Origin of the sequence: Polaribacter tangerinus, assembly GCF_038024095.1 — a bacterium.
Lineage (GTDB): Bacteria > Bacteroidota > Bacteroidia > Flavobacteriales > Flavobacteriaceae > Polaribacter > Polaribacter tangerinus.
On the sequence record NZ_CP150668.1, the window covers coordinates 1672471 to 2545000 of the forward strand.

The following is an 872530-nucleotide window of genomic DNA, read 5'->3' on the forward strand; positions in this document are numbered from 1 at the left end:
AACTGTTATTACACCTTATGGGCTCTATTGTTGCAGTAACTTTAGTAGTAATGTTAGCCATGGGCTGGAGAGGTGGATTGGTGGTGTTTTTATCGGTGCCAATTACTTTTGCTTTAACACTTTTAAGTTACTATTTAATGGATTATACCTTAAATAGAATTACGCTTTTTGCCCTTGTTTTTGTAACTGGTATTGTGGTAGACGACTCTATTATTATTGCAGAAAATATGCATAGGCATTTTAAAATGAAGCGACTACCGTTTAAGCAAGCTGCTTTGTATGCAATTAATGAGGTTGGAAATCCAACGATACTTGCCACATTTACAGTTATTGCATCGGTTTTACCAATGGCTTTTGTATCTGGATTGATGGGGCCATATATGGCGCCAATGCCAATAGGAGCGTCTATTGCCATGATATTATCTCTTTTTGTAGCTTTAACGATTACACCATATTTAGGCTTGATTTTTTTAAGAGAAAAAGATAAAAAGAAACAAGAAGAAAAAGAAGATAAGCCTATTGAAAATACATTTATCTACAAAATTTACAATAGGTTAGAAAGACCTTTATTAGAAAACAAAACCTACAGATGGCTGTTTTTAGGAGGAACTTTTGCGGTACTTTTAGCAACAATGTTATTGTTTTTTACAAACTCTGTTGCAGTAAAAATGTTGCCTTTCGATAACAAAAATGAGTTTCAGGTAGTTATCGATATGCCAGAAGGAACCACTTTAGAGAGAACTGCAGTGGTAGCGAAAGAAATATCGTTGTTTTTAGCAACCAGACCAGAAGTAGTAAATTTTCAAAACTATATTGGTACTTCTGCTCCAATTACGTTCAATGGCTTGGTGCGTCATTACGATTTACGTGGAGGGAGTAATATGGCAGATATTCAGGTAAATTTAATAGATAAATCTCAAAGAAGCATTCAAAGTCATGACATCGCAAAACTATTAAGGCCAGAAATTCAAAAAATTGCTCAGAAGTTTAATGCAAATGTAAAATTGGTAGAAGTGCCGCCAGGACCACCAGTTTTGTCTACTATTGTTGCAGAAGTTTACGGGCCAAATTATGATGAGCAAATAAATATTGCCAATCAAGTACAGCAAATATTGCAAAACACAAACGATGTGGTAGATATCGATTGGATGGTAGAAGCCGATAGAACAGAGTATGTATTTAACATAAACAAAGAAAAAGCAATGTTGTATGGTGTTGCCCCACAGCAAATTAGTTACACACTAAATATGGCTTTATCCAATACTGCAATAACTACTTTATATGACGAAAATGCTGTGCATCAGGTAGGTTTAATATTGTCTTTAGAGGAAAAAGAGAAAGCGTCAATTTCTGCTATTTCTCAATTAAAAGTTACATCAGAGTTAGGTATTATGGTACCTATTTCTGATTTAGTAACCATAGAAGAAGTACCATCGGCTAAAAGTATTTATCGTAAAAATCAGCAACGAGTAGTGTATGTATTGGCAGACATGGCTGGAGAGTTAGAGAGTCCGGCGTATGCTATTTTGGGTATGGATAAAAAGCTCAAAGAAGTAATTTTGCCAAAAGGATATACACTAAGTGAAATGTATATGGGACAGCCAGAGCAAGAAGATAACTATACTGTAAAATGGGACGGTGAATGGCAAATTACGCTAGAGGTTTTTAGAGATTTAGGAATTGCTTTTTTAGGAGCATTAATTTTAATTTATATTTTAATTGTAGGTTGGTTTCAAAATTTTAAAGCGCCAATAGTAATGATGGTTGCTGTGCCTTTGTCTTTAATAGGTATTGTGCTAGGACACTGGGTTATGGGAGCATTTTTTACGGCTACTTCTTTTATAGGTATGATTGCTTTAGCGGGTATTATGGTTAGAAACTCGGTGTTATTAATCGACTTTATAAATTTAAGAACCGCCGAAGGCATTCCTTTAAAGCAAGCGGCAATAGAGGCTGGAGCCGTTAGAACTACCCCAATTTTATTAACTGCAGGAACTGTAGTAATTGGAGCATTTGTAATTTTATTTGATCCAATTTTTCAGGGCTTAGCAATTTCATTAATGGGAGGTACTATAGTTTCTACTGTACTTACTTTACTAGTTGTTCCATTAGTGTATTATATGATAGAAAAGAAAAATTTTAAATAATTAATTTATGAAATTAGTAATCGTTACTTCGGTAGAAGAATATCAAAAAGAAGTTTTAGACTTTTTTAAAAGTGCTAATATCGAAAATTTAAGTACCTCTGATATTGATGGTTATAAAAATATAGCACCTGTTTTATTATCGTCAAATTGGTTTTCGGCAGAAAAAGCAGGCAATGAATCGCGTTTATTTTTCTCTTTTACAGATGATGAGCACATAGATTTGTTGTTTGGATTGATACAAGAGTTTAATAAAAATTTAGAGACATCAAATTTTGTTAAAGCAATAGTTGTTCCGGTAGAGCGCTATATTTAAGAGTTTTACGAATAGATGTTCTTAGAAATTTAAAAATAAATACAGTAAGATTTTAGCGGTCTTACTTTAAAAATTGAATAAAAATGTTACAAAAGTATTTTAGAGTAATTGTGGGTACAATGGTTTTATTAAGTGTAGTGCTTACCAACTATGTAAGTCAATATTTTATATGGTTTACAGTTTTTATTGGGGTAAATTTAATTCAGTCTGCTTTTACTAAATGGTGTCTGTTAGAAAAAATCCTTATTAAGTTAGGAGTTAAAGGCGAAGGAGCTAGTTGTAGTTCTTGTTAGGTTTTAAGAATTTTAAATTTTAAAAGCACTTGAAATTATCATTCAAGTGCTTTTTTTATGAGAAAAAATACAATCTATTTTTATTTATTCTAAATAAAGAATTATATTTGCATTATAATTGTTTATTATGCTTGTTTTTTACACTCAACAGATAGTCAAAAAAGATATTTTAGCAAGTAATAGTTGCCAAAGCGATTGTGCTATTAGTTGTTTAAAACCGAAAACTAGTTGTTGCAAAAAGTATAAAAAAAAGGGAATCAACTGCAAAAGGTGTCCTCATATATTGCTTAAAAAAGCATCTTAACATTTTTTTATTTAAAAGCATTTAAATTGGTAATATCTAAGCCTGTAATTAGTAAATGGATATCGTGTGTACCTTCGTAGGTAATTACACTTTCTAAATTCATCATGTGTCTCATGATAGAATATTCACCTGAAATACCCATTCCACCCAAAATTTGCCTTGCCTCTCTTGCAATATTTAAAGCCATTTCTACATTATTTCTTTTGGCCATTGAAATTTGTGCAGAGCTTGCTTTATTTTCATTTTTTAGAGTTCCTAAACGCCATGTTAGCAATTGAGCCTTTGTAATTTCGGTAATCATTTCTGCTAATTTTTTTTGTTGTAATTGAAACTGTGCAATTGGTTTGCCAAATTGCATGCGTTCTTTTGCATACCGTAAAGCAGTATCATAACAATCCATAGCGGCACCGATTGCTCCCCATGCAATGCCATATCTAGCAGAGTCTAAACAACCCAAAGGAGCACCAAGGCCAGATTTGTTTGGCAGTAAATTTTCTTTAGGCACTTTTACATTATCAAAAATTAACTCTCCGGTTGCAGAGGCTCTTAAAGACCATTTGTTGTGTGTTTCTGGAGTTGTAAATCCCTCCATTCCACGCTCTACTAGTAATCCATTAATTCTACCGTTTTCATCTTTTGCCCAAACCACAGCAATGTTGCAAAAGGGGGCATTAGAAATCCACATTTTTGCACCATTCAATAAATAATAATCGCCTTTATCTTTAAAATTTGTTTCCATTGCTCCCGGATTAGACCCGTGGTTTGGTTCTGTTAATCCGAAACTGCCAATCCATTCGCCCGAAGCTAGTTTTGGTAAATATTTTTTACGTTGTGCTTCATTTCCATAAGCAAAAATAGGGTACATTACTAACGAAGATTGCACAGAGGCAGTAGAGCGAATGCCAGAGTCGCCACGTTCTATTTCTTGCATTAATAGGCCATAAGAAATTTGATCTAGCCCAGCACCGCCGTATTCTTGGGGAATGTAAGAGCCAAACGCTCCAATTTCTGCCAATCCTTTTAAAAGATGTTTTGGAAAAGTAGCTTTTTGTGCATACGTTTCTATAATTGGAGAAATTTCTTTTTTAACCCAATCTCTAGCAGCAGTTCTAACGAGTTTATGCTCATCAGACAAAAGGGCATCAATATTGTAATAGTCAGGTGCTGTAAAAAGATCTGGCTTCATTTTTTTAAAGTTTTTTACTAAAGAATATTTCCATTTTGTAAAAGTGTATCTATAATTAATAGTTTACAAAAAGGTTATATTTGATACATCAGCATAAAAATACATAACTTTTAAAAAGTTAGCGAATAGAAATTGTTAAAAAGTAGTTCATTTCTATTAAGTTTGTAACAATGAAAAATACCTTAGGCAAGGAAGAGAGACTAAAGAGTAAAAAGCTCATAGAAAAACTTTATTTAGAAGGAGAGTCTATGAAGGCTTTTCCGCTTAGAATGATGTATGTAAAAACGACACATACCTCAAATTTCCCTTGTCAGGTTGGTGTATCTGTTTCCAAACGAAATTTTAAACACGCTGTAAAAAGAAACAGAATTAAAAGGCTACTCAGAGAAACTTACCGATTACAAAAAGAAATTGTTTACAACGCTCTAGAAGAACCTTATGTTTTTATGATTTCATATCTCGGTAAAGAAGAAATTTCTTACCAAGAAATGTATTTAAAAATGGAAAAACTTTTACGATTATTTATCAGTAAAACCCAAAATAAGAACAATGAGAAAAATAAAAATGAATAAAAAAGGAACAATTATTTTATTGTTGGTTACCGTATTTGTTACATTTTCATTTCAGTCTAAATTTTTTGAAATAGCCAAGCAAATAGAAATTTATACGACCTTGTTTAAGGAGCTAAATATGTATTATGTAGGAGAAATTAATCCTGCAGAAATAACCACAAAAGCCATTACAAATACATTAAAAGATTTAGATCCTTACACAAATTTTTATAACGAACAAGATGTAGAAACAGCCAAAATTAGAAGAGCAGGCGAGTATGGTGGTATTGGTGTAGCTGTTTTTTATGTTGATAAAGGAATACAAATTAAAGAAGTTTATAAGGGTTTTGCTGCAGATAAAGCGGGTTTAAAGCCAGGAGACATTATAACATTTGTAGATAATCAACCTTTACAGAACATGAATTCAGCGCAACTTTCTATGCTTTTAAAAGGAACTCCTAACAGTGTTTTTTCTGTAAAAATAGAAAGACAAGGACAAACGTTTGAAAAGGAAATTACCAGAGAAAAAGTGATTGTAAATCCGGTACCATTTGCAGAAATGGTTGACGAAAAAACAGGATATATAACCTTAACACGATTTAATGAAAAAGCCTCATTTGAAGTAGAAAAAGCGTATCATAAATTAAAGAAAGCAGGTATGAATCGATTGATTTTAGATTTGCGTTATAACCCTGGTGGCTCTTTACTAGAATCTATTCGGATTGCTAATTTTTTCTTACCAAAAGGAAAAACAGTAGTTACTACAAAAGCCAAAATTAAAAAATGGAGCAATACCTATAAAACTAAAAACGACCCTTTAGATTTAGAAATTCCTATAGTTGTATTGATAAATGAACGATCTGCTTCGGCATCTGAAATTGTTAGTGGTTCTTTACAAGACTACGATAGAGCAGTAATTATGGGAAATCGTTCTTTTGGTAAAGGACTAGTGCAGCGTTACAGACCTTTAGTTTATGGTACACAATTAAAGGTAACAATCTCTAAATATTATACTCCTAGCGGACGCTGCATACAAGAGTTAGATTATGAAAACAGAGACCCTAAAACCGGTAAGGTGCCAAAGTTTTCTGACCGAGGAAAAATGTCTTTTACAACCCAAAATGGAAGAACTGTTTATGATGGTGGTGGCGTAATGCCAGATGTAGTTATAGAAAATAATACAAAGAGTAAAACAACAAATGCACTTGTAAAAAGTAAGGCTATTTTTAATTATGCAACACACTATTATTATAAAAACCCAGTGTTATCATCTGTAGCATCCTTCACTTTTAAAAATGATGATTTTAGAGACTTTACTAGTTATTTAAAAACAGACACCACTTTTGTAACCTCAGAAGAATTATTATTTAAAAAAGCGTTTGTAAAAGCTTCAAAAAACAAGGAAATTATTAAATCTTACAATACTATTAAAGAAGCATTGTACAAAAACAAAATTGATAGTATTTCTAAAAATAAAGAGATAGTTTTAAGGCTATTAACCGAAGAAATTTTAGAAAGGTATGTGTATAAAGAGGGCGTGTACAAATATAATCTTACCAATGATAAAACTATTTCTAAAGCAGTAACGTTGTTAAAAGATCAAGAAAAATATCAAAATATACTATCGGGCAAATAATTTATATTTGTAACTTAAAATACGACATGTCAGAAATTAAAAAAATAGCCAGAACCAGAGCACAAGAATCTACCAATGCCATAGAAAAACTTTACATTTCTATGCGACATTTATTTAGCAGAGGTTTTTACAAGCCAATGGGAATTTCAGGAGAAACTTTGCGAAAATCCTTACTACTCTTAAGACCAGAAATTTACGGTTCAATTGCAGAAGATCGTGTAGAATTAAATGGTTTAATTTATGTAATAGAAAGACTTCCAGAAGGAATAGAAGAATGTCAGTTTATTAATTTAACGGCAGACGAAGGATATAAAAATTCTCATTTTAAGTCTATCATTCCGCCAAAAAGGCGAAGAAATTGTTATAGAATAGACAAAGATCAAATGAATATTGAAATTACCAGAGGAAGATCTGAAATTTATGATATTTTAACGCATCTTACTTTTTTATTTATAGAATCTCACAAAATACAGGCAAGAGTAACTTTAAATGATGGCGAAGATTTTACAAGAGAATGGAGGCATTTGCAAGATTTGGTAGTGCATCATAAAAAGTTATCCGACCAAGAAAGAGAAGTTGTAATTGTTCATTTAGGTAATATTTTAGGAAGAACTTTTGATGAAGTTTTAAGCATTTATAAAGCGTTATCTACAGAAAAAAATCCCGATAGATTTTTTCAACTCATTTATTGGTTAGGTCAATTAGCTATTAACGAAGTAGTAGAAAATAAAAAAAGAACCATTACATTTAGCTCTGTATTGGTGCAAGAAATAGGCCATCATATTTATGGAGAAATTTGGGCAAATACTATAAAAGGTGTTTTAAATGATAACGGATTATTAGATAGACCCATACATATTATTAGTGCAAATATGCACAGTGTTTTAAATTCTATATATGCTAAAAATGCATTGCCAACAGAAAGTAAAAATTTAAAAGGGTTTGAATTATATCAATTATTAAGTAATTCTAACAGCAAACCTTTACAAGCAAAAGTGAAAGATTTTGCCTCTAAAAATGGGTTGTACTATGTAAAAGATACTTCTGGCACAAATATAAATGTACAAATTATAGATATAGCTAAAATAAATTTTAATGTTTTAACGTTCTCTAAAAAGCAAGAAATAAAAGAAAATGCAGTAATCATTGTAATGGATTATGCATTCGGAGAGCAGGCTTATGAAACGATGGACGAGTTGCTAAAACCATATACTTGCAAAAAAGGAGTAAAAACTCACTTAAACGTAAAATCGGTTTCCATAATGGGAAAAGCGGGTATTTTAGAAGGAGGTAAAGGAGATATCATGATTCCTACGTCACATATTTTTGAAGGAACAGCAGATAATTATCCTTTTAAGAATGAATTAAAAAAAGAAGATTTAGAAGGTTTTGGTATACAAGTTTTTGATGGAGCCATGATTTCAGTATTAGGAACATCTTTGCAAAACAAAGATTTACTCAGCTTTTTTCATGATTCTACTTGGAGTGTAATTGGTTTAGAAATGGAAGGAGCACATTATCAAAAAGCCATACAGTCTGCCTCTAAAATTAGAGGAAACATTTCTGAAGACGTAAAAGTAAGATACGCTTATTACGCTTCAGATAACCCTCTAGAAACCGGAGCAACATTAGCATCTGGAGGTCTTGGAATGACGGGAGTTACGCCAACATATGCAATCACACAAAAAATATTAGAACAAATTTTTAATAGTTAGTCTCTTTTTAAAAAAATATAAAAAATGGCAACCCAACCTATACCAAAAAAGAACGAAGAAGAAGTAGATTTAGGCTCTTTATTTTTAATAATAGGTAAAGGAATTTCTAATTTCTTTACTTTTTTAGGATCTATTTTTAAAGGAATATTTCATGCAATAGTTACAGCACTAATTTTTATAAAAAGTAATCTTATAAAAATTGGCATTGCAACCGGAATAGGCTTAATAGTTGGTGTTCTTTTAGAGGTAAATGAAGGGAAGCGTTTTGGTTCAGATTTGTTAGTTTCTCCTAATTTTAAAAGTGCTAGTCAGTTGTATAACAATATTCATTTTTACAACGATTTGGTAAGACAAAAAGATACAGCTACTATTCAGAAAGTTTTTAATATAGACAAACAAACAGCGGCATCTTTAAAGAAATTTTCCATAACACCCATTGTAGATAAAAATGATATTATTAATGCCTACAATGATTTTGTATTAGAGGTAGATACGACTACCGTAAAAAGCTATAGTTTCGAAGATTTCGAAGCTTCTTTTAAAGTTACTGATTATAATGTTCATAAAATACAGGTAATATCAGAAAAAAATGATGTTTTTAGTAAGCTTCAAGAACCTATTTTAAATGCTGTCATTCAAAATAAGTATTTTAATAAAGTTAAGGAGTTAACAAATGAAAACTTAGACAGAACAGATGCCTTGTTAAGAGCAAACTTAATGCAAATAGATTCTTTACGACTGGTTTATATGAAAGTACTATTAGAAGAGGCAAAAAAACAAACAAGCGGAACAAGTATCGATTTAGGAGGTACAAAAAGAACAACCAAAGAGTTAGAACTGTTCGAAACTTCTACAAAATTAAATACCAAGCTAGAAGACGCTGTTAGCGAAAAATCAAAAAAATATGAAGTAGTAAACATTATTTCTAGTTTTCAACCTATTGGATATGAAATAAAAGGGATTTCTCAAAATAAGGGAGTTATATATGCCTTTTTTGGTTTTATTGGTATGGTAACTTTACTTTTATTGATTCAGTTAAATACTTTTTTAAACAATTATAAAAAGTAGCCATGCAAACAATTCTTGTTACAGGTGGTGCAGGTTTTATAGGTGCTAATTTTATAACTTATTTTTTAGATAGCAATAAAGAATATAATATTGTAAATTTAGATGCATTAACTTATGCAGGAAGTTTAAATAATTTAAAAGAAGTTGAGAATTCTGAGAGGTATATTTTTGTAAAAGGAGATATTTGTGATAAAAATTTAGTAGAAAAACTTTTTGATGAGTATCGTTTTTCTGCGGTTATTCATTTTGCAGCAGAATCTCATGTAGACAATTCTATTACAAACCCAGAAGCATTTGTAAGCACCAATGTTTTAGGAACATTCACTTTATTAGACGTCGCTAGAAATTTTTGGTTGGAGTCTCCGAATACTTTCAAAAACGGTTTTGAGAAAGCAAGATTTCATCATATATCTACAGATGAAGTTTATGGTACATTAGATGATACAGGTTTATTTACAGAAAAAACACCTTATGCTCCCAATAGCCCCTATAGTGCATCGAAAGCATCTTCAGATTTTTTGGTGAGAAGTTATTTTCATACCTATGGCATGAATGTAGTAACTACCAATTGCTCAAATAATTATGGTCCGAAACAACACGACGAAAAGTTGATTCCAACAATTATTAGAAATGCTATTTTAGGTAATGAAATTCCTATTTATGGAGATGGAAAAAACATAAGAGATTGGTTGTATGTTTTAGATCATTGTAAAGGTATCGAGTTGGTTTTTAAAACTGGTAAGTCTGGAGAAACTTATAATATTGGAGGAAATAATGAACGTAATAATTTATATATAGCAAACAGAATTTGTTCCATTCTAGATAAAATTCATCCAAAGTTAACATCATATAAAGAACAAATTACTTTTGTAGAAGACCGAGCAGGTCACGATTTTAGATACGCAATAGATGCATCAAAAATAACAAAAGAATTGGCTTGGAAAGCATCAGAAAATTTTGAGTCTGGCATTGAAAAAACAGTTCAATGGTATTTAAAAAAATATCAATAAAATGAAAGGAATAGTATTAGCAGGAGGTTCAGGAACAAGGTTACATCCATTAACATTGGCAGTTAGCAAACAGTTAATGCCAGTGTATGATAAACCGATGATTTATTATCCGATATCTACATTGATTTCTGCCGGCATAAAAGATATTTTAATCATTTCAACGCCACAAGATGTCCCTTTATTCAAAAAATTATTAGGTGATGGATCTAAAATTGGTTGTAATTTTAGATATGCAGAGCAAGAACATCCTAACGGATTGGCAGAAGCCTTTATAATAGGAGAGGAATTTATAGAAAATGATTCTGTTGCATTAATTTTAGGGGATAATATTTTTTATGGAACAGGATTGTCTGAATTATTAAAAAATAGTACAAACCCCGATGGAGGTATCGTGTATGCATATCATGTAAACGATCCGAAAAGATATGGTGTTATTGAGTTTGATGAGAATGAGAACGCAATTTCAATTGAAGAAAAACCAGCAATTCCAAAATCTAATTATGCAGTTCCAGGAATTTATTTTTATGATAATAAAGTGGTAGATATTGCCAAAAGTATTGTACCAAGTAAAAGAGGAGAATTGGAAATTACAGCCGTAAATAATGCCTATTTAAAACAAGGAAAACTTGCTGTAAAAATTTTAGATAACGGAACCGCTTGGTTAGATACAGGTACTTTTAATTCTTTAATGCAAGCTAGCCAATTTGTGCAAGTTATAGAGGAAAGGCAAGGTTTAAAAGTAGGGGCAATAGAAGAGGCTGCATACAAAGCTGGCTTTATTAACAAACAACAATTACTAGCCTTAACAAAACCTTATTTAAAAAGTGGCTATTCTAGTAATTTATTTAAGCTCTAATGAAAGTAACAGAAACTTTTTTAAAAGGTTGTTTTATTCTTGAACCTACTGTTTTTGGTGATAAAAGAGGTAGTTTTATAGAAGCTTTTAACAAGAAAACATTTCAAGAAAAAACAAGTTTAGAGGTAAATTTTGTACAAGACAATCAGTCTATTTCTCAAAAAGGTGTTTTAAGAGGTTTGCATATGCAAAAAGGAAAATATGCTCAAGCAAAATTAGTAAGAGTAATTCGTGGTAGCGTTTTAGATGTTGTGGTAGATGTTAGGCAAGATTCGCCAACTTTTGGTAAGCATTTTTCTATTGAATTATCAGGCGAGAATAACAAACAACTTTTTATTCCAAGAGGATTTTTACACGGTTTTGTAACTTTAGAAAACAATACTATTTTTTCTTATAAATGTGATAATTACTACAATAAAAATGAAGAAACTGGAGTTATATACAACGATAAAACTTTAAATATAGATTGGCGTTTAAAAGAAGAGGAAATTATTTTATCTGAAAAAGATAAAGAGTTAAAATTAGTTAAGGATTTTACCAGTAGTATTTTTAAAACTAATAAAACAGTATTAACATATGGTACCTTTGATTTGTTGCATTATGGCCATATTGAAATTCTAAAAAGAGCAAGTAAATTAGGTGATAAACTAGTAGTTGGTTTGTCAACAGATGAATTTAATATTATAAAAGGTAAAGAGTGTAAAATACCTTATTCAAAAAGAAAAGAATTTTTGGAATCATTAGAATTTGTTGATTTAGTAATACCAGAAGTCAGTTGGGAACAAAAAATTGAAGATGTAAAAAATACAAAAGCTGATATTTTTTTAATGGGAGATGATTGGGCTGGTAAATTTGATTTTTTACAAGAATACTGTGAAGTAATATATTTACCAAGAACAGTAGATATTTCTACAACAAAGCTTAAAAAATCATTTAATAACAAATAAATAAAAAAATGATTCATTTATTTATTATCATTATTCGATTTTTTTTTAAACCAAACAAAAAATTTATTATTTACCATAGTTTTCCTAATTTTTCAGATAATTGCTTTGCTTTTTTTTGTTATGTTATTAATAATCATAAGCAATATAAAAATATATGGTTTATAACAGGTAGTAATAGAGAAAAATACAATCAATTAATTACAAACTATACAACTTCTTCAAATTATGTAATTGTTAAAAAAAAATCGATACTTGGAGTTTATTACTTTTGTAAATCAAAATATATTTTTTTTACTCATGGTCTTTTTAATGAGATAAGCCTATCTACAAAACAAATAAATGTTAATTTATGGCATGGAATGCCACTAAAAAACATTGGGTATTTGGATCAAAATAATAGAGTTCCTAAATCTAATTTTGTAATTGCTACATCTAAGTTGTTTCAAAAAATAATGTCACAAGCTTTTTTAATAAAAAATGATAATGTATTGATTACAGGACAACCAAGAAATGATTTTATTTTAGAAAAAAATTTTAGTCTTTATAATTTAACAGGAGAAGAAAAAATCAATTTTAATAAAACCGTACTTTGGATGCCAACCTATAGAAAATCTAAGATTGGAGATTTAAGGAAAGATGGAGCAGAAGACCAAATGAATGATTTTTTTGAAGAAATTTTTTTAATCAAACTAAATGAATTTTTTAAATCTATAAATTCCAAATGCTTTATAAAAATCCATCCAATGGATTATTTAGGCATTACTGATTTTAAAACATTTTCTAACTTAACATTTTTAAATAATGATAGTTTTGAACAAAAAGGGATTTCTTTATATTCAGTTTTACAAAATACGGATTTATTATTGACAGATTTCTCATCAATTTATATAGACTACCTTTTACTAAATAAACCAATTGGTTTTATTATTTCAGATTTTGAACAATATTCAAATTCTAGGGGCTTTGTTTTTGATAATCCCAAAAAATATATGCCAGGAGAAATTATCTCCTCCAAAAAAGAGTTAATATTTTTTTTACAAAAAACATTATTAGAACAAGAAGATGATTTTTCAGAAATTAGAAAAAATATTAGAGATATTTTTCATTCATTTGAGAATAATTTTTCTGAAAAAGTTTTTAATACTATTTTTAAATAATGAATATTTTTAAATCTTTGAATACTAACAATCAAATTATATTAAAAAATTTCTCGTATTTAACATTAATGAAATTTTTTAATATAGGTGTTAAAATAGTTTTAGCCGCGTATTTAATTAGAATTCTTGGAAGTGAAAAATATGGATTAATTACATGGTTAGATTCTGTTATTCAATACTTTATAATGATTGTCAACTTTGGATTTAATATTTATGCAGCTAAATATATTGTAGAGAACAAAGATAAATCAATAAAAATTAACGAAATAGTTTCCTCAATTTTTATTATAAAGGGGGTATTATTTATAATGTCTTTATTAAGTATTTTTCTTTTAGTAAATTTTGAATCATTTTCAGCATATAAAACTTTTTTATTGTTATTAATGTTTGCAGGTATAGGAGAAGTGTTATTTCCGGTTTGGTATTTTCAAGGAATTGAAAATCTAAAACCAGCAGTATTTATTGTTTTTTTATCAAGAATATTTCTTCTTGTTGGAACTATAGTTTTTGTGAATTCAAAGTATAGCTTATTGTCTTATATAATTTTATTTGTTATATCTTCAATATTAATTGGGGTTTCAGGAGTGTTTTATCTTTTTAAATATCATAAAATAAAAATAGTATTACTACCAGCTAATAAATTAATCCGCTATTTTAAGGAATCATTACCTTTTTTTATTGGTAGGTTTTTATCTTTAGTTTTTAACTTCGGTACAATTTTTTTTATTGGTAAATTTTGCGAATTAGAACAAGTAGCTGGTTTTGATTCTAGTTTAAAAATAGTAATGTTAGGTGTTATTCCTTTTGAAATGTTACAACAAGCTGTTTTTCCAACAATATCTAGAACTAAAAATAAAAATATACTAAATAAGATAGTATATGCATCACTAATAATAGGCAGCTTTATTGGTTTAATAACATATATATTGTCTGATAGTTTAATGCTTTTATATGGAGGTAATGAAATGCTTGAGTATTCATCAGTTTTAAAGTTTCTGTCTATTCTATCACCATTTGTAGCATTAACATTTGTATTAGGTACTTGTTCATTAGTGGCGTTTGGTTACTATAAAGAATATAATTTTTCTTTAATTTTTACATCAGTAATTTATATAGTTATTTTACTACTATTATTTATGCTTGATAAGTTAAATTTTTGGAGTTTAATATACCTAAGAGTTTTTGGCGATGTATTAATGGTTCTAATTAGGTTTTATTTTTCAGTAAAAAGAAAAACTATAATACTATTTAAACATAATTAAATGGATTTATACCAATTAATAAAAAAAAGTAAAGTATTTTCTTTTATAATTTTATTTATAATTCTAAAAATAGTTTTGGATATTATTTCTTCCTTTTCTGATAGTGGAGGTTTTACTCTAACCCCTTATTTTAGGATAGTTTTATTACTATTTACTGCATGTTTTTTTATTTTAGATATTATTAACATTAGGTTTCCTCTTAGCTTTAAGAAAAATATATCTTATCAAAAATTATTTGTTTTTGGATGGTTATCTTTTGCTAGTGTATCAGTGATTATAGGTTTAGTCAATAAAAATCCTATTTTATATGTTGCTACAGATTTTATATATATAGCTTTTGGAGCAACTTTATTTTTTATAATAGACAGTAACAAAGCTAAGTTTATTTTAAATTATAGTAGATTTTATTTGTTTTCAATGCTTTTATTATCTCTAGGATATATATGTCTTTTTTTTAATATTAAAGCACCAGCTATATTACTAATATTAATGGCTATAGTTAGCTTTATTAAAATACTAAATGGTAAAACCATAAGTGCTATTTTTATACTAATACCTTATTTTCTATTAGTAGTTTCTACCAATAGAACTCAGATTATTATTTTTTTTTTATTGTTTTTTATTTTCTTGTTAAAGAAAATTAGAACCGTTTATACAAGTAGAGCTGTTATCTTTTTTGGTTTAATTTTTATGATTTTAATCTATCTGTTAAAAGAACAAATTTTGGAAATGGCATTACTCGTTATTAATCCTAAGGGTAATATTGGTTACAGAATAAATCAAATTGCTATTATATTTAATAAGGGTATAGATTATTCTAATCCCTTTTTCATTTCAATAGTACAGAGAATAACTGAAGCCAAAATAGTTGTAAAATATTGGACTAGTGATATTTTTACCTTTATATTTGGATTAGGTTCTGGTGGTACAATTGATGGTAGTATGTTTTATAGTGATAGTTCAGTATTAAATTCATCTTTATTAGGTGCAAAAAGAGTCCATAATATACATTTATTACCATTTTCATTAATATTTAGATATGGACTCATAGGATTGATATTCTTTTTTATTTTACTTAGAATAGTATATCAATCTTTTATAAAAGTATTAAATGAAGATAATAATATTGGAAAAATATTTTGGAACTTATTTTTAATATCTTGGCTAATATTTTCTATGCCTGCATCCTCTTATTTATGGAGTATGCCTGTCTTTTGGATTAGTCTAGCCTTTACGAATAAATAATTTAAAACGCTGCATAATTGAAGTTTTTACATAAGAAAGTTATTAGCAATACTAAACAGTACTTAAAAAATAAAAATCTTTCGGCAACTAATTTTGTGTTTGTTTTTTTTTCTTTTTTTCCTTTGTTACCTTTTAAAATTAAAGGACTACCTGTTTTTGTATTTGCTTGCTTTGCTTTTTTTGTTTTCAAAAAGAAAGAGAAAAAATTTGATTTTATTTATTTAATAAATTCATTGTTATTTATACTATATATTGGTAGTCTATTTTATTCTGAAAATATTCAATTAGGTTTATCATTATTAGAAACAACACTATCATTAATAATAATTCCCCTAATTTTTACCCTTTATTCTGGCTATAAAAAAACAGCTAAAACTATTCTAAGAGAAGAGTTTACATTTAAATATATATATATTATTTCTTCTTTTATTTTGTCAATTTTAATTTTTATTATTTCATTTCAGTATGGAAATTACATTTCAACAAAAATAGAATTAAGTAAATTTCTTTCAAGATTAAACACTGGTTTCTTTTGGATAAATGAGCACCCTATATATTTATCAATATATCTTTCGCTTTCATTATTAATTATTGTTAGTATTTTTAAAAATTCTAAAATAAAAGTTTTACTTCTTGTAATAGGTTTATTTCAATTTTTTATTCTATTACTTCTAAGTAGAAAAGGAGTAATTATATCATTTTTAATTTCTTCAATACTATTGTTTTTGATAACTCAAAAAAGAAAGAAAACAGGATTATTATTCATTATGTTTTTCTTTCTCATATCTAGTTTCTTCGTTTTTAAGTTTACACCAGATACAATTAAAAGGTTTAAAGAAGTTTTTGATATTAAGAGTTATAATAAAGTTGAAAAAAATTCTTCAACTAGTGTTCGATATGGTGTATATAATTGTGCATTAGAAAAAATTAGTGAATCATTGATGATTGGATATGGTATAGGTGATGTACAAAACGAGCTTCAAGATTGTTATAAGAGTAAATCTAAAGTTTTAGTAAGTGAAAATCTGAACAGTCATAATCAATATTTTGGAATCTTACTTTCAGTTGGCGTCTTAGGTTTAATAATTTTTATTATTCCACTAGTAATTAATTTAAAATTGTTTTTCATTCGTAAAGATTATTTAGCATTTAGTATACTTTTAATGTTTGTTATGTTTATGTTTTTTGAAAACATATTAGATAGACAAAGTGGTGTAATTTTATTTTCATTTTTATTTAATTTTTATACATTTAAAAATTATAGCTTAAAAAATAATGAATAAAGTATTAATCATAGGGCCATTTCCGAATCCTATTTCTGGAGTATCTTTAGCCAATAAAGTTGTCAAAGAGATACTAGAGCATTCAGGTGAATTTAATACAAGTATTGTAAATACCTCCTATCCTTTTTTTGAAGATTCTGTAGGTAGTTTCTCTGTTAGAAAGCTATTATTTTTCTTACGTTTAAACCTAGAGATTTTTAAAATTTTTAAAAGCAGTATTGTTTACATTACACCAGGTCAAACTTTTTTTGGAATTACCAAATACAGCCTTTTTATATTACTTTCATCCATTTTAAAAAAAGAATTAATAATTCATGTGCATGGTAATTTTTTAGGAACACAATACAAACAACTTACCGGACTTAAAAAAAAGATATTTTATTTTTTAGTCTCTAAATTTACAAAAGGAATAGTTTTATCAAATTCTCTTAAGCACAATTTATCTCCATTTTTAGAGAGTTCCAAAATTTTTGTTGTTTCAAATTTTGCTCAAGATTTTTTATTTGAGAGCAAGAAAGATTTAGATACTACAAAACTTAAAATAATTTTTTTAAGCAATTTAATGGAAGAAAAAGGAATTCTATTTTTATTAGATGCTTTGAAAGATTTAGAGGACAAAAACATACTTTTCGAAGCCAAAATTGCTGGTAACATAGATAAAAGTTTAGAAGAAATTATCTTTAGAAAAATAAAAAATTTGAGAAGTTCCTCCTATGTAGGTGTTGTTCATGATAAGGATAAGAGAAATTTGTTAGAATGGAGTAATATTTTTGTATTACCTACGTTTTACAAAATGGAAGGTCAACCAATTTCTATAATAGAAGCACTAGCAACACAAAATGTTATAATATCTACCAGTCATGCTGGTATAATTGATATTATCGAAGACGGTTTAAATGGTTACATTGTTGTTCCTAAAAGCACTAATAGTATTCTTGAAAAGTTATTGTATTTAGATCAAAATAAACATATAATAAAAGATATTTCTTTACATAATAAACATTATTTTGCTAATAATTATACAGTAGCTATTTTTAAAAAGAAAATTTTACACGTTTTAAATGCAAATACAAGAGTTAAATAAATTTAAATTACCTAAAAATTTTAGAGGTAGAAATGTATTTATAGTTCAGTTATGGTGGATTGTACAAGGAATATTTTTTAGAATGTCGCCACAATTTATGTATGGTTTCAGACGGTTTTTACTTCGTTTATTTGGAGCAAAAATCGGTAAAAAAGTCATAATTAGACCTACTGTAAGAATAACCTATCCCTGGAAAATAGTTATAGGAGATTACACTTGGATTGGAGATGATGTTGTTTTATACTCTTTGGGAGATTTAGAAATTGGTAATAATGTAGTTATTTCTCAAAAATCATATCTATGCACAGGTTCTCATAATTATCTACAATCAGATTTCCCTATTTTTGCAAAAAAAATAAATATTAAAGATGAATGTTGGTTGGCAACAGATGTATTTGTTGCTCCTGGTATTACCATCGAAAAAGGAACCGTAGTTGGTTCTAGAAGTAGTGTTTACAATAATTTGCCTGGCAATAAAATTTGCATTGGAAACCCTGCAAAAGAAATAAGAGATAGAATTAGTGAACAATAAAAAAAACATTTTAATAATTTCCCCGTTTTTTTATCCAGAACCCATATCTACTGGAAAATTTAACACAGATTTTGCTATTGCACTTAAAAATGAAGGTCATCATGTAAACGTACTATGTTATCATCCCTTTTATCCCAATTGGGTTATAAAAAAAAATAGCAAAAAACTTAAAGGTATTAAAATTATTAGAGGGGGAAAATTTTTATGGTTTTCTAAAAACACATTCGTAAGAAGGTTTATTTTAGAGCTTAGTTTTATGTTTTTTATTGTAAAGAACATAAAAAAATATAAAAATAACACAGATGTTATTATACCTGTTTTTCCACCTAGCTTTGCCTTTTTTGCAATTGTACCCTTTTTATCAAAAAAAATAAAAAAGGTAGGAATGGTTCATGATTTACAAGAAATTTATTCAGAGGATAAAAAAGGATTTTTGTATAAGATAATTCAATATTTTATACATAAAATTGAAAAGAGATGTTACAATAGTTGCCATAAACTAATTTTTCTTTCAAATGAAATGTGTAGTGAAGCAAAAAGACTCTATGGTTTAAAAAATACTATAATAGAAGTTCAATACCCTTTTATAACTCTTAAAAATAGTATTACAAACGATTTAGACGCAATATTTAACAAAAAGAATATCAATATTGTTTATTCGGGGGCTTTGGGTGAAAAACAAAACCCAGAAAAATTATATAATTTTTTTTTAGAAGCCTCATCAAAAATAGAAAACACTATTTTTCATTTCTTTTCTGAAGGAGAGGTGTTTAATTCATTAAAAAATTCTAACTCTAACTCAAAAATACAATTTCATAAATTGGTGGATATTAAAAATTTAGAAGAATTGTACCAAAAAAGTGATATACAAATTATACCGCAAAAGGAAAATACCTCAAAAGGTTCTTTGCCATCTAAACTACCCAATTTATTGAGTTCTCAATGTAAAATACTGTTAATTACTGATCAAGGTAGTGAGCTTGAACATTTTTTTAAAAATAATAAACTAGAAAAAGCAGTTACCACTTGGGAAACAAGTGTGTTAATTAATTCTTTGAAACATTTAATAGATTTAGACGTTAATTTTGGACATCAAAAAAGCATTGCTGAAAACTTTTTTACCTTAGATAAAATGATTTCAAAAGTTTTGCGTTAATAAAATGTATTTGATTTATACTTACTGTAAACAGCTTTGAAAAAAAGATATTCTTACTTAATTAAACCACTGCAAATATTAATAGATGTACTAACCATATGTTGTATTATTTATATTGTTAACGATTCTCAATTTTTTAACGAACATTTTATAGCTTTCATAATTATTTTTTGGCTTATATCTTCTTTATTAACAGGGTTTTATAAAGTGTATCGTTTTACAAAAAAACTTCGAATTTTATCACTTTTAGTAAAGCAGTTACTAATTTTTACGCTTGGTTTTTTCGCATATTTCGGCCTTTTTAAAGAAGGAGAAGTTGTTAATAATCAATTTCTAATTTTATTACTAATAACCATAAGTATTACAACCATAAAATATTTAGCTTTTTTTGTATTGAATAAATATCGAGCTCTTGGTAATAATTACAGAAATGTTGTAGTGGTTGGTTTAGATGGTTCTACTAAAAATATTATTAAACTTTTTACAAGCAAAGCGAACTTAGGATATAATTTTTTAGGATATTTTTCAGATACAAATACTCATTCGGGTAAAGATTTTTTAGGAACTACCAATTCTGTTTTTAAATTTATAAACGAAAATGATATTGACGAGGTTTATTGTTCTTTAACATTACTAAAAGAGGAACAAATAAAAACTATTAATAAGTTTTGTTTAGAAAAAAAAATAGGTTTAAAATTAATACCTAATTCTGTTGAATTATACAGTAAAAACCAGCGTACAGAATTTTATGATGATGATTTAATAGTTTTAAATGTACAAAAGTTACCTTTTGATTTTGCAGGAAATTTCTACCTAAAAAGAACTTTTGATGTGTTTTTTTCGTTATTTATTTGTTTCACATTACTTTCTTGGTTGTGGCCAATCCTATGGGTAATTGTAAAATTTGAGTCGAAAGGCCCACTATTATTTAAGCAAAAAAGAGAAGGTATAAACGGAAATAAATTTACATGTTATAAGTTTAGGTCTATGAAAATTAATAATTTTTCAGATAAAGTTCATACCACTAAAAATGATAATCGTGTAACAAAAATTGGTTCTTTTCTAAGAAAAACAAGTATAGATGAATTACCACAGTTTATAAATGTTTTGTTGGGAAATATGAGTGTGGTAGGACCTAGACCACATTTAGAAAGTCTTTCTATCGAATATCAAAAACAAGTAGATGATTATTTAAAGAGGCATATTGTAAAACCAGGAATAACGGGTTTGGCTCAAGTAAGTGGATATAGAGGAGAGATTAAAAAAAAATCCGATATTAAAAATAGAGTACGTTTAGATATTTTTTACATAGAAAATTGGTCCTTTTTCTTAGATATTAAAATCATCCTTAAAACTGTTATCAATATTTTAAAAGGGGAAGAAAAAGCCTATTAAATGCAAAAAAAAGTAACACTATCTGCTACCATAGTTCTGTACAAAGAGCCGTACTCAATTTTAAAAGAAACAATAACTTCTTTTTTAAATTTGCCGTTTTCAAAACAACTATATTTAGTAGATAATAGCCCTACAGATCAATTAAAAGAGTGTTTTAAACAACCAGATATTCGGTATTTTCATATGAATAAGAATGTTGGTTTTGGCAAAGGGCATAATTTTATGATTGATAAATTAGATGCCAATTATCATTTAATATTAAATCCAGATATTTCTTTTTCTACCGATATTATTTCTCCTTTAATTAATGCTTTAGAAGAAGATGTAGACCTTGCATTTATTACTCCCAAAGTATTATATCCCAATAAATCAGAACAAACTGTTTGTAGAAATCATCCCTCTTTTTGGAAATTAATTTTAAGAAAGTTTTCTAAAACCAAAAGCTCCAATCAGTATATTTCTGTAAATAATAAGTTATACCCTGAGTTTGTTCATGGCTGTTTCATGCTATTTAGAACAGAACATTTTATAAGGCTTAATGGTTTTGATGAACGATATTTCTTGTACATGGAAGATGCAGATATTTGTAGGAAAATAGATCGAGTTGGGTTAAAAAAAATGTATTATCCAGAGGTCGAAATTATTCATCATCATAAAAAAAGCTCCTCAAAAAATGTGAAACTTTTTTTCATTCACACATCTTCTGCAATAAAATATTTTTTGAAGTGGGGTTTTTAATATATCAAACATAAATTCTCCTTAATTGACAGAAGCAATCCAAACAAATTAAAATATATTTGCAGTACACAACAAAAAATCAATATCAACAAAAATGAATATTCTTATTTTAGGTTCTGGAGGTAGAGAACACGCTTTTGCATTAAAATTAGCCGAAAGTAAAAAAGTAAATCAACTTTTTGTAGCGCCAGGAAATGCTGGCACAGATAAAGTTGCTACAAATGTTGCAATTAGTCCTACAGATTTTGAAGCTGTAAAACAAACGGTTTTAGAAAACAACATTCAAATGGTGGTTGTAGGGCCTGAAGCACCTTTGGTAAAGGGTGTTCACGATTTTTTTCTTGCAGATAGCGATTTAAAAAATATTCCTGTAATCGGACCTAAAAAAGACGGAGCACTTTTAGAAGGAAGCAAAGAGTATTCGAAAAAATTTATGCAAAAACATGGCGTTCCAACTGCTAAATATAAATCTTTTACCGAAGATAATTTAGAGGAAGGTTATACTTTTCTGGCTACTTTAAAAGCTCCTTATGTATTAAAAGCAGATGGTTTAGCAGCAGGGAAAGGTGTATTAATTTTAAATTCTTTGGAAGAAGCTAAAAAAGAATTAAAAGAAATGGTTTCTAATAAAAAATTCGGCGAGGCCTCTACCACAGTAGTTATAGAAGAGTTCCTAAAAGGAATAGAATTGTCTGTTTTTGTATTAACAGATGGTAAAAACTATAAAATTTTACCTTCTGCAAAAGATTATAAAAGAATAGGAGAAGGCGATACAGGATTAAATACAGGTGGAATGGGAGCGATATCTCCAGTGCCTTTTGCAGACGAGGCATTTTTAGATAAAGTAGAAAAATTGGTTGTAAAACCAACCATAGCAGGACTTCAAAAAGAGGGTATAGATTATAGAGGTTTTATTTTTATAGGCTTAATGAACGATAATGGAAACCCTTCTGTAGTTGAGTATAATGTGCGAATGGGAGATCCAGAAACAGAGGTTGTATTGCCTAGAATAAAGTCCGATTTATTAGAATTGTTTGAAGGTGTAGCTCATAAAAATTTAGATACGAAGTCTTTTTCTGTTACCAGTAAAATAGCCACTACTGTCATGCTAGTTTCTGGTGGTTATCCCGAAAGTTATGAGAAAAATAAAGAAATTACAGGTTTAGAAAAGGTAGATGAATCTATTGTTTTTCATGCAGGTACTATTTTAAAAGATGCTAAAGTTGTTACTGCTGGTGGTAGAGTAATGGCAGTTACTTCGTTTGGAGATTCTATAGATGAAGCTTTACAGAAGTCTTACAATAGCATAGATAAAATTCATTTCGATAAAATCAATTATAGAAAAGATATTGGTTTCGATGTTAATTAATATCAATTATTAGCCAATTTTACAACTTATGAAAAAAATAATTGTTGCACCACTTAACTGGGGTTTAGGTCATGCCACCCGTTGTGTACCAATTATTAAATCTCTTATTTTACAAGGCTTTACACCAGTTTTGGCTTCAGACGGGAATGCATTATTATTTTTGCAAAATGAGTTTCCTAATTTAGAGATCTTGACTTTACCCTCCTACAGTATTAAGTACGGAAAAAATATAAAGTGGAACTTAGTCTTACAATCTCCAAAGATTTTAAACGCTATTAAAAAAGAGCGTAAAGTAATTAATAGTTACGTAAACAATAATACAGCAGTAGTTGGCATTATTTCAGATAACCGATTTGGTACGTACCACAAAAATATTCCCTCGGTTTATATTACTCATCAGCTAAAAGTTTTGGCAGGTTTTGCCACGTATTTTGCAAGTAAAGTTCATGAATTTTTTCTAGCTAAATTCGATGTTTGTTGGGTTCCTGATACTTTAGAAAGTACATTTTCTGGAAAACTTTCTATCTCAAAAAAAACACCAATTCCTACTTATTATATTGGCTTATTAAGCCGATTTACAAAGAAAGAAGTTGAAAAAAACATCGATGTTTTAATCCTTTTATCTGGTCCGGAGCCCAATAGAACGTTCATAGAAAAAAAGTTAGTAGACATCTTTAAAAACGATACTAGAAATATTGTTTTTGTATTAGGAAAAGTTTCTAATACTCAAGAGAAATGGACTAAAAACAACCAGATTTTCTATAATTTTTTAACTTCTAAGGAATTAGAATTAATAGTAAATTCCGCTAAAATTGTACTTTGTAGGTCTGGTTATTCTTCGATAATGGATTTGGCTATTTTACAAAAAAAAGCCTTTTTTATTCCTACCAAAAATCAACCTGAACAAGAATATTTAGCAGCATTTTTAGCAAAATCCCAAAAAGCACCTTTTTGTAAAATTGAAGATTTTACGATTAATAAGTTACATAATATTTCTAGTTATAGCGGTTTAGCTGCAGAAAGCAATCCTTTAGATAAAGATTTATTTAGCCTTTTCTATCGTAAATGAAAACTCAGAACCTTGTCTGTAAACGCTTTTTATAAACACTTTTTGTTGATGTGCCTCCACAATATGTTTTACAATTGATAATCCTAAACCAGAGCCACCTTGTTCTCTAGACCTACTTTGGTCTACCCTGTAAAAACGTTCAAACAAACGAGGTAAATGTTGTTGTTGAATTCCTTCTCCGTTATCAATCACTTTTACAGCAAATTTATTTTCGTTATAATTGTCTACACCTACAATGGTAGTACCACCTACGGTACCATATTTTATGGAGTTTACCACTAGGTTTATAAGCACTTGTTCAATTTTTTCGGAGTCACCAACAACAAAAACAGGAAATTCGTATATCTTATCAAATTTTAAGGTAATGTTTCTTTTTTTTGCTTTCATTTCAAACAAATCAAAAACATTTTGAATGACTTCTAAAATATTAAAAACTTCTTTTTGAATATGTAAGCCATCCGTTTCTAACTTAGCAATAAGGTCTAAATCTTTTGTTACTGCTACCAATCTTTCTACCCCTTTATTAGCTCTTTCTAAATATTTTAGCCTAATTTTTTTATCGTCAATATTTCCTTCTAATAAGGTGAGAATGTATCCTTGAACTGTAAAAAGTGGCGTTTTTAATTCATGGGCAACGTTTCCTAAAAAATCTCTTCTAAATGAATCTCGTTCTGTTAAACTTTTTATTTCTAAACGTTTTCCTTCTACATATTTTTGCATTCTTTTAGAGAGTTTATCAATATCTGTTGTTACAGAATCTCTTCTCAAATCTGCAACATTTAAAATAGATACTTCTTCATAAATTTTTTTTAAACGTCTGTAAATAAAGTGTTCAGCTCTATATTGAATAATAAAAAAAGAAATAATAAATAATACTATTATGGCTATTATTAATGTAGAAAGGCCCAAATAATCTAATAAAAAAAAGTAAGAAATTGTAGCAATTACAACAGATAGAACTGTAAGGTAAAGTGCAGACCAAAGTGCGTAAGAATATGTTTTTTTAAGTTTCAATAAAGCACTATTTAATTAGATGATTCTTCTTCTAAAACAAACTTATAACCTACACCTTTTACTGTTTTAAAATGATGGTCTCCTATTTTTTCTCTTAATTTTCGAATATGAACATCTATTGTTCTGCCACCAACTACCACTTCATTTCCCCATACGGTATCTAAAATAATTTCTCTTTTAAATACTTTACCCGGTTTAGAAGTTAGTAAAGAAAATAATTCAAACTCTTTTCTTGGCAAAGAAATTTTTACATCGGCTTTGTACACCACATATTTTTCTCTGTCAATAACAATATCTCCAATAGTAAAACTTTCTTCATTTTCTTTTTCGGTTTTTAAGCGTCTTAATAAAGATTTTACCTTGCTTATTAATACTTTTGGTTTTACAGGTTTTGTAATATAGTCATCTGCACCTGCTTCGAAACCAGCTACTTGAGAGTAGTCTTCACCTCTAGCTGTTAAAAATGCAATAATTACATTTTCTAGTGTGCTTATTTTTCTAATTTTTTCACAAGCTTCAATACCATCCATTTCTGGCATCATTATATCTAGTAAAATTAGATGTGGATGATTTTTTTTGGCAGATTTAATGGCCTCATTTCCATTACTAGCTGTAAATATTTGATATCCTTCATTTTTTAAATTGAAGCCAACAATTTCTAAAATATCTGGTTCATCATCTACCAATAAAATTTTAATAGTGCTTTTATTCATAATTTTTGAGAAATCTATATACCAAAAATAGCAATTAAAACTTAATTATATCTGGTTTATGCTTTTCGTTTACAATTGCTTAATGATTCCTTAACAAATACTACAGGAAGTATTAATTGTAAGTTAGCCTTTCTTTTATTTCTGAGGAGTCATTTTATTTTTACTACCTTTAAGTTTAGGAAATGATAAAGAATGAATTTAAAGACTAATTTAGAGAATATTTTGTTTTTAGACATAGAAACTGTTCCACAACAAGAGTCTTGGGAGCAAGTATCTGAAGAATTACAGTTGCTTTATGAGCAAAAAACCAAATATCAAAGAAAAGATAATTTCGTAGCGAAAGAGTTTTATGAAAAAGCGGGAATTTGGGCAGAATTCGGAAAAATTATCTGTATTTCCGTCGGTTTTTTTTCTGAAAATAATGGTACAAAAAAACTTAGGGTTCGTTCTTTTTACAGTGATGATGAGGTTGAAATATTACAAAATTTTAAAACAGTTTTAGAAACTTATTTTTCTAAACCGAACCATGTGTTGTGTGCGCACAATGGTAAAGAATTTGATTTTCCGTTTATAGCAAGAAGAATGATTGTTAATAACATTCCTTTACCAAATAAGCTTAATTTATTTGGTAAAAAGCCATGGGAAGTACCGCATTTAGATACCTTAGAGCTGTGGAAATTTGGAGACTACAAACATTATACATCGTTGAAATTATTAACTACTATTTTGGGTATATCATCTCCCAAAGATGATATAGATGGAAGTGAGGTTGCAAAAGTTTACTACAAAGAAAAAAACCTTTTACGCATTGTAAATTATTGCGAAAAAGATACGATTGCAGTAGCCCAAATTGTTTTGCGCCTTAACAATATGCCTTTATTGTTAGATAAAGATATTATACGGGTAAATGAGTAGTCTTTTTAGCTAAATTACATACAACAAAAGCCAAAAAAGCCGGAATTACCCAACCTAAATTAGCATTGGCTAGTGGTATTAAGTTTTTAAGTGTTGTAATTTCAATATTGCTAAAAACAACGCCAACAAAATCAGGAATACTAAAAACAAATGTTACGAATACTACAGTTTTAAAAACTAAATTAGAAGTATACTTTTCTGGAAGTACATTTAACAGAATTAATACAATTGTTATTGGATACAAAAAAAGTAGTGCAGGTACTGCTATTGTTATGATAAAATCTACCTGATAACTTCCTACAACAATACCAATACAAGAGGCAATAATGGCGGTAATTATATACGCTTTTTTAGAGTTGTTGCAAATTCCCTTTATATAGTCTGATGTGCCGGTAACAATACCAACTGCTGTAGTAAAACACGCCAAAGCTACTAATATGCTTAAAAATGTATTTCCTAAATTTCCTAAGGTTAAAGTACTTAAGCTAGCTAGTATTTCTGTTCTAGATGCCTCTGTAGAGAAACTTTTTGCATGTAATGCACCCGCTAATATTAACCCACCATAAATTAATAGCAGTCCGAAACCAGCAATAAACCCAGCTTTTCGAATCAATTTTCGTTTTTCAATAAAAGTTGTATGGCTACTGTAGTTCAAAGAAATAATAATTACTGCACCAACCACTACGCCAGCAATTGCATCAAAAGTTTGATACCCTTCTAAAATACTATCTGTAAAAGGGTTTGTAAAGTTAGATGTAGAGAAACCATCTGCAGAATTTAAAAAGGAAATTCCTATGATTATCAGTAAAATAATAACAATAATTGGAGTTAAAAACTGACCAATTAAACTGATGATTTTAGATCGGTTTACAGCAAATAAAAACACCAAAGAGAAATATAAAATACTGGTTAGTAGTGGCGAAGTATTAAAAAAAGGAGCCACGGCCATTTCATGAGTAACAGCTGCAGTTCTTGGAGCCGGAATAGCAACGGCAATACCATAAATTAAAAAACAAAATATCGTGCTAAAAATTGGCGATACTTTTTTACCAAAATCATACAAAGTACCTTGTAGTTTTGCATGAGCAAAAATAGCCAAAATCGGAATTGCAATAGCAGTAATTACAAACCCTAAAGTTACTAAAAGCCAATCTGAACCAGCTTTAAAACCTAACGTTGGAGGTAAAATTAAATTTCCTGCACCAAAAAATAATGAAAATAATGCAAAGCTGGCTATCCAAATTTCTTTTGTTTTATTCAAAGTATAACTATTTTAACTTTTTAAAGATGTATAATTGATTCTTTTTAACTTTATAGAGCTATTATTTTACTGAATTTAATCTCCTAATTTAATATCAAATATAGCAAATACTTTTTCTTTTTATTACCTAAAAGTTGATTCTAATACTATCTTTGCGAGTATGATTTTAGAGTATAAAAATGCACATATTTCATACAGCGACTATGGTAAAGGAACAGCTATCGTTTTGTTGCATGGTTTTTTAGAGAATTCAACTATGTGGAATGTTTTGGTGCCTCATTTTTCAAAAAAAAATAGAGTGGTTACTCTCGATTTTTTAGGTCACGGACTTTCCGATTGTATTGGGTACTCTCATTCTATGGAGTTATTAGCAGATACTGTTATGCAGGTTTTAAAAAAGTTAAAAATTCGCAAATCCATCTTTATTGGTCATTCTATGGGTGGTTATGTAGCCTTAGCTTTTGCAGAGAAATATCCTCAAAAAGTAAAAGGTATTTGCTTGCTAAACTCTACTTCAAATGCCGATAGTGAAGAACGAAAGGAAATAAGAGTAAGAGCCAATAAAATGGTGCAAAAAAATTACACGAATTTAGTGAGAATGTCTTTTTCAAATCTATTTGCAGTCGAAAGTAAAGAAAAATATCAATCAGAAATAACTCTTGCTTTACAAGAAGCACTAAAAACACCAAAGCAAGGCTATATTGCTGCACAAGAAGGCATGAGAACTCGTTCTAATAGAAATGATGTATTGGCAAAAAGTACCTTTCCAAAACTAATGATTATGGGACAAAACGATCCTGTATTAAATATAAACGATGCTACAAAAGAAGCACACAAAACAGCAACCGAACTTTTTGTTTTTCCTGGTGGTCATATGGCACATATAGAAAACACAGCATTATTGTTAAATACGTTAAAAGAGTTTGTAAAAAAATGCTAAGCCTTATTTTTGCAGTATACTTTTACCTTAAATTTTCATCCCTAAAAAGCACTTTGTAAATAGCGACTTATTATTTTAAAAATAAACATCTAAAAAATGGGACAAAATATTTTAATTAAAAACTCTACAATAGTAAATGAAGGTAATTCTTTTATTGGAGATGTTTTAATAGAAAACGGGTTGATTAAGGAAATAGGTACTATTAATGCTACTAAAAATTTACATGTAATAGACGGCACAGGCAAGCACCTTCTTCCTGGTGTTATTGATGGTCAAGTTCATTTTAGAGACCCTGGTTTAACTCATAAAGGAGATTTGTATACAGAAAGCAAAGCAGCCATAGCTGGTGGAGTTACTTCGTTTATAGATATGCCCAATACAGTACCAAATATTTTATCGGAAAAAGATTTACAAGAAAAATATACAATTGCAGCCAACAAATCTCTTGCAAATTTTGCTTTTGTTATGGGTGTTTCAGCTGATAATGTAGATGATGTAATTGCTAGTGATACTTCAAAATTTATAGGAGTTTCTGATGATGGATTGTATTTTACTAAAAAAGGGAACATTTTAGCAGATAGTCCAGAGATACTAGAAAAACTATTTGCAAACTGTAAGTCAATTATTACGATTCACTCCGAAAAAGAAGAAATTGTAACTAAGAATGAAGCTGCTTACAGAGCCAAATATGGCGATGATATACCTGCTAAATTTCACCCTTTAATAAGAAGTACAGAAGGCTGTTATGAAGCTACAAAGAGAGCGATAAACTTGGCAAAAAAGCATAATGCTCGTCTGCATATTTTGCATTTAACTACCGAGGCAGAAACCCATTTATTTGAGAATAAGTTGCCGCTAGCTCAAAAAAAAATAACAACAGAGGTTTCTGTTCATCACTTATGGTTTTCAGATAAAGATTATGAACGTTTGGGAATGCTTATAAAATGGAATCCCGCTATAAAAACAGCCAAAGATAAAGAAGGGCTTTTAAAGGCGTTGTTAGACGATAGAATAGATATTATTACCACAGACCACGCACCACATACTTTAGAAGAAAAACAACAACCTTATTTTAAATCTATGTCTGGTGCTCCAATGGTGCAACATACACTAAATTGCATGCTCGAATTTTATAATGAAAAGCGTATTTCTCTAGAAAAAATTGTAGAGAAAATGTGTCACAACCCAGCAATACTCTATAAAATTACAAAAAGAGGATTTATTAGAAAAGGGTATCATGCAGATTTGGTTTTGGTAGATTTAAATACAAAATGGACGGTTAGTAAAGATAATTTGTGGTATAAATGTGGTTGGTCTCCACTAGAAGGTACAACGTTTCACAATGCAATAACCCATACTTTTGTAAACGGTAATTTAGTGCTTAATAATGGTGTTTGGAATGAACAAGAAAAAGGAAGTTCCATTGCTTTTTCTCAAGAAAATGAGCATTAAAAGTATAAAATATGTTTGCAGGTAGAAAAATAGTTATAGCCACAAAGCATCAAAAAGAAAAAGTAATTGCTCCATTACTTACTAATAGCTTAGAGGTTTTATGTTTTGTTCCGGCATCTTTTGATAGTGATGTTTTAGGAACATTTTCTGGCGAAGTTGATAGAAAAAAAGATGCATTAGCCACCGCAAAAGAAAAATGTTTATTAGCAATGGAACAAACAAATACTACCCTCGGTATTGCTAGTGAAGGTTCTTTTGGTGCGCATCCTACTTTATTTTTTGCGGCGGCAGATGAAGAAACTTTAGTGTTTATAGATCAAAAGAATAATTTAGAAATATCAGTAAAGGAACTAAGTACCAATACAAACTTTAATGCTGCAGAGGTAACTTCAGAAAAAGAGCTAAGGGAGTTCGCTACATTGGCAAAATTTCCGTCACATGGCTTAATTTTACGTAAATCAAAAGATCATTTTAGTAACATTTATAAAGGAATAACATCAAAAGAAAAACTGCTAGAAGTATTTTATAAGTTGTTGCATAAATTCGGAAAAGTTTATGTCGAAACAGATATGAGGGCAATGTACAACCCAAGTAGAATGAAGGTGATAGAAAGTGCCACAAAAAAACTCATAAACAAAATAAAAACGTGTTGTCCAGCATGCAATACACCAGGTTTCGAAATTGTTGGATCAAAAAAAGGACTTCCCTGTAGTTGTTGTAACGCACCAACTCAAAGCACACTAAGTTATTTGTACAGTTGTAAAAAATGTAATTTTACAAAAGAAGAAATGTACCCACGCCAAAAAACTACAGAAGACCCTACATATTGTGAATATTGTAATCCATAATTTTTTTTAAAACATTAATTGTTTTTTAAAGCTTTCCAACCCTGTGCTTTCAGTTCAATTTCTTGCTGAGCTCTAGTTACTAAATTCATTCCTTGATTTTCTGCTGTAATATGACCAATTACAGAAAAATTCGGATTTGTTTTTATAGCATCAAATGCTGCAATAGGAACTGTAAAAAGTAGTTCATAATCTTCGCCTCCACTTAAAGCTACCATTGTAGAGTCTATATCAAACTCTTCGCATGTAGAAATTACTTGAGGGTCTAATGGTAGTTTATCCTCATAGATTTTACAACCAACTTTAGATTGTGAGCATATATGCATAATATCAGAAGCCAGTCCATCGGAAATATCTATCATGGACGTTGGTTTTACGTTCAATTCTTTTAAAATACCAGAAATATCTTTTCTAGCCTCGGGCTTTAGTTGTCGTTCTATCAAATAAGTGTAATTGTCTAAATCTGGCTGATTATTTGGGTCTACTTTAAATACTTGTTTTTCTCTTTCAAGTACTTGTAAGCCTAAATATGCCGCCCCTAAATCTCCAGAAACAACAATTAAATCTGTTTCTTTCGCTCCATTTCTATAAACTATTTCGTCTTTAGAAACTTTACCTATCGCGGTAATAGAAATTAGCATTCCTTTGGTAGAAGAGGTTGTGTCTCCACCAACTAAATCTATTTTATAGGTGTCGCAAGCAAGCTGAATTCCTGCATACAATTCTTCTATAGCAGCTAACGGAAATCTATTAGAAACTGCCAAAGATACTGTAATTTGTTCTGCAGTACCATTCATGGCATACACATCAGATAGGTTTACCATAACTGCTTTGTACCCTAAATGTTTTAGGGGCATATAGCTTAAATCGAAATGAATTCCTTCAATAAGTAAATCTGTAGTTACCAGAGTTTGTTGCTTAGAAGCTTCTAAAACTGCCGCATCATCTCCAACACCTTTTACAGTGCTTTTATTTTTTATTTTAAAATATTGGGTAATATGATTTATCAAACCAAATTCGCCCAAACTTGCTAAGTCTATTTTTTCTGTGTTTTTATCTTCTAACATATTGCAAAGATAATTACAATAAAAAAACTAATTAGAACAACTATCAATTATATGGTTACTTTTTTTAAAAAAATAATAGATAGTTATTAAAAGAGTGAAAAAAAATCTTTCGAATTTGTATATTTATAGAACATCACCACCAAAATAAAACAGTTTTTTTGCTTCTATACAATTGGTATTATTTGGCTACATATCAATTTTTACATAGCATCAATAAAACCAATAGTTTTATTGTTTTACTTAATGAAATTATACAGTTTTTGTTTGACAATAATTGTATATTTGCAAACAATTTAGACTTAATCTATATAAAGTAATGATAAAAATTTCAGACACAGCAAAGAAAAAAGTCATAGAGTTAATGAATGACGACGGCTTTGATGCAAGCAAAGATTTTGTGAGAGTTGGAGTTAAAAGTGGTGGTTGCTCTGGGTTGTCTTATGATTTAACTTTTGATAATAAAGCAAATGAAAACGATAAAGTTTTCGAAGAAAATGATGTTAGAATTATAGTTGATAAAAAAAGTTTTCTTTATCTAGTAGGAACTACTTTAGAGTATTCTGGTGGTTTAAACGGTAAAGGTTTTGTTTTTAACAATCCGAATGCCAATAGATCTTGTGGTTGTGGAGAGAGTTTCTCTTTGTAGTTTTAAGTCTATGTAAATTTTAATACTATAATTACATGTAAATGAAAACAAGATAAGTTGTTTGTTTACAGAATAATAAATTACTAAAAATAAAAGATAATTGTAAAAATCTTTTAATTTTTAAATCTTTTAACAATTATGAAGTATACTGAAGACGATTTAAGAGAAGAGTTAAAAACTAAAGAGTATGAATACGGTTTTTATACAGATATAGAGAGCGATACTTTTCCTGTGGGCTTAAATGAAGATGTGGTAAGAGCCATTTCTAAAAAGAAAAACGAGCCAGAATGGATGACCAATTGGCGAATAGAAGCTTTTAGAGTATGGGAACAAATGGAGGAGCCAGAATGGGCAAATGTAAATTATGAAAAACCAAAATTTCAAGATATTGCGTATTATTCTGCTCCAAAAAAGAAACCAAAATTAAACTCATTAGACGAGGTTGATCCTGAATTATTAGATACTTTTAAACGTTTAGGAATTTCTTTAGAGGAACAAAAAAAGTTAGCGAATGTTGCAGTAGATATTGTAATGGATTCTGTTTCTGTTGCTACAACTTTCAAAAAAACATTGGGTGAAAAAGGAATTATTTTTATGCCAATTTCAGAGGCTATACAAGAGCATCCAGACTTGGTAAAAAAATATTTAGGTACTGTTGTGCCTACTACAGATAATTTTTATGCAGCCTTAAATTCTGCTGTTTTTTCAGATGGTTCTTTTTGTTACATCCCTAAAGGGGTTAAATGTCCGATGGAGTTGTCTACCTATTTTAGAATTAATGAAGGTGGAACTGGTCAGTTTGAAAGAACATTGGTGGTTGCAGACAAAGGGAGTTTCGTTTCCTATTTAGAAGGATGTACTGCGCCAATGAGAGACGAAAATCAGTTACATGCTGCTGTAGTAGAGCTTATTGCCTTAGACGATGCAGAAATTAAATATTCAACTGTTCAAAATTGGTATCCAGGAAATTCAGAAGGAAAGGGCGGTGTTTATAATTTTGTTACCAAACGAGGCTTGTGTGAGAATAATGCCAAAATATCTTGGACACAAGTAGAAACTGGCTCTGCAATTACTTGGAAGTATCCTTCATGTATCTTAAAAGGTAATAACTCTGTAGGAGAATTTTATTCAATTGCAGTAACTAACAATCATCAGCAAGCCGACACAGGTACGAAAATGATTCATCTTGGTAAAAACACCAAATCTACTATTATTTCTAAAGGAATATCCGCAGGGAAATCTCAAAACTCTTACAGAGGTTTGGTGCAAGTAAATGCGCGTGCAGAAAATGCTAGAAATTTTTCTCAGTGCGATTCTTTACTAATGGGTAATGACTGTGGTGCACATACTTTTCCGTACATAGAAACCAAAAATAAAACAGCTCAAATAGAGCACGAGGCAACAACAAGTAAAATTGGCGAAGATCAGTTATTTTACTGTAATCAGAGAGGTATAGATACTGAAAAAGCCATTGCATTAATTGTAAACGGTTTTAGTAAAGAAGTTTTGAATAAGTTGCCAATGGAATTTGCTGTAGAAGCTCAAAAACTATTAGAAATTAGTTTAGAAGGTTCTGTAGGATAATATTCAGTAAAGAAAGAATAGAAAACTGCTTTTTTTTATGAATGGTAAATATAATAGCAGTTTTAAACAAAAAATATAGTAAACGCTAACGGTTTAATACCCGACAGCACATAGCAAAGAAACAATGTTAAAAATAGAAAATTTACAAGCAGCAATAGACGAAAAAGCAATCTTAAAAGGTTTAAATCTAGAGGTAAAAGCAGGCGAAGTTCATGCAATTATGGGACCTAACGGAGCAGGTAAAAGTACCTTGGCTAACATTATTGCTGGTAAAGAAGAATACGAGGTAACTGGCGGAACAATTGAGCTAGAAGGAGAGGATATTAGTGAGCTAGCGCCAGAAGAGAGAGCTCATAACGGTGTGTTTTTATCATTTCAATATCCTGTAGAAATTCCGGGTGTTTCTGTAACAAATTTCATAAAAACGGCTATTAATGAAACTCGCAAAGCAAAAGGTTTAGAGGATATGCCTGCTAAAGAGATGCTAAAAAAAATTAGAGAAAAATCTGAATTATTAGAAATAGATAGAAAGTTCTTGTCGAGGTCTTTAAATGAAGGGTTTTCTGGAGGAGAAAAAAAGCGAAATGAAATTTTTCAGATGGCAATGTTAGAGCCAAAATTAGCAATTTTAGATGAAACCGACTCTGGTTTAGATATCGATGCATTAAGAATTGTAGCAAACGGTGTAAATAAATTAAAATCTAAAGACAATGCAGTTATTGTAATTACACATTATCAAAGATTGTTAGATTATATTGTTCCAGATTTTGTACATGTGTTACACGATGGTAAAATTGTAAAAACAGGTGATGCTTCTTTAGCATTAGAATTAGAGGCAAAAGGATACGATTGGATTAAGCAAGAATTAGTTTAAACAAAGTAAATCTAAACCTTAAAAGTAAGTAGTTAGAACTACAAAACTTTAAATCTGAAACATATTAGAAAATGGAATTAAAAGACAAATTACTATCATCATATATCGCTTTTGAAGATAATGTAGACACCAATTCTGCGGTTCATGAAATCCGTTCAAAAGCATTTCAAAATTTTGAAGAATTAGGCTTTCCTTCTAAAAAATTAGAAGCTTGGAAATACACCTCTTTAAACGCAGTTTTAAAGGAAGATTATAGTTTGTTTCCAGACAGAGTAGAAGCAATAGAATTAGCAGATGTAAAAAAGTATTTTATTCATGAAATAGATACTTATAAAGTTGTTTTTATCAACGGAAAATACAGTTCTTTTTTATCGCAAACAACGCACGAAAAATATGACGTTTGCTTAATGTCTTCTGCTTTAAATAGCCCTAAATACAAGGCTGTAATAGACAAGTATTTTAATAAAGTTGCTAAAAAAGATAATTTAACTTCTTTAAATACTGCATTTGCCACAGAAGGTGCCTACATACACATTCCAAAAAATACTGAGGTTAAAAAGCCAATTCAAATAATAAATTTTGTTACAGGATCTCAGTCTGCAACAATGGTGCAGCCAAGAAATTTAATTGTTGTTGGAGAAAACTCTCAGGTACAAATTATTGAGCGTCATCAAAGTTTAACGAGCAATGCAGTATTAACCAATTCTGTAACAGAAATATTTGCAGATACTGCAGCAAATGTAGATTATTATAAAATTCAAGATGATGAAGTTACCGCTTCTTTAGTAGACAATTCTTATATAGAACAACAGTCTAAGAGTGTTGTTGCTGTGCATACTTTTTCTTTTGGTGGAAATATTACCAGAAATAATTTAAACTTCTATCAAAAAGGAGAGTATATAGATTCTATTTTAAAAGGGATAACTATCAGTGAAGGTAAACAGCACATAGATCATCATACATTGGTGCACCATATTACACCAAATTGCGAATCTCACCAAGACTATAAAGGAATTTATGACGAAAGATCTACTGCAGTTTTTAACGGTAAAGTAATTGTAGAAAAAGAAGCGCAGAAAACAAATGCTTATCAACAAAACAATAATATTTTATTAAGTGATAAGGCTACTATAAATGCAAAACCACAATTAGAAATTTTTGCAGACGATGTAAAATGTTCACATGGTTGTACTATTGGTCAATTAGACGAAGATGCTTTATTTTATATGCAGCAACGTGGTATACCTAAAAAAGAAGGGAAAGCATTGCTAATGTTTGCTTTTGCAAACACCGTTTTAGAAAGTGTAAAAATACCTGAAGTTAAACAGCGAATTACCAAAATTATAGCCCAAAAATTAGGGGTTAATATTGGTTTCGATTTATAAGAATTTATTCTTTAATATTTGTTTTATGACTTAGAATTTTATACTTTCTAAAATACCTTTTAAAAAGGTGTTTTCATCAAAGTTTTTCAATCCAAAGCGCACAATTACCATTTCTTGATCTGGTAAAATATAAACACGCTGTCCTTTATAACCATCGGCATAATACATGTTTTTAGGAACATCTTTAAATCCGCCATCTGCATTTAGCCAAAACTGAGCACCGTAGGTGTTTTTTGAGCCGGGAGTTGGTGTGGTAACATAAGTTGTCCAATCTTCACTAAAAATTCTTGTACCATTCCAATTTCCTTTTTTAAGATATAGAAGTCCAAATTTTCCCCAATCTCTTGTGGTTGCCCAAGCGTAGGAAGAGGCTACATAATTTCCGCTTAAATCTGCTTCTAAGACCATCGAATTCATTCCAATTTTATCTATAAAATCAGAATACCAAAAATCTAGATATTCCTGATGACTACCAAAGTGATTTCTTAAAATACCAGATAATAAATTACTAGTTCCAGACGAGTAGTTCCAAGTTTGATTAGGTTTACCTACTAAAGGTTTATGCTCTTGCGTTTTTGTCATATCTCTCTCTAAAAATAACATTGTTGTAGCATCAGATATTTTATCATAGTTTTCGTCCCATTCTAAACCAGAATTCATTTGTAGTAAATTATGAATGGTAATTTCTTTTCTGGCATCGTTTTGCCAAGATTCGATAGGTGCTTTTGCGTTTATCACCATGCGGTTTTGATAAGATAAAACTCCAAATACCGTGCTTAATAAACTTTTTGTCATAGACCAACCTAAAATTTTAGAAGACGCATTAAAACCTTTGCTATATTTTTCTGCTATAATTTTATCTTTGTAAATAACCAATACTGCTCGAGACTTATCGGTACCAAAAATACTACCCACAGCTTTGTTTAATTTCGGATAAGATATGTTTTCAAAAATTGTATCCTTCTGAGGAAAATCGCCATAAGGATAAGCCATTTCTGAGGAGCTTTTAGTTCTATTTGGGTATAAATATTTGGCTGTTTCATCTTTTTGGTTGAGTGTTAAAACACTTCCCAGTCCTTTTCTAAAAACAGCTTTTCTTGTTAGTAAACCAACCACAGAAGAGCGGGCTATTTTTAATGTGGTATCTATGGTATTTGATGCTAAGTGTATGGGTGTAAAACTATTGTCTGTACTATCTGTAAAGGCTAGCGTTCTATTTGCTAAGAATACAGAAGAGGCAGTACTTTTTGCAGCAAACCCAGCAACTATATTTAGTTTTTTGTAATTGTAAGCGCCAATTAAAAAGACAACAAAAGCTAAAAAAAGTAAAATTCTTTTAAATATTTTCATGTTAGTGAACATTTTATTGTAAAAGTAGCAAATTTAATGTCATAGTAGCCAAAGAATTATATTCGATTCATATTTACAAAAAAACCTTTCAGTTTCTTTATTCGTTTAAAAATACAACCTTTATCTTTGTAACTAAATATTATTTTGTATGATGAATGTTGATAAAATAAGAGAAGATTTTCCAATTTTAAAAAGAGAAGTGCATGGCAAGCCTTTGGTTTACTTTGATAATGCAGCAACCTCTCAAACACCTCAAATAGTTATAGATGCAATAGCAGATTATTACAGTAATTATAATTCAAATATTCATCGAGGAGTGCATAGTTTGAGCCAAGAGGCAACAGATAAGTATGAAGAGGCACGTATTAAAATTCAACATCATTTCAATGCAAAACATGCTTATGAAATTATCTTAACCTCAGGTACTACTGATAGTATAAATATGGTAGCTGCAGGATTTGCAGATATTTTACAAAAAGGAGATGAAATTATAGTATCGGCGCTAGAACATCACTCTAATATTGTTCCTTGGCAAATGTTATGTACAAAAACTGGGGCAATTTTAAAGGTAATACCTATGCTACAAGATGGTTCTTTAGATATGAAAGTATATGAGGAGTTGCTAAACAGTAATACCAAATTAGTTTTTTGTAATCATGTTTCTAATGCTTTGGGAACCATAAATCCTATAGAAGAAATTATTAAAAAAGCTCACGCTGTTAATGCGGCAGTTTTAATTGATGGAGCACAAGCAACACCACATATTAAACCAGATGTTCAAGCGTTAGATGTAGATTTTTATGTGGCTTCTGCTCATAAATTATGTGGTCCAACAGGAGTTGGTTTACTGTATGGAAAGCAAGAATGGTTAGAGAAACTGCCACCTTATCAGGGTGGTGGAGAAATGATAGCAACAGTTTCTTTCGAAAAAACTACCTATGCAGGTTTACCACATAAATTTGAAGCAGGTACCCCAAATATTTGCGGAGGTATTGCTTTTGGTGTTGCCTTAGATTATATGAATAGTATTGGTTTTAGCGAAATTGCAGCTTATGAAGCAACGCTTTTAGAGTATGCAACAACTGAACTTTTAAAGATTGATGGTGTAAAAATATTCGGAACAACTGCTCATAAAACTTCTGTAGTTTCTTTTAATGTTGCAGATATTCATCCTTATGATATTGGTACAATTTTAGATAAATTAGGTATTGCGGTAAGAACGGGGCATCATTGCGCACAACCTATTATGGATTTCTATAAAATACCAGGAACTATACGAGCTTCTTTTTCTTTTTATAATACCAAAGAAGAAATAGCTATTTTTATTACTGCGTTAAAAAGAGCCATCCAAATGTTTTCTTAATTTGAGTGTAACAGTACATTATTAATTTCAAAAAAAAAGGTTGAATAATGATATAACATTATTCAACCTTTACTTTTCGTTTAAGTAAAGTAATTGGAGGTTACTTTATGTTAAAACTTACTCTTGCAAATAAGAATCTACCACCAATACCAAACTGTTGAGATCTTCTAGACCAATCAAAACGGCCTCCACTTCTGTTAGCTTCTATTGCTCTGTCTGGGTAAACATCTAGCAAGTTATTAGCACCTATTGTAAGTGTTAAATCTTCAGTAGCTTTATATCCTAAAGATAAATCGGTAACTACTTTAGAGCTAAATTGTTGCTGATTTGCAATACTGTTTGTAGCTTCAGATACTTCACCAAAATATACGTTTCTTAAGAATACATTAAACTTACCACTTGTTAAGCTATTGGTTAAGTTTACTTTTGTTCTTGGTACAGCTTCCTCTAAAAATATTCTACTATCCTCAGGAAAATATGTTCCTTCCTGACCAGCATCTCTAAGAACTTGAGAGGATTTAATGTCGCCTTGTTGTCTAGTTTGAGAAAAAGTACCCGCTAAATCTGTCTTTAATCTAACATTATCACCAAAAGTAGCTTTGTGAGTAACCACAATATCTATACCTGTAGATCTTGTATCAATTGCATTGGCAAAGAAAGAGGCAGCATTTGCATTTGCTTGAACCAATAAATCTGAAAGTTCTTGGTTTGCAGCATCAATAGGAAAATCATCATTACTATTATTTGGAGTACCATTGTCGTTTAAAGTTGGTTTAAACTGACCGGTGTATACAACTCTATCATTTATATTTACAATGTAACCATCTACTGTAAATGTTAAGTTAGATTCTGGTAGTTTTGCTGTAAAACCAGCGCTAAAACTATTAGAAGTTTCTTCTTTCAGTTGAGGTATACCTAATAATTGTGCTGCTTTACTATCATTAGCAAAAGTACCAACCTCTACAGGAATTCCGTCTTGAAAAATTGTAGAAGTAGAATTGTAATTAAGTTGATGTAAAGAAGGAGCTCTAAAACCAGTGTTAAAAGAAGCTCTAAGTCTAAAATTGTCTGAAAACTTATAAATAGACGCAAGTTTAAAGTTTAACGTAGATCCGAAATCAGAATAATTTTCATATCTAGTAGCAAAAGTAGTTGATAATGCTTCTGTTAACGTTGCATCTAAATCTACATAAGCAGCTACACTACTACGTTGTCTATTAAGTTCGTTTTTTGGTCCGAAACCAGGAAAAACTTGAGAACCACCAGGTCTAGAATTACCAAAGAAATCTTTTAAAGGACTGGTGCCAGTAATACCAGTAAACGGTTGTCCGTCTGCTTGATATTGTGTGTAAGAATCTTCCTGACCAGCAATTATTTCATAATTTTCTACACGGTGTTCACCACCAAAAGCAACTCCTAAACCTTTAAAAGTATTTTCATAGAATTTAGAAAGATCTAGGTTTGTAGTATTTTGTGAAAAAGAAAATCCACCAGCATCAAATGTTGTTGGCGATGCGTTACCTTGAGAGGCGTTATAAGTGTTTCCGATTGTAAAATCAAATGCATTTTTACCGTATGTATTTGAGAAATCTACATTCCATTCACCTATTTTACCTTTTATACCAACAGCAAGAGACTGATCTGAAATGGTAGAATTTATTTCAGGTAAAAAACCATTAATGTAGGCAGGTGTGTATGTTCTACTTTGGTTAGGTAATCTGTAAAAACCTGCAGAATTACCCGTTCTAGAGCTCATTCCTGCAAAAGAATACACTTCTGTACCATTGTCGTCTAAAGGTAGTTTAAAATTTGCAAAGAATCTTCCACCACGAACTCTAGATTGTCCAACTCTCATGTTAAAATCTGTTCTTTGTAAGCCTCTTGCATTTAATTCGGATGTAGTAGCATCTCCTTTTAGTATGGTTCTCATTTCTGCCAAACCATCGGTAGGAGAAGTTGTAAAACCAGCAGCATTTGCAAACCCTTTAAGGTCTCCTAAAATGGTTGCATATTCTGCAGAAGCAGGATCTAATCCATTAGATAATGATAAAAACCTAGAAGTATCATAATTTGCATTATTCGCAAAGCGTTCAACGACATTGTACCCATTAAAAATACCGCCTTCCCATTCTTTCATTCTATTATAATCTTCACGAATATCAAAATCCCCAGAAAAATTAATAAAACCACCATTTTCGCCCAATGGTAAACCATAACTAGCGCTAATATTTGTAGTTTGTCCGTCTACTCCACCTGTTTGAGAATTAGCATTTTTACTAAAGTTTGCACCAGTAGTAACTGCCATAGAAAGCTCGTTTACAGATTCGTTTAAAACAATATTAATTACCCCAGCAATGGCATCAGAACCATATTGCGCAGCAGCACCATCTCTTAAAACTTCTAACCTTTTTATTGCAGAAGCAGGTATTGCATTTAGGTCGGTACCAACAGAACCTCTACCAAAAGTTCCGTTTACGTTAATTAAAGAAGAAGTATGTCTTCTTTTTCCGTTAATTAATACCAAAACTTGATCTGGTCCAAGACCTCTTAAAGAAGCAGGATCTACGTGATCGGTACCATCTGAAATTGTTTGTGTGTTTGATGTAAATGAAGGAGCTACAAAATTTAAAATCTGATTTAAATTTACTTGTGGCGCTGCATTTGTAAGTTCTTTAATATCAACAATATCTATTGGCACAGGAGAATCTACTGCAGTTCTGTTAGGATTTCTAGAGCCAATTACAACTATTTCTTCTAAAGATTCGCTGCTCTCTTCTATAACAATAGTTAAAAAAGAAGTATTACTTACTGTAATTGTTTTGGTTTTAAAACCAAGTGAAGAAACCGTAAGTTTTGTTGGTAATTGTAATACATTAATGGAGAACTCTCCATTATCATCGGTTGTTGTTCCGTTTTTTGTTCCGCTTTCTACAACATTCATAAAAGGAAGTACCTCACCAGAGGTGTCTGTAACTTTACCTTTAATGGTTTGTGCCACCATAAATAATGGAAAAATCATTAAAAATGAAAATAGTAGAATTTTTTTTGATTTTGTTTGAGTCATTTAAGTTATTTTTATGTTTCCTTGCAAATATTAAATTTTTTATATTAAAAAACTAAAAATAGTGTGTTTTATTTAAAAATTTAATTATTTTTTTAAACTTACATTATTTTTTTAACTCTTTTTAACTATTGATAATCAGTAGGTTCGGTGTATAATTTATCTTTAACCTACTTTTAACAAAAAGAAATATGTTAAAATTGTAGTTTTGTTTCACTTAATTAAAATCTAATACAATAAATAATGGATGTAGATGTAAGAGCTATCAATGAAAAAATAGAAAGAGAGAGTGCCTTTATAGACATTCTTACTTTAGAAATGAACAAAGTAATTGTAGGCCAAAAACAAATGGTAGAAAGTTTGTTAATTGGATTGCTAGGAAACGGACATATTTTATTAGAAGGTGTGCCAGGTTTGGCAAAAACCCTAGCTATTAATACGCTATCTAAAGCTGTACAAGCAAGTTTTAGTAGGGTTCAGTTTACACCAGATTTATTACCTGCCGATGTTGTAGGAACTATGATTTACAACATGAAGCAAAACGGATTTGAAATTAAAAAAGGACCTATTTTTGCAAATTTTGTGTTGGCAGATGAAATTAACCGAGCGCCTGCAAAAGTTCAGTCAGCTTTATTAGAAGCCATGCAAGAACGTCAAATAACTATTGGTGATACTACTTTTAAGTTAGAAGAACCTTTTTTAGTTATGGCAACACAAAACCCTGTAGAACAAGAAGGAACGTATCCTTTACCAGAGGCACAAGTAGACCGTTTTATGCTTAAAGTGGTAATTGATTATCCGAAATTACAAGACGAGCAACTTATTATGCGTCAGAACTTAACTGGCGGATTTTCTTCTGTAAATCCTGTTATTTCTGTTGATCAAATTTTAAAAGCAAGAGAGGTTGTAAATGAAGTATACATGGATGAAAAAATTGAAAAATATATTTTAGATATTATTTTTGCAACACGATATCCGGAAAAATACAACTTAGCAAATTTAAAAGACTTAATAAGTTTTGGTGCCTCGCCTCGTGGAAGTATTAATTTAGCAAAAGCTGCAAAATGTTATGCGTTTATAAAGCGAAGAGGGTATGTAATACCAGAAGATGTTAGAGCAGTTGTTATAGATGTTTTAAGACATAGAATAGGTATTACGTATGAAGCCGAGGCAGAAAATGTAACCTCTGTAGATATTATAAACTCTATTATTAATGAGGTAGAAGTTCCATAGAAACCCTTCACTATTTGCTTGTAACATTTTGTTAAAAGCAAAACTTAATTAAAGTAAAGAGCAATCAATGGATACAAAAGAGATACTTAAAAAAGTACGAAAAATTGAAATCAAGACAAAACGTTTGTCTAATGATATTTTTGGTGGCGAATATCACTCGTCTTTTAAAGGACGTGGTATGACTTTTTCTGAAGTAAGAAAATATCAGTTTGGCGATGATGTAAGAGCTATTGATTGGAATGTTACGGCTCGTTACAACGAACCATATATAAAAGTTTTTGAAGAAGAAAGAGAGCTAACCATGATGCTTTTAGTAGATGTATCTGGCTCCGAACTTTTTGGTACATCATCACAATTTAAAAAAGATACTGTTACAGAAATAGCGGCTACATTGGCTTTTTCCGCAACTCAAAATAACGATAAAGTTGGGTTGATACTTTTTTCTGATGCTATAGAATTATTTATTCCACCTAAAAAAGGTAAAAGTCATGTTTTAAGAATTATAAGAGAATTAATTGAGTTTAAACCGAAAAGCAAAAAAACAAATATAGCAGTTGCACTTAAATTTTTATCGAGTGTGTTAAAAAAGCGAGCTATTGTTTTTATGTTGTCAGATTTTATGGATGATGATTATGAAAAAACACTTAAAATTGCTGCCAATAAGCATGATTTAACAGGAATTCGTGTGTTCGATAAGTACGATGATGAAATTCCGAATTTAGGAATGGTACCAATGTTAGATGCAGAGTCTGGTGCCATACAATTAGTAAATACTGCTGCTGCATCGGTACGAAATAGTTATAAAGAGAATGCTTTACGACTGTCTAATTATTACAAAAGTATGTTTAAACGAAGTGGGGCAGGAGCTGTAAATGCAAGAGTAGATGAGAATTACGTAAAAATATTATTGGGTTATTTTAAAAATAAAGGAAGATAATTACACTTTCTTTTTTTAAAATGATTTCAATACAAATAAGAACATAAAAGTTGAAAAATAAATTTAGTAACATCAATTTTACAAAGAAGATTTCTTCTTTAAAAAAGCAATGGATTTTTGTTGCTTTTATTTTAACAGGATTTGTGAGTTTTGCCCAACAATCTTTGGTAAAAGCAGAAATTGATACCACTAATATCCGAATAGGAGAGCAGTTTCAATTAAAAATATCTGTTGCAGAAACACAAAATGTAATTATTCCAAAATTAAGCTTAAGTGGTCTAGAAATTGTAGATTCTACAAAAGTAGATACGCTAAAAAGTATGCTTGTAAGAAAGTATATTTTAACAGGTTTTGATAGTGGCTCATTTTACATACCACAACAACAAATTTTTGTTAAAAATCAAGCATATTTAACAGATTCACTTTTGGTAAATGTTGCTACAGTTGCTGTAGATACAACAAAAGTTAAAAAATTTCCTATCAAATCTATTAAGAGTGAACCTTTTACGTTCGATGATTTTAAAAATTATATATACATAGCACTTGCTATTTTGGCAATTATCATTTTTTGGATTTATTGGTTTGTGATTAGAAAGAAAAAAGAAGAGGAGGAATTACCAACATACAGAACATTACCACCTTACGAAGAAGCTATTTTAAGACTAACGGAACTAGATGAAAAGTTGCTGTGGCAAAATAATAAAGTTAAAGAATATTACTCTGAACTTACCGAAATTGTAAGAGGTTATATAGAAAGAGAGTTGCAAGTACCTGCTCTAGAAAATACTACAGATGAGGTGTTAGAAATGATTAAAAAGTTTAAAAAAGCGGCTACCATAGAAACCTCTGAAGAAACTATTATGAAGTTAAGAGATTTACTAAGAGAAGCAGATTTAGTAAAATTTGCAAAATCGAAACCTCTTGCTATCGAAATTGAAGATGATAGGAAAGATGCAGAATTTATTATTGGCCACTTAAAACCAAAAGAAACCGTAAAAGAAGATACAGATGGATTGGAGTAAGTTCGAGTTTTACAGTCCGGAGTTTTTATGGCTACTAATTTTGATACCATTATTAGGAGTTTGGCATTTTTTTATGCGAAAAAAAGATGTTGCACTATTAACAATGCCAAGTATAAAAGGTTTTAAATCGACCTCTTTACTACCAAAGCTAAAACCTGTTTTGTATTTGTTAAGGTTATTGGCATTGGCAGCAGTAATTATTGCATTGGCAAGACCCAGAAATGTATCTGTAAGTAAAAAAACAAAATCGAATAGAGGTATAGATATTGTTATGGCAATAGATGTTTCTGCAAGTATGTTGGCAAGAGATTTAAAGCCAAACAGATTAGAAGCATTAAAAAAAGTGGCTATAAATTTTGTAGATAGAAGGCCAAACGACAGAATCGGAATTGTGGTGTATGCAGGAGAAAGTTTTACACAAACACCAATAACTAGTGATAACGGAATTGTAAAAAATACAATTTCTGAATTAAAATGGGGGCAATTAGAAGGAGGAACAGCTATTGGTATGGGATTAGGTTCTGGTGTAAACAGATTAAAAGACAGTAAAGCAAAAAGCAAAGTAATTATTTTGTTGACCGATGGTGTAAATAATGCCGGTAATATAGATCCAAGAACAGCTACAGAATTAGCAAAAGAACTAGGTGTAAAAGTGTATACTATTGGTATTGGAACCAACGGTATGGCAGATACACCATGGAGTAGAGACCCTAGAACAGGAAAACTAAATTTTAGAAAACAACAAGTACAAATAGACGAGAAGTTGTTGCAAGAAATAGCAGAACAAACAGATGGGCAATACTTTAGAGCTACCGACAACGACTCTTTACAAGAAATTTATGACGAGATAGACAAGCTAGAAAAAACAAAAATAGAAGAGTTTAAGTATTATAATTATCAAGAAAAGTTTCGAATATTTGCTTTGTTAGGTTTGGTGCTTTTAGGAATAGAATTTATTCTAAAAAACACCATTTTTAAGAGTTTCATATAAGTAACTATTATAACAATAAAACAACCATACATTAAGAAATGTACAGAATAGAAGAACCAATTTATTTTTATTTATTAGCAATTATTCCAGTAATGATTGTGGTGTTTTTGTTGGTAATGTGGTGGAAAAGAAGTAAACAAAAAAAATTTTCAGATAGTGTTCTTTTAAAGAAATTAGCGCCCAATGTTTCCTCATTTAAAACGTCTTTAAAATTTGTTTTTCTATTATTAGGTATATCCTTTTTAGTGATTTCTTTAACCAATCCAAAAATGGGTACCAAGTTAAAAACAGTAAAAAGAGAAGGAGTCGATATTGTTTTTGCTTTAGATGTGTCTAGAAGTATGTTGGCAGAAGATATTGCACCAAATAGATTAGAAAAATCTAAACAGATTATTTCTAAAATTATAGACAAGTTGGGTTCAGATAGGGTAGGTATCATTATTTACGCAGGAAATTCATATCCTTTATTACCCATTACAACAGACCACGCAGCGGCCAATATGTTTTTACAGAATGCCAATCCCGATATGGTTTCTAGTCAAGGAACAGCAATAAATGAAGCATTAGAATTGGCAAAAACATATTACAATAACGATGATCAAACAAATCGATTTTTAATTATGATATCCGATGGAGAAGACCATCAAGAGGAAACCAAACAAGTAGCACAAAATTTAGCAAATGAAGGAGTAAAAATTTATACCATTGGAGTGGGTACAGAAAGAGGTGGCCCAATACCAATGCGTGTAAATAATAGTATGATTGGTTACAAGAAAGATAATAAAGGAACTACAGTAATTACTAAAAGAAAACCTACTATATTACAAGAAATTGCAGCTGTTTCAGAAGGTAGTTATATAGATGGTAATGTAACAGATACTCCTGTAAATGAAATAGCAGAAATTGTTGCAAATGCAGAAAAAAATGAGTTTGAGACCAAACAATTTTCAGATTATAAAGATCAGTTTCAGTGGTTTTTAGCGATTGCTTTATTCTTTTTGGTACTCGATATTTTCTTGTTTGATAAGAAAACAAAATGGCTAAGAAAAGTAGATTTATTTAATGAGGAAGACACCACTAAATAGTGCTTTTTTAAAATTACAAAAATGAAAAATGTTTACGATTTTAATTTCTTTATAAAGAAGCTTATGAAACACTTCATACACTTATTTATAGTTTTTTTAGTGCTTTTTTCAACAGAAGAAATAAAAGCCCAGAAAGATAGCATTACCCAACAAAGAACTGCAAGAAAAATGCTTAGACAAGGTAATGAATTGTATAAAAAAGAGCAATATACCGACGCCTCTGTAGCATATCAAAAGGCATTAGGTAGTAACTCAAACTACGATAAAGCAGCTTATAATTTAGGAAATGCTTTGTACCAAAGTAAAAACTTTAAAGAGGCAATTCCTCAATATGAGCTCACAGCAAAAACAGCTAAAGATAAATTTACAAAGGCAGAAGCATACCATAATTTAGGAAATGCTATGATGGAGTCTAAGAATTATCAAGCAGCGGTAGATGCGTTTAAAAATTCATTAAGAAACAACCCTAATGACGATGAAACACGATATAATTTGGCTGTTGCAAAGCAATTACTAGAAAAGGAAAAAAAAGAGAATAAAAACGATAAAAACAAAGACAACAAAGACGATAAAGACAACAAAGACGATAAAAACAAAGATAATAAAGATAATAAGGATAATAAGGACAACAAAGACAACAAAAATAAAGACAATAAAGACAAGGATAAAGACGGAAAAGGAGACAAAGATAAAGACAAAAAAGACCCTAAGAACGATGAGAAAAAGAATCCTAAAAAGCAGCAACCACAACAAGGTAAAATGTCTCCGCAGCAAGTAAAACAGCTGCTAGAAAGTCTTAATAACGAAGAGAAAAAGACACAGAAAAAGATGAATGCTAAAAAGGCAAGAGGTAAAAAAGTAAAACAAGAAAAAGACTGGTAATTCTCAAAAAAGTTCAATTAAAAATTTAAACACCGTCTTGTTGTAAGAAAGTTAAGAAGTATTTTTTATGAAATTTAAATTAGAGGTCATATTGTTATTTTGCCTGTTTTCTTTAGGGTTAACAGCACAAGAACCTACTATAAAAGCTAGTGTAAGTAAAAATAAACTAGGTGTAAATCAGCGTTTGCGAGTTCAATTTTCTATAGATACTCAAGGAGGTGAAAATTTTACACCACCCAACTTCGAAAACTTTAGAGTAGTAGGTGGTCCTAGTCAATCTGTTAGTCAGAGCATTAGCAGTACTCCACAGGGTAGACAAGTTGTTTTTTCTCAGTCTTACACTTATATTTTACAGCCAAAAAGAAAAGGTGAACTTACTATTGGTAAGGCAACTGTAAAAATCGGAGGCAAAACAATAGCTTCAGAACCCGTAAAAATTATTGTATTAGATGCTGTAGAAATTCCAAAAGATCCGAATGACCCAAATTATGTAGCACAGCAAAATATTCATTTAGTAGCAGAAATATCTGATGCAAGGCCCTACGTAGGAGAAGGCATTTATGTAGAGTACCGATTGTATGTGAGTGAAAATGTAAGTGTTTATGACACAAATGTAACAGAAGCACCCAAATACAATGGTTTTTGGAATCAAGATATAGAAATAACCTCTTTCCCTGTAAAAACAGGAAAATATAATGGAGAAGATTATAGATATATTGTTTTACAAAAAGCACTTTTAATACCTACTAAAACCGGAAAATTAAGTATCGATCCAATGAAGATGGATATTGTAATTGGTGTGCCATCTGGTCGTACCGATTTTTTCGGAAATGTAATAACTAGTAATGTTAGAAAAGAATTTGCTTCAACAAAAAAAATTGTACGTCCGAAAAGCCTTCCTTTAGAGGGTAAACCAGCCAATTTTAATGGTGCTGTTGGAGATTTTAATTTTAATGTTTCTTTAAGTAAAGAGGTTTTAAAAGCCAATGAAACTAGTGAGGTAACAGTAACTGTTGCTGGTAAAGGAAATCTAAAACTATTTGAATTACCTACTATTGTTACCCCGTCAGAATTAGAAATGTACCAACCAGAAAGAAAAGAGAAAGTACGAATAAATGCCAACGGAATTACTGGTACTGTTACAGATACTTACACGGTGGTTCCGCAATATAAAGGAAAATACAAGATTCCGAGTGTTGCATTTTCTTATTTTAATCCTAAAGAAAGAGCGTATAAAACAATTTCTACAGATGATTTTTATGTAGATGTTCTTCAAGGTAAAGAGTTGGTTGTTGCGAATAATAATGCGGTTCAAAAACAAACTGTAGTTACTACCGGAAATAATTTCCGTTTTATTGCTACAAAAACAATTTTTTCAGAAAATAGTTCTTCAAATTTTTACCTATCAAAACTTTTCTATTTTTTATTGATATTTCCTTTAGTGTTAATCCCTGTAGGAGTAATCATCAATAGAAAAAATGAAGAAAGGAGTAATGATATTGTTGGAAACAAAACAAGAAAAGCACAAAGACTTGCCAAAAAGTATCTATCAGAAGCGAAGAAACAATTAGGTAAAAAAGAGGCTTTTTACGAGGCTTTAGAAAGGGCGTTACATAATTATTTAAAAGCAAAATTAGGCATAGAAACTGCAGAGATAAGCAAAGAGAGAATTACCGAAATATTAGAGGATAAACAGGTGGCAAAAGAAGATATTCATCAATTTATTGAAGTATTAAAGAGTTCCGATTTTGCTCGATACACTCCTTTTACAGCTACTCAAATGCAAGAAGAGTTTGAGAGAGCTAGTAAAGTTATTGTTCTTTTAGACAAACAATTATAGGTTTAAACAATGATATTACATCAGATGAAAAAAATAGTTTTTTTATTAGGGTTGCTTACCACTAGTTTGTTTGCACAAACTACAGATAGTTTATTTTATGAGGCGAATGATTTGTATAAAAACGGAGCATTTGAAGATGCCATAAAGAAATACGAAGCAATTTTAGAAAAAGACCTTGTTTCTGCAGAATTATATTACAATTTAGGCAATTCTTACTACAAGCTAAATAAAGTTGGTCCTACAATTTATTATTATGAAAAAGCCTTAAAAATAGATCCTACAAATGCCGATGTAAAAAATAATTTAATTTTTGCAAAGCGCCTAGCATTAGATAATATAGAAGAGGTTCCTAAAACTGTTTTTCAAAAAATTAATAGTAACTTTTTACAAAAGTTAACTTTTAATGAATGGGCGGTTGTATCGGTAGTTTTATCATTTGTTGCTGTATTGCTGTTTTTTCTTTTTTATTTTGCCAACGCTACCACAAAAAAGCGACTTTTTTTTACGTGTAGCATGCTTTCTTTTTTGGCTTTAATTTTTACTTTGGTAATCACTTATCAGCAATATCAATTTTTTAATAAGAATAAAGAAGCCATTATTTTTGCAGAGGAAACAGTAATAAGAAATGCCCCAACAGTAAATTCAGAAGAGGTTTTTACGCTTCATGAAGGTACCAAAGTAATGGTTTTAGACGCTTTAGATAATTGGAAAAAAATTAAAATTGCAGACGGTAAATTAGGGTGGATTATATCGGACGAGTTAAAAATAATAGATTAACTATTTTCTAATCATTTTACCTTTCCAAGACCTACCGGCTAAAGTAGCAGTGTAATATACTTTTTTACCTTTTACTTTATCAACCACTATATTAATTACGGTGCCTTGTTTAAATGGGAAATTTGGTAAGGTAGATGTTGCAATAGTTAAGTTATATTCACAATCAGTAACCCATTCAATATCAGATTCTATAAAGTATTTTTTATTTTGATGATATTCAATATAGTTATTCTCTCCGAATACTATAAGCACTTCTTTTCCAGCAATTTTATAAGTAAAACTATTGTTTTTTAAGACGGTGCAATCTTTTGAAATTAAAGCTGTAGGTTGGAATGCGTTTACTAAAAAAAGTAATGTAATTAAATAATTCATAAAAGGGATTTGAACGCAAATTACAAAAAAATAGTTTTTAAGAACTAAGGTTTTTCCCTATTTATTCTCATTTACTATTGATGGAAATAGTGTAGGAACAATTTTTTTTACTGGTTCATACAAAATAGATTTTTCTAAAGTTTCTTTGTTTACAAAAGGAATTGTATTGTTTAATTTTCCAAAAAAAATAAAAACCACACTCAAAATTAGTCCAAATTTTAAAGCACCAAAAACACCGCCAAGAATTTTATTTATCAAACCTAAAGAGGCAAAATCTGCTAATTTGGTAAGGAGTTTTCCTAGTAAAGAAACGCTCACTATAATAGCTACAAAAGTAAGGGCAAAAGCAGCTAGAGAAATGTATTCTTCTTTCCAATCTATGTAGGTTTTTAAAAAGTTAGCCACAAAGTCAGAAAAATGAATAGCTCCATAAACACCCCCAATAAGAGCTACTAGTGAGGCTATTTCTACAAACAAACCTTTAAAAACACCTCTTACAAAGCCAAAAGCCAAAAAAACAGAGATAATAATATCGAATATATTCAACGAAAAATATTTTTATCAAACCTACATCTTTTTTTTAAATTTTAAAAATGCGGATTGTATCTTTACTGTTTTAAAACAATAAAAATGTCTAAAGAAATAGCGCTTAAAGAAAAATGGGATGTATTGGTGCAGAAGTTAACCAATCAATTTGCAGATGGTGATGAGTTAACTATAGATGGTATAATTTACCTAATAGGCGTGCAAGAGTTGGGGCAAGGACATCGGTCTTTTAAAAAGGATGAAAAGGTAAATTTAATGCATATAGCTATTTGTAAATTGCTAGAACCATATGGTTATTACGAGTTTGATTATTTTGATGACGATGGCTGGCCGCACTACAAAATAATTACAGAATTACCAAGTCTAAAACCTGGCGAGCAAACCGTTTTAATGAAAGAGGCTATTATAAATTACTTCGATGTTATTGGCTTTTAGTTAGTTGTTGGGTTACAGAAAATGAAAAAAAGCATCTTCTAAATGAACTATTTTTTGGGTGTTGTTTTTATAAATGATAGCAATAATATCAAATCGAACTTCAACATCCATACCCTTATCATTCACGTAAAAATCTATAGCCGATACTAAAAGTTTTATTTTTTTTGGCGTTACAAAGTCTTGCGGATTTCCAAAATAATCTGTGGTTCTGGTTTTTACTTCTATTACAACTAGCGTATTTTTTTTAATAGCTATAATATCTACTTCAGCCTTTAAATATCGGTAATTGCATTCTAAAATTTTATACCCTTTTTTTCGTAGAAATTCAATAGCTATTTTTTCTCCTTTTTTGCCAAGTTCATTATGTGATGCCATATTTTGAAGATACAACATTTTTAATTATTAACATTTTATATAAAAACATTAGGCATAGAATATTTTATATTTGTTATATGACACAAACTACACTACTTTGTCTTTTTGAATATGAAGGGTTTAAAAATAAATGGGCTGCGTTGGGTAGAATGGGTAGGCCCCCAATTTCTTTAGAAGCTATAAAAGGTTTAACCTTTTTTAAACCTTTTGGTACAGGAAGTGGCAACGGGTTTTCTATAAAGCCAGATTTTGCAACATATGGTTTTGTGGTGGTTTTTAATTCTGAAGAAAATGCAGATAACTTTGTAAATTCATCAATACTAAAAAAATATACTTCCTCAGCTAAAAAGCATAGTTTGGTGTACATGAAAACAATAAAAAGTCATGGTGCTTGGAGCAAAGAAAATCCGTTTATAAGTTCAGTACAATTCGATAAAAATAAACCATTGGCAGTTATTACCCGAGCTACTGTAAAACCAAAATTAGCCTATAAGTTTTGGAAAAATGTACCATCAGTATCAAACTCAATGAACAATTACAAAGAATTGGTATATTCTAAAGGTATTGGAGAATTTCCGGTATTAATGCAGGCTACTTTTTCTATTTGGACGTCTGCAGAGGCAATGTTAAACTATGCATACAGCAACCCAAGTCATGCAGAAATGGTAAAGAAAACAAGACAGTTAAATTGGTATTCCGAAGAGTTGTTTGCACGTTTTTTACCTTACAAAACCATTGGAAATCTTATTCCACACTTTCTGTAAATTTTACTATATAACGGTCTTTATCAATATCTATTAAAATTTTTCTCCCAAAAATTAGGGCATTATTTTCTGCTTCATGACCAGCTTTAAAATTAAAAAATACAGGAACATCTTCAGGAATTGCTTCTAGTATTAACTGTTCTATGCTACTGCCCCATTTTGTAGAATTTTTTTTAATAGCAGTCATATCACCAATAATTACACCTTTACAATTGTTAAAATAATTAGCTCTTTTTAAGCTTTGTAACATTCTGTCAATGGCATATTTATATTCGCCAATTTCTTCAATAAAAAGAATTTTATCGGTAGTGTTTAACTGGCCATTAGAGCCTAACATAGAGCTAAGTATCGCTAAATTTCCACCTACTAAAACACCTTCAATCGATGTTAAATTAAGAGCTCTAACAAACGACGATTTTTTAATAGTGTATTGTAAATCCTCTCCAAAAAGAGCTTTTTTAAATGATGAAATAGTATTTTTAATTTGCAAAGAATCTTCTTCTAAACTAGTAGGCATCATGGCGTGCAAACTTTCAAAACCAAGGTTGTGAATATGGTTGTGAAAAGCAGTAATATCTGAGTAACCAATTATCCATTTTGGGTGTTTTTTAAAAGTGCTAAAATCTAACATATCTAAAATTCTAACCGAACCGTAACCACCTCTAGCGGCCCAAATTGCTTTAATGTTTTTAGCATCTAATGCTGCCTGAAAATCTTTACAACGTTCTGCGTCTGTGCCTGCAAAATGATTATTTTGTTTAAAAAGATAATCTCCCAAAACAACTTTTAAGCCCCAACTTTCTGCTAATTTTTTCGCTTTTAAAATGGTTCCTTTTCTACTTTTTAAAATTCCGGCAGGAGCAACTATTGCAATAGTGTCTCCGATTTTTAGATAAGGCGGTTTTTTAAAATTTTCTTGTGCTTTTAAAGCACTGTTAATAAAGAGAACTAAAAGTAGTAAACGGAAATTTTTTTTCATGACTAATGCAATTTGCTAGCTTTTTAAAATAAGGATATCTATTCTTGTAAATGTATTAAAATAGCTTGAGTATTAAAAACTTGTTTTTCGTACTTTTGCAGCTTTACAAATAGTTTAAAATAATTAGAGATACACTATGAGTGCTCCAAAAAGATATACCATTACTGCAGCTTTACCCTATACGAATGGGCCAATTCACATTGGTCATTTGGCGGGTGTTTATGTTCCTTCCGATATTTATGCTCGATATTTGCGTTTAACAGGTAAAGATGTTGCCTTTATTTGTGGTTCAGATGAGCACGGTGTTGCCATTCCTATGCGTGCAAAAAAAGAGGGTGTTTCTCCAAAAGATATTATCGATAAATATCATCACATTATTAAAAAGTCTTTTATAGATTTCGGAATTTCTTTTGATAATTATTCTCGAACATCATCTCAAATTCATCACGACACTGCAGCAGATTTTTTTAAGAAACTTTACAATGATGGTCATTTTGTAGAAGAGGTTTCAGAGCAGTTGTTCGATGCAGAAGCCAATCAGTTTTTAGCAGATAGGTTTGTAATCGGAACTTGTCCTAAATGTGGGTTCGAAGAAAGTTATGGCGATCAATGCGAAAGTTGTGGAACTTCTCATAATGCAACAGATTTAATCAATCCAAAATCGGCAATTACAGGAAACACACCCTCATTAAAAGAAACAAAACATTGGTTTTTACCTCTTAATAAGCATGAAGAATTTTTAAGAGAGTGGATTTTAAAAGGGCATAAAAAGGATTGGAAACCAAATGTATACGGACAAGTAAAAAGTTGGATTGATGACGGTTTAAGACCCAGAGCAGTTACAAGAGATTTAGATTGGGGAATACCAGTTCCTATAGATGGTGCAGATGGCAAGGTGTTGTATGTTTGGTTCGATGCACCAATAGGTTACATTTCTGCCACTAAAGAATGGGCAGCCAAAAAAGGTAAAAATTGGGAAGATTACTGGAAAAAAGACGATACCAAACTAGTTCATTTTATAGGAAAAGATAATATTGTGTTTCATTGTATTATTTTTCCGAGTATGTTAAAAGCACACGGAGATTATATTTTACCAGACAATGTGCCTGCTAATGAATTTTTAAATTTAGAAGGAAATAAATTATCTACTTCAAAAAATTGGGCCGTTTGGTTGCACGAGTATCTAGAAGATTTTCCAGAAATGCAAGATGTGCTGCGTTACACACTTACTGCTAATGCACCAGAAAGTAAAGACAACGACTTTACATGGAAAGATTTTCAGGCAAAAAATAATAACGAATTAGTAGCAATTTTCGGTAACTTTATAAATAGAGTAGTGGTGTTAACCAACAAGTATTACAATGGTGTGGTGCCAACTCCTACTAATTTTTCTGAAGTAGATGAAGATGTTTTGGCGGCTTTAAAAGAGTTTCCTAACAGCATTTCTAAATCTATAGAAAGATATCGTTTTAGAGAAGCAAGTCAAGAATTAATGAATTTAGCAAGACTTGGTAACAAGTATTTGGCAGATGAAGAGCCTTGGAAAGTAATAAAAGTAGATGAACAACGTGTGCAAACAATAATGTTTGTTGCCTTACAAATATCTGCTGCTTTAGCTGTTTTATCGGAACCTTTTTTACCATTTACTGCTTCAAAGTTAAAAGGAATTTTAAATATTGCCACTACAGATACCCAACAAGCAAATACCGCTATTTCATGGCACACAATTCATCAGCAAGATGTTTTAATTGCCAACGGACATCAAATAAACAAAGCAACATTATTATTTTCTAAAATTGAAGACGCCACAATAGAAGCTCAAATAGCAAAGTTAGAAGCTACTAAAATTGCAAATGCACAAGAAAATAAAGTGGTTTCCCCTCAAAAAGATATGGCAAGTTTTGAAGATTTTACAAAGTTAGATATTAGAGTAGGAACTATTTTAGAGGCAGAAAAAGTAGCGAAAACCAAAAAATTACTAAAGTTAACAGTAGATGTTGGTTTAGATGTTAGAACTATTGTTTCTGGTATTGCAGAAAGTTTTAGTCCAGAAGCTATTATTGGTCAGCAAGTGGCTGTATTGGTAAATTTAGCACCTCGAAAAATTAAAGGCGTAGAAAGTAACGGTATGATTTTAATGGCAAGCACTCCCAACGGAAAACTCGCTTTTGTATCACCAGATGCAGCAGTAAAAAATGGGCAAGAAATAAGCTAATGCTTACAATTGCCTATCATCCTATTTATCAACATGAATTGCCAAAAGGGCATCGTTTTCCTATGGAAAAATACGACTTGTTACCTAAGCAATTACTGCATGAGGGAACCTGTGTTTTAGAAAACTTTTTTGAACCAGAAATTCCAAATAACAAGTACTTTTTTACGGTTCACGATCCGGAGTATTTTTTCGATTTATTAAATATTACTTTACCTCAAAAAGCAGCCAGAAAAATTGGGTTTCCACTATCTGAAGAGCTTATAAAAAGAGAAATGATTATTGCAGATGGTACTTTAAAAGCCTCTGAATTTGCTTTAAAATACGGAATATCCATGAATATTGCTGGTGGTACACATCATGCTTTTTCTAATCGAGGAGAAGCCTTTTGTATGTTAAACGACCAAGCAATAGGAGCCAAGTATTTGCAACAAAAAGAGTTGGTAAAAAAAGTGTTGATAGTAGATTTAGATGTTCATCAAGGCAACGGAACTGCAGAAATATTTAAGAATGATGCTTCGGTTTTTACATTTTCTATGCACGGAAAAAGTAATTACCCTTTCGTAAAAGAAAAAAGTGATTTAGATATTCCTCTAGAGAATGGTACAAGAGATGAAACGTATTTGTCAGCTTTAAAAGAAGTTCTTCCAAAGTTGATAAAAGAAGAAGCACCAGATTTTATGTATTATTTATGTGGAGTAGATGTTTTAGAAACTGATAAACTAGGTAAACTGGCATTGTCTGTAGCAGGTTGCAAAGAAAGAGATCGGTTTGTTTTACAAACTTGTTTCGATGCAAAAATACCTGTAATGTGTTCTATGGGAGGTGGTTATTCGCCAGACATAAATACAATTATAAATGCTCATGCCAATACTTTTAGATTGGCACAAGAAATTTATTTTTAAAGCATTGTTCTTTTTTTGTATTATTTAGTTGCCGATTTACGAAGCTAATTCTTTTACAAATGGCTGGGCATACATTCTTTTACCCAGAGCAGCATGTATTGCATTTGCCACAGCAGCGCCAGCTGGAGGTAAACCAGGCTCTCCCAAACCTGTCGGAGCTAATTTACTAGGCACAAAGTAAACTTCTACTTTGGGTGTTTCTTTCATTCTAATAAGTCGATAGGTATCAAAATTCTTATGAGTTGGTTTTCCGTTTTCAAAAGAAAAATCGCTAAACATTGCATGACCAATACCATCTAAAACGCCACCTTCAATCTGATTTTTTGCGCCAGTAGGGTTCACAACTACACCACAATCTACTGCTACCGTTACTTTTTTTATCACTGGAAAACCATTTTCTAATGCAATTTCTGCAATTTCTGCAACATGAGTATTATGACTGTAATAAGCGGCAAAACCTTGGTATGTGCCAGGGTTAGTGGTGCCCCAGTTGCCTTTTTCTCGAACTAATTGTATTGTTTTTTCCATTCGTTCTCCAGAATATTCTATTCTTTTGTCCGAAGTATTTTTTACTTTTTGTAAAAGCTCTAAACGCAGTTCAATAGCATCTTTTTTTAAGGTTTTGGCAAGTTCATCAAAAAAAGACTGCTCGGCAAATGCAAGAAAGTTGGTGTATGGTGCTCTCCATGCGCCAGTAGTTATATTACTAGTGTAGCTACCTGTTTCTACTTTGTAATTCGGAATGCATCCCGCAGGGAAAAAATTCGGAATTGTGCCATACATATTTCCGTTAATTGCTGCCTCTTTTAAGTGGTAACCAGTTATTTTACCATCTTTTAAAGCTGCTTTTATCCGGTACTTTGTAGCTGGTCTGTAGGTTCCTGCTGTCATATCATCTTCTCTAGAATAAAGTACTTGAACAGGTTTTTGTACAATATTGGCTATTTCTGCTGCTTCAAGTGCAAAATCGCCATACAATCTTCTTCCAAATCCACCGCCCATTCTTGTCATTTCTAGGTGAATATCCTCTAGTTTTCTGTCTAATAATTTGGCGACTCTGTTGGCTGTCCAAGCAGGTGTTTGTATAGGACCTACTAAGTGTATTTTTTGGTCGGTAACATGAGCAAAAAAGTTCATTGGTTCCATACAGTTATGAGGTAAAAATGGCGCGCTATATGTTCTTTCTACAACAATATCTGCATTTTTAAACGCTTTTTCAACATTGCCGTCTTCTCTTCTTACAGCCAACTTCTTACTATTTAAAATATCTGTAAGAACAGTGTGGTGTTTTTCTGTAGACTCTAATTTAGGGGATGTTTTCCATTTTGCAGCGAGCGCTTTTTTACCTTTCATGGCAATCCATGTAGAGGTAGCTAAAACTGCAATTTTATCTCCAAATGATATTACTTTTACAACTCCTTTTATTTTTTTTGTCTCTTCAGCATCATAAGAAATAAGAGAGTTTCCAAAAGCAGGTGGTCTTAAAACACTTGCATAAAGCATTTCAGGTGCTTTATAATCAATACCAAATAAATGCTTTCCGGTTACAATTTTATCGATATCAACATTAATTTTATCAGTACCAATAATGGTAAAATCTTCTTCATTTTTAAGCCTTACATTTTCAGGAATTTCTAATACAGAGGCTTCTTTTACAAGATTTCCATAATGAAAAGTATCGCCATTTTTATTGGTTATAATACCTTTAGAAACACTAAGCGTTTCTGCGGGAACTTGCCATTTTAAGGCAGCAGCATTTACTAACATTTGTTTGGCTGTGGCTCCTGTTTGCCTTAAAGCGGTGTAACTACTTCTAATAGATTGACTTCCACCAGCTACTTGCCTGGTATAGTTATTAGTATCTAAAATACCTTGTGCAACGGTTACTTTACTCCAATCTGCTTCTAGTTCTTCGGCAATAATCATAGGCATCGAAGTTTTAACACCTTGACCTATTTCTGGATTTGGAGAATAAATGGTAATATAACCTTCGTCTGAAATTTTAATAAAAGCATTAAAATCATTAAAATTTAGTTGAGAAATATCTACAGGCATTACAGCAGTATCTTTGCAAGCTGTTAAGAGATTAAAACCTATTAGAAGTCCACCACTTGCCAAAAACGATGTTTTTAAAAAGTTTCTACGACTAAAATTTGTTGTTGTTTGTAGTTTCATAGATTCGTTTTAAAAGGTGTTATATTTTTTCTGAAGCCAATTTTACTGCTTTTTCAATTCTATTATAAGAGGCACATCGACAAATATTTCCATGCATAGCTTCTCTTATTTCTTTTTCATTCGGATTTTTATTTTCTGATAAAAACGCAGCAGCTGTCATTATTTGACCAGATTGGCAATAACCACATTGTGCTACATCTAGTGTTTTCCATGCTTCTTGTACAGGATGATTTCCAGCTTCCGACAATCCTTCTATAGTCGTAATTTCTGCCCCTTCTAAAATACTAATTTGTAGCTGGCAGCTTCTAGCAGATTTACCATTTAAATGCACTGTACAAGCACCACATTGTGCAATACCACAACCAAATTTGGTACCTACTAAATCCAATTCATCTCTTAGTATCCATAATAAGGGAGTATCTGCATCGGCGTCTACTAATACTTTTTTTCCGTTGATGTTTAATGAGTATTTAGGCATAAAAAGTTATTTTTATTATCGAAAGATACAAAAATAAATGCTAAGATATTTACTCAGTGACTTTTATAAACGATACGCTATAGTAACTTTTTTATTTTTTTCTTGATATACCAATTTAAATTCCTCAGAAAATCAAAATTTTTTAACAATCTAGCCTTTTTTGTTTCTTTTTTGAGCAATGCAAAAAAGTTATAAAGCTTAAAAGCATTATTAATGAACTCTAAATCTTTTACCTTATTAACAAGCTAAAATCGGCATAGAAATTTTTTGCGTAAAATTTGCCATAAAAATGCGTCAGAATTTATAGGCTGTTTGAGCATTACGAAAATAAACTTACCAAATCAAAAAGTAGTGGTGCGAGTTCCTATAATTTATCGCATTGCATAAAAAATTTAGCAACAATTTTCAGGCCTAGCCTTTTTTGTTTCTTTTTTTGGCAATGCAAAAAAGATATAAAGCTTAGAAGCATTATTAATGAACTCTAAATCTTTTACCTTATTAAGAAGTTAACACTGGCATAGAAAATTTTTGCGTAAAATTTTAAAAAAAGTATGAATACACTTTTTAATCGTAATGAAATCTGCATTTCGCTATTAATATTTCTCCCTCTCTAAATTGATAAATAAGTCTGTGTTCACTGTCTATTCTTCGAGACCAAAATCCAGCATATTTATGTTTTAAGGGTTCTGGTTTTCCAAGTCCATCAAAAGGATTTCGTGCAATATCTTTTAGAAGTTCATTTATTTTTTTAACTTTCTTTTTATCAGTTTTTTGCCAAAATAAATAATCTTCCCAAGACTCGTCAACGAATATATACTTCATTTCAATTTTCGATTAAATCTTTGTTAAAACTAGTACCTTTTTTTAGTTTTTCAATCGCAGTATCTAATCTTAATTCATTTTTCCGAGAGGATAATTCGTGATTTGTTGCCATTAAGGAATTGTATTCTTGTAAAGACATTACTACGATTCCGGCATCTTTTCCACGATTGATTATTAAAGTTTCAAAGTTTTTTACTACTCGGTCTAAGTATGATTTAATGTCTTTTCTAAAATCAGAAACTGTAGTTATTAGCATATTAATGTTTTATATATGTACAAATATATGTACAAATTTTAAATTTTACAATCATTATCTATTAAATCAAAAAGTAGTAGTGCGAGTTCCTGTAATTTATCGCATTGCATAAAAAATTTAGCAACAATTTTCAGGCCTAGCCTTTTTTGTTTCTTTTTTGAGTAATGCAAAAAAGATATAAAGCCTAAAAGCGTCATTAATGAACCCCAAATCTTTTACATTATTAATAAGCCAAAACCGGCATAGAAACTTTTTGCGTAAAATTTGCCATAAAAATGCGTCAGAAATTATAGGCTGTTTGAGCATTACGAAAATAAGCTTACCAAATCAAAAAGTAGTAGTACGAGTTCCTATAATGTATCGCATTGCATAAAAAATTTAGCAACAATTTTCAAGCCTAGACTTTTTTGTTTCTTTTTTTGGCAATGCAAAAAAGATATAAAGTTTAAAAGCATTATTATTGAACTCTAAAATCTTATACATTATTAACAAGTTAACACCGGCATAGAAACTTTTTGCGTAAAATTTGCCATAAAAATGCGTCAGAAATTATAGGCTGTTTGAGCATTACGAAAATAAACTTACCAAATCAAAAAGTAGTAGTGCGAGTTCCTATAATGTATCGCATTGCATAAAAAATTTAGCAACAATTTTCAAGCCTAGCCTTTTTTGTTTCTTTTTTGAGCGATGCAAAAAAGATATAAAGCCCAAAAGTGTTATTAATGAACTCTAAATCTTTTACAATATTATAAAGCTAACGCCGGCATAGAAATTTTTTGCGTAAAATTTGCCATAAAAATACGTCAGAAATTATAGGCTGTTTGAGCATTAAGAGAATAAACCTACCAAATCAAAAAGTAGTGGTGCGAGTTCCTATAATGTATCGCATAGCATAAAAAATTTAGCAACAATTTTCAAGCCTAGCCTTTTTTGTTTCTTTTTGAGCGATGCAAAAAAGATATAAAGCCCAAAAGTGTTATTAATGAACTCTAAATCTTTTACCTTATTAACAAGCTAACACTGGCATAGAAATTTTTTGCGTAAAATTTGCCATAAAAATGCGTCAGAAATTATAGGCTGTTTGAGCATTACGAAAATAAACTGAGCATCTAAAAAGAAAAGAACTACAAAGTTGTTTTTCACAAAAAACACCTTAAATAACCCTATTTTAAAATACTATATGATAGCACTTTACCGAACTAAAAAGCACTTTTACCGATTTCAATCCGTAAATAACCTATATTTTAATAATTAAAAACTATGATTACTTTAATTTTGTATTTTATAAAATTTACTGTTATTAGTCGAAAATTATAGAAAATAAAGGAGTTGTGTAATTTTTTTTAAAAACAAAAGTTAAAATTAAATAGATATTTGCTTAATGTTTGTATTTGTAGGTATTTAATATTTTTTTAACTAAATTTGCGCACTTCCCCAAAAATTTAAATTTGTAAGGCTATTCAGCATAGTCAATTCACAATAAGTGATATCATATTAATGTTTGAAAAAAACAAAAATAAGTTTAAGATGAAACAAAAACTACTTTCTTTGGTTTTAATAATGTTGTGTATGCAGTTTTCTCAGAATTCTTTTGCAGTCACAAAATCAGCTACATCACCAGTACAAATCTCAAATTCTTTATTTCCAATAAATTATTTGGTAAAAATTCGTACATACTTTATAAGTTCAAATTCAAAGGAGGTGCAAGCGGTTGCTACTTCAAAAAAATCAACATTTGTTAATAGTAAAGTTACAAACCAAGCAGCAAAAAAAGCAACCTCATTCTCAAGTGCAGCACCTTTTGCTTGTGGAGGAACTGTTGGCGGAACAGAAGCGTTTGATGATTTCGATGGAGACGGTGTTTGTAATGGAGAAGATTTAGATGATGATAACGACGGAATACTAGATACAGATGAGTACGAAGCAAACAATCCAATAGCTCAAGGAGATTTTACCGCAACAACGCCTGCTACTGCAGCCAGTACTGTGCCAGGTTGGACTTTAGATGTAGGAACTGTAGATCTTACAGCAAGCAACGGAATAGAATTTGACAATGTAGGTACTAGTCAAACTATTTTACAGTCAGTTACAGGGGCAAACCAAACAGGTATCGGTTTTAAAATAGATGTTAAAGGACTTTTATTTCAGTAAACTCTACAGGAGGCACCAGCGAAGAAACAGAGGTGTTTTTTGCGTATGGTACAAGTAATACTGGTTCTAACGGATTATTTAGAGCTATTTTATCAAGCAGTTCAGGGCCATCTGTAGGTAGTGTAACAGTTACTGAATTTTCCAATGTAACTACAACTTTACCAGCTAGTTTTGCACATAATACAAAACAAGATTTTCAAATTTTTATTCCAGATGCTAGTTATCAGAACAATGCAACTTTATATATTAATATTATTAAAAGTGGTGCTAGTAATCCAGAAACAGTATCTATAGAGAGTGTTTCTATACTTCCTTACTTAGATACAGACGGAGATAATACACCAAACCATTTAGACAAAGACTCCGACAACGATAGCTGCCCAGATGCTTTAGAAGGAGGCGATACTTTATCGCTTACAACTTTAGATGCCGACAACGAATTACAAAACATAAATGCTACCACAGGACTATCTTCTGATGTAGGTGCAAGCGGTCAAACAATTGGAGCTTCTTTAGATAATACAACGTCTTCTTTACAATGTGCTATTGATGATGATGGCGATGGAGTTCCTAATGTAAACGATGTTTGTAATGGTTTCGATGATAATGATGACAACGACCTAGATGGCGTACCAGACGCCTGTGATGTAGATGATGATAATGATGGGATATTAGATGTAAATGAACAACAAATAATTCCAGTCGAAAATTTTGAGTCTCCATCTACAGCTACCAATAGTGGTTTCGATAATTTTGATGTTGCTTTTACACCTGCAACTTCTCAAGTAACTTCTTTAGGTCCACCTATAGGGTATTTTACTAGTTCACAAGGTACTCCTGTAAATGGGCAAATTGCTGCTTCACAAGGTAGTTCTTATGGAGGTTTGCATAGTAGTGGAACATACCCACAAGAAGGTCTTTTAATAACGCTAGATCCAAGTGAAATAATTAATGCGGGTCAACCATCCAAAATTTCTTTCTTAGCACATAAATTTAATTGGCCAAGTTTATTTCCGGGTTCAGGATATTTTGATGTTTTTGGAGTTACAACAGGGTCAACAACCCCAACACTTACAGCAAGTTCTGACTCTAATTCAATGGCAACTCAAACCGGAGTTGATTTCTTAGGGAGAACTTCATTAATTAGTAATACTTCTAGTTTTCAAGAGTTTAGTGTTCAGTTTACAACGGTTAATACATACGATAGACTAATTTTCTTACCAACCAATGAAACAGTAGCAGGAACTGGCTCTACTATAGATGTATTTTTAGGTATTGATAAAATAGAATACACACTTCTGTTAAATACAGATGGAGATGCACAACCAAATTATTTAGACAAAGACTCCGACAACGATGGTTGCCCGGATGCTTTAGAAGGAGGCGATAACATATTGTTAACAGCTTTAGATGCAGACAACGAATTACAAAATATAAATACGTCAACAGGCTTGTCTTCAGATGTAGGAACAAGCGGTCAAACTATAGGTACTTCTACAGATGATACCACTAAAGCAGACCAATGTGATGATGATGGCGATGGTGTACCAAATATAAGCGATGTTTGTAATGGTTTCGATGATAATGATGACAACGACCTAGATGGTGTACCCGATGGTTGTGATGTAGATGATGATAATGATGGCATTTTAGATGTAAATGAATGTGTAAACCAATTTTTAGATTTCAGTACTATTTCTGGAGCATCTAATGGTATAGGTGTAGGAGGCTCTGCGTTAACTTTCAATACCATATATAACGGAGGTACTGCAAATGCTACACTAACTTTAGAAGCACCCGTAGCTAAAAAATGCAACCCAACAGGTATGATTGTGTCTGCTAACGGTGCTTCAGATAGGTATTTAAGAATAGATGACGCCTCAGGCTCTGTTGCAAATACTTCTTACACAGTCGATATGCTTTTCGATACTCCTGTAAAACCGTTACTTACAACCTTAAGTGGCGAATTATCTTATTTAAGAGATGATGATTTGGTAACATTTACAGCTGTAGGAGTCTCTACAAGTTCAAATATATGGGTAGTAAATTCTTCAGCAGATGCAATAATTACTACTAATGGAAATAGTATTTCAATAACAGGAAGTAGTAACGCCTCTGCAGAATTTTCAATAACAACTTTGGTACCTATTGATGAAATTCAAGTAGAGCATGAGTCACTCTTAACTACAGGTTCTAATAATAGCTTTCGTTTTGCTGTAGGGTTGTGTGCAGACACTGATGGTGATACCATAATAGACTACTTCGACAAAGACTCCGACAACGATGGTTGCTTAGATGCACTAGAAGGTGGCGATAACTTACTGTTAACAGCTTTAGATGCAGACAACGAATTACAAAATATAAATACTACCACAGGTTTGTCTGGTGATGTTGGTGCAAGTGGTCAAACTATAGGTACTTCTGTAGATGCTACCCAAACTTCTGCACAATGTGATGATGATAATGATGGGGTATTAAACGGGGTAGATATTTGTAATGGTTTTGATGATACTGCAGACTTAGACCAAGATGGCGTACCAGATGAGTGTGATGTAGATGCCGATAACGATGGTATTTTAAACATTGATGAAGTAGATGCAATATATACCAATGAAGCTCTTTTCGGGCCCACCTTTTACATCAATCCAACAGAAAGTATAGCTCCTCACCCAACTAATGGTACTGGTGTTGCTGGTGTTTTTGATGGAGCTACAGTCTATAACTCTCCTTCAGATAGTTTTGGAGATTGGACTACAGGTAATGCTACAGGTGTTTTTACCACACCGTTAGTTTTTAATGTAGATTTAGTTCAGAATATAGACCGAGTTACTGGTTTTGCCATGCACAACGATGCAGGTTTAGATGGGCAAAGTGTTTTAGACTTTGATGTTTACATTACTGTAGATGGTGTGGAATATAAAGAAAGTTTAACGTCTAATGGTCAAGTTTCAGGAAATGCTGGTCAGTCTGCAGAAACCTTTACGTTTAGTAGGTCTTACTATAATGTAGAAGATTTAAGAGTAGAAATTATGACAGCAGATGATCCAAGAGTTCAAATTACCGAGCTAGGTTTTGTAGGTAGTGTACAAATAGATTTGGATACCGATAATGACAATATACCGAATCATCTAGACAAAGACTCCGACAACGATGGTTGCCCGGATGCTTTAGAAGGTGGCGATAACTTATTGTTAACAGCTTTAGATGCAAACAACGAATTACAAAATATAAATACGACAACAGGCTTGTCTTCAGATGTAGGAGCAAGTGGGCAAACGGTGGGTACTTCTACAGATGATACCACTAAAGCAGACCAATGTGATGATGATGGTGATGGAGTTCCTAATGTAGACGATATTTGTAATGGTTTCGATGATACCGCAGACAATGATAACGACGGCGTACCCGATGGTTGTGATATAGATGATGATAACGATGGGATATTAGATTTAGACGAGGGGTATGATTCTTTTAATTTTGTAAATCAAGGAGATTTATCAAGTACAACAACTGGTAATACTTCATCTGTACCAGGTTGGACCCTTTCTAATGGTGTAGTTTATAGATTACCAGCGGGTATAAGATTTCATGCAGAAAACACTACACAAACATTAACTCAGTCCCTTACCAATATCAACCCTTGTGGACAAAGTAATATTCAAGTTATTTTGGAAGATTTCAATGGCAGGAATAGTTCATCTGGCGCAGGTTTATCAAGCCAACTCTCAATATCTTACGGAGGTATTACGTATGTTACATTTACTACACAAAATGGAAGTAATACTGAAGTTGAAATAGAGTATTTTAACGGTGCAACTGGTAATACTGATCTTAATTTAATTTCTCATGTTGAACAAGATATTACTTTTAATCTACCAACAAATGTTTCAAATAATGGAGATTTAACATTTACATTGATAAGTGGTAATGATGATTTTGGTTTAAAAGCTATTTCTTTGATTAGTGATTTGGATACTGATAATGACTGCATTCCAGATTATTTCGACAAAGACTCCGATAACGATGGTTGCCCAGATGCTTTAGAAGGAGGCGATAACTTATTGCTAACCGCTTTAGATGCAGACAACGAATTACAAAATATAAATACTACCACAGGGTTATCTAGTGATGTTGGTGCCAGTGGTCAAACTACAGGTACTTCTACAGATGCTAGCACAACTTCAGCTCAATGTGACGATGACAATGATGGGGTATTAAATGGCGTAGACCAATGTTTAGGTTTCGATGATACTGCAGATAATGATAATGATGGCGTACCCGATGCCTGTGACCAAGATGATGATAATGATGGTATTTTAGACTCTGTAGAACACAATGGAGCAAGTGATATAACAGGATTTGATCGTAACACTTTTGGGTTATCTACTACTGATACCAATCAAACAATTACTAATTTTGATGTTAGTAGCGATTTAAACTTGCCTGCTGGTAGTGTGTTAGTTAGTATTACAGATGTTTCTGGAGGGCCTACTTATAATCAGTTAGGTCTTACTGCAGCCGATAATGTAATTATTACTTTCTCAGGTACAGTACCCGTATCTGCATGGGTTCGATTTGGATATGAAATTCCTGCAAATTCTAGAAGAGGTTTCCGATTGTTAGACGGAGAATCCTTTACTAGTTTTGCCTCACCACCAACTGGTTCTTCTTTTTATGAAAATGAAAATGAATATGGTGCCGAGAATACTTCTAATACCTTATCTCAAAGTGGTAGTGTAAGTTATTACTCTAACGGAGCAGTTAGACAATTACAAATTTTTACTACTGCAGCTGGTCCAGACCTTACAAGATTCGATTTCTTTTTGAAGCCGATGACAGATACCGATAATGATACCACACCAAATATTTTTGACAACGACTCCGACAACGACGGTTGTTTCGATGCCATAGAAGGTGCCGGTTCATTTACGTTAAGTGATGTAGATAGCAACGGACAATTAACGTATACAGCACCTATTGCTAGTACAGGAATACCAGCTGCTGCAGGCGCAGGCCAAGCAATAGGTACAAGTATCGATGCAACTCAAACGTCTGCACAATGTGACGATGATGGCGATGGCGTGTTAAATGGCGTAGACCAATGTTTAGGTTCTGATGATACGGTAGACAATGATAATGACGGCGTACCAGATGGTTGTGACCTAGATGATGATAATGATGGAATTTTAGATAGTGTAGAATGCCCACCATTATCAATGAATATTTTCGCACACAATTTAACAGTAGTTTCTGGTACTGCTAACGATTTAACAACAGGAGACGTGTTAAGAAGTGCCAATGCATTAACCTACTTAGGTAATTCTTACGATGTTTTGGTAACTATAGTTACAGAAAGTATTCCTACAGGTAATTTAGAAATTACCAGTATGGGCGAGTTAAGAATCAACAATTCGAATCCGCAAGAAAACCCATTTATCGAGTATTCGTTTAAAATTGTACCCTCAGGAGCAGGACCAACTTCTTCAGGAGTTGCCATACCTAATGTAATTTCTGTAATGAGAGATATTGATGGGGCAAATGCAGCATTTTACGAAGTACAAGGTAGTATAAGTACAGCCAACTACAACAATCAAATAATAGGTGCTTCTTTAAGAAAACTATCTAGTGTTAGTTTTTCACCAACAAATACCTATAATTATTTTGGTCCTAAAGACCCTACAAATAGTGCTTCAGATGCATTTCCTGGCAATTGGCTAGTACAGTATTATTCAACGTATACAACAAATACTTATGTTTTCGGATTAAATGGAAACAACACCACTTCTACAGTGTCAGGTAGATTATTATTTCACAATTTATCAATTGAATGTGATACCGATAGAGATGGTCTGCCAAATACCCAAGACAATGATTCCGACAACGATGGTTGTTTCGATGCCATAGAAGGTGCCGGTACATTTACCTTAAGCAATGTAGATAGCAACGGTCAATTAACCTACACTGCACCTATTGCTAGTACAGGAATACCAGCTGCTGCAGGAACAGGCCAAGCAATAGGTACAAGTACCGATGCTAGCACAACTTCAGCTCAATGTGACGATGACAATGATGGGGTATTAAATAACGTAGATGTTTGTAATGGTTTTGATGACACTGCAGACAATGATAATGATGGCGTACCCGATGGTTGTGATATAGATGATGATAACGACGGTATTTTAGATGCTGTAGAAACGGTAACGTATTATGCAAAAGAAAACGATTTTAATGCCACATTGGTTGCAAATGGAACCGCTACAGGATATGTACAAACGGTTGGTACAGGAGCAGATGCTATTGAAATTCGTTCAGAAGTAGTTTCTGGGGCAACAGCAAGTTTTGGTCCTATTACTATTACTTCAAACAGTTCTGCAGATGATTTGTATGCAGACGGTACCGTTATTACCTTACCGCGTACGAATAATGTTGTTTCTGTTTTAGAATATAGTTTTTCAAGACCTGCAAGCGGAGAACTTGTTATAGGAAATATTGATGTAGGTAATTTTCAGGTACAGTTTCTAGATGAAAATGACAATGTGTTACCATTAATAACCAACAGAGTATTAGATGCGTTTAACGGGTCATCAGGTGCCTCTTTTGCGGCACGTACAGATGCTGTTCATACCACTATTGGTTCTGATGTAACAGCGTTAATTAATGCCACAAACACAGTACTAACAGTTACTCCTGCTACAGCAACTTATACTACTAGGGCTTCAATTAGTACTTCGGTAGTATTGAGGTTTGATGAGCAAGTAAAAAAGATACAGATTACACAGAATTCAGGAACTCCATATGTTTTCTTTAATAAGTTAACTATTAGTAAAGACACCGATGGCGATACCATTCCAAATCATTTCGATAAAGACTCTGATGGTGATGGATGTTTCGATGCTATAGAAGGAGGGCAAGGTTTTGCCTTAACCGATTTAGATGCTGATAACGAATTACAGAATATCAATGCTACAACCGGATTGTCTGCTGATGTTACCAATCAAACCAACGGACAAGCCATTGGCACATCCTTAGACAATACCCTAACATCTGTTCAGTGTGATGACGATGGCGATGGTGTACCAAATATAACCGATGTTTGTAATGGTTTTGATGACACTGCAGATAATGATAATGATGGCGTACCAGATGGTTGTGATTTAGATGATGATAACGATGGTATTTTAGATGCTGTAGAAACGGTAACGTATTATGCAAAAGAAAACGATTTTAATGCCACATTGGTTGCAAATGGAACCGCTACAGGATATGTACAAACGGTTGGTACAGGAGCAGATGCTATTGAAATTCGTTCAGAAGTAGTTTCTGGGGTAACATCAAGTTTTGGTCCTATTACTATTACTTCAAACAGTTCTGCAGATGATTTGTATGCAGACGGTACCGTTATTACCTTACCGCGTACGAATAATGTTGTTTCTGTTTTAGAATATAGTTTTTCAAGACCTGCAAGCGGAGAACTTGTTATAGGAAATATTGATGTAGGTAATTTTCAGGTACAGTTTCTAGATGAAAATGACAATGTGTTACCATTAATAACCAACAGAGTATTAGATGCGTTTAACGGGTCATCAGGTGCCTCTTTTGCGGCACGTACAGATGCTGTTCATACGACTATTGGTTCTGATGTAACAGCGTCATTCAATGCCACAAACACAGTACTAACAGTTACTCCTGCTACAGCAACTTATACTACTAGGGCTTCAATTAGTACTTCTGTAGTATTAAGGTTTGATGAGCAAGTAAAAAAGATACAGATTACACAGAATTCAGGAACTCCATATGTTTTCTTTAATAAGTTAACTATTAGTAAAGACACCGATGGCGATACCATTCCAAATTATTTCGATAAAGACTCTGACAACGATGGATGTTTCGATGCTATAGAAGGAGGGCAAGGTTTTGCCTTAACCGATTTAGATGCTGATAACGAATTACAGAATATCAATGCTACTACCGGATTGTCTACTGATGTTACCAATCAAACCAACGGACAAGCCATTGGCACATCCTTAGACAATACCCTAACATCTGTTCAGTGTGATGACGATGGCGATGGTGTACCAAATATAACCGATGTTTGTAATGGTTTTGATGACACTGCAGATAATGATAATGATGGCGTACCAGATGGTTGTGATTTAGATGATGATAACGATGGTATTTTAGATACCCATGAAGGCAACACAAACTATGTAAACCAATTTTTGTTTGGTCCAGATTTTTACAGCAATCCAACGTCAAATATAACTCCTCACCCAACTAATGGTACTGGAGCTTCAGGTGTGTTCGACGGAAATACTGTATTTGATTCGCCAACAGGAAGCTTTGGACAATGGAACAATTCGGTACCAACAGGTATTTTTAATCCTGCGCTTATACTTAATGTAGATTTAGTTCAGAATATAGACCGAGTTACTGGTTTTGCCATGCACAACGATGCAGGTCCAAACGACAACCATAGTGTTTTAGACTTCGATGTTTACATTACTGTAGATGGTGTGGAATATAAAGAAAGTTTAACCTCTTCGGGTGCTATTTCAGGAAATGCTGGTCAGTCTGCAGAAACCTTTACGTTTAGCAGAGCTTATCATAATGTAGAAGATTTAAGAGTAGAAATTATGACAGCAGATAGCGATTTGGTTCAAATTACCGAGCTAGGTTTTATAGGAACAGTTAGTACTACTATAGATACCGATGGCGATACGATTCCAAACAGTCTCGATTTAGATTCTGATGGAGACGATTGTCCGGATGCCTTAGAGTCTGCAGTTCATGATGCATTAGTTGCTGGCGATGTAGATAATTTAGTATCTGGTACGTTAACAACCACAAGCATGCCAAATGCCAAGGTTTCTGGTGCGGTAGGAGACAACGGATACTTAAATGTTTTAGAAGATGTAGATACGGCTGCTGCTGTAGTTGTAGATACTTATTTTAATACCAATTACACAACGTATGCTTTAGATGGCAGTACAAGTGCTTGTGGAGTAGGTATGATTACTCAGGTGTTTGATGATCCAGCCTCAGATAGATGGATAGAGGTTACCAATACCCATGCTACCGATGTAATACCACCACATGGTGTAACGGCAGCAGTATTTGTAAATCCTAGTGGTAGTTTGTCAGGAGAAGATGCTGATGGATTTTTCCCTCAGCCAAATGCTTTACAACCAGGAGAAACGTTTATCATATCTACCAACGGAGCGGTAGCTAATATAGCTTCAGGAGTAACAGATACAGCTGCCCCAATGATGTCTCTTACAACTTCAGCAACTACTACCGATTACACCATTACGCTTATGAGAGGTAAATCAAGTACGTTGTATACTTACGATGGTAGTTATGAGGTGTTACCAAAAATACCAGCCAAGACAAGTTGGGTTCGAAAAGATGAAGTAACGCAACCTAATAGGGTGTATACTTCCGATGAGTGGGTAGCATTTATAGATGATGCGATCGTTGATTACACCGATAATCAAGATGATCCGTCTTTAGAGAGACATCCACATGCGCCTTTATTATCTGAAATTAATACCGCTTTGGCTACAGATAATATGCGACCAGGAGTTCATAAGGTAGGTCCTACGGTTTATCAGAGTGGAGCTTGGAGTAATGGTACACCAGACCGTTCTAGAAAGGTACGCGTTTTAGAAGATTATACTACCTCAAGCTTATTTGGTGTAAGAGCCTTAGAAGTAGATAACGGAAGTACCTTTAGTATTAGCGATAATGCATTGGTGGTTTCAGAGAGTGTAAATATTGTAGGAGCCAATGATGAGATTCGTTTGGTAAGTAGCGACGATACCAACAAAGCTCAGTTAGTACAAACGCACGAAGGTAGTAGTGGTACTTTAGGATTAGGAAAACTATTGGTAGACCAAAACTCTACAGTTCCAAGTACGTATCGTTACAACTATTTAAGTTCACCGGTAAACACTATCGGTCAGAATACATACAGGGTAGCTGATGTTTTAAAAGACGGAACTACTAAATTAGGAACAAACAATACCAATGGTGCGAAGGATATTAATTTTATAGGCGGCTATGACGGAGCAGCTACCGACCCAATTTCTATTGCTGAATATTGGATTTATACCTATGCAAGTGCTTCGGGGAATGTATCTAATTGGGCTTCGAAAGGGTCTACGGGTGTTATTCCAGCAACAGATGGGTTTATAATGAAAGGACCAGGCGTTGCTCAGAACTATACTTTTGAAGGAGCTCCTAAAGACGGAACATTAACGACTGCTATTGGTGCAGGAGAGTCTTATTTAGTAGGAAACCCTTATGCCTCTGCATTAAGTGTTCGAAAGTTTATTCAAGACAACCCATCTACCACAGGTACTTTGTATTTCTGGCAACATGTTGGCGAGACAGATACCTCTAGTACCAACACAAGCGGACATAATTATGGCGGCTATGTTGGAGGTTATGCAACGATTAACTTATCGGCAGCAGTAGCGGCGAACCAAACGTCTTTACCAACCGATGGCCGAGCAGGAGCTTTAGGCACAGGATATGTAGCTCCAGGAATGTTTGTGCCAATAGGTCAAGGTTTCTTTATAGAAGGAGCTGCAGGAGGTGCTGTATCGTTTAACAACTCACAACGTACCTATGTAACGGAGGGTAGTACGAGTGTTTTTTATAAAAGTGCAGACAAGACAAAGAAAACGAAAACGGCTAGTAAATCAAGTACATCTAGCAATGGATTGCCAGTATTAAAGTTAGGATTTGATTACTTGAGTGAAGACCAAGTGTCTTTTCACCGTCAGTTAGCCATTTCCTTTAAGCAAGGCAATAGTTTTGCTGTAGAGCGCGGGTATGATAGTGAGATCTATGATATTGGTGTAACAGATGCATATTGGAAATTCCCAACGCAAGATGAGAAGTTTGTAATTGCCGGAGTTCAGGCCATTACAAAAGACTTAGAGGTTCCGTTAGAAGTAGTGATGAATTATAACGGAGAGGTTCGATTTAGCATTGATGAGTTAGAAGGTATTGAAGAAGACTTGTTTATAGAAGATAAACTTACAGGGGTAAGTTATCCTTTAAGTAAACAAGGAGTTGCTATAACTTTAGCCAAAGGCGTGTATACAGATCGTTTCTTTGTAAGTTTCTCAAGCAATAGTTCATTATCTGTAGACAATCCTGAGAACAGTTTATTAGAAGAAGCTATACAAGTTTACAAGTCTAACGATGCATTGGTTATTGTAAATACGCAAAACAATGTTATAGACCATGTTTCTTTGTACACTGTTTTAGGACAATCTGTCCAAGAATGGAAACAAACAACTTCTGAGAGCGAAGTACGTTTACCATTAAGAAACGTTGCAGCCGGAGTGTACTTAGTGAATGTAAACACTGAAAACGGAGTGGCAATGAAAAAGATTGTAATCGAATAAAAGATTATAAAACAATAAGGTATTTAAGAGCTTAACAGCACATAAATATCATCAATTAAAAAAGAGCAACTGAACAGTTGCTCTTTTTTAATACCTTATTTATTTTTTTGAACTTGGCATTTCGAGTGAACTACATAATGTAAATAGTTACTAGTTCTGGAGAGCATATCGGTATTACAAGTGTAAATCTTTCGATAGTATTTTACGTACTCCAATACTACTTGAATTTACAAATGGGTAAATATTAGATGGTTTTTATTGATTGTAAATCCGAGTGAATTTAACGGTTGTAGTGAGAGAATTTATTATAGAGATTGTAGATAATTATTCTTTGTTTTTACGAATTACACTTGCGCTAGCTTGTGCGGTTGGGTACACTACTAAATCTTCAATATTTACATGAGAAGGTCTAGAAATAACAAAGTAAATAATGTCTGCAATATCTTTTGCTATCAGCGGATCGTATCCATCATAAACAGCCGCCGCTTTTTTGGTATCACCTTTAAAACGAACTTCAGAAAATTCAGTTTCTACAGCACCAGGATGAATGGCAGATACTCTAATATTATAATTATTTAAGTCGAGTCTCATACTTTTGTTTAAGGCATTTACAGCATGTTTAGAGGCGCAATAAACATTGCCATTGGCATATACTTCTTTGCCAGCAATGGAACCAATATTTACTATAAAACCGTTGTTTCTTTCAATCATTTGTGGAATTATCGCTTTAGAAACATATAGCAGTCCTTTTACATTAATGTCTAGCATGGCTTCCCAGTCATTTATATCGCCATTTTGTATAGAAGATAATCCGTGAGCGTTACCAGCATTGTTTATGAGAATATCTATCTGTTTAAAATTTTCCGGAATGCTTTTTATGGCATTTTCTACTTCTTTTCTATTAGAAACATCAAATGATAAGGTAGTGACCTCAGTAAGTTTACCAAGGGTAATTTGTAATTCTTCTAAACGGTCTTTTCTTCTACCACAAAGAATTAATCGAATATTATTTTGAGCAAATATTGATGCTGTGGCTCTACCAATTCCAGAGGTAGCACCAGTTATAAAAGCTGTTTTATTCATACTTATAAAAATAGTAAAAAAACAGTACAATGATTTTGAATCTACTACTTCATTTGTAAAATAAATATGAACAAAAAAACCGTTCTTTTACGAACGGTTTTCCTTTAATTGGCAACTTTAAAGCCAATTAAAAATCAACTAACCAAACTTTACTTTACTATCTTTTATGTAGTTGCTTTCTGTGTATTTTAGTACGTTTTCTATTAGAATTTCTTAGGCTATTAGACTGTTTTTTGCTGTTTTTTGAACTTTTTTTGTATTGTATAAACCCTAAACCTTCAAATTTGTAGGTGGTTTTTGAGTTTACGTTGTACAAAGAAATATAGTTATCATCAATAACGGTTAATTCAAATTCTTCGATATCTCCACTATCATAATTCAATGTTAAAAATTTAAGATTTTCAAATCCTATTATATCAAATATTTCATAGGTACCAATATAACTCCAATCAATAGCTGAAATTGGTGCACCAATAGCACTTTTAGAGCTATAAAAGGTTGTATTGTTTTCTGGAGTAAATTGCAAGTAGTTTTCTGCATCAAACGGATTTGATGATCCGCCTACCGTTTCTGTTTTTTCCCATGCTTGGTATTCTTGCAAAAGATATTCTATGTTTTCATAAAATAGTGTGTCGTAATCGAAATTATTAATTGCGTAACCTATTAAAAAGTAGCTTGTATTTCTTCTAAAATTATATAATTTTATTTCATTTGGAGAAATTACGGTTACCTCAAAATCATGAATACCATCTAAAATATGATTGGTTTCTAATACTCCGTTAAAAGTAGCGTAGTTTCCTACTTCAATTCCTAAACCGTTTCCTGTAATACCGATATCTGCAATATTATTGTTTGCATACAAAATGCCGTTTAAAAAAGACAATGTAAAAGCTTTTGAAACAAAAGGAACATCATTGTTACCAATAGTTCTATGATAATCTACATACCAAATATCGTATCCAGCAACAATTTCTTCTAAAGTTGGTGGTGTATTTCTAATACGAACATCTAGTGAGTTTCTACAAGCGCCTAAACTAATTATAATTAAAAATAATACGAAGTGTAGTTTTAAAGTTTTCATAAGCACTGTTTTAAAAGTTCTATTTAAAAGTTTTCAAAATGCGTGCCAAAAAATTTTAGTAGGTATTTTTATTGGTATCAATGAATAATGTGTGCTTTTCGAAATCTCTTTTTTACCGATTTTATTTTGAAGTATTTTTTCTTCTTTCCGACAAAGTAAGATATGATTGCTTCATTTTCTTTGAGTTTAAAAGGACTTTTTTCGATGGCGGGAATCGTATTTTTTAGTTCTTTAATTGAATTGGCATCCATTATCAAATTTTGTGTTTTTTTGGGATGCTTGAAATAACCAAGAAGTCTTGTAATTTTTCCGGTTTTAATAGTAAGTATTTTAGTTTTCTTATTTTTATAGAAAATAGAGTCAAAATACTGATTCGTATTTTGTGTTAGTTGTATTTCTAGCGTAAAATCTTTTGTATTTTCTTTAAAGCCTATTTCTTTGAAGTAAAAAGCATCGACTACTTTAAATGGAGTTTTGGTTTGAATACTGTGCGATTTACAATTTACAAAACCAATAATTGTAATGACAGCGAATAGGTATTTCATTTTAAACATTTTAATACCAACAATATACCAATTATTATACCAATTTAAAAAAGGCAAAAGTTACGTGTAAATTAACTTTTGCCTTTCATTTAATGAATTAAGATTGTTTAGCGCCTAAAAGTAGTAAGTCATGTACCATTATTTCAGTAATATATCTTTTTTCTCCTTCTTTGGTATCATATGATCTGTTTGTAAGTTTTCCTTCAACGGCTATTTCTTGCCCTTTTTTCACATAATTTTCTACAACAGATACCAATCCGCCAGTGATTACAATGTTGTGCCAATAAGCACGTTCTACTTTATGGCCTTCTTTGTTTTTGTAACTATCATCTGTTGCCAATGAAAATTTAGCCATTTTGTTACCGTCTTTAAAGGTTACTATTTCTGGTTCTTGACCTAGTCTACCAATTAATTGTACTTTGTTTCTTAACGTATTCATAAGATAAGTTTTTAAAAATTATTATTAGTTATTGTTGATTCGTTTCAACACTGCAAAGTTGCGATGCATCCCTTCTTTTATTCGGTTACAAAACAATTACTTTCGGTTGTAATTATTTGTAGTCGTTTGTAAACGGATAATTTTATGTATCTTTACCCAATGGAAACTAGAAAATGTTTAGAATGCAAAGAATCTGTTAAAGGTAGAATAGATAAGAAATTTTGTAGCGATTATTGTAGAAATACTTATAATAATCGAATACATAAAGACAGTAAAAATTTAATTAGAAACATAAATAATCGTCTTAGAAAAAATTATAAAATTTTAGCTGATGTAAATGTTTCTGGTAAAACAAAAGTTACCAGAAACAAATTATACGACAAAGGTTTCGATTTTCATTTTTTTACATCTATTTATACAACTAAAACTGGCAACACCTATTTTTATGTATATAACGAGGGGTATTTAGCATTAGAAAATGACACTTTTTTGTTAATTCGGAAAGAGGCGTAACATAGGGCTATTTCCAGGTATTCCCTTTTACTTTAATAGCTGCTTTTAATACGTCTTTCTGGCTCAGCTGACCAATTAATTTTCCGTTTTCTACAACAGGAAATCTTCTTCTATGTGATGAAATAAACTTAAAAGCAGCATCGAAAATATTCATATTTTTATCAATCGTATCAACCGCAGTTACCATATATTTTCCCACAGTATTATTGGTGTCTGAAGGCATATTATAATATTTGCTTTCAGAAATATGCTTAATACAATCGGTTTCAGAAATAATACCAATAAGTTCGTTTTTATCATTTACAACAGGTCCACCAGAAATTTTATAGGTAATAAGTTGTGCAATTACATGGTCTAAAGAATCGGTTGCTTTAAACGTAATTAAGTTGGTAGTCATATAATCTGACACTAAAATTAATTCATCATTTTTACGTTGACTGTTGTCTCGTTTTCCTTGAAAGCTTTTAATACCCATAATGTTAGTGTTTTAGTTTGTTCTAAAGTTAATCAAATTTCTGTTTTATTTTACTTTTTGATATATTTTTTTTTATTTCTTACATTTATAAAATTAATTAAAGAGCTATGAAAAAGAATTTTTCTGTAATTTCTATTCTAATTATTTTAGGGGTAGTATACCTTAGTTTTACAGATTTAAAACCATCTGTAATTACAAATAAGTATCTTAAAAGCAACACCGTTTTTTCTATAGATAAAGCGCTTTATCATCTTAAAAAGATAACAAAAAAACCACATTATGTGGGTACTAGTTATCATAAAGATGTACAGACCTATATAGTATCTGAATTAGAAAAATTGGGTTTCGAAGTAGAAACTCAAGTAGAAACGGTTGTTAACAGTAAAAATTCTGCTACCACTGCCGAAAATATTGTAGCAAAACTAAAAGGAACTAGTTCAAACAAGGCATTACTCTTACTTTCTCATTACGACTCGAATCCGCATTCTTCTTTGGGTGCTAGTGATGCTGGTTCTGGCGTAGTAACTATTTTAGAGGGGTTACGTGCTTTTTTAGCTACAAAACCTGTGCTAAAAAATGATCTTATTGTATTAATTTCTGATGCCGAAGAAATTGGATTGTTGGGAGCACAAGCTTTTGTAAATAGTCATCCTTTTATAAAAGATATCGGATTGGTATTAAATTTTGAGGCTAGGGGAAGTGGAGGACCAAGTTATATGTTAATGGAAACAAATGGCAAAAATGGTAAATTGTTACATCATTTTTTGGCTGCAAAACCTAATTTTCCGGCCGCAAATTCTTTAATGTATTCGGTATATAAGAAGCTACCAAATGATACAGATTTAACCGTTTTTAGAGAAGACGCGGCAATTAATGGTTTTAATTTTGCATTCATAGGAGATCATTTCGATTACCATAGTGCCCAAGATTCTTTTAGTCGATTAGACAAAGCCTCTCTACTACACCAAGCAGATTATTTAATGACCACCCTTTCTTACTTTTCGGGTTCTGATTTGTCTGATTTCGATGCAGATGAAGATTATGTATACGTTAATTTTCCTTTTGTAAAAATGATAACGTATCCTTTTTCATGGATTTATCCTTTATTAATTACTGCTTTTTTACTATTTCTGGTGATAGTTTTTCTAGGCATCTCTCTTAATAAATTAACAATTAAAGACCTTTTAAAAGGTTTTATTCCGTTTACAGTTTCTTTAGTTTTATGCAGCAGCATCACTTTTGGTTTGTGGCAGTTATTGCTTCAAATTCATACAGAGTACAATGATATTTTACATGGATTTACCTACAACGGTTATACCTATATTTTTGCATTTGTATTCTTAAATTTATTTTTAGTAACCACTATTTATACTAAAATTGCTTCTGTAGAAAAGCCTGTTAACTTACTCGTTGCTCCCTTATTTTTCTGGTTGTTATTAAATATACTTATTGCCCTTTATTTAAAAGGAGCTAGTTTTTTTATAATTCCTGTTTTTTGTGCTCTAATTGTTTTATTAATAGAAACCCTCTGTAAACTAAATTTTGCTTTTAAAACAATTTTATATACAATTATATCTATTCCTACGATATATATTTTTGCACCATTGATAAAAATGTTTCCAGTTGGTTTGGGTTTAAAAGTACTTTTTATATGTGCCCTATTTATGGTATTAGTATTCGGACTTTTAGTGCTTACTTTTCATAAAAAGAACGCAGTGTTTACCCAAAAAGCCTCTGGTTTTTTAATGATTATTTTCTTTGGTTTGGCCACTTACAATAGTAGTTTTTCTATTGATAATAAACAACCAAATAGTTTAGTTTACATTCAGAATTCCGATACACAAAAAGCCTATTTTGGTACTTACAATACTACTTTAGATGCTTATACAAAGCATGTTTTTGAAGGTGATTATGAAAAAGGAGGAATTAAAAATGCCGAAACAAGAAGTAAATACAATACACAATTTAAATACTATAAAAAAACTGTTTCTAGAAACATACCTCAAGCGACCATTATACATGAAATAGATACTATTATTGGTGCGAAAAGATTTTTAGAAATAAGTATTATACCTAACAGAAAAGTTCATAAAGTTGAACTTTCTACCAGAGAGCGTCTAAGTTTTTCTCAATTTAAAGTAAATGACGCTTTGGTACATAAAGGTAAAAAATTTACTATAAATAAGGGTACTTTTTTAACCTATCATATGGCAAATACAGATCAAGAAATTACACTTTCTTTTTCTGTAAATGCCAACGAAAAGTTCCGTTTTATTGTCAATGAAATTTCTTATGATTTATTAACACACCCTTCATTTAATGTCCAACAAAGATCGCCAGAAATGATGCCAATGCCATTTGTAACAAACGATGCCATAATTATTTCGAAAACTTTATCCTTTTAAATTCTTAGTTTACAATTACTAGTATTTTAAAATAGTTAAAGAAGTTATAATTCAATATTGCAAACTGTTTAGAACAATTCTAAATGATTATCTTTGTGTAAAATTTAATAAATTGAGCACAATTGCATCTTTACTTGTAGGTGAAATGGGGTATATTTCTGAGGAATCTTTAGAGGTTATTCCACTAAAATTATTAGAAATGGGGTGCTTGCCAGGAGCAGAAGTTACGCTAGTTCAAATAGCACCATTAAACGATCCGCTTTATATTTGTGTAAATGGAAGCCATTTAGCAATTCGTAAGGAAACAGCTGCACAAATTCAAATTCTAAAAGTAAATTTACAGGATGTCTAAAAACTTTATTAAAGTAGCACTTATTGGAAATCCAAATACTGGTAAAACCTCATTGTTTAATCAACTTACAGGTTTAAATCAAAAAGTAGGGAATTATCCGGGTGTAACGGTAGATAAAAAACAAGGAACGTGTAAATTAACGGAAACACACCAAGCACTTATTACAGATTTACCTGGCACATACAGCATAAATCCAACATCTATTGATGAAAGTATTGTTTTAAAAACCTTACTAAAAAAAGATATTAAAGAGTCTCCAGATGTAATTTTAGTAGTAGCAGATGTAGAAAACTTAAAGAGAAATTTATTATTATTCTCTCAAATAAAAGATTTAGAAATACCTACAGTATTGGCTATTAATATGGTAGACCAAATGGCAGCAAAAGGAATTTCTATAGATGTTTCTGCATTAGAAAAAGAGTTAAACTCTGAAGTTGTTTTAATAAGTGCCAGAAAAAATATTGGTATAAGAGCGGTTAAAGAAGCCATTATTAAGTGTCATGTTGCCGCTAAAGCATCTCCTTTATGTGGTATAAATTCTAAAATAGATCCTGATTATTTCGAGAAACTAAAAGAAATTAGTTCTTCTTATTCTTTGTATGAATTATGGCTAATGGTTACCCAAAATAATTATCCAGACTCCATAAGTAAGCAAGAAAAAGAAAAACTACAAGCTTTTAAAAAAGATAGTGCCAAATTAAAAAAGTATCAGCATAAAGAAACCATTTACAGATACCAAGAGATTAATAAAATTTTACAAAAAACCTATTTAGTAGACAAATCGAAAGCAACAGATATAAGAAGTAAATTAGATAAAATTTTTACACATAAGTTTTTTGGATATTTTATTTTCTTTTTCATCTTACTAATTATTTTTCAATCTATTTTCGATTTGGCTACCATTCCTATGGATTACATAGATGCTGTTTTTGCCAATTTATCGGACGTAACAAAAGAGAACTTGCCGCCAGGTGTTTTTACAGATTTATTGGCAGAAGGAATTATACCTGGTATTGGTGGTGTACTTATTTTTATTCCACAAATAGCTATTTTATTTTTATTTATTGCAGTGTTAGAAGAAACGGGTTATATGAGCCGAGTAGTTTTTTTAATGGACAAAATAATGCGTCGTTTTGGAATGAACGGTAAAAGTGTAATTCCTTTAATTTCGGGAACTGCGTGTGCTATTCCTGCAATTATGGCAACCAGAACAATAGCTACATGGAAAGAACGTTTAATTACCATTTTAGTTACACCATTTACTACTTGTTCGGCGCGTTTGCCAGTATATGCTATTTTAATTGCGTTGGTAATACCGAATAAAAAAGTAGCAGGTTTTTTAAATTTACAAGGGTTAGTACTATTGTTTATGTATATTTTGGGTTTTGCAACGGCAATTTTAGCCGCCTATATTTTACATAAAACCTTAAAAACTACTTCCAAGTCTTTTTTTGTAATTGAAATGCCAAATTATAAAGTTCCCTCAGTTAAAAATGTGTTTTTTGAAGTAGTAGAAAAAACAAAAGCATTTGTATTTGGGGCAGGAAAAATTATACTATCACTTTCAATTATACTTTGGTTTTTAGCTTCTAACGGACCAGCATCTTTTGATGATGCCGAAAAAAACACAATAGAAAACCAAGTAAATAAACAACTTTCATCAGAAGAATTGCAACAAAAAATAGCTGCTGCTAAACTACAAAATTCTTATATTGGTATTATGGGAAAAGCAATAGAACCTGCTATAAAACCATTAGGTTACGATTGGAAAATTGGTATTGCATTAATTACTTCTTTTGCGGCCAGAGAGGTTTTTGTAGGAACATTAGCTACTATTTATAGTGTAGGTTCAGACGATGAAGATACTGCAACTATTAAACAGAAAATGGCATCTGAAATAAATCCTGATACCGGAAAAAAGCGCTTTAATTTCCCTGTGGGCATGTCGTTAATGGTTTTTTACGCATTTGCAATGCAGTGTATGGCAACCTTAGCAATTGTAAAAAGAGAAACAAAGTCATGGAAATGGCCATTAATTCAGCTTTTTGGTATGGGATTATTGGCGTATATATCATCCTTTTTAGTGTATCAAATTTTAAGTTAATGCAAGCAATTATAGCCTATTTACTATTAGTAGTTTCTATTGTTTTTTTGTTGAAAAAGTTTGTTTTTCCAACAAAAAAGAAAGGGAATTGTAGTTCGAGTTGCGATTGTCATTAAAAAAACTATAATTTTCTGTTGGTTTTAATTAACACAAAATTAGTAGGGTTTTTTTAGAATGATTTTTATTTTTGAGTCAATACTAACGTACTTAATATATTATACAAATGAAAAAAAATATTTTAACACTAGTTATTTTAACCTGTCTTTTTGTGGTTTCAACTACACAAGCACAAAAATTTAAGCCATTAGATAAAAGTCCTATGGATGCTGCTACTTTTCCTGATAGTTGGAGAGTTTCTAATAAAGAATTAAAAGTGGTGTATGGCCGTCCTCAGTTAAAAGGAAGAAGCTTAGAAATGTTAGCGCCACCTAATAAGGTTTGGCGAACAGGTGCTAATGAAGCAGCAGAAATTACATTTTATAAAGATGTAATTTTTGGAGGAGAAAAAGTAGCATCGGGCACGTATTCTTTATTTACAATACCATCTAAAACAGGAGATTGGACTGTTATTTTAAATAAAGCTAAAAATGTTTGGGGTCATTATACCTACAAAAAAGAAGAGGACGTTGTAAGAGTAAAGGGATACGTTTCGAAAACAACAGATACTATAGAAGCTTTTTCTATGATTTTTGATACCGACAAAACATTAAAAATGGGTTGGGAAAATACTGTAATTTCTGTTCCAATTTCTACCGATGTTTCTGAAGCCTCAGAAAAGTAAAAGAAATACAACTATTTATTTACAGAAAGCCATCCTACTAGATGGCTTTTTTCTGCTCAAAATAAAGGTTTTAATCATTTTATTGTACATTTATCAAATAATGTGGCTTACTTCAGCTAAGTTAAATACGTACATCAAATGAAAATTTTAATTATTAATTTTAGATTTTTACTATTATTATTTCTTTCAATCGCTTTTGTTAATTGCAAAAGCTCAGAGGATGATTCTCCATTATCAATATCAGAAAAAGTGGTGCTTTTAGAAAATAGCGAATGGCTGTTAAAAGGTTTTGAAGATCGTGTAAAACACACTTTTTCAAACGGAGTAAAATATACTTTTTACGGACAAAACAATCAGTTTTCAGAAACACCAATTCCTGGAACCCAAAGTTATAGCATTGCAAATAATCGTTTAATTATTAGTGTAAATAATACTAATTATGAGTATGAATTAGTGTTTTCATGCAACAATACCATTGTTTCACTTTTTAGAGATAATGAACTGCATAGTGTTCTTTATGAAAATTATAGTAATTATAAAGAGTGTTTGTAAGCATAAAGTTAAGATACTAAAAGCGACTTTCAATTCATTTTGAAAGTCGCTTTTAATTTAAAGGAAATCTGTTTTTTGCTTACAAAGATTAAATGTAAATTTGCAGCTTAATTAAGCAATTACTCATGCAATATAATCATAAAGAAATAGAGAAAAAATGGCAAAAATTTTGGTCAGAAAATCAGACTTTTAGGGCAACAACAAATTCTGAAAAACCAAAATATTATGTATTAGATATGTTTCCTTATCCTAGTGGAGCCGGTCTTCATGTTGGGCATCCTTTAGGTTATATTGCTAGTGATATTTATGCACGTTACAAACGTCATAAAGGGTTTAATGTTTTGCATCCGCAAGGCTATGATTCTTTTGGTTTACCAGCAGAACAGTACGCTATACAAACTGGACAACACCCGGCAAAAACTACAGAACAAAATATAAAAACATATCGTAGGCAATTAGACCAGATTGGTTTTTCTTTTGATTGGAGTAGAGAAGTAAGAACCTCTAGTCCAGAATATTACAAATGGACACAATGGATTTTTATTCAGTTCTACAATTCGTGGTACAATAAAGGTACAGACAAAGCAGAAGATATTTCTACCTTAGAAAAAATATTTAATACTGCTGGCAATAAAAACGTAAACGCAGTTTGCGATGAAGATGTTCAGTCTTTTACAGCCAAAGAATGGAAAGCATTTTCTAGCAAAGAAAAGCAAACGATTCTTTTACAATACCGTCTTACTTTTTTATCCGATACAGAAGTTAATTGGTGCCCGGCACTAGGAACAGTTTTGGCTAATGATGAAATTGTAAACGGGGTTTCTGAACGTGGAGGGCATGAAGTAGTTCGAAAAAAAATGACCCAATGGTCTATGAGAATTTCTGCCTATGCACAAAGATTGTTAGACGGATTAGAACACATAGATTGGCCACAGCCACTAAAAGATGCGCAAACAAATTGGATTGGTAGAAGTGAAGGAGCCATGGTTACTTTTAAGGTAGCATCACAATTGCAAAAAGAAACCACCGCAATAAAACTATCTTACAAAGAATTAGAAGATTTAAAAGAAATTAGAAAAAATGCTACCAAAGCAGAAGCGGCTCTTTGGCAAGTAATAAAAGATAAAAAAGGAGCGTCAAAATTTAGAAAAAAGTACACAATTGGTTCTTTTTTAGTCGATTTTGTGTGTGTTTCAAAAAATTTAATAGTAGAAATTTCTGGGAAAGAAGATGAACAAGCAAGAACCACTTATTTTAATAAAGAAGGTTTTAATATAATTCGTTTTACAGAAAAAGAGGTTTTAGAAAATGTAGAAAAAGTAGTAGCGCAAATAAATACTGCCGTTCAGTTTCCTAAAAAACTAGATCATCAGCCAACAAAACAAACCAATCTTTCGGGGAGTAGTTCTTATGAAATAGCGGTATTTACCACTAGGCCAGATACAATTTACGGAGTTAGTTTTATGACGTTAGCACCAGAACATGAGTTGGTTTCTAAAATAACTACACCAGCACAAAAATCTGCAGTAGATGCTTATATTAAAGCAACTGCAAAACGTTCTGAAAGAGATAGAATGGCAGATGTTAAAACAATATCTGGCGTTTTTACAGGCGCGTATGCTATTCACCCTTTTTCGGGAGAAAAAGTTCAAATTTGGATTGGCGATTATGTATTGGCAAATTATGGTACCGGAGCCGTAATGGCAGTGCCATGTGGAGATCAACGAGATTATGATTTTGCCAAACATTTTGGTATTCCAGTTCCCAATATTTTTAAAGGAGTAGATGTTTCAAAAGAAGCACACACCGAAAAAGAAGGAACGATAATTGCTAATTCAGATTTTTTATCAGATTTACCTTATAAAAAGGCTTTAAAATTAGCTATATCCGAAATTGAAAAGCGTGGTTTTGGTTACGGAAAAGTTAATTACAGACTTAGAGATGCTGTTTTTAGTAGGCAACGATATTGGGGAGAGCCATTTCCTGTTTATTATAAAAACGGAATGCCTCAAATGATAGCACCAGAAAAACTCCCTATAATTTTACCAGAAGTAGAAAAATATTTGCCTACAGAAGCTGGAGATCCACCATTAGGAAACGCTACAAATTGGGCATGGAACACAAAAACAGCAAAAGTTGTTAGTAATAATCTAATAGATAATAAAACAGTTTTTCCTCTAGAATTAAATACAATGCCAGGTTGGGCAGGAAGTTCATGGTATTTTAATAGGTACATGGATGCTACGAATACCGAAGAATTTGCAAGTGATAAATCTTTAAATTATTGGCGGGAAGTAGACTTGTACATTGGTGGTTCAGAGCATGCAACAGGACATTTATTATATGCCCGTTTTTGGCAAAAATTCCTTTTTGATAAAGGGCTCGTTCCAGTAGATGAGTTTGCTAAGAAATTAATAAATCAAGGGATGATTTTAGGAACTTCTGCCTTTGTATATAGAGCCACACCTTTTGTAAAAAATGGTTGTAATATAGATTCCTCTAATGCAGATGTTTTAGAGAAAATACCTACGGTTTTTGTTTCTAAAAATTTGTTTTCTTCTGAGGATGAATTTGAGACTGTTGTTAAAAATTACCTTTTAGATAAAGGATATTTACATCAAAATTTTGCAGATTTAGTTCTAATAGTAAAAACCCCTATTCATGCAGATGTGTCTCTGGTAAATGCCTCTGACGAGATGGATGTTGAAGGTTTTAAAAATCATCCTTTAAATACCGACTACAAAAATGCTGAATTTCTTTTAGAAGATGAGGTATATAAAGTTGGTAGAGAGGTAGAAAAAATGTCTAAATCTAAATACAATGTTGTAAATCCAGATGATATTGTTACAGAATATGGTGCCGATGCCTTGCGTTTATTCGAAATGTTTTTAGGGCCTTTAGAGCAAACTAAACCATGGAAAACTTCAGGAATTTCGGGGGTATCTTCTTTCTTAAAAAAACTATGGAAACTCTATTTTAAAGAAGATGTATTTTTAGTTTCAGAAGAAAAGGCCGGTAAAGAAGAGCTTAAAGTTTTACATAAAACAATAAAAAAAGTAGCCGATGATATTGAGAATTTCTCTTTCAATACTTCAGTAGCTACTTTTATGATTGCTGTAAACGATTTAACTGCATTAAAATGTAATAAAAGAGAAATTTTAGAACCTCTATTAATATTATTATCGCCATATGCGCCTCATATTACTGAAGAATTATGGCGTTTATTAGGGCACGAAACTTCCATTTCTACAGCAGCATTTCCTGTTTTTAACGAACAGCATTTAGTAGAAAGTGTTAAAAATTATCCTATTTCTTTTAATGGAAAAATGAGGTTTACTTTAGAATTACCACTAGATTTATCAAAAGAAGAAATTGAAAAAATAGTGCTTTCTCATGAAAAAACAATAGCACAATTGGCAGGAAACACTCCCAAAAAAGTAATTATAGTGCCCGGTAAAATTGTAAATATAGTAGGCTAAATGTTATTGTAAGAAATAACTCATATTTCCTTAAAAAATATACAACTGCAAAAACCTACTCATTATAATTAAATATAGTAGCAAAACCTATCTGTAATTTTATACAGTTAACGGCTATTTTTTATATTTTTTGGTTTGTTTTTTAAGTACTTAAAAAACAACAGTTTTTAATGTAAATCGTTGTTATACTTTTCTATCGTAAGTAAAAAAGTCGATATATAAAGTTAAAAGTTAGTATTCAATTTGTATCGACTTTTTTATTTGATTACCTTGGTACTTTGTAAGTTAATTAATACCTTTTTATTAAAAAATTATAGAGTTTGATTCGTTTTAAAAACATTTCTTTACGAATTCGTATCTTCTTATCGATGATATTTTTGGTGTTATTAGCTTCTATTTTAATTTTAGGAGTTACAGTATATCAATACGACGAACAAACACAAGATTACAACATACAACGCTTTGAAAGAAAAGAGACTACAGCAAAGCAAATAATAGAACTCGAATTAAAAAACAAAACGAGCTATGCTGTAAATACCGAGAATATAGAAAAAATTTTTAAGGAACGTATCTATGAAATATCCTCTATAAATAGGTTAAATATTGCTTTTTTTGATTTAAACGGAAAGTTATTAAAATCTTCTATTGCCAATGCTTTTGAAGAAGTTACGGTAAAAAACTTACCAAAAGATATTATAAATGAACTATCCTTAAATTCGAATCATAGAATTTTAAAAAATAACGAGATAGAGGGCACTAGTTATCAAACCTCCTACACGTATATAAGTGACGCCAAATTCAAAAGAATTGCCATATTAGAACTGCAATTTACACAAGATAATTCTGAGATAGAATATGAGTTAAGAGAGTTTATAACACGTCTTATTTTGGTGTATATTTTTATGTTTGTTATTGCTATTGTAATTGCTTACTTCTTATCGAGTTATATTACAAGGTCTATTAAAACTATTTCCGACAAAATGCAACAGACACGTTTGCATCAAAGAAATGAAAAAATTATTTTAAATAAAGCTAGTTCAGAAATAGAGGTTTTAGTAGATGCTTATAATAGCATGATTGATGAGTTGGAAATTAGTGCTGCAAAATTAGCTAAAAGCGAACGAGAACAAGCCTGGAGAGAAATGGCAAAACAGGTAGCCCATGAAATTAAAAATCCGCTAACACCTATGCGTTTAACAGTTCAAAGTTTCGAGAGAAAATTTGATGAAAACGATCCTAATATTAAAATAAAATTAAAAGAATACAGCCAATCGTTAATTCAGCAAATTGATGTAATGAGTGCCATTGCTGTAGCTTTCTCTGATTTTGAAAAAATGCCTACTCAACATAAAGAGCAAATAGAAGTTATTAGTGTGGTAAAATTTGCGTTAGATATTTTTAACGAAAAATCGATTACCTATCAACCCAAAGAAAAAGAGTTATATGCTTTTTTAGATAAAACTCAGTTGATACGTATTGTAACAAATTTGGTAAAAAATGCTATACAAGCAACAGAATATGAAGAGAATCCTTATATAACGGTAAAGGTACAACAAGACAAAGAAAATTTAATTATTGTAGTTTCAGATAATGGAAAAGGAATTTCTGATGATGTAAAAGATTTTATTTTTGAGCCAAAATTTACAACAAAAAATAGTGGAATGGGCTTAGGATTAGCAATGATAAAAAATATTATTGAAGCCTATGACGGTCGAATATCTTTTACCTCTAAACTTGGAGAAGGAACCGTTTTTAAGGTCGTTTTACCCAAAAGTATAACCTAAGATAACAGCAAAAAAATATAACAATGGACTTTGAAAATTTAATAGTAGAGCAAGATGGTTTTTTAGGATTTGTAACAATTAACAGACCTAAAAAATTAAATGCGTTAAATAAAGAAACTTTGCAAGAGCTTCACGAGGCTTTTACTATTTTAAATGCCACTACTTCTGTAAAGGTAATTATACTAACAGGAACTGGTGAAAAAGCTTTTGTAGCCGGTGCAGATATCGCAGAATTTGCAAACTTTTCGGAAGAAGAAGGTGCAAATTTAGCAAGATCTGGTCAAGAGCGTGTTTTTAATTTAATTGAAAATTTATCAACACCTGTTATTGCCGCAATTAATGGTTTCGCACTTGGCGGAGGTTTAGAATTAGCTATGGCTTGCCATTTTAGAATTGCATCAGAAAACGCTAAAATGGGCTTACCAGAAGTGTCTTTAGGAGTTATTCCGGGTTATGGTGGCACTCAGCGTTTGCCACAATTAATTGGTAAAGGAAAGGCTATGGAGCTAATCATGACGGCCGGTATGTTGGGTGCAGAAGAAGCAAAAAGTGTTGGTTTGGTAAACTATGTAGTACCACAAGAAGAGTTGTTGGCATTGGCGGAAAAGTTGGGAAACAAAATAGTCTCAAACTCTGCAGTGGCAATTGCAGCCGCTATAAAGGCAGTAAATGCTAATTTTGAATTTGGTGTAAACGGTTACGAAAAAGAAATTGTTTCTTTTGGCGCTTGTTTTGGAACAGATGATTTTAAAGAAGGAACCACCGCTTTTTTAGAAAAAAGAAAACCAAATTTTTAGGAAAATAAAAAAAGCGCAATATTAATATTGCGCTTTTTATCAAACTACAGTTAAAAATAAGTTATATCTTAAATTCTTTAGTATATAACCTATTGTTGCTATTTAAAACAACTCTATAACTTCCTTTTTTATCTTTAGATACTTGATAAATTCTATTTAAAATATCTTCAGAATCAATTATTTTTTCTGAGTAAATAGTATCATCATTGTAATAGATGGTTAAGCTAATAGGTGTTTTATGAAAGTCTATTTTAGAAATTAAAATTAAGTTGTTTTCTGTTCTAATTACTGGCTTAAAAGTTACTGTATCTTCTTCTAAGCTTACAATAGCATTGCTTTTAATTGCAAAATTTTTAGTAATTATTTCATAGTCTTTTTCTAATTCTGTGTAATATTTACCATCGTTTAAACTAGAAAAATCATAAATTTTAGAAAACACTCCAGTTTTTTTAATCTCTAACTTGTACAAAGTTGTACCATTTTCATTTTTAATAGAAAGTGTGTTCCCTGCCTTTACATATTTATAGGTAATTTTTATTTTTTTACCTTCTAAAATAGAGGTGCTCTTTTCATTGGCGTAGTTTACTAATGTTCCCAACATTAAAACAACAATTGCTAATTTTTTTAAAGAATTTTTCATTTTTTTTATTTTTTATCATTTATTGACACTGCAAATTTAGAGCAGGTTTAAAAGGTAAAAAACAATAGAATTGGCAAATATATATGCTAAATTATCATTTTTAAGAATGTTAATTTAATGTAAAGTTAATATTGTATATAATTATGGTAATTTTATACATTATATTCCTTTTTTCTGTCGTAATTTTGTTCAGTAATTATAGCACTATGAAAACAAAACCTACTTTAGAAAAAATTACCCCCAGTTTTGGAAGTTCTTTGTTGGTAAAAAAGCACGTACAATTTTTAAAACAGCACAAAGCATTTTGGCATTTTCATCCAGAAATAGAGTTGGTGTATGTAAATAAAGGAAAAGGAAAGCGTCATATTGGAAATCATATTAGTTACTTTAATAATAGTCAATTGGTGTTAATTGGTTCTAATTTACCACACATGGGATTTATGGACCGTTTAACAACCAATGGTTCTGAAACTTTAATTCAGTTTAAGCCCGATTTTTTAGGAGCCTCTTTTTTTAAGATACCCGAAATGGCTTTGATAGACCAATTGTTTGAGCGAGCAAAAAAGGGAATTCGTTTTAATATTGAAATAAAAAAACGAATTGGTGCTAAAATAGAAGATTTAGTAAATGTAGAAGGAGCCACAAGAATTATATCTTTTTTAGATATTTTAAAAGAGTTGGCACAAACCGACGACTATACTATTTTAAATGCAGATGGTTTTGCTTTTGAAACGCAACCACAAGACAACGAAAAAATCGATTTGGTTTTTAAGCATATAAATGAAAATTTTAATCGCTCAATTCCCTTAGAAGAGGTTGCTAATTTGGTAAGTATGACAGTTCCTGCTTTTTGTCGATTTTTTAAAAAGACAACGACCAAAACTTTTACTAAATTAGTAAATGAATATAGAGTTGTTCATGCAACAAAATTATTGTCGGAAAGCACCATGAGTATTGCCGAAGTAAGTTTTGAATGCGGTTTTAATAACTTTTCTCACTTTAATAAATTATTTAAAGAATTTACCGGAAAGCCGGCATCTAAATACAGAAGTGAAATGCTTAATTTAATACAATAAATAGTGTTGTTAGATTGAAGAGCCTATTTTAAACCATTCCATTCATTATAAAATTGCTCTAAAAAATGACACATAAACAGGTGCCTGTTTTCAGCAATTTTTTTTCCGGTTTTGGTATTCATCTTATCTTTTAACAGTAACAATTTTTCGTAAAAATGATTAATTGTAGGAGCCTCAGAATTCTTATATTCTTCTTTGGTCATTTTTAAATTAGGACGAATTTCTGGGTTGTACAAAGGCCTGTTTTTGTATCCACCATAATTAAAACATCGTGCAATGCCAATGGCGCCAATTGCATCTAACCGGTCTGCATCTTGTACAACTTCTAATTCTTTAGAGCTAAAAACTGTTTTCGTACTATCTAGAGAATTTTTAAAAGAAAGGTGTTTAATAATATTGGTTACGTGAGTAATAATTGATTCTTCGACGCCTTGTTTTTTTAAAAAATTTTCGGCTTTTTTGGGACCAATAGTTTCATCACCATCATAAAATTTTGCATCGGCAATATCATGCAAAAGAGCGGCTAATGAAACCGTAAAAATATGAACATTTTCATCTTTAGAAATTAACAAAGCATTTTTAAAAACGCGCTCTATGTGAAACCAATCATGACCACCCTCGGCATTTTTAAGCGTTTTTTTTACAAAACTGATGGTGTTTTCAATTACTGTTTCTTGGTTCATATTATTTTCTAGACTTTAATTCTTTAGCAATTTTTTTCATTTCTAAGTACATGTAAATTGTCATAGGAATGAAAAATAAAGGTAAGAATGTGTAAAAAGAAATGTTATTTTCTAATGTGTAAAAGATAGAAAAAGCAATCATTAATATTACAATGATAACTTTTAAATAAAACATCTTTTTTTGAGATTTTAATTTCTTTTGAAGCGCTTCTTTTGAATAGTTAGAAAATAAGGATGCCATATAAAATTGTTTTAGTAAAAGTAAAAAATCCACGTTTTTTACGTGGATTTATTAAAGGTTAAAAATTGTTTATCTAATAATTTAGATTAACAAAACTCGTCGTAAGCTTGTGCTAGGTTCTGAGCAATCATTTGTGCAGAACGACCCTCTATATGATGACGCTCTAGCATGTGTACTAAATTACCATCTTTAAATAATGCAATAGCTGGAGATGATGGAGGAAAAGGAACCATATATTCTCTTGCTTTTTGTGTAGACTCTTTTTCTACACCTGCAAAAACTGTGGTTAAGTTGGTAGGTGTTTTTTCTGCACCTAAAGAGGCAATAGCTCCGGGTCTTGCTGTACCTGCAGCACAACCACAAACAGAGTTTACCATTACTAATGTTGTTCCTTCTTTTGATAATGCTTTTTCTACATCTTCGCTGGTATATAATGCTTCAAAACCTGCGTTTATTAGCTCGTCGCGCATTGGTTTTACTAATTCTTCTGGATACATAATACTTATAAATTTAGGTTGCAAAGATATGGCTTTGAGATGGAAAATTCAATACTTATATAAAAGCTAGTATCAATAGAAATATCAATAAAATTGATATTGTTTGTTTTCATTTAAAAATCCTATTTTTGAGCTAAATTAAAATCATAAAAATAATTTAATGGGAAGTTTTACCAAGTGGTTAGGTGCCGGTTTAGGTTTTACTTTTGGTGGGCCAATAGGTGCAGCAATTGGGTTTGCAGTGGGTAGTTTTGTAGATGGGTTTTCGAAAGAAGATTTAATTAGAGAGCAAGAAGAATACCAACAAAGAAGAAATCAAAGCAAAACCGCAAACACACATTCGGGTGATTTTGAAATGAGTTTGCTAGTGTTGGCTTCTATCGTAATAAAATCCGACGGAAAAATAGACCAAAGAGAACTCGATTTTGTAAGAACTCAGTTTGTAGGAATGTATGGAAAAGAACGAGCAAACAGTGCCTTTAAATTGTTTAAAGGTGTTGTTAAAAAAGACATATCTGCAAGGCAAGTATGCCTTCAAATTAGAGCTCATATGCCACATGCTTCTCGCCTGCAATTAGTGCATTTTTTATTTGGTATTGCAAAGGCAGATGGTTTTGTAACAGCAAGTGAAACAGAGGAAATTAGAAAAATTGCAGGGTATCTTTATATCAATAATAACGATTATACATCGATAAAAGCAATGTTTTATAATGATGCAGATGCTCCTTATAAGATATTAGAAATAGATAAGTCTGCTTCGGATAATGCTGTAAAAACAGCCTACAGAAAAATGGTAAAAAAATATCACCCAGATAAATTACAAGGGTATGGTGAAGAGCATTTAAAAGGAGCTAAAGAAAAGTTTCAAAGCATACAAAATGCTTATGAAAAAATTAAAAAAGAAAGAGGAATCTAATAATTCAATGTTAAAAAATTACACGTATTTAAATAGATAAAATATCTAAAATTGATATAAAAACAGTAAAAAGAGTTCTTACAAACTCTTTTTTTTTTTGTGCTATAAAACAAAGAATTACTAGAAAATGATTAATTTCGCAAACTTATAAGAAAAGATACAAAATGAGCGCGAAATTTCCTGAATATAAAGGTCTTGACTTACCAAAAGTAGCAGATGAAATTCTAAACTATTGGCAAGAAAATAACATATTTGAAAAAAGTGTAACCTCTAGAGAAGGAGCTACTCCTTATGTTTTTTTTGAAGGACCGCCTTCTGCCAATGGATTGCCAGGAGTGCATCATGTTTTGGCACGTGCTATAAAAGATATTTTTCCGCGTTACAAAACAATGAAAGGTTTTCAAGTAAAACGAAAAGCAGGGTGGGACACGCATGGTTTACCTATCGAATTGGGTGTAGAAAAGGAGCTCGGAATTACAAAAGAAGATATTGGTACCAAAATTTCTGTAGAAGATTATAATGCTGCTTGTAGAAAAGCAGTAATGAGATACACAGATATTTGGAACGATTTAACCAATAAAATGGGGTATTGGGTAGATATGGATAATCCGTATATTACTTATGAACCTAAATATATGGAATCTGTGTGGTGGTTGTTAAAAGAAATCTATTCTAAAAACCTTATTTACAAAGGGTATACTATTCAGCCATATTCGCCAAAAGCAGGAACAGGTTTAAGCTCGCATGAATTAAATCAGCCTGGTACTTACCAAGATGTTACCGATACAACAGTGGTAGCACAATTTAAAGCGGTTACTTCTTCTTTGCCAGAATTTTTAAAAAATGAAGGAACCGTTTATTTTATTGCTTGGACAACCACTCCTTGGACTTTACCAAGTAATACAGCATTAACGGTTGGTCCGAAAATTGAGTATGTTTTGGTAGAAACATACAATCAATATACTTTTAAACCTATCAAGGTAATATTAGCAAAGAATTTAATATCAAAACAGTTCGATAAAAAATTTGAAGAGGTAACCACATCCGAAGAAATAGAAAAATACCATTCTTCTGATAAAAAAATACCATTCAGAATAGTTTCTGAATTTGTTGGAAACGACTTAGTAGGTATAAAATATGAACAATTATTAGATTATGTGTTACCAAACGACAATTCAGAAAATGCTTTTAGAGTAATTGCTGGAGACTTTGTTACTACAGAAGATGGAACCGGAATTGTACATACTGCACCTACTTTTGGAGCAGATGATGCTATTGTATGTAAGCAAGCAGTACCAGAAATACCACCTATGTTGGTAAAAGATGAAAACGATAATCTGGTACCTTTAGTAGATTTGCAAGGAAGGTTTAGAAAAGAAGTTAAAGACAGTATTTATGGTTTTGCAGGAGAATATGTAAAGGCAGAATATTTGAATGAAAAAGATGTTGAAAACGAACTAAAAATACAGCAAAGCAACTTAAAAGAAGTCTTAAAAAACCAGGACAAATACCTATCGGTAGATGAACGATTAGGATTAAAATTAAAGAATGAAAATAAGGCTTTTAAAGTAGAAAAATACAAGCACAGTTATCCCAATTGTTGGCGAACAGACAAGCCAATTTTATACTATCCTTTAGATTCTTGGTTTGTAAAAGTAACCGACGTGAAAGATAGAATGCATGGTTTAAATAAATCGATTAACTGGAAACCAGCTTCTACCGGAACTGGGCGTTTTGGAAATTGGTTAGCGAATGCGAACGATTGGAATTTATCTCGTTCTCGTTACTGGGGAATTCCATTACCAATTTGGAGAACAGAAGACGGAAAAGAAGAAATTTGTATAGGTTCTGTTGCAGAATTAAAAGAAGAAATGCAGCGAGCTGTAAAAGCAGGATTTTTAGCGAAAGATATTTTCGAAGATTTTGAGGTAGGAAATAATACAGAACAGAATTATGCTAAAATAGATTTGCATAAAAATATTGTAGATGAGATTGTACTGGTTTCTGCAAGTGGTAAGCCAATGAAACGAGAAAGCGATTTAATAGATGTTTGGTTCGATTCTGGCTCTATGCCTTATGCACAATGGCATTATCCCTTCGAAAATAAAGAAAAAATTGATAAAAATGAAGCTTTTCCAGCCGATTTTATTGCAGAAGGAGTAGACCAAACTAGAGGTTGGTTTTACACATTACATGCTATTGCAACAATGGTTTTCGATTCTGTTGCCTATAAAAACGTAGTATCTAATGGATTGGTATTAGATAAAAACGGACACAAAATGTCGAAACGTTTAGGAAATGCGGTAGATCCTTTTACCACTTTAAAAACTTACGGAGCAGATGCCACCCGTTGGTATATGATTTCGAACGCCAATCCTTGGGACAATCTAAAATTCGATTTAGAAGGAATTGAAGAGGTTAAAAGAAAGTTTTTTGGTACACTTTATAACACCTATTCTTTCTTTACCTTGTATACAAATATTGATGGATTTTCTTACAAAGAGGAAGACATTACGTTGTATGAAAGACCAGAATTAGACCGTTGGATTTTGTCGGAATTACATACGTTGATAGAAAAAGTAGACAAATTTTACGAAGCGTATGAGCCCACAAGAGCTGCCAGAGCAATATCCGATTTTACACAAGATTATTTAAGTAATTGGTACGTTCGTTTAAGTAGAAGGCGTTTTTGGAAAGGAGATTATCAAACAGATAAAATATCGGCATATCAAACTTTATACACTTGCATGATTGCTATTGCAAAATTGGCGGCCCCAATTGCCCCATTTTTTATGGATAGGTTGTATCAAGATTTAAATTCGGTAACAGCAAAAGAAAGTTCAGAAAGTATCCATTTGGCTAAATTTCCAACATACAACGCAAGTTTTGTAGATGCTAGTTTAGAGCGTAAAATGGAAAATGCGCAAACAATATCTTCATTGGTTTTATCTTTAAGAGCTAAAGAAAAAATTAAAGTAAGACAACCACTACAAAAAATTATGATACCGGTAGAATCGGCGCAACAAAAAGAAGAAATTTTAGCAGTTGCAAACCTGATAAAAAATGAGGTTAACATAAAAGAAATTCAAATTTTAGAGGATGCCTCAGATATTTTAATTAAACAGATAAAACCAAACTTTAAGGCTTTAGGCCCTAAATTCGGAAAAGACATGCGTTTTATTGCAGCTGCAATTCAGCAGTTTTCAAAAGAAGATATTAACAAAATAGAGAAAGATAAAAACATTTCTATAGAAGTTAATGGAAAAAATATAAATTTGGAACTCTCAGATGTAGAAATATCATCAAAAGATATTGCTGGCTGGTTGGTTGCAAATGAAGGCGCGTTAACAGTTGCGTTAGATGTTACAATTACCGATGAACTAGAAAAAGAAGGTGTGGCTAGAGAATTGGTAAACAGAATACAGAATGCCCGAAAAGACTCAGGCTTAGAAGTAACAGATAAAATACAGTTAACAGTTTTAAAAGATGCCAATTTAGAAAAAGCAATTTTAGATAACAAAGCCTACATAATGAGTGAAACATTAACAGAAAAATTAGTTTTTGTTGATGCGTTAAACAACGGTACTCAAATTGAATTTGATACCATAAAAAGTAGCATATTAATTGAAAAAATTTAACAACATGGCAGAATCTAAATTAAGATATTCAGACGAAGAATTACAAGAATTTAAAGAAATTATAGAGCAAAAAATTGCCAGAGCACAAGAAGATTTAGAGTTATTAGAAAGCTCTTACAAGAATGATGCAAATAATGGTACAGATGATACTTCTCCATCTTTTAAATCTTTTGATGAGGGTTCTGATGTAATGAGTAAAGAGGCAAATGTTCAGTTGGCAATTCGTCAAGAAAAGTTTATAAGAGACCTTAAAAACGCGCTGTTACGAATAGAAAATAAAACCTACGGAATATGTAGAGTTACTAAAAAGTTAATTCAGAAAGAACGTTTAAAATTAGTGCCACATGCAACTTTAAGTATTGAGGCAAAAAGAAAACAATAATTTTAAAAAAAGCTTCCTGTTATTAGGAAGCTTTTTTAGTTTGTAATTGGTCTTTTTTCTTAGCATATTATCATATGAATAAATGGTTGTTTTTAACGTGTTGCTTTTTTTATATGTCTTTTTATTCCCAAAAAAAAGCAATTAAAACATTTGAAATAACTACCGATAATATAGAAATTTCTACCAAAGGGTTAGACAATTTAACGATAGAAAACTCTCCCTCTAATTTTGTTGAAATTACATTATTTGCTGCTTCTCCTTTAAAGCAGCATATTGTTACACAGGAAAACAAAGGCTTATTAAATATAAACTTTAATATTGAAGAGCTTCCATCGGAGAAACCAATTTTTAGAAAATATATTACCGAAAGACTGCAAAGAGCCTATGCAGTTATAAAAATACCCATAGGTAAAAAAGTAATTTTTTTTGGAAATTCTGTAAATATTGAGTCTAAAAGTTTAGAAAGTAATTTAGATATTTACATAGAAAAAGGCATCTTAAAATTGCATACCGTAAAAGCAAATTCAATAATTAAATTATTTGAAGGCACTGTTTTTGCCACTCTTAAAAATACAAATACAGCAATAGTTACAAGAAACGGAATTATAACAATTGATAAAAAAAGAGAGCAAGACAATTTTTATAAAAATCAAATAAATTCTCACAACCATTTTAAGGTAACTTCTATAAATGCTAATATTTATTTAACTACCCAATAAACACAATTAAATTCTTATTTTTGTTTGCACAAAATTTTAAGCAAATGTCTAAAAAAAACCTTGCAATTTTTACGATTTTTATTGCCATTATTATAGACCAACTTACCAAAATATATATTAAAACGAATTTTGTTTTAGGAGAAGAGGTTGTTATTTTCGATTGGTTTCGAATTCATTTTACCGAAAATAATGGTATGGCAATGGGTATTGAATTTGGAGGAAAAGCAGGTAAATTATTTTTAACTTTGTTTAGGCTATTGGCCGTATCGGGTATTATGTATTGGCTAATTACTACTATTAAAGCAAAAGTTCATAACGCAGTAATAGTTGCTATTTCATTAATTTTTTCGGGAGCAATAGGCAATATTATAGATTCTGTTTTTTATGGTGTTATTTTTAACACTCCTACAAATGGTGTTGCAACCCTTTTTGCAGACAACCCTTACGGAAACCTTTTTTATGGAAAAGTTGTAGATATGTTTTATTTTCCAATATGGCAAGGAACATTACCAGAATGGCTGCCATTTATTGGAGGAGATTTTTTTACATTTTTTCAATATATTTTTAACCCTGCAGATGCTTTTATAAGTATAGGAGTGGCACTATTATTTATTTTTAGTAAACAAGCTTTTCCTAAAGAGGAAGACAAAGTGGCTTAATTAATATTTTCTTTTTTTGTAGAACGCTAATCAATTTAAAAATGCGTACCATAAAGTATTTTGTCCTTTTTATAGTTGGTTTTTTAGCAGCTAGTTTTTGGTATGCACCAAAAATAAAAAAAGAGCAAAAAGAAGAAATACAAGTAGTGGTAAATTCTATAAAAAACCTAAAAAAGTTGGTAGTAGCTAGCGGAAGTTTTTCAGAAATTTACAATTACTCCGATTCTAAAAAGTATTTTTACGATTATCTTTCTTTCGATAAAAAAGCAATAATTTCTGTAAATGCAACTGTAGAGGTTGGGTATGATTTGTCTAAGTTAGAAATAAAAATAGACAGTTTACACAATAAAATATACATTCTAAAATTACCAAAAGAAGAGGTTACCATTTCTCCCGAAATTAAATATTTCGACTTGCAGCAAAGTCAGTTTAATACTTTTTCGAAAGACGAACTAAATAAGCTACATCAAAAAAGTATTCAAAAAATAAAAGAAACAATGCAGCTTTCGAGCTTAAAAAATGAGGCAAAAGAGCGATTTTTTGAAGAAATTAAAACTATTTATCAACTTTCTAGTATTTTCAATTGGCAAGTTGTAGACAATACCAATTCAGGTTTGTTGGTCAATTTTAAAGATTAAAATTAGTTTTATTGAAAATAATCTACTTTTAATTTTTTCAAATTTTCTTTAATTTTTCAACTTCAAATTATGTAAATTCGTACTATGTCTGCATCTTTAGAACTTCAGTTACAAACCTTACCAAGCACGCCAGGTGTGTATCAGTTTTTTGATAAAAATGAAGTAATTATTTATGTAGGAAAAGCTAAAAACTTAAAAAAAAGGGTTAGTTCTTATTTTACTAAAAATCACGATAGTGGAAAAACTAGAGTATTAGTAAAAAATATAGCAAATATTAAGCACATTGTTGTAAACACCGAAACTGATGCTTTATTATTAGAAAACAATCTCATAAAAAAACACCGTCCGCGATACAATGTTTTATTAAAAGATGATAAAACCTATCCTTGGTTGTGTATAAAAAACGAACGCTTTCCTAGAGTTTTTATGACGCGTAGAGTTGTAAAAGATGGCTCTGAATATTTTGGTCCTTATACCTCTTTAAAAACAGTAAAAATTTTATTAAGTCTTATAAAAGAATTATACCCACTTCGAACTTGCAATTTCGACTTAAGTCATCAAAATATTAATGAAGGTAAATACAAAGTATGTTTAGAGTATCATTTAAAAAACTGTAAGGGAGCTTGCGAAAACTTAGAAACAGAAGCTCATTATAACAACTCTATTAAGGCAATTCGAAATATTATAAAAGGTAATTTTAAAGAAAGTTTAGACAAGTTTCAGGAAATGATGCATACATATGCTCAAAACATGGAGTTTGAAGAGGCACAAAAAATTAAAGAAAAACTAGATTTATTAAGTAACTATCAATCGAAATCTACCATTGTAAATCCAGCAATTAATAATGTTGATGTTTTTTCAATAATTTCAGATGAAACTCATGCATATGCTAATTTTTTAAAAATATCTAACGGAGCAATTATTCAGTCTCATACTACAGATATTAAGAAAAAATTAGATGAGACCGACAAAGAGCTTTTGGCACTTTTTATAGTTGAAATTAGACAACGTTTTAACTCTATTTCTCCTGAAATATATGTTCCATTTAAGGTAAATATTGGAGAAAACATAAAAGTAACTGTTCCTGTTTTGGGCGATAAAAAACGAATTGTAGAACTTTCGGAAAGAAATGCACGTTATTATAAAGTAGAACAATTAAAACAAGTACAAATTGTAGATCCAGAAAGGCACGTAAAGCGTATAATGGCTCAGATGAAAAAAGATTTACGTTTATCTGTAGAGCCCAGACATATTGAGTGTTTTGATAACTCAAACATACAAGGTACTAACCCAGTTGCTGCTTGTGTAGTTTTTAGAGATGGAAAGCCAAGCAAAAAAGAATACCGACATTTTAATATAAAAACTGTAGTTGGTCCAGATGATTTTGGCTCTATGGAAGAGGTTGTTTTTAGAAGATATAAACGTTTGTTAGAAGAAAAAATGCCATTACCACAACTTATAATTGTTGATGGTGGAAAAGGACAATTATCTTCTGGGTTGAAAGCTTTAGAAAGACTAGGCTTGCGAGGTAAAATTGCTATTATTGGTATAGCAAAGCGTTTAGAGGAGATTTATTATCCAGGAGATCCAGTGCCGTTATATTTAGATAAAAAGTCTGAGACACTTAAAATTACTCAATATTTAAGAAATGAAGCGCACAGATTTGGTATTACTTTTCATAGAAATAAAAGAAGTAAAAGTGCTATTAAGTCGGAGTTAGAGCAAATACCTGATGTTGGTAAACAAACTATTACAACTTTATTACGTACTTTTAAATCTGCAAAGCGAGTAAAAGAAGCTACTTTAGAGGAGTTAAAAGCAAGTATTGGTCATTCAAGAGCACTTAAAATTTACGCTTTTTATCACCCAAAAAAGCAAGAATAATAAAAAAATTAAAATAGTATGAAATTAAAATGTGTTATTTTTTTACTGCTATTTGCACTCAGCGTATCATCCCAAGAAAAGCAACCAAAAGTAGGATTAGTATTAAGTGGCGGTGGAGCCAAAGGATTTGCTCACGTAGGGGTTTTAAAAGAAATAGACAAAGCTGGGTTGCAAATAGACTATATAGGAGGCACCAGTATGGGCGCAATTATTGGTGCATTATACGCGGTTGGTTACTCTGGAGAACAAATAGAGCAAATAGTTAAGGAAACCGACTTTATGGCTGTTTTAAGAGATGTTTTACCAAGAAACTCTGAAACTTTTTTTGAAAAAGAATATGGAGAAAAAACAGTCATTACCTTTCCTGTTAAAAATGGAAAAATAGGCTTGCCAAAAGGAATTTCTAAAGGGCAAAATGTTCTCAATTTATTATTAGAATTGTTTTATGATATAAATAATCCTCAAGATTTTTCTAAGTTACCAATTCCTTTTTTTTGTATCGCTACGGATGTAGAAAATGGCGCACCTGTAATTCTAGAAAAGGGTTCTTTGCCTTTAGCTTTAAGAGCTAGTGGCTCAATTCCTTCTCTTTTAAACCCAATAGAAATTGATGGTAAATTGTTAATTGATGGTGGGTTGGCAAATAATTTTCCGGTTAGTATTTTAAAGGAAAAAGGAATTGATATTGTAATTGGCGTAGATGTAGAAGGAAAACTCTTTAAAAAAGAAAAAATAAATTCTATTGTTTCTCTTTTAAATCAGGTGGTTAGTTATAAAATGTATCAAAAAACAGACCAAGAAAGGAAAAAAATTGATGTTTATATACAACCAGAAATTTCCAATTATGGAATGGTTGATTTTAATGACAAAGCAAAAATATTAACAATTGGTGAAGAAAAGGCAAAAGAATATAGTGTTATTTTTAGAGAGATAGCTACTAAGCAAGCTAATAAAAAGGAAAAAATTAAACGTGCATTTCATGCCGAAAAATTATTAATTTCAGATATAGAAATAGTTGGTGCAAATAATTATACAAGGGCATATATACTAGGTAAACTAAACTTAAAAGAAGGAGATAGCTTATCTAGGCAAGATATTACAAAGAAAATATATTTATTATCTGCAACCAGAAATTACAATCGAATTACGTATCATTTAGAAGAAAATAAAAAAGGAGGCTACCGCTTAGATTTTAATATAAGAGAATCTAATGAAAGAGCAAATTTAAAGCTGGGTGTACATTATGATGAACTCTATAAAACGAGTGCTATTGCTACTTTTAATAAAAAAAATCTAATTTCTAACAACGATTTATTTTCTATTGATATGATTTTAGGAGATAATTTAAGGTATAATTTAAATTATTTTGTAGATAATGGATTTTATATTAGTTATGGTTTTCGCTCTAGATACAATCATTTTAACAGTAATTCTAAATTTAATCAAGTAGTTAATTTTCCAAATGTAAGTCGCATCGATTTAAGTTTTACAGATTTTACTAATCAACTATTTTTTCAAACTACTTTTAGTAGAAAATTTGCGTTAGGTCTGGGTTTAGAGCACAAATGGTTAAAAGCATCTACAGAAACATTAAGCTCGGTAACTAATCAGGAAACTATTATTGATAAAAGTAATTATTACAGTGGTTTCGGCTACTTAAAATTAGATACCTACAATAAAAAATATTTTGCCACAAAAGGAGTTTTTGCCGACCTTAATTTTAAATGGTTTTTGAGTTCTTCGGATTATAATAATAATTTTAGAATGTTTTCTCAAGCAAAAGGAACTGTAGGCTTTGCAAAGACTTTTTTTGAAAGAGTTACCTTTCAAAACACACATGATGCAGGGTTTACCATTGGCAACCCAACTGCCACAATTTTCGATTTCTATTTGGGTGGTTATAACCAAAATTACATTAATAATTTTGTAACGTTTTATGGGTATGAATTTGCAGAGTTATCCAATACCTCTTTTATAAAATCTCAATTCGACATTCGTTATAATTTCAAAGACAAACACTACTTGTCTTTTATTGCAAATTATGCAAGGTTAGATGACAATGTTTTTAAAGATATAGATGTATTTAAAGATATTAGATCTGGGTACGCGCTTGGGTATAGTTACAATTCTTTTTTAGGTCCTATAGAAATAAAATACAGTTGGTCTCCAGACATTAACCAAAGTCAGTTTTTATTTAACTTAGGTTTTTGGTTTTAACAAAAAAAGCCATAAATCAGTGATAATTTATGGCTTGTTTATACGTTAATTTGTATTAATTATTTACTTGTTTTGTTGTTAAATGAAACTCTTCATAGGTATTTAAAAGATTCATTAATGCCGATATTAAATCTTTAGTTTCTAATAGTAAACTAAAGTACAAAGTTGTGTTTTTAGGACTTGTTTCATCGGTTCTAATTCTGGCAACTTGTTTTTCTATAGAGTCAGAAACATTATTTAATAACTCTTGTTTTTCTACAAGAATATCACTCAAGTTATCGAAAGTTCTGTTTTCAAATATTTTAGAAACTTTAGTTAACAATGCAGATAATTCAATGTCTATTTGTTTTAAATCTTTGAGTTGTCCTTTTTTAAGATTTTTATGATTGTTATTAACGTGCTTGTAGCTTGCTCTAGAGATGTAGCTAATAGATTGTGCTGCATCTTGTAAATATCCTAAAACCATTATATAAAATCTACTAGCTTGTACCGAAGTTTCATCTAAAGATTTTATAAAGTAGAAAACACCATCTTTTAATTCATCTATTTCATCATTTAACTTATTTACGTGCTTGTCTGTTTTACGCAATTTGTTTAAATCATGATTCGATAAATCATTAACAACATTGGTGTATAGTTTGTTTACGCGAGTAGCAACTTCTGCAATATGGTCTGCACTTTCTTCAATAACACCATTTATAGTAATTAGTTCTGCTCTTTCTATATATTCTTGTTTTTTAACTTCTTTTTTCTTGTTTCTGTGAATAAGTGTATTTCTTCCAATTAATAAAGTTACGACAACCAATAAAATAGGAATCATTACCATATCAAAACTAATTAAAAAAGCAACCACTGCAGCAGCTAAAAAGGCTGTTATTGCTGTTAAAAACCAACCACCAATAACGTTAATTACACCAGCAACTCTATAAACAGCACTTTCTCTACCCCAAGCTCTATCGGCAAGAGAGGTTCCCATGGCCACCATAAATGTAACATAAGTAGTAGATAATGGTAATTTCATAGACGTAGCAATAGATATTAAAATACCAGCTACTATTAAGTTTACAGAAGCTCTTATTAGGTCGAAAGCAGGCAGTTCGTAAGTTTTGTCTTTAGGTAAAGAAATTACAGGTTTTTGAAATTTAGAATCTACATATTCTAATGTTTTTTTAGGAACTATATAACTAATACCTACGTTTAAAGCCATAGCAGTTCTTACAACAACTCTCGAAAGCGGATTGGGTTGAAACTTTTCATGACCTTCACCTTGTCTAGATAAGTCGATACCAGTTTTTATTACATTTTGCGCTTTGCTAGAAGTCCATAGTGTTATTACCATAATTGCACCGGCAATTAAAAGCAACCAAACGTTAGACGGTACTTTTTTGGCTAAAATTCCCATTGAAAAAGCATCTGCAGCAACCCCCGAAATTTCCCAAGCTTGGTAAGAGTTCCAAGCGGCAATTGGTACTCCAACAAAGTTTACCAAATCGTTTCCAGAAAAGGCCATAGCCAATGAAAATGTACCAATTCCAATAATTAGTTTTAAAATATTTATTTTAAAAATTTTAATCAATAATTGAGAAATTACAGACCACGCTACAAAACTACCAGTTATAATGGCTATGGTATTTCCTTCAATTAAAAATTTAACATCCTTATAAAAAGGCGTTCCTTTTAATCCTTTTATAATAATAAAGTAGGTAATTGCAGTTATAGCAAAACCACCAAAAAGGGCATTTATATAGGTAGCTCTTTTCTCGAAATTAAAAGAGTAAATTAACCTAGAAAAAAACTGTACAATGGCACCAACAGAAAAAGCTACAACTACAGATAGCAAAATTCCATTAATAATTTCAAGAGCTTTTTTATGATTGATATAGTTCCAAATATCTGATATTGAATGCGCATCGTTAGCAGAAATTTTTAAAAGAGAAATACATACGGCAGCTCCTAAAAGTTCGAATACAATAGAAACGGTTGTAGAGGTTGGCATTCCTAGAGAGTTAAAGATATCTAATAAAAGAATATCTGTAATCATTACTGCCATAAATATAAACATGATGTCTTGAAACATAAACATGTTCGGATTAAAAATTCCTTTTCTGGCAACTTCCATCATTCCGCTAGAAGTTATGGCTCCAAAAAACACACCAATACTAGCAATAATCATAATATTTCTTACGCTAATTGCCTTAGAGCCAATGGCAGAATTTAAAAAGTTTACGGCGTCATTACTAACACCAACAACCAAATCTACGATGGCTAAAACAGCTAATGCTACAAGCATTAAAATATAAGGATCCCCCATTTTTTTTAAAAAATTAAGTATTACAAAATTAAGCACACTCTTTTTTCTGAATGTTACCTTTATGTTATTATTATTGTTTTTTTAAAAATGAATATCTAATTGTACTCGCCATAATAATTGATTGGTTTTAAACCCAATATCTGTATAGCTTACATCTGTTTGAATTTTCAGTTTATGACCAGATATGTATTTAGAAAGGCCAAGTGTATATTGGTTTTCTGCACCTTTATTTGTAATACTTTTGTCTAAACTAATGTTGGTATATCTGGCAGAGATTTCTATTTTTTTGGTAAGCAAGTATCCTGTTTGTAGGTTTAAACCGTTACCGACTTGTACGACATCTCCTGTTAATGTGCCATCAGAGTTTTTTGCAAAAGGGTCATCTGCGGTTCTTTGGGCGTACTCTCCCATAAAAGAGAACCCTTTGTATTTGTACATAGCATCAATAAATACGGTACCAATATTGGTTTGAAAAAAACCAACATCGTTGGTCATATAACTACCTTGATTACTTCTGTTTTTTACAGCATTATTATTAAAGTCATATCCGAAAGCAAATGATAATTTTTGGTGTTTTTCAAAAGACAAATCACTTCCTTTATAATCTCCTTTTTTTGCAAAGTCTCCAAACGGAAAAAGCTCAATTCTTCCGGTGTATTGATAACCTCCAAGATTTCCTGTAGTTATATTTCTTCCTTCACCTTGTGCGAGAGAAAAAATTTCTTTTACTAAAAATATCTCCGAAATATAAAAATGATGTCTTAATTGAAAACCGATATCTCTATCAATTGTAAACCTACTGTTTAACAAAGAACGATCTACCATTTGCATATCTCCAGAAGAAATTACACGCTCTCTGTTTCCTGGTAATTTTGTTTGTCCGAACCACAAAACAAAGTTTTTAGAGAAATTCCATTTTACAACTGCATCAAAAATATATCCTGGGGAATTACTTGTAAATGCAGATGCAGCAGATAAATCTCTATCAGACAAACCAAGTTCTACTTTATATTTTAATTTTGGAGTAAGCGCATATCCATCAAATTTTAAACGAGACCTTCTAATAAGCATAGAAGATTCTGAGTTTGAAATACCATTGCTTGCGTTCCAAGAATTGGTAGCTAAAGATTGAAAACGCATACCAATTTTCATTGTCCAGCTACTGTCTTTAGCTTTTAAATTGAACAGTCCTTTACCAAATTTACCTGCTTTGAAGTCTTGAGAATATATATTGGTTATTAAGCATATAGCTGGTATTAATACTACAATATGTAGTTTGTGGTATGTCATACTTTATAATATTTGACGGTAAAAATAACATAAAAATAGGATACGTAATTTTTGAATCAATATTAGTGAAAATAACTGCTTCAGCCAAAGTTAGCAGTCTAAAAATAATGTTGCCAAAAACTTTATTTTACTACAAAAATTGAAACCAATAATGTTATTGTAAAAATGTTTTTGAATGCAAAAAATTATGTAGATTAAAATTATTTTAAGGTTACCAATTTATATCGTGTTAACATTTAGGTAATGTTATTCTAATGTAAACATAATTTACAAGTAACATATAATTTACAAAAGCACATCAATTTTGCAGTTGTTAAATATACACTAATGAAGAAAATTTTATTTACTGCTTTTATTATTATTAGTCATTTTTTAGTAGCACAAGAAAAGGGAGTTTTAAAAGGTTTACTAACAGATAAAGAAACCAACAACGACCCATTACCATTTGCTAATGTTATAGTTAAAGGTACTACTATTGGTACAACTACAGATTTTGATGGTTTATATACATTAAATGTTCCTGCAGGAACACAAATAATATCTTTTAGTTTTTTAGGATATAAAACAATAGAAAAAACGGTTGTTATAAAAGCAGGGCAAACCCTTACATTAAATGTAGTTATGTCTGCAGAGGAAGGAGTAGGATTGGATGAGATTGTTATAAAGTCTTCTGTAAGTAAAGAGAAAGAATCAGCATTACTTTTAGAACAGAAAAAAGCTGTTATTATAAAGGAAAGTATTGGGTCAGAACGATTATCTAAAATTGGTGTTTCTAATGCATCTGCGGCAACAACAAAAATATCGGGTGTTACCAAAAGTGAAGGTTCTGGAGATATTTATATTAGAGGATTGGGAGATAGATATTTATCTACAACTATGAATGGTTTACCAATACCCTCTGATAATGTTGCAAATAAAAATATAGATTTATCATTGTTCTCAACCAATGTAATCAATAATATTGCTATTTCTAAAACATATAATACTAGTGGTTATTCAGATCAAGCATCAGGAAATGTAGATATATCCTCAAAAAAATACACTAAAAAGGAATTTGGAGTAAGTGTTTCTGGTGGGTATAATTCTAATGTAATAGGTTTAGATTCTGATTTTAGAAGCACACTAAACATGAATGATGTTACTTTTGGGTATCATAAAAAACCTTATTTATTAACCGATGCAATTAAGTATCAAGGTTGGGACCCAATAAAAGTTAATAATGATGCTAATTATAGTATTTCTCTAAATGGTGCTTACAAGCTGGAAATTTTTAAAAAAGAATTGACTTTGTTTGCAACTGCATCTCATAGTAAGTCTTTCGAATATCAAGAAGGAGAGTTTAGAACCTACAGAGCGAATGTATTAGATAATGCGTTCCCTAATTTAGATTATGATAAAGAAACAGCTTTAAATGATTCACCTTCTGTAGAGCAGTTTATTACAAGAATTAATACTACAGGTTATATACGAGGAGATTTTAAGATAAACGACAATCACAAAGTAAGTTATAATACCTTGTTTGTTAATACAGGAACTGATAATTTATATGAACAAGGAAGAGATGGTTTAGGTTATGTATTCGATCAACAACCACAGGAAAGAGGTGCGTTTGTAAGAGATCAAAACTATAAACAAACCATCATGTTTGTAAACCAACTAATGGGCGAACATAAAATTTCTGAAAACAACAAGCTTTCATGGGCTTCCGGGTATAATTTTATTTTAGCAGAAGAACCAAATCGTATAAGGAATGAAGGTGTAATTTTAAATAACTCTCAGGTAACTTATGCAGATGTTTCAGACTTTTCTCAAAGAAAATCTTCTCAAAGAATTGAAGATAACGAATTTAACGGATTTGTCTTAAACGAATACTCTTTTGGAAAAACTAAAGATGAGTTTGAAGGCAAGCCAATGAAATTAAATGTAGGAGCTAATTTTAGATATAAAGAAAGAGCATTTAGATCTCAATTTATTGGAGTTTCTACCCCGGGTTTTACACCAGGCTTTTCAGACTCAGGTTTTTTAGTTCCAACTATGGATAATATTACTAATACATTTTCTGATTTATCAAACTATAGCACTGTTGCAAACCCAAAGTTGAGAGTTATAGAACAATTAGCTGATTTATATTCTGCAGATATGATTAACATTGCTGGATTTGCAAATTTAGACTTTGGATTGAATGCTAATTTTTCTGGAAATTTAGGGTTAAGATTTGAAAGAAACGAAATTAATGTTAATTGGAATGTTAAAAACTATCAAGGCCCAGATGGACGAGCTAGGGTTGGAGTATTACGTAAAGTATACAATTCTATTTACCCAAGTTTAAATTTAAAATATCAGCTTAATGATAGTAATAGTATAAGATTTGCTTCAAGTCTAACACAAACTTTACCTGAGTTTAAAGAGTTTGCCCCTTTTCAGTATGAAGAGCCAACTGGACGTGTAATTCAAGGTAATCCAAACATAGAAAGATCTAAAGTTATAAATTTAGATGCAAAATGGGAATTTTTTCCAAGTAGAGAAGAGTTAATATCAGGGACATTATTTTATAAAAATATTAAAGATCCCATTAACTTAGCTTTGTCAAGAGGATCATCTGGTAACTTCGAGTATCATAATACTGGAGAAACTGCAACTGTTTACGGTTTTGAGCTTGAGAGCAGATTAAATATTATAGAAAACCAAGATGAAGAAAGTGTTTTAAGTACAAACTTGAACTTGACTAAAATGTGGTTTACTCAAGATTTATATACTAATTTTCAATACTCAAACATAACTGAATCAGGTTTACAAGGTGCTTCTGATTTTATCACAAATGCTTCAATAAGTTTTAATAGTAGAACAGATAAAGAGTTTGTAGCTACTTTAAGTGGTAATTACGCATCAGACAAAATATTTGCACTTGGTAGTCCAGAAGATTTAGTTAATAGCGCAACATTATTTAATGGTGAAATTATAGAAAAAGGCTTTGTAACTTTAGATTTTGTTATGAGTAAAGAAATTTCTAAAAACTTATCTGTAAAATTAGTTGGAAGAAATCTATTAAATCCAGATATTCAACAGACGCAAAAAGTTACACAATTCGAAAATACTGGTTCAGGCAGAATTATAGAGGTAGAAGATCAATTAGTACAAACTTATAAAAGTGGTAGCCAGATAAGCTTAAATTTTTCCTATAAATTCTAATTAACAATTTCGTAACAAATCGTAATTTTTTATTATAATTAATAACATTTCATTAATATTTACTTAATAAAAGTAAAAGTTTTCTCTACTTTCTTTGTGGAAAATTAATAAATAAAACAAATTTAAAAAATCAAAAAAATGAAAAGTTTATTCGGGAAAATATCTGCTATAATGTTTATAGCAATTTCTTTAACATTAGTTAGTTGTGGTGATGATGAACCAGCACCTGTAATTCCAGAAGCTAGTGATGTAATCCAAAATTTGGAAAATGGTGTAATGAATGGTACACTAGAAGAAAGTTATACTTTAAATGCATCAACACAGTATAGTTTAACAGGGCAATTTGTTGTTGCTGAGGGAGCCTCTTTAACTATACCTGCAGGAACAAATATAATGGCAGATGCAGGTGGAACTGAAGTTTACATTGCAGTACTTAAAGGTGCTCAAATATTTATTAATGGTAATCCTTCTAGTCCTGTTGTAATGACATCAACAGGTGGAAATGCTGGAGAATGGGGAGGTTTAACTATTTGTGGAAACGCAACAACTACTGCAGGTATAGATGCTGTTGCAGAAGTAGGTGGTTTCATTTATGGAGGTACATCAGATAATGATAGTTCTGGAAATATTTCTTATTTACAGATAGAGGGTACAGGTGCTCAAATTAATTCAGAGTCTCAGTACAATGGAGTTTCTTTCTATGCAGTCGGTTCTGGAACGGTTGTAAATAATATTGCTGTAATAAACGGTGCAGATGATGGAGTTGAATTTTTTGGAGGAACTGTATCTGTTTCTAATTTATATCTAGAAAATAATGATGATGATTCTATAGATTGGACAGAAGGTTGGAATGGAACTGTAAACAATGCATACATATCACATACTATTCCTGGTTTCTCTACTGCTTTTGAAGGAGATAAAGATAACAACAATCCAACATTTAATAATATTACTGCAGTTTCTACTGTTGGGGGTACTGCATTACAGTTTAAGAAACAATCAGGAGGTACTATAACAGGTTTATCTTTATCAGGATATGATATTGATTTAGATATGAAAGATGGTGGAGCTACTTCAAATGTAATTTTTGAATCTGGTGTAGAGCCTGTTGCAATTACAGATCCTACTGCAGCTTCAACTGCAAATGAATATTTTTACACTTTAAACGGAGCTAATGTTTCTCCTTCTGTTTCTAAAGATGATTTTCCTTGGGTAAATACTAATTTATCTTTTGAGTCTTCTGTTTTACAAGGTACTATATCTGGAACTGTTACATTAGATGCTTCAATATCATACTCTTTAAATTCAGCCTATATTGTTCCTTCTGGAGCTAAGTTAGTTATACCTTCAGGAACTAAAATAACTGCTAGAGCTGGTGGTACAGGTGTTTATATTGCTGTTTTAAAAGGTGGTCAAATAGAAATTAATGGTACTTCAAGTAGCCCAGTTGTAATTGCTTCTGCTAGTGGAGAGGCTGCTGATTGGGGAGGTTTAACAATTTGTGGGGATGCAACTACTTCTGCTGGTGTAGACGCTGTAGCTGAAGTTGGAGGCTTTATTTATGGAGGCTCTAATGACACTGATGATTCTGGTCATGTGAAGTATTTAGTACTTAGAGGGACCGGAGCACAAATTAACTCAGAGTCTCAATATAATGGGCTTTCTTTGTACGCAGTAGGTTCTGGAACTGAAATAGAAAATATTGCAGTAATTGATGGTGCTGATGATGGTGTAGAGTTTTTTGGAGGAACTGTTTCTGCTAAAAATGTTTATGTAGAAAATTCTGATGATGATGCTATTGATTGGACTGAATCTTGGAATGGTTCTTTAACAAATGCATATATATCAAATACAAAACCAGGATTTTCAACTGTTTTTGAAGGTGATAAAGTAAACGCTAACCCAACGTTTACAAATATAACAGCAGTCTCTACAGTAGGCGGTACTGCTCTTCAATTTAAGCAAACTTCCGGAGGATCTATTACTGGTTTACATTTAAGTGGTTATGATATTGATTTAGATATGAAGAACAGTGGAGCAATAAGTAATGTTCAAATTGATGGAGCAGATGCTGATGCTACACTAATTTCTGGAGAAACAAATAAGTACAAACTTAATTCAGGTAAAAGCGCATCTCCTTTAGATATCTCATCATGGACATGGAGAAACTCAGGATTATAGAATTATTGAAGTTTTATTAATAAAAAAAGCAGGCTAATGCCTGCTTTTTTTATGTTTATATCTTTATTTAAGAAGCTTTTTTATCGGCACAACATGCCATTTTACAATCCTCTTTGCATTCTTTTTTTGTGTTTTTTGTAGCACATTTTTCTTCACAAGAAGCAGTGCATTCATGAGAATTAGTTGTATTTATTGAGCTACTTTCTGTAGCTTTGTATAAATTGCCGCCGGCAATACCTTCAACAAAAGCTATTAATTCTTTTTTAGAAGTTTTATTTGCGTCATATTCTATGGTTGCAATACTATCTTTAAAAATAACTTGAGCATCAAAAACACCCTCTTTTTTTGAAAGTTTAGACGCTATTGTTTTAGCACAACCTATTTCACAAGTCATTCCAGAAATTGCCAAAGAAACGGCTTCTTTTTTTGCAGGGATATTTTCTTTACAACCTGCAATAGTAAAACAAACAAGTACAAGCGAAAAAAGTATTCTTTTTAAATTCATAATAATAAGTGATTAAATTATTTTACAAATTTATTAATATTTAGGTTGATATTTCAATAATTGTAAGACTTTTGCATTTTAAAACGATAGTATGAATAATCAGCAAAAAAAATGGTTGTATTTACTACTTCTTTCTTTAGTTTGGGGAAGTTCTTTTATACTAATGAAAAAAGCTTTATTAGGAGTAACACCCATACAACTTGGTGCTTTAAGAATGATTTTTACAGCTGTTTTTTTACTAACGGTTGCCTTTCCATCATTAAAAAAAATTAAAAAGAAACATTATAAATACATTTTTTATACTGCATTATTGGGCACTTTTATTCCTGGGTTTTTATTTGCTTTCGCAATCACTAGAATAGATAGTGCGGTAGTGGCAATATTAAACTCGTTAACCCCTTTTAACACCTTAGTTTTCGGTGCTCTTGTTTTTGGTTTTTCATTTAAAAAGCGTCAGTTGTATGGCATTTTAATTGGGTTGGTAGGTACTTTACTTCTTATTTTAAATGGTGTTGTTTTTAGTCCGAATCAAAACTATTGGTTTGTTTTTTTAATTATTTTTGGTTCTGTTGGCTATGCTTTTAACGCAAATATTGTAAAAAAATATCTGAATGATTTAAATGCACTTTCTATTGTTACGGGAAACTTTTTATTACTAATTATACCTGCAATAGTGGTATTGTGTTTTACAGATTTTTTTAAAACTTTTAGCTTAAAAAATGAGGTAGTATTACATTCTTTAGGTTATTTGGCTATCTTATCTATAATTGGAACAGCAGTAGCAAAAACAATATACAATAAGTTAGTGCATATTTCTGGCCCTGTATTTTCTTCATCAGTTACTTATTTAATTCCACTTGTGGCAGTTTTTTGGGGTGTTTTAGATGGTGAAAAATTTAGCTTATTGCAATTTTTTGGTGGAGTTATAATTTTAGTAGGAGTATATTTAGTAAATAAAAAAAAGTAGGTAAAATTATCTTAAATATTCTGAGTCTAATTTTTAATAAAAAAAAGAGTCTAAACCATGGTTTAGACTCTTAAATATTATATTGTAAGAAGTTAATTATTCGAAATCGGCATCGGTTACACCTTCATTCACTTTAATTTCTTTAATTTCAAATTCTAAATTCATTGGTCCCATTTTCTGACCAATAGCATGCGGAAACTTAATTCCGTTTACTTCTTTATAATCTGAAAAAGTAGTTGGTAATTTTACTTCTTTACCATCAGGTGTTTTACTTGTTTTAACTTCTTTAATTTTTAACCAAGACGTCATGTCGTAATACACTTCTTTGTCGTTGCTTTTTAATACAATTGCATTTTTACCATCTACAGGTTCAATTCTTAAAAGTTCTCCAGAAGCATAGTTTAGGTCACTAAATAAAGCATTTCCGTTTTTAGCCTCCTCTATTTGGGCAGGTTGCATTTCCATTTTTTGTCCTCTAGCCTCAGAGTATCCTGTAGTTCCGTTAAAAACACTTTTTTGCATTACATTCCCCATAACAGCAATTTCTTGTGATGTTTTATTTGGGGCAGCAGCTTTCATTGTCATTACTAGAGGAGTTCCTTGTATAGTTGCATTTGCCACCATCATAGTAGTTTTTACTGCAAGTACTTTATCTTTACCTCCAATAGCATTTAAGTATTTGTCTACCACAGAGGCAGCTGTCATGCCAGTAGGAATTGGCATTGTCATTGCTGGCTTTTCTGTAGGATTTCCTTCTTTGTCAAAATATTTAATTACATAGTCGGTTTTTTCAAGATTTTTAAGCACTTCAATACCTTTTCCGGTAATTACAATTCTTGCTTTGTCACCTCTAAAATATTTGATAGCTGCATTTTGAACATCATCTAAAGTTACTGCTTTGATATTTTTAATGTAGTTTTCGTAAAAATCTTCTGGTAAATTGTAACGTTCTATGTTAAGAGCAAAGTTTGCTATAGTTCTTGGTTTTTGAACATCCATTACAAAACTACCGATGTAAGCTTCTTTTGAGTTGTTAAGTTCCTCTTCAGTAACTTTCTGATAGCGAATTCTGTTTATTTCTCTTTGCAGTTCTACAACAGAACTATCTGTAACCATGTTTCTAACACTGGCTGTAGCTCTAAAAGTACCGGTGTATTTACTTTGTCTTAAGCTAGAATACGAGCCATAAGTGTAACCTTTATCTTCTCTTAAGTTCATAAACAAACGAGCCGTTCCACCACCACCAAGTATGTTGTTTGCAAGCAATGCTGCGTAGTAGTCTTTATCACCTAAAGTTAAATCTACAGTATTTATTACTGCTATTTCAGATTGTACAGCATTGTCCATATTTACAAAATTAATTTCTGTAGTAGGTACTTTTTTGATTTCTGGCATTGTGTATGCAGGAATTTCTCCTTTTTGCCAGTCTGAAAATAATGAAGTAACTAGTTTTTTAGTTTCTTTAATATCAATATCTCCCTCTATAACCAAGTAAGCATTGTTTGGTTTGTAGTAGGTGTTGTAATTGTTTTTAATATCATCTAGAGTAATTCTCTTAATGCTTTCTTTTGATGTAAACTCTCCAGAAGGATGATTTCTCCCATATGTTAATACGTTTTCTACACGTCTTGCAACACTTGTTACACTTTTTTCGTTCGATTTTAAACCGTCTAATGTAAGCTGAACTTCTTTTTCAAATTCTTCTTGTGTAAATTCAGAGTTTTTTACTCCATCTGCCATCAATTCTAGAATTTCTGGGAAGTATTTTTTCAAAGACGATGCAAAACCTCCAGAACTAAAGAAGGAAACATTAGCACCTAAAAAATCTACCTTTTCATTAAACTCATCTTTTGTAATATTGGCAGTTCCTCTACCAAGCAAGCTTCCCATCATAGAAGAAACCCCTGCAATATCTCCTTCTAGGTAAGGTTTATTGTCTATCGATAAATTTGCAGCCACTCTTGGTAACTTGTTGTTTTCTACGAGTATAACTTTAAGGCCATTTTTTAATGTAAACTTTACTGGTTTCCCAAGTTTTACTACCGGATCTGGACCCGGTTTTGGCATTTTACTTCTATCTATTTGTGCATTTATACTTAATGTAGCTACAAAAAGTACCACCAATGCTAAAATTTTTGTTTTCATATTTTGTGTCTTAGTATTCATATAATCTTAGATTATATTTTCTTATTTTTTTTCTGGTAAATATTCTAAAATCAATCTCTGATTTGGATTTAGGTACTTTTTAGCCACTTCTTTAATTTCTTCTCTAGTAATAGATCTGTAAATTTCTATTTCTGTGTTTATTAAATTAGTATCTCCATAAAGCACATTATATCTTGCTAAAGAGTTTGCAATTCCCTCTACACTAGAGTTAGAATTTACATAATTATTTTCAAACTGATTTTGTAGCTTTTGGTATGCTTTTTCTGAGATTAATTCTGTTTGAATTTTAGCTATTTCCTCGTCTATTTCATTTACAATATCCATTAATTTGGTGTCTCCTTGTGGGAGTCCGAATAAAATGTAGGTACCATAATCTTCCTGACTTGCGTTAATTGCACCAGCTTGAAGTGCCATTTTCTTTTCGTCAACTAATTTTTTGTACAATACAGAACTTTTTCCAGTACTTAAATATGATGAAATCATATCTAAAACTCTAGAATCTCTAGTTTTCATAGAAGGAGTTCTGTAGGCAGCCATTACAGCAGGAATTTGAATATTTGGGTCATATCCTTTAGCAGTAATTGTTTCGGTAATAGGATCTTCTTTTGGGAAGTTTTTAGTAATTTCTTCACCTCTAGGAATATGACCAAAATAGTCTTGAATCATTTTTTTTGCAGTTGGTACATCAATATCACCAGCTACTACTAAGGTTGCATTGTTAGGAACATAAAATTTCTTGTTAAATGCTAAAAACTCCTCAAGAGTTGCAGCATCTAAGTGTTCCATTTTACCAATAGTGGTTCCTTTGTATGGGTGTTTTTTAAAAATATTTTGTTTTACATATTCTAAAAAACGAGAATACGGTTGATTGTCTACTCGCAACCTTTTCTCTTCTTTAACAACTTCGTTTTGTGTATCTACACCTTCCTGACCAATAATTGGATGTAACAAACGCTCAGACTCCATCCAAAGGCCTAATTCCAATTTATTTGATGGAAAAATTTCGTAATAATAAGTTCTATCATCTGTAGTGTTAGCGTTGTTTCTACCTCCATTAGATGACACTAATTTAAACCATTCTCCTTTCTTAATATTTTTGGTACCTTCAAAAAGCAGGTGCTCAAAAAAATGTGCCATTCCAGTTCTATCAGGCTGTTCATCTTTTGCTCCTACATGGTACATAACAGAAGTTACTACTACTGGAGCAGAGGTGTCTTTGTGTAAAATAACGTGCATTCCGTTATCTAGATTATACTCTTCAAATTCAACCTTTTGTGCATTTGCAGAAAACGCAACTAACACTGCTGAGGCAAGAGTTAAAATACTTTTTTTCATTTATTTTTGTTTAGTTAATAATTAGGTAAAAGTTGGACGCAACTTTTGTAAAGATGTTACATTAAATTTCTTTATAAATGATGTAACGTTCAAATTTAAAATAAAAAAATAAATAATCTACTTGTTAGGCACTTTAATTCTATTGATTTTAGTAGAATTGGTTTAATTTTAACATTATTTGTAGAGTTGCAAAAAAGATGTATATTTGCATCCGCATTTTAAAGAATAAAAGTGCATTAATAAGTAGAAATACGTAAAACAAAAAGTATGTACGCAATCGTAGAGATAGCAGGGCAGCAATTTAAAGTTGCAAAAGACCAAAAAGTATACGTACACCGTTTACAAGGTGAAGAGGGTTCAAAAGTTACTTTTGATAACGTTCTTTTATTAGATGAAAATGGTAGTGTAACAATTGGCGCCCCAGCTATAAATGGAGCCGCAGTAACGGCAACAATTTTAGGTCACCTTAAAGGTGATAAAGTAATCGTTTTTAAGAAAAAAAGAAGAAAAGGTTACCAAAAGAAAAATGGACACAGACAGTATTTAAGTGAAATTCAAATTGAATCAATTACTGCATCTGGTGCAAAAAAATCAACCAAAAAAGAAGCTGCTCCAAAAAAGGAGGCTGCTGCTAAAAAAGTTGAGGTAAAAGAAGCTGCTACAACAGATTATAGTTCTATGACTGTTGCAGAATTAAAAGCTGTAGCTAAAGAAAAAGGTATCACTGGATATACTTCTTTAAAGAAAGCAGAATTAATTGAAGCGCTAAGCAAATAAAAATTTCAATTTTAAAACCATAATATCATGGCACATAAAAAAGGAGTAGGTAGTTCGAAGAATGGTAGAGAATCAGAATCGAAACGTCTAGGAGTAAAAATATTTGGAGGACAAGCTGCAATTGCAGGAAATATTATTGTTCGTCAGAGAGGTACAACTCACAACCCAGGTGAAAATGTTTACATGGGTAAAGATCATACTTTGCATGCAAAAGTTGATGGTGTTGTTGAATTCAGAAAGAAAAAAGACAACAGGTCTTACGTTTCTGTTACACCTTTTGAAGCTTAATAGTAAGTTTTAAAACACATAAAAAAAAGCTCAAACATTGTTTGAGCTTTTTTTTGCTTTTTATTTATTTAAATTTTAAGCATTCTATTTTGTACTTTTACGAGCATGAATTTTGTATATAACGTTGTTGTTTTTATAGCAAGTCTTTTATTGCCAATTTTAGCACTTTTTAATAAGAAAATAAACCTTTTTGTTACAGGAAGAAATGAAACTTTTACAAAGATAAAGGCAGTAAAAGGAGAAAAAAATATTTGGTTTCACGTAGCCTCTTTGGGCGAATTTGAACAGGCAAGACCATTAATAGAACAACTTAAAACATCACATTCATCGTATAAAATTGTTGTTACTTTTTTCTCTCCTTCCGGATACGAAATTCGTAAAAATTATAGCCTTGCCGATGTTGTTTGTTATTTGCCTTTAGATACTAAAAGGAATGTTTACAAGTTTGTAAAAGAACTACAGCCAACAATGGCTCTTTTTGTAAAATATGAATTTTGGCCCAATTTATTAATTGAGTTGAAAAAGCAAAAAGTACCTACAGTATTGGTATCAGGAATTTTGAGAAAAAATCAACTTTTTTTTAAAAGTTATGGAGGTTTTATGAAAAAGTCCTTAGAAGCCTTTCACCATTTTTTTGTACAAGATACCAATTCCCTAAATTTATTAGCTTCTATAGGATTCACAAACGTTACTGTGGCAGGAGATACTCGTTTTGATAGAGTGTCGAAACTTTTAAAGCAAGATAATTCATTAGATTTTATAAGCGAATTTAAAGAAGATAAATTTACCCTAATCGCAGGAAGTACTTGGCAAGAAGATGAATCTTTATTGGTAACATATATTAATAAGTATGCTTCAAAAACAGACAAATTTATTATAGCACCGCATACCATACAATCTTCGGCCATAAAAGTTTTAAAAAATAGTATTCAAAGTAAAACGGTATTATTTTCAGAAAAAGGAGGTGTAAACCTTGCTAATTATCAAGTTTTAATTGTAGATGCTATAGGTCTTCTCACAAAAATTTATGCAGCTGCCGATGTTGCTTATGTTGGTGGTGGTCTAAAAACTGGCTTACACAATATTTTGGAGCCTGCAACATTTGGTGTGCCCGTAATTATTGGTAACAAATACATAAAGTTTAAAGAGGCAGTAGATTTGGTAAAAATAGGAGGATGTATTTCTATTAGTAACCAGGAAGAATTTACCAACAATTTACAAATTTTAAAAAAAGACGAAGGTTTTAGAAACCTAACAGGTGTAATTAATAAAAGGTATATTGAAGACCATATAGGTGCAACAGAAACCATTATGAATTACATTACTCATAAAATTTAAAATATTTTAATATTAACCAATGATAGAAACTATTTTACAACCTTGGCCTTGGTATGTTGGAGGTCCCTTAATTGCCATTACATTATTTTTGTACTTTTATTTTGGAAAAAATTTTGGAGCCTCGACAAATTTCGAAACTTTATGTACTATGAGTGGTGCTGGTAAAGTTTCGGACTACTTTAAAAAAGACTGGAAAGAAAGAGATTTTGCAATTTTTTTTGTAGTAGGATTAGTAATTGGCGGTTTTATAGCCTCTAATTTTCTAATACCTAATCAAGAAATTACTTTAGATTCAAATACCATCAGCGAGTTAAATGAACTTGGTTTTACCAGGGTTGCTCAGCAATATTTTCCCACAGAAATTTTTGGTTACCAAGCAATCACTTCCGTTAAAGGTTTTTTAATATTGATTATTTCTGGTATTTTAATAGGATTTGGAACCCGATACGCAGGCGGTTGTACATCTGGCCATGCTATTACAGGTTTAAGTAGTTTGCAGTGGCCTTCTTTATTGGCTGTAATAGGTTTTTTTATAGGTGGTATTTTAGCAACTTGGTTTGTAATACCCCTTTTATTCTCATAAAATAATACAATGAAAAATAGTAGATTTTTATTTTTAGGTATCTTTTTTGCCATAGTTTTAAGTAAGTCACAAGCCATTTCTTGGTATCGATTTTATGAAATGTTTACTTTTCAATCTTTTCATATGTTTGGTATTATTGGAAGTGCTGTTGTTATATCAGCTATTTTTATGCAATTGTTTAAGAGAGAAATTGTAAAAGATATAAACGGAAAAGTTATCTCTCCCAAAAAGAAGAAAAAAGGCATTTTTAGCACTCTTTTTGGAGGTACTTTATTTGGTTTAGGTTGGGGAGTTTCGGGTGCTTGTGCAGCACCGATTTTTGTAATTTTAGGTTTTCAACCAATTGCAGCTTTACTCTTGTTATTAGGCGCGCTTTTAGGGGCATTCTTATACGGAATTATAAGTAAAAAATTACCGCAATAAATGAGCAACTTAATAGACAGTTTTGGCAGACAAATAACCTATGTAAGATTGGCGGTTACAGATAGGTGTAACCTACGCTGCCAATATTGTATGCCTGCTCAGGGTATAGATATTGTGCCAAAACAAGAGTTATTAACCTTTAAAGAAATGTACCGTTTAATTCGTGTTTTAACTGAGTTAGGTGTAAAAAAAGTTCGTTTAACAGGAGGAGAGCCCTTTGTACGTAAAGATTTTGTTGGTTTTTTAGAAATGTTATCTCATAACGATTTGTTAGATGCTATAAACATTACTACAAATGGCGCTTTAATTTCTAAACACATAAATACCATTGAAAAGTTAGAAAAAGTAAAAAATATCAACTTAAGTATTGATAGTTTACAGAGAGAAAAATTTACTAAAATTACACGAAGAGATGTATTTCCTGAAGTATATAAAACATTCGAATTATTAGAAAAAAGTAGCTTAAATTTAAAGCTAAATGTGGTGGTTCAAGCCGGTTTTAATACTGATGAAATTTTAGATTTTGTAAAATTAACAGAGCATAAAAATGTTGCTATTCGGTTTATAGAGGAAATGCCTTTTAATGGAAAAGGACAACGAGAAATACAAGAAAATTGGACTTATAAAAAAATTTTAGAAGAAATTCAAACTCAATTTAATGTTGTAAAAATTAAATCAGAAAAATCATCTACTTCTCAAAATTTTTCTATAGAAAATCATTTAGGTACCGTAGGTATTATCCCTGCTTTTACCAGAACTATTTGTAGCGATTGTAATAGAATACGAATTACATCAACAGGAACTTTTAAAAATTGTTTGTTTGATGATGGCGTTTTTAATCTACGAGACTTTATTAGAAAAGGAGCTTCTAATGAAGATTTAAAAGAACTTTTTTTATCTTTAGTGAAGCAAAAACCAGCAAATGGTTTTATTGCAGAAGGGAACAGAAAAAAAGGAGACGTAACTGAAAGTATGAGCACAATAGGAGGGTAGTTTATGATGATTTCAGTAGACAAAGCAACACAAATAGTAATAAGCAACTCTCAGTATTTTGGAGAAGAAGTCATTCCGTTTTTAAAATCTACACAAAGAGTTTTAAAAGAGCCAATTACTGCAGATAGAGATTTTCCTCCTTTCGATAGGGTTTCTATGGATGGAATTGCAATTAGCTATAATGCTTTTAAAAAAGGACAAAGAGCTTTTGAAATAGAAGGAATTCAGGCCGCTGGAAGTACACAAATCTCCATGACAAATTCTGCACATTGTATTGAAGTAATGACGGGAGCTATTTTACCAAAAAATACAGACACCGTAATTCGTTACGAAGATATTTCTATTCAAAATAATACAGCTACAGTATTAATTGCGAATGTAAATAAATGTCAGAATGTTCATAGTAAAGGAAAAGATGGTAAAAAGCACACACAATTAGTAGCTCCTAATACCATTATTTCTGCTGCAGAAATAGGAGTGTTAGCCACCGTTGGTAAAGTATTAGTAAAAGTTGCAAAACAACCAAAAGTAATGGTAATTTCTACAGGAGACGAGCTGGTTTCTGTAGCAGACTCTCCTTTAAAACACCAAATTAGAAGATCTAATGTTTTTACCATTGTTTCGTTGCTAGAAAGAATAAAAATTCCGGTAGAAACTGCACATATTAAAGATGATAAATTACTTTTAAAAGAAGCTGTTAAAAACTATCTAAAACAATACGATGTATTGCTTTTTAGTGGAGCTGTTAGTAAAGGTAAGTTTGATTTTTTACCAGAGATTTTAGAAGAATTAGGTGTCGAAAAAAAGTTTCATAGAGTAGCACAAAGACCAGGAAAACCATTTTGGTTTGGCGTTTCTGATAGTAATAAACACCCAAACAACAACAATAATACTGTTGTATTTGGGTTTCCGGGTAACCCAGTTTCTACTTTTGTGAATTGTTTGGTGTATTTTTATCCTTGGTATTACAAATCTTTAGGATTAGAATTAAAGGAGGAAACTGCAATTTTAGCAAAAGATGTAACTTTTAAACCAACATTAACTTATTTTTTACAAGTAACCTTAACGAGTAAGTTTGGACATTTAGTAGCTACTCCAATTGACGGAAATGGCTCAGGAGATTTGGTAAGTTTGGTACATGCAAATGCTTTTATAGAGCTACCAGCCAATAAAGTTGAATTTAAATCTGGCGAGGTTTTTAAAATATTTAGATATAGATAATGAGTAATTTTACACACATCGATAAAAACGGAAACCCTAAAATGGTAGATGTTTCGGTAAAAAAGACAACTAAAAGAACTGCTATTGCTAAGGCTTCTATGTTTTTAGGGGAAGAGATTATTTCTAATTTCTCAGAAAATGAACTCTACACCAAAAAAGGTCCTGTTTTTCAGACTGCAATTATTGCAGGAATTCAGGCTGTAAAAAAAACATCGTCTTTAATTCCGATGTGCCACCCATTATTAATAAATGGAGTAAATGTGCAAATTGAGGTAGTTGACAGTGAGAATATTAATGTTTTTTGTAAAGTAACTATCGAAGGAAAAACAGGAGTAGAAATGGAAGCCTTAACGGGTGTAAATATTGCTTGTTTAACCATTTATGATATGTGTAAAAGTAGGAGTCAAAAAATGATAATTAAAGAAATTAAGTTGGTGGAAAAAACAGGAGGAAAATCAGATTTTAAAAGCAATTAAATTTCGTTTTAAATTTATATTCACAATAAGTTACTTATATGAAAAAGCATCAAAAACACACTAATTTAGAAAAAAGGCATATCGATAATTTTGCTCCAAATGAATTTGCTTTTTTAGGTGCTAATTGCAGTGTTATTTCCGATGTAGTTTCGCAAATCTCTCAAACATTATCTTCCTATAAATTAGCTTATTTCGATGCATCTCATGCAACTGAAGTAGAAAAAAATTATTTTTCTAAATATGTGTATCATCACCAAGGAAACGTCGAAATTCAAACAACTGGTGCTGTAAATAAATTTGAACAGCGTTTGCAATTTGCACAATATGATGCTGTTTTTATCAATGGAAATCATTACGAAGGTGCTAAGCAAATTTTAATTTTAGATGCTAAAAAAGAAGCCTCTGTTTTAAAACGAATATCGCAATTAAGTAACATTCAGTTTATAATAAAGTTAGAAGAAAAAACTCCTATTTTCGATTTTTTATTAGAAAAGTATCCGAATTTAAAAAACAAAAATTGTTATTCTATTCATGATATAGATAAAATTTCGACTCATATAAACACATTGATTAAAGAAAAAACACCCAATACAAAAGGGTTGGTTTTAGTGGGTGGTAAAAGTACAAGAATGGGAACTGATAAGGCTTTATTAGATTATTACGGAGTTTCTCAAAAAGAATTTGCGAGTAAATTATTAGAAAAAAATGGAGTTCCAACTTTTTATGGTGTTAGTGCAAAAACAACTGAGGCAAAAGAAATACCAGATGTTTTCTTAAACTTAGGTCCGTTTGGTAGTATTTGCTCAGCTTTTCAGAAAGACCCAAATTCTGCTTGGTTGGTGCTCGCAACAGATGTACCTTTTGTAGATGATTTGCTGATAAAAAAATTATTACATCATAGAAACAGTAGCAAAGTAGCAACAGCAATTAAAGGAATAGATAATCAATTTCCAGAGCCATTAATTACTATTTACGAACCCAAAGCCTATCCAATTTTACTTCAATATTTGGCAATGGGATATTCTTGTCCGAGAAAAATGCTTATCAACTCTGATGTAGAAATTGTAGAAGTAGCAAACCATTTTATAAGAAATATAAATACCCCCGAAGAGTTTGAGAAAGCAAAAAAGGAAATTAAAGGAAAGTAATATTTCTTTTTAAAGAGTAACTTCTTTTTTATGAAGAAAACGAGTTAATTTCATAGAGGCATCTAATAAAATTACTTTTGCATTTCCGTTTCTTTCTATATGATAAATTGCAGTATTTAACTCTTTTTCTATGTCTATAATATTACCACCATGAATAAAAGGAGCAAATTTAGAAAGTTCGAACTTAGTTTTCGTTTCCATAAATACTAGTTGCTCGCTTTTGTAGTTTAGTAGCATTGCTTGTCTAAAAAATTGCAAACAATATTCTAAAAAACGTTTTTGAGTTTCTCTACCAGATTTCGCAATAGTGTCTGACCACGCAATTAATTGCTGAACAACAGAAGCATCAACTTTGGCCTTAAAGGCGGTTCTTACCCAAGTAACAAACCATTCTTCAAAAATTATATCTGCAGTATCATTTTTGTACAAATGCAGCGCTTTATTATAATTGCCTTCTGCTTGGTGAGTAATTTTAGCGGCATCGTTTGTGGTACAATTTTCCTTTTCTATTAGTGCATTGGCAATATCACTTTCACTTAATACAGGAAAATGGAGTGCTTGGCATCTCGATTTTATGGTATTTATAATTTGCTCTTCATTTTCTGAAATAAGAATAAAAACAGTTTTACTTGGTGGCTCTTCAATAAGTTTTAATAATTTATTTGAGGCTGCAGTATTCATTTTTTCTGCCATCCAAATAATCATCACTTTAAAACCACCTTCATAAGATTTTAGTTGTAATCTTTTTACAATATCTTCAGCCTCATCAACCCCAATAGTACCTTGTTTGTTTTCTACACCAATAAATTGAAGCCAATTAAACAAGCTACCATATGGCTGAGTTTTTATAAATTCTCGCCAATCTTCTAAAAAAAGACTACTAATAGCGTGTTTTTTTACACTATCGTTTGTGGTTACAGGAAACGCAAAATGCAAATCTGGATGCTGTAATTTTTCACACTTTAAAAGAGCGGCCTCTTTATTGTCGGAAAAATTAGCAATTAAAAACTGAGCGTAGGCAATAGCCATTGGCAAAGTTCCGCTACCTTCTTTACCAATAAAAAGTTGTGCATGTGGTATTCTACCATTTTCTGCAGAAACTTGCAAATGAGTTTTTATGTGATCTTGACCTATAATTTGGTTAAAAAGCATTTACAAATATAAAATTTGTTCTTTAGAAAATGATATATTTTAGGATTCAAAAAAAAGTTTTTAAACGAATTATCTGCAATGGGTGTGTAACGTATTTTAAGTAGTTAAAAAACCACTTAAATTGAGTACTATTTTTTGTAATTTCTATTACGCAATCGTTAACTTAACTTTTCTTGTTTCAGTTTTTAAAAAACTAAAGAATTCGGTATTTTTGTGAAAACAACCCAAAAATGAAAACACTAAAAGATTTTAATTTCGAAAATAAAAAGGCCATTATTCGTGTAGATTTTAATGTACCCTTAAATGCAGCATTTCAAGTAACAGACAGTACTAGAATTCAGGCTGCAAAAGCAACTATTATAGATATTTTAGAACAAGGAGGAAGCTGTGTTTTAATGTCTCATTTAGGAAGACCTAAAGGATTTCAATCAGAATTTTCATTGCAGCATATTGTAAAGTCAGTAGCTACTATTATTGGGTGTAACGTTAAATTCGTACCAGATTGTGTAGGGGAAAAAGTAGAGGAAGCTGTAGCAAATTTAGAACCTGGTGAAGTACTACTATTAGAAAACTTGCGTTTTTATGAAGAGGAAACTAAAGGAGATATTGCATTTGCTCAAAAATTAGCTAATTTAGGAGATATATACGTAAATGATGCCTTCGGAACTGTACACAGAGCACACGCATCTACCACTATTATTGCACAGTTTTTTGAGAACAACAAATGTTTTGGAAATTTATTGGCAAGAGAAATAGAAAGTATAGATAAAGTATTAAATAATTCGGAAAAGCCCGTACTAGCTATTTTAGGAGGTGCAAAAGTATCTTCTAAAATAACGGTTATAGAAAATATTTTAGATAAAGTAGACCATCTTATTATTGGTGGTGGAATGAGTTTTACTTTTGTTAAAGCCCAAGGTGGTAGCATAGGAAACTCTATTTGTGAAGATGATAAAATGGAGCTAGCATTAGCTATTTTAAAACAAGCAAAAGAAAAAGGAGTAGAGGTTCATATTCCTGTAGATGTTGTTGCAGCAGATAATTTTTCGAATGATGCAAACACTCAGGTTTGCGACATTAATGCCATTCCTGATGGTTGGGAAGGAGTAGATGCAGGACCAAAATCTAGCGCTATTTTCGATGCCGTTGTAAACCAATGTAAAACCATTTTATGGAACGGACCTTTGGGAGTTTTTGAAATGGAATCTTTTTCTGCAGGAACCAAAGCACTTGGAAATTCTATAGATAAAGCAACTAAAAATGGTGCTTTTTCTTTAGTTGGAGGTGGAGATTCTGTTGCAGCAGTTAAACAGTTTGGTTTTGCAAGTAAAGTAAGTTATGTTTCTACTGGCGGTGGTGCTATGTTAGAAATGTTAGAAGGAAAATCTTTACCAGGTATCGATGCAATTTTAAAAGAATCATAAACAACATATATCTGTTACACCTTTAATAGCAGTTGTTAATTGGTTATAATTTATTTTTATAAGCGTATAATTTTAAAATTATACGCTTTTTGTTTTACGTATATTTAAGTTTTAACTTCGCATTTTACAGTACTACATTTTAATAAGAAAAAATTCAGTTATATAGTAAGTTATGAAATATACTACATTACCAAATACCAATATTAAAGTTTCTAAAATTTGTTTGGGAACGATGACATGGGGAAATCAAAATACAGAAGAAGAAGCTTTTGAGCAAATGAACTATGCACTAGAGCAAGGAGTCAATTTTTTTGATACTGCAGAGCTGTATCCTGTTCCTGCAACTGCAGAAAGATATGCAGATACAGAACGTATAATTGGCAATTGGTTTCAAAAATATGGAAATCGTAAAAATGTGGTTTTAGCTAGTAAAATTGCTGGTGGTGGCGATTATACAAAGCACATTCGAACAGGAGGTTTTACGAAAGAAAATTTAACAGATGCTATAGAAAAAAGTCTCGAGCGTTTGCAAACTGATTATTTAGACTTGTACCAGCTTCATTGGCCATCGAGAGGTGTTAATTGTTTTGGTACTAGAGATTATCCATATAAAACAAGTACTAAAGAAGCAGAAAATCATTTAGAAATTTTAGAAACGCTTCATAAATTTGTGTCATCAGGAGTTATAAAAGCTATCGGTCTTTCTAATGAAACTCCTTGGGGAACGATGAAGTATTTAGAAACAGCAAAAGCAAATAATTTACCCAAAATGGCTACCATTCAAAATTCGTACTCTTTAATACATAGGGCTTATGAATACGGAATGTCGGAAGTTTCTTTAAGAGAAAATATTGGTTTACTGGCTTATTCACCGTTGGCACAAGGTGTATTGTCTGGTAAATATTTAAACGGAAATAGTCCCGAAGGGTCAAGAGGAAACTTATTTCCAAGATTTATAGCACGTTATATGGGAAATGGCTCTTTGGAGGCTGTTAAGAGATATGAAGAATTGGCTGTTAAAAACGGAATTACATTATCGGAAATGTCGTTGGCATTTATCAACCAATTACCTTTCGTAACAAGCACTATTATTGGAGCAACAAAAATGACTCAACTAAAAGAGAATATTGGTAGTATTAATATTGATTTATCGGAAGAAATACTAAAAGAAATTGAAGCTATTCATGCAGATTTTCCGAATCCGGCACCATAATTTATTACAACTTACAATAAAAAAACCGAAGTAAGTTTGTATAAACTTACTTCGGTTTTTTTTACGCTATTGTATTCTTATTCTAAAGGGATTAATTTCAATTTAGTAGCTAAAAAACGTCCATTTTCAATAGTTCCCTCTATACTTCCTTTTCTTATTACATTGCAAAAGCCAGTATTTTCATCGTGGGCATCACCAAAATCATCAATAGAAAATCCGTCAATAAAATAAGCTTCATCAAATACTTTTACAGCCAAACTACAGCCAGCCTCAGAATCTAACTCAAAGTTACATTGTCCACAAGAAATTTCTGCGGATGCAATTGTTATTTTTGCTTCTTTCTTGCATGCTACAAAGGCTAGTAAACATACAATTATAATTTTTTTAAACAACATATTTTTAGATTATTACTTAGACCAATTATCTCTTAAACCAACTGTTTTATTAAATACAAGTTTATTTTCTGTAGTATCGTCATCAACACTAAAGTATCCTAAACGTTGAAACTGAAAGCGATCGCCAATATTGGCAGATTTTAAACTAGGCTCTACAAAAGCATTGATTATCTCTAAAGAATTCGGATTTAAAAATTCCATAAAATCCTTGTCTTTGTGTGCATCTGGTGCAGGATCTAAAAATAACCTGTCATAAGCTCGAACTTCTGCTTTTAAGGCATGTTTTGCCGAAACCCAATGCAAAGTACCTTTTACTTTACGCATACTTTCTTCGGTACCACTTCCCGATTTTGTAAGTGGGTCATAAGTACACTGAATTTCTGTTATGTGCCCGTTTTCATCTTTTGTACAACTATTAGCAGTAATAAAGTAAGCATTTTTTAAACGCACTTCTTTGCCAAGTTTTAAACGGAAAAATTTTTTATTTGCCTCTTCTCTAAAATCTTCTCTTTCAATGTAAATTTCTCTAGAGAAAGGAACTTCTCTAAACCCAGCAGTTTCATCTTCTTGATTGTTTTCTGCTTGTAAGAATTCCTCTTTTCCTTCAGGATAATTTGTAATAACAACTTTTACAGGGTCTAATACTGCCATAACTCTGTTGGCAGTTTTATTTAGGTCTTCTCTAATTTTAAACTCTAAAAGAGCCACATCAATTACATTTTCTCTTTTAGAAACACCTACAGTTTCAATAAATTTTCGAATTGAGTTGGGTGTATAACCACGTCTTCTTAAACCAGATATTGTTGGCATTCTTGGGTCGTCCCAACCTGCTACAATTTCTTTTTCAACTAAAGTTAGTAATTTTCTTTTGCTCATTACCGTATAACTTAAGTTTAATCTAGAAAACTCTCTTTGCTTTGGAGGCAATGGAAGGGTGTTTTTACTATATTCAAACACATTGTCTCGAAACCAATTGTACAATTCTCGGTGCGGTTTAAACTCTAAAGAACATAACGAATGTGATATTTGCTCTATATAATCACTTTCTCCATGTGTCCAATCATACATTGGGTAAATGCACCATTCGTTACCAGTTCTATGATGTGATTTATATAATATTCGATACATTAATGGATCTCTCATTAACATATTCGGACTTTCCATATCTATTTTTGCACGCAGTGTATGCTCTCCTTCTTTAAATTTTCCCTCTTTCATGCCCAGAAACAATTCTAAATTTTCCTCTACAGAACGGTTTCTATATGGGCTTTCTGTACCCACAGAAGTTGGGGTTCCTTTCTGAACTCTCATTTCTTCTGAAGTTTGAGAATCTACATACGCTTTGCCATCTTTTATTAATAATACAGCCCAATCGTATAGTTGTTGAAAATAATCAGAAGAATAACACTCGTTAGCCCAAGTATATCCTAGCCAAGAAATATCCTTTTTTATAGCATCTACATATTCTTGCTCTTCTTTTGCTGGGTTTGTATCGTCGAAACGTAAATTTACAGGAGCTTTATAAGTTTCGCCCAATCCAAAGCTAATTCCAATTGCTTTGGTGTGCCCAATATGTAAATAACCGTTTGGTTCTGGCGGAAAACGAAAACGTAAATTACTCTTTGGCATTCCGTTTGCCAAATCTTCTTCTATAATGTGCTCTAAAAAATTGAGCGGTTTTTTATTTTCAGACATTTTCTAATAGGAAATATTTAAGTCACAAAATTACATAAAATAAGTTGTTTATTTTTATTTTAGACGTTCCTTTATACTGAAGGCATTCAGTAATAAAGTCGGGCTTTACACGCTATCTTTTTTAGTATTATTTTTTTAAAATGACCTTTGTATTCCGCTTTCCTTTATACAGTTTAAAACCAATAGCATCGTTCCATGCTATTTTGCTTATTTTCAACTTTTTAAAAAAGGATGTTGTTCCAATCCCTAACGCGCAGTTCAACCTCTAAAGTTTTCATAAAATAATTTTGTCTATTCTTTTTTATTGTAATTTTGCATTATGAAAAAAGATGGAGAAAAAAAGCCAGATTTAGTTGTTTTTAATGAAAAAACACAACAATATGATGCTGCTTTAAAACCTTACGGAACTTCTGCTAGCTCGCCTGTTATCAAACCATTAAATACTGCTACATGGCGTAACGATGGTGTACAACGTGTAAATAAACAATTTAAATCTAAGTTTGACGAGGTTAGAAAAGAGTATGAAGAGTTGCTCGAGAAATTTCAATACAACGATTTAATTTATAATGCTAAATTTAGTTTTGAACCAAATATTGGAGAAGTATATCATTTGTATAATAATAGAAATGATGAGCCTTTTTTATCTATTATTTCACCCAATCAATGTAGTTTTAAACACTTAGGTTCCTTTCGTTTAAATACAGACAAAATGTGGGAAAAAGTTACTTAATTTTAAAAAGGAGGTATTATTTAATATAATTTTATGGGTATAATAAAGGTTAATAATATTAGGGTATTTGCATATCACGGCTGTTTAGAAGAAGAAGCTAAAATAGGAAGCGAGTACAGGGTAGATGTAACGGTAAAAGCAAACTTAAAAAAATCGGCAAAGACAGATGAGTTAGCAGATACTATAGATTATGTTCATTTAAATTATATAGTTAAAGAAGAAATGGCCATTCGTTCTAAACTTTTAGAAGAAGTAGCACAAAGAATTTTAGACCGTTTTTTTAGAGAGTTAAGAACACTAAAAAAAGCCACTGTTTCTGTAGCAAAGATCAATCCACCAATTGGTGGAAATGTAGAAGAAGTGGTGGTAATTTTAACAAAAAAGCGATAATTAAAAAAAAATCTTGTAAGACTTCTAAATTTGCGTAAATTTGCAGTCCCTAAAATAATTTAAGAAATAGTATTTAAATACATAAGGTGTCTTGGCCGAGTGGCTAGGCAATGGTTTGCAAAACCATGTACAGCGGTTCGAATCCGCTAGACACCTCTAAAAGCGTTTCAAAAAATATTTTTTGAAACGCTTTTTATTTAAATGCAAATTATCGACTTTATTTTTCGTTCTATCGAAAAATTAAAATTTAAAATATAAAGGGTATTTATGTTTGTACTAACAAAATAATAAAACACTTTATGATGTTACAAATTTTACCACCAGATAATTCCGCTCTAGAAGAATCTTCAGCTTTAGACGGACAATTGTTTTTAGTGATTTTTGCAATGGCAATGGCTGTTTTTTTAGTTCTTAAAATTGCCAAAAAAATAAGTACTATTAAAGTATTTAAATCATCAGAAAACAAAAAATACTCGTCTCAATAATTAGACTTTTCTTAACAATATAACCGCTCATTTTTCTTCATCTTTGATATCTTTAAGATAATATTTAAATAACGGACTCAAATATTCTTTAAAAATTGATAATTTTAAGGAATATTTACACCCAGTTTAAAAAGTTAAGATGAAGATTTATCCAATAGAAACAGGCAATTTTAAGCTAGATGGTGGTGCAATGTTTGGCGTAGTACCAAAAACCATTTGGCAAAAAACAAATCCTGCAGATGCCAACAATTTAATTGATATGAGTATGCGTTGTATGCTCATAGAAAACGGTCAACAACTCATTTTAATAGACACAGGTTTAGGCGCTAAACAATCTGAAAAATTTTTTAGCTATTATTATTTATATGGCGACTTTTCTCTAAACTCATCTCTTAAAAAATTAGGATATCATAGAGATGATATTACAGATGTTTTTTTAACACACTTGCATTTCGACCATTGTGGTGGTGTTATAGAATGGAATACATCAAAGTCAATGTTACAACCTGCATTTAAAAATGCAAAAATTTGGTCTAATAACGCTCATTGGAAATGGGCAACTGAGCCAAATCCAAGAGAAAAAGCTTCCTTTTTAAAAGAAAATATTTTTCCTATTGAAGAAAATGGTCAGTTAAATTTTATCGACAATAATGGTCAAAATTCATTAGGTTTCGATATCTTATTTATGGATGGTCATACAGAAAAACAAATGTTACCAAAAATTACTTATCAAGGTAAAACAATTGTTTTTATGGCAGATTTATTACCAACAATTGGTCATATACCTTTACCATATGTTATGGGGTATGACACAAGACCACTATTAACTATTAAAGAGAAAGATAATTTTTTAAAAGAGGCTGCCGACAATAATTATTACCTTTTTTTAGAGCATGATGCTCATCATGAACTCTGTACAGTAATGCACACAGAAAAAGGAGTACGATTAAAAAACACACATAAATTTATAGATATATTTAATTAGAAACAGAAATGAACGTATTAAAACCAATTATGTATTCAGCTTTTGCTGGTCTTTTATTTGCAAGTTGTAAATCTTCAATAACTACAATACCAGTTCCGGCTGGCGCAAATACAGTTTTAAATATCCCAGCCAAAAAAGCAGGTTTATCTGAAATAGAAACAAAAACTTGGAGTCATTTAGACCTCGAAACCGATACCATACCAGGAATGAGTATTGAAAAAGCATACCAGTTTTTAGATGGTAAAAAAGGAGTTTCGGTAGTTGTTGCTATTGCAGACTCTGGAGTAGATGTATCGCACGAAGATTTAAAAGATGTAGTTTGGGTAAATGAAGATGAGGTTGCAGGAAATAATAAGGATGATGACAATAATGGATATATAGACGATATAAATGGTTGGAATTTTTTAGGAAATGCTGCCGGAGATTTGGTAAATGCAGATCAGTTAGAAATTACAAGGCTTGTTAAAAAAGGAATGGATAAGTTCGGAGATAAAAAAGCAAGTGAAATAACAGCAGAAAATAAAACTGAATTTGAAGAGTTTTTAAAATTAAAAGAAAAATTTGAAGCATCTGTTACTGCCCACGAACAAGAATTAAAAAATTTAAACCAAACAGCTACTAGAATTAATCAAATAGAGGATAATTTTAATGCCGTTAAAAAGTTTTTAGGTAAAGACTCCTTTACCATTGATGATTTAAAAAGTGCCAAACCAGAAAAACCTGTTTTAGCAGCACAAATTGCCGATATTACAAATATGTTAAGCCGAGGAATGACTGAAGAGGCTTTGTTAGATTACAAGAAGCAATTAATGGATTACAAAACGTCTAAGGAATCTGGTAAAAGTTACGACTTAAACTTTAATAAAAGACAAACTTTAGGAGACGATTTATACGACATTACAGATACCAACTATGGGAACAATAATGTTATTGGTTCTAAAGATTTAGAAAGTCACGGTACACACGTTGCGGGTATTGTAGCCGCATCTAGAAACAATAATAAAGGTGTAAACGGTGTAGCGCATAATGTAAAAATTATGGCAGTAAGAGTTGTGCCTGATGGAGATGAGCACGACAAAGATGTAGCTTTAGGTATTCGATATGCAGTAGATAATGGTGCAAAAATAATAAATACAAGTTTTGGAAAAGCCTATTCACCAAACAAGCAGTGGGTGTATGATGCAATAAAATATGCAGCAAAAAAAGATGTTTTAATAGTAAATGCAGCCGGTAACGATGGTAAAAATATAGATGTTGAAAAAACATATCCTAACGACTCCAAAGACTTGTTAACAGAAATAACAGATAACGTAATAACAATTGGTGCAATGAGTGCCTCTTATAATGAAAACTTACCTGCGTCATTTTCTAATTACGGAAAAATAAATGTAGATGTTTTTGCGCCAGGAGTAGCTATATACGCTACGATGCCTAAAGATGAATATGCACAAAATAGTGGAACTTCTATGGCAGCACCTTCTGTGGCAGGTATTGCAGCCTTAGTACGTTCATATTATCCGCAATTATCTGCAAGTCAGGTGAAACATATTTTAATGAATTCTGGTTTTAAAATACCTTTTGAAGTAATAAAACCTGGATCTAAAAACGAGAAAGTTCCCTTTTCTGATTTATCAGTATCTGGTAGAGTTGTAAATGCTTACAATGCTTTAAAAATGGCAGATAGAATTGTAAACGGAAAAAAATAATTTAAAAAACAGCGGTATAATTATCGCTGTTTTTTTACTTTTATATCAAACTAAATTAATAAAATAATGAAAAAAATATTTTTATTTGTTTGTTCAGTAGTACTTTTTACTGCTTGTACTCAAACAAAAAATAGCGTTTACAATCAGGTAACTAGTACTGTAAACCCAGGTTACTGGCAGCAGTATATTTCTTATAAAATGGATATTGATGTAGATGCAGAGAAACATCAATACAAAGGAAAACAAGAAGCAGTTTACACCAATAATTCGCCAGATGAGCTTACAAAAGTATACTACCATTTATACTTTAATGCTTTTCAGCCGGGTTCTCAAATGGATGTTAGGTCTTTAAATATCAAAGACCCAGACGGTAGAGTTAGAGATAGAATTAGTAAACTTACCCAAGATGAAATAGGTTATATTAAAGTAAATACTTTGAAGCAAAATGGAGTTCCGGTGTCTTTTGAAACAGTAGGAACTATTTTAGAAGTAACCTTAAATACGCCAATAAAATCTGGAGAAAGTGTAAAATTTGATATGGATTTTGATGCTCAAGTACCATTACAAATTCGAAGATCTGGAAGAGATAGTAAAGAAAACGTAGCGCTTTCTATGGCGCAATGGTATCCGAAAATGGCAGAATATGATTTTGAAGGCTGGCATACACCACCTTATATTGCTAGAGAATTTCATGGTGTTTGGGGAGATTTTGATGTAAAAATTACTATCGATAGAGAGTATACAGTAGGTGGAACAGGTTATTTACAAAATCCGCAAGAAATTGGGCATGGTTATGAAGATGCTTCAAAACCTTTAAATATTCCAAATACCGAAAAATTAACTTGGCATTTTGTAGCTCCTCGTGTGCATGATTTTATGTGGGCAGCAGACCCAGCATATACTCATGATGTATTAACAATGGATAATGGCATTGATTTGCACTTTTTATATAAGAATGATTTATCTGAAGAGTATACACAAAACTGGAAAGACTTACAGCCTAAAACAGCAGAATTAATGACTTATTTCTCTGAAAATATAGGACAATATCCTTACAAACAGTATTCTGTAATACAAGGAGGAGATGGAGGTATGGAGTATGCAATGTCTACTTTAATTACCGGTCAGCGTAGGTTTGGAAGCTTGTTTGGCGTAACGGCACATGAATTGGCACATACTTGGTTTCAGTTTTTATTAGCAACCAACGAAAGTAAACATCCTTGGATGGATGAAGGTTTTACCTCTTATATTTCTAGCAAGGCCACTGCAGCAATTTTAAAAAATACAGATAAAAATCCAAATGCTGGTCCTTATAGAGGATATAATTTTATGGTAAGTTCGGGGTCTGAAGAGGTGCTAACCACACATGCTGATAGATATAATACCAATAGAGGATATAGTTTTGGGAGTTATGGAAAAGGGAGTATGTTTCTGGCACAATTAGAGTATATTATTGGAGCTGAAAATACAGCAAAAGGGTTAAAAAAATATTTCGAAGATTTTAGTTTTAAGCATCCAACGCCAAACGATGTAAAACGCTCTATGGAAAAGGTTTCTGGTATTCATTTAGACTGGTATTTAAATGAGTGGACACAAACATTACATACTATAGATTATGGGGTAAAAAGTGTTGTTGGAAATGAAATAACATTACAGCGTATTGGTCAAATGCCAATGCCAATAGATTTAGAAGTTGTGTATGCAGATGGTTCTGTAGAAAACTTTAATATTCCACTGAGAATAATGAGAGGTAATAAGCCTACCACTGCAACAGTTATTGAAGATTGGGCATGGGCAAATCCTATATATACTTTTAAGACCTCAAAAAATATAAAATCTGTTACTATAGATAAAAGTAAGTTAATGGCAGATATTAATGATGATAATAATGTTTTTGAGGTAGAGTAATTTTAAAAACATCATTTTAATTTTAAAAGAACCTGTTAAGCAATTAACAGGTTTTTTTATTTAGAATACATTCAAAGGGGTTTTTACTGAATAAATTCCTCAATTTTTTCGTTAGGGATAAATCCTTTAAGCATTAGAAATACGCCACAAATAATTAAAATAATTCCCATTATTTTTTTTACACGAAGAATAACATTGGGAGTCATTTTATTTTTTAGCTGTTTTGCTAGAAATATTTTTCCTAAGTCAGTTATAAAATAGCCCAATAAAATAGCTCCGAAATACCAAAAAATTGCATCCTGATTCATTTTTAATGTAGGACCAATAACTAACACTGTTCCAAACCAAAATGCCAATACACCCACATTTATAAAGTTTAAAAAAAAGCCTTTTAAAAGCAGTTTTAAATAGTTGTTCTTTACGGGAACATTTACAATTTCTGCGGCGGCTAATGCCTCTTTTTTGTTTTCTTTTTCGAGGTAAGTAATGAGGCCATAAATAATTAAAACCAACCCACCTAAAAAGAATAATCTGGGGTCGTCTTTTATTTTCTCTAGAACAGATCTACTTCCGTAGTAGGCAATTAATATAAAAGATAAATCGCCTAAAATTACCCCAATATTAAACATTACTGCTGCCCTGGCACCTTTTAGAATACTAATTTGAATGAGCATAAAAAATACTGGCCCTATCATAAAAGCCATAAAGAAACCAATTAAAAGTGCGTTTTTTAGGTCGTAAATATCCATTCTATAAAAGTAGGAATAAAAATTATATCTCTAAATTTAGTATCGTTAAAACCTAAAAAACTTTTTATACGTCGTCAAAATCTATAGTAACTTTTTCTGTTGTAGGATATGCTTGACAAGTAAGAACAAGGCCTTCTTCAATTTCGCTATCTGTTAAAATTGAGTTTTTTACCATTACTGCTTTTCCTTCTGTTACTTTTCCAAGACAAGAGCTACACACACCTCCCTGACAAGAATAGGGTGGGTCTAATTCGTTACGTAAACTTGCTGCTAATATATCATCTGTTTGCGCCATTACAAAAGTAGTTTCCTCATCGTCTAATAACACGGTAATTTCTGTGGTTCCTTCTTTTACAGCAGCACTTGCTTCTTTGTTTTCAGAAACTGTAAATAGTTCAAAGTGAATATTATTTTTTGAAATATTATTATTTTCTAAGGTGCTAGAAACTTCATGTATCATTTCTTCTGGGCCACATAAAAAAGCAGCATCAAAAATAGTTTCCTTATACATGTTTTTAACAAAGTAGTTGGTTACATTTTGGTCAATTCTTCCACGAAGTTCATTTTTAACTTCCTCTCTACTAAAAATAAAATGTAATTTAAATTGCGAAGAATACGTTTCTTTAAGCTGTTTTAATTCCTCAAAAAATAAGGTATCATTTATGGTTTTGTTACCATAAACTAGGGTAAAAGTAGCTGTTTTTTCTGATGATAAAACTGTTTTTAACATCGATAATATAGGGGTAATTCCAGATCCGGCAGCAATACCTATATAGTTTTTGTTTGCAGACGGTTCCAGTAAAAATCGGCCTTCTGGTGCTGTAATTTCTATGGCATCTCCAGCTTTTAACAGGGTAGTTGCGTAGGTAGAAAACAAACCATTCTCAACTTTTTTAATAGCCACTCTAACCTCTCCACTTTCGGGAGTGGAACATACAGAATATGCTCTTCTTACTTCTTGATTATTAATGGTTTTTTTAAGCGTAATGTATTGTCCTGCTTTAAATTGAAATTTCGATTTTAAATTTTCGGGAATGGTAAATGCCACAGAAACCGCATTTGCGGTTTCTGATTTTACTTCTTGTATGTGTACGTTATAAAATTCTGCCATAGGTATATTAAACTAAACGATGCTGAACTAAATACTCAGCAATTTGAACGGTATTAGTAGCAGCACCTTTTCTAAGGTTATCTGCAACAATCCACAAATTTAAGGTATTTTCTTGAGATTCGTCTCTTCTAATTCTACCTACAAAAACTTCGTCTTTGTTATGTGCATTTACAGGCATTGGATATACATTATTTTTTAGATCATCTTGAACAATTACACCAGGAGTATTGTTAAGAATTTCTCGAACTTCTTGCAAATCGAAATCATTTTCGAACTGAACATTTACGGCTTCTGAATGACCACCAGCAGTAGGAATTCTAACTGCAGTAGCAGTTACAGAAAAAGAAGAATCGTTTAAAATTTTCTTAGGTTCTTTAACCAATTTCATTTCTTCTTTCGTGTATCCATTGTCTAAAAAAACATCGCAATGTGGCAAGGCATTTCTACCAATTTTGTGAGGATAAGCCATTTCTCCTTCAATGCCAGCTTCTTCATTAACTAATTGTTTTACCGCTTTAACACCAGTACCAGAAACCGATTGGTAGGTAGAAATTACCACACGCTTCATTTTGTACCTTTTATGCAAAGGTGCAAGTGCCATGACCAATTGTATAGTAGAGCAATTCGGATTTGCAATAATTTTATCATCAGCCGATAAAACATCTCCATTAATTTCTGGGACTACTAATTTTTTATCAACATCCATTCTCCAAGCCGAAGAATTATCTATAACTGTTGTGCCAACAGCAGCAAATTTTGGTGCCCATTCTAAAGATGTATCACCACCAGCAGAAAACAATGCAATTTCTGGACTCATTTTTACTGCCTCAGCTAACGTTACAATAGTATATTGTTTGCCTTTAAAGTTTATTTTTTTACCAGCAGATTTTTCTGAGGCTACCGGTATAAGCTCTGTTATTGGTAAATTACGCTCCTCTAATACTTGCAACATTACTGTGCCTACCATTCCGGTGGCACCTACTACAGCTACTTTCATTTTTTTGGTTTTTACTTTAAATCTTAATCTTAATTGTAAGAATTACAACAATTCTTTAGCAATGCAAAGATGCTAAAAAAATGCGCTATTTAATTCTATATTATGCCTATAAGTTTGCTAAAGTTTAAAATTAAAGCAAGAAATTTTCTGATGTTTAATTTTAAACTTTATGATATATCCGAATTTAATTCGTTGAAACAAATATGTGTTTAAAAGATATAGATAAATAAAGGATTACAATTTTCTTTTTAAATAATATTTGTAGTTTTGTAGCACTTTTAAAAAAACTGGAATGAGTTCAGTTTATAATTTAACCTAATTCGTATAGCATGCAACTGTACAATAAGTTAAGTGCCAAAGAGCGCGCTGCATTAATAGATGAGGCTGGCAAAGACCGCCTAACAATTTCTTTTTATCAATATTATAAAATAGAAAACCCACAATTATTTAGAGATAAATTGTTTTTAGAGTGGAACGCTTTAGAGGTACTTGGGCGAATTTATGTTTCTTCTGAAGGTATAAATGCACAACTCTCTGTGCCATCAGAAAATTTATATGCTTTAAAAGATCAATTAGATAGTATTTCTTTTTTAAAAGATATTCGATTAAACATTGCTATAGAGCAACACAACAAGTCTTTTTTAAAATTAAAAGTAAAAGTACGCGATAAAATTGTTGCAGATGGTTTAAATGATGATACGTTTGACGTAACCAATAAGGGAGTGCATTTAAATGCTAAGGAATTTAACGAAATGCTCGTAAATCCTGATACCATTTGTGTAGATATGCGAAACCATTATGAGAGTGAAATAGGGCATTTTGATGGCGCAATTACTCCAGATGTAGATACGTTTAGAGATTCTTTAGATATTATCGAAGAAGATTTAAAAGACAATAAAGAAGATAAAAATTTATTGATGTATTGTACTGGCGGTATTCGTTGCGAAAAAGCATCTGCCTATTATAAACACAAGGGTTTTAAGAATGTTTTTCAGTTAGAAGGTGGTATTATAGAATATACAAGACAGGTAAAAGAACAAGGAATTGAAAATAAATTTATTGGTAAAAATTTTGTGTTTGATCATCGAAGGGCAGAAAAAATTACAGAAGATGTAATTGCAAATTGTCACCAATGTGGTGCTCCCTGTGATACTCATACAAATTGTGCTAACGAGGGCTGCCATTTGCTTTTTATACAATGTGATGCTTGTTCAGAGAAAATGGAAAATACATGTTCTACAGATTGTCAAGAAATTATTCATTTGCCTTATGACGCTCAAAAAGAACTTAGAAAAGGCAAACACGCCAGCAATAAAATCTTTAAAAAAGGTAGAAGTGAGGTGTTGAAGTTTAAGAGATAGTTAATCTAATTTATAACTTACCTTAAACATTATAATTCTTGGAAGTATAAAAGTTCTATTGTCTGAAACTAGAAAATCTGTAAAAGAACTATTTCTTCTAAACTTATTATTTAAAATATTATTTGCTGAAACTTCAAAACCCCAAAGACTATTTTCTTTTTGATAATATAAAGAAGCGTTCAAAAAATAGTTTTGATTGCCAGAATTTTGGGATATGTTTTTAAATTTTTGAAGAGAATAATTCGAATTAAAGATAAAATCTTTTAAAAAATCATACTCAATATTTATATCTAGATTATCATTTTCAAAATTTGTTTCATTTAATTCTGTAAGGTAATTATCAAAACTCTTCTCATATGAAATTTCTAAATTTGGTAACTTATAAAAATTCGTTTTTATGTTACCTCCTAAAGAATAGCTTTTAGAGGTGTTTGTTTGTAAAACGGTATTTAAAACTTGTAGAAATTTCGAATAAGAGTTGCTACCATTTAAAGAAAGTTTAAAATCGCCATAATTTTTACTAACCCTTCCATTAAAAGAAATGTTTTCATCTGCATTTCTAATTAAGATAGGTTCAGAAATAAAATTAATACCTTCTAAAGTATTTGTATTTCTAATGCCATTATTTGTTTTTTTGTAAGATAACGAAAGGTTATAATTTAGCTTTTTAGACATGCTAAATTTATAATAATACAATGAAAATTGATGATACAATTCATTCTCCAAATCAGAATTACCTCTGTAAATACTATTAAAATTGGTTAAAGTATAATTTTCTATCAATTTTGTTACAGACGGAAATCTAACTTTTAAATTGTATCTAAAATTTATTTTTTCACTTCTTTTAATATTATATTTTAATGTTATTTCTGGTAAAATATATTTTTTATCTAAAGATTGTTTTGTGTTAAATTGTTTTGTATTTCTTATATAATTATGATAAAATAAACCCGCATTAAAAATCAATTTATCTTTTTGGAATTTTATATTGCTACCTACATATGTATTTGCAAATTTGAAATTTATATCATTACCAAAACCAGCGTCTGCAAAATTATTTAAAGAACTATCTGTAAGCTGTTGATATTCATCTGTAAAATAATTGTCATTATAATAATCTGCACCTAAAGTAGTATAAAGGTGCAAAAAATTACCTAAAACCCAATAATGTTTTAATAAAGAAGAAACGCTTTGTGAGTTTGTGTTTTTATCTTTAAAAATAGAAAAATTATCTTCATTAATTATAGGGATAAGGTTTTGAAAAACATTATTATTAGTATTCCAATTAATATTGGTTGTACCTTTTGCGTAATTAAAATTAGATAAAAAAGTAATGGTTTGTTTTTCTGTTATAGATTTATAGAATTCTAAATCTTGTCTAAAACTTATACTTTCTGCATTTAAATTTGTAAAAATATTATTTTGTATGGTGTTAAAAGTTGTTTCTATTTCGTTTAAGGTACTATTTTTAGAATATTTTAAAAAAGAAGTAGCTTTAAATTTTGTACCATCTTCTTGGGTGTTGTCTAATGTAATTTTATTAATAACAAACTCATTATTTGGGTTTTGTCTTTGAACTCTAAATTCATTTAAACTCCCATTATTATTTAGGTAAATGTTATTATTCTGATTTTCTAATTCATTATCACTTTTAGAATAAATAGTATAACCAATTAAATCTGTATGATCATTTAGTGTATAGTTTATATTAAAACCACCAAATGTATGGTTGCTGTCTTTAAAATTATCATTGTTTAAAAATTGAGAAAAATCATCATTTAGTTTAGAGAAATATGCTTTAGGATTTAGTAATATTTTACTGTAACCACCTTCAAAATCTAAATAATCTTTAAAAGTAAAAGATTTTTTACCTGTATTGTTTAAGTCTCCAATAAAATTGATGCTTTTTTTTGGGCTATAATAAAATAAACTTGGGTGTAATACCTTTCTATCTGTAATACCTAAACCTACTTCTACATCTCCAAACCAAAACTTTTTTTTATCTTCTTTTAATTTTATATTCATTGCTAATTCATTAGAATCTTCCAATCCTTTTAAAATAGCAACTTCATTGTAATTGTCTAAAATTTCAATTTCATTTACAGCATTTGCTGGTATGTTATTTACAGCTAATTTGCTATCTCCTGTAAAAAATTGTTTATTTTCTACCAATACTTTTGTCACTCTTTTTCCTTGGGAAAACACATTTCCTTTTCTATCTACTTCAATACCAGGTAGTTTTTTTAAAACATCTCTAAGTTTACGTTCTTCACCAGTTATAAATTTATCTGTTTGGTAGGTAACAGTGTCTTTTTTTATGCTGACAGCTAATTTTGCGTTTACTTTAATTTCATTTAGAAGTTCTTTTTTTTTTTTCAAGAATATAATTTTTTGAAAAGTTTTTATTTGCGGTAAATTTTATTTTTTTTTTCTTAAAACCTAAACAAGTAATACTTATGTTGTAAGTTATACCTTTCATTAAAGATAATTCAAAGTTTCCATTTTCATCAGAAAAAGTATATTTAATATTTGTGTTTCCTTTTGGTTCTGCAATTATATTTGCATAGCTTATAGGTTGATTTAAGTTGTCTAAAATTTTGCCTTTATATTTGATTAGAGATTGCGTGAATAAGTTTTGGGTTATAAAAAGAGAATAAAAAAAAATCTTATAAAATTTATTATTTAATATTATCATTTTCAATTTATTTCTGTCTTTTTTTCGAATTACCTCTTATTTTTTCTAAAGTTTTTTTTCCATATTTCTTTAGAAAGTCTTTAATAATAATTGAATCAAATTTTTTGTCTGAAACTTCTAAACCTACTTTAGGCTTATTGATTAACACTTTTTCAGGAGTATTAATATATTTAATATTGTCAGCAATAAAATAGTACCCATCTCTTTGTGCTATTATGACTAAACCAGGTAAACCATCTATACCCGCAGGTCCAAATTGAAATGGAATATCTAAAGTATACCAAACTGTGTAATTTTGAACTATATTAATACCTCTAGCCTCATCATATTTCTTATATATACAAAAAGCTTTATAACATAAATATTTACCAATTTGTTTTCTTTCGTTCGTAAGTTTCCAATCATATTTAATATCTTCTTTTAAATATAGATTATTTTGAAATTCTATTTGATTTATTTTTTCTTTATTAATCAAATTTTTGTAAAAAACACCACCACCACCACCTTGTCCAATAAATCTTCTGTTTTCTCTATCAATATCGGATAGCATTTTTTTGTCTAACTTGAAAATACTTTCAGTTTTACTACATTTTAGAGTGTAGCTTAATCCTTTTAAAATGGTTGGGGGGGTGTTAGATTTATCTTTAATCATTTTTAGTCCTTTTAAATAAGTGACTTCAATTCCTATTGTATTTTGGGAGTTTATTGTACTAATTAGACATATAAAAATAAAGGTAAGTATCTGTTTCATCTTGGTAAATTTTAAAAGAGGTTATAATTAATTTACAACCTCTTTTGTGTTTATGGTAAATATACAAATTGTGGCGTCTCGATATTTCCATTTACTGACTCACAAGCATCTTGATACCAATCAAAAGCTTCTCTCCATTCATTAAAATTCATAGCTCCAAAAGCAGCTTCCTCTGCATTTGCAGCTGCTTTTGCATAATCTGCACAATCTTTTACGTATGCAGTTGTTACTGCATTCATTGTTAGTGATGTACAAACAAATAATAAACCTAATATTACTTTTTTCATTATATTATTTTTTAAAATTATTAAATTAATTGTTAGAACGCAAGTATTGCGTTCGGTATAGCATACAAGAATATCTTCTTGTTAAAGTTCTTAATAAAATTTAAAAAAGAATGTGCGCAATTTTTAAAACATTCTTTTTCTTTTTTGCTAGCAAGTTTTTAGAAAGTAAAATGATCAGTTTTCTATCCAAAAACATTCAAACCTAAAAAAAAAAAATAGAACTACACAAGAAAATAGCATATTTTTTTGATTTATAGGCAAATATCCCTGAATTCAGGGATTAGAATTATAACAAAATGTTTAAAATAAAACTTTTAGTATGTTTTTAAACAGAAATTTGTAATTACAAATTCTAATTCAATACCAACAAATTCTAAAAACTAGCATAATTCTTAAAATTACTCAATTACATTTATACAATAATTTACTAAAAAAACAATCTTAATTACTTTAAAAAACCTATTTTTTCATTCTTAGAGATTGTGTATATTTACAGATTAGTGAATACGAGATAGTGTTATTATACACATCTGATAATCAAAATTATGAACATACTTGGTTGTTTGTTTTAGTTGCTGGTTTTTGGTTTTAGTCTATCAACCAAAAACTATTAACCAACAACCAACCAAATAAAATATAAAATTACATGGCATGTGGAAGTTGCGGTACAACAGAAAATGGCGTACCAAGAGGATGTAAAAGTAATGGAAATTGTGGTACAGGAACTTGTGGAAGTGGTAGTAAATTAGCCGTTTTCGATTGGTTGGCAAACATGACATTGCCTTCTGGTGAAGAGCGTTTTAATATTTTTGAAGTCCGTTTTAAAAACGGAAGAAAACATTTTTATAAAAATCCAGACAATTTACCCATAACCATGGGAGATATTGTGGCTGTAGAAGGCAACCCTGGGCACGATATTGGTACAGTTTCTTTGGCAGGAGAATTGGTAAAAGTGCAAATGAAAAAGCGCAAAATTACTGAAGACCATGAAGATGTAAAGAAAATTTACAGAAAAGCAAGCCAAAGAGACATAGATATTTGGCAACAGGCAAGAGCCAAAGAAGAAGAAACCCAAAGAAGAGGAAGAGAAATTTTAGGCCGTTTAGGCTTGCAGATGAAATTGTCTGACGTAGAGTATCAAGGAGATGGTAATAAAGCAACCTTTTATTACACTGCAGAATCGCGTGTAGATTTTAGGCAATTAATTAGAGATTTAGCGAGTGCATTTTCTATTCGTGTAGAAATGAAACAAGTTGGTGCAAGACAAGAAGCAGCACGTTTAGGTGGTGTAGGGTCTTGTGGTAGAGAGCTTTGCTGTTCTACTTGGCTTACAGATTTTAGAAAAGTAACCACTTCTGCGGCACGTTACCAGCAATTGTCTTTAAATCCTTTAAAGTTAGCAGGGCAATGTGGAAAATTAAAGTGTTGTTTAAATTTTGAATTAGATACCTATTTAGATGCTTTAAAAACTTTCCCGAAACAAGATGTGGTACTAAAAACAGAAAAAGGAGAAGCTGTTTTTGTAAAAATGGATATTTTTAAAAAGCAGTTATGGTATACTTACAAAGAAGAACGTTTTAAATGGTTTCAGTTAACTTTAGACCAGGTTTTAGAAATTATAGCTTTAAATAAGAAAAACGAAAAATCAATGTCTTTAGAAGAATATGAATCTGACATTGAAATTCCGGTAAAAGTCGATTTTGAAGATGCAGTTGGTCAAGATAGTTTAACGCGTTTCGATGCGCCAAAAAAGAGTAAGAGACGAAAAAATAATAGAAATAAAAATAAGAAAAAGCCGGTAATAGCAGCCACTACAAAAACAGCGCCTGCAAACAACACAAAAAAAAGACCACAACGAAAGCCTCAGGTAAAAGCAGCAGCAAAATCATTAGACAAAACAGCTACCAATAAACCGCTAGAAAAATCGAACAAACAAAAACACAAGCCAAGACCAAGACCAAAGGCAAAGGCTTCTAACAACAATAATTCTTCTAAACCTTCGGCAGATAATGCAGAAGTAAAGAAACCTAATAAACCTAGAAATAGCAATAATAAAAACCGTAAAAATTCGAGCTCGAAAGATGCAAATAATTCAGAAAAATAATATAATCTTTCTTATTATGGCCTTTTTTTTAATGTCTAGCTGTACAGATAATATTGTATTTAATCAATACAAAAGTATAGAAGATGCCTCTTGGAGCGCAACTAAAAATATCGATTTCGAATTTTCGGTATCAGATACCACATCGGCAAATAACCTATTTATAAATTTAAGAAATAACAGTAACTATTCATTTAGTAATTTATATTTAATAACCACACTCAAATTTCCTAACAGTACGAGCGTAATAGACACCCTTCAGTATGAAATGACAACACCATCAGGAGCTTTTTTAGGAACCGGTTTTTCAGAAATTAAAGACAACAAACTTTTTTACAGGCAACAAAAAGTTTTTCCTTTTTCTGGAAATTACATTTTTTCTGTAAGGCATGCCATGAGAAAAAATGGAGAAATCCATCCTATAAAAAAATTAGAAGGTATACAAGAAGTTGGGTTTAGCATCGAGAAAACGAAGTAACAATGACAAAAAAAGAGACAGTAAGTTTTAAAAAATATCTAAAATGGTTTTGGGGGATTATTTTAGGGGGTTTTACTATTATTCTAGTATTATTTTTATATACCGCTTGGGATCCTTTTAACGTTTTGCCCTCTTTTGAAGAATTAGAAAATCCGCAAACTAATTTAGCTACAGAAGTTATATCTATAGATGGTAAAACAATCGGTAAATATGCTACAGAAAACAGAACACCTATCCATTTTAGAGAGTTACCAGACAACTTAGTAAATGCATTGGTGGCAACAGAAGACGAGCGTTTTTATGAGCACTCCGGCATCGACTTTAGAGGTACTGCAAGAGCTGTTTTAAAGCCAGGAAGTGGTGGTGCAAGTACTATTACACAACAATTGGCCAAAAATTTATTTACCAAACAACGGTCTAGCAATAAAATAAAAAGAGTATTGCAGAAAATGAAAGAGTGGGTGGTTGCTACAAAACTAGAAAAGCAATATACAAAGCAAGAAATTATTGCAATGTATTTAAACACGCAAGGTTTTTTGTTTAATGCCTCCGGAATTCGCTCTGCTGCAAGAATTTATTTTGGTAAAGAAGCAAAAGATTTAGATTTGCAAGAATCTGCTATTTTAGTAGCCATGCTAAAAAATCCAAGACAATACAATCCGAATAGAGAGGTATCTAAGAAAAAATCTTTACAGCGTAGAAATGTTGTTTTTGCACAAATGTTCAAAAACGGATTTTTATCAGAAAAAGAAAAAGATTCTTTACAAAAGTTGCCTTTAAAAATTAACTACACACCAGAAAATCATAACGAAGGGTATGCCACGTATTTTAGAGGACACTTGCAAAAAGTTATGAGAAGTTGGGTAAAAACTCATCCGAAGCCCAATGGAGAGGAATATGATATTTTTAGAGACGGACTAAAAATTTATGTAACTTTAGATTCTAGAATGCAACAATATGCAGAAGAAGCAGTAACCGAGCATATGCAAAACTTGCAGCATTATTTTTTTAAAGAGCAAAAAAGAAATAGAACAGCTCCTTTTTATGATATTGAAAAAAGCGATATTGATAGAATTCTAGAACGTGCCAAGAAAAATTCCGATAGATATAAAAGGCTAAAACAAGCAGGTAAATCCTCTAAATATATAGATGAGGTTTTTAAGAAAAAAACTGCTATGAAAGTGTTTTCTTATAAGGGAGATTTAGATACAATTATGTCTCCTTTAGACTCTATCAAATACTATAAATATTTTTTGCGTTCTGGGTTGTTATCAATAGAACCACAAACAGGTCATATAAAAGCTTGGGTGGGTGGTGTTAACTACAAACATTTTAAATATGATGCTGTAGAGCAGCAAAAAAGACAAGTAGGATCTACTTTTAAACCATTTGTGTATGCAACGGCAATTAATCAATTAAAAATGTCTCCCTGTGATGAATTTCCGAATGTTCATTATACAATACCAAAAGGTAAATACGGAATTCCTGAAGAATGGATGCCCGATAATTCGAATAATAAGTATGGCGGAATGTTAACATTAAAAGCAGGTTTGGCAGGCTCTGTAAACACCATGTCGGCAAGACTTGTAGATAAAGTAACTCCCGAAAATGTTGTTCGACTCGCAAAATCTGCAGGTATCGAAAGCGATATTCCTGCAAACCCATCTATTGCGCTAGGTGCTGTAGAGCTTTCTTTAATAGAAATGGTTAGCGCCTATGCTACTTTTGCCAATAAAGGTTTGCGCGTAAGCCCAATGATTATTACACGAATAGAAGATAAAAACGGAACAGTTTTAGAAGAATTTACACCTCAAACTCAAGAGGTTTTAAGTGAAGAATCGGCCTATGTAGTGCTAAATTTACTAGAGGGCGTTACCGAATCTGGTTCTGGTGTTCGCTTACGGACTTCTCACACTTCTGGTGGTAAGGCTGTTACAGGTTTTCCATATTACTTTAAAAACCCTATTGCAGGAAAAACAGGTACGACACAAAACCAGTCCGATGGTTGGTTTATGGGAATAGTGCCAAATTTAGCAACTGGTGTTTGGACAGGTGGCGAAGATAGATCTACTCATTTTGCTGGAATTACAAAAGGTCAAGGAGCCACAATGTCTTTGCCATCTTGGGCATTATTTATGCGTAAATGTTATGCGGATACGAGTTTAAATATTAGTATGGAAGAGTTTGAAAAACCAGAAAATTTATCGATTAGAGTAGATTGTGGTGAATTAGCTGATGCCGATAAAAATAAAGAAAAAGACAATCAAATAATTGAAGAAGACACCGATTTTTAACCCTTAAAATAAGTACAAATGATTCAAAAAAAAGTAGCAAATGTGCAAGAGGCATTAAAAGGAGTTCAAGATAATATGACTTTTATGTTGGGCGGTTTTGGTTTGTGTGGAATTCCAGAAAATGCCATTGCAGAGTTAGTTCGGTTAAATGTTAAAAATGTTACTTGTATTTCTAACAACGCTGGGGTTGATGATTTTGGATTGGGACTCCTTTTAAAAGGAAAACAAGTTAAAAAAATGATATCCTCTTATGTTGGTGAAAACGACGAATTTGAAAGACAAATGCTATCTGGAGAGTTAGAAGTAGAATTGACACCACAAGGCACTTTGGCAGAAAAATGCAGAGCAGCACAAGCAGGTTTTCCTGCTTTTTATACACCAGCCGGGTTTGGAACAGAAGTAGCCGAAGGAAAAGAAACGAGAGAGTTTGATGGTAAAATGTATGTTTTAGAACATGCGTTTAAAGCAGATTTTTCATTTGTAAAAGCATGGAAAGGAGACGTTGCTGGGAATTTAATTTTTAAAGGAACTTCTAGAAATTTTAATCCAAATATGTGTGGCGCCGCAACTATAACTGTTGCAGAGGTAGAAGAATTAGTACCCGTTGGTGAATTGGACCCTAATAACATTCACATACCTGGTATTTTTGTGCAACGCATTTTTGAAGGAAAAGAGTACGAAAAAAGGATAGAGCAGCGAACTGTGCGTAAACGTAATTAGTTAGATTACTAATGTAGCAATTCTGAAAATAAAGAATTTCTGTTGTAGATAATACAACGAAGTTACATTATAAAGTATAACGAGCATTTAAAAGCTAAAAAAAGGCTTGTAATTTCTCGTTAATTTTTAAAATCTATTGCAAGAATTAGTACACATATGTGTATGGTACAAAACGCTAAAGTTTAAGGTGATTTTATTTAAAAATAAAATTCCAAAAAAGAATTTGAAGAAACCAAATATTGGTTATCTCTATGTTAAAAATCTCTACTCATGCTCAATCTATAGAATTTGAAAATCTATGAGTAAGTAGTAAGATTAATTATTTATAAAATAGTAAATACAAGTATTGAGTTTTTATAGCAGAATTGATACATTGTTAAATTATTTAATTGATACAATAATATTATGTTAGATAAAAATGGAATTGCAAAAAGAATTGCACAGGAAGTTAAAAATGGTTTTTATGTAAATTTAGGAATAGGAATACCTACGTTGGTAGCAAACTATGTTCGTGATGATATAGAGGTAGAATTTCAATCTGAAAATGGTGTTCTAGGAATGGGGCCTTTTCCGTTTGAAGGTGAAGAGGATGCAGATATTATTAATGCAGGAAAGCAAACAATAACCACGCTGCCTGGAGCTAGTTTTTTCGACTCTTCGATGAGTTTTTCGATGATTCGTGGCAAACATGTACATTTAACCATTTTAGGAGCTATGGAAGTTGCTGAAAATGGTGATATTGCCAACTGGAAAATACCAGGTAAGATGGTAAAAGGAATGGGTGGTGCCATGGATTTAGTAGCGTCGGCAGAAAATATTATTGTAGCAATGATGCATACAAATAAACGCGGAGAATCTAAAGTTTTAAAACGCTGTTCATTACCACTAACAGGTGTTGGTTGTGTTACAAAAATTGTAACAAATTTAGCTGTTTTAGAAGTTAAAAATAATCAATTTCATTTATTAGAAAGAGCACCCGGTGTAACTGTAGAAGAAATTAAAAAAGCTACAGAAGGAACTTTAATTGTGACGGGAGAAGTGCCTGAAATGAACTTAATATAAATAGACTATGGAGCTTTTTAAAAAATTTTATTGGCTGATTACGCCATTTTTAATAGTTCTTTTTATGTATGTAATAGAACATTTTTTTCATATGAAAGAAATAGGAATAAATACCGCTATTGCTGTTTCTTTAGCTTATTTATTATCGCCAAGAGTAAAAATTGTTCAAAAGCAGCATGGAGAGGAAGAACAGATAAAATGGCTATTTTTTAAAAAGGTAATCAATAAAAAAATATAAATTTTTAGCAACTTTAAAGAACTTATGAAAATAATATCCTATAATGTAAACGGAATTCGTGCAGCTCTAAAAAAAGGTTTTTTAGTATGGTTACAAGCGGCAAAACCAGATGTTATTTGTATACAAGAAACCAAAGCTCATAAAGATCAACTAGATCTAACTGCATTTGAAAATGCAGGATATCCTTTTCACTATTGGTTTTCTGCACAAAAAAAAGGATATTCATCTGTTGCAATTTTATGCAAAGAAAAACCCAAAAATGTGGTGTATGGAACAGGTATCGAAACCATGGATTTTGAAGGTAGAAACATTAGGGTAGATTTTGATGAGGTTTCTATAATGAGTATGTATTTGCCTTCTGGTACAAATTTAGATCGCCTAAATTTTAAACTGAATTATATGGATGAATTTCAAGACTATATGAACAACTTGAGGTTAGAAATTCCGAATTTAGTAATCTGCGGAGATTATAATATTTGCCATGAAGAAATAGACATCCACAATCCAAAAATGAAAGGAGTTTCTGGATTTTTACCAGAAGAAAGAACTTGGATTGGTAACTTTATAAAAAGTGGGTTTATAGACAGTTTTCGTTACTTAAACCCTACAAGACAAGAATATTCTTGGTGGAGCTACAGAGCCAATGCCAGAGCCAATAACAAAGGTTGGAGATTAGATTACGCAATGGTGTCTGCTCCTTTAAAAGAAAAAATTTCTAGGGCATATATTTTACCAGAAGCAAAGCACTCAGACCACTGCCCAATTGCGGTTGAGTTGAATGTTTAATTGAATAGAAACAAAATAATAGTATTTTGAAAAAATTTATAGTACTTCTCTTAGCAAGTTCGTTTAGTATGTTTTCACAAGCAATAACGGATTCTATCCCAAAACAAATTACCACAGAAGATTTATTTTCTGATTTCGATATTGCCTTGATAGATAGTTTGTTAATGGACTCTAAATACAAATCTCCATTATACCAGCGTTTTTCATATGTATTAGAAGATAGCGATACAATTAATGATAATGAAGTGGTATTGTCTACAGAAATTTTAAAAGAAAGATTGCAACATATAAATGCAAAAACTCCTTTTCATATTGCGTATAACCCAGCGTTAGAAAAAGTTATTAAATCGTATTTAAAATATCGTAAAAGATATTATCCTGCATTAATGGCTAAAGCAGCTTATTATTTTCCAATGTTCGAAAAATATTTAGATCAATACGATATTCCTTTAGAAATGAAGTATTTGGCAATTGTAGAGTCTGCGTTAGATCCTACAGCAAAATCTAGAGTTGGAGCTACTGGGCTGTGGCAATTTATGTATGCTACAGGTGTGCAGTATAATTTAAAAGTTAGTTCTTATGTAGATGAACGTCAGGACCCAGTTTTAGCTACGATTGCCGCGTGTAAATATTTGTCTAATTTATATGATATTTTTGGAGATTGGGATTTGGCATTAGCGGCTTATAACTCTGGCCCAGGTAACGTTTCTAAAGCCATAAAACGTTCTGGTGGTTACAGAAACTATTGGAATATTCGCCCTTTTTTACCTACTGAAACAGCAGGATACGTTCCTGCATTTTATGCAACTATGTATCTTTTCGAGTATCAAAAAGAACATCAGTTAGTTGCCAATACTCCTCAAATTCGTGCTTTTGAAACTGATACAATTCAAGTTAAAGAAACGATAAGTTTTGAACAGATTTCAGAAATTACCGGAATGAATTTAGAACTTATTCAGTTTTTAAATCCGAGTTATAAACTAGATATTATCCCTTATCTTCCAGAAAAAAAGTATGTACTTACACTGCCTCGAAAAAATAGCTTCCAATTTATAGAAAACGAACAAGCAATATATGCCTTGGCACTTGAAGATGCTGCAAAAAGAGAAAAGCCATTACCTAAATATTTTGAAATGGATAAACGCATTCGTTACAAAGTAAAAAGTGGTGATTTTTTAGGCAAAATTGCCAATAAGTTTGGAGTACGAGTGTCTGATATAAAACGATGGAATCGGTTAAAGAATAGTCGATTAAAAATAGGACAAAGGCTTAGTATTTATCCAAAAAAATTGGCTTTTACCAAACAAGAAAATCAAAAGTTAACCAAAAAAAGAAGTGTAAAAAACGCAAAAAAAGCTGCATTTAAAACTTATATTGTTCAGAAAGGAGACTCTCTTTGGAAAATTTCTAAGAAGTTTAAGAATGTTTCTACGGAAGAAATAAAAAAGTGGAACAATATTTGGGGTGTTAAAATTTTAAAACCAGGAACTAAACTAAAAATATACAAAAGCTAATTTTATGAAAAAAATATTTTCAATAGTTGTAGTAATTATTTTATTTGCAGCATGTAAAGGAAATGATAAGTTTGTTTTAAGACAATCTTTAGGGAAATTAAATAAAGTAATGGTTGTTTCCGATGCCAATGATTGGAACGGAGATTTGGGTTCAGAAATTAGAAACTCATTTGGTGAGCTTGTGGTGGGTTTACCACAGCCAGAACCTACATTGTCTGTTTCTCAAATACCGCCAAATGCTTTTAGTGGTATGATGAAAGCCTCTAGAAATATTTTAATTATTGGGGTAGGAGAGAAAGAACAGTTTTATATTAAAAAAGATATTTATGCGCAGCCTCAAACTCTTGTATACGTATATGGTACTAGTGATGCAAGTGTTTTAGGAATGTTTAAAAAGCATAAAAAGGAAATTATAGATACTTTTATTGCTGGTGAAATAGCCATGACACAAGCTGTTTTTTCTGAAAGATTACAAGGAGTTCCTGAGTTTAAAACCTTAAAAAAATTAGGTGTTTCTTTTATCATACCAAATAATTATAATGTAGTAGATGATACTGGAGATTTTTTATGGTTAAGACATCATTTAACCAGTGGTATTGCAAAAACTGGTAGCAACAACATTTTAGTATATTCAATTCCATTAGAAGATGAAACTAAAGTGGCAGATAGTATTGTAAGTGTTCGCAACAGATTTGGTAAAAAATACATACCAGGTACCGATGAAGAAACTATGTACATGATAACCGAAGAAGCCTATACGCCTTTTACCTATGAAACCACACTAGATGGTAAAAAGGCTTATGAAACCCGTGGTAAGTGGGAAGTGAAAAACGATTTTATGGCAGGGCCATTTTTAAACTATTCTGTTATAGATGCCAAAAATAATAGAGTGGTTGTTTTTGAAGGTTTTACCTATGCCCCTTCTGTAAATAAGAGAGCTTTTCTTTTTGAACTAGAAGCAATTGGTAAATCTATGAAGATTAACTAACAGCATTGCTAACTAATATTTTACAAGCTACCTGAAAATATATTTTTCAGGTAGTTTTTTTTAATGAGAATGATTATATTTGAGAATCAACCTTAAAACTTTTAATTATGGACATGAATTTTTCAGTGTTATTTATTAGCGCAATTATACCAATGTTTATTGGTTTTATTTGGTATGGCCCTCTTTTTGGGAATGCTTGGATGAACCAAATGGGGTTTACAAAAGAGTCTTTGGAAGGAACAAATATGGTAAAAGTACTTATTATTTGTTATGTGGTTAGTATATTAATTGCATCTGCATTAATGCAAATGGTAATTCACCAAATGGGCGTATATTCTACCTTAGCAGGAGAACCAGGTTTTAGCGAAGGTACCGGAAGTACTTTTAGTTATTTTCAGGATTTTTTAGCTCAGTACGGAGATCGCTTTAGAACATTTAAACATGGTGCATTTCATGGTATTTTGTATGGTTTATTTTTAGTTACACCTATATTAAGTATACAAGCAATGTTTGAAAGGAAAGGGTTTAAATATATTGCCTTAAATGCTGGTTATTGGATAGTAACATTAGCTATAATGGCAGGCGTTATTGCACAATGGGTGTAAATATAAGTTTTTGCCATAAAAAAAATCCCTTTTTAAAAAGGGATTTTTTTATACTGCTAATTCAATTTAATAGCCTATTTTTTCTCGTAACCTTTTTAAAACGCTATTGGCAGTAATTGTTGCTTTTTTCGCTCCAATTTCTAGTGCAGCATCAATTTCGTGTTTATTTTCCATAAAGTGATGGTATTTTACGCGAATGGAGGCAAACTTCTCTAAAATTAATTCATATAATGCTTGCTTTGCGTGTCCATAACCATAATTTCCACCTTCGTAGTTTTTACGCATTGCTGCAATTTGAGTGTCTGTAGCAATTAATTTATAAAGAGCAAAAATAGCATCAGTATCTGGGTTTTTAGGTTCCTCTAAGCTTAAGCTGTCTGTCTTAATACTCATAATTTGCTTCCGAAGTTGTTTATCTGTTAAAAAAATATTGATGGTATTATTCCTAGATTTACTCATTTTTTCGCCATCTGTACCAGGAACTAATTTTGTAGTTTCTGCAATTTTAGCTTTCGGCAACACAAATGTTTCTCCGATACTATTATTTATTCTGCTAGCAACATCTCTTGTTATTTCTAGGTGTTGCAATTGGTCTTTACCAACAGGTACTATTTCTGCATCGTATAATAAAATATCTGCAGCCATTAACATTGGATATGTAAATAACCCTGCATTTACATCTTCTAAACGGTCCGATTTATCTTTAAAACTATGAGCTAGCGTAAGTCTTTGGTATGGAAAAAAACAGCTTAAATACCAAGTAAGTTCTGTGGTTTGCGGTATATCACTTTGTCTGTAAAATACTGTTTTTTTTATATCTAAGCCACAGGCAAGCCACGTAGCAGCAGTACTATAGGTGTTTTCTTTTAATATTTTTCCATCTTTAATTTGAGTTAAAGAGTGCATATCTGCAATAAATAGATATGCATCATTTTCTGGATTATTGGCCATTTCTACCGCAGGTAAAATAGCTCCTAACAAGTTTCCTAAATGTGGCGTTCCTGTACTTTGTACACCTGTTAATATTCTAGACATTACTATTGTTTTATTATTGATATATAAAAAAGTATCTTTTTTTGTAAAATAGTAGATAACTGTTTTAGGCGGTAAAAATAAGGTTTTGATTAGTAAAATCCATAAACAAAAAGAATATTCCTATTTTTGTTTTTCTAAAATTAGAACGAGTGTTATATTTTAGAGAAATATCACTTTTTACAAAAAAAACAAAAGCCATTATTTGTAATGATTTTTTTAAAAATTTTTAAAATTCCTTTTCTTTTACTGTGGCGATTTTGGTTTTATCTTTTATTATTTATTACCATATTAATTTTTTTTCCATTTTTATTGCTTTTTACAATCAATAAAAAACACTATCATATATTCTGGAAATTTGCTAGAATTTTATCTAAAATTCTTATTTACGGAATGGGTTTTAGAATTCATTTAGATAAAAAACAATCGTTAGAAAAAAATAAAAGCTACATGATTTGTGCAAATCATGCCTCTTTATTAGATCCTTTTGTTTTAATTGCTATTAGTAAAAACCCTATAGTTTTTGTTGGTAAAAAAGAGTTGGCAAATATTCCGGTTTTTGGTTTTTTCTACAAAAGAACCGTAATTATGGTCGATAGAAGTAGTGCCGAAAGTAGAAAAAGAGTTTTTAAAATGGCAAAAGAACGACTTAAAAATGGTGTTAGTATGGCTATTTTTCCAGAAGGTTTGGTGCCAACTGAAGAGGTTGTTTTAGCGCCTTTTAAAAAAGGAGCTTTTAGTTTGGCTATAGAATTTAAGATACCTATTGTTACACAAGTTTATTTTGATTGTAAGCGATTTTTTTCATGGAATATCTATAAAGGAAGACCTGGTGTACTTCGTGTTAAGCAACATAAATTTATTTCAACAGATACCTTAAAAGCAACACAAGTAAACGATTTAAAAGAGCAAACCTTTCAATTAATTTTTAATGATTTGTTAGCAGATAAGAAATATATGAAAGATACCAATAGAAAAAAATGAGCGAAAAATTAAATTACTATTACGAAGCATTGGAAGAAAAACTAAATGTGATATCTCACGCAATTGGTTTTATACTAAGTGCTGTGGCATTTCCTTCTTTGGTATATAAAGCTTTAGATTATGATGGTTTTTTAAAACCGATTAGCTTCCTAATTTATGGAGCTAGTTTGTTATTGCTCTACGCAGCTTCTACACTTTATCATGCGGCTAAGAATCCTAAAAAAAGAAGAAAACTAAATATTTTAGACCATGCAGCTATTTATGTTTTAATAGCAGGAAGTTTTACGCCATTTTGTTTGGTAACTTTAGGTAATAAACCTATTGGCTTTTATCTTTTTATTTTTATTTGGATTTTTGCTTTGATAGGTGTTATTCTGAAACTTTTTTTTACAGGTAAATTCCAAAAATTATCAACTGCAATGTATCTTTTAATGGGGTGGCAAGTAGTATTTTTTATAAAGCCCTTAATAGAAAACCTGTCTACTTTCAATTTAAATTTATTATTTGCAGGAGGTTTTTTTTATAGTATTGGTGCCGTTTTGTATGCTATTAAAAAAATTCCTTACAATCATGCTATTTTTCATGTTTTTGTACTTTTAGGCAGTATATGTCACTTTATTGCTATTTTTAATTTATAGGTTCCAATAGCAAGTTTTTAGTTTAGTTTGTAAATAGTAAAAGGCTAACCTTTACCTACCTTTTAATTATATAGGCCATTTTGTATACGGATTTTTGCTTAGTACGGCATTGTAGTATTTTAAATCTCCAGTTACTTCTTTACCAAGCCACACAGGTTTTTCGAAATATTCATCTGCTTTGTTTAATTCGACTTCTGCAACAATTAGTCCTTTATTTTCTCCTAAAAATTCATCAATTTCGAAGGTATGATTCCCTTTTTTTACCAAATACCTATTCTTTTCTATAATAGTTGGTTCACATAATAGTAAAAGTTGTGTAGCTTCTTTAAGTAAAATTTCTTTTTCCCATTCAAACCTTGTAGTTCCCTCGGCGTTTGTTTTCCCTTTTACGGTAATGTACGCTTTTGTATTACAAGTTCTAATACGAACCACTCTGTTTTTATCGGTATTTAAAAAACCTTGTTTTATTGTTTGAATATAAATGCTTTCTTCTTTAAAATTTAAACTAGTTACTAAAAACTTTCTTTCTATTTCTAAACTCATAAAACCAATATTTTAGTGCACTAATGTAGTTACTTTTAGCGTTGTTATCACAAAAATAAATATCTTTGAGGCATAAATGATTATAATGAAAAAAATCTTTTCAGTTTATTTCCTTTTTTTAGTTTCTATGGTTTTTTCCCAAACAGACTATAGCGACTCGTGGGAAGATTTTTACGCCTACAACAATGTTAAAGATTTTGTAATAGCCGATCAAACTATATTTGCTTTGGTAGACAATGCTGTTTTTACATACCATTTAGAATCAGGTGAAACAAACAAGATTTCCTCTATTCAGGGACTTTCTGGAGAAAATACCACTGCAATTTATTACAATACTACTTTTAAAAGATTAGTTATTGGTTACGAAACTGGTTTAATAGAAGTTTTAGACAATAATGGGACAATTACTATTTCTTCAGATATTGTAAATTTTAATCAATCAGGAGAAAAAAGTATCAATCATATATCTGAATATGGGAATACGTTATATTTATCTACTCCTTTTGCTATTGTAGAATACAATATCGAAAAGTTAGAGTTCGGAGATACTTTTTTTATAGGAAATGGCTCTAGCGCAGTAAAAGTTAATCAAACGTTAGTTTCTAATAACCAATTGTTTGCTGCCACAGAACAGGGTGTTTTTAAAGCAGATTTAACAAGTAGTTTGTTAATCGATTTTAAAAATTGGCAACCATTATTTGATGGTAGAAATATTCGAGGAATTCAAGAATTTCAAAATGATGTATATGTCATTGAAAATAACTCTTTATTAAAAATAACTTCTTCAAATTTAACGAGTGTTAAAAGTTTTACAGAAAAAATTGTCGCCATAAAAACATCGGCATCAAACCTAACAGTATCACTCAAAAATACTGCCATTGTTCTAAATACAATATTAGCGGAAGAGGTAAGGTTTACCACAAATAGCGAAACTAACTTTACTTTAAACACTGCTTTTTTTGAAAATGGTACCGTTTTTTTAGCTACAAAAGAGTTGGGAGTTTTATCAGCATCAGCAATAGATACAGGTAGTTATTTAGAAATTCATCCACAAGGTCCTTTGTCAAATAAAGTGTTTTCTATAGACGTGCATAATAAGAATCTTTGGGTAGTTTATGGCGGATATAATTCCGTTTATGGTCCTGTTTTTAATCGCCAAGGTTTTTCACATTACAACGGAGAAACTTGGTTAAACACACCATTTAATCCTAATTTTCCGATAACAGATCTAAGCTACATCACTATAGATACCAATGCCGAAAACAAAGTTTATATAAGTTCTTTAGGAGATACTAGAGATGTAAATAGTTCGTTAAGTGGCGGACTTCTAGTAGTAGAAAACGACGAGATTGTTCAGTTTTATAACCACTTGAATAGTCCGTTAGAAGATATAGAATCTTTAGATGCTAGTCGTGTTACTATCCGAATTACAGGAACAGCATTAGATAGAGACGGTAATTTATGGGTTGCCAATATAGGGGTGCCTAATGAGCTAAAAAAGTTATCTACAAATGGGCAATGGACAAGTGTTAATATGAGTTCGGTAAAAACAAATCCATCCTTTGGTTTAAGTGAAATGGCTATTGATAGAAATAATAGCGTGTGGTATGGATCTAGAAATAATGGCGTTTTTGTTTATAATGAAAACGGTAACAGAAAGAAGTCTTTAATAGCGACTCCCAATTTAGGTAATTTACCAAATGCAACGGTTAAGTCTGTAATTGTAGACAAAAATAATAATGTTTGGATGGGTACCAATTCTGGGTTGGTAGTTTACAATAATACTTCGGGAGTTTTCGAAGAAACAGTAACGAATGCCAATCCTATTATTATTTTAGATGATGGAATTCCTAAAAAACTTGCTGGAGATCAATCTATTAGTTCAATTGCTGTAGATGGAGCAAACAATAAATGGATTGGCACCGATAATGGTGGCGTTTTGTACACCAACCCAAACGGACAAAATACTTTGGCTAATTTTAGTAAAAAAAATTCGCCGTTACCTTCTAATCGAATATTAAAAATTAAAGTAGAAAATACATCCGGCAAGGTATATTTTGCTACAGATAAAGGGATTGTAGCCTACAATAGTAATGTGGCTCCTTTTTCAGATACGTTAACAGCGGTGTATGCGTATCCAAATCCTGTATTAAAAAGTCATGAGTTTGTTACCATAGCTGGTAGAAATGGTACGACCTTACCCAAAGGTACTAATGTAAAAATTTTAGATATTGCAGGAAATTTAGTGCATGAAACGAATGTAGTTGAAGGTCAGGAATTACAAGGAGGAAAAGTGGTTTGGAACAAAAGAAATTTAGCAGGAAATAAAGTTGCTTCTGGAGTATATATAGTGCTTTTATCTACAGATGATGCCTCAGAAACAGCTATGACTAAAATAGCAATTGTAAACTAAAATGGCAATTATACAAACAAAAGCAATTGTTTTAAGTAGTTTAAAATATAGCGACACAAGTTTAATTGTAAAATGTTTTACCGAAGAAGAAGGTGTTAAGTCTTATTTAATAAGAGGGGTGTTAAAAGCAAAAAAAGGAGGCTTAAAAATTGCTTATTTTCAACCGTTAACACAATTAAACTTAATTGCAAAACATAGCAATAAAAGTACTTTACACACTATAAAAGAAGTACAAATTTTAAATCCATATAAAACCATTTATAAAGATATTGTAAAACAATCTGTAGTATTGTTTTTATCTGAAGTTTTAGCCAACAGTATTCAAGAAGAAGAAGCGAATAGGAACTTTTATAATTATATTACTACCGCACTTTTATGGTTAGATTTACACGATAAAATTACTAATTTTCACTTGTTATTTTTATTAAATGCCACTAGGTATTTAGGTTTTTATCCCGATATAGATGAAAATGATACCAGTTTCGATTTGTTATCAGGAAATTTTACTGCAAGTGTTTATGAGAAAAATACCATTTCTGGAAATGAATTTTATCATTTTAAAAAGCTATTAGGCATGAATTTTGATACAATTAATATGGTTTCTTTCAGTAAAAATGAAAGACAATTGGTATTAAAAACTATAATAAAATATTACGAATTGCACTTAGATGGTTTTAGAAAACCAAAATCTTTAGAAGTGCTTGAAACCGTTTTTAGTTGATGAAAAATTTTTTAATAACAATCGCTTTATTTTTAAGTGGTTTTTCTTTTTCTCAAAGCGTTAAAGTTGTAGATAAGAAAACAGGAAAAGTAGTTAAAAATGTTAGTATTTTTAATATTTCAGAAACAATAAGTATAACCACTGATGATAAAGGATTTGCAGATATTTCTGGGTTTACGAATAAAGAGACAATTATTTTTTCGCATCTTTCGTATGCGGTTTTGTCAACTACAAAAAGTAAGATTGTAAGTACTAATAATATTGTTTATTTGGCAAAACAATCCGAGCAATTAGATGAAATTGTAATATCATTGTTTAAAAGTGATGAAAAAGCAAAAAGAATTGCAGAGCAAATAGCTGTAGTAAATGCCAGAGAAATTCAACAATTATCTCCCCAAACATCTGCAGATTTATTAGCATCGATACCAGGTATTAAAGTTCAGAAATCTCAATTTGGTGGCGGTAGTCCGGTTATTAGAGGGATGGAGTCTAATCGGGTTTTGCTGGTGGTTGATGGTGTGCGAATGAATAACGCTATATATAGAAAAGGGCATTTACATAACGCAATTTCTGTAACACCAAATATGCTAGATAAAACAGAAGTGGTTTTTGGTCCTTCCTCTGTTTTGTATGGCTCCGATGCTCTTGGAGGAGTTATTCATTATTACACAAAAACGCCAAAACTATCTGAAACAAACGAAGTGAAAAGTCAGTTTTTTTCAAGATTCTCTACCGTGAATCAAGAAATAACTTCAAATTATTTGGCCGAAGTTAGAAGAAAAAAGTGGGCCTCTTTAACCAGTGTTTCTTTTAGTGATTTTGGCGATTTAATGGCAGGCAAAAACCGAGCTCATGGATTTAAAGATTGGGGAAAAGTATTTTATTACTCCGAGAATGTAAATGGAAATTACAACCAAAATCCTACGGCAAATACCAATCCTAATTTACAACGAAACACAGGATATCATCAAACAGATATTCTTCAAAAGTTTTTTATAACTCTAACCAAAAACACCGATTTAAAGGTAAATATTCAATATTCCACAAGTTCAAACATACCAAGATTCGATAGATTAACAGAATTAAGTAATGGGAATTTAAAATTTGCAGAGTGGAATTATGGTCCGCAAAATAGATTTTTAGCAGCTACTCAATTCCTTATCAATCCGGGGAAAAAATGGTTAGATAAAGGCACAATTACCGCAGCATATCAACATATAGAAGAAAGCAGGATTCAGCGTAAATTTAATAGTTTAAAAAGGTCTTATAGAGAAGAAGAAGTGGCTGTTTATAGTTTAAATGGTGATTTTTCTGTGCCGCTTACTTCTGACAAAAGTAGAATTTTTTCCTATGGTTTCGAGCTTGCTTATAATGATGTTAACTCAAAATCTTACGGCAAAGAATTGGCAATTTCTAACGGAGAAATTAACGGTTTTTCAAATACATTTAACGTACAATCGAGGTATCCAGACGATGGAAGTTCTTACATGAGTTCTGCCTTATATTTAGATTACAGACAAGATTTAAGCAGTAAAGCTACTTTAAATTCGGGCATACGTTTTACTAAAACACATCTTGAAGCCAATTGGCTAGATCAAACATTTATTCAGTTAGAAAATACCAATATTAGAACAGACAACTCTGCAATAACCGCAACTTTAGGCTATGTATACAAACCAAATAAAAACTGGCAAATTAATAGTGTTTTATCCTCTGGTTTTAGGTCTCCAAATATTGATGATGTTGGTAGGGTGAGAGAAAAGGCAGGTAATGTTACCATACCTAATATAAATGTAACACCCGAATTTGCCTATAGTGCAGAAATAGGAGTTTTAAAGTATTTTAATGATAAAAAATTTCGTTTGGGAGCTAATGTTTACTACACATTATTAGATAATTATATTCAGAGAGACTTTGTTTACAATACAAGCGGAACCATAAAACAAGTGTTATTTGATGGAGAATATGGAAATGCTGTTTCAAATCAGAATAAAGGAACTGCTTATATTACTGGTTTTACAGCAAATTATTTGGGAAAACTTTCTAACTCCTGGAATACCTCTGGTTTCTTAACATTTACCGAAGGGCGAACGTATGATACGAATTTACCAATGTCTTCAATTCCGCCCTTATTTGGTCAGTTCGATGTTAGTTATACCTTAAATAAATTGGCCTTAGGAGCAAATGTACGTTTCAATGCTAAAAAGGATATTAAAGATTTTAACATCGTTGAAGGCATCGATAACCATGATTTAACACCAGTTGTGAATGCAAATGCAACAGAAGATATACTAAAGTATTATGGTACGCCAAGTTGGGTTACCGTTGGTTTTAACGGAAGTTATGAGTTTAGTACTAATTTTTCTTTACAAGCACGCTTAGATAATTTATTAGATCAACATTATATAGAATTTGCTTCTGGTGTTGCTGCACCCGGAAGAAATTTATCGTTGTCTTTTGTTGCTGTATTTTAAAAGTTTAGCACATTAGTTTCGCTTTCTTTTTCCTTCTTCTGTAAAATGGTCAGAAAGTGCTTTTTCTGTTTTTATAATACTTACAATTAGAGCCATAAATACAAAAGCCATAGGTTGCCATGTTAAATTTGTATTTATAAAAGTAGCAAAAACGAGTCCTGCTAAAAATGAAATACCAGAATAAAAAAGTAAACTTTTATTAAAAGTGGTGTTTGCAAAGTCCCAAATTTCTTTATTTTGCATAGCTTTTGGCGTTTTATAACCATAAATATTGTTTATCTTTTTTGGCGGGAATCTCCAAAATATAATACTTATTAAAAAAAGAAGTCCGTTGGTTGTAAAAACGTATAATAAAGCGTCGTTCATGTTTTTTTATTTAATAAAATATAAAATTAATTAAAAATACTTATTTCTTTTTGGGTCTTAATAAACCTTCTTGTGCAAAAGAAGCAATTAAAGAACCATTTCTTGTAAAAATATTTCCTTTAGCTAGGCCTCTTGCGCCGAACGCATTTGGCGATTCTGCCGAAAAAAGCATCCAATCGTTAAAGTCAAAATCTCTAAAAAACCACATAGAATGGTCTAAGCTTGCGGTTTGGGTATTGCCAAAATTATAGGTACTTCCGTTCGGATTAAAAGCAGCATTCAGTACATTATAATCAGAAATATAAGTAAGAATTTCTTGTTTAGTTCGGTGGTTTAAATTCTGATGATTTTCTCCTTTTAAACGAAACCATACCTGTTCTGTTGGTGGTAAATCTTTTGGTTCTAGTGGGTTTGGTACTCGAACGGGTTTAAATTCTATAGGTCTTTCTACACTCAAAAAACTTTTTGTGGCTTTCGGTAAAAAATCTCCAAATTTATCTAACATATCTGTCCAGCTAAGCAATTCTTCTGGTTGTTTAATTGCCTTGTTAAAAGTGGCTTGATGCTCAAAACCATCCTCTTTAATTTGAAATGAAGCTGCTAAAATAAAAATAGATTTTTGATGTTGAATGGCTGTTACCCTTCGGGTAGAAAAACTACCACCATTTCTCATTTCCTCCACTTTATACTCTATAGGTGTAGTTAAATCTCCAGCCTCTAAAAAGTAGCCATGTAAAGAGTGTAAAAACCTGTTTTCTGGAATTGTTTTATAAGCAGCATTTACAGATTGTGCTAGTACTTGACCACCAAAAACTTGTGGACTCCCGATTGTGTAACTATTTCCTAAAAATCGGTTATTACCTATGTTATCTAATTCTAATAAAGCTATTAATTCTTTACTCGTTTGCATTGTTTATTTTTTTTTGAATGGAAACTTTTGCTGAAAAGGAGTAGGTTGAATCCTTTGTAAAAAAAGTTTTAATATTTTGTTAGTGATGGTTTTTTTATGTCTTACATATACCGTTAGTTCTTGTGGTGTGGCACCTACCGAACTCTTAATTTCGCTGGCGGTTCTTCCAAAATTAATAATGTTAACTTTTTTAGCAATAGCAATTTCAATGTAAGTATATAGCATTCTTTGGTAAATGGCATACTTTCTATTTAAATCGTAATTTATACCTACAAAATGAGCATCTAAAGTTTTATTGTTTATTACTCCAGTCATAAAACCTACAAGTTTTTCATTTAAATAGAATCCTTTTACCATAAAAGTATCTCCAAAATGTTTTTTTAAATCAACATAAGTGTGTACATTTAAATTTGTAAGATTAAATTTTGCATTGGTAGCCACATTCTTGTAAAGGTTGCTTATTTCTGGCATTAGGGCAGCCAATTTATCTACAGAAATATCTTCTATTTTTATGTTTTTACTTTGAGAAAATGCTTTTTTTGCTTTTACTCTAAACTTTGTTTTCATGGCAGCCAAATAGTCTTCAAAACTTTGCCAATGTTTTGGAACCGTTAAAACCATATTAGGTTCCACAGAAAAAGGGTGGTATTTATAATTTTTTAAGGTATCTGTTAGGTGTAAAGATTCGTTTATAAAGTCTTTAAGTAAAAAGGCATCTATAGTTTTTTTGAGCTCTTTATTTGTTTGTATTAAGTTGTAAATTGCTTTTGCTAAATGATCAATTACCTCTTTTTTATGTTCATTTTTTTTTATGAAAAGTCCGTGTTCACCGCTTACAAAAGTATTGCCTGAAATTAGTAATTTTAGAGGGCTGCACTCTTTTAAAAGCCCTATTTTTTTTCCAATATTTTTTAGAAGGTTAAAATTATTTTCTAAGATTGTTCCATTAAAATCTATTATTTTAATTGTAGAAAAAGCAATAGGAAGCTGATTGTTATTTAAAATTACAATATATGTAAACTGAATTTCTGGGTGATTTTTTTCAATAGAACTTAAAAAATTTCTATGATAGTAGATTGAGTTTTCACACTCTAATTGTTGCCAAATAGTATCTGTAATTTTATTTACAGAAGAGAAGTATAAAGCGTTAGAAGTGTTTTTTTTGAGCATCAAATAAGTGTAAATAAATACGTTATTTTTTGTAATTATTATTAAGGCAAAGTTCCGTTTTCTAAAGTAATAAATAGCCTTTTTTAATAATTTTCTTTTTAATTTGTTGTGGCGAACTTTTCTGCAAAAAGTTAGAAAATGTAATGTAACTTTAATTATAACGTTTTTTTAACAAACATGTTTCTATTTGATACAAAATGAGTTCTGTGTAAAAAAGTATATTTGCAACAAAATTAATTAATTTTTATAGATTGTTCGTTTTTAAGATTACTCAAAAATAAACAAACATTAATTTTAGTTATTTAAAGAAATCAACCAACTAATTATGAGGAAAATAATTCTTGCAGTTTTAGGAATTCTGTGTATTGTAGGAGCAGTATTTTTAGGTAACTTTTTAATAGAAAAGAACCAAAAACCAAGGCCAACTTATCAAAAAACAATTAAAACGGTTTTTGTAGATAACGTAAAAAACAAAGAAATTCCTATTGTAATTTCTGCAAATGGTAATTTAGTTGCAAAGAACAAGATTGCTCTTTTTTCTGAGGTGCAAGGAGTTTTAAAAAGCACTCAAAAACCATTTAAACCAGGTACAAATTATCGAAAATTTGAAACTCTATTAAGTATTAATAGCGAGGAGTTTGAAGCAAGTTTACTAGCTCAAAGAAGTAATTTATTTAATTTGATAACTGCGATTATGCCTGATATTCGATTAGATTATCCTTCAGAATTTGAAAAATGGGAAAAATATTTACAACGGTTTAACATTCAGGGTAATATTCCTGAATTACCTAAATTTAGTAGCCAGAAAGAAAAATATTTTATTTCAGGGAGGCAAATTCTAACCACTTATTATGCGGTAAAAAATTTAGAAGTTCGCTATGAAAAACATCAATTAAAAGCACCATTTTCTGGTATTTTAACTGAAGCTACAGTAACGCCAGGATCTTTGGTAAGAGTTGGGCAAAAATTAGGCGAATTTATAGATACGAGTGCTTATGAACTTCAAGTTTCAATAAATGCAACTTTTGCAAATTTATTAAAAGTTGGCAATTCAGTAACGCTTTTTAATGCAGATAAATCTGCTCAGTATACAGGTAAAGTAGTTCGTGTAAACGGTAAAGTAGATCAGGTTTCTCAAACTATTATGGCTTTTATCGAGGTTAAAGGAGTAGGTTTAAAAGAAGGCTTATTTTTAGAAGCTAATTTAATTGCTAAATCTGTATCAAATGCCATTGAGATGCCAAGAAAATTATTAGTTGATAATTCTGCCGTGTATACCGTTGAAAAAGACACAATTTTAACCCTAAAAAAAATACATGTAGCCTATTTTGGTGCAGAGAATGTAGTAATTCAGGGCCTAACAAACAATGATCGAATTTTAACTCAAATGCTACCTGGTGCTTTCGACGGAATGGTGGTTAAAGTAAATAAGAAGTAGTAGCAAGTGCTTAATAGTTACTAGCTTTTAGAAACCAATATTCATGAAAAAAATAATTACCTATTTTATAAAATATCCAGTAGCTGTAAATGTAATGATTATAGCCTTTGTGGTATTAGGAACTGTTGGGGTTTTAAATATGAAATCTTCCTTTTTTCCATTGGTAGATTCGCAATTAATTAGAATTACATTGGCATATCCTGGTGCATCACCAGCGGAAATGGAAGAAGGTGTTGTTTTAAAAATTGAAGATAATTTAAAAGGAATTGTAGGTGTAGAAAGAGTAACTTCTGTATCTCGAGAAAATTCTGCCAATGTAAATGTAGAGGTTGAAAAAGGTAAAAATATAGATGTTGTTTTATCTGATGTTAAGAACGCTGTAGATAGAGTGCCTTCTTTTCCTTCTGGTTTGGAACCGCCTGTTATTGCCAAAGTAGAAAATATAAGACCTACAATTAGTTTTACAATTAGTGGAGAAAATGTATCATTAAAAACCTTAAAGCAATATGCTAGAGGTGTAGAAAATGATATAAGAGGAATTGAAGGTATTTCTCAAGTGGTTATTTCTGGTTTTCCAGATGAAGAGATAGAAATAGCGCTACGAGAAAACGATTTACGTGCATACAATTTATCGTTTACCGAAGTAGCAAATGCAATAAGAAATACCAATCTTTTAATTACTGGTGGTAATATAAAAACTGCAGAAGAAGACTATTTAATTAGAGCTAATAACAGGTCTTATTATGGTGTAGAACTTCAAAATTTAATTGTAAGATCTCAGCAAAACGGAAATATAATTCGCCTAAAAGATATTGCAGAAATTAGAGACACTTGGTCGGAAAATCCCGATAGGTTATTTTACAATGGCAATTTAGCTATCGATATTACAGTAAGTAATACCAATAATGAAGATTTAATTTCTTCTGCAGATAAAATTAAAGAATACATTTATAAGTACAACCAAAAGCAACAAAACGTTCAGCTACATGTTACCAGCGATAGAAGTATTACTTTAAACGGAAGAACGCAATTATTAATTGAAAACGGTATTGTAGGTATTTTATTAGTATTGTTTTTTTTAGCATTATTTTTAAATTTAAGATTGGCAATTTGGGTAGCATTTGGTTTACCAGTTGCATTTTTCGGAATGTTTATTTTTGCTGCCCAGTTCGATGTTACCATAAATGTTTTGTCTCTTTTTGGGATGATTATAGTAATTGGTATTTTAGTTGATGACGGTATTGTTATTGGAGAAAATATATATCATCATTATTACGATTTAGGAAAATCAAAAATAAATGCAGCTATAGATGGTACCATGGAAGTAATTCCACCTATAATTTCTGCTATTTTAACTACTATTATCGCGTTCTCTACTTTTTTCTTTGTAGATGGAAGGTTAGGAAGTTTTTTTGGAGAAGTATCTACAGTAGTATTGCTTACATTAACCGTTTCTTTAGTAGAAGCTTTGGTAATTTTACCCGCGCACATTGCACACTCAAAAGCTTTGGATAGAAAACGATTAGAAAATGGAGAGGTAAAGAATAAAGGAAAAATAGATGCTTTTTTCAGCAAAATTAATTCAGCTGCAGATGCATGGCTTACCAAAGTTAGAGACACGTATTATATCCCTTTTTTAAAATTTAGTTTAAAAAACAAAGTCTTTGCCTTTGCAATTCCTATTGCTATTATGGTTTTTAGTAAATTAGCCATGGATGCAGGAATTGTAAAAAGTGCTTTTTTTCCAAGAATTGCTAGTGATCAAATTCAGATTACTTTAAATATGCCCCAAGGGACAAATGAAAAAATTACCGATTCTTTAATATCATTTATAGAAGAAAAAGTTTGGATTGCTAATGATACCTTTACCAAAAAACAAACTGGAAACATACCGGTTATAGAAAATTTAATTAAAAGAATTGGGCCTGGAAGTGCAAATGCAAGTTTAACAGTAAACTTACTACCAGGTGAGTCTAGAGATTTTTCATCGCCAGAAATAACTAATTTTATTAGTAATAAGGTTGGCAAAGTATATGGGGTAGAAAGTTTAATTTTTGGTTCTGGAGGTAATTTTGGTGGGAGTCCAATTGCTGTTTCTTTACTCGGAAACAATATAAAAGAATTAAAAGCGGTTAAACAAGAATTAAAACAAGAATTAGAAAATAATCCGTTACTTAAAGATGTGGTAGATAATGACCCTGCCGGAATTAAAGAAGTAAAAATTACATTAAAAGACAAAGCTTATGTATTGGGCTTAAACCTACAGACAATTATGTCTCAAATTCGCTATGGCTTTTTTGGATTTCAAGCACAACGTTTTCAGCGTGGTCAAGACGAAATAAAAGTTTGGGTTCGTTACGACAAAAAAGATAGGTCTTCTATAAATGATTTAGATGATATGCGAATAATTGCACCGAACGGCGCACGGGTTCCATTTTCTGAAATAGCAAGCTATACCATTGCTAGGGGAGACATAGCAATTAATCACCTAGAAGGAAAAAGAGAAATTCAAATATCTGCAGATTTAAAAGATGCTAAAGAAAGTAATACAGAAATTTTAGACGATATAAAAACTAGGATTTTACCAGAAATTTTATCGAAGTATCCAACGGTAAAACCAATATATGAAGGTCAGAATAGAGAGCGTAATAAAACTACAGAATCGGTAAATTTAGTGGGGCCTATAATTTTATTACTCATTTACATTGTTATTGCCTTTACTTTCCGTTCATACAGTCAGCCAATTTTATTAATTATCATGATTCCTTTTAGTATGATTGGTGTAATATGGGGGCATTATTTTCATAGTTTTCCAATTGGTATATTATCATTTTTAGGAATCATAGCATTAATTGGTATTATGGTAAACGATGGTTTGGTGTTAATTGGTAAGTTTAACAGTTATTTAAAAGAAGGAATGAAATTTAATGTAGCATTAATAGCGGCAGGACAATCTCGTTTTAGAGCTATTTTCTTAACCTCGTTAACTACTATTGCAGGGTTGGCTCCGTTAATGTTAGAAAAAAGTAGGCAAGCACAATTTTTAAAACCGATGGCTATTTCCATAGCATACGGTATAGGAATTGCAACGATTTTAACGTTGGTAATGTTACCACTATTATTGGCTGTTTCTAATAGTATTAAAGTAAAAGTTAAATGGTTAAAAACGGGCAATGCAGTTACTAAAGAAGAGGTGGAAAGAGCCATTATAGAATCTAAATTCAATGAAGATGAAATATAATAATCAACTACTATTATTTTTACTGATTTTTACTTTTTTTTACGGATATTCTCAGCAAATTCTAACGAAAAAGGAAGCGTTAGAAATAGCTTTAGAAAATAACTTCGGAATAAAAATTGCTAATAATAATTTGGAAACTGCAAAAAATAATGCAAGTATCCTTAATGGAGGTTTTTTGCCAACGGCTACAATAAATTCTGGAGCAGATTATAGAACTAATAATCAAAAAATTGTATTTACAGATCCGCAAACAGGTAGCGATGCCGAAAGAGTGGGTAATGGGGTAATCACCAAAAATTACAACACCTCTGTAGCTTTAAATTACACTATTTTTGATGGAATGGGGAGAAAATATAATTATAAACAATTAAAAGAAACGTATAATTTAACAGCTATACAAGCTAGGCAAACAATAGAAAATACTTATTTACAACTTTTTACACTTTATTTTCAAATAGCACGACTTTCAGAGAATAAGTTAAATTTAGAACAAGCATTGGCTATTTCTAAAAGTAGGTTTAAAAGAGCAAAATATCAGTATGAATATGGACAAACCAATAAGTTAGAAATGTTAAATGCTGCAGTAGATGTTAATAATGATAGCATAACTTTAATAGCTGCATCACAGCAATTAAGCAATGCAAAAAGAGGTTTAAATGTTGTTTTAGGAGTTGAAAAACCTGTTACTTATGAGGTAGAAACACAAGTTGATTTTAACGAGATGTTGGTGTTGCAAGACTTAGAAGAAAAAACAATGAAAAATAATAGTTTGTTAAAGCAAAATGAAAAAAATATTGCAATTAGCGAATTTAATATTAAAATTAACAAAGCAAACTATTTTCCAAGACTTAATTTTAATGCTTCTTATGGTTTAAATAGAACAGAAAATGAGAATTTGGTAAACCCTTTTGGGGCTCGATTAATTACCTCAAATGGTATCAACGCAGGTGTGTCTCTCTCTTGGAGTATTTTTGATGGTGGCGGAACAAAAACAAGAGTAAAAAATGCAAAAATAGCCCTCGAAAATCAAGAGATTTTACTAGAACAGCAAAAGTTAACCATCAAAAATAGCGTAAAAAATACCTGGAATAATTATAAAAATCAGCTATTTATTTTAAAAGCTCAAGAAACAAATGTAGCTACCGCAGCAAATAATTTTAAAAGAACTGAAGATCGTTATAACCTTGGCCAAGTTACTTCTATAGAGTTTAGGCAAGCACAAATTAATTTTATAAATGCTAAAACAGCGTTGAACAATGCTAAATTTGATGCAAAACTTATAGAATTACAATTGTTGCAGTTAAGTGGAGATATTTTAAATGTTTCTTTTTAATTAGTCGAATCTAATTTTTTTCTAATAGTAAAATGAAAAGTTGTTCCTTTTCCTAGGTCGCTTTTTAACCAAATGGAGCCACCATAATGAGTAACAATTTTTTTAACTATAGATAAGCCGATTCCAGAAGAAGAACTTGTATTTTCTAATTTGTTGAAAATTTTAAAAATATGTTCGAAATAATTGGTTTTTATACCAATACCATTATCTTTTATATAAAATTCGTAAAAATTTTCTTTTTCAATACAGCCAATACTAATTTCTCCTACTTTCTTGTCGATACTTTTAATGGCATTGCTCAGTAAATTTTGAAAAAGCTGTTTAAAGCGCCAGCTATTTCCATACAAGTTAGGCAGTTCTTTTTGTATTTTTAAATTGATGTGATCTGGAACTAAAATGGTTTGTAAAATTTCTTCTAGTAAAGAATTGATGTCTATAAATTGGTCTTGAATATTTAATTTATCTAAAGTAGAATAATCTAAAATTCCTTTAATTAAATAATCCATTTTTTCAACATTAAATAGTACAGAGTTTAAAGCATCAGTATCTTTTTTTGTTAAAGAATCCTTTCTGTCTTCTATGTACCAATGTATTAAAGTGTGAACATTTGTTAAAGGAGATCTTAAATCATGCGATACCACATGTGCATAATCATTTAGTTGTTCATTTTGTTGCGATAAATCTAATAAAAGCTTTTCTTGCTCCTTTTGTTGTTGTTGTATCTTGTCTTCATATTCTTTTCTCTGCCTAATATTTACCAACATATTAGCATAAACAGAAAGAATTTCTTGTTCGTTTTCGGTGTATTTATTTATTTTTTTTACAGAATCAAAACCAATAAAACCTATTAATTCATTGTTTTTAATTTTAGGAATTGTTATCAAACTTTTTACACCTTGTGGCTCTAATAATCCTCGTAGCCCTAATTCGCCGTCGTAAGGCAACTTGCTAACATCTTCTATATACAATGGCAAACCTTTTTGGTGTCTTTCTAGCCATTGCGGAATAAAATCGATCGGTATATTTTGTAAATTTTGAATTTCTGGCTCAATTCCTTCTACACACCATTCATAGGTGTTAGAAGTCGTATTGTCTTTAAAATTATATCTAAAAATGTAACTTCTGTCAGATTCAACAAATCGTCCAATTTGTTCTAAAGATTCGTTAATTAATTTATCAATGTCAGACAAATCTGAATTAATATATTTAGTAGATATGTTAATTAATAGTTCTTGAAATCGTAACTGCCTTTGTATAATTTTATCCTTATCATGCTGTTGCATGTTATTTGTTAAAATAATTTCTTTAGGATTGTAAATACTGCCTTTATTCTTTTTTTTCATTATTTTAATGGAAAATTATACTTTATAGCTCTAGTTGAAATGCAATTTAAGAAAATTTATGTAGATTGATAAAATCCAATCAATCTACAATACACTTCAAGATTACAAATTTAGTGTAAAATAAAATTAAAATAATAGTTTAGTTTTGTTACAGATATTCTAACATCCCATAATTATGAACGAATGGTACATTCCTATAACCATACTACCAGGCATTTGCCTACTTATTTTATCAACTTCTAATATCATGATCGATTTGAGTAGGGAAATAAAATCGCTAATCAACGAAAAAGAAAACACCTCGGTATTAATAGAGCGTAAATTAAAACAACTAAAATTAGTAAATAGAGCCATGGCATTTTTGTATTTATCTGTGGCGTTTTTTGTTATTTCTGCGCTAATTTCTGGTATAAGTAATCATGTAGATGCTCATTTTACAGGAAGTATTTACACCTTATTTAGCGGAATTCTAATGGCATTTTTAGCCATTATTAGTTTGATGCTGTACTCGTTTAGAGCCGTAAAACTTAGGCAAGACCAATATCATAATATCTGCTAAATTTAAGTCTAAAAACTCCGCATGAAATACAGTTACACTGGTAATGATAATTCAACATTTGAACTAGTAGATACCTCAAGTATTCAGTATGCAACTGAGAGCAAAAAAGATGGTTTGTACAAAATTGTATGGACCATGAACGATGAAATATCACTTGGGCTAGATGGTTACCGAGTGATGCTTAAAAAAAATCAACTGCTATTTGCCACACCACTCAACCACTTACAGTTACAACTCGAGCATAAAAACGTGGTGGTGTATAGTTTCAATAGAGAGTTTTATTGTATTCGCGACCACGATGCCGAAGTAGCCTGCAACGGATTTTTATTTTTGGGTTCTTCAACTCCTATTGTGGTTACACTAACGCCCAACGAGCAGCAAAGTTTTGAATTATTGTACCAGTTTTTTATTGAAGAATTTGAAACGGTAGACCATATTCAAGGCGAAATGTTGCTAGTATTGCTAAAACGATTGCTTATAAAGTCGGTTCGCATTGCTCGTAAAACACTACCAGTTGAAGATATGCCGCAACAAAAGTTGGACATCATTCGTAAATTCAACTTATTAGTAGAAATGCATTTTAGAGAAAAGCACAAAGTAAGCGATTATGCAAACTTGTTGCACCTAACGGCAAAATCTATCTCCAACCTTTTTTCGCGCTATTACAATACAACGCCACTAAAAATTATAAACGAACGTTTAATTTTAGAAAGTAAACGACTACTCGATTTTTCCGACAAAAATATCAATGAAATAGGGATTACTTTGGGCTTTGAGGAACTGTCTCATTTTTCTAAGTTTTTTAAAAAACACGTAGGAGTTTCTCCCTCAGAATACAGATTGAAGTAAAAACTCATTTTGAGTAAAATATATAAACACAAAGGTAAATTAAACAATAAAATACAATAGTATTTACTCTAATTTTGCATTACAAAAAGATACCAAATATCTATTTGTTTAAAATATATGAATAATATTTATTTAAAATGAATTGAGTAAAATATATAAATAGTTAGGATGAATTGATAATACATAAACAACCCTCTTGAAGTATCTTTGTAATATATAAAATAAGTTATAAACCCTAAAAAATAAAAGAGATGTTAACCTGGAAAGATGTAATACGTTTTAGTGTAAATGGTAATCCAACTCCCGATCGAAGAGTTGAAAAAACCGAAGCAGAATGGAAAGAATTATTAACTCCAGAGCAGTTTCGAATTACGCGAAATAAAGGCACCGAAGCTGCCCACACAGGTGAGTTATGTAGCATTTACGAAGCTGGCAAATACAATTGTATTTGCTGCGATACGCCTTTGTTCGATTCTACGATTAAATTTAACTCTGGTACCGGATGGCCAAGTTTTACGCAACCTATCAAAGAAAACGCTATTAAATACGAAAAAGATACTTCGTACGGAATGGTACGCGTAGAAGTGATGTGCAATACATGCGATGCTCATTTAGGACACGTTTTTCCTGACGGCCCAGAGCCAAGCGGATTGCGATACTGTATTAACTCCGCTTCTATGCAACTCGAAACTAAATAAAAATCATAATTTATATACTTTAAAAGTATATTATAAAGAAAGAAAGGAATTGCCATGACTGCAATTACAAAAACAAAAGAAGAAAAAGTGTTTAAAGCACCTGAGTTTAATGTAAAAAATTGGGTAGATGCCCACGGAAACAAAACCGAACAAATACAATTGGCCGATTTTACAGGTAAATTTAAAGTGATCTATTGTTTTCAAAGTTGGTGCCCAGGTTGCCACAGCGCAGGTTTGCCCAGCTTACAAAAAATGGTACATGCACTTGGAGGAAACGACAAGGTTGTTTTTTTAGCGATACAAACGGTGTTTGAAGGACATGAAGCAAATACCTACGATAAAATGTTAGAAACACAAAAAAAATACGACTTAAAAATACCTTTTGGGCACGATGCTGGCGATGATGGAAAATCTCGATCTAATATCATGACCAACTACCAAACCGGAGGTACGCCATGGTTTATTTTTATTGATCAGTATGATAATGTAGTTTTTGCAGATTTTCATTTAAATGTAGATGCAGCCATTGAGGTATTAAAAAGTATTTAAATAATGGAAAATACAATACCCACAATAAAACTATACGGTGCAGATGGTTGCCATAAAACCCACTACTATAAGTTGGTATTGGACGATATTGGATTACCATATACATTTTTAGATGTAGAAGCAAACCAAGACCACGCAGAAGAGCTGCGTGGTTTATACGAAAACCGTAAACTTAATTTCCCTACCATTACAATAGGTGAAAAAAAGTTGCGCAACCCGTACAAAGAAGAAATAATTAAATGGATGAATAAATTAATACCTAGCAGATTGGAAATACAACACGAAAAAGAAAATAGCCGTTTTACATTAGATATCAACGGAGAAATAGCTAAAATTGACTACCGCCTACGCGATGGGAAAATGTACTTGGAACACTCCGAAGTTCCACGAAATTTAAGAGGACAAGGCATAGGAAAAGTATTGGTAGAAAAAACTTTTGAAAAATTAACCGAAGAAAACTATAAAGCAGTCGCAGTTTGCTCCTACATAAGAGCTGTAAAAAACCGAAGCGAGCATTGGAAATCAATTATTGAATAAGTACTTTATTTGTTGTTGCTTTACAGCTGTTTTGATGTAAAAATTACTTTAAATTTGTGGTATAATTGAAAGGGAAAATATAATGGAACAACAAAATAACACAGCTAAAACTACTGGCAATAGTATAAGCACATATGTAAACAAAATTCCTACAGGCTATTCGGTAGGAAATTACCAAGGCAAAAAATATGGTATTAGTAAAACCATATTTAACAAAGGAAAATCAGTAAAATTGTATGGTGAAGAACTAGGCGGAAATAACTTTGTAAGTCTAAATTATTACCTTACCACAACAAAAGAACTGTTGAAACCCTGTGAAATGCCTGCTCAAAAAGTAGTACATTTTTTAAAAAATGTGCAGTTATAAATTAAATTAATAACCTTTTAAAAAAAATAAAAATGACGAATTATAAAAAAGCGTATATCGCTGGCGGATGTTTCTGGGGAATGGAAGATTTGTTTAGAACTCGCCCAGGAATTATAGATACCGAAGTAGGATATATTGGTGGTGAAAACGAAAATCCTACCTACCGCAATCATCCTGGTCATGCCGAAGGAATTGAACTTGTTTACGACCCAAGTGTAACTTCTTTTAAAGAAATATTGGATTACTTTTTTAGAATCCATAATCCTACAACTGTAGACCGACAAGGAAACGACCGAGGATCTAGCTATCGTTCGGCTATATTTTTCCAAAATGAGGAAGAAAAAGCAATTGCCGAAGAGGTAATAAAAATTGTAGACGATTCTAAAAAATGGGACGGAAAAGTAGTAACCACCTTAGAGCCTTTTACTCCATTTTGGCCAGCAGAGCCAGAGCACCAAGATTATTTGGTACGCATACCTAATGGCTACACGTGCCATTTCGAAAGATTTGAAGAACCTTTTATATCATAACTATGACCGAAGTACAATTTAAAGACTTACGATTTAACCCAGATAGCACGCCATTTCATGATTTGGCAAAACAAATGGCGAAAGCTTTTGGTTATACGGCAAATTTAGATATAGACAAGCAATTAGCGCAACTACTAAGGTTGCGCGTTGCTCAAAAAAGCGAGTGTGCATATTGCATAATATTACACGCGGAAGCGAGCAGAAATGCAGGAATATCGGCAGCTAAAACCGATAATATATCCTCTTGGTGGAATAGCGAATTATTTACAGCTAAAGAAAAAGTAGCCTTAGCCTATTGTGATGTGTTGACAGATGGAACACACAAAAATTTTCAGCAATACCACGATAATATGTTGTCTTTTTTTACTGAAAAAGAAATTGCCGAAACAGCTGCTATCGTAATTAATATGAACCTGTGGACTCGACTAAAATTAGCACAAGGTGCTACGCCATTTTTAGGATAATTGTATAGTTTATATTCAATTTTAAGACATCCTAATGTGTGATAAATTTCTTATATAAAAGAGATTTTCACATATAAATTTAATTAAAACTACCCAAGTAATTTTGGTTGATTTCATAAGTAGCGTAGTATCCTATTTCTGTTAACTCCTAAAATTATTTGGGAGTTTTTTCATCAGTTTGTTTGTCAGCGTAGTTGGCCTTATAAAAATCTTGCTGGTCTTTATTATATATTTTTTTGAGATGCCGTGTATAGTAAATAACAAGTACAAAAAGTGCTATAAAGGCAAGAATAAGTAATATCCATTGTGTCATTTTTTATTCCTTTTTATGTTCTTCTTTTGTACTTTTTTATTTTAGATACTTTCTAAAACGTACTTTTCGTTAAATAGTAAACGCTCACCTTCTGGCTTTGCCTTTTATGTAGAGCTTTTCAGCAACTTTTTTAATCTGGTTTTACCATAAAAGTATATTATTACACAAATACCACATTGTTATGCACTACAGAGTAGTAGTATTTATTACAATGCTAAAACTTTAATGCTATTTCTGTAGAGTTTAATTTTCGACTCATTTTCTAGTTTTTTTAACAGCCGAGATATTACGACTCTAGAGGTATGTAAATCCTCAGAAATTTCTTTGTGTGTAGTAGTAAGAATATCGTTGTTGTTAACCATAGCCTTATCTTTTAAATATTTAAAAAGACGTTCGTCCATTTTTAAAAAAGCAATTGTATCTACGGCTTCTAAAAGTTCATCCATTCTGAAATGGTAACTTTGTAAAATATAAGATTGCCAGCTTTTATAGGTTCCCAGCCACTCTGCCATTTTTTCTTTAGGTAAAAGTATGAGCTCTGTATCTGTTTCTGCTACTGCTCTAATTTTACTTTTAGTTTGCCCCATACAGCACGATAATGTCATTGCACAAGTATCTCCTTTCTCTAAGTAGTACAGCACCAATTCTTCTCCTTTTTCATCTTCTCTTAGAATTTTTACAGCACCAGAAAGAAGAAGTGGCATCGACTTTATATAATCATCAATTTCTATAATAATTTCATTTGAAGAAAATAGTTTTAAAGTACCAATTTTTGAAATTTCATTAATAAGCTCATCTTCAAAAAGATAGCCAAAGTTATCTGAAAGTTTGTTCGACATCTCAATTTATATTTTCAATTTTTAAAAATAATGAAAATAGTTTTGAGCTATCAGCTTAAATAGAAATAATTATCAAGTTATTTTTAATAAATACTGCTATTATGCTTTTTTATCTGTTGTCATTAATAAGTAAACTGCAATAACAAGGCCAATAACCACCAGTGCAAAAATGCCAATCATTACGGTGCCATTTACCCATGAAACTAAAGGTATATTTGTGTAATTCATTTTGTTCTATTTTATATTTCAAAAATACAGTATGTTTATTTTATAAATTATGATAAAAATCAGGTTCTATAATTGATGTAAAAAATATTAAAATAGGCTTTTAAATTGAATAGTAATTAGTTATTTCGTTTTTTGTTTAGTTTAGAAATGGTTTTACCTGCTTAATTTTAATATTCGAAAAGCTCCTTGAATTACCAGTACAAAAACAATTGTTCCTATTATTAAATCAGGTTTATTTGAACTTAGCCAATGTACTAGAATTCCTGCAGTTATTACTCCTAAATTTATAATTACATCATTCGAGGTAAAAATCATACTAGCTTTCATATGAGCCTCTTCTTTGTTTTTTGATTTTTGCAAAATGTAAAGACAAATTCCGTTTGCAATAAGTGCAAAAATCGATACGATAATCATTATAGAAAAATCGGGAAGTTTTTCGTTTCCTAAAAATCTTCTTACAGCTTCTACAAACCCAATAACCGCTAGTATTATTTGAAAATATCCGGCAATTTTGGCAATCTGCTTTTTCTTAATTAATGTTCCACCCACGGCAAATAAGCTAATACCGTATACAAAACTGTCTGCAAGCATATCTAAACTATCGGCAACCAATCCCATCGATTTCGAGATAATTCCTGTAGTCATTTCGATTATGAAAAACGCAAAATTTACAGCAAGTACCGACCAAAGTAGTTTTTTTTGATTTTCGTTATCTCTAAATTCAGTTTGGTCGGTTTGTTCTGTCGAGATTTTCTTTCCGCCTAAATTCAGTTCGATAACGCACTTTTCGATTTGGTCAATTTCTCCGCTGTGAAAAACAGTTAATTTTCGGTTTGGAATATCAAAGTCCAAATTTGCAATACTCGAAATCCCGTCCAATTTCATTCGGATTAGATTTTCCTCTGAGGGACAATCCATTTTCGTTATTTCAAATATTGTTTTTTCCAATTTTACATAGTTTTTGTATGAAGATTAGTTGCGATTTTTAAGCACTAAATTTAGCAAATAAATCCAGATAGAAAATCTGCGAGGATTTTTGTATGTAGGCGAGAACAAGTAATTACTTATAGTCATTGTTGTGTGCAGTTTTTATTCGGTTATCTTTTTCTTTAAATCCATTCTTTCGTGCAGTATTCTCGTGATTTCTATATAACTTTTATCCAATGTTCTGTAAAATATTATGTGTCGGTTTGCTTTAACTCCGAGAAGTTGCTTTGATATTCCTTTGTATTTTTTTCCTAAATCTGGATTTTCCGCAATTTCCTCACAATTGGTAATTAGTTCCTCGTAATATTTCTCAGCCTGTTTTTCAGACCAAGTCTCAAATGTGTAATCCCAAATTTTCGATAAATCCTCGACAGCTTTGTTTGTCAGTTTATATTCAGCCATTCGAGTGCTTATTGGCTTTCAAAGATTCTAAATGTTTTTTTGGGTCGAAATCGTGAGCAATTCCGCTATCGATTCCTTCTTGTATTGCGTTTTTTAAAGCAATCACTTTACTTTCTTCTTCCTCTAAAAGTCTTAATCCAGCACGAATTACTTCACTCACGTTTTTAAACCTGCCTTCGCTTATTCGGTTTTGAACGAATTGGTCAAAATAACTTCCGAGCGATATTGATGTGTTTTTGTTCATTTGATGTATATTTATTCAAATATACCAAAAATTGGTATGAAGGCAAAATTTTTCTCAAATTACACACAACGTGCTTGTGTATGATTTCGTTGCGTGTTTAAGCACTAAAGTTAGCAAATAAAAACCGAATAGAAAATCCGCGAGGACTTTCGTAAGTTGGCTTTTACTAGTAATTTTTTTTACACGTCTTAAGTTTGTAATTCACTACATTTAAGTACTAATTCAGAAAGAACAAAAGAGTGTATTAAGGTTAGTTTATACGGTGAAGCTTTTTAGACTTCGACAACATTGATAATCCACACTCTTTTACTACTTCGACTTCGATCAGTTCTTTGAGACCTAGATCTCGTTTTTAAGTTGTTGAAATGCGAGTAGCCTTTGTTCTTTCCAAAATCCATTTCTTATGAATAAAGATAAAAAAATTTATGGTATTGACATCAGTAAAGACGTATTTGATGTTTACAATGATTCCACAGGACACTATCAACTATCCAATGATGCATCAGGCTTTAAAGCGCTATTAAAGGACTTACCAGCAAGCGCATTAGTTGTTATGGAAGCTACCGGCTATTACCATTACCGATTAGCTCAGTTTTTACATAAACACGGCGTCTTTGTTTCTGTGGTAAATCCGCTATCTGTAAAGCGTTTTATTCAAATGAAGTTAGCAAAAGTAAAAACAGATAAGAGCGATGCGAAGTCTATTTATGAGTATGGGACCTCTACAGATGTTCCTTTGTATAATGCTTTAACAGATGTTCAAAGCGAGTGCTTACAACTCTTTAGACTGTTGGATAGTTATACTAAAAAGCGTACGGCCACAAAAAATAAACTTCATGGAGAAGCTACCTTAGGGGTTCCGTCTAAAACGGTTTATAGCTCGTTAAAACGCGATTTAAAACATTTGAGTAAAGAGATAACAATGTTAGAAAACAGACTTTTAGAGTTAGTAAAACAAGACCAACAACACCAACTCACCTTATTGCAAACTATACCAGGAATAGGGTTAAAAACGGCATTGTTTTTAATGGTAGTAACCGATGGTTTTAAGAAGTTTGAGACGGCCTCACAATTATGTAGTTATGTAGGAATAACACCTACGATACGAGAATCAGGTAGTAGTGTAAGAGGAAGAAGTAGGATTAGTAAAATAGGCAATAAGAAATTACCGAATCTGGTATTTTTAGCAGCGTTTTCAGCTTATAAATATAACAAAGCATGTAAGGCACTTTTTGATCGAATAGTAGCCAAAGGAAAGAGTAAAAAACTAGCATTAATAGCAGTGTATTATACTGATATAGGTTGACTTTTTTTTTACACGTTCAAACAATTTTTTTCAGCCTTTAAAGAGGTAAAAAAATAATTTGAACTAATTAAGTTATTAGATCTTTATTTCAGGTAAATTTACATTATTTTTTCGATATGATTTGTATTTGATATTAGGGTTGAGATGCACTTCTGCCGGATTTCTTAACGCTAGACTATAATGCAACCTTAAATTGTTGTAGATGTGTACAGCTTGTTTAGTCATTTTTTGGGCTAAATGGGTGTTTTTAATGGTTTGTTTTAACCCATATTCATATTTAAGAGTTCTATTGATACGTTCGGCAACTGCATTTTCATACGGATCGTATTGCTCAGTCATACTCATGGTGATTCCATTGCTTTCAGCAAATTCTGTATATTTAGGATTACAGTATTGAAACCCTCTATCGGAATGATGAATAAGCTTTTGATTAGGGTATTTACGATTTTTAATAGCCATAGCAAGTGCCTCTGTGCAAAGCGATGTTCTCATATGGTTGTCGATTTTATAGCCCATAATTTGCTTAGAATAAGCATCTGTAACTAAGGCTAAATAGTTGTGCCCGTTTTCGGTTTTAATGTATGTGATATCGCTTACCCAAAGTTGTTCTGGTCGAGTAGGAACGTGGTCTTTCACTAGGTTTTTATATTTTTTGTACATATGATTAGAGTTTGTTGTTGTGATGTAATTTTTTGTTTTAGGAACAAGTAGCTTATTAAGTCTTAAGAAGCGATAGAACTTATCTCTACCAATTTTAATGTCAGCGTTAATAAAGTCTTGTTTAAGTTCGGTGTGAAGTTTTATTCCACCAGTTTTGGAGCCTACTTTTTTACGGTAGTCTTTAACCATTTTAATAAGTTTTTGATGATCTATTTGTTGTTTTTGTTGGGCTTTGAGTCTTTTGTAGAAGGCTTGTTTAGATATCCCAAAACATCCATAGAACCACATTCTTTTAAACGGTTTTTCTTTTTTAGTTCTATCTCTTTTGCTAATGTTTTGGGCAACGACTTTTTTGACATATCGACTCCTGTAATAAGTTCCATATCAGCAATGATATCTTGCTGAAAGTCTTTTTGAAACTCTAGTTCTTCAATCTTTCCCTTAAGTTTTTTAATTTCCTTGTCTTTACTCATACCGTTGTTTTGTTGTACTAAGGTACTGTATTTTCTCAACCAATAGGTAATGGTTGTTCTGGGAACATCATACTTTTTAGAGGCAAAGTTTGTAGATATCTGACCGTTTAAGATTTGGTCAACGACTAAAAGTTTGGTCTCTAATGTTGCTTTTTGGTAGCTTTTTTTTAGCCAGTGTTCTTTTTGTGGTTTCATAAGTGACTGTAATTAAATAATTAATTTTTAGTCAACCTATTTCAGGAAAGTACATTTTTTTAATTACCTACAACGGTGTTGTATAAGATTAGTTGCGTGGTTTAAGCACTAAAGTTAGCAAATAAATCACAGATAGAAAGTCCGCGAGGACTTTCGTAAATTGGCTAAAACCAGCAATTAATTTTATACGGTGTTGGCAACAGTTTTTGTTTTTAATTTCCTTCTCCAATATACAATATAAATTGTTCCTAAAATTGATGGTAAAGTCCAAGCAATCAGATTTCCAATTCCTAATCCAGCAACTATAAATGCGGTAATTGAGGCAATAAATACTCCAATCATTTTTCCGATATGATTTGACAGCCATCCATTTTTTGTTTTCTCAACATTTTTATAAAAAATAAAATCCCTAATTGTCAATGAAAGTCCAAAGCCACCAAAGAAAACAAATAATAGATATGTCGAATTTCCTTTAATCATACCATAAGTGCCAAATAAAATCATAAGTATTGATAGTGTTAACATACTTCCAGATATGATTTTATCAATCGGTTTTGCAAGTTTCTTGCTTTTTGATTTAAAAGTCAAAATTTGATTTCCAGAAATAACTAAATAAATAGTGAATAATCCAATTAGAAAAAGAAATATATTTTCGTGATTAGGTAGCCAAGAAATTGGCATTGAGATTAGAGAACTTATTATCATTCCGATTGAAAATAATTTTCCCATTTTTTTATGAGGTTTACTTCCTTTTTTCACAATTATACTTCCAATTCCTGTCACTAATCCAAGTCCACCAAAAAATGCGTGGATATAAATCAAAATTTTTATCGTTTCTTCCATCTGTTTTTTATTGAGTTTAGCGATTCAAAATTCAGATTATAGTTTTGGTTTAGAAAGTTTAAAATTCCGAATTGTTGTTTTTTAGCGATGAGTTGTTCAAATTGTTGCCAACTGGTTATATGAAGCACAAAGTTCCTGTTTATAGTTTTCTGTTACCGGATAACAGGAACTTTTGTTTTTCTTTACGGTTTTGCTCTAAAGATAATAAAATTGAATCTAAAGGACTCTGAATTTCTAATAAATCTTTTTTAGCAACATGGGTGTATATCATTGTTGTCTCAGGTCTCGAATGACCTAAAAGCTCTTGTATATGTCTTATTCCAACTCCGTTTTCTAATAAATGGGTAGCATAACTATGCCGTAATGTATGGGGTGATACATTTTTTGTAATTCCTGCAAGAGCAACATTTTTACTTAAAAATTTTCGAATGCTACTCTCAGAATATTTTTTTCCAGCCAACCCTTCAATGAAATAAAAATTTGGTTTGTAGCTTAATAAATAATTATTTAGGAGTGGTAAAAATGATTTTGCTAAGACCACAAACCTATCTTTTCTACCTTTGCCAGATACTACTTTTACTAAATTTCTTTCTATATCTATTTCACTTAATTTTAAATTTGTTATTTCTCCAACACGCAACCCAGATGAATATAAAAGAGCTATAATGGCACGGTGTTTTAAGTTTTTTGTAACCTGTAAAATAGATATTACTTCTTCGGCCGACAATATATTAGGTAACTTTTTAGATCTTTTAGGACGTGTTAACACAACCGGATTAATCTTTATTTCTGGGCAATAACTCAAAAAAAGTTTCAGGGCACTTGTAAATTGTCTTTGTGTACTAATGGAATAACTTCTTCGAATAAAAACGTCTTCAATAAAAACTTCTACATCTCTATCACTAATATTTTGTAGTTCTTTATCTCTGTAAAAATTAATAAAATCAGCCATAAAAAAAGTATACGTATCTATGCTACTCTTGCTATACCTTTTACCTCTTAAATATTTAAAAAATCCATTTAGTAGTTCTTTTTGCCCTTTTTTAAGTTTCGCTCATATGTATGTTTTCCGTAAAGCCTATCAGAATTAATATGAGCTTTGTTTTTGAAAGCAGTAAAAATTAAGGCTAAATTTTCTTCGGTGTCCTTTGTGTACCAAGTTTTTAAAGAACTACTCCAATATACATTTTGTAAAGACCTTAAAACAGATAAAAGATACTTGTTATAGGTAAAACGAATTAAAAGTTGAGCCTGCTGTCGATGTAACTTTTGTTCTAAAATGATGGTTGGTAGAGTTGTCATTTTTTTTCTTTTTTAAGCAAGTTCAATATAAGAAAAAAAATATAAGTTATTGTTACCAAAAAACGCTATAGTAGTAATTGCTTAATAGCGGCCTTAGAAAAAGTATACATTGGCATGCTACTCATAATACTTATATCGTCTAAAAAAGTGCTTTCGTTGGCAAGAAAAGCCATTACCTTTTCTGAATTATTTTTTTTAAAAATTTTGGTAAAAACTTCTTTGCCACTCATTTTTTCCGATAATAAAACATCCAATAAGGTTGCGTCATACCAACTATAGGTTGCATCTCTAAAACTTTTTTTATAAATAGGAGTGTTGTTTTTTTCTAATTCCGATACAATGTTAGTTGCATCTTTTTGAATAAATTGAAATGTATATCCACTACTAGCTTTGGTAAAACCGCCAGCTGTACCAATATTAATAATGTTTTTCTCTGGATGTTTTTTAAACTTTGCTAAAGACATCGGAATTACGCCAAACTCTTCATGAGAAATTTTATAATTAGTTATTTTTAAAACCTCTTTAATGTATTTTTTTAAAGCTACCGAATAGGTTTCTTTTTCTAATACCTCTCTACTAAACAATGTGTACTCTACAAGCGCCTCTTTTTTCGATATAGGTAAAACATACATAAAAGTGGCACCGTTTTTTTGAGAAACTCTAAAATCCATTAGCGTACCAATTTTGCTATTAAAACAGTTTTCTTCAGTTTGTATAACCCAGCCTTTAAAATGTTGAAGTAAAGAGTTTTTTTTGTTGATTTTAGGATGATATAAAGTAGTGCTGTTAAAAATAAAATTTCCAGAATATTTTCCTTTATCTGTACTGATAATACCACCTTCTAAATTTCCAGAAATATTGGTAATGGTTTCTTGTAAAAAAGTAACATTTTTAAAATTTTTGGCAAAACCAAACACATACTTGTAAAAGTCTATTCCTAAAATCATTTTATAAGTGTAATTGCCAAGATTAATTATTTCTGAATAATCGGTAGATAAAAATTCTAAATGTTGCCATTTTGCATGTACAATATCCTCGAAAATTCCGGGTTTTTTTTCCCAGTAACACCATGTTCTATCATTATTCGTTTTTGCATCTTTGTCTACAACCAATATTTTCTTATCACGTAAAAGAGGCGATTTTAAGATGTTGTATAATAAACTAAGTCCAGCACATCCAGCACCTGCAATAATATAATCGTACTTCATAATATTACTTTAAAAATCTATTATACCAGCTATGCTCTATGGGAACTTCCCAATAATTTTCAAAATCATGTTTGGTAGTAACTAAATTGTCAAAAATGATACTTTTCTCAGTAATAGCTTTATTTTTTAATAATTTTTTAAAGTCTTTTAGCTCTTTGTATTGCACATACTCACCTTGTTTAAAACAAACGTTCATTCTGTCTAATAAAGATACATTATAGGTTTCTTGAAGTTCTAAAATAAATGAAACAGCAGTATCCATATCGGTGTTTGTAAGCTTGGTGGTAATATCATCGGCAGTTAACACTATAAAACGCTGGTGTAAAAGTAGATAGGATGCTGTAAAGTTTTCAACATCTGGCTTCCAACTACAAATAAAACCCTTTATTTTTTCTTCTATAGTAGCTATTTCATTAGTATAAAACTTTCTGCTAGACGGATAAATCCAAATTTTAGCATCATCCGGAATATGGTCAAAAGGAACAAGCATTGGTTATATTTTAACTACAAATATAAATAAAACATTTGCCAAAAAGGATATTTTATACCGATCAGATTTAGTAAATAAAAAGCACCTTATTAAAGGTGCTTGAAGTACTATTTTGTAATAGCAAACTATTAAATAATTGCTTTAGACGCCTATTAGCGTTATCTTTTTTAGGCTTTTTTAAGAATATCAATAAAATCTTCTTGTATACTTTTCCCTTTATTTTTATTATACCAAACTTGTAAATCTTGTTTAAATGCTGCATCTATACTTCCATTTTTTTCTTTATAGTCTGCTACCATTTTAGTTGCTACAGAAGGTCTTGGTCCCCACGTGTCTATTATATTATTATGCTCGTCTAGCGCAATCAATTTTGGTATACTTCTGCCTCCGTTTGTTAAAAATAAATCCATTAGAGCTATATTTTCATCTCTCAAAACAATCTTTAGTTCAATATGTTCACTTAAAGAAGCCATTTTATCTATAACTGGTAAATTTTGCGCAGCATCGCCACACCATCCTTCTGAGAGTACCAGCCATGTTTGTGGCTTATTTAACGATTTAATAGTTGCGGTAGTTTCTTCAGAAATTTTAATTGTTTTGTCTAAACGTTGCATGCGCTTATGGTTTAGTAAACTATATTGAGTTAAATCTTCCGATTGTGTTGGTCCTGTTGCTTTTCCTTCTTCTAACAAATTGCCTATTAGGCTTCTATATGCCAAATAACTATAACTATTTTCTAGACTTTTTTTTATAATATCTTTCATTCTTATATTGCTTTTTTACGAATTGTAACTATTAAAATTGTTTACAATAGTTAAGACGTTATATTTTAATTTTCTTACAAAGAACGCTCGCCTTTTTTTATGTTTTTTAACATGGTTTCTGTCATACTTTGTAAGGTGTATTTTGGTTGCCAGTTCCAATCTTTTTTTGCGGCAGTATCATCTATAGAACTAGGCCAACTATCTGCAATTTTTTGCCTAAAGTCTGGAGAATAGGTGATGGTAAAACCAGGAATATGTTTTTTTATTTCAGATGCAATTTCTTCGGGAGAAAAATCCATACTAGCTAAATTATAGGCAGTTCTTATTTTTATGTCCGATGGTTTTGCTTGCATTAATTGAATAGTAGCCTCTACAGCATCGTTCATATACATCATTGGCAAGCGAGTTTCTTTAGATAAAAAACAATTATAATGGCCACTTTCTATAGCTTTAAAGTAAATATCTACAGCATAATCTGTAGTACCACCACCAGGTTTTGTTTTCCAAGAAATAATACCCGGATATCTTAAACTTCTTACATCAACACCATATTTTTCGTGGTAGTAATTACACCAAAATTCTCCCGAAAGTTTACTAATTCCGTATACAGTACTTGGCTCCATAATGGTTTTTTGTGGAGTTTTTTCTTTAGGAGTAGTTGGACCGAAAACTGCAATAGAACTTGGCCAATACACTTGTTTTATATGTTTTTCTTTGGCTAAGTCTAAGACAGCTAAAAGAGAATTCATATTTAAACTCCATGCTTTTTCGGGGTATTGCTCTGCAGTTGCAGATAACATTGCGGCCAACAAATAAACTTGCGTAACATGGTATTTTTTTATCATTTTTAAAATAGTATCCTTGTCTGTTGCATCAATAATTTCAAAAGGACCGGCATTCATCATCATCGAATTTCCTGTTCTAATATCTGAAGCAATTACTTGGTTGTTTCCATAAACCTCTCGTAATTTTTCTGTAAGCTCGTTGCCAATTTGTCCGCTAGCTCCTAAAATTAAAATAACTTCACTCATTTTTTTAAATTCAATTAAAATCAGTTACAAAGGTACTTAATTTAAATATTCGTAATAAAATTTTAAATAGTTAATTATTCAATAATTTTATCTTCATTATAAGTTTGTTTATAGAGAATTTTTAAATTGTAAGTATGTTTTTAAATTGTGTATTTTTACCATTTAAAAATAGTAATAAGTGAAGTTAGTTTATACCTTTTTATGCCTTCTTTTATTTTTTTCTTGCAATACCTCTCAAAAAGAAAAGGAAATTGCCAGTAAGCCAAAACCATTAATGAGTGTTTTTGAGTCTTATCAAAAAACAATACCTGTTAAAAAAAAGTATGCAGCAGAAGTTGCTAATTGGCATCACTTAAAACAAGTAGATTCATTTTTGGTAAAATATACTAAAATTTCGCCTAACGAAGCGTTAAGAAATGCCGAAGAATTAAAAGATTTAGTTAAGCAGTTAAAAGATAGTGTGAAACCTATTATTTTTGAAACTCCGTCTTTAAACGCTCGTGTAAATATATTATACAACGAGGCGTTGCGTTTAGAAGATATAAGTACAATTTCTGTAATAGAGCCAAAAGCAGTAAACGAACAGGTTAATAAGGTGTTACAATCTTACTCTGCTCTTACTGTTAAAATTAACAGTTTACTCTCTAAATTAAAATTTGAAGAAGAAATTACAATCAATGTGAAATATATTGGTTTAGACTCTACACAAATAGATAGCATTTCTAGAAGTACTATTTTAAAACGCGATTCAAAAATATTACCTAGTAATAAACGGCCTATAAAAATTAAGTAACAATTTAAACTGTTTATAATGACAAAAAGTAGTGTTCTAATTATTGCCATTTTTTTACTATTGGCATGTAAAAAATCGGATAAAAATATTGTAAATAAACAGCAAGAAAAAACAACTATAGATAGTTTGCTAACTGCTTTTCATAAAGGAGCCACAGATGCCGACTATCATAGTTTTTTTAATAAGTTAGATAAAGAGGCAGTTTATATAGGAACAGCAGCAGAAGAAGTTTGGTCTAAAAAAGCATTTGAGCAGTTTAGTAAACCATATTTTGATGCTGGTAAGGCTTGGGATTTTAAAACTTTAGAGCGAACAGTTTACATAAGTAAAGAGGGTAATTTTGCTTGGTTTAACGAACTATTAAATACTTGGATGGGAACTTGTAGAGGTTCTGGTGTTTTAGAAAAAAAACAAAACACATGGCAAATTAAGCAATACGTACTTTCTGTTGCCATACCAAATAACGACATACAAAAGGTAATTGCTGTTAAAAAAGAAAACGATGCCCTTTTCTTAGAGAAATACAATAATGAATAATTGAAGTACTTTTTTATTTAAAGAAACTTATGTTACTACTTCTTCTACTACTTTGTAAATTAAGTCGTTTTCAAACCCTTTTCTTAGTAAGAAATCTATGAGTTTTTTCTTTCTTTTGTAGTGGTTACTTTCTGTAATTACACTATTTCTATTTTGGGTAATTCTGTATATAGTTTCGATATAGGCTGTTTCGTCTATTTCTTTTAAAGCTGTTTTTATGTTGTATGCAGAGATATCTTTAAATTTTAGTTCTCTTATAATTCGCTGTTTTCCCCAATTTTTAATTCTAAATTTTCCGCGAGCAAAACTTTTAGCAAACCGTTCTTCATTTAAAAAATTATCTTGCAACAAGCTTAATAAAATTTGTTCTCTTGCTTCGGGTATTAGTTGGTAATCGCGCATTTTTTGTTCTACCTCTTTATGGCATCTGTCTTGGTATACGCAGTATTGTTCTAATTTACGTTTTATTTCTTGTACCGTATACGATTTTTTTTGCTGTTCAAACATAATTTAAAAATACAAAAAGAGGAGGAAAGTATATAAAACTTCCTCCTCTTTTTTATGGTTAGTTTCTAAGAATTATTTAGGCCGTTTTTAACTGTCCTTTTATTCTCATTTTAAATTTACTTATTAAAAAGAATAAAATAGGCACTACTATTAGAGTTAAAAAGGTAGCTATAAAAAGTCCGTAAATAACCGTCCAAGCCAAAGGTCCCCAAAAAATAACGTTGTCTCCACCCATATAAATATTAGCATCAAACTCGCTAAAAAGGGTAAAAAAGTTAATGTTTAAACCAATTGCTAACGGAATAAGTCCTAAAATAGTAGTTATTGCAGTTAATAGAACAGGTCTTAAACGCGCTTTACCAGCTTTTACAATGCTTGTAAATAAATCTTCCATAGGTAAAACTTCTTCCTCTTCTAAGCCTAAATCTTCTCGTTTTCTATCAATTAAAAGTTGTGTATAATCTAGTAGAACAACCCCATTATTTACTACAATACCCGCCAAAGATATAATTCCCATCATGGTCATCATAATAACAAAAGAACTACCAGTTAAAACGATTCCGCCAAACACACCAATAAAGCTTAAAAAGATAGCAATCATTATAATGGTAGGTTTAGAAACAGAGTTAAACTGAAAAATTAAGATAAAGAAAATAAGACCTAGTCCTTTAAAAAACGCACTTCCTAAAAATGCTTGTTGCTTATTTTGTTCCTCTATTTGACCAGTATAATCAATGCGAATATCGTTAGAGATACCGGTATAATTTTTCATTTCTTCCTTTATCTGATTTACTACTGCAGCAGCATCTACATAACCCGGTGCTAATTGAGAGTATACGGTAACGACTCTTTTAGTATCTCGGTGTTTAATTGCACTAAAACCAGAAGTGTTACTTTGTTTGGCTATTGCCGAAACAGGAATTGCTTTTACTTTTCCGGTATTATCTCTAAAAGTAATTTTCTGATTAAATAAAGCACTTTTATTGTATCGAATATCTTCATTAAAACGAACATTAATATCATAATCATCGCCACCTTCTTTATAAATACCTGCTTTAGCACCAAAAATAGCATTTCTTAATTGTTGGCCTACCTGACCGGTAGAAACTCCTAATTCTCCTGCTTTTTGCCTGTCTACCAGCACCTTCATAGAAGGCTTATCTTTATTTACATCTATCTTTAGCTCATCAATACCTGGTACATTTCTAGAGTTTACATATAGGCGCATTTTTTCTGCAGCAACTATCAACCCCTCATAATCGTCTCCTTCTAACTCTATATTAATTGGTGCTCCAGCAGGCGGACCATTAGCATCTTTTTCTACAGAAATTAAAACACCAGGGTAAATGCCAGTTAAAGCTTCTTGTACTTTTTGCCTTAGCGCCTCACTATCTTGTCCGCGTCTGTATTTATACTCTCGCATAGACGCTGTAATTTTACCTTTATGTGGCATTTCTGCAGAGGAACCGCCATCTGTTTGAGGGTTTCCGGCTCCTTCACCAACCTGAGAAACAGCACTTTCTACCATGTAATTGTAGCCATTGTCTAGGTATACATCTTCATTTAAAATACCATAAACACGTTGTTCTATTTCTTTCGTTATTTTATTGGTTCTTTCTATATCCGTTCCTTGCGGATACTCTATGTATACGACAACCTGATTTGGTTTATTGTCTGGAAAGAATTCAATTTTTGTTCTTTGCGAACCAACAGACCATCCAAAACCGGCAAAAGCTATAAATAATAATACAAATGTGCCTATAGTTATGGCATATGGTCTCCAGCCTTTTAAAGCTCCTTTTAAGGCTCTTTCATAAAAGTTTTCTAGAGATACTAATGTGTTATTCTGAAAATAGTTTGCGGCTTTTCTTAAAATTAGTCTGTATACCCAAAGCATTATTGCTGTAAAAACCATTACAGAACCTAAACCTCTATATTCGCCACCAAATAGTAAAATTAAAAGGCCAAAACCGCCAATAATTAAAGAAATATAGATAATCTTTTTTAGCGGCATGTCTTTATCCTCTACAGTCATAAATTGAGATACTAATACAGAATTAAAGAAAATGGCAACGACTAAAGAAGATCCTAAAACCACCGATAGGGTAATTGGAAAATATTTCATAAACTGACCAAAAAGTCCTGGCCACAATCCTAAAGGAACAAATGCCGCAACAGTAGTTATGGTAGATATTATGATAGGAAAAGCAATTTCTCCAATTCCTTTTTTAGCTGCTTCTACACGAGTTAATCCTTCTTCGTCCATTAAACGATATACATTTTCTACCACCACAATACCGTTGTCTACCAACATACCGAGCCCCATAATTAAACCAAAAAGAATCATTGTATTTAGGGTGTATCCCATCAAGCCTAAAATCATTAAAGACATAAACATAGACATTGGTATGGCAAAACCAACAAACAGCGCATTTTTAAAACCTAAAAAGAACATTAAAACGGTAACTACCAGTATAATTCCGAAAATAATATTATTTACCAAATCATCTACCTGACCAATGGTTTTGTCCGACAAATCGTTGGTAATGGTAACTTCTAGGTTAGACGGAAAGTAGTTTTTTATAGCATTATTTACTATCACTTTTACTTCATCTGCTGCTGCCACCATATTTTTACCGGCACGTTTTTTTACATCGAGCATTACCACTTGTTTGCCATCTTTTCTGGCATAGGTAGTTTTATCTTTTTCTCTAAAACTAACCGTTGCCACGTCTTTAAGGTAAATGGCATTGCCGTTTTCTGTTTTTATAACAAAGTTTTCTAAGTCTTTAGGTTTGTCAATCTCACCCAATATACGAATGGTTCTTCGTTGCCCACTAGCAATTAAGTTTCCTGCAGATGAGGTAACATTTCCTCTTTGTATGGCACCTGTAATATCGTCAAAACTTACTTGCATTGCCATCATTTTATAAATGTCTACAGCAACTTCAACTTCTTTGTCCTGAACACCTCTAATATCTGCTTGTTTTACTTCTGGTAAATCTTCAATATCATCTTGTAAATACTCTGCAAATTGTTTTAATTTTTGCAATGTATAGTCGCCAGAAATATTAATGTTTAAAAACGGAACTTCTTCAGAAATACTTAAGTCAAAAGCATTCGGATCTACTTTTGCGCCATTAAAAGTAGGCCAATCTTCAGAAGCTTTTTCTGTATCTAATTTGTCTTTTACTCTTTGTTTGGCTACTTCTACATCCATATCATCATCAAATTCTACAATAATCATAGAGTAGTCTTCTTGAGAAGTAGAGGTAATTTCTACCACACCGCTTAAACCTTTTAGTTGGTCTTCTAACGGATCTGTAATTAGTTTTTCTATATCTTCGGCAGTATTACCTGGGTATAATGTACTAATGTAAATTTTAGTTTCTTTAATTTCTGGAAAATCTTCTCTAGGCATGCTAAAATATGCAGAGATTCCTAAAATTAAAATTAAGAATATAACAACATACATGGTAGTTTTGTTGGCAATAGCCCATGATGATAGTTTAAATTCTTTATCGGTTTTTTTGTTGATTTTACTCATCTTATGTTCTTTAGAATATTAAAGATTGATTTGTTTGTGATAGCAAGGTTGTTTGGTGTTAAAGACTAATTTTAACCTCTTGATTATCTTTTACACTTCTAGCACCAGCGTTTATTAACAAATCTCCTGCATGAATACCTTCTAAGATTTCAATTACATCGTCTTGTGTTTTTCCTGTTTTAATAACCACTTGTTTTGCGGTTCCAATATTATTTTTTACCTCTTTTACAACATATACATATTGCTCTCCAGCAGCATTTTCAGAAATAATACTTTGCGGAATTAAAATGGCATTTGTGTTTGTATAATCGTTAATTTTAAGCTTTGCCGTTAGGTTGGGCTTTATTTCTTTATTTACATTTGGTACACTTACTTCAATTTTAAAAGTTCTATTAGTTGGGTTTATAAAGTTACCAGTTTGTCTAACATTTGTAGCAATTGTTTTGTTTAAAACAGGAAAATATACCGATACCTTTTTTCCTTTAGTTACTTCAGTTATGTATGTTTCTGGAATATCGGCTTCTATAAACATATTCGATAAATTTACAATTCTAAAAATTTCTGCTCCAGGACCAGGAGAAACTACGATACCTTGGTCTTTTATTACAGCATCTATAACTCCAGTAAAAGGAGCTCTTATGGTAGCTTTATCTAATTGTTTTTTGAGTTGTTCTAGGGTGTTTTTTTGAGCTGTATATTGTGTTTCTGCTTGTAAATATTGTATTTCGGAACCAATTTTTTGCGCCCACAATCTTTTCTGACGTTCAAAAGTTGTTTTTGCTAATGCAGTTGTAGCCTCTAATTGTGCCACTTGTTGTGCCATACCACCATCGTCTATTTTTGCTAAAATTTGTCCTTTGGTCACTTTCTGTCCTTCTTTTACCAACACTTCTCTTAAAATACCCGGCATTTCAGGATAAATAAGTACATTCTGTTTTGTTTTAACATTTCCCTGAATTTCTAAAAAATGTGTAAATACTTCGTTTTTAACACTAAAAGCTGTTACTAACGGAGTTCTTTTTAAAGTGTCTAATTGGTCTATAGCTTCTATAAGTAACTTTACTTGTTCAGAAGTTTGTTGTAATTTTTTGTCTAAATCGGCCTTTTTAAGTCGAATTTCTTGCAGGTTTTTAGAAGCAATTATTTCTTCCAAACTAGGTTGTTTTTTATCTCCACAAGAAATTAAAAATAAAGTAGCGAATGCGAATATATAAGTTGTTTTCATTTTATTATTGTTTGATTGGTAAGTTTAATGCGTTTTCTAATGCTGCTTTTTTAGCAATTACGTTCAGCATAGATTGTAAGTAATTTTGTTGTTGTGTATACAATTGATTTTGTGCTTGAAGCAAATCGAAGCTAGAAGAAATTCCTTCGAAGAATTTTATACGTTGTTTTTTTTCTATTCGTTCTGCTAATGCTACATTTTTTTTAGCGTTTTCGTAATTTCCAATACTAAGTTGGTATTCGCTTTTTGCTCTTTTCGACTGTAAGTGTAAACGTTGTTTTGTTTCCTCTAATTTAATATCTGCATTTTCTAAAGCTATTTTTGCTTGTGCCGTTTTTGCCTTTCTACTAAAACTACTAAATATTGGCACGTTTAAACTGATGCCTAATAAAGATGATTGAAACCAGCGCTGATCGTTATTAAAAAAGCTAAAAGTATCAGAAAATCCTTGAGTTCCGTAGTTTACAAAAGCACTTAAACTTGGTAGTGCTTTACTTTGCTCTAGTCGCATCATCAGTCTTTTTGTTTCTCTGTCATTTTCAGAAATTTTAAAATCGATATGTTCTTTAAAGTCAAACTCTTTAGATACCAAGGCTAAATCGATATTAGAAAGCGCAAGATCTTCTAAAGTATCTGTTAAAATCACTTCTTTTTCTATGTCATTACCTAACGAAAGATTTAACATTTGATAGGCAATTTCTTTCAACCTTTTTACACTGTTTAGTTGGTTTTTCAAATTACCGAGGGTAATTTCTAATTGCTCAACATCTTCCTCTTCATTAAACCCATTGGCATAAATTTTTTGAGCATCGTTGTAGTTTTTCTCTAATATTTTTAAGTTTTTTTCAAGAATTTCGATACTTTTTTCTGTAACCAATACATTGCCGTACGCATTAATTACAGCCTCTCTAGTAACCAAGGCAGTTTTCTCTTCTGCCTGTTTCGATATTTTTAAAAATGTTTTAGAAGCTTGTAAGCCAACTAAATAAGAACCGTCAAAAAGTAATTGTGTTGCTGTTGCAGAAATATTTACATTTTGGGGTGTGCCAAAAACAACAGGTATAAAACCATCTGGTGGAGTAGGTTGTTTGTTCGGTTGAATATTAAAGTAATCTTCTACTGTTTCTACGACCGATGTTGTATTGTCAAATGCAGCAGCAGGTAATAGCGATACAGGTTGTTTTAAAAACTTCTGATAATCTACCGTTGCATTTATTTGTGGTAACCCAATAGCAGTGGTTTCCCAAACTTTTTCTTTTGCAGCTTCTCTATCATTTTTTGCAATTTTAGCGTTATAACTATTTTCTATAGCATAGTTTATCGCTTCTTTTAGGGATAGCCGTACTCCTTTTTCTTGAGCAATTGCTTGCTGAAGAAAAAATAATGTACAAATAGCCAATAGTGTTTTTTTCATCCTTTTTATGATTGTTTTAATTGATTTTCTAATTCTTGTATTCCTTTTTCTGTGGCAATTCCTCTTAAATGATATTCTAAATAATTGAGCATTAATTCGTTTTTAGAGAAGTTGGTAAGCGGAAAAACTGTTTGGTCTTTTATTCCGTTCATTCCGTAAAAATAAATTCGAGCTACAAAGTCTACATTTATATTTTCTCTAAAGAGATTTAATTCAATACCTCTGCTTAAATTATCTTTAATAGTGGTTTGCATTACCTGAAATTGTTTCTGCTTTAAAGAAGCATAAATTTTAGGGTAGTATTTTTGCAATTGATATTGCGGAGAAGATTTTTCGTCTTTTAAATGCTCCATAACCATTTTTTTTATTGAAAATAATTCTTCAATCGGATTTTGCTTTTTTTCGCAAATTCTATCAATTCCAAAGCAAATAGTATGAAACATGTAGTCGGTTACAGCACCCACCAATTCGGTTTTGTTTTTAAAGTATTTGTAAATGGTTTTTTTAGAAACGCCTAATTTACTAGCAATTTCATCCATTGTTACACTTTTAAAACCAAGATTTAAAAATAAATCTTTCGATATTTCTAGTATTTTATCTGTCATAATCAAAGAGCAAAGGTACGAACGGAAACTTTAGAAACAAATTAAGTTTCCAAAGTTTTAAATATTTTTTAACATTTCAATGATGAAGAAGCGTTTCTTTGCATTATTTTTACAAAAAAAAATACAGATTTGGATATTTTACATTATCAAAAAGACTTTCTTGAGTTTTTAAACAATAAAGAATGGGTAAGAGAGCCTAAAAATCTTTACGAACCTATCGATTATATTTTGCAGTTAGGCGGAAAAAGAATTCGTCCTATATTAACTTTAATGGCGGCAGATATTTTTTCTGATGATTATAAAAAAGCCCTGCCAGCAGCACTTGCTATAGAGGTTTTTCATAATTTCACATTGGTGCATGACGATATTATGGATGCGGCTCCCTTGCGTAGAGGAAAAGCTACCGTACATGAAAAATGGGATGTAAATACGGGTATTCTTTCTGGTGATGCAATGCTGATTCTTGCGTATCAATATTTCGAAAATTATAATCCTGAAGTTTTCCACCAATTAGCCAAACTATTCAGTAAAACTGCTTTAGAGGTTTGCGACGGACAGCAGTTAGATGTCGATTTCGAAACTAGAAACGACGTTACAATACCCGAGTATATAAACATGATTCGTTTAAAAACATCTGTTTTAGTTGCCGCAGCCCTAAAAATGGGAGCAATTGTTGCAGAAACTAATACCGAAAATGCCAATTTAATTTACGATTTTGGTTTAAATTTAGGTCTGGCTTTTCAGCTACAAGATGATTTTTTAGACACTTTCGGAAATCCTGAAACTTTTGGAAAGCAAGTAGGAGGAGATATTATAGAAAATAAAAAAACATACTTGTACTTAAAAGCATTAGAAGTAGCTAATGAGGAGGATAAAGGAAAATTGAGCTATTATTACCGAAGAAAACTAAAGGAAAATACCGTTAAAATAGCTGATGTTCGCAGAATTTTTGAGCAAAACAATATTCCTAAGTTAATTAAAGTTGCTATTGAACAATATACCAACAACGCTTTTGATACGCTTACAAAAATGGATATTTCGGACAGCTCAAAAACGAATTTAAAAAACTTTGGTTTGTGGTTAATGAACAGATCTGTTTAAGATTTTAAATTTTTATTGTCAGATTTTAAAATAAGTATTACATTTGCACCCAATAATTTTGGTCCCATAGCTCAGTTGGTTAGAGCACCTGACTCATAATCAGGTGGTCCTTGGTTCGAGCCCAAGTGGGACCACAAAAAACCATCCTCTTCAGGATGGTTTTTTGTTGCTTGTAATTCTCTTAAGATCAATGGTTTTAAGACGTTAGTTTTTTGCTTTCTTTATTAGCTTAAATAGTTTCACTTTTTCTGATTATAAGCTGTGACTTTTCGCCTCCTAATTTAGCAAATAAATACCAAATAGAAAATATGAGAGTGGTAGTTGGGCAAGAAAGAAATAAGAAATATTTTTACCTATTCTAACTATCCGTTATTATCTTTCTGTTATTTTTATAACAGTAGTTTTTCCATAAAAGCCTTTATAAGAAAATAATTTATCTTTTTGGTACTTTGTAAAATTTATACCTTGATTGTTTAATGTCATTTTTTCTTTGTTAAATATTTCAGGTTTATTTATTACATCGCTATATATTTCGTTATTAACTTTTATTAACTCATTTAATGTATCTTCATTTATCTTATGAAGTTGAAATATATTTTTAGGATTATCTATACCTGTTTTATAAAAATATTGCGTAATAGTTGTGTGGTTTTTAACAATAAACGTTTTCTCTTTATTTTTAATCATGTAATCAACTAACGCTGTATCGTTATAATAATTATACTTATAATTTGGAAAAATACCGAAAGAGAAATTCCAAATAAACAGCAACCATACTATTTTCTGAGAGACTTTATAATTTATGTCATATGTAATTGCAATGTAAAGAATTAATAGAAAAGGTAGCATCACCATAAATTCTATATTTCCAGCATTATAAAAAGCGAATAGGTAGTTTGCTATAAAAATAAATATATGAACCTTAACATATATCTTTAAATCATTTTCTTTTTTTGTAATTAGTTTTTTATCTGTTTTAAAATCTTTTAAAAGTGAATAAGAAATAACTATACATAAGATTAGAGGAATAAGATACACCCAGTTATTTTTTATCAAAACATACATGTTTGCATGTATTTGAAAATAGGTTCTAATAGTATTAATTGCTTGAAAGAATAAACCTTTCCAGCCAAAATTTGTCATTACACTACCTTGATAAAAATCATTAAAAACAAAATGTTGTAAATTAAATAATGTTAGCTCTTGTTTTTCATAAAGTGTAAGCACTAAAATATAACATATAGGTACTAATAAAGCTGGAGTTAGATACCAATATATAAGCTTACTATTTCTTTTGTAAAAAGAAAAACCAAACATTATGCCCAACCACCAAAAGAAATGTATTTGATGAAATAAACAAGCTACAACACCAAAAAGACTACTTAAAATAATATAGAAAGTTTTACCTTTTTTTATATTTTTTAGAAAATAATAACTTCCCAGTAACGAAAAACCAATCGGAATAATATAAGTTTCATTTTCTGTTCCGTACCTCCATAAACTAAAGCTAAAAGCAAGAATTAGAATATATAATAATTTTGTTTTCTCTTTAATTTTTAAAAAAGTTACTATTTTATAGAAAATAATGAGATTTACAAGTTGAAAAACACTGTTGATGAGTTTGCTAAAAAGGAGAATATCTACACTAATACCCAAATATTTGATTGGGAGTAATAAAACGTATATTATAACATTACTAAAAAGATGATGAGGTGTAAATAAATAATAATTATATTTTACATATCCTGCGTATGCATATGAATCTAAAGAAGAATTGTTGGTAGGGAATAAAATATAGGATAGGAAGATTAGAGTAAATACTAGTCTTTTGTCAAAAATAACAGATTTATTAAAAATAGTAGTACGCATCTTTTATAGAATTTTTACGCTATTTACTCGGTGCGATTGGTTACGATAACTTAGTGTAAAAAAAGTAGTGTGTTTTGTGCGATAAAGTTAGCAAATATATTACATATTTTATTTTTTTGGTTGTTGCTATTATGTTAGAAATAGCAAATGTGCTATTTATGCGACAGTCTTTTCTAATTCAAACGTTTAATTTTAGCTCAATTTTCAAACTACTTACAACCTACAAAAGGCAAAATTCTAGTGTTTATGGTCATTTATTAATTGATATCAAAACGTTTTTTATATATCATAATAATTCAAATATGATAAAATTAAATGCTTCTCTTGGTCAAACACTACTTAAATAATAGAAAACCGAATTAAAAACACTAATAAAAAAAACACGCTTATTTGAATCTTTAGGTTAAAGCTTTAAAATAGCGTAAGTACTAGAACTTTAATTGCTTTCGAAAAATTATAATCGAAAGAGTATTTATATAGTAAGAATACTAAAAATGGCTTATAATAATCGTTTTAAAATCATGTCCCAATTTTTATATTCATTCCAAACTTCTTTTTCGTAGTTCCACCCAAAATGTAGAAGCTCACCTTTAAAATCGATAGCACCATTTGCGTGTCTATCATCAATTAAAAAATCGCCAATTAGCAAATCTTTTCTGTGGGTAGTAAAAAGTTTCTTTTTAAAAATATCCTCAAAATACTTTTCCAACCATATTCTTTTATGTGTTAAACTTTCCGGATTCTCCCACGGTGCTGTAGTAGCAATAAATAGGTTGTATTTATTAGATTGATATAGCTTTTTTATGGCATCTATTGCTCCTTGTATTGGAGGAGGATCTTTGAATACATCCTTTACTAAATCCGGATTTTTTTTAAGCTCTGGAGCAATAGTTTCATCGGCATTTATTTTTTTAACCTGATAACCAAAATCAACAATAACCCCATCCATATCTATAAAAACAGTTTTTTTCATATCATTTTCATTTAATGTTATCAAAATAGTGAAATTTTAATCAAACACTAGTCATTTATTGAAATAAAAAAAGCATTGTAGTAAATACAATGCTTTTTAAATAGTTGTTAAATATATTATTGTTTCTTTTTTTTACGTTGTAAATATTTACTAAATACTAAAAATAGCACACCGCTTAAAAGCCAAGAAGGTAGCGTAACAAAAGATAAAAAAACATCAAACTGTAAGTGGATAAAATAAAAGAGACCAAAACTAATTAACCAAGCAAATAACACAGCTTTGTTAATTTGTATGCCGGCAACAGCTGCGTAATTTTTTTGAATTCCGAATTTTTCAGCAAAGAAATGTTCAAATGCAATTACAGCACCCACAGGAGCTAAAATAAAACCATATAAGGCAACAAAGCCAAGTAGTTTCATGGCAAAAGCAGGAAACAGCCCTGCAATGGTAGCTACAGTCCCTGCAATAATAGTTACTTTGGCGGTAGAAAGTTTAGGTAAAATTGCCTGAAAAGCCAATCCTGCTCGGTATATTGTAGGGTTAGCGGTTGTCCAACCAGCCAAAACAACAGCAATAATACCAAATACACCAATAGCATTATTTGCTAATGGACCAGGAGCAACGGGTGGTGCTTCTCCGTTACTTAAAAATGCCAATGCCTCTGGCGATTTTAAATAAACGGCGTATAATAAAGCAGCAGCAATCCATGCCATATAATGTCCAACATACATTCCGGCAGCAGTTGCCCAGCCGGCTTTTGCCTCTTTTGCAAACCTAAATACCGACAAGTCAGACATGCCAATATGCATGGCACCATTGGCAAACCAAGACCAAATTACAACGTGCCAAAAAGTAAATTTTATTTGTCCTGGAAAAGGAGTGGAGCCTTCACCCCAAATATTCCAAAAATCTGAAAAACTAGTTACATGTAACTGGTTTAAAGCTACAATACCGCAGGCAATAAAAGCCAAAACTATTATTGGCGACATCCAATTAGCTGCTTTCGTTACGGTGTCATATCCTCTTGCAGCAATTACAGAAATTACGGCGCCAATTGCAATAACAATAAGTATCCAAGTAGTTCCGTTTGGTAATGTATCGGTTAATGTTGGCATTGACATATTAAAAGGAATACCAACGGCAGTTGCAGAAACAGTAATCATTGAGCCAGCCAAAAAGCAAAACAAAATACCGTTTGCCAAATTATAACCCGTTACGAGTTTTTTACCGCAAATTTTTTCTAATTGATAATACAATGTCAATCGATTTTTTACAGCAATTTCTGCCGTTAAAAATCGCCAACTTACTACAGCAAGTAAGTTACCAAGAAGCAACCCAATAATTAAATCAAAGGCGCTTACACCAGCTGTTAAAAACAAAGGCCCAATCATAAACTCTGTACCTGCTGCATGCTCACCAGCATACATGCCAATAAAACTTTTCCAACCTTTTAATTTCGATTTTGGTACTGGTTCTCTCTCAAACTCTCCGCCAGCAATATCTTCTATTTGTTCAGATTCTATACTAACTTGACTCATATAAATTGGTTTTTTAGATTGATTTTTAAATTAAGTGATTCGGAAAATCTTTTACTTTTTCACAGCAAACTTGCTCCATTACTTGTTGCAGTTCTGCTTTAATTAAAGAAATTGTATGGTCGCCACCTTTGTTGCCTAAGGCAGCAACTCCGTACATAAAAGAACGTCCCATAAAAGTAAATTTTGCACCAGATGCCAAAGACCTTGCTACATCGACACCAGACCGTATTCCACTATCCATCATTACTTCTATTTGATCTCCATATTTTGCAGCAATAGACGCTAGAGGTTTTATGGTAGATTCACCAGCATCTAATTGACGACCGCCATGGTTGGAAACAATAATTCCGTCTAAACCCAATCGAATAGCTTGCTCTGCATCATAGTGTGATGCAACTCCTTTTAGAACAATTTTTCCTTTCCACATATCACGAATTGGCTTTATTTTTTCTTCGTTTAACCTCCCAGAAAAAGTTTCATCCATAAATTTACCTAACTGTTTTAAATCTAAATTTTTAGGCATATAAGGCAGTAAATTAGCAAAATTCGGAATTCCGTGTTTTAAGGTTTCTAGGCTCCAGTGTGGCCTACCTAAAGCTTGTAAAATATTACTGACATTCATTTTTGGTGGCATTGCCAATCCGTTTCTTATATCTCTGGGTCTAAAACCAAAGCTAGGTACATCACAAAGAATTACTAAAACGGGGCAGCCTGCCGATTCAGCTCTTTTTAATAGGTCGTTTCGTAAACTGTCTTTTGTTGGATGATATAGTTGAAACCAAGCTTTTCCTTCTGTAAGCTCGGCAGCTCTTTCTATACTTGTAGTAGTAACGGTGCTTAAAATAAACGGAATGTTATGGTTAAAAGCAGCTTTTGCAAGTATTTCTGGAGAATTTGGCCACATTAATCCTTGTAAACCAACAGGGGCAATACCAAAAGGAGCGTCATATTCTACTCCAAATAATGTTGTTTTTGTTGATGAGCCGCCATGATTTTTCAAATAGTTTGGCTTTAACTGAACTTCTCTTAATTCGGATGTATTTCTATGTAAATTTACATCTTCGTTACAACCACCATCTAAATATTCGAAAGCAAATTTCGGAATTTTTTTCTTTGCTCTATTTCTTAAGTCGTCGACAGACGGATACTTAGTATTTATGTTTAGTGCCATTGTTTGTTATTTTATAATAAAAGGAACATGCTTTTTTAAAGAATAGTTCTTTTTTAAAAATTTAGAATTTAATTTCGAATCTGAAATTGCTATTGCCGCACCTAATGCAGAACCTAAAGAGGCTTTTGTAGTTCGTAACTTCATGCCTCTTAAATAATGAGATAGTAATTTTATATACACATCGTTATCAGAAAAACCACCATCTACATAAAGCCTATCAATATCTTGAGTTTTAGAAATTCGTTGAATACTTTGTACTTGTAACTGCACCAATTCTATCATTAAATGATGATATGCATGTTCAAAAGAATGGTAAGAGTAGTTTGTTTTCGAAGGCATATTTTTATCAGAAAAAGAAACCCATTTAAAAGCATATTCAAAATCTTTTATAATTTCTGAATATGCTTCATAATTAAATGTTACGCTTTTATGATAGTCTTTAGAAACTCCAAATTTTGCGGCCATTTTTTGTACTTGAATTTTATATTCATTGCCTAAAAATAAGCGAGAAGACTTTACAGGTTTCCCATTTATACGCATGTAATTGATACAACCCTCTGTTGTTTCTTTAGTCGATAATGGAACCGCAGAAAAAGGATTTAGGGCAATAGACCAAGTACCTGTAGACACCAAAACGAAAGGCTTTTTAATACTTCTAACATACGGAAGTAGGGCAGAGGAACTATCATGAATGCCAACTCCAATTTTAATTCTTGTGCCATTATAGTTCATATTTACACTTGTTTCGGTAGAGACTATTGGTGGTAATATTTTATGAATTTCTTCTTTATAAACCCAATCGTGATAATCTTTAATTTCGTAATTCCACAAAGAAGTATGACAGCCAATACTTGTATATTCACTAAACGGAATTCCGGTAAAAATATAGCTTAAATACTGAGGCAAATGCAATGAGTATTTTATTTTTTTAAAAATTTCTGGCTTTGTATGTTTCAACCAATATAGTTGCATTCCAGAATTTAAAAGTCCCGATTTTGGGGAGCCTGTAATTCTAGTAAATTCTAATTCTGGACCGTATTTTTTATAAAAATCATCAATTAAATTACTATCAATTTCTTTAGTATAGTTGTATAAAGGAGTTAATACCTCTCCGTTTTCATCTAAATGTACAAAGCTTGCACCGTATGTAGAAAAATTAATAGCTTTAATAGTGTATTCTTCACTTTTTAAAATGCTATCAAAAATATCTTTTAACCAAGTTTGTAAAGCAGCAAGATTTTCTGTTGGATAACCATCTTCGTCTTTAATTTCTTCAAAGGAAGAGTACTCTCTATATACTTCTTTAAAGTTTTTATCAAAAAGAAAGAATTTCTTGTTTGTTTTTCCAATATCGAAAACGGCAGTAACTTTTTGTTTCATGGTATTTTATTTTACAAGCCTGTTGCGATGGTGTTTTTACCTCTTTCTTTAATTAAACCTTCTCTAACTTTTAAACTTCGGTAGCTTAAAATTGGATTTATTGCTCCTCCTGTTTTTAATCTAGCTGATGACAATAATGGTCTTACGTCTGTTCTAAAAGCACCTTGTAAAATTTCTTGACATTTAACAACATCATTTTCTAATTGTGCGTTTTTTAGTGCTTTTTGGTCTACCAATAAAGCTTTTGCATATGCCTCTTGTATGGCTTCTAAAGATTGAATTAAATCTTCTAAAGGATCTTTTACATTATGGCTTGCGTCTATCATCCATGCCAAATCTGGATTTTGAGGATTGTTTTCCATACCGTAAACCAACTCATTAAAAATTAAGAAAAGTGCGTAAGGTTTTATACTTCCAACAGTTACATCATCATCACCATATTTGCTATCATTAAAATGAAAACCACCTAGTTTTCCTTTTAACATTAAAATAGAAACAATTTGTTCTATATTCGAATTTGGTAAATGATGACCTAAATCTACCAAAGAAAAAGCTTTTTCTCCGCACTCATTAGCCAACATAAAAGAAGTTCCCCAATCTTGTATTACAGTACTGTAAAAATTTGGTTCGTAAGGTTTGTACTCAATTAAAAGCTTCCAATCATCTGGTAATCCATGGTAAATATCTTGTAAGCTATTCTGTGTGTGTTGTAATGCGGTTTGAAAGTTATTTTGTCCAGGAAAACAAGAACCATCTGCCAGCCAAACGGTTAAACTTTTAGAACCAAGTTTATTTCCAATATTTATAACTTCTAAATTATGGGCAATTGCTTGTTCTCTTACAGCTTTGCTAGTATTGCTTAAAGAGCCATATTTGTAACTTTCTTTTGCGTTTTTTTGATCTTGAAAAGTATTTGAATTAACGGCATCGAATTTAATATTTAAAGTATCTGCTTGTTCTTTTATTGCTGCATAATCAGAAGGAATATCCCATGGAATATGTAAAGAAACAGCACCAGCAGTTTGTGTTAATTGGTGTAAAATACCAATATCATCTATTTTTTGTGCTAAGGTAGAGGGTTCTCCGTAAAAAGAAAATCTTCCAAATCTTGTTCCTCCGGCACCCAATGCCCAACTAGGAACTGCTACTTGAAAATTAGAGAGTTTAGATACTATTGTAGCAACATCTTTACCTTGTTTTGTTAATATATCTGCTAAGAAATTATAACTATTATTGTGAGTAGCTAATTCACTTTTATTAGCGTCTTCTATTTGTTGTTGAGTTAGTCTCATAAAAATTGGTTTTTAACTAAAAAACTTCCATAAAATTTCTAGTCTCTATGGAAGTTCTAAAATACTATAATTTATATACCTTATTATCTTACAAAAGCATTTGCCATTCCTCCATCTACATTTATAATGTTTCCGGTAGATTTGTCTAGAATTCCTACTAAAGAGAATACACCATTTGCAATATCTTCGGGTCTAATAATTTCGTTTAACAGGTTTCTTTTTGCATAAAAGGCAGGAAGTTCTTCAACAGTAATTCCGTTTGCTTTTGCTCTACCCTCTGCCCAAGTACCTTCCCAAATTTTACTTCCAACGATTACTCCATCAGGATTTACGGTATTTACTCTAATTTTGTCTTTACCTAGTTCTGCAGCCAACAAACGAACCATGTGTTGTTGTGCAGCTTTTGCAGTTCCGTAAGCAACATTATTTGGTCCTGCAACCAATCCGTTTTTACTAGCTATAGAAATATAATCTCCCCCAAGGGCTTGTTTTCTCATGATATTTACAGCTTGTTGAGCAAGCTCAAACTGACCTTTAACCAGAATATTTTGTAGAATATTCCAATCTTTGTTTGTTGTTTCTTCTAATGATTTAGAAATTGCCAATCCGGCACTGTGTACAATAATATCTACGCCACCAAATTCTAAACAAGCCTTTTTATAGGCGTTTGCAATAGACTCTGTATCTGTAACATCGCAAACAGCATAGGTAGCAACATCTCTTTTGTAAGTAGCATTTGCCTCTATTAAACTATTCTCGTTAATATCTGTAAGCACAATATTTGCGCCTTCTGCAGCTAATTTATCTGCAATAGCTTTTCCAATTCCACCACCAGCACCAGTGACAAGAGCAACCTTTCTAGATAATGGTTTTTCTTTTGGCATGCGTTGAAGTTTTGCTTCTTCTAGAAGCCAATATTCAATATCAAAGGCTTCTTGTCTTGGCAACGAAGTATAAGCAGAAATAGCTTCTGCACCTCGCATTACATTTATTGCATTAATGTAAAATTCGTTGGCAACTCGGGTAGTTTGTTTGTTTTTAGCAAAACTAAACATTCCTACACCTGGGTAAATAATTATTACCGGATTTGCATCTCTTATTGCCGGACTATTATCTTTCTTACACGTGTTGTAATAATCTTCATATTCTTTTCGGTAAGCTTCAAATGCTGGTGTTAGTTTTTTGCGAATTGCATCAGCATCAGAAAGATCTTCATTCTTATCTAATGTTAAAACTAAAGGTTGAATTTTTGTTCTTAAAAAGTGGTCTGGACAAGAAGTTCCCATAGGTGCCAAACGCTCTAGATCGTTACTATTTATGAATTCTAAAACTACATCTGTATCTGAGAAATGACCAATCATTCTGTTTTCAGATGAACACAATCCTCTTAATAGCGGCATTAATTGTGCCGCTTTTTCTTTCCTTTCTTCTGCCGGTAAACTTATTACTTTTTGTCCACCAAAAACACTGCCTTTTTCTTTAATTTTTTTATCAATATATTCAGAGGCCATCTCTATTACCTCTAAACTATTTATATACGATTCATAAGAGGTGTTTCCCCATGTAAATAAGCCATGAGAACCCAATACAATTCCTCTAATTCTAGGATTGTCTGCTAAACATTTTTCTAATTGAAGACCAAGGTCAAAACCAGGTTTTTGCCAAGGCACCCATCCCATAGTATCTCCCCAGATTTCTTTAGTTACTTTTTCACTGTCTTTTGCGGCAGCTACAGCAATTAAAGCATCCGGATGTAAATGATCGATATGTGCAAAAGGTAATAAACCGTGTAAAGGAGTATCTATAGATGGTGCTTTACTGTTTAAATCATAAATACAATGATTAAAAAGCCCTACCATTCTATCTTCGTCATGCAAACCTTGGTAAACGTTTTTTAAATCTCGCAATCGACTTGTATACAAACCTGCAATTCCTGCTCTATCTAAAGTACCAATATCTCCACCAGAACCTTTTACCCACATCACCTCTACGTCTTGGTTTGTAAGCGGATCTTTTTCTATCGTTTTACAACTTGTGTTTCCACCTCCATAATTGGTTATTCTTAAATCTGCACCTAAAATATTAGAACGATATAAAAATAACGCCACCTGATCGTTACCTAATGAGGCTGCCTTTTCATCATCCCACAAGTAGTCTACGTACTTAAATGTTTTTGTATTGGTTTTCATAAAAATTGTTAAAAAATTATTATTCCAAAATTACAGTCATGATAATCTAATTGTATCCTGTACTATGTGGTTATTAATTACTTTTTTTAATAAAGATTAATTTTAAAAATTATATTCTTATTTTTAAACAAAAAGCAACAAATTAATCATTATAATATATATTTTTGTCAAAAATTAATCATTTAATTAAAGTTTATGTTCAATTTTATTACTATTGATGAAAATTCTAGAATTCCAAAATATCAGCAAATTGTAAACGAAATTATAGCAAATATATCAAATGGTAATTTGGTAATAGACCAAAGAATTCCCTCGATAAATAAATTTAGTGAAGAGTTTTATTTATCGAGAGATACCGTCGAAAAAGCATATAATATTTTAAAAAAAAGAAATATTATTTCATCAATAAAAGGAAAAGGGTATTACATTACCAGAACAAAATTGATTTCTAAGGTTAATATTTTGTTTTTGATTAATAAGTTAAGCTCTTATAAGTTAAGAGTTTATAATTCATTTATTGATAGTATAGGTCCTAATACGCATACAGATCTTCACATATATCATTGTGATGAATCGTTGTTTTTAAATTTGATAGCAAAGAATAAGTCTGCCTATGACTATTTTATTATTATGCCTCATTTTAAAACAGAGTCTTTAAACCACACTAGTTATACAGATAAAGTTATTCAAGCTCTGAAAGATATTTCAAAAGAGAAACTTGTAATTTTAGATAATTTAAAAGAGGGAATGCAAGGTGGATCTGTAGAAATTTTTCAAGATTTTGAAAATGATATTTATGATGCGTTGAGTGAAGCTCATGTTAAGTTAAAAAAGTATAAAAATTTAATTTTATTTTATCCGACTAAAACAGTATATCCTTATCCTAAGAGAATTCTGAATGGTTTTAGAAAATTTTGTTTTGAGCACAATATTGATTTTCAATATTTGGAAGAGGTCTATGAGGATATTATTATTAAAAAAGGAGATTTATTTGTAACAATAGAAGAGTCTGACTTAGTTAATCTGGTGAAACAAATAAGAGAAGATGAATTTATTTTAGGAGAAGAGGTTGGTATTATTTCCTACAATGATACTCCTTTAAAAGAGCTTTTAGGTATTACAGTGGTGTCTACAGATTTTAAAATTATGGGACATACAGCAGCAAAAATGATATTAGAAAAGGAGAAAGGACAGTTTAAAGTTCCATTCAATTTTATTGATAGAAATTCTCTTTAATTTGTTTTTGAGGGAAAATAATATTCAAACCATTTTTTTTCATTTCCTACAGTGTGTAAATTGATCCCTTTTTTCTGAAGTGTATAGGACCATTTTATAAGTCGCTTTTTCATTTTTTTGGCCAATTTCGGAAAACTTTTAATCAAGTTTCTGTTTTCATGCTCTTTAGTGGAAAGGTCAAAAAGAAACTCTCTTTCTCCAAATTTTAAAAATTTATAATTTCCTTTTCTAACAGCAGATTGTGACCAAAATCTCCAAAACAAGTATTTATGTGGTTCACCTTTTTTTGTGTCAGTTAAAAAAGGTATTAAATCTACACCATCTAAATCTTTGTTCTTAGGTAAACCAGCTAATGAAATTACTGTTGCTGCAACATCTAAAGAAATTACAGGTTTTTTGTATACTTTCCCTTTTGGTAAAATTGCAGGCCAATTCATAATAAAAGGTACTCTAATTCCTCCTTCAGAAAGCATCCCTTTTTCCCCTAAATAAGGTGTGTTTAAAGAACCGTTCCAAGCACCGCCTTTAAAAGAAATAGGTTTGTCCTCTTTATATATTTTTAAAGGTGCGCCATTATCACTTATAAAAAAGATAAGTGTGTTTTTTTCAATTTGTAATTTTTTTAATACTTCTTTTATTTTTCCTACACCATCATCAATCGCAGAAATCATAGCTAATGCATATCTTCTTCTTTCAGGCATATCCTCTGGAAATCTGTCTAAATATTTATTAGTTGCCTCTAAAGGAACATGTGGCGCAAAATAAGAAAGGTAAAAGAAAAATGGCTTTTCTGCATTTTTTTTGATAAAACTCAAAGCAGCTTTTGTTTGAATTTCTAAACGATAGCCTTTTTCTTTCAACATCTGTGGTTTTATTTTCTTTCCATCAGATATATTATAATTGCTAAAATAATTATTTAAATGTCCTTCAAAAACATAATCGAAACCTCTATTTAAACTTTTGTAAGGAAGAATTAATTTTTTTGGAATATTATTTTTATCTTTTGTAGTATTTGGTATGTTTTCTTTGATCCATTCTTTTGAACCATGATTTGGATCTAAATGCCACTTACCTGACATTCCAGTTACATAACCAGCTTTTTTTAATCTTTCTGGAATTAAATTTTCGTCTAAAGGAAGTGGAATTGTTCCGTTTTGGTCTAAACCAAATTTTTGTTGATATCTACCTGTAAGAATTCCTGCTCTTGAAGGGATACATTGTGGCGCCGTAATATAGCCAGATGTCATCCTAACACCATTTTCAGCTAATAAATCTATATGAGGTGTTTTTACATCTGTAGTTACATTATTTACTCCAATATCAGCATAGCCAAGATCATCTGTAAAAATTACAATAATATTAGGTTTTTTTTGACTATTGATTTTCAAACTCAAAAAAATAATAATATAAAGTGATATTTTTTTCATCCTGTAAGGATTAAAAAAAAATGCCTTGAAATTTTACAAGGCATTTTAAATTATTAATAATTTAGAATCCTGTCCCAGGATCTTCTGGGCTTTGAGCCTGTGCTTTTTGAGGATTTAAAATCATGTATGTTCCTAATGCAGTTAAGGCTGCATATTTACCATAATTACCTATTTTTTTTATGGCTTCTTTACGAGAAATGTCTTGGTTATTTTCTATTGTTTTTTTCATGATGTAATTGTTTTATTTTTCTCGTTACTATTCTAAAACTATTTTCTTATTCAAGTTTCCATATTCTGTTTCAAGTTTTACAATATAAATACCTGTTGCAAGATTTGGTAACATAATTTCTTTATTGCCTCTTTCTTTAAAAGCTTTTTTTGCTACTTCTTTTCCTAAGATGTTATAAAGTGTTATGGAAGAAGTACCGCCTTTTAAACCTGAAATTCTTAAACTAGAATTACTAGTTTTAAATACATTAATACTATTTAACAAATCATTCTTTGCACTTAAAGTCTCAGATGGACTTGTATGTATAAAAAACCTTCCCACGCCATCTAAGTTGTTATCCAAGGTTAGTGAATAAGTTTCAGACGTACCCTCTAGTTTTGTATATGTATTTTTAACTCTATCTTCCAAATAAACATTGATACCTGATGGTAAGTTTTGAGACTCAGCAGAAATTACAAGTTGTTTACCTACTTTACTAGTAATGCCAATAGGTACTATCATCTTTTCAAACTCTGAATTTGGTAACATTTGTTTTTCAAAAGCAATCCCTTTATCATCAGCAACTAAATGTGTATATATGTTGAAATCTGATGGTTGTCCTGTAAACAGACCTATGTCTTTTCCAGGGTCTAAGCCTAAACTACTATTACTTGAGTAAGTAATTTCTGAAGTTCTAGTTCTATTTCCATCGCTAACCGTTAGGTTAATTTTTGGTATTTTATTTTTGTAAAAAGTAATAGGTGTTGTTGGTACATCACTTCTCATAGAAGTTTCAATTACAAAATTATTTGCTGTAGAATTCTCCGATATAACAAAAAAACCTTGACCAGGTGAAATGTAATCTGGTGCTGATAAACTAGTATATATTTCTGTTGTAGGATTCCAAACATAAACAGTTTCATGGGTATCTGGTATACTAGCTTTATTAAATGTTGACATTAAATCAGATACTTGCATATATGCTGGATAAGGATTTCCTATTAAATTCCAATCATTTGCTGGGTCTGTAATTGATAAAGTTACATCTGTGTTTGGATAAGTACCTGTAAACGAATATTGTTCTTCCTCACCTGCAGAGTTTACAGATGTTTTTCTAGCGGAAATTCCAATACCTAGGTCAAAAGTTGCAGTTGTATTTTTTTGATGATAAATCCAATCTCCATCTGCGTCTGTTGTATTGTCAAATATCGCTATAGCCCTATTATTAGCAGTTCCTGTACCTATAAAATTTTCTGACACCCAAGTATCATCATATGTTTCACCAGAAACAGGAGATGACAACAAATGCCATTCTAAAGGAGCACCAATAGGATCATTAGTGATTACATTATAAGTTAAAGAACCAGAAACAGCACCTGTAGTAATAAAACTTGCACCACTGTAAACGATTGTAGAATTTGCAGTTACAGCACCTGTAATATTTAAAGAAGCATTTTCTTGTATAATCATATTTCTTACTGAAATTGCACCTCCATTAACTATTGCACCACTTGGAATAATTACATCGTTTGAAGAGCTTGGAACACCATTTGGTGTCCAATTAGTAGATTCTCCCCAGGTATTGTCTGTTGATCCATTCCATACATAAGTTGTAGCAGCACTTCTTGCAGCCTCTACTCCTAAGTTCATAACAGCTCTAACTTGGTCTTGTGTCCAAACTTCAGATGAAATTACTAAATCATCCATATGACCCCAAAAGTTTGTGTTGGCTGCTTGGAATTTCTGTGATCCAATAATAATATCATTCATTACATTTCTTGGAGCTATAGAGGTATCACTTTTATCTAAAAAACCATTAATGTATAGTTTCTGAGTTCCTGCTGTTGCATCCATTACAACAGCAAAGTGATACCAGTTGTTTATAACTGTTCTGTTATTGGTGTCATTGAGTCCTCCTGATTCGCTTGACGATAAACTATTGTTATTCCTGAATCTCATTGGAACCTGCCCATCGTTTGTTCCACCACCATTATTACCAATATCTAAAATAAACCTTTCAGTACTTACCCTAGAAGTAGCTCTAACCCACACCGATATGCTGTGTGATGCGGAGGAATTGTAAACGCTATTGGTAGATCTTATGGATGATTTTCGGAATCTAGCATATTTACCAGAATTAAAAGTAAGACCACTCAAACCAACTGGAAAGTCTACAGGATCATTCATTGGAGAACCTACTGCTCCGGCATTAGAACTTACTGTATTCTGAGTAAAAGTAAAATTACCCTTGGCATCTACAACATCACCTTCAAAATCAAGATACAATAGAATTTGAGAATCATCAATAGCTTGTGCATTTACGAACTGAAAGCTCAATGCCAACGCCGTCATTAAAAGTATTTTTTTTATCATAATTGTGTGTTATTTTAATGAATAAATTATTTTATTCTAAAAAAAAAATAGGATTTTTCCAAATATAAAGTTTTTTTGAAGTAACAGCTATCCTGTACTACCGGGTTGTATTTGATAATATTTTACATTTAAATCTAAATAACCAACAAGCACAGGATAGTTTTTTTATTTATTTGAAGTATAATTACTATTATATTATATAAAATTTCTAACCTCATGCAAAAATCGCTCACACTAATAATGTTTTTTCTTTTTTTTATTTCTTGCAAAGAAAATAAAAATCACCAGCCTAACATCATATTCATTTTAGCAGACGATTATGGTATTGTAGATACACAAGCCTATGCTGCAAAATTTTTAAATACTTCTATTGATAGTACTTTTTATGAAACACCTAATATTAACAAATTAATGAGTGAAGGTGTTTCTTTCTCACAAGCGTATACAAATCAATTATGCTCACCAACAAGAGCTAGTATTTTAACAGGTAAGTTTGCTTCAAGATTGGGTTTTACTACAGCAATGCCACATAGAAATACCTACTATAACCAAAATTTAACAGTACCTAAAGGATATTATGCCAATGACGTTTTAGAGCATAAAGACAATATTTTAATAGAACAAGCTCTTATTAATGGTACTTCAAATTCAGCAGTTCCGACAGGTAAAAACATGCAAACTAATTTAGATGAGCTTTCTATTGCAGAAGCTTTGAAAGATTATGAATCTGCCTTTATTGGAAAATGGCATATAGGTGGTTTTGGAGCTAAAGGTTTTCAGCCTAGAGATAACGGATTTAAAACCCTTGCATATTTTGATGGTGGAGGCTCTACCTATTTTAATTGGGTTAATGGTTGGAATCAGAAAACAAAAATTCGTTTCCCAAAAATGCCTCAAGAAGAATGGGAAATTGGCGATGCAGGAAAAATTAGTGGCGAAAAATATTTAACAGATGATTTAACAACACAGGCTTTAAATTATATTGATGAAAAAGCGAAAGATAAGGAAAAACCTTTCTTTTTATATTTTTCTCATTTCGCAGTTCATTCTCCTTATCAAGGTAAAAAAGGCGAAGTAGATTATTTCAACACAAAAAAAACGAAAGGCTTTAACGGACAAGACAATGCTATTTATGCTTCTATGATAAAAAGTATGGACAGATCTGTTGGAAAAATTTTAGATAAATTAAAAGAAATTGGAATTGAAGAAAATACTTTAGTAGTTTTTATGTCTGATAATGGCGGAATTGATGGAGAAATAACGCCTGATGGAAACGGAACTGAAAATTATCCTTTTTTAGGAGGAAAAGCCTGTTTAACAGAAGGTGGGATTAGAGTTCCTTTAATTTTTAGATGGAAAGGTAAAATTAAAGAGGGTAAGTGGGTTGATACTGCTGTAGATTGTACAGATATTTTTCCAACTATTTTAGAAGCTGCAGGTTACAATGCTAAACAGGTTGTAGAAAAAAATAAATTGGATGGTGAGAGTGTAATTGGTTTACTTAACGATATTAAAAATGAAACTAAATCTTATAAGAAAGACACACATTACTGGCATTATCCTTTTAATGTAATTTATAAAAGTCCTTACGATGGATATCCTTTAACACCTCATTCGGCTATTAGAAAAGGCGATTTTAAATTGATCTTTGACTGGTATGGACGTTTGCATTTGTACAATATCAAAAAAGACCCTTTTGAAAAAGAAGATTTATATACATTGCAAAAAGAAAAAGGAGACGCACTTTTTAAAGACTTAATTTCTTGGTTAGAAAAAAATGTAGACAAGCGTTATTGGCCGAAAAAAAATCCAGATTATAATTCTAAAAAGGAAGTTAGAGAAATACCTTTTATAGATTTGGTAGGTAAAATTTAATAAAAAAAGAGAAGTATTCACTTCTCTTTTTTTTTATTCTTTTCTTTTTCAATAATTAGTTAATTTCTATTTTTTTTCCTTTTAAACCACCAATTTGTTTACCCACATTTTCTGGTTTGTATTTAGTTGGATCGAATTTAGGATTGGGTATAGGAACAATTGCTTTTGTGTCTTTAATATGTTTTTCAATTAGTTTGTCTAATTCAACAACTTTTTTAGGATATGTTTTTGCTAAATTGTTATGTTCACTAATGTCCCATTTAAGGTTGTATAATAAATAATCGTGTTTAAAATTTTTTCCTTGATAGAATAAGCGAATCAATTTCCAATCACCTGAATGTACTGAAATAGAGGTTGGTAACCAATCTGGCACTCCTGGTTGATGAGGAAAATACGTAAATATTCCATCTCTTTTTATATTTTTACCTTTTAAAGTTTCAGAAATGTCAAGACCATCTAAAGCATAATTTTTTGGCACTTTTAAGTTTGCTAAATTTAATAACGTTGGATAAAAATCTGTAGATTGAATTAGAGCGTCATTTGTAGTACCTGGTTTTGTAATTTTTGGGTAGGAGATAATTGTTGGTACTCTAACTCCACCTTCAAACATGGTTGCTTTTCCACCACGTAAAGGCCTGTTGCTGGTTGGTGATGCTAAATACTTTTCTCCGTTAGGTAAAATATCTGTAACAGCATTATACATATTACCTCCATTATCACTTGTAAAAACAATAATTGTGTTTTCACTTAAATTTAATCTGTCTAATTCATCTAATAAGCGTCCAATTGCGTCGTCCATAGAATGAACCATTGCTGCATAAGTTGCAGAATGTTGTGCATCCGACAAATCTACTTTTGTACTGTAATATTTTTTTAAAGTTTCTTTTGCATCAAAAGGAGCATGTACAGAAAATTGCCAATAGTTCATAAAAAATGGCTTGGTTTTATCAATTTTTTGCAACCAAGAAACAGCTTCATCAGCCATTCTATCTTCTATATGTTCTTTTGCTATCTTTTCTTTAAAGTTTTTGTAACGCCATGGAGCAACAAAACTTCCTGCTGGTCCTGGACCAGGCCAATGTGGTATATCTATATCAAACCCATGTTGTAATGGCGAATATGGGTCTGAACCTAAATGCCATTTTCCAAAATGCGCAGTTTGGTAACCTGCGTTTTTAAACTGTTTTCCTAAAGTTGGTAATTTGGTATCTAATCTTGTTACAGATTCTAAAATTATGGCTTTGTTTGCTGGCCCAGTTCCTCTATTTAAAGACGCTTTTAATTTTACTTTGCCTAAATGTGCAGTTGGTGCAGTAATACCCGTTCTTGCTGGTGTTTGTCCTGTAAGTATACTTGCTCTTGTTGGAGAGCAAAGTGGGCTTGCAGCATACGCTCTTGTATAAGTAATACCTCTTGCAGCTAAACGTTCTAAATTAGGTGTTTCATATAATTTTGTTTTGCCATAAAGTGTAACATCACTCCAACCTAAATCATCAGCTAAAATAAAAACTACGTTTGGTTGTTTTTTTTGTGCTGAAATGCTAATTATTATAAAAAATAATATTAAAATTGATATTTTTTTCATACTATTTTATTTGTTAACTGCTTTAAATTGATCTTCGAGGGAAACACCGTAAATAGACTCTAATTCTTTAACAGATTTTTTATAAAATTTAGTTTCTGGTGGTAAAGATATTTTTTTCCAAAACTCTGCATTGTATTTTATTTCATAATCACCCATATCTTTTTTTTCATAGATAGTATTTTTAATATCAATTTTATTTTTATTAGTTTCTCTTCCTAGAACAATTGCCTCATGTCTGTAAGAACTCACAACATTTTTATTATTTAGTTTTAAAAGTTTTTGCTTTTGAATACTAATTGGTGTTGTAAAATTAGCTTGTCTGTTGTGGTAACTTAGTACTAATTTTTTATCATAATTTTTTTTGTAAATATAAAACGCCTTTAAATTAGAAAATTTTGAAGCATATCTAGAAACATCTATTTTATATATACTGTACGTGTCCATACCTATGTAAAATTTAATCCAATTTTTCTCTTTAAATTTTTTTTGGTCCTTTTTTACACCTTTAATTACCAAAACGTCTTCGCCATCATAAGATGTATCATCTTCACGTATCCAATTATAATCAGACTCATAAATACGTTGCCTTAGTGGATTTATTTGTAACATTACGTTTACGGCATGTGCAGGTTGCTTCTTAAAAGCAAATCTATAGTCAGCAGATTTTCTTGCTTCAGCAATACCTAATTTATCATATCTTGTGTCTGATGGACCATAGTCTATTGCGTTTAAGTAGTGCTCTACTAAAAAACGAGTTTTTCCATTCTCCACAGAAGACCTTCTATACAACATATTTACTTGATGTTTGGTACTAAGTGTATTTTTTTTTAATTTTTTTAACGCCTTTTTTACGTACATATTTGGTTTCTCTAGGGTTATTGTAGCTAACATAACTGCATCTTCAATTAGTACGATAGAAAACATTTTTTTTTCAATATAATCTTTAATTTTTATTTTAAATGTTTTGAAGCCTATGGTAGAAACTTCTAAAATATCGTTTAAATTATCTGATGTAATAAGTACATTAAATACACCATCATCATTTGTAGCAGTACCTATTTTCTTTGAGAGAATTCCTACAGCTGCGTAGGGAATTGGATTTTTCTGTTCATCATAAACAGTTCCTTTTAATTCAATTTTTTTTTGCGCAAAAATAATACCTACATTTAACAAGCTAAATACTATTAAAAATAGTGTTTTAATTAATTTTTTGTTCAAATAGTTGTTAATTAACATGCAATAATTATTTATTTTAGTAGTTCTAATGGTGTATATTTATAGTTATAAGTCCATTTACTTTTGGGTTGCACAGCATTAAATTCTTCTGCTCCATAGAATTCATCATTATACTTTTTCATCCATTCTTTTGTGTATCCTTCTAGCTTTTCTTGAATATTTTTGAAACTTGGTTTACCATATAAATTATTTAGTTGATATGGATCTTTTTTATTATCAAAAAGCACATTTATAAGTGTGTTATTACTTTCTTTGGAAGTAGAAAAAGTGTACCTTTCAGTTACTACACCACGCCAATTAGAATTTCTTGCTCTACCTATTCTGTAGTTCCAGATAGGTACATAATCATTATTATTTAGTTTACCATTTACAATTTTTTTGGACAAATCTTTTCCGTCAAATTTTTGTTTTATTTCAATATCCATAAAACTTAAGATAGTAGGTAAAATATCCATAGTACCTAAAAGTGTTTTAGTTTTTATCCCTGCTTTTATTTTTTTGGGATACTTTATAATAAATGGTATTTTGTTAGAGTAATTATGAGGGTACTGTTTTGGTAATTTTGCGTTATGTGACTCTAACATATCTCCATGGTCTGCACTAAAAGCTACTAGCGTATTTTTTTCTACATTCATTAGCTTTAGTTGCCTTAACATGTTTCCCAAGGCAATGTCAATACCAGTAACTTGTGCCATGTGGCCATGATACATTCTTCTTCTGTCTGGAGTATCTGTTAAACCAGGTCTTAATTCAATTTCATTTCTTTTGTAAAGTTTCATTAACTCCTCTAAAGTATCATACCTGTAGTGCATTTTACCATCTACACCTTTAAATTTCCCCCAATCATGAGGTGGATGTAAAGAAACCACAATAGCAAAAGGTTTACTTTTGTCTATGTTTTTTAAATAATCTATGGCCTGATTTGTTTGTGCATAAGGTTCCCATTCATCAAAATATTCTTTTTCTCCATTTTTATTCCAGAAAAAAGCTTTACCTGCTCTAAAATCTACGTGGCAATTGTTGGTTAAAACTGTATCAAAACCATACGTCATTTCCTTAGGAATTGGTCTATCTCGATTACCACCTAATAAATGCCATTTACCAAAATAAGCTGTTTGATATCCTTTTTCCTTTAAAATTTCTGCCATTAATTTTGTTTTATTTGGAAGTAATGGAACATCATTTACAAAAGCACCGTTTTTTAAGGGGTGCATACCACTCATTAACATACCTCTAAAAGGTGTACAAACTGGCTGGCTAGAATACGCATTTTCTAAAATAACTCCTTCACTTGCTAATTTATCTAGGTTGGGTGTAATAAGTTGTTTGTTTCCATATACACCAACCATATCTACAGAGTGTTGGTCTGACAGAAAAATGACAAGATTTGGTAGCCTTTTTTTTACTTTTTTACTGTTATCAATTTTATTATACTTGCATGATAATAGTATTAAAAGTAAAGCTATAAGTGGTTTTATTCTAATCATTTTATACCATTCTATTATAAAATTTTTTTACCAACCTGGGTTTTGTTCTAAATTCGGATTTTTCCCAAGCTCAACAATAGGTATTGGACTTAACTTAAATTTTTCATCCCAACTTTGGTTAGGATTTCTCCATTGTCTTAAATAACTATTATTATATTCTTCCTCTACAATATCCCATCTCCTTGCATCAAACAATTCTCCCATTTCTGCATATAATTCTCTTATTCTTTCTTCTCTTATAATTTTTCTTAACTCGTTTTGATCTGTAGTTGTAATGACACTCGCTTTTACACGGTCTCTTGCAATTTTTAAATAAGGCAATGCTTTTGCAGATTCATTATTTTCGTTATAAGCCTCTGCTAGCATTAAAAATGCATCAACATACCTGTAAACAATATGATCTTTTGAATGAATAACATTCCCAATAGCTCCTCCGTCTTGATATTTTGTACCTGAAATTCCATTCCTTCCTCCATAGGTTAATCCTGTTACATTAAGTGGAGTTGGTTTGTAGTTTACTACGGCATTATTATTTATTCTTCTGTAAGAATATGTAAAACCATCTTTTAATCTATCGTCTCCTGCTTCATACAAATCTAACAAAGCTGGATGCCAAGCTATTTGATATCCACTTCCTGCTCTAGATTGTATTCCACCAAATTCACTAAATTGCGGGTTTGTCCAGAATGGTAGAACAGATCCTAATAGGTTTTCGTATATATTACCATGAGCAAAAATTATTTCTTTATTACCTTCATTACTCATACTAAATACATTTTTCCAATCTGCTAGAAGGCTAACATCATAATCTGTTGGATTGTCTGCAAGGGGTTTTAAAGCTTCTATTGCCTTTTGGTAATTTGCACTTATTTTTAGAGGAGCTCCTGCAGAGGTTAAGTAGACTTTACCTAATAAAAAAGCACCACCAGCTTTTGTTACCCTACCAGAACCGGTACTAGTCCATTTTACAGGTAAGTTTGCATTGGCAAACTCTAAATCTTCAATAATTAAATTATATACATCTTGCACAGCACTTCTTGATTTAAAAAGAATTTCTGGGTCTGCAGATGATACAGGTTCTGTGTACAAAGGTAGGTCTCCAAACAATTGGGTTAGCTGAAAATAGGTATAAGCTCTCATCCATCTTGCTTCTGCAATGTATTGTTTTGCAATTTCGGGCTTCTCAGTGTAAAATTCACCAAGTGGTACATTTTGTATTACCGTGTTAGCTCTAGAAATTGCGTTATAGCCAATATTCCATAGTCTTTCGTACCTAAAAGGTTGCCTATCTGCTGTTTGGTATGCAGCATGCCATGCAAATTGAGGAACTCTACTTGTAGCATATCTACTGGTCATACTTACCAACATATACATATCTTGTTCCCAGACTACATGTCTAAAAGCTTCATAAATACCTATATTTTGAGCCTGTAGTTGTTCTTCATTTTTAAAGAAGTTATTTGCACTGTAGTTAGAGAATACTTCCTCTTCTAACTCACCTGTACAAGATAGTATACTAGTAAATATCGTAGTTAGAATTAATATTTTTTTAAATTTCATGATTTATCTTTTTTGTTCTAAAATGTTAAGTTTACACCTAATGAAAAAACCTTAGGCCTTGGAAAAGCAGAATAATCTATACCTCTATTTAATGCACCATTTCCATTCGTGCTTACCTCTGGATCTGGCCCTGTATAGTTGGTTAGTGTAACAAGATTTGTACCTGTTAACACTACTGCAATATTAGAAAAGTATTTGAGTTTTTTAAAGTTGTAACGAACACTTAAATTCTTTAATCGAACATAAGATCCATCTTCTATAAAAACTGAATTTGGTACAGTAACTCCTGTAGGTCCATTAAAACTTGGGTATCTAATATTATTATGTTGGTTATTTATTGTCCATCTATTGTTAAAGTAATCTTGAGTACCGTTAGATCCTTGCCATCCAGAACCAATAAATGCTCTATTAAGATTTAGTATATCATTCCCTACGGTTCCTTGAATGAACATTGAAATATTAAAATTACCTATTCTGAATTGGTTGTTCCATCCAAAGAAGAAATCTGGATTTGGATTTCCAATAGTTTGTCTATCTTCTTGGTTTATAATACCATTCCCATCAACATCTTCAAACTTCCATAAACCAGGAGCATTTGCATTTGGATTTCCTGTACCATTATTATTTCGAGATGTAGTTGCAAATATTTGTTGTTGTGAAATATTGCCATTACCGTCATTTACAGGTACTGTTTTAATGTTAAAGTTTCCATTAGCATAATCTACCAAGTCTTCTGGCTGAATTAATCCGGTAACTTTATAACCATAAAATAAACCAATTTGTTCACCAGGGAAAGATCTTGTGGCATTAATTTGAAAAAAGTTAGCAGCAATACCAGGACCATCAACAAAATCATTAGTACCATATTCAATTAGTTTAGTTCTGTTGTGTGTGATGTTTAGTTTAGATGTCCATGAAAAGTTTTCTCTTTTTGATATATCATAGGCTATATCTAATTCCACACCTCTATTTTCTAGAATCCCATCATTAATTGGAATGGAGTTAAATCCGTTTTGTCTCGGTATTCTTAAATTATTTAATAAGTTTTCTGTTTTTCTTTCATATACATCGACGCTAGTTCTAAGTCTGTTTCTGAAAAAATTTGCGTTTAAACCAAGGTTTAAAGTAGTACTAGTTTCCCAGGTTAAATTTTTATTAGCAATTCTTGCTGGAAAAGTACCTGTGTATAGTTTTTCGTCCGTTAAACCAATTGTACTAATATTGTAAGTGTCTAATGTAGAATAAGGACCAACTCCCCTTGAGCTACCTACTTGTCCGTATGAAACTCTAACTTTCATCAGAGAAATTGCTCTTACATTTCTAATGAATTTTTCTTTATGAGCATCCCAAGAAAGGGCTGCAGAAGGAAAAAAGCCCCACGGTTTTCCTTGACTAAACTTCGAATCTCCATCATATCGTCCAGTGGTTGTTAAGGTATATTTTTCTCTAAATGTGTAATTAAATCGGTATAATAAAGATTTAATATAATTGTTTGTTCTAACAGATACATTATTTTGTGCTGTTGTAGCTAACTGTAAGGCATCAATTCCTAAATCATCAAAGGTAAAGTCTGTATAAATTTCTCTTTTTCTAAAGGCTGTAATGTCTGTGTAACTAGCTCCAGCTGTTGCATTTATCTTATGGTCATTAAATCTTTTATTAAAGTTTAAGAATGATTCTACCGTAAACCTATTACTTTCTGCCTCTGCTAAAAATAACCTTCCACTAGAATTGGCACCAACTAGTGTTTTTTTGTTATTAAATACTTGATTAGTATTAATACCTGCGTTGTAACCAATTCTATTAGTCCAGTTTAATGAATTATTAAACTTATAGATTCCGTTTGAAGAAAAAATTAACCTTTTATCTTTTTGAACGTTATCAGATTCTCTGGCTTCAATAACAGGGTTTGTAATCACATTATCATTTTCGTCAAACTGATTAAAATCTCCAGTATCAGGGTCTAGTAAAGGAATAAGTGGATTAATTCTCATAGCGGTAAAAACCACACCAGTTTGGCCAGTTCTTGCACTGGTTTGTACTCTTTGGTTTCTTGAGTAGTTTAATTGAAGATTTGTATTTAGAGTAAATTTTTCACCAACCTTCATTTTGGTATTATATCTAAGATTTACTCTTTTAAAGTTTGAGTTGATAATATTCCCCTCATTTTCGTTAAAATTAATTGCTAAAAGTTGCGATAAATTTTCATTACCTCCAGATATTGTGAAATTTCCAACTCTATTAAATCCATTTCTAAAGATAGCATCCATAAATTTCGTTCCATCAGGAGCATTTTCCGGTAAAGGTCTTAGTATTGTTAAGCCATCAAACGGCAAACGGTTTTGTGCTAGTAAATCTTCAAATGGTGTTTGTGGATTTAATAGTGTTACCATGTCATTTCTAAATTGTGCATACTGACTTCCAATCATTAAATTATAGGGAGTTCCAATAAAAGAGACTGCAGTTCTTAAATTAGTTGTAATTTTAGTCTTTCCTGCTTTCGCTTCTTTAGTGGTTATTAAAACCACACCATTACCTGCTCTTGCCCCATAAATTGCTGTTGCCGAAGCATCTTTTAATATTTCAATATTTTGAATATCGTCGGGGTTTAAAGAAGCTAATGGGTTGGTTGCTGTAAAATATTGGTCGCCTTCAGCTTGCGTATTTAGCCCTAATGGAATTCCGTTTAACACGTACAAAGGTTGTGAGCTACCAGATATACTATTTATTCCTCTAATGTTTATAGATATTCCTGCGCCTGGCTCACCGGAGTCGGAATTTACAAATACACCAGATGCTTGTCCTTGTAATGTTTCATTTATACTAGTGTATACTTGGTCTTCTAAATCTTTTGCATTAACAGAACTTATTGATCCCGTTATGTCTTTTCGTTTTTTTTGTCCGTAACCTACAACCACAATTTCATCTAAGCTCTGAGATTCTTGAACTAGCTTTGCATTTATTATTGTTAAGTTACTTATTTCTTTTTCTAAGCTTTTGTAGCCTAAATAAGAAAATACTAGAATTTTACTTTCTTTTTCTAAAAGTTTCAATTCATATTTTCCATCAAAATCTGTAGAAGTTCCATTTTTTGTTCCTTTTTGAAGAATGAAGGCACCTAGTAATGGATCCCCTTCAACAGAAGTAACCTCACCTTTAACTATAGTTTGGGCTTGTATACAAAAAGAAAAAAATAGTAATGATAAAAGTAATGTTTTTCTTAATATATTGTCAAATAGACAAGTGTGTATAAAATTCATATTAATTTATTAATTGTGGTTAAAATCTTTGTTCAATGTTAGGTATAATTTAAATTTTTTCCATCCTGTTCTTTCTTGTAAAATATATTTTTAAGAATGTTTTTTAAAATTACTAATTTATTGTTCGAATAAAAAAGTAAAAATTATAAACTATTAACTTGCACATAAATTATATTTATTTCGAAAAAGGAGCTTTAATTTTATAAATACCAGAGCCTACTTCTATAATAGTTTCATTTTTACTTACGGTAACTATTTTTACAGTGGTATCCTTCTTTAATAAATTGTCATTTATCTTTATTTTTGATATATTTTCGCTAGGAATATGAACTTTTGCAACTGTATTTACAGGAATTTTCAGCTCCATGAATAGGTTATTCCTTTCTATTTTCCAATTAGAGGTAATAGTACCATTAATTGTTTTGGTTGTTCCGTTAATAAACTCAACCTCATCTGAAATTGCGGGTTTTATTAGTATTTTTCTATATCCATTTTTGTTTGTATCTATACCTGTGGCATGTTGAAACATCCACTCAGCTACTGAGCCAAAAGCATAATGACTAAAAGAGTTCATTGCAGCATTCAAATCTGAATTTTTAGAATTATCTTTTGTAAAACTATTCCATCTTTCCCATATGGATGTACTCCCATTTTCTATAGAATATCCCCAGCTTGGATATTCTTTTTGTTGGAATAGTTTGTAAGAGACTTCATGAAAGCCATATTTAGATAAGGCTAGCATTACGTGTTTTGTGCCTAAAAATCCGGTAGCAAATTTATAATCATTTTCTTTAATTTTTTCTGCCAACCTTGCAGCTCCTTCATATGCAATTTCTTCTGGGTATAAGTCAAAGTGTAATGCTAATGCATAAGTAGTCATTGAGTCTTCTTTAGTGTGTCCATTAGATAATATATATTTGTTCGAAAATGCTTTTTTTATGTTGTTAAAATCTTTTAAATATTTAATAGCATCTTCAGTTTTACCTATTGCTTTTGCCATTTCGCTCATTAATTTTGCGTCGTAACCATAGTATGCGGCGGCTATAAAATCATGACTAGTTGTTTCGTTTACAGACAACCAGTCTCCCCAATTTTTACCTTCTCCTGGTCTTAAATAATTAATGCTAGCTTTTTCTTGAAACTCCATAAATTTTTGCATTCCCTCATACATATATTCTACTATTCTTGTATCGTTATATACTTGCATCATTGTGTAGGGAATGATAATACCTGCATCCATCCAAGCCGGTGAATATTGTCCTGGTCTAGAAAATGGAAAAGGGGCAAAGTTAGGATAAGCACCATACCAACGTTGCGCATCGTTTAAATCTACACAAAACTTAGTAAAAAAAGATGCTACATCAGCATTGTATGTTGCAGATCGTGCAAAAACTTGAGCATCACCTGTCCAACCTAATCGTTCATCACGCTGAGGACAATCTGTAGGAATGTCTATGAAATTTGCAGCTTGTGTAGTTTTAATATTTTCAAACAATATATTATTCATTGGGTTAGATGAGTTAAATGAACTGATATCTGTTTTGATAGAGCTTAACTTAAGACCTGTAATAGTCTCTAAATTTGGTTTTTCTGTTAAACCTGTAACTTCTACAAATTGAAACCCATGATATGTGAATTTTGGTTCCCAAACTTCAATACCTTTACCTTTTAAAATATAGGTATCAGTAGCTCTTGCACGTCTTAAATTTTCAGTTAATAATGTTCCATCACTTTTTAGAATTTCTCCAAATCTTAGGGTTATTTTAGTGCCAGCATTTCCTTGAGTTTTAAGTCTTGCAATTCCAGCAATATTTTTACCTAAATCAAAAATATAAGTACCTGGCTTAGGATTTGTAATTTTAACAGTTTTAATAGTTTCTTGGTTTTTAACAGCGTTAGTTGGAGATGCCATTAGTTTTCCATTTGGTAATGTATATCTTTTAGGCTTACTCCATTTGCTATCATCAAAGCCCGGTTTATCCCAATTAACGTGTTCCAAACGTGCATCATAAGTTTCACCCATAATTATGTCTGCCTCTAAAATTGGACCTATATTTGCTTTCCAAGTATTTTCATTTGAGGCAATTATTTCTGATGTTCCATCTTCATATTCAATTTTAACTTGCCCCATAAAAGAAGGATTTACTCCATAAAACTCTCTTACTTTGTCTAATCTAACTAATAATGCATATCCAATATAACCGGCATACCAACCGTCTGAAATTATAGCTCCAATTACATTTTCACCGGATGAAAGTTTATCAGTAATATCAAAAGTTTGATAATATAAGCGCTTATTGTAATCTGTCCAGCCGGGTAGTAAATAATCGTCTCCAACTTTAGTTCCATTAATACGTAACTCATACAAACCTAATGCTGTTGTATATGCTGTTGCTCTTTTTATTTTTTTTCTGATGTTAAATGAATGTCTTAAATAACGTGCTGGTGGTAGGTACAATTCATTGTATTTATCTTTTTTATTATAACCAACGTTGTGTCCAATATATTGTCCTTTCCAATCAGAAAAGTCTAGATTTCCCATAGACCAAAAGCTAATCTTACTAAGAGATGATATGCCTTTTTCATCCCAAACTTTAACTTGCCAAAAATACTTTTTACCAGAAATTAATTTTTTACCATTGTATACAATTTGGTTTGTTTTATAAGTAGAGATTTTTCCACTATTCCAAATGTTGGCGTTAGCAATTTTGTTAACTGATGTACTTACAAATATTTGATATGCTGTTTGTTTTCTATTAAATCCATCACCAGACAAAATCCAACTTAATCTTGGTTTTTCTACATCTATTCCTTCCGGGTTTTCTAAATACTCAACTCTTAATTGATTAATTTTTAATGGAGAGTTTCTATCTGTTGTATTAGCAAATATTGTGAAAGTTATACACGTAAGTAGGAATAATACAATAGGTTTTTTGTTTAAAACAATATTCATTTTATTATAATTTAATTTTTTGTTAAACAAATACCCGATCGAAATCGGGTATTTGTTTAACAATAATAACCATAAATGGTTAAATTTCTGTCCTGTACTATCCTTTTTTTAGAAACCTTCTTTATAAATAAAAGAGTGTTTTAAAACACTCTTTTATTTATAAAGAACTAATTTAATTTTTAGATTTTTAATTTACTATTATTTTATAAGTCTTTAAATTTTTGTTATTTTTTATGGTAATTAAATAAATACCAGTTTTAAGTTTTTCTGTAGAAATTGTTTCAGATTCTCCACCAACTACTTCTTTCTGGTATACTATTTTTCCAGTAATATCATTAACTAACAATTTTATCTTATCATCTTTTGTAAACTTTTCTAGGTTTATGAATAAATCTCCACCTTGATTTACAGGATTTGGATATGCAAATGTAGCATCTAGCATTTTTTGTGAGGCTACTGAGGCTGTATTATCTTGGTTTGTAATTCTGATGTAATCAAAAGAAACTAATCCAGCAGAACCATCAGCATTAGCGTCAAGCCTGACGTCAATAAAATTATCAGTAACGGACCAATTAGCTACCTTGGTTGGTAAATTAATAACTATAGTTTCAAATTCTGTGCTATTTGGTGTCATATTAAACACTACTGACCTGGGAGCTGCATTGTTTGGTCTAAAAAACACAAGCTGGCCATTATCACTTGCGGTTTCATTTTTTACTCTAATAGTTAAAAAATTAGCGCCAGCTGCACTAAAAGGTTGTTGATTAGTATTTCTAACATTTGGATCATTTTCTCCTATAGTAGTAACTTCTAAATACCCAGCATTGTTCCATGCTGTTGAACATCTTACCGGATTTTTATTCCAACCTTCGTCGTCAGAATTGAACTCCCAACCAATAATATCATTTGGCCCTTGAGTTATTTCTATTTGTTTGTTGTCGCTGCTATTAGAACCATCTTTAGTTGTTGCTGTAACTGTAACAGTCCCAACTGATTTTGGTATTAAAAGCCCAGAAGAAGTTATTGTCGCAATACTTGTGTCATTTACGGTATAATTTACAGATTTGTATGTTGCGTTATTAGGTGTAATTGTTGTAGTAAACTGAGCAATTTGGTTTGTAGTAATTGTACTAGGACCATCAATTGATAATGACGTTGATGGTATTGTAGTAGTTGGATTTTCTAAAAATTTAATGTAGTCATATGACACAGTTCCTGTGGCACCAGTTAAATTAGGATCTAATCTTACATCTGTAACAATCGAGTTTTCCGATAAATTAGTTGTTCCTAAATCAATGACTACTGTTTCGAAAGTTGAGCTATTAGCCGTCATAGGTACAGGAACATTAACATTACCAGCACCAGTAAATAAAAGAATACTTCCTTCGGTTTCTGCAGTGCTATTTTTCACACTCAATTCTATAAATTTGAAATTTTTAGAATTAAATTCAACTTTGGGGTTTCTATAGAAGAAAGGATCGCTAGCACCAGTAGTAGTAACATCTAAATATCCAGCAATATTCCACGCTGTAGAACATCTTGTTTGTGCACGATTCCAACCCTCATCATCGCTATTAAAGTCCCAACTTAAAATAGTATTTGACCCCTGAGTAATTGTTACTTGTTTGGAGACACTAACATTAGAACCATCTTTAGCTGTAGCTGATATAGTTACAGTACCTGTAGTTTTTGGCACTAAAACTCCAGTAGGATTAATTCTTGCAATATCTGTATTGTCTACAGAAAATTCTATATCATTAAATGTCGTATTGTTAGGTATAATTGTTGCTGTATACTTAGGTGTTTGGTTTGTGTCTATGGTACTCGGACCATCAAGTGTTAAAGAAGTTGCTAAAATGGTATTTGTAGGGTTTTCTAAGAATCTTATGTAATCAAAAGAAATAACTCCAATTGCACCACCATTATTTGGGTCTATTCTAACTTTATCTATCTGTAGGTTGTTTGAGAAATTGGCAACTTTAGATAAATCTATCACTATGGTTTCAAACTCAGTGCTATTTGGAGTCATAGAAAACGGTATGTTAACGTTTGTATCATTCGTTCTCAATAAAAGTATACTTCCACCTCCATTCGCAGTTCCGTTTTTTATATTTAATTCTAAAAAATTCACATTAGTTGTAGCAAAGGCGACATCTGTAGTATTGAAAAAGAAAGGGTCTGCTTTATTCTCTGTAGTAACATCTAAATATCCAGCGCTATTCCATGCAGTAGTACATCTTGTTGGAGATTTATTCCAACCCTCGTCGTCATTTGTAAACTCCCAACCTACAATAGTTTGTGCATTAAAACTTTGTAAAACTGCTGCTATTACAAAAAATATAAAAAGTAATTTTTTCATCATATTAATCATTTTAATTATTAATTTAACAATAATATCAAAAAAAATATGGAATACTATCCTGTTCTATCCGTATTTGGTAAAAAAGTTTTATTTTATTGTAAAAGAAAAAATCATATCTACATCTTTATTTTGTCTTTTTCCTCCTGGAATTTTAGAATTTGCCACTAAGGATCCCTCTTTAAAAGAATTGGTATTATCTGATTTGAATCTTAAAAGTTGTTTTTCAGAAGATTTCGTCTTAAAAAAACCTATCGTATATGTTTTTCCTTCTTCTAATTGAAAATTAGATTTTTCAATATTAATAATAATATCTTCGTAATTTGAAACTGGTAAAGACGGCATTGGTAACTTTACAGGCTTTTTATATAATGGTTTTTGTGCTATTTTTTTGTCCTCAAAAATTCTTAATTCAACATTTTCAACTTCGTTTCCACCACCAATTCTAAAGGAAATTGTGGTTAACGCTCCTGTTTTACAAGCAATAAAAGATTGCCCAATAAAAACCGCTTTATCGGTTTTTTTACCCATGGTGCCTTTTACAACATCTTGTTGTTTTACTACGCAAGTTTGTGCATTTATTGTGAATCTACATATTACTAATAAAAAAACTAATACTAATTTTTTTAAGCTACTTTTCATTTTTTATTTTATTTAGATAATTGCCTTGTTTTAATGTTTTTTGGATTATTTACTAAATCTCCTGTTTCTTTTCGCCATATGTTTAAAGCTTTTCTTAGTTCAATTTTTTTGTCTTTATATGCTAATTTATTTGCCAAATTTACTAATTGATAAGTATCATTTTGCATATCATACAATTCTTCTGCAGGTCTTCCTTTTTCTAAAGTACGTAATAAATTATATTGCATTGGATGGGTTTCCTTTGCTAAAACAGTGGCGTCATAACTTTTATTACTCCAGCCTTTATATTCCCTTAAGTCTGCAGGTAATAAATACGTTTTTTTCGGCATTAAATTTTTAATAAAATAAAAACGCCCATCAAAAACAACTCGACTGGGATAATGCTCTCTTGGATCTGGACCATGAGAATTGTGCTCTGCAAATATGTATTTCCTGCCAGCTACTTTTTCTTGTTTTCCATTTAAAACAGGTAGCAGAGATTTTCCTTGCACAGTTTCTGGAATTGGTAAGTTTAAAAAACTTAAAATTGTAGGCATAATATCTACATGAGAAATTAATGCCTCAGAAACTTTTCCTTTTAAAATATTTGGTCCAAAAACTACGTAAGGTACATGCAAACCTTCTGAATAAGCAGAAGCTTTGGCTCTGTGATAAGGTTGCCCTTGATCTGATGTAAAAATAATCAAAGTATTTTCAAATTCTCCTTTCTCTTTTAGCGTTTCAATAACTGCACCTGCGCATGCATCTGCTAATTGAATACAACCGTAATACTTACTCAAATCCTCTCTCATCATTGGTGTATCTGGTAAATAATCTGGCACAATAATTTTGTCTGGGTCAACCATATATTCTGGAAATTTTTTCATGTGGGCATCAAAATTTCTATGTGGAGGGGAAATATTTACCTGAAAAAAGAATGGTTTATTTCCCGATTTTTTTATAAATTCTGTAATTACTTTCTTGTATTCAGCAGGGTTGTTATGTACAGGGTCTCTATCTGAATAAGGGAATTTCCAAGGTGGACTCATGTGGAACTTTTGAGTTATAGCAGTAAAAAAACCATTTTCTTTTAATATTTCTGGTAATGTTTTTATGTATTCATGTATACCAACCTTATCTACTCTTTTTGCCTGTCTACTAAAAGCCTCGTCTCCATCTTGTAAACTTGGTGTTATGGTATTTCTCCAATGTCCGTTTGAGTGCGGAAACATACCGGTGTTTATTGAGCTTCTGCTGGGAGAGCAAGAGGGTACAGAGGCATATGCATTTGTAAAACGTATACCTTGTTTAGAAAAAGAATCAAAGTTAGGTGTTTCAAATCCTTTCATACCATCTACAGAGGTATCATAACCTTGGTCATCCATTAAAATTAAAACAACATTTAATGGTTTTTTAGTTTCTTTTTTTACTGACGAAGATTCTTTTGAAGATTTACAATTCAGTATTAAAATTGAAAAAAATAAGACTGTAAAAAAACGAATTTGTAAAGATTTCATAAATTGAAATTAATAATTTTAATATAATTTAAAGATATTGTAGCAAAATTTATAGAGCATCCTGCACTTGCAGGCAATTTTGCAGGTTGGCACAGGATATGATAAGTAATGTTAATAATCAATTTTGACTTTCAATAAATTTTAAATAAAATATTTCATATGAAACTAAACATAAAATTGTTATTCCTTTTTATTTTAGTCACTTTAACTGGGTTTGCTCAAAATAAAAAACCTAATATTATTTTAATTGTTGCAGACGATTTAGGATATAGTGATGTAAGTTCTTTTGGAGGAGAAATACCAACACCAAATATTGATAATTTAGCAGAAAATGGTACACGTTTTACAAAGTTTTATGTTTCGCCAATGTGTGTTACCAGTAGAGTTGCCATTATTGCTGGTTTAGAATTTCAAGCAGCTGGTAGAAATAATTTTCCAAAAGGAGAAAGCATAGCAAAATTAATGCGAGCAGAAGGTTACACAACTAACTTAGTAGGAAAAAACCATGGAATGGATAAACTTAAAATTGGTACAGAAAATGATTTTGGTTTTGATCATTTTTATGGCTTTACAGGCGGACAAATAAATAGTTTTACAGGAAAAGGAAATGCAAAATGGCAAGACGATGGTAAAATATTTTCACATATAGAATTACCCAAAGATTTTTACGCTACCAAAAACTTTACCGATTATGCCATAAAATATATGGTTGAAGCCATAAAAAAAGACAAACCTTTTTTTAGCATGATTTCTTATAATGCACCACATAGCCCATTAGATGCACCAGAAAAAAATGTGCGTAAATTTTACGATCCAGAAAACGGTGTAAATGTTTATAAAAAAGGTTGGAACAAATTGCGTGAAGAACGGTTAGAAAGAATGATAAAAATGGGAATTGTAGCTAAAGACACTAAACTCCCAAAATTGGGTGTAGAAATTCCTGATTGGGATTTATTACCAGAAACATCAAACAAACATTGGGAAATTCAGAAAAATTTTGAAGCTTTATCAAGAAGTGCTTATGCTGGTATGGTAGATAATATGGACGAAAATATTGGTAGAATTACTGCCTTTTTAAAAGACCCGAATAATGATGGAAATACAAAAGACAGTCAATTAGAAAACACGCTAATTATTTTTATTTCAGACAATGGTGGTTGTTATGCAGGTTTGCACACCAACAGAAAAGCATTGCCTTGGAGTGAGCAAAACAGAGGCGCAGGTTTTACTACCAATTATGGTTGGGCAGCTTTAAGTAACACACCTTTTACTTCATATAAACATGGTAGTAAAGAGGGTGCAATTCGTTCTCCAATGATTATGCATTGGCCAAAAGGTTTAAAATTGAAGAAGAATTCTATCAATAAAAAAATGATTAGAATTTGGGATTTATATCCAACTTTTTTAGAATTATCTGGCGCAAAATATTCAAACGAGAAAAAAGAATTGCAAGGAAAAAGTATTTTACCTTTAATTAAAAACGAAAAATTTGAGGAAGAAAAATTTTTTGTTTCTACTTTCTATCGCTCTAAAGGAATCATAAAAGGAGATTGGAAGTTGGTTAGTTTTTATGATAGTCCGTTTGAGTTATATAATTTAAAAAACGACCCAACAGAAACAGAAAACATTCGTGCAAAACATCAATTTAAGTATAAAGAATTACTAAAAGCATGGAATAATTACACCCAAAAACATGGTTTTGCAAACAATAAACAGTGGAATATGCCAACAGGCAATAAAAAACGTGGTTTTGGTTTTGATAGAGTAAAAAATATGATGGTAAAAGCTTCTCCAGAATTTATGGAAGATAATGTTTCTATCAACCAAAAATTAAGTTTTACCTTTCAGGGAGAGATAAGTTTTGTAAATACTAAAGGCAGAAAAATAAGACTTCAGAAATACGGATGCTCAGAAATTATTTGGTCTAATGATTTGGATACAAACTCTAATTATGAAGGGAAAAATGAGATTGTTTTTAAGGACTTCCCTATTCTAGAACCCAATACTCATTACTATATAACTTGGGATGCTGGTTGGGTAAAAATTAAACAGAACGGAAAATTAAGACCAATTCAAGCTGTTAAAGAAAGTGCGTATGCATATCGATTTAGAACCTCTGCAAATTGAGGTTTTGTAAATATTTAACATTTTTATAAATATCTTCACAGGTTGCTACAGGACGCTAAAAATGATCTCAAAAATTATTTTTACTATACATTATAATATAATTTATCAATAATAAAATGAAAAAAGCATATTTAATTTCGCTGTTATTATTATTTCTAGGACAGACTTTAATTTATTCACAATTACCACCTGTTTTCAATGCTGAAGATGAAGCAAGTGCAAACCATTCAGAGATGGTAAGAACTTATTTAATACCAAAAAGAATTGTATGGAAATCTGATGAAACTGGCAGTTATATTAAAAATGAAGAAACTCTTTTACAAAAAGGTAATGGTCAAGTAGCTGTTAATGATCAGAATTTATTTAGATTGATCAGTAGTAAAGAGCATAAACCAGGTATTTTATTAGATTTCGGTAAAGAATTAAACGGAGGTGTTAAAATTTCTATGGGTATCAGGCCATCAAAAACGCCACTAAAGTTAAGAGTTCGCTTTGGCGAGTCTGTTTCTGAGGCAATGTCAGATATTGGAGGTAAATCAAATGCGACAAATGAGCATTCATTAAGAGATTTTATAGTAGAAGTGCCTTGGCTAGGTTCTATAGAAATTGGTGAAACAGGATTTAGGTTTTTAAGAATTGATGTTGTTGAAGCTAATGAAAATGCACCCATAAAATCTGTTGAAGCTGCTTTTGTTTACAGAGATTTAGATTATTTAGGTTCTTTTGAAAGTAATAACAAACGTTTAAATGATATTTGGATGACTGGTGCATACACAGTGCACTTAAACATGCAAAACTATCTTTGGGATGGAATTAAAAGAGACAGATTAGTTTGGGTTGGAGACATGCATCCAGAAGTTATGACAATTAATACCGTTTTTGGAAAAAACAGTATTGTTTCAAAAAGTTTAGACTTGGCAAGAGACCAACACCCTTTGCCACAGTGGATGAACACAATCAGTTCTTATTCTATGTGGTGGCTAATTATTCATAAAAATTGGTTCGATTATCATGGGGATTTAGATTATTTAAAAGAGCAAGAAACTTATATGATTGCTTTATTAGATCAATTAAGTACGTTTATAGATAAAGATAATAAAGAGATTTTAAATGGTGGTCGTTTTTTAGATTGGCCAACAAGCACAGATCCAAAAGCTGTGCATGCAGGTTTGCAAGCAATGATGATTATGACTTTTGAAGCCGGTTCTGAAATGATGGAAACGTTAGGTAGAAATGATTTGAAAAAGAAATATCAAAAAATATCTAAACGCTTAAAAAAGCATATCCCAGAAGGCAATACCTCTAAACAAGCAGCATCTTTAATGGTGTTAGCAGATTTAGTAAAAGCTAAAAAAATTAATACCGAAATTTTAAAGAAAAATGGCGTAGAAAATATGTCTACTTTCTACGGTTATTATATTTTGGAGGCTATGGCTAAAGCCGGAGATTATCAAGGTGCAATAGATGTGATTAGTGAATATTGGGGAGGAATGTTAGATTTAGGAGCCACTACTTTTTGGGAAGATTTTAATATAGCAGAAGGTAAGATAAGTGGTAGAATAGATGAGCTTTCAGAAACAGATAAAAGTGATATTCATTCTGATTTTGGAGATTTTTGTTATGTAGGTTTACGCCATAGTTTAGCTCATGGCTGGGCTAGTGGGCCTACCGCATGGCTAACTCAATACGTATTGGGTGTTAATGTTGAAAATGGAGGGAATACTATTACAGTAAAACCACATTTGGGAGATTTAGAATTTGTAAAAGGAACCTTTCCAACAAAATTTGGTATATTAAAAGTTAGTCATACCAGACAGCCTAACGGAAAAATAGTTACTAAAATTGATGCTCCTGAGGGACTAAAAGTGAAGCAATAGATTTTCGATAGTTTTAAAAAATTTTATAATGAAACCATTAGAGAAAGTTTTCTTTTTTTATCTTTTAATTAATTCTTTTAGTATTCTGAGTCAGGTTTCAGAAACAAATCAGCATAAAAATTACAATACAGATAATTGGTTTGCTACTGATGCTTTAGGTAGAGAAACGGTAACCTATGATATTGCTGGACCAGTAAAGAAAAATAAAAAAGTTGGTGTGTTTTATTATATTTGGCATGGATACCATAGTAAAAAAGTCTATGATATTACTGAGATTTTAAAAGAACCTAAAGGCAAAAGAAAATGGGGTCCAAAAGGTAAGTTTCATTTTTGGGGAGAACCAGAGCAAGGTTATTATAGATCAGAAGACCCTTGGGTGTTACGCAGAGATTTACAAATGCTAACTAACGCAAAAGTAGATTTTCTCTATTTAGATGTTACCAATCATTTTATTTACCCAGAAACAGTTCATGCTTTATTTCAAATGGGTGCACAAATGCGTAAAGAAGGCATCCCAACACCAGATATTACTTTTACGACCAACTCAAAAAGTGGACTAACGGTTACCAAAATTTACAACGAATTTTATAAAAAAGGATTATACAAAGACCAGTGGTTTATGTGGGACGGAAAACCCGTAATCATGGCAAATCCAAAAGATCCAAAACTTACAAAAAAAGCGAGAGATTTTTTTACAATTAAATACAGTTGGGCTTGGACAAAGACTAAAGATAACCCAAATCATTGGCAATGGATAGATACAACTCCTCAAGATTATGGTTGGAGTTCAGATCCATCTATACCAGAGCAAATACCAGTCTCGGTTGCAGGTCATCCCGTTCAACTTGGCCACGGTTTGTATGGTGCAAGCAGATCTAACGGCACACAACCTAAGGTTAATGAATATTATGTTACAAAGACTACAGGATATGGTGACCATTTTCAAGAACAATGGGATAGAGCTTTAGAGGTAAATCCACAAATAGTAATGGTAACGCAGTGGAATGAGTGGTTAGCACAACGGTTTATTTGGGATGGTAAATTAAAACATTCGGGTTATGCAGGTCGCCCAATTGCTATTGGAGATTCTTATTTTGTAGATGCTTTTTCAGAAGAATTTAACAGAGATATGGCACCAATGAAAGGAGGTCATACCGATAATTATTATTATCAGTTAATGTCTAACATTCGTAGATATAAAGGTATGACTAAGCCTATAAAATTTTCACAAGCTTCTAAGATTAAAATTGATGGTAATTTTGAAGATTGGACTACAGTGCAACCAAAATTTTATGATCCAACAGGTGATACCATGCATAGAAATTTTGCAGGTTACGACCCAACAACCACTTACACCAATAAAACAGGAAGAAACGATATCATGTTATCTAAGGTTGGTTTAAGTGAAACGGATGTTTTCTTTTATGCTAAAACACAAAACCCACTCACAAGTTATAAAGACGATAAGTGGATGTTGCTCTTCATTGACAGTGATAAAGATATCACCACAGGTTGGGAAGGTTATGATTATGTAATCAATTACCAAGTGTTATCATCTGAAGCCTCAACGTTAAAAAAATGGAATGGCACCACTTGGGTAAATACAGGGAAAGTCGTATACAAAACAGGTAAAAACGAATTAGAATTACGTCTATCTAAGAAAGATTTGGGTATTAAAGAAAATGCTGATTTCTATTTTAAATGGGCTGATAATCCAATTGAGTTAACAGATGAAACCACTTTTTTTATGAATGGTGATACGGCACCTGATAGGCGTTTTAAGTATCATTTCTGCAAATAAGCTTTCAGAATTTAAAGTACATAATGATGAAAAGAACAAAAATATACTTCAAATTTAAATTAAGCACTATTGTTAATGCTTCAATGCTGTTATTTCTTTTGTTTGTTATGTTGAGTTGTGCTCAAACCAAAAAAGATGAAGTTCTTTGGGTACATTTATTAGACGGAAATAGTTTGGCTGGCTGGACAGCTCTTAGCGGAAATGCAACATATGATATTAAAAACGTTGTCATAACTGGCACCACAGTAATACACACGATAAACACGTATTTATCTAGTGATGTAAATTACGACAATCTTATATTAGAATCAGAATTTAAAGTACATCCAGAGATGAATTCCGGTATTCAAATTAGAAGTAATAGTTTTCCTTATTATCAAGGCGGAAATGTTCACGGTTATCAATTTGAAATTGATCCTTCAAAACGAACCTGGAGTGCAGGAATTTTTGATCAAAGTAAAAGAGGTTGGTTACATCCTGTAACTAAAAATATAGAGGTGCAGAATGCGTTTAAACAAAATGATTGGAATCACTATAGAATTGAAACCATAAATGATAGCATTAAAACATGGATAAATGGTGTACCTGCGTCTTTTTTAATAGACGATAAAACGGCTTCAGGTTTTATTTCATTACAAGTCCATTCTATTGCTCCAAATCAAAAGGAAGGCACAGAAAAACAGTGGAGAAACACAAACATTTTAACCGAAAACTTAGAAAAACACCTTTTAAAAACACCACTTACACCTATTGTAACCAAAAATAAACTAACCAAAAGAGAAAAAGAAACAGGTTGGAAAATGTTAAGGGATGGTCTATCTACAAAGTGTTGGCGAGACGCAAAATTAGATCACTTTCCAAAACAAGCACTTATAGATTTTAGAGATAGAATTCTAGAAGATGCAGAACCAGAACCTAACATGGTCCGTAGTACTAAGGCAGCTATTAGTGTATAAATGGAATTAGACGCAATGCACAATAATGACATTGTTTTTTGGGTTTCTAAATTTAAGATATAATCCAAAATAGTAAAAAAATAGTTCACATAATTTAGAAGAAATATTTCACATTAATTTATAGTTTCACATGAAATCATTATCACAATTATTTATAATTTTATTTGTTTTAATACTCAGTTCTTGTCAACAAAAAAACGAGAGCAAAGAAACAAAATCTAAGCTAGAAAAACGACCAAATATCATTTTCTTAATGGATGATCAACACCGATATGACGCTTTAGGAATGTTAAATCCACAAGTGATTACGCCAACATTAGACCGTTTGGCTAAAGAAGGCGTGTTCTATAGTCAGGCAGTTTGCCAAGCACCAATGTGTGTGCCAAGTAGAAACTCTATGATGTTAGGTTTGTATCCAAATCAAACGGGTGTGTATCGTAATAGCGATGGTATAAAAGACGAAGATTTGCCAGTTAAAACTATGGCAGAGTATTTTAGAGATGCAGGTTATGAAACCGCAGGTTTTGGAAAAACACATTGGGGGAAATTTAAAACTAGCACTAGAGGTTTTGAGACGCGTTACGTTTCTGAAATAAAAGAAGATGGAGCCATTAGTATGGCAGAAATGAATCCTGAAGCCAAACAAAAATACGATGCTGAAATCGCTAATATGGGACCTGGTGAAGAAAATAATTTAGGCTATTTAGGCTTTACGAGTAAACTCGAAGAAGAAGAACACAGAGATGGCTGGATTACAAAACAAGTATTGAATTACATAAATAAAAGAAATGATGAAAGACCTTTGTTTTTGTATTTATCATACATGAAGCCTCATGCAGGGCACAATGTACCAAAAGGTTATGAAGATTTGTATAATGTAGATGCTATTAGCTATGCTACGCAACCTAATTGGAATAAAGATAAATCACCACACTCTAAAGGTGTGAACAGACGTGATATGTATGAGAGTTATTGGAAAAACGCCTCTAAAGAAGATTGGCAATTAATGACTATGCGTTATTATGCTAATGTTACTTGGATTGATGATATGATGGGGAGAACTCTAGACGCTCTAAAAGAAAAAGGTCTACTAGAAAATACACTAATCGTGTATACATCAGATCATGGTGAGATGTTAGGTGAACGTTACTATAAATTCAATAAGTATAATTTATACGAGGCAAGTGTTAGAGTGCCAATGATTTTATCAGGTACTGCTTTACCGGCTAAAGTTAAGAGAAACTCAATAGATAGTCTTTCTGCAGAAAATATAGACTTGCTGCCTACGTTATTAAGTTTTGTAAATATTAAACAAGACAATTTACTGTTAGGAGAAAACTTACTCTCAAACAATAGAAATGAAGCATCTTTTTCAGCACTTCATGAGAGGTCTGGTGAAGCTGCTTTTATGTGGAGAACAAAAAAACATAAACTTATATTAGTTTTTAATAGAAAAGAAAATGCGGGTAATTATACTGTTGAAGATATTATTAATGGAGAGTTTTATGATTTAAGACAGGATAACAAAGAATGGAATAATAAATACAATACCAGTAAATACTTGAAATATCAGAAAAAATATACTAATCAATTAATATCTCATCTAAATAAAATGGTTCAAAATTAGTTTTTTATTTACGTGTTAGAACAGGACACTTTTAATGTATAAATTCATTATTTTTGATGAAATTTAGCTTACTATTTTCAGTTATTTGATTATTTAATTAGTAGAATATGAAAAAAAATATAGTTTTTATAAGTTTTATAGCAATAACTTTTTTGATATCTTCATTTACTAAAGTAAATAGTAAGACAAACCTTATTGGCTTCAAATATTATTGTGAAACTAATATAACAGTTAACGCAAAAGCTCTTTCAAGTGGAGACTGGAGTAATTCTTCTATATGGAGTAGTGGTAAAGTACCTTCAATAAATGATGTTGTGCATATTCCATCTGGTTTACGTGTGACTATGTCAGGCTCGATAGAAGCATATTCTGTAAGAGTAGATGGTGTTTTAAGTCCAAAGACATTGATGACAGACTTCACTTTAACTACAAAGGGTGTAATGATTCATTCAGGAGGCTTATTTCAGGTTGGTAGTGAAACTAACCCTTACAAAGGAAAAGGATTAATTACTTTAATTGGTTCAAATTCAAGTGAGTTATTAATGCCTAGTTCACCAATCATGGGGTCTAAAATTATAGGAGTAATGGATGGAGGAAGACTAGAGTTACATGGTAATAAAAGAAAAACTTGGACACAACTCAATGCTACGGCATTAAAAGGAGTTTCAACAATAACTTTAAAAGAGGAAATTAATTGGCGAGTAGGTGATGAGATTGTAATAGCATCAACTGATTTTGATCCCCATCAAGCAGAAAAAAGGACTATTACTTCAGTAAATGGATTGAATTTAACATTAGATGCACCTTTAAACTATATGCATTTTGGTGTCGAGCAGGTTTACAATAATGGAACTAGAGATATTGTGCTTGACGAAAGAGCAGAGGTAGGATTGTTAACGCATAATTTAAAAATTCAAGGAGATTCAAATAGTGAAATCAATGGTTTTGGAGGACATATAATGTCTATGCCAAACTCTGTCTCCAAAGCCTCCAATATTGAATTATACAGAATGGGTCAAAAATCTAAAGTTGGAAAGTACCCATGGCATTGGCATTTATTAGGAGACCAAGGAAGTGGTCAGTATATTAAAAATGCAGGAATTCATAGATCTTACAATAGAATTATCACAGTTCACGGAACAAATAATACTTTAGTTGAAGGAAATGTTGGATATGATTTCTTAGGACATGGATATTTTTTAGAAAATGGAAGTGAGACAGGAAATCTGTTTAAAAATAATTTAGGTGTTTTGTGTAAAAGACCAAAAGAAGGTGAGGAGACTACGCCACACGATATTGGAAAAGGAGCTGGTAGAGGAGCACATCCTGAGGCTTTTCCTGCAACTTTTTGGATTACAAATCCAGATAATGATTTTATAGGAAACGTATCTGCAGGTTCTGATGGATCAGGTTTTTGGCATTTAATACTAAAAAAGGTTTTAGACGGGCCAGATTCTTCCTATGAACCGGGTATTCAGCCAATGGGTATTTTTGATGATAATAAAGCACATTCTAACTTATTTAGTTGGGGTGTAGATGGAGGAGTAGACAGAGATACTGACGAGATTGTTAATGGTCATTACAGGCCAAGAAATGCTGATGGATCAAACTTTATTCCTGTAATAAATAGATTTGATGGTTATAAATCCGTCGATAGAAATGTATGGATTCGTGCGAATACCATGAATTTTTATGATTGTGATTTCGGTGACAATGGAAGAGCAGATTTCTTTTCTTACAATCAAACTCTTTATAACTCTCTAATAGTCGGTAAGTCTGCAAATATTGGTAACCCTGAATCAGATAGTGAAATTGAGGCGGGAAGAACACTTCCTTACCCTGAGAAATCTTTAGATGATTTTCATAATGGTTTTCGAGGACATAGTATTTATGACGGTCCTTCCGGAATTGTAAACACACATTTTGATGGATTCAATCAAGAAGGTGCAAAATCTTATTGTTTTCAAATTAACGGGGCTTCTAGGAAGTCTACAAATCATTTTGCAAGAGGTATTACATACGGATCAGATGTAACAGATGATGCAAAATTTGATTTTGATCATAATTCTTATTTTAGCTATATGTATCTAAGTGGTTTAATTGATGAGGATGGGAGTTTAACTGGCGAAGCAGGTACAAATGTTAGGCCAATCATAGTTTCAAACCCAAGAGAGAACCATTTATACGAAAAAGGTGCTAATACACAAATGACAGATGCAATAGAAAAAGTAAATTGGGGTGCTTGGTTAACAAAAGGTAAGACTTACAATTATTACAAAGATACAGACTTTACAGAAAAAAATAATGGTGCATTTACCCCCCGTTATTTTATTACAGAATATCCAGATAAAACCTCTCATGCAGTATATAGTGAGCAAACTCAACAGTTATACTTTGATGCTCCAGTTATTACTAATGATTTAAATTACACATACTACATGCAATATCATAAACTTCCAACATATATGGTGGGTCAGGTGAATGGAGCGAAAACAATTACAGAAAACGTTATTATAGCATATCCAAACATACCTTCAATAGCATACGGAGGAAATGCTAAACGAGTTTTTAATATGGCAGAACTAAAGCAAAGTAAAGAAAATGCTTATCTTATTAAAGATAACACTATTTATTTTAAGCATATAACCAATAAAACTCAAAACACTTTTTTTCAAAGACAGTTCGGTTCAGATTTTAAGTATGAAAGCAATAGTATTTTTATTTGTAATGCTGGTAATTGTTTTGATAGTAACAGCTGGGGGAATGTTTTAGATAAAGTAACTTTAATAGATTATGGTGTGCGTTCAGAAAATTTAAGAACCATAGAAACGAATAATGATTCTCGAGATAGTGCTTCTAGTACTGATGGACTTAATGTTCCTGAATTTAAATATGTAGATAGGCGTGTTAATTTTACTATAGAAAACAATGGAAATGGAATATCAGGTTACACAGATTATATTATAACTCTTACAAGCAGACAAGTTTGGGAATTTTTTAATACACTTACATTAAATTATTCTGGACCTGATGTGAATGTAATAGTTGAAAGTGAAAATGGTAAGCAGTTTAGTTTAGGAACATATTCGGATAGTGATTCCCAAAATATAAGAATAGGTCAAGATAGTCAGTTTAATCAATTTACAAATGTAAAAAAAATAATTCTACGTTTTCATGAAGAAGCCATAGGTAACATCAATACAAGTTCAGTTACACAGGTCTCAATAAATAATATCCTTTTAGGTATAGATGTGCCAGATAAATATAGTTTATCGTCTTCATTTGTAGATCAAGATACAGATGGAGATGGTGTTTTAGATTCTTTAGAGGCTCAAACATGTAGAAATGGGAACTCAGCTTCTGATTTTGCTATTGAATTTGATAGTAATGACCGTTTTTTTGACAATTATAAAATAGATTTTGTTGCGGATGAAAAAAATGAAAACGGTACATATCAGGGAAGAAGTTTAAGTAGAGATCCGAAAATTATTGTCAGTGACTTTGTTTCTATTAATTCAGATGACATTAAAGAAATTACTTTAAGATATAAAGCAAATATTAGTAGTACAAGAGTTCAATTGTTTTGGTCTACAGCACAAAATTCTAGTTTTGGAGCAGCACGATCAATTTTTACAAACTATACAGGAAACGGGGAATGGCAAGAGTTAAAGTTAGATGTTTCTAAAATATTAGAATGGAAAAATAAAATAATTACAGGTTTTAGATTGGATCCAACAAATTCTAATAATATTACTTTTGAAATAGATTGGTTGCGTGCTCAAGAGGCTGAAGATCCAATAAATAATTGTAAAACAGCTTCTACTAACGATAACTATTTGGTAGGTAATAAGCTAGTAATTTTTCCGAACCCAGTCTTAAAAAATAATTTAATTAATTTTGAGGGTATAGAAAATGATAAATTAGATATTCAAGTTTTTGATATTAATGGAAAAAAAGTAAGAATATTAAAAGCCAACAACTCTTTTAAATTGATAAACGCATCTTCGGGAATTTATTTTGTTAAATTTGTAATTAATTCAAAAACAATAATTAACAAAAAAATTATTGTAAAATAACGTTTACCAACAAATCTTTAGTGTAATTTATTCATTTTCGTTTCTTTACTTAAAAAGTGTAAGAAAAAAGTTTATATTTGCACTTTAATTTTAATAGAGTATTTCAAAACTATAATCGGGGGATATAAGATGAGAAAAAAATTACTTTTAACTTTTGCGCTAAGTCTGTGCTTCATATTATTTAATGAATTGCATGTTCAAATTCCGAATCCTCCTCCATCAGGGCCTCCAGGACCTCCAGGATTACCTATCGATTTTGGTGTTGCTTTTTTGTTTGTAGCTGGTTTGTTTTACGGTACAAAAAGTTTAAAGAAATAATCTATTTTAAAGAGTTAAGTCTAGTTACATATTTCCCAATTACATCAAATTCTAAGTTAACAAAATCACCAACCTCCATTTTACAAAATGAAGTGTTTTCAAGCGTGTAAGGAATTATAGCTACACTGAAAGAACTTTTTTTAGAGTTTACCACTGTTAAACTTACCCCATTTACTGTTATAGACCCTTTTTCTATTGTGATGTTTTTATTCTTAGAAATATATGAAAAGGTAAATAAAGTACTTCCGTTTTGGTCTTCTATACGTTCACATACTCCCGTTTCATCTACATGTCCCTGAACAATATGCCCATCCAAACGATCGCCCAATTTCATTCCTCGTTCTAAGTTGATACTATCTCCTAGCTTAAAACTTTTTAAAGTTGTTTTTTGAAGTGTTTCTTTAATTGCGGTTACAGTATATTCATCATTATTAATAGCAACAACAGTTAAACAAACTCCGTTATGAGCAACACTTTGATCAATTTTAAGTTCATTGGTAAAATCAGATTTTACCGTAATATGAAGGTTTTCATTTTCTTTAACTAAATTTGTTATAATTCCTTGCGTTTCTATAATTCCTGTAAACATTTCTATAAATTTTGGTTACTTTTGTAGGGAAATCAAAAATAGTAATTAAACAAAAGATATGGTTGGAAAATCTGATAAAATAATTGTTGGAATATCATTAGGAGATTTAAACGGAATTGGTATTGAAGTTATTTTAAAGACTTTTGAAGACAAAAGAATGTTAGATTTTTGTACTCCTGTACTTTTTGGAGCTACCAAAGTTATTTCTTATCATAAAAAGGCATTGGGTTTAGAAGTATCTGTTCATGGAATTACAGAAGTAAGTCAAATTCACCCTACTAAAATTAATGTTTTAAACTGTTGGAAAGAAGAGGTGAATATAGAACTAGGTAAAGCCACTAAAGTTTCAGGAGAATATGCTGCAAAATCATTATCAGAAGCAGTTTCTCATTTAAAAGAACACAAAATAGATGTTTTAGTCACAGCGCCTATAAATAAAGAAACTATACAGTCCGAAGAATTTAATTTTCCGGGACATACAGAGTATTTAGAAGCAAATTTAGAAGGAAAAAGCTTAATGATTCTTATGACCGATTCTTTAAAGATAGGTCTTTTAACAGGTCACATTCCTGTATCAGAAGTTTCAAATGCTATTACACCTTCTTTAATAAAAGAAAAAGTAGCCACTTTGCATGCTACTTTAAAAAATGATTTTGCAATTTCGAAACCTAAAATTGCAGTTTTAGGTTTAAATCCTCATTGTGGAGATAACGGACTTATTGGTTCAGAAGATCAAGAAATAATTGCACCAACCATTGCAGAAATTAGAGATACAGGTATATTAGTTTTTGGTCCTTATGCAGCCGACGGCTTTTTTGGTTCTGAAACATACCTGCAATTCGATGCTGTATTGGCAACGTATCACGACCAAGGTTTGGCACCATTTAAAGCGTTATCTTTTGGTAATGGAGTAAATTTTACAGCAGGTTTAAGTGAAATTAGAACATCACCAGATCATGGTACAGGTTTTGATATAGCAGGCAAAAACCTAGCAAATGCTACCTCTTTTAAAGAGGCTTTATTTACTGCAATTACTATTTTTAATACAAGAAAAAGTTATAAAGAACTTTCAAAAAACCCTTTAGAAATAAAATAAATTATTTTTTTAAAGAAAAAGAGTTAATCAATACAAAATTTTATATCTTTGCACGCTCAATTGATGTTTGATAATGAAAGACTTGAAAGAATTCAACATACCGTTTGTAGGATTAAAAGAAGGTAAGCATTTATTCGAATATAATATTGATAATACGTTCTTTGAGATTTATAATTACAGTGAGTTTAACAATTCTAATGTACACGTTGCCTTAGAATTCGTTAAAAAAAGCACTTTGTTTGAACTTGTGTTTAAGGCCTCTGGTACTGTTAATGTACCTTGTGATGTTTCTAATGAAGATTTTGATTTAGAAATTAAATCAGAATTGCCATTATTGGTTAAATTTGGGCCAGAATACAATGATGAAAACGAAGAGATTTTAATATTACCTCACGAAGCTTATCAGTTTAGTGTAGCGCAGTTTATTTATGAAATGATTGTGCTAGCGGTGCCTTTTAAAAGAGTGCATCCAAAAGTTTTAGACGGCACTTTACAATCTGAAGCGTTAAATAAATTACAAGAACTTACAATAGTAAAAGAAACAACTGTTCAAAAAGAAGCAACAGACCCAAGGTGGGATAAATTAAAGAATTTAATAACAGACAAAAAGACATAAAATGGCACATCCTAAGAGAAAAATATCCAAAACAAGAAGAGATAAAAGGAGAACACATTACAAAGCATCTGCACAACAGATTGCTACAGATCCAACAACTGGTGAGGCACACTTATATCACAGAGCTCACTGGCATGAAGGAAAATTATACTACAGAGGTCAAGTAGTATTAGAAAGTGCATCTGCAGAAGCTTAAAAAAAGTATTTTTTAGAAAAAAAACCCTCATTTTTGAGGGTTTTTTTGCGTTTTTAAGATAAATTACTATGGTTTTGATGATTTTTACTTTAAAAAGTGAAATAAAATTCATTACTTTTGAAATTCCTTATAATAGGAACAATAAAATATAATTATGACAAAAATAACTGCAGCAATTTCAGCAGTAGGGAAATATGTTCCTGAATATGTTCTTACCAATAAAGAGTTAGAAACCTACGTAGACACAAATGATGAGTGGATTACCTCTAGAACAGGAATTAAAGAAAGAAGAATTTTAAAAGGTGAAGGTTTAGGAACTTCATATATGGCTATAAAAGCTTGTGAAGATTTAATTAAAAAATCAAATTTAGATCCTAAAGAAATAGATTTGGTTATAGTAGGTACAGCTACACCAGATTTACCAGTTGCTTCTACAGCTGCATATGTAGCCTCAGAAATTGGAGCCATTAATGCTTTTGGTTTCGATTTACAAGCAGCATGTTCCAGTTTTTTATACGGAATGTCTACAGCAGCTACTTATATAGAGTCTGGGAGGTATAAAAAAGTACTTCTAGTAGGTGCAGATAAAATGTCTTCTATAATTGATTATCAAGATAGGGCAACCTGTATTATTTTTGGTGATGGAGCAGGAGCTGCTTTATTTGAGCCAAATTTAGATGGTTTCGGGTTGCAAGATGAGTACTTAAGAAGCGATGGTGTAGGAAGAGATTTTTTAAGGATAGAAGCAGGAGGTTCTCAAATGCCTACTACTATAGATACTGTTACTGCAAAGAAGCACTTTGTATATCAAGAAGGAAAAACAGTGTTTAAATATGCTGTTTCTAACATGGCTGATGTAGCAGAGAAGATGCTAACAAGAAATAGCCTTACAGAAAAAGACATTCAATGGTTAGTTGCACATCAAGCAAATAAGAGAATTATTGAAGCAACGGCTAAAAGAGTGGGAGTATCTGAAGAAAAAGTAATGATGAACATCCATAGATATGGAAATACAACATCTGCAACATTGCCTTTACTTTTGGCAGATTATGAAGATCAATTAAAAAAAGGAGATAATTTAATATTTGCTGCATTTGGCGGTGGCTTTACATGGGGAGCTGCATATTTAAAATGGGCATACAACACAAAAAAATAAATAACTAAATAATAAGAAACATGGATATTAAAGAAATTCAAAATCTTATAAAATTTGTAGCTAAATCTGGCGCTAGCGAGGTAAAGTTAGAAATGGAAGATATTAAACTTACTATTAAAACAGGTTCAGAAAAAACTGAAACTACTATTGTGCAAGCAGCACCAATGCAAGGCTTGCAACAAGTAGCAGCACCAGTTCAGGCTGCACCAGTAGCAGAGGCAACAGCTGCATCTACTTCTGAGGTTTCTGAAGACTCTAAATATGTAACCATTAAGTCTCCTATAATTGGTACTTTTTATAGAAAACCAGCACCAGATAAACCAAGTTTTGTTGAGGTTGGAAGCGAAGTTGCTGTAGGAGATACTGTGTGTGTTATTGAGGCAATGAAGCTTTTCAACGAAATTGAATCAGAAATTTCTGGAAAAATAGTTAAAGTTTTAGTAGATGATTCTTCTCCGGTAGAATTCGATCAGCCTTTATTTTTAGTAGATCCATCTTAATGTAAAATCACAATTTTTAAATTTCAAATTCCAATTTTATTTGGAATCTGTTTTTTGAATTTTGAAAATTTGAAGAATTTATGTTTAAAAAAATATTAATTGCCAATCGTGGTGAGATAGCTTTACGTGTTATAAGAACTTGTAGAGAAATGGGTATTAAAACGGTGGCCGTTTACTCTACTGCAGATGCAGAAAGTTTACATGTTCGATTTGCAGATGAAGCAGTATGTATTGGACCTGCACCAAGTGCAAATTCCTATTTAAAAATGTCTAATATTATTGCCGCAGCAGAAATTACCAATGCAGATGCCATACATCCTGGATATGGTTTTTTATCTGAAAATGCAAAATTTTCTAGATTGTGTGAAGAACATCATATTAAATTTATTGGCGCTACAGGCGATATGATTGATAGAATGGGAGACAAGGCAAATGCTAAGGCAACAATGAAAGCTGCTGGCGTGCCATGTGTTCCTGGAAGTGAAGGTGTAATTTCAGATTTTGAAGACTGTCAAAAAGTTGCCAAAGAAACAGGATATCCTGTTATGTTAAAAGCATCTGCAGGAGGTGGAGGTAAAGGAATGAGAGCAGTTTGGAAACCAGAAGACTTAAAAGACGCTTGGGATTCTGCAAGACAAGAATCTAAAGCCGCTTTTGGAAATGATGATATGTACATGGAAAAACTTATAGAAGAACCAAGACATATAGAAATTCAAATAGTAGGAGATTCTTTTGGCAAAGCTTGTCATTTATCCGAAAGAGATTGTTCTGTACAAAGACGTCATCAAAAATTAACTGAAGAAACTCCTTCTCCTTTTATGACAGATAAGTTAAGAGAAGACATGGGAAATGCAGCTGTAAAAGCAGCCGAGTTCATAAAGTATGAAGGAGCAGGTACCGTAGAGTTTTTAGTAGATAAGCACAGAAACTTCTATTTCATGGAAATGAATACGCGTATACAGGTAGAGCACCCAATTACAGAAGAAGTTGTTAATTACGATTTAATTAGAGAACAAATTTTAGTTGCAGCAGGAGTTCCTATTTCTGGTGTAAACTACTATCCAAAAATGCATTCTATAGAATGTAGAATTAATGCAGAAGACCCACATAACAATTTTAGACCAGCACCTGGTAAAATAACTACATTTCATGCGCCAGGAGGACACGGAATAAGAATAGATACTCATGTATATGCAGGTTATATGATACCTTCTAACTACGACTCTATGATTGCTAAATTAATTACCACAGCTCAAACAAGAGAAGAGGCAATTAATAAAATGAAGAGAGCTTTAGATGAATTTGTTATAGAAGGTGTTAAAACTACAATACCGTTTCATAGACAATTAATGGATCATCCAGATTATGTAGCAGGTAATTATACTACTAAATTTATGGAAGATTTTAAAATGGAATAACTTCCAATACCGAATTAAAATCAATAAAAAGAGAGGACACAATTTGTGTTCTCTTTTTTTTATATTTGCATAGCTATTTTAATACGCTATTATAACTAACTCCCTAACCAAAAAATAATTGGAACTACCAAACTTAGAATATATTAAAGAAACTTCTGGTGGAGATAAGGATTTCGAAAATAGCTTATTAGCTATTTTAAAGGAAGAATTACCAAAAGAAATAGACTCCTTTAAAAAGCATATTACTGATGAGTTATATTTAGAGGCATCATTAGACGTTCACAAGATTAAGCATAAACTAGGTTTGCTAAATATGACTAAAACCTTAGAATTAGCCTCTGAGTTTGAGTTAGATTTAAAAAACAATGATTTAAAACAATATAAAAATTTTATATCCATTTTTGATAGAATTCTTGTATATTTAGACAATAATTAAGCCCCAACAGAATTATGAATTGCATTATTATAGATGATGATGCTGCTGCAAGACTAGTAATTAAGCAGTTGTGTATAGGTACCCAGTTTAATGTGAAAGAAGAATTTTCATCTGCAATTGAAGGAATAAAGTTCTTAAACGAGACAGAGGTAGATTTAATTTTTTTAGATATTCATATGCCATCTTTTAATGGTTTCGATTTTTTGAATACTATTAAAAATCCACCAAAAGTTGTATTAACCACTTCAGATAAAAACTTTGCATTAAAAGCTTTTGAATTTGAGTCTGTAATAGACTATCTAACAAAACCAATTCAAAAAGAACGTTTTAATCTATTAGTAAAGAAAATTGAAAAGCAAGAAAATGGACAAAACGGTATTTTAGAAAATGCAGTCTCTTCGGAAACAAAAGATTATATTTTTGTAAATGTAGATAAAAGGTTGGTAAAAATTAATGTACCAGAAATTCTTATTATAGAAGCAAAAGGAGATTATATTAATATAAAAACAACCGGTAAGAATTTTATTGTTCACTCTACACTAAAAAAGATAGAAGATAAATTACCATCCGACATATTTTTAAAAATACATAGGTCTTATATTATCAATATTCATAAAATAATAGATATTGAAGATAATACAGTACTTATAGAAAAGCATGTAATTCCTATTAGTAGGTCTCATAAGCCAACACTTATAAAAAAATTAAACCTACTGTAATTGAGTATTCTTAAAATTTATATTAAAACATATAGCTATTTCATATATTTTATGTATATTTGTAGCTGTATTTAGTAATAAATATATTATTATAATACAATACATAGGTTGGGGGATTTATGAATTGTTTATAACACAAACCGAAAAAAATTTTTTTCGGTTTTTTTTTGTCTTATACAAAAGAGCTTCATTCTTTTTGTACTTACAAAGTCTAAAGAATTGTTCCTTCTAGCCTTAGGTTTCTTACATTGGTCGAAATTTAATAATACTAAACTTAATGTATGGTTTCTTTGTAGTGTACTTATCATTAAGTATATATCAATCATAGGTTGGGGGATTTATAGATTGTTTATTTGAAAAATACCGAAAATTATATTTTCGGTATTTTTTTGTTTAGAATGAAATCAAAAATTGTTTTTGTTGGTATTTTATTTTGAATTCTGTTGAGATGCAAATAGAATATTAACAAACCACCTGGTCTTTATAAACTTGTAATTCAACTTATTTATTCTCTCACTTATCGAAATTAATTGTAATTAATGTTAGTATAGTTGTTTCTTTGTAGCGTACTTATCAATAAGTATATATCAATCATAGGTTGGGGGATTTATAGATTGTTTATTTAAAAAATACCGAAAATTATATTTTCGGTATTTTTTTTGTGTAAGTAAATTAAAGTGATTTATAGGCGTTTTTTTCTGTTATATTAATTATTAAACGTTAGCAACTCTTCTGGTCTTTTTAAACTTGTAATTCAACTTATTTATTATCTCACTTATCGAAATTAACTGTAATTAATGTTAGTATAGTTGTTTCTTTGTAGTGTACTTATCATTAAGTATATATCAATCATAGGTTGGGGGATTTATAGATTGTTTATTAAATGGAACCGGAATTTATTTCCGGTTTTTTTTGTATTTTATTTTCTTTTGTGGCAACTATCCTAACCAACCATCTCTATCTAAGCTTCTGTATTGTATTGATTCGGCAATATGATTCGGAGAAATATTTTCTGAGTTATCTAAATCTGCAATTGTTCTTGATACTTTTAATATTCTGTCATATGCTCTTGCAGAGAGGTTTAATTTTTCCATAGCATTTTTTAAAAGAGTTTTACTTTCGTTAGATAGTTTACAATAATTACGTATGTGTTTAACAGACATTTGCGCGTTGTAGTGTACGTTATCTATTTCACGAAATCGTTTAGATTGAATATCTCTAGATGCAATTACTCTTTTTCTTATCGATACACTAGATTCTCCTTTTCGTTCTTCTGATAATTTTGCAAAAGGTACAGGGGTTACTTCAATATGAATATCTATTCGATCTAATAATGGACCAGATATTTTACTCAAATACCTTTGCATCTCTTGAGGAGAAGAGGTCATTGGTGAGTTTGGATCATTAAAAAAACCACTCGGACTCGGGTTCATACTAGCTACTAGCATAAAACTACACGGATAAGTTACTGTAAATTTAGCTCTAGAAATTGTTACATCTCTATCTTCTAGTGGCTGTCTCATTACTTCTAACACGTCTCTTTTAAATTCTGGTAACTCATCTAAAAATAGCACACCGTTATGCGATAGAGAAATTTCTCCTGGTCTTGGGTATTGTCCACCTCCCACCAAAGCAACATTAGAAATAGTATGATGCGGACTTCTAAACGGTCTTTGATATAAGAGTCCTTCGTTTTTCGTTTTCCCGACTACCGAATGAATTTTTGTTGTTTCTAAAGCTTCATGAAGTGTCATAGGAGGTAGAATAGAGGGTAATCTTTTAGCTAACATGGTTTTACCACTTCCTGGAGGACCAATTAAAATAATATTATGACCACCAGCTGCAGCAATTTCCATACAACGCTTTATAGATTCTTGCCCTTTTACATCCGAAAAATCAAACTCAGGGAAATCAATATTTTTATCAAATTCTGCTCTTGTATCTACAATGGTAGGAATTATTTTTTCATTAGTATTAAAATGATTGATGACTTCCAAAATATTATCAACTCCTAAAACTTCTAAATTATCTACAATTGCCGCTTCTTTAGCATTTTCTTTTGGCAGAATTAAATATTTAAAACCTTCTTCTCTGGCTTTTATGGCAATTGGTAACGCTCCTCTTATGGGTTGTAAACTTCCGTCTAAAGAAAGTTCTCCCATAATAATATAATCATCAATAGTAGTAGATTTAATTTGATTTGATGCAGCCAGAATTCCGACAGCCAACGTTAAATCATAGGCAGCACCTTCTTTTCGAATATCAGCAGGTGCCATGTTTATGATGATTTTTTTACCAGGAAGTTTGTAATTGTTGTTGTTAAGTGCAGCTGAAATACGATAAGAACTCTCGCTTACTGCTTTGTCTGGTAAACCCACTAAGTGGTAACCAATTCCTTTATCAATATTTACTTCAACGGTAATGGTGGTGGCTTCTATGCCAAAAACAGCAGAACCATAGACTTTAACTAGCATTTTTTCTTTTTGTTAAATATAGGGAAAAACATTTAACTTTAAAGCAAGGTTATTTATTAAAGGAACTTTTTAGTTTTTTTTATTTCTAGTTCTTTTAAATTTATTTTATGTAATTGACTAGCTTTATAATATAAATGAGTTTGCAGTTTTCTAATTTTTTTAGTTTTAAATAATTTCTTTTAACCTACTAATTTTCATTTTCTTAAACTCAGATATATCAACTTTATATATTCCAGATGAAGGCTTTTTAGAATACTTATCTTCTCTATATCCCCCAATAATGTACAAAGCATTTTTGTAAAAATGTATATTTGAATTTTTTAAATGAAGATTTATATTATATTCTGCTCTTGTATTTAATGGTAGGAATTATTTTTTCATTAGCATTAAAATGATTGATGACTTTCAAAATATTATCAACTCCTTAAACTTTTAAATTATTTACAATAGCCGCTTCTTTAGCATTTTTTAAAAATAGAATCTGTAAATTTATGCCGAGTTTCTACTAGCATTAATGTTACCAAATAAAGAACGCATTACCATTTTTTCATAAATTTCTAATTCGTTAGAGTGATCTTTTTGGGTTTGTAGTTCTTGAATCTTTTTTAAAGCATATTGCTGTATGGTTAAAAGAGGTAGTACAATTTGTTCTCTAATTTCTATAGATGCTTTTCCTACAGGAAAATTTTCCATAAGCTCTTTATGACCTGCTAATTTTAAAAGTAATCTTTTAGTGGTTTTATATTCTTCAAAAATTAATTTCCAAAAGTTTCCAAACTCTTCATCTTGCTCCATATAGGCGGTTAACTCAAAAAATGATTTTGTTAAACTCATCATACTATTTTCTAGCAATGTTTTAAAAAAGTCTGATGCGTTGTAAAACTCAACTATCTCATCAAACCTATTGGCATCCTCGTATTTTTTTAAAGCAGTTCCTACTCCAAAAAAGCCTGGCACATTTTGTTTTAGCTGGCTCCAGCTACCAACAAAAGGAATAGCTCTAAGTGCAGAAAAATCTAGGGTTTTAGAACTAGCTCTTTTACTTGGTCTACTACCAATATTTGTTTTGGCATAGTATTTAAGCGTGCTCATTTTTTCTAAATAAGGTAAAAACTTTGGATGATTTTTAAAATCTACATAGGTTTTGTAGCTTGTTTCTGCTAAATCTTCTATAAGTTTTCTATGTGCATCGTTCAGTTGATCTTTAGTAAAAATATCGTTTTTGATTCCTGAGCTTAGCAACTGTTCTAAATTATATTGAGACGATTTTTCTGTGCCAAAGTTCGAACTAATGGTTTGTCCTTGAACAGTTAATTGAATTTCTTTGTCTTCTATGGTTGGTCCTAGAGAAGCATAAAATTGGTGTGTTTTACCACCACCTCTTGCTGGAGGTCCACCACGACCATCAAAGAAAATTACCTCAATATCAAATTCTCTAGAAACTTTTGTAAGCGCTTCTTTTGCTTTAAAAATTCCCCAATTTGCCATTAAATACCCTCCATCTTTAGTTCCATCAGAAAAACCTAACATTATGGTTTGCTTATTTTTTCTGTTAGAAAGGTGCTCTCGATAATTCTTATTTGTATAAAGAGTTCTCATTACTGTTTCTGCATTTTGTAAATCGTCTACAGTTTCAAAAAGAGGAATAATATCTACAGATAGTTCTTTTTTAAAATTACAAAGATTAAGCATAGCAAAGGTTTCCATAACATTTAGTGCTGTTTGGTTATTGCTAATTATATACCTGTTAGCACCTCTTTCTCCATTTCTTTGCTGAATTTTTTTCATCGCATACATAGACTCTAATGTTTTAACAGCTATTTTATCTGTCAAAATTTCGGGATTAACTGCACCTTTTATTTGCGACAAAACTTTTATTTGTTCGTTTTCGTTTAGGGTTAGATAGTTTTTAGGAAATGTAGTATCTCCTATTCTATTTAAATCTTTTATTATTTGCAAAAATGCTTCATGATGAACTCTGCTATCTTGCCTAATGTCTAGTGTAGCAAAATGAAAGCCAAAAATTCTAACTTTATTTATAAAGTCATCTAATTCTTCTAAAAATAAAGATTGATGTTTTTCTTCAATTATTGTTCTTGCTTTAGAGAGTTCTTCAAGTAATATTTTTTGAGAAAAGTTTACTTTAGCATAGCTTTTTACAACGTGTTTGTAAAGTCTTTTTTCTATTCCTGCTAAAATTTCTTGAACACCATCAAATGTAAATCGTCTTTTTAAGCGTCTTACATCTCTGTAGTAATTTCTTAAAATTGTTTGTCGAAGTCTTTCAGCTACATTTAATGTTATTTCTGTAGTTACAAAAGGATTACCGTCTCTATCTCCGCCAGGCCAAAAACCAAGATCTATAATTTCATTATTCATTAAGCCACCATCATAAATATTGTTTTGAATATAGTTGTAAATTTTTGGAACTGAGTGATAAAATACATGCTCTAAATACCAAATTAAACTAATAGCTTCATCAAACGGAGTAGGCTTTTCTTTTTTGTAGAAAGGTGTTTTACCTAATTGTGCCAGTAGTTTTTTTATTAAAATTAAATCGTCATTTTGTATGGCTCTGTCTAAGTCTGTTATAATTCCTAAAACCGCACCTGGGTAAAATTGTGTAGGGTGTGCAGTTAAAACAATTCTCACTTTAAACTCTTCTAAATAGGTTTTTAGTGCTTCTTTTTTGTTGTTCATTAAAGCAATTTCCTTAGAGTTTTCTAGTGTACCAATTCCATCCATATTGTTAACTTCTGCAAAAGCAGCATCTTCAATAGCGTCAAACAAAACTACCTGTCTTTCGATATATTGAATAAAACGAAAAAGTAAATCCTTTTTTTCTTTTTCTGATGGATTTTCTTGATATTTATCAAAAAAGGTTGTTATAATTTCTGTAGGATTTTTGCCTTCTTCAAAACCTTTTTTACAGACTTCATGAAACAAAGGAAGTAACACTCCTGTATTGTTTATAGAGTCGAAAGGAAGTGTCATAAATACACTGTTGTAAATTTGATATTTAGACAATACATTTTCGTTAAATCGTGAAAGTTTTGGTAACGCTGCCATGGATGTAATTTTAGTGTGAAATTACAATTTTTTCAACTTTTTAAAAGCACGTTTTTACAAATAATAGGGTGTTTTTTTACGAAAACGATATAAATTTAAATTAAAATTTAACAAATTATTATAGTTAGTTAAATTTTGTTGATTATTTAATTTTAAAGACAAATTTTAAGAATTCCATAATGCCAAAATATACCCTTAAATTTTGTTGTTAAGGCTTTCTGAAATATAAAAAAGGTTATTATATGGCTGGTGGAATGCATTGCAAGTTCCAACGAGTAGGATCGTATTTTACCAAGAAATCTTTTAGAAAATTATTGTTTTGATAACTATTGTAATCATCGTAAATAAATTTAGAGGGAGTTTTATGTATATCTGATATATTAAAAGAGGCCCTGTTTAGGGCAATATCAATTTGATTAACATAAACAAAATCAATTTTTTTTAGCTTCTGTATATTTTTAATCACCGGAAAATCATAATAATTTTGACTTAAAGAAAAAGTGTAAATACTTATTGGTTTTATGGCATTTCTTTTTTGAGCGTTTATAGAAAAGCTTATCATAAATAGTAACAAAATACGTAGGGTTTTTACAATCATTTCCTCTAAATTATTTGTTTAAAGTTACTTAATTATCGTAAGATTTACAAGCAAAATATACAAAATTTATTTTTTAAAATTATTGTAACTCTCTATAAGCCAGTTTAAATAGGTTTCTTTATCTGTATATTGTTGTGGTATATTTAAAATTTCTAAATTGCTAGTAAGTGTTATATAGTAGGGCTGAGAGGCGTTCTTAAAATTTATAACCTGAAAAGTAGACCATTTATCTCCATATGTTATAATTTTTTTGAGATTTCCATTGGCTTTCTTAAAGTGAAACTGCTCTGCAGCTGGAAGTTCTTTTTCGTTATCATCTACATATAAAGAAATTAAGATATAGTTATTTTTTAAAATAGTATATACCTCAGGATCACTCCATACATTTTCTTCCATTTTTCTACAGTTTACACATGCCCAGCCAGTAAAGTCTAATAAAATTGGTTTTTTTGCTTTTTTGGCTGCTTGTATTCCTTTTTCAAAATCTTTATAACAGTCTAACCCTAACGGGCAATCAGATTTTGTTTCGTATATACTATAAAATTGTGGCGGTGGAAATCCGCTTAATAAACTTAAATTCCAGGTAGGTGTTTTAAATGTTCCTGGAATTAAATAAACAACAAAAGCAATAACCATTACACCAAATGAAATTCTAAAAAACGATAGTTTTTTTATGGGTGAATCGTGCGGAAATTTTAGTTTTCCGAAAATATAGAGAGCTAAAGCTGCAAAAATGACTATCCAAATTCCAATAAAAATTTCTCTTTTAAAAATACCCCAATGACCAACTAAGTCTGAATTAGATAGAAATTTAAATGCAAAAGCCAATTCTAAGAAGCCTAAAATTACTTTTGTAGTGTTTAACCAACCGCCAGATTTCGGTAAAGAATTTAGCCAACTAGGAAATAAAGCAAACAAAGCAAATGGTAATGCAAGTGCTACCCCAAAGCCAGTCATACCGGCGGTTAATTGATTTGCAGTGTCTCCACTTGCAGACAAAGATCCAGCTAATAAAGAACCTAAAATAGGGCCTGTACAAGAAAAAGAAACGATGGCCAACGTTAGTGCCATAAAAAAGGTTCCGGCTATTCCTCCAATATTAGAAGCATTATCCATTTTATTACCCCAAGAACTCGGTAATGTTATTTCATAAAAGCCAAAAAAGGAACCAGCAAAAAATACCAATATCACAAAAAAGAACCCATTTAGCCATACATTTGTAGAAATTGCATTTAAAATACTAGGGTCTAAACCATCTATTAAATGAAAAGGAACACTTAGTAATATATAGGTTATTACTATAAAAACTCCGTAAAGTATTGCATTAAAAATTCCGCTACGCCTATTTTTAGATTGTTTGGTAAAAAATGAAACCGTTAGTGGTATCATAGGAAAAACACAAGGAGTTAAAAGAGCTAGGAGTCCGCCAATAAATCCTAAAATAAAAATATTAAAAAGAGTACTTTCAGAATCCTTTTCTGCTTTTTTATCAATATTTAAAAGGGCTGTATTTTGAAGTTTAAGTATAAGCTGCTCCGTTAATTTTTTACTTTTTTCATCTAAAGTAACTTCCTCTTTTTTAATAGATGTTCCGTTTAAAGAAAAAGAGTAAATATCGTCGAATTGTATGCAGGCTGTTTCACAAACTTGACCAAATAAATTTAATTTAACTTGCGTAATACGCTTGTTTGTTAGCTTTATTTCTTGAACAAGGGTAGCGGTTTCTTTAAAAATTATTTCTTCCTTTTCCCAAACATCAGAATATTTTTTAACGGTTTTACTTTCTTTAGCTTTGCCTATAAGTTCAAAGCCAGTTTCACCCTCTGGTATAGAAATTACCAATGGTAACGATGCATTTTCTGGGTTATACTGAGAAAAAACATACCAATTTTCTAATATTTTACCTTTAAAAATTAATTGGAATGTAGAGTCGGTTATTTTTTCGACACTAGTTTTCCAAACTACAGGGTTTTTTGGTGTTTGAGAAAATGAACAAAGCACTACAAAAAATAATAAGATAGGAAGTAATTTTTTCATTAAATCTTTGGTTTGATGTAAAGATATTATTTATCAATTTATTTTGTAACTATTTGTAAGATATTAGTACTTTTTTTAACACTAAATCTTTTGTCTTGCCTTTTTCCAATTACCCAAATAATATCGTTGTTATTTGAACATAATAACCACAATTGTTGTTTTTCTATCAGAGACATTTTTTCGTCTTTAAAATATTTACTTAGTTTCTTTTTTCCTTGCATTCCTTCTGGGAAAAAAAAGTCGCCATTTTTCCATTTTCTAATAATTAAAGGATATTTTAGAGATGTTTTATCTACAAATATAGTATGTACATTTTTTTTAGAAGTATTGGTTACTTCCTTAAAATTTAGATGAATTGGTAATGTAATTTCTGCAATATTATTAGGAATGTAATACGAGGTTTCTTGGGTTGTTTTAAAGTTTCTGCTGGTTAATAATAAAAAATCTCTGTCTTTTAAGAGTTGGTGACTTTCAGACAAAACGTGTTTTCCTGACTGTGCAGTTAGTAATTCATATACATCATTCCATGCTGTAAAATGATATTTTTTTAACAACTCAAATAAATACGATTTCGGATTTTCTAGTTTTTTAATTTTAGCAATATTTAATTTTAAAATCCCTTCTTTTTCACTAATTACTTCTTTTGAAATATCACTTATTTTATCTTCTACAATTTGTTTACTTTCCTTTAAATTTGAGATAGTTTTTGCAAAAGATGTAAGTAAATTCGGGTTTATTTCCTTTAACGTTGGTACCACTTTATGCCTTATTTTATTACGCACATATTTGGTTGTTGCATTGCTTTTATCTTCACGCCAAGTGATATGGTTTTTTGTTGCAAATGCAGTGATTTCTTCTCGAGAAAATGGTAATAACGGACGGATAATAGATCCGTTTTTTTCTGGTATTCCTGTAAATCCATCCAAACCAGAACCACGTGTTAAGTTGATTAAAAAGGTTTCTAAATTGTCATCTGCGTGATGAGCGGTAATTAAATAATCGAAATGATTTGCAGTTATTAATTCTTTAAACCATCTATATCTTAGCTCTCTTGCTGCCAACTGAATAGAGCCTTTAGCGTTAATTTTTATAGAAGTTGCATGAGTTTTTAGATTTAGTTTTTTGCCTAATTTTTTTACAAATTCTTCATCTAAATCACTTTCTTTATCTCGTAAATGAAAGTTGCAATGTGCCAATAATATGGTGTATTCTTTTAGTAAAAAAAACAGGTGAGTAAGTACAACAGAGTCTATGCCTCCCGAAATAGCAATTCCTATCTTTTTTCCTTTCAAATACGGAAAATTGTTATCAATATGTTTTTTAAATTCAGACAACATCATTCTTCAAAAATAAGGAATTAACTAGAATTAAGCATTAGTTTTTTGGTAGCTGTACCTTCTATTAATTTATTGTTATTGGCTATTTTTTTGAAGCCAAGTTTTTATTTCTTTTCGTAAAGACACTTCTGGTTTTGGCATCGGAATGGTGTTGCCAAATTGTTTACTTCTATTAAATTTAGAGTATATTATTTTTAATTGTTTCCATTCTGTTGGATATAATTTTAAAAACGAATTAAAAATACGCTGCTCTGTTGGTTTTTCCGATAAATTTTCTGCTATTTTTTTAAAGCATTCTTGTCTGTCGATAATCATATGATAATCATATTTTTATTTGTTCTTGCTATTTAGCAGAGCGTTTTTCATTGCTTTTGCTTTTAGTAAACATTCTTCAAATTCTTTATTTCCACTCGATTTTATTGTAATGGCGCTGCCTACAGAAAAAGAAGTATATTTTTTTTCTTCATTATAAAGAATACTTCTTATTACAACATTAAAATCGAAATCGCCGTTCGGTAAAAAATACCCGATAGCACCAGAATATAAACCTCGCTTTGTTTCTTCTATGTTTTCTATTATTTTCATAGCAGATATTTTAGGAGCACCAGTCATACTGCCCATCGGAAAAGTATCTTTTAGAATTGTAATTGGATGCGTATCTTTTTCAATTTCCGAAACTACGGTAGAAATCATTTGATGCACCTGTTTAAAGGCATATACTTTACATAATTCTTCTACTTTTACAGAACCCTTTTTAGCAGTTTTAGAGAGGTCGTTTCTTACTAAATCTACAATCATTACATTTTCTGCACGTTCTTTTATATCGGTAGACAGATCAACAGCAATCTTTGCATCTTCTACAGCAGTTATTTGTCTTTTTGCAGTTCCTTTAATTGGCTGAGAAATTATTTTTGTTCCTTCTTTTTTAAGGTATCTTTCTGGAGATGCACACAAAGCATACTGATGTTCTATTTTTAAAAATGATGCAAATGGAGGCTCAGAAATTTCATTTAAATGTTGATACACATCTACAGGATTTATAGTGGTATTTTCGATATAAAACTCCTGACAAAAATTGGCTTCATAAATATCGCCTCTTTGAATGTGTTTTAAAATATCTGTAACTTTACGATAGTATTGTTTTTTGTTAATACGAGCCTTAATCTCGATATCATTTTTTAACTTTTTGTCGTTTTGCAAAGAACCTACTATATGAAGCGAGCAAATTTCATTAAAGTCATGTTCAATTTCATCTGCTACCATCTGTAAATAATGAAACTCTAGGGTATTGTCTTTTATGAAAATTATTTTTTGAGGTTGAAAAAAGTATAAATCGGCAAATTGAAGGCCATCAAAATTATTAGAAGTTAATTTTTCTGAATCATTTTTAACATCATAAGAAATGTACCCAAAAATATAGTCTTTTGTAATGGTTTGATATTCTTCTAACTTGGCAAATGCCTTCGAAAAATCTGTTTTTATTGCTGTAAATTCCTCTACTGCTAGTCCGCAATTAAAATTACTATATTTTTGTTGGTAGTTGTTACTATCTAACCAAATAGCAGTATCAAATTGCTGCCCCCAACGAAGAAGCTGTTCTTTAAAATTTGGTAAATTACCTATAGAAAAAGTACGAATTGTTCTTTGCATATCTTTCGCAAAAATACAATACTTCTTGTATAGATATTATTATTTTATAAATTAAAATGTTTTGTAAAAAGGAAGTCGATTATGCGTTTTAAAACATATATTTTTAATACATTGTTTCACAAAAAAAAATAGCAACCTAATTAAGATTGCTATTTATAAATTGTCTTTTTATTTTAATCGAAAAAATAATTTAAGCGTTTAAAGGTTGTCCGTCCCAAGCAGCTTTTGCAGCTTCTTTTACAGCCTCTGAGTAGGTTGGATGACCATGGCAAATTCTTGCAAGATCTTCTGCAGAAGCTCTAAACTCCATGGCAACAGCAGCTTCCATAATTAAATCTGCTACACGTGCTCCTACCATATGAACACCTAAAATTTCATCGGTATTTTTGTCTGCTAAAACTTTTACAAAACCATCTATATCTCCACTTGCTCTAGATCTGCCTAATGCTCTCATAGGAAATTTACCAGCTTTATAGTCTATTTTTGCAGCTTTTAATTCGTCTTCTGTTTTACCAACAGCTGCAGCTTCTGGCCATGTGTATACAATACCCGGAATTAAGTTGTAGTCGATATGTGGTTTTTGACCAGCAATAAATTCTGCTACAACAACACCTTCTTCTTCTGCTTTATGCGCCAACATTGCTCCTTTTACCACATCTCCAATAGCATAAATGTTACTTATGTTAGTTTGTAAATGATCATTTATTGTTATTTGACCGCGTTCGTTTACCTCTATTCCTACTTTTTCTAATCCTAATCCTTCGGTATATGCCTTTCTTCCAACAGAAACCAAGCAGTAATCACCAGAAAATTCAATTTCTCTATCTTTTTTATCGGTTGCTTTTACCGTAACTGAATCGCCATTTCTAACTACAGAGGTAACTTTATGACTTGTGGCAAATTTTATTCCTTGCTTTTTAAATACCTTTTGTAATTCTTTAGAAACATCTGTATCCATGCCAGGTACAATTTTATCCATATACTCTACAACGGTAACTTCTGCGCCCAATCTTTTATATACAGAACCAAGTTCTAAACCAATTACACCGCCACCAATTACTATTAAGTGCTTGGGAACTTCAGGAAGTTTTAATGCCTCGGTAGAAGTTATTATTCGTTCTTTATCTAACTCTATAAATGGTAAGTTTGCAGGTTTAGAGCCAGTTGCAATAATAATATTTGTACCTTCTATAACTTCAGATGAACCATCGTTTTTTGCAATATTAACGTGTGTATTATCAACAAATGAACCTAAGCCTTCGTAAACATCAATATTGTTTTTGTCCATTAAATATTTAATTCCACCTGTAGTTGTTTCTACAACTTTGGCTTTTCTGTCTACCATTTTGCCAAAATCGAAGGTTGGCTTTTCTACAGATATACCATGTTCTTCAAAATGATTTACAGCATCATAATAATGATGTGAAGAGTCTAACAAAGCTTTCGATGGAATACATCCAACATTTAAACATGTTCCACCAAGTGTGGCATATTTTTCTATTAAAGCAACTTTTTTACCTAATTGAGATGCTCTAACTGCAGAAATATATCCACCAGGACCAGAACCAATAACAATAATGTCGTATTTCATGAGTACGTTTTTTCGTATTACGTGTAATTATTAAATTACTATTTTACTAAATGTTCTACAAAAATACGTATATTTTCATAAAATAAAGTGAGAATTTAGTAGTTTTACACGATAAAAATATTTGAAAATTATACCATGAAAGTTGTAAAAAAAAGTTTGTTTGTTGTAGCCGTAATTTTTGTAGTTACACAGTTTTTTAGACCACAAAAAAATACTGGCAATATTGCTACAGTAACAGCTTTTGAAGCCGAAACAAAACCGCCAGCTTCTGTAAAAAATATACTGAGAACTTCTTGTTACGACTGTCATTCGAGCTCTACTAATTATCCTTGGTACAATGTAATTACACCTGTTAATTATTGGTTAGAAAGTCATATTAAAGACGGTAAAAAGCACTTAAACTTTTCGAAGTGGAACACGTATTCTTTGAAAAGAAAGGAGCATAAAATGGACGAGCTTCATGAGGAAGTAGCGGAAGGCAAAATGCCATTAGATTCTTATACATGGACGCATGCCGACGCAAATTTAACGCCAAACCAAATTGCAGAAATTGTTACTTGGGCTAAAAATATTCAACAAAATTACAAACAACAGTTATCTTCTAAATAGGTGCAAAAAAAAACAGTTTTAATTATTGGTACTGTTTGGGTAGAACCAACATCATCTGCAGCCGGAAAAAGAATGTTGCAACTAATTTACCAGTTTTTAGAGCAGCAATATTCAGTTGTTTTTGCAACAACTAGTATAAAAACAGACAATGCTTTTTCATTATCATCAATTGGTGTAAAAGAGGTTGTTATTCAGTTAAATAATGCCTCTTTTGATGATTTTATTTGCCAATTAAAGCCACAAATTGTGTTATTCGATCGTTTTATGACAGAGGAACAATTTGGTTGGCGTGTTTCAGAACAATGTCCGAATGCAATTCGTGTTTTAGATACCGAAGATTTGCATTGTCTTCGAATTACAAGAGCACTTTGTCATAAAAAAAAGTATAAATTTTCTTTAGAATATCTATTAAGTCAAGAAATTACTAAAAGAGAAATTGCTGCTATTTTAAGATGCGATTTGTCTTTAATCATTTCTACTTTTGAAATGGAATTACTTAAAAATACGTTTAAAATTGACGAACGTATTTTGCTATACTTGCCTTTTTTGTTCGATAAAATATCTATTGAACAGCAGCAAAGCTGGAAAAAATTCGAAGAAAGGGCACATTTCATTTTTATAGGTAATTATTTGCATAAGCCCAATGTAGACGCAGTTTTAACATTAAAAAATGAAGTTTGGCCTTTGATAAGAAAGCAATTGCGAGAAGCAGTTTTGCATGTTTATGGCGCATATGTAAGTCAGCAAATAAAACAACTGCACAACGAAAAAGAAGGTTTTATTGTTAAAGGGTATGCAACCGATGCAAATTTAGTTGTAGGGCAAGCTAAAGTAGTTTTAGCGCCTTTAAATTTTGGAGCAGGTATAAAAGGAAAATTAACAGAGGCAATGTGCTGCGGTACTCCCAGTGTAACTACTTCTATAGGAGTAGAGGGGATGTCTTTGGAACTACCATGGAATGGTTTTGTAACAGATAATTATTCAGAATTTTCTAAAAAAGCTATTTCTCTATTTACTCATAAAAGTAGTTGGAATATTGCACAACAAAACGGAGTTGAAATTATAAATACGCTTTATAACAAAGACGAAAAAGGAATATTATTTTTTGAAAAATTAGCTACAATTATTCAGCATTTAGAGAAGCACAGAGCATATAATTTTTTGGGCAGTTTACTTCAGCATCAAACTATGCAAGCTACAAAGTATATGAGCAAGTGGATTGAAGAAAAAAACAATAAAAATTTAAAATAAGTTATTGGTTAGGTTCATAGTCTAGTGGTAATGAATTGCCAAATTTTTCGAAAGACCAATATCCCTCATAAAACACATCTAAAGGATACATTAGTTCTCCGTTTTTATCGATTGGAGTTGCTTTTTTCATCGGAATAAGGTTGGAAGATTGCGGATAAGCAGCTCTTGTTTTACCAAACATATTTCTTAAAATATATCCTTTCTCTTCTAGTTCTTTGGTGTAAATAACCATAAGATAGTAATCGAAGTTTATATATGTTAAACCGTTTTTAATAAAAGTAAAATCGGTAATTGGTGCTTTTGTTTTATGAATTTTATCTACAAACTTGGGAAATTGTACTTTATTTAAAATATACAAAGCACTATCTAAAGCTGTTTTTGGGTTTTCAATTTTACTTGAAAAGAGTATTCTTTTGTTTTGTAATTTTATCAATTCTCTGGCCCTTTTAATTTCCTGTTCACTAGGTCTTTCAGGATTGGGAACACGTTTAAAAAGATGTACTAAAAAACCTTCTTCATAGGTATTTTTTCTCAATAAAGTTTGGTAAAAATGATTGTAAGAACCATTGTAAGCATTTTGTCTATTTTTTTTCCATTTGCGCTGTTTTCTCTTACCGCCTTTTAAGTTTTTGTATCTAGAGTATCCTAAATAGGTAACTCTATTATTATGTATGGTAAATTCTTCTAATTCAAAAATTACTTCATATCCTAAACTTTTATTTTTTATTTTTAATGGTTTTCTGGCAATTGCTGTTAGTATATTATTTTTTGCATCATAGTTAAAGTGTAATACCTTCGGATTTAGAATATGGCAATCTTTAGCGAATTCTGTGGCACCAATAAACTCTCTTTTAAACGTTGCTAAGTTGTATTTCCAAGCATCATCATATATAGTTTTTTTAATAATTATCTCGTCTAGTGTGTTTTGTGTTTCTTCTAAAACAATTACCAATGGCTCTTTATAGGTTTCTGTATTTATGGGATATACTACCTTTTTGTAGCCTAAAAATGATACAATTAATTCAAAATTACCTTTTTTAGTTGGTATTTTAAATGAGCCGTCATTGGTGGTTGTAGTACCAATTTTTGTATTGTTAAAATAGACAGCAGCACCTTCTAAAGGACCAGATTTTTCATACACTGTTCCGCTTATTATAATTTGTGCACACAAATTACAGTGAACAAATAATACCCAAATTAATAGTAATTTTTTCATTATGAAATAAATAATATACGTTTTTAAAACAGTGTTGCTTATACTAGTTAAATAAGTCCTGCTCTTCTAAGTAAGGCTTCTGGTTTTGGTTCCTGACCTCTAAACTGTTGGTATAGTTTCATAGGTTTTTGCGTGCCGCCCTTAGAAAGTACATATTCTTTGAACTTTGCAGCAATTTCTTTGTTAAATATTCCATGTTCTAAAAAATATTCAAAAGCATCTGCATCTAGTACTTCTGCCCACTTATAAGAATAATACCCTGCAGAATATCCACCCTGAAAAATATGTGAAAAAGCTGTACTCATTGCGTTTTCTGCAACTTCAGGGTATAGTTTCGTGTTTTTAAAAGCGTTGTTTTCAAACTCCTTAATAGAACTAACATGCAGCGAATCTTCTGTGTGCCACTTCATATCTAATAGTCCAAAACTTAACTGACGTAAAGTTTGCATTCCTTGATGGAAACTAGCAGATTCTTTAATTTTTTCGATATACTTCATCGGAATAATTTCTCCGGTTTCGTAATGCTTCGCAAATAACTCTAGCGCCTCTTTTTGGTAACACCAATTTTCTAAAATCTGACTTGGTAACTCTACAAAATCCCAAGAAACAGAGGTTCCAGAAAGACTTTGGTAGGTTGTGTTTGCGAACATACCATGTAAGGCATGGCCAAATTCGTGAAATAAAGTGGTTACCTCGTTAAATGTAAGTAACGAAGGTTTGGTTTCTGTAGGTTTTGTGAAATTACAAACAATAGATACATGTGGTCTTTCATTAATACCAGATTTTATTTTTTGACCTTTATAAGATGTCATCCAAGCTCCATTTCTTTTCCCTTTTCTTGGATGAAAATCAGCATAAAATAATGCTAATAGTTTACCATTAATATCTTTTGCTTCATACGTTTTTACGTCTTCATGATAGGTGTCAATATTAAAAACTTCTTCAAAAGTGATGTCAAACAGTTTGTTGGCAATTGTAAAAACACCATTAATTACATTTTCTAATTTAAAATAAGGCTTTAACGCCTCTTGGTCTAAGTCGAAAATTTCTTTTTTAAGTTTTTCAGAATAGTAAGCTCCATCCCATTTCTCTATGTGTTCTATTCCGTCTATTTTTTTTGCAAAAGCAGTTAAATGCGCAAATTCTTTTTCAGCAGCAGGTTTTGCCTTTTCTAATAACTCGTTAGAAAATGAAATTACTTTTTCTGGAGTTTCTGCCATTCTTTCTTCTAAAACGAAATGAGCATGTGTTTTGTAGCCTAGCAAATTGGCTCTTTTTTGTCTTAATCTTACAATGTCTAAAACAATTTGTTCGTTATTGTTTTTATTCTTTTGAAATCCTTTTTTGCCAGCGGCAATCGCCATTTCTTTTCGAAGTTCTCTATTTTCTGCATAAGTTAAAAAAGGGCCATAGCTTGGGTAGTCTAATGTAAAAATATACCCTTCCTTATTTTTTTCTTTTGCCAATTCTTTGGCAGCTTCTTTGGCAGATTCTGGCAATCCTGCAACATCTTTTTCTTGCATCAAATGCATTTGATAAGCGTTTGTTTCTGCCAAAACATTTTCTCCAAACTTTAATGATAATTGAGAAAGTTGACTATCTATTTTTCTAAGTGTTTCTTTTTTGTCTTCAGATAAATTAGCACCATTTCTTGAAAAACTCTTATATTGCTTTTCTAAAAGCATTTTTTCTTCTTCATTTAAGGCTAGTTTATCTTTGTTGTCAAAAACCTGCTTTACTTTTTTAAAAAGGGAAGTATTTAAAGTAATATCATTTTTAAATTCACTTAAAAGAGGAGCAACTTCTTGAGCTATTTTTTGAATGCCTTCAGTTGTTTCTGCCGCATTTAAATTAAAAAAAATACTTGTTATTCTGTTTAGTTTTTCTCCACTAGCTTCTAAAGCCTCTGTAGTATTTTTAAAGCTTGGCTTTGCGGTATTTGTAACAATGGCATTCACTTCTTGTTTTGCAAGTGAAATTGCTTTTTGTATGGCTGGTAAATAATGTTCTTCTTTAATTTCAGAAAAAGGGGCTGTAACAAAGTCTTTTAATAGTGGATTCATATTCGATTTCTTATTTCTACAAATTTAAATATTTTATTTTCCTTGAGGTTTCTTTGCCTTTATTTTGTGAACTTTTTGATGATAAAGATTTTTAAGTTTAGCAAAAAAAAAGAGCGCTTAATTTGGTATAAACGCTCTGATAAAGATTTTGAAAGAAAATTATTTTCTTACTCTCTTAGAGGCTTCTTCTACTTTTAATTTTAAACCTTCTTTGTACGTAATTATTTTATCTAATACACATTTATCAGACGCACCTATAATTTGAGCTGCTAAAATTCCTGCATTTTTAGCACCGTCGAGAGCAACTGTAGCAACGGGTACACCGCCAGGCATTTGTAAAATAGAAAGCACAGAGTCCCAGCCATCTATAGAATTTCTACTTTTTACGGGCACACCAATTACGGGTAGCGGACTCATGCTAGCTACCATACCTGGTAAGTGAGCGGCACCACCAGCACCTGCAATGATTACTTTTATACCTCGTAAGTGAGCATTTTTCGAATAATCTACTAATTTTTCTGGTGTTCTGTGTGCCGATACAATATCTACTTCGATTTGAATGTCGAAATTTTCTAAAATATCGATTGCTTCTTGCATTATTGGAAGGTCTGAATCGCTTCCCATTATTATTCCTACCATTGGTTTGGATTATTTTTTAAGTTATTTAGAAATTACGCGAATTGTTTCTTTTACTTTTTGTGCTATTTCTCTTGCTTTATCTATTTCTGAATGAACAATAGTTACATGGCCCATTTTACGAAAAGGACGTGTTTCTTTTTTACCATAAATGTGTGGTGTAACACCCTCAATTTTTAATATTTCTTCAATGTTTTCGTAAACAACATCACCCGAAAAACCTTCCTCGCCAACCAAATTTACCATAATACCAGCTACTTTACTATCTGTGTTTCCTAGTGGTAAGTTTAAAATACTTCTTAAATGTTGTTCAAACTGATTGGTGTAACTTGCCTCTATAGAATAATGCCCAGAGTTGTGTGGTCTTGGAGCGACTTCGTTTACTAAAATAGTATTGTCTTCAGTTAAAAACATTTCTACCGCCAATAACCCAACAAAGTCTAAATCGGTTACTACTTTTAAGGCAATTTCTTTGGCTTTTTTAGCTATATCTGTTGTTACTCTGGCCGGACAAATAACGTATTCTACTTGGTTTGCTTCAGGATGAAATTCCATTTCTACTACTGGGTAAGTGGTGGTTTCTCCATTTAAGTTTCTTGCAACAATTACTGCTAGTTCATTTTTAAAAGGGATTAACTTTTCGGTAATACACGCTACATTTGGTAAACTTTCTAAATCGTTAATATTTCGAACTATTTTTACGCCATTTCCATCATAACCAAATTTGGTAGCTTTCCAAACAAAAGGAAAGTTGATAATATTGTTGTGATAAGAATGTTTGAGTTCTTCTAAATAAGCGTAGTGAGAGAAAGGAGCAGTAGGAATTTGGTTGTCTACATAAAAATGTTTTTGCCTAGCTTTACTTTGAATAATGCGTAAATCTTTGGGTTTAGGATAAATTTCTAAACCTTCTTCCTCTAATTTATCTAATGCATCTATATTTACATTTTCTATTTCTATGGTTAATAAATTTACCGTTTTGCCAAAATTATAAACGGCATCGAAATCGAGTAAATTTCCAACTACAAAAGTATTGCAGTAGGCTGCACAAGGGGCGTTTTTGTTATTGTCTAAAATACTGGTGTGGATATCTAATTTTTGAGTTTCTGTAAGCAACATTCTGCCTAACTGACCGCCACCAAGAATGCCGAGTTTAAAATCTGAAGAGAAATAATTTTTCACGATTATTGTTGTTGTGTTTCAGCAAAAATACACAACTAAATGCATTTTCACTAAAAATTACTAATTCTAATTGACGTTCCGTTTTTTGTAACCCTGTATTCTCTGGCCGGACAATTAAATCCGGCTGTTTGTGGAGCGCCCCCAATAGCTTTACCAACTCCGTATTCACTATTATCGCAACTACATTTTAGTACAATTCCTCTTTCAAACGTCATGGGTGACTCACAATCATTACTAGGGCAAATTCTGTCGTAAGCAATAAAATCGGTTCCGTTTACATTCACTAACAAAATACCTTTGGCACCTCCGTTTAAGTAACTAAAACCGCCAGGAACCAATGCGTTTATTAACTGCGGATTGTTTAAATCACTTGTAATATTAACAGGTAAGGCCCGTACGCAATTTTCTGGTAAATCATTTCCTGAACAAGCTGTAAGAAAACTAAATACAAATAAGAAACTAACTTTTTTTAACATATAAATAAGAATTACTAGCTGTAATTAAAGATAGCAAGTTACAAATAATTTGTATATTTGTTATTCAATCTCATTCCTGAAAAGGCAATGAGATTTTTTAAATTAAAGAAACTATGAGCAACATATCTTATTATTCAGAAGAAGGATTAAAGAAATTGAAAGATGAACTGGTTCATTTAGAACAAGTAGAGAGACCTAGAGTAACCACTGAAATTGCAGAGGCAAGAGACAAAGGAGATTTAAGTGAAAATGCCGAATATCATGCAGCGAAAGAAGAACAATCTCACTTAGAGTTTAAAATTGCGAAACTTAAAAACGTTATTGCAAATGCTCGTATTTTAGATGAGTCGCAACTAGATGTGTCTAAAATTCTTATTCATTCGAATGTGGTTATTAAAAATATAACAAACAATGCAACCTTTAAATACCGTTTAGTGGCAGATTCAGAAACCGATGTTCGAAACGGCAAACTATCTGTAAATTCACCAATTGGGAAGGGTTTATTAGGTAAAAAGGTAGGAGATATTGCAGAGATTGAAGTGCCAAGTGGTATTATGAAATTTGAAATAATGGAAGTATCAAGATAATCAATTTCATATTTTACTTTTTTTAAAATCCGAATTTTAAGACTTTAAAATTCGGATTTTTTTTATCTTTACTATCAAAATAAAGAAACTATGAGCATTTTTACAAAAATTATTTCGGGAGAGTTGCCAAGTTATAAAGTAGCTGAAAGTGAAGAGTTTTTTGCCTTTTTAGACATCAACCCGAATGCATACGGACATACTTTAGTAGTGCCAAAAGAAGAAGAAGATAGAATTTTCGATCTTTCAAACGATGCTTATTTACGTCTTATGGATTTTACCTATAAAGTTGCCAAAGCCATAGAAAGAGCTGTTCCGTGTAAAAGAGTAGGCATGAGCGTTATTGGTTTAGAGGTGCCGCATGTACATGTACATCTAGTACCTTTACAAGAAATGGCTGACATTCAGTTTACAAAAAAAGTAACATTAACGAAACAAGAGTTTGCTACCCTTGCAGCCAAAATTGATAGTGAGTTTAAAGTTTTAAATTAGTTTTTTTTGAAAGGTTGGATTAAAATAGGGTTCGGTTGGGCTATTTGGATGTTTGTTACAAATGCACTGTTATTTCCGTTGTTTTTTTAAGAAGGTTTTAGCCTAAAAATTATTGTAGTTCAGTTTTTTTATTGGTTACTTTTAGGTTTAATTTTAGGGTATGCAATAGAAAAGTATAAACAATACAAACGTATTAATTTAAAAGAATAATCATTTAATTAATAGTAAAAAATTAAATCTTATTTAATGTAATTTTAAAGGTAGTTCCTTTATTTAGTTCAGATGACTGTACATTTATTTTCCCTTTATGGTAATCTTCTATAATTCTTTTAGATAGTGATAAACCAAGGCCCCAGCCTCTTTTTTTTGTGGTAAAACCAGGTTTAAATATTTGTTTGTGTAGATTTTTAGAAATTCCTTTACCAGAATCACTAACTAAAATAATAACTTTCTTATCCTTGTTGCTTATAGCTACTTTTATGTTTCCTTTTCCTTGAATGGCATCAATTGCGTTTTTCAGTAAATTTTCTATTACCCAACCAAACAGCTCCGTATTTATATTGGTTTTTATTTCATTTGCCGAGGTGGTAAAATCAAATTTTACTTGTTTAGAACTTCTAGAAACTAAGTAATCGAGGGCTTGTTTTGTAATAGTTACAATATTTTCTTCCTTTAAAATTGGTTTAGAGCCTATTTTAGAAAACCTATTGGCAATAGTATTTAACCTTTGTACATCCTTTTCTATTTCAGCAACATAGCTATCGTTCATCTTTTCCATTTTTAAAATAGCAATCCAGCCTAAAAGAGAAGATAAAGGAGTACCAATTTGATGTGCTGTTTCTTTGGCCATACCTGTCCATAGTTTATTAGTTTCAGCTATTTTATTAGAATTATAAAACAGATAAATAACACTTAAAAAAAGAATTAATATTAAAATAAGTGCTAGCGGATAGTAAGTAAGTTTGTTTAATAAATTAGAATCTCTGTAGTAAATTAGCTTTTTATTTTTGCCTTTATAACTAATTTCTATAGGATTGTTTTCGGCTTTCATCTTTTCTAATTCTTGAGCAAGGTAGCTAGGGTTTAATAGCTTTACAGAATCTAAATTTTGATGCTCAATTTCGCCGTTTTCACTTACCATTATCATTGGAATATTGTTAATGGTTTCGATAATTTTTAGCGGTAAATCTACATTTGCATCTAGGTTTGTATTGGTAGCTAATTCTCTTTGTGCACTTGCCAATATTTCCATTTTTGCTCTTTCATCAATTTTAAATTTTTGAAAAAATATATAAGTATTCCAAAGAATTAAAGAAACAATAATCAGTGAAATAAAAACAGCAATTCTTTTAAATAAAGTAGTGTTTGACAGAAAATTCATAAAAACAAATATAAAGATTTACTTACGATAACTCATTTATCAATTAGATAGTATCTTTGTATTTATAAAGATATAAATTTATGAGAAGCAATGTTTAAAAAGATGTTTAAACAGTGTTTTTGTCAAAAAAAACTAAATTATGATGCTAAGTATCGATCCAAAAGAAATATCAACAGGAAAATTACACGGTTATTTATTGGGAGCCATTGCACCGCGGCCAATTGCATTTGCAAGTACTATTGATAAAAATGGCACTGCAAATTTATCTCCGTTTAGTTTCTTTAATGTTTTTGGTTCCAATCCGCCAACTTTAGTTTTTTCGCCGGCCAGAAGAGTTCGAGACAACACTACAAAGCACACTTTAAACAATGCCATAGCTACAAAAGAAGTAGTTATAAATGTTGTAAATTTTGCCATTGTACAACAAATGTCTTTAAGTTCTTCCGAGTATCCTGCAGGTGTTAATGAGTTTGAAAAAGCAGGTTTTACTATGTTAAAATCAGAATTAGTAAAACCATACAGAGTAGCAGAATCTCCAGTCCAATTCGAGTGCCTAGTAAAAGATATTATTTTTACAGGTGATGATGGAGGTGCTGGAAATTTAATAATTTGTGAAGTAGTAAAAATGCATATTTCAGAGGCTATTTTAGATGAAAATGGTGCTATAGATCAACATAAAATAGATTTGGTAGCAAGAGCAGGCGGAAATTATTACACACGAGCAAAAGATGGTTTTTTTGAAATTCCGAAACCCTTAACCACTTTAGGTATTGGAGTAGATTCACTTTCTAAGGAAATTAGAAATAGTACTGTTTTAACGGGTAACAATTTAGGGATGCTAGGTAATGTTTCGAAGTTGCCAACAGTAGATGATGTTGATAACTTTGCGAAAGAACATCCACATTTTATTGGGTTAGAAACCGTAAAAAAACATACATTTGCCAAAGAGTTTTTACATAAAAATGATGTAGAAAGCGCATGGAAAGTGCTTTTAGTTAAATAGTTAAGAAAAATATTATGGAAGTTATTGGTAAAATTAAACTTATTGGAGACGTACAAACATTTGGCGCCAATGGTTTTAGAAAAAGAGAATTAGTAGTTACTACAGATGATCAGTATCCTCAAATGATTATGATTGAATTTGTACAAGACAAATGCGATTTGTTAAACAACTATTCTGTTGGTCAGGATGTTAAAGTAGCTATCAACTTAAGAGGAAGAGAATGGATTAATCCACAAGGAGAAGCTAAATACTTTAATTCTATACAAGGTTGGAGAATAGAAAACCTTTCTCAGGCAGGAGCTCAAAACCAAAACTTACCTCCGGTAGATCAGTTTCAGCCAGCAACAAATGTTTCAGACGAAGAACCAGATGATTTACCATTTTAATAAATGGAATTTTTTCATACAAAAGAGCATTGGTGATTATCAATGCTCTTTTTTTTTATGCTTAAAAAGTATAGTTTTATACTAAATTTAAAAATTAATAAAGCAGTAAAGCATAAATTAGTATATTTAAAGTGATTCATTTTTTTAAATAAAAGAACATTATCTTTTGAATAATGTTTGTTATTTTACAAAAACATACATTTTACTTTTATCATATAAATAATCATCTAAAACACAACTATTAAATTTATCGATACAATAATATGAAGTTATTAAACCAACAACATTCTACCGTAACCAATTTAGATGTTCTTGCAAAGCAGGTGGTAGAGGGGTTTATAACCGGAATGCATAAAAGTCCGTTTCATGGTTTTTCTGTTGAATTTTCTGAACATAAATTATATAACAAAGGAGAGAGCACACGACATATAGATTGGAAAATGTTTGCCAAAACAGAAAAATTATACACAAAAAAGTATGAAGAGGAAACCAATTTAAGATGCCATATTATTATAGATAACTCGGCGTCTATGCAATATCCGAAGATTAAAAACAATAGTCTTACGCAGTTAAACAAAATAGGTTTTTCTGCAGTTGCTTCAGCCTCGCTAATGGAAATTTTAAGAAGACAAAGAGATGCTGTAGGATTAAGTATTTATTCAGATTCTTACGAATATTATGCACCCGAAAAAGGGAGTGACAGGCACCGTAAAATGTTACTCCACCAACTAGAGCAACTATTGGTTTCTAGTACAAAAACTACTACAAATACGTATCAATATTTACATGAAATAGCAGAAAAGTTACACAGAAGATCTTTGTTATTTCTTTTTACAGATATGTTTCAAACCACTACAGATAAGGCATTGCTTTTTGAAGCATTAAGGCATCTTAAATACAACAAACACGAAGTAGTTTTATTTCATACTTATGATGAAAAAACAGAATTGGAATTCAATTTCGATAAAACTCCTAAGAAATTTGTGGATATAGAAACAAGAGAAGAAATAAATATCTATCCAGAAAACATACAACAAAACTATAAAGAAGCCGTAAGTGATTATTTTAATGATTTGAAAAACAATTGTTTGCAATATAAAATTGACTATGTGCCAGTTTCTATAAGCAAAGGATTTGACACAATTTTAACTACTTATTTAAATAGTAGAAAAAAAAGTAAATAAATTTTGCTTTTTATTTGTAGATGTCAAAATTGGTGTTATATTTGCAACCGCTAAAAGCATCGGTCTGGTAGTTCAGCTGGTTAGAATACCTGCCTGTCACGCAGGGGGTCGCGGGTTCGAGTCCCGTCCAGACCGCAAAAAGCATCTCATTTATGAGATGCTTTTTTTGTTTTATGTCAATTTAACTTGTTGTTTTTCAATTGTTTACAGGGTAAAATTTCACTATCTTCTCACAATCTCAAAAACCGCTCGGGGACTAAACCGGGGACTCTTTTTTTCTTGTAACCTAAAATAATTTTTATTTTTTTAAATAAAGCGATGTTGACAGTATTTAGGCTGCGTTTTGATTTTTTGTTCTAAAAAAAAACAATAGATATCTCGGTTTTTAAAAGAGTTAAAAAATAACTTATTGTAAAGGATGTATTCTAAAGTAAATACATATTGATTTTCATTGTTTTTTATTTTATTTCAAAACCTCTTCAGCAATTGGTTTTACTGGGATTTTCCTTTGGTTGTTTTTCTTTATTATTTTTGATGATTTTTAATAAAATTAAAGTTTCAAATCCATTAAAAGTTCCATTGAAAACAATGACAATCATGGTCAAAAAAGGAATTGAATATTTTAAAATTATTCTAGGAGATAATATTTAAGTTTTTATTACCTTTTTAACTTCTTTTTTACAAGGTAAATAATATTTTTTTCATTGTGAATTTCAATATCTTTAAAATCAATTAATTTTAAGCATTGGTTTCATTAAGAACCTTATATTTTATCGTCAATTGGACTATTGATTTTATGGGGGTTTTGCTTTGTTAGTTTGTGCTTGTTATTTTTGATGATATTTTAATAAAATTAAAGTATCAAACCTATTAAGAGTTCCATTTAAAATAATGAAAATGTAGCTTAAAAATTTATACCAAATTTATTAGGTAGTCCATTATTCTCTATGGCTTTGATTAAAAATTTCTGTGCAGATATACGTTGTCTTTTTTTAGTTAACAAAAAGTCTACAGTATTCACTTCTTTATCAACGGCTCTGTGTAAATATCTCCACTCACCCTTTACCTTAATATTGGTTTCATCTAATCTCCACCTTTTTCCAACTAATTTTTTTCTTCTTCTGAATTGTTGTTCTACAAGTGGTGTGAATTTGAATACCCAGCGTTTAATATTAGCATGATTCACTTTGCTTCCTCTGATAGATAAAAGTTCTTCTACATATCTGTAGCTAAGACTAAACCTTAATTTGAAGTAAACAGCTTGTAATATAATTGCTTTAGGAAAACAGTGACCTTTGAACATCTTTTTTATTGTAAATATAAAAAATTGATTTTTTCTTACATTAGATGCGACAGAAACGTATTTATTGATGGTAATAAAGATTCTAAGTTTTGTCCTAGAATGGTTTTGAAACAATTATTAAAATCAATTAATAGGTAAGTAACTACTGATCTCTATAGCTTAATTTTCAGTTTAAATGAAAGAGAAAGTATTTTTTACTGAAATAGAACTGAATTTATTTTCTTTGACATTGCTTATAATTTCTGGGAGATTTTCCCATATAATTCTTAAAAGTTCTGGAGAAATATAGCGGGTCGTCAAAACCAATTTTATAGCTAATTTGTTTTATGCTCAAATCTGTATAGCTAAGGTATTCGCAAGCTTTTTGAACCTTTTTTAATTTAAAAAATACAAGTATAGGGTAACCGGTTTCTAATTTAAATTTTGTGTGTAGGTAAGATTTTGAGTAATTGAACTTAGATGCGATATTATCGAGTGTAAAATTCTTATCTAGATTATTCATTAAAAATTCTTTGACAGAGTTAATTAGATTCTCTTTTGGGTGTGTTGTATTAATCGAATTAAGTTTATGGTAAACAAATGAGCTTATAAAATTCAGACCTAATAAATTTGCATATTCAATACTATTTAATAAATAATTGTTATTTAATAAATCGAAAATTTTATTAAATTTGTCTATAGTGCTTTTTGAGAAAGGGATATTTTTATAGTTATTAATATTGCTTTTTGAGTATCGATTATATATATTTTCACTAAAAGAACCCTGAAAATGAATCCAATAAATACTCCATGGATCATTATCATCAGCCCTGTATTCGTGTCTAGTGTTTTTTGGTATTATGCAAAAATGATTCGGTGAGATTAAAGTTTTTTGATCCTCAATAGTAACTATTCCTTTTCCTTTGGTACAGTATATAAAAATATATTCTTTAGCCCCTTTTTTTCTTAATCTATAATGATGGCTTGCAACAGGGTAATATCCCAAATCACTAATGTAAAAATTTCTTGAAATAGGATTGTTTTTTATATCCACTAAAAATGATTTTGGAAAAGCTATCATTTTTTGTCCAAGAAACCCTTCTTTTAAAGTGTTTTCATCCATTTAATTGCTATTAATGTGTTTTTTAGATTTTAATAAAGTTAATATTACATAGGATAAAGATAACAAAATATATTACATTTTTTTATTTTTTATTTAATTGACTGTTTTTACTTCGTGTTAATTTTTTTTTATTCAATTTTATATTGTGTTTATTGAGGATATTTAATAGATTCCTTTTTTATTAGTAATTCATAAATTTCTAGTCTCTTCAATTCTCCTTTTGGAGTGATATACAACTATTAAAAGTGATATTATCCATATTTGTGCTTTTTTTGTCTATTGTTTGAGTGCTTGTAAGTTGTACTTTTGTAAGATATTCTCAATTTATTTATAATATAATAATCATTTTAATAAAGAAGAGATTTGGTCATTGTAATTAATTAGGTATTTTATGGAGTTAGTTTATAGCTTCTTTTTCTATGCCGATATTAAAAAGAGTAGAACTTAAATTTAAATTAAAAAATGAAAACAGTTAAAACAAAATTACTTTGCATATTCTGCTTAATAGTAGTTATAGTAAGTTGTAATGATGATTCTTTAAGGATTGATTCTGAACCAGAATTTAATTCGTTTCTAGAAGATATTTCTTCTTTGCCTGGTGAAGTAATTACTTTAGAAGCAGTAATTTCTGACCCAGCAGGTGTAAAATCTATTAATATTAATTATGATAAATGGTTTTTAGATAAAACAATTGTTAAAGATTCTTTGCCGGATATTTATAATTTGTCTTATCGTTTTAAAGTTCCTGATGCCGAAGATGAATTTAGTGTTCATAAAATTTCTGTTACCGTAACTAACGCAGGTGATGTAGCTACTATAAAAGATGTGGTGGTGACTTTAGATAAAGATATAGCTGCACCAGTAATAATGGTTAATAGTCCTTTAGATGCGTCTACCGTGTTAATAGGTAATGGTGATGAAATAAGTTTTGATGTTGATTTAACTGATAGGGAGTTGTCTGAGTTTAAGATTGAAAGTGATATTTTAAATGAAACAATAGCTTTAAATGGTTCGGCTACTTATAAATACAGCAAATCTTTAGATGTATTAACACCTGGTAGTTATACTTTTAATATTACTGCTAAAGATGTTTCAGGCAATGATACACAAGCTTCGGTAACTGTAAATGTTGTTACAGATTTGCAGTTTCCTGCAATGTATTTAACAGATGAGACAAGTGATGCTGCGTTAAATCAAGATTTATTTGGTATTCCTTTTAGTACAACAGCGAGTCAAGCTACAGGAGAGAATGGGTATGTTTTTACAGCGCTATATTATTCTAAAAGTGCAAATTCTGAGGTGAGATTTATTCCTCAGAAAGAATCATTTTCGCCATTTGCATTTGGTGCAAATGCGAACAATGCAGGTAAATTAACATTAGGAAGCGATGCTACCGTTAATCCAATTGTTGTGCCTGGTGTTGGTTATTATGAAATATCAATTGATGTGAGAGACTTATCATATACAGTTACACCCTATACACCAACAGATGCAACTTTTAATCAAGTATATGTTTTGGGAAGAGGGATATTTGTAGATGCAACTACTTCTACTTGTACAAATAACGCAGATGGTTCTACTCAATGTTGGCATTTTAATTCTGGTAAGCCTCTTGTTCAAGACTCTGATAATCAGTACTTGTGGTCATTAGATGTTACTGTAAAAGATCAACCAGATGATAATGGTGCTAATGGATTTATATTAAATGCTAATCCAAATGGATGGGCTCCTTTTTGGAGAACTAATACCGAAGATCGTTCTATTGCAGTTCCTGGTGGTGGTGGTAATTATGTCTTTGAAGATAGTGCTTTAGATAAAGATTATACCTTCATATTTGATACTCATCTAAATAGGGTGATAATTAAAAATAGATAATCAAATATTGACACAAAAATAATATCAATTAAAAAATATATAAATGAAGCAATTAATTATAATTATAATAAGTGTTCTTTGTTTTAGTTTTTCGGCTACAGCTCAGAAAACTGTTAAAGGAACAATTACAGATGAATTGGGAGAGCCAATACCAGGTGTTAATATTTTAGAAAAAAACACATCAAAGGGTACTTTCTCTGATTTTGATGGTAAATTCACCATCTCTGTTGATGAAAAAGCTACCTTGGTATTTAGTTATTTGGGGTTCAAAACACAAGAAGTAAGTGTTAATGATAGGTCTCAAATTACGGTTAAAATGATATCTGATGAAACTCAATTAGATGAAATAGTTGTAATTGGGTACGGTTCCGTGAAAAAAGACAAAATAGCTACATCTATAGCAACTGTAGATGGATCAGAAATTTCAAAACAAGTTGCAAGTAATCCTGCAGAAGCGTTACAAGGTAAAGCAGCAGGTGTTCAGGTTTTGTCTTCTGGAGGTTCTCCAGGTGCATCTCCTAGAATTGTGATACGTGGTATTACTACAGCTAATGGTAGTACAAATCCACTTATTGTAATTGATGGTATTTTGCAACCAGATGGAACATCTTTAAATTCTGTAAACTCTCAAGATATAGATAGCTTTCAAATTTTAAAAGATGCAGCTGCATCTGCAATCTATGGTTCAAGAGCATCAAATGGTGTTGTTCTTATTACAACTAAAAGAGGTAAGGCAGGTAAAACCGTAGTTGGTGTAGATTTAAGTTATGGTGTGCAATATTGGCAAAAAATAGAAAGTGCAGATGCGCAAGAGTATATGAGAATAATGAATACCAGAAGAACAAATGATGGTAATGCACCATTGTTTGATCCTAATAATTTTCAAGGTGAAGGTACAGATTGGTGGAATGAAGTTGTTCAGAACTTTGCTCCAGTTTTAAATGCTAACGTAAGGGTTTCTGGAGGTTCAGAAGATTTAAAATATTCTGGAAGTGTTAGTGTTTTTGACCAGCAAGCAAATTACTCTAAGGGATTTTATCAAAGGATTACTGGAAGGTTTAATGTAGACTATAAGATTTCTGATAAAGTAACTCTTAAGCAGGATCTTAGTCCAAGAATTGAAAAATGGGAGAATACACCAAATTTGTTATTCAATTCAATGAGAATTGATCCTTTAACACCGGTATTTATTCCTCAAAGTGAGCGAGTGGGTAGAAATCAATATAGTATCTATGGTTTATCTCAAAATTTGGTACCAAATCCCGTGGCTCAATTGGCAAGACAGTTTAATGAAAATGATTTTTTTGGTTTTTTCTCTAATACACAATTAGATTATAAAATAGCACCAAGTTTAACATTTAGGTCTCAACTTGGTTTAAATATTTCTAGACAAACCTCACAAACATTTAATCCTGAGTATTTTATTGGTCCAAACCGACAGTTAGAAATTAATAATTTAACCAAAACAGTTACCAATAATTTTGACTATGTGTTAAATAATACAATAACTTTTGATAAAACCCTTAATGATAAGCACTATTTAAATATCACTGGTGGTATTGTGTTTGATTCAGAAAATTGGGATTATTTAAGAGGATATAGTGATGGTATTCCTAGCAATACAAATATGAATCTGTGGCAATTAGATGCAGCTGAAGGGGAGACTATTAGAGCAAATGCTAATAAGGCTACAGATAATATTTTGTCTGGTGTTTTTAGAACTATTTATAGTTATGATAATAGATACTTTTTCAATGGATCTGTAAGAGTTGATAAATCTTCAAGATTCCCAAAAAATGGAAGAACAGGAGTTTTCTCTAGTGTGTCTTTTGCTTGGGATATAGATTCAGAAGATTTTTTCAAAAGTGAGACTATTAATAACTTAAGAGTTAAAGTTGGTGCTGGTGAAGTAGGTAATCAAAATATAAGTCGTAACGGTCAGTTTTTCTCAATTGGTTCTGGCGATTTTGTATTTGGAGGTGATCGTGTTGTAGCTAACTTTTTGTCGCAATTTGGTAACCCTAATCTAAGATGGGAAACTGTGAGAGATAAGAATTTTGGAATTTCAATGGGTTTATTTAATAATGAAATTACTATTGAAGCAGAGTATTATGAGAAAACTTCAGAAGATTTATTATTTAGTGTAGAAACACCAAATTATACAGGTATACCTGGTACTGTGGCTCAAAATGTAGGTAGTTTTCAATCTAAAGGTTTTGATCTAACTTTAGGGTATAATAAGAGTTGGAATGATTTTAAATTAAATGCAAATTTAACATTCTCTACCAATGAAAGTAAAGCAATAGAATTAGCTCCTGGAAACGAAGTGATTTTGGGGCAAAGAAGACCTCGATTAGGAAATAGATTTGTGAAAATTACCGAATTAGGGGAAACTGTAGGTTTGTTTCAGGGTTACCAAACTGCAGGGATTTTTCAAAACCAAACCCAGTTAAATTCTCATACCTCAGAAGATGGTACTATAATTCAGCCTAATGCTCAAGTAGGTGATTTGATATTTGTAGATCAGAATGGAGATGGGGTTTTAAATGATGATGATTTAACCACAATTGGTAATCCATTTCCAGATTTTTATGGTGGTTTAAATCTTAATATGAGTTATAAGAATTTTGACTTTTCTATGCAATGGTATGGAACTTTTGGAAATGATGTATTTAATATAAATACAGAATATATACGTGCTGGTACTCAAAATCTAAATGTGTTAGCTGGTTTAGAAAATCTGGTATGGTCCCCAACAAATACAGGTGCACAATACCCAAGATTAACAGAGCTTGATAGAAATGGTAATTATCAAAACCCATCAGACATTTTTATAGAAGATGGCTCTTATTTAAGATTGCGTAACATTCAATTAGGTTATAATTTTAAATTAAAAGGTGTTAATAAATTTAGATTATACATAGCAGGGCAAAATTTACTAACATTTACGAAATATTCTGGTTTTGACCCTGAGGTAAGTAGTGGTGGTATTATTAATGGTCTAGGAGTTGATGCTTCAAGGAACCCTGTGGCAAAAACATTTTTATTAGGATTAAATTTAACATTATAAAATTATGAAAAAACTTATTTTATTTTTAGGATTTTGTATTGCTTTTCTTAACGTAAGTTGCGATGCAGACAAAATATTAGATCAACCTTTACAAGGTAGACAGCAATTAGATGATTTTTTCTCATCATCAGAAAATGCGGAGTTATTTGTCAATAGTATTTACCAAATGGTTAATGGGACAAATTGGAATCAAGTAAATTTTCAGCGTCAAATTAACGAAATGGCTTCTGATGATAATTGGGCAGGAAATACAAGGCAACCAAGACCAGATATTACTGGTATAGCACAATATAACGTATTTCCTGGTTCTACTTACTTCAATTTATTTTGGGAAAACCATTACATAGGTATAACAAGGGCTAATATAGCTCTAGATAGAGTTCCTGAGGTAGAAATTGATGATGAAACAAAAGCTAGATTAATTGCGGAAGCAAAGTTTTTAAGAGCGTTCTTTTATTTTGATTTAGTTAGAAACTTTGGAGGCGTGCCTATTGTAACTACGTACAATGAGATTTTAGAACCAACAATTAATGATAAAGTTAGATCTTCTGTAGCAGAAGTTTATGATTTTATTGAGTCAGATTTAAAAGATGCCATGAATTCATTGCCATTAAGAAGTCAGCAAACTCTTGGGCAATCAGGAAGAGCAACTAAAGGTGCGGTACAATCTTTATTGGCAAAGGTGTATCTCTTTGAAGAAAAATGGGCAGAAGCTCAAGCTATGGCAAAAACCGTTATGGATTCAGGGGAGTATAGTTTAGAGGCAGATTTTGCTGATGTTTATAAAGTAGGTAATTTAAATGGTGTTGAAACTATTTTTGAAATTCAATATATTAATAACCCAACATTTAATGGTGTTGGTGGTCAGTTTTCCATTACTAATGGAAGTCGTGGAGATCGTGGTTGGGGATGGGCATCACCTTCAAGTGACTTGGAAAATGCTTTTTTAAGTGAAGGTGATAATATTAGGTTAAGATCTACGATTATAAAACACGGAGAACCTGTTTTTGGTGATCCTGCAGTAACTTCATTTGATGGAAAGCCAAGTGAAAATAAATCTGGTCGTACAAACAGAAAGTATTACATTCCAACAGATGAAAGACCAGATCCATATCAAAGAGGTCAATTGCCATTACATTACATTCATTTAAGGTTAGCAGATGTTATTTTAATTCATGCAGAAGCTGCTTATTTTAATGGAGATGAGGCAGCTGCTAAAAGCTCTTTGCAATTGGTTAGAGATCGAGTTCAATTGCCTTCTAAAAATAATTTATCTGGAGACGCTTTAAGAGATGCAATATGGAAAGAAAGAAGATTAGAGTTGGCTTTAGAACAGCATAGGCTTTATGATCTTAGAAGACAAAAAATAAATGGAGTTCCTAGAATTGCTTTAATACTGGGGCCAAATGGTTCTTTTGTAAAGTACAATACAGAGGTAAGTACAGATCCTTTTGAGACAACTAATTTATTGGAACCTCAAAATAGTGGAGCATTATTTGATCCTAATATTCACTTATTATGGCCAATACCACCAGAAGAGATTCAATTGTCTAGAGGTAATATCGTGCAGAATCCTGGATATTAATTCGGTTTTAATAAATACAATATGTTAAATAAGTATTTTAATTATTTTTTTGGAGTAGTTTTTAGTTTGGTTTTTGTGGGCTGTAGTCAAGATATGGCTACAGATCCAAATGACCCAAAATTTGATGTTCCTGAAGAAGGTATAATACTTAATATTAATAACACATTTCAAGTTATAGATCATTTTGGTGCTTCAGGTGGTTTTCAAGATCAATGGGTCGGAAAATGGCCTGATGCATCCAAAAATAAAGTGGCTGAATTGCTTTTTAGTTCAGATACTGATGTGCAAGGTAATCCTAAAGGAATTGGTTTGTCTTTATGGAGAACAATTATAGGTGATGGAGCAGCTGATCAAGTTAATAGTGGTTTTTCTGCATCCAATTGGTTTAGAGAAACAGAGTGTTATTTAGATACTTCCGGAAATTATAATTGGTCAAAACAGCAGGGAGAGCAGTGGTTTATGAATAAAGCAAGAGAATTTGGAGTTTCTAAATTTACTACATGGGCAACAGCACCTCCTTATTTTATGTCTAAAAATGGTTATGTTTTTAGTACTTCAGATGTGAGTAATTTTAATTGTAAGCCAGAAAATTATGCTAAATATGCAGATTTTTTAGCAACTGTAGTGAAGTATTATGAAGATCAAGGTTTTAATATTACAACTGTATGTCCTTTTAATGAAACTCAATATCAATGGAATGCAGCTGCAGGTTCTGCTCAGCAATCAGGAACAAGGGCAACAAATGCAGAAATAGCTCAAGTAACTAAAATTATCGATAACGCATTTACTCAAAAAGGTGTAAAAGCAAAAATTATGCTTCCAGAAGCAGCGCAACTAAAATATTTGTTTGAAGGTGGTAATAACACTAGTAATCAGGTTAATGATTTTTTTAGTGAGTCTAGTTCAAATTATATTGGAAATTTAAAAAACTTATCTAAATACATAGCGGGTCACAGTTATTTTAGTAACGGTACTACTCAAGAGTCTTTAAGACAAAGAAAAACGTTAAAAACAACTTTAGCAAATTACAACTTAGATTATTGGCAGACAGAATATAGTCTATTAGGTACTGGTTATCAACAAGGTTTAGATGTTTCAACTTTTTCAGAAATTGATTATGCATTATGGATGGCTAGAATCATTCATACTGATTTAGCTTTTGGAAATGCTACAGGTTGGAGTTTTTGGACGGCTTTAAATCAATCGACTTTTGGAGATCATCCTTTCCGCTTTAATTTAATTCTATATCAACCAAATTCAAACAGTCCTGCACATACCGATGGTACTTTTACTCCTAATAAACTTCTTTGGGCGTTAGGTAATTATAGTAGGTTTGTTAAACCAGGAATGGAAAGGTTTGAGGTTGTTGATGCAGATTACAATGATGAAACATCGGTTGAAAACTTTATGATTTCAGGTTACAAAAATCAAAATACAAAAGAAATTGTATTGGTATGTGTTAATAACACCGATACAAACAGAGATTTAAAATTAGAAAATTATAGTACAGATTTTGAAGTTAAGGGAGATGCTTTTGAGGTATATACAACTTCAAATTCAAGTAATCTGAGAAAATCTACATCCTCTGTAGAGTCTGTTAGTATTCCAAAGAAATCTATAGTAACATTAAAAGCAGTCTTAAAGTAAGTCTCGCTGAAAAAAATTAATTAAAATAAAATTAGTACAACATGAAAAAGCATATCGAATTGAGATCTTTTTTTTTAGTTATAATATTTGGCCTTTTTGTTTTCGCTTGTTCAAGTGAGGGAGGTACAGATCCCAACGATCCTATTTTTGATGATATTGGTGATGGAGGTGGTGTTTCAGGTGATATAGCTTTTGATATAACACTTAAAGTTGATGCAACTGATGGTGTAAATATAAATCCAGATATATTTGGAGTAAATAATGATTGGAGGAGAGTGCCGAATACGGGTTTTTCTACTTTTACAAATACGCTTGAAGATATGGGGTTAAATTCTAAAGTTTTTAGATTTCCTGGTGGTTGGGAGTCAGAATTTTATGCTTGGACAAGTAATACAACTCCTAATTGGAACGACGCTCCAGCAGAACCTGGGGCTTCTGTATCTGCACTAAAAGAGAACTTCAATAATTACAGTATAGTAATTCCTACTGTAGATGCTATGAATGCAAACCCTGGTTCTTCTCAATGGAACAATGCAGTACGAAAGTTAGAGCAAGTTGCAGAAAATGCGATTGAAGCATCAGGTATTGATAATGGTATTGTAGAGATTGGTAATGAGTGGTGGTTACAATGGGCAGGAGGTGTCTCTAGGGCTCAGAAGTTAGATAAATATGTAAAAGTTGCTATGGAAATTGCAGAGCATTTAGATGAAAAATTCCCAAATCACACCTTTAAGCTTTTAGTGAATGGTGATTATACTTTTCCTGATGAGTTTACAACGATGAAGCAGAAATTTACAAAAGCATACGATGTTATAGATGGTGTGGCTTTACATACTTATACAGGGTATACAACAAATACACACAATATAAAAGACTTAGAAAAAAGAATAATAGATTGTGCTAATAACTTCAACCCAAACAAAAATTTCAAGTATTTGTCAGAGTGGATGCCCTCTAGAGACTATAATGAAAGAGCGCTTTATATGGAGGCAGCTAATATTATTCCAGATATAATTCATATTTACGCAAGATCTGGTTCTGAAGCAGCAGCTTATTGGCCACCAGTAAACACTCCTGTTCCAGGTTTAGGTTTAACGAATTGGAATTTTTCTAAAATTTTCCCAACAGGTCAGATTTTAGGTGAAATGGCAAGTGAATATAAAGGTAAGGCATTAAAAACAACATCTAATACATTTCATATTGCAGCAGCTTTACAAGATGCAAGCACTATGGTTTTATATGTTACAGGAGCTAAAGAAAGTAGTAAAAAAGTTGGAGTCAAAGTAGATGGATTTACCATAACTTCTATAGAAAGCGTTCATCGTTTTGTTCCTTTTGATTATAATGATACAGCCAAAGCAGAACCATATATAACAGAAGTAGCTTCTGCAAAATTATCTTCAAATAATGAAGTAGTTTTTGATATAAATAAAGAGGGTTTACATCAAATATATAAAATTATTTTAAAGGGTAACTAGTTCTTTAATATAAGTGTTTTTGTCCATATTTGTGCTCTTGATGTCTATTTTTATTAATTGATGTTTTGTTAATTTTGTTAATGAAATACCCTGGTAAATTAGGTTTCTAGTAATTTTTTACAATAAATGAATAAGAGTAGTATTTTATATGTTTTTATAATTTTTATTTTTCTGATAAATTGTGAGTCTAAAGCTCAACAACAAGTTTCAAAAATAAATATTAATTCTAAAGAAATATATCAAACAATTGAAGGTTTTGGTGCGTCTGATGCATGGAGATGTCAATTTGTTGGTAAAAATTGGCCTGAACAAAAAAGAAAAAAAATAGCCAGGTTACTTTTTAGTCAAGAAGTTGACAAACAAGGAAACCCAGAAGGAATTGGATTATCAATTTGGAGATTTTATATAGGTGCAGGAACAACCGAACAAAAAGATAGTTCTTATATAGAAAATGAATGGAGAAGAAGTGAATCTTTTTTAGATGTTAAAGGAAATTATGATTGGACAAAACAGAAAGGGCAACAATGGTTTTTAAATTCAGCTAAAAAATATGGAGTAGATCAATTTTTAGCATTTTCTATTTCAGCTCCCGTTCAATGGACAAAAAACGGAAAAGGTTTTAATGGCGATAATAAAGATGGAGAGATAAATTTAAAACCAGAGCATTTTGATGATTACGCTCAGTTTATGGTTGAGTTTTTAAAACACTTCAAATCTAAAGGAATTGCTTTTGATTATTTAAGTCCAATTAACGAACCACAATGGGATTGGGAAAAAAAATCGCAAGAAGGAACACCAGCAACCAATGCTAATATTTTAAAAATTTCAAAATCATTAAATCAGAAAATAGAAGAAAATAATCTATCAACAAAGATTGTATTAGGAGAAGCTGCAGATTTACGTTGGTTGTATTCAGATTTTGGTAAACCAGAAAGAGGAAATCAAATAGAGTACTTTTTCAATCCCAATAATAAAATAGAAAATGTAAAACAAACCATTTCAGGACACAGTTATTTTACAACCTGGCCAGTAGATAGTTTAATATCGATCAGAAAAAAATTAAATACTAAACTAAAAGCGTACAACCTAAATTATTGGCAAAGTGAGTTTTGTATCCTTGAAAATACAGATGACATTGGAGGAGGATGGAAAAGAGATTTAGGTATAAATACGGCACTTTATGTAGCACGTGTAATTCATGCAGATTTAACTATTGCAAATGCAAGTTCTTGGCAGTGGTGGACAGCCTTAACAAATGCCAACTTTAAAGACGGTTTAATTTATTTAGATACAGGAGATCAAAAAGATTTATACAATTTGAATAAAATGAAATCGGATGGAAATTTCCATGATTCTAAATTATTATGGGCTTTTGGTAATTTTTCAAGATTTATTAGGCCTAACATGCAACGTATAAAGATTCAATTAAATGAAAAGAAAACATTAAAAAAACAATATAAAGATTTAATGTTGTCTGCTTATATAGATAAGAAGACGTCAAAATTAGTAATCGTTGCCATAAATTACAGTGATACTGATAAAACTATTGATTTTTCAGGTTATAACATTCAAGCTAAATACGAAACATCAAAAGATAAAAATTTAGAACATCAAAAAGTAACGAAACAAATAATAACAGTAAGTGGACGTTCAGTAAATACATTAATAGGTAGTACATCCAAATAAAAATACATCAGTAAATGAAATTTAAAAATAATTTTTTAGAATCAGTTTTAAGCCTTTGTTTAGTTGCCATTTTATTAAATGGCTGTAAGGATAAAGAGGGGAAAAGTAATAATAGTACTCAAAAAAAACCGAATATCGTTTTTATTTTGGCAGATGATCTTGGTGCTCATGATTTAAGCTATTCAGGTAGTAAATATTATGAAACTCCAAATATTGATGCTATTGCCAATGAAGGAGTACAATTTACCCAAGGATATGCTGCAGCTCAAGTATGTAGCCCATCTAGAGCAAGTTTAATGACAGGGCAATACACTGCTCGTCATGGAGTAACAGATTGGATTGGTGCCGCAACTGGAAAAAAATGGGGAGATTATTACAACACTAAAGTGATGCCACCAGAGTATGCTCATGCTTTGCCAGAAGAGAGTATTACAATTGCGGAAGCTTTAAAACAAAACGGATACAAAACTTTTTTTGCAGGAAAATGGCATATAGGTGATGAACCTTATTCACCAGAAAATAATGGATTTGATATTAATATTGGTGGATGGGAAGTAGGTGGACCAAAAGGAGGATATTATGCTCCTTGGAGAAATCCAAAGTTAGATTACAAATACGAAGGAGAGAATTTAACTAAGCGATTGGCTTTAGAAACTGCAGATTTTATTTCAACTAATAAAGACGAACCATTTTTTGCTTTCTTGTCCTTTTACGCAGTTCATGGTCCTATTCAAACTACACAAGAAAAATGGAGTAAATATAGAAATAAAGCAGAAGCTCAAGGTATACCTGAGTCTGGTTTTGAAATGGAGGCAAGATTACCTATCAGAAATGTACAAGATAATCCTATTTACGCAGGTTTAGTAGAATCTATGGATGATGCTGTTGGTGTTGTTTTAAAAAGATTAAAAGAATTAGGAATTGATGATAATACAATAATAGTCTTTACTTCTGATAATGGAGGGGTTGCTAGTGGAGATGCATTTTCTACGACTAATTTTCCATTAAGAGGAGGAAAAGGATATCAATGGGAAGGTGGTATTAGAGAGCCTTATTTGATCAAAGCACCAATGTTAAAAAACACACCTAAATCTATTGGTTATCCTGTTTCAGGTATCGATTTTTATCCTACACTTTTAGATTTAGTTGGTGCTAAGAAAGATCCTAAACAGATTATAGATGGAGTAAGTTTAGTGCCATTATTAAAAGGAAAACCTCTAGATACAAGACCATTATTTTGGCATTATCCTCATTATGGTAATCAAGGAGGTGACCCTGTAAGTATCATCAGAAAAGAAGAGTATAAATTGATTCACTATTGGGAAGATGGGCATGATGAGTTATATGATTTATCAAATGATCCAGGAGAGAAAAATGATATTTCTAAAAAAGAAGAAGTAATTGCTAAAAGTTTAAGAGTAGAGTTAGATACATATTTAGAAAATATGAATGCTAAAATACCTGAAGTTTATGCCGATTATGATGCAGCTAAAGCAGCAAAAAAACAAGAGGAAAGAAGAACAAAAATGCTACAACGTTTAGAAAAACAGCGTAAAAACTTTTTGAGTAAAGATTTTGATCCTAAGAATAACTGGTACGACAGTAGCTTAAATACAAAAGATTAAGAAATAAACAATACCAGACAATTACAATTAATCGACCAAAATCACAATTTATGTCTAAAACTAAATTTAACTTTACCTACCTTCTTTTTTTAGCACTAGTTTCTGCTATGGGAGGGTTTCTCTTTGGCTACGATTGGGTAGTTATAGGAGGAGCAAAACCATTTTACGAACTCTTTTTTGATATTAGTTCACAACCAACATTACAAGGTTGGGCAATGAGTAGTGCGTTAATTGGCTGTATTTTTGGGGCAGTTATCTCTGGTTTTGTCGCGGATAAATTTGGTAGAAAACAACCTTTAATTTTAGCTGCAGCTTTGTTTACGTTATCTGCATTTGGTACAGGTTATGTAAATGAATTTACTCCCTTTATAATTTATCGTCTTATAGGTGGTTTAGGTATTGGCTTAGCGTCTACTTTATCGCCAATGTATATTGCAGAAATAGCACCAGCAAAATATAGAGGACAATTTGTGGCAATTAATCAATTAACACTAGTAATAGGAATTTTAGCTGCACAGGTTGCTAACCTTTTTATTGCAGAAGCTATACCAGATGGTTTTTCGCCTGAAATGATTTTAGGTTCGTGGAACGGTCAAACCGGATGGCGTTGGATGTTTTGGGCAGAATTGATTCCTGCAGTTTTATTTTTTGGTTTGTTGTTTATTGTACCTAAAAGTCCAAGATTTTTAGTAAAAATAAACAATAATGATACTGCCAAATTGGTTTTATCTAGAATAGGTGGAACTAGTTATGCAGAAGAAGAGTTAGCTAATATTAAGCAAACACTTCAAGAAGGAAGTACTTCAAAAATTAGTTTTTCTGATTTTAAAAGTCCAAAGATTAAACCGATTCTAATTATAGGTGTTGTTTTGGCAATATTCCAACAGTGGTGTGGTATCAATATTATTTTCAATTATGCTGAAGAAATTTTTACAGCAGCAGGTTATAGTGTTGGAGATATGTTATTTAACATTGTTATTACTGGTAGTGTAAACCTGATATTTACACTTGTTGCAATGCGAACTGTAGATAGTTGGGGTCGTAGAAAATTAATGCTATTAGGTTCTATTGGTTTAGGTGTTGTATACATCATTTTAGGAGGAGCTTATTATATGGAGTTTACTGGGTTACCTGTTTTAATTTTAGTGATTACTGCAATTGCAATTTATTCGATGTCTCTAGCACCAATTACTTGGGTAGTTTTATCTGAAATCTTTCCAAATAAAATAAGAGGTGTAGCAATGTCTATCGCAACATTTTCACTATGGGTAGCTTCATTTATATTAACCTTCACTTTTCCAATTTTAAATGATGCTTTAGGAGCTTCAGGTACATTTTGGGTATATGGATTCATCTGTATTGCAGGGTTTTTATTTATAAAAAATAAATTACCAGAAACAAAAGGAAAAAGCTTAGAAGAAATAGAGTTAGAACTAACAAAAGATAAAGAGTAAATGATAAAATTAAAAAATTATATAACTCTGATTGCTATATTTTCAATGAGTTTAAACTTTGTTTGTGCGCAAGAATTTTCTAATTCAAATAAGGATATTGTAAAGCATTATTTAGATTCACTAAAAAAAGAATTAAAAGTAAAGTGGCCAAAAAATAGAACTATTAATCTAGTTTTTCACGGGCATTCTGTTCCTACAGGTTATACTACAAGAGGTGTTATAGATCGCTCAAATTCTTATCCATACAGAACCTTAAAAAAGGTCAACGACTTTTATCCGTATTCTGTGGTAAATACCATCACAACTTCAATTGGTGGAGAACAAGCAGAACAAGGAGCAAAACGTTTTAAAGCTGAGGTGTTAAATCATAGGCCAGATGTACTTTTTATTGATTACGGATTAAATGATAGAAGTATTGGTTTAGAACGAGCAAAAATTGCTTGGGAGCAAATGATAAAAGAAGCCTTGCATTATGGAACAAAAGTAATTTTGCTAACTCCTACACCAGATTTAAAAGAAGATATTTCTTCAAACGAGACTCCTTTAGCGAAACATAGTGAACAAATTAGGGCTTTGGCAAAAAAATATAAAGTGGGTTTGGTTGATAGTTACAAGTTATTTAAAGACTTAGCAGTAATTCAACCATTAAGAGGGTATATGTCTCAAAACAATCATATCAATCAAAAAGGACATCAATTTGTTGCTGATGCTATTTTCGAATATTTCAAAATACACTAATACAAGAAAGAAGATAAACTAAATGAAGTTATTAAAAACCATAAAAATTATTACTATTTGCTCATTTTTATTAGCACTCAATGCTTGTAAAGATAAAGAGCAAATACAAATAGATTTATCTGGTAATTGGAGTTTTAAAATTGATTCTTTAAATGTTGGTGAAAAGCAAAACTGGTTTTTAGATAATCTATCAGATACTATCAAGTTGCCAGGTTCTATGGCAGAAAATGGTAAAGGAAATGATATTACTGTAAACACGAATTATACAGGTAATATGTGGAATGATAGTTTGTGGTATACAGACCCAAAAATGGCAAAGTATAGAGAAGAAGGAAATATTAAAATTCCTTTTTGGTTGCAACCTGTTAAAGATTATAAAGGAGCTGCTTGGTATCAAAAAACAGTAACTATTCCAGAAAATTGGAATGGTAAAACCATCAAGCTGCATTTAGAACGTGTGCACTGGGAGTCTACAGTTTGGATAGATAACAAAAAAGTAGGCATGCAAAATAGTCTAGCCACAGCACATAATTATGATTTAAGTGATTTCTTAACTTCAGGAGTTCATACTATTTCTATTCGAGTTGATAATAGCATTAAAAACATTAATGTTGGTAAAGATGCCCATAGTATTTCTGATAACACACAGACAAACTGGAATGGTATTGTTGGTGGTATTAAGCTTAACGTTTCTCCTAAATTGTCATTAGGGGTAGTAAAATTGTATCCAAATGTTTCTGCTAATTCAGTGAAAGTAGTTGCCCAAATACAAGGTAACACAGAAAATGTTAAACCAGAATTAACGCTTCAAGTTAGTGAAAAATCAAATAAAAAAAATACTATAAAAGCAGTTATAAAAGATATACAACTAGATGTTGATAATAAAGTTGTTGTAAATTTTGATATGGGAGAGAACCCTAAGCTTTGGGATGAATTCAACCCAAATCTTTATGAGATGCAGCTTGTTTTAAAATCTAATAAAACTGTTGATGCAAAACGTATAGATTTTGGTATGCGAGAGTTTAAAGCTGATGGAACTATTTTTAAAATAAATAACCGCCCTATATATTTAAGAGGAACTCTAGAGTGTGCAATTTTTCCAAAAACGGGCTATCCTCCAACAGATGTAGATTCGTGGAAACGAATTCTAAAAATTATTAAATCACATGGATTAAATCATGTTCGTTTTCACTCTTGGTGTCCACCTGAAGCAGCATTTATAGCAGCTGATGAAATGGGCGTGTATATTCAAGCAGAAGCATCTGCTTGGTTAGCTAATTTAGGAGATGGAACACCAGTTGATAAATGGTTGTATAAAGAAGGTGAAGCGATTATTGATGCTTATGGAAATCATCCTTCTTTTGTTTTAATGACTTATGGAAATGAGCCTAGTGGAAAATATCACAAAGAATATTTAACCAAATACGTAAATCATTTTAAAAATTTAGATAACAGACGTTTGTATACAAGTGGTGCAGGGTATCCGTATTTGCCAAATATGGATTATTATAATCATAGAGGTCCTAGAATTCAAGGTTGGAATGAAAATTTAAAAAGCGTAATTAATGCCAAAGCTCCTCAAACAGTATTTGATTGGAGCAAGTTTATAGATAAAACCCCAATGCCTTATGTAAGCCATGAAATGGGGCAATGGTGTGTGTATCCTAACTTTAAAGAAATGTCTAAGTACACTGGTGTTTTAAAACCTAAAAACTTTGAAATTTTTAAAGAAAATTTAGAAGAAAATGGGATGAGTGAATTGGCAGAGGATTTTTTGATGGCTTCAGGAAAATTGCAAACCCTTTGTTATAAAGCAGATATTGAAGCGGCTTTAAGAACCAAAGGAATGGCTGGTTTTCAATTACTAGATTTACATGATTTTCCTGGACAAGGGACAGCTTTAGTGGGGGTTTTAGATGCTTTTTGGGATGAAAAAGGATACGTAACTCCAGAAGAATTTAAACAGTTTAGTGGAAAAACAGTTCCGTTAGCGCGTTTAGAAAAAAGAACTTTTGAAAATAAAGAAACTTTATCGGCAACCATTGAAATTGCTCATTTTGGAGAAAAAGCATTGCAAAATGTAACTCCAAAATGGACATTCACAAAGCCTGATGGGAGTATTTTTTCTAAGGGAGAATTAAAAACAACCAACATCCCGTTAGGAAATGGAACTCAATTAGGTGTAATAAATCAATCCTTTAAGAAAATTACTAAAGCCCAAAAATTAACATTAAGTATTGCTGTTAATGAATTTAAAAACAGCTGGGATGTTTGGGTGTATCCTACTGAAAAACCAACAATAGAAACTACAAAAAACTATAAAATAACCAGTAAGTTAGACGAGAAAACATTAGCCTATTTAAAAAATGGTGGAAGTGTTTTGTTAAACATAACCAAAGGAGACATTACTTCAGAATATGGTGGAGAAATTGGAATTGGGTTCTCAAGTATTTTCTGGAATACCTCTTGGACTAAAGAACAGAAACCACATACATTAGGAATCCTTTGTGATCCTAAGCACCCTGCTCTGGCTCATTTTCCAACAGAATACCACTCTAATTGGCAATGGTGGGATGCTATGAGTCATTCTAACGCTATCATTTTTGATGAAATTCCAGAAATTAATCCAATAGTTAGAGTAATTGACGATTGGTTTAAAAACAGAAAAACAGCACTACTTTTTGAAGCTAAAGTAGGTAAAGGAAAACTTCTGTTTTCTGGAATAGACTTACACACAAATTTAGAAGAAAGATTAGAAGCAAAACAGTTATTGTATAGTTTAGAAAACTATGTGTCAAGTGATGCTTTTAATCCTAAAATAGACCTAAAAGAGAAACAATTAAAACAAATGTTAAAGTATTAATACTCACTTTTTTGAGTGTTATGTAAAACAAAGTCATATGAGAACTGTAAAAGCCTGGGAGGAGAAAGTGATGATTCCTACTTATGAAGTTGGAACTCCAGAAAAATATCCTGTTTTTTTAGAAAAACGAGTATATCAAGCAAGTAGTGGAGCAGTATATCCACATCCTGTAATAGAAAAGATTAGCGATACAAAAGTAGATAAAGAATGGGATGCTATTTTTATAGAAAATGATTATATAAAATTAATGATTTTACCTGCTTTAGGTGGAAGAATTCAAAGAGCTTATGATAAAATTCGTAAACGTGACTTTGTATATTATAATCATGTAATAAAACCAGCACTAGTAGGTTTAACTGGTCCTTGGATTTCTGGAGGAATAGAATTCAACTGGCCACAACACCATAGACCAAGTACTTACGACCCAACAGATTTTTATATAGAAGACAATGAAGATGGTAGTAAAACTATTTGGGTAAGCGAATTAGAACGTATGTTCCGTACAAAAGGTATGGCAGGTTTTACCTTACATCCGGATAAAGCTTACATAGAAATTAAAGCGCATTTGTACAACAGAACACCTCATCCACAGACTTTTTTGTGGTGGGCAAATCCTGCTGTAGCAGTTAACGATCATTATCAATCTGTATTTCCTCCTGATGTAAATGCCGTTTTTGACCACGGAAAACGTGATGTTTCTGAATTTCCAATTGCAAAAGGAGAATACTACAAAGTAGATTACGCACCAGGTACAGATATTTCTAGATATAAGAACATTCCAGTGCCAACAAGTTACATGGCAATTACGTCTAAATATGATTTTGTGGGTGGTTATGAAAATGATTCAAAAGGAGGATTATTACACGTAGCAGACCATAATGTTTCACCAGGTAAAAAACAATGGACTTGGGGTAATGGAGAATTTGGAAAAGCTTGGGATCGAAATTTAACAGATGCAGATGGACCATATATCGAATTAATGTGTGGTGTGTACACAGACAATCAACCAGATTTCTCTTGGATGCATCCTTACGAAGAAAAAAGCTTTAAGCAGTATTTTATGCCTTATTATAATGTTGGTGTAGTAAAAAATGCAACAAAAGAGGCTTTAGTAAACCTAGAAATGGTTGATGGTAAAGCTTTAGTAAAAGTTCATGTTACGTCGACTTATAATAACTGTGTAATTACTTTAAAAGCAAATGATACAGTATTGCACGAAGAAGTTTTAAACCTTTCTCCAGAAGTAGGTTTCGAACAATCTGTAGAAATAGGAAGTAATACGTTTGATAATTTACAAATATCAGTAAATGATGCTGCTGGTAAAGTATTGGTTTCTTGGGAACCAGACAAAGATTTATCTGAAGAAATTCCTGAGCCAGCAAAAGCTGCAAAAGATCCTAAAGATATAGATACTGTAGAAGGTTTGTATTTAAGAGGTTTACATTTAGAGCAGTACAGACATGCCACTTTTAATGCCACAGATTATTACGAAGAAGCGTTAAGAAGAGCACCAAAAGATGTGCGTTGTAATAATGCAATGGGGCTTTGGTTTATGCGCAAAGGGCAATTAGAAAAATCTATCAAATATTTTAATACTGCTATTGAAACTTTAACAAGTCATAATCCAAATCCGTATGATGGAGAACCTTATTTTAATAAAGGATTGGCTTTAAATTTCTTAGGTAAAAAAGAAGAAGCCTATGCTAGTTTCTTTAAAGCATGTTGGAATGCACAATGGCAAGATGCAGGTTACTTTAATTTGGCTCAAATAGATTGCTCTAAAGGCGATTTAGAAAAAGCGTTAGACCTTGTAGATAGAGCATTAATTAAAAACTGGCACAATCATAAAGCAAGACATTTAAAAGTTATTATTTTAAGAAAGCAGGGTAAAATTGAAGCAGCTAATAAATTAATAGAAGAATCTTTAGCTATCGATAAGTTCAATTTTGGTATTTTATATGAACGTTATATTTTATCAGAAAAAAAAGAAGATTTAGAGGTTCTTAAACATATTTTAAGAAATAATGCGCATAATTATATTGAGTTTTCTTTAGATTATGCTTCTGCAGGTCAGTTTGATGAAGCTGTTGCTTTATTAAAAGTACATACAGAAGAGAATACTAAGGTTTATCCTATGGTATATTATTTTATGGGATGGTTTTATGACCAAAAAGGGGATCATACAAATGCATTAGAAGCTTATAAAAAAGCATCTCAAATGCCAGATAAATATTGTTTCCCAAATAAAATAGAAGAAGTTTTAGCGTTACAGGCTGCATGTAAAGCAAACCCATCTGATGCTAAAGCATTTTACTATGTAGGTAATTTTTGGTTTGCAAATAGACAATATGTAGAAGCGCAAGAATGTTGGGAAACATCTGTGAAGTTAGATGACCGTTTTGCAATCATTCATCGTAATTTGGCACTGTTGTACTACAACAAAACCAATCAAAAAGAGTTGGCCGTAAAACATCTAGAAAGAGCCTTTAAGATAGATAATTCAGATGCTAGATTGTTAATGGAACTTGATCAATTGTATAAGAAAATAAATGTTTCTATAGACAAGCGTTTATCTCTCTTAGAGCAATATATAGAGTTAACCAATTCTAGAGATGATTTATATTTAGAGCGTATTTCTCTGTATAATTTAAAAGGCGACTTTGAAAAAGCAAAAGAATTGATAGAAAATCGTCAGTTTCATCCTTGGGAAGGAGGAGAAGGTAAAGTGCCATTTCAATATTTAACTTGTTATACAGAACTAGCTAAGAAAAACATCAACCTTAAGAATTTTGATTACGCAATAGAGTTATTAATAGCAGCAAAAACGTATCCTCATAATTTGGGAGAAGGTAAATTACATGGTACAGTTGAAAATGATATTGATTATTGGTTGGGTTGCGCCTATGAAGGTTTAGGAGATAAAGAAACAGCAAAAACTTATTTTGAAATGGCTTCAGAAGGGTTAAGTGATCCTAGTCCTGCAATATTTTATAACGATCAGCAACCAGATAAAATTTTCTACCAAGGTTTAGCTTTACAAAAATTAGGAAAATCTAAAAAAGCAGAAAAGAGATTTGATAATCTCTTAAACTATGGTATAGAGCATATGAACGATAATGTAAAATTAGATTACTTTGCAATTTCACTACCAGATTTATTAATTTGGGAAGAGGATTTAAACGTTATCAACAAAATACATTGTAACTATTTAATTGGTCTTGGTCAATTAGGTAAAGGTAATGATGCTGAGGCTATTGAAGCTTTTGATAAAGTAAAACATACGAACCTATCTCACATACCAGCTAATATTCATGCACAATTGGTTGGTGTTTCATAATATTACTAAACTTCATGAACTTTAAATATTTAATATATTACAGTATTATTTTCTTCCTTATGGGAGTAAATAGTACTGTTTTTTCTCAAAAGAATAAACCCAATATTGTCATCATTTATGTAGACGATTTAGGTTTTGGTGATATTGGAGTAAATGGAGCAATTGGGGTAAAAACACCTTATATAGATACTTTAGCAAAAAATGGTTTAAATCTTACTGATGCACACTGTTCTGCTGCAACTTGTACACCATCTCGTTATTCGTTATTAACAGGTAGTTACGCTTTTAGAAGTAATGCTGCTATTTTAGAGGGTGATGCTCCCTTAATAATAGATCCCCAAAAAGAGACGTTACCAAAAATGTTGCAAAAAGCAGGATATACAACAGGCGTAGTTGGTAAATGGCACTTAGGTTTGGGTAAAGGAAAAATAAACTGGAACAAGCGTATTCCCTTAGGTCCAAAAGAAGTTGGTTTTGATTATAGTTTTTTAATTCCTGCAACTGGAGATAGAGTTCCTACTGTATTTTTGGAAAACCAAGAAGTTGTTGGTTTAGATATTAATGATCCAATAACTGTAAGTTATGGTACTAGAATTGAAGGTTATCCTTGGGGATTTAAACATCCAGAATTATTAAAACAACATACAGATCCTTATCATCAAGGAGCTGTAATTAATGGAATTAGTAGAATTGGTTATATGAAAGGCGGAAAAGATGCGCTTTGGGTTGATGAAGATTTTCCTTTTGTATTAACCAAAACCGCTAAAGGTTTTATAGAAAATCATAAAGAAAAACCATTCTTTTTATATTTTTCTTTGCATGATATTCATCAACCAAGAGTAGCCAATAAAAAATTTGTAGAAAGCAGTACCATGGGGCCTCGTGGAGATGTTATTGCTCAAATGGATTGGTGCGTGGGACAAATTACAGAGAGCTTAAAAGAGCAAAATATTTTAGAGAATACGTTAATCATTTTTACAAGTGATAACGGACCTATTTTAGATGATGGATATGTAGATTATGCTAGAGAATTAGTTGGAGACCATAAACCAGGAGGTATTTTTAGAGGGAGTAAATATTCTGTTTATGAAGCAGGAACAAGAATGCCAACTATAGTACATTGGCCAAAAGAAGTAAAACCAGGTACGAGTTCTGCATTGTTATCTCAAGTAGATTTGTACAAATCTCTGGCTTGTTTAGTAAAGCAAGATGTTGAAAAAGGTGCTGCACCAGATAGTCAAGATTTTTTAAAGTCGTGGTTAGGGAAATCGAATAAAGGGCGTAAATTTTTATTAGAAGAAGCGTATACTTACGGTTTAAGAATGGGAAAGTGGAAATACATACAACCTAAAAAGAAACCTGTACCTAATTGGATTGTTCAAAAATTTGTAGATCCAGGATTTAGAGAAGAAGTGCAATTATTTAATTTGGATGATGATCCATCAGAAAAAAATAATGTAGCTTTAAATTACCCAGAAGTTGTTGCTAAAATGAAGGAAAAATTGAGTAAAATTTTAGGGGAATAGATTTTTATGAAATACGTATTCTACATATTATGCTGTTTAACAATTTTATCTTGTAAAGATAAAGATAAACCAAATGTTTTATGGATAACCATTGAGGATACTTCTCCACAATTTATCGGGTCTTTTGGTAATGAGAACGCTAGTACACCTGTAATAGATAAATTGGCAAAAGAAGGTGTTCGTTTCACCAATGCATTTTCAACAGGTACAGTATGTTCAGCAAGTAGATCTACCATAATTACAGGAGCTAGAACTTTTAGAACAGGTACAGGGCACCAAAGAAGTCAATATCCAATTCCAAATTATATAAAAGGATTTTCTTATTATTTAAAACAACTAGGATATTATACTACTAATAATTCAAAAACAGATTATAATATTGCTAACGAAAGAGAGTTCATAAAAGAAGCTTGGGACGAAAGTTCTAATAAAGCAACTTGGAAAGATAGACAAGAAGGGCAACCTTTTTTTTCAGTATTTAATTTTGCTGAGTCACATCAATCAAGAACCATGTCTTGGTCTTTTAAGCAATATGTAAAGCATGTTTGGAATCATCTACCAGAAGAAGATAGAATAGCCGATAATGCTTTTGAAATGCCTCCTTTTTATAATGACACTCCAGAAATGCGTAAGCAATTTGCAAGAGTTTATAATTCTATTAAATTAACTGATAATAGAATTGGTGAATTACTACAAAAGCTAAAGGATGATGGCTTAAAAGATGATACTATTATTTTCTTTTATGGAGATCATGGAGAAGGAATTCCAAGAGGAAAAACTAATGGAATAAATTTAGGATATAGAGTACCATTTATAGTTTGGTTTCCAGAAAAATACAAGCATTTATCACCTTGGAAAACAGGAGAGGTTTCTGAAGAACTTATTAGTTTTGAAGATTTAGGGCCAAGTATGATAGATTTATTAGGAGGAGAAGTGCCAGAACACATGAAAGGAAAAAAACTTTTCAGTGGTAATTCAAATGATAAGAATGAGTTGTTATTGCTTTCTACAGATCGAGTAGATAATGGCTTAGATTTAGTAAGAAGTGTAACAGATGGAAAGTATATTTATTCAAGAAACTATATGCCATTTATACCAGAAGTGCGTTATATCAATTATTTAGAAATAGCAGATATAACCAAACACATGCGAAAAGACTTAAAAGACGGTAAACTTAATGCATTACAGTCTGGTATTTTTAATGAACGACCATACGAAGTATTATATGATATTGAAAATGATATTTGGGAAGCCAATAATTTAGCTGGTAATCCAAAGTATAAGTCTATTGTTGATAATATGAGGCAATTTATGGATGCTGAGCTTTTAAAGGCGAAAGACATCATGTTTATGCCAGAATATGAAATGGCTAAAATTTCAGAAAAACAAACACCTTACGAATACCGTTTAAAAACATCCGAATATAATTTTGATGAGATTTACAAAGTAGCATCTTTGTCTGGTAAAAAAGGAAAAGATATTACTAAAGCTCAAATAGCCTACTTAAAGCATAAAAATGCTATGGTACGTTATTGGGCAAGTATTGGATTAATGTCTCAAGACAAAGCTTCTTTACAATCTTATCAAAAGCAATTAAATAAATCGCTTTTAGATAATTACCCTCCAGTTTCTATAACGATTTCTGCTTTATTATATCAAAAATTTGATAAAAATAATAAGGCAATAGAAGTTTTAAACAAATATTGTAAGAGTAGCAATCAAGATTGGCAGTTATCCTTAATGAGTATAAATTATATGCTTTATTTTAAAGATAGAAAACCATTTGAAACAGCAGTTGTAGAGCTATTAGAAAGACCTAATCTTAAAGGGCATGTTAAGAGTGCATGCCATGATTTTATCAATAGTCAAAAAATAAAAAACACGATTTAAGCAGTACATAAAAAAACTGAAAAACATATGAGAAAAATACTCCACATTACAATTATAATAGCGCTTTTAATTTTAAGTTCTTGTACTTCCAAGATTCATAAGATAGATATTTCTGGTCAATGGCAAGTAAAATTAGATTCAACAAATATTGGTAATTCACAAGGTTGGGCCAACAATAAATTTACAGGAACTTCTATAAACTTACCAAACACTTTAGATGGTGCAGAAATAGGAACACCAGATACGCTAAAGCCTGCTATTAACAACTATGTAATGTCTAATTTAACCAGAAAGTATCAATATATTGGTAAAGCTTGGTATCAAAAAGAAATAGAAATTCCAACTTCTTGGAAAGATAAAAATATTCAATTAGGCTTAGAACGTATCATCTGGGAATCAATAGTTTACATAGATGGGAAATTAATAGGAAGCGCAAATAGTCTTGTTGGTAGTCATAATTATGATCTAACCAATAACCTAACTCCAGGAAAACATTTGCTTACAATTTGTATAGATAATTCGAATAAGTTTCCACTGATTAATGTTGCAGGAACAATGTATCCAATTAAGGTTAATCAAGATATGGCTCATGCTTACACTAATCATACTCAAATAAAATGGAATGGTATTTTAGGCGATATGCAGTTAGTTGCTCACGATAAAAACAAACCAGAAAACATTCAAATCTACCCAAATGCAGCGCTGAATAAATTGAAAGTAACATTTACGCAACCTAGTCAAGTTGGAGAGTCTGTAAGCCTTATTATAAAATCTACTGATGGTGTTGAGGTGTATAACAATAAAGTGAAGACCTCTAAAACTGAAGGAAATGAGTTTGTATTAGAAATAAATAAACCTAACGATTTAGAGTTATGGGACGAATTTAATCCTAAATTATATGATGTTGAGGTAGTTACCAATACAGGTACAACTAGTGCAAGATTTGGTTATAAGTATGTGAGCAGTAAGGGTGGAGATTTGTTATTAAATGACAAACGAATTTTCTTAAGAGGAAATTTAGAATGTGTAATTTTTCCATTAACAGGACATCCCCCAACAAAAAAAGAAGATTGGGCTACATTGATAAAGCAAGCTAAAGATTATGGATTAAATCACTTACGTTTTCATTCATGGTGCCCACCAAAAACTGCATTTGAAGCAGCAGATGAAGCAGGTTTTTATGTGCAAGTAGAATTGCCTCATTGGAGTTTAAAAGTTGGTGAAGACAAAAAAACAACCAAGTTTTTAAAACAAGAAGCAGATAAAATAATTAAAGATTACGGAAATCATCCATCGTTTATTTTTATGGCTTTAGGTAACGAATTACAGGGAGACATAAGTGTTTTAAATGATATGGTTGCAGATTTAAAACCTAAAGATAATAGACATTTGTATGCAACTACTGCATTTTCATTTCAACAACCAACTGGTACAAGGCCAGAAAAAGAAGATGAGTTTTTTATTGCACAATGGACAGATAAAGGTTGGATTCGTGGTCAAGGTATTTTTAATGCAAAAGCACCTCACTTTAATGCAGATTACACATCAGGAGCAGGTCATATAAATGTACCTTTAGTATCCCATGAAATAGGACAATATTCTGTATATCCTGATATGAGTGAAATCGAAAAATATACAGGGGTATTAAAACCATTAAATTTTATTGCTGTAAAAAATGATTTAAAGAAAAAAGGACTTATCGATTTAGCGCCAGATTTTACGTATGCTTCAGGAAAATTAGCAGCACTATTATACAAAGAAGAAATAGAACGCGCATTAAAAACACCAAGTTTTGATGGTTTTCAATTATTACAATTGCAAGATTTTCCGGGTCAAGGTACAGCTTTAGTTGGTTTGTTAAATGCATTCTGGGAATCTAAAGGTGTAATTTCTGCAGAAGAATTTAGTCAATTTAATAGTGAGTTAGTTCCGCTAATTCGATTTGAAAAAGCAGTTTATGAAAATGGAGAAACATTTGAAGCTTCTATAGAAATTGCTAATTTTTATAAAGAGTTAAAAAATAAAACTATAGATTGGGTTATTACTGATGAAGCAAAAAATGTAGTAAAAAAAGGATCTTTAACAGGTGTAAACTTAATGATAGGCAACAATACCGATTTAGGTGAAATTGTCCATACTATTAAAATTAATCAGGCTAAAAAATTAACCATAACAGTTAGTGTAAACAATACGAAATATAAGAATAGTTGGAATATTTGGGTGTATCCTAAAAATATTTCTATTACAGATGATGATATAATTTTTACTGCATCAATAACAGAAGCCGAAAAAGCATTGCAAAAAGGGAAAAAGGTATTTTTAAACCCAAACCCAAAATCATTAAAAGGAATTACAGGTCGTTTTGTTCCTGTATTTTGGAGTCCTGTTCACTTTCCAAATCAACCAGCAACAATGGGAGTATTGTTAGATGAAAAACATCCAGCATTTAATAAATTCCCAACAGATTCTTACAGTAACTGGCAATGGTGGGATTTATGTATCAATTCAAAATCAATTGTTGTAGATGCTATTAATGCTAAACCATTGGTTAGAGTAATCGATAATTTTGTAACCAATCATCATTTAACCAATTTATTCGAAGCTAAAGTTGGTAAAGGTCAATTGGTGTTTTCATCTATAGACTTAACTTCAAATTTAAATAAAAGACCTGTTGCTAGACAGTTAAAACATAGTATTGTCAATTACATGAAAAGCAGCTCTTTTAATCCTTTAAACTTAATAAATATAGAAGATATAAAGTCTTTAAAATTAAAGGGAAAACAATCTAATTTCTCTGCAAAAGATATTTATCAATAATAATATATCACCTAAAAAAATTAAAAATGTACATCAAATTTAATATTCAAAGCAGTCAGTTTTTATTTAGTCTTATTTTATTCGCATTTGTGTTTGTTTCCTGTACAGAGGGTAATTCTACATCACCTGATGACGAACAATTTAATGATTTAGATGATGATACAGTTGCAGCCGCAAAACCATTGCTTAATTCAGAAAATACAAGCAATTGGATTTTAATGTTCGAAGATAATTTTGATAAATTCGAACCTACTAAATGGACTAAAAATAACTCTGCAAAAAGTAGAGCAGCTCGTCCAGGAGTTGGTATAAATCAATGGTTTTGGAAACCAGAAAATGTAAGTTATAAAGAGGGAAACTTAGTTCTTAAAAGCGAAAAAGTAGCTAATGATGTACTGCATTGTGGAGGTGTTTTCACAAATAATTTATTCGAATTTAAGTACGGTTATATAGAAGCTAAAATAAAAATTGCAGAAACTTTTTTTGGCACTCATACCGCTCTTTGGTTGCAAGGAGATAATATGGGGAATATAGATGGTACAGGTAATGACGGCGCAGAAATAGATGTTTTTGAATCTGCTTGGATTGGTGATTACACAAAAAGTGTAGTACATATAGATGGCTATGGACAAAGCCATAAAGCAAATACAAGACGCTATGAAACTCCTGGTCTTCATTCTGGTTATCATACTTTTGGGTTACTTTGGAATGAAGATAAGTTAGAGGTTTATTATGATGGGCAATTTAAAACACGTTACCAAGGTATATGGGTTCCAAAAGTTGAAGAATTCTTATGGTTATCTACAGGTGCAAGTTTTGGAGGCGCTGCAAATACTAATTTTTCAGAAAGAAATATAGGAGAGTTTACAGAAGCTAAAGTAGATTATATTAGAGTATGGAAAATGAAGTAAGTTAAAAAGTAATTATGTCTATGTTTTACTAATATAAGTCCATTTTTTAGTTAGTTTAATTGGGTAGTTTTATATCAAACAATTTTAACTAAATACTTTATTATGAAACTAAAAATTACTTATTTATTCATTTTATTAATTGGCTCAACAAACTTAATGTTTGGGCAGACTATGATTAATGACTTTGAAAATGGAACAGCAGAGGATGCACTAACAAATGTAGGTGGTGGTATTACCGCCGAAATTGTAGATAACCCCAATGCTAGTGGAGATAATACCACAGCAAAAGTTTTAAAAATTGGTAGAAACGCTACACAGTGGTGGATTTTTGCAGGTATCGATGTTGCAGATATTGCCATTTCAGATTCTGAAACAAAATTTTTAAGTTTTATGGTTTATGGCCCTAAAACTGATCTAGCTGTAAGATTTAACGCAACAGCTGATGATAATAACGGAACTAATGGAGGTATTATAAGACCTGCAACTTTACATTCTGGAGAAGCTCAATGGGAACAAATTGTAATTCCAATTGTCGATAGTCAAACAGCTACAAGTTTTACAGGCAGTACACTTTTTAAATTAGTATTTCACCCAGATATAGCTGATGCAACTATCGTTGAAGGAGGTCAGATACTAAATGATTCAGACTCTTTTTTGTATATAGATCAAATACAAATTTTAGATAGTAATCCATTAAGTATATCAAACTTTGAGTTGAATAATACTATTTCTTTATCTCCTAATCCTGCAAGCAACATTTTTAAAGTAAATACTTTAAACAATACTATTATAAAAGAGATTTCTATTTATAATATTTTAGGTAAAAAAGTAAATGCTCTTAACATTGGTGTAAATCAGTTCGATATTTCTTCTTTATCTACAGGAATGTATATGGTAAAAATTAAAGATAGTAAAGGGAGTATAGCTTCTAAAAAACTATTTGTAAAATAAATATTGTTTACTAACTATCTATTTGATTAGATAAAGTTTAACTAGAAAAACAGACGTATTTATATGTCTGTTTTTTTATTTTTTAATTCACGATTATAATGTTCATGTCATGAAGTTTTTCTTAAGAATATTCTTGTTCGCCTTTTTAATGATCTCTTGTAAACAACAAATAAAATTAAGGCCTAAATATACCGCGAAATTGTGGGAGAATCCAGAATGGGAAAATCCAGAAATATTTCAAATAAATAGAGAATCTCCAAAAGCTACTTTTTATAATTACGACAATTTAGATAATGCAATTCTTGGTAAAGATTGGAAATCATCTTCAAATTATAAGTTGTTAAACGGCACTTGGAATTTTTATTACTCAGATAGCGTTCAAGGAAGACCAGAGATTTTTTACAAAGAAGACTTCAATTTAGATGGTTGGGATACTATTTCAGTACCTTCTAACTGGGAGATGAAAGGGTTTGGATTGCCTATTTATACAAATGTTGTTTATGTTTTTCCCAAAAACCCACCATTTATTCCTCATAATATAAACAACGTAGGAAGTTATAAACGTGATTTTAAAATCCCCACGAAGTGGAAAAATAAAGACATTTATTTGCATTTTGCTGGTGTAAGTGGAGCCATGTACGTATATATAAATGGAAAAAAAGTAGGTTACTCAGAAGGTAGTAAAACACCAGCTGAGTTTAATATTACTGAATATATTAAGTCAGGAAAAAATCAGATTGCAGTACAGGTTTTACGTTGGTCTGATGCGAGTTATATTGAAGATCAAGATTTTTGGAGACTAAGTGGTATAGAAAGGGATGTATATTTAAGAGCAGACAACCCAATTGCAATCAATGATTTTAAGGTAGGCAGTGATTTGGTAAACAACTATAAAGATGGGGCATTTAGTATAGATATAGAACTTAAAAACACAAAACTATCTGTTGAAAAAAGAAAACTAGAAGTCACACTTTTTGATGATGACAAAAAACAAATTTTTTCTACAACTAAAATAGTTGATATTTCAGAAGCCAAATCAAACATAACCTTTAAAGAAAATATTAAAAATGTAAAACCCTGGACAGCAGAGACTCCCAACTTATATCCAGCAGTTTTATCATTAAGTAATCCTGATGGGGAGCTTTTACAAACTACTTCAGTAAAAGTAGGTTTTAGAAATATAAAAATTAAGAATAGCCAATTTTTAGTAAACGGAAAACCTATTTTAATTAAGGGAGTTAACCTTCACGATCATGACGAAACTACAGGGCACGTGGTAGATGAAGCATTAACTATTAAAGACCTTAGGCTAATGAAACAAAATAATGTAAATGCCATTCGTTGTAGTCATTATCCTAAAAACCCATTTTTTTACGATTTATGCGATAAATATGGATTTTATGTAATTGATGAAGCCAATATAGAAACGCATGGAATGGGCACAACGAACCAAGGTTTAGACAAAAAACCTGAGATAAAAAAAATACATCCAGCTTATAGAAAAGATTGGAAAGCTGCACATTTAGATAGAACAATTCGAATGTTTGAACGTGATAAGAATCATCCTTCAATTGTAACTTGGTCTTTAGGGAATGAAGCAGGAAATGGAGATAACTTTTTTGCAACTTATCATTGGTTAAAAGAAAACGATGCAACACGTCCTACTCAATACGAAGGCGCAACCAAATACGAGAATACAGACATTCAAGCACCAATGTACGATCGTATTCCTCAATTAATTAAATACGCAGAAAACAACCCAAAACGACCTCTAATTTTATGTGAATATTCTCATGCTATGGGAAATAGTTTGGGGAATTTTAAAGATTATTGGGACGTTATTCGAAAATACGATGTGTTACAAGGAGGTTTTATTTGGGATTGGGTAGACCAAGGTCTTTTGACTGAAACAGAAGACGGACAAAAATATTGGGGTTATGGAGGTGATTTTAAAGCTGCTCACTTGCAACATGATGCTAATTTTTGTTTAAACGGAATTGTAAATCCAGACAGAACACCACATCCTGGTTTAGAAGAATTGAAAAAAGTATATCAAAACATTCAATTTTCGGATGTTAACTTTAAGACGGGTCAGATAAAAATTTTTAATGAATATTTCTTTACCAATTTAAATAATTTTAAAATAGACTGGGAGCTTTTTAAAGAAGGCGAAAAAGTAACTTCTGGGAGTCTAGGAGTTTTAGATGTCGCTCCTCAAAAATCAAAAATGGTACAATTGGACTTGCCTGAATTAGATGATGAAAAGCATGAATACCAACTTAATTTTTTAGCAACTACCCATAAAGATTTACCATTACTTTCTAAAGGATTTCCTTTAGCAAAAGCGCAATTTGTAACAGGTACTTTTATACCTAATTTCAAAGAAAAATCTACAGAGCATTTAATGCTTTCTTCCACAGAAAAGGAAGTTGTTTTAAAATCAGAAAATTTTACAGCTAGTTTTAATAAGAAAACAGGAGCACTATCAAAGTTAGATTACGGAAACGGAAATATTATCCAAAAAGGAATATCTGCCAATTTCTGGAGAGCAACAACAGATAACGATTACGGATTTAACATGCCCAAACATTTTGGAGTTTGGAAAAAAGCAACTGAAAATCAAGAGTTAACCTCTATGCTTTTAAATGATGAAAAATCATCTCTTGATTTATTATCAGCAGATAAAATAAGTTTTAATGGAAATGCTGTACATCTAGAAATGACTTATAAACTGCCTGAAGACATTGCAACAATAAAGATGGAGTATGTAATTGATGCATCTGGGCAAATAACAATTAAAAGCGCTTTACAAAACCTAAAAAAAGCGTTGCCTAATTTACCTCGTTTTGGAACTAATTTTACTATAAATAAAGACTTAAATCAAGTAAATTGGTATGGTAGAGGGCCTTTAGAAAATTATCAAGATAGAAAAACATCGCAATTTGTTGGTAATTATAAAGCTTCTGTTTCAGAATTGTATTTTCCGTATATCAGGCCCCAAGAAAATGGCTATAGAACTGATGTGCGTTGGGTAACATTTACAAATAGTTTAGGGCAAGGTATTAAAGTGTTAGGTCCAGAAAATATTGGTTTTAGTGCGCATCATCAATACAATTCAGATTTTGATGCTGGCGAAACTAAACAACAACGCCATACTATAGATATTAAAAAAAGAGACTTTGTAAATATTAATATAGATAATGAACAAATGGGTGTTGGAGGAGACACAAGTTGGTGGACAAGGCCTTTAGAGCAATACCAAATTAAAGCAAAAAATCAATCGTTTTCTTACAGTATCATTCCCATTCAATAACTATAGTTAATTATTTTTATAAATGAATCGTTTTTTCTCACTATTTCTTTTCTCACTCATTGTTAGCTTTGGATGTAAATCAAAATTAGAGACTCCAAAAGACAAGTTACCTAACGTAATCATTATTTTAGTTGATGATGCAGGTTATGTAGATTTTGGTTTTATGGGAAGTAAAGATTTGCAAACGCCTCATATTGATGACTTAGCTAAAAGTGGTGTAATTTTTACTGATGCGCATGTTAGTGCTACTGTTTGTGCGCCATCACGAGCTGGATTAATCACAGGAAAATACCAACAGCGTTTTGGTTTTGAAGCCAATGGAACAGGAGGAATTGGTTTAAGTGATGACGTAACCACCATTGCAGATGTATTTCAAAACAATGGTTACAATACCTATGCTTTAGGAAAATGGCATTTAGGAGAAGAAACTTCCGATCATCCAAACCAAAGAGGGTTTGATGAGTTTTATGGATTTCTAGCAGGAAGTCGTTCTTATTTCTCATTAGAAAATCCATCAAAAGAAAAAATGCTACAACACAATGGAAAACGCGTAGTTTTTGATGGCTATATGACTGATGTTTTAGGTGACCAGTCTGTTCAATTTGTTGCAGATTCAAAAGAGAAACCGTTTTTTATGTACTTGTCTTACAATGCGGTTCACACTCCAATGCACGCTAAAAAAGAAGATTTAGAAAAATTTAAAGATCATCCAAGACAAAAGTTAGCAGCCATGACTTGGAATTTAGATAAGAACATAGGTAAATTATTAACAAAGCTTGATGATTTAGGAATAAGAGAAAACACATTAATTTATTTTTTAAGTGATAATGGTGGGGCTCATAATAATCAATCTTCTACAGGAGTTCTAAAAGGGTGGAAAGGAAATAAATTTGAAGGTGGTCATAGAGTTCCATTTGTAATCAGTTGGCCAAAAATGGTTAATGGAAATCAAAAATTTGAAGGATTATCATCTTCATTAGATATTTTTACCACCTCTTTAAGTGCCGCTAAAATTAATAAACCCAAAGCATTACAATTAGATGGCAAAAATTTGTTGCCTTATGTAAAAGGCGAAAAAAAATGCAATCCACATGAAACATTGTTTTGGAGAAAATTGGAAGAATCTGCGGTTAGAAAGGGTAATTTTAAAATGATTCATTTACAGAACTATGGAGCTGTAATGTATAATTTAAACAAAGATTTAGGTGAAATAAATGATATTTCTAAACAAAATAAATCTCAGTTAGATAGTATGTTTCTTTCTTATCACATTTGGCAACAAGAAATGAAAACTCCACTTTGGGTAGAAGGAAAAGATTGGATGAATGTTACTTATCATATTCATCAAAAGCTTATGCAAAATAAGATTCCAGAATACAAAGATATTTGGAGTCCTGCTTTTAAGGAAAAAAAATATAAATAATACAACATGAAAAACACCCTTACTTCAGTCTGAAATGATAAAGTAAGGATATTTAATTAACAAAAAATACAAATAATAAAAATCTAAAAACTATTTACTTTAAAATTCCATATAGGTCCATTGGTCTCCGCACCTTTATCATCTTTAACAGTTATTTGCCAGTAATAAGTGGTTTCAGGAGAATCAGCAGTTACTTGTAACGTTGTTTGTTCTGTGTCTTCTACCATTAGGGTAAGCGCATCTTTGTCTTTACCAAAATAGACATCGTACTTTAAAGGATCTTTATCTACATCAGAGGCTGTCCATTGCAGATCTATAGTATTTACTCCGTCAAAATTTTGTCCAACAAAAGGAGCAACATTATCAGGAGAAAAAGGTAAGTTGTTACTGTTGGGGATTTCTTCTGTGTAGAATTGAGAAGTAGGAGAATAATCACTTTCTATACCTTTACTACTTTTTGCTTTTACTCTCCAGTAATAAGCAACTCCTTTCTCGAGTGTTACAATTTTTGACAAAGAAGTTTGTATTTCAGATGTAATTATAGTAGAGAATTGATTGTCTGTTGCGATTTCAAAGATATACACTACAGAACTTCCATCATCATTTGTTGATGTATTCCATTTAAACTCAAGAGTATTATCTATACACAATTGATTTTGAGCAGGATATACTAAAGAAGGAGCAGAAGGAATACTATCTGTACTTTGACTTAAACCACCGTCGTCACTTTTAGAACATGATGAATATATAATGCTACAAATAAAAATATATAATAGTTTTCTCATATTTATTTTTTTATAATTTTAATTGTTTTCGGCTTTTCTAAATTTAATCTTGCAAAATAAACTCCAGAAGCTATGTTTTTAACGTCAACCCTTACTTTATTGTTAATTACTGGATATTGTTTTTTGGATATTAGACCAGATTCTAGAGAATATAACTCTATAGTTATTTGCTTATCATTTGCAGGAATTCGAACTTCAAAAAAGTTGTCAGTAGGGTTTGGAAATGCCTTTAGTTTAATCGTTTCTCCTATTGTTTTTGTGATTTTTCCTTCGCAAGATGCTTTTGATGCTACTTGAACAAAATCGCCTTCTTTTACAGGTAAACTAAAAGATGTACTATGCGTTTCTAATACTTTAATTGTGTTTATATACACTGTATATGGTGCAGTTCCAGATTTTAGATCAATATTAATTTTATTAGATTTCACAGAGGTTTTACCTGATAAAAGTTCAGATTCTTTAATTTCTAAAGTAGCACAATAATTATATGTTGTATTATCTATACCAATGCAAATGTTGTAAGATCCAGGTTCTAAGTTTGGTACATTTAAAGTGTTGTCAAAATCATATTTTACACCAGAAATGGTTACATTATAATTATGTCTAAATTTTGTTTCAATTTTTAATTTCCCGTTTTTACCTACACAGGTTTCATCTACAACTTCAATTTTAAAATTATCTGGAGCTAAATAAATAGTAGAAAAATCTTCATTAATTCTAAAATCTAAAATACCACTTCCATAGGTTCCATACCTTACTAAATTTTCATCCTCTATAAACTGTACTGCAGAGTATCTAATTTCTTTTGGAAGTTTGTTGCTTTCCATTTTAAACCATTTGTCTTGTTGTACAGAAAAGACCCAAGCACCATCAAAAACACAGGCTGCAAAAATAAATTGGCCATTTGGTGAGGCAGCTAAACCAACTATTCTATCTACGTCTAATCCATTATTGTGATTTGTAAATGTTTTTCCACCATCAGTAGAAATTAAAAAATTATTACCTGCTCCTGCGTAGTATACTGTTGCTTCATCTATAGGGCTTGTTGCAATTGCAGGTGATCTTTTTCTAGAAGTGCTGACACTACCTTTTGGCCAAGTACCAGGGTAATTGGATGGTGAGAATGAGTTTCCACCATCGATTGAATACATAACTTTACCAGAGGCTAATCCTACATACCATCTATTTGTGTTTATTTTAGAATATGAAAAGCTGAGTACTGTTTCTGGAAAAGTATAGGAATGTATAGTTCTACTAATTTCACTCCCGTTATAAGATATTTTTTGTAATTCATTGCTCCAGGGAATATAGACAGCATCCTCCGAAATGTTTGGAGAGGCAACCATCATGGTTGCTTGCCAATTTCCATAAAAATCTTTTTTTGTTACAGCGCCAAAGTTACCACCACCAACTACAGGACTTCTTCCAATTGAACCATAATAATACCAATACCATGCAGATTCTCCACCCTTTGCTGTAGCTACTCTTAAAACATCAGTATTTGCTTCTCTTAATGCTGGTGAAACAAAACCTTCTTCTCCTTTGTCATCTCCTAATATACTTTGAGAGCCTCTATCTTGATTTCCACTATATATTCTATTGTGTTTTTCACTAGTTGCTGAATCATAACTCATCATTGCAGGTGTCCCTTTGTTAATTGGAATCCATGAATCCCATTGTTCTGGAGTCGAAGAGTAAAAAGAACCAAAATCAAATCCACCAAATGTAAAGAAAGTTCCATCTTCTTTTTCGTAAGACCTCATGTGTTGTAGATCCCAAACATGATCTATTGGTGGTAGTTTATTGCCGTTATTAACCCAAGTATTACCATAGTCAAATGAAATATTTAACCTTGTAAAGCCAGAAAAACAAATGTTTGGCTTAGTAGGATGTATGTCTATAATATCTCTATCTTGAGGAGTGCTTCCTGTTTTTGTCCAAGAACCACCCTCATTGGTAGAGTAATAAATTGTGTTATTGGTATAACTAACATAAATAGTAGTGGTGCCATTAACAGTTGCGCCTTTTAAAGAGGTTACAGCGTCTATACCAGGATAAGTTTCGCTCAATAAAGTAAAATCTGAGTCGTTTTCCTCCATTTTATAAATTGATAACCTTTTATCGCTAGTTCTTAGGGCGAAATAATATATGGTGTTACTACCATAAGGTTTAAGTATGTTAGTATCGTAAGCAGGAGAGTATACAACAACATTAGATTCACGATAATTTAACCCATAATCATCAGATATATATACTACATCTTTCCAACCTGTTGTGTTTTTTTGATTTCCAAAAGCAACAATTTTTTTGCCAGTTGCTGTTTCTGTTACTAGAGTTTTGTAGTTATTACCATTTGTGAAAAATGCTCCATTTGCAGTTATCCATGTTCTTCCCTCATCATCAGAAAACTCCATACCACCGTTTTTCTGTTGATGTAGTAATCTAAACGAACCATCTGGTAAATTAACGCCATTAAAATGTAAACCTGAAAGTCTAAAATTATTATTTGAAAAACTTTTTTGATCATTTCTTAAAAGCCACTGATTTTCGGCGTCTTCATCTATTTTATAGAGATGACCAGCAAATGAAACAATATAAAAATCTTTATTTACGGGGTCATAAACAGAACCATCTGCTCTAAAACCACTCTTATCAAATAAGGTAAATTCTTTTTGATCCCAAAAACCAGATAAGGTATTGTTAGCATAAGAATCTTCTGTAGCTAAAGAAGATGTTTGCATATTTTTTGCAGCTTTTTTTCTATAAGCGGCAAAATCTTGTTCACTATTAAACTTAAAACCTGAAGCATTTAGTTTCGTAAACCGTTTATTATAGTCTTCTAATTCTTTACCTTGAAGTTTAGAAGGATCAAAAACTTCTGGGTGACCATCTTTTTCCATTGCCATTTCAAAAGCAATTTCTTCCTCAGTTTCTTCGTAGTCTTCACCATATTCTTCATAATATTCATCAGCCTTATGGGTTTTATTTAAACCTAATATGTTCTTGTTTATAAGAATTAGTATTAAGAAAGTTGAAATAGAAATAAAGCTTAGAATCTTAAAAGTATTTTTTTTCATACATTAGAATTTATTTAAAAATGTAAACTTATCATAAAATATATCTGTAAATATTAAGAAAATTACTTTTTTTATGGATATTAGTGCAGAGTAAAACTTATATTCCTTTTACTAATTACCAAACCAAAAGATATAGCTGTTGTTAATAAGGTGAATTTATTTTTTTTGAATTCGTCTTAAGCTTTTACCTTGTACTTCTTAAAATCTAAATCATCTTTATAATGTAAAGACTTAGAGCCTTAATAAGGTTTTATGAGAACATTAAAGTTGGTTCTGTCGCATCTGCTAAAATTAAGCATCAAGTTTTAAAATAATTTATTTTTTAAGAAGCTAATGATATAAATAATTTGTAGGTTGAACTTTCAGCGTTTACCAGTTGATTTTTCTTTATCATTCTAACAACTTCTATTCCTGATATGGTACCCTTTGCTGATTCAAATTCTTTAAAACATATGTTGTTGGCATTAGTTATTTTATTATTAATTTCAAAGGTTTCGACTTATAATGTCCAGCTATTATTGAATAAATATATGTTCCAGAACTTAAATTTTAATTATTAAGTTTCAAAGAATTGACGTGATTATCTACTTTATATTCCTTAACTTTTATTCCATTTAAGTTATAGAACCCGTTGTGCATTTTAAATAATGCTAATTTTAATATTATTAATATTCCTATCGAATATAAATTTATAGATGTACTGAACCGTTGTTAACGCTGTAATTTTTGATAATATTCTAGTTTTAAAGCCTTGAAAAGTCTTTGCGCAATTTCGTCTTATCATAAACTGATCGCAAAGTTGAGAAAATAATGTCTCTATCCTTTTTCTTTTTTTTCTAAAAACATAAGGCTGTTTTTTGTACTCTTTTTGATTACTTCTCATTGGTATATTTAACTTTATATTGCAGGATTCAAACAAGTTAAGTTGAATCTCTGATGATAAGTAACCTCTATCTCCAATTAATGTACAATCACTTATTTGCAGTTTAATGTCTTTTAGATAATTGATATCATGTACCGAAGCTGGGCTCAAATCTATACTTTGAAAAACACCATTTACAGAGCAAACAGCATGTAACTTATATCCATAATAATTAGAACTTTGCGCAGCGCAATAACCCTTGTCTGGAAAAACATAAGTATCTTCTTTACAGATTTTTGAACGGGAACTCCTTGATAATTTACAAACTTCTAAAGGCATACTATCTACTACAAAATAATTTTCAAACTCATTGAAAGCTGATGCTAATTTTAATCGAATATCATTCAGCGAATTAGTGAGTCTTCTTCGTCTTCTATTGTAAACACTGCGTTCAATTTTTGATAAAATATGTTTTGGAAGTTTTCTAAACAAGTCATTTTCACTATCAATTCCCATAAATTCAGCAGTTAAACTCAAACTAATAAGTTCTAAATCACTAAATTTTGGTTAACGCCTTTGATAACTTAAAAGTTGTTCTTTTGATATTTTTCTTAATACTTCCAAAATTCTTTCGTAATTTGCATTTAAGTTGTTCATATTTAATGATTTGGGTTTAAATCAATTTACTGATTTTCAGTAATATGAGCAACTTTTTTATCTTAAATCATAATGCACAACGGGTTTATAGACTAAAACTTTTCCATTTTCAATATTTTCAGGAAGTTTATAATCTAAATTAATAAAACCATTACTCGGGTTTGGATAAGCTTTTACTTTTATATTATTCAAATTAGCTTTTGCTCAAGAAAGAGTAGCTTTTCCTGGTGATGAGTAAATATATTTTTTATTTTCTGAAGAGTTAACATCACTTAAAATCATTTTAATTCTAGAATCTGTATTCTTTATCCAAGTAGGATTTTGTGTATCAATATCACTTTTATAAAGTCCAACTTTATAAGCAATACTTGATATAATAGTTCCATTCTCATTCACAACTAATGTTTTTGTATTGGAGTTATTTCCGTATAAAGTGAATAAAAACTCAATTTCAGAATCTGTATCAAAAATATTTTTACTCAAACTGATTATTGGAAAATATTCGGAAAAGTAATAGTCATAAATATTATTTTTTTTAAATAAGATTCCATATTTGGTTTGCTTTTTTACTATTATTTTTAAATGATAAAAACAAAAATAATATCATTGAAAAATAGGATATCAATAATTTATTGAGTGGAAAATAGTGTTTATTTTAAAAAAAAACAGATTTGTCCATATATAGCAAAAGTGAGTCTATCTTTTAAATAATGATAAATAGTAATTTTAACAAAAATTTAAAAGTTTATTATTATGATAAAAAAGATTACATTAACGCTACTATTTTTTACTTCAGCTTTTATTTATGGGCAAACCACCATATCTAATTTTGAAACAGGAGAACCGGGGGTAGATGCTTTAGCTGGTGGTATAGTTGCCTCTGTTGAAACAAACCCAGTAATGTCAGGGTTAAATACATCTGCTAATAGTTTAAGAGTAAGTAGATCTGATACAGGTTGGTGGGGATTTGTAAATGTAGATGTTACTCCTGATATTGCTATAGCTGCTGCACCTAATGACGTTAAATTTTTAAGTATGTTGGTAAATTTCCCAGCTCAGCCAGATTTAGGTGTTCGATTTTCTGCTGCTGCAGGGGATAATGGCACTAACGATATGATTATAAGAGGTTTTAATAAATATGATGCTTCTGCTGCAAATACTTGGCAAGAAATAGTATTTGAGATTAGAACATCAAAGACTGGTACACATACTTTTACTACAGAAACATTGTTTAAACTTGTAATTCATCCTGATCAGGGTTATGAGAATAGCCCTTCTGGTCAAGTATTAGATGCAACAACGTTTGGTTATATAGACAATATAAGAATATTAGATACTAATCCCTTAGAAAATACTTGGTTAGGTGGTACGTCTTCAGATTGGTCTACAGCAAGTAATTGGTCTAAAGGAGCTATCCCTATTTCTACAGATTTTGTAGAAATACCAACAGGTACTACTTTTACTCCGGTAATAAGTAATACTACTGGAGCAAGCATTCAAAATTTAACAGTCGCTACTGGTGTTAATGTAACAGTAGAAAATGGAGGTTCTTTACTTATCAGTGGAACTGCACCTGAAGTTACTGGTTCTATAATATATAAAAGAACATTAACAGCAGATGCAGATCCTTCAAAAGCATGGCATTTAGTTACTTCTCCATTAGCTGGTGTGAGTATTATTAATTTTATGGCTGCTAATACTTTGGCATCAGGAACTACAAATACAAATTTTAGAGGAGTAGGTAATTATGTTAATGACGGATCTGGATTTAATTATTATTCAAGTAATTATTCTGGTTCAGATGCTTTTAATGTAGGTAAAGGTTTTGCTATAAAAAATGCTGCTGCTGGAGACGTCGAATTTTCAGGTTTTTTTAGAAAAGGAGATAAGCATTTTAGTATATCTCAAGGAACAGACAACTTTAACCTAGTAGGAAATGCATTTTTAGCATATATGAATTTAGGTACTTTCTTTACAAATAACAATGCTACAGATAGATTATCAGAAGCTACAATTTGGTTATGGGATCCTAGTGCAAATAGTGGTAATGGAGGTTATGTTACAAAAATGGCAGGAACAGATGCTGCTTTTGAAGTTGCTCCTGGTCAAGCCTTTTTTGTTAGTGCAGGCCCTGTTGCTTCTAATGTAGTTTCTTTTTCAGAAGCTAATCAAAGTCATCAAATAGATACGTTCTTAAAAAAGAATTCTACTAGAACCGAAATTGAATTAAAGATAACTCAAGGTGGTTTAATAAATAACACAAAGTTATACTATATTGAAGGTACTTCAACTGGTTTTGATAATGGTTTTGATGGTTCTCTATTTACTGGTACTGTAAGCGATTTATCTATTTATACAGAGTTAGTTGCTGATAATAATGGAAAGAAGATTGCTGTACAATCCTTACCAAATTCAGATTATGAAAGCATGATTATTCCTATTGGTGTTAAAGCAACAAAAGGTAAAGAAATTACAATATCTTCATCAACACTAAATTTACCAAAAGAAATTAGTGTGTTTTTAGAAGATAGAGAAAACAATACGTTTACAGACTTAACTCAGTCTGATTTCAGTGTAGTATTAGAAGAAGATTTAGATGGATCAGGAAGATTCTTTTTAAGAACGTCTTCTCAAGTACTTTCTACTAACTCTTCAGAACTAAAAGATATTAGTATTTATCAAAGTAATAATAATCTTAAAATTATTGGGTTACAACAAGAAGATGGTAGTATTTCTATATTTAATATATTAGGTAAACAAATAATGCTTAATAAATTTGAAACAAGTAATACCTTAAATGTAGGGTTATCTAGTTTAGCTACTGGTATTTATATTGTAAGGTTACAAACCGCTAAAGGAACTTTAAATAAGAAAATAATAATAGAATAAATTACGAGTATTTAAAACAATAAAATTATGAATAAAACAATAAAGACAAATAAAGATATTTCTCGTAAAGAAGCTATTAAAAAAATAGGGAATTACGGTAAATATGCCGCACTAACTGCATTAGGAACTTATATGATTTTAAACCCACGAAAGTCTCAGGCTCAAAGTCCTGAGGCACCAGGAACTGGGTTTTGATAATTATTTAGTTTTGATTTCAAAAAGGCTATCATTTAAAATAAATGGTGGCCTTTTTATATTTATTTAAAATTGATAACGAACCGAAAAAGCAACTATGGAACGCAAACCAGAATTTTCTATAATACCAATTTCTGGTCTATAATCTAAAGAAAGTAAAATAGGAGCATCAAAATTATATTCAATTCCAATATTTCCTGAACCAAAAATAGAAGTACTACTAGTTGTAGCTAAACCACCACCAAAGCCAGCATACCAATTAAAATTTTCTTCTGAATTCCAAACCCATTGGTATAAACCTACTGCTTTAAAGTTTCCGAAATTATCCCCTAAACCTAATCCAATTTCTAAACGATTAATATCAGACAATGCTTTTTGGTAAGAAATTTCTGCACCAAAATCTTCTCCACCACTTAAACGAAGTCCAATGGTATTTTCAGAAATTTCTTGTGCTTTAGTAGTCAAAGTAAAAGCTAATAAACAAGTTATAATTAAAAATATTTTCTTCATTTTTTCTTTTTTATATCAAACAAAAATAATTTCTATAAATGTGGCTGTAAAAAGTTGAGTTGTAATTTTTTGTTAAACAAAAACTAGAAAACAGAGATCTAATATACTTTTTACTTCTATTTTGCTTTTGTACATTTACTTTAAAATAAAACAAATTAACATTCATTTTATTGCAATTGGGGAAGTGCAATGCACAATTTAGCCATTGCTTTGCGTCAAAAAGGATATACTATCTCTGGTAGTGATGATGCTATTTTTGAACCATCAAAAAGTCGTTTAGGAAATTATGGATTACTTCCAACAGCTTTCCTGATAAAATTACAGAAAATCTAGATGCTATTATTTTAGGAATGCAAGCAAAAGAAGATAATCCTGAATTGTTGAAAGCACAAGAATTAGGTTTTAAAATTTACTCTTATCCAGAATTTTTATACGAGCAATCTAAAGATAAAGCTAGAGTGGTTATTGGTGGTTCTCATGGTAAAACAACCATTACTTCTATGATTTTGCACGTGTTGAATTATCATGAAAAAGAGGTAGATTATGTGGTAGGTGCACAGTTAGAAGGTTTTGAAACGATGGTGCATTTAATAAAAGATAACGTATTTATTGTTTTAGAAGGCGATGAATACTTGAGTTCACCAATAGATATACGTCCTAAATTTCATTTATATATACCAAATATAGCTTTGTTAAGTGGTATAGCTTGGGATCATATTAACGTTTTTCCAACCTTTGATAATTATACTGAACAGTTTCGAATATTTACAGAACCTATGGTAAATGGTGGGAGTATGCTTTATAACGAAGAAGATGTAATTGTAAAAGAAGTAGTAGAATCATCAAACAATCATATTGAAAAATACCCATACCAAATACCAGCGCATTTTATAAAAGACGGAATCACCTTTTTAGAAACCGAAGAAGATGATTTACCTTTAGAAATTTTTGGAAATCATAATTTACAAAACTTAGCTGGGGCTTGTAATATGATTGCTTTAGGAAAACAGTGACCTTTTAACATCTTTTTTATTGTAAATAAAAAAAAATGATTTTTTCTTACATTAGATGCGACAGAAGATTGTTTTATATTCATAAAACCATATTTAATCAATTAAAAAAATGCTTTATATTTTTTGGCGACTACTTCAGCATCTAATTTTAGATATTTAAGAAACGAGCGTTCACTGCTATGACCAGAGAATTTCATAATTACAGAAGCGGGGAGTCCCTTTAGAAATTTATTAGTACAAAAAGAACGACGGGCCGTATGTGAACTTACCAACTCATATTTTTTAGAAACCAGCTCACGAGTTCCGTATTTACTTACTTTCTGTACTAAAACCTCTTGGTCTATGCCCGCCTCTTCGCATAACGAACGCAGGGTTTTATTGAAAACAAACGTATTATAATTCAGTTTAGGGAGTTCGTAATTGTAAGAGCTGGCAATTTCTCGATGTAAATCGCTTAAAGGAATGATTAGTTTTGCTTTGATTCCCGAAGATTTTACTTGAAAGAAAATTAATTGGTCGTCTTGGTAGTTTATTTTTTTAATCTGAGTTAAATTTTTAAAACGCATTCCGGTTTCACAAGCAATTAAAAACAAATCACGCGTTTCCTTTTCTTTAGTTGATAAATCTTTAAGTTCATATAGTTTCTGTATTTCATCTTGGGTTAAATAAACTTTATCAGACTCTACTTGTTCTACAACCATATGTTTTAAAGGAAATCGCGTACATATCTCTTTGTCAAAACACCAATGTAAAAATGCTTTTAAGTTTTTTACATTTTTTCCTACGGTATTTACAGAAAGTCCTTTATTGCCTTCTTGGTTAATGGCTTCGTAACTTAGGTATTCATAAAACAGGTCATAAAAACTATCACTTTCTTGTTTTAAGCTAGAAAACCCTGTTATACGTCCATGCATTGACTCTGTTGCTTTTAAATGCTTACGGAGTGAATAATGATAATCTCTATAAACATAACTAGATTGAGTCTTTTTTTTAAAGGCTACAAATTCATCAAAATAATACCAAAAAGATTTTCCGTCTTTCACGTAAGAGGGAAGTTGTGCTTCTTTTTTAATACGTTCTTTAAATTCTTTTGCACTAATTGTTGTCTTTTTATCAATTAGCTCATAAGTGATTTTCTGAAAGGAAGTTTCAAAGTTCTGGAGTCGCTCATTTATTTTTTTTGCTTCGGGAAATGAGCTATGGACTCGCGCTCTCATTTGCTTTTGAATCCACATACTAGGTTTAACTGAAAGACCAGTTGACATCTTAATACGCAGGTTGTTAAATCGACAAACTAATTGTATGCTCGTAGCATAATTAGCATGTGGGTCTCTAAGATAGAAGCTCGTTTTCCGCATATCATAGGGTTTTATAGGGACAAATGTACAAAAAAATGGGGGACTAAACCGGGGACTTTTTTTACTTATCAACTTTTTAAAAAATATTATTTTTAAAAATAAATAATTGTATTTCAAGTATTTAAGTCTTATTATTGGAGATAATATTTTATTTTAAAAAATAATATTTAAAAAACATATTTAACTTATAATCAATATTTTAAGTTAATTTATAAGTCCCGCCCAGACCGCTTTTTAAAACCTTAAATATCTATTAATTGATATTTAAGGTTTTTATATTTAATATATATCCCTACATTATTTCCACAACTTTTGGTATTGTTCCTAATTGATCTACATTAAATATTTAATAAGAATTTTGATTTTATATTTTTTTATCTCTTGATAAGAAATTTACACAAAAAAAATATTTATCGTACTATTATTTTTTCTATTAATATCTTTTAGACAAGATGGAAAAACAGTGAACCTTAATGTTAAAAGTGAAAAAATTAACAATAATAGGGGTTATAATTATTTAGGAAATGGTATTTATTAAGCTGAAATCTCTCAGGGTTTATGGGCAAGTACAAAATCAACTGAAAAAAGTTGAAAGTATTGCAAATAACCTTGATGCTAATTTTAAGAGAATAAATACTAATACTATAAAAAAGGAATACAGTGATTATAAGAGTGATGTGGTAACATTTGAATTAAGAGATAAAATTGGAAATAATCTAATTACTAATAAAAATGAAGTAAAAAAAGAGTTTTTAGATTTAGGTATTATTACTCAAGATGAATTTGATAAAAAAGCAATTTATTTAAAGAAAATCTTATTAGGACACTAAACTTAATATATTGGAAGTATTAACAAGAACAAAAGTTCCTATTAAAAGGAAATAAGAGTTTATAAACATTATATTTATTCTAGATAAAAGGAGTTGTGTGCAAACAAAAAAAGCGATAAAATTGGAAAATCAAGGAAAAACAGAAACTTGGAAACCTGATGAAACCACTTTCAACAAAATACAAGAAATAAAAAAGTTCGTTGATTTTGCAGCTAATCTTGACTTTGTAAATGACGAGAACAAATTAGAAGGAAAAGAAATAAAATATCTGATTGAAAACATTAATAATCCAGAAACTCATAAAAATTGGAATGTTTGTTTAGACATTTTTGACCCTGAAATTCAGAAAGGAATTGAAAAAGAGGGTTTTTATTGGAGAAAATGGTCTGTCTATTTTGAAATAGAAAAATTGGAAATAGAAGCTGAATCAAATCACACAGCTGATGCTTTAGGACATCATGGAGATGACTTCTGCTATTATGGAGCGATTTACTTTGGCAAAGACACAAAAGGACAAAGGATTTATATGGATGTTGACATTAAAAAATTTATTAAAGATGCGATGAATTATAAAAATTATATTACTGAACCTCTAACTGACATAGAAGTTGATATTGACATTTGGGAAAATAAGAAACATGAATAAAGTACGATTCCCCAACACCATATAAAATTAATTGCTTGGTTTTAGCCAATTTACGAAAGTCCTCGCGGACTTTCTATTTGTGATTTATTTGCTAACTTTAATGCTTAAAACACGCAACTAATCTTATACATTAAAATAAGATTACACTTATCTTTAAAATTTAAAACACCAAATATGGTATATAAATTATCAGCGTAAATTCAATTTTAACCTGTAGTCATATTTTAGGACAAGACATTTTAAAAAAAAAACCAAATTACATCAATTTACGTATTTTTAAAGTATGAAAACTGAAATAATAAAGTCATTATCTAATAATTTTGAAGATCATTCTAAAACAACTGAAAGCGGAATAGAATTTTGGTTTGCGCGAGATTTGCAACAACTTTTAGGTTATTCAAAATGGGATAATTTTAAGAAAGTAATACACAAATCAAAAATATCTTGTGAAGCCACTGGAAATGAAACGTTAGACCATTTTGCTGATGTCGGGAAAATGGTTAAGATTGGCTCTGGAACAGAAAGAGAAATTGATGATATAATGCTAACAAGATACGCTTGTTATTTAATTGCTCAAAATGGTGACCCAAGAAAGGAACAAATTGCTTTTGCTCAAAATTATTTTGCTATACAAGCAAGAAAATTTGAAGTAATTGAAAAACGAATTAAAGATTGGGAAAGGTTACAAGCTCGACAAAAACTTACGCTATCAGAAAAAGAACTATCTGAACTTATTTTTGAACAGACAGGAAATGACAGAAACTTTGGAATAATTCGGAGTAAAGGAGACCAAGCTTTGTTTGGAAAAACAACTCAACAAATGAAGAATAAGCTTGGAGTACCAAAAGATAGAGCATTAGCTGACTTTCTTCCAACTATTACAATAAAAGCGAAAGATTTCGCAACAGAAATTACAGTTTTTAATGCAAAAGAAAAAGGTTATAAAAATGAAAGATAAATTTCTGCAGAACACATCACAAATAATCGTGGAGTTAGAGGTATTTTACTAAAAAGAGGAATAAAACCAGAAGAACTTCCTCCTGAAGAAGACATAAAGAAACTTGAAAGAAGAGTAGATTCTGAACCAAATAAACTTGGAAAAAATCCAGATAAATTGAAATAACAAACACTAAACATAACAAAGAACTGAGTTTAAAAACATAGCTATTATAGTTTTCCGGTAGATTGTTGCTTATTTAAAAAGTACGCCAAATTTTTTAATTGGTTATATTTACAAAAAAAAATTAAACATAAAAATAAAAAATTCGGCTCGTGTTAAATCCGAAAAGTTAGCGATAATTTATACGCTACGTTTCATACACAAGATTTTGTGGTGCATTTTAGAGTAACTTTTCGTTTGAACGACATACGATTTCAGAAATCCCAAAACAATGTTTATTTTTTATATAATCAATAATAAGTATTTAATTTTTCAGAAAACGTATTAATTTATTTGTACTCCTCAATTTCTATTATTTACCCCGTTCTCCTAATTCAATAATTTCCAAGTCTTTTATAGCATCTTTATCTATAGAAAAACGCAACATTGTTCTAATTTTATGAAAACCATAAATTCCTGCGGCACCAGGGTTAAGATGTAAGAGATTCAATTTTTTATCATATTGAACTTTTAAAATATGAGAATGACCAGAAATAAAAATTTTCGGTGTATTTTTAGTAAGCTCTTCGCGTATTCTTTGATTGTATTTAGTAGGATACCCACCAATATGAGTCATCCAAACTGTCGTGTTTTCAATATTAAATTTTGCGTCTAACGGAAATTCTAAGCGGGCCTCTTTATGGTCTATATTTCCGTATACAGCCCGTAATGGTTTTAATTTTTTTATGGTATCCGTAACATTTAAATCACCAATATCTCCAGCATGCCAAACCTCATCTGCTTGTTTTACAAATTTTAATATTTGAGCATCAATATAACTATGCGTATCGGAAATCAATAAGATTTTCTTCATTCTACAAAAATACCAATAACAAAATAAATTCCGTAATTTTGAATTCTTAAAAACAGACACCTTTGAGGTATTTTATAGCACTTTCTTACAACGGAAAAAACTATCATGGTTGGCAAGTTCAACCAGATGTTGTTTCTGTACAAGAAAAAATAAATAGTGCCATTAGTACTATTTTTCAAGAGCAAATAGAAGTAGTGGGAGCAGGAAGAACAGATACTGGTGTGCATGCTTCTGAAATGTTTGCTCATTTCGAGGTTGATTATGAAATAACTGGTGATATTGCTCACAAGCTAAATGCTATTTTACCAAATGACATTGTGGTGTCTAAAGTTTTTTTAGTTGCAGAAGATATGCACGCAAGATTTAGCGCTGTGAGTAGAAGTTACGAATATAGAATTTGGTTGGGTAGGAATCCGTTTTTATTAGATTTTAGCTGGCAAATTCACTCTCAGGATTTAGATATTGCGTTAATGAACGAGGCAGCAAGTGTGTTATTAGAATATGAAAATTTTCAAACATTTTCGAAAGTAAAAACAGAGGTTTATACCTTTAATTGCGATGTTACAGAAGCTGTTTGGAGGAAAGAAGGAAATTTATTAACCTTTTACATAACGGCAAATCGTTTTTTAAGAAATATGGTAAGAGCTATTGTAGGAACACTGGTAGATGTAGGTTTGGGGAAAATAACAGTGTTAGAATTTAGAAGTATCATTGAAAGTAAAAATAGAAGCAATGCAGGACTTTCTGTACCCGCAAAAGGCTTATTTTTAACAAAAATAAAATATTAGATTTTGGCAAATAAAACAGGAAATGCTTTTGATATGGACATTTTTTTGCGACTTATGAGTTTCGCAAAAAAATACAAAGTCAATTTTTTTATTGCAGCGAGTGCAACCATTCTTTTAGCAGGAGTGGCCTTGTTAACACCACTTATTTTAAAAGAAACGGTAGATTTATATATTACCAACAAAGATGCCGATGGTTTATTGCGCAATATACTTTTAATGCTCGGTATTTTAATGGGAGAAGTGTTGTTAAGATTTGTGTTTATTTATTACGCAAATTGGGTTGGTCAGCATATAATTCGAGATATTAGAGCAAAAATATTTAGGCATATTTTGCAATTCCGCATGTCTTATTTTGATAAGAACTCTGTAGGGAAATTAGTTACTAGAGTTGTTTCAGATATAGAAACTATTGCTGCTTTTTTTAGTAGTGGTGTATTTACAATTGTAAGTGATGTATTGCAAATGATTGCTGTAATAGTGGTAATGTTTGTACTAAACTGGGAGTTGGCACTAATAGCAATTGCTGTTTTACCAATACTTTTGTACGCAACAAAAGTTTTTCAAAAAGCTATTAAAGCCACGTTTCAGGAGGTAAGAAATCAAGTAGCTAATTTAAATGGTTTTGTACAAGAGCGAGTTACAGGAATGAAAATTGTACAATTATTTAATAGAGAAAATATTGAGTATAGTAATTTTAAAGAAATAAACAACAAGCATAAAAAAGCACACATAAAAACTATTTGGTATTTCTCTATTTTTTTTCCTATTGCAGAAATTTTATCATCAATAGGTATTGGTTTAATAGTATGGTTTGGTAGCAAGCAAGTAGTTTCGGGCAGTGTTCCTGGCCCAGGTACGGTAATGGCTTATGTACAAATGGCACAAATGCTATTTAGACCCTTAAGGCAAATTGCCGATAAGTTTAACCAATTACAAATGGGAATTGTCTCAGGAGAGCGTGTTTTTAAAATTATTGATACCGATAGTGCAATTTCTAAAAACGGAACATTGAAAGCAGAAAACTTAAAAGGAGCGATTTCTTTTAAAGAGGTTCATTTTAGTTATGTAGAAAATGAACCAGTTTTAAAAGGCATTAACCTAGAGGTAAAAGCTGGGCAAACTATTGCAATTGTTGGTGCTACGGGAGCAGGAAAATCTACCATTATCAACTTAATAAATCGTTTTTACGAGATTGACGGTGGTGTTATTAAAGTTGATGATGTGGCTATAGACAAGTATCAATTAGAAAGTTTAAGAGAACAAGTAGCAGTTGTGCTACAAGATGTTTTTTTATTCTCAGATTCTATTCTAAATAATATAACTTTAAAAGATGCTACTATTTCTAAAGAGACAGTAATAGCAGCTGCTAAACAAATAGGAATCCATAAATTTATTATGTCTTTGCCAAACGGTTATGACTATAATGTTAAAGAACGAGGTGCCATGTTGTCTTCTGGCCAACGCCAACTTATTGCCTTTTTACGTGCTTATGTAAGTAAACCGAGTATTTTAATTTTAGATGAAGCTACTTCTTCTGTAGATGCGCACTCAGAGCAAATGATTCAGTTTGCTACCGAAACAATTACAAAAGGCAGAACATCTATAGTAATTGCACACAGATTGGCAACTATAAAGCAGGCAGATAAAATTATTGTTATGGACAAAGGTTTGATTGTAGAGCAAGGAACACACCAAGAACTCATAGAGAGAGAAAAGGGATATTATAAAAACTTATATGACAAGCAGTTTAGTTTAGAGGTTGCCTCATAATTACATCACGTCTTTTTTTAGTTTTTCATTCAAATCAATAAGGTTTTCATAAAGTTCAAAACCACCATCTTTAATGTAAGATATCTCTCCAGTTTCTTCTGAAACAAGCAAACAAATAGCATCCGTTTTTTCAGACACTCCTATAGCTGCTCTGTGTCTAAGACCAAAACGAGCAGGTATTTTTATACTATCGGAAATAGGTAGCACAACTCTTGTAGCAACAATATAATTGTCTCTTATAATTAAGGCGCCGTCGTGTAATGGACTGTTCTTGTAAAAAATACTTTGTAAAATTGCCTCATTTAATTGCGCATTCATTTTATCGCCAGTATTAATTAAGAAATCTAAATTATTGGTTCTTTCTATTACAATTAGTGCCCCAGTTTTAGAGCTACTCATTTTAGAGCAAGCCTCTATAATAGTTTCGGTATCTATTTCTGAACTAATTTCTGTTTGTAAAAATTTTAATTGTTTAAGAAAACTTCTCTTGTTGGTAAAATTAGTAGTTCCAATCATTAACAAAAACTTGCGAATTTCTTGCTGAAAAACAATAATTAACGCAATTACTCCACCAGAGAGTAAATAGCCTAAAATACCACTTAGCATTTCCATTTTTAATGCTTGTGTAATTTGCCAAATAAGAAAGATAAAAGCAATACCAACAACTATATTAATGGCAACAGTGCTCTTTAAAAGTTTGTAAATATAGTAGAGTAGTGTAGCCACTAATAAAATGTCTAAAACATCTAATAAAGAAAATTCAATAAAATCGAACATGTTTTTTAAATAATGTGTAGGCTAAAATACTAATAATTAATCGGAGTATTATAGGGCTTTTTAAACAAATAGATTTTTAGAACTTTAAGTATTTATTTGTGCTACAATTTTTATGGCTTCTGCAGCTTCTTTTACATCGTGCACACGTAAAATATTTGCACCATTTAAAAGAGCGATAGTATTTGCCGAAGTAGTAGCGTTTAGTGCTTCTTTGGCAGTAATGTTTAATGTTTTATATAGCATCGACTTTCTTGAAATACCAGCCAAAACTGGTGTTTCTAAACTTTTAAATAATGATAAGTTTTTTAAAAGCTCAAAATTATGAGATGTCGTTTTACCAAATCCAAAGCCAACATCAATAATAATGTCATTTAATTTTAGAGCACGTAATTGATAAATTTGCTCTGAAAAAAAGCAAATAATGTCTGTTGTTACATTTGAATAATTCGGATTATTTTGCATGTTTTGAGGTGTTCCTAACATGTGCATCAAAATATAAGGTACTTGAAAATGAGCAACGGTTTCAAACATTTTAGCATCCATTTTTCCGCCAGAAATATCGTTTATTATAGCAGCACCTGCCTCTATAGTTTTCGAGGCAACACTACTTCTAAATGTGTCTATAGAAAGAATAATATTGTTAAAATTTTTTATTAAAAGTTCTACAACAGGTATTATTCTTCGCATTTCCTCTTGTTCAGAAATATGAGCAGCACCTGGTCGAGAAGAATAGGCGCCAACATCAATAAAAGTAGCTCCTTCTTTTAGCATCTTTTCTGCTTGTGTAAGAATTGCTTTTTCGTCTTTGTATTTACCACCATCAAAAAAAGAATCGGGAGTAATGTTTAAAATACCCATAACTTTTGGTGATGATACATCTATTAAAGTTCCTTTACAATTAATCGTCATTTTTTGATACTACTTTATTTATTACGGCTTCTTTTTGGGGAGCTTTATAAGCAGCCATTTGCTGCATTAGCTCAGGTACTGAATTTGCAACCAACAACATTTCTCTATTTTCTTTTTTTAGAAAACCCTCTGTTACCATTTTATCTAGCTGAACTAAAGTGGCATCGAAATAACTATTTGTATTTAAAATACCTATCGGTTTTTGTTCTATGTGTAGTTGCCCTAAGGTAAGCGCTTCAAAAAGTTCATCTAAGGTACCAAAACCGCCAGGAAGTGCCAAATAACCGTCTGCCAATTTACTCATGATTACTTTTCTATCACTCATTTTTTTGCATAAAATCATTTCTTCTACTCCTTTATGTACTACTTCTTCTTTTTCTAATAAGTAAGGAATAACCCCAATTACTTCGCCTTTTTTAGCAAGAATAGTATCGGCAATTGCCCCCATCATTCCAATTTTTCCACCACCGTAAACAAGGCCAATTTTGTGTTTTGCAAAGTAGTTTCCTAAAGAAACCGCTGCTTCTTTATACACAGAATGAAACCCAATACTCGCACCACAAAAAACAACAATTCTCTTTAACATATCTCCTTTTAAAAATCTTTTGTAAAAATAAAAGAAAAGCTTGTAGGATTTACTATTTTTGAACAATTACTTTTTGAATCATAAAAAATGCAAGAAACCTCTAAACAATACGATGCTGTAGTTAAAGAATGTAGAAGTTTATTTATAAAAAAAATGGCGGATTATGGAAGTGCATGGCGAATTTTAAGATTGCCATCGCTAACCGATCAAATTTTTATTAAAGCACAAAGAATAAGGCAGTTACAAGAAAATGATGTGCGTAAAGTAGATGAAGGTGAAAAATCTGAATTTATTGGCATTATCAATTATTCGATAATGGCCTTAATTCAATTAGAAAATGGTGTTGCAGAAAATCCAGATTTAAGTACCGAAGAGGCTACTATTTTATATGACAAACATAGCAAAATTACGAAAGAGTTAATGCTTAATAAAAATCATGATTACGGAGAAGTATGGAGAGAAATGCGCGTTTCTAGTCTTACCGATTTAATTTTACAGAAACTACTAAGAGTTAAAACCATAGAAGATAATAAAGGTAAAACTATTGTTTCTGAAGGTTTAGACGCCAATTATCAAGACATGATTAATTATGCCATTTTTGCTATGATTCATCTTTCGTAAAAAACAATACAACCTTTTAAAAAGCCAATTTTATGTTTACAAAAATAGCCGTTCAAATTTCTAGACTTTTAGTAGGTGTTTTATTTGTATTTTCTGGTTTTGTAAAATTGGTAGATCCCATTGGGTCTCAATATAAATTTGAAGAATATTTTTCTGTAGATGTCTTAAACTTAGAATTTTTAATTCCGTATGCACTTCCTTTTGCGGTAGTACTTATAGTTGCTGAAATTCTTTTAGGAGTAATGGTGCTAATTGGTTACAAATCTAAGTTTACTGTTTTTAGCCTTGGTCTTTTAACGGTATTGTTTTTATTTTTAACCTGGTATTCTGCATATTACAATAAAGTTACAGATTGTGGTTGTTTTGGAGATGCCATTAAGCTTTCTACCTGGCAAACATTTTATAAAAATATTATTTTACTGGTGTTGGTACTTATTTTGATATTCAATATAAAGCATATTAAACCTGTTTTTTCTGGAAAAATTCCAAAAATTATTACCTTTTTATCATTAGCTGTTTTCTTATTTATAGTGCAACATGTTCTAACACATTTGCCGTTAATCGACTTTAGAGCTTATGCAATAGGTAAAAACTTACCTGCTGGCATGCAATATCCGGCAGATGGTTCTATACCACCTGTTCACGATTTTATGTTAGAAGATCAACAACAAGACTTGGCGCCGATACTTTTAGCTAAAGAAAAAGTAGCACTTATTATTATGTATGATATTAATAAGTCGGATAAGAATGGGTTTGTTGCTGTAAAAGATTTTTCTGAAAAAGCCTTAAAAGCTGGGTATACAGTATACGGTGTTTCTGCTTCTTTTTTTGATGACATTCAAAAAGTAACCGAGACCTATAATTTGCCTTTCGAGTTTCTGTTTTGCGATGCAACAACGCTAAAAACAATGATTAGAGCTAATCCTGGAGTTGTAATTTTAGAAAAAGGAACCGTAACCCAAAAGAAAAATTTTGTAGATTTAGCAGAGATTACATTATAATGAAACAACTTTTATTTGTATTTGTTGGTGGTGGTTTTGGAAGTGTTTTACGATATCTTATCAATAAGTGGTTAGGTACTACAGAAACCGGTTTTCCTATCGGTACTTTAACAGTAAATATATTAGGCAGTTTATTTATGGGAATTATTTTAGGTTATGTAGCAAAATCAAATGTGTTTACTCCCAATCAAACATTACTATTAGCAACAGGTTTTTGCGGAGGTTTTACAACTTTTTCGACTTTTGCCTACGAAAATCAAGGTTTTTTAAAAACTGGAGATTTTACAAATTTTGTATTGTATACCATAGCAAGTTTTGTACTTGGTTTTTTAGCAGTTTTTGCAGGTATCTTTTTGTCTAAGAGTTTTTAACGTACACAAATTATAATTTTATCATTTTTTAAAAGTCTTAATTCCTGCTGTTACAGCAATGTCTAAATGATTATTTCTTGGGGTTATCGGACAAGAAAAATTGTCGTTGTAAGCACAATATGGGTTGTAAGTATTGTTAAAGTTTAATTCAACAGTATTATTTTCTCGAATGTCTGTGGTTTGCAAATCCATATATCTTCCAGCAACATAAGATTCATTTCCGGTTGTTAAATCGGTAAAGGGTAAGTACAATTCATTTTTATATTTTTCAATCTTTATGGTTTCTAACCCTTGGTAAACAGTTAATTGAAATTGCTTTCCCTGTAATGTAAAAGTTAGTTTGCCAAATTCTTTATAAGGTTTTTTAATATCTGTACTTGTAGGTAGTAAAAAAGTTGGTGCATTTTCTATTTTCGAAAACTTTGCAATGGTAATAAAGCTACTATCTACCGGAAAAAAATCTAGCCCTTTAAAGTTTTTTAAATCCTTTTTTTTCAAAGGAGAAACTGAGGCATCTTTAAACTGTGCATTTAATTCTTGCTGATAGGTGGTTTTTCCTACTAAAGCTCTTTTTTTATTACTATTACAAGAAATGCTTATTAGTATTAAAAATACAAATACTATTTTTTTCATCTATAACTATTTTTTTAAGAGAATGACAATTATGCCTTGATATTTTTTTTCTGTAAACTTTTTCATCTTTTCAGAGTCTTTAACAACGGTAAGAGATTTTATTTTTTCTGGAGCTAGCGTTCTTAAGTAATTTGAGTTTACTTTTTTCCCATCTACTATGTATAAAATATTTTCAGGAGCTTTTTTTTGATAGGCTGCTGCTTCTTGTACAAATAGATAGTTAGAACTGATATTTTTTTTCGAACTACAACCCAAAATAGCAATAAATAATACTGAAATAGCTAGTATAAAAAAGTTGTTATTCTTGTAACTTTGCATCTTGTTTGTTTTTATTGTAAAGATACAACATTCTATAATTTTTAATTAGCTTTGATATTTCGTTACGGTTCGTATTTTCCTCTTTTTTATATTATTTAAAAAAGAATAAATCATAGTCAATAAAATGTATGAGTCAATTTTACAAAAATTATATAGCTTCTTTTAGTGGACTTTCTAAAGAGGTTTGGTGGCTATCTTTAATTACTTTTATAAATAGAGCCGGTACAATGGTTATTCCGTTTTTGTCGCTATATTTAAAAGAAAGTTTAAGCTTTTCTTTCGCTCAAGTAGGCTGGATAATGTCCTTTTTTGGTTTAGGTTCTCTTGTTGGTACTTGGCTGGGAGGCAAATTAACAGATATTATTGGCTATTATAAAGTTATGTTTTCTAGCCTTTTACTTACCGGTTTGTTTTTTGTACTCCTTCAGTTTGTAACTACTTTTAGTGGTTTTTGTGTAGGTATTTTTTTGGTGATGCTTGTGGCAGATGCTTTTAGGCCCGCTATGTTTGTGGCATTAAGTGCATATAGTAAACTAGAAAATAAAACGAGGTCGGTAACTTTAATTAGATTGGCAATAAATTTGGGGTTTTCTTTAGGTCCGGCAATTGGTGGAATTATAATTACGGGTGTTGGATATTTTGGTTTGTTTTGGCTAGATGGTATTACTTGTGCATTGGCAAGCATATTGTTGCTAAAAGTACTACATCCAAAGAAAACAAAAGTACTAGATAGCACCAAGCCAAAAAGCGTAATTTCTGTATACAAAGACAATGCATTTTGGGTGTTTTTTGTAGCGATGTTTATTTTCGGATTCACTTTTTTACAATATTTTTCTACCATTCCTTTATATTTTAAAGAAGTTAGATTGTTATCAGAATTAGAAATCGGACTTATAATGGGGTTTAGTGGTCTTTTTGTGTTTTTGTTTGAAATGCCACTAATTCATTGGTTAGAGCAACAAAAATATTCTAAGATTAGGCTAATGGCATTTGGTTTATTTCTTGTTGCTATAAGTTACTTAATTTTAAATATTACCAATTGGGGTGGTGTTTTAATTATAGGAGTTATTTTAATAACTGTTGGAGAAATGATTACGTTTCCGTTTTCTAATTCATTTGCGTTAGAAAGGGCTAAAAAGGGAAATCAAGGCGAATATATGGCAATGTATAGCATGGCATTTTCTTTGTCGCATATTTTTAGTCACAATGCGGGTATGCAATTAATTCATATTTTTGGATACGAATTTACTTGGTACTTTGTAACTCTTTTTGCTTTTTTAGGGGTAGCCATTTTAATATATTTATTTAAAATAATCTCTAAAGAAAAAACCAACGTTGTATTAGATGGATAGCTAAAAATAGTTACAACGGAATTTTCATCCCCTCATAAGCAAATTGAAAACCCAACTTTTCGAGTGCCTTTTTCTCTTCCGAAACATTTTGTAGCGCAGGATTAGTATGGTTAAAATGAATAAATATTACTTTATTTTTTATGGTAAACGACTCATTTTTAAAAATGTTTATAGTTTCACTAATAAACGGATGTGGTATTTCTGCCATTGGTCTATTTACTTCACCTTCTTTAAAAAAGGTAGCGTCTAAAAAAGCATAATCTACTTTTTTAACCTCTTCTACAATATCTTTATTCCATTTTTGCCATTTATTAATATCGGGAATAAACAATATGGTTTTCTGTTTACTTTCAATTTTATAGCCTACAGTTTCTGAATATTCATCTCTGTGAGGTACTAAAAAAGGTGTTACTTTTAATGTGTTATTTACTTGAATCGTACTGTCTTTATTTATATCAATAAGCTCGATATTTCGGAGATTTATTAACTGATTCCAAGGGCCATTATTGCGTAAAAAAGTTTTCATCTTAGGCATTACATATACTTTTGTACCTTTTTGGCCTAATGCCTCTCTACCAAAATACATTAAGCCACTGTAATGGCCAATGTGCGCGTGTGTTAAAAATATGCCATCTATTAAAGAAGAAGTTTTTAAATGGTTTTGAGATAAATTTGCCAACTGTGTAGTAATATCTGGTGTTGCTTCAAAAAGCCATTTTTGATTATTTTCTTTATCTACCAAACCCAAAGAAACTACTTTTTGCTTTCTAAATTTACCTTGATAGTAGTTTAAACAACACTCTTTTTTACACCCAATATGAGGATATCCTGCATCTTGAGCAATACCTAAAACCGTTACATATTGCTGCATTTTATTTTTTTGCTGAGTATTGTTTTTATCTGAGGTTTGGCAAGAGATAAGAAGTGCACAACCAATAATTTTAAGAATTCGCATTTTAATTTTTTCTATAAAGATAAAAAAAGCATCAACTTTATGTTAATGCTTTTATTTTTTTAATAAATATTTGAAGTAAAACTATTTTACAACAACTCTCCAACCATGTTTGTCTGGAGCTTTATTTGTTTGTATGTCTGTAATAGCTTTTTTTAGAGTACTTGCGTAAGGTTGGCTTAATTCGGGTAATTCGTATTCTTTTTCTTGATATCCAAAACCAGCAATAGGTGAAATTACAGCTGCCGTTCCTGCTCCAAACATTTCTTTTAAACTACCAGATTGTGCTGCTGCAATTACCTCTGAAACAGTAATTTTTCTGACTTCAACATCAATATCTAAATCTTTTGCAATTTGAATAATGCTTTTTCTAGTAATTCCATCTAATATTCTATCACTTACCGGACTTGTAATTAGTGTGTCATTAATTCGAACAAATATATTCATGGCACCCGCTTCTTCTATGTATTCGTGCGTATTATCATCAGTCCAAATTACCTGATTAAAGCCTTTTTCTATAGCTAGCTGAGTTGGATAAAATTGAGCAGCATAATTACCACCAGCTTTAGCAAAACCAACACCACCATTAGCAGCACGCGCATATTTTTCTTCTATTAAAACTTTTACTTTTCCTGCAAAATAAGCTCCAGAGGGAGCTGTACAGATCATTAATTTATACTCATCTGCTGGTGAGGCATGAAATCCTTTTCCAGAGGCGAACATAAAAGGTCTTATGTATAATGAACTTCCTTCGTTAGTAGGAATCCAATTAGCATCTACTTTTAGTAACTCTTTTAACCCGTTCATAAAGACATCTTCAGGAATTTGAGGAATTACCAATCGTTCTGCAGATTTGTTTAAACGTTTACAGTTTTCTGTAGGTCTAAACAAAAGAATATTTTCGTCGGCATCTTTATAAGCTTTCATTCCTTCGAAAATAGATTGACCATAATGAAAAATTTTTGCTGAAGGATCTAACGAAATTGGTGCATACGGCTCTATAATTGGTGTTCCCCATTGACCATTTTTGTAAGTGCAAGTAAGCATATGGTCTGAATATACACTTCCAAAAGGTAAATTATTAAAGTCTACACTGTCTATTCTAGACTTTTCTATATGTTTGATTTCTATAGTAGAATTCATGTTTTAAATCGATTAATTTTAGTGCAAATGTACATAATTTATTTATCTGAAGTAATATAAAAATAAGGCAGATACTGTTAAAATCATTACCTTTGTAATAGATACTTAAAAATAATAACATGAAATCAATTTTAAAAATTTTTATGGTTGCACTATTAGTGTTAACTGCGTGTAAACAAGAAAAATCAGAAGTTAAAACTCAACAAACCAACACACAAGAGGCTTCTTATGCTTCTTTTGGAGACAAGATAACTGAAGATAATTTTTTAACTTCTAAGGAAATGTTGGCAAAATTTGAAAACCTACAAGTTGGTGATACGATTTCAGTAAAATTTGCCTCTAATATAAAAGAGGTGTGTTCTAAAAAGGGATGCTGGATGAAATTACCATTATCAGAAACAACTGAAACAATGGTTCGTTTTAAAGATTACGGCTTTTTTATGCCTTTAGATGCCAATGGCAAAGAGGTTATTGTAGAGGGTAAAGCTTTTGTTCAAATAACACCGGTAGAAGAATTAAAGCATTATGCACAAGATGCTGGTAAAAGTGAAGAAGAAATTGCACTAATTACAGCACCAAAAAGAGAATTTGCTTTTGAGGCAAATGGTGTTTTAATGAAGTAGTTTACAATGATAAAAAATACCCTAATATTCGTTTTTTCTTTTTTAATTTTAGCTTGCTCACCAAAAACTGAAACTAAAGAAACAGAACGTAAGAGTACTATTTACAAGCAGTCAGAAATGGCTGCTTTAATGTTACAAATGTATGCAGTTAACTTAGAAAATAAAGAGTTGATTTTAAAAGGTGAAAAACCTAAAGATTTTCCAAAAGAATTTTTAGCTATTCATACGGCAAATTTAACAGATTCAACAGATAGAAACGCTACGTTTAATGCTTTTTCAGATATTTATTTAGCAAATTTGAAGGCTGTTTTTAATAGCTCAAAAGACTCGCTAATTTTGCAACACAATACAACTATAAATAGCTGTATTGCATGCCACAAAACCACTTGTATTGGTCCTATACCAAAGATTAAGAAACTATTAATTCCATCACCTTGAAACGAGAAATTTTAATAACATCCGACGGCTCATCTACCATACATTTGCCAGACTGGAATGAACAATATCATTCTAAAAATGGCTCTATTAATGAAACCTATCATGTATTTATAGAAAGCGGTTTAAAACAGTTAGCCAAAAATAAAGTTGCTATTTTAGAAATTGGTTTTGGTACGGGATTAAATTGTTTTATAACCTATTTAGAGGCTCAAAAAGAAATAGATTATGTTGGGGTAGAAGCCTATCCAGTTACACCAGAAGAGGTTGAAAAAATGAATTTTATTGATGTTTTAAATGCTGGTGATAAAAAGGATGTTTTTGATAAAATGCATGCAACTACTTGGGAAGAAAAACACAAAATTTCCTCGAATTTCTCACTTACAAAAAGAAAGCAGTTTTTTGAAGATATAGAAGACATAAATAATTTTGATTTGATTTATTTTGATGCTTTTGGCGCGAGAGTTCAGCCTCAATTATGGACAGAAGATATCTTTGCAAAAATGTTTACCTCATTAAAAGAAAACGGAATTTTAGTTACCTATTCTGCCAAAGGTAGCGTAAGAAGAGCTATGCAGGCCGTAGGTTTTTTGGTAGAGCGATTACCTGGTCCTCCAGGAAAAAGAGAAATGCTAAGAGCAATAAAAAAAGCTACTTAATAGTTTTATAAGTAAATAAATAATAAAGAGTAAAAATGGAATTTAGAAGAAAATTTGGAAGCAGAAAAAGAATAAAACCCAAAAAAGGTCTCTTTTTGGTACTATTGTTGGCCATTGTAATAATTTTATGGTACAAGGCAGAAGCAATTATGAACGCACTGTTTTAAGGTTATTTTTTAAACTCTCTCCCTTTCCATTGGTAATTGCTAACCAAAGATTTTATTACAATAAACACATTAAAAAACGGATATGCTATTGTGCATAAAAGATACCATTTTAAAAATGATTGTACATGCTTGTAAAAGCGTATTGTAGGTATTAATAATATTAAATCGATACACATTTTAGCTGCAATAATTCTTCCAAAATAAACCCTGTTTTCTGGTATAAAAAAAGCAATTACAATACTTAAATTTGTTAGAAATACAACGCTACCAATAATCTTGGCAGTTTTCGATTTTAACTTACTTGTTTTTGAAGCCCATCGTACTCTTTGATGCATAAGCTTTGTAAAATTTTTAACAGGAAAAGTAGTAACCGTAGCCTCTAAAGTTTTAATAAAATGAACGTTTTTTTTATCTTTTTCTATAAATTTTTCAAAAAGAAAAATGTCGTCTCCGCTTGCAATATTATCGTTTCCCTCAAAACCATTTAGAGCAATAAATTCACTTTTTTTATAAGCTAAATTTGCCCCATTGCATAAAAAAGGTACTTTCAAACCAAAACCACCAATAGTGCTTCCTTTTAAGCTCATAAAATCTAATAATTGAAATTGAGCTAAAAATGTATTTTCTGCAGCGTAATTTACAGGGCCAATCAACATTTTTGGATTGTTTTTTACAATAAAATTCTCAAAACTTTTTAACCATTTTTTGGGTACAAAGCAGTCTGCATCTGTAGTTACTATCCAAGTATTTTTTGCATGGTGGATAGCAGTGGAAATGGCATCCTTTTTTGGAGAATTTGAGCGTCTTTTATTTTTAATTATCTGAGTATTTATTTCGTTACTTTTTAATAGTTGTTTTAAAATAGCAACGGAATCATCAGTAGAGTTATCATCAACAAAAATATATTCTACCAACTCATTAGGGTAGGATATTTCTTTAAAAGATGAAACAAGGTTTGGTAGATTTTTAACTTCATTTCTAAATGGAATTATAACAGAAAATGATATTCCTTTAGTTTTTTTATGGTCAATTATACGTGTAGATGAGTCTAAATTATTTGATTCTTTTACGTTGAAAAAACCAATAGTTAACAACACTATTAATATTCCATAACAAGTAAATAAAAAAATGAGAGATAAAATCATTTTACAAATTTAGGTTTAAATGTAAGTACAAAATAGCTACCCAAAATTGCAGGTATTGCAAAGTTTAAAAACCACATGATGGTAGCAATACTTAAAATGGAAACGGTATCTGTGGTTATTTTAGAGAACAATAAAACTGCTACAGCTCCTTTTACTACTACATCTAGTAATGTTAACATAGGAATAAATGAGCTAATCAAATACATAGTAAAAATAGTGCTAATGGCTGTAATATATGAAACATCAATGTTAAAAATAATAACCAATAAGTACCATTGATGAGAAAAAACAAGATATCTTAAAAAAGATAAAACACCTATTTTAACGTGCTTTTTTTTAGATATTTGAACTGCGTATTTTCGAAAAATGTTCTTTACAGACTCTTTGTATTTTAAAATTAAAACAATACAAATACTGCACATAATAACAACAAAAAACCAGTTTATGACACTAGTAAAGTTAAATGTGATGATTTTTTTTCGAATATTTTTATCAAAAAAAAGCATTTTTGCACCATACTCTCCAATTCTATTAGGTGTAATAATACTGGTAGTAAGCGATGCTAAAGATTGAATGCTAGCGTTCTTATAGCTTATCATTTTGTAGTTAGAAACAAGTATTTGCCATTTTTTAATTTCAAGCAACCAATTGATAATACTTAAAGATAATAATGGCAATAAATTATTTAAAGAAAATACTTTTAGTTCAATTACTGAAAAACGTAATTGATTGTTTACAATTAATTTTTGTGAAATAATATAACAACAACCAAATACAATGGTAAGTTTTATGAGCAACCAAAAGAAATGCCTAAATTTGTTTGTTTGTAAATATTTCATGATTTGCAAAGTAACAAATAATCATCAATAGTTATGGTGGCAAAATTCTAAAAGAATTGATGTTTTGGCAATAGAGAAAATTATTTTAGGGATAGATCCCGGAACTACTATTATGGGCTTTGGAGTTATAAAAGTGGTTGGTAAAAAAATGGAGTTTATTCAAATGAATGAATTACTACTTACCAAATACGATGATCATTATTTAAAGTTGAAACTAATTTTTGAGAGAACAATAGAGTTAATAGATACTTATAACCCAGATGAAATAGCTATTGAAGCTCCTTTTTTTGGTAAAAATGTACAATCTATGTTAAAACTAGGAAGAGCGCAGGGTGTAGCTATGGCTGCAGGTTTGTCTCGAGAAATTCCAATTACAGAGTACTTACCCAAAAAAATAAAAATGGCTGTTACAGGAAACGGTAGCGCAAGTAAAGAGCAAGTAGCTATGATGTTAAAATCGCTTTTAAATTTAAAAACGTTACCAAAGAACTTAGATGCAACCGACGGTTTAGCAGCTGCTGTTTGTCATTTTTACAATTCAGGAAAAGTAATAGGTGGAAAAAACTACACCGGTTGGGCAAGTTTTGTAAAGCAAAACCCCAAAAAAGTTACCTAATTTTAATAGAAAATAGCTGTTTTTATGCCGGGAATTTATATTCATATTCCATTTTGTAAACAAGCATGTTTTTACTGCGACTTCCATTTTTCTACTTCTACAAAGAAAAAAGATGCAATGATACTTTCTCTTATTAAAGAGATGTCTTTGAGAAAACAAGAACTTTTAAAAGAAAAAGTAACCACTATTTATTTTGGCGGTGGAACTCCTTCTATTTTATCAACCTCAGAAATTAATAGCCTCATAGAGGCAGTTTATACAAATTTTGAGGTGGTAGAAGAGGTAGAAATTACGTTAGAGGCCAATCCGGATGATTTATCCGAAGAGAAAATTAAAGCACTTTCTAAGAGCAGAGTAAATAGGTTAAGTATTGGTATTCAATCTTTCGATGAGAATGATTTACAGTTAATGAATCGTGCTCATAATGCTGGTGAAGCAAAAAAATCTTTGGAGTTGGCTACCCAATATTTCGAAAACATTTCTCTAGATTTAATATATGGAATTCCTGGAAGTACAACTGCTACATGGTTAGAAAATATTAATACTGCCTTACGTTTTAATGTTCCTCATATTTCTAGCTATGCGCTTGTTGTAGAACCCAAAACAGCGCTCGAACATTTTATAGCAACTGGTAAAATTAAAACAGTAGAAGATGTAGTTGTTCAAAAGCAATTTTTACAACTCACAGAAATGTTAGAAGCAGCAGGTTACATACATTACGAATTGTCTAGTTTTAGCAAACCAGCTTTTTTTAGTAAAAATAATACAGCTTACTGGATGGGCAAATCTTACCTTGGTATTGGTCCTTCTGCCCATTCTTTTAATGGCAAAGAAAGAAGTTGGAACGTAAAAAATAATTCGAAGTACATAAAAGATATTGCCCAAAATATATTGCCACTAGAAAAAGAAATTTTGTCTATAGAAGATAGGTATAATGAGTATGTTATGACAGGTTTACGAACTATGTGGGGTGTTTCGATTGATAAAATTAATTCGGATTATGGCTTAAAGTTTGCACAATATATTTTACAACGCTCACAAAAATATAGAGCTCAAAAGTTATTGTCTCTTCATAACAATACTCTTAAAACAACCAAAAAAGGTAGTTTTTTAGTAGACGGAATTATTACCGATTTTTTTATGGTTTCTTGATTTTTTAGTTGTATTCATTTTAATTTTCGATTATTTTTTATTTTAAAAACCTATATTTGAAAAACGTCAATTAGAAAGAATAAATGAAGGCAATTATAGAATATAACTCAAGAAAAATTGAAATAAATGTATCGAAACCAATAGATATTTCTATAGCAATAGATGTACAAAAACCAGCAATAAATGCTTGGTATATTGACGATCCAATAATTGTTCCTGAAAAATTTGAGAATAAAGAAGTGACTGTAAAAAATGGTGCAGTGGTTAATTTTAACCGCATACATTTTAATCCGCATTCTCATATTACTCATACAGAATGTGTAGGTCATATAACAGAAAAAATACATTCTGTAAACTCTAATTTAAAACATTATTTTTTTGTTGCCGAGGTGGTAACAGTTGCACCAGAAGAAAGAGGAGAAGACTTTGTTATATCTGCAAAACAATTAAAAACAGCGTTGCGTAACAAAAAAAGAGATGCTATTGTAATTCGTACCATACCTAATTTACTAGAAAAAAAATCGATGCGATATTCCAATACAAATCCGCCCTATTTACTAGAGGAAGCAGCTATCTACTTAAAAGAAAAAGGGATTAAACATTTGCTTATAGATGTGCCTTCGGTAGATAAAGAAAAAGATGAAGGCAAACTATTGGCTCATAACGCTTTTTGGAATACAAATGGTAACCTTCGTTTAGATGCAACTATTACAGAGTTTATTTATGTACCAAACACGGTAAAAGACGGAGAATATCTGTTAAATTTAATGATTGCTCCTTTCGAAAATGATGCGACACCGAGTAAGCCAATTTTGTACAAAATATTAAAATAGACATCCTAAAAAAAGGTTTTTTTTACAATAAAAGTAAATTTAAATAGTGTAAGAACACTCTGCAATTACAATTTAAAACCATTTCTTACGTCTAAAATACCAAACAGCACCAATGGTTACTAATACCATAATGCCTAATAATATAAAATAACCATATTTAAATTTTAATTCAGGTATATTTTCGAAATTCATACCATAAATACCTGCTAAAAATGTAAGCGGAATAAATATTACAGATAATATAGTTAAGGTTTTCATAACTTCATTTAATCGATGTCCTTGAATACTAAAAATTAAGTTTATTTTACTTTCTAACTCTTGTAATTCAAAATCGATATTAGAAATTAAATTATTGGTCTGTTCTTTAAGTTCACTAAAATATTTTACGTTAAAACCTGGTATTTGAGATTTTTCTAATTTAATAACAGTATCTTTTAGGCTAATTGTTGCCTTTTTAAAATTGAACAATTCTTGTTTTCTTTTTTCTACCAATGATGTAAATTCTGGAGTTGGATTAATGTTAGAAGCATTTAATTTATTGGCGTTTAAATCGGCATTCAATTGATACGTTTCTTGATAGTTATCTATCAAAGACTCTAAAATTAGAAACAATAAATAGTCCGCTTTTTTCTTTCTGATAATTCCTTTATTTCCTTGTAAACGTTCACGAATCCAAGCAAAATAATCTCCAGGTTTTTCTTGTATAGACCAAAGAAAATCTTTGGAAACAATAAAAATCATTTGTTCAGAATTTAACTTGTTATTGGTAGTAATTAATACTCGAGTGGTTATAAATAGTAAGTTTTCTAAAATAATTACTTTATTAGAATGTTCTTCATCTCCTAGAAGTTTTATTAAAAAATCGTCTAATTTATTTTGATGAACTACCTTTTTATAATCGTCATAAAATTTAATTCCGTATGTATTTAGCCATGAAACACCCTCTAAATTTTCAGAGAAATTTATGGAAGTAATATCGGTAAAACTTTTTTTCTCGTGATTGTTAACAGAATAGCTTATTAGTGAGGTGTTCTTTAAAAAATTATTTTCCATTTAAATAATAATTGTAGATTTGGTATTATAAAGGTAGTTTTTTTTGATGATATTTTAGTTTAAAAAGAAGAGCTGTTAAAATATGAGCTACCCTAAACAAAAATGGTTAGTTACTAAAAGCAATGGATATAGAACAATTTAGAGATTTTTGTTTGTCTAAAAAAGGAGTAACAGAACACTTTCCTTTCGATGAAGTTACGCTGGTTTTTAAAGTAATGGGTAAAATGTTTGCTTTGGCAAGTCTTGACAAGTGGGAGAAGAATGAGCAAACAATTAATTTAAAATGCAACCCAGAAAGGGCAATTGCTTTAAGAGAAAATTATGAAGGTATAATTCCAGGCTGGCATTCGAACAAAAAACATTGGAATACGGTAACTGTAAATTTTAGTGATGTTTCAGATAGCTTAGTAAAAGAGTTAATTTCCCATTCTTATGATATGGTAGTAAAGGGTCTTACTAAAAAGGCACAATTAGAATTGAAAAATTTGTAAGATGCAAAAGCAAACTTTAAGGACTTTATACAAGCAAAAAAGAGAAAATTTATCTGCTGTTCAAATTAAAGAGCTTGAAAATAATATTTATAAGCAACTCTTTACGTTAGATATTTCTGCTGTTAAAACAGCACATATTTTTTTAACGTTAGAAAAATTTAAAGAAATTAACACAACACCAATCATTAATTATTTAAGAAAAAAAGGAATTCGAATTGCCGTTTCTAAATGTAATTTTAAAAACAACACATTATCTCATTATTATTACGAAGAAAATACAGCATTAATTTTGAATAGATTTGGGGTTCCAGAACCAGTAAATGCAGAGAAAGCAGAGGAATCTGATTTTGATTTAATTTTTGTTCCGTTGTTAATTTCAGATACGGCTAATTATCGTGTTGGCTATGGAAAAGGCTTTTACGATCGTTTTTTAGCTAAATGCAGACCAGATGCAAGGTGTATTGGAATTAATTTTTTCGAGCCAATCTCTAAAATTGACGATCTTAATGAGTTTGATTTCCCTTTGCACACTGTTATTTATCCAATTTAAATTATAAGTTAGGAAGTTTAAAAAGTAAATTCGGATTAGGGCAAATACTTTTCCAGATTTCCAATTCACTTTCAAAAGTTACTCCAGGAAAATCGTTGGTATAATCTAAAAGCGTTAGCATTACTTGAAAATGGAGATGCGGAACCCAATCACCATTTTCTGTTGCATTTGCCAATACAGCAATTTCATCGCCTTTTTTTACAAAACTACCAATTCTATGTTTCAAAACACTTTTTATTGTATTGTGCCCATATAAAGTATAAAAGTGAAAATGCTTAAGCTGATGTTTTAAAATTAACAAACCACCATAACCTTTGTGGTAAGAATCATCTGAAGTACAAACAACTTCACCATCTAAAATTGCGTGTACAGGTGTGTTTTCTGGTAACCAAAAATCCAATCCTAAATGAGTGTTTCTTTTTTCAGTTCCTTCGGTTGTTTTTCTTTCATAAATAGAAGAGGTATAAAGAGCTCTTTTTTCTAAGTAACCACCTGCAATAATTTTATTAGGTATTGTTTTTTGTAAGTCCATAATTTTACCTTCAAAAAAAGTAAGATTGTTAAAATCGTCTTTTCCGTTAATAAAATTGCTATGAACACTTAAATCTAAATGATGAGCTTCGGTTTTGTTTATTGTTGGAAACAATGTTTTTAAAGAGAATTTTTCTTTTTGAGCCCAGCTTTTAAATAAGTCAATATTTGGGTGTTCTGTATAACCAAACCTTTTTTTAAAGAGGTGATGTACTTCTGTTGTTTTCATAAAATAAAAATAGCATAAAGTTTTAAAAAACGGGCTATAAACATTTCTTAATATTTGTAGATTTGTTCACAATCTTAAAATTTAGAAATGGTAGTTCAAGGAAATATTGTAGATATTATTAACAAACGAATTTTTAAAGGAGAAATAGCGATTGAAAACGGACAGATTTCTAATATTAGAGAGGCAAATCATACCAAAGAGAACTTTATTTTACCAGGTTTTGTAGATGCCCATATTCACATAGAAAGTGCCATGCTAGTTCCTTCGGAATTCGCTAAAATTGCAGTTGTTCACGGAACTGTTGCCACTGTTTCAGACCCTCATGAAATTGCCAATGTTCTTGGAGTTGAGGGTGTGAATTTTATGATAGATAATGGAAAAAAAGTTCCTTTAAAGTTCAATTTTGGAGCTCCAAGTTGTGTGCCTGCTACGTCTTTTGAAAGTGCAGGAGCAGTAATTAATGCAGATGATGTTAAAGAGTTGATGGAAAATCCGGATATTAAATATCTTGCAGAGATGATGAATTACCCGGGTGTTTTGCATAACGATGATGAAGTTTTTAAAAAAATTGAACATGCAAAAAGTAATAATAAACCAATAGATGGGCACGCACCAGGTTTGCGCGGAAAAGATATTTCTACCTACATAAATGCAGGAATTTCCACAGATCACGAATGTTTTTCTTATGATGAAGCGTTAGAAAAACTTCAAAAAGGAATGAAGGTAATTATACGAGAAGGCTCTGCAGCAAAAAATTTTGAAGCTTTAATAGATTTAGTACCCGATTATTATGAAAATATGATGTTTTGTTCAGACGACAAACATCCCGATGATTTGTTACTAGGTCATATCAATCAGTTATGTGAAAGAGCAGTAGCTAAAGGAATTGATATTTATAAAGTTTTACAAGTTGCTTGTGTAAACCCTGTAAAACACTACAAATTAGACGTAGGTTTGTTACAGAAAGGAGATGCTGCCGATTTTATTATTGTTGATAATTTAAAGCATTTTAATGTTTTAGAAACCTATATTAATGGCACAATAGTAGCAAAAAATGGGGTGTCTTTTGTAGAGCATGTCGATTTTGAGCTCTTAAACAATTTTAATGCTCATAAAAAGATTGAAAAAGATTTTAGCTTTCAATCTTCTGTAAATAAAATAAGGGTGATTGAAGCGCTAGATGGTGAATTAGTAACCAATCAAATTGAAGCCTCAACCTTAATAAAAGAAGGAAATTTAGTTTCAAATACCTCAACCGATATTTTAAAAATGACGGTTGTAAACCGTTATAAGAATGAGAAGCCAGCTATTGCATTTATAAAAAACTTTGGTATTAAAGAAGGTGCTATTGCAAGTTCTGTTGGCCACGATTCTCACAATATTATTGCCATTGGAGCTTCTGATAAAGCAATTTGTGATGCTGTTAATTTAATAATTGATAATAAAGGTGGTATTTGTGCCGTTACAGAAACAAAAACCAAAGTAGTTCCATTGCCAGTTGCAGGTATCATGTCTAACAAATCTGCACAAGAAATTGGTAAATCTTATGCCGAGTTAGATAAAATGGCCAAGTTAATGGGAAGTACGTTACGAGCGCCTTATATGAGTTTATCGTTTATGGCGTTACTGGTAATTCCATCCTTAAAATTATCTGATAAAGGTTTGTTTGATGGAAATACTTTTAAATTCACTTCTTTAGAGATTAAATAACAAATTGTTTATTACGGTGTTTAAATTTATGGGAAAGTGGGGTTTTACAAGTTAGATTTCTCCAAAAGTTCGAATTAGTTTTTAGTTTTTAAATGAAGGCAAGCAAAACAGTTTAGCCACGATTGCAGCATTTGTTTGAGCTCTTTTTTAGGCTAGTTTGAGTGCCACGCTTTTTGGCGTGGTAATCTCGAAAACAGCTTCAAAAAAGCGAGTGCGAAAAGCGTGAAATAGCTTCAAAAAAGAGTTATTTTAAAATATTACTTTTGTTGGCGTCAACCAAAATAAATAAAATGAAATAATGAGTTTACAGCAAGATTTAGAGAGTAGAAGTGGTAATAAATGCGAATTATGCGCTTCGGAAAATAGTTTAAGTATTTATGAGGTGAAACCAAGCCAAACTGGGGGAGGAGGTATAGATGGTAGCTTGTTGGCTTGTGAAACATGTGTTTCTCAAATAGAAAATCCGGAAACTACAGACCCAAATCATTGGCGTTGTTTAAATGATGCTATGTGGAGTGAATTTAGGGCAGTAAAAGTGGTTACATGGAGAATGCTTTCTCGACTAAAAAATGAAGGATGGCCAAAAGATTTATTGGATATGATGTATTTGGAAGATGACGATTTGCGTTTTGCTAAGGAATCTAATGATCATTTAGATGAAAGTGAAAAAATTATTCATAGAGATGCAAATGGAGCTATTTTACAGGCAGGAGATTCGGTAGTTTTAATAAAAGATTTAAAAGTAAAAGGTTCTAGTATGGTTGCTAAGCAAGGAACAGCAGTTCGTAGAATTTCTTTAGATTACGAAAATTCTAAATATATTGAAGGAAAAGTGGGAGCAACTCAAATTGTTATTGTTACCGATTATGTAAAAAAAATGGCTGAAAAGGATTAAATTTTATAATTAATGTTTTAAAAAAGAAAAAATGAAAAGTAAGATTTTAATAATACTTAGTTTGTTTGTTTTGGTTTGTTGTGCTCCTAAAAAGTTCAAGTCTAAATGGCTAGATAAAAAAGCACCACAAACTTTTAAGGCACGGTTTGAAACCACACAAGGAAATGTTGATATTGAGGCAGTAAGAGAATGGTCTCCAAAGGGAGTAGATAGGTTATATCAACTTATAAAATATGGATATTATAATGATGTTGCTATTTTTAGAGTAGTTCCTGATTTTGTTGCGCAATTCGGTATTCACAATGATTCTATTATTAATAAAAGTTGGCAAATTGGTATAGAAGATGAACCTGTTGTACAGAAAAACGATTCTATGACACTGGCTTTTGCAAGAGGTGGCGTAAACTCAAGATCTAACCAAGTATTTATAAATTTAAAAAATAATTATCGTTTAGATACGCTTACTTATGCTGGGGTGAGAGGTTTTCCGGTAATTGCGAAAGTGATAAAAGGAAGTGAAAATGTGTTGAAGTTTTACAATGGTTACGGTGATAAATTAGGAAGGAAACAAGATTCTATAACTCGGTTTGGGAATAAATTTTTAAAAGAAAAGTTTCCGAAGGTAGATTTTATTAAAAAGGCTTATTTGATTAAATAAGCCTTTTTAAAAATTTTAGAGTTGAGAGTTATTTTTTACTAAAGATGTAAAAGTTCTCGTCTATAGTTACTGTAGTATTTTTATCAGAGAGTGTTTTGCTTTGCACTTTAGTGGTTGGGTACAACCACGTTTCCTCTTTATTAATAAAAACTTTTACAGGCATATTAAATCCTTCTACAACGTTTGTCCATTTATAAGTTAAAACATTATTTTGAATCGTATAATCTAAAGTAGGAATACTTGTATTTCTTAAATATTGATCAAATACTTTGCTTAAATCTATTCCAATTTCAGTACTTAAAAAGGTTTCAATTTGGGCAGTATTAACTGTTTTGTGACGAAATACTTTATTCATTTTTCGAAGAATCATTCGCCATTTTTCATCGTTATTAGTTATTTGTCTTAAGGTGTGTAGCAAGTTTCCACCTTTGTTATACATATCGCTAGAACCTTCACTGTTTACATTATATTCTCCAATAATAGGTGATAGATTTGCAATATAATTTCTGAGTCCGATTACGTATTCAGAAGCAGCTTTTTTTCCGTAGTAATAGTCTAAAAAAAGACTTTCAGAATAGTTGGTAAAACTTTCATGTATCCACATATCTGCAATGTCTATATTGGTAATATTATTGGCAAACCATTCGTGGCCCGCTTCGTGAATAATAATAAAGTCGAACTTTAAGCCCCAGCCAGAGCCAGATAAATCTCTCCCTAAATATCCTTTTTTATATTGATTACCATACGTTACAGAGCTTTGATGTTCCATGCCCAAATACGGAACTTCTACTAGTTTAAAACCATCTTCGTAAAAAGGATATGGACCAAACCAATGCTCGAAAGCTTTCATCATTTTTGGTGCATCTTTAAAATGTTCTTTGGCTTTTTTTAAATTGTCTTTTAAAACAAAGTAATCCATATCTAATGGGCCGTTCTCTCCATAGTATACTTCAGAGAAATGAGCATAATCTCCAATATTTACATTTACACCGTAATTATTTATAGGGTTATCTACATACCAATTGTATGTTTTTGTTGTACCATTATCTTCAATACTTTCTAGCCTTCCGTTAGAAACATCTGCTAAATTTTTTGGTACTGTAACGCTTATACGCATATTCTCTACTTCGTCATACATATGGTCTTTACAAGGCCACCAAACACTTGCACCTAAACCTTGGCAAGAGGTGGCAACAAAATGATTTCCATTTTGATCTTTTTTCCAAGAAAAACCACCATCCCAAGGAGCTCTTACCGCCTCTTTAGGATTTCCTTGATAATAAACAACTATACTTTCGGTACGACCTATTTTTTGTGGTTTTATCAATTGAATGAAGTGTGCATTTCCATTATGAATTACCTCTAATTCTTTTCCGTCTTGTGTAACTTTTGTAATTTTTAGAGGTGCTTGCAAATCTATCTGCAAAGACTGATATTCATTTAAAACTGTGTACTTAATGGTATTTTTACCTGATATAAATTTGGTGTCTGGAAAAACTTCAATATCTAAATGATAATATGTTAAATCCCACCAGATTCTCTCTGGAGTAATACTTCCTCGAAGGGTATCTTGTTGTGAAAAATTATTTTTCTTTACCAATAAACCTTGGGCTTTAATGTTGCAAAAGCTAAGGCTTGCGATGTAAAATAATAGAAGAAAACGAAATTTCATAATTAGTTGTAGGGTTTTAATGAATATAGTTTTACTTTAGTTGAAAACCTTCTGCTGGTTTAGCATTTAAAAGGTGAGTTACAAAATAATCCCAACGTTTTCTTGTCATATAATTGGTCATTTTTCCGTAACCATGTCTTTGATTTGGAAAAATTATCATGTCAAAATCTTTATTGGCATTAATAAGCGCTTCTACTACTAGCATTGTGTTAGAAGGAGGTACATTATCATCCATAGAACCATGAGTAATTAATAATTTTCCTTTTAAATCTTTTGCAATTAATTGATTTGCTTGATTGTCGTAATTTGTAGTTCCGTCTGCTTTTCCTTCTATATTTCCTTTTTCTAGAAGTCCTTGCCACTTTTCTCCCCAATCAGCTTCATAATTTCGGTTGTCATGATTTCCAGCCCCAGAAACAGCAACATCATAAAAATCTGGATAAGCAAAAACAGCTCTGGTAGAGGCGAAACCACCACCTGAATGCCCCCAAATTCCTACTCTATCTATGTCCATACCTTTGTACTTTTTTGCCAATTGTTTAATTGCAGTAATATTGTCTGGTAAGCCATTGTCTCCCATATTTCCATAATAGAAATCGTGAAACGATTTAGACCTCATAGGAGTTCCCATAGCATCTACAGCAACTACTACAAAACCTAATTCGGCAACTGCTTGAAAATCTCTCCAGACAGGTCTAAAGCTGTAGTTACCAACAGAGCCAGATTGAGGTCCTGGATAAATGTAATTTAATACCGGATATTTGTTGTTTTCGTTGTAGTGAGATGGTAAAAATAAGACACCGTATAAATCTGTTTTTTCATCTCTTGCCTTTACAGAAAATTCGTTAGGAGCTTGCCAATTATTTTTTATCAATTCAGAAATATCGGCAGTTTCTAATTCCATTATTTTTTCTCCAATACTATTTCTTAATACAGTAGTGGGAGGTATACTAGTTGTAGAATAGGTATCTATAATTAAATTGTTATTATTTGAAAAAATGGCTTTATGTGTTCCTTTATCAGGTGTTAAATTTGTAAAGTTACTCCCATCAAAATTTACTTTATAATAATAATTATGGTAGGGATTTCCTTCTTCTTTGCATCCTGCAGTGAAATAAATTTGTCTATTTTTTTCATCAACATTCACAACTTGTTTTACAATGAAATTACCACTTGTTATTTGATTTTTAAGCTTTTTTGTAGTTAAATCGTACAGGTATATATGTCCCCAGTCTGTTTTTTCTGAGTACCATATAAACTCGTTAGAGTCGAATAAAACTCGCCAATTTTCTGCATTTACACCAGACTCGTAGTAGGTTTCAACCTCTTCTTTATGAATAGATGTAACCCCCCCTGTTTGGGCGTCTGCTATTTGTAAATGTGCTATTTTATGATCTCTAGAGCCAGAAACAAATGCAAATTTTGTTCCCTCTTTGTTCCATTGTGCATCTAAAAGTTCGTTATTCCAGTCTGCAATATGATCTGTTGTAGTGCCTCGCTGAAAATCGGGTTTCATTTTTAAACGAACTGTTTTAGGGGTATTTCCTAAATGAATGATTACCCTTTCTATGGTAAATATTTTTTCATCGCCAGGCAATGGATGTTTCCAAGCTTCTAATTTCGGATGACCAACATTTGTAGCGGTAAGATACATCATTCCAACACCTCTTGCATCTTGTTGAAAAGTTGCAATTTTATCTGAATTTGGAGACCACTTTAAAACTGCTCCATCACTTTTTGTCCAACCGGCATTGTTCGTTGCGTAACCATAGTCTTTTTTTCCATCAAAAGTAAGCTGAGTCTTTTTATTGGTGGTTAAATCTCTAATCCAAAGGTTATAGTTGTATATATATGCAGCCAGTTTTCCATTCGGAGAAACATGTTCTTTTCTACTTGTTTTTTGTAATGAGTTGCTTTTTTTCGTTAAAGAGTTTTCTTTAATGTTGTAACTATATTTTTCTCTATTAATTGAAAAGTAAAGGGTTTCTAAATCTTCAGAAAGTGTAACATCATATATAGGTAATTCTGATGCCTTAAAAGTGTCATTTTTTTCTTCGGATAATTTTTTTGCTAATTTTTCTTGATCAAAAGCATCATTTTTTGTTTTAGAATCTGTGTTTACTAAAATAAACTTTTTGCCATCTTTTGTGTTAGTGGTATATAAGAGGTGGTTACTGTTTATAAAAGTACTGCCAGAAACTTGGTGCAATACTTTGCTATATAAACCTCTATCCATATGTTTTGCTGCAGCTTCATATTCTGCTACAGTAAACTGTTTCTGTTTATTTGCGCTGGTGCATCCAACTAAAACAAGAAGTAAGGAGCAACTTGTAAAAAAATTGAAAATAGGTGTTTTCATAGTAAATTCGTTTATTTATTGATTGTTAATTCTGTAAAATATTTATAAAAATACGGAATAGTTTCTATTCCTTTTAAATAATTCCAAATTCCAAAATGTTCGTCGGGTGAGTGAATTGCATCTGAATTTAAGCCAAAGCCCATTAAAATTGTTTTACTTTTTAATTCTTTTTCAAATAGTGATACTATTGGAATGCTACCACCACTTCTTTGCGGAATAGGAGTTTTACCAAAAGTAGTTTCATACGCTTTACTAGCAGCTTTATATGCAATTGTATCTATTGGGGTTACATAACCTTGGCCTCCATGGTGAGGTTTAACAACCACTTTAACAGATTTCGGAGCAATGTTTTCGAAATGATTTTTAAATAGTTGCGTAATATCTTTCCAATCTTGATTGGGAACCAAACGCATAGAAATTTTTGCATAAGCCTTACTAGAAATAACGGTTTTAGCACCTTCACCAGTGTAGCCACCCCAAATTCCATTCACATCTAAAGTTGGCCTTATCGAATTTCTTTCGTTTGTTGTATAGTTTTCCTCGCCATGAACATCTCCTATACCAATAGCACTTTTGTAATTTTCAATAGAAAAAGGGGCTTTTGCCATTTCAGTTCTTTCTTCTTTAGATAGTTCTTCTACTTTATCGTAAAAGCCAGGAATTGTTATGCGGTTATTTTCATCGTGTAAAGAAGCAATCATTTTCGATAAAATATTAATAGGATTTGCTACGGCACCGCCATAAAGTCCTGAGTGTAAATCTCTGTTCGGACCTGTAACTTCTACCTCAACATAACTCAAACCACGTAAACCAGTGGTTATTGAAGGAATATCGTTTGCAATCATACCAGTGTCGGAAATTAAGATAACATCATTAGCTAATTTTTCTTTATTTCTTGGAACAAACCACGCCAAACTTTCTGAGCCAACTTCTTCTTCGCCTTCAATCATAAACTTTACATTACAAGGCAAATTACCAGTATTTGTCATGTATTCTAGTGCTTTTACATGCATATACATTTGGCCTTTATCATCACATGCACCTCTTGCAAAAATGGCTCCTTCGGGATGATTTTTTGTATTTTTAATAACGGGTTCAAAAGGAGGAGAAGACCATAGTTCTATGGGGTCTGGCGGTTGAACATCATAATGGCCATATACTAAAACAGTAGGTAGATTTTTGTCTATTATTTTTTCTCCATAAATGATAGGATATCCAGGAGTTTCGCAAGTTTCAACCCTATCACAACCAGCTTTCTTTAAACTTTCTAAAACAAAATCTGCAGTATTTAATACCTCTTTTTTGTATGCTTTGTCTGCACTTACAGAGGGTATTTTTAACATCGAGATAAGTTCGTTTATAAACCTTTCTTTATGTTCTTTGATATATGATTGAATTGTACTCATTGATATTAAAAGTTTTATTTCTTTCAAAAATAGAAAAATAATTAGGAACAAGTTTGTAGTTTGTTTATTTCATAGTCTTTTATTTATTTTTTATATTTAAAGTCTTTAATTTGAAGTAAAATTAGATCTAAATGAGAAAATCTTTATTTTTCTTTTTAACAATAAGTTTGTTTTTTCTGAATTCAAATTGTTACGGACAATATATTCCATATTTTCAAAATTATTCTCTTACGCAATATAGTGCAGGAAATCAAAATTGGGGAATTTCAAAAGCAAGCGATGGCAAACTCTACGTTGCAAATCATAGAGGTTTACTTGTTTTTAATGGTATAAATTGGAAACTATATCAGTTGCCAAATAAAACAACTATTCGTTCGGTATACGCTTACAAAGATGTTGTTTATACAGGCTCTTATGAAGAGTTTGGATTTTGGAAAAAGGATCGAAAAGGTGTTTTAACCTATACTTCACTAACTAATAATTTAGATAGAAACTTTTTAAATGAAGAAATTTGGCAAATTTCTTCATTTGGAGGAGCTATTGTTTTTAGATCATTTTTAAACGTTTATGTTTTTAAAAACAATGAAATTATAAAAATTAAGCCAACCTCAACGGTTATTTCTACTGATGTCGTTGGAGATAACTTTTATGTATCTACGCTTAAAGATGGAATTTTTTTATTAAAAGGAACTCAATTAATTCCCTTTCTAGCTAATAAGCAATTAATTAATACAAAGGTTATTTCCATCAATCAATTTAACAAAAATTTATTGATTACTACCGCTTTAAATGGCTGTTTTATTTTTGATGGAAAAAAGTTAAAGCCTTGGAATACTAATGTTAATGATTTTTTAAAAGCTTATCAGTTAAATAGTTATTCTCAAGTAAGTTCAAATTTACATGTTTTCGGAACTATTCAAAACGGTCTTTATTTTGCAGATTACAATGGTACTATTTTGTATCATTTAAATAAAGAAAACGGATTAGCAAATAACACTACACTATATCAATTTTTAGATAAAAGCAGACTATGGGTTGGTTTAGATAACGGTTTGGCTTCAGTAGAGGTGTTGTCAGATCATTTTTTTTATAAAGATTATTCAGGTAAGTTAGGAGCTGTATATGATGTTGTTTCATACAATGGAGTAACTTTTATAGGAAGTAATACAGGGCTTTATTATTTAGATGAAACAAATAAAATTCAGTTTATAGAAGGATCTCAAGGTCAGGTTTGGGATTTAAAAGTTATTGAGGGAGAACTGTTTTGTGGTCATAATAATGGTACATATGTGATAAAAAATAAAGAATTTATTCAAATATCTCCTTATACTGGTGGATGGGTTATTAAGAAAGTTCCTGGTAAAGATAATTTATATGTTCAAGGAACATATGCAGGTTTGGTAAAATTTCATAAAGAAAATGATTCATGGGTTTCTACTCACCTAGGTAAAACAACTAGCCCATTAAAATTTTTGGTTTTTCAAGATACACATACTGCTTGGGCTACACATGCAAGTAAAGGTGTTTTTAGGGTTAATTTTAATCGAAATTATGATAGTATTTTAGATGTTGTAGACTATAAAAACAAAGGATTGAAATCAGATTTTAATACCCGAGTTTACAAAATTAAGAACGAAATTTGTTTCAAAGCAAATGATGGTTGGTACCGATATGAACCAATTTTAGATAGTATTGTGTCCTATGATCTTTTAAATGAAAAGTTTGGTAGAGATGCATATGTTATTTCCGAAAGTGATGCTGATATTTTAGCTTTTAAAAATCACAAATTTGTGTATTTTACCTCATTATCAGATTTTAAAGAGCAATCCATTATACCTCAAAAGTATATTAACAATAAGTTGATTATTGGTCACGAGAATATCTCAAAACTATCAAACAACAAAATGGTTTTAAACCTTAATGACGGTTTTATGGTACTAGGAACTAATGGTAACAGAGATCCAATAGAGGTGTATCCACCCGTTTTAGAAAGTGTTAAGGTAAATGATTATTTTTTAGATTTAGATTCTATTGAAGATGCATCAATACCATACCAAAATCAGGTTGCAATTGCTTTGTCTTCCTCTAACTCTAAAGATTTTTATTTTGAATATTCTGTTGGAAACAACTCGGTTGATGTATGGAATAAAATTGAAGGAGACTCATTAAAATTAACAAATATTGGCTACGGACAACAAAAAATTAACCTGAGAACTAGTCATAATTTAGGAAATAAATCTGAAGTTCTTGCAGTAACACTTAATGTGCTTTCGCCATGGTATAAAGGAATTTCTGGGTTTTTGTTCTACATTGTCTTAGTATTCATTTTAAGTCTTTTGTTTTTTTATCTTCACAAAAGAAAAATAGCCAAAGAACAACGACTTATAAAACTTAAACATGATTTAGAGCAGAAAGCATTAATTAAAGAACAAACAGCAGAAAATACAAAGAAAATTATTCAACTTAAAAACGATTCTTTGGAAAGAGAATTAAAGTTAAAAAGTAAACAATTGGCCAATACTGCAATGGCTATTATTAAGAAAAATGAATCTATGCTAGGTATAAAAGCAGAGTTAATTCAGAATAAAAATAATTTTGAAAACTTATATGCTTATAAAAAGTTGTTGAAAAAAATTGATAGCTCCATTGGTCACGAAGATGAATGGCAAGTTTTTGAGTATAACTTTAATCAGGTTCATGCAGAGTTTTTTGATAGTTTATCTAAAGAGTTTCCAAATTTATCTCGAAAAGATTTAAAAATCTGTGCATACATCAAAATGAATTTAACATCAAAAGAAATTGCACCTTTGATGAATATTTCTGTAAGAGGCGTAGAAACAATAAGATACAGGCTAAAAAAGAAGATGAATTTAGATAATGATAATTCTCTAGTTGATTTTTTATTAAATTACAACAAATAGTGTTATAGAATTGTTTTTTCTGTTTATTTAGCATACGTCATAACTACGTCAATTTTAAAAAATAAATTGATTTCTCCCAATATATGCTTGCTGTAATCTACGTCAATTCCAATTTTTTTACTCTTTTTGGTTTTTGACGTAATTAAAAAGTATGTTAATTTATTTTTCAATAAAAAATGTATTGTAGTTTTATATCGAACTTAAATTTTACAATCAAAATATGAAAACTAAAATTATTTTACTAATGTTTTTTCTTGTGTCAATATCTATTTCGGCACAAAACATAACCATTACCGGTGTGGTATCCGATGCAGTAACCAAAGAGCCTGTGCCAGGTGCTGGAATACTAGTGAAAGGAACTACTAAAGGTTTTAGTGCAGATTTTGATGGGAAGTATGCCATCAAGGTTAATAAAGGTGACGTTTTACAGTTTAGTTCTATTGGTTATAAAACCAAAGAAATTACTGTTCAGAACCAAACAACAATTAATGTATATTTAGAGGAAGATGTAGAGTCTTTAGATGAAATCGTTATCGTAGGGTACGGTACTCAGAAAAAGGCAGATTTAACTAGCGCTATTTCAACTATTGAAACCTCAGAAATAGCAAAAGTTCAAACCTCTCAGGTTGTTCAGGGTTTTCAGGGGCAAGTTGCAGGTGTTCAAATTAGTAGTAAAGGATCTCCAGGAGATACTCCAGAGGTAAATATTAGAGGTATAAACTCTTTGTATGGTAATTCTGCACCATTATATGTTGTAGATGGAATGTTTTACAATAGTATAGATTTTTTAAATGCTTCTGAAATTAGCGATATTTCAATTCTTAAAGATGCTTCTGCCTCAGCAATCTATGGTGTTCGTGCAGCAAACGGAGTTGTTTTAGTAACTACTAAGGGAGGGAGATTTAATAAAAAAGCTCAAATTGAATATACTTCTAGTTATGGTATTCAGAGAGCTCAAAATGTATTAAAAATGGCTAATGCAGAGCAATTTACAACCTTTGCTTTAGAGTCTGGATCTGCCTCTGAAATAGCAAGCATAGATATGGCTATGCAGCGTTTTGGAAGAAGTAGAATTAACCCTAATATTCCTGATGTTAATACAGATTGGTATAAAGAAACTCTACGTGTTGCAGAAATATCTAATCACGATATTCAAGTAAATGGAGGTACCGATAAAGTTGCATACTCTGTTGGTGGAAATTTCTTATTTCAAGAAGGAATTTTAAAAATGAAAAATAGCTTTGAAAGATTTAACTTAAGAGCTAAGGTAGATGCAAAAGTGAGAGATTGGCTTACTGTTGGAGCTAATTTTTTAAACAGTAGAGCAGTAAAGTATGCAGATGAAGGTTCTGCCTGGCAACTTACTTATTATGCAGTGCCAATTTTGCCAGTTACAGATCAAAACTTTACAGATGCAACTTCTACACCATATGCAGATGCAAGAGAAATTGGCTATAGAGGAAGTCAAAATCCTTTTCCACTTTTAAATAACTCAGATAGAAGAGGAGAAAGAAGAAGAACAACAGCAAATATTTACACCGACTTTACCATTATACCAAATAAGTTAAAGTTTAAATCGACGTTATCATATAATTACAGAGCAACGAATGATAGAAATGTTTTGTTGCCTTATTATATTTCCGATAACTTTCAAAGACAAACAGAGCAGTCTTCTATTACAAGAAATAACAGTGTACAAGAAAATTACATTATTGATAATGTATTAACTTACACAAATTCTTTTGGAGATCATGACTTAACCTTTCTTGCAGGAACCTCTTTTAGAGATGATTATTTTAGAAGCTTTGGAGCAAATGGTAATTTCGACCCAAGTGGCGCTTTTTTAAGAGATAATGAGAAAACATGGTATATTAATAATACAGCTCCTGATAGTAGAATTGCTTATGATGGTGGAAGTAGATTTTACGGATTTTCTTATTTTGGAAGAGCTTCTTATAAGTATTTAGACAAATATATTGCTTATGCCACATACAGAGCAGAAGGAAGTAATAAATACGATCAAACTTATGTGCATTTACCTGCAGTAGGTTTGGCATGGGTAGTTTCTAGAGAAGACTTTTTTGGAGCACCAAAAAACTTTAATTTTTTAAAGTTAAGAGCTGGTTGGGGTAGATTAGCAAATGATGCTGTACCTGCAAGTATACCTCAGAGTGCAAATACCACATCTACTGTTTTTAACGACAATCAATATACAGGTTTTCAATTTTCTACAGCAGCAGATGATTTAGGTTGGGAGTTTACAGAAGAGCTGAACGTTGGAGCAACGGCAAATTTATTCGATAATAGGCTGTCTTTAGAGTTAGACTATTTTATTAAAGACACAAAAAATTTAGCGATACCAGTACTACCTCTTGTTGGTACAGATGTAAGTTTTCAAAATGTAGGAAGTGTTCGTAACAAAGGTTTCGAACTTACGGCAGGTTGGAATCAAAAGCTTACCGATGATTTAAGCTTATCTTTATCTGGTAACTTTAGCTCTATTAAAAATGAAATTACAGATCTAGAAGGTCAACCTCATTTAGATAGAGGAAGTGCAGAGTTTAGACAACGATTAGAAGTAGGACAACCGATTAATGTATTTTACGGTTGGGTATTAGATGGTGTTTATCAAAACAATGCAGAAATAGCAGCAGACCCTACAGCACAAGCTGCAATTAATGATGGAGTAGTTGTAAAGCCAGGTTACTTTAGATATAAAGATTTAAATAACGATGGTGTTTTAGATGCTCAGGATAGAACTCATTTAGGCTCTCCGGTTCCAACATATTATTATGGTGCAAATTTAGGTTTAAACTATAAAGATTTCGAACTATCTGTTCAAGTTTATGGTCAAGGAGGAAATGTTATTCTGAACAGAAACCGTGCAGAAGTTATAAGAACTCAAGGTAGAAATGTAGATGCGCAACTTGCCATTAATAGATGGAGAGGAGAAGGAACATCAAATTCATATCCATCTTCAGAAGGATACAGACAACTATGGAACCAAAGAATGTCTGGTTTTTGGTTAGATGAAGGAGATTTCTTCAGAGTACAAAATATTCAATTAGCGTACAATTTAAGTGTTCAAAACTTACCAGATATTAGACTATCATTTACTGCGGATAGACCATTTATTTCTACAAAAAGCTTTAATGGTTTTAACCCAGAAGTTGGTTTTGATGGTGTAGATTTACAAACATACCCAGTTCCATCAGTATATAGTTTAGGTGTAAAAATAAAATTTTAAAAAAGAGTAATCATGAAAAAAAATATGATATTAAGAGTAGTTTTTCTACTAACTTCATCCGTATTATTTCTTAATTGTAGCGACAAGTTAAATGAAGAACAAGAGCTAGTTGTAATTCAAGGAGATATAGATTACACTAGTGCAGAAGGTGCACAAGGAGCATTAATTGGTGCTTACAGAGCTTTTCAAAGTGTAGGTTGGGAGCAAATTCCACTAATTTCTGTTCGTGGAGACGATGTAAATTCAGGAGGAAAAGGAGATCAACAAGGTTTTGCAGATACAGATAGTTTTATTTACGATAACAACTACTGGATGTATAATAGTTTATGGCAAAGTTGGTTTCAAGACGTACTTCAAATTACAGTACAAATAGATCAGTTAAAGGCTTTTAAAGAAAATGGTGTAGATGCAAAGTTGATCGATCAATATATTGCAGAATGTAAAACATTAAGGGCTTTTGTAACGCTTCAACTTTCTAAGGTTTTTGGAGACGTATACAAGATAGACACTCCAGATCAAACACAAATTGAAGTGTTACCAAAGGATGAGATTATGCAATGGATTTCTGAACAAATGGATGAAGCTGTGCCAAATCTCTTAGATGTAAACCCAGCTTTAAGAGGAGACATTCCAGGAGGTATAACTAAGTATACAGCATACACAGTAAAAGCTATGGCAAATTTAGAACTTAAAAACTATCAAGCGGTAGCAGACGCAGCTGGTGAAGTTATAAAGTCGAATAAATTTGAGCTATACAACGATTTTTATAACTTATTTAAAATTCCAGGTAAACTTGCTAAAGAGAATATTTTAGAAATTCAATATTCAGATTTTGGTCAGTCATCTGGTGAAAACGTTGGGCACTTATATGCTTTTTATGGTTCTCAGAATTGGACACCAGCAGTAGCAGGTGCTACTAGCGGATGGGGCTTTTATGAGCCAAGTAAAAAGTTTATAAAATTTATGCTCGATAGAAATGAAACTGTTCGTTTAGAAACAAGTGTACTATTTACTGATGCAGGTATAGATGAATTGATTGCAGATGGTTACACTAGTCTACCATCTTTTGTATCGAATACAACTAGAGATGGAGATAGAATAAATAATTATTCCAGAGCCTTGTTTGCTAGTGGTAAACATTATTTACCTTCTGTTCAACTAACGCCTGGTAGAACTAGCTACGGAACTAATAAAAACTATACAGTTATAAGGTATTCGGAAGTATTATTAATGTACGCAGAAGCATTAACACGTGGTGCTAATGGTACTGCTGGTACTGCAGATCAAGCTGTTAATACAGTAAGATTAAGAGCCAAAATGGGTACATTAAGTGGTGTAACTACACAAGATGTGTTAGATGAGAAATTTGCAGAGCTAGCAATGGAATGGGGAATTAGGTATTATGATATGGTGCGTTTAGAAAAGGTAAATGAACTTAATTATGAAGGTAGAAGTTTTACAATGGAAAAAAGATTTTTGCCATATCCTCAAGCTCAAATAGATCAAAGTTTTATTTTAAGAGACTACATAAACAACAATTAAAATTATGAAAACAAAAATATCAATCATAATATCATTTTGTGTGCTATTTTTCTTAGCATGTACCAATGATAACATCGACCCAATAACAGCCGTAAGTCCTAATGCAGACGAAACAGCCCCTGTTGTTAAAATTATATTTCCTGCAGATGGTTTTAAACTAAAGGTAAATGAAAAAGTAGTGCCAATAGATATAAAGTTTGAAGTAACAGACGATATTGAAGTAGGGAATATTGCAGTAAAAGTGAACAATACACAAATTGGTACTTTTTCTAACTTTAAAGATTATAGAAAAGTAATAGATGAAATTACTTTTGATAACGTTACCACGGGTGTTCATGTAGTAGAAGTGGTAGCAACAGATTTAGATGGTAAAACAACAACTTCTTCTGTTACTTTCGAAAAAGAACCACCATATGTACCATTATTTCCAAACGAAGTTGCTTTTTGGGCTTTTGATGGAGATTATACAGAATTAATATCAGTAACTCCAACACCACAAATAGGAACACCTGGTTTTGCAGGTGAAGCAGTTGTAGGTACCAATGCTTATGCAGGTGCAGAAAATTCATACCTTTCTTTTCCAACATCTAATTTAAGTTTAGGAAGTGAGTTTAGTGCCTCTTTTTGGTATAAAGTTAATGCAACACCAGACAGAGCAGGCTTATTAGTAGTAGGTCCTGTTGATGAAGGTAAAGCTGATGATAGTCAAAATAATAGGAAAAACGGATTTAGACTGTTTAGAGAAAATGCAGGAGGAAAACAACGAATTAAGTTAAACGTAGGTAATGGTACAAGAGACACTTGGGTAGATGGAGGTGCTGCTGCAGATATAGATCCTAATTCAAATGATTGGGTACATATTTCTTTTACAATTTCTGCTACCGAAGCAAATGTGTATATTAACGGTAACTTAGCGAAACAATCAACACTAACAGGTGGTGTAGATTGGACAGGTTGTGATATTTTATCAATTATGTCTGGTGAGCCAAGATTTAATGGGTGGAATCATAAGTATGACGGAAGTTATATGGATGATTTAAGGATATTTAATAAAGCATTAACTCGCGCTGAAGTCCAAAACATTATAGGTGTAACAAATCCTTATAAACCAGCAGATGGAGAGACATTATACATGCCTTTCAACGATAATTATTCAAATATTGTTACTGGTGCATTAGCAACTGAAGTAGGTACACCTACTTTTGCAGGTGAAGCAAAAAAAGGAAGTAATGCGTATGCAGGTGCTGTTGGGTCTTATTTAACAATGCCAACAGATGGCTTGCAAGGAGAGTCTTTTACAGCAACAATGTGGCATAAACTAAATGCAACCCCAGATAGAGCAGGAGTTTTAGTGATGGGGCCAGTAGACGATGGTAAAGCTGCAGATAAGCAAAACAATAGAAAATTTGGATTTAGGTTTTTCCGTGAAAATGCTGGAGGAAATCAACGTTTTAAACTTAATGTCGGAAACGGTACGGCAGATACTTGGGTAGATGGAGGTACTGCAGCAGATGTAGATCCTACCGCAAATGAATGGGTACACCTTGCCTTTACAATTTCGCCAACAAAAGCTATTGTATATATCAACGGAGAAATTGTTAAAGAAAGTGATATAACAGGTGTCGATTTTACAGGCTGTGATATTTTATCAATTATGTCTGGTTCTCCTCGTTTTAATGGTTGGAATCATAATGAAGACCTGAGCTTTTTAGACGAATTACATTTGTTTAATAAAGCCTTAACCCAACAAGAAATAAAAGACATCATGTAGTTGTGTATAACAACATACGTTTATTTTTCATGTTTAATTTTTTTTATTAATGAGTTTAAGCTGTATTTGAAAAAATACAGCTTAAACAAATAAATACATCTCTAATGCATTTTTACATTTAAAAAGGTGCAATTACATCACTTTAATTTTATAAAATGTATAGATATTTCTTCAACAAAAAAATATAAACTAAAACAATATTTATGGCAAAGTATTTTACAGTTATATCGTTATTTTTAGTGTTATTCCTTGGGTGTTCAAGTAATGGTCCTGGGTATCAAGAACCATATATACCGCCTACTGACGATCCTGTAGTAGAAAAACTATCTGATAATGAAATGTTGGATTTAGTTCAAAGGGAAACTTTTAAATATTTTTGGGATTTTGCAAATTCAGATTCTGGTGCTGCAAAAGAAAGATACCACCCTAACGATCCTAACTTAAATAGTAATGTAGTTACTTCTGGTGGTACAGGTTTTGGTTTGATGAGTATAATTGTTGCCATAGAAAGGGGCTTTGTTACCAGAAATGAAGGAGTAGAAAGATTACAAAAAATTGTCAATTTTTTAGAGAATGCAGATCGATTTCACGGAGCTTGGTCTCATTGGATAAATGGTAGTGATGGTAAAGCAATTCCTTTTAGTTCAAAAGATGATGGAGGCGATTTAGTAGAAACAGCTTTTTTAGCACAAGGATTAATTTGTGTTAAAGAATATTTAAAAAATGGCTCGGTATTAGAAAAGGAGATAGCTACTAAAGCAGATGCGCTTTGGAAAGGAGTAGAGTGGTCTTGGTATACTCAAAATAAAGAGGCACTTTATTGGCATTGGAGTCCGAACTTTGGTTTTGATATTAATTTAAAACTCACCGGTTATAACGAAGTTATGATAACCTATGTTTTAGGTGCAGCTTCACCAGACTTTGCTATTTCTAAAGAGGTTTATGAAACTGGTTGGGCAAGTAATGGTGCCATAAAAAATACAGCAACTAAATACGGATTACCCTTAGTTCTTAGACACTCTGGAGGATCTAATTTCGGTGGCCCATTATTTTTTAGTCACTATTCTTTTTTAGGATTAGATCCAAGAAATTTAACAGATCAATATGGCAGTTATTGGGATACTGCAGTAAATCACTCTAAAATCAATCGTCAGTATTGTATTGATAATCCAAAAAACTATCTTGGTTACGGAGAAGATTTGTGGGGTTTAACAGCTAGTTATTCGAGAAATCCTGATGGTTCCAGAGGTTATTCAGCACACAGTCCTTCAAATGACAAAGGAGTAATTTCTCCTACAGCAGCCATAAGTTCTACGCCCTTTACACCGTCGGAATCATTAAAAGTAATGCATTATTTATATCAGAAGAAAGACAAAGTACTAGGTCCTGCAGGTTTTTACGATGCATTAAGTCCACATTATAACTTTTGGGTAACAAACACATACTTAGCCATAGATCAAGGGCCGCAAATTGTGATGATAGAAAATTACAGAACTGGGTTGTTGTGGAATTTATTCATGCAAAATACCGATGTTAAAAGAGGTTTAGATAAGTTGGGTTTTAACTATTAAACTTTTAAAAATGCAAAAAAATAGTAGTAAACTATTAATGATATTCTTTTTTGTTTGCACCTCTCACTTTGTTTTAGGACAGCATTCAAATTTTTATGAGGCGAAAATTAAAGTTTCTAAAAATGATACTTTAAGATATCGAATTATGATGCCTGTAAACTTTGATTCATCAAAGAAATATCCATTAGTATTATTCATGCATGGAGCAGGAGAAAGAGGTAATGACAATAAAAGACAGTTGGTACATGGAAGTAGTTTGTTTGCAAGTGAAATGGTTAGAGACTGGTATTCTTCTATTGTAATTTTTCCTCAATGTCCTAAAAACTCATATTGGTCTAATGCAGTTGTAAACAGAGATAAAAGACCAATTGGTTTAGACTTTCCTTTAGACAAAGCTCCTACAAAACCATTACAACTTGTAATTGAGTTATTAGAAGAATATCTCCAAAAACCTTTTGTTAATACCTATCAAATTTATGTGGGTGGTTTGTCTATGGGCGGAATGGGAACTTTTGAAATTGTGTATAGAAAACCAACCATTTTTGCTGCTGCTTTTGCTATATGTGGTGCAGGAAACCCTTTGGCTACAGAAAAATTTGCAAAAAAGGTGCCTTTTTGGATTTTTCATGGTGCTAAAGATGATGTAGTAAGTCCTGAGGAATCTATAAAAATGGTGAGCGGGATTATAAAAAATGGTGGAAATCCAAATTTCACATTATTTGCAAATGCCAACCATAATAGTTGGGATGCTGCTTTTGCAGAACCAAAGTTATTACCATGGCTATTTTCTAACATAAAAAAAACAAACTAAGTACCAATTAGTCAACTTTACACTATGAAACAATTTAAATTTAACGTTCTATTTTTATCATTTTTCCTTTTTTTATTTTTTGCATGTAATGTAAAAGAAAAGTCTGTAAACACTAAAAATCCTTTCAAGCACAAAGTAGATTCTTTATTGTCTTTAATGACTATAGAAGAAAAGCTGGGTCAGTTAAATTTACCGTCTTCGGGAGATATCACAACAGGCTCCTCTAAAAGTTCTAATGTAGCCAAGAATATTGAAGAAGGAAAAGTTGGAGGTTTGTTTAATATTAAGTCTGCAGAAAAAATTAGAGAAGTTCAAAGAATAGCCGTAGAAAAGAGCAGACTAAAAATACCATTAATTTTTGCAATGGATGTAATTCATGGATATCAGACTACATTTCCAATACCGCTAGGCCTTTCTTCCTCTTGGGATTTAGATTTGATTGAAAAAACAGCAAGAGTAGCAGCTCAAGAAGCCTCTGCAGATGGTATAAGTTGGACTTTTTCTCCTATGGTAGATATTTCTAGAGACCCAAGATGGGGTAGAGTTTCTGAAGGTTCTGGAGAAGATGCTTTTTTAGGAAGTAGAATTGCAGAAGCAATGGTGAGAGGATATCAGGGAGATGATTTATCTAAGAATAATACCCTACTAGCCTGTGTAAAGCATTTTGCTCTTTATGGCGCTCCTGAAGCTGGGAGAGATTATAATACTGTAGATATGAGCCGTGTGAGAATGTACAATGAATATTTACCTCCTTACAAAGCAGCTGTAGATGCTGGTGTTGGAACTGTAATGGCAGCATTTAATGAAATTGATGGGATACCAGCAACCGGAAATAAATGGCTTTTAACAGAGTTGTTGAGAGAAAAATGGGGATTTAACGGTTTTGTTGTAACCGATTATACAGGTATAGAAGAAATGATATATCATGGTGTTGGTAATATGCAAGAAGTTTCGGCACAAGCATTAAAAGCTGGTTCTGAAATGGATATGGTTTCTGGAGGTTTTCTAAATACACTAAAAAAATCTTTAGATGAAAATAAAATATCAATGTCTGAAATAGACAACGCTGTTGCTAAAATTTTAACAGCAAAATATCAGTTAGGCTTATTCGAAGATCCTTATAGGTACTGCGATTTAGACAGAGCTAAAAACGAAGTTTATACTACAGAAAACAGAAATTTTGCAAGAAAAGCTTCTGCAGAATCAATGGTATTATTAAAAAATGATAATAATGTTTTACCACTAAAAAAATCGGGAACAATTGCATTAATTGGTCCATTAGCTAACAATGCTGTAAATATGGCAGGGACTTGGAGTGTTGCCACAGTTCAAAAAAATTCTATACCTCTCCTAGAAGGGCTTCAAAAAGTCGCTGGTAAAAATGTAAAAATTTTACATGCTAAAGGGAGTAATGTAGAGTACGACTTAGATTTAGAAAAAAGAATTACCATGTTTGGTAAAACTATTCCTAGAGACCAAAGAACAGATGCTCAATTACTAAATGAAGCGGTTAAAATTGCTAATAAATCGGATGTTATTGTTGCAGCTTTAGGAGAATCAGCCGAAAGAAGCGGTGAAAGCAGTAGTATTACCAATTTACAAATACCCCAAGTTCAAAAAGATTTACTTACAGCATTATTAAAAACAGGTAAACCAGTTGTTTTAGTTCTTTTTACAGGTAGACCACTAGCTATAGTTGAAGAAGATAAAAACGTTCCAGCTATTTTAAATGCTTGGTTTCCTGGCAGTGAAGCTGGTTTAGCTATTGCAGATGTTTTATTTGGAGATGTAAATCCTTCAGGGAAACTTACTGCTACATTTCCGATGAACGTTGGTCAGGTTCCAATTTTTTACAATCATAAAAATACAGGAAGGCCTATTGGAAATAAACAAGGAAAATTTGAAAAATTTAAAAGTAATTATTTAGATGTTCGAAACGAACCTTTATATCCTTTTGGGTATGGCTTAAGTTATACCAATTTTACCTACAATAACTTAAAATTAAACAGTAAAGACTTAAGTGCTAATAGTGAAATTAAGGTTTCTGTAGAGGTTACAAATACCGGAAATTTTGATGGTAAAGAAGTAGTACAAATGTATATTAGAGATATAGTAGGCTCTGTTACCAGACCTGTAAAAGAGCTAAAAGGGTTTAAAAAAGTTTTTCTAGCAAAGGGAGAAACAAAAACGGTAACGTTTAAAATTTCGCAAGAAGACTTAAAGTTTTATAATTATGATTTAGAGTTTGTGGCAGAGCCAGGAGAGTTTGACGTATTTATTGGAACAGATTCAACCACAGAGCTTAAAACTACTTTTACATATTTAAATTAAACTACAATATGAAAATTATCAAGGCCTCTTTTCTAACAGTACTTATTTTTTTTGTGATTTCTTGCCAACCTAAAAAAGTAGGTTTACAAGATAACGATTATTATAAAAAAGTAGACTCTTTAATGAAGTTGATGACATTACAAGAAAAAATAGGTCAAACGGTAATGTATAGTGGTGGTTGGTCTGTAACAGGCCCTATTATTAGCGATAACAATATTAGTTATATTAAAAATGGAGATGTTGGTGCAATGCTTAATGTTTATACAGCAGAGGGTACTAGAAAACTTCAAGAAATAGCGGTAAATGAAACGAGACTTGGAATACCTCTTTTGTTTGGGTATGATGTAATACACGGGTTTAAAACTATCTTTCCAATCAATCTTGCTGCAGCATCTAGTTGGGATTTAGACGATATTGAAAAAACATCTAGGATTGCTGCAGATGAAGCATCATCTTCTGGTATCCATTGGACTTTTGCTCCGATGTTAGATGTTGCAAGAGATCCCAGATGGGGAAGAATTTCTGAAGGAGCTGGAGAAGATGTTTTTCTTACCAGTAAAACTGCTGAAGCTTATGTAAAGGGTTTTCAAGGAGATAATTTGTACGATAAAACTACCATTTTAGCATGTGCTAAGCATTTTGTTGGTTATGGTGCAGCACAAGCAGGCAGAGATTATCATACTGTAAACATGGGAGAAGGAGAGTTAAGAAATGTTTATTTACCGCCTTTTAAAGCAGCAATAGATGCCGGTGTAGAAACTTTTATGACCGCTTTTAATGAGTTAAACGGTGTGCCAGCAACGGCAAATAAATTTCTATATAAAGAAATCTTACGAAATGAGTGGAAGTTTAATGGTTTTGTAGTTACAGATTATACAGCTATTAACGAATTAATTAAACACGGGTTTGCCAAAGATGCTAAAGAGGCTACTAAACTTGCAATGAATGCAGGTATAGACATGGATATGATGAGCAGTGCTAATCGAAAATATTTAAGTAGTTTAGTAAAAGAAGGTAGCTTGCAAGAAAATCAAGTTAATGAAGCCTGTAGAAGAGTTTTACTCGCTAAATATAAATTAGGTCTATTTGATAATCCATATAAATACATCGATAAGGATAGAGAAAAAAATACAATTTACAAGAGAGAGTATTTAAATGCAGCAAGACATTCTGCTGCTATATCATCGGTATTATTAAAAAATGATGCTCGAACATTGCCATTAAATAAAACTCAAAAAATAGCACTTATTGGTCCGTTAGCTAATGATAAAAGGCATATATTAGGTAATTGGGCAGCAGCAGGTGATAGGAAAGGAAAAGCAGCATCAGTGTATGATGGTTTTAAAGAGTATTTACCTAAGAATAGAATTTTTTATGCCAAAGGATGTGAAATTGACAGCAAAGAAAAAGAAAACTTTACAAAAGCAATAAGCACTGCCAACAAAGCAGATATGATTGTTTTAGTTCTTGGAGAAGATTACAATATGAGTGGCGAAGCAGCTTCTAGAAGTTCTATAAAATTACCCGGTAACCAAACTTCACTTTTAAAGGCACTTAGAAATAAGTTTCCAAAAAAGAAGATAGTATTGGTTTTAATGAATGGAAGGCCCTTAGATTTATCAGAAGAAGAGTTGCTAACTGATGCCATTTTAGAGGCTTGGTTTCCAGGTACTATGGGTGGTTTGGGAATTGCAGATGTACTTTTTGGAACTTACAATCCGTCGGGCAAGTTACCAGTAACTTTTCCTAGAAACGTTGGTCAAATTCCAATTTATTATAATATGAAAAATACAGGAAGACCAATTCCAGAGAATAATCCAAAACAAGATTACAAATCGAATTATTTAGATATACCAAACACTCCTTTATATCCTTTTGGACATGGTTTAAGCTATACAAAATTTACCTACTCTAACGTAACATTATCTTCAAAAAGCAATACATATTCAAGTTCATTAGAGGCCACTGTTGATATAAAAAATGATGGTGATTATGATGGTTTTGAAATAGCTCAATTGTATATTCATGATAAAGTAGGTAGTGTTACTCGACCCGTAAAAGAATTAAAGGGATTTAAAAAAATATTTCTAAAAAAGGGAGAAACTAAAACCATTACTTTTACTATAAATGCAGAAAACTTAAAATTTTACAATAGTAATATGGAATATACAGTAGAGCCAGGAGAGTTTGAAATAGCCATACAAGGAAGTTCTGATTTTAAGTTTAAAAATACATTTGTATTAGAAGATATTTAAAATTATTCAATGAAACAATAACCTCAAAAAACTACAGAAATGCAAAAATTATTTTTCAAGAATTTTTTATGGTGGTTGTGTTTCTTCTGTGCAATTCAATTTGTTTCTCAAGAAAAAATAATTAACTCAGGATGGCAATTTCAGCTAGATAAAGATAAGCAATGGCAAACAGTTAACCTTCCTCATACATGGAATTTAGAGGACGCATTTGATGATGATTTCGGATATTACAGAGGGGTAGGAACTTACAAGAAACAACTTTTTTTTACAAAAAAAGACGCTAACTTAATTCATTACATACATTTTAATGCAGCATATCAAGATACAGATGTGTATGTAAATGGTCTTTTTGTAGGTAATCATAAGGGCGGCTTTACAGCATTTAATTTTAATATATCAGCATATTTAAAATTTGGGACATACAATTTAATAGAAGTTAAGGTAAACAGTTCTCATAATGATAATATTCCTCCTTTAGATGCAGATTTTACTTTTTATGGCGGAATTTACAGAGATGTTACGCTTATTTCAAAACCAAAACAGCACATTTCTTTAGATGATTTTGCATCTGATGGTTTTTATATTGATTTTCCTGATATTTCTGAAGAAAAGACAACTATAAAGGTAAGTGTTTTGCTTTCTAATTTTTCAAAAAAATACTCAAAAGCAAAACTAAAAATTACTCTTTTTAATGCAGAAGGTGAGCAGGTTAGTAATTTAGAAAATAATACCCTTTTAAAGAGTAATAGTACAAGTGAGAAATTTGTAAATATTCAGCATATTTTAAAACCTATATTATGGTCTCCATCAAATCCTTATCTATATAAAATTAACATTTCACTTGTATCTGAAAACGATATTCTTTTAGATGAAAGAACACAGAAAATAGCCTTCAGGTTTTTTAATGTAGATGCAAAAAAAGGCTTCTTTCTAAATGGAAAACCACTGAAACTAATAGGAGTTAACAGACATCAAGACTTTGAAGGTTATGGAAATTCTGTACCTTTAGAGTTGCATAAAAAGGATATTTATTTGATAAAAAACATGGGAGCTAATATGCTTAGAACAGCTCATTATCCGCAGGATAGAGCTATTTATAAGCTATGTGACGAGTTGGGTATTTTAATTTGGTCTGAAATACCAGTAGTTAATTTAGTAACCGATTCTGATGCGTTTTTTAAAAATAGCTTAACAATGCAAGAAGAGCATATTAAGCAATATTACAATCATCCCTCTTTAGCTATGATTGGTTACATGAATGAGATTTTTATAAAATTAATTTTTGATAGAAAAATACCAGAAGAAAATAAAGAAAACCTAAAAAAGATATCTGTAAAACTAGCCAAAGAGTTAGAACAATTAACAAGAAAACTTGCCCCAAATCATATTACAGTTATGGCAGGTCATTTAAACGATATTTATAACGAGACTAAAATTGCAGATATTCCAATGCTTTTTGGGTGGAATTTGTATTTTGGGTGGTACGATAAAAATATAGAAGATTTAGGTCCTTTTTTAGATAATCAACATAAAAAGTTTCCGAATAGAGCATTGTTCTTGTCTGAATATGGACCAGGAGCAGATGTCAGAATTTTTACTCAATCACCTAAAAAATTTGATTTTTCATTAAACTATCAATCAACATTGCACCAATCATACTACCAACAAATTATAGACAGATCCTATATGGCAGGAATGACAGCATGGAATTTTGCAGATTTTGGTTCAGAATTTAGAGGAGACGCCATACCTCATATTAATCAAAAAGGCTTGGTGCAATACAATAGAGTTCCAAAAGATATATATTTTTGGTATAAAGCAGTATTAGATAAAAAAAATCCTTTTGTTTATATCGCCTCAAGTTTCTTAAAAGAGATAAAGATTATTGGAGAAACTTCTTATCCAATAGAAATTTTTACCAATCAGAAAAAAGTAACTGTTTTTTTAAATGACCAGAAGTTTGCAGAAGAGAACAGAGTAACTAATGGTGTTGTGCGATTATTTATGCCTTTTAAAAATGGGGAAAATAAAATTAAAGTTGTTGCGGATAATATTCTTGAAGAAAAAACAATAAAAGTAGCTACTGTTAAAAAGTTAGATTTTAAAAATTACTCAAAATTTGGAATAAATATTGGAGCTCATTTTTATTTTCATGATGAAAAGTTTCAAACCACCTTTGTGCCAGATCAAGCATATAAAAAGGGATTGTTTGGTTATAAGGATGGATATGCATATGGTATAACTGATTACAAACACCAAGGATTACCTCATAACATTAAAAACTCAAACTCAGAACCTTTATTTCAGACTTTATTAGAAGGGTGTTCAAATTATAAATTAGACATTCCAAACGGAACTTATAAAGTTCATTTGTTTTTTGTAGAACCTAATGTTAAAGCAACCGAAAATATTTATAATTTATCAACTATAGAAACTAAAAACAGTAAAAAAGAAGAGCGTATTTTTAGCGTTTTTTTAAATGATATTCAATTAGAAAAGCAGTTAAATTTAGCGAATGAATATCCACAGAAATATGGTGTAGAGTCTGTTTCAGTTCTTGAAGTTAGAGATAATAAAGGATTGAATATTATTTTTAAACCTATAAAAGGAAAGCCTGTAATTAGTGGTGTTTTAGTTGAAAAATTAAATTAATAATACATGAAATTTAAAATTTTAATATTGTTTTTTAGCCTAAGTATCTCTTCTTTTTGTCAGAAGAAAGAAACATTTATTTATGCAATAAAAGGTATAGACACACTAAAATTAGATGTTCATACGCCAATAAATAGTAACAGTAAAAATGGTTTACCTGTTTTATTATGGATGCATGGAGGTGGTTTTTCAGGAGGATCTAGAGACCATATAAATCATGAAGAAAAATTAGTAAAATATGTTACCACTAAAGGTTTTATAGGTGTTTCTATTTCATACAGATTGCTAAGAAAAGGGAAAAAAACAGGTTTTGGATGCAATTGTAGTAAGCAAGAAAAAATAGCCACTTTCAAAGAAGCTGTTATTGATTATTTAGATGCTGCAAAGTATATTATAAATCATAAAGATGAACTAAATATAGATATTACTAAGATTGTTGCAGGAGGAAGTAGTGCAGGTGCCGAAGGTGTATTAAATGCAGTTTTTATGCGTTCTTATTTTGTAGATGATTTACAAAAATATGAGAGTGTATATTTTGCAGGAGTATTTTCTTTAGCTGGTGCAATGGTAAACGCAAACTATATTACTACAAAAAATGCTGTTCCATCTGTGTTTTTTCATGGCACGGAAGATAATTTGGTGCCATTTGCAACTGCACCACACCATTATTGTGATGAAGATAAAGTAGGCTACTTAATGTTAGATGGTTCAGAAACGATAGTTAAAAAATTAGACTCTTTACAAATGCCCTTTTATTTTTATAAGGTAATTGGAGGAAAACACGAATTGTCTTCAATTCCTTTTGAACACTTAGATGAGGTTATGGATTTTTTTAATAAAACAGTGTTGAAAAATAATCATATACAAACTAAAATCACAATCAACAAAAAATAGTTAATAAATGAAAAAAATAGTTTATTTAATAGTGCTTACAGTAGTAATTATCTCCTGTAAAAATAAAAAGAATTCAAGTTTAGCTAAGAATATAAATAAGCCAAATATTATATTTATTATGGCAGATGATCATGCAACACAAGCTATCAGCGCTTATGGTCATCCGATAAGTAAATTAGCACCAACGCCTAACATCGATAGAATTGCGAATGAAGGGGCAATTTTTAAAAATAATTTTTGTACAAATTCAATTTGTGGGCCAAGTAGAGCTGTAATTTTAACAGGTAAACACAGTCATATAAACGGATTTAAGATGAACGGTAATCGTTTTGACGGAAGTCAGCAAACATACCCAAAACTTTTACAAGAGGCAGGATATACCACAGCAGTTTTCGGAAAATGGCATTTACACGGAGAGCCCGAAGGATTTGATTATTGGAATATTCTCCAAGATCAAGGAAATTATTACAATCCTAATTTTATAAAATTGAATGTTAAAACTCAAAAGCCAGACACTACAATGGTTTATGGATATGCGACAGATATTGTAACTGAAGACGCTATAAATTATTTAGAAAAAATAAAAAATAATAACAAACCCTTTATGTTAATGGTTCAGCACAAGGCGCCTCACAGAAATTGGATGCCGGCCTTACGCCATTTAAATAAATATGATACTATTCAATTTCCTGTACCAGATACTTATTTTACTAATCACAAGGGTTCTACAGCTTCAAAAGAACAGTCACAAACCATTTATGTAGATATGTATGAAGGTCATGATTTAAAAATGACCAAAAAGAACGGAAGTCCTGAATTAGCTCACAATCCATGGAAGACGGATTTTAATAGAATGACGCCGGAACAAAGAGCTAGTTGGAATAAAGCTTATCAACCCAAAAATGATGCATTTCATAAAGCAAACTTGTCGGGTAAAGAACTGCATTTATGGAAACTACAAAGGTATCTTCAGGATTATTTAGCTACTGTTGCAGCTGTTGATGAAGGTGTTGGGACAATTTTAGATTATTTAAAAGCTAATAATTTAGAAGAAAATACCATAGTTGTTTACACTACAGACCAAGGCTTTTATTTAGGAGAAAAAGGCTGGTTCGATAAACGATTTATGTATGAACAGTCTTTAGCAATGCCTATGCTAATGAAGTATCCTAAAGCGATTAAACCTGGAACAGAGGTAACAGCACTAACTCAAAATTTAGATTTTGCACAAACATTTTTAGACTTTGCAGGATTCGAAATTCCAAATGACATGCAAGGAAAATCTTTAAAACCATTAGTTACAAACACATCACAAGAAAAAGAGTTTAGAGAAGCAATTTATTACCATTATTATGATTTTCCTGCTTTTCATATGGTGAAAAAAATGTATGGTGTCAGAACAAAAAGATATAAACTTATTCATGTTTATGATGATATAGACGAGTGGGAAATGTACGATTTGAAAGAAGACCCATCTGAAATGAATAATTTAATTGGTAATGTTGCTTATCAGCAAATAGAAAAAGAGTTAAGGTTAAAATTAAAAGAATTGCAATTAGAATACGCTGTTACAGAAAATGATTTTAGCCGAGCTCCCAAGAAAAGAGTTAAAAATGCTTACAAGAATTTCGAGAGATTACGTGGAAAGCCAATGAAATCTTACGAACATTAAATTACAAATATTAAAATATATTTTATGAAAATTAATATGAAAGATACTGTCTTATTTTGTATTTCACTTTGTTTTGTGGTTTTTCAATCATGTACAACCAAAGAATCTTTAAAAAAGGTATCTAAAGAAAAACCTTTATTAGATACATACTGCAATCCCTTAGATATAGATTATACCTACATGGTTTATAACTCTAGCAAGAATAAATCATATAGGTCCGGTGCAGACCCAGCAGTTATTGAGTTTAAGGGAGAATATTATATGTTTGTAACTCGTTCTTTCGGTTACTGGCACTCTAAAGATCTTACTAATTGGAAGTTTATAAAACCGAAACAATGGTTTTTTGAAGGCAGTAATGCACCAACTGCTTTTAATTATAAAGACTCTTTGGTTTATTTTGCTGGCGATCCTGCAGGATACGGAAGTATACTTTATTCCGACAATCCTAAAGAAGGAATGTGGACACCAACAGCCTCAATTTCTAAAAATATACAAGATTCAGAATTATTTATAGATGATGATGGTAAAACTTACCTTTATTGGGGGTCTTCAAATTTACACCCAATTAGAGTGAAAATGTTAAATAAAGACGATCGTTTTTTAGAAATAGGTGTAAAAAAAGAGTTGATTAATTTAAAGGAAGATGAGCATGGATGGGAAAGATTTGGAGAAAATAATTTTCATCCAACATTAAAAGAAGGTTATATGGAAGGTGCTTCTATGACAAAGCACAACGGAAAATATTACTTACAATACGCAGCCCCAGGAACTCAGTTTAACGTGTATGCAGACGGAGTATATATTGGCGATTCTCCTTTAGGGCCTTTTAGATATATGAAAAGTAATCCCATGAGTTTTAAGCCAGGTGGTTTTACAAATGGCGCAGGACACGGAATAACAGTAAAACAAACAAACGGTCAGTACTGGCATTTTGCAACGATGGCTCTTGCTTCAAATGCTCAATGGGAACGTCGTTTGTGTATGTTTCCAACATATTTTGATGAAGATGGTTTAATGTACACAAATACAGAGTATGGAGATTATCCACGGTTTGGTGCTAACCACCCAACAAAAGCAGGAGAACATAATGGATGGATGTTACTTTCATACAAAGGAGACGTAAAAGTATCTTCATCTTTAAAGCAAGTAGAAAAATTTACTTCTAATGATGATGATGTTCAAATTAATGAACTTCCTATACAAAAAGATGCAGATGGTTCAATTTTATCGAGCGTTTTAACAGATGAAAATCCGAAAACTTTCTGGGTAGCCGAAGCAAATAATGATAAGCAATGGATACAAATAGAGTTGAAAAATAAAGGGAATATACATGCTATTCAATTAAATTTTCATGATCATGAATCTGGTATTTATACTCGTGTAGAAGGTTTAAAACACCAGTTTTTAATAGAATCGTCCTTAGATGGTAAAGTTTGGGAAACTATTGTAGATAGAAGTAAAAGTAATATTGATGCACCAAACGCATATATAGTTTTAGACAAACCGGTTTCTGCAAACTATGTAAGGTATACCAACGTTTCTGTACCAGGTGCTAACTTTGCCATGTCGGAATTTAGAGTATTTGGTCTTGGGTTTGGTGAAAAACCAACTAAAGTTAGCAATTTTATTATTAAAAGAGCACAAGATAGAAGGGATGTTTCACTTTCTTGGAATGTAACCCCAAATGCACAAGGTTATAATATTAGATGGGGCATTTCACCAGACAAATTATATCATTCTTGGCTAATATACGATGTTAATTCTCATTTTATGCGCTCTTTAGATAGAGATACTTCTTATTACTTTACCATAGAATCATTTAACGAAAACGGTATTTCTGAAAAAAGTGAAGTGTTATATGTCGAGTAAAAATTTTTTGAAATAAAATATATTCAACAAGTTTGTAGTTTCCAAGGAATGTTTATATTTGCATCCCGAAATCTTCGGAAAAAGTTGCAGGCGTGGTGGAATTGGTAGACACGCTAGACTTAGGATCTAGTGCCGCGAGGTGTGAGAGTTCGAGTCTCTCCGCCTGTACAAGCAAAAAAGCTGAAGTATTAACTTCAGCTTTTTTTTTCTTAAATTACTAGCTATGCAATTGTATCCTTTAAAATTTACACCACTTTTTAAATATAGGCTTTGGGGTGGAAACAAATTAAAAAATCTCTTAAACAAAGAATATTCACAAGATAACATTGGAGAATCTTGGGAAATTTCTACTGTTAAAGATGATAAAACTTTGGTGTCTAACGGTGTTTATAAAGGAGAAAATCTAACAAATTTAATATCAGAATTTAAGTCGGCAATTGTAGGAAAAGCAGTGTATAAAAAATTTGGTAATGAGTTTCCGTTGCTTATTAAATTTATAGATGCAAAAACACCTCTTTCTATTCAGGTTCATCCGAATGATGAGGTAGCTAAGCAAAGGCATCACTCATTTGGTAAAAATGAGATGTGGTATATTATGGAAGCTGATGACAATGCCGAATTAATAGTTGGTTTCGATAAAGAACTACAAAAAGAAGAATATCAATCTATTATAAAAAATGACGATATTTTAGATGTTTTACACCATGATAAAGTTTCTGAGGGAGATACTTATTTTATACCTGCAGGTAGGGTTCATGCCATAGGAGCAGGTGTTTTATTAGCTGAAATACAGCAAACATCTGATGTAACTTATCGCATATACGATTATAACAGGATAGATGCTAAAACTGGTAAGTTAAGAGATCTGCATAACGATTTAGCAACAGATGTAATAGATTTTAAAACACAATCAAGCTATAAGACAAGCTATAATAAATTTGAAAATATATCTAATAAATTAGTGCATTCGCCTTATTTTAAGACCAACTTTATAAAGCTACATAATTCAGTTCAAAAGGATTATTCAAGTTTAGATTCATTTGTAATCTACATATGTGTTTCTGGAGAAGTGGTTTTGAATCACAATAACAATAATTTTGATGTAAAAAGAGGTGAAACAATATTGTTACCTGCAGCAATTAACAGTGTTAAATTAACATCTAAAACTCCGCAAAGTAAAATTATAGAAGTTTATTTATAAAATAATTTCTGAATAACTTCTTGTTTTTTCTGCAAATTTAAAAAGTTCATTAGTTTTTTCTGGTGGCGTTGTTAGTTTTCTTTTAGTTAGGTCTATCCAAGCTCCATACACTTTTATAATTGCAGATAATTGCCCTTTTTCATTAAAAACTTCATGAATAATTTTCCAACGTTCGTTGTTTTTTGAAAGTCCTTCTAATTTTAAGTTTACCGAAATATTTTCTCCCATATGAATTTCTTTCTTATAGGTGGTTTCTTCCTTAAAAAGAATTGGGCCTATGTTATGTTTGGTAAACTCTTCAATAGAAAAATTATATTCAGCAAAATATCGAACTCTAACTTCTGCCGCATAATCATTATAAGCGGTATGTCTCATATGTCTGTTAGGGTCAAAATCCGACCATTTGGTAGTAAAAGTTACAGCAAAGCTCATAGAAAATATTTTAAAAAAAATAACCTTATTGTTTATAAGGTTATTATAGGTTTATTAGTTTTTAACTATTTGAGAAGTATTTCTAAGTTGAAGTTCACTTAACACATTTAAAGCTTCTGCAACATAAATATCTTTAGAAAGGTTTTTATGCCAAATACTTCTTTTTTCAGCTAAAATAGTATCTTTTTTAATTAAAGGAAGCTCATATTTTGGTGAGTTAAAGGTAAGATTTGATTCGTATTTAAAAGCGTCCGTATATTTTTTTGCAGCCGATTCTTGTTTTTCATTTTCTTTTTTAAATTCCTTTAAATTTAGTGAAACAGTTGTGTTTTCTTGATTTTTTCTTAGCCATTTTGCGTAATCATTTATCAAGCTAAATTTTTTATCAGTAGAAATTCTTTGTTTACTATTATTAATCACTTCCGAAAAATTAGTGTAAGAATCAGTTCGTTTATACTTTGCTTGAGCTACTTTATCCCAAGAAAGTGCTCCTTCTAAATCTCTTTCACCAAAGTCCATATAACTAAATCTGCTAGGCATAGCAATATCAGAATAAACACCTTCCACCTGGGTAGAACCACCATTAACTCTATAAAATTTTTGTATTGTCATTTTAATAGCACCAAGGTCTTTATCGTAATCTGGATAAAAATTATTAATAGGAATAACACTTTGCACAGTTCCTTTACCATATGTTTGATTTCCTCCGAGTACAACCGCTCTGCCATAATCTTGCATTGCTGCTGCAAAAATTTCTGAGGCTGATGCAGAAAATTCGTTTACTAAAATAACCACAGCGCCATCCCATTGCATATCTGCATCAATATCATTTTTTATTATTGGTGCTTTGCCACGGTATTTTACTTGTACAATTGGGCCTTCAGTAATAAATAAACCTGCAATTTCGATAGCTGTTTTAAGAGAGCCACCACCGTTGTTTCTAAGATCAATTAAAAGTCCTTTTACATTTTCACTTTTTAATCTTTCAATTTCTTTTTCCATATCTTTTGCAGAGTCTCTAGAAGTAGTATCAGAAAAATCTATATAAAATCTTGGTAAGTCAATTACACCATATTTCTTTCCTTCTTTTTCTACAATCGTCGATTTTACAAATGTTTCTTCAAGTTCTACAACATCTCTAATAATAGATATTATTTTGGTAGAGCCATCAAGTTTTTTCTTGACAGTAAGTTTAACTTCAGTTCCTTTTTTACCTTTAATAAACTTAATAGCATCATCTAAACGCATTCCAACAATGTCTAGTGGTTCTTCATCACCTTGTGCAACTTCTAAAATAATATCTCCTGCTTCTAGCTCTCCTTGTTTCCATGCCGGTCCGCCAGATACAAGTTCAGATACTTCTGTGTAAATGCCTTTTTTAAACAAACGTGCACCAATTCCCTCTAATTTACCAGACATATCTTGGTCGAAACGTTCTTTAATTCTTGGTGCCATGTATGTGGTATGTGGGTCGAAAGCTCCAACAACACTATTTAAAAAAGTAGAAAACCAGTCATCTCTTTCTAGTTCTTCAATTCTTAAATAAAGCTCTTTCATATTTTTTAATACTTCTTCACGAGCTTCCTTTTCTATCTCTTTAAAAGAGGTTTTCTTGAAGTTTTTATCCTTTTTAGATTTCTCTTCTTCCTTGTCTAACTTGTCTTGAATTCTACCAAGTGTATTAAGTTTTAACTGTTTTCTCCAATAATCTATTAGTTCATTTTCATTTTTTGCAAATGGTAAATTAGCATAATCTAAATCTATAACTTCATCTTTTTTAAAGTTAAAAGGTTTTGCTAGTAATTCTTCGTAATAGTTTGCTGTTTTCTTTATTTTATTTAAAAAATTACTGTAAACTAAATTATAAAAAGACACATCGTCATTTATTAATTGATTGTCTATTTGATATTTAAATTTAGAAAATTCTTTTAAATCCTTTTGAGTAAAGTACCTTTTATTTGGGTCTAATCCCTCTATAAAAGATATGTAAACCTGTTCCGAAAAATCATCATTCATATCTTTAACCACAAAATGACCTCTCGTTAAAATATTTTTTAAAACGTACACTAATATCTTATCCTTTTCTGGATCAGTTTTAACATTGCTTACAGTTGAAGAAAAAGATAAACTTGTTGTTGTAAATAATAAAAATGATAAAATTGTAATGCCTACTTTTTTGATATTTGTCATAAATTTATGCTACTAAGTTGAATATTTGTGCCTTTGTATGAAATCTAAAATTAGTTTTAAAATTAACAAAGAAATATGGTTTAATTTAGAGTGTTTAGTTATAAACAATCAGTTTTAAAATAATTTACACAATAATAGTAAAAAATACAACGCAACATTCTTTACGAATTGTTAAAAAGAAACTGTACTAAAACAATTATATTTGTTGATGAATAGAGAGTCTTAATATTTAAAAAAGACTTTTTAGGAAAAAGTTATATTTGATAATTATGCAAGAAAAACCTTTAATTTTAGTAACCAATGATGATGGTATTACAGCTCCAGGATTACGGGCTCTAATTAAGATAATGAATAAAATTGGAGACGTAGTTGTGGTTGCTCCTGATAGCCCACAAAGTGGCATGGGACACGCAATAACTGTAGATAATGTGCTAACCTGCAATCCAATAAGTATTGATGATGGACCTCAATTAGAGTATACTTGTTCTGGCACACCAGCAGATTGTGTAAAAATGGCAATTAATCAAATATTAAATAGAAAACCTGACTTGTGTGTATCAGGAATTAATCATGGTTCTAACTCTTCTATAAGCGTTATTTATTCTGGTACTATGAGTGCAGCAATCGAAGCAGGAATAGAAGGTGTACCTGCCATCGGTTTTTCTTTATTAGATTTAAAATGGCATGCCGACTTTAAACCTTCGGAAGAGTATATAAAAAAAATTACTTTAAACGCATTGCTTAATGGTTTGCCAGAAGGAATTGTTTTAAATGTAAATATTCCGAAGCTAGAAAAAAATGAAATTAAAGGAATTAAAATATGCAGACAAGCAAATGGTGTTTGGAAAGAAGATTTCGATAAAAGAAAAAGTCCTTCTGGTAAAGAATACTACTGGTTGTCTGGTAAGTTTATTAATAAAGACAAAGGGCAAGATACCGACGAGTTTGCTTTAGAAAATGGATATATTTCTGTTGTTCCAGTACAGTTTGATATGACAGCGCACCATATGATTCAAAAAATTAACTCTTGGGAACTGTAAAAAAAGACATATTTATTGGATTGTTGGTAGCGATTTTTGCAACCTTTGGAGGGGTGTTTTTATATTTAGAGTATTTTACCAATCAAAGTTTAGAGGTATCTCTTTCGATAATTAGAGAAGAAAATTTATACGGAAAAATACTTTCTTTAGCAGCTGTTCCCAATCTTTTTGTTTTTTTTATTTTTCTAAAAAAGAAACAAGATAATAAGGCAAAAGGGGTATTATTGGCAACTTTCTTAATAGCATTTATAACATTAATTTTAAAGTTTTTTTAAAATGAAATATTACATACTTGTAGGAGAGGCTTCGGGAGATTTACATGGTGCCAACCTAATGAAAGAAATTTATAAACAAGACAAGAAAGCAGTAATACGTTTTTGGGGCGGAGATTTAATGCAATCTGTTGGTGGAACCCTAGTTAAGCATTACAAAGAGAGAGCATTTATGGGTTTTTTAGAAGTTTTAAAAAATCTTTTTAAAATACTTGGTTTTATAAAATTTTGTAAAGTTGATATTGCTCAATTTAATCCGGATGTGATTATTTTTATAGATAATTCTGGTTTTAATTTACGGATTGCAAAATGGGCAAAGCAACAAAATTTTAGAACAAATTATTATATTTCTCCACAAGTTTGGGCAAGCAGAGCAAAAAGAGTGCATGACATAAAAAGAGATGTTGACAAAATGTTTGTAATTCTGCCTTTTGAGGAAGAATTTTATAAAAAGTACAATTATAAAGTATCTTTTGTTGGGCATCCCTTAATAGATGCTATCGCAAACAGAACACAAGTAGACGAAAAGGTATTTAGAGCAAAACATCAACTTACAAACAAACCGATTGTAGCATTATTGCCTGGTAGTAGAAAACAAGAAATTGTAAAAATGTTATCTGTAATGCTTTCATTGGTAGATGATTTTAACGAATATCAGTTTGTTATTGCGGGAGCACCAAGTCAAGATTTTTCTTTTTACAAGAAAATAATTGGTACCAAAGAAGTAGCTTTTATCAATAATAAAACCTACGACTTGCTAAGTATTTCTTTTGCTGCTTTGGTAGCCTCAGGCACAGCTACTTTAGAAACAGCTCTTTTTAAGGTTCCCCAAGTGGTGTGTTACAAAGGAAGTGTAATTTCTTATTACATTGCCAAAAGAATTATTACTTTAAAGTTTATTTCATTAGTAAACCTTATTATGAATAAAGAAGTTGTTACAGAGTTAATACAAGACAATTTTACAACCCAAAATTTAAAAAAAGCATTAGGTAATATTTTAGATGTAACGCATCGAGAAACCATGTTTTTAATGTATTATGATTTAGAAAAAAAATTAGGCGGTAAAGGTGCTTCAAGAAAAGTGGCTACTTCAATTATAAAAGATTTACAAACTATTAATTCTTAATTTTTTAAAATGACTTCAAAAAAATCTTGGGTAGAAAAGAGAAATTGTGATACATCTTTTAAAATAAAAAAGATTGATAAAAAATTTGCAGATATACCTGCTCATAGCAAAATGCTTATAGTTTCTCCGCCAATTATAGATAATTATGTTAAAAATATACCTTCTTCAAAGAGTGTTTCCTTAAAAGAATTAAGAGATGATTTGGCAAAGAAATATGAAGCAGACAAAACATGTCCTGTTACCACAGGAATATTTTTAAGAATTGTTGCTGAAGCTGCTTATGAGGAGTTGGAAAGTGGTAAAACGATAACACAAATTACACCTTTTTGGAGAGTGATTAATTCAAAAATAAAAATAGCATCTAAATTAGCGTGTGGACTCAATTTTATTAATTTTCAGAGAGAAAAAGAAGGGCTAGAGGTTTAGATAAAACAAGTATATATAATTCACATCCCTTGAGATTTGCAAAATAAGAAGACGAAAATGAAACATTACTTAGTTTTAATAGCAGTGTGTTTTTGCTTTTACTCTTGTGGAACAACAAAAAGTTCAAAACCTACATCATCTACTCATCTATCTAACAAAATAGTAGCCAATGCCATGTCTTATATAGGAACTCCTTATGTATATGTTGGTATTAGTGAAAGTGGTATGGATTGCTCAGGCATAATTTACACCTCATTTTTAAAAGAAAAAATTTTATTGCCAAGAGTTTCTACAGAAATGGCAAAACAAGCAAAAAATATTTCGCTAAAGAAAGTGAAAATTGGTGATGTTTTATTTTTTAAAACAACTAAAAGTTTTCGAAAAATTAATCATGTAGGTTTGGTGGTTTCTTTAAATAATAACAGTATTAAATTTATTCATGCCACTACTTCAAAAGGGGTAATTGTTTCTTCATTACAAGAAAAATACTGGAAAAAGGCTTTTGTAAAAGCGGCTACTTTTTTTAAATAAAAAAGTAGTAACTTCTACTCGCTATGAGTAAGTTAATAAAGTATGTGCCTTTTCATGTTTTAATAGGTGTAATTGTCGGTATTTTAATTGCATATTATTTTAAGGTTTGGTCCTTTGGTTTTAGAACTTTGTTTCTAATTTTTCTTCTTTTTTTGGTGTTGTTACGTATTCTGAAAAATAAATTATTACACCAAATTCTCGCTTTTTCATTTTATATTTATATCGGAGTTTCTTCTGTATTTGTTCATAATTCACAGAATTATCGAAACTATTTTTACAAGGTTTCTGAGGGGTCAAATTATATGACCTTAAAAATTGTAAAGGTTTTAAAAAATAATATATACAACCACAAATACAAAGCAGAAGTTGTAAATGTAGCAAACAAGCCTACTTCAGGATTTGTACTTTTACATCTTAATAAAGATAGTATAAATTCAGCTTTATTAATTGACGATAGAATAGTATTAAAAACTGAATTCTTAGAGATTTTACCTCCTCTTAATTTACATCAATTCCATTACAAAAATTACCTTCAAAAGCAAGATGTTTTTTATCAGGTTTCTGTAAAAAGCAATCAATTTAATAAACTACCGAATACCTCAGTTTCTTTATTAGGCTATTCATCAAAAATTAGAAATTATATACTTCTAGCTCTTAAAAAGCAAGAATTTAAAGAAGATGTACTAGCAGTAATTAGTGCATTGCTATTGGGACAAAGGCAAGATATATCTGCAGATTTATTAAACGATTATGCCAATGCAGGTGCTATTCACATTCTTGCGGTTTCAGGTTTACATGTTGGAGTTATTTTACTTATTTTATCTTATCTGCTTTCATTTCTAAAGACTATTAAACACGGTAAATATTTAAAAGCGATTCTACTTATTTTGTTTTTATGGAGTTTTGCTTTTATTGCTGGTCTATCCGCTTCGGTGGTTAGAGCAGTAACAATGTTTACATTTTTAACCGTTGGTAGTACTTTTAATAAGAAAAGTGTTGTAGCATTTTCTTTAATAGCCTCTATGTTATTTTTGTTAATTATAAAACCACTATTTCTTTTTGATGTAGGTTTTCAATTAAGTTATTTGGCTGTTTTCGGAATTATTTGGGTACAACCAGCCCTATACAATGTTTTTAAGTTTAAATATTTTTTGTTAGATAAAGCATGGCTTCTTCTTTCTGTTTCAGTAGCAGCTCAAGTTGGCATTTTACCCTTAAGCATTTATTACTTTAAGCAGTTTCCTGGTTTATTTATGTTTTCAAATTTAATTATAATACCTTTTTTAAGTATTATTCTATTGGGTGGAATATTGATTATTATACTATCATTAATTAGTATTTTACCTCATTTTTTAAAGGTTGCCTATGAAATGATAATTACTTCTATGAATACCGTTGTACACTTTATTTCTATGCAAGAAAAATTTTTACTAAAGGATATTTTTTTATCAACTAACTTACTTTTTAGTAGTTATTTTTTAGTGTTTATGACAGTGTTTTTTTTAATGAAGCCCAAACCTAAAAAGGCTGTTTATTTCTTTTGTTCATTACTAGTTTTTCAAACTGTTTATTTTTATGAGTTGAAAGTCAATCAAAGTAAAAAAGAGTTTGTAATTTTTCACAAATACAAGCATAGTCTAATTGCGAATAGAGAAGGAGCGTATTTAAATATTTTAAAATCGTCTCTTTCGTCATTGTCAGAAAGTACTTCTTTTATAAAGAACTATTTGGTTTCAGAAAAAATTAAAAAAATACAATTTGGCAATTCATACAATTACTATCACTTTCAAAATAAAGATATTATGCTAGTTGATAGTTTGGGTATTTATAAGGTAGATTTTTTAAAAAAGCCAATAGTTGTGCTCCAAAATTCTCCTAAAATAAATTTAGAAAGGCTTATTATAGTGTTGCAACCGTCTCAAATAGTTGTAGACGGATCTAATTTTAAGACAGATGCTGTTAGGTGGCAAAAAATTGCTGAACAAAAAAACATTCCTTTTTTTAATACTGCTAAAAAAGGAGCATTTGTATTACGAAACTAACAAAGCTTATAATTTACCCTTATACATTTTTTCGAAAACCTTCCACTTGGTATTTTTGTAGGCATCTTCAGCAAAATAAGCCAGTACTTTTTCGAACTTTTGTTTTTTTAAATACCCAGAAACACTCTGAATTTTGGTGCCTTCTTTAGAAAAAAACACCGTAGTGGGGTAAGATAATTTACCATTCATTAGTGCTACAGGTAATTCATGAAAGCCTTTTTTACCTTTTTTTTGGTATTTAAAAGTATGGTTTTTGTATACAATATCTTTTTTCTCTTCTCCATTCAATTTTACTGCATAGTAATTATCGTTTATAGCTTTTATTATGGTTTTATCAGCGTAGGTTTGTAAATCCATTTTTTTACAAAACCCACACCACTCAGCATAAATTCCGACTAGTATTGGTTTCGGATTTTTTTTGTTTAGCGCAATTGCCTTTTCAAAAGAAATCCAATTAATTTTATCTTGTGCATGTGTATTGTAAAATACAAATGTTATAGTAAGTATTGTGAGTATTTTTTTCATAAATATATTGGTACATTTTACTTTCAAAATTACAAATAAACTGCCTTAAGGAATAAAAAAACCTCATAATTTTAAGTTATGAGGTTGTTAAATATTTTTTTTAAAAGTTTAATGTACACTTCCCATTAGTCTTTTCATAAGAGGAGAAAAAATGATAACTATTGCTCCTGCACCAATTGCGTAAGTGGCTATTAGTTCGAAACCATCCGTATAAATTGTTAAGGTCTCTAATCCACCAACATTAGCATCTGTACTTTCTACTGCCAATTGTTTAGAAATAAAACCTACAATTTGAAAAGCGTATGCAGACGATAAAAACCAAATTCCCATCATAAAAGCAACAATTCTTTTAGGTGATAAATCTGTAATTTTAGACAAACCAACAGGCGACATAAATAACTCTCCAATAGAAATAATTAAATACATTACCAGTAAATAAGCAAAAGGTACCATTCCGTTGTCATCTGCACTTCCTTTACTTAAGGCTAAGATATAAAAACTTAAACCTGCTAATATTAAACCGAATCCAAATTTGTATGGTGTTCTTGGATTGATATTTTTCTTTGATAAATACGCCCATAATAAAGAAACAGGAATTGCCAAAATAATAATAAACATAGAGTTTAAAGAGTTTGTTTGGCTTGCAGACATAATGCCTTCTAAGGCAACATTTCTAGATGCGAAAAGCGTAATAACACTTCCTGAAAGCTCATGAAATCCCCAAAAAAGTGTCATGAAAAAAGTAATTAATATGGCCATAAATAATTTCTTTCTTTGCTCAAATTCTACACTTGCTAGAATTTTAATTAGATAGACAGCAATACCAATACCAATTACCAAAAATATAAGGCCTACTAAATTTTTCTCTCCAATTAAAAAAGTATCTTGTGCGGTTATAGACTTGTAAGAAGCTAGTATAAAAGCAATTAAAGGAACACATAGTGTTGCAATAATCGGAATAAAAGTTTTTTGCGGAATTCCAATAATTCTTTTTTCATAAGTTTCTATACTTGGCGGCATTCCTTTGTCTCCAAAAACTTTTTTCCTTATTCCGCTCCAAAAGAAAATTAAACCTGCCATCATACCAATACCAGCTAATCCGAAGCCGTAGTGGTAACCATATTCTACAGCTAACCACCCACAAAGTAATGGAGCAATCCAACCACCAATGTTTATTCCCATATAAAAAATGGTAAAACCAGAGTCTTTTCGAACGTCTCCATCTTTGTATAATGCACCCACAAAAGTTGATATGTTTGGTTTAAAAAAGCCATTTCCAACAATAATAAAAGCAAGCGCTAGAAAGAATGCGATATCATTTTCTATAGCAAGTACAAAATGACCGAGCGCCATTAATATTCCTCCTAAAAAAATTGAGCTTCTCATTCCGAGGATTTTATCTGAAATTTGACCCCCAATTACCGTAGATGCATAAACTAATGAGCCATAAGATGCATATACCGCAGCGGTAGCATAATCTCTATTAGTAAGTGATTTAAAAATTTCTTCTACCATGTAAAGCGTAAGTAACGCTCTCATTCCGTAAAAACTAAAACGTTCCCAAAGTTCTGCAAAAAACAAGTAAAATAGGCCCTTTGGATGCCCAAATAATTGTGGATCTTCTACTGTTGTGCTAGCTCCTTTATCTATCATAATATTCAATTATTTTGTTAATGATTGTGATTTATTAATTAAGTGTTTTTCTACAAAATTAGTCATTTTTGTGTATAGGTTTAGTCGCATATTTTTTCCTCTATAAATGCTGTGAGTTCTATCTGGTACAATAAACATATCAAATTGTTTATTGGCATCTATAAGTGCATTTATCATTCTGTAACTATTTTGAACATGTACATTATCATCTCCAGTTCCGTGAACTAACAGGTAGTTTCCTTTTAATTTTTCTGCGTAATTAATGGGAGAGTTATCATCGTAGCCTCCAGGGTTTTCTTGTGGTGTTCTTAAAAAACGTTCCGTATAAACGGTATCGTAAAAACGCCAAGAGGTTACAGGGGCAACAGCAATTGCAGTTGTAAAAATATCACTTCCTTTAAGCAATGCATTTGTACTCATGTGGCCTCCAAAAGACCATCCCCATATACCTATATTTTTTGCATCTACAAAAGGTAATTTTGCTATTTTTTTTGCAGCAGCTATCTGATCTTCAGTTTCATATTTTACAAGATTTAAATAGGTAGATTTTTTAAAATCTCTTCCTTTAAAACCTGTTCCACGACCATCTATACAAACAATAATCATCCCTTTTTGAGACAGCATATTATGCCAATAATCGTTACTATTGTTCCATGTGTTAGCTACTTGTTGTGATCCAGGTCCAGAATATTGAAACATTAATACAGGATACTTTTTATTTGCATCAAAATTACTAGGTTTTAACATCCACATGTTAAGTTCGTTACCATTTATTTTTATGGTAGAAAATTCTTTTGGACTAATTATGTAGTCGTTTAAAGCTTCTTTTAAAGATGAATTGTCTTTAATGGTTTTTAATAATTTTCCGTTTTTGTTATGTAATGAATATATATATGGGGTTGTTGCAGAAGAGTAGTTATTGATAAAGTATTGTAGGTTTTTACTAAAAGAGGCTTTATTTGTACCTATTTTTGAAGTAATTTTTCGCTTATTCCTACCATCAATTTTAATAGCATACACGTCTCTATTGATAGATCCATTTTCTACAGATTGATAATATATAGTTGCTGTTTTTTCTTCGTATCCATAATAGTCTGTAACTTCCCATTTTCCTTTGGTAATTTGATGAATTAAATTACCATTAAAATCATAATGATATAAATGATTGTAACCATCTTTTTCACTGGTCCAAATAAAACTATTATCTGTTAAAAAAGTAAGATGATTGTTAATTTTTATGTAAGCTTCATCGGTTTCATTTAAAAGTGTTCGTACACTTTTGTTAGCGGTGTTTACAGCATGTAGTTTTAAATTATTTTGATGACGATTTAGTGTTGTAGCCACCAACACATCTGTATTATTAGTCCATTTTATTCTAGGAATGTATTCATAGTCACCAAGCAAAATTTTTGAAGTTTTTTGAGAGGTAAAATCATAAACGTGTAAAGTTACTTTTGCATTAGTCTCACCCGCTTTTGGGTATTTAAATACCTGTTGAGTTGGATAATTTTGGGTTCCAACAAGGTCCATAGAAAAAGTAGGCACTTTAGTTTCATTAAATTTTAAGAAAGCTAAATAGTTACTATTTTTACTCCATTCAAAGGCTTTAACAATGGCAAATTCTTCTTCATAAACCCAGTCTGAAATACCATTTATTATTTCGTTTTTATTGCCATCATTTGTTATTTGTAAAATGGTATTATTTGTTAAATTTTTTATATATAGATTATTATTTTTAGCAAAAGCTACTTTTTTGTTATCTGGAGAAAATGTTGGTTCTTGTATATTTTTACCAATTAAAGTTACTACTTTAGAAGTTAAGTCGTAAACATAAAAAGTACCTTTAAAAGAACGTCTGTATATTTTTTCAAAATTAGTTCCTAAAATGAGTTTGGTTTCATCTAAGTTAAAACTGTAAGAAGAAATACTATTAATTTCTTTTAAGTCAGACGAATTTACAATAGTAGCTACCTTTTCTAAGGTTTTATAACTGTATTTATCTACAGAAAAATTTTTAGAGTTTTTATCATAATTTAAAAGAGTGTAATAATCTCCATTCATTGGATTAAGTGCATTCATTCTATCAATAGAAAATGTACCATTCCATATTTCTTTTAGTGTGATTTCTTTTTTCTGGGCAAAATTTGCACTCCAAATAATTAAAGTTAAGCAAGTTAAAAAGAGTTTTTTTCTCATTTTAAATATTAATTTAATAAAAGTTTGTCAAGTTTACGGAAAAATCATCAAAAAACAGTTAAAATAAGATTGACAATTTAAATTTTATTATTTTTTTTTAAGTGATTAGGGTAAAAAAAAAGCCACTACAATTTTATAGACTGTAATGGCTTTTTAAAGAATAATATAAAACTGTTATTTCTCTTTCTTTTGAGTCTCTTCTTTATCATTTCCAACAATTAATGGAGTTTTACCATCAGTAATAATTGTTTTAGCATTGTTAGATTTTGCTAATTCTTTAAAAGCTTCTATTGCTTTCAAACGAATAATGCCCGGTGTAAGTCCTTCGGCAATTATTAATTGTGCATCTCTTTCTCCTTTTGCGCTTATAATTTTTCTTTCTGCTTCTAATTTTTCTTGATCGATTACAAATTTTAAACGCATAGCATCTTGTTCTGCTTGTAGTTTTCTTTCAATAGAACTTGCCAAGCCTCTTGGAAGTTGAATTCTTTTCATTAAAACAGCTATTAAATCTATACCGTCTGCTTGTTTTTCGAGATTAACTTTCATTTTATTTAAAATTTCTTTTTCAATATCTGCTCTCATACCAGAGTGCATATCTTTTGCAAAAAATTGTGCACAAACATCAGAAGCCGCAGACCTGAAAACACTCGTAATTACAGATTCGTAATTCTGACCGAGGTTTTCTAGTACAGAGGTAACTTTGTTTGCTTCTAAGCGATAAAGAATAGAAATTTCTGAGTTTACACTTAATCCTTCTTTACTAGGCAAACTTAATAATAGCTTAATATTGCTAGTTTGTGTCGATTCTTTAATAATTCTACTAATTAGTGGATTGTAAACAATTGTTCCTTGTGTTTTTATGTCTTCAGAAAATTTACCCAATGTTTGCTTTATACCTACTTCTCCTGGTCTTACTACCGCACAACTTGTAAAAAGACTTAATACCATAACTAATATTCCAAAATTTTTCATACCCATGTGTTTAAATTAATATTACACACAAATTTAATAGTAAAGCTTTTATTTTAGCGATTGTTATAATTGATAATACTTATTGAATAATCATTAAACCTTATAAAATATTCGTTATGTGTTAATTTTTGTTAATAAATTATTGGTTTTTATGATTTTTTAATAATTAAACGTTAATTTTTTAAAAGATGTAAAAAAGTAAGGTGTAACATTTTAAAAATAAAGACTTTTAATAATTAGTTAATGGGTTAAATTAGATTCATTTATATTTGTCACTTATATTTTACAAAGCGTTTTATGAGTAAAAAAGTAGGTGGTTTTTCAAAATTTACAAAAGATGAAAAAATTAATTGGTTGGTATCCAATTATTTAGATAATAATAAAGAGGCGCTTAAAACTATAAAGCAATATTGGAATAGCGATGAAAAGTTACAACAATTACACGATGATTTTATAGAGAACACCGTTTCTAATTTTTATTTGCCAATGGGTATTGCTCCCAACTTTTTAATAAATCAAAAAGAATATGCTATTCCTATGGTTATAGAAGAAAGTTCGGTGGTTGCAGCTGCTTCTTTAGTTGCAAAATTTTGGAGTACCAGAGGTGGTTTTAAAACAACAGTTTTAGGAACTACAAAAATAGGACAAGTTCATTTTATGTTTGCCGGTAATAAAGAGAGCTTACAAGACTATTTTAACTTAAATAAAACAGCACTTTTTGCAGCTACTGCGCCCATAACCAAAAATATGGAAAAAAGAGGTGGTGGAATTTTAGATATTGAGTTGGTCGATAAAACCAATAAGTTAGATAACTATTATCAGCTCCATGTTACTTTTGAAACGAGAGATTCTATGGGGGCAAACTTTATCAATTCGTGTCTCGAAGCAATAGCTAATACATTTAGAAATGAACAGATAGAAATAGTAATGAGTATCTTATCTAACTTTGTACCAAGTTGTTTGGTTAGAGCAGAAGTAAGTTGTAAGATTGAAGATTTAGGTGGCGATAACCCTCAAAAGTTTGCCGAAAAATTTTATCAAGCAGTAAAAATTGCTAATGTAGAACCTTACAGAGCGGTAACTCATAATAAAGGTATTATGAATGGTATAGATGCTGTGGTTTTGGCAACAGGAAACGACTTTAGAGCTATAGAAGCAGGAGCACATGCCTATGCTTCTAAAAGTGGTTATTATACTAGTTTGTCTGATTGTTCTATAGACAACGGCGAGTTTAAGTTTTGGTTAGAAATACCTTTAGCATTGGGAACTGTAGGTGGTTTAACAGCATTACATCCAATGGCAAAATTATCTTTAGAAATGTTGCAAAAACCCTCTGCAGAGGAGCTTATGCAAATTATAGCCGCTGCTGGCTTAGCGCAAAATTTTGCTGCGTTAAGAGCATTAACTACCAAGGGAATACAGCATGGACATATGAAAATGCATCTGCAAAATATATTAAATCAGTTAGGAGCTAACACGAAAGAGAAAAAAGAAATTGCTAATTTTTTTGAAGGAAAAACAGTTAGTCATGCTGCAGTTGTAGCGCATTATAAGAATCTACAAAAAACTATAAATTGGGTAGATTTTAGTTCTGTAGATACTGTTAAAAAGTTGTTATCTTCCTTACAAATAGAAACACAGCCAATTTTTGGTAAAATGAATGCGCAACAAATGATAGAGCATTTAAGTTTATTATTAAAAATATCGAACGGAAAAATGCCAGTAAACGTTTTTGTTGAAGACGAAAAATCTACCCGAAGAAAAGCATTTTTGGATACAGATAAAGAACTGCAAATTGGTTTTAAAGCGCCTTTATTGTCTGAAGAACCAACCCCAGTAAAATTTAATTCTTTGCAAGAAGCAATAAACGACCTTGTAATTCAAATTAAAGATTTTAACAGCTTTTATGAAACTGAAAAAACGGCTACGCATCCTTTTTTTGGTGAGTTAGATGCAGCTTATTGGCATAAGTTTCATACCAAACATTTTACCCATCACTTTAAACAATTTCAAATTGTATAAATGAATTTTTACTCTAACGGAAAATTATTATTAACTGGAGAATACCTTGTTTTAGACGGAGCTAAATCGTTAGCATTGCCTACAAAATTCGGACAAAATTTAGAGGTTCAACAAATTGAATCTCCAGAAATTGTTTGGGCAAGTTTTACAGACAAAGGAGATTGCTGGTTCGAAACTACCATAGACATTAAAAAGTTACGTTTAATATCTGCATCTTTTTATTCGGATAACAAAGGGAATGCCGATTTTATTGCCGAAACGCTATTGTCTATTTTAATAGAGGCAAAGAAAATGAATACCAGTTTTTTAGAGACCAACAAAGGTTTTTTAGTAAAAACAACATTAAATTTTCCAAGAAATTGGGGTTTAGGAACCTCATCTACCTTAATCAATTCAATAGCAAATTGGGCAAAAGTAGACGCTTTTAAACTGTTATGGAATTCCTTTAAAGGAAGTGGTTATGACATTGCTTGTGCACAAAATAATCAGCCAATTTTTTATTCGATAAATAATCATTTGCCAGTTGTAGAACCAATTCATTTTGATCCTGATTTTAAAGAGGATTTATTTTTTATTCATTTGAATCAAAAACAAGATTCTAAAGAAGGAATTGCCAAGTTTAGAGAAAATAAAACTAATTTTGATAATGAAGTACAACGTGTTTCTGCAATATCTTTAGCATGTGCAAAAGCTACATCTAGTTCTGAATTTTCGAATTTAATAACTGAGCACGAGCAAATTATAAGTTCAATTATTAAAATGAAGCCTGTTAAAGAAAAGCTTTTTCCAGATTATTTTGGTGCTATAAAAAGTTTAGGAGCTTGGGGTGGCGACTTTATTTTAGCAGCCGGAAATAAAACTACACCCGAATATTTTAAAAAGAAAGGATATCAAACGGTTCTTAGTTATGCTGAGATGATTTTAGATACTAAATAATGAAAAAAGTTGTAATTATTGGAGGTGGCGCAGCAGGTTTTTTTACAGCTATTAATGCAAAAGAAAAAAATGCATTGCTAGACATAACCATTCTCGAAAAAGGAAAAGAAGTGTTGCAAAAAGTAAAAATTTCTGGCGGTGGACGCTGTAATGTTACTCATGCTTGTTTTGAACCCAAAGAATTGGTAAAATTTTATCCTAGAGGTGAAAAAGAATTACTAGGGCCTTTTCATCAATTTATGACAGGAGATACTTTTGAATGGTTCGATTTTAGAGGAGTTTCCTTAAAGATTGAAGAAGATAATAGAGTATTTCCAGAAGCAAACACTAGTGAAGCAATTATAAATTGTTTTCAAGAAAAAGTTAGTGATTTAGGAATTAAAGTACTTAAAAATCAAGGAGTAATTTCTGTTGATAAAGAACAAGATTTATGGAAAATTTCTACTAAAAGCAACATTTTTTATGCTCATAAACTGGTAGTTGCCGCAGGAAGCTCAAAGAAAATTTGGGATATTTGTTCTAGTTTACAACATACTATAATACCTCCAGTTCCCTCTTTATTTACGTTTAATATAAAAGATAAAAGATTAACAGATTTATTAGGTATTTCTGTTTCAAATGCGACTGTAAATATTGTAGGTACAAAGTTAGAGGCTTCGGGTCCGTTGTTAATTACACATTGGGGTATGAGTGGACCAGCTGTTTTAAAACTCTCTGCTTTTGGTGCAAGAATTTTGGCAGATAGAAACTACCAATATAATGTTGAAGTAAATTGGCTTTCAAGGCCTACTGATAAAATTTTAAATGTTTTATTGAATTTAAAGAAGAAAGAGCCCAGAAAGACAGTAATATTGAAATCGCCATTTGCCGAAATTCCAAAAAGATTATGGGAGCGTTTTGTAAAATTTTCAAATATTGATGCTAACCAGAATTGGGCAGATTTAAATTCTTACCAATTAGATAATTTGGCAAACCAGCTTACAAAAGGAGTTTACAATGCAAATGGAAGAACTACGTTTAAAGAAGAGTTTGTAACTGCTGGCGGTGCAGATTTGAAAGAAATAAATTTTAAAAGATTTGAAAGTAAATTACATAAAAATTTATTTTTTGTTGGTGAAGTTTTAAACATCGATGCGGTAACAGGTGGTTTTAATTTTCAAAACGCATGGACGAGTGGTTATATCTGCGCAAATTCATTGGCAGAGTAGATACTAAAAAAACCTATATTTTTGTAAAAAAAATAATTAATGTATGGCTAGAACTTTATCAAATCATTTACCGCTACAAACAAAGGCTCCAGATTTTACACTTTTAAATTCTGTAGACAATAAGCTAGTTTCTTTACAACAATTAAAGGGAGAAAAAGGAACTGTTATTATGTTTATTTGTAATCATTGTCCGTTTGTAATTCATGTAAATGAGCAATTAGTTTTATTGGCAAATGAATATCAACAAAAAGGAATTCAGTTTGTTGCAATTAGTGCCAACGATATAGAAAAATATCCTGAAGATGGGCCAAATCTAATGAAAAAAATGGCAGAAAAAATGTCATATCCTTTTCCTTATTTATTCGATGAAACACAAGAGGTAGCTAAGGCTTATGATGCTGCTTGCACTCCAGACTTTTATATTTTTGATGCAAACTTACAATCTGTTTATCATGGACAATTGGATGATTCTAGACCGGGAAATGGTAAGACTGTAACAGGAAATGATATGAGATTGGCGCTGCAAAATTTATTAACAAATAAGCCTGCGTTAGAAGATCAAAAACCTAGTGTTGGTTGTGGTATAAAATGGAAATAATCTTAAAAAATAATTTTTACTAAAAGTTTTCTTATGAATATAGAAGATGCGCAAAAACAAGTAGATAATTGGATTCAAAAACATGGAGTCCGTTATTTTAATGAGCTTACAAATATGGCTCAACTTACAGAAGAGGTAGGAGAAGTAGCCCGAATTATTGCTAGAAGGTATGGCGAACAAAGTGAAAAAGAATCGGATAAAAATAAAGATTTAGGAGAGGAACTTGCCGATGTTTTGTTTGTAGTTTTATGTTTAGCAAACCAAACAGGAGTTGATTTAAAAGAGGCATTCGATAAAAAATTGGCTATAAAAACAGATAGAGACCATGATAGACATCACAATAATAAAAAATTAAAATAAGATGAGTTTTATAAAGAATTTTATTGAAGGTGCAAAAATTGTTTTTGCTAGAATGCAGACAAAAGTATTTTGGAGCAATTTTACCAAGGTAGCCATTCCGTTTTTTATTATCGTTACTCTAATAAGTTTATTTTTAAATAGTTGGAGAGATATTTTTGCAGGTGATTTTTTAAAAGTTAATGAAGCTAATTTTACCAATGGAAAGTGGAAAAACTTCTGGGGAATGAAACTTTTTATCAGCTTTTTTTATGGCTTATATGTTACTCATAAAAAAATGTAGCCCATTTAAAACCAATTATTTTGTTCAATTAAAAAAGGATTACTATACAGTAATCCTTTTTTAATTTTAAGAACAATAATCCTATTAATCTAATTGAATTAAATCGATGTTACTTTCACTTACTTTTTTATTCAATTCTTTAACATCATTTTTAAACAATCGGTTCAACTTTGCCAATTCAGCATCAATTTTAATTGTTATTTCATTTTTAAAATCAATTGCTTGTTGTGTAGGAGCATAGTTTCCAACTCTTGTTAAAGAATTTAAATGCGCTAATTTATTGTTCAGACGAATTGGATAATTTAATGGATCCTGACCACTTTTCGATTTTGTTTGATATAGCGTTTCCTCGATAATTGTCATGTTTTTTACTAGGCTATCAGCAAATTTTATCAAACTTTTATGAGCTTCTTTATCTTTAATATATTTTTTTAGGAGTCCTACCTGATTTCTAACTTTTTTAACGTTTTTAAGCGCTTTGTGAATTTCAGTCATTTTAGCGTTAATATCATTTATAAAGTCAAATTGCGCTTTCATATCTTCTGTAGTAGCTTCTGAAGTAGGATTTCTCAAAATTTTAAATGGTTCGCTAACCTCTTTATCATTAACTTTAAGACTTACTTTATAGTTTCCTGGTAAAGCCATTGGCCCGTTTAAAGATGCCCACCATAAAATCATACCTTTTACAGATTCGGCTCCTGTGTACATCATGTTCCAGTAAAAAGTATTGTTACCATCCTTTACTTTTAACAATTCTTCTTTCTCCTCTTTATTGGGTTTTGTAGAATACTTTTTAATTAAGTTATTATTAGTATCATAAAAACTGAGAGAAACCTCATCATTTTCTGAAGTGTTTTTTATAAAGTAGTGAACAGCTACACCACCCGGATGATTGGTTCCTGCAGTTCTAGAAACTCTTCCGTTACCTCCGCTCATATTGTAAGCATCTTTTGGCTTGTAAAGAAAAACTTCATTGTTCGATTTTTTATGAAGTTGATGAATAGGAGTTAAATCATCGATAATCCAAAGAGATCTACCTTGGGTAGCGGCAATTAAATTATCGTTTTTTATAGCCAAGTCTGTAATAGGAACTATTGGAAGATTACTCTGAAAAGATTCCCAATTTTCCCCATCATCAAAAGAAATATACATACCTTTTTCTGTGCCGGCATATAAAAGTCCTTCTCTTTTTGGATCTGCTCTTAATGCTCTTGTAAAACTTTCTTCTTCAATTCCAGAAACAATTAATTTCCAAGATTTTCCGTAATTATCAGTTTTATAAATGTATGGTTTATAGTTTCCTGTTTTATATTTTGTACCAACAATATAAGCACCTCCTTTTTTAAATGGGTGTATTTCAATTGCATTAATCATCATCCATTCTGGCATTTTTTTAGGAGTAACATTTGTCCATGTTGTTCCGTTATTTCTAGAAATATGTACTAAGCCATCGTCTGATCCAGTCCATATTACTCCGGGTTCAAGTGAAGATTCTGTTGCAGCAAATATAGTTCCGTAATATTCTACACCTGTGTTGTCTTTTGTTATAGGACCACCAGATGGCCCTAAAGTTGTAGGATCGTTTCTTGTTAAATCTGGGCTAATTTTAGTCCAAGATTGTCCTTCATTTTCTGTTACATGTAAATGGTTAGAAGCGGCATACAATCTTTTTTTGTTATTAGGAGAAAAGAAAATTGGAAAATTCCATTGAAAACGATATTTAAAATCTTCAGCACCATGGCCCATAGGATCATCTGGCCAAACATTTATTGCGCGAGTTTCGCCAGTTTTATGATTTTTTCTGGTAAGCAAACCTCCGTAGCTACCACCGTAAACAATATCATTATTTAAAGGGTCTACAGCTATGTGCGCACTTTCTCCGCCAGCAGTTGCCTCCCAATCAGACTCGGTAATAAAACTACCAGCTGTTCTATGAGAAATTCTAACGGTAGAGTTGTCTTGTTGTGCAGCTAAAATTCTGTATGGGAAGTGATTATCTGTGGTAACTCTATAAAATTGTGCAGTTGGTTGATTCATGTAAGTACTCCAATTTTCTCCTGCATCATAAGAAACTTGAGCGCCACCATCGTCTCCAATAATCATTCTTTGGTTATTTTCTGGTGCTATCCATAAATCGTGATGATCACCGTGAGGAGCATTATATGTTTTGTAAGTTTTTCCACCATCGGTAGATTTGTGATAGCGAACATTTAGCACATATAATATATTTTCATCTTGGGTATCTGCATACAAACGCGTGTAATACCATGCTCTTTGACGAAGTTTTCTTTCAGAATTAATTAATTTCCAAGTTTTACCGGCATCTAAAGATTTGTAAACACCTCCTTTTTTATTCTCGATTAAAGCCCAAACAATATCAGAATTTACAGGAGAAACGGTTACTCCGCTAATTCCCCAAATTCCGTCTGGCAAACCTTTATTATCAGAAATATTTGTCCACGTTTCTCCTTCATCAGTACTTTTCCATAGAGCTGAGCCCTCGCCACCAGAGGATAAACTGTAAGGTGTTCTCCTCACATTCCAGGTAGTTGCATATAAAATTCTTGGATTGTTGGGGTCTATTATTAAGTCAACCACACCAGCATTTTCATTAGAAAAAAGTACTTTTTTCCAATTTTCGCCACCATCTATAGATTTGTATACGCCTCTTTCTTTGGTTGGTTTGTACAAATCTCCCATAACACCAGCAAAAACAATATTCGAATTTTTTGGATGAATTCTTACTCTTGGTATATGTCTCGATTGTTTCAGACCAATATGTTTCCAAGTTTTTCCTGCATTTTCAGATTTCCACATTCCGTCTCCAGAAGATACATTACCACGAACTGTTTTTTCTCCCATGCCAACATAAATAACATTATTGTCAGATTCTGAAACAGCAACAGCACCAACAGAACCGCCAAAATATCCGTCGGAAATATTCTGCCAAGTATTACCTCCATCGGTTGTTTTCCAGACACCTCCGCCGGTTGCGCCCATGTAAAATAATGTTGGTTTACCCGAAACACCTGTTACAGCGGCGCTTCTACCACCTCTAAACGGGCCAATATTTCGCCATTTTACAGGACTAAAATATTCGGCTGAAAATTTGGTAGATTTTTTTTGTGCATTAACTTTGGCATTTGCAGAGAAAAAGATGCAAATTGCGAGAAATAGAAATTTTTTCATGATATTTCGATGTAATTATAAAGTTTAAAAGTAAGAATTAAAAATCAAATTTTAGAATGGACTTATTGTTAAATGTTGTAACAGGAAAAAAAATAAATGAAGAGATAACAATATCTGGTTCTAAAAGTGAATCGAATAGATTGTTGATTTTACAAAATCTATATCCAGAATTGACTATCAAAAACTTGTCAGATTCTGATGATTCTGTTCATATGCAACATGCTTTATCATCAACAGATGGTATTATTAATATTGGTCATGCTGGAACAGCCATGCGCTTCTTAACATCTTATTTTGCAATTAAAAATAATAGTGAGGTGGTTTTAACCGGTTCTCAGAGAATGCAAGAAAGGCCCATAGGTATTTTAGTTGATGCACTTAAAGAACTTGGAGCAACAATTTCTTATCAATCGCAAGTAGGGTACCCACCCATTAGGATTAAAGGAACCAATAGTTTAAAAAAATCTGTAAAAATTAATGGAAATGTTAGTAGCCAATATATTTCATCTTTATTATTAATTGCACCTAAATTACAAGATGGATTAGAAATTGAATTGGTTGGTGATGTAACTTCTATTCCTTACATAAAAATGACGCTTAGTTTGTTATCTCAATTGGGTATTAAAGCAGTTTTTAAGGATAATTTCATAAAAGTTTATCCGCAGAAAAACATCGAAAAGCAAACGATTGTAGTAGAATCTGACTGGTCTTCTGCGAGTTATTTTTATGCTATTATTGCAAGTTCATCACTTGGTTCTCAAGTTCAATTGTCTGCATATAAAAAAGAAAGTTTGCAAGGAGATGCTTGTTTGTCTGACATTTATACACATTTCGGAGTAGAAACTGTTTTTAATAATGATAGTATTCTATTAAAAAAAGTAGCAACAACGAATAACGAAATATTAGAAATTGATTTAAAAAATGCACCAGACATTGCACAAACTATTGCTGTAAGTTGTTTTTTAGAAGGAATTTCTTGTAATTTAACTGGCTTACATACTTTAAAAATTAAAGAAACCGATCGTTTAGAAGCTTTAAAAGAAGAACTTACAAAATTAGGGGCAAGTATTTCGGTTACCAATAATAGTTTGCACTTAAAAGCTAGTGCAAATATTAACAGTAATGTAGAAATTAAAACCTACAACGATCATCGTATGGCAATGGCATTTGCACCAGTTGCTCTAAAAACACCAATTAAAATTTTAAATGCAGAGGTTGTAACCAAATCATATCAAAAATTTTGGGAAGATATGCAGCAAATTGGTATAGAAACTGCACAATTGTAAATATATATTCGCAAACACTTGACAACGCCTATACTGATATCGTATATTTGCGCCTTTAGAAGAAAAACTTATGAAATTATCGCATTTTGAATTTGACCTGCCAGAAGACTTATTAGCTATCTATCCGGCAGAACACAGAGATGAATCTCGCTTAATGGTTTTAAACAGAAAAGAGCAAACTATAGAGCACAAACAATTTAAAGACATTATAAATTACTTCGATGAAGGAGATGTTATGATGTTAAATAATACCAAAGTTTTTCCTGCAAGAATGTATGGTAATAAAGAAAAAACAGGTGCTAGAATAGAGGTTTTCTTATTAAGAGAGTTAAATGCAGAAAATAGATTGTGGGATGTTTTAGTTGATCCGGCAAGAAAAATAAGAATAGGAAATAAATTATTTTTTGGTGAAGACGATAGCTTAGTGGCAGAGGTTATAGACAATACAACTTCTAGAGGTAGAACATTACGTTTTTTATTTGATGGTTCTTATGAAGAGTTTAGAGCAAAATTACTAGAACTTGGAGAAACGCCATTACCAAAAGAAATAAATAGAGAAGTAGAGCCTTTAGATGAAGAAAGGTATCAAACTATTTTTGCTAAAAATGAAGGAGCTGTAGCAGCACCAACTGCAGGATTACATTTTTCTAAACATTTGTTAAAACGATTAGAAATTAAAGGAATAGATTTTGCAGAAATGACTTTGCACGTTGGTCTTGGTACATTTAGCCCTGTAGAGGTTGAAGATTTATCGAAGCATAAAATGGACTCGGAGCAAATTATTATACCAGAAAGTAGCACAAAAATAATTAATAAAGCGAAAAAAGAAAAGAGAAGAGTTTGTGCTGTAGGAACTACTGTAATGAGAACAGTAGAGTCTTCGGTTTCTTCCAAACAAGAGTTGAATGCATTTGAAGGTTGGACAAATAAATTTATTTTTCCTCCATACGATTTTAGTATTGCAAATAGTATGATAACCAATTTTCATCCGCCAAAATCTACCTTAATGATGCAAACTGCTGCATTTGCAGGATATGATTTTTTAATGGAAGCATATAAACAAGCCGTAAAAGAAGGTTACAAATTTTCTACTTATGGTGATGCAATGTTAATTATATAATTAGTTATTATTGAATAATACAAAGACTGACAGTTGCTAATTGTCAGTCTTTTTTTTAGAGTTTTGTCATTATTATAAACTGTTTTATTTTGGATAAGAAAAAAGATATAAGAGCGCTATCAAAAGAGCAATTAAGAGATTTTTTTGTAAAAAACGGCGATAAAGCATTTCGAGGAAATCAAGTATATGAATGGCTTTGGAGTAAGTCTTTACATACTTTTGATGCCATGACAAACATTTCTAAACAAACCAGAGAAATGTTAGAAGAACACTTTGTAATCAATCACATTAAAGTAGATTCGATGCAAAAAAGTAATGATGGCACTATAAAAAATGGTATAAAATTACATGATGGTTTGGTGGTAGAATCTGTGTTAATTCCCACAGAAAAAAGAACAACGGCCTGTGTTTCTAGTCAGGTTGGTTGTAGTTTAGACTGTCTTTTTTGTGCTACTTCTCGTTTAAAGAGAATGCGCAACTTAAATCCGGATGAAATTTACGACCAAGTAGTTGTGATAGATAAACAGAGCAAATTATATTTCAATAGAAAATTAACAAATATTGTTTTTATGGGAATGGGAGAACCCTTAATGAATTATAAAAACGTAATGAAATCTATTGCTATGATTACATCACCAGAGGGTTTAGGAATGTCTTCTAAAAGAATAACAGTATCTACTTCTGGCGTACCTAAAATGATAAGAATGATGGCAGATGAAGAAGCAAAATTTAATTTAGCAGTTTCTCTTCATTCTGCAATAGATGAAGTGCGAACCAAAATAATGCCTTTTAACAAAACATTTCCGTTAAAAGATTTAAAAGAATCTTTAGAGTATTGGTACGAAAAAACTGGCAGAGCTATTACTTATGAATATGTTGTTTGGGACGGAATAAATGATAGTAAAGAAGATATTAAAGCATTGGTAGCCTATTGCAAATATGTACCTTGTAAGGTAAATTTAATTGAATACAACCCTATAGACGATGGGCAGTTTCAACAAGCTCATTCAAGTGCAATTAATAATTATATTTCAAATTTAGAAATGAATGATATTACTGTAAACGTTCGAAGAAGTAGAGGGAAAGATATAGATGCAGCTTGTGGTCAATTGGCAAATAAATCATAATAAAAATTACGTATATAAATAGCGAAAAGCTTGCCATTATTATTCGTATTTTTGTAGATAATGAAACCCGTAGAACTTATTAAACTTCCCATTAAGCATGAAATGGAGCTTTTCGAAGAAAAGTTCAAAGAATCTATGCATTCGAAAGTACCACTTTTAAACAGAATTACCTATTATATTGTAAGAAGAAAAGGAAAGCAAATGCGACCAATGTTTGTTTTTTTAGTAGCTAAAATGGTTTCTAATGGTGGTTTTGACGAAAGAACTTACAGAGGTGCATCGGTAGTAGAACTCATACATACAGCCACTTTAGTTCATGATGATGTGGTAGATGATAGTAATATGCGAAGAGGCTTTTTTTCTATTAATGCTTTATGGAAAAATAAAATTGCAGTTCTTGTGGGAGATTTTATGTTGTCTAAAGGATTATTACTTTCTATAGACAACAATGATTTTGATTTATTAAAACTGATTTCTATTGCAGTTCGAGAGATGAGTGAAGGAGAGCTACTTCAAATAGAAAAAGCTAGAAAATTAGATATTACAGAAGCTGTTTATTTTGATATAATTCGTAAAAAGACAGCTACTTTAGTTGCTGCTTGCTGTGGTATTGGAGCTGCTTCTGTGGGTGCCAATCAAGATACAGTAATGCAAATGCGAAAGTTTGGAGAATATATAGGAATAGCATTTCAAATAAAAGATGATTTATTTGATTATTCAGAAGCTAAAATTGGAAAACCAACAGGAATAGATATTAAAGAGCAAAAAATGACTTTGCCATTAATTTACACACTAAATAATTGTACAAAAAAGGAAAAAGCTTGGTTAATAAATTCCATTAAAAAACATAACAAAGATAAAAAGCGCGTAAAAGAGGTAATAGCTTTTGTAAAAGAAAATAACGGTATTACATACACCACACAGAAAATGCATGATTACAAAAATAAAGCTATCACTATTTTAGATAATTATCCTGCATCAGAATACAAACAATCTTTACTTACAATGATAGATTACGTGGTAGAACGTAAGATTTAAGTTGCGTTGAAACTAATTTAAAAAGATGATTTTTAGGTACTTATTGTAAATTAATCAACCAGAAAAAACTTTATGATTTCTATGTTTACCTCTTACATTTTGGGTAGCACCAAACCACCTTTAAAAAAACTATACTAAATTACTTTATAAAGCTAATAACTCTTCTATAAACTCTCTAGAGTTTGAGAGTCTTGGTACTTTATGTTGGCCTCCCAATTTATTTTTTTTCTTTAGCCAGCTATAAAATAATCCTTTTTTTGCTTCGTGTATTTTTGGAGCCATTAAAGTTATGTTTAAGTATCTTTTTGCTTCATAATCTGAATTGATAGATTTTAACGCAGTGTCTAAAACTTCAGAAAAGTAGCCAATTGAGCTTGGTTTCGTTTTAAACTCTATAATCCATTCATGACCCCCCTTTTCTTTACCTTGCATAAAAATTGGCGCAACAGTGTAGTCTAAAATTGTAGCAGAAGTTTTTTCGCAAGCAAGTTTCAAAGCATCTTCTACATTTTCTATATTTAGTTCTTCTCCAAAAACATTAATATAGTGCTTTGTTCTGCCAGTAATTTTAATTCGGTAAGGATTTAAAGAGGTAAAACGAATAGTGTCTCCAATTAAATAACGCCATAAACCTCCGTTAGTGGTAATTATTAATGCATAATCTACGCCAATTTGTACTTGTTCTAGTGTTTTAGTTTTAGAATTTTCTCCTTGGTATTCAGTCATTGGAATAAACTCATAAAATATTCCGTAATCTAACATTAGAAGTAGCTCTTTAGAATTATTTCTGTCTTGTATGGCAAAAAAACCTTCAGAGGCATTGTAAATTTCGTAGTATTTAAAATCTGCATTCGGAATCATTTTTTTGTATTGTTCTCGGTAAGGATTAAAGTTTACACCACCATGAAAGTATACTTCTAAATTTGGCCAAACTTCTAGTATATTTTTTTTCCCTGTACGTTCTAAAACTCTGTTTAATAACACGAGCATCCAACTTGGTACACCCGCTAAACTGGTAATATTTTCATCAATCGTTTCATCTATTATTGCATCCATTTTAGTTTCCCAATCGCTCATTAAAGCGACTTCTTGACTTGGAGCAGAGCTAAAATCTGCCCAAAAAGGCATGTTTTCTATAATTATTGCTGAAAGATCACCAAAATAAGAGCCATTGTCTTTATATACTTCCGAACTACCACCCAATCGCAAGCCTTTGCCTGTAAACAATTGTGTTTTCGGATTGTTATTAATATACCAACACAACATATCTTTACCGGATTTTAAGTGACAATACTCTAGTGCATCGTCGCTTACAGGAATAAATTTACTTTTTGCATTCGTAGTTCCACTAGATTTTGCAAACCATTTTATATCGGAAGGCCAAAAAATATTTTGCTCACCTTTTCTACACCTTTCTATAAAAGGAGCAAAAGTTTCATATTTATGGATAGGTACATTTTTTGCAAAGTCAGCATGGTTTTTAATGCTAGAAAATTCATATTTTTTACCTAATTCGGTGTTTTTTGCAGTTTGTAATAGCTTTAAAAGTAGTTCGTTTTGTACATCATTTGGGTATTTTAAAAAGAGTTCTATTTGGTGTTTTCGCTTTTTTAAAAACCAAGAAATTATAGAGTTAATAATCTGAAAAGCCATAGAAATTTGTAAGTTTGTGTTTGGTTGATTTTAGAACAATATATGTTTTAAAATTGAAATCTAAAAATACTAAAATTTGCACCATGATTTACCAAGGAGTTTTAAAAAAAATGCTAACAGAAAATGCTACTGAAATTCAGTATTATTTAGATATGGATTCAGATTTTCTTAATATGAACCAACTTCTTAGTAAACATTTTTCTATAAAATTCGAAGGACATCAATGTTTACATTGTAATTTAGAAAGAAAAATTTATCGAACAGGATTTTGTAAATCCTGTTTTTTCGATACACCCTCTGCAGGAGATTGGATTATGAAACCAGAGTTAAGTAAAGCACATTTAAATATAGAAGATAGAGATTTAACCTACGAAAAGCAGGTGCAATTGAAACCTCATATTGTATACTTAGCAAACTCTAGTAATGTTAAAGTTGGGGTTACAAGAAAAAGTCAGGTACCAACACGATGGATTGATCAGGGAGCACACGAAGCATTAGAAATAGTTGAAGCGCCAAATAGATATTTGGCAGGAATTACCGAAGTTGCTTTAAAAGCTTTTGTAGCCGATAAAACCAATTGGCGAAAAATGTTAAAAAATGATATTGAAGAGGTAAATTTAATTACTGTTCGCGAGCAATTAAAACAGCACATTCCAGATGAGGTAGTTCCTTATTTTTTAGATAATAGTAAAGAAGTTCATTTGAATTTTCCGGTGTTACAATACCCAGAAAAGCCCAAAAGTTTACAACTTGAAAAAACACTAAGTTATCAGGGTAAATTGGTTGGTATAAAAGGACAATATTTAATCTTTGAAGATGACACGGTGTTTAATGTTAGAAGTAACGAAGGTTTAGTAGTTTCTATTGAAATTTAGCAAATAGCTAAAAAATATTTTACAAGAATGTTTTTTATTTTTTTTCTGATAATAGTTTCTCTAAAATTATTTCTACTCCAAAATCATCATTACTTTTTGTGGTAAAATTAGCCACTTTTTTAAGCTCTTTATGTGCATTCTGCATAGCAAAACTTAAAGATGCGGCTTCAAACATTTCTAAATCGTTAAGGTAATCTCCAAAAACAAGAGTTTCGTTTTTGTGAATTTTTAATTTTTGCTGAATCAATTTTAATGCATTGCCTTTATTTGCTTTTTCTGTAGAAATATCTAGCCAGTTTTTACCAGAAATTTTTATGAGAAATTCTTTTTCTAAATACTTAATTGCAGGATACACAAATTTTTCTGTACTGTTATAATGATGAATCGCAATTTTTAAAATTGGTGTTTTGGAAACTATGTCTATTAAATTATCTACAATTTTATAACTGTGGTAATATTTTTGAAATGTCGCTATAAATTTTTCATCTTTACTTGTTATGTATGCAGTTTCTTCTGTACATAAAACAATATTTATGTTATCTATATTTATTAACATGGGTATAATTGCCATTGCTTTTTCTATGGGAATTGCATTACATAAGAGAAGTTTATTCTTATTTTTAGCAATTGCACCATTTTCTGCAATAACATAAATATCATTTTTTATGGGATACAGTTTGTCTAGGATACTATTGTATTGTCTACCGCTAACTGCACAAAAAATAATATTTTTATTTTGAAGTTGTTTAAAAAGTTTAAAGAAACGTTGGCTTACTTCATTATTTGAGTTTAGAAGTGTCCCATCCATATCAGAAACAACTAACTTTATCTTTTCAAAACTCATTTATTAAGCTCTTTTAGTAGAATTTCTCTCTACTAAATCTGTTTTTATAATTACGGTTTTAGGTTCGTATTTTTCCTCGGAAGTACTCTCTAATCTGTTTATTAAAAGTTTAGCTGCGGTTTCTCCCATTTTTTCTCCATGTTGGCTAACTGTTGTCATTTTCGGACTAGAATGTCTTGCTAATATTCCGTTTGAGAAACATACTACCGAAAAATTTTCAGGAACTTTATATCCTTTTCTTTGTCCAACTTTCATGGCTGCAATAGCAGAAGACTCGTCTGTGGCAATTACTGCGTCTATTTTATGGGCGTCGAAAATTGGCGTTAAAATATTTTCATAATTTTTATAATCTTCGTCTAAAATATTTATAATTAAGTTGTTGTTTACCGCGATTCCTGCTTTTTCTAGCCCTTTTAAATATCCTTGATGTCTCTTTTTACCAACCTTTAAATTGCTTATTGTAGAAACAAATGCAATGTTTTTACTACCAGATTTAGTTAAATATTTAACCGCTTTAGAGGCGCCTTTAAAATCATCTGTTATAACTTTATCGCAGTTAATAGATTCTGCAACTCTGTCGAACATTACAATTGGCGTTCCATTATTCATAACTTCTTCAAAATGGCTAAAGTCATTTTTTAAAACACTTTCTTCTGCAAGAGAAAGGATAAAGCCGTCAATACTACCATTAGATAACATTTCTATAGTTTCGACTTCTTTTTCAAAAGATTCATTAGATATACAAGATATAATTTTATACCCTCTTTCATTTGCAACTTTTTCAACTCCGTTAAATACTTGAGCAAAAAAATAGTTTAGCATGTTAGGTATGATGATACCAATGGTTTTTGTTTTTCTGTTTTTTAGACTAAGCGCATTGAAATTAGGCTTGTAGTTATTTTCTTTAGCATATTTTTGAATTTTTTCTTTTGTACTTACGCTAATTTCATAACTATCGTTTAAAGCTTTAGAAACTGTAGAGATAGAAACATTAAATTCTTGAGCTATATCTTTTATTGTAAGTCTTTTCATATAGGATAAAATAATTGAGACTAAAATACAAAAATCTTACTAGATAGAAACTGTAATCTTATTATTTTATAGATTCTTTAGCGTGTCGATTTTTGTTAATTTCATAAAATAAAAAAGAGAACAAAAGCACATATTCTGTTAAGACAATCCATATATTTTCTTTCCAAGGCAAATTTGCATATGCTTGGTAAGATAAAATAATTAAGAAACTCCAAAAAACCGGAAACTTATATCGTGTAAAAATACTTAATATTAACGGTGTGGCAGTATACCAAGGGTGAACGGTAGTAGAGGTAAAGTAGTAAAAAGATATTCCAAACAACATGGCTGTTAATAAAGAAATGTAATGTTTTTTTACTTTAAAAAAAGTGAGATATATTAAAAAAATAATTGTTAATATGGGAGTTATTTTACCAATAATAGCTATTTCGTTATATCCTCTAAAAAGGTAACCAACTTCTCTAAAAATATAATAAAAACTTGCATTAAACTCGAAGTTTTTAAACCATAAACCCACAGAGTTTGTGTAATTGCTAATTAGGTTTTGATGGTAAAAAGGTATAAATAATATAATATTACTGATGACTATTATAGTGTAAAATGTAGCTAGTTTATAATAATTATTCGCTTTTTTAAAAGTTTTCTTTTTTATAAATACATTAAAAAATAATGGAAGAAATAAAAGAGGTATTAATTTAATAGATATAGAAAATGAAAATAGAATTGCAGCGGATATCCATTTTTTTTGATACAATTTGTAAAGTGCTGCAAGTAAAAAAAATAGCATTACAGATTCGAAATGTAAATTTCCTGTCATTTCAATAATTACAAACGGATTTAGAATATACCAAAATATATTTTTTGTTGGCAGTTGAAGTTTTTCTAATAGTTTTTTACCGAAATATAAGATACCGATATCTGCCAATATAGTTATAGACCTTAGAACTATTATTGCACCAAAAATACTTTTTTCAGAAAATAGCGCCGCAATAAAAAAGCATAATTGATTTAAAGGAGGGTAATTGGTATAATGGCTACCGTTTAAAGTTCCCATTCCTTCGTACAACAAAACGCTTTCTGGAATAGGGTATATTCCTTGTTTTATAAAACTTTCGGGTAAAGATAAGTATGGGTTGTATCCGTTAAAAAGCATACGTCCATCCCAAATAAAGCGATAAAAATCTTGTGATAGATTTGGGGTTGAAAAAAGAAAAATTAATCTGAAAAGAAATGCAATAAGTACAAAACTAGCAAAAGATATGTGATTGTTTTTTAAAAGTATATAAACACCTCCGAAGAGAATAATCCATATTGTAATTAAAAGATTAAAGTTTGTTCTATCTAAAAAATAAGCAACATATGTATAACAAATTACACTAAGAAAAATAATTATAAAACTGCTATACTTTTTAAGGAAAGACATTAAGCTTTAGAGAAAATAGATTTAAAAAATACGTAACCAAAGCCAATAAATAACATTAAATGAAATGGAAACAACCCAAAGTCTCCGCCTTGGTTTCCTACGATGAAAGCGCTATACATGCCAAAAATAAAGTAGACTGCTAATAGTCCTTCTAAAATTACATGAACTGAGGGTTTCTTAGAAATATACTTGTTACTTTTCCAACTATCTTTTAAATTTTTTATATTGAATTTTGGCGTTCTAATAAATTCACTTTTCTTGCCCCAATGACCTTCTAAAACAGCAATACTATTGTGAAGTGAAAAGCCCATTGCTATTGCAAAAAAGGTAAAAAAAGCACCAATATATTTTATAAAATTTTTAATGCCACCGCCATAAATATTTTTATACATAAACCAATAACATATAAAGAAAATAAGAGAGCTTATTACAAAAAAACTCATCACAAAAAAGTACATTTTTAAATGTTCATGTTCATTTTTAATGTATAGCATAGGTACACTTAATACAGCTACCAAAAAAATACAGGTAAACATAGAGCTATTTAAAAGGTGTAATAAACTATGAATTTTTGTTTTTAAAGGAATGTTTTTATTCTTTAAAATTCGTTTCATCATTTTTTGAAAGTTTTCTGCACCTCCTTTGTTCCACCTAAACTGTTGAGACCTTGCAGCACTAATAATTACTGGTAATTCTGCTGGAGTTTCTACATGTTCTAAATACTTGAATTTCCAATTTTTTAATTGTGCTCTGTAGCTTAAGTCTAAATCTTCTGTAAGAGTATCACCTTCCCAATTACCAGCATCATAAATACACTCTTTTCTCCAAATACCTGCAGTTCCATTAAAATTAATAAAGTGACCTTGACTATTTCTACCAACTTGCTCTAACGTAAAATGAGCATCTAATGCAAAAGCTTGTATTTTAGTAAGGGTAGAATAATTTCTGTTAATGTGTCCCCAACGAGTTTGCACAACTCCAATTTCAGGATCTTTGAAATAGCCAACAGTTTGTAGTAACCAATCTTTTTTAGGAAGAAAATCTGCGTCAAAAATGGCAATAAACTCTCCTTTTGCTGTTTTTAATCCTTCTTTTAAGGCACCAGCTTTAAAACCTTTTCTATTGGTTCTTTGAATGTGCTTTATATCAATGCCTTTTTCTTTAATTATTGCAATTTGCTTGGCAGTAGTAGCGATAGATTCATCTGTAGAATCATCTAAAACCTGAATCTCAAGTTTTTCTGTTGGGTACTTAATTTTTGCAATGTTTTTTAACAAACGTTTCATTACATACAGCTCATTATACACTGGTAATTGTATGGTAATAAAGGGTATTTCTGAAGGGTTGTTAACGTTAAGCGTAATTGCTTTGTCTTTCAATTTCCTTGCTTTTAGGTAGTTAAAAAGCAGGTTTAATTGTGCAATAGCGTACATAAAAATAAGCAGCAAAGCAATAGAATAAATGATAATGATAATGTATTTGATAACCATTATTTAAAACTGTATTTAAAAATCCAACTTAAAATTTTTACGCCAGCAAATATACTTCCTTTTACGGTACCAGAAACTTTAGAAACACCAATTCTGTTTCTGTATTTCATGGCAACCTCAGTATAAGTAAGTTTTTGTTTTAGCGCTTTTAATTGCATTTCAACGGTCCAACCATAGGTTTTATCTTGCATATTTAAGGCTAAAAGTTTTTGATATTTGATGGCTCTAAACGGACCTAAATCTGTAAATTTTGCATTAAAAAAGAGTTTCATTAAAAAGGTTGCTAGCCAATTTCCGAAAATTTGTTGCGGTGTCATAGCTCCTTTTTCTCTGAATTCTTTTACTCTAGCACCAATAACTAAATCTATATTTTTTTCTGTAATTGGTTTTATAAGCTCTAAAAGTTGCGCTGGATAATCTGAGTAATCACCATCTAAAAAAACAATAATATCTGGCTTAATACTTTTATTTGCAATATAATCCATGCCTTTTAAACAAGCATGTCCATATCCTTTTTGTTTTTCTATTAAAACGGTTGCACCTGCGTTTTTAGCATTTTTTGATGTATTATCATTTGAGTTATTGTCTACTAATATAATTTCAGATACTATTTTAGGAATATCATTAATTACATTTACAATTGCATCTTCTTCGTTATGTGCTGGAATAATTACGTTTATAATTGGTGTCATTCTCTTAAATCATTGAGATTGTTTTCGGATTTAAATACCGAAAAGTCTGTCCATTCTTTTATTTTTTTACCCTCTTTATATTTAGAGGCTTTTATAAGTTCTCTTTTATTGTAAATTAGGCAATATCCATTTTTTTTATTGTTCAGTAATTGACATTTATGATTGATATTACCTTCTTTGTCGTAAAAAATCCACCAATTATTTTGGTTTCCTTTTTTATAATGTCCCTCTTTTTCTAAATGATTATTTTGGTCGTAAAAGTACCAATATTTAGTTTCTAAATTGTTTTTAAAATGACCTTCTTTTTTAAGTGCTCCATTTTTGTAGTAGAATTTCCAATAATCAACTTTAGAGTCATTTATCAACCACCCCGCTGTTTTTAGGCGTCCATTTTTATAAAATGTTTTCACATACTTTTTTTGAGCACACAAAGCTACAGTAAAGAATAGTAAAAAAAGTGATAAACACCTCTCTTTTAGTAACTTATTTGAAAACATACAATGCTCTTATTTTAAAGTAAGTGTTACGAAATTGATTATTTTTTATTCATTAAATCTAATAAGTCTACATCGTTTCCAAGCAGAATTTCTGTAGGATTAATTCTTCCTTTTTCTGGGCCATTTTCTAATTTTAAAACGCCTCTTGGGCATACAGCAGAACAAATTCCGCAGCCCACACAACTAGAACGTACAATGTTTTCTCCTTTTTGAGCATAGGCTCTAACATCTATACCTTGCTCACAGTAAGTAGAGCAATTACCACAAGAAATACATTGCCCGCCATTAGTGGTTATTCTAAATCTCGATTTAAAACGCTGCACAAAACCTAAATAAGCAGCTAAAGGACAACCAAATCTACACCATACCCTGTTTCCAAAAATAGGATAAAAACCTGTTCCTATTACTCCTGCAAAAATGGCACCGATTAAAAAGCCATAAATATCTTGTATTGTTTGTGTTTTAATTCCCAAAACTTGGTCTGCACCATAAAAAAAAGTATAAAGAGCAAAGCCTGTCATCACTAAAACAAAAATTAGTACACTATGAATAATTATTCTCTCTAGCCTCCAAGAAAAAAGAGTTTTACTAGAAAGCTGTCTGTAAGGGTCTCCAAGTGTTTCTGCAAGTCCGCCACATCCACAAACCCAAGAACAATACCATCTTTTACCGAAGAAATACACCATTAAGGGTACAATTACAATGGTTAGTATAATGCCCCAAACTAAAATAAAAAGTCCAAAACCACCACTATTTATTAATTCTTTCAAGTTCCATTGAAAGAAAAAATCGTAATCTAATGGAAACGCATTTTTAAAATCGTACCAAGGTTTTTCAAATCTTACCAGTATTTCCGGAATTAGAAAAGCAAAAACAATTTGAAAAAATAATACAGAGGTAGTTCTTAAAATTTGATATTTGTTATGACGATATTTAATGTACATTCTAACGGCCATAACCACCATAACAACACAATACAAAAAGCCGTACAAAAACCATTGACTTGCTGGATTTCCACTTATAAATTTACTTATAGGATCTACTAAAAACACCCAGTTAACAATATAATCTGGATAGAAATATAGTAAGATGTAAAACGTAACTAAAAATACAAATGCAAACCAGCCAATCCAACCTCTATTAGTGGCAGAGCTTAAAAAAATTCCATCGTTTTTTATACCTGGTTTTCCTAATAAAATTACATCAGGAATAATAAATAAAAGGGCTCCTATAATTCCCAAACCAAAACTAAAAAACCATGCTAGTAAAGTGTTGTTAACAGCAAAACCCTTACCAGCTTTTTTAGCAATATTGAAGCTTACACTGTGTGGTTTGCCAAATATTAAGTATTGATATTGTGCTCCTTTTTTATCCCATTGTTTTTCAGAATCATATTTTTCTATTAGTTGGTAATAATGGTTATTTGCGCTTTTGTAAGCTTCTCTGACGCGACTAGAAAATTGAAAAATAGTTAACTTTTTATCTGTAACAATAGCTTTTTCTAAAGCACCTTTTATGTGCTCATTTTTATAATTTTGTGCTTCTAGAAAGTTGTCTAACTCTTTTTGATTTAGAGAGAAATTACCAGTAAAAGTAGTAGCAATAAATGCTGTTAATCCTACAAGGAACAGGAGTAATCCGAATTGTTTTATACGTTTCAAAATAATAAGTTTATGTTAGGTTTGATGGTTGTAAATAATTAAAAAATAATTGTCGTTTTATACTTTAGAAAAAATTCTTTGCCAGCTTTTTTTTCGGTATAAAATATTGGTTTTATTTTCTAAGTTGAACTTTTTAATGATTTCTGGTTCATGAAGTTTATAAAACTCAGGATCGAAATTTGCATCAGCTAAATATTCTATAACATGCTCTATACTTTTATTTTCTGTAAGCCATCTATCAAATATTTGATGTCTCATTCGAATACCAAAAGTATTAATACCTAAAAACTTTCTAGTGTCTTTATCGAAAGAAATTGTAATACAAATATTTTCTGTTGGATGTTTCCACTGAAAATAAACTTCATTATCTTTTTTATTTCGTTCGCTAAATACCCATCCATAAGTTTGATATTCGATATCTAAAAATTTTGCAGAATTAAACCAATGGCCAGGTTTGTATGCAGTTTTATTACCGCAAATTGTTTGTGCTAATGCCTCTCCCATCATTCTGCCAGTATACCAAACGGCTTCAATATTTCTTCGTTTACCTATTGCTTCATGCTGCTCTGCACAATCTCCAATGGCGTATATATCTTGTATGTTTGTTTCTAAAAAACGATTGACTTTAACACCACGACCAATTTCGATGTCCGAATCTTTCAAAAAATCGATATTAGGAGTTACACCTGCGGTTAAACCAACTACATTACAAAAAATCTCTTCTCCGGTTTCTTCTATAATTACAGATGAAACGCGTCCGTTTTTATCTTCTTTTATTTCTCTTAAATTTGTGCTTAGTCTCAAATCTATATGATGGTCTAGAATATGCTTGTTTATCATTTCCGACTCTTGAGCAGGTAAAACACCATTCCAGAAACTCGCCTCACGAACCAAAAAAGTTACTGGTATTTTTCTGCTTCTTAACATCTCTGCCAATTCTATTCCAATAAGTCCACCACCTACAATTACAGCTCTGTTACACGCTTTGTTATCGGGTGCTAAGGTTTCTAAATTTTCTAGATCTTGTTTATGATACATCCCTAAAACACCTTTTAAATCTTGTCCTTTCCATCCAAATTTATTTGGTTTAGAACCAGTAGCTATAATTAATTTATCGAAGGTAAATACTTCTTCATTTTTAAGAAATATGCGTTTGTTTTTAGTGTCTATTTTTTCAACAAATGCCTGTTTTAGTTCAATATTATTTTTTTCCCAAAACCAATTTTCATAAGGTTGAGTGTGTTCAAACTTCATATGCCCCATGTATACATACATAAGCGCGGTTCTGGAGAAAAAGTAAGGAGTTTCGGAAGAAATAATGGTAATTTTTTTGTCGGAGTTTTTTCTGATATGCCTTGCTGCAGTTACACCAGAAATTCCGTTACCAATAATAACAATGTGTTCCATAATAATTAGTTGATTGGTTATTTAAGTCGAAGCGAAAGTTAAGAACTTAATATTGAAATATAATTTAGAATTATTATAAATAATAGGCAGCTCCTAAATTTTGTAAGAAAATCATCCTACATTAGACTTATGTAACATCAACAAATTAATTTAAATATTATGAGAAATCGCATCCCTATTTTTACACTTATCTTACTTTTTTTAGTCAAATTTTCTATCTATTCTCAAGAAGATTCTTCTTCAAGGAGCAATATACAAACGTATACTCCATCTAAACTATTAAGTAAAGGGCAATGGGATATTAAGTTTTTTAACAACTTGTATACTCAAAATAAAGAGGCCGATGCTAATGGCACTTCTGCTAAAATACCAAGAGCTAACTTTTTTACAAGTACCCTAGATATTTTTACAGGAGTTTCTGAAAACAATCGTTTAAATATTGGATTATTGTTAGAATATAGGTCTAATACAATTAATGATAGAGCAGCTACAACAGTTTTTGGATTTAAAAATGATGTTAATTCAAGGCATGGACTATCTTCTTTTGCTCCTGCCATAAAGTGGCAACCATTAGAAAATGTTGGAAATTTTTCTTTACAGTCTGCATTTCATATTCCTGTTAACAATTCTGAAGTAAATTCCGACGGTGTTTTCTTAGATCAAACCGCTTATATGTTTCAAAATCGTTTTTTTTATGATTATACTTTTCCGAGTGGAGATTGGCAGTTGTTTACCGAGTTAGCTACCGAATATAATTTTGGAGATAAAGATAGTTTTGCCAATAATACCTTTGTTTTAGCACCAGGTGTTTTTATGAGTTATTTTCCATCTAGCGAAGCTACAGTTCTTGGTTTTTTACAACATTACCAACGTTTTGGAGATTTTACACAAGATTTTACTGCGGTAGGTTTTGGTGGTAAATATCAATTAAACTCCGTTTTTAATCTAGAAGTATTATACAGTAAGTTCGTAAGAGGAAACTCAAATGGCCTTGGACAAAGTTTTAACATTGGTTTAAGAGCATTGTTCTAGTAATTCACTATTTTAGAAGGATATTTTATGAAAACATACAATCTTCTTTTAGTGGCACTATTTGTTATTTACAGTTCTTGTATTAGTCAAAATAACAAAATAAATGGCGTTAGTTTTGTAGCTGCCAGAGATAGTATAACAAAGCAGCATATTAGCCCTGTAATAAATTTTAATAGCAATTTTGTGGCTTTAATGCCCTACGGTTTTGTTAGAGAATTATCATCGCCAACTATTATTCATAATACAGAAAGGCAGTGGTTTGGTGAAACCGAAAACGGACTTTTACAGTATGCAAAAGAATTTAAGAAAGCCAAAATTGGTATCATGGTAAAGCCACATATTTGGATTTGGAAAGGAGAATTTACCGGAAACATGAAAATGTCTTCTGAAGAAAATTGGCAAAAATTAGAAAAATCATATACTAGTTTTATATTAACATACGCCAAAGCAGCAGAAAAAATAGGAGCAGCGGTTTTTTGTATTGGTACAGAATTAGAACAATTTGTCTTGAATAGACCACAGTTTTGGAAAAAATTAATTGCCAATATTAAAGAGGTTTATAAAGGGAAACTAACCTATGCCGCAAATTGGGATGAGTTTAAGAGAGTAACTTTTTGGGAAGAATTAGATTACATCGGTATCGATGCTTATTTTCCTTTAAGCGATAAAGAAAAACCTACTGTAATAGATTTAGAAAATGGTTGGCAAAAACACAAAACTGAAATTATTCGAGTGCAACAAAAATATCAGAAGAAAATAATATTTACAGAATTTGGTTATAGAAGTGTAAACTACACGGCAAAAGAACCTTGGAATTCGGGTAGGATAGAGGGGAATGTAAATTTACAGGCTCAATCGAACGGTTTACAAGCCATTTACAATCAGTTTTGGGATGAAGAATGGTTTGCTGGGGGTTTTGTATGGAAATGGTTTCATAAACATGAAAAAGTTGGAGGCGATAGTAACAACCGATTTACACCTCAAAATAAGCCCGCACAAAAATTATTAAAAGAACTCTACAAAAACTAAAATAAAAACATGATAAATGTCTTTTATTTGAATCAATTTTTAGGTTAATTTTGAGGAAGATTAAAACTATTTTCAATGAAAAAAATTATTGTTCCAATAGATTTTTCTGAACATTCAGAAAATGCATTAAAAGCAGCAGCACTTATAGCAAAAAAAACAAATGCTACTCTTGTAGCACTTCATATGTTAGATATACAAGAGTTTAATTTATCTGAAAGTGCTAGTTATCAGCAAGAAAAGATGGTCTTTTTTTTAAAGTTAGCAGAGAAAAAAATTAAAACTTTTTTAGAAAAAGATTATCTCAAAGAAATAAAAACAGTGCCTATTATTAAGCATTACAAGATTTTTAGTGAAATTAATGATATTGCAAAAGAAATAGAGGCAGACCTTATCGTTATGGCTTCGCATGGCGCAAGTGGTTTAAAAGAGTTTTTTATGGGGTCTAATACCGAAAAAGTTATTCGATATGCAGAGATTCCTGTTTTAATTATTAAAAATGAATTAAAAGATATTGAGTTAAATAATCTTGTTTATGCTACAGATTTTTCAGAAAAATCGATACCAGCTTATCAGAAAATGCTAGAAACTCTCGATTTTTTAGAAGCTAAAAAGCATCTTTTGTATGTAAATCTACCAAGTGAAAATTTTAAAACAAGTCCAGAAATGGATACCTTAGCGCATCAATTTTTAATGAAGGCAGAAGGAAATACAGACCGCTTAATTAACGTGAATTTTGTATGTGCAAGAACAATTGAGTCGGGCATTATTAATTTTTCTAATTCCATTGGTGCAGATGTAATTGCTATTGCTACCAATGGCAGAAAAGGATTGGCACATATTTTTTCAGGAAGTATTTCAGAAGATTTATCAAACCATGCAGCATTGCCAATTATTACTTTTAAAATATAAAAAACTATTTATGTGGTTTAAAAAGTTATTTTTTAGTTTCATACTATCAATTTTATTTTTCTCTTGTTCAGAGGATACAGAAAATTTTTTTCCAAGAAATTTAAAAGATTACATAGAAATAAATAAAAATAGAGAGTTAGCAACAGTTACTGCATTTGCAGCAAATACATCTGGTAATGTGGGTGTATGTTCTGTTTTTTATTATCTGGAGGAAGGAGCTACCGATATTCGTTATTATGAAACTGAAAACATAACTGTAAATGAAAATGATTTTTCGAATTACAGAAGGCAAAGTTTTACAAGTTCAGATGCTTTTGGTAGTGCTATTAAGCATTTTGTTAGACAAGGAACAACAGAGGCTTGGTGTTTGGTTACTTATAAGACCAACGGAAAATTACATATTTCTAACCCAATAAAACTTAAAAATAATACTGCTCCAACAGAATATACCTCAAAAGTTTCTATAACGTATCCAGAAACTTTACAGCCAGTTTTTACATGGACTGACGGAATAGTTACAAATAATAAACGCTATTTACAAGTTATTTTAGATGCTGAAAATAACCTTATTTCAGGTACTTTTACCAATGATACTTATTTTAAATTTTACGATGAAACCAATGTTATTGAACCTAAAATAGCTAGTAACACCAGTAAAAAGTTAGTAGCCGATAACGTGTATTCTTTTACTGTGTTGGGCATAGATAAAGATAATTGGGTAAGCTTAAGAATTGATGAAGATTTTATACCCAGAAACTTATCGGAATATATTGCCGTTAACCCACAAAAAGAACAACAAAATATGTTTGCTTTTGCTGCAACTGCAAACAATAATAAAGAAGTAACTTACATCTATTACCAACCTGCAGATGGTGTTTTCGATTTTAGATATTATGAAACTGAAAATACATCGGTAGATCAAACAGATTTTAGCAATTACAGACGTAAAAACATTTCTAGTACAGCAGTTTTTGATGGTGCATTCAGACGTTTTACTCATAATTCTTCAAAAGAAGTTTGGTGTTTAATAACCTATACATCTGAAGATAAAATTTACATTTCTAAGCCAATAAGAACAAAAAATTTAACCAGGCAAACCGAATGGCTAACCGAGGTAACCATTGAATACCCAGAAACATTAAAGCCAAAATTTACTTGGCAGGACGGTGTTTATGCAGAAAACGATATATATCTTCAAATTATTTCTTTAGATGACGATACGGTATTATCTGCAACCATTACAAAAGAAAAACAATTTCAGTATTACAACGATACCAATGTTTTAGATGAAATTCACACGGTTACACCCCCAAGTATGGCAATAGACCAAGAAAACAAGTTTTTCTTATTTGGTATTAGTAAAGATTATTGGGTAAATTTAATACTTCAAAAAACGTTTATTGTTGAATAATTATGACTCTCAAATTTCGATCCCTAATACTGATAATTTTTATCCATAATTTGACATTTAGTCAAATTAAAAATATTTCTGAAGTTACTTTTACAGGCAATACAAAGTTAAAAGTATCTTACTTAAAGCGATTAATTTCCGTAAAAGAAAGCACTACTTTAGATTCTTTATTGCTTCAAGAAGACATCCTTTTTTTAAAAAGAATTCCAGCTGTTAGAAATGCAAATTTTACAACAATTTTAAATGAAGATAGTAGTTACAATGTTGTATACACTATTGAAGAGAATACCACTATAATACCAGATGTTAATATTTGGACAGCCACAAATAGACAATTTTCATACAAAGTTGGTGTGTATGATTATAACTTTTTGGGCAGCAATATTACTTTTGGTGGTTTTTACCAAAACAATGGTTTTAATTCCTATGCTATTAATTTTAGAGCTCCTAATTTATTTTCTAAAAGTTGGGGATTGGCCATGCATCATTTAAATTGGAAAAGTGAAGAACCTCTATTTTTTGAAAACAATGCTGCCAACTATCTTTACAATAATATTTCATTTGAAGTATTGGCATTATTACAATTAAACTCAAGAAATAATATAGATTTTGGTATTAATTTTTTTTCAGAGAAATATCAGTTTTTATCTGGTGATGTTCCCACATCTGTTCCAAGAAACTTAAACTTAAACAAAGCCCTTTTAAAGTTGATGTATCAATACAACAACTTAGCCTATGATTATTTTTATGTGAATGGTTTTAAAAATATTCTTTACGCCCAGTATGTTGTAACAGAAAATAATTTTCAGAATAACTTTCTAATTGCTTGGAACGATTTCTTTTATTACAAAACTATTGGCGTTAGAGGAAATTGGGCAAGTAGATTGCGGTTTGGTTTGTCTTCAAATGAAGCATCACCTTTTGCCCCTTTTGCTTTAGACAATAATGTAAACTTAAGAGGTGTAGGTATTTTGGTGGATAGAGGTACAGGAAGTTTTGTATTAAATACCGAATACAGACATACAGTTTACGATAAAAAATGGCTAGCTATTCAAACAACTATTTTCTCAGATTTTGGTTCTTGGAGAAATCCTGGAGGTAGTTTAAACGATTTTTTTGAGCGCGAAAACCTTCGAATTTTCTCTGGTATTGGTCTGCGCTTTATCAGTAAAAAAATATACAATGCTACATTTAGGGTAGATTATGGTTTTAAGGTTTTTGATGGTAAAAACAATTCTAACGGAGGATTAGTTTTTGGTATTGGGCAGTATTTTTAGGTTACTTTTTTACAAAAGGATACAACTCTTGTTTTACAAATGTTTTTGGAAATTCCTCATCTCCATCAAAACCTATTTCTATATCTCTACCAGAATGAGGGATATAATTTGTTTTAAAAATATAATCCCAAATACTTAATGTAATTCCAAAATTAACGCCTTTTTTTCTGTCTTCAGGTAATTCTTTTACATGATGCCAAATGTGCATTTTCGGATTATTTAACACGTATTTAAACCAACCATAATCCCAATTAATATTTGCATGGTTTAAATGACCAACTGTAATGTTAAAAAAATGAACTATAGCTACATCTTGTGCAGAAAAACCACCAATAATTGCTAGCGGAATATATTTTAAAGAATTGTAAATTACAGGTTCCATCCAATGATAACGCAAATGAGCCGCAAACCCCATTTGTTTTACGGAATGATGTACCTTATGAAAATTCCATAAAAATTCATAAGTATGTAATAATCTATGAGTACACCACTGCACAAAGTCTACTACTACAAAAAAGATTGCAATACGAGCAAAATATGATAGTTCGTTTAAATTAAGTAACTGTAAACTGCTAATTGATAAACCAATAACTTCTAAACCATCATTTAATAATGCAGCTGCTGTGTTAGAAAGTGCAATTAATACTATAAGGTTTAATAAAAAGAAGTTAAAGAACATATAAAATGTATCTAACCAAAAATCTTTTCGAAATAAAGATTGGTTTTTTCTCCAAGGGAAAACAGCTTCAAGTCCCCACACAATAAGAGAAATTAAAATAAGTCCGTAAAAATAATTTTCCCACTGCAACTCCATTAAAACACTTTGTTTTAAATAGTTCCAGTAATCAGAATAGGCACTTTTAAAAATGTCTAAGTATTTATTCATGCGGATTTTTCTACTTTTCTATTGCTAATTTACTGAATTTAGTCAAAAATAGAAAGTTAAATTTTTGCATTTATAATATAGTAATCACTTCTTTAAAAAGTGTAATCATTTTAGGTTCTGCTTCACCAGCAATAGCAATAATTTCTGCAATATTTACAGGTTGCAAATTTTTTGGGTCGCATTCATCTGTTAATACAGAAATGGCTGCACAAGGTAATTGTAATTGTTTGGCAACTATAACTTCTGGCACAGTGCTCATTCCAACAGCATCGGTTTCTAGAATTTGTAACATTCTGTATTCTGCTCTTGTTTCTAGTTGAGGTCCTAAAACACTTGCATAAACTCCTTTGTGTAATTCAATATTTTGCGATGCAGCTATTTGCATAATTTTATCATTTATTTCTTTTGAGTAAGGAGCTAGCATATCTGCAAAAATGTTTCCAAAACTCTTGGCTTCTTTAAACGCTAAAGGAGAACTGCCTTGTAAATTTATATGGTCTTCGATTAACATTAAATCTCCCTTTTTGTATTGAAGGTTTATGGCACCAGCCGCATTAGAAATTAGTAGATTTTTAATACCTAAACCATGCATAGTTCTTATGCCAAAGGTAACTTCCCACGGGGTGTAGCCTTCGTATAAGTGAAAGCGTCCGGCCATTACAACTACTTTTTTATTAGACAATGAACCATAAATTAATTTGCCAGAATGAAACTCTACCGTTGCAACTGGAAAATTCGGAATTTCTGAGTAAAAAATTTCTTTTTCTATATTTATTTCTTCCAATAGTTTTCCAAGACCTGTACCCAAAACTATACCTACTTCTGGTTTTGTAATACCATTGGCTTTTAAAAAATCTATTGCTTTTAGTAGTTGTTCTTTTTTCATCTATTTATTTTAAAAAGTGTTTAAATGCTTCGTGATGCTCTATGTCTTCGAAAATATCAATATCATTTAGTATTGGTAACAAAAATACTTTTTTATCTGCTAAGTCATTTAAGGAATCTTGTATAACTGTTGGGCCACCCCATTTTTTGTTTACAAATAAGTTTTTATGAATAGTTTTCATCCCTAAAAGGTAATATCCACCATCTTTTGCTGGCCCCAAAACCACCTCATTTTTTTCTAGGCTTTTAAAGGCATTGTCTATTTTTTCTGAAGTTAAATCATATAAATCGCTCCCAATAATAAGTATCTTTTTATAACCATCATTAAATCCATTTTCGAAAGCATTATACATTCGTTCACCTAAATCGGTTCCTTTTTGTTGTTTTTTTTGAAAAACGGCATTTGGCCAAATATCATTATCACGAACTTTAACCGAATAATAAACAACTTTACTTGCAGTTACTTTCGAGGTTACTTCTTTAGTTTTTTGAAGCAAAAATTTGTAAATCTCTAAAGCTTTTTCAGCACCAATTTTCTTAGCTAACCTTGTTTTAACTTTTCCCAATTCGGGGTTTCGAGTAAATATTATAAGTAAATTTTCTTCCATTTTAAATTTTAAAATTGATGTTGATTATAAACTGTTATTTATGATAAATTTTTTCTCCCTTCAATAACCATTCTCCCCAATTTTTATCAAAAGCATGGATTTTTTCTGTTGAATTTCCAGTGCTATCTATCACTTTTAAGTTATTATTTTTCCACTCAAAAATACCTCCGTAGAGGTTGTACACATTTGTAAATCCTGCCTGTATAAGTTCATAAGCAATCTTTTCTGAACGTATACCTAGAGAGCAATACACTACAATTTTAGTTTTATAATTAGGAGGTAATTTAGATACTGTATTTTTTAAATTAAAGTTTTCAAAGCCAACATGTATCGCATTTTTAATATGACTAACGCGGTATTCTTTTTCTTCTCTTGCATCTAAAATTACAATGTTAGCAGCCGATTTGGCAAGGTTTTTAACATCTATGTAAGGAACCTTATTTTTGTTCCATTTATTTAAAAGTTTATCAAGTTCACTCTGTGCACTCAAAGAAGTACTTGTTATCAATAAAAATAGTATAGTTAGTCTTTTCATAGTATTTAAAAAGAGATTTTTTTACCTTGATTAGCACTTTCTGTTGGAGGTAAAATTTCGGTATTTTCCCAAATTCCAGTAAGTATGGTTTTTGCATATTCTTTAGGTAATTGTTTTGTAAGCATTAGCTGATTTGTCAATTTATAGTCATAAGCTAACTTTTTGTGAGTAATTGTTATTTCTCTATTTTTTGTTTCTAAAATAGCATACCAGACAGTTGGTTTTCCGTTGTTTGCAGGCATTCCTATAACACCAGGATTAAGCCATGTTTTATTATTTTTTGTATCAATAAAAGGCAAACCACAATGACCAGCAATTATTAAATCACTATTTGACTCTTTAAAATTTCGTTCTTTAATAGACCAATCTGTCGACTTAAATATAAATTCAGAAACATTAAATAATGAGCCATGAACTACTAATACTTTTTTATTAGCGTAAGTAAATCTTATAAAATTGGGCATCTCTTTTATAAAATCTAAAGAATGTGAGCTTAGTTTACTTTTTGCAAAAGGATACCAAAGTTGCGATAAATTATCACATTTCGATCCTGCCCTAAAGTCGCAACCGCAATCGTTGGCATTTTCCCTCAATTGAATTTCTACGTTGCCTACAATACTTTTGGCACCCCATTCTTTAAAAAACTGCACTGTTTCTTCCGGTTGAGCACAATAACCAACAATATCTCCGGTACAAATGCAGTTCTTTGCAGGAATTCCTTCTTTTTCTGAGACTTTCTTGAGAGCTTCTAAGGCTTGTAAGTTGCTATATACGCCACCAAAAAGTAGTGTTTTACCAGAGATGTGCCCTAAATCTATTTTTTTGTTATCCATTTTGGAATAAAATATAATAAAATACAACTAATTATTCCCCAGATATTTATCCAGAGTAAGTTGGCGTATTTTCCGCTTGTAAAAATTAATTCTTCAGGAAAATGATTAAAAAGTAATAAAACCCCAAATATCAATCCACATAAAATACTTACGTAAAAACTAATTTTTGGTACTTTAATTTTCCAAAATATAAAAACAGGCGTTAACCCAATAACCATGGTTCCAGAAATTGTGGTTGCTGTTAGAATTTCTGCATCTAAAAATACAGGAATTGTTCCTAAAAAGGCAATAATTATCATACTTACTCTACCATAAGAAATTGATTTTCCTAATTTTAAATCAATAGAAATTAATTTAGAAAATGATGTAAAAGTAGAGTCTAGAGTAGAGGCTGCAGAGGTAATCATTATAAAGTTAATGATTAATAAAATAAATACACCTAAGGTCTTACCAACTTCTACTGCTGCTTGGCCTTGAATACCTTTTGTTTGTGCGTATATGCCCACAAAACTGAATAAAACTATACAGATACCTCCTAAAATACTTGCCCAAAAAAAACTTTTACGTGTTATTTTTGGTGATGAAATAAAGCCTCTATCTGTTAATACAGGGTCGTGAAACGGATAACTAAAAGACTGAATAATTGCTGCTAAAAAGAGATTTACGCCAAGGTCGAAGCTCCATGTTCCTGAACTTATTATCTCTTTAGTAGAGAAGTGGTCGGAGCTAAAAATGGTTGTTAAAATAACGAGTAGCAAAATTGTAAAAAGTACCATTTGTATGCTATCTGTAAAAATAGCACTACTTAAACCTCCTTTAATAGCATAAACAAGTGTTAAAATAGTAAAAAGAATAATTGCCCAGTAATATCCATCACTTCCTTTATCTCCGAAATAGCTTCCGATAACCATAGTATTGCTCCAAACCTCATTGAAAAGCCGAAAAGCTATTAATATAGAGAAAAGAGCCATCGCATTTTTACCAAATTTAGTAGTTAAAAAGTGATGTATGCTTTTAAAGTTACCGAAAACCCGTAGTTGATATATAATTACACCAGCCACAGCAAATGAAAGGTAATAAGCAGCATAGGCAATACCACCAACAATACCAAACTCTAAACCAAGGTTAGCAGCGTTTGTAATACTTTTAGCAAAAATCCAAGAAATAATTAAACTTCCGGTGAGTACAAGAGTATTTGGTTTCTTTTTTTTGGTAATTGCTTTAAAAAATTGGTCTGTTGTTTTTGCGTAAGGCGATAAAAAAAACAATAGTAAACTAGAAGATATTAATAAAAGCCATTGCCAACTAATTACAGAAAAATTACTCATCCCACCAAACTTTTATGTTTATACTATTGCCATTTGTTGCTTTTTCTGCAGTCGAATAGTTTGCAGAATTTAAAGTTGCTGCTTCTGCAGGATAAGGCATTCGATTAGGAATTTTATCATTATTTAAACTTGCTGCAATTTTTGGTAATTCAGGAAACCCTGTTCTTCTATATTCTATCCAAGCCTCATAACCTTGTGTTACTGAGGCAATCCATTTCTGTGTACCTATTTGTGCTAAAGGAGTTGTGTGCGTAGCATTAAAATTAGCTTTTTCAACTAAATAATTTGCGGGTATTTGGGTGTTCCAATATGTAAATGCTTGTCGAACACCTAGGTTGTATAAATTTTCTGAATTGGCTGTTATCAACCCTTTTTCTGCTGCTTCAGCTAACAAAAAATTCGTTTCCCAAGAGGTGCTAAAATTTGCTTGTAAATTGCCTGTATTTTCTCTAAACAAGTTTCCTGCCAACGAATAATCTGAGAGTGCTATAGAGGTTTGTGCAGCATTTATACCGTTTTGCAAACCATTAAAAGCTGTAAAGTTCGAATTTGCGTAGGGTCTAAAAAAAGTAGTAATTCTATTGTCGTTTAAAGACTTTAGTACATTTTCCATAGTTTTTGATAATACAAAATTGTTAAAATCGCCAATTCTTAATTGTGCCATTCTAAAACTATTGGGTGCTGAATTAGAAAAATTAAAAACAGCATTTTCTGTAGGGTTTATAATAAAATTTTGGTCATCATAAAGTTTTTGAAGTTGACTACTTACCGATACTTTGTTTGAAATTCTAAGCAAATATTTTATTTTTAATGAATTGGCAAAACGAATCCAACTCTTTAAGTTTCCATTATACAAAATATCTCCCTCTAGTGGTGCAGCGCTTTGATAAGAATTTATAGCAATAATAGCTTTTTCTAAATTATCTAAAATTCCACCTTCGCTTAGATAAATATCTTTTTGAAAATCGTATGTTGGTTTTACAACACCTTCTGTTCCTTTAAAAGCATCGAAATAAGGAACATTTCCAAACAGGTCTGTAAGACCAGCACTCATATAAGATTTTAAAATTAATGCCGGACCTTCATACACTTTATAAGCGGTATTTTGTCTGGCTAATTTTAGTAGGATTTCGTTGTCGCGAAGATTGGTATAAAAAATGGGCCAAGGGTTTCCACCCAATTGCGGACTTTTTAAATCGTGCCTGTCAAATAAATTAAAATCTATAGCTGTTCTGTGCTGCGCTAGCAAATCTCCAGCAACAAAGCCTTCGTAACTCATTTCGTTACCAAAGTTATAAATTACTTGTCGTAATAAAGCACTGGGTATAACAGTGCCAGGTGCATTTGGGTTTGTATTGATGTCTTCAAAGTTTTTAGTACATCCTAGTAAAATTATTACTGATATAAATACTAACTGAAATAATATTCTTTTTTTCATTATTTGATGCATTTCTTTAAAAATTTAATCCAATTTTAAAACCTAAACTTCTTGTAGTTGCATAACTCATGTCTTCTACACCACTTACAAAACCATTTCCTTGAACAGCCAATTGTTCAGGATCGAAATGCGGATTTTCTGTAATTACAAAAATGTTATTTCCAATAAAAGAAAAATTGATATTAGTAGACTTATGAAGTCCAAATAATCCTTTTTTTAATGGAAAGTTGTAACCAATTGCAAATTGTCTTAATTTTACAAAAGAAGCGTCATACACATTATTTTCTTCATGATTTCTGTCATAAAATTGCCTGTAATAGCTTTCTGCACTTACAGCAATGGTATTTTGTAAGCCAGTATTTACATGAACTCCATCTGCAATAATTCCTTCAGTTGGTCTATTAGAAGTTTCTGCAAGCTGACCTCCAACATTTCCCAAGGCTCTGGTTCTAGAAACAATTTCACCACCATTTCTCCAATCTAAAAGAAAACTAGCACTCCAGTTTTTATAGGTAAATCGGTTGTTCCATCCTAAGGTAAAATCAGGATTATAATTACCTATTTTTTTTAAGTTATTGTCTGCAATAAAGCGTCCTTCATCATCAATTAAAAATACGCCATTTTCATTTTTTTTATAACCTGTGCCATACATATCACCAATTCTACCACCTTCTTCTACCTGAAACCATACGGTTTGATTTGCACTGTTATAAATACTACTATATGCTAACGTTAAACGACCATTTTCTTGAGGTAATTTTTTAATAATTGCCCTATTAGTGTCAAAATTAAAGGTGGTGTTCCAATTAAAATTGGGTGTTTTTAGTAGTTCACTATTAAGTATTATTTCAAGTCCTGTATTTACAACTTTTCCTCCGTTTACAACTTGTTGTTGATATCCGGATGAAACAGGAATTGGTAAAGAAATTATTTGATTTTTAGTAATAGACTTATAGTAGGTAAAATCTAAGAATAGTCGATTGTTAAAAAAGCGTATATCAGTTCCAACTTCATAAGAGGTCGTAGCTTCTGGTAGTAAGTTTTTATTTGATATAAAATTTTGATTGCTAAAAGTTGGCGCTCCATTAAAAGGAGTTTGAGACACAAATGCCGTAGATGTTTGATATGGATTTGTATCGTTCCCAACTTTTGCAATACTTGCTCTAATTTTTGCAAAAGAAAGCTTGGTTGGTAATTTTACAAGGTTAGAGAGAATAAGACTAGTAGAAAATGATGGGTAAAAAAAGGAGGTGTTGGCCGTAGAAACAGGAGTGGCAAGCGCGCTAGACCAATCGTTTCTACCTGTAATATCCGCAAAAAGATAATTCTTAAAAGAAAATTTTGCTATGCCAAACAACGAATTTATTCTCTTTTTTGTATTCAATTGAAATGCTTCAATAGGAGAAGCTGCATTGTTTAAACTAAAAATACCAGGTTGTGCTAAGTTTAAAGTTTGTAATTGTTTATTGGCGGTATTTTGGTCAAATCTATTTCCCCCAAAAGAGGTTTTTAGAGAAAAATGACTCATTTTAATAGCGTAATTAATTAGAAAATCGGTATTTATTTCTTTGTAAAACACATCATGTTCTGCATAAGCACCGTTTTTAAACCTATTAGTGCTAAAGTTTCTTTTAAAAACTCTTTTTTCCGAAGAGTAATCGATACCTGTTCTTATCGTTACATCTAAATTAGTTGTAAAATTATGTTTAAAAGAAACATTTCCAAAAACCCTATCTCTACCAAAACTATTGGTGTTTTCATGTAAGATAAAAAATGGATTATCAAAAAAAGTGTAGTTAAATGAATATTGTTGTTTTCCTTCTAAACCCGGTTGCCAATAATTTCTAAGACTTTCTATATTTAAAGATCTTGGTCCCCAAGCAACAAGAGAATAGTTTACGTTTTCGCTGCCATATCCATTCGAAGGTCTATTTCTACTATAGGTATTTATGTAGTTAATGCTGCTTCTTACTGCTGTTTTTTCTGATGGATAAAAGTTCATTTTTAGTGCAGCTGTTTTTCGCTCTAAATTTACACCAGGAATAATTGATTCATTGTTAAGTTTGGTTAAAGACAATCTGTAATTTCCGTTATTAAAGGCGTTACTAATGGCAATATTATGAGTTGTAGAAATACCTGTTTTATAAAATTTTTTTAGATTATTTGGATGCGATTTAAACAATGTAGGTGTTGCCAATAAATTGCTATACAAAGAAGTGTCTCCTGCTCTAACTTCGGTTCCGTTTGCTAAAATAACAGGACTGTCGAACTGAGTAATATAGTTTTCTGCATCCAATTCTGGCCCCCAAGAATAAGTTATGTTATCGTTAATTCCGCCTCCTAAACCATCTACAAATTCAAAACTACCAGAGTTTCCTTGTCCGTATTTATTTTGAAACTTTGGTAAGCGAAATGCATTTTCAAAAGTAATACCGCTATTAATTTCAATTCCTAAACCTTCATTTTCAGTACCATTTTTTGTGTTAATTACCACTACACCATTGGCTGCTCGGGCTCCATATATTGCTGCGGCACTTTGCCCTTTTAGCACAGAAATAGTAGCAATATCATCTGTATTTATTTCCATAGCACCATTTCCAAAATCAATTTCTTGAAAACCAGCTGCAGCATCATTAGTAAAATTAAAAACGGTATTATTATTTATAGGAGTTCCATCTACAATAAAAAGAGGATTGTTGTTAGAAAAGGAAGCTTCTCCTCGAATGGTTATTTTAGAAGAAGAACCCACGCCAGTTGCTCCTTGAACAACTGTAACACCCGCAAGTTTACCAGTTAAATTATCTGAAAAATTTGGTGTTTTTATTGTGTTTATATCCGAAGAATTTAGTGCTTGTACTGCATAACCTAATTCTTTTGTTCTTCTATTTACACCAAGAGCTGTAACTATGATTTCCTCTAAATTGGTTTCAACTTCTTCTAAGGATACATCAATTATTGTTTTATTTTTTACCGGTATTTTAACCGTTTTATATCCTAGATAAGAAAAAGTTAAGTAGCTATTTTTGTTAGTTACAACAATACTATATTCTCCGTTTAGATTTGAGGTTGTGCCATTTTTTTCTGAAGTTAAGATACCAACAGAGGGGAGTTTTTCTCCTGTTTTTTTATCTGAAATTGTTCCAGTTATTTTTATTTGTGATAAACCAATGCTAGAAACAAGTAATAGTAGTAACACGATGTGTTTTTTCATGTATCATAATTTTATATAAATAACTATTTTTAGCCATATTTACTGTAAACTATAAAAGTTGCTAAAAAACGTTTGCTGCTATCTTAACCAATTTTATTGATAGCATTTTGTATGTATTTTTTATATAAAATTGGGTGATCCTTTATTAAAAATAAAGGAATTATAACGGTGAATTAAAGTATGTTGTAATTTGGTGCAAAAGCCTTTAGAGATAAAGGTTAGCGTTAAAAAAAGCGTATGTAATTTTTTAGAAATTGACTTTTTACAATTTAAAAATAATTTTAAATCATGCTTAGAATCTAAATCATTTAACGATTTTAAGCGTGTAAAAGACAACTGGTTTTTTTTAAAAAAGGATATGAGGCTTTTTTGAAGCTGGGAAGTTTGCCATAAAAAGCCTAAAAACTCCTCTTTATTAAAATCTTTTTGATGAATTCCTAATAAATAAAAACCACCGTCATTTGAGGGGCCGATTACATTTTTATGAGCCTCTAATTCTTTTTTCGAAGCTGTAAGATGTTTGGTTTTTAATTGTGGAGAATCATTTCCAATGGTTATAATATGTTTGTACCCTTTATTAAAAACTGTACTTATAGCATTGCAAAATCGCTCTGCAAAATTAGCACCAACTTGATTGTTTTCGCTAAAATGAAAGTAGTCTATTCCTGCTTTTTGAACTGTTTTAATAGTCTGATTATTCAACTCGGCAAGAACGTCGTACGAGAGAAACGATTTTCTCTCTACTTCTTTTTGAGCAGAATTAGCAAATATTAATATGGCAGTTTTATTTTTCAATTTTTGTAAGTAATTGCATTTAAATTTTAGTTAAGCAACAACTCCTTGGCAGCTACTTCCTGCACCTGCAGTACAGCCATAGCAATGTTGATTTATAATAATATTTCTATTCTGTAACAATTCTTCATTATAATCTGCCACATGTTTTACTTTACTAGCTACTTTTAAGTTTAGCATTTGATTAAAATCGCAGTCATACAACCACCCATCCCAACTTATAGAAATAGTATTTGTACACATTACATTAGCAACTGCAGCTGGGTTGTATGCATCTAAAAGTGAGTGCATGTAATCTTCGTAGTTGTCTGAGGCAATTAAATAATCTAAAAAACGACTAATTGGTAAGTTGGTAATTGCAAAAAGTTGATGAAAATTTATAGAAAAGTCTGCTAAAAGTGCTTTTTTAAAATCGTTTTCTAACGCCTTTTGATCGCCAGGTAAAAAGGCCCCTGAAGGATTGTAAACCAAATCTAATTTTAAGTTAGAATTTGGCATTCCGTAACCAACCGCATTTAATTCTTGCAGTGCTTTTATCGATTTGTCAAAAACTCCATCTCCACGTTGTTTGTCTGTTTTTCCTCGAGTCCAATGAGGCATCGAAGAAACTACATGAACATTATGTTTTTTAAAAAACGCAGGTAAATCGTAGTATTTTTTATTCGCTCTAATTATGGTAAGGTTAGAACGCACTATAAAATCTTTTATTCCTGCTTTAGCTGCCTCTTCTACAAACCATCTAAAATTCGGATTCATTTCTGGCGCTCCACCCGTTAAATCTAAAGTATGAGCAGCTGTTTTTTTTATAATATTTAAACATTGCTGCATAGTTTCTTTAGTCATTATTTCTTTCCTATCCGGTCCTGCATCAACGTGGCAATGTTCACAAACCTGATTGCACATATAACCAAGGTTTATTTGAAGAATTTCTAGTTTTTTTGGACGTAGCGGAAACTGATTAGTTTCCTTTATTTTTTCTGCAAATGTTGGTAATTCTCCATTTGCAAAAATACCATTAGAGAGTATTTCTAGTTGTTTAGAAGTATTGGCAATATCGTTATTTCTTGCTTTTAAAGATTTTTTCATAAATGTAAAACTTGTCTCGGTAATTATTTGCCTTTATAAAGTAAATGATACCAGTAATTTACGGTCTAGTTGTCTGGTTTTTGTGTTTTCGTAAAACTGATGATAATTTATCGCTAGATTTTTTCGAAAACTATAAAAGGTGGGTTACATTTCTAGCTTATTCACTTTGTTCATCATTTGAACTCCGTGTACTAATGTAGCGCCACTTTTTATGGCGGCACCCACATGAATTGCTTCCATCATTTCTTCTTTCGTAACCCCACGTTGCAAACCATCTTTTGTGTAGGCATCAATACAATAGGGGCATTGCTCTGTATGAGCAACTGCCAAAGCTATTAAAGATTTTTCTCTAGCTGTTAAAGCACCTTCTTCGAATACTTTACCGTAGTAATCAAAAAATTTAGACCCTAATTCTTCACTCCATTCTGTTATTTTTCCGAACTTTCTTAAGTCGGCTGCATCGTAATAATTTTTAGACATTCTTTATGATATAAATTTTAAGGGTGGAAGGTAGTAAAATTATTTATTGTTTAAAGACCAGTCGTATTTTAAAAAGCTAATTTTTGCATTCGATTTTATAGGAGTGTTAGAATACTTGTTTAAGTAGTCTATTACAGAGCCTTGTTTTGTAAAATCTTCTTTAAACCAATCGAAAATAGAGGATATGACCACCTTCTTTTTGTCAATTTTATTTCTTGAACTATCATTCACAAAAATTTTCATTAATTTTTCTAGTTCTTCATCAATGTTTTCCTCTGTAAATGCTTTATTTAATAATTTAGGACACGAACCAGATGCACAATTAACTCCTACATGAATTCTTGGGTCAAATAATTTTTTTCGTAAAATTTCGTGTTCAATTGCATCTAAGGTAAAACTTTTACCACCTACTTTTGCGAATGGAATTTTCCAAGCAGTTTTTCCTTGTTTCTTTATATCGGTAATGGATTTTAAGGGGTAATTGTCTAAAATTATTTTTAGTGTATATGCATTGTAAGCATTTATCCAAAAAGCTTTTTGTTTGTTGGTAGACCAAGTTTTTTCTGGAGATGTTTCTGCTAAAAATTGAAGGTATTTATCTAATGAATGCGTTTCATTTTTTAACTCTTTGTAATTTACAGCACCACTTTCAGAAACGTATTTTTGTAATAATGTATCAAAAATTTCGGTTTGGGCACTTAGCTGATTAATAACTAGAAAGACAAAAATTAGTAATATTTTTTTCATATTAGGTGTTTTTAATAATTTTTTAGACGTAATTTTTATTAGTGATTACAATTTAAGTCATTTTTTTTAGTTTTTTAAATAAATTAAACTTTTTAGCCTTGATTGTAATGGCATCCTTTTTTGCAGCCGATAAAAGAGGGCAAAAAAGATATAATGAAAAGCAAGAAATAGCTTCCAATAAAAAAGAGTATTTTTGCCGACGATTAATCAATAAATAGTATAAAATTATAATTTTATGAAAGCGTATATTTTTCCGGGTCAAGGAGCTCAGTATCCAGGAATGGGTTTAGATTTGTATGAAAAATCGCCTTTGGCGCAAGAATATTTTGAAAAAGCAAATTCTATTTTAGGGTTTTCTATTACCGATATTATGTTTGAGGGAACTGCAGAGCAGTTAAAAGAAACGAAAGTTACTCAACCAGCAATATTTTTACATTCGGTAATTTTAGCAAAAGTTTTAGGAGACAGTTTTAAACCAGAAATGGTAGCTGGTCACTCTCTCGGAGAACTTTCTGCATTAGTAGCAAATGGTGTTTTATCTTTTGAAGATGGATTAACATTAGTATCTAAGCGAGCATTAGCCATGCAAAAAGCGTGTGAAATTGCGCCTTCTACGATGGCTGCAGTATTGGGTTTAGAAGATGAAATAGTAGAGCAAACTTGTGCTGATGTAGAGGGAGTAGTTGTGGCTGCAAATTATAATTGTCCCGGTCAGTTGGTTATTTCAGGCGAAATTAAAGCTGTAGAAAGCGCCTGTGCTGCTTTAACTGAAAAAGGTGCAAAAAGAGCTATTTTATTGCCAGTTGGCGGTGCTTTTCACTCTCCAATGATGGAACCTGCAAGGGCGGAGTTAGCAGCTGCAATTGAGGCAACAGAATTTAAAGAACCAATTTGCCCTGTTTATCAAAACGTAACAGCAAGTGCAGTAACCAGCGCTAGTGAAATAAAAAAGAATTTAATGATTCAATTGACAGCACCCGTAAAATGGACCCAGTCTGTACAGGCAATGGTAGCCGATGGAGGTACCGAATTTATAGAGGTTGGACCTGGTAAAGTTTTGCAGGGATTAATGAGAAAAATTGATAGAACCGTTACAGCCGGAGCAGCAGAAATGCCTGCATAGTATTTTACTTTCCTCTCTTACAGTAAAAACAGTAAAACCCTAAATTTTTAGGGTTTTACTGTTTTTTGGTTTTTTATCTTTTAAAAAAATAGGGTTTTACCTGAGTTAACTAGTTTCTGTTGCTCATAGTTTTGTAGGAAATATTTATATTATGAAAACAAAACTACTTTTACTTACAGCTATTAGTATTATCAACTTTGGTGTTACAGCTCAAACTTCTGTGCCAGATGATGCTTTTGAAACTTATTTAGAAACTCATGATGCCGCTGGTAACGTTGTATCTGTTGGAGATGCCAATAGTTTGGGAGACGGTACAGATGGTAATAATTTGGTTACAACCTCTAAAATTAATGTGATTACTAATTTGTATTTAGGGTTTTTAAATATTGAAGATTTAACAGGTTTAGAGGATTTTACAGCTTTAGAAGATTTTGCCTTTTATGGTAATAATGTTAACGTTGTTTCTGTAAATTTACCAGCTTTAGCTAATTTGAAAATAATCTACTTAGAAAGTTTTCCTAATTTGAGCTCAATAGATGTTTCTAACTTGAGTAATTTAGAAGATGTAACTTTTCAAAATCTTAGCGCATTATCTTCTTTAGATTTAAGTTCTAATACTAATTTGGTAAAATTAAGGGTAAGTGGTTCTTCAGTTTTGGCTAATTTAAATATTTCAAACCTTATAAGTTTAGAGGATGTCTTTCTAGCAAGTTCTACAATGATTACAAGTTTAGATTTTACTTCATTAACAGGATTAAAGAAATTACAAATACAACAATTTACAGCTTTATCAACTTTAAATATAACTGGTTTAAGTACTTTAGAAGAGCTTTCTGTTTTGAGTATGAGTTCAACATCTTTAGATTTATCAACATTAACAGGTTTAAAAAATCTAGTTCTCTCTAATAATACTTTATTATCGACTTTAAACATAAAAACGGGTACAACTACTACCATAGATTATGTGCAATTAAATGGTAATCAATTATTAACTTGTGTAGAAGTAGATGCAGGAATACCAATTAATGGAATGTCGACATGGAACCAATCTAATGGAGCAATTTTTAATGAAGATTGTGCAAATCCGTCTACTTATGTGCCAGATGATAATTTTGAAGCTTTTTTAGAAGCTAATAGCATGGGAAATGGAATTGCAAATGATGATAAAGTAACAACTTCGAATATAAATACGGTTACTACGTTAGATGTATCAAATCAATCAATTTCAGATTTAACAGGAATTCAAGATTTTGATGCCTTAAAAGATTTAAAAGCTATTGCAAATGCTCTTTCTGAGGTAAATCTTGAGCTGAATATAAACTTGGAGAAAGTTTATTTAAATGATAATACTTTAACTGATATTAATGTTTCGAAAAATGTGGCGTTAAAACAATTATGGGTAAGAAATAATGCTATTAAAATTTTAGATGTAAGTAAAAATGTTGCTTTAGAATGGTTAGTTTGTAGCCAAAATAACATAGAGAATTTAGATTTAAGTTTAAATACAAATTTAACTGCCATAGAAATACATACCAATGATTTAAAAACATTAAACTTAAAAAATGTATCATCAAGTTTAATTTTTTTAGCTCAAGGAAATCCAAGTTTATCCTGTATTCAAGTTGATAATCCGAGTGTTTGGTCAACTAACTTTTCTAATCAATTAAATAATAGTGCAAGTTTTAGTTCAGATTGTTTTTACCCAACTACAAATATACCAGATGCAGTATTCGAAAATTATTTAGAAACACATGATAGAGATAATAATGTAGTTGTCTTGGGAGACATAAATAGTATGGGAAATGGCGTTGCAAACGACCAAACAGTTTTTACGCATAGAATTAATACTGTAACAAGGTTAGATATATCTAATTTAGGTTTAGCTAGTATAACTGGTTTAGAAGATTTTAGAGATTTAGAAATTTTTGGAGCTTTTGGTGGAAACCCTGGTCTAACATCCGCAGATTTTTCTAGTAATTTAAAATTAAAAAGAATAACTTTCTCTTTTAATAGTGCCGCAACAAATGTAACTTTTGGAAATTTACCAGATGTTACCTACGTTCAATTAGGATATAATAATATTAGCTCTCTAGATATTTCTGGTTTACCAAGCCTAGAGGAGTTCAAAGAATTTAATGGATTATACACCAACTTAAATACTTCTGTAAACACAAACCTTAAAATTTTAAGTTTAATTTCAACTCCAATAGCAGCATTAAACTTAACTTTAAATAGTAAATTAGAAAATTTAACAGTTGCACAAGGAATGCTAACTTCTTTAAATCTATCTAACAATCTAGATTTAAAAACACTAAGTGTTACAGGTAATAAAATTGTAAATTTAGATGTTTCGAATAACACAAAACTAACTTCTTTAGTTGCTAAGGACAATCTTTTAGAAAGTTTAAATATTAACAATGGAAATAATACCATTTTACCTGGTAGCTATGGTGTTGGTATTTCCAATTATCCGTTTGATATTAGAAACAACCCAAGTTTAACATGTGTAGAGGTTAGTGATTTAGCTTATGCAAATGCTAATTGGACAGCAAAAGATCCAGGTCATACTTTTAGTACAGATTGTTCTACAAGTTGGTCTGTAATGACAACTCCATTAACCACAGCAGCATTATTAGCAATTTCGGGTTTAGATGCAGATAATAATGGTATAATTTCACTAGCCGAGGCAGCTGCCTACTCAGGAATTTTAGATTTAAGTAATTCTGGAATTACAGATGTTGAAGGTTTGTTGGCGTTTTCTGCTATTACTACTTTAAATATTTCAGGAAATGGTGTTACAGATTTAAGCCCTTTAACAGGTTCTACTTTTACGGTAGTTTCGAAGTATTCTGGCCTCTTTAAAACAGCAAAAAAGTCGAATTCTTATGCGTTGCAATCAATTATTATGAATGATAATAATTTTGAGGTTTTAGATTTAAATTCTTTTACGAACCTTTTAAATATTAATATTAGTAATAATCCAAATTTAAAAACAGTTAGCATTCAGAATGCAAATAATGCAAATATGGTTTCTTTTACAGCAACAAATACTCCCAATCTTTCTTGTATTTTAGTTGATGATTCAAATGCAAGTTATTTGTCTTCTTGGATAAAAGATGCCAAAACTAAGTTTGTGGCAAGTGCTGCAGATTGTCGCTCTAAAGTATTATCAACAGAAGAGGTGTTATTGTTTGAGCAAGTAAACACATATCCTAATCCGGTAGAAAATATCTTAAATATTGAAATAAACAGTCCTATAAAATTAAATGAAATAGCTGTTATTTCTTTGCAAGGTAGTATATTAAAAGTGTCAAAAGAAACTCGTTTAGATATCTCGGCGCTATCTCCAGGAATATATATAGTAAAGATTTCTACTGATAAAGCTACCGTTACCAAAAAGATTATAAAAAAATAGTAATTTGATTTTTTGTTGAGTTGAAGTCCCAATTTCATTAATCTGAATTGGGACTTTTAACTATTACAGTTATTGCAATATTTATAATTATTTTTTTATAGTTTGTTGCCTCTCATTTAGCAGAATTGGGTCTCCATAACCTAGTTCTTTCATTCTTTCTAATTGTGTTTCTGCATCGCCAACAATTAGCCAAATCATTTTATTCGGATTCACATATTTCTTGGCAAGCTCTTTAATTTCTTCTTTAGTAATATTTGTTACCGTATTTTCTCTAGATTTAATATAATCTGGTTTTAAGTTATAACTACTAATATTAGATAACATTCTAAGTTTTGCACCAGCTGTTTCAAAAGCCCTGGCATTACTTTTAATTAAAAAACTTTTAGTAGTTTCTAAATCTTTGTCTGAAAACGTTGAAGGATATTCTTCTAGAATTTTTTTAATTAATAAAGAAGATTCTAGCGTAACATTAGAACGAACTCCACTAGAAATAGTAAAAGTACCCGTTGCTTTTGTACCAGAAAATCCAGACCTAATTCCGTATGTATAGCCTTTTCCTTCTCTAAGTTCTTGCGTTAAGCGAGATGCAAAACCACCACCGCCTAGAATATAATTCATTACCGTAGCTGCATAAAAATCGTTGTCTGTGGCAGCTAGCGCCGGTGCACCAAATTGTAATACAGATTGTTTTGCATTGGGTACATCGTAAAAGTAAACTGCTGGTTTAGTAGGTGCAGATATCGATTTATCTACTGGTATTAAAACCTCTTTCGAAGTCCACTTTTTACTTAAACGCTCTAACGAGCTTGTTAATTTATCTTTTGAAATTGCTCCAACTACCAATAGTTTTGCGACAGATGGAGAAATATTTTTTTCATAAAACAACTTTAGATCTTCTAGCGTAATTGATTCTACAGTTTCTAATGAACCTAATGTATTTTTTGACCTAATATTGTTTTTACCATATATAAGTTCATTGTATGTATTTGAAGCAATTGCATTCGGATTCGCTTCTTGTTGTCTAAGATTGCTAATTGTTGCTTTTTTTAAGAGTTCAAACTCATTGCTGTCAAAGCGTGGTTCAAGTAAAATTTCTTCAACTAGTGCCAAGGTTTCATTATAGTTTTTGGCTAGGGTAGTGGCACTTAAAGTAATATTTTCTTTGCTACCAAATACCCTAATATTTGCACCTAACTCTTGTACTGCTTCTTCTAATTCTTGTGCTGTTTTATTTTTTGTGCCTTTGTTTAAAAGAGCAGCTGTTAAATTTGCAACTCCGAGTTTGTCTAGAGACTCTAATAATTGTCCGCCTTCTATGGTAATATTGAATCGAATTAATGGCACCTCATCATTTTCTATTCCATATATTTTTAAACCATTTTCTAGATTTGTTTGATATACTTCTGGAACAGCCAAAGTAGGTTTTTTACCATAAGGTGGTTCTATGCCTCTATTAAAAGAAGAAGGAGTTTTTGTATATGTTGCCCCATTTTTTGTTTGTACATCTTCTTCTGCACCAATCACTATTTTTTCTTCCACAACATCAGCTAAAACAGCACCATCTAAAGCCAATTCTTTTGAGTTTTTTGGAACAAAACTTGTCGCTACATAGTTTTTGTTTTTTAAATATGTGTTGTACACTCGCATTACATCTTTTGTAGTTACAGAAAGCGTATTTTTAATGTCTTCAGATACAAAACCAGGATTTCCTGTGTAGGTGTTATAAGACGCTAAATTAGTTCCTTTGCCGAGTACACTAGATAGACTTTCGTAAAATCGTGTTTCCTGACCAGCTTTTATTCTTTTTAAATCTTTTTCTGAAATACCCTCTTTTTCAAATAGCTCAAAGGCTTTTTCGATTCCGGTTTTTATGGCGTCTAGTTTTTGATTATTAAATGCTCTTACAGATAATTGCAGTTCTCCCGCCAACTCAGAGTTCCAACTAAACATACTTACATAAGAAGTTAATTTTAATTGGTCGATAAGTACTTTATTCATTGGTGCAGATTTCCCTTCAGATAAATATGTGCTTAAAACATCTAAAGCATAAGAGTCTGGATGATACGACTCTACAGTAGGCCAAACCATAGTAAGTTGAGGTACTCTTGCAAAATTATCCTCATAGTACAAAGATTTTATTTCACTAACCTTGCCAGCTCTTTTTTCTAGAGGAGAAATTTCTTCGCCACGAGGAATTTCATCAAAATATTTATGCACCCATTTTGTAGCTTGTTCTATATCTATATCACCAGATAATACAAGAGTTGCATTATTGGGAACATACCATTTTTTATAAAAGTCTTTTACGTCTTGTAAAGTAGCATTTTGTAAATCTTCAAGAGAGCCAATTACTTGCCAGTTGTATGGATGGTTTTTAGGATATAAGTTCTTTCCTATTACATATTGGTTATGTCCGTAAGGACGATTATCTACACTTTGTCTTTTTTCGTTTTTAACAACTTGTTTCTCTTTAGCTAATACTGGTTCTGTTACGGTATTGATAAAGTAACCTAGTTTATCTGCTTCAGCCCAAATCATTTTTTCTAAAGCATCTTTAGGAACTGTTTGTAAGTAGTTTGTTCTGTCTCTCGAGGTTGAGCCATTGGCGCCAGAACCTCCAATTCTCGCACTCATTTTGTCTAAACCTCCTTTTCCTAAATTTTCTGATTCTAAAAATAATAAGTGTTCAAATAAATGTGCAAAACCTGTTCTGCCTTCTTTTTCTCTCGCAGAACCCACATGAACCATTAGTTCTACAGCAACTACAGGATCAGATTTATCTACATGAAAAATTACATCTAAACCATTATCAAGTTCAATTTTTGTATAATTTATACTTAAAGTAGGGGTTTCTTCTACGGATGTATTTTGACAACCTATAAAAGTGGCTAATGCCAAAATAATGATACTTATTTTTTTCATTGTTCTAAAATTTAGTTTCGCTTGGAAAAATACTAAATAGAAATGATAAAAAAACAGGAATCTTGTTAAATAAAAAATCTCAAAACTTACATTTTGAGATTTTTACATTTATTTTGCTAATATACAGTCTTCGTAATCTTTTACTTTTCCGTAATATGTTTTACGATATTTATGCAGCGTTTTCAATGGAATTACATTTAATAGTGTTTTTTTTACACAGGTTACTTTGGTGTGTAAAATACCCATTTTTGGGGTATATAATTTTTCTAGCTTTGTTTTTCTTTTAATTTTAATCAGTCTCATTGGTATCTTTTATCATTAATAAATATGCTACAAAGTTAAGGGTGTTATTAGTTTTAATCAAGTTTTAGGAGGTAAAACCTTGAAAATGAAGCAAGAAATGCAAGACTAAGAATCGAGAGGGTGTATTGCTAACAATATGATAATTGAAATCGGGTTCTGTTAACAGATACAAAACTGAAAAACGGTTATTTTTAATAAAAAAACCAAAAAAAAGCTCATTTTTAATTGAAATTAATCAAAAAACGAGCTTTTTTTTCTAAAAATAAACTTTTTTAAGATTGTTTTAATTGCCATTTCCATGCCGAAGATAAAGCTTCATCTAACGTTTTTTCTGTTTTCCAGTTTAGTTCTTTGTTGGCAATAGTGGTATCTGCAAAAGCGGCGGTTATATCTCCTTCTCGTCTGCCAACTATTTTATAGTTTAATGGTTTTTTCGAGGCCTTTTCGAAGGCTTTAATTACTTCTAAAACAGAACTTCCTTTTCCAGAACCAACATTAAAGAATTCGAAGTTTTGTTTATTATTTTTATTAAGTAGTCTTTTAAGGGCAGCTATATGTGCTTTTGCAAGGTCAACTACATGTATATAGTCTCTGATTGCGGTTCCATCTGGAGTTGGATAATCATCACCAAAAACCGACAATTCCTTACGAATACCGGCAGCAGTTTGGGTAACAAACGGAATTAAGTTTTGAGGAACCCCCAATGGTAATTCTCCTATTTTTATACTATCATGTGCACCAATGGGATTAAAGTACCTTAATGCAATGGCGTTTAAATGGTGAGCTTTGCAGGTTTCTTCTATAATTTCTTCTCCAATTTGTTTGGTATTTCCGTAGGTAGATTCCGCTTTTTTTACAGGGGCATTTTCTGTAATAGGCAATTCGTCTGCTTGTCCATATACGGTGCAAGAAGAAGAAAATATAAAATTATCTAATTTTCTATTTCTCATTTCTTGTAAAATGTATACCAAGCTACCAATATTGTTTTCGTAGTAATCTAGCGGATTTTGTACACTTTCTCCTACAGCTTTAAAAGCTGCAAAATGAATAATACCATCAATTTTATTGTTGTCAAAGAACGTAGTAACCTCCTTTTTTTTGCGTAGATCTATTTGATGAAAATCTGGCTTTTTGCCTGTTATTTCTGTAATATTGTCTAAAACACCAATAGTGGTATTCGATAAATCATCAATAATAATAACTTCAAATCCTTCATGCTGAAGTTCTACTACTGTATGTGAACCTATAAAGCCTAAACCACCAGTTACAAGTATTTTTTTCATAGTATTAGTTAATAAAATTATTTACGGTTTCTGTAATGTATGTTAATTGCTCTGTGTCTAATTCGGTATGCATTGGCAAAGAAATAACTGTTTTAATTAATGTATTTGTTACCGGAAAATCACTTTCATTATATCGAGTATCTTTATACGCTTTTTGTGTATGCAAAGGCACCGGATAATAAATGGCATTTGGTATATTATTTGCTAACAAATGCTTGTGTAATTCGTCTCTTTTACCATTGGTAATTTGCAAAGTGTACTGATGAAAAACATGGCAATCGCATACATCGCATATTTCATTGCAGTTATTTGTTGCGTTAGATTTTGCAGTAGGGGTAATTATATGAGGATTATTGGCAAACGCATTATTGTAAAATCGTGCCGCATTTCTGCGGGCATTACAGTAAGTATCTAAATGAGGCAATTTTGTTTTTAAAACACCAGCTTGTATCGAATCTAATCGAGAGTTTACACCAACAACATCATGGTAATACCTTGTGTACATTCCATGGTTTACTATGCCTCTTATGGTATGTGCTAAATCATCATCATTTGTAAAAATGGCACCGCCATCACCATAACATCCTAAGTTTTTTGAAGGGAAAAAAGAGGTGGTACCAACGTTTCCTATAGTTCCTGCTTTTTGTTTTCTGCCATCTTTAAAAGTATAATTTGCACCGATAGCTTGTGCATTGTCTTCGATAACAAAAAGATTGTGTGTTTTTGCAATTTCCATTACAGCATCCATATTGGCAACTTGCCCGAATAAGTGAACAGGAACAATAGCTTTTGTTTTTGGTGTGATGGATTTTTTTAGTGCCTCAATATTTATGTTAAAAGTGTCTTTTTCTACATCTACCAGAACAGGTGTGAGTTTTAACAATGCAATAACTTCTACGGTTGCTGCAAAGGTAAAATCTACTGTTATTACTTCATCACCTTGTTCTAAACCAAGCGCCATCATGGCTATTTGTAAAGCATCTGTTCCGTTGGCACATGGTATAACGTGTTTTACTTGTAAATATTTTTCTAAATCAGCCTGAAACTCATGCACTAGAGGCCCGTTTATATAGGAAGAGGTCTCTAAAACACTATCTATTGCTTTATGAACATCTGTTTTTATTTTTGAATATTGACCTTGTAGGTCTACCATTTGAATTTTTTTCATGAAGTAATGTTTAATAAACAAAGTCAAAAATACAATTTAATTCTTTTATCTTTGAAGTAATCAAACACATTTACATGAAAATCCTAAAAAAAATATTAAAATATCTGGTTATAATTTTAGTTCTTTTATTTGTGGGAATTTGGCTTTATACCAAATCTCAAAAACCAATTTATAATGGTGAAGTTTCTATTAAAAATATAACTGATGAGGTAACTGTTTATTTTGATGATATTGGTGTGCCACATATTTATGCAACGAATAATCAAGATGCATATACCGCATTGGGGTATGTTCATGCTCAGGATCGTTTGTGGCAAATGGAATTAATAAGACGGATTGCAGCAGGCAGACTTTCAGAAATTTTTGGAGAAAAATTAATCGCAACGGATAAACTTTTTTCTGGTTTAGGAATTGAAGAGGCAGCAGCAAAAACAATAGAAAATTTAGATAAAAATTCGGAACCTTATAAAATGGCGATGGCATATTTAAAAGGTGTGAATCAATATATAAAAGAGGGGAAAACACCTATAGAATATACGTTAGTTGGTGTAAAAAAAGAACCATTTCAATTAAAAGATATGTACAATGTTTTTGGGTATATGGCATTTAGTTTCGCTATTGCACACAAAACAGATCCGATGTTAAATGAGGTGAAAGAGAAATTAGGTATTGCTTATTTTAATGAGTTGATTGATGTAGAAACTAAAAATTTAACAACCATAGAAACCGATAAAAATGCCATTATTACCAGCACTTTTTCAGAAGCTATGCACAATCTTACAGAGGTGTTACCAATTTCGCCATTTATAGGAAGTAATGCCTGGGTTTTAGGAGCAGACAAAACTAAAAACGGTAAAGTTATTTTTTCTAACGACCCTCACATTGGTTATTCACAACCTTCAGTTTGGTATCAGGCACATATAAAAACACCAAGTTATGAAATGTATGGATTTCATTTAGCATTGGTGCCATTTCCATTGTTAGGGCACAATAAAACGTATGCATATGGTTTAACAATGTTCGAGAATGATGATGTTGATTTTTACATTGAAAAAAACAACCCAAACAATGCCAGCCAATATCAGTTTGAAGGCGATTTTTTAGCTTACAAACAGGTAGATAAAATTCTTAAAATAAAAGATAGTAAAGATTCTTTGTATACTATTAAAGTTAGTAAACATGGACCTTTAATGAACGGGATTATTGATCATTTAGAAGATGAAAGACCTATTGCAATGCAATGGATTTACACAAAACTAGAAAATAAAATATTGGATGTTGCCTATGAAATTTCTCACTCAAAAAATTTAGAGGATTTTAAAAAAGGGGCAAAAAAATTGCATGCACCAGGTTTAAATATGATGTATGGAGATGCAAAAAATAACATTGCATGGTTTGCTTCTGGTAAATTGTATAACTATAGAGATTCTCTTTATACAAAAGCATTTTTAAATGGTAGTTCAGGTAAAGATGAAATTATTTCTTACATAGACTTTGAAGAGAATCCTCAAGCAATAAATCCTGAAAACGGATATGTGTATTCTGCAAATAATCAGCCAGATAGTATTGCTAATAAATTGTACCCTGGTTACTATTTGGTAGGAGATAGAGCAGAAAGAATTGTAAGTCTGTTAGAAAAAAAGAACGATTGGACAAAACAAGAAGTAGCTAAAATGATGTTGGATGTAACTTCTTTAATGGCACCCAAAATAGCTCAAAATTTTGTAGATGAAATAGAAAAAAACAAACTTTCGGTAAGTGAAAAAACAGCTATCTCTATTTTAAAAAAATGGAAAGGAAATTTCGATTTAGAAGAAGTAGCTCCTGTTATATATAATAGGCTTGTATATGAATTTCAGAAAAATACTTTTGCAGATGAATTGGGTAACGGTTTTTTTCAGTTTGTAAATACTCCTTTTGTAGAAAAAGTGTTACCAGTTCAATTAAAAAGAGAACACTCCGTTTGGTGGGATAACATACATACCAAAAATAAGGTAGAAACTAAAAAAGATGTTATAAATACGTCATTTAAAAACGCTTTTAATTTTTTGCAAAATCAGCTAGGAGAAAATGTTCATGATTGGAAATGGAAAAGAGTTATTTCAGTAGAGCACAAACATGCTGTTGGCGAAGTTGCCTTACTAAGAAAATACTTTAACGTAGGGCCTTTTAAAACAAATGGAGGAGACCAGGTAATTAATAATCAGATATATAATGTAGACTCTACAGGCTTTTATAAAGTAACTGCTGGGCCATCTACTAGAAGGGTAGTCGATTTTTCTGATGTAGAAAATAGCATAGCAATTATTCCGACAGGGCAATCCGGACGCATTTTTAGCAGCTACTACAAAGATCAGGCACAGAAATATTTGAAAGGAGAATATGTAAAAATGAAGTTAAATACTAGAGAAATAAAGCAAAGCAAGCAAATTTTATTGCTAAAGCCTTTAAAGTAAATACTATGTAACACAAAAAAGTATTATGAGAACCTAAAAACCTTGAGCTATTTTTATGAGCTCTTGTTCTTTTAATATTTTTATTTCTTTACCATGAAACTCAATAATATTTTGTTTTTTAAAATCAGATAACAATCGAATGGCAGACTCGGTTGCAGTACCAATTATATTTGCAATATCTTCTCTAGAAAGTTGAATATTAATTACATTATCTTCGTTAATATCGAAACTCTTTTTTAGGTTTATAAGTGTTTCTGCTAAACGTTGTTTAACAGTTTTTTGAGCCATATCTACAATTATGTTATCTGCTTTTTTTAAAGTGTTTGCCATGTCCTTTAAAATACCCATAGTAAATTCAGTATTTTTCTCTAAATCTCTAATTATTTCTTCTTTAGGAACAAAACAAACTTCCATATCATTTAGTGCTACAGCTTTAAGGTTAGATGCTTCATCAGAAATTAAACTTCTTTCACCAATTAAATCGCCTTTTTTTATGAGGCTAATTATTTGGTTTCTACCGTTTTCACTCATTTTAGAGACTTTACAAACACCATCTCTTATACAAAAAACACCATTTATGTATTCGCCTTCATCAAAAAGGATTTCTCCTTTCTTAACAAACTTTGAAGTTTTACATGCAGATATTCGTACCAATTCCTCTTTTTTTAAATGTTTAAAGGAATTAAATTGCCTAACAATACATTGCTCACACTTGCTCATGCCTATTTTTTTTCTATTTCAAAGATACCAAAAAGCTGACAATTATCATATTTTAAAATTAATAGTTGTTAGAAATTTGCATAGGCAAAAGAGTAAATATGAAAGCTACACAATGTTATCACTGTGGCGATTCTTGTACAAACACAATTATTCATTTCGATGATAAAAAGTTTTGTTGTAATGGTTGTAAAACTGTCTATGAAATTTTTTCTGAAAACGACTTAACGTGTTACTACAATTTTCAAGACAATCCTGGGGCAATACCGAATGAGATTCAAGGCAAATACGATTTTCTTGATAATAATGAAATTGTAGAAAAACTCTTAGAATTCTCCGACGGAGATTCCCAAGTTATAACACTCTATATTCCACATATACATTGTAGTTCTTGTATTTGGGTTTTAGAAAACTTACACAAACTAAATAAAAATATTGCAAGTTCTCAAGTAGATTTTCCTAAAAAGACGGTTCGTATAACTTATAATGCAACAAAAACTTCACTTAAAGAAGTTGTTTTGTTATCAAGTTCTATAGGTTATGAACCCTATATAAGTTTAGACGATTATACTTCTGGGAAGAAAAAAGTAGATAGAAGCTTACTCTATAAGCTTGGTATAGCAGGTTTTGCCTTCGGAAATGTAATGTTTTTATCTTTTCCGGAATACTTTGAGGTTTCTGAGTTTTGGCTTGAAGAATACAAAAACGTTTTTCGAGGGTTAATGTTTGTATTTTCTCTACCAGTGGTTTTTTATGCTTCAAACACTTATTTTATATCGGCATTTAAAGGTTTACGGTCAAAAATTTTAAATATTGATGTACCAATAGCACTCGGTATTTTGGTACTTTTTGTAAGAAGTACTATAGAAATTGTTTTCGATTTAGGTACCGGTTTTTTCGATAGTTTAACAGGACTTGTTTTCTTTTTACTGTTAGGAAAATTTTTTCAACAGAAAACCTATAACTTTTTATCGTTTGAACGAGACTATAAGTCATATTTTCCAATTGCAGTGACTAGAATTAGTGCCAATAAAGAAGAAAATGTACAAATTTACGAGGTTAAAAAAGGAGATAGACTACTAATTCGCAATCAAGAACTTATTCCAGTAGACGGAATTTTAATAAACGGAAATGCACAAATAGATTACAGTTTTGTAACAGGAGAAGCTGCTCCAATAAGTAAAAAATCTGGTGACAAATTATTTGCTGGTGGTAAACAATTGTCGGGTGTTATAGAAATGGAAGTATTAGCCACCGTTTCTCAAAGTTATCTTACACAATTATGGAGTAATGATGTTTTTAAAACAGAGGGTAGATCTCAATTTAAAACAATTACAGACACAATTAGTAAAAACTTTACAATTGCTGTTTTATCAATTGCTTTTTTGGCAACAACTTTTTGGTTGTTTGTAGATGTACATATAGCTATTAATGTTTTTACAGCAGTTTTAATTATTGCTTGTCCTTGTGCAATAGCACTTGCGGCACCTTTTACATTAGGAAACATGTTGCGCATTTTTGGACGTAATAAGTTTTATTTAAAAAATGCAACAGTAGTAGAACAATTGGCAAAAATAGATACACTTATTTTTGATAAAACAGGTACACTTACCACCAATAAAGAAAACAATATAACTTACAATGGAAGTGCTTTTTCTGCTTCAGAAAAAATACTTATTAAAAGTAGTTTAAGAGCTTCTAACCATCCGTTAAGTAGAACGTTATACGAAACTTTTACAGAGGTTACACCAGTAGAAATTACAAACTTTAAAGAATTTATAGGCAAAGGAATTGAGGTTTCTTACAATAAAAATACACTAAGATTAGGTGCTGCCTCTTTTGTGAAAAATACCTTAGAAGAAAATACACTAGATACAGCAGTTCATGTAAGTTTTAATTCTATTTATAAAGGAAAATTTACTTTTAAAAACTCCTACAGAAACGGGGTAAAAACCTTGTTTAATACTTTAAAAGAAAATTATGAGTTAGCGGTTGTTTCTGGAGACAATCAAGGAGAAAAAGAGTATTTGCAACAAAGTTTGCCAAAAGACACCACACTGTTATTCAATCAAAAACCAGCAGATAAACTAGAGGTAGTTGCAACTCTACAAAAACAAGCTAAAAAAGTAGCCATGATTGGCGATGGCTTAAATGATGCAGGTGCATTGGCACAAAGTGAGGTAGGTATTGCATTGTCAGAAAATATTAATGTTTTTTCACCAGCATGTGATGCTATTTTAGATGCTTCTAAATTTGTTCATATAGATACTTTTTTAAAGGCTTCTAAAAAAGCCATCCAAATAATAAAATACAGCTTCATACTCTCTTTGTGCTACAACATTGTAGGACTGTATTTTGCTGTTACCGGACAATTAATGCCAGTAATAGCTGCAATACTAATGCCTTTAAGTTCTATTAGTATAGTAGTATTTACAACAGTAGCTACCAACTTTTTAGGAAGAAAATTACACAAATAAAATTATGAAAACAGCCTCATTTTTAAACAACATTACTTTTAATAATACAAAGCCTGCAATTAATATGCTTTTAGAAACTTCATTTTCGAAAGAAATTAGAATAGCATTTAAAGAGGGGCAGGTAATGACAGCGCATAAGGCTCCTTTAGCAATTGTAGTTCAGGTGCTTAAAGGTGCTATTGATTTTGGAGTATATGATGAAATTATACCATTAAAATCAGGAGATTTAATTTCGTTAGAACCTAATGTTATTCATCATCTTTCAGCAATAAAAGAGAGTGTAGTAAGACTAACCTTATTAAAATTAGATAATATAGAACGCCTAGAAAAAGTATTAAAATAATGAAATCACTTTTACAGAAATATAATATTCCTGGCCCCAGATATACCAGTTACCCTACTGTTCCGTATTGGAATAAAGAGGGGATAACTAAAACTGATTGGATATCGTCCTTTAAAAAATCGTTCAAAGAAAGCAATCAAAAAGAAGGAATTAGTATATATATTCATCTGCCATTTTGCGAAAGTTTGTGCACTTTTTGCGCTTGTCATAAACATATTACCAAGCGTCATCAAGTAGAAGAGAACTATATAAATACTGTTTTAAAAGAATGGATTTTGTATGTAGGTTTAGTTGATGAAACACCAATTATTAAAGAGTTGCATTTAGGTGGCGGAACACCTACTTTTTTTTCAAAAGAAAATTTAAAGTTTTTGGTTGATGGAATTTTTAAAAATGCAAAAAAGCACCATAATGCATCTTTCAGTTTCGAGGGGCATCCCAATAATACTACAAGAGAACAATTACAAACACTTTACGATTGTGGTTTTAGACGGGTAAGTTTTGGTGTGCAAGATTACAATCTAAAAGTACAAAGGGCCATTCGTAGAGTACAACCTTTTGAACAGGTAAAAAAAGTTACAGAATGGAGTCGGGAAATCGGATATACTTCTGTGAGTCACGATTTAATTTTTGGTTTACCTCATCAAACAAAAGAAAATATACTAGCAACTATTCACAAAACAAATAAGTTGCTTCCAGACAGAATTTCCTTTTACAGTTACGCCCATGTTCCTTGGGTTAAAGGAGTGGGACAAAGAGGTTTTAGCGAAGCCGATTTACCAAAAGCAGATGTTAAAAGAGCCTTGTATGAAAGTGGAAAAAATCTTTTTTCTGAGTTAGGATATCAAGAAATTGGTATGGATCATTTTGCTCTGAAAACAGATAGCCTATTTAAGGCTACTAAGCAAAAAACATTGCACCGAAACTTTATGGGATATTCCGACAATAAAACGCAATTAATGTTGGGTTTAGGAATGTCTGCAATTTCAGATTCTTGGCATGCTTTTGCACAAAACGTAAAAACTGTAAAAGAGTATGAGAGACTAGTAGATATGGGAGAAATACCAATTTTTAGAGGTCATTTACTAAGCGAAAAAGATATAGTAATAAGAAAGCATATTTTAAATATGATGTGTCATTTTGCTACTTCGTGGAATACAAAAGAGTTAGAAATAGAAGAAATAGACACACATTTAGCGCTATTAGAAGAGATGCAAATAGATGGTTTAGTTTTAGTTGATAAAGAGGCTAAAACACTAAAAATACCAGAAAAAGCAAGACCATATGTTCGTAATATTTGTATGGCTTTCGATGCTCATTTACTTAAAAATAAACCGAAAACACAATTATTTTCGATGACCATTTAATTTTATTTTAACAATATGACATTTGTCATATTTTAACAATACTATCAATATTATTTTTGATATATCAAATTTATCAGGCAAGATATGAGCGTAATATACCTACTTCTAACACTAAGTATTATAGTGGCAATTATATTTCTTATTGCATTTATTTATTCAGTAAAAAGTGGTCAGTACGATGATTCATATACACCATCTGTTCGTATGCTTTTTGATGATGAACTTGTAAAAACAAACAAAAAAAAATAAAGACTAAATTATAGATTATGGAAATGCAACAATTTTATTACGATAATAAAATCGTAAAAAAATTTATCTACGCTACTTTACTTTGGGGAATAGTAGGTTTTACAGTTGGTTTAATGCTGGCTTTTATGTTTATTTTTCCCAATTATACAGAAGGTATTTCATGGTTAAGTTTTGGTCGTCTTAGACCTTTACATACCAATGCGGTAATTTTTGCTTTTGTAGGAAACGCAATTTTTGCTGGAGTTTATTATTCGTTACAACGACTATTAAAGGCTAGAATGGCTAGTAATTTTTTAAGTAACTTTAATTTTTGGGGTTGGCAAGCTATTATTGTTGCAGCAGCTATTACGCTTCCTTTAGGGTATACATCTTCTAAAGAATATGCAGAGTTAGAATGGCCTATAGATATTGCCATTGCATTAGTTTGGGTAGCCTTTGGAGCCAATATGATCTGGACAATCTTGCAAAGAAGACAACGTCATTTGTATGTTGCAATATGGTTTTATTTAGCAACTTTTGTAACAGTTGCAGTATTGCATATTTTTAATAGTTTGGCACTTCCGGTTGGTTTCCTAAAATCATATTCTGTGTATGCTGGGGTTCAAGATGCACTTGTACAGTGGTGGTATGGCCATAATGCTGTAGCTTTTTTCTTAACTACTCCATTTTTAGGCTTAATGTATTATTTTGTACCAAAAGCTGCTAATCGACCAGTATATTCGTATAGATTATCTATTGTTCACTTTTGGTCTTTGATATTTTTGTATATATGGGCTGGTCCTCACCATCTATTATATACTTCGTTACCAGAGTGGGCTCAGAATTTAGGAGTTGCATTTTCTGTAATGTTAATTGCTCCTTCTTGGGGAGGAATGATAAATGGTTTACTAACTCTACGTGGTGCATGGGATAAAGTAAGAACAGATCCTGTATTAAAGTTTATGGTAGTAGCAATTACAGGATATGGTATGGCAACTTTTGAAGGGCCAATGTTGTCTTTAAAAAATGTTAATGCGATAGCACATTTCTCAGATTGGATTATTGCTCACGTACATGTTGGTGCATTAGCATGGAATGGTTTTCTTGCCTTTGGTATGCTATATTGGTTAATTCCAAGATTGTTTAAAACAAAATTATACTCTTTGGCATTGGCAAATGTTCACTTCTGGATTGGTACCTTAGGAATTATTCTGTATGCTTTACCAATGTATGTTGCAGGTTTTGTTCAGGCATCTATGTGGAAACAGTTTAATCCAGATGGTTCATTAGCCTACGGTAACTTTTTAGAGACCGTAAATGAAATTATTCCCATGTATTGGATGCGAGCAATTGGTGGTACTCTTTATATTATTGGTGCTATTGTAATGTTGTACAATGTAGTGTTAACAGTAAAATCTGGTGCTAAAGTAACAGACGAATTAGCAGAAGCTGCACCATTAACAAAAGTGCCAAAACACAGAACCAAAGGAGAAGGTTGGCACACTTGGATTGAAAGAAAGCCAATAAAACTTACCATTTATGCAACCATAGCTATACTAATTGGAGGTGCAGTACAAATAATACCTACGTTATTAGTGAAGTCTAATATTCCTACTATTAGTAGTGTAAAACCTTATACGCCACTAGAATTGGAAGGTAGAGATATATATATAAGAGAAGGTTGTGTAGGTTGTCATTCTCAAATGATTAGACCTTTTAGAAGCGAGGTAGAAAGATATGGAGAGTATTCTAAAGCAGGAGAATTTGTTTACGATCATCCATTTCTTTGGGGTTCAAAAAGAACCGGACCCGATTTACATAGAGTCGGACAAAAGTATAATGATAGCTGGCACTTAAACCACATGTACGACCCTCAAAGTACTTCGCCGGGTTCTATTATGCCCTCTTATAAATGGCTAATAACAGATCCGCTAGACAAAACAAATACAGAAAATAAAATGAGGGCAATGGTCTCTTTAGGAGTTCCTTATTCGGAAGAAGAAATTGCCAATGCTCAAGAGCACATGTTAGTACAAGGAGCAAAAATTGAGCAGAATTTATATGCCGATCCAGATTTTGCAAAGAATTACGATGCAGACAAAGCGTATGCAGAAGAAAATGGAGAAGCTTTTATAGAGATGAAAAATAGAGAAATAGTAGCTGTAATTGCATATATACAACGATTAGGAACCGATATAAAAGTAAAAGAAGAACAAAAAATATCCAAAAAATAAGACAATGTTAAAATTTATAAAAGGTCATATGGAAAGTATTATAGGGGTAGAAGTATATCCTTTAATATCACTACTTATTTTTTTTACCTTTTTTGTAGCACTTTTTTGGTGGGTGATAACTGCAAAAAAAGAACACATTAAAGAAGTAAGCAACATACCATTAGACTCATAAAAGTTAAAAAAATGAAAAGAACCTTTCAATCTACAGTTTATGTAATCTTTGTAATTGTTACGTTTATAGCACTTGCCAAAGCGTTTATGGTGTACGAAAACCCATTTGATATTTATGAAAACCCATTGGTTTGGCTGGCCTTAATAGGGTTTGTTATAGTAGTAACTCTTAAAGAAGTGGTTAGTTTTTTGGCAACAAAAAAAGTAACTGAATTACAGAACGAAAAAGAAGGTATAGTTCCAGAACCAGCAAATGCATGGATAAAAAGACTGTTAAAAAGTTGGACAAAATCTAAGGATATTTCTCAAGAAGAGGAAATAGTTTTAGATCATAATTATGATGGAATTAGAGAGTTAGACAATACTTTACCACCTTGGTGGGTGTACATGTTTTATGCAACCATTGTTTTTGCACTTGTATATATGGTTCGTTTTCATGTTTTAGACGGCGATTCTCAAATTGTTGAATACGATAAAGCTGTAGCAGAGGCAAAAGCAGCATTACAAAAATACAAGTCTGCTGCACCAGCAACCGATTTTATTACAGCTGAAACAGTTACTTTATTAACAGATACTAAAGATTTAAATAGAGGAAAAGCTGTATTTAATTTAAACTGTGCTTCGTGTCATTTGTCTGATGGAGGAGGAGCAATAGGACCTAATTTAACTGACGAATACTGGATTTTAGGTGGTGGAATTAAAAACGTTTTTAACACGGTTGCAAAAGGAGGTAGAGATGGAAAAGGAATGATAGCTTGGGATAAAACACTAAAAGCAGCTGATATTGCAAAGGTTTCTAGCTATGTTATTTCATTACAAGGAACTACACCGGCAACTGCAAAAGCACCAGAGGGAGAAAAGTGGGAAAGTGCTAAAGAAGAAGAAAGTAAATAGTTTAAAACTTACTAAACAATGGAAACACCCAACAACGAACAATTTAGAGATAGTATAGGTACTATAGATTCTGAAGGAAAACGTTCTTGGGTTTTTCCTAAAAAACCTAGCGGAAAATTTTATAAGTACAGAACGTATGTTAGCTATCTTTTATTAAGCTTTTTACTCACTGCTCCCTTCATAAAAGTAAACGGAAACCAGTTTTTATTATTTAATGTTTTAAAGCGTAAGTTTAGTATTTTCGGTTTTCCTTTTTGGCCTCAAGATTTTCATTTACTTGTAATTTCTATGATTGTTGGGGTTGTATTTGTAATTTTATTTACCGTAATTTTTGGACGAATTTTTTGCGGATGGATTTGTCCTCAAACCATTTTTTTAGAAATGGTTTTTAGAAAAATTGAGTACCTGATTGACGGAGATAGAGGTAAACAAATTCGGTTAGACAAGCAGCCTTGGAATGCAGAAAAGATAAAAAAGAGACTTTTAAAATGGACTATCTTTTTTATAATTTCTTTTATAATAGCCAATGTTTTTCTTGCTTATTTAATTGGTGGCGATGTTGTAATAAGTTACATCACCGGTAATCCGTTAGAAAATATAAATACCCTTATTTCACTCATAATTTTTACAAGTATTTTCTATTTTGTATTTGCATGGTTTCGAGAACAAGTATGCATTATTGCTTGTCCTTATGGTAGGTTGCAAGGTGTTTTATTAGATAACAAAACAATAAATGTTGCTTACGACTATAAACGTGGCGAACGTGAAAAAGGGCGGTCAAAATTTAAGAAAAACGAAGACAGAGAATCTTTAGGAAAAGGAGATTGTATAGATTGTAAACAATGTGTTGTTGTTTGTCCTACAGGTATAGATATTAGAAATGGTACACAGTTAGAGTGTGTAAATTGTACAGCTTGTATTGATGAGTGCGATCATATAATGGAAAATATTGGCTTACCAAAGGGATTAATTAGATACGCAAGTGAAGATAATATAGCTAAGAAAAAACCTTTTAAATTTTCTGCAAGAATGAAAGGGTATTCTGCTGTTTTACTAATATTAATAGGTATTTTAATTGGGATGCTTTTTTTAAGAAATGATGTAGAAGCATCAATTTTAAGATTACCAGGACAGTTATATCAACACAAAGAGAATAATATTATAAGCAACGTATACACTTACAAAGTAATTAATAAAACAACAGAAAAAATTACCGATGTTAGTTATAAAATTTTATCGCATAAAGGAGAAATAAAGATAGTTGCTAATGAAAAATTTACTATTCCAAAGCAAGGTTTAGCAGAGGGAACATTGTTTATAGAGCTAAATGCTGCTTCACTAAAAAGTGATAAAGAGAAACTAGAAATAGGAGTTTTTAGTGGAGATAAATTAATAGAAACAACCATTACCAATTTCTTGGGGCCAAGAAGTTATAAATAAAAGAAAAACATGAAATTTAATTGGGGAACAGGAATTGTGGTAGCTATTATCGCTTTTATGAGTTTTATACTTTATTTGGTTATAACCATGAGCACAGGTGCTGCTTACAAACACGATTTGGTTACAGAAAAGTATTATCAGAAAGAAATTGGTTTTCAGAACGAAATTACTGCTCAGGAAAATGCCTTTGCGTTAGAAGAAAAAATAATTATTGGAAGAGAAAATGATGGAATACGAATTACATTTCCGTCATTTTTTAATCCAAATGAAATTAAAGGAAAAGTGTTCCTATACAGACCATCCAATAAACAATTAGATTTTGAAATTCCTATTTCAATTTCTAAAACATATTTGCTCGTGCCTGACAATAGTTTGTTAGATGGTCGTTGGAACATGAATATTGCCTTTACCTACAAAGAAAAAGAATACCTTGTTAAAAAAGAAATAGACTATTAATGTTTTTATCTGCAATTTTATTGGGCTTATTAGGTAGTTTGCATTGTGTTGGAATGTGTGGTCCTATAGCTTTTATGTTGCCAATTGATAGAAAGAATAGACTAAAAGGTTTTTTACAATTGTTAAGTTATCATTTAGGTAGGTTATTTACCTATAGCCTAATCGGATTATTGTTTGGTTTTTTAGGAAAAGGATTTTATTTATTCGGGTTTCAGCAACAAATATCTATTATTGCTGGGGTTAGTATGATTTTAATTATTGTATTTCCTAAATTTTTTAATAAAATTAATTTTTCTAAAAGTATAAATTCTTTCATTTTTAGAGTTAAAAATGCGTTGGGTGAGGCTTTAAAGAAAAAGGGGAATGATACTTTTTTTACCATTGGTTTTTTAAACGGATTTTTACCTTGTGGTTTAGTTTATATGGCGGTTTTTGGCGCTGTAGCTACAGCAACACCATTAGAAGGAAGTTTGTATATGTTTTTATTTGGTTTCGGTACAATTCCTTTAATGACTTCTGTTGTTTATTTGGGAAATTTTACCAAAGGTACTCTAAGGGTTAAAATTCAACATGCCATTCCTTATCTAGTAATTTTAGTAGGAGTTCTTTTTGTTTTAAGAGGTTTAGGCTTAGGAATTCCCTATGTTTCTCCTAAACCGATAGTAGAGTTGGTTAGCTCAACTAATGCCTGTCATTAATCTTATTTTTTCGGCCTTTTATTTTAGGAAACTATGTTAAATATTTTCTTTAAAAAGTATTCCTAACAATAAAAATAATATATTTGATTCTCTAATAAATAATTTTAGGCTGAATGAAGTTTATGTATGTAAGAATTTCCTTTTTACTTGTGTCCATTTTTATGCTAAAAGTAAATGCACAAGAAACTTTACCAATATATACAGATTATTTGTCGGACAATGTTTTTTTAGTGCATCCATCTGCTGCAGGTATTGGAAATTCTAGTAAGCTTAGACTTACAGCAAGGCAACAATGGTTTGACGTGCCTAATGCTCCATCATTACAAACTATGAGTTTTCATAGTAAATTTAGTGAGTATTCAAATGCAGCTTACGGTGTTGTTTTATTTAATGATAAAAATGGATTTCACTCACAAAAAGGTATTCAAGGAACTTATGCTTACCATTTGCCCATGGGAAACTCCAGTGTTTTTGAGCAACTTTCTTTTGGTTTGGCATTTACTTTTGTTCAAAATCAGTCAGACCAAAGGTCTTTTACAGGAGACCCTGCCGTTGCAGCAATAGTAGAGAGTACTAGTTACTATAATGCAGATTTTAGTGTTGCTTACCACAGAGGTGGATTTTCATCTTATTTTACGGTCAAAAATTTATTTCTAACAGCCAAGAATAATTTAAATGTTTTAGAACCTTTAGATTTAAGAAATTTTGTAGTTTCTGCTGGATATTATTTCGGCTTAGAAAACTTTGTGCAATTTGAACCTTCTGTAATGCTTCAGTTTAGAGAAGGTACCGGAGAGCGAATTGCAGATGTAAACTTAAAAGCATACAAGAACCTTTCTAAAACTCAACTATGGGCAGCGCTTTCTTATCGAAGAAATTTTGATGCAGATAGTTTAGAAGATGCTTCTTACATTACCCCAATTTTGGGCGTAAATTATAAAAACTTCATGTTTTCATACGCTTATACTAGGCAATTGAACGAAATATTATTTGCCGATTCGGGCTTTCATCAAATTTCTGTAGGTATTAATCTATGGACAAAAGAACCAAGAGCTGCGGCGTGTCCGAATATAAATGGAAATTTTGGAAGTTTTTAGAAGTCCAATTTTTTAACCGTTACATTTTCTATTTCTTTAGCTAATAAATTTTTTAAGGTATTTGTATTTTTATTGCTAAATAGTAAATGAGTTCCCTTTGTTTTACTCGAGTTTTCTATATTGTTTTTATAAAGTACATTTTTTGTTTGTCTAGCAACCGCCTCACCAGAATCTATAATTCGTATGGTATTTCCAACAATTTTTCTAATTTGAGGAATTAAATACGGATAATGTGTACAGCCTAAAACTAAAGAATCTATATTTTCTGATAACATTGGTTGTAAATAGGAGGCCAGTAATGTATTCATTTCTGGGGTATCTAATTTTCCGTTTTCTATAAGCTCTACAAGTCCTTTTCCAATAGTTTCTTTAAGTGTAATACTTTTAGGAATACTGTTAGCTGTTTTTTCAAAAAGCGCACTATTTAGGGTTCCTTTGGTAGCCAATATACCAATAGTATTTGTGCTGGTAGTTAGCGCTGCCGGTTTTATAGCTGGCTCTATACCAATAAACGGAACACTATATTCATTTCGTAAAAAAGAAATTGTATTGGTGGTAGCTGTATTACAAGCTACAACAATTAATTTACACTTCTTTTTAAGAAGATACGCTGTGTTTTTTCGACATAAATTAATTATTTCTTCTTTTGATTTTTCTCCGTACGGTGCATTTTTACTATCCGAAAGGTATATTGTATTTTCATTTGGCAATAAGGTAACTACTTCTTTCCATATCGAAGTACCACCTACACCAGAATCGAAAAAGCCAATAGGATTATTAGTAAACATCATAAAGTAAAAATAAAAAAAAACCTACTTTCAAAGTAGGTTTTTTAGTTTTTATTGGTAAATGATTACTGTCCTTGTTGTGGTAAAGGCTTATCTTTTAATAAACCTAATTTAACTTTTACTGCTTCGTATAAGTCTTCTCCTTTTTTTACAATTAAAGATTTAGCATCAAATACGTACAAAATACCTTTCGCAGCGGCAACCTCTTCAATAGCTTTTTCTGCTTTTTTTACAATTGGTGCAATACCTTCGTTTTGCTTCGCTTGCATTTCTTGGTAAGCAGCTTGTTGCGCTTGCTCTAATCTTGCTCTATCTACCTGAACTTCTTCTGCTCTTTTTTTATTGTTTTCTGGAGTTTGAGTTGCTTGTTCTGCAGTATACTTTTGGTATTTTTCTTCTAATTTTTTCTTCATTCCTTCGATATCATCTTGGTATGTTTTACCAATTTTTTCTAAGGTAACTCCCAAAGCTCTCGTTTCTGGCATATTATCTACAACTCTTTGATAGTCTATATGACCTATTTTTTGTGCATTCGCAACACCAGCCACTCCTAAAGTAAATACAGCAATTAATAGTAACGTTTTTAAATTTTTCATTCTTGTTTTAATTTAATTATTTATTGTTTTTGATCTTTGTTTACTTTCTTTTTTAAGTCTTCTTTTTTCTTTCTTAGCGCTTCTTTCTTTTTTCTTAATAGTTCTCTTTTTTCTTCTCTCTTTTTAAGCAATTCCGCTCTTTTTTGTTCTATTGCCTTTTTTCTAGCTTCTTTTTTAGATAGTGCTGCTTCTACAGCTTTTTCTTTTTTTGCTAACACCTCTTTTTGCTTATTGGTTAGCTCTTTAGGAGCGTTTTTTGCCGCTTCTTTTTGTTCCTTTTTTTCTTCTATCAATCGTGTTCTGTCAATAGAAGCTAAAACGAGCTCGCTAATATCGTATTTTTTATTGGAATATAGCATTACTAATTCACTAGATTTATCAAAAACAAAATCAAATTTTTTTCTTGCTGCTATATTTTGCACAGCATTGTAAACTTGGTCTTGTATTGGCTTTACTAGTTGTTTTCTTAAAGAAAACAAATCTCCGTTTGGACCAAAATATAGCGATTCTAACCTTCTTAACTCGTTTTGTTTTAAGCTGATTTCTTCTTCCTTTTCTTCAATTAAATCGGTAGTTAAAATAGCTTTTTCATTTGCTAAGTCCTCTTTTAAAATTTCTATATTTCTAGCTTCTTTATCTAATTTTTGTCTCCATTTTACAACCTTTTCATCTAAAGTATTCTGTGCTTCTAGATATTCTGGTACATTTTCTAGAATATATTCCATATCGATGTATGCAATAATTTGGTTTCTTTGAGATCTAATAATACTACTTGAAACTAGAAGAATGGTTAGTAAAATTATTTTTTTCATATCTATAAGGTATTTAGAAAAAACCATGCCAAAAAAACTTTCGACATTACAAATGTACAGTTTTTCTAGAATTGTCTTCCGATAATAAAATGTGTTTGCCAACCAGATTTTTCTATTTGACCAGGTAATGGATCGAAACCATGTGCGAAATCAATACCCAGTAAACCAAATGCAGGCATAAAAATACGTATACCTAAACCAGCTGATCTTTTTACTTCAAACGGATTAAATTCATTAAAATTGTTATAAGAGTTTCCTGCTTCTAAAAATCCTAAAGTATAAATAGAGGCAGAGGGCGCATCTGTTATAGAATACCTTAATTCTAATTGAAACTTATTGTAAATAGTTCCTCCATCGATAGAAGATAATCTATTATTTTCATATCCTCTTAATCCTACAACTTCTCTACCGTCTAATTGAAAAACAGCAATTCCATCTCCACCTACAAAATAACGTTCAAAAGGTGTTTGCCCGAGTTCATCGTTATAAAAACCTAAATATCCTATTTCTGCATTAGACATTAATACTAATTTATCTGTAAAAGAAGTATACCATTTCCCTTTTACGTTTAGTTTGTAATATTCTAACCATTTGTATTTATCTGCAAGAAAGTCATTTTGTTCTTCTGCTGTTAAACCTGTTGGCTCGGTATAATCTTTATTATTAAAAAGAGAATATGGCAATGTTGCTTTAACGCCAAAAGAAAATTCAGAACCATAAGTAGGAAAAATTAAACTTGGTCCGGCAGAATTTCTACTTAAATTTAAATTATAGGCAAGGTTGTTTAATGTTCCGTTATTTAAAATATTAGAACCAACTCTAAAACCATAGTTTTTAAGTTGAAAACTTTGGTAAGACACTGTTTGAGAGAGCTGGAAAAAATCATCTGGCCATTTTAAACGTTGTCCTAAACCTATAGAGGCTCCGGTTATACCCAATCTTCTATCTCTATCTACATCAAAAGTTTGTGGGTTTATTTGAAACTGATTTGATTGATAAATTGAAAATGATAGTGATTTTGGAGTTCTACCTCCAAACCAAGGTTCTGTAAAAGAAAAGCTATATGTACTAAAAGTTCTACTAGATTGTAGTCTTAAAGATAAACTTTGTCCATCTCCCATTGGTAAAGGCTTGTAGGCTTTTTTATTAAAAATATCTTTGATAGAAAAATTGTTAAAAGACAAACCTAGGGTACCAATAAATGAGCCACCTCCGTAACCTCCTTGTAGTTCTATTTGGCTACCTCCTTTTTCGATAACATTAAAGTTGATATCGGTTGTTTTATTTTGATAATCTGGTACAACATCGGGAGTAACATTTTGATCGAAAAAACCTAACTGACCAATTTCTCTAATAGATCTAATGATGGCGCTTCGGCTAAATAAATCTCCTGGTTTTACTCTTATTTCTCTAAAAAGGACATGGTCATTAGTTTTGTCATTCCCAGAAACTGTTACTCTTTTTATTCGAGCCTTTTCATCTTCTCTTATTCTTATTTCTACAGAAATAGAATCATTTTTTACTTTTGTTTCCACAGCATTTACTTGCGAGAACAGAAAACCGTTATCTTGGTATAAGGTAGAAATGTCTGAAGAGGTTGGGGTACCATCTCCTTTAACTCGTTCTTTTAGTACGGCTCCATTATATACATCTCCTTTATCAATTTTTAAAATACTATTTAACTGCTCGTCGGTATATTCTTTGTTTCCAACAAATAGTATTTCAGCAAATCGATATTGTCTTCCTTCTTCCAGTTCTATATTTATATTTATGGTATTATCGTCGTTCCAAGTAATTCCTTCGCTTAAAATACGAGCATCTCTATATCCTAAACGGCTGTATTTTTCTAAAATACTTTCTAAATCTTCTTGGTACTCTTCTTCTATATATTTTGAGCCTTTCCAAAATCTACCAAAAAATTTCTTTTTAGTATTTTTCATTGCTTTTCTAAGCCCTCTCTCAGAAACAGCTTCATTTCCAGTAAAATTAATATTCTTAATTTTAATTTTTTTTCCTTTATCAATAAATATAGACATGTTTACTACGTTAATATCTGTAGTATCTTTTGTTACATCAATTGAAACTTTTGTTTTTAAGAACCCTTTGTCTGTATATTTTTTTGCGAAGTAATTTTTAGAGGTTACTAATAAGTTATCGGTAACCATTTTACCAATTTTAAGTTCTGTGTCTTTTAATAATTCTTTGGCTTTAGATTTCTTAATTCCGTTAATTTTTACTTTGTTTATTTGTGGAAGTTCTTGCACATCGAATTGCAAATACACGTTTTCTCCATCTAACCTTGCCAAGTAAACATCTACATTACTAAATTGATTACTTTCATATAGTTTTTTTATGGCACTAGTAAGTTTGTCTCCGGGTAATTTTATTCCTTGTCCGTATCTTAAGCCGGTAAAAACTCTTACGGTTTCTTCGCTAAACTTTTTAAGTCCGGTAACAGAAATACCGCCCAAAATATACTCTTTACCTTCTTCGAAAGAGGTAGTTTTGTTGGCAAGTGTATCTTTTTTTACTACAGATAAACTATCTTGTTTTGTTTGTGCATTGATATTTACATTATAGATTAATGCTATACATACTAAGGTTGCAGAAAATAATTTCATATAAAATTTATTCTGTAATTTGTTCGCTTGTTTTTCCAAATCTTCGTTCTCTATTCTGATAATCTATTATAGCATCAAAAAAATGCTCTTTTCTAAAATCGGGCCATAATACCTCTGTAAAATATAATTCGGCGTAGGCCATTTGCCAAAGTAAGAAATTACTAATGCGATATTCTCCACTAGTTCTTATCATTAAATCTACATCGGGCAAATTAAATGTATATAAATGGTTATTAATAGTATTTTCGTTTATTTCTTCGATAGAAAGTTCTTTATTAACAACTTTTTTAGATATGTTTTTGATTGTATTAACAATTTCTTCTCTTGCTCCATAGCTTAGAGCAAGTGTTAGAGTAATTTTATCGTTATTTTTTGTAATGTCAATTACTTCTTTTAAAACTTTTTGGGCTTTTGTTGGTAGACTTTCTATATTACCAATGGCATTTACAACAACTCCGTTTTTTTGAAATGTGTTCAGTTCTTTTTTAAGAGAGCTTACCAATAAACTCATTAATGCATCTACTTCTAATTTTGGTCTTTTCCAGTTTTCGGTAGAAAATGCATAAAGGGTAATTGCTTTTACTCCTATTTCTGCGGCACTTTCTACAGATTCTCTTACTGCAGTTAATGCATTTTTATGTCCAAAAACTCTATTCATTCCTTTACCTTTTGCCCAACGTCCGTTTCCGTCCATAATTATGGCTACGTGTTGTGGTACTCTTTGTAAGTTAATGTGTACTTTTTTATCCATATAAATTTTATAATCCTTTGGTATAACAGGCAGGTCTACCAAAAGTGTAAATTAATGAAAATCCTGTAAATACATACCAATCATTTCCAGTGCCACCAAAATTTAAAGAGGGAATTTTATCAGTAGAAAAATCAAGGTCGTCTTCGAAAGTATATCTAAATTTAGTTTCTATGGCAAATGCAAAATCACCAATTAATTTCGATTTAAACCCTAGTCCGAAAGGAACAGCAAAAGAAGTTTTGTTAGTGTAAATATAGTTGTTAGGACTAACTTCTCTTTGTGTTGTTGTGTAATTAAAAGCAGCTAACTCTATTAAGATATAGGGAGTCCAGCTTTTGTTACTAGAAGAAATATCGTATTCATAAAAGTTAAATTCCATACCCAAAGCTACTTCGTTTATTGTGTTTTTAAAACTATAATCAGCTACATTTATGCCATTTATTGGAGGTAAAACTCTGTCTGAATTTTTATTATTTCCTCTTATTGGTAAAAAACTATAGGTACCTTTAAAAGCAATTCTTGGGTTCCAATTGTATTTAAAGAACACAGCTCCGGCTGCTGTATTTGGGTTTAAGTACTGCGTACTTCCTACGTCTCCAATAAAATTTGTTCCTCCAAAAGTAACTCCTATTTCATACACTTGTGCTTGTAAAACATATGAGAAACTAATAAATATAATCGCTAATATTGTGTTTTTCATCCTTAAAAATGGCGAGCAAATATAGAAAAATCAATTTGCTTTGTAAAGTTATTATTCAGTCTTTTTTGAATAACACTTTAAAAGTAAATATATTGTATTTGTTTGTGTTAAAGATTGGTTTCGTTTCTGGTATCTTCTCCCCATAATAATTTGCTTCTAAGAGTTTGAAGAAATGACTGATTATTGGGTATCATACTTTTTATGGTAAAAGTTGCTTTTTCTATAAAAACTGTAGTGTTTTCAGGTATAGAAGTTATTCTAGAGTCTAACGAAACTAAAAATTCTTTTTCTCTGGAAGCTACCTCGAGTTTTATAGCAGTTTTATCTGAAATTACCATAGGCCTTGCGTTTAAGTTATGTGGCGCAATAGGAGTAATTACTAAACTTTTAGAGTCGGGAGAGATTACCGGACCATTGCAACTTAAAGAGTATCCTGTAGAGCCTGTTGGTGTAGCAATAATTAATCCGTCTGCCCAATAATTTGTTAAATATTCATTGTCTAATGTGGTGGTTACACCTATCATCGAAGTAGTGTTTTTTCTAGCTATTGTAACTTCATTTAAAGCAAAATTTAAGCTAGATAACGCCGTAGTTTCCGGTACTGTTTTTACACTAAGTAAGCTTCTTTTTTGTATAATATATTCTCCTTTTAAAATAAGAGAAACACTTTCTTTGATTGTTTTTTTGTTGATAGTCGCTAGAAAACCTAACCGACCAGTATTAATTCCTAAAATGGGAATTCCTAAGTTTCTAATGTAGGTAACAGCTCTAAGAATAGTACCATCGCCACCAAGAGTAAACATAACGTCGAAAGAATTATTTAAATCTTTAAAATCGGCAAAAGTTGGATATTTTTTTGTTAAAATGCTTTCCGATACTAGTAATTCGTAAAACTTTTTTTCTATAAAGCAGACAATGTTATTTTCTTCTAGCACTTCTAGTAGAATTTGTATTTCTTTCTCTGCAGAAATAGAGTACGATTGTCCGTAAACGGCTACTTTTTTCAAATTTGATTCTTTTTTAATTTTCTAAGGTAGAAAAATTTTACATTTCTAAATACTTTTGTAAATATTGAGACCTGTTTTTTAAGTCTTCTAGGTATACATCATCTTCATGAGACGATATTATTTTGTAATCATATCTTCTAAAAGAATGTACTATTTCTTGTACATCTTTTGTAATTGTTTTAATAGTAATTTGAACGGTGTTTTCTTTTTTTTCTGAGACATAAATACCCAATACTTTACTATTGTTAGATTCTATAATTTGAGCAATTTCACTCATCGAAAAATCAGTTTCTAGTTTTTCTACTAAAATAGTTTCGCTGTTTTCTGCTAAAAACGGACTCGTGGCAAAAAGGTCTAAAATATCATTTAAATCGTAATAACCTTTGTAGTTCTTAGTTGCATCAAGCACCGGTAAAATATTGGTATCATTGTCTGCAAAAATTTTTAAAACTTCTAAAATGCTTGCCTTTTCATCAGTAAAAAATACATTTAAAAGATGATTGTAATTTGTAATTAGACTATTACTTTCCTCTAATGTTTGAATATCTTGTTCTGCAAAACACCCCAAAAAACGATGATTTTCTACCATCGGAAAATGAGTAATTGGGTAATTAGCAAACAGTTCTTTTGCGTCCTCTAAAGAATTTGATTGTTTTAAAGGTTTAATTTCATTTAGTATTTGAGCTGTTATTTCCATTCTGTACGAATATATAATAATTTCATTTAAAAACCTTGATTAGTCTTGAAAGTGTACCTCTTATAATTTATCTTTGTACTCTAATTTTTTATGATGACAAAGTTAAGTGTAAATATTAATAAAATAGCAACTTTAAGAAATTCTCGTGGTGGAAATGTGCCAAATTTGTTAAAAGTAGCAGCTGATATTCAAAGTTTTGGTGCGCAAGGTATTACCATTCATCCAAGACCCGATGAAAGACACATTAAATACCAAGATGCCAGAGATTTGGTTTCTGTAGTTACTTCAGAGTATAACATCGAGGGAAATCCAATTCAATCTTTTATAGATTTAGTTTTAGAAACAAAGCCAACACAGGTAACGTTGGTACCAGATGCTATAGATGCTATTACTTCAAATGCAGGTTGGAACACTATAGATAATCAGTCTTTTTTAAGTGAAGTGATTCAGGAGTTTTCTAACAATGGAATTCGCACTTCAATTTTTATAGATACCGATTTTAAAATGATTGAAGCCGCAGCAAAAACTGGCACAGACAGAGTAGAGTTATATACCGAGGCTTTTGCCGATGCATATCAAAAAGGTAATAAAAACGGCATAAAACCATATATAGATTCCGCTGTATTGGCTCACAAACTGGGCTTAGGAATTAATGCTGGGCATGATTTAAGTTTAGATAATATTAAATATTTCAAAGAAAATATACCCAATTTAGCAGAAGTTTCTATTGGCCATGCTCTTATTTCAGAAAGTTTATACTTAGGTCTAGAAAATGTAGTAAATATGTATTTACATCGACTAAAGTAATTTTAGAAGTTTACTTAATTACTGTTTACAAAAAAAATAATACCCAATTAAAATGAATAGCCATACTATCTTGCACTCAACTGTTTTAGGGAAAGGGAGTCCTTTATTAATACTACATGGTTATTTCGGAATGTCGGATAATTGGAAAACTCTAGGAAATCGATTTTCAGATACTTTCGAGGTTCATTTAATAGACCAAAGAAACCACGGAAGAAGTTTTCATGAATCAGTTTTTAACTATGATGTTTTAGTAGAAGATTTAAAAAGATACATAGCGCATTATAACTTAGAAAAATGCTCTTTAATTGGACATTCTATGGGAGGGAAAACTGCTATGTTATTTGCTGTAAAATATCCTGAACTTTTACATAATTTAGTAGTTGTAGATATTTCACCCAGATTTTATGAGCCTCATCATAATGCTATCTTAGCAGCGTTAAATTCGGTTGATTTCTCTATTGATACCTCTAGAAAATTGGTAGAAAATAAGTTAGAAAAACTGATACCTGAAATTGGAGTTAGACAATTTTTATTAAAAAATGTATACTGGAAAGAAAAAGGGCAATTAGCTTATCGTTTTAATTTGGATAGTTTAACTTTTAATAATAAAGAAGTTGGAGCTGCTTTACCACCTCATACAGTTTTTAATAAAGAAACTTTGTTTTTAAAAGGAGAAAACTCAAATTATATTACCGAAAAAGAAGAGGCTACAATTTATACTCATTTTCCTGAAGCTATTATAAAAGAAATTAAAAATGCTGGGCATTGGTTGCATGCCGAGAATCCAACACAATTTTATGACGAAGTAATTCATTTCTTACAGTAAAAGAAACTCCCCTTTACATTTAAAGGCGCTTGGTTATTACCTTAACGCCTTTAAATTGGGGGATTTTTAATTCTAGTATCTTTATAATAATACCAAATTAATAACGAACTATTTATAGTACAAATTTACAACCAAAGTTGTTGTAAAAAGTTGATGTATGTTAATTAATTTTTAGAAGTTAAACTTTTTCTAATTCTACTTAAACTTTCACTGGTAATACCTAAATAAGAGGCAATATGGTAATTTTTTACACATTGCTCTATGTTAGGATATGTCTCTTGAAAAAGTAAATATTTTTCTTTGGCAGTTTTAGAAAGATCTGCTAAAATTCTTTTTTGAAAACTAGCAAAAGCATGTTCTAGTTTTTGTCTAAAAAAAGTTTCTAATCTGGGGTATTTGACATACAATTTTTCTATGTCTTTTCTGGAGATTTGATAAAGTACAGCATTTTCTAATACCTCAATTGTCATAATTGATTTTTTACCAGTAAAAAGAGCTGTAAAATCGCTAATCCACCAATCTTTTATAGCAAATTGCAAGGTGTATTCTTTCCCTTTTTGGTCGGTAAAGTAAGATCTTAAACAGCCTTCTGCAACAAAATATTGGTGCGTAACTTTCTTATTATTTTCTATTAGAATGGCTCCTTTTTTAAATTCAATTTTTTTTATTTTTTTACCAATAAAAGAAAGTTCTTCATCAGAAAAGAGCACCCCTTTATAAATCTCTTGAATTTCTGAATTGCTCATGTTAGTAATGCTTAGGAATATGAGCTTAAGATACTAATATTTATAGCATTATCAAAAAATAAAATAGGCAATTTTAGTTTACGAAGTAATTTCTCCTCTGTGAGGTTTTAGGGCATCTCTGAAGGTTTTTAGGTTGTTTTCATCAACACTAATAAAAGCACATACGAGCATTGGGTTTTTTTCTAAAATATCAATTTCATAAAAAGACAAATTTTCTAACTCAGCAAATTCTTTTAGATGTTTAGTGTGGTGAATGGCAGTTTCTTTGGCATCTTCACCCCTAAAATCCCATAAAAGTTTAATTTTTCTATTCATTTTTTTTAGTCATTTACAAACACAAATAAATTTCCGTTTGTGTGGTTTATAGAGATGTTATTTTTTATGGCTTTATTACGTGTACCAATTTTTTTCCCCATTTCTAAATGTTCATTAACAAGTTCATACTCTAAACCTTCTGTATAAACTTCAGAAACAAAAGACATCGGAATTAAAGAAATAGTTTTGTGAAGACAATTGGTGATATTTACTTTTTGTTCTGCTAAAAAATAATATCCATGTGCGTCATAAAAAGTCATTTTTAACCTGTTTTTGTAATGTATGGCAGTACTTAGATTACCAATAAAATGATCTTGCTCTTTTCCGCTTGCGCCAAATACATCAATTTCTGTACACCCTTTTTGTATTAAAATTTCAACTATTTTATCAAAATCGGTAAAGTTTTGATTGGGCGTGTGAAAGGTTTCGATATTTTGAGCCAAACTTTTTATGGAGTCAAAATCGCCTGCAATAAAATCCGGAACAATATTATTTTCTTTCAAATAATTATAAGCACCATCAGTTGCACAAATAATATCATAACCAGAAAGGTTGGGTATTTTTTGAGGAAGTTTACCATTTAATAATAAAAAAACTCGTGTTGTTTTCATCATTACAAAAATACCATAAAAAGTCGATTCTTATTTTATTGAAATAGTTTTATCTTTACTGCAAATTAGAAACTCTTGAATACAGCACAATTTATTCCAAAATCAACAACCTCAAATATTAAGGAAGCTACTTTTACCTGGAAAACGCCAAGTAATATTGCGTTGGTAAAATATTGGGGAAAGTCCAACTCTCAAATCCCTAAAAATACTTCTATTAGCTTTACTTTAAACAACTGCCATACAATTACATCTGTTAAGTTTAGTAAAATTGATACTGTAGCAACAGTAAATTTCGATTTGTTTTTTGAAGGAAAACCCAAAGAGGAATTTACGCCAAAAATTGCTGAATTTTTTAAACGAATTGCAAATTATTGTCCGTATATTTTTGATTATAAAATGGTTATTGATTCAGAGAATTCTTTTCCGCACTCCAGCGGAATTGCTTCTTCTGCTAGCGGATTAAGTGCTATTGCCATGTGTTTAATGAGTTTAGAAAAAGAGTTGTATCCAGAAATTACATCAGATTTTATTAATAAAAAAGCCTCTTTTTTAGCTCGCTTGGGCTCTGGTAGTGCAAGTAGAAGTATAGAAGGTCCTTTAGTTGTTTGGGGAAATCATAAGGATATTCCTGAGAGTTCCGATTTATACGGAGTACGTTTTCCGTTTAAAATACATACTATTTTTAAGAATTATCAGGATGCAATTTTGTTGGTAGACAAAGGAGAAAAGCAGGTTTCTAGTACTGTGGGGCATAATTTGATGCATCAACACCCATATGCATCAAACCGTTTTTTGCAAGCCAATCAAAATATATCTAAAATAACTAAAATATTATCAGAAGGAGATATCAAAGCTTTTGTAAATTTAGTAGAAAGTGAGGCATTAACATTGCATGCAATGATGCTTATGAGCAATCCTTATTTTATTTTAATGAAGCCAAATACACTAGAAATTATTAATAAAATTTGGGAGTATAGAGCTCAACACAACAGTAATGTTTGTTTTACTTTAGATGCAGGAGCTAATGTTCATGTATTATTTCCTGAAAGTGAAAAAAAGGCAATTCATAAATTTATAGATAGTGAATTGGCTGTTTTTTGCCAACATAAACAATACATTTTAGACGAGGTCGGTTTGGGGGCTGAAAGTTTATAAATACAATGAAATCAATTTTTCTTTTTTTAGCGTTCAGTTTGTTGTTTTTTTCAGCATTAGTTGGTCAAGAAAAAACATGGTTAGATGCTCAAGGAAATACTGTGTTTGAAGAAGATGCCGTTTATTTTACTTTTGATAAAGTAAAAGATTCCGAAAAATATGCCATAGTTCATTATTATAAAATAGGAGCCATAGCGGAAGAATTTACCATGTCTTTTAAAAATAAAGAAGGTAAGTTTATTGCTTATTATGTAACAGGAGAAGTAAAAACTACAGGAAAATATACAAATAATTTAAAAGATGGAGTTTGGAAATCCTACTATAGAACTGGCAAAATCAAAGAAAAAGGGCGCTATAAGAATGGCGAAAAAGTAGGTGTTTGGAAAACTTTTTATTGATATTTTCTTAACATAAAAATTTGTATTTTTGTAACCTTAATATAAAACACTATGAAAGGACCATTATTTTATGCCAAAATATTATTGTTTGGCGAATATGGAATAATAAAAGATTCTAAAGGATTGGCAATACCTTTTAATGCCTACAGAGGTGCATTAAAAACCTCAAAAAATCTTTTAGGAAAATCTCTTATCTCAAACCAAAATTTACAAAAACTACACCAATATTTAGCCAATTTAAATACCGAGCTGGTGCAGTTTAATTTAGAAGAGTTCCAGCAAGATATCGCAAACGGAATGTATTTCGATTCTTCTATACCACAAGGTTACGGAGTTGGTAGTTCAGGTGCTTTAGTAGCCTCTATTTACGATAAATATGCCACCAACAAAATAACTGTATTAGAGAATTTAACCCGAGACAAACTCTTAAATTTAAAAGAAATTTTCGGTTTAATGGAATCTTTTTTTCATGGCAAAAGTTCTGGTTTAGACCCTTTAAATAGTTACTTAAGTTTACCAATATTAATCAACTCTAAAGACAATGTCGAGCCAGCCGGAATTCCGTCTCAAAAAGAAGGTAAAGGAGCTGTTTTTTTATTGGACTCTGAGCAAATAGGAGAAACTGCACCTATGGTAAATATTTTTATGAATAAGATGAAAAATGAAGGTTTTAGAAAAATGATTAGCGAAGAATTTTCTACAACTACAGATGCTTGTATAGAAGATTTCTTGCAAGGCAACGTAAAATCTTTATTTGGTAATGTTAAATTACTCTCTAAAATAGTTCTAAAGAATTTTAAACCAATGATACCGAAAGCGTTTCATAAAATTTGGGAACAAGGTATAGCTACCAACGATTATTACTTAAAATTATGTGGTTCTGGTGGTGGCGGTTATATTTTAGGTTTTACAGAAGATTTTACCAAGGCTCAAAAAAGTTTAAAAGATTATAAGCTAGAATTAGTTTATAGATTTTAGGCAATCATGAAAACCCCCAAATTCAAAAGAATAATACTAAAATTTTTAAGTTTATTCTCTGTAGTACGAGGATACAATATTCTTGTTTTGGTGGTTGCTCAATATTTAGCAGCAATTTTTATTTTCTCGCCTTCAACTACTTTAAAAGATGTTGTTTTAGATGTACACCTTTTTTATTTAGTTGCTGCCTCTGTTTTTGTAATAGCTGGTGGCTATATAATTAATGCTTTTTATGATGTTCAGATAGACAAAATAAACAAACCAGTAAAAGTTGGTTTAGATAGTTATGTACGCCAGTCTACAAAATTGAAACTCTATTTTACACTTAATTTTATTGGTTTTTTCTTTGGTATATTGGTTTCTTGGAGGGCGGCCTTGTTTTTTGCAGTGTACATATTTGCAATATGGCTATATTCTCATAAGCTAAAAAAGAACCCGTTATTTGGTGTTTTTTCTGCAGCTATTCTTACCATTTTGCCTTTCTTTGCTGTTTTTGTACACTACAATAATTATTCAAAAATTATTTTTGTTCATGCAGCCTTTCTTTTTTTAGTAGTTTTAGTAAGAGAATTATTAAAAGATTTAGAAAACATTAAGGGAGCCATTGCAAACAATTATAATACTTTTTCGGTAGTTTATGGAGAGAGTAAGACCAAAAAAGTCATTCTTTTTTTATTGATACTAACACTTATACCTGTCTTTATTTTATTTAATTACGCTGCTCTAAGTTCTATGGTTTATTACTTTTATTTTGCGCTTGCTGTACTAATTTTTGTAGGAATATATCTATGGAAATCTGTTTCAAAAGACCAATTTAGACTATTGCATAACATTCTTAAAATACTTTTATTTATAGGTGTTTTGTGTTTAATTTTTATTGATACTTCTCTGTTGTTAGAGAAAGTAATTGACAGATTGAATTAAACTTCATTTTTATAACTACCTTTGCAAAAATTTTAATAAATGAAATCACATAAAAACTCGTCGAGAGGACGACAAGAAGGTAAAAGTAAATCTCCTCTTAGCAGAAAAAGTAACACCACTAAAAAAAGCTCTCCTCTAGGAAGAAAGCCTGTTCAAAAAAGTACAAATAAAGTATCTGCTACCAAAAAAGTAAGTGAATCCGAAGGAATTCGTTTAAATAAATATATTGCAAACTCTGGTATTTGTTCTCGTAGAGAGGCAGATACTTATATAGAGCATGGTAGTGTTGAGGTAAATGGAAAATTAGTTACAGAAATGGGCTATAAAGTTCAGCCAGATGATGTAGTACGATTTGACGGAACCACCATTTCACCAGAGCAAAAAAGATATATATTGTTGAATAAGCCTAAAAATTATATTACCACTATGGATGATGATAGGGGTAGAAAAACGGTTATGGAATTGGTAGCAAATGCTTCTAAAGAAAGAATATATCCGGTGGGTCGTTTAGATAGAAATACCACTGGTTTACTATTGTTTACCAACGATGGTGAGTTGGCAAAAAAATTAACACATCCAAAACACAACGTACGTAAATTATACCATGCGTCTTTAGACAGAAAATTAGAGCTAAAGGATTTAGAAAAGTTGAGGGGAGAAGTAATCATAGAAGGTAAAAAGGTTTTTATTGATGCTGTTTCTTATGTAGAAGGACAGTCAAAAACAGAAGTAGGTATAGAAATACATTCTGGTAGAAATAGAATTGTACGTAAAATATTCGAACACGTTGGTTATAAAGTGACTAAACTAGACAGAGTAATTTTTGCAGAACTTACAAAAAAGAACTTGCCAAGAGGCAGATGGAGATCACTAACAAATCAAGAGGTTAATAATCTTCAAATGCTGAAGTAAAACCTTGCTATATTGATGTTTAAAAAAAAATGCAGCTATTTCTTATATAGCTGCTTTTTTTATTTTCTAAGATTTTACATATTCTCTAGGAGAACATTTTTCGTATTTCTTAAAGATTGTAAAAAAGTTAGACCGTGTAGCAAAGCCAGATTTTTCTGCAATATGATCTAAGCTATATGTTAATTTGGTTTCTGCAAGTAAGTTTTTTGCAATGTTTAACCGAACTTTATTTTTCAAATCGATGTAGCTAGTGTTTTCAGATTTTAAATACAAGCGAACCTTATATTCTGGCACACCAATATAGTTGCTAAATTCTTTAAAATTATTTTTTTGATTTGTAAAAAAAAAGCTCATTTTGTAATAGTTCATTTAGCTTTTCCGTTATTTTATTTATTTCCGACTCCGTTAATTCTTGTATTATTTTCGATTTCTTTTTTCTAAAAAAGGGAGAATTGTCTAAATAGCTATTATTTATTTTTTTAGAATTGATATATAACTCCGGATGATTCACAAACTGTATGGCTAAAAGAGCTAATAATAAAACATCTAAATAAATAATAATGTCTATAAATAAACTGGAGTAAATACTTGTTATAATGATAAATGTAATGTGCAACGCGTACAATATAACACTGCACAAAAATAAATAAGAGATGAGTAGTAAGGTTCTAATTTTTTTGCGCTCTGTTGCAACACTTGTTTTTTTATATTTTAAAAGTACATAAATAGCAGCACTAACATAAAAAATTACATGAGCTAACCTGAAGCCATGGTTAAATTGGGGAGTAAAAAAACTGTTTACCCCTTCATGAGCTTGGTTTGCAGGAGTTGTATAAATAGCGTTAACCAGCTCATATTTTTCCTCCCAAGGCCAAAACATATAAGCACCTATAGCAAATGTTTGTATAATAGCAGGTAATAGGTGTAGTAGGTGTATCTTTTTTAATCGCTTTTTATTGAATAAAGTAAGCTTGATAAAAAAATAAAAGCTAGGTCCAATAATTAAGTAAAAAGGTGTAAAATGGTTGTAAAGTATTACTTTAATAATTTCATAACCACTATGATTTACAGTGTAATGACTAATTGCATAGATAGATACGATTACAAGAGAGGTGCCTAGAAGAATTAATCTAGGTTTTTGAATGTTTTTTATTAAGATGTAACAACTAAAAAGAAAAAACGCAACTAATAGAAACATTAAAAAATTTATTTCAAAAGTAGTCCTTTTTTTTAAAATAGCAAGTCCTTTTTTTTAAAATAAGTACAACTAACTAGTCTATGTATTCAATTAAGTCTTACAACTAAACTAGTTTTGCAAACTAATAAGTTATTATTAGAATTTATCTTAATCCCCCAAAACTATGAATACATTTTTATGTGTTAAGCACAAAAATAGGCTTTTCACTTTCCTAGCAACTCTATTTATCTTTTTATTTTTTACTCCTTTAACTGTTAGAAGTAACAGTAAAGAGTTATCTGATTATTCTTTAACAACAAAGAATAATTATAAATTGAGTACTCTCAAAAACAACTTTCACTCAATATATCATGAGAGTATTCTGTTAGATATTTTAGATTACAATTCTTCTTTAATTAAAGAAAAAATACAAAATAATCTTCAATTATCAGTATCAAATGGCGTAACTAAGTCTACCGTTGAATATAAGATAACTATAAATAAAGTATCTGGCTTTTATGGAGGCATTTCTTTTGTTGATGAGCCACTTACACTTACCTTCCAAAATGTAAATCCAGAGAATGTAAGTTTGTTACGTACAAATATTCATCAAATTGTTTTTCCTAATGGTAATAATGTTCGGGTAACTTTGGGTACCATAATAGATAATCTTCCCTTAGATGATTTAACAAGTAATAGTTTAGGTATTGCATCAGCCCCAGCTGGTATATTTGTTGGAACTGCAACTCAAACAAGTTATACTTGTGATGGGTTTTTCATTAATAGTTTTAGTGGAACACCTCCCACAGACTCTAAAGATAGACTAACAACAACTTGGAGCTCATTAGCTACCGGAGGCTCCACATCTCAATGTATATCACAAATGTTTACAATTTCTAATAAGAAATTAAACATAACACCTCAAAGAGCCACTTCAGGTGGAGTTTGGGGTTCAATCGAAACTCAAAACTCTTTAAATATTACCTCAACTCCTGTAACAACTGCGTATGTAGGTCAAGAATATGTGTCGCCAATAATAGCTACATCTAGCACCAACAATCCAATACAATTTACTACAAATGGTACGTTACCGAACTTTTTATCTTTAAGTACAGAAGGTTCAACTAAAGGTGTTCAAATCGGTAGCTCTCCAATAGCAAATGCTTCAGCTGTAGCTTCAGATTCTAATGGTAACTATTATGTTGCTCAATTTAGCTCAGATGGAATATTTAAAATAACCCCAGATGGTACAGTAACAAATTGGGCAACTAAAACTCAATTGAATGCAACTGTTTATGGTGGTGCAGTAGTGGTAGACAATTATTTATATGTTGGTTACAGAAATAACTCGCTAAGAAAAGGAGGGTTAATGAGATATGATATTACATCAGCAAACCCTACAGGTGAGGATGTTGTTCCTTTAGGCGATGCCGTTTTTTTTAACTTAACGTATAACAATGGCTTTATATATGTTGGCGATTATAACAGAGGTAAAATCTTAAAAGTAGATATAAATAATAATTTCACTATTTCTGATGTGGTAGATGTAAGAAATGCATCTGGTTGTGCTTTTGATAGTTCAGGTACAATGTATATTACCTCTCCAGATGGGAAAAAGGTATGGAAATACACTACAAGTGGTCAGTTGATAGATGTTGGTATTACATTTACAAATTTTGTTTTTGATGTTGAAATTGATGCTTTTGACAATATTTATTTAGGTTTTAGAGATTTAGGTATAAGAAAGTATACGCCCGATTTTAGTTCTTATGAGACGATTGATAACAGTACATTTAGGTCTATTTGGGGAATATCTTTAAGTAGTACAGGTGTTTTATCCTGGGCGCCAACATCAGCTAACAAAGCTTTTCAGTTACAAACGGGTATTACAATAAAAGGAACCCCTTCTTTGGAAGATATAGGTACATATACAATATCAACAAAAGTTGCAGACGGTGTTTTAAGTTTAGATGATGTGTATACTTTAAACGTTTACGGGCCTGCAACAATAACTGGTTTTTCTGATATAAATAAAACCGTAACTGACTCAAATTTTAATTTAACAGCACCAACTTCAAATAGTGCAGGAGCTTTTACTTACACTAGTAGCGATGAAAATGTGGTGAAAATTTCAGGTGATGAAGTTACTATAATTGGTGAGGGTGTTGCAACAATAACTGCAAAACAAGAAGCTAACGGTTTATATTTAGAAACTGAGACTACTGCAACAATAACAGTTATTTCTACATTTGTTAACGTATCAAATACCGAATTACCAACCTTTACCTCATGTTTTGGCTCTAATTCAACAGAACAAACAATATCTGTGTCAGGAGGATCATTAACTACTGATGTGTTAGTTAATGCACCAACAGGTTTTGAGGTAAGTTTAACTTCTGGCTCAGATTTTAGTAGTTCTTTAAATATTTCGCCTACAAGCGGAACTTTATCAGCAACTACCGTGTATGTAAGAACCAATGATGCGGCTGCATCAGGGAGTATTTCAGGTAATTTAACAATATCTTCAACAGGTGTTACTTCTAAGACAGTAGCATTATCTGCTACCATTAATATAGTACCGCAACCTTTATCAATTAGCAATTCATTATGTGATGCTGCTGGTTTAGAGTGGGTAGATTGGAAGTCTGTATCTGCATCTACTGGTCGAGGGGTATTGTTTGGAGATGTAGATGTTACCGTAACACATTCTAACAGTGGTTTAAAAACTACTCCTAGAATGTATGGTCATACAACCTTTCCATCAGAATACAATGTACCGAATACAACTACCATAAGAAATGATTTTGCAGGTACTTTTACCATAGGTTTTAGCAAACCAGTTACCAATCCTCAAGTAGCCTTTTCAAGTATTGGAAACCCTGCAACACCAGTTGGTATTTCAACCTCAGTTCCTTACCAGCAAATATGGAGTAATGCAGCTATGACTTTTACAGACAGTTCTAACATGACTGGTAGAGAGGGTTTTACAATTGTAAGTTTTCCAGGAACACATAGTTCATTGACTTTTAATTATTTAGCAGATGAAATTTATTGTAATATGGCATTTGGTGCAGAGAACCCATCTTGCTCAAATATTCAAATATGTGAGGGAGAAAGTGTTACACTTACTGCAAGTGGAGGTAGTTCTTATTTATGGAGTCCTGCAACAGGTTTAGACACTACAACAGGTAATAAGGTAGTAGCTTCTCCAACTGTAACCACCACATATTCAGTAATTGATACCAGCAATTCATGTGCAGAGCCAACCACAGTATTGGTTACTGTAAATTCTGCTGCAACTGCACCTACAGTAGTTTCTACTCAATCATTGTGTGCAAGTAATACGGTTTCAGATTTACAAGCTACACTAGCAAATGATCATACATTAGAATGGTATGCTAGTGCTTCGGGTGGCTCTCCTCTACAAAACTCATTACCCTTAACTCTTGGAAGTACTTACTATGCTCAAGCAGTAAATGCTAGCGGCTGTGAAAGTAGTAGGGTGGCGGTAAAGGTTATTGACGATATTTCTCCAACTATAATTACTAAAGACATAACCGTTGAATTAGATAGCTTAGGAAAAGCAACTATTAGTGCTGATCAAATTGACAACGGATCATCAGATAATTGTAAAATTGTTAGCAGAACTGTTACTCCAAATTCATTTACAAGGTCAGAAATTGGAGCAAATACTGTTACTTTAACAGTTACTGATGGATATGGAAATGTATCTACACAGACTGCCACAGTTACTATTAAAGAAACATTACCACCCCTGGTTAAAACCAAAGATATTACAGTTCAGTTAAATATCTCTGGCAATATCACTATACAGCCTTCAGATGTAGATAATGGTTCTTCAGATTTATATGGAATTAGTGATATTTCGGTGACTCCAAGCTCGTTTAATTGTTCAAACGTCGGTAATAATACAGTAGTTTTAAGTGTTACTAGTATTTCTGGAATTACGGCTACAAAAACAGCCATCGTTAAAGTTGAAGATAAAATGGCTCCGATAATAGCAACTAAAGATATAGTAGTTCAGTTAGATATAAACGGAAACGCTACAATACAAGCTTCAGATGTCAATAATAATTCAAGCGATAATTGTACAATAGCAACTACTGTTGTTAGTCCAAATTCATTTACATCAACAGATGTAGGTGTTAATACTGTTATTTTAACAGTTACAGATAGTCAAGGAAATAAAGCTACCAAAACAGCTATGGTTACGGTAGAAGATAAGTTAAAGCCTTTGGTTGTTACTAAAAATATTAATGTTGAATTAGATGCCGATGGAAAAGCGGTTATAAAAGCTTCAGATATAGATAATGGTTCATCAGATAATTCAGCAATACAAAGTATTACGGTTAGCCCAAGTTCATTTGATTGTTCAAATATCGGTGTAAATACAGTTACTTTAACCGTTACAGACGTTCATGGAAATGTTGCTACCAAAACAGCAATAGTAGAGGTAACTTCTAACGGAGTTGATACAGATAACGATGGGGTAAAAGATAATTGTGACCCAGACGATGATAACGATGGAACGCCCGATACAGATGATGCTTTTCCTTTAGATGATAAAGAAGACAAGGACACCGACAACGATGGTATTGGTGATAATTCTGACTCAGACATTGATGGTGATGGTATTAACAACGATAAAGATGCCGATGTTGATGGCGATGGAATTTTAGACAACGGAGAAGATACTGATGGCGATGGCGTTAATGATGATAATGACCCAGACATTGATGGTGATGGTATTAACAACGATGAAGATGTTGATGTAAATGGTGATGGAATTTTAGACAACGGAACAGATAATGATGGCGATGGTATTAATGATGCCGGTGATACAGATGATGATAATGACGGAGTGTTAGATAGTACAGACAATTGTCAGTTTGTATACAATCCTGGTCAAGAAGATCGAGACTATGATGGTAAGGGCGATGTTTGCGATACCCAAGAGATTAACATTTCAGAAGCCTTTACACCAAATGGAGATGGCAAAAATGATAGGTGGATGATTTACAACATCGAGAATTATCCGAACAATATGGTAAAAGTATTCAACCGTTGGGGACAACAAATTTATGCCAAGAAAGGATATCAAAACACTTGGGATGGTTCTCATAAAGGCAACGGAGCTACCGCAGTAGTTAATGGTGCTTCGTACTACTATCAAATAGATTTAGATGGCGATGGTATGGTAGATTATCAAGGTTGGATATACATTACACAATAAACATTCATGCATAGTTATAAAAGTAAAGAAATGAAAAAAATATATACAGTTGTTGTGCTATTAATGATAGTAATTAGTAGTAATTTACAGGCGCAACAAGAGAGTTTAATCTCACAGTACACAGAGCAAATGTCGTTGTTTAACCCTGCTGCGGTAAGTATCGGCGAGAGCTCAAAGTTATCGATACTTCACAGAAGACAATGGCAAGGAGTTGCAGATGCACCAACCACCACTAGTTTAACTTATGGTTTTTATGCAGGCAAGAATGTTGGATTGGGTTTGTCTGTAATAACAGATAAAGTATTTATCGAACAATCTACCTTTGTAGGAATCGATTATTCTTACCGATTGCAGTTAGATGAGCAATCTACCTTATATTTAGGTTTAAAAGGAGGAGGGAATTTTTACAGCGTAAATACGTTTAATTTGCGTACGTATGGCTATGTGGTAGATCCTTCGTTGAATTCAATTGCAAATTTTACGCCCAATATTGGTTTTGGAGCGTATTACACGCGAGGCAATTTTTACCTTTCTTTGGGAAGTCCACGTTTGTTAAGCACAGAGCGAGCTACAGAGAATAATGGTAGAGTAGCAAGCTCTCGAGATAGGATGCATTATTACAGTTCGGTGGGCTATGATTTTATAGTAAACGAAGCGTATAATTTACGATTACGACCAAGCATTTTTGCAAGAAGTGTAATAGGTTCACCTAGTAGTGTAGATTTTAATACGATGTTGAGTTTAGATGATAAGTTTACTTTAGGAGCCACGTATAGAACTAGCACAAGTTTTGCAGGAATTGTACAATTGGCTATCAATCCTAATTTGATGTTGGGTTGGACCTATGAGGTATATTCAGAGCCAGAGTTAACCAATACTGGCGATACAATGGAGTTTTTACTTTCTTATAAATTTTAAATCAACAGTAAAAAAGTAACCATACACCCTTTTAAAAGAAATTTTAAAAGGGTGTTTTTTTGGAATTAGAAACGATACAATCTATTATTCTAGCAGCAAGAGTAGCGGTGTGGTTATCGATGTCGTATTTAGGATTTAATTCTGCAATATCACAAGATACAACTTTATGAGTTTTTAATATAAAAGGAATAATATCATACATAAACTTTGGGGAGAAACCCAGTGGAGAAGGAGCACTAACACCAGGTGCATAGGCAGATGAAAAGCCGTCCAAATCTATTGTAAGATATAGATAATCAATATTATCTATAAAAGATTGTAGCTTGTCTTTTAGTTGATTTGTGAGTTCGCTACAATCAAAGTTTGAAATAAATTCTACCGAATTGTTAGCTGCAATTTCATAGAGTTCTTTTGTATTAGATTGTTGTTGAATTCCAATAGGCAAGTAGTAAACGTTATTGTTTTCTGATAAAATTTGATAAAATGGTGTTCCAGAATTAGAAAGATTTGTTGTTTTTCTTAAATCGAAATGTGCATCAAAATTTAAAATACCGATTTTATGATTTTTAAAATCTTTAATACCTTTTTTAATTCCATTAAAATTTGCGTAGGCAATATCATGTCCACCTCCCAAACCAATGGGTATTATTTTTTGAGAAATAAGTTTACCAATTACTTCAGAAAAAGAACGCTGACAATTTTCTAGTTTATCGTCATTACAGGTAATATCACCAAAATCTATGATTTTTTTATCCTGAAAGTGAAAAGGAATTTTAGCTAATTTAGTACGAATATTTTTGGGGCCATTTTTTGCACCCACTCTCCCCAAGTTTCTTCGAACTCCTTCATCACAAGCATAACCAATAAGTCCGAAATTTGCTTTAGAAAATTTTTTCGTTACATTTTCGGTTTCAATAATTTGATACCAATACTGCAAACTATTCTCGGTGTGCCTACCTGTCCAATTTTTTTGGTTACCAGGAATATAATTTTCAATGAGTTCTTTGTTAAAATCCATTTATTAAGGTGTTAATATTTCTTTTCCTTTTACAAATACTTTTTCTATACAATTATTACCAAAAGAATAGGGAATAAATGCATAGGATTGAATTGGTTTTGTAAGCATTATATTTGCTAGTTTTCCTTTTGTAATACTTCCTATTTTGTTGCTTAAATTCATTGCATAAGCACCATTAATAGTAGCAGCATTAATAGCTTCTTCGGGAGTCATTTTCATTTTTATACAAGCAGTTGCTACTACAAAATTCATGTTTCCGGATGGAGATGAGCCAGGGTTGTAATCAGAAGCTAAGGCAATTGGTAAATGGGCATTTATAATTTTTCGTGCAGGAGTATATGGTAGTCCTAAAAAAAAGGAGCAGCTAGGCAAAGCTACAGGCATAGTTTTGGTGTTCTTTAAAGAATTGATATCTGCATCGGTAAGTATTTCTAAATGATCTAGAGAAAGAACGTTGTTTTCTACTCCTGCAGCAACGCCGCCAATAGAATGAAATTGATTTACATGAATTTTACCTTGTAACCCTATATCTTTGCCAGCTTTTAAAATAGTGTGAGTATCGGAGACAGAAAAGTATCCTTCTTCACAAAAAACATCAATAAAATCGGCAAGCTTTTCTTTTTTTATAATTGGTAAAACATCATCAATAAGCATTTTTAAATACTCATTTTTTTTGTTTTTGTAGGATGATGGAACTGCATGAGCACCCAAAAAGGTAACTTTTATTTCTATGGGATAATTTTTTTGAAGCTTTTTTATTACTCGCAACATTTTTAACTCAGCATCTTTCGTTAAGCCATAACCCGATTTAATTTCTATAGCACCAGTACCAAGTTTTATAACCTCGTCTAATCGTAATTTACTTTCTGTATATAAATCTTGCGCTGTTGTTCGTTCAAGCCTTTTTGCAGAATTTAAAATTCCTCCTCCGTTTTTGGCTATATCTTCGTAGGTTTTACCTTTTAACCGATCTACAAATTCAGTTTCTCGAGAACCTGCATACACAATATGCGTATGAGAATCGCACCATGTAGGCATTAATATTTTACCTGTAGCATCTATTGTTTGGGTAAAAGAATCATTAGGACAATCATTCATTTTCCCAAAATCAGCAATCACTCCATCTTCAACTATTAAAAAAGCATTTTTTAAGCTTGGTAAATTCCCCATTTCTTTACCAGCAACAAAAGTGGTATTGCTGTCTCGTATTTGAATGAGTTCTTTAATGTTTTTGAATAGTAGTTTCATCAGAATAGGTCTTTTAGAATAGTTTCCTCTACAAGGTTTGGTATGGTAATTTTTAAATTTGGTGTTCTTTCCATTTCTCTTTTAATAGCAAAAAGTGCTTCTTTATTTCTAGCCCAACTTCTTCTTGCAATTCCATTATTAACGTCGTAAAAAAGCATGTTTTTTAGTTTTTTTTCGGCTTCTTTAGAACCATCTAACAACAAACCAAAGCCACCATTAATTACTTCTCCCCAGCCTACACCACCGCCATTGTGAATAGAAACCCATGTAGCACCTCTAAAACTATCTCCAATAACATTATGAATAGCCATGTCTGCAGTAAATTTACTACCATCGTAAATGTTTGAAGTTTCTCTAAAAGGAGAGTCTGTTCCGCTTACATCGTGATGATCTCTGCCCAAAATAACAGGACCGATTTCTCCTTTTGCGATTGCATTATTAAAAGCAGTAGCAATTTTTATCCTTCCAATAGCATCTGCATACAATATTCTTGCTTGCGACCCAACAACTAGTTTGTTCTTTTTGGCATTTTTAATCCATGTAATATTGTCTTGCATTTGCAGTTTTATTTCTTCTGGAGATTCATCCATTAGCTTTTGTAGAACCTCTGCAGCAATAGTGTCTGTTTTATCTAAATCTTTATGGTCTCCAGAGGCACAAACCCATCTAAAAGGGCCAAAGCCATAATCGAAACACATAGGACCTAAAATGTCTTGAACATAAGAAGGATATTTAAAATCTATATTATTAGAAGCCATAACATCTGCGCCAGCTCTAGAAGCTTCTAATAAAAATGCATTTCCATAATCGAAAAAATAAGTACCTTTTTTAGCGTGTTTATTTATCGCTTTTGCGTGTCTTCTTAAGGATATTTGTACCTTTTCTTTAAATAATGTTGGATTTTCTCTTAACATTAAATTAGATTCTTCGTAAGATAAATCTGCAGGATAATATCCGCCTGTCCAAGGAATATGCAATGATGTTTGGTCGGAGCCAAGATGAATACGTATATTTTCTTCATCAAAGCGTTCCCAAACATCAATAATATTTCCAATATAGGCAATGGAAACAATTTCATTGTTTTTTTGAGCTGCCAACGTCCGGTCTACTAACACATCAATATTGTCAATTAAAACGTCTACCCAACCTTGCTGATGTCTTTTAGTAGCAGCTTTTTTATTAATTTCTGCACAAATAGTTATGCAGCCGGCAATAGTTCCTGCCTTTGGTTGCGCACCACTCATACCACCCAAACCAGCAGTTAAAAATATTTTTCCGTTGGGAGTATCTCCTTTTTTTAATATTTTTCTAAATGCATTCATAACGGTAATTGTGGTTCCATGAACAATACCTTGCGGACCGATATACATAAAAGAGCCAGCGGTCATTTGACCATATTGAGAAACACCCAACGCATTCATTTTCTCCCAATCATTTGGTTTTGAGTAATTAGGAACTACCATTCCGTTTGTTATTACAACTCTTGGGGCATTTTTAGAAGATGGAAACAAACCCATCGGATGGCCAGAGTACAAATGTAGGGTTTGCTGGTCTGTCATATGCGCTAAATATTGCATTACCAATAAATACTGAGCCCAGTTTTGAAAAACTGCACCATTTCCTCCGTAGGTAATTAATTCTTCTGGATGTTGAGCAACTGCAGGATTCAGGTTGTTTTGAATCATTAACATAATAGCAGCAGCAGCCTCTGTTTTAGCTGGATACTCCGATATTGGCCTTGCATATATTTCATAATCGGGTTTAAATCGATGCATATATATTCGTCCAAATTCCTTTAATTCCTCAGCAAATTCAATAGCTAATTCTTTATGCCATTTTTTTGGAAAATAACGTAAAGCATTTTTAATAGCCAACTGCTTTTCTTCAATTGTTAAACAATCTGTTCTTTTTGGAGCACTATTAGCTTCTGTTGGATACGATTTTTTTTGAGGCAGAACTGCTGGGATACCTTGTAAAATTTGTTTCTTAAATGACATGTTCTTTTGCGTTTATTTTACAATTATTTGTTTATTTTTTACTAAGGATAATAGTTCTTGAATATCATCTTTTAGAATTCTATCATTTTCTAGTTTTTTTACTTTTTCTCTTATAATAGCGTGGTTTTGTTCTATTATTTTAGAAAATGTATTGGGGCGTCTAAATTCTAATGCTTGTGCGGCATACATTAATTCTATGGCCAATATTTTTTCTAAATTACCAAGTATTTCATTAAACTGTCTTCCAGAAATACTCCCCATAGATACATGGTCTTCTTGTCCTAAAGAAGTAGGGATACTATCTGCAGAAGGAGGAAAACACAACGATTTATTCTCAGTAACCAAAGCTGCAGTGGTATATTGCGGAATCATAAAACCAGAGTTTAAACCACCACTTTCGGTAAGCAATCTTGGTAAACCATATTTACCCTCCAAAAGTAAATAACAACGCCTGTCTGCTATATTACCAAGTTCTGAAGCAGCGATAGAGCAATAGTCTAGTGCCATTGCAAGTGGTTGACCATGAAAATTACCGCCAGAAATAGCTTCGGTTTCACTTAAAATAATTGGATTATCAGTAACAGAATTCATTTCTATTTCTGCCAATTCCTTTAAATGATAAAACGCATTTCTAGAGGCACCATGAACTTGCGGTATGCAACGCATAGAATATGGGTCTTGTACTCTTTCGCAATTTTCATGAGAACTAGTGTTTTGAGAATCTTGCAAGAGAAATCGCATTCTTTCGGCCACTTTTATAGTTCCTTTATAAGGTCTAATTTTATGCAATTCTTCTTTAAATGGAGATTGACTGCCTTTATAGCCCTCTATGCTCATCGCACCGCAAACATCTACCAAATCAAGCAAATATTCCATTTTTATTAACCCACTAATGGTATGGGCTAAAATAAACTGCGTTCCGTTAATTAGTCCCAAACCCTCTTTGGCTTTGAGTTCTAAAGGAGCTAAATTATGCATTTTTAAAACTTCTTTAGCCGGTAAAATTTTATCATCTACCCAAAAATCACCCTCTCCAATAAGTGGTAGGAAAAGATGAGAAAGTGGAGCTAAATCTCCTGATGCACCAACAGAACCTTGTTTGGGTACTGTTGGTAGAAGGTTATTTTCTATAAAATAAATAATTCTTTCAATTAAAGACAAACGCACACCAGAATATCCTTGGCAAAGCGCATGTACTTTGCAAATCATCATCAATTTCGAAAGGTTTTTGTCTATGTTTTCACCAATACCAACTGCATGAGTCACTAATAAGTTCGTCTGCAGTTGGTTGGTTTCTTTGGGGGATATTTGAACATCACACAATGGTCCAAAACCTGTATTTATACCGTATACAGCTTTTTTGTTTTGTGTAATTATACTCACTTTTTGCCTACTGGCAATTATTTTTTGTGTTGCTTCTTTATCTATATATGCTTTTAAATTTCCCGACGCAATTTCTGCTACTTTGTGTAAAGTAAGCCTGTCTATTCCATATTTAAACATACTTTGTGTAGATTATTGTTTTTACAAATTTATGATTACTTTTGATACATAATAATACTAATTTTATCAATAATTAATAACTATGAGTTATCAAATTGAAATACGCCATATAAATTATTTTCTGGCAGTAGCAGAGGAGCTGCATTTTAGAAAGGCTGCAGAAAAGTTATTTATATCTCAGCCAGGCTTAAGTAGGCAGATAAAATTATTAGAAGAATCGTTGGGTGTAGTGCTTTTTGAGAGGCATAATAGGAAAGTTGAGTTAACAAAAGTTGGAGAGTATTTAAAAAGCGAATTTTCGTCTCAATTAAAAGTGCTTTCACATACTTTAGAAATGGCAAAATTATTGTCGGATGGTAAAAAAGGGGAATTAAAAATAGGCTATGTTGGCTCTGCAATGCAGCAGGTAATTCCCGATTTATTACTCAATTTTAAACATAAAAATCCTGATATATTGTTCAACTTAAAAGAATTGAATAATAAGCAACAACTAGAAGATTTGGTATCCTTTACCATTGATATTGGTTTTGTTCGCTTAGAAAGGATACCAAGATATTTAGAATCTAAAATTATTATAAAGGAAAATTTTTGTTTGGTTTTACCCAAAGAGCATCCCATAAACTCGGCTACTTTTAAAAGTATGGCTCAATTTAAGGAAGAGTCATTTGTACTTTTCGACGCTCATTATAGTGTTTCTTATTACGAAAAAGTAATGCAAATATTTGACGATTGTGGTTTTACTCCTGTAATTTCTCACAATACCATTCATGCAAGTTCTATTTTTAAGTTGGTAGAAAACAATTTTGGAATATCTATAGTTCCAAAATCACTCGCAAAAAAAAGAGGACATAAAGTAAAATTTATAGAGTTAGAAAATATACCTCAAAAAACCACTCTTTCGGTTGTTTGGAATCCTAAAAATAAAAATACCGTTTTAGAGGAAGTGCTTGGTTATGTGTAATAATTACTTTTTAATTCCTAGTTTACGCTTTCCAAGTACCTCCATACCTATATTGGGGGTTGTCTTTTTTTACCTTTAGTAAGCAATCTTTACATACAAATACCCATTCTTTTTTTGTTTCGTATTGTATACGATACATCGTAGAAAAATCTTTTTTACATATTTTACAGTACTTAATTCGCTGTTTCATCTTGCTTTTTTTTGTTGAGTAAATAAACAAACATCGAATTTAGTAAGTTTTATTGAACTTTTAGTACTGCAAAACAAAAAACCCTGTAAACAAATGTTTACAGGGTTTTTAAGTGGTACCTCCAGGAAGAATTTACTTTATTTCATTTAATCTTAAAAACACCTAAATCATTAAAAATTAATGATATAACATCATTTTTATTATAGAGACATAAAATGAAATAAAGAGAAATAAACTACAAATAACTAAACTGCGCACACCTTTGAGCACACCCTTTATGCGCTGTATATTAGCTGTATGAAGAAAATAATTAAACCACAATTAGGAACTGTAAGGTACAATTTGAAGGAATCCAAAGAGTCATTAAGACAAAGTAGAAAAGAAAGTCCAATTTCATTATGGTTTTCTTATGGTAAACGACAAAGATTAAGATATTCAATTGGAATATCAGTAGGTTATGCAGATTGGGATTTTGAAAGACAAAGAGTTAGAAGAAATCGAAGTCTTATAATTAATTCAGCAACAGTTAATAGATACCTTGACAAGTTACAGAATGAACTCATTCATGATCATTCGGAATTAGTATTGGAGGGAAAAGAAGTTAACAATGAAGTTTTAAGATCTATTCTCGATAGGTTGACAAATCGAAATATTGAATCAGAAGTAAAAGTAATTCAAGATGATTTTTTTGTTTTTGCAGATGAGTTCATCGAGGAGAAGAGGGGTAGTATTGAAAATGTTACTTTACTACTATATAAACAGTCCTTAAAGAAACTTAAATTGTTTTCAGATTCCACAACATCAATTGATTTCACATCTTTCACAAGACCTATTTTAAACGACTTTAAGAGGTTTTTGGAGGTTGAACAAGGGTTTAAATTAAACACCATTTCAAAACATTTCAAATCAATAAAAACGATTGTTTTGGAAGGGAAGAGGAGAGGTTTAATTGGAGATGTAGATCTCAGGTTGTTTTCAATCCCAACGGAGGAGCCAACAAAGATTTATTTAAGTGAGAATGAAATACGTAAGATTAAGGATTTAGATCTTTCAAATGACAAGACTATGGAGTTAGCAAGAGATATTTTTTTAATGGGTTGTTATACAGGACAACGTATTAGTGACTACAATAGATTATCTGGTATTGATATTGTAGAAAAGGATGGGGTCCATTTTTTTGAAATTCTTCAAAAGAAAAGTGGTGTTAAGGTTAACTGTCCAATCACACAGGAACTAAAAGAAATAATGCACAGATATAATAACCAACCCCCTCCAAAACTATCAGACCAAAAGATAAACAAGTATCTCAAGTTGATTGGTAGAAGATTAGATATGAATGAAGATGTTTTATGTCATGATACAAAGGGAGGAGTAAAAAGAACCTATATTCGTCCAAAGTGGGAAATGTTGGAGTCACATACTGCACGTAGAAGTTTCTGTACCAATATGTACTTAAAAGGAATGTCAATTCAAGATATCATGCATTTTTCGGGTCATAAAACTGAAAAGGAATTTCTTAAGTATATTAGAATCACATCAGATGAGCGTACTAAATACATATTGGGACAAGGATTTTTTAACATGTAAACTATAAAAGTTATAAGGCACTTTAGTTACCAGTGACTTTAGTTAACTTCTCTAACACCTTTGAAAAATCCAATTGTAAAATCTACAATTCATTTTATAGTTAAAAAATCAAACCACAAAATAGAGATGAAAATGTGCCAAATTACTTTAATGAAATTAACAAAGAGAATGATCAACATGTAGATCATTTGAAACGTAGCAGCGTTTTTCCTTCTAACTTGAACACCTCCTAATTTGAAACTGGAATAATTGGGTTTAAAGATGTTATAGGAACCTCGTTTGTTTTTGAGGGATGTACTAAATCCGTTTTTTGAAACATTGAAATTGAATGGACCACTGTTGTATCTTCCAATAAATTGAAAGTTACCGTTTTGAAACCCCATTCTTGCCCCCTTAAATAATCGTTTATGAAGACGAAGTCCGTGTTTTGTATTAATGGTTGCACCAACTCCATCACCCTTAAATGTTTTCGTTGCAGAAACACCTCCCGTTCTTGAAACTCGGACAGTTTCCCCTCTATATTCTATTCTTTTCTGAGGTTTGTTTCTTGGGTGTTTTCATAAGATTTCAAATTTAATGATTTTGAAAACACTCTCTTAGTTTTTGTCTAAATCAGTACACTTTTTGCTGACGATTTACAGTTTTAGAGAGAATAATATTTGATAAGTCAAAAAAATTATATAAAATATTTTTAAAATTTAAAATTAGCTCTAATAAAAAATTAAAATTTTTTTATTTTTTGAAAATACATCAAGATGCAAGTTTCATTTTATTGATTCAGTATTTTTTTTATGAAAAATAAATCATAGTCATATTTTTTTTTGTTTATTAATCCTAACTCTAGTAATTCTTTATTTTCCTTAGCCCTTGAAATAGCCTCAGTTCGACTTAAATAAGGGAAGGAAATATTGTAGCCATCAATTAATAAACGAAATACATATTTAAAAAACTTTTTTTCCCCAACATAAATATAGTTACCAGCAATTGAATTACTGCCAGTCTTTATCATACTGCTAAAATTAATAGATAAATTATCCGAATTAATACTATTAATATAATCTTCCGCTTGATGTAATGCACTAATTCGAGGGTTAAAACGACCATAAGTAGCCCCTGATGTAGAAACATAATAACCATTACCAATGTAGTGAACACCTATTTGATTATATAATGAGTTCATATTTGTAATTTCTAACGCACCATTAATATCAATTTCTTGTTCAATTTTGTATGTCTGGGCTGATAATGGAACATACATAATTATTAATAATAAAATAGTTAATTTTTTTTTCATTTTTATTTAAATTCTAGTAACGTTTTTAACAAATTTAATTTAAAAAAGCTTTTAGGGTTTTGATTTATTTAAGTAATTTTTTAATGGCTTTTTTGTTTTATTGTAACTATCGAAGCACTTTGTTAATCATAGTAAAACTTAAGTAAGATTATGATTAATAATAAATTAATGGTTACTTAACTTTGATAAAAACTGTTTGCTTAGCTAATCGGTCTACCAATTCTGGTAAATCATCTCGACTATTAACCTCTCCTGGTAATTGAATATCAAATGGCAGAACCTCAATCAAGTCTAACATATTGGATATTTTTATAGAATAAGAAACATTTTCAGCCACTTTTTTATTTAAGACTGATGTAGTTATACCTAAAAGATTACCTTGGTGATCTATCATTGGACCACCGCTATTACCTGGCTGAATTGGTATTGTAGTTTGAAAAGACTTAATATCTCCCTGGAAACCTGTTAATGAACTTATACGACCATCAGTGAACTTTACTTCTTCACCCATAATAAAAGTAAGCGGATATCCTAATGCAAATACTTCTTCACCAGCCCTAACTCCAGACCTTCTTATTCCGTTTGCTATTTTAACATTTGACAGAAATTTTTTATCATTAATCTTTAAAATCGCAAGATCAATTGACTCGTCACTTTTGATTAACTCAGCAGAATAGTCTTTTATGCCTTCATCATTTGTAATAGTAACCTCAATTGATTTTGACTTATCTATTACGTGATGGTTAGTTACAATATATCCATCGCTTGATAGTATAAATCCAGAACCAGAACCTTTCCAAGTTTCATTACCCTCACCTAAATCATTAGGTTCAGATTGGGTTGATTGGTCTTGATTTTTGATGAATTCTTTTACTTCAAAATATTTTATAGTTGTCTTGTCTCCCCAGGATGAAAATCCAATGTATTTACTATCAACACTGAAATTGTCAAAAGTTCGTACTTTTTCTCCATTTATACTCAATAAAATCTTATCAGAAAGCTTAATTACTTTATAGTCATTAAATCCACTTCGTTTCAAAGATGAATGTTTTACCCATTTTGTTTCATAGATATTGACACCTTCAAATCTTCTTTCTAATTTATACGACCCTTCATTAAAAATAAATTCTGTATTTGTATTTTTATCTTGGCCCCAATTAAGAATTATTCGATTGTCATGACTTTCCTTAGCCCGGTAATTAATTATTAAATCATTATTTAGATTAATGTCAAACGGCCAGACATGTCTGAAGTTAATATCATAGTTTGTTGTTAAGTTATTAATTTTAACCCCAAGTTTAATTTTGTCATAGACTTTAAAATCTTCAGAGTCTTTTGGCCAATTTAAATGTTCAAAATTAATATGATGGGTTCTTTCAATAATACCATCAGTTTTGTATTTGTCTACATATGAAATTGGCAATAAATAATTTTCACTATCTATCTTAAAATCTCCCTTTTCCATCAAACGACCATTATTGTCATACTCAAACCTTGTGCGAATATTACTTATAGCCTTTGACTCGGTAACAATCTTGTTTCCATTTTGAAAAGCTACCCATTTCTGATTTCCTTCTACGTCTATTTCATAATTTTTATTGTCGTTTGTTTTCCTCCAAATCACTAAATCATTGATATAATTAGCATCTACAGTTAACTGACCTTTTTTGTTAAATGTTTTATTACTGCCTTGGTAATGAGTCATTATATCGTTTGAAAGATCTATATAATCTGCATAAAATAGGTTTTGCTTCGTCCCGTCAATGTAATAATCTTGGACATAATTATTCTTAGATTTATATTTACTGGTCATTTCAATTAACCTATAATATTTTGCATCTTTTTTTTTCGTTAAATTCCATTCAGAGTCATAGTAATAAACTAAAGGGGTATTTAATTCTGGCCATTTGAACTGATTTATCTTATTTTGATATTTCAAGTAATACTGTTTGGAAACACTCTCACTTTTTACATAATATATTGAGTCGCCATTAACTTTGGTTAACAGACCGATAACAAGATCACCTCCATCAATTTGGCCATTTAGTTTTTCTCCATTTGATTTGGTTATTTCTCCCTCTCCAAATATCCAGTTTCCTTGAAAATTCCCCTTATAATTATACTCTCCCAAAATTTTAGAGTTAACCTCTACTTCACCAAAACCTTCAATTATTCCATCTTTTGCTGTTCCTCTTAATGTATAATGGCCTTCAGCGGTTAAAACCCCTTCCCCGTTAATTTTAAAATTATTACAACCCCCTGTCCATTTGTAGGGAGCTATATATCGATTTGTTAAGAAATAGCAATCCATGTTTTCAACCTTTACCCAGAAGTCATTTTCAGTAATTTCTTTAGGAGGTTTAATGTCTAATGTGCTTAAAATTAAAGAGTTATCGGTTACTTTATTCTCAGGAGTTTTATTACAAGAAAATAGAACTGTAAAAGTTATAAATATTAAGTATTTAAAAATTCTCATGTAGTAATGAGATAAATTTGTAAACATAAATTCTTTATTCATTAATATTTTTTTAAAAATATTTTATAAAAATAAAATTTATAATTAAAATAAAAAAAAATTGTGTGTAAACTTTATCCTTTTTTAATTAAAATTACGAATAGTTTATTTAATAAAGTTTAAACTAGAAAAAAACGAGGAGAATTAACTGCAAAAATTCAAACTCCAGCTAGAACAAATGCTTTATTGAAAAAACAAGGTATTGTAAATAATTAACTATTTATAGTGCTTTTAATGTTGTTAAATTTGCCTTAAACCCCTTTTATACTTGAGTTTAAAGCAAAAAAAAGAGTAACCATTTCTGATTACTCTTGTAGTAGATAACTCATTGGAAATATCGAACATTAGTTTTACAACAAGAGATTTAATTGATACTCATAATTTGATGACTCTTGTTATGAAAGGTTCAGGTGTTTGAATTTTAACTCCTCTTCACCCAAGATAAAATTACTTTGAAACTTTCATGGTTACTTTTGAAGAGTTAAAATCGGTTTCATCGATATGACCTAACACTTCAAGATCATCGGAAATAAAGTGTGCATGAAAGAAACTGTCGTCGTGCGTAAAAACGGCCTTATGATTTCGAGAAAAAAAGCCTATCAAAGATCCACTAATATTTTTGAAATCATATTGAGTCAATCCTTGGTGCGCTTCTTCTGGCGATGATACTTTCTTACCCTCTGGAAGATTCACACTGTGAACTTTTATGTTATCAAATAAACCATCGATACGTATTAATATTGGTTGGTCATAATTTTTATAAACTGAATCAATGTGTTCTTCTATTTCTTTTAGCGAGTAATTATCAAGAGTAAGTTCAACAACTTTTAAATCACTATTTGTGCTGTATACAAAAAAGGGAGCCCTGACTGAGGGGATTTTAGTTACCTGATGAGAAACACTGTCAATAACCTTCGATACAAATGTTTGTCCTTCAAACAATACTATTTCTCCTTTCAAAAACTCAATAGGTCCTATTCCATAGGTTTCTTTGTTATTTAATGAATCTGTTGCAATCTTACCTTTCAAATCTCCTTTCCACATCACATCTCTCATTTCACCAACAACCTTGATAGAAGAAGTGTTTGTTGATTTGGTACATGAGGCTAACAAAAGCAGGGAAAAGATGTAAATAATATTTTTTAACATGCTGTAAAAATAAAAAAACGGTTACACTTTATAATAGTATAACCGTTTTATTGTTATAGTAGATAACTCTTATGAAATATCGAACATTATTTTTACTCCAAGAGATTTAATAGACACTCATAATTTGGTGACTCTTATAATGAATGATTAAACCATTTTTTTGATTTTTCCAACCCTATTAATCAATTTTACAGCGCAACTTCGCACTTTGAAGGACTATTTATAGTTAAACAATTGATATGAAATCAAAGAAAAAAGTTGTGATCTTAACAGAGAGTCAAGTTAAGTCATTAATGAATAAACTCAGAGAGGAAAGAGATCAAAGGAGTCTTTTAGAAATTAGATCTAGGGAAAATAGGCCCCAGTAAATCTTTAATTAATAATCTTCTTAAATGAATTTTGTAGTTTTTCACTGGTATCAATTAACCATTGATAATACTCATCATGCCTGCTAGTGTCATCAGGATTGCAGTGATAAATACACCTAATCCTTGATGCTTTCTTGTTTTCGAGTTCATTCCATTGAACATCAATTCCCATTGTAGATTCAAATAAATCCTTATTCTCAAACAATTTATTATAAATATTTTGACTATCCCCTATCCAAATTTCAGCGCCTACATTTTTGTCTCTTGTATTTCTTGTTAATGATAGATTTACCCCACTTTTTCCAATAGATATATCGTACCAATGCTGCGATCTTGGAGTTCTTGTTATTCTGAGTTTGGTATTAGTTTTCGATGAATAGTCCTTGAATCCTTCCCAAAAATTCAAGTGATTAATCATGGTTTCTGTAACCCTTTTATCTGTTGTCCCTTTCATTCTCAGAATCTTAGACCACGTATTGGGCTCAACAACGACATTAAATTTAACAGCTGGTTCAGAGTTTCCTATTCGATATACTTCAGTTCGAACAAGAAAAAAGGAAATCTCCTCACGCATATGCTCGTTAAACCATTCGATTGCACGTTTATGCTCCTCACGAACCTCTGCAACTACCCAAACAATAATACATGCATCAAAACTGGATGCATAAGTTAATAATTGACCTAAATGAGAGTGATCAGTTTTCTCAAGTTGATTTTCGATAACTATTTTCTTTCCAGTTCCTACTTCATCAGCTGTGATGTCAACATTGAACTTGCCCGCACTATCCTCTGTAACTATATTTTCTGCTGTTACACCAATTTCGTCCAATAGAAGACTAATATTATCTTCTAATGCTAACCATTGTGTAAAATTATGAGCTTCATGTTTCCATATTTCTCTCAAGTTTACTTTTTCAAGTGTATGTAATTTTTTCATCATATTATTTTTTTAATTCCAAGACTAATATCCTTCGGGTAATTCTATTTTTTCACCTCTAATTCTTTTCTCCAATAATTCTATCAATTTCTTTTCAGACATTCTATAGTCAGTCCACCCGCACTGAACTATATCCATTTCTCCTCCCTCAAGAACATTAAGGTACCGTTTGTAGACTTCCTTAAGTTTCGAATTTTCGGACTCAATTAACCCTTCTTTCTGATTTTTATATTCAAATTCTGAATATTCGCCATACCACTCTTCCAAAGTCCACTTCCCTTTTTTAAAATTGAATGTATATCCATCATCTTCTCCATAATTCAATTCCAATTGATCATTCTCAGATGGTGCATATTCAAAGTCAAAGACATTAACTGTATTGAGTCTCCTTAGAATCTTTCTTCTTTCAATCTTATTGATTAGATTTAGTGGCATCATCATACCAATTCTCACCATTGTCTCCTCACTATCATTAGTACTATTCATTCGTAGTATCCAATGTGGTTTTGTGTAGTCTATATCAGAACTACAGGTACATAATCGGAATGGTCCATTGAAATCACACATAAATCATATTCTAATTGGTCATAAAGATAATAATTTATATCTTTCGGAAGTAAAACTTTAATTTTTATTAAAAGTATAATGCTAAAAGAAGTATTCAAATCTAAAGGAATTAAACAGAAATTTTTAGCTTCAAAAATGGGAGTTTCTGAGGTTACGCTTTCAAATTGGGTAACCGGAAAAACTTCACCCTCTAAAAAAAATCTCGAAAAATTGAGTGATATTTTAGATGTTTCAATTAATGAATTCACTCAATGATAGAATCTAATTTAAAATATGAGTTTTCCTTTACCGCATCGTCTTTGAGGGTTAACGATATGGTTCTATTTGCCACAAAGTATCTGAATGAGGGGGTTATGGAATTTAACTCAGATAAGGGAACTACAAATAAAAGGATGGTTTCTGAGTTCAAGAAAAGAATTGATAATTTGACAGTAAATCAGCAGGAATTGTTGTTGAACTCTAATTTTTCTAACCAAAAACAACTTGCCTTTCTATCGGCTTGTAAAACCTATAGTTTGCTTAGAGATTTTGTGATAGAGGTGGTTCGTGAAAAATTCTTAATAATGGATTATAATCTAACTGAAACAGACTACATTTCATTTATTAGAAGAAAAGAAATTAATCATGATGAATTGGCAAATCTAACCGATCAGACTCAAGCAAAAGTAAAACAAGTTATTTTTAAAATTTTAGAACAGGCGGGCATCATAGATAATGTTAGGAATAAAGAAATACAACTACAGATATTAGGAGCATCAACCAAAAAGTCTATTATTGAAGATAATCCAGAATGGTTGAAAGTCTTTCTTTTATCCGATATGGATATCCAAAACGAATTGAATTAATATGGAAAATATAAGTAGAAAATTTGATCACTTATTCAAGGTAATCTCAAAAAAAGGATTTCTCAATAAAGAGTCACTTGGTGGTGAAATTCCTTTTTTTATTTCCCCATATAATGCAAAACAAGAAATTCAAATTCGTGAATCAATAGGACTTCTTAAAAACAAATTAAGTAACCACGGTATCGAAGTATTAGAAATCAATCTATTTGATCTTATCTGTGAATTATTAGAATCCTCAGGAGGTTTAGAGAGAATGTATATGGTAGAGCGTAAAAAGGGTTCTCAAAAGTTTCTTCGTGCACTTCAATCATCTCTTAATATTCATGAGGTATTGGTTCCAAAAATTAAAGAAATAATAGATTCTTCCAATTCAAAAGTATATTTTTTGACTGGAATTGGTCTTGTATTTCCCTTTATAAGATCTCACAACATTTTAAATAATTTACAATCTGTTGCCAAAGAATCTCCTACAGTTGCATTTTTTCCAGGTGATTACAACGGTCATACACTAAATCTATTTGGCTTACTTAAAGACGACAATTACTATAGAGCATTCAACATTGAAAAAATAGAAGCATGAAAATAAACTCCATCTTTCAAAAAAATATCAATAGAAATATTGAAACGGTCATCAAAGCTGATGACAGAGATCATATCTCAGACGAAGTTGCTGAATATGTAATCACCAACGAAATTTCTAAAAAAATTAGAGAATTCTTTTCTGCATATAACTCATATGCAGGCGCCAACGGTGTTTGGATATCGGGGTTCTTTGGTAGTGGTAAATCTCACCTACTAAAAATATTATCTTATGTTTTGGAAAATAAAGAGTTTGATGGGTATTCAAGCGGAGATTTATTTGCCGAGAAAATTGAAAATGATGAAATGCTAAAGGGAGATGTCCTTGCAGCGTGTAAAGTCCCTTCAGAGTCTGTACTTTTTAACATTGACCAACAGGCTCAAATCACAAGCAAAGAAGATGCTAATGCAATTCTTGAAGTATTTTATAAAGTATTCTATGATCATTTAGGACACTATGGGTTCATTCCTCATGTTGCCGAATTTGAAATGTGGTTAGATGAAGAGGGTATTTTAAAAGATTTTAAAGAAAAATTCAAAACAAAAAATGGAAATCAATGGGAAGATGTTCGTAAAAATTATTTTGACATAAAACTTCAACAGGATCTTAGTGCAGTTTTGGGGGAACTGAAAAACGTTGGACCTGAGGATTACATAGATGTTTTGGATAAACTTGAAGAAAACCACAAGCAATCTATTGAAGATTTTTGTAATAGAGTTCAACAATACATATCCAAACAAGAAAAAGGTTTTAGACTGAATTTCTTTGTTGACGAAGTTGGACAATACATCAGTGACAACACCAAATTGATGTTAAATCTCCAAACCATTGCAGAATCTCTTGCTACCAAAACAAAAGGAAATTCTTGGATTTTGGTGACCTCTCAAGAAGATATGGAGGCCATTGTAGGGGATATGAATAAATCACAACAAAATGACTTTTCAAGAATACAGGCACGCTTTAAAATCAAAATTCCACTCACATCGGCTAACGTAGACGAAGTGATAGAAAAAAGACTTTTAAAGAAGAATGAAGATGCGCAATCTCAATTGAAAAAAGTATATACAAAGGAGAGAGATCATCTAAGAACTATATACTCATTCTCTGACGCAGGTGTTCAATTTAAGGGTTACAAAGATGATGGTGATTTCGTAAACAAGTTCCCTTTTCTTCCATATCAATTTGATTTATTTCAGCAATGTAGAAGAGCATTATCTACGCACAATGCATTTCAAGGGAAGCACTCATCTGTTGGTGAAAGGTCTATGCTTGGAGTATTTCAACAGGTCACTCAAAAGTTAGGAACGTCAGGGTTAACTGAACTTGTAAGTTTTGATCAAATGTTTGAGGGGATTCGAAATGAACTTAAAGGAGAAATTCAATCTTCGATTTTAGTTGCAGAGAATAACTTAGATAATTCTTTTGCTATACAAGTTCTTAAGACATTGTTCTTAGTTAAGTACTATAATAGTTTCAAGACTACAAAAAGAAATGTTTCTGTTTTATTAATTGATAGTTATTCTGTTGATCTGAAAGAACATGATAAAAAAATAGATGAATCACTCAACCTACTTGAGAATCAGAGCTACATCCAAAGAAATGGTGACTTATATGAATTTTTGACAGATGATGAGAAAGACGTAGAGCAAGAAATCAAAGAAGTAGATGCAGACGACCAAGCAGTAAATCAACTGCTAAAAGAAATTTTGTTTGATGAAATCATCCGCGACAATAAAATCAAGTTTGATGAAAACAAACAAGACTATAAGTTTACCAGTAAAATTGATGGAGCTGCTCTTGGAAGAGAAGAAGAATTGGGGATTGAAATTATCACTCCCAACTATCATTACTATGATGAAATAAACGAAATGGCTACTCAAACAATGGGACTTTCTATGATGCGTCTTCGCATGCCCGAAGATGGGGTATTTATCAAAGATGCTAAGATGTACATCAGAACCAATAAGTACATCAAGCAAAATCAATCTACATCATTAAAAACAGAAAGAAAAAGAATACTACATGATAAAGCGGTCCAGAACAACGAACGCAAATCAAATCTGGTAAAAATGGCAAATAATTTGTTGTCAAAATCTGATGTATTCATTAATGGTACTTCTCAAGAATTAGGCGCCACTTCTGACGGTAAAACCAAAGTGATTAAAGCCTTTCAAATTCTTGTAAAAACAGTGTATCCAAATCTAAAGATGTTGGGTAATCATCAATACACTGAAGACACAATTAGAAGAATTGTACTGTCTACTCAAGATGATCTTTTTGGTGCTGATGATACAACTATTTCAGAGGCTGAAAATGAAATTCTAATTTTAATTAATAGAAGAAAAGGACAATCGGATAGAACTTCATTAAATGATTTAAAAAATCATTTTGGACTAAAACCTTTTGGATGGTATCCAAATGCGGTGTGGTCTATGATTGCTCGCTTATACAAACGGGGTAAAATTGAAATGAAACAAGATTCTAATCTCTTGGAAGATCAACAGGTGGTTAATGCACTTCTTGTGAGTTCAAATTATGGCAATACCTTGATTGAGGTGCAAAAAGATGTAGACCCAAAACTTGTTAGAGAACTAAAGTCTCTCTATTCAGAGGCATTTGACGAATCTTGTCCTCATCAAGAAGCAAAAGATATTGCAATAGGTTTTAAAGAAAAACTCTCTGCTGTACTTCAGGAAGTAAATGGTCTTGTTCAAAATTCTAATAATTATCCTTTTTTGAATTTATTAGAATCTATTCAAGATAAACTTAAACTATGGGCTGGGAAGGATTATAGTTATTTCTTGTTAAGTAGACCTGAATACGAAGATTTATTGTTGGATGCCAAAGAAGACCTATTGGATCCGATAAGAAAATTCATTAACGGAGATCAAAGAAAAATCTATGATGAAATTCGTCAAATTGTAAATAGTGATACCACAAACCTGTCTTTTGTTCAGGGTAATGAAATGGACCAATTAAGGAGTGTGTTAGTAAGTGAGAAACCTTTCTTAGGAACATTGATTCGAGATGCAAAGGGAACAATGGATAGTCTTAAGAGTAAGATCCTTTCTAAAATTAAAGAAGAAAAGGAGTCTGCCATTGAAAAAGTGAATTCAATTGTGACGCATTTTAAGAAAAAAGATGAGTTTTCAAAATTGAGTGACTCTCAAAAAGAAGAGATTTTATGTCCTTTTAATGAAGCTACAAAAGAATTAAAAGATGAACGTTTTATTTCAAACATCAAAAATATCACTCAAAATGTTCAAAACAGAATAGAACCTCAACAACTCACCAAGCTTCAGAGGTTAACATCAGAAGGTGCTGAACAATTCGAGTACATCAAAGCGAGTGGAATTCATGTTTCTTATGACAAACGAGAGTTGAAAACGAATGAGGATGTAGACGATTATATCGAAACTTTAAGAGAAAAGTACAAAGAACAAATAAGTAAGAACCGTAGAATTTCACTTTAATCAATGAATACAAACCAATTAAAAAAGTTTGCTCAAGAGGCCAGAAGAAAATTAATCGATCAAGTATCGGCTAAACTCAACTATGTTTTAACCTCAGATACTGCTGAACTTCGTGAGAAGAGTTCATCAATTAATAAACTTAAAGAGGCGCTAAAAGAAACCTCCAAAGAACAGTTGATTGACAAGGTAGCCTATACTTGGTTCAACAGGTTTGTTGCGCTTCGATTTATGGATGTTAACGACTATCAACCTATTGGTGTTCGAGTAGTATCTACCTTAGAAGGGTTTACTACCCCTGAGATTTTGGATGAGGCTAAAAGAGGTCATATTCATGATGAAATCCAAGTGGATAGAAGAAAAATCGGAGATTTATTGGATGGACGTATACCCAGTTCTAATGCGCAAAATGAGGTATACAAACTTCTTTTAACAGGTGTTTGTAATCACCTGCATAAGACCTTTCCGTTTCTTTTTGAGCGTATTGATGATTTTACAGAACTATTACTACCAGATGATCTAACCTCTGAATTCTCAATCATTCAAGATATCCGTAATGGGATGTCTAAAGGGGACTGTGAAGAAGTTGAGATTATAGGGTGGTTGTACCAGTTTTATATTTCTGAGAAGAAAGACGAAGTGTTCGCTTCAAAGGATAAGGTTAAGAAAGAAGATATTCCTGCAGCTACTCAGTTATTCACTCCAAGATGGATTGTTGAATACATGGTTCAAAATACCGTTGGGAAATTGTGGTTACTAAATAACCCAACCTCAAGATTAAAGGACCACATGCCTTATTATATTGAGTCTACTGAGAAGGATGATGACTTTTTAAAGATAGATTCTGTTGAAGAAATCACTTTATTAGATCAAGCCTGTGGTAGTGGACACATCTTAGTTTATGGATTTGAGTTATTGACCAAGATTTACGAGGAAGAAGGATATAACACCTCAGAAATACCACAACTAATTATCAATAAAAACTTATTTGGTTTTGAGATTGATGAACGTGCTGCTCAACTATCGGGATTTGCATTACTAATGAAGGCTCGAGAATATAATAGACGAGTTTTTAGAAAAGAATTAAAACCCAATATTCTTTGTTACAAAGACCTTAAACTTACAGAGGAAGAGATCAAAGAGACATTTACACAACTTAAGGTTAAACTGACAGATGAGATGTTATTTGATCTTAAAAATATTCAACAAGCAACGAATTTAGGGTCCCTTATAAGTCCTCATTCAGAGGCTACATCTATAAAAGAAGTAATTGATAAAGTGATTTATTCTAAATCTTCTTCTGATGTGTTTTTAAGGTATCGATTAGAGGAGTTGGAATTATCATTAGAACATCTCCTCTTGTTATCAAGAAAGTACCATTGTGTAGTAGACAACCCGCCTTATATGGGAGGTGGGAAGATGAATAAAATTTTGGGAAATTATGTTAAATCCAATTATCCAAATAGTAAGTCTGATTTAATGACTTGTTTCATGGAGTCTGGATGGAACACTCTTCACAATAATGGTTATTTAGGAATGATTAACCTTCCATCATGGTTATTCCTTTCTTCTTTTGAAAAACTCAGGAATATTCTCGTTAATGAGAAACATATTGACTCATTACTTCACATGGGACGTGGAATATTTGGTGTAGATTGGGGATCAACAGCATTCATAGTAAAAAATGGAGTTTCTAATTCAAATGGATCATACTTCAAACTTCATAAACGAAACTTTCAACACCTTTATCCAGAAGATATTCGAGATATTTTTCTAAAATCATTAGAGGATACTTCAGTAAAGATTGATTATGATAAGTATCGTGAAGGAGAAGGGGTGTCGTCTGTAGAGAATCTCATTTCTGCTAAAGGCATAACAGTATCTTACAACACCAACCAAAAAGACTTTTCGAAAATTCCTGGCAGTCCAATAGGATATTGGGTTAATGAAAAAATTTATGAGGCATTCGAGAGGCATCCCTCTTTAGAAAATATTTCAAAATCCCGTATTGGCATGATGACTTCAGATAACATTCGATTTACAAGATCATGGGAGGAATCATCTTTTGAAAATATTGCTTTTAATATTGGAGACATTGAAACTTCTATTAGTGTTGATAAAAAATGGTTTCCCTATAATAAAGGGGGTGATTATAGAAAATGGTATGGTAATAATGATTTAATAGTAAACTGGAAAAATGGTGGAGAAGAAATAGTAAGTAATGGTATGACAAGCTTCAGGGGTAAGTCTTTTTATTTTAAACAAGGCATCACCTGGTCTTTTATTAGTTCTCGAAATTTTTGCGTGCGACAAAAGAAAAATGGATTCATATTTGATATTGGAGGTAGCTCAGCATTTCCTGATGATAAAAATCTTAATCTTGTAACGTCTTTCCTTAGTGGTAAAGTTGCCAATTATTTATTGAAAATATTGAATCCTACTTTTAACATACAAGCGAATAATTTAAATTCTCTTCCTTTCTGTAACGCTGAAAATATTGAGGATAGAATTTTAAATTCAGTTAATGTATTAACAAATAGTTGTGTTGGAATTTCAGAAAAAGAATGGAATTCGAGGGAAACCTCTTGGGACTTTAATCAAAACGAGCTAATCTTACACAAATCTCAAGATCTCGAAGAAACCTACGATTTATACCAACAATACTGGAAACAAAAATTCTTCCAAATTCATAAAAATGAAGAAGAACTCAATCGTCAATTTATTGAAATCTACGCCCTTCAAGAGGAACTGACACCAGATGTCCCTTTAAAGGATATAACCATTCTAAAAGAAGAAACATCTATTGTTAATGGTGAATTAGTATTTGATCAAAACGAGATTTTCTCTCAATTTATTAGTTATGCCGTTGGTTGTATGTTCGGAAGGTATTCCTTAGATAAAGAGGGACTTGTTCTTGCCAATCAAGGAGAAACACTTCAAGATTATCTATTAAAAGTTGAGAAACAAGAATTAGAACTATCCTTTGTTCCTGATGATGATAATATCATTCCAATATTAGATGATGAATGGTTTGAAGATGATATTGTGGGCAGGTTCTATGCATTTTTGAAAGCAAGTTTTGGAGAACAAAATTTTGAAAAGAACCTTTCTTTCATTGAAGATTCTTTAGGGAAAGACATACGTAAATATTTTGTAAAAGACTTTTATAAAGATCATATAAAGAGATATAAGAAAAGACCAATCTATTGGATGTTCTCTTCTCCAAAAGGATCGTTTAACGTATTGGTGTATATGCACCGTTACACTCCAGATACGTTAAACCAAGTTCTAAATGGATACTTAAATGAATACCGAGAAAAACTAAAAACAAGAATTGAAACCTTAGATCATTTAATGGTTTCTGGGAGTCCTTCAGAGCAGAACAAAGCGTCCAAAGAAAAGGATAAAATTCAGTTGGTTCTTTTGGAGTTGCAGGAGTATGAAAGAGAAATTTTATATCCATTGGCCACAGAACGTATCTCAATTGATTTAGATGATGGTGTACTGGTAAACTATAATAAATTTGGAAAGGCCATAGCATCAGTTGCAGGGCTCAATGATAAGAAGGCTAAAGAAAAGGTTAAGAAATTTGATTGGATTGATACCACAACAATACGATGAGTAAGATAACAGAAAGTTTAACGAAATTATTTAATCAACATAGAGTTGTGTTTTGGTATGATGCCAAGCAAGAGCTTCGTGAAGAATATGAAAACATTTCTATTGAAGGTATTAAAAAAATAGAAGGAGAGAAAAATCCATTTGAAATCAAAGTTTCTATTTATCAAGATTCAAATCAGAAATTTCTTTTTTACTTCCCCTATGAAAAACCATCTAATGAGTCTAATTGGTTATTAGATATGGAATTGGCATATCATGTTTTCCAAACAGATCAAGAGGCGCTTTACCTTCAGGAATTAGAATTGGACTATGCATACAAGTCATTGATTTCAGAAAATATTCAATTCTTTTCAGCAAAAGAGAGACGTGAAAAGTTGAAGGAATTGTTAGGTAAAGGAGATGAGCACTTAGAAATTAGATATAAGATGCTGTCAGTTGTCTTCGGTTCTGATCAATTGAATATCTATTCATTCTTGTTGGCTCATCTGAACGCACTGGCCAATGACAACTCTAAGTTTGATAGAGATTTAGAAAGATATGATTTATTAGAGTTCTACTGGTCTCAAATTAAAAAGGCATTTCACTTTAGTGGTGACAATTTAAATATCCTTGAGTTTATTATTGATGTGTTTCATTCTACCTCATCAATTGGAGTTGAATCTCGACACACTAAAGAAGGAAGAGTTTTATTATCTCAGTGGAAGGACTCAATCACCTATAAAGATGCCTACAGAATCTTGTCTAAACAAATTGCTGAAGCATTAGATATTCAGGAAAAACTTGATAAAATTCCTTATGATAAAATTCTTAATGATGATCATTATGAACTTCTTGAGAAGAAGGTGGTTTCAAGTCTAAATGAGGAAGTCGTTAATCAAAGAATTAAGTTTGAAACTGTTCTTTCTCAAGTAAAAAAACGAAAAAGTAGTTTTTGGTTTAATGATTATAGATTTTACTACGATTGCCTTGTCTACGCTTCTCAATTATTAGAATTGGTCCCGAAATATACCCAGAAAGACTTTATCAGTATTGAATCGGGCATTAAAGAATATGAATCCACTTTATTTAAAGTTGATCAACTTTACCGAAAGTTTATTTGGTCCTATCGAGAGACTAACCAAAACAGAGTTTTAAATCAACTTTACCTAAAAATTGAGAAGGTATATTCAAATGATTGGTTACTCACTATTAATAATTCATGGCAACAAATAATTGATAGTAATACGAAGTGGCCAATTAAAGGAATTAATTCTCAACAATTGTTCTTTAAAACTCACGTAAAACCTTTAGTCGACAAAAAACAAAAGGTTTTTGTAGTGATCTCTGATGCGATGCGCTATGAGTGTGGTGAGGAATTAGCAACTATGATTCAAAATGAAAATCGTTACCAAGCATCTGTAGAATCTATGATAGGTTCACTACCATCATATACTCAATTAGGGATGGCTTCACTGCTTCCTCGTAAAGATAAAATCACAATCAAACAAGGTTCAGATTTAATATTGGTTGATGGTATCTCCTCTTTAGGGGTGGATGGAAGAACAAGGATTCTTAAGGCTAATTCTGGTTGTAGAGCTACTGCAATTCATTCTGAAAAATTTATGAGGATGAATTCCTCTACAGAAGGAAGATCATTTGCTAAATCCTATGATGTAATATATATCTACTCAAATTTAATTGATAAAACAGGAGATGATAAAACTTCAGAAGATAGAGTTTTTGACGCTGCAAATGAAGAACTTGAAAATTTGATTGACTTAATAAAGAAAATTGCTGCTGTAAATGGTAATAAAATTTTAATTACTTCAGATCACGGATTCATTTACCAACACCATAAAATTGATGAGAGTGATTTTAGTAGAACTAATATTAGTGGAGATGTATGGAAATCTAATAGGAGATTTGTAATTGGCAGTAAATTGAAAACCGATGAAACTTGTAAGGCATTCAAAGGTGACGATTTGGGCCTACAGTCTGATGTAGATTTTCTTATTCCTAAATCAATAAATAGGTTGCTTGCAAAGAGTGCTGGGTCTCGTTTTGTACATGGCGGATCTACTCTTCAGGAAATAACTATCCCATTGATAACAGTTTCTAAAAAACGAGAAGACACAACTCGACAGGTAGAAGTGGACATAATTCAAACCACTGACCGAATCACCTCTAACCTACTTGTTGTATCCTTCATTCAATCTGAAATGATTTCTGAGGTTGTATTATCCAGATCAATACGTGCAGAACTTATTGCAGAGGATGGGACATCTCTGAGTGATTCATTTAATTATGATTTTGATTTTACAGAAGGATCAGAAAGACAAAGAGAGGTTCGCAAAAAATTTACCCTTAATTATAAAGCGAGCGGAAAATATAAGAATCAACGTGTTAAACTTCTATTGGAAGAACCAGTTAACGGAACCTCTAAATGGAAGAAATATAAGGAGTTTTTCTTCTCTTTAAATATCTCATTTACTAATGACTTTGACGACTTTTAATTATGAAACCATTAGATAAAAAAATTAATGATTACTTCCCTGGTAAAGTAGTTCGAAAGGACTTAACTAAACTGGTTAAAGGGAACGCTATTGTACCAACTTATGTGTTGGAGTATCTTCTTGGGCAGTACTGTGCTACAGACGATGAAAATACCATCAAAGAAGGTATTGATACAGTTAAACGAATTATAACCAATCATTTTGTTCATAGAGATGAAGCACAGATTGTAAAATCAACAATTAAGGAAAGAGGCTCGCATCGAATTATAGATAAAGTATCTATTAGACTCAATGATCGTGAGGATAGATATGAAGCATTCTTTGCGAATATTGGATTGAGTAAAATTCCAATTTCTGATGAAGTTGTAAAAGAACATCCTAAATTGTTATCAGGAGGTGTATGGTGTATCCTAACCATGGGATATGTATCAACTGATGAGAAGAAGGCAACACCATGGGTTGTGGAACAGATTAAACCGATACAAATCTCAAATATCGACATCGAAGAATTCAAATCAATGAGGGAGAAATTCACCACGGATGAGTGGTTGGATTTACTTCTTCAAACAATGGGTTTAAATCCTGATGAGTTCACCAAGAGATCAAAGCTGCTTCAAATTACACGTCTTGTTCCATTTGTCGAAAACAATTACAACCTTATTGAATTAGGTCCCAAGGGAACTGGTAAATCCCATGTTTTTTCAGAATTATCTCCCCATGGAATTTTGATTTCAGGTGGTGAAGTATCAAAGGCAAAGTTGTTTGTTAATAATAGTTCAGGGGAAATTGGACTGGTTGGATATTGGGATGTAGTTGCATATGATGAATTTGCAGGAAAAACTAAAAGAACAGATAGAGGACTTGTTGATATCATGAAAAACTATATGGCCAATAAATCATTCTCTCGTGGAACTGAGGTTTATGGTGCATCTGCATCTATGGTTTTTGTAGGAAACACAGATCATTCTGTTCCTTATATGATGAAACACAGTGATTTATTTGATGCTCTACCAAAAGATTATTACGATACTGCATTTTTAGACCGTATGCATGCGTATATACCCGGTTGGGAAGTTCAAAAACTCAGAAACGATATGTTTACCTCAGATTATGGTTTTATAGTCGATTATTTGGCTGAAGTTTTAAAAGAATTGAGGAAAGAGGACAGAACTAATGATTTTAATGAATTTTATCAACTCTCAGATTCTATTACAACAAGAGATAAAACTTCTATATCAAAAACATATGCAGGTCTATCTAAAGTATTATATCCTGACGGAAACCCTGATGTACTAGAGATGAAAGAACTTTTAGACTTTTCAATTGAATGTAGAAAAAGAGTAAAGGATCAATTGAGAAAAATGGATGAAACTTTTGAAGAAGTTGATTTTAGTTACACAATAAGGGGTTTAGAAGATCGCTACGAGGTAAAAACTCTTGAGGAAATCGATTATGGAGAGTTACAAGACTTACGAGAAGTTAGAGAAATAGATCACGAAACAGAAGATATAGTTGAAAATCCTACTAACCCAATACCTTTATCAGAATTACTTACAGAAGGGCAAAAAATCATAAGAGATAATCAATCAGGAATTTCATATGATAATTTATTTGGATCTTATCTATTAGATGCAACTAAGATAAAACTCATAGATCCATATATTCGACTACCATATCAACTTCGAAACTTTATGGAATTTGTTCGTCTTATTAATGATAAAAAAGACCCATTAAGTGAATTAGATCTCCATATAGTTACCACAAATAGTGAAGAATATATAGAAGGAATAAAGGAGAAGTTTGATTTGATGACTTATTCTTTAGAATCAATGGGAATTAATTTTACTTATGAGTTTGATGAGTATATCCACGACCGATCAATTGAAATGGATAATGGTTGGAAGATAGTTCTCGGCAGAGGATTAGATATATGGCAAAAGACAGGAGGTTATGCTGATATTACTGATTACATTCAAGAACGTAGATTATGTAAAGCTTGTGAAATAACTTTTGTGAAAGTATAATTTATGAGATGTAAGTTATGTGATATTAAAACTCAATTGGTTAAAAAGAGTCATATAATACCACAATTTATGTACAAAGGTATGTTTGATGAAAAAGGAAGAATTTCTCAACTTAATCTAAACAATCCTAAAAGTGAAGTCTATTTTCAAAGTGGTATTTGGCAAAAAAATATTTTATGTTTTAAATGTGAAAATGAATTTTTAAGTAAACTAGAAGGGTATGCGAGAGTTATCCTGTTTGGAGGAAAATATCACTGGGGTAACTTACCAAATTATAATCATTTAAATAAAAATCTCACAATTGCCAACGGTATTGATTATACCAGAATGAAATTATTCTTTTTATCCATTTTGTGGAGAGTCCATATTTCAGATAGAAAAGAATTTTCAAAAGTAAATATAGGAAAGAGAAGTATTGTCTTAAAACAAATGTTAAGGAATTATGATCCTGGTAAAGAGGATGATTTTAAAGTAATACCTTTAATATATAGGGTTAATTCAATTCCTGTTAAATCGATGGTACCTCCAAAACATATTCCACTTGGTGATCATGAATATGTTTTAGTTCATATAAATACATTAAGTATATTTTTTAAAATATCAGAAAAAAATGACCCTGATTATTTCAAATCAGGGGGTTTATTTGAAGATGGTTCAATGAACGTTATAATTGGAGATACTGATCCTAAGGTTATTGAATTATTTCAAAAAACTACAGGTGTTAATTTTAGTTTCTAATTTATAAAACACTTCCTTTTTTTTTAAACTAAGTTTCCAATTTTTTCAAAAAAAGTGTATTTCAGGTAAAAAAATTGGCAAAATTTTTCACGCGACTCTGAGAGGGTATTTTTATTCATATATATGTATATATTAAGGACGGGTACGGCAGGGAGTCCGGCAGGAAGTACCCCCGGGGGACCTGATCTTCCGATAATACTAATCGGCAAACTGAAATTTCAATAACTTCGGAGATTTACCATCAGGTCCCTTCAATAATTCTAATCGGCACCTCCATTATCAATGACGCCTGAAGATAACCCGTGGTGATCCATCTGAGATTTTAATCGGCAAAGAAAAGTGTATCAAAACAATTACTGTAGCAGAACTTTAGCATTTATTATTCCGGAACCTCATTAATCCGCTGTATCATAGCCTCACAGAAACCCAAAGGATTAAAATGATACACTATGATAAACTCAATAATTTATTCAAGAGTAAGTTCCGAATCTGAAAGACAAGATACCCAGAGACAAACATCAGAATTAAAAGAATATGCCAATAGAATGGGATATAATGTAATTAAAGTCTATGAAGAGAAGGTCAGTGGATTTAAAAAGAATGAACAAAGACCTATTTTCTCTAAAATGTTAGAAGATATTAAAACGAATGAAATTGACAAGGTTTTAGTTTGGGAACTAAGTAGGATTGGAAGAAGTGTTCTTCAATCATTGCAAAATATTCAAACACTTCATGATTTAAAAGTTGGAATCTATATTAAGAACTTTAATCTTGAAACTCTTAACGATGACAAAACACCAAATAGTCTGTCTATGTTCATGGTTCAGATACTGTTTAGTGTTGCAAGTATGGAATCTCAAATGACTCTTAGTCGTTTAAAATCTGGTTATAAAAACCATATCAAGAAACACGGATCCAAAAGTGTTGGAAGAAAAAAAGGAAATATTGATAGTGATGAAACAATATTAAATAGACACTCAGATATAGTAAAATTATTAAAAAGAAAGATTTCTATTAGGAATGTAGCCGCAATAACGAATAAGTCTACTAACACTGTTCTGAAAGTAAAAAGACTTCTTTAATGGACACTTTTTTCACTATTTACTTTTCTGTTTTAGGACTAATATTCATTGTAAATCTGATTTATAGACTAATTTTTTTTTTAAGAATTAGATCTGAAGACTGGCAATTTCAATCGGCACATGAGGTATTAGAGTGGTGTCTAGAGATGTATCCAATTCGAAAACAAAAACCACTACTGACTTTAGTTGAAGGTAAATCTGATTTAGGGGGAGAATACTGTTTTGAAACCAACACGATCATTATATACCGATCAAACAATGTATTACTTCGGGATGTTGTAAAAACATGTATACACGAGTATTTTCACTATTATTTAATCACTTCCCAAACTAAAAACAACTTGTATAAAAGACAGTTAGAAGTCTATGGATATGAGAATCACCCGCAGGAAATACTTTGCAATTCACTCTCTAAAACTCTAACAAAACGGTACCTCAATAAATAATTAAAACTTCCTTTTATTTCACAGGAAGGTCGATATCCCAACAAATATTTTGCCGATTAAAATTAACTGAAACACCGGTAATAGCATTGCACCAACCCATTAAATTTATTTTTAATTAAATGGACGCTATCCATGAGTCAATGATTTACGACAATTTTTTGGGTTTATTTTAATGATTTTCTCAGAGATACTTTCTCTAATAAATTCTGATTTTGTTTTCTTCTCTCTTATCAAGTTTTCCAATAGTGATAGGTATTGATCTGGTGATATTCTCAAGGAAACCATAATATCTTTGTTTGTTTTCATATTGTTGTTTTAATATAAATATGTAATACATTGGAAAAGATTGATTTTATGTTTTAAAAGGATTTATTATTTTAGACAAATTAAATTCCCCACTATGAAAGTATTCATTACCTGTACTCCAGAGTTTTCAGAAGAAATATTAGATAATGTTGTAGAGACATTAAACCAAACTTCGGGTGTTATTGAGTTTATTAAATCACCAGTGAAGAGTAAGGAAGTATTTCAGGATTATTATGATAAATTTAATGACAACCAAGTATTATCTAACAACGAATTTTTTGAAATTTGTGAAATATTTAGAAGAAATAATGAATTTGATAAAGAAGATTACTTTGTTATTATTTCTGATAGAACTCATTCCTCAAATTGGTTTAGTGCATTTAGAGGGAAAAACATTTTCATTATAGGTAGTGATTGGGATCATTATACCAAAAAAGATTATCGTTATCCTATTTCATTTCAAGTGGTAGAGAATTTATTTCAAACCCTTTGTAATATTAAAATTGAAGAATTTAGAGATGGAAAATGGGTTGGACTTGATTTTGAACACCTTGATAAAAACATTCATTTTGATAAGCACACGTGCGTGAATTCAATGTGTGCTGATAAAAAGAAAATATCTGATAAGTTTATATCTGGTTACATATGTGATGATTGTTACCAGAGAGCTCAAGAAAAGATTAAAAACCCTTTGGTTCTATCCCATATAGAGAGTTTATTAAGTGACTTAAGGAATAGATATGTTTTAAGGGGTGATTCTCCTGAAAAGGTAATATTACCTATTCAAGTTACTCTAGACGGTAGGATACAGATTGGTGATGTTGATATAAATTTAACCCAACAACCAAAATCCTTTTACATTCATTTTTTGATAACACAAGATAAAGTAAAAACGACGGATATTTCGAAAAAAGGGTTTGTGTTAGATGTCTATTCAATATATAATAAGTTAAAAAACTTTAAAGGTAAACTTCATGTAATTGCATCAAAAGTAGGTTGGAAGAAATTTGATGAAAACAATCAGGAGTTTGATGATATTAACTTTAATAATAAAGAAAACCTAATAAGAGAAAATGTTATTAAAGATTTTGAAAAAGTCAGAAACATAATTAAGAAATCAATTATTGAAAATGTAGGAGAAAATTTCTCAAAATATTATGAGGTTTCAAGAACAATAGATGGTGGTATTCATTATTATAAGGTACAATTAGATTATGAAAAACGAGACGTTCAATTTAAAATATGATATCATATTTTAAAAACATGATATCGTAAACAAACAAAACAGACTTTAATAAAAGAGTTCTTTGTGGTATAAATAATTAAAAACTTTATATCATGAAAAATTTAAAAGAACAATTCGAAGTTGTAAAAATCGATCAAATCGTAAAAGTTGAAGAATTCAAAAACTTCTATGAGTCACAATCAAAAGATTCAGAAAATCAGTTAAAATCTTCTTTAGAACAGGAAGGACAGTTATTACCTTTAATCATTTCAAGAGATTTTCAATTAATCGATGGATATCGTCGACTTAAGTTACTATGTGCTTTAAGTAGAACAGAAGTAAAAGTTCAATTTGTAGATTCGGACCCTTCAATAGATTTTCGATTGTCATTAAACATGTACCGAGTAAAGACCGCTAAAGATCTTACCAAAGAGGTTTTACAAGTTTTTAAATCGGTTGAGAAACGTCAAGGTCAAGGGAACAATGGAAAGTCTTACGATCGTTACACGATTATTAAAGAAAAACTTGATTACCGATGGAAATCTCCCAAGGCAATCCGTCAGTTAGATAAAATTATCGAAAATGACTTTAAGGAAAATCTATTATTAAATGGAGTTGTAACCAAAGGGTGGAACTTATCAGATTGTGAAAAGTATTTAAGTGAATTAAAAAATATTGATTTAACCAAAAATCATGGATTCACAGAACAGTTAACAAAAGGAGAACTTACCATTAAACAAGTCAATAAATTTATTGAAGAGAAAGAAGATCTTCAAAATAATTACAAAGACACTTTTGTAATTCCTGAAAAGGCAACCACTTTTAAGATGAATTGTGTTGATATTAAAGATATTTCTTCATTCTTAGAAAAGATTGCTACACTATTTACTTCCATCCCATATTATATGTTGCGTGGTTACGATAAGAAAAATTTAAGCTTTGAATTGGGTCATGAAAAGACTCCGGAAGAGTTTGCTGATAATGTTGGAAAGATTTTTGGGGAAGTTGAAGGAGTTCTTAATGAAACGTCAAACGTATTTGTAAATATTGGTGACACCTATGATAAAGGTTGTGCGATGGATATACCGGGTTTGGTGAAAGCAGCGATATTAAAACACACAAAACTAAAATACAAAGAGTGTTTAATTTGGTCCAAACCCAATCCTAAACCTCAGAACGAGACTGTAAAAAGACCTGTAAACCAGATTGAGTACATATTATGGTTTGTTGTGAACCCTGAAAAGGCGAAGTATAACTTATTAAAATATATGGATGGAGAAAAAGAAATCAGAGTTACCTCAGGAGCTAAAGATGTTGATGAAAACGGAACAGTTTGGAAGAAAGTAAAATCCTTAACAAAGCCATATAAAAAGATCTACAATCATATTGCAGCACAAGATGTTGATCATATGATTAAGTGTACCACCGGTAAAAACAAACCTGCATACGATGCCTTCCCAACAGGTCATCCGGCATTGATGGCGGAACTACTTCCAGTAATCCCAATTCTAATGACTACAGACGAGACAGACTGGGTATACGATCCTTTTGGGGGTGCCAACACCACTGGTAGAATTTCATTACTACTCAACAGACAATACTTAGGAACTGAACTATCTACACACTACCATAGAGTGGGTTGTAAGGTTCTTGAGAACTCTGTCAAAGAGATTAACCATCAAGATTTAGAGTTCATTCATAGCGAGTTCACTGAACCCAAAGAATTACAAATAGCAGCATAATTTTATTAATCATCACCAACCTCCTTCAAAAATATAGGAGGTTCATAACCGGGGACAGGGAGATAATTCTGAACGCCATATAGTATGAATACGATAGAAAACCAAATAGTAAAACTATTAAACGGTCACCCAATGAATGAGGATGTTAAGTCAGATACACTGTATCGATCATTAAAATTCATTCACATAATCCAGAGTGGTAAGGAGATGTCATTTAGCCACATAACCCTTATAAGAATCCTAGGGAGAGATTATCAATACATTTTGGGAGTTTTGATGGATTTGGAAGATCCAATCTTGTATCAAACCTATGACAATTACTCAAATTTATTAAACTTTAAAATAAATAGAAAATACTCTAAAACCATAACATCTGTTGCATAATCTAAAATTAAAACCGGGGACAGGGAGACAATTCTGAACATTATATATAATGAAAGTTTTAGTACCAACTAATTTAAACGTCTCTGAATTGATTGAAGAACTGAATCTCTCTAATCGAAGACAGAAATATGTTAAAGAGAAAATATATCATTTAATTTCCAGGGTTGTGGCAACACATAAAAATATTAAAAAGTTTGATAAAAATGGATACACCGGATTGTGTTCAAAAGAACTCAATAAGATACTAAACAGAGACTATAAATTGATTTTAAACCTATTAAAAGGTAAAAATGTGATTGAGTTAGATATCAATTATTTAAAAGGTGTGAGGTGTAATAAAATCAAGTTAAATGATCAATATCAAAAAACAGATAAGGTGATTAAAACGATAAAAAGAGAACAGAAAACTATACCCTATAAACCCCAGTTATTAGACAGTTACTTTAATGATAAATTAGAAATAAAAAAAGGGTACAAGAATCATATAAAATACATATACGATATGGTACATAAAGACCTAGTAAACGACAATCAGTTACTGGTTCTTAAAAATAAAATTGGAATCTGGTTATTGACAATAAATGATATTGAAACCAATCAGTATTGGTATAATAAATCTACAACCAATTGGAGGTATAATTCAACCATAACAAATAATCCTAAAATATTTAAAAAATATTTAAAATATAATAATGAATCATTGGTTCAAGTAGATCTTAAATGCAGTCAGGTATATCTATTATCAAGTATCTTAAACTATGATTTCTTTAAATCTAATGATCAATTATCATTTCATCAAATAATGAACTCTTTATTAAATGATAAATTCATAAAAGATATTAAATCACACCTCTTTTCTCCCTTAATGTTTGCGCACTTTGAGCAAAGAAAGTATTTGGGGAAAGATGAGATAACAATTAGAGATCATCACGAATTTCAAAAATTTAGAGACGCACCATTTCAAGAAGATTTCTATTCACATTTATTTGAATTGGAACATGGAGTTTCTCCCACGGGTGCTCAACGTAAATCAATCAAAAAGGATATCATGTATGTATTGTTTCAAAACAATAGAAAACATCGAGAATTGTTGGAAGGAGTTCGGTTATTAGAGAAGTTTTATCCTTTCGTAAATCAATTTATTCTCAAGATTATGGACAAAGTAGGGAAGAGGAATTTCTCCTTATTACTGCAGCGGGTGGAGAGTTACCTAATATTGGATTGTGTGGTTCCAGAATTCCATAGACGATGTCTTGCAGCTCCAATTTTCACAATCCATGATTGTATCATTACAACGGAACAACATAAGTTAGAACTAACGAATGTGATGTTTGAAGTACTTCACGAAAAAACAGGTATTAAACCCGGTTTATCGGTTGAAAAGTTAGATTCCTCAGATCCACTTGATGATAATTTTATAAAGGAAATAAGAGATGATATCTATAAGAAATCAACGAAGAGTAGATTTAAAAAAATGAGTTGGTCAATACTGGACAAACATATTGAGACAACAAATGAATTTCTAAAAAACAACTAAAAAATGAAAATCATGAGAGAAGAAATGATCCAAATATTGAATGTAACAAAAGACGAACTAATCCAAATCGTTAAAGAAGGTGTCAAATTAGAATTGAACCGACAGAAGGCAATAGGTCAGACTACTTTTAATAACTCAGATGAAAAGTATTTAAGTAGAAGTGAAACTGCAAAATTACTTCATGTAACAGAAGTAACTCTTAATAACTGGGAGAAGAAAAATATACTTGTTCCGAGTAGAATAGGTAGACGTGTCTTATATAAAGAGGCTGAAGTTTTGGATAGATTGGACCATGCTGCATAATTAAGGTATAACAGTATAAATGTTATGTAATGTTACAAACTGCGCACACCTTTGAGCACACCCCAAAAACCAAAAAACCCGTAAATCATTGTTTATAAATGAGTTACGGGATAATTTTGTGGTACCTCCAGGAATCGAACCAGGGACACAAGGATTTTCAGTCCTTTGCTCTACCAACTGAGCTAAGGTACCATTGCCTTAGCGGATGCAAATATAATATGTTTTTTTACATTTGCTAAAGAAATATTGAAAAAAAACTTTTTGAGCTTAATTTTTTTCTAAATTTGATTTATGAAATTAGCAGTAGATATAGGGAATACAAGAGGTAAAGCAGCTGTTTTTGAGGGCGATAACTTGTTGGAGTTGGTGGTTTTTGACAAGCGAAAAATAATTTCAGAAATAAAAAAAATTGTCAAAAAATTTTCAGTTTCTAGCGGAATTTTATCTAATGTGGCTACAATATCTACTTTAAAAAGAAAAAAGTTACAAGAAATTTTGCCATTTGTAATACTAAGTTCTACTAGCAAGCTACCTTTTACTAATTTATACAAAACACCAAAAACTTTGGGGGTAGATAGAATAGCTTTGGTGGCATCTGCGGTAAAACAATTTCCAAAAAAAAACGTTTTAATTATAGATGCGGGTACTTGCATTACCTACGATTTTGTAAATGACAAAGCAGCCTATTTGGGTGGTGCAATATCTTTGGGTATTCAATTAAGATTTAAGGCTTTACATGCATTTACAGCGAACTTACCGTTGGTGGAACTAACAGATAATAATGCACTTATCGGTAAAAACACCACAGAAAGTATAGCTTCGGGTGTTGTAAATGGGGTTGCTAAGGAGATAGATGGAATTATCGATATGTACAAAAAAGAAAATTTACATTTAACAGTAGTTTTAACAGGAGGAGACACAATTTTTTTGTCAAAACAATTAAAAAGTAGCATATTTGCCACTCAAAATTTTCTCCTCCAAGGATTAAATGAAATATTGAAACTTAACGAACACAAATGATTAGAAAGATTTTAGTAGTTGTTTTACTGATTACTTCTATGGCGCAATTTGCGCAAAGAACAAGTTCATCTCCTTATTCCTTTTTTGGAATCGGGCAAGAATATGATACAAAAACGGTAGAGCAGAATAGTATGGGAGGAATTGGGGTAGCTTTCAATCATTATAAATACCTAAACTTTACCAATCCAGCAGCCAATGCTTTTCTTAGAAATACCACCTACACTTTTGGCGTTTTAAATAACGATTTAACAGTAAAAAATGAAACTACTTCGCAAAGCTCAACATCGACAAGTTTAAGCTATTTAGCACTTGGTTTCCCTATTGGAAACAAAGCAGGTTTTTCATTAGGTCTTCAGCCGGTTTCCTCGGTTGGTTATTCTTTGTCTAATTCTGAGTTTGATGCAGACGATAATATTACTGCTATTTCTTTATTCAATGGCCAAGGAGGAGTGAATAGAATTTATGGTAGTTTTGGTTTAATGTTGTCAAAAAATATTGCGTTAGGTATAGAGTTAGATTACATGTTTGGATCAACAGAAAATAACATTACTAGGCAAATTGCTGGAGTTAGTTTGGCGACCAGACACAAAGAAGAAAATATTATAAGAGGTGGTGCAGTAACCATTGGTGCTCAATATCAAAAAGTATTAAAAGACAATCTTTACATCAATGCAGGTGCAACTGTAAAGTTGGGTAATGAGTTAAATATTACTGGAAACGAATACTTGTATTCAGTGTCTTTTTCTGGCGGAGGCTCTGAGGTGCCTCGAGATACTATATCTAGTGATGGCATTAACGGAAAATACGAACTTCCATTAAAGTCTATTTTAGGAGTTGGTGTAGGAAAATACAATAAGTGGTATGTAGGTTTAGAGTACGAAATGCAGGATGCCTACACAACATCGGGTATTTTAAATAGTAATAACAACACGTACAGATACGAAAACTCTAACCGAGTTTCTTTAGGAGGTTTTTATCTTCCAAAAATAAATTCTTTATCAAGCTATTGGAACAGAGTTACATATAGAGCAGGATTGCGTTACGAAAAAGTAGGATTGGGCGTAGATGGCTTAGCTACAGGATCAAATTTTACACAGATTAACGACTTTGGCATGTCTTTTGGTTTAGGATTACCATTAAAGAAGTTGTCGAATGTAAATTTAGGCTTTGAATACGGACAAAGAGGAACCACAGAAAATAATTTACTAAAAGAAAATTACTTTAACGTTAGATTAAGTTTATCTTTGAGTGATACTTGGTTTATAAAAAGAAAAATTGATTAACAAATAATACATTACAAAATGAAGAAAATTACGTTTTTATTAGCAGCAACGCTATTTTTAACAACAGTAACATCGAATGCTCAGGAAGTAACAAAAAGAGATTGTGAGATAAAATACAATCTTTTTTCAGGAGATTTTAAATCTAAGAAGTATGAGGATGCTTATACAAATTGGATTTTCTTATTAGATAATTGTAAAGATTTATCTGTTAATATCTATAAATACGGAGCTACTTTGGCTGAAGATATTAGAAAAGAACCTGCCTTAGCAAAAAGAGTTTACGAGCAGCGTTTAGAGATGTTTCCATCAGAAAACCCTGCAAAAGTTCATAGTGATTATGCTACTTATTTACACGAAAATAAATTAGCTTCAGATGATGAGGTTTTTGCTATTTTAGAGAAAAGTTATAGCATTGATCCTACAAAAATGAGTGTAAAAAATTTATACATTTATTTTCAAAATGTAACAGACAAAAATAAAGATACGAATCCTCAAAAAGTTTTTGATACGTATGATGATGTTATAGAATCTGTTGGTAAAAAGTTAGAAGGATATGCAGAAAGACTAAATGAATTAACCAAAGATTCTACAAAAGTATTAAGTAAAAGAGAGAAATCTTTAGTTAGAGCATATACTGTAAACTCAAGGGCTTTAGGAGCTGTAGAGGTTCAGTTCGATAGAATTATTACAGAAATTGCAACTTGTGAGCGTTTAATTCCTTTATACCAGAGAGATTTTGAAGCAAACAAATCAAATGCAACATGGTTAAAAAGATCAGTTTCTAGAATGTTTAACAAAGGATGTCAAACAGATCCGTTATTTGAAAAATTAGTAAGGGCTTATGCAGAAGCTTCACCATCACCAGAAGCATACGCATTTTTAGCAAATGTTTTAGAAGATAATGGAGATAGTGCAGGAGCAAATTCAATGAGACAAAAATCATTCGATTTAGAAACAGATCCGTTAAAAAAGGCATCTTATAAGTTAAAGTTTGCGCAAGCAGCAAAAGACAGAGGTCAATTAAGTAAGGCAAGAAGTTTAGCAAGAGAAGCCATTAATTTTAACCCTAACTCAGGAAGAGCTTATTTGTTTATTGCAAGGTTATACCAATCGAGTGTAAATTCTTGTGGTTCTGATGAGTTTGAGAAAAGAATGGTATATGTAGCAGCTTTAAGAATGGCGCAAAGAGCATCAAATGTAGATCCGAGTATTTCTGCAACTGCTAGAAAATATATTAAAAGTTATGCGGCAAATGTACCAAGTCAGAAAGTAATTTTTACGGCTGGTAAAGCGCCAGGAAGCTCCTATAAAATAGATTGTTGGATTGGTGAGACAGTTACCATACCTACAAAGTAAGTTTGTGAAATTTCCTTTAAAAATAATAACAAAAAGCATTGCTGTAATTGTAATTACGGTAATGCTTTTTTCTTGTGTTAATAATTCTGAAGAAGTGCGTAACTTTTTAGAAGAAAAGAATTTACCAATTGGAACTGCAAAAAATGCGTACCATATATACAAAGATTCGGGCAGAATTACTTCTAAGTTAATAACACCTCTTTTGCTAGATTTTAGCAATCGTAAAAAACACCCTTACAACGAGTTTCCAAAAGGAGTTACGATTATTAATTTTAGTAATAAAAGTAAAGATTCTGTAACGGTAACAGGAGATTATGCCCTGTCTTACACTAAAACAGAAGTTTCAGAAATTAGAGGAAATGTAATAGTTGTAAACCATACAGATGCCTCTCGTTTAGAAACCTCTCAATTATTTTGGGATCAAAAAACAGGATATTTTGTTTCAGAAAAAAGTTTTACATTGTATAAAGAAAAAGATACCGTTATAGGAGTTGGTTTTGAGTGCAAAGAAGATTTAAGCAAGCACTTAGCCAAAAAGACAATCGGTAAAATAGAATCTAAAGAATAAGTAATAATGATAAATAAAGTTTGGCAGTTTTTTCAGTATGGATATTTATTAGTCGCTATAATTTGCCTTATAGAAGGAGCCTTAATGTTTAATACCAATAAAAATACAGCTATTATACTATTGTTTTTTGCAGTGGTTATGATAGTTGTTTTTCTAATTAAAAGAAAGTTTAGAAAAAAAGTGATTGAGAGAAACAATCAAAATAAGAAATAGAGATGGAGGTTGAGCTGGTAATTATTTTGGTGTCCATCATTCTTTCTGCATTTTTTTCTGGAATGGAGATTGCCTATGTATCAGCAAATAAATTACATATAGAATTAGAGAAAAAAAGAGAGGGTTTTATCGCGAAAGTTTTAAATAAAATTACGCAAAAATCATCTAAATTTATCACTACTATGTTGGTGGGTAATAACATTTCTTTGGTTGTATATAGTTATTACATGGGTGCTTTTTTAATACGATTTTTACCTGTACATACCTTTAATGAATTTACAGTTTTACTGCTTCAAACAGTTATATCTACCCTCATTATTTTAATAACTGCAGAGTTTTTACCAAAAGCTATTTTTAGAATTTATGCAAATGAAGTTTTAAAAATTTTTGCAGTTCCTGCCTATGTTTTCTATGTTTTATTTCATTTCTTTTCTGAATTTATAACTATAATTTCAGATTTCTGTTTACGTGTTTTTTTTAAAACGAGTGCAGATGAGCAGCAAGTAGAATTTAGCAAAGAAGAATTAGGTAATTATATTAACGAGCAGTTAGAAACAGGAAATGAAGACGAAGAGTTGGATTCTGAAATTCAAATTTTTCAAAATGCACTAGAATTTCACAATGTAAAAGCAAGAGAAGTAATGGTTCCTAGAACCGAAATTATTGCCATCGAAATTCATGAAAAAGTAAAGAACTTAAAAAATATTTTTATAGAAACGGGCTTGTCTAAAGTGTTGGTTTACAAAACCTCTTTAGATGATGTAATTGGATATGTAAACGCTTTTGAACTGTTTAAAAAACCAAAAAGTATTAAGTCTATTTTGTTGCCCGTAGAGATTGTGCCAGAATCTATGATGATTAACGATATTTTAAATATGTTAATGAAAAAAAGAAAAAGTGTGGCTATTGTTGTAGATGAGTATGGTGGAACCTCTGGGATGATTACGGTAGAAGATATTGTGGAAGAATTGTTTGGAGAAATTGAAGATGAACACGATTCGCAAGAGTTTTTAGAAGAAATAATAAATACCAATACTTTTCATTTTTCTGCCAGATTAGAGGTAGATTACTTAAATGAAGAGTATCATTTAAATATTCCGAAATCTGAGGCTTATGAAACCCTAGGTGGTTTTATTATAGAGCAAACAGAAAGTATACCATCTGTTGATGAGATGGTAGAAATTGAAGGTTTTCAAATTAAAATTCTAAAAACAAGCGGTGCTAAAATAGACCATGTAAGCCTAAAGGTTATAGAAGCAGACAGTTAATTGTATAATTTACTAACTGTTTTTTGCTTATTACCTTGCTTTTTTAATTATTAAATAGTTAAAAATGGGTTGCAATATTAAAACCCAAATCGTATATTCGCCCACTGAAAATAAATTAAAACGTATGGCAATTTTATCAAAAATTAGAGAACGCTCAATGTTCTTAATTATTATAATTGGTTTAGCACTTTTTGCTTTTGTGTTAGACCCTTCTACACTTGGAGATTTCTTTAATTCTAGCAAAGTAAATGAAGTAGGTGAAGTAAACGGAGAAACTATTTCTAGACAAGAATTTGCAGCTGCACTAGAACAATACAGGCAGCAAAGTGGTGCAAACGTTTCTGAAATGCAAGCAGCAAAAGCTGTTTGGAACAATATTCTTAGACAAAAAATATATGAAAATCAGTTAGAAAAAGCTGGTATTTCTGTTGGTGAAGAAGATGTTTGGAATGAAGTAATAAACGCCCCATCAGTTCAAAATAATCCACAATTTCAAAACGAAGGAGGTTTGTTTGATGAAGGAAAGTTCAAGACATTTTTGGCAACCACGAAACAAGAAAATCCTGCTATGTGGTCGGCTTGGTCTAACTACATGAATCAAATAAAAAATAATGCTGCTACAAATACCTACAATAAATTGGTGTCTGCAGGTTTAGGTGCTTCTCTAAAGGAAGGAGAGAACGCTTATAAAATAGAAAACACAAAAATAGATGCTTCATTTGTATACGTTCCTTACTCTAGCATTGCAGATAGTTTGGTAAGCATTAAAAAGTCTGAAGTTGCTAGTTATATTAAAGAACATGCATCAGATTTTCAAACAGAAGCAACAAGAGATTTGTCTTACGTTCAGTTTAATATTACAGCAACACCACAAGATGAAGAAGTTATTAAACAAGAAGTTGCAGATTTAATTGAAGACTCTCTAGATAGAAACAAAGACAAAGTATTAGGTTTTAAAAACGCAACTGATTACGAAGCGTTTTTAAGTGCCAACGGTTCTGATACAAATTTAGACGCTGAGTTTAAGTTTAATGTTGATATCAATCAAACCGTGGCCAACGAAATTTTTGAAGGAAATGTTGGCGACGTTTTTGGGCCATACAAAGACCAAGGATATTTTAAATTATCAAAAATTACAGAAGTTTCTAAAATGCCAGATTCTGTAAAAGCTAGTCATATTCTAATTCCTTTTGTGGGAGCACAAAGAGTTTCTCCAGAAATTGAGAGAACCGAAGAAGAGGCAAAGCAATTGGCAGATAGCATTTTAAAAGTTGTAAAACGAAGAAAAAGTAAATTTGCAGACTTAGCAAAAGAATTTTCTTCAGACAAATCGAATGCAGATAAAGGTGGCGAGTTAGAGTGGTTTAACTACAAAAGGATGACTCCTGCTTTTAGAGATTTTAGTTTTACCAACAAAACAGGAGCTTTAGATGTTGTAAAAACACCATTTGGTTACCATGTTATTAAAATTGACGACCAAAAGAACTATCAGAAAGTACTAAAATTAGCTACTTTTTCTAGAAGAATTTTTGCTTCTGAAGCAACAGAAAGTGCTGTATTTCAGGAAGCAGAGCAATTTGCATTGGCAATATCAAACAATTCTGATTATTACGAGGTTGGAAAAGAAAAAAATTACAGCTTAAAACCAGCAGTGGGTTTAAAAGTATTAGACGAAAACGTACCTGGTTTAGGAAACCAAAGAAACATTGTGTCTTGGGCTTTTGGAAGTGATGTAAAAGAAGGTTCTTTTAAAAGATTTGATTTAGAAGGAAGTCATGTTGTAGTGGTAGTTACAAATGCTACTGAAGAGGGCTTGTTGCCAGTAGAAAAAGCAATTAATAGGGTAAGACCAATATTGATAAATCAAAAAAAGGCTGCAATGCTTAATGGAAAGTTAGAAGGAATTTCTTTAGAAGAAATTGCGAAGGCGAACAATACTTCTGTAAGAAATTCAAACGGTGTAAAATTACAAAGTCCGTCTTTAGCAGGTGTTGGTTTAGAGCCAAAAGTGGTGGGAGCCATGTATTATGCAGCAACAGACAAAGTATATCCTAACATTGTAGGAGACAAAGGTGTTTTTGCTTTTAAAGTTATTAAAAAAGAAGCTCCAACAGCATTACCTAATTACGAAACGAACAGAAAGAGAATTGCTGAAACAAGAAAGAGAGCCACTTACAAAATTTATGAAGCTGTAAAAGAGGCTTCTGATGTAGAAGATAATAGAGCTAACATGTATGTAGCCAACTAGTAAATTTCTTTACATATCATTTAAAAAATCCGTTTAATTTAAATTAAACGGATTTTTTTATCATTTTAACTCATACTAGCATCACTATTAACATTCATCATATTCTTATAATTATGTTATAAGGTTTTTTAAAAGTTTATAAGTTGCTTTTAATAGGTAAGAGAAAATTATTTAGGAACACAAAAAAAAGCCTTTTTGACTCGTCAAAAAGGCTTTTTAATATGGGTAATTCAGAACGTTTATCCGTTCATTGATATTAAGAATTCTTCGTTATTTCTAGAAAACTTCACTTTATCGTTTATAAATTCCATTGCTTCAATAGGGTTCATGTCTGCTAAGTATTTTCTTAACACCCACATTCTTTGAACAGTTTTAGCATCTAATAGTAAATCATCTCTTCTTGTAGAAGATTTAATAAGGTCTATAGCAGGATAAATTCTTCTATTAGCAATGTTTCTATCTAATTGAAGTTCCATGTTACCAGTACCTTTAAACTCTTCAAAGATTACTTCATCCATTTTAGAGCCAGTTTCGGTAAGTGCAGTAGCAATAATAGTTAAAGAACCACCATTTTCTATGTTTCTTGCAGCACCAAAAAAGCGTTTAGGTTTGTGTAAAGCGTTTGCGTCGATACCACCAGAAAGTATTTTTCCAGAAGCAGGAGCTACGGTGTTGTAGGCTCTTGCTAAACGCGTAATAGAATCAAGAAGAATTACCACGTCGTGTCCGCATTCAACCAATCTTTTTGCTTTTTCTAATACAATATTAGCCACTTTTACGTGTTTGTCTGCAGGTTCATCAAAAGTAGATGCAACTACTTCCCCACGAACATTTCGTTTCATATCTGTAACCTCTTCAGGTCTTTCATCTATAAGCAAAACAATTTGATATACCTCTGGATGATTAGCAGCAATAGCATTCGCAACATCTTTTAACAACATTGTTTTACCTGTTTTTGGTTGCGCTACAATCATACCACGCTGCCCTTTTCCTATAGGAGAAAATAAGTCGATAATTCTGGTAGATAATGAATTTCCTTTTTCGGCAAGATTAAATTTCTCTTGCGGAAACAAGGGTGTTAAGTGTTCGAAAGAAACTCTGTCTCTAACAATATTAGGATTTAAACCATTAATTTTCGATACTCTAATTAACGGAAAGTATTTTTCACCCTCTTTAGGTGGTCTTACATTACCACGAACTGTATCACCTGTTTTTAATCCGAATAATTTAATTTGCGATTGCGAAACATAAATATCATCAGGAGACGAAAGGTAGTTGTAATCCGAAGAACGCAAAAACCCGTAACCATCAGGCATCATTTCTAAAACACCTTCACTTTCAATAATTCCATCAAATTCAAAATCAGGGTCTTTATATCTGTTAGAAGATTTGTTGCCATTATTTTTATTCTTGTCTCTGTGTGGCGCTTTTTGCTTATTCTGTTGCGCGTTTTTCTGATTAGGATTCGCTGCTTTTTTAGGTTGATTGGTGTTTTTTACTTCTTTATTAGCTTCCTTTTTGGTTGTTAAGTTTTCTGGAGCTACTTCTAATGTTGAGTTATTCGTAGTAGGTTCCTTTTTATCAACCTCTTTTTTAGGTGCTTTTTTGACTTCCGTTTTGGTAGAAGTCGTTTTTTCTACACCTCTTTTTTCTGAAGTATTTTCAGTAACCTCCCTATTAGAATCGTTAGTTGTTTTTTTAACAACACGTTTTCTTTTTGGCTTATCTGCCCTTGGAGTTTCCGATTTTGTGGTTGTTTTTACTGTTTTAGAAGGGTTTGCTGCTTGCGTATCTAAAATCTGATACACTAAATCTAGTTTTTTTAATTGGCTTGTTTTGTTAAGACCAATAGATTTTGCAATAGTTTGCAGTTCAGCAAGAGTTTTTGCTTTCAGTTCTGAAATTTCGAACATTTATAAAGTTATTATGTTAATTTAAATCTTAGTTATAATTAAGATGTGTGTTTGTTGAATTTTGCTATTTGTATAGTACTACTAAATAGCCTTTGTGTAGTTAATTATGATACAAATATATACTTTTTTTTTAAGTTATCGGTTTTCTTATTAAAAAGAATGTGCTATTTTTGTGTTCGAAGAAAAATAAATATGATTCAAAGAGTACAAACCATTTATTTATTGTTGGCTACCGCTTTCTCTGGCGGATTAATTTTTGTTTTTGATTTGTGGAAGTCAGTAAAAAAAAATATCTTTGTAATGGATTTATTAAGTAGTGATTTTTTGCAGTTAAAAGCAATACCTATTTTATTTCTCCTAACAGCATTAGTTTCTTTGGTAGCTATTTTTTTATACAAAAACAGACAGCTACAATTTGTAATTGTGCGAATTTCAATTTTGATAAACCTTATTTTATTAGGATTATTGATATATGTATCTCTAAGTTTACCTGGAGAAACGCAAGTTTCTGAGAAAGGTATTTCGATGTTCATACCAATTTTAGCTATTTTGCTTCTTGTTTTGGCAAATAGAGCGATTAAAAAGGATGAAGATCTTGTAAAATCTGTAGATAGATTGCGATAAAACTAACATCTTAGTATATAGTGCGAAGAAAAACCGAGATATTCTCGGTTTTTTTTGTGCTTTATAATTACCGATATATCTAAAGATTCCCATCATCAGAAAACAACTACTTATCGAAACATCTTTGGTATTGTGCCTATATTTTGTACATTCGCTATCTTATGTAAATAACTTTTTTTAATGAATGAGATCATTTCTGGAGAAAAAATTTTAGTTACAGGTGGCGCTGGTTTTATAGGCTCAAATTTGTGCGAGGTACTATTAGATAGTAATAATACTGTTGTTTGCCTAGATAACTTTGCAACCGGAAAGCAAGAAAATATTGCTCCTTTTTTAAAACATCCTAAGTTTTCATTCATACAAGGTGATATTCGAAATTTAGAAGACTGTTTATTGGCAACAAAAAATGTAGACTATGTGTTGCATCAAGCAGCATTAGGCTCTGTACCAAGATCTATTAAAAATCCTATTACTACCAACGAAGTAAATATTAGCGGTTTTTTAAACATGTTAGTAGCTTCTAGAGATCATCATATAAAAAGATTTGTGTATGCAGCAAGTTCTTCTACCTACGGAGATTCTCAAGCGCTGCCAAAAGTAGAAGAAAATATAGGGAAACCTCTTTCTCCGTATGCAGTTACCAAATTAGTAAATGAATTGTATGCCGATGTTTTTTTCAAAACTTACGGTCTAGAAACTATAGGTTTGCGTTATTTTAATGTATTTGGTAAAAGGCAAGACCCAAACGGAGCATATGCAGCAGTAATTCCTAAGTTTGTAAAACAATTTATGCAATTAGAATCTCCTATTATTAACGGTGATGGTACTTTTTCTAGAGATTTTACCTATATAGATAATGTGGTGCAAGCCAATTTAAAAAGTCTGGTTGCAAGCTCTACATCGGTTAATAATGTGTATAATATAGCTTTCGGAGATCGAAATACGCTGAACGATTTAGTTGTTTATTTAAAAGAATACCTCGCTATTTATAAACCATCAATAGAAAAAGTGCCCGTTATTTACGGAAGCGAGAGAGTAGGAGATATTCCGCATTCACACGCAAGCATACAAAAAGCAAAAAAGTATCTAAATTATCAACCTGAATTCTCTTTACAAAAAGGATTACAAGAAGCAGTAGATTGGTATTGGAAAAACTTATAAAATGGAAAATATTAAAATAGCTGTTATCGGTTTAGGTTATGTTGGGTTGCCGTTGGCAAGACTTTTTGCCACAAAATATGCGGTAGTGGGTTTCGATATAAATAATGAGCGAGTTGCTGCGTTAAAAGAAGGAGACGATGCTACTTTAGAAGTTTCTAAGTCCGATTTAGAAAAAGTATTAACAACAGCGATACCAACCAAAAAGGGACTTTTTATAACAAGTCTTACAAAAGATATTCAAAATTGTAACTATTATATTGTTACGGTTCCAACTCCAGTAGACAAAAATAACCGTCCTGTTTTAACACCTCTGCTAAAAGCTAGTGAAACTGTTGGATCGGTATTAAAAAAGAATGATATCGTAATATATGAATCTACAGTATATCCGGGTGCTACCGAAGAAGATTGCATACCAGTTTTAGAACAACAATCAAACTTAAGATACAATAAAGATTTTTTTGCCGGATACTCACCAGAACGAATCAATCCCGGAGATAAAAAACATACTGTAGATAAGATTTTAAAAGTAACCTCTGGTTCTACAAAAGCGGTCGGAAAAAAGGTAGATGCCTTGTATAAATCGGTAATTTCTGCTGGCACTCATTTGGCACCAAGTATAAAAGTAGCAGAAGCTGCAAAAGTGATAGAAAATTCGCAGCGAGATATAAATATTGCTTTTGTAAATGAGTTGGCAAAAATTTTTAATTTAATGGATATCAATACACAAGATGTATTGGAGGCAGCGGCCACAAAATGGAACTTTTTACCTTTTAAACCAGGTTTGGTTGGTGGGCATTGTATAGGTGTAGATCCTTATTATTTGGCTCAGAAGGCAATGGAATTCGATTATCATCCCGAGATTATTTTAGCAGGAAGAAGAGTAAATGATAGTATGGGTAAATATGTGGCTTCAGAAGTTGCAAAACTTATGATTCAGCATGATATCAATCTAAAAAAAGCAGATATATTAGTTTTAGGTATCACCTTTAAAGAAGATTGTCCTGATGTTAGAAATACCAAGGCAGTAGATGTTGTTAGAGAGTTAGAAGAGTATGGTGCTCGTGTAACCATTTACGATCCGAATGCAAATACAGTACAGGTAAAAAAAGAATACAACTTACAATCTACCACAAAACTTCCTGTAAAAAAGTTCGATGCTTTGGTGTTAACAGTAGCTCATAAAGAGTTTAAAAAAATAGATTTTAAAAAGATAAAGAAAGAAAAAGCCATTGTATACGATGTAAAAAATTTTCTTTCTATTAAAGATATAGATAAAGCGTTATAGTTATGAAGAATTTTGCCTTAATTGGTGCCGCTGGATATATTGCGCCCCGACATTTAAAAGCAATAAAAGATACGAATAATAATTTAATTGCAGCTTTAGACAAATTTGATTCTGTTGGCATAATGGATAGTTATTTTCCGAGTGCAGATTTTTTTGTTGAATTTGAACGTTTCGACAGGCATATCGAAAAAATTAAACGTCAGCATAACCAAACATTAGACTATGTAAGTATTTGTACCCCAAATTATCTGCACGATGCACATATAAGAATGGCGTTGCGTAGAGGTGCCGATGCCATTTGCGAAAAACCACTGGTGTTAAATCCTTGGAATGTAGATGCTTTAGCGGAAATAGAAAGAGAATCTGGACAAAAAATCAATGCTATTTTACAATTGAGGCTCCACGAGTCTATTATTCAATTAAAAAAGAAAGTAACAGCTTCTAAAACCTCAGAAAAATATGATATCGATTTAACCTACATTACATCTCGTGGGAATTGGTATGATATTTCTTGGAAGGGCAGTGATGAAAAATCGGGAGGAATTGCCACCAATATAGGAGTCCATTTTTATGATATGTTAACTTGGATTTTTGGAAATATTCAAGAAAGTAATGTGCATCTGCGAGAAAAAAATAAAGCAGCAGGGTATTTAGAATTTGAAAATGCCAGAGTTCGCTGGTTTTTATCCATTGATGAAAATGATCTTCCTAATGAAATAAAAGCAATTGGTCAGCGAACTTTTAGGTCTATCACCATCGATAATGAAGAACTAGAGTTTAGTAAAGGCTTTACCGAGTTGCATACCAAAAGTTACGAGCAAATTTTAAAAGGAAATGGATTTGGCTTGCAGGAAGCAAAAAAGTCGATAGAGATTGTACATGCAATTAGAAATAATGCACTTAACAATTTAGGAGAAAAGCACCCTTTTGTAATGTAATTTAATAGTGTATATTTGCATTTGTTAAAATTAGTAATAGTTTTTTAACAAAATTGCATCCTCCAAAAAAAGAAATTTATATAAGTATCTATACTATATGAAAAAAAAAGCAGTAATTGTTTCTGGTTATTTTAATCCAATACACAAAGGTCATTTAGAGTATTTTAACAATGCAAAATCGATAGCAGATGCACTTTTTGTAATTGTAAATAGCGATTTTCAAAGAGCTTTAAAAGGGTCAAAAGAATTTCAAAATGAAGAGGAGCGCTTGTTTATTGTAATGAATATAAAAGCAGTAGACAAAGCAATGATTTCTATAGATAAAGACAGAACTGTTATCAATTCTATTAAAAGTATTCACGAAAAATACCATAACGAGTATAATATTGCTTTTGCCAATGGAGGCGATCAAAATAACCAGTCTATCCCAGAGGCTACTATTTGTAACGAATTGGGTATAGAGTTAATAGACGGTTTGGGAGACAAAATACAGTCTTCTTCACATTTGCTTAATAAACTATAAAACAATGAAAGTAGGAATTACATTTAGTGCTTTTGATTTATTGCACGCTGGTCATATAAAAATGTTGGAAGATGCAAAGAGGCAATGCGACTATTTAATTTGTGCATTGCAAACAGATCCAACAATAGACAGGCCAGAGAAAAACAAACCTGTGCAATCGGTGGTAGAAAGATATATTCAGCTCAAAGGATGTAAATATGTAGATGAAATAGTGCCCTATGCAACAGAACAAGATTTAGAAGATGTATTGCGTTCTTTTAAAATTGATGTACGTATTATAGGAGACGAATATGCTAGCAAGCAGTTTACAGGCAGGCAATATTGCGAAGAAAAAGGAATAGAACTATATTTTAATAAAAGAGAACATCGCTTTTCTAGTAGTGGATTGAGAAGAGAGGTTCAAGCAAAAGAAAATTTAAAATCTAAAGACAAGTAGTTGGAAATAGCTGTTATTGGTTCTGGTTATGTAGGTTTGGTATCTGGTGCTTGTTTTGCAGAGATGGGAAACAACGTTACTTGTGTAGACATTGACGAACAAAAAATTGCAAACTTAAAGGAGGGAGTTGTACCAATTTTTGAGCGTGGTTTAGAACAATTGGTTAAAAAAAATGTAAAAAATCAATCGCTTTTTTTTACAACCAACCTGGCAAAAGCCATCCAAAAAGCTGAGATTGTTTTTATAGCGGTAGCTACTCCTATGGGAGCCGATGGTGCCGCAGATTTAAAGTATGTGTTGGCAGTAGCCAAGTCTATTGGCAAATCTATGCAGCATAATGTAATTGTTGTAGACAAATCTACGGTTCCAGTAGGAACTGCAGATAAGGTTAAAGCTATAATTCAAGACCAATTAGCTAAGAGAAATTCAACCTTAACATTTGAGATAGTATCCAACCCAGAGTTTTTGAAAGAAGGAACTGCTATTGATGATTTTTTAAAGCCAGACCGTGTTGTTATTGGTGCAGAGAGTTCGTTAGCATTTGAGAAAATGAAGCAATTATATTCTCCTTTTTTTAGAACTCATGACCGTTTTATAACGATGGATATTCGTTCAGCAGAAATGACCAAGTATGCTGCTAATGCCATGTTAGCTACTAAGATTTCTTTTATGAATGAGATTGCTAATATTTGTGAACATGTGGGTGCAGATGTTAATCAAGTTCGAATTGGCATTGGTTCAGATAAACGTATTGGGTATGGCTTTATTTATCCTGGTGTGGGTTATGGTGGTTCTTGTTTTCCAAAGGATGTGAAAGCTTTGCAAAAAATAGCCAATGAAAATGGATATACACCTCAATTAATAACAGCTGTAGAAAAAGTGAATAACCGGCAAAAATTAGTTATTGCCCAAAAAATTGTTCAACGATTTGGTGAAGATTTAACGGGACTTACTTTTGCTTTATGGGGCTTGGCCTTTAAACCTGGCACCGATGATATGCGAGAGGCACCGGCTATTTATATTGTAAAAGAATTGATAAAGCGAGGAGGTCTTATAAACGCTTACGATCCCAAAGCAATGTTAGAAGCCAAAGAGTTTTATTTAAAAGATATTGAAAATATCCATTATTTCGATAGTAAATATGAAGTATTAAAAGAATCACATGCCTTAATTTTATTAACAGAGTGGAAAGAATTTCGCTCACCAGATTTTGAAGAATTGAAAGCCCAGCTATTACATCCAATTATTTTTGATGGAAGAAACCAATACAATGCTTTCAATCTAGAGGAAAAAGGATTTGAATATTATCAAATTGGAAAAAATTACACAGCGGTTTCTAATGAATAAAAAAGCGAAAATATATATTGCAGGACACCGAGGTATGGTGGGTGCTGCCATCTGGAGAGCGCTAGAGAAAAAAGGATATAGCAACCTTATCGGAAAAACAAGCAAAGAATTAGATTTAAGAAATCAAGCAGCCGTTAATTCATTTTACCAAAAAGAACAACCAGCAGTAGTTATCGATGCAGCGGCAAGAGTAGGTGGTATTTTAGCAAATAACAACTTCCCGTATCCATTTTTAATGGAGAATTTACAAATTCAAAACCATCTAATTGATGGTGCTTTAAAAACTGGTGTCGAAAAATTTATTTTCTTAGGAAGTTCTTGTATTTATCCGAAGTTAGCCAACCAACCACTCAAAGAAGCATATTTGTTAACAAATAGTTTAGAACCTACTAACCAGTGGTACGCCATTGCAAAAATAGCAGGTGTTAAAGCATGTGAAGCAATTAGAAAGCAGTACGGAAAGGAATATGTAAGTTTAATGCCCACCAATTTGTATGGTTATTTCGATAATTTCGATTTAGAAACTTCCCATGTTTTGCCTGCAATGATACGTAAGTTTCATGAAGCAAAAATAAATAACACATCACAAGTTACTCTATGGGGAAGTGGTAGTCCCATGCGTGAGTTTTTATTTGTAGACGATATGGCGCAAGCAGTTGTATATGCCTTAGAAAATAATTTGCCAGAGCATTTATACAATGTAGGTTCTGGAAGAGATGTAACCATTAAAAAATTGGCAGAAACCGTACAAAAAATTGTTGGATTTGAAGGAAAGATAGTTTGGGACCGAACAAAACCTGATGGCACTCCAAGAAAATTGATGGACGTCTCTAAATTAAAAGAGATTGGTTGGGAGTATTCAACAGAATTAGAAGAAGGTATTCAAAAAACATATGATTGGTTTTTAGAGAATATTGATAGTATAAAAAAAGTGAAGTTGGAGTAGACGCAGATGATTAACTAAGACGATGACGAAGACTTAGACGATGACTCAGACGAAAACTAAAACAAAGGCCAAGACAAAGATATTGAGAGATTTTAGAAAATATGATATTTGGATAGATAGCATGGAGCTTGTTGATGATATTTATACCTTTGTAAAAGTTTTTCCTAGTAACGAAAAATATGGATTGTGTTCTCAGATAACACAATCTGCAGTTTCAATTCCTTCAAATATAGCTGAAGGAGCATCTAGAAATTCAGAAAAGGATTTTGCTCGATTTTTAGAAATAGCATTGGGTTCAACTTTTGAATTAGAAACACAGATAATCATTGCAAGCAAAAGAAAATATATTCCTGAAGGGAGTTTAGAGGTAACTGTTCAAAAACTTTCGAGTTTACTGAAAAGAATATACGGACTAAGAAGAAAAATTATAAACTAAATGACTAAAGCTAAGACAAAGACTGGCCAAGCTCTCAGTCAAAGTTTAGGTCAACGTCATAATAAAAATATGAAAACAGCATTAATCACAGGAATTACAGGGCAAGACGGCTCGTATCTAGCAGAGTTACTCCTCGAAAAAGGATATATGGTGCATGGTATTAAAAGAAGAGCATCGTCTTTTAATACTGATAGAATAGACCATCTGTATCAAGATCCTCATCATCCAAATCAACGGTTAAAATTACATTATGGCGATTTAACAGATGCTCTAAATTTAACCCGAATTATTCAAGAAACACAACCCGATGAAATTTATAATTTAGGAGCCATGTCTCATGTAAAGGTTTCTTTTGATACTCCAGAGTACGTAGGTAACGTAGATGGATTGGGTACTTTGCGTATTTTAGAAGCGGTTCGTTTGTTGGGTTTAGAAAAGAAAACAAGAATTTATCAAGCTTCTACTTCTGAGTTGTATGGCGGAATGCTAGAAAACAAAAATGAGAAAGGTTTTTATGATGAAAACTCACCATTTTACCCACGTTCTCCCTACGGAGTAGCCAAAATATATGGTTTTTGGATTACAAAAAATTATCGTGAAGCTTACGGTATGTTTGCGTGTAACGGAATTTTATTCAACCATGAGTCTCCAAGAAGAGGAGAAACATTTGTAACACGTAAAATTACGAGAGCAGTAGCAAGAATTGCACTTGGTTTGCAAGAAAAGTTCTATTTAGGAAATTTAGATGCCAGGCGAGATTGGGGGCATGCCAAAGATTACGTGCGTATGATGTGGATGATCTTACAAGCAGAGCACCCAGAGGACTGGGTAATAGCTACAGGAAAAACCACAACGGTCAGAGAATTTGTACGGTTGAGTTTTGCTGAGCTTGGTGTTGAACTAGAGTTTACAGGAACTGGTGTTGATGAAAAAGCTTTTGTGAAAAATATCAATCAAAAAAAATATGCTGCTACCGTTTCGACTGAATTAGGAAAATCCAATACAATTTATGTGGGGCAAGAAATACTTTCTATTGACTCTAACTACTTTAGACCCACAGAGGTAGATTTGTTACTTGGAGATCCTTCAAAAGCAAAAGATAAACTAGGTTGGGTACCTGAATATGATTTAGAAAATCTAGTAAAAGATATGGTGCTTAGTGATGTTACTTTAATGAAAAAAGAACAGTATCTTAAACAAGGAGGTTATACTGCACTAGACGGATTTGAATAGAAATATAAAAACACTTGTATGATTAGTTAAAATCATTACTTTTGTAATAGGAAAAATTAAAAATGAAAAAAACAGTACAGTTACTCTTCGTAATTTTTATAGCACTTCAAACTTCAGTTGTGTTTGCTCAAGACATCAAACAACTAAATTCAGTTGATGTGAATGGCCTAACAGACGCTCAAATTGAAACCTATTGGCAGCAAATTAAAAAAAGAGGGTATTCTTTAGAGCAGTTAGACGTGCTGGGGAAAGCTCAAGGTATTTCACCGTCTAAAATTGCAGCCTTTAAAAGAAGGGTGAATAACTTGTCATTCTCATCTACAAATCAAGATGCAGATACTACTCAGTTAAACGAGATGAGTGCAAAAGAAAATGATGCTTATGGCTTATCAGGAGATAAAACTGAATTACTAAAGGCGCCAAAAGATAAAGAGTTATTATTTGGATATGATTTTTTTAGCAATTCAAAAATATCATTCACTCCTAGTGTAAATTTAGCAGTTCCAGAAAATTATCAAATAGGTCCTGGAGATGAGTTAATGATAGACCTTTGGGGAGCCTCAGAAGTTACCTATAAGTCGCTTGTAAATACGAACGGTAATATTAAAATAAGTGGTATCGGTTTTATTTATGTGAACGGTTTTTCATTAGAGGATGCTACCAAAAAAATTATTACAAAATTAAAAAAGAAACATGCAGGTATTGCCGCTAGTAATTCTAGCTATAATAAGGTATATACCAATATTACAGTTTCTAAAATTAGAACGGTACAAGTAAATATTATCGGAGAAGTAAAAACGCCTGGCACGTATTCTTTAAACTCATTGGCTACAGTTTTAAATGCTTTATACGTAGCTGGTGGACCAACCAAAATGGGAACTTTTAGAGACGTGCAACTAATAAGAGGGAATACAAAGATTGCTTCGTTAGACATTTACGAGTATATGATTTCGGGAATGCAACAAGGAAATTTAAAGCTGCAAGATCAAGATGTATTGTTGGTAAAGCCCTATAAAAATAGAGTTACTGTAGAAGGGGCAGTAAAAAGACCCGGAATATACGAATTAAAAGACCATGAAACTTTAGCGGATTTGGTGAATTATTTTGGTGGTTTTAAGCCAGAAGCTTACACAAATTTATTTGTTATAGAGCGTTTAAATGGAACTCAAAAAGAAGTTCGTGAAGTTGCTTTGTCTGCTATTTCAGATTTTAAAATGCAGTCTGGAGACAAACTCGTTGTGAATGAAGTATTAGATCGTTTCCAAAATAAAATTACTATAGAAGGAGAAGTGTACAGGCCAGGAAATTATGAGCTGTTCGAAAATATGACCTTACAAAATTTACTTCAAAAAGCAGAAGGTGTTACGCCAGAAGCATTTCTGCAAAGAGGGTTATTAGTGCGAACTTTCGATGCTAGTAAAAAGCAGAACATACCATTTTCTATTGCTTCAGTATTAGAAGGTAAATCGCCCATTCTATTAAGAGCCAAAGATTCAATTAAAATTTTTAATAAAAATGAGTTGAGAGAAAAGCGAACCATTACGGTAAATGGTGAAGTTAACAATCCAGGTACTTTTAATTATATTGATGATTTACAAATAGAAGACGTCATTGCGATGTCTGGAGGTTTAAAGGAAGGAGCAGATGAAGAGGTTATTAGTGTTTCTAGACGATTAAAAGATGGAAGTTTTGTAACCTTAAGTGAAATTTATGCGGTGTCTTCCGATAAAAACCTAGCTATTAATAAAGGAACCCCTTTTTATTTACAACCATATGATGTAATAACCGTTAGAACAGCCAAAGGGTATATTTCCCAAAAAAATGTAAAAATTACAGGAGAAGTAAAATACCAAGGAACCTATACCTTAAAAAATAAAAATGAACGGATATCAGATTTAATTGAACGAGCCGGTGGGTTTACCGAGTTTGCTTATGTAGAGGGAGCTGTGTTAATAAGAAAGACCGAAACAGATGTAGCAAAAGATATTAAAGATGTCATTAAAAAAAATGAGGGAGAGGTAAGTGATTTAGAAATTTTAGAGGAAGAAGAGAGTACTTTAGATGAATACAAAGTAGCTATAGACCTTGGAGCTATTTTAAAAAATAAAAACTCCGACATCGACATGTTTTTAAGAGAAAATGACGAGCTTATTATTCCTTCAGAAAGACAAACAGTAAAAGTGTCTGGCATGGTTATTAAACCTTCTTTAGTGCAATACAAAAAAGGTAGGCGGTTAAAAGAGTATATTACCAAGTCTGGAGGTTTTGCAGACATGTCTAAGCGTTCTAAAGTATATGTATCCTACGCAAACGGAGATGTAGAAACGGTAAAAAACTTTTTATTTTTTAGATGGTATCCAAAACTATCTCCGGGAGCTACTATATATGTACCTGCAAAACCAGAACGCAAAAAAATGTCGGCAGGAGAAATCATGGGAATTACCTCTTCGATTGCTACTTTGGGGATTTTGATACAAACATTATTGCGATAATTGCTAATTGAGCATAAAAAGATATGAATCAAGAATTGAATAAAAATAGAACTCCAGAGGAAGATGCCATAGATATTATTGCTTTGTTAAAGCAATTGTGGGTTGCGCGTAAATTAATTTTAAAAATAACCACTATTTTCTTTTGCATTGGGTTGTTTGTAGCTGTTTTTTCAAAAAATGAGTATACAGCCTCTACAACTTTTGTGCCCTTGGCACAAGGGAAGTCTGCTGCCAGTGGTTTAGGAGGCTTGGCCTCTTTAGCAGGAATAAATTTAGGGGGAGCAATTAATAATACAGAAATTTCACCAGAGTTATATCCAAAAATCATCAATAGTGTTCCTTTTCAACTAGAAATGTTGCACACTCCGATAAGTATAGAAAGTAATAGTAAAAAAGTATCTTACAAAGAATTTTATAAAACCATTTATCGTCCGGGTGTACTAGCAACCTTAAAAAAATATACCATTGGTTTACCTGGTTTGTTATTGTCTTCGTTAAAAAAGGATGAACAAGAATTACAAGCAATTACTAATGCTATTTCTAAAGATCAAATAGTAGTCATTTCGAATGAAGATTATAAACTAATTAAAGTGCTGGAGAAGCAATTAAATTTAGAAGTAAATGCTAAAGAAGGTTTTGTGGCGGTGTCTTTTACATTTTCTGAACCAAAAGCAAGTGCTGAGTTGGCACTAAAGGCGCAACAACTATTACAAAAATATGCACTAAAATTTAAAACGCAAAAAGCAACAGAGCAGTTAAATTATATTACCCAAAGATATACCGAAAAACAACAAGAGTTTGAACAAGCTAAATTACAACTAGCTCAATTTCAAGACCGTAATTCTGGATTAAATACAGCCTTGGGTAGAACAAAATTAATGCAATTGCAAGCAGAGTACGACCTCATATTCTCGGTGTATTCAGAGCTGGCTAAACAGCAAGAAACACAGCAGTTGCAAGTAAAGCAAGACACTCCTTTATTTACAGTATTAAAACCTGTAACGATACCAAAAGAAAAATCAGCACCCAAAAAAACTCTTATCATAATTATATACATATTTCTAGGGCTAGTAATGAGTGTTGGCTACTCATTGATAAAAGAACCACTAAAAAATATTTTACAAGAAATAAGAAATGCCAATTAATTTATCTTACACAAACATTACTCGTATTAACGAAAAATACTTTTTTTAACACAGGAATTTCCCCTATATTTTTTTATCTTTATTTTGATTGATTAAGATAGCTTTATTGCGCAAGTAATTAATTTTCAGTATTTTATTTTTTTTAATGATACTTTGCAACCAAAGTTTTAGTGAAGTTTTAGTTTAATTATTATATTTGTGAACGTTAATCAGTATTTATGCTATGAATACTATAGAAGAAAAAAATATGGAATTATTAACATCCCTAAACGCAAGTAACTTTCCCTTTAAGTTTCTGTTTATATTTATGGTGGTTTTTTTGGTGTCGTTTTTTATCATTCCAAAAATACGATCCATTTCTTTGTACTTAAACCTTACAGATCAACCGAATAATAGGAGCTCTCACACCCATGTAGTTCCCTCTTTCGGCGGAGTGTCCTTTTACATTAGTTATTTACTGGTATTGTTTTTTTCACAATCTTTAGATGATAATCATGTTTCATTAACCCTTATAGTATCCATTTCTATTCTTTTTTTTACGGGTTTTTTAGACGATCTTAAAAATCTTTCCCCAAAATTTAAGTTGATTGGGCAAATACTTGGTGTGGCAGTATTAATGTTTCAACCAGATTTTAGAATTCTTTCATTGCATGGATTTTTGGGAGTGTATGAATTGCCTTTTTTACTATCAATATCTATAAGTATGTTGTTTTTATTAAGCCTTATAAATGCTTTTAACTTGATAGACGGAATAGATGGTTTAACAGGAATTACCGGTATTATAGTAGCCTCCTTTTATAGTTTTATGTTTTTTAAACTAGACTTTTTTTTCTATTTTTCTATCTGTTTGGCAACGATTGCTACCTTATTAGCTTTTTTAAGGTTTAATTTTTCTAAAACTAAAAAAATTTTTATGGGAGATACCGGAAGCTTGGTTGTTGGGCTGGTTTTAGGCTTACTTACATTAAAGTTATTGTCTCTGGGGAATCAGAGCTATCAAGTACTTTCGTTTAATAGAGAGCAATTGCCTTTGTTTTTAGGAGCAGTCTTATTTGTTCCTTTGCTAGATATGTTTAGAGTGATGCTTTTGCGTGCTATTAGAGGGGTGTCTATGTTTAAGCCCGATAGAAATCACATTCACCATATTATTACTGACTTTGGTTTTTCTCACAGAAAAGCTTCCTTTTCTATTGGTGTTTTTAATTTTATCATTGCTTTTACGATGTTTTTAGTCATACGAAAGTATACCTCCTTGCAATCTACCTTAATTTTAGTCTCTTTATTTGTGATTGCTATTTTATTAATTTTTCTAATGAATAAAAATAAGAAAGCTTTGCAACTAAAGTTAAAAATTAAAAAGTCGATGTTGCGATTATTTTTTTAATTCTTTTCAAATTTAAGTATTAGATTCTTTTTTTGTTTTATATTTTTGTGCAGTGCAATCTATGGAAAATAAAGACAAATACTGGTTTGTAGTTTTTACGAAGCCAAAACAAGAGCTAAAGGTATTAGAAAGATTAGATGCTTTAGGAATAGTTGCTTATACGCCTGTGAAGACAGAAGTAAGACAGTGGTCTGATAGAAAGAAGAAGGTAAAAGTACCATTATTACCATCTATGGTATTGGTATATTTAAGTGAGCGAGATACAGCTACTGTTTTTAATGTAGCAGGTGTTGTGCGGTATTTATTTGATAATGGCGTGCGCGCAAAAGTGACAGAGTTAGAAGTAGTAGCATTAAAAAAATATGTGGCAGCTACCTATAGTGGGAAAGTAGAAAAGTTACACATTGGGGCTAGTATAAAAACACCAGCTTTCAACGAAGATGCTATCATCATTTCTGTAAAAGGGAATAAGTGTTTTGCCAAATTAAAAAAAATCGGAGCAACCATCTCTTTTAAGTTATAGTAGTTGGTTGTTTTTTTTGGTAAAAAATTCATTACTGTGAGTGATGTGGGCGAAGCCGTATCTATTATTAAAGTTTTAATTGTTTGTAAAAGGAAATAATGTAACTACCGGTGGTAGTCGAGAAAAAATAAATTATGAAAGTAGGAATCACCTTTTCAACCTTTGATCTTTTTCATGCAGGGCATGTAAAGATGCTGGAAGAAGCAAAGCGTCAGTGCAACTATTTAATTGTAGGCTTGCAGTTAGACCCTTCGTTGGATCGCCCAGAGAAAAATGGGCCTTCACAGTCTATTATAGAACGTTATATTCAACTCAAAGGATCCAAGCATATCGATGAAATTGTGCCCTATGTCTCGGAGCAAGATTTAGAAGATATTTTGCGATCATTTAAGATTGATGTAAGAATCATTGGCGATGAGTATAAGGAAAAAAACTTTACGGGTAGAAGCTACTGTGAAGAAAAGGGAATCGAGATTTATTATAATTCAAGAGATCACAGATTCTCTTCGAGTGGACTTAGAAAACAAGTGAAATCAGTAGAAGATAAATAAGAAATGAATATCACAGTTATAGGATCAGGATATGTTGGGCTCGTCTCAGGAACTTGTTTTGCAGAGATGGGAAACAGGGTTACTTGCGTAGACATAGATCCGGTCAAGATTGAAAAATTAAATCAAGGGATCATTCCTATTTTTGAACCTGGTTTAGAGACGATGGTTTTAAAAAATGTAAAGAATAAGAACCTGTTTTTTACTACGGAATTAAATGAAGCTTTACAGAATTCTGAAATTGCATTTATAGCGGTTGGAACCCCTATGGGAGATGATGGTTCTGCTGATTTACAATATGTATTGGCTGTAGCGAAATCTATAGGCCAGTCGATGCAAAAAAGATTGATTGTGGTCGATAAGTCTACTGTGCCAATAGGGACTGCAGATAAGGTTAAGGCGACCATTCAAAAAGAGTTAGATGAAAGAGGTTCTGATTTACAGTTTGATGTGGTTTCTAATCCTGAATTTTTAAAAGAGGGAGCTGCTATTGCAGATTTCATGAAGCCAGATCGAGTAGTGATAGGAACTGATTCTGATTATGCTACAGAGAAAATGAAACAGTTATATCATCCTTTCTGTATGTCCAGAGATCGTTTCATTTCCATGGACATTCGTTCTGCTGAAATGACAAAATATGCTGCCAATGCAATGTTGGCTACAAAAATATCTTTTATGAATGAAATTGCCAATATCTGTGAAAAAGTAGGGGCAGATGCCAATCAAGTACGAATTGGAATTGGCTCAGATCAGCGTATAGGATATAGTTTTATATACCCAGGTGCAGGCTATGGTGGTTCTTGTTTTCCAAAAGATGTAAAAGCACTCACAAAAATAGCCAAAGAAAATGGCTATACTGCGCAATTGATCACCGCAGTAGAAGAAGTAAATGATGCCCAGAAATTAGTAATAGCACAAAAAATTATAACTCGTTTTGGAGAAGACCTGACTGGATTTACTTTTGGTATTTGGGGCTTGGCCTTTAAACCAGGAACTGATGACATGCGTGAAGCACCAGCTATTTATGTAATTAAAGAATTGGTAAGTAGAGGAGCTAAAATTAAGGCCTATGATCCGAAGGCGATTGATGAAGCAAAGGCCCATTATTTAAAAGGAATTCAAAATATAACGTATATGTCCTCTAAATATGATGTTTTAAAAGATTCAGATGCACTCGTATTACTTACTGAGTGGAAAGAATTTCGTTCACCTGATTTTGAAGAAATAAAAGTACAATTAAAAAATCCTGTTATTTTTGATGGTCGAAATCAATATGTTTCAATTAACTTAGATTTAAAAGGAATAGAATATCACTCTATAGGTAAGAAAAACGCAACATGCTAGGTATAATTATTCAAGCTAGATTGGGATCAACGAGGTTACCTGGTAAAGTTACATTACCTTTTTATAATGGTAAAGGAATATTAGAGTTAATTATTGATAACTTAAGTTCTAATTTTAAAAACACTCCAATCATTATCGCAACAACCAATAGCCAAAAAGATGATGAAATTTTTAAATTAGCTAATGATAAAAATATAAAATGTTTTCGTGGTAGTGAGAACAATGTTTTAGATAGGTTTATTAAAGCAGCAGAATATTTCGGACTTACTGAAATTATTAGAGTATGTTCAGATAATCCTTTTTTAAATATCAGTAGTTTAAAATTTTTGATTAACAATTTTAACAATTCAGAATATGACTACGTGTCTTTTAAAACTTCTAATAATATACCAATCATAAAAACACATTATGGTTTATGGGCTGAAGGAGTAAAACTCAATTCTATTAAAAAAATTATAACAGAAAATAAGATATATTTAGAGCATGTAACCAACTATATTTATGAACATCCAAATGATTTTAAAATAAAACTTTTTCAAATTGAAAAAGAAAATGATAGTATTAGACTAACTACTGATACAAAAGAAGATTTTTTATTAAATAAAGAAATTTTTTCTGAGATAGTAAAAATTGATAATATGGATATAAAAGATTTTATTAAATATATTTCTAACAATAATATTTGGCTAAAAAAAATGCGAGAACAAATAAAAAATAATTTAAAATAATGAAAAATAAAACATATGTAATTGGTGAAATTGGACAAAATCATAATGGTTCTGTAGATATAGCTAAATTGTTAGTAGATGTTGTTTCTAGACCAATACATGATAAACTATTTGGCCAAGAATTAAAAATAATGGATGCTGTTAAGTTAACTAAGAGAGATTTAAAGCAAGAATTATCAGCTTCTCAAATGAATCGTCCGTATGCAAATAATAATTCTTTCGGAGCTACATATGGAGAACATCGAGAATTTTTAGAATTGAATGATGAAGAGCATTTTGAAGTTTATAAATATGCAAAAGAAAAAGGACTTGATTTTATAGAAACTTTATGTGCTAAGGGATGTTTAAGTATATTAAAATTATTTACTCCAGACAAACTTAAAGTGGCTTCTAGAGATTTAACAAATTTGCCGTTGCTAGATGCATTAGCTGAAACAAAAATTCCTATTATTTTTTCTACCGGTATGGGAGGTAAAAAAGAAATTGATGATGCTATAGGTGTAATTTCAAAACATCATAATAATATTTCTATATTACATTGTGTTTCTGAATATCCTACTAGATATGAAAATGTAAATTTAAAAACAATTTCATACCTCCAAAAAAATTATTCACAATACACAATAGGTTATTCAGATCATACTATTGGTATAGCTACTCCTTTAGCAGCAATAGCTATGGGAGCTAAAATAATAGAAAAACATATTACATTAGATAGACAAATGAAAGGTACCGACCAAATAGGTTCTTTAGCTATTGATGGTATTTACAGAATGATGCGTGATATACGTAATCTGGATAAATCAATTGGTAACGAAGAAATTTATATTGAAGATTCGGTTGCTATTGCAAAAGAGAAATTAGAAAGATCTATAGCTACAAATAAGGATATTGTATCAGGTAGCGTCATAACTGCTGATGATATTCACATGTTGAGTCCAGGAGATGGTTTTAAATGGACTGAAAGAAGTAAAATAATAGGAAAGGAAGTTATTAATGATATTTCTAAAGACGAAATTATTTACCGTTCTAACATAAAAGATTTTGAATAAACTACCAAAACTTGTAATTACAGATATTGATGGTGTTTGGACAGATGGAGGAATGTTTTATGATAACCATCAAGGTGAATGGAAAAAGTTTAATACCGCAGATAGTGTGGGAGTATTGTATTTAAAATTATTAAATATTCCTATTGCAATTATAACAGGGGAAGATACTCAGATTGTTAAACGAAGAGCTGAAAAGCTAAAAATAGAATATACCTATTTGGGAGTGTCAGATAAAGTAAAATTAGCAAAAGATTTAATAGAAAATTTAAATATTAGTTTCGAAGATGTTGCCTTTATAGGGGACGAAATTAATGATTTAGAATTATTAAAATTAGTTGGTATTAGTGCTGCTCCAAAAAATGCTGCAAGTATTGTGAAAAAATCAGTGAAAATTAATTTAGAAACAAATGGTGGTGATGGTGCATTTAGAGATTTTGTTGTTCAAATGTTATCCAAGTATGGAATAAATGAAATAGATATTTACAATAAATATTTGGAAAACAAAAAACTAACTCAATAATTAAAATATTGTTTACTGTGATTTTGAAATATATACTTAACCTATTAATTAATGTTTAATAATAATTTTTTCTTATTGTGAATAAAATCAACATATTTAAAGGAGGCTTTAAAAAAGATTTATCAATTTATTTTGTAGGAAATCTTGTGAATGCCTCTATTCCATTTCTTCTTCTTCCAATATTAACACGTATACTTTCACAAGAGGAATATGGAGAAGTTACTATGTTTTTATTATTAGTTAGTTTATTAAATGGTTTTCTAGGTTTTAACACCCACTCATACTTGTTAAGGAAATACTATGATTTAGATTCAGAAAAAAATAAAAAAGATGCAAATAATTCATCTATATTAATATTAATACTATCATTTATATCTGTTACTATAATCATATTTTTTTTTGGTCCTGAACTATCTAATATTTTTGGGCTGAATAATATGCAATTATATTTAGCTGCTTTGGCTAGCGCTTTTATTTTTCTAATAAACTTTAGATTAGTTCATTGGCAAGTTAGAAGAAAAGTTTTTAAATATACTTTTCTCCAATTCTTTCTTGCAATATCTAATCTTTTAATTACATCAATATTTTTATATTTTTTCTTTAATGGTTCTCAAACTAGAATAGATGCATATGTTTTAAGTGCAATTTTAACTGGTTTAATCGCATTTATATTGATTTTAAAGGATAATCTTTTGACATTTGAGATTCCTTCCAAGGATATTTTTTTTGATGCTTTAAAATTTGGAGTACCTTTAATATTTCATGTAACAGGTTCTTTTTTATTAATATCAGCTGATAGATTAGTGATAAAAGAGGTTTTATCTCTTTCTGATGTAGGTGTTTACATGGTGGCAATTCAGGTATCTTTAGTGTTAAATATTACTTTTTCAGCAATAAATAAAGCTTATATTCCCTGGTTATTTGAGCTTTTACCAAAGAAAAACAATCAGATTAATTTAAAAATTGTTAGATTGACTTTAATATATTTCGGTATCCTAATAGTAATTGTTTTTTTAGGTTTTTTTTTAGCTCCAATAATTTTAAAATTTATAGTTGGAAGCTGTTTTAAAGCTGCTGCAAGTCTAGTTGGTTATATTGTGCTTGGACAGTGTTTTTTTGGTGCTTATTTGATGGTAACAAATTATATATTTTATGTTAAAAAAACACATTATTTGGCATTAATTACGATTTCTTGCGGCATATTCAACTTGTTAATACTTTATTTTATGACAACTAATTATGGGTTACTAGGGACAGCTTATTCATTTATTATTTCCATGATGATCAGATTTGTAGCCACGGCTATAGTTAGTAATAGATTGTACCCTATGCCATGGAAGAATGGAATATTATCTTTAATTACAAGAAACTAATACTTGTAAGTATATTTATTATCAGATTCTTGTTTATGTTTAATGATTACTTCTTTATATAACAATGAAAAATACTATTATCGTTGAGTCACCCTTTCAAATGCTATGCGCAATTAGTTTTATTAATCAGAATCTTAAAAATGAAATTAATCAAATTTATTTTATAAATGATAAAGTTTCAAAAAATATTAAGATGACAAAAGAAATAATTAAACTTTTGTCTTTTAAAAGTTCACTTTTTAACATCATAGATATAAGAAATACTTTCATATTTAAAAGATATATGGTTTTTTTTAGATTACTTTTAATTGTCAGAAAAAATAATGGGACTCTGATAGTTGGTGATTTAAATCAATCTTATCTTAGATTTATATGTAATAAATTTTACGGAAAGAAAATTGCTATTGATGATGGTTTTGGGTCTATTGTTGCTCACGACAGAATTATTAATGGTTTTAACTCAACCACAGAAGTTATAAAAAATATATTATCTTTTGGTTATTACAAATCTATATATCCTAAAGATATTGAGTTTCATACTATTTATAGTAATTATCTAAAGGGGGGGAACACCTTTGAACATAATTTAATTTTAGGGATTGAAAAAAATAAATTAATCAAGATAGAGAGAAAATTATTTTTTATAGGACAACCATTAATTAATGATGGTATAGTTGAAGAATCTATATATCTTGATTATTTATGTAATGCAGCAATGATTTTTCAAGAACATGAGTTATTTTATTTACCTCACAGAAGAGAAAGCCAGGAGATATTAGAAAAAATTAAAGAGCAAAACTTTTCTCTTATTAATACTAAACTCATAGCCGAATTAGAATTTTTAACAAAACAAGAATTGCCCTCAGTTTTTTTGGGTTTTTATTCTACTGCTTTACTTAATATTAAAAAGGTTTTAAATAATAAAGATATTTCTTTCTATTATAAGGAATTAGATAATAAAATTTTGAAAAGGCCTATTGAAAATCTAAAAAAAGTTTATGAAATTTTTGAAACAGAGGGGATTAAAAATTTTGATATCTATGATTTACCCAAAAATAAGTCATTTTTAAATATTAATTGATCATGTCAAATAAACCATTGATAAGTGTTCTAATAACAACATTTAATGCGGAATCAACAATACAAAAAACTTTAGATTCTATAAAGAATCAATCTTTTCAAGATTTTGAAATTGTATTAATAGATGATGGTTCCAATGATCAAACAATATCAATAACTAAGAACTGGAGAAAAATAAATAATATTTCTTGTGATTTTCATTACAAAAGTAAAATAGGAAGGGCTAACGCTTTAAATTTTGGAATAAAGAACTCTTCAGGTGAATTCATTAGCATTTGTGATGGAGACGATTTATGGCATCGTGATAAATTAAAAATTCAATGTGATCAATTAAAACAGGGTATAGATTTTATATTTTCTAGTTATTCAGATTTCACTAATTTAAAACCAATAGAAGAAAGAAATGACGATATTATTTTTTTTAAGATAGATGAATCTTATTTTTTGAAAAATTTAAACAAGTTTTGTCATAGTTCTCTTTTAATTAAAAAAAATAATATTGAATATAAAATAATTAAATCTCAGTTAGATATAGAATTATACATTAGATTATTTCAACAAAACCTTAAAGGAATATTTATTGAAAATACATTAGTTTACAAAAGAATTCATAAAGATCAAAAATTCGAATCTAAAAATAATTTTAAATATCGATTAAACGGCATTAATATTATTAAAAATAGTTTAATTAAAAATAGACTCATATATAAGTTGCTAATTGAATATCTTAAACTTATTCTTTCTCTATTGCCAATGAATTTCAGGATATTCATTAAAAAATTAAAAAAAACTAATGTTTAGTTTAAATTCATATTATATTTTTTATTTGTTTCTGTGTTACATTACTTTTATTTTAGAAATTAGTAAAGGAACTGTTTTTACAAAATTTAAAGACTCTAATTATAAAATTTTTATATGGATAATTATTGGTTTTTTAGGTTTGATTTTTGGTCTTAGAGATATTAACTTTGGGACTGATACATACAAATATCTTAATTTCATTAAATTTCCAATTGATATAACTAGTTTTATTATTTATGATGATATAGGAATTTTTATTCTGATAAAATATTTAAAATTATTTTTTTCTTCAAATATAACCTCAATTATAATTTCAATCTTATCAGTTTATCTTTACATTAGTAGCTATAGAAAGATAATTGGAGATAATTCTATTTATTTTATACCTTTAATTCTAAGTTTTTTTTGGTTTATTGATTTAAATTCAAATTTATTAAAAGCAGGTTTAGCTTACGGATTTATATTGTGTGCATTAGCTCATTCAAAGCGAAAGAACATACTTTTCACAATTGCATTTTTGTTTCATTCAAGTAGTATTATTTTTTTTGTGGCCTACAGAATTAGAAATTTTATAAGAACAAAGACGTTATTATTATTATGGTTTATTTGTAATATTTTTTCATATTTTGAATTTGGGTTATACAATGCCATATTGTATTTAATCAATTATATAAATCCAAATTTAGCTGATATTTTAAATATCAAAAATATTTTATTGTCAGAATCTTATAAAACAGGTTTTAGAATTGATTTTTCAATTTATAGTTTCCTTGCAATTGCACCATTTATTTTAAAAATTTTTAAAGGAAAAAATTTTGATTTATTAAATTTATACATCATCTTAAATTCATTATTTGTTTTATCTTATAATGTTCCGTATTCAAATAGACTTGGTTTATTATCTTTTATATTAATGCCTATAATTCTTTATCAATCTTTCGACCAAAATAATTACAAGCGCCAGTTCTATTTTCCAATTTATATTTTAGTTTCATCAATATTTACTTATTTAATTTTATAATAAATTATGATTAAATTCCTAAGAAATTTATTTTATTTTTTTCATCATCTAACTTATTTGAGGTTTCTCAGAAATGATATTGTACTCGTAGATCTAGATTTTACATTATTTGACAATTATAAACTAAAAAAAAAATTCCCAAATGAAAATTTTTATTCACTTGATATTGAATTAAACGATGTTGTTAAAAAAGAATTAGGTCAGTACAATAAAGAAAATATTTACATATTCACTGCAAGAGGTTCAATAAATTCTCAAAAGACAATAAGACAATTAAAAATCCTTGATTTTAAAAATTTCAATAGAATACTTTTTATTGGAAAAACTGAATACAAATTTTTCTTTCTTAAAATGAATGATTTATTCTTCAAAAAAAACATTATACTCTATGATGATTTTCAAGATTATAATTTTAAAACTGCAAAATTAATTCCTAAATCACCTCCAGAATTTATTTATACAAATCATATAAATCCTATTAATCTTAAGTAAAATGTTTAAATACATAATATATCAGTTCTCAGCAATTTTTTCAGCTTTTAAAAAAATAGGCTTTCAAAATTTTATAAAAAAATATGATAGTAAATCTGACAATGTAGTTTTATTTTTTCCACGTAATTTTAAAGACACTATAAACTATTTTATGAGAGCTTGGATTCTTCATGATTTGAGTATTGTGTTTTATTTAGTCAAATCTGGAAAGACTTTTTGTTTTGAATTTTCCAGTGACTTTGGGAAAATTCGTAATAAAAATGTTTTTTATCAATTTACTTATTTTACAAACACCTATGGTTTTGAAGACCACAGTAATTATTCATACTATTTACTTAAAAAAATAGAGGAGAATAGCTGTATTCTTTACCCAAAACCGCACGAAATCCTTTATTGGGAAAATAAAGTTTTTATGCACAAGGAATTTGAGAGACTAAATATAAATTGTCCTAAAACTACTATTGTAAATTTCAAATCAAATCTCTTAAAAATTGATAACAGTTTTCCGTTATTAATAAAAGAGCCATATGCTAATCATAGTAAAGGAATCTATTTTGTAAATAACCTTGAAGAATTAATTTCTCTTTCAAAAATTATTTTCTCTTATTCTAATTATTTCTTAGTTCAAGACCTAGTTAATATGACAAAGGATTCAAGGACGGTTGTTGTAAATGGTGAAATAGTTTACCACTACTGGAGGTCAAAAGAAAAATCCACAAATTTTAAAACAACATCAACGAGTAATGGGTCAAAGCTTGATTTTAAAGAACATTCAGAAAAAAATAAAGAAATAATTTTAGAATACACTAAAAAATTAGGTTTATCTCAAGCTGCTTATGATATAACTTTTGAAAATGATGATGAAAATAATCCACCAATTGTTCTTGAAGTTTCTTCCTCTTTTTTATTGAATCCATTACCTGATAAGAAATTTATAAACTTACCTTATAAAATTTATAAAAATTCACCTATAAAGTTTGGTTCAGAAAGAGCTAAACAAATGCTAGATTTTAAATTTAATAAATTAAACAATGAAAAAAATAAAACCATATAGTTTAGTTTCACAAAAAACTTGGGAATTACTTCCAGAAAAATCACATAAATTAGATTGGAATGAAGGTGATTTTAATTTGATTGAAGAAGTTAAAAATGATTTAGTGAATTTCATTAAAGATAAACCACTTAATTGGTATCCAAATTTACTCGATCATTCAGTGATTTCTGGGCTTCTATTACTTGAAAATAACAAGATAAACAGAGATATGATTCAGTATTTTGCGGGATCTGATTCAATTCATAGAACTATTGTAAATTGTTTTTTAAAAGAAAATGATAAAGTTTTAATTATTAAACCATCTTATGATAATTTTAGATATTTATGTGAAGTAAATGGAGTCCAGGTTGAGTATTTTAAATTAAAGGATGATGGTCTTATTAATTTTGAATTATTAGGCAAAGCTATTTCTAACGATATTAAACTTGTTTATTTTGTGAATCCTAATAATCCAACAGGAATAGCTTATCCTATTGATGACCTTAATGAGATCATTAAAAAGAAATTAGATACATATTTTTTAATAGATGAAGCGTATTCAGATTTTTGGGGACATACAATGGTTGATTCTATAAATGAACACATAAATGTTATTGTAACCAAAACAATGTCTAAGTCTTTTGGTCTTGCTGGCTTCAGATTTGGTTATTGTGTAGCATCTAAAGATTTAATAGATTTAATTAACTATTTCAGAAATCCAAAGGATATAAATACTCTTTCTTTAGTTGCTGTAAAATCTACTATCAAGCATATTGATAAAGTTCGCGAATATATCACTGAAGTTAGACTAGAAAGAGAGAAGTTACGAAAATTGATAGAAAATTTTTCTTGGATAACTAGCCCTTTTGATTCAAAAACAAATTTTTTGTTGATGAAATTAGAGACTAAAAAATTAAAAATTAAATTTATTAATCACCTAACTGTTGATAATATTTTTGTTAGAGATTTTAATGATCTCTTTGAATCAGATTCTTATTTAAGGATCTCAATAGGTAATTCTATTACAATGAAGCGATTATCAGAATCTATAATTAAATTTTCTAATTCTTTATGAAAAAAACACCTACTATATTAATTACAGGAGTAGCTGGATTTATAGGCATGCATTCAGCTATACGTTATCTTAAAGAGGGTTTTGATGTTATTGGCATAGATAATATTAATAATTATTACTCTATTAAATTAAAAAACGATAGGATAGATAATATTTTACAATCTTCCAATAATTTGAAAAACACTTTTGAATTTATTAGGGCAGATTTAAATTCTGATGTTTGGATTGATCTAAGTAAAAAAAGTATAGATATCGTCTTGCATCTTGCTGCTCAGGCAGGCGTAAGATATAGTATTGAAAATCCAACTGCGTATTTAGAGTCGAATATCTTAGGTTTTCAAAAAGTTCTTGATTTTGTCACAAGTAATTCAATAAGCAAATTCCTCTATGCAAGTAGTAGTTCTGTATATGGAAAAGACTCTCCACAACCTTTTAATGAATCTTCGGTTTGTTCTTCACCTGAGAGTTATTATGCAGCGACTAAAAGATCTAATGAGTTAATGGCATATACGTATTGGAAAACTAGAGGCTTAAAATCTTTAGGAATGCGATTTTTTACAGTTTACGGTTCTTGGGGGAGACCAGATATGGCTCCAATGTTATTTGCTAAAGCAGCAATTAACAATGACAACATTCAAGTATTTAATCATGGTAATCAAAAAAGAGATTTCACACATGTAAGTGATATTGTAGATAGTGTTTTTTTACTATCGAATTGTTTTAATGAGAAAATTCATAAAGCTGAACTAGTAAATATAGGCAATGGTAGTCCAACTAAGTTACTTGATTTCATATCAACTATAGAAAAACAGATTAGTCTAAAACTTAGAAAAGATTTTATTGATGCACAATTGGGAGATGTAGAAGAAACATATGCAGACGATACTAAACTTAAATTATTAACTGGTGAAAGACCTAAGAAAGGTTTAGATGAAGGTATTTCCGAATTTTTAATATGGTACAAAAAATATTATGAGAATTTTAATAATTGAAAATGGTTACAAGGATCTAGTTAATTCTAGATTTCCTTTAGGTAGTTACTTAGAACAAAATGGTAACACAGTCATTTATGCATGTCCAAATCCGGAAAAAGATTCTGAAGTATTGAGTCTTAATGTAAGTCGTAATAAAACTTCATTTTTTTTATTAGTTAGTAGTATTCTAAAGTTAATTAGAATTGAAAAAAATAAGAAGGTTGATACTGTTGTATCTTTTAGATTTACATCTAATTTATTAAATTACTTTTCTTCTTTCTTTGGGATAAAAAAAAAGAGAATTGGGGTAATTACTGGTTTAGGCATAGCTTTTGTTTCTAACACCACAAAAAATAAAATTCTTCAAACTATAATAACCCTTTTTTATAATTTAGCTAAAAAAAGGTTAATTATTGTAGCGCAAAACCCTGATGATTTGTTAGATTTGGGTATTTCTAGAGGCCATGTTATTCTTGGTAGTGGTATAAGTGGTCCGAAATATCAAAATTTATTAGCTAAGGATTCACAAACTTTAAATTTGCTTTTTGTTGGTAGATTATTGAAATCGAAAGGAATTGTATCTGCAGTAGATGTTATTAAAAAACTACAATTAAGAAATAATAAAATTAAACTAATTATTGCAGGATATATAGACCCTAATAATCCTGACTCTGTATCTAATGATTATCTTGAAGAAATAAAAACAAGTCAAGGTGTTGAATATTTAAGTTATGTAGAAAACATGAATGAAGTGTATTCAAGATCTGATATTTTATTATTTCCTAGTGTTTATAGAGAAGGAGTTCCAAGAACGATTATTGAGTCATTGAGTTATGGACTTACCATAATTACCAAGGACATGCCAGGTTGCAGGGAGACTGTTTTAAATAATGGAATTATAACAAAAAATAATTTCACTGAAGAAGCTGTAAATTATATTGAAACTCTAACAGACATGAAAATATCATCAAATAAACAAGAATCAATAAGTCTTTTTAAAACTAAGTTTTCAGAGAAAGTAATATTTCCAAAATATTCAAAAATAATAATAGATAAATAATTATTAACTTTAAATTAGTTTTTAATTACAATTCAAAACTTAGTAGACATGCCATTCGATCAAAATTCAGCAAAGAAAGCAGGAAAAAAATCTAAAAGAGGCCCTGCTAGAAAAGAAGGACCTTCCATTAAGGAAAAGATGGAGTTATTGTATGAAAAAGTATTAGATGATTTGTTGGTAAACCAAGATAAACTTACCAAAACAGAACGCGTAAAACTTTTTGTGACGCTATCTAATTATATTTTTCCTAAGACCAAGTCTGTACGAGATAAATTTACTTTAGATAAATTGAAAGAAGATAAAGATGATTGGCATGCTATTGATCCTACCAAATAACTCCCGCCTGCTGCATAAATAAATCTGCCAATGCATCTTTGTTTTGATGCGTTCCAATATAGGTCAGAAAAGTACTCTCCTTAGAATGCCCTGTAATATTCATAAGTAGTGGTGTTTCAATTTTACCATAATAGTTAGATGCAAAAGAACGCCTCATAATATGTGAGGTTACAAATTCATACTTCGGCGCATCTACAATTTCCTTCCGTCTTGTCTTCGGGTTGTTCTTAAACCCACTTACCAAATCTTCTATTCCTGCCAACTTACAAAGTGCTTTAATCTGTTTATTAAATACCACTTGTGAAACTCTTCTCGGGAATTCATTCTCTAATAGTTTAATAACCAAAGAATCTGCCACACCAACTGTCACCGCCTTTTTAGTCTTTTGTTGTATAATATCTATATACAAGCCAGTAGGTGCTTTTCTAAGATTATCCGGGCTCAACTTTAATAGATCTGAGACTCGCTGCCCTATGCACAAACCAATCAATAACCAATTATAACTATCTGTATATTCTTCTGGGATATGCTGTAATCCCTTTAATCCCTTTATCTCTGATGGATTTAAAATATGAAGAATTCGATCGGAATTTTTCTGTTTAAAAGATTCTATATAATTAGAGTAGGGGTGCACTTCTAAACCACTTTTCTCAGCATCTCTCAAAATAATCTTCAATAATTTTAAGAGCTGGCCGCAGTAATTATCGCTATACTGCTGTTCAATTTTCAGAAAACGGGTAAAAGATTCGGCAGTATATTTATCTATAGAGTTCAAATACAGTTTCTCAGATTTCTCAAATTCATACTTTTTTACAATCCGAAACAAAGATTTATAAGTCCGAATTGTATTGTGTGCCAAACCCACCGTTCCATATCCTTGAACTCTTTTTGTGGCTGAATTGGAAATAAAATGATCTAAATAGTCTAAAAATAAGACAGATTTTTCTACTTTTATGGGTGTCTTATGTGTCTTTATTTGTGGTTTTTATAGAAATTAACGTGCATATAACGTATGTTATTTTAATTATTTAACATGAATATAACTTGTGTATATTTATAATTTAACAAAATATGAGCTAAATTATAACAAATTGTACTACTTAAATATACGTTATTTATTTAAAATATAAAAGTTAAACATCACATTATAAAGGAGTTATAGTTATTTATTTTTGAAAAGACTACGGACTGTAGTCTCAATTAATTTATAACTAACTGATATTCAGTAATTAAATTTTTTAAAACTCTTAAATTGCCATGAAACGGCCATGAGATTTTGAAATTTTCAGGTTTTTTGCGGGTTGTGATCACCTTTATCCTCCATTCCCCAATCTCCTCAATCGTTCCATAAACACATCAGCAACAGCGTCTTTATTTGGGTTCTCCCCAATATAACTTAAAAAGGTGCTTTCCCTTGAGTGCCCTGTGATTTCCATTAAAATAGGAGTTTCAATCTTTCCAAAATAATTGGTTGCAAAAGATCTTCTCATGGTGTGTGATGTAATTAATTCATATTTTGGATACATCCCAAATACTATCCTTTTTGTTACTGAACTCATCTTATTTCCTTTGATGACTTGATTAATACCAGCCAATCGACACAACTCCTTAATTTTTTTATTAAAAACGGATGCATTGGTTTTTTGTGGAAAATCTCTTCTTAGAAATTCCAGGACTGTAGGATCAATAATACCAACAGTGATTGACTTTTTTGTTTTGATTTGAATAAGATCTAAATACATTCCTCCTCTAGGTGCTTGTCTTAAATTTTGAGGGGTTATTTTTAGTACATCTGAGATTCTTTGTCCAATATTCAAGCCCAATAAAAACCACTTTCTAATATTTTCCAATTCACATGGAAGGTCTACTAATTCTTTTAGTTTGTTTATTTCATTTAGATTGAGCGTCACAATAATCCTGTCAATTTTTCTTTGACGATAACTTTCTATATAGTGACAATAATCATGAATTTGTTCGCCACCCCTTTCTGCCTCTTTACAAATTGATTTTAGTAGTTTCAATAATTGACCTTGATAATTCACAGAGTATTTTTGAAGCTGTATCATCCAATGGATAAACTGTTGCAGAATGTCTTTGTTCAATTCAGTTAAATGAACCGTTCCCCCAATATGATTTTCGAAGTCATCCCAAATTCTCCTCAGTGATTTATAACTTCTGACAGAGTTGTCGGAGAGACCAATATTGCCTGATCCTTTCACTTTTTTATAGGGTGAATTTCGTATGAAATAATCGATTTGAAATAAGACACTATTTGAATTCATTACAATTCTATTTGTATAAATTTTGCTACCACCGGTAGTAAACATCAATACTAAATGTTGGTTTTATTGATTATTGTTGTTGGAAAGCACCACCTTTAATTCCTCATTGTTTAAAAATGGAATAACAGGTCCCCAAACTCCATTTTTTCTGTATCCAACTTCTCGTACAATTTTACTGGGTATAATTAACCCTTGGTAAGTGAATTCATCTGAAATTTCAGCAAAAGTATAGTCAATATGAGTATGGTTCTTATTTATATTCCAAGCGTGATATACTTGATGTAGTGTTTTTTTGTTTGTAGCTATTCCTTCAACATACAGGTGATTTTCATTTAATCGATTAGATGAGTTGCCGAAGCAGTTCCCAAATTTTATTTTTCTTCGGTCAACCTTGCAGGTATTGATTTCTATTTCATTGAGGTTAATTGGATTGATTAGGTTGAAATAAAAACAGGTCAAGGAATTAATTCCTAAAATTTCATCTTCAACACCTCTGTTAAATCCACTAATTATTTCACTTTTAATATGTTTCAAATTCTCCATTATCTTGTTTATTATTAATATTTATTCAAAATCTCATTTATAATGATTTCATCATCAGTAGAAATTATGTATCTAATACGCTGTAGTTTCTTAATTTTTTCTTCCCAATCGAGATCTAAAAGTGATTTTGGTTTAGGCTTGCATCCAAATTCCTGCTCGTAACGTTCTTCGTATTCTTTTTCAAACTTTTCTTCGAGATCACTTTTTATTGATTTCATCAATTCTGCATCCCTCGATGCTTGTTCTTGCCTTAAGATTAATTCTTTCTCTTGATCCAATTCAAGACGTCTATTGTATTTTCTATCTCTTGACTCTTTGGTTTCAATTGCGGTTTGATAGACAGGGAGAATTCCTTTTCCAGATTCTAAAAGATCAAATAATTTTAACTTGGAACCCTCTGAAGTCTCATCGACCTCATGTATTTTAAGCAGCCGTTTAAGAGAGGAAACTGAAAGATTGAAATGTAGAACAGTTCTTGCCAGATCGTATCGATCTTTTGCTACTTCATCAAAATTATCGATATCGTTTTTGATTGGTGATTCTGTTCGTTTTTTGCCTTGTGAATTTCCAATCCGATCCAAAATGTAACTGGCTGCTACAGCAACTTCTTTATAAGATCTTTTAATTGTAGTGTTTCGGATTATTGAATCCAGAAAAATGTCAGATTCAATAGGTGAGGTTTCAATGACTGGAACTGATATAATACCGATATCACATGCAGCTTTATAGCGAGAATGCCCATGAATGATGTACAATCTATTATTTTCTTTTACAATTCTTATCGGATCCAAAACTCCAAATTCCTTTATTGAAGGAATAAGTTTTTTGTAAGCCTCTTCATTTTTTATCCCATTTTTTTCTAAAATGGGATGTATTGATAATGAGCTAATTTTTTTATGCTCTATTTTATAGTTCATAGTTAAACGAATTAACTATATCGAGTCGATCAAATCGACAAGTTTATTTTCCCAAAATGGGAACATTAAAAACATAAAGAAAAAAAAATTAAGAATCAAGGGGGGTGAACTTTAGGTCTCACGACCTGAAGTTTAGTAAGGGTTTACATATCCAAAATATTTCGATATATTTTCTAATATGATAGACAAAACATATCCAATTACCATAGACTCCACAACTTTAACAGAGAAACCAGGGTGGTCGATCCGTTCTCACATAAATAAAAGACTCAACAAAAACACAGATGTAACAATAGATCAGTTTTCTAATGTAGTTGCACCTCCTAATTCGTTTACGTGGTCACCAGGTATCTTTAATGGCACTCCCTCAAATGATAATTGGAGTAGTCAATCAATATTTGCATTAGATTTTGATGATGGAGAGTTATCAATAAAAGAAGTTTATCATCGTCTACATTCCTATGAAATTAAACCACAGCTATGGTATGAGACGTTTTCATCTTCTGAAACTTTAATTAAGTTTAGAGTAGTACTCTTTTTAGATTATCCTGTAACTAATCCCAAAATCCACAAGTTAATTTCATTGGGTTTACTAAAGTTGTTTCCTGAAGCAGACCAAAGTTGCAAGGATCAGGCACGATATTATTTTGGGGGAAGTTTAGCTACTGTTACCTCTCACTCTCCAATTAGGTTGTCTCATTTAATTTTTATTAGTTCAACAATTCTATGTGCTGGAGATAGTATGAGGACTAGATCCCTACCAATAAAGGATATCAACTCTACTATAGTAGAAACTGCACCAAAATGGGAACTCTTATATAATAACTATAAGAACTACCATTCTGGAGCACAGTTTAACACTAGTAATAATTATCCCCCCTCCTACGACTATAATAGGGGCGAACTTCAAAAAGTCGATTTTGACAAATCGTCTCGAAACATTAGAATATTTAGAGAGTTTTTAAAAGGAAAATGGTTAACACACATGGAACTATTTGGATTGGCACGAAATCTACATTACGTAAATGGTGGGTTTAAACTGATGAATAAGATGATGATTAAATTTAATTCAAAGGGTGTTACTGATTACACTCCAAATAACTTTGCCATTTTAACTTATATAAAAAAGGTTCAATATCCTCCTCAACCCATTGGTGAGTTTTCTCCATACCCTGAAGATTCTGATCTTCAAGATTTCATCTCTGAGTCAATCGATAAGCGAGGTAAAATAAAAGTGATTGAGTCCTCAAATCCTATTCCATTAGTAGATGCAGAAGAGAAGTTTGAAAAAGAGTTTGATCGTGTAGTTAACGACGATAAAGTCGATAGTGTTTATCTATTTAGAGTCCCTACATCATTAGGAAAAACAGAAATAATAACAAGTGTTCATGCTACTATTGCAGCACCTACAAATGACCTTAAAAACGAAATCGGTGGTAGAATGAAAGTTAATTACAAGACTACTCCTGACTCTATTATATTTGAGAATTCATCGATTAATAATCAAATGAATTATTACTATTCGATTGGTCTCCCTAACAAATCAATTGAGGTTCTTTATTCAATTGTTAACCCCAAAAATAAGGATCAATATTCTAAGAAAGATATAGAGAATGCAAACTCATATATTAATGTGATGAGGGACTGTTATACAACAACTTCATCACTTCTCACTACACATAAAAGAGCAATTCATTCTACATTTTCTAATGACACTATCGTGTTTGACGAAGATCCACTTAAATCTCTTATTGATATCAAATCATTTAAAATATCTGATCTGTTTTCTATTAATATAATTGTAAAAAGTAAAGAATTAGAATTTATTATCAAGTCACTCATGGATACTCCCATTATGGAAATTCGTTCTACGCCGATCTTTAATCTCGACCTTGATCAACTTATTAAAGAGGTTTCACAATTATCCCATGAAACTCTAAAATCTAATCTATTTGACTTTTTTAGTAGTTCATTCTATGTTCGTGATACACATAAACCAGATATTGTCCATTATGTTGTTAAAAGGGATCTCCTACGAGATAAAAAAACAATCATTCTCTCTGCCACAGCACCTATCAATTTATATAAACGTCTCTTTGGTGATCGTCTTGAAGTCATTGATATATCAGAAGTTCAACAAAAAGGAAGGATAATTCAATATACCACTAAATCTTACTCCAGAAACTCCTTAAATAAAAACACAAAAGATATTGTAAGTAGAGTAGGTGACACTCCTGTAATCACATTTAAATCGTATCAAAACCACTTTTCAAACCCAACAAATATGTGGTTTGGAAACTGTAGTGGTTACGATGAATTAAAGGGAAAAGACATTGCGGTGGTGGGAACCCCACATATAAATAATGTGGTGTATTTTTTAACAGCAAAGGTTTTAGGCATAGAGTTTAAAACTTCGGATCTGACTATGTCATATCAAAAGGTAATCTATAATGGATTTGAATTTAAGTTCAATTGTTTTGATAATGAAAGTTTAAGAATGATTCAATTTTCATACATTGAATCTGATCTAATTCAGGCGGTGGGCAGAGCACGTACTCTTAGAACTGATGCAAAGGTAGACTTATATTCAAATTACCCTTTGATAATAAGTTCAAAGTTTATGTTCTAATAAAAATCATCAACTGTCTGACATATTTTGAATTTCATGATATTTATAGAGAAACACAGTTATGAAAGAGAAAAAGTCAAAAAGAGTAATCGTTCGAATAACCGAGAGACAATTCAATAATTTGATGGAGTGCGTTATAGATGAACAAATAAAAATTTCAGATATTCTAAGAGAATCTATAGTAGATAAACTTCAAAAACTAAGGAAAGATGATAAAAGGAAAAAATAATTTAAACTATGAGTATTATAACCAATACCTGATCAATTGTGGGTCTAATAATCCACCTAATATGGAGTTATTAAATGATTTTTTAAAAGAAAAATTAAATATGTTGTCCGAACACGAAATAGAACCATCTAATGTGATTTTACTGAATGAATTGGTAGTTTTTTGTCGTAATAAATTTGACAGTTAAAAGACACAAAGCACCCACAGGAATAATTATTAATTCTCGATTGTATCTGCTGAGTAATTGATTTTGAATAACGTAGTAAATTAAATCTAATTGGCACGATTGGTTGGGGTATTGTACTATTTGTCAAATAAGAACCATTTTTAATTGTTTTTCAAATAGACCTTTGTGAGAGTTTCTCCCATAGTGTTGCAAAGAATTTCCTGCGGGTGTTGCGCCAATGAGAATTGTTCCAATTGATCATGGTAGAGTTTAGACTTAGATTCTGATGTAATTAAATAGTAATGGAAATACTCATGGATAACGGTATTGATGAGTTCTCGTCGTATTACATTGTTATCCCTATAAATTGTAATTGAATTGTTATAGAAACAATACTCCCCCGCTAAATGAGATTTACCCTCAACTAAAGTCAGTAGTGGTTTTTGTTTACGAATTGGGTATAGATCAAGGCACCAGTCCAACACATGGTCTGCCAAATGCAATTGCCAGTCTTCACCGTCACCTGTCAAGAATTTAATTAGCACAGATATCAAGTTTAAAATGAACAACCCTCCAACAACAATAAAATAAATTGTGAAAAAGGTATCCATTACATCAACTTTTTAACTTTCATTATTGTCTTTGGTGACGCATTTATTTGCTTTGCTACTTCTCGGATAGATAATCCCATTTCTAAATAGTGGACAATCCTCTTCGACTTCGATTTAGCCATGAATTTACTCATTGACTCGTTACTGTTTTTGGGACGGCCGAGAGTTCCCCCGTTCTGTAGATAGATCATTCGGCCTGTGGATGTGCGCTCCTTTATATTTTCCAACTCCATCTCATAAAGCGAGCTCATCGTTGCAGATAAAATCTTCCACACAGGATTCCTTTTACCATTTGGTCTCGATTCAACTCCAAGGTTTCTAATTCTAACATTCACCTCGTACTGATCCAACCAATCGAGTGTAGAAATTACGTCGCCAGTATTTCTTCCAAGACGCGAGAACTCCTCTACTACTAATTCAGTTACTTTTCCGTCTTCGACAAGTTTAACTAATTTTTTAGCTTCAACTCGATCTCTAAAACTCACCGAGCCTGATACTTTGTCGAGAAGTGTGATATCATATCTATCGGTATCCGCTTCAAATCGATTACCTGTTTGAAGAATGGTACTCACTCTATTATACTTTACTTTCATAATCGTAGGATTTTAAATCACACATTAAAATTACCGAGAAAGTGCCGTATTGCCTAAGAGTCAGACAAACTTTAGCGCAACTTTAGCGCTTCCTTTTTTATCTTGATATAATTTCCTTGTGCGAATAACAATTAGCGAAGGATCAACGTCACGGGAGAGTTCCCTGTCTTGAGAACGGATTATTATCTGCACGAGATAATCAGTAATTATTGAAGGGCAGGTGACACTGTGGATTATTATCCACACACCCATGGGGGGCTTCCTCCACCATCTCCCCTGGGAAGCCCCCTCTTATATAAGATAAAATCGACTTTCTTAGATGGGGGTCAGACCTGTAATTCAGATTTTTACCAATTTTTACCTAAAATCGACTTTTTTAAAAAATAAATTTTTACAGTTTTTTTGGTAAAAAGGATCTTTTTTTTTGTGGGGGTAATAACTAAAATGAAAATTTTGGCATTTTTTCACCAGAAATTCAAATTTTTATGCCTCAAGTATGATAATATTACTTTTTAAAACTCAACTGAACCAGTTTTTCTTTGTACCAGTTTTTATCTGTTACCCTTTTGAACAACCAAACTCGATACTCTTTATATTTGAGGGACTTATAAATAATGCCTAATCTACTTTTTAAGAATAAATAAGTCTTAATGCGTTTGTGTCGTCTTTTTGTTGTTTTACTGTTGGTAAACTGATTATTAAAAACACTTAAATAGGAAGCTGTCATTTTTGTGTTATTGTGTTCTAAACTATCTACCTTGTTAAAAATCTCATAGCAAGCTGCTAAAAAACAATTTAAAGGATTGGTTAGTTCATCTAATGTATTAACTGAAATTTTTGCATTCGTTTTTTTAGATAATAAAAAAACATCATAAGCATTTCTTAAAGCCATCGTCTTATAATCAAAACCATGGTCGTTTATCTGATTCGCTATGATAGATAAATTTAATTTGTTTGCATAACTCAAAACTCTAACTTCATTGATTACTTGGGAATCTTTTTCCACAACACTGTAATTAAATTCTTTTCTGTATTTTTCTATTCCTAATATTTCTGAGTGAATTTCTATAGCAGCAATGTTATTTTCTTTTTGAAGTCTTCCGTAGTGTTTATCATATGGAAAGTAGTACTCATATTTAGTCACTTCAGAATAACCAAAATCTCTTAAAATAGTAATTGCTATGGGATAGTCTTCTTTTGAGAAAATAAAATCAATATCTCCAACCATACGCTCAGCAACATCATCATAGATTCCTGCTAATAGATTCCCCGTTCCTTTTAAAAATATTGGTGTAATGTTGTTAGCTAACAACAGGATATTTAATTCTTTGGCTTGAGTGATGATTTCCTCGTTACGCTCTCTATTTAATTTGGTAATATGTTCCATGTAAGTAACTAACTCTTCAGGTAAATAGTGTAAAAAGTTAGCCCTTTGCAAATTACAATACAATGCAGGAAACACATAATGAGTAGTACTTACTTTTACAACCGCATCCCAATCTATATTATTTGATTGCAACTGTTTTTCAATTGCTTCCTTATTCCTGTCCTCCACAGAAATAGTCAAACATTTGGCAATAAAAAATAGCGTTTCTTTATAATTCAATGATATTAGTTTTTGTTAAATGTTTTTTACTTTCTTAAGATTGGTCTATTATTAAAAAAACCTCACTAGAATCTTGGGGGAATATATAAAATTTAAATGAATTACTATTTTGACAAAATATCAAATAATTCGTGATTACTATAGTAATTCGTAACGCCTAATTTTTTTATGATCTGTTTATTGAACGTAATAATTACATCCATTAGTATAATAAAGGTAAATTTTTAGTATATTTACCCTCGTTAAGATTACGTGAGTAATATGTACCCTTATTTAAAATGACAAAATTTAATAGAAAAATACCTTACAATAGTTTACCAATATTACCTCCTAGAACAAATTTAGAAACTACTAAAGTGTTACGCAAGACTATTGATGCTAGTAGAGCGCTAGCAAAACTTAATGGTATGCTTACCAATTTACCAAATCCAACGTTGTTTTTGGATACGATTCATTTACAAGAGGCGAAAGCAAGTTCAGAAATAGAGAATATCATCACAACAAATGATGATTTATATAGATCTTTAGTAGCAGACAAAAAGTTTGATAATCCAGCTACAAAAGAAGTCATAAGCTATAAAGAAGCACTTTGGAATGGTTTACAACAAATAGAAACTCGACCTTTTATAAGTACAAACTTATGTGTTGAAATTGTACAAAGCATTAAAAAAAATACTGCAGGTATTAGAACAACGCCAGGAACTGCTTTGAAAAATACGAATGGTGAAACCATTTACACACCACCTTCAGGGGAAGCTATTATAAGAGAAAAGTTACATAATCTCGAAACTTTTATAAATGATGACGATGCTATTGATCCATTAATTAAAATGGCTTTAATGCATTATCAATTTGAAGCGATACACCCTTTTAGTGATGGTAATGGTAGAACAGGACGCATATTGTTGTTATTATATCTAAAACTCGAAAAACTGTTGGATACACCTGCTATTTATTTAAGTGAATATATCATTAAAAATAAGATGGATTATTATACGAAACTGAGAAAGGTAACTGAAAATAATGATTGGGAAGGGTGGATACTTTACATGCTTGAAATGGTTGAATATACAGCTAATAAAGGACTAGAACGCTTAAAAAATGTTACTTCATTAATGGATCAAATGGCAACAGAGATTAAGGAAACAATCCCTAAAGTATATACTAAAGAATTGGTTGAAATACTATTTAGATTGCCTTACACGAAACGACAGTTTTTAATTGATGCTAAATTAGGAACACCAAAAACCGTAGGTAATTATTTAATGGAATTAGAAAAATATGGTTTTTTGATAGCTGAAAAAGTGGGTAAAGAAAAATTATATCTCAATCATAAATTAATGAGTATACTGGAAACCTCTTAACTATATTAGGTCGCCACTTTTTCAAAAAAGAATTGAAATAGTATGTAATTATTTCCTGTACTAGTCTACTATTAAAAAATCCTGTAAAAGTCTTTTAGAACCTTTAGTAAATATGTGAAATTTATCTGAATTATCATTATGTATAGAGAAATCAATTTTCTTTACAAAATAAAGGTGATATGATCAAATAACTCAGTAAGCTTATCAATTCGAAAACTCATGTAATGTTTTAAGGAGTATTTATATGGATGAAATACATTTTTGTTTTAGTTCTCTAAAATTTTAATACATTAGTAGTACATCTAAAACCTTTTTTAGAAAAATACTATTCTATGAACTACTTACTGCTTTTAGCCATATTAATTTTGAGTTCTTACATGTATTATACACTAGCAGAAAAATACAATTTGAAGGCAACTTTAACTACTAGAAGCCTTCATAAGAAACCAACAGTAGTTGGTATCGGTATTCTTTTTGTGATAGCAATTTTCTACTTTTTTTTTACCAATAGTTACCAATTCCCATATTTAACTGGTGCTATTGCATTGATAGCTTCCATTAGTCTATTGGATGATTTTTTTAAACTTTCTGCCTTTTTCAGAATTTTTATCCATGTAATTGTTACTGTGCTAGTTTTTTATCAGCTATTTAATGGTATTCACCTAAACGCTTTGTTTATAGTGTTTTTACTATTAGGAATTGGTAGTGTAAATACGTATAATTTTATGGATGGCGTAAACGGTATGTTGGGTTTTAATGCAATTATTACCATTGCTACCTTTCTTACAATCAATTATTTTGAAACACTAGTTCCTCAAAATTTATTAGTTTATGTGTTAGTAGCATTGCTAGTATTTGGTTTTTTTAATTTTAGAAAACATGCCCTCGCTTTTTCTGGAGATGTTGGTAGTACCGTAATGGGTATTTTTGTCTTTTTTTTAATGTTACTTTTTTCTTTCAAACTAAACGCACTGATTTTTTTAGCAATGATATTGGTTTTTTTCATAGATACTTTTTGTACTTTTTGTTACCGACTTTTTGTTACCAAAGAAAATTTATTTTTGGCTCATAAACATCATTTGTACGAAAAATCAGTGGAAACCTTAGGAGTATCTCATTTAAAAATAGCATTTATATATGCATTTTTACAGTTGGTAATTAACTGCATTGTTTACTATTCTTACAAGCTTTCAACTGAGTATCAAGTTTTAATACTCTTAGGAATTTCCTCTCTCGGCGTTCTTGGCTATTTCTATTTTTTTCAAAAACTAAAAAAGCTACATTTGTAAAATGTCTAAAAGAATAGCACTTTCTAATTTTTCTACTGAGAATACAAGTTTACAAGTAAGTCTCTCCCAAAACGCAATTTCTTTGTTTGAAGATGAACTAGAAAATTATTTAGGAGAAAATGTATTGGTAACGGCCTTAAACTCTGGCACTGCAGCTATTCATATTGCATTACAATTATTAGATGTATGTAAAGGAGACCCTATTATATGTCAATCATTTACCTATATAGCTACTGTAAACCCGGTGATGTATTTGAACGCTACACCAATTTTTGTCGATAGTGAAAAAGATACTTGGAATATGTGTCCTGTTCGTTTAGAGGAAGCTATTTGTAGTAGTATAAAGTCTGGTAACAAGCCAAAAGCAATTTTATTTGTTCATACATACGGAATGCCTGCAAAAATGAATGAAATAATTCAAGTAGCAAAAAAGTACTCCATTCCCTTAGTAGAAGATGCTGCAGAAGCTTTAGGATCTGAATATGATGGACAGAAATGTGGAACTTTCGGAGATTTTGGTATTTTATCTTTTAACAATAATAAAATAATAACCACTTTTGGAGGTGGTGCGCTTGTGTGTAAAAGTAAAAAAAATGAAAGAAAAAGCAATTTTTTTAGCAACACAAGCAAGAAACAATAAAACATTTTACGAGCATTCCAAGGTGGGCTACAACTATAGAATGAATTCTTTAGCCGCCAGTTTTGGGCTGAATCAGTTTCCGTTTTTACAAAAGTATATTTCTGGAAGAAGGAAAATGAATCAATTTTATAAGAATATTTTTGATGATAAACCAGGAGTTTCAGTATTTACAGAAAGTACAGATTTAGCATTTTCAAACCATTGGCTAACTTGTATTTTAATAGACGAAAATACATCAAAAGTAAACTGTAATGACATCAAAGAGGCTTTTGTGAAAAATAACATAGAATATAGGCCATTATGGAACCCCATGCATTTACAACCATTATTTAAAACAAACACTTTTTTTGGAGAAGAAGTATCGAAACAACTTTTTAAATATGGTCTTTGCTTGCCATCTAATGTAAATTATTCTACTTTAGAGTTAGCAAAAATTAAAAAAGTAATAAATGATTTATTTTTATAAGTAATCGATTTAATTACTAACTAAGTTCAATGCGGATGTTAAAAAAAAGAAATGTTTTAATTTATGGAGATGTAACTTCTCCCGATATTATTTGCGAGCAGTTACGTCTAATAGATGATGCCAAATATGTTGTTGTCGGAGTTGTTTTTGATACTTTCAATATCAAAACTGGTCCAAATAATTTTAAAACCTTTTCAATAGAAAGTATAAATTTAGATTTTGTTCATAGATTTTCAATAGAACAATTTATCTATAACGAAGAAATAACTTCTAGTCAGCTAATTAAAATTGCTCATAAATGCAATCAGTTGCATATCGAGTTAAGACTATTACCTAATAATAAAAGCACAATAGCAGACAATATTTTATCGGAACTACTACTAGAACGTAAAGAATCTATTTCTGATAGTCTGGTAATTGAAGATGTTTTTATCAACAAAACCATCTTAGTAACTGGTGCTGCAGGTTCTATAGAAAGCGAAATTTCTAGGCAATTATCAGTATATCAATTAACACAGTTGGTCTTGGTAGATCAAGCAGAGTCTGCGCTCTATGACTTACAACAAGAGTTGGTACAAAACGGAATTACAAACTTTATAACTTTGGTAGCAGATGTTAGAGATGAAAAACGAATGGAAGAAATTTTTACAACGTACCAACCTAATAGAGTATTTCATGCTGCAGCATACAAACATGTGCCATTAATGGAGCAAAGTCCTTATGAAGCACTTAAAATAAATATTTTAGGCACAAAGTTAGTGGCAGATTTATCTGTTAAATGCAAGGTAGAAGGCTTTGTTATGGTTTCTACCGACAAAGCAGTGAATCCTACCAATGTAATGGGAGCAACCAAAAGAGTAGCAGAAATGTATATTGGTTGTTTAAGTAAACAGCATAAAGCAACAAAATTTACTATTACCCGTTTCGGAAATGTGTTGGGTTCTAATGGTTCTGTAATTCCATTGTTTAAAAAGCAAATAGAAAACGGTGGCCCTTTAACAGTAACACACAAAGATATTACACGCTATTTTATGACCATACCCGAAGCTTGTAGACTCGTTTTAGAAGCAGGAACTATGGGTGTAGGTGGAGAGATTTATATTTTTGATATGGGAAAATCTGTTAAGATTTTTGATATGGCCAAGCGTATGATTTCTCTTTCTGGACTCAAATATCCAGATGATATAGATATTGAAATTACAGGGCTAAGACCTGGCGAAAAGCTATTTGAAGAGCTTTTAGCAGACGGAGAAAATACCACTAAAACATACCACGAAAAGATTTTAATTGCAAAATCTGAAGAAATAAATGAGACTTTCGTTATTTCTAAGATAAACACCCTATACAAGCAGTGTAAAACACTAACCAATCTAGAAATTGTAAAAAATATAAAAGAATTGGTGCCAGAATACCTTTCTCAGAATTCTGAATACGAGAATTTAGACGTTTAACACGTATTTTTTTTTACGCAAACGATTGAAGTTTCACAAGCTGTTGCTTGTTCTTTTTTCTTATGCTATATTTGATTAAAATAACATTAGTATTATGATTTTAATTGCAGACGGTGGTTCTACAAAAGCAGATTGGATAGCCATTCATAAAAATAAAGAAGAAGCCTTTAGAGTTCGAACTTTAGGGCTAAACCCAGCTGTTGTAGAAGAAGAATTGTACAACAGAATAATTAACATGTTTCAGTTAATTAGTATTAAAGAAGAGGTTACAGAAATTCATTTTTATGGTGCTGGTTGTGGCACTCCAAAACCTGTAGAATTACTTCATAAAATTTTAGCTTCTATTTTTGTAAATGCAAAAATTTACATTGCAGAAGATATGTTGGCAGCTGTATATGCGGCAACAGGTAAAAAGCCCGCAATGGTTTGTATATTGGGTACAGGTTCTAATAGTTGTTATTTCGATGGAAAAGAGATGCAAATGTTGGTTCCATCTTTAGGATATATTTTAATGGATGAAGCGAGTGGAAACTATTTTGGTAAAAAACTGATTAAAGATTTTTACTACAAAAAAATGCCCAAAGCCATGGCAGCTTCTTTTGAAAAAGAGTTTAATGTAGAGGCAGATTATATCAAAAGAAATATTTATAAAGAAGCCAACCCGAATATGTATTTGGCATCTTTTGCAAAATTTATGTTTGAATTTAAAGAAGAAAAGTACATTAAGAAACTCATTAAAAAAGGGTTTCAAGAGTTTTTTAAATATCGAATTTTACCGTACAAAATTACCTCAGAAACTCCTATTTATTTTATAGGTTCTATAGCACATTATTTTAGGGATGTTCTCGAAAAAGTAGCAGCAAAAAATAACCTACAAATTACCGGAGTAATTCAAAGGCCTATCGATAATTTATTGGCGTATCATAAAGAAAACATTAACGTATAAGAGATTGAACTCTTTCTAATTTCATGCCTCTAGAGCCTTTTATTAAAATGTATTGGTTTTCTAGAGGCTTTTTTTGTAAATACTCCTTAAAATCCTCGAAATCTTTAAACTTATAATCGGTTGTTTTTGTTTGGTAAAAATGATTTCCTATATAAAAAACGTTTAAAAATTGCTGCTTTGTTACCAAGTCTACTATTGCTTGGTGTTCTACTTCACTTTCTGTGCCTAACTCGAACATATCGCCAAGAATAACGGTTTTTCTAGGAGCTGTATTTTTAGAAAACTGTAAAATAGCAGCTTTCATACTCGAAGGATTGGCGTTATAGGCATCTAAAATTAAGGTGTTTTTGTCAGTTTTTACAAGCTGAGACCGATTGTTGGTAGGTACATAATTTTCTATGGCACTTACCATTGCTTCTGCAACAACACCAAAGTGATTTCCTATAGTAATGGCTGCAGCAATATTGGTATAATTATAATCGCCAATTAAATGACTTTGTATTTCAATATTTTTAAAAGATAACGCAACAAACGGATGGGCACTTATAAATTGTAAACTATCGTGAAAAGGAATGGTAATAGTATTGTTGGTTTTTGCTACCTGTAGCGGGTCTGCTGTATTTATAAATACGGTCCCTTTTTGTTCCGTTAAAAAATCGTACAGTTCGCTTTTTCCTTTTATAACTCCCTCATAACCCCCGAAACCCTCTAAATGTGCTTTTCCGAAATTAGTAATGTATCCAAAATTTGGAAGGCAAATAGTACTTAAAAAGGCAATTTCCTTCTGATGATTAGCACCCATCTCTACAATTCCAATTTCTGTTTTCTTCGTAAAAGAGAGCAACGTTAAGGGAACTCCTATATGGTTATTTAAGTTTCCATGTGTAGCAGCTGCTTTATATTTTTTAGAGAGCACTGCATGTATAAGTTCTTTAGTAGTTGTTTTTCCATTACTTCCTGTTAGTCCTATGATAGGAATATTCAGTTGTTTTCTGTGATGTTTTGCCAACGCTTGTAATGTTGCTAAAACTTCGTGCACTAAAATTGTATTTTTTGTATGATACTTTGCTTCGTCTATAACTGCATAACTTGCTCCTTTTTCAAGTGCTTCTATGGCATATTCATTCCCATTAAAATGGTCTCCTTTTAAGGCAAAGAAAATGGCTCCTTTTTTAATATTTCTGGTATCTGTGGTTACTAAATAGTTTTTAGTATATAGTTTGTATAGTTCTTCTAGTTGCATTTTCTTTAAAATAAAAAACCTCATTGTAAAGATAACAATGAGGTAGTAAATATGGTTAAAAAAAATAAGTTATCTTACTTTACTTCTTGCTTTTCTTTTGTTAAAAGTCATTGGGCCTAGTTGGTCCGAAACACATCTAAAGCCAATATAGTTGGTAGCCATATATTCTGGTAAATACCTTCTTTGTGCAGGATCTAGCCAGTATTCTCTATCTGCCCAAGAACCTCCTTTGTATACTCTAGTTTGATCGCTAATTAAAGTTCTACGTTTTTTAGCATCATTTTTAAGAATTTCTCTACCCGTTTCTGGGTCAATTTCTCTAGAAGGTTTTTTAGGCGAGTTATACATGCTTGGTCGCGATGCAAAACGCTCAGCGTCATCCTGATAAAAACGTGTCGAATTTAAATCTCCATCGCCAATATTAGCGTTTTCTGCTCTAGAAAAATTGGTTCTAAAGACAGCATCACTTTTAGTAATAGGTACATATTTTATAGAACCAGGTAGTTGTTTCGGAATAATACTTCCGTTTGGTAACGTATCATACTCTACAGAAGCTTCATCTCCAACAATAACTACTTTTCCTTCTTCATTAATCATTTTTTTAGTAAATAAATTACCTCTAAAGTAATTAAAATCGTTGGCTTCATTGTCTATAATTGGTCGGTATACATCGGCAACCCACTCGGCAACATTACCAGACATGTCATACAAGCCAAAAGCATTTGGCGGATACGACTTTATACGAATTGGAATATCAGATCCATCTGAACTCCAACCAGGTAAACCACTGTAGTCTCCTTCTCCTTGTTTAAAGTTAGCAAGTTGGTTTCCACGATTTCTTTTGTCTTTCTCACGCGTATATTTACCATCCCAAGCATATTTTTTTCTACCACGAATATTGTTGTATTCACGATTTTCTATAATGGCTTTGGCTGCAAATTCCCATTCTGCTTCTGTAGGTAGTCTAAATTTTTGTTGTAAAATACCGTCCGCTTGCGTTATTTTTCTTCCTTGAAAAGCATCTTTAGCAGGTTTTGGTTCTCCTTTTTTTCTGATAGACCTAGTTTTAACACCTTTTTTGTATACAGTGGTATCTCCATCAAAAAGTTTATCAGAATCTGCTAAGAAAACATCTGTGTCAAAAAAGTTACGTAAGGTGTCATTTTCAAAAATATTTTTGATGTGTCCTTTGTCTATAAGTTTTTTTAAATTGACTGCATTTGTTCTCCATTTACAATATTCGTTGGCTTGTAACCATGTTACACCTACAACCGGATAATCTGCATACGCAGGATGACGAAAATAATTTTCAGACAAAATATCTGTATTTCCTAAGCTTTTTCTCCAAACAAGTGTATCTGGTAATACCGAAGTATAAATGTGTTTGTATTCTTCTTCTGAAGGAGGAAAAACATCTTTAATATACTGTACAAACAAAAAATATTCTGAGTTGGTAACCTCTGCTTCATCCATAAAAAAAGAACGAACATGAATTTTCTTTGGCGTGGTATTCCAATCGAACATTACATCATCTTGTACTTGCCCCATGGTAAAAGAACCTCCTTCTATAGCAACCATTCCCATAGGTGGTTCTTGCCCTTCAAAAGAGCTGTTTCTGATGTAATTACCATTTTTAGGATCGTTAAAAGACAAGCCTGTTAAACGAGAAGTATTAGAACCAATACTATTGCGATTACAGTTGGTTAAAAGTAGGGTGGTAAGTACAACTAATGATAGTTTAAATATGTTTTTCATTTCCTGATAGAAAATTATTAAATTTATTTTATAGCGATGCAATTTACGATAAATATAATTTAGTACAAGAAAAATGTAAATTTTAACGCATCCTTATTTACTGTTTGTATTGCTAAGAACGAAGCCTTTTTATTTTTAGTATAATTTATCTTTGTTTCTGCTAAAATATCTCTAATAAATTTGCGTTATTTGAATATTATTTATGAAAAAAATAGTACCAACCTTTTTTACGTTATTTATAGCATTAGCAGTATTTGCACAAACCTCTAATAGTGTTTTAGCTACTGGAGATTGGTATAAATTTTCTGTAGATACCACCGGTGTTTTTAAAATTGATAAAAATTTTTTAGAAAAAATTGGTGTTGCTACCAAAGGTTTGAATCCTAGAAATATAAAAATATACGGAAATGGCGGACAGTTGTTACCAGAGTTAAATAGCGATTTTAGATACAACGATTTACAAGAAAATGCCATTGCTGTAATTGGAGAGGAAGACGGAGAATTTAATAACAACGATTTTATATTGTTTTATGCTAAAGGACCTCATGATTGGGTAATTGATACGAACTCAAAAACAGCTAAACATCAGCAAAATATATATTCAGATAACGCCTATTATTTTATTACTGTGGGTAATACACCTGGTAAAAGAATTACGAACCAAAAAGAAAATACTAGTTTAGCGACCACCAATATTACGTCATTTAACGATTTTGTTTTTTACGAAAAAGAGGAACTAAATTTATTTGGCGCAGGTACTCAATGGTTTTTTAAACACGATTTTAATATAGAAAACTCCAAAACGTTTCGTATTCCTTTTAAAAATGCTGTTCCCAATCAGCCAGTTTCCATTACTACTCGAGCTGTTTGTAATTCTGTAGTACCTTCTACGATGGTAGTAAAAGCAAATAATACCGATGTGTACACCTTAACATTTCCTGCTGTAAGTGCTGGTGGATTAACCAAAGCAGTAGCGGCAGAAAAGTCGGATTCTTTTTTAAATACAGCCGAGTCTATACAAGTAACCTTAACATACAATAATAACGGAAATCCTTCTGCCAATACATTTTTAGATTATATAGAAATTGTAGGGAAGAAGAATTTAGCGGCATCAGATTTTCAGTTTTCGTTTCGCAGTTTCGAGCAATTTGACTCCACCGGAACCGTCCGTTTTCAAATTTCTAACGCAACTTCAGTATATCAAATTTGGGATGTTACAGATTTTATCAACCCTAAAAATATACCAAATCAAAGCACCGATGCTGATTTTATTTTTAATGATGATGGTGGCGTATTAAAGGAATATATTGTTTTAAATGAAACAGATTTTTACATTCCAGAAATACTCGATAATGCTAAAATTGCCAATCAGAATTTACATAGTCTTTCTGAAATTAATTACTTAATAATTACAAACAATCTTTTATTTACCGAAGCTCAGCGACTAGCAAAGTATCACCAAGAGAACAACAATCTTTCTACAAAAGTGGTGCTTTTAGACGATATTTATAACGAGTTTTCTTCTGGTTCTAAAGATATTACCGGAATTAGAGACTTTATAAAAATGCTCTATTCAAGCAGTTCAACGCCCGATAAAAAATTAAAATATGTCTGTTTTTTTGGCGATGCATCATATGATTATAAAGACAGAATTTCAAACAATAACAACATTGTTCCTGTAAAACTGTCTGACGAAAGTTTTAATTTGGCAAATTCATATGTTACCGATGATTATTTTGTAATGCTAGAGCCCAATGAAGGTACCATGCAAGTTTCTCATACGGTAGATGTTGTTTCTGCAAGAATTCCTGTATCGGATAGGGTACAAGCCAAAAATGTAGTTGATAAAATTTTAAGTTATTATGATAGAAGTGCTTTAGGAGATTGGCGAAATACCATTACATTGTTAGCCGATGATATCGATGCTACCGGAGAGGAAGTAATACAGGGCGGCGTAGAGTCTATTGCTGATGAGATTAAAAACAACAAGCCCATTTTTAATGTGCAAAAAATATATGCAGATGCTTATTTGCAAGAAAACTCGTCGGGAGGAGAGCGATACCCAGAAGTAAAAACAGCTATTACAAACGCAATTGAAAAAGGAACACTTGTGTTTGATTATTTTGGACATGGCGGGGAAGATGGTTTTGCTTCTGAGCGAATTTTAGAAAAACCACAAATTCAAGATTTTAATAATAGTAAAAATTTACCTTTACTAATTACCGTTACCTGCGATTTTTCTCGTTTCGATAATCCAAATAGAACAACTGCAGGAGAGCTTACTTTATGGAATGCCAATGGAGGTGCAGCGAGTATGATAACCACTACCAGAGAGGTTTTTATTTCTGTAGGCCAACGTTTTAACGAGTCTTTAATACGCCTTTTATTAGAGTTTAATGCAGAAGATTATACCATAGCAGAGGCTTTAAAAGAGGCGAAAAATAACTTTACGAATGCACAAAAATTCTTTATTTATGCCTTCGGAGATCCGGCGATGAAATTAGCAGTTCCCACCCCAAACGTGCGAATTACAAAATTGAATGAAGTACCAATTTCTCAGGCCATAGATACTTTAAAGGCATTGTCTAAAGTGCGTTTTGAAGGCGAGGTTTTAGATGAAAACAATATTCTTTTAAATGATTTTAACGGTACATTGTTTACTACTGTTTTCGACAAGCCAATTGATAAAACAACTCTAGACAATGATAATTTTGGTATAAAATTAACTTTCGACACTCAAGATAGTAAATTGTTTAGAGGAAAATCTACCGTAGAAAACGGTGTTTTTAAGTTCGATTTTATCGTTCCGAAAGATGTAAAAATTGCATACGGAAAGGGAAAATTGAGTTTTTACGCAGAAAATGGCGTGCTAGAAAAAGCTGGTTATAATTTTGATGTGGTTGTAGGAGGTATTAATGAAGATGCGCCAGAGGATACTGTTGGGCCAGAAATACAGCTTTACATGAACGATGAGTCTTTTATGGATGGTGGAAATACCAACGCCTCTCCAAATTTAATTGCTGTGTTGCGTGATACTAGTGGTATAAATACTTCTATAACAGCTGTAGACCACGATATAGTAGGTATTTTAGATGGAGACACAACCAACCCAATAGTTTTAAATGATTTTTATCAGACAGAGTTAAATGATTTTACCAAAGGAAAAGTTACCTATCGATTTAGAGATTTGGCGGTTGGGCCACATACTTTAAAAATAAAAGCGTGGGATACTTATAATAATTCTTCAGAAACTACGTTGAACTTTGTGGTAGTAAGTGATGCTATTTTAAATTTAGAAAATGTTTTAAATTATCCGAATCCTTTTGTAAATTACACAGAGTTTTGGTTTCATCACAACAAACCAAATGAACTGTTAGAGGTTCAAGTACAAATTTTTACAATTGCTGGTAAATTAGTCAAAACAATACATCAGCAAGTTCAAACTAACGGAAATTTATCACGAAATATAAGCTGGAACGGGCGTGATGATTTTGGCAACAAAATAGCCAAAGGAGTCTATATATACAAGTTAAGAGTAAAGGCAACAACAAGTAATTTGGTGTCTGAAAAATATGAGAAATTAGTAATTCTCTGATAAAAAAAAGATATTTGTAAATTAATGAGAAAAAATACATCAATGAAAAAAATAAGTTTTTACTTTCTAGTTGCTTTATTAACAATTACTAAAGTTTCTGCACAAACAAATACTCCGGTAACAGGTGGAATTACAACTGCAACTCCGTTTTTACTAATTGTGCCAGATGCAAGAGCAGGAGGTATGGGAGATATTGGGGTAGCAACTACTGCAGATGGATTTTCACTATTTCATAATCCCGCTAAAATAGCTTTTAGCGACCGTCAAATAAAAACAGGAATTACTTACTCGCCATGGTTACGAAATTTAACAGATGATATTTTTATAGGAAGTGGTTCTTACATCAATCGTTTTAGTGAAAATGCCGCTTGGGGTGCAGATTTTAAATATTTTTCTCTCGGTCAAATAGACCTAACAGATAGTCAGGGAAACAACAATGGTTCTATAAACCCGAATGAATTGGTTTTTACGGGTTCTTATTCGTTACGTTTAAGTGAAACCTATGCTATGGGAGTTTCTTTAAAATACATTCGTTCTAACTTGGCATTTAACGGTACTGCAGGAAACGCGCTGCAGCCTATCAATTCTTTTGCAGTAGACGTTTCGGGTTATTATCAATCTACAGAAGAGAATTATGGAAATTTTAACGGACGTTACAGGCTCGGTTTTAACATCGCTAACATTGGTCCGAAAGTTTCTTATGTTCCTGGTGAAGAAGATTTTATTCCAACAAATTTAAAATTAGGTGGAGGTTTCGACTTTATTCTAGACGATTACAACACCATATCTACTACAGTAGAATTTACAAAACTATTAGTGCCAACACCACAACCAGATGGTTCGGAGCAAGATACTGGTTTTGTAAATGGTATTTTTAGCTCTTTTGGTGATGCACCGGGCGGATTTAGTGAAGAGTTAAAAGAAATTACTTATGCATTGGGAGCTGAGTATTTATACAACCAAGCATTTGCTTTAAGAGCAGGTTATTTTCATGAAAGCGAAGAAAAAGGAAACAGACAATATTTTACATTAGGTGGTGGTTTTAGAACCAATGCTTTAAATATCGATTTGTCGTATTTGGTAAATTCATCTGATGTTAATAACCCATTAGAAAATTCTTTGAGATTTTCACTTTCTTTCGATTTAGGAGAAATTTATGATGTTTTCTAAATAGAAGCATATTTTTCAGTAAATTTATAATCCATACAAAAAGCAGTCGTTAAAGGCTGCTTTTTTTGACACTCTCATACATGAAAGATATTACGATAACGGCAAAAGCAACCTTGTTTTCAACAATGTCAGAATTACCATTAGCCGATAAAGAGTTGATGCAAAGAGCCGTAAAAGCTAGAAAAAATGCCTACGCTCCATATTCTAAATTTAGTGTTGGCGCTGCATTATTATTAGAAAATGGAAATATAGTAATAGGTAACAACCAAGAAAATGCCGCATATCCGTCGGGCATGTGTGCCGAACGAGTAGCTATTTGGCAAGCGGGAGCACTGTTTCCGGGGGTTAAAATTTTAAAAATAGCTATTTCTGCAAGTTCTTCTATAACGTTAGTAGATAAGCCAGTTGGGCCATGTGGTGCGTGTAGGCAAACACTCTCAGAGTACGAAATAAATCAACAACAACCTTTCGAAGTAATTTTTATGGGTGAAGTAGGAGAAGTTATAAAAACAACTTCCTTACTTTCTTTATTACCCTTTTCTTTCGATAAGTCTTATTTATAAACTCATGAAAAAAGATATAGCAACAAGAGCAGACATAAAAATGATTTTGCAACAGTTTTACGATAGTTTGTTGTTGGATGAAAAAATGATTCCTTTTTTCGAAGACATATTAAAAGAAAACAGTTTAGAGCAACATTTGGAAGTAATTACAGATTTTTGGAGCGATATTTTATTAGGTACAAAGCTGTATAAAAATAATACGATGCAAAAACACCTTGACAAAAATAGGTCTGTAAAATTTGAAAAGGAACATTTTAAAATCTGGACATCGTATTTACACAAAACTATTGAAAAAAGTTTCGAAGGAAATTTAGCAGAAAGAATGAAGCAGAGTGCAACTTCTATAGCATCAGTTATGCAAATTAAAATGAATTTATTTGCCAAATAGGGCTATGAATTTGTGTTTATAACCTGTTGAATGTCATACTTTTTAGAACATTTTTTCGTTCTTTTCATTGGTTTTTTTTAACTTTCAAAAATCAATAAATATCAAAAAGTATTTACACATATGATTTGTTCAAAAATTACGGGTACAGGTACTTTCATCCCCTCTATAAATACTAAAAATGAGTCTTTTTTAAACGCTAATTTTTTAGATAATAATGGTGATGACTTTGCCTCAGAAAATTCGGTTATTATCGACAAGTTTAAGGCAATTACTGGTATCGAAGAAAGACGGTATGCAAAAGACACCTGTAAAACTTCAGACCTAGCTTTTTTCGCAGCCCAAAAAGCCATAGAAAATGCTGCAATTCAGCCAGAGGATTTAGACTATATTATTTTGGCACATAATTTTGGTGATGTTAAAAAAGGCGCAATTCAAAGTGATATTTTACCAAGTTTAGCCTCGAGAGTAAAATACAGATTGGGTATCGAAAATCCGAATTGTGTTGCCTATGATATTTTGTTTGGCTGCCCAGGTTGGGTAGAAGGTGTTATACAAGCAAATGCATTTATTAAAGCCGGTATTGCTTCTAAATGCTTGGTAATTGGTGCAGAAACATTATCTAGAGTTGTAGATAAACACGATAGAGATTCAATGATTTTTAGCGATGGAGCAGGTGCATGCATTGTTGAAAAAACAACTACAGATTCGCTTGAATCTGGTATTTTAAGTCATGCAACTCAAACTTTTTCTAAAGACGAAGCGTATTTTTTGCATTTCGGAAACTCTTTTAATACACTCGAAGATAAAAATGTTCGTTATATAAAGATGGAAGGCAGAAAAATATATGAATTTGCCATAACCAAAGTTCCTGCAGCAATGAAAGTTGCTTTAGATAAAAGTGGTGTAGATATTGATGATGTCAAAAAAGTTTTTATACATCAGGCGAACGAAAAAATGGATGAAGCAATTATAAAACGATTTTATAGATTGTATAAAAAGCAACCTCCTGTAGCAATAATGCCTATGAGTATACATAAGTTAGGAAACAGTTCTGTGGCAACAATTCCTACATTATTAGATTTGGTACTAAAAGGTAACATAGAAAATCAAGAAGTTAAAAAAGGAGATGTGGTAATTTTTGCTTCTGTAGGTGCAGGAATGAATATTAATGCCATTGTTTACCGATTTTAATCATTTTTAAGTTTTATTTTGAACTTAATTGTTTACAATATTTGATAGCTTTTTGGCCATCTAGTGAACATAAATTTATTTAAAAGTTTGTGTTTAAATTAAAATCAAAATATTATTTTTGCGCATGCAAGAACACAACGTACTTATTTTAGATTTCGGATCGCAATACACTCAATTAATTGCGAGAAGAGTAAGGGAATTAAACATTTACTGTGAAATTCATCCATACAACAAATTACCAGAAAATTACACAAACTTTAAAGCAGTAATTCTTTCTGGGAGCCCCAACTCTGTTAGAGGTGAAAATGTTTTACATCCAGATTTATCCGATATTAGAGGTAAAAAACCGCTGTTAGCTGTATGTTACGGCGCACAATATTTGGCACATTTTTCGGGAGGTGAGGTAGCTCCATCTAATACCAGAGAATATGGTAGAGCAAACTTATCTTTTGTAAAGAATAACGAACTATTTTTAGACGGTATTGAGGCAGGTAGTCAGGTTTGGATGAGTCATTCAGATACGATTAAAGCTCTTCCCGAAAACGGAATTTTATTAGCGAGTACGACAGATGTAATAAATGCAGCCTACAAAATTGAAGGAGAAGAAACCTACGGAATACAATTTCATCCAGAAGTGTATCACTCTACTGATGGAAAAAAACTATTAGAAAATTTTTTGGTTAAAATAGCACAAGTTGCTCAAACTTGGACACCCGATTCTTTTGTAGATAGTACCGTTGCAGAAATTAGAGAAAAAGTAGGAAGTGATAAAGTTGTTTTAGGACTTTCTGGTGGTGTAGATTCTACGGTGGCTGCTGTTATTTTAAATAAAGCCATAGGAAAAAACTTATATTGTATTTTTGTAAATAACGGTTTGTTGCGTAAAAATGAGTTTGAAAGTGTGTTAGCGCAGTATGAAGGAATGGGTTTAAACGTTAAAGGAGTAGATGCTTCTAAACGTTTTTTAAAGGCATTAGAAGGCATAACAGATCCGGAGCAGAAAAGAAAAGCCATTGGAAACGCATTTATAGAAGTTTTTGACGATGAGGCGCATCAAATTACAGACGTAACTTGGTTGGCACAAGGTACAATTTACCCAGACGTTATTGAATCTGTTTCTGTAAACGGAGGTCCATCTGCAACCATAAAAAGTCACCATAATGTTGGCGGCTTGCCAGATTTTATGAAACTAAAAATAGTAGAGCCTTTGCGAATGATTTTTAAAGATGAGGTAAGAAGAGTAGGCGCTTCTATGGGAATAGATAAAGAACTTTTGGGTCGTCATCCTTTTCCTGGCCCTGGTTTGGGAATTCGAATTTTAGGAGATATTACCGCAGAAAAAGTTCGTATTTTACAGGAAGTAGATGCTGTATTTATCAATGGTTTAAAAGAGGCAGGTTTGTATGACAAAGTTTGGCAAGCCGGTGCTATGTTACTGCCTGTAAACTCTGTAGGAGTAATGGGAGATGAACGTACTTATGAAAAGGTAGTTGCGCTTAGAGCAGTAGAAAGTACAGATGGAATGACGGCAGATTGGGTAAATTTACCCTATGAGTTTTTGCAAAAAACATCGAATAAAATAATTAATCAAGTAAAAGGGGTAAATAGAGTAGTATATGATATTAGTTCTAAACCACCGGCAACTATAGAATGGGAATAAAATATATGAAAAATCTCAAGCTTTTTGTATTTCTGTGCATATTAACATTTACTGTTTCTTGTGGTCAGCAAAATAAGTACATCGAATACAAAGTAAAAGAAGGGGAAACCATGCGTGGTATTGCTAAGAGGTTACACATGAAAACCAAAGACTTACTTCGTTTAAATCCGGATATTACAAAAAAACCATCGGCGAATACAGTAATTATTATCCCTAGAAAAAAATCACAAAAAGGATTTAAAATTTCACCCAAGGCAAAGAAAGATAGTCTTGTAAAACAACGGGAAACAGTACAAAGTCTAGATACTACTAATATTGATTTAATTTCAGATAAAGAACTTCAAAAAAAAGCCTACATAGCTGAATTAGAAAAGGAATTTAAAGTACATGAAGTAAAGAAAGGAGATACTTTTATTGGTCTAACAAGGTACTACAATGTAAGTAAAGAGGCTATTATTGCTCTAAACCCAATACTAAAAGACGGTTTAAAGTTGGGGCAGATTATTAAAATTTTGCCAATTGAAGAGGTGTATGAGGAAGAAGAATTGCTTTATAAAGATACCATTGCAGAAAATATTTCTTTAAAAGTAGCATTTATGTTGCCTTTTAGAGCAAAGGAGTTAGACACCTTAACTGAAACTGAAATTTTTAGCAATAGTAAACTAGCCAATATTGTTACAGATTTGTATTTAGGAGCAGAAATTGCTATCGATTCGCTTAGAAATCAAGGTGTTTCAGTAGCTGTAGAACTCTATGATACTGAGAGCAATAGTACAAATATTAAAAATATTGTCTCTAATTACGACCTAAATTCAAATCATGTAATTTTCGGTCCTTTGTATTCGGAGGAAGTTGATTTTATTGCAGATAAAGTAAAGGTTCCAATCGTTTTTCCTGTTTTTTCAAAAAAACAAACTCAATTTACAGACAGTAAAGTAGTAAAAACCTATCCCAATAAGTTGTTGTTTAGAGCAAAGTTACTCAACTATATTTCCGAAAATTTTCAAGATGGGAATATTGTCGTGGTTACCGATAATACCTCTGAATCGAATTTTAACGCCTCTCAAATATCAGCGGTATTGGAACAAAATGACTCTATTTTTAAGGTTTCTACCATTGTATCGAACGATGGATATATTAAAAAAGAGAAATTTACCGATGTGTTACAGCCCAATATGAATAATTTTGTGGTACTAACAACTAATGATGCTGTAATTGTGGCAAGTACTATAAATAGTTTAATCAGTTTACCAGAAGAAGTAAAGGCAAGAGTTTTTTCTTTTGATAAGTTAAATACCTACAATAAAATTGACAACAAGAAATTGGCACAGTTGCAGTTTACTTATGTTAGCAACGATTATTTGAGAGAAGATTCTTTTTATGCCAAAGATTTTGATGCCACTTATAAGAGAGTTAATGGTGCATTACCTTCCTATTATGCCACCAAAGGGTTTGATATTACCTATGATATTTTAATAAGGTTAGCATCCGGAAAAAAGTTAAAGAACACTTTTAAAGAAGGCTTTTCTTATAGAATTGAGAGCAAGTTCGATTATACAGACCAAAGCTTTAAAGTGCCAGAAAATAAAGGGTTATTCATTTTAAAGTACAATGAAGATTTAACTCTAACAAGGTTAGAGTAATTTGCACAAATCTTAGCATGAGAAAATATACATAACAAAAAACTCCGATAATTATATTATCGGAGTTTTTTGTTATTTGTAAGAAATACTTCTTAAATTTTTTTCATTTGTTGTTTCATCATTTGCATTTGTTCTTTCAACATGCCTTGCTTATCTAATTTTTTAGCTTCTGCCATTAAGTTAGTAGCCTCTCTTTTTCTTCTTTTTGTCATTGCAATTCCAGCTAACTGTAATTTAGCCATCGCCAAATCATGGTTCATCGAAAGACCTAATTTAACTGCTTTTCTTAAAAATTTTTCTGCTTGTGTAATGTTTGTTTGACTTAACATTATACCATGTAAATAATTGTAATAACCTTGCTGCTTAACAGTTAGAGCAGTTTCTGGCTTTTTAATATATCCCAACCACTTTTTAGTACCTTCGAAATTTTGTTTTCTAAGTTGTAAAAAGGCAAGTAAGATAAATTCATTTTTGAAGTAAAAAAGAATAAATATACCTGCTAAAAAAAGTATAGAAATACCATTCATAATATTTCCTTGGCTAAATTGATAAATAGACCAAACAGTAATTAATCCGGCTAAAAGTAACTTTATATTTTTATGATACATTTTTATAATTTTTCGTCTCGAATATTTTCAAGAGATTAGTTTTATTTTAAAAGCAAAAATACATTTTCTTATGAATAATCATAAGTATTAAGTACAAATTTTAATCACAGAATAGAAACTTATATGATATGTATGTATCTATTTTTATAGTTATTTATCTTTTAAAATACTTTTTATATTTAAAATGAGCAGCAGTAGTTAATAGTGTTAAAAAGGCAATATACATATATGCTTCGGTTGGTGTAACTGCTCTGTCTCCACTAGCATAAGAATGCAAACCAGATAAGTAAAAATTAACCCCAAAATACGTCATCATAATAGACATATAAGCAAAAGCTGAAGCAAAATTAAAGGCCAATCTGCTTCTTAAGCCTGGTATAAGTCTCATATGTAGTACAAAAGCATAAACCATTATAGATATTAATGCCCATGTTTCTTTTGGGTCCCAACCCCAATAACGGCCCCAACTTTCATTAGCCCACATACCTCCTAAAAAGTTTCCAATAGTGAGCATAATTAAACCAATGGTTATGGCCATTTCATTAATAATAGTTAGCTCTTTTATATTTAAATCCATTCTTTTTTTATTCTTTTTGGTTGTAAATACCATCAAGAATAATGCGATAATACCTAAAATCATACCTAGAGAAAGTGGTCCGTAACTTGCAACAATAATAGAGGTATGAACTAACAACCACCAAGAATTTAATACTGGTTGTAAATTAGCAATTTCTGGGTCTAGCCAATTTTGGTGAGCAAATGCTAACGTTATTGCAGCTAAGAATGCAGTAGCGGTAATTGTTAAAGCAGATTTTCTACCCATAAATAGACCGAATAAAACAGTTGCCCAAGCTACAAAAATGATAGATTCATAGGCATTACTCCAGGGTGCATAACCGCTAATGTACCATCTAGCAAGAAGCCCTAGAGTGTGTAATACAAATAATATGGCGACACCAATAGATAGTCCTTTTACTGTAATATTTATCCATTTTCTAGTAACAAATATTTGCCAAACAACAAAAACAATTAAAAATAAACTAGCAATACCATAATACATTGCTAAAGTAAGAAATGGCTGAGCTTTATTGTAGGCAATTTCTAAATCAATTTTATCTTGACTTAAGTTTACTTCTGCACCAAATTTTTGTTGAAATGTTTTAATTCCTTCTAGTACTTTATTAGACTCTGTATAGTTTCCTGTTTTCTTTGCTTTTTGAAGAAACTGTATATAAACAGGTAAAGACTGTCTTACAAATACAGAATCTGTTCCTTTAAAATTAGCTTCTGATGTTTCTGGTTGAGAAACCCACTTGTTATTTTCGTCTCCAGGAATTGGGTAAATTTTTAAAATACCACCTCCAATAGCACTGTACAATAAGCCAATTCTTTTGTCTATATTAATTAAATCTTTCTCATATTTATTTCTAACATTCTTTTTTTGTGCTTCCGCAACTTTTTCTCTTATTTTGTACTCTCCTTGTGGTGTTATAAAATCTGCTAAACTTGCAAATTCTGCAGTAGCATCAATACCAATATATTCTCTTATTTTAAGATTTTTCTCTTCGAGATATATCACCGGAACTTCAAACCAAAATCGTGGATTTTCTATAATAGATAGTAAAACTTGACTAGCATTCATCCCTTTAAAAGTATCAGAATGACTTACTTTTCTTACCAGTTCAGAGGCAAATGTATGTGCTGGCTTCATTCTACCACCTGCATCTTGTATTACCAATTTACTAAAAAGTTCGGCATGTGAAGCCTCTACTATATTTGCTTGTAAAATGGAATCTATTTTGGTAGTGTTAATTCTCTCTGTAGTATGGTTTTTACTGTCATGTTGGCTATACATTATTGTACTGGCCAGTAAAAACCCAATTAAAGAAAGCGTCATTTTCTTTTTTCTAATTTTTTTCAATCCACTTTTTAAATCATCAAAACGGGTGTATTTGGCAAAAAGTATGGTAATCATTCCAGTGTATAAAAGTGAATATCCTAAATAGGTAATAAAAGTTCCTAAAAAATCATGATTTACAGAAAGGTGAGTTTCCTCTTTACCACCAGATAAATCATAACTAGCCTGAAAAAATTTGTAGCCTCTGTGGTCTAATATATGATTCATATATATTCTGTAATCAAAGGTTTCTTTGGGGTCTATAACTGTTACTTCACTTGCATATGAAGCTGCACTTTCTGACCCTGGATATTTTTCTAATTGAAAATCGTTTAGTTTTATACTAAAGGGAGTTTCTAAAATTTTAGCACCGTACAACAATCTAAAATTAAGCCCAGCAATTTTCATTTCTTTAGAACCAGTACTATTAAACTTACTACCAAAAAGTTCTATTCTTTTTGTTTCATCTCCTGCAGTTACATCAATTATAATAGCATCTTTTTTAGCATCATCTTTTTTGCCTCTTACAGTTTTCATAATTCCTTTTTCTACTGGTTTAGGAATTACAAATTGCATGTCTGCAATAGTATGAAGAGTTAAATATTTAAAGATTTCTATACTGTCTTTGGTAATTTTCCCTTTTACTTGATCTGCCATACGAAACCAATCTCCGTCAGATTTTGATGTCATTTTTAGTACTCCATCTTTGTTGGTAAAACTAAGGGTAGCATTATCACCGGGAGCATCAAAACCTACTAAAACTCCGTGAATATTCTGAATAGTCCCTTTTTCAATCCAATGTTCATGTCTTGTTCCTTCAGACGATTCTACAAAAAACAAATGTTCTTTACCATTTTCATCTTCAATAAGTTTTTTTTCTGCCCAAGGGATATAATCAACCAATTCAAATTTAAAATCTATTTCTGTTGTTTCAGTTTTAAAATTATCGGAGTAAGACCAGTTGTTTTCTCCTAGTGCCGATAGTAAAATTGGTGCGTTAATTTCTGGTTTTTGAACATTGCCATCATCTACAATAGCATTTAAATAAGTAGTTTCTGATAAAAACTTATTAGTTGTTTCTCCCTCTTCTATAAGCATAATTCCTTCATAGCCCACATAGCGAGTTATTCCTGCACCTAGCAGAATTAGAATGAAGGAGGCATGAAACATTAATACGGGCCATTTTTCTTTTTTAAAAAGTCGATATCTAAATATATTTCCGAAGAAATTTATTACGAAAAACACCATAATAAGCTCAAACCACCAAGCGTTGTAAATTAGTGCTTTAGAGGTTTGTGTGCCAAAATCATTTTCTATAAATGTTGCGATACCCATAGCAACAGCAAACACAAAAAATAAAACAGCCATTAATCGGGTAGAGTAGAGGAAATTCAGAATTTTTTTCATCCTTAGTAGAAGTTCTTTTTTAGAATCACAAATTTAAGGATAAAAGCCCAAAAACACTTGTAGAAATCTTATATTTAAGTGTTAAATATTATTAAAAACAAAGCCAGCATTTGCAAGCTTTATTCTATTCATTTAATAATTTTTCAATTTCATTTTCTAAGTTATGAACATAGACATCATCTTCTAGAACTGGATAACCATTGTATCTTACTTTCTTGTCTTTAAGTATTATTACATGAGGATATCTATTAAAACCTAATAATTTAGGAACTGTATCTGTTTCAGAATATAAAACTGGAAACTGATAATTATATTTTTCAATCATTTTTTTTGCATGCCCAATAGTATCTCTCCTTTCAGGAATATTCACAGCATACAAGTTTATATTAGGATTGTTTTTATATTTCATAAATAACTCTTCATACTTGGGGAATTTTTGAAAACAAACCCCGCAGCTGGTAGTCCAATAATCCAAAACGATAATTTTATTTTGAATCGTATCTAATCTAATTTGATTACCATTTTCAGATATGAACTCCATTTTTGGAGCATCTTTTTTTTGACGAGCATTATAATTTTCGATTATCATCCAAAAATTTGAAAACCCATATATACCCACTAAAATTAGTATGATTAAATAAAGTATTTTTAAAAAATAAAATTTATTTCTCAAGTAATAACCTAGTAAAAAAGTTAGAGGTGTAAAAACAATATATATAATTACATTATTAAGTTTTGAATCGGGTAAAAACAAATGAATTAACCATATTAATAATAGTGGAATAAATGATGCTGTGACATTTTTATAAGACATAAACATACTTACAATAAATGCTAATATCATAAATACAGGAAATATTATTTTTTGCGTACCAGCAATAAAAACAATTAATATGTATACTAATATTACTAAACCACCATTAAAAACTATTTTTTTAAACATTTTATATTAGTTAGTAGTTAAGGTACCTGCAGAACAGTAACCTGTACAATTAGAAGAACCAAAGACACCACAATTAACATTATAGGTCTTACATTCGTCAGGTTTTTTGATTTTTAATACTAATCAGTTAAATGAACACTATCAATCAAAATTTCTAGCAATTCAATAGCAGCTTGTGCAATTTTTGTACCAGGGCCAAAAACACCCACTGCACCAGCGTCAAATAAAAACTGATAATCTTGTGCTGGAATAACCCCACCAACAATTACCATAATATCTTCTCTGTTGTATTTTTTTAACTCTTTAATTACTTGTGGAACAAGGGTTTTATGACCTGCTGCAAGAGAAGAAATTCCTAAAATATGCACATCATTTTCTACGGCTTGTTTGGTTGCTTCTTTTGGCGTTTGAAATAATGGTCCCATATCTACATCAAAACCTAAATCGGCATATCCTGTGGCTACAACTTTTGCGCCTCTATCATGACCGTCTTGCCCTAATTTAGAAATCATTATGCGAGGTCTACGTCCTTCTAATTTTGCAAATTTATCTGCCAAATTGCGTGCTTTTTCAAAAAGCTTATCGTCTTTTATTTCTTTACTATACACTCCAGATATCGTTTTGTTAATTGCTTTGTGTCTTCCAAAAGTAATTTCTAAGGCATCAGAAATTTCTCCTAAAGTAGCTCTTTCTCTAGCTGCAATTATAGTGGCTGCTAAAAGATTTTGTTTACCAGTTTTTGCAGCATTTGTAAGTTCTTGTAGTGCGTTTGTTACTTTTTCTTGGTTTCTATTTAATTTTAAATGGTTTAGACGCTTTATTTGAGATTTTCTAACCGCTTGGTTGTCTACTTCTAAGATATGTAAAGGGTCTTCTTGCTCTAATTCATATTTGTTAACTCCAACAATTATTTCTTGTCCGCTATCTATATTTGCTTGTTTTATAGCCGCAGCTTCCTCAATTCTCATTTTTGGAATCCCTTTTTCAATAGCTTTTGTCATGCCCCCAAACTTTTCTATTTCGTTCATGAGTTCCCATGCTTTTTCTGCTATATTTTGAGTTAGTTCTTCTATGTAATAACTTCCAGCCCAAGGATCTACAGTTTTTGTAATGTCAGTTTCTTGTTGAAGAAAAAGTTGGGTGTTTCGGGCTATTCTGGCAGAAAAGTCTGTGGGAAGTGCAATTGCTTCGTCCAATGCGTTGGTGTGTAAACTTTGTGTACCGCCAAAAACAGCTGCCATAGCTTCTATAGTTGTTCTTGCAACATTGTTAAAAGGGTCTTGAGCGGTTAAACTCCAACCGCTAGTTTGGCAGTGAGTTCTTAACGATAGTGATTTTGGGTTTTTAGGATTGAACTGCTTCACAATTTTTGCCCACAACATTCTTGCGGCTCTTAGTTTTGCAATTTCTGTAAAGTGATCCATACCAATAGCCCAGAAAAAAGAAAGTCTCGGAGCAAAGGCATCGATATCCATACCTGCTTCAAGTCCTTTTTTTAAATATTCTAGGCCATCTGCTAACGTGTAAGCTAATTCAATTTCTGCAGTAGCACCTGCTTCTTGCATGTGATAACCAGAGATAGAAATAGAATTAAATTTTGGCATATTCTTAGTAGTATACTCAAAAATATCTGCAATAATTTTCATAGAAGGTGAAGGTGGATAGATATATGTATTTCTAACCATAAACTCCTTTAAAATATCGTTTTGTATTGTGCCAGAGAGTTCTTCTGGTAATACTCCTTGTTCTTCTGCAGCAACTATGTAAAATGCTAAAATGGGTAATACTGCACCATTCATAGTCATGGATACAGACATTTTATCTAACGGAATTTCGTTAAATAAAATTTTCATGTCTTCTACCGAGTCAATGGCTACGCCAGCCTTACCAACATCTCCTTGAACTCTCTCATGATCTGAGTCATAGCCTCTGTGTGTGGCTAAATCAAAAGCTACCGAAAGTCCTTTTTGTCCTGCAGCTAGGTTTCTCTTATAAAAAGCATTGCTTTCTTCGGCAGTAGAAAATCCGGCATATTGTCTTATAGTCCATGGTTTTCTTACATACATTGTACTGTAAGGGCCTCTAAGATATGGTGGGATGCCAGCTACAAAATCTTCGTGGTGAAAAGATTTTTTAGCTTTGGCGCTCTTTTTTTTTAAGCGTATATTTTCTACTGATTTTCTTGGCATACTAATTATTGTTCTCTAGTCTCGTTATATCGTATAGTTGTAAACCAATATTTTTGATTTTTCTTTCTTTTTTTACAATCTTTTGGGTAAAATAAAGATATGTGCATACAATCATTAAAACTGTTAAAGAAATTCCTATGATTACAAAGTTAGTAGCATTCCCGAAAAGAGGATATAATTTATGCTCTAAAATAAATATTAAAACAGCCATTACAAAAGTAACTTTTGTAATGTTTTTGGGTCTTGCTTTTCTAATTCTTTGTATTTCTTTCTTTAGGTGATTTTGTTTTTTTTGTATTTCTATAATTTCATTTTTAATACTCACAATTCCTATTATTATTCATTAAACTTTAACCTCTCTTTTTCTAGGTCTTCAGCAATTCTTTTTTTAATAATAGGGATGATTATTGTTTTGAGATTTCGTTTTGTAACAAACGGATTTTTTTCAAATTCGTTGGTTACTTTTTCATTCTTGTTTTGTTGTAAGTTGGTACCTACTAATACAAGTTTTTTAGTGTTAAAATTATAAGCTTCTTTTGCAGCACTTTCTTTAATTTTTCGTTGAATATTTCCTTCTTTCAATTGTTTTAAAAGGCCCCCACCTTTTTCAATTTGTTTAAAAATATCTAGTGCTTTTTCTGCAAACTGTGCTATAATTGTTTCTAAGTAATAAGAGCCCTCCGTTATTTTTTGAGCACTTTTAAATCCGCTTTCTTCTTTTAAAATTAATAATTGATTTCTAGAAATTCGTTCGCCAAAGTTATTAGAATCAGCATAAATGGCATCATACGAATTATTTGCAACTGTGTTTGAGCCACCTAAAATAGCACTCATACATTCAGTAGTAGTTCTTAACATATTTACATTATAATCGTAAATTGTTTTATTTCTTTGAGTTGGTTCTGTAAAAATATTTGTAGATATTTTATGAGAGGATACTTGGTAGTTTTCTAACAAAGACTCCCATAATAACCGAAATGCTTTTAGTTTTGCTATTTCATGAAAATAATTACTTCCTACAGAAAATTTAAAGTGTATTTTATTTGCTATCTCTATGCCATAATAGTTAATGTACTCGTTTGCTTGTGCTAATGTATATGCTAATTGTTGTACAATAGTTGCACCTGCATTGTCATACAAATCTGCAGAAATACTAATTGGATTTTTACAAATTTTTATTATTTTATCTAGCTTGTTGTGGTCTATTTTTAAGCTAGTAAACCAATTACCGGTAGCAGCTAAATTGCCAATAATATCTATTTGAAAAAAGGTATTGTTTTTGCTAGTAAGTTTTTCAATTTCCTCTACAAAGCGCTCATCTAAAAAATTAAATAAAAAGTAAAGAGTACTGTAGTTTTTATCTAATCCTTTAAGAACTACCTCTGGATTAAATTTTTTATTAGCAATAAACTGAATAGAATTTGCACCTTTTTTAATGGCATCTAGGGCGTTTCTATTTGCTTCGATATCATTTGTAATTACTATTTTTTGGCAAATATTAAAACTGTTTTCTGGTGCTGTAATCTCTATATTGGTCCTATCTTCTTTAGTATAAAACGGTTTTACTACAATTCCCTCTTTCGTTTTCCATAATAAGTTGTCATTAAAATCATCGCCCCGTAAATCTACCTGAATTTTTTGTTTCCAGGCTGCGGGGGGTGTTCCTATAAACTCATCAAATAAAAAACTACTCATTATTTTTTTAAGGTATCAAATTCTATTATGTAAATGTCTTCGTTTTCTTTTTTAAGTAGGTACTTTTCTCTAGCAAACCTTTCTAATTGAAGTGAATCTTCTAATTTTTTTATAGTTGCTTTATCTTCTTCAATTTTATTTTTATAAAAGTGTATGGTATTTTCCAAATCTTTTATCTCTAGGTCAAATTTTCTATGCACAAGATAAGAATTTTCATCAAAAAACAACATCCAAATTATAAAAGGAATGGAAATTAAAACAAAACTATTTGTTAAAATTTTTATTATTTTTTTATTTTTAAATTCTTTGAAAGACATTTTATAAACGTTCGTTAATAAAAGTTCTTAGTACATTAATGGCAACATTATTGTAGCGGTCGTTCGGTATAATTAAATCAGCAAAATTTTTTGTTGGCTCTATAAATTGCTGATGCATAGGTTTAAGTGTTGTTTGATACCTTGTTAGCACCTCGTCTATATCTCTACCTCTTTCTGTAATATCTCTTTTTAATCTTCTAATTAAACGTTCGTCTGTTTCTGCATGTACAAAAATTTTAATATCGAATAAATCTCTCAGCTCTTTGTTATTAAATATTAAAATACCCTCAACAATAATTACTTTTCTTGGATGAGTCTTTATGGTGTCTTTAGTTCTGTTATGCGTTACAAAAGAATAAATTGGTTGGTTTATAGTTTTTCCAGATTTTAAGGCTTTCAAATGTTTTATAATTAAGTCGAAATCGATAGCTCTCGGATGGTCAAAGTTAATCTTTGTTCTTTCTTCGTAAGAAAGTGAGTCGGTTTCGTTGTAATAAGAATCTTGAGAAATTACACAAACTTCATCGGTAGGAAGTTGTTTAATTATCTGATTTACTACTGTTGTTTTACCACTTCCTGTACCACCAGCTATCCCTATTATAAGCATCTGTAATTATTATTTTATCAAAATTATAATTCTGATGTAAAGATATTATAAAATTCTAAATCGGACTAGTTTAGCATCCGTTTTCTGTTGCTTGAAAAGTAATTTTAAACTTTGTAATAGTTACAAAAAAAAAGCCTCATATAAATGAGACTTATTTTGAGCCGATGGAGGGACTCGAACCCACGACCTGCTGATTACAAATCAGCTGCTCTAGCCAGCTGAGCTACATCGGCTTTTAATTTGAGTGCGCAAATAAAATATAAAATTTTAAATCTGCCTAACTAAAAATCATTTTTTTTATTCTGTTAACGCCTCTTTGTAGGTTTTTAAACAGCGCTCTCTGGCAAATTTATGAGCTACCATTTCTTTTGCGTAAGTAAGTTCTTGAAATTCTGGCACCCATTTTTTTATGTACGCCAGGTCTTTGTCGAATTTTTTTATTTGAGTCGTAGGATTAAATATTCTAAAATAAGGTGCTGCATCTACACCAGAACCAGCAACCCATTGCCAGTTGCCAACATTACTTGCCATTTCATAGTCGTGTAGTTTTTCTGCAAAATAGGCTTCGCCCCATCTCCAATCTATAAGTAGGTGCTTACACAAAAAGCTACCTACCAACATTCTTATTCTATTATGCATAAAACCGGTAGCATTTAACTGTCGCATACCTGCGTCTACTAGTGGGTATCCTGTTTCTCCTTTACACCATTTCTTAAACTCTTCTTCATTATTTCTCCAAACAATTCTATCGTATTTAGATTTAAAAGATTGGTCTTTAGTAGAAGGAAAATGCCATAAAATTTGCATAAAAAACTCTCTCCAGATTAGTTCTTTCCAAAAAACTTCGTTTTCTTCTGCAATTGCTTTCGCTACCATTTTTCGAACACTTACAGTTCCAAAACGCAAGTGAGGCCCTAGTTTAGAGGTAGCATCTAAAGCCGGATAGTTTCTGGTTTCTTCGTATTGTTGTATCAGCTTAGGAGTTACCGTATAGGCTGCTATTTCTTGTGTTGATTTTTCGAATCCAATTTCCTCTAAACTTAAATTTGGTAAACGAGTATTTTGATATAAGTTTACTAAATATGAGCTTGTATAATAATGGTCTAAATTGTAGGTTTTAAATTTTTCTCGCCACATTTTCATGTATGGAGTATATACTACATAAGGTGTCCCATCTTTTTTTACGATTTCATCTTTTTCAAATATTACTTGGTCTTTGAATGTTTTAAAATGAACACCATTTTTTGCTAGTAAGTTTGTAATCTTTTGATCTCTTTCGGTGGCGTATGGTTCGTAATCATGGTTTGTAAATACCGTATCTATTGAGTAGTCATTCAATAGCTTTTCAAAAATATTGGCAGGGCTCCCAAAATACATAGCGATGCTACTGTTGTGTTCTTCTTTTAGTTTAGAACGCATTTTTTGCAATGTGTTGTAAATAAAAGTAATACGAGCATCATTTTTTGGTAACTTTTTTAAAATTTCATCATCAAAAATAAAAATAGGAAGTACCGGATTGTCACTTTTTAAGGCGTTGTAAAACCCAATATTATCATCTAATCTTAAATCTCTTCTAAACCAGAATATGTTTACCTTATTATTCATTTTTTACGATTTATGGAGACCAAAAAGGGCAACTAATTTTTGTTGTCTGTAACCAAAAATTTCTTCTAGTTTTGGCTTTACTAAAAAGGGATGTATCATTCTACCAAAAATACCAAAAGGAACTTTATAGTCTATAATATCTTCTAGCTCTACACCGCCATCAATTTCTTTAATAAAATGTTTGTGATGCCAAAGCGCATAGGGTCCAAACATTTGTACATCGACAAAGTATTTTTTTTCTTCGATATGTGTTATTTCAGAAACCCATTTGGTTTTAATGCCTAAAAGAGGTGTTACAATATATTGTATAATCTGACCCGTATATAAAGGTCTGTCTATTTTAGAAATGATATTAAAACTCATGTAATCTGGGGTGATTACTTTTAAGTTCTTCGGATTTGATAAAAATGCCCAAGCTTCGTCTAGAGAAATGGGTAATTTTTGTTTTTTATGCAGCGTGTATATTTTCATTTAGTTGTGTATTAAGACATATAAATTTAAAGAAGTAGCTATACATAGCCATAAAACATAAGGGATTAGTAATACCTTATACTTACCCGCTTGATTACTAAGTTTTAATAAATATACAAAAAGTAGTGCTGTTAAAAGTATTAAATTAATAAGAGCGAAAGCTACCAAATGTTGATTGAAAAACAGGTAGTTCCAACTTACATTTAGTAAAAATTGTAAGAGAAAGTAACGTTGTTGTTTTTTGGAGTTTTCGATGGTAAATATTTTTCCTAGATATATCGAAAAGCAAATCATAATAGTAGTCCAAGCAACGCCAAAAACCCACCCTGGTGGTGTCCAAGGTGCTTTGTTTAAGTTTTCGTACCAATCAGTTGACGGACCGTTATTCATTAGCCAACTTCCTATGGCTAAACCACCGAAATTGATTATTAAAAATAGAAAAGTACGCTGTAATTGTTTCATTTCTATTTTGCCTGTAAAGCTTCAATTTTTTTTAGGATGTTGTCTGCCTCAAGGTATTTTTGATCGCTATCGCTTCTGTTTATAGATTGTAACTTGTAAGCTTCTTCCATTAATTTTTTATAAGTAGCTTGAAGCTTTTCAACTTCAGACTTTTTTTTAAACAATCCGAACATCGCTATTATTTTAAATGTTTTGTTATTTTAGAACTTTTTGGTTTTGTAATTGAGAAAAAGTAATCTATGAGTTCACCTTCTCTAGATACTAAATATTTCTGAAAATTCCATTTTACAGAAGTGCTTTTGGTATTGTTTAGAGTTTTACTTGTAAGCCACGCGTATAAAGGATGTTGCTTACTTCCTTTTACTTCAATTTTTTCTGTCATTAAAAAACTGACTCCAAAATTAACTTTACAGAAAGCGCTAATATCTTCTGCTGTTCCTGGTTCTTGACTACCAAATTGATTACAAGGCGAGCCAATAATCATTAAATCGTTTTTATATTCCTTGTAAAGTTCTTCAAGTTCTTTGTACTGAGAGGTAAAACCGCATTTAGAAGCAACATTTACAAAAAGCAAGAATTTACCTTTATAGTCTGCTAAATTAATTTCTTTGTTTTGTAAACTATTTATTTTGATATCGTAAATACTAGCCATTTTTTAAAGTTTAAAGTTAACAATTCCACAATCTAACTCGAATATTTGACCAGATATAGAAGCAGCTTTATCAGAAATAAGAAAGCTTGCTAAATCTGCAACTTCGTTTGGTTTTAAAAACTTTTTTAAAGGATGACGTTCTGTAATATTTTCAATCATTCTTTCATTTCTTAGAAGTTTTGAGGCTAAATCTGTATCTGTTACTGTTGGTGCAATGGCATTTACGCGTATGGTTGGTGCTAATTCGGCACCTAATGATTTTGTTATTCCCTCTACACCAGATTTTGCTGCGGCAACACTAGCGTGAAAGGGCATACCTAGTTTTGTTGCTACGGTACTAAATAGTAATACTGATGGTTGGTTACCATTTTTAAGTTTTGGTAAATACTTTTGAATTGTTTTTACAGCACCAACAACATTTATTTCGAAGTCTTCTCTAAATTCTTCTAATTTTAATCTAGATATTGGTTTTAGGTTGATGCTTCCAGGGCAGTAGATTAGGGTGTCTACTGCATCTATTTCTGGTAAGTTTTCTGTAAGAACATCACATGTATAATGTGTTAAGTTTGCATGAGGCTGCAAAGGAGCTGTTCTACTAATGTTTATAACGTTGTTGTTTTCTACTAAAGAATTTACAATTGCTTGTCCTATTCCTTTACTTCCACCTACTACTATAATGTTTTTCATGTGCTTTTAAGGTCTTCCTTTCAAGCGCTTTTCAATTTTTTGTTTTACAACTGTTAAGCGCTTCATTAAATCCATAATGGCTGGATCTTTTTCTGTTTTGTAAACTTCATTTAGCTCCAAAATAAGTGCTTTTACTTCTCTGGAGGCTAAAATTCTGTCACTTGTTGTTTTAAAAGAGAACTTTCTATTCTCAAATTCTACGGCTCTTTCTGTTAAATTCATTCTGTATTAACTTATCATTTTAAATAATTTTTCCAATATAATTATAAAAGTTAGATAAGCAATAAAAATCTTTCTTATTTATTAAGAAGTTAACGGTTTGCCTTTTAATCTTTTTTCTATCCGTTGTTTAATAACAGTTAGTCTTTTCATAACATCCATAATTTTGGTGTCTTTATTTTTCTTGTAAATTTCGTTTAAGCTTAAAATTAATTCTTTAGCTTCTCTAGCAGCCATAATTCGGTCGCTAGTGGTTGGGAACCTCATTTTTCTATTCTCAAAGGCTATTGCTTTTTCTATTAATTCCATATCTAATAGTTTAATGTATTTTGTAATTCTGCTATTTTTTCTGGGCTGTTAAATTGTCCTCCAAAAAAAGAAGTTACTGTGGCAGATGTATCATCTTTTATACCTCTAGAAGAAACGCATAAATGTTTGGCGTCTATAATTACAGCCACATCTTCTGTTTGTAAAATACTTTTAAGTTCTTCTGCAATTTGATTGGTAAGTCTTTCTTGAACTTGGGGTCTTTTGGCATAATATTGTACAATTCTATTGAGTTTAGAAAGTCCGATTACTTTTCCGGATGAGATATAGGCAACATGTGCTTTTCCAATAATTGGTACAAAATGATGTTCACAGTTCGAATAAAAAGTAATATTCTTTTCAACCAACATCTGTTGGTATTTGTACTTATTATCAAACAAAGCAACTTTTGGTTTGTTTGCTGGGTTTAATCCAGAAAATATTTCGTCGATGTACATTTTTGCAACTCTTTTAGGAGTTCCCTTAAGAGAATCGTCTGTTAAATCTAAGCCCATAACATCCATAATTTCACCAAATAAAGAGGCTATTTTTTCTTTTTTTTCATCATCAGATTGTAAGAAAGCATCTTTTTTCATTGGAGTTTCTAAACCAGTAAATAGGTGGTCATCGCCAATTTCATCAGTAGAAAAGTAGCTAAGTTCGTCAGTAATTGAGGTGTCTTTTAGTTGGGGTTCTTTTAACATGTGTTCTTTTTTATGTGCTGTCTTTAAAATTTCATAATTTTAAAAAGCAAAGCACTGGTTTTTATCTTTTGGATATTGAGTTGTTCGAAATACTTCTTTGTCTCGAACATTTAAACCTTCCTTTTTCGAAGGTTCTTAACTTTTGATGTTTTGTTTTTCTTCCTTGAACTCTTTGGCGCCACATTTTAAAACTTTTAGGTTTCATTTCTCTGCGCATGAGCTCAATTACTTCTTGCTCTTTTAAACCAAATTGAAATTCTATAGATTCGAAAGTTGTTCTGTCTTCCCAAGCCATTTCAATTATTCTGTCTATTGCTATGTTATTTAATTTTTCCATTTAATAAAATTCGAACTGTTTGTCGTAATCTATTTTTAGGGTTAAAAGTTTGTCTATAAATTTTTTATTTTCTTGCAATAATTTATTGTTTTTAAAACGTACAAAGTTGCCTTGTGCATGAATACTAAAACCACTTGTTTTATAGGTGTGAAGTTGGTAAAAAGGAATGGCCCAACTATAATTTTTTAATCCTTTATTTATGTATACTAGTATTCCTTTTTCTCTAATTTCTATATTGCCATAATTGACATCAGAAACAGTATTGGTGAATTTTTTAAAATTCGGACTCACTTCTTCAATAATCATTCTTTTCGAACCAACACCACCTATTTTTAAAGATGATAGAAGGGAATAAGAGTTGCCCAAAAGTTTTGTAATGGCAATTTTCGCATCATCATTTCTGTGTGTAGTATCGAATATCATACATCAAATCTACAAAAAAAATAATTATGTTTAACTTATTTTATGTATTGTTAAACAAAATTAACAAAACATTATGTTTATAATTAACTTGTTGTAAATAAGTTTTTTGAAAAAATAATACTGAATATATATGATGGTGGCACGGGTGTAGAAATGAGACTTTACTTTTAAAGTAATTTTACTCTGTTTTAAACATTCTATTTCTATTAGAAAGCGTATGTTTTTTTAGAATCCGTAAACTTTCTCTGGCTACTTCTTTATCATTTCTCATATTCCATAGAGTATCGCTGGCTTTTTTACGTGCTTTTTTTAGCGTTACAATTGGTTTCGGATAATCTTCACCAAGTTTAAAGTTGCAAAACTGTTCATCTAAAGGCGTCATTAAATAAGGTTCGTGAACAAATGGTAAAGGTAAATTTGCTAGTTCTGGACACCACTTTTTTATAAAAGTAGCCTCTTCATCATGTTCTAAACTATTTTTTACAGGATTGTAAATCCGTAAGGCATTGATGCCAGTTTCTCCTGCGTTCATTTGTAATTGAGGAAAATGAATACCTGGTTCAAAATCTAAAAATAAATGAGATAAATGTTGAGATGCATCTTGCCAAGGTTGCCATAAAATATGAGTAAAAAAGGAAACCAGCATGGCACGCATTCTAAAATTTACATAGCCTGTTTCTGCCAAACATCTCATGCTAGCATCTATTAAAGGAAAACCTGTTTTGCCTTCTTTCCATGCTTTTTGGTACTCTTCTGAAATACTTTTTTTTAATTTATGAAACCCTTTGTTTACGCTAGCGTTTTCCATGGTGTATTCCATTTCAAACTTCTGAATAAAATGAGCTTGCCATCGGAGTCTTGAAACAAAAGCGCCTAAATGTCTTTTGTTTTTTTCATTTTTATACTTGTGAGCTTCTTGAAAAATTTGACGAATAGATACATTTCCCCAAGCTATGTATGGCGATAATCTACTGCAACTTTCTCTCGCCAAAGCGGGTTTAGAAATATGATACATGTACTTTTCGTGCCTGTTTTCGAAAAATGTTTTGGCATATCTCCAAGCTAATGTACTGCCTCCTTTTTGAAACGGACTATCTAGAGGAGTTTCTAAAGAAACTACTTTAAAAAAACGTTCTAAATTTTCAATTTCTGAAATAGATAAAAATTTATCTTTATGTAGGTTGTTTTTAATTGGGCTTGCCATCATATAATCTTCCCATTTATCAAACCAATCTTCTCTATTTAACAGTCCTCTTAAAACTCCATTATTGGTATTTTCTACCCAATTAATTTCATTGTTTCTGGTATATCGTTTAAATTCTTTATCTCTATTGAAAGTTATTAATAGACCTGTTTCTTGATGAGAAAAAACGTTATGAATCTTATAATTATTTAACAGTTGATTGAACGCAGTAACAACCTCTGTTTGAACACAAAGTATCTTTGTATTAAAAGAAGCCAGTTCTTTATTTAAGTCTACAATAGATTGTTTTATAAAATTCCAATGGCGTTCGCTGTAATGCGGATCTTTGATAAGGGAGTTCTCGAATACATATAAAAAAAGCACTTTGTTATTTGTTTGTAAAGCGTTAAAAATAGCCTCGTTGTCTTGCAAACGAAGGTCTCTCTTTAACCAAATTACATCTATTTCATCTTTTTTAGTACGCATCTATGTTTTCTAATATATGTGCCGCTTTTTCTTTAATTTTAATTCTATCGGTGCTAGACATTTTGTGTAGCACACTGTACATCATTTTCATTCTAAAGTTAGAGGAGAGTTGTGCCTGTTTTTCTTCTAAAAAGTTCCAATAAAGTGCATTAAACGGACACGCATCTTCTTCAAATTTTTTCGCTTTTTTGTAGGCGCAACTATCACAATAATTACTCATTTTCGAAATATAACTTCCGCTCGATACATAAGGTTTCGTGGCTATTTTACCACCATCTGCAAACTGACTCATACCACGAGTATTTGGCAATTGAACCCATTCTAGTGCATCAACATAAATGCCCAAATACCAAGCATCAATTTCGTCGGGATTTACCTGAGCTAGCAATGCAAAATTACCTGTAACCATTAGTCGTTGTATGTGGTGAGCATACCCATTGTCTAATGAATTGTGAATAGCATTTTTTAAACAGTTCATTTTGGTGTTTCCTGTCCAGAAAAAATCGGGTAATTTATTTGTGTTAGATAAGAAGTTTTCCTTTTTGTAAGTTGGCATTAAATGCCAATACATGCCTCTCATATATTCTCTCCATCCTAAAATTTGACGAATAAACCCCTCTACTTGAGAAATATCTATTTCTGATTCTCTTTGTCGGTAAGTTTCTAAAACGTACGCTACAATTTCTTTTGGGGAAATCATCTTTGTGTTCATAGCAAAAGAAATTCTACTATGAAAAAGGTAAATTTTGTCGGTGTGCATGGCGTCTTGATAATCGCCAAAATGAATTAATAAATGCTTACAAAAGTAATGTAGTTGTGCTACAGATTGTTTTCGAGAAATTGGGTATTCGAAATATTTTGCATTTATTTTTCCTATATATTTTACACCTGCTTTTTTTACGTCGTCCAATATGTCACTTACATCATTGTCAAAATTTATTTCTGTAGGAATTAAAACATCGCCTTTCCATTTTTTTCTATTGCTGGCATCATAATTCCATTTTCCACCCTCAGGTTGTTCATTTACCATTAAAATTTGATGTTTTTTTCGCATATTGCGATAAAAATTTTCCATCAAAAATTGCTTTTTACCTTTAAAAAAATTAGCTAACTCTTCTCTTTCTGTATAAAAATGTTCTGTAGAATAAACATGAGTAGGAATTGATAAAGTGTTGGCAAAATCGTTTAATTGTTTGTCTAGTCTATACTCATCAGGAGCCAAATATTCTAGTTCTTCAATTTGTTGTTCTTTAATTAGCAGCAATAAATTGTCCGTTAAACTTTGCGTGTTTTTTGTGTCGTTTATTGTAAAGTAAATAACTTGATGATTTTCTTTTTCTAGCTCATTTGCAAAGTTTCTCATAGCTGCAAAAAAGCCAACAATTTTCTGAATATGATGTGTTACATAGTCAGTTTCTTGTCTCATTTCGAAAATACAGTATATAGTATTTTTATCGGTTTTTGAAAACCAAGAGTGTTTACTATTCAGCTGATCTCCTAAAATTAGACGAAGTTTTTTCATTTTTATTTATAATAATGTTGGTTGTAACCAGCGTTTTCTGTATTTGTAGTTACCATCGTAACGTTCTGCCTGTAGTTGAGTGTTAAATTTTCTATCTCTTGGGTCGTTTCCAACACCAGCAACATACATCCAATTTCCGTAATTGCTGTGTACGTCATAATCGATTAAAAGAGATTCAAAATAAGCGGCGCCAATTCTCCAATCTAGTAATAATTCTTTTGCGAAGTATGAGGCAACATTTTGCCTGCCTCGATTGCTCATAAAACCAGTTTTTTTTAACTCGATCATGTTGGCGTTTACAAAATCATCTTTTGTTGTTCCGTTTATCCAAGATTCTATAGCAATTTTATTGTTGTTCCAATGATAATCTTTCTCTAAAATACCACCAATTTTAAAAATTTTATTTTGATATTTTAACGATATATACTTAAAATAGTCTCTCCAAATTAACTCAAAAATAACCCAATAAGTAGAGTCGTTAGCACCATGTTTTGCCTCATATTCTTTTATTTTCCAATAAATGGTTTTTGCAGAAATACTTCCATTTGCAAGCCACGAAGAAAATTTAGTACTGTAATCTGTGCCCAAAAGTCCGTTTCTAGTTTTTTTATAAAAACCAACTTTTTTTGAGGTAAAAAAATATGCATTTAATCTTTCGAGGGCAGCATCTTCACCACCAGAAAATGGAAAAGCACTGTTCGGATGTTTTTCGATATTCTTAAAACCTAATATTTTTAAATTCGGAACTTCTGTAGGGTTGTTAATAGTGTTATTTTCGTTTTGATTTGCAATATTTATTTCTGCATCAATTTTTACTGTTTTTTCAAGTTTTTTTCTAAAAGCTGTAAAAACGTTAGGAATATTGGTAAAGTCTGTAGCTACTTTTTCTGGTGTATATAAAAATTGGTCATACACTTCTACAAAAGAAACACTTTTAGATAAAGTAAGTTGTATTAAATTATTGGTTTTTACCTCTTCACTTGTCCATTCTTTTTGAGTGTAAATACTCGTAATTTTAAGCAAATCGCAGAGTTGATGCATTTCATCTTCAGGACTTTTAAAATAACTGAGTAGTGTAATGTTTTTTTTGGCAAGATTTTTTTTAAGGTTTGCAACAGTTTCCAATAAAAATTGTGCTCTAAATCTTTCTATTTTTTTAAATCCGAAGTTGTTAGATGTGAATAATTTTGGGTCAAAAAAGTAGACTGCAATTGTTTGATGGTTATTTTGTAAAGATGTTGCTAATGCTTTATTATCGTGAACACGTAAATTGTTACGAAACCAAACCAAGCCTATTTTTTTCTGTTGCTGCTGCATTTTTTACTACAATATTTAACGTTTTCCCAATTTTTCTCCCATTTTTTTCTCCACGAAAAAGGCCTGTTGCAAACCACACAAGTTTTAATTGGAAGATGCTCTTTTTTCAAATTTCACACACTTTATATCAGTAAAAAAAACTAATTATTTTTTGGTCTTTGATACGATAATTGTTTCTTAAATTTCGGAATTGCATAGGTGTCCAATCCGTTTATAGTGGCTATTTTTCCGTTCGAAAGATTAATAAGTCCATCTTTTTGGAGTAATTGGTCATTTACATATAACTCTTCGATTTGAGACACAATAAGCATAACATCATTAGAAGGAACATATATCTCTTCTATAAACTTCATGCTCATTTGAACCGGAGCATTTTTTACAAACGGAGCTTTAAAGGCGCCTTTGTATTCCTCTTCTAAATTGGTTACATCAAATTCAGAAATTTCTTCGGCATATTTCGCAGAAGTATGATGTGCGTCATCAATAATATCTTCATAAATATGATTGATAGTAAAAGTACCCAGTTCTTGTATGTTTTTGTAAGTATTTCTTGGCACTGTAGTGGGCCTTAATATAAAACCTAAGGTTGGCGGATTTGAGCCCAAGTGAATTACAGAGCTAAACACGGCAACATTGGTAATTCCTTCTTTCGAAATAGAACCTAATAAATTTGCAGATTTAAAGCCAGAGCAACTATTTATAAGGTTTATCTTATATATTTTTTCTAGCTTGTCGATGTCTTTTCTTGTAAAAAATGCCATTACAAATCTTTAAAGTTATTTATTTTAATGTTTTTAGCTTTTAAATCGTGCATTAAATTATACAAGCCAAAAAACGTTCTATTTATGTATATAAAATGTTTAGAACCTCTATTACCATTCATGTTTTTAAGCTCTGTACTTTTGGCATATTTCTGACCAAGTTCTGCTATTTTACCAAAGAAAACTTCATCAGAAAAATCAAATATTTCGTTGTTTAAAGGTTGTGTAAAAAGAGATAGCATTTCATGAAACATTGCTCTAAAAAAGTCTAATTCTTCTTTAGAATCATCTTTTCTCAAAATTTCTAATTCATATAGCTTCTCCTCAAAAATTTCGGCATTATTAATACTTTCCGGTTTTGCCAATTCAAAATAAGGTGTGTAAAACTCTAATGGAATTGTTTTCATACAACCAAAATCAATCACTATCAATTCATTTTCTGGTGATATTAGAAAATTACCAGGATGAGGATCGGCATGTACTTTTTTAAGAATGTGCATTTGGTACATGTAAAAATCCCAAAGCGCCTGACCTATTTTTTGAGATATTTCTTGGTTTTGAGGGATGTATTCAGACAAATGGATACCGTTCATCCAATCCATAGTGATTATTCTGTCTGAAGATAAATCAGAATAATAGTTGGGAAATTTTAAATTCGGAATATGTTTACAAGCGGCAACAATATCCTTACTTTGTGCTACTTCCAAAATATAATTAGTTTCCTCTACCAATTTATTTTCTACCTCTTTAAAATATTTATCGGAATCTTTACCTCTAATATTAAACATTTTTACGGCTATCGGTTTTACCAAAGATAAATCTGAAGCAATACTTTCTGCCACTCCCGGATATTGAATTTTAACCGCTAATTTTTTACCTGCTTTTTCTGCTTTATGAACTTGGCCAATACTTGCAGCGTTTACAGATACTAAATCGAATTTATCGTATATATCTTCTGGGTTTTTACCAAAATATTTTTTAAAAGTTTTAGAAACAAGAGCAGGAGATAAAGGTGGGACAGAAAATTGCGATAACGAAAATTTTTCTACATAGGCTTTTGGTAAAATGCTTTTTTCCATACTTAGCATTTGCGCCACTTTTAAGGCACTTCCTTTAAGCTGTTTTAAACCATCATATATATCATCGGCATTATTTTCATTTAATCTTGCTTTGGCTTCATCTTCTGTTTTGGTAATTTTATCGCCATAATATTTTAGGTAGTTTACACCAATTTTTGCTCCTGTAGAAACTAATTTAGAAGCACGTTGTATTTTAGAGGTAGGTATAGAATCTATGGTTTTCATAGGCTTAGGAAAGTATGTGGTTAGTGTTTTTAGTTAAAGTTTACTTTTTCTTTTAAAATAAACTTTCCAAAGTCTATAATGCTTTTAAGCGGTTTAATATCCATTAAATCGAAACGAGCGTTGATAGATTTTTCTATAAAAATATCTGTTTTTTCAAAGGATGCAGAAGTGTCATCTAACCAAAACTTCATGGTAATTAATAAGTGAACCCACGATGATTCTTGTAGTGTTTTGTCTTGTATTTTTTCTAATCGTTCTTCCTTTAAATCTATTTTTTCTATACCGATATTGCTTATATATGTCTTGTAGTCCTCTTTTAAATTTTTTAAAGATTTTAGGTTTTTTAAATCACCATTTTTTTCAATCGCATATACAACATAACTTCTGTTTGCGGTTAAAATTTCGAAAAAGGTAAAGTAAAAACTTAATAGTTTGTTTTTGGCGTCATAGTTTTCATATGCATCGCTTTTTGCCAAAACTTTTATGGTATTATTAAAAAATTCGCTAAAAATTGATTGCTCAATCGCTTCAAAATTTCCGTAGTATTTGTAAAATTCTGCTTCCTCAAAATTATTTTCTTTGGCAAAACTAAATACCGATTTTGGTGCATGGTTATTTTCTAAAACAAAATCCATGTACCATGAAATTAATTGATCTTTTGTAATATTTTTCTTACGAGCCATAATGATTAAATTTTATGTAAAGATACGAATGTTTAATAAAATAAATAAAATGTTAAACAATAATCTTTTGTTAAAAACGGTAAATATTTCACTGTTAGTAAAACCAATTTATTGGAATTGTTATCTTTGATTTTTTTAAAAAAAAGAAAATTATATGATCAGGTTTACAACTGCCAAAAGGGTACTGTCATTTTTTTTATTAATTGCAGTCTTACTTTCTTGTAAAAAAAAGGAATTATCAAATACGAATGTAGATAATACAAGCGTTAAAAGCCTCATAAAAAGTGCACCAAAGGGGATGGTTTGGGTAGCGCCCAAAACTTTTTTGATGGGAGCAAAGGCAGATGATAATTATGCGATGGATAGAGAAAAACCGTCCCATGAAGTTTATGTAGATGGTTTTTTTATTGATGTAAATGAAGTAACTAATAAGCAATTTAGTGATTTTGTTGCGGCAACAAACTACATTACAACTGCAGAAAAACCAATAGATTGGGATGAAATAAAAAAAGATTTACCTGCAAATACGCCAAGACCAGCCGATTCTATTTTACAACCAGGTAGTTTAATTTTTAATAAGAATGCTGGTAAAGTGGTTTCTATGAATAATTACCAGCAATGGTGGACATGGAAAATTGGTGCTAATTGGCGACAGCCAGAAGGGCCTGGTAGTTCTATAAAAGGCAAAGAAAATTACCCAGTTGTTCATGTAAGTTATGCCGATGCTTTGGCTTATTGTAATTGGGCAAACAGACGATTACCAACCGAGGCAGAGTGGGAGTCTGCAGCCCAAGCAAACAACAAAAATAATATTTTTGTTTGGGGAAATGATGCCAATGCTTTAAATAAAAATGCCAATACTTGGCAAGGTGTTTTTCCAACAAAAAATATTTCTGAAGACGGTTTTGAATATATATCACCTATTAAATCCTATCCACCAAACAGTTTGGGTATTTATGATATGGCAGGAAATGTTTGGGAAATGACTTCCGATTTATTCAATGTAAACTATTATGCATCTTTAGATAAGAGCAAAGTATTAAGAAATCCGACAGGTGCAAAAACTCCTTTTTCACCTTCTAACCCAAGACAGTTAGAATATGTTATGAAAGGTGGTTCTTTTCTTTGTCATGCCTCATATTGTGCTAGTTTTAGAATATCTGCTAGAATGGGTATGGAGCCAAGTTCTAGTTCAGATCATATCGGTTTTAGAACCGTAGCAACCCCAGAAATGTTGGAGATTGATTTGAATTAAATAGTTGTTAATGACTAAAAAGCAAGTTTTTTTGGGCTAGCAGAAGTAATTACGTTTAAATATTTCTAAATGGAAATTATCAAAAAAAATCCCAATCAATTGTACTTTAAAAATATAGTTGATTGGGATTTTAAGTGTGGAGATCGTTGAACTCGTAACCTAACCACTCTCTCAACTGTTATTAGATATTGAATATCAATTAATTGAGTGTCAATTTTAATGTTTCAAAAAACCTCTCAAATTCGTTCATGTCGCAATTATTCCAACGTTATCGAGTTTTGAGTACTGATTTACCACAAATTTAATGGTATTGGGTTACGGTTCCTATTTATCACATCAGTATTCCCGCCAACTACAATTGAAGAGGATCTGTGATAGGTGATACTTGTTGTTATAACAGTTGGACTAATACTAATGGTATTGTTAGTTCCCCCGCGGATTCACTTATTTACCTATAACCGTTATATCGTTATACCTGTGGAGGGTTACGCCAACTACATTCTCTGATCAGGACCGTGGTGATTAGGATCTCCCTTCTCAATTCTAATCCGCAGAGATAATCCATCAATAACTGTGGTGGTTGTATCAATAGATATATATTGACCTCCCCCCGCGGGAGGAACTCCTCCTGTATCAGACCTTAAATGGTGAAAAAACGGTTATGGTAACAGGGGGTCAGTACCGTCAAAAAAATATTTTCAGAAAAATGGATGGGATGTGGGACTATACTGCGACACCAGTAATATAAGTCTCTACAAAGTCTACAATCTTATTTTTTAGTCTCTCTGAGGTAGATGATCTTTCTTTCAGTGATGGTCTTTTATCCAACATGTCAATTAGATCATCTCTCAATGGTTCCTTTTCGGTAAAGAGGTAATCACCTATCACTTTTTCAAGTTTACCCTTATCTAACTTCTCTTCATCAACCAATCTATCGATGTATTCCGATCGTTCTTTATCCCAAAACTTTTCGAATTCCTCAGGGATGTTGTCACTGTCCTCAATGTGAGGTAGATTTTCATCAATGAACTTCTCGATTAATTCTCTTTTACTTCTAAGATCGGATTGACCTGAGATGATTTCAATTATTTTCTTTCTCTGTGTATCTTGTTCCTCAATTGGACTATTCTTAAGTGTTGAAAGGAGATTAAGTATGTAGGAGACATTGATTTCATCTCTATGAATAAGTTCTAACTCAAAGTCAATATCATTAATAATGGATACCTTTTCTTTAGAATCACCCTTATGTCTATCATAAAGATCTAAGTACTTACTCTTGTAGTCTTCAAACTCTTGATCCTCCATTTCAGTTTCTTCCATTTCAAACTGAGTAAAGGTGTTAAGAACGTTTTTTACTCGCATTAGATCTCTGAAGAGTTTAATAAACTCGAATTGATCATCCTCACTAATTAAGTCGTTGACACTGTCAACGCTGGGGGTAAGTTTTGTTAGGTTGTTATACGCATCATTAAATCTTTCTAAATAAACCTCGTAAGGTTCCATAACAATGAGATCCTTATTGTCTAAATTAGAGAACAATCGAATTGCATCGTCAGTTTGTTTCTTTAGATTTCTAAAAGAGACAATATTTCCTTGAGATTTCAACTCCCCAAAAATCCTGTTGGTTCTCGAGTACGCCTGAATAAGACCATGAAATTTCAAGTTTTTATCTACGTAAAGAGTATTTAATAATTTACTATCAAATCCAGTAAGGAACATGTTAACTACCAATAGAACATCGATTTGTTTCTCCTTTACTTTCCTTGCAATGTCATTGTAATAATTGTAATAGGATTGACTATCCTTAGTAGTGTAATTAGTTCCAAAAGTTTTGTTGTAATCCCCAATAAAGTCCTCTAAATAATCTCTTGAGTGTTGGGTTACATATTCAGATTCAGGTTCTGCTGCAGTAGAAAACTCCTCTCCAAAATTTCCAAGGGTGTCTTTGTCCTCTTCGTTGGATTGGTAGGAGAAAATAGTTGCAATTTTTAGTTTCTTATCATTATCTAAGTCTTTTTGTTTCTCCCTGAAGATCTTATAGTACTCTACCAATACCGATACACTCGAAACACAAAAGATAGAGGTGAATTTTCTGTTATGGGTTTTACGGTCATGGTTGTTAATGATATAATCAACTACACCTTCTAACCGTGCGGGAGAATTCATCACTTCTGTCTCATCAATATCTTCAACATTTATATCTACAATACTTTCCTTCTTCTTAAAAGTACTAATGTACTCTACAGAAAATTTTAGTACGTTTTCATCTCTGATTGCATCAGTAATAACATACTTGTGTAGACACTTATTAAACAACATGGTTGTTGTTCGTTTTCCAAATTCGTTTGACCCTGCGTTTTCCTCAAAGATCGGTGTTCCTGTAAATCCAAACATCTGAGAACTTGGGAAGAATTTTCTAATTTCTTCATGTGTCTTTCCAAATTGACTACGGTGACATTCATCAAAAATGAACACCACTTTTTTATCTGCAAGACCTTCAACTCTTGATTGATACCTATTTTTGGTGATCGCAGTGTTTAGTTTCTGAATTGTTGTAATGATCAGTTTGGTATCTCCCGCCAATTGATTCGCAAGAGTGTTTGTGTTGTTTGTTCCGTCTATACTTCCCTTAGAGAAAGAATTAAACTCTTTAGTTGTTTGATAATCCAAGTCCTTTCTATCTACTACAAACACTACTTTATGGACATTTGATAGTTGCGTCAGGATTTGCGCAGTTTTAAATGAGGTAAGGGTTTTTCCACTTCCTGTAGTGTGCCAGATGTATCCAAATTTATCAGTCGATTTAACACGTTCTACGATGTTTTCTGTTGCGTAGTACTGATATGGTCGCAACACCATTAAAACTCTATGAGTCTCGTTTAAAACGATGTATTTGGTGATCATTTTGGAAAGGTGACAAGGTTCCAAAAAGATGTCCGTGAATTTTGATAATTGGGTGATGAGTTTGTTGTTTTCATCACTCCAATAAAAGGTCTGTTTAAAAGATCTTTCTTTGATCGGATTGTTTGCGAAGTACTTAGTGTTTACTCCATTAGAAATCACAAATAGTTGAATGAATTGAAAGAGTCCGTGACCTGAACCATAGGAATGTCTCTCGTAACGATTAGTTTGATTAAACGCCTCTTTGAGCTCTAACCCTCTACGTTTCAATTCTATTTGAACAAGAGGTAAACCATTTACTAAAATAGTTACATCGTAACGGTTCTCGTATTGTCCCTTTATGGTGATTTGGTTGGTTACCTGAAACTCATTCTGACACCAAAACTGTTGATTAATCAGTTCTATGGTCTTAGTCTCGTTCTTATCGTTAATGTAAGGAACACGATCTCTTAGAGTCTTGGATCTTTCAAAGATATTTCCCTTACTTATGTAGTTTAGAATCTGTTTGAACTCGTTATCATTGAACTTAGTTTTATTATGTTTCTCCAATTGAGATTTTAGGTTCAATACCAAATCCCCCTCGTCTTTAATTGAGACTGGAGAATACCCTAAACCAACTAATTGGTCTACCAAGTTATTTTCTAATATTAGTTCAGGTTGTTTAGTCATCTATACAAACATTTTTTGAAGGAGTCCTTTTTTCCAAGTTTTTGATTTATCGATTTGGGTTTCTAATAATTCAATTTGAGTATCTAATTGATTTGAGAAGTTTGAAATTTTAGTCTGTTCTTCATTTGAAGGAATTGAAATGAACATTTGAGAATATTCAGAAATCCAATACCTTTTATGTTCGGAAAGAACAAATCTCAAATTTTTCATAATTTCAAAAACAAGTTTGAGGTTATAATTATTTGACTTTACTGTCAACATCTTCATTGCAGATGACTTCATCTTGAACTCAAAATCTACATAATGAAAAGATGTTGTAAAGTCATCAAAAATTATTGTAGGAAGATTAGAATATACACCTGTAGTCTCATTAGTATAACCTAAAATAAAGGATTTACCTGCAGTGAGAACAGGAAGGTCGTAACTGTCAGAATAATCGGTTGAATCAACCAAATATTTCGTTGGTTGTTCATAATTTAAAACATCTTCTAACCTCTTCTCCTCCCAATCAGGAAATTCGTTACCGTTGTCGTCTTTAAATCGAATCTCTTGGTTGAAGATCTTTTTCATCACACCCTTTTTATAGGTTTCCAAAAGGGTCTTTTTCTTCTCTAAAAGTTCAATTCGTTTGTCTACCGCAGTTAGGAAGTCTGCAATTTTTTGTTGTTCAGGGAGGGATGGGAATTTTATTGGACAATTTAGTACCTCAGACTTTCTAAGATTTGTCTGCCCAACTCCATTATCAAACTTTAAATAATATTTATGTCTGTTAATTCGGTAAAATAAAAATTTATTCACCTCTGTTTCTGATTTTATCGAACAGATTCTCTGATTGAGAGAGAAATAGTCACCCTTTTCAAAATAGTAACACTTTGCAATCGCCTTACCATTAGGTATATCACTCATAACCATACATAGACTGTCATCAGGAATAATGGAAAGTACTTTATCCGTATATTTTCGAACAGTACCCTCAGTAGAAATAAATTTAGAATTTACTACTACCACATTTCCATTCTCATCTATTGATCTTTCATGTCCTACACCATTCTGAAAATTAATTACCTTCTTCAATTTGTCCTGTTTCTATTCATTAAAAAATGAAGGAAACCTTAATCTCGGTATGTTTTTTACCTCACTCATATTAAAATGGGGTTGAGATATTAAGTTCTTTACAGAAAGATTGAATGATTTGATTCGTTTCTGATAGATCCTTTTCTAAAGATTGAATCTCACCTGAAACTTCTTCCAAGTCTACATCCTTTTCCTCTTCAAAAGTGTCTACATATCGAGGGATATTAAGGTTGTAGTCGTTTTCTGCAATTTCTTGAAGGGTCACCACAGAACTGTACTTATCGATAGATTCTCGGTTGCGGTAGGTATTAACCAATAATTCCACATCTTCATCTCTAAGTTCATTTTGTTTACCAACCTTTATAAAATGATCATCTCCACTTGCATCAATAAAAATAATGTCTTCGTCTTGTTCTCTACATTTTTTTAATACAAGAATACATGTAGGAATACCAGTACCAAAGAAGATGTTTGAGGGTAATCCGATTACTGCATCCAAATAGTTGAGATCTTTGATTAGATATTTTCTAATGACTTCCTCACTTGACCCTCTGAACAAAACTCCGTGCGGTAAAACGCACGCCATGGTTCCATTATCCGCTAACTGATACACCATGTGTTGCACAAACGCAAAGTCTGCTTTAGATTTTGGTGCAAGTCTACCATATTGAGAGAATCTCTCATCTGATGCGTACAATGGATTTGCATCACTCTTCCAGTTTAAGGAGAAAGGTGGATTTGCAACAATACCTTCAAATCGTTTATCAAGGTGTTGTGGATCCTCCAAAGTATCTTCTTGACGAATATCAAAATCACGATAATGAACATCGTGAAGAATCATATTCATTCGTGCAAGGTTAAAGGTTGTTCGATTGAGTTCTTGTCCGTAGAACTCACCAACCTCTACTTCTCTTGCAACACGAAGTAATAACGATCCTGAACCACAGGTTGGATCGTATACGCTCTTGAGTTTAGTTTTACCAGTAGTAATAATTTTAGATAGAATCTTAGATACCTGTTGAGGGGTATAGAATTCACCCGCAGATTTTCCTGCACCAGACGCAAACTTTGCAATTAGGTATTCATACGCATCACCTATTACATCACTCTCAACTTCATCCAATCGAAAGTCAATTTCATCTAAGTAGGTTAGGATATTGACAATGATCTCATTTCGTGCATTGGGAGTTCTTCCCAACTTGGTTGAGTTGAGATCCAAATCCTCAAAGAGTGCGTTGAAGTCATCTTCACTTTCAGTACCTGAAGTAGATTGTTCAATATGGTTGAGAACAGATTGAAGATCATCCAAAATATAGGAATTGGAATTACCTCTTTTTGTGATTGAAGAGAAGAGTTCCTCTGGTTTTAAAAAGTACCCTATTGAAATAAGACTTTCCTCTTGAATTGCATCCAAAGTCTCTTGATCTTTTACCAGTTCAAAATCTGTTACAGATTCTCCCTTGAGTAGTTCATCTGCATACAAATGTTGTTTCTCACTCAGGTACTTGTAAAATATAAATCCAAGAATGTAGTCGCGGTAGTCATCGGGATCTACTTTCCCTCTTAGGAGGTTTGCGATCCCCCACAATTGCGCATCAAGTTGGCGTCTCTGTTCTTCTGACATAGATTTTTATAATTTATTACCCGATTTTGTTATTTACTAACTTATCAGGTGTAGTTTTTAAAATTTTTGAAATTTCAAATAGGGTACGAATAGAGGGTTGAGATTTTTGGTTACACCAAGAATTGATGGTAACAACGGATACTCCCATTAGATCAGATAATTTCTTTTGAGAAATTTCTTTTTCTTCCAACACCGATTTAATTCTATTGTACTGCATACTCATTTGAGTTTTAACAAATATAAAAATATTAAGGTAATTCTTATATAAGTTTTACCTTAATTTTACTACAGGTTACTTGTAACCTGAAAGGATTGAGATTTTAATGAGATCCTCTTCAACCTTGTTCCAAACGTAATCAGGTGTTCTTTCCCTGCAGGAGAGAATTTCTTCAGGAGAAGTGATCGTTTGAAAATCAGAATAGTTTGGAAACTGTTTTCTAATCCCCTCTCTCAATTCCTGTTTCAATTCATTATTTTTCAATTCTCCGTAGTCGATTTCCTTTTTTCCAATTTGATTTATCAATTCTCTATCATCAATAATCTCTTCTGTTTTTACTTTTTCCTGTTTTCTATTAACAATTATCTTTTTACTGTTGTCTGGTTTTTTGGGTTTATCAAATAAACCATTCGGTTTTTTGGGTTTGTCAAATAAACCATTTGGTTCTTCTTTTTTCGCATTGATTTTACGCGGTCTACCACCCTTTTTTCCATTTTCTCGATTTTTTTCAATTCTTTCATTGTATTTTAAATTATTCAACTCTAACGCAGGTAAGACACCATTCCACAGTAGGTTATCCTCAACTGATTCTAAAACCAATTCTGCACCTTCGTGATATGAGATTAAATTGTTAACAAATTTTCTGAGGGTAGAATCGTCAATTAAATCAATTGACGATTTCCAAGAATGATAGAATAAGAATGATTTTTTTTCTGTTTTCATATTTTAAAAAATGAATCCTCAATCGAAAAAGTGAACCTTACAACACTTAATCAAATGAGGATTTTTTAGTTTTTATTATTTGATTGTAAGGTTATATAACCTATACACATTTAAATTTTAAAAGTCAACCCCCTTTTGTATGACTTTTTTCAATTACCCAAGTACTTATAGTTAAGAACTATATTAAATGAAGAAATCACTAAACAGAAAACTTGTAGTGCGCATCACAGAGGATCAGTACTGTAGACTTCAAAAAAACATCCTTGAAGACAAGGTTTCAATGTCGCAGGTCATCCGTGAGGCGTTGCAAAATAAATTGAACAAAATTGTAATCGATGATACGTGGAAAAGGAAATTTAGGGTGTAACTACTGGTGCAATCACCTTCCTACTGAATTTGAAATCACCCCGTGGGAGAGAGAACTGTTGCGTGAATACTATTTAAAGGATCTTGGAATGATATCTGAACAAGAGTTGGACTACCAATCAAAAGAACTTAAATTAATGATCGATTTTGGTCGTAGGATGAATTATTTTTTGTCGGAATAATACAGACTTCCAATCCAATTGAAATTATTCTAAAACCCCCTTAAAATGGGTTTAAATAATTATTTGAAGAAACTATTCAACTGTAGGGTTCTATACCTTATAACGAATGAGACCTCTTTTTTTTAAAACTCTGTGAATTGATTTGAAATTATTGAGTGCATATACTTTAGCAGCGTATTCAAGAGGGTTGTTATCGTATCCTACTTTCCTATCGTATAACTCATAAATTTTTATACCTGATTTCGTTGATACAAATATGGAGTGATGGATCTCCTCAATAAGAGTAAGTATAAATGAATGAACATTATCTAAATTTTTAAGACACAGGGTTATGGAGTGATCCTCCTGTTGATAGAACCCTTTAAATTCATCATTGGGGGAATAATCATAAATGACTCTCAAGTCCTTGATTTGGACACCCAAATCGACTTGAATCATCTCTAATACACAATTATAAACCTCACTTTTTCTTTCAGTGACTTCATCAATGGTAAAGATGTATTGAGGAAATAATAGTTTTATAATCACCATAATTAAAGTAGCACCAGTTACAACCCAGTACCCAATTACCAATAGATCCCATAACTCACTCATTTTTTTTAAAATATTTTTTAGACGGTATTGACCCCCATTATAATATCACCGTTTTACCACCATTTAAGGGGGGGTACCGGGGGGAACCCATCCCGGGGGGATAATATATATACATCAATTCATTCACCATAGAAGAATCATATAATTCTATGCAAATTAAAATTGAACTACTCAGTAAGATCACCTTCAGTCTTCAATTGTTATTGGCACAGTAAACAATACCTCAATTAGGACCATTAATGTAGTTGCATTAAATTTGAAGTAAATCAGTACTCAAAACTCGATTTGGTTGGAATATATGCACCTAACACGAATTTGAGGAGTTATTTTGAACTTAGATATTGACACTCAAACAAATGATATTCAATATCTTATAGTGTTGAGTGGGTAGTAGAAGTTAGTGGTCCTTTCGACTCCACTATTTACCCACAAACACTGAGGATTTAGTCCATTAATTTGGCACTATTCTCGGTGTTTTTTCTTCCTATCAAACAACTCCCAAACTAAGTGTCTACAGATCATTAGACTTAATTTAATGAGTTCTTTAATAGATTCTGTAGGGTGTTTAGATTTATAGGTCCATCCTTAGGGATCTCTACTCTTTGATTTAGTTTTTCATCCAATAACTTCATACCTTCTTTCACATGAGAATCTTCTACATGGGTGTAATACATAAGAGATGTTGAAAGTGATTTGTGAGATAACACCTTTTGAAGAATTTGTAATGGAATTCCAACTTTCATCATGATCGAACTTGTAGATCTCCTGGCACTGTGCCAGGTCACTTTTTCATAATCTTTAATTCTTGACATTGAACATATCTGTTTGATTTCATAATTGAGTCTTACGTTAGATTTCATTGGAAGTAGTTTACCCTTTTGAATCTGAAAATCCCCATTAGTTAAAATTTGTAATGATTTTACTGCGTTAGAGATCAGAGGAACTGACACTCTTGATTTTGACTTTTGTCTATAGGTCTTAATCCACATCATTCCTTCGTCATCGGTATAAAGATCTTTTTTAGATAATTTATTCATGTCTGCGTACGCAAGACCTGTATAAACAGAGAATAAAAAAAGGTGTTTGACATGATAGAGTCTTGGAAGGTCAACCACCAAGTTTTCTAATTTTTCAATGTCTTCAAAACTCAGGTAGTGACCTTGTTTTTGAATCATCTTTATGGAGTAATTAGGGAAGGGGTAACGGTCCAAATTTCCATTGGATACTTCTAATCGAATAAATCTTGTAAATCTCTGATAGGTCTTATAAACCGTATTGTGTGCAACCTTATATTTATCTCGTAACCACAGATCAAAATTCTCCATAAATTCCGAATCTAACTCATAAAGAAAGATGTCATTTCTCTTGGTGTAGTGTTTGATAAATTCCTCGACTCTGAGTTTGGTGTTTAAGTATTTTACGTAAGTGGATCTTGTGTACTTGGATGGAATTTTTCTTTCCATCCTCTCTAAAAATAGATCGTAAGACTCTATAGTTTTTAGATTTTTAGAGAATCCGTTCTTTAGTTTGTCTTTGACAGTATTTGGATTAAATGGTTTACCTGAAACTACCAGTTCATTTACAACCCTTCGTCCTCTTGAAATAAAAGAGAGTAGGGTATCATTAATTGATTTTGAATCGGGATCAGTTCCGATCACTTTAGAATATTTTTGATTCCATTTCGATTTCACAGTCCATAGACCGGTGAACATTTGTGTTCGTTCCCCCGACATCACTATAGTCATCACAATTGGGAGTTCTCTTTTGTTGTTTGGGTTGTTTTTTAAAAAGTAGTTGAACTTGACATTACTCATAATTTCCTGTTTTTTAATAAGTTAATAACTAATTGATATACAGTACTCTATGACCTTAAAAATCGATTTCTGTGACCTAAATGCACCTAAATTGGATGTGATAGGTTTAGTTAGGTGCAAATATTCCAACAGAAAATCGGTTTAAAGAGACAAAAACAGGATGTGTTTAAAGATCTACGGACACCCTACAGAATCTATTAAAGAACTCATTAAATTAAGTCTAATGATCTGTAGACACTTAGTTTGGGAGTTGTTTGATAGGAAGAAAAAACACCGAGAATAGTGCCAAATTAATGGACTAAATCCTCAGTGTTTGTGGGTAAATAGTGGAGACGCCGAGAATCGAACTCGGGTCCAAACAAGCAGCCAAAAAGCTTTCTACATACATAGTTCTTATTCGATTTTCGACTAAAGACTGATTAAGAACAACCTACCATTAGCTTAACTTCTTTAGTTTCGAAAACCTGCCGAAGTTTCAGGTTTTCTATGTTTATTTTTACGATGCCCAAAAGTGAAACGCCATAAACCAGGGCTTTTCGTGGACATAAAGCTTTCCCGCCTTGCGGGACTAGGCTAATCTTACTATTAATTCAGATTATGCAGCTAAAGCGTAGTTATCTTCGCCGTTTAAAAAGTTGAAATTAGGTTTTACGAGTGTTATTTCATAACTCGGTATGCTTACAAATTCACTGACCTTGCTGTCAAAACCAGTCGTCCCCTTAATGGAATGGTAGCCAATACCTGCTCCATTTTATTTTTTCAAAGAACACCAAATACACTACAAAAATAATACCATTTTTTACATTAAACACTATTTATTAAAGTACGTATTTTGTTAAATTCTACAGAACAATGTGTAAAAAAGAAATTGTTCTTATAGGCAAGCAAAAGTATGAAAAATACAGTTGCCCATCTGTATAAAATCTAATATCTTCGAGCAAATATTAAAGAACCTTTGCTACACCACAATTTAGCACTTTTTAAACCCTAAGTAATATGAAATTTGGAATTATTAAAGAGCGTAAAAATCCACCAGATAAAAGAGTAGTTTTCTCACCCCAAAAATTAGTTGAGTTACAAAACCAATTTTCTGATGCAAACGTTGTTGTAGAAAGTTCAGATATTCGAGTTTTTACAGATGATCAGTACAAATGTAATGGAATACAAGTTGCAGAAAATTTAACAGATTGCGATGTGCTTTTGGGTGTAAAAGAAGTGCCAATTGATGCTTTAATAGCCCGTAAAAAATATTTTTTCTTTAGTCATACCATCAAAAAACAACCTTACAACAGAAACTTGCTAAAGGCAGTCTTACAAAAAAAAATTACCCTCTACGACCACGAAACTATAGTTTCTGAAAACGGAGCTAGATTAATTGGCTTTGGTCGTTATGCAGGTATTGTTGGCGCTTACAATGGTTTTAGGGCAATAGGTTTAGCCAAAGAGTTGTATCATTTACCAAAAGCAGCAACTTTGTTAGACCAAAAAGAACTTGTTAATGAGCTTAATTCTATAGCAATACCGAATATGAAAATACTTTTAACAGGTAATGGAAAAGTGGCATATGGCGCTAAAGAAATGTTAGATGCAATGAATATTCCTGCTGTTTCTGTTGATGAATATTTACATAATAATTACAACCATGCAGTATATTGTTTGGCAGATGTGTTAGATTACAACCAACGTTTAGACGGAAAAGTAATTGATAATTTAGATTTTTATAATCATCCAGAAGCTTATAAAGCCAATTTTATGCGTTTTGCAAACGTTACAGACTTTTTTATTGCTGGTCATTTTTTTGGTGATGGAGCTCCTTATTTATTTTCAAGAGAAGATGCCAAATCACCAGCGTTTAAAATAAAATACATTGCAGATATTTCTTGTGATATTGATGGCCCAGTTGCTTCTACAATTCGAGCATCAACTATAAAAAATCCTATTTATGGCTATCATCCGCAGAAAGAAAAGGAGGTAGATTTTAAGGATGAAGAAGCCATTGTTGTAATGGCAGTAGATAATTTACCCTGTGAATTACCAAAAGATGCCAGTGAAGGCTTTGGTGACATGTTTTTAAAAAATGTAATTCCTGCTTTTTTTAACAATGATGAAAATGGCATTTTAGAGCGTGCAAAAATTACAGAAAATGGTAAATTAACAGAAAGGTTTTCTTATTTACAAGATTATGTAGATGGCAAAGAATAGCACTTATTTAAGTAAACATTACTTATGTTGAATTATAACCAACAGTTTTTAATAGATTTGGCAAAAATGAAAATGCCTTTCGGAAAGTACAAAGGGTATTTTTTAATAGATTTACCAGAACAATATCTTGTTTGGTACCGAACAAAAGGTTTTCCGAAGGGAAAGTTAGGGCAACAAATGCAACTTATTTACGAACTTCAACTAAATGGTTTAGAGGATATTGTTCGAAAGATTAAACAAAATTATTTGTAGTTTATTTTTGAATAATTCCGTAACAAATATGTGCAATTCCTAAAATATTTATGGCAGGATTCCAGTAACTAGGAATGTTAAAACAAACTATAGCTAGTAAGATTGAGATTCCTGATAAAACAAGAATGTTTTTTCGTTGTTTATTCTTAAAAAGAACCAATAGTAGTGCGTAAAAAACCAAGAAAGTAGAGGTTAGGTAGTCTTCATAACCGTTTTCTAATAAAAGAAAACCCGCTATAGTAACTGTAATAAGACCAAGTATAAACTGAAAAACTGCAATTTTAGTTTTACGATTCCATAGTAAAAATTGAAAAGTTTTTGCATTTCTTCTAGCAGCAAAAAAAAGTGCCAAACAGCTTAATAAAATAAAAGAAGCAATACAAGAGATTACAACTACCTCTAAAATTTCTGGAGACAGCATACCAATGGTATGGTCATCTATTAAAAAGCTATCCAAAATATATTTTAAAATAAAGGCCAATCCTAAAAAATAAATACCAATTACAATACTAGTTATTCCTTTTAGAGTAAAATTAATTTCAAAATTATCGTGGAGTGTACTTTTTTTATTCATAAATAGCTATATCTTTCGTAAAGATACAAAAAAAGAGTACGTAACATAATTCAAATGAAGCCTGCAGAAAATTACTTTTTAAGTCAGCCAGAACCATATAATCAGCTGCTTTTAAACTTAAAAATGATTATAGAAACCAATTTTTCTGATTTAAATTTACATTTTAAATGGCACCTTCCTTTTTATTATGTAAACAATGTGCCTTTTTGCTATTTAAATTATGTAGCGAAAAAGGATATGTAGATTTGAGATTTTATGTGTGTGATGCGCTTTATCCATATGTTGGCAACAAGCTGTGAAATTCGTCAATTAAAGAAAAATAGATGATTAAATTGATAATTTTGTATCTCTGATAAAAAGCTGAATAAAATGAATTTAGAAGCTCTAAAAATAGAATTTGTTCAAGAATTTTTAAAACTTCAAAGTGAAGAAGCGGTTTCACGTCTTGAAAAAATATTGAGAAAAGAAAAAAATGCTTCAGACGAGCGGATATTTGAACCTATGACTAAAGAGGAACTGAATAAAAGAATTGACAAATCGGAATCTGATTTCCGAAACAATCGATTTAAAAACAGTTCTGAACTTTTAGCAAAATACGAATAATGAAATAATCACAGATTTTATATTCGGTTTTTATTAGCTAAATTAGTTGCTTAAACACGCCACTAGTCATACACAAAACCGATCAATTTTTGGTGATTGAAAATAGAAAGAAAGTTGCTTCTCTAAGATATTTTTCTATAGATGATATTGATGACCGTCTTTTAATAGAGGTTTTAACGATCATATATCATCATAAAATTAATGAATTGAAAGAATAAAGGGAAAAAAAATCTCCACTAATTATAGGGTTATTAGTGGAGATTTTTTTTGTAAAACTAAATTATAGTTTATTAATTGTTTTTCTAATAGTTACTAGGTTGGTCAACAATTTTTCTAAACCATTTAGATGTAACATATTTGCTCCGTCAGATTTAGCATTTTTAGGGTCGAAATGAGTTTCTATAAATAAGCCATCAACATTATTTACAATACCAGCTCTAGCAATGGTTTCTATCATTTCTGGTCTTCCGCCAGTAACACCAGCAGTTTGGTTTGGTTGTTGTAAAGAATGAGTTACATCTAAAATTGTTGGTGCAAACTGTCGCATTTCTGGAATACCTCTAAAATCTACAATCATATCTTGGTATCCAAACATGGTACCTCTATCGGTAATCCAAGCTTTATTTGAACCAGCATCTTTTACTTTTTGAACGGCATGTTTCATTGCACCCGGACTCATAAATTGACCTTTTTTTAAGTTTACTACCTTTCCTGTTTTTGCTGCCGCAACTACCAGGTCTGTTTGTCTTACTAAAAAAGCAGGAATTTGCAATACATCTACATAAGCTGCAGCCATTTCTGCATCAGAAACTTCATGGATGTCGGTAACTGTTGGAACCCGAAAAGTTTCAGATACTTTTCTTAATATTTTTAGCGCCTTTTCATCACCAATACCAGTAAAACTGTCTATTCTACTTCTATTTGCTTTTTTAAAACTTCCTTTAAAAATATACGGAATTTCTAATTTATCGGTTATAGAAACTACTTTTTCGGCAATTCTTAATGCCATATCCTCACTTTCTATTGCGCATGGTCCTGCTAGTAAGAAGAAGTTATTTGCATCTGTATGTTTTATATTCGGAATTTCAGATAAAATCATTGTTGTATTTTTTTACAAAAGTACACAAAATTAATAGTGTTTTAAATGCCAATTTCTACCTTTTTGTTCCTATAAAATTAGTTATATTTATACTTTTAAAATTTAATATAATGAAAAAAATAGTTGGTTTATTAGTAGTATTGGTATTCGTAATAGGTTGTGTTTCTATAACAATTGGTAGTAAAGGTGTAGCTGGTAAAAATGGTTTAAGTGCATCAAGCAAAAAGGCAGACAATAATGTGTTTATCGATTCTAATAAAGTTAGAAAACATCTGTATACGTTGGCATCAGATGAAATGGAAGGAAGAAAATCTGGGACGCCAGGTATAGAAAAAGCGGCTGTTTATATAGAAAACGAATATAAAAAAATAGGCTTATCTACTTTTGAAGGACTAGATAGTTACCGACAAACATTTACCTTTAACACAAGAAGGTCTAAAACGGCTATTACCTCTAGTAATATTATTGGTGTTTTAGAAGGAAAAAGTAGGAAGGACGAGTACGTAATTATTTCTGCTCATTACGACCATTTAGGAATGTCAGAAAGTGGAGAAGGAGACCGTATTTTTAATGGGGCAAATGACGACGCATCTGGTGTAACCGGATTATTGGTTTTGGCAGATTATTTTAAGAAAGTAGGTAACGAAAGAACGTTAGTCTTTGCTGCTTTTACTGCAGAAGAAGTGGGGTTAATTGGTTCTAAACATTTTGGTAAAAGTATCGATGCAAGTAAGTTTGTAGCTGGTATTAATTTAGAAATGATAGGGAAAACACCAAGTTTTGGTCCAAATACAGCTTGGTTAACCGGTTTTGAGAGATCCGATTTCGGGAAAATTATTCAAGAGAATTTAGAAGGAACAGGGTATCAGTTATTTCCAGATCCGTATAAAAAGTTTAATTTATTTTTTAGATCAGACAATGCTTCATTGGCAAGATTGGGGGTTCCTTCTCATACGTTTTCTACAACTCCTATAGATGTAGATGCGGATTATCATCAGGTTTCAGATGAAGCCGAAACTCTTAATATGACCGTAATAACTCAAACAATTCAAGCGGTTGCGAAGGGTACAGAAAGTATAATTAATGGAAAAGATACCCCCACTAGAGTTGAGATAAAAGAGTAATAAAAGTGCTAATTTCAATTAAAAAACCTGCTTAAATATTTTTTAAGCAGGTTTTTTAAGGTTGTTTATATTAAAATTGATACCTTATAGCAAAGGCAAAACTATTTCCTATTCCATCATAATTTCCAGTTATTCCTACTTCTGGTCTATAGTCTAATGAAATTAAAATTGGTGCGTTAAAGTTATATTCAATACCAACAATTCCTGCACCATAAAGGGCAGAAAAACCAGAATCGAAACCACCACCAAAACCAGCGTACCAATTAAATTGGTTTTCTAAGTTCCAAACCCATTGATACAAACCTGTTCCTTTAAAACTACTAAATTCGTTTCTTAGTCCAAGGTTTATCTCTAATCTGTTCAAATCGGTCATTTTTTTCTGATACAAAATAGAAGCGCCTAGTCCATCTTTATTGTTAAAGCGCAATCCTATAGCATTATCAGACATTTCTTGTGCGTTAATAACGGTAATTGTAGTTAATAATAAGCCTAAAATTAGAAATGATTTTTTCATTCTGATATTTTTTGAATTTATAATTGCGAATATAATAAACTTGCTCAATTTTAGAACTGAAGTCCCAAAATTTAAGTATTTCATTCACAAAAATAAAAGCCTTAAGTTGTGTGTAAATGATGCAAATTGTCGAATGATAGATTCCCATAAAAACTAAATCATATTTTACAAAGCTTTTGTATTTTTGTTGTTTAATATATTTTTCATGAACATTCATTTTATAGCAATTGGTGGTAGTGCAATGCACAATTTAGCAATTGCGCTACACAAAAAAGGATACCAAGTTACTGGTAGCGATGATATTATTCATAACCCTTCTAAAGCTCGTTTAGAAAAATATGGATTATTACCAGAAAAATTTGGCTGGTTTCCAGAAAAAATATCTTCAGATATATCGGTAGTTATTCTAGGAATGCATGCTAAAGAACACAATACAGAATTATTAAAAGCTCAAGAATTAGGACTAAAAATATATTCTTATCCAGAGTTTTTATATGAACAATCTAAAAATAAAACACGTGTAGTTATTGGGGGTTCTCACGGAAAAACAACAATTACCTCCATGATTTTACATGTACTAAATTATCATGAAACACCTGTAGATTATATGGTGGGTGCTCAATTAGAGGGTTTTGAAACAATGGTACACTTAACAGAAGAAAATGATTTTATTGTTTTAGAAGGAGATGAGTATTTAAGTTCTCCGATAGATAGAAGACCTAAATTTCATTTGTATAAACCCAATATTGCACTTTTAAGTGGTATTGCATGGGATCATATAAACGTATTTCCTACATTCGAAAACTACACAGAACAGTTTCGAATTTTTACAGACTCTATGGTAAATGGCGGGAGTATGGTGTATAACGAAGAGGATAGTATTGTTAAAGAGGTTGTGGAGTCATCTACAAATCACATAAAAAAATACCCGTATCAAACACCTGAGCATTATATAGAGAACGGAATAACTTATATAGAAACGCAAGAGGGAGATTTACCTCTAGAAATTTTCGGAACACATAATTTACAAAATTTAGCTGGTGCAAAGTGGATTTGCCAACATATGGGTATTGATGAAGACGATTTTTATGAGGCAATAGCGAGTTTTAAAGGTGCTAATAAGCGTTTAGAAAAAGTTGCAGAAAATAATAATACCGTTATTTTTAAAGATTTTGCACACAGTCCTAGTAAAGTTTCTGCAACTACAAAGGCATTAAAAGAACAGTATGCAAAAAGAAAAATAGTAGCATGCTTAGAATTGCATACTTATTCTAGTTTAAATGCAAATTTCCTATCTGAGTACAAAGGTGCTTTAGATAATGCTGATAAAGCAGTGGTTTTTTACTCGCCAGAAGCTGTTAAAATAAAGGAATTAGAAGCCGTAACAGCAGCACAAATTGCTGCTGCTTTTGATAGAGAGGACTTGGTTATTTATACCGATTCTGTTGCTTTTAAAGAGTTTCTTTTTAAAGAAAACCTAGAAGATACCGCACTAATTTTAATGAGTTCTGGAAATTATGGTGGTTTAGATTTTAATGATTTAAAAGCTATGAACTCCTCTTTTTAAGTCCGAGTTGTATTCGTTTTTCTTGTTGCCATTCCTTATCTAAAACTCTAGAAAAAAGAAATTTACGATACGATTTTTCGAATAATGATTTGTAAATAATTAACCATCTAGCTTTTAAAAATAGTTTGTTCTTTATTCTTTTATGTTTTTTGCTTGTAAGTGAATTATTGTTTAATTGTTTGTAAAATTCTAATACATATTTTTTTGTGGCGTCAGTTTCTGTATATTCTAAGGAGTCAACTTTATCAAATACCTCGTAACATATTGCCAAAAAATTATGTAAATGATTTGCCAGATCTTGCAATCCTTCAAAAGCATTTTTTGCACTTGTCTTTTGTGAAAGCAAGTAAACATCGTATGCATTTCTTAAAGCCATGTTTTTAAATAAATTACCATGATCGTTAATTTGTTTGGCAATTACCGATAAGCATAGCTGGTGTTTGTAACTTAAAAAACTAATATTATTACTAGTTTGAATTGATTCTTTTACAGTTTCAAAATTAAAATCTTCAGAATACTTCTCTTTTAAAAATTCTTTATGCACTTCTAAAGCAGCAATTTTATCATTTTTTATTAACCTTGGCTTATGCTTAAATTGCGGAAACTCATAATCTTTATTGTGAAATTTGGTGTATTTATGTTGTAAAAGTATTTCAAATGCCTTGTTGTAAGAATCTTTTGGTACTATAAAATCGATATCTCCCACCATTCTTTCTGCAATATCTTGGTATAAGCCTTCTAATAAATTTCCTGTTCCTTTTAAAAAAATGGGACGAATATTATGAGCTAACAACAATTCATTTACTTCTTTTGCTTGTGCAATTATCTGTGCATTTCTGTCTCTGTTAAGAGTTGTTAATTCTTTCATATAATTTACCAAATCTTTGGGCAGATAATGTAAAAAATGTGCATTTTTAAAATGTATGTACAACGCAGGAAAAACATAATGATTTGTGCTAACTGCTACCACAGAATTCCAATTAACCCTATTTTTTTTAAGCGCTATTTCAACAGCGTTTTTATGAGTTTGATTGGTAGATATTGTTAAACATTTAGCAATAAAAAAAAGGGTTTCTTTATAGCTCATTATCGAAAATTTTAGAGACAGCAGCAATCATTTCGTTGTTATTAGAATAGGTAATGGTGTAACAATTAATGGTATCAAACCACTCTAAAAAGATGCTGGCATTTTTTTTTATTGGAGAAAGCCAAGAGTCCGGAACTAGCTCTTGAAAAGCGTTAATTTTAGAAATTTTAGTAAAGTGTAAGCTACTATCTTTTTTATATTTTATAAATACAATGTCATTACAAGGTAAACTTTCTAAAAAATTTGTATTGTTTGGTTTTAGATAGCGAACTATTTTATTCAATCGTTTGAAATGATATTCTGCAGATGTTTTTAGCTCAGGAAACAATGGAAGTAAAGTATCCAAGCTATTTTTTTTGATAGAAATAGCAGCAGGAAAACTATGAACCATTTTTTTATGAACATCTATTGGCACAAAATCATCTGCCAAACAAGTAAAACCGTTCGATTGTAGCAATGCCAAAGATGTACTTTTTCCGTTGCCAGAATCGCCTAAAAATAAGATACTTTTTTTATTGTTTGCAACTGCAGAGGCATGAAACACACCCAGCCATTCATCTTCTTCTTTTTGATGAATTTTTTGAATAAGTTCCATAGAAAACTTTCCCTGAAAAAAATGAACTTCTGTTAAATCCCAACTTCCAATAAACTTGGTATCTACATAAAAATAGATTTTTTTATCGATAGTAAATACATAAAATTGCGTGGTGGTAACTTCACTTTCTTTTATTTCTAAATGTGCAAACTTTGGATGTACTAGAAATAGCTCATATTCAGAAAAAAAATGTACCTTAAAAACTATAGTGTTTACTTTATAAAGCTTAGTAAATTCGAAAGTGTTCGGTTTTTTTTGCTGTTTTTTTGTGTTTTTTTGTGTACTTTTTTTATCAGTATTAGCACCAATTAATTGTTCTTTTACATCTTTTACAAATAGAAAAGTATCTTCTTCAGGAAGCGATAATTTTAAAGCTAACTCTTCAGCAATTTTTTTAAGAGAAACATTGTTACTTATTTTTTGCAAAATAGCTGCTGTAGCATTTTCTAAAACAATGTATTTGTTACTTTCTTCTTTCCAATAGATGGTTTTATTTTCTATTGATTTGTATAAAATAGGAGGTTTACTGTTCATTAGAAATAAAAATACTTATTTTTAATTCAACCCACAAAAAAAACGTTTCAAAATAAATTGAAACGTTTTTTTAAAGTGTTTAATTACTATTCTAAAAGCCAGTGCCTGGTGCATTCGGACTTTGCGCTTGTGCCGCTTTCGGATTTAAAATTAAATAAGTACTAATAGCAGTTAATGCTGCATATTTAGAGTAGTTACCAATTTTTTTTAATGCAGTTTTTCGAGAAATATTAGGGTTCTTTTTCATCTTATAGCTTTATTTAATAATAATTTTTTTGTTTAAAACATATTTTTCAGTGGTCACATTTATGAGGTAAATACCATTCTTTAAGAATGATATGTCTACATCATATTGTTTGGTTTTTTTATTCTTTACTATTTCTTTACCCAAAATGGTGTAAATTGAAAGTGAATACGAATTGTTATTTAATCCGTTAACGATAAGGTAATTATTTGGTGTGTTGTAAATATCTGGTTTAGAAACCTCATTATTCTTTACACTCAAAGAGCTTGAAGGCTTGGTATGAATATGAAACCTATCTTCAGAAGAATTCTTAAAAACAGTGGTAGTGTATGTTATACTATCGTCATAAATTTCGTGCATTGTATTGTGTAACTTATCTTCTAGATATAGTTTATAAGAATCGGGTAACAGCACATTTTCTGCAGAAAAAGTAATCTGCTTAGTAGTTTTAGTATTTACAACAATTGGTATAACTAAGTTTTCTATGTTTGCGTTGGGAAGTGTTTGAATTGCTAATTTATATTTATTGTTATCAGAAATAAGCTTGCTGTATAACGTTAATGAGTCTTTTATCCCCTCAAAGAGTGAGCTGTCATAGCCATTATCAAAGTTGATAGTTTTAGTGGCTCTGTAATAAATTTGTGTTTTTTTTAATTTAGATTTGTCACTTATTACAAGGGTAACTGATGGTTGTTGATTATTATTTTTGTAATAAACACCATTAGAAATGTGCGATTGCATATTTTTTTTAAATTTAAATATCGTTCCATCATTTTTAGCTTTTACAAAAAAACCTTGTCCTGGTGCAATAAAATGAGCATTATTTACTTGGTTAACTGTTGTATAATCTCCCAAACCATTGTTAGCCTCTTTGTCCCAAAACCAAGCGGTTTCCTCCGCTAAAACATCATCTCCATTAGCACCATTTTGTATTAAAAGATTATTGGTTAAATCTGCAGAGTTGTTTAAAGGTAGAAATGAAGGATATGGATTGCCTAATAAGTTGTAGTTATTATTTGAGTTGGTGTTCATGATTACATGAAAGTCTGTATCTGGTATATCCCCCTGAAAGCCAATATTACCTTTATTTGTGTCAGAAATATTTCCAATGTTTGAATTCGGAGAGATAGTATATCCTTTTCCACTTTCAAAATTTCCTGCATTTGCTAAAGTAGTTTCCGCTGGGTTAGCAGTTATAGGTTCAGTAATTTTATAGTATTTCCAATTGTTATTTGCATTATTGTAACGAGCAATAGCATAATTATTTCCATTGGTTCGAAGGCCTACAAAATTTGTAAAATTTTCTATACTTTCGCCAATAACGGGTGCAGAAATTAGAGACCATTTGTTCGTATTATCTTTATTTGTCTCTAAAAAGTACAGAAACTGATTACTAGTGTTTTTTATATAAGTTCCTTTTACAATTAAAGAGCTGGCATTTATTGTGTTGGGAGCAATTATTTTTGATTTCATATTAATTTCTGCAGTTGCAGCTACCAACACGTTTCCATTTACAGTAAGAGAACCACCTTCTTTAATGCTAACCATAGCGTTTATTTGTAGTTGAAAATTACCAGTTTCAGCAGAATTTGTTGCTATTATTTCTAAATTATTTGGCGTTGAATTAGCATCGGGAATTATAGTTAATGAATTTGAATTTGGAATGCCATTCGACCAATTTAAACTATCGTTCCACTCATTTGAAATTCCGATCCATGAGGTAGTGTTAATTGTAAAATTCTCTTGAGAAAACGGAAGTAAGTTTTCCCCATTCTCTGTGTTTCTTGTCCAATTTGTAGCCGCATCATTCATAAGGTCACTAAAATACTCTGAATAGAGTAATTTGTTTGATCTAGAGCCGGTAAATACTCCGCCATCGGGACTATTAGTAGGGTTGAACTCCAGGAAATCTATAGCTACAGATAAATCACTGCCACCAAGTCCAGTGCCTATTAACTCTGTTGTAATTGTTCCATTTTTTATTCCAGTTAAAAATAATGTAGGGGTAAACCTATCTGTGCCAAGGTATGCAAACAATGTTTCTCCACTAGCTATTAAGCCGATGTTTTCATTGTTAGAAATTTGTCCAACAGAAACATCATAATGAGTATTGGCTTCATTATCTATATCTGTAAAAGTTATTATTCTACCAGCTTTTATAGTTTTATCTCCTGTGTTCCAGGTTAAAAAACCATCAGAACCTGTTTCTGTAAATGAAGAGGTAGTTTCATTCCATTCATAATCAGTAAAATAAATTGTTGTATTTGGTGAGATATCTGCAAGTATTGCAATTGCAAAATCATCGTCTCCATCTGTGTTTATTGCAGTAAATGCAATACTTCCTCTAGTTTGAGATTGAATGTTTGTAGGAGCGAAATTTAGGCATAGGAGTATAAGCCCAACTTTTAATAGGTTTTCTTTTTTCATAGTTATTTTTGTTAGAGACTCAATATACAACAAAAATATTTGATAGTATTTATAAAGGGTTAATTGCTAGTAAAATACTAATTAGTTTTTACGCCAAAAGAAAGGAGTAAATAAAATAAGTACCGTAAATAATTCGAGTCTACCAATTAGCATTAAAAAAGAGCAAAACCACTTTGCAGCAGTACTTAAATGCGCAAAACTATCTACAGGACTAACCGAACCAATAGCAGGCCCAATATTTCCTAAAGAGGAAGCAGCAGCACCAAGTGCAGACATAAAGTCGAGACCGAATAATGTTAATATTACAGAAGATATTATAAATATTAACATATAAATTACAAAGAAGGATAAAATGTTAAATACAATATTTTGGTGTACTGTTTTGCCATCATATCTTACCGGAATTATGGCATTAGGGTGCAAAGCTTTTTTAAACTCTAAAAAGCTATTTTTTAGCATTACAATATGTCTTACTACTTTTATTCCTCCACTTGTAGAGCCTGCTGAACCTCCAGTAAAAAAAAGGGCAAAAAATATTCCTGTAGCAAAGAAATTCCACATAGTAAAGTCAGCAGAAACAAAACCAGTGGTGGTAATTACAGAGGTTACCATAAACAAGGCATGCCTAATGGCACTTTCTGTGGCGCCAAATACTTTTGGGTGGCTAATGGTAGTTTGTAAATTTGGGTCTTGAAAAAAGATAATAATTAATGATATTACTGCTGCAACTCCTAGAGTTACAAAGAAGTAGTATTTAAACTCTTCACTGTTAAATACTTTTTGAATTTTACCTTTTAAGGCAAAATAGGTAAGTACAAAATTAGTACCGGCAATAAACATAAAGGCAATAATTATATATTGAATTATTGGTTTGTTATTGTAAAATGCCACGCTGCTACCTTTGGTAGAAAATCCACCGGTACTCATTGTAGACATAGCATGGTTTATGGCGTCGAACCATGTCATTCCTGCTACTTTTAAAAGTAAAAACTGAACAGCTGTAAGAGTTACATATATTAAATAGAGTCTTTTTGCTGTATCTGTAATTCTGGGGTGTAATTTATCTGCAGATGGCCCTGGAGCTTCCGCCATAAAAAGTTGCATTCCTCCAATACCTAAAAGTGGTAAAATAGCAATTGTTAGTACAATTATACCCATACCACCAATCCAATGTGTGGCACTTCGCCAAAATAATATTCCTTTTGGCATTTCATCAATATTAGTTAATATCGAAGATCCGGTGGTTGAATATCCAGAAATAGTTTCAAAAAAAGCATCTGTCATATTGGGGATAGCTCCCGATAATATAAAAGGCAACATTCCTGTAAAAGAAAGAGTTAGCCAACCGAGTGTAACTATTAAGTATCCTTCTTTTTTGTGAATATTAACATCGTTAGGTTTGTTTAAAATAAAAAGTAAAAGCCCTACAAAAACGGTTATAATTCCTGCGCTTAAAATACCCCATTTTTCTGGCTCGTTATGATACATACTAAAAGGAACGGCAAGGAACATAAAAAAGCCATTTAGCATAGCCGTTATTCCTAAAAAGCGATAAATTATTTTTGTGTTTAGAGTTCTCATGTTATCTAAATAGGCTTTCTACCGTCTGTATGGCTTCTGGCAAGCAAAACACAATTACTTTGTCTCCGCTTTGAATTTTCATTTTTCCAAAAGACATAAAAGGTTTACCATCTCTAATAATTCCTCCAAAAACTGCTTCTCTAGGAAAATGTAAGTCCTCTATTGCTTTTTCTGTAACCTTAGCATCTGGTCTAACTTCAAATTCAAAAACTTCTGCATCTATATTATGAAGGTTTGCAAGTGCTAGAATTTCACCTTTTCTAATATGTCTAAAAATATTACTTGCAGCAATTAACTTTTTGTTAATTAAGGATTCTATACCTATAGTTTGAGAAATATCGATATAATCCATATTTTCTACCAAAGCAATTGTTTTTTTTACGCCTTTAGATTTTGCTACTAAACAAGACATAATGTTGGTCTCAGAATTTCCTGTAACAGCAATAAAAGCATCTGTTTCTCTTATATTTTCTTCTTCCAGTAATTCTAGGTCTCTACCATCGCCATTTATTACAAGCGTATTGCAAAGGTCTTCTGCTAACAATTCTGCTTTTTCTCTATTTTTTTCGATGAGTTTAACATTAAAATTGTCTTCACAAAGGTTTCTGGCTGTCTTTTCACCAATACTACTTCCACCTAAAATAATAACATTTTTAATATTAAATTGCTTTCTTCCAATAATAGGGTAGAGGTCTTTCATGCTGTAATTTGGTACAGAAAAATAAACCTGATCGTTAATTTGGTAGGTAGTATCTCCTCTCGGAATAATTGTTTGACTTACGTTTTCTCTTTTAATAGCAATTGCAATAAAATCGATATTTTTAAACTTGTGTTTGGCCTCTTTTACGGTTAAATCTACTAGTGGAGATTTGTATGTTAAAGAGGTTCCCATCACATTAAAAACTCCGCTTTCAAATTCTACAGTATCATTAAAAGAAGATTGATTTAATAGCATTTTTATTTCATTTGCAGCGAGTTCTTGTGGCGAAATCATAAAGTCTAAACCAAATTTCTCAAAGTCGACCTCACAATTGTTTAAAAATTCTGGATTGTCTATTCTTGCAATGGTTTTTTTTGCACCTAGAGATTTACCAATTACCGAAATGGTAAAGTTAGTATTCTGACTTTCTGTAACAGCAATTAATAAATCTGCAGAATCAATACCTATTTCTTTTAAGAGTTTAATAGAAGTAGCATCTCCTTTTTTGGTAATTACATCTAAATGGTTATTTAGGTAATTTAATTTTTCTGCATCAAAGTCTATAATATATGTATCTTGAGACTCGTAAGAAAGTAGCTTTGCTAAATGAAAACCTACATCTCCAGCACCAGCTATAATAATCTTCATATTTTAAAATATAGAATATAATGCAAAGATATAAAGAGTTGTGCAGGTAAAATATAAAATTTCAAAATTTATGATAGGTACTATTGTTTTTTGTACATTTAGCAATGCATGAGAAAGAAAAGCTGACTATTAAATCTTGGGCTTTAGACGATAGGCCAAGAGAAAAATTATTGTCTAAAGGAATTTTGGCACTATCCGATGCCGAGTTAATAGCTATTTTAATTGGTTCGGGAAATAAAAGTGAGAGTGCGGTTGCATTGTCTAAAAGAATTTTAAAAGAGAGCAATGCTAGTATAAATGAGCTAGCTAAATTATCTGTAGAAAAATTAATGCTTTTTAAGGGAATTGGAGAAGCAAAAGCGATTACTATAATTACTGCCCTTGAGCTCGGTAAAAGAAGACGATTAGAGACAGCTTTAGAAAAAAGTAACATTCATTCGAGTAAAGATGCCGCTAATATTATGCAACCCATTATAGGCGATTTACAGCACGAGGAGTTCTGGGTTTTATTTCTGAATAATTCTAATAAGGTGGTGGCACAGCATCAAATTAGTAAAGGCGGCTTAACAGCTACAGTTGTAGATGTTCGTTTGCTTTTTAAAAGGGCATTAGAGCTTGCATCTGTAGCTATTATTATTTGTCACAATCACCCTTCTGGTAAGTTGCAGCCCAGTACATCCGATAAAAATATAACTCAAAAAATTAAAGAGGCAAGCATTACTTTAGATATAAAACTACTAGATCATATAATAATTACTGAAAAAACGTATTTTAGCTTTGCAGATGAAGGAATTTTGTAGAATGTAACAGTAAAAAGTAGTTATTTTAATTAATGATATTAGTTTATACACATAAAATTACACCCAGAGTTCGCTATATTTTTAAGCATATTTTTAGTAGAATTTTGTTGGTTTCAATAGATTTTACAACAAAAGTAGAAGAGTTTGTGGCTTATAACGGTCCTAAATTAAGTTATACCAAAGCTCCTTTAGGAAATGAATTTTTCATAAAAAGCAATTCTTTATTGTTTGAGCAAGGCGTAAATGATATTGAAATTAATGTTCAGAAATGGGAAGAAATTCCGTGTTTTTTTTCTGTCGGAAAAAAATCTATCATTCCTTTCGATATTTTTGCGGCAAGTTTTTATTTGATTTCTCGCTACGAAGAATATTTACCACATGTTAAAGATGAGCATGGTAGGTATACAGCTACACAAAGTTTGGCTTTTAGAAAAAAGTTTTTAAAAAAGCCAGTAGTAGATATTTGGGCGTTTAAATTATTAGAAAAATTAAAAGATAAATTTCCAGATTATACCTATCCTAAAAGAACCTATAAATTTATTTCTACTGTAGACATAGATAATGCTTTTGCCTACAAGCATAAAAGTTTTATTAGAACAATTGGTGGTTTTGCCACCGATGTATTTAAATTTCGACTTTTAGATGTTTGGTATAGACTTTCGGTACGATTAAATATAAAAAGAGACCCTTTTGATAATTTTCAGAAAATTATAAATATTAAAAAGGCTAAAAATATAAAAACTATTTTCTTTTGTTCCGTTGGCAATTACTCTACCTACGATACCAATGTTTCTGTTTCTAAAAATAAATATAAGCTACTACTAAAAGATTTAGTAGACTATGCTCGTGTTGGTTTGCATCCTTCTTATCATACCATGCAAAATGCTTCGTTGTTAAAAACAGAAAAACAACGTTTAGAAACAATTACACACATGCCCGTAAAAAGGTCGAGACAACACTATTTAAGATTTAATTTACCAGAAACATATCAGCAATTAATAGACCTAGAAATTGAAGAAGATTACTCTATGGGATACGCTAGCGATGTAGGTTTTAGAGCTAGTACTTGCACACCATTTTATTTCTACGATTTAGATTTTGAAATACAAACACCTCTTAAAATTTTCCCTTTCGCATTGATGGATACCACCTTAAACGACTACCTTAAAAGTACACCAAAACAATCTTTAGGAATAATTAGAGATTTAAAAAATGAGGTAAAAGCTGTAAATGGTACTTTCATTACCCTTTTTCATAACGAAAGTTTAAGCAATCATTTACGCTGGAAAGGTTGGAAACGATTATACGAATCCATGATTAAAATTGCTATTTCTTAAGATGATTAAATACATTAAAAGAAAAGATTTAGATACTAAAAAATATGACGATTGCATACAGAAATCTATACAATCGAGACTTTATGCTTTTTCTTGGTATTTAGATATTGTTGCAGATAATTGGGATGTTTTGGTTTTGGATGATTACAAAGCAGTTATGCCAATTCCTTGGAAGAGAAAATTTGGTGTTAAATATGTTACACAGCCTTATTTTTGTCAGCAATTAGGAGTTTTTTCAGTCGATGAAATTAAAGATGATTTTGTAGATGAGTTTATCAATAAAATTCCAAATTCTTTTAAATTGATTGCTTATCAGTTCAACTCTCAAAATAGATTTTCAAAAAAATCTTTTACCAGAAAAAATTATTTATTAAACCTTCAAAATGATTATTCATCAATAAAAACCAATTATAGAAAAGATAGAAAATATCGTATAAATCAAGCTAGTAAACTAGGAGTAGTGTTTGTACCAACATCTTCAGCATCTTTAATAAAACTCTTCAAAAAGTATTATTCTTTTTTAAATTTAACTTCTCGTCAATACAAAATAATCACGCTACTTATTAATACAAGTATCAAACAAAAAAAAGGTTTTGTAATAGGAGCAAAGCATAAAAACAATGTTCTTGGGGCTAGTTTTTTTATTAAAGAAGGAAATAGAATTTACTATTTATTTTCTGCAGTTTCCACAGAAGGGAAGGAAAAGAATGTTGCTAGTTTATTAATTAATTATACAATTAAACAGTTTTGTAATACCAACATAATATTAGATTTTGAAGGTTCTATGATTCCAGGAATTGCCTCATTTTATAAAAGTTTTGGTGCAGAGCTAGAAGAATATCAATATATTAAAGTAAATAAGCTATACCCTTTTATTTAAGCTGTTTTTGAAGTAGTGTTTTGTATAAATTTAAAAACCAAATACAAGATAAAATACCCGTAAACCACATTAAAAAAGCAGAGGTTATTGCTGCACCTTTTATGCCCAATTCTGGTATTAAAAAATAATTGCTTACTACGTTTAAAAGTAAAGCAATAGTAGCTATGTAGTAGTTTATGTGTGCTTTGCCAATAGAAGATAGTAAATTGCCAAAAAGACCTCTAAAAATAAAAACACCTGTAACACCAACCATTAAAATTAAAAAAGTGTCTGTATAATTAGTAAAATTAACATCTAAAAGTGTTATTATTTTATTTCCAAAAAAATATGACAAACCAACCATAAAAATACTTATTACTGTAAATAGTAGCATGTAGCTTTTTATGTAATTATAAATGTATTTTTTATCGAAAATTTTCTCCGTAAACGCAACAAAATCTGTAGCCATAAATACGCGTGGTAAAAAAAGCATACTAAACGGAATTAAAGATATGTATCTGTAATTGGTTACCATTTCTGTATTTGCTAATAGATATCCAATTAATAAAATATCAATCACAAACAGTAATTGTGATGCTACATTAGATAAACTGGCAAAAAAACCATATTTCCAAAATTTAAAATTTGTAATATTTATAGTTTCTTTCAGCTTAAAATTAATATTTATTTTATTTAAAAATAAAAAAGAGGTTAGCATTGGCGCTAAGACTAATGCAATTGCATATCCTAATTCTTTTAAAAAATAACTAAAACAAATTACAGAAATTACTAGTATTAAGCTTTGAATAATCTCTACAAAAGCGAAACGTTTGTTGTTATGTTGTAGGCGTAATTGAGCTTTTATAATTTCTAATAAAAAAGAGGGGATAATAATAAAAGAGAGTAAAATTACATATTTTTTTGTTTCTAGAAATTGAAAATGTATGATACATGTAGTTATAAAGATAGTTGTAATAAGTAAAAACGAAACTCCGAGTCCTTTTTTAAAAACATATAAGAATAAGCTGTTTTTTTCTTTATTTGTTTTTAGTAAAGCACCATATCTTATAAGGCTTTGGTGTAATCCTAAACCACTTACAGGCAGGATAAAAAGTATAATATTATATGCAAAAAGAACAATACCTAATTCTTTGTTTGGAATTAATTTAAGAGCAAACCAAGCAGCTAAAAAAGAAAAAAATCGGCTAAATAAGGTAGCAGAAAGCACATAGCTTCCAGAGCGTTTTAAAAAATTTAATATGTAGTTTTTAATTAGTTTCAGAGCTTATGTTTAAGGTTTTTAAGTATAGTTTTTCAAAATCTGAAGTTATTTTCTCTTCAGAAAAATTATCAATGGTATATTGGTGCATTTTTGTTTTATTAGGAACAAAATTATTATAAAATAAAAGAATTTGTTTTGCTAATTCATCTTCATCTTTAATGGAAATTAATTTACCAAAATCTTTAGGAAAATACTCTTTTATACCTCCAACGTTTGTAGAAATAACGGGTATACCACAAGAAAAAGCCTCTAAAATTACACAAGGTAAATTTTCATAATTACTAAAAAGCACAAACAAGTTGCTAGTTCTAATTTCTTTGGCAACTTTATAATGCTCTATTTGACTAATAAATTTAATTTTACTAAAATCTAAGTTTAGTTCTTTAGCATAATTTATATATTCTTCAGAATTATTTCCAATCATCATAAATTCTAAATTAGATATTTCATCTTGTATTTGTTTTACAACCCTTAAAATCCCTTTAATATTTTTGTGTTTATTTATCATATTAGAAATATGCACTATTTTAAAGGCATTACTGGTATTTTCTATAGGATAAAATATTTTGGTATCTACTACATTTGGTACTATTTTGTAATTACCTTTAAAACCTAGATTTAATAAAGAGTTTTTTAAATCTTCAGATACAGGGCATATAAAAGCTGCGTTTTTAGTAATGATTTTAGAAATTAGCTTTCTATTAATTGATATATTTTTAGCAAAAGGGTGGTGGTAGCCAGTAAAATGTTCTGAAATTATAAAGGGTTTTTTATAAAACCATTTCAAATACACACTAAAAATACCAAAAGGATAGATTTCATTTAAATGGATGATATCAAAAGCATCTATTTTATGAAGTATTTTTATAAAGGATTTTAAAAATAAATATGCTTTTTTTACAGGATTTTTGGTCTGTGTAACATAAGCTATATATTCATGTACATGTTCTTTTTTTCGAATAACAAGCTCTATATTTTTTTTACTGTTTTTATCAGTGATAATGTGTAAAGTACTTACTTTATGTTGTTTAGAAACGGCATTTGCATGTCTTTGAATAAAATCTCCATTATTTGGTAAAACCCTTGAAGGATACCAACCGCAAATAAAAAGTATGTGAAGTTTGTTTTTCAAAAAAATAAATTTATGCAAACAAATATAACAACTAAATGTGCTTTTTTATTGTGAATAATCTTTACTTTTAAGCCATGGAAATTAAACATGTATTTTTTGATTTAGATCATACCCTTTGGGATTTTGAAAAAAACTCCGATTTAACCTTTCAACAAATTTTTAGAAATCACCAATTAAATATTGAATTAGATTCTTTTCTAACCGTATACAAACCATTAAATTTAGAGTATTGGAGGTTGTATAGAGAGGAAAAAATTTCTAAGGAAGCGCTAAGATATGGTAGATTAAAAAATACTTTCGATGCCATAAATTATACCATTCCAGATGCATTAATCCATACTATTGCTACTGATTATATTAATAATTTGGCAAATTTTAATAATCTTTTTGAAGGTGCTTTTGAATTATTAGATTATCTGAAAGATAAATATTCGCTCCATATTATAACAAATGGATTTGAAGAAATTCAAGAAAAAAAGATGGCAAATGCTAGTATTTTGCACTATTTTGAACAAATTATCACCTCCGAATCTGTAGGGGTTAAAAAACCTAATCCTAGAGTTTTTGAGCATGCCATGCAAATTTCAAATGCCACACCAGATAACTCAATAATGATAGGCGATAGTTTAGAAGCAGATATAATTGGAGCACAAAATGTAGGTATGAAAACCATTCATTGTGTGTTTGATAATATTACAAAAACTGATAAAAACTTCATATCAGTAACAAATTTAACAGACATTAAAAACTATTTATAATTACTTAAAATACAAATTATCATGAAAAAACAGCTTTTCTTTTTATTAGCTTTTGCTTTGGCTAGTACTACTTTCTTTTCTCAAGAAAAGAAAATTTCTGATTATGAATTTATTATAGTTCCTCAAAAATTTGGGTTTCTTAAAAAGGTAGACCAGTATCAAACAAGTTCATTAACTAAATTTTTACTTAAAAAAAATGGATTTACAGTTATATTAGATTCTGAGCAATACCCAGAGGCACTAAAGAAAGACCGTTGTAAAGCACTGTTAGCTAGTGTTGTGGAGGAGTCTTCAATGTTTAAAACAAAAGTATCGATAACGTTTAAAGACTGTTTCAATAAAGTGGTTTATACCTCAAAAGTGGGTACAAGTAAGTTAAAAGATTTTAAAGGTTCTTACCAGGAAGCTATTAGAAATGCACATCAAAGCATGGAAGAGGTTGTATCTAACCCATTAAAAAATAGCAATACTATTGTCCAAGCACAAAAAACAAGTATTCCTAAAGAAAGTGTCTCGATACATCAAGTAAAAGAAAATGTATCTTTAAGTACAACCGATAAAAACATTTTATTATATGCGCAGCCTATAAAAAACGGCTATCAGTTAATCGATAAAAAACCTGCAGTGTTATTTATTGCACTTAAAACAAGTGTACCAAATTATTATATTTTAAAAGATAAAGCTGGAGTATTATTTAAAAAGGATGAGTTATGGTTTGTAGAATATTACAATAATGATACTTTAATATCTAAAGAATATCAAATTAAATTTTAATATTCGTACTTATTTTTCCACCAATTTTTTAAAGTTTCTCTAAACTGATTTTCTCGTTGGTTATTACCTGGTTCGTAAAGTTTTGTTCCTGAAATTTCTTTGGGTAAAAACTCTTGTTCTTTAAAATTATTACTATAATTATGTGAGTATTTATACTCTTTTCCGTAGTCTAAATCTTTCATTAATTTTGTTGGAGCATTTCTTAATGCCAAAGGAACAGACAAGTCTCCTGTTTCCTTAACAAGTTTCTGTGCAGCTCCAATTGCTACATAAGAAGCATTACTTTTAGGAGAATTCGCTAAATATATTGCACATTGACTCAGTATAATTCTAGATTCAGGATTGCCAATTACGGCAACAGATTGAAAAGTTGTATTCGCTAAAATTAAAGCTGTCGGGTTTGCATTACCTATATCTTCTGATGCTAAAATTAACATTCGTCTAGCAATAAATTTTACATCCTCGCCACCTTCTATCATTCTTGCCAACCAGTAAACTGCTGCATTTGGGTCGCTACCTCGTATCGATTTGATAAATGCAGAAACAATATCATAATGCTGTTCACCAGTTTTATCATAGTGAGAAGTATTTTTTTGTATTTTATTTAGTACTAAATCATTCGTAATTACAATATTATCTTCAGAAGAAACTAAAAGTTCAAATATATTTAACAATTTCCTTGCATCACCACCAGAAACTTGTAAAAGCGCAGCAGTTTCCTTAAGCTGTATTTTTTTTCTTGATAAGATTTCATCCTTTTCAATAGCTCTTTTTAATAAAGAAATTAAGTCCTCTTTATCAAAAGCATTTAAAATGTATACCTGACATCTCGAAAGCAAAGCAGGGATAACCTCAAAACTGGGGTTCTCTGTTGTGGCACCGATAAGAGTTATCCATCCTTTTTCTACCGCACCAAGAAGAGAGTCTTGTTGAGATTTACTAAACCTATGGATTTCATCTATAAATAAAATAGGATTTTTTGCAGTAAATAAACCGCCTCCTTTTTTAGCCTTTTCAATAATTTCTCTAACCTCTTTAACTCCAGAACTTATGGCGCTTAAAGTATAAAATGGCCTTTTACTTTCTGTTGCAATTATATTGGCTAGTGTTGTTTTTCCTATTCCTGGAGGTCCCCACAAAATTAATGAGGGTATAATACCTTTAGTTATAAGACTTGTAAGTACCCCATTTTTACCAACCAAATGTTGCTGACTAATATAATCTTCGAGTTTTTTAGGTCTTATTCTTTCTGCCAAAGGTTCATTCATATGGTAAAAATACTAAAGATTTATGACAGATTTTACACTTTTTATTTTTGGTTGTATTTTTGTTATCATAATTATTATGAACGAAGAACAGCAACTTAAATTACATAGTAAAGTTTTTATACTGCCTCTATTGGGTGTTTTTTTTATTTGGTTTATTTATTGGGTAGAAATACAATTTGATCTTAACTTTAATAAATATGGTATTTTTCCAAGGACAATTGTTGGGCTGAGAGGAGTATTATTTTCACATTTTATTCATAGCAACACTAGCCATCTCTTTAACAACTCTATTCCTCTTTTTGTTTTACTTTTATGTGTAAGGTTTTTTTATAAAGAAGTTTCTTATAAAGTTTTATTGTACGGCGGTTTTTTTACAGGTTTTTTCACTTGGCTTATTGCAAGAGAATCTTACCATATTGGTGCCAGTGGTATGGTATATTTGCTCTTTAGTTTTGTTTTTTTTAGTGGAATATTAAAAAGACATTACCGTTTAGTAGCCTTGTCTTTAATGATTATTTTCTTATATGGTAGCATGATATGGTATATTATGCCCGTAAAAGAGGGCATGTCTTGGGAAGGTCACTTATCGGGCTTTTTGGTAGGAATAATTTTCTCTTTTGTTTTTAAAAATACCGGTATTGTTAGAGAAAACTACGAATTTACACCTACAGATTTTGACTTATTATTTGATGAGAACGGTAATTTTTCTCCACCAGGTGATGAAGAAGTTAAAGAGTCAAATTCAGACTAACTTTACCTAATAATAATTTATAACTATTTAGTTTTAGTTCTTTGTCTTACAGTTTCGTATAAGAAGGCACCACATGCTACCGAAACATTTAAGGAAGCAATTTCTCCAAGTAATGGAAGTTTTGCTTTAGAATCTACCATTTTTAATATTGAAGGGTTTACACCTCTATGTTCAGATCCCATAATGATAGCTGTAGGTTGTTTAAAATTGATGTCAAATATAGAGTCTTCTGTTTTTTCTGTAGCTGCAACAGTTTTAATTTCTGATGCTTGTAGCATAAATACGGCGTCTTTTATATGATCTACTTTACAAATAGGAACTTTAAAAGCTGCACCAGCAGATGTTTTTATGGTTTCTGCATTTACAGGAGCACTTCCATTTTTTTGAATAATTATACCGTTTACACCAGTGCATTCGGCAGTTCTTATGATAGCTCCAAAATTACGAACATCAGAGATTTGATCTAGTAAAAGAAATAGGGGAGAATCACTTTTTTGTAAGGTGTTTTCTATTAATATTTCTAAGTCGACGAATTCAACGGGAGATATTTGAGCAACAGCACCTTGATGGTTACTGTTTTTAGATAATCTATTTAACTTTTCTACTGGAACCATACTAGTAGTTAGTTTTTTTTCTTTAATCAGCTTGTCTAATTTATAAAAAAGTTCTCCTCTTAGTCCTTTTTGTAAGTATATTTTATTGATAGTTGAGCCACTTTCTATAGCTTCTATAATCGCTCTAATACCGAAGATATTTGTCATGTCTGTATCCATGCTGCAAAGGTACTTTTTAATTTGTTATGAAAAATTATTTTTTTAAGGTTTCATATCATTATTAGTTTTATTTCAAAAAAAAAACTGCCTCAATATTGAGGCAGTTTTAAAAATTTTATAATACAAATATTATCTACTTATATTAATGTTATTTTGAATTTCAGACTGAGGAATTTCAAAAGTTAATTCATCAGCATTGTACATAAACGACTTTCCTGTTTCAAACAAGTGGTTAGCACCACGAGTAACAGTAGCTTTATTACGTTTCATTGCTAAATAACTTTTACCTTCACCCCATAATTCAATACGAGTCTGTAAGTATACTTCATCAATTAAAGCCTGACCAGATAAACCATCTATATATGCGTAATCAGCTGCAGAATCTAATCTTAAGCTTAAAAGGTCTTTCAACCTTTTTCTAGCATCAACTGGCATATTTTCTTTTGCAGACATTTCAGCAGACAGTAAATACATTTCATCAACTCTTAAGTATAAATAATCTTCGTTTGTGTATAAACCAGTACCTCTTAAAATTCTGTCTGGGTGATAGAATTTTTTAAATGGAGCTAAGTTCCAACCACTGTTAGGGTTGTTTAAAAACTGAGATTTTCTTACATCATTTGATGGTATCGCATCATATAAACCTTTGTCTATAGATTTAGTATCACCGAAGTAAGCATAACTATAAGAGTAAATATCCATTTGTCCCCACCAAGAGTGTAAGTGTTTTCCTGTGTTTGGATCTATATCTACACCCCAAATCCAACTTGGAGTAGTGTAGTCGTTAAATCCACCAACAGCTTGCTCTTTTGTAGTTAAAGGATAACCAGATGCAATTACTTGTTCTGCTAATCTTTTTGCTTTTATATTAGCATCACTAGTTCCCATAGATGCATAAACATAAGCTAATAATGCTTTTGCAACATCTTTGTTTACTTCGTACTTAACACCTCTGTTATAATCTTCTAATAAAGTTATAGCCTGAGTTAAATCACCAATCATTAAGTCATATACTTCTTTAGTAGTACTTTGAGCTTGATTTTCTGGATTTTCAGAATCTATATAAATTGGTAATATTTTAGAATCTTCAGTATACTCAGGTATGTATAATTGAGATAAATAGAAGTATGCATAAGCTCTTAATGCTTTTGCTTGTCCCATTGTATATTTATTATCTCCACTTACAGTTGCATCGTTACCACCAAGAGAAGAAATTACTAAGTTACAAGATCTAATTACTCTGTAGTAGTATCTCCAGTGCATGTAGTTTCCTGTTGTGTAAGTGTAATCTGTTGTTGGTATTAATTGTGCTATCAATCTAAATCTACTGTAGGTATTTTTAGATAAAGCCATGTCTGCAGATAATAAATCTGTATGAATATCGGTTGCTTTTTGTCCGAAATCATTGTGTCCACCAATTCCACCTGTTCCTGGGTCATACATCATTGTGTAAATACCAGTTAAGGTAGATTCTAGTATTGCTGGGTTAATTCCAGCTGTCTCTTTTAAGTCAGAGATAGAAATTTGGTTTGTAGGAGTTTTTTCTAAAAAATCATCACTACAACTACTAAACGATAATACTACTGTTAACAGCAATACTAATCTTACAATCATTTTTTTCATAATTAATAGATTTAGTTATTAAAATTTAACTCTTACACCGAGAGTAACGGTACTTAAAAGCGAATAGTTGTAAACGCTGTTTCCTCCTGTTTGAGAAAGTCTTGGGTCAAAACCTGTTCTTTTTGATAATAAGAATAAGTTATCTCCTGAAAGCCATAAGTTAAAACTTGACATTCCTGTATTTTCTAAAAATCTACGTGGTATTTGATATCCAACTCTAAAGTTATTTAACGCTAAGTGGTCAGATGATGTAATAAAACGAGATGATGCACTGTTTACTTGTGGGTTTAAACCATTTTGTAATTTTGGTACATTTGTGATGTCTCCTGGAGCTTTCCAGCTATTTCTTACATCTACGTGGTAGTTAGTATTACCAACTTGTGAGTTAGATAATAATCCTGCATATCTAGAATCATATGAATGACCACCTAAACTGTACACAAACTGAGTACTGATGTCAAAATTATGAATCTTTGCATTTAGTTTAAATGCACCTCTAATTGCAGGAATTGTAGATTTGTCAATATACTTTTCTGTTGCATCAGAATATACTTCTGTGGTAGTTTTGCTAATTGCATTGTCTGGATTTTCGTTTTGGTACTCAAATAAACTCTGAATTTCTTCTCCTGAGTCTAAACTTCCATTTCCATCTGCATCATGGTAGTAGATATTCCACTGACCATTACCATTAGCAGGATTTACACCAGCCCATTCTCTCATATAGAAATCGAATATACTGTATCCTTTAGCTCTACCAAAGTTACCACTTTGATCTAATATTTTAGGTAAACCTGTAGAAGGTTCAATTGGCATTGTAATTAACTCATTGTTTAACATTTCTCCGTTAATAGAAAAGTCTAACTTAAAGTTTTGCTTTTTAACTAAGTGAGAAGTTAATTCGAACTCTAAACCAGAGTTTCTTAATACACCATCATTAGTTCTAATTAAAGCGTCACCAATAGAAGGTCCTATTCTTCTGTCGAAAATTAAGTCTTCAGTATCTTTAATATAGTAATCAACAGAACCATCTAAGAATTTATTAAATAAAGTAAATTCTGTACCTACTTGGAATACTTTAGATGTTTCCCAAGTTAAGTTAGGATCTTGAATAGCGTTAACACCTAAAGAAATTTGACCTCCTAAGTTGTTTATAGAATATGTGTTTTGTCCTGAGAAGATAGAAACACCAGCTTGATCTCCAATTAAACCATAACTTGCTTTTAATTTCAAGAAGTTTACATTGTCGTTGTTATCTAAGAAATTTTCTTTTGTCAATACCCAAGATCCACCAATTGAACCAAATGTACCCCATTTGTTGTTAGCAAATCTAGATGAACCATCTCTTCTTATAGAAGCTGTGAAGAAATACTTGTTAGCATACCCATAGTTAAACTGACTGAAGTAACTTTCTAATGCAAATTCTTGTGTGTTACCAGATGGTGGGTTAGGACCAATAATGTAATTGTCTAAACTTGTTAAACCATTAGCTAAGTTTACAACTTTTTCTTTAGAAACAGAAGAAAACTCGTAAGCACTTTGATTAGTTTCTTGTGCTAAAAGTAAGTTTAAATTATGATCTCCAAAGTCTTTAGTATAGCTTAATAAATTTAATAAGTTTTGAGTAAGCCTTGTATCTTTAACTTGGTTTAATCTACCCTCACTAGTAGATAACGCTCCATAGAATGGGTTATTAACGCTATTATCTACTCTACTATAGTGCATTACACCATATTTCGTTTCAAATGTTAACCCTTCTGTTAAATTTAATTTTACAGAGAAGTTACCATTAAAGGTATGTCTAACGTTTTGATCTAAGTTATAAATTGCATCTGCAATTGCATTTGTTCCTAAACCAAATCCTCTACTGTAAGTATCACCGTAATCATATACATTCCCACCGTATCTTGTTTCTGGAATAAAGTCTCCATTCGCATCTCTTAAGAATAATGGATATATTGATGGAATACTGTTAACAAACCAGAATACGCTGTTAGAACTTTCTCCTTGACCATTTTGAGTTGTTTTACCGTAAGTGTAAGAAATGTTAGAATTAGCAGTTACCCAATCTACTGGTTTGTGTGTAACATTTAACCTGGTAGAAATACGCTTAAAGTCTGAGTTAGAAATATAACCTACATCATTTAAGTAACCAAATGAAGAGAAATATCTCGTCTTATCATTACCACCAGACATTTTTAAGTTTGCTTCTGTTCTAATTGATGATTGGAATGCAAAGTCTCTCCAATTTTCAGGAGTATATCTTCTTGCAATACCACTTCTAACTTTTCCTGTAGAAGGATCTATTATTTGAGAAACATCATTTGTTGCATAATAGTTGTAATTAGGGTCAATTGATGCAGCACCAAATAGGTTCGCATTTGCATAATCAGCATCGCTTAACGATGAAGAAGCTGGCTTTGAGTTCTTTAATGCTAACCAAGATAACTCTAAATACTCATCTGGATTTGTAATTACCTGATAATCATTAATACTCTGGAAGTTAACCCCCGTTTTAAAATCTACTTCAATGTTACTAACTCCAGTTTTACCAGATTTAGTAGTAATTAAAATTACACCATTTGCACCACGAGCACCATAAATAGCTGTTGCAGTTGCATCTTTTAATACTGTTGTAGACTCAACATCTGCAGGGTTAATTGCATTTATTGTACCAGATAAAGGTACACCATCAACTACATATAAAGGAGCTCTGTTTCCATTTACAGAACCAAATCCTCTAATACGAACGGTTGCTACAGTACCTGGTTGACCAGACGTATTGATAACATTAACACCCGCAATTTCACCAGTTAACGCTTGCGTTACGTTGGCAAAGTTTTTCTTTTCTAATTCTTCAGCTTTTACAACTTTTACAGTACCTGTAAAAGATTGTTTTGTTGAGTTGCTATATCCTGTAACAACAATCTCATCTAATACGTTGGCGTCTTCTTGTAGCTTTACATTTATGCTATTAGAAGCCCCAACTGTTCTTTCAACTACCTTGTAACCAAGATATCTAAAAACTAAAACATCTCCAGAATTAGCTTTGATAGTATATTTACCATCAAAATCAGTTTCTGTTCCTGTTGTAGTTCCTTTAATTAGAACACTAACTCCTGGTAAACTTCCTGATTCATCAGTAACTGTACCGGAAATAGTCTTCGACTGTGCAAATGTTATTTGCACAACAAACGCTAGTAAAAGCGTTAAAACACCATTAAACTTTGTCTTCATTGTATAATTATTTGAATTAATTAACCCCAAAAGTCTTAAATTAAACTTAATAAAACAATTTTTTAACATAAAATGTTTTAAAATATTTATAATTGTTTAGACAAAAAAAATCATCTAACCTTACAAAAGATTAGATGATTTTATAAAAATAATTTTAAAATCTTAGTATTTACTAAGGTTTTACTATTTGTAAGACTTTGTTTTAGCGTGTTCTAATTCAAAGTTTTACAGTTTTGTTTAGTTTACATCCCACCAAACTTTAGTTGTCATGTCTCCTGGATCAGTTGTCACTTTGTTTAACTCTGCAGAGTTAGTTTGTGTTTCTGTTAAAGGATATGGCATACGAACTGGTATTGTATTTATAGATGCATCTGCTGGAGCACTTAATTGTGGGTAGTCTAATCTTCTCCACTCGTTCCATGCCTGAAAACCATTCATGTAAAGTGCAATCCATTTTTGTACACCTACAGATTCTTTCCAGTTTGATGCATTGTAAGGATTTGCAGTAATATAATTAGAGATAGCTGTTGCGTCTGTGATACCCCAATAGTTCATCGAAGCAGTTATTGCATTTCCGTATGCATCACTCGCATTACCTGTTAATATATTTCTTTGGTATGCTTCTGCTAATAATAATTGAACCTCTGCATAAGACATAATTACATGTGGAGTTGTTGCTGCTCTTACATTGTCATTAGGTCTAGAAGTGCTAGGTTTCAAAGCTGTAGCAGCGTTATCTAACAAACCGTAAGGCATACCAACAATTGTACCTGTTGGTGTTTTCTTTGCAAACTTTTCTAACCTTGGGTCACCTAGGTTGTTTAAAGTGGTTACTAAGTATTCAGATACTGCAAAATCATCTCTATTTCCCAAAAGAGGACTATTGTTTATGAATAATGGATTTGCTCTTGCTGGGTTAGAATCGAATACAAACAATGCGCTTTCTGCATTACTTGAAATTAAATTTGTACCAGCCATTTTTACATACTTATCTGCAGTTACAGGATCTTTGTCAACAATTCTCATTGCATATCTTAACATAAGAGAGTTTGTTAATTTAATCCAACTTGAAATATCACCGTTGTAAATAATTTCTCCGCTCGAAAATGACGAAGAGGATGCATTAAAAGAATTCTTTGCGTCTTCTAATGTTTTTAGTATTCCTTTATATATTACTTCTTGTGAATCATAAACAGGATTACTAACATCTGTAAGTGCTTCTGTGTAAGGTACACTTCCAAAACCATCCGTTAAAAAGGCATAAACTTGAGTAGACATTACATCTAATATGGCTTTTTTATTATTTTTAATAGCGGCTGTTATATCTTCACCCTCTACTAATTCTTTAGCTGCGTCAAGTTCTTTTAAAACACTAGCATACATGCCATTCCATGTACCACTGAAAAAAGTAATATCTTGATTGTATCTACTATCTTCTGTGTACTCGTTCTCTGCCCATTGTTGGGTCATTAATAATCCCCATCCTGCATTAATTCCTACACCTGCAACTGTGTTGTAGTAGGTGTATTGTGCGGTGGTTAATAGTGTAGAAGGTGATACCTTTACAGCACTGTTAGGATCTATGTTTAACTCTGTTAATCCATCATCACATTTTGAAAATAATGCGATTGTTAACATCAATAGAGTGTATGTTTTTATTTTTTTCATTTCTTGTTATTTTTAAAATTTAGCGGATATGTTAAAACCAAATGTACTTGTTGGTGGTACTTGAGCATTTTCAAGTCCTTGTGCATTACCAGATCCAGTAATAACTTGAGGATCTATGTATGGTACTTCTGAATATAAAATACCTAAATTTCTACCAAATGCGCTTAAAGTTAAACTTGTAAATGGAGATTTATCTATAATGTTTTTTGGAACATTGTAGCTTAATCTTACATCTCTAAACTTTATAAAACTTGCGTCATATACGTTAGGTGCTGCAACTCTCCATGTATTACCGTAGTAAGTTTGTGGATCTACTCTAACATCGTTTGGAGAACCATCAGCCTTTACACCTGGTAGCAATAATCCGTTTGCTCTAACATCGCTTTCTCCGTTAAAAGATACTGTTTCTGGGTGCATACCTGAATATTTAGACCACTGTAATGAAGTTGAGTGAATAATTCCTCCAACTTGAAAATCAAACAACGCAGATAAAGTAAAGTTTTTATAGTTAAAAGCAGTACTAAAACCACCTGTCCAATCTGCAATAGCAGAACCTAAAAATACTCTTTCGTCTGTAAATTCATAATAACCGTTTGCATCCACTAGTTTATTACCGTTAGAATCATATTTAAAGTCCTGACCAAATAAAGCCATATATGGTAAACCTTCCTGTATTCTTAGGTCGGCAGCCCATGTACTTCCTTGTGCAATACTTTCTACTAAAGTTTCGCCATTTTCATCTTTAAGTAATTCTACAACTTCGTTGTTTTGGCTTGTAAGGTTAAGTGCTAAATCCCAAGAAAAATCAGCAGTTTTAATAGGTGTACCACTTATTTGTAATTCAAGCCCCGAGTTCTTCATAATACCAGCATTTAGTAATCTAGAAGTATAACCTGTAGCAGCAGATACTGGTACATTAAAAATTTGGTCTTCTGTAGTTCTAGAGTAATATGCAGCATCTATGTTTAATCTGTTTTGCAAAAGTTTCACCATAAAACCAAATTCCATTTCTGTTGTTAACTCATTTACCAAGTTTGGATTTTGTTGAGAGTTAGGAACATTGTAAAGCGTGTTTCCACCAAAATTAGGATTTATTGGATTGTATACATCTGCAATACGGTATGGATCAGAGTCATTACCAGCTTGTGCTATACTAGCTCTTACTTTAGCAAAGTTTATAAAGTCGCTTTCCTTTACTGCATCAAGTTCAGAAATTGCGAAACTTAATGAAGCAGATGGATAAAAGTAACTATTGTTTTCTTCTGGTAAAGTTGATGACCAGTCGTTTCTTGCAGATAAGTCTAAGAATAACATGTCCTTCCATCCAAAAGAAGCACTAGCAAAAATACTGTTAATTCCTCTTTGGCTCTCGAAAGTGTTAGCTGTTGGGTCTACGGCAGAGTTTCCGATGTTAAAGAATTTATCTACTACAATACCACCCGAAGTAGCAATTGTAGTTCTCTTAGCAAAATTTCTCATTCTGTTAGCTCCAATAAAACCATTAAAAGTTAAATTTTCACCAAAGTCAGACGAATAGTTTAACCTAGCCTCTATATTAGTTTCTTGAAATCTTCTTTCCGTTTCAGAATAAGTAGAACCGTTTACAGATCTTAAAGGAATTCCTTCTCTGATACTAAATTGGAATAAGTCTGTACCAAACTGAGTTGTAAAAGACAACTTATCATTAATTTGGTATGTTATGTTTGCGTTACCAAATACTCTGTTTCTTACATCTTCTTGTAAATAGTTTTCTCTAACCCAAGATGGATTATCGAAAAAGTTTGGATTGCTGTTAAATGATAATAAATTTCCGTTAGCATCCTCTGAAATTCCTTTAGGGTTCCAAGTTGCCTGACCTCCTAAAGAATTGTTTTGATTATTTTTAAGTCTTTTTACATCTAATTGAGATTGCCACCATTGTGTAAAACCTTGTAATGGGTTAGCATTGTCATACCCTGTAGCATTTCTGTTTTCAGCCTCTGTCTTTACATAAGTAAATGCAACGCTAGACTTTAATTTGTCTGTTAGGTTGTATTCAGAATTTAATGTTACAGTATTTCTTTGAAGTTTACCTTCTGGCATAACTCCTGTTTGATCTAAATTAGTATAACCAGCTCTAAAACTTCCTTTTTCATTACCACCAGATAATGCAAGTGTGTTAATAAGAGTTACCCCAGTATTAAAGAATGTTTCGTAAGAATTCTTAGGTGCAACCCAAGGTCTTGTTTCTTTGTAGTTTGGTGATCCTGGATCCCAAGAGTCCCAATGTCTTACTAGAACATTTGGGTCAAATTTTGGACCCCAAGAACCATCTTTACCATAGTTAGGAGCTAAATAAGCAACACCATCTTGAGTAAATTCATTAAAACCACTTGGTGTGTTGTAAGTAGAACCACCACCATAAGTTGTTTGAATTGGAATTAAATTTCTAACTTGGTCAAATGCAACACTAGAATCAAAAGAAACTCCTAATCCTTTTTGACTTTTACCAGATTTAGTGGTAATCAAAATAACACCATTTGCACCTCTAGAACCGTAAATAGCAGTTGCAGCTGCACCTTTTAATACAGACATACTTTCAACATTTGAAGGATCTATATCCGAGGCAGCATTACCATAGTCGTAGCTACCACCACCAAAACCATTTTGTTGACTTTGGCTAGAGTAACTAGCATTGCTAATTGGCACACCATCGATAATAAATAATGGCTGGTTGTTTCCTAAGAAAGAGTTAGAACCACGAATAGTAATTCTAGTTGAACCCCCTAAAGAAGATGGACTACCTTGTATTTGAACCCCTGCAATTCTACCCTGTAAAGAGTTTACAATGTTTGGTTCCTTTGCTTTGTCTACATTTTCTCCAGAAACTTTTTGCACCGCATAACCAATTGCTTTTTCTTGTTTAGAAATACCTAGTCCAGTAACAATAATTTCATCTAAAACATTTGCGCCTTCTTGAAGGGTAATGTTTATAATAGTTTGATTTCCTACTGTTTTTTCTACTGTTTCATACCCTAAGTACCTGTAAACAAGTATGTCGCCAGCTGAGGCTTTAATGGAGTACTTTCCATCAAAATCGGTATCTGTTCCTTTTGTCGTTCCTTTAATCAAGATACTTACGCCTGGTAATGGACCCGATGCATCGGATACAGTTCCGGAGACTGTTTTTTCTTGTGCAAAACTAATTTGCACAACAAACGCTAGTAGTAGCGTTAAAATTCCTTTAAACTTTGTTTTCATTTTTTAGTAAATTTGAATTAATTAGTTCAAATATGCGTATTTTGAACATACCTACCAAAAAAATCTGTTAATTTTTGTTAAAATAATTTTTACAATTTACTTTACAGGTTAATTACTTGAATTTTTATTTATAATTTAACTTAAAAAATGTTAATCCATCGAATGATTAATTGCGGTGGATTGAGTTGAAAAGATTCATTTAAATTGTTTCCTAATACTGTAGAAAGGTTAATTATTGAGTTTTTTGTGTTAAATAAATAACCAATACCAAGACCTAATAAAGTTTCTTTTTTTTGTAATGTAGAAATTAAGCCTAAATCAGTTACGCTGTAAAAGTAAGATTTGTTTGAAGTAGCGAATCGATACTCAATATTCTGAATAACATAGCTTTTTGCGAATATGCTTTGTTCGTTAAAACCTCTTAAGCTATTTGCGCCGCCAATCCTAAAAATTTCGTTAGCTAAATATTCTTCAGAATTAAGATAGCCAATAGTGTTTTTTAAAAAGATGCTGTTTTTTTTGTTGATATCTATAATATAGGATGCTTCTGTATTAATTTGAATTTGTTGAATTGTTTTATCACTTGTAAAACGTTTTCCCAATTTAGGCGATATATTTAAGTAAAACCTGTCAGCATTAAAATAGCCATTCTTCTTTATGCGAATTTCATAACCAATACCAAATTGCTGATTTCTGTATGTTACTATATTGTTGATATTACTATTTATGCTGTTAGAGTTTTCTGAGCTAAAACTAACGTATAAATTACTATTTGGTTTTAGTTGATGATGTAGCGATGTGGTAAATTGGTTATTTACAAATGTAGAGTCTTGTTTGTAGATGGAAAACGAGACTTTCGAAGATATTTTTGTGTTAAAAATATAAGGAAAATAACTCTTTACTGTAAACTCTTGCTGTTCTTTACCAATGCTATTCCAAAATAAACTTACCTCTTCGCCAGTGTTAAAGGTGTTTTTTAAAGTAAGGTCTATAGTACCGTTAAATAATACTTTACCATCATCTTCAGATGCAAAATTAACGATACCATCAAAACTATTGTTTTTCATTTTTTCAACATATATATATAGGTAGGTACTATCTTTTGTAAAAAGGCTTTCAGGAGGTTTAACTTCGGTAACAAAATCTAATTGTTTCGTGAGTTTTGAAATTTCTGTAAGGTTATTTTCTGAAAATATTTTCTTATCACCAAACCTAAAATAATATCTCTTAAAGTTTTTAGGGAAATTTTTGTATCCTTTAAACACAACTTTATTGATGTTTCTTTGTGTGTATGAATTAATTTTCAAGTTTGCAAAAAGTGTTTTCTTAAAAAAATTAAAATTTGTTAGTTTACTTTCTGAAAAAACGAACCCTTTATCATTTTTTAATTTATTAAGTTGTTTTAAAAAATCATTAAGCTCATTAATAGGTAAAAAAATACTGTCTTTCTTTATTGATAGTTTTTCTTTTAAAGTTTTATCAATGTGAGTAGTTATTATTGATATAGAGTCAGTTTTTTCGTTTAGTGTAAAATACACTATATACGAGTTATTATTTTTACTAATTTTAGATACTGAATTTAAAAAGTAGCCCTCATTAGAGAGTTGAGTTGATATTTTATTTATTTCCTTAAATAAGGTTATAGTATCTTGATGTGTTTTCTTATAATTTATTTTACGCAGTAACTCTTCTTCCTTTTTTTCTGTTGATGTTGCTTTCAGTGATAGTTTTTGGGAAAAGGTTCTAAAACTATAAAAGCACAGAAAGATTACTACAATAAGAAATTTGATTTGTGAGTTCAATTAGTTTTAATTTGATAGTCAAAAGTATAAGAAATCTTCTTTATTTAAACTTTAGAAGTTCTTTTTTTAAAAAATAACTTACTGATATTTGATTAATTAGAATTTAATTGTACATTTGCGCACTCTTAAAAAAGAGGGAAAGTTTAATTATAAACGAAAAACAGTAATAATTTAGTATGCCAACTATTCAACAATTAGTTCGTAAAGGAAGAACCAAAATAACTAAGAAGAGTAAATCGGCTGCTTTGTCGTCTTGTCCTCAAAGACGTGGAGTATGTACACGTGTTTATACTACAACACCAAAAAAACCAAACTCAGCTATGCGTAAAGTAGCCAGAGTTAGGTTAACAAATGGTAACGAGATAAACGCATACATACCAGGTGAAGGACATAACTTACAAGAGCACTCGATAGTATTAGTTAGAGGTGGAAGGGTAAAAGATTTGCCAGGAGTTAAGTATCACGTAGTACGTGGTGCATTAGATACAGCGGGAGTTGAGGGAAGAACTCAACGAAGATCAAAGTATGGAGCAAAACGCCCAAAGAAGTAAGCGGTTATTAGTTTAATTAGTTGAATTTTGTGTAAATTAAAAAGATTTTTCTTTTCATTTTGTACAATTTTAGCTCTTAGATGAATACCTAAATCAATTAACTTTTTTAATGTAAAGACATGAGAAAAAGAGCAGCGAAAAAAAGAGTCTTATTACCAGATCCAAAATTTAACGATCAGTTAGTAACACGTTTTGTAAACAACTTAATGTGGAGTGGTAAGAAGTCGGTAGCGTTCAAAGTATTTTACGATGCAATAGACATTGTAGAACAGAAAAAAGGAGAAGGCGAAGAAAAATCAGCCTTAGAAATTTGGAAAGAAGGTTTGTCAAACGTAATGCCTCACGTAGAAGTAAGATCTCGTCGTGTTGGTGGTGCAACTTTTCAAATACCAATGCAAATTAGACCAGACCGTAAAGTGTCTATGGCTATTAAATGGATGATTTTGTATACTCGTAAGAGAAACGAAAAAACAATGGCACAGCGTTTAGCGGCTGAAATTTTAGCAGCTGCAAAAGAAGAAGGTGCTGCAGTTAAAAAACGTACAGATACTCACAAAATGGCAGAAGCAAACAAAGCATTCTCTCACTTTAGATTTTAATAGAAATGGCTAGAGATTTAACATTAACAAGAAATATAGGTATTGCAGCACATATTGATGCTGGAAAAACTACAACAACAGAGCGTATTCTATTTTATACGGGAGTTTCACACAAAATTGGAGAAGTGCACGATGGTGCCTCTACAATGGATTGGATGGAGCAAGAAGCAGAAAGAGGTATTACAATTACTTCTGCTGCAACTACTTGTGACTGGAAGTTTCCTATGGAAAATGGAGAGCCTACAGCAGATGCTCAGGATTATCACTTTAACATTATTGATACTCCGGGTCACGTAGATTTTACCGTAGAGGTAAACAGATCTTTACGTGTATTAGATGGTTTAGTTTTCTTATTTAGTGCAGTAGATGGTGTAGAGCCACAATCTGAAACTAACTGGAGACTTGCAGACAACTATAAAGTTCCAAGAATTGGATTTGTCAACAAAATGGACCGTCAGGGTTCTGACTTTTTAGGTGTTTGTCAGCAAGTTAAAGACATGCTAAAATCGAACGCAGTTCCAATCGTTTTAAATATCGGAGATGAAGACGAGTTTAAAGGTATTGTCGATTTAGTAAAGAACAGAGCTATTGTATGGCATGACGATAATTTCGGATCTACTTTCGATGTTGTTGATATACCAGAAGATATGAAAGATGAAGTACGCAAATATCGTGCTTTATTAATCGAAGAAGTAGCAAGTTACGATGAAAACTTGTTAGAGAAATTCATGGAAGATGAAAACTCTATTACAGAAGAAGAAGTGCACGCTGCATTAAGAGCTGCTGTAATGGATATGGCTATCATACCAATGGTATGTGGTTCATCATTTAAAAATAAAGGTGTTCAGTTTTTATTAGATGCTGTTTGTCGTTATTTACCATCTCCAATGGATAGAGAGAGTGTAATAGGAGTAGATCCTAACACTAATGAGGAAGTAAGACGTACACCAAGTGTAAAAGAACCTTTTGCAGCTTTAGCATTTAAAATTGCAACAGATCCTTTTGTTGGTCGTTTAGCTTTCTTTAGAGCATATTCTGGTCGTTTAGACGCCGGTTCTTATGTTTTAAATAATACTTCTGGTAAAAAAGAACGTATTTCTCGAATCTACCAAATGCACGCTAACAAGCAAAATGCTATCGATTTTATTGAAGCAGGAGACATTGGTGCAGCAGTAGGTTTTAAATCTATAAAAACAGGAGACACTTTATCAGATGAAAAGCACCCTATCGTTTTAGAATCTATGGACTTTCCAGATCCAGTAATTGGTATCGCAGTAGAGCCGAAGACTAAAGCAGATGTTGATAAGTTAGGGATGTCATTAGGTAAATTGGCGGAAGAAGATCCTACTTTTACAGTAAGAACAGATGAAGCTTCTGGTCAAACAATTATATCAGGTATGGGTGAGTTACACCTAGATATTATTGTAGATAGATTAAAACGTGAGTTTAAAGTAGAAGTAAACGTAGGTCAGCCTCAAGTAGAGTACAAAGAAGCAATTACTGCCTCTGCAGATCATAGAGAAGTTTATAAGAAACAATCTGGGGGTCGTGGTAAATTTGCAGATATTGTATTTACTATGGAACCTGCAGATGAAGGTGTTCAAGGTTTAGTATTTGAATCTGTAATTAAAGGTGGTAACGTTCCTAAAGAATTTATCCCATCAATTGAAAAAGGATTTAAAGAAGCCATGAAAAACGGACCTTTAGCTGGTTACGAGATGGATTCAATGAAAATTACACTAAAAGATGGTTCTTTCCACCCAGTGGATTCAGATCAGCTATCTTTCGAATTGGCTGCAAAAATGGGTTATAAAGCTGCTGCAAAATCTGCACAAGCAAAAATTATGGAACCATTAATGAAAGTCGAAGTATTAACTCCTGAAGAAAACATGGGAGATATTGTAGGAGATTTAAACAGAAGAAGAGGCCAGGTATCTGACATGTCAGATAGAGCAGGTTCTAAAGTTGTAAAAGCTTTAGTGCCATTATCGGAAATGTTTGGATATGTTACTGCTTTAAGAACTATGTCTTCTGGTAGAGCTACTTCTACAATGGAATTTTCACATTACGCCGAAACTCCTTCAAATGTTTCTGAAGAAGTAATCGCAGCGTCTAAAGGTTAATCTACTAAATTAAAAAAGATGAGTCAAAAAATAAGAATAAAATTAAAATCTTACGATTACAACTTAGTAGATAAATCTGCTGAAAAAATCGTAAAGACGGTAAAAAGCACTGGTGCTGTTGTTAACGGACCAATTCCTTTACCTACACACAAAAAGATTTTTACTGTGTTGCGTTCGCCACACGTAAATAAGAAGTCTAGAGAACAGTTTCAATTAGCTGCATACAAAAGATTATTAGATATTTATAGTTCTTCTTCGAAAACTATTGATGCCTTAATGAAGCTTGAATTACCAAGTGGTGTAGAAGTTGAAATTAAAGTTTAATTCGCTTTTAAATTAATAATTATTAAACCAAACTTTCGATTTATATTTATAAGTCGAAAGTTTTTTTTATGATAAATTTCTTTATTTGGCTATGAAATAAAATTATTGCTTCATTTATTTGTAGAAACAAAAAAAAGAAATTACATTTGCAACCTCTTAGAAATAAGGCATGTTAATTAATTAACAGTTCTTTTTGCTAAGAATAACATGTCCGGAGCGTTTCGCGAAGGAAAAACGGTAAAAACAAATTCAGCGTTGAAAGTGTTTTTACGCTGTTTTTTTTTTAAGTAAATCACAAGGATATGTTTCGAAACTTTTGTTTCAAAAAAAATAATATTAATAGACGCGCTGGAAAATTAATTCTATCGTCTAAAATTTTAACTAAATGTCTGGGTTAATAGGAAGAAAAATTGGAATGACCAGCTTGTTTGACGAAAATGGGAAAAACATCCCATGTACCGTTATAGAGGCAGGTCCTTGCGTTGTTACCCAAGTCAGAACCGAAGAGGTTGACGGCTACAATGCGTTGCAACTTGGTTTCGATGACAAAAAGGCGAAGAGTTCTAACAAAGCGTTAGACGGTCACTTTAAAAAAGCTGGCACCACTGCTAAGAAAAAAGTCGTTGAATTTCAAGGGTTTGAAAAAGAGTATAAATTAGGAGATTCAATTACAGTAGATCATTTTACTGAAGGTGAATTTGTTGATGTTTCTGGAGTTTCTAAAGGTAAAGGTTTCCAAGGTGTTGTAAAACGTCATGGATTTGGTGGTGTAGGTCAAGCTACTCACGGACAACACAACCGATTAAGAGCGCCAGGTTCGATTGGAGCAGCATCATATCCTGCAAGAGTATTCAAAGGAATGCGTATGGCAGGTAGAATGGGTGGAGATAAAGTGAAAGTACAAAACTTAAGAGTATTAAAAGTAGTTGCTGAAAAGAACTTACTTGTTGTTAAAGGAGCTGTTCCTGGACACAAAAATGCTTTTGTAACTATTCAGAAATAATGAAAGTAGCAGTTTTAGATATTACAGGAAAAGATACAGGTAGAAAAGTTGAACTTTCTAAAGATGTATTTGGTATAGAGCCTAATAATCATGCTATTTATTTAGACGTTAAGCAGTACTTGGCAAATCAAAGACAAGGAACTCACAAGTCTAAAGAAAGAGCTGAAATATCGGGAAGTACTAGAAAGATAAAAAAACAAAAAGGAACAGGTACTGCTAGAGCAGGATCTATTAAGTCTGGTGTTTTTAGAGGTGGAGGTCGTATGTTCGGACCAAGACCTAGAAGTTATTCTTTCAAGTTGAATAAAAACTTAAAGAGGTTGGCTCGAAAGTCTGCTTTAAGTATTCAAGCAACAGATAAAAATTTAGTAGTTGTTGAAGATTTTAATTTTGAATCTCCAAAAACAAAAAACTTTACAAACGTATTAAAAGCGTTAGGTTTAGAAAGTAAAAAATCTTTATTTGTTTTAGGTGGAGAAAATGCAAATGTGTATTTATCCTCTAGAAATTTAAAAAACTCTAGAGTAATCAATGCTTCAGAAATTAATACTTATGGTGTTTTAAATGCTAATAAGGTAGTTTTAACAGAAGGTTCTTTAGAGGGAATTAATTCAAATTTAAGTAAATAGGAAATCGAAATGAGTATTTTAATAAAACCTATTATTACGGAAAAAGCAACTGCAGATAGCGAATTATTTAATCGTTATGCATTTGTTGTAGATAAGAATGCTAATAAATTAGAAATTAAAGGAGCTGTTGAATCAGCTTACGGAGTTTCTATATCTAGTGTAAAGACTTTAAACTATCCAATCAAAAGAAACACTAAGTTTACTAAAAAAGGTTTGGTAACTGGTGTTAAAAGTGGGTATAAGAAGGCTATTGTACAAGTAGCAGAAGGAGAAAGTATTGATTTTTATAACAATCTTTAAGAAAAGACAAAAATGTCAGTTAGAAAATTAAAACCAATAACACCAGGTCAGCGTTTTAGAGTTGTAAATGGGTTCGACACCATCACAACTGATAAGCCGGAGAAAAGTTTACTTACTTCGAAAAAACGATCTGGAGGTCGAAACAATCAGGGAAGAATGACTACTCGTAATATTGGAGGAGGTCATAAACAAAAATATCGTATTATCGATTTTAAGAAAGATAAGAAAGATATTCCTGCAACAGTTAAATCAATAGAGTACGATCCAAATCGTACTGCTTTTATTGCATTATTGAGTTATGCTGATGGAGAAAAGCGTTATGTAATTGCACAGAACGGTTTAAAAGTGGGTCAGGTAGTAATTTCAGGTTCGGGTATTGCACCAGAAATTGGAAATGCAATGACTTTAAGCGAAATTCCTTTAGGAACTACTATTTCATGTATAGAATTGCATCCTGGTCAAGGAGCTGTTATGGCTCGTTCTGCAGGTTCTTTTGCTCAGTTAATGGCAAGAGATGGTAAATATGCAACTGTTAAGTTACCTTCTGGAGAGACAAGGCTTATTTTGTTAACTTGTATGGCTACTATTGGAGTCGTATCTAACTCAGATCACCAATTACTTGTATCAGGTAAAGCTGGTAGATCTAGATGGTTAGGTAGAAGACCTAGAACAAATGCAGTAAGAATGAACCCTGTAGATCATCCAATGGGTGGTGGAGAAGGACGTGCTTCTGGAGGTCATCCAAGATCTAGAAATGGTATACCAGCTAAAGGTTATAAGACTAGATCTAAAACTAAGGCTAGTAATAAGTATATTATAGAACGTAGAAAGAAATAATAAGTTATGGCAAGATCATTAAAAAAAGGACCTTACGTTCACTATAAATTAGAGAAGAAAGTGTTGGCTAATGTAGAAGCTGGAAACAAGACTGTAATTAAAACTTGGTCTAGAGCAAGTATGATTACTCCAGATTTTGTAGGACAAACAATAGCGGTTCATAACGGCCGTCAGTTTGTACCAGTTTTTGTAACTGAAAACATGGTAGGGCATAAATTAGGCGAATTTTCACCAACTCGTTCTTTTAGAGGACATGCTGGTGCAAAAAATAAAGGTAAAAAATAGTAGGCAATGGGAGTTCGTAAAAAAAATATGGCAGATCAGTTAAAAGAAGCAAGAAAGCACCGTGCTTTTGCAAAGCTTACTAACTGTCCTACATCACCAAGAAAAATGCGTTTAGTAGCAGATCAAGTAAGAGGAGTAGAGGTAGAAAAAGCTTTACAAATCTTAAAATTCAGTCCAAAAGAAGCATCAATAAACTTAGAAAAATTGTTATTGTCTGCAATTGCAAACTGGCAAGCTAAGAACCAAGATGCAGCTATTGAAGATGCTGGATTATTTGTAAAAACTATATGTGTAGACAGCGCAGGTATGTTAAAAAGACTAAGACCAGCTCCACAAGGGCGTGCACACAGAATTCGTAAGCGTTCTAATCACGTTACTATAGAGTTAGGAAGTAAAAATTTAAGTAATTAATCAAAGTAGAAATGGGACAAAAAACTAATCCAATAGGAAATCGTTTAGGAATCATCAGAGGTTGGGAATCTAACTGGTATGGTGGCAATGACTACGGAGATAAAATTGCTGAAGATGATAAGATAAGAAAGTATATTCATGCTCGATTATCTAAAGCAAGTGTATCAAGAGTAATTATAGAGCGAACTTTAAAACTTGTAACCGTTACTATTACTACTGCAAGACCTGGTATCATTATTGGTAAAGGTGGTCAGGAAGTAGACAAGTTAAAAGAAGAGTTAAAAAAAATTACCAACAAAGAAGTTCAATTAAATATATTTGAAATTAAGCGTCCAGAATTAGATGCTAGATTAGTAGCAACAAGTGTTGCTCGTCAAATTGAAAATAGAATTTCTTACAAGAGAGCTATTAAGATGGCTATCCAAGCTACTATGCGTATGAACTCTGAAGGAATTAAAATTCAGATTTCAGGACGTTTAAATGGAGCAGAGATGGCACGTTCAGAGCATTTTAAAGAAGGTAGAATTCCTCTTTCTACTTTTAGAGCTGACATTGATTATGCACTTGTAGAAGCTCATACTACCTATGGAAGATTAGGAATTAAAGTATGGATCATGAAAGGTGAGGTATATGGTAAAAGAGAGTTATCTCCGTTAGTAGGTTTGTCTAAGAAGCAATCTGGTTCTAAAGGTGGTGATAGATCTAAACGTCAGCCTCGTAGAAGAAAATAATTTTTAAAATTAGAAATTAAAAATGTTACAGCCAAAAAGAGTAAAATACCGTAAGGTACAGAAGGCGAAAGGAAATATGACAGGTATTTCTGGTAGAGGAAACCAACTTTCTAATGGAATGTTCGGAATTAAATCTTTAGACCAGAATTTACTTACATCTCGTCAAATCGAAGCAGCTCGTATCGCGGCTACTCGTTACATGAAAAGGGAAGGTCAGTTATGGATTAAAGTTTTTCCAGACAAGCCAATTACAAAAAAGCCTTTAGAAGTACGTATGGGTAAGGGTAAAGGAGCACCAGATCATTTTGTTGCAGTGATTAAACCGGGTAGAATTTTGTTTGAAGTTGGTGGAGTGCCAATGAATATTGCAAAAGAAGCTTTACGTTTAGCAGCACAGAAACTTCCAGTAAAAACGAAGTTTGTTGTAGCAAGAGATTTTGATATTAACGCTTAATTCTATATACAATGAAACAATCAGAAATTAAAGAATTATCTATTGCAGATCTTCAAGAGAAGCATGGAGCGTTGCAAAAGAATTATACTGATCTTAAGATGGCACATGCAATTACTCCTTTGGAGAATCCGTTGCAATTAAGAAGCTTAAGAAGAACTGTAGCAAGAATTGCAACAGAATTAACAAAAAGAGAATTACAATAATTCTATAGTCAGTTTTAAAGATGGAAAAAAGAAATCTTAGAAAAGAGAGAATTGGTGTTGTATCTAGTAACAAAATGGAAAAATCTATTGTTGTTTCAGAAACCAAAAGAGTTAAACACCCAATGTATGGTAAGTTCGTATTAAAAACGAAGAAATACGTTGCACACGACGAAAAGAATGATTGCAACGAAGGCGATACTGTAAAGATCATGGAAACAAGACCTATGAGTAAGTCTAAACGTTGGAGATTAGTAGAAATCCTAGAAAGAGCTAAATAATATGTTACAGACAGAATCAAGATTAAAAGTCGCAGATAATACTGGAGCAAAAGAAGTTTTAGTAATTAGAGTTTTAGGAGGAACAAAAAAACGTTACGCAAGTATTGGAGACAAGATTGTAGTAACTGTTAAATCTGCAACTCCTAACGGAACTGTTAAAAAAGGTCAAGTATCTAGAGCAGTTGTTGTAAGAACAAAAAAAGAAGTTAGACGTAAAGATGGGTCTTACATCAGATTTGATGATAATGCTTGTGTGCTGTTAAATCCTACAGAGGAGATGAGAGGAACACGTGTATTTGGTCCTGTAGCTCGTGAGCTTCGTGAGAAACAATTCATGAAAATAGTATCATTAGCACCAGAAGTGTTATAACAAAGGAGCTTGCTCCATTGTAAAAAAAGATAAGAAATGAAGAAATTCAAAATAAAATCAGGAGATACTGTAAAAGTAATTGCAGGAGACCACAAAGGATCTGAAGGTAAAGTTTTACAAATCCTTAAGGATAAAGATAGAGTTCTTGTAGAAGGTGTTAACTTAGTTTCTAAGCACACAAAACCAAGCGCACAAAGTCCACAAGGAGGTATTGTAAAAAAAGAAGCATCACTTCATATATCTAACGTAATGTTAGTAGAAGGAGGTGTAGCTGTAAGAGTAGGTTATCAAGTTGATGGAGATACTAAAACTAGAGTCTCTAAAAAAACTAAAAAATAAGAATAATCATGAATTACGTACCAAGATTAAAATCAGAATACAAAGAAAGAGTTATAAGCGCTCTTACCGAAGAATTCAGTTATAAGAATGTAATGCAAGTGCCAAAATTAGAAAAAATTGTTGTTTCTAAAGGTGTTGGTGCTGCTATTGCAGACAAGAAATTAATAGATTATGCTTTAGAAGAATTGACAAAGATTACGGGTCAAAAAGCAATTTCTACAATGTCTAAAAAAGACGTTGCTGCATTTAAGCTTCGTAAAGGAATGCCAATAGGTGTTAAAGTTACTTTAAGAGGTGATAAAATGTATGAATTTCTTGATAGATTGGTTACAGCATCTTTACCACGTGTAAGAGACTTTAACGGTATAAAAGCAAATGGATTTGATGGTAGAGGTAATTACAACTTAGGTATTACTGAGCAAATCATTTACCCAGAAATAAATATTGATCAAGTGAAAAAAATCAATGGAATGGATATTACTTTTGTAACATCTGCAGACACTGATAAAGAAGCTAAATCATTATTAAGCGAATTAGGTTTACCATTCAAAAAAAATTAAGAAATGGCTAAAGAATCAATGAAAGCTCGTGAACGTAAAAGAGCTAAGACAGTTGCAAAATATGCTGAAAAGAGAAAAGCTTTAAAAGAAGCCGGAGACTATGAAGCATTGCAAAAATTACCAAAAAATGCATCACCAATTAGAATGCATAACAGATGTAAATTAACAGGTCGTCCAAAAGGATATATGAGACAATTCGGTTTATCTCGTGTTACTTTCAGAGAAATGGCTAACCAAGGTTTAATACCAGGTGTTAAAAAAGCAAGTTGGTAGAAAGTCAAATTAAATCTTAAAAATAAAAATAGAATGTGTATCTTTGCACGCTCTATTTTTTTTGAGTATAAGAATTTTAACTGATTAAAGGTTCATTTATCACAGAGAAATCTGTAGCATAAATAGAGGTAGATGAAAACCATAATCGCAATATAAATAAGTATGTATACAGATCCAATTGCTGATTTTCTTACAAGAGTAAGAAATGCAATATCAGCAGGACACAGAGTAGTAGAAATTCCTGCTTCTAATTTGAAGAAGGAGATGACTAAAATTTTGTTCGACCAAGGTTTTATTTTAAGCTATCAGTTCAATGACAATACTGTTCAAGGAACTATTAAGATTGCTTTAAAGTATGACAAAGACACAAAAGAGTCAGTAATTAGAAAAATTCAACGTATCAGTACACCAGGTTTACGTAAATATGTTGGCTCTTCTGAGATGCCAAGAGTATTAAACGGACTTGGAATTGCTATTGTTTCCACATCTAAAGGTGTGATGACAAATAAAAAGGCACGTCAAGAGAACGTTGGAGGAGAAGTTTTATGTTACGTTTATTAATCTTACAGAAATGAGTAGAATAGGAAAAAATCCCGTTAGCATTTCACAAGGTGTAGATGTTAGCATTAAAGACAATGTTGTTACTGTAAAAGGAAAACTAGGTGAGTTATCACAAACCATTTCCGATGGTATCACATTAAATATTGAAGACGGTGTTATCACCTTAGATAGAGCTTCTGAAAGTAAAGACCACAAAGCACAACACGGATTAATGAGAGCTTTAATTAGCAACATGATAGAAGGTGTTAGCAAAGGGTGGACTAAAGATTTAGAATTGGTTGGTGTGGGTTATAGAGCCTCTAACCAAGGTCAGAAATTAGATTTAGCTTTAGGCTTCTCTCATAATATTGTTTTAGAACTAGCTCCTGAAGTAAAAGTTGAGACAATTTCAGAGAAAGGGAAAAACCCAATCATTAAATTAACTTCTTTTGACAAGCAATTAGTTGGTCAAGTAGCTGCAAAGATTCGTTCTTTCAGAGCTCCAGAGCCTTATAAAGGTAAAGGTGTGAAGTTTGTTGGTGAAGTATTAAGAAGAAAAGCAGGTAAATCTGCATAATATATAGGTATTATGGCATTATCAAAGCTACAAAGAAGAACTAGAATAAAGCGTAGAATTAGAAAGATTGTATCTGGAACTCCTACAAAACCAAGATTATCGGTTTACAGAAGTAACAAAGAAATCTACGCTCAAATAGTAGACGATGTGAATGGAACTACATTAGTTTCTGCATCTTCTAGAGATAAAGGTGTTAAAGCAAGCTCTAAGTCTGAAGCTGCTGCATTAGTTGGTAAAACAATTGCAGAAAAAGCAGTAAAGGCAGGTTTAGAAAGCGTTGCTTTTGATAGAAATGGTTATTTATACCATGGTAGAGTTAAAGTATTAGCTGAAGCTGCAAGAGAAGCTGGTTTAAAATTTTAAGAAATTATGCAAGGTTATAAAAACGTAGAAAGAGTAAAACCAAGCGGATTAGAGCTTGTAGATAAGTTAGTAGGTGTACAACGTGTTACCAAAGTAACAAAAGGAGGTAGAGCATTCGGTTTCTCTGCAATTGTTGTTGTTGGAGATGGTAATGGTGTTGTTGGACATGGATTAGGAAAATCTAAAGATGTTTCTTCTGCAATTGCTAAGGCAGTTGAAGATGCAAAGAAAAATTTAGTAAGAATTCCTATTTTAGATGGAACATTACCTCATGAGCAAAAAGGAAAGTTTGGTGGAGCAAAAATATTCATCAAGCCTGCTTCTCCTGGTACAGGAGTTATTGCCGGTGGTGCAGTTCGTATTGTATTAGAATCTGTTGGAGTTCATGATGTATTATCAAAGTCTCAAGGTTCTTCAAATCCTCATAACGCTGTAAAGGCCACTTTCGATGCATTGTTGCAATTAAGAAGTGCTGCTTCTATAGCAAAGCAAAGAGGAATATCTTTAGAAAAAGTATTTAACGGATAAATCTAAGAACGATGGCAAAAATAAAAGTTACACAAGTAAAAAGTCAAATCGGGCGTCTTCAGAATCAAAAGAGAACTTTAGAGGCATTAGGTTTACGTAGAATGCACCAAACTGTTGTACACGAGGCAACTCCAACAATTATTGGTATGGTAAATACAGTTAAACACTTAGTTTCTTCAGAAGAAATTAAATAAGATATTTTAAAAAGATGAGTTTACACAATTTAACACCTGCAGAGGGTTCCATTAAAAAAGGAAAAAGAATAGCAAGAGGTGAAGGTTCTGGTAAAGGTGGTACTGCCACTAGAGGTCATAACGGACAAAAATCTCGTTCAGGTTATTCTAAAAAGATTGGTTTTGAAGGAGGTCAAATGCCACTTCAAAGACGTGTTCCTAAGTTTGGCTTTACAAACATTAATAGAAAAGAATACCAAGGAATTAACTTAGATAAGTTACAGTCTTTAGTAGATAGTGGAAAAATAACGGATACAGTAAATTTAGACACTCTAGTTGCATTGAGATTGGCTGGTAAAAATGACCTAGTCAAAATTTTAGGTAACGGAGAGTTAAAAGCTAAATTAAATATAACTGTACATAAGTTTACAGCATCGGCAAAAGCAGCTATTGAAGCAGCTGGAGGAGAAGCTGTAACTTTATAAGAACTTGTAAAAGATGAATTTTATTAATACGCTAAAAGATATATTCAAGATAGAAGAGTTAAAAAACAAAATTCTTTTAACTGTTGGTTTAATTGCAGTTTACCGTTTTATGGCAGCTGTTCCTTTACCAGGAATAGATCCATTACAATTATCTGCTTTAAAAGAAAGTACATCTGGAGGTCTTTTAGGATTATTGAATGCATTTACAGGAGGGGCATTTGCTAGAGCGTCTGTTATGGCACTAGGTATAATGCCTTATATTTCAGCATCTATTGTAGTTCAGTTAATGGGAATTGCGGTTCCTTACTTACAAAAATTACAAAAAGATGGAGAAAGTGGAAGAAAAAAGATTACTCAAATTACTAGGTGGCTAACTATAGGAATTACATTGGTTCAAGCACCAACGTATATTACTGCTATAAAAACTCAGTTCGGTTTAGGACCTGAAGCTTTTTTAGTTAGTGGTGCAACCTTCTGGGTTTCATCAATTATAATATTAACTGCGGGTACAATTTTTGCAATGTGGTTAGGTGAGCGTATTACAGACAAAGGAGTTGGAAATGGTATTTCTTTACTTATTACTGTTGGTATTATAGCAAACTTTCCTTCTGCATTTTTACAAGAGTTTTTCTCAAAAACAGAAAACTCTGGTGCAGGTGGTTTAATGATGATTTTGATTGAAATAATAGTTTGGTTTGTAGTAATTTTATTAACTGTATTATTGGTTACTGCTGTTCGAAAGATTGCAGTTCAATATGCAAGAAGAACTGTTGCGGGTAACACACAAAATGTTGCAGGTTCAAGAGACTATATTCCCTTGAAATTAAATGCTGCTGGTGTTATGCCAATTATATTTGCGCAAGCAATTATGTTTTTGCCTGTTGCATTAGCACAAAGATTTCCAGCTATTGCAGGTTTACAAGACATTAATGGATTGGGCTATAATATAATATTTGCACTATTAATCATTATTTTTAGTTATTTCTATACAGCTATTACTATTCCAACGAATAAAATGGCAGATGATTTAAAAAGAAGTGGTGGTTTTATACCAGGAATTAGACCAGGTAAAGATACAGCAGACAAATTAGATAGTGTTTTATCTAGAATAACGTTCCCAGGATCATTATTTTTAGCAGCATTATCAATTTTACCAGCTATAGTTGTTCAGTTTGGAGTACAACAAAGTTGGGCAATGTTTTACGGTGGTACCTCATTAATCATTATGGTAGGTGTAGCTATTGATACAATGCAACAGATTAATTCTTATTTATTAAACAGTCATTATGATGGTTTAATGAAACCAGGAACTAGTAATAGAAAATCGAATAAATAGTATGGCTAAACAATCAGCAATTCAACAAGACGGAACCATTACAGAAGCATTATCTAATGCAATGTTTCGAGTAGAATTAGAGAACGGACATATTGTTACGGCTCACATTTCAGGAAAAATGCGTATGCATTATATTAAACTTTTACCGGGTGATAAGGTAAAGCTAGAAATGAGCCCATACGATTTATCAAAAGCAAGAATTACTTACAGATACTAACAAAATAAAACAAAACAGATGAAAGTTAGAGCATCAGTTAAAAAAAGAAGTGCCGACTGCAAAATAGTACGCAGAAAAGGTAGATTATACGTAATTAATAAACAAAATCCTAGATTTAAACAAAGACAAGGGTAATGGCAAGAATAGCAGGTATTGATATTCCAAAGAATAAAAGAGGAGTTATTGCTTTAACTTACATCTTTGGTATAGGAAACAGTAGAGCAAAAGATATTTTAGCTCAAGCAAAAGTAGACGAAAGTATTAAAGTTCAAGATTGGACTGATGATCAAATCGCTGCAATTAGAGAACAAGTTGGAACTTTTACCATAGAGGGTGAATTGCGTTCTGAGGTGCAAATAAACATCAAGCGATTGATGGATATTGGTTGCCAAAGAGGTATTCGTCATAGATTAGGTCTTCCTTTAAGAGGTCAGAGAACTAAGAACAACTCTAGAACGAGAAAAGGTAAGAGAAAAACAGTAGCTAACAAGAAAAAATAAAGTTAGATAAGTAATAAAGATCTAAACATTAACACTGTTAAATATTAGAAAACTAAATTACTAAAACTTAAATATTATGGCAAAAGCAAGCACAAAAAAACGTAAAGTAATAATTGAAGCTACAGGAGAAGCTCATGTAACAGCCTCTTTTAACAACATTATTATTTCTTTAACAAATAAAAAAGGTGACGTTATTTCATGGTCATCTGCAGGTAAAATGGGTTTTAGAGGTTCTAAAAAGAATACTCCTTACGCGGCTCAATTAGCAGCAGAAGATTGTGCAAATGTTGCAAAAGAAGCAGGTTTACGTAAGGTAAAAGTTTACGTTAAAGGACCAGGTAATGGTAGAGAATCTGCTATTAGATCAATCCATAATGCAGGTATAGAAGTAACAGAAATTATTGACGTTACTCCAATTCCTCATAATGGTTGTCGTCCACCGAAAAGAAGAAGAGTATAATTAAATATTTTAATCAATCAGGAATTAGATTATCGAAGGATTAGCCTTAATTCATAATCCCTGATTATAACAACAAAGAAATGGCAAGATATACAGGACCAAAAACTAAGATTGCTCGTAAATTTGGCGAGGCAATTTTCGGAGACGATAAAAACTTCGAGAAAAGAAATTACCCTCCAGGACAGCATGGAAATGCAAGAAGAAGAGGAAAAAAATCTGAATATGCTACTCAATTAATGGAGAAGCAAAAAGCTAAATATACTTATGGTATTTTAGAGCGTCAGTTTAGTAATTTATTTAAGAAGGCTCAAGCATCTCAAGGAATTACAGGTGAAATTTTATTACAATTATGTGAGTCTCGTTTAGACAATGTTGTATATAGAATGGGAATTTCAAACTCTAGAAGTGGTGCTCGTCAATTAGTATCTCACAGACACATTACTGTAAATGGAGAAATTTTGAATATTCCTTCTTACACTTTAAAAGAAGGAGATGTTGTTGCAGTTAGAGAAAAGTCTAAATCTTTACAAACCATAGAAAATGCATTGGCATCTAACAACAATGTGTACGAATGGTTAACTTGGAATTCAGATAAAAAAGAAGGTACTTTTGTAAAAGCACCAGAAAGAATTCAAATTCCAGAGAACTTCAAAGAGCAATTAATAGTAGAATTATATTCTAAATAATAAATTAACATTGGTATTTGGCCAAAGGAAGTAATTGTTTTTCTTCAGACTTTTACTTCGCGCAACCAAATAACAATTAAAACGAAGAAATTATGGCAATTTTAAATTTTCAAAAACCTGATAAGGTTATTATGATAGAATCTACTGACTTTAAAGGTAGATTTGAGTTTAGACCTTTAGAACCAGGTTTTGGTTTAACAGTAGGTAATGCGTTAAGAAGAGTTTTATTATCTTCTTTAGAAGGTTTTGCAATTACATCATTAAGAATTGATGGTGTAGAGCACGAATTTTCTACAGTACCTGGTGTTGTAGAAGATGTTACAGAAATTATTTTAAATTTAAAACAAGTTCGTTTTAAAAAGCAAATTGATGAAACTGACAGAGAAACTGTATCTGTATCTGTTTCTGGTCAAGAGCAATTTACTGCGGGAGATTTACAGAAATTTATTTCTGGTTTTCAAGTTTTAAATCCAGACTTAGTTATTTGTAATATGGATAAATCTGTGAAATTAAATGCAGAGCTTACCATAGAAAAAGGTAGAGGATTTGTTCCTGCAGAAGAAAATAAAAAACCATCTGCACCGATAGGAACTATTTTTACTGATTCTATTTACACACCTATAAAAAATGTTAAGTATTCTATAGAAAACTATCGTGTAGAGCAAAAGACAGATTATGAAAAACTTGTTTTTGATATCGATACAGATGGTTCAATCAATCCTAAAGAGGCATTAACAGAAGCTGCGAAAATTTTAATTCACCACTTTATGTTATTCTCAGATGAGCGTATCACTTTAGAGGCAGATGAAATTGCTCAAACTGAAACATATGACGAGGAATCTCTACATATGCGTCAATTATTAAAAACGAGATTAATTGATATGGATCTTTCTGTAAGAGCTTTAAACTGTTTAAAAGCAGCTGAAGTTGATACCTTAGGAGATTTAGTATCTTTTAACAAAAGTGATTTAATGAAATTTAGAAATTTTGGTAAAAAATCTTTAACTGAATTAGAAGAATTAGTTATTGTTAAAGGACTAAATTTCGGAATGGATTTAAGCAAATACAAATTAGATAAAGATTAACCTTTCATATTTTGCTCCCCAAAATGGGTAGATGCAAGATGAGAGAACAAAACAAACGTAATGAGACACGGAAAGAAATTTAATCATTTAGGAAGAAAGACAGCCCACAGAAAGGCAATGTTAGCAAATATGGCTTGTTCTTTAATAGAACACAAACGTATTAACACTACAGTAGCTAAAGCAAAAGCTTTACGTGTTTTTGTAGAGCCTTTAATAACGAAATCAAAGGCCGATACAACTCACAACAGACGTGTAGTTTTTTCTTACCTAAGAGATAAATATGCTGTAACAGAACTATTTAGAGAAATTTCTGTAAAGGTTGCTGACAGACCAGGAGGTTATGTTCGTATCATAAAGTTAGGAAACCGTCAAGGAGACAACGCCCCAATGGCTATGATTGAACTTGTAGATTACAATGAAATTTACAATCCAAAAGGTAACAAGGCTAAAAAATCTACAAGAAGAGGAAGAAGCAAAAAAGCAGCAACTCCACAAGTAGAAGAAACAGCAACTACAGAAGAAAAATCTGAAGAATAATATAAAAATGAAAATTTTTTAAATTATATAAAAGGGATAAACGTTTACGTTTATCCCTTTTTTTATATTTTTACAGCAAGAAATACACCCAATTCAATGAAATATCAAACAAGAAAAAAAGCATTAGTTTTATTAGCAGATGGAACAATTTTTTATGGTAAATCTGTAGGTATAGAAGGAACATCTACTGGAGAAATTTGTTTTAATACTGGTATGACAGGTTATCAAGAAATTTTTACAGATCCTTCTTATTTTGGCCAAATTATGGTAACAGCAAATGCACATATTGGTAATTATGGTGTGAATGATAACGAAGTAGAATCTGATGGAATAAAAATTTCTGGATTGGTATGCAGAAACTTTAGCTTTACTCACTCGAGAGCAGACTCTAATGGTAACTTAAAAGATTGGTTTGAGAAACATAAAATTGTTGCAATTTCTGATGTAGATACTAGAGCACTCGTTGCTTACATAAGAGATAACGGAGCAATGAATGCCATAATATCTACAGATGTGGATAATATAGATGCCTTAAAGCAGCAATTATCTGAAGTACCAAGTATGGAAGGGCTTGAATTAGCATCAAAAGTATCTACAAAAGAGGCTTATATTGTTGGTGATGAAAATGCCACTTACCGAGTTTCTGCACTAGACATTGGCATTAAAAAAAATATTATTAGAAATTTAGTTAAAAGAGATGTTTGTGTAAAAGTTTTTCCTTACGATGCTTCTTTTGAGGATTTAAGTTCTTTTAATCCTGATGGATATTTTATTTCAAACGGACCAGGCGATCCAGCACCTTTACATGCAGCACAAAAAGTAGCTAAAGAAATTATTAAAAGAGATTTTCCTTTATTTGGTATCTGTCTAGGGCATCAAGTTATAGCATTGTCTAATGGCATTTCTACATACAAAATGCACAATGGTCACAGAGGAATTAATCACCCTGTTAAAAATCTTTTAACAGGAAAAGGAGAAATTACTTCTCAAAACCATGGTTTTGCTATACATAAAGAAGAAACGGAATCACATAAAGACATTGAAATTACTCATATTCACTTAAATGATAATACAGTTGCTGGTATTCGAATGAAAAATAAAAACACTTTTTCTGTTCAATATCACCCAGAGGCAAGTCCAGGACCACATGATTCTGAGTATTTATTTGATCAGTTTATTGATAATATTCGCAAATCAAAAGAATAATATTTCTTTTATCTCTAAAAAATAAAACTGAAAACGTTTTCGTAAGTAAGCTATCAAAACCACTCTTAAAAGAGTGGTTTTTTGTAAATTAGCAACGAGTACAAACCAAGATATTAATTATTAAATATAAAAATAATGAGCATTATAATTAAAGTTCACGCACGTCAAATTTTCGATTCTAGAGGAAATCCTACTGTAGAGGTTGATGTAATCACCGAAAATGGAGTTTTAGGAAGAGCTGCAGTTCCTTCAGGAGCGTCTACAGGAGAACATGAGGCTGTAGAACTTAGAGATGGCGGCAAAGACTATATGGGTAAAGGTGTTTTAAACGCAGTAAAAAACGTAAATGAAACAATTGCCCAAGAATTGTTAGGAGTTTCTGTTTTTGAACAAAATGCAATAGATAAGCTAATGATTGCTTTAGATGGTACACCAAATAAATCTGTTTTGGGAGCAAATGCTATTTTAGGAGTTTCTTTAGCGGTATCTAAGGCTGCCGCAAATGAGTTAGGCATGCCTTTATATAGATATATTGGTGGTGTTTCTGCAAATACACTTCCTGTACCAATGATGAATATTATTAATGGTGGTTCACATTCCGATGCTCCAATAGCTTTTCAAGAATTTATGGTGATGCCAGTTAAAGCCTCAACTTTTAGTGAAGCTATGAAAATGGGATCTGAAATTTTCCATAACCTTAAAAAGGTACTGCATGATAGAAATTTATCTACAGCAGTAGGAGACGAAGGTGGATTTGCACCTAACCTAGAAGGCGGAACAGAAGATGCACTAGAAACTATAGCATTAGCAGTGAGTAATGCAGGTTACAAGTTAGGAGACGAGATTATGATTGCTTTAGACTGTGCTGCTGCAGAATTTTATGTAGATGGTAAATACGATTACACAAAATTTGAAGGCCCAAGTGGTAAAGTAAGAACGAGTCAAGAGCAAGCAGATTATTTAGCAGAATTATCTTCTAAATATCCTATTATTTCAATAGAAGATGGAATGGATGAAAATGATTGGGAAGGTTGGAAATATTTAACAGAAAAGGTTGGTGATAAAGTTCAATTAGTTGGAGACGATTTATTTGTTACAAATGTAGAGCGTTTGTCTAAAGGAATTGAAAACGGTATTGCCAATTCAATATTAATAAAAGTAAACCAAATAGGAACTTTATCGGAAACAATTGCAGCAGTAAATATGGCAAAAAATGCAGGCTATACCTCTGTAATGTCTCATAGGTCTGGAGAAACTGAAGACAATACTATAGCAGATTTAGCTGTGGCATTAAATTGTGGACAAATAAAAACAGGTTCTGCTTCTCGCTCTGATAGAATGGCAAAATACAACCAATTATTAAGAATTGAAGAAGAATTAGGAGAAGTTGCTTATTTCCCTAAAGAAAAAGCATTTAAAATCTAATGAACTGATAACGGAACAAAAACCTCATAATTCTTACATATGAGGTTTTTTTTTGCAAAATATTTAGATAAGTTAATGTTATTTTAAAATTTCAAAAATCTATACGAACACATTTCAAAATTATTGAAAAAATGGTATCTTCGTGCAACACAGAAATTCATAATAAAACTACTGTAAATGTCAAATATAGCAAAATTACAAATTGGAGAAAATTCTTTTGAATTTCCTCTTACTAAAGGAACAGAAAATGAAGTTGCCATAGATATTAAGTCTTTAAGATCGGCAACAAATGGAATTGTAACGATTGATCCTGGATTTAAAAATACAGGTTCCTGCGAAAGTGCTATTACATTTTTAGATGGTGAAAAAGGGATATTAAGATACCGAGGGTATCCAATTGAGCAATTAGCAGAAAAAGCAGATTTTTTAGAAGTTGCTTATGCTTTAATCTTTGGGGATTTACCAAACACAAGTCAATTAGAAAAATTCCATTCAGATATTAAGTCGATGGCTATTTTAGATGATGATCTAAAGAAAATTTTAGATGCATTTCCAAAAACAGCTCATCCGATGGGAGTGTTATCTTCATTAACAAGTGCATTAACAGCGTTTAACCCGTCATCTGTAAATGTAGATTCTGAAGAAGAAATGTATAATGCCATAGTTAAAATAATGGCAAAATTTCCAATAATAGTTGCATGGACAATGCGTAAAAAGCAAGGATTGCCTTTAACTTACAGCACAAATTCTTTGGGGTATGTAGAAAACATTATGAAAATGATGTTTCAAAGTCCGAATGAAGATTACGTTGTAAACCCTATTATTAAAGATGCTCTAGACAAACTTTTAATTTTACATGCAGATCACGAGCAAAATTGTTCTACATCTACTGTAAGAATTGTGGGTTCATCTCATGCTGGTTTATTTGCTTCATTATCTGCAGGAATATCAGCTCTTTGGGGTCCACTTCACGGAGGCGCAAACCAAGCAGTTTTAGAAATGCTTGAGGCTATTAAAGAAGATGGTGGAGATACCAAAAAATATATGGCGAAAGCTAAAGATAAAAACGATCCTTTTAGGTTGATGGGCTTTGGACATAGAGTTTACAAAAACTTCGATCCAAGAGCAAAAATTATTAAAAAAGCTGCAGATGAAGTTTTAAATAGTTTGGGAGTTACCGATCCTATTTTAGAGGTGGCAAAAGGTTTAGAGCAAGAGGCATTAAATGACCCTTATTTTGTAGATAGAAAATTATATCCAAACGTAGATTTTTATTCAGGAATTATATACAGAGCAATGGGTATTCCTGTAGAAATGTTTACTGTAATGTTTGCAATGGGACGTTTACCAGGATGGATTGCTCAATGGAGAGAAATGAGATTGAAAAAAGAACCAATCGGACGTCCGCGTCAAATATATACAGGAAAAACAGAAAGAGATTTTATCAATATTGAGAAAAGATAAGATAGGTACTCTTAAAGTAGTATTTAAAGCTTCATTTTTAATGAAGCTTTTTTAATAATAGAAATTATGCTAAAGTTAAATATTACCAACGAAACCTCTAGATTGAAGGCTGTTATTTTGGGAACAGCAAAAAGTAATGGCCCTACGCCAAAAGTTGAAGATTGTTACGACCCTAAAAGTATACAACATGTGCAAGCAGGAACTTATCCTAAAGAGTCGGATATGATACTAGAAATGGAGGCAGTAGCCAACGTTTTTGAAAAGTATGATGTAACAGTATTTAGACCTAAGGTAATTGAGAATTATAATCAAATTTTTTCTAGAGATATTGCATTTGTAATTGATGATGTGTTTGTAAAGGCAAATATTTTACCAGACAGAGAAAAAGAAATAATAGCTATTAGTCACGTAATATCTGAAATTAATCCCTTAAAAATAGTAAAATTACCTGCTGACTGTCATGTAGAAGGTGGTGATGTTATGCCATGGTACGATTATATATTTGTGGGTACTTATTCTGGAGATGATTATTCTGATTATATTACCGCTAGAACTAACAGAAAAGCGGTAAAAGCACTACAAGATTTATTTCCTAATAAAATAGTGAAGCCATTTGAGTTGAGAAAATCAAATACAGACCCGAAAGAAAATGCTCTTCATTTAGATTGTTGTTTTCAACCTATTGGAAAAGATAAAGCAATAATTCATAAAAATGGATTTTTAATTGAAGAAGAGTATGAGTGGTTAGTTACTTTTTTTGGTAAAGAAAATATTTTTGAGATTGATAAAGAAGAAATGTACCATATGAATAGTAATGTTTTTTCTATTTCAGAAAATGTTATTATATCAGAAAAGAACTTTACACGATTAAATAGTTGGTTAAGAAAAAAAGGTTTTATTGTAGAAGAAGTTCCTTACTCAGAAATTGCTAAACAAGAAGGTTTGTTAAGATGTTCTACCATGCCATTAATTAGACACTAATTGCGTTTTAACTGCAAGTTAAATTCAATAAAAAAGCTGCAATAATTTTGCAGCTTTTTTGTTGGGGGATGTTCTAAATATCAATTATTCTAGTACAACGGTATCAATTTGATGAATTACACCGTTATTAGCCTGAATATTTGTAACTTCAATTTTACTAACTCTACTTTTTGAGTCTGTAAGTGTAGCGCCACTAGAGGCTATGTTTACAGTAAGGTTACCACCAAGAGTATTAATTTGTAAATTGTTTGTTAACTCGTTTTCTAAAACATTTTTCCCAGCCACTACATGAGTATTTAAAGTGCTTGTTAAGGTTGCTGTAGGAACGTCCGATAAATTATTAAGACTCAATTCTTCTAACAAAGAAGCAAAAGCGCTATTTGTTGGTGCAAAAACTGTAAATGGCGCTGGAGAAGTACCATTGGCTGTAGATAACGTGTTTACATATGTGTAGTTTGTTTCTCTTGTTAATGCAGCAACTAGAGATGAAAAGTTTGAATCTGCAGTAGCAAATGTTACCACAGTTGGCAAACCTATTACTTTATCTATTACGTGAACTATGCCATTGTCTGCAATTATGTTTTCAGTGATAACTTTAGAAATTCCGTTAAACACAACTCCATTGTCGGTGTTTACATGCAAAGATAATGGAGTATTTGAAGCTGCGCTAGTTGCTTTTGTAGTAGCATAACCTGTAGATAAACCCGAAGCCAATAAGCTGCCATCTATTACATGATTTAGTAGAATTTGGGTTAATAGTTCTTTTGGAACATCATCAACAGATGCAAAATTATTATCACTTAAAAACTCTGTAAATGCACGATTTGTTGGAGCTAATACTGTAAATGGTCCAGGACTATTTAGAGTGTTTACTAAATCGGCTCTTGTAACTGCAGCAACCAAAGAACTAAGGTTATTGTTTACAGCTACATTTACAATGGTATTTGGTTCGATAACATCATCATTATCGTTGTTGCAAGAATAGAAACCGCCAATTAGTAACAGTCCTATAAAAAATTTCGTAACTAGTTTCATAATCTATTGTGTTTATTAGTTATTTATGTTTAACTAAATTACAAAAACATTAAACAAAGTTTTGTTAAATAAAAGACAAAATTTATCAAACAATTTTCTGATGTATTTTAATGTAGGATTTTAGTAAAATGATATTTTTAATTAATATTTTTGTCAAATTATTATAAATATATGAATCAAACTACCAATACCATACTAATGATTCGTCCTGTAAGTTTCAGGAAGAACGAACAAACAGCAGTTAATAATTTTTTTCAGGAAGATATTGATTTAAAAAATGCAGAGATTAACAAAAAGGCTCAGGAGGAATTTGATGCTTACGTTTTTAAATTAAAAAGTTTTGGTATTCAAGTTATTGTTGTTTCAGATACTACAGACTCAGACACTCCTGATTCAGTTTTTCCCAATAATTGGATATCTTTTCATGAGAACGGAACAGTGGTTTTATATCCAATGTTTGCAGAAAATAGACGTTCAGAACGTAGGGAAGATATTTTAGACATATTAGAAGAAAATAATTTTGTAATAGAAGATATAGTAGATTATACATCTGCAGAAGAGGAAAATATTTTTTTAGAGGGTACAGGTAGTATTATTTTAGATAGAGTAAACAGAAAAGCATATTGTGCATTATCTGACAGAGCCGATGAAGAGCTATTTATAGAATTTTGCGAAGATTTCGAGTATACACCAGTAGTTTTTGTTGCAAACCAAACTGTAAACAATAAACGAGTACCAATATACCATACGAATGTTATGATGTGTATAGCCGAAACATTTGTAGTTATTTGTTTAGATGCTATTGATGATAAAAAAGAGCGTAAAAATGTTTTAAAGCATTTAAAAGAAGATGGAAAAAAGCTAATAGAAATATCGGAAGCTCAAATGCATCAATTTGCTGGAAATATGCTTCAAGTTAAAGGTAGCAACAATGAACTTTATCTAATTATGAGTAAGGCTGCACATGATAGTTTAACCCAAAGTCAGCTTACCAAAATAGGTAATCAATGTAAAATTATTTCTAGTTCACTAGAAACCATAGAAACTTGTGGTGGTGGAAGCGCGCGTTGTATGATGGCAGAAGTGTTTTTACCTACGAGATAAAATTATTTTGAGTTAAAAGAAAAAAGCATTACAAAATTAAGTAATGCTTTTTTTTTGCTAAACTTTCTTAGTGGTCAGTCTTACTGTAATTTAGAGTGTTTATGAAAAAATAGGTATTTATAACTCAACTAACTTTCGCATTACAGAGGCCTACATTGCCGACAAGCAAGGATTTTTTTAACAAATACCCCTTTTTAACTTTAAGATTTTTTTAAATGTACAAAAAATTATTTTAATACATCCTCAATTACTTTACCAGTAGTTCCGTTTGGAAACTCTATATTTAAAAGTGTACTAATAGTTGGTGCAATATCTGTAATATCATACTTTTTAGAAGAACTTCCTTGTTTAATTCCATTTCCGTAAAAAATGATTGGAACATGAGTATCATACGAATAGCCAGAACCATGGCTTGTTCCTTTTCTGCTACTAATTAGCGTGGCAGGGTATGGAATCATCAATACATCACCAGAAAATTTTTGATTGTACCCCTTTTGTAAAGAACTCATAATACCTTCAGAAAATTGAGAAGCCTGTAATGTTTTTGCCGATACTGCTTTATAAATTTTTTCAAAATTTACTACTTCATCTGCTAATTTTTCCGCAACCACATTTACGTCTAAACCGAGTTTATGAATCTTTTCTTTATCTAAAAATATTTGATAGTTCGAAACATTTTCTATTAATTCTGTTGAGTTAAAATATTTTTTTGTGATTCCTAAAATGAAATCTCTAAAATCTTTTGTACTCATATAATGTGCAGGAATTTTTAGAGATTGCAAATAGGCAGGTACATGAACAGCAGCATGATCTGCTGTTAAAAATAATGTATATTTTTCTGCACCAACTTGGGTATCTAAAAACTGAAAAAAGTTTGCTAAATCTTTATCTAATCTTAGGTAAGTGTCTTCGGTTTCTACTGCAGCAACCCCATATCTATGTCCCACATAATCTGTAGAAGAAAAGCTAACCGTTAAAAAATCGGTTGTTTCATTTTTTCCTAAATTTTCTCCAATAATAGCAGCTTTAGCAAAATCTGCCGTTAATGTATTTCCTGCAGGTACTGTTTTAATAAGGCTAAAATTGCCATTTTTAGTTCGGAGTTCTTTTAAATTTTTTGGAAAAGTTGGGGTTTCTTGCCCTTTTAAATTATTTTCAAAAATATTGTTGTCAGCCCTACTTTTTGTATACGTTTCGATGGGATAAAGAGTATTCCATGTTTCATTTAAATAATCGTTTGCCTTGTTGTTTTCGTTAAAATCTGTTACCCATTTTGGTAGCGTATCCATGTAAAAAGAACTAGTTACCCATTTATTATTATCGCCACCATCGTACCAGTAAGCTGCATTTGCAGTATGGCCGACAGGTAAAATAGCAGATCTATCTTTTATAGCAATTCCTATGGCTTTTCCTTGCATATTTTGAGCTAAATGTAGTTGGTCAGAAACCGTAGTTGTATACAATCTATGTGGCGATTTTTTACCTACATCGCTATTATTACCAACTGTTTCGTATCTATTATCATCTACACAGTAAATGCTTTCTTTAAGAAACTTATCGTACCAATTATTTGATATTATGCCATGATTGCTTGGTGTTGTTCCTGTAAAAATTGAAGTATGTCCAACGGCTGTATAAGTAGGAATATAGTTGTAATGAGCATTTTTTAATGAAAAGCCATTTTTTAAAATTCTATTAAAACCATCATTGCCAAATCTGTCTGAATAGCGAGTAAGATAATCGTAACGCATTTGGTCTATAACTATACCAATAACAAGGGTAGGTTTTTTGTTTTTTTGTTGCTGTTTATTACAATTACTAAGCAGTATTGAGGCGATTAGTAAAAATAGGAGTTTCTTGTTCATTGAGTTTAAATTTGTATAAATATGCTCAAAAATAATTATTTTTATTTTGAATCAATGATAATACCACACAATTAATGATATTTTAATACTTTAGCCTAAAATTTGTTTGAATGATGTATTTGGAGCACATTGGAAAGTATTTTATGATGTTAGGGCGTGTTTTTAAAAAACCTCAAAAAAGTCGTATTTTTTATCAAGCCCTATTAAGAGAAATAGAAGATTTAGGTCTAAAATCTATTGGTATAATTATGTTTATTTCTTTTTTTATAGGAGGTGTTATTGCCTTGCAAACAGCATTAAACTTAGAGAGCCCTTTTATACCAGACTCGTTAATTGGTTTTGCTGCAAAACGCTCAATAATATTAGAGTTTGCACCTACTTTTTGTTGTATTATACTTGCGGGTAAAGTAGGCTCTTACATTACCTCTAGCATCGGAACAATGAGAGTTACAGAGCAAATTGATGCCCTAGAGGTTATGGGTATTAATTCATTAAATTACCTCATATTACCAAAAATAATTGCGACCTTATTTTTTTATCCTTTTTTAATCATTCTTGCCATGATGTTAGGAATTTTTGGAGGTTGGATTGCAGGCGTTTTGTCTGGTTTATTTACTGGGGCAGATTATATAGTAGGAATTCAAACAGAGTTTAAGCCTTTTTTAATTGTGTATGCAATTGTAAAAACATTGGTTTTTTCTTTTTTAATAGCAACCGTTCCTTCCTATCATGGGTATTATGTTAAAGGAGGTTCTTTAGCAGTAGGTAGAGCTAGTACGCAAGCAGTAGTTTGGACAACTATTTTAATAGTAATTTCTAATTATATATTAACTCAATTACTACTTACATAAGTTATGATAGAGGTAAAAAATTTACATAAAGGTTTTGGTGGTGTAGAGGTATTAAAAGGTATTAATACAACTTTTTATCCAGGTAAAACAAACTTAATTATAGGGCAAAGTGGGTCTGGGAAAACAGTATTTTTAAAATCGCTGGTTGGGTTACATATTCCTGAAAAGGGAGAAATTGCTTTTGATGGTCGTATTAATTCAAAATTTACGGCATCAGAAAAGCAGCAATGGCGTCAAGAAATTGGTATGGTTTTTCAAGGAAGTGCCTTGTTTGACTCTCAAACGGTAGAGGAAAATGTAATGTTTCCTTTAAAAATGTTTACCAATAAATCTTATGAAGAAATGTTGGAAAGGGTAAATATAGTTTTACATAGAGTTAATTTAGTAAATGCCAATTTTAAATTGCCCTCTGAACTTTCTGGTGGAATGCAAAAAAGAGTAGCCATTGCCCGCGCCATTGTTATGAATCCTAAATATCTTTTTTGTGATGAGCCCAATTCTGGTTTAGATCCGCAAACAGCTATAGTAATCGATAATTTAATTCAAGAAATAACTGCAGAATACAAAATTACTACGGTAATAAATACCCATGATATGAATTCTGTAATGGAAATTGGAGAAAAAATAGTTTTTTTAGACAAAGGTTTAAAAGCATGGGAGGGAAGTAGTGATGAAATTTTTAAAACTGAAAATGAGTCAGTTATAAGCTTTGTATATTCCTCTAATTTACTTAAAAAAGTTCGTGAGAATTATTTAAACGAAACTAAATAAAAAAACATTTGTATTTTTAAAAATAAGCTATATATTTGCACCCGCTAAGACGAAAGGAATGACCTGGTAGCTCAGTTGGTAGAGCATCTCCCTTTTAAGGAGAGGGTCCTGGGTTCGAGCCCCAGCCCGGTCACAAAACCCCACAATTAATGTGGGGTTTTTTAATTTACAATAGTTTTTCACATCCTATATTCTACTGAAAATTATTTATTCTTTTACATTTATATTTACATTAAAAAGAAATAACACCAATTACGTTTAATAATTAGTAGGTATGAACAACAATATCAGAATAATATATAAATCAACTTTAAAAGCATCTAATTTTTATGGAAAATTGTTGATGATACAGTGATGGGAGGAATCTCTAAAGGAAGTGTTAAGACAAATAAAAGTGGATTTGTAGAGTTTTACGGACATACTTCACTTGAAAATAATGGTGGTTTTTCTTCAGTTCGCCTCACAGATTTAAGTATAATGGTAGAAAATTATAACTTTTTAGTTGTAAAACTTAAAGGAACCCCAAGTACTTATCAGCTTCGTATAAAAGAAGATAAAACAACTAATTACTCCTATATTTCTTTATTTACAACCAACGGAAGTTGGCAAACCATACAAATACCTATTTTTAAAATGTACCCAGTTTACAGAGGTAAGAGGTTAAAAATGACAAATTTTAATGGACTAAAAATTGAAGAAATTGCTTTTTTAATTGGAAATAAAAAAGAAGAAGATTTTAAATTAGAAATCGATAGTATTTGTTTGAGTAACTAAAATTTAATTTTTTTAGTACCGTTTTTTTGTATCTTTCCCCCAAAGTAAAATAACTAACAATGAAAGAAAATATTGATAAAAATAATGTAACACCCATAGATGAGGCTGCAAAGAAGAATATGCAGGAAGATGCTAAAGGCCTTTTTGAAAATCTAAAGATTTTTTTAATTGAACTTTTCGATTTTAGAGACGATACCGACCATGAAGCTACTATCGAAGCCATAAAGGCAGATATTCCTTTTAAAGGAGCAACTGCTTGGATTCTTATCTTTGCTGTTTTTGTAGCATCTATAGGTTTAAATGCAAATAGTACTGCTGTAGTAATTGGAGCCATGTTAATTTCTCCATTAATGGGACCAATTTTGGGAATAGGTATGTCTTTTGCTCTAAACGATTTTGTAACATTTAAAAAATCTCTTACAAATTTAGGAACTATGATAGTACTGAGTTTGTTTGCGTCTTTTTTATTCTTTTACTTCTTTCCTGTAAGTGAAGACAAAGCAGAACTTTCGGAGTTACTTGGTAGGGTAAGACCAGATATTAGAGATGTTTTAATTGCATTTTTTGGTGGTTTGGCATTAATGGTTGCAAGAACTAAGAAAGGTACAATTGCCTCGGTAATTTTTGGTGTGGCAATTGCCACTGCTTTAATGCCACCTCTATGTACAGCTGGGTATAGTCTGGCAAACGGAAACTTTAAATTCTTTTGGGGAGCAATGTACTTGTTTACCATCAATACTATTTTTATTGCATTAGCAACATTTTTAGTATTAAAGTTACTTCGTTTTCCAATGCATAAATATGCAAATGCTGCCAGAAGAAAAAGGTATTCTACTATTGCAACCATTGTTGGTTTTGCAGTTATGATACCTGCAATTATTACGTTTGTAGGAGTTTTACAAGAAAATCAAGTTAAAAATCAAGTTAACAATTTTATCAATAATGAGATTAAAACAATAAAAAACTTTCAGCTCATAGACGACTCTTACAGTTTTACTGATAAAGTAATTAATTTGAACTTTTTTAATGAGGTAACAGATGGTGAGGAAAATATTCTTAAAAATCAGTTAAGAAATAATGCGAATTATGATAAAATTAAAGACTTTCAAATAAATATTAAAGGAAGTGATACCAAAAGTTTTGCTTTAATAACCACTGCATATAAAGAAAAAAGAGAAGAACTTCAAGAGAGTAAAAACATTATTGCTGGTTTACAAAAGCAGATTGCCGAGTTAGAAGAAACAATTTCTACATTAAACAATAGAATTGAGCAAGATGCATTAGATAAAAATCAAAAGGTCATAGCTTTTAGTAGAATTGCTAAAGATGCTAAAATTAGATATATAGATATCGAGGCGATTGGTTTTGCAAATGTTTTGTCTTCTAAAGATTTTATAAAAATTGATACAGTACCTGTGGCAACAATAAAATGGAATAGAAGGCTTTCAGATAGTATCGTATCTTTTAGAGAAAAGGAATTAAGAACTTGGCTTCAAAAAGAAATGTTGTTAGACACACTTTTTATTAAACGTGAAAAATAAAAAATGCATCATCATTTATATGAAAAAAAGCTCCTTAGTGGAGCTTTTTTTTTGCAACAATTTATTTTATTATTGATGAGGTATTACCTCTACATTCTGATTAAATAAATATACTTTTTTAGACGACAATTCTAAGCACTCAAATCGAGTTCTTCTTTTATTACCTCTTTTGTAAAGTGTGTTTTTAAAAATAAATAAGCCTCCTAACGGAATGTTAAAAATAAAGGCTTTGCCGCTTTCGGCAGCATTTCCTTTTAGAGCCAATGCCAATTTAGCATCAGAGTCTGTGCTTGCTTTAGGGTTTTTTAAGTAGTTTGCTAAATAAGGCAATATAGCATTTGGGTAAATATCAGGATTTAGAAAAGGAAGCATTAAATGCTGAAAAACAGCTTTCCATTCTTTACCATGTGGCTGTACTTTTCCGAATTTTTGGTGTGTTACATGATGAGCAATTTCATGAACGAGAGTAAGTAAAAACTGAAATTTATTAAGATTATTATTTACCGTAATCTGAAAACGACCATCTGGTAGACTTCTAAAATCGCCATGTTTTGTTTGTCGTTGGTTAACAATTTTTAATGTAAAATTATGTTGCTGAATTAAAAACTCAACATACGGAATAGCCTTTTTTGGTACAAAATCTTGGTAGCTCAAAGCGTATTTACTTTAAAAATTATTTATGGAGTAGAACTAGAAACTTGCAATACTTTACCATTATAAAATTTATTTCCTGTAAGTGAAAAATTATAAATGTAGTCTGCCATTTCTATTGCAGTAAGTGGCGCAATATACCCAGGAAAAGCCTCTTCTAACATTTCTGTTTGAACAGCCCCTAATGCTAGTACATTAAAAGCAATTTGTTGTTCTTTGTATTCTTCTGCCAATAACTCCGACAAAGTTATAACAGCTCCTTTTGCAGATGAGTAAGCAGCAAGACCAGGAAATTTCATGCTTCCTTGTATGCCTCCCATAGAGCTTATTGTAACTACATGACTTCCTTTTTGAAGAAACGGAATTAGTTTTTTAGTAATTTCTGCCACCGCAAAAACATTTACTTTATAAACGTCTAAGAAATCTGAAGATGATATTTCTGTAAAAGGTTTATTTACCAGTTTACCTGCATTGTTTACTAATATGTCTACTTTTGTCCAGTTATTTTCTATAAATGTACTTATTTTTTTTAAATCAGTATCGTTAGAAATATCAATAGGTAAAGCAGTAATATTTTGATGATTAATTTTATCAAGTGGTTCCGTATTTCTTGAAATAGCCAAAACATTGCAATTATTATTTGCAAATAGTTGTGCCAATTCAAAGCCTATTCCTCTACTAGTTCCTGTAATTACAACGTTTTTCATTAAAATAGTTTTAAAGCACCAAATTAAGTATTTTTTTATAGATTAAATCCTTAATTTAGCAGAAAATAGTAAGTGTTATTCTTTAATATTATTGCAAAAAATAAAATTAATAGAAGAACATCATTTGATAGTAAAGATTAAAAAAATGATTTAATGAGAAACAAGAATATCAATTTGTTTATTGTGATATTTTCGGTACTTACAATATTTATGAGTTTTACAGAAAGCAAATCAACTCAAAATTTATTTGGCTATGAGGTTAATGCCTGGTTAGTGAGAGGATTGTGGCTTTTAATAGGTTTGATATCTTACAAAAGGTATAAAGATAAAAAAGCCGAAGAGGAGTAATAAGTAGTAAATTTTTAATTGAAATCAATGTGTTGGTAAGCACCAACATCTGGGTTAGAACTTCTGTCTACACCTAAAATATCTATGTTATAAATAGTAGATTTTGCTTTTTCGATGGCATTACTTTTCGAGCCAATAACAAAATCATTGAGTATTGAATTTCTAAAATCGGCAGTACCATTTTTAATGATTGCTTGGTAATGGTTGCTTTTTGTGAAGTCCATTTCAGGTATTTCGGTTATCTCAGTATCTGTAGGATTAAATTTAACTAAGCTATTACTAACATTAAAATTAAAGATTGCACCTTCAACTTTATCAAAAAGAAGTTCAAAACTATTATTTCCTTCAAAAATACAATTGGTAAAACTTGCTTCTTTTAAGTTTGTAGCAGTTACAATTGTTTGTCCGTTTTGTTCACTAGTAAAAAAATTATTTACTAAAACTGCCGGTAAAGGTCTTATGCCATTATTCCAGAAGTTAGCAAACGTACAATGTGTAAAATTGTATGTACCACCAATGGTTGCTGCTAAAGATGCCTGACCTGCGGAACCAATTACTAAATTATAACCTTCTATATTAGTTTGTCTGGCTAAAATGCCGAAGTTTGCGTGGTTATAAATTTCGGTATTCGCTATTTTTAAAGTAGGGGAGGTAGCATGTCCTATACTGTCTATTAGAATTCCAATAATTCCATTTTTAATTTTTGCATGGTTTATTTCATTTTCTAAACTTCCGGCTCGCATCCAAATAGTTCCCCATTGCCCTGTAATGTTACTAAAACTGTTTTCTAATCTATCACCCTCAAAAATCACTTTTTCAGCGAGGGTTCCGTTTACCTTTAAAGACGCTTTTTTATCTACAATTAATCCAGAACTGTCATGAAAATAAATTTTTGCGCCTGCTTCTATAGTTAAGGTTTTGTTTTCTGGTACAGCTGCATAACCATATATAACGGTAGGTTTTACCTTGGTAAATGTAAGTTCATCATCTTTTAGAAAGCGTCCTTTTATTGAGGTTGGTTTACCATCCAACGACAAGCTGTCAATTTTCATTGAGATAGCATTTCTTCCAGGAAAAATAAAATTTGCATCTTCTATTAAAGTAACCAAATTTACACTTTGCTGCAGAATTCCAGTATCAAACAAAATTTTGTCTGTATATAAAGGACTTGCTTGATTTGTAATATCTACAGTAGTTTCAACAAAAATAAAAATGCTATCTTTAGCTAAAATATCTATGCTTTCAAAAGATTTTCCCGGAATCCCATCTACATTAAGACGGTAATTAGAGTTTGAGCCTTTTTCTAAAGATATTTTAGGTATTGTAATTGCTCTATTATTTTTATTATACACCCTTAAATTATAGGTAGCAGAGCTAATATTTGTAAATATGGTATCTAAAAAAACGGTGTCTTTAGAGAATTCTAGTTTACCACTACTTAGCACTGTAGAAAAATCTTTTCTGCAAGAAGCTGCAGCAATAAGTACAACACAACTTAATACATAAACTAGGTTTTTCATTATTGGGCTTTTCTTTTTTGTAAAGTTATTGTTACAACTAAACATTTATAAAATTATTGTGCTATTAGTTCTATTTCGAAAAGTTTCCCCCATTTTTTACCTGTAACAAACATTCTATTATTTTCTTTGTCAAAAGCGATACCGTTTAGCACTTCATCTTGTTCTACTAAATCTTGAGTCTTTCTCATCTCTTTCTCTAAACCTCTTAAATCTACAAGTCCTTCAGCCATTCCGGTTTTTAAATCGATAATAACTAACGTATTTTTTTGGTATTTATTTGCGTATAATTTTCCATTTATAACCTCTAACTCATTTAAATTGTCAACTGCTCTGTCATAAGTATATGCCTGAATATAATTGAGTTCTTCTTGAGTTTCTTTGTCTAAAAACCAAATTTTATTTGTTCCATCAGATTTAATGAGTGCATTTTCATTTTGAGTTAATCCCCAACCTTCCTTACTTTTTTTGTATCGAAATTCTTTAATGAGTTTAAATGTATTTAAATCGTACACAAAACCTTTTTCTGCTTCCCAAGTTAACCAAATAATTTTGTCGTTAACAATGGTCATTCCTTCTCCGAAATACTTTTTATCTAGTGCAATTTCTTGTATAACCTCTCCTGTTTTTAAGGCTACTTTTCGAAGTCTAGACTCGCCTCTACGACCGGTAGTTTCATATAGAAAACCTTTATAATATTCCAGTCCTTGTGTATATGAGCTGGTATCATGCGGATAAGTATTTATAATTTTATATGAATAAATTGTTGGTTTTTTGTTTGCAAATACCTCTATAAAACCATTTTTCTTCTTGGTTTTTCCATCAAAAAAAACGACTGCATTAATTGCGTGTTTTCCAACACCTAATATTTTGGTATCAATTTTTGCACTGTTGTTGTTAGAGGCAATTTCTTTACCATTTACATAAAATATAATTTTTTCAAATTTCTTTTTATTTTTTTCAAACAACTTTACGGTAATAACATCATTTAATACCACTTTTTTGGGTATTTCTAAAGAAAAAATATAAGGGTCGTTACAAGAAATTATAGCCGACAAACTTGTAAATAATACAATTATGAGTGCTTTTATTTTCATTATATTAATAGTTTCTGAGATTTAATTTTGTAAATATTCAAAAAAAGTACCTTTGTATGCAACTTTTAAGCCTTAAAAGATAGCTAATTTTAAATGCATTACCTTTTAATTAAATAAAAACAATTTATTTATTTGTTAATTAAAAAATATGGTTAAATTTGCAAACTCAAAATAGTAAAGAACAACTATTTAGAAATTTGAGAAAAGACTTACCAACTTTTCTTTATCAAACATAACATTAAAGTATAAAACATTATAACAATGAAAAAAGGAATTCATCCAGAAAATTACAGAATGGTAGCGTTTAAAGACATGTCTAACGAAGACGTATTTTTAACGCGTTCTACCGTAGACACTAAAGAAACTTTAGAAGTAGATGGTGTTGAGTATCCTTTAGTAAAATTAGAGATTTCTAGAACATCTCACCCATTTTACACTGGTAAATCTAAACTTATTGATGCTGCAGGGCGTATTGACAAGTTCAAAAACAAATATGCAAAATTCAAAAAAGACTAACTTTTTAAGAATTTTAATCATACTTAAAACTCCAACTTTTTGTTGGAGTTTTTTTTTATTCATTATTTTTATCATTTTATTTTAGCGTTCCCTTTTAGGTCGGGCTTTACATCACAATCTTTTTCTATTGTTAATAATTGTAGGTAATTATTATTGTCAATTTTTAGAGCAATTGTTACATACGTTAAGAAAAAGGATTTTCTTTCCAATCCCTAACGCAACAATTTGCAAAGTATTTTACTTTTTTCAATTGAATAGATTATTTTTGTTTGCTTAAAAAACTTAAAATTAGAAATACCATCCTAGCTATTTTATTATTAGCAACTATATTATTTGGTTTGTTGGTTTATTTTATACCGCAGTTAGGAACCATAATTTTACTATCTATCTCCAGTATTCTTACCTTAGTTGCTATTTCAGATAGTTTACAAACAAGGCACTCCTTATTACGTTCATTTCCTTTGGTGGCAAGATTACGTTGGTTGTTTGAAGATGAGAGAGAAAAAATTCAACAATATTTTATCGAAGATAATTTAAACGGAACACCTATTAGCAGAGAAAAGAGAAGTATTGTTTATCAACGTTCAAAACTTCAAAAAGAAACCATTCCTTTCGGTACTCAGCATAATGTGTACAAAAAAGGTTATGAGTTTGTAAAACATTCTATGTTCCCAAAAGACCATCACAAAATTACAGGAGAAAGAATTATTGTTGGTTCAGATAAGTGCACTCAAAAATACAATTGCTCTATTGTAAATATTTCAGCAATGTCTTTTGGCTCTTTAAGTAAAAACGCCATTATTGCTCTAAATCAAGGAGCAAAAATGGGAAATTTTGCTCATAACACTGGCGAAGGCGGTATTTCTCCATATCACTTACATGGTGGCGATTTAATTTTTCAAGTAGGAACTGGGTATTTTGGTGCAGGAAAATCTGTAAACGGAAAGCGAGTTTTCGACGCAGACATTTTTAGAGAAAACGCTAACAAACCAGCAGTTAAAATGATAGAAATTAAGTTTTCTCAAGGTGCAAAGCCTGGTCATGGAGGTATTTTGCCAGCCAAAAAGAATACACCCGAAATTGCTCAAATTAGGTCTGTAGAGGTTGGAACACAAGTAGACTCACCACCCGGACACTCGGCATTTTCTAATTACAAAGAAATGATTGATTTTATACAACAAGTAAGAGAGTTGGCTAATGGTAAGCCTGTGGGTATAAAATTGTGTGTTGGAAATAATAAGGAAATTGAAGAAATGATTGCTGCATTTGCTTCGGCAGATAATTATCCAGATTTTATTTCTGTAGACGGTGGTGAAGGAGGCACAGGATCTGCACCCTTAGAATTTACAAACTATATTGGTACTCCATTATTAGAGGGATTGGTGTTTGTAAACAAATTACTTATAAAGTATCATTTAAAACATCAAATTAAAATTATAGCAAGTGGAAAAGCCGTAGATGCTTTTGATATAGTACGTTACTTGGCGCTAGGTGCAGATGCTATTGGTATGGCACGTAGCTTTATGCTTAGTTTGGGTTGTATTCAAGCAAGAGAGTGCAATTTAGATACTTGTCCTGTTGGTGTTGCCACTCAAGATGAAGATTTGGTAAAAGCATTGGTGGTATCAAAGAAAAATGTACGTGTAAAAAATTACCATGATAAAACCTTGCAAGCGGTAAAAGAAATAACAGCAGCAATGGGAGAAGACTCTATAGGAAATATTACTGCAGATAAAATATACCGTCGTAAAACGGCAGATAAGGTAGTAAGTTTACAAGAAGTTTATTACTAATTTTCATGCCTAAAAGAAATGCAAAAATAAGGCAGAAAATACCTTGGCCCACCAAAGATGTGATGCAACAAATTTATGAGCAAAACTTATGGGGTAGCCACAATACTAAATTTTATTCAGGCGAAGGTTCTCACAAACCAGAAATAGTTACACCCTATTTAGAAAAGGTACAAGCATTTTTATCTTCTTTTACAACGCCAATTAGCATTTTAGATTTGGGTTGTGGCGATTTTAACATCGGAAAACAGTTAGTAGAATTTAGTAAAAGCTATATAGCAATAGACATTGTACCAAGTTTAATTAAGTATAATAAGCAAAAATTTGTAGCCAATAATTTAACATTTCTTTGTATAGATATAGTTACAGAACCTTTACCAGATTCCGATTGCATTATTCTTAGACAAGTTTTACAGCATTTATCAAATGCTGAGGTGCATCAAATTCTTAAGAAGTTAACTCAATTTAAATACATAATTTTAACAGAGCACCTTACAAATGAAAATTTTGAGCCCAACAAAGACATTATTTCTGGTCAGGGAATACGACTTAAAAAGAAAAGCGGTATAAATATTTTAGCACCTCCTTTTAATTTTAAAGTGAAAGAATATAAAGAATTACAACATACAAAATTGTTGAATGGTAAAGGGTGTATTGTTACATATTTATACCGTGTTTTTTAATTTCTGTAAATTGTATTTTAGACACTAAGTAGCTATTTTTAAGATGTAAATACCTGTTAGTAAGGTAGTTGAATTTAACAGGTACTTTTAAAGGTAGGTTTGTTTTAGCAGTAAACAATACACGTTTTTGTATCATTTCTTTTTCATAAAAAAAAGCCGTTTCTATCAGAAACGGCTTTACTATGTATTTGTAAAAGATGTTTACTCCATATAATCTTCTATTGGGCTGCAAGAGCAAATTAAATTTCTATCACCATACGCATCATCTACTCGTCTAACCGTTGGCCAGAACTTGTTATCAGCAATATAAGGCAATGGAAATGCTGCTTGTTTTCTAGAGTATGGAAGTGTCCAATCATCTGCAGTTAACATTTCTTGTGTATGTGGAGCATTCTTTAACGGATTATTTTCGTTGTCTTTAGAGGCTTGTCTTATTTCTTCACGAATAGCAATCATTGCATCACAAAAACGATCTAGTTCTTCTAAATTTTCAGATTCCGTAGGCTCTATCATCATCGTACCATTTACAGGAAAAGAAACTGTAGGTGCATGAAAACCATAATCCATTAAGCGCTTTGCAATATCTACTACTTCTATACCGTTATTTTTAAAATCTCTACAATCAATAATCATTTCATGAGCCGCTCTTCCTTTTTCTCCGGTATACAAAGTAGGGTAGTGGTTTTCCAAGCGCTCTTTTATGTAATTAGCATTTAAAATTGCAAGTTTTGTGGCATTAGTAAGTCCTTTAGAGCCTAACATTGTAATGTATCCATAAGAAATTAAACATGCCAAAGCAGAACCCCAAGGAGCCGCAGAAATAGCTGTAATTGCTTTTTCACCTCCAGTAGGAATAATTGGGTTAGATGGTAAAAAAGGCACTAATTGTTTGGCAACACATATTGGGCCAACTCCTGGGCCACCGCCACCATGCGGAATGGCAAATGTTTTGTGAAGGTTAAGGTGACATACATCTGCACCAATTGTAGCAGGATTTGTAAGACCTACTTGTGCATTCATATTTGCGCCATCCATATAAACTTGTCCGCCATTATCATGAATAATTTTGGTAATTTCTTGAATTTCACTTTCAAAAACTCCGTGAGTAGAAGGATAAGTAACCATTAAAGCAGCAAGATTATCGGAATGTTTAGACACTTTTTCTCGTAAATCATCAACATCGATATTTCCATTTTCTGCTGTTTTTGTAACCACTACTTTCATTCCTGCCATTACTGCAGATGCTGGGTTGGTACCGTGTGCTGAAGCAGGAATAATACAAATATTTCTATGGCCTTCATTTCTAGAACGGTGGTAAGCTCTAATAGTCATTAAACCAGCAAACTCTCCTTGAGCACCTGAGTTGGGTTGTAAAGAAGTACCAGCAAAACCAGTAACTATATTTAGCTGATGTTCTAATTTTTGTAAAACTTCATGATACCCTTCTGCCTGATTTAAAGGTACAAAAGGATGAATGTTTCCCCATTGTGGATTGCTGAGTGGTAACATTTCTGCAGCTGCATTTAGCTTCATGGTACAAGAACCTAAAGAAATCATAGAATGGTTTAACGCCAAATCTTTACGTTCTAATTTTTTTATGTAACGCATCATAGCTGTTTCAGATTGATACGTGTTAAAAATATCATTATCTAAAAAAGAAGAGCTTCTTTCGGTATTTTTTTCAATTGCATTTCCGTTAGTAATCGAAGAAATTTCTTTTTTAGGAAGAGCTAGTGCAGTTGTAAAAACATGAATAATTGCATTGATTTCTTTTAAACCTACAGTTTCATTAATCGAAATTGATATTGTTTCATTATCTATGTAATTAAAATTTATTTGATGTGCCTCTGCTACTTCTTTTATTTTTAATGCAGGAGCCTTTACAACAATAGTATCAAAATACGCAGTATTTGTTTGTGTAAGCCCTAATTCTTGTAAAGCATTAGAAAGTGCAACGGTATGGTTATGAACAGTATCTGCAATAAATTGTATTCCGTTTTTACCGTGATATACAGCATACATGCCAGCCATAACAGCAAGTAAAACCTGAGCAGTACAAATATTAGAAGTTGCTCTTTCTCTTTTTATGTGTTGTTCTCTAGTTTGCAATGCCATTCTAAGAGCTCGCTTTCCGTTTGTATCTTTGGTAACACCAATTATTCTTCCAGGTATGCTTCTTTTGTATGCTTCTTTTGTTGCAAAAAATGCAGCATGCGGCCCACCATATCCAAGAGGAATACCAAAACGTTGAGTGGTTCCTACTACAACAGAAACACCAAAATCTCCTGGTGCTTTAAGTTTAACTAACGATAAAATGTCTGCAGCAACAGCTACTTTTATATCCTTGTCAGTTGCTTTTTTTACAAAATTTTCATAATCAAAAATTTGACCATACTTTCCTGGGTATTGCAATATTGCCCCGAAGAAGTCATCAGAAAAATCGAAATTTTCATGATTTCCAATTACGAGTTCAATTCCAATAGGTGTGGCTCTTGTTTCTAGTAGAGATAAAGTTTGTGGTAAAACTTCATCAGAAACAAAAAATTTATGTGCTCCGGCTTTTTTCTTTGCCCGTTCTCTTACATCAAATAATAATGCCATTGCCTCTGCAGCAGCAGTTGCCTCGTCTAATAAAGAGGCATTAGCCAATTCCATACCCGTTAAATCGCACACCATGGTTTGGTAGTTTAAAAGGGCTTCTAACCTTCCTTGAGCAATTTCTGCCTGGTATGGAGTATAAGCAGTGTACCACCCAGGATTTTCTAGAATATTTCGTTGAATAACCGCTGGAACGATAGCCTCATGATAGCCAAGACCTATGTAGCTTTTGTACACTTTATTTTTTTCTGAAAGTTCTTTAATATGCGCTAAATACTCATATTCGCTCACTGCAGGTTCTAAATCCAGTTCATTTTTTAAACGGATATTATCAGGCACAGTTTCATTTATAAGTTGGTCTAAATCAGCCGCTTTAATAGTTGCTAACATTTTTTCTTGTTCCTGTATGTTAGGACCAATATGTCTACGTTGAAACGAATTTGTATTCATTAAATAAAGTTTTGTTATGACTTAATTTTAAGTTTGTTATAGTTGTGTTATTCGTAAAAAAAACCGTTCATTTTTCACGATTCAAAAATAAGGAATAAAACAATTACTCTCTCTATAGAAAAACTATAAAAATCCGTTAATTATTAACTAAATTTAAATCTTATAAACAGAAGCGTTATTTTTGTTTAATGAACATTTTAAAATCTTTTATTGGCTTTTATTTAAATGCAAGTATTCATGTGGCTTTAGCAGTATGTGCAATGGTAAAAGTTACACGTTATTACTTAAACATTTCTGATGACCCATATTTAGATTTTTTTATCTTTTTTGGAACAATTACTGGGTATAATTTTGTAAAATATGCAGGAGTTGCAAAATTACACCACAGAAGCCTTACAAGAAACTTACAAAAGATTCAAATATTTTCTTTGTGCTCTTTTATAGCCATGCTTTATTTTGCCGATTACGTTTCTTTTAAAACCTTACTTTATGTCTTGCCATTTTCGTTATTAACACTTTTTTATGCCATTCCTTTTTTAAGTGGATTTGCTCGAAATTTACGACAAGTAAGTTATTTAAAAATTATAGTAGTTGCTTTGGTTTGGGCCGGTTTTACAGTGTTGATTCCTTCTGTAAACAGTAATTTACCAACAACTTACATCACTTTGTTGCTTTTTTTACAGCGATTTTTAATTGTAGTTGTACTCATTTTTCCTTTTGATATTAGAGATGTAAAATATGATGCCATTTCTTTACAAACTATTCCTAAAAAAATTGGTGTTCAACAAACCAAAAGAATGGGATTAGGAATCATGATAATAACTTTATTAATTCAGTATGCATTACCCACGCCAAATGCAGTGAACTCAATATTTATGATTTTCTTTTTTTTAGTTGTTATTGCAGTAATGCGCGCCAAAATAAATCAGTCTAAATACTATAGTTCTTTTTGGGTAGAATCGTTACCAATTATTTGGTGGCTTCTACTTTTAGGATATGATAATTTACGATAAAAAAAACATAATTTTTTATCAACTTAAATAAATATGATATGAAATAAAGTAGATTTCATAAAACTTAAAAAATGCTTTTTAATACCCTCTGATATTTGTAGATTTACGCAACATACATCAACCAAGATTTTAAAAATGAACCTTACAAAAAGAAATTACATCTTCGATTTCGATAGTACCTTAACAAGAGTAGAAGCATTGGATGTTTTGGCAGAAATTACCTTAAAAAATAATCCTAAGAAAGAGGCTATTATTCAGGAAATAATAGACATTACAAATTTAGGAATTGATGGCGAAATTTCATTTACCGAATCTTTAGAAAGAAGAATTAAACTTTTAAAGGCCAATAAGGCAGATTTAGGAAGTTTAGTGGCTGCTTTAAAAAAGCAAGTTTCTAAGTCGATAGAAAGTAATAAAGAATTTTTTGAGGAATTTGCAGACGATATTTATGTTATTTCTTGCGGATTTAAAGAGTTTATAGATCCTATAGTAAAAGAATATAACATTCCTTCAGAAAGGGTATTTGCCAATACTTTTGAATTTGCAAAAGATGGCGAAATTATTGGGTTCGATGCCACAAATGTACTCTCTAAGCACAATGGTAAAATACAATGTTTAAAAGACATGAAGTTGCAAGGAGAAATACAAGTTATTGGAGATGGTTATAGCGATTATGTAACCAGAGAAGCGGGTGTTGCAGACAAATTTTTTGCATACACAGAAAACGTTTCTAGAGAAAAAACTACAGAAAACGCCGATCATATTACACCAAATTTAGATGAATTTTTATACATAAACGATTTGCCAAGAAATATTTCATACCCTAAGAATAGAATAAAAATATTACTATTAGAAAATGTACATTCAGATGCATTTACAAAATTATCATCAGACGGATTTTCTGTAGAAACAGTTTCTAAAAGTTTGTCTGAAAGTGAGTTGATAGAAAAAATTAAAGACGTACATGTTTTAGGAATTAGATCTAAAACAACGGTTACAAAAAAGGTAATTGAGGCGGCAGAAAAGTTAATGGTAGTAAGTGCTTTTTGTATTGGTACCAAACAAATAGATTTAGACGCTTGTAAAGAAAAAGGAATTGTAGTTTTTAATGCGCCTTATAGCAATACTCGTTCGGTAGTAGAGCTAGCAATTGGAGAAATTATTATGCTGATGCGTTCGGTGTTTCAAAGAAGTACAGAATTACATAATGGGCAATGGAACAAAACTGCAGAAGGTTCTAGAGAAGTTCGAGGAAAAAAGTTAGGAATAGTTGGTTACGGTAACATAGGCTCGCAGCTTTCTATTTTAGCAGAAGCTTTAGGTATGGATGTGTATTATTACGATGTAGAAGATAAATTAGCTTTAGGGAACGCTACTAAGTTAGATACTCTAGAAGAGCTTTTGGCGCTTTCAGATGTAGTTACTTTACATGTAGATGATCATGCTGCCAACAAAAACTTTTTTGGAGAAAAAGAAATTTCTTTAATGAAAGATGGCGCACACTTAATAAATTTATCTAGAGGTTTTGTAGTAGATATACATGCTTTGGTAAATGGTATTAAAACAAAAAAACTTGCGGGTGTTGCTGTAGATGTATATCCAGAAGAGCCAGCAAAAAATGGCGAATTTTACACAGAGCTAAAAGGGTTACCAAATGTAATTTTAACACCACACGTTGGTGGAAGTACCGAAGAAGCACAAAGAGATATTGCCGATTTTGTACCAAATAAAATTATGGCATATATAAACTCTGGTAATACCGTAGATGCTGTAAACTTCCCAAATATTCGTTTGCCAAGACAAACCAATGCACACCGTTTTTTACACATTCATAAAAATGTGCCAGGTGTAATGGCAAAAATAAATGAGATTTTAGCTAAATACGACTTAAATATTAACGGTCAATATTTATCAACAGACCCAAAAGTGGGCTATGTAATTACAGATTTAGATAAAGAATACAACAAAGAAGTTTTAGAGGCACTAAGAAACATAGAAGGTACTATTAAGTTTAGAGTGTTGTATTAATTGTTTTTTTTTTTTCTTATATTTATAAGTATTAGTAAAATAGGTGTTTTTCCCCTTTTTTTGTATTTGTAATTGATCTTACTTTTGTTAAAAAAAAATATGAAAAACTTACAGAAAAAACTTTGTTTTAATACCATTTCTTTTGCTTGTCTTTTTATTGGGATGTCAAAAGGAAGATCAATTTATAGAGAACCCTACCACAACTAATTTATCTGAAAGTGATACAGACTATGGTGCATATAAAGAAATATATTACCAAGGTTTTTTAGTAAAACATAGATTTGGTACTACAGAAGAAGAGTTAAAAGAAGAACATTCTTTAGAGTACACGCAAAATCTGCATATTCGGAAGCCGAATTACCTGGTCCTAATGCTATATTAGAGGCTTCTAAAGTTGTATTAGTAAATTTCCCATACCAGAAGATAGAAGGTTATAATTTAGTTAATTTACAATTAAGCAACGATTTAGATGTAAATATGATTACTACAGATTTTACAAATTTTACAGACCAAGACATACACCCAAATAATGTAGTAATAGACCAGTATTATTCTCAAAATTTAGATTATTCAGTTTTACAAGAAATTGCAAATAATCCAACAATATATGATGGTTTAGACAATCAAAATTTAGCAAGAAAAGATATATTTAGAGAGTTTTTAATCTATACTTGCTCTATAGCGCAAGCAATAGCTAATAATTATGGCTACGTTAGAGGTAGTATTGCTTATGTTTTAGCTGCTGACAGAGCAGATACTTCTTCTACAAGCTACTATCCAAATCTTGACGAAGCAAATTCTAGAAGAGATGCTTATAGGCATATTTTGTGGAATTCTTTATTAGCTCAGTACTATTTTACAGTTTCATCTAAAGCAAATAGAGTTGGTTTTGCAACCATTATAGCAACTGCTAGAGAAGCCGCAATCTGTTTAGGTAAAAATGCTGAGGATTCAAAAGAAATGGATTTTCATAATAACTATATTGGTAGAAAGAATTGGGGAGATAATACAACGTATCGTAAAGTTTTTGGTTTTATAGTTGGTTTAAATAAACCTAGTACATCTCAGTTAAAAGACTATGCTTTGCATACTGTTGAAAAGGTAAGTTGCTACATTGTTAAGGAAGAAAACCCTAATAATACTTTTGATTATACAACATCAGAAACCAAACAACAAATTTTAAATATACACCAAAATACAGCAGTTTATTTTATTGGTCCAATTGCACCAAAACAAAGTAGAACGACTGTTACAAATGATTATTCTGATTGCACAGGTACTTCTAGTCCAAATGAACCTATGATTTTTGGAAGTCAAAATTCAGGTACTGTAGCACCAGATGACCCTTGTATAAGAAAAGTATATACAACTACTCTTGTAAACTCATGCTTTATTTCTGACGATAATACTTTTATACCTAACCCTAATTCTATTTAAAATGAAAACAAAAAATATATTTTTAGTAGCAATTTCTTTACTTTTTATGGTTTCTTGTGGAGATCCTGGAGGAGAAACTGTTTATGACGGTTTCTCAATAGTTATATCTAATAATTCAGATCAATCTTATAGTGTACGCAAAATAATTGTAGGAGGTTTAAATAACAACCTATTTGTACCAACAGATTCTATAATACCATCAACAGATATAGTAATTGGAAGTAATTTTTTAGAATCTGTTTTTTTAGATGCAAATAGATGGAAACCTGATTTAGATAAAATAAGAAGTATACCTTCAGAACGTTGTTATTTTAAATTAAAATTATCTAATGGTAGAGAAGAAATGTTAGTTTTTTTTAATTCAACAGAACTTTTTAATTTAAAACTACCAAACACTGAAAATTTTGTTGGTGACTATGGTAGTTTAATTTTTACTGTTTTTAATGCAGAGGTAGTTGGAGATGTTGCAGATAGAGAAGATTAATTTTTTAATCTGTTTTTAATAATAAAATGAAAACAAAAAATATATTTTTAGTAGCAATTTCTTTAATTCTTATAGTTTCTTGTGGAGATCCAGGAGGAGAACAAATCTTTGACGGCTTTTCTGTTTCTTTTATAAACAGAACAGACCAAACATTAGATGCTAAAATTTTAGTTGGGGGAATTAGCGATGGCGTTTTTTATCCCACAGATTCTATTATAGCAAAAAATGTAAAAACAGGTACAATTATGAATGGTTATTTTAAAGATACAGATAGATGGAAACCAGATTTAGATAAAATTAGAATGATACCTTCAGAACGTTGTTATTTTAAGTTAAAGTTATCTAACAACAGAGAGGAGTTATTAACAGAATTTAATTCCACAGAACTCTTTAATTTAATTTTACCATCAGCATCTCATTTTATTGGAGATTACGGTAAATTATTTTTTACTTTTAATGATTCTGAAACTTGGGCCGATGTGGGAGAACGTATTGATTAATTTTAATAAACATTATAAATCTTATTATCACAAAAATATACATATAACTTTAGTAATTTTCTTAATTCTTATAGTTTCTTGTGGAGACCCTGGAGGAGAACAGATATTTGATGGTTTTTCTGTTTCTTTTATAAACAGAACAGACCAAACATTAGATGCTAAAATTTTAGTTGGGGGATTTAGTGATGGCGTTTTTTATCCCACAGATTCTATTATAGCAAAAAATGTAAAAACAGGTACAATTATGAATGGATATTTTGAAGATGCAGATAGATGGAAACCAGATTTAGATAAAATTAGAAACATACCTTTAGAACGCTCTTATTTTAAGTTAAAATTGTCTAATGGCAGAGAAGAAATGTTGACTGTTTTCAATTCAACAGAACTTTTTAATTTAAAATTACCAAATACTAAAAATTTTGTTGGAGATTATGGTAGGTTATTTGTTACTATTTTTGATACAGAAGTAATTGGTAGAGCAGTAGAAATGGAATAATATAATAACTTAAAAATAAATGATTATGAAAAAATAATAGCAATCATCATTTTAGTAGTTTCATTTATTTGTTCTAATAATGAAGAAGACTCAATAGAAGTTGTGCCACCAGAAGTGGTGGTAAGTCCAGTAGTTGGTGTTTGGAAATTAACAGCTATTACAGCAATGGGACAAAATTTTATAAACGATTGCAAGAGAAAAGATAAAGTAGAGGTACGTGCAAACAAAACATTTACAATAACCTCTCATTTTGAGGATAATAATTGCGAAATTCAAATGAGTTCTGGTACTTGGAGGGATAATTTAAATAGTACTTTTAATTTTACAGTAGCTGGTGAGACACAAGTTTTTACATTAACTTCAGATAATTCCTTAACCTTTAGTTTTCAACAAGATTCTGAGACTGTTGTGTATTCCTACACAAAATAAATTTAGTTTTTAATGTATTTAAAGAACTTACAGTTTTAACAGTCTGTAAGGTCTTTTTTTTGTTAAATAAGTTAGTATTAGTTATTGGCTTAATTTTTTAAGATATTATAAATCTAACTTTTCTTTCAAATCAATAATATTTTTGTCTTGTACCCCCAAATAACGTTTACTACCTAAATATCTATTCTTATTAAAAGCATCATAATTAGGTTGTGTTTCATCCATAGAACTCAAATGCACATTTCCAGAAGCGTGTATAAACTCCATTTTATCGTTTCCTAACCATATACCAACATGTACAACTTTCTGTTTCTTTTCTGATGTTGCTTTGGTTCCAAAAAACAATAAATCGCCTTTTTGTAAATCAGAAAAATCTAAATCTGAATCTACAGTTTTACCAGCATTTATTTGCTGAGAAGCATCTCTAGGAATTACAAAACCATTTAGTAAATACACCATTTTTGTAAAGCCACTACAATCTACACCCTTGGCAGAAGTTCCGCCCCATAAATATGGAAAACCGTTCATTTTTCTAGCAATTTGCTCTACGTTATCTGGCGTAGGATGTAAGTTTTGCAACCAGTTTTTATAAATTAAAGCATTACTTTTTTTAACAAAACCTTTTCTTTTATCAGGATAGGAAACTTCGTAAAAGTTAGCATCTTCAGAAACATATTGTAAAATTCCCCCTAAGGTAATGTCAGAAATAATATTTGATTTGTCATTATTATCTGTATAAACATAACCAAAATTTTTGGTAAAAATTATTTTTTTAGCAGCATTCCAAGATGCCAATTCTTCTTTGGTCATTTTAGTAATTCCGCCTTTGTCTACCCAAGAAATGTAATTATCAGGGGTTTGAATTTGATAAAAATCGCCTTTTTTATCTAAAATTTTTAAAGACATACCTAACAGACCTTGTGTGCCTAATTCTGCAGAATGTTTTGGTGCAGATCTTATATTAATTACAGAATTTTTGGCAACTGCAAACATTTTTGTGCCAACAACAGTATCTGGTAAAACTCTAATTTTATTTATAAAATCTACCTCTAAAGATTGTAAACTATCTAATAATTTCTGATAACCTTCTTTAGAATCTGTTACACCATAAGCAATAATTTTTTGGTCTTTAGTATCAAAATTAATATCATAAATAGCCACTCTTTTATCTGGAGCATATTGCGTCTTTATACTCTGGTTAACAGCTTCTAAACCATTTACTAAAATAGAATTATTACTACAAGAAGTTAGGGTTAAAACAAATAATAGCGTTGTAATTTTTTGAAATTTCATTGTACTCTTTTCTAGATTGATAAAAAATAAAGGTACTAATTTATTTAATTCTAAAAATAGATTGTTTTATATTTGAGAATAATCATTTTTAAAGATGAATTACCAAAACACTTTAGCATTTGCCAAACAATTAGATAAAGAGGATGCACTTTTTTATCTAAGAGAAAAATTTTACATTCCAAAAGATAAAAACGGAAAAGATTGGTTGTATTTTACAGGAAATTCTTTGGGTTTACAGCCAAAATCGACCAAAGAATATATCAATCAAGAACTAGAAGATTGGGCAAATTTAGGCGTAGAAGGTCATTTCGAAGCAAAAAATCCTTGGTTAAATTATCATGAATATTTAACCGAAAAAATGGCCAAAATAGTTGGGGCAAAACCAATTGAAGTTGTGGTAATGAACACATTAACCACCAACTTACATTTGTTAATGGTTTCTTTTTATAGACCCACCAAAACAAAATATAAAATTGTTATAGAAAGTGATGCTTTTCCAAGTGATAGATATGCTGTACAATCTCAATTAAAATTTCATGGTTTTTCAGAAGATGATCTTATAGAATGGAAACCCAAAAAAGGAGAGGAGTTATTAAATATTGAAGATTTAGAAAAAATAGTTTCTGAACAAGGAGATGAAATTGCTTTATTATTAATTGGAGGCGTAAATTACTACACAGGTCAGTTTTTAGATTTAAAAAGAATTGCAGAAATCGGGCATTCCAAAAATTGTGTAGTTGGTATCGATTTGGCTCATGGAGCAGGAAATATTCAACCTAATTTACATGAATCTGGCGTAGATTTTGCGGCTTGGTGTACTTATAAATATTTAAATGCTGGACCTGGAAGTTTGGCAGGCGTTTTTGTGCACGAAAAACATGCTAAAAATAAGGATTTACCACGTTTTGCAGGTTGGTGGAACCATAACAAAGAAACACGTTTTAATATGCGAAAACCCTTTGATGTAATGGAAGGAGCAGAAGGTTGGCAATTAAGTAATCCGCCAATATTATCTATGGCAGCTATTAAAGCGTCTTTAGATTTGTTTGATGAGGTTGGAATGGAGGATTTAAGAAAGAAATCAGAAAAATTAACCGGTTATTTTGAGTTTTTAATCAATGAAATTGGTTCTGAGGATATTAAAATAATTACACCAAAAAATCCAAAAGAAAGAGGTTGCCAATTATCTATACAAGTTAAAAATGCAGATAAAAATTTACACAAAAAATTAACCGAAAATAATGTGATAACAGATTGGAGAGAGCCAGATGTAATACGATGTGCACCAACACCAATGTACAATTCTTTTGAAGATGTATACAGAATGGTGTCTATTTTAAACAAGGTTCTTTATTAAGTTTATAGTTAATGTGAGGTTTATTATAATGAATAAAAAGAAGAGAGGTTTTTGGGATTATATTTTATATCCAGGAATGATATTTTTAATACTGATGCTCGTAAAATTTATATTTATGATTTATAAAGGAACTATTTAGTTTTTACAAGTTTTAAAAAAATAAATGATGTTGGAGAAAAGTAATAAAGTACACGCTTTTAAGGAAGATTTAATTGCGGATTCAGTTCTAATTATTGGAGCAGGACTGTGTGGATCTCTTTTAGCTTTAAGATTGGCACAAAGAGGTTATAAAGTTGAGGTGTATGAGAGCAGACCAGATTTACGAAAAGTAGATATTTCTGCAGGACGATCTATTAATTTAGCTTTGTCTGACAGAGGTTTAAAAGCTTTACGTTTATGTGGTATGGAAGAAAAGGCAAGAGAAATTTGCACACCAATGTATGGCAGGTTAATGCACGATAGAGAAGGAAATACGTTTTCATCTAATTATTCGGGTAGAGATAATGAATACATCAATTCCATTTCTAGAGGAGACTTAAATGCCATTTTGTTAGAAGAAGCAGAAAAACATGAAAATGTAACTATTCATTTTAATAAAAAATGTAAAAAAGTAGACATAGAAAATAAACTAGGTTATTTTAAAGATTACAACACTAAAGAAGAGTTTACTGTTAAAGCTAGTGTTATTTTTGGTGCAGATGGTGCAGGTTCTTCTTTAAGAAAAAGTTACATTTCAGAACGTAAATTTTTATTTAGTTATTCTCAAAATTATTTAAATCATGGGTACAAAGAGCTCGAGATTCCAGCAGATAAAAACGGAAATCATCAAATAAGTAAAGGTCATTTACACATTTGGCCTCGGGGCGATTTTATGTTAATTGCTTTACCAAATAAGGATGGTAGTTTTACAGTTACCTTGTTTTTAAGTTATGATGAAGGCGAATTTAATTTCAATAATTTAACATCTGAAGAAAAAATAACCCAATTTTTTGAGAAAGAATTTCCAGATGCTTTGGCGTTAATTCCGAATATTAAAGAGGAGTTTATGAACAATCCAACAGGGCCTTTAGGAACTATAAAATGTACTCCGTGGAGTTATTTAGAAAATACTCTTTTAATGGGAGATGCAGCTCATGCTATTGTTCCTTTTTACGGACAAGGGATGAATGCTTCTTTTGAAGATGTATTTGTGTTAGACGAAATTCTGAATCAAGATTTAGGCGATTGGAAAGCTGTTTTTAAGGCTTATGAAAAAGCAAGAAAAAAGGATACAGATGCTATTGCAGATTTAGCGATTGATAATTTTTTTGAAATGAGAGATCATGTTGCAAACAACCTTTTTAAAGAAAAAAGAAAAATTGAGATGGATTTAGAAAAAAAATTTCCAGAAAGTTATTTTTCTAAATACTCGTTAGTTACTTTTAATGAAAATATTGGGTATTCTGATGCACTTAAAATTGGTAGAGCACAAGACAAGGCCTTGTTAAATTTAATTGCAGATGAAAAAGTTACTACTAGTTTGCATATGAATAAAGAGGAACTTAAAATTGTACTACAAAAAATTGTAAAAGAAACTCAAGAAATTTTAAACGAAGATAAAATTGCTGGTTTGTAAAATGGAATTAAAAATTATAAAGGTTACTTATAAAAACGAAGTCTTGCGTTAGGGATTGAAGCGACATCCTTTTTTAGCTTCCTATTTTCGATTTTTTAAATAGCAATAGGTAGTTTTAAAAAAAGATATAGCGAAAAGCCCGACCTTGGTAACGCCCAAAAAAATATAAAAAAATAGATAATATGAGTAAATTAGTTCAGCCCATAAATTTTAAAAAGTGGATAGAAGAGCATAGGCATTTGTTAAAACCGCCAGTTGGAAATAAACAGGTTTGGGATAATGGAGAGTATATTGTTATGGTGGTTGGCGGCCCAAATAATAGAAAAGATTATCATTATAACGAAACGCCAGAATTTTTTTATCAGTTAGAGGGAAACATGATTTTGAAAATAATTGATGAAGCAGGTAAGATGCAAGCTGTAAAAATTAATGAAGGTGATATTTATTTATTACCAGCAAAAGTGCCTCATTCTCCTCAAAGAAGTAAAAACACTGTTGGCTTGGTTATAGAATACCCGCGTTCTAAAGAAATGTTAGATGCTTTAGAGTGGTACTGTGAAAATTGTGGAAATCAATTGTATAGAGAAACTTTTACTCTAGAGAATATAGAAAAAGATATGCCTGTAATTTTTGATAAGTACTACTCCGATATAAAAAAATGTACGTGCAATAATTGCGGAACAGTAATGCAGCCACCTAATAATTTGAACAATTAAAAGCTGTTAAAAGTTAAAATATTTCGAATAGGCTTTTCTCTAAAATAACGTATATGCAAAAACGAAAATTACGAATAAACGGACATTCACATCTATTGCCATATCCAGAGGAGATTCCTCAATTTATGAAGGAAAAAGAGATTTTTTGGGTAGATGATGAGCGAAAACACATGTTGCAAAAAGGATGGAAAAGACCTGTAACAGATTCTAGTTTTTTTCTTGATGAGAAACTACTATGGATGGAGAGGAATAAAATTGATCATGCAGTTGTTTTAAATTTATCTCAACTTTATGGCAATGGCTTACGTTTGGAGGAAATGAAAAAGGCATTGCGTTTTCAAAACGATTTTAATGCTAAAGTTCAAAAAAATCATCCCGATAAGTTTACTTGTGGTTTTGTTATTCACCCAGGTTTTATTTATGGTGCTTTAGATGAAATGAAGCGTTGTGTAGAAGAATTAGATCTAAAAGTTTTGTGTTTACCAACTCATTTTATGGATTCTATTGGTCATTGGCGTTGTGTTTTTGATGAAGAAAATGACCGTATTTTTGAGTTGGCAGATAGGTATAAACTAGCCATTGAAATTCACCCATATGATGGGGATAAAATGATAAAGTTAGAAAATACCAATTGGCGTTTTCATCTTATTTGGATGTTGGCGCAATGCGGAGATGCATATCATTTTTATACTTTAAATGGAATGCAAGAGCGCTTTAAAAATATAAGAACTTGTTTTGCTCATGGCGGCCAATTAGCACAAATGAATTTAGGTAGAAGAATACAAGGTTTTGATGGAAGACCCGATTTATTTGAGGGAAAAACTCATCCTAGAAAAGCTGTAGGGCATAAAAATATTTTTTTTGATACCTTAGTTCACGACACAGATTCTTTAAAGTTAATGTTCAGAAAACAAGGCACTAGTCAGGTTTTAATGGGATTAGACGACCCGTATCCTTTGGGAGAAATGGAAAGTGATAAGCAATCTTCGTATCCTGGTAAAATTTTAGATTTGGCAGTATCTGAGAATATTATTTCAGAATCTGAAAAAGGGTTAATTTGGGAAGACAATGTTTTACAATGGTTATTTGGAGATGATAATAAGGCGAAACAACACTTAATTTCAAAAATACTATCGTAATTGTGCCTAATTTTTAATGTTAATTGTTTTATTATCGCTTACCTCAAAAGCTATTTCGTTATACTTTGGTGGTCCCATAAATCCTTTTATATTCATAGAAAACCCATAAGATTCCTTTGGTATTCCTAATAGGTTTTTATCTAACTTACCATTGTTGTTTTTATCATGAATATATGAAACTGCATAGGTGCCTTTGGGTAAAAGTTTAAAAGTTGCTACCGCTTCATTGTTATTTATCGGTATTACTTTTCCTTTAAATTCTTTTTTTAGAAAATCATTCTCGTTATTGTACACACCAATCATAACAACTCCTTTGTTGGAGGTTAAGTTGGTTATTTTTACGGTAAGTTGGTGTGTTTCTTTTTGGGTACTTACTAAAAGTGAGTTTAGAAAGATACATACAATTAGTACTGTTTTTTTTATCATGATTTATATGTTACTTAGTTAGTAATGTAAATGCACTTAAATTTTAAGTATGTATAGAGTTCCCTTCTATTTGTTGAAGTTTGTAAAAAACAGCTCCTCCAAGATAATACAATAAAATATCTAAATAGTCTTTTGTATATCTTTCTAAAAACTCTGGAAAAACAAATTCAAAAAGAATACTGTACAAGGTACAAATATATATAATTATAAAAGTTGATATTTTGTAACTTTTATTGTTTTTACTCCATTTTAAAACTTGTAAACTACTGTAAAGTACCACCGGAATAATTAGAAAATCGTTTAGGTAAAAGCGTAAAAAATTTGGTAAATTTAGCTTAAACAGCGCAGAGAAATAAATAATGCTACCAATTAATAGAGAACAAAGTATGTATTTTAATAGAATGTTTTTCATAATTATCCGGCAGCTATCATGGCAATAAACCAAGCCAATCCTGCACCAATTATACTAGCTACCATAAATGCAGAGTGTAAAATGATACCAATTATTCTGTAAACCAAAAAAGGGTGTTTTCTTAACCGATTAACAAAATTAGGATTTGCTTTCTTATACAATACTTTATTTATTTCCTCTTGTTTAATTTTTTCGAGTTTTAAAGCTCTTTTCTTCTCATCTGAAATTAAATTATTACAGTTTTTACAATATTCTGTATCAATATTAAAAGTACCACAGTAAGCACACTTTATAAATTTTTTAGTTGCCATTGACAGGTTTGAGGTAAAATTACTTTTGCTAAATTAATTTATTACTATGAAATGAATACTATTTTACAATTAGTTATTGTTAAAAATAATAAACCTAATCATTTTTTACTATTTTAGCCAAAACCCTAAATATGTCTTTTAAAACTTCATTATCATTTATTAAAAATGTATTTACTGTCGGAGCAATTACAGAAACTGATCCTAAAACGGTAAAGGAGATATGTTCTAAAATAAGGTCTGAGCAAGATTTAGTTATTGTAGAATTCGGTATGGGACATGGAAATATTACTCAAGAAATTTTACGAAGAATATCTAAAAATTCTACCCTTATTTCATTTGAAATTAATCAAGATTTTTGTGCTCATGTGTCTTCAAAAATAAACGATAAAAGATTAACTATTGTTAATGACTCTGCTTTAAATTTTAAAAATTACATAACTACAAGTGTAGATAATTTTATCATTTCTATTCCGTTTACGTTCTTAAAAAATAAGCAAGCTCATAATTTAGTAACTTCTTGCTTACACCAACTAAAAGATAATGGTTTTTACAGCCAAGTGGTATACAGAGATAAAACACTTTTAAAATCTATAGGTAATTTAGATTTTGAAAAGAAAGAGATTAAGGCGCTTATTAAAGAGAAAATATATCATGTAAGAAAATAGTATGTATAAATTCTTGTTTTCTTTTTTTGTACTGATCATAGTTTTACCAAACTTTTTAATTAATTTTAATTTAATTAACCTTTTTACAGTTCTAACAGGTTACTTAATTGTTTACAAGTTTTTAAAAAATAGAGAGTTGTTTTTTCTAGTAACCATTCCTCTTTTTTTAATTGGTTTCTCTCAAACAGTATATTTTTTTAATATAAATTCTAAGCTTATAAATTCTGATATTTTAAATATTATTATTTTTAATATTAAACTTAGTCATCTTACAACGTATTTACTACAGAATCTTTTTCTTACCTCATGCTGTATACTTTTTCTATTTTTTCTTGTTAAGAGTTACAGATATTATCCTATAAAAATATCATTAAATTATTTATTACTTACTCTAATTGTATTATTCTGTATTCAATTTTATCAGATAAAAAATAGTGATTACTATCAAATGAAATACAAAGAAAAGGAGATTACTACTTCTAGTGCAAAATGGATGTTTTTAAGATTTGTAAAAAATGTATATCCTTTAAATTTTATCAGAAATGTTAGAACTGCCTATTTAAAGAATAACAATATAAAAAGGTATCATTCAAACACAAAAGACTTCTCTTTCAACTTTCATAAATTAAAAGAGAGTAATCAAAAAGAAATAATTGTTCTTGTAATAGGTGAAAGTGCAAGGAGCATGAGTTTTCAGTTTAAAGACCCCACTCTTCGAACTAACCCTTTGCTTACAAAAAGAAAAAACATTTTTTATTTTAAAAATGCCTACACACCATACAGTGCAACAACAAATAGTATTCCTTTTGCATTGAGTGGTGTTGATATTTTAAAATGGAAAAATAACAAGTACAATGAAAAATCTATTATTTCTGCAATGAAAGAGTTAGGTTATGTCACTTATTTTATTGATAATCAAGGAGATTATAATAGTTTAACAGATTTTTTTAAATATGAAAGTGATTTCGTGTACGCTACAGAAAAATTAATGTCATATGATGGTAATGTTCTACCAATTTTAGATAAAGTTTTACAAGAAACTTCTTCTAAAAAGAAATTTATTACAATTCATACCTATGGCTCACATTATGATTATATAGATAGGTACCCACCTTCCTTTAGTTTTTATAAGCCAGCGAACAGTTCTAGCTATTCTAAAAGTAATATAAAGCAATTAAGAAATACTTATCTTAATTCTATTAGGTATACAGATTATCTTTTGGATGAAATAATTAAAAGAATAGAAAATACAAATTCTTCATTATTGTATTTTTCTGACCACGGAGAGAATCTTTATGATACCGAAGAAGAGATTATTTTTCATGGTTACTATAAGCCAACAAAATTTTCTCTCAATATTCCTTTTTTAGTATGGCTTTCAGAGGGTAATTTAAAGAGTGATTACTCTAAATATGAAACTTTAAAAGATAATATAGATAAGAATATAAACACTGAGAGTGTTTTTAATACTTTATTAAATTTAACAAACTCAACAGATACTCTAAAATATCAGTATAAAAAAAGTGTTTTAAACATACATATTAAAAGTTTGGATAGCATACCTTATTTTAATGAGAACGATAATATTGAGTATTTTAAAATTCATTAATAAGTTGGTTTTTAACGCTATCTTTTATTTCTTTTAAAGATGCATCTGAAGTGATGTATTTATTAATTACCTCTTTATACAATACTTCTTTTGTAATTGAAAAGTATTGTGACCACCTTTCATTTTTAAACAGATTTTTTACAGATTTAGCTCTCTTTAGAGCCTCTTTATAGGTATAGTTGTACGTTGAGGTATTTGTATTATTGGGTTTTATTTTTGCAGATTTTTTGTCAAAATCTACTTCAATAAAAAATAGTTTTTCTGTTGATTTGATATCAAAAAAATCAGTCCACTTAGCAAATCCAATAACCATTTTCTGGTTTTTATATGTGTTATTTGCAATAAGTTTCCATCTACAATTTGCTACTCGTCCCCAATGATTCGATTTACGGTATACACCTTTTTCGGTGTAATAATAACAGCTATTAGAGTTACTCTTATAACTATTTTCTGATGGGAATTTAAAATCAGTTACCTCAAAAAATTCACAAAATGTATGTTTAAAAAAGTTGGTTGAATTGTAAGTTTTCAAGAAATTATTTTTTGTAAAAATACGTATAATCGCTGTATGTTTTTTGTGCTTTTAAAATCCATTATTAAACACTTTTTAGTAATTTATAGAATAAAAAAACGCAATTAGTAACCTAATTGCGTTTTTACGTTTTGTATCTAAAAATAACTTACAGTAATTAAATTTGAGATACGTTATTTGTTTTTGAAAGTTTTTAAATAATTTTTAAAAACACGTATCAATAACTTATTTTACTTCTTCAAAGTCTACATCTTCTACATTGTCTCCTTGAGTATTTGCTTCTGGCTGACCTTGATCTGGAGCACCAGCATTTGCGCCTTCTGCACCACCTTGAGCAGCATACATTTCTTCAGAGGCAGCTTTCCAAGCTTCGTTTATTGTTGCTAAAGCAGCTTCTATTTTACCTAAATCTTTAGATTCATGAGCAGCTTTTAACTCTACTAATGCAGCTTCTATCGGACCTTTTTTGTCGTCAGATAATTTTTCACCAAACTCTTTTAATTGCTTTTCTGTTTGGAAAATCATAGAGTCTGCTTCATTAATTTTTTCGGCTGTTTCTTTAGCAGCTTTATCGGCATCAGCATTTGCTTCAGCATCTTTTCTCATTTTTTCGATTTCTTCTTCAGATAAACCAGAAGAAGCTTCAATTCTAATTTCGTGAGATTTGTTCGTTCCTTTGTCTAAAGCAGATACTTTAATAATACCGTTTGCATCAATATCAAAAGTAACCTCAATTTGTGGCACTCCTCTTTGTGCAGGTGGTAATCCGTCTAAATGAAAACGACCAATGGTATTATTATCTGCAGCCATCGCTCTTTCTCCTTGTAAAACGTGTATTTCTACAGATGGTTGGTTGTCTACTGCTGTAGAAAATACTTGAGATTTTTTTGTAGGAATTGTTGTGTTTGCCTCAATTAATTTTGTGAAAACATTCCCCATTGTCTCAATTCCTAAAGATAAAGGTGTTACGTCTAATAGTAATACATCTTTTACGTCACCAGATAATACACCACCTTGAATGGCAGCTCCTAATGCAACAACTTCATCAGGATTTACCCCTTTACTTGGCGCTTTTTTAAAGAATTTTTCTACAGCTTCTTGTACTGCAGGAATTCTAGTAGAACCACCTACTAACACAATTTCATCAATATCAGAAATGGTTAAATCTGCATTTTTAAGAGCTGTTTGGCAAGGCTCAATAGTTCTTTTAATTAAATCGTCTATTAATTGTTCAAATTTAGAACGAGATAATGTTCTTACCAAGTGCTTAGGGCCACTAGCAGTAGCGGTAACATAAGGTAAATTAATTTCTGTTGAAGCAGAAGACGATAATTCTATTTTTGCTTTTTCTGCAGCTTCTTTTAAACGCTGAAGAGACATTGGGTCTTTACGTAAATCTAAATCTTCATCGGCTTTAAATTCTTCTGCCAACCAATCTATAATTCTTTCATCTACATCGTCTCCACCTAAATGTGTATCACCGTCGGTAGCTAAAACTTCAAAGACTCCATCTCCTAGTTCTAGGATAGAAACGTCATGTGTTCCACCACCAAAATCAAAAACAACTATTTTTTTATCATCGTTAGATTTGTCTAATCCGTAAGCTAATGCAGCTGCTGTAGGCTCGTTAATAATTCTTTTTACTTGTAAACCTGCAATTTCACCAGCTTCTTTTGTTGCTTGTCTTTGTGCATCGTTAAAGTAAGCAGGAACGGTAATTACAGCTTCAGAAACATCTGATCCTAAATAATCTTCAGCAGTTTTTTTCATTTTTTGCAATACCATAGCAGATATTTCTTGTGGCGTATACAAGCGACCATCAATATCTACTCTTGGAGTATCATTATCTCCTTTTACAACTTTATAAGGTACTCTATCTACTTCTAAAGAAGAATTAGAAAATTTGTTACCCATAAAACGTTTTATAGAATAAATGGTTTTTGTAGGGTTTGTTACCGCTTGTCTTTTTGCAGGATCTCCAATTTTACGTTCTCCTCCTTCTACAAAGGCAACAATAGATGGTGTAGTTCTTTTACCTTCTGCGTTTGGTATTACAACTGGCTCGTTACCTTCCATTACAGAAACGCAAGAGTTAGTTGTACCTAAATCAATTCCAATTATTTTACTCATAATACTATTTATTTTATTTTTTAATTTCAATTTTACAATCATCTATAGGCAAACTATATGCCAACCCTTTTTTTAAAGAAATTTGTCAGTTTTTTAATTTTTTGATGATTAATTTGTGACATTTTGACACAAAGTGAGTCTAAATTTATGTTTAACAAGTATATTGGGTAGCGGATAATATTTCCTTATATTTGAATAGTACTTAAAAACTAAACAATTACACTAACATTAAAATTAAAAACAATGAGTAAATTTGACGAAAAAGTGGCTTTGTATAAGCAATTTATGGACGATAAAAACATTCGTTCTAACACAGATTTATTAACGGCAGTAACCAAAGGTTTGGGACCTTCAATTTACAAAGCAGATGCAGAAACAGTTTCTGGTTCTGATGCGAAGGAATTACAAACAGTTAAAAATAACTTTTTGATTAAAAAATTAGGTTTATCAGAAAATGATCAATTAGATGAGGCAATTGAAGAGGTTATGGAGAGAATAGGAAAGTCTGAAAGAAAAAAATACAGAGCTGTCGTGTATTATATGCTAGTGAAAAAATTTGATAAAGAGTCAGTTTACGGAATGTAAAATTTTATCTTTTTATTAATACAAAAAAATCCAGCTTCTTGAGCTGGATTTTTTACATTTACAGCAAATTTTTTAATCATTTTTAAGAATGTCGCAATTTATTAGTGTTTTTGATATGTTAAAAATTGGTGTTGGCCCATCTAGTTCCCATACTTTAGGACCATGGAGGGCTGCACAAGAATGGATTTCTAAACTTCGAGAGCAACATATTTTTGATAGTTTAGATAAAATTCATGTAGATTTATATGGATCATTATCTCTCACTGGAAAAGGCCATGCAACAGATTTGGCAATTTTATTAGGGTTAAGTGAAGCAGATCCGGAGTACATTCCAATAGAAGATATTTTTATTATTGTAGAAAGAATTAATACTCAACAAGAAATATATTTTAAAGGAGGTAAAAAAATTCCTTTCTTTAAAGAATCGATTGTTTTTAACAAAGAATTTTTACCATTTCATGCAAACGGAATCACATTTAGAGCTTTTAAAGACAAGAAAGAGGTTTCTACTGAAACATATTATTCTATCGGAGGTGGTTTTATAGTTCAAGAACACGACAATTTAGAGGAGGAAATAGAAATAAGCAAACAAAATTTTCCTTATCCAATAAATAGAGCCAAAGAGTTAGAAGGGTTTTGTGAAAAAGAAAATGCTGCAATCTCAGATATTGTTTTGCAAAATGAATTAGTAGTTAATTCTGCCGAAAAAATAGATTTTGAGTTAAAGAGAATTTGGGACACCATGCTAGAGTGTATGTATATTGGTTGTCATACAAAAGGAGTATTACCTGGTGGACTTCATGTAAAAAGACGCGCTTTTGAAATGCAAGAAAAGCTGATTAAAAATGCCGAATACTCAAATCCTGATGAGTGGATTACTGCCATACGAAGTTCTGAAGTAAAATTTAGAGAGATACTAAAATGGGTAAGTTGTTTTGCGCTTTCTGTAAATGAAGTAAATGCTGCTTTAGGTAGAGTAGTTACTGCTCCAACAAACGGAAGTGCAGGCGTAATACCAGCAGTTTTAATGTATTATTTGGTTATAGAAAACCATGAAGCAGGTTTTAATGAAATTAAAAAATTCTTACTTACGGCAGGAGAAATTGGTAGTATATTTAAAAAAAATGCCACTATTTCTGCAGCAATGGGTGGTTGTCAGGCAGAAATTGGAGTTTCATCCGCTATGGCAGCAGCTGCCTTAACTGAGCTTTTGGGTGGTAGCGCATCACAAGCTTTAGTAGCAGCAGAAATTGCTATGGAGCATCATTTAGGGTTAACTTGCGATCCAATTGGTGGTTTGGTTCAAATTCCATGCATAGAGCGCAATGCCATGGGGGCAATAAAAGCAATAAATGCCGCAGAAATTGCACTAGAAACGGATCCTAAATCGGTAAAAGTTCCACTAGACAAAGTAATAAATACCATGTGGGAAACTGCCAAAGACATGCATAAAAATTACAAAGAAACTTCGGAAGGCGGTTTGGCAATTAATGTAGGTTTGGCAGATTGTTAAATATAAAAAAGGTTTTAAAACTGTGTTTTAAAACCTTTTAAATTATATAATATTTCTATCATCACCTGGTAAAAACCAATTCATTTCCACTAGACATTTCTTCAGAAAAGCCATATCCCTCAACGTTAAAACCTTTTAGTTCTTCTAATGTATTTACGTTATTTTCTATAATATAGCGCACCATTAAACCTCTAGCTTTTTTAGCATAAGTCATAATAGTTTTGTATTGTCCGTTTTTAAAATCTTTAAAAACAGGTGTAATCATAGGTACTTTTAGTATTTTTTTTGGCAATGCTTTAAAATACTCCAAACTCGCTAGGTTAATTAACAATTCATTGTCTTCTAGCTCATTATTTAATTCTTTTGCCAAGGTATCATCCCAAAATTTATACAAATTTTCTGTGTTTCCTACTTTTAAGCGCGTTCCCATTTCTAAACGATAGGGTTGTATTAAGTCTAAAGGCTTTAACAAGCCGTACAAACCAGATAAAATTCGTAATTTTTCTTGTAATACAGTAATTTTATCCTCTTTTAAAGTGGTAACATCAATTCCCTGAAACACTGCTCCTGTAAAAGAATAAATTGCCTGTTTCGAGTTTTCTGTTGTAAATGGTGTATTCCATTCCTGATTTCTTTGATAGTTTAATGCTGCTAAATCATCAGAAATAGCCATTAAATTTTTCAGTGTATCTTTTGATAATGACTTTAATTTTTTACTCAGTTTTTCTGATTTCTCCAAAAACCTTGGTTGTGAATATAAGCTAGTAGGAACCTTACTTTCGAAGTCTAGAGATTTTGCTGGAGATATAATTATTTTCATATGTTTTTAAAAATTACCTTTAATAATACCATAAAAATACAAATCAAAATAACATAATTAATCATTATGGCTTAATTTATATTAATATTTACATTGATAAAATTTATATTGTTTCTTAAAAATTGAAACTATGGTAACTTTTGGGTTACAAAAAAACGGTGGTCTAAAAAAACATCTATTTTCAAATGTGTTTTTTTGTATTTGATAAAGTTGTTATCTTTAAAAATATTTTAAACATAAAATAACACAATTCACCATGAAAAAAATTTCTTTACTACTATTATTATGTAGTATTTCTGTAACCGCTCAGTTAGACACAAAAATATATGATATTATTAACGCAGTATCAGAAAATCGAATTAAAGCAGATGTAAAAACATTAACAGAGTTTGGTACTAGAAATACCTTTTCAGATACAATTTCTACTACTCGCGGAATTGGCGCAGCAAGAAGATGGATAAAGTCTGAGTTTGATAATATTTCTAAAGAATGCAATAATTGTTTACAGGTTTTTTATCAAAAAGATTTGGTAACTACACAGATGAGTAGGAGAGTGCCACATGATGCCTATGTTGTGAATGTGGTAGCGGTTCAAAAAGGAACTAAATATCCTGATAGATATGTTATTATGAGTGGAGATATCGACTCGAGAAATAGTAACGGTTCCGATTTTACAAAAGATGCGCCAGGAGCCAATGACAACGCATCCGGAATGGCAGGAACCATGGAGGCAGCCAGAGTTTTAAGTAAATACCAATTTGAAAGTAGTATTGTTTATGTTGGCCTTTCTGGTGAAGAACAAGGGCTGTTTGGAGGTGCAGGTTTGGCAAAATACGCTAAAGATAAAGGATGGGAAATTATAGGTGTTTTAAACAATGATATGATTGGTAATATTAAAGGAGTAGATGGTGTAATAGACAATCGTTCCTTTAGAATTTTTTCAGAGCCTGTTCCTGCAAATGAACCTGAAAGAGTTCGAAAAATGAGACGTTTTTATGGTGGTGAAGTAGATGGTATTTCTAGGCAGTTGGCCAGATATGTTCATAAAAATGTAAAAACTTACATGCCAGAAATGAACCCAATGATGATTTATAGATTGGATAGATTTGGACGAGGAGGACATCACAGGCCTTTTAACGATTTAGGTTATGCCGGTATTAGAATTATGGAGGCTCATGAAAATTACACGCAGCAACATCAAGATATAAGAACCGAAAATGGTATAAAGTATGGGGATACTTTTGAGCATGTTAACTTTGGGTATGCCAAAAAGTTAACTGCGGTAAATGCCATAAACTTAGCAAGTTTAGCTTGGGCGCCAAAAGCACCAAAAGATGTTGCTATTGGAGGAGTGGTTCAGGCATCGGCTAAGTTAAAATGGACAAAAGTGCCTGAGGCGATAGGTTATAAAGTGTATTGGAGAGATACCACTTCGCCAACATGGGACTCTTTTAAATATGTAACTACTAATGAGTGTGTTTTAGAAGGAATAGTAATTGATAATTTCTTTTTCGGTGTAGCTGCCGTTGGCAAAGATGGCCACGAAAGTGTAGTAGTTTTTCCTAACAGTGTAATGAGATAGTTTCCGAGTCTTTTTTAAGATACATGCATTTGCATTTAATAGGCTAAGAAGTTGAATAGTTTATACTATTCAACTTTTTGCTTTTATAGCTCTTCCTTATCAATAGATAAGTAATATTGATAGCTTTTAATTCTTTTTTAATAGTTAAACTATTAAATTTGAGTATAAAACTTTTAGATATGAAATATTCTTTTTTAATAATCGGTCTTATTATTGTAAACATTTCATTTGCACAACAAAAAGCTTCATTTTTTTCAGAATCCTTGTATTCTAAAAAACTAGAAAGTAGTTTTAATACGAATCAAAATAAGAATATACTATTGGAGAAACCAGAGGTTGTTTCTTCTTTTAATACGGTTACAATATTTCGTAATTCTGAAGGTAAATTTCCTTTTACCGATTTAAAGTCAACTTTAAATTTGAATGATATTAGTAAGAAAAACAATCCTACTAATTTACTCGAAACAACTTCTACAAAAAAAGTTGGAGATATATTGATATTGCTAGACGCCCTGGTGATTAAAGTTTTGATGGCCAATGATATTGATGTTTTTATGACTAACAATAGCCGAAATTTCGGAGATAAAAATGTACTATATTATAAAGAAACCTATGATGAGGTAAATGAACTAATTTTAACTAAAAAAATATCAGATAAGTCTAGTATTCAAATAGGCAATGATATTCGTAGTCATATTCATAAATTGTACAAAACATCAATTGACAAAACATTGATAAATAGTCTAAATATATTAGCTTTTAACTTCTAATAATACTTAAGTTTTTTAGGTTAATTAAGTGTTATTAGTCTCTGTTGGTTGACTTCTATTTATGTAGAAGTCAACCTTTTTTAGGAAAGTACCGGGTCAATATTTTGCTAACAGTTTTGTATATGTCTCTTAGCATCCCGAAGGGTGCTGTGCTATGCACTTTACACCTTGTTGTGCATAATGCTTTTCACGTATAGCTTGGTTTACCGATGTTTTTTTTAGTTGAAATGTATGCGCTGGCAAGACATACGTTGCCTGCAATTTTTGGCGTTGCGTTGGCTTATGCGAAACCTAAGTTCACGAACAACAAAAAGAACATTTAAAACCTTGCTTAATTGCAAATGGGTATAGCTTATGCGGTGGCTTCTTCTACTATTTTAATTTCTTCTTCTGTCAATCCGTAATTCATAAGCCATTTGGTCTATTTAGCTCACAAATCTTTCATTTTTTATTAAGTGTTCGTGAATCGATGCTTTTTTATTTAGTTGCTTCTTCTACAATTTGAATCTCATCATCAGTTAAGCCATAGAGCTCATACACCATAGCATCTATTTCTCTGTCTGTTTTCTCAATTTCTGCTTTTAGTTCTTCTGCCTTTTGCTTTTGCTCGTTGAAGTATTGCATCCATTCGGCTTGTTCTGGTAATGCAAGGGGTTGAAACCCCTTGTTGGCGTTTTTCGCCTCTTTTTTACGGGCCTTTTCCAATTCTTTTAGAAGTTCTGCAAAGTCTAATTCGTGCCAGTTTTGGAGTTTTTTGCTGATTGCAAGGGGTTTTAACCCCTTGTCCGTAGGTACGGAAAACTTGCTTTGTAGTAAATCTATAAAAGCACCTTCTAGGGTTTGGTAGTGTTTGATTAGAGAAAGCATCTGGTCTGCTTTTTCAATAAAGGTTTGTTGGTATTTTTCTGTTGTTCTAATAATAGGAAATGTTTTTATTTGAGAACCTTTTAAATCAATATAGCCTCCTCCAATTTTTGTTGCCCCAAATTCATATTCGTAATAAAATGTCATTAATTTTGAATTCAATTGTGCAACAACAAATAAACTATTCAAATCAGACTGATTTTTAAAGTAGTAGATTCTATCTAAAATATGGCTTTTATCATTTTTTATTGTGGAACGTATTTTTAACACAGTTCTGGGTAAAAGAATTAATTCATCAACAAACTCACTATTCTTTTGCAAATCATTTTCTAAAGATTTGTAATTAATTTTTTCACTTGGATTTGGAATAAGATATCCAAATTCTAAGTCTTTAGATTTAATTGCATCATATTTACCATCTTCTGAATATTCAATCAGACTATTTGCAACGCCACGATTAATTTTTGAAGTTATTTCAGATAAAGGTTTGGACTCTCTTTTGATTTTTTTTATAATATTATTAGATTTTAAAAACACATCAAAACCCTCTAAATTCTTAGTGTTTTCTAATAAGTTTATGTCTTCCAAATCAAAATCTATTGACTCATTAACTTTTCTATAAATAAAAATATATGGATAAACTGAAGCGTCAGTAAAAACATTATCCAATGAAACATCTTTTATTGATTCTATTACACAATTATGATACAAATAGTTGTTTAACTTATATCCATAAGTTGCTGATAAAAACTTATTAGGCTGAATTAAACCTATTAAACCATTTTTCTTCAATATTATAACAGATAATTCATTGAAGAGAACGTATAAATCATATTGTTTAAATGCTGAGAAAAATATTTTTTCTAAAACTGTTTTTAGTTCATTTGGTAATTGAGTTCTTCTGACATAAGGCGGATTCCCAATCACAACATCAAAACCACCCGAATATTGGGGTGCAAAGGCTCTGTCATAGTCTAGATTCAGGATAGGGTTTTCTGCAAGCGACTGCAGTTCTTTGTTATAGGGCAACTCGTGTTTGGTTCTATTGTTTTGTATGTAAGCAATTGTATTGTACAGTTGCTCATCATCTTTTATGGCTTTGCAGCCATATTTTTGTGTCCATAGCGATATGCTTTTTTCCTTTTCTTTCTGGACAAGGGGATTAATCCCCTTGTTGCTATTGTGTACTCTAGCTGTTCTTCCTTTTATCGTTTTTACGATGTTACTTACTTCGCTATCTTCACATACGAGTAGTAGATGTATATGGTCTCCACAGATATTATAGGCCATTATATGTAATTGCTTTTCTTTGGCAATGGCTATTACTTCTTGTGTAATTATAATCTCTTCTTCGGTGGTAAGCTTTGTATAGTTAGGTAATGGATTTGTGCCGAGTTCTCTGCGTTCTCTCACCTTATAATCTATCATTCGTTGAGAGGTACGACTATCGTGAAGTGCAGTTGTGATGTGATAGGCCTTTTTATTCTTTTCGGTAAAAACCTCCGGAAACTCCTGTTGCCAATTAAAGGCTTTGTCTCCTGCAACAGTTGGGTCGTCAATTAAACTGTTACCACATTTTATATTGTTGTTTAAAGATGTTAGTTTTCTACCTTTTTGTGCAGTTCGTAACCACAATGAAAGTTTAGCAATTTCTACACTTTCATCGTTAATATCGACACCAAATAGATTGTTTTCTAAAATAGAATTTTCTACCTCGCTCAATACCAGTGCATCGCCAAACAATTTGGCTTGTAACTCATCAATATATTGGTGTTCCGCAATTAGAAATTCCAGCGCTTGGTTTAAAAAAGCACCAGAGCCACAAGCTGGGTCGCAAATGGTAATTTGGAGTAACCAATTTCTGTAATCTTCTAATTTTTTGCTTAAGTTTTTTAGCGTTGCTTTTTGTCTTCCTTTACGTTCTTTTTCGTATTCGGCTTCTTGTATGTCGAGTTCGGTTTTCTTTTCCTCACAAAGTTTGCCCACTGTATTATCTACAATGTATTTGGTAATGTATTTTGGGGTATAAAAAACACCGTCTTTTTTTCGTTTGGTTGTGCTTTGTTCATTTGCAACGCCTTGTATTTCTGCTTGTATCTCGTCAATGTCGTTTAACGAATGTTCAAAAATGTGTCCAAGTATATTTACGCTTACTTCACTCTCAAAATCGTAGTTGCTTAAATTAACGGTGTGTTTGTGGAGTAAATCGTCATTAATTTTAATGTTATCTAAAATATCGTCGGGCGCAAAAAGCCCACCATTATAGGCAAAAATATCGTGTTGTTGGCCTTTGTGTCCTGTATTCATATAACCGAAATACTTTTTAAATCGGTCGTACAAAGGAAAATACTCGTCATATTTATCTCGTAAATCAGTCCATTGGTTTACGATAGAACGTATTGAGTTTGGTGGCAACAACAATCTATCTTCTGCGAAAAATATGAATAGGAAACGGTCAAGTAATTTTTGTGTTTTCTTAAATAAAGTTAGTTTGTCGTATGCTGGATTTTCTTTTTGAATGGCATCAAAAATCTCGTTTCGGAATGCCGCGTAATCTTTGTATAATTTTTTGGTTACGTTTTCCTCTTGGGTTAAGGATTCGTCTTTAATCTTTTTTGGAATATCCTTTAACAGATATTCAGACGATAGGCAAAGCCAAAGAATATTAAAACGCTCTTTAGTGAGTTGAAATAAATTAAATTCTTCAAAATCTACTGCATTGTCAATGTAAAAACGCAATTTCTCAAAGTTAGAAGTAATCACATAATTACAACCTGGTTGGTTGTTTTTATATCCAAAGGCTTGGGTTTCTACTTTGCTTAGATCGGTGGTGTTGGTTCCTTTTAGCTCAATTACTGCAAGTGCTTTTGTATCTCCAGCATCCAAAGGGTTTAAACCCCTTGATAGAATAGCACCATCTGTTTTTTTTGAGCCTTTGATGTTTTTTAATTCGGTAGTGAGATTAAAGTTGGGTGTTGGGTTTTTAATATAACCTAAAACGTTTACAAAAAGATCAATTAAAAATTCGCCTTGGTATTGTTCCTCTTTGGAGTTTCGAATGTTTTCTTGAATGGTCGGATTATGGAAATGACTTATAAATCGCTGGTATGCTTCATTCACTTTTTCGGACTCTAATCCTTTTAAATATTTGTTTAGAACAGAGTTCTGAAATAAGCTCATAGTGTTTTAATTTTTTTTCTCAAATTTAACATTATTCCGAGCGTTGGCAAGAAATAGCTCTTTTATTTTTTAGCCAATGTTCATTTTTTGTTTTTATAAGTGACTGTAATTAATGGTTTAATTGTTAGTTAACCTATTTTAGGAAAGTACCTAAAAGTAAACTCTTTCTTACTTCATATTTAAAAAAGAAAAATTGTACTGTATTCCCAAATTTATAAATGAATTACTTAAATTCCCACCTTTTGCTTTTACATAACCTACCGAGGCTCTAAGGTCTAAAAGGTTGTTAATTTTATAATTTCCGCCAATACTGGGTTTTATAATTAAACCCTCACCAGAGCTTATGTTACCACCACCAGAAGCACCTGCTAGTACTTGAGTAAAAAATAGTGCTTTATTATTTAGTATTTTTTTCGATTTCAATCCAAAGCCAACTAGACCTTCTCCGTATGCGCCTGCATTACCAAAGTTAGCAAAAGAAGTTTGTCCGGATACAAAGAATTTATTGGTAAGGTCGAAATTTACTTGTAAGGATATTTGATGCATATCTTCGGTTGGGTTTTCCATTCTTTTTGCGTTCAAATACCAATCTTGTTTTACAATAACACCAACTCCTTTAAACGTTCCATTACTTAGTTTTTTATCAGCTGAAAAAATACCATTTCTTTCTATGTAGTATTTTAATCCCACACCGAGGGTACTCGTGGCAAAAACGCTACTAGGTGTACCTAAATATCCTTTATTTAGAGAAAGGTATGTGCCTTTGTAAACTCTTTGTTCAATAGAAATATCAGGGTTTATCATGAGTCCTCCATCGGAGTCTACGCCACCACCACCACCAGCACCTATGGCAAATTTAGAGATGATATTTGTGTTGTTTTTATTAAAGCTAAAATGATAACCACCTCCAAGAAAAACATCCATATACCCACCTCTAATTCCGCTGTAAGCTCCGTCTACTTTTATAAAAGTAAACCAGCTTTTGTTCATATAGTTAGAAAACTCAAAGCCAGCAAGTCGTATTGTTTTACCCGTTATTTCTCCATCTAAATTAGGGGTTGCTTTTTGCACTTTTAAGTTGTTAAAATGAACCATCAATCCTGTTTTTTTAGCTTTTTTATTCCAGTTAGTTTTTACTAAGTCGTTAGTATTAAAGCTAGTTTCAGAAAAGCTGTGTTGGCTGTAATTGTAGTTAAAAGGAATTTCTATTGCTACGTTTAACTGACTTCCTTTTATTCGGCCACCATCAAAAAAGTTAATAGAACTCCAACCTGTCTGTAACGAAAAGTAGGTAAAATCTACACCAACATTTATGTGAGGCAATATAAAAGCACCGCCACCATCCGCAGCACCAGCACCTCCGCCACCACCAAAATGAAACCCAGCATCTACATACATTTTTTCTGATAAGTATTTTTTAAGTCCTGCATTTAAACCAAGAGTAAAAAAACCACCTCTTTTACCACTTACAGAACCGTATATTCCTAGTCCTGAATAGATGTTTTTTGTTAGAAAAAGGTTATAATGAATTCCTGTAAACCCCATATTTGGCTCATTAGGAATTTCCAATTCTGGCATCTTAACAGATAAAAAATCAGATTTTATAAAACCTTTTTGAAGATATTTTTCAGGAATTTTTTCTGATTGACCAAACATGAAAAATTGCACAAAGAATAGGACAGTAAAAGGGAGTAATTTTTTCAAAAAATAATTTTTTAAGTGAAACTTAAGTTGTTCTTTTTTTTACGGTAATAATTACCGTTTTAGAGGTTGGAGTATTACTTATTCTAGCAACACTTTTTAGTGGTACCAATACATTTGCTTCCGGAAAATAAGTAGCTGTACATTGCCTAGGGATAGAGTATGCTACCACTAAAAAGCCTTTGGCAACTCTCTCTTCATTGTTAAAATGGCTTACTAAATCTACCTTTTCTAATTGTTTTAAACCATAAAAATCCATGTCGTTTTTGTTCATGAAAATAATTCTTCTTTCGTTTAAAACGCCTCTGTATCTATCATTTAAGCCATAAATTGTGGTATTGTATTGGTCGTGGGTTCGAATAGTCATCATTATAAATTCGTTAGAAGCTAACTTTAAGTCTGATGGCTTATTAATACTAAAATTAGCCTTTCCTGTTTGCGTGGCTTTGTAATTATTTTCTCTTGCATTATTAGGCAAATAAAACCCTCCTTTTTTTCGAATCCGTTTATTATAATTTACAAACCCCGGAATTGTACCTTCTATTTTTTCTCGAATAAAATCATAGTTTTCGGTAAATTTACTCCACGGTGTTTTACTATTTGTTAAGGTTGCTTTCGCCATACCTACCACTATGGCCACTTCACTTAATAGTTCTGTAGATCGAGGCTCAAGATTTCCTTTAGATTGATGGACAACCCCCATAGAGTTTTCAACGGATATAAATTGCTCTCCACAAGATTGAATATCTTTTTCTGATCTTCCGAGGCAGGGTAATATTAATGCTTTTTTACCCGTAACTAAATGGCTTCTATTTAGTTTTGTAGATATTTGTACTGTTAAATTGCAATTTTTTAAAGCGTTTGCAGTATATTCTGTGTCTGGAGTTGCAGAAATAAAATTACCGCCCATTCCTATAAAAACGCCCACTTTATTTTTATGCATCGCTTCAATAGATGCCACCACATCTAAACCATGTTTTTTGGGTGTTGTAAATTGAAACTCTTTTTCTAAACTTTTTAAGAAGTCGATAGATGGTTTTTCCCAAATACCCATTGTTCTGTCTCCTTGCACATTAGAATGGCCACGAACAGGACAAGTACCTGCACCTTTTTTTCCAATACTACCTTTTAGTAGTAAAATATTTACCAATTCTCTAATATTATCTACTGCATTTTTATGTTGAGTTAACCCCATTGCCCAGCATATAATTATGTTTTCATTGTTAATTATTAAGTTAGTTGCGTTTTTAATTTCCTCTAATGATATGCCTGTTTGAGGTAATAATTCGTTAATACTATAGTTGTCTAAATCGGCCAGCATTTCTTCTAAACCAGCTGTTTTTTCTTCAATAAATTGATGATTAAATACGCTACCAGGGTTTTCAATTTCTTGTTGCTTCATCAATTTCAAGATAATTTTTAGCAAAGCAACATCTCCATTAATTTTAACTTGTAGAAATAAATCAGTAAGGTCCTGACCTTTTCCTACCCATTTTAACGGATTTTGAGGATCTTTATAATTCAATAAGCCAACTTCGGGCAAAGGATTTATTGTAATTATTTTACCACCTCTTTTTTTGGTTTCTCCCAATGCTGTTAACATTCTTGGGTGATTTGTGCCTGGATTTTGCCCAATAACAATTACCAAATCAGTATGCTTAAAATCATCTAAAGTTACAGACCCTTTTCCAATACCGAGTGTTTCTGAAAGCGCGGCTCCACTAGATTCGTGACACATATTTGAACAGTCTGGTAAATTATTGGTGCCAAATTCTCTAACAAATAGTTGATATAAAAACGCTGCTTCGTTGCTAGTTCTTCCTGAGGTATAGAAAATAGCTTCATCCGGAGATTTTAATGAGTTTAGTTCATCGCCAATCATAGCGAACGCTTTCTTCCATGATATTTCTTCATAATAATCTTTTCCTTCTGGTAAATACATGGGTTGTGTAATTCTACCACTTTTACCTATTTCATAATCGGATAATTGAGAAAGTTCTGCCACAGAATGAGTAGAAAAAAACATGGGAGTTACTTTGTTTTTTGTGGCTTCTTCGGCAACTGCTTTTGCACCATTTTCGCAATATTCAGCTAAAAAAGCACGTTTTTCATCAGGGTCTGGCCACGCACAACCTGGACAATCAAAACCATCTTTTTGGTTGATGTTCTTTAAAAGTTGTATCCCTTCTAATACGCTCACTTCTTTTTTAATATGAGATAGTGCCGAGGTTATGGCTTTAACGCCAACAGCACTTTTTGGAATTTCTGAAAGTTCTATTCCTGTTAATTTTTCTGGTGGTTGTGCGTAAATTTTCTTTTTCATTATTTTAAATGATTAGGGTTGGAATAAATACTCATTTTGTTATTTCTAGTAAAACCAATCAAACAAATGCCAAATTCTTTTGCAAAGTCTACTGCTAAAGAAGAGCATGCAGAAACTGCAATAATTATAGGTATCTTTGCAATAAATGCTTTCGATACTATTTCGTAAGAAACTCTACCACTTACCAATAAATAATGAGCTTCTTTAAGGTTGTTTTTTATCAATAAGTCTCCAATTGTTTTATCTACTGCATTATGCCTACCAATATCTTCTTTACTACTTAATAAAGTATTTTCTGTATCAAAAATACAAGCTGCATGACTGCCTCCCGTTTTTTTAAAAGTACTTTGATGTGCTGTCATTTCTAAAAACATTTTATGAATGTTTTTAGAATGAATTAAGATTTTTGAGTTTAATTTTTCTCCTGTAACCACCAAGTCTTTAAGTTCTTTTTTACCACAAATTCCGCAGGAAGAAACAGATAGTAAAGTTCTTTTATTTAAGTATCCTTTTCCTAAGTTTTCTGGAGCAATATGGCAGTTTATTACTGTAGGAATTTGTTCATTTTCTGCTATTATATCCGTAGTAAAATTTCGATTGTTTTTATAAATATCTTCTGCATATAAAAGCCCTCTAATCAGCTCAATATCATTACCAGGAGTTCTCATTACAACAGTGTAAGGCTCCTTGTTGATATTAATTTGAAGTGGCGCTTCAATTACTAAAAAATCTTTAATATTCTCTTCGGAAGTATTGGTAATTTTTACGCCCTGATAGGTAGTTGTTTGCATAAAGTATGAACACTTTTATACAAATTTAAAGAAAAAACTTGTAGCAAGACCATACTTTAGCTTTATTCTATTTTGTGACAAATAAGAACGGTGAGCATATTTTTTTGATTGGTAGTAAAAAAAAGATACATATTACCACCATCTTTAATTTTAGTTTCTTTTCTTATTTGAGCAACTGTTTTAGGAAAATTACGAGTGGTAATATTTGCTTTTCCTTCAGTCAGTTTTTTTCTGATTAATTTTTTATCGTAGGGGAGCTGTTCGAGTATTTTAAATTTTCTGCCCGGAAAATCTATCAATGTATCTGAGGTGTATAAGTGTGAGTTTTGATGTAGTTTATGTACTTCAAAACTATTGGTAATTTGGTTAAATCCGCCAGACTTTAAAATAGCAGCATTGGGTTCGTATAAATAATTTTGAGGAAATGAGAAAGAAGAAGTTTGGGAGCTTTCAAATTCAAACTCAAACGTGGATGTTTGTTCTTTTTTGAGGTTCGCAGTTTTTATTTTAATGACTCCTAAATAGTTTTTTTCTAAGAGAAAAAGTAATTCTTTTACCTCATTTTTAACAGCTACAACATGAACCTCTTTTACATTTTTTAGCTCTTTTATGGTTTGTGAAATATCAAGTATTGGCGATGTTTTTATTAAAATTGTTTTTGTTTTAGTAAAAAGAAAGTCAATTTTCGGAGGTATTTCTGGCACACAATCTTTTAGTAAAAATACTTTTCCTTTTACCTCGTTCCTTCTCGACGGATCTATATAAATACAATCGTACTTTTCGGAGCTGTTTTTCAGGTAATTTACGCCATTTAGAGCAATTGGTTTAATATTTTTTACCAATAATTGTGTGAAGTTATAGGCAACTATTTTAGATAGTTCTTCATTAATCTCGCAATGAATTACATTTTTAAAAGAGTTAGAAAAATAGTAGCAATCAACACCAAAGCCTCCTGTAATATCTATAATGCTATCACCAGAAATAAGCATAGATTTGTATTTTGCGGTTGCTTCAGAAGAGCTTTGTTCTATACTAATAGCTTTGGGATAGTATATTTTTTCTGTTTGAAACCATGTTGGTAATTTTTTATCAGATTTCTGTTTTGCCAAAATTTGATTGGCAATTTCTTGTATGGTAACGTTTACAAACGGACTCCCTTTTAAAATTAGTCTTGTTATTTCTGTAGTTTTATTCCTACTAATAAAATCTTGGGTTTCAGTTTCTAGAATAGCTAAATTCAATGTTTTTATAAATCTTTAGTTAACGATTTTACGATTTTATTTTCAGACAAAAATTCTTTTAAAATTACTTTAAGAGCAGTATAAATAGGAACTGCGGTAATCATTCCTATAACACCAAATAGTAAGCCGCCAATAATAATTATTAAAAATATTTCTAATGGATGCGATTTTGTAGTTTTAGAAAATATGATTGGCTGACTACCAAAATTATCAATAAGCTGTGCAATAAAATAACCAATCATTACATACATTGAAGTTGGTAAAATTACCGACTGAAAATCTTGCCCAATATTACTTATCATAGATAATGTAAACATAATTACTGCGCCAATTAAAGGTCCTATGTAAGGTATTAGGTTGAGTAAAGCACATAAAAAAGCAATAACAATGGCATTATCTATATCGAAAATTAATAGTACAATGGTGTATAAAATAAATAATATACTTATTTGTAATATTAAGCCAATAAAATATCTAGACAATAAATTATTTATAGTTTCAGATGATTTAGAAAAGCGTTTTTCTGAATTATTTGGTATAAGAACTAAAATGCCTTTTTTTAATAATTGGCTATCTTTCATAAAGAAAAAAGAGATGAATAAAACAGAAAAGAGTCCCACACTTAAAGAGCCGATAGCCTCTAAAATTCCGTTTAATAAATTGGGAATTTCCTTAAATTGAGATAAAAAATCTACATTTTTAAGCTCCTCTAAAACATTAATTCCTTTGGTAGAGAAATAACTGATAATCTCTTGATAAATATTTTGAATATTAGCTTGTAACTCATCTATTTGAAGCAATGATAAACTTTTACCTTGTTCTATTATTAGTGGAATAAAAAGGCCAATTATACCTGCTGTAAAACTGAGCATCAAAATCATTGAGGTTACTACAGCTAATGTATTTGGGAATTTTAATTTTTTTCTGAGCAATAAAATAAAAGGTCTTGCTATTAAAGACAAAATTGCAGCTATTATGATGTAAATTACTACCGATTTAATGGTAAGTAAAAAGTATCCCAAAGCAAAAATTCCGATAATAATTGCCAGTGCTCTTAGTATTCCGTTAGATATTATTTTTGCATTCATCAATTGTATCCTTTTACAGTTCCTAAAGATAGTTTATTACCACTACTAAAAATATGGTTTGTTGGGAGTAAGGTGCCACTTTCTGTAACAATCCAATCTTGCCATGTTGCAGGTACATTGCTCATTTTCATGCTAGGAACTGTCATTTTATAGCTGTTGGGAACATTATTTTCGTCTAAAAACCAACTATATGAATCTCCAGGAGTTGTACCACCACTTGTATATTTTATGTAAAGGGCTTCTTTATTATTTTCTTTAATGATATTTCTGTAGGTACCTTTATCAAATAATTTGTGAGGTGCTACAAGCCAAAAAGAATCATTATTAAAAATGTTATTAGCTTTTTTTACAAGTGTTGCATCTGTTTTTTCTTGTATTTTTTCGTTAACATACACTTGGCTGTTTTCGATATTATTCGGATGTAATTCTACACGAATAGAATCCCAAGAAACCTGAACAATATGTAATTTCTTATCCCATTTAAAATGTCTTTTTCCAGCAAAGCTCCATTCTAAATAACGAGTATTTTTATAATTTTTATGCTTTATAGCTTTCAATATTTTATGAGCTAGTTCATCTGCTTTTTTATTGTAAGCTTGAACATTTTCAAGTGTAATTTCCATTCCGAATAAAGATAGCTTGTGTGCTGTAGGGAGTTTTAAACCTGCGCTGGTTGTTTTTAAGTTAGACCACGTAGCGCTAATGCCTCCAATAGGTATCAGGCTAGTCCACATTTTAAAGGAAGTAGGTAAATAATTCTCATCTAAAATCCACAAGTAAGAATCTCCAGGAGTTGTTCCACCAGAGGTATAGGTAATTAGTAGTGCATCTTTATTATTGTGTTTTACAAGGCGCCTTTCTGTGCCTTGATCGAAAATTTTATAAGGAGCAATCAGCCAAAAAGAATCGTTGTTAAAATATTTTATAGCAGTTTGTAAAACATCTTCATTTTCTACTTTTTTATGATTGATAAAGACTTCAGAATTACCATAGTTTTTAGTGTCTAAAATAACGTTATTTTCGTCCCAAGAAACAGAAACTTTGTTCTCACTTTTGTACCATTTGTAATGATGTACATTTCGAAAACTCCACGTAATTATTTCGGTATTATAAAAAGCCTCTCCATTTAAAGCTGCAAACATTTTAGCAGCTAGCTCTTCCGCTTCTTGCCCTTTTTTGCCATCCGGAAGTTTTTCGTTTTCAGAAAAGTATACATATGTAATTGCTGCAATTAGCAAGCCAAAAAGGAGGATAAGAATTTTAAGAGATTTCTTCATTTTTTTTAATATTAGTAAACAAATTTATTACTTTTTAAGGAAACATTTTTAGACGAAAATTTATGCTAAATACCTTTTTTATGTTTTGTTAAAAATTTTATCAAATTTAGGAGGTAACTTTTTAGAAATACTTATTGTTTTTTGAGTTAAAGGATGGGTAAAAGAAATATTTTCGGCATGCAAGTACATGCCCTTGCCTGTATGTAATAAACCCTCTAAAAAATATTTTTTATCGCCTAAAATAGGATGATTAATGGTAAATAAATGTTTTCTAATTTGATGTTTTCTACCTGTTTTAGGAGTTACTAATACTAAGTTTAAAATACCAAATCTAGCGGAATTTACAGATTTTATTACCAAATATTGGGTGATAGCCTCTTTATTATCAATTTTAGAATTAATAATGCCTTCTTGTTTCATTTTGCCAATTGTAACCGCAAAATATTTCTTTTGTACTTTTTTGTTTTCAAATAATTTTCCTAGTTCCATAAGCGCATTGGCAGTTTTTCCTATAAGTAAAACACCACTTGTTGCATAATCTAACCGATGAATTGGTTGTGGTTTTACGGTATCTAAAAAAGTACTTTTTATTAAATTTTGTGAAAGTGCGTTGGTTATGGTAACAAACCTATTTCCGCTGACTAAAATTCCTGAGGGTTTATAAATAATGGCTAAATATTGGTCTTCATACAAAACCTCTAAATTTAGTTTCAACCTATTGTTTGTGGTTTCTTTTTCTATATATAGAAGTTCGATTTTTTCATTTCCATTAATTATTTTACCCGTTGTAGCAGGAAAACCGTTAATAAGAATTCGGTTTTTTTTAATAGCTTTTTTAAGTGCAGATTTGGTAATTATTGTTTTAAAAATACCTACACCATATTCTTGAAATCGTAAAGGATTACTTATGGTTTTTACAATATGAGTTTCTATTACAAGCATTATTTGGCAAATAATTGCCCAATATCTTTAAAAGCTTTAAACTCTAGAGCGTTTCCTTCTGGGTCTTTAAAAAACATGGTAGCTTGTTCGCCAACTTTTCCTTTGAAACGGATATAGGGAGAAATTTCGAAGGTGATGTTTTTAGCAAATAATCTCTCTGAAAAATCATGAAAATCTTTCCATGTCAAAACCACTCCAAAATGCGGTACAGGAACATTATGCCCATCTACAGCATTTGATATTCTTTGAGGTTCGTAGTCTTCTTTTTGATGAATTACCAATTGATGTCCAAAAAAGTTAAAATCTACCCAATTTTCAGTAGATCTGCCTTCTTCACACCCTAATATTTCTCTGTAAAAATCTCTACATTTTTCTAAATTTTTTACAGGTATTGCTAAGTGAAATGGTTGTACCATAATTATTTAATTTAATTTCTAAAATGACTTTTTTAAATTTAAAATCCAACGGCAGCATCGTCACCTCTTGGGTCTGCGCCGCCTTCTAACTTACCATTTGGCAGTACTAAGATAGCATCAACTCGCCCAATAATCAAAGAATTTTTTTCTAACAGTTCATAACCAAGAGAAGTCAATTTGTTTTTAACATCGGTATCAAATCCGTTCGGTTCCATTCTTATTACGTCTGGCAACCATTGATGATGAAAACGAGGTTGGTTAACAGATTCTTGCATTCCCATATCATATTCAATAACATTTAAAATATTTTGTAATACCGAGGTAATAATAGTTGAACCTCCAGGAGTACCAACAACCATTTTAAGTTTACCATTTTTAGATACAATTGTAGGTGTCATAGAGCTTAACATTCTTTTCTCTGGTGCAATTGCATTCGCTTCCGAACCAACTAAACCATAAACATTTGGTGTGCCAGGCTTGCTAGAAAAGTCGTCCATTTCGTTGTTTAAAATAAAGCCTGCTCCTTTTACTACCACCTTAGAGCCAAAGCCAGTATTTAGCGTTGTAGTTACCGAAACGGCGTTTCCAAAAGTATCTACAATAGAGTAGTGTGTAGTTTCATCACTTTCGTATCCTAAAATTTTACCCTCAGAAATTTCACTAGAAGGTGTTGCTTTATCCCAAGAAAAAGAGGCCATTCTATAGTTTAAGTAACGTTGATCTGTAAGGCTATCTATCGGTACATTTACAAAATCGATGTCACCCAAATAATGTGCTCTATCGGCATAAGATCTTCTAGAGGCTTCTGTTATTAGCTGAATGTATTTGGAAGAATTATGCGGAATATCTTTTAAGTTATACGGTTCAATAGAACCTAAAATTTGTGCCAAACAAATACCACCACTTGCAGGCAAAGTCATAGAGGTAATTGTATGATTTTTGTATTGAAAGGTAATTGGAGTTCGCCAAATTGCTTTGTATTCCTCTAAATCTTTATGGCTTATAATTCCTCCTAACTCGGTTATATAATTTACAAGTAAATTAGCTGTTTCTCCTTTATAAAAGCCGTCTTTTCCAAAATCTCTTATTCTTTCTAGTGTTTTTGCAAGTTCTTCTTGCTTAAGAATATTTCCTTCTAGCCAGTCGTTTTCGAAAACTGTTTGGTAGTTGTTTGCTTGTTTAAATTTTTTGGTAGCACTATTTAAAGATGATGCTTGTTTTTTTGTAATTGTGATGCCGTTTCTAGCTAAATCGATACTTGGCTGAATTAAATCTTTAAAGGGTAAGGTTCCAAATTTTTTATAAACTTCAAAGATACCAGCAACTGAGCCAGGAACTCCAACTGCATGCGCACCTAATGTACTTTTATCTTTTATAACATTTCCAAGACTGTCTAAATACATGTTTTTGTGAGCGGTTATTGGAGCTTTTTCTCTAAAGTCTAAGGCACCTGTAGAACCATCGTTATTTCTGTAGACCATAAAACCACCACCACCAATATTGCCAGCAACTGGGTACACTACAGCAAGTGCGAGTTGTGTGGCAATCATAGCGTCGTATGCATTTCCTCCTTTTTTTATGATATCTAAACCTATTTTAGAGGCTTCTTTACGGGCAGATACAACCATGGCCTTTTCTGCAATAACACCTGTAATATCTATTTTTGATTCTTGTTTGCAGCTGCTTGCAAAAATTATAGTAGCTAGTAATGTCAGGAAAATTTTTCTCATTGTATAATTGTAAATATTAGGATTTTAATTCGTTTATTTTTTGATTGCTAAAGGTAATAAGATCTTTAAAGAAAAGTGTAAAATCTTCTTCTAACTCTTTTTCAAGAATTGTTAAGTCTTCAATGGCAAGATGCATTTGCGACTTACCATTTGTTCTATTATTTACACCTTTTAAAACTTTTTCAATGCCAGATTTGTTTTTATAATTGTATAAAATATCGTAAGAAATCATATAGTTTATGAACTCCTGAGACTTTAATGGCAATGTTTCTTTTAAATTGTTAAATAGATGATAAACAGATGAGGTGAAAATTTTAAGAGGAATTTCTGAATACAAGTGCCAGTTTTTTGCAAGAAAATAGTCGTAAAAAATATCAATAATCACTCCATCGTAATGTTTGTATCTTTTGTGTAACCTTCGTTTACTTTTTCTTACAGTTTTATGTGCATCTGTAAAAGTGTCTATAGCTCTATGTAAAAAAATACCTTGTTGTATCTCCTCAGAGAAATCCATATAATTATTACCTTTTATATGGTCTGCAATAAAATTACCTACCATAATGTTGGTGTTATTTTTAGAAAGATATAAATGAGCTAAGAAGTTCATGAAAAATATTTATACCTATAAATGTAAACAAAAAACCACAACTTTAGTTGTGGTTTTAAAATAATATATTTTTAATTTTTGTGAACTTTAAATAGTTTTTTTAACTATTTAACATTACTGGCATTACTAACATTGTAACTTGTTCACCTTCATCTGTTCCGTCTATCGGAGTTAAAATTCCAGCTCTGTTAGGTAAAGACATTTCTATAAGAACATCGTTTGCACTTAAATTATTAAGCATTTCACTTAAAAAACGGGAGTTAAAGCCAATTTGCATATCATCTCCTTGATAATCGCAGCTTAAACGTTCGTCTGCTTTGTTTGCAAAATCTAAATCTTCAGCAGAAATATTTAACTCTGTACCAGCCATTTTAAGGCGAATTTGGTGCGTAGTTTTACTGGAGAAAATAGAAACTCTTCGAACAGAATTTAAAAATGATGCTCTATCAACGGTTAGTTTATTAGGATTTTCTTTCGGAATAACAGCTTCATAATTTGGGTATTTACCATCTATCAATCGACATACTAAAACTACGTTGTCAAAGGTAAATTTGGCATTCGCTTCATTATACTCTATAGTTACATCGCTATCAGAACCTCCTAGAATACCTTTTAATAAGTTCAAAGGTTTTTTGGGCATAATAAATTCAGCTGTTTCGTTAGCAGTTACGTCTGTTCTAGAATATTTTACTAGTTTGTGCGCATCTGTAGCAACAAAAGTTAAACTTTGAGAGCTAAACTGAAAAAACACACCACTCATTACAGGTCTTAAATCATCATTTCCTGCAGCAAAAATTGTTTTAGAAATAGCGGTTCCAAGTATATGAGCAGGAACTACAGTAGTGCTAGGTGAAGGTAAAGAAACAGCTTTTGGGAATTCGTCTCCGCCAAAATAAGCCATATCATATTTACCCTGATCTGAACTAATTTCTATGGTGTTTTCTCCTTCAGTTTTAAAGGTTAGTGGTTGGTCTGGAAACGTTTTTAAGGTATCTAATAGTAAACGTGCAGAAACAGCAATAGAACCTGTACTGTCGCTTTCTACATCAATTACAGAGCTCATTGTTGTCTCTAAGTCTGATGCTGAAACTTTTAATTGGTTTTCAGACAATTCAAATAAAAAATTATCTAAGATTGGTAGGGTATTATTACTATTTATAACGCCCCCTAAAACTTGTAATTGTTTTAATAGTTGTGAGCTTGATACAATAAATTTCATTTATTTTTTTATCTAATATTAGTCATACAAATATAACCTTATTATATGACTCTGAAAATTAATTTATCAACAGGTTATGAGCATTTTGTTTATGATTTTTAAACGTTATAATTATGTTAAGAGATTTCTTTTTCTTTATTAAAAAACTACTTTTGTTATCAATCAATTATCTAATAATGAAGTCGTTTATACTCCTATTTTTCACATTATTTTTATCTCTTAAGTCTGCTTTTTCTCAGAAACCTCAAAAGTTAAGCTCAAATCAAATTTTCGAAAAGATAGAAAAACTCAATTTTTTAGGTACAGCACTTTATGTAGCCGCACATCCTGATGATGAAAACACCCGTTTAATTGCTTTCTTGGCAAATAAAGTTAAAGCCAGAACAGGTTACTTATCTCTTACTCGTGGCGATGGGGGTCAAAACTTAATAGGTTCTGAAATTAGAGAGTTGTTGGGGGTTATTAGAACCCAAGAATTGCTAGCTGCTAGAAGTATCGATGGAGGCGAACAACTTTTTACACGTGCCAACGATTTTGGCTATTCGAAACACCCAGATGAAACTTTAAAAATTTGGAATAAAAATGAGGTTTTGGCAGATGTTGTTTGGGCTATTAGAACCTTTAAACCAGATATTGTTATTAATAGATTTAATCATAGAACTCCCGGAACCACGCACGGTCATCATACAAGCTCTGCAATTTTAAGCGTTCAAGCTTTTGATCTTGCAGGTGATAAAGATAAATTTCCAGCACAATTAAAAAATACAAGTGTTTGGTCTCCAAAAAAACTATTTTTTAACACGTCTTCTTGGTTTTATAAAAGTGAATCTGAATTTAAAAAAGCGACTCTTGGTAAACTACTTTCTTTAGAGGTGGGTAATTACTACCCTTTAAAAGGTCTTTCTAATAATGAGTTGGCATCTATGGCTAGCAGTCAGCATTTATGTCAGGGTTTTGGTCGATTAAGCTCAAGAGGCTCTCAAAGCGAATATTTAGAGATTTTAAAAGGTGATAAAGTGAATGAAGAAGCCTCTCTTTTTTCAGGAATAAACACTACTTGGAGTAGGCTGGAGAACGGTTCTGAAATCGGACTTATTTTAGAAGAAATTGAAGAGAATTTCAATTTTAAGAATCCTCAAGTACATTTGTCTGCGTTATTAAAAGCCTTCGTCCTTATCCAAAATTTGAAAGACCCACATTGGCGTATGATCAAAGAAAAACAAATAAAAGAAATTATAGAGGCTTGTGCTGGGTTGTATATAGAGGCTGTCGCATCTAGTGCTACAGCGGTTCCTGATAGTAATATAGACGTAAATTTCGAGCTTTTGAATAGAAGTAATGCAAATGTTACTTTAGTTGCTGTGCGAAGTTATCCTTCAGAAAACACATTTTTAAAAGACATTGTTTTAGCAACAAATACAAAACTAGTATTTAAAGAAAAAATTCGTCTGAAAGAAATCAACTATTCATCGCCATATTGGTTGCAAGAGCCTGCAAGCTTAGGAATGTATAAGGTGTCGGATTCATTGCTAATTGGTAAGCCTGAAACCCCAAGACCTATCCGTTTTACTTTTGATTTACTAATAGAAAATATTCCGATATCTATTAACAAAGATATAGTTAGAAAGTATGCAGAAAAAGATAAAGGAGAGGTGTATGAGCCTTTTGATGTACTACCGAAAATTACAACAAACATAAAAGACAAAGTGTTGCTTTTTCCTGATGAAAAATCAAAAAAAATAGCTGTAGAGGTGCGAGCAGGAGTAAACAATATACAAGGAAATACAACGCTTAATGTTCCCAACGGATGGCGTTTTTATCCCGAAAAACAACCTTTTAATATTCAGCAAAAAGGAGATCGGCAAATAGTGTTTTTTACTATTTATCCTCCCAAAAATGCCTCTGAAGGAACTTTAAAAGTAGTAGCACTTTCAAATGATGAGATTTTTGAAAAAGAGATGGTAGAAATTAATTATAGTCATATTCCAAAACAAAGAGTCCTGTTAAATTCTGAGGCTAAGATTGTTCGTTTAGATATACAAACTGCTGGAAAAAAAATAGGCTATATAATGGGAGCGGGTGACGCCATTCCAGAGAGTTTACAGCAAATTGGTTACAAGGTTACTGTTATAAATCCTGCTTTAATAAACGAGAATAATTTACAAATGTATGATGCTGTAATTTTAGGGATAAGAGCCTACAATGTTGTGACAGAGCTAAAATTTAAACAGAAATTTTTACTAGACTATGTTGCAAAAGGGGGTACTATGGTTGTGCAATATAATACCAATAGAGGTGTAAATGTTTTGGCTCCTTACACCCTTAATCTTTCTAGAGATAGAGTTACTGATGAGTTTTCGGATGTTCGTTTTTTAAACAGCGAACACCCACTTTTAAACTATCCTAATAAAATTACATCTCAAGATTTTGAGGATTGGGTTCAAGAAAGAGGGTTGTATTTTCCGAATTCTTGGAGTTCAGATTATACACCAGTTTTGTCAATTAAAGACAAAGGAGAGACTGCTAAGAATGGAAGTTTATTAATTGCAAAATATGGAAAAGGGAACTACATATATACTGGTTTAAGCTTTTTTAGAGAGTTGCCAGCAGGAGTTTCTGGAGCTTACAGGTTATTTGCTAACATATTAGCTGTTGGTAAAAAGTAATGTTCAGATAAACAAAAAGGTGCATAGCCAAACGAAATCAACATCATATAATTTTAACAGATGAAAGAAAAAAAATATTTTTGGAAAAAGACATATTCATTGGTTCTAATAGCCAACTTTATATATATTGTTGTTTGCTATTTACTAACTCAATATTTTAACATTTAAAAGATGGAAATTGTAAGTAAATTACATTTGATAGATTGGGTTGTTTTAACAGTAACCTTACTTTTTATTGTGGGTTATGGTACCTATGTAACCAGAAAAAATAGCAATGTATCTGATTATATAAAAGGAGGAAACGACACCAAATGGTGGACAATCGGTCTTTCTGTTATGGCTACACAAGCCAGCGCAATAACATTTTTGTCTACTCCCGGACAAGCATTTCATAGTGGTATGGGATTTGTTCAGTTTTATTTCGGACTACCAATTGCTATGATAATTATTTGTGTAGTTTTTATTCCTATTTATCATAGATTAAAAGTGTATACTGCTTATGAGTTTTTAGAGGGTAGATTTGACTTAAAAACGCGTAGTTTGGCAGCAATTTTATTTTTAATCCAAAGAGGCTTAGCTGCAGGAATTACCATTTTTGCACCAGCAATTATTTTAAGTGCTGTACTTGGTTGGGATTTATTAACGTTGAATATAATAATTGGTTTTTTGGTAATTGTATATACAGTTTCAGGTGGCACAAAAGCCGTAAATGTTACCCAAAAGCAGCAGATGGTTATTATTTTTATGGGGATGTTAATAGCTTTTTTTATGATTATGAGTCAGCTTCCAGAAAATATTACGTTTGTAAAGGCGCTCGAAATTGCTGGAGCTAGTAATAAAATGGAAGTTTTAGATTTTTCTTTTGATGTAAATAATAGATATACCATCTGGACAGGTATTTTTGGTGGTACCTTTTTAATGCTATCTTATTTTGGTACAGACCAGAGTCAAGTGCAAAGGTATTTGTCTGGTAAATCTATAAAAGAAAGTCAGTTAGGTCTTATTTTTAATGGTTTATTAAAAGTGCCAATGCAATTTTTTATTCTAATTATTGGTGTAATGGTATTTGTTTTTTATCAGTTTAATCCGTCTCCATTAAACTTTAACCCTTCTGCAAATTTAGAAATAGCAAATTCTAAATATGCAAAAGAATACCAACAGCTTCAAGAGTCTCATGAAGAGGTAGAAACCACCAAAAAGGCACTTTTGTTAGATGGTTTTCAACCTCATGAAAAGCAACAAATTCAGTATTTAAATGAGCATGATTTATTTTTAAAAGAAAAATCTAAAGAAATTATAGATCGTATAGATGCAGAAAACACCTTAATTAAAGTTGAGTCTAACGACAAAGATTATGTTTTTATACACTTTATTTTAAACAATTTACCAAGAGGTTTAATCGGTTTGTTGTTGGCTGTAATATTGTCTGCAGCAATGTCCTCTACAGCTTCAGAACTTAATGCTTTGGCAAGTACAACAGCAATAGATTTATATAAAAGAAATGTTTCTAACAGAAGCGAAATACATTATGTAAAAGCTTCGAAATGGTTTACACTATTATGGGGCGTAATTGCCATTTCTGTTGCTTGTATTGCTAATTTATTTGAAAACTTAATAGAGCTAGTAAATATTATTGGGTCTATTTTCTACGGAAATGTATTAGGAATTTTCTTGCTTGCTTTTTTTATTAAGTATGTAAAAGGAAATGCTGTTTTTATCGCAGCGCTAATTACCCAAGTTATAATTGTGTATATTTTCTTACAAGATGTATTACCTTACCTGTGGTTAAATTTATTGGGTTGTACATTGGTTATGGCAATTGCAGTTTTACTGCAACTTCTTATACCTTCTAAAAAAAAAGTACACTAGAAAACTAACTATACAAATACTTTTTTAAAAGTATACGCTATTATTGACGAAGCTTAAAAACGATTCCGATGGTATTTAAATTGGTTATTTTTTGCGTTTGGTTGCTCCCTTTTAAAGTAGTATTAAAATTAGTAAAATCTGACTGACCATTAAAAATTATACCGACTTTAGTGTTTTTACTAAAATGAAATAGTAATCCCGCACTTGCTTGTGTTCCGAAATTCCAACCACTAAAATTATTTTTGGTAGTGTTAGATAAATATTGATAATGATCTTTGGTGATGTTTTGAGTGTAAAATCCTATCGACCCAAAATATTCTATAGAGCCATTTGTAACTGAAGAGTAGGTAAGTAAAGCCGGAATTTTAAGAAGGTTTCTCGTGTGATGAAAAAAAGCATTACCAGCGCTACCATTTGCAGATAGTTGGTTAAAACCAATACCGGTGGCAACGCCAAATTGTCTAGAAAAATTATAGTTTATTAAAACTTCGCTACTATTAATATTTGCATTGTAGTTTGGTGTTGCAGAGTCTTTTATAGTTGCAAAACCTATTCCGCCATAAATATATACATCAATTAAAGCATTTTTTTTCAACTTTTCTTTTTCAGATTGTGCGTGTACAATAAAGACACTAAGTACTAATAGTATGGTAGGAATTCTTTTTAAAAGCATTTTTTTGTTATTTAAGTTAGTTCTATAAATTTAGAGAAATTTTTTTCGTAAAAAAAATCTCAAGTTATTACTTGAGATTTTTAGATTTCGTAAAAATGAATTTTACAGTGCACCCCATTCTTTAAGAGAGGCTTTATTCATTTTTATATATCCTGCATTATTTGCTTTTTCGGCATATTTTAAAGATTCTTTTGCAGCAGCTATAGCACCTTTTACATTTCCTGCTTTTGCATGAATTAATGCTTGTTGTCTTAAAAACCAAAACTTAGGTGAGTCTGCAGTCATTTTTACTGCGGTATCAATCCAGTTTTGTGCTTTTTTAATGTCTTTATCTGCTTCTAAATAATATACTGCTGCCGCATACATGTCTTGGGCAGATGGTCCTGCCATTTTTGCTTCAATTTGTTTAGAAACAATGTTGTCTGTTGGTAAAGTTATGGGTAGGTTTACCATAGTATTTTCCCACAAAAGACCAAGAATGAAACTATTGTTTGTAAGGTTGTCGAAAGTTATGGTAAACGTTTCTATAGTCATAGGCATATTCTCTGCGGGAACTGTTGTTTTAACAGCTACTTTAGAGTCGTCCCATTTTTTTGGTGTTCCCCAATTATTGGTATCTGTGTATAAAATTATTTCCCAGTTTTTTTCTCCAGGAATTGTGTATACCGCATAAGTACCAGCTTTAATTGTTTGGTTGTCAATCATAAAATCTGTAGATAAACTTATTGTCGTATTAGAGTTTGCTCCAGTTCTCCAAACTTTTCCAAAATCTTCCAAGCCTCCAAATATTTTTCTTCCTCTTACACTTGGCCTAGAATATTCTAATGTAATATCTGTCAAACCAACTTTTTGGGATATTTTTTGAAGCGGACTTTTGTCTGGTGTTTTAATTTGTCCATAACCAATGGCTGTAAATGCTATTAAGCACAAGCTTGTTATAATTTTTTTCATAATGTATGATGCTTTTAGTTTCGTAAAAAATCAAATTTACAATATCTAAATATGCTTATTGTTAACAATATCATAAAAGAAAGCACTGTATATTTGCTTTTTATAATTGAGTTTTTGGGATCGATATTTTTAAATTAAGTAGATGAATAGCATTAGTATTTTAGGAGCAGGTTGGTTGGGAAAAGAATTGGCAGTTAGTTTTACAGAAGATGGGTTTTCGGTAAAAGTATCTACCACTTCAGAAAAAAAAGTACCTGTTTTAGAGGCATTAGGTTTCGATACTTTTATAGTTGATATAGAGACCTATGAAGAGTTTGACGATTTTTTAAACTCAGATATTTTAATAATAGCAATTACCTCTAAAGATATTGATGCATTTGAAAGGTTGATATCTCAAATTAAATATTCTCCAATTCAAAAAATTATTTTGGTGAGTTCTACAGGAGTTTATCAGGCTAAAAATAAGGTGGTTACAGAGCAAGATAGCGTACCCAATAGTTCGCTTGTAACCATCGAAAATTTATTTAAAGAAAGCACTTTTTTTGAAACCACTATTGTACGCTTTGGAGGTTTGTTTGGTGGAGAAAGACACCCAGCAAATTGGTTTAAAGATGGAAAAAAAATTCCACAACCTAACGGATATGTAAATATGATTCATCGAGATGATTGTATTGAAATTATCCATGAAATTATTGCTCAAAATTGTTGGAACGATACCTTTAATGCCTGCGCCTCTCATCATCCAACTAGAAGAGAGTATTACACATTAGCAAAGTTAAGCAAAGGATTTCAGGTTCCAGAATTTGAGGAACATCAACCAGATAAATGGAAAATTATAAGTTCTAAAAAGTTAGAAAACACCTTACACTATAAGTTTATACATAACGATTTATTAAAACCTTATTAGTTCTTTATTTTTGATACTTTCTTTTTCTTAAATAGAAGAAGATACATCCAAAAATAAATAAAAGAATTAGTGGTAAAAATACATTAAAAAACTGCCAAAAAGTTCTTTCAGAATATGCTTTTTGTTTATCCAACATTTTAATTTTTACCGTTTTATTTCTTAGGTTTATAATTCCGTTATCATCTAGTAAATAGTCGATGGTATTCAGTAAAAAATCTTTATTGCCAAATTCTTGATTGGTCCATTTATCTCTAGATAAATCGAATGGTTTGTTTTTCAAAAGCTGATTTTTGCCAATATCACCATCAGCAATAATTACCATTTTATTAGCTTTAGAAACCTTTTGAAAGTAAGGTGTTTTAAAAGGCAAAATTCGGTCTTTATATGCAGAGTTAAAATTGCCTTCTAATAAAATTGCAAAAACTTGGTTTCCAGAAATATATTCTTTTTCAACTACCTCATCTGCAATAGATTGTAGAGAGATAAAAGTAGGAGTACCAATTTTTTGGGTTAAAACAGAGCTAACCAAAAGAGGTGTTTTTTTTATGTTATTTGGCAATGTATCTATATTATTTGCAAACTGTAAACGAACAGGAATAACATTTTTAGTAATTGCATTATTAGGGTTTCCGCTTACAAGCGGATGGAAATACCATGCCAAGTTTTTAAACTGAGTTTGATTACCCACCTTGCCAGTAGCAACAGGAATATCGGCAGCATATAAGTCTTTTATAAGATTGTTATTTATTCTTACACCATAAGAAAAAAGTAGGTTTGTGAGGTTTAAATCTCGCGGATATACCATCATTTTGCCAGTAGCTGCAAGGCTATCTTGGTCTGCCTGAACATTGTCTATCATCCAAAGTGTTTTACCACCGTTGGTTATAAATTGGTCTAGTATAAATTTTTCTTTTTCTGTAAATTTTTCTGTAGGCTTTGCTATAATAGCCAAATCTAAGTTTAGAATATCTTTTAAAGTTTGTTGTTCTTTACCTTCCAAATCACGTAAAGTAAATTTAGCCAATTGGTACTTTTTTGCAACTTCACTTAAATAACTATATTGATAAATGTCTGATAATTGTCCGTTGCCAGTAATTACACCTATTTTTTTTCCTTTATTTTGAAGTATGGTATATATGCCGTCAATAAAGCTATGTTCTAAATTTTCGATGGCTTTTTGTAATTGTTCTTCTTGAGATGCTAAAACCGTTGTCGGCAATAAAGAGACAATTCTTGTTTTTTTGCCCCAATTTATTTCTGCCCACGGAAAAATGATAGCTTCCGAAAGTTTACCATTTTCCTCTACAGTTAGTTGGCTTGGCATCATCCCTTTTTTAATAAGCGACTCTCGAATATTATCTGGGTTTTTAAAACTAATTTTTAGATTTTTATTCTCTGAAGATAGCTCTTCTAAAAATTGTTTTGTTTCTGTTTGAAGTCTTTTAAATTCCGAAGGAAAATCACCCTCTAAATATACAGTAATGTGTAGTGCTTTGTCTAAGCTAGAAATGGTGTTTTTTGTTACCTTAGAAAGTGTAAATCTTTTATCTGATGTAATATCAAATCTTTTGTAAAAAGAATTACTAATAAAGTTAATAAGAATACATCCAATACATATAACTACTAACTTTTTTATTCTAAAGGTATTCTCTAATTGTTTTTTTGCACAAAATAAAAAGAAAAAAGATATGGTTATAAAATAAATAACATTTCTAGTATCAATAACACCTCTTGCAATACTTTTGTAATGCTCTTGTATGCCAAATTGCTGAATAATTGTGCTGTTATTTTCAAATAAATTTGCAACTGCATCGAAACCAAAAAATAATATAAATGTTACAAAAACACTTAAAAGAAATGCTATAATTTGGTTTCTAGAGAGAGTAGCCGTAAAAACTCCAACACCAGTATAAGTAGCTGCTAACAAAATTAAGCCTATGTAGGAGCCTATAATGCTGCCAAAGTCTATGTTTCCAACAGGATTTGCTAATGCATATATTGTTAGTATGTAACTAATTGTGGGTAAAATAGCTATAATTGACAAAAATAATGAGGCTAAAAATTTACCTAAAATAATTTGGTTGAAAGTAAGGGGAGATGTTTTTAAAATTTCTATTGTTCCACTACTAAACTCATCTGCAAAACTTTTCATTGTAATGGCAGGAATTAAAAAAAGGAACACCCAAGGAGCTATGTAAAAAAAAGGATTAATATCTGCAAAACCTGCATTTAAGATATTAAAATTATCTTTAAAAACAAATAAGAATAGACCGTTAAACAGCAAAAAAACACCAATTACTAAATACCCAATTGTACTCGAAAAAAATGCATTAAGTTCTTTATTTAAAATGGCTAACATACTAATGTTATTTTTTTTATAATGGTGTATAGTTTAATTTAAAATTTGCATTTTAATGTGGCGAAAATAAAATAAAGCATTCCTTTTTTTGTAAACGATATGGATGATAAATTATTCTCATAAATATATGTTTTCTTATCAGTTTTAGTTTTTATTAAGGTAAACTTACTTTTTTATCGACACTCCAAGCAGCGGGTTTGTTGTTAAATAGTTTTTTGGTTTGTTGCCAAACATTTTTAAAAAGTGCAGATTTTCTGTAGTTTTCTAGCGCTTCTTCTGTTTCCCAATAAGAATAAGTAAAAAATATTTCCGCATTATTTTTATCTTGATAGAGTTCTAAAAGCAGGCACCCTTCTGAGTTTCTTATCGAATTTTTTTTTGCTTCAAATATTGATAAAAAAGTGTCAATATATTTTCCGTGAAACTGCATTTTAACTATTCTTACAAACATTTTTTTAAATTTTGGTATAATCTTGTTCTGGAGTATCGATAAACTCTACAGTTATGGTATCTCTATATTGCAAGCCTAGTAAAGAAGAAGCGCCGCCAACACTGCCTAAATTACTTCTGTAAATGGCAATTTCTAAAAATCCGGCGGCATTAAAAATAGCCAATTTATGTCCATCATATTGGTGATTTTCATAAGAGCTATTGCTGGCAATTTCATTATATTTTGTAAATATTTTAGAAAAAGTGTGTTTTTTGGCAACTACCCTAAAATCTCTTCCTCTACCAATGTCTAAAAACATTTTTTTACTAATATTGGTAATCACATTTCCATAATTATCTATATAAACAATACCGCCAATAAGTTGGTTTTGTGTATTATTTACAATAGGTTGAATTTCTCTAATTTTTTTAAAAGAGTTTATTTCTTTTCCTATTACGGTTAAATTTCCTCCACGAGCAATAAAACAAGCAACTTGCACAAAAACATCTAATACAGGAAAACTACTTTCTACCCGATCATGAATGTTAATTTCTACAATTCTTTTGGGCTTAATTTCATTCGCTATCATAGAGATAATACCGTTATCCGGACACACAAAATAATGGTCATCTAGCTCTAAAGCAATATGTTTATTATCTTCACTTAGTTCAGAATCTACACCAATAATATGTATGGTTCCTGTTGGGAAGCTTTTGTAAGAATGCTTTAGGATATAGGCTGTTTCTGTAATGTTAAAAGGAGAAATTTCGTGAGTTATATCAACAATTTTAGCTTCCGGAAGCTCAGAGTAAATAGCACCTTTAACTGCACCTACAAAATGGTCTTTTGTTCCGAAATCTGTTGTAAGTGTTATGAAATTCATTAATGGGGATGTTAATTAATTGTGTAAAAGTTTTCAACTATTCAACGCAAATCTAATCATTTTAGAAATTTTATTGCTTATTTTTATTTAATTATAAACGGTACTTACCAACAAAAATTAAACATTTGAACGAACGTGTTTTAGAACTATCAGAAATTAACCCAAAAGATTTTTTTGGACCACACAATGCCACTGTAGAACAACTAAAAAAGTATTTTCCTAAGATAAAAATCGTAGCTAGAGATACTACGTTAAAAATTTATGGAGAATCAGACATTTTAGATGAATTTGAAATAAGGTTCGAGCGATTAATAAATTATTTTGAACGTTACAATAAGTTAGATGAAAACAGCATCGAGCAAATTGTTACCTCAACAGGTAAAGAATCTAAAACGAATGCAGCAAAAAATGCCAAAGAAGTATTGGTTCATGGTGTGGGTGGAAAACTGATTAAAGCTCAAACAGACAATCAACGAAAAATGGTTGCTTCAATGACAAAAAACGATATGCTCTTTGCTGTAGGACCTGCAGGAACAGGAAAAACATATACAGCAGTTGCATTGGCAGTAAAAGCGTTGAAAGAAAAAGAAGTTAGAAGAATTATTTTGACTAGGCCAGCAGTAGAATCAGGAGAAAATTTAGGGTTCTTACCAGGAGATTTAAAAGAAAAATTAGACCCATATATGCAACCTTTGTATGATGCTTTACGCGACATGATACCTCATGAAAAGTTAGAGTCTCACCTAGAAAAAGGAATTATTCAAATTGCGCCATTGGCTTTTATGAGAGGAAGAACTTTAGACAATGCTTTTGTTATTTTAGATGAAGCACAAAATACAACTCATGCTCAAATGAAAATGTTTTTAACTAGAATGGGAAAAAGCGCAAAGTTTATTATTACTGGTGATCCTGGTCAGATAGATTTACCAAGAAAACAAGTGTCTGGACTTAAAGAAGCTTTATTAGCGTTAAAAGAAATTGACGGTATTGCACAAGTTTTTTTAGACGACAAAGACGTTGTAAGACATCGATTGGTTAGGAGAATAATATCTGCTTATAAAAGTATAGAAACAAGTTAGTAATGTTTTATAAAAACTGTATGTGAACTCTATTTCTGAGATTTTTTATACATAAAAGCACCACGTTTTAACTCAAAAAATGAACAGAAAATAGCCAGGTTACCATTTTGGTTTTTTTAAAAACAAATAAAAGTCTCTCAAACTAGTAATTATAATCTGTTAAAAATAGTATTTTTGCAACCACAAACTCATACCACAATGAATACAATAAACGAGACAAATTTTAAGTTTCCGAATTTAAAATCTGTTTATAAAGGCAAGGTTAGAGAAGTTTACAATATAGATAATTCTCTTTTAGTAATGATTGCTACAGATAGGCTTTCGGCATTTGATGTAATTTTGCCTCGTCAAATTCCTTTTAAAGGACAAATATTAAATCAGATTGCAACCAAGATGATGAATGATACCAAAGATATTGTTCCGAATTGGTTGATAGCAAATCCTGATGAGAATGTAGCTGTAGGTGATTTATGTACTCCATTTAAAGTAGAAATGGTAATAAGAGGTTATTTATCTGGCCATGCAGCCAGAGAATATAAGTTAGGTAAAAGAACCTTATGTGGTGTGGCAATGCCAAAAGGTTTAAAAGAAAACGATAAATTTCCTACACCAATAATTACCCCTTCAACAAAAGCGGATAATGGGGCACACGACGAAGATATTTCAAGAGAAGATATTTTAGCGAAAAATATAGTTACAGAAGCAGACTACCTAATTTTAGAAGATTATACTAGAAAATTATTTAATAGAGGAACAGAAATTGCTGCAAAAAGAGGTCTTATTTTAGTGGATACTAAATATGAGTTCGGAAAAACAAAAGACGGTAAAATTGTATTAATTGATGAAATTCATACGCCAGATTCCTCTAGATATTTTTATGCTGATGGCTACGCAGAAAGACAGGAGCAAGAACTTCCTCAAAAACAACTCTCGAAGGAGTTTGTAAGACAATGGCTTATAGAAAATGGTTTTCAAGGTAAAGAGCATCAGCAAATACCTACTATGTCCGATGAAAAAATAAATGAAATTTCGAATCGTTACATAGAATTGTATGAACAAATTACAGGAGAAAGTTTTGTAAAAGCCGATACTAATAATGTGTTAGAAAGAATAGAAAATAATGTAAATTCTTTTTTAAGCTCAATAAAATAATACATTTGTATTTGAAAAAAAACAATTACAAATTAAAAATATACTTTAAATAAAAACAACTTATAATGATAATAGAACCAAGAACAAGAGGGTTTATTTGTTTAACCTCTCATCCTACAGGTTGCGAGCAAAATGTTAAAGATCAAATAGCGTATGTACAATCTAAAGGAAAAATAGAAGGAGCTAAAAGAGTTTTAGTAATTGGTGCCTCTACAGGTTTTGGTTTGGCATCTAGAATAACAAGTGCATTCGGTTCTGATGCGGCTACCATTGGTGTATTTTTTGATAAACCAGCCACCGAAGGAAGGCCAGGTTCTCCGGGCTATTATAACACAGCTGCTTTTGAAACTGAAGCACACAAAGCTGGTTTATATGCAAAAAGTATTAATGGAGATGCGTTTTCAAATGATATTAAAGCGCAAGTAGCTTCGCTTATTAAAGAAGATTTAGGTCAGGTAGATTTGGTTATCTATAGTTTAGCATCACCTGTTAGAACACATCCCGTTTCAGGTAAAAGGTACAAATCTGTATTAAAACCAATCGGAGAAGTTTTTACAAATAAAACGGTAGATTTTCATACAGGTGTAGTTTCAGAAATTTCTATTAACCCTGCAGAGGGAGAGGATATTGAAAATACTGTTACTGTAATGGGTGGCGAAGATTGGAAAATGTGGATGGATGCTTTAAATGACAATAATTTATTGGCAGATGGCGCAACAACTGTTGCGTATTCATACATTGGCCCAGAAGTTACAAAGCCAGTATATAGAAACGGAACAATTGGAGCTGCTAAAGATCATCTAGAAAAAACTGCTTTTGAAATTTCAGATGCATTAAAATCAATAAAAGGAAAAGCATATGTTTCCGTTAATAAAGCATTGGTAACTCAAGCTAGTTCAGCTATTCCTGTTATTCCTTTGTATATTTCATTGCTATATAAGGTGATGAAGGCCAAAGGGATTCATGAAGGATGTATAGAGCAAATACAACGTTTGTATAGCGAACGTTTGTATGGAGGAGATATTTCTTTAGATGATAAAGGTAGAATTCGTATTGATGATTTAGAAATGCGATCTGACGTACAAGAGGAAGTTGTTAAACTCTGGAAAAGTGCTACTACAGATAATTTACCAGAAATTGGAGATTTAGAAGGGTATAGCACCGATTTTTATAATTTATTCGGATTTAAAGTTCCGGGTGTAGATTACGATGCAGACGTAAATGAAGTAGTTCTAATGCCAAGCGAACAATAATAACAAATAAAAAAAAGCCTTATTAATATAATTAGTAAGGCTTTTTTTTTGGATTAAAAAAAATAATTTTGAAGGCAGTAACTATCAAACAACTGAAAGATGAATTAGGGCATAAGTCTGCTTATGAACTTAAGGAGTTATGTTTACATTTGGCAAGATTCAAGAAAGAGAATAAAGAATTACTTACTTATTTAATGTTCGAATCTTTAGATGAAGATGCTTATGTAGAAAAGATTAAAGAAGAGATAGATGAACAATTTAATACTATAAATACTTATAGCTTTTATTATATCAGAAAAAGTGTTCGTAAAATTTTAACATCAATAAAAAAGCATATTCGTTATTCCAAGAAAAAAGAAACAGAAGCAGCACTATTATTATATTTTTGTACGAAGTTAAAAGAGTTAAAACCTTCTATAAAAAGAAGTACCCGTTTGCTTAGTATTTTTGAAACACAAGTAAGAATGATTCAGAAAGCAATAGCTAAGTTACACGAAGATTTACAGTATGATTTCGAGTTAGAATTAACTAAATTGTTGGACGATGAATAAGCAAAGACCAGTTTTAAAAGGTTTAGAAAGGGAAAATATGACTTCGGTAGAAGCTTTTCAAAATAATACCCTACGACCAGTAATAAAAATGCAACATAGTTTATTAATAGCTACTTTTAATAGGTATATTATAAATAAAAAAGTAGATTTTTTATCCCTTACCGACCCCAAAAAAAGAGAACGTATTAAAGGTGTTTTTACAAAAGATATTAGTTTTAAAAATCAAACTATTGGTTGTATAATCGGTCAGTTTACAACAGAGGAATACCATTTTTACGCAATAAATTCCTCGGAATTAAATAGGCGAATTATTCAAATTATAATACAACGTGTACAAGACAGTCTTGCGGAGTTAGCTTAAAAAAAAGCCACTGCTTAAACAGTGGCTCATCAATCAACCAAAAAACTTCTTATTTATAAAATTAGAAGTAAACGAATGTTTTAATTTACAGATAACAAATTTAATAAACTATATTGTTTAACTATATGAAAATTATGTTAAACAAATTGTAAATTTAAAAAGTTAGAAAAACTTTCCACAAAATTCGAATGCTTACAAATGCAATTAAAAGTGCTGTAGCTTTTTTAAGCTGAACGGCAGAAAGTTTTTTAGCACTTAAAATTCCACCTATTTGTCCGCCAATAAAAACTGTAAAAGCTAATATTATTGTCAGTTTCCAGTTTAGGACAAAATTAGAATTTGTAAACTGTCCGAACAAGCCAGCAATAGAATTTACCAAAATGAAAAAGCTTGCCGTTGCAGCAATTTTTTTAGAAATATCCCATCTTGTAACATGCAGCAACGGAGCCAAAAATATGCCTCCTCCAATACCTACCATTCCAGATAAAAAACCTACAATGGCTCCGTATAAACTATTTTTTACCGTATCGTTTTTTTTGTTAATTGATGATGTAACTTCTGTTACCGTAGAAAACCACATGGTAAATGCAGCAAAAAGCAATGTTATACTTAGTAAGGTAAAGAAAACGTATTCATTAATTTTTAGAAATCCGCCAAGATATGCAAACGGAATACTGAGACTTACAAGTGGAATAATTTTTTTCCACTCAAGTATTTTTTGCTTTTGGTATATAAGTACGTTGCCAGATACAACAACTATGTTGCATATTAGTGCCATAGCTCTTATTTCTGTATATGCCATAGCACTGAGTGCTAAAATAGCTAAATAGCTAGAACCACCACCAAATCCCACAGAGGCATATATAATGGCAACTATTAAAAATAGTAAAATTACCCACCATTCATTTTCTAAAATTGTTAAAAATTCGAGTATCATTTATTTACATTTCACAGAGCGAACTTACAGAAATTATAAAAATAAAGCCATTTATATAGTAAATACTAGTAATTATTTCTTTTTCAGTAAAATAAATCTAAAATATTTTGCTAAATTAATATATTTATGCTAATTTTATATATATGATAGATAATCCTTGTCCAAATTGCGGTTCAGAATACTACATAAAGAGTGGTATCATCAATAAAAGACAGCGTTATAAGTGTAAAAAGTGTAGCTATTATTATACAGTTGGTAAGCTTGGTAAGAAGATTGATGATTATTACGTTAATAAGGCGTTACAGCTCTATTTAGAAGGGTTAACTTACAGGGAGATCGAGCGCATACTTGGGGTTTCTCACGTGAGTGTTATGAATTGGGTTAAAAAGTATAATATTAAAAGACCTTACAATACACATTATCATCCTGTTTATAAGATATTAAGTGCTCAAGAGTTGTCAGAATTTTTCAAAGATAGTAGTAAAGTGAAGGGAGCTGGTGTTTTAGTTACAGAGTTAGGGGATAAGTTTATGCTTATTAAATGGGAGCGTTTTAAAGATTAACTATATTAAGTTAACGTTTTAGTATATATATTTTTTTTTAAAGTTTTTTTTAGTTGAATTTAGTCGAGCACACAAAACTAATATTTCATTAATTAAACTTTAAAAATCAATGAAAAAATCAACCATTATCCTTGTAGGTTTAACTATTTTATTCCTACAAGGTTTTTACTCTCAAGGTTCTCCTGACTATAATGGCGGACTTAAATTTACTTTCGATTCTGAAGGAAAAAAATATCTGCGAATTATTTCTTGGGCTCAATTTCAAGCAAATTTTAATAACGAACCTGTTTTAAATTCTAGTGAAACAAGTTTCAATTTAAGAAGAGCCAGAGTTTTGATGTTCTCTCAGATTTCAAGTAAATTTTTAATTCTTACTCATTTTGGACTTAATAGCCTTCATAACGAAAGTATGCATCCTTTAGGTAAAGGAGATGGTGCTCAGCTATTTATGCATGATGTTTGGGTACAATATAAAATTGCAGAAAACCATACTGTAGGTGGTGGCTTACATTATTTTAATGGAATTTCTAGATTAAATAATCAAAGCACACTTAATATGATGACATTAGACAATAATAGACAATCTTGGTCTACTATTGGGTTATCTGATCAATTTGCTAGGCATATGGGAATTTTTGCGAAAGGAAAATTTGGTAAACTTCAATATAGAATAGCGGTAAATGATGCTATTGTAAATGGATTAGATGCCAGGTTGCCTGTTGCGGGGTCTGGAAATGCAGTTTACGGAGGGGCAAATTTATTAGGAACAAAAAAAGCAGGTAAAACATTTGCAGGGTATTTTGAATATCACTTTTTAAACGAAGAGTCCAATTTTCTTCCTTACAAGGTTGGTAGCTATTTAGGTGGTAAAAAAGTATTTAATATTGGTGCAGGATTTTTTGCTCATCCCAATGGAGCGGTACTTGAAAATACTAATGGTAAGCTGGTTGGAGAAGATGTTTCAATTTTTGCATTAGATGCATTTTATGATACGCCACTCTCAGATGATGGGAGTGCAATTACCGCCTACACAACTTTTCAGTCTAACAATTATGGAAGTAATTATTTATTTAGTGCCTACGGTTCTGGTTCAATGTTTTACTCACATGTGGGTTATGTTTTTGCTGGTGATGTTTATAAAACTAGATTCCAACCTTATGTTTCTTATGGCTTAAATAATTATGACGCTGTTCAAGATCAAAGAAATATTTTGGGTGTAGGAGTTAATGCCTATATGAGTGGACATCACTCTAAATTAACCTTAGAGTATAAAAAACAATCTTTCGGTTCGTTAACTACAAATATATTATCACTTCAAGCAATGATTTATCTATAAAAACAAAAATTATGTCAAACAAAGATCAAATGAAAAAATACTGGAAAGAGAACCTCAAATATTTAGCATTTCTGTTATCTATATGGTTTATAGTTTCCTTTTTATTCGGAATACTATTAGTAGAACAATTAAATGAAATTAAACTAGGAGGGTTTAAGTTAGGCTTTTGGTTTGCACAACAGGGCTCTTTATACGTGTTTGTAGTTTTAATATTTGTATATATGAAACTGATGAACAAATTGGATAAGAAATACGGAGTAGACGAATAAAACATTAATTAATAAAAAAATATATATCATGGGAATATTAACATGGACATGGATTCTAGTAGGACTATCCTTTTCACTATACATCGGAATTGCAATTTGGGCAAGAGCAGGCTCATCTAAAGAGTTTTATGTAGCGGGTGGCGGTGTACCACCAATTATTAACGGAATGGCAACTGCTGCCGATTGGATGTCTGCAGCTTCCTTTATTTCGCTAGCCGGAATAGTATCTTTTGGAGGTTATGATGGCTCAGTTTATTTAATGGGCTGGACAGGTGGTTATGTGCTTTTGGCACTTTTATTGGCGCCTTATTTAAGAAAGTTTGGAAAATTTACAGTTCCAGATTTTATAGGAGATAGGTATTACTCAGATACAGCAAGAGTGGTTGCTGTAATTGCAGCACTAATAGTATCATTTACATATGTTGCAGGGCAAATGAGAGGTGTTGGAATCGTTTTCTCAAGGTATTTAGAAGTAGATATAGATACAGGCGTATACATTGGTATGGCGATTGTACTTTTTTATGCTGTACTAGGAGGAATGAAAGGGATAACCTATACACAGGTAGCACAATATTGTGTTTTAATATTTGCGTTTATGGTGCCTGCAATTTTCATATCAATTCAAATGACTGGAAATGCAATTCCACAATTAGGGTTTGGCGGAACAACTGCAGATGGTGTTTATTTATTAGATAAGTTGGATGGTTTACACAGAGAGCTTGGTTTTGCAGAATATACATCAGGAGAAAAATCTATGATAGATGTTTTTGCAATTACACTAGCACTTATGGCAGGAACAGCTGGTTTACCTCACGTTATTGTTCGTTTTTTTACAGTACCAAATGTTAGAGATGCTAGAAAGTCCGCTGGATGGGCACTGTTATTCATTGCAATTTTATACACCACTGTTCCTGCGGTTGCAGTATTTGCTAGAGTAAACTTAGTAGAAACTGTTAGTAATGAAAAATACACAGATATGCCACAATGGTTTAGTAATTGGGAAAAAACAGGTTTGTTAGAATTTGATGATAAAAATAAGGACGGTGTTATACAATACTTGGCAGATGTAGATAAAAATGAACTTGTTATTGATAGGGATATTATGGTACTAGCAAATCCTGAAATTGCACAATTACCAAATTGGGTGATTGCTCTTGTAGGAGCTGGTGGTTTGGCCGCAGCATTATCTACCGCAGCTGGTTTATTGTTAGTAATAGCGTCTTCTATTTCTCACGATTTATTTAAGAAAATTCTAAAACCAGATATTAGCGAAAAAGGAGAGTTGATTGCTGCAAGGTTAAGTGCTGCAGTAGCTGTATGTGTAGCAGGGTATTTCGGTATTAATCCACCGGGCTTTGTCGCCGCCGTGGTAGCATTAGCCTTTGGTTTAGCAGCTGCATCTTTTTTTCCAGCAATTGTTTTGGGTATTTTTGATAAAAGAATGAATAAAGAAGGAGCAATTGCCGGAATGATTGTTGGTTTGGGACTCATGTTTTACTATATGGCAAAATACAAACTAGGTTGGCTAGGAGATAAACCACCTGCAAGCGAGTGGTGGTTTGGTATATCTCCAGAAGGATTTGGAACAGTGGCAATGATGGTAAATTTTGTGATTTCTGTTGTAGTTTCTAGATTAACAGCAGCACCACCAGTTCATGTGCAAGATTTAGTAGAAAATATCAGAATTCCGTCTGGTGCAGGAGAAGCATCAGATCATTAAGGAGTAGTTAAAGTATTCTTTTAAAACAGTGTTATTTTTATAACACTGTTTTTTGTTATATTTATCGATAATAAAGTTAGAATGAAAAAAAGACACGAACAAAAACTAGTAGTACTCTCATTAGCATTATTGCTACTTTTTAACGTACCGTTTATATTGATTTTTAATTTGGATGGTAACATTTTAGGGTTCCCTGTTTTATATTTCTCAATTTTTTTAATTTGGCTTTTATCTGTTGTGATTTCATATGTAATTTTAAAAAGATATTATGAGTAATTACTCGCTTTTTTTTATCATAATTCTTTATTTATTTCTGTTGTTTTACATCGCTTTTATAGCAGAGAAAAAAGGCAAAAGTAAGTGGGTAAACAATTCTTATATTTATTCATTATCACTGGCTGTATACTGTTCTGCTTGGACGTATTACGGAAGTGTAGGTATCGCTGCAAATTCTGGTATTACTTTTTTAACAATTTATTTAGGCCCAGTTATAGCTGCGCCTTTATGGATACTTTTATTGCGTAAAATCATTAGAATATCTAAGCAACAAAAAATTTCAACTTTAGCAGATTTTATTTCATTAAGATACGGAAATAGTAGGTTTTTAGGAGCATTAGTAACCTTAATTTGCCTTATAGGAACGCTACCATATATTTCATTACAGTTAAAAGCAGTTTCAGATACCTTTGAAATTGTTACTGACGATACTAGCTATGTTTCAACGAATATTTTCGAAGACTCTACGTTTTATATAGCCGTATTACTGGCTATTTTTGCAGCATTATTCGGAACACTAAACACCGATGCTTCTAACAAACATAGAGGTATAATTGCTACCGTAGCATTTGAGTCTGTTTTAAAATTAGTTTTTTTTCTTATTATCGGAGGTTATGTTACCTTTTATTTATTTGATGGTACTCAAGATATATATAACCAAATTTCAGAAAGAGTTAATTTTAAGGGTTTGGTATCGATAACAAGCTTAGAAGCTGGTTTTAACTGGTTTTTTATGATGATGTTATCTTTTTTTGCAATTTTTTTGTTGCCAAGACAGTTTCAAGTAACAGTCTTAGAAAATAACAGAGAGAAACATCTTAAAAAGGCAATTTGGTTATTTCCATTATATCTTTTGATATTTAATTTTTTTGTAATTTTTATTGCATGGGGAGGAAGTTTATCTTTTGATAAAGAAATAAATGCAGAATATTTTGCTTTATTACTACCTTTAAAAAACGGACATATCCTTTTAACTTTATTGGTGTTTTTAGGTGGCTTGTCTGCAGTAATATCAATGGTCGTAATTTCTACATTAGCCCTTTCTACAATGGTGAGTAATAACCTCGTTATTCCGTATGGGTTTTTAGATAAATTTATTAGAAATCGTCCTGAAAGAAATTCTACATACATAAAAAGTATTAGACGAGTAGCAATTTTTTTAATTATCATTCTTGCCTACGGATTTTACTATAATTTTTCTGTAGAACTATCATTATTTTCAATAGGATTAATATCCTTTGTAATTATAGCTCAACTAGCTCCCTCTTTTTTTATTGGTCTTTTTTGGAACAGAGGATCTGCCAAAGCTGCAATTTTTGGAATAATTGTAGGTTTTTTAATTACCTCGTATACTTTAATTTTACCTTTTATACTAGAAGCTTTTACGAACTCTAAAAATTTTACTAATAACGGTTTATTTGGCCTAGAGTTTTTAAAACCAAATGCTCTTTTTGGAATTGATTTTTTTACACCTCCAGTGCATGCTTTTTTTTGGAGTATTTCTTTAAACACAATATGTTATCTAATTGTTTCCTTAATTTATAAGGGTAATTATAGAGAACGAAACTATGCCGAAATGTTTGTCGATTCAGAAAATTATACAAAGTTGCAAGACGGTGTATTGGTTTGGAAGGGAGAGGCATATGTTGCAGATATTAGAAATATTTTAGTTAAATTTCTTGGAGAAAAAAGAACCGCAAGAGCTCTCTCTATATTTTTTACAAAGTATAAATTACCCAAAGACACTCAGTTAGCAGATGCACGTTTAATAAATTTTTCAGAAAAGCTGTTAACAGGAAGTATTGGAAGCTCATCTGCAAAAATTTTAATAGCAAGTGTTATTAAAGAAGAGGAAATAAGTTTAGTGGAAGTGCTTAAAATATTAGAGGAATCTAAAGAAGCTAACACTATAAATAAATTGTTAACAGAAAAATCTAATGAATTATCTAGTTTGGCAAGTCAGCTAAAAGAGGCGAATGAAAACTTAATTGCGCAAGATCATCAAAAAAATGAATTCTTAGATACAGTTGCTCATGAATTAAAAACTCCTATAACCGGTATTAGAGCTGCTACAGAATTAATTATTGATGATAAAAAAATGCCAGTAAAGATGAGAACTCAATTTTTGCAAAATATTTTGCAAGATTCTGATAGGTTGTCTCGTTTAATTTTTAACATTTTAGATTTTGAAAAACTTTCTTCAGAAAGAGATTATTTACAGCTCGAATATTTAAATATTAAAGATACCATTTTAAAGGCGTTAAACAGTATTTCTCAAATAGCCAACAAAAAGAACGTACAACTTTTTTTCGATGATAAAGAAGACTTTTACTTAACTTATGATGAAGACAGAATACTACAAGTATTAACAAACTTATTATCTAACGCCATAAAGTTTTGTATGCCTATAGAAGGGAAAGTTGATATTAATTGTCGCTTAATAGCGGGGTTTTTAGAGGTAAGTGTTACAGATAATGGGAAAAAGATTCCTGAAGAAGATTTAGAATTTATTTTTGATAAGTTTTACCAATCGAAAAATCAAAATACTATTAAGCCTCAAGGAAGCGGCCTAGGATTGGCAATTTCAAAAAAAATTATTGAGAGACATAAAGGAAAAATATGGGCCATAAACAATAAAAAAAATGGTGTAACCCTTGTTTTTAAAATTCCTTATTAGTAAATTGTAACGCGTAACAAATGAAAAGAAAAATATTAATAGTTGACGACGAGCCTAACATTGTTATGACTTTAGAATATGCCTTTAAAAAGCAAAATTTTGAGGTGTTTATTGCAAGAGATGGTAGCGAGGCTTTAGAAATTTTAGAGAACAATATGTTAGATGTTGTTTTGTTAGATGTAATGATGCCTAAAGTAGATGGTTACCAAACTATTAAGTTTATTAAAAGTAAAAATCGGTTAGAGAATACTAAAGTAGTTTTTTTAACCGCAAAAAATAAAGCTTCAGACATAGAAAAAGGTATTAAACTTGGAGCTGACAAATATTTGATAAAGCCTTTTTCTGTAAAAAAAATAGTGCAAGAAATAAAAGAATTATTAACATAGTAAGTCCTTTAGACTTTATTTAAATATTGGTTTTGTGTGCAAACAAGTTAATGTTTAATTAAAATTTAAAGACATGAAATTTCAACTTAATGGTACAGTTTCAGATGTTTTAATTACCATCTATATTATTGTATCTCTTTTTTATCGCATTCAATTTGAAAAAGCAATCAATGCAACTCCAATACAATCTGTAGCTATTGGTATCTCCTTATTACTAATAGTTTGGTCACTCATAAAAATGAAGGTGTTAAACCCTCATTGGTTTGGTCTATTTAGTTCTAAAAAGAAGAAATAAAAACTTCGTATAACCACATTATACTTAACATAAAATTTAAAACTTATCTATAATTAGGGAGCACCTTACATTATATAAAAATAAAAAATCATGAGTAATTATCACATCAAACATTTAGAAGAATACTATCAGGTTTACAGAAAATCTGTAAGAGAGCCAGAGAATTTTTGGGAAGAAGTTGCCGAAGAACATTTTCTATGGAGAAAAAAATGGGATTCTGTTTTAGAATGGGATTTTAAAAAACCATCAGTTAATTGGTTTAAAGGAGCAAAATTAAACATTACAGAAAACTGTATAGACCGTCATTTAACAACTCGAGGCAATAAAACGGCTATTTTATTTGAACCTAATAATCCAGACGAGCCTTCTGAACATATTACTTATTCCGAACTTTATAAGCGTGTAAATAAGTTTGCGAATGTTTTAAAAGAAAACGGAATTAAAAAGGGAGATAGAGTTTGTATTTACGTACCTATGATTCCTGAATTAGCCATAGCAACTTTAGCTTGTGCTCGAATTGGAGCCATACATTCTGTGGTTTTTGCAGGGTTTTCTGCCACAGCATTAGCAACCAGAATTAACGATTCAGATTGTAAAATGGTTATTACTTCCGATGGTTCTTTTAGAGGTTCGAAAGCAATAGATTTAAAAGGAATTGTAGATGAAGCATTAGATAGTTGTCCTAATGTAACCACCGTACTCGTAGCAAAAAGAACAGGTGCCGAGGTGTTTATGAAAGAAGGTAGAGATGTGTGGTTACAACCACTTTTAGATAATGCATCAAACGAATGCCCAGCAGAAATAATGGATGCAGAAGATCCGTTGTTTATTTTGTATACATCTGGCTCAACTGGCAAACCAAAAGGAATGGTTCACACCACTGGTGGCTACATGGTCTATACCGCTTATACATTTAAAAATGCGTTTCAATATACCGAGAATGATGTATATTGGTGTACGGCAGATATTGGTTGGATAACAGGACATTCTTACATTGTTTACGGACCATTAGCAAACGGCGCAACTACAGTTTTATTCGAAGGAGTTCCTAGTTATCCAGATTTTGGACGTTTTTGGCAAATTGTAGAAAAGCACAAAATCAATCAATTTTATACAGCGCCAACTGCCATTAGAGCATTAGCAAAACAAGGAACAGAGTTGGTAGACAAATATGATTTGTCTTCTTTAAAAGTATTAGGTTCTGTTGGAGAGCCCATAAATGAAGAAGCGTGGCATTGGTATAATGATACTATTGGTAAAAATAAAAGTCCGATTATAGATACTTGGTGGCAAACAGAAACTGGCGGAATGATGATTACGCCGATTCCTTTTGTAACTCCCACAAAGCCTACTTACGCTACTTTGCCGTTTATTGGCGTACAGCCTTGTTTGATGGATGAAGAAGGTAACGAGTTAAAAGGAAATCAGGTAAGTGGTAGATTGTGTATTAAATTTCCATGGCCAAGTATGGCAAGAACCATTTGGGGAAATCATCAGCGTTATAAGGAAACTTATTTTTCTGCTTATGAAAATAAATATTTTACTGGAGATGGCGCGCTTCGAGATGAAGTGGGTTATTACAGAATAACGGGTAGAGTAGATGATGTAATTATTGTATCTGGTCATAACTTAGGTACGGCACCAATTGAAGATGCTATAAATGAACATCCAGCAGTTTCAGAAAGTGCTATTGTTGGTTTTCCGCATGATATAAAAGGAAGTGCATTGTACGGTTATATTACCTTAAAAGGGGTAGGAGAAAGTAGAAATCACGATAATTTGAAGAAAGAAATTAATCAATTAATTTCAGACAGAATAGGCCCGATAGCGAAGCTAGATAAAATTCAGTTTTCAGAAGGCTTACCAAAAACACGTTCTGGTAAAATTATGAGAAGAATTCTACGAAAAATTGCCTCTAATGAGATTGATAATTTGGGTGATGTTTCTACATTATTAAATCCCGAATGTGTGCAAAAAATTATAGATAATAGATTGTAGTTTTAGTAATTTTAGGTAACAAGTTTGTTAGTTTTGTAGTAAGTTGCCGACTTAAAACTCAAATTATTTTAAATGATGAAAAAAACACTAGTTATAATTTGTGTAATTTTTTTAGCTTCTTGTAAGAAAGAAGTAAAATCTACCCATACTTCTAAGAGCAGTATAACTGAAGAAAAAGTAGCATATCCATCAGAAATTTCCAGAATTTTCGATGCTCATGGTCGTTTATCATCATGGAAAAAATTACACACTTTATCCTTTAATAAAGGTGAAGAGGTACATACGGTAGATTTAAAATCGCGAAAGACAGTAATAAATACCCCTAAATATTCCTTAGGTTTTAATGGAAAAGATGTTTGGTTGCATGAGACAGAAAATAATTCTTTTAAAAGCAATAAAGATTTTTACTATAACTTGTATTTTTACTTTTATGCAATGCCATTTGTGTTAGCAGATGATGGTATTACCTATGAAAAAGTAGATGATTTAGTTTTTGAGGGCAACCATTATCCTGGGTTTAAAATTTCGTATGCCTTAAATGTTGGTACATCGCCAGATGATAATTATATTGTATATTATAATCCAAAGACACACCAAATGGAATGGTTGGCATACACTGTAACTTTTAACTCTAAAAAGAAAAGTGATGATTATCATTTAATAAAGTATGATGTTTGGGAAAATGTAGACGGTATACTGTTACCTAAAGAGATTGTTTGGTTTACTACAAATGCCAAAGGAAATCCTATAAAACCCTCAAAAAAACCTGTAAAGTTTTCTTTACCACTAATTAGCACAGAAAAATTAGATGCAGCTTTTTTTGAAAAGCCGGTAAAGTAAATAAATTATAGTTTGTTTAAGTGCTTAATAATCTTATCATAAACAGAAACATAATAATCATGAAACCTCGGAAGCAGAACGTTTTCGAGGTTTTTTGTTTCTTTTAAAACGTTTAAATCAAATAACTGCAAACCAGCAACTTCTTCAGGTTGCATTACTAATTTATTTATAGGTACCTTTAATTCGGCAATAAAAATATGATGGTGTTCATTGTCTATGATTCCGTTTTTATGAGAAACCTGGTGAATTCTAGTGCCAATTTTAATCAGTTCTTCTTCTTCTAACTTAAGTCCAATTTCTTCAAATATTTCTCTTTTTGCTGCATTAAATTGGTTTTCTCCAGCTAAAATGTGTCCAGCAACAGAGATATCCCAAATTCCGGGAAAAACTTTTTTGGTGATAGCTCTTTGTTGAAGAAGAATTTTTTCATCAGAAGTAAAAAGCCAAATATGAACTGTAGCGTGAAACCAACCGTGTTTATGCGCTTCAGATTTCAGAGCTGTTTTACCTGTTGGCTTTCCTTCAGCAGTTAAAATATCTATGAGTTCATCCATAAAAAAGAATATTTGTTTTTTTAACAAATTGTATATCAAACTTTTAAAGTGTGAATTTAATTTAGTATCAAAACTTGGTTTTTGGGTTATTAATATTTGTCATACTAAACTGATCCTTTTTTGAAAAATAGTCTGTGATTCTTTTTAGCTTGTTTTTTTCTTTCTCGTTTCTAATAAGTATTTCTAATTGATATTTTTTACCATTCTTAGAAGTAATTTTTAGGTAATTTTTATTGCCGTAAATAGAATGAGTTTTCCAGCTACCATAATCTGAATATTTTAAATAGATATGATCTAATTCATCAACAGTAATAGTTACAGTTTCCTTTGAAGATATAGTAATCTGTTTTTCGTTAATTTTTAACATGCCAATAACCTTAGGCTTTATAAATGATACCTCAAAAAGAAAATAAGCACTCAATAAAATTACTATAAGACTAATTATTTTAAGAGTTAGTATTTGGTTTTCTGATGGAATAAACAATAAATAAAAACAAGAGGCAATATAAAACAATCCAAAAGGAATTGAGTACTTGCTTTTGTAGGATTTGGTGTTAACTATATCTGTTTTAAAATCCGTTATCATATTTAATCAAATCTAAAAAAGTTATTGTAAAAGTTTACAGTAATAGATTATTTTTAAAAGGAAGACCTTATTTTCTTTTGTTTAAGTAAAACCCTTCAGGTTTTTAAAAATCTGAAGGGTTCGAAATTTAACTATTATTTATCTCTTCGTTTAAGTTTTATTACAACCAAAAAAATAAGATGTTTTTAAGACTAACTTCGCAATAGCTTATTCAAAATAAGAAAATGAGTCTCCGTTTTTAATTTGTAGCAAAGTTTCATAAATCATTTTTATTACATTTTCTACATCTTCTCTATGAACCATTTCTACAGTTGTGTGCATGTAGCGTAGTGGTAAAGAAATTAATGCAGAAGCTACGCCACCATTACTGTAAGCAAAGGCATCTGTATCTGTACCAGTGGCTCTTGATAATGCCGATCTTTGAAAAGGAATGTTTTTAGCTTCGGCAGTTTCTGTAATTAAATCACGTAATTTTTGTTGAACAGCTGGTGCATAAGCTATAACTGGTCCTTTACCCATTTCTAAATGCCCAGCAGATTTTTTATCAATCATTGGTGTTGTAGTATCGTGAGTTACATCGGTAACTATGGCAACATTTGGTTTTATGGTTTGCGTTATCATTTCTGCACCTCTTAAACCAATTTCTTCTTGTACAGAGTTTGTAATATATAGCCCAAAAGGAATTTCCTTTTTATTCTCTTTTAACAATCTGGCAACTTCTGCAATCATAAAACCTCCCATTCTATTATCTAAAGCTCTACAAACAAACTTGTTGCCGTTTAAAACATGAAACTCATCTGGGTAAGTAATAACACAACCAACATGTACTCCCAGATTTTCTACTTCTTCTTTAGTAGCACAACCGGTGTCTATAAAAATATTATCTGGCTTTGGCGGTTCTTCTTTAGACTTGTCTCTTGTATGAATTGCTGGCCATCCAAAAACGCCCTTAACAATTCCTTTTTTAGTGTGTATATTCACTACTTTACTTGGTGCAATTTGATGGTCGGAACCACCATTTCTAATCACATAAATAAGTCCATTATCTGAAATGTAATTTACATACCAAGATATTTCATCTGCATGCCCTTCTATTACAACTTTATATTTTGCATCTGGGTTTATAACACCAACAGCTGTACCATAAGTATCTGTTATAAAGGTGTCTACATATGGTTTTAGGTAGTCCATCCAAATTTTTTGACCTTCCCATTCGTAACCAGTAGGAGCCGCATTATTTAAGTATTTTGCTAAAAAATCTAACGATTTGTTATTTAAGATTGATTTTCCTGTCATTATTTATATATTTATAAAAATTATATTTTTATTGATTTCTGTAAAAATAAAACGAATTTTTAGGAATTTAACTAAAATAATCATAAAAATAACTTCTTTAGAAGTTTGTAACTTTAAAAAGAAAAAGTTGAAAAACAATAGGCTATTTATAACGACAGTATTTATTTTTTTTGTTTTTATTGGCTGCAATGAAAAAGAAACAATTGTAGCTAATAATTTTCCAACGTTCAAAATTGGTCAAGAAGGGATGGAAGAAGTTTTTAAAGAAAAATTCGATTACGAAAAATTATCAATCGGATTTTCTACTAAAAAAGGAATGATTGGCAATGCAGAGAAAAGGGTTCGTTTAACATTTAAAAAGCAAGATATTTTTTCTGTATCAGATAGCCTTTTAATTGTTTATTCTGAGTTTATAAAAAACCACGTACATGAGCAGTTATTAAACAAGAGCAATTATGATGTTTTAATAATAAGATTTGAGCAAAGTACTGTTTTTGGTAATCTTACAAAATCATCATCCATTCAAATAAAAGAAACATTATAATAATAAACAATATAGATGAAATTAGTGATTAAAAATTTAACAAAAACCTATAAAAACGGTGTTAAGGCTATTGATAATTTGAGTATTGAAATAGGAACAGGAATGTTTGGGTTGTTGGGGCCAAATGGCGCAGGAAAATCGTCTTTAATGAGAACCATTGCTACATTACAAGAGCCAGATTCGGGAGAAATTTCTTTCGGAGACATAGATGTATTAAATGACAATATGTCTTTACGAAAAGTACTAGGTTATTTACCACAATCATTTGGTGTTTACCCTAAAATGTCTGCACAAGAGTTATTGGTCTATTTTGCTACTTTAAAAGGTGTTAGCTCAAAAAAAGAACAAGAGGCTATTGTAAGAGAAGTGTTAGAAATTACTAATTTATATGATGTTAGGCATAAAAATGTAGCCGGTTATTCGGGAGGTATGAAACAACGATTTGGGATTGCGCAGTTGTTATTAAATAATCCTAAATTAATTATTGTAGATGAGCCAACAGCTGGTTTAGACCCAGCAGAAAGGCATCGTTTTTTAAATGTCTTAAGAGAGGTTGGTGCCAATTGTACTGTTATATTTTCGACACATATTGTAGAAGATGTTAAGGAACTATGTAATGATATGGCTATTTTAAATGGAGGTAAAATTTTAAAACATACAACACCTTTAGAAGCAGCAAAAGAATTAGAGGGTACTATTTGGTCTAAAAAAATAGACAAAGAAATGTTAGACAAACATTTGCAAGATTATACTGTTTTGTCTAGAAGTTTTAATCAAGATAATACGCTAAATATTCGAGTATATGCCACAGAGAAACCTTCGGATGACTTTATTGGTGTTGCACCTCAATTAGACGATGTTTACTTTATTGCCCTAAGAAAAGATGATCCTGTGCTAGCCTAATTCTTTTCTTTTAAAAGAGTTATGCTATCACGAACATTTAACAACACAAAACAGACAATTAATGTTTTTAACAATATTTAAACAAGAGTTAAAATATTGGTTTTACAAACCAGCATTTTACATTTATACAGCTATATTTTTATTATTAGCATTTTTTTTAGCAGCCACTTCTGCAGGTATTTGGGACGGAATTACAGGAACAACTGGCTCATCAAGAATTGTAAATTCTCCCACAGGTGTTTCTGGATTGTTTGGCGCACTTACTATTTTTATTTTCTTCTTATTTCCTTCTATCATTGGTGTTTCAATTTACAGAGATTTTAAAAGTGAAATGCATACAATTTTATTTTCATACCCTTTTACAAAAGCAAATTACCTTTTTGCGAAGTTTTTTAGTGCAATTTTTGTGGTAACAATTATAGTTCTTGCTATTGCTTTGGGAATGATTATTGGCTTTCGATTTCCTGGCACTAACGCCGAAATTGTAGGAGATTTTAATGGCCTCACTTATTTACAAACCTATTTATTTTTTATTTTACCTAACGTATTGTTTTTTGGAGCAGTAGTGTTTGCTATTGTTACTTTTTCGAGAAACATTGCTGCAGGCTTTATAACTGTTATTATACTAATGTTTGCACAAGGAGTTGTAAGCAGTGTTTTTTCTGATCCGGAACAAGCAGTAATTTTAGCATATTTAGATCCTTTTGGAGATGCAGCAGTATCTTATTACACAAAATATTGGACAGTTTCAGAACAAAACGAGTTGCAAATTCCAATAAAAGAACTGATAATTTACAACAGATTATTGTGGTTGCTAATTTCTTCTGTAATATTCGGATTTGTTTACAAATATTTTAAATTTAGTCAGAATGCTATTTCAATATCTTTTAGAAAATCAAAAGGAGCAAGGGTTACCAAAAGTAACTTTAATGGCATTACTAAAATAGACTTGCCAAAAGTAACTCATAATTATACTTTTAAAAGTCAATTAAAGGCAATGTGGCACCTTTCTAAAGTAGATTTTAAGTTTATTTTTAAAAGTATGCCTTTTATTTCAATTTTGGTAGTAGGTATTTTACTATTGATAGGTTCTTTGTTTACAGTGGGTGAAATTTTTGGTACAAAAACACTACCAGTTACTTGGCAAATGCTTGCTGGTGGAAACGTTTTTAGTTCATTAATAATAAATCTATGTACTTTTTTATATGCAGGTGTTTTGGTGCAAAGAGCCTCTACAGCCAAAATGAGCCATTTAATAGATAGTGCACCAATACCAAATTGGGTATTGCTTTTTTCGAAGCTAATTGCGCTTGTTAAAATGCAGTTTGTATTATTGGCTGTTATTTTTGTTTCTGGTATTTTATATCAAACGTATAATGGTTACTATAACTTCGAAATTTGGCATTACTTACAAGAACTATATTTGTTAGATTTTTTAAATTATTTAGTTTGGGCCTTTTTAGCAATTTTTATTCAAACGTTGGTTAAAAATCAATATTTAGGACTGTTTATTTTATTAATAATCGCTGTGGGTACGCCTTTTCTCTCATTAATTGGTATCGAACAGTTTATTTTTAAGTACAATGCCGGACCTGGTTTTAGTTATTCGGATATGAACGGTTATGGAGCCGCTTTACAGCCCTATTTATTATATAAAACATATTGGATATTAGCTGGTATTTTATTGTTAATAGCAAGTGTTTTATTTTGGAAACGAGGGGTTTCGAGTTCTTTTGCAGAAAGAATTTATACCGCCAAAATACGTTTTACTAATTTTTATAAAGTAAGTTTTCTTATAGTTTTTATTGCTTTTGTTTCTTTAGGATTTACCATTTACGGAGAAACAAAGTCCAAAAGTAAAAATAGTGCTGCCAAACAAGCAGAACTAGATGCTGTAAAATGGGAAAAAACTTATAAAAAGTTTGAAACCTACCAACAACCAAGAGTAGTTGCAGTAAGTGCAAATATGGATATTTACCCTAAAACGAGAACCTTTAAAGCAAGTGCTGTTTTTACATTAATCAATAAAACCAATGTACCAATCGATAGTGTTTTCTTAAATCATAATTCTTTAGAAAGTACCTTTAAGTTTAACAAACCAAATACATTGGTATTAGAGGATACTGTTTTTCATTTTGATATTTATCATTTTAAAAATAAAATTCAACCAGGTGATACTGTAACGTTACATGTTTCTGTAAAAAACAAAAAAAGTAAAACTTTTGTTACTGGTTCTGTTATTAATGAGAATGGAACATTTATTAACAATTTTACAATTTTTCCTAGTCTAGGGTATTCTTCTGCCGGAGAATTAAGAGATAATCAGACAAGAAAAAAGTATGATTTACCAGAAAACAATTTAAAACCTTTACCCACAGATTCTTTGGCATTAGGAAATACCTATATTTCTAGAGATTCCGATTGGATAGATTTTGAAGCAACTGTTTCTACATCAAAAGATCAAATAGCCATTGCGCCAGGATATCTACAAAAAGAATGGATAGAAGGAGATAGGAAGTATTTTCATTATAAAATGGATAGTAAAATATTAAATTTTTATGCTTTTAATTCTGCGAAATATCAAGTAAAAAAAGATACTTGGAAAGGTGTAGCCTTAGAAATTTATTACCACAAGCCTCATGTTTTTAATTTAGAACGAATGTTTAAAGGTATCAAAGCATCGTTGGCATATAATTCAGAAAATTTTAGTCCTTATCAACATAAACAAGTAAGAATTATAGAATTTCCAAGAACAAAAGGTACTTTTGCACAATCGTTCCCTAATACTATTCCGTTCTCTGAAGGTCTTGGTTTTATTGCAGATGTAGATGAAGATGATGATAGTGGTGTAGACTATCCTTTTGCAATTACAGTGCATGAACTGGCTCATCAGTGGTGGGCGCATCAGGTAATTGGTGCAGATGTTTTAGGAGCCACAATGCTATCTGAAAGTATTTCTGAGTATGTTGCGCTAAAAGTTTTAGAAAAAGAGCATGGTAAAGAAAAAATGCGAACATTTTTAAAAGATGCGTTAGATAATTATTTAATGCAAAGAACTTTCGAAACTAAACGAGAGAAGCCTTTAATGTATAACGATGGTCAAGGATACATTCACTATCAAAAAGGCTCTTTAGTGTTTTATGCTTTAAGCGATTATATTGGAGAAAAAGAGGTAAATAGCGCGCTTAAAAAGTTTGTAAAGAAAGTGAAATTTCAAGAGCCACCATATACTACCTCTGTAGAAATGTTATCTTACTTAAAAGAAGCTACTCCAGATTCTTTACAATATGCTTTAAAGGACATGTTTGAAACCATTACTTTGTATAAAAATAGCGTTACTAAAGCTACTTCTAAAGCATTAGAAAACGGAAAATATCAAGTAGATATAGAGTTTGAAGTTTCTAAATATAGAAATGACGAAAAAGGCAAAAAATATTATGGTGAAAAAGTGGGCGACACTTTGCGCTCGAAAAAAAATGAATTATCTAAAGAAGTTTTATCTGTTCCGCTAGCAGATTACATAGATATAGGTATTTTTACGACCGAGGATGTTGCAGGTAAAAAAAGGGAAAAAATACTTTATTTAAAGAAACATAAGATTACACAAATTCATAATAAATTAACAATTATTGTAAACGAAAAACCTCTAGAGGTAGGTGTAGATCCTTACAATAAGTTAATAGATACAAAATCTGACGATAATAGGAGAAAACTCTAAAAAGCTAAGCGCTCATGAAAACTGTAAAATCAAAAACAATAATTAAAATTGGTATTTTAGAATTGTTAACCGTGCTGACAATGATTTTTATTGCCGGTATTATTATCTCGAGTACTATTAGTTTGCGATTTGTAATAGCCGGATTACTTATTTTTGGTGCTGGAAATATTCTTTTAAGAAAAAGAGTAAAAGTGATAGGGAAGTAATAAAAACAACAGCAAATTAACAAGACCACGAAAAAATATGAAAAGATACGTTTATTGTCTTTTTTTTATACTAGTTTTTACAGCTTGTAAAACTAAAAACGACCTTGCTTTAAATTTTGTAAGCGAATTTATTTTGCAAGACAGTATTCAATTTAACAATACTACTATCGGTGGTCTTTCTGCCGTAGATAAATTGAACGACACTTATTTTTTTGTTGTTGATGATGCAAAAAAACCACGTTTTTTAAAAGCTACAATTTCAATTGAAAAAGATACCATTTCAAGTGTTAATTTTTTAGAAGTAACTTCATTAAAAGACAGTTTACATTCTTTTTACACACAAAATGCACTCGATTTAGAAACTATTTTTATTGATGAAACCAAGCAAGAGATTTATTTTTCTAGCGAAGGAAATATACAACAAGGTAAAAACCCCACAATTTTTAAGTCGGATTTAAAAGGAAATTTTATTTCGGATTTTCAGTTACCAAAAGGCTTTACTAAAACAGGCAATATCATGCATAATGCTGCTTTTGAAGGGGCTGCAGAAAGTACCGACAAAAAAGGGTTTTGGGCAATTATGGAAGCTCCATTAAAAGCAGATGGAGAGGCACCAACTTTTGTAAAAAAAGCTGCACCGGTTAGAGTTACTTATTTTGATAAAAACCTTAAAAAAGCTACCAAGCAGTTTGTATATGAATTAGAACACATTACAAAACCAGCAAAAGGAGCGGTAAATTTAAACGGAGCAACAGCAATTTTACAATATAACAGCAATACCTTTTTTATTGTAGAGAGAACTTACCAAAGCGGTTATGGTTCTTATGGTAATATAGTTCGAATATTTGAAGCAATTATTACAGAAAAATCTACTAATGTGATAGTTGTAGATAGTTTAAAAAGTAAAAATTACATTCCACTAAAAAAACGTTTACTATTAAATTTTGATACAGAAAAAGAAAAATTATCACATCAATTTATAGACAATATAGAAGGAATTACTTTGGGGCCTGTTTTAGAAAACGGCAATCCATCACTTTTGTTGGTGTCCGATGATAATTTTCAATTATATGGCAAGCAACTAAATCAATTTATTTTGTTAGAAATTTTAAGATAAAGTGTACATTTACTTTTTTGAAAATTTTTAAAAATGATTTTTCAAGGTTTTAAAGAATCTATACTTACCAAAAAATTTGAAAAGGAACTTAATTTATTAGAAAGTTCTTTAACCTCAAATACCAAAAAAATTAGTAGTGTAGGTATTTTGACTACAGAAGCCCTTTCTTCTACTCAAAATTTACAAGCACAGGTAGAGCGTATTTTAGGAGTAAAAAATGCTAAAATTTATAGTTTTAGAAAATATCATAAAACAAATGAGGTTTCATACAAGCATTTTTCAGAAAAAGACATCAATTGGAAGGGAGAGTATACAGAACCAAGTTTTCATAGTTTTTTAGAAGAGCCATTCGATTTATTAATTGGTTATTTCGATTCCTCTAACTTGTACTTAGAAATAGCAGTTTTGCAATCTGATGCCACCTTTAAAGTAGGTTTTTCTGATATTAGAGAAGCCCTGTTTGATATTACTATCTCAGAAAATACGTTACATGTAGACGCTTTTTTACAAGAATTAAAAAAATACCTTGTTATTTTAGAAAAACTATAAAATTAAACTTTCTCTAAAAAGTTGTTTATTATTGATGCTTAAGGTATTTTTCTATAAAAAAATCAATCTTAAAATTGTAGTTTTGCCGAACTAAACAACAATAATAATGCAAAAATATATAGGAACAGGCGTTGCTTTAATTACCCCATTTAACGAAGATTATAGCATCGATTTTAATGCACTAACAAAGTTAGTAAATTACAATATAGAAAACGGTACCAATTATTTAGTTATAAACGGTACCACTGCCGAAAGTGCTACGATAACAAAAGAAGAAAGACAGCAAATAATAGCATGTATAGTTGCAGCAAATGCAGGTAGAGTTCCGTTAGTTTTAGGAATTGGAGGCAACAATACAGCAGCTGTTATTGCAGATTTACAAAGTACAGATTTATCGGATATTTCGGGTATTTTGTCTGTAGCTCCCTATTACAGCAAACCAACTCAAGAAGGGTTTTATCAACATTTTAAAGCCATTGCAACAGCAACAGATAAAGATATTATATTGTACAATGTACCCGGAAGAACTGCTAAAAACATGGTAGCAGCTACAAGTATTCGATTGGCAAAAGACTTTAACAATATTGTAGCAATTAAAGAGGCAGGTAATAACATGCAGCAATATTTAGAGCTTATAAAAAATGCTCCTGCAAATTTTTCTGTTATTTCTGGCGATGATGATTTGGCATTGGCTATTACTTTGGCAGGTGGTTCTGGAGTAATTTCTGTAATTGGTCAAGCTTACCCAAAAGAATTTTCAACGTTAATTAATTGTGGTTTGCAAGGAAAAAACAAAGAGGGTTACGAAATTCACTTTAAGATGATGGAAATTATTGACGCCATTTTTGAAGAGAATAACCCAGCAGGAATTAAAACAGTTTTAAAAGAATTGGCAATATGTAACAACCAAGTACGTTTGCCGTTGGTAAAAGCCTCTAACAGTTTACACGATAAAATAGCAGCATTTGTAAAGAGTTTTTAGTTTTTTTAGAATTGATGCTTTTAAACAAAAAAGAGTCTTTAATTACTAAAGACTCTTTTTTTATCTCTTAAAATGCTAAGATTAACATAGTTTTAATAACATAACTTATTTTTTTAATATTCTTTTGTTCTAATTAATATTGCGTAATTTTTTAAAAAATATTACGTTATTAATCACAGTGGTGCAAAAGTTGAATGTAACATGTAAACCGAAATAAATTCTGAATTTCTACTTTTAAAAAAGGCTATATAATTTAGCATTCTAAGTAGTTGATTTTAGATAATGTAGCCACTAATTAAAAAAATGATTTTTAAGTTAATTAAAATGTGTTTCATGCTTTCATAAAACTCATAAAAGTATTTTTTTTGCAAAAATATTTTCTTTTATAATCCATAAATAATCACTAATTTTGCCCGATGCAAAAAATTAAAAATTTAGCGTATTTAGTAGTTTTGAGTTTGTTACTTGTTTCTTGTGGCGAATATCAAAAGGTATTAAACAAAGGTACTGCAGAAGAACAGTATAAGATGGCTGTGAAAATGTACGAAACTCAAAATTTTTCAAAAGCATTAAGGTTGTTTGAGAAAATTGCTCCTAACTACAGAGGAAAACCTCAGATGGAGCGAATTTCTTTTATGATAGCCCAGTCAAATTTTAACGAAAAGCAATACAGCATTGCGGGTTATTATTTTGATCGTTTTACCAAAAATTACCCAAAAAGTTCTAAAAAAGAAGAAGCAGCATTTTTATCTGCCTACAGTTACAAAATGGCATCACCAGTCTTTAGTAAAGACCCTACCGATACCAACAAAGCGCTAGAAGCTTTTCAATTATTTATAAATAATTACCCTGACTCAGAAAAAATTGATGAGGCAAACACTCATTATGCTGAGTTAAGAGGAAAATTAGAAAAGAAATATTTTGAAATTGCAAAAACATATTATAGAACTGCAGATTATGATTTAAGAAACTACAATGCAGCTATACAAGCTTTCGATAATTTATTGGAAGATTATTTAGGTTCAAAATATAAAGAGGAAGCACTTTATTACAGACTAAAAGCTGCGCACGATTTTGTGCTAAAAAGTTACGACAGAAGAAAACCAAAGCGTATAAAAGATGCTATGGATGCTTACGATAAATTAGTAAGAAATTACCCTTCATCACAATATCTAGAAGAATCAAATAAAATGTTGGCCACGCTAGAAAGTGAAAAAGAAAGGATAGATCTTCTAATAGCAAAACAAAAAGAATACGAAAGTTCTCAAGAAAAAAAATAATACAATTAAAAAGTATGGATTATAAAGGTACAAATGCACCGTTAAGTACAGTTACTTACGACAAAAATGAATTACAAGCGCCTACAGAAAATATCTATGAGGCTATTTCTATCATTGCAAAAAGAGCTGAGCAGATTAATTCTGACTTAAAAAGAGAATTGGTAGATAAATTAGATGAGTTTGCTACTTACAACGATTCTCTTGAAGAGGTTTTTGAAAATAAAGAGCAAATTGAAGTATCTAAATTTTACGAAAGATTGCCAAAACCAACAGCAATGGCTGTAGAGGAATGGTTAAATAATAAAGTTTACCACAGAACTCCAGAAACAGAATAATGTCTGTTTTAAGCGGAAAAAAAGTATTACTAGCTATTTCTGCTGGGATAGCCGCTTATAAAACGGCCAATTTGGTCCGTTTATTTATAAAATTAGACGCAGAAGTTCAAGTAATAATGACTCCTGCGTCTAAAGATTTTATAACACCACTTACTCTTTCTTCCCTTTCTAAAAATCCTGTTCACTCAAATTTTTACTCTAAAGAAGATGAAAATGAATTATGGAATAACCATGTAGAATTAGGTCTTTGGGCAGATTTTATGCTCATTGCCCCAGCAACAGCAAATACACTTTCTAAAATGGCAAATGGCACCTGTAACAATTTGTTACTAGCAACCTACCTTTCTGCTAAATGTCCGGTTTATTTTGCTCCTGCTATGGATTTGGATATGTACAAACACCCTTCTACAAAACAGAGTTTACAGAAATTACAAGATTTTGGTAATATTATAATTCCTGCTACTTCCGGAGAATTAGCAAGTGGTTTGGTAGGTGAAGGAAGAATGGCAGAGCCCGAAGATATTGTTACTTTTATAGAAAATGATATGGTATCGAAATTGCCATTAAAAGGAAAAAAAGTGTTAATTACCGCGGGCCCAACATATGAGGCTATAGATCCTGTACGTTTTATTGGAAACCATTCTTCAGGAAAAATGGGTTTTGCTTTGGCTCGTGAAGCAGCAAATTTAGGTGCGAAAGTCACTTTAATTTCTGGACCTACCAATCAGCAATTAAAACATTCGTTTGTAAATAGAATAGATGTTGTTTCTGCACAAGAAATGTACACCGCTGCTCATACTTATTTTAAAGAAGTTCATATTGCTATACTTTCTGCAGCAGTAGCAGATTACAAACCAAAAAATGTAGCTTCACAGAAAATAAAAAAGGCAAGTAATACGTTACATATTGAGCTAACGCCAACAAAAGATATTTTAGCATCTTTGGGTGCTATTAAAAAAAATCAGTTTTTAGTTGGTTTTGCTTTAGAAACAAATAATGAGTTAGAGCACGCAAAAGAAAAGTTACAGAGAAAAAATTTAGATGCCATTGTCTTAAATTCTTTGCAAGATAAAGGTGCAGGTTTTGCCACCGATACTAATAAAGTAACTATTATAGACAAGTATCTAAAAGAACAATCTTTTCAATTAAAGTCTAAAACTGAAGTGGCAAAAGATATTCTTGAGGTAATTATATCAAAACTTGAGCAGTAGGTTGTATTTCAGTTTACTGCGTGAAAATTTAAAATTAGCAAATAAATAGACGAAATCGAATTTAAAATATATGTCTAAATTTAATATACTTTTTATTGCATTATTGTCAATTTTTACAGTAAATGCTCAAGAATTAAACTGTCTAGTAACCGTAAATTCAGACCAAATTGCGGGTTCCAATCAACAAGTTTTTAGTACTTTGCAAAAAGCACTTACCGAGTATATTAATCAAACAAAATGGACCAACAGGGTTGTAAAACAAGAAGAGCGCATAGATTGTGCTATGACCATTATTGTTACTTCTAGAGACAATAATAAGTTTACAGCTACTTTACAAGTTCAGTCTACCAGACCTGTTTTTAACTCAAGTTATGCATCACCTGTGTTAAATATTAAAGACAAAGAGTTTAATTTTACCTATAACGAGTTTGATCCGTTAATTTACAACAGAAATTCTTTTGACAGCAATTTGGTTTCTACTATCGTTTTTTACGCAAATATTATTATTGGTTTAGATGCCGATACCTTTAAAGAGTTTGGCGGAGAGGAAGAATTAAAAGAAGCGCAAAATGTAATGTTACAAGCACAGCAAAGTGGTTTGTCTTCATGGCAAAATGTAGTAGGAGAGCAAAACAGATTTTTGTTGATAGATAATTTACTTTCTCCGAATTTAAAAGCATATAGAAGTACATTGTATAATTATCACCGGTTTGGAATGGATAATTTGGTAAACTCGAAAGGCTCTGGGTTACAAAGTATAGAAGATAGTGTAATTGCACTACAATCTATTTATAATAAAACAATTGGTAACTACTTAATTAGATTGTTTTTTGATGCTAAAGCAGATGAAATTGTAAACATATATTCCGAAAGTACCAATACTAGAAACAAAGAAAGACTTGTGCAAACAGTTCGTAAAATTTCTACTAATAACAATGCAAAATGGCGAAAGATTGATTGATGATTATTCTGCAAGCAATAATGCTATAATTATGAATTAAAAATATACTTTTTTTTGATTTTTAAAACAATATAACAAAAATAAATGAGCATCTAAACTCATTAAAAACAGACTACACTTTTTAAGTTAGTCTGTTTTTTTTTCTTAGTTACTGTATTAATAATACTTTATTTGTAACATAATTTTCACTAATTTTATACTTTAAAATTTATAAAATTTGCTTACACAATTATCCATAAATAACTACGCATTAATCAATCATTTAAGTATTGATTTTTCTTCAGGATTATCTATAATCACTGGAGAAACAGGAGCAGGTAAATCTATATTATTAGGTGCTTTAGGATTGGTTTTAGGGAACAGAGCAGATTTATCTTCGTTAAAAGATACAAGTAAAAAATGTATTGTAGAGGCAAAAGTTGCCATTGCAAATTATCACTTAGAAGAATTTTTTAAAGACTCCGATTTAGATTACGAATCTGAAACAATTATTAGAAGAGAAATTTTGCCATCAGGAAAGTCTCGTGCCTTTGTTAATGATACACCTGTTACACTAAGCATTTTGAATGCGTTACGAACTAAATTGATAGATGTTCATTCTCAACATCAAACAATGGAACTTTCGGACACTGCTTTCCAATTCGAAATTTTAGACGCTTTAGCGAACAATAAAGACCGAATTGCTTCATATAAAAGAGGTTATTTGCAATTAAATTCTTTAAAAAGAGAATTAGAAGATTTAGAAAAACAACAACAGCTAGCAAATCAGCAATACGATTACAATTTACATCTTTTTAATGAGTTGGAAGAAGCTAAAATTATAGAAGATGAACAAGAAATTTTAGAAGATTCTCTAGACAAATTAAATAATATTGAAGAGATTAAAGAAAATTTATCAGAATCTTTGGCAATTTCAATAAATGAAGATATTGGTATACAAAGTTTGTTACATTCGTTAGAACACAAACTTCATAAAATTGCTTCCTATTCTAAAGAATATCAAGTTTTGGCAGAACGAGTAACTTCTGCTAAAATAGAAATTGATGATATTGTTACTGAATTAGAAGATGCCAATGAACACATAGAATTTGATCCTAATGAGGCAGAAAAAGTAAATGACAGACTTCAGTTGCTATACAACTTACAAAAGAAACATTCGGTAAGTAACAATAAAGAACTTTTAGAAGTTTTGGCTGTTTTGTCTGATAAAGTTGCGCAAGTAACTTCTGCAGAAGAAACTTTAAATACTAAAAAGGCAGAAATTCATGCAGTAGCAGAAAAAATGGATGTTTTGGCAGATAAAATTACAACTGCTAGAAAAGCGGCTATTCCAGTTCTAAAGAAAGAACTAGAGAATTTACTTGCAGATTTAGGAATGGAAAATGCCCGTTTCTCAATAGAAATAAAACAAACAATCATTTATTTTTATAACGGGAAGGATGAATTAAAATTTTTGTTTTCGGCAAATAAAGGCGGTAATTTTGGCGAATTAAAAAAAGTTGCGTCTGGCGGAGAGCTTTCTCGAATAATGTTAGCTGTTAAAAAAGTATTGTCTGAAAACACTCAATTGCCAACCATAATTTTCGATGAAATTGATACAGGTGTTTCTGGAGAAGTTTCCAATAAAATTGCGGCAATAATGCAACAATTAAGCAAAAATATGCAGGTAATTGCTATTACACATTTACCACAAATTGCAGCCAAAGGTAACAGTCACTACAAGGTTTTTAAAGCCGAAGAAAATGGCATTACAACCACAAATTTAAAACAACTCTCTAAAGAAGAAAGAGTGGTAGAAATTGCAGAAATGCTAAGTGGTAAAGATATTTCTGAATCTGCTGTAACACATGCAAAAGAACTATTAAGCTAATTTTTTTTGTTTATAAATTAATATACATTACAACAAATACAGTAAAAAAAGTAGAACAATGCAAAATTTACTAAAAGGAAAAAAAGGGATTATTTTTGGTGCATTAAACGAAAACTCAATTGCTTGGAAAACAGCAGAAAAAGCCTTTGAACAAGGAGCAGAATTTGTTTTAACGAATGCGCCTGCAGCGTTAAAAATGGGAAATATAGAAGCGCTTGCAAAAAAGACTAATGCTCAAATAATTCCTGCAGATGCTACATCTATAGATGATTTAGAAAATTTAGTAAAACAGTCATTAACTATTTTGGGAGGAAAAATCGACTTTGTTTTACATTCTATTGGAATGTCTGTAAATGTTAGAAAAGACAAACCATATACAGACCCAAATTATAGTTTTACAGAAAAAGGATGGCAAGTATCTGCAGTTTCTTTTCATAAAGTATTGAATGTTTTATATCATCAAAAAGCAATGAATTCTTGGGGAAGTATTGTAGCCTTGTCTTATATGGCAGCTCAAAGAGTTTTTCCAGATTATAATGACATGGCAGATAACAAAGCTTTTTTAGAGTCTATAGCCAGAAGTTTTGGGTATTATTTTGGTAGAGATTTTAAGGTAAGAGTGAACACTATTTCACAATCTCCAACACCAACAACCGCAGGAACAGGAGTAAAAGGTTTTGATGGTTTTATTGCTTATGCCGAAAAAATGAGTCCGCTAGGAAATGCCTCTGCATCAGACTGCGCCGATTATACCATCTCTTTATTCTCTGATTTAACAAAAAAAGTAACGCTGCAAAACCTTTATCACGACGGCGGATTTTCTAATATGGGGGTAAGTGATGCCGTTATGGAAAAGTTTGAATAGTAGACTAATCAATACAAAAGATATAGATTTTACTTGTTACAATTATAAACCTACAGAGAACCAAAAAATATTGAACTTTCATTTTTCTATTATAGTACCTGTTTTTAATCGTCCGAACGAAATAGACGAATTGTTAGAGAGTTTTGTTCGTCAAGATTTTTCAGATAACTATGAGATACTAATAATAGAAGATGGTTCGCAAATAAAAAGTGATGTTATAGTAAGAAAGTATACATCATTATTAAACATAACTTACCACTTTAAAGAAAATACTGGTGCTGGTGATAGTCGTAATTTTGGTATGAAAAAAGCATCTGGTAACTATTATATCATTTTAGATTCAGATGTTATTCTTCCTAAAAACTATTTACTTGAAGTAAAAAATGCTTTAACAAAAAACTATACAGATGCTTTTGGTGGTGAGGATGCAGCACATGCTAGTTTTACTTCTTTGCAAAAGGCAATTAATTTTTCGATGACTTCTTTGTTTACCACCGGAGGAATTCGGGGCAAAAAGATAGCTTCTAATAAATTTCAATTACGAAGTTTTAATTTAGGAATCTCTAAAGCCGCTTTTTTAAAAACTAAAGGATTTTCTAACATGAAAAATGGCGAAGACATCGACCTAACCTTTCGACTCTGGCAAAATGGTTTTTCTACTCAGCAAATAAAAAAAGCTTTTGTATATCATAAAAGAAGAACGTCTTTTATTCAGTTTTTTAAACAAACTTATGGATTTGGAACAGCAAGACCAATTTTAAATAAAAAACACCCAAATTCTTCTCAACTTACATTTTGGTTTCCAAGTCTTTTTATTGTGGGTTTTGCTGTTGGTATTATTTTATTACTATTAAGTTTTCCTATGCTAAGCTATTTATATGCTTGTTATTTTTTATTGATATTTTTTCATTCTTTACTACTAAATAAAAGTTTTAACGTTGCTTTTTTGAGTATTTTTACTACTATAACCCAATTTTTGGGTTACGGTATTGGGTTTTTAAAATCTCAGTTTTTTTAATAATTCATTAAAATTTAATTTATTTCATTAAATTAGTTTGTCGATAAGCAATACCTTTTAAATGAAATACCTCTCTTTTTTAAATTTATATTTTTATAGTTTTTTAGAATTCTGGATCGATTTCTTCAAAAAGAATTCATCAATATTTTCTTGTGATTGAAAAGTTAAATTATATATCATAAACTATAAGATAAGCGAAAATGGAGTTAATTAATTATTACTATAAAATATGAAGAGTAAACACCAAATAATTGTTACAATATTTAAAAAAGCACTTTCAGTATTTTTTGCTATTTTTTTATTACAATGTACTAAAGAAGCCAATTCAATTAAAAAAGAAGTCGCATCAAAAGACTTAGTTAAACATGTGAATCCTATGATTGGTACTTCTAAAATGGGACATGTTTTTCCTGGTGCAACGGCTCCTTTTGGAATGGTTCAGTTAAGTCCGCAAACAAATTTCGAGGTCATGTTTACACAAGGGAAGTACAACCCCAAAACATACGAGTATTGCGCAGGTTATCAGTTTAAAGACACTACAATTATTGGTTTTGCTCATACTAATTTTAGTGGGACAGGTCATTCGGATTTAGGAGACTTTTTGGTTATGCCAACTGTTGGAAATTTGGTTTTAGACCCTTTGAAAACTAAAGATGGAAAGAAAGGATTTTATTCAACGTTTTCTCATCAAACGGAAAATGCTAAGGCTGGATATTATAAGGTAGCTCTAGAAAGTTACAACATAAAAGCAGAGTTAACAGCAACAGAGCGTGTAGGTTTTCATAAATATAAATTTCCAAAATCTTCTGAAGCACATATTTTATTCGATTTTGTGTATAATGTATATCACCACGACAATAAAAACGTTTGGACATTTATTCGGATAGAAAATGACTCTACCATTACAGGTTACCGACAAACAAAAGGTTGGGCTAGAACAAAAAAAGTATTTTTTGCAGCAAAATTTTCAAAACCATTTAAAAGTTACGGTCATAAAAAATATGATAACACTTCCTATAATGGTTTTTATGGAAGATTTAATGAGCGTGAAAACTTTCCAGAAATGGCAGGAAAAAATATTCGAGCTTATTTTAATTTTGATACAAATGAAGGTGAAGAGATCAAGTTAAAATTTGCCTTATCTTCGGTAAGTAGCTCTGGAGCAATGAAAAATTTAGAGGAAGAAATTTCGCATTGGAATTTTAACAAAGTTAAAAAAGAAACACAGCAAAAGTGGAACAATGAGTTGTCTAAGATAGAAGTTGAAACCATTAAAGAAACTCAGAAAGAAACATTTTATACCGCGTTATATCACACAATGTTAAGTCCTGTTTTGTATGAAGATGTAGATGGTAGTTATCGAGGTTTAGATCAGAATATTCACAAATCTTCGGGTTTTACAAATTATACTATTTTTTCTCTTTGGGACACTTACAGAGCTTTACATCCATTATTTAATATCATTCAGCGAGAAAGAAATAACGATATGATTAAATCAATGTTAGCTCATCAAGCGCAAAGTGTTCATCAAATGTTGCCAATTTGGAGCCATTATGCTAATGAAAATTGGTGTATGATTGGGTATCATGCTACCTCTGTTATTGCAGATGCTATTGTAAAAAATGTTGGTAATTTTGATAAAATAAAGGCTTTAAATGCATCTGTTAAAACAGCAAACGTTTCTTATTTTGATGGTTTGGGAGATTATATAAAATATCAATACGTACCAGATGATAAAAGTCATTCTTCGGTTTCTAAAACTTTAGAACTTGCCTATGATGATTGGGCAATTGCTCAAATAGCAAAAAGTGTAAATGATACAGCAACAGTTGCAACTTTCTTAAAAAGATCTAAATACTATAAAAATGTGTTTAATCAAAAGAACGGATTCATGAGTCCGAGATTATCGAACGGGAAGTTTCGTGAAAATTTTGATCCTTTAGATACTCACGGACAAGGTTTTATTGAAGGAAATGCGTGGAATTATGGTTTGTATGTACCGCATCAGTTAGATACAATGATTTACATGATGGGTGGAAAAAAACGTTTTAGTGCTTTTTTAGATACTCTTTTTACCAAAAAGCTAGAAGATAAGTATATAGACAAGCACGAAGATATTACCAGAGATGGTATTATTGGTAATTATGTTCATGGAAATGAACCTGGGCACCATATTCCTTATTTATATAATTGGACAGGTAATAACCATAAAACTCAAGCTAGAGTGCGCATGATTATGGATACAATGTATGGAACTGGTGTAGACGGATTATGCGGTAATGATGATGCTGGCCAAATGAGTGCTTGGTATATTTTTAGTAGTTTAGGTTTTTATCCAGTAACACCAGGTTCTAATAAATATGCTTTGGGAAGTCCGTTAATTAAAGCTGCAACATTACATTTAGAAAACGGAAAAACCCTAATAATTAAGGCAAAAAATCAATCAGAAGAAAATGTGTATGTTGCTAAATTAACAATTAATGGCAAGCAAGTCGATAGAAACTATATTTTACATGAAGAAATTATGAATGGAGGAACTTTTGAGTTTTTAATGTCAGATACTTATGAGTAAATTGTATGTATATATTATTTGTTTTCTTCTTTTTATAGGTTGTAAAAAACCACAAAATAAAGTTGAAGAGTCTTTTGCTGGAAATCCTATTTTTGAGGGTTGGTATGCAGATCCAGAAGGAGCTGTTTTTAATGATGAATATTGGATTTATCCCACATACTCTGCAAAATATGAGAAACAGGTTTTTTTAGATGCATTTTCATCGAAAGATTTAATTACCTGGAAAAAACATAAAAAGGTATTAGATACCTCTATTATAAAATGGGCTAATCGTGCTATTTGGGCTCCATCAATAATAAAGAAGGAAGAAAAATATTATTTATTTTTTTCGGCGAATGATCTACAGAAACCGGGAGGTCCTTATTGGGATAAAAATAATACCAAAAATCATACAGGTGGTATTGGTATTGCTGTTTCAAATAATCCATCCGGACCATTTGAAGATTACTTAGGAAAGCCATTAATTTCAGAATTTTATAATGAGGCACAGCCTATAGATCAATTTGTTTTTAAAGATTCAGATGGCACCTTTTACATTATTTATGGTGGTTGGAAACACTGCAATTTGGGAATTTTAAAGGAAGATTTTAGTGGAATTATTCCTTTTTCAGATGATGAAATTTTTAAAGAGATTACCCCAGAAAATTATGTAGAAGGACCTTTTATGTTTAAGAGAAATGGAATTTATTACTTTATGTGGTCGGAGGGAAGTTGGGGTAATAATACCTATAAAGTTGCTTACGGTATGTTTAACAAGGTTACAGGCCCATATAAAAGAATTGGTACTATTTTAGAATCTGATACATCTATTGCAAATGGTGCAGGACACCACTCTGTAATTCATGTACCAAAAACTGATGATTGGCTAATTGTTTACCATAGAAGACCAATTCCCAACCAAGGGCGTGACCACAGAGTAACTTGCATCGATAAATTATTATTTAACGACGACGGAACTATACAGCAAGTAAAAATGACATTTAAAGGGGTAAAGTCTCAAAAAATAAATTAAAAATTATGAAATACATTAGCCACTTATTACTATTAATATTATTCTTTTTTTCTTCTTGTGGCAATAAAAAAGAGAATAAAATGGACCCCTCATCAGAAACGGTTTCTTTAGTAGATTTTGTAAACCCATTGATGGGAACAGATTCTAAATATAGCTTATCTAATGGAAATACATACCCTGCAATTGCTACACCTTGGGGTATGAATTTTTGGACTCCAATGACCTCTAAAATGGGAGATGGTTGGACTTACAAATACAATGAAAATAAGATTAGAGGAATAAAGCAAACCCATCAACCAAGTCCGTGGATTAATGATTATGCTGCTTTTTCTTTAATGGCAGTTACGGGTAAACTAAAATTTAATGAAAAAGAAAGACAATCTTGGTTTTCACACAAAGCAGAAACTGTAAAACCACATTATTATAAAGTTTATTTGGCAGATTACGATGTGGTTGCTGAAGTTACACCAACAGAAAGAGCAGCACATTTTAACTTTACATTTCCAAAAGCAGATTCTTCTTACATTATGATTGATGCTTTTTTTAAAGGTTCTATGGTGAAAATTATTCCGAAAGAAAGAAAAATTATTGGGTATTGTAGAAATAATAGTGGAGGTGTACCAGATAATTTTCATAACTATTTTGTTGCTCAGTTTGATAAAGATTTTGAACTAAATCACACATGGACAGATAATTGGAAGCTGTTAAAAAATAACTTAAATAGCAAAGGAGAACATGTTGGGGCAATTATAGGATTTAAAACCGAGAAAGGAGAAACTGTAAGCGTAAAAGTGGCATCTTCTTTTATAAGTCTAGAGCAAGCTCAATTAAATTTAGATAGAGAAATTGGTAATGACTCATTCGAAACAACAAAAAACAAAGCTAAACTAGCATGGGAAAAAGAACTAAATAAAATTCAAATTGAAGATTCTAACACCGATAATATTAAAACTTTTTATTCTTGTTTATACCGCGTTTTGTTATTTCCAAGAAAGTTTTATGAGTACAATAAAAATAATCAAATAGTGCATTACAGTCCGTATAATGGTAAAATTTTACCTGGATATATGTTTACGGATAATGGTTTTTGGGACACTTTTAGAGCGGTTTATCCATTTTTTAATATGATGTATCCAGAATTGAATAGTAATATTGTAGAGGGTTTAGCAAATACTTATAAAGAATCTGGATGGTTACCAGAATGGGCGAGTCCTGGTCATAGAAACTGTATGATTGGTTCAAACTCTGCCCCAATTGTTGTAGATGCATTTTTAAAAGGAAATGTAAAAGATAAAGATGTAAAAACAATTTTTGAAGCCATTTTAAAGAATGCCGAGGTAGAAGAAGGAAGACCCGTTAAATCTGTAGGAAGAGAAGGACTAAATTACTACAACACTTTAGGTTATGTACCATACAATGTTGGGGTTAATGAAAATGTTGCTAGAACTTTAGAATATGCTTATGCAGATTTTACCATAGCCAAAATGGCAGAAAAATTAGGAAAAACGGAGGTAGCAAATACTTATTTTAAGAAATCTTTAAATTATAAAAATGTATTTGATTCCTCTACAAACTTAATGAGAGGAAAAAATAAGGATGGTACTTTTCAATCACCATTTAACCCATTAAAATGGGGAGATGCTTTTACAGAAGGAAATAGTTTGCATTACACATGGTCAGTTTTTCATGATGTTCAAGGGTTGATTAACTTAATGGGTGGTAAAAATGATTTTATTGCACAGTTAGATGGAGTTTTTACCATGCCACCAGATTTTGATGATTCTTATTATGGAGGTACTATTCATGAAATTCGTGAAATGCAGATTGTAAATATGGGAAATTATGCACACGGAAATCAACCAATTCAGCATATGATTTACTTATATAATCATGCAGGGGTTCCTTATAAAACACAAGAAAAAATTAGAGATGTTTTAACAAAACTATATAGTGCAACGCCAGATGGTTATTGTGGAGATGAAGACAACGGACAAACTTCTGCTTGGTATGTTTTTAGCGCATTAGGTTTTTATCCTGTTACTCCAGCAACAGACCAATACATTATTGGTAGCCCATTATTTAAAAAGGCTACTTTGAATTTAGAAAATGGTCATACTTTTACAATTAATGCACCGAATAACTCTAAAAAAAATTATTATATAAAAGCTACAACTTTAAACGGAAAAACTACTTCTCATAATTTTATCAATTATGATGCTATTCAAAATGGAGGAGAAATCAATTTTGAAATGACTAATATGCCCAATAAAAATTGGGGAAGTAAAACAGAAGATTTGCCTTATTCACTAAGCAAAACTAATAAATTAAAGTTATAAATGAAACGTAGAAATTTTATAAAAAAAACATCTGTAGGTAGCTTAGGTCTGTTAGCAGCTACCTCTTCTGTTATTGGTTGTAAATCAGATAAAGAAGAACACGCGTCGTTAAATTTTATCAGTAAAAAATATAGTAAACCACTAGTTATAGCAACTTGGAAAACAGATTTAGCGGTAGAAACAGCTGCAAAAGTTTTAGAGAATGGAAATGTTTCTTTAGAGTCTGTAGAGAAAGGTTGTAGGGTTGAAGAAGCTAATGAAAAAGGACAATCTGTAGGAAAAGGCGGGCTACCAGATAGAGATGGTACGGTAACATTAGACGCTTGTATTATGAATGAAAAAGGAGATTATGGTGCTGTTTTGGGAGTAAAAAATATTAAACACGTAATATCTGTTGCTAGAAAAGTTATGGAAGAAACACCACATGTAATGTTGGTGGGTGATGGAGCAGAGAAATTTGCAGTCTCTAAAGGTTTTAAGCGAGAAAATTTATTAACAGAATCTTCAAAAAAAGCATGGGAAAAGTGGAAACTGACAGCTACATATAAACCTATTATTAATATAGAAAATCACGATACAATTGGTATGTTAGCCATCGATAAAAATGGTAATATTTCTGGAGCATGTACCACAAGTGGTTTAGCCTACAAAATGCCAGGTAGGGTAGGAGATTCTCCCATTATTGGTGGTGGTTTATTTGTTGATAATGAGGTTGGTGGAGCAGCTGCAACAGGTCTTGGAGAGGAAGTTTTAAAAACTGTCGGAAGCTTTTTAATTGTAGAGTTGATGCGTCAGGGAAAGTCGCCTCAAGAAGCTTGTGAAGAGGCAATTGGTAGAATAGTAAACAAGCCCGGAAAAAATTATAAAGATTTTCAAGTGGGTTATATAGCTGTAAATTCTTCTGGTGAAACAGGAGCCTATTCTATACACAAAGGGTTTAGCTATAATTTATATAAAGACAGTTTAAACAGTAATATAAAATCAGATTATTATAACAAAGGATAGCAATGAATTCTCACAACAAAAAATCGTATAAGAGTGCCTTTATTTTTTTAACAATATTATTTTTCCTTTGGGGCTTTATAACTGTTCTTGTAGATAGTTTGGTACCAAGATTAAAAGACGTGTTTGAAATGTCTTACGCAAAAACTGTTTTAGTTCAGTTTGCTTTTTTTGTAGCCTTTTTTGTGTTCTCTTTACCTGCCGGACTTATACTTTCTAAAATCGGATATAAAAAAGGGATTATTTTAGGACTTTTAACAATGGCAGCCGGGTGTTTACTTTTTTATCCAGCCGCAGAGTATAGAGTTTTTACTATATTTTTAGTTGGCTATTTTACATTGGCTGGCGGAATTACTATTTTACAAGTAGCTGCAAATCCTTATGTTGCCATGTTAGGTACTGAAGATGGGGCAAGTAGCCGTTTAAATTTGTCTCAAGCATTTAACTCTTTAGGCACCACTATTGCGCCTGTTATTGGTGCCTTATTTTTATTGAGTGACTCTGTAAAACCTTCGTCTGAAATTGCATTATTATCTGCCTCAAATAGAGCTACATATTATGCTGCTGAAGCAAGCACTGTTCAGACACCATTTATTTTTATTGCTTTATTTATTGGATTTCTCGCTTTAGCTTTTTCTTTTATTAAATTGCCTAAACTCATACAAGAAAGCCCTAAAGGTGGTTATTTATCACTTTTAAAAAATAAAATGATGATGATGGGAGCACTTGGTATTTTTGTTTACGTTGGCGCAGAGGTGGCAGTGGGTAGTTTTTTAGTGAATTATTTTTTAGACATGAATTTGTCTATCATAATTTTAGAGAATGAAGCAATGATGAATATTGCAAACACAATTGCCAATGTTTTTAATAAAACATTCACAAATTCAGATCCAAAATCTTTGTTAGGTGTTTTTGTTATTTTCTATTGGGGAGGCGCCATGTTTGGAAGGTTTATTGGGGCTTACCTCACTAAAATATTGCCACCAGGTAAAGTTTTAGGAATTTTTGCCTTTTTAGCTATTAGTATGATTTTAATTTCTATAAACACAGAAGGTTTAATTTCTATGTGGTCTATTTTAGCAGTTGGGTTATTTAATTCTATTATGTTCCCAACCATATTTACCCTAAGCTTAGAGGGACTTGGCGAGTTAAAAGCACAAGCTTCTGGATTGTTATGTATGGCTATTGTTGGTGGAGCCATAGTACCCTTTATATTTGGGAGCTTAATTGATGGATTTGGTTTTAAAACTGCCTTTTTTTTAACAGTTTTATGTTATGGATATATTTTATTTTTCGGAGTTAAAAAATCTAAAATCAGTACTAAATAAAGTTTTAGTTTTTACAACTAATAAATTTAATAATAAAAAGCAGCTCTTAAGCTGCTTTTTATTATTCTTTAATGATTTTATATACTTGTAGTTTATTGTTGATAAATGCTTTTAAAAAGTATATACCACTGGAGAGATCTTGTATATTGAATATTTGATTTTTTGAAAATTCACCGGTAAAAGTTTTGACTTTTTTACCATTTACAGAATAAATATTTATGTTTTTAGAGTCTTGATTTAGTTGAAAACTATGCACAATACTATTGGGATAAACTATAAGTTCTTTAGATACTAATGTTTGTGCTTTAGTTGACAATGTGGCAGGTTTATTTGCAAATATTTTGAATTCGCCTGCATTAAGGCTAAGTGTACTGTTTGTATTTGTTACGTTAATACTACTATTATTATCCAATAAACTATACCAAGTTCCGGTAGTTTGAAAATTCGGATTTATATTCTGTGTTTTGGTATCAAAATTACCAACGATTGTAATATGCTGAATATTACTTGCATTTATGTCTGATAATTGAATTTTATGCAAACCAAAAAAGGTGTTTATATCAATGGTAAAGTTTGATGTTTCAAAAATATCATACTTTAATTTTAGCTCAATGAGTTTGCTATAAATAGTATAAAGATTTTTTCTGTTTGGTGTATCAAAGTAATTCCATAAAATAGGTTTGTTACCTGTTCTTCCATTTTGATTAATTCCAATATCATACCCCAGTTCTCCAAATTGCCATATCATTTTTGGTCCTGGAATTGTAAAATAAAAAGCACTCACTAAACCAGCTCTTTCTAGGGCAATATTTGTGTTTTTTATATTGTAAGATCCTTCAACAAGTCCGTTGTTCTTTGCTTCATAAAGCAGGCGTTCCTCGTCATGACTTTCCATGTAACTAATATTAGCCGGTACAGACCATCCTCTATTTTTGTATGATACCCAAGAAAAATCAGAATTAGAGATATCACCAGCAATTGCTTTTCGATAGTTATAGTTTTGGTTACCCCAAACCATAATTCCCTTACCTTCATTTAATTTGTAATTTACCCATTCGGTTTCTTCTGCATTGGTACCTAAGTGTTCAAAAATTACGTATGAAGTCTGGTCTATTTCCCACTGATAATCTGCGTATTCTTTTAAAATATCTACCCGGTCTTGTTGAAAACTGTTGGTACAGTTTTGGTCGTTTTCTGTACAGTTCTGTGTAAACCCTTTTGTTAAGTCCCAACGATACCCATCAATTTTATATTCTTCAATCCAAAATTGAGCTATTCTTTTGACATAATCTTTAACAGCTTGTTTGCTGTGATTAAAGTCGTTAAAAACACTATAAGAATGTTTAGCAGTAACATTAAAAAAAGGACTATTGCTAGTAGCTTGTCCCGCATAACCTCCATTGTCTGTATTATACATTCGGTAGTAAGGGTTTTGTCCGCTAGCATGATTAAATGCAACATCTAAAATTACAGCTATTCCTCTTTTATGGCATTCATCTACCAATTGTTTAAACGCTTTTTTAGTTCCGTAATATTTGTCTAAAGCCATATGAAATGAAGGGTTGTATCCCCAAGATTCATTGCCGTCAAACTCCATTATTGGTAAAAATTCTATAGCGTTAACACCTAAATTTTCAAGGTAATCTAATCTTGCCTTAACAGCATCGAAACTATGAAGTTCATCGAAATCTCTTATTAAAAGTTCGTAAATTACAAGATCTGTTTTTTTGGGTTTTTGAAAGTTTGTTACTTGCCAATTGTAAGGTGTTTCTCCTGTTTTTAGCAACGTAACTGCATGATTTGTTTTTCCTGTTGGATACGCAGGTAAATTAGGATAGGTAGTTGAATTTATATATTGATCATTATACTCCGATAAAATAACAGTAGAGTATGGGTCTGCAACTCTTAAAACACCTTCAATTAAGTATTGATATAGGTGATCTTTTTGTGGAGTAAGATTAGAAACTTCTATCCAAAATCTATCTCCATCTTTCTTTAGTAGATAGTTGTTGTTGATGGTCCAATTATTAAAATCTCCAATCAAATGAATAAATTCCTTTTCAGGTGCATAAAAAACAAAAGTTGCTTTTGTTGCATCTGTTTTATTTAAGTTTACACCATCTTTAAGTCCAGCAGGTAAACTCTCTATTACAACAGTCGGTTTTACTATAGCTGTAAAGTTTAGTGTTTTTTGTTCACCATTACTTGTTGCCTCTAGAGTATAGTTGGTATTTTCGGTAATACTGTTTGAATAGCTATAAACGGTTTTGTTGTTTTGACTATCTATAACAGTGCCATTTGCTTTTAAAATAAAGTTAGCTGCTACAGAAGCATTAGCATTAATAGGAAAAGTATCACCGGCGTTAATTATAGTTTGTGAAGCTGTAGGAGTGTTTAAAGTGAGTTGAAATTTACCAACTTTAAAAATTTGGTCTTGAGTTTTTTTATCACCAGTCCCATTTTTTGCTTTAACCAACATACCAATACTACCTATATTAGTTCTATTATAAAATGTAGTGGGTGTAAAAGTTATGCTATAACTTCCGTTTCCGTTGTTGGTAAGTTTTTGAGCTTCATTAGAGTTTGCCCATGTACCATTATTGGGTGCATCTTGTGTGTTAGCGTTGTTATTATCTAAAGACCATGCCCATAAATAAACATCTGAAACTCCCCATGCCGATGGGTTTATATTAGAAACAGTTATGGTAATTTGTTCAGTTTCTTCAAAAGTAGTAGGAGATACATTAAAAGTTGCGTTCTGAACTTGAGTATAACCTACAAAAGATAAACAAAGTAATAAAAGGAGTATTGTTTTTTTCATGGGTTTTATTTAAGTATTAAAAACAAAGGCCATCCTAAACAGATAGCCTTTGAATTGTTTTGTAAGAAAAACTATTTTTTTGTGTAAGTAGGGTTTGCTGGATCAGAGAAATCTAGTACAAAAGAGTAAGTTCCTGCTGTGGTTACAATATTTGCACCACCTCTTTCTAGTGTTCCATCTGCACCATTATCGCCATAATCTACATCCCAAGCGTTATTTGCTCTAAATTTGAATTCGCCATCTGTAAGAGTAACATTATTCAAAATCCAGATATCGTTAAAAGGTTTCGACCAATCTCTTTTAAATTGAGCGTCTGGTGTATTTCCCCAATCGTTATAGGCACCACCTACTAATCCCCAAACGTTGTCAATTGGTTCTAGCGTATAAGTTAAATCATTCATATCTACTGTTGCGATATAGATACCTTCTGTAACTACAATATTAGCGCCACCTCCATCTAAGGTTCCATCAGCACCATTATCTCCCCAATCAACATCCCAGCTATTGTTAAGTCTAAACTTCATTTCGCCATCAATAAGAGTTACAATTCCGCGGAAAACATCAGAATATTGATCATATTCTAACATAAAATCCGGAGATGCACCCCAATTGTTATAGGCACCACCTACAATACCTAAAGAAAATTCTTCTTTGCTATATGTGTTGTTATTTAGGTTTAGGGTAATTTTAAATGCACCTTCATCAGTAGTGAAGTTTCCTCCGTTAGAAGCCACATCATCAGTAGATCCTCCCGAACCTAAGTTGTTGCTCCAATCGTTATTTTCTCTAAATTTCCATTCTCCTGATGCTAATGTAACATAAGCTACTAAAACACCATCTTCAGCTGTTTTAAACATTGGCATATCTGGTCCGTTCCATCCATTTGTAGTTGCAGAGCCAACAATACCCCAAGTTGTAGAAAGGTCTAGTACTGTTAAATAAGTTGTTACATTAATTGTTATAACTTCGCTTATTCTTTCTAGTTTAGTACCTGAAGCAGCATCTGTTATGCTAGATGTAATTCTAAGCGCTACATCTCCAGAAGCATCTACAGCAATACCTGTTTGTAGGGCAATTGAGTTTAGTTTTGAGTGTGTTAATGATAGCGTATTGGTATTTAATACAGAACCAACTTCTACAGGGTTAGCAAAGTCTGTGTTTGGTGCTGCCGCTTCTATAGTGTAGTTTACGTCTATAGAAATAGATGCATCTAATATTGGGTCTTCCCAATCTAATACAAGAGCAACATCATCATTTTGGTCTAATGATAATACAAATTTATCGCCATTTTCAATACCATTAAAACTTTGAGCATTTACTGGATATGTAGTTACTAATAACAATATAGTATTTGTTATTTGTGACTCAGTTTTTACTCTCAAATAAATTGCGATGTCTAAAAATTCATCGACACCAGTATCGTTAATTGCTTTATTAAACTCATCTACAGTCATAGAAAAACTACTTTTAGTAGTTTCACCTAACCTTACAGGATTAGTAAAAGCATTATCTGTAGCCATTTCTACACTGTAAGAAGCATTTGAATTAATCTCATCTTTCCAAGTAATAGTAAATGCAGGGTTGTCTGGTAAAGCAAAGTTTAAGTAAACATTGCTAATACCTGGTGTGTTTAATACAAATGCAGGATCTGGACTTGTAATTGTTAAGCTCTCTTCTGCATCGCAAGCAACAAAAAGTAGTGTTAGCGAAAGAAATAAGTAGCTTAATTTTTTTATGTACGTATTCATTTTCTTTATATTATAAGTTAGTAATATTATAAATTTAATGGAATTAAAATGTAATTACCAGTTAAATCATTAAACCAAACATCGTAATTATCTTCTACAACAACAGGAATATTACCACCACCATTGGTTGCAATTCCAGAAAAAGGAGAAGTATTTCCCCAATTTGCTCCTGCATCTGTTAAGAAAGATACTTCGCCAGGGGTAAGTTTTACATTATTTGCATACCAAATATGACCATCAAAAGATAGTTGATTCATTGTAACATCTGCTGTACTTGTACCTGTTAAAGTTAAAGAGGCTGGGCTATTTTTACCAGTTGCATTAAAGGGAACAAGTGTATACTCTCTTTTTGCAAAATCTATAGTAAAAGAGTAGTATCCTGTAGTTGAAACACCAAATCTTCCTGGGTCTCCAGACTGAGTACCAGGATTTCCTGCTACTTTACCACTTTCACTTGGGTCGTCGCTACCTTCATTTTTTGCTTCACCCCATTGTGGCTGCCATAGTCCTTTAGTTTCTAGAACTTTAAAACGTCCTTCGTTATAATCACCACTATCATTTGTTAAAAGTCCTGTGTAATAATATACATTTTCATCATTTGCATCTCTAAATAAAGGAGGGTTATTGTTATTGTTATTCCATCCTGGAGCTACACCATTACCTACTAAATAGTAGTCGTTAAATACATAGTTAAAGTATGGGTATACTTCTAAACTTATTACGTTAGAGTTTACAATTTCACTGTTTTGTGTACCTAATGAAGAGGCCACTCGAATGTATACTTTTTCCCATGAAAAAGGATTTAAACCTGCGTTACCAACGGCAGTATTTACTTCACTTACCGATAATGTTGTAGCTGTTTTTCCTGTAACAGAAGTAGCGGTGGTAAAATTTGTAAATGCCTCATCGTTAGAGAATTGTACAGCGTAGTTTATAGAAGCAGGTTGCCCATAAGTTGCTTCGGTCCAATTAAGTGTAATGGCCTCGTTGTTTGTATTGACACCATCTAATTCTAATCTAGAAAAATTTAATTCTTCTAAATTTGGAGCAGTTGGAGAAGAAATTTCAAACTTCTCTGAACTATCATCACAAGCGTTAAAAACAAGTAATATGAGTCCTAATAAGGTTACTGCTGAAAACTTTTTTATATTTTTCATCGTTTCTAATTTGTATATTAATTAATATCCAGGGTTTTGTTTCAAATCTGGATTAGAGGCTAAACTTGCTGCAGGAATTGGATATAATTTTAAGTCAGCTGAAAGAGAAATTCCGTTTGTACCATTTCCTTTCCAAGCCCAATTATAATTTCCACCTGTAAAACGACCAAAACGAATTAAATCTTGACGTCTGTGTGCTTCCCAATGTAATTCTCTTGCTCTTTCATCAATAATAAAGTCTAAATCGATGTCGGCAATTGTTAAATTATTTTGCGGATTTTTTGCTCTTGTTCTTAGGGCATTAATATACCCTTCTAAATCTGTAGTATTTGCTCCAGTACCACCTCTTAAATGAGCTTCGGCATACATTAAGTATACATCTGCTAATCTAAACAAAGGAAAATCAGTATCTACAAATGTTTGGTCTACACCAAAACCTCCTGTAGATTTTGCATTTGAGTATTTTTCTAAAACAAAACCTTGGTCTTTGTTGGAAATGTCTGTTATTTCAATACTTCTATTTGCTTTAATGATTGAGTTTCTTGTATCTGTATTGTAAATACCACCGTCAAATAATTGTACAAATTGTTTTCTAAGGCGAATTGCTCCACCCCAACCAGCAGCACCAACACCCAAAGCGGCACCATTTGCTTCTAAGCTTCCTACAGAACCATTAATCATAACTGTTGTTGGGCCATAATTTTGAGTGTATGTTCCATCTGAAATTAGTGGAAATATAATTTCATTTTTAGCAGAGTTCGAATCGTTATCTGCCATAAAATTATGTTTATATTCAGTAGCTAAAGTATAGCCACCAGCAATAATTTTCTTTGTGTAGTCTAAACACTCTGTGTATTTAGCCTCACCGATGTACACTTCTGCATTTAGGTATATTTTTGCTAAAATCATCCAAGCAACGCCCTGGTCTGCTCTACCGTGCTCATTGGTTTTTGGTGCAGCTAAGTCTGCCTCAATATCTTTAAGTTCGGTTTCTATATAATTGAATAGTTGAGTTCTATTATATGCTTTTGGTTTGGTATTTATGGCATCATCTTCTGTACTAAAGTTTGCCTGACCAAAAATATCCATCATGTAATAATAAGACATTGCTCTTAACAAGCGAGCTTCGGCTCTGTAGGTTTTAATTTCAGATTTTACTGCATCAGAAACACCTCTTGCATTTAATTTATCGTCGGTAGTTTCTCTTAAAAAATTATTTGCAAATGCAATAGTAACATGAGTTCTACCAAACATACCTGTAATAATAGGATCGTTGGCGTTCCAAATATTTCTTTGAATTTCTCTTGTACCAGGGTCATTTTCATAAGACCAAATCATTTGATCTGCAGAAAGAGTTTGTAGGTACAATAAAACTCTACCAAACTGGCTAGTTCCGGCATCTAAACCATCAATATTAGACGATCCTGGGCCATCAATACCTGTTAAAGATAAGTTTCCGTATACACCTGCTAGTAATTCTTTATAGGCAGTTTCTTTTGCAAAAAAGTCTTCACCTAATAAATCTTGGTCATCTTTTGGTGTAATATTTAGGTCTTTTGTACAAGAAGATACAGCTATTACCATAACCAAAAGTAGGGTAGTAATTTTCTTGATTTTGAATATATTTTTCATAATTAATTATTTATTAATTAAAATTTAATGTTTGCACCAATTAAAAATGTTCTTGGTCTTGGATAAATATTATTATCTATACCTCCAAAAACTTCTGGATCTAAACCAGTGTAGTTTGTAAGCACAAATACATTTTGCATACCAGCCCATAAACGGATGCTGTTAGAGGCAAATTTTTTAATAGGTCTATTAAAAGTATATCCTAAAGTAATGTTGTCCATTCTTAAGAAGGATGCATTTTCTAAGTATAAGTCTGATAATATTACATCAGAAGTTCTTTGAAAGTTTGTATTTAAAACCGATGTAGGTAGGTTTCCTAATACAGCATTATCTTGTAAAAGATCGTATTGTGCATTTGCAGAATTTACGTTGTTGTATGCATAATTACCAATTTGAGCTCTTAGGTTAAAAGCCAAGTCGAAATTTTTGTAATTAAAGCTAGATTGAAAACCTAATGCTAAATCTGCTTGTGGATTTTCTTTCAAATATCTATCATCAGAATTAATGATATCATCACCATTTAAATCGGCGTAAGCACCTTCTATTGGGTTACCAGCTGTATCATAAAGTTGCTTGTAAACATAAAATGAATTTGGTGCGAAACCTTCACTAAATAATTGAATAAAGTTTCCAGTACCACCTGCAATTCCGCCTGTTGTAATATCTTGATCTAAGGCTAATTTTTTAATCTCTCTGTCTAAATACGTAGCATTAAAATTAATATTCCAATCGATATCTTCATTTTTAATAAGGTCGGCGTTCACGGTAAATTCGATACCATTTACTTGTAAGTCTCCTACATTTTGTAAAACTCGGTTGGTAAAGTTACTACCATCGGCTACTGGTGCGTCTGACAATAAGTCGGTAGAGTTTTTTTGAAATGCGTTTATAGAACCTGTTATTTTGTTATCAAACAACCCGTAATCTACACCTAACTCTATCGTTGCAGTATTTTCCCATTTTAAGTTACTTCTTTCCGAAGGAATAGTAGCAGCTATTGGAGTTCCACCAAATAAAAACTGAGAGTTTTGGTTTCCAAAACGATATCTGTCTAAATATAAATCTCCAGCAATACCATCTTGCTGACCGTTAATACCTTATGAGGCACGAAGTTTAAGCTCAGATATTACTTCGTTGTCTTTTAAGAAGTCTTCATCACTAACTCTCCAAGCCAATGCGGCACCACCAAAGTTTCCCCATCTATTTTGAGGTCCAAATCTAGAAGTTCCATCTCTTCTATAGTTAAGAGTTAGCAGGTATTTTTCGTTAAAAGTAATGTTTGTTCTAGCTAAAAAACCTATAAGAACAACCGGTGTATTAACGTAAGAAGTTGCACCTTGGTCGTTAAAGTTTCTTCTGTTTCCGGTACTGTTTCCATTACCATTAAAAGTTTGGTAAGAATACCCAACCATGGCATCTAACTTTGTTTTGCCAAAGGTGTTCACATAGTTTAAGTACCCGTCTAAAGATTCGTTTAATACTTCATTTCTGTATGCAGAATCATTTCCTACAAATAAATCGGTATAACTTGCTGGGCTATTTAATGGGTTAAAACTTGTTCCCTCACCTACAGATTTATCGAAACCAACATTTAATGTTGCTTTTAATTCTGGTAAAAAGTGAAATTTATAGTCGATATTTAAGTTTCCGTAATGTCTAAAAACATCAGAAACATTATTGTTTTGTAGCAGTGCCGCAACAGGATTTCTTGTTCCGTTTTGTACAATTACCCCATTAGCATCTCTAGTAATATGTTGGTAAAAGCCACCAAAAGGAGAAGAGGCATCTCTAACTGGTTGTGTTGGGTCGTATCTTAGAGCTGCACCAACCTGACCAGCATCAGCAAATCTGTTATCTTCAAAAGCCCTGTTGTAGTTAAGATTTATTTTTAAATGATCATCAAAAAAAGATGGATTCATAGAAAGCGATACAGTTGCTCTATCGTATTGAGAGGTTAATATGTTTCCTTCAATAGAAGAAAAACCTACAGATAATCTTGTGGGTATTCTGTTAAAAATTTGCCCTCTTGCAGTTAAATTGTGTTGCGTAGAAACAGATTTTTGCAATATCTCATCTTGCCAGTTTGTGTTTGCAGAGCCTAATAAACCAACATCACTAGGTCTTCTTTGAGAAACTAAATTTCTAAAGTCGTTTCCGTTAAAAACACTAACTCTATCTACTACTTCTCCAAAACCCATTTGGTAGTCGTAGTCTAAGCTATAATCTGTTCTACCTTTTTTGGTGGTAATAATAATAACACCATTTGCTCCTCTAGAACCATAAATTGAGGTTGCAGAAGCATCTTTTAGAACAGAAAAAGATTCAATGTCGTTTGGGTTTATACTAGCTAAAACACCTCTAGAACCACCTGCAGTGCCAGACATTGGTAAACCATCTATAACAATTAAAGGATTGTTAGATGCATTTAAAGAAGAGCCCCCACGAATTCTAATTTCAGAACCAGAACCAGGTGCACCACTTGTATTAATGTTAACACCAGCAACACGACCGCTTAATAAATTTTCTGGGGTAACAATATTACCCTTAGTAAATTCTTTTGCAGTAATTGCCTCAACAGATCCTGTGGCATCTTTAACGGTAGTTGTACCATAACCTACAATAACAATTTCATCTAATTGCTCTGTAGAAGCTTCTAAACTCACTACCAAATTAAAGTCTGTAGTTAGTACTATTTCTTTGTTAGCATATCCTAAATACCTAAAAACTAAGGTATCGCCCGATGCTACTTTTTCGATGGTAAAATTACCATCAAAATCAGTTTCGGTACCTTTATTAGTACCTTTAATCATAACACTTACACCTGGTAAAGCTTCACCAGATGATTTTTCTTTTACGACTCCTTTTACTGTTTGTTGAGCAAACATTGTAAAAGAGGTACTTAAAAGAAGTCCAATCAACAATAATTTAAAATTTTTCATGTATAATTTGTTAAATAATAACTGTAAATTTGATTTTGAATTAACAATAAATTTACATTCCACTTTGTAAATATAGAATGTAAATATCTATTTAGCACTTTCTAAAAGTTACGAAATCGGTTTCGTGTTGACAACTTTATCTAGAAAGATTGCAAATCTGTTAAAAAAGCAATGTTAAAATTCAACTTTGATAAGATATGAAGCAAAAAATTACGATAAAGACAATAGCAAAAGAATTGGGGGTTTCAACGTCTACAGTTTCTAAGGCTTTAAAGGATAGTCATGAAATTAGTAAAGAAACAAAAGATAAAATTCAGGCTTTTGCAAATCATTATAATTACAAGCCTAATAATTTGGCACTTCAGTTAAGAAATCAGAAAACAAAGTTAATTGGAGTTATTTTACCAAAAATTGTACATCATTTTTTTTCTACTGTTATAAAAGGCATCGAAGAAGGAGCCAACAAAAAAGGGTATAATATTATGGTATGTTTCTCGAATGAGTCATATCAAAAAGAGGTAGAAACCCTAAAAGTGTTATCGAATGGTAGCGTTGATGGTTTAATTGTATCCATAGCTAGTGAAACCTTAAAAAATAAAGATTTTAATCATTTTAAAGATTTGGTAAATGAAGAAATACCTTTGGTTTTATTTGATAGAGTTGTGCCAGAAATTAGATGCGATAAAGTTGTGGTGGATGATGTTGGTGCTGGTTTTAAAGCCACAAAATATCTTCTAAATCAAGGGTGTAAAAAAATTGCGTTAATTACAACGCCAGAGCATGTAAATGTGGGAGCTTTAAGAAGAAAAGGCTATGAAAGAGCATTAAAAGAGAATGGTTTTGAAATAGATACCAGTGTTATTGTTGAAGTTGATGAATCTATTGATGTTAAGGAGCAAATACGAACAGTAATAAAAGAAGGTGTAGACGGAGTGTTTGCGGTAAATGAAATTTATGCAGCAAAATCTATTCGAATAGCAAAAGAAAAGGGATTGCAAATACCTAATGAGATTTCTATAATTGGGTTTACAGATGGTCAAATATCTGCCTATGCATCTCCATCAATTACTACTATTGCACAACATGGTTTAACCATGGGAAGGCAAGTTATAGAAATGCTTATCGAGAGAATAGAAAAAGATTCAGAAGAATATAAGCCTAAAACTATTGTAATTTCTAGTGATTTAAAGTTACGAGAATCTACCAAAAATTAATAATTACGAAACCGTCGTCGTTAATTTAAAAAGTTTTTTTTACAATATTAATAAAAAACTACTACTTTTGTTGCCATAGTACGATTTATCAATAGATTGCATTCCACACATTTAATTAATTGATAAGTATAAAACTTATTGTAATATTCATTTATAATATTCGATAATGGAAAAGCGTACATTAAATTTCTGGCAAATTTGGAACATGAGTTTCGGGTTTCTAGGGATACAATTCGGATTTGCCCTTCAGGGCGGATTTATGTCAAGAATTTTTCAAGATCTTGGAGCAGCAAAAGATGATATTCCGTTGCTTTGGATAGCCGCACCTTTAACAGGATTGCTTGTACAACCCATAATTGGTTATATGAGTGATAGAACTTGGAGCCCTAAATGGGGTAGAAGGAGACCTTATTTTTTAATAGGAGCAATCTTAAGCTCATTAGCATTATTTTTAGTTCCTCACTCTTCAGTTTTATGGGTGGCAGCTGGCTTTCTTTGGATTTTAGATGCCTCCATTAATATTTCTATGGAACCATTTCGAGCTTTGGTAGCAGATAAGCTTCCAGAATCTCAGAGATCTTATGGTTTTGTTGTTCAAACTTTAATTATTGGTATTGGAACATGGGTAGCAAGTAATTTACCCTGGATGGTTTCTAAATTAGGTATTAGTAATTCAGGCGAACCCGGAGTGGTTTCTATGTCTGTAAAAGTGGCTTTTGCTATTGGTGCACTTGTATTTTTATTGAGCATACTTTATACTGTTTTTACAACAGATGAATATCCGCCAGAAGATATGAAGGCTTTTGAGGAGGAGAAGCTCGAAAAAAACAATTTCATAAAAGATATTGTAGATAATATTGGTAGCATGCCATTAACAATGAAAAAGCTTGGTTTGGTCCAATTTTTCTCATGGTTTGCTTTTTTTACAATGTGGTCTTTGGCAAACCCCGCTTTAACAGAGCATGTCTTTAAAACTCCTGCACCTCAAGAAACAGCCTATAACATGGCAGATTCGGTTCAGGCAGAAGCCTATAAAATAGCAAATACAAAGTTTCAAGAATCTTCTAATTCAGTAGGTTCTGCTATGGGAATTTACGGATTATCTTCTATGGCATTTGCACTATTATTAACCTTTTACACATCTAAACGAACCATAAACAGAAAGTTTGTACATTTTTTCTCATTGTTTCTTGGGGGTGTTGGTTTTTTATTGATGAATTATGCATCACCAGAAAACCTAAAATACTGTTTTGTACTGATAGGTTTTGCTTGGGGTAGTATTTTATCTATGCCATATGCAATGTTATCTAGCTCGGTAGATCCGAAAAAAATGGGCGTAATCATGGGAATTTTTAACATGTTTATTGTTATACCTCAAATTATAGCAGCCCTTGGTGGTATTAACTATGTATCTAGCCTTTTGGGTGAAGAAGCTATTCATGCCATGACAATTGCTGGAATTAGTTTAATAATTGCTGGTTTTTGTAACTTATTAATTACCAATAAAAATGCAATCAGTTATCAAGCAGAAAATTAAAGAATGAATACAAAAGGATTTATATTCGATTTAGACGGAGTTATTGTAGATACAGCTAAATATCATTATTTAGCGTGGAAAAAATTAGCCAATCATTTAGGTTTTGAGTTTACAGAAACTCATAACGAATTGTTTAAAGGAGTTAGTAGAAAACGCTGCTTAGAAATTTTATTAGATATAGGTAGTGTAAACGCAACTAAAGAACAGTTTGATACTTGGATGGTTGAAAAAAATATTGACTATTTAAAGTATATTGAAAAAATGGACGCCTCAGAAATTTTACCTGACGTTCCAAAAATATTAGAGTTTTTAAAGAAAAATAAACTTCCTATTGCACTAGGGTCTGCAAGTAAAAATGCGCAACCTATTTTAGAAAAAGTTGGATTGTTACATTATTTTGATGCAATTGTAGACGGTAATAATGTTACAAAAGCAAAACCAGACCCAGAAGTTTTTTTATTGGCAGCCAAACAACTAGGTGTAAAGCCAGAAAATTGTATTGTATTTGAAGATGCAGTAGCAGGAATAGAAGCAGCCAATAATGCAAATATGACAAGTGTAGGAATTGGAGATGCCCAAATATTAAATGAGGCAAAATTTAATTTTAAAAACTTTACAAAAATAGATATCAACTTCTTAACTAGGTTGATACATGCATAAGCATACCTAATATAAAAAAATAAAAAAGAAAAAAATAAGAAAGAAAAAGCTTGAAAGAGTTTTTAATAAATATGTAAAGTAATTTATTTTCTTTCTTTTTCTCTAAAAGTATAAAAATGAATCAAGATTATATTCAGCCAAACGCTTGGTCAATTATAGAAGATGGATTTGATGCCACCAGAGTAAAATCCTCAGAAAGTTTATTTAGTATTGGAAACGGTGCTATGGGACAACGTGCAAATTTCGAAGAAACATATACAGGAAAAACTTTTCAAGGAAGTTATATAGCAGGAGTGTATTATCCTGATAAAACAAGAGTTGGATGGTGGAAAAATGGGTATCCAGAGTATTTTGCCAAAGTGCTAAATGCCCCAAGTTGGATAGGAATAAACGTAACAGTTAATGATGAAAGCTTAGATTTACACACCTGTAAAGAAGTTTCAAAATTTAAAAGAGAATTAAACATGAAAGAAGGTTGGTTGTCTAGAAGTTTTGAGGCGTTGCTTAAAAATGATGTAAGAATTAAAGTAGAGACTATTCGTTTTTTAAGTTTAGATTTAGATGAAGTAGGTGCCATTAATTATACTGTTACACCTTTAAATACATCTGCTAAAATTACCTATGCTCCTTATTTAGATGCAGGCATTACTAATGAAGATACAAACTGGGATGATCAGTTTTGGGATGTTTTAAAAGTGGAGCAGCATAAAGAGCAATCTTTTATAGAGGCAAGAACCATGAAAACACATTTTTACACGTGTACATTTATGGAGTCTCGTTTATTTTTGAATGGCTCGGAGATTAACTCAGATTTTATAAATAGTAGAACAGAAAAAACTATAACCACAACTTACACACAAGAAGTTTCTGTAAATGATTCGTTTACGATTCATAAATTTGGAGGTTATGTGGTGGACAGAAATCATAAAAAAGAAACATTACAAGCGGCAGCAGAGAGGGCTTTAGAAAAAGCAACTACTTTAGGTTTTAACAATTTGTTAGAGCAACAAAAAAAAGCGTGGGCAAAGATTTGGCAAATGTCAGATATTACAATTAAAGGAGACATAAAAGCCCAGCAAGGTATTCGATTTAATATTTTTCAATTAAACCAAACGTATTTAGGAACCGATGCCTCTCTAAATATCGGTCCAAAAGGATTTACTGGAGAGAAATACGGTGGAAGTACCTATTGGGATACAGAAGCGTATTGCATTCCTTTTTACATGGCAACAAAAGACCAATCGGTTGCAAGAACTCTATTAGAGTACAGGTATAATCATCTAAATAAAGCCATAGAAAATGCAGAAAAATTAGGTTTTTCTAACGGAGCAGCATTATATCCTATGGTAACTATGAATGGAGAAGAATGCCACAATGAGTGGGAAATTACTTTTGAAGAAATTCATAGAAATGGCGCTATTGCATTTGCTATTTATAACTACCATAGGTTTACTAACGATTACACTTATATTCCAGAAAAAGGCTTAGAAGTACTAATAGCTATTGCACGTTTTTGGTATCAAAGAGTAAATTTTTCGAAAGAAAAAAATAAGTATGTAATGTTAGGTGTAACAGGGCCAAATGAGTATGAAAATAATATTAACAATAATTTCTATACCAATTACATTGCAAAATGGTGTTTAAACTACGCTTTAGAAAATATAGAAGTAGTAAAAAGAGATTATGCTCAAGACTATACAAGAATTAAAGATAAAGTTGAGTTTAGCGATGATGAGTTACAGGGTTGGAAAAAAGTAGCAGATAATATGTATTTTCCATACTCAGAAAAACACCAGGTTTTTTTGCAACAAGATGGTTTTTTAGATAAAGAATTAATAACAGTTGCAGATTTGGATAAAAATCAAAGACCTATTAACCAAAAGTGGAGTTGGGATCGTATTTTGCGTTCACCTTATATTAAGCAAGCAGATACTTTACAAGGTTTTTACATGTTCGAAGACCATTTTACGACAGAAGAGTTAGCACGTCATTTCGATTTTTACGAACCATTTACGGTGCATGAAAGTTCACTTTCTCCCTGTGTACACAGTATACAAGCTGCAAAATTAAACAGAATGGACCAGGCGTACGAATTCTACTTAAGAACCTCTCGTTTAGACTTAGATGATTACAATCATGAAGTAGAAGAGGGCCTTCATATAACATCTATGGCAGGTACATGGATGAGTATAGTAGAAGGTTTTGGAGGAATGAGAGTTCAAGATAACACACTTTGTTTTGCTCCTAAAATACCGAAGGAATGGGAGTCTTATTCTTTTAAAGTTAATTTTAGAAATCAAGTTTTAAAAGTAGTGGTTCATCAATCAGAAACGTTGTTCGAATTGGAAGGAACATCAGATTTAAACATTAAAGTTAATGGCAAATCTTTTTTAGTATCACCAAACAATTTGGTAACCATATAAAAGTTATAAATAGAACTCCAAAAACCTTAGTATAATGGTTTTTGGAGTTTTTTAAAACAACAACCAATGAAATATTTTAAAGCTATTTATCCACTATTATTAGTACTTTTTTTTGCATGCAATAATTCTTCTATTAAAAAAGAGGATACTATTGTTTCGAAATTGAAAATTACAGATTCATTAGAAAGGGTAGAGCCACCAAATTGGTTTGTTGGGTTTAAAAATACCTCTTTACAACTATTAGTAAAGGAACCTAATATTGGTAATTTTACTCCTAGTATATCTTATGAAGGAGTTCAAATTAAAAAAGTTCATAAAGCAACTAGCAATAATTACTTGTTTATAGATTTGGTAATTTCTGAAAAAACCAAACCAGGAAAATTTAATATTGTTTTTACAGCTACAGGAACATCGGAAAAAGTGCATACATACGAGCTAAAGGATAGAGAAAAATCACCCGAAAAATATGTTGGTTTTAATAGTGCAGATGTTCTTTATTTGATTACACCAGATCGTTTTGCAAATGCCAATATTTCTAATGATATTGATATTTCTATGAAAGAAAAAACAATTGATAGAAAAGATGATTATGCACGTCATGGAGGTGATATTAAAGGAATTACAAATCATTTAGACTATATTGATAGTATGGGTTTTACAGCAATTTGGTCATGCCCATTGCTGGTAAATGATATGAAAAAATCTTCGTATCATGGTTATGCAATAACAGATTTATATAAAATAGATCCACGATTTGGAACTTTAAAAGAGTATAGAGAATTGGCAGATAAAGCTGCTGAAAAAGGTATAAAATTAATTATGGATCAGGTAGCGAATCATTGTGGTAGCGAACACTGGTGGATGAAAGATTTACCTTTTAATGATTGGTTAAATTATCAAGAAAATTTTGAGAAAAATGGAACTTTAATAACTTCTAATCATAGAAGAACTACCAACCAAGACTTATATGCATCAAAAGTTGATGCCGCTCAAAATACGAAAGGTTGGTTTGTGAATTCTATGCCAGATTTGAATCAGAAAAATCCATTTATGGCCAAATACATCATACAAAACAGTATTTGGTGGATAGAAACTATTGGCTTAAGCGGTATAAGACAAGATACATATCCTTATCCAGACAAAGAGTTTATGAGTAATTGGGCGGGAGCAATTATGGCAGAATATCCAAATTTTTCTATTGTTGGAGAAGAATGGAGCTATAATCCTTTACTTATTGGGTATTGGCAAAAAGGGGCCAATAATCGTGATGGTTATGAGTCTAACTTATCATCGACAATGGATTTTGCTATGCAAAAAAAAATTGTAGAAGCTTTAAATGAAAAAGAAAGTTGGGATACTGGTTTAGTGAAAATTTACGAGGGTTTAGCAAATGATTTTCATTATGCAAGTCCGAAAGACTTACTTACTTTTCCTGATAACCACGATATGAGTAGAATTTTTACCCAATTAAATGGAAATATAACTCTTACTAAAATGGCACTATCTGTTCACTTAACTTTACCAAGAATTCCACAAATTTATTATGGAACAGAAATTTTAATGAACGACTTTAATAAACCAGGAGACCATGGTTTAATTCGAACAGATTTTCCTGGAGGTTGGCAAAATGATGTTGTGAATGCATTTGATGGAACTGGCTTAACTAGTAGTCAGATAGAAATGCAACGATTTCTTAAAAAATTACTGAATTTCAGAAAATCATCAAAAGCAATTCATACAGGTAAAACAGTACATTTTGCACCAGTAAATGGAGTTTACTTTTTATTTAGAATTCTTGAAGATGAAGTGGTTGTAACGATTATTAATAAGAATGATAATCCGCTAAAAATTGATTTAAACCGTTTTAACGAGATTGGATTACAAGGAAAAATAGTAAAAAATATTATAACAGATGCCACTATTCGTTGGAGTGACTCACTAAGCTTAACTAGTAAAGGAAGTATTATATTAACCACTAAGTTGTAGTAATTAAATTTTTTTAAAGTTTTGTAACCTCTGTAACTTGTAAATGTTAGTAAATGAAAACTATAAAAATTGTAATTATTGTCCTTTTTTTATCTGCCTATTCTTGGGCACAAAATTCAGGACGAATTTTTAAGGATGCAAAATTTTTAAAGGGTAATAAATTTGAGATAGCAGTTTCTGATGGTAATTATATAATTCAATTTTATTCTGATAAAATTGTAGAAACCTTGTTTGTGCCAACTTATCAAACAGTTTCTTCAGCTTCTCATGCAGTTGTATTGTCACCTCAAAAAATATCCATAAATATTAATGAAACAGCTAATAGAGTAACTTATGCCTCTAACGGAATTAAAGTCGTTATTGATAAAAAACCTTTTAAAATTAGTTATTTTTATAGAGGAGCCCTTGTTACATCAGAAAAAAGGGGATACTATATTTCAGACCATATTCCATTAGAAGCGGTAAAAGAAAATATTATAGCAGCAGAAACAGAGAAAATTGAATTTAATTTATCAGAAAGCGAAGTTTTATACGGAACAGGTTCGAGGGCTTTAGGAATGAATAGGCGAGGGCACCGTTTGCCTTTGTTTAATAAAGCCCATTATGGGTATGAAAACTATTCGGAATTAATGAATTTTACACTTCCAATAGTAATTTCTTCAAAAAAGTACATGCTACATTTCGATAATGCTCCTGTTGGTTATTTAGATTTAGATAGTAAAAAAGACAACTCTTTAACCTATGAAACCATTTCTGGAACAAAAAAATACCAAGTAATTGTAGGAAACTCATGGGAAAATTTAATTGATAATTACACCAAATTAACAGGCAAACAACCCTTACCACCAAGGTGGGCGTTGGGTAATTTTTCTAGTCGGTTTGGGTATCATTCACAAGCAGAAACAGAAAGAACAATAGCCAAGTTTAATGAAGAAAATATACCTGTAGATGCTGTTATTTTAGATTTGTATTGGTTCGGAAAAGACATTCAAGGAACCATGGGTAATTTAGAAGTTTTTAAAGATTCTTTTCCAGATATGAAAGGAATGATTTCTAACTTTAAAAAGAAAGGTGTAAAAACTATTTTAATTACAGAGCCATTCATTTTATCAAATTCAAAGAGGTGGGATGAAGCAACCAAAGAAAATATTTTAGCAAAAGATTCTGTAGGAAATCCTGCAAAGTATGATTTTTACTTCGGAAATACTGGCATTATTGATATTTATAAGAAAGAAGGGAAAGTTTGGTTTTGGAATATTTATAAAGATATTTTGAACATGGGAGTAAAAGGGCTTTGGGGAGATTTGGGAGAGCCAGAAGTACATCCTCATTGGGTGCAACACCAAACGGGTTCTGCAAACGAAGTTCATAATACGTATGGCCATGATTGGGCAAAATTAATTTATGAAGGTTATAAGAGAGATTATTCTAATGAGAGACCTTTTATTTTAATGCGTTCGGGAGCTGCTGGTTCTCAAAGATTTGGAATGATACCCTGGTCTGGGGACGTAAGTAGAACTTGGGGAGGATTAGAAAGTCAACCAGAAATTGCTTTACAAATGGGGTTGCAAGGCTTTGGTTATATGCACTCAGATTTGGGTGGTTTTGCAGGCAGTAATTTAGACGATAATTTATATGTTCGTTGGTTACAGTATGGTGTTTTTCAGCCAATTTTTAGACCACATGCTCAAGAGGATGTAGCTAGCGAACCTGTTTATAGAAGTGATAACGCAAAGAGTCTATCAAACAAGGCAATAGAGCTTCGTTATCAACTTTTACCCTATAACTATAATCTTGCGTTTGAAAATCATACAAAAGGAACCCCTTTAATGAGACCTATTTTTTTTGAAGAAGAGACTAAAGAGATGGCAAATTATTCTAAGTCTTATTTATGGGGAAAAGATTTTTTAATTACCCCAATATTAAAAGATTCTGTAGTAAATAAAGAAATTTATTTTCCTAAAACTAATAATTGGTTTAATTTTTATACCGACAATAAGGTCAAGGGAGGAGTTTCTAAAGAAATTATTTTACATAAAAATTATATACCAACTTATGTAAGAGCGGGAGCATTTATTTTAACAACTCCAATTAAGCAATCTACAGATTTTTATACAGGAAAAGAGTTTATGCTACATTACTATCACGATGATGAGGTAATAACTTCTAAAAGAACTTTTTATAATGATAATGGAACAGTTTCTAACCCTATAGAAAAAGGTGTTTATGAAATTTTATCATTTCAATCTACACTTAAAAAGAATTTTTTAAAGTTTAACTTCAATGCCACACTTGGCAAAAATTGGCAAGCATCATCCAAAACAATAGAAATTAAACTACACAATATAACATGGGTACCTAAAAAGGTACTTGTAAATGGTAAAAAAACTTCATTTAATTTAACTAACAATGTGCTAAGTTTATCTGTGAATTGGAATACCAATAAAAGTGTAAAAATTAAAATAGCAACAAAGTAAAAGACACCATGAGAAAATTTATAGTATTTTTATCCCTTTTAATCGCTGTAATAACTGTTGGTTGTTCATCAGAGAGGTCATCTTCAGAAATGCAAAATCTAGAAATTGGTAATTCACAAAAAAAGGTTGTTTACCAAGTTTTTACTCGCTTATTTGGCAATACAAATACTACAAACAAGCCATGGGGAACTTTGGAAGAAAATGGCGTTGGAAAATTTAATGATTTTACCGATAAAGCGCTTTCCGAAATAAAAAAATTAGGAGTAACTCATATATGGTTTACAGGTGTTCCACATCATAATGTTATTACAGATTATAGTTCATTTGGTATTTCAAATGACGATCCGGATGTGGTAAAGGGACGTGCAGGTTCACCTTATGCAGTAAAAGATTATTACAATGTAAATCCAGATTTAGCAGAAAACGTTACCAACCGTTTAGAAGAATTTGAAGCATTAATTGCACGAACACACCAACAAAATTTAAAAGTAATTATTGATATTGTACCCAATCACGTTGCAAGAAACTACCATAGTGTAACGAACCCTAAAGGAGCAAAAAATTTTGGAGCAGAAGATAATACATCTGTTGCATATGACGTAAATAACAATTTTTATTATGTGCCAGATGAAGCATTTGAAGTTCCAGATTTTTTGAATGGTTATAGGCCGCTTGGAGGAGAAAATCATCCTTCGTCAGATAAAAAATTTAATGAATACCCTGCAAAATGGACAGGCAATGGGTCTCGTTCTGCCAAACCTAGTTTTTATGATTGGTATGAGACTGTAAAAGTAAATTATGGTATTTCTCCAGAGGGTAAAAAAGATTTTGAAGAACTTCCAGAAGGATTTGAAAACGAAAATTATAAAATACATTATGCTTTTTGGAAAGATAAAACGGTTCCTAACTCATGGACAAAGTTTAAGGATATTTGTTTGTATTGGATACAAAAAGGAGTAGATGGCTTTAGGTATGATATGGCAGAAATGGTACCAGTAGAGTTTTGGAGTTATCTAAATTCTAATATAAAAATGAAAAATCCGAATGCTTTTTTATTAGCAGAGGTATACAACCCTAGTTTATATAGAGATTATTTAAAGAAGGGAAAAATGGATTACCTTTATGATAAAGTGCAGTTGTATGATACCCTAAAAAATATTATTCAAGGTAAAGGACTAACCGATAATATTCCTCCAATAATTAAAGACCTAGAAGACATTGAACATCATATGTTACATTTTTTAGAAAATCATGATGAGCAACGAATTGCAAGTAAAGAGTTTGCAGGAAATGCAAATAAAGGAAAACCAGCAATGGTAGTTTCAGCAACAATATCTTCATCACCAACAATGATTTATTTTGCTCAAGAATTAGGAGAAGATGGTTCAGAAAATGCTGGTTTTGGTACACCTTCTAGAACTTCAATTTTCGATTATATAGGGGTTCCAACTTTACAGAGATGGATGAATAACGGAAAATTTGACGCAGGTAAATCTACTAAAGAAGAAGTAGAATTAAGAGATTTTTACAAGCGTCTACTTAATTTTACAATTAACAGTAAAGCATTAATGGGTACTTATTTCGATTTGCATTCATTTAATAGAAGTGCAACTAAAAATTATAATAGTAGTTTAATTTCTTATGCTCGTTTTAAAGAGGATGAAAAACTATTAATAGTTGCAAATTTTAATGAAAATGAATCGTATAGTTTTGAACTCAAATTACCAAAATATTTAATTGATTTATGGCAATTAAAAGAAGGTAAATACCATTTAAAAGATCAACTATATAACACTCAAACTGCATTATTAAATGTGAAAAATTCAGAAGCAACTGTTCAAATTAATATACGCCCTTTACAATCTTTAATACTTCAACTTAACTAATATCAAAAATGAAACAACTATTTTTTATAATTTTTATGGCAACTATTTACAGTTGTCAGAATAATTCACCGGCATCGAAGGAAGAGAAAGCAAAAGATTTTGTTTGGGAAGGAGCAAATATTTATTTTTTATTAACAGATCGTTTTAATAATGGAGATACGTCAAATGATATTAATTTTAATAGAAAAAAGGATGCCTCGGTTTTAAGAGGTTTTGAAGGGGGAGATTTAAGAGGAATTACCCAAAAAATAAAAGAAGGCTATTTTACAAATTTGGGAATTAACGCAATTTGGATGACTCCTATTGTAGAGCAAATTCATTCTAGCACAGATGAAGGAACAGGTAAAACTTATGGTTTTCATGGTTATTGGACAAAAGATTGGACAGCTATTGATCCTAATTTTGGAACAAAGGAAGATGTAAAAGAGTTGGTAGAAGCAGCACACAGTAAAGGTATACGTGTTGTGTTAGATGCTGTAATAAACCATACGGGTCCAGTTACCGAGTTAGACACCGTTTGGCCTTCTTCTTGGGTACGGACAAGTCCTAAATGTACCTATGAAAATTATAAAAACACTGTAGAATGCACATTGGTTGCAAATTTACCAGACATTAAAACAGAAAGTAATGATGCTGTTTCATTACCACCACAATTGGTTAAAAAATGGAAAAATGAAGGCAGGTATGAACAGGAAGTTGCTGAGTTAGATGCTTTTTTTGAAAAAACAGGACACCCAAGAGCTCCACGATTTTACATTATGAAATGGTTAAGTGACTATATTACAGAATTTGGTATAGATGGTTATCGAGTAGATACTGTAAAGCACACAGAGTTTTCTGTTTGGCAAGAGTTTAAAAAAGTTTGCGATGCTGCATTTGCAGAGTATAAGAAAAATAATCCTGATAAAGTTTTAGATAAATCTGATTTTTATTTGGTTGGCGAAGTTTATAATTATGCTATATCTCATGGAAAATCATTTGATTTTGGTGATAAGAAAGTCAATTATTTTGATAAAGCATTTCATAGTTTAATTAATTTTGAATTGAAATGGAACGTAAAGCAACTATCAGAAAAACAGGTTTTTAAAAAATATGATTCTATTTTAAATAGTGAGTTAAAAGGATACGGAATTTTAAATTATTTAACTTCTCATGACGATGGTCAACCTTTTGATAAAGAAAGAGAAATGCCATACAAAACAGCTACAATGTTACTGCTTACACCAGGATCTTCTCAAGTTTATTACGGTGATGAGTCGGTTAGAGATTTGTCTATTGAAGGAGCCAATGGAGATGCAACATTAAGGTCTTTTATGAACTGGAATGATATTTATGAAAACAATGAAACAAAAAATATTTTATCTCACTGGCAAAAATTAGGTCAGTTTAGAGCAAATCACATGGCAGTTGGTGCAGGAAAGCATCAACTTATTTCAGAAGCAAATGGACTCGTTTTTTCGAGAGCTTGGAATAATGATCAAGTAGTTATTGGTATCAATTTACCAAAAGGAGAGAAGTTAATAAAAGTATCTTCAATTTTTAGTGAAGGAGAACTTTTAAGAGATGCTTATTCCAATCAAAAAATCTCAGTAAAAGACGGAATTGTAGTTTTAAATTCTAAATATAATATTGTATTATTGGAAAAAATATAGTCACAAATGAAAAATAGTATCCTAATTATCTTCTCTATATCGTCATTAATTTTATCCTCATGTAGTGTAAAATCTTCTAAAGTTACTTCTCCGGATGAAAATATTTCAGTTAATTTTCATCTATCAGATGAAGGCCAATTCTATTATACAATTCATTATAAGAACAAAACAGTTATAGATACTTCTTATGTAGGGTTTTCTCTTGTTGATGCACCTAATTTAGAAAAAGGATTTATTGCTTCTGTAAAAAAGCCAGCCACTGTTAATGAAACATGGCAATTGCCATGGGGAGAACAAGAAGATGTGGTTAATAATTATAACGAAGTTCGAGTTGAATTAAAAGAAAAAGAAATATTAAAAAGAGAGGTAAACTTAATTTTTAGAGTTTATAATGATGGTGTAGGTTTTAGGTACGAATTTCCGTTACAAGAAAATTTATCTGAAGTGTTAATTGCTGATGAAAAAACAGAGTTTAACCTAACAGAAGATTATAAAACTTTTTGGATTCCTGGAGATTGGGATATTTATGAGCATTTATATAGAACTACTAAATTATCCGAAATTAATGCCTTAACCTATGCAAATCATGATGATTTAGCGCAAACTTATATTCCAGAAAATGCTGTAAATACACCTGTAACATTAGTTGGTAATACTGGTTTACATCTCAGTTTTCATGAAGCAGCATTATTAGATTATTCTGGTATGACCTTAAAAGTTAATCCAGATGAATTAAAATTTACAAGTAACTTAGTAGGATCTAAAAACACCAATTACAAGGTAAAACGTAAAACTCCCTTTGTTACCCCTTGGAGAACTATTCAAATAGCAGAAAATGCTCCAGATTTAATTGAATCAAATCTCATTTTAAATTTAAACGAACCAAATAAACTTGGAGATGTTTCTTGGTTTACTCCTATGAAATATACCGGTGTTTGGTGGGAAATGCATTTGGGTAAATCTACTTGGGATTACGGTATGGAAATGGTGGAAGGAAAATGGAAAGATACCGGAAAGGCACATGGTAAGCATGGCGCAACTACAGAAAATGTAAAACGTTTTATCGATTTTTCTTCGAAGAATAATATTGGTGGTGTTTTGGTAGAAGGTTGGAATACAGGCTGGGAGCGATGGATTGGTTTTGAAGACCGAGAAGGGGTTTTTGATTTTGTTACACAGTACCCAGATTACAATATGGATGAAGTAACTGCTTATGCCAAAGAAAAGGGAGTTCAAATTATTATGCATCATGAAACTTCTGCGGCAACAGAAACCTATGAAAAGCAACAAGATACAGCATATGCACTCATGCAAAAATATGGAATGCATAGCGTAAAGTCTGGTTATGTGGGTAAGATTTTACCAAAAGGAGAGTACCACCATGGTCAGTATATGGTAAACCAATATAATAATGCTGCAATTAAAGCAGCAAAGTATGAAGTAGCAGTAAATGCACATGAACCAATAAAAGCAACGGGTTTACGCCGAACATATCCTAACATTATTTCAAGAGAAGGACTGCGAGGTCAAGAGTTTAACGCATGGGCTTCGGATGGTGGTAATCCTCCAGAACACCTTTCTATTGTTGCGTTTACCAGAATGTTGGCAGGACCAATAGATTTTACACCAGGTATTTTTAACATAAAGTTTAATGAGTACAAAGATAAAAACCAGGTAAACACTACATTGGCTCATCAATTAGCGTTGTATGTAGTAATTTATAGTCCCATTCAAATGGCAGCTGATCTAGTAGAACACTATGAGGCAAATTTACCCCCTTTTCAATTTATTAGAGATGTTGGGGTAGATTGGTCTCAAACAAAAGTTTTAAATGGAGAAGTGGGAGATTTTGTAACTATTGCCAGAAAAGAACGTGAAACAGAAAGTTGGTTTGTTGGTGGAATTACTGATGAGGTTTCTAGAAAAATTTCAATTGATTTTAGTTTTTTAGATGCTAATATACCTTATGAGGCAATTGTGTATAAAGATGGAGAAAATGCTCATTGGAATGATAATCCGTTAGATATAAAGATAGAACCTTTAGAGGTAAATAGTAGTTCCAAGCATACTTTTACATTAGCTGCTGGTGGTGGTTTTGCAATTAGTATTAAGAAAAAAGACTAATCTTTTGTAGCTTTTTCAAACTCATTAATCATTATAATAGCCCAAATTACAACGCAAACTCCAACAAAAATTGAAAGGTATAATACAATATTATCTGCGCTCACGACTAATTAATTTTATGTAAATAATTACTCCTAAAAGCGTAGGAGCCCATAAGCCAAGAAAAATTCCATGTAATTTATTTCCTGTCAAGAAAAGGTATTCTGCTACAAGTATAATTAGTACGCAAAGCAATAGTACTAAAAAGTTAAGAATTCCTAATTTTTGTATAAGACGCATTTAAATTTAAATTTTCTATTTCATAAATGTAAAAAATTTAAACTTTAAAAAAAAATGAAATTGTCTTATATTTTTTTAATTGAGCATTTAAGAGTATATTAAGCCCATATAAACTATACAGTAATTTTTATTTTTATTTTAACTGTTTGTTTAATAGGTTTTTATGATTTTATAAATCCAAACAAAATATGAGTTCATTAAAAAAAAGCAATACAATTTATTTATTGATATTTTTGATCATTCATTCTGCAACTTCATATGCTCAAGAACTCCCTCCAATAGATGTTTTTACTACAGAAATGTATTCAGGTGGTAATCAGAATTGGTCTATTTCACAAGCTTCCAATAAGTATATATATGTTGCTAATAATAAAGGTCTTTTAGAGTATAATGGTGCTGAATGGAATTTGTATCCTACACCAAACGAGACTATAATGAGGTCTGTAAAGTGTATAGGCGATAAGATTTTTACTGGTTTTTTTAGAGATTTTGGTTATTGGAAAAAAAATGATGTTGGCTTTTTAGTTTTTCATTCAATTGTTTCAGAGAACTCTATAGAGATGTTTGAGGACGAGCAAATTTGGGAAATTATTAAGTTAGAAGATTGGGTATTGTTTAAGTCTTTAGAACGAATTTTTCTTTATAATTTAAATAACAAGTCGCTCAAGGTAATTAATGGACAAAATGTTATTACAAAAATAGAAAAGGTAAATGGAGTTGTCTATTTTCAAGAATTAGGAAAAGGGATTTTTAAAATTGAAAATGGAGAACCTCAGTTATATTCCGATAACTCAATTTTAAAAAATGATAAAATAACGAGTATTTTCTACAAAAATGATAGACTATTTTTTCTAACACAAAAAAAAGGTTTTTTTTACTTTGAAGACACTCTTTTAAAGCAATGGAATATTCTTTCTAATTCATATTTAAAATCCAAAACCATATACAGTGCTAAAATACTTTCTAATGGTAAAATTGTATTAGGAAGTATTTCTAATGGTCTTATTGGTTTAACAGAAAACGGGGAAATAGATTATGTTGTAAATCAGAACTTTGGCTTGTCAAATAATACAATTTTATCAATTTTTGAGGATGTAGACAGTAATATTTGGCTAGGATTAGATAATGGAATTAATCTGTTAAATTTTAAATCAGCATTTAAATTCTTAGTAAATCAAAATAAGTTTTTAGGAACTGTATACTCCTCAATTATTTATAATAATTATTTGTATATAGGAACAAATCAAGGATTGTTTTATAAAAGTTATAATTCTAATGAAGATTTTAAATTTCTAGACAAAACACAAGGTCAGGTCTGGAGTTTGAGAAATATAGATGGCACTTTGTTTTGTGGTCATGATTCAGGAACTTTTATTATAAAGAATAATAAGGCGCAATTAATTTCTAAAAATCAAGGTACGTGGGATTTTAAAAAAATAAATTCACAAACTATACTTCAGGGTAATTATGATGGTTTGTATGTTTTACACCTTAAAAATAACCAATGGAAGGTAAGAAACAAGGTCGAAGGATTTAAAAACTCTAGTCGTTATTTTATACTCGATAATAACAACAAAGTTTTTGTTAATCATGAGTATAAAGGTGTATTTAAGTTAGAATTGAATGAAAGCTATACAAAGGTTTTAAAGGTAGAAAAAGATAGTTCTGTAAATAAGGGAATACATTCGAGTTTAGTTAAGTATATTGGAAATATTTTATACGCTTCTAAAAATGGTGTGTTTCGTTATGACGATTTATCAAATGGTTTTAAGTTAGATTCTGTGTACACCAATTTAATACCAATAAATAGTTTTACCTCAGCTAAACTTGTAGTAAATAAAACGAGTAATAAATTATGGGCTTTTAATAAAGAGGGTTTGAAGTTTATTAGTCCTGGAAAATTGAGTAGTCAACCAGTTTTAAGATCGGTTTTTATAAAAAATACATTGCTTAAAGGTGCTTCTGGTTTTGAGAATATTACTCATTTAGAAAACGAAAAATATATTATTGGAATTACAAACGGATACGCAATTTTAGATTTAAATAAGTTGTCATTACCAAATCAATTTGAAGTTGCTATCAATAAAGTTTCAAATTTTCAGTTAGAAAAGCCCTTAAAAAATATTCCTTTAAACTCAGAACCCACATTTAATAGTAAAGAAAATAGTATAGAGTTTACTTTTAGTGTACCTAATTATAGCAAGGAGTTGCTAAATTTATATCAATATAAGTTAGATGGATATACAACAAAATGGAGCGATTTTCAGCAATCAAACACTGTTTTCTACGAAAATTTACCTTACGGAGACTTTACTTTTAATGTAAGGGCAAAAATAGGGAGTTCGTTAAGTAGTAATATTGCCGCTTTTTCTTTTACTATTAACAAACCATGGTTTTTGTCTGGCGTAGCTTTATTCATTTACTTTTTAATTTTTTCTTGCTTAATGTACATTTGGTATTTATTTTCTAAAAGATATCATAACAAACAAAAGAAAAAGCTATTAGAGGACGCACAAAAAGAGTTAGAATTAAGAGAGCTAGAAAATTCACAAAAAATAATAAAACTAAACAACGAAAAATTAAGAGTAGATATTGAAAGTAAAAATAGAGAGCTTGCATCCTCTACTATGAACATCATAAAGAAAAATGATTTTTTAAATACGATAAAGTCAGAGTTGTTGCAAGGAGGTGAAAAACGAATTGCTAAGGTTGTGAAAATTATCGATAAAAATTTAAACAATACAGATGATTGGAAAATGTTTCAAGAGGCATTTAATAATGCAGATAAAAAGTTCTTGAAAAAGATGAAGTCTAAACACCCAGATTTAACTCCAAATGATTTAAGGTTATGTGCTTATCTCCGATTAAATCTGTCATCAAAAGAAATTGCTCCTTTATTAAATATATCACCTAGAAGTGTTGAAGTGAAGCGATATAGATTGAGAAAAAAGATGAATTTAGCACACGATGAGAACTTAACAAGTTATATTTTAGAAATATAATACCACATCATTACCTAATACAACCTATACATTACTACAACATTACTTTTTTTTACAAAAAAAAATATTTTTTAAATCCCCATTATTTTAGGCTACGAAAGCCATTTTTCTATATTAATATTGCGATGTATGTTTTATGTTGCGGTTTATTTTAGTAAATTAATAATAAAATGGTCTTAAATTTATAAAAAAATTAAAACAACTAATTCATGAGAAAACAAATCACTCTTTTACTTCTTTTGTTTGTTGGTATTTGTGCCACTGCACAAACCACAAATATTAAGGGAGTTGTTAAAGACGCAGCCAACGGAGATTTATTACCTGGAGTAAGCATTATTATTAAAGGAACTACTAAAGGAACTGAAACAGATTTTGATGGTGTTTACAACTTACAAGATGTGCCTAATGGAGCTATTTTGGTTTTTAATTACTTAGGTTACAAACAACAAGAAGTTGTGGTTAATAAATCTATAATTAATGTAACCTTAGAAATACAGGCAGAGGCATTAGATGAAATTATTGTGGTAGGTTATGGTAAGCAAAAACGGAAAGATGTTACCGGTTCTGTATCTATAGTAGGAGAAGAAACTTTTGAAGTTTTGAGACCAATTGATGCAACTACAGCATTGCAAGGTACCACCTCTGGTGTAGCTGTAAACTTATCTTCAGGGGCGCCAGGTGCTAAAGTAAATATTCTTATACGTGGAGTTAGTTCAAATACCAACAACCAACCGTTAACAATTGTAGATGGTTACGAGGGAGACTTAAATAGTATTAACCCAAACGATATAGAAACCATTACTGTTCTTAAAGATGCGCAAGCGGCTATTTACGGAATTAAAGGAGCAAATGGAGTAGTTTTGGTTACAACAAAAATTGGTAAGAAAAATAAAGCTCCTTCCGTAAGGTATGAAACTTTTGCAGCTCTTCAGCAAACAACAAGAAAATTGCCATATTTAAATGCCACCGAATATGCATTGGTTTTAAATGAGGCATATGGTGCTAGTGGCCAACCATTACCTTTTTCCGATGTGTCGCAATTAGGATATGGAACCAATTTTCAGGACGAATTATTTAACAATGCCATTTTAATGAATCACAACATTAGTGTATCTGGCGGAGGAGAAAATTTTAACTATTTTATTAGCGCTAGTAGAACAGAGCAGGATGGTATTATTGCCAAAGAAAATTCTAATTTTATTAGAAACAATATTAAAATTAATTTAGGAGTAGATATTTCCGATAAATTAAAGTTTTCTTTAATATCTAATTATTTTACTGCAGCTTCAGAAGGTTTCGATGGCTCTGTATTATTTAACGGATTAAATTATGCTCCAACTTTTGGGGCTTATGAAGATGATGTAAATAACTTTTTAGGAATTGAATTAATCAACCCATTAAATCAACTACAAAATACCTACAACGAAAATAATGGAAATGGTTTAGAAGGAAATTTTAAACTAGAATATAAACCTTTAGAAGGATTGACTCTTACATCTAGACTTGGTTATAAAATATACAACGAAAAAGGAAGAACCTTTACCCCAATTCAAAACTATGGTAGTAGTAAAGTATTTAATACTCCGCAGAGTTCTGTTTATCAGTTTAAACAAACATCTACAAGAGTTGTCTTAGAGACTTTTGCTAATTATGAAAAAACATTTGCAGAAGACCACAATACTACCTTCACTTTAGGAACAAGTGTGCAAAACGATTTATTTGACGGTATTTATGCAACCGGAATAAATGTGCCAAATAATTCATATGATTTTGCAGATTTAAGTTTAACAGACAAATTTAGCGATCAAAGGAGTTTAAATTCGGGCTTTAACGATATCCGTCTTATTTCGTATTTCTCTAGATTGCAATACGATTACAAAGGAAAGTATTTATTTTCTGGATTAGTCAGAAGAGATGCTGCATCAGTTTTTGACAAAAATTTGAGAGTAGATCATTTCTGGTCTGCCACAACAGGATGGAAAATCTCAGATGAAGAATTTTTAAGAGATAACAAAACTATTAGTTTTCTAAAGCTAAGAGCTAGTTATGGTACTTTAGGAAACCTTGTAGGTAATAATTTAAACAGGTCTTTTTTAAGCGGAGAAGGAACGTATGTTTTTGATGGAGTATTAGTAGATGGTGAGGCTCAAGGGAGATTGCCGAATCCTTTAGCACAATGGGAAACTGCTAAAAAGTTAGATATTGGTTTGGATATTAATTTATTTGATGATAAAATTTCTATCGTAGCAGATTATTTTGAAGAAAGTAGAGAGAACTTATTAATACAAAACTTTCCTGTATCGGGTATTTTAGGAACTGGTGCGCCAGGTGGTGGAAATCCAACTGTAAATGCTGGTACATCTAGAAATATTGGTGGGGAATTGGCAATTAATTATAAAGCTATAGACAATGAAAATTCTTCATTAAACCTATCCTATAACGTTACATACGTAAATAATGAAGTTACAGATGTAACAGGAGGCGCTTTCTTAGAAGGAGGTTCTTTTGCAATTGGAAATTTACCACCGTCTAGAATGGAAGTAGGACAACCGATCGGATATTTTTATGGATTGCAAACAGATGGAATTTTTCAAAACCAAGCAGAAATAGATGTACACCCTTCACAAAGTGCTTTGGGAGCATCTAACACTTCTCCAGGAGATATTCGTTATAAAGATATTAATGGTGATGGTAAAGTTGATGTAAATGACAGAACTAATATAGGGAAACCACAAGCAGATTTTTTTATGGGTTTTAATATTTCTGGAAACTATAAAAACTGGGATTTTGCTGCCTATTTTTATGCTGAATTAGGAAAAGACATTGTTAGGAATTACGAACGTTTTTTACCAAACTCAAACAAACCTAATTACTACTTAGGTAGGTGGAAGGGAGAAGGAACTAGTAATACAATTCCGAGACTTACAAATGATGCTACAAACAATAAACTGTTTTCAGACTTTTTCGTTGAAGATGGTTCGTTTTTAAGAATGCAAAACATACAAATTGGCTATACTTTATCGGATAATTTAGTCGAAAAAATAGGCATATCTAAGTTAAGATTATATACAAGTATTAATAACCTATTTACAATAACAGATTACTCTGGCTTCGACCCAACAATAAATGGAGGAGCAATTGGTGCGGGTATTGACTATGGAACGTATCCTTCCGCTAGACAGTTTATGTTAGGGTTAAATGTTGAATTTTAAAAAGAACAAGTAATGAAAAATTTCAGTAAAAAAATATCAGTTACTATTCTTGCAATTGCAAGTTTACTTATTGCGAATGGTTGTTCAGACGATTATTTAGACAATACAAAAATTTATGCAGAAGATTCTGAATCTTATTTTAACTCAGAATCCGATTATTACAACGCGCTTGTAGCTGCATACGACCCATTACAATCTACCTTTATTAATGTGTTAATGGGAGAAATTGCTTCAAATAATACTTTATGTGGTGGTGAGAGTGCCACCGATGTTCCGGGTTATCAACAAATAGATGATATGGTACATACTCCTGTAAATGCTCAATTACAAAATTTATGGGACTGGATGTACGGAGGTGTAAATAGAGCTTCTTACATCATAGAGTTTAGAGATAAAACAAACTTTACCGGTAAAGAAATTATTTTAGGTGAAGCTTATTTTTTAAGAGCATATTATAATTTTGAATTGGTAAAATGGTTTGGTGCAATACCTATTAAGCCAGAGGGAAGATTTTCTGTTGGTGATGAAAAAACCATTCCTAGATCGCCAGTAACAGAAGTGTATTCTTATATCGAGCAAGATTTAAAAAAGGCAGTTGCTAGTTTGTCTTACTCTGCGCCGCAGGTTGGTAGGGCTACGAAAGGTGCTGCAGAGGCACTTTTAGGAAAAGTATATTTATATCAAAATAAGTTTACAGAAGCTGCAAATGTGCTAGAAGATGTAATTACAAAAGGCCCTTACATGTTAGAGCCAGATTATGGTAAAATATTCGAATTTCAAGGAGAAAATGGTTCAGGTTCCGTTTTTGAAATTCAGTATACAGACATAGAAGGCGCAGGTTTTGGATGCTTACAATGTAGTGAAGGTAATGTAGCTGTAGGTTTTCAAGGTGTTAGAGGATATAACGGAGATTTGTTTACTTCAGGCTTTAGCTTTAATGTTCCAACTCAAGAAGTAGTGGATGAGTTTGAGGCTGGAGACAAACGTAAAGAGGTAGCTATTTTAGATATTGATGCATGGGCAGCTAGCACAGGAGCTAGTTTTACAGTAGGTTATGAACATACTGGGTATTTTAATAGAAAGTATTTACCAAGAAAAAGAAGTGCTACAGCGGCAGGAGATTTAAATCTTACGAACCCTAATAATTATCGAGCAATTCGTTTTGCAGATGTTTTGTTAATGGCTGCTGAGGCAAATAATAGAAAAGAAATTGCCAACGATACAAAAGCAAGACAGTACCTAAATAGAGTAAGAGCAAGAGCATTTGGCAATAGTAATAATGAAGTTACCGTAAGTGGTTCAGATTTAACTGCAGCAATTTATCATGAGAGACGTGTAGAGTTAGTAGGTGAAGGACATCACTTTTTCGACTTAGTTAGAACAGGTAGAGGTGCTGAAATTCCAGGATTTACAGAAAATAAAAACGAAGTTTTTCCAATTCCTCTAGAAGAAATTCAGTTTTCTCAAGGAAATTGGAGTCAAAATAATAACTACTAAAATATGAAAAACTTAAAAACAATATTCAAAGCACTTATCATATTTATATTTGTAAGTGCCTGTACAGAAAATAATAATTTAGATTTTTTACAGACTATTCCTCTGCCGTCAAATATTTCAGCAGCTTATAACCTTACACAAGATAATTCTGGTGTAGTTACCATTACACCTACTGCAGATGGGGCAATATCTTTCGACTTGCATTTAGGTGATGCCACCACAACACCTCAAAAAGTTGTTCAAGGTAAAAGTTTCACACATACTTACTTAGAAGGTACATATGATGTAAAAATAGTAGCCTACAACGCTGTCGGAAAAACAGCAGAGATTTCTCAACCATTGGTTGTTTCTTTTAAGGCGCCAGAAAATTTGGTTGTAACTATAGAAAATGATGCAGCGATTTCTAAACAAGTCAATATTACTGCAACTGCAGATTTTGCAGCCACCTACGATTTTTATTCTGGAGAGCAAAATGTAACACAACCTGTTGTGTCTGGTAATATTGGCGATGTAATTAACTATCAATATAAAGAAGCAGGAACTTACGATGTAAAAATAGTGGCCAAAGGAAGTGCAATTCAAACTACAGAATACATAGCATCTTTTGAAGTAACCGCCATTTTAGCACCTATAGAGAGTGTAGCAACGCCAGCAAGTAGAAATGATCAAGATGTGATTTCTATTTTTAGTGATGCTTATACAGATATCACAGGGGTTGATTATTATCCGAATTGGGGACAACAAACTCAGTATAATTTGTTTGATTTAAACGGTGATAAAATGTTACAGTATAGTAACCTAAATTATCAAGGTATCGATTTTTCTGGTAATGTTCAGGATGCATCAACAATGGAAACATTACATATTGATGTTTGGACAGCTGATGCCACAGAAATTAAGATTTTTCCAATAAGCTCCTCATCACCAGAATATTTTGTTACCAAAGCATTGGTTGCTAACCAATGGAATAGTTTCGAAATTTCATTGACAGATTTTACAGATCAAGGTTTGGTTATTTCAGATTTAAAGCAATTTAAATTTGAAGGCGCTGGTACAATATTTATAGATAACCTTTATTTCTACAAAGCTCCTTCTGCTGCTTCCGTGTTAACAGGAACTTGGAAGGTTGCACCAGAGGCTGGTTCTTTAAAAGTAGGACCATCTAAAGGAAGTGGAGAATGGTATTCAATAGATGCTGCAGGAGTTGCACAAAGAGCATGTTTTTTTGATGATGAATATATTTTTGGTGCAGACTCTAGCTTTCAAAACTCCTTGGGTGCTAGTACATGGTTAGAGGGTTGGCAAGGAGCTTCCCCAGATAGTTGCGGAACGCCAGTAGCCCCTCATGATGGTTCAACTGCTGCGACTTTTGTACATGATGTAACTACAAATAAATTAACTTTAAACGGATTGGGAGCTTACTTAGGGTTGCCTAAAGTATATAACGCTGGAGAATTACCAAATATAACAGTACCAAATTCTGTTACTTACGACATTACGTTGTCTAACAATAATACTGTTATGGAGGTAAGTATTGAAACTGGTTCTGGAGTCTTCTGGACCTATAAGTTAATAAAAGACGCTGCGGTGGTTGCTTCTCCGGTTGTAGGAACTTGGAAAGTAGCAGCAGAACCAGGAGCATTAAGAGTTGGTCCTGCAGCAGGAAGTGGAGAATGGTTTGCAATTGATGCAGCAGGTGTTACTGAAAGAGCATGTTATTTTGATGATACATATGTTTTTGATGCAAATGGAAATTTTGAGAATAAGCTAGGAGCAGATACTTGGGTAGAAGGATGGCAAGCTGGTTCGGATGCATGTAATACTCCTGTAGCACCTCACGACGGTTCTAACGCTGCAACTTTCGAATTTGATGCTACGGCAGGTACAATAAAGTTAAACGGAAAAGGCGCTTATTTAGGGTTGCCAAAAGTAAATAATACAAATGAACTAACAGACCCGGCAGCTGCTCCAGACAGTATTACGTATAATGTTACATTGTCTAACAATAACACAGAAATGGAAGTGATTATAGAGGTAGGAAGTGGAACCTTTTGGACATATAAGTTAGTAAAACAATAAAATTATAATGATGAAAAACTATAAAAATATATATACAGTTTTATTTTTTATGACTATGGCCTTTTTGGGTTGTCAAGAAAATGAATTTCAATTCGGAGAAATTGTACCACCTTCAAACATATCAGTAACCGTAAATATAGAGGGTGCCGATGATGCAAATCCGAATGGTGATGGAAGCGGTGTGGTACATTTTTCTGCTAAGGCAAACAATGCTGTTTCATTTGTATTTCATACAAACGGACAAGAAAAAGTAGCTCCTTCAGGAAATCAAACTATAAGTTTTAGTACTCAAGGTTTGGTAACCTATAACGTAAATGTGGTTGCAGTTGGTGCTGGCGGGGTTTCTTCCAGCAAACTAATTGAAGTTACTGTATTGTCTAATTACAAAGCACCTGAAGAATTAATAACAATGTTAACAAACAATGATTCGCAAACTTGGAGAGTAAAGTCAGAAGCTTTGGCACATTTTGGTGTAGGTCCGGCAGATGCAGTTTCTCCAATTTGGTATGCAGCAGCACCTGGAGAAAAATCAATTACAGGAATGTACGATGATGCTTATGTTTTTAATGTTGATGGATCTATTAAATATGTTACGAATAGTACAAATGACGATCCGTCGGAAGATGTTAGTGGTACAATTTTTGGTCAGGCTGCACCTATGGATCAAGAGTTAGGAAATGTGGGTATTTCTGCCAATCCTGGTGGTGAGTATGAAAACTATCCATTAGATGATTTTGAAGGAACTTGGATTTTAACAGCACCGAATGGTCAAGAAACAATATCTCTTTCAGGAAATGGATTTTTAGGATTTTATGTTGGTGGAGATCATACTTATCAAATAATTTCTAGAACAAGTAACGAAATGCTGCTAAAAACTATTGGTTTAGATGGTTTAGCCTGGTTTGTAGTTTTAACAACTGAATCTCCAGTAGATAACTCGCTAAATACAGCATATACAAATTTGGTTTGGCAAGATGAATTTGATGTTGATGGTGCACCAGACGCAACAAAATGGACTTATGACCTAGGTGCAGGTGGTTGGGGAAATCAAGAACTTCAAACCTATACCAATACAACTGATAATTCAATTGTAGAAGGAGGTTTTTTAAAGATTAAAGCAAAAGCAGATGGCGCATCCTATACTTCTGCAAGATTAAAATCTGAAGGATTATATGCCTTTACCTATGGTAGAGTAGAGGTTAGAGCAAAATTACCAGCCGCTCAAGGTACATGGCCAGCAATATGGATGCTTGGAGCAAACTTTAGCTCAGTTGGATGGCCAGCTTCTGGAGAAATTGATATTATGGAACAGAAGGGAACAGACAAAAATACCGTATTAAGTACTATACATTATCCAGGAAATTTTGGTGGTGGAGGACCTTCTGAATCAATAGAATTGGCAACTTCAACCACAGAGTTTCATAATTATACGTTAGAATGGTCGGCATCAGAAATTATTTTCGCTATAGATGATCAAGTATATCACACTTTACCAAATGATAGTACATTGCCATTTAATGCAGATTTCTTCTTAATCTTAAATGTAGCTATGGGTGGTACTCTAGGCGGAACTGTAGATGCTGCTTTTACAGAAGACATGATGGAAATTGATTACGTAAGAGTATATCAATAATAAAATATTAGTTTAAAAAAGGTCGAGTGTTTTACCATTCGACCTTTATTAATAGTTGTTAGCACAAATTACAAGATTTTACCCCAACTATAATTTGTAGGAGATTTCTATGGCCTTATCTCATATAAATTATCAACTAAAATAAAAGCGATATAGTTTCGCTACAAACAATTAAATGAATACTACTTCTCTTATAGCAAATAATTTTAAAAAGATTACTACTAATAATGGTAGTATGGTAAGCTTGAATAATGAAACTTTTTATAAAATATCCGATAGTCATACCATGCGTCCTTTTTTTATGACGATAGTATCAGACTCTAACCATTGGATGTTTATTTCTAGTAATGGAGCATTATCTGCAGGTAGAAAAAATGCACAATTTGCTTTATTCCCTTATTATACAGACGATAAAATAACTGCATTAGCAGAAACTACAGGTTGTAAAACAATTTTTAGAGTCCATAAAAATGACCGTACTTATTTGTGGGAACCTTTTTCAGAAAGAAATGAGGGACTTTATGATTTTTCTAGAAATATTTATAAAAATGTGTATGGCAATAAAATTATTTTTGAAGAAATTAATCACGATTTAAACCTTGTATTTTCATACGAATGGAATTCTAGTGATGTATATGGTTTTGTTAGAAAGGCAAAGCTTGTAAATACAAGTTCTGATAAAGTTTCTATAGAGGCCTTAGATGGTTTTCAAGATATTTTACCTTTTGGCGTAGGCTCCGAGCTACAAGCAAATGTAAGCAATTTGGTAGATGCTTACAAAAAAAGCGAATTAGAGAAAGAAATAGGTTTAGGAATTTATTCTTTAAGCGCTATAATTGTTGATAAGGCAGAACCTAGTGAAGCGTTAAAAGCAACTATTGTTTGGTCTAACGGAATTGAAAAGCCAACATATTTATTATCATCTCTACAAATAGATGCTTTTAGAAAAGGTTTTTCAATTAAAGAAGAAATAGATATTAGAGCAGAAAAAGGAGCATATTTAACAGTATTCAATTTTATTCTAGAAGGCAATTCTTGTAAAGACTGGTTGCACGTTGCAAATGTAAATCAGTCGATAAGCCAAATAGTTGCCTTATCTCAATTTAAAGCTACAACCAAAAACATAAAAGAGGTTTTAGAAAAGGACATTTTAAGTGGTACAAAAAAACTTATAAAATTAACAGCATCTGCAGATGGTTTGCAACTTACAGCTGATCATTTGATTAATACACGTCATTTTTCGAATACACTTTTTAATATTATGAGAGGTGGTGTTTTTGATAATAATTATCTAATAGAAAAATTAGATTTTTTGAATTACCTATCTAAAGCAAATACCAATGTTTACAATTCTAAAAGAGAGATGTTACACAAAATGCCAGCAACATTTAGTGTATCTTTTTTAAAAGAGTTTACAGAAAATGATTTAGATAAAGATTTTAAGAGGTTATCTTTAGAATACTTACCATTAAAGTTTAGTAGACGACATGGAGACCCGAGTAGACCATGGAATAAGTTTTCTATAAACACTAAAAACGAAAATGATGGCTCTAAAATACTAGATTACGAAGGAAATTGGAGAGATATTTTTCAGAATTGGGAGGCCTTAGCACATTCTTATCCGGGTTTTATAGAGAGCATGATTCACAAGTTTTTAAACGCCACTACTTTTGATGGGTACAATCCTTACAGAGTTACCAAAGGCGGTTTCGATTGGGAGGTGATAGAAGAAAATGATCCGTGGTCTTATATTGGTTATTGGGGAGATCATCAAGTTATTTATCTACTAAAGTTTTTAGAATTTGCAGAAAAACATTATCCAAATGAACTCTCTAAACTTTTTAGTTCTGCTATTTTTGTATATGCCAACGTTCCATATAAAATTAAATCTTACCAAGAAATTCTTAAAAACTCAAAAGATACTATAGATTTTGATTTTCAGCTAAATGAAAAAATTAACAAAGAAAGAGAGTATCTGGGAGCAGATGGAGCATTGCTAAAAAGTTACGATGGCGCTATATACAAAGTCAATTTAATTGAAAAAATATTGGCAACTCTTTTAGCCAAAGTATCTAATTTTATTCCAGAGGCTGGTATTTGGTTAAATACGCAAAGACCAGAGTGGAATGATGCTAATAACGCTTTGGTTGGAAATGGTGTTTCTATGGTAACACTTTACTATTTAAGAAGGTTTATTCATTTTTTTGAAGAATTAGTGTTAAAATCCAGTACGTTAGAGTTTGAATTATCTGAAGAGCTAGCTGTTTTCTTTAAAAATGTACACACTACACTTTTAGAAAACAAAAAAATATTAACAAGAAAGTTTACCAACAAAGAACGAAAACTTGTTTTAGATGGCTTGGCAGAGCCTGCTAGTAATTATAGAGTAAAAATTTATAAAAACGGATTTTCTACCAAAAAGCAGTCGATTTTAAAAGACGAATTACTTACGTTTTTAGATACAATAAAAGAGTATTTAGAGCACTCTATTAAAGCAAATAAGCGTGCAGATAATTTGTATCATGCTTATAATTTAATGACACTTAAAGGGACAGACGAAATAGAAATTTCTTATTTACCAGAAATGTTAGAAGGCCAGGTAGCTGTTTTAAGTGCTAAGTATTTATCTTCTAAAGAAGCGCTAGAGTTATTAAATGGTTTAAAAAATAGTGCCCTTTTTAGGCCAGACCAATACAGTTATATTTTATATCCAAATAAAGAATTACCAAGATTTACCCATAAAAATAATATTGCAAAAGATAAAGTAGAAAGCTCGTTACTATTAGCAACATTAATAAATGATAATAATACCAATATTATAGAGAAAGACGTGTTCGGAAACTATCATTTTAATGGAAGTTTTAATAATGCAAATAGTTTAGAAAATGCTTTAGACTTGCTACCGAAAGAAAAATATTCTTCTTTGTTAAATCAGGATAAAGATGCTGTTTTGGCAATATTTGAAACTGTTTTTAATCATAAATCTTTTACTGGAAGGTCTGGAACATTTTTCGGTTATGAAGGTTTGGGCTCTATTTATTGGCACATGGTTTCTAAATTGTTAGTAGCTGTTCAAGAAAACTGTATTCGTGCAATAGAAGAAAAAGCTTCTGATAAAATTATCGGAAAATTGTTAGATCACTATTACGAAATTCATGCAGGAATAGGTGTACATAAATCTCCCCGATTATATGGTGCTTTTCCTACAGATGCATACTCTCATACCCCAGCAGGAAAAGGAGCGCAACAGCCTGGTATGACAGGGCAAGTAAAGGAAGATGTTTTAAATAGGTTTGGAGAATTAGGAGTTTTCGTAAAAGAAGGAAAGCTTTTTTTTAACCCTTCTCTACTTAAAAAAGAAGAGTTTTTACGTTCACCGCAAATATTTAAATACATAACAGTTTCAGGAGATGAAAAAGAATTAGAAGTAAACCAACATGAACTTGCTTTTACTTATTGCCAAGTGCCAATTTTGTATTCAAAAGGCGAAGAAAAATCAATAACTGTGATTTATAATGATCATAGTTCGATTGTTTTTTCTGAGCTATTTTTAAGTAGAGAAGTAAGTAATCAAGTTTTTAAAAGAACCAATACAATTAACCATATAAAAGTGGTTATTTAATAAGTTAAAAAAACAGCGACCATAACACAATAATGTCTATAAATAGCTAAATTATTTAAATAAATACTAAAATCATGAAACATGTACCGATACTTTTTCTGCTATTTTTTTTACTTATGTCATGTAAATATGAGCAAAGAAAAGATGTTATTAGTGTTTCGGGCAGAAAAATTTTACTGAACAATCAACCGTATCTAATTCAGGGAATTTGTTATCATCCTGTGCCAAAAGGTACTAATAAAAGAGATTTCGGAAATATAGACGAAGATTTAAATTTAATGACAGAGGCAGGAATTAATACAATTCGTGTTTATGAGCCTATTGATGATTGGCAGGTTTTAGATAAAATTGATGCTGCAGGTATTAAAGTAATTATCGGTTTTGGATACAATCAAGGAGGTAAAAATGATATTCTATCAGGAACTTTTATCGATTATGTTAAGAAATACAAAAGTCATAATGCCATTTTAATGTGGGAGTTAGGCAATGAGTACAATTATCATCCGGAGTGGTTTAATAATGATATTAAAACTTGGTATAAAGCAATGAATGATGCTGCTAATTTAATTCATAAAAACGATACAAATCACCTAACTACAACAGCACACGGAGAATTACCAGATTCACTAGCATTAAGCATGGGCAAAAATATTGACGTTTGGGGAATGAACGTTTACAGATGGGACAATCCCGATAAAATTTACAAACAATGGGAGGAAGTTAGTACAAAACCGATGTATTTATCCGAAGGAGGTGGAGACAGTTATATGTTGATAGCAAAGGCAGGTTACGAAAAAGGAGTAAATGAACTTGCACAAGCAGATGCGAATTATAAGATTTTAAAAAGTGTTTTTTCTAATGATGATGTTTGCAGTGGTATTACCCTCTTTTCATTTACCGATGGATGGTGGAAAGCAGGCAATAATAACCAGCAAGATATTGGTGGTTGGGCACCAAATAGTTCTGGTGTTCCTTATGATGGATCACCAAATGAAGAGTTTTGGGGAATTGTAGATATTGATAGGAAAAAGAAAAAAACGTTTGAAATAGTAAAAAAAATGTATAACAAGTAAGTGATGTCAGAAAGAATAAAAAAAGTTCCGTTTGGTCAAAAAGTTGCCTTTGGAGTAGGGATGTTAGCAAATCAAATGTTTCCCGCAGCACTGGGAATTTTTATGGTTGTTTTGGTACAAGATCTAGGTTTTCCAGGTTGGATGTGGGGAATTATCTATTTCTTCCCTAGAATGTTCGACTCTTTTACAGATCCAATTATGGGCTACATATCAGACAATACAAAGTCTAGATGGGGCAGAAGGCGGCAATATGTTGTTCTCGGAGGTTTAATTATGGGAATTGCCTTTATAATTATGTGGCAACTTTATAGAGAAAGTGGTATAGATTACAACTTTATCTATTTTATGTTTTGGTCTTTTATTTTTTATCTCGGACTCACCATTTTTAGTGTTCCTTATGTAGCAATGGGATACGAAATGAGTGATGATTTTCACGAGCGAACAAGTATTATGGCTACTGCACAATGGATTGGTCAATGGGCTTGGGTTATAGCTCCATGGTTTTGGGTAATTATGTATGATGCCGAATGGTTTGATTCTGCAGAAATAGCAACGAGGTCGTTGGCATTTTGGGTAGGAATTATTTTTGCGATTTGCGCAATAATACCCGGTATTTTTATAAAAAGTAAATCGACATTACAGGAAGATTACGCTCCTTTAAATATAAAAAGCATTGGAAATAGTTTAAAAGAAATAGGAGCTGGTTTTTTAACAGCTTTTAAAATGAAGCCATTTAGGCAACTTTGTATCGCTACTTTTTTAGTTTATAATGCGTTTATGACAATTGCCTCTTTTTCTTTCTTTATTATTGTATATCATCTTTTTGCCGGAGATGCAAATAATGCTGGAATATGGCCAACTCTTTTTGGTTGTTTAGGAGCTTTAGGAACTACTTTTTTTGTAATTCCTATAGTAACAAGAATGTCTAAAAGTCTCGGAAAAAAAAGAGCGTTTATTATTTCTCAGGGAATATCTATTGTGGGTTATGTAATGCTATGGTTTTTATTTGTACCAGGCAAACCATATCTTTTTATTTTTGCCTTACCACTATTTTCTTTTGGAATTGGTAGTTTGTTTTTACTTATGATGTCGATGACTGCAGATGTTATAGATTTAGATGAATTAAATACTGGTTTAAGACGAGAGGGAACTTTTGGTGCAATATATTGGTTAATGGTAAAGTTTGGTTTTGCAATTGCAGGAGGTTTAAGCGGATTAATAATGAGCTTTGTTGGTTTCGATTCTGGTGCAGTTATTCAGCCCGAAGGAGCTGTAGATGGCTTGCGATTGGCATTTTCAGGAATTCCTATTTTAGGAACAACCATTGCAATGTTTATTATGAAAGACTATAATATTACAGAAGAAAAAGCAAATAAAGTGAGTTTGCAGTTAGCAATAAACAGAAAAAAAGCACTACAAAATTAAGTCTACAAAAAAAGGAGGTAACAGTTTTTAAAATCTGTTGTCTCCTTTTAGTATGTTTTAATCAGGGTAACTTTTACCTAAAAAGCACATCTAGTGTAAGTAAATCTAGTGTTCCGTCTGCAAATAGATTATTTTTTTCTTCAAAATGCTTTATGGCTGTCATGGTTTCTTTTTTAAGAATACCATCTAAAAGTATGTCATACCCGTTGGCAATTAATTTTTTTTGTACTTCAAAAATTAGCGGATTTTTTTCTCCGTATTTTAAAACTTTGTTAGGGTTAAAAAGTTGTTTTATCCTGCTGTTTGCTTCCTTTTTTTGGAAAGAATCCGAATCTGAACCACTTTCGTGTAAAAACTTAATTTTTTCATTATCAAAGCCCTTATCTTTAAGAGTAGCAGCATTTTCTAATTTCGATTCGTAAAACTTTATTGCTGCAAGTTTTTTTGCATATACTTTTTGCGCAGCAACTGTTTCCGGAGCGTCATTTTCTGGAGCTCTTACATCAATATCATTTACCGTCCATTGTAGTGTTACAAAGCTATTTAAATCTTCAACTGCTTCAAAATAGTCTAAAACAATAGCTTGATTATAATAATTAAAATCTAATTTTTTTGAAGTTACATAGGCACTGTTTTTGGCTGTAAACCTTTGATATGTATTGTATTGGCCGAAACCAACTACTGTTAAAATTATTAGTAATAATAAAATTATTAATTGTTTCATGATGTTTTTTTTCTTATAACAATTACAAATGTAATTAATTCTTATGATAAAAAGCACTGTTTATGAAACCAACAAAAAGTATCAATTTATAAGTTGTTAATCTCATTTTTAGCGCATTATAACGTTGTTTTCAATAATCTTACCTAAATAATTTTAGATAAATAGAGTATTTAACTATATTTGACTTCAATCTTTAATATACAAATGGAAAAACAAAACTTAAAAATTTTACTAATTGATGATGATCCTATTGAAGCTTTAAAATTCAATAGAGCAGTTTCCGACTCCTCACACCATAAAATTGAGGTGGTTACAGATGGAGATGCTGCTATGGAAAAGCTAGAAACCTTTCGACCTAATATAATTTTACTAGACTTAAATATGCCATTAACAGATGGCATAGAATTTTTAGGTTTTTTAAAGTCAAATGATAGTTTACGACAAATTCCTGTTATTATTTTAACCACCTCAGACAATGACTCCGATTTACGTTATTGTTATAACATTGGTATTGCGGGCTATATGATTAAGCCATTGAGCTATGAGGCTTATGAAGAAAAAATTAGAGGGATTTTAAATTATTGGAGTTTAAATAACTTTGTAAAAGCCTAGTGAAAGGAATCATATTTAGAGAATTTTTAGAATCTATAGAACTTAACTATAGTCTTTCTGTTTTAGATACAGTAATTAGCAAAGCAAATTTACCGTCTGGCGCAGCTTACACTACTGTTGGTACCTATAGTTTTTCTGAAATGTTATTACTTTTAAATAGCCTGAGTAGCACTACAGGAAAATCGATAGATGATTTATTGTTAAGCTTCGGGCATCATTTTTTTGGTGTAGTTAAAAGAGATTACAGCTCGCTTCTAAAAAGTTATAAGAATGCCTTAGATATGATTTCATCCGTAGAAAGTCATATTCATATAGAGGTTAGAAAAATTTATCCGGATGCAGAACTTCCTCATTTTAAAATTCTTGAATCATCAGATAACCGTTTAACAATGTTGTATAGTTCTAGTAGGGCAATGCATTATTTTGGTTTAGGTTAGATGGAAAAAGTATTTAATCATTTTAACGAAAAAGCAATTATAGAGCTAGAAAAGTTAAATGATAAAGGAACTTTAGTTAAATATTCGATTACAAAAAAACAGTGAAAAAAGAAGAAGTTGACATATTAAAACGTGCTTTAGAGAGAGAAAAAAAAGCTCGAAAAGAAGCTGAAAAGATTTTAGAAACAAAATCTTTAGAGCTTTATAATACTACGTTGGCGTTAAAAAAAACCAATCAACAATTAGAAAAAAATATTTATGAGAATCAATCTCAAATAAAAGGTTTTTTTAAAAGTTTTAATGATGCTTTTGTACAAATAGACATTCATGGAAATGTAAAAAACATGAATAACAATGCTAGTGCTTTATTTGAATATGATTTAAGTAAAGAGTCTCTTAATGTAGTAGATGTAATTTATAAAGAAGATTTTGACTATGCAATGAAATCTTTTAAAGAACTTTTGGCAAAAGGTTATTTTTCTAATTATACAGCAAGAATTATTACCAAGAGTAAGCAAATTAAATAGGTTCATATTAATGCAAGTGTGGTTTACGATAAAGATAATAAACCACTTATAGCACAAGGAATTGTTAGAGATATTACTGGAGATAGATTAGCAGAGGAAAGTTTAAAAAAATCTGAAAGCAGACTTTACAATATTATTTCAAACTTAGAAACAGGAATTTTACTAGAAGATGAAGATGGCAAAATTGTTTTGACCAATTCTCAATTTTGTAAGTTGATTAATATTAAGTCAACACCAAAAGAATTGATTGGAAAAGATTGTTATGGGGAGTTTTTAAAAAGCAAAGATATTTTTAAAGATCCTACTTCTATTTTTAAGAGAATTGGAAATATTATATCAAAAAAAATTAAAACATTAGGAGAAGAAATAGTTTTAAAAGATGGTACTATTTTAGAAAGAGATTTTGTGCCAATTACTGTAAATAATGTTTATTATGGTCATTTGTGGTCATATAAAGATGTTACTTTAAATAGAAATTATTACAAGAGTTTAGAGATAGAAAAAGAAAAGTATCGCAGTACAATTGCCAATATGAATTTAGGTTTATTAGAAGTAGATTTAGACGATAAGATAATTTTGGCAAATAACAGTTTTACCGAAATTTCTGGGTATTCTCAAGAAGAGTTACTAGGTAAAGTAGCTAGAGATTTACTGGCAGTAAGCGACCAAAAAGAGGTAATTAATAACGAAATACTAAAAAGAGAAAAAGGAAAATCGAATAAATACGAAATTACTATTTTAAACAAAGCAGGTAAAAAGAGAATATGGTTAGTTAGTGGTGCTCCAAATTATAATCTTAAAGGAGAATTAATTGGCTCTATTGGTATTCATTTAGATATTACAGATTTAAAAAACTTAGAGCAACAAAAAGCTCAAATGCTTCAAAAACTGGCCAGAAGTAATCAAGAATTAGAAGAATATGCACATATTGTTTCTCACGATTTAAAATCGCCATTAAGAAGTATTCATGCACTTTTATCGTGGATAAAGCAAGATAATTTAACTCATTTCGATACTCAAACTTTGGGTAATTTTGACCTTTTGTTTAGAACTGTTGAAAAAATGGAGAGCTTAATTACCAATGTTTTAGAATACTCTAAAGTAAATGCTAATTCAGTATCTAACATTACGTTAGATTTAGATGAGTTGGTAAAAGATTGTATAGAAATTTTAATGATTCCTTCTCATATAGATGTTCGTATTATTAAAAAATTACCCTCAATTTATGCCGATAAAACAAAGATAAGGCAGTTGTTTCAGAATTTAATAAGCAATGCAGTTAAGTTCTCAGACAAGCAAAAAGGGTACATAGAAATAGATTATAAAGAGAAAGATGCGTTTTATGAATTTAGTATTCGTGATAACGGAATAGGTATAAAACAAAAACATTTTAAAAATATATTTAAGGTGTTTCAATCTTTAAACCCACAAAAACAATCTACAGGAATAGGACTATCAATTGTTAAAAAAGTGGTGCAAATATATGGTGGAGAGGTATGGTTAACCTCTACATTCGGAGAAGGAACAACTTTTTATTTTACGATTAGAAAAGAATAATGGAAACACCAAATTTAGAATATATCGATAAAATTGCTAACGGTAGTGAAATATTAAAAGCAAAAATTATAAAAATTGTTAGAGAAGAATTATCTTTGGACTCAGAAAAATACTATGAGTTAAAAGATACTAAAGACCTCAAAAACTTTAAAGTATACATTCATAGGATAAAAAATAAAATGACTGTATTGGGGTTAATAGAATCTTATAAGATAGCAAGTAACTATGAAAAAAATATTGAAAATGTTACAGATGAAGAAAAGAAGTTTTTCGAAAATACACTCGCCCACATGATTGAATTCATTGATAATATTTAATTTTTCCCCCAATGATGAAAGGTATAGTAATAGATGATGAGCTTCTTGCAAGAACAGTTTTAAAAGAGCTCGCAGCCCAGTTGCCAGACGTAACTATTGTTGCAGATTTTCCGAATGCAATGAGTGCCATAAAGTATTTGAATTCTAATGACGTAGATTTTATATTTTTAGATATTCACATGCCAGATTTTGATGGCTTCGATTTTTTAGAAAGTTTAAAAAAAACACCCAAAGTAGTACTTACCACCTCAGACGATCAACAAGCTTTAAAAGCTTTTAAATATAAATTTGTGGTAGATTATATTCTTAAGCCACTAGAGTTAGATAGGTTTAAAGACTCTATCGACAAATTAAAATCTTTTATGATTGTAAAAGAGCGTAATGATGAGGTTAAAGAAGAAAAAAAGAATGTATATCAAGATTTTTTGTTTGTAAACGTAGACAAAAGATTGATAAAAATTACCTTTTCAGATATTCTTATCATCCAAGCAAGCAGAAACTATATTCTTTTAAAAACAGCCAATCAAACATACAAAGTACATAGTCCTCTAAAAAAGATTTTAACAAAGTTGCCTCCTCAAGATTTTTTAAGAATCCATAAGTCTTTTATCGTTAATTTAAATAGTGTTGTAGATATAGAAGACAACAGTATTTTAATTGGTAAAGAGGTTATTCCTGTAGGAAAAACATACAGAGCAAAACTAAAAAAGAGGCTCAACCTTTTATAAAGTTTCATATTTCTTTCTAAATCCCTTAAAGTACAATATTACGGTTCGTTGGTGTACAGAAAAGTATACTTTCGTCCAAATTTGTAAAATATATTTTCAAGTATACTTTAAATTTGCAGCATGTTAGGAAAGATACGAAAGTATCGGTTTTTGATTCTTAACTTCTTTTTAAGCTTACAGTTTTTAAAGAATGTAAAGAGTTAGTTATTTAAGTATAGTTGACAGGCTATTATAGATACCCCTTCTTATTAAGAAACTTTTATTTTAGTTTGTCAACTTTTAAAAATCCCCCAACTTTCCATACATAAATCCCCCAACTAATTAAAATTTCATCTTATCAAAAGCCCATTCTGAAGAGAATGGGCTTTTGACTTTTTGTGGTAAGTTTTTTTCCTGTTTTTGTAAAAATATTAAATAATTTAATATTGTAATTCCTATCTAATTTTATACGGGTACCTTTAATAACACCTTTCTTTACACAATAAAACCACATTTTTTTTCTTTCAATAATTAGAAGTAGAAAAGAAACGATTATCTTTGTTTTGTATAAAAAGAAGATATGACCTTAATAAAATCAATTTCAGGAATTAGAGGAACAATAGGTGGTAAACCATCAGAAAACTTAACCCCAATAGATGCTGTTAAATTTGCTGCAGCTTATGGGACTTTCATCAAAAGCCGAAATGTATCTAAAGAGTCCCTAACTGTTGTAATAGGAAGAGATGCAAGAATTTCTGGTAAAATGATTGCTAGTTTGGTAGCAAATACACTTGTTGGTCTAGGAATTAATGTAATCGATTTAGGGCTATCTACTACTCCTACAGTAGAGGTGGCTGTTCCATTAGAAAACGCAGACGGAGGTATCATACTAACTGCCTCACACAACCCAAAACAATGGAATGCTTTAAAGCTACTTAACGAAAAAGGAGAGTTTTTAAACGGACAAGAAGGAGAAAAGATTTTGGAGATAGCCGAAAATGAAGACCTTACTTTTGCTGAGGTCGATAATTTGGGGACTTACTCTAAAAACAATACGTATTTAGACAAACACATACAAGAAGTTTTAAATTTAGAATTGGTAGATGTAGATGCTATTAAAAATGCCAATTTTAAGGTGGTGGTTGATGGAGTAAATTCTACAGGAGGTATTTTTATTCCTGCACTATTAAAGGCTTTAAATGTAACTTGTGTAGAACTGTATTGTACACCAAACGGAGAATTTCCTCATAACCCAGAACCTCTTAAAGAGCACTTAACAGATATATCTGAATTGGTTGTTAAAGAACAAGCAGATTTAGGAATTGTGGTAGATCCTGACGTAGATAGATTGGCTATTATTTCTGAAGATGGTTCTATGTTTGGCGAAGAGTATACGTTGGTTGCCTGCGCAGATTATGTGTTGGGTAAGTTAGGTGGCGGAAACACTGTTTCTAATTTATCATCTTCAAGAGCGTTACGAGATGTAACCAAACAACACGGAGGTAATTATACTGCAGCAGCAGTAGGAGAGGTTAATGTAGTTCAGAAAATGAAAGAAACCAATACTGTAATTGGAGGAGAGGGAAATGGAGGTATTATTTACCCTGCTTCTCATTATGGTAGAGATTCTTTAGTAGGAGTGGCCCTGTTTTTATCTCATTTAGCCAATAAAAAAGTTTCTTGTAAAACGTTAAGAGATAGTTATCCTAGTTATTACATGAGTAAAAATAAGATTGAATTAACACCGCAAATTAATGTTGATGCAATTTTAGAAACGATGGCTAAAAACTATCAAAATGAAGAGGTTAACACTATAGATGGAGTAAAAATTGATTTTAAAAATAAATGGATTCATCTAAGAAAATCGAATACAGAGCCAATTATAAGAATATACACCGAAGCTACATCTCAGAAGGATGCAGATGATTTGGCTGTTCGATTTATAAATGAAATTAAAGCAATTACTTAACATTTTGTGTAATGAATTTAGAGCGTTATTTCAGTCAGTTTAGAGAAAATATAGTGGGTGTAGACCAAGTTTTTACATCACCTTTTGGAGAAAAAAAAATTATATATACAGATTGGACAGCTAGCGGACGATTATATCGTCCGATAGAAGAAAAATTGTTGCATAAATTCGGACCATTTGTTGCCAATACTCATACAGAAACCACTACGTCTGGTGCGGCAATGACATTGGCATATCATGAAGCTCGAAAAATTATAAAAAAGCATGTAAATGCCAATGAAAATGATGTGCTAATTACAGCAGGATCTGGCATGACAGGTGTAGTTAATAAGTTTCAAAGAATTTTAGGACTCAAAGTTTCTGAAAGTTTACGAAATTATACGACTATTCCGGGAGCTCTAAAACCTATTGTTTTTATTTCACACATGGAGCATCACTCTAATCAAACATCGTGGTTAGAGACTATTGCAGATGTTGTAGTAGTTCCTTGTGATGATGATGGTTTGTTGTGTTTAAAAAGCTTCGAAAAATGCATTCAAAAACACGAATATAGAGCCGTAAAAATTGCTTCAATTACCTCTTGTTCTAATGTTACTGGTATTAAAACCAATTACCACGAAGTAGCAAAATTAATTCATAAATACAACGGATTGTGTTTTGTAGATTTTGCTTGTTGTGCTCCTTATGTACCTATAAATATGCATCCGTCGGAGCCCGACGAATATTTGGATGCTATTTTTTTCTCGCCTCACAAATTTTTAGGAGGTCCTGGCGCAGCGGGAGTTTTAGTATTTAATAAAAACTTATACAAAAATACCATTCCAGATAATCCTGGTGGCGGTACGGTTAGTTACACAAACCCTTGGGGACATCACGATTATTTTGAAGATGTAGAAACTAGAGAAGATGGCGGAACTCCGGCTTTTTTGCAAACGATAAAAATTGCCCTGGCAATTCAGCTAAAGGAGCAAATGGGAACTGATAAAATTAAAGAAAGAGAAGATGAAATTAACAAGGTAGTTTTCGAAACTTTAGAGAGTTTAGAAGGTGTACATATTTTAGCGCCTAAGCAAAAAAATAGATTGAGTATTTTTTCGTTCTATTTCGAAAAATATCATTTCAATTTGGTGGTTAAACTTCTAAACGATCGTTTTGGTATTCAAACCAGAGGTGGCTGTTCTTGTGCAGGAACTTATGGTCATTTTTTATTAAATGTAGATGAAGAAACTTCTCATAAAATAAAAGATGAAATATTGCAAGGCTGCAATACAAAAAAACCGGGCTGGGTAAGACTTTCTTTACACCCAACAGTAAGTTCAGAAGAACTACATTTTATTTGCAATTCCCTTAAAGAGTTGGCAAATAATATAGAAAGTTGGTCTAAAGATTATGTTTATCATCCCGTAAAAAACGATTATACACATAAAACAATAGCACCAATAGAGCAAAGTTTGGTAAAAGATTGGTTCGAATTATAAGAACTCTTTTGGTACTTTATCTCTATGTTTAAAGCGTTTGTGAGACCATAAATAGAATGCTGGTTGCGCTAAAATATTTTTTTCTGTAAGAGAGGTATATTTATCGGTAATTTGGTAGTTATCAAAACTTTTTGGAGTATCGGTAATTAATTGAAATGTGGTTTCGTAATAGCCTCTTTTTACTTTTTTGCTAACATAGTTTATTACCACTAAATCAAATCTTTTAGAAAGCATTTCTGCACCCGTATGCACAGGTACTTTTACATTAAAAAAGTTTCTCCAATAATAGGTTTTGTGTGGTTGTGGAGATTGGTCGCTTAGTAAAATATATAAGCCTTGTATATTTTCAGAAAAGTTTTTTTGCATCCCTTTAATCATGTCTGAAGTTTTAAAACCTTTAACGCCAAATTTTTCTCTAGAGCTTCTTACTTTTTTCTCGAAATATTTATTGTTTAGCTTTGTATAGGCACCAAAACAGTCTATATCGATCACCTTACCTAAACTGGTAGACCACTCCCAATTTGCTTGGTGTGCACCTACTAAGGCAATACTTTTTCCTTGTTTTGCAAAATTATTAACCAGCTCTGGGTTCTTATATCGATACCTTTTTAGAATCTCATTTTCAGAAATAGAAAAAGCTTTTACACTTTCCATCATCAAATCCATTAAATGTTTAAAAAACTTTTTACGAATATTGTAAAGCTCTTCTATTGATTTTTCTGGAAAAGCCAGTTGTAAATTTTCTAAAACTACTTTTTTACGATATCCAAAAACATAGAAAATCAGCAGGTAAAAAATATCAGATTTTAGGTATAAAACTCTCATTGGTAGTTTAGAAAGTAACCAAATAAAAGGATAAGAAATTGCGAAAATTAAAAATTGCATACGTTGTTTTTAGAAGTACAAATATCGCATATAAATTTAAAATGAAAAGAGTTATTAATACTTGCTTTTTAGTATGTTTGTCTTATGGGATTAAACATACATCAAATAGTACTTATCATAATTATAGCCAATGTATTGGTGTCAATGAAAGGTTTTAGCGATTATTCTTTTTTAAATAAATACAAGTTTCAAGTTCAAAAAGTGCTTCAAGGAGAAAAAATAAGAATGCTTACTTCTGGTTTTTTGCACGTAAATTTGCCTCATTTACTATTTAATATGTATGCACTTTATCTTTTTGGTAATATTGTGGTAAATGTTTTAGGGACTTCTAATTTTTTAATTATTTATCTAGGAAGTTTATTATTTGGTAGTTTATACACTTTAAGGTATCATAAAAATGATGCTTATTACTCTGCTGTTGGTGCGTCAGGGGCTGTTTCGGGTATTATATATGCATCTATATTGCTGTACCCAAGTATGAGTTTATACTTGTTTTTTATTCCCATTCCTATTCCTGGTTATATTTTTGGTGTTGGCTATTTGTTATATTCTATTTACGGTATGAAAAAGCAGTTGGGCAACGTTGGGCACGCAGCACATTTAGGTGGTGCAATGGGAGGTTTTTTAATTACCTTGCTGTTAAACCCTATACTATTTAAAGTCAATTTACTTTTAGTAATTGCTTTGGCAGTGCCAATTATTTTAGTGTTGGTTTTTGAAAGTAAATTAAAAAATCACTAAATCTTTAAAAGAGATAGGCATACAAGTTTCTTTACCATTTTTTCAGAAAAATACATTTCTTTAAGAGTATTATTATTATTATTATTATTATTATTCAATTAGTTTTTAATTGAAGAGGAAAATTTTTCACAAAAAAAAAGACTTCATAAATTATGAAGTCTTTTGAGCGAAAGACCAGGTTCGAACTGGCGACATTCAGCTTGGAAGGCTGACGCTCTACCAACTGAGCTACTTTCGCATGGTAAAGAGCTGCAAATATAATATGATTTTTAACATTTACAATGCTTTTTTTATAAAAAAGATGCTTTCTTGTAAAGGATACTTATAATGAAATGATTAGCAAATAAAAAAGTATTAAAAAGTAGGGTGGAAGTAAAAAATTACACAAAAAAAAAGCGACATGTAAATGCCGCTTTAAATGTTTTCACAACGGAATAATCCTTATTGTGAATTGATTTCAAATTGTTCTCAAATATAATAAAAAATTAGTTATTTAACTATTTTTTTTATATTTTTATAGAAAATTGCTAAAATAAATTCATTTTACTTAAAATTATATTATCACTTAGCCTTATGTATTAAGGTTAAAAAAAGTTACGTTATGAAAAAAATATTAGGATTAGATTTAGGAACCAACTCTATTGGTTGGGCGTTGGTAGCTCAAAATTTTCAAAAAAAAGAAGGAAATATTAAAGGTTTAGGAAGTCGAATTATTCCTATGTCCCAAGATATTTTAGGGAAATTTGATGCAGGACAATCACATTCACAAACTTCCGAAAGAACAAGTTACCGAGGTGTTCGACGATTACGACAGCGAACTTTATTACGAAGAGAACGCTTACATAGAGTGTTGAATATTTTAAACTTTTTACCCGAGCATTATCAAAAAGCGATTGATTTTGAAAAGCATTTTGGAAAGTTTAAGCACAACAGTGAAGTTAAATTAAATTATAAAGAAAATTCAGATGGAAAACACGAGTTTTTGTTTATGGAATCATTTAATGAAATGGTTTCAGACTTTAAAGCTCTTCATCAAGAAACTAATATACCGTTAGATTGGACGCTATATTACTTGCGTAAAAAAGCACTTACTCATAAAATCACCAAACATGAGTTAGCTTGGATTTTGTTAAATTTTAACCAAAAAAGAGGATATTATCAATTAAGGGGTGAGGAAGAAGATGACGATTCGGGTAAACAAATAACTTTTGAACGCTTATTGGTAACTGAGGTAAAAGACACTGGAGAGGTTTTGAAAAAAACAAATGAACCTTTATATGAGATATTTTTTGAGAATGGTTGGAAATATGATAAGCAAACCACTAAGCCCCATAATTGGCTAAATAAGTATAAAGAGTTTATTGTAACTATTAGTACACTAAAAAGTGGTGAGGAAAAAATAACGTATAAAGCTGTGGATTCTGAAAAAGACTGGATTGCTATTAAAAAGAAAACAGAGCAAGAAATTGAGCAGCGCAATGTAACTGTGGGAAAATTTATATATGAAACACTGCTTAAAAATCCATCACAAAAAATAAGAGGTAAGCTTGTTAAAACTATTGAGCGTAAGTTTTATAAAGAAGAATTAAAAAAAAATATAGAAACTCAAATCCAGTTTCATCCTGCATTGCAAGATGAAAAAATATACACCGCTTGTGTAAATGAGTTGTACCCCAAAAACGTAGCGCACCAAAATGCAATAAAAAATAAAGATTTTGCATATTTGTTTTTAGAGGATATCATTTTTTATCAACGACCTTTAAAAAGTAAAAAATCTACTATTTCAAATTGTCCTTATGAGCAACGCTATTTTATAAAAGATGGCATTAAAAATATACAGCCTTTAAAATGTATACCAAAATCACACCCATTATTTCAAGAATTTAGGTTGTGGCAATTTCTACAAAATTTAAAAATCTACTTAATAGACGATATTGAAAATAACAAAAAAGATGTAGATGTAACACCTACTTTTTTTAATACCGAGCAAGATTGGGTTGCTTTATTTGATTATTTAAATACCAAAAAAGATATAGATCAAAAACAGCTTATAGCTTATTTGGTGAAACTTGGAAAAATAAAAAAACTTGAAAAAGAAAATTACCGCTGGAATTATGTTGAAGACAAAAAGTATCCTGCTAACGAAACTAAAGCCTCATTTTTAAGTAAACTCAATAAAGTGGAAGGATTAGATGCAGTAGCTTTTTTAACCACTGATGTAGAATTACATTTATGGCATATAATTTATTCGGTTAATGATATTACAGCCTATGAAAAGGCACTTAAAACATTTGCAAATAAACATCACATAAGAGAAGATGCTTTTGTAGCGGCTTTCTTAAAATTTTCACCTTTTAAAAATGAATACGGTGCTTATTCCGAAAAAGCGATAAAGAAATTATTACTTTTAATGCGAATGGGTTCCTACTGGAATGAAAATCATATATCCAACGAAGTTAAACTTCGTGTGGAGAGTATTAAAGAGCGTTTAGAAAGTATACAGTATGATGAAGCGGTGTTTAAAAAAGACTCAAATAATCTGCTACAGCGTATTGCCGATGATGAGGTGCCTAAACAACTTTTAAAAAGTTTTTTAAGCTTTAAAGGTAAAAATCATTTAAAAGGATTAAATACCTACCAAGCTTGTTACGCTGTTTATGAACGCCACTCCGAGTTAGGTACCATACAGCAATGGCATTCACCACAGGATATTACCAATTATTTAAACGAATTTAAGCAACATAGTTTGCGAAATCCTATTGTGGAGCAAGTAGTTACCGAAACGTTACGTGTAGTAAGAGATATTTGGGTGCAATTGGGTGAAAGTAAAAAAGGTTTTTTTAACCAAATACACTTGGAATTGGGCAGAGAAATGAAAAACTCGGCGAAGAAAAGAGAGACCATTTCCAAACGTAATGCAGAAAACGAGAAAACAAATACAAGAATAAAAGCACTTTTAGAGGAATTAAAAGCTGAAACTAACGCTGATATTAGGTCTTTTTCGCCTAGTCATCAAGAAATTTTAAAAATTTACGAAGAAGGTGTATCCCAAAACCCAAATGTTAGTTACGCGAACTTAAGTGAAGACGATGTAAATAAAATTAGAAAAAATAGCGCACCCACAAAAGCCGAGATAAATAAGTATAAGCTATGGTTAACACAAGGTTATTTGTCCCCTTATACCGGTGAAATCATTCCGTTAAGTAAATTATTTTCGGTAGATTATCAAATAGAACACATTATTCCGCAATCGCGCTATTTTGATAACTCAATGAGTAATAAAATTATTTGCGAAAGCGACGTAAACCAGTTAAAAGGAAGTAAAACTGCCTACGAATTTTTAAAAAGCGAAAAAGGTAGAATTGTAAGCCTTAGCAATGGCAAACAAGTAAAGTTATTTAATTTAGAGCAGTACGAAAACCACTGTAACCAATATTTTAAAGGTAACCGAACAAAACTTAAAAACCTACTTGCAGAAGAAATACCCGAAGGTTTTATTAATCGCCAGTTAAACGATAGTCGTTATATTAGTAAGTTTATCAAAAGCTTGCTTAGTAATATTGTGCGCGAAGAAAACGAAAAAGAAGCTACGGTTAAAAATTTACTACCCGTTAGCGGTGCGGTAACCTCAAAGTTAAAGCAAGATTGGGGATTAAATGATAAATGGAACGAAATAGTGGCTCCACGATTTATGCGATTAAACGAGCTCACTAAAACTAACGATTATGGCGAATGGGATAGTAAAATTAATGCTTTTAGAAGTAAAGTACCCAACGAAATAGCAAGTTGTTTTAGTAAAAAGCGAATAGATCATCGCCACCATGCTTTAGATGCTTTAGTAATTGCTTGTTGTACGCGTGAGCATTCTAATTACCTTAACTCTTTAAACGCTCAAAAAGAAAATTATGGTTTAAAAGACCAATTGTTAATTAAAAACAAAGAAGGTCATTATACCAAACATTTTAAGTTGCCATGGAGTAATTTTACTACAGATGCTAAAAATAACTTAGAGAAAACCGTAATTAGTTTCAAGCAAAATTTACGTATTATTAATAAAACCAATAATAAAACTTGGCAATGGCAACCGCAGGAAAACGGTACATTTAAAAAAGTATTGGTAAAGCAAAAAGGACCTGGCCAATCCAATAACAAAACCAATTGGGCAATTAGAAAACCTATGCACAAGGAAACCGTTTCGGGTGCGGTACAAATAAAAAGACTTAAAAAAGGCGAACATAATATTGCTAACTATGTAACTACGCCCAACTTAATTGTTAATAAAGCCATACGTAATAAATTGCTTAGGGTAATTGAAGTATTTAATAACGATATTAAAAAAGTAAAAAAGCACATAAAAGATAATCCCATACAACTACAAGGTAAAAAAGTAACTAAAGTAAAAGTGTACGAATGGACACAAAATGCTACGGCTACACGCGTTGCACTTACCGAAAAGTTTACACGTAAACAATTAAACGCGGTTACCGATAGTGGTGTACGCACCATACTTAATAACCATGTAAAAATGTATGTTAATGAAAAGCAAGAGGAACAATTTAACCTAGCTTTTAATACCGATGGTAATGAGGCATTAAATAATAACATTGTTCGCCTTAATAACGGAAAAAAACATCAGCCTATATACAAAGTAAGATTGTATGAAGAAGGTAGTAAGTTTAAAGTGGGCGAAACCGGAAATAAAACTTCTAAATATGTAGAAGCCGCAAAAGGGACTAACTTATTTTTTGCTATTTATTATAATGAAGAAAAGCAAAAAAGAGTGTATGAAACCATACCATTAGATAAAGTAATAGCACACCAAAAACAAACGGCTAACATACCACAAAATGAGAAGTTGCTCATACAGCCCGATTATACCAAAGGAAAGTTTTTGTTTTCGCTATCGCCTAATGACTTGGTGTATGTGCCTACCGAAGAAGAAATACTTAATAACAACTTAGTTGATTTTAGTAATTTATCACCCGAGCAAGTAGGACGAATTTATAAAATGGTGAGCTCAACTGGAGCAGAATGTCATTTTATAAATAATCATATATCTAAATTAATTAAGAGCTATGACTCAAAAACCAAAATTGGAGAGTTTGGAAGCTTAAATAAGTCTGAATTATCATATGATGATAGTAGAATAAAAGAACGCTGTTGGAAACTAGAAGTAAATCGTTTGGGTAAAGTAGTAAAAGTGCTAGCTAATGATTAAGCGCACCATTTACATAGGTAATCCTGCATATTTAAAGTTACAGCAACAACAACTCGTAGTGCAGGAGCCTCAAAGTAAAACAATTAAAGGTACGGTGCCTATTGAGGATATTGCACTGCTTATGCTCGATCATTATCAAATAACGCTAAGCAACCAACTATTAATACAACTACAAGGAAATAATGTAGCTGTAATTAGCTGCGATGCGCAACATTTACCCTTTGGGGTAATGTTGCCTTTATATGGGCATACCCAATACGCCGAGCGTGTACGGCATCAAATGGTTGCGTCCGAGCCACTTAAAAAGCAATTATGGAAACAAACGGTAACGCAAAAAATAGCCAATCAAGCCACACTTTTGGCCTTGCATTATAAAAATAACGACACTATGTTGCAGTATCAGCACGATGTAAAAAGTGGCGATACTACCAACCGCGAAGGAATGGCGGCTCAATACTATTGGAAACATATATTAGACAATTTTGCTAGACATCGCGAAGGCGATGCGCCAAATAATTTACTAAATTTTGGTTATGGTGTGTTACGGAGTATAGTAGCACGTGCCTTGGTATGTAGTGGTTTGCTCCCGGTATTGGGGATATTTCATAAAAATAAATACAACCCATACGCTTTGGCCGATGATATTATGGAACCTTATCGGCCATTTGTAGATAAATTGGTAATAAATTATATAAACAATACCCAACAGTCTACACAGCAATTAACACCAAAGGTAAAAGCACACCTTTTAACCATTGCCACACAAGATGTTTTTATTGATAGTTTAGAGCGCCCTTTGTTTGTTGCGGTAACTACTACCACTGCCAGCTTGTATAAATGTTATACTGGAGAATTAAGACAAATTAAATATCCAGAATTAGATTAAAACCAAAATGTCAGCTAGTAGATTTAGCGCTTATAGAATTATGTGGGTACTCGTTCTTTTTGATTTGCCAACTGAAACCAAAAAAGAGCGAAAGGCTGCTAATTTATTTCGTAAAAACCTTATTAAAGATGGTTTTGGTATGTTTCAGTTTTCTATTTATTTAAGACATTGCCCAAGTAGAGAAAATGCTAAAGTACACACTAAAAGAGTTAAAGCTAATTTACCAAAACATGGTAAAGTTTGTATTTTAGAAATTACAGACAAACAGTTTGGTAGCATGGAGTTATTTCACGGTGTAAAAGAGGTAAATTTACCGCAGCCTTCACAACAACTACAATTATTTTAATTTGTATTCATTTTAAAATAAGAACAATAAAAATAGTTATTTTAACAATAATAGGAGGTCGTAGAAATATAAAAATGAGTAAAAATTTTATCTACAAATTAAAAATCCTGTAATTTTTATAATTCTAAAAAAGAATCCCAAAGTATTGATTTTACTCAATATTTTGGGATTGACCTTGTGATTGCTCACGTAAAGATATAATTTGAAATCAATTCACAACCTAAAATTTCTTGTGTTCTAATGCATCCGCCTTGTGATTGCTCACGTAAAGATATAATTTGAAATCAATTCACAACCTAATTCATCAATAACATTCGCAGCGGTTACTTGTGATTGCTCACGTAAAGATATAATTTGAAATCAATTCACAACAACCAATTTCCCTTAGCTTCGGTTACAATTCTTGTGATTGCTCACGTAAAGATATAATTTGAAATCAATTCACAACTTATTTGGGTGTCTTCCGTTATTAGGCATACTTGTGATTGCTCACGTAAAGATATAATTTGAAATCAATTCACAACCCTTTCGGTAAGTGTTATAAATTGAGTAATCTTGTGATTGCTCACGTAAAGATACAATTTGAAATCAATTCACAACTGACAGAACCTATAATAGAAACACCTTGAGCTTGTGATTGCTCACGTAAAGATACAATTTGAAATCAATTCACAACAATAATTGTTTATTTTCATTGTTTAATAATCTTGTGATTGCTCACGTAAAGATACAATTTGAAATCAATTCACAACCATTCTACTGTTATCCATCCTTTATTAACTCTTGTGATTGCTCACGTAAAGATACAATTTGAAATCAATTCACAACACTCTATTTCTTTACTATCAATTGTAATTACTTGTGATTGCTCACGTAAAGATACAATTTGAAATCAATTCACAACCTAAAACCTCTTGTGTTCTAATGCATCCGCCTTGTGATTGCTCACGTAAAGATACAATTTGAAATCAATTCACAAAGGTTCCATTTTTTTGTTTCTATATTACTTCCTTGTGATTGCTCACGTAAAGATACAATTTGAAATCAATTCACAACTTCGGGGTCGAGAGAGAAAAAATAAATATTCTTGTGATTGCTCACGTAAAGATACAATTTGAAATCAATTCACAACTAATTTAAATTTATTTCTTTTTATTCCGTACTTGTGATTGCTCACGTAAAGATACAATTTGAAATCAATTCACAACGAAGTTGATTTTATAGGTTTTACTCTAACTCTTGTGATTGCTCACGTAAAGATACAATTTGAAATCAATTCACAACATTCCTTGACTGTATTATCGCGAATTGTGGCTTGTGATTGCTCACGTAAAGATACAATTTGAAATCAATTCACAACCTTTCGCTCTCTCATCATTCTTTAAAACATCTTGTGATTGCTCACGTAAAGATACAATTTGAAATCAATTCACAACCATCGAACTTGAATTCTAACTTCTCAGCCTCTTGTGATTGCTCACGTAAAGATACAATTTGAAATCAATTCACAACACTTATTTAATTTCTTCTTGACTACTAATACTTGTGATTGCTCACGTAAAGATACAATTTGAAATCAATTCACAACTTAGTCCAGAATAATCGTTTTTTTTTTGATCTTGTGATTGCTCACGTAAAAATACAATTTGAAATCAATTCACAACGAATATGTGTCTGATGGTATGGAAGGTGGTCTTGTGATTGCTCACGTAAAGATACAATTTGAAACTTGCGTTACCACCAAACTAAAAAGAATTTTTGCAAATTACCATTTTTATGTTTCAACCAGCACATAGGAGAAAAATTATTCTCTAAATAGGTTTTTACGGTTGTTTTAAATTGGTCTGTAGACAACCAGTTAACATTGGTATGTGGAGAAATTAACCAGTTTTTTTTGGTTGGAATATAAAATTTACATTCAGTAAAGTGTTGTAAATCGTCCATACCACAGTAAAAACCTACAATACAATGGCTGTTAATTTTCTTTAAAATAGGTTTTTTACTAAAAAGAGGTGTAAAAAGTTGTGCTTTAAAGTATACTTGCTGCTTTATAGTTTCTAAAGGTATTTTTATTGACTTTAAAAAGTCTTTAGCAGGTAATGTTTTTATAACTGGCAATTGTTTGCTACTAAGTTTATCAATTTTTTCCGATAAAGAATCCTTTTTGTTTGGTCCAATAAATTGATCTATTTCATCGGTTCCGGCATTTTTATCATACAAATAAAACTTATAAATTATTTCTAAATGAATCGGAGTGTTGTGCTGTGATAACAAACAATCTAACTCTCCAATTGTCCTTTTTTGATCTTGTAATTGAACATTTTCGGCTATGATAGTACAATTTTTATTTTGTGATATTTGATGAGACACAAAGCGTTCTATGTATTTGCCTAACCGTAATTTTTCATTAATATTAAATGTAAATTTTGTTTGGTGTGTTTCAATTTCAAATTGTGTTAAACCGCCAACAGCATCACCTTTCCACAAACATGGTGTTTTTAGGTAGCCTATATATTGTAGTTGAATGTTGGCGTTATTATGCATAGTAATTTCTAAAATAAAAGAGGGTGTTCCTGTTTCACCTACGAAACAAATTTACTCTTATTTAAAAACAATACATCAGTAATTACTGTTTTTAAAGGCTATTTTAAAATAAGGAATGCAAACCACTAATATTTTTGTAATTTTAACCTTTTTAAAAGGATTAATTATGCAGCTAAAAAAATCTACTTTTACATATTTAAAAGAATTACATCAAAATAATAATAGAGAGTGGTTTGCAGCTACAAAAGAAGAGTATGTGAATGCCCAAAAAAATGCCAAAGAGTTATTTTCTGCCATTCATTTAAACCTACAAAAGCACGACGATATTGAAAAGTCTAAAATGATGCGAATATATCGAGATGTGCGTTTTTCGAAAGACAAAACACCATACAAAGCACACTTTGCCAATTCCTATAGCAGACTAGGTAAGGAGTTAAGAGGAGGTTACTTTTTAAGAATAAGGCCGGGAGAGAGTTTTTTAGCAGGTGGTTTTTGGGAACCTAATAAAGAGGATTTATATCGAATTCGTCAAGAAATAGCGTTGGATGCATCTGAAATAAAAGAAATTTTAGCGGCAAAGGAGTTTCAAAAATACTTCGGAGGAAAGTTTGAGAGCTTTTCTGAGCTTAAAACTGCTCCTCGAGGTTTCGATAAAGAGCATCCAGAGGTGTCACTATTGCGTAAAAAAGGATTTATAGCTTCTAGAAGTTTTACAGATGCAGAGGTATTGTCTTCCTCTTTTATCGAAGAGGTTGATAAAAGCTTTAGAGCACTAAGACCTTTTTTTAATTTATTTAGCGATATTTTAACAACAAATTTAAACGGAGAATCTATTTTGTAAAATTACTGTTGGTTGTTTTTTAAATTTTTAGAAACTTCAATTTTTAATACAACTACGGTAATAATGGTAGACAGCACATCTGCTATAGGAAAAGACCACCAAACACCTGCAACACCATAATAAATAGGTAGAAAGTAAGCAAGAGGAACTAAAAAGATACCTTGTTTTAATAGGGTTAATACGAGTGCCGGGAATGCTTTTCCTGCCGCCTGAAAGTAGGCTGCACCAATTAATTGTAGGGTTACAATAGGAGTCGCCATAAAAACAATAAGCATGGCAGTGGGTGTTCGCTCTAATAAAATGGCATCATTGGTAAATATCCAAATTACTTGTTCTTTAAATAAAAGCAATACTACAAAAATTAGGGAGCCTAAAAGAGTTCCAAAATAAATAGATTTTTTGATGGTTTCTTTTACTCGTTCGTTATTTTCTGCACCAATATTGTAGCCGGCTACGGGTAAAAATCCTTGAGAAACTCCCATAATAGGAGAGTAGGCAAACATCATTACTCGATTAATAATTCCGAATATTGCAATAGAAATTTCACCTCCATAAGTAAAAAGCGAATAATTTAGCACAATCATTAGTAAACTAATAGCACCTTGCCTTACAATGGTAACTCCTCCTAACTTTGTTATTTCTGTTACAATTTTAAAGTCGAGTTTAAAATTTTTAGGAATTATTTTTAGTTCACTCTTAGAAGACAAGAAAAAGAACAAAATGTAGAGTCCACAACTTGCAAATGAAATGGAAGTTGCCAAACCTGCGCCCCACATACCCCAATTAAAAATTTTTATAAAAAGAATATCTAATAAAATATTTAGTACAGCAGGAATCATCATTGCATACATCGCAAATTTGGGTTTTCCTTCTGCTCTAATATTTGGGTTTCCCATCATGGCAAATGCTAAAAAGGGCACCCCATAAATTATCACACTAAAGTAAGTAGTAGCAATTGGTAAAATGTTTCCTTTTGCACCAAATAAGTGCAATATGGACTCGCTGTAAACGGTACCTAAAACAACAAATAAAAGCGATAAAATAGTAGTTAAGGCAATTTGATTTCCGAATGTTAAGAATGCTTTTTCAGAATTGTTTGCTCCCAAAGCTCTAGAAATTATAGAGCTTCCACCAATTCCAATTCCCATTCCAATAGAAGAAATTAAAAACGCAATGGGTAGCACAACTGTTATTGCCGCAATTGCTAATACTCCAATCCACTGACCTACAAAAATAGTATCAACAATCATGTTTAAAGACATTACAAGTATTCCTATGGTAGCAGGAACGGCTTGTTTAACTAGTAGTTTACTAATTTTTTGAGTACCTAAATCGTTTGCTAATTTGTTCATATAAGTTTTGCAAAGTAACTAATTTATGAAAGCATTTTTTTAAATGATGCATCAATAATTACTATAGAACTATTAGAATTTATAAGTTTGTAAAAAAAAAGATGCACAATATTTTTCAGGTTACAATTAAGGTTACAAAAAAAGACATTGATACTTTACATCATGTAAACAATGCCGTGTATGTAAAGTGGATGGATATGGTTGCTTATAAACATTGGGCTTTTTTAACAAACGGTGTTACAGTAAGTGATTGTGTTTGGGTGGTTATGAAACACGAAATAGCGTATTTAAAACCCGCATTTTTAGGGGATGAAATAACAGTTAAAACTTGGGTTGGCAATACACAAGGTTTTAAATCTGAGAGATTAATGGAGTTTTATAAAGAGGATGTGCTTTTAGTAACGGCAAAAACTACGTGGGGTATGTTAAGTGCATCTACTAACAAACCCAAAAGAATAAACAAAGATGTATATGCAGTTTTATATCCTGAAAGTTGATTTTTTTTTACACAAATTATCACTTAAATAATATCTAAAAACCTTTGTCTTTATTAAAACCATAAAAAGTATCTTTGCAAAAAAAAACAGAAATATAATGGCTTCATTTTCAGCTTTAGGTATTCAGCCTTCATATATTAAATCTATTAAAGAACTCGGAATTTTACATCCGACAGAAATACAAGAAAAGGCACTTCCGGTTTTGTTAAAATCCAACACCGATTTTATCGGTTTGGCACAAACAGGTACCGGAAAAACAGCTGCTTTTGGCTTGCCTATTTTACATCATATAAATACGAATTCAACTCATATTCAGGCATTAATCTTATCGCCAACAAGAGAGCTTGTTCAACAAATTAAAAAGCAACTTTTTAAATTTACAAAGTATAACGATACTAAAATTTTTGTAGAGGCTGTTTTTGGTGGAGAAAAAATTGATAAGCAAGTTCATAATTTAAAAAGAACTACCCACGTTGTTGTTGCTACTCCTGGGCGATTAATAGATTTAATAGAACGAGGCGATATTGATGTAAGTCATGTAAAAACAATTGTTTTAGATGAAGCAGATGAAATGTTAAGCATGGGTTTTAAACAAGATTTAAATCATATTTTAAAGTTTACCTCTAAATCTGATAGAAATACATGGTTGTTTTCGGCAACGATGCCAGAGGAAATTCAAAAAATTATAAAAACCTATATGGATGCCAATGCGCCAAGAGTAGAAATAAATAGAAGCTCTTTGGTAAATGAAAATATAAGACATCAATTTGTAAAAACAACTTTAAAGCAAAAAGTTTCAGACATCATTACTTTTATAGAAAAAAGAGAGGCACAAAGAGGTATTATTTTTTGTAGAACCAAAGCGGGAGCGCAAAATTTAGCAAATCAATTAAGTGAAGAGGGTTTTTCAGCTGCAGCTTTAGAAGGAGATATGCAGCAAAAAGAAAGAGATAAAGTGATGAGGGCTTTTAAAAATAAGAGTCTACAATACTTAGTATCTACAGATGTTTCTGCGCGTGGTATAGATGTAAGAGGCTTAGATTTTATCATACATCATCAACTCCCAGAACAACTAGAGTATTATACTCATCGTAGTGGTAGAACTGCCAGAGCAGGAAAAACTGGAATTTCTTTGGCGTTTATTTTGCCAAGTGAACTAGAGAAAATTCATCAAATTCAAAAAGAATTAAAAATAAAATTTACTCAAGTTACAGTATAAAATGACAGTTATTTATGTATTAGATATTTTAGGAACTTTTGCCTTTGCAGTTAGTGGAGTATTGGTTGCTGCAGATAAAAAGTTAGATTTATTTGGCCAAATAATTATAGCTTTTGTAACTGCTGTTGGTGGTGGTATGCTAAGAGATATTTTAATAAATGCGCATCCAATAAATTGGATTGGAGACCTAAACTATTTGTATACAATCTTTTTTGCAGTTCTTTTTACACTGTTATTTAAAAGTAAAATTGCATACTTAAGTAAAACAATGTTTTTGTTCGATACTGTTGGTTTGGGAGTTTTTACATTATTAGGTTTAGAAAAAGGACTATCTTATAGTTTGCATCCACTTGTGGCGTTAATAATGGGAATGATATCTGCTGTTTTTGGCGGAGTTCTTAGAGATGTTTTAACCAATAAAATACCTTTAATTTTCGAAAAAGAAATTTATGCATCTGCATGTTTGGCTGGCGGAATTACTTACTTAATCTTACATCATTTTTCTGCAGTTCCAGAGAACATTAACTTTGTAGTTTCTGCAGCCGTAGTTGTAGTAATTAGAGTAATTTCGGTAAAATATCATCTAGAACTGCCTGTTATTAAAAACGATTTGTTCACGAAATTTAAAAAATAACTATTCGTTATATTGCTCACTACTAAGTTTTACAAGTAAAAATTAAAGTAATTTGACTTGTAATTAGTAAACTTTTTAGAAAAAATAGATACGTAAACCTTTGTAATTTTATGTATTTTTATACCCTAATTTTATGTTTAATAAGTTATAATTAAACAATTACAATTTTAAATCAACGTTGCCTTTATTATACATGATGACTCCAGAGGAAAAAATAAATACACTAAGAAAAGCTTTAAACGAACATAATTACAATTATTATGTGTTAGACAATGCAACAATTTCTGATGTCGATTTTGATAAAAAAATAAAAGAATTGGAAGCGTTAGAAAAAGAATATCCTGCTTTTTTTGACGAAAACTCACCAACACAAAGAGTAGGAGGTGCCATTACCAAAAATTTTGAAACAGTAGTTCATCAAAACAGAATGTATTCTCTAGACAATTCTTACTCTTTAGAAGATTTGAAAGATTGGGAAAAAAGAGTCCAAAAAAATTTAGGTACAGACAAGATAACGTATACATGTGAGCTTAAGTTCGATGGAGCTTCTATTAGTTTAACATATAAAAACGGTCAGTTTGTAAAAGCTGTTACACGAGGAGATGGTTTTCAAGGAGATGATGTAACCGCAAATATTAAAACCATTCGATCTATTCCCTTATCTATAGGTGCTAATTTTTTAAATGATTTCGAAATGAGAGGCGAAATTATTTTACCATTAGATGGTTTCGAAAAAATGAACCAAGAAAGAGCAAAAAATGGAGAAGATTTATATAGAAATCCAAGAAATACCGCAAGTGGTAGCTTAAAGCTTCAAGATAGTGCAGAGGTAGCAAAAAGACCTTTAGATTGTTTGTTGTATCAAGTAGTTACTGAAGAAAGAAAATATTTAACTCATTTCGAAAGTTTAGAAAATGCCAGAAAAGCAGGTTTTAAAGTACCTAATACTATTCAGTTGGCAACCTCTATAGATGAAGTTTTTAAGTTTGTAAATTTTTGGGACAAGGAGAGGCATAACTTACCCTATGAAACCGACGGAATTGTAATTAAGGTAAATAATTTACGGCAACAAGAAGAATTAGGCTACACTGCAAAAGCCCCTCGATGGGCAATTGCTTATAAATTTAAAGCTGCTCAAGTTGCGACACTCTTAGAAGAAATAACATATCAAGTAGGTAGAACAGGAGCAATTACACCAGTAGCAAATTTAGCACCTGTACAATTGGCAGGAACTACCGTAAAAAGAGCTTCTTTGCACAATTCAGATCAAATAGAAAAATTAGATATTAGAGTAAATGATACTGTTTTTGTAGAAAAAGGAGGAGAAATTATCCCTAAAATTATTGCTGTAGATTTTTCAAAAAGACCAGAAAATTCCCAACCCACAGTGTATGCATCTCATTGTCCAGAATGTAACACAGCATTGATAAGAACAGAAGGAGACGCCAAACATTTTTGCCCTAATCAATTTGGTTGCGCACCACAAATTACAGGTAGAATTCAGCATTTTATATCCCGAAAAGCAATGGATATTGAAGGACTTGGTGGAGAAACAGTAGATCTGTTAAGAAAAGAAGGACTCATCCAAAATTATGCAGATTTGTATGATTTAAAAATTGAACAAATAATTCCATTAGATAGAATGGCAGAGAAATCTGCTCAAAACATTATAAATGGAATTGAAAAATCTAAACAAATACCATTTGAAAAAGTGTTATTTGCGCTCGGCATTCGTTTTGTAGGTGAAACAGTAGCAAAGAAATTGGCAAAACACTTTACATCTATAGATGCGATAATGACAGCCTCTTTTGAAGAATTAATTCAAGCAGACGAAATTGGAGATAAAATTGCACAAAGCATCATAGATTTTTCATCAGACCTTGGTAATATTCAGTTAATTAACAGACTTAAATCTTTCGGATTACAATTAGAGCTTTCCGCAGAAGCATTAGAAAACCAAACAAATAAACTAACAAGTCAAATTTTTGTAGTTTCTGGTGTGTTTTATCAAATGACAAGAAGCGAACTCAAAAAATCTATTGAAGATAATGGAGGTAAAGTAAGTTCGTCAATCTCTAAAAAAACAAACTATATAATTGCCGGAGACAATATGGGGCCTTCTAAATTAGCAAAAGCCAAAGAGCTAGGAATTGCAATAATATCAGAGCAAGATTATATAAATATGATTAATTAATAAAAATCTAATTGCTTTTAAGGTGCAACAAATATATTAATGGTTTATTTAAAATTAATTTTGAAAAAAATACTTTACCTATATATTATCCTATTAGTGTCAGCCGCTTTTGGTCAGGTAAAAGAGACAGACTCTTTACCCAATTATTCTGCAGAGTATATTTTTGTAAAGCCAGGCGATTCTCTAGTTATCGAATTAGACGAAATCTCCATACTTCCCAAACCTAAATTTAATTCTCAAGAAGATATTCGTTATTATTTATGGTTTAGAAAAAAGGTTTACAAAGCGTATCCATATGCAAAATTAGCCTCAGAAAGATTAGATTCATTAAATGCAAGACTTGCAAGAATTGACTCAAGAAGTAAAAAACGAAAATACACCAAGCTTATACAAGACTATATAGAAGGGGAGTTTGCAGCCCAAATAAAGAAAATGACCACTACAGAAGGTAGGGTTTTAATTAAGTTAATCCACAGACAAACAGGTAAAACTGCTTACGATAATATTAAAGGTATTCGAAGTGGCTGGAAAGCTTTTTGGTACAATACAACCGCTAATGTTTTTAAACTTTCCTTAAAATCTACATATAATCCTGCCCTAGAAAATGAAGACTATCTTATTGAAGACATTCTGCAACGAGCATTTTTAGAGGATAAATTAACACCTCAAGCCTCTAAACTCGATTTTAATTTTTCAGAAATTATTTCAAAAAAGAAAGCTAAAATTAATGTAGAAGAGTACAAACAAATGTTTGCTAAAATGAGATCCAAGCGCAGCAATTAGTTTTTTTTTTTTTTTTTGTGTGGGTTTCCTTTTTTTAAGAAAAGGTCAGGCTTTACATTATATCTTTTTTGGTTTTGTTTTTTTGCTGATTTATTTTTTTTCGAGGTATTTATTTTTATCTATAGTAATTGTATAGTTTCCAAAAAAGGATGCCATTTCAATCCTTAACCCTTGTTTTTAAAGTTGTTTTTTACTTTTTTAAAAATAGGATTCAATTTCTTGTGTTTGTGTTGCTTTTTTTTCTATCTTTAACCTCCTTTTTACCAGCTATTTACATTTTATTTTCAAAAAAGGCTAAAAAACGCTTTAAAAATAGTTGTGAGGTTTAAAATAGGGTGTATATTTGCACCCGCTAACGTCAATTTATTTTGGTTAGTGAAGTTCATTGCTTAGTTTGTTTTTTTTGCGAAAAAAAAAGTTTTTAATTTTTCTTGTGGTATTAAGAAATAAGTTTTAAGTTTGCACCCGCTAAGAAAACGGCTATAGTTCATTAAGGGATTTTGGAATAATTTTATTTAGGTAAAGTTAGTTAGTTCGAGTCTAACATTTCTACAATTTTAGTGTTTTAGGATACTAAATAAGTTCATTGAAAATATTGAAATTGACAGCGTAAACAAAGAGTAGAATAACCGCATTATTATATAATAGTGTAAATTCTTTTGAAACTTATTCATTCATATTATAAAGATATACAATGAAGAGTTTGATCCTGGCTCAGGATGAACGCTAGCGGCAGGCTTAACACATGCAAGTCGAGGGGTAACATTGTGCTTGCACAGATGACGACCGGCGCACGGGTGCGTAACGCGTATAGAACCTACCTTTTACTAGAGAATAGCCTTTAGAAATGAAGATTAATGCTCTATAGTATTTAGTTTCGGCATCGGGATTAATTTAAAGATTTATTGGTAAGAGATGGCTATGCGTCCTATTAGTTAGATGGTAAGGTAACGGCTTACCATGACTTTGATAGGTAGGGGTCCTGAGAGGGAGATCCCCCACACTGGTACTGAGACACGGACCAGACTCCTACGGGAGGCAGCAGTGAGGAATATTGGACAATGGAGGCAACTCTGATCCAGCCATGCCGCGTGCAGGAAGACTGCCCTATGGGTTGTAAACTGCTTTTATACAGGAAGAAACACTGGTATGTATACCAGCTTGACGGTACTGTAAGAATAAGGACCGGCTAACTCCGTGCCAGCAGCCGCGGTAATACGGAGGGTCCGAGCGTTATCCGGAATCATTGGGTTTAAAGGGTCCGCAGGCGGTCGATTAAGTCAGAGGTGAAATCCCATAGCTTAACTATGGAACTGCCTTTGATACTGGTTGACTTGAGTCATATGGAAGTAGATAGAATGTGTAGTGTAGCGGTGAAATGCATAGATATTACACAGAATACCGATTGCGAAGGCAGTCTACTACGTATGTACTGACGCTCATGGACGAAAGCGTGGGGAGCGAACAGGATTAGATACCCTGGTAGTCCACGCCGTAAACGATGGATACTAGTTGTTGGGGTTTACCTCAGTGACTAAGCGAAAGTGATAAGTATCCCACCTGGGGAGTACGGTCGCAAGACTGAAACTCAAAGGAATTGACGGGGGCCCGCACAAGCGGTGGAGCATGTGGTTTAATTCGATGATACGCGAGGAACCTTACCAGGGCTTAAATGTAGTATGACAGGACTAGAGATAGTTTTTTCTTCGGACATATTACAAGGTGCTGCATGGTTGTCGTCAGCTCGTGCCGTGAGGTGTCAGGTTAAGTCCTATAACGAGCGCAACCCCTGTCGTTAGTTGCCAGCATGTAAAGATGGGGACTCTAACGAGACTGCCGGTGCAAACCGTGAGGAAGGTGGGGATGACGTCAAATCATCACGGCCCTTACGTCCTGGGCCACACACGTGCTACAATGGTATGGACAATGAGCAGCCATCTGGCAACAGAGAGCAAATCTATAAACCATATCACAGTTCGGATCGGAGTCTGCAACTCGACTCCG

The 872530-nt window shown here is 31.3% G+C and carries 730 protein-coding genes, 8 tRNA genes, 1 rRNA gene, 1 other RNA gene, 3 pseudogenes and 1 CRISPR repeat array (2 of these 744 running past the window's edge); of the genes and pseudogenes, 455 read left to right on the top strand and 288 right to left on the bottom strand.

Features of this window, described 5'->3' with window-relative positions; translation table 11 throughout:
* The 3 genes from WHD54_RS07385 to WHD54_RS07395 form a co-directional block, all read left to right on the top strand.
* Window positions 1-2147, top strand: partial view of an efflux RND transporter permease subunit gene (locus WHD54_RS07385; RefSeq protein ID WP_088324553.1) — the 3' portion only. It extends 1048 nt beyond the left edge of the window; 2147 of the gene's 3195 nt are visible here — the last part of the coding sequence; its start codon lies beyond the left edge, outside the window; it ends in the stop codon at window positions 2145-2147.
* 7 nt (window positions 2148-2154) lie between these two features.
* Complete coding sequence (locus tag WHD54_RS07390; RefSeq protein WP_088324552.1) at window positions 2155-2460, top strand: hypothetical protein; 306 nt, start codon at window positions 2155-2157, stop codon at window positions 2458-2460.
* 83 nt (window positions 2461-2543) lie between these two features.
* Window positions 2544-2753, top strand: a complete 210-nt coding sequence (locus tag WHD54_RS07395; RefSeq protein WP_088324551.1) for a YgaP family membrane protein — start codon at window positions 2544-2546, stop codon at window positions 2751-2753.
* A 311-nt stretch (window positions 2754-3064) separates the two neighbouring features.
* On the opposite strand, the gene WHD54_RS07400 is transcribed toward WHD54_RS07395, so the two are convergent.
* Entirely contained in the window at window positions 3065-4243 is a 1179-nt protein-coding gene (locus tag WHD54_RS07400) for an acyl-CoA dehydrogenase family protein (protein WP_088324550.1), read from the bottom strand.
* Between the two features lie 170 nt (window positions 4244-4413).
* On the opposite strand from WHD54_RS07400, the gene rnpA reads away from it, so the two are divergent.
* From rnpA to WHD54_RS07490, 18 genes are all read left to right on the top strand, one after another.
* Complete coding sequence (gene rnpA, locus WHD54_RS07405) at window positions 4414-4815, top strand: ribonuclease P protein component (protein WP_088324549.1); 402 nt, start codon at window positions 4414-4416, stop codon at window positions 4813-4815.
* Window positions 4793-6430, top strand: coding sequence for a S41 family peptidase (locus tag WHD54_RS07410; RefSeq protein WP_088324548.1), 1638 nt, complete (start codon window positions 4793-4795; stop codon window positions 6428-6430). Before rnpA ends, WHD54_RS07410 begins: the two co-directional genes overlap by 23 nt.
* A gap of 26 nt (window positions 6431-6456) precedes the next feature.
* The gene (locus tag WHD54_RS07415) at window positions 6457-8145 is read left to right on the top strand and encodes a DUF6909 family protein (protein ID WP_088324547.1); all 1689 of its coding nucleotides are present in this window, start codon (window positions 6457-6459) and stop codon (window positions 8143-8145) included.
* Window positions 8146-8169: 24 nt separating this feature from the next.
* Window positions 8170-9213: a hypothetical protein gene (locus tag WHD54_RS07420; protein ID WP_088324546.1), complete on the top strand. Its 1044-nt coding sequence runs from the start codon at window positions 8170-8172 to the stop codon at window positions 9211-9213.
* A gap of 2 nt (window positions 9214-9215) precedes the next feature.
* Complete coding sequence (gene rfbB, locus WHD54_RS07425; RefSeq protein WP_088324545.1) at window positions 9216-10223, top strand: dTDP-glucose 4,6-dehydratase; 1008 nt, start codon at window positions 9216-9218, stop codon at window positions 10221-10223.
* A 1-nt stretch (window position 10224) separates the two neighbouring features.
* Window positions 10225-11079: a glucose-1-phosphate thymidylyltransferase RfbA gene (gene rfbA, locus WHD54_RS07430; RefSeq protein ID WP_088324544.1), complete on the top strand. Its 855-nt coding sequence runs from the start codon at window positions 10225-10227 to the stop codon at window positions 11077-11079.
* Window positions 11079-12026: a dTDP-4-dehydrorhamnose 3,5-epimerase gene (rfbC, locus tag WHD54_RS07435; RefSeq protein WP_088324543.1), complete on the top strand. Its 948-nt coding sequence runs from the start codon at window positions 11079-11081 to the stop codon at window positions 12024-12026. Before rfbA ends, rfbC begins: the two co-directional genes overlap by 1 nt.
* Before the next feature lie 8 nt (window positions 12027-12034).
* Window positions 12035-13183 (top strand): CDP-glycerol glycerophosphotransferase family protein, encoded by a 1149-nt coding sequence (locus WHD54_RS07440; RefSeq protein ID WP_088324542.1) that lies wholly within the window; start codon window positions 12035-12037, stop codon window positions 13181-13183.
* Window positions 13183-14445 carry an oligosaccharide flippase family protein gene (locus tag WHD54_RS07445; protein ID WP_088324541.1) on the top strand — a complete coding sequence of 421 codons (1263 nt, stop codon included), beginning with the start codon at window positions 13183-13185 and terminating at the stop codon, window positions 14443-14445. The genes WHD54_RS07440 and WHD54_RS07445 overlap by 1 nt, the downstream gene beginning before the upstream one ends.
* A 75-nt stretch (window positions 14446-14520) precedes the next feature.
* On the top strand, window positions 14521-15690 hold the full coding sequence (locus WHD54_RS07450; RefSeq protein ID WP_143744271.1) for an oligosaccharide repeat unit polymerase: 1170 nt from the start codon (window positions 14521-14523) through the stop codon (window positions 15688-15690).
* Window positions 15691-15785: 95 nt separating this feature from the next.
* Window positions 15786-16973 carry an O-antigen ligase family protein gene (locus WHD54_RS07455; RefSeq protein WP_158211826.1) on the top strand — a complete coding sequence of 396 codons (1188 nt, stop codon included), beginning with the start codon at window positions 15786-15788 and terminating at the stop codon, window positions 16971-16973.
* Window positions 16966-18057, top strand: a complete 1092-nt coding sequence (locus tag WHD54_RS07460) for a glycosyltransferase family 4 protein (RefSeq protein ID WP_088324538.1) — start codon at window positions 16966-16968, stop codon at window positions 18055-18057. Before WHD54_RS07455 ends, WHD54_RS07460 begins: the two co-directional genes overlap by 8 nt.
* On the top strand, window positions 18035-18589 hold the full coding sequence (locus WHD54_RS07465) for a putative colanic acid biosynthesis acetyltransferase (protein ID WP_088324537.1): 555 nt from the start codon (window positions 18035-18037) through the stop codon (window positions 18587-18589). Before WHD54_RS07460 ends, WHD54_RS07465 begins: the two co-directional genes overlap by 23 nt.
* Window positions 18579-19745 carry a glycosyltransferase gene (locus tag WHD54_RS07470; RefSeq protein WP_088324536.1) on the top strand — a complete coding sequence of 389 codons (1167 nt, stop codon included), beginning with the start codon at window positions 18579-18581 and terminating at the stop codon, window positions 19743-19745. Before WHD54_RS07465 ends, WHD54_RS07470 begins: the two co-directional genes overlap by 11 nt.
* A gap of 36 nt (window positions 19746-19781) precedes the next feature.
* Window positions 19782-21140, top strand: a complete 1359-nt coding sequence (locus WHD54_RS07475) for an undecaprenyl-phosphate glucose phosphotransferase (protein WP_088324535.1) — start codon at window positions 19782-19784, stop codon at window positions 21138-21140.
* Window positions 21141-21878 (top strand): glycosyltransferase family 2 protein, encoded by a 738-nt coding sequence (locus WHD54_RS07480; protein ID WP_088324534.1) that lies wholly within the window; start codon window positions 21141-21143, stop codon window positions 21876-21878. It abuts the gene before it with no gap.
* 94 nt (window positions 21879-21972) lie between these two features.
* Window positions 21973-23247 (top strand): phosphoribosylamine--glycine ligase, encoded by a 1275-nt coding sequence (gene purD, locus WHD54_RS07485; RefSeq protein WP_088324533.1) that lies wholly within the window; start codon window positions 21973-21975, stop codon window positions 23245-23247.
* Window positions 23248-23275: 28 nt separating this feature from the next.
* Window positions 23276-24316, top strand: coding sequence for a glycosyltransferase (locus tag WHD54_RS07490; RefSeq protein WP_088324532.1), 1041 nt, complete (start codon window positions 23276-23278; stop codon window positions 24314-24316).
* On the opposite strand, the gene WHD54_RS07495 is transcribed toward WHD54_RS07490, so the two are convergent.
* Window positions 24290-25330 (bottom strand): sensor histidine kinase, encoded by a 1041-nt coding sequence (locus tag WHD54_RS07495; RefSeq protein ID WP_088324531.1) that lies wholly within the window; start codon window positions 25328-25330, stop codon window positions 24290-24292. The two genes, WHD54_RS07490 and WHD54_RS07495, sit on opposite strands and share 27 nt — an antisense overlap.
* An 11-nt stretch (window positions 25331-25341) precedes the next feature.
* Window positions 25342-26043, bottom strand: coding sequence for a response regulator transcription factor (locus WHD54_RS07500; RefSeq protein WP_088324530.1), 702 nt, complete (start codon window positions 26041-26043; stop codon window positions 25342-25344).
* A gap of 192 nt (window positions 26044-26235) precedes the next feature.
* On the opposite strand from WHD54_RS07500, the gene WHD54_RS07505 reads away from it, so the two are divergent.
* Entirely contained in the window at window positions 26236-26958 is a 723-nt protein-coding gene (locus WHD54_RS07505; protein ID WP_088324529.1) for a 3'-5' exonuclease, read from the top strand.
* Here the strand turns inward: WHD54_RS07505 and brnQ are convergent.
* A complete protein-coding gene (gene brnQ, locus WHD54_RS07510; protein ID WP_088324528.1) occupies window positions 26939-28219 on the bottom strand; it encodes a branched-chain amino acid transport system II carrier protein in 1281 nt (426 codons plus the stop codon). The two genes, WHD54_RS07505 and brnQ, sit on opposite strands and share 20 nt — an antisense overlap.
* A 160-nt stretch (window positions 28220-28379) precedes the next feature.
* Between brnQ and WHD54_RS07515 the strand changes: the two genes are divergently transcribed.
* The 3 genes from WHD54_RS07515 to WHD54_RS07525 all read left to right on the top strand — a co-directional run bounded on the left by WHD54_RS07515 (window position 28380) and on the right by WHD54_RS07525 (window position 31459).
* Window positions 28380-29159 carry an alpha/beta fold hydrolase gene (locus WHD54_RS07515; protein ID WP_088324527.1) on the top strand — a complete coding sequence of 260 codons (780 nt, stop codon included), beginning with the start codon at window positions 28380-28382 and terminating at the stop codon, window positions 29157-29159.
* Between the two features lie 96 nt (window positions 29160-29255).
* A complete protein-coding gene (locus WHD54_RS07520; RefSeq protein WP_088324526.1) occupies window positions 29256-30611 on the top strand; it encodes a dihydroorotase in 1356 nt (451 codons plus the stop codon).
* Between the two features lie 11 nt (window positions 30612-30622).
* Window positions 30623-31459: a DUF6671 family protein gene (locus tag WHD54_RS07525; RefSeq protein WP_088324525.1), complete on the top strand. Its 837-nt coding sequence runs from the start codon at window positions 30623-30625 to the stop codon at window positions 31457-31459.
* A gap of 14 nt (window positions 31460-31473) precedes the next feature.
* On the opposite strand, the gene thiL is transcribed toward WHD54_RS07525, so the two are convergent.
* Entirely contained in the window at window positions 31474-32523 is a 1050-nt protein-coding gene (gene thiL / locus WHD54_RS07530; RefSeq protein ID WP_088324524.1) for a thiamine-phosphate kinase, read from the bottom strand.
* Between the two features lie 316 nt (window positions 32524-32839).
* Between thiL and WHD54_RS07535 the strand changes: the two genes are divergently transcribed.
* From WHD54_RS07535 to sufD, 4 genes are all read left to right on the top strand, one after another.
* Window positions 32840-33169, top strand: coding sequence for a HesB/IscA family protein (locus tag WHD54_RS07535; protein WP_088324523.1), 330 nt, complete (start codon window positions 32840-32842; stop codon window positions 33167-33169).
* Window positions 33170-33307: 138 nt separating this feature from the next.
* Window positions 33308-34753, top strand: coding sequence for a Fe-S cluster assembly protein SufB (sufB, locus tag WHD54_RS07540; protein ID WP_088324522.1), 1446 nt, complete (start codon window positions 33308-33310; stop codon window positions 34751-34753).
* A 124-nt stretch (window positions 34754-34877) separates the two neighbouring features.
* Window positions 34878-35627: a Fe-S cluster assembly ATPase SufC gene (sufC, locus tag WHD54_RS07545; protein WP_088324521.1), complete on the top strand. Its 750-nt coding sequence runs from the start codon at window positions 34878-34880 to the stop codon at window positions 35625-35627.
* A 71-nt stretch (window positions 35628-35698) separates the two neighbouring features.
* Window positions 35699-37012 carry a Fe-S cluster assembly protein SufD gene (gene sufD, locus WHD54_RS07550; RefSeq protein WP_088324520.1) on the top strand — a complete coding sequence of 438 codons (1314 nt, stop codon included), beginning with the start codon at window positions 35699-35701 and terminating at the stop codon, window positions 37010-37012.
* A gap of 30 nt (window positions 37013-37042) precedes the next feature.
* Here the strand turns inward: sufD and WHD54_RS07555 are convergent, their stop codons facing one another.
* Entirely contained in the window at window positions 37043-38362 is a 1320-nt protein-coding gene (locus WHD54_RS07555) for a serine hydrolase domain-containing protein (protein WP_088324519.1), read from the bottom strand.
* 148 nt (window positions 38363-38510) lie between these two features.
* On the opposite strand from WHD54_RS07555, the gene WHD54_RS07560 reads away from it, so the two are divergent.
* A complete protein-coding gene (locus WHD54_RS07560; protein WP_088324518.1) occupies window positions 38511-39725 on the top strand; it encodes an aminotransferase class V-fold PLP-dependent enzyme in 1215 nt (404 codons plus the stop codon).
* A 100-nt stretch (window positions 39726-39825) separates the two neighbouring features.
* Here WHD54_RS07560 and WHD54_RS07565 read toward each other — a convergent pair whose 3' ends face one another.
* A complete protein-coding gene (locus tag WHD54_RS07565; protein WP_088324517.1) occupies window positions 39826-42789 on the bottom strand; it encodes a TonB-dependent receptor in 2964 nt (987 codons plus the stop codon).
* A gap of 240 nt (window positions 42790-43029) precedes the next feature.
* Here WHD54_RS07565 and WHD54_RS07570 point away from each other — a divergent pair, with 240 nt between their 5' ends.
* The 8 genes from WHD54_RS07570 (at window position 43030) to WHD54_RS07605 (ending at window position 51553) form a co-directional block, all read left to right on the top strand.
* Entirely contained in the window at window positions 43030-44019 is a 990-nt protein-coding gene (locus WHD54_RS07570) for an AAA family ATPase (protein ID WP_088324516.1), read from the top strand.
* A gap of 67 nt (window positions 44020-44086) precedes the next feature.
* The gene (locus WHD54_RS07575) at window positions 44087-44956 is read left to right on the top strand and encodes a DUF58 domain-containing protein (RefSeq protein WP_088324515.1); all 870 of its coding nucleotides are present in this window, start codon (window positions 44087-44089) and stop codon (window positions 44954-44956) included.
* Window positions 44957-45069: 113 nt separating this feature from the next.
* A complete protein-coding gene (locus tag WHD54_RS07580; protein WP_394364894.1) occupies window positions 45070-45978 on the top strand; it encodes a hypothetical protein in 909 nt (302 codons plus the stop codon).
* Window positions 45965-46969 carry a vWA domain-containing protein gene (locus tag WHD54_RS07585; RefSeq protein WP_088324514.1) on the top strand — a complete coding sequence of 335 codons (1005 nt, stop codon included), beginning with the start codon at window positions 45965-45967 and terminating at the stop codon, window positions 46967-46969. Before WHD54_RS07580 ends, WHD54_RS07585 begins: the two co-directional genes overlap by 14 nt.
* A gap of 38 nt (window positions 46970-47007) precedes the next feature.
* A complete protein-coding gene (locus tag WHD54_RS07590) occupies window positions 47008-48054 on the top strand; it encodes a VWA domain-containing protein (RefSeq protein WP_143744270.1) in 1047 nt (348 codons plus the stop codon).
* Window positions 48055-48117: 63 nt separating this feature from the next.
* Window positions 48118-48936, top strand: a complete 819-nt coding sequence (locus WHD54_RS07595) for a tetratricopeptide repeat protein (RefSeq protein WP_088324644.1) — start codon at window positions 48118-48120, stop codon at window positions 48934-48936.
* Window positions 48937-49003: 67 nt separating this feature from the next.
* Complete coding sequence (locus tag WHD54_RS07600; protein ID WP_088324513.1) at window positions 49004-50776, top strand: BatD family protein; 1773 nt, start codon at window positions 49004-49006, stop codon at window positions 50774-50776.
* A gap of 24 nt (window positions 50777-50800) precedes the next feature.
* Window positions 50801-51553 (top strand): SH3 domain-containing protein, encoded by a 753-nt coding sequence (locus WHD54_RS07605; RefSeq protein ID WP_088324512.1) that lies wholly within the window; start codon window positions 50801-50803, stop codon window positions 51551-51553.
* Here WHD54_RS07605 and WHD54_RS07610 read toward each other — a convergent pair whose 3' ends face one another.
* Window positions 51554-51925, bottom strand: coding sequence for a hypothetical protein (locus WHD54_RS07610; RefSeq protein WP_088324511.1), 372 nt, complete (start codon window positions 51923-51925; stop codon window positions 51554-51556).
* Window positions 51926-51982: 57 nt separating this feature from the next.
* Window positions 51983-52471, bottom strand: coding sequence for a CvpA family protein (locus WHD54_RS07615; RefSeq protein WP_088324510.1), 489 nt, complete (start codon window positions 52469-52471; stop codon window positions 51983-51985).
* An 84-nt stretch (window positions 52472-52555) separates the two neighbouring features.
* Here WHD54_RS07615 and WHD54_RS07620 point away from each other — a divergent pair, with 84 nt between their 5' ends.
* Complete coding sequence (locus WHD54_RS07620; RefSeq protein WP_088324509.1) at window positions 52556-52906, top strand: hypothetical protein; 351 nt, start codon at window positions 52556-52558, stop codon at window positions 52904-52906.
* Between the two features lie 12 nt (window positions 52907-52918).
* On the opposite strand, the gene WHD54_RS07625 is transcribed toward WHD54_RS07620, so the two are convergent.
* Window positions 52919-53281 carry a YraN family protein gene (locus WHD54_RS07625; protein ID WP_088324643.1) on the bottom strand — a complete coding sequence of 121 codons (363 nt, stop codon included), beginning with the start codon at window positions 53279-53281 and terminating at the stop codon, window positions 52919-52921.
* A gap of 77 nt (window positions 53282-53358) precedes the next feature.
* On the opposite strand from WHD54_RS07625, the gene WHD54_RS07630 reads away from it, so the two are divergent.
* Window positions 53359-54045, top strand: a complete 687-nt coding sequence (locus WHD54_RS07630) for a hypothetical protein (protein WP_088324642.1) — start codon at window positions 53359-53361, stop codon at window positions 54043-54045.
* Here WHD54_RS07630 and WHD54_RS07635 read toward each other — a convergent pair.
* Window positions 54026-55024 (bottom strand): S66 peptidase family protein, encoded by a 999-nt coding sequence (locus tag WHD54_RS07635; protein WP_088324508.1) that lies wholly within the window; start codon window positions 55022-55024, stop codon window positions 54026-54028. The two genes, WHD54_RS07630 and WHD54_RS07635, sit on opposite strands and share 20 nt — an antisense overlap.
* Before the next feature lie 136 nt (window positions 55025-55160).
* On the opposite strand from WHD54_RS07635, the gene metG reads away from it, so the two are divergent.
* Together metG and WHD54_RS07645 are read left to right on the top strand one after the other, a co-directional pair.
* Window positions 55161-57239, top strand: a complete 2079-nt coding sequence (gene metG / locus WHD54_RS07640) for a methionine--tRNA ligase (RefSeq protein WP_088324507.1) — start codon at window positions 55161-55163, stop codon at window positions 57237-57239.
* A complete protein-coding gene (locus WHD54_RS07645; protein ID WP_088324506.1) occupies window positions 57239-58141 on the top strand; it encodes a histone deacetylase family protein in 903 nt (300 codons plus the stop codon). Before metG ends, WHD54_RS07645 begins: the two co-directional genes overlap by 1 nt.
* Window positions 58142-58177: 36 nt before the next feature.
* On the opposite strand, the gene WHD54_RS07650 is transcribed toward WHD54_RS07645, so the two are convergent.
* The 4 genes from WHD54_RS07650 to WHD54_RS07665 all read right to left on the bottom strand — a co-directional run bounded on the left by WHD54_RS07650 (window position 58178) and on the right by WHD54_RS07665 (window position 61872).
* Window positions 58178-60316 carry a xanthine dehydrogenase family protein molybdopterin-binding subunit gene (locus tag WHD54_RS07650; RefSeq protein WP_088324505.1) on the bottom strand — a complete coding sequence of 713 codons (2139 nt, stop codon included), beginning with the start codon at window positions 60314-60316 and terminating at the stop codon, window positions 58178-58180.
* 19 nt (window positions 60317-60335) lie between these two features.
* Entirely contained in the window at window positions 60336-60794 is a 459-nt protein-coding gene (locus tag WHD54_RS07655) for a (2Fe-2S)-binding protein (RefSeq protein WP_088324504.1), read from the bottom strand.
* Between the two features lie 564 nt (window positions 60795-61358).
* Entirely contained in the window at window positions 61359-61616 is a 258-nt protein-coding gene (locus WHD54_RS07660) for a Txe/YoeB family addiction module toxin (RefSeq protein WP_088324503.1), read from the bottom strand.
* 1 nt (window position 61617) lies between these two features.
* Window positions 61618-61872 (bottom strand): type II toxin-antitoxin system Phd/YefM family antitoxin, encoded by a 255-nt coding sequence (locus WHD54_RS07665; protein WP_088324502.1) that lies wholly within the window; start codon window positions 61870-61872, stop codon window positions 61618-61620.
* 1527 nt (window positions 61873-63399) lie between these two features.
* Between WHD54_RS07665 and WHD54_RS07670 the strand changes: the two genes are divergently transcribed.
* Both WHD54_RS07670 and WHD54_RS07675 read left to right on the top strand, forming a co-directional pair.
* The gene (locus WHD54_RS07670) at window positions 63400-64023 is read left to right on the top strand and encodes a hypothetical protein (RefSeq protein ID WP_143744269.1); all 624 of its coding nucleotides are present in this window, start codon (window positions 63400-63402) and stop codon (window positions 64021-64023) included.
* A 32-nt stretch (window positions 64024-64055) separates the two neighbouring features.
* Window positions 64056-75440, top strand: a complete 11385-nt coding sequence (locus WHD54_RS07675) for a T9SS type A sorting domain-containing protein (protein WP_340766747.1) — start codon at window positions 64056-64058, stop codon at window positions 75438-75440.
* 324 nt (window positions 75441-75764) lie between these two features.
* On the opposite strand, the gene WHD54_RS07680 is transcribed toward WHD54_RS07675, so the two are convergent.
* From WHD54_RS07680 to WHD54_RS07695, 4 genes are all read right to left on the bottom strand, one after another.
* Entirely contained in the window at window positions 75765-76523 is a 759-nt protein-coding gene (locus WHD54_RS07680; RefSeq protein WP_088324746.1) for an SDR family NAD(P)-dependent oxidoreductase, read from the bottom strand.
* A gap of 157 nt (window positions 76524-76680) precedes the next feature.
* The gene (locus tag WHD54_RS07685; RefSeq protein WP_088324745.1) at window positions 76681-77604 is read right to left on the bottom strand and encodes a hypothetical protein; all 924 of its coding nucleotides are present in this window, start codon (window positions 77602-77604) and stop codon (window positions 76681-76683) included.
* Between the two features lie 77 nt (window positions 77605-77681).
* Window positions 77682-78149 carry a hypothetical protein gene (locus WHD54_RS07690; protein ID WP_143744279.1) on the bottom strand — a complete coding sequence of 156 codons (468 nt, stop codon included), beginning with the start codon at window positions 78147-78149 and terminating at the stop codon, window positions 77682-77684.
* A 97-nt stretch (window positions 78150-78246) separates the two neighbouring features.
* Complete coding sequence (locus WHD54_RS07695; RefSeq protein ID WP_088324743.1) at window positions 78247-78588, bottom strand: single-stranded DNA-binding protein; 342 nt, start codon at window positions 78586-78588, stop codon at window positions 78247-78249.
* 159 nt (window positions 78589-78747) lie between these two features.
* Between WHD54_RS07695 and WHD54_RS07700 the strand changes: the two genes are divergently transcribed.
* A complete protein-coding gene (locus WHD54_RS07700; protein ID WP_088324753.1) occupies window positions 78748-79101 on the top strand; it encodes a hypothetical protein in 354 nt (117 codons plus the stop codon).
* Window positions 79102-79108: 7 nt separating this feature from the next.
* On the opposite strand, the gene WHD54_RS07705 is transcribed toward WHD54_RS07700, so the two are convergent.
* On the bottom strand, window positions 79109-79576 hold the full coding sequence (locus WHD54_RS07705) for a CBS domain-containing protein (protein WP_088324742.1): 468 nt from the start codon (window positions 79574-79576) through the stop codon (window positions 79109-79111).
* 107 nt (window positions 79577-79683) lie between these two features.
* Here WHD54_RS07705 and WHD54_RS07710 point away from each other — a divergent pair, with 107 nt between their 5' ends.
* The 8 genes from WHD54_RS07710 to WHD54_RS07745 all read left to right on the top strand — a co-directional run bounded on the left by WHD54_RS07710 (window position 79684) and on the right by WHD54_RS07745 (window position 91830).
* Window positions 79684-81981, top strand: coding sequence for a M28 family peptidase (locus WHD54_RS07710; RefSeq protein ID WP_088324741.1), 2298 nt, complete (start codon window positions 79684-79686; stop codon window positions 81979-81981).
* A 112-nt stretch (window positions 81982-82093) separates the two neighbouring features.
* Window positions 82094-82333 carry a FeoA family protein gene (locus WHD54_RS07715; protein ID WP_088324740.1) on the top strand — a complete coding sequence of 80 codons (240 nt, stop codon included), beginning with the start codon at window positions 82094-82096 and terminating at the stop codon, window positions 82331-82333.
* A complete protein-coding gene (feoB, locus tag WHD54_RS07720) occupies window positions 82326-84437 on the top strand; it encodes a ferrous iron transport protein B (protein WP_088324739.1) in 2112 nt (703 codons plus the stop codon). Before WHD54_RS07715 ends, feoB begins: the two co-directional genes overlap by 8 nt.
* Before the next feature lie 223 nt (window positions 84438-84660).
* Entirely contained in the window at window positions 84661-85218 is a 558-nt protein-coding gene (locus WHD54_RS07725) for a DUF2911 domain-containing protein (protein ID WP_088324737.1), read from the top strand.
* Between the two features lie 138 nt (window positions 85219-85356).
* A complete protein-coding gene (locus WHD54_RS07730) occupies window positions 85357-85770 on the top strand; it encodes a hypothetical protein (protein ID WP_088324736.1) in 414 nt (137 codons plus the stop codon).
* Window positions 85771-85895: 125 nt separating this feature from the next.
* The gene (locus WHD54_RS07735) at window positions 85896-89249 is read left to right on the top strand and encodes a class I tRNA ligase family protein (protein ID WP_088324735.1); all 3354 of its coding nucleotides are present in this window, start codon (window positions 85896-85898) and stop codon (window positions 89247-89249) included.
* Between the two features lie 368 nt (window positions 89250-89617).
* Window positions 89618-91033 carry a sensor histidine kinase gene (locus WHD54_RS07740; protein WP_088324734.1) on the top strand — a complete coding sequence of 472 codons (1416 nt, stop codon included), beginning with the start codon at window positions 89618-89620 and terminating at the stop codon, window positions 91031-91033.
* A 23-nt stretch (window positions 91034-91056) separates the two neighbouring features.
* Window positions 91057-91830: an enoyl-CoA hydratase/isomerase family protein gene (locus WHD54_RS07745; protein WP_088324733.1), complete on the top strand. Its 774-nt coding sequence runs from the start codon at window positions 91057-91059 to the stop codon at window positions 91828-91830.
* Window positions 91831-91891: 61 nt separating this feature from the next.
* Here WHD54_RS07745 and WHD54_RS07750 read toward each other — a convergent pair whose 3' ends face one another.
* A complete protein-coding gene (locus WHD54_RS07750) occupies window positions 91892-92470 on the bottom strand; it encodes a hypothetical protein (protein ID WP_088324732.1) in 579 nt (192 codons plus the stop codon).
* Window positions 92471-92676: 206 nt separating this feature from the next.
* On the opposite strand from WHD54_RS07750, the gene WHD54_RS07755 reads away from it, so the two are divergent.
* On the top strand, window positions 92677-93546 hold the full coding sequence (locus WHD54_RS07755; RefSeq protein WP_088324731.1) for an AraC family transcriptional regulator: 870 nt from the start codon (window positions 92677-92679) through the stop codon (window positions 93544-93546).
* Between the two features lie 23 nt (window positions 93547-93569).
* Here WHD54_RS07755 and WHD54_RS07760 read toward each other — a convergent pair whose 3' ends face one another.
* The 3 genes from WHD54_RS07760 to WHD54_RS07770 form a co-directional block, all read right to left on the bottom strand.
* Window positions 93570-94229 carry an HD domain-containing protein gene (locus WHD54_RS07760; protein ID WP_088324730.1) on the bottom strand — a complete coding sequence of 220 codons (660 nt, stop codon included), beginning with the start codon at window positions 94227-94229 and terminating at the stop codon, window positions 93570-93572.
* A gap of 1 nt (window position 94230) precedes the next feature.
* A complete protein-coding gene (locus WHD54_RS07765; protein ID WP_088324729.1) occupies window positions 94231-94470 on the bottom strand; it encodes a hypothetical protein in 240 nt (79 codons plus the stop codon).
* A gap of 86 nt (window positions 94471-94556) precedes the next feature.
* On the bottom strand, window positions 94557-94967 hold the full coding sequence (locus tag WHD54_RS07770) for a BrxA/BrxB family bacilliredoxin (RefSeq protein ID WP_088324728.1): 411 nt from the start codon (window positions 94965-94967) through the stop codon (window positions 94557-94559).
* Window positions 94968-95127: 160 nt separating this feature from the next.
* On the opposite strand from WHD54_RS07770, the gene WHD54_RS07775 reads away from it, so the two are divergent.
* From WHD54_RS07775 to WHD54_RS07810, 8 genes are all read left to right on the top strand, one after another.
* Window positions 95128-95883: a TerB family tellurite resistance protein gene (locus WHD54_RS07775; RefSeq protein WP_088324727.1), complete on the top strand. Its 756-nt coding sequence runs from the start codon at window positions 95128-95130 to the stop codon at window positions 95881-95883.
* Window positions 95884-96047: 164 nt separating this feature from the next.
* On the top strand, window positions 96048-99521 hold the full coding sequence (gene ileS, locus WHD54_RS07780; protein ID WP_088324726.1) for an isoleucine--tRNA ligase: 3474 nt from the start codon (window positions 96048-96050) through the stop codon (window positions 99519-99521).
* A gap of 4 nt (window positions 99522-99525) precedes the next feature.
* Entirely contained in the window at window positions 99526-99903 is a 378-nt protein-coding gene (locus tag WHD54_RS07785; RefSeq protein WP_088324752.1) for a TraR/DksA family transcriptional regulator, read from the top strand.
* Between the two features lie 113 nt (window positions 99904-100016).
* Complete coding sequence (locus WHD54_RS07790) at window positions 100017-100622, top strand: hypothetical protein (protein ID WP_088324725.1); 606 nt, start codon at window positions 100017-100019, stop codon at window positions 100620-100622.
* A 44-nt stretch (window positions 100623-100666) separates the two neighbouring features.
* Window positions 100667-101281, top strand: a complete 615-nt coding sequence (locus WHD54_RS07795; RefSeq protein WP_088324724.1) for a lipoprotein signal peptidase — start codon at window positions 100667-100669, stop codon at window positions 101279-101281.
* A gap of 41 nt (window positions 101282-101322) precedes the next feature.
* Complete coding sequence (locus WHD54_RS07800; protein ID WP_088324723.1) at window positions 101323-101919, top strand: DUF4230 domain-containing protein; 597 nt, start codon at window positions 101323-101325, stop codon at window positions 101917-101919.
* A gap of 84 nt (window positions 101920-102003) precedes the next feature.
* Entirely contained in the window at window positions 102004-103803 is a 1800-nt protein-coding gene (uvrC, locus tag WHD54_RS07805) for an excinuclease ABC subunit UvrC (protein ID WP_088324722.1), read from the top strand.
* An 18-nt stretch (window positions 103804-103821) separates the two neighbouring features.
* A complete protein-coding gene (locus tag WHD54_RS07810; RefSeq protein WP_088324721.1) occupies window positions 103822-106020 on the top strand; it encodes a patatin-like phospholipase family protein in 2199 nt (732 codons plus the stop codon).
* Window positions 106021-106075: 55 nt separating this feature from the next.
* Here the strand turns inward: WHD54_RS07810 and WHD54_RS07815 are convergent, their stop codons facing one another.
* The gene (locus tag WHD54_RS07815) at window positions 106076-108331 is read right to left on the bottom strand and encodes an inorganic phosphate transporter (protein ID WP_088324720.1); all 2256 of its coding nucleotides are present in this window, start codon (window positions 108329-108331) and stop codon (window positions 106076-106078) included.
* Window positions 108332-108412: 81 nt separating this feature from the next.
* Window positions 108413-109621: a porin gene (locus WHD54_RS07820; RefSeq protein ID WP_088324719.1), complete on the bottom strand. Its 1209-nt coding sequence runs from the start codon at window positions 109619-109621 to the stop codon at window positions 108413-108415.
* 327 nt (window positions 109622-109948) lie between these two features.
* On the opposite strand from WHD54_RS07820, the gene WHD54_RS07825 reads away from it, so the two are divergent.
* The gene (locus WHD54_RS07825) at window positions 109949-112810 is read left to right on the top strand and encodes a TonB-dependent receptor (protein WP_088324718.1); all 2862 of its coding nucleotides are present in this window, start codon (window positions 109949-109951) and stop codon (window positions 112808-112810) included.
* Between the two features lie 138 nt (window positions 112811-112948).
* Window positions 112949-114991: a hypothetical protein gene (locus WHD54_RS07830; RefSeq protein ID WP_088324717.1), complete on the top strand. Its 2043-nt coding sequence runs from the start codon at window positions 112949-112951 to the stop codon at window positions 114989-114991.
* Window positions 114992-115058: 67 nt separating this feature from the next.
* Here WHD54_RS07830 and WHD54_RS07835 read toward each other — a convergent pair whose 3' ends face one another.
* Window positions 115059-115496 carry a cation transporter gene (locus WHD54_RS07835; protein ID WP_088324716.1) on the bottom strand — a complete coding sequence of 146 codons (438 nt, stop codon included), beginning with the start codon at window positions 115494-115496 and terminating at the stop codon, window positions 115059-115061.
* A 91-nt stretch (window positions 115497-115587) separates the two neighbouring features.
* Between WHD54_RS07835 and WHD54_RS07840 the strand changes: the two genes are divergently transcribed.
* Entirely contained in the window at window positions 115588-116463 is an 876-nt protein-coding gene (locus tag WHD54_RS07840) for a DMT family transporter (protein WP_088324715.1), read from the top strand.
* A 96-nt stretch (window positions 116464-116559) separates the two neighbouring features.
* On the opposite strand, the gene WHD54_RS07845 is transcribed toward WHD54_RS07840, so the two are convergent.
* Together WHD54_RS07845 and WHD54_RS07850 are read right to left on the bottom strand one after the other, a co-directional pair.
* Complete coding sequence (locus WHD54_RS07845; protein ID WP_088324714.1) at window positions 116560-118608, bottom strand: insulinase family protein; 2049 nt, start codon at window positions 118606-118608, stop codon at window positions 116560-116562.
* Between the two features lie 42 nt (window positions 118609-118650).
* Window positions 118651-119964, bottom strand: a complete 1314-nt coding sequence (locus WHD54_RS07850; protein ID WP_088324713.1) for a M16 family metallopeptidase — start codon at window positions 119962-119964, stop codon at window positions 118651-118653.
* 267 nt (window positions 119965-120231) lie between these two features.
* Here WHD54_RS07850 and rplU point away from each other — a divergent pair, with 267 nt between their 5' ends.
* The 9 genes from rplU (at window position 120232) to WHD54_RS07895 (ending at window position 127211) form a co-directional block, all read left to right on the top strand.
* Window positions 120232-120741 (top strand): 50S ribosomal protein L21, encoded by a 510-nt coding sequence (gene rplU / locus WHD54_RS07855; protein WP_088324712.1) that lies wholly within the window; start codon window positions 120232-120234, stop codon window positions 120739-120741.
* Window positions 120742-120768: 27 nt separating this feature from the next.
* Window positions 120769-121029 carry a 50S ribosomal protein L27 gene (rpmA, locus tag WHD54_RS07860; RefSeq protein WP_088324711.1) on the top strand — a complete coding sequence of 87 codons (261 nt, stop codon included), beginning with the start codon at window positions 120769-120771 and terminating at the stop codon, window positions 121027-121029.
* A gap of 105 nt (window positions 121030-121134) precedes the next feature.
* Window positions 121135-122367: a 3-deoxy-D-manno-octulosonic acid transferase gene (locus tag WHD54_RS07865; RefSeq protein WP_088324710.1), complete on the top strand. Its 1233-nt coding sequence runs from the start codon at window positions 121135-121137 to the stop codon at window positions 122365-122367.
* Between the two features lie 22 nt (window positions 122368-122389).
* The gene (locus WHD54_RS07870) at window positions 122390-122950 is read left to right on the top strand and encodes a YeeE/YedE family protein (RefSeq protein ID WP_088324751.1); all 561 of its coding nucleotides are present in this window, start codon (window positions 122390-122392) and stop codon (window positions 122948-122950) included.
* A gap of 9 nt (window positions 122951-122959) precedes the next feature.
* Window positions 122960-123373, top strand: coding sequence for a YeeE/YedE thiosulfate transporter family protein (locus WHD54_RS07875; protein WP_088324709.1), 414 nt, complete (start codon window positions 122960-122962; stop codon window positions 123371-123373).
* Window positions 123374-124366, top strand: a complete 993-nt coding sequence (gene moaA, locus WHD54_RS07880; RefSeq protein WP_088324708.1) for a GTP 3',8-cyclase MoaA — start codon at window positions 123374-123376, stop codon at window positions 124364-124366.
* Between the two features lie 3 nt (window positions 124367-124369).
* Complete coding sequence (locus WHD54_RS07885; RefSeq protein WP_233131025.1) at window positions 124370-125587, top strand: molybdopterin molybdotransferase MoeA; 1218 nt, start codon at window positions 124370-124372, stop codon at window positions 125585-125587.
* Complete coding sequence (moaC, locus tag WHD54_RS07890; protein WP_088324706.1) at window positions 125587-126063, top strand: cyclic pyranopterin monophosphate synthase MoaC; 477 nt, start codon at window positions 125587-125589, stop codon at window positions 126061-126063. Before WHD54_RS07885 ends, moaC begins: the two co-directional genes overlap by 1 nt.
* Before the next feature lie 38 nt (window positions 126064-126101).
* A complete protein-coding gene (locus WHD54_RS07895) occupies window positions 126102-127211 on the top strand; it encodes an NTP transferase domain-containing protein (RefSeq protein WP_088324705.1) in 1110 nt (369 codons plus the stop codon).
* Window positions 127212-127220: 9 nt separating this feature from the next.
* Here the strand turns inward: WHD54_RS07895 and WHD54_RS07900 are convergent, their stop codons facing one another.
* Window positions 127221-128363 carry an ATP-binding protein gene (locus tag WHD54_RS07900; protein ID WP_088324704.1) on the bottom strand — a complete coding sequence of 381 codons (1143 nt, stop codon included), beginning with the start codon at window positions 128361-128363 and terminating at the stop codon, window positions 127221-127223.
* A 230-nt stretch (window positions 128364-128593) separates the two neighbouring features.
* On the opposite strand from WHD54_RS07900, the gene WHD54_RS07905 reads away from it, so the two are divergent.
* Window positions 128594-129787: a phosphoglycerate kinase gene (locus tag WHD54_RS07905; RefSeq protein ID WP_088324703.1), complete on the top strand. Its 1194-nt coding sequence runs from the start codon at window positions 128594-128596 to the stop codon at window positions 129785-129787.
* Between the two features lie 172 nt (window positions 129788-129959).
* Window positions 129960-131000 (top strand): aldo/keto reductase, encoded by a 1041-nt coding sequence (locus WHD54_RS07910; RefSeq protein ID WP_088324702.1) that lies wholly within the window; start codon window positions 129960-129962, stop codon window positions 130998-131000.
* 77 nt (window positions 131001-131077) lie between these two features.
* Here WHD54_RS07910 and WHD54_RS07915 read toward each other — a convergent pair whose 3' ends face one another.
* Window positions 131078-131395, bottom strand: coding sequence for a DUF6370 family protein (locus WHD54_RS07915; protein ID WP_088324701.1), 318 nt, complete (start codon window positions 131393-131395; stop codon window positions 131078-131080).
* Window positions 131396-131407: 12 nt separating this feature from the next.
* Window positions 131408-133090: a glutamine--tRNA ligase/YqeY domain fusion protein gene (locus WHD54_RS07920; protein ID WP_088324700.1), complete on the bottom strand. Its 1683-nt coding sequence runs from the start codon at window positions 133088-133090 to the stop codon at window positions 131408-131410.
* 319 nt (window positions 133091-133409) lie between these two features.
* On the opposite strand from WHD54_RS07920, the gene WHD54_RS07925 reads away from it, so the two are divergent.
* The 7 genes from WHD54_RS07925 to WHD54_RS07955 all read left to right on the top strand — a co-directional run bounded on the left by WHD54_RS07925 (window position 133410) and on the right by WHD54_RS07955 (window position 139294).
* The gene (locus tag WHD54_RS07925; protein ID WP_088324699.1) at window positions 133410-133820 is read left to right on the top strand and encodes a DUF2452 domain-containing protein; all 411 of its coding nucleotides are present in this window, start codon (window positions 133410-133412) and stop codon (window positions 133818-133820) included.
* Window positions 133821-133853: 33 nt separating this feature from the next.
* Window positions 133854-134210 (top strand): dihydroneopterin aldolase, encoded by a 357-nt coding sequence (gene folB, locus WHD54_RS07930; protein ID WP_088324698.1) that lies wholly within the window; start codon window positions 133854-133856, stop codon window positions 134208-134210.
* A gap of 85 nt (window positions 134211-134295) precedes the next feature.
* Window positions 134296-134366, top strand: a tRNA-Cys gene (locus WHD54_RS07935).
* A gap of 143 nt (window positions 134367-134509) precedes the next feature.
* A complete protein-coding gene (locus WHD54_RS07940; RefSeq protein ID WP_088324697.1) occupies window positions 134510-134695 on the top strand; it encodes a hypothetical protein in 186 nt (61 codons plus the stop codon).
* 139 nt (window positions 134696-134834) lie between these two features.
* Window positions 134835-135680 (top strand): MBL fold metallo-hydrolase, encoded by an 846-nt coding sequence (locus WHD54_RS07945; protein ID WP_088324696.1) that lies wholly within the window; start codon window positions 134835-134837, stop codon window positions 135678-135680.
* 8 nt (window positions 135681-135688) lie between these two features.
* Window positions 135689-137386, top strand: a complete 1698-nt coding sequence (locus WHD54_RS07950; RefSeq protein WP_088324695.1) for a S8 family peptidase — start codon at window positions 135689-135691, stop codon at window positions 137384-137386.
* Window positions 137387-137452: 66 nt separating this feature from the next.
* Window positions 137453-139294 carry a M1 family metallopeptidase gene (locus tag WHD54_RS07955; RefSeq protein WP_088324694.1) on the top strand — a complete coding sequence of 614 codons (1842 nt, stop codon included), beginning with the start codon at window positions 137453-137455 and terminating at the stop codon, window positions 139292-139294.
* Window positions 139295-139377: 83 nt separating this feature from the next.
* On the opposite strand, the gene WHD54_RS07960 is transcribed toward WHD54_RS07955, so the two are convergent.
* The 3 genes from WHD54_RS07960 to WHD54_RS07970 form a co-directional block, all read right to left on the bottom strand.
* Complete coding sequence (locus WHD54_RS07960; protein ID WP_088324693.1) at window positions 139378-140043, bottom strand: LysE family translocator; 666 nt, start codon at window positions 140041-140043, stop codon at window positions 139378-139380.
* A gap of 64 nt (window positions 140044-140107) precedes the next feature.
* Window positions 140108-141154: a ferredoxin--NADP reductase gene (locus WHD54_RS07965; RefSeq protein WP_088324692.1), complete on the bottom strand. Its 1047-nt coding sequence runs from the start codon at window positions 141152-141154 to the stop codon at window positions 140108-140110.
* Window positions 141155-141161: 7 nt separating this feature from the next.
* Window positions 141162-142151 carry an aspartate-semialdehyde dehydrogenase gene (locus WHD54_RS07970; protein ID WP_088324691.1) on the bottom strand — a complete coding sequence of 330 codons (990 nt, stop codon included), beginning with the start codon at window positions 142149-142151 and terminating at the stop codon, window positions 141162-141164.
* Window positions 142152-142480: 329 nt separating this feature from the next.
* Between WHD54_RS07970 and WHD54_RS07975 the strand changes: the two genes are divergently transcribed.
* Window positions 142481-143512, top strand: coding sequence for a rhodanese-related sulfurtransferase (locus WHD54_RS07975; RefSeq protein WP_088324690.1), 1032 nt, complete (start codon window positions 142481-142483; stop codon window positions 143510-143512).
* On the opposite strand, the gene WHD54_RS07980 is transcribed toward WHD54_RS07975, so the two are convergent.
* The 4 genes from WHD54_RS07980 to WHD54_RS07990 are packed head-to-tail and all read right to left on the bottom strand — an operon-like array spanning window position 143513 to window position 147245.
* Window positions 143513-145891: an outer membrane beta-barrel protein gene (locus WHD54_RS07980; RefSeq protein WP_088324689.1), complete on the bottom strand. Its 2379-nt coding sequence runs from the start codon at window positions 145889-145891 to the stop codon at window positions 143513-143515. It abuts the gene before it with no gap.
* Entirely contained in the window at window positions 145863-146207 is a 345-nt protein-coding gene (locus tag WHD54_RS11875; RefSeq protein ID WP_088324688.1) for a carboxypeptidase-like regulatory domain-containing protein, read from the bottom strand. Before WHD54_RS11875 ends, WHD54_RS07980 begins: the two co-directional genes overlap by 29 nt.
* A gap of 7 nt (window positions 146208-146214) precedes the next feature.
* Window positions 146215-146958: a GLPGLI family protein gene (locus WHD54_RS07985; RefSeq protein WP_088324687.1), complete on the bottom strand. Its 744-nt coding sequence runs from the start codon at window positions 146956-146958 to the stop codon at window positions 146215-146217.
* 50 nt (window positions 146959-147008) lie between these two features.
* Window positions 147009-147245, bottom strand: a complete 237-nt coding sequence (locus WHD54_RS07990) for a hypothetical protein (protein WP_143744278.1) — start codon at window positions 147243-147245, stop codon at window positions 147009-147011.
* Window positions 147246-147891: 646 nt separating this feature from the next.
* Between WHD54_RS07990 and WHD54_RS07995 the strand changes: the two genes are divergently transcribed.
* The 10 genes from WHD54_RS07995 (at window position 147892) to WHD54_RS08040 (ending at window position 158031) form a co-directional block, all read left to right on the top strand.
* A complete protein-coding gene (locus tag WHD54_RS07995; RefSeq protein WP_088324685.1) occupies window positions 147892-149349 on the top strand; it encodes a PSP1 domain-containing protein in 1458 nt (485 codons plus the stop codon).
* Window positions 149327-149824, top strand: a complete 498-nt coding sequence (locus WHD54_RS08000; RefSeq protein WP_088324684.1) for a gliding motility lipoprotein GldH — start codon at window positions 149327-149329, stop codon at window positions 149822-149824. Before WHD54_RS07995 ends, WHD54_RS08000 begins: the two co-directional genes overlap by 23 nt.
* A gap of 2 nt (window positions 149825-149826) precedes the next feature.
* The gene (locus WHD54_RS08005; RefSeq protein WP_088324683.1) at window positions 149827-152118 is read left to right on the top strand and encodes a penicillin-binding protein 1A; all 2292 of its coding nucleotides are present in this window, start codon (window positions 149827-149829) and stop codon (window positions 152116-152118) included.
* Window positions 152119-152136: 18 nt separating this feature from the next.
* Window positions 152137-152838: a CoA transferase subunit A gene (locus WHD54_RS08010; protein WP_088324682.1), complete on the top strand. Its 702-nt coding sequence runs from the start codon at window positions 152137-152139 to the stop codon at window positions 152836-152838.
* Between the two features lie 405 nt (window positions 152839-153243).
* A complete protein-coding gene (locus WHD54_RS08015; RefSeq protein ID WP_088324681.1) occupies window positions 153244-153900 on the top strand; it encodes a 3-oxoacid CoA-transferase subunit B in 657 nt (218 codons plus the stop codon).
* Window positions 153901-153991: 91 nt separating this feature from the next.
* Window positions 153992-154138: a hypothetical protein gene (locus WHD54_RS08020; protein WP_340766799.1), complete on the top strand. Its 147-nt coding sequence runs from the start codon at window positions 153992-153994 to the stop codon at window positions 154136-154138.
* A 24-nt stretch (window positions 154139-154162) separates the two neighbouring features.
* On the top strand, window positions 154163-154924 hold the full coding sequence (locus tag WHD54_RS08025; protein WP_088324680.1) for an exodeoxyribonuclease III: 762 nt from the start codon (window positions 154163-154165) through the stop codon (window positions 154922-154924).
* 26 nt (window positions 154925-154950) lie between these two features.
* The gene (locus WHD54_RS08030; protein ID WP_317043159.1) at window positions 154951-156438 is read left to right on the top strand and encodes a lytic transglycosylase domain-containing protein; all 1488 of its coding nucleotides are present in this window, start codon (window positions 154951-154953) and stop codon (window positions 156436-156438) included.
* Between the two features lie 4 nt (window positions 156439-156442).
* Window positions 156443-157426 carry a DUF4837 family protein gene (locus WHD54_RS08035; protein WP_088324678.1) on the top strand — a complete coding sequence of 328 codons (984 nt, stop codon included), beginning with the start codon at window positions 156443-156445 and terminating at the stop codon, window positions 157424-157426.
* Window positions 157427-157533: 107 nt separating this feature from the next.
* Window positions 157534-158031 (top strand): DUF1761 domain-containing protein, encoded by a 498-nt coding sequence (locus tag WHD54_RS08040; RefSeq protein WP_088324677.1) that lies wholly within the window; start codon window positions 157534-157536, stop codon window positions 158029-158031.
* 66 nt (window positions 158032-158097) lie between these two features.
* Here the strand turns inward: WHD54_RS08040 and trpS are convergent, their stop codons facing one another.
* Complete coding sequence (gene trpS / locus WHD54_RS08045) at window positions 158098-159066, bottom strand: tryptophan--tRNA ligase (protein WP_088324676.1); 969 nt, start codon at window positions 159064-159066, stop codon at window positions 158098-158100.
* Between the two features lie 390 nt (window positions 159067-159456).
* Between trpS and WHD54_RS08050 the strand changes: the two genes are divergently transcribed.
* Together WHD54_RS08050 and trhA are read left to right on the top strand one after the other, a co-directional pair.
* Window positions 159457-160047 carry a lysophospholipid acyltransferase family protein gene (locus tag WHD54_RS08050; protein ID WP_233131023.1) on the top strand — a complete coding sequence of 197 codons (591 nt, stop codon included), beginning with the start codon at window positions 159457-159459 and terminating at the stop codon, window positions 160045-160047.
* Window positions 160044-160685 (top strand): PAQR family membrane homeostasis protein TrhA, encoded by a 642-nt coding sequence (gene trhA / locus WHD54_RS08055; protein ID WP_088324674.1) that lies wholly within the window; start codon window positions 160044-160046, stop codon window positions 160683-160685. The genes WHD54_RS08050 and trhA overlap by 4 nt, the downstream gene beginning before the upstream one ends.
* Before the next feature lie 66 nt (window positions 160686-160751).
* Here the strand turns inward: trhA and WHD54_RS08060 are convergent, their stop codons facing one another.
* A complete protein-coding gene (locus WHD54_RS08060; RefSeq protein ID WP_088324673.1) occupies window positions 160752-161228 on the bottom strand; it encodes a CYTH domain-containing protein in 477 nt (158 codons plus the stop codon).
* 85 nt (window positions 161229-161313) lie between these two features.
* On the opposite strand from WHD54_RS08060, the gene WHD54_RS08065 reads away from it, so the two are divergent.
* Genes WHD54_RS08065 through WHD54_RS08075 form a run of 3 tightly spaced genes read left to right on the top strand, consistent with a single transcriptional unit; the run spans window position 161314 to window position 166836 of the window.
* Window positions 161314-163641 (top strand): two-component regulator propeller domain-containing protein, encoded by a 2328-nt coding sequence (locus WHD54_RS08065; RefSeq protein WP_088324672.1) that lies wholly within the window; start codon window positions 161314-161316, stop codon window positions 163639-163641.
* Between the two features lies 1 nt (window position 163642).
* On the top strand, window positions 163643-164362 hold the full coding sequence (gene recO / locus WHD54_RS08070; protein WP_088324671.1) for a DNA repair protein RecO: 720 nt from the start codon (window positions 163643-163645) through the stop codon (window positions 164360-164362).
* A complete protein-coding gene (locus WHD54_RS08075) occupies window positions 164362-166836 on the top strand; it encodes a TonB-dependent receptor (RefSeq protein WP_088324670.1) in 2475 nt (824 codons plus the stop codon). The genes recO and WHD54_RS08075 overlap by 1 nt, the downstream gene beginning before the upstream one ends.
* 12 nt (window positions 166837-166848) lie before the next feature.
* Here the strand turns inward: WHD54_RS08075 and WHD54_RS08080 are convergent, their stop codons facing one another.
* From WHD54_RS08080 to WHD54_RS08090, 3 genes are read right to left on the bottom strand one after another with little or no spacing between them, the layout of a single operon-like run.
* Complete coding sequence (locus WHD54_RS08080) at window positions 166849-167202, bottom strand: SdpI family protein (RefSeq protein WP_088324669.1); 354 nt, start codon at window positions 167200-167202, stop codon at window positions 166849-166851.
* Between the two features lie 40 nt (window positions 167203-167242).
* Complete coding sequence (locus WHD54_RS08085) at window positions 167243-168112, bottom strand: acyl-CoA thioesterase (RefSeq protein WP_088324668.1); 870 nt, start codon at window positions 168110-168112, stop codon at window positions 167243-167245.
* 3 nt (window positions 168113-168115) lie between these two features.
* Window positions 168116-169282: a GNAT family N-acetyltransferase gene (locus tag WHD54_RS08090; RefSeq protein WP_088324667.1), complete on the bottom strand. Its 1167-nt coding sequence runs from the start codon at window positions 169280-169282 to the stop codon at window positions 168116-168118.
* A gap of 325 nt (window positions 169283-169607) precedes the next feature.
* On the opposite strand from WHD54_RS08090, the gene WHD54_RS08095 reads away from it, so the two are divergent.
* The 3 genes from WHD54_RS08095 to WHD54_RS08105 are packed head-to-tail and all read left to right on the top strand — an operon-like array spanning window position 169608 to window position 175294.
* Window positions 169608-170720 (top strand): efflux RND transporter periplasmic adaptor subunit, encoded by a 1113-nt coding sequence (locus tag WHD54_RS08095; protein WP_088324666.1) that lies wholly within the window; start codon window positions 169608-169610, stop codon window positions 170718-170720.
* Between the two features lie 43 nt (window positions 170721-170763).
* A complete protein-coding gene (locus WHD54_RS08100; protein WP_088324665.1) occupies window positions 170764-173961 on the top strand; it encodes an efflux RND transporter permease subunit in 3198 nt (1065 codons plus the stop codon).
* Entirely contained in the window at window positions 173951-175294 is a 1344-nt protein-coding gene (locus tag WHD54_RS08105) for a TolC family protein (RefSeq protein WP_088324664.1), read from the top strand. Before WHD54_RS08100 ends, WHD54_RS08105 begins: the two co-directional genes overlap by 11 nt.
* On the opposite strand, the gene WHD54_RS08110 is transcribed toward WHD54_RS08105, so the two are convergent.
* Complete coding sequence (locus WHD54_RS08110; RefSeq protein WP_233131022.1) at window positions 175291-176637, bottom strand: GAF domain-containing sensor histidine kinase; 1347 nt, start codon at window positions 176635-176637, stop codon at window positions 175291-175293. The genes WHD54_RS08105 and WHD54_RS08110 overlap by 4 nt on opposite strands.
* 175 nt (window positions 176638-176812) lie before the next feature.
* On the opposite strand from WHD54_RS08110, the gene WHD54_RS08115 reads away from it, so the two are divergent.
* The 8 genes from WHD54_RS08115 (at window position 176813) to WHD54_RS08150 (ending at window position 181190) form a co-directional block, all read left to right on the top strand.
* The gene (locus WHD54_RS08115; protein WP_143744277.1) at window positions 176813-177196 is read left to right on the top strand and encodes a DUF2721 domain-containing protein; all 384 of its coding nucleotides are present in this window, start codon (window positions 176813-176815) and stop codon (window positions 177194-177196) included.
* A 21-nt stretch (window positions 177197-177217) separates the two neighbouring features.
* Complete coding sequence (locus WHD54_RS08120) at window positions 177218-178045, top strand: helix-turn-helix domain-containing protein (RefSeq protein WP_088324662.1); 828 nt, start codon at window positions 177218-177220, stop codon at window positions 178043-178045.
* 251 nt (window positions 178046-178296) lie between these two features.
* The gene (gene msrB / locus WHD54_RS08125; protein WP_088324661.1) at window positions 178297-178743 is read left to right on the top strand and encodes a peptide-methionine (R)-S-oxide reductase MsrB; all 447 of its coding nucleotides are present in this window, start codon (window positions 178297-178299) and stop codon (window positions 178741-178743) included.
* A 54-nt stretch (window positions 178744-178797) separates the two neighbouring features.
* Complete coding sequence (locus WHD54_RS08130; protein ID WP_088324660.1) at window positions 178798-179292, top strand: peroxiredoxin family protein; 495 nt, start codon at window positions 178798-178800, stop codon at window positions 179290-179292.
* 3 nt (window positions 179293-179295) lie between these two features.
* Window positions 179296-179829, top strand: coding sequence for a GNAT family N-acetyltransferase (locus tag WHD54_RS08135; RefSeq protein ID WP_233131021.1), 534 nt, complete (start codon window positions 179296-179298; stop codon window positions 179827-179829).
* Window positions 179830-179911: 82 nt separating this feature from the next.
* Window positions 179912-180196, top strand: coding sequence for a peptide methionine sulfoxide reductase (locus tag WHD54_RS08140; RefSeq protein WP_233131020.1), 285 nt, complete (start codon window positions 179912-179914; stop codon window positions 180194-180196).
* A 32-nt stretch (window positions 180197-180228) separates the two neighbouring features.
* On the top strand, window positions 180229-180726 hold the full coding sequence (gene msrA / locus WHD54_RS08145; protein ID WP_088324659.1) for a peptide-methionine (S)-S-oxide reductase MsrA: 498 nt from the start codon (window positions 180229-180231) through the stop codon (window positions 180724-180726).
* Window positions 180727-180728: 2 nt separating this feature from the next.
* A complete protein-coding gene (locus WHD54_RS08150) occupies window positions 180729-181190 on the top strand; it encodes a carboxymuconolactone decarboxylase family protein (RefSeq protein WP_088324658.1) in 462 nt (153 codons plus the stop codon).
* Window positions 181191-181709: 519 nt separating this feature from the next.
* Here WHD54_RS08150 and WHD54_RS08155 read toward each other — a convergent pair.
* The 5 genes from WHD54_RS08155 to WHD54_RS08175 form a co-directional block, all read right to left on the bottom strand.
* Complete coding sequence (locus WHD54_RS08155) at window positions 181710-182342, bottom strand: Crp/Fnr family transcriptional regulator (protein ID WP_088324657.1); 633 nt, start codon at window positions 182340-182342, stop codon at window positions 181710-181712.
* A 99-nt stretch (window positions 182343-182441) separates the two neighbouring features.
* On the bottom strand, window positions 182442-182570 hold the full coding sequence (locus tag WHD54_RS08160; RefSeq protein WP_262502740.1) for a hypothetical protein: 129 nt from the start codon (window positions 182568-182570) through the stop codon (window positions 182442-182444).
* A gap of 153 nt (window positions 182571-182723) precedes the next feature.
* A complete protein-coding gene (locus tag WHD54_RS08165) occupies window positions 182724-183518 on the bottom strand; it encodes a cation transporter (RefSeq protein WP_198943168.1) in 795 nt (264 codons plus the stop codon).
* 141 nt (window positions 183519-183659) lie between these two features.
* On the bottom strand, window positions 183660-183959 hold the full coding sequence (locus tag WHD54_RS08170) for a type II toxin-antitoxin system RelE/ParE family toxin (protein ID WP_088324655.1): 300 nt from the start codon (window positions 183957-183959) through the stop codon (window positions 183660-183662).
* The gene (locus WHD54_RS08175; protein ID WP_088324654.1) at window positions 183952-184203 is read right to left on the bottom strand and encodes a type II toxin-antitoxin system ParD family antitoxin; all 252 of its coding nucleotides are present in this window, start codon (window positions 184201-184203) and stop codon (window positions 183952-183954) included. Before WHD54_RS08175 ends, WHD54_RS08170 begins: the two co-directional genes overlap by 8 nt.
* A 403-nt stretch (window positions 184204-184606) precedes the next feature.
* Here WHD54_RS08175 and WHD54_RS08180 point away from each other — a divergent pair.
* Window positions 184607-185488 (top strand): annotated as a pseudogene (locus WHD54_RS08180) (IS110 family transposase); the annotation flags it as partial.
* Window positions 185489-185584: 96 nt separating this feature from the next.
* Here the strand turns inward: WHD54_RS08180 and WHD54_RS08185 are convergent.
* From WHD54_RS08185 to WHD54_RS08225, 9 genes are all read right to left on the bottom strand, one after another.
* Window positions 185585-186457 carry an IS3 family transposase gene (locus tag WHD54_RS08185; protein WP_340766826.1) on the bottom strand — a complete coding sequence of 291 codons (873 nt, stop codon included), beginning with the start codon at window positions 186455-186457 and terminating at the stop codon, window positions 185585-185587.
* Window positions 186379-186837 (bottom strand): helix-turn-helix domain-containing protein, encoded by a 459-nt coding sequence (locus tag WHD54_RS08190; RefSeq protein ID WP_088323891.1) that lies wholly within the window; start codon window positions 186835-186837, stop codon window positions 186379-186381. Before WHD54_RS08190 ends, WHD54_RS08185 begins: the two co-directional genes overlap by 79 nt.
* A 183-nt stretch (window positions 186838-187020) precedes the next feature.
* A complete protein-coding gene (locus WHD54_RS08195; RefSeq protein WP_088323890.1) occupies window positions 187021-187680 on the bottom strand; it encodes a hypothetical protein in 660 nt (219 codons plus the stop codon).
* 139 nt (window positions 187681-187819) lie between these two features.
* Window positions 187820-188653 (bottom strand): tyrosine-type recombinase/integrase, encoded by an 834-nt coding sequence (locus WHD54_RS08200; protein ID WP_233130992.1) that lies wholly within the window; start codon window positions 188651-188653, stop codon window positions 187820-187822.
* A gap of 47 nt (window positions 188654-188700) precedes the next feature.
* Complete coding sequence (locus WHD54_RS08205) at window positions 188701-188982, bottom strand: hypothetical protein (protein ID WP_088323888.1); 282 nt, start codon at window positions 188980-188982, stop codon at window positions 188701-188703.
* A gap of 65 nt (window positions 188983-189047) precedes the next feature.
* Entirely contained in the window at window positions 189048-190190 is a 1143-nt protein-coding gene (locus WHD54_RS08210) for a lycopene cyclase family protein (RefSeq protein ID WP_088323887.1), read from the bottom strand.
* Between the two features lie 4 nt (window positions 190191-190194).
* Window positions 190195-190680, bottom strand: coding sequence for an ABC transporter ATPase (locus tag WHD54_RS08215; protein ID WP_088323886.1), 486 nt, complete (start codon window positions 190678-190680; stop codon window positions 190195-190197).
* Between the two features lie 167 nt (window positions 190681-190847).
* Window positions 190848-191444, bottom strand: a complete 597-nt coding sequence (locus WHD54_RS08220; RefSeq protein WP_088323885.1) for a thioredoxin family protein — start codon at window positions 191442-191444, stop codon at window positions 190848-190850.
* A gap of 74 nt (window positions 191445-191518) precedes the next feature.
* Entirely contained in the window at window positions 191519-192475 is a 957-nt protein-coding gene (locus tag WHD54_RS08225; RefSeq protein ID WP_088323884.1) for an NAD-dependent epimerase/dehydratase family protein, read from the bottom strand.
* A gap of 178 nt (window positions 192476-192653) precedes the next feature.
* Here WHD54_RS08225 and WHD54_RS08230 point away from each other — a divergent pair, with 178 nt between their 5' ends.
* Together WHD54_RS08230 and WHD54_RS08235 are read left to right on the top strand one after the other, a co-directional pair.
* Window positions 192654-193268 (top strand): hypothetical protein, encoded by a 615-nt coding sequence (locus tag WHD54_RS08230; protein ID WP_088323883.1) that lies wholly within the window; start codon window positions 192654-192656, stop codon window positions 193266-193268.
* An 18-nt stretch (window positions 193269-193286) separates the two neighbouring features.
* Window positions 193287-193805 carry a nuclear transport factor 2 family protein gene (locus WHD54_RS08235; RefSeq protein ID WP_088323882.1) on the top strand — a complete coding sequence of 173 codons (519 nt, stop codon included), beginning with the start codon at window positions 193287-193289 and terminating at the stop codon, window positions 193803-193805.
* 27 nt (window positions 193806-193832) lie between these two features.
* Here WHD54_RS08235 and WHD54_RS08240 read toward each other — a convergent pair whose 3' ends face one another.
* The 5 genes from WHD54_RS08240 to WHD54_RS08260 form a co-directional block, all read right to left on the bottom strand.
* A complete protein-coding gene (locus tag WHD54_RS08240; protein WP_088323881.1) occupies window positions 193833-194312 on the bottom strand; it encodes a regulatory protein RecX in 480 nt (159 codons plus the stop codon).
* A 76-nt stretch (window positions 194313-194388) separates the two neighbouring features.
* Window positions 194389-197859, bottom strand: coding sequence for an efflux RND transporter permease subunit (locus tag WHD54_RS08245; RefSeq protein WP_088323880.1), 3471 nt, complete (start codon window positions 197857-197859; stop codon window positions 194389-194391).
* Window positions 197860-197917: 58 nt separating this feature from the next.
* Window positions 197918-199084, bottom strand: a complete 1167-nt coding sequence (locus tag WHD54_RS08250; protein ID WP_088323879.1) for an efflux RND transporter periplasmic adaptor subunit — start codon at window positions 199082-199084, stop codon at window positions 197918-197920.
* Between the two features lie 4 nt (window positions 199085-199088).
* A complete protein-coding gene (locus WHD54_RS08255) occupies window positions 199089-200498 on the bottom strand; it encodes a TolC family protein (protein WP_088323878.1) in 1410 nt (469 codons plus the stop codon).
* Window positions 200499-200503: 5 nt separating this feature from the next.
* The gene (locus WHD54_RS08260) at window positions 200504-201103 is read right to left on the bottom strand and encodes a TetR/AcrR family transcriptional regulator (protein WP_088323877.1); all 600 of its coding nucleotides are present in this window, start codon (window positions 201101-201103) and stop codon (window positions 200504-200506) included.
* 129 nt (window positions 201104-201232) lie between these two features.
* On the opposite strand from WHD54_RS08260, the gene WHD54_RS08265 reads away from it, so the two are divergent.
* Window positions 201233-202204 carry a polyprenyl synthetase family protein gene (locus WHD54_RS08265; RefSeq protein ID WP_088323876.1) on the top strand — a complete coding sequence of 324 codons (972 nt, stop codon included), beginning with the start codon at window positions 201233-201235 and terminating at the stop codon, window positions 202202-202204.
* Between the two features lie 60 nt (window positions 202205-202264).
* A tRNA-Ile gene (locus WHD54_RS08270) sits at window positions 202265-202338 on the top strand.
* 238 nt (window positions 202339-202576) lie between these two features.
* Here WHD54_RS08270 and WHD54_RS08275 read toward each other — a convergent pair.
* From WHD54_RS08275 to WHD54_RS08305, 7 genes are all read right to left on the bottom strand, one after another.
* A complete protein-coding gene (locus tag WHD54_RS08275; RefSeq protein ID WP_143744255.1) occupies window positions 202577-204073 on the bottom strand; it encodes a hypothetical protein in 1497 nt (498 codons plus the stop codon).
* A gap of 499 nt (window positions 204074-204572) precedes the next feature.
* Window positions 204573-205046 carry a 5' nucleotidase, NT5C type gene (locus tag WHD54_RS08280; protein ID WP_088323874.1) on the bottom strand — a complete coding sequence of 158 codons (474 nt, stop codon included), beginning with the start codon at window positions 205044-205046 and terminating at the stop codon, window positions 204573-204575.
* Between the two features lie 116 nt (window positions 205047-205162).
* Window positions 205163-206584: a purine-cytosine permease family protein gene (locus WHD54_RS08285; protein ID WP_088323873.1), complete on the bottom strand. Its 1422-nt coding sequence runs from the start codon at window positions 206582-206584 to the stop codon at window positions 205163-205165.
* A 25-nt stretch (window positions 206585-206609) separates the two neighbouring features.
* Entirely contained in the window at window positions 206610-207755 is a 1146-nt protein-coding gene (locus tag WHD54_RS08290; RefSeq protein WP_088323872.1) for an alpha-hydroxy acid oxidase, read from the bottom strand.
* Window positions 207756-207761: 6 nt separating this feature from the next.
* Window positions 207762-209135, bottom strand: coding sequence for an FGGY-family carbohydrate kinase (locus WHD54_RS08295; protein ID WP_088323871.1), 1374 nt, complete (start codon window positions 209133-209135; stop codon window positions 207762-207764).
* 11 nt (window positions 209136-209146) lie between these two features.
* The gene (locus WHD54_RS08300; protein ID WP_088323870.1) at window positions 209147-210427 is read right to left on the bottom strand and encodes a sugar isomerase; all 1281 of its coding nucleotides are present in this window, start codon (window positions 210425-210427) and stop codon (window positions 209147-209149) included.
* Between the two features lie 83 nt (window positions 210428-210510).
* Window positions 210511-212616 carry a bifunctional aldolase/short-chain dehydrogenase gene (locus WHD54_RS08305; protein ID WP_088323869.1) on the bottom strand — a complete coding sequence of 702 codons (2106 nt, stop codon included), beginning with the start codon at window positions 212614-212616 and terminating at the stop codon, window positions 210511-210513.
* Window positions 212617-212811: 195 nt separating this feature from the next.
* On the opposite strand from WHD54_RS08305, the gene WHD54_RS08310 reads away from it, so the two are divergent.
* The gene (locus WHD54_RS08310) at window positions 212812-213852 is read left to right on the top strand and encodes a GntR family transcriptional regulator (RefSeq protein ID WP_088323868.1); all 1041 of its coding nucleotides are present in this window, start codon (window positions 212812-212814) and stop codon (window positions 213850-213852) included.
* On the opposite strand, the gene WHD54_RS08315 is transcribed toward WHD54_RS08310, so the two are convergent.
* The 3 genes from WHD54_RS08315 to WHD54_RS08325 all read right to left on the bottom strand — a co-directional run bounded on the left by WHD54_RS08315 (window position 213849) and on the right by WHD54_RS08325 (window position 217860).
* Complete coding sequence (locus WHD54_RS08315) at window positions 213849-215279, bottom strand: sulfatase-like hydrolase/transferase (RefSeq protein WP_088323867.1); 1431 nt, start codon at window positions 215277-215279, stop codon at window positions 213849-213851. The genes WHD54_RS08310 and WHD54_RS08315 overlap by 4 nt on opposite strands.
* 61 nt (window positions 215280-215340) lie before the next feature.
* Entirely contained in the window at window positions 215341-215508 is a 168-nt protein-coding gene (locus WHD54_RS08320) for a hypothetical protein (protein ID WP_198943149.1), read from the bottom strand.
* Window positions 215509-215535: 27 nt separating this feature from the next.
* On the bottom strand, window positions 215536-217860 hold the full coding sequence (locus tag WHD54_RS08325; protein ID WP_088323866.1) for a LamG-like jellyroll fold domain-containing protein: 2325 nt from the start codon (window positions 217858-217860) through the stop codon (window positions 215536-215538).
* A gap of 216 nt (window positions 217861-218076) precedes the next feature.
* On the opposite strand from WHD54_RS08325, the gene WHD54_RS08330 reads away from it, so the two are divergent.
* The gene (locus WHD54_RS08330; RefSeq protein ID WP_088323865.1) at window positions 218077-219735 is read left to right on the top strand and encodes a sulfatase; all 1659 of its coding nucleotides are present in this window, start codon (window positions 218077-218079) and stop codon (window positions 219733-219735) included.
* 55 nt (window positions 219736-219790) lie between these two features.
* Here the strand turns inward: WHD54_RS08330 and WHD54_RS08335 are convergent, their stop codons facing one another.
* The 9 genes from WHD54_RS08335 to WHD54_RS08375 all read right to left on the bottom strand — a co-directional run bounded on the left by WHD54_RS08335 (window position 219791) and on the right by WHD54_RS08375 (window position 236313).
* Window positions 219791-221320, bottom strand: coding sequence for a sulfatase (locus tag WHD54_RS08335; protein WP_088323864.1), 1530 nt, complete (start codon window positions 221318-221320; stop codon window positions 219791-219793).
* A gap of 6 nt (window positions 221321-221326) precedes the next feature.
* Window positions 221327-222538: a carboxypeptidase-like regulatory domain-containing protein gene (locus WHD54_RS08340; protein ID WP_158211818.1), complete on the bottom strand. Its 1212-nt coding sequence runs from the start codon at window positions 222536-222538 to the stop codon at window positions 221327-221329.
* Window positions 222539-222567: 29 nt separating this feature from the next.
* Window positions 222568-224043 (bottom strand): sulfatase family protein, encoded by a 1476-nt coding sequence (locus WHD54_RS08345; RefSeq protein WP_088323862.1) that lies wholly within the window; start codon window positions 224041-224043, stop codon window positions 222568-222570.
* Between the two features lie 27 nt (window positions 224044-224070).
* Window positions 224071-225603 carry a RagB/SusD family nutrient uptake outer membrane protein gene (locus tag WHD54_RS08350; protein ID WP_088323861.1) on the bottom strand — a complete coding sequence of 511 codons (1533 nt, stop codon included), beginning with the start codon at window positions 225601-225603 and terminating at the stop codon, window positions 224071-224073.
* Between the two features lie 17 nt (window positions 225604-225620).
* A complete protein-coding gene (locus WHD54_RS08355) occupies window positions 225621-228863 on the bottom strand; it encodes a SusC/RagA family TonB-linked outer membrane protein (protein ID WP_088323860.1) in 3243 nt (1080 codons plus the stop codon).
* Between the two features lie 175 nt (window positions 228864-229038).
* Window positions 229039-231816 carry an alpha-L-rhamnosidase gene (locus tag WHD54_RS08360; protein WP_088323859.1) on the bottom strand — a complete coding sequence of 926 codons (2778 nt, stop codon included), beginning with the start codon at window positions 231814-231816 and terminating at the stop codon, window positions 229039-229041.
* A 187-nt stretch (window positions 231817-232003) separates the two neighbouring features.
* Window positions 232004-234178: an Ig-like domain-containing protein gene (locus WHD54_RS08365; RefSeq protein WP_158211817.1), complete on the bottom strand. Its 2175-nt coding sequence runs from the start codon at window positions 234176-234178 to the stop codon at window positions 232004-232006.
* Window positions 234179-234265: 87 nt separating this feature from the next.
* Window positions 234266-234817, bottom strand: coding sequence for a hypothetical protein (locus tag WHD54_RS08370; protein WP_088323857.1), 552 nt, complete (start codon window positions 234815-234817; stop codon window positions 234266-234268).
* Between the two features lie 8 nt (window positions 234818-234825).
* The gene (locus tag WHD54_RS08375; RefSeq protein ID WP_088323856.1) at window positions 234826-236313 is read right to left on the bottom strand and encodes a sulfatase family protein; all 1488 of its coding nucleotides are present in this window, start codon (window positions 236311-236313) and stop codon (window positions 234826-234828) included.
* Window positions 236314-236472: 159 nt separating this feature from the next.
* On the opposite strand from WHD54_RS08375, the gene WHD54_RS08380 reads away from it, so the two are divergent.
* The 7 genes from WHD54_RS08380 (at window position 236473) to WHD54_RS08410 (ending at window position 249095) form a co-directional block, all read left to right on the top strand.
* Entirely contained in the window at window positions 236473-238440 is a 1968-nt protein-coding gene (locus WHD54_RS08380) for a sulfatase-like hydrolase/transferase (protein ID WP_088323855.1), read from the top strand.
* A 116-nt stretch (window positions 238441-238556) separates the two neighbouring features.
* The gene (locus WHD54_RS08385; RefSeq protein WP_088323854.1) at window positions 238557-240317 is read left to right on the top strand and encodes a family 78 glycoside hydrolase catalytic domain; all 1761 of its coding nucleotides are present in this window, start codon (window positions 238557-238559) and stop codon (window positions 240315-240317) included.
* A 28-nt stretch (window positions 240318-240345) separates the two neighbouring features.
* The gene (locus tag WHD54_RS08390; RefSeq protein ID WP_088323853.1) at window positions 240346-242118 is read left to right on the top strand and encodes a hypothetical protein; all 1773 of its coding nucleotides are present in this window, start codon (window positions 240346-240348) and stop codon (window positions 242116-242118) included.
* A 23-nt stretch (window positions 242119-242141) separates the two neighbouring features.
* The gene (locus tag WHD54_RS08395; protein WP_233130990.1) at window positions 242142-243074 is read left to right on the top strand and encodes a 3-keto-disaccharide hydrolase; all 933 of its coding nucleotides are present in this window, start codon (window positions 242142-242144) and stop codon (window positions 243072-243074) included.
* Window positions 243075-243204: 130 nt separating this feature from the next.
* The gene (locus WHD54_RS08400) at window positions 243205-244701 is read left to right on the top strand and encodes a sulfatase family protein (RefSeq protein ID WP_088323852.1); all 1497 of its coding nucleotides are present in this window, start codon (window positions 243205-243207) and stop codon (window positions 244699-244701) included.
* Window positions 244702-244808: 107 nt separating this feature from the next.
* Window positions 244809-248777, top strand: a complete 3969-nt coding sequence (locus WHD54_RS08405) for a G8 domain-containing protein (RefSeq protein ID WP_088323851.1) — start codon at window positions 244809-244811, stop codon at window positions 248775-248777.
* Between the two features lie 129 nt (window positions 248778-248906).
* Window positions 248907-249095 (top strand): hypothetical protein, encoded by a 189-nt coding sequence (locus tag WHD54_RS08410; protein ID WP_143744254.1) that lies wholly within the window; start codon window positions 248907-248909, stop codon window positions 249093-249095.
* 1 nt (window position 249096) lies between these two features.
* Here WHD54_RS08410 and WHD54_RS08415 read toward each other — a convergent pair whose 3' ends face one another.
* Entirely contained in the window at window positions 249097-249684 is a 588-nt protein-coding gene (locus WHD54_RS08415; protein ID WP_088323850.1) for a riboflavin synthase, read from the bottom strand.
* A 58-nt stretch (window positions 249685-249742) separates the two neighbouring features.
* On the opposite strand from WHD54_RS08415, the gene pdxA reads away from it, so the two are divergent.
* The 8 genes from pdxA (at window position 249743) to WHD54_RS08455 (ending at window position 255821) form a co-directional block, all read left to right on the top strand.
* Entirely contained in the window at window positions 249743-250780 is a 1038-nt protein-coding gene (gene pdxA / locus WHD54_RS08420; protein ID WP_088323849.1) for a 4-hydroxythreonine-4-phosphate dehydrogenase PdxA, read from the top strand.
* Between the two features lie 73 nt (window positions 250781-250853).
* Window positions 250854-251396, top strand: coding sequence for a YceD family protein (locus tag WHD54_RS08425; protein WP_088323848.1), 543 nt, complete (start codon window positions 250854-250856; stop codon window positions 251394-251396).
* Between the two features lies 1 nt (window position 251397).
* A complete protein-coding gene (gene rpmF / locus WHD54_RS08430; RefSeq protein WP_015481590.1) occupies window positions 251398-251592 on the top strand; it encodes a 50S ribosomal protein L32 in 195 nt (64 codons plus the stop codon).
* Between the two features lie 154 nt (window positions 251593-251746).
* Complete coding sequence (locus WHD54_RS08435; protein ID WP_088323847.1) at window positions 251747-252748, top strand: beta-ketoacyl-ACP synthase III; 1002 nt, start codon at window positions 251747-251749, stop codon at window positions 252746-252748.
* 20 nt (window positions 252749-252768) lie between these two features.
* On the top strand, window positions 252769-253248 hold the full coding sequence (accB, locus tag WHD54_RS08440) for an acetyl-CoA carboxylase biotin carboxyl carrier protein (RefSeq protein WP_088323846.1): 480 nt from the start codon (window positions 252769-252771) through the stop codon (window positions 253246-253248).
* Window positions 253249-253328: 80 nt separating this feature from the next.
* The gene (accC, locus tag WHD54_RS08445; protein WP_088323845.1) at window positions 253329-254666 is read left to right on the top strand and encodes an acetyl-CoA carboxylase biotin carboxylase subunit; all 1338 of its coding nucleotides are present in this window, start codon (window positions 253329-253331) and stop codon (window positions 254664-254666) included.
* Between the two features lie 118 nt (window positions 254667-254784).
* On the top strand, window positions 254785-255102 hold the full coding sequence (locus WHD54_RS08450) for an Hpt domain-containing protein (protein ID WP_088323844.1): 318 nt from the start codon (window positions 254785-254787) through the stop codon (window positions 255100-255102).
* Window positions 255103-255116: 14 nt separating this feature from the next.
* Window positions 255117-255821 carry a LytR/AlgR family response regulator transcription factor gene (locus WHD54_RS08455; RefSeq protein ID WP_088323843.1) on the top strand — a complete coding sequence of 235 codons (705 nt, stop codon included), beginning with the start codon at window positions 255117-255119 and terminating at the stop codon, window positions 255819-255821.
* Window positions 255822-256759: 938 nt separating this feature from the next.
* Here the strand turns inward: WHD54_RS08455 and WHD54_RS08460 are convergent.
* The 8 genes from WHD54_RS08460 to lpdA form a co-directional block, all read right to left on the bottom strand.
* Window positions 256760-258295: a YifB family Mg chelatase-like AAA ATPase gene (locus WHD54_RS08460; RefSeq protein WP_088323842.1), complete on the bottom strand. Its 1536-nt coding sequence runs from the start codon at window positions 258293-258295 to the stop codon at window positions 256760-256762.
* A gap of 489 nt (window positions 258296-258784) precedes the next feature.
* The gene (locus WHD54_RS08465) at window positions 258785-261364 is read right to left on the bottom strand and encodes a phosphoenolpyruvate carboxylase (RefSeq protein WP_088323841.1); all 2580 of its coding nucleotides are present in this window, start codon (window positions 261362-261364) and stop codon (window positions 258785-258787) included.
* A gap of 238 nt (window positions 261365-261602) precedes the next feature.
* A complete protein-coding gene (locus WHD54_RS08470; protein WP_143744253.1) occupies window positions 261603-261962 on the bottom strand; it encodes a hypothetical protein in 360 nt (119 codons plus the stop codon).
* A gap of 66 nt (window positions 261963-262028) precedes the next feature.
* On the bottom strand, window positions 262029-263999 hold the full coding sequence (locus WHD54_RS08475; RefSeq protein ID WP_088323839.1) for a protein-disulfide reductase DsbD family protein: 1971 nt from the start codon (window positions 263997-263999) through the stop codon (window positions 262029-262031).
* Window positions 264000-264037: 38 nt separating this feature from the next.
* Window positions 264038-265291: a tRNA lysidine(34) synthetase TilS gene (gene tilS / locus WHD54_RS08480; protein ID WP_317043152.1), complete on the bottom strand. Its 1254-nt coding sequence runs from the start codon at window positions 265289-265291 to the stop codon at window positions 264038-264040.
* Between the two features lie 120 nt (window positions 265292-265411).
* A complete protein-coding gene (locus tag WHD54_RS08485) occupies window positions 265412-265651 on the bottom strand; it encodes a hypothetical protein (protein WP_088323838.1) in 240 nt (79 codons plus the stop codon).
* A gap of 15 nt (window positions 265652-265666) precedes the next feature.
* Entirely contained in the window at window positions 265667-266986 is a 1320-nt protein-coding gene (locus WHD54_RS08490; RefSeq protein WP_088323837.1) for an anthranilate synthase component I family protein, read from the bottom strand.
* 190 nt (window positions 266987-267176) lie between these two features.
* Window positions 267177-268577, bottom strand: coding sequence for a dihydrolipoyl dehydrogenase (lpdA, locus tag WHD54_RS08495; RefSeq protein ID WP_088323836.1), 1401 nt, complete (start codon window positions 268575-268577; stop codon window positions 267177-267179).
* Window positions 268578-268712: 135 nt separating this feature from the next.
* Here lpdA and WHD54_RS08500 point away from each other — a divergent pair, with 135 nt between their 5' ends.
* Together WHD54_RS08500 and WHD54_RS08505 are read left to right on the top strand one after the other, a co-directional pair.
* Complete coding sequence (locus WHD54_RS08500; RefSeq protein WP_088323835.1) at window positions 268713-269186, top strand: heme-binding domain-containing protein; 474 nt, start codon at window positions 268713-268715, stop codon at window positions 269184-269186.
* Entirely contained in the window at window positions 269187-270437 is a 1251-nt protein-coding gene (locus WHD54_RS08505; RefSeq protein ID WP_088323834.1) for a glycosyltransferase, read from the top strand.
* 1 nt (window position 270438) lies between these two features.
* Here the strand turns inward: WHD54_RS08505 and WHD54_RS08510 are convergent, their stop codons facing one another.
* The 5 genes from WHD54_RS08510 to WHD54_RS08530 all read right to left on the bottom strand — a co-directional run bounded on the left by WHD54_RS08510 (window position 270439) and on the right by WHD54_RS08530 (window position 276010).
* The gene (locus WHD54_RS08510; protein WP_088323833.1) at window positions 270439-271653 is read right to left on the bottom strand and encodes a carboxypeptidase-like regulatory domain-containing protein; all 1215 of its coding nucleotides are present in this window, start codon (window positions 271651-271653) and stop codon (window positions 270439-270441) included.
* Between the two features lie 47 nt (window positions 271654-271700).
* Window positions 271701-273716 (bottom strand): M3 family metallopeptidase, encoded by a 2016-nt coding sequence (locus WHD54_RS08515; RefSeq protein WP_088323832.1) that lies wholly within the window; start codon window positions 273714-273716, stop codon window positions 271701-271703.
* A gap of 159 nt (window positions 273717-273875) precedes the next feature.
* Window positions 273876-274355 carry a 5-(carboxyamino)imidazole ribonucleotide mutase gene (purE, locus tag WHD54_RS08520; protein WP_088323831.1) on the bottom strand — a complete coding sequence of 160 codons (480 nt, stop codon included), beginning with the start codon at window positions 274353-274355 and terminating at the stop codon, window positions 273876-273878.
* Between the two features lie 21 nt (window positions 274356-274376).
* A complete protein-coding gene (locus WHD54_RS08525; protein WP_088323830.1) occupies window positions 274377-275534 on the bottom strand; it encodes a 5-(carboxyamino)imidazole ribonucleotide synthase in 1158 nt (385 codons plus the stop codon).
* A 50-nt stretch (window positions 275535-275584) separates the two neighbouring features.
* Entirely contained in the window at window positions 275585-276010 is a 426-nt protein-coding gene (locus WHD54_RS08530) for a phosphoribosylaminoimidazole carboxylase (protein WP_088323829.1), read from the bottom strand.
* A gap of 113 nt (window positions 276011-276123) precedes the next feature.
* On the opposite strand from WHD54_RS08530, the gene greA reads away from it, so the two are divergent.
* Both greA and WHD54_RS08540 read left to right on the top strand, forming a co-directional pair.
* A complete protein-coding gene (gene greA / locus WHD54_RS08535; protein WP_088323828.1) occupies window positions 276124-276597 on the top strand; it encodes a transcription elongation factor GreA in 474 nt (157 codons plus the stop codon).
* 90 nt (window positions 276598-276687) lie between these two features.
* Window positions 276688-277086, top strand: coding sequence for an HIT family protein (locus WHD54_RS08540; RefSeq protein ID WP_088323827.1), 399 nt, complete (start codon window positions 276688-276690; stop codon window positions 277084-277086).
* Window positions 277087-277318: 232 nt separating this feature from the next.
* Here the strand turns inward: WHD54_RS08540 and WHD54_RS08545 are convergent, their stop codons facing one another.
* Window positions 277319-278467, bottom strand: a complete 1149-nt coding sequence (locus WHD54_RS08545) for a sensor histidine kinase (protein ID WP_088323826.1) — start codon at window positions 278465-278467, stop codon at window positions 277319-277321.
* A gap of 142 nt (window positions 278468-278609) precedes the next feature.
* Between WHD54_RS08545 and WHD54_RS08550 the strand changes: the two genes are divergently transcribed.
* The 4 genes from WHD54_RS08550 to WHD54_RS08565 all read left to right on the top strand — a co-directional run bounded on the left by WHD54_RS08550 (window position 278610) and on the right by WHD54_RS08565 (window position 281175).
* A complete protein-coding gene (locus tag WHD54_RS08550; RefSeq protein WP_088323912.1) occupies window positions 278610-279470 on the top strand; it encodes a flavin reductase family protein in 861 nt (286 codons plus the stop codon).
* 14 nt (window positions 279471-279484) lie between these two features.
* On the top strand, window positions 279485-279856 hold the full coding sequence (locus tag WHD54_RS08555; RefSeq protein ID WP_088323825.1) for a DUF3127 domain-containing protein: 372 nt from the start codon (window positions 279485-279487) through the stop codon (window positions 279854-279856).
* Window positions 279857-280119: 263 nt separating this feature from the next.
* Window positions 280120-281040: a DUF58 domain-containing protein gene (locus tag WHD54_RS08560; protein WP_088323824.1), complete on the top strand. Its 921-nt coding sequence runs from the start codon at window positions 280120-280122 to the stop codon at window positions 281038-281040.
* A gap of 61 nt (window positions 281041-281101) precedes the next feature.
* A tRNA-Asp gene (locus tag WHD54_RS08565) sits at window positions 281102-281175 on the top strand.
* A 769-nt stretch (window positions 281176-281944) separates the two neighbouring features.
* Here the strand turns inward: WHD54_RS08565 and WHD54_RS08570 are convergent.
* Window positions 281945-282343: an IS6 family transposase gene (locus tag WHD54_RS08570; protein WP_088323823.1), complete on the bottom strand. Its 399-nt coding sequence runs from the start codon at window positions 282341-282343 to the stop codon at window positions 281945-281947.
* A 214-nt stretch (window positions 282344-282557) separates the two neighbouring features.
* Complete coding sequence (locus WHD54_RS08575; RefSeq protein ID WP_088323822.1) at window positions 282558-283445, bottom strand: AraC family transcriptional regulator; 888 nt, start codon at window positions 283443-283445, stop codon at window positions 282558-282560.
* Window positions 283446-283907: 462 nt separating this feature from the next.
* Here WHD54_RS08575 and WHD54_RS08580 point away from each other — a divergent pair, with 462 nt between their 5' ends.
* From WHD54_RS08580 to WHD54_RS08665, 18 genes are all read left to right on the top strand, one after another.
* Window positions 283908-285320, top strand: a complete 1413-nt coding sequence (locus WHD54_RS08580; protein ID WP_088323821.1) for a hypothetical protein — start codon at window positions 283908-283910, stop codon at window positions 285318-285320.
* A gap of 43 nt (window positions 285321-285363) precedes the next feature.
* The gene (locus WHD54_RS08585) at window positions 285364-288390 is read left to right on the top strand and encodes a SusC/RagA family TonB-linked outer membrane protein (protein WP_088323820.1); all 3027 of its coding nucleotides are present in this window, start codon (window positions 285364-285366) and stop codon (window positions 288388-288390) included.
* Between the two features lie 4 nt (window positions 288391-288394).
* Window positions 288395-289975: a RagB/SusD family nutrient uptake outer membrane protein gene (locus WHD54_RS08590; protein ID WP_088323819.1), complete on the top strand. Its 1581-nt coding sequence runs from the start codon at window positions 288395-288397 to the stop codon at window positions 289973-289975.
* 21 nt (window positions 289976-289996) lie between these two features.
* Window positions 289997-291622, top strand: a complete 1626-nt coding sequence (locus WHD54_RS08595) for a glycoside hydrolase (RefSeq protein WP_088323818.1) — start codon at window positions 289997-289999, stop codon at window positions 291620-291622.
* A 41-nt stretch (window positions 291623-291663) separates the two neighbouring features.
* Complete coding sequence (locus tag WHD54_RS08600; RefSeq protein WP_088323817.1) at window positions 291664-293100, top strand: hypothetical protein; 1437 nt, start codon at window positions 291664-291666, stop codon at window positions 293098-293100.
* Between the two features lie 126 nt (window positions 293101-293226).
* A complete protein-coding gene (locus WHD54_RS08605; protein WP_088323816.1) occupies window positions 293227-294786 on the top strand; it encodes a glycoside hydrolase in 1560 nt (519 codons plus the stop codon).
* A gap of 14 nt (window positions 294787-294800) precedes the next feature.
* Window positions 294801-296411: a sulfatase gene (locus WHD54_RS08610; RefSeq protein ID WP_088323815.1), complete on the top strand. Its 1611-nt coding sequence runs from the start codon at window positions 294801-294803 to the stop codon at window positions 296409-296411.
* A 50-nt stretch (window positions 296412-296461) separates the two neighbouring features.
* Window positions 296462-297865 (top strand): sugar porter family MFS transporter, encoded by a 1404-nt coding sequence (locus WHD54_RS08615; protein ID WP_088323814.1) that lies wholly within the window; start codon window positions 296462-296464, stop codon window positions 297863-297865.
* Window positions 297866-297910: 45 nt separating this feature from the next.
* Window positions 297911-298603: an SGNH/GDSL hydrolase family protein gene (locus WHD54_RS08620; protein ID WP_088323813.1), complete on the top strand. Its 693-nt coding sequence runs from the start codon at window positions 297911-297913 to the stop codon at window positions 298601-298603.
* A gap of 22 nt (window positions 298604-298625) precedes the next feature.
* The gene (locus WHD54_RS08625; RefSeq protein ID WP_088323812.1) at window positions 298626-301466 is read left to right on the top strand and encodes a glycoside hydrolase family 2 protein; all 2841 of its coding nucleotides are present in this window, start codon (window positions 298626-298628) and stop codon (window positions 301464-301466) included.
* A 37-nt stretch (window positions 301467-301503) separates the two neighbouring features.
* Window positions 301504-304803 (top strand): DUF5107 domain-containing protein, encoded by a 3300-nt coding sequence (locus tag WHD54_RS08630; protein WP_088323811.1) that lies wholly within the window; start codon window positions 301504-301506, stop codon window positions 304801-304803.
* A 14-nt stretch (window positions 304804-304817) separates the two neighbouring features.
* Window positions 304818-306329: a sulfatase family protein gene (locus tag WHD54_RS08635; RefSeq protein WP_198943148.1), complete on the top strand. Its 1512-nt coding sequence runs from the start codon at window positions 304818-304820 to the stop codon at window positions 306327-306329.
* Between the two features lie 6 nt (window positions 306330-306335).
* Window positions 306336-308219: a sulfatase family protein gene (locus WHD54_RS08640; RefSeq protein ID WP_088323809.1), complete on the top strand. Its 1884-nt coding sequence runs from the start codon at window positions 306336-306338 to the stop codon at window positions 308217-308219.
* A 27-nt stretch (window positions 308220-308246) separates the two neighbouring features.
* Window positions 308247-311036 (top strand): sugar-binding domain-containing protein, encoded by a 2790-nt coding sequence (locus WHD54_RS08645; protein ID WP_088323808.1) that lies wholly within the window; start codon window positions 308247-308249, stop codon window positions 311034-311036.
* A gap of 26 nt (window positions 311037-311062) precedes the next feature.
* Entirely contained in the window at window positions 311063-311947 is an 885-nt protein-coding gene (locus WHD54_RS08650; protein WP_088323807.1) for a glycoside hydrolase family 16 protein, read from the top strand.
* Between the two features lie 102 nt (window positions 311948-312049).
* Entirely contained in the window at window positions 312050-312898 is an 849-nt protein-coding gene (locus tag WHD54_RS08655) for a T9SS type A sorting domain-containing protein (protein WP_088323806.1), read from the top strand.
* 199 nt (window positions 312899-313097) lie between these two features.
* Window positions 313098-316211, top strand: a complete 3114-nt coding sequence (locus WHD54_RS08660; RefSeq protein ID WP_340766901.1) for a glycoside hydrolase family 2 TIM barrel-domain containing protein — start codon at window positions 313098-313100, stop codon at window positions 316209-316211.
* Between the two features lie 22 nt (window positions 316212-316233).
* Window positions 316234-317634: a sulfatase-like hydrolase/transferase gene (locus WHD54_RS08665; protein ID WP_088323804.1), complete on the top strand. Its 1401-nt coding sequence runs from the start codon at window positions 316234-316236 to the stop codon at window positions 317632-317634.
* An 83-nt stretch (window positions 317635-317717) separates the two neighbouring features.
* Here WHD54_RS08665 and WHD54_RS08670 read toward each other — a convergent pair whose 3' ends face one another.
* The 4 genes and pseudogenes from WHD54_RS08670 to WHD54_RS08685 all read right to left on the bottom strand — a co-directional run bounded on the left by WHD54_RS08670 (window position 317718) and on the right by WHD54_RS08685 (window position 323498).
* Window positions 317718-318419, bottom strand: a complete 702-nt coding sequence (locus tag WHD54_RS08670) for a hypothetical protein (protein WP_088323803.1) — start codon at window positions 318417-318419, stop codon at window positions 317718-317720.
* A gap of 2 nt (window positions 318420-318421) precedes the next feature.
* The gene (locus WHD54_RS08675) at window positions 318422-321496 is read right to left on the bottom strand and encodes a T9SS type A sorting domain-containing protein (RefSeq protein WP_088323802.1); all 3075 of its coding nucleotides are present in this window, start codon (window positions 321494-321496) and stop codon (window positions 318422-318424) included.
* A 640-nt stretch (window positions 321497-322136) separates the two neighbouring features.
* Window positions 322137-323015: pseudogene (locus WHD54_RS08680) on the bottom strand (IS982 family transposase).
* 204 nt (window positions 323016-323219) lie between these two features.
* A complete protein-coding gene (locus tag WHD54_RS08685; protein WP_088323801.1) occupies window positions 323220-323498 on the bottom strand; it encodes a hypothetical protein in 279 nt (92 codons plus the stop codon).
* Window positions 323499-323768: 270 nt separating this feature from the next.
* Between WHD54_RS08685 and WHD54_RS08690 the strand changes: the two genes are divergently transcribed.
* Complete coding sequence (locus WHD54_RS08690) at window positions 323769-325904, top strand: T9SS type A sorting domain-containing protein (RefSeq protein WP_088323800.1); 2136 nt, start codon at window positions 323769-323771, stop codon at window positions 325902-325904.
* A 27-nt stretch (window positions 325905-325931) separates the two neighbouring features.
* Entirely contained in the window at window positions 325932-326099 is a 168-nt protein-coding gene (locus WHD54_RS08695; RefSeq protein ID WP_198943147.1) for a hypothetical protein, read from the top strand.
* Window positions 326100-326165: 66 nt separating this feature from the next.
* Here WHD54_RS08695 and WHD54_RS08700 read toward each other — a convergent pair whose 3' ends face one another.
* Window positions 326166-326609: a hypothetical protein gene (locus WHD54_RS08700; RefSeq protein WP_088323799.1), complete on the bottom strand. Its 444-nt coding sequence runs from the start codon at window positions 326607-326609 to the stop codon at window positions 326166-326168.
* 154 nt (window positions 326610-326763) lie between these two features.
* Between WHD54_RS08700 and WHD54_RS08705 the strand changes: the two are divergent.
* Window positions 326764-327592 (top strand): annotated as a pseudogene (locus WHD54_RS08705) (Mur ligase family protein); the annotation flags it as partial.
* Between the two features lie 131 nt (window positions 327593-327723).
* On the opposite strand, the gene WHD54_RS08710 reads toward WHD54_RS08705, so the two are convergent.
* Window positions 327724-328887: a tyrosine-type recombinase/integrase gene (locus tag WHD54_RS08710; RefSeq protein ID WP_158211816.1), complete on the bottom strand. Its 1164-nt coding sequence runs from the start codon at window positions 328885-328887 to the stop codon at window positions 327724-327726.
* A 617-nt stretch (window positions 328888-329504) separates the two neighbouring features.
* Between WHD54_RS08710 and WHD54_RS08715 the strand changes: the two genes are divergently transcribed.
* The 3 genes from WHD54_RS08715 (at window position 329505) to dinD (ending at window position 331414) form a co-directional block, all read left to right on the top strand.
* The gene (locus WHD54_RS08715; RefSeq protein WP_088323797.1) at window positions 329505-329810 is read left to right on the top strand and encodes a hypothetical protein; all 306 of its coding nucleotides are present in this window, start codon (window positions 329505-329507) and stop codon (window positions 329808-329810) included.
* Between the two features lie 121 nt (window positions 329811-329931).
* Window positions 329932-330456 carry a hypothetical protein gene (locus WHD54_RS08720; RefSeq protein WP_143744252.1) on the top strand — a complete coding sequence of 175 codons (525 nt, stop codon included), beginning with the start codon at window positions 329932-329934 and terminating at the stop codon, window positions 330454-330456.
* 283 nt (window positions 330457-330739) lie between these two features.
* A complete protein-coding gene (gene dinD, locus WHD54_RS08725) occupies window positions 330740-331414 on the top strand; it encodes a DNA damage-inducible protein D (protein WP_317043151.1) in 675 nt (224 codons plus the stop codon).
* A gap of 514 nt (window positions 331415-331928) precedes the next feature.
* Here dinD and WHD54_RS08730 read toward each other — a convergent pair.
* Window positions 331929-332429 carry a metallophosphoesterase family protein gene (locus tag WHD54_RS08730; protein WP_088323795.1) on the bottom strand — a complete coding sequence of 167 codons (501 nt, stop codon included), beginning with the start codon at window positions 332427-332429 and terminating at the stop codon, window positions 331929-331931.
* 62 nt (window positions 332430-332491) lie between these two features.
* Between WHD54_RS08730 and truA the strand changes: the two genes are divergently transcribed.
* Window positions 332492-333217, top strand: a complete 726-nt coding sequence (truA, locus tag WHD54_RS08735; RefSeq protein ID WP_088323794.1) for a tRNA pseudouridine(38-40) synthase TruA — start codon at window positions 332492-332494, stop codon at window positions 333215-333217.
* A gap of 3 nt (window positions 333218-333220) precedes the next feature.
* Complete coding sequence (locus WHD54_RS08740; protein WP_088323793.1) at window positions 333221-334987, top strand: ABC transporter ATP-binding protein; 1767 nt, start codon at window positions 333221-333223, stop codon at window positions 334985-334987.
* Here the strand turns inward: WHD54_RS08740 and cdaA are convergent, their stop codons facing one another.
* The 3 genes from cdaA to WHD54_RS08755 all read right to left on the bottom strand — a co-directional run bounded on the left by cdaA (window position 334988) and on the right by WHD54_RS08755 (window position 337259).
* Window positions 334988-335764 (bottom strand): diadenylate cyclase CdaA, encoded by a 777-nt coding sequence (gene cdaA / locus WHD54_RS08745; RefSeq protein WP_088323792.1) that lies wholly within the window; start codon window positions 335762-335764, stop codon window positions 334988-334990.
* 84 nt (window positions 335765-335848) lie between these two features.
* Complete coding sequence (gene folP / locus WHD54_RS08750) at window positions 335849-336673, bottom strand: dihydropteroate synthase (RefSeq protein ID WP_088323791.1); 825 nt, start codon at window positions 336671-336673, stop codon at window positions 335849-335851.
* Window positions 336663-337259: a TIGR00730 family Rossman fold protein gene (locus WHD54_RS08755; protein WP_088323790.1), complete on the bottom strand. Its 597-nt coding sequence runs from the start codon at window positions 337257-337259 to the stop codon at window positions 336663-336665. The genes folP and WHD54_RS08755 overlap by 11 nt, the downstream gene beginning before the upstream one ends.
* A gap of 87 nt (window positions 337260-337346) precedes the next feature.
* Here WHD54_RS08755 and WHD54_RS08760 point away from each other — a divergent pair, with 87 nt between their 5' ends.
* Genes WHD54_RS08760 through crcB form a run of 3 tightly spaced genes read left to right on the top strand, consistent with a single transcriptional unit; the run spans window position 337347 to window position 339252 of the window.
* Window positions 337347-337880, top strand: a complete 534-nt coding sequence (locus tag WHD54_RS08760) for a DUF1599 domain-containing protein (RefSeq protein WP_088323789.1) — start codon at window positions 337347-337349, stop codon at window positions 337878-337880.
* A gap of 32 nt (window positions 337881-337912) precedes the next feature.
* Complete coding sequence (locus WHD54_RS08765; RefSeq protein ID WP_088323788.1) at window positions 337913-338881, top strand: BT_3928 family protein; 969 nt, start codon at window positions 337913-337915, stop codon at window positions 338879-338881.
* Window positions 338881-339252 (top strand): fluoride efflux transporter CrcB, encoded by a 372-nt coding sequence (gene crcB / locus WHD54_RS08770; RefSeq protein WP_088323787.1) that lies wholly within the window; start codon window positions 338881-338883, stop codon window positions 339250-339252. The genes WHD54_RS08765 and crcB overlap by 1 nt, the downstream gene beginning before the upstream one ends.
* Before the next feature lie 21 nt (window positions 339253-339273).
* Here crcB and WHD54_RS08775 read toward each other — a convergent pair whose 3' ends face one another.
* Together WHD54_RS08775 and WHD54_RS08780 are read right to left on the bottom strand one after the other, a co-directional pair.
* Window positions 339274-339885, bottom strand: coding sequence for a DUF1684 domain-containing protein (locus tag WHD54_RS08775; RefSeq protein WP_088323786.1), 612 nt, complete (start codon window positions 339883-339885; stop codon window positions 339274-339276).
* Between the two features lie 6 nt (window positions 339886-339891).
* Window positions 339892-340203 (bottom strand): hypothetical protein, encoded by a 312-nt coding sequence (locus WHD54_RS08780; RefSeq protein ID WP_088323785.1) that lies wholly within the window; start codon window positions 340201-340203, stop codon window positions 339892-339894.
* 128 nt (window positions 340204-340331) lie between these two features.
* On the opposite strand from WHD54_RS08780, the gene WHD54_RS08785 reads away from it, so the two are divergent.
* A complete protein-coding gene (locus WHD54_RS08785; RefSeq protein ID WP_088323784.1) occupies window positions 340332-341555 on the top strand; it encodes an MFS transporter in 1224 nt (407 codons plus the stop codon).
* Window positions 341556-341565: 10 nt separating this feature from the next.
* Here WHD54_RS08785 and WHD54_RS08790 read toward each other — a convergent pair whose 3' ends face one another.
* Complete coding sequence (locus tag WHD54_RS08790; protein ID WP_088323783.1) at window positions 341566-342510, bottom strand: MBL fold metallo-hydrolase; 945 nt, start codon at window positions 342508-342510, stop codon at window positions 341566-341568.
* A gap of 81 nt (window positions 342511-342591) precedes the next feature.
* Complete coding sequence (locus WHD54_RS08795) at window positions 342592-343650, bottom strand: branched-chain amino acid aminotransferase (protein WP_088323782.1); 1059 nt, start codon at window positions 343648-343650, stop codon at window positions 342592-342594.
* A gap of 119 nt (window positions 343651-343769) precedes the next feature.
* On the opposite strand from WHD54_RS08795, the gene WHD54_RS08800 reads away from it, so the two are divergent.
* From WHD54_RS08800 to WHD54_RS08815, 4 genes are read left to right on the top strand one after another with little or no spacing between them, the layout of a single operon-like run.
* Window positions 343770-344273, top strand: a complete 504-nt coding sequence (locus WHD54_RS08800) for a DUF4920 domain-containing protein (protein ID WP_088323781.1) — start codon at window positions 343770-343772, stop codon at window positions 344271-344273.
* Between the two features lie 6 nt (window positions 344274-344279).
* The gene (locus WHD54_RS08805; RefSeq protein WP_088323780.1) at window positions 344280-344711 is read left to right on the top strand and encodes a hypothetical protein; all 432 of its coding nucleotides are present in this window, start codon (window positions 344280-344282) and stop codon (window positions 344709-344711) included.
* A complete protein-coding gene (gene mnmD, locus WHD54_RS08810) occupies window positions 344708-345367 on the top strand; it encodes a tRNA (5-methylaminomethyl-2-thiouridine)(34)-methyltransferase MnmD (RefSeq protein ID WP_088323779.1) in 660 nt (219 codons plus the stop codon). Before WHD54_RS08805 ends, mnmD begins: the two co-directional genes overlap by 4 nt.
* A gap of 35 nt (window positions 345368-345402) precedes the next feature.
* Complete coding sequence (locus tag WHD54_RS08815; RefSeq protein WP_262502701.1) at window positions 345403-345534, top strand: hypothetical protein; 132 nt, start codon at window positions 345403-345405, stop codon at window positions 345532-345534.
* Window positions 345535-345536: 2 nt separating this feature from the next.
* Here the strand turns inward: WHD54_RS08815 and WHD54_RS08820 are convergent, their stop codons facing one another.
* Together WHD54_RS08820 and WHD54_RS08825 are read right to left on the bottom strand one after the other, a co-directional pair.
* Window positions 345537-346679 (bottom strand): glycosyltransferase family 2 protein, encoded by a 1143-nt coding sequence (locus WHD54_RS08820; protein ID WP_088323778.1) that lies wholly within the window; start codon window positions 346677-346679, stop codon window positions 345537-345539.
* Entirely contained in the window at window positions 346676-347518 is an 843-nt protein-coding gene (locus WHD54_RS08825) for a hypothetical protein (RefSeq protein ID WP_088323777.1), read from the bottom strand. Before WHD54_RS08825 ends, WHD54_RS08820 begins: the two co-directional genes overlap by 4 nt.
* Window positions 347519-347582: 64 nt before the next feature.
* On the opposite strand from WHD54_RS08825, the gene ruvC reads away from it, so the two are divergent.
* From ruvC to WHD54_RS08840, 3 genes are all read left to right on the top strand, one after another.
* Complete coding sequence (gene ruvC / locus WHD54_RS08830; RefSeq protein ID WP_088323776.1) at window positions 347583-348134, top strand: crossover junction endodeoxyribonuclease RuvC; 552 nt, start codon at window positions 347583-347585, stop codon at window positions 348132-348134.
* A 24-nt stretch (window positions 348135-348158) separates the two neighbouring features.
* Complete coding sequence (hemW, locus tag WHD54_RS08835; protein WP_088323775.1) at window positions 348159-349286, top strand: radical SAM family heme chaperone HemW; 1128 nt, start codon at window positions 348159-348161, stop codon at window positions 349284-349286.
* An 83-nt stretch (window positions 349287-349369) separates the two neighbouring features.
* Window positions 349370-350119, top strand: coding sequence for a cyclase family protein (locus WHD54_RS08840; protein ID WP_088323774.1), 750 nt, complete (start codon window positions 349370-349372; stop codon window positions 350117-350119).
* Window positions 350120-350191: 72 nt separating this feature from the next.
* On the opposite strand, the gene WHD54_RS08845 is transcribed toward WHD54_RS08840, so the two are convergent.
* On the bottom strand, window positions 350192-351172 hold the full coding sequence (locus WHD54_RS08845) for a CorA family divalent cation transporter (RefSeq protein WP_088323773.1): 981 nt from the start codon (window positions 351170-351172) through the stop codon (window positions 350192-350194).
* A 122-nt stretch (window positions 351173-351294) separates the two neighbouring features.
* Here WHD54_RS08845 and WHD54_RS08850 point away from each other — a divergent pair, with 122 nt between their 5' ends.
* Entirely contained in the window at window positions 351295-351663 is a 369-nt protein-coding gene (locus WHD54_RS08850; RefSeq protein WP_088323772.1) for an MmcQ/YjbR family DNA-binding protein, read from the top strand.
* A gap of 1 nt (window position 351664) precedes the next feature.
* Complete coding sequence (locus WHD54_RS08855; RefSeq protein ID WP_088323771.1) at window positions 351665-352213, top strand: 5-formyltetrahydrofolate cyclo-ligase; 549 nt, start codon at window positions 351665-351667, stop codon at window positions 352211-352213.
* A gap of 1 nt (window position 352214) precedes the next feature.
* Here WHD54_RS08855 and WHD54_RS08860 read toward each other — a convergent pair whose 3' ends face one another.
* Window positions 352215-352973, bottom strand: a complete 759-nt coding sequence (locus tag WHD54_RS08860) for a peptidoglycan DD-metalloendopeptidase family protein (RefSeq protein ID WP_088323770.1) — start codon at window positions 352971-352973, stop codon at window positions 352215-352217.
* 87 nt (window positions 352974-353060) lie between these two features.
* Here WHD54_RS08860 and ade point away from each other — a divergent pair, with 87 nt between their 5' ends.
* The 3 genes from ade to WHD54_RS08875 all read left to right on the top strand — a co-directional run bounded on the left by ade (window position 353061) and on the right by WHD54_RS08875 (window position 356236).
* Window positions 353061-354683: an adenine deaminase gene (gene ade, locus WHD54_RS08865; RefSeq protein ID WP_088323769.1), complete on the top strand. Its 1623-nt coding sequence runs from the start codon at window positions 353061-353063 to the stop codon at window positions 354681-354683.
* A 298-nt stretch (window positions 354684-354981) separates the two neighbouring features.
* On the top strand, window positions 354982-355578 hold the full coding sequence (locus tag WHD54_RS08870; RefSeq protein ID WP_088323768.1) for a PhnA domain-containing protein: 597 nt from the start codon (window positions 354982-354984) through the stop codon (window positions 355576-355578).
* Between the two features lie 31 nt (window positions 355579-355609).
* The gene (locus WHD54_RS08875) at window positions 355610-356236 is read left to right on the top strand and encodes a peptidylprolyl isomerase (RefSeq protein ID WP_088323767.1); all 627 of its coding nucleotides are present in this window, start codon (window positions 355610-355612) and stop codon (window positions 356234-356236) included.
* Window positions 356237-356264: 28 nt separating this feature from the next.
* On the opposite strand, the gene WHD54_RS08880 is transcribed toward WHD54_RS08875, so the two are convergent.
* Genes WHD54_RS08880 through WHD54_RS08890 form a run of 3 tightly spaced genes read right to left on the bottom strand, consistent with a single transcriptional unit; the run spans window position 356265 to window position 361673 of the window.
* Window positions 356265-357908 carry a M1 family metallopeptidase gene (locus WHD54_RS08880; RefSeq protein ID WP_088323766.1) on the bottom strand — a complete coding sequence of 548 codons (1644 nt, stop codon included), beginning with the start codon at window positions 357906-357908 and terminating at the stop codon, window positions 356265-356267.
* 31 nt (window positions 357909-357939) lie between these two features.
* Window positions 357940-360267 (bottom strand): S9 family peptidase, encoded by a 2328-nt coding sequence (locus tag WHD54_RS08885; protein ID WP_088323765.1) that lies wholly within the window; start codon window positions 360265-360267, stop codon window positions 357940-357942.
* A gap of 11 nt (window positions 360268-360278) precedes the next feature.
* A complete protein-coding gene (locus tag WHD54_RS08890) occupies window positions 360279-361673 on the bottom strand; it encodes a dipeptidase (protein WP_088323764.1) in 1395 nt (464 codons plus the stop codon).
* A 131-nt stretch (window positions 361674-361804) separates the two neighbouring features.
* Between WHD54_RS08890 and WHD54_RS08895 the strand changes: the two genes are divergently transcribed.
* The 14 genes from WHD54_RS08895 to WHD54_RS08960 all read left to right on the top strand — a co-directional run bounded on the left by WHD54_RS08895 (window position 361805) and on the right by WHD54_RS08960 (window position 386410).
* The gene (locus tag WHD54_RS08895; protein WP_088323763.1) at window positions 361805-364594 is read left to right on the top strand and encodes a helix-turn-helix and ligand-binding sensor domain-containing protein; all 2790 of its coding nucleotides are present in this window, start codon (window positions 361805-361807) and stop codon (window positions 364592-364594) included.
* A 220-nt stretch (window positions 364595-364814) separates the two neighbouring features.
* Window positions 364815-367841 carry a SusC/RagA family TonB-linked outer membrane protein gene (locus tag WHD54_RS08900; protein WP_088323762.1) on the top strand — a complete coding sequence of 1009 codons (3027 nt, stop codon included), beginning with the start codon at window positions 364815-364817 and terminating at the stop codon, window positions 367839-367841.
* 12 nt (window positions 367842-367853) lie between these two features.
* Entirely contained in the window at window positions 367854-369383 is a 1530-nt protein-coding gene (locus tag WHD54_RS08905) for a RagB/SusD family nutrient uptake outer membrane protein (RefSeq protein ID WP_088323761.1), read from the top strand.
* 4 nt (window positions 369384-369387) lie between these two features.
* Entirely contained in the window at window positions 369388-371154 is a 1767-nt protein-coding gene (locus WHD54_RS08910) for a LamG-like jellyroll fold domain-containing protein (protein WP_088323760.1), read from the top strand.
* A gap of 203 nt (window positions 371155-371357) precedes the next feature.
* Window positions 371358-372725, top strand: coding sequence for a glucoamylase family protein (locus tag WHD54_RS08915; RefSeq protein WP_088323759.1), 1368 nt, complete (start codon window positions 371358-371360; stop codon window positions 372723-372725).
* Between the two features lie 10 nt (window positions 372726-372735).
* Entirely contained in the window at window positions 372736-373536 is an 801-nt protein-coding gene (locus WHD54_RS08920) for a phospholipase (RefSeq protein WP_233130989.1), read from the top strand.
* A gap of 24 nt (window positions 373537-373560) precedes the next feature.
* Window positions 373561-375867: a beta-glucosidase BglX gene (gene bglX, locus WHD54_RS08925; RefSeq protein WP_088323758.1), complete on the top strand. Its 2307-nt coding sequence runs from the start codon at window positions 373561-373563 to the stop codon at window positions 375865-375867.
* A gap of 8 nt (window positions 375868-375875) precedes the next feature.
* Complete coding sequence (gene bglX, locus WHD54_RS08930; protein WP_088323757.1) at window positions 375876-378122, top strand: beta-glucosidase BglX; 2247 nt, start codon at window positions 375876-375878, stop codon at window positions 378120-378122.
* Window positions 378123-378161: 39 nt separating this feature from the next.
* Entirely contained in the window at window positions 378162-380774 is a 2613-nt protein-coding gene (locus WHD54_RS08935; protein WP_088323756.1) for a glycoside hydrolase family 2 TIM barrel-domain containing protein, read from the top strand.
* Window positions 380775-380780: 6 nt separating this feature from the next.
* On the top strand, window positions 380781-381668 hold the full coding sequence (locus WHD54_RS08940; protein WP_088323755.1) for an alpha/beta hydrolase: 888 nt from the start codon (window positions 380781-380783) through the stop codon (window positions 381666-381668).
* Between the two features lie 7 nt (window positions 381669-381675).
* The gene (locus WHD54_RS08945; protein ID WP_088323754.1) at window positions 381676-383340 is read left to right on the top strand and encodes a sulfatase family protein; all 1665 of its coding nucleotides are present in this window, start codon (window positions 381676-381678) and stop codon (window positions 383338-383340) included.
* A gap of 24 nt (window positions 383341-383364) precedes the next feature.
* Window positions 383365-385209, top strand: coding sequence for a family 43 glycosylhydrolase (locus tag WHD54_RS08950; protein ID WP_233130988.1), 1845 nt, complete (start codon window positions 383365-383367; stop codon window positions 385207-385209).
* Window positions 385210-385295: 86 nt separating this feature from the next.
* Window positions 385296-385377 (top strand) — tRNA-Leu (locus WHD54_RS08955).
* Window positions 385378-385432: 55 nt separating this feature from the next.
* Window positions 385433-386410, top strand: coding sequence for a type I phosphomannose isomerase catalytic subunit (locus WHD54_RS08960; RefSeq protein ID WP_088323752.1), 978 nt, complete (start codon window positions 385433-385435; stop codon window positions 386408-386410).
* Here WHD54_RS08960 and WHD54_RS08965 read toward each other — a convergent pair.
* Together WHD54_RS08965 and WHD54_RS08970 are read right to left on the bottom strand one after the other, a co-directional pair.
* Window positions 386405-386842: an acyl-CoA thioesterase gene (locus WHD54_RS08965; protein ID WP_088323751.1), complete on the bottom strand. Its 438-nt coding sequence runs from the start codon at window positions 386840-386842 to the stop codon at window positions 386405-386407. The two genes, WHD54_RS08960 and WHD54_RS08965, sit on opposite strands and share 6 nt — an antisense overlap.
* A 54-nt stretch (window positions 386843-386896) precedes the next feature.
* Window positions 386897-389032, bottom strand: coding sequence for a carboxy terminal-processing peptidase (locus WHD54_RS08970; RefSeq protein WP_088323750.1), 2136 nt, complete (start codon window positions 389030-389032; stop codon window positions 386897-386899).
* 269 nt (window positions 389033-389301) lie between these two features.
* On the opposite strand from WHD54_RS08970, the gene surE reads away from it, so the two are divergent.
* The 6 genes from surE to WHD54_RS09000 are packed head-to-tail and all read left to right on the top strand — an operon-like array spanning window position 389302 to window position 394469.
* Window positions 389302-390072: a 5'/3'-nucleotidase SurE gene (gene surE, locus WHD54_RS08975; protein ID WP_088323749.1), complete on the top strand. Its 771-nt coding sequence runs from the start codon at window positions 389302-389304 to the stop codon at window positions 390070-390072.
* On the top strand, window positions 390060-390347 hold the full coding sequence (locus tag WHD54_RS08980; RefSeq protein ID WP_088323748.1) for a hypothetical protein: 288 nt from the start codon (window positions 390060-390062) through the stop codon (window positions 390345-390347). Before surE ends, WHD54_RS08980 begins: the two co-directional genes overlap by 13 nt.
* Window position 390348: 1 nt before the next feature.
* Window positions 390349-391470 carry a lipid-A-disaccharide synthase gene (lpxB, locus tag WHD54_RS08985; protein ID WP_088323747.1) on the top strand — a complete coding sequence of 374 codons (1122 nt, stop codon included), beginning with the start codon at window positions 390349-390351 and terminating at the stop codon, window positions 391468-391470.
* Window positions 391471-391479: 9 nt separating this feature from the next.
* Complete coding sequence (locus WHD54_RS08990; RefSeq protein WP_088323746.1) at window positions 391480-391896, top strand: hypothetical protein; 417 nt, start codon at window positions 391480-391482, stop codon at window positions 391894-391896.
* 57 nt (window positions 391897-391953) lie between these two features.
* Complete coding sequence (locus WHD54_RS08995) at window positions 391954-392427, top strand: C40 family peptidase (RefSeq protein ID WP_088323745.1); 474 nt, start codon at window positions 391954-391956, stop codon at window positions 392425-392427.
* 23 nt (window positions 392428-392450) lie between these two features.
* Window positions 392451-394469 (top strand): ComEC/Rec2 family competence protein, encoded by a 2019-nt coding sequence (locus WHD54_RS09000; protein WP_088323744.1) that lies wholly within the window; start codon window positions 392451-392453, stop codon window positions 394467-394469.
* 6 nt (window positions 394470-394475) lie between these two features.
* On the opposite strand, the gene WHD54_RS09005 is transcribed toward WHD54_RS09000, so the two are convergent.
* The 4 genes from WHD54_RS09005 to WHD54_RS09020 all read right to left on the bottom strand — a co-directional run bounded on the left by WHD54_RS09005 (window position 394476) and on the right by WHD54_RS09020 (window position 399818).
* A complete protein-coding gene (locus WHD54_RS09005; protein ID WP_088323743.1) occupies window positions 394476-394994 on the bottom strand; it encodes a thioredoxin family protein in 519 nt (172 codons plus the stop codon).
* 108 nt (window positions 394995-395102) lie between these two features.
* On the bottom strand, window positions 395103-396647 hold the full coding sequence (locus tag WHD54_RS09010; RefSeq protein WP_088323742.1) for a peptide MFS transporter: 1545 nt from the start codon (window positions 396645-396647) through the stop codon (window positions 395103-395105).
* 9 nt (window positions 396648-396656) lie between these two features.
* Window positions 396657-398843 (bottom strand): S9 family peptidase, encoded by a 2187-nt coding sequence (locus WHD54_RS09015; protein ID WP_088323741.1) that lies wholly within the window; start codon window positions 398841-398843, stop codon window positions 396657-396659.
* A 174-nt stretch (window positions 398844-399017) separates the two neighbouring features.
* Window positions 399018-399818 (bottom strand): prohibitin family protein, encoded by an 801-nt coding sequence (locus tag WHD54_RS09020; RefSeq protein WP_088323910.1) that lies wholly within the window; start codon window positions 399816-399818, stop codon window positions 399018-399020.
* 297 nt (window positions 399819-400115) lie between these two features.
* Between WHD54_RS09020 and WHD54_RS09025 the strand changes: the two genes are divergently transcribed.
* From WHD54_RS09025 to WHD54_RS09055, 6 genes are read left to right on the top strand one after another with little or no spacing between them, the layout of a single operon-like run.
* Complete coding sequence (locus WHD54_RS09025; protein WP_088323740.1) at window positions 400116-401840, top strand: hydroxymethylglutaryl-CoA reductase, degradative; 1725 nt, start codon at window positions 400116-400118, stop codon at window positions 401838-401840.
* Window positions 401841-402776: a GYDIA family GHMP kinase gene (locus WHD54_RS09035; protein ID WP_088323739.1), complete on the top strand. Its 936-nt coding sequence runs from the start codon at window positions 401841-401843 to the stop codon at window positions 402774-402776. It abuts the gene before it with no gap.
* A complete protein-coding gene (locus tag WHD54_RS09040; RefSeq protein ID WP_088323738.1) occupies window positions 402776-403984 on the top strand; it encodes an NAD(P)/FAD-dependent oxidoreductase in 1209 nt (402 codons plus the stop codon). The genes WHD54_RS09035 and WHD54_RS09040 overlap by 1 nt, the downstream gene beginning before the upstream one ends.
* A 43-nt stretch (window positions 403985-404027) precedes the next feature.
* A complete protein-coding gene (locus tag WHD54_RS09045; protein WP_088323737.1) occupies window positions 404028-404582 on the top strand; it encodes a thioredoxin family protein in 555 nt (184 codons plus the stop codon).
* Window positions 404583-404615: 33 nt separating this feature from the next.
* Window positions 404616-404942, top strand: a complete 327-nt coding sequence (locus WHD54_RS09050; protein ID WP_088323736.1) for a nucleotide pyrophosphohydrolase — start codon at window positions 404616-404618, stop codon at window positions 404940-404942.
* 1 nt (window position 404943) lies between these two features.
* Window positions 404944-405222: a hypothetical protein gene (locus WHD54_RS09055; protein WP_233130987.1), complete on the top strand. Its 279-nt coding sequence runs from the start codon at window positions 404944-404946 to the stop codon at window positions 405220-405222.
* Between the two features lie 84 nt (window positions 405223-405306).
* Here the strand turns inward: WHD54_RS09055 and WHD54_RS09060 are convergent, their stop codons facing one another.
* Window positions 405307-408411, bottom strand: coding sequence for a WD40/YVTN/BNR-like repeat-containing protein (locus tag WHD54_RS09060; RefSeq protein ID WP_088323735.1), 3105 nt, complete (start codon window positions 408409-408411; stop codon window positions 405307-405309).
* A gap of 56 nt (window positions 408412-408467) precedes the next feature.
* On the opposite strand from WHD54_RS09060, the gene WHD54_RS09065 reads away from it, so the two are divergent.
* From WHD54_RS09065 to WHD54_RS09080, 4 genes are all read left to right on the top strand, one after another.
* The gene (locus WHD54_RS09065; protein ID WP_088323734.1) at window positions 408468-409697 is read left to right on the top strand and encodes a 3-phosphoshikimate 1-carboxyvinyltransferase; all 1230 of its coding nucleotides are present in this window, start codon (window positions 408468-408470) and stop codon (window positions 409695-409697) included.
* Between the two features lie 70 nt (window positions 409698-409767).
* On the top strand, window positions 409768-410817 hold the full coding sequence (gene queA / locus WHD54_RS09070; protein ID WP_088323733.1) for a tRNA preQ1(34) S-adenosylmethionine ribosyltransferase-isomerase QueA: 1050 nt from the start codon (window positions 409768-409770) through the stop codon (window positions 410815-410817).
* 89 nt (window positions 410818-410906) lie between these two features.
* Window positions 410907-411944: a 23S rRNA (adenine(2503)-C(2))-methyltransferase RlmN gene (gene rlmN / locus WHD54_RS09075; protein WP_088323732.1), complete on the top strand. Its 1038-nt coding sequence runs from the start codon at window positions 410907-410909 to the stop codon at window positions 411942-411944.
* A 60-nt stretch (window positions 411945-412004) separates the two neighbouring features.
* On the top strand, window positions 412005-412982 hold the full coding sequence (locus WHD54_RS09080; RefSeq protein ID WP_088323731.1) for a polyprenyl synthetase family protein: 978 nt from the start codon (window positions 412005-412007) through the stop codon (window positions 412980-412982).
* Between the two features lie 144 nt (window positions 412983-413126).
* On the opposite strand, the gene WHD54_RS09085 is transcribed toward WHD54_RS09080, so the two are convergent.
* Window positions 413127-414635, bottom strand: a complete 1509-nt coding sequence (locus tag WHD54_RS09085) for a GH3 auxin-responsive promoter family protein (protein WP_088323730.1) — start codon at window positions 414633-414635, stop codon at window positions 413127-413129.
* Window positions 414636-414718: 83 nt separating this feature from the next.
* Between WHD54_RS09085 and WHD54_RS09090 the strand changes: the two genes are divergently transcribed.
* Entirely contained in the window at window positions 414719-415510 is a 792-nt protein-coding gene (locus WHD54_RS09090) for a DUF2797 domain-containing protein (protein ID WP_088323729.1), read from the top strand.
* Window positions 415511-415544: 34 nt separating this feature from the next.
* Here WHD54_RS09090 and WHD54_RS09095 read toward each other — a convergent pair whose 3' ends face one another.
* The 8 genes from WHD54_RS09095 to WHD54_RS09130 form a co-directional block, all read right to left on the bottom strand.
* Window positions 415545-416354, bottom strand: coding sequence for a Cof-type HAD-IIB family hydrolase (locus tag WHD54_RS09095; protein ID WP_088323728.1), 810 nt, complete (start codon window positions 416352-416354; stop codon window positions 415545-415547).
* A 3-nt stretch (window positions 416355-416357) separates the two neighbouring features.
* Window positions 416358-417386, bottom strand: a complete 1029-nt coding sequence (locus tag WHD54_RS09100; RefSeq protein WP_088323727.1) for a LacI family DNA-binding transcriptional regulator — start codon at window positions 417384-417386, stop codon at window positions 416358-416360.
* A gap of 61 nt (window positions 417387-417447) precedes the next feature.
* Window positions 417448-418539 carry a mannosyltransferase gene (locus WHD54_RS09105; RefSeq protein ID WP_317043150.1) on the bottom strand — a complete coding sequence of 364 codons (1092 nt, stop codon included), beginning with the start codon at window positions 418537-418539 and terminating at the stop codon, window positions 417448-417450.
* A gap of 269 nt (window positions 418540-418808) precedes the next feature.
* Window positions 418809-420299, bottom strand: coding sequence for a cellulose synthase family protein (locus WHD54_RS09110; protein WP_088323725.1), 1491 nt, complete (start codon window positions 420297-420299; stop codon window positions 418809-418811).
* Window positions 420299-420991 (bottom strand): glycosyltransferase family 2 protein, encoded by a 693-nt coding sequence (locus WHD54_RS09115; RefSeq protein WP_088323724.1) that lies wholly within the window; start codon window positions 420989-420991, stop codon window positions 420299-420301. The genes WHD54_RS09110 and WHD54_RS09115 overlap by 1 nt, the downstream gene beginning before the upstream one ends.
* Window positions 420988-421401, bottom strand: a complete 414-nt coding sequence (locus WHD54_RS09120) for a toxin-antitoxin system YwqK family antitoxin (RefSeq protein WP_233130986.1) — start codon at window positions 421399-421401, stop codon at window positions 420988-420990. The genes WHD54_RS09115 and WHD54_RS09120 overlap by 4 nt, the downstream gene beginning before the upstream one ends.
* A gap of 125 nt (window positions 421402-421526) precedes the next feature.
* On the bottom strand, window positions 421527-423149 hold the full coding sequence (locus WHD54_RS09125) for a 4Fe-4S binding protein (protein ID WP_088323723.1): 1623 nt from the start codon (window positions 423147-423149) through the stop codon (window positions 421527-421529).
* A 57-nt stretch (window positions 423150-423206) separates the two neighbouring features.
* Window positions 423207-424556 carry an NAD(P)/FAD-dependent oxidoreductase gene (locus WHD54_RS09130; RefSeq protein ID WP_088323722.1) on the bottom strand — a complete coding sequence of 450 codons (1350 nt, stop codon included), beginning with the start codon at window positions 424554-424556 and terminating at the stop codon, window positions 423207-423209.
* A 159-nt stretch (window positions 424557-424715) separates the two neighbouring features.
* Between WHD54_RS09130 and WHD54_RS09135 the strand changes: the two genes are divergently transcribed.
* From WHD54_RS09135 to WHD54_RS09155, 5 genes are all read left to right on the top strand, one after another.
* Window positions 424716-425588 carry a hypothetical protein gene (locus WHD54_RS09135; protein ID WP_088323721.1) on the top strand — a complete coding sequence of 291 codons (873 nt, stop codon included), beginning with the start codon at window positions 424716-424718 and terminating at the stop codon, window positions 425586-425588.
* Window positions 425589-425615: 27 nt separating this feature from the next.
* A complete protein-coding gene (locus WHD54_RS09140; RefSeq protein ID WP_088323720.1) occupies window positions 425616-426617 on the top strand; it encodes a glycoside hydrolase family 113 in 1002 nt (333 codons plus the stop codon).
* 75 nt (window positions 426618-426692) lie between these two features.
* Window positions 426693-427526 carry a universal stress protein gene (locus WHD54_RS09145; protein ID WP_088323719.1) on the top strand — a complete coding sequence of 278 codons (834 nt, stop codon included), beginning with the start codon at window positions 426693-426695 and terminating at the stop codon, window positions 427524-427526.
* A gap of 10 nt (window positions 427527-427536) precedes the next feature.
* Window positions 427537-428937: a hypothetical protein gene (locus WHD54_RS09150; protein ID WP_143744251.1), complete on the top strand. Its 1401-nt coding sequence runs from the start codon at window positions 427537-427539 to the stop codon at window positions 428935-428937.
* A gap of 50 nt (window positions 428938-428987) precedes the next feature.
* Entirely contained in the window at window positions 428988-430214 is a 1227-nt protein-coding gene (locus WHD54_RS09155; RefSeq protein ID WP_233130985.1) for a POTRA domain-containing protein, read from the top strand.
* A gap of 1 nt (window position 430215) precedes the next feature.
* On the opposite strand, the gene WHD54_RS09160 is transcribed toward WHD54_RS09155, so the two are convergent.
* From WHD54_RS09160 to WHD54_RS09215, 12 genes are all read right to left on the bottom strand, one after another.
* Entirely contained in the window at window positions 430216-431100 is an 885-nt protein-coding gene (locus tag WHD54_RS09160) for a sterol desaturase family protein (RefSeq protein ID WP_088323717.1), read from the bottom strand.
* A gap of 70 nt (window positions 431101-431170) precedes the next feature.
* Window positions 431171-431986 (bottom strand): purine-nucleoside phosphorylase, encoded by an 816-nt coding sequence (locus WHD54_RS09165; protein WP_088323716.1) that lies wholly within the window; start codon window positions 431984-431986, stop codon window positions 431171-431173.
* 4 nt (window positions 431987-431990) lie between these two features.
* Window positions 431991-432593 carry a TIGR04282 family arsenosugar biosynthesis glycosyltransferase gene (locus tag WHD54_RS09170; RefSeq protein WP_088323715.1) on the bottom strand — a complete coding sequence of 201 codons (603 nt, stop codon included), beginning with the start codon at window positions 432591-432593 and terminating at the stop codon, window positions 431991-431993.
* Window positions 432594-432627: 34 nt separating this feature from the next.
* Window positions 432628-433128, bottom strand: a complete 501-nt coding sequence (locus WHD54_RS09175) for a rhodanese-like domain-containing protein (protein WP_088323714.1) — start codon at window positions 433126-433128, stop codon at window positions 432628-432630.
* A gap of 5 nt (window positions 433129-433133) precedes the next feature.
* Window positions 433134-433961 carry a metallophosphoesterase family protein gene (locus WHD54_RS09180; protein WP_088323713.1) on the bottom strand — a complete coding sequence of 276 codons (828 nt, stop codon included), beginning with the start codon at window positions 433959-433961 and terminating at the stop codon, window positions 433134-433136.
* Complete coding sequence (locus WHD54_RS09185; RefSeq protein WP_088323712.1) at window positions 433943-435289, bottom strand: sodium:solute symporter; 1347 nt, start codon at window positions 435287-435289, stop codon at window positions 433943-433945. Before WHD54_RS09185 ends, WHD54_RS09180 begins: the two co-directional genes overlap by 19 nt.
* Window positions 435282-436727 (bottom strand): SusD/RagB family nutrient-binding outer membrane lipoprotein, encoded by a 1446-nt coding sequence (locus WHD54_RS09190; RefSeq protein WP_088323711.1) that lies wholly within the window; start codon window positions 436725-436727, stop codon window positions 435282-435284. Before WHD54_RS09190 ends, WHD54_RS09185 begins: the two co-directional genes overlap by 8 nt.
* Before the next feature lie 16 nt (window positions 436728-436743).
* Window positions 436744-439938 carry a SusC/RagA family TonB-linked outer membrane protein gene (locus tag WHD54_RS09195; protein WP_088323710.1) on the bottom strand — a complete coding sequence of 1065 codons (3195 nt, stop codon included), beginning with the start codon at window positions 439936-439938 and terminating at the stop codon, window positions 436744-436746.
* 120 nt (window positions 439939-440058) lie between these two features.
* Window positions 440059-440733: a DUF2064 domain-containing protein gene (locus tag WHD54_RS09200; protein ID WP_088323709.1), complete on the bottom strand. Its 675-nt coding sequence runs from the start codon at window positions 440731-440733 to the stop codon at window positions 440059-440061.
* A 30-nt stretch (window positions 440734-440763) separates the two neighbouring features.
* Complete coding sequence (arsS, locus tag WHD54_RS09205; protein WP_088323708.1) at window positions 440764-441816, bottom strand: arsenosugar biosynthesis radical SAM (seleno)protein ArsS; 1053 nt, start codon at window positions 441814-441816, stop codon at window positions 440764-440766.
* A 144-nt stretch (window positions 441817-441960) separates the two neighbouring features.
* On the bottom strand, window positions 441961-442296 hold the full coding sequence (locus WHD54_RS09210) for an arsenosugar biosynthesis-associated peroxidase-like protein (RefSeq protein ID WP_088323707.1): 336 nt from the start codon (window positions 442294-442296) through the stop codon (window positions 441961-441963).
* A 39-nt stretch (window positions 442297-442335) separates the two neighbouring features.
* Window positions 442336-443043, bottom strand: coding sequence for a DUF547 domain-containing protein (locus WHD54_RS09215; protein WP_088323706.1), 708 nt, complete (start codon window positions 443041-443043; stop codon window positions 442336-442338).
* Between the two features lie 235 nt (window positions 443044-443278).
* Between WHD54_RS09215 and fabD the strand changes: the two genes are divergently transcribed.
* Both fabD and WHD54_RS09225 read left to right on the top strand, forming a co-directional pair.
* A complete protein-coding gene (gene fabD, locus WHD54_RS09220; protein WP_088323705.1) occupies window positions 443279-444166 on the top strand; it encodes an ACP S-malonyltransferase in 888 nt (295 codons plus the stop codon).
* Window positions 444167-444317: 151 nt separating this feature from the next.
* Complete coding sequence (locus tag WHD54_RS09225) at window positions 444318-447581, top strand: T9SS type A sorting domain-containing protein (RefSeq protein WP_088323704.1); 3264 nt, start codon at window positions 444318-444320, stop codon at window positions 447579-447581.
* Between the two features lie 87 nt (window positions 447582-447668).
* Here WHD54_RS09225 and WHD54_RS09230 read toward each other — a convergent pair whose 3' ends face one another.
* From WHD54_RS09230 to WHD54_RS09245, 4 genes are all read right to left on the bottom strand, one after another.
* Entirely contained in the window at window positions 447669-450503 is a 2835-nt protein-coding gene (locus WHD54_RS09230) for a M16 family metallopeptidase (protein WP_088323703.1), read from the bottom strand.
* Window positions 450504-450611: 108 nt separating this feature from the next.
* Entirely contained in the window at window positions 450612-450806 is a 195-nt protein-coding gene (locus WHD54_RS09235; RefSeq protein WP_088323702.1) for a hypothetical protein, read from the bottom strand.
* 272 nt (window positions 450807-451078) lie between these two features.
* Window positions 451079-452089 carry a UDP-glucose 4-epimerase GalE gene (gene galE, locus WHD54_RS09240; RefSeq protein WP_088323701.1) on the bottom strand — a complete coding sequence of 337 codons (1011 nt, stop codon included), beginning with the start codon at window positions 452087-452089 and terminating at the stop codon, window positions 451079-451081.
* Window positions 452090-452093: 4 nt separating this feature from the next.
* Complete coding sequence (locus tag WHD54_RS09245) at window positions 452094-453257, bottom strand: DegT/DnrJ/EryC1/StrS family aminotransferase (protein WP_088323700.1); 1164 nt, start codon at window positions 453255-453257, stop codon at window positions 452094-452096.
* 74 nt (window positions 453258-453331) lie between these two features.
* Here WHD54_RS09245 and WHD54_RS09250 point away from each other — a divergent pair, with 74 nt between their 5' ends.
* Window positions 453332-455713 carry a penicillin acylase family protein gene (locus WHD54_RS09250; RefSeq protein WP_088323699.1) on the top strand — a complete coding sequence of 794 codons (2382 nt, stop codon included), beginning with the start codon at window positions 453332-453334 and terminating at the stop codon, window positions 455711-455713.
* Window positions 455714-455746: 33 nt separating this feature from the next.
* On the opposite strand, the gene WHD54_RS09255 is transcribed toward WHD54_RS09250, so the two are convergent.
* Window positions 455747-456433 carry a Crp/Fnr family transcriptional regulator gene (locus tag WHD54_RS09255; RefSeq protein WP_088323698.1) on the bottom strand — a complete coding sequence of 229 codons (687 nt, stop codon included), beginning with the start codon at window positions 456431-456433 and terminating at the stop codon, window positions 455747-455749.
* Window positions 456434-456531: 98 nt separating this feature from the next.
* Between WHD54_RS09255 and WHD54_RS09260 the strand changes: the two genes are divergently transcribed.
* The 11 genes from WHD54_RS09260 (at window position 456532) to WHD54_RS09310 (ending at window position 467835) form a co-directional block, all read left to right on the top strand.
* Complete coding sequence (locus WHD54_RS09260; protein WP_088323697.1) at window positions 456532-458907, top strand: heavy metal translocating P-type ATPase; 2376 nt, start codon at window positions 456532-456534, stop codon at window positions 458905-458907.
* Between the two features lie 4 nt (window positions 458908-458911).
* On the top strand, window positions 458912-459250 hold the full coding sequence (locus tag WHD54_RS09265; protein ID WP_088323696.1) for an AraC family ligand binding domain-containing protein: 339 nt from the start codon (window positions 458912-458914) through the stop codon (window positions 459248-459250).
* A complete protein-coding gene (hemN, locus tag WHD54_RS09270; RefSeq protein WP_088323695.1) occupies window positions 459250-460617 on the top strand; it encodes an oxygen-independent coproporphyrinogen III oxidase in 1368 nt (455 codons plus the stop codon). Before WHD54_RS09265 ends, hemN begins: the two co-directional genes overlap by 1 nt.
* Window positions 460618-460701: 84 nt before the next feature.
* Window positions 460702-460866 carry a cbb3-type cytochrome oxidase assembly protein CcoS gene (gene ccoS, locus WHD54_RS09275; RefSeq protein ID WP_088323694.1) on the top strand — a complete coding sequence of 55 codons (165 nt, stop codon included), beginning with the start codon at window positions 460702-460704 and terminating at the stop codon, window positions 460864-460866.
* 17 nt (window positions 460867-460883) lie between these two features.
* Window positions 460884-463079, top strand: a complete 2196-nt coding sequence (gene ccoN / locus WHD54_RS09280; protein ID WP_088323693.1) for a cytochrome-c oxidase, cbb3-type subunit I — start codon at window positions 460884-460886, stop codon at window positions 463077-463079.
* A gap of 4 nt (window positions 463080-463083) precedes the next feature.
* A complete protein-coding gene (locus WHD54_RS09285) occupies window positions 463084-463251 on the top strand; it encodes a CcoQ/FixQ family Cbb3-type cytochrome c oxidase assembly chaperone (RefSeq protein ID WP_088323692.1) in 168 nt (55 codons plus the stop codon).
* Between the two features lie 11 nt (window positions 463252-463262).
* On the top strand, window positions 463263-464144 hold the full coding sequence (locus tag WHD54_RS09290; protein WP_088323691.1) for a cbb3-type cytochrome c oxidase N-terminal domain-containing protein: 882 nt from the start codon (window positions 463263-463265) through the stop codon (window positions 464142-464144).
* An 18-nt stretch (window positions 464145-464162) separates the two neighbouring features.
* Window positions 464163-465584 carry a cytochrome c oxidase accessory protein CcoG gene (gene ccoG, locus WHD54_RS09295; protein ID WP_088323690.1) on the top strand — a complete coding sequence of 474 codons (1422 nt, stop codon included), beginning with the start codon at window positions 464163-464165 and terminating at the stop codon, window positions 465582-465584.
* A 9-nt stretch (window positions 465585-465593) separates the two neighbouring features.
* The gene (locus WHD54_RS09300; protein WP_088323689.1) at window positions 465594-466040 is read left to right on the top strand and encodes a FixH family protein; all 447 of its coding nucleotides are present in this window, start codon (window positions 465594-465596) and stop codon (window positions 466038-466040) included.
* Window positions 466040-466738, top strand: a complete 699-nt coding sequence (locus tag WHD54_RS09305) for a sulfite exporter TauE/SafE family protein (protein WP_088323688.1) — start codon at window positions 466040-466042, stop codon at window positions 466736-466738. The genes WHD54_RS09300 and WHD54_RS09305 overlap by 1 nt, the downstream gene beginning before the upstream one ends.
* 122 nt (window positions 466739-466860) lie before the next feature.
* Window positions 466861-467835 (top strand): type IX secretion system membrane protein PorP/SprF, encoded by a 975-nt coding sequence (locus tag WHD54_RS09310; RefSeq protein WP_340767773.1) that lies wholly within the window; start codon window positions 466861-466863, stop codon window positions 467833-467835.
* On the opposite strand, the gene murI is transcribed toward WHD54_RS09310, so the two are convergent.
* The 8 genes from murI to WHD54_RS09350 all read right to left on the bottom strand — a co-directional run bounded on the left by murI (window position 467832) and on the right by WHD54_RS09350 (window position 475807).
* The gene (murI, locus tag WHD54_RS09315) at window positions 467832-468626 is read right to left on the bottom strand and encodes a glutamate racemase (RefSeq protein ID WP_394364880.1); all 795 of its coding nucleotides are present in this window, start codon (window positions 468624-468626) and stop codon (window positions 467832-467834) included. The genes WHD54_RS09310 and murI overlap by 4 nt on opposite strands.
* A gap of 62 nt (window positions 468627-468688) precedes the next feature.
* Window positions 468689-469219, bottom strand: coding sequence for an OmpH family outer membrane protein (locus tag WHD54_RS09320; protein ID WP_088323686.1), 531 nt, complete (start codon window positions 469217-469219; stop codon window positions 468689-468691).
* A gap of 20 nt (window positions 469220-469239) precedes the next feature.
* The gene (locus tag WHD54_RS09325) at window positions 469240-470031 is read right to left on the bottom strand and encodes an OmpH family outer membrane protein (RefSeq protein WP_088323905.1); all 792 of its coding nucleotides are present in this window, start codon (window positions 470029-470031) and stop codon (window positions 469240-469242) included.
* Between the two features lie 65 nt (window positions 470032-470096).
* Entirely contained in the window at window positions 470097-472652 is a 2556-nt protein-coding gene (bamA, locus tag WHD54_RS09330) for an outer membrane protein assembly factor BamA (protein ID WP_088323904.1), read from the bottom strand.
* Between the two features lie 7 nt (window positions 472653-472659).
* Window positions 472660-473403, bottom strand: coding sequence for an isoprenyl transferase (locus WHD54_RS09335; protein ID WP_088323685.1), 744 nt, complete (start codon window positions 473401-473403; stop codon window positions 472660-472662).
* A 7-nt stretch (window positions 473404-473410) separates the two neighbouring features.
* Window positions 473411-474103 (bottom strand): DUF6089 family protein, encoded by a 693-nt coding sequence (locus tag WHD54_RS09340; RefSeq protein WP_088323684.1) that lies wholly within the window; start codon window positions 474101-474103, stop codon window positions 473411-473413.
* Window positions 474104-474210: 107 nt separating this feature from the next.
* Window positions 474211-475110: an NAD kinase gene (locus tag WHD54_RS09345; RefSeq protein WP_198943146.1), complete on the bottom strand. Its 900-nt coding sequence runs from the start codon at window positions 475108-475110 to the stop codon at window positions 474211-474213.
* Between the two features lie 37 nt (window positions 475111-475147).
* A complete protein-coding gene (locus WHD54_RS09350) occupies window positions 475148-475807 on the bottom strand; it encodes a CBS domain-containing protein (RefSeq protein ID WP_088323682.1) in 660 nt (219 codons plus the stop codon).
* A gap of 93 nt (window positions 475808-475900) precedes the next feature.
* Here WHD54_RS09350 and WHD54_RS09355 point away from each other — a divergent pair, with 93 nt between their 5' ends.
* Entirely contained in the window at window positions 475901-476614 is a 714-nt protein-coding gene (locus tag WHD54_RS09355) for a pyridoxine 5'-phosphate synthase (protein WP_088323681.1), read from the top strand.
* Between the two features lie 52 nt (window positions 476615-476666).
* On the top strand, window positions 476667-477440 hold the full coding sequence (locus tag WHD54_RS09360) for an alpha/beta fold hydrolase (protein ID WP_088323680.1): 774 nt from the start codon (window positions 476667-476669) through the stop codon (window positions 477438-477440).
* A gap of 164 nt (window positions 477441-477604) precedes the next feature.
* On the opposite strand, the gene WHD54_RS09365 is transcribed toward WHD54_RS09360, so the two are convergent.
* The 3 genes from WHD54_RS09365 to WHD54_RS09375 all read right to left on the bottom strand — a co-directional run bounded on the left by WHD54_RS09365 (window position 477605) and on the right by WHD54_RS09375 (window position 479115).
* A complete protein-coding gene (locus WHD54_RS09365; protein WP_088323679.1) occupies window positions 477605-478186 on the bottom strand; it encodes a Crp/Fnr family transcriptional regulator in 582 nt (193 codons plus the stop codon).
* A 78-nt stretch (window positions 478187-478264) separates the two neighbouring features.
* Window positions 478265-478501, bottom strand: a complete 237-nt coding sequence (locus WHD54_RS09370) for a hypothetical protein (protein WP_088323678.1) — start codon at window positions 478499-478501, stop codon at window positions 478265-478267.
* 5 nt (window positions 478502-478506) lie between these two features.
* Window positions 478507-479115: a thiamine diphosphokinase gene (locus WHD54_RS09375; RefSeq protein WP_233130983.1), complete on the bottom strand. Its 609-nt coding sequence runs from the start codon at window positions 479113-479115 to the stop codon at window positions 478507-478509.
* Between the two features lie 72 nt (window positions 479116-479187).
* Between WHD54_RS09375 and WHD54_RS09380 the strand changes: the two genes are divergently transcribed.
* Genes WHD54_RS09380 through WHD54_RS09400 form a run of 5 tightly spaced genes read left to right on the top strand, consistent with a single transcriptional unit; the run spans window position 479188 to window position 483479 of the window.
* The gene (locus tag WHD54_RS09380; protein WP_088323676.1) at window positions 479188-480267 is read left to right on the top strand and encodes a diphosphomevalonate/mevalonate 3,5-bisphosphate decarboxylase family protein; all 1080 of its coding nucleotides are present in this window, start codon (window positions 479188-479190) and stop codon (window positions 480265-480267) included.
* 5 nt (window positions 480268-480272) lie between these two features.
* Window positions 480273-480665, top strand: a complete 393-nt coding sequence (locus WHD54_RS09385) for a toxin-antitoxin system YwqK family antitoxin (protein ID WP_088323675.1) — start codon at window positions 480273-480275, stop codon at window positions 480663-480665.
* Window positions 480666-480716: 51 nt separating this feature from the next.
* A complete protein-coding gene (locus tag WHD54_RS09390) occupies window positions 480717-481643 on the top strand; it encodes a mevalonate kinase family protein (RefSeq protein ID WP_088323674.1) in 927 nt (308 codons plus the stop codon).
* 6 nt (window positions 481644-481649) lie between these two features.
* Entirely contained in the window at window positions 481650-482567 is a 918-nt protein-coding gene (locus WHD54_RS09395) for a geranylgeranylglycerol-phosphate geranylgeranyltransferase (protein WP_088323673.1), read from the top strand.
* Between the two features lie 39 nt (window positions 482568-482606).
* Window positions 482607-483479 carry a pseudouridine synthase gene (locus WHD54_RS09400; protein WP_088323672.1) on the top strand — a complete coding sequence of 291 codons (873 nt, stop codon included), beginning with the start codon at window positions 482607-482609 and terminating at the stop codon, window positions 483477-483479.
* A 66-nt stretch (window positions 483480-483545) separates the two neighbouring features.
* On the opposite strand, the gene WHD54_RS09405 is transcribed toward WHD54_RS09400, so the two are convergent.
* Entirely contained in the window at window positions 483546-483833 is a 288-nt protein-coding gene (locus tag WHD54_RS09405; RefSeq protein ID WP_158211815.1) for a helix-turn-helix domain-containing protein, read from the bottom strand.
* Complete coding sequence (locus tag WHD54_RS09410) at window positions 483802-484677, bottom strand: hypothetical protein (protein ID WP_088323670.1); 876 nt, start codon at window positions 484675-484677, stop codon at window positions 483802-483804. The genes WHD54_RS09405 and WHD54_RS09410 overlap by 32 nt, the downstream gene beginning before the upstream one ends.
* Before the next feature lie 313 nt (window positions 484678-484990).
* On the opposite strand from WHD54_RS09410, the gene WHD54_RS09415 reads away from it, so the two are divergent.
* Window positions 484991-489910, top strand: a complete 4920-nt coding sequence (locus WHD54_RS09415) for a gliding motility-associated C-terminal domain-containing protein (protein ID WP_143744249.1) — start codon at window positions 484991-484993, stop codon at window positions 489908-489910.
* Between the two features lie 30 nt (window positions 489911-489940).
* Complete coding sequence (locus WHD54_RS09420; protein ID WP_158211814.1) at window positions 489941-490828, top strand: PorP/SprF family type IX secretion system membrane protein; 888 nt, start codon at window positions 489941-489943, stop codon at window positions 490826-490828.
* A 43-nt stretch (window positions 490829-490871) separates the two neighbouring features.
* On the opposite strand, the gene hutG is transcribed toward WHD54_RS09420, so the two are convergent.
* The 4 genes from hutG to hutH are packed head-to-tail and all read right to left on the bottom strand — an operon-like array spanning window position 490872 to window position 496594.
* The gene (gene hutG, locus WHD54_RS09425; RefSeq protein ID WP_088323667.1) at window positions 490872-491846 is read right to left on the bottom strand and encodes a formimidoylglutamase; all 975 of its coding nucleotides are present in this window, start codon (window positions 491844-491846) and stop codon (window positions 490872-490874) included.
* Between the two features lie 3 nt (window positions 491847-491849).
* Window positions 491850-493094, bottom strand: a complete 1245-nt coding sequence (gene hutI, locus WHD54_RS09430; protein WP_088323666.1) for an imidazolonepropionase — start codon at window positions 493092-493094, stop codon at window positions 491850-491852.
* On the bottom strand, window positions 493094-495091 hold the full coding sequence (locus WHD54_RS09435; RefSeq protein WP_088323665.1) for a urocanate hydratase: 1998 nt from the start codon (window positions 495089-495091) through the stop codon (window positions 493094-493096). Before WHD54_RS09435 ends, hutI begins: the two co-directional genes overlap by 1 nt.
* A gap of 12 nt (window positions 495092-495103) precedes the next feature.
* Window positions 495104-496594: a histidine ammonia-lyase gene (gene hutH, locus WHD54_RS09440; RefSeq protein WP_088323664.1), complete on the bottom strand. Its 1491-nt coding sequence runs from the start codon at window positions 496592-496594 to the stop codon at window positions 495104-495106.
* A gap of 82 nt (window positions 496595-496676) precedes the next feature.
* Between hutH and WHD54_RS09445 the strand changes: the two genes are divergently transcribed.
* Window positions 496677-497555, top strand: a complete 879-nt coding sequence (locus tag WHD54_RS09445) for a LysR family transcriptional regulator (protein WP_088323663.1) — start codon at window positions 496677-496679, stop codon at window positions 497553-497555.
* A gap of 22 nt (window positions 497556-497577) precedes the next feature.
* On the opposite strand, the gene WHD54_RS09450 is transcribed toward WHD54_RS09445, so the two are convergent.
* A complete protein-coding gene (locus tag WHD54_RS09450) occupies window positions 497578-497745 on the bottom strand; it encodes a hypothetical protein (protein WP_198943145.1) in 168 nt (55 codons plus the stop codon).
* Window positions 497746-498042: 297 nt separating this feature from the next.
* On the opposite strand from WHD54_RS09450, the gene WHD54_RS09455 reads away from it, so the two are divergent.
* Window positions 498043-499332, top strand: a complete 1290-nt coding sequence (locus WHD54_RS09455) for a site-specific integrase (RefSeq protein WP_088323662.1) — start codon at window positions 498043-498045, stop codon at window positions 499330-499332.
* Between the two features lie 769 nt (window positions 499333-500101).
* On the opposite strand, the gene WHD54_RS09460 is transcribed toward WHD54_RS09455, so the two are convergent.
* The 5 genes from WHD54_RS09460 to WHD54_RS09480 all read right to left on the bottom strand — a co-directional run bounded on the left by WHD54_RS09460 (window position 500102) and on the right by WHD54_RS09480 (window position 506081).
* The gene (locus WHD54_RS09460; RefSeq protein ID WP_088323660.1) at window positions 500102-500626 is read right to left on the bottom strand and encodes a hypothetical protein; all 525 of its coding nucleotides are present in this window, start codon (window positions 500624-500626) and stop codon (window positions 500102-500104) included.
* Window positions 500627-500798: 172 nt separating this feature from the next.
* Window positions 500799-503144 carry a trypsin-like peptidase domain-containing protein gene (locus tag WHD54_RS09465; protein WP_088323659.1) on the bottom strand — a complete coding sequence of 782 codons (2346 nt, stop codon included), beginning with the start codon at window positions 503142-503144 and terminating at the stop codon, window positions 500799-500801.
* Between the two features lie 444 nt (window positions 503145-503588).
* Window positions 503589-504290: an acetolactate decarboxylase gene (locus WHD54_RS09470; RefSeq protein WP_088323658.1), complete on the bottom strand. Its 702-nt coding sequence runs from the start codon at window positions 504288-504290 to the stop codon at window positions 503589-503591.
* Between the two features lie 372 nt (window positions 504291-504662).
* A complete protein-coding gene (locus tag WHD54_RS09475; protein WP_088323657.1) occupies window positions 504663-505598 on the bottom strand; it encodes a DUF4268 domain-containing protein in 936 nt (311 codons plus the stop codon).
* A gap of 21 nt (window positions 505599-505619) precedes the next feature.
* On the bottom strand, window positions 505620-506081 hold the full coding sequence (locus tag WHD54_RS09480) for a hypothetical protein (protein WP_143744248.1): 462 nt from the start codon (window positions 506079-506081) through the stop codon (window positions 505620-505622).
* Between the two features lie 159 nt (window positions 506082-506240).
* On the opposite strand from WHD54_RS09480, the gene WHD54_RS09485 reads away from it, so the two are divergent.
* The 13 genes from WHD54_RS09485 (at window position 506241) to WHD54_RS09545 (ending at window position 526957) form a co-directional block, all read left to right on the top strand.
* Window positions 506241-506417 (top strand): helix-turn-helix domain-containing protein, encoded by a 177-nt coding sequence (locus WHD54_RS09485; RefSeq protein WP_088323655.1) that lies wholly within the window; start codon window positions 506241-506243, stop codon window positions 506415-506417.
* The gene (locus WHD54_RS09490; protein ID WP_088323654.1) at window positions 506414-507007 is read left to right on the top strand and encodes a DUF1819 family protein; all 594 of its coding nucleotides are present in this window, start codon (window positions 506414-506416) and stop codon (window positions 507005-507007) included. The genes WHD54_RS09485 and WHD54_RS09490 overlap by 4 nt, the downstream gene beginning before the upstream one ends.
* Before the next feature lies 1 nt (window position 507008).
* Window positions 507009-507587 carry a DUF1788 domain-containing protein gene (locus WHD54_RS09495; protein ID WP_088323653.1) on the top strand — a complete coding sequence of 193 codons (579 nt, stop codon included), beginning with the start codon at window positions 507009-507011 and terminating at the stop codon, window positions 507585-507587.
* Window positions 507584-511060: a BREX system P-loop protein BrxC gene (gene brxC, locus WHD54_RS09500; RefSeq protein WP_088323652.1), complete on the top strand. Its 3477-nt coding sequence runs from the start codon at window positions 507584-507586 to the stop codon at window positions 511058-511060. Before WHD54_RS09495 ends, brxC begins: the two co-directional genes overlap by 4 nt.
* A 3-nt stretch (window positions 511061-511063) precedes the next feature.
* Window positions 511064-514678, top strand: a complete 3615-nt coding sequence (gene pglX, locus WHD54_RS09505; protein ID WP_088323651.1) for a BREX-1 system adenine-specific DNA-methyltransferase PglX — start codon at window positions 511064-511066, stop codon at window positions 514676-514678.
* On the top strand, window positions 514675-517170 hold the full coding sequence (gene pglZ, locus WHD54_RS09510; protein WP_088323650.1) for a BREX-1 system phosphatase PglZ type A: 2496 nt from the start codon (window positions 514675-514677) through the stop codon (window positions 517168-517170). The genes pglX and pglZ overlap by 4 nt, the downstream gene beginning before the upstream one ends.
* Window positions 517171-517172: 2 nt before the next feature.
* On the top strand, window positions 517173-519194 hold the full coding sequence (gene brxL / locus WHD54_RS09515; protein ID WP_088323649.1) for a BREX system Lon protease-like protein BrxL: 2022 nt from the start codon (window positions 517173-517175) through the stop codon (window positions 519192-519194).
* 3 nt (window positions 519195-519197) lie between these two features.
* The gene (locus tag WHD54_RS09520; protein ID WP_088323648.1) at window positions 519198-519932 is read left to right on the top strand and encodes a hypothetical protein; all 735 of its coding nucleotides are present in this window, start codon (window positions 519198-519200) and stop codon (window positions 519930-519932) included.
* Window positions 519933-520381: 449 nt separating this feature from the next.
* Window positions 520382-521014 (top strand): recombinase family protein, encoded by a 633-nt coding sequence (locus tag WHD54_RS09525; RefSeq protein WP_088323647.1) that lies wholly within the window; start codon window positions 520382-520384, stop codon window positions 521012-521014.
* A gap of 846 nt (window positions 521015-521860) precedes the next feature.
* Window positions 521861-523012 carry a hypothetical protein gene (locus WHD54_RS09530; RefSeq protein WP_088323645.1) on the top strand — a complete coding sequence of 384 codons (1152 nt, stop codon included), beginning with the start codon at window positions 521861-521863 and terminating at the stop codon, window positions 523010-523012.
* 92 nt (window positions 523013-523104) lie between these two features.
* Window positions 523105-524733 carry a DNA modification methylase gene (locus tag WHD54_RS09535; protein ID WP_088323644.1) on the top strand — a complete coding sequence of 543 codons (1629 nt, stop codon included), beginning with the start codon at window positions 523105-523107 and terminating at the stop codon, window positions 524731-524733.
* Window positions 524734-525166: 433 nt separating this feature from the next.
* On the top strand, window positions 525167-526654 hold the full coding sequence (locus WHD54_RS09540) for a hypothetical protein (RefSeq protein WP_088323643.1): 1488 nt from the start codon (window positions 525167-525169) through the stop codon (window positions 526652-526654).
* A gap of 93 nt (window positions 526655-526747) precedes the next feature.
* On the top strand, window positions 526748-526957 hold the full coding sequence (locus tag WHD54_RS09545; protein WP_158211813.1) for a helix-turn-helix domain-containing protein: 210 nt from the start codon (window positions 526748-526750) through the stop codon (window positions 526955-526957).
* Between the two features lie 119 nt (window positions 526958-527076).
* On the opposite strand, the gene WHD54_RS09550 is transcribed toward WHD54_RS09545, so the two are convergent.
* Window positions 527077-527149: transfer RNA gene (locus WHD54_RS09550), tRNA-Phe, on the bottom strand.
* Window positions 527150-527248: 99 nt separating this feature from the next.
* Here WHD54_RS09550 and WHD54_RS09555 point away from each other — a divergent pair.
* The 7 genes from WHD54_RS09555 to WHD54_RS09585 all read left to right on the top strand — a co-directional run bounded on the left by WHD54_RS09555 (window position 527249) and on the right by WHD54_RS09585 (window position 534913).
* Complete coding sequence (locus tag WHD54_RS09555) at window positions 527249-527977, top strand: type III pantothenate kinase (RefSeq protein WP_088323641.1); 729 nt, start codon at window positions 527249-527251, stop codon at window positions 527975-527977.
* Window positions 527974-529260, top strand: coding sequence for a hypothetical protein (locus WHD54_RS09560; protein ID WP_088323640.1), 1287 nt, complete (start codon window positions 527974-527976; stop codon window positions 529258-529260). Before WHD54_RS09555 ends, WHD54_RS09560 begins: the two co-directional genes overlap by 4 nt.
* An 18-nt stretch (window positions 529261-529278) precedes the next feature.
* A complete protein-coding gene (locus WHD54_RS09565; protein ID WP_088323639.1) occupies window positions 529279-530616 on the top strand; it encodes a tetratricopeptide repeat protein in 1338 nt (445 codons plus the stop codon).
* A 4-nt stretch (window positions 530617-530620) separates the two neighbouring features.
* The gene (gene lptC, locus WHD54_RS09570; protein WP_088323638.1) at window positions 530621-531184 is read left to right on the top strand and encodes an LPS export ABC transporter periplasmic protein LptC; all 564 of its coding nucleotides are present in this window, start codon (window positions 530621-530623) and stop codon (window positions 531182-531184) included.
* A gap of 6 nt (window positions 531185-531190) precedes the next feature.
* Window positions 531191-531397, top strand: a complete 207-nt coding sequence (locus WHD54_RS09575; RefSeq protein WP_233130981.1) for a hypothetical protein — start codon at window positions 531191-531193, stop codon at window positions 531395-531397.
* 2 nt (window positions 531398-531399) lie between these two features.
* Window positions 531400-532665: a hemolysin family protein gene (locus tag WHD54_RS09580; protein WP_088323637.1), complete on the top strand. Its 1266-nt coding sequence runs from the start codon at window positions 531400-531402 to the stop codon at window positions 532663-532665.
* A 124-nt stretch (window positions 532666-532789) separates the two neighbouring features.
* Window positions 532790-534913, top strand: a complete 2124-nt coding sequence (locus tag WHD54_RS09585; protein ID WP_088323902.1) for a peptidylprolyl isomerase — start codon at window positions 532790-532792, stop codon at window positions 534911-534913.
* 239 nt (window positions 534914-535152) lie between these two features.
* Here the strand turns inward: WHD54_RS09585 and rho are convergent, their stop codons facing one another.
* Window positions 535153-536826, bottom strand: coding sequence for a transcription termination factor Rho (gene rho / locus WHD54_RS09590; protein WP_088323636.1), 1674 nt, complete (start codon window positions 536824-536826; stop codon window positions 535153-535155).
* 192 nt (window positions 536827-537018) lie between these two features.
* Here rho and WHD54_RS09595 point away from each other — a divergent pair, with 192 nt between their 5' ends.
* The 29 genes from WHD54_RS09595 to WHD54_RS09735 all read left to right on the top strand — a co-directional run bounded on the left by WHD54_RS09595 (window position 537019) and on the right by WHD54_RS09735 (window position 564736).
* Window positions 537019-537450: a DUF4293 family protein gene (locus WHD54_RS09595; RefSeq protein ID WP_088323635.1), complete on the top strand. Its 432-nt coding sequence runs from the start codon at window positions 537019-537021 to the stop codon at window positions 537448-537450.
* A 180-nt stretch (window positions 537451-537630) separates the two neighbouring features.
* On the top strand, window positions 537631-538611 hold the full coding sequence (locus tag WHD54_RS09600) for an SDR family oxidoreductase (protein WP_088323634.1): 981 nt from the start codon (window positions 537631-537633) through the stop codon (window positions 538609-538611).
* 1 nt (window position 538612) lies between these two features.
* On the top strand, window positions 538613-539896 hold the full coding sequence (locus WHD54_RS09605; RefSeq protein WP_088323633.1) for a nucleotide sugar dehydrogenase: 1284 nt from the start codon (window positions 538613-538615) through the stop codon (window positions 539894-539896).
* A 2-nt stretch (window positions 539897-539898) separates the two neighbouring features.
* Window positions 539899-540834 carry a Gfo/Idh/MocA family protein gene (locus tag WHD54_RS09610; RefSeq protein ID WP_088323632.1) on the top strand — a complete coding sequence of 312 codons (936 nt, stop codon included), beginning with the start codon at window positions 539899-539901 and terminating at the stop codon, window positions 540832-540834.
* Between the two features lie 97 nt (window positions 540835-540931).
* Window positions 540932-541357 carry an adenylyltransferase/cytidyltransferase family protein gene (locus WHD54_RS09615; RefSeq protein WP_088323631.1) on the top strand — a complete coding sequence of 142 codons (426 nt, stop codon included), beginning with the start codon at window positions 540932-540934 and terminating at the stop codon, window positions 541355-541357.
* A 4-nt stretch (window positions 541358-541361) separates the two neighbouring features.
* Window positions 541362-541793: an adenylyltransferase/cytidyltransferase family protein gene (locus WHD54_RS09620; RefSeq protein WP_088323630.1), complete on the top strand. Its 432-nt coding sequence runs from the start codon at window positions 541362-541364 to the stop codon at window positions 541791-541793.
* The gene (locus WHD54_RS09625) at window positions 541794-543140 is read left to right on the top strand and encodes a UDP-glucose dehydrogenase family protein (RefSeq protein ID WP_088323629.1); all 1347 of its coding nucleotides are present in this window, start codon (window positions 541794-541796) and stop codon (window positions 543138-543140) included.
* The gene (locus tag WHD54_RS09630) at window positions 543133-544086 is read left to right on the top strand and encodes a GDP-L-fucose synthase family protein (protein WP_088323628.1); all 954 of its coding nucleotides are present in this window, start codon (window positions 543133-543135) and stop codon (window positions 544084-544086) included. Before WHD54_RS09625 ends, WHD54_RS09630 begins: the two co-directional genes overlap by 8 nt.
* Window positions 544087-544126: 40 nt before the next feature.
* Window positions 544127-544522 (top strand): four helix bundle protein, encoded by a 396-nt coding sequence (locus tag WHD54_RS09635; RefSeq protein WP_233130980.1) that lies wholly within the window; start codon window positions 544127-544129, stop codon window positions 544520-544522.
* Between the two features lie 69 nt (window positions 544523-544591).
* Window positions 544592-545755, top strand: a complete 1164-nt coding sequence (gene gmd, locus WHD54_RS09640; protein ID WP_088323627.1) for a GDP-mannose 4,6-dehydratase — start codon at window positions 544592-544594, stop codon at window positions 545753-545755.
* Between the two features lie 62 nt (window positions 545756-545817).
* Window positions 545818-548247, top strand: coding sequence for an SLBB domain-containing protein (locus WHD54_RS09645; protein WP_088323626.1), 2430 nt, complete (start codon window positions 545818-545820; stop codon window positions 548245-548247).
* A 23-nt stretch (window positions 548248-548270) separates the two neighbouring features.
* Entirely contained in the window at window positions 548271-549392 is a 1122-nt protein-coding gene (locus WHD54_RS09650) for a Wzz/FepE/Etk N-terminal domain-containing protein (RefSeq protein WP_088323625.1), read from the top strand.
* A gap of 223 nt (window positions 549393-549615) precedes the next feature.
* Window positions 549616-550776, top strand: coding sequence for a glycosyltransferase family 4 protein (locus WHD54_RS09655; RefSeq protein WP_088323624.1), 1161 nt, complete (start codon window positions 549616-549618; stop codon window positions 550774-550776).
* A 61-nt stretch (window positions 550777-550837) separates the two neighbouring features.
* Entirely contained in the window at window positions 550838-551299 is a 462-nt protein-coding gene (locus WHD54_RS09660) for a UpxY family transcription antiterminator (protein ID WP_088323623.1), read from the top strand.
* A 134-nt stretch (window positions 551300-551433) separates the two neighbouring features.
* Complete coding sequence (locus tag WHD54_RS09665) at window positions 551434-551850, top strand: adenylyltransferase/cytidyltransferase family protein (RefSeq protein ID WP_088323622.1); 417 nt, start codon at window positions 551434-551436, stop codon at window positions 551848-551850.
* Window positions 551851-551853: 3 nt separating this feature from the next.
* On the top strand, window positions 551854-553191 hold the full coding sequence (locus WHD54_RS09670; protein ID WP_088323621.1) for a UDP-glucose dehydrogenase family protein: 1338 nt from the start codon (window positions 551854-551856) through the stop codon (window positions 553189-553191).
* Entirely contained in the window at window positions 553185-553919 is a 735-nt protein-coding gene (locus WHD54_RS09675) for a cytidylyltransferase domain-containing protein (RefSeq protein ID WP_088323620.1), read from the top strand. Before WHD54_RS09670 ends, WHD54_RS09675 begins: the two co-directional genes overlap by 7 nt.
* Complete coding sequence (locus WHD54_RS09680) at window positions 553919-554971, top strand: N-acetylneuraminate synthase family protein (RefSeq protein ID WP_088323619.1); 1053 nt, start codon at window positions 553919-553921, stop codon at window positions 554969-554971. The genes WHD54_RS09675 and WHD54_RS09680 overlap by 1 nt, the downstream gene beginning before the upstream one ends.
* Window positions 554964-555491, top strand: a complete 528-nt coding sequence (locus tag WHD54_RS09685) for a KdsC family phosphatase (protein ID WP_233130979.1) — start codon at window positions 554964-554966, stop codon at window positions 555489-555491. Before WHD54_RS09680 ends, WHD54_RS09685 begins: the two co-directional genes overlap by 8 nt.
* A 77-nt stretch (window positions 555492-555568) precedes the next feature.
* The gene (locus WHD54_RS09690; RefSeq protein WP_158211812.1) at window positions 555569-556864 is read left to right on the top strand and encodes a lipopolysaccharide biosynthesis protein; all 1296 of its coding nucleotides are present in this window, start codon (window positions 555569-555571) and stop codon (window positions 556862-556864) included.
* A gap of 64 nt (window positions 556865-556928) precedes the next feature.
* Window positions 556929-557945, top strand: a complete 1017-nt coding sequence (locus WHD54_RS09695; protein ID WP_088323617.1) for a hypothetical protein — start codon at window positions 556929-556931, stop codon at window positions 557943-557945.
* 2 nt (window positions 557946-557947) lie between these two features.
* Window positions 557948-558745: a glycosyltransferase family 2 protein gene (locus WHD54_RS09700; protein ID WP_088323616.1), complete on the top strand. Its 798-nt coding sequence runs from the start codon at window positions 557948-557950 to the stop codon at window positions 558743-558745.
* Complete coding sequence (locus WHD54_RS09705) at window positions 558738-559766, top strand: EpsG family protein (RefSeq protein ID WP_088323615.1); 1029 nt, start codon at window positions 558738-558740, stop codon at window positions 559764-559766. Before WHD54_RS09700 ends, WHD54_RS09705 begins: the two co-directional genes overlap by 8 nt.
* Window positions 559767-559823: 57 nt before the next feature.
* A complete protein-coding gene (locus WHD54_RS09710) occupies window positions 559824-560258 on the top strand; it encodes a hypothetical protein (RefSeq protein WP_340767057.1) in 435 nt (144 codons plus the stop codon).
* Between the two features lies 1 nt (window position 560259).
* Window positions 560260-561312 (top strand): ATP-grasp domain-containing protein, encoded by a 1053-nt coding sequence (locus WHD54_RS09715; protein WP_088323613.1) that lies wholly within the window; start codon window positions 560260-560262, stop codon window positions 561310-561312.
* A complete protein-coding gene (locus tag WHD54_RS09720) occupies window positions 561290-562366 on the top strand; it encodes a pyridoxal phosphate-dependent aminotransferase (protein ID WP_088323612.1) in 1077 nt (358 codons plus the stop codon). The genes WHD54_RS09715 and WHD54_RS09720 overlap by 23 nt, the downstream gene beginning before the upstream one ends.
* The gene (locus tag WHD54_RS09725) at window positions 562363-563358 is read left to right on the top strand and encodes an NAD-dependent epimerase/dehydratase family protein (protein WP_088323611.1); all 996 of its coding nucleotides are present in this window, start codon (window positions 562363-562365) and stop codon (window positions 563356-563358) included. Before WHD54_RS09720 ends, WHD54_RS09725 begins: the two co-directional genes overlap by 4 nt.
* Entirely contained in the window at window positions 563339-564400 is a 1062-nt protein-coding gene (locus WHD54_RS09730; RefSeq protein ID WP_088323610.1) for a glycosyltransferase, read from the top strand. Before WHD54_RS09725 ends, WHD54_RS09730 begins: the two co-directional genes overlap by 20 nt.
* 48 nt (window positions 564401-564448) lie before the next feature.
* Entirely contained in the window at window positions 564449-564736 is a 288-nt protein-coding gene (locus tag WHD54_RS09735; protein ID WP_088323609.1) for a hypothetical protein, read from the top strand.
* Here WHD54_RS09735 and WHD54_RS09740 read toward each other — a convergent pair.
* From WHD54_RS09740 to WHD54_RS09755, 4 genes are all read right to left on the bottom strand, one after another.
* Window positions 564726-565712, bottom strand: a complete 987-nt coding sequence (locus tag WHD54_RS09740) for a phage integrase SAM-like domain-containing protein (RefSeq protein ID WP_088323608.1) — start codon at window positions 565710-565712, stop codon at window positions 564726-564728. The genes WHD54_RS09735 and WHD54_RS09740 overlap by 11 nt on opposite strands.
* Before the next feature lie 337 nt (window positions 565713-566049).
* Window positions 566050-567018, bottom strand: a complete 969-nt coding sequence (locus WHD54_RS09745; protein WP_158211809.1) for a tyrosine-type recombinase/integrase — start codon at window positions 567016-567018, stop codon at window positions 566050-566052.
* A gap of 63 nt (window positions 567019-567081) precedes the next feature.
* Window positions 567082-567561 (bottom strand): hypothetical protein, encoded by a 480-nt coding sequence (locus tag WHD54_RS09750; protein WP_088323606.1) that lies wholly within the window; start codon window positions 567559-567561, stop codon window positions 567082-567084.
* A gap of 14 nt (window positions 567562-567575) precedes the next feature.
* Window positions 567576-568478 (bottom strand): ParB N-terminal domain-containing protein, encoded by a 903-nt coding sequence (locus WHD54_RS09755; protein WP_088323605.1) that lies wholly within the window; start codon window positions 568476-568478, stop codon window positions 567576-567578.
* A gap of 178 nt (window positions 568479-568656) precedes the next feature.
* On the opposite strand from WHD54_RS09755, the gene WHD54_RS09760 reads away from it, so the two are divergent.
* Window positions 568657-571107, top strand: a complete 2451-nt coding sequence (locus WHD54_RS09760) for a hypothetical protein (RefSeq protein ID WP_088323604.1) — start codon at window positions 568657-568659, stop codon at window positions 571105-571107.
* A 556-nt stretch (window positions 571108-571663) separates the two neighbouring features.
* Here WHD54_RS09760 and WHD54_RS09765 read toward each other — a convergent pair.
* The 3 genes from WHD54_RS09765 to WHD54_RS09775 all read right to left on the bottom strand — a co-directional run bounded on the left by WHD54_RS09765 (window position 571664) and on the right by WHD54_RS09775 (window position 574312).
* Window positions 571664-572113, bottom strand: a complete 450-nt coding sequence (locus tag WHD54_RS09765) for a hypothetical protein (RefSeq protein WP_088323603.1) — start codon at window positions 572111-572113, stop codon at window positions 571664-571666.
* A complete protein-coding gene (locus WHD54_RS09770; RefSeq protein ID WP_088323602.1) occupies window positions 572113-572706 on the bottom strand; it encodes a recombinase family protein in 594 nt (197 codons plus the stop codon). Before WHD54_RS09770 ends, WHD54_RS09765 begins: the two co-directional genes overlap by 1 nt.
* Window positions 572707-573211: 505 nt before the next feature.
* Window positions 573212-574312, bottom strand: coding sequence for a nucleotidyltransferase domain-containing protein (locus WHD54_RS09775; RefSeq protein WP_088323601.1), 1101 nt, complete (start codon window positions 574310-574312; stop codon window positions 573212-573214).
* Window positions 574313-574590: 278 nt separating this feature from the next.
* Between WHD54_RS09775 and WHD54_RS09780 the strand changes: the two genes are divergently transcribed.
* From WHD54_RS09780 to WHD54_RS09805, 6 genes are all read left to right on the top strand, one after another.
* Entirely contained in the window at window positions 574591-575676 is a 1086-nt protein-coding gene (locus WHD54_RS09780; protein WP_088323600.1) for a Fic family protein, read from the top strand.
* A 332-nt stretch (window positions 575677-576008) separates the two neighbouring features.
* The gene (locus tag WHD54_RS09785; protein WP_088323599.1) at window positions 576009-576965 is read left to right on the top strand and encodes a hypothetical protein; all 957 of its coding nucleotides are present in this window, start codon (window positions 576009-576011) and stop codon (window positions 576963-576965) included.
* Between the two features lies 1 nt (window position 576966).
* On the top strand, window positions 576967-577605 hold the full coding sequence (locus tag WHD54_RS09790) for a DegT/DnrJ/EryC1/StrS family aminotransferase (protein WP_088323598.1): 639 nt from the start codon (window positions 576967-576969) through the stop codon (window positions 577603-577605).
* Entirely contained in the window at window positions 577559-578071 is a 513-nt protein-coding gene (locus WHD54_RS09795) for a DegT/DnrJ/EryC1/StrS family aminotransferase (protein ID WP_088323597.1), read from the top strand. Before WHD54_RS09790 ends, WHD54_RS09795 begins: the two co-directional genes overlap by 47 nt.
* A gap of 35 nt (window positions 578072-578106) precedes the next feature.
* Window positions 578107-579522: a UDP-N-acetylglucosamine 4,6-dehydratase family protein gene (locus WHD54_RS09800; RefSeq protein WP_394364879.1), complete on the top strand. Its 1416-nt coding sequence runs from the start codon at window positions 578107-578109 to the stop codon at window positions 579520-579522.
* 94 nt (window positions 579523-579616) lie between these two features.
* Complete coding sequence (locus WHD54_RS09805) at window positions 579617-580468, top strand: N-acetylglucosamine kinase (protein ID WP_340767075.1); 852 nt, start codon at window positions 579617-579619, stop codon at window positions 580466-580468.
* Here the strand turns inward: WHD54_RS09805 and WHD54_RS09810 are convergent.
* Both WHD54_RS09810 and gldJ read right to left on the bottom strand, forming a co-directional pair.
* Window positions 580458-581711 carry a UDP-N-acetylmuramoyl-tripeptide--D-alanyl-D-alanine ligase gene (locus WHD54_RS09810; protein WP_088323899.1) on the bottom strand — a complete coding sequence of 418 codons (1254 nt, stop codon included), beginning with the start codon at window positions 581709-581711 and terminating at the stop codon, window positions 580458-580460. The two genes, WHD54_RS09805 and WHD54_RS09810, sit on opposite strands and share 11 nt — an antisense overlap.
* A gap of 69 nt (window positions 581712-581780) precedes the next feature.
* Window positions 581781-583466, bottom strand: coding sequence for a gliding motility lipoprotein GldJ (gene gldJ, locus WHD54_RS09815; RefSeq protein WP_088323594.1), 1686 nt, complete (start codon window positions 583464-583466; stop codon window positions 581781-581783).
* A 202-nt stretch (window positions 583467-583668) separates the two neighbouring features.
* Here gldJ and porU point away from each other — a divergent pair, with 202 nt between their 5' ends.
* From porU to WHD54_RS09850, 7 genes are all read left to right on the top strand, one after another.
* Window positions 583669-587061: a type IX secretion system sortase PorU gene (gene porU / locus WHD54_RS09820; protein ID WP_088323593.1), complete on the top strand. Its 3393-nt coding sequence runs from the start codon at window positions 583669-583671 to the stop codon at window positions 587059-587061.
* Window positions 587062-587103: 42 nt separating this feature from the next.
* The gene (porV, locus tag WHD54_RS09825) at window positions 587104-588231 is read left to right on the top strand and encodes a type IX secretion system outer membrane channel protein PorV (RefSeq protein ID WP_088323592.1); all 1128 of its coding nucleotides are present in this window, start codon (window positions 587104-587106) and stop codon (window positions 588229-588231) included.
* Between the two features lie 80 nt (window positions 588232-588311).
* Window positions 588312-588794, top strand: a complete 483-nt coding sequence (cdd, locus tag WHD54_RS09830; RefSeq protein ID WP_088323591.1) for a cytidine deaminase — start codon at window positions 588312-588314, stop codon at window positions 588792-588794.
* 4 nt (window positions 588795-588798) lie between these two features.
* Window positions 588799-589182, top strand: coding sequence for a group III truncated hemoglobin (locus WHD54_RS09835; RefSeq protein ID WP_088323590.1), 384 nt, complete (start codon window positions 588799-588801; stop codon window positions 589180-589182).
* A gap of 120 nt (window positions 589183-589302) precedes the next feature.
* Complete coding sequence (locus WHD54_RS09840) at window positions 589303-590373, top strand: 3-oxoacyl-ACP synthase III family protein (protein WP_088323589.1); 1071 nt, start codon at window positions 589303-589305, stop codon at window positions 590371-590373.
* A gap of 124 nt (window positions 590374-590497) precedes the next feature.
* Complete coding sequence (gene guaA / locus WHD54_RS09845) at window positions 590498-592033, top strand: glutamine-hydrolyzing GMP synthase (protein ID WP_088323588.1); 1536 nt, start codon at window positions 590498-590500, stop codon at window positions 592031-592033.
* Window positions 592034-592038: 5 nt separating this feature from the next.
* Window positions 592039-593676 carry a PBP1 and LysM peptidoglycan-binding domain-containing protein gene (locus WHD54_RS09850; protein WP_233130978.1) on the top strand — a complete coding sequence of 546 codons (1638 nt, stop codon included), beginning with the start codon at window positions 592039-592041 and terminating at the stop codon, window positions 593674-593676.
* A 92-nt stretch (window positions 593677-593768) separates the two neighbouring features.
* Here the strand turns inward: WHD54_RS09850 and WHD54_RS09855 are convergent, their stop codons facing one another.
* The 27 genes from WHD54_RS09855 to WHD54_RS09985 form a co-directional block, all read right to left on the bottom strand.
* The gene (locus tag WHD54_RS09855; protein WP_088323586.1) at window positions 593769-594284 is read right to left on the bottom strand and encodes a hypothetical protein; all 516 of its coding nucleotides are present in this window, start codon (window positions 594282-594284) and stop codon (window positions 593769-593771) included.
* Between the two features lie 154 nt (window positions 594285-594438).
* A complete protein-coding gene (gene ccsA, locus WHD54_RS09860; protein ID WP_088323585.1) occupies window positions 594439-597588 on the bottom strand; it encodes a cytochrome c biogenesis protein CcsA in 3150 nt (1049 codons plus the stop codon).
* Between the two features lie 124 nt (window positions 597589-597712).
* Complete coding sequence (locus WHD54_RS09865) at window positions 597713-598531, bottom strand: TlpA family protein disulfide reductase (RefSeq protein ID WP_088323584.1); 819 nt, start codon at window positions 598529-598531, stop codon at window positions 597713-597715.
* Window positions 598532-598650: 119 nt separating this feature from the next.
* Window positions 598651-600720 (bottom strand): methylmalonyl-CoA mutase, encoded by a 2070-nt coding sequence (gene scpA, locus WHD54_RS09870; RefSeq protein ID WP_088323583.1) that lies wholly within the window; start codon window positions 600718-600720, stop codon window positions 598651-598653.
* A gap of 1 nt (window position 600721) precedes the next feature.
* Window positions 600722-601045, bottom strand: a complete 324-nt coding sequence (locus tag WHD54_RS09875) for a hypothetical protein (RefSeq protein WP_088323582.1) — start codon at window positions 601043-601045, stop codon at window positions 600722-600724.
* Window positions 601046-601056: 11 nt separating this feature from the next.
* Window positions 601057-602415, bottom strand: coding sequence for a methylmalonyl-CoA mutase subunit beta (locus WHD54_RS09880; RefSeq protein ID WP_088323581.1), 1359 nt, complete (start codon window positions 602413-602415; stop codon window positions 601057-601059).
* Window positions 602415-602732, bottom strand: coding sequence for an FtsB family cell division protein (locus WHD54_RS09885; RefSeq protein WP_088323580.1), 318 nt, complete (start codon window positions 602730-602732; stop codon window positions 602415-602417). The genes WHD54_RS09880 and WHD54_RS09885 overlap by 1 nt, the downstream gene beginning before the upstream one ends.
* Window position 602733: 1 nt before the next feature.
* Window positions 602734-603339: a uridine kinase gene (gene udk / locus WHD54_RS09890; RefSeq protein ID WP_088323579.1), complete on the bottom strand. Its 606-nt coding sequence runs from the start codon at window positions 603337-603339 to the stop codon at window positions 602734-602736.
* A gap of 159 nt (window positions 603340-603498) precedes the next feature.
* Window positions 603499-603572: transfer RNA gene (locus WHD54_RS09895), tRNA-Thr, on the bottom strand.
* A gap of 64 nt (window positions 603573-603636) precedes the next feature.
* Entirely contained in the window at window positions 603637-604944 is a 1308-nt protein-coding gene (locus WHD54_RS09900) for a cryptochrome/photolyase family protein (RefSeq protein WP_088323578.1), read from the bottom strand.
* Between the two features lie 3 nt (window positions 604945-604947).
* Entirely contained in the window at window positions 604948-605415 is a 468-nt protein-coding gene (locus WHD54_RS09905) for an SRPBCC family protein (protein ID WP_088323577.1), read from the bottom strand.
* Window positions 605416-605877, bottom strand: coding sequence for a TspO/MBR family protein (locus WHD54_RS09910; RefSeq protein WP_088323576.1), 462 nt, complete (start codon window positions 605875-605877; stop codon window positions 605416-605418).
* A 2-nt stretch (window positions 605878-605879) separates the two neighbouring features.
* Window positions 605880-606050 carry a Lacal_2735 family protein gene (locus WHD54_RS09915; RefSeq protein WP_143744245.1) on the bottom strand — a complete coding sequence of 57 codons (171 nt, stop codon included), beginning with the start codon at window positions 606048-606050 and terminating at the stop codon, window positions 605880-605882.
* 5 nt (window positions 606051-606055) lie between these two features.
* Complete coding sequence (locus WHD54_RS09920; protein WP_088323575.1) at window positions 606056-606529, bottom strand: glutathione peroxidase; 474 nt, start codon at window positions 606527-606529, stop codon at window positions 606056-606058.
* 3 nt (window positions 606530-606532) lie between these two features.
* On the bottom strand, window positions 606533-607216 hold the full coding sequence (locus tag WHD54_RS09925) for an SDR family NAD(P)-dependent oxidoreductase (RefSeq protein ID WP_088323574.1): 684 nt from the start codon (window positions 607214-607216) through the stop codon (window positions 606533-606535).
* A gap of 6 nt (window positions 607217-607222) precedes the next feature.
* Window positions 607223-607438 (bottom strand): hypothetical protein, encoded by a 216-nt coding sequence (locus tag WHD54_RS09930; RefSeq protein ID WP_088323573.1) that lies wholly within the window; start codon window positions 607436-607438, stop codon window positions 607223-607225.
* 81 nt (window positions 607439-607519) lie between these two features.
* Window positions 607520-607744 carry a hypothetical protein gene (locus WHD54_RS09935; protein WP_088323572.1) on the bottom strand — a complete coding sequence of 75 codons (225 nt, stop codon included), beginning with the start codon at window positions 607742-607744 and terminating at the stop codon, window positions 607520-607522.
* A gap of 2 nt (window positions 607745-607746) precedes the next feature.
* Window positions 607747-608445 (bottom strand): GTP cyclohydrolase I FolE, encoded by a 699-nt coding sequence (gene folE, locus WHD54_RS09940; protein ID WP_088323571.1) that lies wholly within the window; start codon window positions 608443-608445, stop codon window positions 607747-607749.
* Window positions 608446-608506: 61 nt separating this feature from the next.
* Complete coding sequence (locus WHD54_RS09945; protein ID WP_088323570.1) at window positions 608507-608782, bottom strand: TIGR03643 family protein; 276 nt, start codon at window positions 608780-608782, stop codon at window positions 608507-608509.
* Window positions 608783-609205: a hypothetical protein gene (locus WHD54_RS09950; protein WP_088323569.1), complete on the bottom strand. Its 423-nt coding sequence runs from the start codon at window positions 609203-609205 to the stop codon at window positions 608783-608785.
* Between the two features lie 178 nt (window positions 609206-609383).
* Window positions 609384-610874, bottom strand: coding sequence for a cryptochrome/deoxyribodipyrimidine photo-lyase family protein (locus WHD54_RS09955; protein WP_088323568.1), 1491 nt, complete (start codon window positions 610872-610874; stop codon window positions 609384-609386).
* Complete coding sequence (locus tag WHD54_RS09960; protein ID WP_088323567.1) at window positions 610864-612396, bottom strand: cryptochrome/photolyase family protein; 1533 nt, start codon at window positions 612394-612396, stop codon at window positions 610864-610866. The genes WHD54_RS09955 and WHD54_RS09960 overlap by 11 nt, the downstream gene beginning before the upstream one ends.
* Before the next feature lie 6 nt (window positions 612397-612402).
* Window positions 612403-613713, bottom strand: a complete 1311-nt coding sequence (locus WHD54_RS09965) for a DASH family cryptochrome (protein ID WP_088323566.1) — start codon at window positions 613711-613713, stop codon at window positions 612403-612405.
* Complete coding sequence (locus WHD54_RS09970; RefSeq protein WP_088323565.1) at window positions 613689-613823, bottom strand: DUF2256 domain-containing protein; 135 nt, start codon at window positions 613821-613823, stop codon at window positions 613689-613691. The genes WHD54_RS09965 and WHD54_RS09970 overlap by 25 nt, the downstream gene beginning before the upstream one ends.
* A gap of 30 nt (window positions 613824-613853) precedes the next feature.
* Window positions 613854-614474, bottom strand: coding sequence for a flavin reductase family protein (locus WHD54_RS09975; RefSeq protein ID WP_088323564.1), 621 nt, complete (start codon window positions 614472-614474; stop codon window positions 613854-613856).
* On the bottom strand, window positions 614474-615778 hold the full coding sequence (locus WHD54_RS09980) for an ABC1 kinase family protein (RefSeq protein ID WP_088323563.1): 1305 nt from the start codon (window positions 615776-615778) through the stop codon (window positions 614474-614476). The genes WHD54_RS09975 and WHD54_RS09980 overlap by 1 nt, the downstream gene beginning before the upstream one ends.
* A 29-nt stretch (window positions 615779-615807) precedes the next feature.
* On the bottom strand, window positions 615808-616461 hold the full coding sequence (locus tag WHD54_RS09985; protein ID WP_088323562.1) for a TetR family transcriptional regulator C-terminal domain-containing protein: 654 nt from the start codon (window positions 616459-616461) through the stop codon (window positions 615808-615810).
* Window positions 616462-616615: 154 nt separating this feature from the next.
* Here WHD54_RS09985 and WHD54_RS09990 point away from each other — a divergent pair, with 154 nt between their 5' ends.
* Window positions 616616-617716: a formylglycine-generating enzyme family protein gene (locus WHD54_RS09990; RefSeq protein ID WP_088323561.1), complete on the top strand. Its 1101-nt coding sequence runs from the start codon at window positions 616616-616618 to the stop codon at window positions 617714-617716.
* A gap of 723 nt (window positions 617717-618439) precedes the next feature.
* Here WHD54_RS09990 and WHD54_RS09995 read toward each other — a convergent pair.
* The 8 genes from WHD54_RS09995 to ssrA all read right to left on the bottom strand — a co-directional run bounded on the left by WHD54_RS09995 (window position 618440) and on the right by ssrA (window position 628599).
* The gene (locus tag WHD54_RS09995; protein WP_088323560.1) at window positions 618440-621286 is read right to left on the bottom strand and encodes a type I restriction endonuclease subunit R; all 2847 of its coding nucleotides are present in this window, start codon (window positions 621284-621286) and stop codon (window positions 618440-618442) included.
* Window positions 621287-622360, bottom strand: a complete 1074-nt coding sequence (locus tag WHD54_RS10000) for a restriction endonuclease subunit S (protein ID WP_088323559.1) — start codon at window positions 622358-622360, stop codon at window positions 621287-621289.
* A 70-nt stretch (window positions 622361-622430) separates the two neighbouring features.
* On the bottom strand, window positions 622431-623984 hold the full coding sequence (locus tag WHD54_RS10005) for a type I restriction-modification system subunit M (RefSeq protein WP_088323558.1): 1554 nt from the start codon (window positions 623982-623984) through the stop codon (window positions 622431-622433).
* Window positions 623985-624000: 16 nt separating this feature from the next.
* Window positions 624001-624201 carry a helix-turn-helix transcriptional regulator gene (locus WHD54_RS10010; protein WP_088323557.1) on the bottom strand — a complete coding sequence of 67 codons (201 nt, stop codon included), beginning with the start codon at window positions 624199-624201 and terminating at the stop codon, window positions 624001-624003.
* 75 nt (window positions 624202-624276) lie between these two features.
* Window positions 624277-624924 (bottom strand): DUF6291 domain-containing protein, encoded by a 648-nt coding sequence (locus WHD54_RS10015; RefSeq protein WP_088323556.1) that lies wholly within the window; start codon window positions 624922-624924, stop codon window positions 624277-624279.
* A 638-nt stretch (window positions 624925-625562) separates the two neighbouring features.
* Window positions 625563-626066 (bottom strand): hypothetical protein, encoded by a 504-nt coding sequence (locus tag WHD54_RS10020; protein WP_088323554.1) that lies wholly within the window; start codon window positions 626064-626066, stop codon window positions 625563-625565.
* A 527-nt stretch (window positions 626067-626593) separates the two neighbouring features.
* Window positions 626594-627880: a site-specific integrase gene (locus WHD54_RS10025; protein ID WP_088323553.1), complete on the bottom strand. Its 1287-nt coding sequence runs from the start codon at window positions 627878-627880 to the stop codon at window positions 626594-626596.
* Window positions 627881-628204: 324 nt separating this feature from the next.
* Window positions 628205-628599, bottom strand: a transfer-messenger RNA (tmRNA) gene (gene ssrA, locus WHD54_RS10030).
* A 277-nt stretch (window positions 628600-628876) separates the two neighbouring features.
* Here ssrA and WHD54_RS10035 point away from each other — a divergent pair.
* Together WHD54_RS10035 and WHD54_RS10040 are read left to right on the top strand one after the other, a co-directional pair.
* On the top strand, window positions 628877-630082 hold the full coding sequence (locus WHD54_RS10035; protein ID WP_088323552.1) for an NAD(P)-dependent oxidoreductase: 1206 nt from the start codon (window positions 628877-628879) through the stop codon (window positions 630080-630082).
* A 24-nt stretch (window positions 630083-630106) separates the two neighbouring features.
* Window positions 630107-630334, top strand: a complete 228-nt coding sequence (locus tag WHD54_RS10040; protein WP_088323551.1) for a DUF3820 family protein — start codon at window positions 630107-630109, stop codon at window positions 630332-630334.
* Window position 630335: 1 nt separating this feature from the next.
* Here WHD54_RS10040 and WHD54_RS10045 read toward each other — a convergent pair whose 3' ends face one another.
* Complete coding sequence (locus WHD54_RS10045) at window positions 630336-630908, bottom strand: hypothetical protein (protein ID WP_088323550.1); 573 nt, start codon at window positions 630906-630908, stop codon at window positions 630336-630338.
* A gap of 54 nt (window positions 630909-630962) precedes the next feature.
* On the opposite strand from WHD54_RS10045, the gene WHD54_RS10050 reads away from it, so the two are divergent.
* Together WHD54_RS10050 and WHD54_RS10055 are read left to right on the top strand one after the other, a co-directional pair.
* Window positions 630963-631151 carry a hypothetical protein gene (locus tag WHD54_RS10050; protein ID WP_088323549.1) on the top strand — a complete coding sequence of 63 codons (189 nt, stop codon included), beginning with the start codon at window positions 630963-630965 and terminating at the stop codon, window positions 631149-631151.
* A 126-nt stretch (window positions 631152-631277) separates the two neighbouring features.
* A complete protein-coding gene (locus WHD54_RS10055; RefSeq protein ID WP_088323548.1) occupies window positions 631278-631511 on the top strand; it encodes a hypothetical protein in 234 nt (77 codons plus the stop codon).
* 280 nt (window positions 631512-631791) lie between these two features.
* Here the strand turns inward: WHD54_RS10055 and kdsA are convergent, their stop codons facing one another.
* Window positions 631792-632610, bottom strand: coding sequence for a 3-deoxy-8-phosphooctulonate synthase (kdsA, locus tag WHD54_RS10060; RefSeq protein WP_088323547.1), 819 nt, complete (start codon window positions 632608-632610; stop codon window positions 631792-631794).
* Window positions 632611-632720: 110 nt separating this feature from the next.
* On the opposite strand from kdsA, the gene WHD54_RS10065 reads away from it, so the two are divergent.
* Entirely contained in the window at window positions 632721-633734 is a 1014-nt protein-coding gene (locus WHD54_RS10065) for a M28 family peptidase (RefSeq protein WP_088323898.1), read from the top strand.
* A gap of 70 nt (window positions 633735-633804) precedes the next feature.
* Here WHD54_RS10065 and WHD54_RS10070 read toward each other — a convergent pair whose 3' ends face one another.
* Window positions 633805-634248 carry a hypothetical protein gene (locus WHD54_RS10070; protein WP_088323546.1) on the bottom strand — a complete coding sequence of 148 codons (444 nt, stop codon included), beginning with the start codon at window positions 634246-634248 and terminating at the stop codon, window positions 633805-633807.
* A gap of 205 nt (window positions 634249-634453) precedes the next feature.
* On the opposite strand from WHD54_RS10070, the gene WHD54_RS10075 reads away from it, so the two are divergent.
* The gene (locus WHD54_RS10075; RefSeq protein ID WP_088323545.1) at window positions 634454-635815 is read left to right on the top strand and encodes a UDP-N-acetylmuramate--L-alanine ligase; all 1362 of its coding nucleotides are present in this window, start codon (window positions 634454-634456) and stop codon (window positions 635813-635815) included.
* On the opposite strand, the gene WHD54_RS10080 is transcribed toward WHD54_RS10075, so the two are convergent.
* The 6 genes from WHD54_RS10080 to trkA form a co-directional block, all read right to left on the bottom strand.
* Complete coding sequence (locus WHD54_RS10080; RefSeq protein WP_088323544.1) at window positions 635796-636902, bottom strand: nucleotidyltransferase family protein; 1107 nt, start codon at window positions 636900-636902, stop codon at window positions 635796-635798. The genes WHD54_RS10075 and WHD54_RS10080 overlap by 20 nt on opposite strands.
* A complete protein-coding gene (locus WHD54_RS10085) occupies window positions 636892-638031 on the bottom strand; it encodes a hypothetical protein (RefSeq protein ID WP_088323543.1) in 1140 nt (379 codons plus the stop codon). Before WHD54_RS10085 ends, WHD54_RS10080 begins: the two co-directional genes overlap by 11 nt.
* 91 nt (window positions 638032-638122) lie before the next feature.
* On the bottom strand, window positions 638123-638278 hold the full coding sequence (locus tag WHD54_RS10090; protein WP_198943144.1) for a hypothetical protein: 156 nt from the start codon (window positions 638276-638278) through the stop codon (window positions 638123-638125).
* A gap of 9 nt (window positions 638279-638287) precedes the next feature.
* Window positions 638288-640702: a T9SS type A sorting domain-containing protein gene (locus WHD54_RS10095; protein ID WP_088323542.1), complete on the bottom strand. Its 2415-nt coding sequence runs from the start codon at window positions 640700-640702 to the stop codon at window positions 638288-638290.
* A gap of 81 nt (window positions 640703-640783) precedes the next feature.
* Entirely contained in the window at window positions 640784-642283 is a 1500-nt protein-coding gene (locus tag WHD54_RS10100) for a TrkH family potassium uptake protein (RefSeq protein WP_088323541.1), read from the bottom strand.
* 1 nt (window position 642284) lies between these two features.
* A complete protein-coding gene (trkA, locus tag WHD54_RS10105) occupies window positions 642285-643631 on the bottom strand; it encodes a Trk system potassium transporter TrkA (protein ID WP_088323540.1) in 1347 nt (448 codons plus the stop codon).
* Window positions 643632-643735: 104 nt separating this feature from the next.
* Here trkA and radC point away from each other — a divergent pair, with 104 nt between their 5' ends.
* The 3 genes from radC to WHD54_RS10120 are packed head-to-tail and all read left to right on the top strand — an operon-like array spanning window position 643736 to window position 646648.
* Complete coding sequence (gene radC, locus WHD54_RS10110) at window positions 643736-644431, top strand: RadC family protein (RefSeq protein ID WP_088323539.1); 696 nt, start codon at window positions 643736-643738, stop codon at window positions 644429-644431.
* A 32-nt stretch (window positions 644432-644463) separates the two neighbouring features.
* Window positions 644464-645768 carry a polysaccharide deacetylase family protein gene (locus WHD54_RS10115; protein ID WP_088323538.1) on the top strand — a complete coding sequence of 435 codons (1305 nt, stop codon included), beginning with the start codon at window positions 644464-644466 and terminating at the stop codon, window positions 645766-645768.
* A gap of 1 nt (window position 645769) precedes the next feature.
* Complete coding sequence (locus tag WHD54_RS10120; protein WP_088323537.1) at window positions 645770-646648, top strand: hypothetical protein; 879 nt, start codon at window positions 645770-645772, stop codon at window positions 646646-646648.
* Here WHD54_RS10120 and WHD54_RS10125 read toward each other — a convergent pair.
* Together WHD54_RS10125 and WHD54_RS10130 are read right to left on the bottom strand one after the other, a co-directional pair.
* Window positions 646641-647855, bottom strand: a complete 1215-nt coding sequence (locus tag WHD54_RS10125) for a polysaccharide biosynthesis C-terminal domain-containing protein (RefSeq protein ID WP_088323536.1) — start codon at window positions 647853-647855, stop codon at window positions 646641-646643. The two genes, WHD54_RS10120 and WHD54_RS10125, sit on opposite strands and share 8 nt — an antisense overlap.
* 40 nt (window positions 647856-647895) lie before the next feature.
* Entirely contained in the window at window positions 647896-649041 is a 1146-nt protein-coding gene (locus tag WHD54_RS10130; protein WP_143744244.1) for a glycosyltransferase family 4 protein, read from the bottom strand.
* 74 nt (window positions 649042-649115) lie between these two features.
* Here WHD54_RS10130 and WHD54_RS10135 point away from each other — a divergent pair, with 74 nt between their 5' ends.
* Window positions 649116-649799 (top strand): YjjG family noncanonical pyrimidine nucleotidase, encoded by a 684-nt coding sequence (locus WHD54_RS10135; RefSeq protein WP_088323534.1) that lies wholly within the window; start codon window positions 649116-649118, stop codon window positions 649797-649799.
* Window positions 649800-649820: 21 nt separating this feature from the next.
* Window positions 649821-650573, top strand: a complete 753-nt coding sequence (locus WHD54_RS10140) for a hypothetical protein (protein ID WP_088323533.1) — start codon at window positions 649821-649823, stop codon at window positions 650571-650573.
* Here the strand turns inward: WHD54_RS10140 and WHD54_RS10145 are convergent.
* The gene (locus tag WHD54_RS10145; RefSeq protein ID WP_088323532.1) at window positions 650570-651841 is read right to left on the bottom strand and encodes a replication-associated recombination protein A; all 1272 of its coding nucleotides are present in this window, start codon (window positions 651839-651841) and stop codon (window positions 650570-650572) included. The two genes, WHD54_RS10140 and WHD54_RS10145, sit on opposite strands and share 4 nt — an antisense overlap.
* A 22-nt stretch (window positions 651842-651863) precedes the next feature.
* Between WHD54_RS10145 and WHD54_RS10150 the strand changes: the two genes are divergently transcribed.
* Window positions 651864-652592 carry a rhomboid family intramembrane serine protease gene (locus tag WHD54_RS10150; protein ID WP_233130977.1) on the top strand — a complete coding sequence of 243 codons (729 nt, stop codon included), beginning with the start codon at window positions 651864-651866 and terminating at the stop codon, window positions 652590-652592.
* A 23-nt stretch (window positions 652593-652615) separates the two neighbouring features.
* Here WHD54_RS10150 and rlmB read toward each other — a convergent pair whose 3' ends face one another.
* From rlmB to WHD54_RS10180, 6 genes are all read right to left on the bottom strand, one after another.
* The gene (rlmB, locus tag WHD54_RS10155; RefSeq protein WP_088323530.1) at window positions 652616-653365 is read right to left on the bottom strand and encodes a 23S rRNA (guanosine(2251)-2'-O)-methyltransferase RlmB; all 750 of its coding nucleotides are present in this window, start codon (window positions 653363-653365) and stop codon (window positions 652616-652618) included.
* A 129-nt stretch (window positions 653366-653494) separates the two neighbouring features.
* Entirely contained in the window at window positions 653495-654988 is a 1494-nt protein-coding gene (locus WHD54_RS10160; RefSeq protein ID WP_088323529.1) for a RagB/SusD family nutrient uptake outer membrane protein, read from the bottom strand.
* An 18-nt stretch (window positions 654989-655006) separates the two neighbouring features.
* Window positions 655007-658222 (bottom strand): SusC/RagA family TonB-linked outer membrane protein, encoded by a 3216-nt coding sequence (locus WHD54_RS10165; RefSeq protein ID WP_088323897.1) that lies wholly within the window; start codon window positions 658220-658222, stop codon window positions 655007-655009.
* Between the two features lie 237 nt (window positions 658223-658459).
* Complete coding sequence (locus WHD54_RS10170) at window positions 658460-659890, bottom strand: SusD/RagB family nutrient-binding outer membrane lipoprotein (protein ID WP_088323528.1); 1431 nt, start codon at window positions 659888-659890, stop codon at window positions 658460-658462.
* A gap of 12 nt (window positions 659891-659902) precedes the next feature.
* Complete coding sequence (locus WHD54_RS10175) at window positions 659903-663130, bottom strand: SusC/RagA family TonB-linked outer membrane protein (protein WP_088323527.1); 3228 nt, start codon at window positions 663128-663130, stop codon at window positions 659903-659905.
* Between the two features lie 140 nt (window positions 663131-663270).
* Entirely contained in the window at window positions 663271-664932 is a 1662-nt protein-coding gene (locus tag WHD54_RS10180) for a ShlB/FhaC/HecB family hemolysin secretion/activation protein (RefSeq protein ID WP_088323526.1), read from the bottom strand.
* Between the two features lie 176 nt (window positions 664933-665108).
* On the opposite strand from WHD54_RS10180, the gene rpsL reads away from it, so the two are divergent.
* From rpsL to WHD54_RS10360, 36 genes are all read left to right on the top strand, one after another.
* Complete coding sequence (gene rpsL / locus WHD54_RS10185) at window positions 665109-665483, top strand: 30S ribosomal protein S12 (protein WP_018943587.1); 375 nt, start codon at window positions 665109-665111, stop codon at window positions 665481-665483.
* A 119-nt stretch (window positions 665484-665602) separates the two neighbouring features.
* On the top strand, window positions 665603-666082 hold the full coding sequence (rpsG, locus tag WHD54_RS10190; RefSeq protein ID WP_088323525.1) for a 30S ribosomal protein S7: 480 nt from the start codon (window positions 665603-665605) through the stop codon (window positions 666080-666082).
* 5 nt (window positions 666083-666087) lie between these two features.
* Window positions 666088-668205: an elongation factor G gene (gene fusA / locus WHD54_RS10195; RefSeq protein ID WP_088323524.1), complete on the top strand. Its 2118-nt coding sequence runs from the start codon at window positions 666088-666090 to the stop codon at window positions 668203-668205.
* 18 nt (window positions 668206-668223) lie between these two features.
* Window positions 668224-668529, top strand: coding sequence for a 30S ribosomal protein S10 (gene rpsJ, locus WHD54_RS10200; RefSeq protein ID WP_068363283.1), 306 nt, complete (start codon window positions 668224-668226; stop codon window positions 668527-668529).
* 385 nt (window positions 668530-668914) lie between these two features.
* Window positions 668915-669532 carry a 50S ribosomal protein L3 gene (rplC, locus tag WHD54_RS10205; RefSeq protein ID WP_088323523.1) on the top strand — a complete coding sequence of 206 codons (618 nt, stop codon included), beginning with the start codon at window positions 668915-668917 and terminating at the stop codon, window positions 669530-669532.
* Window positions 669532-670161: a 50S ribosomal protein L4 gene (gene rplD, locus WHD54_RS10210; RefSeq protein WP_088323522.1), complete on the top strand. Its 630-nt coding sequence runs from the start codon at window positions 669532-669534 to the stop codon at window positions 670159-670161. Before rplC ends, rplD begins: the two co-directional genes overlap by 1 nt.
* 9 nt (window positions 670162-670170) lie before the next feature.
* Complete coding sequence (rplW, locus tag WHD54_RS10215; protein ID WP_088323521.1) at window positions 670171-670461, top strand: 50S ribosomal protein L23; 291 nt, start codon at window positions 670171-670173, stop codon at window positions 670459-670461.
* Between the two features lie 12 nt (window positions 670462-670473).
* Window positions 670474-671298 carry a 50S ribosomal protein L2 gene (rplB, locus tag WHD54_RS10220; RefSeq protein WP_088323520.1) on the top strand — a complete coding sequence of 275 codons (825 nt, stop codon included), beginning with the start codon at window positions 670474-670476 and terminating at the stop codon, window positions 671296-671298.
* Window positions 671299-671304: 6 nt separating this feature from the next.
* Window positions 671305-671583: a 30S ribosomal protein S19 gene (gene rpsS / locus WHD54_RS10225; protein WP_088323519.1), complete on the top strand. Its 279-nt coding sequence runs from the start codon at window positions 671305-671307 to the stop codon at window positions 671581-671583.
* Window positions 671584-671589: 6 nt separating this feature from the next.
* Complete coding sequence (gene rplV / locus WHD54_RS10230) at window positions 671590-671994, top strand: 50S ribosomal protein L22 (RefSeq protein ID WP_088323518.1); 405 nt, start codon at window positions 671590-671592, stop codon at window positions 671992-671994.
* A gap of 11 nt (window positions 671995-672005) precedes the next feature.
* Complete coding sequence (gene rpsC, locus WHD54_RS10235; RefSeq protein WP_088323517.1) at window positions 672006-672725, top strand: 30S ribosomal protein S3; 720 nt, start codon at window positions 672006-672008, stop codon at window positions 672723-672725.
* A 22-nt stretch (window positions 672726-672747) separates the two neighbouring features.
* Complete coding sequence (rplP, locus tag WHD54_RS10240; RefSeq protein WP_088323516.1) at window positions 672748-673179, top strand: 50S ribosomal protein L16; 432 nt, start codon at window positions 672748-672750, stop codon at window positions 673177-673179.
* Window positions 673180-673190: 11 nt separating this feature from the next.
* A complete protein-coding gene (rpmC, locus tag WHD54_RS10245) occupies window positions 673191-673382 on the top strand; it encodes a 50S ribosomal protein L29 (RefSeq protein ID WP_088323515.1) in 192 nt (63 codons plus the stop codon).
* Window positions 673383-673402: 20 nt separating this feature from the next.
* Entirely contained in the window at window positions 673403-673660 is a 258-nt protein-coding gene (rpsQ, locus tag WHD54_RS10250) for a 30S ribosomal protein S17 (protein ID WP_088323514.1), read from the top strand.
* A 1-nt stretch (window position 673661) separates the two neighbouring features.
* Window positions 673662-674030, top strand: coding sequence for a 50S ribosomal protein L14 (gene rplN / locus WHD54_RS10255; RefSeq protein ID WP_088323513.1), 369 nt, complete (start codon window positions 673662-673664; stop codon window positions 674028-674030).
* 36 nt (window positions 674031-674066) lie between these two features.
* Window positions 674067-674369 carry a 50S ribosomal protein L24 gene (rplX, locus tag WHD54_RS10260; RefSeq protein ID WP_088323512.1) on the top strand — a complete coding sequence of 101 codons (303 nt, stop codon included), beginning with the start codon at window positions 674067-674069 and terminating at the stop codon, window positions 674367-674369.
* Window positions 674370-674377: 8 nt separating this feature from the next.
* The gene (gene rplE, locus WHD54_RS10265; RefSeq protein WP_088323511.1) at window positions 674378-674929 is read left to right on the top strand and encodes a 50S ribosomal protein L5; all 552 of its coding nucleotides are present in this window, start codon (window positions 674378-674380) and stop codon (window positions 674927-674929) included.
* A 3-nt stretch (window positions 674930-674932) separates the two neighbouring features.
* Window positions 674933-675202 (top strand): 30S ribosomal protein S14, encoded by a 270-nt coding sequence (rpsN, locus tag WHD54_RS10270; protein ID WP_036825705.1) that lies wholly within the window; start codon window positions 674933-674935, stop codon window positions 675200-675202.
* 162 nt (window positions 675203-675364) lie between these two features.
* Entirely contained in the window at window positions 675365-675763 is a 399-nt protein-coding gene (rpsH, locus tag WHD54_RS10275; RefSeq protein WP_088323510.1) for a 30S ribosomal protein S8, read from the top strand.
* A gap of 10 nt (window positions 675764-675773) precedes the next feature.
* Complete coding sequence (rplF, locus tag WHD54_RS10280) at window positions 675774-676319, top strand: 50S ribosomal protein L6 (RefSeq protein ID WP_088323509.1); 546 nt, start codon at window positions 675774-675776, stop codon at window positions 676317-676319.
* 12 nt (window positions 676320-676331) lie between these two features.
* On the top strand, window positions 676332-676682 hold the full coding sequence (rplR, locus tag WHD54_RS10285; RefSeq protein WP_088323508.1) for a 50S ribosomal protein L18: 351 nt from the start codon (window positions 676332-676334) through the stop codon (window positions 676680-676682).
* Window positions 676683-676685: 3 nt separating this feature from the next.
* Window positions 676686-677210, top strand: a complete 525-nt coding sequence (rpsE, locus tag WHD54_RS10290) for a 30S ribosomal protein S5 (RefSeq protein ID WP_088323507.1) — start codon at window positions 676686-676688, stop codon at window positions 677208-677210.
* A gap of 11 nt (window positions 677211-677221) precedes the next feature.
* A complete protein-coding gene (gene rpmD / locus WHD54_RS10295) occupies window positions 677222-677404 on the top strand; it encodes a 50S ribosomal protein L30 (RefSeq protein WP_088323506.1) in 183 nt (60 codons plus the stop codon).
* Between the two features lie 14 nt (window positions 677405-677418).
* On the top strand, window positions 677419-677868 hold the full coding sequence (gene rplO / locus WHD54_RS10300; protein ID WP_088323505.1) for a 50S ribosomal protein L15: 450 nt from the start codon (window positions 677419-677421) through the stop codon (window positions 677866-677868).
* Between the two features lie 13 nt (window positions 677869-677881).
* Complete coding sequence (gene secY, locus WHD54_RS10305; protein ID WP_088323504.1) at window positions 677882-679204, top strand: preprotein translocase subunit SecY; 1323 nt, start codon at window positions 677882-677884, stop codon at window positions 679202-679204.
* Window position 679205: 1 nt separating this feature from the next.
* Window positions 679206-679421 carry a translation initiation factor IF-1 gene (infA, locus tag WHD54_RS10310; RefSeq protein WP_004568721.1) on the top strand — a complete coding sequence of 72 codons (216 nt, stop codon included), beginning with the start codon at window positions 679206-679208 and terminating at the stop codon, window positions 679419-679421.
* 18 nt (window positions 679422-679439) lie between these two features.
* Window positions 679440-679556: a type B 50S ribosomal protein L36 gene (ykgO, locus tag WHD54_RS10315; RefSeq protein WP_004568720.1), complete on the top strand. Its 117-nt coding sequence runs from the start codon at window positions 679440-679442 to the stop codon at window positions 679554-679556.
* Window positions 679556-679921: a 30S ribosomal protein S13 gene (rpsM, locus tag WHD54_RS10320; protein WP_088323503.1), complete on the top strand. Its 366-nt coding sequence runs from the start codon at window positions 679556-679558 to the stop codon at window positions 679919-679921. The genes ykgO and rpsM overlap by 1 nt, the downstream gene beginning before the upstream one ends.
* 76 nt (window positions 679922-679997) lie before the next feature.
* Complete coding sequence (gene rpsK / locus WHD54_RS10325; RefSeq protein WP_088323502.1) at window positions 679998-680381, top strand: 30S ribosomal protein S11; 384 nt, start codon at window positions 679998-680000, stop codon at window positions 680379-680381.
* An 80-nt stretch (window positions 680382-680461) separates the two neighbouring features.
* A complete protein-coding gene (rpsD, locus tag WHD54_RS10330) occupies window positions 680462-681067 on the top strand; it encodes a 30S ribosomal protein S4 (RefSeq protein WP_088323501.1) in 606 nt (201 codons plus the stop codon).
* Window positions 681068-681159: 92 nt separating this feature from the next.
* A complete protein-coding gene (locus tag WHD54_RS10335; protein WP_088323500.1) occupies window positions 681160-682152 on the top strand; it encodes a DNA-directed RNA polymerase subunit alpha in 993 nt (330 codons plus the stop codon).
* Window positions 682153-682212: 60 nt separating this feature from the next.
* Window positions 682213-682689, top strand: coding sequence for a 50S ribosomal protein L17 (rplQ, locus tag WHD54_RS10340; RefSeq protein ID WP_088323499.1), 477 nt, complete (start codon window positions 682213-682215; stop codon window positions 682687-682689).
* 96 nt (window positions 682690-682785) lie between these two features.
* Window positions 682786-683895: a glutamine-hydrolyzing carbamoyl-phosphate synthase small subunit gene (gene carA, locus WHD54_RS10345; RefSeq protein ID WP_088323498.1), complete on the top strand. Its 1110-nt coding sequence runs from the start codon at window positions 682786-682788 to the stop codon at window positions 683893-683895.
* Between the two features lie 135 nt (window positions 683896-684030).
* Window positions 684031-685320 (top strand): phosphopyruvate hydratase, encoded by a 1290-nt coding sequence (eno, locus tag WHD54_RS10350; protein ID WP_088323497.1) that lies wholly within the window; start codon window positions 684031-684033, stop codon window positions 685318-685320.
* A 177-nt stretch (window positions 685321-685497) separates the two neighbouring features.
* The gene (locus WHD54_RS10355; RefSeq protein ID WP_088323496.1) at window positions 685498-686784 is read left to right on the top strand and encodes a citrate synthase; all 1287 of its coding nucleotides are present in this window, start codon (window positions 685498-685500) and stop codon (window positions 686782-686784) included.
* Window positions 686785-686850: 66 nt separating this feature from the next.
* Window positions 686851-687765: a dimethylarginine dimethylaminohydrolase family protein gene (locus WHD54_RS10360; protein WP_088323495.1), complete on the top strand. Its 915-nt coding sequence runs from the start codon at window positions 686851-686853 to the stop codon at window positions 687763-687765.
* An 84-nt stretch (window positions 687766-687849) separates the two neighbouring features.
* Here WHD54_RS10360 and WHD54_RS10365 read toward each other — a convergent pair whose 3' ends face one another.
* Window positions 687850-688800, bottom strand: a complete 951-nt coding sequence (locus tag WHD54_RS10365; protein WP_088323494.1) for a fasciclin domain-containing protein — start codon at window positions 688798-688800, stop codon at window positions 687850-687852.
* Window positions 688801-688971: 171 nt separating this feature from the next.
* Here WHD54_RS10365 and ctlX point away from each other — a divergent pair, with 171 nt between their 5' ends.
* The gene (ctlX, locus tag WHD54_RS10370) at window positions 688972-689904 is read left to right on the top strand and encodes a citrulline utilization hydrolase CtlX (RefSeq protein ID WP_088323493.1); all 933 of its coding nucleotides are present in this window, start codon (window positions 688972-688974) and stop codon (window positions 689902-689904) included.
* Between the two features lie 227 nt (window positions 689905-690131).
* Here the strand turns inward: ctlX and pafA are convergent, their stop codons facing one another.
* The gene (gene pafA / locus WHD54_RS10375; protein WP_088323492.1) at window positions 690132-691769 is read right to left on the bottom strand and encodes an alkaline phosphatase PafA; all 1638 of its coding nucleotides are present in this window, start codon (window positions 691767-691769) and stop codon (window positions 690132-690134) included.
* A 110-nt stretch (window positions 691770-691879) separates the two neighbouring features.
* Here pafA and WHD54_RS10380 point away from each other — a divergent pair, with 110 nt between their 5' ends.
* From WHD54_RS10380 to WHD54_RS10400, 5 genes are all read left to right on the top strand, one after another.
* On the top strand, window positions 691880-692620 hold the full coding sequence (locus tag WHD54_RS10380) for an MlaE family ABC transporter permease (RefSeq protein WP_088323491.1): 741 nt from the start codon (window positions 691880-691882) through the stop codon (window positions 692618-692620).
* Between the two features lie 3 nt (window positions 692621-692623).
* Window positions 692624-693391, top strand: coding sequence for an ABC transporter ATP-binding protein (locus WHD54_RS10385; RefSeq protein WP_088323490.1), 768 nt, complete (start codon window positions 692624-692626; stop codon window positions 693389-693391).
* Window positions 693392-693451: 60 nt separating this feature from the next.
* Window positions 693452-693524, top strand: a tRNA-Lys gene (locus tag WHD54_RS10390).
* A 203-nt stretch (window positions 693525-693727) separates the two neighbouring features.
* Window positions 693728-694165 carry a CIA30 family protein gene (locus WHD54_RS10395; RefSeq protein WP_394364887.1) on the top strand — a complete coding sequence of 146 codons (438 nt, stop codon included), beginning with the start codon at window positions 693728-693730 and terminating at the stop codon, window positions 694163-694165.
* 59 nt (window positions 694166-694224) lie between these two features.
* Entirely contained in the window at window positions 694225-695706 is a 1482-nt protein-coding gene (locus WHD54_RS10400; RefSeq protein ID WP_088323488.1) for a DUF389 domain-containing protein, read from the top strand.
* Between the two features lie 69 nt (window positions 695707-695775).
* Here the strand turns inward: WHD54_RS10400 and WHD54_RS10405 are convergent, their stop codons facing one another.
* Window positions 695776-696360 (bottom strand): SprT-like domain-containing protein, encoded by a 585-nt coding sequence (locus tag WHD54_RS10405; RefSeq protein WP_088323487.1) that lies wholly within the window; start codon window positions 696358-696360, stop codon window positions 695776-695778.
* Between the two features lie 23 nt (window positions 696361-696383).
* Window positions 696384-697064, bottom strand: coding sequence for an SDR family NAD(P)-dependent oxidoreductase (locus WHD54_RS10410; RefSeq protein ID WP_088323486.1), 681 nt, complete (start codon window positions 697062-697064; stop codon window positions 696384-696386).
* A 153-nt stretch (window positions 697065-697217) separates the two neighbouring features.
* Here WHD54_RS10410 and WHD54_RS10415 point away from each other — a divergent pair, with 153 nt between their 5' ends.
* The gene (locus tag WHD54_RS10415; RefSeq protein WP_143744243.1) at window positions 697218-697412 is read left to right on the top strand and encodes a hypothetical protein; all 195 of its coding nucleotides are present in this window, start codon (window positions 697218-697220) and stop codon (window positions 697410-697412) included.
* Between the two features lie 14 nt (window positions 697413-697426).
* Here WHD54_RS10415 and WHD54_RS10420 read toward each other — a convergent pair whose 3' ends face one another.
* Both WHD54_RS10420 and WHD54_RS10425 read right to left on the bottom strand, forming a co-directional pair.
* On the bottom strand, window positions 697427-698932 hold the full coding sequence (locus tag WHD54_RS10420) for a hypothetical protein (protein WP_088323485.1): 1506 nt from the start codon (window positions 698930-698932) through the stop codon (window positions 697427-697429).
* A gap of 53 nt (window positions 698933-698985) precedes the next feature.
* Window positions 698986-700026 (bottom strand): glutaminyl-peptide cyclotransferase, encoded by a 1041-nt coding sequence (locus tag WHD54_RS10425; RefSeq protein ID WP_088323484.1) that lies wholly within the window; start codon window positions 700024-700026, stop codon window positions 698986-698988.
* 261 nt (window positions 700027-700287) lie between these two features.
* On the opposite strand from WHD54_RS10425, the gene WHD54_RS10430 reads away from it, so the two are divergent.
* The 3 genes from WHD54_RS10430 (at window position 700288) to WHD54_RS10440 (ending at window position 703015) form a co-directional block, all read left to right on the top strand.
* Window positions 700288-700542, top strand: a complete 255-nt coding sequence (locus WHD54_RS10430; RefSeq protein ID WP_026777064.1) for a type B 50S ribosomal protein L31 — start codon at window positions 700288-700290, stop codon at window positions 700540-700542.
* A 269-nt stretch (window positions 700543-700811) separates the two neighbouring features.
* Window positions 700812-702335, top strand: a complete 1524-nt coding sequence (locus WHD54_RS10435) for an FMN-binding glutamate synthase family protein (RefSeq protein WP_233130976.1) — start codon at window positions 700812-700814, stop codon at window positions 702333-702335.
* Between the two features lie 5 nt (window positions 702336-702340).
* A complete protein-coding gene (locus WHD54_RS10440; protein WP_088323483.1) occupies window positions 702341-703015 on the top strand; it encodes a class I SAM-dependent methyltransferase in 675 nt (224 codons plus the stop codon).
* Window positions 703016-703216: 201 nt separating this feature from the next.
* On the opposite strand, the gene gcvP is transcribed toward WHD54_RS10440, so the two are convergent.
* Entirely contained in the window at window positions 703217-706063 is a 2847-nt protein-coding gene (gene gcvP, locus WHD54_RS10445) for an aminomethyl-transferring glycine dehydrogenase (RefSeq protein WP_088323481.1), read from the bottom strand.
* 188 nt (window positions 706064-706251) lie between these two features.
* On the opposite strand from gcvP, the gene WHD54_RS10450 reads away from it, so the two are divergent.
* The 8 genes from WHD54_RS10450 to WHD54_RS10485 all read left to right on the top strand — a co-directional run bounded on the left by WHD54_RS10450 (window position 706252) and on the right by WHD54_RS10485 (window position 712450).
* Window positions 706252-707076 carry a hypothetical protein gene (locus WHD54_RS10450; RefSeq protein WP_088323480.1) on the top strand — a complete coding sequence of 275 codons (825 nt, stop codon included), beginning with the start codon at window positions 706252-706254 and terminating at the stop codon, window positions 707074-707076.
* A gap of 135 nt (window positions 707077-707211) precedes the next feature.
* Entirely contained in the window at window positions 707212-709104 is a 1893-nt protein-coding gene (gene serA / locus WHD54_RS10455; RefSeq protein ID WP_088323479.1) for a phosphoglycerate dehydrogenase, read from the top strand.
* Window positions 709105-709246: 142 nt separating this feature from the next.
* Window positions 709247-709486, top strand: coding sequence for a hypothetical protein (locus WHD54_RS10460; protein ID WP_143744242.1), 240 nt, complete (start codon window positions 709247-709249; stop codon window positions 709484-709486).
* Window positions 709487-709581: 95 nt separating this feature from the next.
* The gene (locus tag WHD54_RS10465; RefSeq protein ID WP_088323477.1) at window positions 709582-710541 is read left to right on the top strand and encodes a DUF6973 domain-containing protein; all 960 of its coding nucleotides are present in this window, start codon (window positions 709582-709584) and stop codon (window positions 710539-710541) included.
* 1 nt (window position 710542) lies between these two features.
* Window positions 710543-711025 (top strand): hypothetical protein, encoded by a 483-nt coding sequence (locus WHD54_RS10470; protein WP_088323476.1) that lies wholly within the window; start codon window positions 710543-710545, stop codon window positions 711023-711025.
* Between the two features lie 26 nt (window positions 711026-711051).
* Window positions 711052-711525, top strand: coding sequence for a hypothetical protein (locus WHD54_RS10475; protein WP_088323475.1), 474 nt, complete (start codon window positions 711052-711054; stop codon window positions 711523-711525).
* Window positions 711503-712021, top strand: a complete 519-nt coding sequence (locus tag WHD54_RS10480) for a hypothetical protein (RefSeq protein ID WP_088323474.1) — start codon at window positions 711503-711505, stop codon at window positions 712019-712021. Before WHD54_RS10475 ends, WHD54_RS10480 begins: the two co-directional genes overlap by 23 nt.
* Window positions 712022-712123: 102 nt before the next feature.
* Window positions 712124-712450, top strand: a complete 327-nt coding sequence (locus tag WHD54_RS10485; RefSeq protein WP_088323473.1) for a lipocalin family protein — start codon at window positions 712124-712126, stop codon at window positions 712448-712450.
* Window positions 712451-712555: 105 nt separating this feature from the next.
* Here WHD54_RS10485 and WHD54_RS10490 read toward each other — a convergent pair whose 3' ends face one another.
* Window positions 712556-713743: a C40 family peptidase gene (locus WHD54_RS10490; protein ID WP_088323472.1), complete on the bottom strand. Its 1188-nt coding sequence runs from the start codon at window positions 713741-713743 to the stop codon at window positions 712556-712558.
* 94 nt (window positions 713744-713837) lie between these two features.
* Between WHD54_RS10490 and kynU the strand changes: the two genes are divergently transcribed.
* From kynU to WHD54_RS10510, 4 genes are all read left to right on the top strand, one after another.
* A complete protein-coding gene (gene kynU, locus WHD54_RS10495) occupies window positions 713838-715100 on the top strand; it encodes a kynureninase (RefSeq protein WP_088323471.1) in 1263 nt (420 codons plus the stop codon).
* 163 nt (window positions 715101-715263) lie between these two features.
* The gene (locus tag WHD54_RS10500; RefSeq protein ID WP_233130975.1) at window positions 715264-716715 is read left to right on the top strand and encodes an FAD-dependent oxidoreductase; all 1452 of its coding nucleotides are present in this window, start codon (window positions 715264-715266) and stop codon (window positions 716713-716715) included.
* A gap of 182 nt (window positions 716716-716897) precedes the next feature.
* Complete coding sequence (locus tag WHD54_RS10505; RefSeq protein ID WP_088323470.1) at window positions 716898-717431, top strand: 3-hydroxyanthranilate 3,4-dioxygenase; 534 nt, start codon at window positions 716898-716900, stop codon at window positions 717429-717431.
* 53 nt (window positions 717432-717484) lie between these two features.
* Complete coding sequence (locus WHD54_RS10510) at window positions 717485-718570, top strand: amidohydrolase family protein (RefSeq protein ID WP_088323469.1); 1086 nt, start codon at window positions 717485-717487, stop codon at window positions 718568-718570.
* 6 nt (window positions 718571-718576) lie between these two features.
* On the opposite strand, the gene WHD54_RS10515 is transcribed toward WHD54_RS10510, so the two are convergent.
* The 3 genes from WHD54_RS10515 to WHD54_RS10525 are packed head-to-tail and all read right to left on the bottom strand — an operon-like array spanning window position 718577 to window position 719719.
* Entirely contained in the window at window positions 718577-718996 is a 420-nt protein-coding gene (locus WHD54_RS10515; protein ID WP_088323468.1) for a DUF2141 domain-containing protein, read from the bottom strand.
* A gap of 43 nt (window positions 718997-719039) precedes the next feature.
* The gene (locus tag WHD54_RS10520) at window positions 719040-719408 is read right to left on the bottom strand and encodes a hypothetical protein (protein ID WP_088323467.1); all 369 of its coding nucleotides are present in this window, start codon (window positions 719406-719408) and stop codon (window positions 719040-719042) included.
* Between the two features lie 2 nt (window positions 719409-719410).
* Window positions 719411-719719 (bottom strand): hypothetical protein, encoded by a 309-nt coding sequence (locus WHD54_RS10525; protein WP_088323466.1) that lies wholly within the window; start codon window positions 719717-719719, stop codon window positions 719411-719413.
* Between the two features lie 131 nt (window positions 719720-719850).
* On the opposite strand from WHD54_RS10525, the gene WHD54_RS10530 reads away from it, so the two are divergent.
* Both WHD54_RS10530 and WHD54_RS10535 read left to right on the top strand, forming a co-directional pair.
* Complete coding sequence (locus WHD54_RS10530) at window positions 719851-720384, top strand: rRNA adenine N-6-methyltransferase family protein (protein ID WP_088323465.1); 534 nt, start codon at window positions 719851-719853, stop codon at window positions 720382-720384.
* A gap of 448 nt (window positions 720385-720832) precedes the next feature.
* Window positions 720833-721993 (top strand): phosphoethanolamine transferase, encoded by a 1161-nt coding sequence (locus WHD54_RS10535; protein ID WP_158211808.1) that lies wholly within the window; start codon window positions 720833-720835, stop codon window positions 721991-721993.
* Here the strand turns inward: WHD54_RS10535 and WHD54_RS10540 are convergent.
* Entirely contained in the window at window positions 721980-722525 is a 546-nt protein-coding gene (locus tag WHD54_RS10540; protein ID WP_088323463.1) for a hypothetical protein, read from the bottom strand. The two genes, WHD54_RS10535 and WHD54_RS10540, sit on opposite strands and share 14 nt — an antisense overlap.
* A 225-nt stretch (window positions 722526-722750) precedes the next feature.
* Window positions 722751-724655: a molecular chaperone DnaK gene (gene dnaK, locus WHD54_RS10545; RefSeq protein WP_088323894.1), complete on the bottom strand. Its 1905-nt coding sequence runs from the start codon at window positions 724653-724655 to the stop codon at window positions 722751-722753.
* Between the two features lie 243 nt (window positions 724656-724898).
* Here dnaK and WHD54_RS10550 point away from each other — a divergent pair, with 243 nt between their 5' ends.
* Both WHD54_RS10550 and WHD54_RS10555 read left to right on the top strand, forming a co-directional pair.
* Window positions 724899-725240: a DUF2853 family protein gene (locus tag WHD54_RS10550; protein ID WP_088323462.1), complete on the top strand. Its 342-nt coding sequence runs from the start codon at window positions 724899-724901 to the stop codon at window positions 725238-725240.
* An 88-nt stretch (window positions 725241-725328) separates the two neighbouring features.
* Window positions 725329-726753, top strand: coding sequence for an L-serine ammonia-lyase (locus tag WHD54_RS10555; protein ID WP_088323461.1), 1425 nt, complete (start codon window positions 725329-725331; stop codon window positions 726751-726753).
* A 61-nt stretch (window positions 726754-726814) separates the two neighbouring features.
* Here WHD54_RS10555 and yaaA read toward each other — a convergent pair whose 3' ends face one another.
* Window positions 726815-727573: a peroxide stress protein YaaA gene (yaaA, locus tag WHD54_RS10560; RefSeq protein WP_088323460.1), complete on the bottom strand. Its 759-nt coding sequence runs from the start codon at window positions 727571-727573 to the stop codon at window positions 726815-726817.
* A 256-nt stretch (window positions 727574-727829) separates the two neighbouring features.
* Between yaaA and WHD54_RS10565 the strand changes: the two genes are divergently transcribed.
* Window positions 727830-729155: a M28 family peptidase gene (locus tag WHD54_RS10565; RefSeq protein WP_088323459.1), complete on the top strand. Its 1326-nt coding sequence runs from the start codon at window positions 727830-727832 to the stop codon at window positions 729153-729155.
* A 179-nt stretch (window positions 729156-729334) separates the two neighbouring features.
* Window positions 729335-729925, top strand: coding sequence for a hypothetical protein (locus tag WHD54_RS10570; RefSeq protein ID WP_143744241.1), 591 nt, complete (start codon window positions 729335-729337; stop codon window positions 729923-729925).
* 477 nt (window positions 729926-730402) lie between these two features.
* On the opposite strand, the gene WHD54_RS10575 is transcribed toward WHD54_RS10570, so the two are convergent.
* From WHD54_RS10575 to dnaN, 12 genes are all read right to left on the bottom strand, one after another.
* Entirely contained in the window at window positions 730403-733969 is a 3567-nt protein-coding gene (locus WHD54_RS10575; RefSeq protein WP_088323457.1) for an Eco57I restriction-modification methylase domain-containing protein, read from the bottom strand.
* A 168-nt stretch (window positions 733970-734137) separates the two neighbouring features.
* Complete coding sequence (locus WHD54_RS10580; RefSeq protein WP_233130974.1) at window positions 734138-735673, bottom strand: hypothetical protein; 1536 nt, start codon at window positions 735671-735673, stop codon at window positions 734138-734140.
* Window positions 735674-735695: 22 nt separating this feature from the next.
* On the bottom strand, window positions 735696-737993 hold the full coding sequence (locus WHD54_RS10585) for an FdhF/YdeP family oxidoreductase (protein ID WP_088323455.1): 2298 nt from the start codon (window positions 737991-737993) through the stop codon (window positions 735696-735698).
* Window positions 737993-738784 carry a formate dehydrogenase accessory sulfurtransferase FdhD gene (gene fdhD / locus WHD54_RS10590; RefSeq protein ID WP_088323454.1) on the bottom strand — a complete coding sequence of 264 codons (792 nt, stop codon included), beginning with the start codon at window positions 738782-738784 and terminating at the stop codon, window positions 737993-737995. Before fdhD ends, WHD54_RS10585 begins: the two co-directional genes overlap by 1 nt.
* A gap of 62 nt (window positions 738785-738846) precedes the next feature.
* The gene (locus WHD54_RS10595; RefSeq protein ID WP_088323453.1) at window positions 738847-740025 is read right to left on the bottom strand and encodes a THUMP-like domain-containing protein; all 1179 of its coding nucleotides are present in this window, start codon (window positions 740023-740025) and stop codon (window positions 738847-738849) included.
* Window positions 740026-740030: 5 nt separating this feature from the next.
* Window positions 740031-741113 (bottom strand): AI-2E family transporter, encoded by a 1083-nt coding sequence (locus WHD54_RS10600; protein ID WP_088323452.1) that lies wholly within the window; start codon window positions 741111-741113, stop codon window positions 740031-740033.
* Window positions 741113-742390, bottom strand: coding sequence for a hypothetical protein (locus WHD54_RS10605; protein WP_088323451.1), 1278 nt, complete (start codon window positions 742388-742390; stop codon window positions 741113-741115). Before WHD54_RS10605 ends, WHD54_RS10600 begins: the two co-directional genes overlap by 1 nt.
* A gap of 78 nt (window positions 742391-742468) precedes the next feature.
* Window positions 742469-743332 carry an RluA family pseudouridine synthase gene (locus WHD54_RS10610; protein ID WP_088323450.1) on the bottom strand — a complete coding sequence of 288 codons (864 nt, stop codon included), beginning with the start codon at window positions 743330-743332 and terminating at the stop codon, window positions 742469-742471.
* Window positions 743332-743748 carry a VOC family protein gene (locus tag WHD54_RS10615; protein WP_088323449.1) on the bottom strand — a complete coding sequence of 139 codons (417 nt, stop codon included), beginning with the start codon at window positions 743746-743748 and terminating at the stop codon, window positions 743332-743334. The genes WHD54_RS10610 and WHD54_RS10615 overlap by 1 nt, the downstream gene beginning before the upstream one ends.
* Before the next feature lie 38 nt (window positions 743749-743786).
* Window positions 743787-745478: a gamma-glutamyltransferase gene (ggt, locus tag WHD54_RS10620; protein WP_088323448.1), complete on the bottom strand. Its 1692-nt coding sequence runs from the start codon at window positions 745476-745478 to the stop codon at window positions 743787-743789.
* Window positions 745479-745494: 16 nt separating this feature from the next.
* Window positions 745495-746085: an ACP phosphodiesterase gene (locus WHD54_RS10625; RefSeq protein WP_233130973.1), complete on the bottom strand. Its 591-nt coding sequence runs from the start codon at window positions 746083-746085 to the stop codon at window positions 745495-745497.
* A gap of 100 nt (window positions 746086-746185) precedes the next feature.
* Window positions 746186-747304 carry a DNA polymerase III subunit beta gene (gene dnaN / locus WHD54_RS10630; RefSeq protein ID WP_088323447.1) on the bottom strand — a complete coding sequence of 373 codons (1119 nt, stop codon included), beginning with the start codon at window positions 747302-747304 and terminating at the stop codon, window positions 746186-746188.
* 176 nt (window positions 747305-747480) lie between these two features.
* Between dnaN and WHD54_RS10635 the strand changes: the two genes are divergently transcribed.
* Together WHD54_RS10635 and WHD54_RS10640 are read left to right on the top strand one after the other, a co-directional pair.
* Window positions 747481-749970, top strand: coding sequence for a PIG-L family deacetylase (locus WHD54_RS10635; RefSeq protein WP_088323446.1), 2490 nt, complete (start codon window positions 747481-747483; stop codon window positions 749968-749970).
* 171 nt (window positions 749971-750141) lie between these two features.
* The gene (locus WHD54_RS10640; RefSeq protein WP_088323445.1) at window positions 750142-751839 is read left to right on the top strand and encodes a sodium:solute symporter; all 1698 of its coding nucleotides are present in this window, start codon (window positions 750142-750144) and stop codon (window positions 751837-751839) included.
* Between the two features lie 40 nt (window positions 751840-751879).
* On the opposite strand, the gene WHD54_RS10645 is transcribed toward WHD54_RS10640, so the two are convergent.
* Window positions 751880-752512 carry an outer membrane beta-barrel protein gene (locus WHD54_RS10645; RefSeq protein WP_088323444.1) on the bottom strand — a complete coding sequence of 211 codons (633 nt, stop codon included), beginning with the start codon at window positions 752510-752512 and terminating at the stop codon, window positions 751880-751882.
* Between the two features lie 102 nt (window positions 752513-752614).
* Window positions 752615-753463 carry a DUF2911 domain-containing protein gene (locus WHD54_RS10650; RefSeq protein ID WP_088323443.1) on the bottom strand — a complete coding sequence of 283 codons (849 nt, stop codon included), beginning with the start codon at window positions 753461-753463 and terminating at the stop codon, window positions 752615-752617.
* A gap of 142 nt (window positions 753464-753605) precedes the next feature.
* Between WHD54_RS10650 and WHD54_RS10655 the strand changes: the two genes are divergently transcribed.
* The gene (locus WHD54_RS10655) at window positions 753606-754370 is read left to right on the top strand and encodes an NAD(P)H-binding protein (RefSeq protein WP_088323442.1); all 765 of its coding nucleotides are present in this window, start codon (window positions 753606-753608) and stop codon (window positions 754368-754370) included.
* A 4-nt stretch (window positions 754371-754374) separates the two neighbouring features.
* Here WHD54_RS10655 and gldG read toward each other — a convergent pair whose 3' ends face one another.
* The 3 genes from gldG to WHD54_RS10670 form a co-directional block, all read right to left on the bottom strand.
* Window positions 754375-756729: a gliding motility-associated ABC transporter substrate-binding protein GldG gene (gene gldG, locus WHD54_RS10660; RefSeq protein WP_088323441.1), complete on the bottom strand. Its 2355-nt coding sequence runs from the start codon at window positions 756727-756729 to the stop codon at window positions 754375-754377.
* Window positions 756730-756883: 154 nt separating this feature from the next.
* Window positions 756884-757180, bottom strand: coding sequence for a putative quinol monooxygenase (locus tag WHD54_RS10665; RefSeq protein WP_088323440.1), 297 nt, complete (start codon window positions 757178-757180; stop codon window positions 756884-756886).
* Window positions 757181-757184: 4 nt separating this feature from the next.
* Complete coding sequence (locus tag WHD54_RS10670; RefSeq protein ID WP_088323439.1) at window positions 757185-758042, bottom strand: SAM hydrolase/SAM-dependent halogenase family protein; 858 nt, start codon at window positions 758040-758042, stop codon at window positions 757185-757187.
* 125 nt (window positions 758043-758167) lie between these two features.
* On the opposite strand from WHD54_RS10670, the gene WHD54_RS10675 reads away from it, so the two are divergent.
* The 5 genes from WHD54_RS10675 to WHD54_RS10695 all read left to right on the top strand — a co-directional run bounded on the left by WHD54_RS10675 (window position 758168) and on the right by WHD54_RS10695 (window position 762438).
* Entirely contained in the window at window positions 758168-759121 is a 954-nt protein-coding gene (locus WHD54_RS10675; protein WP_088323438.1) for a PhoH family protein, read from the top strand.
* A 198-nt stretch (window positions 759122-759319) separates the two neighbouring features.
* Entirely contained in the window at window positions 759320-760273 is a 954-nt protein-coding gene (locus tag WHD54_RS10680) for a phosphoribosylaminoimidazolesuccinocarboxamide synthase (RefSeq protein ID WP_088323437.1), read from the top strand.
* A gap of 65 nt (window positions 760274-760338) precedes the next feature.
* Window positions 760339-761526 (top strand): enoyl-ACP reductase FabV, encoded by a 1188-nt coding sequence (gene fabV / locus WHD54_RS10685; RefSeq protein WP_088323436.1) that lies wholly within the window; start codon window positions 760339-760341, stop codon window positions 761524-761526.
* 68 nt (window positions 761527-761594) lie between these two features.
* A complete protein-coding gene (locus tag WHD54_RS10690) occupies window positions 761595-762077 on the top strand; it encodes a hypothetical protein (protein WP_088323435.1) in 483 nt (160 codons plus the stop codon).
* On the top strand, window positions 762070-762438 hold the full coding sequence (locus WHD54_RS10695) for a glyoxalase (RefSeq protein WP_088323434.1): 369 nt from the start codon (window positions 762070-762072) through the stop codon (window positions 762436-762438). Before WHD54_RS10690 ends, WHD54_RS10695 begins: the two co-directional genes overlap by 8 nt.
* Before the next feature lie 154 nt (window positions 762439-762592).
* Here the strand turns inward: WHD54_RS10695 and WHD54_RS10700 are convergent, their stop codons facing one another.
* The gene (locus WHD54_RS10700; RefSeq protein ID WP_088323433.1) at window positions 762593-763375 is read right to left on the bottom strand and encodes a sulfite exporter TauE/SafE family protein; all 783 of its coding nucleotides are present in this window, start codon (window positions 763373-763375) and stop codon (window positions 762593-762595) included.
* A gap of 143 nt (window positions 763376-763518) precedes the next feature.
* Here WHD54_RS10700 and WHD54_RS10705 point away from each other — a divergent pair, with 143 nt between their 5' ends.
* From WHD54_RS10705 to WHD54_RS10745, 9 genes are all read left to right on the top strand, one after another.
* The gene (locus tag WHD54_RS10705) at window positions 763519-763938 is read left to right on the top strand and encodes a transposase-like zinc-binding domain-containing protein (protein ID WP_088323432.1); all 420 of its coding nucleotides are present in this window, start codon (window positions 763519-763521) and stop codon (window positions 763936-763938) included.
* 109 nt (window positions 763939-764047) lie between these two features.
* Window positions 764048-765274: a hypothetical protein gene (locus tag WHD54_RS10710; RefSeq protein ID WP_088323431.1), complete on the top strand. Its 1227-nt coding sequence runs from the start codon at window positions 764048-764050 to the stop codon at window positions 765272-765274.
* An 11-nt stretch (window positions 765275-765285) separates the two neighbouring features.
* Complete coding sequence (locus tag WHD54_RS10715) at window positions 765286-765543, top strand: DUF4212 domain-containing protein (protein WP_088323430.1); 258 nt, start codon at window positions 765286-765288, stop codon at window positions 765541-765543.
* Window positions 765544-765571: 28 nt separating this feature from the next.
* The gene (locus tag WHD54_RS10720; RefSeq protein WP_088323429.1) at window positions 765572-767263 is read left to right on the top strand and encodes a sodium:solute symporter family protein; all 1692 of its coding nucleotides are present in this window, start codon (window positions 765572-765574) and stop codon (window positions 767261-767263) included.
* A 268-nt stretch (window positions 767264-767531) separates the two neighbouring features.
* Entirely contained in the window at window positions 767532-770216 is a 2685-nt protein-coding gene (locus WHD54_RS10725; protein WP_088323427.1) for a sensor histidine kinase, read from the top strand.
* Between the two features lie 20 nt (window positions 770217-770236).
* Window positions 770237-770602: a response regulator gene (locus WHD54_RS10730; RefSeq protein WP_088323426.1), complete on the top strand. Its 366-nt coding sequence runs from the start codon at window positions 770237-770239 to the stop codon at window positions 770600-770602.
* Window positions 770603-770675: 73 nt separating this feature from the next.
* On the top strand, window positions 770676-770897 hold the full coding sequence (locus WHD54_RS10735; protein ID WP_088323425.1) for a hypothetical protein: 222 nt from the start codon (window positions 770676-770678) through the stop codon (window positions 770895-770897).
* Between the two features lie 90 nt (window positions 770898-770987).
* Window positions 770988-772895, top strand: a complete 1908-nt coding sequence (gene acs, locus WHD54_RS10740; protein WP_088323424.1) for an acetate--CoA ligase — start codon at window positions 770988-770990, stop codon at window positions 772893-772895.
* A gap of 72 nt (window positions 772896-772967) precedes the next feature.
* Window positions 772968-773735 carry a DUF6503 family protein gene (locus WHD54_RS10745; RefSeq protein ID WP_233130972.1) on the top strand — a complete coding sequence of 256 codons (768 nt, stop codon included), beginning with the start codon at window positions 772968-772970 and terminating at the stop codon, window positions 773733-773735.
* Window positions 773736-773740: 5 nt separating this feature from the next.
* Here the strand turns inward: WHD54_RS10745 and WHD54_RS10750 are convergent, their stop codons facing one another.
* From WHD54_RS10750 to WHD54_RS10760, 3 genes are all read right to left on the bottom strand, one after another.
* A complete protein-coding gene (locus WHD54_RS10750) occupies window positions 773741-774289 on the bottom strand; it encodes an NUDIX hydrolase (RefSeq protein WP_088323422.1) in 549 nt (182 codons plus the stop codon).
* A gap of 67 nt (window positions 774290-774356) precedes the next feature.
* Window positions 774357-774875: a hypothetical protein gene (locus tag WHD54_RS10755; RefSeq protein ID WP_088323421.1), complete on the bottom strand. Its 519-nt coding sequence runs from the start codon at window positions 774873-774875 to the stop codon at window positions 774357-774359.
* Window positions 774876-775082: 207 nt separating this feature from the next.
* Window positions 775083-776171, bottom strand: coding sequence for a M42 family metallopeptidase (locus tag WHD54_RS10760; protein WP_088323420.1), 1089 nt, complete (start codon window positions 776169-776171; stop codon window positions 775083-775085).
* A 127-nt stretch (window positions 776172-776298) separates the two neighbouring features.
* Between WHD54_RS10760 and WHD54_RS10765 the strand changes: the two genes are divergently transcribed.
* The 19 genes from WHD54_RS10765 (at window position 776299) to WHD54_RS10855 (ending at window position 799980) form a co-directional block, all read left to right on the top strand.
* The gene (locus WHD54_RS10765; protein ID WP_143744240.1) at window positions 776299-776715 is read left to right on the top strand and encodes a hypothetical protein; all 417 of its coding nucleotides are present in this window, start codon (window positions 776299-776301) and stop codon (window positions 776713-776715) included.
* Between the two features lie 15 nt (window positions 776716-776730).
* Window positions 776731-777618, top strand: coding sequence for an ABC transporter ATP-binding protein (locus WHD54_RS10770; RefSeq protein WP_088323418.1), 888 nt, complete (start codon window positions 776731-776733; stop codon window positions 777616-777618).
* A gap of 61 nt (window positions 777619-777679) precedes the next feature.
* Window positions 777680-781336, top strand: a complete 3657-nt coding sequence (locus WHD54_RS10775) for an ABC transporter permease/M1 family aminopeptidase (protein WP_088323417.1) — start codon at window positions 777680-777682, stop codon at window positions 781334-781336.
* 14 nt (window positions 781337-781350) lie between these two features.
* Window positions 781351-781542: a hypothetical protein gene (locus WHD54_RS10780; protein WP_088323416.1), complete on the top strand. Its 192-nt coding sequence runs from the start codon at window positions 781351-781353 to the stop codon at window positions 781540-781542.
* A 37-nt stretch (window positions 781543-781579) separates the two neighbouring features.
* Window positions 781580-782659 (top strand): esterase-like activity of phytase family protein, encoded by a 1080-nt coding sequence (locus WHD54_RS10785; RefSeq protein WP_088323415.1) that lies wholly within the window; start codon window positions 781580-781582, stop codon window positions 782657-782659.
* 33 nt (window positions 782660-782692) lie between these two features.
* Window positions 782693-783208, top strand: coding sequence for a DUF6913 domain-containing protein (locus tag WHD54_RS10790; RefSeq protein WP_088323414.1), 516 nt, complete (start codon window positions 782693-782695; stop codon window positions 783206-783208).
* A gap of 106 nt (window positions 783209-783314) precedes the next feature.
* Window positions 783315-784190: a 4-hydroxy-tetrahydrodipicolinate synthase gene (gene dapA, locus WHD54_RS10795; RefSeq protein WP_088323413.1), complete on the top strand. Its 876-nt coding sequence runs from the start codon at window positions 783315-783317 to the stop codon at window positions 784188-784190.
* A gap of 416 nt (window positions 784191-784606) precedes the next feature.
* On the top strand, window positions 784607-785470 hold the full coding sequence (locus tag WHD54_RS10800) for an outer membrane protein assembly factor BamD (protein WP_088323412.1): 864 nt from the start codon (window positions 784607-784609) through the stop codon (window positions 785468-785470).
* Window positions 785471-785484: 14 nt separating this feature from the next.
* Window positions 785485-785805, top strand: a complete 321-nt coding sequence (locus tag WHD54_RS10805) for a DNA-directed RNA polymerase subunit omega (RefSeq protein ID WP_088323411.1) — start codon at window positions 785485-785487, stop codon at window positions 785803-785805.
* Entirely contained in the window at window positions 785805-787016 is a 1212-nt protein-coding gene (gene coaBC / locus WHD54_RS10810) for a bifunctional phosphopantothenoylcysteine decarboxylase/phosphopantothenate--cysteine ligase CoaBC (protein WP_088323410.1), read from the top strand. The genes WHD54_RS10805 and coaBC overlap by 1 nt, the downstream gene beginning before the upstream one ends.
* A 70-nt stretch (window positions 787017-787086) precedes the next feature.
* The gene (locus WHD54_RS10815) at window positions 787087-787977 is read left to right on the top strand and encodes a DUF4835 family protein (RefSeq protein WP_088323409.1); all 891 of its coding nucleotides are present in this window, start codon (window positions 787087-787089) and stop codon (window positions 787975-787977) included.
* Between the two features lie 217 nt (window positions 787978-788194).
* Window positions 788195-789847 carry a DNA repair protein RecN gene (gene recN, locus WHD54_RS10820; RefSeq protein ID WP_088323408.1) on the top strand — a complete coding sequence of 551 codons (1653 nt, stop codon included), beginning with the start codon at window positions 788195-788197 and terminating at the stop codon, window positions 789845-789847.
* Window positions 789848-789905: 58 nt separating this feature from the next.
* Entirely contained in the window at window positions 789906-790712 is an 807-nt protein-coding gene (locus WHD54_RS10825; protein WP_088323407.1) for an enoyl-ACP reductase FabI, read from the top strand.
* Between the two features lie 70 nt (window positions 790713-790782).
* Window positions 790783-791730: a glycosyltransferase gene (locus WHD54_RS10830; protein WP_233130971.1), complete on the top strand. Its 948-nt coding sequence runs from the start codon at window positions 790783-790785 to the stop codon at window positions 791728-791730.
* A gap of 229 nt (window positions 791731-791959) precedes the next feature.
* Window positions 791960-794302 (top strand): GH92 family glycosyl hydrolase, encoded by a 2343-nt coding sequence (locus tag WHD54_RS10835; protein WP_088323405.1) that lies wholly within the window; start codon window positions 791960-791962, stop codon window positions 794300-794302.
* On the top strand, window positions 794295-795314 hold the full coding sequence (locus WHD54_RS10840) for a glycoside hydrolase family 43 protein (protein ID WP_088323404.1): 1020 nt from the start codon (window positions 794295-794297) through the stop codon (window positions 795312-795314). The genes WHD54_RS10835 and WHD54_RS10840 overlap by 8 nt, the downstream gene beginning before the upstream one ends.
* 5 nt (window positions 795315-795319) lie before the next feature.
* A complete protein-coding gene (locus tag WHD54_RS10845) occupies window positions 795320-797650 on the top strand; it encodes a GH92 family glycosyl hydrolase (RefSeq protein WP_088323403.1) in 2331 nt (776 codons plus the stop codon).
* The gene (locus tag WHD54_RS10850; protein ID WP_088323402.1) at window positions 797651-798655 is read left to right on the top strand and encodes a N(4)-(beta-N-acetylglucosaminyl)-L-asparaginase; all 1005 of its coding nucleotides are present in this window, start codon (window positions 797651-797653) and stop codon (window positions 798653-798655) included.
* Window positions 798656-798657: 2 nt separating this feature from the next.
* Window positions 798658-799980 (top strand): sugar MFS transporter, encoded by a 1323-nt coding sequence (locus tag WHD54_RS10855; RefSeq protein ID WP_088323401.1) that lies wholly within the window; start codon window positions 798658-798660, stop codon window positions 799978-799980.
* Between the two features lie 61 nt (window positions 799981-800041).
* Here WHD54_RS10855 and WHD54_RS10860 read toward each other — a convergent pair whose 3' ends face one another.
* From WHD54_RS10860 to WHD54_RS10885, 6 genes are all read right to left on the bottom strand, one after another.
* On the bottom strand, window positions 800042-802801 hold the full coding sequence (locus WHD54_RS10860; protein ID WP_088323400.1) for an alpha-amylase family glycosyl hydrolase: 2760 nt from the start codon (window positions 802799-802801) through the stop codon (window positions 800042-800044).
* Between the two features lie 71 nt (window positions 802802-802872).
* The gene (locus tag WHD54_RS10865) at window positions 802873-804549 is read right to left on the bottom strand and encodes a SusE domain-containing protein (RefSeq protein WP_088323399.1); all 1677 of its coding nucleotides are present in this window, start codon (window positions 804547-804549) and stop codon (window positions 802873-802875) included.
* Window positions 804550-804575: 26 nt separating this feature from the next.
* Window positions 804576-805706, bottom strand: a complete 1131-nt coding sequence (locus WHD54_RS10870) for a SusE domain-containing protein (protein ID WP_088323398.1) — start codon at window positions 805704-805706, stop codon at window positions 804576-804578.
* A gap of 21 nt (window positions 805707-805727) precedes the next feature.
* Window positions 805728-807338 (bottom strand): RagB/SusD family nutrient uptake outer membrane protein, encoded by a 1611-nt coding sequence (locus WHD54_RS10875; protein ID WP_088323397.1) that lies wholly within the window; start codon window positions 807336-807338, stop codon window positions 805728-805730.
* Between the two features lie 17 nt (window positions 807339-807355).
* Window positions 807356-808432, bottom strand: coding sequence for a TonB-dependent receptor domain-containing protein (locus WHD54_RS10880; protein ID WP_340767776.1), 1077 nt, complete (start codon window positions 808430-808432; stop codon window positions 807356-807358).
* Window positions 808433-808435: 3 nt separating this feature from the next.
* Entirely contained in the window at window positions 808436-810277 is a 1842-nt protein-coding gene (locus tag WHD54_RS10885) for a SusC/RagA family TonB-linked outer membrane protein (RefSeq protein ID WP_340767308.1), read from the bottom strand.
* 197 nt (window positions 810278-810474) lie between these two features.
* Here WHD54_RS10885 and WHD54_RS10890 point away from each other — a divergent pair, with 197 nt between their 5' ends.
* The 9 genes from WHD54_RS10890 (at window position 810475) to WHD54_RS10930 (ending at window position 826236) form a co-directional block, all read left to right on the top strand.
* Entirely contained in the window at window positions 810475-811491 is a 1017-nt protein-coding gene (locus WHD54_RS10890) for a LacI family DNA-binding transcriptional regulator (protein ID WP_088323396.1), read from the top strand.
* A gap of 166 nt (window positions 811492-811657) precedes the next feature.
* Window positions 811658-813028, top strand: a complete 1371-nt coding sequence (locus WHD54_RS10895; RefSeq protein ID WP_088323395.1) for an MFS transporter — start codon at window positions 811658-811660, stop codon at window positions 813026-813028.
* A 3-nt stretch (window positions 813029-813031) separates the two neighbouring features.
* Window positions 813032-813688 (top strand): beta-phosphoglucomutase, encoded by a 657-nt coding sequence (gene pgmB, locus WHD54_RS10900; RefSeq protein ID WP_088323394.1) that lies wholly within the window; start codon window positions 813032-813034, stop codon window positions 813686-813688.
* A 116-nt stretch (window positions 813689-813804) separates the two neighbouring features.
* Window positions 813805-816111, top strand: coding sequence for a glycoside hydrolase family 65 protein (locus WHD54_RS10905; protein ID WP_088323393.1), 2307 nt, complete (start codon window positions 813805-813807; stop codon window positions 816109-816111).
* Between the two features lie 66 nt (window positions 816112-816177).
* Window positions 816178-818097 carry a glycoside hydrolase family 13 protein gene (locus WHD54_RS10910; protein WP_088323392.1) on the top strand — a complete coding sequence of 640 codons (1920 nt, stop codon included), beginning with the start codon at window positions 816178-816180 and terminating at the stop codon, window positions 818095-818097.
* A 53-nt stretch (window positions 818098-818150) separates the two neighbouring features.
* Window positions 818151-820574, top strand: a complete 2424-nt coding sequence (locus tag WHD54_RS10915) for a TIM-barrel domain-containing protein (protein WP_088323391.1) — start codon at window positions 818151-818153, stop codon at window positions 820572-820574.
* 8 nt (window positions 820575-820582) lie between these two features.
* Window positions 820583-822460, top strand: a complete 1878-nt coding sequence (locus WHD54_RS10920; protein WP_088323390.1) for an alpha-amylase family protein — start codon at window positions 820583-820585, stop codon at window positions 822458-822460.
* An 8-nt stretch (window positions 822461-822468) separates the two neighbouring features.
* Entirely contained in the window at window positions 822469-824112 is a 1644-nt protein-coding gene (locus tag WHD54_RS10925; protein ID WP_088323389.1) for an alpha-amylase family glycosyl hydrolase, read from the top strand.
* Between the two features lie 6 nt (window positions 824113-824118).
* Window positions 824119-826236 (top strand): glycoside hydrolase family 97 protein, encoded by a 2118-nt coding sequence (locus WHD54_RS10930; RefSeq protein ID WP_088323388.1) that lies wholly within the window; start codon window positions 824119-824121, stop codon window positions 826234-826236.
* A gap of 90 nt (window positions 826237-826326) precedes the next feature.
* Here WHD54_RS10930 and WHD54_RS10935 read toward each other — a convergent pair whose 3' ends face one another.
* Window positions 826327-826515 carry a hypothetical protein gene (locus tag WHD54_RS10935; protein ID WP_088323387.1) on the bottom strand — a complete coding sequence of 63 codons (189 nt, stop codon included), beginning with the start codon at window positions 826513-826515 and terminating at the stop codon, window positions 826327-826329.
* A 188-nt stretch (window positions 826516-826703) separates the two neighbouring features.
* Between WHD54_RS10935 and WHD54_RS10940 the strand changes: the two genes are divergently transcribed.
* The 8 genes from WHD54_RS10940 (at window position 826704) to WHD54_RS10975 (ending at window position 844058) form a co-directional block, all read left to right on the top strand.
* A complete protein-coding gene (locus WHD54_RS10940) occupies window positions 826704-829517 on the top strand; it encodes a helix-turn-helix and ligand-binding sensor domain-containing protein (RefSeq protein WP_088323386.1) in 2814 nt (937 codons plus the stop codon).
* Between the two features lie 209 nt (window positions 829518-829726).
* On the top strand, window positions 829727-832729 hold the full coding sequence (locus WHD54_RS10945) for a SusC/RagA family TonB-linked outer membrane protein (protein ID WP_088323385.1): 3003 nt from the start codon (window positions 829727-829729) through the stop codon (window positions 832727-832729).
* Between the two features lie 12 nt (window positions 832730-832741).
* Window positions 832742-834226, top strand: a complete 1485-nt coding sequence (locus WHD54_RS10950; RefSeq protein ID WP_088323384.1) for a RagB/SusD family nutrient uptake outer membrane protein — start codon at window positions 832742-832744, stop codon at window positions 834224-834226.
* Between the two features lie 3 nt (window positions 834227-834229).
* Entirely contained in the window at window positions 834230-836305 is a 2076-nt protein-coding gene (locus WHD54_RS10955; protein WP_088323383.1) for a hypothetical protein, read from the top strand.
* Between the two features lie 7 nt (window positions 836306-836312).
* The gene (locus WHD54_RS10960) at window positions 836313-837938 is read left to right on the top strand and encodes a glycoside hydrolase family 16 protein (protein ID WP_233130970.1); all 1626 of its coding nucleotides are present in this window, start codon (window positions 836313-836315) and stop codon (window positions 837936-837938) included.
* A gap of 175 nt (window positions 837939-838113) precedes the next feature.
* On the top strand, window positions 838114-841560 hold the full coding sequence (locus tag WHD54_RS10965; protein WP_088323381.1) for a hypothetical protein: 3447 nt from the start codon (window positions 838114-838116) through the stop codon (window positions 841558-841560).
* Window positions 841561-841676: 116 nt separating this feature from the next.
* Window positions 841677-842633 carry a glycoside hydrolase family 2 TIM barrel-domain containing protein gene (locus tag WHD54_RS10970; RefSeq protein ID WP_233130969.1) on the top strand — a complete coding sequence of 319 codons (957 nt, stop codon included), beginning with the start codon at window positions 841677-841679 and terminating at the stop codon, window positions 842631-842633.
* 3 nt (window positions 842634-842636) lie between these two features.
* Entirely contained in the window at window positions 842637-844058 is a 1422-nt protein-coding gene (locus tag WHD54_RS10975) for an MFS transporter (protein ID WP_088323379.1), read from the top strand.
* A 73-nt stretch (window positions 844059-844131) separates the two neighbouring features.
* Here WHD54_RS10975 and WHD54_RS10980 read toward each other — a convergent pair whose 3' ends face one another.
* A complete protein-coding gene (locus WHD54_RS10980) occupies window positions 844132-844782 on the bottom strand; it encodes a peptidoglycan-binding domain-containing protein (RefSeq protein ID WP_088323378.1) in 651 nt (216 codons plus the stop codon).
* Window positions 844783-844986: 204 nt separating this feature from the next.
* Here WHD54_RS10980 and WHD54_RS10985 point away from each other — a divergent pair, with 204 nt between their 5' ends.
* From WHD54_RS10985 to WHD54_RS11020, 8 genes are all read left to right on the top strand, one after another.
* Window positions 844987-845394 (top strand): response regulator, encoded by a 408-nt coding sequence (locus WHD54_RS10985; protein WP_088323377.1) that lies wholly within the window; start codon window positions 844987-844989, stop codon window positions 845392-845394.
* Window positions 845394-845831 (top strand): heme NO-binding domain-containing protein, encoded by a 438-nt coding sequence (locus WHD54_RS10990; protein WP_317043147.1) that lies wholly within the window; start codon window positions 845394-845396, stop codon window positions 845829-845831. The genes WHD54_RS10985 and WHD54_RS10990 overlap by 1 nt, the downstream gene beginning before the upstream one ends.
* A 101-nt stretch (window positions 845832-845932) precedes the next feature.
* Window positions 845933-846358: a PAS domain-containing protein gene (locus WHD54_RS10995; protein ID WP_340767324.1), complete on the top strand. Its 426-nt coding sequence runs from the start codon at window positions 845933-845935 to the stop codon at window positions 846356-846358.
* An 18-nt stretch (window positions 846359-846376) separates the two neighbouring features.
* Window positions 846377-847915: a PAS domain S-box protein gene (locus WHD54_RS11000; RefSeq protein ID WP_340767325.1), complete on the top strand. Its 1539-nt coding sequence runs from the start codon at window positions 846377-846379 to the stop codon at window positions 847913-847915.
* Window positions 847915-848232: a hypothetical protein gene (locus tag WHD54_RS11005; protein WP_088323375.1), complete on the top strand. Its 318-nt coding sequence runs from the start codon at window positions 847915-847917 to the stop codon at window positions 848230-848232. The genes WHD54_RS11000 and WHD54_RS11005 overlap by 1 nt, the downstream gene beginning before the upstream one ends.
* Window positions 848233-848243: 11 nt before the next feature.
* On the top strand, window positions 848244-848960 hold the full coding sequence (locus WHD54_RS11010) for a LytTR family DNA-binding domain-containing protein (RefSeq protein ID WP_317043146.1): 717 nt from the start codon (window positions 848244-848246) through the stop codon (window positions 848958-848960).
* A 559-nt stretch (window positions 848961-849519) separates the two neighbouring features.
* A complete protein-coding gene (gene glmM, locus WHD54_RS11015) occupies window positions 849520-850908 on the top strand; it encodes a phosphoglucosamine mutase (protein ID WP_088323374.1) in 1389 nt (462 codons plus the stop codon).
* A gap of 11 nt (window positions 850909-850919) precedes the next feature.
* Window positions 850920-852386 carry an aminotransferase class V-fold PLP-dependent enzyme gene (locus WHD54_RS11020; RefSeq protein ID WP_088323373.1) on the top strand — a complete coding sequence of 489 codons (1467 nt, stop codon included), beginning with the start codon at window positions 850920-850922 and terminating at the stop codon, window positions 852384-852386.
* Here WHD54_RS11020 and WHD54_RS11025 read toward each other — a convergent pair.
* Window positions 852381-853271 carry a lysophospholipid acyltransferase family protein gene (locus WHD54_RS11025; protein WP_088323372.1) on the bottom strand — a complete coding sequence of 297 codons (891 nt, stop codon included), beginning with the start codon at window positions 853269-853271 and terminating at the stop codon, window positions 852381-852383. The genes WHD54_RS11020 and WHD54_RS11025 overlap by 6 nt on opposite strands.
* Window positions 853272-853355: 84 nt before the next feature.
* Between WHD54_RS11025 and WHD54_RS11030 the strand changes: the two genes are divergently transcribed.
* Complete coding sequence (locus WHD54_RS11030; RefSeq protein WP_088323371.1) at window positions 853356-854012, top strand: rhomboid family intramembrane serine protease; 657 nt, start codon at window positions 853356-853358, stop codon at window positions 854010-854012.
* 165 nt (window positions 854013-854177) lie between these two features.
* Here WHD54_RS11030 and WHD54_RS11035 read toward each other — a convergent pair.
* A tRNA-Gly gene (locus WHD54_RS11035) sits at window positions 854178-854250 on the bottom strand.
* 363 nt (window positions 854251-854613) lie between these two features.
* Here WHD54_RS11035 and cas9 point away from each other — a divergent pair.
* From cas9 to cas2, 3 genes are read left to right on the top strand one after another with little or no spacing between them, the layout of a single operon-like run.
* A complete protein-coding gene (gene cas9 / locus WHD54_RS11040; RefSeq protein WP_088323370.1) occupies window positions 854614-859230 on the top strand; it encodes a type II CRISPR RNA-guided endonuclease Cas9 in 4617 nt (1538 codons plus the stop codon).
* On the top strand, window positions 859223-860116 hold the full coding sequence (gene cas1 / locus WHD54_RS11045) for a type II CRISPR-associated endonuclease Cas1 (protein WP_088323369.1): 894 nt from the start codon (window positions 859223-859225) through the stop codon (window positions 860114-860116). The genes cas9 and cas1 overlap by 8 nt, the downstream gene beginning before the upstream one ends.
* Window positions 860117-860123: 7 nt before the next feature.
* Window positions 860124-860462: a CRISPR-associated endonuclease Cas2 gene (gene cas2, locus WHD54_RS11050; RefSeq protein WP_088323368.1), complete on the top strand. Its 339-nt coding sequence runs from the start codon at window positions 860124-860126 to the stop codon at window positions 860460-860462.
* Window positions 860463-860636: 174 nt separating this feature from the next.
* Window positions 860637-862126: a CRISPR direct-repeat array (repeat unit 46 nt; unit sequence CTTGTGATTGCTCACGTAAAGATACAATTTGAAATCAATTCACAAC).
* A 70-nt stretch (window positions 862127-862196) separates the two neighbouring features.
* On the opposite strand, the gene WHD54_RS11055 is transcribed toward cas2, so the two are convergent.
* Window positions 862197-863006: a DUF1853 family protein gene (locus tag WHD54_RS11055; RefSeq protein WP_088324922.1), complete on the bottom strand. Its 810-nt coding sequence runs from the start codon at window positions 863004-863006 to the stop codon at window positions 862197-862199.
* A 166-nt stretch (window positions 863007-863172) separates the two neighbouring features.
* Here WHD54_RS11055 and WHD54_RS11060 point away from each other — a divergent pair, with 166 nt between their 5' ends.
* Complete coding sequence (locus WHD54_RS11060; protein WP_088324923.1) at window positions 863173-863847, top strand: DUF2461 domain-containing protein; 675 nt, start codon at window positions 863173-863175, stop codon at window positions 863845-863847.
* A gap of 2 nt (window positions 863848-863849) precedes the next feature.
* Here the strand turns inward: WHD54_RS11060 and WHD54_RS11065 are convergent, their stop codons facing one another.
* Entirely contained in the window at window positions 863850-865199 is a 1350-nt protein-coding gene (locus WHD54_RS11065) for an MATE family efflux transporter (protein WP_088324921.1), read from the bottom strand.
* Between the two features lie 101 nt (window positions 865200-865300).
* Here WHD54_RS11065 and WHD54_RS11070 point away from each other — a divergent pair, with 101 nt between their 5' ends.
* The 6 genes from WHD54_RS11070 to WHD54_RS11095 all read left to right on the top strand — a co-directional run.
* Entirely contained in the window at window positions 865301-865696 is a 396-nt protein-coding gene (locus tag WHD54_RS11070) for a thioesterase family protein (RefSeq protein WP_088324920.1), read from the top strand.
* A gap of 97 nt (window positions 865697-865793) precedes the next feature.
* Entirely contained in the window at window positions 865794-866915 is a 1122-nt protein-coding gene (locus WHD54_RS11075; RefSeq protein WP_088324919.1) for a DEAD/DEAH box helicase, read from the top strand.
* A 1-nt stretch (window position 866916) separates the two neighbouring features.
* On the top strand, window positions 866917-867549 hold the full coding sequence (locus WHD54_RS11080) for a trimeric intracellular cation channel family protein (protein ID WP_088324918.1): 633 nt from the start codon (window positions 866917-866919) through the stop codon (window positions 867547-867549).
* A gap of 196 nt (window positions 867550-867745) precedes the next feature.
* Window positions 867746-869743 carry an NAD-dependent DNA ligase LigA gene (gene ligA, locus WHD54_RS11085; RefSeq protein WP_088324917.1) on the top strand — a complete coding sequence of 666 codons (1998 nt, stop codon included), beginning with the start codon at window positions 867746-867748 and terminating at the stop codon, window positions 869741-869743.
* A 60-nt stretch (window positions 869744-869803) separates the two neighbouring features.
* Window positions 869804-870526, top strand: a complete 723-nt coding sequence (locus tag WHD54_RS11090; RefSeq protein ID WP_233131032.1) for a DUF4294 domain-containing protein — start codon at window positions 869804-869806, stop codon at window positions 870524-870526.
* Window positions 870527-871217: 691 nt separating this feature from the next.
* A 16S ribosomal RNA gene (locus WHD54_RS11095) occupies window positions 871218-872530 on the top strand (it continues 205 nt past the right edge of the window).

Excerpts from the sequence above, each read along its gene's own strand:
- pglX (WP_088323651.1), top strand. The coding sequence starts at position 511,064 with ATGAATACAAACCAATTAAAAAAGTTTGCTCAAGAGGCCAGAAGAAAA.
- rpsL (WP_018943587.1), top strand. The coding sequence starts at position 665,109 with ATGCCAACTATTCAACAATTAGTTCGTAAAGGAAGAACCAAAATAACT.
- fdhD (WP_088323454.1), bottom strand. The coding sequence starts at position 738,784 with ATGCAAACAACTACCTATCAGGGCGTAAAAATTACCAATACTTCCGAA.
- WHD54_RS08935 (WP_088323756.1), top strand. The coding sequence starts at position 378,162 with ATGCAAAAATTATTTTTCAAGAATTTTTTATGGTGGTTGTGTTTCTTC.
- WHD54_RS10655 (WP_088323442.1), top strand. The coding sequence starts at position 753,606 with ATGAATAGCATTAGTATTTTAGGAGCAGGTTGGTTGGGAAAAGAATTG.
- WHD54_RS10120 (WP_088323537.1), top strand. The coding sequence starts at position 645,770 with ATGATTAAATACATTAAAAGAAAAGATTTAGATACTAAAAAATATGAC.
- WHD54_RS10970 (WP_233130969.1), top strand. The coding sequence starts at position 841,677 with ATGTCATGTAAATATGAGCAAAGAAAAGATGTTATTAGTGTTTCGGGC.
- WHD54_RS08945 (WP_088323754.1), top strand. The coding sequence starts at position 381,676 with ATGAAAAAAATAGTTTATTTAATAGTGCTTACAGTAGTAATTATCTCC.
- WHD54_RS10480 (WP_088323474.1), top strand. The coding sequence starts at position 711,503 with ATGTGGGAGAACGTATTGATTAATTTTAATAAACATTATAAATCTTAT.
- WHD54_RS08855 (WP_088323771.1), top strand. The coding sequence starts at position 351,665 with ATGCAAAAGCAAACTTTAAGGACTTTATACAAGCAAAAAAGAGAAAAT.
- WHD54_RS07945 (WP_088324696.1), top strand. The coding sequence starts at position 134,835 with ATGAAGATTTATCCAATAGAAACAGGCAATTTTAAGCTAGATGGTGGT.
- WHD54_RS09230 (WP_088323703.1), bottom strand. The coding sequence starts at position 450,503 with ATGAAAAAAATAAGTATCATTATTTTGGCATTAGCCACTTTTATAGGT.
- lpxB (WP_088323747.1), top strand. The coding sequence starts at position 390,349 with ATGAAATATTACATACTTGTAGGAGAGGCTTCGGGAGATTTACATGGT.
- WHD54_RS09725 (WP_088323611.1), top strand. The coding sequence starts at position 562,363 with ATGAAAAAAACACCTACTATATTAATTACAGGAGTAGCTGGATTTATA.
- WHD54_RS08880 (WP_088323766.1), bottom strand. The coding sequence starts at position 357,908 with ATGAAATTTCGTTTTCTTCTATTATTTTACATCGCAAGCCTTAGCTTT.
- WHD54_RS09210 (WP_088323707.1), bottom strand. The coding sequence starts at position 442,296 with ATGTCTAAAAATTATTACGATGCAGCCGACTTAAGAAAGTTCGGAAAA.
- WHD54_RS07775 (WP_088324727.1), top strand. The coding sequence starts at position 95,128 with ATGGGAAGTTTTACCAAGTGGTTAGGTGCCGGTTTAGGTTTTACTTTT.
- WHD54_RS09805 (WP_340767075.1), top strand. The coding sequence starts at position 579,617 with ATGATTTTAATTGCAGACGGTGGTTCTACAAAAGCAGATTGGATAGCC.
- WHD54_RS09010 (WP_088323742.1), bottom strand. The coding sequence starts at position 396,647 with ATGATAGATAAAGGAGCTAGCACAACAGTAGAAGATCCACAATTATTT.
- ade (WP_088323769.1), top strand. The coding sequence starts at position 353,061 with ATGGTAGTTCAAGGAAATATTGTAGATATTATTAACAAACGAATTTTT.
- WHD54_RS10140 (WP_088323533.1), top strand. The coding sequence starts at position 649,821 with ATGAAAAAACAGCTTTTCTTTTTATTAGCTTTTGCTTTGGCTAGTACT.
- WHD54_RS09855 (WP_088323586.1), bottom strand. The coding sequence starts at position 594,284 with ATGTATCATAAAAATATAAAGTTACTTTTAGCCGGATTAATTACTGTT.
- WHD54_RS08275 (WP_143744255.1), bottom strand. The coding sequence starts at position 204,073 with ATGCGTACTACTATTTTTAATAAATCTGTTATTTTTGACAAAAGACTA.
- WHD54_RS09055 (WP_233130987.1), top strand. The coding sequence starts at position 404,944 with ATGAGTTTTATAAAGAATTTTATTGAAGGTGCAAAAATTGTTTTTGCT.
- hemW (WP_088323775.1), top strand. The coding sequence starts at position 348,159 with ATGCCGGGAATTTATATTCATATTCCATTTTGTAAACAAGCATGTTTT.
- surE (WP_088323749.1), top strand. The coding sequence starts at position 389,302 with ATGCAAGAAAAACCTTTAATTTTAGTAACCAATGATGATGGTATTACA.
- WHD54_RS08425 (WP_088323848.1), top strand. The coding sequence starts at position 250,854 with ATGAAAGACTTGAAAGAATTCAACATACCGTTTGTAGGATTAAAAGAA.
- WHD54_RS08225 (WP_088323884.1), bottom strand. The coding sequence starts at position 192,475 with ATGAGTGAAGTTATTTTAATTTTAGGAGCTAGCGGACAAATTGGCAAC.
- WHD54_RS07840 (WP_088324715.1), top strand. The coding sequence starts at position 115,588 with ATGAATAATCAGCAAAAAAAATGGTTGTATTTACTACTTCTTTCTTTA.
- WHD54_RS07965 (WP_088324692.1), bottom strand. The coding sequence starts at position 141,154 with ATGGCAGAATTTTATAACGTACACATACAAGAAGTAAAATCAGAAACC.
- WHD54_RS10470 (WP_088323476.1), top strand. The coding sequence starts at position 710,543 with ATGAAAACAAAAAATATATTTTTAGTAGCAATTTCTTTACTTTTTATG.
- WHD54_RS08250 (WP_088323879.1), bottom strand. The coding sequence starts at position 199,084 with ATGAAAACAACTTATATATTCGCATTCGCTACTTTATTTTTAATTTCT.
- WHD54_RS10535 (WP_158211808.1), top strand. The coding sequence starts at position 720,833 with ATGAAATACAAAGAAAAGGAGATTACTACTTCTAGTGCAAAATGGATG.
- WHD54_RS10080 (WP_088323544.1), bottom strand. The coding sequence starts at position 636,902 with ATGAGCTATAAAGAAACCCTTTTTTTTATTGCTAAATGTTTAACAATA.
- metG (WP_088324507.1), top strand. The coding sequence starts at position 55,161 with ATGAGTGCTCCAAAAAGATATACCATTACTGCAGCTTTACCCTATACG.
- WHD54_RS09370 (WP_088323678.1), bottom strand. The coding sequence starts at position 478,501 with ATGAATAGAAAAATTAAACTTTTATGGGATTTTAGGGGTGAAGATGCC.
- WHD54_RS08040 (WP_088324677.1), top strand. The coding sequence starts at position 157,534 with ATGGACATGAATTTTTCAGTGTTATTTATTAGCGCAATTATACCAATG.
- WHD54_RS07595 (WP_088324644.1), top strand. The coding sequence starts at position 48,118 with ATGAAACACTTCATACACTTATTTATAGTTTTTTTAGTGCTTTTTTCA.
- WHD54_RS07985 (WP_088324687.1), bottom strand. The coding sequence starts at position 146,958 with ATGAAACAGATACTTACCTTTATTTTTATATGTCTAATTAGTACAATA.
- WHD54_RS09355 (WP_088323681.1), top strand. The coding sequence starts at position 475,901 with ATGACAAAGTTAAGTGTAAATATTAATAAAATAGCAACTTTAAGAAAT.
- WHD54_RS10750 (WP_088323422.1), bottom strand. The coding sequence starts at position 774,289 with ATGGATGAACTCATAGATATTTTAACTGCTGAAGGAAAGCCAACAGGT.
- WHD54_RS09490 (WP_088323654.1), top strand. The coding sequence starts at position 506,414 with ATGATAGAATCTAATTTAAAATATGAGTTTTCCTTTACCGCATCGTCT.
- WHD54_RS10450 (WP_088323480.1), top strand. The coding sequence starts at position 706,252 with ATGAACATTTTAAAATCTTTTATTGGCTTTTATTTAAATGCAAGTATT.
- WHD54_RS08485 (WP_088323838.1), bottom strand. The coding sequence starts at position 265,651 with ATGATTATCGACAGACAAGAATGCTTTAAAAAAATAGCAGAAAATTTA.
- WHD54_RS07440 (WP_088324542.1), top strand. The coding sequence starts at position 12,035 with ATGATTCATTTATTTATTATCATTATTCGATTTTTTTTTAAACCAAAC.
- WHD54_RS08365 (WP_158211817.1), bottom strand. The coding sequence starts at position 234,178 with ATGATGAAAAAATTACTTTTTATATTTTTTGTAATAGCAGCAGTTTTA.
- WHD54_RS08695 (WP_198943147.1), top strand. The coding sequence starts at position 325,932 with ATGAATAAAACAATAAAGACAAATAAAGATATTTCTCGTAAAGAAGCT.
- WHD54_RS10050 (WP_088323549.1), top strand. The coding sequence starts at position 630,963 with ATGAAGCCTGCAGAAAATTACTTTTTAAGTCAGCCAGAACCATATAAT.
- WHD54_RS09495 (WP_088323653.1), top strand. The coding sequence starts at position 507,009 with ATGGAAAATATAAGTAGAAAATTTGATCACTTATTCAAGGTAATCTCA.
- WHD54_RS09530 (WP_088323645.1), top strand. The coding sequence starts at position 521,861 with ATGAAAGTATTCATTACCTGTACTCCAGAGTTTTCAGAAGAAATATTA.
- WHD54_RS11080 (WP_088324918.1), top strand. The coding sequence starts at position 866,917 with ATGACAGTTATTTATGTATTAGATATTTTAGGAACTTTTGCCTTTGCA.
- WHD54_RS08950 (WP_233130988.1), top strand. The coding sequence starts at position 383,365 with ATGAAAATTAATATGAAAGATACTGTCTTATTTTGTATTTCACTTTGT.
- WHD54_RS08790 (WP_088323783.1), bottom strand. The coding sequence starts at position 342,510 with ATGCGAATTCTTAAAATTATTGGTTGTGCACTTCTTATCTCTTGCCAA.
- WHD54_RS10075 (WP_088323545.1), top strand. The coding sequence starts at position 634,454 with ATGAACATTCATTTTATAGCAATTGGTGGTAGTGCAATGCACAATTTA.
- rpsN (WP_036825705.1), top strand. The coding sequence starts at position 674,933 with ATGGCTAAAGAATCAATGAAAGCTCGTGAACGTAAAAGAGCTAAGACA.
- WHD54_RS10870 (WP_088323398.1), bottom strand. The coding sequence starts at position 805,706 with ATGAAAAATATAAAAAAGTTTTCAGCAGTAACCTTATTAGGACTCATA.
- WHD54_RS10725 (WP_088323427.1), top strand. The coding sequence starts at position 767,532 with ATGAGTAATTACTCGCTTTTTTTTATCATAATTCTTTATTTATTTCTG.
- WHD54_RS08875 (WP_088323767.1), top strand. The coding sequence starts at position 355,610 with ATGAAAAGTAAGATTTTAATAATACTTAGTTTGTTTGTTTTGGTTTGT.
- WHD54_RS08575 (WP_088323822.1), bottom strand. The coding sequence starts at position 283,445 with ATGGATGAAAACACTTTAAAAGAAGGGTTTCTTGGACAAAAAATGATA.
- WHD54_RS07865 (WP_088324710.1), top strand. The coding sequence starts at position 121,135 with ATGAATTTTGTATATAACGTTGTTGTTTTTATAGCAAGTCTTTTATTG.
- WHD54_RS08775 (WP_088323786.1), bottom strand. The coding sequence starts at position 339,885 with ATGAAAAAAATAGTATTTGTATTTTTAATACTAATAAGCATTTCTTGT.
- WHD54_RS09560 (WP_088323640.1), top strand. The coding sequence starts at position 527,974 with ATGATTAGAAAGATTTTAGTAGTTGTTTTACTGATTACTTCTATGGCG.
- WHD54_RS09925 (WP_088323574.1), bottom strand. The coding sequence starts at position 607,216 with ATGAAAAACATTATAGTAGTAGGTGGAAGTAAAGGAATAGGACAAGCA.
- WHD54_RS09575 (WP_233130981.1), top strand. The coding sequence starts at position 531,191 with ATGATAAATAAAGTTTGGCAGTTTTTTCAGTATGGATATTTATTAGTC.
- WHD54_RS08210 (WP_088323887.1), bottom strand. The coding sequence starts at position 190,190 with ATGAAGTACGATTATATTATTGCAGGTGCTGGATGTGCTGGACTTAGT.
- WHD54_RS09910 (WP_088323576.1), bottom strand. The coding sequence starts at position 605,877 with ATGAAACAATTACAGCGTACTTTTCTATTTTTAATAATCAATTTCGGT.
- WHD54_RS07815 (WP_088324720.1), bottom strand. The coding sequence starts at position 108,331 with ATGGGGGATCCTTATATTTTAATGCTTGTAGCATTAGCTGTTTTAGCC.
- WHD54_RS08840 (WP_088323774.1), top strand. The coding sequence starts at position 349,370 with ATGAAGGCAATTATAGAATATAACTCAAGAAAAATTGAAATAAATGTA.
- WHD54_RS08310 (WP_088323868.1), top strand. The coding sequence starts at position 212,812 with ATGTTCAATTTTATTACTATTGATGAAAATTCTAGAATTCCAAAATAT.
- WHD54_RS08895 (WP_088323763.1), top strand. The coding sequence starts at position 361,805 with ATGAGAAAATCTTTATTTTTCTTTTTAACAATAAGTTTGTTTTTTCTG.
- hutI (WP_088323666.1), bottom strand. The coding sequence starts at position 493,094 with ATGAAACTACTATTCAAAAACATTAAAGAACTCATTCAAATACGAGAC.
- WHD54_RS07390 (WP_088324552.1), top strand. The coding sequence starts at position 2,155 with ATGAAATTAGTAATCGTTACTTCGGTAGAAGAATATCAAAAAGAAGTT.
- purE (WP_088323831.1), bottom strand. The coding sequence starts at position 274,355 with ATGGTAGGAATAATAATGGGAAGCGATTCAGACCTTCCAATAATGCAA.
- WHD54_RS10720 (WP_088323429.1), top strand. The coding sequence starts at position 765,572 with ATGGGAATATTAACATGGACATGGATTCTAGTAGGACTATCCTTTTCA.
- WHD54_RS09900 (WP_088323578.1), bottom strand. The coding sequence starts at position 604,944 with ATGAATAATAAGGTAAACATATTCTGGTTTAGAAGAGATTTAAGATTA.
- rpsG (WP_088323525.1), top strand. The coding sequence starts at position 665,603 with ATGAGAAAAAGAGCAGCGAAAAAAAGAGTCTTATTACCAGATCCAAAA.
- lpdA (WP_088323836.1), bottom strand. The coding sequence starts at position 268,577 with ATGAAATACGACATTATTGTTATTGGTTCTGGTCCTGGTGGATATATT.
- WHD54_RS10980 (WP_088323378.1), bottom strand. The coding sequence starts at position 844,782 with ATGAAACAATTAATAATTTTATTATTACTAATAATTTTAACAGTAGTT.
- WHD54_RS10385 (WP_088323490.1), top strand. The coding sequence starts at position 692,624 with ATGATAGAGGTAAAAAATTTACATAAAGGTTTTGGTGGTGTAGAGGTA.
- WHD54_RS09450 (WP_198943145.1), bottom strand. The coding sequence starts at position 497,745 with ATGAAACAGCGAATTAAGTACTGTAAAATATGTAAAAAAGATTTTTCT.
- carA (WP_088323498.1), top strand. The coding sequence starts at position 682,786 with ATGAAATATCAAACAAGAAAAAAAGCATTAGTTTTATTAGCAGATGGA.
- WHD54_RS09770 (WP_088323602.1), bottom strand. The coding sequence starts at position 572,706 with ATGAAAGTAAAGTATAATAGAGTGAGTACCATTCTTCAAACAGGTAAT.
- WHD54_RS08345 (WP_088323862.1), bottom strand. The coding sequence starts at position 224,043 with ATGATTAGAATAAAACCACTTATAGCTTTACTTTTAATACTATTATCA.
- WHD54_RS10425 (WP_088323484.1), bottom strand. The coding sequence starts at position 700,026 with ATGAAAATAAAAGCACTCATAATTGTATTATTTACAAGTTTGTCGGCT.
- WHD54_RS09920 (WP_088323575.1), bottom strand. The coding sequence starts at position 606,529 with ATGGCTAGTATTTACGATATCAAAATAAATAGTTTACAAAACAAAGAA.
- queA (WP_088323733.1), top strand. The coding sequence starts at position 409,768 with ATGAAATTATCGCATTTTGAATTTGACCTGCCAGAAGACTTATTAGCT.
- rpsS (WP_088323519.1), top strand. The coding sequence starts at position 671,305 with ATGGCAAGATCATTAAAAAAAGGACCTTACGTTCACTATAAATTAGAG.
- scpA (WP_088323583.1), bottom strand. The coding sequence starts at position 600,720 with ATGCCAAGAAAATCAGTAGAAAATATACGCTTAAAAAAAAAGAGCGCC.
- WHD54_RS07895 (WP_088324705.1), top strand. The coding sequence starts at position 126,102 with ATGAAAAAGCATCAAAAACACACTAATTTAGAAAAAAGGCATATCGAT.
- WHD54_RS09090 (WP_088323729.1), top strand. The coding sequence starts at position 414,719 with ATGATTTACCAAGGAGTTTTAAAAAAAATGCTAACAGAAAATGCTACT.
- WHD54_RS07660 (WP_088324503.1), bottom strand. The coding sequence starts at position 61,616 with ATGAAGTATATATTCGTTGACGAGTCTTGGGAAGATTATTTATTTTGG.
- WHD54_RS08825 (WP_088323777.1), bottom strand. The coding sequence starts at position 347,518 with ATGAAATATTTACAAACAAACAAATTTAGGCATTTCTTTTGGTTGCTC.
- sufB (WP_088324522.1), top strand. The coding sequence starts at position 33,308 with ATGAAGTATACTGAAGACGATTTAAGAGAAGAGTTAAAAACTAAAGAG.
- gmd (WP_088323627.1), top strand. The coding sequence starts at position 544,592 with ATGAAAACAGCATTAATCACAGGAATTACAGGGCAAGACGGCTCGTAT.
- WHD54_RS08415 (WP_088323850.1), bottom strand. The coding sequence starts at position 249,684 with ATGTTTACAGGAATTATAGAAACGCAAGGAATTATAACAAATTTAGTT.
- porV (WP_088323592.1), top strand. The coding sequence starts at position 587,104 with ATGAAAAAAATAAGTTTTTACTTTCTAGTTGCTTTATTAACAATTACT.
- WHD54_RS09195 (WP_088323710.1), bottom strand. The coding sequence starts at position 439,938 with ATGAAAAAACACATCGTGTTACTACTATTACTTGTTTCTAGCATTGGT.
- WHD54_RS08435 (WP_088323847.1), top strand. The coding sequence starts at position 251,747 with ATGACAAAAATAACTGCAGCAATTTCAGCAGTAGGGAAATATGTTCCT.
- WHD54_RS10070 (WP_088323546.1), bottom strand. The coding sequence starts at position 634,248 with ATGAAAAAATCATTTCTAATTTTAGGCTTATTATTAACTACAATTACC.
- WHD54_RS09470 (WP_088323658.1), bottom strand. The coding sequence starts at position 504,290 with ATGTTAAAAAATATTATTTACATCTTTTCCCTGCTTTTGTTAGCCTCA.
- WHD54_RS08110 (WP_233131022.1), bottom strand. The coding sequence starts at position 176,637 with ATGAAAAAAAAGAATAAAGGCAGTATTTACAATCCTAAAGAAATTATT.
- pgmB (WP_088323394.1), top strand. The coding sequence starts at position 813,032 with ATGAATACAAAAGGATTTATATTCGATTTAGACGGAGTTATTGTAGAT.
- dnaN (WP_088323447.1), bottom strand. The coding sequence starts at position 747,304 with ATGAAATTTATTGTATCAAGCTCACAACTATTAAAACAATTACAAGTT.
- WHD54_RS07960 (WP_088324693.1), bottom strand. The coding sequence starts at position 140,043 with ATGGATATTTACGACCTAAAAAACGCACTTTTAATTGGTTTCTTTATG.
- WHD54_RS09405 (WP_158211815.1), bottom strand. The coding sequence starts at position 483,833 with ATGAGCTTTTTTTTTACAAATCAAAAAAATAATTTTAAAGAATTTAGC.
- rplW (WP_088323521.1), top strand. The coding sequence starts at position 670,171 with ATGAGTATTTTAATAAAACCTATTATTACGGAAAAAGCAACTGCAGAT.
- WHD54_RS09135 (WP_088323721.1), top strand. The coding sequence starts at position 424,716 with ATGAGAAATCGCATCCCTATTTTTACACTTATCTTACTTTTTTTAGTC.
- WHD54_RS09150 (WP_143744251.1), top strand. The coding sequence starts at position 427,537 with ATGTGGTTTAAAAAGTTATTTTTTAGTTTCATACTATCAATTTTATTT.
- WHD54_RS09630 (WP_088323628.1), top strand. The coding sequence starts at position 543,133 with ATGAATAAAAAAGCGAAAATATATATTGCAGGACACCGAGGTATGGTG.
- WHD54_RS08630 (WP_088323811.1), top strand. The coding sequence starts at position 301,504 with ATGAGAACTGTAAAAGCCTGGGAGGAGAAAGTGATGATTCCTACTTAT.
- WHD54_RS08605 (WP_088323816.1), top strand. The coding sequence starts at position 293,227 with ATGAATAAGAGTAGTATTTTATATGTTTTTATAATTTTTATTTTTCTG.
- WHD54_RS10610 (WP_088323450.1), bottom strand. The coding sequence starts at position 743,332 with ATGCTTGTAATAGAAACTCATATTGTAAAAACCATAAGTAATCCTTTA.
- WHD54_RS09335 (WP_088323685.1), bottom strand. The coding sequence starts at position 473,403 with ATGGATAAAAAAGTACACATTAACTTACAAAGAGTACCACAACACGTA.
- WHD54_RS10510 (WP_088323469.1), top strand. The coding sequence starts at position 717,485 with ATGCAAAAACGAAAATTACGAATAAACGGACATTCACATCTATTGCCA.
- bamA (WP_088323904.1), bottom strand. The coding sequence starts at position 472,652 with ATGAAATTATTTTCTGCAACCTTAGTATGTATAGCATTAATCTATAAT.
- WHD54_RS10045 (WP_088323550.1), bottom strand. The coding sequence starts at position 630,908 with ATGAATAAAAAAAGTACACTCCACGATAATTTTGAAATTAATTTTACT.
- WHD54_RS08255 (WP_088323878.1), bottom strand. The coding sequence starts at position 200,498 with ATGAAAAAAACACTATTGGCTATTTGTACATTATTTTTTCTTCAGCAA.
- hutH (WP_088323664.1), bottom strand. The coding sequence starts at position 496,594 with ATGTTTAAATATGGAATAGACAGGCTTACTTTACACAAAGTAGCAGAA.
- rplR (WP_088323508.1), top strand. The coding sequence starts at position 676,332 with ATGGCATTATCAAAGCTACAAAGAAGAACTAGAATAAAGCGTAGAATT.
- WHD54_RS09670 (WP_088323621.1), top strand. The coding sequence starts at position 551,854 with ATGAATATCACAGTTATAGGATCAGGATATGTTGGGCTCGTCTCAGGA.
- WHD54_RS09750 (WP_088323606.1), bottom strand. The coding sequence starts at position 567,561 with ATGGAGAATTTGAAACATATTAAAAGTGAAATAATTAGTGGATTTAAC.
- WHD54_RS10555 (WP_088323461.1), top strand. The coding sequence starts at position 725,329 with ATGTCGCAATTTATTAGTGTTTTTGATATGTTAAAAATTGGTGTTGGC.
- WHD54_RS09400 (WP_088323672.1), top strand. The coding sequence starts at position 482,607 with ATGAAATCACATAAAAACTCGTCGAGAGGACGACAAGAAGGTAAAAGT.
- WHD54_RS10860 (WP_088323400.1), bottom strand. The coding sequence starts at position 802,801 with ATGAAAAAAACAATACTCCTTTTATTACTTTGTTTATCTTTTGTAGGT.
- WHD54_RS09115 (WP_088323724.1), bottom strand. The coding sequence starts at position 420,991 with ATGACACCAATTATAAACGTAATTATTCCAGCACATAACGAAGAAGAT.
- WHD54_RS07645 (WP_088324506.1), top strand. The coding sequence starts at position 57,239 with ATGCTTACAATTGCCTATCATCCTATTTATCAACATGAATTGCCAAAA.
- WHD54_RS10570 (WP_143744241.1), top strand. The coding sequence starts at position 729,335 with ATGAAATATTCTTTTTTAATAATCGGTCTTATTATTGTAAACATTTCA.
- WHD54_RS07415 (WP_088324547.1), top strand. The coding sequence starts at position 6,457 with ATGTCAGAAATTAAAAAAATAGCCAGAACCAGAGCACAAGAATCTACC.
- WHD54_RS08870 (WP_088323768.1), top strand. The coding sequence starts at position 354,982 with ATGAGTTTACAGCAAGATTTAGAGAGTAGAAGTGGTAATAAATGCGAA.
- WHD54_RS09660 (WP_088323623.1), top strand. The coding sequence starts at position 550,838 with ATGGAAAATAAAGACAAATACTGGTTTGTAGTTTTTACGAAGCCAAAA.
- WHD54_RS10625 (WP_233130973.1), bottom strand. The coding sequence starts at position 746,085 with ATGAACTTCTTAGCTCATTTATATCTTTCTAAAAATAACACCAACATT.
- rpmC (WP_088323515.1), top strand. The coding sequence starts at position 673,191 with ATGAAACAATCAGAAATTAAAGAATTATCTATTGCAGATCTTCAAGAG.
- WHD54_RS09420 (WP_158211814.1), top strand. The coding sequence starts at position 489,941 with ATGAAAAAAATATATACAGTTGTTGTGCTATTAATGATAGTAATTAGT.
- WHD54_RS10085 (WP_088323543.1), bottom strand. The coding sequence starts at position 638,031 with ATGAACAGTAAACCTCCTATTTTATACAAATCAATAGAAAATAAAACC.
- WHD54_RS08515 (WP_088323832.1), bottom strand. The coding sequence starts at position 273,716 with ATGAATCCACTATTAAAAGACTTTGTTACAGCCCCTTTTTCTGAAATT.
- WHD54_RS08205 (WP_088323888.1), bottom strand. The coding sequence starts at position 188,982 with ATGACAACTCTACCAACCATCATTTTAGAACAAAAGTTACATCGACAG.
- WHD54_RS10465 (WP_088323477.1), top strand. The coding sequence starts at position 709,582 with ATGATTACTACAGATTTTACAAATTTTACAGACCAAGACATACACCCA.
- WHD54_RS09320 (WP_088323686.1), bottom strand. The coding sequence starts at position 469,219 with ATGAAAAATTTAAAAACGTTACTATTAATTGCTGTATTTACTTTAGGA.
- WHD54_RS08080 (WP_088324669.1), bottom strand. The coding sequence starts at position 167,202 with ATGAACGACGCTTTATTATACGTTTTTACAACCAACGGACTTCTTTTT.
- uvrC (WP_088324722.1), top strand. The coding sequence starts at position 102,004 with ATGTCTGCATCTTTAGAACTTCAGTTACAAACCTTACCAAGCACGCCA.
- WHD54_RS08410 (WP_143744254.1), top strand. The coding sequence starts at position 248,907 with ATGAGAAAAAAATTACTTTTAACTTTTGCGCTAAGTCTGTGCTTCATA.
- WHD54_RS09765 (WP_088323603.1), bottom strand. The coding sequence starts at position 572,113 with ATGGATACCTTTTTCACAATTTATTTTATTGTTGTTGGAGGGTTGTTC.
- rpmA (WP_088324711.1), top strand. The coding sequence starts at position 120,769 with ATGGCACATAAAAAAGGAGTAGGTAGTTCGAAGAATGGTAGAGAATCA.
- WHD54_RS09080 (WP_088323731.1), top strand. The coding sequence starts at position 412,005 with ATGAAACCCGTAGAACTTATTAAACTTCCCATTAAGCATGAAATGGAG.
- rplQ (WP_088323499.1), top strand. The coding sequence starts at position 682,213 with ATGAGACACGGAAAGAAATTTAATCATTTAGGAAGAAAGACAGCCCAC.
- WHD54_RS08490 (WP_088323837.1), bottom strand. The coding sequence starts at position 266,986 with ATGCAAAGAACAATTCGTACTTTTTCTATAGGTAATTTACCAAATTTT.
- WHD54_RS07975 (WP_088324690.1), top strand. The coding sequence starts at position 142,481 with ATGCAACTGTACAATAAGTTAAGTGCCAAAGAGCGCGCTGCATTAATA.
- WHD54_RS08185 (WP_340766826.1), bottom strand. The coding sequence starts at position 186,457 with ATGTGGTTCTATGGATGTTTTGGGATATCTAAACAAGCCTTCTACAAA.
- WHD54_RS09310 (WP_340767773.1), top strand. The coding sequence starts at position 466,861 with ATGTATGTAAGAATTTCCTTTTTACTTGTGTCCATTTTTATGCTAAAA.
- WHD54_RS08305 (WP_088323869.1), bottom strand. The coding sequence starts at position 212,616 with ATGAAAACCAATACAAAAACATTTAAGTACGTAGACTACTTGTGGGAT.
- trkA (WP_088323540.1), bottom strand. The coding sequence starts at position 643,631 with ATGAAGATTATTATAGCTGGTGCTGGAGATGTAGGTTTTCATTTAGCA.
- coaBC (WP_088323410.1), top strand. The coding sequence starts at position 785,805 with ATGTCTGTTTTAAGCGGAAAAAAAGTATTACTAGCTATTTCTGCTGGG.
- WHD54_RS10960 (WP_233130970.1), top strand. The coding sequence starts at position 836,313 with ATGATGAAAAACTATAAAAATATATATACAGTTTTATTTTTTATGACT.
- WHD54_RS07760 (WP_088324730.1), bottom strand. The coding sequence starts at position 94,229 with ATGAACCAAGAAACAGTAATTGAAAACACCATCAGTTTTGTAAAAAAA.
- WHD54_RS07770 (WP_088324728.1), bottom strand. The coding sequence starts at position 94,967 with ATGTATCCAGAAGAATTAGTAAAACCAATGCGCGACGAGCTAATAAAC.
- WHD54_RS10355 (WP_088323496.1), top strand. The coding sequence starts at position 685,498 with ATGTCAAATATAGCAAAATTACAAATTGGAGAAAATTCTTTTGAATTT.
- WHD54_RS08470 (WP_143744253.1), bottom strand. The coding sequence starts at position 261,962 with ATGATTGTAAAAACCCTACGTATTTTGTTACTATTTATGATAAGCTTT.
- hemN (WP_088323695.1), top strand. The coding sequence starts at position 459,250 with ATGAAATCACTTTTACAGAAATATAATATTCCTGGCCCCAGATATACC.
- WHD54_RS10635 (WP_088323446.1), top strand. The coding sequence starts at position 747,481 with ATGAAGTCGTTTATACTCCTATTTTTCACATTATTTTTATCTCTTAAG.
- WHD54_RS09665 (WP_088323622.1), top strand. The coding sequence starts at position 551,434 with ATGAAAGTAGGAATCACCTTTTCAACCTTTGATCTTTTTCATGCAGGG.
- WHD54_RS09245 (WP_088323700.1), bottom strand. The coding sequence starts at position 453,257 with ATGAAAAAAATTCAAATGGTAGACCTACAAGGTCAATATTCAAAAATA.
- WHD54_RS09375 (WP_233130983.1), bottom strand. The coding sequence starts at position 479,115 with ATGATGAAAACAACACGAGTTTTTTTATTATTAAATGGTAAACTTCCT.
- WHD54_RS08370 (WP_088323857.1), bottom strand. The coding sequence starts at position 234,817 with ATGAAAAGTAGCTTAAAAAAATTAGTATTAGTTTTTTTATTAGTAATA.
- WHD54_RS10915 (WP_088323391.1), top strand. The coding sequence starts at position 818,151 with ATGAAAACTATAAAAATTGTAATTATTGTCCTTTTTTTATCTGCCTAT.
- WHD54_RS08115 (WP_143744277.1), top strand. The coding sequence starts at position 176,813 with ATGAACGAATGGTACATTCCTATAACCATACTACCAGGCATTTGCCTA.
- WHD54_RS09360 (WP_088323680.1), top strand. The coding sequence starts at position 476,667 with ATGAATAGCCATACTATCTTGCACTCAACTGTTTTAGGGAAAGGGAGT.
- WHD54_RS08580 (WP_088323821.1), top strand. The coding sequence starts at position 283,908 with ATGAAAACAGTTAAAACAAAATTACTTTGCATATTCTGCTTAATAGTA.
- WHD54_RS10005 (WP_088323558.1), bottom strand. The coding sequence starts at position 623,984 with ATGTCAGAAGAACAGAGACGCCAACTTGATGCGCAATTGTGGGGGATC.
- WHD54_RS09175 (WP_088323714.1), bottom strand. The coding sequence starts at position 433,128 with ATGAAAAGACTAACTATACTATTTTTATTGATAACAAGTACTTCTTTG.
- WHD54_RS08555 (WP_088323825.1), top strand. The coding sequence starts at position 279,485 with ATGGAAGTTATTGGTAAAATTAAACTTATTGGAGACGTACAAACATTT.
- WHD54_RS10890 (WP_088323396.1), top strand. The coding sequence starts at position 810,475 with ATGAAGCAAAAAATTACGATAAAGACAATAGCAAAAGAATTGGGGGTT.
- WHD54_RS10420 (WP_088323485.1), bottom strand. The coding sequence starts at position 698,932 with ATGAAAAACCTAGTTTATGTATTAAGTTGTGTTGTACTTATTGCTGCA.
- WHD54_RS09915 (WP_143744245.1), bottom strand. The coding sequence starts at position 606,050 with ATGTTCGGATTGTTTAAAAAAAAGTCTGAAGTTGAAAAGCTTCAAGCT.
- WHD54_RS09025 (WP_088323740.1), top strand. The coding sequence starts at position 400,116 with ATGAGTAAAAAAGTAGGTGGTTTTTCAAAATTTACAAAAGATGAAAAA.
- WHD54_RS09960 (WP_088323567.1), bottom strand. The coding sequence starts at position 612,396 with ATGAAAAAACTTCGTCTAATTTTAGGAGATCAGCTGAATAGTAAACAC.
- WHD54_RS07700 (WP_088324753.1), top strand. The coding sequence starts at position 78,748 with ATGGAAACTAGAAAATGTTTAGAATGCAAAGAATCTGTTAAAGGTAGA.
- ykgO (WP_004568720.1), top strand. The coding sequence starts at position 679,440 with ATGAAAGTTAGAGCATCAGTTAAAAAAAGAAGTGCCGACTGCAAAATA.
- WHD54_RS08635 (WP_198943148.1), top strand. The coding sequence starts at position 304,818 with ATGAACTTTAAATATTTAATATATTACAGTATTATTTTCTTCCTTATG.
- rpsC (WP_088323517.1), top strand. The coding sequence starts at position 672,006 with ATGGGACAAAAAACTAATCCAATAGGAAATCGTTTAGGAATCATCAGA.
- WHD54_RS10115 (WP_088323538.1), top strand. The coding sequence starts at position 644,464 with ATGATATTAGTTTATACACATAAAATTACACCCAGAGTTCGCTATATT.
- WHD54_RS07585 (WP_088324514.1), top strand. The coding sequence starts at position 45,965 with ATGGATTGGAGTAAGTTCGAGTTTTACAGTCCGGAGTTTTTATGGCTA.
- WHD54_RS09615 (WP_088323631.1), top strand. The coding sequence starts at position 540,932 with ATGAAAAAAAAAGCAGTAATTGTTTCTGGTTATTTTAATCCAATACAC.
- WHD54_RS08195 (WP_088323890.1), bottom strand. The coding sequence starts at position 187,680 with ATGGAAGAAACGATAAAAATTTTGATTTATATCCACGCATTTTTTGGT.
- WHD54_RS08105 (WP_088324664.1), top strand. The coding sequence starts at position 173,951 with ATGAAATATAATAATCAACTACTATTATTTTTACTGATTTTTACTTTT.
- WHD54_RS08625 (WP_088323812.1), top strand. The coding sequence starts at position 298,626 with ATGAAGTTATTAAAAACCATAAAAATTATTACTATTTGCTCATTTTTA.
- WHD54_RS09695 (WP_088323617.1), top strand. The coding sequence starts at position 556,929 with ATGAAAAATACTATTATCGTTGAGTCACCCTTTCAAATGCTATGCGCA.
- WHD54_RS08010 (WP_088324682.1), top strand. The coding sequence starts at position 152,137 with ATGATTCAAAAAAAAGTAGCAAATGTGCAAGAGGCATTAAAAGGAGTT.
- WHD54_RS08350 (WP_088323861.1), bottom strand. The coding sequence starts at position 225,603 with ATGAAATTTAAAAAAATATTAATTCTAACTACGATATTTACTAGTATA.
- WHD54_RS10840 (WP_088323404.1), top strand. The coding sequence starts at position 794,295 with ATGAGTAAATTGTATGTATATATTATTTGTTTTCTTCTTTTTATAGGT.
- WHD54_RS07525 (WP_088324525.1), top strand. The coding sequence starts at position 30,623 with ATGTTTGCAGGTAGAAAAATAGTTATAGCCACAAAGCATCAAAAAGAA.
- WHD54_RS10950 (WP_088323384.1), top strand. The coding sequence starts at position 832,742 with ATGAAAAATTTCAGTAAAAAAATATCAGTTACTATTCTTGCAATTGCA.
- WHD54_RS08360 (WP_088323859.1), bottom strand. The coding sequence starts at position 231,816 with ATGAATATTGTTTTAAACAAAAAACCTATTGTATTATTCCTACTTACG.
- WHD54_RS08235 (WP_088323882.1), top strand. The coding sequence starts at position 193,287 with ATGACAAAAAGTAGTGTTCTAATTATTGCCATTTTTTTACTATTGGCA.
- WHD54_RS09165 (WP_088323716.1), bottom strand. The coding sequence starts at position 431,986 with ATGAAAAAAGAACAACTACTAAAAGCAATAGATTTTTTAAAAGCCAAT.
- WHD54_RS09130 (WP_088323722.1), bottom strand. The coding sequence starts at position 424,556 with ATGGAACACATTGTTATTATTGGTAACGGAATTTCTGGTGTAACTGCA.
- WHD54_RS08285 (WP_088323873.1), bottom strand. The coding sequence starts at position 206,584 with ATGAGTCAAGTTAGTATAGAATCTGAACAAATAGAAGATATTGCTGGC.
- WHD54_RS09865 (WP_088323584.1), bottom strand. The coding sequence starts at position 598,531 with ATGTTTAAAAAAATAGTTTTTAATGGTGGTTTAGTAATATTAGTATAC.
- WHD54_RS10680 (WP_088323437.1), top strand. The coding sequence starts at position 759,320 with ATGAATACAATAAACGAGACAAATTTTAAGTTTCCGAATTTAAAATCT.
- WHD54_RS07650 (WP_088324505.1), bottom strand. The coding sequence starts at position 60,316 with ATGAAACTACAAACAACAACAAATTTTAGTCGTAGAAACTTTTTAAAA.
- WHD54_RS10780 (WP_088323416.1), top strand. The coding sequence starts at position 781,351 with ATGAAAACTGTAAAATCAAAAACAATAATTAAAATTGGTATTTTAGAA.
- WHD54_RS09645 (WP_088323626.1), top strand. The coding sequence starts at position 545,818 with ATGAAAAAAACAGTACAGTTACTCTTCGTAATTTTTATAGCACTTCAA.
- WHD54_RS09980 (WP_088323563.1), bottom strand. The coding sequence starts at position 615,778 with ATGAAAACCATAGATTCTATACCTACCTCTAAAATACAACGTGCTTCT.
- WHD54_RS08820 (WP_088323778.1), bottom strand. The coding sequence starts at position 346,679 with ATGATTTTATCTCTCATTTTTTTATTTACTTGTTATGGAATATTAATA.
- WHD54_RS10965 (WP_088323381.1), top strand. The coding sequence starts at position 838,114 with ATGAATACTACTTCTCTTATAGCAAATAATTTTAAAAAGATTACTACT.
- WHD54_RS10025 (WP_088323553.1), bottom strand. The coding sequence starts at position 627,880 with ATGAGTAATGTCAAGTTCAACTACTTTTTAAAAAACAACCCAAACAAC.
- WHD54_RS08780 (WP_088323785.1), bottom strand. The coding sequence starts at position 340,203 with ATGCAAAGTTACAAGAATAACAACTTTTTTATACTAGCTATTTCAGTA.
- WHD54_RS08175 (WP_088324654.1), bottom strand. The coding sequence starts at position 184,203 with ATGAACAAAAACACATCAATATCGCTCGGAAGTTATTTTGACCAATTC.
- WHD54_RS09965 (WP_088323566.1), bottom strand. The coding sequence starts at position 613,713 with ATGCAGCAGCAACAGAAAAAAATAGGCTTGGTTTGGTTTCGTAACAAT.
- WHD54_RS10985 (WP_088323377.1), top strand. The coding sequence starts at position 844,987 with ATGGAAAAACAAAACTTAAAAATTTTACTAATTGATGATGATCCTATT.
- WHD54_RS10735 (WP_088323425.1), top strand. The coding sequence starts at position 770,676 with ATGAAATTTCAACTTAATGGTACAGTTTCAGATGTTTTAATTACCATC.
- WHD54_RS10670 (WP_088323439.1), bottom strand. The coding sequence starts at position 758,042 with ATGAATTTCATAACACTTACAACAGATTTCGGAACAAAAGACCATTTT.
- WHD54_RS09675 (WP_088323620.1), top strand. The coding sequence starts at position 553,185 with ATGCTAGGTATAATTATTCAAGCTAGATTGGGATCAACGAGGTTACCT.
- WHD54_RS10100 (WP_088323541.1), bottom strand. The coding sequence starts at position 642,283 with ATGAGAACTCTAAACACAAAAATAATTTATCGCTTTTTAGGAATAACG.
- WHD54_RS10530 (WP_088323465.1), top strand. The coding sequence starts at position 719,851 with ATGTCTTTTAAAACTTCATTATCATTTATTAAAAATGTATTTACTGTC.
- WHD54_RS10665 (WP_088323440.1), bottom strand. The coding sequence starts at position 757,180 with ATGTTTGTAAGAATAGTTAAAATGCAGTTTCACGGAAAATATATTGAC.
- WHD54_RS11005 (WP_088323375.1), top strand. The coding sequence starts at position 847,915 with ATGGAAACACCAAATTTAGAATATATCGATAAAATTGCTAACGGTAGT.
- WHD54_RS09935 (WP_088323572.1), bottom strand. The coding sequence starts at position 607,744 with ATGGAATTAATAGAAAAAGCAATAGCCTTTGAGAATAGAAAAATGAGG.
- WHD54_RS10035 (WP_088323552.1), top strand. The coding sequence starts at position 628,877 with ATGAAATTTGGAATTATTAAAGAGCGTAAAAATCCACCAGATAAAAGA.
- WHD54_RS09995 (WP_088323560.1), bottom strand. The coding sequence starts at position 621,286 with ATGACTAAACAACCTGAACTAATATTAGAAAATAACTTGGTAGACCAA.
- WHD54_RS10835 (WP_088323405.1), top strand. The coding sequence starts at position 791,960 with ATGAAGAGTAAACACCAAATAATTGTTACAATATTTAAAAAAGCACTT.
- recO (WP_088324671.1), top strand. The coding sequence starts at position 163,643 with ATGGCAATTATACAAACAAAAGCAATTGTTTTAAGTAGTTTAAAATAT.
- WHD54_RS10925 (WP_088323389.1), top strand. The coding sequence starts at position 822,469 with ATGAAACAACTATTTTTTATAATTTTTATGGCAACTATTTACAGTTGT.
- rpsJ (WP_068363283.1), top strand. The coding sequence starts at position 668,224 with ATGAGTCAAAAAATAAGAATAAAATTAAAATCTTACGATTACAACTTA.
- WHD54_RS09260 (WP_088323697.1), top strand. The coding sequence starts at position 456,532 with ATGAAAGCTACACAATGTTATCACTGTGGCGATTCTTGTACAAACACA.
- WHD54_RS08170 (WP_088324655.1), bottom strand. The coding sequence starts at position 183,959 with ATGGCTGAATATAAACTGACAAACAAAGCTGTCGAGGATTTATCGAAA.
- WHD54_RS08850 (WP_088323772.1), top strand. The coding sequence starts at position 351,295 with ATGGATATAGAACAATTTAGAGATTTTTGTTTGTCTAAAAAAGGAGTA.
- WHD54_RS08645 (WP_088323808.1), top strand. The coding sequence starts at position 308,247 with ATGAGAAAAATACTCCACATTACAATTATAATAGCGCTTTTAATTTTA.
- WHD54_RS08090 (WP_088324667.1), bottom strand. The coding sequence starts at position 169,282 with ATGCTCAAAAAAAACACTTCTAACGCTTTATACTTCTCTTCTGTAAAT.
- WHD54_RS10575 (WP_088323457.1), bottom strand. The coding sequence starts at position 733,969 with ATGAGCTTATTTCAGAACTCTGTTCTAAACAAATATTTAAAAGGATTA.
- WHD54_RS07635 (WP_088324508.1), bottom strand. The coding sequence starts at position 55,024 with ATGAAAAAAAATTTCCGTTTACTACTTTTAGTTCTCTTTATTAACAGT.
- folB (WP_088324698.1), top strand. The coding sequence starts at position 133,854 with ATGGGTATAATAAAGGTTAATAATATTAGGGTATTTGCATATCACGGC.
- WHD54_RS07520 (WP_088324526.1), top strand. The coding sequence starts at position 29,256 with ATGGGACAAAATATTTTAATTAAAAACTCTACAATAGTAAATGAAGGT.
- kynU (WP_088323471.1), top strand. The coding sequence starts at position 713,838 with ATGAATTACCAAAACACTTTAGCATTTGCCAAACAATTAGATAAAGAG.
- WHD54_RS10415 (WP_143744243.1), top strand. The coding sequence starts at position 697,218 with ATGAGAAACAAGAATATCAATTTGTTTATTGTGATATTTTCGGTACTT.
- ligA (WP_088324917.1), top strand. The coding sequence starts at position 867,746 with ATGACTCCAGAGGAAAAAATAAATACACTAAGAAAAGCTTTAAACGAA.
- msrA (WP_088324659.1), top strand. The coding sequence starts at position 180,229 with ATGACGAATTATAAAAAAGCGTATATCGCTGGCGGATGTTTCTGGGGA.
- rplB (WP_088323520.1), top strand. The coding sequence starts at position 670,474 with ATGTCAGTTAGAAAATTAAAACCAATAACACCAGGTCAGCGTTTTAGA.
- WHD54_RS07460 (WP_088324538.1), top strand. The coding sequence starts at position 16,966 with ATGAATAAAGTATTAATCATAGGGCCATTTCCGAATCCTATTTCTGGA.
- WHD54_RS08650 (WP_088323807.1), top strand. The coding sequence starts at position 311,063 with ATGTACATCAAATTTAATATTCAAAGCAGTCAGTTTTTATTTAGTCTT.
- galE (WP_088323701.1), bottom strand. The coding sequence starts at position 452,089 with ATGAAAAAAATACTTGTAACTGGTGGTTTAGGCTTTATAGGTTCACAT.
- WHD54_RS08920 (WP_233130989.1), top strand. The coding sequence starts at position 372,736 with ATGCAAAAAAATAGTAGTAAACTATTAATGATATTCTTTTTTGTTTGC.
- WHD54_RS09365 (WP_088323679.1), bottom strand. The coding sequence starts at position 478,186 with ATGAGCAATTCAGAAATTCAAGAGATTTATAAAGGGGTGCTCTTTTCT.
- WHD54_RS09800 (WP_394364879.1), top strand. The coding sequence starts at position 578,107 with ATGTTAAAAAAAAGAAATGTTTTAATTTATGGAGATGTAACTTCTCCC.
- WHD54_RS09755 (WP_088323605.1), bottom strand. The coding sequence starts at position 568,478 with ATGAACTATAAAATAGAGCATAAAAAAATTAGCTCATTATCAATACAT.
- WHD54_RS08240 (WP_088323881.1), bottom strand. The coding sequence starts at position 194,312 with ATGTTTGAACAGCAAAAAAAATCGTATACGGTACAAGAAATAAAACGT.
- WHD54_RS09905 (WP_088323577.1), bottom strand. The coding sequence starts at position 605,415 with ATGAAAATATACACGCTGCATAAAAAACAAAAATTACCCATTTCTCTA.
- WHD54_RS10360 (WP_088323495.1), top strand. The coding sequence starts at position 686,851 with ATGCTAAAGTTAAATATTACCAACGAAACCTCTAGATTGAAGGCTGTT.
- WHD54_RS09300 (WP_088323689.1), top strand. The coding sequence starts at position 465,594 with ATGAAATTTAATTGGGGAACAGGAATTGTGGTAGCTATTATCGCTTTT.
- rfbB (WP_088324545.1), top strand. The coding sequence starts at position 9,216 with ATGCAAACAATTCTTGTTACAGGTGGTGCAGGTTTTATAGGTGCTAAT.
- WHD54_RS07620 (WP_088324509.1), top strand. The coding sequence starts at position 52,556 with ATGTCTAAAGAAATAGCGCTTAAAGAAAAATGGGATGTATTGGTGCAG.
- WHD54_RS07575 (WP_088324515.1), top strand. The coding sequence starts at position 44,087 with ATGGATACAAAAGAGATACTTAAAAAAGTACGAAAAATTGAAATCAAG.
- WHD54_RS08020 (WP_340766799.1), top strand. The coding sequence starts at position 153,992 with ATGAAAGAAATAGGAATAAATACCGCTATTGCTGTTTCTTTAGCTTAT.
- WHD54_RS09885 (WP_088323580.1), bottom strand. The coding sequence starts at position 602,732 with ATGTCTTTCAAAGAATTTAAAAATAAAAAAATAATAAAAATTTTAACA.
- WHD54_RS08015 (WP_088324681.1), top strand. The coding sequence starts at position 153,244 with ATGTTAGATAAAAATGGAATTGCAAAAAGAATTGCACAGGAAGTTAAA.
- purD (WP_088324533.1), top strand. The coding sequence starts at position 21,973 with ATGAATATTCTTATTTTAGGTTCTGGAGGTAGAGAACACGCTTTTGCA.
- WHD54_RS10650 (WP_088323443.1), bottom strand. The coding sequence starts at position 753,463 with ATGAAAAAAATTATAACAAGCTTGTGCTTAATAGCATTTACAGCCATT.
- WHD54_RS08220 (WP_088323885.1), bottom strand. The coding sequence starts at position 191,444 with ATGAAAGATATTATAAAAAAAAGTCTAGAAAATAGTTATAGTTATTTG.
- ctlX (WP_088323493.1), top strand. The coding sequence starts at position 688,972 with ATGAATCAAACTACCAATACCATACTAATGATTCGTCCTGTAAGTTTC.
- WHD54_RS08500 (WP_088323835.1), top strand. The coding sequence starts at position 268,713 with ATGAAAGTTGTAAAAAAAAGTTTGTTTGTTGTAGCCGTAATTTTTGTA.
- WHD54_RS10645 (WP_088323444.1), bottom strand. The coding sequence starts at position 752,512 with ATGCTTTTAAAAAGAATTCCTACCATACTATTAGTACTTAGTGTCTTT.
- rplE (WP_088323511.1), top strand. The coding sequence starts at position 674,378 with ATGAATTACGTACCAAGATTAAAATCAGAATACAAAGAAAGAGTTATA.
- WHD54_RS07835 (WP_088324716.1), bottom strand. The coding sequence starts at position 115,496 with ATGAATTTAAAAAGAATACTTTTTTCGCTTGTACTTGTTTGTTTTACT.
- WHD54_RS09930 (WP_088323573.1), bottom strand. The coding sequence starts at position 607,438 with ATGAATTTAACAGAAAGAGCCGTAGAATTTGAGAATAGAAAGTTCTCT.
- WHD54_RS07465 (WP_088324537.1), top strand. The coding sequence starts at position 18,035 with ATGCAAATACAAGAGTTAAATAAATTTAAATTACCTAAAAATTTTAGA.
- WHD54_RS09085 (WP_088323730.1), bottom strand. The coding sequence starts at position 414,635 with ATGGCTTTTCAGATTATTAACTCTATAATTTCTTGGTTTTTAAAAAAG.
- murI (WP_394364880.1), bottom strand. The coding sequence starts at position 468,626 with ATGATGTTTACTAATAATCCTATTGGCTTTTTCGATTCTGGTGTAGGT.
- cdaA (WP_088323792.1), bottom strand. The coding sequence starts at position 335,764 with ATGTTCGATTTTATTGAATTTTCTTTATTAGATGTTTTAGACATTTTA.
- acs (WP_088323424.1), top strand. The coding sequence starts at position 770,988 with ATGAGTAATTATCACATCAAACATTTAGAAGAATACTATCAGGTTTAC.
- WHD54_RS09605 (WP_088323633.1), top strand. The coding sequence starts at position 538,613 with ATGGAAAATATTAAAATAGCTGTTATCGGTTTAGGTTATGTTGGGTTG.
- WHD54_RS10730 (WP_088323426.1), top strand. The coding sequence starts at position 770,237 with ATGAAAAGAAAAATATTAATAGTTGACGACGAGCCTAACATTGTTATG.
- WHD54_RS10010 (WP_088323557.1), bottom strand. The coding sequence starts at position 624,201 with ATGCAGTACAATAGAATTAAATCGGTGTTGGAAGAAAAAGAAATTTCT.
- WHD54_RS07610 (WP_088324511.1), bottom strand. The coding sequence starts at position 51,925 with ATGAATTATTTAATTACATTACTTTTTTTAGTAAACGCATTCCAACCT.
- WHD54_RS08755 (WP_088323790.1), bottom strand. The coding sequence starts at position 337,259 with ATGTTAAAGAGAATTGTTGTTTTTTGTGGTGCGAGTATTGGGTTTCAT.
- WHD54_RS10515 (WP_088323468.1), bottom strand. The coding sequence starts at position 718,996 with ATGATAAAAAAAACAGTACTAATTGTATGTATCTTTCTAAACTCACTT.
- WHD54_RS09395 (WP_088323673.1), top strand. The coding sequence starts at position 481,650 with ATGAAAACCCCCAAATTCAAAAGAATAATACTAAAATTTTTAAGTTTA.
- WHD54_RS09620 (WP_088323630.1), top strand. The coding sequence starts at position 541,362 with ATGAAAGTAGGAATTACATTTAGTGCTTTTGATTTATTGCACGCTGGT.
- WHD54_RS10745 (WP_233130972.1), top strand. The coding sequence starts at position 772,968 with ATGATGAAAAAAACACTAGTTATAATTTGTGTAATTTTTTTAGCTTCT.
- WHD54_RS08540 (WP_088323827.1), top strand. The coding sequence starts at position 276,688 with ATGAGCATTTTTACAAAAATTATTTCGGGAGAGTTGCCAAGTTATAAA.
- WHD54_RS10365 (WP_088323494.1), bottom strand. The coding sequence starts at position 688,800 with ATGAAACTAGTTACGAAATTTTTTATAGGACTGTTACTAATTGGCGGT.
- WHD54_RS10615 (WP_088323449.1), bottom strand. The coding sequence starts at position 743,748 with ATGGTACAACCATTTCACTTAGCAATACCTGTAAAAAATTTAGAAAAA.
- WHD54_RS07625 (WP_088324643.1), bottom strand. The coding sequence starts at position 53,281 with ATGGCATCACATAATGAACTTGGCAAAAAAGGAGAAAAAATAGCTATT.
- WHD54_RS07695 (WP_088324743.1), bottom strand. The coding sequence starts at position 78,588 with ATGAATACGTTAAGAAACAAAGTACAATTAATTGGTAGACTAGGTCAA.
- WHD54_RS07885 (WP_233131025.1), top strand. The coding sequence starts at position 124,370 with ATGATGATTTCAGTAGACAAAGCAACACAAATAGTAATAAGCAACTCT.
- WHD54_RS09555 (WP_088323641.1), top strand. The coding sequence starts at position 527,249 with ATGAAATTAGCAGTAGATATAGGGAATACAAGAGGTAAAGCAGCTGTT.
- serA (WP_088323479.1), top strand. The coding sequence starts at position 707,212 with ATGAACCTTACAAAAAGAAATTACATCTTCGATTTCGATAGTACCTTA.
- WHD54_RS07565 (WP_088324517.1), bottom strand. The coding sequence starts at position 42,789 with ATGACTCAAACAAAATCAAAAAAAATTCTACTATTTTCATTTTTAATG.
- arsS (WP_088323708.1), bottom strand. The coding sequence starts at position 441,816 with ATGAAAAAATCTTTAAAAGCAAGAAATAACGATATTGCCAATACTTCT.
- WHD54_RS08065 (WP_088324672.1), top strand. The coding sequence starts at position 161,314 with ATGAAAAAAATCTTTTCAGTTTATTTCCTTTTTTTAGTTTCTATGGTT.
- WHD54_RS10845 (WP_088323403.1), top strand. The coding sequence starts at position 795,320 with ATGAAATACATTAGCCACTTATTACTATTAATATTATTCTTTTTTTCT.
- WHD54_RS09535 (WP_088323644.1), top strand. The coding sequence starts at position 523,105 with ATGAAAAATTTAAAAGAACAATTCGAAGTTGTAAAAATCGATCAAATC.
- WHD54_RS09635 (WP_233130980.1), top strand. The coding sequence starts at position 544,127 with ATGACTCAGACGAAAACTAAAACAAAGGCCAAGACAAAGATATTGAGA.
- WHD54_RS10695 (WP_088323434.1), top strand. The coding sequence starts at position 762,070 with ATGAATAAGCAAAGACCAGTTTTAAAAGGTTTAGAAAGGGAAAATATG.
- WHD54_RS09945 (WP_088323570.1), bottom strand. The coding sequence starts at position 608,782 with ATGGAAAAATTAAATAACATAGCAATAGACAGAATAATTGAAATGGCT.
- rplP (WP_088323516.1), top strand. The coding sequence starts at position 672,748 with ATGTTACAGCCAAAAAGAGTAAAATACCGTAAGGTACAGAAGGCGAAA.
- hutG (WP_088323667.1), bottom strand. The coding sequence starts at position 491,846 with ATGGATTTTAACAAAGAACTCATTGAAAATTATATTCCTGGTAACCAA.
- WHD54_RS09735 (WP_088323609.1), top strand. The coding sequence starts at position 564,449 with ATGCCATTCGATCAAAATTCAGCAAAGAAAGCAGGAAAAAAATCTAAA.
- ccoS (WP_088323694.1), top strand. The coding sequence starts at position 460,702 with ATGAGCGTAATATACCTACTTCTAACACTAAGTATTATAGTGGCAATT.
- WHD54_RS08960 (WP_088323752.1), top strand. The coding sequence starts at position 385,433 with ATGCAATTGTATCCTTTAAAATTTACACCACTTTTTAAATATAGGCTT.
- WHD54_RS08315 (WP_088323867.1), bottom strand. The coding sequence starts at position 215,279 with ATGAAAAAAATATCACTTTATATTATTATTTTTTTGAGTTTGAAAATC.
- WHD54_RS09180 (WP_088323713.1), bottom strand. The coding sequence starts at position 433,961 with ATGGATAACAAAAAAATAGATTTAGGGCACATCTCTGGTAAAACACTA.
- WHD54_RS07480 (WP_088324534.1), top strand. The coding sequence starts at position 21,141 with ATGCAAAAAAAAGTAACACTATCTGCTACCATAGTTCTGTACAAAGAG.
- WHD54_RS10410 (WP_088323486.1), bottom strand. The coding sequence starts at position 697,064 with ATGAAAAACGTTGTAATTACAGGAACTAGTAGAGGAATAGGCTTTGAA.
- WHD54_RS08665 (WP_088323804.1), top strand. The coding sequence starts at position 316,234 with ATGAATCGTTTTTTCTCACTATTTCTTTTCTCACTCATTGTTAGCTTT.
- WHD54_RS07600 (WP_088324513.1), top strand. The coding sequence starts at position 49,004 with ATGAAATTTAAATTAGAGGTCATATTGTTATTTTGCCTGTTTTCTTTA.
- WHD54_RS09585 (WP_088323902.1), top strand. The coding sequence starts at position 532,790 with ATGGCAATTTTATCAAAAATTAGAGAACGCTCAATGTTCTTAATTATT.
- WHD54_RS08765 (WP_088323788.1), top strand. The coding sequence starts at position 337,913 with ATGTTTACAAAAATAGCCGTTCAAATTTCTAGACTTTTAGTAGGTGTT.
- WHD54_RS10955 (WP_088323383.1), top strand. The coding sequence starts at position 834,230 with ATGAAAAACTTAAAAACAATATTCAAAGCACTTATCATATTTATATTT.
- WHD54_RS10895 (WP_088323395.1), top strand. The coding sequence starts at position 811,658 with ATGGAAAAGCGTACATTAAATTTCTGGCAAATTTGGAACATGAGTTTC.
- brxC (WP_088323652.1), top strand. The coding sequence starts at position 507,584 with ATGAAAATAAACTCCATCTTTCAAAAAAATATCAATAGAAATATTGAA.
- WHD54_RS10940 (WP_088323386.1), top strand. The coding sequence starts at position 826,704 with ATGAGTTCATTAAAAAAAAGCAATACAATTTATTTATTGATATTTTTG.
- WHD54_RS08530 (WP_088323829.1), bottom strand. The coding sequence starts at position 276,010 with ATGTTAAAAAAAGTTAGTTTCTTATTTGTATTTAGTTTTCTTACAGCT.
- WHD54_RS07940 (WP_088324697.1), top strand. The coding sequence starts at position 134,510 with ATGATGTTACAAATTTTACCACCAGATAATTCCGCTCTAGAAGAATCT.
- WHD54_RS08150 (WP_088324658.1), top strand. The coding sequence starts at position 180,729 with ATGACCGAAGTACAATTTAAAGACTTACGATTTAACCCAGATAGCACG.
- WHD54_RS08320 (WP_198943149.1), bottom strand. The coding sequence starts at position 215,508 with ATGAAAAAAACAATAGAAAATAACCAAGACATTTCTCGTAAAGAAGCC.
- WHD54_RS08300 (WP_088323870.1), bottom strand. The coding sequence starts at position 210,427 with ATGAGACTAACTCAACAACAAATAGAAGACGCTAATAAAAGTGAATTA.
- WHD54_RS09225 (WP_088323704.1), top strand. The coding sequence starts at position 444,318 with ATGAAAACAAAACTACTTTTACTTACAGCTATTAGTATTATCAACTTT.
- WHD54_RS07950 (WP_088324695.1), top strand. The coding sequence starts at position 135,689 with ATGAACGTATTAAAACCAATTATGTATTCAGCTTTTGCTGGTCTTTTA.
- WHD54_RS08600 (WP_088323817.1), top strand. The coding sequence starts at position 291,664 with ATGAAAAAGCATATCGAATTGAGATCTTTTTTTTTAGTTATAATATTT.
- WHD54_RS10065 (WP_088323898.1), top strand. The coding sequence starts at position 632,721 with ATGAAAAAAATAGTTGGTTTATTAGTAGTATTGGTATTCGTAATAGGT.
- moaC (WP_088324706.1), top strand. The coding sequence starts at position 125,587 with ATGAGTAATTTTACACACATCGATAAAAACGGAAACCCTAAAATGGTA.
- WHD54_RS07750 (WP_088324732.1), bottom strand. The coding sequence starts at position 92,470 with ATGAAAAATTCTTTAAAAAAATTAGCAATTGTTGTTTTAATGTTGGGA.
- WHD54_RS08375 (WP_088323856.1), bottom strand. The coding sequence starts at position 236,313 with ATGAAATCTTTACAAATTCGTTTTTTTACAGTCTTATTTTTTTCAATT.
- WHD54_RS07845 (WP_088324714.1), bottom strand. The coding sequence starts at position 118,608 with ATGAAAACAAAAATTTTAGCATTGGTGGTACTTTTTGTAGCTACATTA.
- rpsH (WP_088323510.1), top strand. The coding sequence starts at position 675,365 with ATGTATACAGATCCAATTGCTGATTTTCTTACAAGAGTAAGAAATGCA.
- WHD54_RS08655 (WP_088323806.1), top strand. The coding sequence starts at position 312,050 with ATGAAACTAAAAATTACTTATTTATTCATTTTATTAATTGGCTCAACA.
- WHD54_RS09600 (WP_088323634.1), top strand. The coding sequence starts at position 537,631 with ATGAATGAGATCATTTCTGGAGAAAAAATTTTAGTTACAGGTGGCGCT.
- WHD54_RS08675 (WP_088323802.1), bottom strand. The coding sequence starts at position 321,496 with ATGAAAAAAAATACTTTTAAGATTCTAAGCTTTATTTCTATTTCAACT.
- WHD54_RS10380 (WP_088323491.1), top strand. The coding sequence starts at position 691,880 with ATGATGTATTTGGAGCACATTGGAAAGTATTTTATGATGTTAGGGCGT.
- cas1 (WP_088323369.1), top strand. The coding sequence starts at position 859,223 with ATGATTAAGCGCACCATTTACATAGGTAATCCTGCATATTTAAAGTTA.
- WHD54_RS08155 (WP_088324657.1), bottom strand. The coding sequence starts at position 182,342 with ATGTCGAACAAACTTTCAGATAACTTTGGCTATCTTTTTGAAGATGAG.
- WHD54_RS09880 (WP_088323581.1), bottom strand. The coding sequence starts at position 602,415 with ATGAGTAGTTTTTTATTTGATGAGTTTATAGGAACACCCCCCGCAGCC.
- WHD54_RS07900 (WP_088324704.1), bottom strand. The coding sequence starts at position 128,363 with ATGCTTTTTAACCAAATTATAGGTCAAGATCACATAAAAACTCATTTG.
- WHD54_RS09185 (WP_088323712.1), bottom strand. The coding sequence starts at position 435,289 with ATGAGTAATTTTTCTGTAATTAGTTGGCAATGGCTTTTATTAATATCT.
- WHD54_RS07920 (WP_088324700.1), bottom strand. The coding sequence starts at position 133,090 with ATGTCTGAAAATAAAAAACCGCTCAATTTTTTAGAGCACATTATAGAA.
- kdsA (WP_088323547.1), bottom strand. The coding sequence starts at position 632,610 with ATGATTTTATCTGAAATTCCGAATATAAAACATACAGATGCAAATAAC.
- ccoG (WP_088323690.1), top strand. The coding sequence starts at position 464,163 with ATGGAAACACCCAACAACGAACAATTTAGAGATAGTATAGGTACTATA.
- WHD54_RS08245 (WP_088323880.1), bottom strand. The coding sequence starts at position 197,859 with ATGAGTAAAATCAACAAAAAAACCGATAAAGAATTTAAACTATCATCA.
- WHD54_RS07590 (WP_143744270.1), top strand. The coding sequence starts at position 47,008 with ATGTACAGAATAGAAGAACCAATTTATTTTTATTTATTAGCAATTATT.
- WHD54_RS07410 (WP_088324548.1), top strand. The coding sequence starts at position 4,793 with ATGAGAAAAATAAAAATGAATAAAAAAGGAACAATTATTTTATTGTTG.
- WHD54_RS10175 (WP_088323527.1), bottom strand. The coding sequence starts at position 663,130 with ATGAAAACAAAGTTTAAAGGAATTTTAACGCTACTACTAGCGTTTGTT.
- WHD54_RS08560 (WP_088323824.1), top strand. The coding sequence starts at position 280,120 with ATGAAGTTATTAAACCAACAACATTCTACCGTAACCAATTTAGATGTT.
- WHD54_RS08005 (WP_088324683.1), top strand. The coding sequence starts at position 149,827 with ATGACAAAAAAAGAGACAGTAAGTTTTAAAAAATATCTAAAATGGTTT.
- ggt (WP_088323448.1), bottom strand. The coding sequence starts at position 745,478 with ATGAGAAAAATTTTCCTGACATTACTAGCTACTATAATTTTTGCAAGC.
- WHD54_RS10770 (WP_088323418.1), top strand. The coding sequence starts at position 776,731 with ATGAAATTAGTGATTAAAAATTTAACAAAAACCTATAAAAACGGTGTT.
- WHD54_RS10020 (WP_088323554.1), bottom strand. The coding sequence starts at position 626,066 with ATGAGTGAGTTATGGGATCTATTGGTAATTGGGTACTGGGTTGTAACT.
- WHD54_RS08095 (WP_088324666.1), top strand. The coding sequence starts at position 169,608 with ATGAGGAAAATAATTCTTGCAGTTTTAGGAATTCTGTGTATTGTAGGA.
- feoB (WP_088324739.1), top strand. The coding sequence starts at position 82,326 with ATGTCTAAAAACTTTATTAAAGTAGCACTTATTGGAAATCCAAATACT.
- rplC (WP_088323523.1), top strand. The coding sequence starts at position 668,915 with ATGTCTGGGTTAATAGGAAGAAAAATTGGAATGACCAGCTTGTTTGAC.
- WHD54_RS09170 (WP_088323715.1), bottom strand. The coding sequence starts at position 432,593 with ATGGAAGAAAATTTACTTATAATATTTACTCGAAACCCCGAATTGGGA.
- WHD54_RS09110 (WP_088323725.1), bottom strand. The coding sequence starts at position 420,299 with ATGGTTATCAAATACATTATCATTATCATTTATTCTATTGCTTTGCTG.
- WHD54_RS07665 (WP_088324502.1), bottom strand. The coding sequence starts at position 61,872 with ATGCTAATAACTACAGTTTCTGATTTTAGAAAAGACATTAAATCATAC.
- pdxA (WP_088323849.1), top strand. The coding sequence starts at position 249,743 with ATGGTTGGAAAATCTGATAAAATAATTGTTGGAATATCATTAGGAGAT.
- WHD54_RS09265 (WP_088323696.1), top strand. The coding sequence starts at position 458,912 with ATGAAAACAGCCTCATTTTTAAACAACATTACTTTTAATAATACAAAG.
- WHD54_RS07755 (WP_088324731.1), top strand. The coding sequence starts at position 92,677 with ATGAAAACAAAACCTACTTTAGAAAAAATTACCCCCAGTTTTGGAAGT.
- WHD54_RS08905 (WP_088323761.1), top strand. The coding sequence starts at position 367,854 with ATGAAAAAAAATATGATATTAAGAGTAGTTTTTCTACTAACTTCATCC.
- WHD54_RS08670 (WP_088323803.1), bottom strand. The coding sequence starts at position 318,419 with ATGAGAAAACTATTATATATTTTTATTTGTAGCATTATATATTCATCA.
- WHD54_RS09065 (WP_088323734.1), top strand. The coding sequence starts at position 408,468 with ATGGACTTATTGTTAAATGTTGTAACAGGAAAAAAAATAAATGAAGAG.
- WHD54_RS07765 (WP_088324729.1), bottom strand. The coding sequence starts at position 94,470 with ATGGCATCCTTATTTTCTAACTATTCAAAAGAAGCGCTTCAAAAGAAA.
- WHD54_RS08130 (WP_088324660.1), top strand. The coding sequence starts at position 178,798 with ATGACTGCAATTACAAAAACAAAAGAAGAAAAAGTGTTTAAAGCACCT.
- WHD54_RS09655 (WP_088323624.1), top strand. The coding sequence starts at position 549,616 with ATGAATACTATAGAAGAAAAAAATATGGAATTATTAACATCCCTAAAC.
- WHD54_RS10095 (WP_088323542.1), bottom strand. The coding sequence starts at position 640,702 with ATGAAAAAAGAAAACCTATTAAAAGTTGGGCTTATACTCCTATGCCTA.
- gldJ (WP_088323594.1), bottom strand. The coding sequence starts at position 583,466 with ATGAAAAACATATTTAAACTATCATTAGTTGTACTTACCACCCTACTT.
- WHD54_RS07400 (WP_088324550.1), bottom strand. The coding sequence starts at position 4,243 with ATGAAGCCAGATCTTTTTACAGCACCTGACTATTACAATATTGATGCC.
- WHD54_RS08140 (WP_233131020.1), top strand. The coding sequence starts at position 179,912 with ATGGAACAACAAAATAACACAGCTAAAACTACTGGCAATAGTATAAGC.
- WHD54_RS07735 (WP_088324735.1), top strand. The coding sequence starts at position 85,896 with ATGCAATATAATCATAAAGAAATAGAGAAAAAATGGCAAAAATTTTGG.
- WHD54_RS08335 (WP_088323864.1), bottom strand. The coding sequence starts at position 221,320 with ATGAAAAAAATATCAATTTTAATATTATTTTTTATAATAATTAGCATT.
- rnpA (WP_088324549.1), top strand. The coding sequence starts at position 4,414 with ATGAAAAATACCTTAGGCAAGGAAGAGAGACTAAAGAGTAAAAAGCTC.
- WHD54_RS07670 (WP_143744269.1), top strand. The coding sequence starts at position 63,400 with ATGAAACAAAAACTACTTTCTTTGGTTTTAATAATGTTGTGTATGCAG.
- WHD54_RS10805 (WP_088323411.1), top strand. The coding sequence starts at position 785,485 with ATGGATTATAAAGGTACAAATGCACCGTTAAGTACAGTTACTTACGAC.
- msrB (WP_088324661.1), top strand. The coding sequence starts at position 178,297 with ATGTTAACCTGGAAAGATGTAATACGTTTTAGTGTAAATGGTAATCCA.
- WHD54_RS08120 (WP_088324662.1), top strand. The coding sequence starts at position 177,218 with ATGAAATACAGTTACACTGGTAATGATAATTCAACATTTGAACTAGTA.
- WHD54_RS08890 (WP_088323764.1), bottom strand. The coding sequence starts at position 361,673 with ATGAGTACAATTCAATCATATATCAAAGAACATAAAGAAAGGTTTATA.
- WHD54_RS09290 (WP_088323691.1), top strand. The coding sequence starts at position 463,263 with ATGAAAAGAACCTTTCAATCTACAGTTTATGTAATCTTTGTAATTGTT.
- WHD54_RS09520 (WP_088323648.1), top strand. The coding sequence starts at position 519,198 with ATGAGATGTAAGTTATGTGATATTAAAACTCAATTGGTTAAAAAGAGT.
- WHD54_RS10170 (WP_088323528.1), bottom strand. The coding sequence starts at position 659,890 with ATGAAAAAAATAAAAACATACACTCTATTGATGTTAACAATCGCATTA.
- WHD54_RS09445 (WP_088323663.1), top strand. The coding sequence starts at position 496,677 with ATGAGTTATCAAATTGAAATACGCCATATAAATTATTTTCTGGCAGTA.
- WHD54_RS08000 (WP_088324684.1), top strand. The coding sequence starts at position 149,327 with ATGCAAATAATTCAGAAAAATAATATAATCTTTCTTATTATGGCCTTT.
- WHD54_RS09350 (WP_088323682.1), bottom strand. The coding sequence starts at position 475,807 with ATGGAAATAACAGCTCAAATACTAAATGAAATTAAACCTTTAAAACAA.
- WHD54_RS10910 (WP_088323392.1), top strand. The coding sequence starts at position 816,178 with ATGAAATATTTTAAAGCTATTTATCCACTATTATTAGTACTTTTTTTT.
- WHD54_RS09410 (WP_088323670.1), bottom strand. The coding sequence starts at position 484,677 with ATGTTTCTATTAGTTGCGTTTTTTCTTTTTAGTTGTTACATCTTAATA.
- WHD54_RS09525 (WP_088323647.1), top strand. The coding sequence starts at position 520,382 with ATGATAAACTCAATAATTTATTCAAGAGTAAGTTCCGAATCTGAAAGA.
- ileS (WP_088324726.1), top strand. The coding sequence starts at position 96,048 with ATGAGCGCGAAATTTCCTGAATATAAAGGTCTTGACTTACCAAAAGTA.
- WHD54_RS09715 (WP_088323613.1), top strand. The coding sequence starts at position 560,260 with ATGTTTAAATACATAATATATCAGTTCTCAGCAATTTTTTCAGCTTTT.
- rplX (WP_088323512.1), top strand. The coding sequence starts at position 674,067 with ATGAAGAAATTCAAAATAAAATCAGGAGATACTGTAAAAGTAATTGCA.
- WHD54_RS10335 (WP_088323500.1), top strand. The coding sequence starts at position 681,160 with ATGGCAATTTTAAATTTTCAAAAACCTGATAAGGTTATTATGATAGAA.
- brxL (WP_088323649.1), top strand. The coding sequence starts at position 517,173 with ATGAAACCATTAGATAAAAAAATTAATGATTACTTCCCTGGTAAAGTA.
- WHD54_RS07745 (WP_088324733.1), top strand. The coding sequence starts at position 91,057 with ATGGACTTTGAAAATTTAATAGTAGAGCAAGATGGTTTTTTAGGATTT.
- WHD54_RS10905 (WP_088323393.1), top strand. The coding sequence starts at position 813,805 with ATGAATCAAGATTATATTCAGCCAAACGCTTGGTCAATTATAGAAGAT.
- WHD54_RS09790 (WP_088323598.1), top strand. The coding sequence starts at position 576,967 with ATGTCTAAAAGAATAGCACTTTCTAATTTTTCTACTGAGAATACAAGT.
- WHD54_RS10855 (WP_088323401.1), top strand. The coding sequence starts at position 798,658 with ATGAATTCTCACAACAAAAAATCGTATAAGAGTGCCTTTATTTTTTTA.
- bglX (WP_088323757.1), top strand. The coding sequence starts at position 375,876 with ATGAAAATTATCAAGGCCTCTTTTCTAACAGTACTTATTTTTTTTGTG.
- WHD54_RS08700 (WP_088323799.1), bottom strand. The coding sequence starts at position 326,609 with ATGAAGAAAATATTTTTAATTATAACTTGTTTATTAGCTTTTACTTTG.
- WHD54_RS10775 (WP_088323417.1), top strand. The coding sequence starts at position 777,680 with ATGTTTTTAACAATATTTAAACAAGAGTTAAAATATTGGTTTTACAAA.
- WHD54_RS10850 (WP_088323402.1), top strand. The coding sequence starts at position 797,651 with ATGAAACGTAGAAATTTTATAAAAAAAACATCTGTAGGTAGCTTAGGT.
- WHD54_RS09565 (WP_088323639.1), top strand. The coding sequence starts at position 529,279 with ATGAAGAAAATTACGTTTTTATTAGCAGCAACGCTATTTTTAACAACA.
- WHD54_RS10825 (WP_088323407.1), top strand. The coding sequence starts at position 789,906 with ATGCAAAATTTACTAAAAGGAAAAAAAGGGATTATTTTTGGTGCATTA.
- WHD54_RS08160 (WP_262502740.1), bottom strand. The coding sequence starts at position 182,570 with ATGAATTACACAAATATACCTTTAGTTTCATGGGTAAATGGCACCGTA.
- WHD54_RS09465 (WP_088323659.1), bottom strand. The coding sequence starts at position 503,144 with ATGAATAAAGAATTTATGTTTACAAATTTATCTCATTACTACATGAGA.
- eno (WP_088323497.1), top strand. The coding sequence starts at position 684,031 with ATGAGCATTATAATTAAAGTTCACGCACGTCAAATTTTCGATTCTAGA.
- WHD54_RS09145 (WP_088323719.1), top strand. The coding sequence starts at position 426,693 with ATGAAAAAAATTATTGTTCCAATAGATTTTTCTGAACATTCAGAAAAT.
- WHD54_RS08325 (WP_088323866.1), bottom strand. The coding sequence starts at position 217,860 with ATGATAAAAAAAATACTTTTAATGACGGCGTTGGCATTGAGCTTTCAG.
- WHD54_RS08965 (WP_088323751.1), bottom strand. The coding sequence starts at position 386,842 with ATGAGCTTTGCTGTAACTTTTACTACCAAATGGTCGGATTTTGACCCT.
- WHD54_RS08900 (WP_088323762.1), top strand. The coding sequence starts at position 364,815 with ATGAAAACTAAAATTATTTTACTAATGTTTTTTCTTGTGTCAATATCT.
- WHD54_RS08595 (WP_088323818.1), top strand. The coding sequence starts at position 289,997 with ATGTTAAATAAGTATTTTAATTATTTTTTTGGAGTAGTTTTTAGTTTG.
- WHD54_RS09340 (WP_088323684.1), bottom strand. The coding sequence starts at position 474,103 with ATGAAAAACACAATATTAGCGATTATATTTATTAGTTTCTCATATGTT.
- WHD54_RS08815 (WP_262502701.1), top strand. The coding sequence starts at position 345,403 with ATGGAATTTAGAAGAAAATTTGGAAGCAGAAAAAGAATAAAACCCAAA.
- WHD54_RS10865 (WP_088323399.1), bottom strand. The coding sequence starts at position 804,549 with ATGAATACGTACATAAAAAAATTAAGCTACTTATTTCTTTCGCTAACA.
- WHD54_RS08460 (WP_088323842.1), bottom strand. The coding sequence starts at position 258,295 with ATGCTAGTTAAAGTCTATGGTTCTGCTGTTTTTGGCATAGAAGCCACC.
- WHD54_RS10145 (WP_088323532.1), bottom strand. The coding sequence starts at position 651,841 with ATGAATGAACCTTTGGCAGAAAGAATAAGACCTAAAAAACTCGAAGAT.
- ccsA (WP_088323585.1), bottom strand. The coding sequence starts at position 597,588 with ATGAAAAAAATTCTGAATTTCCTCTACTCTACCCGATTAATGGCTGTT.
- pafA (WP_088323492.1), bottom strand. The coding sequence starts at position 691,769 with ATGAACAAGAAACTCCTATTTTTACTAATCGCCTCAATACTGCTTAGT.
- WHD54_RS08025 (WP_088324680.1), top strand. The coding sequence starts at position 154,163 with ATGAAAATAATATCCTATAATGTAAACGGAATTCGTGCAGCTCTAAAA.
- WHD54_RS08260 (WP_088323877.1), bottom strand. The coding sequence starts at position 201,103 with ATGACAGATAAAATACTAGAAATATCGAAAGATTTATTTTTAAATCTT.
- WHD54_RS07970 (WP_088324691.1), bottom strand. The coding sequence starts at position 142,151 with ATGAAAGTAGCTGTAGTAGGTGCCACCGGAATGGTAGGCACAGTAATG.
- WHD54_RS07710 (WP_088324741.1), top strand. The coding sequence starts at position 79,684 with ATGAAAAAGAATTTTTCTGTAATTTCTATTCTAATTATTTTAGGGGTA.
- WHD54_RS07560 (WP_088324518.1), top strand. The coding sequence starts at position 38,511 with ATGATGAATGTTGATAAAATAAGAGAAGATTTTCCAATTTTAAAAAGA.
- WHD54_RS08845 (WP_088323773.1), bottom strand. The coding sequence starts at position 351,172 with ATGGAAAATAATTTTTTAAAGAACACCTCACTAATAAGCTATTCTGTT.
- WHD54_RS08640 (WP_088323809.1), top strand. The coding sequence starts at position 306,336 with ATGAAATACGTATTCTACATATTATGCTGTTTAACAATTTTATCTTGT.
- WHD54_RS07850 (WP_088324713.1), bottom strand. The coding sequence starts at position 119,964 with ATGAAAAAAAGTATTTTAACTCTTGCCTCAGCAGTGTTAGTTGCGTTT.
- WHD54_RS09250 (WP_088323699.1), top strand. The coding sequence starts at position 453,332 with ATGAAAATCCTAAAAAAAATATTAAAATATCTGGTTATAATTTTAGTT.
- trpS (WP_088324676.1), bottom strand. The coding sequence starts at position 159,066 with ATGTCTAGAATATTAACAGGTGTACAAAGTACAGGAACGCCACATTTA.
- WHD54_RS08295 (WP_088323871.1), bottom strand. The coding sequence starts at position 209,135 with ATGAAACAAAAAGTTACTGCCGTTTTCGATATTGGAAAAACAAACAAG.
- WHD54_RS08885 (WP_088323765.1), bottom strand. The coding sequence starts at position 360,267 with ATGAAAACACCTATTTTCAATTTTTTTACAAGTTGCTCCTTACTTCTT.
- cdd (WP_088323591.1), top strand. The coding sequence starts at position 588,312 with ATGAAAGATATTACGATAACGGCAAAAGCAACCTTGTTTTCAACAATG.
- WHD54_RS08355 (WP_088323860.1), bottom strand. The coding sequence starts at position 228,863 with ATGAATTTTATACACACTTGTCTATTTGACAATATATTAAGAAAAACA.
- WHD54_RS07605 (WP_088324512.1), top strand. The coding sequence starts at position 50,801 with ATGAAAAAAATAGTTTTTTTATTAGGGTTGCTTACCACTAGTTTGTTT.
- WHD54_RS08405 (WP_088323851.1), top strand. The coding sequence starts at position 244,809 with ATGAAAAAAAATATAGTTTTTATAAGTTTTATAGCAATAACTTTTTTG.
- WHD54_RS10935 (WP_088323387.1), bottom strand. The coding sequence starts at position 826,515 with ATGCGTCTTATACAAAAATTAGGAATTCTTAACTTTTTAGTACTATTG.
- udk (WP_088323579.1), bottom strand. The coding sequence starts at position 603,339 with ATGCTTATAATAGGGATAGCTGGTGGTACAGGAAGTGGTAAAACAACA.
- WHD54_RS10705 (WP_088323432.1), top strand. The coding sequence starts at position 763,519 with ATGATAGATAATCCTTGTCCAAATTGCGGTTCAGAATACTACATAAAG.
- WHD54_RS10710 (WP_088323431.1), top strand. The coding sequence starts at position 764,048 with ATGAAAAAATCAACCATTATCCTTGTAGGTTTAACTATTTTATTCCTA.
- rplU (WP_088324712.1), top strand. The coding sequence starts at position 120,232 with ATGTACGCAATCGTAGAGATAGCAGGGCAGCAATTTAAAGTTGCAAAA.
- WHD54_RS09060 (WP_088323735.1), bottom strand. The coding sequence starts at position 408,411 with ATGAAAAAATTTCTATTTCTCGCAATTTGCATCTTTTTCTCTGCAAAT.
- radC (WP_088323539.1), top strand. The coding sequence starts at position 643,736 with ATGCATGAGAAAGAAAAGCTGACTATTAAATCTTGGGCTTTAGACGAT.
- WHD54_RS09540 (WP_088323643.1), top strand. The coding sequence starts at position 525,167 with ATGAAAGTTTTAGTACCAACTAATTTAAACGTCTCTGAATTGATTGAA.
- WHD54_RS10490 (WP_088323472.1), bottom strand. The coding sequence starts at position 713,743 with ATGAAATTTCAAAAAATTACAACGCTATTATTTGTTTTAACCCTAACT.
- WHD54_RS10500 (WP_233130975.1), top strand. The coding sequence starts at position 715,264 with ATGATGTTGGAGAAAAGTAATAAAGTACACGCTTTTAAGGAAGATTTA.
- WHD54_RS10165 (WP_088323897.1), bottom strand. The coding sequence starts at position 658,222 with ATGAAGACAAAGTTTAATGGTGTTTTAACGCTTTTACTAGCGTTTGTT.
- WHD54_RS07535 (WP_088324523.1), top strand. The coding sequence starts at position 32,840 with ATGATAAAAATTTCAGACACAGCAAAGAAAAAAGTCATAGAGTTAATG.
- WHD54_RS10150 (WP_233130977.1), top strand. The coding sequence starts at position 651,864 with ATGACAGATTTTACACTTTTTATTTTTGGTTGTATTTTTGTTATCATA.
- WHD54_RS07800 (WP_088324723.1), top strand. The coding sequence starts at position 101,323 with ATGCGTACCATAAAGTATTTTGTCCTTTTTATAGTTGGTTTTTTAGCA.
- WHD54_RS08785 (WP_088323784.1), top strand. The coding sequence starts at position 340,332 with ATGAGTCAATTTTACAAAAATTATATAGCTTCTTTTAGTGGACTTTCT.
- WHD54_RS07785 (WP_088324752.1), top strand. The coding sequence starts at position 99,526 with ATGGCAGAATCTAAATTAAGATATTCAGACGAAGAATTACAAGAATTT.
- glmM (WP_088323374.1), top strand. The coding sequence starts at position 849,520 with ATGACCTTAATAAAATCAATTTCAGGAATTAGAGGAACAATAGGTGGT.
- WHD54_RS09795 (WP_088323597.1), top strand. The coding sequence starts at position 577,559 with ATGAAAGAAAAAGCAATTTTTTTAGCAACACAAGCAAGAAACAATAAA.
- WHD54_RS07690 (WP_143744279.1), bottom strand. The coding sequence starts at position 78,149 with ATGAAATACCTATTCGCTGTCATTACAATTATTGGTTTTGTAAATTGT.
- WHD54_RS08330 (WP_088323865.1), top strand. The coding sequence starts at position 218,077 with ATGCAAAAATCGCTCACACTAATAATGTTTTTTCTTTTTTTTATTTCT.
- rpmF (WP_015481590.1), top strand. The coding sequence starts at position 251,398 with ATGGCACATCCTAAGAGAAAAATATCCAAAACAAGAAGAGATAAAAGG.
- WHD54_RS08800 (WP_088323781.1), top strand. The coding sequence starts at position 343,770 with ATGAAATCAATTTTAAAAATTTTTATGGTTGCACTATTAGTGTTAACT.
- gcvP (WP_088323481.1), bottom strand. The coding sequence starts at position 706,063 with ATGAATACAAATTCGTTTCAACGTAGACATATTGGTCCTAACATACAG.
- WHD54_RS09160 (WP_088323717.1), bottom strand. The coding sequence starts at position 431,100 with ATGAATAAATACTTAGACATTTTTAAAAGTGCCTATTCTGATTACTGG.
- secY (WP_088323504.1), top strand. The coding sequence starts at position 677,882 with ATGAATTTTATTAATACGCTAAAAGATATATTCAAGATAGAAGAGTTA.
- WHD54_RS08135 (WP_233131021.1), top strand. The coding sequence starts at position 179,296 with ATGGAAAATACAATACCCACAATAAAACTATACGGTGCAGATGGTTGC.
- WHD54_RS09950 (WP_088323569.1), bottom strand. The coding sequence starts at position 609,205 with ATGATATTCGATACTACACACAGAAATGATGATGCGAAAATTGCCATT.
- rpsK (WP_088323502.1), top strand. The coding sequence starts at position 679,998 with ATGGCAAAAGCAAGCACAAAAAAACGTAAAGTAATAATTGAAGCTACA.
- WHD54_RS09000 (WP_088323744.1), top strand. The coding sequence starts at position 392,451 with ATGAGTAAGTTAATAAAGTATGTGCCTTTTCATGTTTTAATAGGTGTA.
- WHD54_RS09455 (WP_088323662.1), top strand. The coding sequence starts at position 498,043 with ATGAAGAAAATAATTAAACCACAATTAGGAACTGTAAGGTACAATTTG.
- WHD54_RS09650 (WP_088323625.1), top strand. The coding sequence starts at position 548,271 with ATGAATCAAGAATTGAATAAAAATAGAACTCCAGAGGAAGATGCCATA.
- WHD54_RS08050 (WP_233131023.1), top strand. The coding sequence starts at position 159,457 with ATGGGTTTTAGAATTCATTTAGATAAAAAACAATCGTTAGAAAAAAAT.
- WHD54_RS07925 (WP_088324699.1), top strand. The coding sequence starts at position 133,410 with ATGAAAAAAGATGGAGAAAAAAAGCCAGATTTAGTTGTTTTTAATGAA.
- WHD54_RS09045 (WP_088323737.1), top strand. The coding sequence starts at position 404,028 with ATGGCTAGAACTTTATCAAATCATTTACCGCTACAAACAAAGGCTCCA.
- WHD54_RS07830 (WP_088324717.1), top strand. The coding sequence starts at position 112,949 with ATGAAAAGTTTATTCGGGAAAATATCTGCTATAATGTTTATAGCAATT.
- WHD54_RS10400 (WP_088323488.1), top strand. The coding sequence starts at position 694,225 with ATGAAAGAAAATATTGATAAAAATAATGTAACACCCATAGATGAGGCT.
- WHD54_RS07705 (WP_088324742.1), bottom strand. The coding sequence starts at position 79,576 with ATGGGTATTAAAAGCTTTCAAGGAAAACGAGACAACAGTCAACGTAAA.
- WHD54_RS10525 (WP_088323466.1), bottom strand. The coding sequence starts at position 719,719 with ATGGCAACTAAAAAATTTATAAAGTGTGCTTACTGTGGTACTTTTAAT.
- WHD54_RS08085 (WP_088324668.1), bottom strand. The coding sequence starts at position 168,112 with ATGCAAACGAGTAAAGAATTAATAGCTTTATTAGAATTAGATAACATA.
- WHD54_RS11055 (WP_088324922.1), bottom strand. The coding sequence starts at position 863,006 with ATGCATAATAACGCCAACATTCAACTACAATATATAGGCTACCTAAAA.
- WHD54_RS10160 (WP_088323529.1), bottom strand. The coding sequence starts at position 654,988 with ATGAAAAAAATGATTGTAAGATTAGTATTGCTGTTAACAGTAGTATTA.
- WHD54_RS10715 (WP_088323430.1), top strand. The coding sequence starts at position 765,286 with ATGTCAAACAAAGATCAAATGAAAAAATACTGGAAAGAGAACCTCAAA.
- WHD54_RS08730 (WP_088323795.1), bottom strand. The coding sequence starts at position 332,429 with ATGAAGAAAATCTTATTGATTTCCGATACGCATAGTTATATTGATGCT.
- WHD54_RS09705 (WP_088323615.1), top strand. The coding sequence starts at position 558,738 with ATGTTTAGTTTAAATTCATATTATATTTTTTATTTGTTTCTGTGTTAC.
- WHD54_RS09190 (WP_088323711.1), bottom strand. The coding sequence starts at position 436,727 with ATGAAAAAAAGAATATTATTTCAGTTAGTATTTATATCAGTAATAATT.
- WHD54_RS09050 (WP_088323736.1), top strand. The coding sequence starts at position 404,616 with ATGAATATAGAAGATGCGCAAAAACAAGTAGATAATTGGATTCAAAAA.
- WHD54_RS10640 (WP_088323445.1), top strand. The coding sequence starts at position 750,142 with ATGGAAATTGTAAGTAAATTACATTTGATAGATTGGGTTGTTTTAACA.
- WHD54_RS09955 (WP_088323568.1), bottom strand. The coding sequence starts at position 610,874 with ATGCGTACTAAAAAAGATGAAATAGATGTAATTTGGTTAAAGAGAGAC.
- WHD54_RS07500 (WP_088324530.1), bottom strand. The coding sequence starts at position 26,043 with ATGAATAAAAGCACTATTAAAATTTTATTGGTAGATGATGAACCAGAT.
- WHD54_RS07740 (WP_088324734.1), top strand. The coding sequence starts at position 89,618 with ATGATATTTTTGGTGTTATTAGCTTCTATTTTAATTTTAGGAGTTACA.
- WHD54_RS10885 (WP_340767308.1), bottom strand. The coding sequence starts at position 810,277 with ATGAAAAATTTTAAATTATTGTTGATTGGACTTCTTTTAAGTACCTCT.
- WHD54_RS11060 (WP_088324923.1), top strand. The coding sequence starts at position 863,173 with ATGCAGCTAAAAAAATCTACTTTTACATATTTAAAAGAATTACATCAA.
- cas9 (WP_088323370.1), top strand. The coding sequence starts at position 854,614 with ATGAAAAAAATATTAGGATTAGATTTAGGAACCAACTCTATTGGTTGG.
- trhA (WP_088324674.1), top strand. The coding sequence starts at position 160,044 with ATGAGCGAAAAATTAAATTACTATTACGAAGCATTGGAAGAAAAACTA.
- WHD54_RS09840 (WP_088323589.1), top strand. The coding sequence starts at position 589,303 with ATGATTTGTTCAAAAATTACGGGTACAGGTACTTTCATCCCCTCTATA.
- WHD54_RS10040 (WP_088323551.1), top strand. The coding sequence starts at position 630,107 with ATGTTGAATTATAACCAACAGTTTTTAATAGATTTGGCAAAAATGAAA.
- WHD54_RS09745 (WP_158211809.1), bottom strand. The coding sequence starts at position 567,018 with ATGAATTCAAATAGTGTCTTATTTCAAATCGATTATTTCATACGAAAT.
- WHD54_RS07995 (WP_088324685.1), top strand. The coding sequence starts at position 147,892 with ATGGCATGTGGAAGTTGCGGTACAACAGAAAATGGCGTACCAAGAGGA.
- WHD54_RS10430 (WP_026777064.1), top strand. The coding sequence starts at position 700,288 with ATGAAAAAAGGAATTCATCCAGAAAATTACAGAATGGTAGCGTTTAAA.
- WHD54_RS10440 (WP_088323483.1), top strand. The coding sequence starts at position 702,341 with ATGCCTAAAAGAAATGCAAAAATAAGGCAGAAAATACCTTGGCCCACC.
- dnaK (WP_088323894.1), bottom strand. The coding sequence starts at position 724,655 with ATGAGTAAAATAATTGGAATTGATTTAGGTACAACTAACTCTTGCGTT.
- WHD54_RS10920 (WP_088323390.1), top strand. The coding sequence starts at position 820,583 with ATGAGAAAATTTATAGTATTTTTATCCCTTTTAATCGCTGTAATAACT.
- WHD54_RS09700 (WP_088323616.1), top strand. The coding sequence starts at position 557,948 with ATGTCAAATAAACCATTGATAAGTGTTCTAATAACAACATTTAATGCG.
- pglZ (WP_088323650.1), top strand. The coding sequence starts at position 514,675 with ATGAGTAAGATAACAGAAAGTTTAACGAAATTATTTAATCAACATAGA.
- WHD54_RS09595 (WP_088323635.1), top strand. The coding sequence starts at position 537,019 with ATGATTCAAAGAGTACAAACCATTTATTTATTGTTGGCTACCGCTTTC.
- WHD54_RS09785 (WP_088323599.1), top strand. The coding sequence starts at position 576,009 with ATGAACTACTTACTGCTTTTAGCCATATTAATTTTGAGTTCTTACATG.
- WHD54_RS07655 (WP_088324504.1), bottom strand. The coding sequence starts at position 60,794 with ATGCCTAAATACTCATTAAACATCAACGGAAAAAAAGTATTAGTAGAC.
- WHD54_RS09975 (WP_088323564.1), bottom strand. The coding sequence starts at position 614,474 with ATGGCATTTTTTACAAGAAAAGACATCGACAAGCTAGAAAAAATATAT.
- WHD54_RS11070 (WP_088324920.1), top strand. The coding sequence starts at position 865,301 with ATGCACAATATTTTTCAGGTTACAATTAAGGTTACAAAAAAAGACATT.
- crcB (WP_088323787.1), top strand. The coding sequence starts at position 338,881 with ATGAAACAACTTTTATTTGTATTTGTTGGTGGTGGTTTTGGAAGTGTT.
- rlmB (WP_088323530.1), bottom strand. The coding sequence starts at position 653,365 with ATGGATACAGACATGACAAATATCTTCGGTATTAGAGCGATTATAGAA.
- WHD54_RS09835 (WP_088323590.1), top strand. The coding sequence starts at position 588,799 with ATGAAAAAAGATATAGCAACAAGAGCAGACATAAAAATGATTTTGCAA.
- WHD54_RS07630 (WP_088324642.1), top strand. The coding sequence starts at position 53,359 with ATGACACAAACTACACTACTTTGTCTTTTTGAATATGAAGGGTTTAAA.
- WHD54_RS07990 (WP_143744278.1), bottom strand. The coding sequence starts at position 147,245 with ATGAAAAAAGTAATATTAGGTTTATTATTTGTTTGTACATCACTAACA.
- fabV (WP_088323436.1), top strand. The coding sequence starts at position 760,339 with ATGATAATAGAACCAAGAACAAGAGGGTTTATTTGTTTAACCTCTCAT.
- WHD54_RS08190 (WP_088323891.1), bottom strand. The coding sequence starts at position 186,837 with ATGAAACCACAAAAAGAACACTGGCTAAAAAAAAGCTACCAAAAAGCA.
- WHD54_RS07955 (WP_088324694.1), top strand. The coding sequence starts at position 137,453 with ATGAAAAAAATATTTTTATTTGTTTGTTCAGTAGTACTTTTTACTGCT.
- WHD54_RS07515 (WP_088324527.1), top strand. The coding sequence starts at position 28,380 with ATGATTTTAGAGTATAAAAATGCACATATTTCATACAGCGACTATGGT.
- WHD54_RS08280 (WP_088323874.1), bottom strand. The coding sequence starts at position 205,046 with ATGAAAAAAACTGTTTTTATAGATATGGATGGGGTTATTGTTGATTTT.
- WHD54_RS07505 (WP_088324529.1), top strand. The coding sequence starts at position 26,236 with ATGAATTTAAAGACTAATTTAGAGAATATTTTGTTTTTAGACATAGAA.
- WHD54_RS07790 (WP_088324725.1), top strand. The coding sequence starts at position 100,017 with ATGTCTTTTTATTCCCAAAAAAAAGCAATTAAAACATTTGAAATAACT.
- WHD54_RS09215 (WP_088323706.1), bottom strand. The coding sequence starts at position 443,043 with ATGAAAAAAATATTACTAATTTTTGTCTTTCTAGTTATTAATCAGCTA.
- WHD54_RS11025 (WP_088323372.1), bottom strand. The coding sequence starts at position 853,271 with ATGCAATTTTTAATTTTCGCAATTTCTTATCCTTTTATTTGGTTACTT.
- rpsM (WP_088323503.1), top strand. The coding sequence starts at position 679,556 with ATGGCAAGAATAGCAGGTATTGATATTCCAAAGAATAAAAGAGGAGTT.
- WHD54_RS09610 (WP_088323632.1), top strand. The coding sequence starts at position 539,899 with ATGAAGAATTTTGCCTTAATTGGTGCCGCTGGATATATTGCGCCCCGA.
- WHD54_RS08075 (WP_088324670.1), top strand. The coding sequence starts at position 164,362 with ATGAAAAATTTTTTAATAACAATCGCTTTATTTTTAAGTGGTTTTTCT.
- WHD54_RS09760 (WP_088323604.1), top strand. The coding sequence starts at position 568,657 with ATGATAGACAAAACATATCCAATTACCATAGACTCCACAACTTTAACA.
- WHD54_RS10550 (WP_088323462.1), top strand. The coding sequence starts at position 724,899 with ATGAGTAAATTTGACGAAAAAGTGGCTTTGTATAAGCAATTTATGGAC.
- WHD54_RS09285 (WP_088323692.1), top strand. The coding sequence starts at position 463,084 with ATGTTAAAATTTATAAAAGGTCATATGGAAAGTATTATAGGGGTAGAA.
- WHD54_RS11030 (WP_088323371.1), top strand. The coding sequence starts at position 853,356 with ATGGGATTAAACATACATCAAATAGTACTTATCATAATTATAGCCAAT.
- rplO (WP_088323505.1), top strand. The coding sequence starts at position 677,419 with ATGAGTTTACACAATTTAACACCTGCAGAGGGTTCCATTAAAAAAGGA.
- WHD54_RS08940 (WP_088323755.1), top strand. The coding sequence starts at position 380,781 with ATGAAATTTAAAATTTTAATATTGTTTTTTAGCCTAAGTATCTCTTCT.
- rpsD (WP_088323501.1), top strand. The coding sequence starts at position 680,462 with ATGGCAAGATATACAGGACCAAAAACTAAGATTGCTCGTAAATTTGGC.
- WHD54_RS09005 (WP_088323743.1), bottom strand. The coding sequence starts at position 394,994 with ATGAAAAAAATACTCACAATACTTACTATAACATTTGTATTTTACAAT.
- fusA (WP_088323524.1), top strand. The coding sequence starts at position 666,088 with ATGGCTAGAGATTTAACATTAACAAGAAATATAGGTATTGCAGCACAT.
- WHD54_RS07395 (WP_088324551.1), top strand. The coding sequence starts at position 2,544 with ATGTTACAAAAGTATTTTAGAGTAATTGTGGGTACAATGGTTTTATTA.
- dinD (WP_317043151.1), top strand. The coding sequence starts at position 330,740 with ATGAAAACTGAAATAATAAAGTCATTATCTAATAATTTTGAAGATCAT.
- WHD54_RS09020 (WP_088323910.1), bottom strand. The coding sequence starts at position 399,818 with ATGAAAAATTTTGGAATATTAGTTATGGTATTAAGTCTTTTTACAAGT.
- WHD54_RS07875 (WP_088324709.1), top strand. The coding sequence starts at position 122,960 with ATGAAAAATAGTAGATTTTTATTTTTAGGTATCTTTTTTGCCATAGTT.
- WHD54_RS09105 (WP_317043150.1), bottom strand. The coding sequence starts at position 418,539 with ATGCTTTTTAACGGATACAACCCATACTTATCTTTACCCGAAAGTTTT.
- WHD54_RS08545 (WP_088323826.1), bottom strand. The coding sequence starts at position 278,467 with ATGAATTTTCTGTCAAACACTACTTTATTTAAAAGAATTGCTGTTTTT.
- WHD54_RS08290 (WP_088323872.1), bottom strand. The coding sequence starts at position 207,755 with ATGGCACTAAACATAAATACTAAGTATCCGTCTGTCGACGACTTAAGA.
- WHD54_RS08060 (WP_088324673.1), bottom strand. The coding sequence starts at position 161,228 with ATGAGTTTAGAAATAGAAAGAAAGTTTTTAGTAACTAGTTTAAATTTT.
- WHD54_RS11020 (WP_088323373.1), top strand. The coding sequence starts at position 850,920 with ATGAATTTAGAGCGTTATTTCAGTCAGTTTAGAGAAAATATAGTGGGT.
- WHD54_RS07420 (WP_088324546.1), top strand. The coding sequence starts at position 8,170 with ATGGCAACCCAACCTATACCAAAAAAGAACGAAGAAGAAGTAGATTTA.
- WHD54_RS07570 (WP_088324516.1), top strand. The coding sequence starts at position 43,030 with ATGGATGTAGATGTAAGAGCTATCAATGAAAAAATAGAAAGAGAGAGT.
- WHD54_RS08795 (WP_088323782.1), bottom strand. The coding sequence starts at position 343,650 with ATGAATTCTACTATAGAAATCAAACATATAGAAAAGTCTAGAATAGAC.
- WHD54_RS07810 (WP_088324721.1), top strand. The coding sequence starts at position 103,822 with ATGAAATTAAAATGTGTTATTTTTTTACTGCTATTTGCACTCAGCGTA.
- sufC (WP_088324521.1), top strand. The coding sequence starts at position 34,878 with ATGTTAAAAATAGAAAATTTACAAGCAGCAATAGACGAAAAAGCAATC.
- WHD54_RS09680 (WP_088323619.1), top strand. The coding sequence starts at position 553,919 with ATGAAAAATAAAACATATGTAATTGGTGAAATTGGACAAAATCATAAT.
- WHD54_RS09730 (WP_088323610.1), top strand. The coding sequence starts at position 563,339 with ATGAGAATTTTAATAATTGAAAATGGTTACAAGGATCTAGTTAATTCT.
- WHD54_RS07680 (WP_088324746.1), bottom strand. The coding sequence starts at position 76,523 with ATGAATAAAACAGCTTTTATAACTGGTGCTACCTCTGGAATTGGTAGA.
- gldG (WP_088323441.1), bottom strand. The coding sequence starts at position 756,729 with ATGTTAGCCATTTTAAATAAAGAACTTAATGCATTTTTTTCGAGTACA.
- WHD54_RS10475 (WP_088323475.1), top strand. The coding sequence starts at position 711,052 with ATGAAAACAAAAAATATATTTTTAGTAGCAATTTCTTTAATTCTTATA.
- WHD54_RS09485 (WP_088323655.1), top strand. The coding sequence starts at position 506,241 with ATGCTAAAAGAAGTATTCAAATCTAAAGGAATTAAACAGAAATTTTTA.
- infA (WP_004568721.1), top strand. The coding sequence starts at position 679,206 with ATGGCTAAACAATCAGCAATTCAACAAGACGGAACCATTACAGAAGCA.
- WHD54_RS08475 (WP_088323839.1), bottom strand. The coding sequence starts at position 263,999 with ATGAAAAAATTACTTCCTATCTTATTATTTTTTGTAGTGCTTTGTTCA.
- WHD54_RS10605 (WP_088323451.1), bottom strand. The coding sequence starts at position 742,390 with ATGAAGAAATCTCTTAAAATTCTTATCCTCCTTTTTGGCTTGCTAATT.
- WHD54_RS08385 (WP_088323854.1), top strand. The coding sequence starts at position 238,557 with ATGAAAAAAGCATATTTAATTTCGCTGTTATTATTATTTCTAGGACAG.
- WHD54_RS09580 (WP_088323637.1), top strand. The coding sequence starts at position 531,400 with ATGGAGGTTGAGCTGGTAATTATTTTGGTGTCCATCATTCTTTCTGCA.
- rho (WP_088323636.1), bottom strand. The coding sequence starts at position 536,826 with ATGTTCGAAATTTCAGAACTGAAAGCAAAAACTCTTGCTGAACTGCAA.
- yaaA (WP_088323460.1), bottom strand. The coding sequence starts at position 727,573 with ATGAAAATAATTATATCTCCAGCAAAATCTCTAGACTTCGAAAGTAAG.
- WHD54_RS09325 (WP_088323905.1), bottom strand. The coding sequence starts at position 470,031 with ATGAAAAAAATAATTTTACTAACCATTCTTCTAGTTTCAAGTAGTATT.
- WHD54_RS10585 (WP_088323455.1), bottom strand. The coding sequence starts at position 737,993 with ATGAAAAAGAAAATTTACGCACAACCACCAGAAAAATTAACAGGAATA.
- WHD54_RS10790 (WP_088323414.1), top strand. The coding sequence starts at position 782,693 with ATGATTTTTCAAGGTTTTAAAGAATCTATACTTACCAAAAAATTTGAA.
- WHD54_RS08710 (WP_158211816.1), bottom strand. The coding sequence starts at position 328,887 with ATGTCAACTGGTCTTTCAGTTAAACCTAGTATGTGGATTCAAAAGCAA.
- WHD54_RS10785 (WP_088323415.1), top strand. The coding sequence starts at position 781,580 with ATGAAAAGATACGTTTATTGTCTTTTTTTTATACTAGTTTTTACAGCT.
- bglX (WP_088323758.1), top strand. The coding sequence starts at position 373,561 with ATGAAACAATTTAAATTTAACGTTCTATTTTTATCATTTTTCCTTTTT.
- WHD54_RS10930 (WP_088323388.1), top strand. The coding sequence starts at position 824,119 with ATGAAAAATAGTATCCTAATTATCTTCTCTATATCGTCATTAATTTTA.
- WHD54_RS10055 (WP_088323548.1), top strand. The coding sequence starts at position 631,278 with ATGAATTTAGAAGCTCTAAAAATAGAATTTGTTCAAGAATTTTTAAAA.
- WHD54_RS08465 (WP_088323841.1), bottom strand. The coding sequence starts at position 261,364 with ATGGCAGCGTTACCAAAACTTTCACGATTTAACGAAAATGTATTGTCT.
- dapA (WP_088323413.1), top strand. The coding sequence starts at position 783,315 with ATGCAAAAATATATAGGAACAGGCGTTGCTTTAATTACCCCATTTAAC.
- WHD54_RS08860 (WP_088323770.1), bottom strand. The coding sequence starts at position 352,973 with ATGAAAACAACAGAAGTACATCACCTCTTTAAAAAAAGGTTTGGTTAT.
- WHD54_RS09100 (WP_088323727.1), bottom strand. The coding sequence starts at position 417,386 with ATGAAAAGACTTACAATAAAAGATATAGCTCAAGAATTTAATGTTTCT.
- WHD54_RS07795 (WP_088324724.1), top strand. The coding sequence starts at position 100,667 with ATGTCTAAAAAAAACCTTGCAATTTTTACGATTTTTATTGCCATTATT.
- WHD54_RS09780 (WP_088323600.1), top strand. The coding sequence starts at position 574,591 with ATGACAAAATTTAATAGAAAAATACCTTACAATAGTTTACCAATATTA.
- WHD54_RS07725 (WP_088324737.1), top strand. The coding sequence starts at position 84,661 with ATGAAAAAAAATATTTTAACACTAGTTATTTTAACCTGTCTTTTTGTG.
- WHD54_RS10565 (WP_088323459.1), top strand. The coding sequence starts at position 727,830 with ATGAAAAAAATTTCTTTACTACTATTATTATGTAGTATTTCTGTAACC.
- WHD54_RS08400 (WP_088323852.1), top strand. The coding sequence starts at position 243,205 with ATGAAATCATTATCACAATTATTTATAATTTTATTTGTTTTAATACTC.
- WHD54_RS10520 (WP_088323467.1), bottom strand. The coding sequence starts at position 719,408 with ATGAAAAACATTCTATTAAAATACATACTTTGTTCTCTATTAATTGGT.
- WHD54_RS09255 (WP_088323698.1), bottom strand. The coding sequence starts at position 456,433 with ATGAGCAAGTGTGAGCAATGTATTGTTAGGCAATTTAATTCCTTTAAA.
- WHD54_RS07490 (WP_088324532.1), top strand. The coding sequence starts at position 23,276 with ATGAAAAAAATAATTGTTGCACCACTTAACTGGGGTTTAGGTCATGCC.
- WHD54_RS10600 (WP_088323452.1), bottom strand. The coding sequence starts at position 741,113 with ATGAATGCAAAAATAATATCTAACGGAATACTAAGAGCACTGGCAATT.
- WHD54_RS08510 (WP_088323833.1), bottom strand. The coding sequence starts at position 271,653 with ATGAAAAAATTACTATTAATTTGGGTATTATTTGTTCACTGTAATTTG.
- WHD54_RS08760 (WP_088323789.1), top strand. The coding sequence starts at position 337,347 with ATGCAAGAAACCTCTAAACAATACGATGCTGTAGTTAAAGAATGTAGA.
- WHD54_RS07820 (WP_088324719.1), bottom strand. The coding sequence starts at position 109,621 with ATGACATACCACAAACTACATATTGTAGTATTAATACCAGCTATATGC.
- WHD54_RS08805 (WP_088323780.1), top strand. The coding sequence starts at position 344,280 with ATGATAAAAAATACCCTAATATTCGTTTTTTCTTTTTTAATTTTAGCT.
- WHD54_RS09985 (WP_088323562.1), bottom strand. The coding sequence starts at position 616,461 with ATGGCTCGTAAGAAAAATATTACAAAAGATCAATTAATTTCATGGTAC.
- WHD54_RS08550 (WP_088323912.1), top strand. The coding sequence starts at position 278,610 with ATGCTAAGTATCGATCCAAAAGAAATATCAACAGGAAAATTACACGGT.
- WHD54_RS10975 (WP_088323379.1), top strand. The coding sequence starts at position 842,637 with ATGTCAGAAAGAATAAAAAAAGTTCCGTTTGGTCAAAAAGTTGCCTTT.
- WHD54_RS07905 (WP_088324703.1), top strand. The coding sequence starts at position 128,594 with ATGAAAACACTAAAAGATTTTAATTTCGAAAATAAAAAGGCCATTATT.
- WHD54_RS11065 (WP_088324921.1), bottom strand. The coding sequence starts at position 865,199 with ATGAACAAATTAGCAAACGATTTAGGTACTCAAAAAATTAGTAAACTA.
- WHD54_RS10505 (WP_088323470.1), top strand. The coding sequence starts at position 716,898 with ATGAGTAAATTAGTTCAGCCCATAAATTTTAAAAAGTGGATAGAAGAG.
- rfbA (WP_088324544.1), top strand. The coding sequence starts at position 10,225 with ATGAAAGGAATAGTATTAGCAGGAGGTTCAGGAACAAGGTTACATCCA.
- WHD54_RS07685 (WP_088324745.1), bottom strand. The coding sequence starts at position 77,604 with ATGAAAACTTTAAAACTACACTTCGTATTATTTTTAATTATAATTAGT.
- WHD54_RS09720 (WP_088323612.1), top strand. The coding sequence starts at position 561,290 with ATGAAAAAAATAAAACCATATAGTTTAGTTTCACAAAAAACTTGGGAA.
- porU (WP_088323593.1), top strand. The coding sequence starts at position 583,669 with ATGAAAAAAATAGTACCAACCTTTTTTACGTTATTTATAGCATTAGCA.
- WHD54_RS11875 (WP_088324688.1), bottom strand. The coding sequence starts at position 146,207 with ATGATAATATTAAATAATAAATTTTATAAGATTTTTTTTTATTCTCTT.
- WHD54_RS08570 (WP_088323823.1), bottom strand. The coding sequence starts at position 282,343 with ATGTTCAAAGGTCACTGTTTTCCTAAAGCAATTATATTACAAGCTGTT.
- WHD54_RS08380 (WP_088323855.1), top strand. The coding sequence starts at position 236,473 with ATGAAACTAAACATAAAATTGTTATTCCTTTTTATTTTAGTCACTTTA.
- WHD54_RS09390 (WP_088323674.1), top strand. The coding sequence starts at position 480,717 with ATGAAAGGACCATTATTTTATGCCAAAATATTATTGTTTGGCGAATAT.
- rplN (WP_088323513.1), top strand. The coding sequence starts at position 673,662 with ATGTTACAGACAGAATCAAGATTAAAAGTCGCAGATAATACTGGAGCA.
- WHD54_RS09305 (WP_088323688.1), top strand. The coding sequence starts at position 466,040 with ATGTTTTTATCTGCAATTTTATTGGGCTTATTAGGTAGTTTGCATTGT.
- WHD54_RS08455 (WP_088323843.1), top strand. The coding sequence starts at position 255,117 with ATGAATTGCATTATTATAGATGATGATGCTGCTGCAAGACTAGTAATT.
- rpsQ (WP_088323514.1), top strand. The coding sequence starts at position 673,403 with ATGGAAAAAAGAAATCTTAGAAAAGAGAGAATTGGTGTTGTATCTAGT.
- WHD54_RS08970 (WP_088323750.1), bottom strand. The coding sequence starts at position 389,032 with ATGACAAATATCAAAAAAGTAGGCATTACAATTTTATCATTTTTATTA.
- WHD54_RS09475 (WP_088323657.1), bottom strand. The coding sequence starts at position 505,598 with ATGATGAAAAAATTACATACACTTGAAAAAGTAAACTTGAGAGAAATA.
- WHD54_RS07825 (WP_088324718.1), top strand. The coding sequence starts at position 109,949 with ATGAAGAAAATTTTATTTACTGCTTTTATTATTATTAGTCATTTTTTA.
- WHD54_RS08215 (WP_088323886.1), bottom strand. The coding sequence starts at position 190,680 with ATGCTTGTTCCTTTTGACCATATTCCGGATGATGCTAAAATTTGGATT.
- WHD54_RS09235 (WP_088323702.1), bottom strand. The coding sequence starts at position 450,806 with ATGAGACTGATTAAAATTAAAAGAAAAACAAAGCTAGAAAAATTATAT.
- WHD54_RS08100 (WP_088324665.1), top strand. The coding sequence starts at position 170,764 with ATGAAAAAAATAATTACCTATTTTATAAAATATCCAGTAGCTGTAAAT.
- WHD54_RS10700 (WP_088323433.1), bottom strand. The coding sequence starts at position 763,375 with ATGATACTCGAATTTTTAACAATTTTAGAAAATGAATGGTGGGTAATT.
- WHD54_RS11075 (WP_088324919.1), top strand. The coding sequence starts at position 865,794 with ATGGCTTCATTTTCAGCTTTAGGTATTCAGCCTTCATATATTAAATCT.
- WHD54_RS07730 (WP_088324736.1), top strand. The coding sequence starts at position 85,357 with ATGAAAATTTTAATTATTAATTTTAGATTTTTACTATTATTATTTCTT.
- WHD54_RS10135 (WP_088323534.1), top strand. The coding sequence starts at position 649,116 with ATGGAAATTAAACATGTATTTTTTGATTTAGATCATACCCTTTGGGAT.
- WHD54_RS11010 (WP_317043146.1), top strand. The coding sequence starts at position 848,244 with ATGATGAAAGGTATAGTAATAGATGATGAGCTTCTTGCAAGAACAGTT.
- greA (WP_088323828.1), top strand. The coding sequence starts at position 276,124 with ATGAGCAACATATCTTATTATTCAGAAGAAGGATTAAAGAAATTGAAA.
- WHD54_RS08910 (WP_088323760.1), top strand. The coding sequence starts at position 369,388 with ATGAAAACAAAAATATCAATCATAATATCATTTTGTGTGCTATTTTTC.
- WHD54_RS08395 (WP_233130990.1), top strand. The coding sequence starts at position 242,142 with ATGATGAAAAGAACAAAAATATACTTCAAATTTAAATTAAGCACTATT.
- WHD54_RS10015 (WP_088323556.1), bottom strand. The coding sequence starts at position 624,924 with ATGAAAACAGAAAAAAAATCATTCTTATTCTATCATTCTTGGAAATCG.
- WHD54_RS09015 (WP_088323741.1), bottom strand. The coding sequence starts at position 398,843 with ATGAGAAAAAAACTCTTTTTAACTTGCTTAACTTTAATTATTTGGAGT.
- folP (WP_088323791.1), bottom strand. The coding sequence starts at position 336,673 with ATGACGATTAATTGTAAAGGAACTTTAATAGATGTATCATCACCAAAA.
- WHD54_RS08995 (WP_088323745.1), top strand. The coding sequence starts at position 391,954 with ATGAAACATTACTTAGTTTTAATAGCAGTGTGTTTTTGCTTTTACTCT.
- WHD54_RS08390 (WP_088323853.1), top strand. The coding sequence starts at position 240,346 with ATGAAACCATTAGAGAAAGTTTTCTTTTTTTATCTTTTAATTAATTCT.
- WHD54_RS09810 (WP_088323899.1), bottom strand. The coding sequence starts at position 581,711 with ATGCAACTAGAAGAACTATACAAACTATATACTAAAAACTATTTAGTA.
- WHD54_RS08615 (WP_088323814.1), top strand. The coding sequence starts at position 296,462 with ATGTCTAAAACTAAATTTAACTTTACCTACCTTCTTTTTTTAGCACTA.
- guaA (WP_088323588.1), top strand. The coding sequence starts at position 590,498 with ATGCAAGAACACAACGTACTTATTTTAGATTTCGGATCGCAATACACT.
- WHD54_RS09435 (WP_088323665.1), bottom strand. The coding sequence starts at position 495,091 with ATGTCATTTAAGAAACAAATTTTACAAGGTATCCCAGCAGTTCTGCCT.
- rplF (WP_088323509.1), top strand. The coding sequence starts at position 675,774 with ATGAGTAGAATAGGAAAAAATCCCGTTAGCATTTCACAAGGTGTAGAT.
- rpmD (WP_088323506.1), top strand. The coding sequence starts at position 677,222 with ATGGCAAAAATAAAAGTTACACAAGTAAAAAGTCAAATCGGGCGTCTT.
- WHD54_RS09850 (WP_233130978.1), top strand. The coding sequence starts at position 592,039 with ATGAAAAATCTCAAGCTTTTTGTATTTCTGTGCATATTAACATTTACT.
- WHD54_RS09140 (WP_088323720.1), top strand. The coding sequence starts at position 425,616 with ATGAAAACATACAATCTTCTTTTAGTGGCACTATTTGTTATTTACAGT.
- WHD54_RS08610 (WP_088323815.1), top strand. The coding sequence starts at position 294,801 with ATGAAATTTAAAAATAATTTTTTAGAATCAGTTTTAAGCCTTTGTTTA.
- cas2 (WP_088323368.1), top strand. The coding sequence starts at position 860,124 with ATGTCAGCTAGTAGATTTAGCGCTTATAGAATTATGTGGGTACTCGTT.
- WHD54_RS08990 (WP_088323746.1), top strand. The coding sequence starts at position 391,480 with ATGACTTCAAAAAAATCTTGGGTAGAAAAGAGAAATTGTGATACATCT.
- WHD54_RS08585 (WP_088323820.1), top strand. The coding sequence starts at position 285,364 with ATGAAGCAATTAATTATAATTATAATAAGTGTTCTTTGTTTTAGTTTT.
- WHD54_RS10945 (WP_088323385.1), top strand. The coding sequence starts at position 829,727 with ATGAGAAAACAAATCACTCTTTTACTTCTTTTGTTTGTTGGTATTTGT.
- WHD54_RS07915 (WP_088324701.1), bottom strand. The coding sequence starts at position 131,395 with ATGTTGTTTAAAAAAATTATAATTGTATGTTTACTAGCCTTTGTAGCA.
- WHD54_RS10760 (WP_088323420.1), bottom strand. The coding sequence starts at position 776,171 with ATGACAGGAAAATCAATCTTAAATAACAAATCGTTAGATTTTTTAGCA.
- WHD54_RS09460 (WP_088323660.1), bottom strand. The coding sequence starts at position 500,626 with ATGAAAAAAAAATTAACTATTTTATTATTAATAATTATGTATGTTCCA.
- WHD54_RS10800 (WP_088323412.1), top strand. The coding sequence starts at position 784,607 with ATGCAAAAAATTAAAAATTTAGCGTATTTAGTAGTTTTGAGTTTGTTA.
- WHD54_RS09035 (WP_088323739.1), top strand. The coding sequence starts at position 401,841 with ATGAATTTTTACTCTAACGGAAAATTATTATTAACTGGAGAATACCTT.
- folE (WP_088323571.1), bottom strand. The coding sequence starts at position 608,445 with ATGTTAAAAGAACCCCAACTAAAAGACACCTCAATTACTGACGAACTT.
- WHD54_RS08915 (WP_088323759.1), top strand. The coding sequence starts at position 371,358 with ATGGCAAAGTATTTTACAGTTATATCGTTATTTTTAGTGTTATTCCTT.
- WHD54_RS10755 (WP_088323421.1), bottom strand. The coding sequence starts at position 774,875 with ATGATAACGGATTTTAAAACAGATATAGTTAACACCAAATCCTACAAA.
- WHD54_RS08590 (WP_088323819.1), top strand. The coding sequence starts at position 288,395 with ATGAAAAAACTTATTTTATTTTTAGGATTTTGTATTGCTTTTCTTAAC.
- WHD54_RS07910 (WP_088324702.1), top strand. The coding sequence starts at position 129,960 with ATGAAATATACTACATTACCAAATACCAATATTAAAGTTTCTAAAATT.
- WHD54_RS09480 (WP_143744248.1), bottom strand. The coding sequence starts at position 506,081 with ATGAATAGTACTAATGATAGTGAGGAGACAATGGTGAGAATTGGTATG.
- WHD54_RS09095 (WP_088323728.1), bottom strand. The coding sequence starts at position 416,354 with ATGAGTTTTGAAAAGATAAAGTTAGTTGTTTCTGATATGGATGGGACA.
- WHD54_RS08035 (WP_088324678.1), top strand. The coding sequence starts at position 156,443 with ATGAAAAAAATATTTTCAATAGTTGTAGTAATTATTTTATTTGCAGCA.
- WHD54_RS09990 (WP_088323561.1), top strand. The coding sequence starts at position 616,616 with ATGATCAGGTTTACAACTGCCAAAAGGGTACTGTCATTTTTTTTATTA.
- accB (WP_088323846.1), top strand. The coding sequence starts at position 252,769 with ATGGATATTAAAGAAATTCAAAATCTTATAAAATTTGTAGCTAAATCT.
- WHD54_RS07445 (WP_088324541.1), top strand. The coding sequence starts at position 13,183 with ATGAATATTTTTAAATCTTTGAATACTAACAATCAAATTATATTAAAA.
- ccoN (WP_088323693.1), top strand. The coding sequence starts at position 460,884 with ATGGAAATGCAACAATTTTATTACGATAATAAAATCGTAAAAAAATTT.
- WHD54_RS09040 (WP_088323738.1), top strand. The coding sequence starts at position 402,776 with ATGAAAAAAGTTGTAATTATTGGAGGTGGCGCAGCAGGTTTTTTTACA.
- moaA (WP_088324708.1), top strand. The coding sequence starts at position 123,374 with ATGAGCAACTTAATAGACAGTTTTGGCAGACAAATAACCTATGTAAGA.
- rplV (WP_088323518.1), top strand. The coding sequence starts at position 671,590 with ATGGGAGTTCGTAAAAAAAATATGGCAGATCAGTTAAAAGAAGCAAGA.
- WHD54_RS07555 (WP_088324519.1), bottom strand. The coding sequence starts at position 38,362 with ATGAAAATATTTAAAAGAATTTTACTTTTTTTAGCTTTTGTTGTCTTT.
- WHD54_RS10090 (WP_198943144.1), bottom strand. The coding sequence starts at position 638,278 with ATGAAAAAGAACCCTAATATTTCTCGAAAAACTGCATTAAAAAAAATT.
- WHD54_RS10815 (WP_088323409.1), top strand. The coding sequence starts at position 787,087 with ATGTCTAAATTTAATATACTTTTTATTGCATTATTGTCAATTTTTACA.
- accC (WP_088323845.1), top strand. The coding sequence starts at position 253,329 with ATGTTTAAAAAAATATTAATTGCCAATCGTGGTGAGATAGCTTTACGT.
- WHD54_RS08690 (WP_088323800.1), top strand. The coding sequence starts at position 323,769 with ATGATAAAAAAGATTACATTAACGCTACTATTTTTTACTTCAGCTTTT.
- sufD (WP_088324520.1), top strand. The coding sequence starts at position 35,699 with ATGGAATTAAAAGACAAATTACTATCATCATATATCGCTTTTGAAGAT.
- thiL (WP_088324524.1), bottom strand. The coding sequence starts at position 32,523 with ATGTTAGAAGATAAAAACACAGAAAAAATAGACTTAGCAAGTTTGGGC.
- fabD (WP_088323705.1), top strand. The coding sequence starts at position 443,279 with ATGAAAGCGTATATTTTTCCGGGTCAAGGAGCTCAGTATCCAGGAATG.
- WHD54_RS10875 (WP_088323397.1), bottom strand. The coding sequence starts at position 807,338 with ATGAAAAATATATTCAAAATCAAGAAAATTACTACCCTACTTTTGGTT.
- WHD54_RS09385 (WP_088323675.1), top strand. The coding sequence starts at position 480,273 with ATGAAATCAATTTTTCTTTTTTTAGCGTTCAGTTTGTTGTTTTTTTCA.
- rplD (WP_088323522.1), top strand. The coding sequence starts at position 669,532 with ATGAAAGTAGCAGTTTTAGATATTACAGGAAAAGATACAGGTAGAAAA.
- rfbC (WP_088324543.1), top strand. The coding sequence starts at position 11,079 with ATGAAAGTAACAGAAACTTTTTTAAAAGGTTGTTTTATTCTTGAACCT.
- WHD54_RS08715 (WP_088323797.1), top strand. The coding sequence starts at position 329,505 with ATGGTATTTATTAAGCTGAAATCTCTCAGGGTTTATGGGCAAGTACAA.
- WHD54_RS08620 (WP_088323813.1), top strand. The coding sequence starts at position 297,911 with ATGAGTTTAAACTTTGTTTGTGCGCAAGAATTTTCTAATTCAAATAAG.